Source organism: Methylomicrobium lacus LW14 (assembly GCF_000527095.1).
In the GTDB taxonomy this organism is placed as follows: Bacteria; Pseudomonadota; Gammaproteobacteria; order Methylococcales; family Methylomonadaceae; genus Methylomicrobium; species Methylomicrobium lacus.
In genome coordinates this window covers 1,035,101-1,957,846 of record NZ_AZUN01000001.1, presented here as the reverse complement: position 1 = coordinate 1,957,846, position 922,746 = coordinate 1,035,101, and the positions used below count along the sequence as shown (strand labels likewise).

Here is a 922,746-nt window from a genome sequence, read left to right as displayed (position 1 = left end):
GCCATTCAATCATCAGGCGCCATTCGGGCGCATCATCTTGGAAAAAATCATTAGGAACAAATATGTTCTTAAATTATCCATTGTGTTGATTTGTATTTACCGTTATCTTAAATATCATCTAATAAACATAATAAGGAGAAATCGGATGTCAAAAGGCCAAAATCTACAGGATAATTTTCTGAATACGTTACGAAAAGAACATACGCCGGTGTCGATCTTCCTGGTCAATGGGATCAAATTGCAGGGCAGGGTCGATTCGTTCGATCAATATGTGATCATGCTGAAAAATACGGTCAGCCAAATGGTCTACAAGCATGCCATCTCGACGATCGTGCCCGGGAAAGCCGTTAAAATGATTCCCGAAGTCGAAAGCGAAGACGAGTAATCCTTGTTCGCTTCGGTGTGTAGTCGTTTCGGATCACGCGAACTTTACGAAACGTTGTTGCGTGCCCCATTGTTTGCCGTCAGTTGGTCCTTCCGACGCTGGAGTTGTTGATTGTTTGATCGCCCCGATTCGGGTGAACGAGCCATTCTTGTTCATCTGACCCTGCATTCCGGACAGGAAGATCTTCTGGAATTGAAGGAACTGGCCAGATCGGCTGGCGCCGAGCCGGTGCATGTGGTGACGGGTAGCCGCAGAAATCCCGATCCGAAATATTTTGCCGGTACCGGCAAGGTCGAAGAGATCAAGCAGGCCATTGCCGACCATGAAGCCGGCATCGTATTGTTCAACCATCCCTTAACGCCGAGTCAGGAACGCAATCTCGAAGCGGCGCTCGGTGTGCGCGTCGTCGATCGAAACGGCCTGATTCTCGATATTTTCGCGCTGCGCGCCCAGACCTTCGAAGGTAAACTGCAGGTCGAATTGGCGCAACTCAAACATCTTTCGACGCGTCTGGTGCGCGGCTGGACACACTTGGAACGGCAAAAAGGCGGCATCGGCCTGCGCGGTCCGGGTGAAACCCAGTTGGAAACCGACCGCCGCTTGATCGGCGATCGCATCAAACAGATTCAGGCGCGTCTCGCAAAAGTCGAGAAGCAGCGCCATCAAAGCCGAGGCAAACGCAAGAAGGCCGAGGTTGCGACCGTATCGCTGGTCGGCTATACCAACGCCGGCAAATCGACCCTGTTCAACCGGCTGACCGGTGCGAACATCTATGCGGCGGATCAATTATTCGCAACGCTTGATCCGACCTTGCGCAACTGTCGTTTGCCGAACAATTCGGAAATCGTGCTGGCCGATACGGTCGGCTTCATTCGGCATTTGCCGCACGAACTGGTCGCGGCGTTCAAATCGACCTTGCAGGAAGCCAGCGAAGCCGATTTGCTGCTGCATGTGATCGATGCGCACGCGGAAGACCGCGAAGATACGATAAGCGAGGTCAATCAGGTCTTGAAGGAAATCGGCGCCGATAAGATCCCCCAGCTTGAAGTTTACAATAAGATCGATTTGCTCGACGGCGCCCGTCCCCGGATCGACCGCGATGTATTGGGCAGGCCGGTTCGGGTTTGGCTGTCCGCGATGGGTGGCGAAGGCGCGGATTTATTGTCCCAGGCATTGGCCGAGATTGTTTCCGCCAACAAAATTAGGCTGCGTTGTTACTTACGGCCGGAGCAAGGGGATGTCCGGGCGAAAATCCATGCTTATGCGATGATCATTGATCAACAGATAGAAGACGATGGACAGTCTGTCCTGATTATCGATATCGACCCCAAGTATTCGGGGTTTCTGGAGGCGGTACGCAAGGAAGTGCTATCGCCGCCCTGAGCCGCGCAAATTGAAAAGCGGGATGCCGGCACGGTTGTTGACGGGTTCATGTGCCTTGAAGTTTTCGTGTTTTTTCTGTAATTACGTTAAAATGCCCCTCATATCGGCGGCCGCAAGGAACCGGCCTGCCCAGTTACCTCGGAAAACCCTCGGCTGGGCTTTGTCCTCGGCGTTTATCTGTTATCTTGATAAGTCGTTAATTTTAAATAAACATCCTGCTATGGAGCAAAAATATGTCCTGGAATGAACCTGGAGGCGACAATAAAGACCCGTGGAGCGGTCGGGGTGAGCAAAAGGGACCGCCCGATCTTGATGAGGCCATACGCAAGGCTCTGGACAAGTTGAGCAATCTTTTCGGCGGCAGTGGCGGCGGCGACGGTCAGGAATCGACAGGCGGCCAGGGAAAAAATCTCGGCTTGATCGCGGTGGGCGCGGTCGCAGCGATATGGGTCGCCAGCGGCACTTATAAGGTCGATGCCGGCAATATCGGCGTGGTCACTCGCTTCGGCAAATACGTCGAAGAAACCAATCCGGGTTTGAACTGGCATTTGCCTATTCCGATCGAGCGCGTCGATATCGTGAATGTCGAGCAAAACCGCACATTGGCGGTCGGTTTTTCCAACGTCGGCGAGGCTGGCGACCGTTCCGAGCCGAAAGAAGCCTTGATGCTGACCCGCGACGAGAACTATGTCGATGTGCGTCTGGTCGTGCAGTATAAGGTCAGCAATCTGTCGAACAGCGCGAAAAAATTTCTGTTCAATGTCGTCGATCCGGCAACGACTCTGAAACAGGTCACCGAAAGCGCCGAACGCGGTGTGATCGGCAGTTCGGACATGGATTTCGTGTTGACCGAAGGCCGTAACGAGGTCGTCGCGCAGGTCAAAAAGGAAATTCAGGAAGTGATGGACCGTTATGAGTCCGGTATCGAGATTACCAGTGTAAACCTGCAGGATGTGCAAGCGCCTGAGCAGGTGCAGGCGGCGTTCCAGGACGTGATCAAGGCGCGCGAAGATAAACAGCGTCTGATTAACGAATCGGAAGCTTATTCGAACGACATTGTGCCGAAAGCGCGCGGCGCGGCGGCCAGAATGTTGCAGGAAGCCGAAGGCTACAAGGAAAGAGTCATTGCCCAGGCCGAAGGTGAAACCAACCGTTTCTCCCGGATGCTCGGCGAATATCTGAAACAGCCGGATGTGACCCGCAAACGCCTCTACATCGACACGATGGAGTCGGTTTTGGGAGAATCGAATTTGGTGTTAATCGATGCGAAAGGCGGCAATAACATACTCTATTTACCGTTGGATAAGATGGCGCAAAAGTTACCTGAAATCGAAACCCAGAGCGTAACACCGCCGGCGAAAGCCGAGTCTTCACCCGCGGAAGCGGAAGAACCGATCACGGTAAGGCCAACAAGCCGTGGACGCGACGTAAGGGGACGCTAATGACGACATTCAATAAAATTATCATCGGTATCGCCGCGCTGTGGCTGATCGGCGCGATGTTTGTATTTTCGGTCAACGAAACCGAAAAAGCGATCAAATTCAAGTTTGGTAAAATCGTTGAATACGATTTTACGCCGGGGCTGCATTTCAAATGGCCGTATCCGTTCAACGACATTAAAAAATTCGATGGGCGTATTCAGACGATGGTTTCGAAGCCGGAAGGCTTTTTGACCGCCGAAAAGAAAAACGTGTTTGTCGATTTTTTCGTCAAATGGCGTGTCGATGATGTCAGCAGCTTTTATCAACGCGTTGCCGGTGATGTCTATCAGGCCAATAATCGGCTGGATCCGATCATCAAGGATGCGTTCCGCGGCGAGTTCGCCCGGCGCGATATTAAGCAATTGGTTTCGACCGATCGCAAAGCGATCCGCGATATTATGATCAGCAACTCACAGGCATCGGCCAAAAACTTGGGGTTGAAAATTATCGACATCCAGGTAATGCGCATCGACTTGCCGCCGGAAGTCAGCACTTCGGTGTTCCGTCGGATGGAAGCGGAGCGTGAGCGGATAGCACGCGAGTTCCGCTCGCAAGGTTCGGAAGCGGCCGAAAAGATTCGCGCCGATGCGGACCGGCAGAGCGTGGTGACCAAGGCGAATGCGTTTAAAGACGCCGAAAAATTGCGCGGTGAAGGCGACGCGAAATCGTCCGAAATCTATGCGAAAGCATTCGGAGCCGACCCCGAGTTTTACAATTTTTACCGCAGCCTGAATGCGTATAAAAAGACCTTCAACAAATCCTCGACGCTGGTGCTCGATGCGGACTCCGAGTTCTTCCGCTATTTCAAGCATCAGAAATAAGCGCTTGAGTTGAACACGGCCGCGACTACGGCATCGATAACATTGACAAACGCCTCGCCCGTGCGGGGCGTTTTGTTTGAGTGGACTTAGAAAACATGCAACAAAAAGATTCCTGGCTCTTGCCTGACGGTATCGAAGAAATCCTGCCGGCTGACGCCAAACATTTGGAAAGTCTGAGACGTCGGCTGCTCGACATGTTTGCCAGCTGGGGTTACGAGATGGTGATTCCGCCGTTCATCGACTTTCTCGATTCGTTATTGATCGGCTCAGGGCACGATCTCGACCTGCAAACCTTCAAGCTGACCGATCAGATCAGCGGAGAAATGCTCGGCGTCAGAGCCGACATGACCCCGCAGGTCGCGCGCATCGACGCGCATCATCTGAAGCACGCATGGCCAACCCGTTTGTGCTATTACGGCACGGTGCTGCATACGCGCGGCGACCCTTTGGAAAAAACGCGCAGCCCGATGCAGATCGGCGCCGAACTGTACGGCCACGCCGGCATCGACAGCGATATCGAAGTGATCCGGATGATGCTCGAAATGCTAGCGCTGACCGGATTGCTGAACGTGCATCTCGACTTGGGACATGTCGGTATTTATCGATCCTTGACCCGCCAGGCCGGATTGAGTTCGGCGCAGGAAAGCGAGCTATTCGATGTGCTGCAGCGCAAGGCCAGACCGGAACTTGCGGAATTGATCGACAGCTATGCGCTTGATGAGGATCTGAAAGCGATGTTTCTGGCCTTGCCGCTGCTGAACGGCGGTACTGAAATCCTCGCTCGGGCGCGCCAGGTCTTTCTGAAGGCGGACGTTGAATTGAAACAGGCGCTGGCCGATCTCGAAACGATCGCCGCAAGACTCACGCAACTGTTCCCGTCTTTGCCGGTCAGTTTCGACCTGGCGGAATTGCGCGGCTATCATTATCATACCGGCGTCGTTTTCGCCGCCTTTACGCCAGAGGTCGGCCGCGAGATTGCGCGCGGCGGCCGTTACGACAACATCGGCGGCGTGTTCGGGCGGGCTCGCCCGGCGACCGGTTTTAGCGCCGACCTGAAATTATTGGCGGCGCTGAGCAGCGCAAGCGATAATGCGGCGCCGGAAAGCAAAATTTTCGCGCCCTGTCAGGACGATGCCGCCTTGGCCGAAAAAATCCGCGATTTGCGCACCGCAGGACATACGGTGATCCAACAATTGCCGGGGCAGGCCGGCGACGGCGCGGCGATGGGTTGTACCGCGATCCTTGAACAAGACAATCGAACCTGGTTCGTCAGAAACTTAGCTTAGTGGAATTAAAATGGGAAAAAATGTCGTAGTCATCGGCACGCAATGGGGCGATGAAGGTAAAGGCAAGCTGGTCGATCTGCTGACCGAACAAGCGGAAGCCGTGGTGCGTTTTCAAGGCGGCCATAATGCAGGGCATACGCTGGTCATTCGCGGCGAAAAAACCGTCCTGCATCTGATTCCTTCGGGCATCCTCAGAGACAACGTACAATGCATGATCGGCAACGGCGTGGTGCTGTCGCTGAACGCGCTGATCGAAGAAATCGAATTGCTCGAAAAAGCCGGCGTCCCGGTGCGTAACCGCTTATTGATCAGCGAATCCTGCACCCTGATATTGCCGGTGCATGTCGCGATCGATCAGGCGCGCGAAAAAGCGCGCGGCGCGAAAGCGATCGGCACGACCGGACGCGGCATCGGTCCTGCCTATGAAGACAAGGCCGGACGCCGGGGCCTGCGCGCCGGGGACCTGTTGAATCCGGCGGACTTCGCGGACAAGCTGAAGGAGTTGGTCGATTATCACAATTTCATGCTGGCCAATTACTATCATGCCGACACGGTCGATTTTGAAAAGACCCTGGAGGAGGCGCTGGCGCTCGGCGAACAGGTCAAGCCGATGCTGACCGATGTCAGCGAAGCCTTGTACCGTTATCAGGACCAGGGCAAGAATCTGTTGTTCGAAGGCGCGCAGGGCGCGTTGCTCGATCTCGATCACGGCACCTTCCCGTATGTGACTTCGTCCAGCACGACCGCCGGTGGCGCCGCGACCGGCTCCGGCGTCGGCCCGCTCGACCTGGATTATGTGCTCGGCATCACCAAGGCCTACGCGACACGGGTCGGCAATGGCCCGTTTCCGACCGAACTGCACGATGCCTATGGCGAACATTTGGGCACGGTCGGCCATGAGTTCGGCGCCACGACCGGACGCAAACGCCGCACCGGCTGGTTCGACGCGGTCGCGATGCGGAAATCGGTCCGGCTGAACAGCATCAGCGGCATCTGCCTGACCAAGCTGGACGTACTCGACGGCCTGGATAAGGTCGGCATTTGCACGGCGTATCGTCTGAACGGAAGCACGACCGAAACGGCTCCGCTGGGCGCGGATCGATACCAGCAATGCGAAGCGGTGATCGAGGAAATGCCGGGTTGGTCCGACACCACAGCCGGCGTGACCGACTACGCCAAATTGCCGGAAAACGCCAAAGCCTATATCAAACGCCTGGAAGAATTGGTCGGCGTAAAAGTGACGATCCTTTCCACCGGCCCGGATCGCGACGAAACGATCATTCTGGAGCATCCGTTCGCTTAAGGAGCTACGGGTCGTTCCGCTGTTCCGAAAGGAATGGCCCGCAAAGCTTGCTTATATTCCGTGCCATTCCGTTTCCGTTCACGACAAAATGGGCGATTGGATCGGTTTGTTGCAATAATCGGGTGCACCTTTTTTCCATGACTTCGATTAAGTTCCGATTCAGGAAACTCAGCTTATCATGATCCCTGTTTTGGGTGGCGGTCAGCCGGGTAACTTTGATCTTGCCGCGTTGCCAAGCAAAGAATGAATACGTGATGGGTATAATCGAAAGTGGGTTGACTCATCTTGATTCGCCGAAAGCCAGTATCCTGTACATACTTTCATTATTAATATCGGGAGTTATATGAATAAAAAAATTACCAAAGCCGTATTCCCCGTGGCCGGATTGGGTACGCGTTTCCTGCCTGCGACCAAGAGCACCGCGAAAGAAATGCTGCCGATCGTGGACAAGCCGCTGGTGCAGTATGCGGTCGAGGAAGCGATCGCGGCCGGTATCGACACGATGGTCTTCGTGACCGGACGCACCAAAAATGCGATCATGGACCACTTCGACAAGGCCTACGAGATGGAAAAAGAACTCGAGGCCAGAAACAAGAACGAAATCCTGAAAACGCTCAGAGGCATCCTGCCTCCGCATGTGTCCTGCGTGTTCATCCGCCAGTCGGAAGCGTTGGGGCTTGGTCATGCGGTGCATTGCGCGAAGCCGGTGATCGGCAACGAGCCGTTTGCGGTGATTCTGCCGGACGACCTGATCGAGGACGGTACGCGCGGCTGCATGGCGCAGATGGTCGAACTGTTTAACGAAAAACAGACTTCGATCCTCGGCGTCGAGCGCGTGCATCCTTCAGAAACCGGCAGCTACGGCATCGTCAAAACCGGCGAGGCGTCCGGCACCTCCAGCCCGATCGAATTGATCGTCGAGAAGCCGAAACCCGAAGATGCGCCGTCCAATTTGGCGGTCGTCGGCCGCTATATTCTGACGCCGAAGATTTTCGAAAAACTCGAAACGACCGGCCGCGGCGCCGGTGGCGAGATTCAGCTGACCGACGGCATCGCCGCACTGATGGCCGACGAGTCGGTGTTGGCTTACGAATTCGAAGGCAAACGTTATGACTGCGGCTCCAAGCTCGGTTTTTTGGTTGCGACGGTCGAATATGGACTCTTGCATCCCGAACTGAAAGAAGGTTTTTTGAAGTATTTAAAAGACCTTTCGCGAAATTTGTAGGAAATACCGGGTAGGCGGCATTTTTCCGCCCACCCTCAATAAAGGGATCACCGGAGCAGCGTAGAGTTTCCGTTTGCCTGCACCGAAGCCGATTCCTCTCGAAAAAAAATCGGCGTTATCTTGTAAACCGGTTGAGTTGACAGATAACGCCGATTTCTCAAGGACAATATCCTTATCTGCAATTGGTCTGCGATTCAGCTTATTGCAGCAAAATATCCTTTTTGTTTTTTTCGATCGTCTTTTCGCCAATACCGGCCACATTGGTCAAGTCCTCGACTGTTTTAAAAGCCCCTTTTTCAGTGCGATATTTGACGATAGCTTCCGCTTTTTTAATGCCAATGTTGGTCAGCGAATCCGAAATGGTCTTTGCATCTGCCTTATTGATGTTGACGGGAGTCGCCATCGCATTGAAGGAAAATACAGCCATCAGAAGCAAGATTTTTTTCATAAAAGCACCTTTAAGTTATTGAGGTTTGAATGAGAATGGCGGCGGGGTAGGAAATCGCCAACCGGTTTGCCACTCAAGGAAAAGTGTAGAAACTTACGCTGGATTTTCAACTGAGTTGCCTGAAAAATCAAAACTGCGTCACATTTTTCTTGTATTCGCATGGTGCAATGCAGGGGAAGGATACACCAGTGTAGTTGACTGATCAGCAAACTGATCCAGGCGATCAAGCCGGATCCCATTTGCCCGCTCGGCACGTCGTCCGGCAATGCGCGCAACAACTGCTATAACAGCGGTACTCGACGATTGGGTAGCGCACTTCCGGCAAGTCGAAGACCTTGATACCGCCGGTAGCCGTCCATCGCGACTTTGCCGCCACAGGCACAATGGTTTTGCGGGTAATATCGTTCGACCCGATCGACTTCGGAGGCATCCAGCAACGCCCGCTCATGCTTGTCATGACCGGCTTGCTAAGGCCAGTCGGGACAGCCAGGCCGGATGAAGGATGATGAAGGATACCCGCCCGGCATCGGCAGGGCACTGCCCTTAAGTTAAGCCGTTCGCCGAGCGCAGTCGAAGCGATTTGTTGGCTTCGGCTCCGCTCGGCGAACGATAAGTTTTGCGAGGAAGCGCTTAATTTAAGGGGCGGGTAGGTGAGTGAGGAGAGATTATTCGCGGATACGGATCAGGTCGTGGCAGCCTTTGCAGGTGGCGCCGAGTTTGCCGAACTGGGTTTTAATCGCAGCTACATCGCCGCTAGCCGCGACCTTTTGCAATTCGTTGGCTTCCTTGATGAAGTTGGCGTTGAATTCCTTCGCTTCGTCCTGTTTTTCAAAAAACTCCGGCTTCAGCCGGCTGGGTTTCCAACCGGTGCCTTTATCGGTGCCGGCGCCGTACAGTTTCTCGAAGACGCCCGAATTGGCGACCCCGGCGATCGCATTGGCGGCGGCGATCACTTCATCCTTGTTGTAGGTTTCCGGATGGCCGGAGGCCTGAGCCTTGATTTTAGCGGTATTCCAGCTCAGGAAAGAGTAGGAGGATTGGCGGAAGCGGATCTGGTCCTCGACATCTCCAGCCCATGCCGCAGCAGTGGCGGCGCCGAGCGCCAGGGCGATTGCCAGTTTGATTTTCATCTAGATAACTCCTTGTGATGGACTCAAAATTTGAGGGTTAAACTGTTTTGCAAAGCGTGTTAAGTAAGATGCGCCCCGAAGAGTGATTCCTGGGGCGCGGTGAGATTACAGCTGTGGGTTAATTTGCTGTTTTTGCATCGGCTGTAGCGGTTTGGACGCCGGCCAGCGGCGCCAGGTAGTCGATGACATTGCCGCCCCAAACGCCCCAGACGGTCGAGGCCGCGATCAGCAGGCTCAGGATCAGCGGCAGGGCGCTGACGGTTTGGGGCGCTGCCGGAACCAGGGTCTGCGGTAGTTGCTTTTTGCCGGTCAGCATCGGCAGGATCAGGTTCGTTTTTTTGACCCGCTGATAAAACAGGATCGCGGTGATGTGCAGGCCGACCAGGACCACCAGCCCATTCACGATCTTAATATGCCAGCCGCTCAGTTTGTCGCTGAAATCCTTGTCGATCAGGCTGAACAGCGGCCCTTCGAAAGCGATGTCATCGTTCGCGAACAAGCCGGTGCCGGCCAGGGCGGCCAGGGTGCCGAGCAACGCAATCACCGCCAGCGCGCCGAGCGGATTATGGCCGGCACCTTGCCAGCGACCTCTCAGATAGGCGATCAGCCGCGGCAGGGTAGGGAAGAAGTCGCTGAAGCGGGCATGCCGGCTGCCGACGAAACCCCAGAGCAGACGGAACACCAGGAGGCCGAGCACCATGCTGCCGCAGCGTCCGTGCCAGTCGGTCCATTCGCCGCCGGCCTTGCCGCTGGCGTAGGCGCCGACGACTGACGCGACCAGCAGCCAGTGAAACAGCCTTAACGGCCAATCCCAGATTTGCGCTTCGATTTTCATGACATCCTCCCGTGCCGGACTAGCCGCGTAAATGTTTGTTGAAGAAAGTGATAGTTCTGTTCCAGGCCAGCTTCGCGGCCGCCGCGTCGTAACGCGGGGTGGTATCGTTATTGAAGCCGTGCTGCACGCCCGGATAAATGAAGGCTTCGTAGTTCACGCCGGCCTTCTTCAGGGCCGCTTCATAAGCCGGCCAGCCGGCATTGATGCGGTCGTCGGTGCCGGCATAATGCAGCAACAGAGGCGCCTTGATTTTGGCGGTGTCTTCCGCAGAAGGCTGCGCGCCGTAGAAGGGCACGCCGGCCGCCAGGTCGGGTAATTGGGTGGCCAGGTAGTTGACGATGCCGCCGCCGTAGCAGAAACCGACCGCGCCGACCTTGCCGTTGCCTTCCGGCAGTTTTTTCAGCTCCTGCGCCGCCGCCAGGAAATCGGCCTGGGTCTTGGCCTTGTCCAGGTTTTTGAACAGTTCCCGCGCCTTGTCCTCGTCGCCGGGATAACCGCCCAGCGTAAACAACGCGTCCGGTGCAAAGGCGATGAAGTTGTCCAGCGCCAGCCGGCGGGTGATGTCTTCGATATGCGGATTCAGCCCCCGGTTTTCGTGGATCACCAGCACGACCGGCAGTTTACCTTCGGCCTTGGCCGGCTGGGCCAGATAGCCGCGGATCTTGCCGTTGCCGAGCGGGGAGGGGTATTCGACGAAGCGGGTTACGATGCGCGGATCGTTTCCGGGCACTTGCTCTGCGTGGGCGAAGCGCGGGTTCAACGCTTCCAGCAGCGCTTCCGCGCTCAGACCCAGGAGGGCGTACTTCGGAACCGAAGCTAAAAAATCACGGCGCGAGATGTCGCCGTGAACGTATTTGTCGAATAGTTTTAGCGCTTCCGGATGGAAGTCGTTGGCTGTTTTGCGCGCCATGAAAATCTCCTTGGGTATTAGATGAGTCGGATCACTGTCATTAAGTTAAGGGAAAAACTCCCTTTCCCGGTGGGAGAAGGAACCGGCCATCCATTAACTTAATGATATTGATGAGTCGGGTAGGGTACGCTGTGCATACCCTTTGCGGCGAAAAGGTACGCACAGCGGCCCCTACGTTTCAACTCGGCGCGGTCAGAACCGACAGCTTGGTCACGCCGGCGCGCTCGATCGCCGCCATCACCTTCGCGACGACGCCGTATTGCACGCCGTCGTCGGCATTCAGATTCAACGCCAGTTCCGGGTTGGCCGCCTGCCGGGTCTTCAATTCATTCTCGACCGCATCGACCGCGATCTCCCGTTTGTCGATGAACACCTTACCTTGCGCATCCACGCTCAGATAGACCGGGTCTTTTTCCTCCGGCGGCGCGGTTTCGGCGGTTTTCGGCAGATTCACATGCACGGCGTTGGTTAACAAGGGAGCGGTCACGATGAATACCACCAACAGCACCAGCATCACATCGACCAGCGGCGTGACGTTGATTTCGCCCATCACGTCGCCGTCGTCTTCTTGAGTTTTAAAGGCCATTAGGCGTGCGCCTCCTTCGCGGCGATCAGATCGTCATGGTTGTCTTTGGCGGACGCTTTTTTGCCGCCGCTGATTTCTGTCAGGCGCGCACTTGGGGCGGGTTTGCTGCCCGTGCGTTCGATGATGAACGATGCTTTCAACGCCAGATGCACGAAGTCGATCGCAAAGTCATCCAGGAAGGCCCAGACCACTTTGTTGCGGCGGATGTAGAAGTTGTAGCCGACCACGGCCGGCACCGCGACCGCGATGCCGACGGCGGTTGCGATCAAGGCCTCGCCGATAGGGCCTGCCACGACTTCCAGGCTGGCCGAGCCGCTCTTGCTGATGCTGGTCAAGGCGCCCATGATGCCCCAGACCGTGCCGAACAGGCCGACGAACGGCGAGATGCTGCCGATGGTGGCGAGGATCGCGAGACCGCTTTCGAGGGAACCGCGTTCCTTCTGCATTTGCTGGCGCAGACGCCGGTCCAGCAGTTCCTGCCGGTCCCAGGTGTGTTCGAGGTCATGGGTGGAGGCGCCGGACTCGGTTTCGATCAGCGTCGAAAAGCCGATGCCGGCGACCCGCGCGGCCGGGCCTTTCTGATGATCGAGCTGGGCGGCGGCCTGGATGCTCGGCGCGCTCCAGAACTCCTTGCTGTAACGGCGGTTGTGATAGGAAATCCGCGCATGCTGGATGCCCTTGACCAGGATCAGGGCCCAGGTCACCACGGATGCGCCGATCAAGGTGTTCAGTGTGGCGTCGACGATGAAGCCGGTTGCTATATCAGACATGGAAGTCTCCTCAAGATAAGTTGAAATTGATTGGAACGGTAACCCAGCCGGCGATCGGGGTGTCGCCGCGCTTGGCGGGTACGAAAGACCATTGCTTGACGGTTTTCACCGCCGCATCGTCCAGCACTTTCTGGCCGCTGGACTTGACCACATTAACCGTATCCGGTTTGCCGTTGGGTTGGACATGAACCTTCATCAGCACCTTGCCTTCCCAGCCTCTTTCCATCGCGATTTCAGGATATTCCGGGGCCGGGTTGTGCAGATAGTCCGCGCCGGCGGTCGGCGCGGTAATCTTCTCCTGTACGACCGGCGCCGGCGGCGCGGGTGGGGTAGTTATCGGTGCGGGCGGCGCGTTGGAGATCACCGGAGTCGGATCAGGGATGGGAGCCTGCTCGACCACTTTCGGCGTCGGTTTCAGTTTCTGCGGCTTCGGCTTTAACGGCACGACTTTAGGTTTAACGACCGGTGGTTTGGGTTTTGCGACTGGTGGTGGCGGGGCTACCGGCTTTGGCTTGGGCCTGGACAGGGTGATTTGGACTTTAGTAGGCAATGGCTTGACCGGCTCGACGATCTCCTGTCCAAGCGAGGCGCCGTCGAAACGCTGGACCACGCCGGTATGGATGGCGATCGACAGCAGCCCCAGCAACAGGTAGTCGAACGGCTTGCGGTCGCGGTTGTCGCCGGTGTATTTGAAATCGGCCAGCGCCGTAGCCAGCGGTGTCGTCGAAAAATTCGTGACCGACGGCGCGGCGGGTTTCAGCGCAGCTGCTCCGGCCGGCTCCCAATCCAGCGAGGGAGCGGTGGGTACGAATGGATTGTTAAATGCTAAAGGACTGCTCATTGCGATGTTCCTCGTTTAAGTAACCGTTGCACAGGGATTCGTCCGTTTCGATCGCCCCGATGTCCATCGGGCAGTAGCTCCCGGCTAAAGACGATTCGGGGTGGCCGAATCCGCTGTGCAAACACAAGATTAACAACGCCGTTTATCTTTATGCCTGTCGGTTTTGATTCGGGCGTTATGGTTAGAGTTAAAGCACGAGACGTGCCAGCTTGGGCACGCTTTGGCATTGCGTTGGGCAGTGCGCTTTGATAAAGCCTATAAGGTTTTGTTATTTAAGGTTTTTTTTATGGGTGGCGGCATCTGTTGTGCTGCGTGCGGCCCAACGGGATTGGAATTTTTCGCTTTCGCAGAGATTAAGCTGCTTGCTTAGCATCAGTTTTACCCCGGCCTTTGCTGGCGGGGTGTTGGCAAATCAACAGCATGGAATGGATGGCGAATACGGATTTCAGGCTGCTTCCGATACGTGTAGCGTATTCAATTGAATACGCCATTCCAATGAATTTAGGAAACCCGGTGGCCTTGGGTTACACTCTGATTCCATTGGAAAATGACGGACGGTCTGCCGGTTATGAAGCACAATCGCAAATTGAGCCGATTCAATAAGGTCGTGGTTTTATTCACTCTCCGCCTGCCGATCTTGCTGGCAGGCTTTGGCGTTGCGGCATCCGTATGGACGGGCACGCGGCTTCCCGGAGATTACCGATTTGAACTGGAAGCAGGCACCGGACCCGGAGCTACTGGGTTCATGTGCCGCCTCAGGCGGTATCGGGCCCTTTACCCGTCATCATCAGCCTGCACGGCGGGGGAGGCAATGCCCGGCAGCATCGGCTCTCCTAATACTTATCGGATTTTTCCCTTGTTGGTAAGGTGAAATAAAAAGTGCTGCCATGTCCTGGTTCGCTTTCGAAACGCAAAATGCCCCCATGCGTTTCAAGAATTGAGCGACTGATGGATAGGCCCATTCCCATGCCGTCTGCCTTGGTGGTGTAAAAAGGCATTAATATTTTTTGCTGTTGGTCTTTATCAATTCCCGGACCATTGTCCTTTATGCTGACCTCTACGGTATTGTCGGGCGCCAAACGACTCTGGATGTTTAAGTGACGTTGCTGTTTGGCGGGTAAGTTTTCCAGGGCATCGACGCTGTTTCGGATCAGGTTTATGATGACTTGTTCGATATGGATAGGGTCGACGTAGACAGGCGGCAGATTGTTCCCCGGTTCGAATGCCAGCTTGATGCCCTTATGTTTAAGTTCAGCATTACAGAGGCTGACAGCGTTATGAATCAACGTATTAATGTCGGTGGTTAAACTGCGTTTTGACTGCGATTTGACAAAATCCCGCATGCGATGAATTATCCCGCCAGCTCGTAAAGCCTGTTGCTGCGTTTTGTATAATACCTCGGCGAGCTTTATCAGATCTGGATTATCAGTGTTAAGCAGGTTTAAACTGACTTGGGTATAGCTGGTAATCGCTGAGAGGGGTTGGTTGACTTCATGCGCAATGCCTGAGGCCATTTCACCCATCAGCCCAAGGCGGGTGACATGAGCGAGTTGGTTCAGATGTTCCTTGTCTTGCTGTTCGCGGTATTTGCGCAAACTCACATCCCGAACGATATAAGTAAAATAGTGTGCATTATCGATTGAATATTCCGCGATTGACTGGTCCAAGGGCACCACAGAACCCTCTTTACGAAGGCCTTCAATCTCCTGAATTTTATATCCAGATTTCATTTCGTTGGACAAGTGCCCATCATTCTTTTCTTTTGACGATGACGGCATGAGTTTGTCAATTCTGCAACCTATCAGCTCTTCCGGTTTATAGCCAAAAATAGTTTCCACGGCGGCATTGGCGGATATGATGATGCCGGACATATCAACCGTGATAATGCCTTCCACCGAGGCATCAAAAATGGCGTTGAGTTTAGCCTCAATTTGTTTGCGCGGAGTGATGTCGTACAGAATGATCAAATGCTCGCCCGTAAAATTGGGATGAATCGCAGCGGCACTCGCCAATACAGTCTTAACGCTGTTGTTCTTACAGTGGATAATCAGCTCCAAAGGCGGAAAGTCGGTTTGTTCCTGTTTGGAGTTTTCCAGCGCCGTTTGCCAAATCGCTTTGACCTGAAGTCGATAATTCGGATCAGGATAAGCTTTCGGCCACCAGTCTGCCAGAGTGGGAATATCATCCAACGTGTAACCAAAGGCTTGCACAAAGGCCGGATTCAGAAAGGTGATATTCATCTGTTCATCGTTTAATACCATCGGCACAGGGGAAGCCTCGATGATCGAACGGAATTTTGCCTCACTGGCTTTTAGCTCATTTTCGAATAGCTTACGCTCGGTGATGTCCCTGCAAAACACACAAAACTGCTGAAAATCACGCAGGAAAGCGACCGATATTTCAATGTCAATGAGATGCCCGTCTTTATGACGGTGACGGGTTTCGAACTGGTCATAGCCTTTCGCAATAACTTTTTCAATATGTGATTGTACTTGCTCCGGTTTTTCTAATGCTTCCAATTGATTGATGTTCATGCTCACCAATTCATCAATCGAATAGCCGCTGATTTTTACATAAGCCTCGTTCACCTGCAGCAATTTGCCGCTCAGATCGAGTATCCAAAATCCGTCCAGGGAGATATCGATCATTGCTTTGAGCTGATTTAATGCCCACTCGGCCTGCTTGCGCAAGGTAATGTTTAAATGCTTGACCACCGCGCCTCGGCGCGAGCCTTGTAATGGCAACACCGTCATTTCAAACCAGCGTTGCTGGGTGGGCGAGTGGCACGGATACTCTAAATGAAAGGTTTCCAGCTCGCCTTTGAGTACCGCCGCAATACCGGCATAAGCGGAACTTGCCTCATTGCCGTAAGGTTGGTTAAGCGCATTCTTACAGGCCTCCAGATAATTAAAGCCCAGCATATCGTCGCCGCCATTTTCTTGAGCAAACTTCCGCCATGCATTGTTGATGGCAATAATAACCCCCTCGGCATCGAGCACGGCGAGATGCGAAATCAACGAGTTAAGGATGCTGACATTCAAGTCGTCACTGTCGCGCAGTTTTTTTTCCATCAGCTTGCGCTCGCTGATGTCGGTAGCAATCCCGCATATGCCGTAAATACTGCCGTCTTCATGGCGTAGCGGTTGCTTAATGGAAAGGCAGGTGCGGGCAATGGCGTTGTCTCTGAGGGTATACAGATTCTCGGACGCGATACGCTCCCCCTGTTCAATGACGCGGCGATCAATTTCGCGCAATTTTAACGTGGTCGCCTGATCAAAAAGGACATCGTCCGATTTTCCTATAAAGTCTTCCGGCGCTTTGCCAAACAATTGCCGTACCGGCTGATTGACGTACTGGTATTGATAGTTGTAATCCTTGATATAAATAAAGGCCTCGACATTGTCGAGAATGGTGACGAGCTTGTGTTCGTTTTCCCGCAATGCTGCTTCAGCGGTTTTTCTTTGCAGTATTTCAGCTTGCAGTTGCGCGGCGCTGGGTAAAGACAAGGCGCGGGGAATGATCCATAGCATCAGCCCGGCGGAGGCAAGCGAAATAATCGCTGTAAAGCCTTTAACCCAGCCCTCCAGCCAATATAAAGGTATCCAGATCGTGATCACCGACAGTAAATGGGTGGTGCCGCAGGCGACAATAAATCCGGCAAACAGGGCAACCAGCCACGGATAAGGAAAATCTTTACGCTGCCGGATAAAATAAACAAGAGTCAAGGGGATGGAATAATAAGCGAGAGTGATCACCAGATCTGAGATCACGTGTAGCCAAAGTAATACGGGGCTCCACGACAGACAATAGCCGTGAGGAATGAAGTCTTTAATACCCAAAAGGTCAATCAGTGGTTGCATTTATTAAGGTGATTTAACGGCTTATTAAGGTTCTGCCGCAAAGTTTGTCAGATTGATGGATAACTTTCAAATTCAAATAATTGAACGAACCAATGATCAGTCTTAAATGCGTCCCTTTCCGAAAAAATATTCTTATTCAACTTCCTTAGCTATGGCTGCTAAAAACCAGACCGCTTGCTTTTGATTCAGGATAAAACGGGGCCAAATTAAGCTGATCGTCCACATTTGGCCGTTCAGAGACTATCAGCTCACCGCAAGTATGGTAATTTTCGGAGCCCGCTTTCGATCATCGTTAACGAGTGCAGTGAGCATGAGATTGCGAATGCATCAAACACATTGATGATTCAAAACACTGAAGTCAAGATTCAGATGATAGCGAGTATGCTTCCTTTCCCCCGTGCGTAACAACGCGCCCTTGCCGACCAAGTCCTGCAAATCCCGTGTCGCTGTGGCCCGGGTTGCGCCGGTCAGGCCGATGTATTTTTCGGCGCTGAGCCCGCCCGTAAAACCTTCCGGTCCTTCACGGAACATCCTGGACAGCGCCTTCTCCTGACGCGGATTCAATTGGCCGCGTAAGCGATCATGCCGTTTGGCTTTTTTGATCAGAAACTCGATCCAGGTTTGCGTATAGGCTTGGGCGGTGACAACCCAGTCCGCGAAATAGATCAACCAGCCGGTGATTTCGTTGCGCCGGTTCGCGTGCTCAAGGGCCTCGTAATAGGCTTTTTTATTGCGTTCGATGGTGGCTGCAATCGCAATCAGCGTCGGTTGCCCCAGGCATTGGGCCTGCGCTTTTTCGGCAAGAGCCCGCCCAATCCGGCCATTGCCGTCTTCGAAGGGGTGGATGCTGACAAAATCGAGGTGGGCAATGCCGGCGCGCAATAAAGCCTGCAACGGCCGGTTTCCGCTCGGCGCCGTGTCATTAAACCAGGTGGTGAGCTGTGAGTTATAGAAAGCACTTTTATTACTCATGCTTGCATCGTTATCACGCTCCGGAGACTGCGAAAGTATTCATGGATTGGAGTGAAAAAACATCTTTTTTTTCACTCCGTACCTTTGCAAAAACAATGACTTGAAGATTAAAAAAGATTAGTCGTGCATTTTCCGAATTCTTTCACAGTCTTTCCGACGTGGGAATGCAGTCTGAACCGCTCCTGCGGTTCAGGACGCAGAGCGAGTTTCCACGCGGAGCATCACTGCCATTAAGTTAAGCCGTTCGCTGAGCGAAGTCGAAGCGCTTTGTTGGCTTCGGCTCCGCTCAGCCAACGATAAGTTATGCGAGGAAAACCTTAACTTAATGGCAGTGACGCGGAGCATGGGAACCATCAGTGGGAGTTATTTTTGACCGAATCCCAATAAATCCACCGGCAAGATCAAATAATCTGTCCATTTACGGTCGCCGTCTGCCTCGTCCTTGGTCGGCAGCAAACGCTCGTTCCAGCCGCCGCCCAGGGCCTTGACCAGCAACACCGAAGCGTTCAATTGTTCGCCCTTCAGCTGCGCGGCGGTTTGCTGGTTCGACAACGCGACGGTTTGCGCGGTCATCACGTTCAGATAACTGACGGTGCCGGCCTTGTACTGGTTGATCGTCAGTGCCACCGCCTGTTCGGCGGCCTTAACGGCCTTGTCCTGGACCTGGATCTCTTCCTGAAGAATCCGCAAGGCGGCCAGGTTGTCCTCGACCTCTTGGAAGCCGGTCAGCACGGTCTGCCGGTAGGCGGCGACGGTGGCGTCGTGGGCGGCGATGGCCTGCTGGTACTGGGCGTTCTTGACGCCGCCGTCGAACAGGGTCAGCGCCGCGCCGGCCGGCCCGAGCGCCCAGTAGCGGCGCGCCATCGTGAGCAGCGTGTCGACATCACTGGCTTGGTAACCGTTGCTGACGGCCAGATTCAAGGTCGGGAAATAGGCGGCCTTGGCGACGCCGATCTTGGCATTCGCGGCGGCGACCTGGCGTTCGGCGGCCGCGATGTCGGGGCGGCGTTCGAGCAGTTCGGACGGCAGGCTGACCGGAATCGAAGGCGGCGGGACCAGCAACGGCGACGCCGGCAAGGATAACTCCGCCGGCGTCTTGCCGATCAACACCGCGATTGCATGCTCGAGCTTGGCCCGCTGCACACCGAGGTTGACGGCCTGGGCGCGGGCCGATTCGAGCTGCGCCTCGGCCTGCACCACATCGGCCTTGCCGGCGACGCCGACCGCATAACGGTTTTTCGTGATTTCGAGCGTCTTCGCGAAGGCGGCCACGGTGTCGTCGAACAGGGCTTTCTGCGCATCCAGTGTCTGCAACTGAAAGTAGTTTTGCGCCAGTGTGGCCTGGCTGGACAGGATCAGCGCCTGCAAGGTCCCGGCGCTGGCCTGGGCGCTGTCGGTGTTGGCCTCAACCTGGCGGCGGATCCTGCCCCACAGGTCGGGCTCCCAGACCGCGCCGGCGCCGAGGCCGAACAGGTTTCTAATTCCGGGCACCGCGATACTTTGACCCGAGGCGGCCTGGAAGCGGCTGACCTGGCCGGTCAAGGTCGCGACCGGCAGCAGGGACGATTGCGACGATTGCACCAGATGCTGGGCCTGACGGTACTGCGCCTCGGCCTGCGCCACCGACTGATTGGCGCCGGCCACCTGTTCGACCAGTTCATTTAACTTCGGATCGTTGAAGATCTGCCACCATGTTTGCGGCAGTGCGGTGTCGCGCGGCTGCGCGGGCTTCCAGCCCTTCGCCTCCTTGAACGCGTCGGTAACGGCCGCCTCCGGGCGGACATGGTCGGGACCCACCATGCAGCCGGCAAGCGGGAGGCTGATCAGGGTTAAAACGAGCGTAGGGTTAATGCGCAAATTCATGCAAATCTCAGTCAAACTCAAGCGGGTTCTCCCGCTTTCTCGGCGGGACGGTTAAAAAATCGGGCGAGGAAACCGAAGCGGAGGCGGTCGAGGTACAGATAGACCACCGGCGTGGTATAGAGGGTCAGCAACTGACTGAAGATCAGGCCGCCGATGATGGTGATGCCGAGCGGCTGACGCAGCTCGGCGCCGTAGCCGCTGCCCAGCGCCAACGGCAGTGCACCGAAAAGCGCGGCCATCGAGGTCATCATGATCGGCCTGAAACGCAGCATGCAGGCCTCGAAAATCGCGGCGCCGGAATCCAGGTGGTGTTCGCGCTCGGCCAGCAAGGCAAAATCGATCATCATGATCGCGTTTTTCATCACGATGCCAATCAAGAGGATCACGCCAACCAGCGCGATGATGCTGAATTCGGTGCCGCTGGCCATCAAGGTCAACAGCGCGCCGACGCCGGCCGAGGGCAGGGTGGACAGGATCGTCAAGGGATGCATCAGGCTTTCGTAAAGCACGCCGAGCACCAGGTAGATGCTCAACAAGGCCGCCAGGATCAGCCAGGGCTGGTTGTCCAGCGATTGCTGAAAAAATTTGGCCGCGCCTTGAAAGCTGCCTTGAATCGCATCGGGCACTCCGATCACTTGCATGGCTTTCTTTACGGCCTGCGTCGCGGCGGACAACGAGACGCCGGGTTGCAGATTGAAAGACAAGGTGGTCGCGGCAAACTGGCCCTGATGGCTGACCGTCAACGGCGTATTGCTCGGCGCGAAGCTGGCGAGGCTCGCTACGGGCACCTGCCGGGGCCTTACTGCCTTGCCGTTCGCCGGCGTTTGCCCCGGCACGCTGACATACAGGTGTTTCAGCGCCTCCGGGCTCTGCCAGTATTCCGGCGCCAGTTCCATCACCACCCGGTATTGATTGAGCGGCTCGTAAATCACCGATACCTGGCGCTGGCCGAAGGCATCGTTCAGGCTGGCATCGATCAGCGCCGGATTGACCCCGTAACGGGCCGCCAGCTCGCGGTCGACCACCAGGCCGATCTGCTCGCCCTTTTCCTGCTGGTTGCTGCTGACATCGTTCAGCTCGGGCAATTCGGACAGGGCGCTCTGCACCTTCGGCGTCCATTCGCGCAATAAATCCAGATCGTCGGACTGCAGACTGAACTGAAACAGCGACGGGGACGAGCGCCCGCCGATACGCAATTCCTGCGCCGGAAAAACCTGCAAAGTGGCGCCCGGAATCCGGCCGAATTGGGATCGGAAGCGGCGCATGATGCTGTCGATCGAATCGCGCTGGCCGTGATCCTTCAGATCGATGAACACGATCGCGTTATTCAGGCTGCGCTGGCTGCTGAAAAAGCCGTTGACGTTGGTGACGGCCGGATCCTGGCGTATCAGCTTCGCGAACTCGAAAAACTTGTCCTGCATGGCCCAGAACGAAACGCCCTGATCGGCCTGCACGACGCCCATCAGCCGGCCGCCGTCCTGGGTAGGGAAAAAGCCCTTGTCGATGACCTTATACAAATATACGTTCAGCCCCAGGGTGGCGACGAATACCGCGAGCATTATTCTGGTATGGCGCAGTGCCCAACTTAAACTGAGGCTGTAAAAACGTTGGAGGCCGACGAAGCCGCGTTCGATGCCCCGATAGAGGCGGCCGTGGCGCGGGCTTTCCTTGCCGAGCCAGCGGGCGCACAGCATCGGCGTCACGGTCAAGGAAACCAGCAGGGAGACCAGCACCGCGGCCGACAAGGTCACCGCGAACTCCCTGAACAGGCGGCCGACCAGGCCGCCCATCAGCAATATCGGCAGGAACACAGCGATCAAAGCGACATTCATCGCGAGCACGGTAAAACCGACTTCCTTGGCGGCCAACAGCGCCGCCTTGAACGGCGCCGTGCCCTTCTCGATGTGGCGGCTGGCATTCTCCAGCACCACGATCGCATCGTCGACCACGAAGCCGGTCGCTATCGTCAGCGCCATCAGCGACAGGTTATTCAGGCTGTAATCGCATAAATACATCACCGAGCAGGCGCCAAGCAGCGACACGGGTACTGCGATGATCGGTATCAAGGTCGAGCGTAAATTGCGTAAAAACAATAACACGACCAAAATCACCAGAATGACTGCAAATAGCATCGTGTGTTCCACTTCGGCTAGCGAAGCCCGGATCGTCAGCGATCGGTCGGAGGCGACTTGCAGGTCGATCGCGCTCGGGATAGACGCCCGCAACTCCGGTACCATTGTTTTTATCCGGTCGACGGCTTCGATCACGTTGGCCTGGGGCTGTTTTTTGACCACCAGCAGCACGGCCGGCTTGCCGTCCTTGACGCCGGTGTTGCTGAGATTCTCGACCGAATCCTCGACCTTGCCGAGGTCGGCGAGGGTGACAGGCGCGCCGCCCCGGTAACTGACGATCAGCGCCGCGTAATCGGCCGCCTTGCGCGCCTGATCGTTGGCCTGAATCTGCCAGCGCCGGCCCGCATGTTCCATCTCCCCTTTTGGCCGGGTTATATTGCTTTGAACGATGGTGTTCCTGACATCCTCCAGGCCGATGCCGTATTGGCTCAGCGCATGGGGATTCAGTTCGACGCGCACCGCCGGCAACGATGACCCGCGTATGTCCACGCCGCCGATTCCCGGAGTTTGCGAGATTTTTTGCGCCAGCACCGTTGCCGCCACATCGTAGATCTGGCCAATATCCAGGCTGTCGGAGGTCAGCGTCAGCACGATGATCGGAGAGTCTGCCGGATTGTCGCGGCGATAGCTTGGCAGGCTCGGCAGGTTGCTCGGCAGCAGGTTGCCGGCCGCGTTGATCGCGGCCTGCACGTCGCGTGCCGCACCGTTGATATCGCGGCTCAGGTCGAATTGCAGGGTGATCTGGGTGCTGCCCATGCCGCTTTCGGAGGTCATCTCGGTGATGCCGGCGATCCTTCCGAGCGCCCGCTCCAGCGGCGTCGCGACCGTCGCGGCCATCGTTTCGGCGCTGGCGCCGGGTATTTCGGCGCTGACGCTGATCGTCGGGAAATCCACTTCCGGCAAGGACGCGACCGGCAGATTCAGAAACGCCAACACGCCGGCCAGGGCGACCGCGATAGTCAGCAGCGTGGTCGCGACCGGCCGGCGAATGAAGAGGGCCGAAAAATTCATCACCGGCCCCCGTCGTTTTCAATCGCTTCGACAGGATTCGGACGCAAGACGGCATTTACCCGCCGGGCGAGCGTGTCCATCCACAGATAGATCACCGGCGTGGTATACAGGGTCAACAACTGGCTGACCAGCAAGCCGCCGACCATCGTAATGCCGAGGGGGTGACGCAGCTCGGAACCGACGCCGCTGCCGAGCATCAACGGCAGGGCACCGAGCAGCGCCGCCAAGGTGGTCATCAGGATCGGCCGAAAGCGCAGCAGGCAGGCCTGGAAAATCGCCTCGCCGGGCGGCATCCTGTGCTTCCGCTCCGCCTCCAGAGCGAAGTCGATCATCATGATCGCGTTTTTCTTGACGATGCCGATCAGCAGAATGATGCCGATGATCCCGATGATGCCGAGGTCGCCGCCGGACAGGATCAACGCGAGCAGCGCGCCGACGCCGGCGGAAGGCAGAGTCGACAGGATCGTCAACGGATGGATGTAGCTCTCGTACAAGACTCCCAGCACGATGTAGACGGTCACGATGGCGGCCAGGATCAGCCACAGGGTATTGCCGAGCGAGGCGTTGAAGGCCTCTGCTGCGCCCTGGTAGCGGGTGCGGATGCTGAGCGGCAGGCCGATGTCCTCTTTGACCTGATCGATCGCGCGCACCGCATCGCCGAGCGCCGCGCCCGGCGCCAGATTGAACGATAAGGTCGCGACCGGAAACTGGTCGAGATGGTTGATAGCCAGCGGCGTCGGCCGTTCGGAAATTTCGGCGATCGCCGACAGCGGCACCTGGCCGCCGTTGCCGGAGGGGATGCGCAGATCGTTCAGCGAGACCGGGCCTTGCTGGGCGGCGGGATCGACTTCCAGCACCACCCGGTACTGGTTCGACTGGGTGAAAATGGTCGATACCTGGCGTTGCCCGTAAGCGCTGTAGAGCGTGTCGTCGATCGCGGCGGTGGTGATGCCGAGGCGGCTCGCGGTGCTGCGGTCGATGTTCACATAGACTTGCCGGCCCTGATCCTGCACGTCGCTGGCGACCTCGGCAAATTCGGGGCGGGCGGACAGTTTCGCGGCCAATGCCTGGGTCCAGCGGTTCAACTCGTCGCTATTCGGGCTTTCCAGGGTGAACTGGTATTGCGTGCGGCTGACCCGGTTTTCCATCGTCAAATCCTGCACCGTTTGCAGATACAGCTTCACGTCGCTTACTCCGGCCAGCTTCGGCTTCAGCCGGGCAATCACCTCGGCGGCGCTGGCCCCGCGTTCGGCCTGGGGCTTCAAGTTGATCAGGAAGCGTCCGGCATTCGGGGTCGTATTAATGCCGTCGACGCCGATGAACGACGACAGGCTCTCCACCGCAGGGTCCTCTAGGATCCGCTTGCCGAGCGCCTGCTGGTATTCGCTCATCGCCGCGAACGAGGCGTTTTGCGGAGCCTCCGAAAAACCCTGGATCAGGCCGGTATCCTGCGCCGGGAAAAAGCCTTTCGGGATGAAGACATACAAGGCCACGGTCAACGCCACGGTCGCGGCAAACACGGTCATCGTCAAGGCCTGATGCCGCATCACCCAGGCCAGGCTGCGCCCATAAGCGGCGATCAGGCGATCGAACCAGCCGTCGCCGTGGCCCTCGTCGCCGTGCTCGATACCATGGCGCAGCAAGCGGGCGCACATCATCGGCGTCAGGGTCAGCGAGACGACCGCCGAAAGCAGGATCGCGACCGCCAACGTGATCGCAAACTCCCGGAACAGCCGGCCGACCACGTCGCCCATGAACAGCAGCGGTATCAGTACCGCGACCAGCGAAAAGGTCAGCGAGATGATCGTGAAGCCGATCTGCTCCGAGCCTTTCAGCGCGGCCTTCATCGGCGATTCGCCGCGCTCGATATAGCGGGAGATGTTCTCGATCACGACGATCGCGTCGTCGACCACGAAGCCTGTGGCGATGGTCAGCGCCATCAGGGTCAGGTTGTTGATGCTGAAATCGGCCAGATACATGACCGCGAAGGTACCCACCAAAGACAACGGCACGGCGACTCCGGGGATGAAGGTGGCCGGAACGTTGCGCAGGAACAGGAAGATCACCATCACGACCAAGGCGATCGCGAGCAGCAGCTCGAACTGCACGTCATGTACCGAGGCGCGGATCGTGACCGTGCGGTCGGTGAGCGGCAGCACTTCGACGTTCAGCGGCAAGGATGCCTGCAATTGCGGCAGCAATGCCTTGATGCGTTCGACGACTTCGATCACGTTGGCGCCCGGCTGGCGCTGGATGTTCACGATCACCGCCGACGTGGTATTAGCCCAGGCTGCCAGCCGTGTATTCTCGGCATCGTCGATCACATGGGCGATCTCGGCGAGATGCACCGGCGCGCCGTTGCGGTAGGCCACCACCAGTTCGCGGTATTCGGCGGCCGAGCGCAATTGATCGTTGCTGTCGATGATCGCCGAGCGCAGCGGGCCGTTGAACATGCCTTTCGGCTGATTCACATTGGTCGCCGCGATCGCGCCGCGCAGGTCTTCCAGGCTGATGCCGTAAGCGGCCAGCGCCTGATGGTTGGCCTGGATGCGCACGGCCGGGCGCTGGCCGCCGCTGAGGCTGACCATGCCGACGCCGGGCAACTGCGAGAGCTTCTGCGCGATCCGGGTATCGACCAGGTCCTGAACCTTGAACAAGGGCAGGGTCTTCGAGCTGACAGCCAAGGTCACGATCGGCGTGTCGGCCGGATTGACCTTGCTGTAGATCGGCGGCTGCGGCAAGTCGTCCGGCAGAAAGGTCGCCGCGGCATTGATCGCCGCCTGCACGGTCTGCTCGGCGATGTCCAGGTCAAGTTCGAGCGCGAACTGCAAGGTAATCACCGAGGCGCCGCCGGAACTGGTCGAGGACATTTGCGTGAGGCCCGGCATCTGCCCGAACTGGCGCTCCAGGGGAGCGGTGACGATTGACGTCATCACGTCCGGGCTGGCGCCGGGATACAGGGTCACGACCTGCATGGTCGGATAATCGACTTGCGGCAAGGCCGAAACCGGCAACAGCCGGTAGGCGAGGATGCCGAGCAGCAGCATCGCGACCATCAGTAACGAAGTCGCCACCGGGCGTAAAATGAAGGGCCGCGAGGGATTGAAGTTGGGCGTACCCTGGCCTGAGTGATTCATATCAGCTACGACGCTCGCGTTTGCCGGGCTGGGCTTGTGGTTTTAGCAGCGTAGCGGCTACCGCCTGGCCGTCCTTTTCGGCGATATCGGCCAGGCCGCCGTCGCGTAAGCGATCGAAGCCTTGCACCACGATGGTTTCATGGGCGGCCAGATTACTCAACACCACGACCTTGTCGGCTTCGCTCGGCCCCAAACTGACGCGGCGTTGCTGCACGCCGGCATCCGGGCCGACCACATAGACGAAAGCGCCTTGGCTATCGTATTGAATCGCGGCGCTGGACACCTGAGTCGCGTCATGCAGGGTATCCAGCAGCATTTTGACGTTGACGAACTGATTGGCGAACAGGGTGCCTTCGCTATTGTCGAATTGCGCCTTCAGCTTCAGGGTGCCGGTGCCAGGGTCGATCTGATTGTCGAGCGCCAGCAATTTGCCGACGGCAAGCCGGGCCTTGCCGGCACGGTCATAGGCTTCGACAGGGATCGGTTGGTTGGAAGACCGACGCTGAATTAGCGATTGCACTTTGTCTTCCGGCAGCGTGAATACCACATTGATAGGCTGTAGCTGCGTAATCACCACCAGACCGTTCACATCGCCGGCCCTGACCAGATTACCCTGATCGATTTGCCGGAGGCCCACTCGCCCGGCGATCGGAGCGGTCAGTCTTGCGTAACTAAGCTGCAACTTGGCATTGTTGACCTGAGCTTTGTCCATTTCGACGCTGCCGCGGTATTGCTTGACCTGGGTTTCCTGGGCCATCACCTGTTGGGCGGCAATCGAGTCCTGAGCCAAGAGCGTCTGGTAGCGCGTGTGATCGAGTTCGGCGTTTTTCAGCAACGCTTCATCGCGCAGCAACTGGCCTTCCGCTTGCTGCAACTGCACCTGAAACGGACGCGGATCGATTTCGGCCAAGAGATCGCCTTGTTTGACCATCTGGCCTTCGCTAAAGACGACGCGCACCAGTTCGCCGTCGACCCGGGGCTTGACCGTGACCGTGCGCAAGGCCGTCACCGTACCCAAACCGTTCAGATACACCGGAAAATCGGCTTGCGTTACGGTCTCGACCGCCACCGCCGGCGCGCCGCCGTCGCCGCCGCGCTTGGGCTTACCTGCACCGCTTTCGGGTGTTGCCGCCTTGCTCTCCGCGCTGTGCCCGGCATAAAAGCCGGCGGCAGTCAGCGCGATCGTCAACAGGGTGGCGGGAAAAATAAAACGTAGCAAACGGCTGCTTGGCGGCGATAACGTTGGCTCAACGAGGGCATTCATAGGCATCGATCAGTTGTGAGTGTGGGTGCGAATGGCTTCGATGCCGGCCAGTGAAAATTGCACGACATGGTCGGCATAGGCCTTGATGTCGCTCAAATCGGCAGGGGGATCAGGTTGGGGGCGAACGTGCTGGATTTGTTTCAAACGCAATAATTGGAAGCACTGGCCCATGATGCTGTCATGGCAATACTGCAAATGACGGTCGTCGGCGGCATGGCCCAGACACTCCCGCAGGAGGCCGAACAGCTGCCTGCGCTGCGGATCGATTTCCTTTTCCAGAATGTCAGCGAGCAAACGCGTCGGGCGGGCCATTTCCTTATGCATGATCGCGAACGAATAGCCGTTGTGATCGGCGACGCGTTCAATCAGCGAATGTATCCGTCCGGCCAGGCGTTGTTCAGGCGCGGCATCGCCGGCGATGCCGCCGTCGGGCGGATGCTGCGTCAATTCGTGGGTGAAGGCGAAACGCCAGGATTCCAGATACAGGGTCTCCTTGTCGCGGAAGTGGTAGTTAACCGAAGCGATGTTGGTTTGAGCCTGTTCGCAGATTTCCGCGATCGTCGCTTCCTGGAAGCCTTTCTCGGCAAAGATGCGGCAGGCGGCGGTCAAGAGTCGGTTGCGCGTGCGCTCCGATTTTTTTTTCAGATCAGTCATGCGGGTTGAATAGAGTAATAGAACTTGAGCCAGTTAATTGAAATTTAAAATTCAAATATGCTTTTGACTAAGCAGGCTTCGTGCCATCTATTAAACTTTTGTTTTTGATTGGTTTTTATTCTAATTGCGTGCGGAAGGCTGCTGTCGGGGCAGCAGCGGCTGTCGGAGAGGTGTTGTCTGGGCAACAGCTTGCGAAAATAAGTGTTTGGAATGTAATGTGGGTTCCCTCGCCGGTCGGGTTTTGCAAACCCGACCGTTACGTTTGATATCCTTTGCCATCGCTCAAGGCACGAAACGTAAGCAACGGGGTTGCAAACCCCGTCGCGCTCTCCTATCTGGAACTGGTTTGCAGGCCGATCGCGGCGCGCAAATTGGCCAGTGTGGCGATGCGCGGACCATGCAGGGCGGCGATCCGTTCGACATCCAGGTTCAAGTTGCGGATGTTGTCGAAGAGATTGACCGAGTACGGATTCGGCGATGGCGGCAAGGGGGCATTTGCCGCGGTCGGGGTATAGGCGTCGGCCTCGATCAGGATTTTTTCCTTAGGCAGATAGACCGCCGCGAAAGCATCGTTATGGCTGTTGCCGGCTAATGCGTGAATCTCGATGGTGCGCTTCCCGTCCGAAAGCACATGCTTGCCGTTAACGCTTTCGAACTGGGCCGGCTTGTTCGATCTCGCCAGGCGATCGGGGTTCAGCGTATGAGGCGCGGCCCACACCGTTTGGTAATAAGCCTGATTCGGTTGTGGCGTCACGATCGTAGCGCCTGCATCCACGAAGGTGCGGAGGCCTCCGGAATGGTCGAAATGGGCATGGGTATTGATCAGGTATTTGATCGGCTTGTTCGGAATCACTTCCTGCAATTTGGCGATCAGCGCCAGCGAGCGTGCCTCGTTCTGCGGCGCTTCGACCAGCACGATGTGGTCTTTCTGGTCGATCGCGACGCTGTGGTGGGTGCCTCCGGTCAGGTAGTACACGCCGTCCGCGAGCTTGTTCACGGCGACCTTGACGGCAGGGGCCTTGGCGGCTTCCTGAGGGATTGCGATAGTGACGGCCGGATTAACCTTGACTTCCGCCACGTCGATGTCCAGCACGGGGTGTCCGCCCTGGCTACGTGTGATGTGGCCCGGAAACTGGATGCCGCCGAAATCCTTGTAATGGCTGTAACGGGTCTCGACCAGGGTATCGCCGAGTACCGGATTGTCTATCCAGGTTTGCACTTTCTCCAGTTGGTGCTGGCCATTGATAAAACCGACATAGCGGTATTTGCCGCCGGAAGTGAACGCGACCTCGGTGCCGCCGTTGACGGCCTGCTGCTGGGCGTGGTTTTGCAGCGCCGCCTTGAAAAAGCCTTGCGGACTGGCCCAGATTTCGGCCGCGCGCTCTTCAACGGCGGCCGGTTGCGCGGCGATGGTCGGCGCCGGATTGGGCGCATTCGCGGCGGGCGGCGTCACATTCCAAGCCGTAGCGCCGCTGATGTATTGATCGACCTTTTGCAGGGTCGGCGCCGGACGCTGGCGGCCGGGTTCGATGATTTGCTTGCGGCTGATCTCTACCTTCGCGCTGGCGGTCTGATAATCGATGTCGGCGCTGTAGTTCTGGACCTCGAACGGCGGCCATGGCAAGCCGGGATTCGGCGCCTGGCCGAATTGGTACCAGCGGCCGGTGCCGGAAAATTCGATCGATTTGATCGCATCTGAACCGGCAGCTGCGCTGGCCAGATCGAGGTGTTGGCTCTGCTGTGTGCCGCAGCCGGCCGCAGCCAGTGCCGCCGCCAGGGCGGCAACCGCGTGTAACGATTTGGACATGGAATCTCCTATGGGGATTTAAGGAAGAAGGAAAAATTGAAAATGAAAACACTTCTATAGCAAGACGCATACCAGAAGGCCATGGTTGCCTAGCAGCCTTATGTGCCGGTCGGGAAGCTGGATGCGCTAAGCCAGTAGCGGCGAACAATTGATGAATTGTCAGCAGAAGCTGTTGAGCGGTTGCTTCTGTAGAGGCAGCAATAGAGGTGATTTACGGAAATGAATTTATCTGTAAAAATATGAATTTGATCTGACAGCTTCCAAAATAAGTCTCGACGGAATCTTACATCGAATGTTCGAGTTCGACCCCTATGTGTAGTGGCAAACTATGTGTATATGCAATTTTACCGTTGAGGTCCACCCTTGAGTGCTGTCACTTGGGGCAAACCTCAACTACACATAATTACAGCGCCTGAAGAAACTGCATCAATGTATCGTCATCAGGATGGTAACGGCAACTTTTTGTTTCCGGTGATTGGAGCCTTGCCAGCGCTTTATTCTTCATCGCCAAGTCGGCCTCTACGTACCGATGGGTAGTGGTCGTGCTCTCATGTCCCAGCCATAGGGCAATCACGTTAAAAGCCACACCCGACTGGAGTAGATGCATGGCCGTGGTATGACGGATGGTGTGTGGCGATATCTTTCGTTTGGAAAGACTGCTCATCGTCTGGGCAGCATGCGCGACTGCAAGATTGAGTCGCTGCGTGACGTTAAATCGCGACATTGACTGGCCATCTCGATTCGGTAACAGTGGTGAATCAACGCTTAACGTTGGGTTGTGCTTTAACCAAGCTCGAATTTCCTGGATCGTGCTTTTCCATAAAGGTGTTGAACGCTGCTTACGGCCCTTGCCGCGCAGATGGACACAAGCCGATTCACCCATGACGATATCACCGACCTTGACGCCAATGATTTCAGAAACGCGAGCACCGGTGTTGTAAAGTAGGGTCAGCAACAGATGGTCACGCTGGGATGTCCAGGTTTCACCGGGTTGGCCCAAGATTGCTAACATCTCCTCGCGGCTCAGAAAACCCAACATGGGGCGTTCGAACCGCTTCATGGGGATACCCAACGCCTGTTCGATGACAAAAAATGACGATACATCGCGTCGGGCGGCGAATTTCAAAAATGCACGTAAGGCGGTCAGCCTCAAGTTCCGGCTACGCACTGCGTTGTGGCGATGCTGCTCTAAATGGTCCAAGAAGGCCAGGATCAAATCCGGCGTTATATCCGCTAAATTCAGCGCCGTCGGCATTTTACCCAGGTGATGGCGGGTGAAATCCAGGAATAGCAACATGGCATCCCGATACGAGGCAATCGTGCGCGGACTCATGGCACGTTGATTGACCAGATATTCGGTAAAAAACTGCTGGACCAAAGCCGAGAAGGAGACTGGATGGGGTGCTGTTGTTTTAGTCATGGCCTGTCTCCGGTAGCTGCGCAAAGGCTTCAAACCGATTGGCCGCCCCGGCCATGAGCTCAGGAATGCCAGTGAGATACCAGTACGTATTGGTGACCATGGCATGCCCGACATAGGTAGATAATGCCAGCATCTGTTGGTCGACATTCGTGCCTTGGGTTTGCCACAGCAGTATACGGCGGACTATAAACGTATGTCGCAAGTCGTGAATGCGCGGGCCATTGTGAGCACCCCGATTAATCCAGCCCAAGTGATTGCGTATAGCGATGAATACGCGATGAACTTGCCTTTGACTGAGCGGTTGTCCTAGCCGTCGGCCACGATCGCCCACAAAAAATCGTGTCTCATCGGACACCTCGATATGACGATTTCGTAGTGATTGGTATTGCCTTAATGCATCCACCGTGCTGGGATGGAGCGGTACATAGCGTGATTTGGCAAATTTGGTTTGCCGTATGGTGAGTATGCCAGCCTTTAGATCGACATTCGAATCCAGTAAATGCAAGGCTTCGGAAATTCGCAGACCCGTGGACGCGAGTAACCCGAACAACGTCTCGTAAGTGGCACCCCTAAGCCCTGGAATAAAGGAATCCAGGTTATGCGCGGCATTCAGCAAGTCGATAATCTCCTGCCCGCTATAAATGTGCGGCGCTAATCGCTGGCCGACTCGGCCAAAGAGACTGTCGTCGGGCACCTCGGTGCGCGGCTCAAATTGTCGCAGGTAACGGCAAAACGAGCGCAGATGCTTCAACCGCCTCGCCCAGGTGGTAGGATCAGCGCTATGTCCCTGGTCTTGTCGTGCCCAATCTGCCATCATCTCGACGGTTAGCGGTTCTTGGGTGTTCAAGGCATCAATATAATGAGCAAAACTGATAATCGAGTAGCCAGGCGAGCGCAAGCCAAAGCCTAGTCGCCGCCGTTCATGCAAGTAATTTTCGGCATGGGTGGCCATCGTGATAGGGGCATTCATGACGCACTCCCAGGCCAAGGCAAAGCGACTGCCGCCAGGTTCTGGCTGTCGAGTTTGGCGTAAACCAGCGTGGTATTAAGTGACCGATGCCGTAAGACATCCGCGACTTCTTTGAGGGAACTACCACTCTCCAGGAGTCTGCTAGCCATGGTATGCCGCAGAAGATGCGACCGCGTATAGGGTAAACCCGCACGCGCATAAGCCTGACGGATCGATTTTCGGATCAGATCAGGGCCGACAGGCTGATCGCGTGGCGCCACGTTACGCACGAACACCGCACGATTGCTGGTGGGTGGTCGTTCATACTTCAGGTAATCGGCAATCGCTTGACCGGTGGCTGCTGGTAAGGGCATGATAGCTTCACGTCGACCCTTGGTGCCACGTAGTGTAATTGTCGCCGCAGACCAATCGATGTCATCCAGTCCAAGGTAAGCGACCTCGCTACTGCGTAAGCCAAGGTCCAATGCGCAATGCACGATGGCCGCCGTTCGGAGCGCCGCCGGGCCATCCTGCGCAAGCGCACCTAATAAGCGTTCAACTTCGTGCTTGGTCAGGGTTTTCGGTAGCGAAGCTTGTTGCCAGTTGGCCGGAAAACTGGTGGCACCTATTAAATGATGGACTGCATCGCCCAGGGTAGCGCGATAGCGAAAATAACTGCGTAATGCCGAAACCGATGCGCCGATACTGGACGCCACACGACATTGCGAGCTTTGGCTGGCTATGAACTGGCGAATCTGGTTTGCTTTGATCGCAGCAATCACGACCTCTCGATCAGCAAACTGCGCTAATAGCAGGCAGCGAACGACAGCAAGATACTGTTTACGTGTTCTGGCAGCGAGTCCACGCACATGGCTCATGTGGTCATCGAATCGTCGAAGCTCCTCGTCTACGGGCGTTTGGCCTATCGATGAATCGGCGATGATGGCGTTGACCCGCAGAACTCTCAGTAAATGGCCCAGTGCCGCATGTAAATCCTTGGCATCAGAGAATGCCGGTTTCTCGCAGCAGCAGTTCGGCAGATGATCATCCAGAAAACGCTGGATTAGCCTTTCGTCGATGGTTTTGACATCAATATGGCTCTCGGTAAGCCAGTGAGCAAAATGGGTCAGTCCGGCAAGGTAATTATTAATGGTATTGAATGCATAGCGGCAGTCGAACAAGCGCAGCATAAAAGCATCAACGAAAGGAGCTAATTGGCTTTCAAGCAGCCAACTGCTGGTATGGTGATTAGAATACATGGCAATCTCCTGAGGTGAATGAGTTTTCACTTCAGGACTTCGGCAAAACTATGTCAAGCTACGGATAAAGCATCTCGGCTCAAACCCAGTCGCGCTCAATCTCTCAGGCAATAAAGATCAACAAGCTACACATAGTTTGCAACTACACATAGGGGTCGCTATGTTAAGCTCAACATAGCGACCCGTTGTTGCCGGTCACTATGCTAAATGGAACGACCGCAATCTAATCCTAACCAGCCGCTAATTTTCAGCGGATCGATTGACATAAGAAAGGGAGAATATTGTAGACGGATAATTTATTTATTGAGAATCAGTTGGTTTCGTGGTAGATATACATCTTACTATTTAATTCTTGTTAGACATCATATACAAATCATCGGAGTTATCTTGAGCAAGAAAATCTACAAATACATTGGGCCAGACGTACTAGAAAAGGCTTTCGCACAGGATGGGATTTGCCAGTTTAAGTGCTCATATCCGCAAGATTTCAACGATCCGTACGAACTTTTCCTAACAATAGACTTCAATCAGAAACCGGAAATACTGGCCTTCTACGCCGAAACGGTAGGTAAGGTGCCACAAAACGCAACAACTTGTTTCTCCAAATCCCCGAGCGTAATTCCGATGTGGGCTCATTATGCTCATAACCACTGCGGTCTAGTGATAGAAGTAGACGAAGAAAAAATTCAAGAGAGGTTCCCTGAAGTTAGATTCGGAGACGTCGATTATCAAGATGAACCACATGATTACATAATTGATCACCTTCACATGGCCTTTGGCACCATGAAGCCTCGCCATACATATTTTCTCTGGCAGGCAGTTATGAGCGGCGCCTACTATACAAAAAGCGCTTGCTGGAGCTACGAACAAGAACGCCGATTAGTTTCACCTTCCGAATACATTGACGATAGCTCTGGCTTGATGCTGTTCTCTATTCCCATTGATTGTATAACGGCAATCATCTTGGGAGCGAAAGCAACAACCGATACTCGTTCAGCAGCACGGCAAATAATTGGCGCCTGTGATTGCAGCGGTTATCAAATGGTAATCGGCAGAAGTAGTGCAAAACCTTATTTCATTGATGAATCTGGATCTACATATATTTTCGACCAAGGTTCAATCAGCGCAGCGCCTCATTCGTGCTCAGTTTGTAAAGAACCAATTGCCGGGATGAAAAAGTGTGGATGGTGTTCTATTGAAGATTTTCATCGAGAAATCGCAGCAGATAGTAACCCTATGCGAGTGATAGGTGGCGCCGGTTTTCTGGATGACTATCTTGCAGGTATGAGGAGAATTGATAGAGGGTTGTCAAGATGATGAATCCTAATAATTATTTCCAGTAGACCTTAGCTTCGCTATGGCGAGTGTAATAGGGGGTGAACGACAATTTTCTGTTTTGCAGCTGCCATTGCGCTTAAATCCTTGAATGCCTCCTATTGGCCGGTTTTTGCCAATCAATTTTGTTTAATTTACGTTATATGAATTAATGGCGTAAGCAGAGTTTTAAGCTTATTCCTGTATATGACAGATCAAATCCGCACTATTTCAACCAGAAAAATGGGGGCTGAGCCCATTTTGAAGATAAGGAAAACAGCATGGATTCCATAGGAATTGAAAATTTAACCACGAGGCTAACCTTTCCTGAGCATCTCGTTAAACAGGTCACTGAACAAATAGTAAATGAACAAATACTTTTTAATTTAAATCATTATTTAATTTTACTTTTACTTATTTTTCTGACATCAGCGTCTACATCCTATCTAACATCTTATTTCCGAAAACGAGGTGAAAACTTTGCCACCAAATCCGATTTTCAGGATCTACTCAACCAAGTCAAAGCTCAAACTAAAATAACGGAAGAAGTTAAAACGGCTGTTAACCATAAAGACTGGGCATCAAAAGAAAGGAAAACCCTTAGCAGAATAAAACTAGAAGAATTGATGAGCTCTATTTACGATATTTATCCATGGCATAATAAAAAAGTGAATGACATTTTCAAGATGGATCAAGATAGTTTAAGTCAGAATCCGCTTTATAAATCGAGAATGATCATAATATTGTATTTTCCAGAGCTTTTATCAGAACTTGATCTCTTTACAAAAAGTGTAGGTGATTTTGAAATGTGGACAACAAGAATACATGAAGAGATTGCCAAGGCAAAAAATAATAATGATCATGAAAAATTATTGCATATTTTAGAATCTGTGAATACCAGATTTTATATAACTGAAATTGTACAAGCTATAAATTCAATCGAATTAAAATCTCATCGAATTATGCAGGATATAATTCGGAGTGAATCCCCTCAAAATTAAATTCGCTTACTATTGGCCTATTAGTCGCGTAGGGTGAGCAGCAGGTCAATTGCATGAACAGTGATTGCTAATATAGATAGCTACAAAAGCCTCTTCTTATGCCATCCATAGTCTTAAGCGAAGATTATTCTACGCAGAATTTGTACAAAATACGGGTTAGTCTTGCAGAAATTTATGTTCTCTCATCCAGCGTATATTAGCAAATTCTGTTCGTGCAATTGCCCTGGGGTGAGCAGCGCTTTTCTACCAACACGATTTTGCTGTGATTGGTGGGCAGGAAAGATAGGATCATATATGGTCCGCCCCGTATTGCAAGAAAAAATTCACATGTGACATAAAGAAATAATGCGCCCATATATCCGGCCTTATGATGAAGTGCTCAATGACTTCCGGCCCTGATGGAATTCGCGCATTCCCACCTCATCAGGTCTACGGCTTCAAATGAGCCCGAGACCCCAGCAGGCTCTTGGAATGCAGGTGTTACCTTTTATGCCATCACTTGAATGTTATCTCCGCAATTCGTTGCTGATGTTTACCCGTTTCACTGTTTGGCTCGACAGGAAGAGCTTCCCCTTTTGAAGAGTGATATGGCCCTCATGCTGCCGCCCGATAATTTTCTTTCTTGGTCAGCAATGCCCAGGCAATGCGGGCATTCTTGTTGGCCACCGCGACATTGGAAATATTTTCGCCGCGTCGACGCTTGATGTCGCTGATCCAGAGATGATGCTTGTCCTCGTGCTTGTGTGCCACCCGCGAAACCGAGCGCCCGCCGTGAATCAGCAACGTCCGCAAATAGGCATCGCCACGCTTACTGATGCCTAATAGCGTCGGCTTGCCGCCGGTGGAATGCTGCCGGGGCACCAACCCTAACCAGGCTGCCAGTTCCCGACCGCTTTTAAAGACGCTAATGTCGCCGATGGCCGCGAGCAGCGCGGTCGCGGTTAGTAGCCCCACGCCCGGAATCGTCATCAACCGTTGGCAGTCTTCATGCTGAGCGCTGATGGCCGCTAATTTCCGTTCAAGCGTCGCAATGCGTTGATCCAAATACCCCATTTCATCATAAAGTTCATTGAGCAATTCCCGGAATAAGGCGGATAAGGCATTCTCCGAATCTTCCAGAAGCGCCGGCAAGGCTTTCCTGACATGATGAATGCCTTTCGGGATCACCAGGCCGTATTCCAATAATAGACCGCGCACCTGATTGGCTTGCGCGGTGCGCCGGGACACCAGCTGGCTACGCACCCGATGTAGGCTTTGAATGTCTTGTTGTTCGATCCCCTTGGTCGGCACAAAACGCATGTTGGGGCGTTGTACCGCCTCGCAAATGGCTTCTGCATCGACCGCGTCATTTTTGTTCGATTTGACGTAGGGCTTGACGAACTGCGGCGCCATCATGCGCACCGTATGGCCGAACGCGCTAAAACGGCGCGCCCAATGGTGGGCTCCGCCACACGCTTCCAGCCCAATCAGACAAGGGGGCAGATTGGCCACGAAAGCGGCCAGTTGCTTGCGACTGAGCGTTTTGTTGATGACGCGCTGCCCGGCAACATCGACACCGTATAAATGGAAGCTTTGTTTAGCCAAATCAATGCCCAATACTTTGACGACATTGTCGGTGTTTGTATGATCGTTTGCCATGGTCTGCCTCGCTTCTGTTGAGAGGGTATAGAAAATACCATCTTGGCCCCATTTCGGCCGCTTGGGAAGTGGGGCGGACCATTCCATTAGGTCTTGCAATCAAGCATTTATAGCTAAGCAGGAAGGCAGGTATCTATTCAATCGCTGTCATTCACGACCGCAACCTAGCGGTCCGCAATTGGCCGATAAGGAATGCTCGCTCCCACGTGGCACTTCACTGCCATTAAGTTAAGGATGATTCCGTTCGCCCTGAGCTTGTCGAAGGGTGAACGGAATCATCCGAAGCCCCGAAGTTAAACCGTTCATGGTTCGACAAGCTCACCACGAACGGCTTAACTTCTTACCATGATTGGCTTAACTTAATGGCAGTGACGTGGCACTTGGGAACCAGAATACTCTAAGTTCTCACGATCTGGACGCCAGCTTCTCGCTCGCCTTGCCCTCGGCCTCCACGACGCTGACCGTCTCGCCCTGGGTCAATAGATCCGAAGGGCTTGCGACCAGCACGTCGTTCGCGGCGATGCCTTCCAGAATCTCGACCTCGCGGCCGAAATCGCGGCCTATTTTTACCTGGCGCAGGTCGATCCGGCCTTGGCCATCGACGATGACCGCGTGCGTGCCGTCCTTGTCCATCACCAGCGCATTGGCCGGCACCAGCAGCGGGCTTGCCTTCTGCGCAATGTCGATCGCGATTTCGACATAGGCGCCCGGCAGCAACTGACTGTCGTGATTCGGCAGGCTGATCTCGGCTTGCCGGGAGCGCGTGACAGGATCCAAGGCGCCGGCGACATGATCGATGCGGGCGCTGATAGCCTGGCCTTGCGTTCCGAGCGGGCGCACCGACGCGGTCTGGCCGGCCTCGATGTCGTCGGCATAGGCCTGCGGCACCCAGACGCTCAGGCGCAGCGGGTCGGTCTGGGTCAGCGCGAACAATTCCTGGGTGCCGGCGCCGATCAGGCTGCCGACGTCGACCGCGCGGCGAGTAATCACGCCATCGAACGGCGCGATCACGCGGCGGTAGTTTTCGATGTTTTCCAGGCGTCTGACATTCGCCGTAGCGGCGGCCAGGTCGGCTTCCGCCTGCAGGAAGGCGGCGCGTTTTTCGTCGACCTCCTGCTTCGGCGCGCCGTCGGTTTCGCTCAGTTGCCGCCAGCGTTCCCATGTCGAGCGCGTCAGCTCCAGGCGGGCCTTGACCTGAGCCTGCGCGGCCCGGCCCTGCGCCAGTTCGTGTTCCAGTTCCGGCACGTCGATCTCGGCCAGCAGATCGCCCTTTTTGACCGTATCGCCGATGTTCTTGTGCCAGGCTTTCAGGTAGCCGTTGGTGCGCGCGAAAACCTGGGTTTCGGTATAGCCCTTCAGGCTAGCCGGCAATACCAGTTTGCGCAAGGCCTCGCCGGGACGCGGATGCACCGCGATCACGCTGCGTTGCAGGCTGTCGGCGGTGTGTAGAGCCAGGCTTTCCGCCGCGCTCTGATTCACCGCGTAGCGAAAGACGCCGGCGCCGAGTAGCAGCAACAGGAGTGCCGATCCGGCTTTGCCGGCGATGTTCAGGGTGCGCCGGGGATTGGCCGTGGGCGGCAGGGCGAATGCGGGCGAAAGTTGACTAGACATATGATATTTCCTGGTGGGTGATTTTGATGGGTTCGCCGGACGGGGCATATTGCCCTGTCCGCAAGGTTTTACCGATGTTTCAAGCTATCGGCATCGTCAAAACGATGGGGACGGAGTTAAAACTCCGTCCCGCTTTCTGTTTACTGCATGCTTCGTGGATGTTGGTGTCATAAGGTTAAATGGGTATGTGTTTCGGATGGACAGATTGCAGCCATTGATGCATCGCGACGAATACGATCGGCACGAACAGCAGCGTAGAGGCGGTCGCAAAGGTCAGGCCGCCGATCACCGCGCGGCCTAAAGGCGCGTTCTGCTCGGCGCCTTCGCCCCATCCGATAGCCATCGGCAGCATGCCGACGATCATCGCAAAGGCGGTCATCAGCACCGGGCGCAGCCGGGTCGCGGCGGCTTCCAGGGCGGCCGTCGTCGGCGGCACTCCGGCGCTCAGCCGGCTGCGGGCGAACGACACCAGCAGGATGCTGTTGGCGGTCACTACCCCCATCGCCATGATACTGCCGGTCAGTGCCGGTATGCTGAGCGTCGTGCCGGTCAGGTACAGGGTCCAGGCGATGCCGGCCAAGGCGGCCGGCAAGGCGCTGACGATGATCAACGGGTCGAGCCAGGACTGGAAGTTCACCACCAGCAACAGATACAGCAGCACGATCGCCACCGCAAGGCCTGAGGCCAGGCCGATGAAGGAGCCGTTCAGCGTTTCGATCTGGCCGCGCACCGTCAATTCGACGCCGCGGGGCAGGGCAGTCCGGCTTTCTTCGATCAGTTTATCGATGTCGTTGCTGATCGAGCCGAGGTCGCGTCCCTCGACGCTGGCGTAGATATTGAAGACATTGTTCGAGTTGTAATGGGTCACCATGGCCGGCAGTTGCGAGCGTTTCAGTTTGACCAGATTGCCGAGCAGTTGCGGCTGGCCGTCGCTGCCGCCGCCGACCGGGGTGCGCAGCAGAGCGTCCAGGCTGTCCAGCGTCAAGGGATTGCCCATCACGCCGATGTTGACGGTGTTGCCGTTGGCCGGATTCAGCCAGTAGGAGGGCGCGGTCTGCATGCTGCCGCTCAGGGTCAATAGCAGGTTTTGCGCCACGTCGCGCGCCGACAGGCCGAGCTGTTGCAGTTGCTGGCGATTCATTTCCAAATCGAGGGCTGGGCGGTTCATGCGCTGGTAAACATGCGCATCGACGATGCCGGGGATTTGGCGCAGCCGGTTCTGAAACATCCGCACCTGCGGTATCACGTCGTCAGGCTTGCCGCCGATGAACTGCACGTCGATCGGCGCCGGCACGCCGAAATTCAAGGTCTGGCTGACCTGGTCGGCCGGCTGGAAAAAGAACTCCAGGGCAGGGAAGCGGCGCGGCAACTCTGCGCGCAGGGCCTTGATGTAGTCGCCGCTCGGCGCATGCCGGCCCGGCGTCAGCGAAATCATGATCTCGGTGTCGGCGGTCTCGACCGTGCCGGAGTTGCCGAACAATGTGTTGCGGGTACTGTACGGGCCGCCGATGATGTCCAGCATGTCGCTGAGTTCCTGGCTCGGAATGCTTTTGCGGATAAAGGCCTCCACCGCGTCGATTTGCTGCGGCATCTCCTCGATCCGGGTGCCCGATGCCGCGCGCACGTGCAGCCTGATCTGGCCGGCATCCACCGCCGGAAACAGGTCCCGTCCCAGCAGCGGCGTGAGGCCCAGCGACAACAGACAGAAGCCCAGGATCGCCGTGCCGTAACGCCGCCGATGGTTCAGCAGGTGGCTGGCCAGCACCACGTAATGGCCGCGGAAGCTTTCGAAACCGTGCTCGAAGGCATGGTGCAGACTCTTGAAAGCGCGCGCCAGCGCATTGCCCGGCGGCGCGTCAAGACGGCCGTGATGGCCGGCCATCACATACATCACCAGGGTGGGCACCAGCGTGCGCGACAAAATATAGGAGGCCAGCATCGCGAACACCACCGCCTCGGCCATCGGCACGAACAGGCTGCGCGCGACGCCGGTCAGGAAGAACATCGGCACGAACACGATGCAGATGCACAGGGTCGAGACGAAGGCCGGCATCGCGATTTCGGCGGCGCCGTCCAGAATCGCTTGCTGCGGATTTTTGCCCAGCAGCATCTGCCGTTCGATGTTCTCGATCTCGACGGTCGCGTCGTCGACCAGGATGCCGACCGCCAGCGCGAGCCCGCCCATCGTCATCAGATTGATCGTTTCGCCGATCAGATACAGCATGATCAGCGAGACCATGATCGCCAGCGGAATCGAGACCGCGATGATGCAGGTGGTGCGCCAGTTGCCGAGAAACAGGAGCAACATCGCCGCGGTCAGGGCGGCCGCGATCAGCGCCTCGTGCAGCACGTTGCCGATCGCCGCCTTCACGAACAGCGATTGGTCGAACATCAGTCGCATGTTGATGCCTTCCGGCATCAGCTCCAGCATTTTCGGAATCGCTTGCCGGACGTGCTCGACCACTTCCAGCGTGGAAACATTGCCGATCTTGAAGACAGAATTGAGTATGCCGCGCTCGCCGTTCTGGCGGGCTATCGTCGTGGTCGGCGCGGGGCCGTCGCGGACGATCGCGACATCGCGGATCAGGGTCGTCGCGCCGTGATCGGTACGCACTGGAAGCTCGCCGAGGCGCGGAATCGCCGCGATCGCGCCGTTCAATGTCACGTCGTATTCGGTCGAGCCGATCTTGATCGTGCCGGTCGGCAGGATCAGGTTTTGTTCGGCCAGCGCATCCGACAGGTCGGTCGGCGTCAGGCCGCGGGCCAGCAGGGCCGGCACGTCTGTATCGACGGTGATCTGCCGGCTCTTCGAGCCGAACGGATTGGTCACCGCGACGCCGCGCTTGGATTGCAGCTCAGTGCGGACGATGTTGTTGGTCAGGTCGTTCACCTCCGTTTCCGGCACCGTGCTGCTGGAGATGCCGAGCTGCACCAGCGGCAGGTCGGAGGCCGAATACTGGATCACCTGCGGCGGCGCGACATTGGTCGGCAGCGAGCGATAGACCGAGTTGCTGCTGGACATCACCTGCGCGATCGCGGTACGGATGTCGGTGTCCGGATGGAAAAACACCTTGATCACCGCCGCGCCGGCGTAAGACAGCGATTCGCTGTGCTCGATGCCGTCGATCAGGCTCATCGAGCGTTCGACCGAGCCGGTCAGTCGGTCGGCGATTTCCTTGGCGGGCATGCCGTTGTATTGCCACAGCATCGCGACGACCGGAATGTCGATCGTCGGAAAAATGTCGGTCGGCATCTTGCGCAAGACATAAGGCGTGGACAAAAGAATCAGCAGGGCCGCCACCACGAAGGTATAGGGGCGGCGGAGGGCGATTTGAACGATCCACATGAAGAGGGCTTGAACGATCCGTTGTGATTGAGCCTGAGTTGGAAAAGCTTGTGCTTTATATACGCAAATTACATACCAAGCTGAGGGTTACGGCTTATTGCCTGCCGTTTGGCCGTTATTTGGCGCAGGGGAGGGCTAATCGAAAGAGCGGTCTTGTTGAAAAATCAGCAGGCGGGATACAGAAGGTGTCCGTAAACCAACAGTATCTACGTTGATTGCCGGGCAAGTGCCAGTAATTTCAAGGCGGTATTCAGGCGGGAGGCGACCGATTCCCAATGGATGTTGCGGAAGAAGGCATCCAGGTAAGCCGGCGCCGCGGCGCCGTAGTCCATTTGGTACGAATGTTCGTACATATCCAGCACCAGAATCGGCATGGTCGCTGCGGGTGCGTGCAGATGATCCCACTGCCAGTAATTTTCGAGCAGACCGGTGTGCAGATTCAGGCCTAGCGTGACCCAGCCGGAGCCGCCGCTGAGCCCGGCGCCGATGCGTCTGAATTCTTTTTCCCAGGTCTCGAAGGAGCCGAAGGCCGAGCCGATCAAATTGCGTAAGGCAGCTTCCGGCTTTGCGGTGCTTCCCAAATTGCTGAAATACAGCTCGTGTAACACTACCGAACCGGTGCGCAGTAAATGTTCTCGTTTCAAATCGTTGTAAACGAAAGCCGGAAGGTCCGCATCTTCACGGAAGGACGCCAGTTTTTTCTTGACCGCATTCAGAGCCTTGACCGAGCCGCCGTAATTGTTTTCCCAATGCGAGCGGATCAGCTTCTCGGATAGGCCGTCCAGTTTGGCAGGGTCGAAGCTCAAGGGTTTGGCTGCATGTTCCGTGCTGAACGCATCCGGCAAGGTCGTAACGAGGGCTGATTTCGTTTCGGAGGCTGCCAGAGCCTGTTCCGGTTCCAGCAGCGCCAATGCCGCTCCTGCTGTGGCGATGCTCAGAAAATCGCGACGGGAATTATTGGTACTCATGGTTTGACTCCTTCAATTGAGAATTCAAGCTAAAAACAGGATACAGGGTTGTCGCGTCTACAAATCTATGCTCGCATGCAATCTCTCAATACATGCAAAAATAACGCCGTTGAGTGATCCAGTCTCTGCACTATTGTGATGGGTTAGCAAGTAGCCTGGATGCGGCATAGCGGAATCCGGGGGCATTCTGGCTTCGATATACCGGATTCCACTGCGTTTCACCCGGGCTATGCTATTGGAAGTAGTGGGTGCGGCCTAGATAAATGGATTCTGTGCTGATGAGATTGTTCAAAAATCAACAGTCGGTGAACAGGCGATGTTTGTAAGTCAACAGCTTGCCGAGATGGACAGCGCTTTTTTGCTCCTCGATTAGCCGAATCAATCGGTTTTACCGGTACCAACGCTATCCGGTACAAATTCTGCATAACTTTCCGAAAGTTCATAAGTCATGTTCGGCAACTAATTCGACTCGGCAATTGCTCCTGCATTGCTCTAACTCCTGCATCCATGCAGTCGTAAAGCGCCGACCGTTGGTCGCGTTGTTCTACATTTCCATCCGAAAACATCATCAACAACCGAATCCAAAAACCATTGGCAGCTCAAACCATCAAAAAGTTGGGCATAAAAAGCATGTCAGACACAAAACGAGCCAGGAATTTTCGCCTCAGGAGAAATATCGCATCATGAGTCAATACACGCTCAACGTAAACAATGTACCGAAAACGGTAGACGTCGCCGACGACACGCCGCTGTTGTGGATCTTGCGGGATCATCTGCATCTGGTCGGCACCAAATTCGGCTGCGGCATCGGCCAGTGCGGGGCCTGCACCGTGCATCTGGACGGGGTGCCGACACGGGCCTGCCAGACGCCGGTTTCGAGCGTCGGGAAAAGCAAAATCACCACGATCGAAGGCTTGTCCAAGAATGGTGACCATCCCTTGCAACAAGCCTGGCAGGAACTCGATGTGCCGCAGTGCGGCTACTGTCAGGCCGGTCAGATCATGACCGCGGTGGCGCTGCTGAAAAAATCGCCGCAGCCGTCCGATCAGGAAATCGATGCGGCGCTGGAAGGCAATCTGTGCCGCTGCGGGACTTATCTCAGGATTCGCGCGGGTATTCACCGCGCCGCCGAAATCGCGGCCGGGAGGAACGCATGAGCTCGAATGCGCCGAAAAATCCATCCCGCCGCGACTTTCTGCGCACTTCCGCATTGGCCGGAGGCGGCCTGGTGCTGGGGTTTTATGTCAATACGGCGGATAGCGCCGCGAAACGGGTCGCCAAGCCTTCCAAGGCACAGGCCTTGGCCGAGTTCAAGCCCAATGCCTTCATCCGTATCGCGCCGAACGGCACGGTCACGCTGGTCAGCAAGCAGCCGGAGATCGGCCAGGGCATCAAGACCTCGCTGCCGATGGTGATCGCCGAGGAACTGGAAGTGGACTGGAAGGACGTGGTGATCGTGCAGGGCGATCTCGACCCGATCTACGGCAGCCAAAGCGCCGGCGGTTCGCGCTCGACGCCGACCAATTACGAAGAATTCCACCGTCTCGGTGCGACCGCGCGCACGATGCTGATCCAGGCCGCCGCGCTGGCCTGGAAGCTTCCTGTCGACCAGTTGCTGGCCAAGGACAGTGCCGTACATCATCCGGCCACAGGACGCAGCCTCGGTTACGGCAAGCTGGCCGCCAAGGCCGCGAGCTTGCCGGTGCCCGCAGCCAGCGAAGTGCGCCTGAAGGACCCGCGCGATTTTAAACTGCTGGGCACGCGTATCGGCGGGGTCGACAATCCCGGCATAGTGACCGGAAAGCCCTTGTTCGGCATCGACGTGAGCCTGCCCGGTTTGCTCTATGCGACCTACGTCAAGTCGCTGGTTTTCGCCGGCAAGGTGGTCAGCGCGAACCTCGACGAAGTCAAGGCCTTGCCCGGCGTGCGCGATGCGTTCGTGATCGAGGGAACCAGTAACCTGAAAGGCCTGCTGCCCGGCGTCGCGATCGTCGCCGATTCGACCTGGGCCGCCTTCAGTGCGCGGAAACACCTGAAGGTCGTCTGGGACGAAGGCAAGACTGCGGCGGAAAGCTGGAAGGGCTTCGCGGCCAAGGCCGATGCCTTGGCGAAACAGCCGGGCAGCGAGGTGCTGCGCAATGACGGCAACGTGGCAACCGCGCTGGAGAAAGCCGCGAAAACGGTCGAGGCGGCCTACAGTTACCCCTTCATCTCGCATGTGAGCATCGAGCCGCAGAACGCCACCGCCTGGTACCAGGACGGCGCCGTCGAAATCTGGGCGCCGACCCAGAACCCCGAGGCCGGGCAAAAGATCGTGACCGAAACGCTCGGCATCCCGAAGGAAAAGATCACCCTGAACATCACCCGCAGCGGCGGCGGTTTCGGCCGCCGGCTGATTCCGGACTATCTGATCGAAGCGGTGGCGATCGCCCAGAAGGTCGCGGCGCCGGTCAAGCTGACCTGGACTCGCGAAGACGACCTGCAACACGACCAGTACCGTGCCGGCGGTTTTCACTTTTTGCGCGGCGGCGTGGACACGAGCGGCAAGCTGATCGCCTGGCATGACCATTTCGTGACCTTTGAGCACATCGTGTTCAAGGACGGCCAGCCGAAGCTCGAAGTGGGCAGCGGCGCCAATCTGTCCGGCGACGAGTTTCCGGGGCGCTGGGTCGAAAACTGCCGGATCGAGCAAACGCCGCTCGAATGCGGCATCCCGATGGGGCCGTGGCGGGCGCCGCGCAGCAATGTGCTGGCCTGGGTGTTCCACAGTTTCATCGACGAGCTGGCGCATGCGGCCGGCCGCGACCCCTTGGCGTTTCGCCTCGAAATCCTCGGCGACAAGGGTTTTCTGGAAGGCACCGGCGAGCAGGGCATTCCCTACGATGTGAACCGGATGAAGCATGTGCTGCAGCATGTGGCCGAAAAAGCCGACTGGGGCAAGAAAACCTATGCGCGCGGCCAGGGGCAGGGCATCGCCTTCCATTTCAGCCATCGCGGCTATATCGCGCAGGTGGCCGAGGTGACCGTGTCGAAGGATGGCAAGCTGAAGGTCGATCGCGTGGTCGTAGCGACCGACATCGGCGCGCAAATCGTGAACCTCAGCGGCGCGGAAAATCAGGTGCAGGGTTCGGTGATTGACGGCCTTGGCGCACTGATGTATCAGGAACTGGATATCGACAAGGGGCGCATCGTGCAGAGCAATTTCGGCGATTACCCGATGATAAGGATCGGCGATGCGCCGACCCAGGTCGATGTGCATTTCCTGAAAACCGATTACCCGGTGACCGGTCTCGGCGAACCGGCGCTGCCGCCGTTGGCGCCGGCCGTCTGCAATGCGATCTTCGCGGCCACCGGAATCCGGGTGCGGCAACTGCCGTTGTCCAGAACCGATTTGAGCTGGAGCTAGCATGTCCAGAAATCATCATCTGCTGACCGCTTACCGGGCGGCGTCCCGGCAAACCGATAAACTGGTGCTGGCGACCATCATCGAAACCTTCGGCTCGACCTACCAAAAGGCAGGTGCGAAAATGCTGATCGCCCCGGACGGCGAATTGACCGGCCTGCTCGGCGGCGGCTGTTTCGAACAGGACCTGATCGAGCATGCGCGGTCGGTCTTCGAAACCGGAAAGGCGAAGACGGTGTTTTACGACATGCGCTCGCCTGCCGACGCGGTCTGGGGGCTGGGGATGGGCTGCAACGGCGCGGTCAGGATCTTTCTGCAATTATTGAGCGCGGAAGACGACTTCAGCCCGTTAAACCACATTGCCACCGTCGATGCCGCTCAGAACGCCGGCCTGTTGGTGACCGTGATCGAATCCGCGCATCCCGATTTTCCGGTCGGCCGGAGCCTGTTTCTGCCGGATTCGGCGGATCGGCAGGACGCGCCTTTGCCATTCACCGCAGCTCAACCCAAGCCGCGCCTCGAAGCGCATACGGTCGGCGGCCATGAGGTCAAGGCCTTTTACGATCCTTTGCAAGCGCCGACGCATCTCTTGGTGCTCGGCGCCGGAACCGATGCGATCCCGCTGGTGCAATGCGCGAAGGCGCTGGGCTGGCGCGTCACCGTGGCCGATTACCGGCCCGGCTATCTCGGCAAGGAGCGGTTTCTAGGGGCCGACGCGGTGCAGCATGTCTTGCCGCAAGCGCTGGATAGCCACCTGGACCTGGACCGCTTTAGCGCGGTGGTGTTGATGACGCATCATTTCGACTATGACCGGCGTTTCCTGGCGGCGATCGCCGGGTCGCGCATTCCGTTCATCGGCCTTTTGGGGCCGGCGCAGCGCCGGGAGCGCTTGCTGCATAGTCTGCAAGAGGCGGGCGAGTTGATCGAGGATCGGGTGTTCGGCCCGGTCGGGCTGGACATCGGCGCGGAAACGCCGGAAGAAATCGCCCTGGCGGTTGTCGCCGGTATCCAGGCCGCCTTAAAAGGCCGAAGCGGCGGACAATTGGGCCTGAAGGCTCGCGCCATGGTTGCATAAATGCGGGCATCGATCGCCGATTGGGGGGGCTTTGGCTGGACGGGTTGGGTGAACCCGTCCGCAAGATTTATGGCAGCGTGAGGCTGAATTGAAAGCTTCGGGATGGGAGAGAGCCCATCCCGTGGGGAGAAGGAGACTTTGAAGGTTTAACTCGACAAGCGCATCAACAGGTTAACCCGTCATGCTCAGCTGTTACCTGCTTGCAGATGCGTTACGGCTTCCTCGGCGTGTTTGGTCGCAACCTCGGCATGGTTTTGTTTGCCGTGGGCGATGGATTCTTCCAACGCTTTAATGCCGGCAACGACATGCGTCTTGGCTTCGCCGCTCGCGGCGCTTTCTGCTGACTGTGCATGCTTCAATGCTTTTTCGGCATGCTCGACCAATTGCGGCGCATGTCCGGCTTGGCCATGGGTAACCGCGTGGCCTGCGTGTTTCAAGGCTTCGGCGGCATGTTCCTCGGCAAACGCGCCGGTGCTGGCAAATAACAGGGCGCAAATCATCGCGATATTCTTTTTCATAAAATCACCTCTATGGATTATGGGGTTAATTCAAAAATCACTAGACGTCAGATACTGCCTATCAATGGAAACGGTCGGTTTTAAAAATTGACTCGCGGATTGCAATCAAAGGCTAAGGGCAGATCTTGCTGTCTATAGTTAGCTATTCAATTTATATGCCAATATTTAACGGCATGATTCTAAAGAGAAATACGGATGGAGGGACGAACGTATTGTTCTATCTCAAACAGGGGTTGCTGAATGACTGTTCGCCAAGCAGCAGCAGGGACGCCGGAATAAGCGTTCGAATACGGTATCTTGAGAGCAGGGCTCTGAGACGAGCGGGCGTCGCGATCGCTTTAACTTTCCGCGATAACGGCAGGCCAATGGATAGATGAAGTGTGAAGACCGTCACAAATATTCAACCATTTGATTTTATAGGGTTTCGGTCGAGGGCGGATGGCTTTGCCGGAACAGTGCGCCATGAAAAATTGCTGGCATATCAGCAGTGGATCAGCAGAGGCTGTCTGTACGGCAACAGTAAGTAGAGGTATTTCAAATAAATATTTAATACAAACAATATGTTATAGATTGGCATGATTATTTCATAGAACTTAATCGGGTAGCTGACTCTTGTTTTCGAGGTCTGCATCTATTTTTCCGTATTAATTTCATTTGAAAGGGTATGCCTTATGAAAAAATCACACAAACTGGCTTTGGCCGTTTCCATGCTGTGCGGCGCCCAGTCCGCCAGCGCCTTGACGCCGTGGACGGATGGCGCGCCGGATTTGGTCGTTTATACGTCCGGCGGCGCCGCACAGGATCAGGCCATTACTCGGGTTGTCTCTGAAACTCTGGCAGCGCCGGGGTCTCTGGATACCTTCAGTGATGTTAACGGGTCCAGCATCGGCGGGCGCTGGCAGGCGTTTTACTTTACCGGCAATGCCAATTTGCCCGGCGGCCTGGCCGGCAAGAAGATTATTTTCGAAAAACGTTCCTACGGGGCCGCAGGCTATGGTGTGGTGCCGCTGTTTGCCAATGACGGCGAAGGCTTGCCATTGGAGCACCTCAAAATCGTTGGGTTAAATGAGGCGGATTGGGAAGTTGATGGCGCGGCCGGCGGCAAGAAATGGAAAAAAGCCATCAGCGGTGCCAATGCCGCCGCTTATTTAACCAAAGCGGTTTCCGATGGCGGATTTTTGGGTGTGGACCCGGATATTCTATTGAAACCCAATACCGAAAATTACCCTGAACAAGTCAATGAATTGACGACCGGCGCGCCCGAACCGAATTGGCCGCTCAATCTGAACCAAGTTCCGGCAGGATTTACTCAGGTTTCTACCGGTGGATTGGTCTATGGCATCGCGGTGACCGAAGATCTGTATAAGGTGTTGCAGGCGGCGCAAATAAGAGCGGGATCATTGCCTATTACTGCGGACAAGATAGGGACTTACGATGCCAATTCGTTGCCCAATCTGAACCGGAACTTCGTGGCCTCCATTCTGGCCGGCAAAATCAGCAATTGGGAGCAGGTTAAGATTGTTGATAAGAATACGCATGAAGCGGTCAGTCTGACCCAAGTCGCTTCCGACGCCGGTATAGCGGCTCCGTTCAATAATGAAGATGGGAAATCGCCAGTCGGCGTCGGCAGACGCAACAAGGGGGCGGCGATCGGGGCGGTCGCCTATGCCAAGTTCCTTAATTATCCGGGCACCGCAAACGCCAACAAGCCGGCGGATAACACCCCGAATGGCGATGAAGCCCTTGCGGCGCCGGTCGTCAAGTCTCCAGGCGGCGTCAACGCGACCAATAATTTGCTGAAAGACTGGAATAATGGCACCAATGCTTCCGGCTTGAATCCTGGCTTGCAAAAAATCTGGGGTATTGCGGTCAACAGCGGCGACAAGGATGCCGGTACGAATCCGTGGCGCTATGTGCGGATTGACGGTTATGCGCCGACCATCGAGAACGTTGCGGCGGGGGTTTATCCGCATTGGGCAGAGGGCGTCGTGCTTTATCGTACCGATAAAGCCGGAGATGCGCAGTGGACCGATAAAAAAACGCTGCTGAAGGCGTTTGCCGACGATTTGGGTAGCCCGACCGTCGCCAAGGCCGTGAATACGCAGCTGCCGTTCGGCCTCAGCGGCATCTTTGCGACGACCAAAGATCCGAGAGGCTTTATCGCATCCATCCCATTCAACCCTGACAATCCTGTGGTTCCCTTGACCCATTACTGCACGGCTACCGGTTCGACTCAAACCGGAATCGTGCCGGTTGCCGATGATCAGGCCACAGGTGGTCTTCAGATTCAGTTGAAATAAGGAATTCAACATGTCGTTATTTTTTCATGCTCATGCTGGCGAGCGGGTTTTCCCGCCGCTCTACAATGCGCCGTCGGGTCGTCTCGATGGCGATTCTAGCCCCGGTTTTAGCTGGGGCGGCCGCTTGGCGATCGGACTTTGGCTGTTGGCATTCGCGTTGGCGGTTTCGCCCTTGGCGGAAGCCGCCGGCAATAAAAAGCCCAAAGCCAGTATCGTCAAGGTTGCGCCGGTTGATGAAGGCGCTCCGGTCACGCTGGACGGCAGTCTCAGCGCGGACCCCGAAGGCGGCGCCCTGACTTATGCCTGGACGCAAACCAAAGGTACGCCGGCCATCACGGTCAATGGCGCTAATACGTCCAAGCCGAGCTTGACGGCGCCTGCGACTCAAAAGACCGCCAAGAAGACCAAGCCCGCCAAGTTCACTTTCCAGCTGACGGTTACCGATGCTCAGGGGCTGAGTGCGGTCAAGACCACCGTGCTGACGGTCAAGCCGCTGAATGCGGCGCCGCTGGCGAATGCCGGGCTCGACATCGATGCGGAATATTCCAAAAACGTGACGCTGGCGAGCCTCAGCACCGATCCGGATGCCGCGCGCGGAGGTCAAATCGTCAAATATCAGTGGAAGCACTTGAAAAAACCTGGCGATCCCAAAATCAAATTGCTCAATACCAAAACCGCGCAAGCCTCGTTCGTCAGTCCGGCTCAGGCTGCGCAGTTGGAATTCGAGTTGACCGTGACCGACAACGATAACGCCAAGGCGAGCGACAGGGTCATCGTGAAGGTCGCCGACGTGCAACCGTTGAATGCGGCGTTTGCGCTGGATAAAAAAGCGTTGACGACGGGCGGCACGGCCACCGCCGGAGCTTCCAACATCACCGGCGGCAAGGGACCCTACAAGGTCAAGTTCGAATGGGGCGACGGCACGGCTGCCGAAGAGTTCCCATTGGGCGCCGGCGTGACCGCGAAATCGGTCGGCCATCAGTACCCGAATGCCGGCAATTTTAGCCAGAAAGTCACGGTCATCGACGCGAACGGTACGCAAAAATCCAGTGCGGTTGAAACCATTCAGGTGGCCGTGCCGGCTTTGGATGCCGCCTTGAGCGTCAGTGCGGACGCGGTCGTGAAGGGCGGCCAGGTCACCGCGAAAGCCGAGACTATCACCGGCGGCACGAGCCCTTACACGGTTGCGTTTAACTGGGGCGACGGCAGCCAGAACGAGCAGGAGACGTTGGCAAATGGCGTCTTCACCAAATCGGCCAATCACGTCTATGCCGTAGCGGGACAATACGATTTGACGGTTACCGTGACCGATAACGAAAACGGCAACAAGGCGCAAACGTTTCACATTACTGTTTCCGAGCCGCAAGCGCCGGCATTGGACGGCACGTTGACTTTGGCGCAAGCGGCCGTGGCCTTTAATACGCCGGTTCAACCGAAGGTCGATATTACAGGCGGTACGCAGCCCTATACCGTTAAATTCGAATGGGGTGATAGCCTAAGTGACAACCCGACCACGCTCAATCAAGGCATTGTCTCGGCGACCGGCGAGCATTTCTATGGACAGCCGGGAACGTATACGATCACCGCAACCCTTACCGACGCGAACTCTCATACGAAGACGCTGACCGCGAATGTGACGGTGAATCCGGTGGACGCGCCGCTGACGGAGTGTCAGCAGCCGAATGCCAATTGACACAGACCGGACGGGATGTCCGGCAACATTGCCGATTGCATCGGCATCAGAGACTCAATGAAAGGCAAAGGCTGCGATGCAAGGTCGCGGCAGGAAGGAGTGTAGCTAGGCTGCGGGGCTTCCCGCCTCGGTCCCCGCGGCGGCATGCAGGAAAGGGGTAATTCGTTCTATCGCTCCGACCGCAATGGCCGGAGCTTGTCACTCAAGCATGGCATTCCGGAACCGCGCCCCTGCGGCCCGGATGTCATCGCCGCTTCATATCTTCCCGGCCGATTCAGCCGTTGCGAGGAGACAAAAATCATGAGCGAGCTGTTGATTCATCAACAGCTCATCAGCAGTCGCTGTTGCTGTATCAGCACAAAAGTCGGGTGTTTTTTACAAAACCCATTAAATTTCAATTAAATAGGTGTTGGCACACAATGTGCTATATGACGCATATATTATGGTTATTTGAAATCTATGCATAAATTCATTGGACGCACATTGCTGACATGGAGCGTTTTTTCATTATTCTCGCCGGCAGGGACCGAAGTTCATGCCGAGCCCGCCCAAACCGTTGAGGCCGCGCCGGCATTCGATCTGTTGATGTTGCAGGTTGACGGCAATACGGTGCTGGATCAGCAGTTGATCGAAAAAACTGTGTACCCGTTTCTCGGGCCCGGAAAATCGATCGACGATGTCGAGAAAGCCCGGCAAACGCTGGAAGAGGTGTACAGGAAAAACGGCTATCCGACGGTCGTCGTCGAGATTCCTGAGCAGGACGTGGTCAACGACTCGGTGCGCCTGCAAGTGGTCGAAGGCACGGTCGAGCGGCTCAAAATTTCCGGTTCCCGCTATTACGCCTTGGGCAAGATTCGATCCGGCGTGCCCGCCCTGGCTGCAGGCCAGGTTCCCCACATGCCCGAGGTGCAGCAACAATTGGCCGCCTTGAATCAGGAAGCGCCGGATCGCCAGGTGACGCCGGTTTTTCGTGCCGGCGCCACGCCGGGCAAAACCGAGGTCGAATTGCGCGTGAAGGACGAGGTGCCGTTGCACGGCAGCCTAGAGGTGAACGGCCGCAATCCGGAAGATACCACGCGGACGCGTCTGATCGCCTCGCTGCGTTACGATAACTTGTGGCAGCGCTTCCATAGCGCCTCGCTGCAATATCAGGTTTCTCCCGAAAATTACGACGAAGTCGAAGTCTGGTCGGGCACCTATGTGCTGCCGACAGGCTGGGCCGATACGCGCCTGGCCTTATACGGGATAGGCATCAGCTCCAATGTGCAGACCGGTACCACGGTGGGCGGATTGACGGTCGTCGGCAGCGGCAGCATCTACGGCGCTCGTTTGGTCAAGCCATTTGGCCTACAGGAGAATATTACCCAAAGCCTGACCTTGGGTTTCGATTACAAAAATTTCAATCAGGGCGTGACTTTGCAGGGCCAGGACATGGAGCCGACCCCGGTCACTTATCCCGCCTTCCAGATCGGCTATGACGGCAGCTTGCGGCAGGATGGCGCGATCACCACCCTCGGCGTTGCCGGTAATTTTTCTATCCGGGGGCTCGGTAATAATCAGATGGAGTTCGAAAGCCGGCGTCAGGATGCGCCGACCAATTATGCCTACTTGACGGGTAATCTGAAACATCTGCGCGCCTTGTTCTGGGATTTCCGCCTCGCCGCCAGGGCCTCGGGGCAGTTGTCTTACAGCCCCCTGATCAGTAACGAGCAGTTCTCGGCCGGCGGCCAGCAAAGCGTGCGCGGTTATTTTCAGACCCAGCAGCTGGGCGATGACGGCGTGAATTTATCGCTGGAATTGCAATCGCCGATGCTTAAACGGCAAGGCTGGGATGCCGTCGACAATCTGCGCCTGCATGCCTTTATGGATTATGCCTACCTGTGGATTCAGAAGCCGCTGGAAGGCAACCCCGATTACTACCGCCTGGCCGGCGCGGGGCTGGGCCTTCGCGCGCAGCTATTCAGACATTTTACCGGCGAGCTGGATTGGGCTTATCCGCTGTATCGGCAGGGTACGGTCGATGTCGGCAATCAGCGTATCGATTTTCGCCTTGCTTATGAATTTTAACCTCGCACCACGGCTTACCTGAGGTATTGGATGATGACGCATTATTCTACTCACCGAATCAATGAACAGGCATTTCGGCTGAAGCCGCTGGTGCTGGCGATCCGGATGCTGATCGCCGGCTGTTTGGCGTTTGGAGCCAAAGTGCCGCCCGTGCGCGCCGAATTGCCCGTGCCTCTGAACACCGGGCCGTTGACCCAGACGCCTATCGATATTGCGACCCAGGGGCAGGCCACCGGCGCCATTGCCGGCAATGCCCTGAACATCAAGCAAATCACCGACAAGGCGACGCTGGACTGGAAAAGCTTCAACATCGACGCCGGCAGCAGCGTGCGTTTCGACCAGCCAGGGTCGACCTCGATCGCGCTGAACCGCATCCATGATCTCAGCCCGAGCCGCATCATGGGCTCGCTCGAAGCCAATGGCCAGGTCTATCTGGTCAATCAGAACGGTTTCGTCTTCGGCAAGGATTCGCAGGTCAACGTGAACTCCCTGGTCGCGACGACCTTGGGCATCAGCGACAAAACGTTTCAGCGCGGCATCACCAAGGTTTTCGATATCGACAATAGCGCCGCCTTGCAGGGCAACGGCGAAATTTACCTGAAAAACGATCAGGGTGAATACCTGCGCGATCAGAACGGCGACAAGATCAAAATTCAGGTATTCATCGACCAGGGCGCGCAAATCAAAACGAAAGGCGCCGGCGGCCGGGTGATCATCGCGGCGCCTACGGTGACCAACGCCGGCACGATCGAAACGCCAGACGGACAAACGATACTTGCCGGCGCGCAGGACAAGGTTTATCTGCAGGAAGCCGGCGGCGACTCGGACGTGCGCGGTTTGCTGGTCGAAGTCAATAAAGGCGGGGAAGTCAATAACGTCGGCAAGGTGCTGGCCGAACGCGGCAACGTCAGCCTGCTGGGCTTCGCGGTCAACCAGAAAGGCATCGCCTCCGCCACCACCTCGGTGCAGTTGAACGGCACCGTCAGACTGTTGGCGCGCGAAGGCATCCAGAGCCCCTCGGCGACTGGCGGCAAGCTGCTGCCCAAAGCCACGCTCAGGGCTTCCGATCAGGACGATGGTCTCGGCACCAGGGCAACCGTGACGCTGGACAAGGGCAGCCTGACCCGCGTCGACCTCGACGCCGATAAAACCGCGACCGCGATCGACGCGCAGGCCCAGCCACGCTCGAAAATCGAAATCTCAGGACACCAGGTAAGGCTGCGCGACCAGTCTTTGGTCCAGGCGAAATCCGGAAATGTCTCGATTCAGGCGGTGGACAACCCGGCGAATCCCACGGTCAAGGGTAATGCCCGGATCTATCTGGAAGCCGGCAGCAAGGTGGACGTTTCCGGCGTCAAAAACGTCAGTCTGGCGATGGAGCGGAATGTCGTCGAGGTGGAACTGCGCAAGAACGAGTTGCGCGACTCGCCGTTGCAGCGCGACGGCATTTTGGCCGGCGAGAAGGTCTCTGTCGATCTGCGCGATGCCGACATGGCTTACGACCCGGAGACGGGCGCCTTGACCAAGGCCAGTCTGCCGATTGCGGACATTAAAGGCGCGGTGGACCGCATCGCCCGTAATATCGACGAACGCAGCACCTCGGGCGGCACCATCGATCTGAAGTCGAGCGGGGATGTCGTTGCCAAGCAGGGCAGTGTGCTCGATTTTTCCGGCGGCTCGGTCAGTTACCGGGACGGGGTCATCAGCACCACCAAACTGGTGGCGGACGGCGAGGTTTTCGATATTTCAGCAGCCGATCCGAACCGGCAATACGAAGCCATGCTGAATGGCGATAAGGTCAAATATGCGCCCTGGGCGATCAGGCAGCGCTGGCCGGCGGAGTCTCTGACGCAGCGCTACGAAAAAGGCTACGTCGAAGGCAAGGCAGGCGGCAAATTGAACATCAGCGCCTATGAAGCGCTGCTGGACGGCGTGCTCGACGGCACCACGGTCGACGGCCCCTACCAGAGAACGCCCGAACAGCGCGCTCCGGGCAGTGCGCTGAGCATCGATTTGAACAACGATAATCTGTTCGGAAAGCAGGACATCGTTTTCGGCCACAATCCGCTCGCATCAACCCTGGGGCAGGACGATCCCTTACCGCGCCTAGCCGACGGTTCGGCGGAACCTATTGCGTTGAACCTCGACCCTGGTCTGTTCAAAAGCGCCGGAGTCCGCCGCGTCGATATCAAAACCAACGGGGCGATACGGATCAACGAAGACGCCCATATCGACATGGTCGATCAGGCGGATTTGAGCCTGGCATCGACCGGGTTTGAGCTGTTCGGATCGATTTCCAGCCGTTCGGGCAAGGTGACGGTCAAACCGATAGCCTTGAGTACTTCGGGATTGCTGCCGAGCGACATCACGCTGGGGCCCCATGCCTCGATCGACGTCAGCGGCTTATGGGTCAATGACTGGTTGAGCGTCCGCGACGGCAAGGCATTGGCGCCGGTATCGATAGACGGCGGCCATGTCGCGCTGATCACCGAACAGGGCGATCTGCGCCTCGACCAGGGCAGCAAGATCGACGTCAGCGGCGGCGCCTGGATGCAGACCGACGGCGCGCTGGCGGACGGCAAAGGCGGCTCGATCGATTTACTCGCACAGACGCACGAGGCGGGCGGCAAGGTTTCAAGCCTGACGCTGGACGGCAGTCTGGCGGGATGGGCCTTGCATCACGGCGGCCAACTGAATATCAGCACCCACGAGGTGGTCATCGGTTCCGCCGACGATGTGCCTGGACGTCTGGATTCCACGGCGACGCCCCTGGTGCTGAACCCCGAATTTTTTCAGCAGGGCGGCTTCGGCGATTACCACATCACCTCCAATGTTAACGGCCTGAAGGTGGCCGATAACGTGCAACTGCGGCCATTGCAAAGCAATTTGCAGCTGAAGGGCACCGCTTACCTGAAGCCTACCGGAACCCCGGTCAAAAACGTCAGTTCGGTGGTAACCCTGCCGGAATTCTTGCGCACCCCGACGAATCTGACGCTGTCTCTGGCTCAACTGGCGAGCCAAAACCGGAATGAAGCAGTGAGCATCGGCAAGGGTGCCTCGATCAAGACCGACATGCAGGGCACCGTAGCGTTGCATTCGGATACCTCGATATTCGTCGACGGCGCGATCGACGCGCCGGGGGGCAACATTTTTCTGACCCTGGACATTCCGTCCGCCGGCGATTCGGGGTTCTTCGCCTCTCAGGGCATCTGGCTGGGGCCCGAAAGCCGATTGGCGGCGCGCGGCGTCTATAAGGAAGAATTGAATCCCTATGGCCTGCGCATGGGCGACGTATTGGCGGGCGGCCAGGTGATGTTGACCGCGAATCGCGGTTATATCGTGACCTACGCCGGTTCGGAAATCGATGTGTCCGGCACCACCCGCACGCTGGATTTCAGGGAAATCCCGGATCGGGGGACCCAGATCAGGGTGGTTTCCAAGTCGATTTCCTCCGCAGGCGGCTCGATCCGCCTGAAGGCGGGCGAAGGCATCCTGGCGGACGGCGCGTTCAAGGCGCAAGGCGGCAACGGCGCCCCCGGCGGAACGCTGGCGGTCGAACTGAACGGCGGCCTCAGGCAAAAGCCGGATTTTCCGGTTCCGGGCGGCGGTTTTCCGGACGATAAGGCGGTGACCAAGCCACGCGCGCTTGAAATCAGCGAGTCGGCAACGGCGTCCATTCCTGCAGGTCTCAGGCGGGGCGATGCGATCGATAGCGCCTTCAACGGCCGCGCCTTGCTGAATAGCACCCAACTGAGCCGTTCGGGCGCGGCGAACCTGGCATTCAAGACCGATGCGGTCGCCGGCAATACCCATACCGGCAGTATCCTGTTCAAGGGTAATGTCCGGCTCGATGCGGCGAGAAGCATCGTCCTCGATTCCCCGAGTCTTAAAACCGAGGGGGGACAGGTGACTTTGAGCACCGCTTACGCGGCCTTGGGCTCCACGCAAAGCCGTCTGGATACGCAACTGGGCAACGGGCTGTTTTTGAGCAAACTGGCGCCGGATGCGGTGGGCGGCAGCGGGCAATTCACCGTGAATGCAAAGGGCATCGATCTGGTCGGCGGCTTGAGCTTCAACGGATTCGGCCAGGTCAACTTGGCCAGCGCGGGCGATGTTCGCGCTATCGGCATTCGGGGTCTCAAGGATACCAAGGATTTTCTTGGCGTGCTGAATCTGGCCGGCGATTTGACGATCGTGGCGAGCCAGGTTTATCCGTCCACCTTGACCGATTACACGATCAACGTCGGCGGCAGCGGCGGCGAAACCGTACGCATTGAAAACAGCGGCGGCGCCTCGGCGCCTGTGCTTTCGGCCGGCGGAAAATTGACCGTCAATGCGCCGAACATCATCCAGGCGGGCACACTGAAGGCGCCGTTCGGCACCTTGGCGCTGAATGCCGAAAAGACGCTCGAACTCGCGCCAGGCAGCCTGACCTCGGTCGCGGGCGGCGATTTGACCGTGCCGTTCGGCCAGGTGTCGGGCGGACTGAACTGGCTCTATCCCCTGGATGCGACCGGTTCGATCAATTTGTTGATCAACACGCCGCCGGAAAAACGGCTGACGCTTTCGGGGAAAGACATTGCGATGCAGGACGGCGCCAAGGTCGATTTGTCGGGCGGCGGCGATCTCTATGCTTACGAATTCATCCCGGGGCCGGGCGGCAGCACCGATGTGCTGAATCCGAACAGCGCCGGCTTTACGCCGCAATTCGCGATCATGCCGGGGCTCGGCAATGCCTTGACGCCCTTCGACCCCTTGGAGTTTCAGGGATCGGGCCTGAACGTCGGCGACAGCGTTTATCTGAGCGCAGGCTCCGGCGTCAGCGCCGGCTGGTACACCTTGCTGCCGGCCCATTACGCCCTGTTGCCGGGCGCCTATCTGGTCACCCCACGGCAGGGATTCAAGGATTTGCAGCCCGGACAGGTTCAGCAGGATTTTGCCGGGGCGACCATCGTCGCCGGACGCTACGGCGATCCGAGCGCCGGCATTCAGGATGCACGCTGGCAGGGTTTTGCGGTCGAACAAGGCGATATCGCCAGGACCCGGTCCGAATATAAGGATTATTCGGCCAATACGTTTTTTGCCGACAAGGCGGCCGGCGAAGGCACAGCGGCGCCGCAACTGCCGAAGGACGCCGGCAGCCTGTCGATCGACGTGCACAACAGTCTGGTGCTGGGCGCCGAATTGGCCGCGGCCCCTGGTCTGAACGGCCTGGGCGGACAGGTGGATATCAGCGCCGATAACCTCCGAGTGGTCGGCAGTCGCGAGGATGCCGCATCGAGCCCGGCCGGCACGGTCAGCCTGTTCGACGAGGACCTGAACAACCTGAATGCGCCGAGCCTGTTGTTGGGCGGCGTGCGCAGCAAGGAAAAGAACGGACAGCGGGTGAAGGTGTCGACGCAGACGCTGAACGTGGCCGGCGACGTGCAATTGAGCGGACAGGAGCTGATTCTGGCCGCGCGCGATCAAATCAAACTGGACAGCGGCGCGGTGATCGAGAGCACCGGCAGCACCGGTAAGCCGGGCTTCGATCTGCTGGTGGACAATAAGCTGGCGGCAAACGGCACGGCCAACAGCGACGGCGCCTTGCTGCGGGTGTCTTCCTCGGACCAAGTCAACGTCGTGCGCGACAAGGCCGTGACCGGAAGCACCGGCACGCTGGTGGTCGAAGAAGGCGTGCGGCTCGCGGCCGGCGGCTCGATGGGGCTCGATTCGACCCGGGATACCGTGTTCGACGGCAACATAGACATGCAGGGGGGGTCGCTGGCATTGAAATCGCGCCGTATCAGCCTCGGCGAGGCGCCGGTCAACACGCCTGGCCTGGTGTTGTCGAACACCGCTTTCAACCTGGACGAATTACAGTTGATCAGCGCGAGCGATCTGGATATTTACGGCGCTGTCGGCATCCAGGCGAAACAGCTCAAAATCGGCGCGGCGGCGATCAATGGCTTCAATAATGCCGGTGCTACGGCCGAATTCTCCGCCGACAGCATCCGCCTGTTCAATAGCGGTTCAAGCTCGGAGCGCGCAGGGACCGGCTCCGGCACTTTGGTTTTCAATACCGGCGAATTCGAACTCGGCAGCGGCAACTACTCGGTCGATGGCTTCCATCAGGTGACCGTCAATGCGAGCGAGGCGGTCAAGGGCCAGGGGCAAGTCCAGGACCCCGTGACCGGCAACAGCGCCTTGGCCGCGCCGGGCAACTGGCGTGTCGACGGCGACCTGACCCTAAACGCCGGACATTTTATCGGCGGCAACGGCGCCACGACCCGTATCGATGCGACAGGGCATGACGTCACGCTGGCTTCGCCCACAACCGCGATAGGCCTAGCGCCAGGCGGCCTCGGTGCCCGCTGGTCGATTAAGGCCGATACGATAGACAGCTCGGGACGCTTCGATCTGCCTTCCGGGATTCTGGAACTCGAAGCCTTGCGTGGAAACGTGAATTTGAATGCGGGCACGGTGATCGATGTTGCAGGGCAAACGATCCCGTTCGGCACGATCGATCAGTTCTCGTCGGCGGGAACCGTCCTGCTGGCGTCGAGTATAGGCAACATCATTCTGGCCGACGGTGCCGAGATCGATCTCGCCGGCGCGGTCAAAGGCGGCAAGCAGGCCGGCGATGCGGGTCTGCTCGATGTACGCGCGGCGAAGGGGCAATTTCTCTGGAACGGTCTGGTCAGCGCGGTGGGGGATGAGCTCGCGAATGCCGAACAGCGCCAGGGAAGCCTGCGTCTGGACGTAAACACCTTCGGTGACGGCGGCTTTTCCGAGCTGAACGGCAAGCTTGCGGCGGCTGGTTTTTCCGGCGAAGTGTCTTTGCGTCAGCGTAGCGGCGATGTGACTCTCGCGGCCGGCGATAACGTGGCCGCGCGCCAATTCAGCCTCGCGGCGGATCAGGGCAAGGTGACGCTGAACGGAACGGTCGACGTCAGCGGCAGCCAGGGCGGCGAGGTCGCGATTTACGGCAGAAACGGCATAGCCCTCGGCAGCGGTGCCGGAATCGATGCGAGTTCATCCTTGAAAGGCGCCGACGGCGGCCATGTCACCTTGGATACCGTACACCGGGACGACACCGGCAGCGGGCTGCTGGATCTCGCCGCGGGCGGCGCGATCGATGTGGCCGGCGGCGAAGTCGGCCAGGGCGGGTCGCTGCATTTGCGTACCGGCAGGGACGGCAATGCGGTTAACATCAGCGCGGTCAATACCTCGATCACCGGTGCCGGTGCCGATCACAGCGTGCTGGAGGCAACGCGGGTTTACGACAATCAGTCTGTGATCACGAGCGCGAATATCGCGTCCTGGAAGGCCGATACCGTCGATTTCATGAATCACGCGCCGGCTATCCAGAATCTTTCCGCCGCCGCGATCGATCTGTTGCCCGGCCTCGAAATTCGCGGCGGACAAAACCTGACCCTGGCGGACGCCTGGGATTTGATCGACTGGCGTTATCAGGATGCGGAAGGCAACGCCGCCCTGCCGGGATTTTTGACCCTGAGAGCCGGCAACGATCTGAACATCAATGCCTCGCTGAGCGACGCCTTCGCGGTCGCTTCGGTTCCGGGCCAAAACAACCGGGTCTATCAGGACATGCTGCAAGAGGGGCAATCGTGGAGCTATAACCTGGTTGCGGGCGGCAATGTCAATCTGGCCAGTTCCTACCTGGCGCGGAATCCCGCGGCGCCGAATTCGAGCACCTTGGTCAAGACCCAGGTCAAGGTCAGAACCGGCACCGGCTCGATCGGGATAGATTCCGGCAAGGATCTGCGCTTTGTCGCCGATTCGTCCGATGCGTCGGCGGCCGCGGCCGTTTATACGATCGGCACGACCGCGAAATACACGCGTAACCAGCTGCTGCGCGGCGAGATACCGGGGCTGCCTGCTCGTCTGGACGGAGAAAGCGATGCGGATTACCTGAACCGCCAGGATCCGGAACTGATGAACGAACTGCTCCGCTTCGGTTATCTGGACGAAACGCGGATAGGCACGCTGTTTCAAAAAGCCGAATTCCCGACCCAGGGCGGCGACATCACCCTGCGGGCCGGCGGCACTATCGAAGGCGTGAACACCGGGCAAAAGATGACCGACTGGCTGGTCCGGAGTGGCAACTTGGCGGAAAACGCTACGCCGACGCTCTGGGGCATCAATATCAGCGGCGACCGGAGCAGCCAGACCGGCAGCATCCCTGCCGCGAAGGGCATCCGAAACTTCAATCAGAACGTCGGCGCGCTCGGCGGCGGCAATGTCAAAGTCGAAGCCGGCGGCGATATCCGGAACCTTTCGGTGATGATTCCGACCACCGGCAAGCCGCTCGGCACGGTCAGCAGCACGCCGAATCAGTGGGTCAAGAACGGCATCGCAGTCAACGGCGGCGGTGATCTGGCGCTGACCGCCGGCAACGACATCATCGGCGGCGAATTCTTTACCGGCCAGGGCACGGCCGCCCTGAAGGCCGGCGGCAGCATCGCGAACAATGCCGCAGGACAAGGCGCCATCTTCGAACTCGGCGATGCCAGCTTCGACGTCCAGGCGCGCCAGGATATCAACATCGGCGGCGTCTACAACCCGACCCTGCTGAAACAGACCCAGATCGTCGGGGGAGAATCCCGCTTCTTCACCTACGGCCCGGATAGCGCGGCCCGGTTTTTGGCGTCCGCCGGCAACATCAACTTCCAGAACACGGCCGGCGCCGGCTTCGAATATTCGGTTTACCCCGGCAGCGTCAAGGCGGCCGCGCTGTCCGGCGATATCGGCATCAACAAATCGATGACTTTGTTCCCGTCGGCGAAAGGGCAACTGGAGCTTTTGGCCGGGCGCAACGTCAGGTCGCCTGCGGTCGCCGGCGAGACGGTCGCGATCAACATGTCGGATGCCGATGTCTCGTTATTGCCGGATAGGCTGACGCCGGTCCGGTCGCTGGAAGGCAGTCTGCATGACGGCCTGATCCGGGCGCGGGAGCGGCTCGATCCGTTCAGCCCTGTCGCGAGCATCATCCATGCCGCGGCGCCGGTGCACCAAGGCAGCGCCGGCAAACCGGTGATCAGGGCCAATCTCGGCGACATCGCCTTCGCTCCCGGCGCCCAGGTGATCTTCTTCCTGCCGAAGGCGTCCGAATTCAGCGCCGGCAGGGACATCAAGAACCTGAGCCTGTCCGGACAAAATCTGGCGAGTGATGACATTTCGCTGATACAGGCGGGCCGGGATATTGCTTTCAATACCCAAATCAGCCCGGACGGGGTCGTGCTCTCCAATCCGAACAAGATCGAGATCGGAGGGCCCGGCCAATTGCAGGTACTGGCGGGTCGCAACATCAATCTCGGCAGTTCCGCGGGCATTCGGACGATCGGCAACATCGTGAATCCGGCCCTGAGCCCGAATGGCGCGGCGATCAATGTCATGGCCGGGCTCTCCGATGCGGTCGATTACGCCGGCTTCATCGAACGCTATCAAACGCACCCCGAATACCGGGCGGAACTGCAGGCGCTGGCCGGTCTCGACGAACAGGGTCAACGTGAACATCTGAACACGTTTTTAAAGGTCCTGTTCGAGGAGATCAAGCAGTCGGCTGCTGCCGCGGCGGCAGCACCGGCAGGCGAGCGGGCCGAACTCTATCAACGCGGCTTCGACGCGATCAAGGCGCTGTTTCCAGGCGACAGCTACGACGGCGATCTCAGCCTGGTCTTCAGCCAAATCAAGACGCTGGATGGTGGCGGCATCAACATGGCCGTCCCCGGCGGCAAGATCGACGTGGGCCTGGCGGGGCAGTTGGCGGGTATCCGCAAGGCTGCCAACGAACTCGGCATCGTCGTGCAGCAGGAAGGCGATTTGAACGCGCTGATCGACCAGGATTTCAACGTCAACCAGTCGCGTGTGTTCACCCTGAAAGGCGGCGACATTACCGTCTGGTCGTCCAAGGGCAGCATCGACGCCGGCAAGGGCGCCAAATCGGCGATCGCCGCGCCGCCGCCGGTTACCCTGGTCGACGAGAAAGGCAATATCGTCACGATTTTCCCGCCGATCGTTTCCGGCAGCGGTATTCAGGCGATCGGCAACGGCCAGGTCACCTTGGCGGCGCCGCAAGGCATCGTCGACGCGGGCGAAGCCGGCATCAGCGGCGGCCAGATCGTGATTGCCGCGACCGCGGTGGTCGGCGCCTCGAACATTCAGGCCTCCGGCGGCACGGTCGGCGTACCGACCGCGGCGCCGGCGCCTGTCGTGCCTTCAGGCGCCGACAGCGCCGCGACCAGCGCGGCAAAATCGGCAAGCGACGGCGCCGGGGGCAACGGCGAGCAGGACGACGGCGAGCAAAAAGATAAGCAGACGTCGGTCGTCAGCATTCTGAGCACCGATGTGGTCGGCTATGGCGATTGCACCGTCGGCGAAATCCGCGACGGCAAGCCGGGTTGCGGGACTTAGGATTAAAAATGCTTTCCGATTCATGACTTGCCTGCGTAGGGTGGATAAGCGAAGCGCATCCACCAGCGGGCGCATATTGGTGGATGCGCTTCGCTTATCCACCCTACTGTGAAAGGCTTTCACAGTAGGCAATGAAGTAGCGTGGGAACGATATTTAACCAGGATTCAATTTTTATGAGTTTATTTTCAATGAACAAATCTCTTATCGGCCGTTTCCGCCTGGGACTGGCTCTTATCCTGATTCCGCTCTGCGCGCAGGCGTGGTGGAACGACGAATGGAAATCGCGTAAGCAATTCAGCGTCGATGCCGGAGCGACCGGCGCCGATATTCAGGAAACCCTGAATGACTTTCCATTGCTGGTGCGTCTGCATACCGGCAATTTCGGCTTTTTTCTCGATCTGGCGGAGAACGGCAAGGACGTGCGCTTCATGCTGGACGACAAGACCGCGCTGAAGCATCAGGTCGAAAAGATCGATGCCTTGACCGAACTCGGCCTGGTCTGGGTCAAGGTGCCGGTCGTTCGCGGCGGCGTCAGTACCGACAGTTTCTCGATGTATTACGGCAACGCGGCTGCGGCGGACGGCTCCGATGCGCAGGGCCTTTATGACGTGAATCAGGCGCTGGTCTTTCATTTTCGGGAAGGCGAGGCCTTGCCGCAGGATGCCACCGCCTATGCGCTGCATGCGGCCAGCTCGAAGGCGGCCGTCGATCCAGCCGGTTTCATCGGGGCGGCGGCCAAATTCGACGGTCAGGGCGGCATCACGGTCAATGCGAATCCGGCGCTCGCGATCACGCCCGACAGCGGCCTGACTTTCAGCGCCTGGATCAAGATCGACCAGGCCCAGACGAACGCCACGTTGTTTGAAGCGAAGGATGCGGCCGGGCGCATCGAGCTGGTCGTGCAGGGCACCTCCGCGATCGCCCGCTACCAGGGCGGAGGCGTCGCCCAGCAGACCGCCGCGGCGAACGTCGATCCGGCGAAGTGGCAGCATCTGGCGGTTATCGCCAGAAAGGATGCGCTGGAGCTTTACCTGAACGGGCAAGCTGTCGGCACGACGCCGATCCAGCTGGCCGCGATGACGCCGTCCGTTTCTTTAGGCGGCAACGAGCAGGGCCAGAACCTGAGCGGCCTCGTCGATGAGGCGCAGGTTGCGAAGCAGGCGCGCAGCGCGGACTGGATCAAGCTGCAATTCCGCAGCCAGAGCCCCGATTTCGCGGTGCTCAATTTCGGCCAGGACGAATCCTCAGGCTCCGGCGACGATCTGAATTACTTCGCGATCATCCTGCAAAGCCTGACCGTCGACGGCTGGGTGGTGATCGCGTTGTGCGGCGTGATGTTCGTGATCAGCCTCTTGGTGATGGTCGGCAAGACCCTGACCCTGAACCGGGCCCGCAAGGAAAACGAAGACTTCCTGGCGCAATACCGAACGATTTCTACCACCAATCTAGGCCAGCTGGACGCGGAAGAAACCGAGGATGAGCGCGATAACGAACAATCGGAGTTTCTGGCGGCGGTCGCCGGCAAACACGATCATTTCCAGGGTTCGCCGATTTATCACATCTATCATGCCGGCGTACAGGAACTGAACCACCATTTCGGCGGCGCCAACGCGGTGCTATCCGCGGAAGCGCTGAATGTGGTGCGCGCCCGTCTGGATGCGGCGGTCGTTAGGGAAGGTCAGAAACTGAACAAGAACATGGTGCTGTTGACGATAGCGATCTCCGGCGGCCCCTTCCTCGGACTGCTCGGCACCGTGCTCGGGGTCATGATCACCTTCGCGGTAATCGCGGCGTCCGGCGACGTCAATATCAATTCAATCGCGCCCGGCATTTCCGGCGCGCTGCTGGCGACGGTCGCGGGGCTTGCGGTCGCGATTCCGGCGCTATTCGCCTACAACTATTTGTTGACCCGAATCAAGGACGTGACCGCCGACATGCACGTCTTCACCGACGAGTTTCTGGCGATCGTCTCGTTACGCAGTGCCGACCGGCAAAGGGCCACGCAGTCATGAAAGTAGGAGAGGAAGGCAAAGTCTACGATGACATCAACATCACGCCGATGCTCGACGTGGCCTACGTGCTGCTGCTGATCTTCATCATCATGACGACGGCGACGGTGCAGGGCATCACGGTTAACCTGCCGAAAGCCAGCAGCACGCCGTCGTTATCCAAGCCTAAAACCAAGGCGATTTCGATTGCCCCGGACGGCACGATCTATCTCGATACCTACCCGGTCTCGATCCAGGAACTGGAAACCCGGCTCGCGCAGTACAAGGCGGCGACACCGGACCTGCCGGTCGTGCTGAAGGCCGATGCCTCGATCCAGTATGAAAAGGTGATCGAGGTGCTCGATGTGGTGACGCGGCTCGAAATCAGCCAGCTGGGCCTGGTGACGCAGAAACTGGTGAAGTAAGGGTTATGGATCAACGCAAGAAATGGCTGAAACGGCTCCCGCTGATCATCGGCGGCGTCCTGACCCTGCTGATTGCGGTCGGCGTCTACTACATCCAGGGGCTGTTCGAAAAACCGCTGCAGGCGAAGAAGCAGGTGCAACAGATCACCGTGCTTCAGCCGCCGCCTCCGCCGCCCCCGCCGCCGGAACAGAAACCGCCGGAGCCCGAACCCGAGCCGGAAAAAGTCCCTGAACCGGAGCCCGAGGAAGAACCGGCACCCGCACCCGATGAGGCGGAACAACCGCCGGGCGAGGAACTGGGCGTGGACGCCGAGGGTGGGGCCGGGTCGGACGGTTTCGGACTGGTCGGCAAGAAGGGGGGCCGGGGGCTTTTGGGCGGCAGCGGCGGCAGCGCGATTCTCTGGTATGGCGGTCAGGTCAAACGCCGCCTGGACGACGAGTTGCAGGGGCTGCTGGCCGACACCAGCGCCGGCAAGGCGGCTTACAGCGTATTGCTGAATGTCTGGATGGGGAAGGACGGCCGGATAGAGCGCACCGAACTCGCCTCGGGCAGCGGCAAGTCCGACGTGGACCAAAGCATTCGCGAGGCCTTGCCGAAACTGCACTTTTCCTTAGCGAAATCGCCGCCGGACAACATGCCGCAACCGCTGAAGATCAAGGTCACGTCAAGAATTTAACAACCCAATGCTAGTGCGGATAAGCAGAGCGCATCCGCCATCGGGCGCACATTGGGTTGATGCGCTGCGCTTATCCACCCTACATCAAGGGTATTTAACGGCCGCCTCGCCGGACGGGGCATGTTGCCCCGTCCGCAGGGTTTCGACGAAGCTTCAACATAGCAGCAACGCCGAAACGATGGGGACGGAGTTAAAAACCCTGTCCCGCGTTCGGCATTCCCAAGCTGGAGCTTGGGAACGAGCAAATCAATAATTTTAAATATCACCGAGAATAACGATGATTGTTGTAAGAAATACCCTGGCCGCCGTATTGGCGGGCGCTTTTCTGTCGCCCGCGATGGCCGATGACAAAGAGGATCTTCTGAAACTCAAAAAGCAGATGGACGGCGAGCGCGAAGAGTTGCTGGAGCTGAAAAACACCGCGGTCAATCTGGTCGAGCTGTTCGTCGAGCAAGGCCTGCTGGATAAAAACAAGGCGGAACGTCTGATCAATAAGGCGAAGGCAAAAGCGCAAACGGAAGCCAAACAGCAGCTGGTCAAGGAACAAGCGGAAGAGCAGTTGGCGGACAACGCCGCGGCGGCCGAGAAAGGCCCGGGGGCTGGGGCCGGCAAATCTAAATCGGTGTATGTCGGTTATGTGCCTGAATTCGTCAAGGAAGAAATCAGGCAACAGGTGCGCGCCGATTTGAAAGAGGAGGTCGTCAAGGATGTCAAGGCGGACGCCAAGGAAGAGCACTGGGGAATCCCGGGGGCGTTACCGGAATGGGTCGCCAATACCAAACTGACTTTCGACATGCGTGTGCGCGGGGCCGATGATTTCTTCCAGGAGGATAACGGGGCGCTGCTCGATTATCTGGCCATCAATGAGGAGGGCGGCCATGAGGCGGCGCGCAGCCATGGCAAGGAATTCCTGAATACCACGAAGGACCGGTTTCGCTTCTCGGAACGCTTCCGCCTCGGTTTGGACATGAAGATCGCCGATCATTTGAAAGCGGGCCTCCGGCTGGCGACCAGCAACATCAGAAACCCGGTATCCAATGACCAGGCCTTGGGCAATACCGGGCAATCCTTCGAATTTGCGATCGATCGGGGTTTTCTGCAATATGACTTCGTCGATAAAAAGGGCAATGACTGGTTTACGCTCTATGGCGGCCGCTTCGCGAATCCCTGGGTTTCCACCGACGTGGTGTACGATCCCGATTTAAGCTTCCAGGGTTTTGCCGGAACCTTCCGCTATCGCTTCAACCAGGACTCCTCCAGGGTCAAATCTTATAAAGCGGCATTGACCAACGATCTCGGCGGCCGCTCCGGCATCAACTTCGGCCCGCAAACGCCGGACACCGTTTTCGCCACCTTAGGCGTCTTTCCGATCCAGGAAATCAATCTTTCGACGTCCGACAAATGGCTGTTTGGCGGTCAAATCGGCGCCGACTGGCTGGTGCAGGATTCATCCCGTCTGAAAGTCGCCGCCGCCTATTACGGCTACAAAAACGTTCGCGCCCGGCCTAATGCGCGCGGCAGTTTCGAAAACGACTGGACGGCGCCCGAATTTATCCAGAAAGGCAATTCGATGGTGCCGATCAATGTCAACGACGGTTTCAACCCTCGCTGCACGAATGCGCAAAGCGCCATCGGCCAGGGCTGCTTGTACGGCCTCGCCTCGGATTTCAGGATATTCAACCTGACCGGCATCTACGACATCGATTTCTCGGGCACCCATGTCGTGCTGACGGCCGATTACGCGAAAAATGTCGGCTATGACGCGGCCCGTATCGAACGGGAGTTTCCGGGGCTGCTGGCGGACAATAGCGATCAAACCGATGCCTTTCAGATCCGGATGGATGTCGGCGATCCGGACATCAGGCGTTTCATGGATTGGAACGTTTTCCTCGCCTACCGTTACATAGAGCGCGACGCGGTGCTGGATGCGTTTACCGAATCGCTGTTCCATGGCGGCGGCACCGACGCCAAAGGCTGGTGGATCGGCGGCAGCTACGGGCTGGCCAGAAATACCTGGGTCAACCTGCGCTGGAGCAGCACCGATTCGATCGATGGGCCGAAGTTGAGTATCGACACCGCCGCAGTCGATTTGAATGTGCGTTTCTAAGGGGACATCCAATGAGTCTATTTTTGAATCCTGAAAGCAGGCGGCGACGCGGTGCCGCCAAGGGCGCTCTGCCGTGGCTGCTTTGTTTGGCGGCGATGGCCTGGAGCCTGGAAATCCAGGCGGCGCCCAAGCAGAGCGATGCGGCGGCGCAGGCCTTGCGCAAAGCCCAGGGCATGCTGCGGCAACTAAGCGAGGAAAAAGCCGCGCTCGAAGCGGAAAAAAAAGCGCTCGGAGACGAGGCGGAAAAGCTGCGCAGCGAGGTTGCGCAGCTTGAGCCCTTGAAGGGCCAGGTCGAACAGTACCGGGCCGGACTGGAAGACTCGCGGAGAGACAACGGCTCGCTGCAAGAACAACTGCAACGGGCCGGTACGAGGGAACGCAATCTTCAAGACAAACTCAAGGAAATCGTGGCGCAGGCCAAAGCGATTCAAAGCGACAATCAACTGTTGGTTGCGGCCGTCCAGGAGCGTGAAAAATGGATCGGTCAATGCAGCGCAAACAATAAATCATTGATCGCGGTCAATCGCGAAATCATCGATAAATACCAGAGCAAGGGCATTTTGGACAAGCTTGCCGAGGCGGAGCCGTTTACCGGGATAGGGCAGGTTGAAGCCGAGAATGTGGCCGAGGCTTATCAATTCCGCCTGCAAGATCTGAAGGTGACGTCGTTTGAAAGCGAATTGAAGCGGGCGGACGGCAGTGCTGAATAGCATCAATCGTCCCATAAGTTTTTCGCCGGACGGGGCATGTTGCCCCGTCCGCAGGGTTTCTGCGCGGTTTAAGGCATCAAGAAGCTTCAAAACGGTGGGGACGGGATTGCAAATCCCGTCCCGCTTGGTTTGAGTGCTCTTGTGGCGGGTTGGGGATATTCCTCAACCCGTTTTTTAGGAACTTGCAGCCATTAATTAAGCGGCAGGCTTGGCATGCAGTTTTAGCCCAAGCGCCCCGATAACTTTGAGGATGGTGTCAAAGTCGGGGCTGCGCTCGCCGGAAAGTGCCTTGTAGAGGCTTTCACGGGACAACCCCGCATCGCGGGCAACCTGTGACATACCCTTGGCGCGAGCAATATCCCCAAGTGCTTTGGCAATGAACGCCGCATCTCCGCCTGCCTCTTCAAAACATGCCTCAAGATAGGCCGCCATCTCCTCCGGGGTTCTGAGATGTTCGGCTACGTCATAGGGAGTGGTAATGGTTTTGTTCATGGCGGTTACTCCTAAAGATTACCTGCGAGTCGTGCAATCCTGGCTTGAATTCGAGCCCTTGCTTGAAGGTCGCGCAGGCCGTCGAGCCATTGAGCGAAGAGGTCGGTTTTACGAATTTCAATCATGGGATAACTGTAGCCTTATGGCTACACATTGTCAATGCCATGTGTGCCGCCTTAAACGTTCTGTATTGAAAATGCGGGTTTAGCTTTCCGGCTACCATGATTGCTACTTCGCCGGAGCGGGTTTAGATGTGGCCGGACCGATGCCGACGATCTGCAAAATCGTGTCTTCATCCTTGGCGCCGTCATAGTGGATTTCGCCTCCGTAGTGGGTGACGAAGCTGCCGGCCGGCACCGGTTTCAACGTGTCCGGATTGTAATCTCTGCCGGTGCCGACCCACCAGGTGCCGGAAATCACGGTGATGAAGCGGTCGTTCGGGTGCGAATGCGGCTTGCTGTTGTGGTGGGCTTTCCATTTGTTCAGCACCACATACAGGCCGGGCTTGGACGGATCGCCGACCAGCACTGCGCTTTCCGAGCCGCTGGGGTTGGCGACCCATTTTATTTGGTCCGGCAGTTTGATCGATATGGCCTTGGGGTCGAGGTCGGCTGCGATCGCAGAAGCGAAGTATAGGGACAGGCCGATAGTCATCGTCAGTTGTTGCCAGTTGAAAATACGAAACATGAGATTCTCCTGATCGGGTTTTTGTACAAAATAAGGGCTTCTGAAGATTACAATTGTCAGCCTCAGAAACCCATCGTCATTGGCATCGTGTGCGATGGCCAAAAGGCTTTAAAGCGTTGCCTGAATCTGGTATCGAGCCAATTCCGGCGGCGCCACCGCCTTTTCGCTGTGCGCCGTGCCGGCCGGCACCCAGGCGTACGGCACAGGCTGGCCCCGGTAGAGCTGGAAGTTGGCGGTGTCCTTGCCGGTCAAGGCGTCCTCGCCGACTTTGCCATACGGATTCACATATTCCCACACGATGTCGCCGTCGGGCGTCACCTGGAACAAGCGGCCGCTCTGGCCTTCGTCGATGAAGGTGTTGCCGTTCGGCAAGCGGCGGGCGGCGCTGATGTGTGTGCTGCGGAACGACCAGGCAGGTCCCCCGGAGCTTTCGCCGCTGTATTGCCAGACGATTTCGTTCTTGACCGGATCGATTTCGAGCACACGGGAGCCGCCGGTTCGCGGCACCGCGGCCGGCGGGTAGCCGGCGATGCCCTGGTTGTCGAAGACCAGCAAATTGCCGGCGCCGGGCAGTCCTTCCGGAATGATGTGCGCGTCATGCTGGGCGCTGATCTGATCGACGGGTCTGGGTGTTTTTCGGGGCAATTGCCCTTCGATCGTGGCCTCGGCATAGTGTGGGCCCAGCCGCCAGACGATCTTGCCGGACTGGCGGTCGATGATCGCGATGAAATTGGCGTTGCGCGAGTCAAATAGCAGATTGTCCGGCGCGAAACGTTTATCGCCGGCGGCAAACCAGCGATTCGGGCCGACCACCTTCAGATTGTTCACATGCAGGTAGTCGGCGATCGGCGCGTTCTTGACCAGCTTCAGTTCGGCCGGGGTGAAGCCGAACTCGTTCAGATGCTCGGAGGCGATCCATTTCCACACCACCTCGCCGGCCGGATTAACTTCGTAAATCACGTCGTCCAGCACCTCCTTCTGTTTGAAACCCTTCACCGCATGGACCCAATTGGCCAGCACCGCGGTATTGCCGTTCGGCAGCCGGGCCCAGTCGTGATGTTGCTGCGCGGCGCCGCCGGGCGCCTTGTCGCCGAAACTCCACACCGTGTTGCCGTCCCAGTCCAGCTCGCCGACGGTCTTGGCGATACGCCGGTTGATTTGGCCCGGCACCAGGCCGGTGCCTTTGCCTTCGGTGGTTTCCAGCGTCACGAACACATGTCCTAGCTTGCCGCCGTTCACGGCCGGATCGATCAGCGTGCTGTGGCTGGCGGCATCTTTCCATTCATGCACCGAATTGCCGTTCATGTCGATCAGGTGGGCGATATTGTCGCCGCCGGTAAACAGGATGAAGCTGTTGAAGGCTTTGACAGGATCGTAGCGGGTCGTGCCGGTCGGGTAAATGCTTGGCGCCGCCGTGGCAGTGGCGGCAAGCAAGCCGCCGGCCAGGACGCAAGCCGCGCTGAGCAATGGAGCAGGTCTGGAGTCATTGGATTTTGTCATAGAGGGTGAGTCATGATGGTTGGGTTGTCGGAATGGGATGAGCCTTGAGTTCAGCAAGTTTTATTCCAGATTGCAGTTCAGCTCGCGCCGATGCCGTCATGGCCGAAAGCGGGCACGGCTGGCGGCGTTGATCGGCAAGTATTTTTCGCCTAAGGCCGGTTCCCCGGGATAATGATTCGGTTGTGCGGAGGGCGGGGCGGGCGTTGTGGGGAACAGTGCGGCTGTTGTTGTTTGAAGTGCAGATTGGCAACAGGGTCTGTGGACAAATCAGCAGCATCGGGCCGCGGGATCTGTGTTTGTGAATGCGCCTTGAGTGTCCGGCAAGGAATTAAAATAATTTGAATATCATTTATTTACCATTTTTTACAGGCATGGCCTGAACATCAAATAACGATTGGCACAGCGTTTGCGTTAAAGCTTCATAACAGCCAAGGACGCGGGAGTCGCTTGTGACACAGTTTGCCTTGGCGATTAACGGCTTTATCAACCTTTAACGCATAGGTGAATTAGTGAATGAACATGGAACTGGCGTCCCTTCGATAGGCGCCGAGCAGCCGGGTGTGCCACCCTCTATCAGCCGCCGCCGCAAACTCGTGTCCTGCGTGGCATTGGCCGTCGCCGGCGCATCCCTGCTGGCGGCTCACGAGGTGTCCGCAGCCCCGGTGAATCAGGCGGAAAACAAGTCCGCCGGCGGCGATCCCTCCGTTGCCGACCTGAAAGCCCAGGTCGAGCGTTTGACCCGTGAACTGGAAGCTTCCAAGCAGCGCGAGCAGGAATTGATTAACCAAGGCGCCGCCGAAGCGCCATTGGATACGCCGGCGGCAGCCAGCGCCGTTCCCGGCGGGGCTGCATCGGGCAATGCGGTGGCGGCTGCCGCGCCGGAACCCAAAGCCGAGGAAGTGAAGGAGGAGCCGAAGAATCTGGCGGAAGTGACGGTCACCTCGCGGCGTAAGGAAGAAAAATTACAGGAAGTGCCAATCCCAGTTGCGGTCATCAGCGGCGAGCAGATGAAGCGGGACAACATCGTCAGCGTTGCGGATTTTGCGCGCCGGGTGCCGAACCTCGGCGTGACCAGCACCAATGCGCGGCAGACCAGTATCGCGTTGCGCGGCTTGGGCAAGAACAGCGGCAACGAATCGATGGAGTCCAGCGTCGGCGTGATGATCGACAACGTCTGGCAGTCCTGGGTCGGTTCGACCTGGGCCAACTATGCCGATATCGATCACGTCGAGGTGTTGCGGGGGCCTCAGGGAACCTTGCAAGGCAAGAACAGCAACCTGGGTTTGGTGAACGTCGTAAGTCAGGCGCCTTCCTTCAAATCGGGTTATTACGCCGACGGCTTTGCCGGCAATCGCAACTCGCTGCAAGGCAAGTTCGGTGCGACCGGTACGATTCTCCCTGGCTTGCTCGCCTACCGCGCTTCCGGCTATATCGACCGGCGCGACGGCTGGGTCGAAAACCTCGATGTGGCGATCACCAATGGCAAGCTACAGGAAACCAATGCGCTGGGCGGCCGCTTGCAGTTCTTGCTGACGCCGAGCGACGAATTGTCCGCGCGTCTGATCGTGGATCGCAGCTCGTCCACGCAAAGTATGAGCGTTAACCCGAATTTGGATGATCCTGCAACATTTGCCGATGGTACGGCACGGCCTATCACCTATAGCTCTCGTCTCGGACGCGATTGGTTCGATGTCTTCAAGCGTTCCGGGCAACCGGTTACCATCATCGGCGATCCGCGCAAAGTCGCGCAAGACAACAAGCAGGTATCCCGCGCCGATGGCGAGGGCGTGTCCGCCGAAATCAACTGGGATGTGCTGGGGCATCGCTTCACCTCGGTTTCGGCGTATCGGGATTCGTTGTTCGAACCGCATCATGACGGCGACCGTTCGGTGGCGGACATCATGCGCATCGGCGGGGTTACCGTCAAAAACGAACAATGGTCGCAGGAATTTCGTATTGCTTCCAAAGAGCCGGGGCCAATCGATTATCAGGCCGGTCTCTTTACGATGCGCAGCACCGCGGATACCTTCAGCCAAAACCATTACGGCGATGACGCGGGCGCTTTCTATGCCTCCAATGCGCAATACGGCCGCCTGAATTCGTCGGCCATTGGCCGGCAGATGATGCAGGCCTCGTTACGCGAAGTGTTCGATACGGCTGCTCTGAATCCGGCCACCGACAGTTATGCCGGCTACGGCCAGCTGAACTGGCATATTACCGACGCGGCGACGCTGACCCTGGGCTTGCGCAATACCTTTGAACAGCGATCGAACTCCGGAAACCATCGTTCGTATGGCGGCGCCGATTTGGCTGCGTTATCCTCCTCGATCGGCGCCAGCGCGCAAAACCTGACCGATGCGCAGGCCATTCGCAACGGCCGGATAACACAAAATTGGACGGCCGACCGTCAGGGTTTCGATCAGAACTCGCAAAACTGGCTGGTTAACCCGAGTTATAAGATTACCAAGGATGTCATGGCTTATTTCTCGGTGGCCGGCGGACAAAAATCCGGCGCCGCGCAGTTCAACTCCAATACCGGCGCGGTCGAAAACGTCGATCCCGAGGACGTGATGGATTACGAATTGGGCATCAAGAGCAGCTGGCTCGACCGCAAGCTGGTGGTCAACTTGAATCTATACCAGACCGACGTGAATGGCTTTCAATCCCAGTTGGTGTTGCCTGATGAGGCGCGTCCGGGTCAGTTCCGGACCACGCTGGGCAATATCGAGGGCATCCAGTTGCGCGGTATCGAATTGGAGACGAGCTGGGATGTCGCGCGCGGTTTGAATCTGTTCCTGAACGGCTCCTACAACCACGCGGTTTATACCGACTTCAAGAACGCGCCTTGCGCGCCTGAAGCCAATAAGCCGGTTTGCGACCAAACCGGCCTGACCCTGCCGAATGCGCCGGCATTTACCGCCAACTTCGGTTTCGATTACCGCGTGCCTTTAGGCTTTGGCGTAGGCGACGATTACGGCCTGCAATGGCACGCCTTTTTGGTGGACAGCTTCAAATCCCAGGCCAACTATAACGCCAGCCTCTCCGCATCGGGCAAACAGCCGGCTTATCACGTGACCGATGGCGGTATCGGCGTCGGCACCAAAGACGGCAAATACAACCTGGATCTGGTCGGCAGAAATATCTTCGATACCCTCTATCTGACCAACGTCGGCAACTGGTCCAGCACCGGTGCGTCGAGCGCGACTTACGGCGAAGCACGTTATTACGGCGTGCATTTCAGGGCCAGATTCTAAAACTTTCGGCGGCTTGATGCCGCTCAATTCCATTCAGACAATCAGCAATTGGAGATTTTTCATGTTACGCAAATTCATTCCGACAGTAGGCGTTTTACTGTTTGCGGCCTCCGTGCAGGCCGATGATCCGGTGACTCCGGCGATTCCCGGCGTCGCGGCCGGCGGCGTAGTGGTCGAACTGATCAAGGACGGCTTCAAGGGCACCGAAGGGCCGATCGCGCACAGCGACGGCAGCCTGTTGTTCACCGAAACCCAGGCTAACAACATCGTGCGTATCGGACCTGACGATAAAGTCTCGGTGTTTCTCAAAAATTCGAATGGCGCCAACGGCTTGGCCTGGGGTGCCGGCGGCGAATTGTATGCGGTGCAGACGGTGAAAACCCAGGTCGGCATCGTGTATCCGGCCGACAAGAAAAAGACCCTGGCCGAAAAATTCGAAGGGGTGGAATTCCAGCGGCCCAACGACCTGGTGCGCGCGAATAGCGGTGCGATTTATTTTACTGACAGCGGCACCCGCCCAACTAAGGAGCAACCCAATCCGCCGCCGTCACATCCCGGCGTGTTCACCATCAGCCCTAGCGGCGAATTGAAACGCCTGGCCAACGACATCGAACGTCCGAACGGCATTCAGCTGAGCAAGGACGAAAAGGTGCTGTATGTCGCCAATACCTCGGGCGAACACATCTTGGCTTACGATATCGCGGCCGACGGTTCGATTGCGAATCGGCGCAACTTCGCCAAACTGGAAGGCTGGAAACAGGGCGATGACAAGGCTTGGTCCAGCGGCGCCGACGGTCTGGCGTTGGATGACGAAGGCAGGCTGTATGTGGCCTCGAATGCCGGCGTCGAAGTGTTCGATGCGAAGGGCGCGGCGCTGGGCGTGATTCCGCTGCCGAAGAAGCCGCAAAATCTGGCGTTTGCGGGTAAGGACAAGAAAACCCTGTACGTGGTGGGACGCGGCGCCGCTTACAAGATACCGTTGTTGGTGCAAGGCATCAGCAGCCGAGCCAAGTAATCCCGTGGCATAGTTTTTTAGTCCCGTAGTGTGCTCTCTTGGCGGGTCAAGGATATATTCCTTGGCCCGTTTTTTTTGCTTGCTAGCCCAGCAACAGCGGGTGTTGTCGGGCTGTTGCTATTTCATCAGTGGGCTGGCGTACCCATCCTTCAAACCCTCATGCGGCGGTCTTCCTCTTCGTGTGTCTGTAAAAAATCCTTTGTAAATCAATAGGTAATTATTTTGTTTTTCAGGTCGGCGAGAGTCGGTGAGTCTGGCACGCATGTTGCAAAATGATCTGAGTACAACATGATCCATGCGCGCCATTTCAGCGCGCTTTTGCCAAGAACCCAAAAAGAAAAGAGAAGAAGCGATGATCAAAAATACCACCACACTATTTCTGCTAACGATGATGCTGGTCAGTCCGTTCGGTTTGGCGACCGCGGCGGAACACGCGCACGGCAATAAACCGGAACCCAAACCTTACAGCTACAAAACGCCGAAGCTTAACCGCGCGCAGATCGATGCCCTCTTGGCCAAGCCGGAGGAATTGTTGATTATCGACGTGCGCCGCCCGGACGAAGTCAGCAAGATCGGCAGCTTTCCGGTTTATCTGAGCGTTCAGGCCAAGGAGCTGGAAGCGGCGCTGCCTTTCATTCCGAAGGAAAGATCGATCGTGACCGTTTCGAATCACGCCGGTCGTGCGGGCGCCGCGGGGGATGCTTTGGCCGAGAAAGGCTTCAAGGTGGTCGGGGCGATAGGCTCGCAGAACTATGAAGAAGAAGGCGGCAAGATTACCAAAATCGTGCCGCCGGCGCCGAAAGCGCATTAGAACCTGACGCCTCGTCTTCGTTAGTTTTGGAGTAAATCTATGAAAAGAAAATTATCTTACCTCGCCGTTTGGGGGATAGCGGTGGCGGTCAGCATCGATACCCCGACAGCGGACGACAAGCCGGCGCCTGCGCAGGAAAGCGCGCCGGCGGCGAAGTCCAAGTCAAAACTCTGGTCTTATCAGCCGGTAAAAGCGCCGGCGGTTCCGGCCGTCAAACAGCAGGATTGGGTCAGGACGCCGGTCGATGCCTATATTTTGGCGAAGTTGGAGGCCAAGGGTTTGCAACCTTCGAAGGATGCCGACCGCGCCGCATTCATCCGCCGCGCGACTCTGGACGGCTGGGGCGTGATTCCGACGCCGGAAGAAGTCGACGCCTTCGTGAACGATAAGTCGACCAATGCTTACGAAAAATTGGTCGACCGCCTGTTGGCCTCGGCGAAATACGGCGAACGCCAGGGACGGAAATGGCTGGATTTGGCCCGTTATGCCGACAGCACCGGATTTCAGAACGATAACAACCGGCTGAACATGTGGCGTTACCGCGATTATGTGATCAATGCGTTCAACCAGGACAAACCCTATGATCGCTTCATTCAGGAGCAATTAGCGGGTGACGAGTTATGGCCTGGGGATGAGCAAGCCCTGATCGCGACCGGCTTCATGGCGCAATTCCCCGACAACGCCAACTCGCGCGACCTGGTACAGCGTAAATATCAGATCACCACCGACATCACCGATACGGTCGGCAAGGTGGTCCTGGGGCAGACGGTCGAGTGCGCGCGCTGCCACAATCACAAGTTCGACAAGATCAGCCAGAAGGATTATTTCTCGCTGCAATCGTTCTTCGCGAACATCGCGCCGGTCGACAATATTCCGGCCAAAAAAGGCGACGTCGAACGTCAATACGAGCAGCAATGGGCCAAATGGGAAGAGGCGACCAAGGACATTCGCGCCAAACAAAACGCGATTATCGACACCCACCGGGAAGAAGCGCTGAAGTATCACAAGGAACGCTATCTGACCGATTCGCGTGAAGCGATCTTCAAGCCGAAAGAAAAATGGAACGCGCAGGATCGCTGGGTCAACCATCGCCTGGCTAACGTGACCGACGAACGCAGCTTGCAGTCTTTCTTCCAGGAAAAAGGCGAGAGCACCGATCCTAAGACCTATGACAAGAAGATCGCCGCGCAATGGGCGGAACTGGACAAACTGGAAAAACAGCTCAGAAAGTTCAACGATCTGAAACCGGCCACCAGCTCCAACACCATTTCGGCGATGACCGAACTCGGTCATCCTGACGCGCCGCCGAGCTATGTTTTCGCGGTCGGCGATCACGAAAAACCGCAGGAAGAAGTGCAGCCGGCGTTCCCGGCGGCGATTACCGACGAAAAACCGGATATCAAGCCGTTGCCGTTCTCGTCCGGACGCCGCGCCGCACTGGTCAAATGGCTGACCAGTCCGACCAATCCCTTAACCGCTCGCGTCTATGTGAACCGGGTGTGGGATCAATATTTCGGCAAGGGTATCGTCGCCACGGTCAGCGATTTCGGCAAGGCCGGCGAAAAACCGACGAATCCGGAACTGCTGGATTATCTGGCCGACAAATTCGTGAAGGACGGCTGGAGCGTCAAAAAACTGCATCGCGAAATTCTGTTGTCCAGTGTTTACCGCCAGTCGTCCGATTATCGCGAGGATGTACAACAAGCGGACGCCGAAAACCAGTTGCTGGCGGTGTTCCCGCGCAAACGTCTGGAAGCCGAGCAGGTCCGGGATTCGTTGCTGGTCGCGGCCGGCAAGCTGGAAGACAAGGTCGGCGGTCCGAGCGTGTATCCGCCGCTGCCTAAGGTGATCAACACGGCCGATGCCAATTTCAACAACGATCCGGCCTGGAAAACCTCCAAGGACGTTCACGATCACAACCGCCGCAGCCTATACGTGTTTACGCGCCGCAGCATCCCGTATCCGATCCTGGATTCGTTCAACATGGCGTCGCCGCAGGAGGCACACAGCAAGCGCGAGGTGACCACCACGCCATTGCAGGCACTGACCCTGTTCAACAGCGAGCTGATTTTCGACTGGTCGAAATCGCTGGCCGGCCGGGTCATCAACGAGGGCGGCAAGGATGAATCCGCCAGGATCGATCGCCTGTATCAAATCCTGTTCTCCCGCAATGCGGACAAGTCCGAAAAAGAGTCGCTGTTGTCGTTCTTGCAAGAGCAGGAAGGCGTGATTCGTGAAAAATCGGTAGCGGACGGCAAGTTCGAGATCAACGTGCCGACCGGCATCAAGGACAAGAAATTGGACGATCCGATACGGGCGGCAGCATTCGTGGATTTGGTCCACGCGGTGGCCAATTCGAACGAGTTCATTTACCGGTTTTAAAAAAATTATTTGAAGAGGTTTACCACATGAAAAACAAGTCGCGTCGAGATTTCTTAGTAAACACCGGCTATGGATTGGGCGGATTGGCCGTTACCGGTATGATTCCGGGCGGCGGTGTGATCGCCAGCGCCTTGGCCGATGATGCCGGATTACAGGCGCTGGTAGGCGCCGCCAGTCCATTGGCGGAGAAGGCACCGCATTTCGCGGCCAAGGCCAAGACTGTGATCTGGCTGCACATGGCGGGCGCGCCGAGCACCCTGGATTTGTACGATTACAAACCGAAACTGGTCAAGCTGGCCGGAACCAAGGTGCCGGCGTCGTTTCTGGAAGGCATCAAAACCAGTACCCAGGGCGGCGTGAGCAAGCTGATTGCGACCAAGCGCACCTGGAAACAGCATGGCCAAAGCGGCGCCTGGTTCTCGGATTTTTTGCCGAATCTGGCGCAACACGCCGACGATCTGGCCTTCATCAAATCCAGCATTACGATCGGCGCGACGCATGACATTTCGATCATGAAACTGAACTCCGGCGGCCTGAACCCGGGCCGTCCGACGCTCGGCGCCTGGGTGCAGTATGCGCTGGGCTCGGCGAACCCGAACCTGCCGGCCTATGTGGTGCTCTACAACGACAAGCGCGAGCCTCGGGGCGGCGTCACCAACTGGGAGTCGGGCTTCCTGCCGGCGGTGTATCAGGGCACTCCGTTCCGTCCGGGCAATTCGCCGATCCTGCATCTGAACAACCCGGAATACCTGGCCGCAACGGAAAAACGCCATGCGCTGGATTTGCTGAAACACTTGAATCAAAAGCACGGTTCGCACTATCCGCAGGACAGCGAGCTGAAAGCCCGGACCGAATCCTACGAACTGGCCTACCGGATGCAGGAAACCGCGCCGGAAGCGGTCGATTACAGCAAGGAATCCGACGCGACCAAGGCGCTGTATGGCATCGACGACGAACTGACCAAGCCCTACGGCGAACTGCTGCTGCGCGCTCGCCGCCTGGCCGAGCGCGGCGTGCGCTTCATTCAGGTGGTCTCCGGCCCGACCGACATCAAGGGCGACAGCCGCGACTGGGATGCTCATCAAAATATCGAAGACAATCACGGCAAGCATTCACGCATCGTCGATAAACCGATCGCCGGCCTGTTGAAGGATTTGAAGGAGAAAGGACTCCTGGACTCGACCCTGGTGGTGTGGACTTCCGAGTTCGGCCGCACGCCGTGGAGCGAATCGGGCGACGGCCGCGACCACAACCCTTGGGGTTACACCCAGTGGATTGCCGGCGGCGGCATCAAGGCGGGCTATACCCACGGCGGCACCGACGAACTCGGCGTACAGGCCGTCAAGGGTACCGAAGTCGATACCTATGACCTGCATGCGACGATTCTGAACCAGCTGGGGCTCGATCACCTGAAACTGATCTACAAATATCAGGGCCGCTCCGAACGGCCGACCGTGGTTTACGGCAAGGTCATCAAGGAATTGATTGCCTGAGGACACAGCCATACAAGAGCTTGCGCTGCCGGTCGATCAAGGCCGGCCCAGCCCTTCGGGTTGGACCGGCGGCCGGCAGTGCGGCAGGGATTGAAGGATGAGGATTATTAAGATGCGTAACACCATGATTTTTTTCGCGGTCGCCTTCGCGCTGTTCAGCGGCACGGTGTCCGCCGAAAGCGATTTCGATTTCGAAGAATTGATGAACGATGTCGAAACCAAGACGCAAAACGTACAGAACAATATTGCGGCCAAGGACTTCGCTACCGCGGGTAAGGAAGCCAAGGAACTGCAAGAGGCATTCAAGCTGGTCGAGGGCTATTTTGCCGATCGCGGCGATGCCGCCGACGCGGTAGCCAATGCGCAGGATTACCAGAAAAAAGCCGAGGCGATTCAGAGTGCGCTGAGCGCCGGCGATGCCGATACCGCGGGCAATGTCGCGGCCGATTTTTCCAAACAATGCCGCGGCGCCTGCCACGACAAATACAAACCCCTGTAAACGGAATGACGATGAAACGCTTATTTTTGAAAGTTCTGCTCTCTCATTTGATCGCTTTGCCGGCGCTCGCGGTCCTGCCCGAGGGCCACCCGGCTCCGGCTGTCGAGGCGCAGGCGTCGCTGGCCGGCAAGGCCCTGAATTATTCGCTGCAGGAAACCCTGAAAAAGAGCCCGGTGGTGGTGTATTTCTATCCGTCGGCCTATACCGGCGGCTGCAACATTCAGGCGCATACGTTTGCGGTCGATCATGATAAATTCGCCGCCGCCGGCGCCAGCATCGTCGGCGTTTCGCTGGACAGTATCGACAGGCTGAACGATTTTTCCGCCGACCCTGAATATTGCGCCGGCAAGTTTCCGGTGGTCGCGGACGCCGACGGCAAGATCGCGAAGGCCTTCGACGTGGCCGTGCGCGCTGCGGCGCCCGGCAAGACCGATACGCGCGGCGCTGAAATCAATCACGGTTTCGCCGAGCGGGCCACTTTCATCATTACTCCGGACGGCAAGATCGCGGCCAATATCGGCGGCCTGAAGCCTAAGGAAAATGTCGCCAAGGCCCTGGAAATCGTGCAGCAACTGAAGGCCGGGCAGAAGGCGATCTAAGGATGCGGTTACTGCAATGGATTGCGTTGAGCTTGCTTGTGTTATTGGCAGCCATTGAGGCTACCTCGGCCGAGCCTGGCGGCGAGGGATTATCCGCGCGCATAGGCGGCGGCAATCCGGCCGCCGGCAAGGAAAAGTCGGACGCCGGTCGCTGCCAGGAATGCCACGGCGTCGACGGTAATAGCGGCGACCCGAGGATTCCGAATCATGCCGGACAATACGCGGGCTATCTGGCCAAGCAACTTCACGATTTTCAGACCGGCGCGCGGCGACATGCGGTGATGTCGGTGATGGCCGAGGATCTCGATGCGGCCGACATCGCCGATATTGCGGCCTATTTCGCTGCGCAAAAACCGATGCGGGGCCGCGACGGCAGCGGCAAGGCGGCGGCGCGCCCGCTATTCGAGCACGGCGATGCCGTCCGCAAGATTCCGGCTTGCGCCGAGTGCCACGGCAGTAACGGCGAGGGCAGGGCGGGGACGGACGGCATGGTTTATCCGATGCTGGGCGGCCAACGCAAAGTGTATTTGCGCGCCCAGTTGGTCAGCTGGAAATTAGGCGAACGCAATAACAGCCCCGACGGCGTGATGAACGAAGTCGCCAAGCGTCTGAGCGACGACGAAATCGACGCCTTGGCCGATTATCTGTCCGGGCTCCAGCCGCCGTAGTTTTCACTATACAAACGTTTAGGATCACAACAATGAAGCTATTGAACTGGCTACTCTATGAAGTTCATCGCTGGCTAGGCATTCTGCTGGCCGTGTTCATGTTCGCATGGTTTTCGACCGGCATCGCGATCATGTATTCGACGCCGACCAGGCAGAGCCGGATCCAGCAACTGGCCCATGCCGAAATCCTGGCACCGGAGGCCAACTGGCTGAGTCTCGGCGAAGTCTGGGAGCGCAGCGCCGAGCCGCGTAAAGCGGCGGCGGCCGAGCGCCGGGTCAAACCCGCCGGCAACACCGAGGCGGCAGGCAAGCAACCTCCCATCCCGCTGGCGATCGCCGAGGCCCGCTTGCTGAGGATAGCCGGCGAGCCGGTGTGGCTGGTCGAGGATACGCACGGCATGCGCTTTGCGTTGTCGGCGGTGGACGGAGCGCTGCGTGAAACCTCGGCCGAGCAGGCATTGATAATCGCCAAGAACTGGTTCGAGGCCGAGGGCGGCGAAGCGGCCGAGCCGAGTTATTTGGCAACGGTCGATAAAGCGATCATCCTGCGCAATCAGGACACCCTGCGTCCGTTCCACCATATCGGGACAGAGGACGGCAGGGAACTGCTGATCTCCGCACGCACCGGCGAGGTCTTGCATGCCTCGACCCGCCTGGATCGGGCGCTTTATTGGGGCGGCAACTGGCTGCATCTCTTAAAGCCGCTGGAGGCGATCGGCCTCGGCGAATACCGGCATACCATCCAGCTGGGCCTGGGCTTGTTCGCGACTATCGCGTCGCTGACCGGCCTGATCATCGGTTGGCTGCGTTGGCGGCCGGGCTTCGGCGGCAAGCCGACTTATTCGCAGGGCCGCACCCAGCCTTACCGCGAATTCTGGGCTAAGTGGCATTTCTGGAGCGGCCTGCTCGGCGGCAGCGTCGCGCTGTTTTGGGCCTTCAGCGGTTTTCTCGATACCAATCCGGGCAAATTATTTACCGAGGAAAATTACAGCAAGGCGGAATTGAGTCGTTTCCTGGGCGGCGAGGTACCGGCCGCGATGCGCGACTGGCGGCCGGAGGCTTTAATAACGCCCGCGCCGGACGGCCGCGAGGTGGTCGAACTGGTCTGGCGGCGTCTGGGCGATGAAGCGCTGCTGCTCGCCAATACCCGCGACGGCCGGCGTCTGCCGCAGACGCTGAATGGCGCGAGCCCGCGCTTCGGCGAGGCGGCGATGAGAGCGGCCGTGCAGCGGCTGGCGGGCGAGACCCCGATAGCCAGTCTGGAAGAATTGAACGACTACGACAGCTACTATTACCCGAGGCACCATCAAGGCCCGGCCGAAAAACCGCTGCCGGTGGTACTCGCGAATCTCGGTGACGACAGCGGCACCCTGGTCTACCTCGATCCGCAAGACGGCCGCCTGATCGGCAAAGTCGACCGCAGCCGCCGCGTCTTCCGCTGGCTGTATTCGGCCCTGCACCACTGGGATTTCGGCTGGCTGTATTACCGGCCGATCTGGGATGTCTGGATGCTGGTCTGGATTTCATTCGGCCTGGTGCTCGGCGCGAGTTCGGTCGTGATAGGCTGGCGGCGGCTGAAAAAGTCGCTGGCGCCGAAAAAACAGGCGGCGCCGCGGACCGTAGCGGCCGGCGGCAAGCTGAAGACCGAAAACGCGACCTGACGAATTTTCCGAAGACCTGCCAGGTTTTCAAAACCTGGCAGGTCTATGCAACTCAAAACAACATTTAAAATTTGGAGTAAAAAACATGGGCTTTAGTATTCCCCATCTGTTAATGGTATTGGCGATCATCATCCTGGTATTCGGCACCCGGCGTCTGAAAACGGTCGGATCCGATCTGGGCGAGGCGATCAAAGGCTTTCGCAACGCGGTCAAAGACGGGGAGGAGAACCAATCCCTCGTCCGTCGCGACGACGAAGCGCTGGAAGACGGCATCGTCGTGCCGCAAAAGTCCAAGGTCTGAGACGGCTCTATGTTCGAGGTCGGCTTATCCGAATTGCTGGTGGTCGGTCTGGTGGCGCTGGTCGTGATCGGCCCGGAAAAGCTGCCTGCGGTCGCGCGTCTTGCCGGTTTTTGGCTGGGCAAGTCGCGCCGAACGGTCGCGGCGGTCAAGGCGGAAATGCAGCTTGAATTGCAGGCCGAAGAGCTCCGGCAACGTTTTATCGCCGCCGAATTACAACGCACGCTGGACGACGGCGAGGCCGCGATCATCGACATCAACGACGCGATCGAGGCTTTGGTGGTCCCGGCAGCCGGCGGCGGCACCGGTACGCCTGTGTCATAACCGCGGCTGCGGCCTCGTGCCTTTATCGGCAATATTCGCCCCGCCGAATCTTTCTTGCAAGACCCAGCCGCGGCGCGGTGTGGCGTCCAGTTTATATGTCAAAAAAGCATATGCAATTCTAATAATATCGTTTTTAAGCAGAGGATAAAGCCCCGTATTATACGACTCAGGGCGGGTTCGCCCGTCGGAGAAGTCGTATGATGACAAGACTATTTTTTTCGGCGGCAACGGCGCCGATTCTAATGAAGGGGGACACTGATGACATTACTGGCTTTTGACGAACTGCAGTCGCGCTCGCTTTCGCTATCGCTGCGGGCGACGGCGATGGTTTTCGAGGACCCGGTTTCCCGCCATCTGCTGGAACAGATCGAGCGCATCGCGCCGAGCGATGCGACCGTATTGATCATCGGCGAAACCGGAACCGGCAAGGAACTGGTCGCTCGCCACATTCACGCGCTCAGCAAGCGCAACCGAAATACCTTCGGCGCATTGAACTGCGCGGCGCTAAGCGAAAACCTGATCGAAAGCGAGCTGTTCGGTCACGAAAAAGGCTCCTTTACCGGGGCGATAACCAGCAAGGACGGATGGTTCAAGGTCGCCGATAAAGGCACCCTGTTCCTCGACGAGGTCGGCGATTTGCCGCTCGGCTTGCAGGCCAAACTGCTCCGGGTATTGCAGGAACGCGAGGTGGTCAGAGTCGGCTCACGGCAGCCGGTGCCGGTGGATGTGAGGATCATCGCCGCCACCAACGTCAACCTGGAAGAAGCGGTGGCGGCCTCGCATTTTCGCGCCGATCTGTATTACCGTTTCAACGTCGCCACCGTCCATCTGTCGCCGCTGCGCGACCGTCCCGGCGACATTTTGCCTCTGGCCCGGCATTTTCTGAAAATCTATGCCGACCGCCTGGGCTATGGCGAGATCACTCTGCTGCCCGCCGCCGAACAGTTGCTGTTGAACTACGACTGGCCCGGCAATATCCGCGAACTCGAAAACGCCATTCACCGCTCGCTCCTGGTCTGCCCAGGCAATCGGCTCAGGCCGGAAGACTTCAAACTTTCAGGGGTCAGGGTCGTGGATAGCGCGCCGTCAATATCGACCACGTCGCTGGAAAATGCGTTATTGCGGCTTTGCGAACAAGCGCCGCCCCAGTTATACGATCTGATCGAGGAAACCGTGATCCGCACCGCTTTCGAGTTTTGCGAGGAAAACCAGGTGCAGACCGCAAAGCTGCTGAATATCAGCCGCAACGTCTTGCGGCATAAACTCGGCATGTACGGCATGCTGCCGAGCGGGCAGAAAAGGGTCGTCGGCGATACGATGGCGGTGGTGGCATAGGCTCCCGCACTTCGAAATGTAGCCGTCTTTTACTTCTAAAGAGCCAAGCGTGACGGCACGCTAAGCTGTCAATAAGCCGCCGAGTCCGCAGGACCGGCGGCTTTTTCATGCCTGCCAATTTAGAGTTTGGTCAAGATTAACTTCCCGAAATTCAGTCTTCTCGTTCCAGCGCGCGGTGTTGGAATGCAGTCTGAACCGCGCTTGCGATTCGGACAGCAGAACGTTGGGCTCAGCCAAGGTTGAATTTTCACCGCCGATCGGGTTAAGTTGGCAAACTTTTTTGCTTTCTCGGGATGCGCAATGAAAATCGATAGTCCTCGCGCCGCCACCGTCGACCTGTGGTTAGAGCCGCTCGACGCCGTCAACGGTAACGATGTCCGCGCTTATGAGGCCTTGCTGGATAGCGGCGAACAGGCCAAGGCGAAGCGTTTTCGGCGCGAGCTTGATCGCAGGCGCTATGTGGTCAGCCACGGCAAGCTTAGGCTGATTTTGGCGACCTATCTGCCACTGCCGCCGGAAGCGATCGATTTGGCCGCGCAGACATACGGCAAGCCTTATATCGTCGGCGATGAAACGCATGGCATTAAATTCAATCTGGCGCATTCCGGCGACCAGTTATTGGTTGGCGTCAGCCAGGTTCAGGAGGTCGGTGTCGATATCGAGGTCTGGAACGATGCGGTCGATTACGAAGCGGTGCTCTCGTTGTGCTTCGCCGATGCCGAGCGCGGCTTTTGGCGGACTTTGCCCGCGGCAGAAAAACGAGAATTTTTTTTCCGCTTGTGGGCGCGCAAGGAAAGCTTTGTTAAAGCGGTCGGTTTAGGGCTTGAGCTGGATGTTGCCCAAGTGGTGAGCGCAACCTGCGGGCCGAGCCGGTTTTTATCCTTGCCGGCCGGTCACGGCGGGCCGGACTGTTGGAGTTTGCTGGATCTGGAATTGGCGGGCGGGTTGAGCGGGGCTCTGACTGTTCCGGGGCCGTGCCGGCCGACGATTACGTACAAGCGGCTGTAATGATGCCTTTTCCCTGCAAATAATCCAGCACGCGCTGGACGCATTCGTCGATGCTCGATTGATCGGTGTCGATGATTAACTCGGGGTTTTCGGGGGCTTCGTAAGGGGAGGAGATGCCCGTAAAATTCGGTATTTCTCCGAGCCTTGCTTTTTGGTAGAGGCCTTTGACGTCGCGCTGCTCGCAGACGGTCAAAGCGCATTTGCAGTAAATTTCGATAAAATCCCCCTCGGCGACGATTTGCCGTGCCAGATTTCTCTCCATTCTGAAGGGCGAAATGAAGGCGGTCAGGGTAATGTGGCCGGCTTCGAGCATCAGCTTCGCCACTTGGGCAATTCGCCGAATGTTTTCCTTTCTGTCGGCCTCGTCAAAGCCGAGGTCGCTGGAAAGCCCGTGCCTGACGTTGTCGCCATCCAACACGAAGGTGTGACATTTTTGTTCGTACAGCCGCTTTTCGACCGCATGGGCGAGGGTTGATTTGCCGGCGCCGGATAAGCCCGTGAACCATAAGATCACCGATTTATGGCCGTTCAACGCTTCCCGGCAGGCGCGTGTGACTTGCGATTGATGCCAGACGACATGGTTATATTCGTTGCGCATGAGCCTGCTTAGCTAGATCGATAGTGTTGGGGACTGAATCGGTTATCGAGTCGGGCGAACCAGTCGGAAAGCGCATTCTATCGCATAGATTATTGTCGAAGCAAAAACGTTCAGATTCTGTCAGCCGATTAAACGCCGATTGGAGCTGTTATGGCGCTTGCCCGCACTGCCGGAAAGCGGGTTAACGCGCCGCGGAAGCACAACAGGATTTGAATTTTTTAAATTGGAGGTGCGGTATTGGGGCGGCTCGTTCGTCTATAGGGCAATCGTCGTGAAAAAATTGGGGAGCCGTTATGAAATTCCGCCCATTCTGGGTGATCGTTCACCGCTATACCGGTTTGGCGATGGCCCGGGCCGCGGCGGCGCAAGGTTTCAGCATCGAGTCGCCGGTGGGGATATGGCTGAACCGTGCCAAAGGCTTCTATGTCTACACCGTGCGCAGCAGCGCCGATGTTCAGGATCATGCCGGCCAGACCCGGGTCGTGCTCGATGCCAATAGCGGAGAGCAAAAGCAGCTGCTGTTGCCCAGCGGCCAGTATAACGGCAACACCGCAGCGTCCTGGTTACTGGCATTGCACATGGCCAATGTCTTCGGCATGCCTTATCGCGTCTTTGTGTGTCTGCTGGGTCTGGTCATCGTGATGTTGTCGGTGACCGGGGTCGTGATCTGGTTAAAAAAGCAGCGGCAGTTTTAGCGCTGCACAGCGTAGGCCAATTGGCATCACCGTATCACTTTTTTCGTCACAAGGCGCGCCGTTTGAATTATCGACAATCCTCCTTCAAAATCCTGCTGCCGGTCTTGGTCTTGCTGACTTCGATCGGTGCTGCCTGGGCGCTGATCGAGCAGCGCCCGCACGTGATGCCGCAGGCGGAAGCACCGGCGGCGCCTAAGGTCGAGATCCTGCGCGCCGAACCGCAAACGCTGCGGTTAAACGTGATGTCGCAAGGCGTGGTGGCGCCGCGCGAGGAAATCGACCTGATCGCGGAAGTCAGCGGCAAAGTCGTCCAAATGCATCCGGCGCTGGTTTCCGGCGGGGCTTTTGCGGCCAACGAATTGCTGCTGACGATCGATCCGCGCGATTACGACTATGCAGTCGTCGCCGCGCAGGCCAAAGTGTCCGAAGCGAAACGGGCCTTGATCAGCGAAGAGGCTCAGGCCGAGCAGGCCCTGAACGAATGGCAGGCGCTGGGCGAAGGCGAGGCCAGCGATCTGGCATTGCGCAAGCCGCAATTGGCCGAGGCGGAGGCCAAATTGAAAGCCGCCGAAGCCGAGCTGGCCAAGGCCCGGCTCGACCGCAGCCGCTGCGAATTGCGGGCCCCGTTCGCAGGGCGCGTGCTGAGCAAGCAGGCCGGCCGCGGCCAGTATCTGCAATCCGGCAGCGTGGCGGCGAGGATTTTTGCCAGCGACATCGCCGAAATCCGGCTGCCGATCGGCCTCGATCAACTGGCCTTCCTGGATTTGCCGCTAGGCCGTGGGGCGTCGGCTTCCGGACAGTGGCCGGCGGTGACGCTGCGCGCCGCCGTCGGCGGCAAACCGCAGCATTGGCAAGGTCGTATTGTCCGCAGCGAAGCTGCATTGGACAGCGCCAGCGGCCAGCTCTACCTGGTCGCGCAAGTCGAACATCCCGAGCAGGCGACGCCATCGCGCCCGCCCCTCTTGAGCGGCCTGTTCGTGCAGGCCGAAATCGAAGGCGTGCGGCGAGACGGATTGTTTGCTTTGCCGCGCAGCGCATTGAACAGCCTGCGGCAAGCGAAATTGGTCGATCAAGACCTGCGCCTTGAAATTCGCCCGTTGGACGTGCTGCGCACCGAAGCGGACCGGGTCATCGTCACATCCGGCCTGAAGGCAGGCGACAGGGTGGTGATTTCGGAGATGCCGGTGCCGGTCGCAGGCATGCAGGTCAGCCTCGCCGCATCCGAATCTGAAAATACCCGATGAATAAAATGATCGATCAGGCGCAAAAGCGCCCGCAGAACGCTGGCCTGTTGGCCTGGTTTGCCGCGAATCCGGTGGCGGCCAATCTGTTGATGCTGTTGATATTGGCCGGCGGCGTGCTCGGCGTGTTCGGGGTAGGCAAAGAAGTATTTCCCCGCTTCAGCCCGCATCAGATCGAGGTATCGGCGGTTTTTCCCGGCGCGGGGCCTTCGGAAGTCGAGGAATCGGTCTGCATTCCGCTTGAAGAAGCGATCCACGATCTGCCCGGCATCAAGCACCTGCATGGCGAAATCCGGGGCGATACCTGCAGGGTCGGCGTCGAAATCCTGCCGGGTCGCGACCGCGAACAAGTGATGGCGCTGGTGCGCGGACGGGTGCAGTCGATCCAGCGCCTGCCGAAGCAACTGGAAAAAATCGATGTGCTGCCGACCGACCGCAAGGACGATGACGGCGTGATCTGGGTGGCGCTGCACGGCGCGACCGATGCCTTTACCTTGCAACGCTACGGCGACCAAATCCAGGACCAACTGGCGACGATTCCCGGCGTTAGCCGGGTCCGCAACTACGGCGAGATCGCTTACGAAATCGGCATCGAAGTCGCTCCCGAGAAATTGCGCCAATACCAGATGACCTTGGACGAGGTCACGCAGGCGATCCGCAAGGCTTCGGTCGAAATGCCGGGCGGCTTGATCAAGAACACCGACGGTGAATTGCTGCTGCGCGTGAACGGCCGCGCCAAGGATGCCGATGCGGTCGGCGCGTTGGTGATCAAGTCGCTGCCGGACGGCAGCCGGGTGCGGCTGGGGCAGATCGCCACGATCAAGGACGGCCTGGAAGAGAGTTTATCCACCTGGCGCCACAATGGCCAGACCGCGCAAGGCTGGGAGGTTCATACCGAACAAGACAGCGTGGCGGTCGCGCGCCAGGTGAAGGCCTTTATTCAGGAGATGCGCGCCAGGCTGCCGGAAGGCTTGCGCCTAATTACCTGGTGGGACGACTCGCAAGCTTATGATGAACGCATCGGCACCTTGCTGGAAGACGGCTTGAGCGGTTTCGTGCTGGTGTGCCTGGTGTTGACCCTGTTTTTGCGGCTGCGGGTCGCCTTGTGGGCCGGTGTCGGCATTTTTACCTCGGTGCTGGGCGCGTTCTGCCTGATGCCGGCGCTGGATATTTCGCTGAACATGCTGTCGCTGTTCGGCTTTTTATTGGCGATGGGCATCCTGGTCGATGACGCGATCATCATCGGCGAGAGCGTGCACAGCCGGCAGATCGAGGGCGGCGAGACGCCGCTGGAGGCTGCTGTCCACGGCGTCGAATCGGTGGCTTTGCCGGTGGCGTTGTCGGTGCTGATCGTGCTGGTGGCGTTTCTGCCCGGCCTGTTTCTGCCCGGCTGGGCCGGCCAGATGATGCGGCCGATTTGCCTGATCATGATCCTGACCTTGGTGTTCTCGCTGGTCGAGGCGCTGCTGATCCTGCCTTCGCATCTGGTTTCCGCAGTCGAGAGCCAATCGCGGCCGACGCGGCTGCAACGATTGCGCGGCCGCCTGAACCTGGGACTCGACCGATTCGTCGAGCGGGTTTACCGGCCCTTCCTGCACACCGCCTTGAGCTGGCGCTATTTGACGGTGGCCCTGTTCGCGGCCTTGTTGATCCTGTGCGCCGCGCTGGTCTGGAGCGACCGGGTCAGGCGGTCGATCAATCCGGACGTGACCAAGGACAGCTTCTGGGTATCGATGCAGTTGCCGCAAAGCGCGCCTTACAGCGAGGCCGAGGCCTTGGCGACCCAGGTCGAAAATGCCTTGTTTGCGTTGCGCGACGAATTGGATGGCGTCGCCGGCAAAGGCCAGCCCGCCAAGGGCAGCGTGTACGCGGCGCACGCGAACGATCGGAGCGTGATCGTCGGAGTCGAAACGATTGTTTGGGAACATGGCGCCGGCATCTGGCTGGAATTGTCCGCCGAAGGCCGGCAACGGATCAAGGTCGAGGAATTTATCCGCGACTGGCGGCAAAGGATCGGCGACATCGGCCGCGGCAAGGTCGATTTCATCTTCAAGGAGGGCGACGAGCCCTACGATATCGAACTGCTGCTCGGGGCTTCCGATTCCGAGGTGTTGGCGCCGGCCGTCGCGGCGCTCAAGCAACGGATTCAGGCTTTCCCCGGCGTTTACGATGTGATCGATTCCTCCGAGCCCGGCAAGCCGGAAATCCGCTTGAGCCTGAAACCGGAGGCGGAGCGCCTCGGTTTGCGCCTGGAACACCTGGCCGATCAGGTGCGCCACGGTTATTACGGCGAGGAAGTGCACCGCTTCCTGCGCGGCCGCCGGGAGGTCAAGGTGATGCTGCGCTATCCGCTGGACGAACGCCGGTCGCTGGATCAATTGAAGGCCCAGCCGATCCGGTTGCCGAACGGCGCCAGCGCGGCTCTGGCGGATCTGGCCGAGGTCAAGCTGATACAGGGCTATTCCCGCATCAACCGGGAAGATCGGCAGCGCGTGTTGAAGGTAGAGGCCCGCGTCGATCCGACCCTGGCCGACGCGAACGGCATCTATGCGTCCTTGGAAAAGGAGGCGTTTCCGGCCTTGCAGCGGGCGTTTCCGGGCGTGACGATTACGATCGGCCAGCAGCGCCAGGAGCAGGAAGCGATGCTGCTCGCGTTCGGGAAGAACACGATGATCGCCTTGCTGGTCATCTATGCGCTGATCGCGGTGCCGTTCCGCTCCTACACGAAACCGCTGATCTTTCTGCTGGCGGCGCCGGTGGCCTGGTGCGGAGCGGTGCTCGCGCACTGGGCCGCCGGCCTGCCGTTGTCGATGGAGTCGCTGGTCGGCATGATCGCGGCCAGCGGGGTCGTGGTCAACGACAGCCTGGTGTTGCTCGATTATATCCGCCAGCACGGCGATGAGGAGCAACCGGTCGAAACCCTGATCGTCGCGGCCTGCACCTCGCGCTTCCGGCCGATCCTGCTCGCCTTTCTGACCAACTTCGCAGGCTTTTTGCCGACCTTGCTCGAAACCAGCCCGCAAGCGCAATTTTTGATTCCGATGACCTTGTCGCTGTCGGCCGGCCTGTTGATCGGCATGGCCGCCAGTCTGATTTTGACGCCGGTGGGTTATGCGATTCTGGGCGGACGGGAAAAACATTCCGCCGCGACCCTAAAGGCGAAAGATCCTCACAGGGTCGAGCTGGAATTGCCCGGCAGTGAGGTGCCGCGCTGATTTCTGGTTCCCTCGCGGGGCGCGTGGGAGCGAGAAAAAAACTGTGGAGGTGGCAGAGAGCCGAACGAATTAACCCTGCTCCTGTAGCCAAGCCTGGACTTCCTCTATGTTCTTGTCAGGCGGAAATACCGGATAAAAGCATTTCCGGATTTTTCCATCTTTCGCAATCAGCGTCACGCGCTTGTTCAGGCGCATGCCGTCTATTTCAAACATCGGCAAGCGCAGACCTTGGGCAAACTGAAAAGAGGCATCGCTCAATAGACCGAATGGAAGATGCAGGCGGTTCGCGGCTTCAAGCTGATCTTCCGGGGATTGCGTGCTGATCCCGAATACAGTCGCATTCAATGCCTGCAACTCGCGATAATAGTCACGGAAGGAGCAAGCTTGGGGAGTACAGCCTGCGGCTCCCGGTATCTGAACCCAGCCGTCAGGTATCGTACGTCCCGGTCGTCCTGTCATCGGATAACAGTAAATCACGAGCCAACCGCTAAACAGGGAAGGGTCGACAGTGCCGCCGGTCGTTGCAGGCAGATTGACCGAGGGAAGCATTAGTCCTTCCAGATGGTCGCAGGCGCCATCATCAAGCGGAATGGGAAGATCGTTCGGGATGCCGCGAAGAAAATCTTTGGGCAGTTCATTATGATTTGGCATTTTCACTCTCTTTAGGATTTTGGCGGCCATTCCGGATAGACAGGAATGCCATCGTATGCAAGCCATGGGACATTTTCATTTTCCTGGGTGTCCTAAGGGGACGGAAGGGCAAAGTGATCATAGTGCTACATGAAAATGATGATGCTTACTCACGTGTTAGCGCCGATACTTGGCCGTGAAACTGGCTTTTCCGAGCGAGTTGCCATGAATCATAAAGCCGATTAACGCAGCCGACGACTCTGCCGGGACATCGATTTTTTCAATCTTGAGCGCATGCACCGTGAAAATATAGCGATGCGGCTTATCGCCGACTGGCGGACAGGCGCCGCCGAATTCATGCGTGCCGAAATCCGTACGGCCTTGGATCGCATTCGCCGGCAGCAGCTTTCCGGTTGCATCGCCGGCGCCGGCCGCCAGCTCGGTCACCTGCGCGGGGATATTGTAAACAACCCAATGCCACCAGCCCGATCCCGTGGGTGCATCAGGGTCATACAGCGTAATAGCATAGCTTTGGGTGCCTTTCGGTCCTGCCGTCCATTTAAGTGCAGGCGACTGATTTTTTCCCCCACAGCCAAATCCGTTAAATTCCTGTTCTTTAGTCAGGGTCGCTCCAGGCTTGAGGGTTGGGCTTTTAAGTGTCAAACTCCCGGCGTGCGCTACCATGGGAGCCAAGCAAAAACCAATAATGAACGGGATGCGTGGGTGAAGCATAGTCATTTCCTTTGCGGGTTAAAATGAGATAGATAACGTGGAACGTGGGGTTTGGGCAAGTCCGGTTGTGTCCCGTGCTAGAGGTGCTTGATAACCAGCATTTCATTGCCGCCGCGCTGAAACTCGTAAGCTACGCGCTTGACCTCAATCTCGAAGCCATCGCTTGCAAGACGTTCGCTCACGAAAGCCAGGTGGGGCGATGGCGTGCCATCGAGCATCAGCAAGGGAAACACGCGCACCTCGCGGGATACGCGCAGCATTTCCCGGAGAGCCCGAAGATGAAACTCGGCTGACAAGTGGGCGCTGTATAAAAACAGGAAATGAGACGACAAGGCGATATCGAATTCTTCATTTGTAAAAGGCAGCGACGGCAACTCCCCCGGGATATATCTGCCTTCCTGCTTGCCCGCCTCGAAGTCGGCGAGGAAGATTTCCATCGCCGACATGCGAAGACTCCCGAGCCGCTCGATTGACGGAATGGCTTCCCAAACGTAATCACTCTGGTTTTTGATCATTTGCGACATCACGATATCATACGTGTCGGAGATACGGTTCTTGATCTGTTCTGCGTCAAAAACGTAGACCGGATCTATCGAGACGATAGTGCCGCCGCGTTGGGTGAGCTCGGCATTGAAGCTCGCCGGACCGTCGCCGCAGCCCAGAATGCGAAGCCCAAGATCGGCCTCGGTCAGGCTGAACATGCGGATGTATTCGTCATACGAACGTCCCCACGGTACGACTTTGGCAAGTGTAAAACCCATGTGGATGATCCTGCTGTGTAGTTCGGCGGTATAAGGATATTCTATCCTGAAGGTCTCATTAGACTGGATTTCGTGACCAGAAACAACTGTCAATAATGACAGGTTATGCGGTTGGGGGTGCATTTGAAATAGCATTTGACCAAGCTTTGCAACTACGCTTCGTCACCCTCTGTTTCGCTCCGTGTAACCAGTCTCATCATTGATCCACCCGTAAAATCCGATATTGGTAAGCGACGCCATCCATGAACACCTGGCAAGAGAATCAACTTCAGGCATTGCAGTCCATTCAGTCCGAGCAGCAGTTTTTTCAAACCCTGCTTTCCTTCAGCAAGGAGCTGGGCTTTGACTATTGCGCCTATGGTTTGCGTATGCCGATCCCGGTTAATCAGCCCAAAACCGTCATGCTCAATAATTATCCGACGGCCTGGCAAGCGCAATATCAAGCAAAAGATTATCTTGCGGTCGACCCGACCGTACATCACGCGATGCGTTCGCTCATGCCTGTCATCTGGACGGATGAGCTATTCAGTCCAGCGGGTGAACTATGGGAGGAGGCGCGCTCCCATGGCTTGCGTTACGGCTGGGCGCAAGCCATCCATGATTTCCATGGCACGGCAGGCATGTTAACGCTGGCGCGCTCGGATGAGCCGATCTCTGCAACAGAACTGTCGGCGAAGACATTCAAAATGGCTTGGCTGACCCAGGTTGCGCACGCCGGCCTATCGCGCTGCTTGGCGCCGAAACTGATGCCGGAAATCCATGTAAAATTGTCAAACCGCGAGATTTCGGTGCTGCGCTGGACGGCCGACGGCAAGACGGCTAGCGACATCGCGAGCATACTCCGTATTACCGAGCGCACGGTCAATTTTCATATCAATAATGTCGTCACTAAGCTGAATGCCGCCAACAAAACGGCAGCGGCGGTCAAGGCGGCGCTGTTGGGGTTATTGTAGGCGGCATGATGGGGCAGGGCACATAGCACGAAATCTATAGACGGGGTTTGTTGATCGATGCCTGAATCTTATCGGCAAGCGATTTGATGCCCCGCTGGGTGACTTTTTCGTGATTGCCTTTCAGCTCAATCGCATAGCTTGCGGCCAGCGCTTGGCTCTTCACATCAATCAAATTCGTCAGCAGATAGGAAAACAAGAAGCTGGGTTTGCTATGTTGGCCGACAAGCACCCAGTCGGCACCATGCCGCTCGCCCAGTTTGGCGGCGAGTTCATCGAAGCGGAACAAATAGCCAAAGCCCGAATTGGCGGCGGCTTGGTCTGCGGCGGGAATCCGAATGATTTCATAATCACCCGTCTTGCCGAGCGCCTGTTCCAGCAACGGCCGCATGGATGCGGTGCGCCGTTGCTCCTCGGGCGTATTGGGCAGGGAGGTAATATCGTTCAATTCAAAGCTCAGGATTGCGATGCGCGGTGCGGCTTGCCCTGTATGGCTGGCCAGCAACAGGATGGATAGGAGGATTCGCGTTAACGTCGGACGGTTCATGGTATTTTCCTCAAAGGTGTGGGGCAAAGATTACCGCGTCTGGGCTGCGTACAAGTCGATGAAGTCCTGCATGCCCAGCGTCGCAATCACGTTCAAGTTATCATCCAGAATCTCGTAGAACACGCCATCGTTGCCGCGTATGCTAAAAAAGACGATCGCGTCTTCATCGCCGCCGCCTTCCCGATGCGGCTCGTCGCTGGGCAGGCTGGAGGTGTAACGGCCGACCGGCCTGATTTCCTTGAGCCTGCCGTCGGCTTCATACAGGCGATGCTCGCCCTGGATCACGAAGGTTTTGTTCAGGACCTTGTGCCGGTGCAATACGATCTGCCGGTTTGCGGCAAACTTGAAAACCACGTCAACGATCTTGTTCTGCCGGTCGATGTCGAGAATCGAATAATGCAAATGCTCGATATTGCCCAAGGTTTGCCATGGGATATTCGCGTTGTCAAAAAGGTGGTGGGACATGGGTTTTCCTAGTCGTTGTTAGGGGCTGGGGATTGAGTCTTTTCAATTGCACCGAGTCAATAATCGACTCCAGGCAAGCCGCAGTTTATGGCATGAGGGCTCAGCGGTAAGCCGAGATTTGCCCGCAAAGCACGGGCAATTTGCCCGTGTTTGCATAAGTCGCTTTGCAGAGCGCCTGGCGTCACTTAGAATGCAGCTAACGCTGGATAATTAGCCAGGCTGACCATGAATCTACAAGTCCATTTACTGTCCCGTATCGTCGTTGTCGCCCTGACGTGCCTGTTGGCCACCTCCGCCTATGTGCTGTATCGCAGCGACCTGCAATCCCGACAGAAGACAGGGATCACTACAGAGTCGCTGGGCAAGCAACTGGAATTTCAGCTTTTGCGCATCGATGCCGGCTTCGGTCAAGCCCGACAGTTTCCGGATTTCACGCTATGGAAGCAGACATCCAGCGTGCCTGGAGTGTGTGTCCGCTTCGTTCCGGCAGACGGTGCGGCTCCCTACAGCCTATGTAACGGCGCAAAGCCGTCCGAGCACAGATGGCCGGCGGTTTTCGAGACGGTTTACAGTCGGCTTTTCAGTCCCGGTTTGGAAATAAGCCGGCCGATCGCATTGAATCAGCGGGTTTATGGTGCGCTGACGGTTACACCCAGCGCCGAGATGGACATCGCGCAGGCCTGGGACAATATCCGCAGCCTGTTGGGGCTGTCTGCGGTTACCGTGTTGGCGGTTTGCGCACTGGTTTACCTGAGCATCGAGCGGGCTTTGCGGCCGGCCGGCATCATTGTCGCCGGCCTTGAAACGATGGGAAAAGGCAATTTGGCTTACCGCCTGCCGCCGTTCGAGCTGCTCGAATGGCAGCAAACCGCCGCCGCGATCAATCGACTTACGGCCAGTCAGCAGCAACTCCTTGAAGAACGCCAAAAACTCGCGGTGAAGCTGATCAATTTGCAGGAAGAAGAGCGCCGCTATCTGGCGCGGGAACTGCACGACGAGTTCGGACAATGCCTCGCGGCCATCAGCGCGGTCGCCGCCTCCATTGCCCAGACCGCAGAACAACAGGGCTCGGCCTTGGTGGAGGAGGCCGATCAGATTGCCCGCATCAGCCAACGCATGATGAGCAATGTGCGCGGGCTGCTCGGCCGTCTGCGTCCCGCCGAGATCGATGAATTGGGGCTGGCCGCCAGTCTGAACAGCCTGGTGGCAGGGTGGAATACGCATAGCGGAAGCCAGACCCGTTACCAACTGCACATCGTCGGCAATTGTGCTGCGTTGCCGGAGCCGCAGGCGGTCACGCTGTTCCGTATCGCCCAGGAATGCCTGACCAATATCACCAAACATGCGGCGGCTGCCCATGCGGAGGTGACGCTGACAGTCAACGCAGGCAGGGTGATTCTGACTATCCAGGATGACGGCATCGCCGATGCGCTGCCCTTCGTCGAAGGTCCGGGCATCGGCCTGCTCGGCATCAGGGAGCGCGTCGAAGCGTTGCAGGGCCACTTGGCGCTGGCCATCGTCCGGCCGCACGGTTTACGGGTCGAGGTCGGGCTGCCTATAGACGCACTTGCCGTGGCTCAGACATGACGATGATCAGTATTTTGCTGGTTGACGATCACGCCATCGTCCGCGAAGGCTACCGGGCGCTGCTGGCAAAGCAACCCGGCTTACGGGTAGTTGCGGAAGCGGCTGACGCTGTCCAGGCCTATGAGCGCTTTAAGGAATGCAGCCCCGATGTCGTGATCACGGATCTTTCCCTGCCCGGAAGCAGCGGCCTGGATCTGATCAGCCGCATCAAACAACGCTGTGTGGAGGCGAAGATCCTGGTGTTCAGCATGCACCAGAACCCCAGTTTTGCGGTGCAGGCAAGCCGCGCCGGCGCCTTGGGCTACGTCACCAAAAGCAGCGCGCCGGAGGTATTGCTGCGCGCGATTGGCGAAGTCCATGCCGGCCGTCACACCCTGAGCGCCGACATCGCCCAGGCGCTGGCGCTGGAAAAACTGGGCGGCGACCGCATGGCCCTGGAGACGCTGACGGTGCGGGAATTCGAGATTCTGCGCCTGCTGGTCGAAGCGAGATCGATCGATGACATTGCGCAAACCCTGAACATCAGTCCGAAAACGGTTTGCAATAGCCATTATTTGATCAAGCGCAAGCTCGGTGTGACCAGCGACATAGAGCTCACGCGTCTGGCGATCCGGTTGAATGTGATCAATCTTTTGGAATTGTCGGGTTCGGGACCGACCGCAAGCGAATAGGCCCGTTTGCGTCAAGACCCTAAGCGCAGGAAAAAGCCGGATAACAGCACAGAAAAGCCGCCGATTTCTGCGGCTGCCAGGAGATTCAGGATAAAATAATCTTTGGCTTTGTCGGCAGAATCCCGCAAGCTGTTGCTGCTTTGAGTGCTCAGGCCAAGCCGGATATAGTGGCCGGTGGCGATGCCAAAAAAGAGCAGGGGAAAGATCACGGCGATGGTATTCACGCGATCGGAAAATGCGCTGGTTGCGGCAAAAACGGCAAGCAATTGGGCAGAGAATGCGTACATCAGCGCGGCGCGATGGGCGGTGTTGACATAGTGCGGTGCTTCGGCCTGCGGGTGCCCGCGCATGCATAAATATTTCCATAAACCCGTCAGCAGGCCCGCCATGAAAAAAATGCCGGCGGCGGTCAGTGCAATTCGCGGTGCGGTGTGGATCAGTAAGGCTTCCATCGTGTTGTCCTTGAGTTTGTTGATGTTATGCCGAGCGCTAAAGGCTTTACGGCGGATCAGTTTTTATTATCAAGATTTTTAGTGTTTGGCGCTGGTGTGAAACGGAAGCAAAACTTGACTGAAACGGCGGTTTTGGCGGTTACATCGCTGGTGTTACGCACAATTCGAAACATTCGTTTTGATCAACAACCCTTTTCTTAAGCGAGGTCTGGGCCGTGACTATAACCCCATTGTCCCCGAAACTGGCGGTTAACGCCGACCGAGTCAGTCTCAAGCTCTCGACGAACGCCATTCCGCCGCGTGACCGATACGACTGGTTGCGTGAGGTGATATGCAGGGAATACGCCCATGTCGACATCACCTCGCCCCCGAAGGCCGAGCTGTCTCAAGACCTGAGTATTTATCCCTGGGGGAGTCTGCAATTGTCGACCATTCAATCCAGTGCGATCGCGTTAGAGCGCTTGCCGAGGGAGCCGCATTTGAACAGCCAGGACGCCTACTTCGCGGTGATGCTGGTTTCCGGTGACTACCGCTTGGAGCAAAATGGACGCGAAGTGTTACTCCAGCCCGGCGATATGACCCTCTATGACGCGACCCGGCCCCATCGCATACAGTGTCCCGGCGCATTTACCAAGCTGATTCTTTCCATCCCGCGGACCGTGCTCAGGGATAGAATTGCCGGGATAGATGCTTGTACGGCATTACGTCTTCCGGGAGACAAGGGCGTCGGCTTTATTGCGGCAAATTTCCTGCGCGCTTCGGCCGCTCAAGCCGACGAATTGCAAGCCCACGAACTCTCCCACCTCTCCGAGCAAGCGCTGGACTTGCTGACTTTGGCGGTCACCTCGGTGCGTCCGGCTCGCTTTAACCTGTCCAGAAGCCGGGCGGTGTCGCTTAACGCGATCAAGACTTTTATTGAGCAAAATCTGCGGGACCTTGATCTCGATACCGGCCGGATTAGCGGCTACGCAGGCTTGTCGGCGCGCTATATCAACGACCTGTTTGAACAGGAAGGGACTTCGCTGATGCGCTATGTCTGGCAGCGCAGGCTGGAGCATTGCCGGAAGGAACTGCTGAATCCGGTTTATGCCGGCCACCGACTCTCCGATATTGCGTTTCGTTGGGGATTTAACGATGCGGCGCATTTTAGCCGTGCATTCAAACAGCAGTTCGGCTGTTCTCCGCGCGAATTTAGACGCGTCGAAGTTCAGCAGCAAGAATAGAGAGGCAAGTCTGAGCTATTTTATCGGCGGCCGAATCGGCCAGATCGATCGCATAGACCCGTTTTCGCCACTGCCGATAAGCCGCTTCGGTTCTGCGCTATCCATTTTGATAATGTGTATCACGAGGAACTCATTTTTAAAGCTAGTGCGGCATAAGCAGCCAAATTGGACTATTTTTAAAGTAATAAAACCAATTGCAACAACTAGGGTGTTAGAGTGGCTTTTATATGCTGCGCGATGCTTTGTTGCTGTTAGGTAAAACGCCACCGTCTTCACAACGTTTGATTCTATTGGAGAGCAGGATTGAGCTTTTGGAATTCCCAAGTTTTGGGTTATGACTTCCTGATTTATGGCGTGGTTTTTTTCATGCTGTTCATCATCGTCTTTATGCTGCCAAAGTATAATACGACGTGGAATTTCGCGGCGCATCTGTCGCTGCTGGCATCCTTTAGCATTGTGCACGGGATGGCGGAATTTTTCGAAATGCAGCGACTGAAGAACCCGGCCGAGTGGTTGACCTGGTCTAGCTGCATCTTGATGTTAACGTCCTATGTGCCACTGCTGGAGTTTACCCGGCGCACTTGGAACGAGATGTTTCGCTTGTTTCAATTATCTGAGCCCTGGATGTTTGCTGCCGCGAGCCTCGCGTTGGCTGGGGTAGCACTGAGTTCGTCGGCTTCCGTGGACGAGTTGCTGGACGTTTTGCGTTTATTTGTTGTCGCCTTTGCTACTTTATTATCGGGTATTGCGCTGTTCGCCACCGTACACACGATGACAAAGCGAGATAGGACAGGACCCAAAGCGGGCTGGCTGCTGATTGTCGGACTGGTATTCATCTGCTACGGCTCGTCTTCCTTTATGCTGTTTCAGCCGGGTCCGAGTCCGTCAACGCCATTTCTAACGTTTTCATTGTTTGACCCTTCCGTGCAGTCGTTGCGTACCGTGTACGCCGTGTTGGCGTCCTTGGGACTGGTTTCGCTCGTGCTTTTGGCGGGTGAAAACTGCCAAATAGACGCGATCGCCTTCGAATGGTCACAGAAAGCGCTAGTCATCACCGATGCCAATAATGTGATTTTGCGCATCAATAATGCCTTCACCGAATCCACCGGCTTCACGCCGAAGGATATTGTTGGTCACGACATCGCCTTACTCAAATCCGGGCGCCATGAGGACGCCTTTTATCAGGAGATTCAGGAGAGCGTCGACCGCAGCGGAAACTGGCAAGGGGAAATCTGGGAGCGGCGCAAGGATGGGGAAATTTATTTGTCGTGGTTATTCATTACGGCGGTGAAGAATTTCACCGGCGCGATCGTTTATTACGTCGGCATGCGTATTGACATCACCGAACGCAAGGCGATGGAGGAAGAGATAAAACGCCTGGCGTTCTATGATCCGCTCACCAAACTTCCGAACCGTCTGCTGCTCAGGGACAGGCTGAAGCACTGCATTGAAATAGAACGACGCGCCGGACAGAACCGTCTGGCCTTGCTGATGTTGGATCTGGACCGGTTCAAGGCAGTCAACGACAGACTGGGGCATAAGGCAGGGGATGAATTATTGCAGCAAGTCGCCGAAAGAATCACCAATCGCTTGCGCAATGTCGACATGGTTGCCCGTTTGGGGGGGGATGAATTCATCATCATGCTGGAAAACATCGTCAATCCGCAAGACGCTTCCCGGGTTGCCGAAGACATCATTAGAGAGTTAAGCAAACCCTTTACCTTGAGCGAAAACCACGATGTCTGGATTGGCGCCAGCATCGGCATCAGCCTTTATCAACAACACGGCGACAGCCTTGAAATCCTGATGGACCATGCCGATAAGGCTTTGTATCAAGCCAAAGACCGAGGACGTGGCTGTTTTGCCTATTTTTCCGAAGACCTGACGATTGCCGCGCGCGAGCGTATCGAGCTGGAAGCCCGTTTGCGCCGGGCGATTCAACAACAGGAACTGTGCGTCTACTATCAACCCCAAGTCGATATTGCCAGCGGCCTCATTGTCGGCGCCGAGGCATTGGTGCGCTGGCTAGATCCAAGCGAAGGCCTGATTCCTCCTGCCCGCTTCATCCCCATTGCCGAAGAAACCAGTCTGATCGAAGAGATTGGTGAATGGGTGCTGCGGGAAACGTGTAACCAGGGCCAGTATTGGCTGGCGACCGGATTACCGCCAATAACCCTGGCGGTCAATATTTCGCCATACCAATTAAAGCGTTGCGATATTAACGCCTTGGCGGCTACGGTACTGGCCGAAAGCGGCTTTCCGGCTCAGCTACTGGAATTGGAAATAACCGAAAGCGGCATCATGGAGAATCAGGATAACGTGATGGAGCTTCTCGACAGCCTTCGCAGTCAGGGCATTCGGCTGGCCATTGACGATTTCGGCACCGGCTATTCATCTCTGGCCTATCTGAAAAGTTTCCCTCTGAATGTGTTGAAAATCGACAAACGGTTTATCGATGATATTCCCTATAGCAAGGACGGCATGGAAATCGCCGCCACCATCATTGCGATGGGCCATACCTTGGGCTTAAAAGTCCTGGCGGAGGGCGTAGAAACGCCGGAACAACTGGCATTCTTGCGGGAACGTCATTGCGATACCTATCAGGGCTATATCAAAAGTCGCCCTTTACCCGCCAAAGAGTTTGCCAATCTCATGCATAGTCAATTGGATTACATGATCAATAAAGGCTATCCGCTTTCCAGCTATCAGCACTAGCTCATCGAGAAAGCATCCCCTGTGGGAGCGCTTTTAAAGCGCGACCTGAGGGCAGCCCTGAAAACACGGTCTTGAGTCGCGGTTGCAAACCGCTCCCACCTCGCTCCGGTTTGAGCAGAACTCCGCAATTTACGGTCATAGGAAAGGGGCGGGCATCGGCGGATGCGGCTTTCGTCGCGAAGGGCAAGCGAGCGTCGAATCCCGTCCCAGGATTTCTGATCAATTGCCAGTCATTTCAGGGGGAAGCATGCACAAACAAGAAAATATCGATAGCGACATTCAACGCCTGCAGCAAGAAATGCTGAGTTATTTTCAGACGCATTGGAAATTGTTTTTGCTGGAAGGCCTCTTTTTTATCCTGCTGGGACTTAGCGCCGTGCTGATTCCCCAGTTCTTTACCGTGGCCATCGTGATTTTTTTGGGTTGGATCATCCTGTTCGGCGGCGCCGTTCACATCGGCCGAGCCCTGGTATTTTCCGCGATGCCCGGATTTGCCGCCTGGCTTTTCATGGGGGTTTTGCAGGTCGTGGTGGGTTATCTGTTCATTGCGCAACCCGCCGCCGGTGTATTGACGTTGACTGTGTTGATGGCGCTGTTTTTTGCTTTTGAAGGCATTGCCAAAATTTCTTTGGCCTTCATGATGCGTCCCTTGGCCAACTGGGGCTTGATGCTGTTCAGCGGGATTACTGCTCTGGTTTTTGCGCTGATCATCTCGATCAGTTGGGCTGAAACCTCGCAGTGGCTGCTGGGTTTGCTTTTGGGCATCAATATGATTTTTCTGGGATGGTCGCTGGTTCAAATCAGCCTGCATCACAAAGAAATTCAATAATTTTATGAAACCGCAAACGCGCTTCATCCCCGCCATGCATTTTCGCTGGCTGACACCCTACTTCGATGTGCTAACCAACTGGACGCTCCCGGACAGGGAACTGAAGGAACGGTTGATCGAGCAGGCAGGGATACAGCCGCAGCATAGCGTCTTGGATCTGTGCTGCGGCACCGCCACGCTCGCCTTGATCATCAAACAAAGGCATGAAGAGGCCGAGGTGATCGGCCTGGATATCGATCCGGAAATTCTGCAATTCGCCCGGCGCAAAGTGCAGGATGCAGGCGTCACAATCGCTTTACATGAAGCCACGGCCACCCGGCTGCCTTATCCCGATTGCACTTTCGATCGGGTGTTGTGCAGTTTTGCGATGCATCATTTGACCCATGCCGATAAACGCCGCGCGGCGGCCGAGGTTTTTCGCGTGTTGCGCCCCGGCGGCGAATGGCATGTTCTCGATTTCGGCAAACCGCATACCGTTTATTGTTTATCGGTTTCGTACGTGCTGCGCTGGACCGAAGAACTGATGGAGAATATACAGGGCTTGCTGCCGCGGATATTCCAGGACGCGGGATTTATCGATGTGGAAGAGCCGTCCCGCCGCGCGACGCTGGCCGGCACCGTGTCCACGTACAGGGCACGTAAGCCGTCATAACCCGTTCACAGCCAAACCGCTTCCTGTTCCAGCGCCTTGCCGTGATGTTGGGACAACGAGGCCAGTTGTTTGAAATCGTCGGTTAACGCCTGCATCGCATCCAGTTTTGCGATCGCCGCTTCGAATTGTCTGCGGGTTTTTAACCAGACGTCCCGACTGCCGAAGCGGGCGATCTTGTCTTGCCAATCGGACAGCCAGTAAAAATGCAAGCGGGTCGCAGGATGCAAGGCGCCGAGCAGGCGGACGTAGTTCGACAGGCCGATGCCGTCGTAGTCCGGAAATAAAGTCACCTCGGTCGTGCGCACGTCCGCTGCCAGCCATTGCAGGAGCACCTCCGGCAATTGCCCGGCATAGTAAGCCAGACTGCCGTTGAAGCCTTCGGGCAGCCAGTCGCAGCAATCGAACAGGGCCTGATTTTCGACCAATAGCAACGGGCGATTGCTTTTCCAGCCGGCATCGCGGCCGATTTGCAAAGCGGCGCCGCCGAAGCATTCGGTCAGTTCCGCAGGATTCAGTGATTTGCCTGCCTGCTGCCAAACGACCTGCTTGTCCCAGGCTTTGATCAGCAAATAGCAGGACTCGTGCCCCGATTTGCCTTTTTTACTGTCGCGATGCGTGCCGATATTCTTGCCGCGCATAGGGATGATGTCCGGCAATTCGTCTTCAGCCAGCGGCTGCAGCTGTTGGAGATAAGCGGCAAGAGCTTCTCGATTCACGATTCGGTAAAGGGTGCCGTGGCCCTGCTTGCCGATGTCGATTTGCCGGGTGTCGCGTGCGAATTGTTCCAGCCGCTTGCGTTGATGCGGGGTGAAGGCCGATGCGGTCAAGGATTCGCCGCTGTCGAGCAGGCGCTTAAGCGCTTCGGCCAGGGCATTCATTCGAAGCTCTCGTCGAGAGGTTCCAGGATTTGCCAGTTCAGCCGGCTGATGTGGTTCCTGCCGTTGTGGGTGCCGATAGGCACGCAATAGCGTGCAGTGATTTGCGGCTCGGGCGAGGCGAAAATCAGCGCGAAGCCGAATTCGGCGGCCGTTTCGATCAGATTGCGCTGGTTATGCTGATCCAGCGAGGCCGCTTCGTCCAGATAGCAGGCGGTCTTGATCGCCTTGCGCGGGTCCTGCATCTGGTTCAGCATCGCAAGTCCCGTGATCAGCTTGGCCATCAGCACGGTGCCGTTCGAGGCGGCGCTGTCGATGTCCTCGTATTCGGCCGGAGTCTGGCTTTCCTTCGCGATGCTGAACACCAGGCGGAACAGGTGCTCGACGCGCAAGCCGCCGCGCGCTTCGCCTTCCCTGATCAAGGTGTCTTTCGCGTCATTCAGTTCCTTGTCATCAAGCACTGCATTGTGATCGAACAGGTCGAACGAGCTGCCCGACTCGACCTGCTCGGAGGTCGAAATCAGCGTTTGTATGGCTTTGACCAGGGCGTCTTCGTCGCGCGGTTCGATCTTGAAGACCTTCAGGTCGGACAACTGGCGGCGGTTGATTTTCTTGTTGAACTCGTGCATCCGCCGCTTGAAAGTGTCCAGGCTGTTGCGCAAATCGCGCAGAATCGCCGCGACCTGGACCACGGCCGAGCGGGCCTTGCGTTCTATCGCGGCCTGTTCCTGGCCGAGTTCTGCGGTGTAATTGAACAAGGCGTCCAGTTCCTTTTCGGCGGAATCCTGCGTCTGGAATTTGTCGATGCCTTCCCGGTGCAGGGCGGTCAGCCGGCGTTCCAGTTCGTCGTCGATCAGCAGCAGGCGCCTGCAGTCGGCGTTATAGGTTTCCAGACGGTCGGCCAGTTCGCGCATCGCCAGTTCCGCAGCGTCCATGCAGGGAAGGTGGGGCAGATTGGACAAAAATGTAAAGGGCGGCTGCTGGTCCAGGCGCTGTTCGCGCGCGGTGTGGATGCGTTTGTGCTGGCCGTGTAGCAGGATTTGCTCGGACTTGATCGTTTCCTGTTGTTCGGAAAGCTGCTTCTTGCGCTCCTTCAGCGAGGCTTCCTCGGTTTTCAGCGCGTCCAGTTTCTGCTGGTGTGCCGCGAGCGTCCGTTGACGGTCCGGCGCCGTGTCTTTTAACAGGAGCAAATCCTGATAGTCCTTGATCTCCTGGTCTTGGTCCTTGAGCTGCTTTTCCAGCGCCTTTTGCTGCTGCTTTTGTTCGGCCAGCGTTTGCACCGTTTTCAGCAGGCGTTCGAGTTCGGCCGCCTGGCGTACGCAGTCGGCGATTTCGGCGCCCAATTCCTGCGCGGTTTTGAGCGTCAGGTTGGGTTGCAGGGACGACAGGTCCAGCGTGAAGCCCGGCAAATACAGACGGTTTTCCGAAAGCTTGTCTTCCAGTTGCGCGGCAAAGTTTTGCAATGCGTTGGGGGCGGTCAGCGTTGCCGCCTGACCGTCGCCCACCTGCAGGCTCAATACCGGTTTGGCCAACAGACGGGTCAGCGCCTCGAAGCTGTCGGCCGGCAGCCATTGCTGCAATTGCAGGTAAAGGTTGTTGTCGATCGCAGCGAGCTGTTGCTCGAACTCGCGCTTTTCCCGGCCGAGTTTGTCGATCTGGCGTTGCAGGGCCTCAGGGGATGTCTGCTGTTCCGCGTTGCCGATCAGGCGCATCAACTCGTCGCGCTGTGCTTGCAGTAGCCGGCGCCTTTCGAGCAATTGCTCGACATCGCGGACGAACTGAAAACGCAGCGTCAGCGCCTGAAAATGCTGCTCGGCTTTGGCGAGCGCCTTATTTTCGCTTTCGGTTTCGGCCTGTTCCTTATAAATCGCGCGTTGGCGGTTTTCCAGCGCTTCGAGGTCTTTCTCCGCGTTTTCCGCGCGCTGTTTGATGGCGTTCAGCGTGTTCCTGAAATAGGCCTCCCAGTCTTGCAAGCCTTGTTCGATCAACGGCCGCCAAAGCAGCAGCCGTCCGCGCAAGGCCCTGCGCGCCTGTTGCTGCTCCGCCATCGCGGCGATCAGGGTCCGGTTGCGGAAGACCGCGTCGTACTGCGCCTTGTCGTAATTCACGTCGGCGAAGGACTTGTCCCATTCGCTCTTGAAATCGACCTGGCGGTCCTGCAGGTCGTTCTTGAAGATCTCCAGCAGATAGTTTTTGACGTCGCGGCTGTCCAGCCGGTCCAGGCGCAGGGTGCGGGTCAAAATGCGCTGATAGGTGGCGGCCTGCGAGCTGAACTCGAGCGGGAATATCGTCAGTTCGGGTTCGTCCGCGCGCTGCTTCTGCCGGTTGCCGTACAACAGCGCGCGCAGCTCCGCCTGCGGATAAATCCTGGCCGCCTTGCCGCGCTCGAACAGGCGCGCGATCAGTTGCGGCTGGGCGACCAGACGGCCGTCATCGAGCCGGTAATCGCCGAGATCCAGCGCGCCGGGGTAGGCGAAATATTCATAGTCGTGGCTCAGGCCCTTGCCGACGCAGCCGATCACGGCCATGCCGGAAGGCAGCAGCACTTCCAGCAGGATATAGGCGCTGTTGTCCGGAAAATAAAAGCTCCGGGATTTGTCGACCGTATGCGCGCCGAAATCCATGTGGCGCTGGTCGATGATCAACAGAAACTGCAGCGCATTGATCAGGCTGGTCTTGCCGGTATTGTTCGGCGCGATCAGCGACACCGAATCGTCCAGCGGCAATTCGGCGCGGCTGTAACCGGCGCTGTTCAGCAGCACCAGTTTTTGAAATCCATAGTTCAGCAGGCTCAAAGGTTATCCTCCAGTGCGTCGTCTTCCGTGTCGGTGGGCGCCTCTTCGTGCCGCTCCGCCTTCGCGAGTTCCTCGAATAAATCCAGATAGCGGTGCACGGCCGGCAGCAGCCGGTAAGCGCCGTCTTCGGCGAGCAGAAAACCGACGCGGGTGGCGCTGTCGCAAATCTCTTTCAAGGCCAGGGCCGTGCCGATCTCTTCGGCTTCCAGTAGGGCGCGGTAGGTCTGCCAAAGCTTTTCGAGCAATGCGCCGTCGAGCCGCCATTGCTGAAACTGAAACAGATGCGCGCCCTGATCGGCCTGATATTCGAACAGCAGCATCAGCAGCAGGGCCAGCCGCCGCGTCAATTTGCCGGTATAGGAAGACGCCTGGTCGGTGTTGAAATAGGCAAAACCGCGGCTGTCGACGGTCAGTTCATAACCGAGCGCGGCGAACAGCGCCTGGTAGGCATCGCGCTGATTTTCCAGGTCGGCCCACAGTTCGTTGTCTTGTTGATGATTGATATGGCTGCCGGCACTCAGTTTTTTGAACAGATCCTGCAGGCGGCCGAGTTCACTTAATTTGATGTTCATGCGTTTCCATGCGGTGGCTGTGCAGTCGTATCGCGACCCGCTTCAGCGTGATGCGCGTTTCCTCGGGATTCGGCGCCGCGTCGATGTCGGGTAAACGAATCAGTTTATGATAAAGCCGCAGCACAGTCACGTCCTGATAATGCACGTAATGCTCGCCAAGCCAGCTCAGCAAATCGGTCACCGGCAGGGCTTGCTGGAGATGAGCGCGAATGGCGTCCTCGTCGACCCGTTCCATCGGCATGTCCGAGGCTTCCCCGATCGCTTCCGGAAACTCGACCCCCTTGGCCCGATAGCCGCGCGCCTGTTCCATCAGCGTCAGCAGTTCCGGCCCGATCGAGACCAAAAAACCGCGTTCCTTTCGCCACAGCGGCAGCCGATCAGCCGGCAACGCGCGGCGCAGGCCTTTTTTGCGCACCTCGCCGAGCAGGAGGGCGATCGCCGCGCTTAAATGGTTATGACGGCGCATCTCCTCGCGCAGCGGCATCAGGGTGTTCGTGCAGTGCTTCAGGGTTTCGCGCCCTTTGTTGCGCAAATCCTTGACCCGGAATCCGACCTGACGCAGCATCAACTGATGGCTGTACAGCCCGCCCTGAACCGCCAGCTTTTGCGCCAATGCATCGAGGGTGCGGCCGGCCTCTTCCAGCAGCGGATAAAAACTGCCGCCGGCGCCGGTATCCATCAAGTCGGTCATCGGCAGGATATAGCGGTCGAAAGCCTCCAGCACTTCCCGGTAGCGCCGGGCCAGGGGCATGCGTTCGTCGGCCGACTTCGCGCGCTCGGCGATCGCCTGAATCGCATGGCTGTCCTGGTCCAGTTGCTGCAGGATTTGCCGAAGCTGATTATCGATGCGCACCGCGCCGCGTTGCAGCGCCGCCATGTCATGCTCGTCCAGCGCCCGATGCAATTGCTCCAGGCCGTCTTTGATATCGACGATGCGGGCTTTCAAAATATCGGACAAACCCAGCTCATGCTCATGCAGCAGGCTGCCGACGAACTGGCGCACGGTGTCGTTCAGTTGCAGCATGTTGCTGTGCGACATCGGGATTAGCAGTTCGGTGTTGACCATCTGCTGCAAACGCTCCAGGCGCTGCTCGCCGCTTTCGTGGACATAGACTTTTCCGAGCAGCGCAAGCAGCTCGTCGCGTTCATACGCGATCTGCTCTTGCCCCAGAGCAACGATGCGCTCGATGGCTTCCCAGTGTTTATCGAGCGCCCTAATCAGGCTGCGAGGGTTAATCATGGAATCTGGTCAAATAAAAAAATGGAGTTAGGGAGCCAACCGATATAGAGAATCGTGTCAACCTGGACAACGGCTCCTTGTTCAGGCGGCGAAAGCGGGCGTTTGATTCGTAAAAACTCATGCAGATCCGATCAAAACTTTAACCCGTGATTATAACGCATGTTCAATCGGCGTTAGGGCTCGGAGCGAAAACGGAGGAGACGCGCTGTTTTTTTGAAAAGAGGAAGCGATTTTATCGCTCAAGCCGGATGATCCTGCCTTCAACCTGATCAGTCACGGTTTTGTTAGGCAACTTGCCGATCGCTTCCTCGACGGCTTTGCGGAAACTGACGTAGAAAAAAAGAACTTATTCGCCGAAAGTGATTCAAAAAATAACATTGTTTTCAGTTAAGGCATGGTGTCTTCGGGGCCGAAAAAAGATAAGGAGCTCATTGATGTCGAATATTATTTTACCCCCACAAAAACAAATGACCACGATGCTGGGTCATCCTGTTGCGGAAAACCCGATAGATCAGATGTTCGATGAAGTCTATGCCCACTACGGTCTCCGCTGGCAGTTCTGGAAATGCGATGTGACTTCGGAAAACAATATTCCGGCTGCCATTGCAGGTGTAAGAGCCCTAGGTTTTGCAGGCGCCTGTATCACTGTGCCTTACAAGGTCGTTTCCATTCCGCATCTTGATGAAATTGATGCCGATGTAAAAGCCATTGGTGCAGTCAATTACATGTCCATTAAGGACGGTCGTCTTACCGGGCACAACAATGACGGTAAAGGTGTAGTCAAAGCCATACAGAAGGTAACGCCCATTGCGGGCAAGCGGGTCGTCATGCTCGGAGCCGGCGGCGCAGGCAGGGCCATGGCAGTCGAACTGGCATGGGCGGGAGCTTCACACCTGACCCTTATCACACGAAGAGAGTCCCAGGGGACCGAGGTTGCCCAAACCGTGACCCGAGTATCCGGGGTTCCTGCCCACTGGGTGCAATGGAGCGGCGAAGTTTGCGTTCCCGAAGGCACGGATATTCTGATGAATGCGACTCATCTGGGGGCGGCGCCTCAGCTGGAACCCGTGCCCGTTAACTGGGAAACTGTTTCTCAGAGCACAACCGTTGTCGACGTCATTACCAATCCGCGCATTACGCCCTTTCTGAAGGCGGCGCGAGACATGGGCTGCCCGATTGTTAATGGCGTGGAAATGCTGGTGCAGCTAGCGATGCAGATATTTGAAGCATGGACCGGCATCAAACCCGATGAGGCTGTATTTCAGCGAGCCGTGGCGAAGGCCCTTGGAGAATAGCCTGTAACAGGTGGTTTTGCCAAAGACGACAATTAAGAACGCTTAGGGTCTTGTTGTGCGATCGATCGCACTGACTACTGGGGGACAGATTCAGGACGAAAACTAACGGTGCTGTAACAAAAATCTGTCCAACTGGTTCGCAAACGCTTGTATGTCGCGTGCACTCAACGCGGACGGACCGCCGGTATTGATTCCGCTCGAGCGCAACGTATCCATGAAATCGCGCATATTCAAACGCTCCTTGATATTGTCATGGGTGTAACGCTCGCCGCGCGGATTGATGGCATGGCCGCCTTTGCCGATCACTTCATGCGCCAACGGAATATCGCCGGTTATCACCAAATCGCCGGCGTTCATTCTTTTGACGATTTCGTTATCGGCCACATCGAAACCGGAACCAACCTGCAACAGCCTGATATAGCGAGAAGGCGGCGTCTGTACAAATTGATTGGCAACCAGCGTAGTGGTCATGCCCATGCGCTCCGAAGCCCGAAACAAAATCTCCTTAACCGCTTTCGGACAGGCGTCCGCATCAACCCAGATTTGCATAGCCACTCTTAAGAAAAATCACAACATTCGCGCGCATTTTATCCATGCTCGCCCAAGGCCTTCAAACACTACGGAGGCAAGCGCTCAGCTTCCGCCTTTCACCCTGGATTTCAAGTGTTCCGCAAGGCGTTTCATCGCCGAAGAAGCGTCATCGGCCGAGAGATGGACGTTAATGATGCTCGGCATGGTTCGATTGTTCAGGGAATTGATCAGCGCGGCTTCAAAGGCTTCTTCCGTAGCGGCATCGTACCCCTTCAACGGACCGAAAACTTCACCCAGCCGGTCGAAACGCCAACTGCTGATGTCATTGAAAGGACCCTCCAGGATACCCCGTTCGGTGCCGTAGCCGGAATTGTTAAAAACCACCACGATCGGGTTCAGACCCAGGTATGCGTGCGTTGACAGTTCGGTGCCGGTCATTTGAAAAGCGCCGTCACCGACCAGCACCAGCAAACGATGGTCAGGCCGGGCGATTTGCGCGCCCAATGCAGCCGGCACGGCAAAACCCATCGTGGCATAGTAACAGGAGGCGAGGAATTCGCTTTGTTCATGCACCTGTAGATCGATCGCGGCAAAAAGGCAGTCGCCTACGTCACACACCACGATCATCTCCGGGCTCAGCGCCTGATTGAGCCGGCCTATCATGCGGGCCGTCGTTATCGGCCGCTTCGGTTCGGGAAAGGCGCTCGCTTCATACGCTGCCGGCGGCGATGAAAATCCTTCGCTGCGCGTTTTGACCAAACCCACCAAGGCCGTTAAAAAATCGGACAAGGTGACGCGAGGGTAGCGGTGGGAGCTGATCACAACCTCGTTCTGAGCCGCGCGGATCATATGATGGGGATCGAGTTTTGCGGTATAGATGCCGGTATCGATGTCGTTCAACGTCACGCCCAGCATCAGCAGTAAATCGGATTGCTCCACCATGTAGCGCGCATTTTCCGAACTCATCGCGCCTTCGTAAATGCCGAGATAGGCCGGGTGCCGCTCGGCCATCACCGACTTTCCGGATAATGTGGCGACGACCGGTAGGTGCGCGCGCTCGACGAGATTGACCAAAGCGCTCTGAAGTCCGCGCCGGTGCAATTCGACGCCCGCGATGATCATCGGCGAAACCGACTTGGCCATCAGCTCCATGGTTTCCGCGAGCGCTTCCGATAAAGCGGTTTCATCGCTCTCCAACGGCTCCAACGCCTCGTCCGGCATCGGATAGCCTTCCGCCATGACCAGATCGCGGGGGATTTCGATGTAAACCGGCTTGCATAAGCGGCGAGCCGTGGCGATGGCCCGGTCTATCTGGCGAAATGCGATCACCGGATCATTCAGCACTTCGGTTGCGCAGGTAATGCGTTCGAAAATTTCGCGCTGGAACGTGAAAGGGCCGAAGCGATGATGAATCAAGGGATCCTCTCTTTGCTCGCGGATGCCGGGCGCCCCGCTGATGACGATTACCGGCGAAGACTCCGCATAGGCGCCCGCCACCGCATTGACCGTATTCAGCGCCCCGACGCCATAGGTGACTGCCATGGCCCCCAGACCCAGGCAGCGCGCATAAGCGTCCGCCGCAAAGGCGGCAGTGTCTTCCCGCGTAGTGCCGATATGTTGAACGGGGCTGTTGACCATTAGATCGTAAAAGCCGAGGATATAATCTCCCGGAACGCCGAAGATATGCTTGACGCCCGCATCATAGAGACGCTTGAGGAGGTATTGCCCAATCGTATCGAATTTAGCCGTGTTCATAACGCGCTCTCCCATGGTTCAGGATCGAATCATCGTCAGCATCATCTTAAACCGCTGCAAGGCCTTCAGGCTATGCGGCTGCTGCGCGGGTATCAGAATCATTTCGCCGCCCTGCAAGCGATGCTGCCGGCCTGCAATGCGGATGTCCGCCTCGCCTTCGAGCACATGTACGAGCGCATCGAACGGCGCCGTGTGCTCGCTCAAGCCTTCGCCTTCGTCGAAAGCGAAGATCGTCACGTTGCCTGTCGGTTTCTTGATGATTTCCCGGCTGACGACGGCGCCGTCCTGGTAATTCACCAGCTCGGCGGCCTTGGCAATTTCTGCTCCGGGGAGTCCTTTGGGTTTGGCTGCGGTTTCTGATGGCATAACTTGTTTTTCCTATGAAGTTGCACACAATGCGACATTCGTTTATTGGAGAAGTTCGCGGCAAAGGGCGTGCCGCTTCTCTGCAAAACGTATCGTTGGCTGAGCGGAGCCGAAGCCAACAAATAGCTCAGGACGGCGCTTCGCTCAGCCAACGGCTTAACTTATCAGGCGAGGCGACCGCAAAAAGCACGTCCGTGGGAGCGACGCCCTCGTCGCGATTAAAAACAGGCTTCAGTCGCGACGTAGGCGTCGCTCCCACCCTTTTTCGACTATCGATTTTCGCGGTAATGGCTGTGCGGGAGTGCTGAAACGATATTTAGCCCAGCAACTGGTTAACGCCACCCGCAAACAACAGCACATCGTCGGGAAACATCTGCCGGCCCAAGGTTTTGCAATCGACCGTTGCCGGCAGCACATAACAGCGGATATCATCCTCGCGGGGATCGATGATATGCTCGATCGAGGTCAAGAGACGCTCCAGGCGGGTTTGGCTGAATACCGCGGTAAACACCGAATATTGCAGCGGCAGTCCGGCTTTTTTCAATACACGGTGAGTCCGGCTCAGGCGTTTCGGGTCGCTGATGTCGTAACTGATAAGATACAGTTTTTTGCGCTGCTTGGCCATCAACGCATCTCCAGCAGGCATTGATGCCATTTGCTCAACAGGCCGCGCAGCAAATGCCCGGTGCGGCCCCGGCGTTGTTCATAAAATTCGACCAGCGCCTGATGATCGGGCGGGGCAGGGGCGCGGGCATGCCAATCTCGCAGCGCCGGGTAAAAATCCCACCATAAAATCCTGCACCAGTCGTCGGCCAGCGTGATGCGTTCGTCATGCAGGTTTTCACTGCGCGCATCCAGGCCCGCTTCGCCCAAGGCCTGCAACACGGCGGCCAGCAAAAAGCCAGTCAACGGCTCGATGCTTTTGCGCCAGACGCGATCGACCGACGCCTCGAACCAGCGGCGCAAGCTTACGGCATCGGCGTCCTGCCAGTCGCCAAAGCCCAACCGCCGGGCCGCGCTGCGCACCGCCATGCGCTGCATGCCGTTCAGCCAGTCCTGATAGCGCTCCAGAGCGTCGGCATGTTGCCAAAAATCTTCGTATAACTGTTCCAGGGTCTGCCGGTCGCGCACGCAACCAAGCCAGCGCCCCCGCACCTCGCCGTTCTCGTCCATGAACACGACCGCGATGCCGGCCTCCGCGCAGGCATACAGCGCCGGCATTTTCCAGGCGACCAAGCCCTGCACCACGATGCGCGACACTCTGGACAACGGGAATAACAGCCGGCTTTTGCCGGGCGCCGATACCTCCAACGTCGGCTCCTCGTAATCGACTTCGGTGTCCTGCGAGCCGGTGATGTATAACGGCCTCACAGCGGTTTGTCCCAGACGGTTTGCAGATAGGTCTTAGCCAGCTTATGCCCCTGCAAACGCAGCCAGCGCCGGACCGGAACCGCGAAATGCTCGTAACGCGCGAAGAAGCGCCGGCGTCCGTTTTTGTTCAGCACACAGCGGCCTTTGTCCAGCGTGAAATGGCTTTGGTCCAGCTCGCGCTCGCGGAACAATTCCCACACGATTTTATCCAGCCGCGGTCTGACAGGTTCGATCAAGTCGCAAGCCAGCGATTCGCGGCCGAATGCGGGTTCGTGATAAAAACCCAGCAATGGTTCGAGCCCGGTCAGCAGGCAGCCGTTCACCGCCTCGAAATGCAGCAGCGTATAGCCCAGCGACAGGCAGGCATTGACCGGATCGGTCGGCGGCCTCCTGACGCGCTTGCCGAATTCGAGTGACGGCGGATACAGCGTCGAATAAGCCGAAAAGTAAGCCGCCGAAGCGCTGCCTTCATAGCCGCGCAAGGGTTCGATCGCGACCGGCGATGCCGCCAGTTTCCGTAAAATCGTATCCAGCGTTTCGATCGAAGCAAACAACGGCCTGCGCAAATCGGCGCGCGCGGCCATCGCTTCCTGTAGCAACTGCCGCTGATTGTGAATCTTCGCGATCACCAGGCCTTGCGCCATCTCCAGGCGGCTATCCGCATCGAAATAAGCGCGAAGCTGGCCCAGCCGCCGGTTGATGTCGTTATGCGAGGGATTGAACGACATCGCCTTGATTTGGCTGGTGCGGCCCGACAAAAACAGTAGCGCTATCTTGCGCTCGCTCAATACGCCGAAGACCTGGCTCTCTACCTCCACGCCGCCTTTGACGACGACTCTTTCCAGCAAATGCAGCGGCACCGTGCCGCGCCGTTCGCCGTTTTCGTACAAAGCCAGCGCGCCGCCGTCGAGTTTGACGGCCAGGTTTTTCCTATCCAAATACAATGTGTACATAGTGTCTCCTCGTTCAAAACCTATGGTGGTGGGAGCGACGCCCACGTCGCGATTAAAGCCTCGAGTCGCGACGTAGGCGTCGCTCCCACCGGTGCTTTCGTTTACCGTGGCGATGGACACGACATCGATGTCTTAGCCAACGTAATAAAAAGCGCCGTCCTGCGGCGGCAATGCCTTGCCCAGCGTATAAACTTTGCTGCGCGGATCGAGCCTGAGCAGAAAAAAACGGTCTTCGTCGGTGTCGATCACATCGCTGACTTCGGATAGCAAGGCGGCCTTTTCGCTTTTGCTCAAAAAACATTCATAGACCGATTTCTGGCCGCCGGACGCATAGGCGCGAATCACCCGCAGCGTTTTGCGTAGACGCTTGGGGTCCCGGATGTCGTAAGCGGCGATGTAAAGTTGGCGTTTGCTCATGCGTACAGCATACGCATGGAGCCGCCGAATTGCAGGGTTGACAAGCTTGTCAACCCGTTAGGGTGGTTCTTTATAAGGTCAGTGTTTTAAATACAAGGCGCGTCACGCGCCGCCGTTGTAAATCCCTGTCTTAATCCCTTCTTTATAAGGTCAGTGTTTTAAATCTGAACCCTGGCGAATCTGTCGAGTTTGCAGTGTCTTAATCCCTTCTTTATAAGGTCAGTGTTTTAAATTTTACATCATTCGGAGTTATCACCGCCGTCGGTCTTAATCCCTTCTTTATAAGGTCAGTGTTTTAAATGGCACTACCATTGTCGGTACGCCAGACCCGCTTGGTCTTAATCCCTTCTTTATAAGGTCAGTGTTTTAAATTGATATGTCTCATACCCCAAACAACGCCCGTGCGGTCTTAATCCCTTCTTTATAAGGTCAGTGTTTTAAATAAAGATAGCCAATAATTCATTAACCTTATATAAGGTCTTAATCCCTTCTTTATAAGGTCAGTGTTTTAAATACCGACTGATCACAAGTCTGACATGTCAGACTTGGTCTTAATCCCTTCTTTATAAGGTCAGTGTTTTAAATAAGTCGGGGTGTTGGTCCTCGACGCTGAACAGGACGTCTTAATCCCTTCTTTATAAGGTCAGTGTTTTAAATCTTGATGGCAAGGTGCTTGCCATGACTGGCAAGGTCTTAATCCCTTCTTTATAAGGTCAGTGTTTTAAATACGCCAGCAAAGAAGACCTGATCAAAGTAGGTGAGTCTTAATCCCTTCTTTATAAGGTCAGTGTTTTAAATTGGTGTCCCTGCTGGCATTGGCTTTCCAGGAGTGTCTTAATCCCTTCTTTATAAGGTCAGTGTTTTAAATCATTCAAGGTGCAGGGTTCTGGCGATGTAGCAGCGTCTTAATCCCTTCTTTATAAGGTCAGTGTTTTAAATCGGCCTTGTGGCTGAAGCCAATCTTGACGGCAAGTCTTAATCCCTTCTTTATAAGGTCAGTGTTTTAAATAGAACTGCCAGTCGTCATGAAGTCGTTCGGCTTCGTCTTAATCCCTTCTTTATAAGGTCAGTGTTTTAAATGGTGAAAAACATGGCAACTAAAAAAGAAACCCGTCTTAATCCCTTCTTTATAAGGTCAGTGTTTTAAATTGAAGTCAGTGCAATGTCTGCTGCCATGCAATCGTCTTAATCCCTTCTTTATAAGGTCAGTGTTTTAAATACATGCACAAGAGAGTCAACCGAGGGTCGTACCGTCTTAATCCCTTCTTTATAAGGTCAGTGTTTTAAATTGAGCAAGCAAAGCAAGCGGACCTTTTGCTGAACGTCTTAATCCCTTCTTTATAAGGTCAGTGTTTTAAATAGGCGAACGAAAAGAAAACCGAAACGCCAGACGAGTCTTAATCCCTTCTTTATAAGGTCAGTGTTTTAAATAGCTCGGTGTTTTCCTCCTTTTATAATCAATGGGTTGGCAGTGGGGTTGGGGCAATTTTGCACGTTCGAAAAGTTAATTGGTGTCATCTTATCCAGGCCCTCAGTTTTTCTTTCAGGTTTAGCAGGTCGCGATGGCTGCAAACCGCGATGCCGAGATCGCCGGCGCGTTGCAAGTCGTGTTTCTTGGGTTGGGTAAAGCTTATCAGCATCGCGCGGGCTTGCAAACCGCCCAGCAGGTCTTTCAAGGTATCCAGTTTGTAGAGCGTCTGCGCGCCTTCGCTGTGCACGGCATGATTGCCGTTGAAGACCTTGGTCTTGCACTCGATCAGGTAGAGCCGGTTGTCTTTCAGCAAGGCGACGTCGATTTCATTCCTGACCGGCTGGTTTTTATGCAGCCGTTCCACCTCTATACTGCGGCCGATGTCCTGGATGCCGGCCGATTTTTTCAAGTTCAGACACTGGCCGTAAACATGCTGCTCCAGCCAGCCGCCGTTGACGAAAAAGCGCGCGTCTTCGTCCCGAAATGTCAGTCTGTTTTTTTCCAGCGCGAGCAGGCCCGCGCTCTCGAACAGCTCGATCAATTGCAGCAAGTCGTCATTGCGCATTTCGTAATCGTTCAATTCGGTCGCAAGGCTGCGTTCGGCCCTGGCCGCCCTAAAGTTTAACGTGCCCAGGGCTTTTTCATACTGGTCGATGCGGCTGATGATGTCTTCGGTTAACGCGCGGTAGGCCGGGGGAACGCCGAGTTTGCCGCCTTGACCGGTCACGGTCGCGCCGTAGGCCTGGAAGAATTCCGGCAGTTTGATGCGGTCGGCGAGCGCCTGGCTCGGCTGTTGGGGCGGATACATCCAGATGATGCGGTCTTGTTCGGGGTGGACGTAAAAGATCGGGTAGCCGAATTCGCGAAAAATTTCATAGGCGGCGATGCTCATTGGCTTGGTGCCGCCGGTGGCGTTCAGCGCAATGGCCTGTTCCGCCTGGGCGCCGAGCAGGTCGATCACGCGGCTTTGGATGTGTTCGATGTCCCAGGGATCGTCGATCAACCAGCGTTGGGCGTCGATGCCGCGTTTTTCGATCACCGCTTCCAGCCAGTCCGCGCGCGTCTGCATGTCGCGGCTGACCAGCATGATCACCTTGCCGGGCTTGAAGGCGTCGTCCAGCAAGGGGGTGATGTTCGGGACTGCCTGGGCGGAGATCAGGATCAGGTGGACGGGAACTTTCATCCGCGCACTCCGGCTTGCGAGATCGCGATGATGCTGGCCGTGGCCATGTCGAGTTTGCTGTCTTTGTAGGCGGCGGTCACGTAGAGGGTGTCGATCGAGGCTTCTTCGGCGGCCATGAAGGCGCCGAGGCTCATCGGGGTTTTGCCGCCGGTCACATCGACCGCGATGGGATCGATGCCGTCCGCCTGCATCGCGCGCACGATTTCGGCGGTTTTTTGTTTGACTTCGGCCGGGTCGTCGGGGTTGTCGATGTGGCGGCTGATGACGTTTATGCCTATTTGCCGCGCCTGCGCCTTGATCTGTTCGCCTTCGCCCTGGCTGGAGTAGGTCAGCAGCAGGCCGACGGCTTCGGGATGCACCTGGCCGATGACCCAGGCCGGCACGTTGGCGCGGCTGACCGTAAAGATCAGACCTTGCCAGCGGCTCAGTTCGGGACGGCCGCCGATGCTGGGAAAGCGGTTGCGGGTCAGCCACTGGCGGATGTCGTTGCGTTTATAGAGGCCGTACACGAGGCCGCCGATCGAGGTGAGCAGCATCAGATCGCCGAACAGGATGCCGAATTGGTCGAGCGTTTGCCAGGCTTGGTCGCTCCAGCCGAAGAGGTTTGCAGTCATGCCGTTACCCTGGTGATCCGATATTCTTCGAGTTTGGCGCCGAAGCGCTGCATGTCTTCCGCGTCCAGTTCGACGCCGCGCGCATCGAAGGGCAGGTCCAGCGTCAGATGAATGTAGCGGGCGTTCCTGGCGCAGACCGCGCCGGCCAGATTGACCGGCAGGCTGCCGATCACGACATCGCCGGGGGTGATGCGGTCGATGTCCAGGTGATCGAGCTGCCGGTCGACCTGGATGCCCAGGCGCCGGGACCAGTCGATCGCGCCGGGGTGGCGGGAGACGAAGTAGGTGGTCATGTGAGTCAATAATCAAGTTGGGTGGGGTGGGAGCGACGCCTACGTCGCGACTGAAGCCTGTTTTTAATCGCGACGTGGGCGTCGCTCCCACGGCGTTGATTAATGTTGAAGCTCTCAAAGCCATATCGAATCCCAATGCGGATAATCGCCGATTCGGGTGACCAAGCCGGCGCGCAGCGGATTGGCCACGATATAGCGCGCGACTGCCCGTAAATCTTCTTCCTGGCGCAAGGCGTGATCATGATAACCTTCCTGCCAAAGCGGTTTGCCGATTTTTTTGGCGGAAAGCGTTTTGAGGCTTGCGACGACCTGACTGAGCGGGCGGATTTGCCCCAATTGCATCAGCCAGTGCAGGTGATCCGGCATCACGACAAAGGCAAGGGTCTTGGCTTCGGGGTCTGTGTGTAATAGGCAGATCAGTGCCCGTGCCGCATAAAAATCGCTGAACACCGTCACACGATCTTGCGTGGTCGTCGTGATCAGATAGATTTGATTGGGTATGGAACGCCTACCTTTGCGCAGCGATTGGCTATGCGGGTCGGGTTTTGGTTTTTTTAGTCGCGACGTGGGCGTCGCTTCCACAAGTGTGGAGCCGGTGGGAGCGACGCCCACGTCGCGACTAGAGAAAGGATGGTTGCAGGTCGTCACCAGATTTTCCAAAAGATGTCATTGTAAGGTCTTCAACAATTCCTTGGCCTTTTTATTGCCTTCCGCGCCGATGAATTTCAGGATGTCTTTGCCGACATGGTGTAATTCGGCTTTGTCTTCGGCCGGCCAAGCCGCAGCGCCGCCGATCAGTTCGCGCAATTCGCTGTAAAGCGGACCGCCGATCTGTTCGCGGGCGTTGACGGCCTGTTTTTCTTGCAGCTTTTGCTTTAGGCCATCGATTTGCAGTTGTTCGGGCGTCATCGATTGCAGCCGTTGACGGTTTGCCTCTTCCTTTGCCTGGCGCTCCTGTTCGGCTTGCGCCGCAAGTTCCGCTTGCCGGCGGCGTTCGGTTTCCTCGCGTTCGCGGCGTTGTTCGGTTTCGCGGCGTTTTTCTTGAAGTTCGGCCTTTTGTTTGGCCTGCTTTTCGGCCCAGCGCCGGGCGTCGTGCTGTTGACTGGCGCAGAGTTCGGTGAGTTCGGGCCATGCCTTTGCGGTCGATGCGCCGGGCTCGATTTCGACCAACACCCAGCCGAAAGGCAAGAGGTCGGTGCGCTGCTCCTTGGTTTGGGCGGCCAGCCAGAGGGTCTTGGGCGAATCGGCATATTCGGGCTGCTGGCCTTTGCCTTTGATGATTTTGATGTTGCCGTTGCGCGCGCCGCTGACGGTGACCGAATCCGCGCCGGAATGCCGGCCGACACGCAGCATGAAGGCTTTGCCCGTTTTAAGTTTGTCCTGATTCAAGGCCAATATATCGGTGATGGTTTGATTCCAGCCGCTATGCAGATAATTTCTTTCCTGCATCAGTTTGCGTTCCGCGGTCAGAATAGGGAGATAAAAAAGATTGCAGGTCTGGGCTATCTCTTCGGCCGTAAAACGCAGTTCGGCTGCCGGCAATGCGCGGTGATTATCGGAGCCGACGGACTGAAGGGTGAGCTGGCCGGTAAAGGTGCGGGCATAACAGGCCGGCACGCACTCCAGAATCTGGTAGAGGTTTTCGCCCATCGCCTGGCGTAACTTGCCTTCTTGATTGACGACCGGGGATTTTTTGCGATTGACCGCCAAAAACACCTGCGAAGTCGGGAGATTGGGCTCCTGCTGCCAAATCGCGTCCGAGAAACTGATCAGCCGGAGGGGGTCGAGTTCCAACTGCAATCTGCCGCGCTCGGGATCTCGGTATTTCAGCAAGCGCCCCTGAAATTCATGCAGGCCTTTGCGCTCGTTCGGACGGGCGCGGGCGCCGGCATTGATTTTATCCAGCAACGCGGTCCGTATCGCGCCTTTGACCGAGGAGCCGAAGAGCACCGGCTGGCGATTGATCGGATTGTAGGCGGTGCGGTCGATTTCGAGCCGGTTGATCACCTGTTTGCCGTCGGCCTCGCGATTGGCGGACTTACCGACCCGGTCTTCATAAAGCCTGGCAACCCCATCCAGCACCGGAATCGCGTTGACCGCCCACGGCTTTAACGCTTCGCGGCGGTCGTAGAAGAATTTCTGCACGGCCTTGAGCATTTGTGTGTCCGGTCTTGCCGACACGATTTTGGACAGTTGCGCCCGGTCATTTTCGGTCAGCGCGGTGACCGCGGCGCCGGTGTCGAATTCGTACAGAGTGTCGTCGTCGATCACATAATTGGTCGGTTCGTAGCTGTCGCCGGTGCCGATATGGATGGGCGACAGCGGCGTGTATTTCAGCGTGTAGTGTTTTAAAAAACTCATGACTTCCCTCAAAAATGCGCCGCGATCGGCAGCACCGGCGCGTAGCCTTGCTGCACCGTGGCGTCCAGGGTTTTGGACAATTGCTTTTCGCCGCCGATGCCTTGCCCGATAAAGCCGCGCGCCGGCGGGCTGACGGCAAAAACGCCGCCGGTTTGCGCCAGCAACACCGGATTTTTAAAGGGCTTGCCTTGCTGGTGCACGGCGATGTCGCCGTGCCGGCCGAAGCGGGTAAACACTTGATAGTAACTGCGCCGGCTGTCGTAACCCAGGCCTTGCGGCGCGCACGGCGCGAGCGTCAGGCAGGCGTCGGCGCCGTTTTGCGCCGGCAAGGGGGCTGTCTGGAAATCCGCAATCTCGAATTTGCCGAGGCCGATGCTGGCGTCCTTGCCGAAACCGAAGTCGCCGATGTCGGTGAGGCACCGCCGGCAGTCTTCCGCGCTCAATCGATCCGTATCCAGCAGCAGGCGCAGCGTCCAGCGTAAACCCGGAATGAACCATTCCTGCTCGACGCTGTAGGGCGCGAAGCCGTTGGCGCCGGTCGTATTCGTCTGGCGGTTGATGGTGTTGTGGGGCTGGGGGTGTTTTTCGCTGAGCGTTGTTAGTCGCGACGTGCACCCTGAAGGGCATAAAGGCGTCGCTCCCACGGCTTGCTGCGCGGCGATGGTGGAGGCGGCGACGGATTGTTGCAGCCAGTCGGCGAGCGGCTTGTCGAAGGCGGCTTCCGGCAGCCAGGCGCGCTTCTTGACGGCCTTGCGATCCTTGTCTTCCGGCAGAGCATAAAAGCTGCCCGGCAGTTTCGGCAACGGCCAGTAGCCTTCCGGAAAGGCGTCGGAAATCACCGCGAACGGCCTGTCTTCGGTGTAACCGTTCAGCAATTCGATCAGCCGGGTCTCGCCGAAGCGGTTGCGAATCGCCCAGCAGAGTTGGCCGAACAGCGTATCGCCCTTCAGCGGCGTGGCGAAGGCCGACAAAGGCGTCAGCGACGCACAAAAGCTCTGCATCACGCCGCCTCTTGCAGGTTGAGCCGATCGAGTTTCGCCTGGATGTCCTGGCCGTCGAGCCGCAAGTCTCTAAAGGCGATTTTGCCGTAGCCGCGCGAGCCGGAGCCGCCGAGGCCGGTCAGTTCGAGTAGCTTGAGGCCGACCAGGATCGTGTCGGTCAGGTCTTCGTGGTCATGCACGCGGATCGTCAGTTTGAAGTCGAACTTGGCCGAGGCCGGCACGCGCTCGGTGTTGCGGGGATGCTCGGCGGTGCCGCGGATGCGGTCGATCATGTTTTCCATTTTGGTTTCGGTCAGCAGCAGGTTTTTGGCATCCATTTCTTTCACCCATTGAGGGTCCAGCGAGCAATCCCAGAATGACAGGCGGGTGGGGCCGATTTCTTTCACCAAGGTCTCGTCGATCTCGCCATCGGGCGCGCCGCCGAACAGCTTGATCAAGGCCTTGGCTTTATCCAGCACGTTGCCGTCCAATTTTTTCAGGTGCCTGAAGCTCAAGGGTTGGCCGTCGGTATGGCCGACCACGCCCAGATGCCACTCCAGCAAACTGCGTATTTTGCCTTTGATGCTGGAGCCGGGGATATAGGGTTCCTGGGTGATCGGGTTCTTGATGACCGGATTGTCGGTGCCGCCGATGTGGATTTCGGTGTTGCCGCTGCCGATGTGCAGGCCGCTGAGCAGTTCGATCTGGCCGGTCAGTTTTTGGATATGAGTCAGTTGCATCGCGAATCTCCGTTAGTCTTTGGGTCTTTTTTCTTTGTAAAAGCCCATGAAGGCTTCCATGAACAGTTTGAAGTGGCGCAAGGTCTTCAGGCTGTCAACCTGTTGCAGGCCGTCACTGATCAGTTTGACATAGTTGTCGTCGACCAATTTTCTGCCCAGGGCATAGGCGGCTTTGGCGTTGATCATCCGAATGAACGGCAGGTATTCGTCAAACTTGTCCGGGTGCTGGCCGGCTTTGCTTTCCCACATCACGATTTCTTCATAAAAACGGCGCAATTGCGTCGGCTTGTTGCTGTTTTTGTTGTCCGCGATCGTTTCGGCCGTTTCCCTGGCGATCACATCGAATAGATCGGCCTTGATGTCTTTGAGCTGGATTCTCGAGGTATCGAGCGGCTTGTGGGCCGGCTTGTCGTCGTGCCCGCCGCGATAGCCGTGGCTTTGCCGTTGTGGGGGGTATGTCGCCATTGGATTCTCCTGGGTCGTATGCAAAAAAAATTGTTTCGTCTCTAGGCTCTGGGTCATACCATCGCCAAGTCGTTAAGGCTGTGGTGGGAGCGACGCCTACGTCGCGATTAGCGTCAAGTCGCGACGTAGGCGTCGCTCCCACGGATGGTTTGCATTTTTCCTGTCAGTCGCGTTGTTGGTACAAGTGACAAAACAGGGTTACTCGATAGTTACCGCCATGCCCCTTGATTCCCGCATTGGCGATTTCTTCCGCCAGTGCGGCGTGCCTTTGTTTACGCTGGTCTTTATCCAGCTTTTTGCGTTCCAGCATCCTGGCGGTGCGATAGGCAAAGTAGCTGTGCCAGAGGGCGTTTTCAGGGTTTTGTTCGACCTTTTCGGCCATCTCGATCAGGTTCAGCAGGCCGTAAACATAGCCGGTGCTTAAGCCGTTGTCCTCGCTGAGCCGGAGCAGGTTCTGTTGGCGCTGACCGGTCAATTCCGCAAACTCGTCCCATCCAATGTGTTGATTGAAACAGGTCACCGCATTTTTCGGAGCCGGCTTTTGGTTTTTGGGATTATGCCCCTTGGCCGCTTCCAGCGCATCTTCGGCCAGGTCGCCCAGTTGCGTGATCGGAAGGCCCGGCTTGGTCGTGCAGATGCCTGCGGAAAAGTGTACCTCCTGATTGTTTGCGACATAGCTTTGGAAAGCTTGCCGCATTTTGCCGGCCAGCTTGATTTGCGACAGCCAGGGCCCGATCAGGAAAAAATCGTCGCCGCCGGCGAAGACGGTGTAGCTGTCCTGAAATTCGTTTCGGCAGAGCCAGGGCAGGTAAACGGTGAAAAATGCATTCATTTGCCGGGACAGGGCGGCGGTTTTGCTGAAGCTGATGTCGTTGCCGAGTCCTTTTTCGAAGATCTGGCCGAGATTGTCGACGTCGCCTTTCAGGGTGGACAGCGCGCTGATGCCGAGCCATTTGTCCTGCCGTTCGGGGGCGAGTTTCCGATCGCTGCAGGCGAGATGGTTCAACGTTTTGACGGCATCCAGTTCGAGCGGTTCTTCGATGCCGATGTACTTGCCCAAAAGTTCTTCCTGTATGTCCCGTTCATCGGCCAGCGACACATAGGCGTTGATGTGGCGGCGCGCGTAGCCGTTCCAAAGCGCTCGGTCTGGATCGGTATCAGGCAAGGAAAAATCCCAGGCCCGGAGTAAGTTGCCGTTTCTGGCTTGTTCGCCGAATTTGCCTTGCCGGTCTTCATTTTCGACGAAGCCGACGTGATAGCCGAAGATCGGAATTTTGACTTCGCTGCCGAGGGTCAATGTTTCGCGGCTAATCAGGATGCGCTGCTTAGCCGGGTTGACCAGCCAGGCGCCGATGTCCATCTGGTCTTTGGCGAGTCGACAGATATAATCCTCTTCGAAGGCTTCGGTCGCCGGCGAACGGCCGTCGATCTTGCAGACGCCCTTGGTGTTGTCGAAACGGTCGAGGAAACCGTTGAAGACGATGGCCTCGGCGGATTTTGCGCAGAGATCGAAACGCCGGTTTTTGATGATCTCCATTTGTCTTATCAATTTGTCGATCAGTTGCCGGTAGGGACTGTCTTGACCGTTTTTGCCGCGGCGGAAATCATTGCAGCTGGCTTCGGTCCAGGCGAGGCCGACGCCGGCTTGCCCGAAGCTGTGTTCTAAAAACCAGGCGTCGAGTGTGTTTTGCACCTGTTGCAGTTTTTCCCGCGTCGCCGGGGTGTCGTGGGCGACGATCATGAATTTGCCGGCCGCGTTGATCACCTGGCTGGTGGACGGCAAATCCAGCGTATCGAGCACTTTCAGCGCCGCGCATTCGGCCAGCAGCGATACATAAAACGAACGTCCGCGCAGCAGTTTGGCCGCGCGTTTGCCGGTTTCGCCGTCGCTGGCGAAGATGAAGTCCTGAATGCCGAAAAAATCGCCCTGAATCAGCAGGAATTTGTTTTCGCTCCAGCTTTTTTGCGGATCTTTCAGCGCTTCGGCGGCGCTCTCTCCGGTTTCGCCGCGCTCTTGATGATAGCGCCACAAAGCCGTCGCCAGCGCCGCGGTGACGCGGGAATGGTCGTACAGCGACACGTCGGGGCGGACATTGAAAGCGGTCGCGGCAGGGATCGCCTGGGTATAGACGCCCCAGAGCGTTTCGAAATGATCGAGCCATAAAGACCCGTTGGCGCGGTGCGCTTTCGGCATCTGCCTGAGCGCCGCGGTGAAGCCCTGCCACAGGTCGTTGTATTCTTGCTGCGCGGCCGCGTTGTCGTTGCTTTCGTATCCCGCCGCCTTGACCGGAAAAATGCTGTTTGGCGATAACGGTTTGAGCGGGTAACGGTATGCGTAGGCTTGCGGCGCTTCGCCATGCAGTCGTATCTGCTCGAACAGAGGCAATTGGCGCGCGGTGTAGTGGTTTTTCCCGGTTGCGGTGCCTTCGTCCGCGGCGTTGTATTGCTCGAATTCTTCCCGATCGAAACCTGAAGCGACCCGGTCGGCGGTGGCGATCACCCATTGCAGAAAGGTTTTCGGCTTATGGTGCATCGCGGCCGCGTTGATGAACGAATCATCGGCGTCCTGGGTTTTCCATGAACCGAACGGCGCAAAATCCGTTCCCGTCAGATCGGGCAAAAAATCTTCGATCGCATCCATCGCCAAACCGGTATAGGCCGCGTGGACGTGGGTGAACCAGCCTCTGTCGTCGACGTGGTTTTTGCGATGCGGGCAATACAGTTGCTTGTTCGCATCCAGCACCTCCGGGTCGACCGGAAGTCTGGCCCGTTCGGCAAATTTGCCGAGATTATGCAAAAACGCCGCCAATGCGATACGGCTGGATTGTTCCAGCAAGGGGTTAATCGCCATGCTTTAGGTCTCCTGGGATCAAATGGATCCGCTCATTGCTCAGATTGATGCGATAACGCGTGTGCGGGCGCCTGCCTATGGCCGTTATTAAATAAGCCGAGGCCGCGACTGTCAAAGTTTGCTTCAGTTTTTGGTTGATTCTTGATATTCGTTGCAGGAAAAACGCTTTGCTCATGCCGTCCTGCAATGCCTGCTCGGTTCGGTCGGCGACGCGCATTTCTCCGTTAATGCGCTGATATTCATACAGATAGCCTCTGGCGTATGCGCTTTCCGGCGCGCCATCGTTGGGGCAGGTCGGCTCGGCTTGTGCGGAAAGTTGCCTTTTCAGCAGCCAGCAATAGAAGGCAAGATCTGCCGGCGGTAAGACGATCGCCTGATCCTGTGCGATCAGACGACGATGCTGCAAGTCGATGATCAGGCTGGAAGGATTCAGCGCTTGCTGGGCCTTGGCGACGGTTTGGCTGAAGCTGCTCTTGCCTTGCAAAAGCGCGTCGTCGAGGCCGTGGCGCAGGCGCACGAATGGGATGTCGGCGAGCATCACGTCGGCGTTTTGCGTGTCCAGCGGTTTACGGCTCGGATCGTTGCCGTAGATGATCTGCGAGTAGGGCGTCGGATAATAAAACTGCGGATGCGATTCGTAGTCGGGCGAGACCAATACATGGCTCAGGCAATCCTGAGGCCTTCCGTACAAGGACAGGGCGTAGCCGGCGTAAAAGCCCATCGTTTTGCGGCCGCCGGCTATCGAGACGTGCAGCGCGACATCCGGGTCTGCGGTCAGCGTTCGAATCATTTCGGTGATGCCGTCGGCCATGGACTGGTTATCCTTCTGACTGCGAATATCCTGCAACGGGGTGCCGGCCGGATCGCTCAGCATATGGATGTGGCTGGTGCCGAATGCGATTTCCGCAAGTCGGTAATCCCGGTAGAAGCGGTTCAGCCAATGGTCGTTGATCAGCGTCAACCGAGCGCGCTCCGCGCCCTCCCGCGTCGTCAGCACATGCACTTGTGCGGGCATCGCGCGTCCGTTCCTGTATAGGGCGTAAAGCGTTTCGGTCACGACTTGGGGCGTCAAGCCGGTCACGCAGAGCAGAATGTGTTGAGGATTGGCGTCTTTTTCCATGAGTCCGATTATGCCTGAGGCGGTTGTCATTACATGCACTTGGCAAGCTTGCGATGTTTTTAAGTCATTCGGCAAAGTGGCAAAAATACCGTGGGAGCGACGCCTACGTCGCGATTTGAGATGTTAGTCGCGACGTAGGCGTCGCTCCCACGGATTATGCTCATCCATCGCCGGCGTGTCCGTTGGCGCTTTCGATGCTATAACGCCCCATGCCCATGCTGGTCGCCTTGCCCGCGTGCGTCCATTGGCCGAGCCAGAGGTAGGGCCAAAAATCTTCCAGTCCTTCAAGGTCGAGTTCCAGCGTGCCGACCACGCCGCCCAGTTGCATTTCGGTTTGCTGACGCGAGGAATAGCGCGTCCAGTCGTACCAGTTCAGGTTTTTGCCGGCAAATTCAATTTGTCTGGCTTTATGCATCAACGCGGCAAAATCGGTTTCGAGCGGCGTGTCGGTATGAAAATAGGTCAGCATCGAAATCCGCCTGAGCAGATTGCCGAAAAAGGCGGCAAAACTGAAATGCGCGCCATTCAGGTTTTTGCTGTCCTGTTTGATCCGCATCGGCGTATGGAGAGTCAGGCGTATTCGCGGCGGCATGCCGGGAATGTCGGGCGGCGCGGGCGCGGCGAGCGGTTCGAGTTTGCCGTGCTGATAGATGACTTTTGGGGGCGCTGTGGCGCTCAATTGTTCGATATGGTCGAGCAGAAAGGCCTGGCGTTTGGCGCCCAGGCCTTGTTCGCCGGCGGTTTTCAAGGCATGCACGAGATAAGGGAAAAAACGCTGCCCATGGCCGAAGACTACCGTTTGCAGCTTATAGGCCGAGCCGTCGCGCGTATCCTCCGGCAATTGCAGCACGAAAGGATGCGGAGCCGCGGTGTATTTGCGCATTTTTAGCGCGTCGCCGGGCGGCGGCGTTTCAAACAGATAGGAATAGGCGCAGGAGTGTTTCAGCAAACAATCGCCGCATGGGGTGTTTCTGACGATGCAGACGGTTTTTTTGAGCGCGGTGCCGAACGCGCCGCGCCAGGCGGAGCCAGGGTAGGGCGGCAAGAGGATCGGCCGCTCGACCGAAAAATGAAAGCGGAATACCGAAAGCGGAAGTGTGGGGGCTGAAAATGGCTGGGTCATGTTTACACGTCCTTTTGTATAGGTTGAGTCAATGGCTAAAGATTAGTCTTTGTTGGCAAACTTGTGAGGCGGCAGCCGGGTTCTCGAAAGCCGCTTCTCTATAGAGACGGTTTCGCGAAGGTTTTTTCACTATCTACAGGATAGGGGTTTAAGGGGCGGTATAAAAAACCGAGGAAACCGCAAATATCGCCGTTTCAGCTTATCAGATTGTTTTTGTATCTTTTTGATAGTTAATAAGTAATTTAAATTTTTTCGGCTCTTGTTCTCTTTTTGTTCTCTTTTTGGCGAGTCTTTGATAATCTTTAGCCACTTTCGATTTTGAGGGACTGACGAGTGAATGCATTAACCCGACGGCAGCGGGAAATTTTCGATTTTTTGTGTGAAAATCACGCAAACTTTGCGTATCCGCCGACACTGGACGAATTGTGCGCCGCGCTGGGCATGGCCTCGCGCGGATCGCTTTATAAGCATGTCACGGCCTTGATCGATGCGGGTCTGGTGGAACCCTTCCAAAGCAACAAACAGGGCGGCGTCAGGCTGACCGAATTGCCGCAGCGCCTCTCGCGCTCCTGCAATGAACACAGCTTGCCGCTGGTCGGGCGGATCGCCGCCGGACGGCCGCTCGAAGCGGTCGAAAATATTCAGTACATGACGGTGCCCGAGGCGCTGCAAACCGATAAGCCGTGTTACGTGTTGCAGATCAAGGGCGATTCGATGATCGAGGCCGGCATCTTCGACGGCGACTGGGTGGTGATCGAGCAGCGCAGTTACGCCAGCAACGGCGAGATCGTGGTTGCTCTGATCGACCAGTCGGAAGCCACATTGAAATATATTCAGCAAACCCAGGACAGCGTGCTGCTGGTGCCGGCCAATGCCGGCATGCAGGCGATGGCCTACCGGCCGGAGCAAGTCGCCATTCAGGGCGTCGTGGTCGGCCAGATGCGGAGCTACCGTTCTTTCAAGTAATTTAACCCGAGGAGAACTATCATGCAAAGAAAATATCATATGCACGATCAAGTGAAAAATAAAGTGGAAGCCGTCATGAGCCACTATCACCGGCCGTTGATGGATTTTTGGTTATGCAAGTGGGGTCTAATGGGAGGATGTTTTATGCTAGGCGTGTATTGGCAGCATGTGTCGGTGTGGCTTAGATAGCTCCGCCGGCCAACGACACTGACGATGTCATATCATGACGGCCGATTTGAGTTGGATCGCCGTTGTTAAGGGGCTTGTCTTGCTGCTGGCAGCGAACGGCGCGCCGGTATTAGCCGGCTTAGTCGATGCTAGCACCGCGAAGCCCATCGACGGCGGTTTTCGGCTCGGCGATGGCCGTCCGCTCTTTGGCGCGGCCAAGACCTGGCGCGGTTTATTCGCCGCGCTCGCCGCGACGACTTTGATCGCATACTGTTTGGGATATGGTATGGCCACCGGCATGTGGTTCGCGGTCGGCGCGATGGCGGGCGATTTGCTTGCCAGCTTTTGCAAAAGACGGTTGGGACGGGAGGAAGGCAGTCATTTTCGCGGTCTCGATACGCCGCTCGAATCGCTGTTACCGCTCGTGTTGGTCAAATCGCAACTGGGCATAGGGTGGCTTGAAATCGCCTTCCTGGTCGGCGTCTTTTATCTGATCGAGTCATGGTCGTCGCCTCTGTTGTACAAATGGCATTTGCGTAAACAGCCTTAGTTCTTTATTTAGTGCGGAGCATTATGAAAAAACCGGGTCTGAAGGTCTTAACCTATAACATTCATAAGGGATTTAACCCCGGTAACCGGCGTTTCGTCTTGCATCAGATGAAAGAGGCGCTGGCCGAGGCGGGGGCCGATTTGCTGTTTCTGCAGGAAATGCAGGGCGAGCATCATCGGCATGCCAAGGAAGTCGAAAACTGGCCCGAGCTTTCGCAATTCGAGTTTATCGCCGAAGGGATCTGGCCGTTTTATATCTACGGCAAAAATGCGGTGTACCACACCGGGCATCACGGCAACGCGATCTTGAGCCGTTTTCCCTTTGTCAGTTGGGAGAACATCAATGTCTCGCCGTTTCCCTGGGCCAGCCGCAGCCTATTGCACGGTGTGATTCAAATGCCAGACACCGATACCGACGTGCATATCGTCTGCATCCATTTCGGCCTGACCGCCAAGGAGCGGCGCGCCCAGCTCGATCGCCTGAGCGAGCGCATCGATCAGCATGTGCCGCATCACGCGCCGTTGATCGTCGCCGGCGATTTCAATGACTGGCTAAGCCAGGCGGAGCGGCATTTTCAACAGCATTTGGGGCTGCGGGAGGTTTTTCATCTCACCCATGGCAACTATGCGCGTACCTTTCCCAGCTGGATGCCGATTTTGCAGATGGACCGGATTTATTTTCGCGGGCTGACGCCGGTCGGCTGCGAACGTCTGGCTGGCTCTCCCTGGCGCAAGTTATCCGACCATGCGCCGCTGGCAGCGACGTTTACATTATGAACAGTCAAACTCCTTTTTTTAAGTCCCTACTGACCCTGCCCAATCTGCTGACCAGTTTCCGCTTCGTCGCGGCACCCGGTTTGTTGGGCTTTGCCTGGCTGGGCGATGAACAGGCCTTCATGGTTTTATTGGCGCTGGTTTTTTTAAGCGACGTGCTGGATGGGCTGGCCGCCCGTCTAACCGGGCAGGTGACCGAATTCGGCGCCACGCTCGACAGCTTTGCCGATTTGCTGACTTATATGACGATCGCGATTTGCAGTTACTGGCTATGGCCCGAGCTGGTCATGCGCGAACTGTTATCTGTCGTTTTGATTGTCGGCAGCTGTCTTGCGCCGCCCGTGGCCGGCATGATCAAGTTCGGACTACTCACCAGTTACCATACCTGGCTGGTCAAGCTGGCCGCGGCATCGGTCGGCGTTTCCTTGTTCATTTTGATTTTAGGCGGTCCGGTCTGGCCGCTGCGCATGGCGGCCATCGTATCGTTGTGCGCGTCGCTGGAAGAACTCGCGATTACCGCATTATTGTCCGATCCCAAATCGAATGTGCGCTCACTTTGGGACGTGCTCAGACAACTCAGGCAGTAGATTAGGCGGCGAGGCTGACGCATCGCTCGCGCGCCAATATTTTTTGTCCAGCTCCCGGTAGGCTGCTATGGTCATCCGCTGTTCGCCCAGGTTGACCAGGATCGCGCCACTGTCGGCGCTGGTCAGCCATCGGGCTTTGAGGTCCCGGTAGCGCGCGAGCACGCTCGGATGCGGATGGCCGAACTGATTCCGGTAGCCTGAGGGAATCAGCACATAGCGGGGCTGTACCGCCTCCAGAAAAGCCCGCGTCGACGAGGTCTTGCTGCCGTGATGCGGCGCGACCAGAATATCGGCGCGCAGGCCTTGGCCATAGCGACCGACCAGCCGGGTTTCGGCGGGCGCTTCGATGTCTCCGGTCAGCAGGATCGCACCGTGAACAGACTGAATCTTCAATACGCAGGAATTATTGTTGTCCGTCGCCGGGTCGAGTTGATCGGGCGCCAATATCGTAAAATCAACCTGATCCCATTGCCACGTTTGTCCTGCCTTGCAGAGTGAAGGTGCATGCGCCTTCAGGCTGTCCGGCGCGCTGGTCAGGAGCCGGGCTACCGGCAAAGCGTTCAGAATAGAACGAGCGCCTCCGATATGATCGTTATCGCCATGGCTGACGATCAGCGTGTCGATCTTTTCCGCGCCTTCGGCATGGAGATAAGGTAACACCACGTTGCGGCCCATATCGCTTGCGGCCGAAAATTGCGCTCCGGTATCGTACACCAGCCAGTGATCGGCGGTTTGTATGCTGACCGCAAGGCCCTGGCCGACATCGAGCAAGGCCATTCTGATTTCGCCGGGTTCGGGCCGGTCGGCGACAACGAATATCAAGGGCAGCAGCATCACGCCGCCGAGCCAGCGCGATGGCGTGCCGAACGGCGCAAGCAGGAGCAAGGCGCCGGGTATCGCCGCGAGCAGCGTCCAGTAAGACGGCGCTGGATGATTGATCGTCGCGGCCGGAATCTCTGCCATCTTTATCAGCAGCCACATCAGGCCCTGCAAGGCGTAGTCGGCCGGCAGTAGCAATAGGCTTGCGGCGGCCGATGACAGCGGCAGGAGCAGCAGGGCGAGCAGCGACAAAGGCAGGACGATCACGCTGATGACCGGTACGGCGATCAGATTCGCCAGCGGCGCGATCAAAGAGACTTGTTGAAAGAAAAACAGCAGGAAGGGGGCGAGACCGAGTGAGGTGACCCCATGCAGTTTGAGCGCGCCAATCAAAAGGTTCGGTTTTTCGAGCCGCCCTGCAATCGCGAAGAGGATCAGGCCGACCGCAAAGAAAGACAGCCAGAAGCCTGCCGATAATACGGCCAGGGGATCGGCGACCAGCACCGCGAGTAACGCGGCGGCCAGGGTGTTAAAGGGCCGGGTATTTCTCTGCCAGATCACCGCGCTCATCGCGATCGCCAGCATGATCACCGCGCGGCGCGTCGGCACCGCAAAACCGGCCAGAAACGCATAAAATACCGCCGCGAGCAGCGCGATGATCGCGGCAACCCGAGGCGGCGACCAGCGGAGCAGGCCGATTCGGGCCCAGCCTTTGAGCGCCAGAAAATAGACGAAGCCTGCGATCAGGCCGATATGCGAACCGGAAATTACGATCAGGTGCGTCGTGCCGGTCTTTCTGAACACATCCCATTGGGCCTGGGTAATTTGGCTGCCGTCGCCTAGCGTCAACGCCCGGATCAGCGCGAGGCTGGTTGCATTCGCGGCCAATCCTGAAAGCCGGTCCGCAAGCGTTTGCCTGAGGCCCGCGATATCGGCGTCAGCGGCTTCTTTAATCAACTCCGGAGGCGGGGCACTGCGGATATAGCCGGTGGCGCCGATGCCTTCGCTAAACAGCCAGCGCTCGTAATCGAAGCCGCCCGGATTGGCCGTGCCGTGCGGCCGTTTCAATTTAACCGTGAAACGCCAGCTTTGCCCTGCCTTGACCACGGCTTCCGCTTGGTACCAGGTCAAACGTAGCCGTGACGGCAAGCGGGGATCGGCTTGGGTCGGCGCAAAGTCGAAGCGGACGCTTTTATCCTCTGCCAGCGGCAAACCGATGATACGGCCGGTGGCCTGGATGTCATGGCCTTCCAGATGCGCGGGCAGCCGGTCATCCAGCCTTATCAGCGCAAACACGATCGCCCAGGCCATGCCCAGCAGCAATAACGTCGCACCCCAGCGGCGCCGCCAGATCGAAAGACCCAGAGCGGCTCCAAGGAACAATAAATAGCCCGGCTGGGGCAGGTCGGGCAATTGCTGAACCAGCACGATGCCGGTCAAAAAGCAGAGCGCCGCAGTGATCATAAGGCCGTCCGCAATATTTTTTTAGCGCATCCGAAAAACTGTTACACTTAGGCCAAGCCTGCCGGGAACGCCTTTCCGCGCGGGAGTTTATAAGACATCAACAGAATTATAAGCATTATGGCAAAACAATTGGTAAAACGGCTTATGGACAAGCTGGTTCCCGATCCGGAGGTGATCAAGCACCACAAGCATTTGCAGTTTTTGGGCGACAGCCTGCACGAGCCGAATCTTTGGCATTTTAACCGGCATTCGGTCGCGAAGGCCTTTGCGGTCGGTTTGTTCTGCGCGTGGATACCGCTGCCGATGCAGATGGTGTTTGCCGCAATCGGAGCGATCTATTTTCGTTCCAATATTCCGTTGTCCGTGGCGCTGGTCTGGCTGACCAATCCGGTCACGATGCCGCCGCTGTTCTATTTCGCCTATCGCGTCGGGCTGTTGTTTACCAATGGCCCGGTCACCGAACAAAGCGCCGAATTTTCGGTCGGTAATATGTTGTCCGAATTGGGCGATGTCTGGCAGCCGTTTTTGCTGGGGTGCTTGATACTGGGAGTTTTGTGCTCGTCCGCCGGCTATTTCGGCATTCAGTATTTTTGGCGGGCGTACATCACCAAAAAATGGGCCGAGCGGAAACATAGGCTGGCAAAGGGCAATCCGTTCCAATGCACGTTCTGGCGCTCATGATACGGAAGCAGAATATCTTCCACTCATTGCTTCCCATGCAGAACTTCACTGCCGTGAGGTTTAAGGAACGAATGGTCGGGCGGATAAGCATAGCGCATCCACCGCATGGCTGCCGGATGCGCTACGCTTATCCGGCCTACGGAACTGCCCGAGGAGATTAGCGCAGGCGCGCGTGATCGTTTCAATAAACGATCACGCCGTCTTCCATATGCAGCACCTTGCCGATTCTCGACGCCAGTTCATGGTCGTGGGTGACGACCAGGAAACTGACGTTCATTTCCCGATTCAATTCCAGCATCAATTCGTAAACCTGATGGGCGGTCTTGCTGTCCAGATTGCCGGTCGGCTCGTCCGCCAGCACGAGTGCAGGCTTGTTGATCAAGGCCCGCGCGACCGCGGCGCGCTGTCTTTCGCCGCCGGAGAGTTCCCCCGGCTTGTGCTCTATCCGGTGGCCGAGGCCGACGCGCTTGATCAGTTCTTCCGCATTATGGCGCGCTTCCTTGACCGTTTTGCCTGCAATCAACTGCGGCATCGCGACATTTTCGAGCACGGTAAATTCGCCGAGCAAATGGTGCGACTGGTAGATGAAGCCGAGCGCGCGGTTTCTGAGTTTGGCGAGCTTTGACGAATTGATTTTACTGATATCGACGTTGTCCAGCACGACCTGGCCGCTGCTGGGTTTTTCAAGCCCGCCGAGCAGGTGCAGCAAGGTGCTTTTGCCGGAGCCCGAGGCGCCCATGATCGCGACGCGTTCGCCGACGCCGATCGTCAAATCGACGCCTTTCAGGACTTCGACGTCCAGTTCGCCCTGGGTATAGCGCTTGGTCAATTGCCGGCATTCTAAGATGTTCATGTTATTCATAGCGTAAGACTTCGGCAGGGTTGACTTTGGCGGCCTGCCAGGCAGGATACAGCGTGGCCAAGAGGGACAGCAAGAAGGCCATGCCGGCGATCGAATAAACGTCGGTTGCGACCAGTTTGGACGGCAGTTCGCTGATGTAATACACATCGGCCGGCAGGAAATTGACCTGGAAGAAGGTTTCGATCTTCCTGACGATCGAACTTGCATTCAAGGCCAGCGTGATGCCGCCGATCGTTCCGATCACCGTGCCGGTCACGCCGATGATGGTGCCGAGCACGATGAAGATGCCCATCACCGAGCGCGAGGTCAGGCCCTGGGTTTTCAGAATCGCGATGTCGCCGCGCTTGTCGGTGACCACCATGACCAGCGTCGACACGATGTTGAACGCCGCGACCGCGACGATCAGCAATAAGATGATGAACATCACCCGCTTTTCGGTCTGCACCGCGCGGAAGAAGTTGCTGTGCGCCTGCGTCCAGTCGCTGACCGTATATTCGCCGTAAAATTGCGAGGCCAGGTCTCGGGTGATGCGCGGCGCATTGAAGATTTCATCGAGTTTGATGCGCAGGCCGGAAACGGCCGCATCCATCCGGTACAGCTTGCCCGCGTCGTCGATATGGATCAGCGCCATGTTGCGGTCGTATTCGTACATGCCGACCTTGAAGATGCCGGACACGGTGAAGCGGCGCATGCGCGGCAAAATGCCGGCCGGCGTCGAATTGATCTGCGGGCTGATCACGGTGATCTTGTCGCCGACCATCACGCCGAGATAATTGGCCAGCTCCGCGCCGAGGATGATGTTGTAGCTGCCCGGCGTCAAATCGGCCAGTTTGCCTGACACCATGTTGGCGCCGACTTTCGAAACCTTGTCCTCATAATCGGGCAGGATGCCGTTCAGCATCGTGCCGCTGACGCGCCGCTCCGCATTGATCATCACCTGACCGCTGATGAAAGGCGCGGCGCCGTCGACATGCGGTTGATTCCGTAGTTTAGCGTCCGCTTCCTGCCAGTTGTCGAGCTGGCCGTTCAGGCCGGTGACCGTCGCATGCGAGGTCATGCCGAGAATCCGTTCGCGGAGTTCAGCCTCGAAGCCGTTCATCACCGACAATACGGTAATCAGCGCGGTCACGCCGAGGGCGATGCCGAAAACGGACGTCAGCGTGATGAACGAAATGAATTGCGTACGGCGCTTGGCCCGCGTGTAACGCAGGCCGATATACAAGATCAGGGGTTTGAACATGAAGTTGAGTCAGGATGGGGGAGAAGTCAGGATTTTTTGCAGTTAGGGCAGTAGCCGTATAAATAGAGGCCGTGATCGGTCAGCTGGTAACCCAGCTGTTCGGCGATTTCGCGCTGGCGTTTTTCGATCACTTCGTCGGTAAACTCGTCGACTTTGCCGCATTTGATGCACATGATATGGTCGTGATGGTCGCCGCTGGCCAGTTCGAAAACCGAGTTGCCGCCTTCGAAATGATGGCGGGTGACGAGCCCCGCCGCTTCGAACTGGGTCAATACGCGGTAGACGGTAGCCAGACCGATTTCTTCATCTTCGCTGAGCAAAATCTTATAGACTTGTTCCGCGGTCAAATGCCGGTTATTGACCTGATTTTCCAGAATCTGGAGGATTTTGACCCGAGGCAGCGTCACCTTCAGGCCGGCGTTTCTTAAATCGTGCGATTCCAATTATTCTCTCCGAAAGAGCCGAGATCAGCCGTTTTCAAATGCAATTGACCATTGTAGCCTTTTTTGGCCGCGAATGGCATGACAAGATGAAGGCTTCGTGCGTTGTTGGATTGCAGAAAAGGCGCGCGTCTCTGCAAAAGTCTCATAGGATTATTTTTTGTGATCGGGTATGATTTCGTATTTTTCTATGATACTCGAGATTCATGCGTAAGCCTCTATTTTATTCCGCGCTGTTGGCTAGCCTGTCCGTTGCTTCCTGTTCGATGATCTTGAACAACCTGCCCGGCGTTTATACGGTCGATGTGCAACAGGGCAACATGATCGATCAGGCGATGGTCGATCAGCTGCGGCCCGGTATGAGCAAGCGTCAGGTGCTTTACATCATGGGCTCGCCGATGCTGAAGGATCCGTTTCATGAGAACCGCTGGGAATATCTGTATTCGAGTCAACCCGGCGGCGAGGATCGTCAGCAAAAAAGAATCACATTATTGTTCGAGGGCGACAAGATCGTCGGTTTGCAAGGCGACTTCAAGCCGACCAAGGTGCCGGTGCTGAAGCCTTCGCCGGACGCCACCGTGGACGTGCCGAAACGGAATCTTGACGACAGTTTGTGGGGCACGATGAGAGGGTGGTTCAGTTCTGACAACGCGGCTGCGGCGCCGAAGGCGGAAGAGGTCAAGGACAAGGAGATCGAAACGGGATCCAAAGGCTTATGGGAAACCTTGACCGGCGGGGCGAGTTCGGATAAGCCTGCGAAACCTGAGCAAGGGCAGGGTGCGCCTGCCGGTGCGGAAGCGCCGGAGAAAAGCACAGGAGACAATCCGCAACAGGAAAGTCCGGAAAAAACCGAGGAGCCTAAGCCCTGAAAGTTCCTGGGATAACCGATGTTCCGCACGATTAATCTCTACTGCATCAGATCATAAGTCTCTTATCCTTTCATGGCAATGCCAAGTGGCTCTGACGCATCTGCTATACTCGGACGGATATTATCCGTTTTTTTTCGGCGGAAAAAATCATTCCAAATCCTTTAATTTAGCGGCAAGGACTCTCTTAATGAATAAAGCTAGGGTGTTGAACCTTTTTAAAACCAGTTCGTTAATCATGCTTGGCGCTGTCAGCGGCAACGCCCTCAGTGCGGTCGATGTGCAAATTCTGAGCGCCACGGTCAAGGATCAGAAGATTGCCGATGCTAGCGCCACCCTGCAAAAAAACGGCGAGCAGTCGGTCAGCGCGGTCAGTAATGCCCAGGGACAGGTCAGCCTGAATACGGCCTATGCCGACGACGCCTCCGCCTTGTTGATCATCAAAAAAACCGGCTATTCCGACTTGGTCGTCAAATGTCCGTGCAATGGCACCACCTATGCGTTGAGCCCGGTGATGAACAATCTCGACGGCATGCGCATCGTGCTGAACTGGGGCGCCGAGCCTCTCGACCTCGATTCGCACACGGTTTATCCGAACAATCATGTCTATTTTTCGAGCATGAGCGGTGCCGACGCCCTGCTCGACGTGGACGACACCACCAGCTTCGGGCCGGAAACGATCACGATCAGCCGCAAGCACGATGGCGAACGCTATGTCTATGCGGTGCATAATTATTCGGATGGAAAAAACCCGGAATCGGCGACCTTGTCGAAGAGCAACGCCAAAGTGTTCGTTTATGTCGGCCAGACCCTGATCCGGACCTATTATGTTCCGACCGACAAGGTCGGCAATCTCTGGACGGTGTTCGCGGTGACCGAGGGCGGCGAGTTCCAGGATTTCAATACGATCAAGGGCGTGACCAGCGAGGCGCGCCTGCAAACCTCCGAGTTTCAAGGCGTGATCGACCAGAGCACCGCGCAAGCCGTCAGCTACAGCGCCGCCAGCCAGGACAGCGCCAAGGAACTCAATACCCAGGGCGAAGCCGCCTATCATGCCGGCAAGCTGGATGAGGCGATACGGCTGTATCAAAGCGCGATCGAACAGAACGGTAATTATGGACAGGCTTATAGCAATCTCGGCCTGGCCTTCCAAAAAGCCGGCCGCGTGGCCGAGGCGATGTGGGCGAACCGCAAGGCGATCGCCTTGGCCGACGGCACCACCGCACCGGTCGTGCGCGCCAGTTCGCATTTCAACAACGCCAAGATTTACGAGGCGGCCGGCCAATGGCAGGACGCGCTGCGGGAATATCAATATGCCAAGGCCGAAAAAGCCAACCCGGCGTATGACAAGGGCATCAAGCGCATGCAAGAAAAGGGAGCCAAATGATGCGCCGCCCTAAACCCTTATTGCTGACACTGTCTTCGCTGCTATTGCTGGGCTTTTCAACGCATACGGGCGCGGCGGGACCGGCGCAGGTCGCCAAGGCCGACCCGCATCTTTGGCTGGAGGCCGTCAATTCGCCGGCCGGGTTTGACAAGGCCTCGCGTGCGTCGATTTTGGCGTATGCACTGGCCTTGCAGGACATGCAGAAGCTGTCGGACAGCGACATGCTGACAGCATTTAAGATCAAGAGCGTCAACCGGGCGTCGGTGGCAAAATGGCTGAGCCAGGAATTGAAAAATACGCTCGCTAATTATCAACATGCGGCGGAAACGTGCGCCGAAGCCGATTGGACTTGCGTGGGCGACACCGAAACCTCGCAGGCATTGCTCGACAAGGCGGCCGACGCAAACGGCAAGCTGCCGCCGCCGCTTCGGGCCTGGCGCGCCAAGTTGGATGGCTTTACCCATGCCTATCTTGCCGAACAATTGCGCCTTGCCGCGTTATTTCCGAAGGTCAGCAGCGAGATCGACCGTTTCAGCGACCGGGAATGGACGGGCGACAGCTTGCCCGATCGCCAGTTCTTTTTGAGCTTTGACGACGGTCCTTCCGCCCCGAACGGAAACAGCGACGACACCCTGGCGATGCTGAAAAAACAGGGCAAGAGCGCCGTCTTTTTCGTATTGGGCGAAAATCTGAAAAAACGCGTCGACCGAACCAAGGCGGCGACGGTGGCTTCGCTCTATCAAGGCCAGTGCGTCGCCTCCCACGGCTGGGAACATCAATCGCATGCCAAATGGGGGCAATGGCAGGATTCGATCAAAAGAACGCAAGCCCTGTTGCAGGATACGCTCGCTGAAAAACAGGTGATGCCGTTGTTTCGGCCGCCTTATGGACAACGCAAAGCGGACAGCGGCGCGTTTTTTGAAGCCCAGGGATTGCATGTCGCGCTATGGAATCTGGATTCGCAGGACTGGAACAGCCATGTCACGCCCGACGATATCCAGAGCCGCATGCTGACGCTGATGCTGATCAAGCGGCACGGGGTCATGCTGTTTCATGACGTTCATCCGAAGGCGAAAACGGCGTTGCCGGTCTTGTTCGAGGAAGTCGGCGGCGCCGTGGCATGGGGCGATTGCGCCCAGTTACGGCAGTTCTGATGAGGTCTTGATTGGCGCCTTTGATTCGGGATGAGCCAAGGGTGCGCACTTAGAGCCGGACGGGATATGCATCCCGTCCGTAATGTTTTAGCGTGTCTTGGACATGCAAGCTACGTTGTAAGGGAACAGTCTTCAAACGTTTGGGACGGGGTTGCAAACCCCGTCCCGCTCAGGGGCGGAATCGAGGGCTGTGCGGCTTCGATTTTCCTCGATTTCGCGAAGCTCCATCGAGGCTACCTTGCTTTTTGTTAGTCCCATCTTAGCCCAAAACTTTTGTCAAGAATATAGAATATAACATCAGTGTCCTTGCTTAAGGAGAATTGAGGAATTGTAGTTAGCGTTGCTTCACGCTTGATGCGCTGGAAAATCGTCCAATCTTTGGGTCTAAGTTCGATGAATCCAGCTCCCTTCATGAATGAACTGGATTGAACATAGAAATCTTTATTTTTGAAAACTATTTTTTTTTCGGTAGGATAGAAATTACAGCCACCATACTTAAAGTAACCGCCCTGCGTAACTTGACTCATGTAAAATTGTAGACGCTGAGCAAATGTCTTTTGGGCTAAAAATTGATAGAGCGCGCTCAAATGTTCAATTTTTTCTTTCATCATAGAAGCGTACTTTTCTGAAAACTCTAGTTTGATCGTAGTTCCATCGATTAAGTATATATAAAGGATAAATTCATTAAGTCTTGAATATTCAGCAAGAACAGTAACAGTTGTAAATTGTGTAATAACCCTAGAGAAATGAAGATGGGTTATTTCTGAGAATGTATGTCGCTTACCTTTGTATATTAGCGAGTCCTCATGAAGTTGAAAGTCCTCATACTGCTTTTCTTCACTGTTTTTCCAAAAAAACATTCACTTCTCCTGCTAAAACTTACAGTTCAAATTATGAACACGGTTTTCAAGCTATCAAACTAAAATCTTCCTAACGTTTGAGTTAAACTGCGTGTGGAGGCGGGCGTAGTCCATGTGGGGCAGATGCCGTTAGACGATCTGCCAATCAGCAGCCATCCTCCGGTGGGTACCGTAGCCGCGTTCCACCTTACGCGGGTTCTTAGATGAAATTGAGAACGACACATTCAACAGCGATACCTGTCCCGTATGTGGTTGTCGTAATATACGCCTTTAGAACTTGCGGACAAAAGGCCATCAAATACATTCTGAGGAACACGGCAAAACGTGTAGGTGTTGCCCTGCTTGAATCGGATATACATCTGCAACGTACTTGGGTCGTAGCCTACGGCGCTGATTGCTCTTGATCTTACTGGGATCATTTGCATGGATTCCTCCCATAATTTTTGCCAGGAAATTTTTATCGTGTCTGACCCTTTTATTTCTTTTATTTTTGTCTTGGACATGCAAGCTAAGTTGTAAGGGAACAGTCTTCAAACGTTTGGGACGGGGTTGCAAAACCCCGTCCTGCTCAGCCCTATTCTCCAGGATTCCATGCTATCCGGTATCGCTTCTCTTTGCGCGAGTGCAGACTATCTTCATCGACAAGATACTCCTTTGTCCCAAGCAGAGAATCTATTGTGAGAAGCCTTTTTTTATATCCGGCCATTTCCAGTTTTCTGGACTCACTTTTCACTTCTTGTTCGGTCAGGTTATCTTTTTTCTTTATCACAGCTATCCACCTTTCAATTACACCGCGCTACACACCTGCCGTGTGCGGCAGCGCAATTAGCAATACACTGGCCGTCGCCTTGGCAAGATGCTATACACATACCCTGCTCACTGGCGCAATCACCCATACATTGGCCGACATCGTTTCGTGCAATAAGTATTGCCTCCAAAGATTGATTAGAGCTTTTTGTGGTAATTATTGTGCTGCCTGAATCTGCTACCGCACTTAAGCTAACAACTAGGATTAACGCACTAATGATGTTTTTCATGGTGTTATTTCCTTTCGTATATGTGGTAAGAAGTGGCGCTACCACGTCACCTAACGCCAGTTTAACCTGACGCAATAAGCAGGGCGTAGCTTACGAAACCCTGCTTATTGCGGTCAGGTTGAAATATTAGTTAGCCTTTACCTTTTCAATGTTTGACTTCCAGAACTCAAGAACAAGTCTCGCCATTGATAGAGCAGAAAGCTCTAAACCTGAAAAGCGACCCTCATCCATATTGAAACTTATATAAATATGCTCTCCAGATACACCTGATTCATCTGGCCACGGGTCAGTATGGAGAAGCATGTTTGTGACTGACTTATGCCTTCTATCCGATACTTCAAAATGCTTTGCGCCATTTGCAATATGCGAAACCACCTTGAGTAACTCATTTTCTTTTTTAATGGATTTTTTATTAATCCAATCAGGTATATGCTCTGCTGTGATAAAAAAGTCAAAAGCAGCATATACGTCTGAAGGAGATTTCTCTATTCTTTCAAGATCGTGCCTTAGTTTCTCCAGCAAATCGTCAGCATTTTGAAGTTTTGGCGTAAAACCTTTCATTGATTTCTTTAGGCTAACTAAAATTAGACCCCAAAAAAAGACCTAAAAATTTATGGAGTCAGTCTGCTAAATATCTAGGCGCGACTATAATTCAAACAATATCATAAGGCAAATAAATTTTAGTGCACCCAACATAGCGCCGATCAAGCATGATAAACACACCCGACCCAACCAAACCGCCAAGGCTATTGGACCAAGTTGTCTCTAGAATGCGGGTTAAGCACTACAGCCTGCGTACCGAGACAAGCTATGTCGATTGGATAAAATGCTATATAAGGTATCACGGTAAGCGGCATCCCAAGGATATGGGGGCTGCGGAAGTCGAGGCATTTTTAACGCATCTGGCGGTCGAGCGTAATGTTTCTGCCAGTACGCAAAATCAGGCGAAATGTGCGCTCCTGTTCCTTTATAAAGAAGTATTGGGAGTCGATTTGCCGTGGCTGGATAACGTGACGCAAGCGAAGGCGCCAAAGCGTTTGCCGGTGGTGCTGACGCAGTCCGAGATACAGGCGGTCATCAGCCGTTTGGGGCACTGCCATTGAGTTAAGGGAAAACACCCTCTCCCTCCGTACCCACAGGACACAAAGGAGAAGGGACCGGCCATTCATCAACCCGAAAGATGAAGCTCGTCTGTGGGAGCGACGCCCACGTCGCGACTTGAGGCTTTAATCGCGCGTGGGCGTCGCTCCCACCAATCGCCTATCGATTTTCAACCGCTTGGATGGGCTGATTTACACGCATGTGCTGAACACGGGCGGCAAGGGTGTGACAAGTCCTCTCGATAATCTATAGCCGGATGCGACAGCTATTTTTTGACCGCCCGCTGTCTCCTGGCATCCTTTGGATCATGTAGTAACGGCCGGTAAATTTCGACCCGGTCGGCCGGCTTCAGCGCCTGATCGAGGCTGCAAACCTTGCCGAAAATGCCGACCGGATTGACCGCCAAATCGATGTCCGGAAAATGCGTTAAAAATCCCGAAGCCTCGATCGCCTGCTGCACCGTCGCGCCGTCTGGCAATTTCAAGGTGACCAAGGCCTGCACGCCGGGGGTCGCGTAGGCGACTTCGACGATCAAGTCGCCGGCGCCATGATTGTGGTTAGCCATAAACCACCTTGGCGCGCTCGGTAAACGAGGCGACCATCGTATTGCAGATTTGATTGAACACGGCGCCGAAGGCCAGGCTGGCCAACGCGCCGGGCATTTCGAACTCCAGATCGAGCGAAATCTTGCTCGCATCCTCGCGCAGCGGCATGAAATTCCAGACGCCTTCGAGGTGGGAGAAAGGGCCTTCGAGCAGCGAGACGGTGATCTTGCCGCCGGGATCGATTGTGTTCCGGGTCGAAAACGCTTTTTTGAAGCCGCCCTTCGCAATGATCAATTCGGCTTCGACGATATCGCCCTCGCGCTTCAAGATCCGGCTGCCGGAGCACCAGGGCAAAAATTTCGGGTAAGACTCGATGTCGTTGACCAGATCGAACATTTGTTGCGCCGAAAATTTGACCAGGGCGCTTTTTTGTATGACGGTCATACTCAGAGGACTCCGACCACGTGCAGAAACACCAGGAACACCGCCGCCGGCGCGACATAACGGACCAGCAGCAGCCAGAGCTTGAACCAGAGCGTGTGGCCGAGATTCAATTCCTGCTCGCTATGCCGATGGTGCATGATCCAGCCGGAAAATACCGCGATGCAGAAGCCGCCGACCGGCAGCATGATATTCGCGGTCAGATAATCGATCAGATCGAAAAAGGTCCGCTCGAACAATTTGACTTCGGACCAGATATTGAACGAAAACACCGTGCCGAGACCCAACGCCCAGGCGACCAATCCGGCCTGTACGCAGGCTTTCTCGCGGCTGTAACCTTTACTTTCGACCAGCCAGGCGACCGCCGGCTCGATCAGCGCGATCGACGAGGTTAAGGCCGCAATCGCCAGCACGATGAAAAACAGCACGCCGAAAAACCAGCCGCCGGTCATCGAGCCGAACGCGATCGGCAGCGTCTTGAAGATCAGGCCGGGGCCGGAATCGGGGTGCAGGCCGTGCGTGAATACCAGAGGGAAGATGATCAGGCCGGCGAGCAGCGCGACGAAGGTGTCCGCCGCCGCGATGATGATCGCTGTCTTCGTGATCGATATATTCGGCGATAAATAAGAACCGTACACCATCACCGCGCCCATGCCGAGGCTTAAGGTGAAAAACGCCTGGCCCATCGCGGTCAGCACCGACGCGCTGGTCAATTTGCTGAAATCGGGTTTGAACAGGAATTGGAGTCCTTCGAAATAGCCGCTGGTGCTCATCGCATAGCCGAGCAGTAAAACCATCAGAGCGAACAGGCTCGGCATCAGATAGTGCACGGCTTGCTCCAGGCCGTTGTTGACGCCGCGCACCACGATCAGCAACGTCGCCATCATGAACAGCGAATGCCAGAAGATCAGGCGCACAGGATTCGAGATGAAGTCGTCGAAGATCACTTTGACCGCCGCGGCGTCCGCGTCGAAGAAGCTGCCGGTGAAGGCTTTCAACACATAGGCGGTGGACCAGCCCGCGATCACGCTGTAATAGGACAGGATCAACAAGCCGGCCGCGACGCCCATCCAGCCGAGATAATGCCAGTTCTTGTCCGCGCCGGCTTCCTCGGTCAAAATTTCCATCGTGGTGATCGGGTCCTGGCGGGTGCGGCGGCCGAGCATCGTTTCGGCCATCATCAGCGGTATCCCGATCAACGCGACGCACAACAGGTAGACCAGCACGAAGGCGCCGCCGCCGTTCGCGCCGGTAATATACGGAAATTTCCAGATATTGCCGAGGCCCACCGCGGAGCCTGTCGCCGCGAGAATGAAGGCCAAGCGCGATGACCATTCGCCGTGAATCGATTTTTTCGCATTCGTCATGAAAGTGCCTGTCGGATTCTATATAAAAAACACTGGATCGAGTTTAATCGAGTAAAATAACAAATTTATTGTTTTACGTCAGTCGAAAAATTACAATCCGCCCACCATGGCCGATAAAAAATCCAAAAAGAACAAGAATCAGCAAAATAATACGATCGCGGTCAACCGGCAGGCGACGCACGAATATTTTATCGAAGAACGTTATGAAGCCGGAATCGTGCTGGAAGGCTGGGAAGTCAAGAGTCTCCGCGACGGCAGGGTGCAGCTGAAGGAAAGCTATGTGACCTTAAGGCGCGGCGAGGCCTGGCTGGCCGGTGCGCACGTCTCTCCGCTGTTGTCCGCGTCGACGCACGTGAAGCCCGAAGCGGTGCGCGCGAAAAAATTGCTGTTGAACCGTCATGAGCTGAACAAATTGATCGGTTCGGTCGAGCGCAAAGGCTACACCATCGTGCCGCTGTCGATGTATTGGAAGCATGGCCGCGCCAAGCTCGAAATCGGCCTCGCCAAGGGCAAGCAGTTGCACGATAAACGCGCCAGCTCGAAAGACCGCGATTGGGAGCGCGAAAAAGGGCGCATCCTGAAACACGGTGGTTGATCGCCTTGACTTAACTCTGTACCTTGCCCTGAGCCCAACACTTCAATGTCCCTCCCCGAATTCCTAGAAAAAATTAAGAACAACGACCCGGTTGACTTCCAGGAGACGATCGCGGTGCTCACCGAGCACTACGATTATCACCCGGCCGAATTCCGCAACGGACTCGGCGAGCACTGTCTGGTCAATTCGGCGGGCGTGAATGAAGGCTCCTGCAAGATTTTCGCCTTTGCGTTGCTGCACGATCTGGACAAGCAGCAAACCTTGAACTTATTCGGCGACTTTTATCGCGTCGATGTCCTTGGCGATCCCGAAGGCAATAGCCATCAAAATATCCGCAATTTCATCAAATACGGCTGGGAAGGCATTGAGTTCGAAGAAATGCCGCTGGAAGAAAAATAGTTCGGTCATTCCCGCTTCGCTCTACCTCTCCCTGCGGTTGGGTTAGCCCGCCATACCCGCGTCATTCCCCGGTGCCCTCAAGGGCTAAGGGGAGATCACTTCCCGAAATCCAGCCTCATCGTTGCATCCTGAACCGTGGCGCGGGTTCAGGATGCAGAGCGAGCGGAAGCCAAGCCTTAAAGCGCCTTGACCGGACCCGTCATGGCTCCGATTTTCCTGGGCATTTAAATAAATTGCGATAATACCGGTGTTGTACAGTTTTTGTATAAATATATTTTGACAGGGATTGTGAATATTGCTACATTGCGATCACCTGCCATTGATCGTCAAGCGATGAAGCCGGCCTTAAATAAACTAATTTATCAAGATGTTGTCTTACATGAGATGAGACGAAAATTCGACGAACTGCGCATCGCGTTGTCTAGTATGCTGAATAATTCTTGTAAAGGTTTTAGTCGGCAAGAGCCTGTTCGGGATGCTGCGGTAAAAATAAAAGGGATGACTTTTATTTGGCGTCAAACGCTGTGTTTTCGCCTATTGGAATGCATCAATCACGATTCCAAATGGCGTGTTGGGAGGATTGGCAAATGGCTGTCACGATAGTAAAAAAATATCCTTCGACGTCGCTAGAGGATATTGACCCGGAAAGCGGTAATACATTGCTCGAGCGGATGCCGGACTTTGCGGCATGCGCCGGCGTCGATGCGGCAGATTCTAATTTATCGCTTGCGAGGCGCTTGCGGATCTGTAAGACGGATTTGGTCAATGTCTTGGCCCAATCCCCCCTGGCGCCGCTGTGGCTGCTGCAAGAGCGTGAACAACACAGTGACAAGGAGGTCGCGGAACCGCCGGCAGAACCCGGGGTGTCCGCCGAGCCGGCGTCGCCTCTGGACCTCATCCGGCAATGCTATCAGCGAGCTGCGATAGAGAAGACGGAGGGCGATGTCGGGCGGAACGCTGAGAGCATGGTAGAAGCCTTGCAATGTTTTCCTTTCACGTTTAACGACCTTACGCAGCTCGTTGATCTGCATTGTTACGCCGGTAGGCACCCGCAAGAGCCCAATGCCCAAGTCCGCGAGCGAATCGCACGCATCGCCGCTCATCTGGGCGCCGGTTTTGATCGGGTTCTCGCATTGCATCAGCAGCATGACGGCAGGCAACTTCGGCATTTTTCCTCGGGCCAAGACAGCCGGCAGCACCTTGCCGATCTGGTTGCGGCGGAACGCGCCTGGCTGGAATCCCGCCAACAACTGGTGAGCGCCAACGGGGGGTTGGTGCTGTTCATCGCGAACCAATACAAGGGCAGTTTCCTGGATTTTGACGATCTGGTTCAGGAAGGGCAGACCGGGTTGTTGAAAGCGGCGGACCGCTACGATTACCGGCTCGGCTTCAAATTTTCGACCTATGCCGGTTATTGGATACGGCAGGCGATTTCCAGATCATTGTCCCGCAGTGAACGGGTGGTCAGGATTCCGTGCGGACAAGTCGGCCTGATCAACAAATTTTTTCGCGACCGGGAGCAATTGCTGGCGCGGACCGGAAAGGAACCCTCGTTGCAGGATTTGGCCGAGCATACCGGCCTTTCACCCGCTGAAATCAATGCGATTCTGGCGATGTCTCAATCCGCGGTGCCTATCGAGTCTTCGTCGGAAGACGATGACGAGACGTTTGCGCCGATCGATTTTCTCGAACAGGATGTTTTCGCTTCCGCTTTCGGCATCCTGGCGCAGTCCGATCTTGCGCGCCTGATCGAGCAAGCGCTTAAGATACTGAATCCCAGGGAGGCCAAAATCATCTGCGAACATTTCGGCGTCGATAGCGAACGGGAGTTGACTTTGAAGGAAATCGGCCTGGAATTGAATCTGACGCGCGAGCGCGTCAGACAGATAGAAGTCGCGGCGCTAAACAAAATCAAACGGCTTTATGGCGAGCATTTGAGTAGTTTTCTGTAAAATGTATTTGCTGGACTTGAAAAAACCAAGGATCATACCTAATTAATTGATTAAAACACTAGGTTTTTAAATCGCCAAAGAAGAACCTACACATGCTAAATGGTCAGGAGAGATAAAAATGAAGATGAATCTATACAACCTGCTGCTCTGGTCGATCCTGATCACCGGTTTGCTATTGGTTTTCAACCGCTTTAATGCGCCGCCGCCGGCGATGGACAGCATCGCTTATTCGGATTTTCTCGGCAAGGTCAAGATGAAGCAGATTACGCGCGTCGAGATCATGGGCGATCAAGTCAAGATACGCACGAATGACGGTCAGGATCTGGAAACGATCAATCCGGGCGATCCGCACATGATCGATGATTTGTTGTCCGCCGGCGTGCAGATCCGCACCGTCGCGCCGCCAAAGCAGTCGTTCCTGATGCAGATCTTCGTGTCCTGGTTCCCGATGCTGCTGTTGATTGCGGTCTGGGTGATCTATATGCGGCGGCAGCAGGCCGGCGGCGCGGGCAGTTTCGGCAAAAGCAAGGCCAAACTGCTTGAGGAAGACAAGCGCACGATCCATTTTGCCGATGTGGCCGGCTGCGAGGAAGCGAAGGAAGAAGTCGTCGAAGTGGTCGATTTTCTGTCCGACCCGCAAAAATTCCAGAAGCTCGGCGGCCAGATTCCGCGCGGCATTCTGATGGTCGGGCCTCCGGGCACCGGTAAGACCCTGCTGGCCAGAGCGATCGCCGGCGAAGCGGGCGTCAAGTTCTTCACGATTTCCGGTTCCGACTTCGTCGAAATGTTCGTCGGCGTCGGCGCCTCGCGGGTGCGCGACATGTTCGCGCAGGCGAAGGAACACGCGCCGTGCATCATCTTCATCGACGAAATCGACGCGGTCGGCCGCCAGCGCGGCGGCGCGGGTTTCAGCGGCGGCAACGAGGAACGCGAGCAAACGCTGAACCAGTTACTGGTCGAGATGGACGGCTTCAACGGCAACGAAGGCGTGATCGTGATCGCGGCGACCAACCGCGCCGACGTGCTCGACAAAGCCTTGCTGCGCCCCGGCCGCTTCGACCGTCAGGTCAATGTCGGTCTGCCGGATGTGAAAGGCCGCGAGCAAATTTTGAACGTGCATATCAAGAAAGTGCCGGCCGCGGCCGATGTTGAATTGAAATACATCGCGCGCGGCACGCCGGGCTTCTCGGGCGCGGATCTCGCCAATCTGGTCAATGAGGCGGCGCTGTTTGCGGCGCGTTCGAACAAGCAGGAAGTCACGATGGGCGATCTCGAAAAAGCCAAGGACAAGATCCTGATGGGCGCCGAGCGCCATACGATGGTGATGACCGAGGAAGACAAGCGCCTGACTGCTTACCACGAAGCGGGGCACTGCATCGTCGGCCAGCTGTCGCCGGATCATGACACGGTCTATAAGGTCAGCATCATGCCGAGAGGCAATGCTCTGGGCGTCACGATGTTCCTGCCCGAACGCGACCAGTACAGCGCCAGCAAGCGCAAGCTCGAAAGCCAGATCGCCAGCCTGTTCGGAGGCCGCATCGCGGAATTGATGATCTACGGCGGCGACCGCGTCACCACCGGCGCCTCGAACGACATCGAACGAGCGACCGAACTGGCGCGCAACATGGTCAAGCGCTGGGGTTTTTCGGACAAGCTCGGGCCGCAGGTTTATGGCGAGGAAAGCGGGCAGCCGTTCATGGGCTATTCGTCGCCGGGGTCCTCGTTTTCGAACGAGATCGCGCATCAGATCGACGATGAAATCCGCGCGTTGATCGACCGCAACTACCAGCGCGCCGAAAAGCTGTTGCAGGACAATATCGAAATTCTGCACAAGATGGCCGATGCGCTGATGAAATGGGAAACGATCGACAAGGCTCAGATCGACGATTTGATGGCCGGCCGCGATCCGCGTCCGCCGATGGACGATCACGATACGACCGGACGAACTGACTTGCAAAAGCCGGACAAAGGCGATGATAAGACCGTCAATATCAATAAGCCTAATAAGCCGGTCGGACAGGTTTGAGGTGCGCTCATTGAGGGGGTGGTGATCACCCCCTTTTTTTTGTCCCGAATTTTTAATCGGGTAAGGTTTTCTTGCGGCGCGGGAACGCTGCTAAACCGCTGTTTCCTGAGCAGGAATTTTGTCTTTCTGATTCTCCAGTCCGTCAAGATAGCGCCGAAAATGCGCTAGGCTTTCAATTTTGACCACGCCGACTTCATTCAGCACCGTTTCGTAATAGGGGGCGGCGCGTCCCCCGACAATCAATGCAATCTCGTAGCCGAGCAGTTTGCGCAGTCTTCTGAGTTCTTTTTGCACCACGTGATCATCTGAGCTGAAACTGATGCTGATCGTGACCGCCGCCGCATCGGTGAATTTCACCGCGGCCGCGATTTCTTCGGCCGGCAGATTCGGGCCCAAATAGGTGACTTGCCAGCCTTTCAGTTCGGCGATGATCGCGGCCAGCAGCGCGCCCAGTTCGTGTAATTGGCCGAGCGGCGTCGTGACGACCATCCGGGGCGCCGTAGGGGAGCAGGGCGTATTGTTGCGCAGGATATAGGTCAGGGACCGGATGATAGACGATGCCATGTGTTCATGCACCGGTCGCAGTTCGCCGGTTTTCCAGCGTTCGCCGATCAGGGTCAGCAAGGGATCGAGCAAATCTTCGATAAAGTTCTGGATGCCGAGTTCGACGATCGCGTTCTCGAACAGCGATTCGAGCGTTCTGGCGTCGAAGGCGGTGACTTCCGCATAGCATTTTTGGATGTACGCTTCCGCGAGCGATTTGATGTCGTTGCCGGCTAGAAGGAGAGGGCGCTTTGCCGGCGTCGCGGCTTCTTCGGTGTGCAGCAGTTTCCTCAGTTCGTCCAAAGAATAGCGCGCAATGCGGCTGATGCTGTGGCCGTCGCGGGTGGCTTGATTCAATAGCTTCAGCCGGGCAATATCCTGGTCGGTATAGACGCGATGGCCGCCCGCGGTTCGGGTCGGCGCCACCGCCTGATAACGGCGTTCCCAGGCCCGGACCAGTTCGGCTTTGACCCCGGATCGTTTCGAGACGGTGCTGATCAAATAATGCTCTGAATTGTCCTTAATATCCGTCATAGCCGCCTGTTTGTCTGCGAAGAAAGCCCGTCATTGGGGTAAAAACCTGGGCCGATCAGGCTGTGCGATGTCATTCTTGCTCACTCAATACGCCGCAAGTCATTGAAAGCCAATGAGACAACGGCCCGGCCAATGGTTTCATTATACCATGACTTGTACAAAACATAGACGGGGTTGTACCCGCGCCAGCAGCCGGAACGGCGGTATAATGTGAGCGATTCTAAAGTATCGGGTAAGGACTTGGCGGAAACAAAAACCATTGATTTCTTGATTGTCGGCTTCGGTCTGGCCGGCGCTTTACTGGCATCGGAATTGATTCGGCGCGGCTGCCGGGTCGTCGTGATAGACCCCGGCGAAAGCAATGCCTCGCAGGTCGCGGCCGGTTTGATCAATCCGGTCACCGGCCTGCGTTTCGTCAAGACCGCCGAGATCGAGCAGCTATTGCCGGCCGCCAAGGCGTGTTACGCGGCTTTGGCGGAAGTGTTCAAGCGCCCGTTTTATGTCGAAAAACCGATGTGGCGACTGTTGCGCTGCGAGCAGGAAGTCGCTCAATGCCGAAAACGTTTGGGCGATCCCGCTTATCGGGACTATCTGGGCGGCATTGCCCAGCCTTTGGAGCGGGACGATGTGTTGGGCTGCCTGGAACAAAAACAGACCGGCTATCTGCTGACGCGGCCGTTATTGTCCTGCCTGCTGGACTATTTTCGCGCCCATTCGGCCTACCGGCAGGCGTATTTTGATTACCGCGATCTGACTTTTGATCCGGTATTGCAATGGCAGGAATTTCGTCCCCGCCGGATCATTTTTTGCGAAGGTTTCCGCGCGCGCGAAAATCCCTGGTTTTCGTGGCTGCCCATGCGGCCGGCGAAAGGCGAGATTTTGACGCTGGAGCACGCCTTGCCGATACCCGACCGCTTATTCAATGACGGCCACTGGCTCCTGCCTGTCGGCAGCGGCCGGGTTCGTCTGGGCGCGACTTTCGACCGCGAAAACGTCGACAGACCAATCACCGAGCAGGCCAAAGCGGAACTGCTCGCGGCGGGCGAACGCATCTTTCCGGGCTTGAAGCACGCCAAGCTGATCGCGCACGAGGCGGGCGTCCGCCCCTGCACGGAGGACCGGCAGCCGTTCATCGGCAAGCATCCGAAGTTGTCGCAACTCCATATCTTCAACGGCTTCGGTGCGAAGGGCAGCGTGCTGATTCCCTGGTATGGCCGCCGCTTTGCCGACTCGCTATTAACAGGCGAAGTCTTGCCCAAATCCTGCGACATAGCGCGTTATGAGAGAACGCATTTCCCTGGTTGATAAGGCTCATGAACTGATCGGCGCCCGTCTGCGTCCCGGCGCGCTCGCCATCGATGCGACGGTCGGCAACGGCCATGACACGCTGTTTCTGTTGCGGCAGGTCGCACCGGGCGGCAGGGTTTACGGTTTTGACATTCAACGCTCCGCGCTGGAGTCCGCCGAAGCCAAAGTCAAGGAGCCTGCGTTGCGCGCTTGCCTGACCTTGTTTCATGACAGCCATGCCGGACTGCTTGAGCGGATACCCAAGACCGATCACGGCGCGATCGCTGCGGTGATGTTCAATCTCGGTTATCTGCCCGGTGGCGATAAAGCCGTGATGACCCAGGCCGATTCGACGCTGGCCGCGCTTACGGCGGCGAGCCGATTGCTGAGTCCAGGCGGCATCCTCACGATCGAGGCCTATCCCGGCCATCCCGGCGGCGCGCAGGAGACCGATCAGGTCGGGCGCTGGTGTGAAGCCCTGAACCCCGAACGCTTCAAGGTTGAAGGGATCGATGCGAAACCGAACGCTGCTGCGGCTCCCAGGCTGTTTGCGGTGACCCGGAGCAGCGCGTAATGAATTTTGTCCGTCGCCGATTTTTTGCAGTATGATCACCTATTTCGATGCGCAAGGAATGCGTTGATCCCATCAGACTCTCGATACCCTCATGGCCAATAAACCGAATTATCAAAAACCGTCGCCGCAAACCCAGGAAGATGCGCTGAAAATCGCGCGAGCCACGCAGCGCCCGGCGCAGACCAAAGAACAGACCAAGCTGATCGCCCAGGGCATCCAGAAAGGCATCGATCTGTATAAAAAACAGCAAAAAGAAAAAGCTAGGGAATTGAGCAAGAGGTTGAAGAAAGCCTCGCGGCAAACCGAGTCATCGGAGCAGACGGACGATTCGCCAATCGAAGCAATGATCGTTTATCGGCAGCATTGGCTGCCGTGGCTGTTGCTCGGGCTGACCTGGGCGGGGGGCGCTATTTACTGGCTGATCGGGCCGAAAATGCTTTGAGTCTCAATATTTGGGCTCAAAGCCGCCGTGTAAATGATGTAAATCGGTCAGTTTTTTTTCTGCCGAAAAAAGTAAATCAAATACCTAAGATGACATTCATTGAACAACAGCACCACGATATTTTTCTATTATCTGCGCTAAAAAAGCGGTTACAGGCGGGCTCGTATCTAGGACTAGTCGGCCTAATCTCCTGTACTTTAATATCGTGCGCCTCTTCCACCATTAGCAAGCCTGTATCCGTTCAAAATCGACCTGAGGCGCAAGCGTTATTTGATGGCCTCACGGAAACAATCTCGGTTATTCGGTCGAATTACATTGCGCCAATAGATTTGACAACGTTAATTCAAGCCGCTCGAAATGGAATCTATAAAGACCTCACACTGACGAGATCCTTAAACTTCAGCTTATCTGCTGATTCGTTAAACGGCTTGCAAGAGGAATATTTTTATTTACTCGACAATCACCCAAATTTTCAAGCCAAGGATATTATCAAGTCCGCGATGCTAGGCATTGCTGATTCGATGTATCCTAAGTTAAAACTTGTCGAACAAGCATCAAGCGACGCTCCAATGGCGAAAGTAGGCTTGGTGCTTCAGAAAATAAATGACGACTATGTTATTTCTTCGATAATCAAAGAGTCGCCAGCTCAACGGATCGATCTCAAAAGAGGAGATCGCTTGCTCAAAATCGATGAGCAAATTCTTAGTGATCTGCCGCTTGAGGGCGTGATCGCCAAACTTCAAGGCTTGCCGGATTCCACGGTTCGTTTGACGATTGAACGTGCGGGCAAAGTAGGTGAAATGATTGCGACGCGAGCATTCGTAAATGACGCGCCCATTGAAAGCAATCTTTATTCAAAAGGGATCGGCTATATCCGTATCTCGCGATTCGATTCTCCTGGCAGAGAATTGTTTAGTAAACAAATTTCGACGCTTGGCTCTGCTAATACCGAAACTCTCAAAGGAATTATTATCGATCTTCGCGATAATACTGGCGGTGATTTGAGAGCGATTGTTGAAGTTGCAGACTATTTTTTAGATGATGGTCTTATCTTATCCACCAGTGGGCGATCTGAAGAATCGGAAATGCGTTTTCTTGCATCAGTCAATGGAAATGCTATGAATTCCGGTGTGAAGCTGGCTGTTTTAATCAACGGCCAAACAGCGGCCGGTGCGGAAATGCTTGCGGCTTCCTTGCAGGATCATAGGCGCGCAACCGTGATCGGCACCACCTCCCAAGGCTACAACAAAATATCCACGCTCTTCCCTATGAAAGGAGGGGGCGCAATGATATTGGTAACTGGGGAAATGACACGCCCGAGCGGAAATTTACTTAGCCAGTTTGGCGTGGTACCGAATATCTGTGTCAGTGATGGGACATCAATTGCTCTCGATCCGCAACAATATCAAAGCCCCGAAGCTATTTGGAATGCTTGTCCCGGCGAGACACAAATCTATCCAAATGATGACGGCGATTTTGCTCTCCAGACTGCTGTCAACCTATTGCTTGAAAAGCAATAGGTTTAATTTCTTTTGACTCGGCTGGAATACGTTTGAACCTGAGGCAAAGAATGAAAATGCTTAGCGGTTTTTGGGGACATTGGCGGTTGCTTTTACTGTGTGTGTTAACGCTATACGGTTGCACTACTATAAAGAGCTACGATGGCCCACCATTGTCGGACGATCAGCTAGCTACGATTGCTCTGGATTGGCGCGAAACTTCATGGGGTCGTGACCATATCAAAGTCAATGATATAGAGCTGAATATCTTCAAGACGGTAATAGTACGTCCGGGGCAGTTACGTATTACCTTGAATAACCCATATATCGTTCGTGAGGAAAAAACAGGTGACGATAGTTGTAGTCAGAGTAAAATCGAGTTTAAAAATAAAAATGGGCAAAATGTATACAACGAAACGACTACCTGTAATTCCCCATATCGGGTTACCGAGAATATTCAATTATGCCAAATAGTCTTTAGGGCTGAGGCTGGTCAACATTATGAAGCCTTTACCAGAAATAACCGATTGATGCTGATCAATCTAAACAATCGGCATATCGAGCAGGGAACATGCAAAGATTATGACCGTTCATATGAAACGACTAAAACGTCGACCAGTACCGGCCGTAATCTCCAAAAATAGTTGAGCCTAATGTGTCTATCTGGTTAGAGGATAGAACTGGACGGATAATTAGTTAGATGGTGAACGTCTCTATTGGGTCGTCTATTGCCGGTCAACTTCAATAAAATCAACTACTGCCAATGGCTGCGTTGCAAAAATTACAGGTGGCTGGTTCGCAACAAGTAAGCATGGCTGTTTTGACGGGAATACTCATTGAGTCTGTTTGCAGCTTCAATGATGTGTAGCAAGTAGTCCAGATGAAATGCTTTTGAAGCTGTCAGATCAAGAGGGGATGAACGAGAAGCTTTAGGCTCAAGAGCGCGTCAATTCCTTGCTCTGATCGGCATCGCCGCGCACAATCAGGCGCGAGCACAACAAGCCGGCTTCAAACAGCAGCCACATCGGCACCGCCAACAAGGTCTGTGAAATTACGTCGGGCGGGGTCAGCACCATGCCGATGATGAACGCGCCGACGATCACATAGGGGCGCTGTTCGGCGAGCGCCTGCGGAGTCACAATACCGGTCCACACCAGCACGATTGTGAAAATCGGTACTTCGAAACAAATGCCGAATGCGAAGAACAGGGTCAGCACAAAATCGAGATAGTGGCTAATGTCGGTCATCACGGTCACGCCGGCGGGGGCGGCGGCGGTCAGGAACTTGAACATTAGCGGAAACACCACGAAATACGCGAAGGCGACGCCGAGAAAGAAGAGCAGGGTGCTGGCGAACAGCAGCGGCAGGATGAAGCGCCGCTCGTGCTGGTAAAGCCCCGGCGCGACGAAGGCCCAGAACTGGTACAGGAGATAAGGGATAGAAATGAAGATCGAAACGACCAGCGCCAGCTTGAACGGCGTAAAAAACGGCGAGGCGACCTCGATCGCGATCATGCTGCTGTTCGCGGGCATGTGCTTCATCAGGGGGCCGGCCAGCAGCGCATAAATATCGTTCGCGTAATAGGCAAGCGCCATGAAGACCAGCAGCACGCAGATGACCGCGCGCAACAGGCGGTCGCGCAGTTCGATCAGATGGCTCAGGAAGGGCAGTTCCGGGGCGTCGTTTGGATTATTTTTCTTCATGCGGGTCTTTGTCTAGGGTGATGCGGTCTTGCGTCAGGTGCTCCTCAAGCGAGGATTGAAGCGCATGCCCGGCGCTCCGGGTTTCATCGATCAGGTCTTGCAGCTGCTTCAGGTCGTCCTGGTGTTCGAAGGCCTGACGCAGTTCCTCGGCATGCAGCTCGGCGCTGATTTCGGCCTTTGCATCGGCGATCAGTCGCCTCGTCTTGCCGATCCAGTAGCCCGCGATGCGGGCGACCTTGGGAAGCCGCTCGGGACCTATCACCAACAGGCTGACCAGCGCGACCATCATGATTTCGGAGAAGCCTATTTCAAACATCGCTTAGGTTTTTTCCTGGTGTTTGGTAATCGTTTCGCCTTCGATCGGCTTTTTATCCTCGGCGACCTGTTCTGGACTGTCCTGGTCCTTGACCGCGTTGCGGAAACCTTTGATCGCGGCGCCAAGATCGGAGCCGACCGTGCGTAATCGTTTGGTGCCGAACAGCACCACCACGATCAGCAGTAACACTATTAATTCGGAGATGCCGATGCCCATGGATTTTACCTCTTGTTGAAGTTTGGGGGCTTATGCTGGGGTTGTGGTTGTCGCCCCGACGGGGCGGTGTGGATTGCGTTTCTACGTAAGGGCGTCACTGCCATTAAGTTAAGGATGGCCGGTCCCTTCTCCCTCTGGGAGAAGGCTAGGATGAGGGGATCAAAATAAAGTATTTTTCCTTATTTTATTCCCCTCACCCCGACCCTCTCCCGAAGGGAGAGGGAGATACCCCCCTTAACTTAATGGCAGTGACGCAAGAGCGTGTGAGTGATGAGCTATTTTTGCCGCTGCGCTTTTTCTTCGATGCCCGAAAGCCCGAAGCGGCGCTGCAATTCCTTCAATACATCGTCGGGGCCGAGTTCTTGCTGCGCCAACAGCACCATGCAATGAAACCATAAATCGGCCATTTCATAGATGATTTGCTGTTTATCGCCGCCTTTCGCCGCAATCACCGTTTCGGTGGCTTCCTCGCCGATCTTTTTCAGGATCGTGTCCAGGCCTTTCGCATAAAGGCTCGCGACATAGGATGTGTCCGCCGTTTGTTGCTTGCGCTGTTCCAGCACGTCCGCCAGTTGTTGTAATACGTCGCTCATGATTTTCGATATATCGCTTCAGGGTCTTTCAGCACCGGTTCGACGGTCTGCCATTGCTCACCCTGCAACTGTCGGTAAAAACAGCTCTCGCGTCCGGTATGACAGGCAATGCCGCCTTGCTGTTCAATTTTGATCAGGATCACGTCTTCGTCGCAGTCGAGATAGATGCCGAGCACTTTTTGCCGGTGGCCGGATTCCTCGCCCTTGCGCCAGAGTTTGTTCCTCGACCTGGACCAGTACACCGCATAGCCTTCGGCAGCCGTCAGTCGCAACGACTCGCGGTTCATCCAGGCGAACATCAGAATCTTGCCGCTGTCCGCCTGTTGGGCGATCGCCGGGATCAGGCCGTCTTCGGTCCAGCGCAGTTCGTCGAGCCAGGCTTCGCTCATGTCAGCCGAACCTCGATGCCGTGCTTGGCCATGTGCTCCTTGGCCTGTTGAATCGTATATTCGCCGAAGTGGAAGATGCTGGCCGCAAGCACTGCGTCGGCCTTGCCTTCGATAATGCCGTCGACCAGATGGTCCAGGTTGCCGACGCCGCCCGAGGCGATCACCGGTACCGCGACCGCTTCGCTGAGCGCGCGCGTCAGGCGCAGGTCGAAGCCTTCGCGGGTGCCGTCGCGGTCCATGCTGGTCAGCAGGATTTCGCCGGCGCCGTAGTCGACCATTTTTTTAGCCCAGCCGATCGCCTCGATGCCGGTCGATTTCCGGCCGCCGTGCGTGAAGATTTCCCAGCGCTCGGGATCGCCCGGCGCGGAAACTTTTTTCGCGTCGATCGCGACGACGATGCACTGCGAGCCGAAACGCTCGGCCGCTTCGCGCACGAATTCGGGATTGGATACCGCGGCGCTATTGATGCCGACCTTGTCCGCGCCGGCGTTCAGCATGGTGCGAATATCGTTTAAAGTGCGGATGCCGCCGCCGACCGTCAACGGAATAAATACTTCGCCGGCGACCTGTTCGACCACATGCACCATCGTCGCGCGGTTGTCGTGGGTTGCGGTAATGTCGAGAAAGGTGATTTCATCAGCGCCTTCGCGGTCGTAACGCCGGGCGATTTCGACCGGATCGCCGGCATCGCGGATGTCGACGAATTTGACGCCTTTGACCACGCGGCCGTTATCGACATCCAGGCAGGGAATGATGCGTTTGGCGAGACTCATGATCAGAACGACTCGGCCAGTTTTTCCGCTTCGGCGAAATCGAGCGTGCCTTCGTAGATCGCGCGGCCGGTGATCGCGCCGATCACGCCGTCGCCGGCAATCTGGCCGAGCGCTCGGATGTCGTCGATATTGGTGATGCCGCCCGAGGCGATCACCGGGATTTTAATTGCGCGCGCGAGCCGGGAGGTCGCCTCGATGTTCACGCCCTGCATCATGCCGTCGCGCGAAATATCGGTATAGATGATCGCCTCGACGCCGTCTTCCTCGAAATGCTTCGCGAGATCGATCACGTCATGGCGGGACAGTTTGGACCAGCCGTCGATCGCGACCTTGCCGTCCTTCGCGTCGAGGCCGACGATGATTCGGCGCGGGTATTCGATCGCCATGTCGCGAACGAAATGCGGCGCGTTGACCGCCTTGGTGCCGATGATCACATATTCGACGCCGGCATTCAGATAAGCCTGGATCGTCTCTTCGTCCCGGATGCCGCCGCCGATTTGGATAGGCACGTTAGGAAAGGCTTCGGCGATCGCATGGATCACCTCCGCATTGCGCGGCTTGCCGGCAAAGGCGCCGTCCAGATCGACCAGATGCAGACGTTTGGCGCCGAGATTGACCCAGCGGCCCGCGACCGCGACCGGGTCTTCGGAGAACACCGTGTCGTCTTCCATGCGTCCCTGCCGCAAACGGACACATTTGCCTTCTTTCAAATCAATTGCAGGTATTAACAACATACACGGTTTTCCTCAACAGCAATTTTTAGAGTCATGATGATCATCGATCGAAAAAAATGAATCAGCCGGACCAGTGCAAAAAGTTGCGCAGCAACTGCAAACCGGCGGCCTGGCTTTTTTCGGGGTGAAATTGCACCGCAAAGATATTGCCCCAGGTCAGCGCACAGGCGAAGTCGTCCGGATAGGCGCTGGTGGCGGCCGTCGTCCTATCGTCGTCGGGGCGCGCATAATAGCTGTGCACGAAATAAAAGCGGCTGTCCTGCGGAATGTCTTGCCACAAGGGATGCGGGGTCTGGTGCACCCGATTCCAGCCCATGTGCGGAATTTTGAGCTGATTGCCCTGAGCGTCGGTCAGTTTGTCGGCAAAGCGGACGACGTGTCCAGGAATCAGATTCAGGCCCTGGATGCCGCCGTTCTCTTCGCTGTCGGTCAGCAAGGCCTGCATGCCGAGACAAACGCCGAGCAGCGGTTTGGTGGCCGCGGCCTGGCGGATAACCTCCGCCAGACCGGTTTCGTGCAATGCCCGCATGCAGTCGCGAATCGCGCCGACGCCCGGAAACACCACCCGGTCAGCGCCGAGAATGGTATCGGCATCAGCGGTGCAGATCACTTCGGTTTCAGGATCGGCATGCTGCAATGCCTTGACGATGGAATGCAGATTACCCATTCCGTAATCGATAACAGCGACGGATGACATAAGATTTAGGCGGAAGGCTTAGGCTAAAAAGGGAAAAAATTCAGGGAACATTGCCGATAAACTTAACAATGATAATGGAATCTAAGGATTAAAGCGTGCCTTTGGTGGAGGGCATGATGCCGGCCATGCGCGGGTCGTGGGCAACCGCCATTCTTAAGGCGCGGCCCAAGGCTTTAAAAATCGTTTCGGCGATATGATGCGCATTGACGCCTTTCAGGTTGTCGATATGCAGGGTCACACCGGCGTGGTTCACGAAGCCTTGAAAAAATTCGCGGAACAGGTCGACATCGAAGCGGCCGATCGTCGCGCGCGGGTATTTGACTTCGTAAAAGAGCCCCGGACGGCCGGACAAATCGAGCGCGACGCGGGACAAGGCTTCGTCGAGCGGCACATAGGCATGGCCGTAACGGACGATGCCTTTCTTGTCGCCGACCGCCTTCGCAAAGGCCTGGCCGAGCGTGATGCCGATGTCCTCGACGGTGTGATGCGCATCGATTTCGAGATCGCCATGCGCCTCGACTTCAATGTCGATCAAGCCGTGGCGGGCGATCTGGTCGAGCATGTGATCGAGAAACGGCACGCCGGTTATGAAGCGGGATTTGCCGGTGCCGTCCAGATTCAGGCTGATCTTGATTTGCGTTTCGAGCGTGTTACGTTCGACTGCTGCGGTGCGTGGTTCCATGATTTGGTTATTAGATGGCATAGTCGGCCATTTTACACTGAACTCAAGTATTTTTGCAGTAGTTGCTGATGTTGGCCGGCAATTCTAATTTCCGCCAAGACTGCTGCATGATGGCATCAGTAGACAGACATTGCAAGCGATAGGCTATGATATGATTTTAAACGGGTTGGCGCTTAGCCTTCACTTCATCAACAACAGGTTATTTCGGGAAACTTGAAAATAGTTGTCCGCCCGCCGGGAGATATGACTCTTGCAGCTGCCTAACGAATTTCCGAAAGCCAGGATCGTGATCGTCGAGTGGGACCGTTCGGGCGATGCGGTCGCCTGGCCGCCGAGGATCAAGCATGTCAACGCGGCCGCGGCCGAATTGCTCGGTTTCGAGGAGCAGGAGCTGGCGGACCAATCCTTCCATCGCCTCTGCCCGGAAAGCGAGGCGCAGCCCTGGCGGCAAATTTTTACGCAACTGATCGAGGCGGGCGTCGATCAATCTGTGATCGCCGGCGTGGCGGCCCGTGGCAATCGGCTGATCAAGGCGCAGTTGTCGCTGTCGCGGTTGCTGACGCAAGATCCGGGGCGGATCCCTATATTGATACTGATTCAGGAATTCAATGACAAAAATCTCGCGGAAATCGACGGCGTGGACGCCTCCGGCATCGCCGGCATGGGCGTGAATGTGTGCCGGGATGTCGAATCGGCGCTGGTCGAAAGCGAGGAGCGTTTTCGGCAAATGGCCGAGATGACCGGCGAATGGCTGTGGGAGCAGGACCCCGGCGGCTTTTATATCTATTGCAGCACCGCGGTGCTGCAGATTTTGGGTTATAGCCCTGACCAGGTCGTCGGCAGGCATTACACCGAATTCCTGACCGCGCAGGACAAGGCCGAACAACAGTTTTACGCGGCCAGCCATCAACCGTTCTACAGTCTGATCAATCATTATCAGCACAAGGATGGTCATCAGGTGATCACCGAATCGACCGGTTTGCCGATCATCGACGCGGCAGGAAAGCTGCTCAAATGGCGCGGGGTCGATCGCGACATTACCGTCAGGAAGCGATTTCAGGATGCGCTGATCGACAGCGAAAAACGTATCCGCCTGATCATCGAGAGTTCGCTGAGCGCGATCGTGATCATGGATTCCTACGGCATCATCCGGGACTGGAACCGCCAGGCGGAACAGATTTTCGGCTGGCGCCGCGATGAGGCGATCGGCCAGCGCCTCGATGAACTGATCATTCCGGAACGCTTCCGCAAGGCGCACCGCCTAGGACTCGATAATTTCCTGCACGGCGGCAACGGCAGCATCCTGAACCGTTTGATCGAGCAGACGGCCTTGCGGCGCGACGGTGCGGAATTTCCGATCGAATTGAGCATTTCGCCTTTGAAAGAAGGCAATGTCTTCATCTTCAGCGGTTTCATCCATGACATCAGCGCGCGCAAGGCCGCCGAGCAGCAGATTCGCCAGGCACAGGTCAAACTCGCGATCGCGCGCAATGAGATCGATATTGCGCGCAAGATTCAGGCGACGCTGTCTCCCGCAAGCCCGATCAAAAATCGGCATTTCGAGGTGATCGGCCGCTGTTTGCCGGCCGATCAGGTCGGCGGCGATTATTATGATTATTTCTTCCGTGGCGACCGCCATCTGGACATGGTGATCGCGGATGTTTCGGGGCATTCTATAGGGCCTGCGCTGTTCATGGTCGAAACGCGCAGCGCGATTCGCGCGAATGCCGGCGGTGTCGGGGCGCCGGCCGCCAAACTGGATCAGTTGAACCGTTTTCTGTTTGAAGATCTCGACAAGTCGGATTTTTTCATCACCCTGTTTTATCTGCAATACGATATCGACAACCGGTTGATCCGCTTTGCGAACGCAGGTCACCCGCCGCCTTTATTGTATAAGCCGCAGCAAAACGCCTGTTTGCGGCTGGACGCGGACGGCTTGATCGTGGGCGTCAATCAACAGGTTTATTTTGAAGAAAAAGCGCTGCCGATAGAGTCCGGCGACATCATCCTTTTTTATACCGATGGCTTGATTGAGGCGGAAGGCGGGCAGGGCGATTTTTTCGGCATAGACCGGGTTGAAAGTCTGTTGATTGAACATTGCCAGGATGCCCCGGATACGCTGATCAATGTCTTCCTGGAACGTTTAAAACAGTTCTGCCGGACCGATTCGTTCAGTGACGACATTACGCTGATGGTTTTTAAATGTTTATGATGCGGACATGAAAACCGCCTCTGGAAACGCCGAGCCCCAGCCCGGCGCGAAGCCAAACACAGAATTCGCCGGGCTGAAGCGGCATTCCCTGGGGGGTAAGGCCGGCGAGCCTGGCTTTCGTCTCTATTGGTAACAGCTGGTAACGTTGAGGTTAAGCTGCTGGATAAGGCTTATTGAAGCGAGTCGGCTCGAACGATGCGAGATAAAAATATTTCACCAAGCAGCCGATAAACTCTCAGAAGATTCAAATGTTCAAATTTGGTGGTTCATGTTCATCGATGGCATTACGGAAGGGAAAATAGTTGCAGCCGCAGGAGGAGCACATAAGCGACATTTGAGGATCAGGCTCAATGAAATTAGTATGATTTTTCTTGAAGCATTGAGGACAGACGGAGGTATTGGCGAGTTCATCAGAAAGTTTATTCATGATAACCCCTCGGCTGAAAATCAGCGGCTTGATAAAAAATTTGATTGGGACGAGCGACGAACGGGGCAGCTTAAAAAATAATTATGCCGCTTCCATCTATCTTCCCTGTTTTAAGGTGGATTTGCAACAAATTATTGGCGTTAGCCGTATTGGGTGCTGAATATTATCCTTTATTAATTTTGTTTCGCCTTTAAACTATCCTCATCAATGTCGGGTGAGCGTCTAATTAAACCCGCTACGATACTCCAGCTTAATTTCAAAAACATTGAGATTGCAAATACACACAATACGCCTCCCTGGAATAGTCTTCCCAGCAGGGTTTCTTCTCTCATATGCGTGTAGTCAGGAGAAATATTAACTAGCATGCGAAATAAAAAGAGTGAGGCGATGAAAGCGGCGATGCTGACAAAAAGCTTTTTTCTGGTGAGAAACAATGGCAAAAACGCCAGGATAGGGCATATCACGATTAACAGGGCAGTCGTTTTATTAATGAATGCGGTTAATAATGGATTCTGTAATTTGGACAGTCTTTCTTCCGTCGCCTTGCGTACCTCAATGACTTCATCTTTCAAAAGAGGTGCAATATGAGGGATTGCCTCCTTTCCTTGTAACGCTATCAGTGCTTCCATGGCTGCAACGCGGATATTAGGCTCTTTGTCTTTTAAAAAATGGATAAAAGTGGGGATGGCTTCCTTTGCCTGTAATGCGGCCAGTGTCTCTATCGTCGTTAAACGGACAGAGGTTTCCGTATCTCGCAAGAGAGGAATAATACTAGGAATCGCTTCTGTCGCCTGTAATGCCTTTAATGTAGCGACTGCCGTATAGCGTATGTTTTTGTCGTCGTCCTGCAAGAGAGGGAGTACATTAGAAATCGCTTCTTTTTTAGGAATCGATGTATTTTCTTCTTGAAAGTGCTGCAATAATTCCATGGTTCGGATTTGCACCCGTTCATCATGATCATGTAAGAGAGAAATAATGCGAGGGATTATTTCATTTTCTTGCAAGCGTGATAAGGAATCGATCGCTTGAATGCGTACATTTCCAACGGGATCATTTAAAAGCGGAATAATGCTCGAAACCGCTTCTTTTCCCTGTAACTCTTCTAAGGCCGAGATGGCGTTACTGCGCACGTCAGTAGCGCTATCTTGCAAAAGAGGGGTAATGCTTGGAATGGCTTCTTTTGCCTTTGCTTTGCGTAACATGCTTATCGCCGTAGAACGCATCTTTGCATTGCTGTCTTGCAAAAGAAGGATAATGCTGGGCACGGCTTTTTTTGCGTCTAAATCCTGTAATGCTTTTATCGCGCTCAACCGTACATCGTCATCAGTATCTTTTAAAAGAGAAATCATTTCGGGAATGGCATCTTTCCCTTGTAATGCGCTCAATACTTCTATTGCGCGAATACGTATATTTTTATCGCTATCTTTCAATAACGCAATAATGCTGGAAACCGCCTCTTTTGCGCGCAATTCCCATAAGGTGTTTATTGCGGTCATGCGTACATTGCTATCGTTATCTTTTAAGAGAAAAATGATATTTGGAATCGCCTCTTGGGCTTCCAATTGCAATAACGCTTCCATCGTGCTGATGCGCACAGTGTTGTCTTTTGCCTGCAAAAGAGGAATGATGCTGGGAATCGCTTCCTTTGCGCGAAATTGCACTAATACAGTGATGGCTTTACTGCGCACATGGCTGTCAATATCCTGCAAAAGAGGAATCATCGTTGGAATCGCTTCTTTTGCCTGTAATTGACCTAATGCTTCTAATGCCGCATCGCGTACATAGGCCTCGCTATCCTGCAAAAGAGGAATAATGCTGGAAATCGCTTTTTGTTCAGCGAGCTGTTGCAACAGTTGCAATACGCCTGATCGGCTGTTACTTTGGCTGCCTTTGCCTTCCAAACATCTTTTTTCAGGCCCGGCAGCACGATTAAAACAGTCTTTGGCTGGTTCGGCTATAACACTATTATTTACTAAAAATAAACTGAGGGAAAAAACGAAATAGAGTATTTTTTTCATAAATAATAAACTTTTGATGGGTGGATTAGGCTTGAAATACAACACCTCGATGGAGTCCTAAGAATGGCTTTTAATAACTGATATTACGCATTGTCCACGAAAGGCATGAAAAACACGAAAAACACGAAAAATTTCATAGCGCAATCCGTTCAACCGTTGCTTTCGGATACACCTCAAACACGCCGCACTCTTCTTTGTACCCATTTTTTTGTGTCTTTCGGGTTTTTCGTGGATATTAATCGTACGTAACGTCAGTTATTATAAAAGAATAGCCTAATACATTAAAAATAGGCAGGTCCGCGCCACACTTCGAGATAACCGATCAGGATGCTGCCAAAATGGCGTATTAAGGCCAGCCCATGCCCTTTACACAAGTCCGTCATGCCGGCAGGGTTTGTGCCGGCATGCAGGCTAACTTGCCGACGACTGCGAGGTGTTCCGCATCATCGCTGACGGCCAGAGGAGCACCGGCTATTGGGCCGGATAGGCGCCCACGCGCATCTTAGCATTCAAACTTTGGAAGAGTAAGGGGGGCTTGAAGTCGATTTAAGACTGACGCTCAACATCAGAGAACATTCTCTCGAATGAATGTTGGTCATTAAGATCGAGCAAGGGTGCTATTGCTTCAGTCGCTTTTAGTTGGACAGATCAGGGGGAAGAACTGCATTGATCAAGGTCATCGCTTTTGTTGGGCTATTGTACATCGTGGATTTTATTTGGTGGGCGGTTTCGCTTCATGCATGGCTTTATATTTCTTCTGCTGTCGCGGCATTTTATATTCTGCGTGCCCTGAGCCGGATTAAATCAACCAGTTCAATGTCCTAGCCGCGCGTTTTGCGGCTGGCGGGTTAGCCGAAGCGTGTCGAAAAAACCACGATTGGCGGCAGGGTGGGGTTCTTGTTATTTTCAGGAGCGCCTGTGGCGGCCTTCATTTCACTATAACAGGAATGGATATGATCCCATGGAACCAAACGGGATTTCCGTTTTATAGCGACTCTTGGTTATCACGCAAGCAGCAAAAAAAGCCGGCGCTAAGCCGATTTTTATTGCCTGCATATCGTTATTCACTAGCAACGATGACCTTGAAGTTATCATCTCTCACCAGTACGTTTACGTCATCGAATTCCGGTGAGTAAGTTAGACTGGTAGCGTAAGAGTCAAAGCATTCATCGTATTTATCTTCAATCGTTTGTTCGTTATCTCCCAAGATTACAGCAATAACCTTGCGGCTTTCAAAATTGTAAACATAGGCTTTCATTTTGAATTCTCATTTTGTTTATAACAATGATTTTCGCCAAAATATCTTCGCGGCCCTGGCGCGTTTTCTTGATCAAAAACTCGGTGCGGGCTTTGTTGGATAAAGCACAAGCATTCTGAATTTCCCCCCTGACTCAGGCGGATTTAGGGTATTGCCATGCCCTTGTCACAGGTGTGCCAAGTCGGGCAAATCCATACCGAGCCTGAGACTTCCATAGTCACTCGCTCAGGCAAAAAAGGGTCCGCATCAAAATTCCAAGATCATTAGATGCCTGTTGTTAACTTCACTCGCCGTTTTGAAACCCCAGCGCTCAAAGCGCTTTTTATGGCTGGTGCTTACTAGGCAGCGCCCGCTAGGAAATTTGTCTCGCACCCACTGTATCCGGATGCTTTCCAAAGCAGCCCCAACTCCTTTACCGCGATGGTCTTTATTCACGGCCATCATGTAGAGTATATGCGTATCTGAAGCCCAATCGGCTGCCTTAATGCCCCCCACTCCGATCAACGTTCCGTCAAAATCATAGGCACCGAAAAATTTTCTATAGAAAGGCTGCGCATCTGCCGGGCGTATTTCAGTGACTAGCCTGCTTTTCTCGTAGCGTTCAGATTCACTGGGGCAATTGGAACATAGCAAATCGACCGCATCAGATAATGCGAGTGACGTGGTATCTAAAGGACGTATCGTGTAGGTTTTCATTTTTATAAACGATTTGTCGACGGATGTCAGTGATCTGGTGATCGATGACGCTCGCAAGGAGTATGATCTTTTCCAGGCTCGCGGTTGCAGTCATATAAGCGATGTTGATAACAAACAGCGCAGCGATTTAACCGGCGTACATAGCGGCGATGGGCTGACAGAATCAAGCTGTCAATACGGTCACTTGCTATGGGGTGTGCGTTGCGTCTGATGAGCAACATGGCATAAAGCTCACGCGCCTGGTTTATCAAGGTGTCATTATCCAGTGATTGACCTTTCATGGTTTTTTATTGAGTAACTAAGTTTACTGTCCGATCAGACGCGTAATGGCTAGTATGAGGGGGTATTGTTGCAGTTCTGTGAAATGATCATCACAGAAGACAGTTGACGGAGCTATTCAACCAGCCGGTATATCTACCTTTGCTATACTTACTGCTCCATACAAACTTGGCAACGGCGAACCATGCAAACAGAAACAGGCAAACTGGTTCGATGGATCGACGACAAAGGTTTCGGCTTCATCAAGCCCGCCACCGGCGATAATGACATCTTCATCCATATCTCCGCATTAAAGGGCATGAGCCGCCCTCCCGTTATCGGCGATACCGTCCTTTACCAGACTGAATTCGACGCCAGCGGCAAACTCCGCGCCATCTATGCCAGCATCGAAGGCGTGGCCAAACAACTGACATTGGAACCCGTTGCGAGAAAACGCGAGCTGCCGACCGGCTCAGCCAGCTACGAGAGGGCACAACAAAAACCGAAGCAGAGGATAAATCAACCGCAAAAGCGGCTGAGTAGCCTACCGTTGCTGTTCCTGTTGCTCATCATTGGCGGTGTTTTCGCTTACGACAAGTTGGCCCATCGGCCTACCGAGATCGTCGACCAGCCAACGACTCAGCCAGTAGTGGAATCTGTGATTCCCGAACAACACTTCCAGTGCCAAGGGAAGGTCTACTGCTCACAGATGACTTCTCGCGAAGAAGCCGAGTTCTACTTGGATAACTGCCCCGGCACAAAGATGGACGGCGACATGGATGGTGTCCCTTGCGAAAACCAGTTTTGAAGACGTAGCCACTGTTACAACGGATGCCACACTGCGCCTGTCTGTTATTCCGTAATGACCCGCAGCTTTCCAAACTGGTGAGTAAGTGGAATTGATAGGCTGCGTGGGCCTTAGGCTAGCCTGAACTGAGAATAGATCAAAGACTTGATTTGGACTCAACCCCAAAACAAAATTTGGGACTTGGACGCTCTAAATGTCCCAAGGACCGGAAGCAGGGCAAAAAAAAGGGCTTACATCTCTGCAAGCCCTTCATTTATTTGGCTCCCCCGGACGGGCTCGAACCGCCGACCCGGTGATTAACAGTCTGTTGCTAATATAAGTAAAATCAATGGCTTAGCTGGATGTAATTTTGGGCAAAGACATTTATAAGTTGTTGATTTCTCAATGTGGTGATATTTAGTTTTGTACACTTTTTCTGTCTAAATCCTTTGCTCTGATTTTTTCATCCTTATGGAACAATCCAGTCGCTTATAGGAATAATTGACCGATTAGAGCCTAATTGAACCAAATAAGCGCCCTTTGAGGCGAATCGTTGTTCCGGGCCAAGGCTGAGTCTTGGGAATGTACCCGGATTGAGTGCATTTTCGGCTTCATGCTCTATGTATTCGAGCAAATAATCCCGTGAAAAGTGATCAACGACATGTTCCAGGCTATATTGCAGCAAATTCAGCGCATAATAGGAATTGAATTGAATTCTGTCATTCGTAATGGGAAGCCTTCTGGTATTCATCCAGGCCCTGACTCTGAATGCATGCGGATGATAAGCCGTGGGTAATTCGTAAGGATAAGCGAAAATAAGCTTAGCGATAAAGTCTTTGGAAAAGGTGCTTAAATCTTTTTGCAGCATGCCGGAAGGCAGAAATATGCGTTCGATGGCCTCGGGTTGTAAAGCCAATTCCGTTAACACCTCGGTTCCGAGTTTATCGGGCCAAATTACGAGAGAGCGGATATGCGAATGATTCTGTTTATATTCGGACCATGCTTGCCGGAAGTCTTCGATTTTTTTATAGGAAATTTTTTCGCTTTTCAACGGGCTTTCGGCGCTCATCGCGGCGTTGAAAATATTCGCGGGGATCTGCCCTTGAGCTTCTTCATCCCTATAAATCTGCACAATGGAATCCGTCGTATCCCCTTTTATTTCCTTGCTGAGATATTTCGCAATTGCTTGGGCTTCCAATGCAAGGCCGGCATTGAAATAGATCGAATAATGGCCGGACTGCTCCTGCGCCGGCAACTCAGTGATCGGAAAAAGACAAGGCAGATGATTTTGTTCGCAAAATCGGTGAATCGGCGTCCAATCACCTGGCGCCATGCCGCCGATCAATGCGAAGACCGGTTTTTTGTCATAATAGGCTTGCAATTCTTTTGGCCAATCCGCCGGATTTTCCGAAAGCTCCCAAATGTCGTGTTGCCATAGTCGAAAGGCTTTCGCGAAATCGGAACGATAGTTCGGAGAAAAATTAGGATGGTCCTGATTTCCCTTGGTTTCCAAATTCAGCCATTCTACAAACTTGGTTATTGTCGATAGCATGGCATTTTTGCTGTCTGCATCGACGCCTTTACCTACAACGGTTGCAAAATAAATCGACTGGTTGTCGATGCCAGGATCGTTTTGGGAAGACAGATTTTTCAGATAGGCTATCAAACCCGACATATCGCGGTCGCTGATTTGATAACGTGGCATCAGCGGGTTCAAGGTTCTTCCTGATGGGTCGATGCCTTTGCGGATTGCTTTTGCCAAAGACTCCTCGGTATACGCCGGACGTTGATAAGCGGATCTCATGCGCGCCCAAAACAGTTTGGACTGACTCTCTTTAAACAATTTTTTGAAGAGATCGGCCCGATCGAAACTTCGGGGATTGAAAAGACTGGCGCCGGTGATCGGCAATACATAGTTTCCGCCTTCGCTGGAACCGTAACCACTCCGCCGGTGGCATTGGGCGCAATTGAAATTCGCGTCCTTGAAATCGATGTCGCCTTCGGTCCGTCCTTGTAATGGGGAGCCGGACGAGTCAAGGCCCTGATTATAAATCCGTTCGCCGAATGACAATTGTGATGAGTTCTTGTACATCCCATAAAATTGCATCGCCCAATACCCTGAAAAAGCCATGGAAATTATCAATAGCAGGCTTACGCCGAATTTTCCGGCACGAGAGGTTAAAAATCTGGATCCCATTGTTACAAACTGGTGTGGTCTATTGATCTGGCGAAATGGCTTGCCAGCTCTTATTGGTTTGATTTTGGCAAGGGCTGGGGCTCGATGAGTTTTTTATAGGCCGTGACAATGTCGTTTTTACTGAGCAGCCTCTCGATTCGGATCCATGGCGCATTAACCTGCGAACGCATAAAGGTCAGCGGTTTGTGGTACATCTTGTTACTGCCTGGATAAGCGGCATTGAATGCCTTTAAGAGCGAATCTATATCTTTTCGATTGCCGGTAAAAAAATACCAGTTATTTCCGGCTTTGAAGCGATTGGCGTAGGCATCCAATTTTTGAGGCGTGTCTTGCTCGGGATCTATCGAGATCGAAATCAGACGGTAGGAAGCCTTTAGAGTATCCAGTACCGGCTGGGCACTGGCGAATGAAGCACTCAATACCGGACATATCGAAGAGCAGGTGGCGAAAATAAATTGCAGCATGACCGGGCCGCCATAATCGATCACTTGAAGGAAGTCGACCTCTCTACCGGTTTTGTCGATAAGCGTCAGGTTCGGGAGATCGTAAAAATTTTCGCTAAATTCAGGAACGGCAGCAGAAATTTTTTCATTCTGATTGCCGCGCGGGTCTTCCTGCGGGGAATTTGCCATCAGCTTGGAATCGGAAAGCACCCAGCTTTGCGTCATTTCGCCGGAACATACCATCTGACAATTGACCAGTAATAAAATAGCACTGAAAAACGGTACGGCTTGCAATCCAGACATAAAGTACTAAAAGTAAAAAAGAGTAAGCGCCGCTTTGGGTTTATCAAAGCGGCGCTTTCCCTGAATGGGACGGAATCTAGGTGTTGATCCGGCTCAGGTTAGTGAATCGACCATATCGCGAAGTCGTGATGCAACGGGTCGAACTGGTACCAGCGCAAACGCCGTGAAGGTTCATAATTCATTTGCATCTCGATGTTATGCTGGCCGACCACGGTATTATCGCCCGATCCTGTCGCCGGCGGCGTAATGATCAACCCCGGTTTGCCTGCGGTGGGCATGCCGGCGTTAACCCACCAGTGCGCGCGCCCGAAGGTGAACCATTGTCCGGCGCCGCCGATCGCCTGGGTCGACTGGAAGGTGTTTTCCCAGCCGCGCCGGCCGCCGAAGTCCACGTTGAAATAGGCATGATCGAAATGATCGCCGTTCAACAGCTTGATTTTAACGGTCTTGCCTCTAAGTTTCCAATCGGGATATTCCACATGGCTGTCGTCCCTGATCCCTTTGATCTGGCCGTAAATGGTATTATTCACGAAGAACAAGGTCCAGTCGCTGTCAGGATCGGCCGTTACTCCGTCAGGCAATTTGTTTCGGTCTTGCGATTGTTCGAATGCACGGTTCAGGCTTTTAATATCGTTGGCCGAGGCTTTGCCGTTAGCCTTAATAGACCGCAAGAGATTCCACATGCGCTTTTCGGGCGCAAGATCGCCGATTTTTGCAATGGCTGCCAGTTTTTCAGCTTCGCTAGCGCTTGGGTGTGGGCCGAAGACGTCAATTTCCCATTGCGGCAAGCTTTTGCCCGCTATCATTTTACGGGCATTTTCAGAAACCTGAACCCGGGGAGGGTGCTTGCGCCAGCCCCAGTTGTAGGTCAGATTATAATATTTGCCCGGCGCCATTTTGATTTCGTATACCGTACGGGTACCGTCTTCCATCGGAAAAAAAGTCTGATCCATTAGCACATGCGGCATCGGCGGCATGCCGGGAGGGCTGAGCGCCGGATCGTCGAAATACATTACCATCGGCGCGAAATCCTCGTGGCCGCGATTGAGGGTATCGACGGTAAAGCGGACGGTCCAGGGCACATCGAGCACATCGCTGGGGTCGATCATCGCCGCGTCTGACTGGATAGTGCCGTCGAACCAGACTTGATGTACATCGACGATACCGCCAATCTTGACGTTATTTGCATCGTACACCGCTTGCACATGCTTTATCCTTTCCGGCCCCTTATAATGTAATAATGCCATGCCGCTATAGGTACGGCTTGGAATGGGATTGCCTTCCAGAATATCAATAGCCTTTTGTACGGCCAGCTTATCATGCCCTTTCGATTTTTTGATCAGTTGAAAAGCTTCCCGTAAATCATCGGTAGGCGAGGTTTTATCGATCACTGAAACGACGGGGTTGTCATGTAAGTTATAGGGATTTTCGGGTGTGGAAGGCAAGGTATTGACCATTTCGACGCCGTTACCGTCGCAAACATTCTTGTAAACGGTATCCAGATGGTTGCTGCCCGGCGGATTGGTGAAAGGATCCTGGCTTGGGAATGCGCCTTCAGGGGTGATGATATGCGTGGTGGTTACCCCGTTGTCGACTGTTTGCCACTCATTGGCTTGAGGGGGGCGCGGCCGCGGCATAACGTCTGTGCAATCGGCGGCGATGGCGGCATTTCCCCCTAGGGCCAACGTGATCGTAAACAGCAAACGGCTATAGGTGAATTTAGTTTTCAACATAACGAACTCTGTTCCTTAAATAGCTTTGAAAGTTCAGCATCAGAGACCGAAGATGCTAAACATCGCGGTTGCTGTTCTTGTCATGGTGCCGGCCTGCCAGATTCACGGGGCCGGCGCGCTTGATTTCAGCGCCCGCCGAATTGCCTTTTTGCAGCCATCCGAGGCGCGTTACCGCCATATCGGGATCGGCGTCCGACGCGAATGCGCCCCATAAGCCGACACCGCCGTTTCCGTAATGCACCATCCGCACGTTGATGCCGCCATGTTGATGGTGCTTGGACAAGTGCTTCGCGAAGCGTCCGCTGATGGATTTGGCGTCTTCATCCGATGGCCGCAGCAAATGCCAGCCCTTAGGAATATGATGTTTCTTCGCATAGGCGGCGAGCCTGTCCAAGGTATCTTTTTCAGGGTCGGTGGTGATTGAATAGATGCTGACCTCTTTTCCCAGTTTGTCGCCAAGACGGCGTGCGATCTCCGCAATGTGCTCGATCGTCGGATGATGTTTCTGTCCATCGATCGACATGAATTGCACCAAGACCACTTTGTCGCGAATTAAATCGCTGTAAAAACGGTAACTCTTGCCGTTATGGGAAGTCACCGGAACATCCGGCATCCGATTGCCGCCGCGGCCCTGAGTGGGCGGTGGCAAAAGGGCTTTCGCTAATTTGTTTCTCAGCTCCAGTTTTGATGACGTAGTGGATGAAGCATCCTGAACATTTTTGTCTTTCATAACTACCTTTATGTGTGTCGAATGGGGGGCGTGCTATATGCTCTTATCAATCGCCTTCACCGGGCGGCACGATATCCCATCGAATCATCATGGCATGGTCTTCATGCACGACGTTATGGCAGTGCATCACATGCTTGCCAAGAAAATCGCGCCAACGCGAGTAAAATTTCACCTCTTCGTTGGGGCCTAACATCACCACGTCCTTTCTGGCGTGGCGGACGTCGTGGCGGTCCACCGGCTTACCGTTGATTTCCAGGATCTGGAACTCCTCGAAATGGCTGTGAATGGGGTGCATCCAGGTGTTGCCGGCGTTTCGAAAGGTCCAGATTTCGGCGCTGCCTTGTTCGATCAAGGCATCAGGCCGGTTAGGATCCATCAGCTTGCCATTGATCGTCCATAAGCCGTTGTCGTAGTCAAAAACAAATAATCTTTCTTTTCTTACCAGCCGCTTTTTGATCGGCGGCAATGCGCGCATGTGGTCGGGGATGCGGCTGGGATCGGGCGCCTTGGCGGCCACCACATCGAAGCGCATGATCTGGTTGCCTTGATCCAGCAATCTTCCGGTCCAGCCCGCGCCGTCTTCGCGAATTTCCATCCGGTTGACCAAATACAACTTATCGCCGGGTTTATATTTGGAAAAATCGACGATGATGTCGTGGCGCTCGGCGACACCGAGCCTGATATTGTTGGTTTCGATCGGTCTCGGCAGCAGGTTGCCGTCCGTGGAAATGACGAAAAACTGTTCGCCCTGATCCGAGCCGCCTTCTTTTTGCACATACAGCTCGTACAGTCTGGACGGGCCGCCATTCAAAACCCGGAAGCGGTACTTCCGCGCTTCGACAATAAAGAAAGGCTGGATGATTCGATTGACCGTAAAACGGTCGCCGATCATGCCGTGTGTCGTATAAAGCGCGCTGGGCAGGTCGTTTCCGGTCGGTTCGGGGTTGAAAAAGTCCCAAACGGCTTGGCCGTTCTGATCGAACTGGACGTCATGCAGTATCAGCGGTACGTCGTATTTTCCGCTCGGCAGCCGATACGTTCCCTTTTTGGTTTCGTCGTTCGCGTCCTTCTTGTCGAAAAGCAGGTAAAAACCGTTCAGGCCTGCATAAACGTTCGGAGCGGTGAAATCCATGCGGTGGTCGTGATACCACAAGGTGCTCATGATTTCGCGTTTGTCGAACCCGGCAGGAAAATTGCCATAGTGATGATCCCAATACTCCCCCGGCCAGGTATAGTCCTGGGGTATACCGTCGCTTTCCGAGGCGGTATGCGCATTATGTAAATGGATCGTCGTACTGGGTAGCGCGAACCTTACTTTTCCCGCTCCTACCGGAGGCAATCGATTGAGGCGCCGGACAAAAACCGGTTCGCCATATTTCGCGTGAAAGGTCAGGCCCGGCGTGATGCCCTGAGGCATGCCCGGCTCGCGAAAGCCCCAGGACCAGGAACCCTGGTTATAGGGCGGATCGACATGATACCGCCAGAGGAATTCCTCCAAATAATGGACATAAAATTTCTGCGGTTTAAATTCATCATAGCGCTGATGCCTTTGCGGATCGGACGGAAGTCCTCCACCCGCCTCGGTTGACAGAAATGCTTCGTCAACGGGTTTGGCAATCGGCATGACGTTTAGCGGCACCACGAACGGTCTAACCGGAGGGCTTGGAGCCTCCTGAATACTGGGTTTGAACCCGTCCGGAAAGACCAGTTCAGCCTTGCCGACCTTGGGCGCCAGCAGCCCGTAGCCGGCGCCCGCCGCGCCAATCTTTAAAACATCACGCCTTGTTGCCATATCATCCCCTCATTGTCATTGAATTATTTCGCTGTTGACCTGGCCCCTGTAAGGATTTCTTCCAAATCGCGACTTACGGCATGGACTACTAAAACAGATCCCGCTGCTGCGCTAAAGATAGTGAATAGATTTGCGGATGTCTTGAGCCATTCGCATCAATTCTTCGGCGGGGATGCCTCAAATGCGATTGTGATAGATGGCTTAATCAATTGGGTCAATTGCCCTATTTGTTGGCGAGGTAGAGGCTATTTGGATGCCATCCTCGTAAAGCCAAATCATTTGGCGTAATTGAAATGGGACTAAAAAATTAAGTTTTACTGCGGATGATGGGGCAGAAGCTCAAATTGAGCTGGAGTCAATCGCGGACCTAAGGCGATTTATGAAAAAGAGTTATCTTGAAGCAAGTGAAATTTACAGGCTGCCGTTTCTTCAAGATGCAAGCTATTTAGACCTTTGGTTTTAGGGGCAATCCGTTACGGGTTGCAAACAGCATCAGTTCGAGCCGGTCTTTGACTTCCAGCTTTCTATAGATCGAGTAAATATGATTTCGAACCGTTTTTTCGCTGATATGCAAAGAATGTGCAATTGAAGAAGTATTGCGTCCCTTAACGATAAGATTAACCACTTGTTGCTCTCGTCTGGAGAGGCTGGACATTCTGAATTTCTCATGCGCATCCGAGTGATTTGAAGGCGCAACTTCAGGACCTCCGGCCTTGAAGATGGTTCTGTCAAACCACAGTTCATTGGCTAGCACTCTGTCCACGGCATTCAGTAAAACATTTAAATGTTGAGTTTTCAGGACAATCCCCGCGACGCCGGCTTTGAGAAAATCCAGGTAATAGTTGGCGGCGCAAGGCGAAGTGATCAACAGAACATGGCTGTCCCTGCATTGTTGAGCTAACCGGAAAACCCAAGGAATATTTTCTTCATGATTCAAGCAGGGGTCGGCAAGGATCAGATCAGGTTTTAAATTTAATGCGAGTCCCAAGGGGTCTTGGGCAAATCCAACCTCGGTGATGACGTCAAGATGATCCTGTTTCGCAAGTTTTTCAGCCAGCATCTCTCGATACAGTGATTGATCATCGACAAGCATGACTGTATTGACTGAAGATTTTGAGAGATTAGAAAACATGCATAACAGCCATTGAAGTCACAATTCGAACACCTGAAAAAGACAAATTCATTACAAAGGTGTTTCGTCGTATTTTAAGTCCATAACCTTACAAAAAATTCACTTAATTTTTGAGGCTGAGCGAAGGTGTTTGTCTCACGAACTATAGCGATGGAAGAAAATCGGAACTGAAAGGTAAAAGTGATACGATGCGGCTGGCTATGGATTGGCTACCGCATCAGGTGTTTTGTCGATTTAAATAGCGCATCCAGTCCTCGATAGTGTCGACGTCCCATTGTGGCTCTAACTCATAAAAATTGAGCCCTGTCTTGGTTAATCGTCGGCGGGTTTCTGCCATGACACTATCGGTACCCCAGGGCATGTCGCTGAACAAAATAGGTTGATGGGCTGTCACGCCAATTAACACATAGCCTCCATCTTCTGCGGGAGAGATCACGACATCGTTGCCGTTTTTCAGAACCGTCAGGGCTTGACGTAAATCGTCCGTCGTCATGCTGGGGCAGTCGCAGCCAATCAAAATCGCTTTCCGGTAATGTGATAGCGCTTCAACAAAAGCGTGTTGCATGCGGTCGCCCAGATCATTACCGCGTTGATTGGTTAGGTTGAGCGGATAATCCGCCGCGCATTGCCGAAAAAAAGCATGTTCAGCATCGGGTGCGCAGCACAGTATGACTGGACACAACGGCTGCTGAAAGGCTCGCTCCAATGTCATCCGCGTCAATTGACGATGGGCTGCCGCGGCCTGTTCGGAGGTTAGCGCCGGTTGCAAACGCGTTTTCACTTGGCCTGCTATCGGAGCTTTGCAGAAGATCAACAGAACGCTGTCGGGAAATAGATACGTCATGGTCTATAAGTTGCTGAAAGGCCGGAGTGCCGCCACAAGCGATGGGACGGCGACAGATAATAAAATACCCATTAAGGCGAAACGTTCATTAGCTTCCATCAGAGCTTCCCGTAATAGCATGCCGCCAGATTATCGGGATAGGCACCGAAGAAATAGGCCAACCGTAAACGCCACATCAGCAGGATAGTGTTGAGGATAACGTACTTTTGCCAGCGTCTCGACGCTGTGATGACTTTGGCGCGCAGGCGATTTGTCCTGCTTCATTTAAAACCGGGGCGATAATGCTGAGTTGTGGAGTCAATCTGCTCATTTTAATGCTTGCGCCGCCAGGCATGATAGCGTTCTACCCAATGCAGTAATGCCTGCGGCGCATGGGCGCGTTTCCAGACGCCGGCGGCGTATTTGTTGGCTTCGGCCAGCGTCGGATAGATATGAATGGTGCCCAGAATCTTGTTCAAACCAATACCGTATTTCATTGCCAGCACAAATTCGGCGATCAGGTCGCCGGCATGTTCGCCGACGATCGTCACGCCGAGAATTTTGTCCTTGCCGGGCCGGGTCAATACTTTGACGAAGCCATGCGCTTCGCTGTCGGCGATGGCTCTGTCCAGATCGTCGATACCGTAAGTCGAAACCTCATAGGCAATCCCCTGGGCCTTGGCGTCCAGCTCATTCAGGCCGACGCGGGCGACTTCCGGATCGGTAAAGGTCGACCAAGGAATCACCGTATAATCGGTGCGAAACTTCTTTAACTGGCCGAACAAGGCATTGACCGCCGCGTACCAGGCCTGATGCGCGGCGGTATGGGTGAACTGATAAGGCCCTGCCACGTCGCCGACAGCAAAGATGTTGGGATAATTGGTTTGTTGAAAGGCGTTGGTATCGAGTGTTTTGCGCGGCGACAAGGCAATGCCCAATTCCTCGACGCCATAGCCATGCACATTGGCGGCGCGGCCGATCGCGATCAGCACCTGATCGAAAGGAATCTTGGCTGTTTGGCCGCTGCATTCCGCCAACAGCGTGTTCTCGCCATTCTCAATCATGAATTGCTTGGCGGTATGGTTGACGCGCACATCGATCCCCTCTTGCTGGAAACAGGCCATCACCGCGGCCGACACCTCCGGGTCTTCGCGCAATATCAGGCGTGGAGCCATTTCCACCTGTGTCACTTGGCTGCCCAAGCGGGCGAAACTCTGGGCCAACTCGCAACCGATCGGACCGCCGCCCAAGACCAGCAGGCGCTTGGGCCGTTCGCGCAGAGCCCATACCGTATCCGAGGTCAGATAGTGAATCCGGTCGATGCCGGGAATCGGCGGCACGAACGGCCGGGCGCCGGCGGCAATGACGATCGAGCGCGTGGTGAGCGTTTTGACGCCGTCGGCGGTGGTCACCTCGACTTCCCAGGGCGAAACGATTTTGGCCGTGCCTTGGATGACTTCAACACCCAGGGCGGTATAGCGTTCGATCGAATCATGCAGTTCGACGGTTTTGATGACGTGCTGAACCCGCTCCATCACGGCGGCGAAATCGAAATCGGCCTGGGCCTTGTCGATGCCGAACTCCTTGGCGCGTTTGACATGCGACAAAAACTTGGCGGAGCGAATCAGCGCCTTGGACGGCACGCAGCCGGTATTCAAACAATCGCCGCCCATTTTGTGTTTTTCGATCAGGGTGACTTTGGCCTTGACCGCGGCGGCGATATAGGCGGTCACCAAGCCGCCGGATCCGGCGCCGATCACCACCAGGTTGTTGTCGAAACATTTGGGTTTGCGCCAGCGGGCATAGATTTTACGTCGTTGCATGAGGTCGAGCATTTTTTGGGTCAGTAATGTTGTTTTCCATTGACCGACCAATCGTAATCGATCGCGGCCTTGATTTTAAGATCGGGCAGTTCAGGTTGATAGCGTTTGATGAATGCCGCCACGCCGCCACCGGCGGCAAAGTCTTTTTCAAACCAGTCGAAGATTTTCGACACCTTGATCTGGTCTTGACCGACGCTCAAGCCCTTGCCGGTATTGCTCAGAAAGCGTTGCGCCTGATCGTCCAGTTGCGACGCCAGTTTGGCGGCGCTGTAAGGCTCGTCGCGCAAATCCGGGCAGCTTACCGAGGCGCAGACAATGGCCAGATGAATCCGGGGTTCGCCCAGGGGCCGCAAAATCGTATGCTCCACCTCGCCCAGGGTTACCTCCTTTCCGCCCAGTTGTCCCGCCGGTTTGTCCCATACCGGCTTGAACAGGCTGCCGACATCCTTGATGCTGTCGACCGGCCAATGGTCGGCCACGGTCTTCAAGGCTAGGATATTGTAGGCATTGATATAAAATGCCAAGCGTTCTTCGCGGCTCGACAACCGTCTGGGATCGAAGCCGGCGAGTGCCTGATAGGCCTTGTCCAGGCTGCCGTTCGCCTTGATCGCGGGATAGTCGACCAACATCAGCTTAACGCCGTTTTTGTTGCCAGGCTTGACGTGATTCAACACTACCCGGTAATCGCTCCAATTCGGTTCGGCGGCCTGGGCTTGACCGGCAAACCATAACAGGTTTATCAAGCAAGCGGCCAAAATTTTCATGAACATAATAGTCTCCAATCGGTTGGCTTTTCCTTTGGTCGCTTGCACCGGCATTTCCTTACAGGTTAATAGCAACCTGCCTGAGATGTGCTCGGCGGTGTTTCTGGCCGAGAAAGTGCTGGTGAATGGCACTCACAAACCCAAATCGCTCAAACCGGCGTGATCGTCGGGGCGGCGGCCCAGCGGCCAGTGGAACAGCCGTTGGGCTTCCTGGATCGGCAGATCGTTGATGCTGGCAAAGCGCCGTTGCATGAAGCCTTGTGGGGTGATTTCTGCGTTCATGATTTTCTCCATTATTGAATAGTGTGTGAGTTAAGGCTGCCACATTCCCGGCATCGACACGTAACCCGGCAAGGCGCACCTGGTTAAGTGAAACTTTCGAATTGCACCCGTTCGTCGGCGATGCCGAGTTGGCGGGCGGTTTGGCGCACGCTTTCAATCAAGCGTGTTGGGCCGCAGACGTAAATGACGGTATCGGTTGATGCGTTATTCAACAACGCCGACACATCCAGCCGGGTTGGCGTTGGCGCTTGGCTGAAATAAAACCGGCATCGATTTGGAAAATGCCGCCGCAAGTCCTCGACAAACGGCATGTGTTGCGGCGAGCGACCAGCGTAGTGCAATTGGAAATCCACGCCGCGCGCCGTCAATTCCTCCGCCATCGCTTTTAGCGGCGTGATGCCAATGCCGCCGGCAATCAACAACGCCGGGCGGTCGTCGTAGTGCAGGCTGAAATAGTTATCCGGCGCATCGACGTTGAGGCGGGTGCCAATTTGCCATCCATCGTGCAATGCTTGAGAGCCGCCTTCGCCATCTTCGACCCGCAACACGGCAATGCGATACTGGCGTGGGTTGTCCGCTGCGTCGGTCAGCGAATAAGCGCGGGTGGTGACACTGCCATCGGTTAACGCGATCGGTACCCGAAGATGCGCCCCGGCCCGATACGCGGGCAGCAAATCGCCGTCGGCATGGCGCAGTTCATAAGCGCGAATAGTGAGTGTCAACTGCCGAATCCCGGCAATCGTTAACGGCAACGCGCCGCTACCCAAAACGGGGGGTGCTTGCGGTTTCACCACCGCCGTTTGTTGGCGAGTTTGGTCAAGTAGCGCTTCGACTTCACGTTCACTGTAGCGCGGCGTAATGTACTTGGGGCAATTCCAGTCGAAGGCTTCGACTTGGATGATGATGCCGCGCTCGATGGGGGCTCGGAATGCGGGCGATTCCAGTTTCGCTAGTAGTTCCGGCTCGGTGCGTTCGTCCACTGCGCGCGCCCGACCCCAGATTTTCAAGCGCCGCCGCTGCGGATAATCCATCAGCAACAAACTAATCCGGTCATCGCCGCGTAAATTGCCCACCGAAATGTATTGGCGGTTACCGCTGAAATCGGCGTAGCCAAGGGTGCGTTCATCCAGCACCTTCAGGAAGCCCACCGGCCCGCCGCGATGTTGTACGTAGGGCCAGCCGGTTTGACTCACCGTGGCTTGGTAAAAGCTGTCGCGGTCGGTAATGAACGCTTGTTCGAAGGCACTCAGCGCAACCGTCTCGGCCTCGCCGAGCTCGGCTGCCCGATACGCCATACGGCTGCCCATTTCGGTTTGTACCGCTTGCACGTCGGGGGTGAAACTGATTTTGGCAAAAGCGCGGGCCATGACCTTGCTCCGGGTTGGGATTGAAACATTGGCGTTAACTGTGACACAGACGCCAGCCGCATTGAATAGCCATAATTTGCAATACTTTATTCCATTCAGCGCAAGAATCCGGGCGCAAGTCCGTCCTTGGACTTGGCCCGGTTCACTATTAGGCCGCCTGTTTTAGCGCCACTTTCGGGAAGTCGATGCTGACCCGGCTGGCTTTACCCAGGATATTGGTCAACACGTTCATGCCTACGTGGGTGATCACCTCGACGATGTCCGCCTCGCTGAAGCCGACATCGCGCATCGCCTGCAATTCGGCGGCGGTGATTTCCCCCTTGTGCTCTACCAGGGCGCGGGCGAATTTGACCGCCACCGCCGCTTTGGCGTCCTGGCTGGTGCCGGCCCGGTTGGCTTCGATTTCCGCGCCGTTCAAACCGGCTTTGCGGCCGATGGCGGTGTGTGCGGACAGGCAGTATTCGCATTCGTTCTGCTGTGCCAGCGCCAGCGCGATGCGCTCGCGGGTGACGGCGTCCAGCGAACCGTGGTTGGCGATGTGATGCAAGCCGAGGAAGGCTTTCAAGGCGTCCGGCGAGTGGGCGAATACCCGCAAAAAGTTGGGCACCATGCCCAGTTGATTTTGAATTGCCTCCAACAGATTGAGTTGTTCGGTGGTGGCGGTTTCGTTGCTAACGGTGGTAATACGGCTCATGAGGGTTCTCCGATCGATTAAAGGATTTGCAATAATGCCTGCCGGGGATTCGGTAGGCGGGTTATAGTGTGTCTTATTGCAAAAAATTAAAGAATAACCAAAAATACCAATTAACTATTCCGATAATTGGAACAAATAATGGATCGATTGCATTTGATGAGCGTCTATGTTGCGGTGGTCGATGCCGAAGGCTTTGCCGGCGGCGCGCGCAAATTACACATGTCGCCACCGGCGGTGACGCGAGCTGTGGCGGCGCTGGAAGAACATTTGAGCGTTAAACTGTTGAATCGCACGACCCGCCATGTGCGCATGACGGAGGCCGGCCAGAAATATTACGAGGACGCCAAGCGGATTATTACCCTGGCCGACGAAGCCGACGACGCGGTGTTGGGTATCAACGCCGAGCCGCGCGGCCTGCTCACGGTTACCGCCTCGGTACTGTTCGGGCGTTTGTTCGTGATGCCGGGTATTGTCGAGCATTTACGCCGCTATCCGGCGGTGGAAGTGAATGCGCTGTTCGTCGACCGCGTGGTCAACATGCTGGAAGAGGGCATTGACGTAGCGATACGCATCGGCGATTTGCCCGATTCGTCATACCGGGCGTTGCGGGTCGGTTCCGTGCGGCGGGTGTTATGCGCCGCGCCGGACTATCTCGCTACTCACGGCATCCCGCAAGTCCCGGAAGATTTGCCGAACCACAACATCATCTTGGCGCGCGGCTTAAACCCAGCCAATGAAATGCGCTTTGTGCGCGATGGCCAGTCGTTGACCGTGAAACTACAGCCGATGTTAAGCGTCAGCGATAACGATTCAGCCGCCAGCGCGGCCATGGCCGGATTGGGGATCACCCGCCTGCTGAACTATCAAATTGCCGAATCGCTCCGGGCCGGCAAACTGAAAATCGTACTGAGCGAGTTTGAAAGCGCAACGGTTCCGGTCCACATTCTGCACCGCGAAGGCCGCCATTCCTCGGCCAAAATTCGCGCGTTCGTCGACTTGATGGCGGAGCGGTTGCGGGCGGAGTTGACTTTGAATTGACTGCGGACGGCTATTCGCTGTCGACGATTTTCGCTCCCTCCACCTCCAACAACACCGTTGCAACATGGGCCTTGCCCTCGGCATCCAGCGGATTTTGTTGCAAATATTCGCCGGCCACCGCAGCGCCGGATAGGCCGTCCAAGGTGGCATCATGCCATACCCATTCCCGATGATAACTTGCATCGCAAACCTCCAGCTGACGCTATGGATGGACAGCCGCCAACGCTCCGCCGCAACTGCTGCCTTGACCCGCGGTGCAGCCGTAGCAATGGGCTGCGGTGGCGATGGGCGCGTCCCGAAGCCGGTCCAGGCTCAACTCGCTGATATGTACTCTCGGTTTAGCGGCGGCTCCCAACGGCATCGCCAGCATCTGGTTAAAGTCGCAGTCGTAAAGGAAACCTTGCCAGTCGATGCTGAGGGTATTGAGACACATCAGATGGTCGAGGTTGTCAGCGCGATAATGGTCTTTCAGCAAATTCAGGTAAGCCTCGAAGCGGCCCTGGCTAACCAGCATGCTGCCGAAACGTTGAATCGGCATGTTGGCGACCGCAAACAGGCGGTTGAAGACGATGCCGTAGTGTTGCCAAAGGTGCTGCTGGTAGGCCTGTTCGAGATGCTGTTGATCCGGGGGCAGCACCGCATTTTGCGGGTTGTAGACCAGATTGAGCCTTAACCGGCTGTCCTGCTGGCCGTAGCCCAGCCGATTAAGGCGTTGCAAGGCCGCCAGACTGTCCCTGAATACGCCTTTGCCGCGCTGTTTATCGACGTTTTCTTCCAGATAACAGGGCAAGGAAGCGGTGATTTCCACCTGCTGCGCGGCCAGGAATTCGGCCATATCGCTGTAGCCTGAGGCTTCGAGGATGGTCAAGTTGCAACGGTCAATGACCTTGATGCCCAGGCCGCGCGCCGCCCGCACCAAATAACGAAAATCGGGATGCATTTCCGGGGCGCCGCCGGTCAAATCCAGAGTGTGTATATCGGCGGCTTCGGCCAGCGCCAACACCTGACCGATGGTCTCACGGCTCATCAGTTCGGTGCGCCTTGGGCCGGCGTTGACGTGACAATGCACGCAGCTCAGATTACATAGATAACCGAGATTGAGTTGCAGGATTTCCAGCGGTTTGCGAAAAACAGCCGGAAAATCGCTATCCGCGAGCAGCGGTTTGGTGCCATGCATGCTTAATCCTTGGAGAAGTCACTGTCGCCGTATTCGGAATCGGTGGTGGCGCTACGACCTTGTTCATCGTTTGCATTTTATTAGGGCTTTTTGCTCGAGCGATTTTGCATGTGTTCGGTATAGCGCTGGGCTGCCTTGCGAATGAACTGGGTCTGACTCTGGAAGTTTCGACAGCGAGAACACAACATCACATGTATGCCAATCGCCATCCGTTCGCCAAGGCTAAGTTTTTTGTCCAGGCCCTGTGAAACCAGGGCAGTAATTTCGCGGCAACTACGCATGATGCTTTTCCTTTTTTGCTTTCGATTGATTGAACCAGCGGATTTCCAGGCATTCTCTGAGCCTTAATCTGGCTCGATGCATGAGGACCCAGTAATTGGCGTCACTGAGACCGGTTTCCCGGCAAACCTCATTGGCTTCCAGGCCGACCAGTTCCCGCAACATGAATACCTGAGCCATTCTGGGCGGCAGGTTGTTCTGGCAGGTTTCGTAGATGCCCCAAAACTCCTGCTGCTTGAGGGCCGCTTCCGGATCGTTCCAGGTGCTGGGACCGCCATTCCAGTGGCCGTTGTTCATGAAAAAGTCATCTACGTCGTTATCGGTAAAGTCAACTTCCAAGGAGACGGCTTCACGGGCGCTGTGCCGCCAGTGGTCGGCAATCTTGTGTTTCAAAATGCCGATCAGCCAGGTACGCAGTCCGGCCTTGCCTTCGAAATTCGAAGCCGATTGCCATGCTGCCAACAAAGTTTCCTGGACGGCATCGTCGGCCAGTTCGCTGTCGCGCAATTGCAGCAGCGCGTAGCGGAACAGCACCGGGCGATGCTCGGCCAGCAGGGCTTCAGTCAACTGGCTCGTGGCCTTGGCCCCGGCTTTCAACAGCATCCGCCGTCCGCCTGGGTTGCGTCGCTGCGCGACACGGGCGCGCAATCGAACAAGCCGAAGTGACGGGATTTATCGCCCAACACTTGAAAGTGCTCGCCATAGCGACTGCCAGCTAGCATATCGGCGGTATTGCCGCAGACCCGCAAGGGCCGGCCGGTTTCGAAATGGTGATGATCGTCCAGATCGAAACCGTGCGGATGCTGGTCGATGCTGCCCAGGTACATAGCCACCTGGCCGAAATCTTCGCAGCGATCTTCCAGCGGCATTTTGAAGGCGCGGACCGTGACGGATTGGAATTTGACCATGCCGATTTTGGCATACACGTCCGGATCATCGAGGCTAATCGGGTTTCGCTTGACGGCGCGCACGTCCGGACAGCCTACATCATGCAGAATACGCCGGAAGTCTTCCCAGTACAGCGCCCCGCCCAGACACTCGCCCAGCAGCACCGGGTCCTGGCGCAATGCGGCGGGGATGCGACGATCGGCAAACACGTCGGAAAAATACAGTTCGCCTCCTGGTTTCAATACGCGGAAGATTTCCGCCAGGACCCGGGGTTTTTCCGGCGACAGGTTGATCACGCAATTGGACACCACCACGTCGATACTATTGTCGGCAATTGCTCCCTGCATTGCTCTACCTCCTGCATCCATGCAGTCGTCGGCAATACCGACTGTCGCCAGATTTTCGATGTGTCCATGCAGAAAATCGACATTCGCATAGCCGAAACGCTCGGCGTGCCAGCCGCGGTAGCGGACTGCCACTTCCAGCTGCTCCGGGGTCATGTCCACCCCGATGACCCGGCCCTTGGGACCGACCAGTTTCGACAGCAAATAACAGTCGCGACCGGTGCCGCAGCCCAGGTCCAGGACGGTCTTTCCCTCTAAAGCCGGCGGCAGGGGCGAACCACAGCCGTAAAAGCGATCCAGCACTTCCGGATGCAGTCCGGACAGCAAGGCCTTTAAATAAGCGGGCATGGCATCGATGCTGCAACACGCACTGGTTTTCAGGTCGTTGCTGGATTGTAGAACCTGACCATAGTAATGGCGGACCGATTCGCTGATTTCGATACTGGCAGTCACAGAATACCTCTTGTTTTTATGATGGGTTTAGTTGCCTACGGCAATCAAGTAAATTACCGCGGCTAAAACAGCCGCGCAGGGCAGAGTCAGCAGCCAGGATAACGCAATGGATGCGATCACGCCGGTATTAGCCTTGCCGCTGACCAAGCCGATGCCGAACAAAGAGCCCACCGACACATGGGTGGTGGAGACCGGCATACCCAGCTTGCTGGCAAAAATCACCAGCAGGGCGGTGACTAGGTTCGCCGAAAGACCCTGATCGTGTGTGATGGGGGTGATTTTATGACTCATGGTTTCCGCCACCCGGCGGGCATTGAAAACTCCCCCCGCCAACATCGCCAAGGCCACCGCAATGATGACGCCTTGCTCGGTAACACCCGGAGCCAGCAACAATAAAGCGGCTATTTTGGGCGTGTCATTCAGCCCGCGGGCGAAACAGACCGCGCCCGCACTGCAAAAATGCAGTCCATCGCGAAGGCGGTCCAGGTTGAAACCCAAGATCATGCCGGCTTGCCGTTGAGCACAAGCTTCCGGTTGATCAAAACTGAGTGTCGGAACGAGGGTTGATTCGTTTGCCATGCTCGTATTATCGGTCACCGCAAGAGCCAGACTATCGGTAGTCTCCAAGCAAAGGCACATCGAGCTTTCGATCGGTTTTTGCAACGGCCCATGGTGCCAAAGCCGATATAGCCCACCGGCCAAGAATAGCGCCAAAAACGGGCTAAGTAACAACGGCAGGACAAAATTGTTCAGCAAAGGCGTCAAACTGATGGTGCCGGATGTCGCCAGTAAGGTACTACCGGCCATGGCGCCCAATAAAGCATGGGTTGTGGAGATCGGAAACCCGAAACGTGTTGCCAGAATCACGGTCATGCCGGCACCGCCGGCAACCGCGATCATGAACGGCAAGGTGTGAATCAATTCGTCGGGCGCCAATCCTTTGCCGGAAAATTTGACCAGCAGCGTTTGCGCAAGAAACAGCGCCGCAATCGAACCGGCCAACGTCGTCAGCGTCGCCCAAGTCAGAGCCAGTCGATAATTGAGGGTGCCGCTGCCGAACAAACTCGCGACCCCTTTGAAATTATCATTGGCACCGTTCGCATAGGCCAGAAAGCAAACGCTTAGGAATAACAAGCCTGTGAGCATGGAAGCTCTCCTTTACGATTATTAAATAGGCGATATGCGTAAGTCGTAAGTAAAAGTGAAACCTTACAAAATATTTTTTTTGCTCCCAAGTTTTCCTGGTCAAAGGTTTGGGGCCACCTCTCTAAAAGCTGGCGGCCATAAAACCTTCAGGATGGCTTTATTGTATGACAGAAAATTGGTCGAGGTTAAGCCGGCAGGGGAGGAATGATGACAGAGCAAATGTATTATGAACGCGGATATCTTATCTGCTGTAGATGCGGGAACGAGTCGTTTATCAACGACAGAGAGGCTAGGTCTTTCAAGGAAGGTGAGCAGCAAGATCGGTTTTTCTGCGATTTTTGCGAGAAATGGGCTTATCTAAATTTGCCAAAAGCAGAATAATTTTGGACAAGCAATAAAAAAGGCCTAGCTATTTCTAGCTAAGCCTTTGTTTTATTTGGCTCCCCCGGACGGGCTCGAACCGCCGACCCGGTGATTAACAGTCACCTGCTCTACCGACTGAGCTACAGGGGAATGGTGTGTCGATATTTTTGAAAATTGGCGCGCCTGGAGAGATTCGAACTCCCGACCGCTCGGTTCGTAGCCGAGTACTCTATCCAGCTGAGCTACAGGCGCCTAGTTGATCCGATTATTATCCCTTAAGTTTATATCTTTGTCAACAATCCCTTTGAACTTTTTTTTATGAGCTTTTAGAACTTGTAAAACGTGGCGGAGAGAGAGGGATTCGAACCCTCGATGGGCTTTATAGGCCCATACTCCCTTAGCAGGGGAGCGCCTTCAGCCTCTCGGCCATCCCTCCGAATTTGTTTTACTTTGAGTCGTCTGCGTCTGTAGACTCAGCTTGTTCTTTTTTGATGCGTTCGTAAATTTCCTCCCTGTGAACCGAGACCTCTTTAGGTGCGTTGACACCGATTCGGACTTGGTTTCCTTTGACTCCAAGGACTGTGACGGTTACTTCATCACCTATCATTAATGTCTCACCTACTCGACGAGTCAAGATAAGCATAGCCTCTCTCCCTAATCACATTGAAAACTCACTGTTCTTCACAGCATCCAACTCATAAGCGCAGAGTATATCATCAATTTTTAAGAATGGAAAACCCTAACTCACATTATTTTTCATTGTGGCGGGTTTTTTGCTTATCGCGGCAAGGCCGGCGCTTTTGCGGCTTTCGGTTAAGGTGTTGAATGTAAGATGATTCTTATCGATTATGGCGCCGCATGATCGCTGTTGGATATTTTTGAGGATTTTATGGATCTGTTGGGTTACCCCTCGGCGAGAAAACATGGGATAATTTGAAGCTATCGTTTCCCCACTTGCACTTGCATAACAAAATGGCGCAATACATCTATTCAATGAATCGGGTCGGAAAAATCGTTCCGCCTAAGAAATACATCTTGAAGGACATCTCGCTGTCCTTCTTTCCCGGCGCGAAGATCGGCGTTTTGGGTTTGAACGGTTCCGGTAAATCGACGCTGCTCAGGATCATGGCAGGCATCGACAAGGAGATCGAAGGCGAGGCGATACCGCTAAAGGGTATCAATATCGGTTATCTGCCGCAAGAGCCGCAGCTCGACCCGAATAAGAGCGTGCGCGGCAATCTCGAAGAAGCGGTCGCGCATATTAAAGATGTGCTGGCCGAATTGGATGCCGTTTACGCCGCCTACGCGCTGCCCGATGCCGATTTCGACAAACTGGCTGCCGATCAGGCGCGTCTGGAAGACATTATCAATGCCTGCGACGGCCATAATCTTGACCGCCGCCTCGAAGTGGCAGCCGACGCCTTGCGCTTGCCGGACTGGGATGCCGATGTGACCAAACTGTCCGGCGGCGAGAAGCGCCGGGTTGCGCTGTGCCGTCTGTTGCTGTCGAATCCGGACATGCTGTTGCTGGACGAACCGACCAACCATTTGGATGCCGAATCGGTCGCCTGGCTCGAACGCTTCCTGCACGATTATCCGGGCACCGTGGTCGCGGTCACGCATGATCGTTATTTCTTGGACAATGTCGCCGGCTGGATTCTGGAGCTCGACCGCGGCGCGGGCATTCCGTGGGAAGGCAATTATTCTAGCTGGCTGGAACAGAAGGAAAAACGTCTGGAGCAGGAAGAAAGACAGGAAACTTCTCGCCAGAAAGCGATGAAGGCCGAGTTGGAATGGGTGCGCTCGAACCCGAAAGGCCGCCATGCGAAGAGCAAGGCGCGTTTGGCTCGCTTTGAAGAGTTGTCATCGGTCGAAGTGCAAAAGCGTAATGAGACCCAGGAAATCTATATTCCGCCAGGACCGCGTCTCGGCGATGTGGTGATTCATGCCGACAATATCAGCAAGGGCTTCGGTGACAGGTTGTTGATCAACGACCTGAGCTTCAAACTGCCGCCGGGCGGCATCGTCGGCATCATCGGCCCGAACGGCGCCGGTAAGACGACTCTGTTCCGGATGATGGCCGGCCTCGAACAACCGGATGCGGGCGCGCTGACGATGGGGCAGACCGTGCAACTGTCTTACGTCGATCAGCTCCGTGACGACATGGACCCGAACAAAACCGTGTTCGAAGAAATCTCGGACGGGCTGGATATCATCACGGTCGGCAAATATGAAACGCCGTCGCGCTCGTATGTCGGACGCTTCAACTTCAAGGGCGCGGATCAGCAGAAGAGAATAGGGGATCTGTCAGGCGGCGAGCGCAACCGGGTGCATCTGGCCAAGCTGTTGAAAAGCGGCGGCAACGTGTTGCTGCTGGACGAACCGACCAACGACCTGGACGTCGAAACCCTGCGCGCACTCGAAGAAGCGCTGCTGGCTTTCCCCGGCTGCGCGGTAGTCATTTCGCATGACCGCTGGTTCTTAGACCGGATCGCGACGCACATGCTGGCGTTTGAAGGCGACAGTCAGGTGGTCTGGTTTGAAGGCAATTATGAGGATTACGAAGCCGACCGGCACCGCCGTTTGGGCAGCGATGCGGATAATCCGCACCGGATCAAGTATAAGAGATTGTCGCAGTAACATCCGAGTCTCTTTCTCTGTGCGGGACGTGATCTTTATCGCGTCCTGCGCTGTTAGAGGGTTGTCAAAGGCGGTACGGAAAAAACCGCCGGCGCACGGTTCGCGCATAGACGGCGTAAACCGCATTAGCCGTTAATGGTAAACGCCAGCAAAAAGATCATCCTCGTCATGTTCTTGGCGTATCGAGTGGCAATGCCAGGCCAGCGCTTTAGGTGCGAAAAAGCATTTTGGCAAAAGTGTTGAGTGCCGGATGAATTTTTATAACTCGCCGTGGATAATTAATTTGGCTGTCGCGGATCATTGAAATAGTAGGGACGGAATTTGTATACCGCCCCTACTCGAGTGCAAGTCGATAGCTATAGGGCCATCAAAAAGGCCAAGCGCATGTTGATAAAGCCAATATGTTTGAAGTGGTTTTCGTGCAAGTTGCAAAACCAGATGGCGATGAGGTCGGGTTCTCGTAGCTTCCGCCAAGTATGGAGACCCCTGCCGATAAAGGTGCATTGCTAGGAACTACACAAGCATACTGGGTCGCTGCTGTTGAAGGCGTCAAATTATTGTTAAGGTAGCAGGCGCCCGTTTCGGGTATATACAATTTTAGATTGGATGCATTTGATAAAACATTCCCGATCAGATGTTTCGCGGTGCCGAAAGAGCCGTTATAGGCCATTCCAGCTACTACCTGATTCGGTTGACCGCTTTCGGTTAGCGTACGAATAATCTGCCGGGGAGCCAATACCAAGCTGTAGGCGGTCGCATTGTTGTAGCATTGCGCATTGGCCGTGCCGCCTGAACCTCTGTCAACAATCAAAAAGTTATGATTGGTATAAGACCGGTTGATGCCTTCGGAAATCTGCTCATTTCCTGTATTGGCGCTGTTACGCTTAATTCGGCGTGTGACATACGAACGTTTGGTGACGGCATACAAATAGTGTTCATTCAGAACCTCGCTGCCGCTTGCCTGCAACAAGGGGCTGCCCCCTGAGCTAGGGTCTGTCGTGTCTTCGAGAAAACAGACCTGTTCGCGGTCGCCGCCTGAGTCATCGACACCAATCAGGCCCAGTTCGCCGTATTCGCCGCCGGGGCCGACATTGCGCGCATTAATTTGACTATCCGATACGGCCGTATCCGGATAGCAATTATTGACGCCATCGGCGGTTGCATTGCAGTTTCCCGCGAAAACGCACTCATAGGGCATATAGCGATATGGGGTCGATCCGGAGCTTTTGGGGCCGTTGTAACAATAATGCACTTCACTGGAAGACCAGGCAACGCGGATATTATCGAGATGATTGCTGCTAGTGGAGTAGACGGTACCGGCGATTCGCAATGGCACGCCGCCGAAATGATTCTGGACATACTTACAAGTCGCTGTGCTGGAGTCATTTTCGGTACATAAATAAACGGCAATGATGCCGCTGCCGTCACCAAAAGGGGCCGAATAATAATGTGTGGCCGGGAGTTCCGAGGTGATCGGCGTTAGCGAGAATGAGGCTCCGCCATCTCCAGTTGCAGTGATTGTAGTAGACGGTAATGCACCGCTGATAAGCCTGACAGTCACTGATCCTGGCAGCGGGGTCGGTCTTGTCGCATCGACATTTTCGGAGGCTACGTCTTCGGAAGCGTTTTGCCGAGGATTCGGCACCGCCATTGAGCCGCCGGACGCGATTTGGCCGGCATATAAAGCCGATTTGGCAGGATCTAGAAAGGCGATTTCAGATACCACATTGACTTTTTCATCTTGGTCGATGGCTTTGCCGTCACCGTCAGAGTCAGCGCCACCATCACTGTCCCAACTGACGATTGCGGAAATTTTTTTGCGGTTTGGCGCATTAGTGCAGGGGGGCTGGCCCGATCCACCGCAGTTGGGATCGGTTAAGAGCGCTGTTGCTGTGATGGCCCAGCTTCTTGCGAAATTCGCATTAGTGCCAGTGACTGTATCGGAGCTTGTGGCGGCTGTCTGAGCATTGTATCCGGCGACGGTGATGTTGTTTCTGAGTTGTTCAACCTTCTGTTCTGCAAGCGCCAGCGCTTCAGAGCGCGTTTTGCTGTCACCGCTGCTGGCCATGAAGCCCGTTTGCATCGCGGCGATTGCAAGTAAACCCACCGCGATAACAATCGCCGTGATTAAAACCTCAATCAGGCCGATTCCCTTTTGTACTTTAAGAGTGAATGGTTTCATAATCCATGCCCGTATTAAATTTTTAAAAAAATTACCAATCGCGCCAAGAGCCGGCGATAGCCGTTGTTAAACCGGCGACCGGATGATTTGAATTGGAGCCAAAGGCCGGCCAGAAGACGATTGTGGCAGTTCCACTGCCGGAGACGATAGGAGGCGACGCGGCCGTGCCCATTCCTGTACCAATAGGCGTCGCCGTGCCTTCAACGATGGCCGAACCGACAACTTGCGGGCTTCCCGCGACATCCCATTTACCCGCCACATATAACACACCGTAAACTGTGGCCGAGCCACCGGATGTTCTCAGATTTCCATTGACCACGACGATCGATGGCTTGGTTAGGCTGCCTATAACGCCACCGGTCCAACTTTGATCGCCATCGAACCAAATCAGGCCCGATTTTCCGTTCGCACTGTTTATGTCGGGGACTGCGGCAGTTGGATAAAGCTGGCCGATTGAAGCGGCAAGCTGCCGAACTTGTTCCCTTGAGGTGGCGCTAAAAAAATTCTTAAAAAAATTCAGGCCAATTAAATTTTTGAGCGACGGGTCATTATCAATAATATCGAGACCATTGCCCAGATTGCGGTTGGATATCAAAACGGCGTCAGTTGGACTAGAACCCGTTGAGGGAACGCTGGTTAGCTCCGCTTCTGTTAATGAGCTTTCGTCAGGGTCTTTCAGCCATGTTTCCATACTCGAGGAACTGCCGATGGTTACGGAGTCCCCCGACCAACTGGTCGTATTAGTATAGCGGTTGATAATACGCGCATTGCCGGTCAGATTGACAAATCCCCGGGATACGAGGGGCATATCAGGGCCTTCGCCGTTTAGCAAACCTATCGGCCCTACGCATTGGGTGATGGTGCGGGTTGCCAGTGTGTCGTCGCTGTATCCTTGGGCGGTCACCATTCCCTTGCCCATGGATGTCGCGGCTCCCGCCGGCACACACACAGTCCCGGCGGCATTATTAAAGTTCAATCGAGCCGTTGTCGTTTGACTTCCGTCTGTGGAGGTCAAATTGGACAAACTGGTCCCCGCAGGATAATCAACAGCATTATTGCTGTCCTGATCGAAGCCGCCCATATTGAAATAATTGACCCCGAAATCCATCGCATAGTTGGCCGCCGCAACCGATTGTGCGCCGCGGTAATTATCGGCGGCAATTTGGGTTTCGGTGATCACGCTTTTCGATGTCAGCAAGGTTACCAAAGTCATACAGATCAATAAAATCAACGCAGTAAAGAGGGTGGCTGCGCCGTGCTGATCGGAAAACCTGGAGCGAATTAATTTTTTCATGAGGACGCCTCTAGCAACTGGGTCGTTAAGGTTGGATGAAAACCCGATCGTTCCTGACTTTTACAATATCAGTGAGTGTTTTGGTAACCGTTGCATCGTTGGCCAAGCGACCGGTCAAGGTTATCGAAACTTGCCGGGCTTCGACGACTTGATTACCGCTATTGATGTTGCCGGCAGTCGCCGCGGCGACTGCGCAGGTGGAATTGAAAGAAGTGCTTGTTGTCACATTCTCGCATTTAGATCCGCTCAGATCGAAAGTCAGAGCCGTTATGGTTATTTGATTTCCGGCAATGTTTTCTTCCCAATTATCATCATTGCCATCACAAGTAGCCGTATTAGCGGGGGCTCCGGATAGCCTCATATTGATGGTATTGTTTTTGAAACGAAAGCCATAATGCTCGTTGTCATCAACAATGCGATCACCATCAGCATCATAGCTGTACAATACGCAGTTGCCGGCAGCCACATCGGTCGTCGGGGATGCAAAGTTGCGTACCTTGATATTGGTCATATCCCCGATTTCTCTGGTAAACGGATTGTTGTTGCTGTTCGCCGTTACGCTTGCGCCGCCCCAATAGCCGGCGCGCCGGATGTCGTTGATCATCAGCGTCATCACCGCTTCCAGGTCATGGTTTAGGCGGGCGGATTTCAGCGTATCAGAGCTGCCTCTGATCGTGCCAATATAAATGGCCAGCGTGGCGCCGAGCACGATCAAACCCAGCGCCATGGCAACCATGAGTTCAATCAGGTTATAACCTTCTTGTTTTTTCATCGTCATGCCTTATTTGAAAAGGTTAGCAGGGTGGATAACCAATAATGCCGTTCTGGCCCGACGGTGTGCAGTTTATGCTCCGGCCGGTATTACTAGATACAACGCTGGTTTGAAAGTTTGTTGTTGTAAGTCTAACTTCGTCATCTTCATCAGCCAGGACTAGCTTACAACTATCATCATGATCTATTTCAAGACGGACTCCACGTTTAAAATCGAAAATGGTATTAGCACTGGTAGTAGAAGTTATATTTACGGCACTATTAAAATTACTGCCTAAGACGCGTTTTATCTCGCAATAATCGCTGTCTGCCGTATTCGTTTCAGCACAATCGCAACTGGTTTTACTACAGCTCGATGTTGTTTCAGTTAAGCCGTAACACCATGAGCCATTATTTCCTGTAGTTGTCGATACTATGACATATTTACTGCGTTTAATCGCCTCCGTACGCGCCAATTGCATGTCGGATTTCAGGGATTCAGCGACCTGTTTCAATCGGTTTGTTTCAAGCATGCGCTGGAATGAAGGAAATGCCGTTGCAACGAGAATCCCCATGATCGCAACGACGATCATGGCCTCAATCAAAGTAAAGCCCGTAGCCTTGAATCTATTCATGATGGTTCCCCCGGTTGTGCTGATTCAAGTATACAGCGGTGTTTGTTGGGCTTTTGGTGTGTTAATCACATTTTTTAAGATAAAAAAATCGAGAGCCGGGGTCGAGTGGCGCTGCTTATGACGCATTACGGGCAAATCATTGGGGCTCTGCTATGCTAAACGGGATCGATACTGACAGAGGGCCTTACAATGAAAACGAACAAAACAACGGCGGGTTTTACCCTCATCGAAGTGATGGTAACGCTTGCGATTATTTCGATACTGGCGGCAATAGCGCTACCTTCTTATACAGAATATGTCAAAAAAGGCCGTCGCTCGGACGCGAAGGCTGGCTTGCTTAATGTTCAAATGGCGCAAGAAAAATATCGCGCGAACCATATCAGTTACGGCACATTGGCGCAGATCGGCGTTCCGGCTACGTCCCCGGACGGCAATTACACTCTCGCGGTTACAAGCGCTACAGCCACCAATTATACGGCGACGGCAACGCCGAAGGACTTGCAGGCAGGTGATAAATGCGGTACGTTTGCTGTTAATAGTTCAGGAAAAACGATTTCTTCCAGTGTTCAAACAACGGATGCAAAGGTTCAGGAGTGTTGGGGAAAATAGTTTCAAATATTTAAATTGTTGAGGAGAAAACTTTTGTTGAACCGTCAAGCGGCATGTTTGTGTGGATCTGGTATTAACTATGTCGATTGCTGTGGTCTATATCACGATAGCGCGACACTTCCTGCTACCGCCGAAGCGTTGATGCGTTCGCGCTTCACGGCTTATGCGCAACGTAATGCCGACTATCTGCGCGCTACCTGGGACAGCGGCAGATGCCCGGACGTGATCGACTTCTCCCGCGAGACGGCGGTTTGGCAGCGTCTGGAAGTGGTCGACACCAAAAAGGGCGGACAACATGACGACAAGGGCGTCGTCGAATTCAAGGCTTACTATTTGCAGGACGGCGAAGCCTGTGTACTGCATGAAGTCAGCCGCTTTATCAAAAAGGACGGGCGCTGGTTTTATCTGGACGGCGTGATCAAGTCGCTCGGCAAGGTCGGCGCTACTGTCAATCTGGGCAAAAACGCGCCGTGCCCTTGCGGCAGCGGTAAAAAATTCAAGCGTTGCTGCGGCGCGGCGGCATAAAGCCGGTTTAGCTCATTCTTTCCCCCGAGCGTTCTCGCATCCGTCATTACTGTGAAAATAACCTCCGCTGAAGCTTTCCTCAGCTAAGCATTGCCTGTGACTGTTTTTGCATGTCCCGCTTTGGGGCTGACCTCAATCCGGACGGCGGTTTTTTGTACTGAATTTCCACGAATCCCTTGTGATTGATTTTTCTGAGCCTTATATAGGGTAAAATATTTCAGGAACCATCAAAGCAGGGTAAAAATGAAAACACAAAAAATAGGATTTATCGGCGGCGGCAACATGGCGAGCAGCCTGATCAGCGGTTTGATCGCGTCGGGTCATGAGCCGGGGAATATCTGGGTTTCGGATATTAATGCCGAGCAGCTCAAGTCGTTGGCCGAGCGTCTGAAGGTAAACGCGACCGCATCGAACGACACGGTGGTCAATGAGACCGATGTCGTGGTGCTGGCGGTCAAGCCGCAGACTTTGCGCGATGTCGCATTGCAGGCGGCGCCGGCGATTCAACAGCGCAAATCCTTGGTCGTCTCGATCGCGGCCGGCATCAGCGAGCGCAGTCTGAGCACCTGGCTAGGCGCCGAGACTGCGATCGTGCGTTGCATGCCGAATACACCGGCATTGGTGCTGACCGGCGCGACGGCGCTGCACGCGAATGATAAAGTCAATGCCGAGCAACGCAACACGGCCGAAAATATTTTGCGTGCGGTCGGTATCGCACTGTGGGTCAAGGATGAGAAAGAACTCGATGCGGTGACCGCGGTGTCCGGCAGCGGACCGGCTTATTATTTTCTGTTGATGGAAGCGATGGAGCAGGCGGCGGTGGAGTTGGGTCTGACCGAGGACACCGCGCGGCTGTTGGTGCTGCAAACCGCGTTGGGCGCGGCGAAAATCGCGCTGGAGTCGTCCGAAAGCCCGGAACTGCTCCGTAAACGCGTGACCTCGCCGGGCGGTACCACGCAACGTGCGATCGAAACCTTTCAGCAAGGCGGTTTCAGCGATCTGGTCTCGAAAGCGTTACACGCGGCGCGCGACCGCTCGATCGAAATGTCCAAACAACCGGAGTTCAATTAATGGGTGCAAGCTATTTTACCGATCCTGTCGTCCTGGTCATCGAGGCGCTGTCCTCGCTGTATGTCCTGGCAGTATTGCTGCGCTTTCTGCTGCAGTGGTGCGGCGCCGATTTTTATAATCCGATCTCCCAGTTTCTGGTCAAGGCGACCCAGCCGCCGTTGCGGCTGTTGCGCCGTTATGTGCCGCCGATCGGCAAGATTGATACGTCTTCACTGATCCTGATGCTGGGCTTGCAGATGCTGGCCAATTTTTCGATCGGACTGCTGCAAGGCGCGACGCTCGGCATCGGCGCCTTGACCGTGATCGCGATCATGGAACTGATCAATTTGCTGTTCAATGTTTTCATCTTCGCGATCATCGTCAGGGCGGTGTTGAGTTGGGCGAATCCGGGCCGCTTTGATGCGGCTTCGTCGATTCTTTACAGCCTGACCGAGCCTTTGCTGAATATTTTCAGACGGATCATTCCGGATATGGGCGGCATCGATCTGTCGCCGCTGGCCGCGTTATTGTTCATGCAGGTCGCCCGCATGATCATCCTGCCGCCGCTGAATCAGCTGGCGGCACTGATCGCCTGGTAATTCGCCGGCCACTCCGGCAGGGTTACGCCTGCCGGAGCGGCGGCTGGCGTTTTAACATGCCGATCTTTCGCTATACTTCACAAGATCCCCGTTTATTCAACTTAAAGCCATGCAAGACCGCATTGTTTCAATTAGCCTGCTGTTGTTTACCGTGTTTGGCCTGACTGCCGGCCAGGCGGCCCATGCCAAGAAGATGTACCGTTGGGTCGATGAGAACGGCAAAACGTTTTTATCCGATCAGGTGCCGCCGGAACAGGTTCAGCATCGCCGCGAACAACTGAGCGAGAAAGGACGTGTGGTCCAGGTCACCGAAAAGGCAAAAAACCCTGAACAGATTGCGCTGGATCGGCGTCTTGATGCCTTGAGAAAGGCACAGGAAGACATCATCGCCAAACAAAAGGTCAACGACAAGGTCTTGCTGAGCGCTTTTCGCAATCTGAACGATATGCAGGAAGCGCTGAAGAAAAAAATGCACGCGATGGATTCGCAGACCATACTCCTGCACGGGAATAAAAACCGGGCAGAAACCGAGCTGGAAAATCATCTTAAACGCGCGGCGAGCCATGAACGCAGCGGCGAAAAAATCCCTGCACCGCTGACCGGTAACATCGATAAAGCGAAAGCGCAGATCAAGACGGTCGAGGCGGAGATCGAGAAACAGGAAGCCAAGAAACGCCAAGTCAGGTCCGCTTTCGAAGCGGATATCGAGCGCTATAAATTCCTGACTCACTCCGATACCGAAGCGCCGCAGGAATTGAGCGATAAAACCGCGGAAATGAAGGCCGCTGTCGAACTGGGCCTGTATCTTTGCGGCAGTTCAACGCAGTGCGAAAACGCCTGGGCAAGTGCGCACCAGTTTGTGCGCACCTTCTCGACGACGCCTCCCGACATCGACAACGAAAAACTGCTGATGACCGCAGAGCCTCAGGCCGACTCCGATTTGAGCCTATCGGTCTCGAAGATCGATATGGGCAATCAGCAACAGTTGTTTCTCGATATCCGCTGCCGGCAGTCGTCGCTGGGCACGGAGCTCTGCGCCAGCGACAAGGTACGCGATATTCGTTCGTCTTTCAGAGCATTTATCGAGAACGGCGTTGCGGGGACAGGGGCTAAACAACTAACGGCTCAGCAGTAAGGTGCCGACGCCCTGATCGGTAAATAATTCAAGCAATACCGCATGCTCGACGCGTCCGTCGATGATGTGCACCTTGCCGACGCCGCCGTGTAACGCATCGGTTGCGCAACGCGTTTTCGGGATCATGCCGCCCGAGATCGTGCCGTCGGCGATCAGATCGTCGATGTCTTTCAGCGTCAGGCCGGTCAACAAGTTGCCTTCCTTGTCCAGGATGCCGGCGGTATTGGTCAGCAGAATCAGTTTTTCCGCTTTCAACACTTCCGCGACCTTGCCGGCGACCAGATCCGCATTGATGTTATAGGAGTGGCCTTCCGCGCCGACTCCGATCGGTGCGATCACCGGGATGAAATCGCTATGGCCGAGCATCTCGACGACCGCAGGATCGATGCTGCTGACTTCGCCGACATGGCCGAGATCGATGATTTCGGCCGATTGTGCGCCGGGGTCCGTTTTGGTCAGGTGAATCTTTTTCGCGCGGATGAAATCGCCGTCCTTGCCGGTCAGTCCGACCGCTTTGCCGCCGTGGATGTTGATCAGATTCACGATTTCCTTGTTGACGAGTCCGCCGAGCACCATCTCGACCACGTCCATCGTTTCGCTGTCGGTAATCCGCATGCCGTCGACAAAGCCGGTCGTCTTGCCGAGCTTTTCGAGCAAGCGGCCGATTTGCGGGCCGCCGCCGTGCACCACGATCGGATTGATGCCGACCAGTTTCATCAGCACGATGTCGCGCGCGAAACTGTGTTTGAGGGCCTCATCGACCATCGCGTTGCCGCCGAATTTGACGACAACGGTCTTGCCTTTGAAGCGTTGAATATAGGGCAGGGCTTCGATCAGGACATCGGCGATTTGGTGAGCTTTTCGGTGTTGCATCGTTTTCTGGTTTTCCATGCTTAAAAAGGAAGTGATATATCGGATTTTACCGTTTTGATCAACTGACTAAATTGTTGCTGAATTTTTTTCAATGTCTCTTGGTTGTCGGCTTCGAAACGGAACACCAAGGATGGCGTCGTATTGGAGGCCCGCACCAGGCCAAAGCCGTCCGGGAAATCGACCCTGAGGCCGTCGATCGTGGTCACTTCGGCGCCCGGAAATTGGGCGGTCTGTAACAGTTTTTCGATGATCCTGAAATTCTCGCCTTCTTCCAGCGTGACATTCAATTCCGGGGTATTGATGCTGTCGGGCAGCGCCGCGAAGACTTCCGCGCTGGTGCGGGTATCCTCGGACAGGATTTCAATCAGGCGGGCGGCGGTGTACAAGGCGTCGTCGAAACCGAACCAGCGGTCATTGAAGAAGATATGCCCGCTCATTTCGCCGGCGAGGCCGGCGCCGGTTTCCTGGATTTTCGCTTTCATCAGCGAATGTCCGGTTCTCGATAGCGTCGGCCGGCCGCCGAATTTTTTGATCTGGGCGGCCAAATGCCGGCTGCATTTGACATCGAAAATGATCTCCGAGCCCGGCCGCGCGGCCAATACGTTTTGTGCATACAGCATCATTTGCCGGTCCGGCCAGATGATCTTGCCGTTCGAATCGATCACGCCAAGCCGGTCGCCGTCGCCGTCGAACGCCAGGCCGAGGTCGGCCTGGTAATGCTTGACCGCCATGATCAGCTCTTCCAAATTTTCGGGCTGGCTCGGATCGGGGTGATGATTCGGGAATGCGCCGTTGATCTCGCAGCACAACTCGATCACTTCGCAGCCGATGGTTCTGAGCAGTTTGGGCGCTATGTCGCCGGCCACGCCATTGCCGCAATCGACGACGACCTTCATCGGCCGGCCCAGGTGCACCTCGTCGGCGACCGTGCCGATATATTCATTGCCGTAGCGGCTGTCTTTTTCGATCGTGCCGGGGCCGGCGATGGTAAAGGCCTGGCTGTCGATGCATCTTTTCAGATTTTTAATGCGATCTTCCGCGAGCGTTTCCCCCTTGATCATCATCTTGATGCCGTTATACTCGGCCGGATTGTGGCTGCCGGTGATCATCACGCCGCAGCGGTCTTCGGTGTGATGCGCGACAAAATACAGCACCGGCGTCGGCACCATGCCGATGTCGAGCACGTCGCAACCGGTGGAGACGATGCCGCGGGCGACCGTTTCCGACAGTTCGGGACTCGAGTTGCGGCCGTCCCGGGCCAGCACGATCGTATCGCAATCTCGCGCTTTGGCTTCCGTACCGAGCGCGCGGCCGATATCGTAGACGATTTCTTTCGATAAGGTTTCACCGGCGATGCCGCGGATATCGTAGGCCCTGAAGATGGCATCCTTTGGGTCAACGGCTTTTGCCGCGGGGATGATGGTGGCTTCGATTCTCGGTTTGTCTACAGTGAGGGGCTCGTTCGATGAACTGGGCTCCGGCTTTTTGCCGAGTGCAGCCTGGGCTGGCTTTTTAAAGATTTCGGATTTTTCGTTGCGACGTTCGGGAGTTTTGGATTTTGCCTTCTTTGCCGGTTGATTGCCGAACCCGAAATCGGTCATATCCGATGAAAAGTCGCTAAATCCGAGGTCATCTTCGGCCACGTTAAGCGGAGCAACGGCGACATCGTTGCCGTCGTGCTCCAAAACGCGCTTGTATTGCGACAAGGTCGAAATAAAGCCGTGCATTTCGTTCAGTTTGGTCGAATAGCTGCCTTGAAATTTGTTTTTCATCAAATCTTTGAATGCCCGCATCGTGCTGCTCAAGTCTTCGCTCAGCATCTTCGACAACAGGCGATAGCTCAGCAGAAAAGCCGCCGCCATCAGTCCCAGAGGAATCAGGATAAAACTGAGCATCAGGCCGTAGTCGAGCGTGATCGGCGCGTCGGCCGTTCCGTAACTGATTTCCCAATTGGTGTTTGCAATCGGGATTTGCAGACGGCTGTCGTCCTCCCCGGCGGGGGCCTCGCCGGACGCGCCCAATAACAATTTTTCCTGATGCAGGCGGATATAGCCAGCGCTGACCTGCGCCTGCGCTATGCTTTTGCGGATGATATCATCGTCGAAACTGACCAGAAGCACGCCGATCGTTTGCTCGCCCTGCACGACCCTTCTGGCAATCGCCAAGTGTCTGTTGCTGGGATCGTCACCCTGATGAATTGCCGGCAAAGGGTTGCGGTTGTTGGAGATCGTTTCGCGCACCATGTTCAGATCGGCGTAAGTCATCGGAGGCGAACTCTTGTCATCCAGTTCGGTGATGCCGGGCAGCAGCAGTCGGACATTCAACGCATGAGGAATATGTTGCGTTAGCTCGGCCGCAGTCAGGCGCATCGATTCCGGATTTTGACCGGCGACCGCCTGCACCGTTTCGGCGTCTTGCGCCAATTTGTCGAGGCTGTTATTCAGCAGGTCGATTTGCGCGGCAATCGACAGGCCGATGCCCTTGGCGAGCCCTCCGACCGCTTCTTCTTTTGCTTGTTCCATGGCGCTGGATGAGATCCAGAAGACGCCGGAGCCCGACACCAGAAGCAACAGCGCGGATAAGGCGGCCAAATAAGAGAAAAGTCGAAACATTCTCTATCCTTTCAAATAGAAATTAAACTGACAGGTTATGAACGAGAGGTGCAGGCCAACTTTAATGAGTCAACGCATCTCAAATTCGCTTAAGGATAGCCGATAACCGCAATAAGATTAGGCTTTTCCGGTCGAGCCGAAGCCGCCGCTGCCGCGCTCGGTGAGGGTGGTGAATTCAGGAACGATTTTGAGCGCGACTTGCACTACCGGCATGAAAAGCAACTGCGCGATTCTTTCGCCCGGATTGACGACATAATTGTCTTCGCCGTCATTATGCAGAATCACGCCGATTTCGCCATGATAATCGGAGTCGATGATGCCGACCCCTTGACCGACCCGGATTTGATGATTCAGGCACAGCCCGCTACGACTTGCGACAACCGCGACCAGGCCGGGATCTTGAATGTTGATTGCAAGGCCGGTGCCGATCAGCCGGTGTTGCCGGCCGCCGATCACGATAGGCTCGGGAATGCACGCCACCAGATCCATGCCTGCGGAGCCTACGGTTTTATAGGAAGGAACGCCGTATTGTTCGAGCAGGGGATTCACTAATTTGGTTTCGATCAATCGTTTCATGGTGCAGATATGGGGAATTCGCTGGGATAAAAAAGCGCCTGACTGGGGCGCGGAAAAGCAGGATTTTAACATTCCTGTTCCTTGCGGACATCCTCTAAATCCATGCTGAAGCCAAAAACGGAAGACAACGGCAACGATCGAGGAGGATCATTGCCGGGATGAGGGATGGGTTACGGCCGATCCAGCAGACGATGACAGGCGAAAAAGCCAAGATAAATCGTGAGGATCATGATCACCGATTCCGATGAGAACAAACTCAAGCCGGTGACCGAAGGGCCGGGGCAATAACCGCTCATGCCCCAGCCGATGCCGAAAATGGCCGCCCCGGCGATCAGCTTCGGGTCAATCGACGTCTTTTGGGGGAGATGAAAAGACGTCGCCCAAAGCGGCGCGGGGCGTTTGAGAATGAATTTGAATGCGATCATCGCAACGGACAGGGCCCCGATCATCACAAACAGCAGGCTGGGATCCCAATGGCCCGTCACATCGAGAAAATTCTGTACTTTATTCGGATCGACCATATGCGCGAGCGCCAAGCCTGCACCAAATAAAATACCGCTCAGGAGCGCGATCAGATGGGTTTTCATGCGGCCAGCTCCAGCAGATGGCGGATCACATAGACCGTTATCATGCCGGTGGCGATAAAGGTCAGCGTCGCTGCGATCGAGCGGATCGACAAACGGGCGATGCCGCAGACGCCATGACCACTGACGCAGCCATTCGCCAGGCGAGCACCGAATCCGACCAGGAAGCCGCCGATGCCGAGCAAGGCGAGCGGATAACCTTGCCGCGGCGTATTGAAGCCGGGCAAAAGCCCTTGCAGAAATAATCCGCCGACGACCAAGCCGGCCAGGAACAACAGGCGCCAGGCCCTGTCGTTTTTCGGGGCGGAGAATGCGCCGTTCATGATGCCGCTGATACCGGCGATGCGACCGTTAAAAAACAAGAGCAAGGCGCAACTGATACCGATCAGGGCGCCGCCCGCGAGAGCGGAGTAAGGGGTAAAATTTTCCATTGCTTGGCCTCCTCGGGCTAAATTAGGAAGGAGCAAACAGGTGGTCTGCTTAAAAGTAGAACATTAGTATATTCTACTTTTAAATTAAAATAAAACGCTTTGATCTGCTGAGAATAGCAAAATTCCGTTAGTCTATCTATGGGTTATGCTGACTTTTCTCTTACTTCGACTTCATGAATTACCGTCATGCGGTCAGGAAAGGACGGCGGGGCGATAATTCGAGCCTTCCTTGGCTTCCGGCAATCCATGCCGGATTCAATCGAGAGAAGGGGATTTAGGTGAATCCTTATGGCTAAGGGTTCTGTGCTAGTGTTTGAGTTTAGCTTTGATTTTGAGGGTCAGAGTGACTTTTTGAGTTTGGCTTTGATTTTGATGGTCAAGGTGACTTGATGATTAGCAACAGGATCGCCAATAAAGGCGGTGCCGGTGACATTTCCCTTGAACTGGATGATTTTGCCTTCGCTAGCGGAATCCAGTTTACCCGTTACGGAAACAGAACCCTGGTGTCCACCGAGCGAGATTGTATCGGTTTGGAAGGGTAACAAAGCCGCATTGCCTTCTTCAAAATTAGTGGTTCCAGTCACTTTTTTGTTCTTCAGATCATTTGGCTTGATTTCACCGTGCAATCTTTTTTTGATAAATAATCTTCCGTTGCCTTTAAATATTTCACTTTCGACATCAGGTTTATCTGAGTCGCGGTCGAAAGGAGCCGTGCCTTTCCATTCTTCCAGAGTCCATGTGATGTTATCAGCGGTTTTCAATCGGTCATAATTAACGACAAGCACCAAATGGTTGTTTTTGGGGTCTTTCAAAAGGTCCTTGCCATCCAGTTTTTTCTTATCGGTACCGGTAAAATTATTGGGATTGCCATCTGGCAGATCATAATAAACAATGTCGATATCCTTATTTTCAATCGGGAGTTCCATTGTTATAAACTCAGCATGCGAAGAAGTCGCCCAGGTCAAAAAAATTAAAGGGCATAATGCGAATAAGCGTTTCATGGCACATCACCTATTATTAAAAAACGGTTAAGCCTAATCATACCTCCAAAAGCTATAATTTAAAATAGCTTTGTCTTTTAATCGATTGAATAAAAGAGAGATATGGATGATGAAACGCAGAGGAAAGAGGACGAGAAGAGAGGCGGGAAGCCCTGCGTGGCGCAGGGCAAAACGGGTGTTTACCAGTTCAGAAATAACGTTTTGGCAAGCAGTTCGACCGACCAGGTGACCAGCAGGCTAAACGCCGACAAGCCGAGCGCCGAATAGAGCAGGTTGATGCGGACAGCCTGCCAAGGGTTGCGTTGGGTGGTTTGCATCACAATGATTCCTGTCGAGTTGCAGAGGATTTCATTGTGCGGCGCTTGCGTTACAGTTTCACGACGGTTCGATGACAGTTGCATGAACCGCGCCTGAACCCATAGGGAAATGCCTTAATCCGCCGCGCCTTGGGGCCGCAGCGCATCGATCATCAAGCGGCCGATGTCGGTGTGATGCAGAATGTTCGCAAACGGCTCGATCACGCGCTCGTTACCCTTTGTAAATACGAAGACCGGCGTGCTGGTATGCGCGCCGCTGGCCCATACGACCTGCTGTTTTGCACTCAGAATTTCGGAGAGAAGCTTTTCGCGATTGTCCTTCGTGTAAACTAAAAATGCGCTGTTGCCCGGCGATTTGCTGGCATTCGCTTGGGTTACCAGGAGGCTTTCGGCTTCGCCGGCGTCGATCTTGAATCCACTATGGCGGTTGATTTGTTCGGCCAGAGTGTCCGCCGTCTTTTGCGCGTGCGGCAGCACGTCGAATTCGGCAAAGATCGCCTGATAGCTGAGATTTTGCTCATACAGTTTGTCGAGAATGTCGGGGCTGCCGAAATTGGAATTGGGCTTGAAGACATGGCCGCTGGCCAGGCGTTTCGGTTCGGGAATGTTTTTGCCCGAGTAGCTGAAACCGAAGCCGCCCGTTTCATGATCCGCGGTCACGATCAACAACGTATCATCCCGCTCGCCCATCCAGTCCAGCACCTTGTGCAGCATCGCATCGAAGCGGAGCATTTCATGCAGCATCAGCCCGGTATCGTTCCGGTGCCCGGCCCAGTCGATCTGGCCCGCTTCGATCATCAAAAAGAAACCTTGTTCGTCGCGCTCCAGAATCTTCAGCGCCTGCTCGCTCATCTCCGCGAGCGTCGGCTCGGCATGTTTCGGATTCTGGCGGTTTCGGCTTTCGATGGTGCCGTCGCTCATTCCGGAGCCTGCAAACAGCCCCAGGGTTTTGCCGGTTGCCAGGCGCAGCTGACGAGCGTTGAAGACCAGTTGGTAACCCTGTTTTTGGGCGGTTTCGAGCAAGTTTTTGTCGTCCTTGCGCGCTGAACTTATCTTAAAGGCACGCTCAGTCATCGTTTCGAGCTGTTGATGAAGGGCCGAACTTTTTTCGCCAGCGGCTTGCGGCAGCCAATAATCGAGGCCGCCGGAGAACATCACATCGGCGTCGGTGGCGAGCAAGCCTTCCGGAATGATGGTCTCGTGGCTGCGGTGCGTCTCATGCGCGGCGAATGCGGCGGGCGTCGCATGCGTGATTCGGGTGTCCGACACCAGGCCGGTCGCCTTGCCCCAGCGTTTGGCTTTTTCGATGATGTTTTCCGCAGGACGCCCCTCCGCATCCAGTCCGACCATTTCGGCCTTGGCGAATTTGCCGGTCGCGAGTTGCGTCGCGGACGCCGCCGAATCGGTGACCAGGGCGCCGTCGGGATAGGTCAGCGAGATGCCGATGCGGCCGTTTTCGAGCATCCGGTCCAGCGCGGTTCTGTGGTCCCTGAGCACCCCATGCGGCGCCTGTCTGGCATAGGACAGCAGCAAACCGACCTGCTGTGGCCCCATGCCGTCGCCGATGATCATGATCACGTTTTTGATCTTCGGGGCTGAGGCGGTTTTTTCGGCGAGTGTCGAACAGCCGAGCAGTAAAACGCCGGCGATTCCCAGAAGAATGATTTTCGGTAACGGAGACGAGCGGTCTTTCATGAGTTTGAGGAAAGGAGGGTAGGGATAGGGGCAAAAATAACTTTTGCGGATGGTATTTTGCGTCTGTGTCCTGGGCACGGCTTCGCGGGCAACAAAGCGGCCAGCTTTTCGAGCAAGCGATTGACTCGGTCTCACTCAACCAAAACACAGCGCAGCCTCTGCCTCTATGCTGTGTAAACGGAAGCGAGGCTATCGAAGCCATAAGTCTTCCCATTGAAGTGGGGGCTCTGGCCTAACCCTAATCAAATGCCTGAAGTTGTTGCCGTAGGCGTTTGGGCTTCGATAACGTCAAACCTGAGAGAGACTTTCGGGCCTCGAATTCCTCGATTCCGTTGCATTGCATCGAGGCTACTTTTGTTTTTAAAACAGCCCGCTGATCCGGCCGTTCTCGTCGATGTCGATTTTCTCGGCCGCCGGCACTTTCGGCAGACCCGGCATGGTCATGATGTCGCCCGCGATCGCGACGATGAAGCCGGCGCCGTTTGCCAATTTAACTTCCCTGATTTCGACCGTGTGCCCGGTTGGGGCCCCCTTGACCGTGGCGTCTGTCGAGAACGACATCTGCGTCTTGGCCATGCAGATTGGAAAATGGCCGTATTCGGCATTCCAGGCCGCAAGCTGGGCTTTGACTTTCGCGTTCGCGGTGACGCCCGCCGCGCCGTACAACTTGGTCGCGATCGTTTCGATTTTTTCCCAGAGGCTCAGGTCATCGTCGTAAACGAAACGGCAGCCGTCTTTATGGTGGTCGGCCGTTTCGGCGACCGCATGCGCGAGTTGTTCGGCGCCCTTGCCGCCTTCGGCCCAGTGCTTGGACACGATGCAGACGGCGCCCAGTGTCCGGCATTTATCCTGCAACAAGTCCAGTTCGGCCTCGGTGTCGAAGGTGAAATGATTGATGCAGATGATGCAGGGCAGGCCGTAATGTTCGTTGATGTTACGGTAATGCCGCTCCAGGTTTGCGAAGCCTTTGTCGAGTGCAGCCAGATTTTCCTGATTCAACTCTTCCTTCGCGACGCCGCCGTGGAATTTCAGTGCCCGCACCGTCGCGACCAATACCGCCGCCGACGGCTGCAATCCCGCCATCCGGCATTTGATGTCGACGAATTTTTCCGCACCGAGGTCCGCGCCGAAGCCGGCTTCGGTGATCACATAATCGGCCAGTTTCAAAGCGGTCTGGGTCGCGGTGACCGTGTTGCAGCCGTGTGCGATGTTCGCGAACGGGCCGCCGTGGATGAAGGCGATGTTGTTTTCGAGCGTCTGCACCAGGTTCGGCTTGATCGCGTCTTTCAATAATGCGGCCATCGCGCCGTGCGCATTCAGGTCGCGGGCATAAACCGGAGTCTTGTTGTCGTGCTTGTAGCCGATTACGATGCGGCCTAGGCGTTCCTTCAAGTCGGCGCGGCTGGTCGCGAGGCAGAGAATCGCCATCACTTCCGAGGCGACCACGATGTCGTAGCCGTCTTCGCGCAGGTAACCGTTCGCGGGGCCGCCCATGCCGACCACGATATGGCGCAGCGCGCGGTCGTTCATGTCGACCACGCGCTTCCATTGGATCCTACGCGGGTCGATGCCGAGCGCATTGCCGTGGTTGATGTGGTTGTCGATCAATGCCGACAGCAGGTTGTGCGCGACGCCGATTGCATGAAAGTCGCCGGTGAAATGCAGGTTGATGTCTTCCATCGGCACGACTTGCGCATGGCCGCCGCCGGCCGCTCCGCCTTTGACGCCGAAGCAAGGGCCGAGCGAAGGTTCGCGCAGGCACATGATCGTTTTCTTGCCGATCCGGTTCATCGCATCGCCGAGGCCGACCGAGGTGGTGGTCTTGCCTTCGCCGGCCGGCGTCGGGCTGATCGCGGTGACCAGAATCAGTTTGCCGTCCGGCTTGTCGCCGAGGCTGTTCACATAATCCAGCGACAGTTTGGCCTTGTAATGACCGTAAGGGTCGAGATGTTCGGCGTCGATGCCGAATTGTTCGCGCGCCAGGTCGATGATCGGTTTCATTTTGGCCTGTTGGGCGATTTCTATATCAGACATGCTTTCCTCGTAGGGTGGGCAGCGCTAAGCTGCCCACCATAGTGAATGTTTAAGGTGGCAAACGGTAAAGTGGTTTGTCCACTTTAAAAATGGATGTAGGGTTATAAGCTGTGTTACGCGCCGTAAACCGGAAAACGCGCGCACAAGGCCGCGACCTTCTCGCGCACCGCCGCGATCACGTTTTCATCGTCGATGTTTTCCATCACATCGCACATCCAATGCGCGACCTCGATCACCTGTTCTTCCTTGAAACCGCGCGTGGTTGGGGCCGGCGTGCCGACGCGGATGCCGCTGGTTACGAACGGCGATTCCGGGTCGTTAGGCACCGCGTTCTTGTTGACCGTGATGTGCGCCTTGCCGAGCGCGGCGTCGGCGGCCTTGCCGGTGATGCCTTTCGGAATCAGCGAGACCAGCATCAAATGGTTGTCGGTGCCGCCGGAGACCACGTCGAAACCGCGATCGATGAAGACTTTAGCCATCGCCTGCGCATTCTTGATTACCTGCTGCTGATAAACCTTGAATTCCGGCTCCAGCGCTTCCTTGAAGGCGACGGCCTTGGCCGCGATCACGTGCATCAAAGGGCCGCCCTGGATGCCGGGGAAAATCATCGAGTTGATTTTCTTTTCGATCTCGGCGTTGGCTTTGCCCAGGATGATGCCGCCGCGCGGGCCGCGCAGACTTTTGTGCGTCGTGGTGGTGACGATGTCGGCGAACGGCACCGGGTTAGGATAAACGCCAGCAGCGACCAGACCCGCGACATGCGCCATGTCGACCAGCAGGTAGGCGCCGACCGCGTCGGCGATCGCGCGAAAGCGCGCCCAGTCCATGATCCGCGAATAGGCGGAGAAACCGGCGACGATCACTTTCGGTTGATGTTCGCGCGCCAGGGCTTCGATCTTATCGTAGTCAAGCCGGCCGGTGGCGGAATCCAGATGGTATTGAACGGCGTTATAGATTTTGCCGGAGAAGTTCGGCTTCGCCCCGTGCGTCAAATGACCGCCGTCGGACAGCGCCAGACCCAAGATCGTGTCGCCCGGCTGGATCAGCGCCATGTAGGCTGCCGCATTCGCTTGCGAGCCGGAGTGCGCCTGTACGTTCGCCCAGTCGGCGCCGAACAGCTGCTTGGCGCGGTCGATGGCCAATTGCTCGACGACATCGACGTGCTCGCAGCCGCCATAGTAGCGTTTTCCGGGGTAGCCTTCCGCGTATTTGTTGGTCAGCACGCTGCCTTGCGCTTCCTGAACGCGCGGGCTGGAATAGTTTTCGGATGCGATCAGTTCGATGTGATCTTCCTGGCGCCGGCGTTCGTCTTCGAGCGCCTGGAAGAGTTCAGGGTCGAAACCTTCGATAGTCATCGATTTATTAAACATGCAAATCTCCATAAAGAATTTGGGATATTTTAGGGCTTGTCGGGGGTGGTGCAAAGCGTTATCGACCGGCCGTCGTTTTTGGGTAAAGCAGCAGAATCTGCAAGTCGGCGACATTGGTGCCGGTCGCGCCGGTGACCAGCAAGTCGCCGGATGCCTGAAGGGCGTGATACGAATCGTTGTTGTCGAGCAGGGCTGCCGGATCGACGCCTCCGGCACGCATCCTCGCCAAGGAGCCTGGGTCGACCCGTCCTCCGGCCGCATCGGTCGGACCGTCGCGGCCGTCGGTGCCGGCGCTCAGAAACACCCAGTTCGCATCGAGTTTGTTGCGTTCGGCGGCCAGCGCGAACGCGAGCGCCATTTCCTGATTGCGGCCGCCGAGACCATTGCCGGTCAGTCTGACCGTCGTTTCGCCGCCGGCCAGAAAGGCGATTGGTTTTTCGATTGGCGGCAGTTCGGCGATCGCTTTGACCCATTGTTCCGCGGCTTCCCGGGCGATGCCGCATAAATGCCCGCTGTAGATTCGGGTCTCGTAACCGAACTGCCGCGCGTGTTTGGCTGCGGCATTCAGACTGATCGCATTGCTGCCGATCAGGGTGTGGCCGGTATGCTGAAAGACAGGATCATTCGGCTTCGGAGTTTCAGGAACTTGCTCCTTTGCGCCGTTTTGTAAATAGTCACGGACCGCATCGGGCAGCCGTTCCCAAATCTGCCGGTTTTGCAAAATACCGATCGCCTCGGCGAAGGTGCTCGGGTCGGGTACGGTCGGGCCGCTCGCGATTGCGCTCAGGTCGTCGCCGAGCACATCGGACAGGATCAGCGCATGCAGGTCGGCCGGCGCCGCGAGCTTGGCGAGGCCGCCGCCTTTCAGTTGCGACAGGTGCTTGCGCACGCAGTTGATCTCGTTGATGTCCGCGCCGCTGGCCAGAAGTAAACTCGTGACCGTGCATTTTTCGGGCAAGGATACGGATTCGACAGGGCAGGGAATCAAGGCCGAACCGCCGCCGCTGACCAGCGCCAGTACCAGTTCGCCGGCCTCTGCCCGGCCGACTTTTTCGGCAATCCGTTGGGCGGCGTTGAGTCCTGCGGCGTCCGGTAGCGGATGGCCCGCGCCGAAGACATCGGTATGAGTTAGTTCCGCGACATTTTCATAGTTGGTCACCGCGATGCCTCTGCCGGCCCGCAACGCTTCGGGAATCGCCTCTTCGGCCGCTTTCGCCATCGCCGAGGCGGCCTTGCCGAAAGCGATCAGATGGATTTTCTGCCATTGGCCCAGGCGCTGTTTGCCGGGATCGTCAATATCCAGGCGAATCGCCAAATGCTCCGCATCGGCCGACAGGCAGTGCTTGACCGCTAGATACGGATCGGCCGCCGCCACGCCCGCCTGGTAAATGGCGAGGGCATTGTCGCGTATCGCGAAGGTCGGTTCGCTTTTCACGGATTGAATGGGGTGAAAGCGGCGATCAAGCCATTTGTTTGGCTAATTCGAAAATGTTTTCCGCGTCGAAAACCAGTTTATTGTCGGTAAACAGTTTGCCGATGCAGGCGCGGTGCAGTTCGAGTTTCAACGGGCCGAAGCCGAGCGCGCCCCAGATGATCTTGCCGTGGCGTTCCTGGCCTTTGTCGAACACGTCGATGCTGCCGATGCCGATCGGCGGGGTCGCGTTCGCATCCGCGATCAGTTCGATATGCGGATTGTTTTGCCAGTGTTCGGCGCCGATCAGTTCGATGCCGGCCGCGCCGGCCGCAAACACGATGTTTGCGGTTTCGATCGCCTGGCCGCGGGCATCATGGTCGACCGCTTCGATCGGGGTGATGTCGACGCCGAAGCGCGCTTTCATCGCCTCGCAGGCCTCGACGACCTTCGTCATTTTGCGCCCGGTCATCGACACGATCGCGCCTTCGCGGCTCAGCATCACCGCGGCCCGCTGTCCGACGGGGCCGGTGCCGGCCAGGACGACCGCTTTCTTGCCGGCGAGGCTGCCGCTGGCCGCGAGTTTAGAGACCGCGGCGGCGGCGGTCGTATTGCCGCCGTTGCTGTCCAGCATTACCGAGACCTGAAAACCGGGGAAAAATTTACTCTGCACCGCTTTCAGCAGGTTTTGCCCTGCGATCATGTCGCTGCCGCCGATGAAGATCGCGGTGTTCTTCTTGTCTTTCGGCGGGCGTGTGAAGATCGCGCCTTCGACCAGGCCGCCGATATTGTCCGGCGTCAGACCGCCGAAACCGGTCACGTGATCGGCGCCCCCGTCATAGGCCACGACGGTGTCGAAGACTGAGGGATGCAGGTCGGTATCGAATTGGAACAGCAACTTTTTCATGGATGTCCGAAATGGGCCCTGGACGGCCGAATGCAAAGGTTAAATGGGCGCTTATTATACCCGAGATGCGTTTTCGATGTTGGCCGAGCTGAGGCGCGCCGATCGGTCGTATTTAGCGATCAATTGGCTTGCGGGCGTGCAGGCTTGACGTTATCATTAACCAGGCAGACAGGGCTCGAATACAATCAAAATGGCGTGAATGCTTAGCTTCTCCGCAGTTGTTATTTACCGCGAGCGATGATGTTTTCCACATGCAGCGTTATCAAATAAGACCCTCACATTTTAATTATTAGGGATAACAAATGAAAACCCCCGTTCATATCGCGGTTTCTGGTGCTGCCGGACAAATCAGCTATTCTCTGCTTTTCCGCCTGGCTTCGGGCGCATTGTTCGGTCCTGAGCAGCCGATCATGCTGCATCTGCTCGAAATTCCGCAGGCGATGCATGTGCTGAACGGCGTGGTGATGGAGTTGCAGGATTGCGCGAGTCCTTTGCTTTACCGCATCGAAACGACCGATGACCCGCGTATCGCCTTCAGAAACGCCGATTATGTGTTTCTGGTCGGCGCGCGTCCGCGCGGGCCGGGCATGGAGCGCAAGGATCTCTTGGAGGTGAATGCGGAGATATTTTCGGTGCAGGGCAAGGCGCTGAACGATGTCGCCAGCCGCAAAGTGAAGGTTTTGGTGACTGGCAATCCGGCCAATACGAATGCATTGATCGCGCTTAAAAACGCGCGCGACCTCGGGCCTGAGAATTTTTCCTCGATGTCCCGTCTCGATCATAACCGGGCGATCAGTCAGCTCGCCAATAAATGCGGTGTGTTGGCTACCGACGTGAAGAGCATGACGATTTGGGGCAATCATTCGACGACCCAATATCCCGATCTGCATCATGCGAAAGTCAAGGGGCAGGATGCGCTGTCCCTGGTCGAACGCGACTGGTTTATCAATGATTTCATTCCGACCGTGCAGCAACGCGGCGCGACAGTGATCCAGGCGCGCGGCTTGTCGAGCGCCGCCTCCGCGGCTAATGCCGCGATCGATCAGATGCGGAGCTGGGCCCTGGATACGCCGGAGGGCGACTGGGTCAGCATGGGTGTCCTGTCCGACGGGAGTTACGCAATCGAACGGGATCTGATGTATTCGTTCCCGGTGACGGTGACCAACGGCGAGGTCACTATCGTGAAGGGGCTGGACATCAATGAATTCAGCATGCAAAGGATGCGGATCAGCGAGGCCGAGCTGAAGGAAGAGCGGGACGCGATTCGGCATTTGCTGTAGTTGATGCCAGTTATAGATAATTCTGGTTTTTACTAAGTGCTAACGAGACTTGATTTAATGTTCAAATGGTGCAGTCTACCCGCTCTCTGCGGTGAAGAAAATCGCGTCGAATAAGTTTTTTAGGAGGTAATGTGCCAACAATTTCGATGTTTTATGGCATCTTAATTTTGATGTACTTCTACGACAACAAGCAGCATAACCGTCCACACATTCATGCGGAATATGGGGAACATGAAGCATCGATCGCCATTGATGACGGTATCGTTTTGAGCGGTGGCTTGCCTGCTGCTAAATTGAAATTAGTTCAGGCTTGGATTGAAATACATAGGGAAGACTTGCTGGTAGATTGGAAACTGGCGGTCGCAGGCGAGCCTATCTTTAAAATTGATCCATTGCGCTAGGGGCGGGGGAGCGCATGGATAAAATTGTCAAAGCTGTTCCTCTTGATGATTATAAAATCGAGATACTCACCAGTAGCGGAATTTCAGGTGTTTTTGATGTTAAGCCCTATTTGCAAGGCAGTGCTTTCAGAGAACTAATGGACGCGTCTTATTTTCGTCTAGTGCGTCCAGCGCATCATGGAATTATGTGGCCTCATGAACAGGACTTTAGTTCAGATACGATTATTTGGGATATGCAAAAGTAATACCATGAGAATGAAGTGAGTCGCTTATCCATTGCAAGCGACTCACTTCATGTTTTTGTATATCCGCCTAAGCTTGGTTTTTTGACTACACCACCCTATCGCGCGGCTCCTGCTCTGCAAAAAACGCCGCAATATTGTCCAGCACTCGGTTGCCCATCGCGACGCGGGTTTCCTCGCTGGCGCTGCCAAGATGAGGCAGTAGCGAGATATTGTCGAGTTCCAGAAAGCCCGGATAAACATTTGGCTCGCCTTCGTAAACATCGAGTCCCGCGCCGCCGATCCAGCCTTCCTTCAGTGCCTTGTACAAGGCCTGATTGTCGACCACATCGCCGCGCGCGGTGTTGATCAAGTGCGCGGACGAGCGCATCTGCTTTAAGCGCTGCTCGTTGATCAGGTGCCGATTTTCGGCGCTGCCTGGGCAATGCATGGAGACAAAATCGGCCTGGCTCAACAGTTCCTCGATCGTCGCGCAACGGGTTGCCTGAACGTCGTCGATGCTGTCCTGCGCCGGGGCATTGCGCGGCGTATAGAACAGGATTTTCATGCCGAAGCCGTGATGCGCTTTCCTGGCCGTCGCCTGCGCGATCCGGCCGAAGCCGATCAGGCCGAGCGTCTTGCCGGTCACTTTTTGGCCGAGCAGTTGGGTCGGGCACCAGCCGGTCCATTGGCCGCTGCGCACCAGGCGTTCACCTTCGGAGGCGCGGCGGGCCGACATCAGCAGCAACAGCATTGCAATATCGGCCGTGCAGTCGGTCAACACGCCGGGCGTATTGGTCACGACCAGGCCTTCTTCCTTCGCGCTCGCAATGTCGATATTGTTATAGCCGACGCCGAAATTGCCGATGATCCTGGCGCGCTTGTCCGGCACGCGCAGAATGTCGGCCGTGATCGGATCGGTGACGGTCGGCAGCAGGGCATCGGCGGTTTGCAGGGCCAATTTCAAGGCGTTGGCCGTCATCGGTACGTCGGTCTCGTTCAGCGTGACGTCGTACAGTTCCTTGAGTTTGGCTTCGACTTCCGCCGGCCATCTGCGGGTCACGACGACTTTGGGTTTGCTCATGGCATCCTCTCGAAATGAAGGTCAAGCAGCGGAGGCCGGGTTGCATGCAACCCGGCCTTGCCGCTTTATTACTTCGCAGTCGAACGGTAATATTCGACCGCCGCGCCGACGCCGCTGCCCGGCTTGATGTCGAAGCCGCTGTCGAGCATCGCCATTTCGACGCCGGCGAACGCGCCGAGCATCGAGACGTCGTTCATGTCGCCGACATGGCCGATGCGGAATACCTTGCCGGACAATTCGGACAGGCCCGCGCCGAGCGAGATATTGTATTTTTTGAACGCGGTGCCGATCACGTCGCGGGCATCCTTGCCTTCGGGCACGACGACCGCCGAGACGGTATCGGATTCGAAACCGGGGTGAGCGCACAATTGCAGGCCCCAGGCCGCAATCGCTCTGCGGGTACCTTCGGCGAGGCGGTGATGGCGCGCATAGACATTGTCCATGCCTTCTTCGAGCAACAGGTCCAGCGCCTTGCGCAAGCCGTACAGAATCGGCAGCGCCGGGGTATAAGGCGTGTAGCCGTCCTTATTCTGGTTCATCTGGTCGCGCAGATCCAGGAAGCAGCGCGGGTATTTGCTGGTTTCGGTCGCTTTCAATGCTTTTTCGCTGAAGCACAGGAAGGCGCCGCCGGCCGGCAGCATGAAGCCTTTTTGCGAGCCGCTGATCGCGCCGTCGACGCCCCAGTCGTCCATCCGGAAATTCAGGCTGGCGATCGAGCTGACGCCGTCAACGAACAAAAACGCAGGATGGCTTGCCGCATCCAGGGCTTTGCGGACGCCGCCGATGTCGCTGGTCACGCCGGTCGCGGTTTCGTTGTGCGTCGCCAAGACCGCCTTGATTTCGTGATTCTTGTCTTCCTTCAGGCGCGCTTCCAGCTTGTCCAGAGGAATGCCCTTGCCCCAGGTTTCCTGATGGATCTCGACATCAAAGCCTAAGCGTTTCGCCATTTCAGCCCACAGGTGGCTGAATTGGCCGAAACGGTAAATCAGGACTTTGTCGCCCGGATTCAGCGTGTTGGTCAGTGCGATTTCCCAGCCGGCGGTGCCGGTGGCAGGGAAAATGAAGCATTGGCCATTTTCGGTGCGGAAGATTTTTTTCATGTCTTCGAGCAGCGGCTTGAACAGGGTCGGGAATTTGGGCGAGCGATGGTCTTCCATCGGCGCGTGCATCGCGCTCAAGACTTCGTGAGGAACGTTGGTAGGGCCTGGAATATAAAGGTGGTTGCGACCAGCCATGGATTTGCCTCGTCAGGGTGGTAAGGTGATAAAAACAGAGATCGACGCTGGGCGTCAAAACTCAAAAACCGCCAATGATGACATACTGGGCCGCAATCAGCAATAGCCGATGCGCAGCCTGAGTCCAGCTGTCCTGGGCTTCGAGTCCCTGAGCAATAGCGTTAATCATTGACATTGAATTCTCCGAAAGTAAAATGGCGGATTTATTTGTTGATGACCGAAGTCACCGGATGCGATGAGTCATTCGGCCGGATCATTTTGTTTAAAGCAAGCACAGGCAGGTAGCTAAAATGAGTCACACTTTATATACGGCGTCGGTACAGCGCGTTCAACGCTGCGAACTGGCAGTTCCCGGTTCCAATCCCGGCATGTTCGAAAAAGCTTTGAAAAGCGGTGTGGACTTCATTTTTCTCGATCTGGAAGATGCGGTCGCGCCCGACGACAAATTGCAGGCGCGCAAGAATGTGATCGAAGCGATCAACGATCTGGACTGGAAAGGCCACGGCATTACCTTGTCGGTGCGGATCAACGGTCTGGATACCCAGTACATGGTGCGCGACGTGGTCGACCTGGTCGAACAGGCCGGCGCCAAGATCGACACGATCCTGATCCCGAAGGTCGGCGTTTACGGCGATGTGTACATGGTCGAGGCGATGCTGAACCAGCTGGAAATGCAGCAAGGGCTCAAAAACAAGATCGGCATCGAAGCGTTGATCGAAACCGCGCTCGGCATGGCCAATGTCGAAGACATCGCCAGACAAGGCGCCTTGGGTCGCCTGGAAGCGCTGCATTTCGGCGTCGCCGATTATGCGGCCAGCAACCGCGCGCGCACGGTCAATATCGGCGGCCTGAATCCGGATTATCCGGGCGACCAGTGGCATGCGGCGATCAGCCGGATGACCGTGGCCTGCCGTGCTTACGGCCTGCGTCCGATCGACGGGCCGTTCGGCGATCTGAAAGACCCGGAAGGTTTCAGACAGGCCGCACGGCGCGCCGCCGCGCTCGGCTGCGAAGGCAAGTGGGCGATCCATCCGTCGCAAATCGAACTGGCCAATGAGGTCTTTACCCCGCCGGCCGCCGAAGTCGAAAAGGCCAAACGCATTCTGGTGGCCTTGCAGGAAGCGGCCGCTCAAGGCAAAGGCGCGGCCTCGCTGGACGGACGCCTGATCGATGCGGCCTCCGAAAGAATGGCGAACAATGTCGTAAGAGCGGCCGAAGCGATTGCCGCGAAAACCAAATAACAACAGCGAACAAGAACTGAAGAGGCAACAGTCGTGGATATTCATGAGTATCAGGCGAAAGAAATTTTACAGGGCTACGGCGTAAAGATCGCCGAGGGCGGCCTGGCGTACAGCCCGGAAGACGCGGTACAGCGCGCCCGCGAAATCGGCGGTCATCTGTGGGTGGTCAAGGCGCAGATTCATTCAGGCGCGCGCGGCAAGGCCGGCGGTATCAAGATCTGCAAGAGCCATGACGAAGTCGAGGCGGCCGCGGACAGCCTGCTCGGCAAACGTCTGCGTACGCATCAGACCGGCCCTGCCGGCAAGGTCTGCAACCGCCTGTATATCGAGGCGGGCACTGACATCGCGAAGGAACTGTATTTCTGCCTGCTGGTCGATCGCAGCGCCGAGCGAATCGTGATGATCGGTTCGGCCGAGGGCGGCATGGACATCGAGGAGCTGGCGAAGACCCGGCCCGAGGCGATCACCAAGATTTACATCGAACCGGCGGTCGGCCTGCTCGACTATCAGGCGCGCGAAATGGCCTTCGCGTTGGGCCTGGATGCCGAAATCATCAGTCACGCGGTCAAGACCATCAAGGGCTGCTACAAGGCGCTGCGCGAGAACGATTGCAGCATGCTCGAAATCAATCCGCTGGTGATTACCCGCAGCAACGAGCTGATTGCATTGGACGCGAAGATGGGCTTCGATGACAACGCCCTGTTCCGGCAGCTGAAAATTGCCGAACTGCGCGACAAAACCCAGGAAGATCCGCGCGAAATGGCGGCGGCCGATCGCGGCTTGAGCTATGTCGGCCTCGACGGCGATATCGGTTGCATGATCAACGGCGCGGGCCTCGCGATGGCGACGATGGACATGATCAAGCTGGCCGGCGGCGAACCTGCGAACTTTCTCGACGTCGGCGGCGGCGCCTCCGCGGAGCGTACCGAAAAAGCCTTCCGCCTGGTGTTGGCCGACAAGAACGTGAAAGCGATGCTGGTCAATATCTTTGCCGGCATCAACCGCTGCGACTGGATCGCCGAGGGCGTCGTGCATGCGGTCAAGAAAATCGACATGCAGGTGCCGTTGATCGTGCGCCTGTCCGGCACCCATGTCGAGGAAGGTCAACGCATCATCAGAGAAAGCGGCCTGCCGATCATTACCGCCGACACGTTGGCCGAGGCGGCAGAGAAAGCAGTGCAGGCGCGTAATCAGGCGGTCGCGAAAGCCGCGCAAGCATAAGGAATCAAGATGGCAATTTTTATCAACGAAAACACACGCATCATCGTTCAGGGCTTCACCGGCAAGATCGGCTCGTTTCATGCCGAAGACATGATTAAATACGGCTCCAATGTCGTCGGCGGCGTGACGCCGGGCAAGGGCGGCCAAACCCATCTGGGCCGGCCGGTGTTCAATACGGTCAAGGAAGCGGTGCAAAAAGCCGGCGCGGAAGCCAGCATCGTGTTCGTGCCGCCGGCTTTCGCGGCCGATTCGATCATGGAAGCGGCCGACGCGGGCATTAAATATTGCGTTTCGATCACCGACGGCATCCCGACCCAGGACATGATGCAGGTCAAAAATTTTCTGCGCCGTTTTCCGAAAGAAGAACGCATGATCCTGACCGGCCCGAACTGCGCCGGCACGATCAGCCCCGGCCGCTCGATGCTCGGCATCATGCCTGGCCATATCTACATGCAGGGCAACGTCGGCATCGTCGGCCGTTCCGGTACCTTGGGTTATGAAGCGGCCGACCAGATGAAACGCCTCGGCATCGGCGTCTCGACCTCGGTCGGCATCGGCGGCGACCCGATCAACGGCTCATCGCACCGCGATATTCTCGAACAATTCGAGCAAGATCCCGAGACCAAGGTCGTGCTGATGATCGGCGAAATCGGCGGCCCGCAAGAAGTCGAAGCCGGCCTGTTCGCGAAAGAACACATGACCAAGCCGGTCATCGCCTATATCGCGGGCCTGACCGCGCCGGAAGGTCGCCGCATGGGTCATGCCGGCGCGATCATTTCCTCGGCCGGCGAAGGCGCGGCCGAAAAAGTCGCGATGTTGAGGGAACTCGGCGTCACGATCTGCCCGACGCCGGCGGCGATGGGTGCGACCGTGGCCGAGGTGTTGGCGAAGCTGTAAGATACGGGGCATTGGCAAGCGCGGGCATGGATGTTTTTTCGCCCGTCTGAGCTGTAAATCAGCCGTTTTTTCTTTGTCATTGTTTGAGCTCGGTTTTGCTTCGCTTGTGGTTGCGACAGACGCACTTTATCTCGAAAGGTTCTAGTAATGCCTTTATGGATTTGGTATGTTATCGCCTGCTATGACCCTGGAAAGGGGTAGCGATTCATAAAAAAATAACTTCTAGGATATCAAGTATGAAAAATTTGAAAATCATTGCAGCAGGTATTGTGAGTCTGGCGTTGTTGGCGGGTTGCCAAAAGACTGAAGAAAAAGCAGCTGAAGGCGCATCTCAGCCTGCAGCGGCGGGTGCTCAGGGCGAAGCGGGCGCTCCGGGTGCGGCGGGTGCTCCGGGTGCGGCGGGCGCTCAGGGCGCTCAGGGCGAGGCGGGTGCTCCGGGTGCTCCGGGTGCTCCGGGTGCTCCGGGTGCGGCAGCTCCAGTCGCTGAGCCAGCGCCAGAAGCAGCACCTAAATAAGCACGCTAGCTTCTGATCTAGAAGAAAGGAATGCCGGGCCAATCGTTGTTGCCCCGGCATTTTTTTTGCTTTCTGGGCTCCTATCCAATCACCGCTTTAGGCAATATAGCTCGATTACAGCCAGTAAACCGGCAGGGTGATCAGGACCGCCAATGCCCATAGGCAACTGCTTAGCAGAGAAAGGGTCGTGATCGCGATGAAGAGCGGATTGGCCAACAGCATTGCATTCAACGCCGTATTTCTCAGCTCCACGGATTCATTCAACAGCGATTTCACGTCTTTGAGTTTGCCGCTTAACGCAAACCCGTCGCGTAAGCGTTTACCCAGCGCGAACAGATCGGTCACGCCCTTACGGGCCGTATTCAAGTCATTTAGCTGAAGATTTTTATCCTGAATTTGCCCCCGGAGTTTTTCCTGGAATTGCTGGTATTCAGAAAACTTGTTTTCGGAGGTTTGTAAAAAATCAATGATCTTTTTAGGTAGGGCGATGATTTCCCGCAAGCTCAGGAAGAGCTTGGTAAAGCACAGCGCGGGCAGGGCGGTGAGTAAAAAAATGAAACCAAGCAATGCATAAGATAGCGAAAAAGTCTGCGCGCTGAAGAAGGTCAGCCATAGCGCGGATGTGAAGTTGGTCAGAATCAGGGCAAGGACGCTAGTCAGCGATCGTTCGGCGATGATGACCGGAAGCCGCAATGCGTCGAGCAGGCGTTTGAGGGTTTGTCTGGATTCAGGCGGGTTTTCTACAAGCGGATTCATCAAGACATCTCCATTCCGAAAAACCGGAAGAATACTACCGTCATAACTCATGCGCAAGTGGCTCGGCGGTCGTTTACGCAACATGATCGGGCTTGCCAGCTTTGCTGAGGCCAAAATAGCGGCTGAATGGAGCCGAGTGCGGTTTTACACGGAAATGAATGCCGGCCGCGTCAACGAAGCGTTGCTTACAAGTGGCGATAGGGTTATATTTAGCGCGCTGGCTGACTTCGTTCAAGGAAAGGCGCCGATGCCTCGCGTCTCGGCTTTATCTCTCTGTTTTTTCAAGATCATCAGCAATGAAGTCTTGCTATACCAAATAACTAAAAACAACTAGGAGGATCATCATGTTTAAATTACGTGCGCTGGCGACGGCGCTGGCTTTAGCGAGTTCTGTTTCAGTGGCTTGGGCGCTCGAAGCATTGCCGACCGAGGCGCCTGCTCCGGCCGACAATCCGACCACCGAAACCAAGGTCGAACTGGGTAAACAGCTCTATCACGACCCGCGTTTGTCATCCACCGGCACCGTGGCTTGCGCTTCCTGCCACAATACGATGCTGGGCGGCGAAGACAACCGGCCGAATTCTATGGGCGTGAACGGTCAAACCGGAGGCCGCAGCGCGCCGACGGTCTGGAATGCGGCCTTCAACAAGGTGCAGTTCTGGGACGGACGTGCGGCCAGCCTCGAAGATCAAGCGGCAGGACCCGTGACCAATCCGATCGAGATGGGCATGAAGAGCTGGGATGATGTGGTGGCCCGCTTGAAGACGATCGAAGGTTACCAAGAGGCTTTTGCCACCGCATTCCCGGGCGGCGAGATTTCCAAGGATACCGCGACCAAGGCGATCGCCGCTTATGAAAGAACGTTGATTACCCCGAACAGCGCTTACGACAAATATGCCGGCGGCGATACCTCGGCGCTGACCGAACAGCAGATTCGCGGCATGAACAAGGCGGTGGAACTCGGTTGCACCAGTTGCCATAGCGGACCGGCATTCAACGGCGGCGGTGCGTTCCAGAAGTTCCCTGTGCATGAAAACGGTTATTTCGAAGCGCAATATCATTTCATGAAAGACAAGGGCGTCGCCGAAGTCTCGAAGAATCCGGCCGACGAACATTTGTTCAAAGTGCCGACATTGCGTAACGTCGCGTTGACCGCGCCTTATTTCCACAACGGTTCGGTCAAATCGCTGGACCAAGCGGTCAAGGTGATGGCTAAACTGCAATTGGACAAGGATTTGGCGAAGGGCGACGTGGATGATATCGTTGCTTTCCTGAATGCGCTGACCGGCGAGTTCCCGAAACAAACGATGCCGCATCTGCCAGGCACGCCAGGCAAAACGTTCAATTAATAAGCGTCCTTATTGGGGCAGGACGGGGGGTATACCCCCCGTCCTCTACGTTTCAACACGCGAAGTCATTTTAGCAGCACAACCTGAACGTTGTTTTTCCGTCGAGGTGAATTTTTTACTTTTCGCTTTGAATCTGATAAATCGACAGCGCCGCGATGCGGGCGTCAATTTCTTTCGATATCTTTTGATATTCCGGACTGTTGATCGTCCCGAAACGCGCCTTGAACTCGGCGGCATCCATTTTTTCCGGCAGGTCTCTCGGATCCGGCATGAATTCGCTGTAGCTGCGGATGCCGGACATCGCTTTTTGAATCCGCCGTGCATTTTCCGGCGTCGAAGTCGCGATTTCACCGAAGCGGGTGCCGGCCTTGTCGGCGGCCAGATCGATGAAGCTAAAACCGCTGCCCCCGTCCGCATCGCTCAATTCCTTTTGTTCGCCCATCACTTTGGCCAGCTTACTGTTCACCGAGGCGGTCAATGCGGCGGCGCCGATGAAATGTTGCGCCAAATCGATGCGCTTATACATAAAGGGGGAATATTGGGGTTTGCCGGTCGATGTGGCGCCGGAAACGGCGAGTAGTTTGGGGATTTCCTGCTTGTTCACATAATCGTTGACGGTAAAAATGACCAGGCGATTCTCTTCGATCGCGTTGTCCGGCGTCGAGCGATTTAACGCCAGTTGAAACATCGGCTGTAATAATTCGGCAAGCGACAGCCGCCATTCGGGGTCGTGATTCGCGACGATTTCCGCCAGTTTTTGTTGATAGACGGTCTGTGCCGGGTTGGCGCTGCTGTCGGAGAGGAAATTGCGCGCCTGCCTGAGCGTTTCGGCGCTCGAATAGTAGGTGATCGTGACTTTTTCCTGATCGATTGCGACCGCTTTGATCGGTTGGGTCGCCAAAATATAATATTCCCGCAGTTGGGTATTCTGGATCACGCGCTGGATGACCCAGGCCGCGAATCTGGCCGGCAATAGCAGTTTGCCGACCTTAAACTTGGTGATGCCGGGCAGTTCGTAGATCGAGTCGTTGCCGAGCCGGAAACTGATGTTCAGGAATTTGCCGAGGCTATTGTCCGGCAAGGTCACCGTTACATTGAAACGCAGCTTATTGTCTTTCAGCTGAATGTAGACCGCGCTTTTCCAGTAGCGGTTTAGCAGATAATTGCCGGCCAGATTCAGGTCGCTCTCGGTCAATTCGATCGTGCCGAGTTCATACGGCTTGATTTGCGCGCCTTCGTGCAGGATCTTCTTTGCGCGGGCGATGTCGTCGTGGGTCAGCTCCCAGCCGAGACCGATCACTTCGGGTTTGTTGCCGACGCCGAATAACACGATCGCGACGCACAGTGCCGCGACCGTTAACAGGCTGTAGGCAAACAGACGCAGTAGCAATTTCATCGGGGCATCAGGAGAAATCCAGCTTGAAACCGCCTTGTTTGAGATAGTCGGCTTCCTGCTGCAAATCGGCATGGGTCAGCGGCGATTCGTCCAACCAGTTTTGCGGGAAAGTCAGGCGAACCTTCGATTTTTCGATCGCAATCCTGAATTCCGGAAGGTCTGCGTCAAACCGGTTGCGGCGCAGCAGCACTGCGATCCGCAAAATGATGCTCAGATACGGCGCCAGCTCGGTCCAGGGCGCCGGCAAGTTGGCGAACAGCGAGCGCACAAACTTGCGCCGGTGCGTTCTGACGAGGGTCGCCAACAGGATTTGATCCTGCCGCGAAAAGCCGGCCAGATCGCCGTTTTCGATGATATAGGCGCTGTGTTTGTGATAGCCGCTGTGCGCGATGTCGCGGCCGATTTCGTGCAAATCGGCGGCCCAGTCGAGGTATTGGGTGATCGTGTCGTTGTCGATCGGCGTCGTATTGCTCAACTGCGGCAGCATGTAAGCGATCGTCTGTTTGACGCGGGCGGCATGCGGCTTGTCGGTATGGTAGCGTTCCGCCCAGTTGTGCACGGTGGCGGCACGAATGTCGTCATCGAATATACGGCCCATCAGATCCTGGATCAGGCCTTCGCGCAAGGCGCCGTCGGAGACGATCATCTGGTCGATGCCGAGGATTTTGAAGGTCGCATAAACGATCGCGACGCCGCCCGGAAACACCGGCAGGCGCTCGGGGTTAAGATCGGGCAGTTTCAGGTCGTCAACATGATTGCAACGACCGATATGCGCGGCCAGTTGCTCGAGGCCTTCCAGCGTGATGCCGTTCTTGCTCCAGTTTTTCAGCTTCAACACTTTATCGATTGCGCGCAAGGTGCCCGAGGCGCCGATCGCCTTATCCCATTTATTGCGCCGGAAGGTTTGCTGGAACGGCTCCAGTTGCTGCTCGGCGAATAGCACCGCCTGCGCGAACGCATTTTTGGACAGCTTGCCGTTTTTGAAAAACAGGTTGCTGAGCGTCACGCAGCCCATGTGCAGGCTTTCCTTTTCATGGGGCGCATTGCCCGAGCCGAGGATGTATTCGGTGCTGCCGCCGCCGATGTCCATTACCAGGCGGGTGCCGCCGTTGCCGCCCAGGCTGTAGGCGACGCCCAAATAAATCAGGCGCGCTTCCTCGATGCCCGAGATGATGTCGATCGGGTGATTGAGGGCCTGTTCGGCCTTGCTCAGAAATTCCTGCGCATTGGTGGCGATGCGCAAGGTGTTCGTGCCGACCGCGCGCACGCTGCCGGGCGGAAAATTGCGCACCCGCTGGCCGAATTTTTCCAGGCAGGCCAGCGCCCGGGCCTGGGTTTCACTATCGAGGGTATCGTTTTTGTCCAGGCCAGAGGCCAGTCTGACCATCTCGCGGATCCGGTCCTGGATTTGCAGTTTGCCGTCCTTCAGGCTGCATACGATCATGTGAAAGCTGTTCGAGCCGAGATCAACGGCAGCAACCACTTCGGGTAATGTTTTTGGCACGGGCTATCCGGTTAAGTCAACAGAATGGTTTCAAATCTGATAAAATTGCACGGTTTTTGCTTGTTGTTTTTATCGTGTTTAAATTCCACCAGCGCCTAATTTAACTGATTTGAAGGGTTTCGTTAAGTAATAGTTTGCTTATGAATGCATTATCGATACGTAATCTCCGCAAAATTTATAATAACGGGTTTGAGGCTTTGAAAGGCATCGAACTGGATGTCGAAGCGGGCGATTTTTTTGCGCTCTTGGGGCCGAACGGGGCGGGCAAATCGACCGCGATCGGCATCATCAGCTCGTTGGTCAACGCGAGCAGCGGTTCGGTCAGCATCTTCGGGCACGATTTGCAGAAGGAGCGCGACCAGGCCAAAAATTGTATCGGCCTGGTGCCGCAGGAAGTCAATTTCAATCAATTTGAAACGGTCAAAAATATTCTGCTGAACCAAGCCGGCTATTATGGCGTGCCGCGCAAGCTGGCGCTTGCCCGAACCGAAAAATGCCTGAAGCAGATGGAGCTTTGGGACAAGCGCGACACCGTGTCGCGGCGTTTGTCCGGCGGCATGAAGCGCCGGGTGATGATCGCGCGCGCGATGGTGCACGATCCGAAGCTGTTGATCCTCGATGAGCCGACCGCCGGGGTCGATATCGAGATTCGCCGCTCGATGTGGAATCTGATGCGCGAGGTCAACGAACAGGGCACCACGATCATCTTGACCACGCATTATCTCGAAGAAGCGGAAAGCCTGTGCCGGAACATCGCGATCATCGATCAGGGCCGCATCGTCGAGCATTCGGATATGGTCGGTCTCTTGGCGCGTCTGAACATCGATCATTTCCTGCTCGACCTGGAAGCGCCGCTCGATGCCGCGCCGGTGATCGACGGCGTGCAGATCGAGCGGGTGTCCGAGCGGCTGCTGAATGTCGGCGTGCCGAAAGCGTTCGGGCTGAATCAGTTGTTTAGCCGGCTCAGCGAGCTCGGGATCCAGGTGATTAGCCTGAAGAACAAATCGAATCGGCTCGAGCAGTTGTTTCTGGATTTGATCAATGCGAATACGCCAGGAGACAAACGATGAATTACGGTATTGCCTTTCGCACGCTCGCGGTCAAGGAAATCCACCGCTTTTTTCGTATCTGGCCGCAGACCTTGCTGCCGCCGGCGATTACGACCGCGTTGTATTTTCTGATTTTCGGCAAACTGATCGGCGGCAGGATCGGCACGGTCAATGGCGCCAGCTACATCGATTATATCGTGCCCGGCATCATCCTGATGTCGGTGATCAGTCATTCGTATTCCAATGTCGTGTCGTCGTTTTATTCGACCAAATTTCAGCACCACATCGAGGAGCTCTTGGTCGCGCCGGTGCCGAATTGGGTGATTCTGGGCGGCTATGTGTCCGGCGGCATCGTGCGCGGGCTTTCGGTCGGCGTCGTGGTCGCGCTGATTTCGCTGCTGTTCGCGCAAATCAGCGTACACAATGTCACGATCTGTCTGGCGATCGCGGTGCTGACTGCGACGTTGTTCTCGTTGGCCGGATTCATCAACGCGGTATTCGCGGAAAGCTTCGACGATATTTCGATCATTCCGAACTTCATTCTGACCCCGCTCAGCTATCTCGGCGGCGTGTTTTTCTCGGTCGATATGCTGGCCGGAATCTGGCAGACGATCGCGATGGGCAATCCGATTCTATATATGGTCAATGCCTTTCGTTACGGCATGATCGGCGTGACCGATATCGACATCATCCTGGCTTTTGAGATGACCTGCGGATTTATCGCGTTGCTGATTTTGTTCAGTCTTTATTTGCTGCACAAAGGAGTCGGCATTAAAAATTAACGCGAGGCCGCGGGTAACAAAATCGTTTTGACGAGTGGGCGTTCTTTCGCGCTTTGCCGCGATTAATTTAAGGGGGGGCTCATCTTTCGTTTGTTTACCGGCAGGGATTTAGGGATAATGCAGTCCAAATGACTAAAGTTTTTGAACAAGGTAACGCTTTATGGCAGAACTGATGAGCCGCGGTGTTGAATTGATGATTGTCGGTATGGGCATCGTCTTTTTGTTTTTGGCGTTGTTGGTCGTCGCGATCAATACGATGTCGTCGCTGATTCAACGTTTTTTTCCGGAGCAGCCTAAAGCCGCGAATGTTGCTAAAATTGACTCGGATAAGGCGACCGTGGCCGCCATTACCGCCGCCGTGCACCAATATCGAAGCAAAAACAGGTAAAATGGAACGTAATTTGCTTAATGACTTTTGATGGCCCGCTGAGGTCATCTATTCAAATTTTAAGGATTCTGGAGAAAATTTAAGAATGGCAAAAGAGAAGATCAAGCCTTTGTCGATCACCGAAGTCGCGCTGCGCGACGCGCATCAGTCGCTTTTTGCGACCCGGATGCGTATCGAGGACATGCTGCCGATTTGCGAAAAACTTGATCAGGTAGGCTATTGGTCGGTCGAGTCCTGGGGCGGCGCGACTTTTGATGCCTGCATTCGGTATCTTGGCGAAGATCCGTGGGAAAGGTTGCGCCTGTTAAAGGCCGCGATGCCGAACACGCGCCAGCAAATGTTGCTGCGCGGGCAGAATCTGCTCGGCTACCGGCATTTTGCGGACGATGTGGTCGATAAATTCATCGAACGCAGCGCGGTCAACGGCATCGATGTGTTCCGTATCTTCGATGCGATGAATGACATGCGCAACATCGAACATGCGGTCAAGGCGGTGCTCAGAACCGATGCGCACGCGCAGGGCACCATTTCTTATACGACGAGCCCGGCGCATACCCTCGATTCGTGGGTCGTTCTCGGCAAACAGATCGAAGACATGGGCGCGCACTCGATCTGCATCAAGGACATGGCGGGCCTGTTGAAGCCTTATGAAGCGTTTGAACTGGTTTCGCGCCTGAAAAAGAGCACGTCGCTGCCGGTACATCTGCATTGCCATGCGACCACCGGTTTGAGCGTGCCGAGCCTGCTGAAGGCGGCCGAGGCCGGCGTCGATAATGTCGATACGGCCATTTCACCGCTCAGCATGACTTATAGCCATAGCCCGACCGAAACGATCGTGGCGAGTCTCGAAGGCACCGAGCGTGCGACCGGACTGGATTTGGCCAAGCTGGAAGAAATTTCCGCGTATTTCCGCGACATCCGCAAGAAATACGTGCAATTTGAAGGCAGCCTGAAAGGCGTCGACAGCCGCATTTTGATCTCGCAAGTGCCGGGCGGCATGCTGACCAATATGGAAAGCCAGTTGAAAGAGCAGGGCGCCGCCGACAAGTTTGACGAGGTGATGCACGAAATTCCGCGCGTGCGCGAGGATTTGGGCTTCATCCCGCTGGTCACGCCGACTTCGCAGATCGTCGGTACGCAAGCGGTGCTGAATGTGATCAGCGGCGAGCGTTATAAAACGATTACCCGGGAAACCGCGGGCCTGTTGAAAGGCGAATACGGCGCGACGCCGGCGCCGGTCAACAAGCAGCTGCAGGAGCGCGTGCTCGAAGGCGGCACCCCGATCACCTGCCGTCCCGCCGATCTGATCGCGCCGGAAATGGACAAATTGGTTGCCGAACTGAAGGACAAGGCCAAGAAAGAAGGCGTCAAACTGGCGCCACACGTCGAAGAAGATGTCTTGATCAATGCGATGTTCAATCAGGTCGGCTGGAAATTTCTGGCCAACCGCGGCAATCCTGCCGCATTTGAAGCCGCGCCGACCGGTGAAGCGATTGAGCCGGCTGCGGCGAAGGGCGACAAGGCTGCGCAGGCGGTCGAATCGTATGTGGTCAATGTCGACGGCAGAAACTTCAATGTGGTCGTGGGGCCCGGCGGCGCCGGCCTGACGATCGAACCGGCCGCGCAACCGATCGTGGTGCCGCAGCCGGGCAGTAGCGGCGCGGTGGTCGAAGCGCCGATGGCTGGCAACATCCTGAAAATTCTGGTCAGTCAGGGCAGCGTGGTGGCGGCCGGCGAAGTGGTCGTGATCATGGAAGCGATGAAGATGGAGACCGAAGTGCGCTCCAAGTTCGCGGGCGTCGTCAGCGCGGTTCACGTGAAGGAAGGCGGCGGTGTCGCCGGGGGCGATGCGCTGGTTACCTTATGATGTCTGGAGGCTGCCAATAGGCATGCAGGCGCGGCTCAGGGGAGTTTTTTCCACGGGCAAACGGACACTTGCTTTAACGACAATTCATCAAACGATCATCCATGGAAAATATCATTTCACTTTGGCAGAGCACCGGCCTTTACAACATGAGTGCCGCTCAGGCCTTCATGATCTTGGTCGGCTTCGTGCTGCTGTACCTGGCGATCAAAAAAGGCTTCGAGCCGCTCTTGTTGTTGCCGATCGGCTTTGGCGCGGTGCTCAGCAATATTCCGGTCGCTGGCATCGCTGAAGAAGGCGGGTTGCTGCATTACCTGTATTTCGGCATCAAGGCCGGTATTTTTCCGTTGTTGATCTTCATGGGCGTCGGCGCGATGACCGATTTCGGGCCGATGATCGCGAACCCGAAGACCTTGCTGCTCGGCGCGGCCGCGCAGCTCGGCATCTTTGCTTCCTTGCTCGGCGCGCTGGCGTTGAATATGGTGCCGGGCCTCGAATTTTCGCTGAAGGATGCGGCCGCGATCGGCATCATCGGCGGTGCGGACGGCCCGACTGCGATTTATGTCGCTTCCCGGCTCGCGCCGGATCTGCTCGGCGCGATTGCGGTGGCCGCTTATTCCTATATGGCGCTGGTGCCATTGATTCAGCCGCCGATCATGCGCGCGTTGACCACCGAAGCCGAGCGTAAAATCGAGATGCAGCAATTGCGCGCGGTCAGCAAGACCGAAAAAATCGTGTTTCCCCTGATGCTGCTGTCGCTGTGCATTCTGATGCTGCCGTCCGCGGCGCCGTTGGTCGGCATGTTCGCCCTGGGCAATCTGATGAATGCGTGCGGCGTGGTCGAACGCTTGAGTCAGACCGCGCAAAACGAGCTGATCAACATCGTGACGATCTTTTTGGGTTTGTCGGTCGGCTCGAAACTGAGCGCGGATGCGTTTTTACAATACAAGACGCTCGGCATTCTGGCGCTCGGCGCGGTCGCTTTTGCGATCGGAACGGCCGGCGGCGTGATCATGGCGAAGCTGATGAACCGTTTCAGCACCACCCAGATTAATCCGTTGATCGGTGCGGCCGGCGTTTCGGCGGTGCCGATGGCCGCGCGCGTCGCGAACAAGGTTGGCCTGGAAAGCAACCCGCACAACTTCCTGCTGATGCACGCGATGGGGCCGAATGTGGCCGGCGTGATCGGTTCGGCGGTCGCGGCCGGCGTATTGTTGAGTCTCGTTAAATAGTTAATGTAGATGTAATAAAGCGGCCCGCTGTCATCCTGCACCGAAACGGGTGGACAGTTTGAAGAAAAAGTGTCAGCCTCCGGTTAGTTGAGGCATCCATTCGGGATGACCTCAATCAACTTCAGGAGGTTGACATTTTTTCTCTTCCTTGTCCAACGCAGTCGCTACAGCGCAAGGGCGGGCCGCTTTATTACATCTACTAGCTGCAACAGCACGAAAAATAGCGGTGCTGTTCTACAACACCATGCGCTTTGGTATGAACTATAGCGATCCAGGAGCCGATCAATATGAGCAAAAATACTGCGAGCGCGTCATCAAACAACTGCACTGTCGAGCCGCTGAATTTGGCTTTGAATTGCACGAAGTTGGGAGTGTTTCTTAGGAAAAACCTACGGCAAAAATACTTAGTAGAGATGAATTTCGAATACCACTGGCTGTTCAACTTTCCGGGGCCTCATCTACTGCTGCCAACCTCCGCCGAGCGATTTATAAAGGTCTACCACGGCAACCATTTGCTTCTGTTTCGTTTCGATGAGCTCCTTTTTGGCGTCCAAGGCATCTCGTTGCGTCAATAAAACCTCCAGATAGTCGGCGCGGGCCGATAGGAACAACTGGTTGGCCACGTCGATCGATTGCACGAGCGAGTCCACCTGATCATTCTTGAACCGATAGTTCTTGTCCAGGTTGTCGATGTTTGAAATTTGATTGGCTACTTCCATATAGGCTTTAATAATGCTTTGTTCGTACTCGTACGCTGCCTGAATCTGCTTGGCATTGGCGTTTTTGTATTCGGCGATGATCGCGTTTTTGTTCACCAGCGGAGCGACTATCTCGCCGGCGATGGTCGCCGCCAGCGACTCCGGCGTGTTGATCAGGTATTTGAGTGCGAAAGCCTGAAAGCCGATCCCCGCCTTGATGCCAAAGGTCGGATAGAAATTCGCTCTCGCCACTTTGATGTTCAAATCGGCCGCCGAAAGCTCCAGTTCCGCTTGTCGGATGTCGGGCCTGTTTTGCAGCAGTTGCGAGGGTATCCCCACATGAAGCATTTTCGGCTTGATGCCCATGAAGCCGGCCGAGTTGCGCTTGATCGGCCCGGCCGTTCGGCCCAGCAAAAAGTTGATGCGGTTTTCAATGACGCTGATCTGCTGTTTGATCTCGTATTTTTTGCTCTCGTTTTTGGTCACTTCCGCGGCGTAACGTTTGACCGCGAGGGCATTCGAACGGGCATAAATCTGCAATTGCTTGACCATCTCCAGGCCGTTTTGCAGAATGGCGATGTATTGTTCCAGGTTCTCAAGCTGATTGTCCAACGCAAGCAGCTCGTAATACGAATGCGCGACTTCTGCGACCAGATTGGTCACTAAAAAGTGCCGGCCATCGACCGATGCCATGTATTCGAGCACGGCCACCTGTTTCTCGTTTCTGAGCTTTTTCCAAACGTCGATCTCCCAGGTCGAAAACAGTCCGAATTGATAGTCGCCGAGCAAGGTCGGAAACGACTCGCCCGGCCGTATCTCCAGATTTTCCTCGACCGCGCCGCTGCGCGTAAACTGTCCGACCTTATCCGCGCCGGCGCCCGCGCCGATGCTCACAAAGGGCAGATAAGCGCCTTTACGCCTTTGAATTTCATTTTCCGCAACGCTGATGCGCTGCAGCATGATATTCACTTCCTTGTTGTTGGCGATCGCCGTTTTGATCAACGCGATCAAATGGGGATCTTCGAAAAAATCGCCCCAATTCGCGGTCGCCGTATTTTTTTGTTCTGAAATGCCCTGTTTATGATTAAAGCTGTCCGGCAGAGCGGTGTCGGCCTTTTTGGCGGTCATTGCCGGTATGCCGCAGCCTTGCAGCGTCAGCACCAGCCATCCCAATGCCATAAGATGAAAATGTTTACTCTTTTTCATCATCCGCACCGTAATGATATTTTTCTGTTAAAGGATCAAGGTCTTCGTTACTAATCAAGGATTTTCCTTCGATCATTTTGGCAAAAACATAATAAAGTCCTGGAATCAGGATGACGCCAAACACGGTGCCGAAAATCATCCCGCCAAGGGAAGAGGTGCCAATGGTTCTGTTACCGACTGCTCCCGCCCCCGTCGCTATGGCTAAGGGTATCAACCCGGCTATAAACGCAAAGGAGGTCATCAATATCGGCCGAAAACGCGCTTGTGCTCCCGCAATCGCCGCCTCTTTAACCGTCATGCCTTGGGCTTGCTTCTGAACCGCAAATTCGATGATCAATACCGCGTTTTTGCCGAGTAAACCGATTAACATGACCAGCCCCAGTTGGGAATAGACGTCGTTGGCAAGACCCAATGTTTTCAGCAAAAAGAAAGCACCGAAAATACCGGGGGGCAGCGAAAATAAAACGGCTAACGGCAACATAAAACTTTCGTACTGTGCGGCCAACACCAGGTAGACAAACACGAGCACGACGACGAAGATCACCAGCGCTTCATTGCCCCGGGCGGCTTCATCAAACGACAAACCTTCCCAGGCAATGTCAAAACCTCGTGGCAACGTGGCGGCTGCGACTTCCTGGACTGCCTTGATGGCATCGCCGCTGGTATAGCCGGTGGCTGGCTCGGCACGGATAGCAGCGGAGTTGTAGAGGTTATAACGGGTGATTTCGTTGGGTCCTTGCCGTTTCTTCATGGTCATGAAGGCGGAGTACGGCACCATCTCGCCTGCTTCATTTTTTACGTAGTACTTCAACACATCCGAAGGGAAGCGCCGGAATTCGGGACTGGCTTGCGCGTAGACCTTAAAAAAGTTATTGAAGCGGATGAAGCCCTGCTCGTAGGTGCTGCCGATCATGATGTCCAGATTGTCCATCGCTTTGTTGATCGACACGCCTTTCTGCATCGCGAGCTTATTGTCGATGACCAGTTCGTACTGCGGATAATTGGCCGCATAAAAGGTGAACAGACCGGTCAATTCCTTGCGCTTGCGCAGCGCCGCCATGAACGTCTGGTTAAGTTTGTCAAACTCGTGGTAGTCCGTGCCTAAGGTCTTGTCCAATAAGCGCAATGCCAAGCCGGATGCCGCGCCATAACCGGGGACTGCCGGGGGTTCAAAAAACTCGATCATGGCGCCGAAGTCATGGGTTTTTTCCTCCAGTTCACGGATAACATCCTGGACGGAATGTTTACGCTGCGACCAGTCTTTCAGGTTGATAATAACCGTGCCGGCGTTGGAACCGCGTCCTTCGGTAAGCACTTCATAGCCGGCCAAAGAAGAAATCGATTGCACACCGTCAATTTTACTGGCTATGCCTTCTATTTCCCGTGCCACTTTATTGGTTACTTCCAGCGTTGAGCCGGGCGGTGTTTGGATAATGGCATAAATCATGCCTTGGTCTTCACCGGGAATAAAACCTGAAGGTAAGGTTAGGCTGACCGAATAAATGCCAAAGCAAAACCCACCCAAAACCAAAAATGTTAGAAACCTCCTCATGACGACAGCATTGAGAACTTTGACGTATCGCCCCGTGACTTTTTCGAAAACAGCGTTGAAGGCATCGATGAACAGGCTGATCGGCGTTTTCCGTTTCGGTTGCCCATGGGTGTTTTTCAGGATCATCGCGCACAGAACAGGCGCAAGCGATAAAGCGACGATCGCCGAAATCACGATCGACGAGGCCATGGCTATAGCGAATTGCCGATAGAACACGCCAACCGGCCCGGTCATGAAGGCAAGTGGGACGAACACAGAGGTCATGACCAAGGTGATCGCTACAATGGCGCCGCCGATTTCCCCTAATACTTTTTTCGAAGCGACATAGGGACTTATATTTTCAGCCTCCATTTTCGCATGCACCGCTTCGACCACCACAATGGCGTCATCGACCACGATACCGATGGCCAGCACCAGGGCAAACAGGGTGATGAGATTGATGGAGAGTCCAAACGCCTGCATAACGGCGAATGCCCCGATCAGCGAAACCGGTACGGCGAGGATTGGAATCAAGGTAGAACGCCAGTCCCCCAGGAAAATAAAGACCACCAAGGATACCAGTAGGAATGCTTCCGCCAGGGTGTGCAGGACTTTTTCAATGGACGCATCAACGAATCTGGATACATCGTAGTTGATTTCGTAGTCCATGTCCTCCGGGAAGGACTTTTTCAACTCCTTCAATTTTTCCTTTACGTCCTCGATGACCTTGCTGGCATTGCTGCCGTAGTTTTGCTTAAGCACGATCGAAGCGGAAGGAAAGGAATCCTTATCCGAATAAATATCATAAAATTCGCTGCTTAGATCGACTTTAGCAATGTCTTTAAGGTGTAGTAACTCGCCTTCCGAGTTGGCCCGGATGATAATGTCTTCGTATTGTTCCGGCTTGCTGTACCGCCCTTGATAGACTAGCACATATTCTTTGGACTGGGCGGCAATGCCCGTGCTTTGCCCTATTCGACCTGGCCGGCCGATAATGCTTTGGTTTGCAATCGCATCCATCACTTCTTCTACCGAGACGCTATAGGCCCTCATCCGGTCCGGATTCAGCCAAATCCGCATCGCATATTGGCGACTGCCTAATATTTTTGCTTGGGCGATGCCATAGACCCGCTGGACTTCCGGGATAACATAGGCCAATGCATAGTTGAACAATAACTTTTGATCCGCGTTTTTGTCTTTGCTGTACAGGTTGATGTACATGAGCATGCTGGGCTGCACCCGTTCGACGATTACCCCCTCCAGTTGAACCAGCTTTGGCAACCGGCTCATGACCTGGTCCAGGCGCGTTTTCACGTTGACCATCGCGATGTTAGGATCAACGCTCAAGTCGAACAGCACTTGAATGACGGCTTCACCGGCGCTGGTCGCATCCGAGACGATGTATTTCATGCCGGGAACACCATTAATAGCGCGCTCGATCGTAATCAGGGACGATTGCACCAGGACATCGGCGCTGGCCCCGGGAAACGCCAATGAAATCATGACACGGGGCGGCGCAATATCCGGAAACTGGGAAATGGGCAAGGATCGGATCGCCAGCAAGCCCATAAACAGAAACACGAGCGATAACACGATCGCCATGACAGGTCTTTTGATAAAAATATTAAACATGGTTTAGCCACATCCTTCAAGGTTACTCTGTATATAATTCCAGCTCTGAGCGAACCTTTTCGGGCGGCCTCAAATCGATCCTCACCTCTTCTCCGGAATGTACTTTGCGCAAGCCTTCGAGCAAGATCACGTCACCCTCGCTCAATCCCTCTTTAACGATAAATAAGTGCGGTAAATCGGCTTCGATCTTGATCAGTTTTTGCTCCAATTTATTTTCTTTGTTGATGACGTAGACATAAGTTTTATCCATGATTTCGAATACCGCTTTTTGCGGGATAAGCAAAGCGTTTTTGTACGGCTTTGCCATCAGGATCGTACCCGTCTCACCATGCCTGAGCAGTTTGTCCGGATTAGAGAACGTGGCACGGAATTCGATATTTCCGGATGTATTATCAAAATCGGCCTCAATCGTTTCAATGACGCCGGTTTGGTTGTAGATTTGACCGTTTGCCATCCTTAGTTGTACTTGATTACTGCGGTCATCGTTGTTTTTATGCGTCTTATAATCCAGATATTCGGATTCCGGGACGTTGAAATATACCCACAATTCACTTATGTCAGAAAGCGTCGTCAATAAATCCCCTTCATCGAGAAGGCTGCCCTTTCTGACTTTCAAATGATCCATAATCCCATCGAAAGGCGCATTGATGTCGGTAAAGCCCAAGTGGGTTTCCGACAGCTTCACTTCCGCGTTGGCCTTGTCCAATTTTGCTTTTGCCAGGGCCAGCTCATTGGCTGATACGATATTTTTATCTGCCAAACCTTTAGTGTTGAGGTATTCGATATTCATGGTGTTCGCTTCGGCTTTTGCTTTTAAAAGCTCTGCCTGATAGATGTTGGGCATGATCTTGAACATGGGCTGTCCCTTATGCACCAATTGCCCTTCATCCACAAAGATATTTTGCAAATACCCCCTTTCCAATGCCCTGACTTCGATATGTCTAATAGCATGAATCTGACAAACATATTCTTTCGTGACAGAAGTGTCTTCACGAAATGGTGTGGTTGCCTCCAGTTTAGGGGCCTCTTCCTGCTTTTCGGTTTCCGCTGGATGGCACCCACTTAATAGAGTGGCGACTAAACATAGAAATAGAGATGATTTAGTAATCATTTTTATGGTCCTTAGGCCACAATGAAACAAAAAAATTATTGTGAATCTTTTGATGATAAGAGCTTGGCATGCAATTCGTTGGCAATCGCCCGTCGCTAGATGAGTGGCTTGCGCTATCCCAGTTGTACAAACGAATTATTCGCTGCTGTATTCATAAGTATCTATGCATAAATATCCAGCCAACAAAATTCTATCAAATCATTGTTTTCTATATGAAAAATAATTTTGAAAAATACCAGGTTAATTTTGCATAGGTACTTAACAGGCTGTTGAAATTTAACAATCTTTCCCACTCAGGGCGGTAAAAATCACATTTTTAATAGAACTACGGGCGTAAGTCATTGATTGTTCGTTGTCGTCAAACAGTTTTCATGACCTAAAGCGGCATTTTCGGGAAATTTTTCCCACCGATTTCTATTTTTCAACAGCCTGTTAAGGGGTATCCGCTTAGTTTTACTGGCCACAATTGACTCGGTCTTGATCTTTTGAACTAAAAGGCAAGTTATATGCCACATAAGAACTTTTGCTGTTTGCCAGCAAGAAAAACCAGAGATCGCGGCCGGAAGCTATGTGAAGGTAGAGCAGCAAGGGGAGTTGATTCCCCCTTAGGAGGTTGAAAACAACCATTGAATGAATGACAAGCGGGGCATACGCAACGGTAACCGATGCCGAAGGCATCATTGCCCAGGAATCGCCTCCAAAAATGGGAAGTAACCTTCACCACTATCGGTATCCAATCACTTCGTTGTTGATCGCTGGTGGAGAAAGGTTGACTGCGCTCGCGCCATCAAGGGGTTAGAAGGACCGGTCAAGGTCGAAATTGATTTCTCGAATGTTTGGTCATCACCATTAGCCGAACAATTTATTCCACCGGAGCAGAGCGAAAAGCCGCGCAGGCTTGAACTTAAATGTTGAGCGAACAATTTGTGATCGATAGCTGCCGCTGTGAAATGCGCAAGGACCGGCAGAAAGTGGCCGTTCGCGTTTGTACCAATCAATTTTGCTGAATTATTGCCTGAATTGCTGGTGCTTGCGCCCTTCAAGACCCCAACGCGGTGATTGGATTTTCGCTCGGGCCGACCATTCTTTTTTCCGCCAGCAAGCGCTGCAACTCAACTTTACGTGCGTTCATCTGGGTTTTGCGATATTCGTTGATATCACGGCGCCACCAGTCCTCCTTGAAGTTAACTCATGATTTTCTAATTTGTCTTGCCGTGACATAACCCGTCAACGCGCCCCACAGCAACATGTAAATACCGAGCAGCATCACTTCCGGGGTAAAGCTGTTCACGTGCCGGTAATAATCGAAAATGTCATCGCCCAATACCAACGCCAGGATGATCAATACCGAACTTTTGAAGCGGATCGCGTGTTCGTAGAACACGCTGATGCCGAGGATCAAGAATCCAATCAAAAAACGGAGCCCGATGTGGCCGAGCATTTCCATCGACAGCATTTCTAGGCGAAATGCGGCGTCCAGAAAATAAAGAATGATGAGACCCAGGAATAAAATAAGGCCGGTCAGTTTCATGGTGTGGTGTTTTCCCTAATTTTTGTTGATCAATTTCAGGCCCGGCGGCAGCGCTTCGCCGAATATCTGCTGTTCTTCTTTTTCATCGAGTTCCTTGTAGTTTTCGACCAGGTCGATCCACGCGGCCGGCGCCTTTGTGAGCCTGAGTTTTTCGACGACTTGTTGGCGCGCCTCTTCCTCGGCATCGCGGGCGCGGTCGCCGCTCATCCTTGCGATCAAGGTCGCCGCAAAGCCGGCTTGCGGAATTTTTTTCCAGTCGGCCTCCGCGATTTGCCGCAGCCATAGGGCCGCGGTTTCGGGCGGAATCACATTATGGCTGCTGCCGTGGAAAGGCATCCGGGCACCGATGCGGCCGACCGCCCACCAGGTCTGGTTCGATTCGCCGGGTTTTTGCAGGCGATTCAGCAGCCAGTCGCCGAGCTGGATTTTTTTCGCGACCGGCAGGCGCTCCAGCACGGCCGCGAGGCGCACGATGTCATCGAAGCTGCGCGCCTTCAGTTGCTTCGCGACGCCGGCCTGCCGCGCGGCGGCCGGATTGATATACTTGGCGATGTCCTCAAAAATCTGTTCCTGCGCGGCTTCGTTCAGGCCGCCGGCGATGCGCCGCCACAAGGTCCACCATTCGGCCCAGTTCTGGATTTCGTTGACGAACTGGATGCCTTGCGGATACAGCTTCCAGAGTTGTTCGACGCGCCAGTCGTCGAGCGCGAAGCCGAAGCCGGGGCGCAGGCAGAAGCCGGTCAGGCTGAGCCAGACCCGTTCATGATGCTCCGAACGCCGGCGAAACTTGGCGCCTTCAAGCAGTTCGGCAAACAGCGCGCGCAGCAGCGGCGTCCGCCATTCATCGCGGGCTTCGCCGAGGATTTTTTCCAGATCGTTGCGCAGGCTTTTGACCGCCTTCGGATCGACCGTTTTCGATTTCGAGCCGAATACGGCCTGGATCTGTTCGATCGCCTTGCCGAACTGCGGCGGCAGCGATACGTCTGCGGGCAAGGCCGATGGCCCTTTCGCGCGAATCTGAAATTCGACATTCCAGCGCTGGTTGCTGTCATCCACCGAGACGCATTCGATTTTTAAGGTGCCGATTTCGGTCTGGGTGACCGACAACTCTACGACCGCCTCGCCGCCGTGCCGGCTGTCTTCGTTCTCGAAGGCGGCCGCGAGCGGTGGCAGAGAGTGAAAGTGTTCGGTGATGTCGGCAATGTCGCCGGGCTTGTACGGCGTATCGCCGGACATCGAGCACAGATGGAAGCGCACCGGCATGCCGAGACGCAATGCGAAACGGCGGTCTTTCAGGATCACTTCCTCGCCTTCCTCGCTGCCTTTCGGCAGGATGCAGACGCCCTGCTGCTCCGCCTTCGATCCGGTATCGATCAACAGGAAATAGCTGCGCGCGGCGCCGCCGCCGATTTTGAGTTTTTTCTCGCGCCGGGCCAGCGCATAACTGACTGCGCCGAAGGCGACCGCGAGTTCGGGGTGGCGGTTTTCGAGCACGGTCAGCTTGCCGTCATTCCAGGATTTACATAAATCCTCGATGCGCCGGTTCAGGGTCTGGCTGCGGAACACGCCGCCGTTGACCAAGAGCGCGTCGGGCGCGCTGCCCTGGCCGCGCGTGGCTTCGCGCGCGGCACCTTCATGCAGTTTCAAGAAGGCGGCGATATGTTTGCTGACCGCGGGTTCCGCCGCGTAGGGCAGGCCGAATTCGACGACGCCGCTGCGTTTCCGGTCGGGCAGGTCGCCGCGTCCGGATAACGGGAAGAAGCCGTCCAGCGCGATAACCCGGACTTCCTCGCGGCCGAGGGTCGCGGCCCGTGTTCCGCCGATCAGTTTCGAGCCGCCGCCGAGCAGCGTCACATTGATCTGCTCGGGCGCGTCGTCGGCCAGCAGGCGTTCCTTCGCGGTCCGGCATTGTTCGAGCAAGTGCGACAATTCGGCAGCGGACAGGCGCTGCCCGCTGCCGATCAGGCGGCTTTCGGCCAGGTGCGCGAGCGCCAGGTCGATATTGTCGCCGCCGAGCATCAGATGGTCGCCGACTCCGATCCGGGTCAGTTTCGGCTCGGCGCCGCCGTGCTCGACCTTGATCAGCGTCAGGTCGGTGGTGCCGCCGCCGACATCGCAGACCAGCAGCAAATGCACGTCGGCAAGCAGTTCGCCGATATTGCCGGCATTGCGCCTGAGCCAGTCGTAGCAGACCGCTTGCGGTTCCTCGAGCAGGCGGACCTGCGGCAGGCCGGCGCGGCGCGCGGCTTCCAGCGTCAGCGAGCGCGCCGCTTCGTCGAACGAGGCCGGCACCGTGATCACGATGTCCTGCTCGGCGAGCGGCGCGTCCTTGAAGCGATGCCCCCAGACCTTGCGCACATGCGCGAGGTAGCTCGCGCTCGCATCGATCGGCGACACCTTGTTGACGTCTTCGTCGCCGCCCCAGGGCAGGATCTCGGCGCCGTGATCGACCGAAGGATGCGACAGCCAGCTTTTCGCGCTCGCGACCAGGCGGCCTTTGGTCTTGGCGCCGAGTACGCGCGCGGCTTCGCCGATCACCGCGCTGTCCGCTTCCGCACCAAACACGATATCCGCCAGGGCCAGTTCGCCTTTGGCCGGATGATAACGCACCGAGGGCAGCAAGGTTCTGGCCGCGACCTGGCCCGGTGCGGTCAATTGTTCGATCTCGAAAATCTGAATGTTGACCGGCGTTTCGCCGATTTTCGCGTAAGCGACCACGGTGTGAGTCGTGCCGAGATCGATGCCGACGAGGTATTGGGGAGAAGACTTTTGCACGTTGCTTTTGTTATTGTAATGGTATGCCAAAGTGGGGCAGGGCGCGCATCGCGTACCCTGCCGAAAACCGGTTATTTTAACCGATTATTTCGGCTCCGAGCAGGCAATATCCCGATCCCAACAATTGAAACTTTCAAAATCCCTTGAAAATATTAATCAAATTTGCCGCTCGATTCTTTGTTTAGCCGGGATTCAGGTTATAATATGCGCCCCATGGGGTTCTCGATAATCACCCTGAGCGTAGTCATTGATACATTGGAGGCTTTGAGCATCATTTCATCTCGCGGGTTTTTTCTTTGAGAACATAGTCTTAGCGATGTTAAATGATTTCAACAATATGACGCAAAAGCTTTATATTCAAACCAACGGTTGCCAGATGAACGAGTACGATTCCGACAAAATGCGGGACGTGCTGCATGCTTCACATGGTTTTGAATTGACCGACGATCCGAAACAGGCGGACGTCTTGTTGTTGAATACCTGCTCGATCCGCGAAAAGGCCCAGGAAAAAGTATTTTCCGCGCTGGGCCGTTGGCGCATCCTGAAAGAAAAGCGCCCCGATGTCGTGATCGGCGTCGGCGGCTGCGTGGCCAGCCAGGAAGGCGACGCGATCCAAAAGCGCGCGCCGTTCGTCGATATCGTGTTCGGCCCGCAAACCCTGCATCGCCTGCCGCAATTACTCGACCAGGTTCGCAATAAACACAAACCGGTCGTCGACATCTCCTTCCCCGAAATCGAAAAATTCGATGCGCTGCCCGAGCCGCGCGCCGAAGGCCCGACGGCGTTCGTCTCGGTGATGGAAGGCTGTAGCAAATATTGCTCGTTCTGCGTGGTGCCTTATACCCGCGGAGAGGAGATCAGTCGTCCGCTCGACGACGTGATCGCCGAAATCACGGCCCTGGCCAAACAGGGCGTGCGCGAGGTCAATCTGCTCGGCCAAAACGCGAATGCCTATCGCGGCGAGATGGAAGACGGCGATATCGCCGATTTCGCCTTGCTGTTGCATCACGTGGCCGCGATCGACGGCATCGACCGGATTCGTTTTACGACCTCGCATCCGGTCGAATTTACCGACAGCCTGATCGAAGCGTTTGCCGAGATTCCGGCTCTGGTCGATCATCTGCATTTGCCGGTGCAATCAGGCAGCGATCACATCCTGAAAATGATGAAACGCGGCCACACCCGCGCCGACTATATCGAAAAGATTCGCAAGCTCAAGGAAGTGCGGCCGAACATTTATCTGTCTTCCGATTTCATCATCGGTTTTCCGGGCGAGACCGAGCAGGATTTCGAAGATACGCTGGCCTTGGTCGATGAGATCGGCTACGATCTGTCGTTCAGCTTCATCTACAGCGCGCGCCCCGGTACGCCGGCGGCCGATCTGCCCGACGATGTGCCAATGGAAGTCAAAAAGCAGCGCCTGGAGCGCTTCCAGAAACGCATCAACGAAAATGCGGCCGCGATTTCGCTGAGCATGATCAATACCGTGCAGACCGTGCTGGTCGAAGGCAAGTCGAAAAAAAATCCCTTGCAGATGCAAGGCCGCACCGAAAACAACCGGGTCGTCAATTTCATCGGGCATCCGCGCCTGGCAGGGCAGTTTGTCGATGTGCTGATTACCGAGGCGCAGCCGAATTCGCTCAGAGGCCGGGTCGTTGACTCCCGTATCGATAAAATCGCCGCCAACAGCTGATCTACCATCCATGACATCCCAGGAACTGCTCCTGATGCCGGCCGACAATGACCGGCTCTCCAATTTATGCGGCCAGCTCGACGAGCATTTGCGTCAGATCGAGGCGCGCCTGCAAGTCGAAATTTCGAATCGCGGCAATCAATTCCAGGTGACCGGCGTCGATTCTTCGGTCAAGGCCGCCTGTGCGCTGGTGCAAAAACTGTTTGAAACCACCGCAAGTGAAGTGCTGACCTCCGAGGCGATCCATCTGGCGATGCAGGATGCCTCGATCGATGCGATCCTGGCGGCGCCTGAGGAGCCGAGTCAGCCGGTCGTCGCGATCAAGACCAAGCGCGGCCTGATCCGGGGACGGGGCGCGAATCAGCAGGATTACCTCAGAAAGATCGTCAGCCACGACATCAACTTCGGCGTCGGCCCTGCCGGCACCGGCAAGACTTATCTGGCGGTCGCCTGCGCGATCGATGCCTTGCTGAACGAAAAGGTCAGCAAGATCATCCTGGTGCGGCCGGCGGTCGAGGCGGGCGAAAAGCTCGGCTTTTTGCCGGGTGACATGGCGCAAAAGGTCGACCCTTATCTGCGTCCGTTGTATGATGCGTTGTACGAGATGCTCGGCTTCGAGCGCGTCGAGAAAATGCTGGAGCGCGGCATTATCGAGGTGGCGCCGCTCGCGTTCATGCGCGGACGCACCCTGAACGATGCGTTCATCATCCTGGACGAAGCGCAAAACACCACCACCGAGCAGATCAAGATGTTTTTGACCCGGGTCGGCTTCGGTTCGACCGCGGTGGTGACCGGCGATTTGACCCAGGTCGATTTGCCTTCCGAAAAAATGTCCGGACTCAGACAGGTCTTGGACGTGTTGAAGGATGTCGAAGGCATCAGTTTTACTTATTTCGGCGTTCGCGATGTGGTTCGGCATCCTTTGGTGCAGCGCATCGTTTCCGCCTATGAAGCCTATGATAAAATCGCCAAAGCGCCCAAGTCATAAAGTCGACATTCAGCGCGTCTTCAAATCGCCGGGACAGCCGGACCGCCGGCAGATCGTCAAATGGATCACTACGGCCCTGGAGGAAAGCGGGCAGCCCTATGCCTGCGTGATTCGTATCGTCGACGAAGCCGAAAGCGCCGAGCTAAACCTGCAATACCGGCACAAGCCGGGCCCGACCAATGTGCTGAGCTTTCCGTTCGAATGGCCGGAAGGCCTGGACGAGGACGAAAGCGGGGAAGCCACTCTGCTCGGTGATCTGGTGATTTGCGCGCCGGTGGTCGAGCGGGAAGCAACAGAACAGCGCAAACAGCTTTCGAATCATTGGGCGCACATGATCATTCACGGCCTTTTGCATTTATTGGGCTATGATCATATTGAAGAGAGCGACGCCGAAGAAATGGAAACCAAAGAAATCGCGATTCTAAAAAAATTGCACATCGAAAACCCTTATATAGAGGTCATACACGAATGAGTGAAGGGCAACCCCCGAGTAGGCACTCCTCGCAGAAAAGCTGGATCGAAAAAATCGGTCAGCTGCTGACCGGGGAGCCTCAGGACCTGGACGATCTGTTGGAGATTCTCCGCGACGCCAGGGAAAATCACTTACTCGATACCGACGCCTTGAGCATGATCGAAGGCGCCTTGCAGGTATCGCAAATGCGGGTCAGGGATATCATGATTCCGCGCGTACAGATGGTCGTGGTGCCGAAGGATGCGGAACTCGACACCTTGTTTCCGCTGGTCACCCAATTCGGCCATTCGCGTTACCCTGTCATCGAAGAAGACCGCAGCAAGGTGGTCGGCATCTTGCTGGTCAAGGACCTGTTCGCGCATTCGCTCGCCAACAAGCAGCTGAAAGTCGAGCAAATCATGCGTCCGGTCATTCTGGTGCCGGAAAGCAAGCGTTTGAATGTGCTGTTGAAAGAACTGCGCACCAAGGGCAATCACATGGCTATCGTGGTCGATGAATACGGCCAGGCGGCCGGCCTGGTCACGATCGAGGATGTGCTGGAGCAGATCGTCGGCGAGATCGAGGACGAACACGACGAGCAGGATGACGAAAGCTACATCCTGCAGCGTAATGAAAAAGAATACATGGTCAAGGCGCTGACGCCGATCGAGGAATTCGACGACTATTTCAATACGCATCTGGCGACAGACGAATACGACACCGTCGGCGGCTTCATCGTGAATGAACTCGAACACATGCCGAAGAAAGGCGAGAGCCTGACCGTCGATAATCTGCGCTTTGAAGTGATCAGGGCCGATACCCGGCGCGTACATTTGCTTAAGCTGAAGATTCTGGATTGAGTCGGGGCGACTCAGTCGCCCCTGCAACAACATTATTCCTGCTGTTCTCGCTTATAACAACTCCAATAGCAGGAACAGCACGACAGCCAATCCCAAACCGCAATGGATCACGCCAACGATGCTGGTGTAAGGCCCCATCTTGCCCGCTGCGGGCAATTTTTTGACGATGTCGAAGCGTTTCAGCGCCAGATAGGCGCCGTTATATTCGAGCAGCAGAATGATCGCGACCGCGATGATGAGCGGCAGAAACTTGAAAGTCAGGTGCGGATAATGCGAAGAGGCGGCCATGAAGTACAGCATCGGAATCGAGAACAGCGTATTGGTTCTTGATGCCAAGCCTGCCGCCGCCAGCGCTTCCCCCGCGTTCGGCAAGGCCGCGCCGCCTTGCGCGACCTGTTTGGCCGAGGCGATCACGATTTTTTGATTCGGCCAGATGATCAGCCAGACATTCGTGAACATCAGGATGCCGAGCAGGGCGCCGATAGAAATGTCCATCGACGAGATTCGGCCGGCGCTGACCGCGAACATGCCCAGACCGGTCAGCAGGGTCAAAACCGCGCCCCAGCGAAACCACCAGAGCGCGCGCGGCGCCAGTTTTTGCAAGGCGTCCGCTTTGGCGGAGGCGTCGGCTTCCTTGAAATATTCGGTCTGTACGAAGTTGAAATAATACAGCAATCCGATCCAGGTGATGCCGCCCAATAAATGCCCCCACCGCAAAAGCATTTCGATCCCGGCGCTTGTCGTAACGATGCCCATAGTCACTCCTCTTTTGATAATTATTCGTTATTGTTTATTCGTTGTATGTACGTTCTCATGATGCCGTACGGGTAGATATTGGACAGAATCGACGGAAAAAGTCAAGGAAATGATGGGGTGCGGCAGCGTGCGAAACGCCTGTAGAGGCGAGTGATGCGAATGGATGGCGGCGGCAACGCCTCGGGATGTGTTTTCGGCGGGCAATAAAAAGCCCGCATAAAGCGGGCATGTTGAGCATTTTATTATTATTTTTTTTGATTGCCGTTGTACTGAGTTGTGGTCTGTACAACTTTACTCAAGCAGGTTAACTTAATCTTATTATTGTTATCAGCATAGCTCGTTTAAGCTATTCTCCTCCGCCGGTTGATTAACCAGTCTTGCTCTCTGAGAGCGGGGCTATTCTAAATCGATTGAAAACGCCTTGTCCACCAAAAAAATGATTTTTTTTCAAAAAATCATTTTTTATATAAAATTTTTTTTAAAAACAGTCGGTTGTGATTTTTTGCGCGGAGTCTTTAAAAGGCCGCTAGCGGTGTAAGATGCGGCTGCGATTCGGATTGATTTGTATTTAGCGAGGCGGGCGAATGCTCAAACCGAAAATTGCAGCGCTACCTCAACGCGCTTCCCTGGCTTTTCTGTCTTCATCGATGAAAAAGCTCAAGCGCTCGCTCAAGATCGAAGACAAATAAAAATTCAAGCCTTTGGATTTTTGCGCCAGGCGGATTTGAGTGATAGCATCGCGGGTTTGGCCCATCGCGTAGTAATATTCGGCAAAATAGCGATGCGATTCCGCCGGCTGGTGCAGCTTGCCATAGGTTTCGGCCAGCATCTGATAATAAACCGGCAGTTTTTGTGTGTTTGCACTCAGCGAGAACAAGGTTTTTCTGGCTTTTTCGGCTTGATCGGTTTTGAGCAGCGAAGTGATATATTCGAGCTTGATCGCCTCATTTTCGGGAAATCGGCCGCTCAATTTTTCATAAAGCGCCAGCGCCTTGCCGAATTGGCGCTGTTCGAGCGCGGTGCGGGCGAGGGCGGCGCCGTATTGCGATTGGGCCGGAAAATCGCTCGCCAATTTCTGAAAAATCGGCTCCGCCTCGGTAAATTTTTGCTGCGCCAAGGCGGTCAGGCCGAGTCCGTAGGTCGCTACGGTGCGTTGCTCGTCGGTGCCCTGGTTCAAGCGGCTAGCAAAGTATTTCCGGGTTTCGCCGGGGTCGGTGCCGGCCATAACTCGGAGTTTGGCCCGAATCAGCTGGTAGCCCAGCGAGTCGGGGTATTGTTTGTAAGGGTATTGGTCGGCGCGCCCGCGCGAGTCGGAAATCCGCGAGGCGGTGACCGGGTGGGTGCGTAAAAATTCGGGTATGTTCTGGCCGTAATAGCGGGTCGATTGCTGCAGGCGTTCAAAGAAGGTCGGCATGCTGCGGGGATCGAATTGCGATTCGGAGAGAATATGCATGCCGACCCGGTCGGCTTCTTCTTCGTTTTCGCGGGTGAAATCGATCTGAAACTGGATGCTGCCGGCCTGAATCGCTATCAGCGCGGCCTGGCCGAGTTGCGGCGCCTGCGTACCGAGCAGAATCGCGGCCAGGGTCGCGGCGGCGGTTGGCAGCGATAGCCGTCCGGCCGCTTCGGCGGCGCGGTACAAATGGCGCTGGGTTACGTGCGCAATTTCGTGCGACATCACCGAGGCCAGTTCGCTTTCCGCTTCGGTGATCAGAATCAGGCCGGCATTGACGCCGACATAGCCGCCCGGTCCCGCGAACGCATTCACGTCATTCTCCAGCACCACAAAAAAATGAAACGGATAACCGGGCAGATCGCTGACCGTGACCAGCTTTTGGCCGATAGACTGAATGTATTGCTGGATTTCCGGGTCCTGGTTGATCGAGATTTGCGAATTCAGGCTGCGGAAGAATGCGGCGCCGAGCTGTTTTTCCTCTTCCGGGGTGATCAGCGTGCCGGACGAGTCGCCCATGTCGGGCAGCTCGATTTTGCTGATGTCATCAGCGGCGTGGGGCAAAGGGGGAAAGACAGTCAGGCTTAAGGCCAGGGCCAACAGGGCGGTTTTTTGCATTAACAAGCAGGTGGCTGGGTTTGAGGGATAGGGTTTACTGGCGATCTGAGTCGCCGCTATTGTAGCGCATTGATGCGAAGTTTGACCTCTGCCTGCGAAAATCGTTGCATCGATAAGAGGATGACTCATCCGGCGCGAAATTCGGTAAAATAGGCGTTTTTTCATTCATTCAGACGACAGATCATGCGCACGACTCAATTCCCGCTCAACACCGTTAAAGAAACTCCCGTGGACGCCGTCGTGGCGAGCCATCAATTGATGATCCGGGCCGGGCTGATCCGCAAACTGGCCGCCGGTTTATATACCTGGCTGCCTCTGGGGTTGAAAGTCCTGCGCAAGGTCGAGAAAATCACTCGCGAAGAAATGGAAAGGGCAGGCGCCCTGGAAGTGTTGATGCCGGCCTTGCAGCCGGCCGAATTGTGGCAGGAAACCGGACGCTGGGAAAAATACGGCCCGGAACTCGCGCGCCTGAAAGACCGGCATGAGCGCGACTTCTGCCTGGGGCCGACGCATGAAGAAATCATCACCGATCTGGCGCGCAATGAGATCAAAAGCTACAAACAGCTGCCGATCACCTATTATCAGATTCAGACCAAATTTCGCGATGAAATCCGCCCGCGCTTCGGCGTGATGCGTTCACGCGAATTCGTGATGAAGGATGCTTATTCATTCCATATGGATCAGGAGTCGCTGCAGCTTACCTATGAGGTGATGCACAAGGCTTACACCGAGATCTTCACCCGTTTCGGCCTGAAATTCCGCGCGGTGATGGCCGATTCCGGAGCGATCGGCGGCGCGGTGTCGCACGAGTTTCACGTATTGGCCGATTCGGGCGAAGATGCGATCGCGTTTTCGACCGGCAGCGATTATGCGGCCAACATCGAACAAGCGGAGGCTTTGCCGCCTACAACGCCCAGAGCCTTTCCCAAGGAAGCCTTAGAGAAAATCGCGACCCCCGGCCAAAAATCAATTGCCGAAGTCAGTACGTTTTTAAACGTCGCGCCGGAAAAAATCCTGAAAACGATTGCGGTGATGCGTCAAGTTCAGAATGATCGGAACGAGGAAATCGATGTATTCTGCCTGCTGTTTTTACGCGGCGATCATGAACTGAATGAAGTCAAGGCACGCAAGGTATTGGGCGATTTTCGTTTTGCCCACGATGAAGAAATCGAACAGCATCTGGGTTGCCGCGCCGGCTACATTGGTCCTGTATTAAAGGATTCAGGCAAGATCATTCAATGGTGGGCCGATAATTCGGCGATGCATCTGAGTGATTTTGTCTCCGGCGCCAATGAGGCCGGCTATCACTACAAAGGCGCCAACTGGGAAAGAAATTTTCTCTCAACGTCGATTGCGGATATTTCGGAACATGTCGCCGACATTCGTAATGTCGTCGAAGGCGACCCGAGCCCTGACGGCCAGGGCGAGTTGAAGATCGCGCGCGGTATCGAAGTCGGGCATATCTTCCAATTGGGCACCCGCTACAGCGAGTCGATGAAGGCGGCGGTGATCAACGAGGGCGGCAAGAATCACACGATGATCATGGGCTGTTACGGGATCGGCATCTCGCGCGTCGTCGCGGCCGCGATCGAGCAGAATCACGACGACAAAGGCATCATCTGGCCGGCCAGCCTGGCGCCGTTCCAGGTCGCGCTGTGCCCGATGAACATGCATAAATCCGAACGCCTGAGGGCCGTCGCGGAGCAACTGTATCAGGACCTGCTTGCCGCCGGCATCGACGTGTTGTTCGACGACCGCAAGGTGCGCGCCGGTTTCATGTTCTCGGACATGGAATTGATCGGCATCCCGCACTGCATCGTAGTCGGCGACCGCGGCCTCGACACCGGCACCATCGAATACAAGGCCAGAACGGCGACTGAGAATCAGGAAGTTCCGATGGCGGAATTGATCGATTTTCTGAAAGCGAAGCTCGCTTAAGCGCGCCTCGGCGATTACGAAACGGGCGGATATTCCGCCCGTTTGTTTTGCTGCGGGGCTTATTGTGCGGCTTTGAAATGGGTTACCGCGGCTTCGGCATGTTGGGTCGCTTCGGGTGCATGGCCCAGGTTGCCGTGAGTGATCGCTTCCTCGAGCTCGGCGGCGCCGGCTTCCAGATGCTCTTTTTGTAGCCCCTTATCGACGATAGCGCCGGCGAGCGCATGTTCCAGCGCGGCGCTGGCATGTTCGACCAGCACTTTCGGATGGCCGGCCTTGCCGTGTTCGACGGCCGCTTGGGCATGTTCGAGTGCGGCGGCGGCATGTTCTTCGGCAAACGCGGCCGAACAGGCGAATAACAAGACAGCGGCGCCGGCGGTTATTATTTTTTTCATGATCGTTTTCCTCTTCATTGTTCTAGGTGATCAATCCTGTCTCCAATGAACGCGGCTGATGATTGAGATCGAGAGCTGCGATCAGAAGGTTAGGATCGAGGCTTTTTTCAATAATATTGGAATTCAACTTCAGTGTGTTGCTGCACGCAACACACTTATTAGATCATGAAAACTGATCTCAGGTCATCTGAAATTGGCAACGATAACAAAACGTTAATATAAGAATGGATTGATATATACCGGCTTTTAATTTTTTCGAATCAATTTCAGCGTGCTTTCCGGCAGATTGCCGGTGTTTGCATCTTCGAGGTGCAGGCGCGCGTCTTCATGCACCGCGGTCATGAACTGAATCAGCTGCATTTCATAGCGAATCTTTTGTTCATAGTCCTCGGCCTCCCACATGTTATGCAGCAGATGCTTGGCATGATGGTGGATGGTCAAGGCGACCGATTCGGGCAAATGTGTATAGCTGCTCTGGATCGACTTTTTCAATTGATCGAGCGAGTCGAGATAGTGCTGGTAATCCTTGATGTCCTGTTTGCAGCGGGTTTTGTACATCGACAGTTCCGCATCGTGCCGGGTTTTTAACAGATTAATTTCATGCTCCAGCTGCACGCTGTGCTTTTTCAGTTCGGCTTCGAGCGCTTTTTCGGCCAGGATGCGTTCCTGCCGCAATTGTGCCAGCTCGGCCTGATTGTCGCGGTTCCAGTGCAGATTACGGCCCTTGACCGAATGCCAAAGATCGACGAAACCGAGCAGCCATTTCGATAAGTTATGCATGCTCGCGGTGAGTGATGATCGTTTGTTGCAGCGCAATCAGGCCTTCGATATTCGCCTGCCGGCGATAAGCGTGATTTTGCCGGCGCCAGGCCTTGAATTGATCCGCCGAAACCCGCGCTTTGATGTCGGCTAGGTCGCTGTCGATCGCCTTGGCCAGCGAATGGCTGTGCTTACGGTTGTTCGCCTGCGTGAGCCGTCGCATTTTGGCGTCGAGAAAATAACGGGTTTGCTGGCGGCGGTGAAAAAATAAGCGCTGTTCCCGGTCGAGTTTCCCTTGAACGAACCAGAGCCGGCGTTGCCTACGCTCGATTCCGGAAAAATAGCGGTAGATTCCTCTCAGGATGTGTTTGCCGGCGAGCAGCAGCAGGGCGGCGAACAGCAGGGCGAACGAGGCGAGCAGGGATAATGCCCCGAGTGGGTAAAAAGCTTTGGCGAGATAGTCAAGCAGCGGCAGCGCGGAAAACGCTTCCGCGGTCAAAAACAGCGCCAGCGCGGCGATGAAGAGAGACAAGGCGATTTTGATCATAGGATTTGGCGATAAATGAGTCGAAAAATGCTTATGCCAAAATTCCCTTTCTGATTTTGCAGCTCCCATGCAGGAGAGGCTAACGCCGCTCCTGCATGGGTTTGCACGCAAGGGGTGATCAATACACGTCGCGGACGTAGCGTTTGTCCTTTTTCAGCTGGTTCACGTAATCGATCGCCTGCTGTTCGCTGAACTTGCCGTGTTCGGCGATCACGTCATGCAGCGCCTTGTCGACGTCCTTCGCCATCCGGTAGGCGTCGCCGCAGACGAAGAAATAGCCGCCCTGTTCGAGCCAGGCGAACAATTCGGCGCCGTTTTCGCGCATCTTGTCCTGTACATAGATTTTTTCGGCCTGGTCGCGCGAGAAGGCCAGATCGAGGCGGGTCAGCAGGCCGCTGGCCTGCATCGCTTCGATTTCGTCGCGGTACATGAAATCGGTCGCGGCGTTGCGGTCGCCGAAGAACAGCCAGTTCTTGCCGGAAGCCTTCCGGTATTCGCGTTCCTGCAAAAAGGCGCGGAACGGCGCGAGGCCGGTGCCTGGGCCGACCATGATCATCGGCAGGCTGTTGTCGTCCGGCACCCGGAATACCTTGTTCGGGGTGAAGAAACAACGTACTTCGGTCGTGTCATCGACCAGATCGGCCAGGAAGGTCGAGCAAACGCCCTTATGCTGGCGATCGAAGCCGTCATAACGCACGCTTGCGACGGTCAGATGCACCGAGTCGGGATATTTCTTGCCGCTCGATGAAATCGAATAGGCGCGATGCTGCAACGGTTTCAACAATTCGATGAATTCGGCGGCGGAAAATTCGCAGCCGGGGTTTTGCCGGAGCAGGTCCAGCGTGTCGCGGCCCCATAAATAATCGGCCAGCTTGTCCTTGTCGCCGGATTCGAGCAGCGCATTCAATTCCTTGTTGCCGGAGCGGCTGGCGATTTCCTCGATCAGCTCCTTGCTCGGCGTCTTGATTTCGAACTGGGTGCGCAAGGCTTCAGCGAAAGGCATCAGGTCGCCGTGGACAAATTCATTTTCATCTCCGTTGCAGCCGATTGCATCAACGATATCCTTAACCAGCTCCGGACAGTTGGTCGGCACCACGCACAGGGCGTCGCCGGCCTCGTAAGTCATCCCGGAGCCCGCGATCGAAATCTCGTAATGCCGGGTTTCCTTCGAGGATGACGGCGCGGTCACCCAGCGGTTGACCTGCATCTTGGCGGGGAAGGGGTTCTTCCGGTTATATTGCGATTTTTCGGCTGGCGCTTCGGCTTCGACGACCGTCGCGGTCGTGCTGCCGCCGGACATGAACGGGATGACCGCCTTGATCCAGGCTTCGGCGGGTTCTTCGAAATCGACATCGCAGTCGGTGCGATCGTAGATGCGCTGCGCGCCGAGTGCTGCGAGTCTTTCGTCCCAGTCCTTGCCGGCCTTGCAGAACAGATCGTAGCTGGTATCGCCGAGCGCGAGCACCGAGTATTGCAGGGTTTCGAGACGCGGCATCGCATCGCTTTTGACCGCATCCCAGAGCATCTGCGCATTGTCCGGCATTTCGCCTTCGCCGTAAGTGCTGGTGATCACCAAGAGATACTCCATCCCGGCCAGCGCGTCCGCTTCGATTTCATCCATGCCTTTGACGACCGGTTTGAGGCCGTGCGCCTTGGCGATGCCGGCGGCGTCGTTCGCGACCGATTCGGCCGTGCCGGTCTGGCTGCCGTACAGGATATTGATTACGCGGCTGGCGGTTTGTTGGGCGGCGCCTGCGCTTTGGATCATGTGCGTGTGCATGCCGGCAAAAAAGCCGCTGAGCCAGGCGCGCTGGCTTTCGCTATAGGGACCGTCGAAAGGAATTTGCGGTGTTTTCATTTCCGTTTAAATGTTGAATCAATAAAAATCAGGGTCCCCCCGGTATCCGGGGGGACGCAACGCGATGCGACTGCGGGTGAGATCAGGCCGTTTGTTCGTTCAACATGCCTTGCACGATGCTGAGGCCCGCGAGGCTGGCCAGATATTCCTCGATCGAAGGAATGCCGGCGAGCGCCGCTTTGTTGACCTGGTCTTGCTCGATGATCCAGGCGGTGGAGCCGATCGAATAAATGCTTTGCACCGAGCGGTTGATCAGCGCGGTTTTATAGTCATTCAGACGCTTGTCCGCCAGCAGCCAGGCCAGTTGCTCGTCTGTATAATTGCTGTAGGCTTCGCGGGTGGTCTTGACCAGCGTATCCTGCAATTTACGCGGACGCTCGACGATCAACTTGTGTGCGGCCTGTTCGATCCGGCCTTGGCTACGTTGAGCTTCGGGCAGATGCTTCAGCAGGTCCTGCGCGACTTGCTGCGCCTTTTCCAGCACCATGAAGCTGTTGACCAATTTGAAGGTCAGCGCGGTGTCGGTCGCGCCGTAGGCCGGAATCGCGCCGCCGAACAGCGGGCTGGCGGTCCGATAGGCGTCGCTGACTTGCTCGATTTGCCGGCGGGCCAGTTCGATCGACAATTCCTCGATCATTTCCTTGCGGTCCAGTGCTTTTTGCAGGTCCGTCGCCGATTGCGTCTTGTTCAGCCACAAAGGCAGCGCGAACTTGAAATGCTCGCGTTCGCTCGCCCAGTTGTCCAGCAGTTTTTTCGCCTTGCTCGAATTCGCGTAGTCGGCATGCTGTTCGAGCATCGCCAGCACGAACTGTTCATGCGCGCGTGCGGTGTCGCTGTCTTCGGTCAGCCGGTGCAGTTCGACCGACGACTTGTCATACAGGTTTTCGAGCCGGTTTTCCGGATCATATTGATAGGCGTTGCCGCCGGACATACCGTTGCAGAAACCCTTGCCGAAACCGCCGATGTTCAGCACCGCGCCGTTGGTCATGTATTCGCAGGCGAAATCGCCGACGCCTTCGACGACCGCCATCGCGCCGGAGTTGCGCACCGCGAAACGGTCGCCGGCTTCGCCGTTGATGAAGGCCTTGCCGCCGGTCGCGCCGAACAGGGCAAAGTTGCCGATCAGCACGTTGTTGCCGGGCGTCTTGACGCCGCCGCCGGGAGACTCGACGATCAACAGACCGCCGCAGGCCGATTTGCCGACGCCGTCGTTGCAGGTGCCGAGATGCTCCATGCGCATGCCGTCGTTCATGAAGGCCGCATAGCTTTGACCGGCCGCACCGGTGGTGCGGATCACCACGCTGTCGGGCGCCAGATAGCGGCGGCCTTCGGCCCGGTGGCCCTTGCCGAGGTTCAGATAGACCGGTTTGGTCTTCGCCAGCTGCTCGTCGGACAACTGATAGGCGAGCATGCGCTCGATATCGATCGCGGCCTGGCCGCCGACGGTCTTGTGCCGGTTGTTCAGCTTGAACTCGCCGCCTTCGATCACGACCTGGGTCTGGCCCTTGTCGATCAGTTCCGCCTTGACCTTTGCGATGATCTTGTCGTCGATGCCGAAGTTCGCTTCGAGGTAAATCGGCTTCGCGATCTTGACCACATCGGCATAGGCCAGCATCTTGGTCAGATCGACCTGGCCGATCAATGATGGATGCTCGATCAGGTGCAAGAGGTCGGTCTGGCCGCGGATTTCCGCCAGGCTCTTGTAGCCCAAGACGGCGAGGATTTCGCGGACTTCGTGCGCCAGATTCATCAGGTATTGCGCCAACACGCGCGGATCGCCCTTGAATTCTTCGTGCGCGGTGGTGAGTCCTGCAGGGCACTTGATGTTGCAGTTTTTCGCCATCACGCAGCGCAGCATCATCAACGCGGTGGTGCCGAATTCGAACGAATCTGCGCCCAGAATCGCCGATTTGACGACGTCGAGGCCGCTTTGATGCGCGCCGCTGCAACGCAAAACCACCTTGTCGCGGAGGCCATTCACCGACAGTGCCTGATGCACTTCGGCGATGCCGATTTCGGGCGAACGGCCGCTGTTTTTCAAGCTGGTCACCGCCGCCGCGCCGGTGCCGCCGGTGTTGCCGGCGACGTTAATCACGTCCGCGCCGGCTTTCGCGACGCCGACCGCAATCGTGCCGATGCCTTCGGACGATACCAGCTTGACGCCGACCTTCACACGTGCGGCTTTCGCGTCATGAATCAACTGACCCAGATCCTCGATCGAGTAGGTGTCATGGTGCGGAGGCGGGCTGACCAGTTCGACTCTCGGGGTGCCGCCGCGCAATGCCGCGATTTCGACCGAGACTTTCGGAGCCGGCAATTGGCCGCCTTCGCCGGGTTTTGCGCCTTGCGCGATCTTGATTTCGATCTCACGCAGGTTCGGATCGGCCAGATAGCCGGCCCAGACGCCGAAACGGCCGGACGCGAACTGCTTGATGTTGCAGGAGCGCAGGGTGTTGAAACGGCTCGAATGTTCGCCGCCTTCGCCGCAGTTGCTCAAGGAGCCTACGATGTTGAAGCCTTGCGCGACCGCTTCGTGCGCCTCGGCCAAGAGCGCGCCGTGGCTCATCGCGCCGGACGCCAAGGTCGGGGTGATCTGATGCGCCGGCTGGACTTCCGACAAGGCGATCGGATCGCGGGTCGCTTGTATCGTATTCAGGTAATTGGCCAACAGGCTGCCGGTGTCGGCCAGCTTCAATTTCAGCGCGGTTCTTTCGACCGCGACCGTGAACGACGTGCCCTTAAAGCGGTTTTTGAAATGCTCGGCCAGTTGTTCCAGACGCGGTGCGGTGGAGTTTCCGTTCAGGCTGACCGTGAAACTGTCTTCGCCGGTTTTGCAGACGCTCAGGCCGCGAATCAAATAATTGATATTGCCGCGCAGGTTGTGCTTGCCCAAAATCCGGTCGAAATCGGCAGAGGTTTCAGCTCCGGTCACATCGGCCGGAAAGTCGATGATGTCACGCAATGCGGCCGGCCGCGAGTCGCGTTCCAGGTACAGATTCTTCGTGAAGCTGCGGTAGGCCGGCGTAATGCCGAAGCCGTCGATCTGTTCGGGCGTGCGCTTCGTATAACCGAAATCGGTATAGGCCGTGTCGGAGGCTTCCGGCGATTTGTCCTCCGGGATATACAGGATCGGCTCGTCGGTCATGTTGATGTATTCGCGGACCGCGGTATTGCCGTAGGAATGGCCGGCTCCGTCCTGACGCTCCTTGAACAGGCCAAGGAATGGAATGTCTTTTTCTTCCCGGACGTTCAGCGCTTTATGATGCCATTCGGCCGCGCTGGCGGCGATGTCGGCATAGCGCGCGCCGCCGACCGAGGCATGAATGTTCGGGAAGTAAGGCGCCAGTTTCGGCTCTTCGGTGTCGATATAGTTCGATTCGAAAAACTCGCCGCCGATGTAGCTTTCGGCGGTGCACAGGCCGAATTTCCCCATCGTCTTCATCAGCGATTTTTCGACGCCTTTCTGGAATTTATCCAGCGCTTTCTGATGGTCGGCCGGTGCGAAATCGGTGATCACGCGGTTATAGACGCTGATCGGGCAGATCGCGGACGCGCCGAAGCCGAGAATCGTCGCGACATCGTGCGGACTGGCCGCTTGGCCGGTTTCGGCGATCAACGACGAGTTGAAGCGTAACCCCATCTTGACCAGATGCTGGTTTGCCGCGGCGACCATCAGCAAGGCAGGGATCGCGGCCATCTCGCGGCTGATTCTCGCATCGCTCAGGATGATGATGCCGGTATTGCTGCGGGCGGCCTGTTCGACCTGTGCGCAGACGTTTAACAAAGCGGCTTCGAGTGCGTCTTCGTTAAGCTTCGCATCGTTGAAATCGGGCCGGTACACCATGTCCAGAGTCACCGTGCTGACCTGGGTCTGGCGGCGGATCTGTTCGAGCTGGGTGCGCTGCAAAATCGGCGAGTCGATCACCAATTGCTTGCTGTATTCGTCCGAGAAGGTCGGCTTCGCTCCCAGCGCGACGCGCAGCGTCATGCCGTCGCTCTCGCGGATCGAGTCGAGCGGTGGATTGGTGACCTGCGCAAAACGCTGGCTAAAATAGCGCGACATGCCGCCTTCGGCACTCGACAAGGCGTTAGGCGCCAGGCCGTAGCCCATCGCGGAAACTTTTTCGGCGCCCGCCTGCAGGATCGGGTCGAGCAGGAACTTGAAGCTTTCCTGATTCAGCGAATAGGCGGTATGGCGCTGGTCGATATTCAATGCGTGGTCGTTGTTCAGTTCGGACAACTCGACCTTCGGCAACTCGGACAGATGCAGGCTGCGCTGTTTCAGCAGGGCCTGGTAGTCTTTTTCCTTCGCGAGCCGCTCCATCACCTGATGGCTGTTGTATTTTTCGCCGGTGCTGTGGTCGAAATAGAGCATGCCGCCGGCTTCGATGCGGCCGCGGGTCAAGACGTCTTTCGGCGGGAAGTCGATCTGGCCGGCTTCGGACATCACGGCCAGATATTCATTCGTTTCGACCGAGCGCAAGGGGCGCAGGCCCAGGCGGTCCAGGCGCGCGCCGACGCGGACGCCGTCGTTGAAGATCAACGCGGCCGGGCCGTCGTTCTTTTCTTCGTAGAGGCTGAAATATTCAAGCATCGCGCGCACTTCGGGCGACAGGGTGGTGTCGTTTTCCCAGGCCGGCGGCATCATCGCGAGCACTGCGGTCACGATGTCCAGATCGTCTTCGTTGATCCTGCGGGTCAAGGTCTGGTCCAGACGGCCGGAATCGGATTGGCCGCACGGAAAACAAATGTGCTTGTTGTGCTGGCGCGCGATCGCGTTTTCGCTCAAGCGGTTTTTCTTGTCGGTGTTCAACTCGCCGTTGTGCGCCATGTAGCGGAACGGCTGCGCCATCATCGTCGCCGGCGCGGTATTGGTCGAAAAACGGGTGTGGAAAAACAGCGTGTTGACTTCGTGATCGGTGTCGTACAGATCCTTGAAATACGGAATCACTTCGAACGAATTCAGCCGGCCCTTGTACACCTGGGTGCGCGAGCTCATCGACAAAGGATAAAAGCCGTTTAATTCGGGGCGGGTAAAACCTTCCTTTTCGAGATCCAGCAGCGCGGCCTGAATGTATTTCTCGAATTCATCATGGCTGGCCGCATGCAGCTGTTCCGGGCGGCCGAACACGACCTGCTTGATCGGCTGCTGGGCCTTGACCGAGGCGGCATTCAGGACCGAATTGTCGACCGGGACATTGCGCCATAACAGGATCGGCAGCTTCGCGCTTTGAAAATGGCGCTCGATCAGCTCTGTGGTGATCGAATCGTAATGGTCGTGATCTTCCGGGAAAAAGAAGTTCGCGACGCCAAATTGGCCCAGTTCCAGATCATTCAATCCGGTAATCTTGCGGAAGAATTTCAGCGACAGATCGACGTTCACGCCGGCGCCGTCGCCAACGCCTTCCGCGCTCATGCCGCCCCGGTGCGGGATCGTGCACAAGGCTTCGTGAGTTTTGACTAAAATGTCATGCGTCTGTATGCTTTGCTTATGGGTAATGAAACCCACGCCGCAGCTGTCCTGCGATAAATCGGCATCATAGAGCAAGGGTTGCTGGTTGTTCATTCGGGAATGTTTTTTCATGGTTCGGCCCGTCCTAATCATGCCGCGACGGCGGCAGTCATTGATCGTTTGTTTTCAATGCACGATAGCGTAAGCCGGGCAAAAAAACCGGCGCATTGAGTCGTTATGACATTTTCTTTGCTGATGAATTCATCTAGCGAAACCTGCCAATACTAACAGATTTGTCTGTATTTGTCATTGATTCGATACGGATTCGTTTCGGGAATGATCCGCAAAATAGCCGCTGCGCATCGATGCCGGTTTTTTGCGCGTATTACCTTGTCGAGCGGTGCGACGGCGTATCGTTGAGGCATAGAATATTTATTGGACAATGTCTTAATGCCGCTGTAAAGTCGGATCGAAACAGGATGGGGGCGTTCCCGCCGCAGTTTGGGCGCGGTCAATTTAAGAGAGACAGATACACTCGTTATGAAAGAAGATTTTGATGTGGTAGTCGTCGGCGGCGGCATGGTCGGCGCGGCGGTCGGTTGCGGTTTGGGCGGCAGTTCGTTGAAAGTCGCGGTGATCGAAAGTGCGCCGCCCGAGCCCTTTTCAGTGGAGCAGCCGCATGATTTGCGCGTTTCCGCGCTCAGCATCGCCTCCAAAAACATCCTGGCCGCGGTCGGCGCCTGGAAGGGTATCGAAAACCGGCGGCTTTGCCCGTTTCGGCGCATGCGGGTCTGGGAAACGGCCGGCGATACCGAATTTTGCAGCGACGATATCGGCGCACGCGAATTGGGTTATATAGTCGAAAACAGGGTGACGCAGCTGGCGCTGTTGGAGCGCCTGCAGGAATTCGATAATGTCGAGGTCATCTACCGGGTCAATCTGGACAAAATCCACTATGAGCCGGGCAAGGCGAGCGAGCTTGAACTGGCGGACGGCCGGCGTTTGTCGGCGCGCGTCCTGGTCGCGGCCGACGGCGGCCAGTCGAGGGTCAGACAGGCGGCAGGTCTCGGCGTGACCGGCTGGGATTATAAACAGCATGCCTTGGTGATCTATGTCGAAACTGCCTACGGCCAGCAGGACATCGCCTGGCAGCGCTTCGTGCCGAGCGGACCGCAGGCCTTCTTGCCGCTGACCGGCCATTACGGCTCGATCGTCTGGTATAACTCGCCCGATCAGGTCGGTCGCTTGAAAGCATTGTCCGACGACGACTTATTGAATGAACTGCAAAATGCCTTCCCCGACTGTCTCGGCAAGATCAACAAGGTGCTGGGCCGGGCGAGTTTTCCGTTGAAGCGCCAGCATGCGCAGGATTATGTGAAGCCCGGCGTTGCATTGGTCGGCGACGCCGCGCATATGATCAACCCGCTGGCCGGGCAGGGCGTCAATATCGGCTTTCTCGATGCGGCGGCGCTCGCCGAAGTGCTGCTCGATGCGGATCAGAAAGGCGAGGATATCGCCGGAATGACCGTCCTGAAACGCTACGAAAAAATGCGCAGGAACGAAAACCTGAAAATGATGACGGTGATGGATGCGTTTTACCGCGTATTCAGCAACGATCTGCTGCCGGTCAAATTTTTGCGCAATCTCGGCTTGGGGTTGGCCGAGCGGATTTTACCCGCCAAAAACCTGGTCATGCGCAGCGCGATGGGCATCGCGGGCGAGTTGCCCAAGCTTGCGCGCGGTAAACCGCTGGTCTGATCGTCTGCCGGCGTACACCGGTTAAGAAGAGGACTGATTAATGTTCCAACAACTGCTCACAGTTAGGCTTGCGGGCGGCTGTTCAGCGTCCGTTTAGATTCTGCTGCTATGATAAAGCAAAACTTTTTTGAAGATTTCGGCCAGACCGGGCAGTTATTATTTTTCTAACTGCGGTTTTCGGCTTTATTTAGATGGTCGTTTCATTTCAACTCAAGACCGAGGAAAACATGAGAAATTCGCTTTTAATCACCGCAATCAGCGCTATGCTGCTGACTGCATGCGCCACTGACCCCTATACCGGTCAATCCTCGCTCAGCAATACCGCGAAAGGCGCCGGCTTGGGCGCGGCCGCCGGCGCGGCGATCGGTGCCGCCTTCGGTGGCAATGACTGGAAGAACGTTGGTTACGGGGCTTTGGCCGGTGGCGCTGTCGGTGCTGCGGCTGGCGCTTATAAGGATCATAAGGATAATCAACAGAAGAGTTATTATAATCCCTATCGATAATTCCTTCGTCACAGTTAGGTCGCGGGCTACTGTTCAGGGTCCGTTTAGATTCTGTTACTATACCCATGCAAAATTTTTTTGAAAATTTCGGCCAGACAATGCAGTTATTGATTTTCTAACTGCGGTTTTTGGCTTCATTAGATGGTCGTTTTATTTCAACTCAAGACCGAGGAAAACATGAGAAATACGCTTTTAATCACCGCAATCAGCTCTGTGCTGCTGACTGCATGCGTCACTGACCCCTATACCGGCCAGTCCTCACTCAGCAAGGCTGCGATGGGCGGCGGCATAGGTGCTGCGTCCGGCGCCGCGATCGGCACCGCATTTGGCGGCAACGATTTGAAAAACGCCGGTTTTGGGGCTTTGGCCGGCGGCGTGGTGGGCGCGGCGGTGGGCGCTTATATGGATCATCAGCAGAAGGAAATGGAGCAGTCCTTGCAGGGAACCGGCATCGAGGTGCAAAGAACGGCCGAGAATACCTTGAACCTGAATATGCCGGAAAGCGTTACCTTCGCTTACGATTCGGCCACCTTGACGCCGCATGCGCAGTCGGCTTTGAATACCGTCTCCGGTATTTTGAATCAATATCCTGACTCGACGATTACCGTGACCGGTCATACCGATAGCGATGGCTCGGATACTTATAACCAACGGCTGTCCGAAAAACGCGCCGCCAGTGTGTCTAATTACTTGAGCCAGCACAGCGTCAGCTTCTCGCGTTTGAAGCAGCAAGGCATGGGCGAGAGTATGCCGAAATATCCGAATACGACTGCGGAAAACAAGGCGCAAAACCGCCGCGTCGAGCTCGCGATCGTCGCGAACAATAATGCCGGCGCTCAGCAAGGTAGTCCGCAACAACAAGGCTACCCGCAGCAGCAACAAGGTTATCCGCAACAACAGGGCTACCCGCAGCAACAAGGCTATCCGCAACAGCAGGGCTACCCGCAGCAACAAGGTTATCCGCAACAGCAGGGCTACCCGCAGCAACAAGGTTATCCGCAACAGCAAGGCTACCCGCAGCAGCAACCCTACGGATATCCGCGTTAATCCCGTTAATCAGCCGGTGAGCCGCAGGGTTCTCCGGTTGTCAACCCCGGCCCTGCCGCGACTCGCTTGCGGCGGGGGCTTTTTTTGGGGGCGGATTTGTCAGCAGCAGGATTCATCGGGCTGTCGATGCGGGGGCGCGGGATTTATTGGCGGTTAGATTATCGCTTCGGGTATAATCTTTCGATGGCTGGCGGCCTTTTTCGTCTGCCGGCATTTTCATTTACCGACCTAGACCACCATTTTACAAGGCGCCATGGATTTAAAATTTCTCGATTTCGAACAACCCATTGCTGAACTGGAAGCCAAAATCAGAGAGCTCCGTAATGTGGAATTCGATAATGACATCAATATTTCCGATGCCATCCAGCAACTGGAAGAGAAAAGTCGCGCGCTGACCGAGTCGATCTTCTCGAATCTGTCAGATTGGCAGATTTCGCAGTTATCCCGGCATCCGGGGCGTCCTTATACGCTCGATTACATCAAACTGATGTTCACCGATTTTCATGAGCTGCACGGCGACCGCGCTTATGCGGATGATCCGGCGATCGTCTGCGGCCTGGCGCGTTTCGATGATCAGCCGGTGGTGGTGATCGGCCATCAAAAAGGCCGCGACACCAAGGAAAAGATTTACCGCAATTTCGGCATGCCGCGTCCGGAAGGCTACCGCAAAGCCTTGCGCGTGATGAAGATGGCCGAGCGTTTCAAATTGCCGGTGATCTGTCTGATCGACACTCCGGGCGCTTATCCCGGTATCGGCGCGGAAGAGCGCGGGCAAAGTGAGGCGATCGCGAAAAACCTGTTCGAAATGGCCCGGCTCAGAACGCCGATCATCTGCACGGTGACCGGTGAAGGCGGTTCCGGCGGCGCCTTGGCGATCGGCGTCGGCGACCGGCTGATCATGCTCGAATACAGCACCTATTCGGTCATTTCGCCGGAAGGTTGCGCCTCGATCTTGTGGAAAAGCGCCGATAAATCGCAGCTCGCGGCCGAAGCGATGGGGATCACCTCCGACCGCATCCGCGAGCAGGGCTTGCTCGACGAAGTGGTGCGGGAGCCGGTCGGCGGCTGTCATCGGGATTTTGAGGGCGTGGCGGCCAATTTGAAGGAGGTCTTGCAGCGCCATCTGGAAGAACTGAAACAGTTCTCTCTCGACGAACTGCTCGAAAAACGCTATCAGCGTCTGATGAATTTCGGCGCTTTCATCGAAGAGCCGGTTAAATAAGCGGCATCGTTTACGTCCGGATGCTGTCCGGGCGCTTGTTCCTCGGGATTTTTTTCATATGCTGACGCCTCGGCTGATCGAGTCTGCGCTCGAATCGTGCGAGGCGTCCTCCGGGCAAATCTTTCTTGCTTATAGCGGCGGCGTCGATTCGCATGTGCTGCTGCATCTGTGCGCCCAGGACCCGGCGTTGCGCGACCGACTGACCGCGCTGCATGTGCATCACGGCCTGCAAAGCCAGGCCGAAGCCTGGGCGAGTCATGCCGAAGCTACCGCGCGCGCGCTCGGCGTCAAATTTCTGCTGTTTCGCGTCGATGCGCATCCGAAGTCCGGCGAAAGCCCGGAAGAGGCGGCTAGGAACGCGCGTTACGCGGCATTGCAGTCGGTGATGGCGTCCGGCGATGTGTTGCTGGTCGCGCAGCATCAGGATGATCAACTGGAAACGGTCCTGCTGCAATTATTGCGCGGCGGCGGCCTGCTCGGGCTCGCAGGCATGCCGGCCAGCCTGCCGTTCGGTCGGGGCACGCTGCTCAGGCCGTTGCTGCATGTTCGGAAACAGTTGGTCGATGATTATGCGGCGGCGCAGCAGTTGCATTGGGTCGAAGACCCCAGCAATCACGAGAGCGTTTACGACCGTAATTTTTTGCGTCAAGAGGTCCTGCCGTTGTTGAAACAGCGCTGGCCGTCCTGCGATCAGACCGTGGCGCGCGCGGCCGGCCATTGTGCGGAAGCCTATGCGATGCTGGCTGATATTGCCGCCGAGTCATTCGCAGAGGTTTACCAGGAAAGCGATAATACCCTGAGTATCGAGCGGCTGAACGCGTTCGATTTGCCGCGGCGGCAGCTGATCATTCGGCATTGGTTTGGGCGGATGGGCTTGAAAATGCCCTCAAAGGCATTCCAGGCGCAGTTGTTCGACCAGGTGATCGGCGCCGGCGTGAATGGCGATCCGGTGCTTTGCGGGCAGGGCTGTCAAATCCGCCGCTACCGGGACAGGCTGTATTGCCTCAAGGGCGATCAGGGCGAGCTTTTACAGGATCTTGACTGGCCGAAGAATCGGGAGGCGGTCATAATCGGCCAACGCCTGACGCTGTCCCTTGTTCGGTCGATGTCGGGGATTCCCGAGGCGGTTTGGCGGCAGTCAAGCGTGGCCGTCAAGTTTCGTCGCGGCGGCGAGATCATCGCGTTGCCGGGACGTCAGGGGCGCCACAGCCTGAAAAAACTGTATCAGGAAATCGGCATCCCGCCGTGGCAAAGAGAGGCGATGCCGCTGATTTATCTTGACGACAAACTGGCCGCGGTCGCCGATCTCTGGATCAGCGCCGAATTTTATCGGCAGGATCAGAACGATTGCGTCCGTTTCGTCTTGCGCCGGGATTGATCTTTTCGCCCGCGAAATCGCTAAAGACGATAAGGCCCATTTGGTGCTAAAATAGCCAACCTTCTGATACCAGTCATCTGTTCCAATCCGAAGCAAACATCTACATGACCAAATATATCTTTATCACCGGCGGGGTCGTATCCTCTCTCGGCAAAGGCATTGCGGCGTCTTCGCTCGCAGCCATCCTGGAGGCGCGCGGCCTGAAAGTGACCATGACCAAGCTGGACCCGTATATTAACGTCGATCCGGGCACGATGAGCCCTTTCCAGCACGGGGAAGTGTTTGTGACCGAGGACGGCGCCGAAACCGATCTGGATTTGGGGCATTACGAGCGCTTCCTGAAGACCACGATGGCCAAGAAGAACAACTTCACCACCGGTCAGGTTTACGACAGCGTGCTGCGCCGCGAGCGCAAGGGCGAATATCTCGGTGCGACCGTGCAGGTGATTCCGCACATCACCGATGAGATCAAGAACCGCGTCTATCAAAGCGCGGAGGGTATGGATGTCGCGCTGATCGAAGTCGGCGGCACGGTCGGCGATATCGAGTCGTTGCCGTTTCTCGAAGCGATACGGCAGATGCGCGTCGATCTCGGCGCGGAACGCTCGCTGTTCATTCATTTGACGCTGGTGCCTTACATCAAATCGGCCGGCGAGATCAAGACCAAGCCGACCCAGCATTCCGTCAAGGAACTGCGTACGATCGGCATCCAGCCGGACATTTTGATCTGCCGTTCGGAGCAGGCCATTCCGGTCGCCGAGCGCCGCAAGATCGCGTTGTTCACGAATGTCGAGGAAAAGGCGGTGATTTCGGCGGTCGACGCGGACACGATCTACCGGATTCCGCTGCTCTTGCATGCGCAGGGGCTCGATGACATCGTCGTGAATAAATTGCGGCTGAATGTGCCGCCTGCGGATTTGAGCGAATGGAAAAACGTGGTCGATGCATTGACGACTTCCACGAATGAAGTCAATATCGCGATCGTCGGCAAATATGTCGATCATACCGATGCGTATAAATCGCTGAATGAAGCGTTGATTCATGCCGGCATACGGACACGCAACAAGGTCAAGATCCATTATATCGACTCGGAAATGATCGAGGACGAAGGCGTCGGCGCGCTCAAAAACGTCGATGCGATCCTGGTGCCGGGCGGCTTCGGCGAACGCGGCGTCGAGGGCAAGATTGCGACGGTCAAATATGCCCGCGAAAACAAGATACCTTATCTCGGCATCTGTCTCGGCATGCAGGTCGCGGTGATCGAATTCGCCCGCGATGTGGCGAAGCTCGAAGGCGCACACAGCACGGAGTTCCTGCCGAAGTCGCCGCACCCGGTGATCGGTCTGATTACCGAATGGATGGACGAAGCCGGCAGGATCGAAACGCGCGATCAAAATTCCGACCTGGGCGGCACGATGCGCCTCGGCGGCCAGCAATGCCGCCTACAGACCGATTCGCTGGCGTTCAGGCTGTATCAGAAAGACGTGATCACCGAACGTCATCGCCATCGTTACGAATTCAATAACCAGTATTTCGACAAGCTCGAAAAGGCCGGCCTGCGCTTTTCCGGCAAATCGATCGACGGCCGCCTGGTCGAAGTGATCGAAATCGCCGATCATCCGTGGTTCCTGGCTTGCCAGTTCCATCCCGAATTTACCTCGACGCCGCGCAAGGGGCATCCGTTGTTTTCGGGTTTCGTGATCGCGGCGGCCGAGCATAAGAAGGCGGTGGCGCAAGCGTAGGCCAATGTAGGAGTAGGGTGGGCAGCGCTTTTCTGCCCACCGTTTTTAAACTTTTAAAGGTGGGCAGTAAAGCGCTGCCACCCTACAGATTGAGAACATTCATGCAATTATGTGGTTTTGAAGTCGGCCTCGACAAGCCGTTGTTTTTGATCGCCGGTCCCTGCGTGATCGAAAGCGAGCAACTGGCGCTGGATACGGCCGGCTATCTGAAGGAAGTGACGCAGGAACTGAACATTCCTTTTATTTACAAGTCGTCGTTCGACAAGGCCAACCGGTCGTCGCATGAAAGCTTCCGCGGCCTCGGCGTCGAGCGCGGGCTCGAAATCCTGGCGAAAGTCAAAAAAGAGATCGGCGTGCCGGTGTTGACCGACGTGCACGAGGACACGCCGCTTGCAGAAGTCGCGAAAGTCGTCGACGTGATGCAGACCCCGGCTTTCCTGTGCCGGCAGACCAATTTCATCCAGAGCGTTGCGGCCTGCGGCATTCCGGTCAACATCAAGAAAGGCCAGTTTCTGGCGCCGTGGGACATGGCGAATGTCGCGAGCAAGGCGAAGGCGGCCGGCAATGAGCAGATCATGGTCTGCGAACGCGGCGTCTCGTTCGGTTATAACAACCTGGTCTCCGACATGCGCTCGCTGGCGGTGATGCGCGATACCGGCTGTCCGGTCGTGTTCGATGCGACCCATTCGGTGCAGTTGCCGGGCGGGCAGGGCAGTTGCTCGGGCGGCCAGCGCGAATTCGTGCCGGTATTGGCGCGGGCCGCGGTCGCGGTCGGCATCTCCGGCCTGTTCATGGAAACGCATCCGAATCCGGCCGAGGCCAAGAGCGACGGCCCGAATTCGTGGCCGATGCACCGAATCAAAGAATTACTCGAAGTTTTATTAACCATCGATCAGGCGGTGAAAAGCCAAAGCCTGATAGAAACAACAATCTAAGGAAACATTAATGGCTGCAATAGTAGATATTCGTGCAAGAGAAGTCCTGGATTCGCGCGGCAACCCGACCGTCGAAGCCGATGTAGTATTGGCGTCCGGCGTCGTCGGCAGCGCGATGGTGCCGTCCGGTGCTTCGACCGGCGAACGTGAAGCGATCGAATTGCGCGACGGCGACAAATCCCGCTACCTCGGCAAAGGCGTCTTGAACGCGGTGAACAACGTCAAGACCGAAATCCGTTCCGCGATCATCGGTTTCGACGTGGCCGACCAGGAAGGTATCGATAACAAGATGATCGAACTGGACGGCACCGAATCGAAATCGCGCCTGGGCGCCAACGCCTTGCTGGCGGTCTCGATGGCGGCGGCGCGTGCGGCGGCGCAGGAAAGCAAGCAGCCTTTGTACCGCTATCTGAACAAAACCGGCGAATTCGTAATGCCGGTGCCGATGATGAACATCATCAACGGCGGTTCGCATGCGGATAACAGCGTCGACCTGCAGGAATTCATGATTTTGCCGGTCGGCGCGCCGACCTTCCGTGAAGCGATCCGCTACGGTGCGGAAGTGTTCCACAACCTGGCCAAGGTGCTGAAGTCCAAAGGCCTCGCGACCACAGTCGGCGACGAAGGTGGTTTCGCTCCGAATCTGTCTTCGAACGAAGAAGCGATCAGCGTGATCCTGCAAGCGATCGAACAAGCCGGCTTCAAGCCAGGCGTCGACATCTATCTGGGTCTCGATGCGGCGGCGTCCGAATACTATTCAGACGGCGTCTACGATCTGGCGTCCGAAAACAAGCAATACAGCTCGGCGCAAATGGCCGATTTCTTCGTCGACTGGGTCAATAAATATCCGATCATCAGCATCGAAGACGGCTTCGACGAAAACGACTGGGACGGCTGGAAACTGATCACCGAAAAGCTCGGCGGCCGCATCCAGTTGGTCGGCGACGATTTGTTCGTGACCAACCCGAAAATCCTGAAACGCGGCATCGAGCAAAACATCGCAAACTCGATCCTGATCAAGGTGAACCAAATCGGCACCCTGACCGAAACTTTGGCCGCGATCGACATGGCGAAAAAAGCCGGCTACTCGGCGGTCGTTTCGCACCGTTCCGGCGAGACCGAAGACACCACGATCGCCGATCTGGTCGTCGCGACCGGCACCGGACAAATCAAGACCGGATCGCTGAGCCGTTCCGACCGTGTCGCCAAGTACAACCGCCTGATGAAGATCGAGGAAGAGTTGGGCGGCGTGGCGCGTTACGCAGGCCGCGGCGCATTCAAATCGCTGTAAAACTTTGAATCAAGGCGCGGGCGGGGCATTGATGCCTTGTGCCGTGCCTTGAGACGGAATGCCATGAAATTTCTCGTTGCGGTCATCATCCTGCTGATCATTCATTTCCAGTACCGCCTGTGGCTCGGCGACGGCAGTCTGAAGGAGACGCGCGCCTATCAACAGCGCCTGGCGGAATTGAAGAAATTGGGTGAGGAAAAACGGCAGCGCAACGAGAAGCTTTATGCGGAAGTCAAGGACCTGCATAAAGGGCAGGAAGCGATCGAAGAACGTGCGCGCGATGAGTTGGGCATGATTCGCGAAGACGAAACTTTTTTTCAGGTGATCGAAAAAAAACCCTAATGAATCCACCGGGTGAATGAGCTTTGGCGCATCGCCTGTCGATCCGATACGGCGGCCAGTCTGTGCCGCGATTTAATTCCTCTTGATGACTCAAGCACTCAAATTCTGGGCCGTGGTGCCCGCGGCCGGCGTCGGCAAGCGCATGCAGTCCGACCGCCCCAAACAATATCTCGAACTGGCCGGCAAAACGGTGATCGAGCAAACCCTGATCCGCCTCTTGGGCGCCGAGGTATTCTCCGTGGTCGCGGTGGCGATTTCGGTGGAAGACCCTTACTGGCCCGAACTCGAATTAGCGCGCGATCCCCGGATCGTGACCGCTCCCGGCGGCAAGGAAAGGGCCGATTCGGTGCTGTCCGCGTTGAAGACGCTGCAGGGCCGCGCCGATGACAACGACTGGGTGCTGGTGCATGATGCGGCGCGGCCCTGCATCACCTCCGAAGACATTCATCAATTAATCGATACCCTGGCCGATGACCCGGTCGGCGGCATCCTGGCGCTGTCCTCGCACGATACGTTGAAAGACGTGCAGGGCAATGCGATCGTCGGCACGCTCGACCGCCGCCATATCTGGCGCGCGTTGACGCCGCAGATGTTTCGCTACGGCATGTTGAGAGCCGCGCTGATCGAAGCCGAAGGCAATCCGATGATTACCGATGAAGCCAGCGCGCTGGAGTTGAAGGGCCTCAAGCCAAAAATCGTCGAAGGCCGGCCCGACAATCTCAAAATCACCCGGCCCGAAGACTTGGCGCTGGCAACATTTTATCTGGAGCAACAAGCGGCTCCGTAAAGAATCCTCCACGCTGAATCCACGAGTTTTCACTTATGCGACATAGCGGGCCAAAAATCCACAGCACAGCCGAAAAGCTCAAACTCGCTATCGACGCCCATCGGCAAGGACGCCTGGACGAGGCTGAAAAAATCTACCGTGCGGTGTTGAAAACCCAGCCGTCGAATCCCGATGCGCTGCATTTTTTCGGCGTGCTGCTGCATCAGCGCGGACGCAGCTCTGAGGCGATTGCCCGTATCGAGCGGGCCTTGCGGATGAATCCCCAGTATTTGGATGCCCGGATGAATCTGGGCAATATTTACAAAGAGACCGGCGATATGGCAAAAGCCGCCGCGATTTATCGTAAAGTGCTGGCGCTGGAGCCGGAGCATGCCGGTGCATACAATAATCTCGGTGTCGTGCTCAGGAAAACCGGCGACCTGGAAGAGTCAGTGCGGATGCTGCAAACAGCGCTCTCGCTGGCCCCGGATAATGCCGATTTTCTGCACAACCTAGGCAACAGCTATCAGGATCAGAATGAAATCCAGAAAGCTGCGGAGGTCTATCTCCAGTCGATAGCGTTGAAGCCGAAGCAAAAGGACGCCTATGAAAGCCTATGGCAGATGTGGCATCTCAAGGGCCAGTTCGATGCTGCCGCAGAAGTGTTGGGCAAATGGCTGGAGGTCGATCCTGGCAGTCCGATCGCGAAACATTATTTGTCCGCCAGTATCGGCGCCGATATTCCCGAGCGCGCATCGGATGCTTATATTCAGCAAACCTTCGACGGCTTTGCCGCCAGTTTCGACGAAGTCTTACAGAGGCTCGACTATCGCGCGCCCGAATTGACCGCGCAGGCGGTCGCCGAAATTTTTCCCGAAGCGCAAAACCGGCTTTTCGTGCTGGATGCCGGCTGCGGAACCGGATTATGCGGCGTTTATTTAAAACCGTATGCGCGCCAGTTGATCGGCGTCGATCTATCGCCTGCGATGTTACATAAAGCCCAGGGCCGCGACCTTTACGACGAATTGGCGGAAGCCGAACTGGTCGAGTATATCGGACGCTATGCCGCGGCATTCGACCTGATCGTTTCGGCCGATACCCTCTGCTATTTCGGCGAACTTCGGCCTTTTTTTGGGGCGGCCGGCAAGGCGCTGAAGGCGGGAGGTTGTCTGGTCTTTACGCTGGAAAAAATCGAGGACGGCGAGCGCCGGGACTTTAAGTTAAACCATCACGGCCGCTATTCGCATGATTCGGATTATGTGACTCAGGCGCTGGAGGCTTGTGGTCTTACCCTGTTGTCGCGGCGGACTGTGGTTCTGAGAATGGAGCGCGGTGAGCCGGTAGCCGGTTTGCTGGTGACAGCGACTGTAAAATAAATCCTTTGAATACGATAGGTAATAGATAGATGAGAATAGGGCAGGGTTATGATGTGCACCGCTTCAATGAGGGCGATCACATCATTTTGGGCGGCGTTACGATTCCTTACGAGAAAGGGCTCGAAGCGCATTCGGATGGCGACGTGGTGCTGCATGCGCTGGCCGATGCGCTGCTCGGCGCCGCCGCGCTGGGCGACATCGGCAAGCATTTTCCGGACACCGATCCTGAGTTCAAAGGCGCGGACAGCCGCGTATTGCTGCGCCATGTGTATGGCGTCGTGCGGGACAAGGGCTACCGGTTGGTCAATGCCGACATCACGATCATCGCGCAAGCGCCGAAAATGGCGCCGCATATTGCCGCGATGTGCCGAAACATTGCCGAAGATTTAGAGACCGAAGTCGACTGCATCAATGTGAAGGCCACCACGACCGAGAAGCTCGGCTTCGAAGGCCGTAAGGAAGGGATTGCGGTGCAGGCGGTGGTGTTGGTCGAATAATCAGGAACAGGGCGCAAGGCCCGAAGACTGCCGCCCCGGACCTTGTGCCCAGCACCCAAAGATTACTTCATCATTTCGCGTTTAAAAATGGCATCCAGTTTTTTGTTGACGCTGGGTGGCTCGGCTGGCGGCGGCACCGGGGCGGGCTGCGGTTCGACGCGTTGCGCCACCGGCATCGGCGCGGGGGCCTTACGTGTGCAGTCCTTGTCATATTCATAATCGCCTACCGGTCTTTCAAAGGTATATTTGAACGGCTTGCAGACGATGGTATTGCCCAGTTTTTCAAATGCATCGTGGGGCGCAGGGATGGCGGCCAGTGCGGTGATGGGGCTTAGGCCCACAAACAGGCCCGCGCCAACCAGCGTGCCGACGATGCCGGCCGGCCGCAGAAATATATCCATCATCACATCATAGCCATCGCTTTCGACCGCTTGCGGGGTTTGTGCGAAGCTTGGTGTCGCAAGCGAAACAGAAAAGAGCAAAACCAATGAGCTAACTTTCTTCATTTGACTCTCCAAGCGTTTAAAATCAATGGTATCAAAGGATAGGGCTATCCTATCCGGAAAAATCTATCCTATGCTTTCTTAAGTTTAGCATAATGTTTTGGATTGGGGCATCTATTCGTTAGTCGTAAAAATAGGCTTTCCTGGCAAGCGTTCCTAGAGGTTTTTAGATAAGGCTGTGTTTTTATATGAGCTTATAGTTGGTTATTTTAATCTAACTTCTATTATTAGCTATGCTAAAAATCCTGATCGATTGCGGCAGCCTATTTTCGCGAATTTTTCATCGGCCTCAAATGCCGTCTTATCCAGACAGGCAGGCGGTGTAAAGAATGTGTCTGCCGGCTTGCCGGTAATGCCTGAGGCATACTCATGTCCCTGATTTAATCAGCTAGATGGGACTATTTCCTTAGTCTAGCTCAAATGCTTTACAATCGACTTAAATTTTGGTGTCTGTTGCCGGTCTGGTTTGCCGCCAAATTACGTTGGCTCGGGCCTTATTGCATCAGACGCGTCTTCTCTGTATGCTGCACCGATGCAAATACATCTGATTTCGATAGGAAACCGCATGCCGGCTTGGGTGCAGCAGGGTTACGACGAATACGCGAAGCGGCTGCCGCGGGAATGCGAATTGATTTTGAAGGAAATTCAGCCGGGCAACCGCGGCAAGAACTGTGATGTCGCCCGTATCGTGAAGGACGAAGGCGACAGGATGCTGGCCGCGATGCCGGCCAATTGTCATTCGGTCACGCTCGATCTGGCCGGCAAGCCCTGGTCCACGCCGGAACTTTCAGTGTCTTTGAAACGCTGGCTCGAAAGCGGCCGAAATATCGCCTTATTGATAGGGGGGCCGGAAGGCCTGGCCGATGCGGTCAAAAACACGGCGCGCGAATCTTGGTGTTTGTCGAATCTGACCTTTCCACACCCTCTGGTGCGGATCGTCGTGGCCGAGCAACTTTACCGAGCCTGGAGCATCCTGAACAACCACCCCTACCATCGCGGATGAAAAAGGCGCAAATCATCCTGGCCTCGGCCTCGCCGCGCCGACGCGAGCTCCTGGATCAGATCGGCATTGCTTACGAGGTCTGGCCGGTCGACATCGACGAAACGCCGAACGCCAACGAGGCGCCGGCGGACTATGCCCGCAGAATCGCGGCCGAAAAGTCGGCGGCCTGCCATCGGCTGGCCCTGCATAAAGACTTGCCGGTGCTGGCGGCAGATACCGCCGTCGTCCTAAACGGCCGTATCATGGGCAAGCCGAAGGATAGGGCGGATGCGCTGGCGATGCTGCGCCAATTGTCCGGGCAAACCCATCGGGTTCTGAGCGCGGTCTCGCTGCGCGGGCGCACGCACGGCGAGGCGCTGAGCGTGACCGAGGTGACTTTCCGAACGCTCAGCGAACCGGAAATGTTGACCTACTGGGCAACCACCGAGCCGGCCGACAAAGCCGGCAGTTATGCCATCCAGGGACTCGGCAGTGTGTTCGTGCAGTCGATAGCGGGCAGTTTTTCCGGCGTGGTCGGTCTGCCTTTGTTCGAAACGGCCGAACTTCTCTTACAACAAGGCATCCAAGTTTTACATGAGTGAAGAAATCTTAATCAACGTGACGCCGCCCGAGACGCGCGTCGCGGTTATCGAAAACGGCATTCTGCAGGAACTGATCATCGAACGCACCCGCCAGCGCGGACTGGTCGGCAATATCTACAAGGGCGAGGTGTGCCGGGTGCTGCCGGGCATGCAGGCCGCATTCGTAGACATCGGACTGCCCAGGGCCGCGTTTTTGCATCTTTCCGATTTGTCCAGCAAGGAGCTCGAAAAAAAGGGTTCCGAAAATATCGAGCATTATCTATACGAAGGCCAGCACATCGTCGTGCAGGTGGTCAAAGACCCCATCGGCAGCAAGGGCGCAAGGCTGACCACCGAAATCTCGATTCCGTCGCGCTATCAGGTCTATATGCCTTATGCGAACAATTCCGGCGTCTCGCACCGGATCGAGTGCGAAGAGGAAAGAGTGCGTCTGAAGACCTGCCTGGATGCGTTCCGCCAGGAGTACAATTGCGGCGGCTTCATTGCCCGGACCGCGGCCGAATGCGTCGAAGAAACGGTGCTGATCGCGGACATGACTTTTTTGCTGAAGCTCTGGGGCGCGATTTCGGCGAAGATTGCCGGCGCGAAGGCCAAGCAGTTTATCCACAAGGATTTGCCGCTCAGCGTCAGAACGCTGCGCGATTTATACAAGGAAGGCATCGACCGGGTGCGCGTCGATTCGACCGAAACCTATCACCGTCTACTTGAATTCGCCGAGGTGTTCGTACCCGAGATCGTGCCGGTGATCGAGCACTATACCGGCGAATGTCCGGTGTTCGAAATCTACAATGTCGAAAACGAGATTCAAAAAGCGCTCGACCGGAAGGTCAAGCTGAAGTCCGGCGGTCATCTGGTGTTCGATCAGACCGAGGCGATGACGACCGTCGACGTGAATACCGGCGGCTATGTCAGCGGCCGCAATCTCGAAGAAACGATCTTCAAGACCAATCTCGAAGCGGCGCAGGCGATCTCGCGCCAGCTCAGGCTGCGCAATCTCGGCGGCATCATCATCATCGACTTCATCGACATGCAGAGCGATGAGCACAAGCGCCAGGTGCTGCAGGCGCTCGAACGTCATCTGGAGAGGGATCACGCGAAGACCAAGATTTCCGAGGTGTCGGCGCTCGGTCTGGTCGAAATGACCCGCAAGCGGACGCGGGAAAGCCTCGAACACATCCTCTGCGAGCCCTGCAAGGCCTGCGGCGGCCGCGGCGTGTTGAAAACGCCGGAAACGGTCTGCCTCGAAATCTTCCGTGAAATCATCCGCGAGGTCAGGCAATACAAAGTCAAGCAGCTGCTCGTGCTGGCTTCCAACGAAGTCGTCGAAATGCTGCTCGACGAGGAGGCCGACATGCTGGCCGAACTCGAAGCGTTTCTCGGCGTGCAGATCAAGTTCCGCGCCGAGGCCGAATATAATCAGGAACAGTATGATGTGGTGCTTTTATAAGGCGAAAGGTACAAGACGATAGACAAACAAACTGCGGCTCCTTCAACGCTTATACTTTGCCCTTGAGCTTTTTGCTTTTCACCTGTTTTTCATGATCCACCATATTACCCGAGCTACCCGGCACCTGATTTTCTGGAGTCTGATCATCATCGCGCTGGGCATGACCAGCGTGCGTCTGGTTTTGTCCAGCGTCGAGGGTTATAAGGCCAGATTGGCGGCTAGAGTCAGCGTGATGGTCGGCGCGCCGGTAAAAATCGGCAAGCTCGGCGCGCGCGTGCGCGGCTTCAGTCCCGAAATTGTGCTGAATGATATCGACATCGCTTCGGTCACCGCGAGAAAGCAGAATGCGATCGAACTGAAAGAAATCCGCCTCGGCATTCATTTGCTGCAGGCCGCGCTCAAACGCGAGCTGTTGGCGTCGTCCTGGGTCACGCTGGTCGGCGCGAAACTGACCATCAAACGCAATGCGGACGGCAAATTGAGCATTGCCGGATTGAAAGCGAGCGAAGGCAATCCGTTGTGGCTGCTCGAGACCGGCAAATATGAGGTGATCGACAGCGACATTACCTGGCAGGATGAGCAAAGACAGGGGCGGCCGTTGACTTTCGCGTCGGCCGATATGGCGCTGATCAACGAGAACGGACATCATCGCGTCAATGTGTGGATGGAGTTGCCGGAAAAATTCGGCAAGACGCTCCGGATGTCGATGGACGTGAGCGGCGATCTGTTCGATTTCAAGTCGCTCCAGGGCCGCGCTTATCTCGAAGGCAAAAGCCTGAACCTGCCCGAATGGGTCACGCTCGATTTGCCGCTGGCGATCACCTTGGCCTCAGGGCGCGGCGACCTGAAGGTCTGGAGCGATTGGCAGCCGGCGCAAGCGCTTGCGGTCGCGGGACAGGTCGAAATCAAGGGTTTGAAACTGAAGCGGCCCGGCGCGGAAACGTTCGCGGCCGAGCGACTGCACAGCCGGTTTCGCTTGGCGTTGAGCGAGCAGCGCTGGCGCCTGGACATCAAGGAACTTCAGTTGGCGACGCGTAGCGGCGGCGAGATCAAAGCCTGGCCGGATGCGGTATTCAGCGTCGGGGGCACTGGCGGTGCGGAGAAAGCGAACCGGCAGATCGGGCTGTACGCCGAACATCTGGATTTACAGGAAGCCGCGTTGTTGGGGCGATTTCTGCTGCCGGCTGACGACGCCGCGGCCCGGTTTTTACGGGATGCCGGGCTGAAAGGCGAACTGCGGGATTTTGCCTTGTTCGCGGATACCGAACAACAGTCGCTGTCGGTCAACGGCGATTTCAGCCATGCCGGCATCGAACCGGTTAACGCCTTCCCGGGATTCCATAACCTGTCGGGCCGCATTCACGGCAGTCGCCTACAGGGAGCGCTCGAGCTGGCCGGCGCCGATGCGCTTTTCAACGCGCCGAATCTGTTCCGCGAGCCGGTGCCGTTCGATCGTATCGAGGGCGGGGTGCAATGGCGGCAAACGGCCGAGGGCTGGTCTTTCGACAGCCCGCAACTGGCGCTGGAGTCGCGCGGGTTAAAGATGCAAAACCGGCTGCATCTTGCCGTTCCGAATGCAGGCGGCAGTCCGTTCATCGATTTGCAGAGCCAGTTTTCCTGCGCCGATGTGAAGATTGTGAGCCGCTATTTGCCTGCCAAAATCATGGGGCCCGATGTGGTGAGCTGGCTCGATCATGCGTTTGTGCAAGGCAAAGTGCCTAGGGGCGGGTTCCTGCTGTACGGCAATCCGGCCGATTTTCCGTTTACCGGTGCGGGTGGCGTCTTCGAAGTTATGTTCGATGTCGAAAACCTGGAGCTTGCCTATCAGCCGGGTTGGCCGAATCTGACCGGTATGGCAGCGGAAGTCGTTTTTTACCAGGATGGCTTGCGGGCGACGGTGCGGCAGGGTTCGTCGCATGGCGTGGCGGTCAAGCAGGCATCTGCCGAGATTCAGCATCTGCAAACCGCCGACAAGCTGTCGATCAACGGCGAGCTGGAAGGCGAAATCAACCAGGCGCTCGAATATATTCAGAATTCCCCGCTGGCCGCGCGCGCGGATGCCTTTTTGCGGGTGGCAGCGCCGCAAGGCAAGACCCAGATCGGTCTGGATCTGCAAATTCCGCTGCGCCAGGGCGGGCAATATAAAACCGATGTAAACGCCCGATTCGAAAATGCCGAGTTGCGCCTGAAATCTCCGGATTTGCCGGTGCGGCATGTGACCGGCCGCGTCAAATTCGACGATAAGGGCATCTATGGCGAGAATCTCGCCGCGGAGCTATTGAATTACCCGGTCAAGGCCAGGCTCGAAACGGCCGCTGAGCAGACCGAAGTGCATGTCGATGGGCGCGTCGACATCGACGCTCTGCGCGCCCAATTCGCTTGGCCGTGGCTCGATTTCGCAGAAGGCGAGACGGCGTATCGACTGGCCTTGCGCCTGCCGCATCTGGACGGCAAGCCGACCTTGTCGATCCAGTCCGATTTGGATGGCGTAGGGCTCGATTTGCCCGACATGTTGGCGAAGCCGGCAAAACAACAGAAACAGCTGTCCCTGACGTTTGATTTGGCCGACAAGACGGCGTTGCCGGTCGAGCTGAGCTACGGCAACGATTTCAGCGCGGCGCTCCTTATCGATTTGAACAAACAACAGATCGCGTCCGGGCATGTACTCCTGGGCGACGGTAGGGCGGAGCAACGCCGAGAGCCCGGCTTGAAGCTCGAAATCAAGCGTGAAAAGCTGCAATTGCAGGACTGGATCAAACTGGCCGGCGCACAGGCATCGGCTCAGGGCGCGAAGGCAGACATCCGCCAGCTCAAGGTGCATGGCGATCAGGGCTTTTGGGGGGAGATCAATCTGAAGCGCTTCGATCTGGATTTGCAGCGCGCGGGGACGTTTTGGGATGGCCGCATCGACAGTTCGATCCTGGCAGGCCGGGTCAAGCTGCCGGCAGATTTGAAAGGGCCCGACAGGATAGACCTGAAGCTGGACCGGCTCGATGTGTCGGCATTGACAAACCTCAAAATGGAACAAGGCGGCCAGGATGGCGCTTCCGACTATTTCCCGCTGCTCTCGGTCAGCAGCGAGAAGACCTTCTGGAAAGCGGCCAATTTGGGCCGTTTGGTGATGAATACCGAGCGTGTTCCGGGCGGTTTGGTTTTCGACCGCTTCGAATTGCAGGGCAAGGATCAGAAGCTGACGCTGACCGGCGACTGGAAAAACGCAGGCAAGCAAGCGCAAACCCAGGTCAAGGGGCGGCTGGAATTGATCAAGGGCGGCGAGTTGTTGGATCGCCTCTACATCAGCAAGGATTTGACCGAGACCAGCGGCGTGGTCGATTTCGACCTGAATTGGCAGGCGCCGCCTTATGGGTTTGCGCTGGCCGATTTGCAGGGCTTCGCGGCTGTCGACTTGAAGAGCGGACGCATCCTGAGCATCGAGCCCGGCTTCGGGCGGGTGCTCGGCATTCTGTCGATGGCGCAGTGGTTCAAGCGCCTGCAACTGGATTTCAGCGACGTGTACCAGGAAGGCCTGACCTTCAACAGCATCAAGGGGCGTTTCAAGCTTGGGGGCGGCAAGGCGGTGACCGATGATCTGGTCGTCGACGCGGTGCCGGCCAAAATTTCGATCAGCGGCGAAACCGATTATGTGAACAGGACTGTCGATCACATCATCAACGTGGCGCCAAAAAGTGCCGAGGCGGTGCCCATTGCTGGTACAATTATGGGCAAGTTTGCGGCCTTGATCGATAAAACGATCACCGGAACCGAGCATGAAGGCTTTTTTTTCGGCTCGCAATATCTGGTCAAAGGCGGCTGGGACAATGCGGAGATTATTACTTTGCATGAAAAGGAAGGGTTGTTTCAGAAAACCTGGAGCGGAATCACCGACTTTCCCGCGCTGCTGAAAAATAACTAATAATGATAATTTTAAGAGGAATGCATGAGTAAGTGTGCGGCCATACAGATGGCGTCCAGTCCCAATGTCGGCGCTAACCTGCTGGAAGCCGAGAAGCTGATCGCGGAAGCGGCAAAAGCCGGCGCGAAACTGGTCGCGTTGCCGGAAAATTTTGCGCTGATGGGCGAGCATGAGCTGGACAAAATCCGGGTCAAGGAAGTCGACGGTCAGGGCCCGATTCAAAATTTTTTAGCCGAGACCGCCCTGAAATACGGCGTCTGGATCGTCGGCGGCACGATGCCGATCGCCGGTGATGCGGAGAATAAAGTCAGAGCGGCCTGTCTGATCTATAACGACCGCGGCGAACGGGTCGCGCGCTATGACAAGATGCATCTTTTCGATGTCAGCGTGCCCGGTACCAACGAAGTCTATCGGGAATCCGATTCGATCGAGGCCGGCGCTCATCCCTTGGTTTTCGATACGCCGTTCGGCCGGATGGGCGTCGCGGTGTGTTACGATCTGCGTTTCCCGGAGTTCTTCCGGGAGATGGCGCGGATGGGCATGGAAATCCTGGTGATTCCTTCGGCATTTACCGCCGAGACCGGCGCCGCGCACTGGGAGCTCTTGCTGCGCGCCCGCGCGGTCGAAAACCTGTGCTATATCATCGCGCCGAATCAGGGCGGTTTTCATATCAACGGCCGCAAGACCTTCGGGCACAGCATGATTGTCGATCCGTGGGGCGTAGTGCTGGATTGTTATAAAACCGGCGGCGGTTTTGTCGCGGCCGAGATCGATCTGGAACACCTCGAGAAAGTCCGTACCGCATTTCCGGTGTTGCAACACCGTCGATTCATTTAGTAGGTCAAGGCATGCGCTTGCGTTGGGCTGTTCTTTTTGCGTGTTTGTTGCTGGCGGCCTGCGCGTCCGACGATGCGCGCTATCGGGATACTTCGGGGCTCGAGAGGCCCCCGACCTTGGTGATCGAGAAGCATGAAGCGGAGGAAGAGCCTGCCAAGGCCGAAGCGGACAAGCCGGCAGAAGAAGCGGCCGCAAGCGCCGATGAAGATCAGGAAGATGCGGAGCCGAAAACCCCAAAAGGCCTCGGCGATCTGGTCTCGATCAACGACGCGCCGCCCTTGGTGCTGACGATCAAACAGTCCTTCGATGTGGCCTGGAACTCGCTGAAACAGGCGCTGATCCAAAGCGGTATCGAAGTAACCGACCTCGAACACGACAAGGGCAAATTTTATGTCAGCTACGATGCGGATAGCTACGCGGCCGAGCACGGCTCGTTAATTGAAAAATCGGTCGCCTTGTTCAGTGGCGATTATGCCAAGCAAGGCTTCCTGTTGACGCTGACAGCCGAAGGCTCGGCAACGAAGGTGACCGCCGCGCCGGTCAAGGATGCCGAGTACCGGAAGCGAACCGATCATGATGACGAAGAGGCCGCTGCCGACAGCGATGTCGCGGATAAGGACCAACCGACTGACGGCGCCGATAAATTGCTCAAAGCGCTCTATTTGACGCTGAAGGAGGATTTGCGTGAGAACTAATGATCCGGCATTGACCGTGCGTCCCTTTAATCCAACTGAACTGTTTTGATGGAATTGATTACTCTGGCCAAACAGGCCATCCTTAGACCTTCCGGGATTACCGAAAGCGAGATCGATACGATCATGGGCCGCCTCTTGTCCTCGCGGGCGGATGCGGCCGATATTTATTTTCAATCCACCCGCGCCGAATCCTGGGTCATGGAAGGCGGCATTATCAAGGAAGGCAGCCATAATATCGCGCAGGGCGCCGGCGTGCGCGCGGTGTCCGGCGACAAGACCGGCTTTGCCTACAGCGACCGCATCGAATTGCCGGTCCTGCTGGAGGCGGCCAATAACGTAAAGGCGATCGTGCGCCAGGGGCAAAATGCCAGCGCAGGCTTGACCTTGCCGGCCAACTGGCCGTCTTACTACCCGCCGATCGACCCGATCAAATCGCTTGAAGACCAAGAGAAGATCGACCTGTTACGGAGGGTCGAAAGCGAGACGCGGAGGCTCGATCCCCGGATCGAGGAGGTGATCGTCAGCCTGATCGGCGTCCATGACCACATCCTGGTCGCCGGGTCGGACGGCCTGCTCGCCGCGGATGTGCGGCCTTTGGTGCGGATGAACGTGACGGTCATCGTCGTGCAGAACGGCCGCCGCGAACAGGGCAGCATGGGCGGCGGCGCGCGCAGCGATTACCGTTATTTTATCGAACAGGACAGGGCGCTCGATTACGGCCGCGAAGCGGTGCGTCAGGCCTTGGTGAACCTCGACGCGGTCGAGGCGCCGGCCGGCAATATGACTATCGTATTGGGGCCGGGTTGGCCGGGTATCCTGCTGCATGAAGCGATCGGTCACGGCCTGGAAGGCGATTTCAACCGCAAGGGTACGTCCGCTTTCAGCGGCCGCGTCGGCGAACGTGTTGCGTCTTCGTTGTGCACGGTCGTCGACGACGGCGCTCTGCCGGGCCGTCGCGGCTCGTTGAGCATCGATGATGAAGGCACGCCGACCGAGCAAACGATTTTGATCGAAAAAGGCATCCTGAAAGGCTACATGCAGGACAAGATGAATGCGCGGCTGATGGGGGTCAGGCCGACCGGCAACGGACGCCGCGAATCGTACGCGCATGCCCCGATGCCGCGGATGACCAATACCTACATGCTGCCCGGTCCGCACAATCCCGAGGAAATCATTCGCAGCGTCGAAAAAGGCATCTATGCGAAAAACTTCGGCGGCGGTCAGGTCGATATTACCTCCGGCAAGTTTGTGTTTTCGGCCAGCGAAGCCTATCTGATCGAAAACGGCAGGATCACCCGGCCGGTCAAAGGCGCCACCTTGATCGGCAACGGACCGGATGTATTGACCCGGGTGTCGATGGTCGGCAACGACCTGGAACTGGATTCGGGCGTCGGCACCTGCGGCAAGGAAGGCCAGAGCGTGCCGGTCGGCGTCGGCCAGCCGACCTTGAAAATCGACGGCTTGACCGTCGGCGGAACGAGTGTTTAATCCATGTAAGGGGCTTCCTTGCATCAATCCGCTTTACGGCAATAGAGTATTTTAGAAGAGTCTCATATTTTGCAAAATCAGGATCAAATCAACGAATTGAAAGCGATCGTGCAGTCCTTGCTGGACGAGGCGATCAGGCAGGGCGCCAGCGCCGCGGAAGCGGGCCTCAGTCAGGAAAACGGCTTGTCGGTGACGGCCCGGATGGGCGATGTCGAAACGATCGAGCATCACCGCGATCAGGGCTTGGGAGTCACGGTCTATTTCGGTCAGCGCAAGGGTTCGGCGAGCACCACGCATCTGTCGCCCGAGGCGATCAAGGACACCGTCGCGGCGGCATGCAGCATCGCCCGTTACACGAATGCGGACGACTATGCCGGCCTGCCCGAACGGGACCTGCTGGCGACCGAGTTTCCCGATCTCCAGCTGAATCATCCCTGGGCGATCGACGCGGAAGCCGCGATCGCGCTCGCGATCGAATGCGAGGACGCCGCGCGCGGCTACGATGCCGAAATCAGCAATTCGGAAGGCGCTAGCGTGAATACGCACCAAGGTATCCATGTGATGGGCAATACGCTCGGTTTTCTGCAAGGGTCGATGTCCACGCGGCATTCCTTGAGCTGCTCGGTCCTGGCCGAACGCGGCGGCAACATGCAGCGCGATTACTGGTACAGCGTCGCGCGCAATCCTCTGGATCTGGAATCCGGTATTCATGTCGGCCAAAAAGCCGCGCAGCGCACGCTGAGACGGCTCGGCGCGCGCTCATTGAGCACCCGGCAGTGCCCGGTGCTGTACTCGGCGGAGATCGCTTCCGGCCTGCTCGGCTCGTTCATCGGCGCGATCAGCGGCGGCGTGCTGTACCGGAAATCCTCCTTCCTCTTGGATGCGCTCGATACGCAAGTCTTTCCGGAATTCATTCATATCCATGAGCAGCCGCACCTGATCGGCGCGCTCGGCAGCGCGGCCTACGACAGCGAAGGCGTCGCGACCCGTCCGCATGACATCGTCAGTGAAGGCATTGTCCGCAGTTATGTGCTGAGCACCTATTCGGCCCGCAAGCTCGGCATGAGAAGCACCGGCAACGCCGGCGGCGTGCACAATCTGAGCATCAATCCGGGTGCGCTGGATTTTCAGGGTATGCTTAAGTTATTGGATACCGGCTTGCTGGTGACCGAATTGATGGGGCAGGGCGTGAACATGGTGACCGGCGATTATTCGCGCGGCGCGGCCGGCTTCTGGGTCGAAAACGGCCAGATTCAATATCCGGTCGAGGAAATCACGATCGCCGGCAATCTGGAGGACATGTTCAAGCATATCGTCGCGGTCGGCAACGATGTCGACCTGCGCGGCAATGTCCGCACCGGTTCTATCCTGATCGAACGGATGTCGATCGCCGGCGAATAATCCGGTCAAATGTAGGGTGGGCGGCGCTTTTCCGCCCACCATGACGGTGTCCTATTTCACCGTATTCAATCCCTGCACACACTCCGCAATTAACTGCGGCCCCTGATAAATCAAGCCGCTGTAAATCTGTATCAGACTCGCGCCGGCCGCGATTTTCTCAGCCGCATCAATCCCGCTTAAAATCCCTCCCGCCGCGATGATCGGACAGCGGCCGTTCAATTCCGCCGCCAGCGCGCGCACGACATGCGTCGATTTTTCCTTGACCGGCGCGCCGCTCAAACCGCCCGCCTCGGAAGCCAGGGGGTGCCCTGCGATTTTGTCACGGCCCAGCGTGGTGTTGGTCGCAATTACGCCGTCGATCGCAAATCCAACCAAAAGCCGAGCGATTTGCGCAATGTCTTCATCGCTCAAATCGGGCGCGATTTTGACGACGATTGGCACGTAGCGCAGATGGGTTTCGGCCAGTTTGAATTGTTCCTCCTTCAATGCCGACAGCAGGGTCTTAAGTTCGTCGCCCTGCTGCAATTGGCGCAGATTCTTCGTATTCGGCGAGGAAATATTGATCGTGACATAGCTGGCCGAGGCATAGACCTTGCGGAATCCTATCAGATAATCGTCGGTTGCCTGCTCGATCGGCGTGTCGAAATTCTTGCCGATGTTGATGCCGAGAATGCCTTGGTAATCGGCCTGGCGGACCTGCTCGATCAGATGATCCACGCCGAGGTTGTTGAAACCCATCCGGTTGATGATTGCCTGATGTTCGGGCATCCTGAACAAGCGCGGCTGCGGATTGCCGGGCTGCGGCCGCGGCGTGACCGTGCCGATTTCGATGAAGCCGAAGCCGAGCGCGGCCAGGGCGTCGATATGGTCGCCGTTTTTGTCGAGGCCGGCCGCGAGTCCGACCGGATTTTTAAAGGTCAGTCCCATTACCTCGACCGGTTCGGCCTTGATTTCGGGATAAATCCAGCGGCTGATGCCCGAGGCGGAGGCCAGGTCGAGCAGTTTCAGCGTGACGCCATGCGCGGCTTCAGGATTCAGTTTGAAAAGTAAGGGGCGCAATAAAGGATAAAGATTCATGCGGTTCAAATGGTGTTAATGCAAACTGGAAAATTGATAAGGTTCCGGGGCGACGCGCGGCGTGCGCTTCAGGATCAGGTCGGCCAACAGTTCGGCCGAAGCCGGCCCCATCGCCAGACCGTTTCTGAAATGACCGGCGTTGAGGTAAAGATTCTCAATTTCGGGGTGGCGGCCGATATAGGGGACGCCATGCTCGGTGCCCGGCCTGAGGCCGGCCCAGTGTTTGATGATCGGGAATTGACTCAGCTTGGGCATCAGCGCGAATGCGAAATCCTTCAGCTGGTCATGCACTTTGGCCGACAGCGTTTTATCGAACTGATCGTGCTCGACCGAACTGCCGGCCAGAATCTTGCCGTCGCGGCGCGGAATCAGGTAGCGGTCCTGATCGAGCACCATGTGCGTGAGCGTATCCGGTTGCGCTTCGATCAGCAGCATCTGGCCCTTGACCGGCGCGATGGCCGGCGCATTGGTTGCCGGTTGTTCCGGAAACAAACGTGAGAAGAGTTGACCGGTCCAGGCGCCGGCGCTGACGACCAGGTGGTCGACCGGAAACTTGCCTTGCGTGGTGTCGATCGCGCTAATCCGGCCTTGCCGTAGCGAAGCCGTCAGCAGTTCGCAATCCTCGATGATCCTGATGCCTGTGTTGATCAGATCCTGCCTGAGCGACTTGACCAGCCGGGGATTGCGCGCCTGGGCAATATCGGGCAGCCAGAGTGGATGGTCGGTCTCCGTGTGCAGATCGTTGAAAAACGCCTGGCCTGGCGTCTCGTAACGAATCGCATAATGCTCGCACCAGTCGATGGCGGCTTGCAGATCGGGATTTTTTACGATCAACAGTCCGCAAGGCGTCCATTCGGGGTCCAGATGGGTGTCTTGAAGTAGTTGTTCGGCCAACAACGGGTATAAGGCGTGGCTGCGAATCACCAGGCGGGAAATCGCATCCGGCTGCCGCCAAGGATACAAAGGCAGCAAAATGCCGCCGCCCGCCCAGGAAGATTCCTGGCCGATCCGGTTTTTTTCGATCAGCGTGACGCGGGCGCCGGCCTGATGCAGTTCTCTGGCGGTTAAAAGGCCGACGATGCCGCCGCCGATGAGGGTAATGTCAGAATGTTGGGTCATGATAAATTGAAAAAGCCGGAAATGATCCGTGTGCTTGTCGCTTTAGGGATGTCAGGTAAAAAATGTGGGGAGCTCATGCTTTGTGCTGAAGACAGGCAAAATCATGCTCCGCGCAACCAGAAAGCCGGTTAATTTATCATGATATTGATCTTTTGGGTTGTGTATTTGGTGATGTAACAGGGGGGAACTGTTGGTAAAACCTGCATGCCGCTGACATGGCGACGCTACAATTTGTCCGTTATTTGGGTCTCATTTTTCTGTTTCTTATTGTTGTTAAATGGCAACATTTTGATGTTTTTCAAGCGTTAAAGGTTTATTAACAATTGCTTTTATAGTTAATAAATCGTTTGGAGGAAACATTAAATAGGTTGTTGTCGGTATGAAAAACTTACCAAAAAGGTGTTGTTTTACGCTTACAATGATTATGTTTTTTTTTGTATTATCTTATAAGTGTATGTTTTACAATAAAAAATTATATTGAAAAAAATATCGCAAACACTTGTAATGGGTCGATATTATTGCTATTATTAGCCCCGTGAAATACGCTTTGTTGTTTCAAAGCAAAATTTTGTAAAATTACAACCTCATGAGGGGGATCAAATGAGCAAGAAAATTCATACACCCAGCGCAATCGCAGCTGCGGCTTTGGCCTTGGCGGGCATCGTCTCCGCTCCGGAGGCTCTGGCCGCTTCAAAGGCGGAGCGGGTAGCAGAAGCAGCAAGCAACAAAGCGGACGCTCTGGAAGCGCAATTGCAGGCAATGCAAAACGAAATAAACAGCCTGCGCGCCGCGGCCGCTCAGCCTACTTGCAACAACTGTGAAAAAGTTCAGGAACTGGATCAGTGGATGCAACAAACCAAATCCGCTCCGATTAAGGTTGAAACCAAGGACAACTTGGCATTCTTCCGCGGTGGTTACAATCATATGAATCGTGGAAGAGGCGGCACTTTGGATCCTACCGATGTTCCAGGTGTAGGATCTAATCGAAATGGCGTGGCTGTCGGATCTATCTCTGACCAAGACGGGTGGTATTTTGGCGCCGGATTCGATTTCAGCATCAACGACGACTTGTTCGGCTTGATGGACAATACCGAGCTTGCGGCTGAATTGTTGATTGACTACAGACAATTGGCCGAGAAAAAATCCAATGGCCTGTCCCCTCAAGAAACTGCTGTATTGGCTTCATTGGGTGTAGATCTTCCTGCTGCCAATACTCAGTCTGCAACCGTCAATCAATTGACTTTGTCTGCTTCGCCAAAGATCAAATTCATGAAGGGCAGCAAATTCAGACCTTGGGTCATTCCAGTCGGTCTTGAGCTGAACGTAATCAGCCCGCCGTCTGACGCGATTACCGTATTAAATCCTGGTCTGGGATTCGGCGCCGGTGCGGATTATAACTTGTGGAAAGATATCCACATTGGCGCGGATGCCCGTTACCATCTTTCATTGGATGATGTGGACGGCGTTGATACCGATGGCGTTACCGCCGGCGGCTATATCGGTTTTGGTTTCTAAAAAAACCTAGCTATACCGTTCAAAGAGGAGGGCTAACAAAGCCCTCCTTTTTTTTGCCTAAAATCTTTGAGAGTGGATTATGGTGAAGGCTCTGGCATTCCGAAAAAGATGGAAGGGATGAAACATCCCGTCCTGCCCCGATCAAACCAGTTTTTGCACGGCCTTCAGCGCCAAGGGCGTCAGTTCCTTGCCGTCTTGCTGGCAATAAGCAATGATTTGCTGCCGCATTCTGGGGTCCCATGATCTTTTAATGTGATTTTTGACGCCCTCGGCCGCGAGTTCCTTATCGCTTTCGGAGTTGAAAAATTCGCTAATGTCGTTAGCCATTGTGATCAGTTTTTCGATATGCATCGTTAAATTTTCAGGTAATCAGAGTCGGATAGGTAAGGTGGGTCAGGCGCTCCGGATGGCTGTAGACGACATGCTGGTCGTCGCGGGCGAAGCCGACCAGTGTAATGCCGGATTCTTCGGCCAGACGGATCGCCAATCCGGTCGGAGCGGACATCGCGGCCAACAGGGTAACGCCGACGCTGGCCGCTTTTTGCACCAGTTCGTAACTGGCGCGGCTGGTCATGATCAGGAAGCCTCCGGCCGGATTCTTGCCAAGCCGCAATAACAAGCCGATCAGTTTGTCGAGCGCATTGTGGCGGCCGACATCTTCGCGGACGCATTGAATGCCTTGTCCCGGTACGATCCACGCGGCTGCATGTACCGCGCCGGTCAATTGATTCAGTTTTTGTTGCTCTCGAATTTCGTTCAGCGCCGCGAATAGTTCTGCAGCCGGCAGTTGCAAATTGCCGCAGACGTGTTTGGCATCGCGCACGGCTTGTTGCAGGGTTGTCGCGCCGCACAGCCCACAGCCGGTGCGGCCGGTCATATTACGGCCTTTGCCTGCCATCTTTGCAAAACGCGCTTCGGGAATCTTGATGCGCGCTTCGATGCCGTTCGAGCGGTTATACACATGCACCGACAGCAGTTCGGAAGGTTCCTGAATGATGCCTTCGGTGATGCTGAAGCCGAGCGCGAAATCCTCGATGTTGGCCGGCGTCATCAGCATCACCACATGCGGTTCGCCGTTATAGACCAGCGAAACCGGCACCTCTTCGGCAATATAGTCCTGCTGGATGCTGTGCTGCTGCCCACGCCAGCGCTCGACCCGGCCAAGCTGGTAGCTTGGCCAGCCCAGTTCGGGTGAGAGCGGCTGCATTACGACATTGGCCATGGCTTATTCCTTGGCGAGGAATTCCAGTTGTTCTTCGGAAAATGCCTGATAGTTTTGCTGCCATTCCGAGGTGTGGCTGACTTTGGCGACCTGCACCGCGGTGACCTTGTATTCCGGGCAGTTGGTCGCCCAGTCCGAATTGTCGGTCGTGATCACGTTGGCGCCGGATTCCGGGAAGTGGAAGGTCGTGTAAACGACGCCCGGTTGCACCCGGTCGGTGATCAACGCCCGCAGCACGGTCTCGCCGGCGCGGCTCTTGATGCCGACCCAGTCGCCATTCTTGAGGCCTCTGTCTTCGGCATCATGCGGATGGATTTCGAGCCGGTCTTCGGCATGCCAGGCGACGTTGTCGGTACGGCGGGTTTGCGCGCCGACATTGTATTGCGACAAAATTCGGCCGGTGGTCAGAATCAGCGGGAACATCCGGGTCGTGCGTTCGTGCGTCGCGACATATTCGGTCAGCATGAACAGGCCCTTGCCGTTGTCGCGCATGAAGTGCTGTTCGTGCATCGTCGGCGTGCCTTCCGGTGCCTCTGTGTTGCATGGCCACTGGATGCTGCCGAGACGATCGATCTTTTCATAGCTGACGCCGGCAAAGGTCGGGGTCAGTCTTGCGATTTCGTCCATGATCTCGGAAGGATGGCTGTAATTCATCGGATAGCCGATCGCATTGGACAGCATCTGGGTGACTTCCCAGTCTTCGTAGCCGCCGAGTGGCGCCATTACCTTGCGCACCGGTGAAATCCGGCGTTCGGCATTCGTGAAGGTGCCGCTTTTTTCGAGGAAAGACGAGCCGGGCAGGAACACGTGCGCGAATTTCGCGGTTTCGTTCAGGAACAAATCCTGCACGATCACGCATTCCATCGAACGCAAGGCGTGATGGACATGCTGGATGTCCGGATCGGATTGCGCAATGTCTTCGCCTTCGACATACAAGCCCATGAAGCTGCCGTCGGACGCCGCATCGAACATGTTCGGAATGCGCAGACCGGGTTCGCCTTGCAGTGTGACGCCCCAGTTCTGTTCGAACAGATGGCGGGTCGCATCGTCCGACACATGGCGGTAGCCGGGGAATTCATGCGGGAACGAGCCCATGTCGCAGGAACCTTGCACGTTGTTCTGGCCGCGCAATGGGTTCACGCCGACGCCTTCGCGGCCCAGATTGCCTGTCGCCATCGCGAGGTTCGCGATGCCGATGACCGTGGTCGAACCCTGGCTGTGTTCGGTGACGCCGAGGCCGTAATAGATCGCGCCATTGCCGGCGCTCGCATAAAGGCGAGCCGCGGCGCGGATTTCGCCGGCCGGAACGCCGGTCACCGCCTCGACCGCTTCCGGCGCATGGCGTTCGTCGGAAATGAAGCGGCGCCATTTGTTGAACGATTCGAGATCGCAGCGGCCGTCGACAAACGCTTCGTCGATGAAGCCCTCGGTGACTATGACATGCGCGAGCGCATTGATCAGCGCGACGTTGGTGCCGGGACGCAATTTCAAATGGTGCGAAGCCTTCACATGCGGCGATTTGACCAGATCGATCTCGCGCGGATCGACTACGATCAGCTTGGCGCCTTGGCGCAGGCGTTTTTTCATCTGCGAGCCGAAGACCGGATGGCCGTCGGTCGGGTTAGCGCCGATCACCATGATCACGTCGGCCTTCATGACCGAGTCGAAATTCTGGGTGCCGGACGATTCGCCGAAGGTTTGTTTGAGGCCGTAGCCGGTCGGCGAGTGGCAGACGCGCGCGCAGGTGTCGACGTTATTGTTGCCGAAGCCGGCGCGGATCAGTTTCTGCACCAGATAGGTTTCTTCGTTCGTGCAGCGCGACGAGGTGATGCCGCCGATCGAGTCGCGGCCGTATTTGGCCTGAATCCGTTTCAGTTCGGAGGCCGCATAATTGATCGCTTCCTCCCAGCTGACTTCCTGCCAGTGGTCCTTGATGCTCTTGCGGATCATCGGTTGGGTGATGCGGTCCTTGTGCGTCGCATAACCGAACGCGAACCGGCCTTTCACGCAGGAATGACCGTGGTTGGCCTTGCCGTCCTTGTGCGGCACCATCCGGATGACCTGGTCGCCCTTCATCTCGGCGCGGAACGAACAGCCGACGCCGCAGTAGGCGCAGGTCGTCACGATCGCATGCTCGGGTGTACCTTGCTCGATCACCGATTTTTCGATTAGCGTCGCGGTAGGGCAGGCCTGGACGCAGGCGCCGCAGGACACGCATTCGGAATCCATGAACGCCTGGTTCTGGCTCGGCGAGACTTTCGAGTCGAAGCCGCGGCCGTCGATCGTCAACGCGAACGTGCCTTGCGTTTCTTCACAGGCGCGCACGCAGCGCGAGCAGACGATGCATTTGCTCGGATCGAAAGTGAAATAAGGGTTGCTTTGGTCCTTGACCGAATTCAGGTGGTTTTCGCCGAGCGGATTGTAGCGCACTTCGCGCAGGCCCACTGCGCCGGCCATGTCTTGCAGTTCGCAGTCGCCGTTGGCGGCGCAGGTCAAGCAGTCGAGAGGGTGGTCCGAGATATACAATTCCATCACGCCGCGGCGCACGTCGGCCAGTTTTTTATTCTGGGTCGTGACCACCATGCCTTCGCCGACCGGCGTGGTGCAGGATGCCGGCATGCCGCGCGCGCCCTTGATTTCGACCACGCACAAGCGGCACGAACCGAACGGTTCGAGGCTGTCGGTCGCGCACAGCTTCGGAATATCGATGCCGATGCTGGCCGCCGCGCGCAATACCGAAGTCCCGGCCGGCGCGGTTACCTGAAAGCCGTCAATTTCCAGATTGACGAGTTGTTCGGATGGTCTGGCGGGGGTGCCAAAATCTTTTTCTTTATCGAGCGACATAACGAATACCTCTTGATCTGGTTCAGGCCGCGTCGGCTTGGCCGGCGATGCCGAAATCTTCCGGGAAATGGTTCAGTGCGCTGAGTACCGGATAGGGCGTCATGCCGCCCAAAGCGCACAGGGAGCCGTTCAGCAGCGTATTGCAAAGATCGCGCAGCAGCGGCACGTTTTTCGCGAGATCGCGCCCTTCGATGATGTCGGTGATCACTTCGACGCCGCGGGTCGAACCGATACGGCATGGCGTACATTTGCCGCAGGATTCGATCTTGCAGAACTCCATGCTGTAGCGCGCCATGTCGGCCATATCGACCGTGTCGTCGAACGCGACCACGCCGCCGTGGCCGAGCACGGCCCAGATCGCCGCGAAGGCTTCGTAATCGAGCGGGGTATCGAACTGCGATTCGGGCATGTAAGCGCCCAAGGGGCCGCCGACCTGCACCGCCTTGATCGGCCGGCCGCTCGCCGAACCGCCGCCGTAGTCGTAGAGCAATTCGCGCAGTGTCATGCCGAACGCAATTTCGACCAGGCCCGGATATTTGATGTTGCCGGCCAGTTGCAAGGGCAGCGTACCGCGCGAACGGCCCATGCCGTAATCGCGGTAGAATTCGCCGCCCTTGTCCAGGATGATCGGCACCGAAGCGAGCGAGATCACGTTGTTCACGATCGTCGGCTTGCCGAATAGGCCGCTGATCGCGGGCAGCGGCGGCTTGAAGCGGACCAAGCCGCGTTTGCCTTCGAGGCTTTCCATCAAGGACGTTTCCTCGCCGCAGATATAGGCACCGGCGCCGAGGCGGACTTCCAGATCGAATTTCTTGCCGCTGCCGAGAATGTTGCCGCCGAGGTAACCTGCCGCGTAAGCCTTTTGGAGCGCCGCATTCAGCGCCTTATGCGCGTGCGGATATTCGACGCGCAGATAGATGTAACCTTGCGTCGCGCCGACCGCGATGCCGGCAATCGTCATGCCTTCGATCAGCACGAACGGATCGCCTTCCATCACCATCCGGTCGGAGAAGGTGCCGGAGTCGCCTTCGTCGGCGTTGCAGATGATATATTTTTGCTCCGACGGCGTGTTCAGCACCGTATTCCATTTGATGCCGGTCGGGAACGCCGCGCCGCCGCGGCCTCTGAGGCCCGAGTCGGTGACGTGCTTGACGATGTCTGCGCCGGTCATCCCCAACGCATTTTTCAGGCCGCGATAGCCGTCGTGGGCGATGTAATCGTCGAGGCTGACAGGATCGGTGATGCCGATGCGCTGAAAGGTCAGGCGCTGCTGTTTCTTCAGATAGGGCAGTTCTTCGATCAGGCCCAACGACAAGGCATGCTTGCCGCCGGTCACAAAATTCGCGTCGAACAGGCTGGCAACGTCCTTGACCTGAACGGGGCCGTAAGCGATGCGGCCGTTCGGCGTCCCGACTTCGAGCAGGGGCTCCAACCAGTGCAAGCCGCGCGAACCGTTGCGGACCAATTTGATTTTTATGCCGCGTTTTTCGGCTTCCTGCTTGACGGCGGCCGCGACGCGATCGGCGCCCAATGCCACGGCGGCCGCATCGCCCGGAATATAAACGGTATGGGTCATGCCGAAGCCTCCTCTGCATTGATGATGCTGTCGAATAATTCGGCGCTGGAGTGGCCGTAAAGTTCTTCGCCGATCTGCATCGACGGCGATACGGAGCACAAGCCGAGGCAATAAACCGGTTCGAGAGAAAAAGCGCCGTCTGCGGTCGTTTCGTGATAGTCGATGCCCAGCTTGTTTTTGACATGCGCTTCCAGGGCTTTAGCGCCCTTCGCCTGACACGATTCGGCACGACAGAGATGCACCGTGGTCTTGCCGGGCGGCGTTTCGCGAAAATAATGGTAAAAACTGATCACGCCGTGCACTTCGGCGCGGGAAAGATTCAGCGCCTTGGCGATGGCGGGAACGGTTTCGGCCGGAATGTAGCCGAGCTTGTCCTGGATCCCGTGCAGGATCGGCAACAGCGCGCCGGGCAGGTCTTTCAGACTGGCAATGATGTCTTGCACTATAGTGTCGATAGCGCCGGATTCTCTCATGTTTCTCTCTCTCGCTAAAGGGTTGGACCGCTGCATGGCGGTCCTCCGCAATGCTCGTCCAATGGTAGCTTTCCAGCTTAACATAAGACATTGGCATTGTAAAAAAAACATAAATATGACATTGATTGTATGTTTTTTGCTCAATTCATATTGATGATGCGTACTTTACGAACATCTTTATGATAAAAATGGCAAATAGTATCTGAAGGTCAGGGCGGGGCTCGAAACCCCCGGGATCAGGCAGGCGTTTTAGGGTTGAGGACTGGAAAGCGGACGAATCATTGAAAGCCCGCTTTTCCGAGGGTAGTTTTGAATTTAGCCGGCGAATCGGACGATCCCGTTCACCAGTCGTTCCAGGGCGGCATCGAGTTGCGCTTGATCGAGCATGCCATACGAGATGCGTAAATAACAGCCGTCGGTCAATCCAAAGGCGCTGCCCGGAATCGCGGCGACTTTGAAATCGTCGATCAATATTTTGGCCAGTTCCAGGTCGTTTTTACCGGTGTGGATTTTTAGCAGCAGGTAGAAAGCGCCTTCAGGTTCCGGAATTTCGCAGAGACCCTTTAGCGCCTGCAATCGGCTGATCACCTGCGCGCGTTTTTTTGCCAGTTCCGGCAACTGGAGTTTGCAATATTCGGCGCCGATTTCTAGGGCGCCGGCGGCGGCAATCTGGCTGATCAGCGGCGGGCAGATCAGGTTGGTGTCCTGGACTTTCAGCAGCGTGGGCGTCAGCGTCTCCGGGTAGACCATGTAGCCGATGCGCCAGCTGGCAAAGCCGTAGGCTTTCGACAGCGAATAGAGCGAAAGGGTGTGCCGTTCCGCGCCAGGAATCGAGCCGGGCGAGAAATGCCGGGCTTCGCCGTAGGTGAAATATTCGTAGGCCTCGTCGCTGATATGGTACAGGCCGAAGTCGCGGCAGAGCGCGTTGACCGCGCGCAGCGCGGCTTCGGGGTAGACCGCGCCGCTCGGGTTATTCGGCGAAATGGTCACGATCGCGCGGGTCTTTGCGCTGATCGCGGCGCGCAGGCGGGAAAGATCCAGTTGATAGGCGCTGTCGGTCGGTACGCCGACCGGCGTGCAGCCCAGCATGCGGACCGCCATTTCCTGGTTGAAATAATAGGGCAACGGCAGGATGATCTCGTCGCCGGGATCGGCGATCGCGAGCAGGGCATTCAAAAACGCCATGTTCGAGCCGGCGGTAACCATCACATCGACGCCGGCGGCCGTATCGATGCGGTTTTCATGGCGCAGTTTTTCCCGTATCAATGCCAACAGTGCGGGATGGCCGAAGGCCGAGCCATAAAGGTGCTGCTCCGTTTGCTGGCCGAAATCGCGGATTGCGGCCAGGGCGGAGGCGGGCGGCGGATAGGCCACCATGCCTTGGCCGAGCGAGAGCGTGCCGGGGTTATTGCGGGTCCAGGCGCCGACGACCGGTATGATCGGCGCCTGCACCGCGGCGAGGCGCCGGCTGATGCCTGGGTTTGCGAGTGGGGTCATGTTGGGCGGCGCGGCTTTAGCGTTCACTTTGCTCCTCGAGGGCGGTCAGTTCGGTCATCGTATTCAGGTTGATGAAGATGTTCGGCGTCGCGCTGAAATCGGCCTGCACGAGTCGATGTTGTTCGAGCCAGCGGTCGATCCGGCGTTCGCCGCCGGCCAGATAGGCTTGCAGGCTGTCTTTTAAACGGGTCTTCAGTGCGAGGCAAACCGGGTGCAGACGCTCGCCGTCGTGCGCTACGGCGATATCCGCATCGCATTCGGCGCGCGCCGCGAGCAGTTTCTGCACATGCTCGGGTTGGATCAAGGGCGAGTCGCAGGGCAACACGACCAAGACTTCGGCCTCGGTATGCCGCATCGCGGTCAGGATGCCGGCCAAGGGGCCGTCGAAGCTGGCGCTTTGATCCGGCACGACCGGCGGGCCGAACTCGCGGTAGCGTTCGAGATTGCGGTTCGCGTTGATGATGATTTCGGGCACCGCGCCGGCCAGCGCGTCGATCGCATAACAGACCAACGGGCGGCCGTGGTACAGAATCAGGCCTTTGTCCTGGTGGTTCATCCGCCGCGCCAGACCGCCGGCCAGGATTACGCCGGCCACTGTTGTTTGAGCTTTCATAGTGTTAAGCTTTATCGGTTCTTCTCTCTCGTTTGAGCTATGTTTCGACGTCTCGCGGTTTTAATCGGCCTTTTCTGTCTTGCCAGCTGCGCACTTGTCGGAGGTTCCGACAGACCGCCCGGCGAGTACGTGCTCTATTATCAGGTCGAAACCCGGAAGCCTTATGAGGAGGTGCTCGACGAGCTGAAAAGTGCGATCGCGGAAAACAATTTCAGGATAACAGCACACAGCCGTGTCGGTAAAGTGATCCGCGAGCGCGGCGACAAAGATTTTCCGGATTTCGACACGATCCAGTTCTGCAATCTGACCCATGCCCGGACGATGCTGTTGATCGCGCCGGAAGCGATCAAATATATGCCGTGCAACGTGGTGATGCATCAGCGTAACGGCAAGACGATCGTCAGAACCCATTTGTTGCCGACCGATTCGGACAATCCCGAATTGAACCGATTTTTCGGGACGATGAACGAAAAACTGAAAGCGATCGTCGATTTTGCGGTCGAGGAATAGCTATTGTCCACGAAAAGCACGAAAGACACGAAAAATTACATTAACAAATCCCGTTTTCGTGCCTTTCGTGTCTTTCGTGGACATTGAACGTGAGCTGATTAGATTCGGGATTCGGGCTTGCCGATCAGGTCGCCTTGAACCAGATCGATGTTCAGCGCTTTGAGCGTTTTCAGCACGCCGTCATTTTCGACGCATTTCGCTACCGTGAGTTTGCCGAAGGTGTGGGCGACGCCGGCCAAGGCTTTCACAAACATCAGATCGTCCTGGTTTTGATCGATTTGCCGGATCAGCGCGCCGCCGATCTTTACGTAATCGATCGGCAGATGCTTCAGGTAGTAAAAGGACGAAAAGCTGACGCCGAAATTATCCAGGGCGACGCCGCAGCCCAGTGTCTTGAATTGCTCGATCAATACTTCCGCCTGCGCATAATGCGCTTCGGTGGCGGCTTCGGGAATCTCGAAAATGATTTTGGCGGGGCTGATGCCGTAGAGGTCGAACAAATAGGTCGCATCATCGTAAAAACCGGCGTCTTGTAAAATCTTGCCGCTAAGGTTTAGCGACAAACGGCAATCTTTGTCCTGCCGTTCGGCATCGCGCAGGGTCAGCAGCGCTTTTTTGAGGGCGATGCGGTCAATCTTTCCGGCCAGCCCGAGTTCTTCGGCATGCTGGAGGAAAGTCTCCGGCAGCAGCAAGGGGCCGTCGTCTTGCGGCAGGCGCAACAGGCATTCGTGGTGATGCAGTTCGGCCGATTTGCCGTGCCGCACCGGCTGATATTGCAGCACGAATTGATCCTGAGCGATTGCCTGTTCGAGCCGTTGCCTAGAGCTCAGCATGCGCTTGATCTTGAGCCGGCCCTCCGTGCTCAGTTGGCAGCAATGAAAACTGCCGGGGCCTGCGAGCTTGGCCTGTAGCCGCGCCGCATCCGCATTCGCGTACAGGTCGTTCGGCGTCAGTCCATGCTCGGGATACACCGAGATGCCGATATGCGCGGCGAGCGGATAGCTCGCTCCGGCATAATGGAAGGGCGATGCCTTGACAGTTCGATCGAGCTTAAGCGCAATATCGGCAAGATTATCGGTTTTGACATGGGAAACCAGCAGCGCGAAGATGTTGTCGTGGATGCGGCTGAGCCTATCGTCAGCGCGCAAATCGTCTTTCAGCCGGCGGGCGACCCAGGCCAGCACCATTTCGCCGGCCCGCTGGCCGTGGGTGTCCATGATTTCCTGATAGTGATCCACGTCAAACAGGAACACCGCGAGCTGATGATCGTAGCGCCGGGCCGAGGCCAGCGCGACAGCCAGTTCGTCGCGGAATTGCTGATGGCCGGGGAGGCCGGTGACCGGGTCATTGATCGACATGGTCAGAATTTTCTGCTCATACAGCGTGCGTTCGCTGTTATCGACGCCGATGGTCAGGATCACCGCTTCATCCGGGTTATTTGACGGATTGAACAGCGTATGCAGCCAGGAAATGCTGTGGGTTTTGCCGGTTTCTGAAATCAGTTGCCCCTCGATCTGCAATTGGCCGGTGATTTCTCCCGCTCTGAGCTGGCTGAGCTTTTTATGATGCGACCATTCGGATTCCGGAATCAAGAGATCGAAGATTTTACCCTTGAGCGAGCGTTCTTCCCGGCCCAGTTCCTGCGTCCCCGTCTGATTGATCGTCAGGATGATGCCGTTCAATTTTTGCGTCAGGATGATGATCGGCGCGGTATCGATCAATTGCCGGACGAAATCGCGCTCGGTCGCCAGTTCCCGGCTTTTTTCGATCAATTTCAAGGTATTGATCCGCACTTCCTGTTCCAGCGCTTCCAGGTGCCGGGCCAGGGTCAGCGCGGTTTGATGCAATTGGTCCAGTTCGTCGAAATCGGACGTCGTTGAGTTTTTGCCGGCGATGCGTTCGCGGAACTGTTGATACTGATGTCCGGCCAGCAGCGGCAGCGCTTTGGAAAGCACGGACACGCGCGACAGGGTGTAATGCAGCAGAACCGGCAGCAGCAGTAGAGAACCCAGCAGGCTGATCACGCCGTATAACCAGATTTTTTGGATATCCTCGTGCAGGCGCTTGTCAAGGTGGCTGATGTCCTCGATAAACAAAAACAACGGTGTGTGTTTGGTATTGTCCCGGACAGGCGCGAGACCGACTTCAAAGGTGGCCCCTTGCAGATAGATCGTTTGATTGTGTTTGAGTAACTGGGTTAGAGAAACATGCTGGGCGATATGCGCGTACAGCTTTTTGTTGTTATCGAGTAACGTTAGTCCCGCTAGTCGATAGGGCCAGGGATGGCCCGGTGCGTCTCGCAACGCGTCATCCGGGAATAGAATGCCGATGTCGGAACCGGTCGCCCCACGGTATTTGATCATGATGTCGGCAAACGAACGGGTGACGCCGTAGGCGCCGACAGATTGGGTTTTGCCGATGACCGGCACGACGACTTGCTGAAAGCAAGTGTCCGGACAAACGATACGGTGCTCCGGCATTTCGGAACTTAATGCCTTGCTGGCGGATGCAGGGTCGGGAAGCGTTGAGCTTCCCCAGGACTTGACCTTGGCGGCGCTGGCATCAAACAAAACGATATTCTCGATGCCCCAGCTCAGTTGCCATTGTGACCACTTTTCATCGAGTGTCGTCAACGAGACAGGGGGGCGGTTTTTGTCGAGGGGAGGCGGCTCTCCTACCAGAGGCAGCATTTCCGCAAGTTGCTCGAGCATTAGAAACGAATCTTCGGTCAGGGCTCTCGCCATGTCGATATGGCTGGTGTGTTCGTTGCGGAGTTTGGCTTCGAAATCTTCGGTCGCATGCTGATAGGCGAAATAGGAGAATAGGCTGTGCATCAGCAGAAACACGCCGCCGAACAGCAGAGAAAGTTTCCAGCGTAGACTGACAAAAAAGGGCGCGTTCGACATGGTCGGTTAAAAACGAAAAGAGAGTTGCAATCCGTATATATCCCAATCCTGCGTAGTTTTCATACGATCCGGATTATCCGCCTGCGGCAGCCAAAGCGTGCCGTGCACGCGGTGGTATTCGCCGCGCAGCATCCAGCTGTCGTTGATGTCCCAGCGCAGTCCCGCCGTCCAGTCCTGGGCATAGGCGGCATGCGGGGGCAGGCCGATCCGTTCCAGCCCGGCGCCGCGGCGGTTGTCGGTGTTGCCGTCGACCATATCGTAGCGCAAGGTAAATTGCCATTTCGGCAAAAATCGGTAACTGCCTTCGAGATACCAGCTTTCGGTCGCAAAGCGCCGGTCGGGTCCGCCATAGCCGGAGGCCACATTGTGGCGGTAGTTGTATTCCGCGGTCAGCGTCAGTTTTTCGCCGTTGTATTGTGCGGAAAACATCAGCGGCCGTACGTACGACGTGCCGGCGCCGAATCTATCGCCTACTTCCGGATGATAGTCGAGTGCCAGGTCCGCGTAACTGACCGCGAAAATATATTCACCGTCGTTCAGTTCATAACTCAGCTGGGTCACGACGGTCGGTCTGGCCGAAAATTTGCCCATCGCATTAGGTCCGAGCAGAATCGAGCGGATTTCTTCATTATCGCCCAATGGCACGACATAATTGAACTTAAAGATAAAATCGCCGTAATCGGTATGTTGTTCCGCGTAGAAAGAACCACCGTCGCCGGATGTCAGCAGCGCGCGCGAACGTTCGAAATACATGCCTTGCGGCAGCAGGATGGTCGGATGCGTAAACGCGACATCGCGGGTTTCGTTATACAAGCCCAGCGGAATTTTGACGCGTCCGCCGCGAAGGCCGATACGGCCCGCCTCATGCTCCCAAAGCGTCAGATCGGCTAGCCCATAGTCGACCCTGAAGCTGCCGCGGTCGAGGTCGCCGGCACGCCGGTACAGTCCCTGAATCGCAAAGTTCAGCCGCTCAGAGGCCTGGTAGGCGGTATTCAGGCCGACTTCGGTAATGCCGAGGCTGACGCCGTCATCGCTTTGACCGAACAGATTGTTGTCCGAGGTGTGGAACAGGCTTTGCGCGAGAAAGCCATGCACCTGCATTGCATCAGGCAAATAACCGGCCACCCCAGCGCGCGGCAGGCTCGCAAGGGCTGACAGCAAGAGCCCGTTAGTGATAGCCGAACAGACGGATTTTCGCATGGCGCGGTAATTTATCGACATAGCCAATCGCATTCGGCGTATTCATGATCTTTTCGATCATCTCTTGTTCGGAATCGAGCTGAATCGGGGCGACGCCGGTGCCGGTGTAGGTCATCCGGTCCCAGACGCGCCTGAATTGATGCGGAAACATGCGCAGATTATTTTTGACAAAGTCCTTATGGATCGGGTGGTCGTCGGCGAGTGTAAACACCTTGATTTGCTCGCCATTAGGCCATAGTCTCTGGCGCATTGCAAAAATTGCACGCGTGTCGGCCCGCGAATAGCGTTCGGCGGGCACCGATTCATTCACGATGATGACCGCCGCGCCGGCGGCGAGCGGGCACAAGCTTAGGCAATAACAGACGATTGCCCAGGCAATAAGCGCCGCTTTGCCTCGATCCGAATGCCGCAACTTAGACCTTCTCTGCAGGATCAATGACTGATGCTTTGATGGTTAGCCGGCGCCCTTGGGGGCGTCTCTGTTCTAGCCGCATCGTTCCGTTTACCGGATGGGAGCGGGTGGCTCACAGTTTCTGCCAACGCAGGCGGTTCGCATTGCTGACCACGGTCAGCGACGACATCGCCATCGCTGCGCCCGCGATCATCGGGTTCAGCAGAATGCCGGCGAATGGGTACAGAAGACCGGCCGCGACCGGAATGCTGATCGTGTTGTAGAAAAATGCGCCGAACAGATTCTGCTTGATGTTTTTGACGGTCAGCTGCGACAGCCGAATCACTTCCGGCACTTTCAACAACGAGCCTTGCAGGATCACCACGTCCGCGCTTTCGATCGCGACATCGGTGCCGGTGCCGATCGCGATGCCGACGTCGGCCTGCGCGAGCGCCGGCGCATCGTTGATACCGTCGCCGACCATGCCGACCGTCTCGCCCTGCGCTTGCAATTCCTTGACCACGGCCGCCTTATCCTGCGGCAGCACTTGCGCCCTGACTTCGGTAATGCCGGCCTGTTGCGCGATCGCCTGGGCGGTGATCGGATTGTCGCCGGTCACCATCAGCACCCGGATACCGAGTTCGCGCAGCCTTTGCACCGCAGCCGCCGAATCGGCCTTGATCGGATCGGCGACCGAAATGATGCCGGCGAGTTTTTGATCCACCGCGAGCAGCATCGGGGTTTGCCCTTCCGCGCACAGTTTTTCGAGTTGGCCGGTATGGTGCGCGATGTCGATCTGTTCTTGCTCGATCAACGCCCGGTTGCCGAACACGATGCGGCGGCCGTCAAGCGTGGCTTCGACGCCGTGGCCCGCGATCGCTTTAAATTGGGTGGTCTTTTGCGGCTGGATAGATTTTTCCTCGGCCGCCGCCAAGACGGCCGCCGCCAACGGATGTTCGGAGCCGGCCTCGAGGCTGGCCGAAAGTTGCAGCACATCGGTTTCGGAAAAATCGCCGAAGCCTTCGATCGACACGACTTTCGGTTTGCCCTGGGTGACCGTACCGGTCTTGTCCAGAATCAGACAGCTCAGCTTGCCGGCCGATTGCAAGGCATCGCCCTTGCGGATCAGGATGCCGGTTTGCGCGGCCTTGCCGACCGCGACCATCACCGAGATCGGCGTCGCAAGTCCCAGGGCGCAAGGGCAGGCGATCACCAGCACGGTCATCGAGGTCACGAAGGCGTAGCCGAGCGACGGCTCGGGACCGAAAGCGTACCAAAGCAGAAAGGTCAGGATAGCCAATGAAATCACCGACGGCACGAACACCGCCGAAATCCTGTCGGCCAGGCGCGCGATCTCCGGCTTGCTGTTCTGCGCCTGGCGCACGCTGTGAATGATTTGCGCGAGCGCGGTGTCGCGGCCGATCCGGGTCGCCTTGAACAAGAAACTGCCGCTTTGATTCATCGTGCCGGCGGCGACTTCGGAGCCGGCCGTTTTTTCGACCGGCATCGGTTCGCCGGTCAGCATCGATTCGTCAACGTTCGAATGGCCTTCGATCAAGACGCCGTCGACCGCGATCTTTTCGCCGGGACGGACCCTGAGCGTCTCGCCGAGACCGACTTCCTCGATCGGCACGTCGAGTTCGGCGCCGTCCCGTACCACCCGCGCCGTGCGCGGCTGCAGGCCGATCAATTGGCGGATCGCGGAAGAGGTCTTGCCGCGCGCCATCGTTTCGAGGCCGGAGCCCAGGTTGATGAAGGCCAGGATCACGACCGCGGCTTCGAAATAGGCATGCTTGGCCAAGGAGGGCAGGCTGCCGAAATACTCGATCACGATGCAGGAATAGATCCAGGCCGCGCCGGTACCGACCGCGATCAGGGTATCCATGTTCGCCTGTCCGGACTGCAAGGCCTTCAGCGCGCCCTGATAAATATGCGCGCCGGAATAAACCAGCACCGCCAGGGTCAGCACCGCGACTTCAGGCCAAAACCAGCGTCCGGTCGCTGAGCCCATGTCCGGCAGCCAGCCGGCATATTCGAGCCCCATCAGCACCGCGCCGAAGCTGCCGGCCACCGCGGCTTTTTTCAACAGCCTCCGGTAGCGCGCCAGTTCCTGTTGTTCCTGCTCGGCAGGGTCCTCGAAGCCTTCCATCACGGCCGCTTCGTAACCGGCGTCCTTGACCGCCTTGATCAACAGCTCGGGATCGACCTGTCCTGTCACGGTCGCGGAATGATCCGCAAAATTGACGCTGACTTCGGTCACGCCGGGCACTTCGGTCAGCGCGCTTTCGACCACGCTGACGCAACCGGCGCAGCTCATGCCCAATATCGACAAGCGCAGTTCGTCTGACTTTTCTTCTTTGCTCATGGCTACTCTCCGGTGTTCAAAAGGGGTTATTCGACCGTAAAACCGGCTTCTGCGATGGCCGCCTTGATCGTTTCCAAATCGGTCTTCGCCGCGTCATAGTCGACGCCGACTTTCTTTTCCTTGCTTGAGGCGGTGACCGAGAGCACACCGTCGATCGCGCCGAGCTTGTTTTTCACATTCGACTCGCAGCCGCCGCATTTCATTCCGGTTACCGTCAACTCAATTGATTCTGCCATGTTAATTATCCTAGTTCACAAAATTCGGGTTTTATATCATACTCGACTGAAACCGGACAATCATGATATAAATGAAACAAGGAAGAGTGGGCGCGACTTACTTGGCTTGGTGAATCACCTTTGTGCAAATCATGGAACTCAAAACACTAACGAACCAAACGATCGCACTGGCGGGTGTCGCGCAGGCGGCGGCGCTGGTGCAGCAGCTGGCGACACGGGGAACGTGTGATCAGGAGGCGCTGGCCGCCAGCATCGGCAGCCTCTTGAAAATCGATTCGGACAGCGTGCTGGATGTTTACGGCGGCCTGGACGGATTGAAGCTCGGACTCAAGGAATTGCAGAAGCAAATGACCGGATACAAGATCGACAATCCGGAACAGGCCCGCTATGCGGCAACCCTGGTGTTTCTGGAACGGCAACTGTCGTCGCGCAAGAATTTGCTCGCGTCGATCCGCGTCGGCGTCGAGAAGGCCCAGGCGCAAAGCGAGCATTTCGGTTTGCTGCATGAAAACGTGCTGGCCAATCTCGGCGAGGTCTATCACAGCACGGTCAGCACCTTGCAGCCCCGCATCATGGTCAACGGCGAGCAAGCCTATCTGTCCAGGCCCGACACCGTGAACAAGATCAGGGCCCTGCTGCTGGCCGGCATCCGCTCGGCGATCCTGTGGAAACAATGCGGCGGCGCCCGTTGGAAATTCATTTTCTACCGCAAAAAAATGCAGAAAGAGCTGGAAAGCCTGCTGAAGCAGGTTTGATGCCGCGATGACCGTTCTTGTCGAAGCCGATCATCTGTCCCGTTATTACGGCGGCCACTGCGCGGTCGATGATGTCAGTTTTACGCTGAAGCAGGGCGAAGTGCTCGGGTTTCTCGGGCCGAACGGCGCCGGCAAGACCACCACGATGCAGATGCTGTGCGGCAACCTGGCCCCCAGCATCGGGCAAATCCGGATCAACGGCGTCGATCTGCTCGACCGCCCGAAAGAAGCCAAGCGCCATCTGGGCTATCTGCCCGATACCCCGCCTTTATACCGGGAATTGACGGTCAACGAGTTTTTGACTTACTGCGCCGAACTGCACGGCGTCGATAAAAAAAGCATTCCCGCCGCGGTCAAACGGGCCCGGGAGCGCTGCGGCCTGGATCAGATGCAGGAGCGCCTGATCGGCAATCTTTCGAAGGGTTATCAACAGCGCACCGGCATCGCGCAGGCGATCCTGCACAATCCGAAGGTGATCATCCTCGACGAGCCGACGGTCGGTCTCGATCCCTTGCAAATCCGCGAAATCAGGGCGTTGATCCGGGAGCTCGGCCGGGAACACGGCATCATCTTGTCGACCCATATCCTGACCGAAGTCGAGGAATCCTGCACGCATGTGCAGATCATTCAGCAGGGGCGTCTGATCCTGCATGAAACGATCGCCGGTTTGCAGCGGCAAATGCATAGCTGCACCCTGGAAGTGATTACCCGCATGCCGGCCGATCTGAAGGCGCTGTCGGCCTTGCCCGGCGTATTGTCCATCGAGCCCTTGGCCGGCAATCGCCTCTACGTGCATCACGGCGTCGATCACAATCCCGCCAAGCAACTCGCCGAGCTGATCGTCGCCTCCGGCTGGGGATTGGAGGAACTGGCGCCGGTCAAAAAATCGCTCGAAGACGTGTTCATTCAATTGACCAGAGAGACGGGGGAGCAGCCGGGATGAAAATGGCTTTCACGATCGCCGCCCGCGAATTCAAGTCCTTGTTTTTGTCACCGCTGGCCTGGACGCTGCTCGCGATTTTGCAGGTGATACTGGCCTTTCTGTTTCTGACCCAGGTCGAAACCTTCAACATGCTGCAACCGAAACTGGCCGGGCTCGACAACGCGCCGGGACTGACCGACATCGTCGTGACGCCGTTGTTCGGCAATGCGGGCATCATTCTGCTCTTGGTCACGCCGCTGTTGACGATGCGGCTGGTCACCGAGGAGCGCCGGAATAAAACGCTCGCGCTGTTGTTGTCCGCGCCGATTTCCAATTTTGACATCGTGGTCGGAAAATATCTCGGCGTCGTCGGCCTCTTGTTGATCATGGTCGTGCTGACCGCGTTGATGCCGTTGTCCTTGCTGGTCGGCGGCGATCTGGATCTGGGCAAATTCGCCGCCAGCCTGCTGGCGCTGACGCTGTTGGCCGCCGCCTTCGCGGCGACAGGGCTCTATACCTCCTGCATCGCGGGGCATCCGACGATCGCGGCGATCAGCGCCTTTGGCTTGCTGCTCCTGCTGTGGATTTTGGACTGGTCTGCCGGCATGGGCGATCAGCGCGCCTATTTCTTCGAGTATCTGTCGCTATTGCGCCATTTTCAGAACATTCAGAGCGGCCTGATCAGCACCACCGACATCGGCTATTTTCTGCTGTTCATCGTCCTATTCATCGTGCTGAGCATCCGCCGCCTCGATTACGACCGTCTGCAAAAATGAAATTGACGCGCCATGTGCATCAACAAATCCGCCTGAAAAACCGGCTGTCGACGGGGGTCTTGCTGTGTGCGCTCGGCGCTGCGGCCTGGCTGACCGAGCGTTATTCTTATCAGGCCGATTGGACTCAGACCCGCTCGAATACCTTGTCGCCGGCGACCCAAAAGCTGTTGCAGGCCATGCCGGGAAAGGTCGCTCTCACCGCCTACATCAAAAGCGGCCTGCCGATCCGCCTGCAAATCGCGCATTTGGTCGACCGATATTCCCACCTGAAGCCCGACCTGAAACTGGACTTCATCGATCCGAACCATGCGCCGGAAAAAGCCCGCGAGCTGAATATCGGCGAGGAAGGCCTGGTCGTGGTCGAGTATCAGGGGCGCAGCGAAAAACTGAGCTTTATCGATGAGGCGACGCTGACCAATGCGTTGCTGCAACTGTCGCATGCGGAAGATCGCTGGGTCACTTTTTTGACCGGGCATGGCGAACGTTCGCCGGAAGGCGAGGCCAATTTCGACCTGAACCGTTTCGGCAAGGAACTGGTGCGCCGTCGTATCAATGCGCAAACGGTCAATCTGGCCAAACTGCCCGCGATACCGAACAACTCCGCGCTGCTGGTGATCGCCTCGCCGACGGTTGCCTTGTTGCCCGGCGAAATCGAGATCGTGAAACAATATATTCAACGCGGCGGCAACCTGTTGCTGCTGACCGATCCCGGCAATCAGGCGCTGGACTTTATCTGGTCCGCACTCGGCATCCATCCCTTGCCCGGCCAGATCGTCGACAAGGCCGCCAAGCAGGCCGGCATCGACGACCCGAGCTTCGTGATCGTCAGCGAATACAACCACCATCCGATCACCCGCAACTTCCAGACGCTGTCGGTCTATCCCGGCGCGGCCGGCTTCGACATCGACGCGGATATCGCATACGAAAGCGTCCCGTTGCTGAACAGTGGCGCCGAGTCCTGGACCGAAACCGGGTCTTTGACCGGCACGATCCGCTTCGAGCCGGACGGCGCCGAAAAGCAGGGGCCGATCACGCTGGGCTATGCCTTGACGCGCAATCTGGACGCTAACACCCAGCAGCGTATCGTTGTAATCGGCGACGGCGATTTTCTCGCGAACACTTACATCGGCAATGCCGGCAATCTGGACATGGGCCTCAGGATCGTCAACTGGTTGATCCACGACGATCGCTTCATCGACATCCCGGCCAAAACCGCGCCCGACCGGAGCCTGAAGCTGACGACGGCCAGCATCTCGGTGATCGGCTTCGGTTTCCTGATCGTGCTGCCGCTTTGTCTGCTCGGTACCGGCTTTGTGGTCTGGCGCCGGCGCAGACGGCGGTGAAACGTTGTTGAATGCCGGCGGACTGCTTTGTATTCCTGAAAGCCGTTTGCCGCCTGGATCTGGAAGCGAGGTGGCCCTAAACCGGCGCGAAATCGACATTGGTCGCGCCGGCCTTTTGGATTTTTTCGGCCAGCGCTTCGGTCACGATGACATACAGCGTCGTTCTGAGTAAAAAGATCGGCTGTCCGCGCCACATCTCCTCGTGCATGACCAATTCGCGTTTTTCGTCATTGAACGCTTCGTGTTTGCAGACCGGGCATACCGAAATCGGCGCGCCGCCTTTCGGGTAATCCGATGCCGAGCGCACCAGAATCTGGTAATCGGGTCTTTGACCGGCACGATCCGCTTCGAGCCGGACGGCGCCGAAAAGCAGGGGCCGATCACGCTGGGCTATGCCTTGACGCGCAATCTGGACGCTAACACCCAGCAGCGTATCGTTGTAATCGGCGACGGCGATTTTCTCGCGAACACTTACATCGGCAATGCCGGCAATCTGGACATGGGCCTCAGGATCGTCAACTGGTTGATCCACGACGATCGCTTCATCGACATCCCGGCCAAAACCGCGCCCGACCGGAGCCTGAAGCTGACGACGGCCAGCATCTCGGTGATCGGCTTCGGTTTCCTGATCGTGCTGCCGCTTTGTCTGCTCGGTACCGGCTTTGTGGTCTGGCGCCGGCGCAGACGGCGGTGAAACGTTGTTGAATGCCGGCGGACTGCTTTGTATTCCTGAAAGCCGTTTGCCGCCTGGATCTGGAAGCGAGGTGGCCCTAAACCGGCGCGAAATCGACATTGGTCGCGCCGGCCTTTTGGATTTTTTCGGCCAGCGCTTCGGTCACGATGACATACAGCGTCGTTCTGAGTAAAAAGATCGGCTGTCCGCGCCACATCTCCTCGTGCATGACCAATTCGCGTTTTTCGTCATTGAACGCTTCGTGTTTGCAGACCGGGCATACCGAAATCGGCGCGCCGCCTTTCGGGTAATCCGATGCCGAGCGCACCAGAATCTGGTAATAGGGTTCGATCAGCGTTTCCGGCGCGTGAATTTCATTTTCCGGATGCCCGGAATCAAGGGCGGCGGGCAGCGCGGTGCCGTTGCGTTTGCCGATTTTACGGGGCCTGATCGGAACGATTTCGACGTCGCCGACCAGCTCATCGAACACGATCCGCTTCATCCGTTCCGACACGACGAAACTGCGGATGTTCGGCCATAAAAAGTCGGTATTGGGGACCGCCTGGCTGTCGTAGTAGGCGGGCTGGAAATTGTCGCCGGGCTTGAAGGTCTCGAAGGCCGCGCAGTCGGCATCGAGATAAGAGGCGACTTCCTGCTGCATCGCCGCATGTTCCTGTTCCGAAACCGGCCAGCGGCTTCTAAAGCGCGGGTCGTTCTGGATTTGCGGCGGCGCTTCGAGCGCAAGAATGCGGCTGCCGCCGTAGGTCGCATTACAGGCATTACAGCTGACGCCGGGAAAACGGTAAACATATTCCAGATTACCGTTGATCGCCAAGTTCTGGCTGTCGGAACCGTATTCTGGGGGCTGCATTCGGAAAAATCGCACAAGACACCTATTTGCAAAAAAACGACATGATTGTTCGAATAACCCTGCCGGGTATTCAGTATCGCCGGAGTCTAAACCAACCGCCTTGGACATGCAAGCCTGGACAGACCGTGAGTCGTATGGGAAATAGCATGGGATTACGCAGACTCAAGCAGGCAACGCCTGCATTGCCTGAATGATCTGTTGAGGCGTGATATTGACCAGGCAATGCAGGTGCCCTAACGGACATTCGCGTTTAAAACAGGGCGAGCAGTCCAGATTCAGGCTGATGATTCGCGCATTTGCGCTCAGCGGCGGCGTAAAGTACGGGTCGGATGAGCCATAAATCGCGATCAATTTTTTATTTAAAGCCGCGGCCACATGCATTAAGCCGGAATCATTACTGACCACCATATCCGCCAGCGATAATAAATCGACCGCTTCGCCGAGGCTGGTTTTGCCGGTCAAATCGATGCAGGCATCGTGGCTAAGCCGATTGATCTCGGCGGCGACCGGGGAGTCCTTGGGCGAACCGAACAGCCAGACTTGCCAGCCTTCCTGATGTTTCAGGCGCGCGAGTTCGGCATAATGGGCCGCGGGCCAGCGTTTGGCATCGCCGTATTCGGCGCCTGGGCATAACGCCAATAGCTTGCCTTGCGTCTGTAAGGTAAATTTTTCTACGGCTTGTTGCCAGCTTTCGGCGTTGACTCGAAGCTGCGGCGCCGGGCATTCGGGCGCGGTGGAGGGCTCCGAGGATTCCGCCAGGGCGACGAAACGTTGTACGGTTTGTGTCAACACCGTCTTATCCAGTCGGCGCACGTCGTTAAGCAGCCCCCAGCGGCACTCGCCGGTATAGCCGGTTCTTAACGGGATGTGGGCAAAAAGCGGGATCAGGGCGGATTTCCAGGTATTGGGCAACAAAATCGCTTGATCATAGCGATGAGCGCGCAAGCTTTTGCCGAGCTTGATGCGCGCCCTTAAACCGAACTGTCCGCGCGCGAGCGGCGGCATGGCCAGCGCCCGGGAGACTTCGGGCATTTTATCCAATAACGCAAAGGTCCAGACGGGAGCCAGAACATCGATTTGGGCGTGAGGGTGGCGCCGTTTCAGGGCGATCAACAGACTCTGCGCCATCACCATGTCGCCGACCCAGGATGGGCCAATGACCAGAATTCGGGCAGGCGATGGCATCGCGCTTAAACTCGGGGCAGGGTTAATCATCGAATCCTTTCATCAATCAAGGGGATATTGAAAAATAAACCATTCCTCTCGTCAAGGTTGATTAAAAAATCAATAAAGCTTGGGCAGCATGAATTGTACGGTGAAGTTCGCTGACCAGTCGGGCGCTGCATCGGGCCTTACGGCGTTGTAGTAACCTTCCAATTTGGTGTTAACCGCAAAATTGCCCAGGTTGAATAATTTGCCCACGCCGGCGCCGACCGGAACTGTCCAGCGATTATCGGAGTGAGAATTCCAGTTCGCAATCGTGTCCATGTCGGTGGTCAAGTACCAGCCTTGGCCGATATTGTAGTTCGCGAAGGGCTCTAAGATCAGCTGACTGACGCTTTCACGGGAGTCATTGCCGAATACGGACCATATCTGTCTTGATTTAAATCCCAAGGTCCAGGGGCCCGGCTGGGTCACAACCATCATGGCAGGACCCACGCTGAATTTGCCGCTGCCCAGTTGCCGCGCGCTATGATCTTCAGTGTCACCGAAACGCGTGTCGGTTGGAAACACGAAAGCAGGCCCGAAACCCCAATGAAAATCACCGGAACTTGCCGGCGAAAATAGCGATGTCAGACTCGTATCGCCAAGACCCGATACCCCTGAACCCGGATAGGGCTCCGGCAACTCGGCGATGCCGTGGACAGGACCCGGAGTACCCATGAAGTTCAACGATAACTGATTGATCATGTTCCAGTCGCCGAGCGACACGGGGATGATGGGCTTGATACTGCCGATCGATACATCGCCGTTCTCCGCGCCGCCATGATGCGTGTATTCCAAGGGAACGCTAAACACCGGAATCAATGGATTCTGCGCGGCTTTCAGCCAGTCTTCGGTTTGTTTAGTCTCGTCATCTGCGATAGCCATTTGCAGGCTGAGCAGCGAAGTCAGGCCCGCCGTAATGATGGTTTTACGAGTTAACATACATTCCCCCTCTTTGGAAGTATCTAAGCAAGAGTTATTAGGTTAAACAATTCAGCTTATTGCAAGATTATTTTAACGTAAATTTCAATAAGTGCTCAGCAATAAGTCGGCAGGCACGATGTCTGCTCTACGATCTTTTCAAGATAGCCCGCTGCTTTTAAACCCTTTAAACGAAAAAGCATCGGAAACGGGTTCAATTTGAAAGATTCGGTTCGGCATGTGGGTGTTGAATTTTTTCTCCTTGCCATTCAAGTCGCGTTCGCGCAAGTTGAAGGTATTGCAGTCGGCTATCAAATGCGAGCGCCCTCCGGGCATTTCAATGGCGTCCTGAACCCATTTGACCGGGAACCATGAGCTGGTCCCTTGAATGCGATCAATCAATTGAAAACCGTGATCGTAAATCAGCACTTCGCCTTTCCGTGAGTTTGACAGCATATAGCCTTTTGAATGCTTGCGGATATGATGCGCTCCGCTCAAGCCGCTGATCACAAGGTCAAGGGCCAGTGATTTTTTGTCTATACGCGCAACGGCGCCCTGATAAAACAGGATAGTCAAAATTTTATTGGGATCATACGGGTCGGTGATCGCGGAGTTCAAATGGGTCGTCTGTAATTTGCCCGAATAACATTTGAGTCGATGATCCATGGTTTTATCGATGCTTCTGACGCCGCCGCCATAGGCGTTGGCATAGCCGCTTTCGGTGGCCCACCAGGACCAAATGATCTCCCCCGCCAGATTGACTTCCAGGATCGCATCGACGCCGCTGGACGTCACCAATAGGCCGTTTGCCGTCCGGCGCAGCGAACGCAACTGCGAAAACCAGGGGCTGCGGATTTCCAGATCGATTTCACCCTGGGCGTTCAGCCTGGCAATATGTTCGTCGCCTGGCACGCCATCTTCGGCGCAGGGCAATCCGCGGATAAAATACAAGCCTTCACCCTCTACGAATTCCATTCCGAAGGGTTTGACCGGATAAATTTCCTCCAGCAGTTTAATTTTGCCCAACTCGCCCTGGTGCTCCAGAAGTTGAATTTTCCCCCCGGGTTCTCCTTTGAAAACCTCGTTTGATCTATCCTTGCCTTTTACAATCCGATCAAATCTAAATTTTGCGTATTCCCAATTGGTTTGGGGGTAGGAAACAACAAATTTCATTTAATACCTTTCTTTATATAAAGTTGCAGATGGCGCCTTATGTACAGTTTACTTATTTCAAAGTCATCTATATCCCGAGCAAACACTGCTGTTCAGTCTTTCACGAGTAGAAAGACTTATAAATTAGGTTATTCACCCGCGCGTATGTTAACCATAAATTTAGCTAAAGACCACAGCAAAAATAATGTAGCTGGTTTTTGACCGAAGCCGGTACGCCAAAGCGGCGGGGGAGGGATAGCGGGTCAATGCATCGTGAACGCGACGCCTTGACGATTTGCAAGTTGGGCGGAATTTTTTGCAAGCCGGCATGACTTTTTGGCCTATCCCGATAAAATTCACTTACAATAACCCGTGTTTTTCCTGATCTCCTCCACCTGCTTGCCCGTTTTTGAATAGTCGATCTGCACTGATGAATGCCTTACTCTGGATTGAACCCCATGTCTAAACCGGCCTACAGCGTCGAAATCGATTTATCGATCCCGTTTCACGACGCCGACATGATGGAAATCGTCTGGCACGGCCATTACGCCAAATATTTCGAAATCGCCCGCTGCGCCTTGCTAGACCGGATCGATTACAACTATTTTGTGATGCGCGATTCGGGTTATGCCTGGCCGATCATCGATCTGCGCATCCGTTATGTGAAATCCGCGGTGTTCGGGCAAAACGTAAAGGTCAGGGCCGCCATCGCCGAATGGGAAAATCGCCTGAAGATCGATTATTTGATTACCGACGCGCTGACCGGCGCCAAACTGGTCAAGGGGCATACGATTCAGGTCGCGGTGGATATGCAAAATAAAGAAATGTGCCTGGAGTCGCCGCCGGTACTGTTCGAAAAACTGGGAGTCAAGGCGCCGTGAGATTGTGGGTTGTTATTTTTTTATTATGGCTGCCCTGGCAGGGGGCTCTGGCGGCCGATCTGCTCGCCGATATCGGCGCGCGGCTGGTCAAGACCGAGATCACCGAAGGCCGCTTCCGCCAGGAAAAAACAATCAAGGTCCTGAAAAAACCGCTGATCTCGACGGGCACGTTTACCTATCACCGCAAGCGGGGTGTGATCTGGCAGACGCTGACGCCGGTGCCTTCGCTGCTGCTGGTCAACCAGACGCGTTTATTGACGACGCAGGGCGAACAGGCCTTGCCGCCCGCCTTCGGCCGGGTGTTTACCGCGATGTTCGGCGGCGATTTGCAAGCAATGAACGAAGGCTTCGCGATTGCCGGCACGAACGGCCAGGGTGCATGGCAGCTGCAATTGCAGCCGAAGGATGCCATGCTGCAAAAGATCATCACCGGCATGCAGTTGAGCGGCGACAAGGAACTGCAACGGCTCGACATCCGCGAGGCGAACGGCAATCTGACCCGCATCATCTTCGAGCACATCACCCATCCCGAGGCTTTGACGCCCACACAGGAAGCCGATTTTGAACGTTTATCATCCCCGCGTTAGCGCCGGAATCTGGCTGCTCGGGATGCTGCTGCTCGGCGTGCTAGGCCTCGAAACGCTGAGCCGGGACTGGCTCGAAACCGGCTTTCTGGCACTGTTGCCGAAAATCGAACAACGCCCCGAAGTTGCCGAGGCGATCGAGCGGCATAATCAATTGCTCAACCGCAAGGTGATCTGGCTCAGCGGCGCGGCCAGCGCGGAGGTTGCGATCGCGAATGCCAGGCAGCTTGAACGGCAGGTCAGGGACAGCGGACTGTTCGGCAACATCATGTTTGAAGTGGCACAGGATCAGGCCGTCAACCAGTACAAGCGGCTTTTCGCTTACCGCTATCAATGGCTCGATGCGCCTACGCGCAAATTGCTGGAGACGAATCCTCAGGCCTTGCTCGACCAGAACCTTGAGATGCTCTACAGCCCGGTCGGCCAGATGCAGGCGGCGATGCTCGAACGCGACCCCCTGCTGCTGTTCGGACGTATGATAAGTTCGCAAAAACCGGGCAATCTGAGTCTGGAGCAGGGCGTCGTGGTGCTTAGGGATGGGCAAAAGGTTTGGGCGCTACTGCTGACCGATCTCGACAACAGCCAATTGCCGCTCGAAAAGCTCGAAAACCTGCTGCAACTGAGCCGAAACGCGGCGGCTGCGATGCAAAAGGCCGGCGGCGAGTTGCTGGTTTCGGGCTTGCCTCTGTTCACCGCTTATGGGGCGGAGTCGGCCAAGCAGGAAATCTCGACGGTCGGCGTCGGCTCCAGCATCGGCATCATTTTATTGTTTGGGTTCACGTTTCGCAGCGTCAGGCCGCTGCTGCTGTCGGCGACCGCGATCGCGAGCGGCCTCGCCGCCGCGTTGATCGTCAGCGTTTGGGTATTCGGCAAGATTCACATCATCACGCTGGTGTTCGGCGCGAGTTTGATCGGTGTGGTCGATGATTATGCGCAGCATTATCTCTGCGACAGTTTCGGCGAGCGGGACTGGAATCCGCGCAAGGGACTCGCCGCGATTTTTCCGGCGCTGTTTTTGGGGCTGGTCAGCAATCTGTTGAGCTACGCGGGCCTTGGTTTTTCGCCGTTTCCGGGTCTCCAGGAAGTCGCGTTGTTTTCCGCGGTCGGCCTGTTCGCGGCCTGGTTGACCGTGGTGCTGTTGTTTCCGCTGCTGTTGACCGGCTTTAAGTTTGCGCATGAACCGGCGTTGTTAAAGCTGGCCGTGCTTTGGGAACGGGACTGGCCGGCCTGGGTGGTTAACAATCGCCGCTGGCTGGCGCCTTTGCTGCTGGTCGTGCTGGCCGGCGGCATCTGGAAATTGACGCCGCGCGACGACGTGCGCCTGCTCCAGTCCGCGCCGCCGGCATTGCTGCAAAGCGCCGAAAAAATCAGCCGGCTTTTGCAGGTTCGGGATAGCCAGTTTTTTCTGGTTTCGGGCAAGGATCAGCAGGAATGGCATCGCAACGAACAACAGTTGCTCGAAAAGCTCGATGCATTGGTACAGAGCAAGGCGCTGAAATCTTACGAAGCTCTCAGCCGTTACTGGCCCGATCCTGCGACTCAGCAAAACAATTACCGCTTGGTGAAGCATACGCTTTTTGACTCGGGTCTGGCCGGGCATTACATGAACGATCTCGGCTTCGACCGCGCCGCGATCGCCGCCGAAGCGAAAGCCTTTATTGAGGCCGAACCCAACACGCTGAAGCTGGAAGACTGGCTTGCCATGGCCGACGAAGGCGAGCGGTCATTATGGCTCGGCTGCGCAAAAGAGCGCTGTTCAGGCATCGTGGCCCTGAGCCAAATTCAGGACTTTGCCGCGTTGGCGTCTTTACCGCCACTGCCGGGCGTCGTCTGGGTCGATCATGTCGAAGAGTTGTCTTCATTGTTCGCGCGTTACCGGGTCAGGGCCAGCGTGCTGCTGTTTGCGGCCTTCGCGCTGGTGTTGGCCGGCTTGTGCTTCAAATTCGGCCGGCGCGGCGCGGTCACAGTGATGTCCATTCCGCTGATCTCGGCGCTGACCGCGCTCGCGCTGACCGGCTGGTTCAATCAATTGTTCAGCCTGTTCAACCTGTTCGCGTTGCTGTTGGTCTTGGGCATCGGCGTCGACTACGCTGCGTTCTTTTTCCTGGCCGGCGAAAGGCGTACCAGTACCTCGCTGGCGGTGACCCTGTCCGGCCTGACGACCCTGCTGTCCTTCGGCTTGCTCGCGGTCAGTTCGACCGAGATCGTGCATGCGTTTGGGTTTACCGTTGCGGTCGGCATCATCACCGCGATGTTGACTGCGCCGTTGATTGGTACCTGCACTAAAGTCGTTGCAGAGCAAAAATAACCCTGACCTGGTTCGTTCTCGGCGAGGGTAACTTTCGCACCCTAATTCCCTAGCATCGAACATCGTAAATCAGCTCTATTAAAGAGTTAGATTATTCGGCTTGTTATCAGCGCTCGCTGGACAAATCCATAATCCCGCTTGCCGGATTCCCCATCCAAAATCTGTACTGCGGCGCGATAAATCCGTACGTCGGAAGCCTAGCTTTCCTAGTGTGCTTTTGTTCTCATTTCTTGGTCTTCGTCGAGTGGCTTTGTTGGCAAGTGTTAAACTCTATTAAATAAATCTTAAAAATATTTTCGGTCTTTGCTGCATTCATCAAAAAGCACAATGGAAAATTCCTACCGGATTGAATATCCCGGCCGGAGCCAGCGTTTTTATTTTTTTTTGAGGAGAAAATTGTATGAAACATTTTTTGTTAAAATCCTGCTTGCTGGCTGCTATCTTCAACGCATCCGTTTATGCAGATACCCTCTCTATGACCGAGTCACTGAATGATAAGTTGAAATGCACAGGGTCTGGTGATGAGTGTACCGTGGAAACTGTGGGAAAATTCAATGTCACGGCAAAAATATCTAGCGCGACATTCGAAGATAACGGGGTATTTTGGGAAGACCTCACCGAGGACACGCCCATCGAAATTAGCGTGGGTGATTATTCATTTTCAGGCACGTTAGCCGACGCCGACAACCCCACCCTGACCAGCACAAAAATAGCCGCAAAATGGCTGGAAACCTATGACGAATGCCTGGATGATTCCTGTGAACGCTCCAAGACCGTTATACCTGAACAGGTCAACGTCAGTGGGGGATTAAAAGGCATTGTTCTGAAAATAGCAGGAAAAAGCAAGGTGGGGGATTTTGACGAATATGGCTCCAGAGCTTTTGCAGATTACTGTGACCAGGCGGGTGATGGGGAGATGTTAAATGAAGATGTCACGTTGAGCGTCGATGGAGTCGAATTTGTCGGCCAATTAGAAATCACCTGCAAGGTAAAAACAAAGACAGTGACCAAAAATAACGAATCATTCGATTTGGTTTCCACCACGGTAAAAACGCGGCTTTTAGGCTTTTGATTTTGTTGCGCCTGGACGGGCTTCCAACCCTGTCCAGGCTTGGATAAAGCCGTTTTTGAGTGGCGCGAATCACTGTAATGCAATCGTAAAATGAAAAAACAGCATTCTCCCTGTCGTTGGTATAGCCATATGCCTATTTTTGCACTGATTATAGTTCTGATATTGCTTCCAGGCTGCCGCTCATTGCCCGAAGCGCCCGGCATCTCCTCGGAAGAATTGCAGGCTATCGAAGCGCGTTTCGGGGTCGAGGCGCGCGAACGCGTCCAGTCCTGGCGGCATGCGATTGCAGACAATCAATCGCAACCGGTTACGGAAAAGCTCAATATCGCCAATCAATGGTTTAACCGGCTGAAGTTCGAAGATGACAGCGTGCATTGGCACCGGGAAGATTATTGGGCGACTCCGATAGAAACCTTGGTCACCAACGGCGGCGATTGCGAAGATTTTTCGATCGGCAAATATTTTACGCTGAAGGAGCTGGGTATCGCTGATCAGTGTTTGCGATTGACCTATGTCAAATCGCTGACGCTGAACAAGCCGCACATGGTGTTGGATTACCAATGCGATGGCGGCGCGGCCAGTCTGGTGCTCGACAATATCGTGCCGGTGATCCTGCCGTCGGTCGAACGCACCGACTTAGTGCCCGTTTACAGCTTCAACGCGGGCGGACTCTGGCTAGCCAAGCAGCAAGGCATGGGGCAGCAGGTCGGCGGTTCCGAGCGCTTAAGCCTGTGGACGGAGCTCTTGGGGCGTATTACCCGGCCGTTTAGCTCAAGCCGGAATTTTTGAAAGCAAGCCGACAAAAGGGTTGCTTCCTGATGTTATGAGGGAAGCATGCAGGTGAAAATTGCAACGCGGCATTAAGAAATCGGCGAATTCCGATTATACTGGCGGGCTTTAATTGTCTTCGGGTTTCATCCCCGTCCCATTCGCAGTCATTATTTTTTCATGGAATTCAAATTACTCAGCACCGACGGCGCCGCCCGTCGCGGCCGTCTGGTTTTTCAGCGCGGCGTGGTCGAAACGCCGATCTTCATGCCGGTCGGCACCTATGGCGCGGTCAAATCGCTGACGCCGGAGGATTTGACCGGCCTCGGCGCCCAGATCATCCTCGGCAACACCTTTCACTTGATGCTCAGACCCGGCATGGACGTGATCAAGACGCACGGCAGCCTGCATGAGTTCATGCGCTGGGACAAGCCGATCCTGACCGATTCCGGCGGTTTTCAGGTATTCAGTCTCGGTGCGCTGCGCAAGATTACCGAACAGGGCGTGACCTTCCGCTCGCCGATCGACGGCAGCAAGATTTTCATGGGGCCGGAAGAGTCGATGCAGGTACAGATGGATTTAGGTTCGGACATCGTGATGATTTTCGACGAATGCACGCCGTATCCCGCGACCGTGCAGCAGGCGGCCGATTCGATGCGATTGTCGCTGCGCTGGGCCGAACGCAGCAAGAAAGCGCACGGCGACAATCCGTCGGCGTTATTCGGCATCGTGCAGGGCGGTATGTACGAGCATTTGCGCACCGAATCGCTCGCCGGCCTGGTCGATATCGGCTTCGACGGCTATGCGATCGGCGGGCTGTCGGTCGGCGAACCGAAGGAAGAAATGATGGCGACTTTGGATTTTTTGGCACCGAAGATGCCGGCCGACAAGCCGCGTTACCTGATGGGCGTCGGCACGCCGGAGGATCTGGTCGAGGCGGTCCGGCGCGGCATCGACATGTTCGATTGCGTGATGCCGACCCGCAACGCGCGCAACGGCCATCTCTTTACCCGTTTCGGCGTGATCAAGATCCGGAACAGCCAGTATCAGGCCGACACGCGGCCGCTCGACGAAGACTGCGGCTGTTATACCTGCCGGAATTATTCCCGTTCCTATCTTCGCCATCTGGACAAATGCGGCGAAATGCTGGGCTCGCGGCTCAATACGATACACAATCTTTATTACTATCTGAGTCTGATGGGGGAAATTCGCGAAGCGATCGAAAGGCAGGATCTGGAGAATTTTGTCGGCGAATTTTACCTGCGACGAGGCAAAACAGCGCCGGTTATGGCATAATATGATGATTTACCATTAGTATAATAATTCTTCGAGGCAAATCATGAGTTTCTTTATTTCCGACGCGATGGCAGCCGCCGCGCCGGCCGCGCAACAAGCGCCCGGCATCGAGGGCATGCTGTTTCCCTTGGGCATCCTGCTGTTCTTCTATTTCATGTTCCTGCGTCCACAATCAAAACGCGCCAAGGAAAAGAAAGAAATGCTCTCCAAAATGCAGAAAGGCGCCGAAGTGGTGACCTCGGGCGGCATTTTGGGCAAGGTCGTCGAACTGGGCGACAATTTCGTCAAAATCGAAGTCTCCGACAATGTATTCATCCAGGTGCAACGGCAAAGTGTCGAAAACATCATGCCTAAGGGCACCTATAAGGCCGTGACCAAAAAGATTTCCACCAACAAAGTCTGATCTGGGCGCGCCCTAACGCGTTGGGTTCTCTCAGGTAGCGAGAGACGATTCAATAACTGGAATGATGTAGCATGCAAAACCATTTCCCGCTCTGGAAAAATATTTTAATCCTGGCCGTTTTCGTCTTTTCGGCGATCTATGCGCTGCCGAATCTGTATGGGGACGATCCTTCCGTGCAGGTGTCTCCGACGCATTCGGCCGCTATGGATCTGGGTCAAGCCAATAAAATCGAAGCAGCAATCAAGGCGGCCGGTGTTTCCATCAAGGCCTTTGAATACAAGAACGACCGGGTGTTGGCACGGTTCAACAATACCGATGATCAGATCAAGGTCGCGGACTTGCTGCGCGATCAATTCGGCGACGGTTTCTCTGTCGCGCTGAATCTGGCACCTGCGACGCCGGCCTGGCTTGATGCGTTGGGCGCTAAGGCGATGTATCTCGGCCTCGACCTGCGCGGGGGCGTGCACTTTCTGATGGAAGTCGATATGGATGCAGCGGTCAAGCAGGCCGAAGATCGTTATAACGACGATGTGCGCCAGGCGTTCAGAACGGCGAAGATCCGCTACCAGTCGGTCAGCAAGGAAGGCGCCCGAATCAAGGTCAAATTGAACTCGGTGGACGATCGTGCCGCGGCGGTCGGGTTGCTGGCGCGCGATTTTCCCGGGCTCAATATCCAGGATACCCCGGCGCAGGATGAAATTTTGCTCGAGATGACGGAGAAGGAAGTCCGTGAAATCAAAAAGAACGCGGTCGGCCAGAACATCACGACCTTGCGCAACCGGGTCAACGAATTGGGTGTGGCGGAGCCTGTGATCCAGCAGCAGGGTGACAACCGTATCGTCGTGCAATTGCCCGGTGTCCAGGATACCGCCCGCGCTAAAGAAATTCTCGGCACTACCGCGACCTTGGAATACCGTCTGGTCGATACCGAACATGACGTGCAAAACGCGGTCGAAGGCCATGTGCCGGCCGGCAGCCGCCTGTATTCCGAGAAGAACGGCAATCCGATCCTGCTCGACCGCCGCATCATCGTGACCGGCGACCAGATCGTCGATGCCTCTTCCGGCATGGATCAGGACGGCCGTCCTGCGGTGTTCATCACCTTGAACGGCGCCGGTGCTTCGAAGATGGGCAAGGTGACCCAGGATAACGTCGGCAAGCCTATGGCGGTCGTGTTCATCGAATATAAGGTCGACACTAAGGTCGTCGACGGCCAGAAAGTCCGTACCAAGCAAAAAGTCGAAAAAGTGATCAGCGTCGCGACGATCCAGGGTGTGTTCAGCAAGCGCTTCCAGACTACCGGTCTCGACGGTCCGGGTGAGGCGCGCAATCTGGCGTTGCTGCTCAGAGCAGGATCCTTGGTCGCGCCGGTCGACATCGTCGAAGAGCGTACAGTCGGTCCCAGCCTGGGTCAAGAAAATATCGGCAAGGGCATCAATTCCAATGTCTACGGCTTCATAGCGATCACGCTGTTCATGATTGCTTATTACCGTCTGTTCGGTGTTTTTTCCGTCGTCGCCTTGGGCGTGAACGTGTTGCTGCTGGTTGCGGTGCTGTCTTTGCTGCAAGCCACGTTAACGCTGCCGGGCATGGCGGGCATTGCACTGACCGTGGGCATGGCCATTGACGCCAATGTGCTGATCAACGAGCGAATTCGCGAGGAGCTTAGGATCGGTATGACCCCAAATGCCGCCATTTATGCCGGTTATGAACGAGCGTTTGCGACCATTTTAGATTCCAATATCACCACCTTGATTGCCGGCGTCGCGTTGTTCATGCTGGGCTCGGGCCCCATTCGCGGTTTTGCGCTGGTGCTGTGTATCGGAATTTTAACCTCCATGTTCAGCGCGGTTCTTGTGTCGAGAGCGTTGGTCAATGGCGTGTACGGTTGGCGGCATAAATTGGATAAATTGGCTATCTAAATTCGAGGACTCAATGGAATTATTTAAAATTAAACGCGATATCCCGTTTATGCGCTATGGTCGGGTGACTACGACCATTTCGCTGGTGACTTTTATTTTGGCGATATTCGCATTGGGCTTTAAAGGGCTTAATTTGGGCTTGGACTTTACCGGCGGCATCCAAATCGAAGTCCGTTACGATCAGCCGGCTAACCTCGAAACCGTGCGAAATATTCTGGAAGAGCAGAAGCTAACCGAATCTTCGGTGCAGAATATCGGAAGCGTGAAAGATGTACTGATCCGTTTGCCCATGAAGCCCGAAACCAACAACGCCAGGTTGAGCGAGATGGTGTTGGCAAAATTGAAAGAGCAAGACGCTGGCGTCGTGTTACGCAGTGTCGAGTTTGTCGGACCGCAAGTCGGCCAGGAATTGTTCGAAAGCGGCGGATTGGCGTTGATGTTGGTCGTGGCGGGAATTATGGGTTATTTAGCCATCCGCTTCGAGTGGCGCTTTGCGTTGGCGGCCATCATCGCCAACATGCACGACATCGTGATTATTCTCGGCATGTTCGCGTTTTTTCAATGGGAATTCACGCTGCCTGTGCTGGCGGGCGTATTGGCGATATTGGGCTATTCGGTCAACGAATCGGTTGTGGTTTTCGACCGGGTGCGGGAGAATTTCCATATGATGCGCAATGCGAGTGTGGCCGATATGATCGATAACGCCATTACGGCAACGATGTCGCGCACCGTGATTACGCATTTCATGACTCAGTTGATGGTGTTGGCGATGTTTTTCTTCGGCGGCGAAGCGCTGCATAATTTTGCGCTGGCGTTGACCATCGGCATCGTGTTCGGCATTTACTCGTCCGTTCTGGTCGCAAGCCCTATCCTGCTGTGGTTGGGCGTATCGAGACAAGATCTGATGGCAAAAAAAGAAAGTGTCGAAATCGATGATTTGCCTTAACGATAACGTCTAATCTGCTACAAGGCCGTAGTACGCATCGTTCTGTTTTTTGGGTTTCGTGCGCGGTAGAGGGAGTGGGGGGCGCGCAGCCGTACCCTGCATTTTCGATATAGGGTCCTATTCGGGTATAATAGGCGATCAATTTTTTATTATTACTGGAGTTGTAATTCACATGGCGATAGAACGCACTTTTTCGATCATCAAACCTGACGCAGTAGCCAAAAATGTCATCGGCGAAATCTACAGCCGTTTTGAAAAGAACGGTCTGAAAATCGTTGCGGCGAAGATGATTCACCTGAGCCAGGCGCAGGCGGAAGGTTTTTATGCAGTGCATAAAGAGCGTCCGTTTTTCAAGGATCTGGTATCGTTCATGATTTCCGGTCCCGTGATCATGCAGGTTCTGGAAGGCGAAAACGCGATCGCGAAACATCGCGACATCATGGGCGCGACCAACCCGAAAGATGCGGCGCCAGGCACGATTCGTGCCGATTTCGCCAGCAGTATCGATGAAAACGCGGTGCACGGTTCCGACGGTGCCGACACTGCCAAAGAAGAAATCGCTTTCTTTTTCTCGGACAATGAACTCTGCGCCCGCACCCGTTAAGTCGGCGTTGATTAATTTGCTCGATTTCGACAGAAAAGGCCTCGCGGCCTTTTTTGCCGAGCATGGCGAAAAACCGTTTCGCGCGACGCAGCTGTTGAAATGGATTTATCAGGAAGGCGTCGACGATTTTGAAGCGATGACCAACCTGAGCAAAGCGTTGCGCGCCTGGCTTTCGGAACATTGCCGGATCGAGGCACCCGAGATCGTGCTTGAACAAAAAGCAACCGATGGTACCCGCAAATGGGTGCTGGAGACGCATTGCGGCAACCGGGTCGAGACGGTATTCATTCCGGAAGAGAGTCGTGGCACCCTGTGCGTGTCTTCGCAGATCGGCTGCGCCTTGGCGTGCACGTTTTGTTCGACCGCGCAGCAAGGCTTCAACCGTAATCTGAGTACCGGCGAAATCATCGGTCAGGTGCTGGCCGCGCAAAAACGGCTGGGTTCCGAGGGCAAAATCACGAATGTCGTGATGATGGGCATGGGCGAACCGTTGTTGAATTTCGACAATGTGGTCGCGGCGATGAACCTGATGATGGACGATTTTGCCTTCGGCCTGTCCAAGCGGCGAGTCACCTTGAGCACGTCCGGCGTGGTGCCGGCGATGTACCGGTTGACCGAAGTTTGCGACGTCAGCCTCGCGGTGTCGTTGCATGCGGTCCGGGATGAACTGCGCGACCAGCTGGTGCCGATCAACAAGAAATATCCGTTGAAGGAACTGATGGAAGCCTGTCGGGACAACGCGAAAATTGCGCCGCGGCGCACGATCACGTTCGAATATGTGATGCTCGACGGCATCAACGACTCGATCGAAGATGCGAAAGGCCTGATCAAATTGTTGTCGACGGTACCGTCCAAACTGAATCTGATTCCGTTCAATCCGTTTCCGAATTCGTCTTACCGTTGCTCCAGCAATAACCGGATCAATCAGTTCAGAGTGATGCTGAACGAGGCCGGCATCGTGACTACGGTCAGAAAAACACGCGGCGAAGATATCGATGCGGCTTGCGGCCAATTGGTCGGCAAGGTGCAGGACAAGAGCCGCCGGCATTTGAAATTGAAAGCTGCGGAAAATGAACGCGCGGCCTAATAGGACTCAACCTGTGATCCGGATTTGGCTTTGCTGTGCGGTGCTGACGCTGAGCGCCTGTTCCTGGTTCGGCAACAAGTCGCCCGAGCGCGATCAGACGCAAGTATCCGACACTTATTACCAGCTTGGCGTCCGTTATCTGGACATGAACAAGCTGGAAGAAGCGAAGGAAAATCTATTGCGCGCGGTCGATGAAGATTCCGATAACGCCCAGGCGCATAATGCGCTGGCGTTTCTGTATGAGAAATTAAGGCAAGATGACGAGGCGGAAGATCAATACGAGATCGCGCTGAATAGCAAGCCTGACGATTTCGGCACGCAAAACAATCTCGGCCGGTTTTGGTGCGAACACGGACAGCCGGAGAAAGGCCTGGAACTGTTGATCAAAGCGGGCGACGCTCCTATGAACGAGCGCCAATGGCTGGCATTGACGAATGCGGGGCGGTGCGAACTGACGCTCGGTCATTCTGATCGGGCGGAGACGGCTTTTAGAAAGGCGCTGGATTTGAATAAGTCCTATGCGCCGGCCTTGGCCGCAATGCAAAAAATCAGTTATCAAAAGGGCGAGCTGTGGCCGGCGAAAGCCTTCCTGGCCCGTTATCTGAGCGTTGCCGGCCATACGCCGGAAACCGTGTTCATCGGCTATCATACCGAGCGTGCGCTGGGCAATCAGGCCGCCGCGGAAGAATACCGCACTCTGTTACGGGATAAATTCCCCAACTCCAGCGAAGCAAAAAAAATCGGGTCTGCTCGTAAATAACAGACTTTAAAATCATGGCAAATCATATACAAGCAATCCGCGGCATGCATGACGTGCTTCCCGAGCAGGCGCCGCTTTGGCAATATGCCGAAAATATCATCCGGGAAGTCTTGGGCGCGTATGGGTACAGTGAAATACGCACGCCGATCGTCGAAAAAACCGAACTGTTCAAACGCTCGATCGGCGAAGTGACCGACATCGTCGAAAAGGAGATGTACACCTTCGACGACCGTAACGGCGATTCGTTGACCTTGCGTCCCGAAGGCACGGCCGGCTGTTTAAGGGCTTGCCTCGAACATGGCTTGATCGCGAATCAAACGCATCGCCTCTGGTATTACGGCCCGATGTACCGGCATGAACGACCGCAGAAAGGGCGTTACCGGCAGTTTTTCCAATTGGGCGTCGAAACCTACGGCATGGCGGGGCCGGATATTGATGCCGAGTTGATTCTGATCATGCACCGGATGTGGCAGCGCCTGGGTATTCGCGATAAGGTGCGCCTGGAGATCAACTCACTCGGCACGATCGGCGAAAGAAGCGCTTACCGGGAAAGTCTGGTGGCCTATTTCAAGACGCATATCGATCAGCTGGACGCGGACAGTCTCAGACGCCTTGAAACCAATCCGCTCAGGATTCTCGATACCAAAAATCCGGAGATGAAAGCCGTGGTCGGCGGCGCGCCGGTGTTGATGGATTATTTAGGCGAGGCAAGCCAAGCGCATTTTGACGGCTTCAGACAAATTCTCGATGATTTGGGCGTTGCTTACGAGATCAATGTGCGCCTGGTGCGCGGCCTCGATTATTACTGCAATACCGTATTCGAATGGGTGACCGACGAGTTGGGATCGCAAGGCACCGTCTGCGCCGGCGGCCGTTATGACGGCCTGATTGAACAGCTGGGCGGCAAGGCCAGCCATGCGGTCGGCTTCGCGATGGGCATCGAACGCGTATTGGCGCTGGTCGAAACGCTGACCGACGTGCCGCTTGCCCGTCCGGTCGATGCCTATCTGATCAGGGTAGGGGAGCCGGCCGAACGCGCGGGCATCAGGATCGCGGAATTGCTGCGCAGCGAAGTGCCGCAATTGAAACTCCAGGTCCATTGCGGCGGCGGCAGTTTCAAGAGCCAGTTCAAGAAAGCCGACAAGTCGGGCGCCGAATTTGCGCTTATCTTGGGCGATGACGAGGTCAGCCGCGGCGAGATTGCCATCAAGTCCTTGCGCTCCGGCAATGAGGCCGAGTCTGCGCAATCGAGCCTAGGCGAGCAGCAGGCGGTCGAGTTTTTCCGGCAGCGCTATGGCAAGAATTAAGTCATTGATATTCAAATTTTAATACGGGAAACATTGTGGCAATCTACGATTCAGAAGAAGAACAGCTTGAGGCCCTAAAAGCCTGGTGGAATGAAAACGGTACCTCGGCGATCGTCGGCGTGGTTGTCGGCATCGCGCTGATCGGCGGCTGGAATTTTTGGCGAACGCACCAGCAGGAAAAAGCGGCGCAGGCTTCTGTTGCCTACAGCCAGCTGGTCAAGGCGGTCGAGGCAAATAATCAAAACGCGATCGAGCAATTGGGCAAACAGTTGCACGACAAGTTTGGCGACAGCAGTTATGCCGCTTATGACGGCTTGCAACAGGCGAAATTGAAGGTTCAAAAAGGCGATTTGGCCGGCGCGAAAGCGATTTTGAAGGAGGTTGCGGCGCAGCCGAATAAGGAACTGAGCCATGTCGCTCGTATTCGTCTGGTCCGGCTCATGCTGGCGAGCGGCGAATATGAACAGGGGCTGCAACTGATCAATGAAGTTGACCCGGCGACCAAATCCGGTTTTTCGGCCAGTTACGACGAATTGACCGGCGACTTGTATGTGGCGATGGACCGGCTCGATGAAGCGCGCACCGCTTATCAAAATGCATTGAACAGTGGGGCTCAGTCGCCGTTGCTGAAGATCAAGATCGACGATCTGACCGCCGCGGAACCCGTTTCTGTCGCACAGCCGGTCAAAGATTCGAAATAATGCGTTTTTTCCTGGTATTGTTGATCACGGCGGGACTCAGCGCGTGCGCGTCGATGGAGTCCGCGGGCGAGGCGTTGGAAGAAATCAAGGATTATGTGCTGGGCGGTGAAGATAACGCCGAACCGCCCACGCCGCTGGTCGAATTGGCCGAGGAAGTCAAAGTCGAGGTCCTCTGGAAGGAATCGGTCGGCGTCGGCACCGATGAAAAAACGCTGAAGCTGGTTCCGGCGGTAGGCACCGGTAAAGTCGTTGCTGCGGATGTAGACGGCTTGGTCGAAGCGCATAAGATCAGCGACGGCGAGCGGGTTTGGGAAACCGAAACCGACTACCATTTCTCGGGCGGGCCGGGCCTTGGCGATGGCATCGTTATTTTGGGCACGACCGATGCGGAAGTCGTGGCGCTGAGACTCGAAAACGGCGAAAAGTTGTGGGCCTCTTCGGTTCCGGGCGAAGTGTTGTCGATCCCGGCGGTCGCGCAAGGCATCGTGCTCGTGCGCTGCACGGACGGTTCGATCACCGCATTGAATGAAAAAACCGGCGCGAAAGTCTGGAGCTATGAGCGTAGCGTACCGGCTTTAAGTATTCGCGGCACCGGGGCGCCGATCATCGTCGAAGACAATGCGATTTTCGGCGAAGACAACGGCAAGCTGATCGCCTTGCGTTTGACGGACGGCAAGCTGACCTGGGAAGCCGGCATCGTGGCCCCCAAAGGACGCTCCGAAATCGAAAGACTGGTCGATCTCGATGTGGACCCTGTCTCCGAGGGCGGCGTGGTTTATATCGCCAGCTATCACGGCGGCGTCGGCGCGGTGTCGGAACTCGACGGCTATCTGCTCTGGCGCAACGAACAACTTTCCTCTAATTCGGGGCTGAGCATCGTTGACGGCCATTTATATGTCACCGACACCGATAGCAATGTGCTGCAACTGGATGACCGCTCCGGGTCGTCGTTATGGAAGCAGAAGGAATTGCAGTACAGAAAGCTGAGCGCGCCGGCCGCATACGACAACTACGTCGTCGTTGGCGATCTGGAAGGCTATGTGCATTGGTTGTCGAACAGCGACGGCAGACAGCTAGGACGAGTCCAAATTACCGACGGACCGATCGACGCCAAACCCGTGGTCGCCGATAATACGGTTTTTGTTTACGCCAAAGACGGCACGCTGGCCGCGTTAAAGGTTCGCTGATTCGGATGGCTGCCTGCTTTTCGGCAGCCTTCTTATGGAACCTCTTCAATAACTCACCTTTTTCAACACTATGCTACCCGTTATCGCCTTGGTCGGTAGACCCAATGTCGGCAAATCCACCCTATTCAATTATCTGACCCGCACCCGCGAGGCCCTGGTCGCCGATTATCCGGGACTGACCCGCGATCGCCAGTATGGACGTGTCAAACACGGCGATATGGCCTGTCTGGTCGTCGATACCGGCGGCATCCCGGACGATGCGGAAGGCATCGACAATTTTTCGAGAAAACAGGTACAAATCGCGCTCGAAGAAGCCGATGTGGTCTTTTTCCTGGTCGATGCGCGCGAAGGGCTGAGCGCTTCGGATGAAGTGATTGCCGGCGGTCTGCGAAAACTCGGCAAACCCATCGTGCTGGTCGTGAACAAAATCGACGGCATCGACGCCAACACGGTCGCTGCGGACTTTCATGCCCTCGCGTTGGGCGAGCCGGTCTATATTGCGGCGGCGCACGGACGCGGCGTCCCCGATCTTCTCGGCGGCATCCGCCATTTATTGCCGAAAGTTGAGCAAGCTGCCGAAGCCGCGCCGAAAGGTATCAACATCGCGGTGGTCGGCCGGCCGAATGTTGGTAAATCGACGCTGGTCAACCGTTTGCTCGGCGAGGAGCGGGTCGTCGTGTTCGATCAACCCGGCACCACCCGCGACAGCATTTATATTCCGTTCGAACGCGGCGGCAAGACCTTCACGCTGATCGATACCGCCGGCATGCGCCGCCGGGCGAAGATTGAGGAAACGGTCGAAAAATTCAGCGTGATCAAGTCGCTGCAGGCGATCGAAAAATCGAATGTGGTGATTTATCTGATCGACGCGAGCGAAGGCGTGACCGATCAGGATGCGCATTTATTGGGTCTAGTGCTGGAGACCGGGAGAGCCCTGATCATCGGCCTGAACAAGTGGGACGGGCTATCGATTGAGCAGAAAGAAACGGTCAGGCGGCAACTCGATCTTAAACTGCCGTTTGTCGATTTTGCCGAAAAACACCCGATTTCGGCGCTGCACGGCAGCGGCGTCGGCAAGCTGTTCGATGTGGTGCAAAGCCTGTATGATGCGGCGATGCTGGATATGTCAACGCCAATTTTGACGCGTATCCTGAAGGAAGCGACCGACGCGCATCAGCCGCCGATGGTCAACAATCGGCGCATCAAGCTCAAATACGCGCACCAAGGCGGACGCAATCCGCCGCTCGTGATCATTCACGGGGTGCAAACCGACGCCTTGCCGAATTCATATAAGCGTTTTTTGATGAACTATTTCCGCGACCGCTTGCAGTTAAGAGGCACGCCTATCAGGCTCGAATTCAAATCGCCCGCCAATCCTTTTGAAGGCCAAAAGAACAAGTTGAGCGACCGGCAATTGGAAAAGCGCAAGCGCGTGGTTCGGCACCGGAAAACTGAAAAGAAGTAAATCCCGTTTTAGCGCATCAGGACCCAGATCATGGCAACCATTAGCTTTCAAGGCAAACCGGTACATACCTCAGGCGAACTTCCCGCCGTCGGCAGCAAGGCGCCCGATTTTTCACTCGTGAGCGGCCAGTTGGAGGATGTCAGCCTGGCGACTTATGCGGGCAAGAGGAAAGTGCTGCATATCGTACCGAGCCTGGATACGCCGACCTGCGCGATCTCGACCCGCAAATTCAATCAAAAAGCGGCAAATCTTCCGAATACGGCCGTGTTGGCGATTTCCGCGGATTTGCCTTTCGCGCAGTGCCGCTTCTGCGAAACCGAGGGGCTTAAAAACGTGATACCGTTATCGACTTTTCGTTCCGGTTTTGCCGTCGATTACGGGGTTAAATTGGTTGATAGCATCTTGGCGGGTTTGACGGCCCGCGCAGTGATCATTCTCGATGAAAACGACTCCGTGATATACAGCCAACTGGTCAACGAATTGGCCAGTGAACCGGATTATGAAAGCGCTTTGGCTATTTTGAACAATAAAACCTGAAGAGGATACGGCTAGCTTCTTGTGAGAATCGTGCTGATCAGATAGTCATTTGCCTATATCGGAGATAAATGGGCTATCATTTTTAGTGAAAGCCGTTGGCGATAGGACGGGATAGATCCCTGATTGATTGTCGGATTTGAGTTTGTCATCCCCGATGCCATTATTTTTTGGCACGGCGGCTTCTTTGATCTGCATCATAGGCGCCGAAGAAGCTTCGGCGAGCAGTTTTTCCTGATGCGTTATTGCACTATCTTTGGTCGCTGCGATTGGCTGGGATTGTGCTTTAATGCTATTGGCGTTTTTGGGCACTGCTACCGATTTTTCTGGCTCTTTCGATAGGATGATGGCCCCTGATGCAGACTTCGATTCTGGAGAAGTAGGCGCGTCCTTAATCGGTAGGTCGGCGGCGTGCACATAACCCCGAGCGAGATTTTTGTTTTTGGCCGCATTGGTTTTAACCTGAGCGGCAGGCTGCTGTGCCGTTGGTGCTAATTTTGTACTATCAGAGAATTGGTCAGGCTTTTTTTTTAAGTCAGTAATTTTTTGCCCTGACGCTGTCACTTTGGCCGCCGCATTCGTGGATTGCACAGGATTCTCTATCGAGGACTGAATTTCAGGCCCTGTTTGTAGTGGGGTTTGTTGAGCAGGGGTTACATTGCTTGGCCGGCCTGACATGAGCGATGACAGCGTGTTCAAGTTTTCCTGCGCTTTGGGAAAATAAACCGGCGATTCATCGATCGCTCTTCTGAGATATTCTTCCGCAGCCTCGTATTGCCCGTTGATCATGCAGACATAGCCGATCGTATTAAAGCTTTCATGAGGGCTCATGATCCTGTTAAGCAAAGCGGCGGCACTGGGAAAAGCGCCGTGTTTTATTTCTATCAGGGCCAGGTTATTGATCGCGCGTTTGAAAGTATTATCGAGGCTTAAAGCCTGGTTGAAGAACTGTCTCGCCGTGGCTTCATCACCGGCAAGGTAATGGGAATAACCTAGATTATTCAACAGTAAAGGATTGCTCGGTTGTATTGCCAAGGCGGCTTCATAATGGGCAATCGCTTCCGCGCTGTTGTGTTCCAGGTCGGCGATAACACCCAGGCCATTATGCGATTTCCACTGGCGGTTGCTGTGTTTTACGGCCTGGGCCAAATAACCCTTGGCTTGGACCGCATTACCGTTTTCGAGAAGGGATAAACCCAGATTTTCATTGGCGAAAGCATTCGTATTATCGATGGATAAGATTTCCTTATAAACGTTCCGCGCCAATTCGGGATGTTGACCGCGGCTCTGAATCAGCGCGATCTTTTCCAGAGCTTGGGTATTCTTTTTATTGTATTGCAGGGTTTTGACATAATAGAAAAGCGCATTGTCCGTTTTGCCATCGGCCAATGCCGCTTCGCCCTTTGCGAAGGCTTCTGCTTCGGAAGTTACGGAGGGATCGAGCAGATTCAGTATATTGGCGGAATTATCGGCGGCGTCGTCCACGCTGGATTTTATCGGTTGACTGCTACAGGCGCTTAATACCAATACGGTTATGCAGGAGAGAACCGTTGTACGAATAGTTGCAGTTGGCATAATGAATGAGAGGCGAAAGTTATTTAAAGGCTTCATAAATTGATATCGAAGCCGGGCCAAGGATAACGATAAATATTCCCGGAAAAAAACAAAAAGCCAACGGAAACAGCATTTTGACCGCCAGTTTTGCGGCTTCTTCCTCGGCTCTTTGCATGCGTTTATCACGGAGATCTTCGGCAAAAACGCGCAAGGTATTACCGATGCTCGTCCCAAAGCGCATGCTCTGCGCCAGTGCGGAAGCCAATCCCCGAATTTCTTCAACGCCGGTGCGTGTCACCAGATTTTTCAATGCCTGCTCGCGGGAAACTCCCGCCCTCAATTCGGCGTTTACCAAGCCCAACTCATAGGCCATGAGTTCATTGCTCAAGGCCGCATCTTTGGACACCCTCTGCAGGCCCGCATCGAGTCCGAGCCCGGCTTCGGTACAAACGACCAATTGGTCGACAATATCCGGAAATGAGTTTCTGATGATGCGTTGTCTCGCAGTAAGCTTGCTGTCCAAATAAAAACTGGGACCAATCAGTCCTGCCATGATACCCGCGACGATCAGAATCAATAAATTATTTGAGCTGATTGTGGGCAAAAACATCGTGCAGCCGAAGAAAATCAGCAGCGGGAGGCACAGCATTAAGAGGATCTTGATGCCGTAGTAACGAGCAAGGCTGTTTTTATCGTGATAGCCGGCTTGTAACAGGCGTTCACGGTCATAATTCAGCTTTTCTCCGGCGCGCTCCCTGATGACGAAATACTGGCCCATGTGTTGCGTGGTATTGCGAAAAAAACTGTCTTTCTCATTTGAACCGGTTAGCTCGTACAGCCTCGTTCTGACCGGATTGTAGAGGCCGAAAATCAGAAAATACAGCGCCACGATCAGTGCAAAGGTCGCGCCGGCAAACAGGCCGATAGCGATCCATCGTCCGCTGGTTTCATTGCCGGAGAGGGAAATGATGAATTGTAAGATTTGGTCCATAAACGAGCCTAAATATCAAAGTTGATTTGTTTGCGCACCCATAAGGCCCCAATGATTTGCAGAATCAGTCCTACGCCGAGCAGATTATTCCCCATGGGGGTGTCAAATAACGGCTTGATATATTCGGGGGTGCGTAATGCGATGACAAGGAACACCACAAACGGCAATAATGAAAGAACCCAGGCGGACATACGGTTTTCGGCAGTGATGGTTTTGACCCGGCGCTGGAAACGGAAGCGTTTTCTTAATAGATCGCTGGTTTTATCGAGCAACTCCGCTAAGTTGCCGCCGGTTTCACGCTGAATCAGGATGGCGGTGGTGGCGGCAATCAAGTTGACGCTGGGCACCCGCATCAATAAATAGTTAAAAGCTTGCCTGACATCGCGGCCATAGTTGATTTCTTCAAATGTGATGCTGAATTCTTTCGCAATAGGATCTTGCATTTCCTGCGCAATATAATGCATCGCTTCATTAAACGGATAGCCGGCACGCAGGGCCCGGGTCATCATGTCCAGCGCTTCCGGCAGTTGTTCTTCGAAAAGCTCGAGGCGTTTTTTTCGATCATCCTTCAGCTTCAGATAGGGCAGAGAGCCGGCCATCAGTGTCGCCACCGCCGTGCCAATAAGATTGGCGGTGAAATACCAGGTAATGCCTGCAGCCAGTAAAGCGAGTAGAAGCATCGACAGAGTGATCACATAGGCCGGGTAATGCTTGCCGCTCTGCTGAATTAAGTCTTCAAGCGTTTCGGTGCCGGGCAAGGATTCGAGAAAACGTTCGAAGGGGGTTAATTCCTTTAAATATTTTTGCCTGACCAGAGAATACTCGCCTTTGGCTCCAACTTGGGTGACTTTTTTGAGTCGTTCCCTGATCTTGCGGCTTTCGACAGATCGGGTGCCAAAAGATGGCACGAGGATCAATTGTGACAATAAAAAAACGGCTCCGGCCACCAGGATCAAAAAGATGATCAGCGTATTTCTATCCATGATCCAATCCTCATAAACTGTTGAATGTTTGGTCGGTATAGACGTCCAGGCTTATGTTGACGCCCCGTTGTTTCATGCGCTCATGGAATCTGGGCACGATGCCGGTAGAAACAAAACGGCCGATGATAGTGCCGTTTTCTTCGACGCCCCGACGTTCGAAACGGAAAATTTCCGACATGGTAATCACATCGCCCTCCATGCTGTTGATCTCGGAAACGCTGATGACGCGCCGTTTGCCGTCTTCCATTCTTTCCAGCTGCACGACAACATTGATGGCGGAAGCGATTTGAGAGCGAATCGTTTTGACCGGCAAGTCGAACCCTGACATTGTCACCATGTTTTCGACACGGGAAAGCGCGTCGCGAGGGGTGTTGGCGTGAATCGTCGTGAGTGAACCGTCATGCCCAGTATTCATGGCTTGTAGCATGTCAAATGCTTCCTGCCCACGCACCTCGCCAATGACGATGCGGTCGGGGCGCATCCGCAGGCTGTTTTTGACCAGATCGCGCTGGGTGACTTCACCCTTGCCTTCAATATTGGGCGGGCGGGTTTCCAGGCGAACCAGATTTTCCATTTTCAACTGCAACTCGGCCGAATCTTCGATTGTCACGACGCGCTCAGTTTTAGGAATATGATTGGACATCGCATTCAGCATGGTGGTTTTGCCCGAGCCCGTGCCGCCTGAAATGAGGATGTTCATCCTGACTTTGACAATATTGGCGAATACTTCGGCCATGGCTTGACTCAAGCTGCCGATAGCTACCATATCCTGCAATTGGATTTTATCCTGGGTGAATCTTCTGATCGAGAGTGACGGGCCGTCGATCGCGAGCGGCGGAATAATGGCGTTGACGCGCGAGCCGTCTTTGAGCCGGGCATCGACGAGCGGAGACGATTCGTCGATACGCCTGCCAACCCCGGTCACGATCCTGTCGATGACCTTTAATAAATGGGCGTCATCCTTAAAAGTGATGGGCGTTTTTTCCAACTTGCCGAAACGCTCGATATAGATGGAATCGTGGCCGTTGACCATGATGTCCGCGATGGTGGGTTCGTAAAGCAAGTGTTCCAGTGGGCCCAAGCCCAGGATGTCGTTGACCACTTCATTAACGATCAATTGGCGGGAGCGGGCGATGATCGGCAATGAATCATCGTCTATGATGCGCCGGGCAATGTCGCTGATTTGCTTGCGGGCATCGGCATTTCCCATTTTGACGATCAGTGAAAGATCGAGAATTTCCATCAGTTTTTCATGGACTTTTTCCTTGTATTCCATTTCCTTGGCGGTCAGTAGTTCAAAAGCCAACGGCGGAATGGCATTCGATTCGCTCGGATTTGATGAGACAGCATCATCTTCATCGTTTTTCGGAACAATCGTCTTACTGCCATTATTAAGACTGGAGTAGCTTTGGATACGGCTTTTAAGGTTCACAGCAGTTCTCTTGGTCAGTAACAATTAAAGCGTTTGAACGGGAGAGATAAAATACCCAGGGTTCATTCGCTGCAAGGATTTTCTTTATGTCAGGTTTAACAATTTCTTTATGAAGCTTTTTTCTTTATACTCTTCTTTTATTTTGACATGCAGGTCTTCGGCCAAGTCGACGATTGCCTTTGCAATTGCCGAGTGGCGCGCATACTCTAAAACCGGCGTACCAAGATTGGTGGAGTGTGATACGGTTTCATAATCATTGGGAATCAAGTAAAACGAAGCACATGACAGCGTTGCCTGAATATCCTTTGGCTGCAGGTTGCTTTTCGGATCAAAACGGTTAATCAGAATGCTAATGTTTTTGTCGGAGATATTCAGTTCGGATTTCAAAATGCGGATCAAGCGTTGCGCATCACGCATATGTGCAAGGCTTTGCTGGATGACGATGATTATTTGATCCGATCTCTCAAGTATCGTGGCCGAAACCGGGTCGATCTGACGGGGGAGGTCAACGAATATCCGGTCATAATTGCTGATCATCAGTGTTAGCAGATGGTCAAGATTTTCGAGGTCGATTTCACCTGGCAGTACCAACTGTTCATGCATCGTCGATAACAAGCGCAACCCGCTTTTGTGCTGCACCATATAGCCATCTATGGCGTCGAAATCCAGCTTGTGAATATCATTGATGGCTTCGACGATCGTATGCCGGGGTCTTAGGTCCAGATTCAACGACTGGCTGCCAAATTGCAGATCAAAATCCATCAGCACGATGCTGGAATCGGAGACGACGGAGGCGGTATGGGCGAGGTTGCAAGCGACAAAGCTTCCGCCCGAGCCGCCTTTGGCATTGATCACCGTGGTCAATATGCCTTGCTGCGAGTGGCCGCGCCGAAGATCAAAAATGACCTGGTTTAATGCCTTGTGCAGTTCCTGTCTGTCAACCGGCTCGGCAAAGAAATCGCGGGCTCCGGCCTGCATCGCCAGGCGCATCAATTGGCTATTATTGTCGGCGGCGATCACCAGCAGTGCCGGCCGACTAGCGACAGGTAGCGTGGTTAACTGGTTCAGCGCATCGATCGTTAAATTATCCAGCAAAAAAATCAGAATACTCGGCAGTTTTTTATCCTTAAAAAGCAACCCGGGCGCTGCGGTTGGATCGATTTGAATCGTCGTAATTTCCTTGTTCAGCAGTGTTGATATCTGAGTCCGATGCTGAGCCAGCTTGGCGGTATTACTGCCCAAAATCTGTATTGAAATGGCGTCTTTTTGCATGATTCCCTCAGCTGTACTCAGTAAGGTCGTAGTGATATAGATTCATTATAGTCAGCTTGGTACAAAAAATTATATTCGTCTAACAAAAAGAGCTAGGCAACATATATGTCGACCTGGCTTGTAGGTTGAATATCAAGAGAATACAAGGAACAGTTTGTCGTCTCTAGTACCAAGTTTATGAATTCCCGTTCTCTATGCTTATTATCTGTCCCTATTTTAAGTACAGTGAAAATTACCCTGAATTCATTTGTCGAAAAAATTATTTTTGGAAAAATTTTTATATTCAGTTATAAGTGATCATGAGCATATGCCGTAGCAACATCGTTGGGTGACAGGATTATCATATGAGATTCGCCCTAAGCTTTGGCTTGGTAATGTTGTTTGGATAGGCGGCATAGTAAGTGATTTTTGAAATAACGGAATATTAAGGGTCAAGAAGTTGGGGAGATTTATCAGCTGCACTCTTACAAAAGTAATATTATTGTAAGTATTGTCGCTAGAAGCTAAGGGGCCACTTATCCAATTAGTTGTGGAGTCGGGACACGAGCCATTACAATAGTCCACTTGAACATTGGCGGTGGAAAGCCCAAGGAGACCAGTTATCGCGGAAGACCCATCCGGATTGTTGGGGTCAAAAACCGTCACTTGCTTTGCCTGCAGGGCTCCACTTGTGGATATTGGGCAAACAGCCGCGACCCGCGCACCTCGGCGCGTGGCTTCGACCAAGGTGTTGTAAGTAAAGAAGGCGCGCCCGAACTCAATGATGCCAAATAAGATAATGAAAAACCAAAGAGCAATCAACGCAAATTCCACCAGCGCCGCACCATGTTGTGTTTTCATTGTGCCCTCATCACCGAAGAAGCTTGTAAGTCGTAAGAGCTAGGGCAAGAAGCGGAAGAAGAACCAAATGTCATTTTGGTTAATTTACTTAAAGTGCTTCCTGTAATAAAACAATGCCGATAAGTGGCCGAGACCTGAATATGATTCGCATCAGTCTGTGTGATATTAACTGACGTGTAATTAATGCAAAGGGGCAGTAAAGGGGGGGTTGGTGGTGGCTCTGTTTTATCATCACAATCAGCTGTATTGCCTGTCATAACCAAATTTATGGCATTGGAAACATAGGGGTTCGAAGCAGTGTTAATGTTGACAGCAATATTCGGGCTGCAATTATCCACACTGGTGCAGCGAGCTCGTTCGGAAAAGTAAAGCGCCCCATCCTGTACAGATTTATTCAGAATATTGAGATGAAAAAAAGCATAGCTAAATTCCACAATGCCCAGCAATAAAAGCAACAGCAGCGGCAACACCAATGCAAACTCCACCAGTGTTGCTCCCGTTTGACGGTATTTAAAATTTCTTATAGGCCTGGACATTTAAGACTGTCCTCCGAACGGGTCTTTATAGAGTTGGACTTTATAAATGCCGGTATCGACGTTGCTGATAACTTTGCCGATGCCCATGCAGTCATCTTTGGAGTTATCAATGACTTCGGCATAAACGGGGGTCAAACTTCCTGTCACTGGTATCGGTCTTGTAATGAACACGCAGCCCCAGTCAACCGCTGAAGAAGGAACGTCCCATGTCCCTTTAGCGTTCTTTGTAATGGCAGAGCAATCGACAAATGGCATACTCAATACCCGTCTTTTGTCTCGAAAGGCGTGTGTGGCATCAGAAGCGGTTTTCGCAGCCACCATCGGCTTATAATAGTTTCTATATAGATCAGTTGTCGCGACGGGGCCATTAGTGAGGGCCGCGATGTTCACATCGCTTGGGAAGTTCACAGGATCGAGGTCGTGCTGATCGCTACGAGTTTGGTTATAAGCTTTTGTGTGATTTTTACCGCCGACAATACGATCGGGAGGATAGAGGGCGGGATCTTTGTAACTCCCGTTGTAATCATCAAACCGGGTATTAAAACCCTGGTCGACCGAAGCCACATCGCCTGTTTTGGAGGTTACGGTTCCATTTGCTGCAAAACTCTCACAAAACGCTTTTTGGCAAGTCGGGTCACCTGCGGCGCAGGCTTTGAGATCAGCTCCTCCAGCCCCTACATCCATCCAACCAAAATTTCCGCCTAATTGCCCTCCCGTATATGCTGGAGGAATATCAGGACAAACAAGGCCACCTGTCGGTGACGTAGGACTCGATTTGAAGCAAAAAGCGGTATCTGTAGCATAGCCAAAACAATTACCATCGCTACAGTCCTTATCTGTGCTGGCTTTACCGGTAATACTATCAGTTCCTTTGCATGCGATGACGGGAAGAACATCAGAGCAAGGAACTATGGGAGTAGTGCCCGCAACTGCAGTGGCTGAAGGAGCCATATTATTAAAACCCAAAATGCGACCGAACCATGTGTCTATACTTAGGGGATTCGTAGTAACGCGAACAAAGCGAGCACCATTGATGTCCTTTGCTGCGTACCAGTCAGCCTTTGTAGTACTCCAATCTCTGGCAAATTCAAACGTAAAATCTGTGCTTGCCAACGTCACTTCCTGATTACCAAAACTTCCTTTAAAGTTGGGAAGCGTAGTCGTTTGAGCATAATATTCTGCGTATTCCTCTATATCGGGATAGTCGGTGCTGGATTCTTGCTTATTTAATGAAATGGCCGCACTTAACGCCAATGCGTCTGCAAGGTTTTGCAATCGCGTTTTATTAGTCCATCCATGGCTTGTATCAATGGCCAAGGCCGCCATACCCATGATAACCAAAAGAGCTAAAGCCGTTACTACCAACACACTGCCTTTAGCTTTGCGTAACGAAGTCAATGTCGTGTACATAAAAAACCTTATTCAAACGATTTGGTAATAAAACTTCAATATTTAAATGCAAGCGCCGTGCTGAGCTGTTAAGCATCTATAAAAAAGTTCTTGGCTTTTCAATACATACTAACTGGCGGAATTTAAATCCCTTACAAGCTGCCGATCTTTCCAGGCCATCGATACTTTTCGATTCAGATGCTCATATCCCATTTGATTGAAGCCTGTTCCATCAAGAAGGCGAACATGTAACTGGGCATTTAGATGCTAGGTTAATGTTACTTTCCACCAGAGCTTGATCCGCTGTTGCCACTACCAATATTAATACTTACGCTCGGCGGTTGTTCCACTGTCTGAGAAAAGCCCTGACGGTACGAGCCCATCACGCCGACTCCGGCGTAACCGTCCATTTTTCTCGGCGAGTTAGCCGGCGGATGGGCGGCGGCTTCCTTGTCAGCTATTTGGGCATATTTAATATTGTTGACTGTTTGCCCGAAATGGGTATCCAGTTCACGCGGCTGATACCTGCCGTCGGCGCAGGCCGATAGCAAATTAGCGCTTGTTATCAAGATTAAGGCTGAAGAAAGCGTTTTGATTTTCATATTGAGCCTCATTGTTTAATTTGGTGGCCAAACTGGCCGGAGCTTCCACCGTTTGCCGGATCGAAAGCCGGGGCTTGCGCGGTTTGTTGCGTCGGTTTTCTGGCTTCCATTCTACCGAGCAAATAGAAGTCGATATCGTTGGGTGGAACATAGTTATCCGTCGGCAATCGAATTTCTTCCGGCGGAATCGGCGTTGCCAGGTGAGGGGTGACCAAAATCACCAATTCCTTCTTGTCATTCTGCGCATTTCGGTTTCTAAACATTGAGCCTAAAACGGGGATATCGGCCAGACCCGGCGTTTGCTCCTGTTTGTTGGTGTTGTTTTCGCTGATCAATCCTGCGATGGACATCGTTTGCCCGTCCGCCAGTTCAAGCGTGGAAACGGCTTCTCGACTATCGAGGCTTGGCGTAGGTTGCAGTTGAACGGAACAATTGACGTCTGAACCAACCACAGCACCTGAAGTACAAGTCTGAGCGGCCCCCGCCGCGATCACGTCGTTGGCTTTGTTACTTAACGAACTGACCGATACATGCGTAGTCAGATTAATGCGGTTGGAGTCTAGAACCACCGGAGTGAACTCCAGTCCTACGCCGAAGGGTTTAAAATTGACTGTGCAGATATTGCCAGAAGTGTTTCCAGTGGTGCCGCTACTGCCTGGTGAACAAGCGGTATAAGGAAATTCACCGCCGGATAAAAACGAGGCCTTTTTGCCGCTCAGCGTGGTGAGATTAGGCTCCGCCAAAATGGTAGCCAGGTCGGTATTTCTGCTGAAGTTTAAACTCCAGTTAAAGATCGTGCTGCCGGCAACATAATTGCCGGTAAATACACCTGCAGCTCCCGCTGCGACCGACCATAAAAAACTGCCGTCGTTTAGGCCTGTACTCCCCGCGCTGCTATCCAAGCGCAGTGTTCGAGCCAGGGTGCGGCTGACTTCGGCGATTTTGACTTCGAGCATGACCTGCTGCTCGCCGCCGACATGCATCATATTGACGATATATTGGCTGCTTCCGCCGCTTGATCCACCGCCGCCACCGCCACCGCCGCCACTACTTCCACCGCCGCCACAGCCGGTTTGGCCACTCGCACCGCCCCCGCCTCCGCCTCCGACCATCCCGGCAGATGCGTAACCCTGAGCTATTTTCATCGCAAAATCCATGTTGACCAGATTGGAGACTTCTCCGCTCAGGATGATACATCTTTCGGCGGCCCGAACTTGAATGCGCTCACGGGGCAAAAGTTCATGGAGTTTTTGCTTGAGTCCATCCATATTGTGAGTGACTTCTACTTCAAGAACCATCGCTATCCGGTTGTTGGAATCCCAAACCGTAGCGTTGGTTGCGCCAATGGATCGTCCCCGCAATAAAACCTGCCGGGGAGGAAACAAGGTGATATCGGCGATTTCGTCATTACCTTTGGTCAGTTTGCTGACATTTCTGTCCAGGTTAATCAGCAGCGATTTATTTACCGGTACGCGGTAAACGAGCTGCCTGCTATTTGCGCTAGTCGTTATTTCGGCGCCGGCCTGGAGCGTGTAGCCTAATAGCAGCAATGGAACTGTTTTTAACAAGTTGCTTAGATCAGTGTTTAACATGGTCATTTATCCTTGCTTTCAGTGTTCTTTAAAGTTTCGGGGTCTTCAATGGGGCATTAGGATACCGAAACCGAAATAAAATCTAGTATCGTTCAGAATTTAAACAGCTCAACAAGAATTGTCCTTACACTCCTTAAACGATTGGCTTGTCCAAGGCAGTATTTTTACAGTCAAAGGCGCTATCGGTTTTATTTTCTTAGTTTCAGGTGATGACGGGGTGCTGGCTACGACAGTCGAGGATTCACTGGAATCCATCGGATTTCTCAAGGTAAACTGCAGCGTTCCGGAGCGCATGGCGTTTACCAGAATTTCAGCCTGTTTGGGCGTGACTTCCAGCGTCAAGGCTCTAACCACGATGGCGTTTTTATCCCCCTCTGTGGAGGCCTGCTGATCAATTGCCAAAATCTTGATATTTTTCAGCAAGGTAAAAGTTTCTTCACCGCGGTTGACAATGATGTCGGCTTTATTGCCCGGCAGGATGAAACCGGCAACGCCGGCGACATCGTCGACCCGTACACTGATCGCGCGCATACCCTCCGGTATCAGTGCGGATAATGAACTGCCGCCAACATGGTTTTTGATCTGCGGCTTGAGCAGGATTTCTCCGGGATAAAATTCACGCTGTGCGATTTTTCCTACGATGGCCTGGGCATCACTGGCCGTATCCGCTTGCGTGAAAGCTTCCTTGGGCACCATGTCTTTGGGCCAATCCACCAGCTTGATTTGAGTTTGATCAATATGGCCGGCGTAAGGGATGTAATTGGCGGCTACATACACCGGAATCGTGTTTTGTTCTACGTTAGCCTGTCTGCTGGTTTGTGATTCGACCCAGCTATTGGCAATCCAGGCGGCGCCAGCCGCCAGTGTCAGCGCTATAATGAGCATTATCAGGAATCGGCTGTTCATTCTTCAATCCTTGCATTTTCAAGGTTAATAAAATAGGTTTCCCATGCTATTTGCAATCTTTCGTCCGTTGCATGGGCAACATCGCCTTCGTATTCACATTGATCCCTGACAATCCCTAGCAAGTCTCTAGGGTGGCAAGGCAGTAGGGGTCTGTGTTCTTTTTGATAGAGATCGAAAAGTCTTTCGAGTAAGCTGTCCGGGCAGTTTAACTGCAGTTGGTTAGCGTATTGATGCCATATCTCGATATATTGCTCTTTGCTAACCGGAGAGAACTTAATTTTGTAACCCAGACGTCTTAAAAAGGCTTCATCCGCAAGCTCCACAGGATTTATATTCGAAGAAAAAATGAGTATGACGTCAAAAGGAATCTGTACGCGTTTACCGGTATCAAGATTTAAATAATCATGTTTTTCTTCGAGCGGGACAATCCAGCGATTAAAAAGATCGATAGGCTTCACGCGCTGACGCCCCAAATCGTCGATGATATACATGCCGTTATTGGCTTTTAATTGCAAGGGCGCTTGCGATAAACGGGTGTTTTTATCATGGTCTATTTCCAGCATATCTAGCGTCAGCTCGCCGCCGCTAACGGCAGTGGGCCTGAGACATTTGATATAACGCGGGTCGACGCCCTGCAGGATGTGAGGGTTCAATTTAAAGCCGTCTTCTTCGATCGGTGTGTGTATGACCGGGTCAAATAACTGCACGACACTTTCACCGACCGATATGGCATAGGGGATGTAGATGGCTTCTCCAAGCAAGCGGGTCAAGCGTTTACAAATGTAAGTTTTGCCTGTTCCCGCCAGTCCGTAGATCATGATGGCGCGGCCAGAATGCATGGCGGTGCCCAGTTTATCCAGCAGGTTTGGGTCGACAATAGTGTCCGCAAATGATTTTTGCACATCAGTTCGGATGACTTTGCAATTTTGAACCGATTGGGCTTTGACGGAGTTGCGGTACTGTTCGATCGGTACCGGGGCGGGGCCTGTGTAGCCGCTTTTGTTCAAGGCAACCAAGGCGTCGGCAACGCCTTTATCGGTCAGTGCGTAACGTGATCCTTTACTGCTATGTGACGCGGCAAGAATTTCCACCCGACCGTGAGTGCGTAAGTCGTCAAGAACGATTTCGAGAATGTTGCCCGCTAAGGCTACGTTTTCACTCAGTTGATATAGATCGGCAACGCCGTTCACATGCAGGCGTTTGCAAACTAACGAGGCGATAAAATCGAACGTTAATCCGGTTTCCTCGATAGTGCGGGGGCGCTGTGCGAAGGGAGGTCGGGCGCTATTCGCGTGATGTAACTGCTGAGTAATGGCGTTCATATTCCTAACACACAAAGTAAGGAAAATAGGTTTGGTCTAAAAAATCACGCTCAGATTAAGAATCCAAGAGCAACAAATGTTTCAGATACATCGTCTTACAAAATCAACTATAACTTAAAGTTAGACCTAATGAATGAAGTTGGCAACTAAAATATGAGGCCTAACGATCTTTTAAGCATAGAAAATTTTGGAAAAAGCCCTTGCAACTAAAATTGTAGCGGCAAGGGCTTTACGCCTAGGACTGATAAAGCTTAACCGTTGTTAGGCATTGCACTTTGAATGGTGCTGAACGTGTTGTTCACTTTTTGACCCAGGATTTGGATCATTGCAATTGAAACAATCGCAATCAGAGCCAACATGATCGCATATTCAACCATGGTGGCGCCTTGTTCTTTTTTAAAGAAGGTTGGGACTTTGTTTTTCAGGTCAATTAATAAGTTTTTCATGTGCTTTCTCCAGTTAAAAAAATTAAAAAATTAAAAAATTAAGTTTAACCTGCAGGCATTGCGCTTTGAATGGTGCTGAACGTGTTGTTCACTTTTTGACCCAGGACACTGATCATTGCAATTGAAACCACCGCAATCAGCGCCAGCATAATTGCATATTCCACCATGGTCGCCCCGTGCTCTTTTTTAAAGAGGGCCGGAAGTTTGTTTTTAAGAGTAGTCAAGGTTGTTTTCACGTTTCTATCTCCGGTTAGTCTTGCTGACAAATTTTGGATGCATTGCAGAGTGCCTCCAATGGTTGGTGAGTAAAAATTGATGGCTTTTGGCCTTAGACAAAAAGTTAGTCGACATCTCTTTTCATGTGAATTCCAGCAAGAAATTTACGTGCTAGGCTAATCTCATGAAAGAAAACGAACGTTCACTTTAATTTTCCAATAGCCGCGCTCAACAAGCATATTTTCGGGCTATTAAAATCCCTTAGACTTTATTGAGGCTAGATATCCATCCTCAGGCAAAAGTGTAGCAGTATTTTTTGCAATAGCTAGGCAGAATTAATATTTTTTTAATGTGAAGTGCGTGCGATTTCATAAACATCTGCTAAAAATTCACCGAAAAAATGAATGACAATGGCCTCGGTGGTCAGAAGCAGGTGTCGTAAAAGGAAGGGGTTATTTATTCAAGCATTTGATATTTATATTAAAAATATGTGAGTCGAGTTGTTTTCTGATGCTTGCTACACTCCCAAAAGAGGTTGTCTTTTACGGCGCAGACCGCAGCTATTGAAGCCATAATCCTAATCGTCAACGGCAATGAGCGGCAGGTGATTTTCCGTAAGCAACTCTTTTTATGCGTATGATTAATTTTGACAAAAATAAGCGAAATAGCCAAAATTTAAAATTCTTCTTAGAAAAAAATATTAATGAACTTCAGGAGGAATTATGCAGTCAATTTTAGCAAAATTTTATTATTTTATAACTTAGTAAAACTACCTATTGATTTTTTATGAGCTATGTGGATCTGGATTATAGGGTAATCTTTATTTTGCTGCATCTATTCGCACGAGCTTAAGTCCTGCTTCCCTGTCGTTTTTTGAGGAGGGTGAGCGATGGCATTTTATCGTCATCGACGGTTCAACGGTTCAGGCACCGGGCGCTACGGCGACGACCTAGCGGCTGCTATCGCGATTGATCTGATCACGCTGACCTTGAGGCAAGTGGAGGTGACGACCAACAAGACCGGCGAGCATCTCGACCATTACGCGCCGAGCGCGGGCGACGTAGTGTTACGCGATAACGCACATGGCATGAGTCTGTACGAGCAAGACGCCAACGGCAAGCTGGTCATCAAACGACTGAAAAGCCTGTTGGACGTGGATCGACTCCGCGCCCGTAAAGTGAACAAATTCAAATTGCGAAAGACTAAAAAACAAGATTTATGTTTTTTGATAGGGTGGTGAGAAGCAAACCTATCATCATTTGAAGGGAGAGATATTATGCGTCCCCCTAAAGCCATATGCCTGGTTACTTTTCTGTTTTTGATGTTTTTCCGGCAGGAAGCTTTTGCGCAACGCATTGACGATGCGAATTACCACTACCCTTATAAGGATCCTTTTGTCGCCACCTCGACAGTCGCCTTGATGCAGGGAAACGAAGACATACCCGGCATGATCGAGGATCTTCAAATCAAGATCCTTAACGGCCGTGACCACGTCCATCTTTTGGAAGGGCAAGGGAAATTGCGCTACCGGTTTTATCAACAAGAAGGGCCCGCGCCGCTGATATTTATCATACCGGGAATGGGCAGTTCCGCCTATGCCGGGTCGGCGAGGTATTTGGCGGAATTTTTGGCCAGGAATAGATTTCATGTACTCGTCCTCCCGTCTCCATTCAACTGGAATTTCACCTTGGCGGCGAGCCGATCGGGCATTCCCGGTCTGGTCCATGAAGACGCCAAGGATTTATATGCGGTGATGCAACGTACCTTAAATGACATCAAGGAACAAGGGCACGCTGAGATCGGCAAAATTGGTCTCTTGGGTTTAAGCGAGGGGGCACGTGATGCGGGCCATATCGGTAAACTGGATATGGCGCAAGGGAAAATCGGCATCACTACCTATCTATTGGTCAACCCGCCGGTCGATATGCTGGAGGCGGTCAAACGCATCGACGCGATGGCCGGCTTGGGGAAAAGGTATGGAGAAAGGCAACGCAGCTATCTGGAAGCGTATGCTTTCGGCATGCTGGCTGAAGCGCTACATAATGACCCCAACAATCCGGATTATTTTGCGGGTTGGGACACGCGCGCCCGACTCACGGACAGGCAATTCGAATACCTCATCGGAAGCGAGTTTCAAAAATCGGTCGGTGATATGGTTTACACCAGCAATCTTGTGTTTGATCCGGGTATTTTGAAGACTCCTGTCAGTCGGTCATACCGAAGCGCAAGGTTTGACGAAGCTCGCTCCTATACACTGATGGGCTATATCAAGACCTTTCTTATTCCCAGGCTCAGGCAGTTAAGCGATAAACGGATGAGCCTCGAGAAGCTGAATGCGCAGAACTCCCTAAAAGCGATCGAGACCACATTGGAGAAGAATCAGAATATTTTTCTGATGCACAACCTCGATGATTTTCTGATTTCGGAGGAAGATATTGCTTTTTTGAAGAAAGTTTTCGGCGATCGGGCAAAATTTTACCCTCACGGAGGCCACCTCGGTAATCTTTGGTATCCGGAGAACAAAAAAGACATGTTGAAAATTTTCAAATCGCTGATGCCTGCTTCGCCGCAACTTGCAAGACAATGAAATTTGATACATCAGCGCGCCAATAGTCCAAAAAAATTGCACGATTATGGCGAAAATCTGGGTTCTGATAGCCTTTATCGCCATTTTGGAGCCCATTTGCTGCGCGCGAAGAAAGAATGGCAAGAATTCGATTAAGAAATATCTTCAAACCGTAACAGAGGGGGAATTATTATGTATGTCGATGCCCATTCACTGCTTTCTCTGATTGCAGGAATCCTTATACTGATTCGTCCTGCTTTGTTGAATTACATCATCGCCATTTATCTTATTGTCATTGGCGTATTGGGGATGATCAGATAGTGATCAAATCATCGGCTATTATCCCCGTGATTTTTTGAAAGCTTGCGGGAGATAACCCGCTTTTTTCGTTGCTTTCCATATAGATAGAAAGCCAGGGTGACGACATCTCAATAGCGAGTTGGTCGAACCGCTTCTTGATGCGGCGGTTGAATTCGCGCCCTACCACCCATTGTTTGCTCGGCAGGGTCTTGATACGCGCTTTTATCATGACTGAGTCGCTCGCGAAACTGTCTACGCCTAAAATTTCCAAAGGCTCCAGGATGAGTGAAGCATACTGAGGCTCCTGCATCATTTCTTGCCCAATTGTGGCGAGTTCATTCATCACACCGTCTATGTCCTCTCGATATGACACGGCCACGTCGAAAACATAATAGGAAATCTCTTGTCTTATTGGTGATGGGGCCAATAGAACTGTAAGGTATCGTGTGTACATTGCCCGCCACGTCCCGCAGGCGAACGGTGCGGATTGTCAGTGCTTCGACGAGGCCGTCTTTGTCAGCCACGCTGATGACATCGCCAACCGCGATAAGGTTTTCAAGCAGGATGAAAATCCCGGTAATAATATCTTGCACCAGTTTTTGGGCGCCGAAGCCAATCGCGATTCCGGCAACGCCGGCCCCCGTCAGTAGAGGAATGATATTAATTCCCAGTTCGGAAAGAATGATCAGCGTTGATGTCGTGGTCAGAACGAAAAATAATGCATTTTGAGCAACGGAGAACAATGTTCGCTGACGCGCGTTAGAGAGTTGGGTCTTTTCTGCTGCCGTATCCAGATAGCTTTCCATCAAAAGCGTGACAACCTCCCAAATCAGGAGGGTTGTCAGGATAATGCCGCCGACTTTCATGATCCCCGTGCTGAATGTTTTTCCTATGCCGGTTGTGATCCAAACGAAGGCAGGGATGCTCCAAATCTGAAGCACGGACAACGTGATCAACGCATAGACCAGACCCTTGACTCCCGTTTGCAAAATCGGCCCATAACGGTTAAAGCGAGATTCGAGACCGGGATATCGCCGGCGCCATGCTTCGCCGATCTGAAACTTGCGGCGAAACCCGTTTTCGATAAACCAAGCCATGGCATTTCCGGCCATTAAGATCAAAACGGTCAGCAGAGTGCCTTTTAGAATAAAAAAGAAGCCGCCGGTCAATGCGAGAGCCCAGACTCCGTAAAGCATCAGCACATAGATGATCGCCACGATATGCCAAACCGAGGCAAATTGTCTCAGGATTTGTCGTGGATGCAGTTTCCTGGCATTCAGCGTTTCCCTGCCGCGGATAAATTGAGCCACACTCCTGCGGTTTTGCAAGATCATCAGCACGATCAAACCGGTCACCAGAAGACCGAGAAGTCGCAGCAGCGTTTCATAGAGCGGAAGGGGCATTCCGATCAGCAAGGCGGCTTGCAAGCCGAAATAACCGTACGTCATTATCATGCTCAGCCAGCGCGTCCAACTATCAATCGTCAGGGATGTCTCATCACTGACAGGCAACAGGCGGAGCTGAGGATATTGAGGCGCGAACAAAAAACGCATGACCGACACCGCGATATGGACAATAACGGCCGCATTAATCCAGGTGATGGCGATCAAGCGGGTGTTTTCTGTCGGCTGGATAAGGCCCATTGCTATATAGCCGACAATAACGAATAGGATAATGGGCATTAAGGCAAGCAATAGCAAGGCGAAAAGATATAAAATTCGCATCGTGAGTCTTTGCGCCGGGTAATGTTGCAAGACATCGCATAAATGCTTTAACGATCTTCGGGCGATAAAGAAAGCTAAGTAAGCACTTCCCATCATGCCGGCAAGTTTTCCGATGATGTCCAGCCAGAGGTTGCGCCTTTCCAAGTTTAAGATTTGCCATTCCAGCCAGTCGGCAACACGGGGAAGCTGATGGAACATCGTGGCGGCTTTCACTATGGTTTCGATAGATTCGGTAATTTTATCCGAAGGGGTCTTCAGCAGCTCGACAGTGGTGCTGCCCAGCGTCGGAGTTTCAGGCGGCTCGGTCATTTTTTGTTGTGCCTGGGCCAAGAGCTTGATCTGGGCGATCAAACGGGCGCGATCAACCGGGTTTCCATAGTAGTGATGACGGATTGGATCTCAGCCGGCTCGGGTGCTGTCTTTGCATTTTTTTCCTGACTATGCGCTGCTGCGCAGAAAAATGTGCCTAGCATCCAGCAGCAAAGAATGGATTGATAACGGCTCATCGTTAGTACCACCTTGTTCAATAATACCGACGGACGGATTTGAAGGGCACAACTCTCGGCGACCGAGCAGTTTCGTGCCGCAGCATCCTTTCGGCGTTATTCATTACAATACGTCGGCAGGTATTTTCCTTCCCCCGCAAATGACGCTCATCGTTAATGGTCCGAATGGGTATGAGTACCGCTGTCGCCACCCGTTTTTGGTCAGTTGGGTACTAAAACACCCATTTTTTGTGGGATTACGATATAAATTTTAAGTTCCTTCGATTAGCCGTAAAGAAGCAGCGGTTTATTACCTTTTAGTCAAAATAAGACTCATGGTTTAATCCCGTTTGAGCGGCGAACTTGATGCGCCGACCATTTTTATTCGAACCCTGCAGTGCTACGGCGATTGGTAATTCAATATGCGGACCAGCGCGTTCGTTAAAAAAATTGAACTTCGAAAAAAGCCGGGGACTCCACATGATTATCTGCAAATGATCGCGAAAAAACTGCTAATACAATGATTTGCATGCGAAACTTGTTCGAATAGCAGGTTTCCAAGTTTTATTCAGTAATTCGTTACAGCAAGCGAATATAGATCGCGCCTTGTAGACGTTGATAAATCAACTTAAGCGTGATGTATATAGGGAGTTTGTCATATGAACGAGATGAATAATCAGGCCAAGGTGAAGTCTCCACGTTTTGTCTTGAAAGATTGTGCCTTGATCGCGATCGCCACGCATAAACGGGCCAATAATTTAAAGGAATTCCGCGATCAAATCGAAAATCTTAGCCCTGATAGTCTTTATCACCATTTTTGGGCCAATTTGTTGCTTCCGCATTTTGATGAACCGGAGTTCATCAATGACTTTGCCGGCTGGGTACGTCACAGTCTGCACGACCCCAAATTGGCGGAACAGTTGGCTGTCCTTGATCCTGGCTCCTATGACGACGTGGAGGAATTACGTTATCACCTGCTTGAACTGATAGACGACCGTCTCGATGAAAGCGAATATTTGCAATGGTCGCACGCCTTGCAGCGCTTTGAATTTGTGCGCTCTCAGATTGTGGTGTTCGATACGCATCTGCGGGTGGAAGAACCGCATAAGATGTCGGAACTGATCCCGCGCATGTCGGGAAGCAGCGTTTTTTACCATTTTATCGATGCGCGCCGCCGTACGGATGATAAAGTCGATGATTTTCGTCATTGGTTGGCTTATTTCGGTGAGGCTTATCGGCCCTTGATCGACCGCTTGGCCGGCATCGATCCTTATTTCAGCACCCTGATCGAAATGCGCCAGGAATTGGCGGCCGCTTTTCAAAACCATTTCGCGGAGCAAACTTCATGACCACGATGCTGGATAGTTATGCCGCCGTGGCGGGTGCCGATGTGATCCGCCACCTGAGGCAACTGGCTGAGCCGCTGCGAGGCAAAACCGTGGTGCATGTGAACTCCACCCGAGTTGGCGGCGGCGTTGCCGAGATCCTGGATAAACTCGTGCCGCTGACCCGGGAACTCGGAATCGATTCGCGCTGGGAAGTCATTAGCGGCGACAGCGAGTTTTATCAATGCACCAAAAGCCTGCATAATGCGATACAGGGAAACCGAATCACGATTCCCGATACGCTATTGCAGCATTTTCAGGAAGTGAACGAACAGAATGCCAGGCAGTTGCGTCCTTTGCTGGAAGGCGCGGACTTTGTCTTTATTCACGACCCGCAACCGGTGGCATTGTTGTCGCATTGCCTTCAACGCAAAGGGAAGTGGATCTGGCGTTGTCATATTGACGCCAGCCATCCGCACAGGAGCGTCTGGCGGTTTATCGACCGATTCGTCCGCGGTTATGATGCCAGTATCTTCTCTTTGCCGCAGTTTGTGCAGATGCTGCCGCATCCTGCTTACATCATCCCTCCCAGTATCGATCCCTTAAGCGACAAGAATGTCGACTTGTCTGAAGACGAACTGGACGCTGTCCGGACACGCTTCGGCATCGATCCCAATGCGCCGATGATCGCGCAGATCTCGCGTTTCGACCGCTTTAAAGATCCTGTAGGCGTGATTCATGCCTATAAGCTCGCGAAGGACTATATTCCCGGCTTGCAACTCGTGCTGGCCGGCGGAGGCGCCTCCGACGATCCGGAGGGCGAGGCCGTGTTGAACGAAGTGCGCTTTGCAGCGGGCGATGATCCGAATATTAAGATTCTGCTGCTGCCGCCTGACGCACACCGTACGATCAATGCCTTACAGCGGTTGTCCGATATCGTGCTGCAAAAGTCCACCAAGGAAGGATTCGGTTTGACGGTGACCGAAGCGCTTTGGAAAGGGAAGCCGGTCATCGGCGGCGATACCGGCGGCATTCGTTTACAGGTGATCGATTTTCATACCGGATTCTTAGTCAACACCCCGGAAGGCGCATCGCTGCGCATTCGCTATCTGCTGAATCAGAAACAAAAAATGCAGACGATGGGGCTTAAAGGCAAAGAATTCGTGCGCGAAAATTTTCTGTTAACTCGGCAATTGCGCGAGCATCTGACTTTGATGGTAGCGCTACAGCATGGTGCGATTGATCGTATCGAATTGAGCGGATAAGGGCTCATGACCCGGGATTTATTGTGACGCGTTGTGGGCAAATGTCCCGCCGGTGTCCCGCGAGCAATAAAAAAGGATTTGGTTTGCAACCTAAGCCCTTGTTTTATTTGGTGCCGATGATAGGAGTCGAACCTACGACCTTCGCATTACGAATGCGCTGCTCTACCAACTGAGCTACACCGGCTTGGAGTGGGGTTTTGAAGAGCTGCATATTAAACCATAGCTGACAATTTTTTTTAAGCCCCTCATGCAAAATTTGCATCGAGGAAGGCTTTCTTTGAAAAATTATGCAGCGCCAGTGCCGGACTGGGGTTGGCAAGATTTTATATGCAGTAACAAATACTCCGGGATTCTTTGTTCCAGCCAGTAGCGGGGGCGGAAAGGGTAGGTGCCGGTTACGAAGCCGACGTGGCCGCCGCTTTGGGCGATTTCCAGTTGCACGGCTGGCGACAGTTCATGCGCTTCGGGCAGCACTTCGACGGTCATGAAAGGATCGTCGGCCGCCTGGATGACCAGAGTCGGCACGGCGATCGATTTGAGAAACTGGCGGGAGCTGGAACTCTGGTAGTAGTCGTGTACATCGCGGTAGCCGTGCAGTTTCGCGACCACGATATCATCGTATTGCCAAAACGAGCTGATGTCGGACAAATTGCCGAGTTGCCTGATTTTTTCGGCTTCCGCCTCGATGCCGAGGGTTTCAAGGTGTTGCAGTTTCAGGCGGACGTAGTGCTTCAGCTCGTTGAGCAGGCGTTTGCGGTAAATTTTCGAAAATCCGCTATCGAGCTTGCTCGCGCAGAGGCTCAGCACGAGCGGCACCGACACAGCAATCGCGGCAAACAGGTCAAGACGCTCACCCTGTTCGCCAAGCCATTTCAGCAGCACATTGCCGCCCAGCGAAAAACCGATCGCGGCCATCGGCGTTTCCGGTTCGCGTTCGCGCAGGGTTCGATAGAGGAAATGAATGTCCTCGGTTTCCCCGGAGTGATAGCAGCGCGCCAGGCGGTTCGATTCGCCGCTGCAGCCGCGGAAATTCAACGCGACGGTGCGCAGACCGAGTTTCGCCAGCGTGTGCTGCAAGCCTTTGATGTAGCCGGATTCCGAGCTGCCGGTCAGGCCGTGCAACAAAATCACGATCGGCTGTCCGGCTTCGCCGCAGTGGTCGATGTCGAGAAAATCGTTATCCGGCGTGCTCAGCCGCTCCCTACGCAGCGTTTTGGGCGGCTGTGCTATGCGAAAGAAGGCCGGGAAGATCGTTTGCAGGTGGGTGTTTTTTAGCCACCAGGCCGGTTTGAAGGTGCTCTGAATGATCATGGGCGTCGAAAGGTGCAATCAGTGAGTGTGTTCATGGCGGACGGGGCTCGCCATACTGCGCAAGCATTGTGCTGATGCCGGAATGAAAGCGGATGTGCTTTTACGCTTTGATAAAAGGATCGCACGGCTTTTGCATTGCGGTTAAACTTTGCGCCTAGGCATGTCTTTAAAGTAATAAGGAGAGGACATATGATGATGTTTCCCGATATTTTCCAGGTTTTCATTCTGGGGCTCTTTATTTTTCTGCCGGTTTTTTTGATCTACCGCAAAGCCGGTTTTAATCCGGCCTGGGCCGCGCTGGTGTTTTTGCCGGTTTTCGGCCTGTTGCTGGTTTTTATGCAGTTGGCGCTGATGCCGTGGCCCAACCGCCGAAGCGAACTGGAGCGGAAGCCATGATGCTGCTATTTTATATCCTGCTGCCGATCTATGTCGGATTTTGCTTGTGGTTGGGTTATCGGATCATTCAAAAAGCCGGTTTCGAAGGCTGGTGGACAGTGGTTTTACTGATTCCGGTCGTCAATATCGCGATGATTTGGGTGTTTGCGTTCATGCGCTGGCCGGCGCTGAAAGAGGATATTAAACAGGACTTGTAAACTGAGCATGGCGCGCTGGCTATCACGCTCGGCAGATAAGTTTGACGCAGGTTTCGGTTGCGCATGAGGTCGGCCCGCGGCTGAACGGCTGCGTGTCTCAAAACCGGACAGAACAATGCCGACCGGATACGGCTGTAGCGTTAAGGTGCTCTTTACCCGCGCAAGGGTTTAGCATATGATTACACTGATTTGCTCTTTAATTATTACAATAAAAGAAAAGGTAACTTTGATATGGCAAAAAATTTATTAGAACAGTTTCTTGATTTTGCAACAAGTAAACTGGCTGGACCCATAGGTGATGATATTTACAGGAAGGAAGAAGTGAAAATAAATTCGGGATTGACCGGCGTCGCAAGATATTTGGCTAACCAAGAGCAAGCATCCGCAGTGGCTCTGACCGGCGTAGCAAAATATCTGGCAAAACAAGCGCAAGCCGCTGAAGCAGCGAGCGCTGCGCAAGCAAGCAAGGCGCCTCTGTCGCGGGTTGACAAATACCTTGCGAGCCAGGCGGCGGCTAAACCGGCAGCGGCGGCCGTTCAGACGCCTGCGGCACAAGAGCCTGCTACGCCATTGTCGCGTGTCGAAAAATATCTCGCGAGCCAAGCGGCCGCATCTAAGCCTGCGGTATCGGAACCTGCGGCAGCCGTTCAGCACACAGCTGCACCTCAGTCGCGGGTGGCAAAATACCTGGCCAGCCAGCAGGCGGCCTCTGCGCCGGCAACCGCCGAGAAAGTCGCTGAAGCACCGGTAGCCGCCGCTCAGGAACAGGAGTCGGGCGTGCCGTTGTCGCGCGTCGCTAAATATCTTGCGGCGATAGGCAAAGAGTTCAAACCGGAGGCAGCTGCGCCGGCCGAATCTGTAGCGCAGGCTGAAGCGGCCGCACCGCAGGGCGCAGGCACGCGCGTAAGCCAGTATCTGGAGAGCCAAACTCAGACCGTCGCCAAGCCGGCGACCGCTGCAAAAGCCAAAGCGGCTGCGGAAGAAACCGCAGTGGCCGTGAAAGAAGAGTCCGGCAACGTTATCCGCTTGGATGACGGCAACCAGTGCCAGGCGAGCACCGCGAAGGGCACCCAATGCAGAAACAAGTCTAATTTGGGACATATCCAGCTGAGCGTGAATGATAAGGACTATCAATTCAGCGTTTGCACCCAGCATAACAACGAAAGTTTCAAACCTTTCGCTGAGCTGTTGGAAGCTTAATTTCCTGCTGACCAGTCCATGGCGCTGCCTCTGTCAGGCAATGCCATGGACTCTTCTCCGTATTAAAACGCGTCCTTCAAACGCCGTACTTCGGTAAATATTTGAATGGGCGTCGCATCCCTCAGGCCTAGCGTTTTTTGCAGCGACGGGCTGTCTTCTCTGAAAAACGGATTGGTGGCGAGTTCCTCGCCGATCGTCGACGGCACGGTCGGCCGGTTGTTGGCACGCAGTTCGGCGACCCGCTGCATTTTCTCGGCTAATGCCCGATTGTCAGGCTCCAGGGTCAAGGCGAAGCGACCGTTGTTTTGCGTGTATTCGTGCGTGCAATAGATCCGTGTGTCGGCGGGCAAGGCTTTCAATCGTTGCAGCGATTGCCACAGTTGTTCGGCGGTGCCTTCGAACAGGCGGCCGCAGCCCATCACAAACAGGGTGTCGCCGCAGAACAGCACATAGTCGCCCGCGAAATGATAAACGACATGGCCGAGCGTATGGCCGGGCGTGAACAGTACATCGGCAGTATGCTCGCCGAGTCTTATGGTGTCGCCCTCGGCAACGCCCCGGTCGATGCCCGGTATCCGGTGGCGATCGGCTAACGGCGCTATCACCTGGCAGCCGGTTTGTTGTTGCAGTTCCAGATTGCCGCCGACGTGATCCCAGTGGTGATGGGTGTTCAAAACGTAGCTCAGCTTCCAGCCTTGGTTTGCCAACACATCCAGCACCGGCCGAGCCTCGGCCGGATCGACCGCCGCGGTGTCTTTCGACACCGGATCGTGGATCAGATAGATATAATTGTCGGTCAGGACCGGTATCTGGATGATTTCGAGCATGGAGCTAGGCGCTGAAGGCTTCGATGCTGGCCGCAATGCCTGGCGCGTCCAGTCCGCAGATCGAAAGCAATTCCTCGCGCGTGCCCTGTTCGATGAACGCATCGGGCAGGCCGATATTCAACACCGGCATCAGGATGCGCTTCGCTTGCAGGAATTGGTTCACCGCGCTGCCGGCGCCGCCGGATAAGACGTTCTCTTCGATCGTGACCAGCATTTCGTGCGTTTTGGCCAGATCCAGGATCAACGCCTCATCGATCGGTTTGACGAAGCGCATGTTCGCGACTGTCGCGCCGAACTGGTCGGCGGCTTTCAGGGCCGGGGCGACCATGCTGCCCCATGCCAGAATCGCGATCTTGCTGCCCTGGCGGCGGATTTCGCCCTTGCCGATCGGCAGCGCGGTCATCATCTTTTGCACTTCGGCGCCGGGGCCCTTGCCGCGCGGATAGCGTACCGAGGCCGGGCCTTCGTGGATGAATCCGGTATAGAGCATCTGCCGACATTCGTTTTCGTCGGCAGGCGCCATGATCAGCAGGTTCGGGATGCAGCGCATGAAGCTGTAATCGAAGCTGCCGGCATGGGTCGGTCCGTCAGGTCCAACCAGGCCCGCACGGTCGAGCGCGAACAGAACGTCCAAGTTTTGAATCGCGACATCGTGAATCAGCTGGTCGTAGGCGCGCTGCAGGAAGGTCGAATAGATCGCGACGACCGGCTTCGCGCCCTGACAGGCTTGGCCCGCGGCGAGCGTTACCGCATGTTGTTCGGCGATCGCGACGTCGAAATAGCGCTTCGGAAAGCGTTCGGAAAACTTGACCAGACCCGAGCCTTCGCGCATCGCCGGCGTGATGCCGAGGAGGCGCTCGTCCTGTTCGGCCATGTCGCAGAGCCAGTTGCCGAACACCTCGGTATAGGTCGGGTGCGGGGAGGGCGCCGATTTCGGCAGCGAATCCTTGGAAGGATCGAAGGCCGGCACGCCGTGATAAGCGAGCGGGTCTCTTTCGGCCGGCGCATAGCCCTTGCCTTTCCGGGTTACGATATGCAGGAGGCGGGGGCCGGGCATCGCCTTCAGGTTTTCGAGCGTAGCCACCAACACGTCGATGTCGTGGCCGTCGATCGGGCCGATGTAATTGAAGCCGAGCTCTTCGAACAGCGTTCCCGGCACCACCATGCCCTTGATATGCTCTTCGGTGCGGCGCGCGAGTTCCCAGACCGTCGGCATGCTGCTGAGTACTTTCTTGCTTTCTTCCCAGGCCGATACATACAGCCGGCTGGACAAGATCTTGGCCAGATAATTGTTCATCGCGCCGACATTCGGCGAGATCGACATATCGTTGTCGTTCAGAATCACCAACAGATTCGCATCGAGCGCGCCGGCATGGTTCATCGCTTCATAGGCCATGCCGCCGGTGATGCTGCCGTCGCCGATGATCGCAACCATCTGTTTGTTTTCGCCTTTCTGCGCCGAGGCGATCGCCATGCCCAGGGCCGCGCTGATCGAGGTGCTCGAATGGCCGACGCCGAAGGCGTCATATTCGCTTTCGGAGCGGGTAGGAAACGCCGCGATGCCGCCGTGCGTGCGGATCGTGGTCATGCGTCCCTTGCGGCCGGTCAGAATCTTATGCGGATAGGCCTGATGGCCGACATCCCAAACCAACTGATCCTCGGGGGTATTGAACACGTAGTGCAGCGCGACGGTCAATTCGACCGTGCCGAGCCCGGCCGAGAAATGGCCGCCGGAGACGCTGACCGTATGGGTCAGATAATCGCGCAGTTCCTTCGCGATCGGCTTCAGCTGGTCCTTGCTCAGTTTGCGCAGGTCCGCGGGCAGATTGATCTGATCGAGCAACGGGAATTCGGTGGTGAGTTTCATAATTTAGTACAGGGGTTCGCGATAGAACATCAGAATAAGCCCCATTTGAAACAGAGCCGCAACAGATAGAAAACCGGCAATGTCCTTGCCGGGCTTGTCGAGTTTCAACTCGAGCCAGCGGCCGGAGGCGAGAATCAGGGCGAAAATACCCATCGTGGTATGGCCGACCTGAATCAGAAAGGCGCTCTTGGCCTGAAAGCCGATATGCGAATGGGTCAGCAACATCAGTCCACCGAAGGCCGCAAGCACCGGGAATACCAGCGGCAGGCGGGTGTTTTGATTGCCCTGCATGCGGGCTCTGATTTCGATCACGCCGAGCACGAACACCAGCAGCGTCGCGATCCGGTGCTGCAAGACCTCGCCGTTGTTGAACGTGCTTTCCCAGAAACCAATCGGGCCCAAGGGCCAGGTTTCCGCATCGCTGCGGAAAAACAGAAAGATGCCCAGCAGCACGAAACCGATCGGCCAGAATTTGATCAGCGCAAAAAAGCGGTCGAGGGACGCGGCCGGCGACTTCAGATAGGACAGCATCGCGAAGAAGCTCATCGCGGTCAGGAAAATACCTGCGATGTTGTGGTTGTAATTCGACCATTCTGTCGCCGCGATCGAAGGCACCTGGCCGATGATCGCGACGCGGCCGGCTTCGCCCGCAATCAGCGCAGTATGGGTCGGTGAGGTGGTTTGCGGGATTTGCGGATGAAAGGTATTCAGCACTTCCTGCCAACCCGCGGTCAAGTTCGGAATGTCGATCGCCGGCGGCTGCGAGGCGAGACTGGCCGCGGTAAACAGCAGCGTGATCAAAATGAAGGTTTCGGCTTCGATGTAATAGGGCACACTGCGATTTAAGCGGGTCGTATCGCCGCTGATGCCGTAAGCGAGTACTGCGCTGCGGTTCAGCCAGGCAAAGCCCAACGCGAGCGACAGCAGCACGACCTTGACCAGCAACAGGTTGCCGTAGCCGGTGCCGACCAATCCGTTCCAGGTCGTGATGTATTGCAGCGCGATCGGCGTACCGGTAAGGAGCAACAAGCTGACCGAAGCGATGCCGAAGATCGAAAAGCGTTTCAGCAGAAACGGCCATAAATTGGCCTGAATCTGCTCGCGGTATTTCAGCAGCCAGACATTCACCAGCTGCAAGACGCCGCCGATCCAGGCCGCGGCGGCCAGTTGATGCGCGACGGTCAGCGCCATCAGCAGCGCTTTATTATCGAAACGTCCGGCCGCATGCACGAGCCAGGCGCCGGAAATGATCAACGGCAGCGCGACGACGCTCGCAATGATCCAGTGTGCTTTTGAATCGGCATGGTGATGCAATACCTGCCGGCAATAGAAAGCCAGCGCCAAGGCCAGCAGGGTGCGAATCACGCCGCCGATGAATTGCGTGGTTTCGGCAAACTCTGGAAACGGCCAGCGTTCGAGCACGGCGGTCATCAGCCAGATCTTCAGGATGATCTTGAAAAGCTGGGCGCCCGCCAGATAAAAGCCGCCTTTGTATAACAAGGTGGTCGTTCTGTGCAGCAGCGCCGCATTGTAGCCGCGTTGCTGTTCCCAGGGACGCAAAACAAAAAGTCCCCAGAACAGGCTTCCGACTGTGAGACAAAAACAAATGAGATCGAAACCGCCAATCAGGGAGTCGAGAAAGTCTGCTATACCCGCCATAAAATCAAAAACTTATTTATTGTGCTACAGAAAAATGGATCACGTCTTCGGTCAAATGGCCGTCGGCGGCAAAGACCTTGAACTTGATCGCGTAATCGCCGGGAGCCAACGCCGGCACTTCGACGATGAGCTGGCCTTGTTTCTCGCCGGCACCGATCTTCAGCATGTCGTGCTTATCGCCTTTGCTCACCAGAAAGACCTGCGACAAGCCGATCTCGACTTGCGAGTTGAAGGTCATCACGACCTTGTCGGGCTGATTCGCGCGGATCGGCTGCATTTTCAGCGAATAGTCAGTCACCACCGCGTGCGCGGCGGCCGGATGGGCTTGCATCAACGCCAGGGCTATTAAACACAATTTTAATAATGTTTTCATCATTCAATTCACCTAGTTTCCGGTTTTGCCTTTCAACGCATGGCTGGCAAGATTTTTGCCCAAGTCCCAGATGGCGCCGGAGATTTGATGCGTATCGGAGATCGTCTTGTCGAAGGAAGTAATGATATGGTCGCGGTCTTTCTGTGTCAGGTTCAACGGCGGCAGCAGTTTGACCACGTTCATGCCGTGGCCGGCCACCTGCGTCAGAATCCGGTGTTCCTTGAACAGCGGGATCGTGATCATTTGGCAGAACAGGCCTTTGTTCGCCGCTTCGAGCATCGCCCAGGCCGCTTTCAGGGTCAGGCTCTTCGGGGCGTTGAATTCGATCGCGATCATCATGCCCTTGCCGCGCGCTTCCTTCAGGAATTCGTATTTCGAGGCCATCGCATTCAGCGTGGCGATGATCTCGTCGCCGACTTTCGCGCTGTTCTCGACCAGGTTTTCTTCCCGCATCACATGCAGGGTCGCAAGGCCGGCGGACATCGCCATGTTGTTCTTCGAGAACGTCGAGCCGTGCACGACCGCGCGGTCCATCCGGTTATAGACGCTGTCCATGACCTTGGTGGTCATCGCGACCCCGCCGACCGGCACGAAACCGCCTGACAGGGCTTTCGCCATGCAGATCATGTCCGGCTTCACATCCCAGTGTTCGACCGCCCAGAACTTGCCGGTCCGGCCGATTCCGGTCTGCACTTCGTCGGCGACGAACAAGGTGCCGTATTTTTTGCAGAGTTTTTCGACTTCGGGCAGGTAATCGTCGTCCGGAATGTTCACGCCCTTGCCCTGGATCGGCTCGACGATGAAGGCCGCGACGTCTTTGTTGCTCAACGCCTGTTCCAGCGCCTTCAGGTCATTGAACGGCACTGCGCTGCAGCCCGGCAACAGCGGGCCGAAGCCTTCGCGGAAGATCGGCTCGCCGTTCAGCGACAAAGCCCCCATCGTCAGGCCGTGGTAGGCATGTTCGCAGAACACGATTTTTTCGCGCTTGGTCGTGTAGCGGGCGAATTTGATTGCCGCTTCGACCGCTTCGGTGCCGGAGTTGCAGAAGAACATCTTGGTCAGATTGTCCGGCGTGGTCTTCAGGATTTCCTGCGCCAACAGGCCGCTCAGCACCGATACGTCCAATTGCACCAGATTCGGCAATTCCAGGGTCAGGGTCTCATGCAGGGCGCTGATTACGGTCGGATGATTACGGCCGATCGCGAAGACGCCGAAGCCGCTCAACAGGTCCAGATATTCGTGACCCTGTTGATCATAAAGATACTGGCCGGCCGCGCGCTGATAGTGGCGGTCATAGCCGATCGTTTTTAATACCCGAACCATCTGGTTGTTCAGAAACTGTTCGTGCAGATCGAATTTATCGGTGCTGTGTTGAGCAAAAAGCTCGGCGATGCTGAATGACATAAATGAACGGTCTTTCGTTGGTAAGTGTTGGGAGGGCAAAAAGCTTTTAAAAAAAGCCGGTCAAGAGGTTTGCCGGTCGGCCGGCGGACAATTGAATTCGGCGATCGATTCGAGCCGGCCTGCGGCCCGTTTCAAAGTCTGTTTGGCCTTGTTGAAATAGTTGCCGAGTCTTATCAGATCCGGCAGTTGTGCAGGGTGTAGGGCCAGATACTGTAATAATTTTCCGATGGACACCTCGCCGTCGGCATTGGTCGCGTAAACGACCGCTTCCGGCAGCCCCATGCCGGCCGGGTCGGCAATTGCGCGGATCGCCAGAAAAGGCAGGCCGTGCTGTTGCGCAACCTTTGCGACCGCATTGCTTTCCATGTCGAGCGCCAGCGCTCCCGTAAACGAATACAGCTGTTTTTTGGCTTTGCCCGAGGTCACGACGGTGGTGCTTTCGGTCAACAGGCCGATATGTAAAACGGCTTGTCCCCGGTTGTCGGCCAAGGCGCCGGTCAACACAGGCAGGCAGTGGTCGAGCCAGTCGGCATTGACCGCAATTTCTTCGTTGTTGGCATCGAGCAGGCGGTCTGCCAGCGTCAGGTCGCCCGCCTGCAGAGACGGGTCGAGTGCCGCGGCGCAGCCCCAACTGAGCAGTTGGGACGCGCCTTTCGCGATCAACAGTTCGGCCGCGGCGGTCGCGTTGACCGGCCCCATGCCCGCACAGGCAACTAGAATCTTGTCGCGGATAAACACGCAATGACCTTTGTCAATGCGTTTGGAGGTCAGCGTGACAATCTCTTCGGGCAGTGCGACAACGATACCGGTGATCACGGCTTCGCTAACTCGTTACGGTAACGCGCCAGTGCCCACAGCGGGAAGAACTTGTCGTAACCGTGATATTTCAGATAAAACACGCGCGGAAAGCCGGGCGCGGTGAAGCATTTGTCGTTCCAGAAGCCGTCGGCCTGCTGCTTGTGCAGGATAAAGTCGATGCCGGCTTTGACTTCCGGGCTCTTCGCTTCGCCGGCCGCGATCAGCGCGAGCACGGCCCAGGCGGTCTGGAACGCGGTGCTGAAACGGTATTTGCCGCTGAAGTTGGTGTCGTGGAAGCTGAAATTGTCTTCGCCCCAGCCGCCGTCTTCGCGCTGCACGCTCTTCAGCCATTTTACGGCTTTCCGGTACATCGGATCGTCTTTCGGCAGGCCGGTCTGCTCGAGGCCCAAGAGCACCGACCAGGTGCCGTAAATGTAGTTGGTGCCCCAGCGGCCGAACCAGGAGCCGTCGGCTTCCTGCTCGCTGCGCAGATAGGCTATCGTGCGTTCGAGCGCCGGCAGATATTGCTGATGTTCTCTGGCCACCTTAGCCATCAACATCGCACAGCGCGCGCTGACATCGGCGGTCGGCGGATCGAGCAGGGCGCCGTGGTCGGCGAACGGAATCTCGTTCAGATAATAGTGGGTATTATCGACATCGAAGGCGCCGTAGCCGCCGTTTTTCGACTGCATGCCCTCGATCCAGCGGGTCGCGCGTTGCACCGGTTCTTCCATGCCGGGCAGATCGGAGTCGGCCATCGCGAAGGCGACCACCGCGGTATCGTCAACATCGGGATAATGCGGATTGTTGAACTGGAACGCCCAGCCGCCGCCTGGCAAGTCCGGCTTCGAGATCTGCCAGTCGCCCGGTTCATCCTTCAATTGTTTGCTTTTGAGCCAGTCATAGGCTCGGGCCAGGTTGTCCCGGTTGCCGTCCCGGTCCACTTCCTGTAAGGCCAGTGAGGCCAGCCCGGTATCCCAAACCGGAGATAGGCACGGTTGGCAATAGGCGTCGTCTTCATTGATCACCAGCAGCTTGTCGATCGATTGGCGCGCGATCACCACATTCGGATGATCTTCCGGCATGCCGAGCAGCAGCATCGATTCATAGGCATTGATCATCGCCGGGAAAATGCCGCCGAGTCCGTCTTCGCCGTTCAGGCGCTCGGTGAACCAGGCCAGCGCTTTTTCGATCGCGCGGTCATGCATTTTTTTCGGGATCAGGGGCGCGGTCAGGCGGCCCAATTTGTCCAGGCCCAGGAAGATCTTGTTCAGCAGGGTTCTTTCCGGGAAATAATGCTGCTCCTCGTCGGGATGCACGGTGAACAATTCGAGCACGCTGACCTTGTGCGGGTTCTTCGCCTGCGCCTGCATGCTGCACAGGATGAACAACGGCACCATCACGGTCCGGGACCAGTAGGAGACTTTGTCCAGATGGAACGGAAACCATTTCGGGAACAACATGATTTCGACCGGGATATAAGGCACGCCGCGCCATGGCAGCTGCCCGAAGGTGGCCAAGGCAATCCGGGTGAACACATTCGCTTTCGCGGCGCCGCCCTGACTCAAAATCCATTCGCGCAGCTGCTTCATGTGCGGCGCATCGATGTCGTCGCCGGCCATCTTCAGCGCGTAATAGACTTTCACGCTGCAGCTGAGGTCGCCGGGGCCGCCGGTAAACAGCGGATAACTGCCGTCTTCGGCCTGGCGCGAACGCAGATAGTTGGCGATCTTGCTTTGCAGCGTCTGATCGATGTCGTCGATGAAATGCATCATCATGATGTATTCGGACGGTATCGTGCAGTCGGCTTCGAGTTCGAAAACCCAGAATCCGCTAGGGTCTTGCAGCTTGATCAGGCTGTCCTGGGCTTTTTTGATCGCTCGGTCGAGATCGTAGGCATGAGATTGTATCGGTGTCGATGAGCTAGGAGCATCGCCGGTATTTATCTGTGTGGCAGCATCGGTAAACATGGGGTGTCCTTAATGACTTATTGAGCTAGTTGAGTTTGTTCACTGTATTGCCAGTCGGGGGTCTTGAGTTCCCGTCCGGCAATATGGAAAAGCATGCTGAGCAGCAGATTGCTGCGTACGGTCAATTTGGTGGCGACAATCGTCGCCTTCACGCTTTTCCTGGAAATCTTGACTTGCTCGGAGCGGTCGAAATCGAGGTGGTGCTTGATCTTTTTCAGGGTCAGCACCGCCATGCCGAGCGCCCACAGGCAAAAGTTTCTGAGACCGGTCTCATGCGCCGGCAGCAATTGGGTGTAGCGCAAGGCATTGTGCAAATGGCCGTGCGCGATGCCGATCAGATGCGTCAAGCCCTTCTTGTAATTCGGATCATTCGCATCCGGAGCCCGCTTCTTCAGGTCGAAGCCGGCTTCGCGGAAAATGTCCTGCGGCAGCCAGCAGACGCCGCGTTCCGCATCGTCCCAGATGTCTTTCAATATATTGGTCATTTGCAAGCCTTGGCCAAAAGAGACCGACAAACGCAGAAGCTCTTCTCTGTGCTCCGCGATTGCCGGCGAGTAATGGCAAAAGAGTTTGGCCAACATTTCGCCGACGCAGCCGGCGACGTAATAACAGTATTTGTCCAGGTCGGCGAGTCTGGCCAGGCCGTGTTGCAGGTTTTGCGACTGGAATGCGGACATGCCCTCGGCCATCGTCGCGACGCAGTCGGCCAGCGCGTCGATCTGTTCCTGATCGAACGAATGCGTGATTTCGATCACGCGCGGCATCACATGAATCAGGGTGTGCTCGGCGGGCAGCGTCTTTTCGGACAGCAAGGGCGCTAACTCGGCCGCAAACGACTCGGAATTGAGCCCGGTTTTGACCACGTCGATAAATTCGGAACAAAAATAGCTTTTTTGTTCCGGCGTCAGCGACACCTCGTCTTCGATCGTATCGACGATGCGGCACAACAAATAAGCATTGGCGACCGGGCCATACAGCGGGGCCGGCAGCTGCGGAATCGTCAGCGCAAAGGTTCTCGAAACGCCCTTAAGCAGCTCAGTCTGAAAGGCGTCGTCAGGCAATTTGCTTAGTGATTTAGGGTCGTTCAAAAAATTTCGATCTTTATTCATAAGCGGTAATCCATTGGCCCGTTGAATGGGTGCATCTGTTCATTGTTGGCAATGATAGCCTGTTTGTTGGCAATTTGCAAAGTAATGTTGTTTTGTTGCTAATATGTTGGCTTTGGCATTCGCTAAGGTTTAATAATTCAAGTATAAACAAGGTGTTGGGTTTATTATCCGGTATGGGGGAGGGTGGTTTTCGGCGACGAATCGGTTGCGGAATTCAGATGTTTTGTTGTTAAAACTGGAGTCGATTGAAAAAAAAGAGTATTCTAGTAACCAAAATGAAACAGATGGACGCTGAAAGCGTCTCTCTTTTGCGTTATTTTACTCGAAAACAGCGGCTTTGGCAGTGTAGTGACCGAAATGTTGTTAATGTGCAACAGTCGGCGCGGCGCCTGCGGCTATTTTCATAAAATGGCGGAGCGAACGCATCCGCAATTATTTTGAAATTTATTTGGAGGGTTTGCTCGTGGGAGTTCCATTACGTCAACAGTTGACCGTAGGCAGTTATCTGCTCAAGCAAAAAATCAAGGGTGTCAAGAAGTATCCTTTGGTCTTGATGCTGGAGCCGCTGTTCCGTTGTAACTTGGCCTGCGCGGGATGCGGCAAGATCGATTATCCGGACGACATTCTCGACAAGCGCCTCTCTTATGAAGAATGTATGCAGGCGGTCGATGAATGCAATGCGCCGATGGTGTCGATTCCGGGCGGCGAGCCGCTGATTCACAAGGAAATGCCGCAAATTGTCGAAGGCATCATCGCACGCAAGAAATATGTGTATCTGTGCACGAATGCCTTGTTGTTGAAAAAACGGATCGACGATTATAAGCCGTCCCCGTATCTGACTTTTTCGGTGCATCTGGATGGTCTGCGTGAGCGTCACGATGCGTCGGTGTGCCAGGAAGGCGTGTTCGACCGCGCGGTCGAAGCGATCCAGTTGGCGCTCGGCAAGGGTTTCCGGGTCACCGTCAATTGCACGCTGTTCCAGGGCGAACAAGATCACGAAGTGGCCGATTTTCTCGATTATGTGACCGAACTCGGTGTCGAAGGCGTCACGATTGCGCCGGGCTTCAGCTACGAGCGCGCGCCGAAACAGGACGTTTTCATCAAGGGCAGGGAAGTCAAGGAGCTGTTCCGCGGCATTTTCCGGATCGGCAAGGAGAAGAAGCGCAAATGGAAATTGAACCATTCGGCATTGTATCTGGATTATTTGGCCGGTAACCAACGCTATAACTGTACGCCGTGGGGCAATCCGACGCGTAACGTATTCGGCTGGCAAAAGCCTTGCTATCTGTTGGCCGATGAAGGCAATGCATCCAGCTTCAAGGAGTTGCTCGAAACCACGCCGTGGGAAAAATACGGTACGGTCAATAATCCGAAGTGCGCAAACTGCATGGCGCATTGCGGCTATGAAGCGACCGCTGTCGAAGACATGTTGAAAAATCCGTTGAAAGGAATTTTGACCGCAATCAAAGGTCCTAAAACCAGCGGCGACATGATTCCTGAGCCGGCGCCGGTTTATGCGGAAGCCAAAACCCAGGCGACTTTTTCCGGTATTCCTATCAGAGTCGAATAAGTCGGGATCGATCAGGCTCGATTCGGTCGTTGCGCAGGGTGGTGTCGTAAGGCGCCACCCTGCGGTCCGTTGTTAAGCATGCAATTTATGAAGATTCGAGATTTTAAGATGATGGTAGCAAAACAATCAAAATGGGCGGCTGTACTGGTATTATCCCTGCTGGTGCCGGTCACGGCGTTTGCCGGAGCAACTGGCGGTATGAGCGCGAGAGCGGTCGTCGAAAAGTTTCAGGCCGAACTGATCGAGGTGATGAAAAACGGCAAAACGCTCGGATATTCCGGCAGATATGATAAACTGGTTAAGCCTGTATCGGAGAGTCATGATCTGGTCAAGATCGCCCGCGTGGTGGTTGGCAAGGAATGGGAAAAATTGACTAGCGAGCAGCAGGACAAACTGGTCGATGTCTTCAGTAAATTGAGTGTCGCCTCTTACGCGCATAATTTTAAGGAATATGGCGGCGAGTCGTTCGCTTTCGAAAACGAAGAGCAAACGACGCGGGGCGGCGTTGTCGTGCATTATCTATTCAAGGTGCCGGATGAAAAGTCGCATAAATTCGACTATTGGTTGAAGGAAAAAGGCGACAGTTGGCGCATCATCAATATTATCGCCGACGGCGTCAGCGATCTGGCCTTGAGAAGATCGGAATACACCACCATATTGCAGCGCGAAGGGTTCGACGCTTTAATCTCGAAGATCAACGAAAAGATAGACAATTATTCAAAGTTATAATCTGATGGTCATCAACAAAGCGCTTAGCGGCGGCCGCCCCGGCATCCCTTTATCTTCTGTTACCGCCTCGTTTGTTCTGGGTGCCGCGCTGGCTTTGGGCGGCTGCGCTTCGACCGGCGAGAAACCCGCCGTGGCGCAGGCTAATCCTGCCGATCCTTACGAGGATATCAACCGCAAGATCTTTGCCTTTAACGACAAGGTCGATAATTATGTTGCCGAGCCGGTCGCGAATGCCTATAAATGGGCGACCCCGGAATTCATGCAGACCGGCGTTGCGAACTTTTTCACCAACCTGAAGAACATCAATGTCGTGCTGAATGACCTGATGCAGGCCAAGTTTCAGCAAAGCGCCGCAGATACGGGGCGCTTCTTGATCAATATGACCGCCGGCGTCGGCGGCTTGTTCGATGTCGCCAAGCATGCGGGCCTCGAACAAAACGATGAGGACTTCGAACAGACCCTGGCGGTCTGGGGTGTGCCGTCAGGCTCTTACCTGGTGCTGCCCTTCCTGGGTCCATCAACGGCGCGCGGTATCCCGGGATCGGTTTTCGATACCGCGGCGAACCCTGCGACTTATTTAGGCGGTATCGGCGTGCCGGTATCGGTGGTGTCTATGGTGAACGCGCGCGCGAATGCGGATGGCGCGTTGAAGTTTATCGACGAAGCGGCGCTCGATCCCTATGTGTTTACCCGCGAATCCTTCCTGCAATGGCGGCAGAATCTGGCCACCGACGGCAAGGCGGAGGAAAAGAACGATTTAGCCGATTTGGAAGGCGATTTGCTGGATGAGGCAACAGCCTCTGGCGATGCCGCGAAGCCAAGCGCGGTGGATGCTAAACCGGCAGAGGCGAAGGAAGTTCCGGAAGCTGCAGAAAACAAAGCCGCACCCGAAGCTCAGGATGCGGCGAGCGCTGAGCCGGTCAAGGCTGCGGCGGTTTCTCCGGCGCCGGTTGCCTCCGCTCAGGCTGGCAATGCGTTCCAGGATGCGAAGAGCCAATATGAAAAGGCCCGTTTCGAATATCAGCTATTGCAAGCCGAAGGGGCGAAGAAAAAAGCGCGGAAAACCCGCAGAGCGAAATAATTTCGCATCACGCGAGCGGGCCTCTCCGGCCCGCGAGTCAAAAATGCAGCAGGCTGTGGACCTGATAAGCGCCCAGTCTTTCTCTGCCGTTCAAAAAATCCAGCTCCACGACGAAAGCGCAGGCGACGACCTTAGCGCCAAGCTTTTCGATCAGTTCGCAGCTGGCCTTGGCGGTTCCGCCGGTCGCCAGCAAATCGTCGATCAATAATACCTTGTCATCCGGTTCGAATGCGTCGATATGCGCTTCGAGCACCGCCGAACCGTATTCGAGATCATACGAGACGCTTTGCACGTCATAAGGCAATTTGCCGGGCTTTCTGAGCGGGATGAACGGCAATCCCATTTCCCAGGCCACCAGCGATCCGAAGATGAAGCCGCGCGCTTCCATGCCGGCGACCGCGGTAATTTCGCACCCCAAAAAGGGCTGCATTAATTGATGCACCGACAACTTCAATGCGGCCGGGTCTTTGACCAGCGGCGTGATGTCTTTGAAGATGATGCCGGGTTTCGGAAAATCGGGGATGTCGCGGATTTTGCTGATTAAGCGGTCCATGGTTGGGTTTTTGGCTAAAGAGGGTTCAATAAGGTTGGGTTGCCGCCTAGCCGCAACCCAATCGGCATCGCCGCATCAATCGGCAACGGCAAGTTCTTCCGGGGATAATTCAGGATAAAAGGCCTCGAGGCTCTTGGTTATGCCTTTCGCATCCAGGCCCGCGATCGCGAGCAGTTCCTCGCGCGTACCCTGTTCGATGAACGCATCGGGCAGGCCAAGATTCAACACCGGCATCAGGATGCGTTGCGCTTGCAGGAATTGGCTCACCGCGCTGCCGGCACCGCCGGACAGCACATTCTCTTCGATCGTGACCAGCATTTCGTGCGTTTTGGCCAGTTCCAGGATCAACGCCTCATCGATCGGTTTGACGAAACGCATGTTCGCGACCGTCGCACCGAACTGGTCGGCGGCTTTCAGGGCCGGCGCGACCATGCTGCCCCAGGCCAGAATCGCGATCTTGCTGCCCTGGCGGCGGATTTCGCCCTTGCCGACCGGCAGCGCGGTCATCGTTTTTTGTACTTCAACGCCGGGGCCTTTGCCGCGCGGATAGCGCACCGAGGCCGGGCCTTCGTGGATGAAACCGGTATAGAGCATCTGCCGGCATTCGTTTTCGTCGGCAGGCGCCATGATCAGCAGGTTCGGGATGCAGCACATGAAGCTGTAATCGAAGCTGCCGGCATGGGTCGGGCCGTCCGGGCCGACAAGCCCCGCGCGGTCGAGCGCGAACAGGACATCCAGGTTTTGAATCGCGACATCGTGAACCATCTGGTCATAGGCGCGCTGCAGGAAGGTCGAATAGATCGCGACGACCGGCTTCGCGCCCTGACAGGCTTGGCCCGCGGCGAGCGTTACCGCATGTTGTTCGGCGATCGCGACATCGAAATAGCGCTTCGGAAAGCGTTCGGAAAACTTGACCAGGCCTGAGCCTTCGCGCATCGCCGGCGTGATGCCGAGGAGGCGCTCGTCCTGTTCGGCCATGTCGCAGAGCCAGTTGCCGAACACCTCGGTATAGGTAGGATGCGGGGAGGGCGCCGATTTCGGCAGCGAATCCTTGGATGGGTCGAAGGCCGGCACGCCGTGATAAGCGAGCGGGTCCTTCTCGGCCGGCGCATAGCCCTTGCCCTTCTTGGTCACGATATGCAGGAGACGCGGGCCGGGCATCGCCTTCAGGTTTTCGAGCGTCGGCACCAGCGCATCCAGGTCGTGGCCGTCGATCGGGCCGATGTAATTGAAACCGAGTTCCTCGAACAAGGTTCCAGGCACCACCATGCCCTTGATGTGTTCTTCGGTGCGGCGCGCGAGTTCCCAGGCGCTCGGTATGTTGCTCAGCACTTTCTTGCTTTCCTCGCGCACCGAGGAGTACAGGCGGCTCGACAGCACCTTGGTCAGATAATTGCTCATCGCGCCGACGTTCGGCGAGATCGACATCTCGTTGTCGTTCAGGATCACCAGCAGGTTTGCGTCGATGCTGCCTGCATGGTTCATCGCCTCATAGGCCATGCCGCCGGTGATGCTGCCGTCGCCGATGATCGCGACCATCTGTTTGTTCTCGCCTTTCCGGGCCGAGGCGATCGCCATGCCCAGGGCCGCGCTGATCGAGGTGCTCGAATGGCCGACGCCGAAGGTGTCATATTCGCTCTCGGTGCGCGACGGAAATGCGCAGACGCCGCCGTGCGTACGGATCGTGGTCATCCGCTCCTTGCGGCCGGTCAGAATCTTGTGCGGATAGGCTTGGTGGCCGACATCCCAGACCAACTGATCCTCCGGGGTGTTGAACACATAGTGCAGCGCGACGGTCAATTCGACCGTGCCGAGCCCGGCCGAGAAATGGCCGCCGGAAATACTGACCGTATGGGTCAGATAATCGCGCAGTTCCTTCGCCAGCGGCTTCAGCTGGCTTTTTCTGAGTTTGCGCAGGTCGGCGGGAAGATTGATGGTGTCTAAAATGGGGGTGTGGCCTGAATAATTCATCTCTAACTCGATTCCTTGCGGGGTCAAGGCGCGGGCGCTGGGGCTGCGCGCTGATCAGCGTGTTCCAGCACGGCAATGCCGGCTGGAACACACAGTTTGCCTTGCGATTATCCGATTTAATTCCTTAGTAATCAAGTTGGGAATCAATGATCCCGCTCGATGATGTAAAGCGACAAGTCGCGAAGCAGATCGGCTTCGTTGCCGAAGATACTCAGGCAATCGAGCGCTTTTTCGTGCAGCTCCTGGGCCTTTTGTTTCGCGCCGGCGAGTCCGAGCAAGGCCGGATAGGTCGGTTTGTCGTTGTCCTTGTCCTTGCCCTGGGTCTTGCCGAGCGTCGCGGTGTCGCTTTCTTCGTCGAGGATGTCGTCCTTGACCTGGAACGACAGGCCAATGCACTTGGCGTATTGATCGAGCTTGGTTGCGACCGAGGCATCGACATCGGCGCTGGCCAGGGTCGCAAGATTCACGCTCGCGCGGATCAAGGCGCCGGTCTTGTGGATGTGCATGTTTTCGAGTTCGGGCAGATTCAGTTTGGTGCCGACCGAAGCCAGGTCGATCGCCTGACCGCCGACCATGCCCATCGAGCCGCTGGCCTTGGCCAGTGTCGTAATCATCTTGACCCGGTTTTCAAGGCTGGCCTTGATGGTCGGGTCATGCGCGAGCACTTCAAAGGCGAGCGCCTGCAGCGCATCGCCGGTCAAGATCGCGGTGGCTTCATCGAACGCCACATGGCAGGTCGGTTTGCCGCGGCGCAAGTCATCGTCATCCATCGCGGGCAGGTCGTCATGGATTAATGAATACACATGGATCAATTCGACGGCGCAGGCCGGGCCGTCGAGTTCTTCCGGCGCGATGCCTAGCGTCTTGCCGGTGCAGTAGGTCAGCAAGGGACGCATCCGTTTGCCGCCGTCCAGCACGCAATAGCGCATCGCCTGATGCAGTTTTTGCGGCAGGATGGTGTCGCTCGGCAGACGCGTTTCGAGCGCCCGTTCGACGCGGTTTTGGCTTAGGCTCAGGTATTCTTTTAACGCATTACTCATCAGTAAAAGGCTCCAGGGATGACGCGCCGTTCTTTTCCAATAAAATCTGAACCTTCTGTTCGGCCTCCTGCAAGGCCTGTTGACAGGTGCGGGTCAGAAAAACGCCGCGTTCAAACGATTTCAGCGACTCTTCCAGCGAAATGTCGCCCTGTTCGAGCTGGTTGACCAGCGCTTCGAGCTCGGCGAGCGAGTCTTCAAACAACGTCGGACTTTTCTTTTTCGGCATCGGGAAAAAACGGTTGCAAAAAATAAATCGATAAATAAACCGCCCATTATATACGAAAGCGGCCGTCATTCGCTCTGAACTTACAGGACTTCCGGTTCTGCACGAAAACTGCACAATAAATCGCTGAAATTGCAAATCCCCGACGCGCGATCTGCAAGGCGTCCGGGTAAATTTTGACATGACGATCAATCACAGGAGTCATCTATCATGAAAAACAATTTTTATCTGAAACTGGGCGTTATTTTCGGCTTGATACTATTGCTGTTGATTCCGCGCGCCTATATCGGGGGCGTGGTCTATGAGCGGCAAGGCTGGCGGCAGCAGGCCTACGACAGCATCGGCCAAAGCTGGCCCGGCGCGCAAACGCTGGCGGGGCCGCTACTGGTGCTGCCTTATGTGTTGACCTATCATACCAAGGAAAAAATCATCGATGGCAACCGAAAAGAGAGGGAAATCGTGAAAGAAGCGACGCTGTCCGATGCGCTCTATCTAATTCCGGAACAGTTGCATGTTTCCAGCCAGTTGGACAGTTCCGAACGCTACCGCGGGATTTACCAGGTGCCGGTCTATCAGAGCCAGGTCGAGGTTGCGGGCAAGTTCAACACGCAGCCGGTTCTGGATTTATTGGCCCGGAACAAGGACAACGCGATTCGCTTTGACAAGCCGCAGCTGAGCGTGCTGGTGCGCGATCAGCGCGGCGTGGTGGCTCCTTCGGCATTGACCTGGGGGCAGTCCAGTCTACCGTTCAAACCGGGCGGGAATCTGCATGATGCGACGGCCGGCATGCATGCGGTGTTGCCCGCTCTGAAGCTGGAGCCGGCCGCAGAGAGTCTGCCGTTTGCGTTCAAGCTGGAACTTCGGGGCATGAGAGCGATGAATTTTGCCTTGCTCGCGGCAGAGTCCGACGTGAGCCTGAAGGCGAATTGGCCGCATCCGAGCTTTACCGGCCAGTTGCTGCCGGAACAGCGCGAAATCGGCAAAGACGGCTTCAGCGCGATCTGGCGCGCCTCGTCCTTTTCGTACAATGTCAGCGGCGCCCTGGATACCTGCCGAAAAGGCAATTGCCTGGCCTTGCTCGACACTGCGGTCGGTTTCGATTTGCTGAAACCGGTCGATGTCTATCAGGAATCCGAACGCAGCATCAAATACGCGGAGCTGTTCATCGTGCTGACCTTCGTCGTGTTGATCCTGTTCGAACTGTTGAAAAAATTGCGCGTGCATCCGGTGCAGTATGCGCTGGTCGGCACCGCGCTGCTGATGTTCTATTTGCTGCTGATCGCGCTGTCCGAGCATATCCGGTTTTTCTATGCTTATCTGATCGGCGCGTTCGCCTGTGCCGCCTTGTTGACCTGCTATTTCGGCGCGATACTGCGCAGCCGCAGATTCGGTCTCTTGCTGGGTTCGGGCCTTTCTCTGCTGTATGCGGTGCTCTATGTGATCCTGCAGGCGGAAGATTATGCGATGCTGATGGGCAGCCTGCTGTTGTTCGGCGTGCTGGCCGGTTTGATGCTGGCGACGCGGCATCTCGACTGGTATCTGTTGACCGGGCAGGGCGATGCGGACGCAACGGCGCAGTTGGCATCAGAAAAGGAGACGGCGCATGCGTAAAATCGGCAAGTTCGCGCTATTGCTGATCATTGTGGCTCTCGGTTTTGTTTTGCCGGAAACCCACCGGATTCCAGTGGAGGGCGCGAGGCCCGCCGATTGGAATCCGCATGCCTTCTGGCATTATCCTTGGGGACGCTCGATCGTGCACAAAGGCATCGATATTTTTGCTAAAGCAGGCGCGCCGGTGCTCGCGGCGACCGGCGGGGTGACGCTGTATGCGGGCGATTTGCCGCGCGGCGGCCATGTGGCCTTGCTGCTCGGCGCCAAATGGCGGCTGCATTATTACGCGCATTTGCAGAGAGTCGACGTGCGCGCCTTCGAGATCGTGCGCTCAGGCGAGGCGATCGGCGCGGTCGGCACCAGCGGCAACGCGCGTGGCAAGCCGCCGCATCTGCATTACTCAATCATGAGCCTGTTGCCCAAGCCTTCGAACTACGGTTTCGGAATGCCGAGCGGATGGCTTAGAATGTTCTATATTGATCCGCATGATTTTTTGACAGCTTAGGACGCCTGATGAGCAAACGCATACTCGTTGCCGACGACGATGCCCATATCCGGGACGTGATCGGTTTTGCGCTCGAAAAGGCCGGTATGCAGGTGTGGCAGGCCGAAGACGGACGGCGCGCGCTGGAGGCATTCCGCGCCGATCCTTGCGATCTGATCGTGCTCGACATCAACATGCCGGAGTTCGACGGCCTGGAAGTCTGCCGCGAAATCCGCAAACACTCCGAGGTGCCGATCCTGTTTCTGTCTTCGCGCGACGATGAAATAGACCGGATACTCGGCCTCGAAATCGGCGGCGACGATTATGTGACCAAGCCTTTCAGTCCGCGCGAGCTGGTCGCCAGGGTCAACGTGATTCTGCGGCGCGCGCAGGCTTTGCCGAAGGCGGACGCGACTGAATTGCTGCTGCGGCACGGCAGGCTCAGCGTTTTACCCTCTCAGCACAAGGTGCTGTGGGACGGCATCGCGGTCGGCCTGACCGCGACCGAATTTGCGATATTGCAGCTGTTGATCCGCCATCCCGCCCGCGTATTCAGCCGTGACCGGATCATGCAGAGCGCTTACGACAACAACGTCTATGTCAGCGACCGCACGATCGACAGCCACATTCGCCATATCCGGCAAAAACTCGGCGAGGCGGGATGCCAGGCCGCGATCGAGACGGTGCACGGCGTCGGCTATCAACTGGCCGGATGCGAGTGAGCTTCAAATTGCCGTTTTGGCGCCGCCGGCTGTTCCGACTGCGCAATATCCTGTTGTGCGTGATGCTGATGGTGCTGGCGCTGCCGCTGGGCGGGCTGTATTTCTTCCGGATCTATGAAAACGAACTGGTGCAGCAGACCGAGCGGGAATTGATCGCGCAGGCGGCGGCCTTGTCCGCGAGTTACCGGCAGCTGCTGCGCAATCTGCAAACGAACGGTAAACCCTACGGACGGGTTCTGCAAGATCGCTCCGAAATCCAGGCCTATGCGGGAACTTATCCGCTGCCGCAGAATGCCCCTTACGCGCCAATCTTTCCGGGATTGAGCTTGTTCGATACTATCCTTTCGCCGCGCCCCCCGGCGGCAGCCGCACAGGCTTTGCCCGACGAGCTGGCGCGCCGCGCCGGTCTGTTATTGCGCCCGGTCTTGCAGGATACGCAGCATATCACGTTGTCCGGCATCCGTTTGCTCGACCCGAACGGCATCGTAATCGCCGGGCGCGAAGAGGTCGGCGCATCGCTCGCGCCTATCCCGGAAGTCGAGGAAGCCTTGCAAGGGCGCTATGCGAGCGTGATCCGCCAGCGCATCTCGGACGAACCGCCGCCGCCTTTGTATTCGATCAGCCGCGGCGCGAACATCCGCGTATTCATCGCGTTCCCGGTGATCGAAAACGGCCGCCTGCAAGGCGTGTTCTATTTGTCGCGCACGCCGAACAACATCCTGAAACATCTCTATGCGGTCAAGGGCCGCGTGCTGCTGGCCGGCGTCAGCCTGTTGTTGATCGTGGTCACGATCGTGATGCTGGTCTCCTCGTCGATCGCGCGGCCGATCCGGGAGTTGATCCGGCAGACCGAAAAACTTAAAAGCGGCGAACAAAAGCTGATCGAGCCCTTGCAAAATCCGGTTACTCAGGAAATCGCCCAGCTTTCGGCGAGTTTTGCGGACATGTCACGGGCGCTTTCGGAGCGGACCGACTACATCCGCCGCTTCGCGACCCATGTTTCGCATGAATTCAAAACGCCGCTGACTTCGATCCAGGGCGCGCTGGAACTGTTGCAGGATCATCTCGACACGATGCCCGAGGAGCGCCGGCAGCGCTTCATCGCAAATCTCCTGGCCGATACGCACCGGCTCAGACAGCTGGTCAACCGCCTGCTCGAACTCGCGCATGCGGATGCGACGCTGCCGAGTAAGCACGAATGCCTATTGCACGAAGTCGTCGGGCAACTGAAGCACCGCTATGCCGAACGCGGCCTGCTTATCGAACTGGACACGGCATCGGCGGCGCCGTTGCTGATCGCGCCGGAAGTGCTCGAGTTGGTGCTGGTCAACCTGTTCGAAAACAGCCTGCAACACGGCGCGGACCGGGTCAATATTCATTTGGAGCGGCTGGATGAGAGGATGCTTATCGGCTTGCAGGACAACGGCGCGGGCATTTCGCGCGAGAACCGCAACAAAATCTTTACGCCTTTTTTCACGACGCGTCGGAATGCAGGCGGCACCGGCCTGGGGCTGGAAATTGCCGCCTCGCTGTTGAAAGCCTACGGCGCAGAAATCGAACTGGGCGAAAGCGGGCAGGGTGCTTTGTTTTGGCTGCGCCTGCCTGCCCCAAAGCGCGCGCCGGTGTGAGCCTGAGGCGTTCTAAGCCGTCAGGTCATTCCTGCAACAGTTCGAGCAGGCGGCTTTCCAGGTCAGGAAAAGCGCCAAACTCGCAGGCGCGCAGTACGCCTTGTTTATCGACCAGGATTTGCGAGGGTGTGCCTTTCAATTGAAAGCGTTCAAAAGTCTCCGCCCGATAGCGCAGCGATTGCAGATATTTCCCTACCTGTTGGATGACCTGCTGCCGGTAGGCCTCCGGCTGCTGGTCGAAATTCGGCAAGCGGCCGTGGATGAAACCGAGAATGTCGTCCCCGGAGATTTCGCCCTGGCGCTCGCTCAATCGATCCATCGCCAACGGGAAAGGAATGCGGTACGGCAGGCGTCCTTGCTCGAGTTGCCCATGTTGGCTCAGCGCTTTGAAGGTTTCGCCGATCACTTCGTTGCGCTCGACCAGCAGGCGTAAATTTTCGAGCGTATTCTTGTCGAAATCCTCGAATGCGGTCGCCACGCCGAGTACGGCCAAGCCGGCATCGGCATATTTGCGGTGCAATTCGATCGCCTCCGGCAGCGCATAGAAAAAGCAGCCGGGGCAGTTGACCTGAAACACCTCGACCAGCACCACGCGGCCCCGCAGCCGGTCGAAATTGACCGGCGCGCCCTGCACCCATTCGGAGACCGACAATAACGGCGCCTGTTGTCCGATTTGGGCGAGCTTGGCGCTCATCAGCAGACCTGATCGAGCTGGCTTGCGGCTTGTTGCTCACGGCGCAGCTGTTTCGCTTCGCGCTTCGCGATCAGGCTTCTGGCCGCATCCGAGCCGATATGCGCCTCGCCGCGCTGCCGCGCAAGCTGCATCTGCTTTTCACGCTCGCTGAAACGGCTTATTTGTTCCGCGGTCAGTTTGTCATGGCAATGCGGGCAACTGACGCCTTTTTGGTAACGCGGATCGGCCTTGTCCGCTGCGGTAATCGGTAGGCGGCAGGCGTGGCATTGGTCATATTCGCCCTTTTGCAGCGCATGGTCGACCGTCACGCGCTCGTCGAAAACGAAGCATTCGCCCTGCCAGAGCGTATTCTCGGCCGGCACCTCTTCCAGATATTTCAAAATGCCGCCTTGCAGGTGATAGACCTCTTCGAAGCCCTGTTCCTTCAGATAAGCCGTCGATTTTTCGCAGCGGATGCCGCCGGTGCAAAACATCGCGACTTTCTTGTGCTGCGCAGGATCGAGATGGTCTTTGACGAATTGCGGAAACTCGCGGAAGCTTTCGGTATTCGGATTGACCGCATTTTTGAAGGTGCCGACCTGATATTCATAGTCGTTGCGGGTGTCGATCAAAATCACTTCCGGATCCGAAATCAGGCGGTTCCAGTCGGCAGGCTTCACATAAGTGCCGACCACGCGCCGGGGATCGATGCCCTCGACGCCCATCGTGACGATCTCTTTCTTCAGCTTGACTTTGGTGCGGTTGAAAGGCGGCACATTGGTGTAGGATTCCTTGGTGTCGATATCCGCGAGCCTCGGGTCGGTACGCAGCCAGGCCAATACGGTGTCGATGCCTTCGCGCGATCCGGCGACCGTGCCGTTGATGCCTTCCACTGCCAAAAGCAGGGTTCCCCTGACGCCGTTATCTTCCATGACCCGGTGCAAAGGCTGCCGGAGATGCCAATAGTTTTCCAGGGTCACGAACTTGTACATGGCGCAAACCACGATTTGAGACATTTGATTTCCTTGTTGTAAGCCGGATCGTAAATCCAGGACAAAAAAGAGGCGTATTATAGCCCGAGAATGCTCTACCGGGCTAGATGAACGCTGTCAAACGTCGGCTAAGTCGCTGATTTTCAGGGAAGGGAGTGGGGGATGATCAGACTTGCGATTGCAGATAGTTCTGAATGCCGATCTTTTCAATCAATTCGAGCTGGGTTTCGAGCCAATCGACATGCTCTTCCTCGCTTTCGAGAATATGCGTGAAAATTTCGCGGGAGACATAGTCCTGCACCGACTCGCAATAGGCGATCGCCTCACGCAGCAGCGGAATCGCGGTCTGTTCGAGCTTCAGATCGCATTCGAGCATTTCCCGCGGATTTTCGCCGATCAGCAGTTTGTCGAGATTTTGCAGATTGGGCAGGCCTTCCAGAAACAGAATCCGCTCGATCAGCGTATCGGCATGCTTCATCTCATCAATCGACTCGTGATATTCCTTTTCATTCAGCTTCGAAAAGCCCCAGTTTTTGAACATGCGCGCATGTAAAAAATACTGATTGATCGCGGTCAGCTCATTGGTCAGCGCCTTGTTCAAGAATTCGATGATTTTTTTATCGCCCTTCATGGATGCTCCCGGCGCCTTTAACAGGCGTTATAGACAGGTTGAGTGGACACTGAGGGCATTATAAATTGATTTTGCTTGCTCGCGTCAAGCAATTCCTTGACCTGCCGGTTGCATTTCCCGCAGTCGCCGCCGACGCCGAAACACTCGAAAAGTTGCCGGCGGGTACACAGGCCGTTATCGATGGCTTTCTTGAGCTGAGTGTCGGTAACGGCCTTGCAGACGCATACATACATGAAAAGATCTCCTGACGGGGTTGTTATGAAAAATGATAACAATTCTCATTTAAAAAATCCAGTCAAAGTATAGCCCAACTTTGCCAACGCTGATCGGGCAATAGGCAAAATTACCGGTCCGTCGATAATTTTTCTTTCATGCACAGCCGATAGGCCGCTTCGCGAATGATCTCGGTCTTCAGTTTGGGGTTTAAGCGGTAGGCGGTCTTGATCAGGTATAACGCATCATCGCCGCTATCCTTCGAGGTTTGGGCTTTACCCGCAAAAGCGGTCTTAATTGTATCCTTGATCATCGCGAAGGAAAGCCCGGATTTCTTGAATTCGTAGCCGTTGACCACAACATCCGCATCGGTCTTGCACAGGGCGTGGAAGCGGCTCAATTCCTCCTCGGTGCTGCTGAGGGCCGGCCTGGAAGCCGCAAGGCCGGTCAAGAGTAATAAAACAACGACTGACTTATTCATCGTAAACCTCTCTAAACATTGGCATAATCCATGCTAGATAGAATAATCTTATTTTTAATGCAGTCTATGAACCGGTTGGCAAATCGCGAAATAATTGCCAGCTTTACTCCCTGACCGGACGCTTTTCGAGCTTGCGTTGCAGGGTGCGCCGATGCATGTTTAAGGCTCTGGCGGCGGCCGAGATATTGCCGTCGTGTTGCATCAGAATTTTTTGCAGATGCTCCCATTCCAGGCGCTTGACCGACAAGGGGCTTTCGCTGATCGACACGCTCGCATCGCCTTCGTTTTTATGCAGCGCGGCCAGAATTTCGTCGGCATTGGCGGGTTTGGTCAGATAGTGTATGGCGCCGAGTTTGATCGCTTCGACCGCGGTCGCAATGCTCGCGAAGCCGGTCAACATTACGCAGGCGGTATTCGCGTCCAGTGAAATCAGTTTCTTGACCAGTTCCAGGCCGGATTCATGGCCGATACGCAGGTCGATCACCGCGTATTCCGGCAGATTGTGTTCGGCCAGTTCGATGCCGCTTTGCACGTCGTTCGCGACCAGCACTTCATAATCGCGCTTTTCGAGCGCGGATTTCAACACCCGGCAAAAGGTTTCATCGTCGTCGACCAGCAATAATCTCGGTTTATCGCTTGCTCGGTTATCCATTGATCGCATTCTCCTCTTCAGTCGGTTCGGCATGCAGCAGCGGCAGCGCGATATCGACGCAGGCGCCGTGCGGCTCCGCGTTATAAAGCTGGATCGTGCCGCCCAGGCGGGTGATGGTTGAATAAGTCAGAAACAGACCGACTCCGAGGCCGCGTTTCTTGCTGATCAACGGCTGCCTGCCTGCGCTCTCGACCATTTCCGGCGGAAATCCGGGACCATAATCGCGAATCTTGATATGCAGCAGCCGCAAATCCCAGGCTACGTGAAATTCGATGCCCTTGCGATTGTCGCCGGACGCATCGGCCGCATTGTTCAGGATATTGATCAAGGCATGCGTCAGCGTGCGTTCGGCGATGATCTCGGCTTCATCGACAGTGTCAGGGTCGATGAAAAAATTCAGTTTGACCGTGGATTTCTGGGTGCGCCAGAGATTGATCACATCGTCGATATAGGCGGTCACGCGCATGACGCGCCCGGATTCGGCGCGAATTTCGCCGGCCGAGGCGGACATCACCGATAAAGCCTTTTTGCAGCGGTCGACTTGCTGCTGCATGATGTCGATTTTTTCGTGCAGATCGGGAAAGCGGTGTTGCGGAAAGTCATTCCGCAGTTCGTGCGCGACGATCGCGATCGTGCCGAGCGGCGTGCCCATGTCATGCGCCGCGCTGGCGGCCAGGGTGCCGAGCGCGATGACGCGTTCGTCGCGGAGCGCATTTTCGCGCGCAATCGCCAGGCTGCGTTCCTGAATCTTCAAGGTTTTCGCCAGTTCGACCACGAAAAACGCGACCAGTCCGGCGCTGAACACAAAACCGAACCACATGCCGAACATATGCAGGTCATAATAATGCCGGTCGCTGGTCGCATAGGCATTTAGCAGCATCGAGTAATGCGGCATGTCGGGATGCAAGCGTTCGGGATCCGGCATGTGCGGCTCGATCGAGGGCAGGGGGATGTTGTATGCGATCAAAATCGTATACATCGACGTGGTCAGCACGACCATATACCAGGCGTAGGATTGCGGCAGCATGATCGCGGTCACGATCAGCGGCAGCAGAAACACCCAGATGATCGGATTCGAGGCGCCTCCGGTCAGATACATGAACGCCGCAATCGCCAGCACATCGATCGTTAATTGCGAGAAAATTTCGAGCTCCGACACCGGATCCCCGGTCTGCAAACGCATCGACGTGTATACATTGACCGAGATGATCGACACGATCACCAGCCAGAGTTGCTCTTCGGGTAGCTGGATGTTCAGGCCATAGGCCGAGATGACCAACAGTAGCGAGGCGGCCAGAATCAGCATGTTTCTGAGGATGAACAACCAGCGCAGATTTTGCCTGGCGCTAAATTCGGACTTGGGCGTAACGTTTGTGAGCATGTTCCAAAATAACCAAAAAATTGACCGATTCTGTATCTCTAGGGCTATTGTCGCCGATTTGCCGGGCCTTGCGAACTGCGGCAATATGTCACACTCGCTTTTCTGGCGCTATAGCTATGATTAAATTGATTTTTGCGGCGCTTAGCGGGCAAGTTGATTGAAAATTGCGTTGAAGCCCTCCTAAATTCGAGGCGGTTTGCCCCCCGCCTTTTTTTATTCGGGTGGCCGGCAACGCAGCAACGCGTTGCGGAACTGCCTCTGTTGCTTTTTGGGTAATCGTTGCAACGGTGCGACAATTTGCCACATTTTAAATTGACTTTGCCGTTGCTATTATTAACCTAACTTTTGAGGTTCTCCGGAGCCTGTGAGCTGAAAGTTGCGTTGAAATCTTCCTAATAGTTCTGAGGCGGTTCAAAAGACCGCTTTTTTTTTTGCCTGGCGTTTTTACGCGGAAGAACTCAAATTTACACGCAACACTTTGTATCTTTTTTGACAACCGTTGTGGTCCTGCGACAATTTGCCACATTTTTAATTGCCTTTTGTCTTGCTATCATTAATCTAACTTTTGAGGTTCTCTGGAGCCTGCGAGCTGAAAGTTGCGTTGAAATCTTCCTAATAGTTCTGAGGCGGTTTAAAAGACCGCCTTTTTTTTGCCTGGCGTTTTTACGCGGAAGAACTCAAATTTACACGCAACACTTTGTGTCTTTTTTGACAGTCGTTGTTGCCCTGCGGCAATTTGCCACATTTTTAATTGCCTTTTGTCTTGCTATCATTAACCTAACTTTTGAGGTTCTCCGGAACCTGCGAGCTGAAAGTTGCGTTGAAATCTTCCTAATAGTTCTCGGGCGGTTGTTTAACCGCCCTTTTTTTTGCCCGCTTATTTTTCGGCGTAACACACGCCGAGGCCCCCGAGTCCGCAATAGCCGCCGGGATTCTTGGCAAGATATTGCTGGTGATAATCCTCGGCATAATAAAACTCGCCGGCCGGCAGAATCTCGGTCGTGATCGCGCCGAGCCCGGCCCTCGACAATTGCTCCTGAAAGGATTGTCTCGAAGCGATCGCCAGGTCAAATTGTTCCTGATCGTAGGTGTAGATCCCGGAGCGGTATTGCGTGCCGATATCGTTGCCCTGGCGCATGCCTTGCGTCGGATTGTGCGCCTCCCAGAACAGCTTCAGCAGTTCGTCGTAGGCCACTAACTCAGGATCGTAAATCACCCTGACCACTTCGCTGTGACCGGTCATGCCGGTGCAGACCTGGTCGTAAGTCGGATTGACCGTAACACCGCCGCTGTAGCCGACCGCGGTGCTGAAGATGCGGGGATCAGTCCAAAAGCGGCGCTCGGCGCCCCAAAAACAGCCGAGACCGAATAGCGCCAGCCGCAGAGGCTCCGGAAACGGCGGCACGATGGGATTGCCGTTCACAAAATGCCGAGGGTTTACGCGTAGCGGTTCGGCATTGCCGGGCAGAGCATCCGAGGGGGCTGGCAGTACCCGCTTTTTGGCAGCGAAAATCATGATCGGAACCTGTGATAATCAACAGAGCGCTAGGTTACACCGATTGCGGGGTATAATAAAGCGTTTACTTTTTCGGAAAGACAGGATGGAAGAAGATAGTTTACACCGCTTTATTTTCGAGGAATTCGGTGTGCGCGGCGAATGGGTCAAATTGTCAAGCAGTTGGCAAAACGCCCTGCACAATCAACACGGCAATACGACCGTGCAGGAGAATTTGGGCCAGGCGCTGGCGGCGGCCGTGCTGTTATCCGCCACGATCAAGTTCAGCGGTTCGGTCATCATGCAGGCGCAGGGCGACGGCGCCTTCAGAACCCTGGTCGCGCAATCGACGCACGACCGCAAAATCAGGGGTTTGGTCCGCTGCGCCGGTGAGGTGCAACACGGTCCGCTCGAAGCGATGTTCGGCCAGGGCCGGCTGGTGCTGACGATCAGGCCGGACAACGGCGAGCCTTATCAAGGCATCGTGCCGCTGAAAGGCGCCAATCTGGCCGCCGCCTTGCAGACTTATTTCATCCAGTCCGAACAACTCGATACCCGCTTGTGGCTGTTTGCGAACGATCAGGTCGCGGCCGGTTTATTGTTGCAGGAATTGCCCGCGCACAAGGACTTCAAGTCCGACTGGGAACGCATCACGATGCTGGCCGATACGCTGACCGCCACGGAGTTGCTGAATCTCGACTGCGAGACGCTGCTGCACCGGCTGTTTCATGAAGAAAAAGTCCGGCTCTTCGATGCCGAAGCGGTCCGCTTCGAGTGCTCCTGCTCCAAACAGAAAATCGAATACGCCCTGCGTTCGCTCGGTGAACAGGAACTGGAACATATTCTGCAGGAAAAAGGCGCGGTCGAAGTCGGCTGCGAATTTTGTAACAAGCAATACCGTTTCGACCGTATCGATGTGCAAAAGCTGCTGGCCGAAGATTTATCGGCTTATCAGGCGGATACGCGGCATTGAGGCGCCCGTCAATTCAGGCGGACCACGCGAAAGCCCTGCGCCTTCAACAGTTCGACCAGGCCGTCGGCGCCCAATAAATGCAGACTGCCGACTACCACCAGGGCGTCGCCCTGAGTGTTTTCGCGCAGAAACGCGGAAATTTGCGGCAGCCAGGCGCGGTTTCTATCGCGATTCAGACGCCGGTAAAATGCGGGGCTGTCATTGATGCTATCCTGACTCAGCAGCTGGAGCAAACCCTCGGCGTCGCCATTGCGCCAGCGCTGATGCAATTGCTCCAGTTGCGCCGGGTCCTGCATGTCTTTTAGCGTCTGGATCAAGAACAGTTCCTGATCTTTGGGGGACATTTGAGCAAAAACCCCGATCTGCTGATTCAGGGTTTCCAGCCCCGCCGTGTCCTTGCGCTCGATAGCGGCCATGTCCATATAATGCTTGTCCAATCCCAGATCCGGCAAGAATCCGGCCTGTGTGACGGCAAAATTCGCGATCGTCAGCGCCGCCAGCCACGGTTTCATCGCCTGGAACGACTCGATCGGCAATGCATGGGTTTGGCAATAGCGTTGCAAGCGTTGCCAGGTATCGGCTTTCAGGCTTTGCTGGAGCGTTCCGCCGCCTTCGATCAGGCCCGTCTTCATCATCGCTTGCACGCTTGCGGGATTGTTCAGTTCATCAGGAGCCACTTCGAAATACACTTTGCCGGCCGCGTCGAACGCCTGGTTGACGGCCGCGGCCAAGGGATAATCCTCGGCCTTCAGCATGTGAAACGAGCCGAGCATATAAACGCTATTGTCCTCGTCGCTGACTTGCCAGAGCAAGGGCTTCGGCGGCGCCGCCGAAGCCCTTGCCCAGCACAGCAACAAGAGCAGCAGGCTCAGCCAGCGCGCCATCTCAATGCACCGGACCCATTTCAAAAATGATCAATTCGGCAGGCTCCCCCCCGATGTTTTCGACGGTCATCGATTGCCCGGTTTCCCAAAACACCTCGCCCTCCGAGTAAATTCCGGTCTTGTCGCCCTCGACCACTTGCAGCGTACCCTTGACCACATAGCGCGGTCCCGGTCCCTCATGCGTATGACGCGGGGTTTTGACGCCTTGCGGAAAGCTGACCCGAACCACTTTGCCGTTCACATTCGGGCTGGGCAGGGTCACGTTTTGCTGTAACAAGACCGTTCTTTTGATTTCCGGCGCTTCTGTTGCCGAAGCGGAATGGCTGAGCGCCACGAACAATACTGACGGCAGCAATACCGATTTTTTGAAAACAGATGGGATCAACATGCGTTTGCCTCTTTATGGATGAAATAGAAAATTTTAAGATAATTTTTTTGACGCGGCTGGCCGCAAAAAATTCGCAGGACACGAAATGATTGTCCCATTTGCAAGCCTTGACTGGCAGCAGCGAAAAAACTCGTAAAACCACATAAGCTATGGTTATATTTTGGTCGTCAAAGTGATCCATTCGCCTTCATCGCTACAGACAAACCGCCATATCAGCGTTATAATCGAAAACGATAAAGTAATGGATTTCGTTGGCGGGGTTTTAACCGATCCGTGACAACATTGACTGATTATAAGATAATAAAAAACAAAGTTTATGATTAGTGTGCTCCTCGTTGACGATCATCAATTGGTCAGGACCGGCATTCAGGCGCTATTGAATTCAGATAAGGGAATTCAGGTCGTCGCAGTCGCCGATTCCGGCGAACAAGCGATCGAGATAGTCGAGGAGCTGTCGCCGGATGTGGTATTGATGGACGTCAGCATGCCAGGCATCGGCGGCGTCGAGGCCAGCCGGCGCATTTTGCGGCAGAACCCCAATGTTAAAATCATCGGCTTGTCGGCTTATAACGACGGCCCGATTCCGCAGCAATTATTGAAACTCGGCGTGCTGGGCTTCATCTCCAAATCCTCCTCCGCAGACGAAATGATTTGCGCGATCCGCAAGGCGGTCGATGGACAGCGTTATCTGTGCAACGATGTCGCGAGTCATCTGGCTTTTCAAAGCTTGCTCGGCGATCAACCGTCGCCGTTCGCCAAACTGTCGCAGCGGGAAACCGAAATCGTGACGCTGATCCTGCAAGGCAAATCGATATCGGAAATGGCCGAAATACTGTCGATCAACACCAAAACGGTCAACACCTACCGCTATCGGCTTTATGGTAAACTAAAGATCAAAAACGACGTGGAATTGACGCGTCTTGCGGTCAAATCCGGCCATTTCGATCCCGGTTTGATCTGATTTTTTCGAGCGGCTGCTGCGGCGCCGGCTATCACCCCTTTCTGCTGTGACTCAAACCAAAGATTCCATTTACGCCAGCCCCTTGGCTGACATCGACGCATTCAAATTCGACGCCAAAGTCGTCGACGTTTTTCCCGACATGATCCAGCGCTCGGTGCCGGGCTATCAGGCGATCATTGCCGCGATCGGCCTGCTGGCCGGCCGCTTCGCGCGTCCCGATAGCGTCTGCTACGACCTCGGCTGCTCGCTCGGCGCGGCGACTTTCAGCATGCTGCAGCACATCGACGCGCCGAACTGCCGTATCGTCGCGGTCGATAATTCGGCGGCGATGATCTCGCGCTTCCACGAGCGCTTACAAGCGGAAGTCTGGTTTCAATATTTCAACTTCGCCTCGATCCTCACCCTGAAATGACCGCTTACGACGATTTATATGCGGCGCTCACTGAAGCCAATGCGGGCGCCTGGGCGGACCTATTGCCCGCGCAAATCGCCGCTGCGCTGGATCCGGCCCGCCACGGCACTCTGCCGCGCTGGCAGGCCTTGCTCGAGCGTTTGCCGGCACTCCAGCCTTCGCTGCGCTGTTTGACCGGCGATGCGGTGCAAATCGGCCGCGCCGAGGATATTCGCGATGAAGACCGGGCCTTGCTCGTGGAAATCCTCCGCGAACTGATCCCCTGGCGCAAGGGGCCCTACGATTTATACGGCATCCCAATCGACACTGAATGGCGCTCCGACTGGAAATGGGACAGGCTTAAGGATCACATCTCGCCCTTGCAGCACCGGCTGGTACTGGATGTCGGCTGCGGCAGCGGCTATCACGGCTGGCGCATGCTCGGCGCGGGCGCGAAGACGGTCGTCGGCATCGATCCCTTGCTGCTGAATGTGGTCCAATTCCAGCTGGTCAAGGCCCTCTATGGTCCCGCGCCGGTGCATGTTCTGCCTTTCGGCATCGAGGCGTTGCCGGCCGACTTGAAAGCATTCGACACGGTGTTTTCGATGGGCGTGCTGTATCATCGGCGGTCGCCGATCGAACATCTCCTGGAACTTCGGGGCTGTCTGAAACCCGGCGGCGAACTGGTGCTCGAAACCTTGATCATCGACGGCAAACTGGGCGAGACCCTGCTGCCGGAGGACCGCTATGCGAACATGCGCAATGTCTGGTTCATCCCAAGCCTGGCGACGCTGGAGAGCTGGCTAAGACGCTGCCGCTTCGGCAATATCCGCGTGGTTGACATCACGCTAACCAGCCTCGAAGAACAGCGTCGCACCGAATGGATGCCGTTTCAATCGCTGCCGGATTTTCTTGATCCGAATGATCCCGCATTGACGATCGAAGGCCTGCCCGCGCCGAAACGGGCCATCGTGCTGGCCGATTGCCTGTAGGATTTTTCAGGTAAAATCACCCCATCTCTGTCTTGGAGGGCAAAGCGTTCCGCTTTGCCGCGACGCCACCCCATTACGGCAAAAAGCTTGAGGTTGTTTTTGATTGGGGTTATCATCCAGTTCTAATTAGAACTTATATTGCGGTGTTATGTCTTCTCCCTCTACTTTCCCAACGATGCTGCGCGAGTTATTGCGAACGCATCAAGCTTTTTTGTCTTATGCGGCCAGTCATGTTCACAAGCTGGATCTGACTTTGCCGCAATACGACGTCATCATCACCTTAGGCAACACCTCCGGTATGACCCCCAAAAAATTGGGCGAACAAACCTTGATTACCAAAGGGACGCTGACCGGAGTCGTCAGCCGATTGGAGGATAAAGGCCTTGTTCAGCGCCTTGCCTCCAAAAAGGATGGCCGCAGCCAGATCATCCGGTTGACCGATGCCGGCAAGGCCTTATACGAAAGCAGCTTCCCCGAGCACCTTCAGCACATCAACCGCTTGTTCGAGACTTATTCCGCGGAAGAGGTGGCGGCGCTCGAAGCCGGCTTAGTGCGCTTGTATGAAACCGTCATGACCGCGCGCAACGGGGACAATGAAAATACTGACGATACAATCGATGAATAGGGGATAAGACTTCGTGCTTTAACCTGTTACGCTCGCCGGCTCCCGCCAATTCCAAACTTTACCCGCAGAGGCGCTATGAAATGCGAATCAGATGATCAGCTCGGTCCTGTTCTGTTTATTCCCCATGGGGGCGGCCCTTTGCCTCTGCTGGGCGATCAAGGGCACCAGAATTTGGTCGATTTTCTGCAAGAAATAAGGCCAAGTCTGGGGCAGCCTTCAGCCATTGTCGTGATCAGTGCGCACTGGGAAGAAAGCCGAGTCACAATTACGAGTGGAGCCACGCCCGCGCTGATTTATGACTATTACGGTTTTCCTGATGAGGCCTACAGGATTCAATATCCTGTGCCCGGATCGCCTGGCCTTGCCGATAAAATCTTGCGCTTGTTGCAGCACAGCGGTATTAGCTCGCGGCTGGATAGTCGGAGGGGTTTTGATCATGGCCTATTCGTGCCGTTAAAAATCATGTTCCCGGCGGCTGAAATCCCTTGTGTTCAGTTATCTCTGGTCAATAGCTTAGATCCTGCAACACATATCAAAATAGGCAAAGCCCTTGCGGATTTACGCAAAGACAATGTAGCGATTATCGGATCGGGTTTTTCGTTTCATAACCTTAACGCCTTTTTTGCGCCCGGTAGGGAGGAGCATGACGCTAAAAATGAGGCGTTCGAAGCATGGCTGATTGATACCTGTACGAAGGACGATTTATCGTCCCAGGAACGGGAAGCCAGGCTCATTGACTGGCGTAATGCCCCTTATGCGGATTATTGTCACCCCAGAGAAGAGCATCTATTGCCCTTGCACGTTTGTGCCGGCTTTACGAGCGCTCCGGCAAAATTGGTATTCGAGGGCAGAATATTGGGAAAAAAGGCCAGCGCCTTTCTCTGGTAAATGTTCAGTCGTTAACGGTTTCTATAAGGAGTTCCGGTTGAACGGATGCTGATGCCGTTCCCGGACTTCAGATCAAGGGCGGCTAAACAAAAACCTTGACAAGGTCTATATATAAACTTATTTTATATTTTACTACATAAATGCACTAGTTGAGGAGATGCGGCATGTTATCCATTGCAAACAGTCGCCCCGGCCTTGATGACGCCATGATTGCAAAAGGCGCATTAAGGACTTTTTTTAATATTGCGGATGCCTGGAAACTCAGTACGGATGAGGCAATGGTCTTGCTGGGCATGGATTCCCGCAGCACCTTTTTCAAGTGGAAAAAGCAGCCCGAGCTCGCCAAGCTGAATCCCGATAAGTTGGAAAGGCTCTCCTATATTTTCGGCATTTACAAAGCGTTGCAGATATTGTTGCCTAAAGCCGAAGCGGCGGATCAATGGATCAAGCGCCCGAATACCGCGGTATTGTTTCAAGGCAAATCGGCGCTCGATCGGATGCTGAAAGGCCGCGTCATTGATTTGTATGTGGTTCGGCAATACCTCGATGGGCAACGCGGGTAGTGAGCGCGCCATTGCCGCCAATCAGCCGTGTAGTTTGGCATCCCTGCTGGCGGCTGGTTCCCAGCCGGTTTCCGCCGGTGGGATTATTTGATCGGGTAGCGGAGCCGGAAGACCTGGACATTGTTTTCGCGATCGAAGCGTTGACAAATGACCGGCTGTTGGACGAGTCGGGCGATATCAGGCTTGTTCCCCTCGAAGACCGGGTCTCGGGCCCTGGAACCACGCCGATTATGGCCGCCTTCACCCATCTTAACCCCGAAGGAAGCCGGTTTACGGGCGGCACTTACGGGGTTTACTATGCCAACAAGGATATGGATACGGCAATCGCCGAAACCCGATTTCATAAGGCCAGGTTCCTGGCGGCGACGAGCGAGCCGCCGATAGAAATCGACATGCGAAGCTATGCTGCCGATTTGGAATCGGAGTTGCATGATATTCGCAAGATGCAGGCGCAGATGCCGGCGATTTATACGGATGACCCTGGGAGTTATTTTCATCCTCAAACCCTGGCGAAAGCACTGCGCGACACCGGCTCCAACGGGATCGTTTATGACAGCGTGCGTTATTCCGGGGGCGAATGTGTAGCCGTTTTTAGGCCGCGCGTCCTCTCTCCCGTTCGGCAAGGCCCGCATTTTTGTTATGTGTGGAACGGAGAGGCCATCATGGAGATTTACCAAAAAAGCCATTACCAACCGGGCCAATCATTCTGATTCGGCTAGCCGCTGCCATCAACTTGTGCATGCCAGAAAAGACAGATCTTGTATGACGGCAAAGGCTAAAGTGGTATACTTAAAATATCGAATCGATACTATTTTATGTAATGGCGAAAGCTCTTCACCCCAAAAGCGAAGGTTGCTCGAACCAATAATTCAGTGGAGTTGTATGTAATGTTTACCCGATTGTACTCAGGCAAAAGCCGAGCATCTTTGGCACAAGTGTTTTTAGTTTCAAGCGCATTGATGATGACAGGATGCGCGACCACTGAGAAACGCGTGGAAGCCTCGGTAGATCCTGTTTCGGCCAAGGCAAGCCAGGTTGATCCCTATGAGGGCTTCAACCGATCCATGTACGGGTTTAACATGGGACTGGATAAGTATTTTTTCAAACCGGTCGCGGATGGTTACAAATTTATCACGCCTGATTTCGTGGAAACCGGGGTGAGTAATTTTTTTAGCAACTTGAAAGGCATCAATGTGGTGTTAAATGATGTCCTGCAGGGAAAATTTGAACAAAGTGCTGCGGATGCCGGCCGTTTCCTGACCAATACGACTATCGGTGTCGGTGGATTGATCGATGTGGCGAGTAAACTTGGCCTAGAGCATAACGCCGAGGACTTTGGGCAAACCTTGGCGGTCTGGGGAGTCGGAGAGGGGCCTTATTTGGTGTTGCCTGTCATGGGGCCGACAACGATTCGTGATGGTAGTGCCCTTATCGTAGACAAAGCCGCCAATCCAGGCACCTATGTTCCGTTCACCGGTATTATCGAGGGCATCAGCGATCGTGCAAAAGCCCAAGGTGCGTTGAACTTTATCGACGAGGCGGCCTTGGATCCGTATGTGTTTACCCGCGAGTCCTTCCTGCAATATCGCCGTCACCTAATCAATGATGGCAAAGTTGACAACAATAGCGAAGACTTGAGTCTTGATGCCGCGACCGAAGATTCTGCCGGTCTCAAGGCAGATACCGCCAAAGCGGGTCAGCCTGCTGTCGACTCGACAGGCAAGATGGGCGATGCGGCGCAGGCATCTGCTAAGCCGACTGAGAGCGCTACGGTGCATCGTTCGGCATTTGACAAAGTGGCTGAATCCTTTGAGCAAGCCTCGATTAAAATCGATCAATTGAGTAAAAAATCAAGGATAAACCTCGCCAGTTCCGACGCTTTAACCGAGTGATTTATCCAAAATAGTGGATAGCCGCGTAAGTCGGTCATGCTTTTCATGGCCGGCTTTTTGGTTCTCTGAAAACAGGCCATCAGCAGGCTATGTTTTCAGGGCAACATCGAGCGCTCGGCAATTGTCTTTAACATCATCAGCAAGAACTACACGAGCAGCGCCGAGGGTACGGTTCGGCTGGGCCACTCCGACCGCACCAACCGCGGAGCCACCGGCGGCAACGTGTCCTGGAACTCGACCCACGACAGTAAAGGCTGTAGCCAGGAAAACTTGGTCAGCACCGGCGGCGCCGGCTACTTCTATTGCTTTGCCGCAGACTCAGCCAGTTTAAGTTTGAATTGTCAGGGTTCGCTTCGCGCCCCCTGACTGGGCTTACTCGTTTTTAACTAACCTTTCGATCGAAGTATCCCCAACACCCTAAGACTGGCCCTGCCCAATTCGATACGCTTAGCCGCATCGCCGGCTTTCGATATATCGAGATTGATCGCGAAATTTCACCGTTGCCTTAATCCAGTTCAGTAGGGTTACGCATACGTTCCAGGCCGATGCGCCGCGCCAGTTCCTGGTAGACCGGCAGGTTGGACATCTTGATGGTTTCCCGTAAGCCCGTCCCGTTCCCAAGTCTTGATCGGCTGCGGTTTGCCGCGAATCAAGTCGCTTTATATCCGTCTTGCGCAGTTATGAACGAAATTTGCGCAGGCGCGCAACCGCTTCGCGCAGCGTCGCATCATCCTTGGCGAAACAGAAGCGGATCAGGCTTTCCCCCGCGCCGCTTTGGTAAAAGGCGCTTCCGGGGACGGAAGCCACGCCGGTTTGTTCCAATAAGCTGATAGCCGCAGATCTTGCATCGGCAAAACCCAGATGCGCAATGCTTGCCAGCACGTAATAGGCGCCCTGGGGAACCAGCGGCGTCAATCCTGCATCATTGAGGCCCTCGCAAATAATGTCGCGCTTGCGCTGATACTCAGAGCGTAGATGCTGAAAATATTCGGGCGGGACCTCTAATCCAGCCGCAACACCATACTGCAACGGAGAAGGAGCGCAGACATAAAGCAGGTCGTTCACCAGGTTGATCGCGCTCGCCAAAGACGCTTCCGCCACTGCATAGCCTAAGCGCCAGCCGGTGATGCTGAAAGTTTTTGAAAACCCCATGATGCTGACGGTCCGCTCGCCCAGCCGGCCGACCGATGCCGGCGACACATGCTGGCGGCCATCGTAAGTGATGTACTCGTAGATCTCGTCGGAAATAATCAAGAGATTATGCCGTTCGGCGACGCGCTCGACGATCGCGAGTTCGGTGGCGCTGAACATCTTGCCGCTCGGATTAGCCGGCGTGCAGAGCACCATCGCGCGGGTATTGGGGCGCACGGCCGCGTTTAGCGCGGCTTCATCCAAATCGAATTCCGGCGGATTCAGCGTCAGAAATTGCGGCTCCAGGCCCTGGAGCAGAATCGTATTCAGGTGATAACCGTAATAGGGTTCGAGCAGCAAAATGCCGTCCCCCGGATTGAGTAAGGCCGTCAAGGTGGCCGCGAACGCGCCCGTGGTGCCATTGCTGATCACGATCTCTTGCTCGGGATCGACCGTGAGGCCATTGTCCCGTCTTAATTTTTCCGCAATCGCCAGCCGTAACGGCGTCACTCCTTCCGATGGCGTATAGGTATTCCGCCCGTCCTGGATCGCCTTGATCGCGCCGTCTCTAACCTCAGGCGGCGCCGGCAGGTCGCCCAATCCTTGGCCTAAATTGATGCCGCCAAGCCGCTCGCATTCTCGGGTCATCAGGCGGATGTCCGAAGGGCGTAGATCGGCAATGCGCTTGGCAATGGGGAAGTTCATTCACTAGATCCCTGAGGAAAATGGTGTAGAGGGGTTATCGGTAGAGGGTGTTGTCTTGCTGGGCAAAGGCTCAAAAGCCTCCCTTGAACCGGGAATCATACGCAAATGCCAGGTGCACACCAAATGATAAGATCAGATATTCATATGACTTATCGACAAAAGACTTGCCAGGATAGGCATGTCATTCCGGTCGAAGGCTAACTCGTCTCCGGCAAGGTCAGGTTGCTATCCTAGTCTGGATGCTGCCGTTCAATCCCATCGCCATGGGGAGAATTTTTTCCTTGATCGTCTTCCTTGTAAGTAATTTTGTAGATACAGGCGGCGCATGCAGACCCTATTTTCTCTAGGCAGTAGGAGATTACGGTCAACAAACCCCTGTTTCGGATTCGCGGCTCGACACCCGCTTGGGTTAGCGAAATTTCATGCAGTATCCGTTTCGAGGATGGGGGAGAAAGGTGTTAAACAAGCAATATGATATAGGTAATTCCACTGGCGACGCCGCGTTGATCGAAGACGCCACCTCCTTGGTCACGGTGCTGCAAAGACGGGCAGAATGGCATCCTGATCGAACCGCATACACCTTTCTGGAGTTCGGTGAGGCGTCGTCCCGTTCGCTGACATACGGCGAGCTCGACCGGGCAGTCCGGCAATTGGCCGCGCAATTGCAGCAGATGGGCATGCAGGGCGAGCGGGCTGTATTGCTTTATCCGCCGAGCCTGGATTACATCGTGGCGTTTTTCGCCTGTCTTTATGCCGGGACCGTCGCGGTGCCGGCCTATCCTCCGAGCAACAATCGGCACATGCCGAGGCTGCAGGCCATCCTCGACGACAGCCGGGCAAAAATAATCCTGACTACAGCCCAGGTCGCCGGCAGCGTACGCCAGTTTGCAGGCGCCAGTGAAGCATTGTTAGCCAAAAACTGGCTCCCAACCGATGCCCGCGCGGTTGTCGACGCATCCTCCTGGCAAGCGCCGGCGCTGCGTTCATCGGATCTCGCGTTCCTGCAATACACCTCGGGTTCGACGGGTGACGCGAAGGGCGTGATGATCAGTCACGGCAACTTGATCGCCAACCAGCACCTGATCAAACGCCGTTTTGGCCACGACGAACGTTCCACCGTAGCCGGCTGGCTGCCGCTTTATCACGACATGGGCCTGATCGGCAACGTGATGCAGCCTTTATACTGCGGCGCCGGCGCGGTGTTGATGTCGCCGATGGCCTTCCTCGAAAAGCCGCTGCGCTGGCTGCAGGCGATCAGCGATTATCGCGCCCGCACCAGCGGCGGGCCGAATTTTGCCTACGACCTGTGCGTGCAGAAAATCGGCGAGGACGAAAAGGCCGGGCTCGATTTGAGCCACTGGCGCTTGGCGTTCAACGGCGCGGAGCCGATCAATCCGGAGACCTTGCGGCGCTTTAGCGAGGCCTTTGCCGGCGCTGGATTTCGCCGGCAAGCCTTCTATCCCTGCTATGGTCTGGCGGAAGCGACCCTGCTGGCGACCGGCGCCATAAAGCAAAGCGTGCCGATCGTTGCCGCGTTCGACAAGAGGGAGCTGGAACAGCGTATCGTCAATGCGGTAGCTGACGGCGATCCGAATGCCCGTCGTTTGGTCGGCTGCGGCAGTGTGGATAAGGCGCAAGGCCTCCGCATCGTGGACCCCGATAGCGGCGCGCTTTGCGAGGCAGGCCGGATCGGCGAGATATGGATCGGCGGGCCCAGTATTGCGCAAGGCTATTGGCAAAATGCCGAAATGAGCGCAAGAACGTTCAGCGTCGATGCCGAAGGAAAGCGCTGGCTCCGCACCGGCGATCTGGGATTCGTCGACGGCGGCGAGTTATTCGTTTCCGGGCGCCTGAAAGACCTCATCATCGTCCGCGGCCGCAATTATTACCCGCACGACCTGGAATATGCGGTCGAGGCGGCCACCGATGCGTTGAACCCGACATCGACGGTCGCTTTCGCGGTCGACGAAGCCGACGGCGAAAAGCTGGTCGTATTGGCCGAATTGAAGCGCAACCGGGTCAGGCAGGGCGATTATCGCGCCGAATTCGCCGCGATGCGCGCGCGCTTGACCGAGGAATGCGGCATCCAGGCCGACCGCATCGTATTTTTGAAGCCCGGCTCGATCTTGAAAACCAGCAGCGGCAAACTTAGGCGCAGCGCTTGCCGCGAGGCTTATCTGCGGCAAGGCTTTGAGGCTGTCGCGGTCGACGGCCTGCAACAGCCCTCTGAGATGCCGCCGTCGGAGAGATTGGCCGTCATAAGCTCGGGCGAGCACAATCTATTGCGCCTGGCCTTGTTGTCGCTGGACAAGGCGAATGCGGCCGCGCTGTTGGCGGGGCAACTGGCGCTGAAGGCGGCAGCCTTATCCGGCGTGGATGCAGGCACTATCGGCCCTCGGCATACTCTGACCGGCCTCGGTTTGGACTCGCTGAAAGCGGTCGAAATGAAATATTTCATCGACGAACTGCTGGGCATCGATTTGCCGATAGCCAAAATGCTGGGCAGCGCCACCTTGCAGGAGAGCGCGCTGACGGCGCTGAGTTTGGTCGAGAATGCCGGCGCAAGCATTAAAAAACCGGATCAAGTTGCCGAAGGCATTGCCGCGAAAACCGCGATGTCCTACAACCAGCAGGCCTTGTGGACGCAGGCCAAGCTGCAAAGCGGCGAAGCGCTGTATCACATGCCCGTCGCCTTAGCGATACGGGGGTATGTTGACCCTAACGCCTTGCAGAACGCCCTGACCGAATTGTGCCTGCGCCATCCGCAACTCCGGAGCGGATTTGATCTTGACGACGACAACCGTCCCGTGTGTTTGCCGTTAACCCTGGCAGAGCTCCCCTTGGAAAGCGCCGAATGCGCCGGTCAAGCAGAGCGGCTGGAGACGCTGCGTGCGTTTGTCGGCAAACCGTTTGATCTGCAACACGGCCCGCTGATGCGATGCGCGCTGTTCAGTTGCGGCGATACCGATCATGTCCTGGCGTTTTGCGCCCATCACCTGATTGTCGATTTCCGCTCGCTGCAAATTCTGTTGGCGGAGCTGCAGACACTGTATTCGGCCGGGACAGCCGGTCAACGTCCTTCGTTGTCCGCTCCTGCCGCCTCTTATGCCGATTTTGTTGGCTGGCAGCAATATTATCTCGAAAGCGCCGCCGCCGAAAACGACCGGCAATACTGGAGCGAACAGCTCGCCGGCGAGTTGCCGCGTCTGGAGCTACCCGGCGAGCGTCAAGGCGCCGGTTCGCCGTCATACCGAAGCGATGCGGAAGCGCTGATCGTGGCGCCCGTATTGGTGGACAAACTGAAGGGATTAGCCGCCTCTCACCATACCACGCTGTATACCGTACTGTTGACGCTGTTTAAAACGCTGCTGTACCGCTATAGCGGTCAACACGATCTGATTGTCGGCTCACCATCCTTGGGCCGGCCGCAACGGGAGTTTGCCGATTTGGTCGGTTATTTTGTGAATCCGATTGCTCTTCGCAGCCGGCCTTATGGCGAACAGCGGTTTTGTGATTATCTTGACGACGTCAATGCCATTGTTCTCGGTGCTCTGGAGCATCAATATTTTCCTTATCCGCTGCTGGTAGAGCCGTTGCGCTCGCGTATGACGGCCGATTCGTCCTCCTTCCGAACCTGGTTTGCGTTACAGACCGGCAGCGATCGGTTAGCCTCCGCACTGGCATTGGGGCAGTCAGGCGTGGCCCTGGAATGGGCCGGCATCGCGGCGGAAAGTTACGCCCTTCCGGAAAGATCGGAAGCGTTCGATTTGGCTTTATTATGCGCGGAGACCGGGCAGGGACTGACGGCAGTGTTCAGTTATCGAAGCGATGTGCTGGAAGGCGAGACGGTGAAGCGCATGCTCGGCCATTTTGAATCCTTATTGCACGGTATCCTGGCCGATCCGTCCTGCCGATTGAGCCAGCTGCCCTTGCTGACCGTGCCGGAATGGCGGCAACTGACGGCTTCGAATGCCACCGGTGTCGACTTTCCAAGACAGCAGACGCTGGTCGATGTGTTTGAGTCGGTTGTCGAACGTCAGCCGGAGGCGACAGCGTTGATTTTCGGCGAGCAGCGTCTCAGCTATGCCGAATTGAATGCGAAGGCCAATCGTCTGGCGCATTACCTGTTGGCTCAGGGCGCGGGGCCGGAGCGGCGCATCGCGCTGAGCATGCCCAGAGGTTCGGAATTGTTGATCGGTATGCTGGCGATCCTGAAGGCCGGTGCCGTGTATGTGCCAATCGATCCGAATTACCCTGAAGACCGGCAAAACTATTTGTTCCGGGATGCCGGTGCCGACTGGCTGTTGACCGTGTCGGCGTTGGCGCCGAAGCTGAATTGCGGCCGCAGGGTCAAGATTTGCGTGGACGAAGTGGGGGCGTATTCCGCTTACAGTGCCGCTAATCCAAGGGTTGCGCGTTCGCCCGCATACGCCGCCTATGCCATTTATACTTCCGGCTCGACCGGCTGGCCCAAAGGCGTCCTGGTCAGCCATGCGAATCTCTTGCATTCGACCCTGGCAAGGCATGCTTATTACCGCGAGCCGGTCGGCTGTTATCTGTTACTGCCTTCGTTTGCGTTCGACAGTTCGGTTGCCGGCATCTTCTGGACCTTGAGCCAAGGCGGCTGTTTGTGTTTGCCCGACGACGGGCTGCTGAAAGAGCCTTTGGGTCTGGGCGCGTTGATCGAACGCCACCGCGTGACTCATCTTTTGACCTTGCCGTCACTGTATCAACTCTTGCTCGAACACCTGCCGACGGCGGCACTGCAAAGTTTGCGGACGGCAATCGTCGCCGGCGAGGCTTGCCCCGGCGCGCTGGGCGAACTGCATTTTGCGCGCTTGCAGACGGCAGCGTTGTTTAACGAATACGGTCCGACCGAAGCCACGGTCTGGTGCAGCGTCTATCAAGTCACGCCGGAGGATGCCGAGGCGACGCTTTCGATCGGCCGGGCGATCGCCAACATGCGCATTTATGTGGTCGATACCCGCTTGCAGCCGGTGCCCGTCGGAGTGGCCGGCGAATTGCTGGTCGGCGGCGACGGCATCAGTCGCGGCTATCTTGGCCAACCCGCTTTGACCGCCGAACGCTTCGTGCCGGATCCGTTCTGCGGTGACGGCGGCCGTCTGTATCGTACTGGCGACCGTGTGCGTTATCGGCCAGACGGGAATATCGAGTTTCTGGGGCGCTTCGACCAGCAAGTCAAGGTCAGAGGTTACCGGATTGAGCTGGGGGAGATCGAAGCCTGTTTGTTGCGTCATCCTGCCGTGACCTTCGCGGCCGTGGTCGCGCGTGAAGACGTGCCCGGCTTCAAACGCCTGGTCGCCTATTTAGTGGGCGCTAGGGAGGATCAGGAGGCCGTGAAGGCTCATCTCAAAGACCGTTTGCCGGAGTATATGCAGCCGTCGGTGTGGCTCTGGCTGGAGGCGATGCCGTTGAACGCCAACGGCAAGCTGGACCGCAAGGCCCTGCCGCTGCCCGACTTGCAATCGGAGCGGCAAGACGGCTTTATCGCCCCGCGCGACGAGGCCGAAGAAGCCATGGCGGCCATCTGGCGGGAAGTGCTCGGCATCGAACGTTTGGGCGTCCATGATGATTTCTTCGAATTGGGCGGCCATTCCCTGGCCGGTGTGCAGGTCATGGCGAAAGTGCAGGAATTGTTTGCGATCGAGCTGCCGGTCAACGTGCTATTCGAAGCGACCACGATAGCCGAATTTGTCGACCGGATGGCCGAATACGACATCGAAAACTAAGGACCGGTCGGCGCACGCTCCGCACGGCATCAACACTGATCGAGGAACCCAAGACAATGAATCACAACACGCTTTACCGCTTGGCCGATTCCACCGCCGCCGAGGCGCTGGTCGATGACTGGGTGGCCTGGCCGCATACCTTTGCGCCGGTGCCGTCCAGTCTGCACAGGCTCAATTATCAGAAGAAAAACCTGACGTCTTATCTGCAAAACCCGCAGATTCACGTCAAATCCAGCGCCAATCCGAAACTGTTGGGCGGTTCTTTCGTGAATGTGCCGGCCGACCGCGTTGAAGAGGTGGCGCAAATGCTGACCAGGATTGAAACCGAACATGCCGACAGCCTGCAAATGGCCAAGGATTTGCTCGATTTCCAAAACCTGCTGGATCAGGAGGCGGCCGGTCAAAGCCTGGAGCCGTATTACCGGCAACTGCCCGAGTCGCTGCGGGGCTATGTCGAATTGCTGTATGACTACAACAACCGGCCGATCGTCCGCTGCATCGAGAGCCTGTTTTACAAAAGCCGGCATTACAAAAAGCACTTGCAGTCGCTGCGTCTGTTCACCCAGACCCATGACCGGGCGCGCGCCTATTACATGAGTACGCCGCGCCTGCCGGACGATGACAGCATCGCTTGGCATATCCCGTTTTCCGAAAGCACAATCGACGAATTATTCAAATTGGACAGCCAGCCGCAACCCTTGCCTTACATTCGGGACGTGTTAGGGGTGGACGCTGCCGATGACCACAAATTGATCCGTTTGTTGACCGACAAACCGCCGCGTCAGAACGAACCCTGGCACGGACCGGGTGCCCGTGTCCGTTATCTCGGCCATGCCAGCGTGCTGGTCGAATACAACGGCGTGTCGATTCTGGTCGATCCGTTCCTGGCCGTAAACCCCAGCGAGGGCGGCATCGAGCGCTACAGCTTCCAGGATTTGCCGCCGCATATCGACTATGTGCTGATCACGCATGTCCATCACGATCATTATGTGTTCGAGACCTTACTGCGCCTGCGGCACAAGATCGGCTGTCTGGTCGTGCCGAAAAGCTCCGGGATTTTCTACGCCGACATTTCGATGAAACTGCTGGCCAGGGAACTGGGGTTCCGCCAGGTGATCGAGATCGATCCATTGGACGCGCTTCCTTTTATCGACGGGGAAATCGTCGCGGTGCCGTTTCTTGGCGAACACAACGATTTGCCGTTCGCGAAAAGCGGCTATCTGGTGCGCGCCGGCAAGCAAAAACTGTTGTTTGCGGCAGACTCCAATTGCCTCGACGAACGCATGTATCACAATCTTTGCCGCGAGTATGGGGCAATCGATACCGTATTCCTGGGCATGGAATGCATCGGCGCGCCGTTGTCCTGGGTCTATGGCGCCTTGCTGCCCAAGCTGCCGGATCACAAGCATTGCCAGGCGCGGCGTTCGAACGGCAGCAACGCCGAGGCGGCCTTGCGCCTGTTGGATGCGGTCGATGCCAGCCGGGTCTTTGTCTATGCGATTGGGCGCGAGCCATGGCTGCAATATTTCATGGCGCTGGAGCCGGAAGATGACGATGTCTATATCCGGGAAATCAACAAGATGCTGGCCGTCTGCCGCGACAAAGGCTATGCCGATGCGAGGCGCTTGTACGGCCGCGACGAGATTTTTTTAGCCGAATGAAGAGATGGGTTCCACATCGGCTTAACCTAACAATCCTTTCCCGAATTCATGCCAAGGCCTACCGCATAGCGCTTGTTTTTTGCTTGCTGGAAGCCGTTGAAAAGAATCGCATCATGACAGGCCTTACCTAACAATACCTCATTTCGGATACCCGCATGCAACCTTTGAATACGGAAAACAGCTCATCGCCAGCATCCAAGCGCTCGCGCCTGATTGCCCGTCTCGGCCAAAATACGCCTGCCGACAGGATTCCTAAATGCGACATCGACGCACCGACGCCGTTGTCGTATGCGCAGGAGCGGCTATGGATTATGTCGCAACTAGAGCCGGACAATCCCATCTATAACGTCGCCGGCGCAGTCCGCTTCGATGGGCCTTTGCGGGCCGACGCTTTAGAACAGGCCTTGACCGAGGTCGTGCGCCGCCACGAAATTCTGCGTAGCCGCTTCGTCACGGCAGACTCGCAGCCCAGACAGCAAGTGTTACAGGATGCCGACTTGCCGTTGGAGCTGTTGGATTTGTCCGCTCATGCCGAGAGCGAAAAAACATCGGCGTTTGAACGCCATGCCCAGTCCTTCATAAGGCGGCCTTTTCGTCTGGCCGAACAAGCGCCTATACGGATTTTATTGGCGACGTTGAAGGTGCAGCAACACATCCTGTTGTTGACCTTGCATCACATGGTATCCGACCGCTGGTCGGTCGGCGTGCTGATGCAGGAGGTCGCTGCGTTGTACCAGGCTTTTGGCAACGGCCAGCCCTCGCCTTTGCCGGCTTTGTCGATTCAATACGCCGATTACTGTGTTTGGCAGCGCCGTCGGCAAGCGCATTGGGACCGCCAGCTCGAATACTGGCAACAGAAATTGGCCGGTGTCCCGCCGCTACTGGAATTGCCGACCGACCAGCCCAGATCGCCGCTAGCAAGCTATCGTGGCGTGGTGCGTGGCTTCGAGCTCAGCTCCGATCTCACCCGGAAATTGAAGCAACTGGCGCAGCAACATAACGCTACCTTGTTCATGGTGATGGCTGCCGCTTTTTCGACCTTATTGTACCGTTATTCCGGCAGCCGCGATTTTTGTATCGGCTATCCCGTGGCTGGACGCAACCGTACCCAGACCGCAAACCTAATTGGCTTCTTTGTGAATACATTGGTTTTGCGTTGCCGAATCGATGGCGACACACGCTTTACCGATTGGCTGGCGCAACTGCGCGAGCAGGCCTTGCAAGATCAAGCACATCAGGAACTGGCTTTCGGCCAATTGTTGGAGGCTCTGAATCCGCCGCGTAACCCCAGTCATGCGCCGGTGTTTCAAGTGATGCTTGCGGTGCAGAATGTGCCGACGGCCGATTTTCGGATGGCCGATCTGGTCGTGACGCCGTTGACGATGGTCAACGGCATTTCCCAGTTCGATCTGACGCTGTTTGTCGACGAGCAGGACGGCCGGTTGCTGTGCAGCTTCGAATACAGTGTCGATTTGTTCGATGCAGCCACTATCGAACGCATGGCGGGTCATCTGCAAACCTTGCTGGCTCAGGCGACGGTAAAGCCGAAGAGCCCGGTTCGGCACCTGGAGATGTTGCCGACCGGCCAACATCGGCAAATCATGGAGGAATTCAACGCCACCTGCCGCGATTATAGCCGGCAGCCTGGATTGGTTCATGCTTTGTTCGAAGCCCAGGTTGACAAAAGCCCCGGCGCCGTTGCGTTGCGGTTCGAGGAGAAAAGCTTCCGCTATGCCGAACTCAATGCCAAGGCCAATCAGTTGGCCCATTATCTGATCGCACGGAATGTCGGACCGGAAGTTAGGGTTGGCATCTGCCTGCAGCGATCACCGGAAATGGTGATTGCCTTGTTGGGTATTTTGAAGGCCGGCGGCGCTTATGTGCCGATTGACCCAGATTATCCGTCCGAACGATTGCAATTCATGCTGGCCGATTGCGCGCCTAAGCTGTTGATCAGTCAAAGTCGTTTTTTAGACGTGTTGTCCGGGTTAACGGTGGGTGAGAGTCGGCCGCTTCTGCTTGACGATGCTGAAACGATGGCCGCTATTGCCGCGCAACCTACCGTCAATCCCGACCCATCGGCATTGGGCTTGACGCCAGGGCATCTGGCCTACGCGATTTATACCTCCGGTTCCACCGGGCAACCGAAGGGTGCGATGAATCAGCACGATGCGGTGGTCAACCGCTTGTTGTGGGCGCAGGACGAATACCGGATGACGGCGGCCGACAGAGTCATGCAGAAAACGCCGTTCAGTTTCGACGTTTCGGTTTGGGAGTTTTTTCTGCCGTTGTTGGCCGGCGCCGAGTTGGTTTTGGCCAGGCCAAAAGGGCATCAGGAGCCGGAATATCTGCAGGATTTGATCGAAGCCGCCGAAATCACTGTACTGCATTTCGTGCCGTCGATGCTGCAGGCGTTTCTGGCCAGGCTGGAGGCGCCGAAATGCCGGTCGTTGCGGCAGGTCTTGTGTAGCGGCGAGGCGTTGCCGCCGTCTTTGCAGACGAGGTTTCACGACGCCTTGCCAGACGTGGCCTTGCACAACTTGTATGGGCCGACCGAAGCGGCAGTCGATGTCACCGCCTGGCGGTGCCGGGCCGACGTTACATCGGCGACGGTACCGATCGGACGGCCTGTTGCCAATACGCGCATTTCTATACTCGATGCCTGTTTGCAGCCGGTACCGATTGGCATAGCCGGCGAAATCTACATCGGCGGCCTTGCGGTCGGCCGCGGCTATTTGAACAGGCCGTCCTTGACTGCCGAACGTTTCGTCCCCGATCCGTTCACCGTTGGCGGCCGCATGTACAGGACCGGAGACTTGGGGCGTTGGTTGGTTGACGGTAGCATCGAGTATTTGGGGCGTAACGATTTCCAAGTCAAGATTCGTGGTTTCCGTATTGAACTCGGCGAAATCGAAAGCCGCTTATGTGCCTGCGCCGGCGTCAAAGAAGCCGTCGTTGTCGCTCGCAGCGATACTCACGGCGACAAACGCCTGGTCGCCTATCTTACCCACGAATTGGGAGCTGAATTGTCGCTCGCCGCATTACGTAGCCAATTAGCGGCTACTTTGCCTGATTATATGTTGCCAAGTGCTTTCGTGCCGTTGCAGGTTTTGCCGTTGAACGCCAACGGCAAGCTGGACCGTGCCGCATTGCCGGCACCGGAGGAGGGGACTTTACTCGCCCGCGAATATCAGGCGCCCCAAGGCGAGATTGAAACGGCGTTAGCAGAAATTTGGCGAGACTTACTGGAGCTGCATAGGGTGGGTCGTCAAGATCATTTCTTCGAGTTGGGCGGGCATTCCTTGTTGGCATTGACGCTGGCCGAGCGCCTGCATCAGCGAGGCTGGGGCTTACCGGCTCGCGAGGTGTTCGCTCATCCGGTGTTGGCGGATTTGGCCGCAGCAATCGCCGCAGATTGCAACGAAGCCGACCCGATACCGCCTAATTTGATCCCCGATCCGATTTCTTTGTTATCCGTTAAGACGCCGATGGTGGAGTTCCGGCTATGAGTTTAAGCGCTATTTTTACGACGTTAAAATCCAGAAATATTGCCTTGCTGGAAGAGGGCGGCGAGTTGGTAATCCGCGCACCGCAAGGCGCCATGGATTCGGCACTGATGGATAAATTGAAAGCCTATAAACAGGAGTTACTGGCGACGTTACAAGCCGGTGCGTCGGCAGTACGGACGAATCCGGCCGACATTACGCCGGATATGCTACCGCTGGTCGATCTGAGTCAGGATGAAATCGATGGCATCATCAATACCATCGAAGGCGGTGCGGCCAATGTTCAGGATATTTATCCTTTGGCGCCGTTGCAGGAAGGCATTTTGTTTCATCACCTGCTGGATACGCAAGGCGATCCTTATGTAACCCGTTCTCTGATCGTATTCGATAACCGGACTTATTTGGACGCCTTTCTGGCGGCGTTACAGACCGTGATAGACCGCCACGATATTCTGCGCAGCTCGGTGCACTGGCAAGGCTTGCGGCAGCCGGTACAGGTCGTCCATCGCCGAGCGGTTCTGCCGGTGCAGGAGTTGGCCGGAGGCGGCAATGTCGAGAGCCGACTATTGGATGCAACCGATCCCAGAAAATGGCGGATGACTATTCAGCAGGCGCCGTTGTTAGCGGTGTATATGGCCGCCGATCCGGACGGCGAGCGCTGGCGCTTGGTATTGTTAAATCACCATTTGGTCGATGACAATTACACTTTGCAGTTGATACTGTCGGAAATTCAACTGTTGCTGGCTGGCCGCGGCGCCGAGCTGCCGGTGCCGTTGCCGTACCGAAACTTCGTCGCCCGAATGCGGCGTAACGCTCAGGCCGAACACGAAACCTATTTCCGCGATCAGCTTGGCGATGTCGATGAGACCACCGCGCCGTTCGGTGTGCTGAACGTGCAAGATAACGGCGGCAAGGTCGAGGAAACGGTAATGATGCTGGACGGCACATTGTCGCAGCGAATACGCGATGCCTCCCGTGGCTGTAGTGTTACGCCAGCGAGTCTATTTCATGTCGCCTGGGCCTTGGTGATGGGGCGATGCAGCGGACGCGACGATGTGGTGTTCGGCACGGTGTTGTCGGGACGGCTGCATAGCGGAGTCGGTGCCGAGCGCGCCGTGGGATTGTTCATCAATACCCTGCCGGTCCGTATTCCGCTGGCTAAACTTAGCGCCGCCGAAACCGTCGCGCTAACCCACCAACGCCTGAATGAGCTGTTGCTACACGAACAGGCGTCGCTGGCCACCGCGCAGCGTTGCAGCGGATTGGCTGTCGGTATGCCTCTGTTTACCTCGTTGTTGAATTATCGCCACTCAAGCATCGTGGCTAGCGACGACAAGGTGCTAATGGCTTGGGAGGGCGCGGAAGTCGTATTCAGCGAGGAACGGACCAATTACCCTTTGACCCTATCGGTCGACGATCTGGGTCGGGATTTTGGGTTGACCGTGCAGGCGGCGCAGGGCATAGAGCCGCGACACGTTGTCGAGTATTTGCGTACGGCCATCAGCGGATTGGCGGACGCCTTATTGAGAGAGGCTACTCGGCCGGTTAACGAAATTAATATATTGCCGGCAGACGAACTCCATCAAGTGTTGGTTGACTGGAACGCCACCCGGACCCCCTATCCGAAGGAGCGCTGCATTCACCAGTTGTTTGAAGCTCAGGTTGAGCAAACACCTGATGCCATTGCGCTAACCTTTGAAAACCAAACTCTGACTTATGCCGATTTGAACATCAAAGCCAATCGCCTGGCGCATTACCTGATCGAACGCGGCGTCGGTCCGAACGTGTTGGTCGGACTCTGCATCGAACGCTCGCCGGAGATGGTGACCGGCCTCTTGGGCATCCTGAAGGCCGGCGGCGCTTATGTGCCGCTCGACCCTCACTATCCGGAGGAGCGCCTGCGCTATCTGCTCGGCGATGCCGGCATTGGCCTGCTGCTGACCCGACCGGCGCTGGCGGCGGTCATTGCGGCGGATGCGCGGCAGACGGTGTATCTGGATCAGGACTGGCCCATGATCGCGCGTTATCCGGCGCACAACCCCGCGCCGCGCAACCATCCGCTGGATTTGGCCTACATCATCTACACCTCCGGTTCGACCGGCGAGCCCAAGGGCGTCGCGGTCAGCCACCTGAACGCGGTGCATTCGACCGTGGCGCGTTTTGCGCACTATGCCGATCCGGTCAAGGCCTATCTGCTGTTGTCGTCGTTCGCCTTCGACAGCTCGGTGGCCGGGATCTTCTGGACCCTGGGGCAGGGCGGCTGTCTGTGCCTGCCCGGCGACGACGCCGGCAAGGACCCGGCGGTGCTGGCCGCACTGATCGAACGCGAGCAGGTCTCGCACCTGCTGGCCTTGCCGTCGCTGTATGCCGCGTTGTTGGAGCAGGCGCAGCCGCAGGCCAGCCTCGGCAGCCTCACCACCGCGATCGTCGCCGGCGAAGCCTGTGCGACCGAAGTGGTCAAACGGCATTTCGCGGTGCTGCCGGCCGTCAAGCTCTATAACGAATACGGCCCGACCGAAGGCACGGTGTGGAGCAGCGTGTACCAGGCGGGTCCTGAGGACCTGGAGCGGCCGCTGGCGATAGGGCGGCCGCTCAATAATGTGCGTCTGTATATCCTGGATGCCGCCGCCAACCCGGTGCCGGTCGGCGTGGCCGGCGAGCTCTATATCGGCGGCGCCGGCATCGTGCGCGGCTATCTGCGGCGTGCCGCGTTGACCGCGGAACGCTTCCTGCCCGACCCGTTCCGGCCGGATGGCGGTCGCCTATACCGCACCGGCGACCTGGCCCGCTACCGGGCCGACGGCGCGATCGAGTTTTTGGGCCGTATCGATCATCAGGTCAAGCTCCGCGGCTTCCGGATCGAACTCGGCGAGATCGAGGCGCAGTTGTTGGCACATCCGGCCGTAAAGGACGCGGCCGTGCTGGCGCGCGAAGATCAGCCGGGCGACAAGAAGCTGGTGGCCTATCTGGTGCTTGATTCGGCCAGTGCCAACCAGGATGCCGCCGTGTTGGACGACCTGAAAGCCCAACTGAAGCAGGCCCTGCCGGACTACATGATGCCGGCGGCTTTCATCATTTTGGACGCCATGCCGTTGAGCGCCAACGGCAAACTGGAGCGAAAACGCCTGCCGGCGCCCGACTGGAGCGGCCAGTCCGGCGCGGCCTATGCCGCGCCGCAAACCCCGGTCGAAGCCGCCCTGGCCCAGGTCTGGCAGCAACTGCTGGCGGTCGAGCGGGTCGGCCGCCACGACAACTTCTTCGCTCTCGGCGGCGACTCGATCCTGAGCATCCAGATGGTCAGCCGGGCGCGCCAGGCCGGCATCGTGGCGACGCCGAAACAACTGTTCCAGCACCCGACCCTCGCCGAACTGGCGGCGGTCGCCGGGGCCGCGAGCCGTGCCGTCGCCGAGCAAGGGCCCGTCAGCGGCGAGGCGCCGTTGACGCCGATCCAGCACTGGTTCTTCGAGCGCGCGCTCGCCACCCCGCAGCACTGGAACCAGGCCGTGCTGCTGAGCGTCAAGCCCGGGCTGACGCCGGCGGTCTTCGAGGCCGCGCTGCACAAACTATTGAGCCAGCATGACGCCCTGCGCCTGCGCTTCACGGCGGCAGACGGACGCTGGCGGCAACGCCATGCGGCCGATGATTCCTCCTGTGTCTTCGAACGCCTCGACCTGTCCGCGGTCCCGGCCGCCGAACGCAGCGCCCGCCTGCAGGCGGAAGCGACCGCGCGCCAGGCCGCACTGGACCTGAGCCAAGGGCCGCTGCTGCGCGCGGTCTGGTTCGACTTCGGCGATGAAGCCAGCCAGGTGCTGGTCGCGATCCACCACCTGGTGGTCGACGGCGTGTCCTGGCGCATCCTGCTGGAAGACCTGAGTCTGGCCTGCCGGCAAGGCCAGGCCGGCCAGAGCCTGAGTCTGCCGGCGAAGACCACATCCTTCAAACATTGGGCCGGGCGCCTGACAGAGCTGACGCAGAGCGGCAGTTTGAATCTGCACGCCGACTACTGGCTGGACCCGCGCCGCAGAGAGGCGCCGGCGCTGCCGGTCGACGAGCCGGCCGGCGCCAACCTGTCAGGTCTCGAAGACGAGATCGTCGCCACCTTGAGCCGCGACGACACCCGCGCCTTGCTGCAAGACGTGCCGGCCGCCTACCGCAGCCAGATCGACGACGTGCTGTTGACCGCGCTGGCGTTGACCCTGCGCGAGTGGACGCAATCCTCGACCCTGCTGATAGACCGGGAAGGCCACGGCCGCGAACACCTGGCCGACGACCTCGACGTGTCGCGCACGGTCGGCTGGTTCACCAGCGTCTACCCCTTGCTGTTGAGGCTGGACGCCGGCGATGACCTCGGCCGCGCCTTGAAAACGGTCAAGGAGCAACTCCGCGCGGTGCCGGCGCACGGCATCGGCTACGGCCTGCTGCGCTACCTGTCGGCCGACACTGAACTCAAACAGCGCCTGGCCGCCCAGCCGCAGGCCAGGATCATTTTCAACTACCTGGGCCAGCTCGATAGCGTGCTGGACGCGGACGGCCTGTTCGCCGCCAGCCACGAGTCCGCAGGATTAAGCCTAGACCCGGCCGGCGAACGGGCGCACGAACTGGACGTGGTCGGCAGTATTCTGGACGGCCGTTTGCAGCTGAGCTGGCGTTACAGCCGCGCCCGCTATCGGCGCAGCACGCTGGAAAGCCTGGCCGCGCGTTACCTGCACCGGCTGCAAGCCTTGATCGCCCACTGCCGCGAGCCGGATACCGGCGGCTACACGCCGTCCGACTTCCCGCTGGCGACCTTGTCGCAAACTCAACTGGATGCGCTGGCGTTGCCGCCGCGGCAAATCGAGGACATCTACCCCTTGGCGCCGTTGCAGCACGGCCTGATGTTCCACAGCCTGTACGCGCCGAACGCGACCGTCTACCGCATCCAACTGGCTTGCCGCCTGACCGGCAAACTTGACATCGCCGCCTTCCGGCAGGCCTGGCAATTGCTGCTGGAGCGGCATGCGCTCCTGCGCACGCGCTTCTACGGCCAGGACCTGGAACAACCGCTGCAAATCGTCGAACATCACGTGCTGCTGCCGATCAGCTTCTACGACTGGAGCGGCCTGCCGGAAGCCGCCCAGCAACAGCGCTGGCGGCAGTTGCAGGCGGACGATCACGCCCAAGGCTTCGACTTCGGCCGCGCGCCGTTGATGCGCCTGGCTCTGGCGCAAACCGCCGATACCGTGCATTACCTGTTGTGGAGCTATCACCACGTGCTGCTCGACGGCTGGAGCATGCCGCTCTTGATCAAGGAAGTCTTCACGCTCTACCACGCCCTGCAGCGCGGCGACCGGCCCAGCCTGCCGGCGGTCAAACCTTACCGCGACTACATCGCCTGGCTGCAGCGCCAGGACCGGGCCGCGGCCGAACGTTACTGGAAAGAGGCCATGGCCGGCTTCGACACGCCGACTGTTTTAGGTATCGACCGGGCGCCCGGCCGCCAAGGCGCGGGCGAAACCCGAAAACACAGGCTGCTCCTGACTGCGGCCGAAACCCGGCGTCTGCAACAGTTTGTCAGACAACAACAGCTGACCTTGAACACCCTGGCCCAGGCCGCCTGGGGCTTATTGCTCAGCCGCTACAGCGGCAGCGATGACGTGGTGTTCGGCGTCACCGTCTCCGGCCGCCCGGCGGACCTGATCGGCATCGAAGCACAAGTCGGCCTGTTTATCAACACGCTGCCGATGCGGGTCCAAGTCAAGCCGGAAGCCCGTCTCGACGACTGGCTGCAGGGCCTGTTTGCGCAGAACCAGGACATGCGCCGTTACGAATACGCGCCGCTGGCGCAGATCCAAACCGGGTCCGACATCGGCCGCGGCCAAAACCTGTTCGACAGCCTGTTGGTGTTCGAAAACTACCCGATCGATGAGGCGCTGATGCAGATCGGCGGGCCGCTGACAATCGACGCGGTGGTCGGCGTCGACCCGACCAACTACCCGCTGACGCTGACGGTCTTCCCCGGCGAGCGCTTGCAGTTGGAGATCAACCACGACAGCAGCCGCTTTACCGGCGACAGCATTGCCGCGATGCTGGCCCACCTGCAGCAACTGCTGGTCGCGTTTGCCGAACAGCCGCAAGCCAAACTGGCTAACCTGCCGACGCTGGTCGCAGCGGAGCGCCGGCAAATCCTCGATGACTGGAACGCCACCGAAGTCGACTATCCCAAGGGCCGCTGCATCCATCAACTCTTCGAGGCCCAGGCCGCAAGGACGCCGGATGCGGTCGCGCTCAAGTTCGAAGACCGGAGCCTGAGCTACGCCGAACTGAATGCGAAGGCCAACCAGCTCGCGCATTACCTGCGCGCGCGCGGCGTCGGTCCGGACGTATTGGTCGGCATCTGCATCGAACGCTCGCTGGAGATGGTGATCGGTCTGCTCGGCATCCTGAAGGCCGGCGGCGCCTATGTGCCGCTCGATCCCAACTATCCGGAGGAGCGCCTGGCCTTCATGCTGGCCGACATCGCGCCGCCGGTGGTGTTGACTCAAGCCAAATTCGTTGGAGAACGTTATTTTGGTGCAGCGCAGCTATTAAGCCTGGACGGCGACTGGGAGCGCGTCGAAAGCTATTCGGCCGTCAATCCGGACGGCGGTTTGCGCCCCGACAATCTGGCTTACTGCATCTACACCTCCGGCTCGACCGGTCAGCCCAAAGGCGCCGGCGTGCCGCACCAAGGCATCCTGAACCGGCTGCAATGGATGCAGGCGGAATACCGGCTGGACGGCAGCGACAGCGTGCTGCAAAAAACCCCGTACAGCTTCGATGTCTCGGTCTGGGAGTTCTTCTGGCCGCTGATGACCGGCGCCCGTCTGGTCGTCGCCGCCCCGGAACTGCACAAAGACAGTCTGGGCCTCGCCGAGCTGATCCGCCGCGAACGGATAACGACGCTGCATTTTGTGCCGTCGATGCTGCAAGCCTTCGTCGAGACGCCGGCGGTGGAAAACTGTACGTCCTTGACACGGGTGATCTGCAGCGGCGAAGCCCTGTCGGCCGATCTGGTCGCGCGTTTCCAACAAAAACTGCCGGCGGCACTGCACAACCTGTACGGGCCGACCGAAGCCTCGGTCGACGTCAGCTACTGGGCCTGCCCGCCGGCTTGCAGCGAAGCTGCGATTCCGATCGGCAAGCCGATCGCGAACATCCGCCTGTACATCCTGGACCGCCATTTGAATCCGGTGCCGGTCGGCACGCCTGGAGAACTGCATATCGCCGGCATCGGCCTGGGCCACGGCTATTTGCGGCGGCCAGGCCTGAGTGCGGAAAAGTTCATCCCCGACCCTTACGGTCCCGAGGGCAGCCGGATGTACAAGACCGGCGACCGGGTGCGTTACCGGGCGGACGGTACGATCGACTACCTGGGCCGCATCGACCATCAGGTCAAGCTCCGCGGCTTCCGGATCGAGCTCGGCGAAATCGAAGCGCAACTGTTGGCGCATGCAGCGGTAAAAGAAGCCGTGGTGCTGGCGCGGGAAGACCACCCCGGCGACAAGCGTCTGGTCGCCTATCTGGTCGAAGATCAGCTCGGCACGCTGCCGTTGGACGATCTGAAAGCCCAGTTGAAACAGGCGCTGCCGGATTACATGGTGCCCAGCGCCTTCGTGATGCTGGCAGAAATGCCGCTCAGCGCCAACGGCAAACTGGACCGCAAGCGCTTGCCGGCGCCTGACATCGGCGATCAATTGGCCACTCAATATGTCGCGCCGCGCAGCGGGTCCGAAACCATTCTGGCCGAGATCTGGCAGGACGTGCTCGGCATAGAAAAAGTCGGCGTCGAAGACGACTTCTTCGAACTGGGCGGGCATTCGCTGCTGGCGACCCAGCTATTCTTCCTCGCCCAAAAGCGCTTGGCTACCGCTGTCACGTTTAAGGCATTTTTAGTCGAGCCGACGATAGCCGCTCAAGCACGGTTGATTGACGAAGGGGAGGCGGCCGAGCCGGTGATAGATTTAGACGCCGACGCGGTACTGGATCCGACTATCGTACCGATAACGTCCGACAAGGTGGATGCCGCCGCCGCTCGCGTGATGTTACTGACCGGGGCGACCGGTTTTCTGGGGGCGTTTTTATTGGCCGATCTTCTGGAACTGACACAGGCAAGGATCTACTGCCTGATCAGGGCGGAAGATGAACGGCAGGCCATGCGGCGCTTGCAACGGCAGATCGAGCAATATGAATTGTCGGATCGCGTCGACTTTTCTCGAGTCGTTGCGGTGTGCGGCGATTTAGGCGAGCCGCGACTCGGATTGTCTGAGTGTCGTTATCGGGACATCGCCGAACAAGTCGAGGTGATTTATCACAACGGAGCTTTAGTCAATTTCGTTCAGCCGTATCAGGCCTTAAAAGCCGCGAATGTTTTTGGGACTCAGGAAGTCTTGCGTTTGGCCTGCTTAGGGAAGGCTAAAGCCATTCACTATGTATCGACAGTGTCGGTATTTAGCGAGGAACCTAAGCAGACAACCGGGCATAAGGAAACCGACGACCCCGTGCAACGAGGTCATTTGCCAACCGGTTATGCCCAGAGCAAATGGGTCGCAGAGAAATTAGCGGTTGCGGCTAGGGAAAGGGGATTCCAAGTCAGTATTTATCGGCCTGCGATTGTGGCTGGCGATAGACGTAACGGGGTGTGGAATACCAGCGATTTTTGGTGCCGATTGATCAAAGGCTGCATGCAAATGGGCTATGCGCCTTGTGAGCGTGTGCGAGTGGATATGGCGCCAGTTGATTACATGAGCCGCTCGGTCGTCGCATTGTCCTTAACATCCGCTGCCGATGGCAATATTTTTCATTTGAATCATCCCGAGCCGCCTTATTCCGATCAATGGCTGGATGGCTTTGCAGACCTGGGTTACGAGGTGCAACGCATCCCGTACCGCAACTGGCTGGAGAAAGTACTGGAGACCGGGCGGACCAGGCCGGAAGACTTTGCCTTGGCGTCGCTGTTGCCGTCGTTTGCCGAACAGCTCCAGGCAGGCGACACGCAACTACCGGAGGGTGATGTCATGCAATACGACAGCTCGGCGACGCATGCCGCATTGTCGGCCTTAGGTGTGGAATGCGCCCCGATGGATGGCAACGATCTGGCGCGTTATCAAGCGTATTGGGTTAGAAGCGGCTTTATCCGGAAGCCGGACTATGCGGATCGGTTCTAGGAAAACTTTGGTTTGAGGTGGGGAAAAAAGAGGGGGAAATCCTCTTCCTGATAATCACATCAAAAAATTCCCTTTCGCCATCTAAAAAAATTGAAGAAATCATGAGAAAAAAAACTAGCAAGCGAGGAACTGCGTTGAAAGACCGTTTTGAAGCGAACCATACCCTCAAGAATTGTTTGGTCGGCGGTGTATTGGCATTAACGCTTGGCCAAGTGGGAACGTCGCTGGCGGCCGATAAGGCCAAGAAAATTCATTTCAATATTCCAGCCAACAACTTGGCATCGGCATTGTTGAATTACTCCGAAACGACCGGCGTTCAACTGAGCTATGCGCAAGCGTTGGTCTCCGGTCATAAAGCCGCATCCGTATCCGGCGACTATACGCCGGAACAGGCTTTGCAAAAGCTTTTGGGGGGAACCAACATCACTTATCGATATGTAGATGCGGATGCGATCGCGTTGGCTGAGGCGCCTAAGGAAATCAGCACCGATAATACGATTACGTTGAAGCCGATGACGGTGGTGGGTTCTGTGTCGGCCGATAGCCCCAGCCTGACCACTCCCTCGATCGACGAGTCACGCGTCAAATTGAATCAGGTTCCCGGCGGGACGAGCGTGATCGATGCCGAGAGAATTTATGAAGGCGCGCCGCTGACGGTCAACGATGTCTTTGTCAACGCGCCCGGCGTCTATGTTGCGGATTCTCAAGCAGGAGTCACGGGCGGGTCGCGGATTTCAATCCGCGGTTCTGACGCCAATTCGATCATCTCGCCGATTCGTGGCATCAAATTGCTTCGCAACGGCATGCCATTCACCAGCGCAGACGGCTCCTCGGATACCGAATCGGTCAATTTGTTCGCGCTCGATCATGTCGATGTCTACCGAGGCGCCAGTGCGCTGGAATACGGCGGCAGCAATCTCGGCGGAGCGATCAACCTGATCACGCCGACCGGTTACACCGCCGAGGGCGTGCGCTTGGGGATGAAATGGGGGACCTACGATTTTGTCAATCCGACCCTGAGTTTTGGCAAGGTGTTCGACAATGGCTTTGATGTCTACGGCTCGTTTGCCTACCTGAGCACCGATACCACACGGGAAAACAACAAGCAGGAACAGTTCTACGGTCACGGCAACGTCGGCTATCGCTGGAACGACAGGCAAGAAACGCGTTTGTTTTTCGATATTCAGAACCATAATTTTTTGTCGACGGAGCCGCTGACCCAAAAGAAGGTTGAAGACAACCCGAAGCAGAACGACAACGGCTTCGCGCTCCCGAGCGGCTTTCCCATGTACCGCGTCGACCTGAAGCACTCGATCCTCCTGGATGGCGGCGACAAGTTCGATGTGGGGGCCTATTACCAGGACAAGCATTATGCCTATGACTATACCTTCGGCTATAACCAGGACAGGTGGCAGGACACCGGCTTCAACTGGCGGCATGAGATCAACAGCAAACTGCTCGGCCTGGATAACAGGGTGGTATGGGGCGGCCTGACCCAATGGCAGTTCATCAACGATTACAACTATGAGACTTTGCCGGATCGTCGGCGAGGCCCGTTAAAAAACGCCGAGCGCGACCGTTGGCTGAATGTCGAGGGGTATTTGGAAGATCAACTCCGTCTGACCGACCGGTTTACCTTGATCGCCGGTGTGCAGCTGAATTGGCGGAATGTTAATTATGAACGTTACGAGGGCGCCCTCCCCGAAGCTGCCGGAACGACCAATCAAGCCGATCAGGATTATTTTAGCGCCAACCCCAAGCTCGGCTTTACTTGGCAGGCAACCCGTGAGGCACAGATTTACGGCAATGTCAGCCGCAGTTCGGAACCCCCTCCATTGACGAACTTAGCCGATCTGTTTCCCGCCAAGGATTTGCAAACAGGCAGCACGGTCGAAGTCGGCACGCGCGGGCAAACGGATTATTTGAAGTGGGATCTGGCTTATTACCACGCCTGGGTGAACAACGAATATTTGATTATTGCAAATCCTATTGATCCCACGGTTTTTGCAGCGACAAACGCAAACAGCACGACCCTGCATTCCGGCGTCGAACTGGGTTTGGAGACCTCTCTGCCGATTGACGCGATCGCCAACGGCGACCAAATCCGTCTGCGCGGCAACTATACCTGGAACAACTTCGCCTTCGACAACGATCCGGTGTTAGGCAGCAACCGTATTCCCGGCATACCGGAGCACGTGGCTTTTGTCGAGGCATTGTATCAGCATCCGAGCGGATTCTACATCGGCCCCAATGCCCGGCTGGTCGGCTCCAACTGGGTCGATTACAAAAATACGCTGGCCGCAAAACCTTATGCCTTGCTCGGCGCCCGGATCGGTTGGGATGACGGCAAACATTGGAAACTGTTCATAGACGGGCGCAACTTGACCGATCAGCATTACGCGGCAACCCTCTGGACGATGGGGGACGCGGGGGGCATGGACCAGGCGCAATTTCATCCCGGCGCGACCCGTACTGTCTACGGCGGCATTGAGTATCGCTTCTAGCGGGTGCCGGATGAGTATCACTGTTCAGCAATTGGCAACGCTCGATAACATGCACTTAGCCCGGCGAAAGCGCCGCCGTAAACTCTGGCTGAAGGTCCATCTTTGGCTAGGATTGTTGTTCGGGGCCTATCTTGCCGTGATCGGCCTGACCGGCAGCATCCTGGTATTTCATGACGAGATCGACGAATGGCTGGCGCCGGAGCTCATGACCGTCGCGCCGCCGGCCGAGCCGTCGGCGTATCGGCCGCTTGCGGAAATCATCGCGGCCAGTACCGCTGCGATGCCGAGCGATGCCCAGCAAGCCTTTGCCGTCTATCCGCGCAACGCTAAAGCCGCCTTTAGGCTACGTTATGCGGTGCCGATAACGGGCGGCGCGACCGAGTTTTGGGAAACCGCTGTCGATCCATACAGGGCCAAGTTTATCGGCAAACGCTTGCGCTGGACGTCGGGAGAAACATTCCCGGAAACTTTCGTCGACTTTGTTTTTTCCCTGCACTATTCGCTGTTTCTGGGTGACTCCGGCGAATTGATCGTCAGTCTCATCGGTGTATTGTCCATCCTCTCGATGCTGACCGGGCTGATCGTCTGGTGGCCGTTAACCGGAAAATGGCGGCAGGCGTTGACGATCAAACTCAAGGCCAGCGCCGAGCGCTTGACGTTCGATTTGCACAAAACCTTCGGCGTTTATTCGGCTGTGGTGCTGTTGCCGGTGTTGTTTTCCGGTATTTACATCACCGAACCGAAATATGTGGTACCGGTAGTCGAGCTGTTTTCGCCGGCAACCTATCGCTACTGGTTTCAATCCACTCCCGTTGAATCTATGCCCTCGTTGGGGATGGCCGATGCGGTGGCGATCGCTGACCGGTTGTATCCCAGTGGAAGAACCCATTTCATCTATGGAGCCACGCAACCGACGTCGACCTTTACCGTGTGCAAGAACGATGTCGAACAAATCGGCAGCCTGATACATCGGCGTTGTGTCGTGATTGACCGCTACAGCGGCAAGATTCTGGATGTGGACGATCCGACCGCAGGCACGGCAGGCGAAGTGCTAACGCATTGGCAATGGCCGCTGCATTCCGGACAGGCGTTCGGGATGGCGGGGCGAGTGTTGGTGTGTCTTTCGGGGTTGGCGTGCGTTTTATTATTTGGAACAGGAATTGTGCGATGGCGGCATAAGAAGATCGCGAATTTATCGAGAAGAATTTATAGATAAGTAGAGCCTGTTTTAGTATTGGATGCACGCTGTAATGCCGATGTAATACCTAAGATCGTGATATTTAAAAGGTAAGATAAATGAATTCGAACAGAGAGTTGCCGTTGCCGGTGGAGCGTGTACATGCTCCATCGGCGGAAATATTCAAAAAGCTTTATGCCGATCCCGGAAAGCCGGTCTTGATCAGCGGCGTTGTTTCAGAATGGAATGCTTGCTCACAGTGGACAATACCTTATTTTAACTCGATTGCGGGCGACCGTTTGGTTACGGTCAGGCGCATGCGTAATGGTGCCTATATTGCAGCGCGTAGAGAAGAAATGAAATTGATGGATTATTTGGAGATAGTCAGTAATAAAGCTGTTGGAAACGAAAGGGTTTATTTGGGCGGACAGGATGTCAAAAAGCTATTTCCGGAAATTGTTGATGATTATATTGTCCCCCAATATATCGAGTCTGAGAAAATCGATACTGTTTGCTATATTGGCAGCCAGGTCCACTCTCAAATTCATTTTCACCCTTACGGAAAAGCGTTGTTGTGCGTGGTTTCAGGCCGTAAGCGCGTAAAGTTATTTGCTCCGGATCAAACGCCGTATCTTTATCAAAAATTCAACTTTAGCAAAATCGAGGGCGAACCGGTTGATTTGAACAGCTTTCCACTGTATCGAAATGCCCGATATTACGAATGTGAGGTTCATGCCGGTGAGATGCTGTTTTTTCCCATCTACTGGTGGCATGGTGTCGAGACTGACGACTTTACAAGTGCAATCGTTTTTTTCTGGGACGATTCTCGTAAAACAAGATGGAATCCTCCCGAAGGTATTCGCTGGTATTATCCTCCTCTTTTTGAAGCATCTTCATGGCTTATTGAAGGGAAAAAAAGGCTTCAATATTTTAAGAGTTAATGCAGAAGTCTGTAGCATTTATACATCTGCTACAGACGGTTTATTGATATCAACAATTTGTTTGTGTGTTTCATGTGATTTTTCTATGGGTTATAGGCTCTAAATTTTTAGAGGTTATCTTTTTTGAGTGTATGGGGGATTAATGGTTGTTTTGGGCGTGACGGGTGGAATTGATTCTATATTCTCAATGGCTATGCTTCCTAGCACAGGGCTAGGGCACGATTCATCGGCCGTTTTTTTGAAAAATAACGAAGCGGTTTGTGCGATTGAAGAAGAACGGCTGAGTCGTATTAAACATACCAACAAATTCTGTTCGTCCGCGACAAATTTTTGTTTGGAGACTACCCATAAAACGCTGGCGGATTTGGACGCTATCGCCATTTATGCCAGCGAAAGTTTTCTAAACGCAAAGCTGAAAGAGTTTGGTTTATCTGCCTCGGGTCTAAGCTTTTTCTCAGATATTAAGCATTTATACCAGTTTCTTTTTGAAAAAGAGTTAGGCATCTTAGTCGATCGGGATAAATTCCGTTTTGTTAATCATCATTTGGCTCATGCCGCAAGTTCTTATTATTTGTCAGGATTTAATCAGTCATTGATATTGACGATAGACGGCGAAGGCGATGATGTGTCTTCCATCGTTATCGATGCAAACGGCAAGGATTTCAACATACTCAAAACCAAGTCCGTCGCCGATTCGCTGGGACATTTTTACCTGAAGGTCATTGCGTTCTTAGGCTATAAGGATTTCGACGAATATAAAGTCATGGGTTTGGCGCCCTACGGCAATCCGGCCGTTTATCGAGAGACTCTGAGCCGGTTTTACGAGTTGTTACCTGAGGGTGATTATTGCATTCATGCCGGCCGTATTTTGGAGATGTACGAGATATTGCAGCCACGCGGACGCGGCGAAGCGTTCACGCAAGTGCATAGGGACATTGCGGCGGCATTACAAGAGGCCCTTGAGAGTATCGTCTTTCATGTGCTCCGCCATTATCAAAAGCTGACCGGGCATACCCGATTGGTGATCAGCGGCGGCGTCGGCCAAAATAGCAGCATGAACGGTAAAATACTTTATTCAGGGTTGTTCGAAGAAGTCTTCGTGCCGTCGTTTGCCGGCGACTCCGGTTGCGCTTACGGTGCGGCCGCCTATGTTGCCCACCAGTTACAACCCGATCTGCCGTTTAAAAAAGTCACCCATGCCTATTGGGGGACGCCGATCAACGACGATAAAGTGGCCGCTACATTAGCGGTTTGGCAAGGGTTTGTGAGTGTCGAAAAAATGGCCGATCGCTCCGAGCAGGTTTCCGATTTGATCATCGACGGTGCCGTTGTGGGTTGGGTGCAAGGCCGTTCCGAATTCGGTCCCAGAGCCTTGGGTAACCGCAGTATCATCGCCGATCCGCGCGTCGCGTCGCATAAGGAAACCATCAACGCGATGATCAAGATGCGGGAGGGCTATCGGCCGTTCGCGCCGTCGGTTCTGGCTGAACGGGTCCGCGATTTTTTCGAAGTGCCGGGGAAACAAGAAGACTTTCCGTTCATGTCATTCGTATTGAATGTAAAGCCGGAATGGCGGGAGCAGCTGCCGGCGATTACCCATGTCGACGGCAGCGCCCGGCTGCAGACGGTCAATGAGGCCGATAACCCACGTTATTGGGAACTGATCGAGGCTTTCGGCAGCAAGACCGGGATTCCGATTCTGCTGAATACTTCATTCAACAATAATGCAGAGCCGATTGTCGACAGTGTCGACGACGCTGTTGTTTGTTATTTGACCTCCGGTTTGGATTATCTGGTGGTCGGCGATTATTTGGTGACGAAGAAAGCGTGGGGGAGCGAGTCGTTGTCCAGGCTGATCGTAACGCTGCCGAAAGCGGCGGTTTTAAATCGGGAGGATCGTTACGTCAGTCATGCCGAGCGTGATTTCAGTCATTTTTTGCTTTGGAATTACGATACTTCGCGGCGTTATCCGCTGTCGGAGGCTTGCTATAAAATCTTACAAGCCGCAGACGGAAGGCAGTCTGTGGAGGAATTGATGTTTATATTAGGACTGACCGCTGGGGAAAGGAAACAGATTTTGGATGAATTGCCGGGTTTATGGTCCGATCGGGTGCTGGTTTTGCATCCTTATCCTCGGCAGGAGTCCGGCTTAGCGGCTCGCTGAGAATACATTGTCCTCGGACGGCTGTAGTCGACTTATGATTAGAGCCGTTCGAGGTTGTTAATGCTAAAAGAAGTCGGTGGGCACTTCCATGTATCCGCACCTGGTTGATTAAATTTCCTGATCTGGTTCGCAGCAGAGAGTTAACGCGCTAGCCCAAGCCCGCCTGCTGCATATGTTGCCGCAGACTCAATGGACGCATATCGGTCCACACTTCCTTGATGTAATCCAGACATTCCTGTTTCAGCCCCTTGGGTCCGACGGCGCGCCAGCCGCCGGGGATGTCCTTGTATTCCGGCCAGATCGAATATTGTTCTTCGTGATTGACGACGACTTGATAAATGGCGGTGTCCTCTTCTTGGTCCCAGGCCATGGTGTTCTCCATTGTTCAGATGATGAGGGAAGATAGGTCGGTGTATTGATACGGTGTTGCAGACTTCTTTGGGGAGACGAGTCACGCCTTAATCTTCCTCAGTCTCCGATTAAATCCGACCGCCGGCTTTTGAATTGTTGGCGGCAATGCAACAAAGCTCTGGCTAAGAGTTTTTCCACAGCGCTGTCGGAAATGTTCAGTTCTTTGGCGATTTCCGCGTAGGTCATGCCGTAAACCCGGTTCAAAACAAAAGCTTCTCTAGCGCGGGCGGGAAGTTCGTCGACAATAGACGAAAAGATCGTCAGCTTTTCGTCTATTACCGCCATGTGTTCTGCTGAAGGCGCTTCTTCGTTTGGAAGCAGGGTCGGATCGGTCGTGTTGAGGTGCTTTTCGGTGACTTTGCGGTGCTTGATGTGATCGTAAGCGAGATTTCTGGCGGTGCGAAATAAAAAACCGCGTGGATGCTCGATCACCTGTTTTTGGATTTCCTTCGAAAAGATGATGAAGCATTCTTGGACCAATTCGGAGGCGATATCGGGGCAGTCGACGATCCGCGCCAGATGGAGCCGCAGTTCGGATTGATGATTGAGATAAATCGCTTCAAGATTCACGCTGAGTTCCCTGTTGTTGTAATGGTAAGCTGATTAGCATGTATGTTTGGAAGATCGTGCCAAGCTCTACTGTAAATGCTGGCTATATCGGTATATTCCGCATGACTTTATCGCTTTAGTTACTGCGCTTCACGAGAAAAGACTGATCGGGCTACTCCTGTATTTAATAATTATTTAAGCATTAATAAACGCTTATATATTAAATAAATGTAGAGTAAATACCTAACATGCTTACTTGGTACAGCAATTTCTAAGCCAACTCGTTTGTATGAAATATTTCAGGGGCTTAGCCTTAAGGCAGAGGGGGATAGGGCGCAAAAAAATAGGCGTAATGACACAAAAGCGCCGCGTTAAATAACATAGATTAATTAAACAGACCCGATTCTACGGCTCGAAAACGAAAGGGTGAGTCACCATTTTAGCCGCTACCGTACCCTTGGCGGCGCTGATCCGTTTTTTGAGCTGAGGTGATTTACGGGGCAAGACGTCTTCAGAGTGATCCCCACCGTTGTTCATCTTTCAATCGGCTTAACTGCATAATGGAGTCAATATGCTGTTATTTTTATGGCGCTCATCTTGGATAACGATTACTGGTGTCTTGCTGACAGGCATTATCAGCGGCTTAAGCAATGCGGCATTGATTGCATTCATCAATGCCAGTTTGGCAGGACGACTGGATCAGTCTCTGGCTTTCTGGCGGTTTGCCGGCATGACACCTACCGCATGGTTTGCCGTTTTAGCCTCTATCGTATTGGTTTGCCGATTTGCTTCGCATTATTTGTTGAGCCGATTCAGCACAAAACTGGTTCGTGATTTGCGGCTGCACGTCAGTCGTTTGATCTTGAATGCTCCCTATCCGAATTTGCAGAAGATGGGCAAATCCGTATTGCTGAGCCATTTGACCGAGGACGTAAGCGCCATCGCAAATGCCAGTGAGCTTTTTCCGGTGCTCTGCATCAATTTCGCGATTGTGGCGGGCTGTATGGCTTATTTGAGCTGGCTGTCCTGGCAATTGGCCGGTGTTTTGGCCGGCGTGATCCTGTTCGGCGTCATGACTTTCCATTTATTCAATCACGTGCCGATGCGATCCCTCCGGAGAGCGCGGGACGAATACGATAGCCTCAGCCGGGGCTTTTCTGCATTGACCGAAGGCGTTCGCGAATTAAAACTTCATCGCCGGCGAAGTGAGGCCTTTGTTTCCCAGTCTCTGGCGGTGAACGAAGAGGCCTATCGCCGTTATTCTTTCCGGGCCGCCGTGGCTTATTTATGGATCAATCAGTGGATACAGTTCCTGTACTATCTGACCATTGCCGCGATATTGTATGTGTTTCCGGTTTGGCAAGCGCTTACCCCGGAAGTCGTTAGTGGTTACCTCTTGGTATTTTTATTCATGATGTCGCCCCTCACGCTTTTGACCAGCAGCTTGCCGGTGTTCAGCCGCGCTAAAGTCTCCTTGAATAAGGTGCTTCAATTAGACGACACATTGAGAGGGAAAAATTCAGCGCAACGCTTGGCCAAATTCTCGGCTCAGCGCCATTTCAAGGCGTTGACCCTGCATGGGGTGACTCATAGTTTCCATCGGGAAAAGGAGAACCGTAACTTTACCCTGGGCCCCATCGACCTGGAATTCCATCCGGGCGAGCTGGTATTTTTAATCGGCGGCAACGGCAGCGGCAAGACCACCTTGGCCATGCTGCTGATCGGGCTTTATCATCCCGAGCAAGGCACGATCCACTGGAACGGCTGCCCCGTCGATGCAGGCAGCCGCGATGCCTACCAGCAGCATTTTTCAGTGATCTTTTCGGACTTTTATTTGTTCGACGAGCTCTATGGCGTTGATTTCGAGAACAATCGGGCCGCGATAGAGGATTATTTGCAGCGCCTGCATCTGCATCATAAGGTGGATATCGTGAATGGCCGCTTCTCTTCGGTGAGTTTGTCCCAAGGTCAGCGTAAACGGCTGGCGCTGCTGGCGGCCTATCTGGAGGATAGGCCGTTTTATGTATTCGACGAATGGGCGGCCGATCAGGATCCTGAATTCAAGCATTTGTTCTACACCGAATTATTGCCGGCGCTGAAGGCGCGCGGCAAGACGGTGCTGGCGATTACGCATGACGATAAATATTTTCATTTGGCGGATCGTTGCATCAAGCTGGATGAAGGCCGGATTACCGCGGTCGAATCGCCGGTGGCCGATAGGCGGCTGCAGGCCGCGCATTCGGAACGGCCGGATTTGGCCGCTGCGGAAACGATAGCCTCTTGATGATCGGAATCAAACATGCCAAAGCTTAAAAAATCATGGCTCTATGCGGGGTTAGGCGCGATCGGGATGATCGCATCTGCGGCCGGCGTGGGATATGGGTGGTTATTGCAATCGCTGCCGCCTCTGGACGGCGACATCCCATTGGCAAGCCTTGCGGCTCCGGCCAGTATCGATACCGACGCGCACGGTATTCCAAAGATTACCGCCGGCAGCCGGGTCGATGCGGCCAGGATATTGGGTTACGTTGCCGCCCGCGACCGCCTGTTTCAAATGGATTTGATGCGGCGCAAGAACGCCGGACGGCTGGCGGAGATTTTCGGCGACATGGCGGTGAACAGCGACGTCCAGGCGCGGACTTACGGTTTCAATCAGAAGGCCAAGCAAATTTTGCCCCGGTTGCCGCCGCTCCACCGCCAGTATTTGCAAGCTTATGCCGAGGGCGTTAACGGCTATCTTGCACAAAATCCGACCTTGCCTTTTGAGTTTAAGGTTCTGGATTACGCGCCGGAGCCTTGGCAGGCGGAAGACAGTTTGCTGGTGGTGTTCGGAATGTTCGAAAATTTGACTGCCTGGGTTGAAGAGGGCGAGCGCATGCTGAGCGTGATGGAGCACACGCTGCCCGCCGATGCCGTGGCGTTTCTGACCCCGGATACCGATCGCTTTACCGATCAGCTGATGAATCGCACGAAATCGCTGAGGCCGGCGCAGCCTGTGCCGGTCAATGTGATGCAGACGCTGCTGGCAGGACGCATGGGGGGGTTCTCCCGGTTGGCGGATGCCTCCCGAGGAGAAACCTTGGCAGGTTCGAATGCCTGGGCCGTCAGCGGCAGCAAAACCGCGGATGGCCGGGCGATATTGGCCAACGATATGCATCTCGGGATTAGTGTGCCGAATATCTGGTATCGGGTCGAACTCAATTATCCCGATGTGCGGGCGGCAGGCCTGAACCTGCCCGGAACCCCTTTTCTGATAGCGGGCAGTAACCAGCATGTGGCTTGGGGAATGACCAATCTGGCGGGCGATTTTCTGGACTTGGTCAAACTGGAGATCAATCCGGATGACGCGGGGCAGTACCGCGTCGGCGATCGCTGGCAACCATTCGATCAGCGGCAGGAAGTGATCAAAATCAAGGGCGGCGCCTCCAAGGCGGTGGCGGTCAGGGAAACCGTATGGGGACCTGTCGCTCTCAAGCCTCTCCAGGGGCAGCCGGTGGCAATCCATTGGGTTGCCCTGGATCCGGATGCCGTCAATGTCGATATTCTGGAACTGGAACAGAGCCAAACGTTGTCGCAGTCGCTGGCTATCGCCAATCGGGCCGGCGGGCCGCAATTAAACGTGCTGCTGGCCGATGAAAAGGGCCACATTGCCTGGACGGTGACCGGAAAAATCCCCAAACGCTTCGGCGGCGACGGCTCGGTCAGCCTATCTTGGGCGGATGGCAAGACCGGTTGGCAGGGTTATGTCGACCCCGCCGCTTTGCCGCGCATCATCGACCCGCCGGAAGGCTTTTTGGTGACCGCCAACGAACGCCGATTTGCGGCCGATTTTCCCTACGTGATCGGACATCAGTTCGTGAACGGCTATCGCGCTTACCGGATTAACCAGAAACTCAAGCAGGCGGCACGGCATAACGAATGGTCGCTGTTTAACCTGCAGCAGGATACCGAAAGCGAATTTTATGGTTATTACCAGCAATTGGCCTTGCAAATACTGACGCCTGAGGTGTTGGCGCAAAAACCGGAATTGACCGGCTTGCGCGATTATTTATTGAGCTGGAACGGCAGGGCCGACACCGCAAGCCTGGGCTTCCCGGTCTTGATCGAGTTTCGCAAGCAATTGATCGATGCGGTGTTTACGCCGTTTCTATCGGCCTGTAAACAGGCGGACAAAGACTTCGTTTATGCGTGGAATTATGCCGATACGCCTTTGCAGTCCTTGCTGGACGCGAAGCCGGCAGCGTTGTTGCCGGATACAGGGCTCCATCAAAACTGGAACCGTTTCATCCTGATGCAATTGGAAAAGAGCGCTGCCAAGGTCATGGCGCGGAATCCCGGCGCGGCATGGCCGGAATTGACCTGGGGCAGGCAAAATATCGTCGGCCATGCGCATCCCTTTTCGAAGGCCTTACCCTTGTTGTCTGCGGCGCTGGATATGCCGCACCAGCCGGTGGCCGGTTGCGGAGGCTATTGCGTGCGGGTCACAGGACCCGATTTTGGCGCCAGCGAAAGGCTGGTGGTTTCGCCGGGCCATTTTGAGGACGGCATACTGCATATGCCGGGCGGGCAATCCGGCCATCCGTTATCGGATTATTACAGCGATCAGCAGGCGTTCTGGGTGACCGGTTTGCCGCTGGCCTTTGCGGGCGGAAAGCCGGAACACAAACTGGTGTTAAGCCCGCAGGCCGCGGACGAATCCGCACAAAATCGGGTAAATAACCATGCCATTCGGTAAAATGCAAGGTAAATCCTGCCAACCGAGGGGGGACAGGGCGTGGAACTCTGTTTGCAACGCTTGCCGAGGATTGGGGAGATGATTCAACTGACCGAAATTCGATGGGCGAAAGGCCTATAATTATCTTAATTAGCCAATTGGAAAAATGCTTTGGAATCCGATTTTGACAACAACGTAGATGAACAAGCCGCGGCATGGTTTGTTCGTTTGCGTGCCGCCAACGTGAGCCGGCAGGATGAGGCGTCTTTTGTCCAATGGCTCGAACAGAGCGATGCGCACCGCAAGGCATTTGATGAAATCAGCGCCCTATGGGGCGACGCCGATTTCTTGAAGGGATTGACCGCAAGCGCCCAAAAGCATGGCATCGCTCCTCGGTCCCACAAAAAACGCTTCATTTGCTCGAAAATGTTCCTGGCGCTGGCGGCCTGTTTGGTGCTGACGGTGTCGTTTACCGGGCAATTCCGGGTGCTGATTAAAGCCGACTATACCACGGCGTTGGGCGAGCGTAAGTCGGTGCGCCTGGAAGACGGTTCCACCATGATGCTGAATACCGACAGCGCGGTTGCGCTCAGCATGGACGGGACGCAGCGCTGGGTGGAGTTGTTGAAAGGCGAGGCGTATTTCGATGTCAAGCCTGATCCTGGCCGGCCGTTCATCGTCAAAGCCGATCATTCGACGACCCGAGTGTTGGGTACGCATTTTATGGTGGATCGGAAAAGCGACGGCGACGAAATCAAAGTGCTTTCCGGCCGTGTTGAAGTGTCCGAAAACGGGCACTGGAAGGAGCCTGTCGTGTTGCACGCCGGCCAGGCGGTCTCGGTGAATTCCACCGCGCTTGGGCAACCTAAAATGTTGGATTCGGCGCTCTCGACATCCTGGGTCAATGGTTTTCTGGTGTTCGAAAATGAAACCCTGGAGAGCGTCGTCAATCAGATTCGCCGCTACCGCTCCGGCATGATCCTGTTTAAAGACGACTCGCTGCGCGCGATGAAAATCAACGGACGCCTGAGCATCAGGGAACCCGGCGATATGTTGAAAGTCTTGCAAAAGACCCTGGCGGTCAAAATGACTTATTTGACCGACTGGCTGGTGATCGTCGGCTAATGCTCCCTGAATCCGGCCTGCAAGCTAAAATGCCGTAGGCCGATGTGTTAAAAGCATCGACGTGCAGGCTAAAGACAGTCATTAACAAGAGGACAAAATGAGCAATCTGTTTGAACCCATTACTGTTGGGGCGATTACGCTCCCTAACCGGATCATCATGGCGCCGCTGACGCGCTGCCGTGCCGGCGCCGGCAGAGTCCCTAACACGCTGATGTCCGAATACTACGCGCAAAGGGCGGGTGCAGGACTGATTTTAAGCGAAGCAACCTGTGTTTCCGCGCAGGGCGTCGGTTATCCGGACACGCCGGGGATATGGTCTGATGCTCAAGTCGAGGGCTGGTCCAAGGTCACCCGGGCCATACACGCCGCCGGCGGACGGATGTTTTTGCAGCTATGGCATGTCGGCCGGGTTTCCCATCCGGATTACCTGAACGGCGAACTTCCCGTCGCCCCGAGCGCGATTGCACCGCTGGGTCATGTCAGCCTGTTGCGGCCTCTTAGGGAATTCGTGACGCCGAGAGCCCTGGACGCGGCCGAAATTCCCGGCATTGTCGAAGCCTATCGCAAGGGCGCGGAAAACGCCAAACGGGCCGGTTTCGACGGCGTCGAGCTGCATGGGGCCAACGGTTACCTGCTCGACCAGTTTTTGCAAGACAGCACCAACAAGCGCACTGACCGCTATGGCGGCCCGATAGAAAACCGTGCCCGCTTGCTGCTGGAAGTCACCGATGCCGCGATTTCGGTCTGGGGAGCGGACCGCGTCGGGGTTCACCTCGCGCCCAGGGGCGATGCCCATTCGATGGGCGATTCGGACCCCTTGAGCACCTTTGGCTACGTGGCGGAGCAATTAGGCCGGCGGGGCATTGCCTTTATTTTTACGCGCGAGTCCCTGGGGGAAAACCGCATCAGTCCCGCCTTGAAAAAACGCTTTGGCGGCGTTTTGATCGCCAACGAGGGCTTCAACCGGGAAACGGCCGAACAGGTGATCGCCGCAGGGGAGGCGGACGCGGTCGCTTTTGGCAAGGACTTCATCTCCAATCCGGATTTGCCCCGCCGCCTGCAACTGAATGTGCCGCTCAATCCCTATCATACCGAAACGTTCTACGGCTACGGGCTAAAGGGGCCGGAGACGGGCTACACCGATTATCCCAGTTTGGTGGCTGAAGCGGGTTAATGTTCTCGAGGTTCAGGAGCCAGAAGCCTGAGTTCTCCTAACATCAATGCAAGGCCGAATAAACGCAGCGCATCCGGCGCTGCATCGGGTGGCCGGTTGACGTCGTTTTTTTTTGAGATCGAGAGTGGTGCGGCGAAACCGAACGGCGCCGGTCTAGCTATTATAGTGTGTCAACAGAGCCTAGGCGGGCAAGTTGTCATCTTTTCAGCAGTATGCCTTGCCGGCTATTTGCACAGATCGAAAAATTATTAATTTCAAGTGAGGTATTCACTCCGCTCAATCGTCATCGGATGAGATTGATGATTCAACTGGAGGTATGAATGCCGGTTGTGTCCATCGTTAATCATTGTTGGCTTAATAACATTAAGGTATTGGAATGTATTCATTGGGGCATGCGCCACTGATTCGATTAACTACTTTTATAATTTTTCTATATACCTCATTGGTTTTCGCTGATCCGGGTTTGCCTTACGAGCAATTGCCCGGCCAAATGCAAATCGAGCAAAGCGACAAATATCGGGTGCCGCAAGTGGAGTTTCAAACGGAGCCGTATTTTGGCGCAACACTGCTGAAAGAAATCGACTATCGCGGAGAAGGGCAATTTCCTTTGGAGTTTGCCCGCTATAATGCTTCACCTAAGCGTGTGATGGCGGAAGACTGCGATTATCGAGCCGCCATGGGTATTGAATGGACACACAGTTATTCGAGTTGCCTGATCAATCATTTGGGTTACGGTGGATCTTCCAGCAATCTAAGTACAATTTCGGTTTGTACGATGGGAGTTTGTACTCTGTTTGGAGAAACCTTGAAGCCTCGGTCAAAAGATGTACGTGACACCTTAATCAAAAATGGCAGCATCAACGGAACCACCTACCGTTGGGTATATATGCATTTCAAATCAGGCATAAGGGAAGCATATGATGCCAAAGAACGCTTAGTGGCACGCTTTGATCGCTCCGGGATAGAGCATCGCGTCAATTACCAAGCCGCGAATTCGAAAGTCGTCAGCGAGGTCATCCATATGCCCAGCGGCAGACGGTTGATTTTTCAGTACAACAAAGGCATTCTCGCTTCAGTGACCGACCCGGCGGGACAGGTCTATACCTATAGCTTGAAATGGATTACTCCAGACACTGTGACTTTCCCGGCAGCCGTTCCGGCTGCCGCCCAACTAGTAAGAACATATGAAGAGGCCGAGCTTGATTGTAGTTATAACGGTAGCATTGTTAGCTATTACAATACTTATCTAAAAACCGTTACAGAAGCTGGACAGACCCTCATTAGTACCGCATTCGCTTGGCCTTGCAACAGCAATAAGAATCCCTCCTATTATAAAATTACCCGAGCGGGGCATAACGCCAAGAATCTTATTCAAAACCGAAGCTATGTCATATACTCTTCTCCTGAAAAATACAAACTAACTGAACAATTTGCCGATACTGATACGGCAAATTACAAGTCTTTTGTAAATTATCGCTCATTCAAGAATGTTAATCCCAGCGGTAATCAGATATTCCGCTCCAGCGCCGTCAGCGCTCGTTGCGACGGCTGCGATAGCGACTATGAAGGCTATACCTACAATAAATCCGGAGACCTGCTCTCCCGAATCGACTTTCTGGGCCACGTCACTCAATTCACCAACGATTCGCGCGGCCTGCCGTTGACCGAAGTCGAAGCCTACGGTACTCAGGAAGCGCGTACTACTACCCGAACCTGGGACACTCGTTTTCCGCTGAAAACATCGGAAATCCGGGGCGAAGTCGCCAAGGAATGGCGATATAACGACCGCGGCCACCTCGTCAAGGAAATCGTCCGTCCCGCAACGGAAGCCTTGGTCAACGATAGCTGTTTTGCGGGCTCAAAGACCTGCCACCAGACCGATTACAGCTATAGCTATGATCCAAGCACTCAGGTAATCTTGCAGACGGTCAAAACCGGCCCGCGCCTGGAAAACGGCTCGACGGTGACCGACTATCGCAGTAGTGGCGATTTGTGGAAAATCACCGATGCGTTGAACCATACGACGACGGAGGTTATCAGCACCAACGAACACGGACAGATTACCGAGCAAGTTGACATTAACGGTGTTCACACGGTTACGGCCTATAATGCACTGCGCCAGCCTAAATCGGTTTCGGTCGGCAATGACGTGACAAGTTACGATTACTACACCGACGGCCGCTTGAAAACCCTGACTCGGCCCGACAACAGTCAATTAAGCTACACCTACACGCCGGCCGGCTCGGTCAAGACCGTCAGCCGGGTTCACGACGGCATCACCGAAACCGTTGAATACCAGCGCGACAGCCGCGGTAAAATCCTGCAAACCCTGGTTTCGCAAAGCGACGACGTCCAACAAACCTGGACGCAAACCTTCGACGAAAAAGGGCTGTCCGCTACGGAAGCGGATGGCAGCCGGAGTTGGAGCAAGGCATTATCTTACAACGCCAACAATTTGCTCGAACGTAGTTGCCTAAGCGAAGAAATTTGTGAACTTACCGCCTATGACGCGCTCGAGCAGGTCAGCGACCGCAGTCGGGCGGTGGTATCCGACGGCGCATTAGGCCCGCAAATTCCACTGTTCAGCCTGGATTATGATGCCGCCGGCCGCGTCGACAAGGTCACCGATCCCTTGGGTTTGGCTACTGCTCTGAATAATACCGAGATCAGCAAGCGCAGCCTAGAAAGTTCGCCCGATTTCGGCAACCGTCAGGCGGACTACGACTTGGCCGGCAACGCAACCGGCCGGCAAGATAGCGACGGCAATCGCGCCAACCGCAGTTACGATGCCCTCGACCGGCTGACGCGCAGCGATTATTCCGACGGCACGGTACTGACGCAAATCTGGGATACCCCAATTGCCGGTGATGAGTCCCATGCCGCCAACTACTCAGGCCGCCTCAGCCGCCGCAGCCGCCAAAACGCGACAGCGACGGTAACCGATGATTTTCAATACAACGCCCGCGGCGACATTGTCGCCACGGCTCAATGGATCGACAACGCCGGCCTGACGACCACCGCCGGCTACGGCCCCGACAGCCGCCTGGACGCTCTGACCTATCCCGGAGGCCTCGCACTGCAATACGGCTACGGCAATGACGGCCGCATTCGCGAAGTCAAGGCGCTGCTCGGCAATACTGTGCTAACGCTGGCTTACGACATACGTTATCAACCGCTGCTCGGCCGCCTGCGCAACCTGACGTTCGGCAACGGCCTTAGCTATTGGCGCGACCGTGATGCCGGCGGCCGCTTGTCGGCCATCCGCCTGCTCAAGCCCGACCAAACGCTGGTGTACAAAAACAATGTGCGCTACGATGTCCGCAGCCGGGTCTCCGGCTATGGCGAGTACGATTTCGGCTATGACGATCTCGATCATTTAGCACAGCAAACCAATGTAAAAAGCCGGCAATACAGCGTGCTTGCGCACGACAACAACGGCAACCTGACCCGGCTGGAAAACTACGACGGCAACGGTGCACTACTCCGCCGCAACACGCTGAGCTATTCCGACAACCGCTTGTCGCGTGAAACTGTCACGCCCACCGGCAGTACTTTCGATTACGGTTACGACCTGTCCGGCTTTGTGACCGGCAACGGCGGCTACGGTTACCGCTACGATGCCGCGCGCACGTTGACGGCATGCAGCACGGCCACCGATACGGAAACCTACCTGTACGACGGCGCCCGGCGGCGGGTTTACAAAAGCAACGCTGCCGGTCAAACCCGCTTCGTTTACGACTCCGCCGACCATTTGATTTACGAACGCAGCGGCAACGGCTCGGCGCGCAACTACGTCTGGCTCGGCGACATCCCGCTGGCGGTCATCGACCAACACAGCGACGGCAGTCTGGCCGCGATGTATTACATCGAGACCGACTTCGCGAATACCCCGCGTTATTTGCGAAGAGCTTCCGGCGATCTCGACAAAGCGGTATGGCACTGGCCTCTGGCACCTTACGGAGACACACCGGCCCTGGAAGACCCGGACGGCGACGGCGGCAAAGTCACCTTCAACTTGCGCTATCCCGGCCAGTATTACGACAGCTTCTCCGGTCTGCATTACAATCACACCCGCTACTACTCGCCACGCACTGGGCGCTATTTGCAGCCGGATTTGATCGGATTGGACGGCGGCACCAATGTGTATACTTATGCCAACGGCAATCCGGTGCATTATACCGATCCGACCGGGACGATTTGGGACTTTGTTGATGTCGGTTTTTTTGCACAAAGCCTGTTTAATTTTTTTCAGCAGCCGAGCATTGATAATGCGATAAATGCGGTACTTGACGGGGTTGGTTTGCTGCCAGGTGTTCCTGCGCTGGGGACGATTAGGCAGGTTGGTCAGGCGACGGATAAGGCATCAGATACAGTAAAAATAACACAGCTAGTTACAAAACCATCCTTGTCCGCACATAAAGAAGCTCTGGCTAAGGTACATAAAGAAGTTGGAAAACAACCTAAAGGGGAACCAGGAAAATTTGGAAGTCCGCAAGCGGGAACAGCTAAAAAAGGATATAGGTTAGATCCGCCACACGATGGCGTTGCTAAAGGGGATGCAGAATCAAAATTCCATATAAATTGGTGGGATTATTCAAATGGTAAAAAAGGTAATGGCGGTAGGAATGGTGCAGTATCTATTGAAGATTATGAGAACTAATATGGATAAAATAAAAATTGAAAACTTTGTTAGCTGTTGTCCTGATCAAATTTTTCCAGGCTTTTATCATTTGACTGAAAATGAATCTGCCGCATTAAAAGTCGAAATTGCAAATAGATTAGCACTTAAAAGTGATATTAATGGCTTGCAGCTCGTCAACACATTAAACTCATTATCAAATATACAAGAAGAGGTTAGCGCTGAAGATTCTGATTTTTCTTTAAAGAAAAACCTGATTTCTCTTAATATATCCATCCCAGAATATGTATATATAAACTGGAGTCAATATAATAATATTGATAAAATTAAGCTTCTTGATTTGGATAAGTACTTTTATGACATTTGGTATCCAAGTGTTGATGATATTGACATTTTTGATGACTCATTAACTTGGATTCTTTTTATCACCCACTATGGGAAAATAAAGTTTTTGTTTTTTAGCTCCCCTGCACACGATAAAAAACATTAGAATATTCGTTTACATAGTCGTTTCTGTCGGGCAACGTTTTCATCGCTGACCGACATTTTGGCAGACAAAAAAAATGGGGTCAGACACTGAGGTAAGCGCTTAGGATTTGCTCAAAAATAACTTCCCGAAACGCTCCTACGGAAAAGCCCGATAATTCCAACGAGGAAGATGTTTATCAAAAACGATCCTGATGTTTTCGAGGAAATCCGTAGCACATTTTTTCCCGGTCTCATAAACGCCCGCCAACACCTCCACCGTGACCTTCAGTCCGGTGGACGTTCTTGCCTGTTCCATGAACTGCTTGGCAATGGCGAGCGAATGAAAGACGATGCCTTGGCAGGCGCGGGTGATGTGCGGAAACAGGCGATGTTCAATCGGATTATGTTTTGAGCAATACGGCGGATAATGCGCAATGCGAATTTCCAGCCCCAATTGGGTCGCCAGCGCCTGCAACGCTTCCTTGAACACATGGCGATTGGCAGCATTACTGCCGCCGCCATCGCAGAGGATGAGCAACCTGCGCGCTTCGGGATAGTGCCGGTTGCCGTGCCGTTGCCACCATTGGGCAATGCTGGCACAGCACAATTCGCTGGTATCGTGGCTGGTGTTGAGGTGTATCGTGCCTTCGTTCCGCGCTAAATCATAGAGCCCATGCGGGATCAATTTTCCGTTGCCGACGCTAGGAAAATCATGGTCCAGGGTGTCGACCGGCACCTGCGTGTAGGTGTAACCGTCGCGGGCGAAATCGCCCAGCAGTTCTTTCTTTTTGGTATCGATGCTGAGCACCGGATCGCCTGCGCTCAGATACGCGTCTTTGAGCCGGGCGATGTTTTCGAACTGGGCATTGCGGTCAGGGTGAGCCCCCAACGCCTTTTTCTTGCGCGCTTTACGCCGACCTAATTTGTGTTTTTTCAACAGTTTGCGCACCGTGTTCGGGCTGACCGGCGTCGCTTTCGCGCCCAAGCGCCGACTGATTTCGCCACACGACAGATTCGTCCACAAGACGCCTTCGCGCATCGGGTCGCCGGCGGTGAAGTCCGCCAACAGGTCGAGAAAGTGAGTCTCCAACTGCGCCGATTGCTCAAGCGCCGTTTTCCGGCCCCCACCTTTTTTTTCGGACCCGATCCGCTGCCGGGTCATCGGTCGCGTCGAGTTCCAACTGGCCCCGGCGGATGGTCTTGGGGTCCAGGGCAAATAGTCGGGCGATATAATCAATGCCGCCATGCCCCAGCTTGGCGGCTTCTATGCCGGCATAGCGGCGCCTATCTTTCTCGGATAGGCTCGCAAAAAGGCGTTGCATTTTGACTTCTATTGCAGGCTCGTAACCAATCATGTCCTGTTGGGATTTGCGTTGTCGATGGCGTGTTATTATCCGCTAATTCACTTTCATTTAGGGAAGTTGTTTTTGACGAAATCCTTAGCAATAAATCAACAGGTATTTCTCGGTCAGCAGTCCTTTGCTTGTTGGGTTCGCCAGAAAACAATACATGTGAACTTTTTGTTAGGCGCTTATCCTACTGAGGTATCCTACGATGCCGCCGCACGTCGATGGCATGCAGCACGGCCACCGATACGGAAACCTACCTGTACGACGGCGCCCGCGGTGTTTTTCAAGATAGTTGTCGCAAAAATCATGCGGCTGTCTTCAAGTTTTCTCGCGTTGCCTTGTCGGGGTTGAGGGTAACGGCGCCGACTGGATCCCAGTTTCGGATGTCTCTTGACCAGCGCTCCGGGTGTTTGGCTTTGGCGGCCGCATAGACCTCGACCCGTTTGGCCAGGATGGCCTTGTCCTGGTCACGGTGGCGTTGTGCCGGCGTTACGAGGCGTATCTTGCTGTGCAGGTGTTCGGCAATAACCTAAAGTGGGGCCTGCTTGGGAAAAAATCTTAAATAAAGCTTATGTGTTTTTTATTTTACCGATACAATAGTCACAAAGGGAAAATATTTTTGCATTACCCTCGCCAATGGCCGCTTTTTGATCTAGCAACCTGAGTATCAGGTTGCCTGGACCGTGAATGACCCAAGCCGCCAATATCCGCCAGGGTCTATGAGTCGGGGGTAACGATTATGCGATTATTACTGCGGATCTTCACTCTTGTGATCGGCATCTCCTTAGCCACGCATGTTCCCGAAGCCGGCGCCGCCACAGCGTCCAAAATAATCAAACACAAGGCCCATTCCGGAAAGAAGCCGTCTGCCGGCGCGGTCGATGTGTGGGCGCGAATTCGTTCGGGAATGAAAATTCCAAGTCCTATCGCGGTAAATACACGGGGACCGACAAATGACGCGCGTTCCGGATTGACGGATGCCGTCATTCACTCCCGATCTTCGCCGGCTATGATGAAAATACGTAAAGACTCTGACGGCATACCGGGCTTTTCAAGACCTACCCCGAACAATCCTCCGCAAACAGCGACCGTACCTGTTCAACACTATACCGAATTAGGCCGCGCGAAATTCGGTCAGCCTCGCTATACCGAGCTTGGCAGGAAACTGTTGGGTGCGAAAACTGCCGCAACAACGGATAGCGGGTGTACGCCGCCTTCGGTTAAGACGCATCAAGGAAACGCGCTCGAAACGGATAACAAAATGGCCTTACTGAAACTGAAGGGACAAAGGGAAATCGGGGGGGCTCACCCCGATTTTCTCCGGAAGAAGGCTCTCGGGGAGTTAAGGGAATCAACAAGCGGGCTCGACAGCGATAAGGTGCTAACGTCCTTAGCGAAACTCCTTCGCAGGGGTAAGCCTGTAAAAACGGCAACGCCCTGCACCGAGTCGCAACTGGCCGCGGTCAAGGCGGATACTCAACAACAGCGCAAAGGCAACCTGCCCGAAAAAGGGGATAGTCCGGCAGGACCTCAAAGTCAACAAACTGCGATTAATCAACGCATCGATAAATTCATCGCGGCTTATACCCGGAATCCTGATTTTCTTTATCGCGTGGCCGAACGCGCGCATCCCTACCTTTACCATATCGTCGAAGAGCTCAGTCAATATCGGTTGCCGCTGGAGCTGGCATTGCTGCCTATTGTTGAAAGCGCTTATCAGCCCACGGCGGAGTCACCTAAAAGCGCGAAAGGGCTGTGGCAATTCATTCCCAGCACCGGCATGGATTACAATCTGGTGCAAAGACCGGATTATGACGAACGGCTGGATATTCCAAAATCCACCCAGGCGGCCATCCGTTTCCTAAGCGGTTTATATCACCATTTTAACGGGGATTGGTTGCTTGCCTTGGCGGCTTATAATTCGGGACAAGCCACGGTAGATAATGCGATCAGCCGTAATCAGGCCGAAGGTTTACCGGCCGATTTCTGGTCGTTACAGTTACCCGAAGAAACGCAGGATTATGTCCCGCGCTTGCTGGCGCTGTCCAAAATCTTCGCCTGCCCAGCCGGCTATGGAATCGAACTGCCTGCCATTAAAAACGAGCCGTATTTTGTCAAGGTCAGCATTGACCATGAATTCGACGTGAACTATCTGGCAGACAAAGAAATCGCCACGATCGCCAAGCTGGCCGATTTACGGCATGATCAATTCGCGAGGCTTAATCCCAGTTATCTAGGCTCCACCTTATTGCGTAAGCGTTCCTATGATTTTCTGATGCCGCAGGGTAATGCGAACCAACTTCGCCAGCGTTTAGCGAGCATAGCCCAATTCATGTCGGAACCCGCTTCGCCGCTGAAAACCGTTGTCCTGAAAGAAAAACCGGAAGCTTACAGGGATTTATATGATCCTGCACTGTCTTGGGTCAGCGAGTGGGTGTTCAGAAAACCCTCTGCTGTGCCGAAATTTGCAACGCCCTTTTTATCGCTTAGCGTGGAGGGTGAACAAAGCCCATTGTCGCCTATGGGGCAGTCTTTGGCTTAACCTTTAGATTGAATCTATCCTCAATTCTTTGGAGGCCCTGTCAGATAATCCGGTCCCTAGCGAATTTGTGTTTTGGCGTTTTAAAAACGCCAGCCTTATCAACTCAATGTTGTCATTTAGGCTTGACGGGTAGGGCGGCATCCGTGTGGCTATTTGTCTTTGCTAATTGTCCTTCCAGGGCATGCACCCGTTCCATGGCCTCGTCCCATAAATGCAGTACCGCATCAAGGACCAGTTTCGATACTTCCGGGGAGCATCCGCCCTGTTTGACCATTGCAAACGCTTCGGCGGGTGTTTTGCCGTGCCTTATCAATACAATTTGCTTAGGAATCATCAAATCGACCCGAAGCGTGTGGTAAACCAGCCAGGACGTGGCAAAACGCGCCACTCGGTCAAACTGTTCCGACAGGTCTTCGGCATCGGTGACACGACTGCGCATTTGCGTAATGTCGTAAATGAACGATTTATGCTCCATGTGTTGCAGCCGCATATATTGTTCGTCCAGCTTGTAATGCGTCATGAGCACTTCTTCATCGACGAAATGCTCTTGCGTATAATCAAATAAAGCATCAAGAATTTGATCGAGGCGTTGTTCGGTGCGTTCCGCGGGCGCGACATTGGTCAACGCGCTGACCATTTCGAATAAGGTTTTGTGCTGGGTATCAATGAGTTCAAGTTTGGTTTCGAAAACGGTGGACCATGTCAACATCTCGGCTCCTAGGTGATTTTTGCGTTATTGATTTGGAAATCCGGCATCGGATTGATTTACATCCTTGTTCGCTCTGCAAACCGATCATTGTATACCCCTTCACCTGCCAAAGGCGAGAAGCGGAAGGGCATTTGCCGGAGCCGGCGTCGGCCGAGTTCTTGCGCTGGCTGCACAGTGAGTTTTACCGTGAAGTGCCGGAATCTACGCTTTGGATTGACAATGGAGATCGTGGCTTTCGAATAGAGCTGGGAGAGTTTCGTTCCCAGCCTGAACACGATGTCTCGGTAGGAGGAAGGCATATTCCACCTCGCTGCGAGCGTGTTGATGAGTTTATGCGCTACTGCGAGCAACGCTATCGATTGGCATTGATGGGTAAGGGGCAGATTATCGAGATGGCCGCTTCGCACCATCGATTGGCCTATATTCGCCCATTTCCTGACGACAATGGGCGTGTCAGTCGATTTAGCTATTCGTCAGATTTGGAAGAATGTCTAGACCGCTTTCTTTCTTTCATTAATAGAACAACACCAGTTAACAGAGCAATCGCACTCGCCCCTCCTGTTATTGAAATTTCCGGTACTCTATGGGACACCCCACCGCAACTATTTCCTTGGCAGTTATTTCCTTTACCATTATTGGTTACATACAACCAAGTAGATGTCGCCATCAGCAGTGCCGATACCAAGAACAATGATAATATCAGTTTTGTATACATTAGATTATCTCAGGTTTTTTCGGGTTCTAAAAAATACTACACGCCTAATAAAAATATGATGCGTCTATTTTTAAATGGCGCCAACTAAATACACTCTTCTGATAGAAAAAAACATCCAGAATAGGGATTAACTCAGTTCCTTTCTGATCTTAGCATAATTTTATTACGTTAGATCTTGGTAAAGCTACTTATTGATTTTTAGTCGTTTTTATGCGGTCTTAATTACAGAGAAAATAGCCTTAGGCTCATGCCATCGGCTTGATTGTTCTGCATCTTGGGAATCCGGAGCATCCCATAAATGTCTTGCCTGGGGTATCGCCGTTTCGTGTGGTTCGCAGTACCATCGCTTTGCCGCATTTCGGGCAGGTTTGATTATTTTTCCATTTTTTACCGTCGACAATCGATTTAACATATCTGACATGACGGATATGCGTTTTGAGCGAAGGCTTTAACCGGGCAGATTGAATCCTTTCGCAGATCGATCGAATTTCGCTATCGCTCAAAACAACTTGTTTTTTGTTTTTGATAAAACGGATATAACCGCGGCCAGAAACCACATTGTCCGGCATGGATGTTTTGAAGGTGCTGTCGCCGACAAAAACCACCAGCGAAAAAATCTTGCTCGGATCAAGTCCCAGCGCCGATTGCAGTATTTGCATATGCGTGTGATTCTGACGCAGCGGGTTATGAAATTTGCTGGTATGTCGGTAAATCGTTTGCGTCCAGGTTTTCTGATTCGGATCGCCGAATATCCAGCCTTTCATGTTCTTGGTTTCGATCACGAAGATGCCGTACTTGGATACGATCACATGATCAATCTGAGTCGTGCCGTTCTTTGTCGGCAGGGTGACGTTTTTGAACAAGTGGTACACATTTTTATCAAGAAACCGTCGGGCAGCCCAATTGACCTGGAATTCACCGAATACACCTTTCACAAAACGTGTTTTCAAGAAGGCAATTAAAAGTAGAAGCGGTATTGCCCACCCAAAAATACTGGTGAATTGGACGAACACTGGGGTAATGATGGATGTTGCAAGCATAATGTGCGCTTTAAATTGATTTTGGAATGAAGTGTTATGTCAAGGTGGAATAGCTCAGCGTATTCCGGCGAATGTCTTGTATCGTCGGTTATGCGGCTTAATACGGCTTGCCCAAATAGAGAATATGGTTGCCGTTAGTCAACAATTAAACAAAGTTCACGGATGATGTCAGCGGAGGAGATAACTGTTGCGGGTTTGAGCGGGTTGGGCCGCAGTTCGGCCGTCTTTCGAGGCTGAGCCGACAAAGCTTGTTCCAAGAGCACCAAGGCCTGGCGGGTCAGGGCGAGATAGTGGCGCTTCGCTTCCTCTTTGCGCCTGCGGTGCAATTCGGGCGGGAAGTCTTTAATCGGTAAGCCGGGCATTAGAATTTCACAAACTATTAAAACGGTAGCAAATGTTAGTGCTTTAGCACAAAGACGGCAAATTTTAAAAAAGTCGTGTTATAAATACTGGCGAAGAGTTACAGGTTGCAATGAGCGAAGCGCTTTTACTTGCGCTTGAGCGTAAGCAGCAATCTGATCAATGGATGCGCCAACATTTACTTGATTCGGTTGCCAAAGTAAAAGCCGAGCTGGAAATCGCGAGCAGGAGACCGGAGCCCAAACACAGAAATCCCGCCTTGTTTTGTCCTGGAGTATTTATGAATCCTGACCACTTTTTACACTCTCCCTTCGGGGTCAGAATGCCACGGATTATTTACGGCACGGCGTGGAAGCAGGAAAAATCTGCCGCGTTGGTGGAAACGGCTATCCGAGCGGGTTTTCGCGGTATCGATACCGCCTGTCAGCCCAAACATTATCACGAAGTCGGTGTCGGCGACGGGATCGCCGCGTGCAGTCAAGCCGGAATCGTGGCGCGTGAAGACTTGTATCTTCAAACCAAGTTCACGCCGCTCGGCGGTCACGATCCGCAAAAAATTCCCTATGACCCGAATGCCAGCCTGAGTGATCAGGTAGCGCAATCGATTCGATGCTCGTTAAAAAATTTGCAAACATCTTATCTGGATTGCCTCGTATTGCATTCGCCCTTGGCAAACCGGCAACAATTGTTGGAAGTCTGGCAGGCGATGGAACGGGCTTGTGATGACGGAGTTGCCAAACAACTGGGTATCAGCAATTGCTACGATCTTGCAACGCTCACGTTTTTATTCGATGCCGCCGCCGTCAAACCTGCGGTGTTGCAAAACCGCTTCTATGCCGATACCCATTATGATCGAAGCTTGCGCGATTTTTGCCGGCAGCACGGCATCATCTATCAAAGCTTCTGGACGCTGACCGCCAATCCCGGTGTGTTGGCGGATAAGATTGTGAAATCTCTGACCGTCAAATACGGCCGCAGCAGCGCGCAAGTGTTTTTCCGTTTTTTGACCCAAATCGGCGTCATCCCTTTGACCGGCACCACTTCCGAGCAACATATACGGGAAGACCTGGCGATTTTCGAATTTGAACTGACGGACGAGGAGTGTCGGTCGATCGAGGGCTTACTACAATAACGACTGCGTCCGGTTAGGATGATTTATTGCTCAGGCTTTTCATCACAAAATCGGCGATGGAAGCAGGTGTGCATAAAAAACCGGGTAAAATGGGGGCGTGTGATCGTTGGATTTAGAGGGCTAGAAGTCTATTTCCACACGGTGGACGGCTCGGTCACCCATCAGGAGATCATGGCGTCGATGAACGGTTTCGTGCGCTCGCGCAGTCCTGAGAAATTGACCATCGTGGTTATGGACAATGCCTCGGTACATCGTAAGGCTGTGGAGGAAGCCGGTTGGGATTTGCATAGGTACTTATCGAAGTCTGTAAACGTCGAAGGCAAGATTGCAGAGTGATCTTACTGCCGGTTTTAATGGCGAAGAGATTGGGCATGTCCAGTCACGCCGAACGTGAAGAATACGATGACTCCCTGGGCAAAAATGCAGGCTTGGGCTATCTGTAGGCCATGAGGAATGGGGGTTATGCTTAGGAGCAATGCCAGTACAACCAACGACGGAACCAAGCCAAAAACAATAATCATCGCGATTACAAAGACAGGTTGCTCCGCTCCAGATGGTTTTGAATGTGCGAAACCAGAAACAACTTTAATAATGGTTTGCCCAAATAGTACGGCCGCACCAAATGATAATTCTGGAGTTTCAATCAGTGCGAATAGCGATCTGCCAACACTTACGTCAACAATTGAAATCACGACCAAGGGAAGTACGATAAACAGCAAATCGCCAAAAATTGCATACGTAGCGGCTTTTCGATTAATCCTATGGTCTTGAGCAGGGTTGAGAACTAAAGGTGGGTCTTTATTCATTTTCTACCTTCTTTTATGGCGATGAGCGAGCTGACGGTTTGTTTCGAGCTGAATGAGACCGGGTAAAGTGGCGGTTATGCCGAATGAGGGGCGGATATAGGCTTTGGCCTATATTTGAGGGGTTATGCGCCGGCTTTAGGGATGCCTAAGTATTGTTGGCGGAAAAAGCATGGGCAAGAGATTGTAAAAACGATAGTTTTCACAATCTCTACTATACGCTGTTGCCGGTGAGGCGTCAGATTTTTTGCAATAACTGGTAAGCTGATAAGGCTATAAAAATTTTCCGCCATCATTCCCAAACGCCAGGCGCGTCGGGATGGGCAAGTTTCAGCGTATGATTTAATGGCAAACTACAAGCAATGGAAAATTGGAACCATTGCTTTAAAGTCGAAGCTGTTCATGGTGAAGGTCTTATCTTGCACCCTATTTTTTGCTGGATTGGTCGGCGGATCCCTTCTTCTTGATAGATTTGGTCTCAATCTTGACCTGGCTGGTGCCGTCCTCTTTCATGCCAAGCTTTTTAGCGGCTGCGCGGGAGAGATCGATGACGCGTTCCTCGGCATAGGGCCCACGGTCATTGATTCTGACAACGACCTTCTTGTCATTCTCGAGGTTGGTCACTGTGGCCTTGGTCCCCATCGGCAAACTCGGATGGGCGGCCGTCATCTCTTTTTGGTCAAAGGTCTCGCCATTGGCGGTCTCCTGACCTTGAAATCCCGGTCCATACCAAGACGCCTCGCCCACTTCCTTATGAACAGATTTAGCCGTGGCATGCCCTTTCTCTTGCTGCGATAGTTTGTCTTTCCCTTCCGAGTGTTCAGAGGTACAGCCGGCAATAGCCAAGGTGCCGATCAGGGTTATTCGCGAGACACCTGAAAGCCATTTACGGAGGGTCATGAGACTTCTGTGCGCTATTCTGGCTTTACAGGACAAGCGCTGTGAACCGGAAGTCAAGCGGTGTTTATCGCCGTCGGTCGATACATCGATGGGTTGTACTCGTTGATATAGCATGTTATCACCTGCTGGTGTAAAGGTAAGGGGCTTATATTCTCAGACACAGTTAATCGGCATTTGGTGCCGCTTATCACCAACAACGGCTTTATGTACGTTACCCTACCGACGGCGCCCAATATTGCGGCTAAGATATTTTTCTAGCTTAATGTCCTGATTGCGGCATAAACCGCCGGAGGTTTTTATGAAACATATCACGTTATACGCCAAACTGAGTCTGCTAATCCTATCGACTATGTTGGTTCTGTCGGGTTGTAGCCAATCCCTGATCAAGGATGACACGCGCGATGCCACTGAAGGCACCACGCATTGCTCCGGTTCCGAGTGGGTGGATGACTCTTCCCTGGCTGTGCTGCCAATCCCCGTGGTGGCGTTGTTTATGCCGCACGCCGACCTGAATGAGATCAAAAGCGATGATTACCTCAAGCGGTGCGGGGAAAGCAATCAGTTGATCAACCGAGATGTGAGCATCGGGCGCGCGATGTGTTTCCCAACCGCGCTGACCCGGATCGTGACGCTGGGCGTCTGGCAATGGTGCCCGGCGCGCGTTTCCTGGGAAGCTGATGTGCAGCCCTAAGCATCAGTTCACAGTCGGCCTAGCCATCGGAGTTTACCGTCCAATAAGGATTTAGCCAAAAATGACTTCCCGAAACTAGTCGGCTATGTGGATAGTGGGAGCGGTTTGCAACCGCGACCACAGGTTACGTTCTCGCGGTAGTGCGGTCATGTCGCGCTTAAAATGCGCTCCCACCGTCCATACCCCGACATGCAGCGATGGCTAAGTCGAGCGGCTTTATGTGCGTTTCCTACTGTCTGGCCTAGGCTTGCTCGCCGCCGACAGCAAAGTTTTAACAATCGCCTCTGTGCGCCGACCGACAACCCTAACAAAAGTGAAAGCAGAGGAAAATCAACTATGCTAACAGATGCCTCTACACTCTCTGGCCTGGATATTGCCTTCACGGCCAAGGTCAACGCCTATGAAGTCATGGATTACTTAGGATTCCCTGCCGGCAATGAACAGCGGCGGATCGCCCGGGCATCAATCGACCGCTTACTGGTCGTCAAGGATGATATCGTTTACTGCCAGACCTGCGTGTCCCCCATCTGGGATACCGGCCTGGCTGCCGTGGCCTTACAGGAAGTCGACCGCCACGGACACCATCCTCACTTCCTGCAAGCTCTTCAATCCGCTTTGCGCTGGCTGGCCACCAAGCAGTTGCGGAACGAACCGGGCGATTGGCAGATCCAGCGCCCCAATATGCCGGGCGGAGGCTGGGCTTTTGTCAGCGGCCGCTGCCTCATGTTCCTTGGCAAGCTTGTTGACCGGCACCCGGAATACCGGACCGTCATCGACCGCTGCATCGATTACTTGCGCAACGAGCGCCTAGTCGCCGCATAAAGAGCCGTGGCATATGGAACCCTCTATGAAAGAACATGCACCCATTACCGGCCTGAGTAGTGCAGCGGCGGCAAAACGTCTGAAACTGGACGGATACAATGAGTTGCCTAGGTCAGACAAGCGGGGATTTTGGCGCATCTTGTTCGAAGTGCTGCGCCAACCCATGTTTGCGCTGCTAATAGGCGGAGGTATCGTCTATTTTTTAATGGGCGACAGAATAGAAGCCATACTCTTGCTTATTTTCGCATCCCTCTCGGTAATGATCACCCTTGTTCAGGAGACCCGCAGTGAAAAAGTATTGGAAGCACTGCGAAATCTAGCAAGTCCCCGGGCGCTGGTCATCCGGGACGGCAAGAGAATTCTCATTGCCGGCCGGGAGGTGGTGCGAGACGACCTGATCGTTATTTCCGAGGGCGACCGGATTGCGGCAGATTCCACTCTGGTCTGGTCGCAAGACCTGTTGCTCGATGAATCGCTGTTGACCGGCGAATCCATGCCGGTGCGCAAATTGGCTCAGGATGGCTCAGCAAAGACTCCAGATCAGCGCGCCGTGCCGAAGCCGGGCGGTGAAGACTTACCCTATATCTTTGCGGGAACGCTGGTGGTGCGCGGTACCGGACAGGCTCGGGTGCACGCGACCGGCATGCGCAGTGAAATGGGCAAAATCGGACGCGCCCTTGGTGCCATCGAAACGGAACAACCGCGTTTACAACGCCAGATACATTCGTTTGTGAGGACCTTCGCCCTTATCGGCGCTCTCGTAGGATCGCTAACGGTATTATTGTTTGGGCTGCTGCGCGGCTCTTGGCTTGAGGCCATACTGGGCGGCATCGCGATCGGCATGTCCATGCTGCCAGAAGAGTTCCCTCTCGTCATGACCGTATTCATGGCGATGGGAGCGTGGCGTATTTCCCAGGTCCGCGTACTCACCCGGCGCGCGTCAGCGATAGAGACGCTGGGAGCCACCACGGTATTATGCACCGACAAGACCGGCACGCTCACCGAAAATCGTATGACGGTCGTTTCCCTATGCAGCGAGGGGACGCGCTGGGATCAAGATGAAAAAAATAAGCTATCGGATAAGCCGCGAGAAATCCTGGAAGCGGCCCTTTTCGCTTGTCCGCGCGAACCCACCGATCCGATGGACATGGCCGTGCACGCGCTCTGGGAGGCGCAAGGGGGGGCGAGCAAGGCCAGCTTCGCCGATCGCACCCTGATTCGTGCTTATGGTCTCCGGCCGGATTTGTTCGCGGTTGCGAACATACTGTCCAGCGGTGGCGATGCAAACGGTACGGTCTATGCCAAGGGCGCTCTCGAAGCCATAGCGGAGCTGTGTCAACTGCCCCCTGAGCGCCTGGTTAAAATTCGCGCACAGGTTGATGCACTGGCGCATGATGGAGTTCGCGTGCTGGGGGTCGCCAAGGCGACCGTCGTGAATGCCGCGCAGCGACACGACCTGCCGGAAACGCCTCGCGGTTTTGAGTTTGAATATGTGGGACTGATTGGATTTGCCGACCCCATACGCGCCAATGTGCCAGTGGCCGTCGCCGAATGCCGTTCTGCAGGCATCCGGGTGGTGATGATTACCGGAGACTATCCGGCCACGGCCCGCGCCATTGGCCTAAAGGCCGGGCTCGACTCGACGGAGGTGCTGGCCGGTGAAGAAATTGACGCCATGTCGGAAGATAGTCTTGCCCTGCGCATAAAATCAACATCGATATTCGCACGTATCCAGCCCAATCAAAAACTTCGCATTGTCCAGAGTCTGAAAGCAAATGGTGAGATCGTTGCCATGACCGGCGATGGGGTAAACGATGCGCCGGCAATCAAGGCCGCCCACATCGGTATTGCCATGGGCGGGCGCGGCACTGACGTCGCGCGCGAAGCCTCCGCAATTGTTCTGCTCGACGATGATTTCGGCTCAATCGTGACAACGATCCGCTTGGGGCGGCGTATCTACGATAATCTCCGCAAGGCGATTGAGTACATCATCGCTGTGCATATCCCGATAGCCGGTCTTGCGCTCCTGCCGCTTTTGCTGGGGCTGCCGCTGATGCTCACGCCGATTCATATCGCCTTTCTCGAAATGGTGATTGACCCGGCGTGTTCGGTGGTGTTTGAAGCCGAAAAGGAGGAGGACGACGTGATGCAGCGTCCGCCGCGTGATCCCGCGAGTCCGTTGTTGCTGCCGAAGCGAATTTTATGGGCGATCCTGCAAGGTCTGATTGTTCTCGCCATCCTGGCTGGTGTTTTGATCAGCGCGTCGCGCATGGGAATGCCAGAGGCGGATTTGCGCGCGCTGGTCTTCACCTCTCTGGTGCTGATGAACATCGGGTTGATTTTGATCAATCGCTCGTTCAAAGCTTCTCTGTTTCGGGCGTTTCTGCGGCCCAACCGCTCGCTCTGGATTCTCCTAGGCAGTGTCATTGTGCTCCTGGCGACGGCTGTATTCTGGCGCCCGGCGCAATTGCTTTTCCATTTTGGCCGATTGCATTGGGACGATCTGGCGGTAAGCGCAGTCGCCGGCTTCTTAAGCTTGCTGCTATTGGTAGCGATCAAGTCACTATGGTTTCGCGTTGGCGGCAGGGATAACAAGGCAAAATTGCCGCGGCGGACTTGATTGCGGCGATGCGCCTGGACTTGATAAATTTCGTGTCCTTCAACCGATTCGGTAGGCTCGCGGTAGGCAAGAATAGAATCAATGACAATGAAAACATAATGTTAGCCAAATAGTATATAGATGCTTTCGCATCATTACATAAGATAAATGCTGGACTAAACATGTAATCATTCAGACCAGGAAGCATCAAGATGACTAAGACAATAACGTCGGTATGGCCGGGGCGACCCTATCCGCGTGGTGCCCATTGGGACGGCGAAGGAGTGAATTTTGCCATTTATTCCGAGCATGCCGAAAAGGTCGAATTGTGCTTGTTCGATGTCAAGGGCAAGAACGAAGTCCAGCGCGTCGAACTCAAAGAGCGTAGTGATTTAGTCTGGCACTGCTATCTGCCCGAGGCCCGCCCCGGCCTACTCTATGGTTTCCGGGTGCATGGGCCTTACCGTCCGGAAGAGGGGCATCGATTCAATCCGAACAAGCTGCTGATAGAACCCTATGCAAAAGATATCGTGGGGACGCCGCTGTGGAGCGATGCCCATTTCGGCTATCGCATAGGCGCCAAGGACGACGATCTTTCTTTTAGTCGTCGCGACAATGCCAATGTGATGCCGAAATGCCGGGTGATCGATCAGGCTTTCGCCTGGGGGAATGATCATCCACCCGACATTCAATGGTGCGATATGGTGATTTATGAGCTGCACGTCAAAGGCTTTACCATGCAACATCCTGATATTCTGCCCAAGTTGCGCGGCACCTATGCCGGATTGGCGATGGACCCCGTCATCGAGCATCTCCAACGGCTAGGCGTGACGACCGTCGAACTGATGCCGGTGCATGCTTTTCTTGATGATCGCCACCTGGTCGAACGCGGCATGCGCAATTACTGGGGATACAACTCCATAGGCTTTCTGGCGCCCGATTCCCGTTATTCGGCCAGCGGCCAGGTCAGTGAATTTAAAACCATGGTAAAGACACTGCATAAAGCCGGTATTGAAGTGATTCTGGATGTGGTGTACAACCATACCGCCGAAGGCAATCAATTGGGGCCGACGCTGTCCTTCCGGGGTATCGACAATGCGTCCTACTATCGCCTGGCGGGTGATAATCCACGCTTTTACATGGACTACACCGGCTGCGGCAATACCCTGGACATGCAACAATCCTGCGTGCTGCAATTGATGATGGACAGCCTGCGTTATTGGGTGCTGGAAATGCATGTAGACGGCTTCCGTTTTGATCTGGCGTCCTCGCTGGCACGGGAGTTACACGAAGTGAACCAGCTTGGCACCTTCTTCAATACCATCCGTCAGGATCCCGTGCTGAGCACCATCAAGCTGATTGCCGAACCCTGGGATCTGGGCGAAGGCGGCTATCAAGTCGGAAATTTCCCGCTGGGCTGGTCGGAATGGAACGATAAGTATCGCGATTGTATTCGTGCCTACTGGAAAGGCGATGAAGGTTTGATCGGGGAATTGGCTCAGCGCTTGACCGGATCCAGCGACCTGTACGAACGCAGTGGGCGGACTCATGCCAGCATCAATTTCCTCAGTGCGCACGACGGGTTTACCTTGCATGACCTGGTGACCTACGATAATAAACACAACGAGGCCAATCAAGAAGACAATTCCAGTGGTAACGACAATAACCATTCCTGGAATTGCGGCGTCGAGGGGGAAACCGACGATCCGGAGATTAATGCCTTGCGTGCCCGGCAAAAGCGCAATCTTCTTGCGACTCTGCTGTTTTCACAGGGGGTTCCGATGCTGCAGGCAGGCGACGAGATCGGGCGTACGCAGCAGGGTAATAACAATGCCTATTGTCAGGATAACGCGATCAGCTGGCTCTCCTGGGAACTGAAGAAACAGGATCAGGATTTGCTTGCATTCACTCGGCGTATTATCGGCTTGCGTAACCAACATCCCTTGTTTCGGCGACGTTATTTTTTCCAGGGAAGCCCCAATTACGGCGGCGAGATAAAAGATATCGTCTGGCTCAATTCCGATGGATCCGAAACGAGAGATGACGACTGGAATCAGGCATCTTCACATTGTCTGGGCCTTTATTTTGCCGGCGGTAAACTGGTCGAAACCGACGGGCGCGGACGGCGTCTAAAGGACAATAATCTCTTGTTGCTTCTGAATGCTTATCATGAGGAGATCGCATTTATGTTGCCGCAATTCGAGGATCATGAGCATTGGGAAGTGCTGCTCGACACGCAGGATTCTATCGGTACGCCGGATGTTACACGTTATCAGGCGGAGCAAGCTTATCCCTTGGGCGGACGCTCGCTGGTGCTGCTGAAACAGGCGTAGACAACATGAAACGTGTACATGAAATGCCATTTGGGTTGAGGAAGTGCGGGCATGAAAAATAAATCTCCACAAACCGGCACTCCGCAGAATCCTGCGCCACGCATTCCATTATCCACCTATCGTCTGCAATTTAATTGCGATTTTACTTTTAATCAGGCCCGCGAAATTGTTCCCTATCTGAGCGCGCTGGGCATCTCCCACCTGTATGCCTCGCCCTATCTCAAGGCGCGGCCAGGCAGCCGGCACGGTTATGACATCATCGATCATAATGCCTTGAATCCCGAGATAGGCACGGACGACGAATTTGAGCGGCTTTGCGAAACGCTCGCCCGGCACGGCATGGGGCAGGTGCTGGATGTGGTGCCTAATCATATGGGGGTGCAGGCCGGAGACAATGCTTGGTGGCTGGACGTGCTGGAAAACGGTCAGACCGCCGCGCATGCCGGGTTTTTCGATATTGATTGGGCGCCGATAAAGCCTAAGCTGCACGGCAAGGTGCTATTGCCGGTGTTGGGTAATCATTATGGCGCAGTGCTGGAAAACGCCGAGTTGCAACTGCGCTTTGATGCGGAGCACGGTGCTTTCGGTATTTATTACTATGAGCATCACTTTCCTGTGGACCCGGCGCAATACCCGAGTATCCTGGCGTTTCGAATGGAGGCCTTGAGCACTCGCTTAAGGGAGGGGAGCCAGTTATTGATGGACTATCAGAGTCTGGTCACCGCCTTCCACAATCTTCCGTCCCGTGATGAGGGATCGCCTGAGCGTCAGCTTGAACGCAGGCGCGACAAGGAAGTGCATAAGCGGCATCTTGCAGGTCTCGTTGCCCAATCCTCCGCCATTGCCCGGTTTCTGGAAGATAATATGCGTATCTTGAACGGCAAGGCCGGGGAGTCATCCAGTTTCGACCTGCTCCACGACTTGATTGAGAAGCAGGCTTACCGGCTGGCGTTCTGGCGGGTGGCCTCGGACGAGATTAATTACCGGCGGTTTTTCGATATCAACGATCTTGCCGGGCTGTGCATCGAAAACGACGAGGTCTTCGATGCGACCCATCAGTTATTGCTGCGGCTGGTTAAGGAAGGCAAACTGGATGGCCTGCGTATTGATCATCCTGATGGTTTGTACGATCCGGAAGCGTATTTTTGCAGGCTGGTCGAACACTGCAACCGCGCCGGGCGTGCGCCTTATCTGGTGGTCGAAAAAATTCTGGCGGCAGACGAGAATTTGCGCAGCAGCTGGCCGGTGCAGGGGACTACGGGTTACGAATTCACTAATCTGCTCAACGGGCTGTTTGTGGCTACCAGCGCCGCCAAAAGTATGGAGCGCGCGTATAAAAGCTTCATCGGAGAGCATGTCAATTTCGATGATCTACTCTACCATTCGAAGCAGCTGATCATGAAATCCGCGCTGTCGGGCGAATTGAATGTGTTGGCCAACCTGCTCTCGAAAATCGCCGAAGCCGACCGCCAGACCTGCGATTATACGCTGAACGGATTGCGTACGGTATTGGCTGAAATCGTTGCCTGCTTCCCGGTTTATCGTGGATACATCAGCGCCCGTGAAGTGGCGCCGGAAGATCGCCGCAACATCGAACAGGCAACCGCTGCGGCTAAACGCAGAAGCACGACAGCCGATCCCAGCATTTTCGATTTTTTGCGCGACGTGCTCACGCTGACCGCGGCAGATGGAAAATCGCTCGCGTACGCCGAGCAGGTATTGGTATTTTCGATGAAATTCCAGCAATTCACCAGCCCGGTGATGGCAAAAGGCCTGGAGGACACCAGCGCCTATATCTATCACCGCTTGCTGTCGCTGAATGAAGTGGGCGGCGATCCGCGTCGATTCGGCGTGACCCGTAGCGCCTTTCATCGGGCCAATCAGGTGCGTGCAGAGCGTCGTCCACATTCCATGCTAGCCACTTCCACGCACGACACCAAACGCAGCGAGGATATGCGCGCCCGCCTGAATGTGCTGTCAGAAATTCCGGCGGCCTGGCGATTGGCGCTTCGACACTGGAGCCGGGCCAACCGAAGTCTTAAACGCAGTGTGGACGGCATGCGGGTGCCGACACTCAACGATGAATATTTCATCTATCAGACCTTGCTGGGCATCTGGCCGCCTGGCGACCCGGACGGCAATGAAATAGCGCGTTTGGGCGTCCGGTTGCAGGACTATCTGGTCAAGGCGGTGCGCGAAGCCAAGGTGTATACCAGCTGGATAAACCCCAATGCAGCCTATGAAGACGCGGTCGTGGCATTCGCGATTGCCCTGATCAATGCACCGGCGGAGAGTGCCTTCATGGCCGATTTTCGGCCTTTTCAGCGGCGGATCGGCTGGCTCGGGATGTTCAACAGCCTGTCGCAGACATTGATCAAGTTCACGGCGCCGGGTGTGCCGGATATTTATCAAGGCTGCGAATGTTGGGATTTCAGCCTGGTGGATCCCGACAACCGGCGCCCGGTTGATTTCGGCAGCCGGAAGATAATGCTGGCTGCCTTGCAGAATCTTGCCGCACAGACATCGCGGCAACGCAGTACAGGGGTAAGAGCGATGTGCGACACGCTGGAAGACGGCCGGGCTAAACTGTGGGTCGTTAGCTCGGCGCTGACGTTGCGGAAGCGCTGGCCGGAAGTGTTTCAGCAAGGAAACTATTTGCCGCTGGCCGTCAGGGGAGAACAGGCGGCTCATCTGTGCGCCTATGCGCGCATTGCCGGTGAGCGTATCGTCATCACGCTGGCGCCGCGTTTCTTCGCGCAACTGCTGGGTAACGCCGATACGCTGCCTTTGGGAGAAAAGGTTTGGGGGGCGACAACAGTGGAACTGCCTTTTCATCGGCCTGATAAGCAATACACTTGCGTCTTTACCGGGAAGGTTCTGAAACCTCAGAAGCAGCAGTCTCGTTGGCATATGTCCGTCGCCCAAGTGCTGGCGGAATTTCCAGTGGGGTTAATTATCGGCGAGACCGTGCCATCCGGAGTCTGAGGAACCATAAAGATGAGCGAACAGATCACTACAGAATTAGTCAATGGTCGCCGATTTCCGATCGGGGCGGAACGAGTGCCCGACAAAGGCGTGCATTTTCGGGTCTGGGCACCTGAAAGAAAGACAGTGAAACTGGTCATTCATTCCCAGGCTGAAGCGGTTGATCCTCTCCATTCGCCGACCGAAATTGAACTGCAAAGTGAAGGCAACGGTTATTTTTCGATCATTGTGCAAGAGGCTTGCGTAGGAAGCTTGTACCGCTACCTGCTGGACGATGACCCGCAACCGTACCCTGATCCTGCCTCGCGTTATCAACCCCAGGGTCCGCACGGACCGTCGCAAGTGGTCGATGCCTTAACGTTCGACTGGACGGACGCCGCCTGGACGGGAATTGAGGCCCAAGGCCAGGTCATTTATGAGATGCATATCGGCACGTTTACTCATGAAGGCACTTGGGTCGCGGCGGCCAAAGAACTGCCTGAACTGGCCGCATTGGGCGTGACGGTGTTGGAGATCATGCCGGTAGCCGATTTTCCGGGCCGGTACGGCTGGGGTTATGACGGTGTCAATTGGTTCGCGCCGACACGGCTTTATGGAATCCCGGACGAATTTCGCTATTTCGTTAACCAGGCTCATGCCGTGGGTCTCGGCGTCATTCTGGATGTGGTATTCAATCATTTGGGCCCGGACGGCAATTATCTGGGGAAATTCTCCAGCGATTACTTTTCTACTCGCTATCAGTGCGATTGGGGCGATCCGCTAAATTTTGACGGGCCGAACTCAGGCGCCGTACGTGATTATGTGCTCGCCAATAGCGCGTATTGGATTAAAGAGTTTCACCTTGACGGCCTACGCCTTGATGCAACCCAGCAAATTTACGACAGCTCCGCTGAACATATTATTGCCGCCATCGTAAAGGCCGTGCGTAGCGCCGGGGCTCCGCGCCTTACCTATATTGTCGGCGAGAATGAGCCGCAGGATGCAACATTGTTTTTGCCTCTCGAACACGGAGGCTTCGGCCTGGACGCGTTATGGAACGACGATTTTCATCATACCGCCATGGTTGCGATGACAGGGCGCGCCGATGCCTACTATAGCGATTACCGGGGGCAGGCTCAGGAATTTGTCTCCACATTGAAGCGAGGTTTCTTGTATCAGGGGCAATGGTACTCATGGCAAAACCATACGCGCGGAACCCCGGCGCTGGATATGCCACCGGCCAAGTTTGTCAACTTCATCCAAAATCACGATCAATTGGCCAACTCCGGCAGCGGCAAACGCGTCCACTTATTGACCAGCCCTAACCGTTACCGGGCTTTGACAGCCCTGTTCTTATTGGCTCCGCAGACGCCTATGTTGTTTCAAGGCCAGGAGTTTGCCGCCACCAGTCCGTTCTTTTATTTTGCCGACCATAAAGCTGAAATTGCCCATTGGGTGGCGCGAGGACGCGCTGAGTCTCTGGCCCAATTTCGAGCCTTGGCAACGCCCGAAATGCAGGCCCGGCTGCCGGATCCGGGCGACCCGCAAACCTTTACCCATTCAAAACTGGACTTGAATGAGCGCAATTTGCATAAGGAAGCCTATGCCCTGCACCGCGATTTGTTAAGCTTGCGCCGTAACGATCCGGTGTTTCAGGTCAGCCAGCAAAGCCACCGTATCGATGGGGCCGTGTTAAGTCCGGATGCCTGGGTGATACGTTTTTTCGGAGAGAACCCGGGTGACGACCGTCTTTTATTGGTTAACCTGAGCCGGGATCTTCACCTGGTTCCGGCGCCGGAACCGCTATTGGCCCCGCCGAAGGGCTGTGTTTGGGATGCCATGTGGTTCAGCGACGATCCTCGTTACGGCGGCATGGGCATGCCGCCCTGGCCCCTGCAAGGCAATTGGTATCTTCAAGGCGAATCGGCTGTTGTGCTGCATCCTATTCACCAGGCAAAGGAGCGTGTTGACCATGAACAGTGATAGTGTCATTCGAACGCATTGGACGGGGGATATTGCCGAACAGGAAGAGTTGCTAACACGCGAATGGTTGGTCACGAACGGTCTTGGCGGCTATGCGTCCGGCACGATCTCGGGCGTACCCACCCGGCGTTTCCACAGCTTTTTAACCGCCGCGCTTTCCGATCCTCGAGGCCGCTACGTGATGCTCAATCAACTCAGTGAGTTGGTTCGGTTTCCCGATGGCAGCAGCCAGAAAATAGGCGGCATCGAGTTGGCGGGCGGAGCGCTCGATCTACACGGCATGTCGAGTCTCCGCGAATTTCGCCTGGAATCCGGGTTGCCGGTATGGCGCTATGAACTGGCAAACCATGTGATTGAAAAATGGATCATGATGCCTTATATGAGCAATACGGTTCTTGTGAGGTATCGCCTGGTTTCAGGAACAGGGCCAGTACGGCTCAAGATTCGCTTGGCCGTGCATTTTCGTCGTCATGAGGCTTCTTTGGCCGAAGGATTTCCTATGGATTCCTACGATCTTAAAGCCTCTGCCGGACGTCTTGAAATTCATGGGTTTTCAATTCCGCCCTTATGTCTTTACGCCGATGGCGAGAACCCGGCATTCACGATTGAAACCAAACGCTTTAGCGACATTCTTTACCGTATAGAAGGACAAAGAGGCTACGAAGCTAAGGGTAATCTGTGGAGCCCCGGTTATTTTCGCGTTGATCTTGCGGCCGGTAAAGATGTCACCCTGATCGCTTCTTCGGAAAGCCGGGAAAGCACCATGGCGCTGTCTCCCGCGGAAACATTTCAGGCCGAACTGGAACGGCGCCGACATTTACTGGCGGCGGCGCGTCCGGAATTGGCTAAAGGCTTGGCCAGGCAGTTGGTACTGGCAGCCGATCAGTTTATTATCGCGCCGATCGAGCGGGTTGCCGAAACGCCCCGTATCTGTGCAACCGGCGGCGATGTGCGCACCGTCATTGCCGGGTATCACTGGTTTACCGATTGGGGACGGGACACCATGATCAGCCTCGAAGGCCTGACCTTGACGACAGGACGGCATACCGAGGCGGGACATATTCTGCGGACTTTTGCCCATCATCTGCGTGACGGCCTCATTCCCAACCTGTTCCCGGAAGGTGAAAGCGAGGGTGTGTATTACACCGCCGATGCGACGCTCTGGTTTTTCCATGCGCTGGAGCGTTATCTCGAATATACCGGAGATCGGGGTTTGCTCAAGGAATTGCTGCCCAAACTGTTGGATATCATTGACTATCACATTCGGGGCACTCGCTTCGGTATTCATTGCGATCCCGGCGACGGTCTGCTGGCCCAGGGCGATCCGCGTTACGCGTTGACATGGATGGATGCCAAACTAGGCGATTGGGTCGTTACCCCGCGTCGCGGCAAAGCGGTTGAAATCAACGCCTTGTGGTACAACGCGCTGCGCCTGATGGAAAAATGGATGCAGGAGGAACACTTAAGCTCAAACGTGAGCGAGATTGCAAAGCGCGCCGATGTCACCCGGCTTAGCTTTAATCAACGGTTTTGGAATGCCGGGACAGGGCACCTCTATGATGTGGTCGACGGTGAAAGCGGTGAAAATGACCCGGCGTGCCGGCCCAATCAAGTGTTCGCTCTCTCGCTATCCCATCCGGTATTGGATCAAGCGCATTGGCAATCCGTCTTTCAGACTATCAAGGGCCGGCTGTTGACGCCGGTGGGGCTGAGGACTTTGTCCCCGGATCATCCCGACTATAAAGCCGTTTACCAGGGCGACCTTCGCGCCCGTGATGCCTCTTATCATCAAGGCACGGTCTGGCCCTGGCTGCTGGGACCCTACACCGATGCCTGGTTACGCGTTTATCCCGAACAGCGAAAAGACGCGCGCGACTTTCTTGACCAATTATTGGCGAGACATTTGCATGAAGCCTGCATCGGCTCCGTCAGCGAAGTTTTCGATGCCGAAGGCTTATTCACCCCGCGCGGCTGTATCGCTCAGGCCTGGAGCGTAGCGGAGATCCTTCGCGCCTGGGTGAAGGTAGCTGAAAACCACAAAATGGTTGAATCCAAGTCGGATTAGTATAACCAACGAGAACAGCAAGCAAAAAAGTGAGAACAGGGAAATACAAGCCATGTTAAAAGAGACTTCTTCACTTTCAGGTTCAAAGCAAGACTTCACCGGCACCCTTGTTTCACCCGCAAAACTTGACAGCGCGATTACCCGAGCCAGTGCGCAACTCCTCGCCCTGCAAAACGAAGAAGGTTATTGGGTATTCGAACTGGAAGCGGATTGCACGATTCCTTCCGAGTACATCCTGATGATGCATTACATGGACGAAATCAACGAAGCGCTTCAGGCCAAGATCGCCAATTATCTTCGCGCACAACAAGGCGCGGACGGCAGTTATTCTCTTTTTAAAGACGGTGCGGGTGACATCAGTTGTACGATCAAAGCCTATTACGCGATGAAAATGGCCGGTGACTCTGTGCAAGCCGTGCATATGGTCAAGGCACGCGAGTGGATACTCGCCCGGGGCGGCGCGGCCAAGGCCAATGTGTTCACTCGCATCATGCTGGCCATGTTTGAGCAAATCCCTTGGCGCGGGGTCCCCTTCATTCCGGTGGAAATCATGCTGCTGCCCAAGTGGTTTCCGTTTCATATCGACAAAGTATCGTACTGGTCGCGCACCGTGATCGTTCCGTTGTCCATCCTCTGTACCTATAAGGTCAAGGCCCGTAATCCCCACAAAATAGGAATCGGTGAATTGTTCGTTACCCCGCCGGATAAGGAAAAGTATTATTTTTTCCACGTCAAAACGCCGCTAGGCAAGGCTATTCTGGCCGGCGAGCGCATGGGGCGCTTACTGGAGCCTTTGATACCCGCTTTCGTCCGCCGCAAGGCTACCGTCAAGGCGCGTGACTGGTTCATGGCCAGATTGAATGGTTACTATGGTCTGGGGGGGATTTTCACGGCCATGGTCAATGCCTATGAAGCCATGGATTACTTAGGGCTCCCGCCCGACAATGAACGGCGGCGGATCGCCAGAGCCGCCATCGACCGGTTGCTGGTTATCAAGGAGGATAGTGCCTATTGCCAACCCTGTGTTTCTCCCGTCTGGGATACCGGCCTCGCTGCTTTGGCCTTGCAGGAAGTCGACCGCAACGAACGTAATCCACGCACTCAACAAGCGCTTAAATCGGCACTGCGCTGGCTGGCAGGCAAGCAGTTAAAGGATGAAGCGGGCGACTGGCAAATCCAGCGTCCCAATCTGCCGGGCGGTGGCTGGGCTTTCCAGTTCGGCAACAGCTATTACCCCGACGCCGATGATACGGCGGTGGTTGCCTTTGCGATGATTCAGGCCGGCGACCGGGAGTATGCCGGAAACATCGAGCGCGCCGGCGCCTGGATCGCCGGCATACAATCCAGCAATGGCGGCTATGGTGCTTATGATGCCGACAACATCCATGCCTATCTGAACCAGATACCGTTTGCCGACCACGAAGCCCTGATCGACCCACCCACCGCCGATGTCAGCGGTCGTTGCCTCATGCTGCTGGGCAAGCTTTTAAACCAGCATCCGGAATACCGGGCGACCATCGACAAATGCATCGATTACTTGCGCAGTCAGCAGGAAACGGATGGTTCCTGGTTCGGTCGCTGGGGCACTAATTATATTTACGGCACCTGGTCGGTTCTGACCGGTTTTGAAAGCGCAGGCGTGCCTAGGAACGACCCCGGCATTCGGAAAGCCGTCTCTTGGTTAAAATCCAAACAACGTCCTGACGGCGGCTGGGGCGAGGATAATTACAGTTACAGCTATCCAAAATTCCGCAGCCAATTCCATACCAGCACGGCATTCCATGCCGCTCTTGCCCTCCTGGCGTTACTTTCGGCAGGCGAGGCAGGCTGCCATGAAGTCGAGAGCGGAGTGAATTACCTGCTCACAAACCAGCAGGCCGATGGGTTCTGGAAAGACGATGGTTCCAATGCGCCCGGCTTTCCCAAGGTTTTTTATCTGAAATACCACGGTTACGATAAATTTTTTCCGCTCTGGGCGCTTGGCCGCTACCGTAACGAGCGCAAGCGCCTGTTTCTCTTCTGACACGGAAAGAAATACAGTTAATGTCCTGAAAGAATTCCAGAATTAATTGCCTAGAAAGTGGCAATCAGGGATGATAGATGGAAACCCTATACGACTTGTTAAACGGTCCAATGTGTAAAGAGGGTGGGACCGATAAAACGTACCCCTACCAACTTTAAGAAAACTCGAAATGCCCCCTCTAAAAAAATATTACTTTATCCGCTTTTTGTGCCTAGTTGGCTTGCTGCTTCTCGCTTTAATCGAAATTCAACCGGTACCCATTACGACTTTAACTGCGCTCTATATTTTGCTATTTCGTCCCTACTGGTTTAAAAATTTGATAGATCAAGTTTATTCAAGCAAACCCTTGTTGGATTTGCCCCAAATCTTCAAAAAACAAAAACCGTAATTAACAAAGAGGTGTAAGTCAGTTAAGGTGAGCAACGCGCTTTCTTGCTTACCGCCCGCCCGTCAACTGCTTCCGCCATGACGCGTTTGGCGTATCGTGTGGCTCGGCACCCGCATAAATTTCGCTCAATTCTTTTCGACCGTGATCTCGACGCGCCGATTCTGCTGTCGACCTTGCGGGTTGTCGCTACCGTCGGGGTTGGTGTTCGGCGCAACGGGCTTCGTCTCACCGAAGCCGCCGGTCGTGATGATCGATTCGGCAACGCCTTTCTTTTTAACCAGCCAGTCTTTCACCGCCTGGGCGCGCCGTTTTGAAAGATCGAGGTTTAGTCTTTGCGAGCCTTTGGAATCGGTGTATCCTTCGATGAGCACCTTGCCCTCGGGGAACTGTGCGATCACTGTCCCGACCTTGTCGAGAGTCTGCTCCGCCTTGGACTTGATCTCGGCTTTACCGAAATCAAAAACCACGTCGCCTTCGAGTTTCATGGTGACGGCTTTTTCTGTTTCCTGTAGCTGAAGCTCCTTGCGAGCGGATTCCTCGATCTGAAGTTGCTTGCGTTGCAACTCCAACTGCTTCTTCTCCAGCTCGAGCTGCTGTTTATCGAGCTCGATCTGCTTCTTTTGAGTCTCGAGCGGGATTTGAGCTTCCTGCGCATGCGCTGTAGCTAAGCATGCCCACGCCAGCAGCGATGTGCAGATGGATAATCCGGTAAACGGACGAAATTGTGATGGCTTCATAATTTCTAATTCCTCGAATTTCAGAGAATATACAGGTTCTGGTATGCCAAGCATACCAGAACGGCAGTGATGGTGACCTCGCTGCCGTCCGTGTTTACGGCGAGAATGTGGAGCTTAACAAATCATTGTCTAGGTCTGACAATCTTACCATCCGATAAATTCAGGTGACAAAGATTTGTTCCAAGCGTTCGAACGCACGATGTCAAATGGCTATACGGGGGGGATGGAGCAGGCGATCGGATTCCATTTTGACCACTTGGTAGCACTCACAGACCCGTGCCTCCAATCCCGGCCTGTCCAGAACCGTTATGTGCCCCCGTCTATAATGAATCAATCCTGCTCGCTGCAGATTCCCCGCCGCCTCCGTAACGCCTTCACGGCGAACGCCCAGCATATTGGCAATCAATTCATGGGTCATATTCAACTCATTCGAAGAAAGCCTATCGAGACTGAGTAATATCCAGCGACATAATTGCTGGTCCACCTCATGATGTCGGTTGCAGGCTGCTGTCTGTGTCATCTGGGTAATGAGCGCCTGGGTATAGCGTAGCAACAAATGATTCAGCGCCCCGTAGCGGCGTCCCCCCGAGCGGCTAAATTCCTTCATCAGCATAGGCGCATTCAACCGATAGGCATAGCCTGCGCTTTGCACAACCGCTCGATTAGGCATGCTCAGTCCTCCCATGAAGAGAGGCACACCAATGAGGCCATCGTTTCCGACAACAGCAATTTCGGTCGACGCGCCATTCTCCATTACATAAAGTAGGGAGACGATGCTGTTCGTTGGGAAATAAGCGTATTGCAACTTTTCACCCGACTCGTAAATGACTTCACCGAGCGGCATCGGGACCAGCTTAAGATTGGGCAGAAGTCGCTCGAATTCGACAGCGGGCAGGCAGTTGAGAAGATGATTTTGCCGAGGATTATCAAAGTCATTCATAAACAATTGTCTCAATAGGCTAAAACATTGGCGGATGTGTTATAACAGTTGAATCCGGCATGACTCCGCTGGCGCCTGGGTAAGCGCTAGGCAGCGTACCAAAGCACGGCGAAGTAGTGGCAGGTAGAACCTGCGATAACGCACAAGTGCCAGATTAAATGCCCATACCGCAGGTGAGAATCAATTGCCAGGAAAGCTACGCCTACGGTGTAAGCCACGCCTCCCGCAACCAGCAAGAGCACGCCGGCTTGCGGCACAGAGGCAAACAAGGGATCGAATGCGATCACGATCAGCCATCCCATGAGCAGATAAATACCGGTAGGGACCATCGGATGGGACATTTTATCGAATACCACCAGTGCAACTCCGATCGTGGCAAGCCCCCAAATAAGACCAAGAAGCGTCCAGCCCCAGGTGCCGTGAAGAACTCCAAGTGTGAACGGTGTATAGGTACTGGCGATGAAGATGAAGATCACCGCTTGCTCGAATGCGCGAAATACCCGCTTGGCCCTCCCTATCGGTAAAGCATGATAGAGGGTCGAAAGAAGATAAAGCAGCACCATGGTCGCTGCGAAGAGGCTCGCGCCGACCATGAATTCTGAATTGCCGTGGCGTGCGGCATGCATGATCAGAAACGGTGTTCCCAGCAGGGCCGCAACCAGTCCAATACCATGGCTGACGCTGTTCGCGATTTCTTCCAGTCGCGACTGCTCACGCACCGGCGCTGAAAATAGTCTACGCATACAAAACCCTCCTCCGGTCTAACATTAAATACTGCCAACCGCCCTGAACAGCGATGTTAAAGGTTTCGTTAACTGGAAAATATGATGTCATCGCTGCTGCTGAAGTTCAAAACTCATGGTCTGGGTTGGAACTGATGGAGCTGTTATTCAGCCGTTCGACGCGCATCCGGAGGCGGGGTCTGACGGAGAAAGCGGCGATGCGCCGCCAAAAAGACACTGATGAACCCTGGAAAAAGAAAAGCCACGAGCGTCTTACGGCGCAAGCATCATTTTTGTGGCTGGGTTTGCTTGTCTGCAAGGCCTGAATCGATTTGTGACGAGTTCGTCAGCAGAGCACCACAAGCAAGATCAAGCCAGGGATGATTCCCAGAATCAAACCGACCACGATGGCAATAATCTCGCCCGTTGAGTAATTGCAACTCCCACCACCGGCGGTTGCCCGGACTGCACTGTCATCATCAAGCCCCGCTATCATCATGCCGTCGAATGCATCGGCGACTTGTTCCTGGGAGGATGCCACAATGATACGTGAGCGGGCATCACTAAGACGGGTTTCGGCCAAGCGGAGATCCTCGCTGAAAGGCATGATTGAACGAGCATTTCTGAGTGCGTCGATTGCATCGTTCGTCGGTATCAGAGCCAGTGCGCGCGCCTCATTGAGATTGCCTGCTGCTGATATGTCATCACGCAAGCGAATAAGCTCCGGATTCTGTGCCGCCCCCGTGGCGCACGTAGCCGAGGCCAAACCCAAAGACTCTATCGTAGGCATAGGCCAAGCTTTCGCGGCAGCTGTTGTCGGCATCATAAAAATGCCGATAGGAGGGATCGCCAGCATTATTAACGCGAACAAAAATTTTTTACTTTCAGACATGGTCTCTCTCCTTCATCGCTCATGCCTATAGCGCGATCAATGAGTAATAAGTAGATGAATTGGGATTAGGTCATTGCTTGCATCGCCGTTAGTTTTTTGTCTTCTTGAGGATGGGATAAAAAACAATTTTTAATGGATAACTTATACGATATGAAAAAAATGGATAATTTACTATTAGTAAAAATACTTATAATCAGTGGGTATTTTGTCTCATCATCAAAGCAGTAATTCTATAGCGCCAGACCTTATGGAGTATTACCGGGAAACACACCCTTGCTGCAGACGATCAGGATCTCGCCGACCCCATCCGTATTGATCAGGCCTTCATGAAGCTGGAGGGGTTTCTGCAAACGTATCGTATACGGCATGACCCGGTTATACCACTTCATCGCTTTCTCTCGGCGATGTGTCAAAAACCACATACCGAGATCCAGCAGCCATGAGGAACTGGGCTGCATGCCGAAGACGGCACTTCGTTCTATGGTAAAGCCATGCTGTTGCAACAGACTCTGAATCTGCTTCGGTTCATAGCGCCGTCGATGGCCGACGAAATCGTCAAAAGGCGTCCACATCTCGGGATGCAGCGGCGTTGACAGCAACAGGGTCGCCCCCGTTGCGGCGACACGAGACAATTCCGCCATGGCCCTCCGATCATCATCCACGTGCTCGATAATATCGAGAGCACACAACAAATCAAAGCTGCCGTCGGCAAAGGGCAATCTGCCAATGGGGGCCATCACCGGTCTCCCTCCGCAGGCGGCCAGTTGTGTCAACGCATTCATACTGATGTCGACAAAAGCTGTGCCGTCAACGGGCAGCCGTGGCCGTAACCCGGGCGCCACTTCCAGGCGACGAATCGCCTTGGCCGCCAGCGGGCTGATCAATGGCCAGGTGTTGAAACGCTCCGGTTCAACCAGTTGGGCATCACGCCAGAGGGGCTCATAGAAATTCCGGTTCGCTACCAGAAGTTCGTGGTCATTTAGCGTGTTCAAAGTCGTTACGACTCCAGGGAGAAATTAGAGGATTGCACGGAATCTTTGAATCCATCTCATGGTTAACGATCCGGATGAGGGTAAGGATTTGTGCGAAGTCCGACGTGAAACCAGAAAAAACGATTCGTATGCAATTTATATTAATCTTTGGATTCAAGTCAAAAGGCAATTGCAGCCTATGCGGATTTGCCCGAGGCAGGGCTTCATGTGTCGCCGACAGAGTCATTGTGTACGATAGTGTACAGACTGCGTCCGATCTTAATGCCATTCTGTCTCTGAAGTTTTTTTTCACTTAAGCAATACTACCCTGACTATCGCGACCGAACCCTTATCTGCGGGCATCGAGGTTTTGCAGTTATTTCGTGGCCGTGTATTTGAACGTCGTGAGTATCTTGGGTCTTATACACCAAAGCCTCGCATGAGGCGATGTGTCGAAGGCGCCAAGGCCGCGCAGTTTCGGAACCGTTTTCAGATTAACTTTATTTGTCTAGCAGGAGAGCTACCATGTCAGTTGGCACAATTTTACTCATCATTCTCATCCTTCTTCTCGTTGGCGTCATTCCAATCTGGCCACACAGCCGGGGCTGGGGTTATGGTCCCAGCGGCGGGCTCGGGACGATTTTGATCATCTTACTGGTTCTTGTCTTATTGGGCATCATATAGCCTTAATATTTTACCGTTCCGTTTTCACTTTCTGAGTCAAAGCCGATACGAGTCGCCTCATTCCAGAGTGAGAAAGACTCGATCCGCTTTGCTGGGCAGGAAGCTAAATTTTATTTAGGCTCGGAGAATAAAACCATGGCGAAGCGGCGAGAACAAAGGCGATACGCTAGGATAGATCACCCGGGGAATGATGAGGCGCCCATCCGGTTCGAGTTATTCAGCACCGAACGGCTAGAACAGCATGCGGTCAGTTTAGCACAAGCGCAAAAAGTCAGCCGTCGCAAGCAAGGACGCAAACTGATCCCGCGGGTGCGCGAGAATTGCCGGGTGCTGGTCGATGCCTATGAAGCTGTCGCCAAGGCGGTAAGTCAGCAACGCGCCATCACACCGGCGGCGGAATGGCTACTGGATAATTTTCATGTGATCCAGGAGCAGGTCAGCGACATTCAAGTCGATTTGCCTGAAAGTTATTACCGGGCGCTGCCCAAGTTGGCCGAAGGCATACTCGAGGGCTATCCCCGCGTCTACGGCATCGCCTGGGCCTTGGTAGCCCATACCGACAGCCGCTTTGCCCCGGAGTTATTGACGCTTTTCGTGCGGGCGTATCAAAGCGTCGATCCTCTCACCCTCGGTGAACTCTGGGCGATCCCGAGTACTTTACGCGTGTTGCTTGTCGAAAATCTGCGCCGTCTGGCGGTTCGCACCATGCGTTCTCAAACAGGTCGCCAGCTGGCGGACGAGTTCGTCGATCAGATCGAACAAATCATCGCTCAAACCGATAAACTGGAATCGCCTCTCCCCGCGGCGACATTACCCGCCGTTCCGTTGCGTCAGGCATACGCCGTACAGATCTTGCAGCGATTACATGACCCGCATCCTGGCGCGGAGCTCTCCCTCGATTACCTGAATGAATGGCTTAGCGAGCAAGGTGTCAGTCTGGATGAAATCGTGCATCGCGAACACGCCGACCAGATCGCCGATAACCTGACGGTCCGCAACATCATCCTCAGCATGCGCGCTATTTCCGCATTCGAATGGCCCCAGTTCGTCGAGGATGCGAGCCTGGTGGACGAGCGCCTGCGCGCTCATGACGGCTATGGGGCAATGGATTTTCTGACACGCGACCGTTATCGCCACGCCATCGAAGATCTCGCCAAACGCTCTCCGCATGCGGAGGTGGGGATAGCTAGCCGGGTGATAGACAAAGTTCAACGCGCCAGTGAACAAGACTCAACCGACGCACGACAGCTGGATCCGGGCTATTACTTGATCGGCGCCGGCCGCTATGCGTTCGAAAAGGAAGTCGATTTTCGACCTTCTTTCAAGCAATGGCTGCTGCGCGCTTATGTCGCTTATGCCGGGCTCGCTTATGCGGCTAGTCTTGCCATGTTGACAGGGCTGTTGCTCGCGCTTCCCTTGAACTCATGTATAGCGGCAGGGGTCGGCGGATTTCAATTGTTCCTGCTTGCCTTATTCGGTGTGTTTCCCGCATCGGATATCGCGGTCGGCCTCGTTAACCGGCTCATTATTGCAGGCCTTCCACCGAGCCACCTGCCACGGCTCGAACTGAAGGGCGGCGTGCCCGAGGCGCTGAGTACGTTCGTCGTCGTGCCGACAATGTTCGTGACCGAGACCGGGGTAAAGGAGCAGCTCGAGCAAATGGAGATTCGCTATCTGTCCAATCCTAACGGCCAATTGCGCTTTGCCTTGTTGTCGGATTGGAGCGATGCGGAGCGAGAAACGATGCCGAACGATGCCCGGCTGCTGAGCATAGCCACTGCCGGGGTGGCGGCGCTCAACGCCAGGTATGGAGACCAACGCTTCTTTGTGTTTCACCGCAAACGTTTGTGGAATCCATCCGAAGGCAAGTGGATGGGCTGGGAACGCAAGCGCGGCAAGCTGCACGAGTTTAACCGCTTGTTGCGCGGCGCTGTCGATACGTCTTTTCTGCCGATCGATGGCAAGCCAGCGGCCGCGCCCCCCGGTGTTCGTTATGTGCTTACCCTCGATGCCGACACCAAGTTGCCCATGGGCGTTGTATCACAATTGGTGGGAGTGGCCGCCCATCCGCTGAACCGACCGGCGATCGATCCGAGAACCCAGTGTGCCGTGGATGGCTACAGCATTATCCAGCCTCGCGTGACGGCAACCCTGCCGCAGCGGCAGGAACGTTCGATGTTTCACCGGATTTTTGCCGGCAGCTCGGGCACCGACGCTTACGCCAGTACGGTATCCGAACTTTATCAGGATCTATTCGGACTGGGCACTTACAGCGGCAAGGGCTTATATGATGTGGATGCGTTTGAAGCCGTTCTGGCTGGGCGCGTGCCGGAAAACACCCAGCTCAGTCATGACTTGTTCGAGAGCGTATTTGCGCGTTGCGCGCTGGTGAGCGATATCGAGTTTTTTGAAGAATTTCCTTCCCATGCAGAGGTGGCGGCATCGCGGCAGCACCGCTGGGCGCGTGGCGATTGGCAGCTATTACCCTGGATTTTCGGGCCTCGCGGCAAGGATATGCCCATGATCGGGCGCTGGAAGATGCTAGACAATTTGCGCCGATCCCTATCGGCCCCAGCAACCTTCTCCGCACTGGTCGCAACCTGGGCTATACCGAATGCACCGCAAGGGATCCTAATGGGTTTCGTCCTGACGGCATTGGCTTTTCCCGCCATCCTGTCTATCACAAGTGGATTTATGTTGCCCCGTCGAGGCACTTCGCTCGTTACTCATCTACGCGCAACGGGTGAGAATATGTTATGGGGATTTGGCAGCAGTCTGGTGGAGCTGACCTTACTTGCCCAGCACGCCTGGCAGATGACGGACGCCATCGTCAGAACCTTAGTGCGGCTGTTCATTACCCGGCGTCGATTGCTGACATGGACCACGGCCCTGCAGGCAAAGGCAGCGGCAAGTCATACGATGAAGAATCTGATTCGGCCCCTGAGCATCTCGTCTACGGTCGCCATTGCCTCCAGTGTCGTAGTAGTGCTTTTCAATCCGGCGGGCATCAGGTTTGCTACACCCTTCCTGTTATTGTGGTGGCTGGCGCCAGTCATCGCCCGCGCATTGAGCCTTCCGCCCAGACTGGATCTGGCTGAAACGCTACAGCCCGAGGATAACGTTCAACTTCGCTTGATCGGAAGGCGTATATGGCGCTTTTTCACGACCTTCGTGACCCAGGAGGAACACTATTTACCGCCCGATAATTTTCAGGAAACCCCGCAACCTGTTATCGCCCATCGCAGTTCGCCTACCAATTTCGGTCTGTATCTGTTGTCAGTGGTAAGCGCCCGGGATTTCGGCTGGATAGGCTTGAGTGATACCGTAGACCGACTCGAAGATACACTGAAGACACTGATCGCGCTGCCGCGCCTGCACGGCCATTTTTACAATTGGTACGATACCCGCGATCTGCACATGCTGGAACCCCGCTATGTTTCGACCGTTGACAGCGGCAATCTGGCTGGGCATTTACTTGCGCTGGCCCAGGCATGCCGGGAAACGTTGAGGCGACCGCTTTCATTCTCCACGGCGTTGATAGGCCTTTCGGATACTCATCGACTACTCATGGATTCGCTCGCCATCATCACCGATGACCGGCGTACGCTGACCGTGAGTCTGAAAGAGCTGCGGCAAAAAGGCGTCGTTCTTGGAGAGCTTTTGGGGAGCCAGCCTATAGACTACGAAGAATGGAGTCGACTGTGGGGGCGGTTGACGGGCTGCGTTGACACGCTACAGGATCTGGCAAGCGCCTATGCCGATGAACGGGGCGATTCCGGCGACAGTGAAGTGCTCGCGTGGGTTACGCTGCTGCGCGATGACATCCGTTCTCATGTACGTGATGTGGAGTGCCTGGTTCCCTGGATCCATTTTGCGGGTCAGCTGGACGCTTGGGCTGAAACGGAGGAGCAAGGCCTTCAGCTTGAGGCGTTTCGGAAAGAGTTGAGTCTCGATACTCACCTGTGTGACTTAGGCGACAGCTATGCATTGGCTTTGGCTCACCTTGAGGCATTGCCACAAGAGCCCTTGGCTTTGTCTGGTGATCCGGAAACTCTGTCGATGATGCTGCGGCGCGCCGGAGAGCAGGCCGAAGTGCTCACGAAGCGTCTGGAAGCCATGGCTGCACAATTGGATGCCTTATTCCACGAAATGGACTTCCGCTTCCTCTATGATGAGGTGCGGCATATGTTTGCGCTGGGTTATCGGGTGACGGAAGGGGCTCTCGATGACAGCTATTACGATTTATTGGCCTCCGAGGCGCGCCTCTCCAGTTTTATCGCGATCGCCAAGCGTGATGTGCCGAGCCTGCACTGGTTCCATCTTGGGCGCAGGGTGACACGTGCGGCGCATGGTACCGTGCTGTTGTCGTGGTCGGGATCGATGTTCGAATATCTGATGCCTTCTCTGGTGACCTATACGCCGCGTTACAGTTTGCTCGATCAGACCTGCCGGCTGGTCGTGAAGCGACAGATCGAATATGGTAAAGAACGCGGCGTGCCGTGGGGGGTTTCCGAGTCAGCTTTCAATGTACGCGATCTTTTCTTCACCTATCAGTATTCCGCTTTTGGCGTACCCGGCTTGGGGATGAAGCGAGGGCTCGGTGAAGATCTGGTCATTGCCCCTTACGCGACGGCTTTGGCTTCAATGTACCTGCCGCATGCCGCCGTGGAAAACTTCCAGCGCCTGGAAAAGGAAGGCGCATTAGGTCCCTTCGGCTTCTATGAAGCGCTGGATTTCACCCCGATCCGGCTTGCAAGTGGGCAGCGGATGGCGATGGTGCGGTGTTATATGGCCCACCACCAGGGCATGTCCTTGGTGGCCTTCTCTAATGCAGTCCATGACGGTAGAATGCGCCATCGCTTCCATCAGGCACCGTTGATCCAGTCGGCCGAATTGTTACTGCAGGAACGCATCCCGCGCGGCGCGGATGCCCTCTGCCTGCCATTCCTCCAGGACCTTCCCGAAGTCAAGGAATCGGCACAGCCACCCGTTCGGCGCGTACCTTCGCCCACATCGTTGGTCCCTTCCTCGCACTTGCTCTCCAACGGCCGTTACGCGGTGATGATCACTGCCGCCGGATCGGGTTACAGCCTTTGCCAGAATTTGGCCGTAACACGCTGGCGCGAAGACGTGACGCGGGATGCCTGGGGGAATTATATCTATCTGCGCGATATTGAAACCGGCCAGGTATGGTCCGCCGGGTATCAACCGACGACGATGGCGCCCGCTGACTACGAGGTGGTTTTTGCCGAAGATCGCGCCCGTATCAGCCGCACGGACGGCAGCATGGTCAGCACGCTGGAGATCCTCGTTTCGCCCGAGGATGATGCGGAAATCCGCCGCCTGAGTCTGACCAATAACGGGATGCAGGCTCGGGAAATCGAGATCACGTCTTACGCGGAGATCGTACTCGCACCCTTGCCGGCCGACATCGCGCATCCGGCTTTTTCCAACCTGTTCGTCCGGACCGAATATTTTCCCCAGGCCTGTGCGCTGATAGCACGGCGGCGCCAGCGTGCGGACGGAGACCCGAACCTCTGGGCGGCGCATGTGTTGGCCTGTGTCGGAGCCGAAGACGGTCTCCAATACGAAACCGACCGGGCCCGTTTTATCGGGCGTGGGCATACGCTGCGGGAGCCGATCGCGGTGATGGATGGGCGCCCGTTGACCAACACGGTCGGCTCGGTTCTCGATCCGATTTTCAGTTTGCGCACGCGGATTCGCATCGCGGCAGGCGCAACCGAACACGTCACGTTCACTACCCTGGTCGCCGCGTCACGCCAGGCGCTGGAGGAGCTGGCCGACAAATATCACAACGCGGCGGCGTTCGACCGCGTGTCTTCCCTGGCGTGGACTCACGCCCATGTGCAACTGCATTATTTGCGTACCAAGCCCGACGAAGCCCAGCTATTTCAGGATCTGGCCAACCGCTTGGTCTACGCCGATCCCTCGCTTCGGCCAACCGGCAGGATGATGCAGCTGAATACGTTGAATGTCACCTCGCTATGGCGGCATGGCATCTCGGGCGATCGCCCGATCGTGTTGCTGCGCATATCAGAACCGGAAGATCGAATCCTCGTCGAACAATTACTGCGCGCCCACGAGTACTGGCGCATGAAAGGCCTCGCCGCTGACGTCGTTATTTTGAATGAAAAAGAGTTTTCTTACGCTGGAGACCTGCAGACTTTGCTGGAGGGCATGGTGCGGGAAAAACAGGCGCTTTGGTTTCATCAAGAACATAAAATTCAGGGTGCTATTTTTGTCTTGCGTGGCGACCAGCTCTCGGTCGAAGAACGGCGTATGCTGCAAACGGTCGCGCGCGCGGTGCTGGCCAGCAATCGCGGCACATTGGCCGAACAACTGTTGAGACACCAGCGGCCGGCGGCAGCTTTCGTTGCGCCGAAAGCGTTGACCACTCCCGGAATGGATTCGCTACCGTTGTCTCTCCCTCCGCTCGAATTTTTTAACGGGCTCGGTGGTTTTGTCGAAGACGGGCGCGAATACGTGATCGTGCTCGATAAAGGACAGTGGACGCCAGCCCCCTGGATCAATGTGATCGCCAATGCCGAATTTGGCTTTACGGTGTCGGAGTTGGGCAGCGGCTGCACCTGGTGCGGTAACAGCCGCGAAAACCAGTTGACGCCCTGGTCGAACGACCCGGTCAGCGATCCGCCCGGCGAAGTTTTCTATTTGCGTGACGATGAAACGAATGAATTGTGGAGCCCGACCGCTCTGCCGATCAGGGTCGATAATACGAGTTATGTGATTCGCCATGGGCAGGGCTATAGTCGTTTCGAGCATGCCTCCCATGGGATACATAGCGACTTGCTGCAATTCGTCAGCCCGGACGATCCGGTCAAGATTTCGTCTTTGACCTTGACGAATGTTTCGGGGCGAACCCGCCGTCTGACGGTTGCGGCTTACGTGGAGTGGGTGCTCGGCTCTTCGCGCACGGTGACCGCATCTCACGTTATCACCGAGATGGATCCGGAAACCGGGGCCATGTTTGCGGTCAATCCCTGGGACATGGAATTCGGCGAGCGTATCGCTTTCGCCGATCTCGCTGGACGGCAAACCGGGTGGACTGCAAATCGGACTGAGTTCATTGGCCCTAACGGCAGCCTGGATGCACCGGTAGGCTTGCTGAGCCCCAAGGCGCTGAAAAAACGCGTTGGTGCAGGGTTGGATCCTTGCGCGGCGCTGAAGACAGTCATCGAACTCGAGCCCAACGGGCGGGCCGAGATTGTTTTCCTGTTGGGACAAGGCAAAGATCGTGCCCATGCCCGCGAGTTGGTCCAGCGCTACCGGGAAACCAAGGTAGCCACAACGTTTGCCCAGGTGAAGCAGGCGTGGGAGCAAGTGCTTGCCAAGGTTCAGGTGAAAACGCCGGACCGGGAGCTCGATCTCTTGCTGAACCGCTGGCTGCTGTATCAATCCCTGAGTTGCCGGATGTGGGCTAGGGCCGCGTTCTATCAGGTGGGTGGGGCATTCGGTTTTCGCGATCAGCTGCAGGACTGCATGGCATTGGCGGTCGCCCGGCCCGATCTGGCCCGCTCCCACATCCTTCACGCCGCATCGCGCCAGTTTGTCGAGGGGGATGTGCAGCATTGGTGGCATCCACCCACTGGCCGCGGCGTGCGTACCCATTTTTCCGACGACCGGGTTTGGTTGCCCTATGTCGTCTCCCACTATGTGAGGGTAAGCGGCGATGCCGGCGTGCTCGAGGAGGACGTGCCGTTTCTGGAGGGGCCTCAGCTTGAGCCGGAACAGGATGACGCCTATTACGAACCGACCCAGTCGATGCAGCACGCGACCCTTTTCGAACATTGCGCGCGTGCGCTCGACCTAAGCCTGAAAACGGGGGGGCACGGTCTACCCCTGATGGGGAGCGGCGACTGGAATGACGGTATGAATCGGGTCGGCAACCAGGGCAAGGGCGAGAGTGTCTGGATGGCCTGGTTTCTGCTCGCCACGCTGTCCGAATTCGCCCATGTGGCGGAGGGCAGGGGCGAGCAGGAGCGGGCCAGCCGCTGGCGCGAGCACGCTAACCAACTGAAAGCCGCCGTGGAGGCGGAAGGCTGGGATGGGGCATGGTACCGGCGCGCCTTTTTCGATGACGGCAGCCCCTTGGGTTCTGCTGCCAACGCCGAGTGCCGCATCGATTCGATTGCGCAGAGCTGGGGTGTCATTTCCGGTGCCGCCGAGGCCGAACGCGCGCAGCGGGCGATGAATTCGGTACGGGAATATCTTGTTCGCTACGGCGACGATCTGGTGTTGCTGTTCACACCGCCTTTCGACAAGACCGAGCGTGATCCCGGTTATATCAAAAGCTATCCTCCAGGCGTGCGGGAGAACGGCGGGCAGTATACCCACGCGGCGATCTGGTCCGTCATCGCCTATGCCATGCTCGGTGACGGCGATCAAGCCGCGGAACTGCTGCATATGCTCAATCCGATCAAGCGCACGGCCACCCGCACCGGCGTTTACGCCTATAAGGTCGAGCCATATGTGCTGGCGGCGGACATCTATGCCGAGCCACCGCACGTTCGGCGTGGCGGCTGGACCTGGTACACGGGGGCTGCGGGTTGGTATTACCGTGCCGGCATCGAATGGGTCTTGGGCTTACAGGTCCGCGCCGACCAATTGGTCTTTGATCCCTGTATTCCCAGGGCTTGGCGCAGTTTCAGCATTTCTTATCAGCACGAAAATACGCGCTATGAAATCGCGGTTGAGAACCCTAACGAAGTGACACGCGGTGTGGTCACAATAGAACTCGACGGAGAACGCCAGCCAAACGGCAATAGCATTACCTTACAGGATGACGGACGACTGCATCGGGTGCGTGTGGTGCTTGGTTAACGCTTTTGGGACTGACCTAGTGTGTTTTACGTTGGGTCACTCTTTAGCATGGAGGGCGATGCCGATATTGAGTTGATAATATTCGGTTAGTAATGGTTTTTTACATCAATCATTTGATTTAATTTTAGGAGCAAGGCCATGGACTTAATTTCGCTTGTAGTCGTACTTATCGTTGTCGGCGTGCTGCTGTGGCTGGTCAACAACTATATCCCGATGGATGGCCGCATCAAGCAGATACTGAACATCGTGGTGATCATCGCGGTGGTGCTGTGGCTGCTGAGTGCGTTCGGCGTTTTGGGCGTACTGCCTATGGGGTTGGTTTCGGTAGTGGTGAGCCTGATCGTCGTCGGTTTGCTGTTGTGGCTGGTCAATACCTACATCCCGATGGAGTCACGAATCAAGCAGATCCTGAACCTCGTGGTGATTATCGCGGTGGTGCTATGGCTGCTGAACATATTTGGTGTCATGAGCGCAATTCCGCCGGTATTGCTTTCGGTGGTGGTGGCCCTCGTCGTCGTCGGCATTCTGCTGTGGGTGGTCAACAGCTACATTCCAATGGATGCGCGTGTCAAGCAGATCTTGAACATCGTAGTCATTATTGCGGTGGTGCTGTGGCTGCTGAGTGTATTCGGCGTTTTCAGTGGAATTCCACAGATTTACATTGGTAAAAGGTAGTTTTGATCTCAACGAGGTACTTCCCTAAAGTTTTATTAGGGGAGTAACTCTTGGCTGTGTTGTTTGGCAGCCGTAGTATCTACCGGGTTACCCTCTCATCTTGGTTTATGTATTCGCGGCGCTTTATCATGACTCAAATGGTCAAGGCAAGGCCGTTCTGTCAAAACTCGACCCAAGTGTCCATTTATCTCGTGATGGGATGGCTGATCGTAATTGCATTCAAGCCTTTGTTGCGAGTCTTGCCAATGTCGGGCTTTTATTGCCTTCTTACGGGAGGTTTATTTTACTCCGTCGGCGTGGTGTTTTACGCACTCGATACTAAACAACCACCCGCTTTAGCGGGTGGTTGTTTAGTGGACAGAAAACAAACGATCAATCGAGAGACTTCTCGAATTCCTTGATCCGCCTATCGGCTTCGTCTTGCGCGATTCCGTATTTCTCTTGTATCTTGCCGAGGAGTATATCGCGCTTACCGGCGATTTGGTCGAGTTCGTCATCGGTCAAATCACCCCATGTTTCCTTAACCTTACCCTTGATTTGTTTCCAATTGCCTTCTATACGATTCCAGCTCATTTCTGTTCTCCGTTAAGTTCATAATTATTGCAACGCCATTCCAAAGATCGCTAATGCTAGCCGACCTTTCCGTCAACCCTTGGGGTGATAGAAAGGAAATTGATTAATCTCTTCACGCAACCGTTGCCATTTATTTGATGTGTCTGGCCAGTGCTTCTTATCAAAACCGGGGGCCTTTTTTAAGGTCTCTTTATCCAGATCGAGGACGTAATACTGCTTATCACGATTCCAACTTAGCCCGTCCCATGGAATGGCAAACAGTTTATCCCCCATGCCCAATACACCGCCGAAGGAAACAACTCCGTAGACCACTTGGCCACTCTCCGGATCGATCACCAAGTCCTTGATGTCGCCGAGGTTCTCCCCGTTGGGATTTTTCACTTTGGTACCGATGATCTTGCTGGCGCGACTCACTTGCTGCATCGACTTGTTGGCCTCCTCGGTACGCTCTACCGATTCCTTTTGGCGCTCTTCCTTGAGTTCATGCTGCTTTTCTTTTACCTCCTGTTGTTTCTCCTGAAGCTGCTGTTGCTTCTCTTGGACGCCACCCGCAAAGGAGCTACCCATGAATGCCGCACTCAAAAAAGACACAACCGCAATGGAAATGAATGTTTTCATACTATCCTCCTAATTTTTTCAAATGTCCGGTATTCCGGTAAATTTCGAGATTTACTTGATACGGTGCGATGTTTCAAGAACACAAAAACAGTTTAACTAACTCACCATATAGAGTCGGTACGGCACTGCACATAACATCACTATCGGCGATATATCTCGAAGTTAGGTATATTCGCATCGCTGCGATGAATCCCGCCTATAGGAAAACCGCGTTCATGATGAAAAACCCTGGCCTATGTTTGCTGACGAACCGACCCTGAACGGATGAAGGAGTACCATATTATCTGATCGATGGAAAACATCATTCAACACTCAAGTTATGACCATGTGGTCATGGCTAACAATCATCAGGAGACAGACATGAGCAAAGAACAAGTGAAAGGCCGAGTCGAAGAAGCCAAAGGTAAAGTCAAGGAAGCCGCCGGGGTGTTACTGGACGACAAAGGTATGGAAATAGAAGGCAATGTCCAAAAGAACGTCGGTAAGGCCCGGGCGGGCCTTGCCGATCTCAAGGAGGATATTAAGGATGCCATTAATAAAGACGACTGAAACGGTGACTGTTGAGCAGTGCAGGCGAGTCAGGATAGGTTGGCCTGCACTGCTGCAACAAGATGCTCTCAAATAACTTTCTCACAGGAGCGGAACACGAGCTAACCTAACCGTTAAAGCGCGGTGTGGTTTATGTTCTTATCTGTGGTTCATAACGCCGTCAATTGACGGCCTCTTACGGAGAAGCACACATGCTTGAAACATTAGTGGTCCTACTAATTATCCTCTGGCTGCTGGGTTTGGTTTCCTCGTATACACTAGGCGGGTTCATTCACATACTATTGGTTATCGCGATCATCATAATCGTGCTGCGTGTGATTCAAGGCCGAAGGGTCTAGCGTCGCCAACATACGCGAAGGATTTCGTCAAAAATAACTTCCCGAAAACATCCGTCTTGAGAGGATGCACGGAATTTCAGCGCGGATTTCATCGAAAACGATCCCGATGTTTTCGGTGAAATCCGCGCAGTGCTTTTTTCCTGTCTTATAAACGACCGCCAAAATAGCCTCGGTGACTTTCAATCCGGCGGGCGCCTCTTCGTTTTTTCCGTCAATTTCTAGTGTAGCCACTGCATGTGTGACTGGTATCGAAACTGATGCGCATGATTCGCAAAGGTCAAATGATCATTGCAAAAAATCAAATGTCTTTCGGATAATGCGACAGAACGGCTGGGGTAGTCGAGGACATTAAGTGTCGCGAAATTTTTCACCGCTTGCTTTGGGCTGAGGTGCCCAAAGCAAGCTTTGGTGAAAATAGCATTCGGCTTGATTCGCTGGTACAAATTATGCTTTTTTTCGGTTAATGCGACAGAGCAGGCTAATCTTACAGAGCAGGTTAATCTTATGGGTGACCCCGGTTTTAGGTCGAACGATAGATCGCCTAGCGGCCTTTTACTATCGTGCACCATTCGCCGACGATATTTAAGAAATTCCTCGCCGAGTGATCCACTGTAGTGACCTCCGTGATATTTCCGTTTTGCTTTGCCGCGCGAACACTGGCATCGCCGCGCGCCAGCAAGCCCAGGATGGACTCCGCACAGGCTTTGCCTTCCTTCGTCACACCGGGGGTGCCAGAACCGGCTTCTCCGGTCGCTATATCGCCCCAGATAACCTCGGTACCCAGCATGCCCTTAATCGGCGAATCGACGATCATGCACCCGCTCAGGCTGGCCGCCAGGATCGCCACGCCTAGCGCCGACCCTGTCCTCATGGCTACATTTTTTCGTTTTACTATCGGAGTATCTGCGTATTCAAGACTGTGTTTATCTGCAAATCGTTCTTTGCGTACTTCTTCGCTTTGTTCATAGTTCATTGTCGCTCTCCTTATTTTGGATAGGAAATTCAATGGGCTCATACACCAATGTCGTGCTTTGCGGGTATTATAATCGTAATACTCCAATTAAATTGTACGACGCTTATTATAATCTTGTCAAGAAACCATTTTCGGGCAAGTGCAGCGCTTGCAGTATTCCCCAATAGATATATTATTTGTATTGGAAGTGGCGGTATCGTGATGACGAGAATCCTTTAAAATCGCTGTTCTCTTAGCGGATTCTTCTTGCTGAAGAGCGATCGTTGCGTTTGGGCAATCAGAGGTATAGCTGAACATGGCACAAAAAATAATCCAAAAGCTAACATACGGGTGGCGTCTTTTGGCTACAGGTTTCAGCTTTTTCAGTTTCGGTCTGATCGGTTTGTTATTGAGGTTTCTGGTTTTTCCGGTGCTATCCGTTTTGCCCGGCAATCGCTTGCAGCGAATAAGCCGGGGACAGCGCGTTGTGCATTACGGCGCTTATGTGTTCATCGGATTGATGCACAGACTCGGTCTCATGACTTACGAAATCAAAAACCTGGAGAAGCTTAACCGTCCGGGACAAATGATCATTGCCAATCATCCAACCTTGATAGATATTTTGTTTTTAATTAGCCGGATTAAACAGGCAAACTGCATTGTCAAAGAAAGTTTGTGGCGCAATCCTTTCATGCGCGGGCCTATTTTAAATGCCGGCTATATTAGTAACGGCGATCCTAAAAAAATGATCACCGAGTGTGTAGAGTGGTTGAAGTCTGGCGGAACCCTGATTATTTTTCCGGAAGGAACGCGCTCGGTGCCGGGCAAATCGTGTCGTTTTCAGCGGGGAGCCGCTACCATAGCCTTAGAGGCCAACAAGATAGTAACGCCTGTCACGCTGTCCTGTTATCCCAGCACCTTAACAAAAGCAGAGCCATGGTATCAAATTCCTTGCCGACGATTTCATTTCACCATGGATGTCGGCGAGGATATTGCGCTGGATGAATTTATAACAATTAAGCCTAAATCAATTGCTGCGCGGCGCTTTAATCAGTTTTTAGAAGATTATTTTACTCAGCAGAGAGGTCTATAAATCGTATGGAAAATGAATTAAAACAATTAATTATTGATGTACTGGAGCTGGAAGATATTAGCGTAGCCGATATTGATAGTCATGATGCCCTGTTTAATGAGGGCCTGGGTTTGGATTCCATCGATGCTCTTGAACTAGGTTTGGCTATCCGTAAAAAATACAATGTAAAAATTGATACTGAAAAAGAGGATGTGAAGAAGATTTTTGCTTCCGTTTCGACGTTGGCCGATTACATCAAATCAGTACAGGGTTAATGCATTTACGCAACCCACTTTCGAGAACACGCATGAGAACCTGCATCATCATCCCTGTTTATAATCATGAACATGCGATTCCTCGGGTTATATCCAGATTAAAAGGATACGGCATTTACTGCCTGCTGGTGAATGACGGCAGTTCAGCCGCATGCTCAGAGGTGCTGGAAGCCTGCGCCCGGCAGGAATCAGGCTGGCTTACCCTGTTAAACCGGGCGGAAAATGGCGGCAAAGGCGCGGCGGTTATTGATGGTTTCAATACCGCCATTCGGCTGGGATACACGCATGCGCTACAAATCGACGCCGATGGGCAGCATAATATCGATGATATTCCGCGCTTTCTTGAAGCCGGCAGGCTCAACCCGGAGGCAATGATTTTAGGCCAACCTGTTTTCGATGAATCCGTCCCTATAAGCCGGATGTACGGGCACTCTTTAACGAATCTGTGTATAGTGATAAACACCTTGTCCTTGGCAATCGCCGACGGCATGTGCGGTTTTCGACTCTATCCGCTGGCCGCCGTAGACAAATTAATCCGCACGACACCCATCGGCCAAGGCATGAATTATGATGTAGACATTGTCGTGCGTCTATACTGGCAGGGCGTCGAGGCCATCAATATACCGACAGCCGTACATTACCCTTACGATGGTGTGTCACATTTCAAGTTATGGCGTGATAATGTCATGATTGCAAAAACGCATGCCAAATTGTTTTTTGGCATGTTGATACGGATTCCGCAATTACTCTTAAGACACTGGCGATGAAAAAAACACTGCATTGGACGCAAATGGAGGAGGGTGGCGTGATTTGGGGCATGAGGCTTCTGTTGCGCATCTATCTGCTGTGTGGTCGCACGGTTCTGCAACTGTTTTTATACCCGGTCGTGATTTATTACTGGCTCATTAACCGGCAGGCCAGGCGGGCCAGTCAGACTTATCTGAACAGACTGGCGGTTTTTGCGCCGTCATTAAAACTGAGCGGCAGTTTCCTCTGGAGCTTCAGACACTTTATCAGTTTTGCCAATGCCATCATTGACAAACTCGCCGCCTGGTCCGGGGCTCTTACGCGGGCTGATGTGCAGTATCATGGTCGAAATGAAATAATATCTGAAATCCGCAAAGGGCAGGGCGTTGTATTGCTGGGCTCTCATCTCGGTAATCTTGAAGTTTGTCGCGTGATTGCGGATTTCGATAAAACGCTACACATTAATGTGTTAATCCACAACAAACATGCCCAAAAATTTAATCGGCTATTAAAGCAGACCAGTGATAACAGCCAGTTAAATCTGATTCAGGTCACTGAAATTACCGCGGCTACGTCCATGTTGTTGAAGGATAAAATTGAGGGGGGTGAACTCGTCATTATCGCCGCCGACAGATCGCTGCCGGGCAGCCGGCAGCATGTCACCAAGGTTAACTTTCTGGGGGGCGAAGCGTTGATGCCACAAGGACCGTTCATCCTGGCCGGCTTGCTGAAATGTCCGATTTATACCGTGTTTTGTCTCAAACAGCAGGGCAAGCATGTGATTTATTTCGACCATTTTAGTGACATGCTGAACTTCCACAGAAAAACGCGCGAGCAAGCCATACAGCAAATAACCCAGCGCTATGCGGAACGTTTGCAGACTTACTGTTTAAAAGAGCCGCTACAATGGTTCAACTTTTTCGATTTTTGGCGTGTTTCGCAGGATGATGAATAACAAAAATACCACCACCCACTTCATTGATTTCCTGTGACATTTAAATCGATCCGCAACAGTTTCTTCATCGCGATCAGCATTATGGGTTTGTTGACTGCGTTTTTTGGAATCAGTCCAGAGTGGCTGGGAGTGCCGGTCATCGTTTATCTGGCATCAGTCACTTATGGTTCGGTAATCATTGACTCCAACTTTCATGTTCAAGCCCATTGTCATGCCAATACGTCAGAAAAAGTCATTGCGCTGTCGTTTGACGATGGTCCTAACCGGGAGTACACCCCACAGGTGCTCTCGATATTGGCTCAGTACGCAGCAGCGGCAACTTTTTTTGTGATCGGAAAAAACATTCAGGGCAATGAAGCCCTTTTGCAACAGATAGATTCAGACGGGCACAGTATTGGAAACCACAGCTATACGCATTCTTTTTTTATGGATTTTAATAGCTTGCAAGGCTTTAAGGATGAACTAAACCAGACTGCAGAGAGTGTCTTCAATATCATAGGCAAACGTATGAGGTTATTTCGGCCGCCCTATGGCGTCACCACACCCAAACTTGCGCAAGCCTCAAAGGAGTTGAATTACAGCGTCATCGGCTGGAGCATCCGCTCGTTCGATACAACGGCCGCCTCCGAGCAATTCATCACCCGGCGCGTACAAACGCAAATAAAACCGGGCGCGATTATTCTGTTTCATGATCGTTCGGATAAAACCCTCCAGGTATTAAAACAAACGCTTAATTTTGCGAAACAAAATGGCTATAAAATTGTCACTGTAGAGCAGCTTTTGAAAATCAAAGCCTATGAATAACTGAACAGGGTTCTGTTGCAAATTTTTCAAAGTGAAAAATATTGGACGCTAATTGATAGAAGATAGTTTTTCAACCCTTGGCTAAAAATTCAGTAGTCACCATCATTCATCAGCTTATGTGCTGCACCGCACCGACCGAGGTCGATTTAACGGATATCCTGATTATTATGCAATAATCGCAGAGGGTGTTTTGACATGCATCATACTAAGACAATCGATATTTAGCGAAACTTCCAAAATTTCCAGGTGGCTTACATAACCACGGTTAAAGAAACCATCTAACAAAACGTACAACAAGAGGATACTACTATGAAAACTAAAGAAATTATAGCTATAGGTTTAGTGACTCTGGCATTACTGTCTGGCTGCAGCAAAGAAAAGGAGTCCACCTCTTCCACCACGAAAATCGTTACAACACCAGCTCCGGCGGGAGAGCCAGCTACAACTAAAACTCAGGAATCGACCTCCACCACGGAAAGCGTTACAAAACCTGCCCCGGCTGAAGAGCCAACTACAACTAAAACTCAGGAATCGACCTCCACCACATCCGAGACAAAATAATTAAGGTACGATTTGCCGGTTCCCAATTTCCTGATTGGGAACTCTATTTTGCAAGCTCCGGCCATTCAGCAATGGGGCCGCTAGTGCTTAAAAGGTGCGCCGCTTAAGCATGACCAAACAGCGGCTCCTTAGCGAAAATCAAAAGAGAAAGTGTTATCTCTTTTATAACTGTCAGGAAGATTTGTTAACATGGATATTTGATTGCCCTCATGGTGAATTTTGGGCGGCTTCACGCAGGGTAACAAATTCTTCGGCAGCAGTCGGGTGTATGCCGATTGTCGAGTCAAAGACCGCCTTGGTTGCGCCGGCTCGAATGGCAACCGCCATGCCCTGGATAATTTCAGGGGCGTCAGGCCCTACCATGTGTATGCCGACAACTCGGTCAGTGCTGCGTACCACGACCATCTTCATCAGGGTTTTTTCATCCATTCCGGCAAGCGTATTTTTCATCGGTGTGAAAGTGGTTTTGTAAATGTCGATGTCCGGGTATTTTTCGCGCGCCTGTGTTTCGGTTAGGCCTACCGTACCCATCGTGGGCTGGCTGAAAACTGCAGTGGGAATATTGTCATAATCTACCGGTCTTGGTTGATTGCCATACAATTGATTCACCAGGGCCATGCCCTCTGCTATCGCTACCGGAGTCAGGTTCATTCGGTTAGTCACATCACCCAGTGCATAGATCGACGGTACATTGGTTTGATAGTTATTGTTGATCTTAATCGCACCTTCCGTGTCCAGTTCGACGCCAAGCGTCTCTAGTCCAAATCCGGTTGAATTCGGTGCTCTGCCAGTGGCATACATCACCATGTCTGTGCTCACTTTGCCGCCATCAATTAACCGCGCTGAGAAGCAATCGCCTGATCTTTCTATCGCTTCAATATCGGTATTGAGAAGAATATGAATACCCTTCTTGGTCATTTCATCAGTCAGAAAATCACGTACATCCTCATCAAAACCACGAAGTAATTTGTCTCCCCGATGACAAATTGTCGTATTCACTCCAAGGCCATGAAGAATGCCGGCAAATTCCACCGCGATATAGCCGCCACCGACAATAACGATACGTTTGGGCAATTGTTTTAGGAAAAACATTGCGTTCGATGTGACGACGTGTTGCTTACCGGGTATGTCGGGAACAGACGGCCAGCCCCCTGTTGCAATCAGTATGCGTTCGGCACTGTATTCGGTACCACCGACAGCGACAGTATGCGCATCGAGCAAATTTGCTTTGCCATTGATAATACTGACGCCTGATTTTTGCAGCAGGTTGTAGTAGACAGTATGTAGGCGCTCAATCTCCTGATTTTTGTTGGTGAGCAAGCTTGTCCAGTTGAAAGTCAATTTACCCACTGTCCAGCCAAAACCCGCTGCTGCATTGAACTGATCTTTGAATTGGGAGGCATAAACAAACAGTTTTTTGGGGACACAACCCACATTAACACAGGTGCCGCCTAAATAACGCTCTTCAGCGATGGCTACCCTTACGCCATGACCGGATGCCATACGGGCTGCACGCACGCCTCCTGAGCCTGCGCCAATCACAAACAGGTCGTAGTCATATTGAGTCACTGGAGTATTCCGTTGATCAATAAAAGGTATGGAATGAAGGACAATTCCGGTTATTTTTTGTTATGTTTTACATAATCCAGCAGGGTATCGACATCGCTTACAGTAAAGGGGTCATCAGGGCAATTATCAACGCGGCCGGGTTCGCTGAATAATTTGATAATCTTTTTATCCTCGACAAGCATTGAATAGCGCCATGAACGATTGCCAAAACCAAAGTTTTCTTTTTTCACCAGCATGTCCATGGCTCGGGTAAAATCGCCATTGCCGTCGGGCAGCATTTTTACATGCTTGATGTCCAGATGCTTGCTCCATTGAAACATGGTAAAGGCATCATTAACACTCACGCAGTAAACTTCATCAATACCCTGATCAATGAGTTCTTGATATTTGGCCTCATAGCCGGGCAAATGTTTGCTTGAGCAGGTCGGTGTAAAGGCGCCGGGAAGCGCGAAAACAACAATTCTTTTCCCCTTAAAGATATCATCGGTGCTGACATCCTGCCAGCGAAACGGGTTGTCGCCTCCGATACTTTCGTCACGAACACGGGTTTTAAAAATCACATCGGGTACAGTTGAAAGCATGTTGAAACTCCTGGGTTTGGTAATATATGAGTCCAGATTTTTATTGCCTATTAATGGGAAATTTTCCTATTTTAATGGCTGCTAGACAATGTGTTGCAGGCTGGATTAGACTGGTATTTAAAATCCGGTAACGCAATAAATAATGTCAGCGCGAACCCACTAGGGTCCACGCTGACATCACTAAAAACTGCAGACTAGGCTGGCAAGCCTAAGCTGCCGCATCCAAAAGTCGATCCAACGTGCTTATATGCGCTTGTTGAGCAGGCAGCAGCTTCATTTGAATCAAAGAACGAACATCCGAAGACAGCTCAGTATCCTGCAGCGCTTCCTCATAATCCTCTGCGCCATTTTTTTCTCCTTTCTGCAAAGCCTTTAGCGCAGCTTTTTTACCCAGAATGTTAGCGCCGCCCTGGACTATTTCCGCCCACGTGCCCCAGGCTCCTGAGTCCTCAGCCGGAGTTCCTCCCAGTCGATTGATGAGTGCCTGTAAATTGGAAACCGCATCTTTATGAGCCTCATAAATGGGCTTTATTGATTCCGATCCGGCGAGTTCGCCATCTTCCTGTAGTTTATCCAATGCCTTTTGATAAGATTCCGTTGCTGTTAATTCATCTTTGAGCAATTTGTTAAGTGTTTCAATGTTATGCATCGTAAAACTCCTCTATGATTATTTCTTGGTTACGTTCAATAGCATCATCACGTTTAAGTATTTACTGACGATTCCTCAGTCGAGGAAATATCCTCTGCATGAGCGCGCTCGAAGATTTCTTTTGCCGTATCAATCGCTTCGCTGCTAGATGTATGGACTGAAATCAAGGCGCTTCCTCCCTTGATTTTTCCTTCATAGCGTCTGGCTTCATACTCCGGAATACCCAGCCCGATCAAGGCTCCCGCCAAGCCGCCCGTGGCGGCGCCGACTGCCGCACCGCTCAACGCACCCATAATGGGGCCTGCGGCGATAAATGCACCGACACCCGGAATAGCCAGACTGCCAATCCCGGCCAACAACCCGATCACAGCGCCAGCGCCCAATCCCACTGTCCCACCAATAGTCGCCCCTTCCGGCGCTTTGGTGTGCTTTTCATGAGCAAAATCCTTGGTGGAGGATTTATCGGGAAGTAGCACGGATATATCATTGTTCGAAAAACCCGCATTCTTCAGGTCATTAACAATGCTCTCTGTCTGATCGATACTTTGGGCGATACAAAAAACTGCTTTACTCATGACACTCTCCCAAGCCTTTATGGCGCTATATTTTCAAGTTGATTATCTACCTGCACTACACCAGGCGTTTGCTTGGCGATTTGTTGCAGTTTCATGCTTTCGGCTTCACTTTTAACAGGCCCGCGTAAAGTCACCACCCCATTCCGTGTGATGATTTTTATATTCTGCGCATTGACTGACAGCAACTCATCTTTAACCACGGCTTGACGTATGGTAGCGGTGATAGTGATATCACTTTCGTTTTCCATTTGATCTTCCGGGGTTAAAGTGGCGTCACTCTTGTCGCGTACATTGCGCCCGGTATTGTCCAATGCCGAGTCGCCGGCCGCCAAATAGATTGCGGCATCCTGCTCGGCTTGAACAGTACCGGTCATTATGTTTAAACCGACCGTTAAAGTGAACATAATTAACGATAATCGTGCAGACATAGTAAACTCCTCATTTTTTAAATGAATGTGGGTGGATTACCCAAAGTTATGAGCGGTTAATTGAACAAAAAATAAATAATGACCAGAACAATCACCGGCACACCCAACAACCAGCCAATTAAATATCTACCAATTTTCATGACGTAACTCCACTAAAAGTAAGTTGATGAAAAGTGTACTGGAAAGACTTTTTAGAGTCTGCTCGGTGTCGTACATTGGAGATAATCGGTTATCTCCAATATATTGGTTTTGATGCTGTGGGAGCATGATTTGGGGAATCCCGCTGATTCAGAACAGGGCGAAGCGCAATCGTAAATTCAATCCATAGGATGGCAAGTTGTGGAATCGATTACTTGATGCGGTTGGAGGCTGTCCTCAGATGGATTGCGAGAGGGGGATCGGGAAGAGCGATAAGCTGCCAAGTGGGTCGCCAGGGCGCGAATGAACCTGCTGCGATATGCCTCTGGCGAGGACAACAGCGGGTCATAGATTTCGTTAGAAATAACTTCCCGATTGAAGACCTGCCAGATTTTTAAAACCTGGCAGGTTAGGGTGACTGCAAGTAAGTTATTTTTGACCGCATCCTTATTTGCCTGGCGGGGACGTCAAGGCTTCTTTGCTTTTTTCACAAGCCGCTAAGGAGGCTTTTTCAGCTGCCATGGCATGTTCCTTTGCTTGCTCCGACTGCTGAGCGTTAGCGGCGGCCTTATGATGCATTGCTGCTTGTTCATGAGCCGCAGCCGCCGCCAAATGTTTCGCGGAGGTATTTTCAGAAGCGGACAGAGTGGATCCCGGATGAGATTGGTCAATGGGGGCTCCGGCTGTATGACCCGTGGCTTGCTCTGGAGCGGCCATACCGGCGAACGGTATGGTCATAAGCACAATGGATGCCATAGTGAATTTATTCATGTTTGAACTCCTCAATAGAAAGATTTAACACCGGATGCAGTCGTTACATGCGCGGCGGGTCCAGGTATGGCTTAGTTCCATAGTACGAATGAATTTTATCAACCCAAGACTGGTCTGCCATGTCGGGCCAGTCGTTCTTATCGAATCCCGGTGCATTTTTGAGTCGATCCTTTTCCACGTTTAGCACAAAGCGCTTGTTCGCCGTATCGAGCTTCAATGCACTCCACGGTACCGCAAAAAGCTTTTCCCCCATTCCGAGGAAACCGCCAAAGGACAACACCGCATAACACACTTTGCCGTTGGACGTATCCAACATAATTTCCTTGATTTCACCCAAGTTTTCATCTTTTGGGTTACAGACCTCATTTCCAATCAGGGTGTCGGCGCCCATTAGACGAGGACCGGGTCCCCTTTCGTGGCCGGGTTTGCGTTTGTATATACCGTAGGTATCGCGATCTTCGTAGTTCATGTTAATCTCCTATCATAAGTGATATTGATGAGGGTCCTTACTCCCATCCTTGCGATCGCCAGATCCCCATAATCAGAGCGTGAATGATGTTTACTCTAACTTAAGCCAACATACTCGCGAAGATAAACGCAGTCGGTGCGGCACAGAACATAGAGTTATGAGTTTTCTTTGGGACTGGGGGTGATGGTGCCTATGGTAGGATTTCCTGTTTGAGTTAAGGCGCTAAGAAAGCCTGTCAACACGTTGATCGGCATTGACTTGCCTACAACGCCGGCCGTTGTGATAAAACGCAGAGCGTCCTCAACAGACATATCTAATTCCACTACATTTTCACGTGACACAATAACCGTGATTCCACCCATCTGGTAAGTAGCCAATGGGAAAATCCGGTTTTTCATCCGTCATTTCAATAATCCACTGGGGCTGCTCCAGATAAGCCGGGCGCATAGGATTTCTCCACAAGTTATGCTTAATATCCATACACAGCAGTTACTTGTGTTGCTGTTCATGGTGCGGGCCAAAAGCAATCTGGAAAGCGATTTTTTGCCACTGGCTTTCATCAATCCCAGTGAGCAAATCTATCATTTGCTTATCTATGTCAGAACGATAATTGTAGATCTGTTCAACAGTCGAACGGGACAATAAATCACGTGCTCACGCGCATGCATATTGCCAACGGTTTGATAATAGGAATTAAACAAATAACTATAATCCGGGTTTAAGGACTGGTAATTCGGCAGGAAATCCAGTAGCAAAAAGGTTTCATAGAACCATGTCACATGGGCCAGATGCCATTTAGGCGGACTGGTATCGACAATGCTTTGAATTAGATAATCGTCCAGCTTCAATGGAGCGCAAATGGCTGCAATCATATTGCGAATACGTTGGTAGAACGAAATCAAATCTTGCCGGGAATTCAGCAGACGGGCAGGATATTATTGGAGTATGGCTGACATTGAATACTATTTAACCTTTGTCTCTACATTGGAGGTAATGACATAAAAACAGTTATCAACAATGTGCCTGATTATCCAGGTAGTCACTGTTTGTTTTGAAGAAATTTTTCCTGATACCCTTCGGGTTAATGCAAATCTGTTACAGACAGATTTGTGACGGTATAATCCAGGCAACATGAATGTGAGTTATGTATTTGTTACAAATTGGCTAAAAATTATTGCTCACCAGGTAGGTTTTTAGCAGTATTCGTTGTAACAAAAGTTTGTTCTAAATAGAATCAACTCAGCTTTTCTCCAGTCGGACTTTAAGCGCGTATTTTTCACGGTCGATTTCTCCCCGGGTACGGATACCAAGCCGGCGTAATAGGGGTAAGGGAGGGCACCATCCTTGCAAACCATGCTGCAAAAGAAACGGCAAAACAATGCCGGGCAGGAATAGCCATTTTCGATTTTTGGTTAAGCCAAGAATTAGACCGGTTAGGGCTAAAGTAGAGGCATTGACCTCAAGCACTCGCTCTATATCCCATTCCTTATCCAGCATTTGAATGCGCTCAAGAATTTCCGCCTTGCTTTTGCCGTTATAACGTTGAATATTTATATCCGTTTGAAGATCTATTTCTTCGTTCACATGGGAAGCGGTGGAGCTACGAACGCGATCCAGGCTTGATCTTGTTGAATCTTCAGCATTAAATATAGACATATGAGCCTCCAAATTAATAAACAATAACAAGATTTCGCCGCATAATCACAGCGATATCTGTTCATTACTTGTTTTTAGCCGTTTCTTTCTATTCAGCTACATTAATAGAATTAACAGCAGATTAGCGCTTCCCTGGACTATTTCCGCCCAAGTTCCCCACGCTCCTGAGTCCTCACAGGGAGTTCCTCCCAGTCGACTGATGAGTGCCTGTAAACTGGAAACTGCCTCTTTATGAGCCTCATAAATGGGCCTTAGATCCTTCGATTCGCCCAGTCCTAAAATATTCGTGTAATAATTTGTTAATTGCTGATTTGGCTTGCCTTCAAAAATGCTGTCAAAAAACATGATTATGCACGTTGATTAAAAGTCTAATGGAAAAGCGTCCTAAATTCTGGGCGTTGTCGAACATTGGAGATAAACTATTTTTATCTGACCAGACGCAGGTTTTTCGAAAATTATTTTTGAACTCCCAAATTTCTTTTTTAGTTCAATTTTCCTTCGGTAAACCTTCCAATACTTGTGTAGATGACAAGGTAGCTTAATGAAATGCCGCCCTTGTCATCTACGTCAACCATACGCACTTGCCGGAACCGGGGCTCTGATTGCAGACGAGCTGGATGGAAGATCCTCCTCTATGACTTTGTTTCAGAATTGATCAATGAAAGCGTCTTGTTCTATTGAACTTCGAGTCCGTATTGATGTGGGCTGTTTTCGGTATAGCGTTGCCGTGGGTTTGTCTTATGGCCAATTGCTAATCAGGATTGCTTTTGAAAACCGACGGTTTGAGTCCGCCATTTTCAAAAACCACGGTCCATTGTCCGGTTGGTTCTTCAGTATGCCTGCAATGCCACCGGGCCAATATCGATCGATGATCATTTCATAAAACCGGAGCCTGCTGCCTGCCGTCACCGATTCGCAGGGGGTTCCGAGCCCGCAAAAAAAAATCTTACGCTGTGTAAGGTAACGAACCGATTTATTGGACTGGCGAACCTATCATGGCTACATGCGAGACGAACCATCGTCCAGGGGCATAGCTTCTGAGTCAGTCCAGGTTGGCAGCCCGCGACATTCCGCAACCGTAAACAGCCGTGTGACGTGGAACCCCCAAGTTTGACCTTTAAAATTTTTGAGGACAAAGTTATGACGAAGACCGCACTTAAACCCGCAATGCAGCACGGAGAGGAAGCCATCACGTTACTCACTGAAGACCGCAAGAAGGTAAAAAAACTGTTAGCGGATTTTGCCAGACTCGCCAAGGGCGATGGCAACGATAAAGCAAAAGCAGAAGTAGTTCGGCAGATATGCATGGAGCTGACCATCCATGCCCAAGCCGAGGAAGAAATCTTTTACCCGGCGGTTCGCGCCGTCATCAAGGACAACGATTTGATGGACGAAGCTGACGTAGAGCATGCCGGAGCAAAGAACCTTATTGCGCAACTAGAGGCCATGACACCAGTCACGACCACTATGACGCAACGGTTACCGTGCTCGGCGAGAGCATCGATCATCATGTAAAGGAAGAAGAGGAAAAATGTTTCCCAAGGCAAAGAAAGCCAAGGTCGACACCGCTGCTCTAGTGCTCTAGGTGCTGCTTTGATCCAACGCAAGCACGAGTTGCAGGCGGAGAGAGGCAAAACCCAGCCGGTCAAGGTCAGGAAGGCCCAATCGCGATGAGTGTTGCCAACATTGCATCCTGCTTAGGCAGTCCTGCGGCTTCGTGAATTCCAGTGCCGATATTACCAAAGCGGTGGCAGTGGCACGGGAGGCGCGGAGTCAGTCAAGAATGAAATACAATTCAAATAAACTTAAATAGACGAGAAAACTACCATGGAAATTACAGACAAAGTATCCAATTCCGCACATGCGGCTTACGATAAGATCGCCGATGCAACCAGCCAGGCTGCGGAAACGCTTGGCGAAAAAGGCAAACAACTGAAAAAAACCGAGCAGCAATTGATGAAGAATTGCTCAGGTTTTATCAGCGACAACCCCATAACGTCGGTGAGTATCGCGGTAGCGATCGGCTTTCTGCTGAGCCGATTGGTGAGCGGCCGTTAGATCGGCAAATATCATAAACCCGAACGCTGCAATGACCTGTGGCTCAAACAGAGAGGAATTTATCATGGAAACCATAGACAAAGCACCTAATTCCGCACATGAGGCGGTCGATAAGGTCGCTAGTTAGTGCGACCAATCAGGCTGCAGAAGCGCTTGGCGAAAAAGGCGAACAACTGAAAAATGCCGAGCAGCAATTGATGGAGGATTGCCGCGCTGGAGACGCAGCGGGCGGGCAAGAGCCTGGTGGGCATGATCGTGGCCGGAGTGATGGTTGGCGTGTTGCTGATCGGTGCTTGGCTAGGACTCATGGCCGCCGCCGTGCTGGAACTGGTCGAGCATGACGTCGTGGCAACGAGTAGCGCCATACTGCTTGCCGTCTCGCATTCAATTTGATGCTCACGCGTTTACTCTTTGGCGTGATACGCCGTAAGAGTCGCTATCTACAATTTCCCGCGACCCTTCGCAGTTTTCAGACCACGCCCTCTGGGCGACGGGATACGGAGAAGACATGATCAAGGGCTTCCTTCTAAAGCGAAACAAACCCAAGTCACTGAGGGCTCAAATCAGGGCTGCGGAGCGAGAGCTATTGAACCGTCAACAAAGGGTCGGTGTTCGCACCGCTACGCTGGTCCGAAACATACACCAACAAGTGACCGCTCCGGCCACTTTGCTGCTGGCGGGCGGCATCGGTTTTATCCTTGGCGAACTTACCCAGCGTCAAACTACCAAATCACGCGGCGCCGCCGATAAGCTACGCACTACCGAGACTACACCCTTGAGGACTGCGCTGAACCTCATGACCTCGATCCATACCTTATACACGGCCTTGCCTCTAGCCTGGATGATGAAGTCCTTCTATCAACAGGACGCGTCGGATCATATGTTCGAACGGCAAATCCAACCGGTGGCAGCGGCTTCAGGTGCAGTCAGTAGCCGCGCCGAAGGTCAAAGCGATAACTGCTTGCATCCGACATAACAGGTCATTCTTGAGCGAGGTAGTTCCATCAAAGCTGCGCTATTCATTATGCAAGCTTTAACAATCGTCGCCGCTGGACTCCCAACGCGAGACCGCTTTTCTTATAAAGTGACATTTTTATCACCCACAGCGCCGCGGCAACACGTTGCCGTCGCGCAAAATCAACTGGAGATTCATGATGACCAAAGCCAAAACAGAGGTTCTAGCTGTCAAAAGCAAATCGACACAGTCTGGGCCAGAAGAAGTAACAGTTTCAGTCGCTAGTGGTGGAGAGTGGCACCAGACGGCCTCCGGCGATCAGCCTGTGTTGACGACGAATCAGGGTTTGCCGGTTTCCGACAATCAGAACTCCCTGAGAGCCAATCCGAGCGGTCCGACGCTGCTGGAAGATTTCATCCTGCGTGAAAAAATCACGCATTTCGACCACGAGCGGATTCCGGAGCGCGTCGTCCATGCGCGCGGTACGGGTGCGCACGGTTTTTTCGAACTGACCCAATCCCTGGAAAAATACACAACAGCCAAAGTGCTGACCGACGTGGGCGAGCAAACGCCTTTGTTCACACGTTTCTCAACCGTAGCCGGGGGGGCCGGCTCGGCCGATACCCCGCGCGATGTTCGTGGCTTCGCCGTCAAGTTTTACACGAAAGAGGGCAATTGGGATCTGGTCGGCAATAATATCCCGGTGTTTTTCATTCAGGATGCCATCAAATTTCCCGACCTCGTTCATGCCGTCAAGATGGAACCCGATCGCGGCTTTCCGCAGGCAGCGTCGGCGCATGACACCTTCTGGGACTATATTTCACTGACACCGGAATCGATGCATATGGTGATGTGGATCATGTCCGACCGCACCTTGCCGCGTTCGCTACGGATGATCGAAGGCTTCGGTATTCATAGCTTTCGTCTGGTCAATGCAGCGGGCGAATCGACCTTCGTGAAATTCCATTGGCGGCCGAAACTCGGTTTGCAATCCACCCTCTGGGACGAGGCGGTCAAGATTGCCGGCGCCGATTCCGACTTTCATCGCCGCGACCTGTTCGAAGCGATCAGCGCCGGCGATTTTCCGGAATGGGACTTGGCTGTGCAGTTGTTCTCGCAAGAGGAAGCCGATGGCTTCCCATTCGATCATCTCGATGCGACCAAACTGATACCGGAAGAACTCGTGCCGCTACAAGTTATCGGGCGCATGGTGCTCAACCGCTGGCCGGACAATTTTTTTGCGGAGACAGAGCAAGTGGCTTTTTGCCCGTCCCATGTCATGCCCGGCATCGATTTCTCCAACGATCCGTTATTGCAGGGGCGTCTGTTTTCGTATCTGGACACACAGTTATCCCGCCTGGGTTCGTCGAATTTCCACCAGATACCCGTGAATGCGCCGCAGTGCCCGTTCGCCAATCACCAGCGCGACGGTCATATGCAAATGGCGCAACCGGCCAGACGCGTGGCCTACGAACCGAATACCCTGGCAGAGGATTCCCCATGCGAACAACCGGAGAGGGGTTTTCGCAGCGCAGCGATGGACGAGACAGGCGCAAAGGGTCGGATTCGGGCGGAGAGCTTTGCCGACCATTACAGCCAGGCACGGCAATTTTATCTCAGCCAGTCTCCTTACGAACAGGCGCATCTTGCCTCCGCTTTGGTATTTGAGCTCTCGAAGGTCGAGCATCCGCATATCCGTGATGCCATGGTCGGTCACCTGCGCCATATCGAAAAGGACCTCGCACAACGGGTCGCCTCTGGCCTCGGTATGAGCGAACTGCCGCAGGCGCCAACTACTGCTGTTGCAGTTCAGGAGTTGGACCTATCCCCGGCGCTGCAGCTTATAGGCAAGATGAAGGATACGCTCGAAGGTCGTGCTATCGGGGTATTGATCGCGGACGGATCGGACGCGGCAAGCATCGAAGCTGTCAAGCAGGAAGTCGCCGCTGCAGGCGCAAAAGTGAAGCTTATCGCCGCGAAAATCGGCGAAGCGAAACTCGCCAACGGCTCGCTTTTGAAAATCGATGGCCAATTGGCCGGCACGCCGTCGGTTATGTTCGACGCGGTCGCCATCATTCTTTCCAGCGAAGCCGCCGCGTTATTGGGCAAGGAAGCCGCCGCCATCGAATTCGTACGCGCCGCCTTCGGTCATCTGAAAGCGATCGGCGTTGACAAAGGTGGCGAAGCCTTAGTGAAAACAGCGGCTATCGAACAAGACGCCGGTGTGATTGACATCGGTAACCTGGATCACTTCATTGCCGCAGCCAAGACACGTCAGTGGGGCAGGGAAGCGAGCATCAGAACACTCGCTTGATAAGGATATTATTGCTCTTGTGGGCGTCAAGGCCCTTTTGATTTCAGGCGTGATATCTTTATTACGCCTGAATTGACAGCGGTGGACTCATGGCATTCACTCTCGATTCCACCGGTTTTGGAAACACATCATCGCTATGATAGGATGCCAAACCGATTCATTTTTTAATCTTGTTTTTCATGCAAAAAAATACCCCTTATATTCTTTTTCTGGCCTTTGTATTGTTAGTAACGGTCTCTTTTTTCCTATTGATTAAAGATTTTTTATTAGCCTGTTTTTGGGCCATTATTTTGGCGGTAGTTTTTGATCCTGTTTATCAGCGGTTTAGGCTATATTTTAAAAATTCGGAAATACTGTCGTTGTTTTTAACCATGATGATGATTATCCTGGTTTTTGTGATCCCTTTGTTAACCATTACCTTGATGATAACGGAGGAAAGTACAATCTTTTATCAAAAAATTCAAAGCGGGGAAATAAACCCTCAAGTCTATTTTCAAGAAACTCTCGCGCTTCTTTTGCCAAAATTCAATAAGCTTTCACATATACAAGCATTGAGCGTTGAGCAGATAAGCGTCTCAGTAGGGGATTCCTTTACACAAGCAGTAAAATATATAGCACAACAACTCCCCGCATTGACCCAGAACCTATTAAATCTTATCGTTCAATTTGTCTTGGCTTTCTACATTCTGTTTTTTCTATTGCGGGATGGTAATCTCTTGATAAGAAAACTCATTTCTCTGGTTCCAATTGGAGACAACATCGAAACAGAATTATTTGAACGTTTCACCAGCGTAGCCAAAGCGACTGTTAAAGGCGGGTTAATAGTCGCCGTCATTCAGGGGAGTATAGGGGGATTATTATTTTGGTTTGTAGGCATTCCCGCTTCTTTTTTATGGGGTATGTTAATGATAGTTTTATCTTTATTGCCGATAGGCAGCACTCTAATTTGGGGGCCCGCGCGGTAATTCTATTATTACAAGGTCAAACTTTAAAAGCGGCTATCGTTTTTACAGTCGGTATTTTAGTCATTGGCATGACGGATAATTTTCTACGGCCGCGCCTGATAGGTAAAGACAGTAAAATGTCAGATTATCTAGTACTGGTATCAACCCTGGGTGGATTAACCTGGTTTTCATTAACAGGATTTGTATTAGGTCCCATCATTGCGGCTTTATTCGTTACTTGTTGGGAGATAATGGGAAAATATAACAAAACAAGTAACATGTAATGAAGCCGAACTCTGAAGTAGCCGGTTCAGCAGGTAATAAGCCAGTTTTTAACAATTGCGGTAATCAGTTTAATGAATCTTAACGAATATCCATTTAACCCGCGTGCATGCTTTTAACGATCTTCTAGCTATTGCCCTGCTAGAATCCGGTTGGCCCAAATGAGATGGCCGAAGCGCTTAAACAACTGTATGACGGATTGTTATGTCATAGACGGATTTGACCGCGGTATATTTTTTCTTTTTAGTGAAATTTAAAGCCTTTAACTTTTATTTTTCTCACCATTAACCCTGCCAACAACGCCGGCTGTTGCGATAAAACGCAGAGCATCCTCAACAGACATATCTATTTCTACTATATTTTCACGTGACATAATGACCGTGTTGCCACCCATCTGATAACTGAATGGCAAAAAGACGGCAACTTGGTCATCGGCAATAAAAGTATGTGAATGCTCTTCGATATCAGAAACTGTAATAAAACCTATCTGTTGACCATTGAAGAGAGGTATATTTACCAAAACTACTTTATTAAATTTCCCTTTCTGTTCACTGGAAAAAAGAGAAATAAAATCGCGTATCGCTGTATATATGCTTTTAACAACGGGGATTTGGAGCACAAACTCTTCAAAGCTAATGAACAGTCTGGGAAAAGTTCGAGTCTCCAGAAAGCTTCCGAAAAAATAGGCTACAGCAAGACCTAATACAAACCCCAAGCCTTTTATGTACCAGCTGTCAGGTAAGAAAAACTTGAAGATATTTCCCAGCACCAATTCTGCAGTGTCGGCAAGCCAGAGGAGTAAATAAAGGGTGAGTATAAGGGGGATAATAGCGATTAGCCCCTTGAAAAAGGTTTTACTGACCGGCTTCATTTTTTTATTTCCGATTAAAGTCATTGGCCTATATCATTTGGCGAAGTCGACGACCACTCCTGCATTGCTTGATCTCCCGGACGATCTATTTTAACCTTGCCGCCCTCCGTTGAGGTTACCCAGCTTACCGGAATGTAATGGTGCTGACCGGTCTTATCTTTCTTCAGCTTGATGGTACCCGCACCTTCCATATGATCGACAGTGGCAAACTGGCCGTCCTGGGAACAGACAACGGGCATATCAGGTTTAATCTGGTTGGTGTTAATCATAGGTTTTCTCCGGTTGGCTCAATTTGAAAGTCTGAGCGAATTGAATTGATAATTCTTAAATTAAAAACTGCATTACGTGCAATAGCAACATCAAGTTTAAGTATTTACTGACGATTCCTCAGTCGAGGAAATATCCTCTGCATGAGCGCGCTCGAAGATTTCTTTTGCCTTATCAATCGCTTCGCTGCTAGATGCATGGACAGAAATCAAGGCGCTTCCTCCCTTGATTTTTCCTTCATAGCGTCTGGCTTCATACTCCGGAATACCCAGCCCGATCAAGGCTCCCGCCAAGCCGCCCGTGGCGGCGCCGACTGCCGCACCGCTCAACGCACCCATAATGGGGCCTGCGGCGATAAATGCACCGACACCCGGAATAGCCAGACTGCCAATCCCGGCCAACAACCCGATCACAGCGCCAGTGCCCAAACCCACTGTCCCACCAATAGCCGCCCCTTCCGGCGCTTTGGTGTGCTTTTCATGAGCAAAATCCTTGGTGGAGGATTTATCGGGAAGTAGCACGGATATATCATTGTTCGAAAAACCCGCATTCTTCAGGTCATTAACAATGCTCTCTGTTTGATCGATACTTTGGGCGATACAAAAAACTGCTTTACTCATGACACTCTCCCAAGCCTTTATGGCGCTATATTTTCAAGTTGATTATCTACCTGCACTACACCAGGCGTTTGCTTGGCGATTTGTTGCAGTTTCATGCTTTCGGCTTCACTTTTAACAGGCCCGCGTAAAGTCACCACCCCATTCCGTGTGATGATTTTTATATTCTGCGCATTGACTGACAGCAACTCATCTTTAACCACGGCTTGACGTATGGTCGCGGTGATAGTGATATCACTTTCGTTTTCCATTTGATCTTCCGGGGTTAAAGTAGCGTCACTCTTGTCGCGTACATTGCGCCCGGTATTGTCCAATGCCGAGTCGCCGGCCGCCAAATAGATTGCGGCATCCTGCTCGGCTCGAACAGTGCCGGTCATTATGTTTAAACCGACCGTTAAAGTGAACATAATTAACGATAATCGTGCAGACATAGTAAACTCCTCATTTTTTAAATGAATGTGGGTGGATTACCCAAAGTTATGAGCGGTTAATTGAACAAAAAATAAATAATGACCAGAACAATCACCGGCACACCCAACAACCAGCCAATTAAATATCTACCAATTTTCATGACGTAACTCCACTAAAAGTAAGTTGATGAAAAGTGTACTGGAAAGACTTTTTAGAGTCTGCTCGGTGTCGTACATTGGAGATAATCGGTTATCTCCAATATATTGGTTTTGATGCTGTGGGAGCATGATTTGGGGAATCCCGTTGATTCAGAACAAGGCGAAGCGCAATCGTAAATTCAATCCATAGGATGGCAAGTTGTGGAATCGATTACTTGATGCGGTTGGAGGCTGTCCTCAGATGGATTGCGAGAGGGGGATCGGGAAGAGCGATAAGCTGCCAAGTGGGTCGCCAGGGCGCGAATGAACCTGCTGCGATATGCCTCTGGCGAGGACAACAGCGGGTCATAGATTTCGTTAGAAATAACTTCCCGATTGAAGACCTGCCAGATTTTTAAAGCCTGGCAGGTTAGGGTGACTGCAAGTAAATTATTTTTGACCGCATCCTTATTTGCCTGGCGGGGACGTCAAGGCTTCTTTGCTTTTTTCACAAGCCGCTAAGGAGGCTTTTTCAGCTGCCATGGCATGTTCCTTTGCTTGCTCCGACTGCTGAGCGTTAGCGGCGGCCTTATGATGCATTGCTGCTTGTTCATGAGCCGCAGCCGCCGCCAAGTGTTTCGCGGAGGCATTTTCAGAAGCGGACAGAGTGGATCCCGGATGAGATTGGTCAATGGGGGATCCGGCTGTATGACCCGTGGCTTGCTCTGGAGCGGCCATACCGGCGACCGGTATGGTCATAAGCACAATGGATGCCATAGTGAATTTATTCATGTTTGAACTCCTCAAGTGATTTATAGAGATATGTTTGGCCGCTATACCTTCATTCACTACTATCCGGGGCAGCCCTACTGTTGCACGATCATTTTACGGCTTTCCGCTAATCGACAGGTCGTAATCCCGATTGCCACGGTTTTTAGCCGCAAACGGTTTGCTTAGCTTGTGCGTCATTGCCGGCCGCAGCTTTTGCGAACCGGCTTTCTTCACTTCCATTCGGCTAGCATTCGGACCGACCCCAGACGATAGCCCGGATGATCTGGTTAAAAAGTGCTCCCTCTCTTTTTGCATCCAGTCGAGGGCCGCTTGCGCCTCCTTGCGTAATTTGAACGGCCCATGAAACGCGGCGTGACCGTTAAATCGCCTTACCCGAATATGTTCCGGCCAGTTGACGACATAATAGCCGGGCGCCAAGGTCTGGCCGTGGTTGGTGCAATACCTTCGCTGAAAAGACTCCGAATCGACGAGCCGGAAATCACTTATGACTGCGACAATCTCGAAAATATCATAATTTGCATCCATCGATTAGTCCTCCTTGTTGTTATAGAATGATTCAACACCGGATGCAGTCGTTACATGTTCATATTTCTTTTTGACCGCACTCCATGCCACCCGGCGCGCCCGCTCTTCGTCTTGCCCATATTCGTCCCAAGCGCTGTTATAAGCCGCACGGTAGATTTCCTGGGCGTGTTTCGGTAAATGTTCCCGCACCGGTTCGGGCAAATCGTTCAAGTCTTTATAGGGCATGTCCTACCTCCGCTAGGATGGTTGCTTGGCATTGAGGGCAGCAAAGTCGATATCTGCAACTAAGTCTCTCGCTTAATTTTCTGTTGGCTGCGCCCGACGTGAATCGGGGGTCGTGGTCGATGCCGTCACGCGCCAGACGATATTGCCGACATCATCGGCGACCAGTAACGCCGCATGCTTGTCGAGCACGACGCCGACGGGGCGCCCGAACGCATCGCCATCGGCGCTAACAAAGCCCGTCAGTACGTCGATCGGATCGCCGAAGGGCTTGCCTGCTCTAAAAGGTACAAAGATTACCCGGTAGCCACTGCGCGGTTTACGATTCCATGAACCGTGCTGACCAATGAAAACTCCGTTGTCGAATGGCGCCGGCCATGCTCCGCTCCTGGAATAAACCAGGCCGAGCGAACCGGTGTGCGGCCCGATTGCATAATCCGGCACCCTGGCCTTGGCGACCAGGTCGGGCCGCTGAGGCTGCACCCGTTCGTCCGGATGCTGACCATAGTAGCTGTAAGGCCAGCCGAAGAAGCTGCCGTCGGGTACCGAAGTCAGGTAATCCGGAACCAGGTCGCTGCCGATTTCATCGCGTTCGTTGACCACGGTCCAAAGTGCCCCGCCATCCGGTTCCCAGGCGAGTCCGTTGGGATTGCGCAGACCGGACGCATAGATGCGGTAGCTTCCGCGCTTCGGATCCACCTCCCAGATGGCGGCGCGGCCGACCTCTTGGTCGATGCCGTTCTCGGCGGCATTACTGTTCGATCCCACCGTCACATAGAGTCGTGCCTCGTCCCGGCTGGCGATGAGGTTCTTGGTCCAGTGATGATTGATTGGGCCCGCCGGCAGGTCCAGCACCTTGGTCCCGGGCTGAGCGATCCGGATTTCGCCCTCGGTATAGGGAAATCTCACCACCGCATCGGAGTTGGCCACGTAGAAGTCGTTGCCAATCAGCGCCATGCCGAAGGGCGAGTTTAGCCCCTCGATGAACACCGACCGTGTTTCCGCCACGCCGTCACCATCGGCATCGCGCAGCAAAGTGATGCGATTGGCGCTGGGTACGCCTGCGCCAGCCTTGTTCATAACCCGCTTCATAAACCAGCCTCTGATGCCCTCTGCGTCCTTGGGTCTAGACGGCGCATTGGTCTCGGCGACTAATACGTCGCCGTTGGGAAGCACAGTCAACCAGCGCGGGTGATCGAGTCCGCCAGCAAACGCGTTTACGGCCATCCCAGGCCCCGCCAGCGGTTTTCGATTCGCGGGCCAGCCCACGGCCTGGGCGATATTCACCGTGGGAATCAACGTGGGGTTGGGCGGCGGCAGTTGGGGGTGAGGGCCGACGCCCGCCGCAACCGGCAACTGCGCCACCTCTCCACAAGCTGTTAGCGCTATCGCTGCCACAGTGAACAACAAGGGTCTTGGGTACATAGCCAAAGAACCCGATTCACCCTTAGTACTTGTCGCTTCCCATTTGCCGGCAACTCTCGGCACATTCCTTACATGCCTCGACGCACTCCTCCATGCCGCCGATTTTTTCGCAATCCGTAGCGCATGCCTCGCAGACTTCGGCGCAGACCGCGCATAGATGATGCGAAAATTGAGAACTGCTGAGCTGAAAATTGGCCGACGTCTGGCAAATCTCGGCGCAGTTCATCAGGAGGCGGAAGTGTTTGGGTTTAACATGTTTGCCGCCGGCCTCCAGGCAGTGGTTCATCGCGGTTGCCAGACAGACCTGATGGCAGTGGCTACAAGCCTCGATACAGGCTTGCGTGGCGTGTTCAGAGGGGGTGTGAGCTAATTGGGTCATGGAATTCTCCTATGCTAAAAAAACAAGCGCGGACAAAAATGTCTACGTCATCTCGACCTGAAACCAAGCTTCGGGACGAAATGGGGTTTCGTCAAAACCTTAGAAAATCTTAGTGTTTAAATTAGCCGCAGTCAGTACGTTGGCGCGCATATCCGGCTGTTGAAAGAGTCAATCTCCCAAAAATGACTGATATCGAAAAATTTTCGAAACACTTTCTCTTTCCAGATTATTTTTTAGATGGTGTGCCCGGTTTAGTGTAGCTACTTCTGTTTTTCAGCCCTTGACCACAAATTCAATAGTCATCATCATTCATCAGCTTATGTGCGGAACCGCATCGACTGCGGTCGACTTTATAGTTAGCCTTATTTTTAACAACGCTGGAAAGAGTAAGCGAAAGATAGGAGGCACAAACTATGGTGAACTACCAGTATTTAATCATCGGCGGCGGGATGGCCGCAGCCGCTGCGGTGGATGGTATCCGCGAAGTCGATCCAACCGGCGGCATCGGGCTGATCAGCGCGGAGCTTGATGCTCCGTACGATCGACCACCTCTGTCAAAGGCGCTCTGGAAGGGCAAGCCCTTGGACAGCATCTGGCGCAAGCTGGAGAGCAAAGAGGCCAAGGCTCACCTTGGCCGTGTCGTCAAAGAAATTGTTCCCGCTCAAAAACGCGTCGTGGACGACAAGGGGGATATTTTCACCTATCAAAAACTCTTGCTGGCTACGGGCGGCAAGCCCCGACGCCTTCCGTTCGGCGATGACAAAATCATTTACTTCCGCACCCTGCCGGACTACCGGCGTCTTCGTGCTCTGACCGAAACGGGGCCGCGGTTTGCCGTGATTGGTGGCGGGTTTATCGGTTCGGAGATCGCTGCGGCGCTGGCTCTGAACGGAAAAGAAGTGGTGATGATTTTCCCCGGCAAAGATATTGGAGATCGCGTCTTCCCGAGTCCTCTCGCTCAGTTTGTGTCCAACTTCTACAAGCAAAAGGGCGTTGAGGTGTTGGCAGGCGAAGAGATTGTTGGTTTGGAAACACGCGGCAACCAACATGTTTTGCAAACGCGTACTAATCGCGAAATCGTGGTCGACGGCGTGGTGGCAGGAGTCGGCATCGAGCCAAGCGTTGAGCTTGCCCAATCAATCGGTCTCGAAGTGGAAAACGGAATCGTCGTGAACGAGTTTTTGCGCACCAGCCATCCCGACATCTATGCAGCGGGAGACGTTGCCGCATTCTACAACCCTGCGTTGGGAAAGCGCATCCGAGTCGAACATGAGGACAACGCTAATTCCATGGGACGATTGGCCGGGCTGAACATGGCAGGCAAGTCTGAGCCCTATCATCACCTGCCATTCTTTTACTCCGACATGTTCGATTTGGGATACGAAGCAGTAGGCGAAGTGGACGCACGCTTGGAGACTTTTGCCGACTGGAAGCGACTCAACGAAGAAGGCGTCATCTACTATTTACAGAACGATAGAGTGCGAGGCGTGCTGCTGTGGAATGTATGGGAACAGGTGGAAGCCGCTCGCCAATTGATTGCCGAGCCTGGTCCGTTCACGCTCAAGGATCTCAAAGATCGGTTGCCGGCTAAAACTTCAAATCCGAAACCGCATTCATGAGACCGGATTCGTTTTTGCTGGAGCCCATATCACTTTTTACGACTGGATCTCACGGTCTGGGTATTGCGCCGCCTGAGAGGCCGCAGCTTCTCGGGTTACTGGTAAGCACCTCTGGCTATGCACAAGGGACCGGCGCTCAAGAAACTCAAAAATAAACAATGAGTCCGCTGAGAATAAAAAAGTTGCCGAGTACGAGGAATAAAGCATGCCAAAGGAAAAACCTTTACCGCTGGTAATGACGATAGGCCATTCGACGCACACGCTCGAGGAATTCATCCGCCTGCTTAAGGCACACGGGGCAACGTGCGTAGTGGATGTGCGCACCATTCCGTGTTCCCGGCACAATCCGCAATTCAACAAGGCTACCTTGCTCTGTTCGCTAAAGAAAGTCGGCTTGGAATATGTTCACATGCCTGGACTCGGCGGCCTGCGTCATGCAAAGATCGATTCGCTGAACGTGGGCTGGCGTAATGCCTCCTTTCGAGGATTTGCAGATTACATGCAAACACCCGAGTTTGCGCAGAGTCTCGAAGAATTGATTCGTCTGACGAACCAATACCAAATCGTCTTGATGTGCGCTGAAGCGGTGCCGTGGCGCTGTCATCGCTCACTCATCGCAGATGCCTTGCTGGTCCGTGGTATTCGCATCGAGGACATCATGAGTGCAACTCACCGTCAAGTTCATACTCTCACGTCGTTTGCCAACGTCCGGGACCGCTCGATCATATATCCATCCGAGGAGTTTGGGAGTACACAAATGCAGCCTTCGGCCAAACACGCCCGGCCGCAGCCCATCACGAAAATCATGCCTAAAGAAGATAAATTGTGAAACACATACAATCATGAAGCAAATCTGGGAGCATAAGGTGCGCTTGGACGTCGATCTTCCCCCGCGCGCGGACGCGGCAGTCACACCGGATCGCGTACGCTATCCGTCAGCCCGTGGCTCCAGCGACTCTTTGATGAACGAACAGCGGCTCGACCAGCTTCAGCGTGCTGCATTCGGCTACTTCCTGCAAGCGGTAAATCCGGCCAATGGACTGATCGCCGACAACTCGCGCGCGAATTCGCCGGCCAGCATTGCCGTCGTCGGATTCGCCCTGTCGGTCTATCCGGTGGCGGTGGAACGCGGCTGGATGGCGCGCGCCGACGCGGTCAAACGCAGTCTTTCCGTGCTGCGTTTCTTTCGTGACAGCGATCAAAGCGGCAGCCCGGAGGCGACCGGCTTCAAGGGTTTCTACTATCACTTTCTCGACATGCACACCGGTGCTCGAATCTGGCGCTCGGAGCTGTCGACCATCGACTCCGCGCTGCTGATCGCCGGCGCGCTGACCGCAAGCATGTACTTCACCGCGAATACGCCTGAGGAAACCGAACTGCGCGAACTCGTCGAGACGCTATACCTTCGCGTCGACTGGCGATGGTCGCAGGGTGGAGCTGCGACCATCAGGCAAGGCTGGAAGCCGGAATGTGGATTCCTGCACTACGGGTGGGATGGTTACAACGAGTCTATCATACTCTACGTCCTCGCGATGGGCTCGCCGACGCATCCGCTCAAGGACGACAGCTACGAGACCTGGACGGCAACCTACCAATGGGAACATCTGTACGGCTACGATTATCTGTATGCGGGACCACTGTTCATGCACCAGTACTCGCATGCCTGGATCGACTTTCGCGGCATTCGGGATCGCTTCATGCGCGAGAAGCGCTGCGACTATTTCGAGAACAGCCGACGAGCCATTGAGGTTCAGCGTGAGTATGCGCGGCGCAACCCGCACAGGTTCGTCGGTTATGACGAAAACTGCTGGGGCCTGACGGCCTGTGACGGCCCGAGCAATCTGCTGCCCGAACTGGCCAACGAGCGGCGCCGCTTGTTCGGCTATGCCGCGCGTGGCGTGCCGTACGGGCCCGACGACGGAACTCTCAGCGGGTGGGCGGCGCTGGCATCGCTGCCGTTCGCGCCTGAGATCGTCTTATGCGCCGCAGGCAACATGCTGCAACGATATCCCGAGATGCTGACCGCTCAGCAGTATACCAGCAGTTTCAATCCGACTCTCGCCACTGCCGACTGCAGCGCCTGGGTTTCGGCCGGTCACTTCGGGCTAGACCAGGGCATCGTGGTGATGATGATCGAAAACTATCGCACCCAACTGATCTGGCGGCTGATGCGGGACTGTCCCTATGTCGGCGCCGGTTTACGGCGCGCCGGATTCCGCGGCGGCTGGCTTTAGCCGCTTCCTTATATTCAAGGATCACAACCATGCAGCAGCTCAATGCCATTTACTCGACTGCCCCGCCGGATGCGCACGATCGCGAGCGGCTGGGAAATGTGCATCCAGCCGGATGGCGCAATCCGCAGCCGGCAGGCCGGTACAGCTTGGTGGTCGTCGGTGCCGGCACCGCGGGACTGGTGGCGGCGCACGCCGCAGCCGCACTGGGCGCAAAGGTCGCGCTGATCGAGCGTGACCTGCTCGGAGGCGACTGCCTGAATGTTGGCTGCGTACCGTCGAAAGCGATCATCCGCACGGCGCGGCTGTATGCCGAGATGCGCAATGCCGAGCAGTATGGCGCGCAAATCCCGGGCGACATCCGCGTTGACTTTGCTGCCGTGATGGAGCGCATGCGCGGTATTCGCGCCCGCATCAGTCGCTCCGATTCGGTGCACCGGCTGATCGCGGCCGGCGTGGATGTCTTCTTCGGCCAGGCGTACTTCACCGGAACCGATACGCTGGCCGTGGATGGCACGAAACTGCGCTTCAAAAAGGCGCTTATCGCTACGGGCGCGCGACCGAACACAACCTGTATTCCCGGCCTCGTCGAGATCGACTACCTGACTAACGAGAACATCTTCGACCTGACCGAGCTGCCGCGCCGCCTGCTGGTCATCGGCGGCGGCCCGCTCGGCTGCGAACTGGCGCAGGCGTTCTGCCGCTTCGGAGCACAGACCATTATTGCGCAGGAAAAACCGCTGTTCCTGCCCAAGGAAGAGCGCGACGCCGCACAGCTCCTCTCGGATGCATTTGCGCGCGACGGCATCGAGGTGCGCCTGAACACCCGAGCCGTCAACGTGCACTTGGAAGGCGGGCAGAAACTCGTCGATCTGGTTAGCGACGACTACAGCATCACGGTAGCGGTCGATGCCATTCTGGTCGGCACAGGCCGGATACCGAATGTCGATGGCCTTAATCTGGAAGCCGCGGGCGTCGATTTCGACACTATCACAGGCATCCGGGTCGATGATTTCCTGTGCAGCAGCAACCGGCGCATTTATGCCGCCGGCGATGCCTGCCTGGAACACAAGTTCACTCATACCGCCGACGCGTCGGCGCGCATCGTGGTTCAGAATGCGCTGTTCCTAGGTCGTAAGCGTCTGAGTGCACTGACGATTCCGTGGTGCACCTACACCGATCCGGCAATTGCTCATGTCGGCCTTTATGTACGGCAGGCGCGCGAACGGAACATTCCGGTGAAGACTTTCACCATCCCGATGCATGACGTTGATCGCGCGATCGCCGACGATGAGGAGGTGGGCTTCGTGAAGATCCACGTCAAGGAGCGGGCGGACCGGATACTCGGCGCGACAATCGTCGCCCGTCATGCGGGCGATATGATCAACGAGATCACCCTGGCGATGGTCGCAGGGATCGGATTGCGTACCCTCGCACATGTCATCCACGCTTATCCGACCCAGGCCGAAGCGATCAAGAAGGCAGCGGACGCCTACAACCGCACGCGTCTGACGCCGAGACTCCAATGGCTGCTGCGGCGTTGGCTGACATGGTGACCTCTTTTCGGAATGACTCGCGCGGGCGAAATCTAGCAAGGCCGGCAAGTCACATTTGATCTAGTCGCTGATACGCTTGACCGTCAGATCGGCAGCCGGATATTTGTTGTCAATATCCAGCAGGAACACCACGTCGTTCGCCGCTGTCATTTTGCCACCTTCACTGATATTGGGTTATGCCAGTTTCCGCTTGCCGCAATGAGAGTATCAGCTTGTTTCGGCCCCCAGCTGCCGGGCTTGTAGCGGTGAGCCTTGTGGTGGGCATTAAGAATTGGATCGACTACAGCCCAGGCGGCCTCAACCGCATCCTCGCGGGTAAAGAGCGCTCCGTCGCCAGCCATGGCGTCTTCCAAAAGTCGCTCGTAGGGTGTTTCCTGTCCTGGCTGTTCATCCAGCAAGTAGAGTTCGCGCTGGTCGCCGACGAACTCCTTGCCTGCGCGCTTGACGCGCGCGGCGATGGCAACGGCGGAGTTAGGGGAGAGCCGGAAACGCAGATAATTGGCACGCCCGGCCACGGGAGCGGAATCGTCGAACAGCTTTTGCGGTGGCGGCTTTAACTCCACCAGAACCTCGGCCGCTGTTGCAGCCAGACATTTGCCGGACCGCAGATACCACGGCACTCCTTCCCAGCGCCACGAATCGATAAAAAGCCGAAGGGCGCAGAAGGTTTCGACGTCCGAGCCCTTTGCCACGCCAGGCTCTTTCCGGTAGCCTGAGTACTGTCCACGCACCACATCGTCAGGATGCAGGGGACGCATGGCCTGGAACACCTTGGCTTTCTCGCTATGGACGGCCCCAAAGCCCTGATATGCTGGAGGCTCCATGGCAAGCAACGCGACAATCTGGAACAAATGATTCTGGATAACGTCGCGCAGGCAACCGACACTTTCGTAAAATGCGCCGCGACTTTTCACACCGAAATCCTCGCACAGCGTGATCTGCACGCTGGCCACACAATTACGGTTCCAGATCGGCTCAAGGAACGAATTGGCGAAACGGAAATAAAGGATATTCATTATCGCCTCCTTCCCTAGATAGTGGTCGATGCGGAAGATCGAGTCTTCTGTAAACACTGACAGCGCGATGCGATTGAGTTCTCGGGCCGAAGCCAGGTCGCGTCCGAAGGGCTTTTCAACGATGACGCGCGCCTGATCGGCTAGGCCCGCAGCACCGAGCCCCTTGATAACCGTCGCGAACAGCGCGGGTGGGATGGCGAGGTAATGCGCCGGATGTAGGGCATCGCCCAGCGTCTGCTTGAGTGCTTTAAACGTGTTCAGGTCGTTGTAATCACCACCCACATACTGGAGCAGAGAAAGCAGGTGATCGCGGGCGCTTCGATCATCGATCTTGCCGGCTTGCTTGATACTGTCCGTCGCCTGTTTGCGCACTTGCGCGAGGCTCCACTTTGAGGAGGCGACGCCTACCACCGGCACGTTGAGGGCGCCGCGCTTAACCATCGCATAGAGCGCCGGAAAGATCATCTTGTGGGCGAGGTCGCCAGTCACGCCAAAGATCACCAGCGCATCAGTTGGCCTCGTGCGATTAAAGGCATTGCTCATCACTTATGTGTTAACACTTTTCTAGATACAAAATTAAGCAGATTTCAAATGCATTTCATAGCTCTGTGAATCGGCGTCCAATTTTTACTAGGATTGTAAAAAAATAGTAAAAACAATGTTGTATAAATTGTTTTCGGTCGGTTTTGATGCTACGAATTGGTAAATATTCGACGCCGTTCCCCATTGAGTACATGATCAAAAAACCCGATTCACGCTTAGTGAAGGGCGCTCCCCATTTGCCGGCAACTCTCGGCACATTCCTTACATGCCTCGATACAGGCTTGCATGGCGTGTTCAGAGGGTGTGTTGGCTAATTGGGTCATGGAATTCTCCTGTGCTAAACAAGCGCGGACAAAGATGTCCACGTCACCTCGACCTGGAACCAAGCTTCGTGGCGATCCTGGGTAGCGCCAAAATCTTGCAAGCACACTAGCCGTAAAACGAGCCGCAGTCGGTACGGTATCTAACTTATACCCATCCACTGGGGTCAGCGATGGGATATCGCTGCCGTCGGGTAATATCGCCGTCCTGGCGCTTGTGCCGACGCGTCTGGTTGACGGAAGGATTTCATCATCCAAACGAGAGGCAAGGCCCTGTAAAAAGTGTGGACCGAGGTCACAAGGTTCAGCACGGCTCTTAAGGGTGTAGTCCTGTCGGCGCTTGGTTTATCGGTAGCGTCGCCACGGAATCTGGGGGATTGGCGCTTGGTGATTTCGCCGATGATAAATCCGATGCCGGCCGCCAGCAGCAAGGTCGCAGGAGTGGTCATCTGTTGGTGTATCTTCCGTAACAGCCTATCGGCGCGAACACCGACTTCCCGTCGACGTTTCAACACCTGCCGCTCCGCATGCCTGATTTGAGACGTCAGAGACTTAGGTCTGCTTGGGTTTAGACAATAGGCCTTGATCATGATTTCTCGGCTTCCTGAGGTCCTGGGGGGATGGGCTGAAGACTGCGGAGGGTCGCAGGAAATTGTAGATAACGGCTGTTGCGGCGGATTACGCCACAGAGGATCAGAACGAGCAGCAAATTGGCCGCGACGGCAAGCAGTATGGCGCTACTCAAGACAACGCCATACTCGACCAATCCCGCCACGGCGGCAGCCATGAGTCCCAGCCACGCGGCGCTCAGCAAGACGGCGATCATCGCTGCGACCATGATCATGACGACCAGACGCTCACCCGCCCGCCGCGTCTCCAGCGCGGCGAGCCGGAAGCGATCATGGCTTAACTCAAGCAGTTCCTGCCATAATGATCGGGCATCTTCCAGCACGCCGGAATCGCTTGCCGGAGCGTCGCAGGTGGCAGTACGACCAGGCGTTTCATTTTTTTCGGCGTCCGGGGCCATGGTGTTTGAAAGCCTAACGGCCGCTCAACAGCCGGCTCAAGAGAAAGCCGGCCGCTACCGCGATACCCAGCGACGTTATGGGGTTATCGCGAACATAACCGCGGCAATTTTCCATCAATTGCTTCTCGGCAGTTTTCAGCTGATTTCCTTTTTCGCCAAGCGCATCTGCGGCCTGATTGGTCGCATTGGCAATCATATCGACCGCCTCATGTGCGGAATGAGATGCTTTGTCTACGGTTTCCATGGTGACATTCTCCTCTATTTGAGCCGCATATCATTCTTGACCGACTTCACGCCCGGGACGCGGCGCGCAACTTCGATCGCTGTATCCATATCGGACCTGGCGCTCACGAAACCGCTCAATTGAACCACGCCCTTGAAGGTTTCAACATTGATCTGGCCGGATCTGAGGTTGGGCTCATCGAATAACTGCGCCTTGACCTTCATGGTGATGACACTGTCGTCAACATATTCGCCGGATCCCTCATGTCTTGACGTCGATGCGCAACCTGCAACAGTCATTAACGTCAGGGCCAAAAAGAATGCGGAAATAAATTTAATAAGGTTTTGCATGACTAACTCTCCCAGTAAACCATAAACAATCAAAATAAGGTGTTGCATGACTCAATCCCTCGTCACGTGTCTAAATCCGATGGATTAAAGCAACCGGTTACACATCTGATGCCGAAGTACTCGCCAAAAACCTTGAAGTCACTTTAGCTGTAAAATAAGCCGTAGTCGGTACGGTAGTGAACATACAGACAGAATGGGGTTTCTAAAGTGGAAAGGGACCCAGTCTTTCAACTCCGAAATCAAGGGTCATTTGACACCGTTATTCCAAATCGATTACGGATATCTGCTAACCGGGTCTTGCATGTTCAAATTGGACAATTTTTCCTGCCGGTGGTATGGTTTCTAAACGCTGGGTCACAAGTATCGATACCCGCCGCTTCATGTGCGATACCATACAGACAGGGCCTGATCATAACGTTAGGATTCAATGAATATTTCAGCTTTCTGCGCTTAAAAACCCAACAATAAGGAATCGCTCATGAAAACGATAAATGAATGCATGCAAAATGTATTAGCCCATAGAATTCTTTTGATAACCTGTTTACCCATTGTGCTCGGACTGGCGGGTTGCGAACAACAAGGAACGGCAGAAAAGGCCGGGCAAAAAATCGATCGAGCGGCTGAAAATGCCGAGCAAAAGATTGAGCAAGCGGCTGACAGGGCTGAGCAAAAGATTGATCAAACGACGGAAAAGGCAGAAAAACAACTAGAAAATGCAAAGGAGTCAGTAACCGACAAAGCCCAGTCCGCGGGAGAATACATCGATGACTCCGTGATTACGATGAATGTTAAGGCGGCGCTATTAAATGACCCCTTCCTGAAGTCTTCTCAAATTGAAGTGACTACGGTGAATGGCGTAGTGAAGCTGAGCGGCACGGTGGATTCCGATCCAAGCATCGGCAAAGCCATGGCACTGGCCAGTAGCCAGCCCAATGTAAAATCAGTGCAAACGGAGCTGACTGTCAAAGCCAGTGCGCCAGGCACAAACTAATGGCTTATTGTCGCTTGATGGCGGTTCTGGGCGTGATGCTGGTGCCGGCATCTTTTGCGTATGCCACGGCTCAGGATGACGCCTACATTGCAGGCTATGCCGCCGGCGCGTTAAAACATGACTTAAACCTCGAGATTAAGTCATTAAGCGTACGCGATGGCGTCATTCATTTCCCGATAGGCAGCCTGGACGACGCCGACCGGGCCAAGGCGGTGCAGCTATTAGCGGAAATCCCCGGGGTTAATGCGGTAAAGACAACGGAAACCACGGGTCAACCGCCTATGGACTCTTCTACAGAGGGAGGGCAGGTTCCCGCCGATGAGGCTGTGTCGGCGGCTGAATCCATTATTTTACCCACAGGGCTTCTGCCTGCCGGTCATTTATTCAAGCCCTTATTGGCGGATCCGCGCTGGGCTCATTTCTCGGCGGCTTTCCGCAATTTCCAGAGCGACAACTTTGACGGAAAAGATATAGGCTCCGTGAGTTTCGGTGAAACCATACCGTTTTACCGCGGCAACTTCGGACAATCCACTGTGCAATGGGAAGCAGGAATTCAGGCCGGGGTCTTTAGCGACTTCAATCTGGATGCGCCATCGTCCGATCTGGTCAATACCGATTTTATTGCATCAATTTATTCAAGCGTGCGTGCCGGTCAATTTTCCGCTTTTGGCCGACTTTATCATCAGAGCTCACATCTTGGCGATGAATTTTTGCTGCGCAAGATCGACACTAAATTCGAGCGCGTGAACCTCAGTTACGAAGGCGTTGATCTGAGACTCTCTTATGAGCTTCCCTATGGCGTACGCTTGTATGGCGGCGGGGGTGGTCTGTTCCATACCGAACCTTCGGCGCTTAAGCCATGGTCGGCGCAATACGGCATTGAGTTTCGAAGCCCGTGGCGCATCGATGTCGCCTCAATGCGCCCCATCGTTGCGGTTGACCTCAAGAATTTCGAGGAAAATAACTGGAATACCGATGTCTCCGCCAGGGCAGGGGTAGAATTCGATAATTTACAAGTCCTGGGACGGAAGCTTCAGCTTCTTGTGGAATACTATAACGGATTCACGCCTAGCGGGCAGTTTTATAAAGATAAAGTGGAATATATCGGCTTAGGAGCGCATTACCACTTCTAATCGAAGATGGATAACACCGCGTCCAACCGTTGAGTCTGACCCAGGCTATAGAATTGCTGGGTATATTAGCCATCTACTGGATCGCAAGCCGGAGCGGCTTTCCGTTGGCCGTCAGTCCGTGTAGCCTGCTGATGGATGAACCTCTGGCTGCTTTGGACCTCAAGCGAAAACAAGAAATTCATCCTTACCTGGAATACTTGCATGACGCATTGAATATTCCCGTGCTGTAGATGTCAGCATAACTATACCCGTCAGAAATCTTTCAGATTGCGTTATCAACACAGCGATTTGAAAAAGGCCTATTTTCAGCTTTCGCCAAATGCTGCTGATGATAACAGGTGTTGGCGTTAGATGCGATAGGCAGATGCCGGCAGCAACACGCGATCAAGACCGCCCCGACAGGGCGAAATGCCGATAAAAACTCGCAGCAACGACGTCTTTGCTTTGCATGACGATCCCCATCACTATCAACGCTGTGCCGGCATTGGCGACTTTCCGGTACGCGTCTGTCCATAGAATTGAACCTAAAGCTTGTATTTGAAAATTTTCGTCCACTGCCTGCCGTCCTGTCAGCTCTATCGGCACAGGATACCTCGGTAGGATTTTAGCCTGTGTCACTGATCAATCGAAGAAGTTCACCCTGCCTGCGCTCAAGGTATAAAATCCCGTCAGTTGAGAAGTTGCATACTCTGGAGCAGCAAAAAACACCCTGACAACACTCCGTTTGACATAGTGTGCAAAAAGAACCGGGGGCTTTCCGAACTCTCGCTTATCGTGTTTATCCAAGAGTCATCACATGCAGGAGCGCGTGTTTGCGCTATTCTTAGATAACGGCTTGACTGCGCGCAACACCCATGGCTGGAGAGGAGATAGATATGACGGCATCGATTTCTCTTAAACATACGGCGTCTGAAATACATCAGGCGGCGCGCATCTACCAACCCAGAAACAGAAAAATACTGAACGGTTGCATATTTTACGAGCCGCGACTGATCATTCCCCTGGAATGGGATGAAGAAACGCTCTGTCAGATCAATGAATTGCTCGCGTGCTCATCGGTTGTGTCTTACTCGATTCTTCAGTTGCTTTCGGCAACGCGAACAAATCTTCCTATCTCTCAACGATTGAGGTGGGATTGGAAAAGGGTTCGGTATGCGGATGAAGATTTCGATGCTTGGGAGGACTCACTCGACGACCGTTATCATGCGGAACGGATACGCGTCCCGGTTGAACGGACCCGATACCAGCTCTCTGCTCACGGCATACGCAAGATCATTGATTGTTTGGGCAAGCAACATCAGGGGGAGTATATAGGCGTACCGGTATCCGAATATCTTTGCACGGCGCAAGAAGCGATTGAAGCGGCGTGTCTTAACCGAACTGTGACCTTAAAACAGGTACGATTCATATTGCATCTAAACATACATTACCTTGTGTCTTTAGTGCTCGTTTGATGCGTCGAGCCAGGATTCCTCTGCCTTGATTTGTGTATCAGCGTATCCTGACTGAGGGCGAAAGCCAAACGGCTTGAGTGCTTGACAAGGCTAGGGAACAGAGCCCAAATGTGGTGATGGGGAGAATCTCGAATGGCGCGCCCGAGAGGATTCGAACCTCTGACCTCAGCCTCCGGAGGACTAATCCGCCAACGCCCTTTATATTTCATTATATGCCATAAAATGACTAAGTCCGTAAACTTAGCGGCTTGCAAGAGTTTAACGATCAATCAAACGACGCCATTTTATGCTCTTTAAGAGTGAAATCCTGACACAGGATGTCCACATCATCATATCCTAAAAGAGAACATATTTGACATTAGCCCTGAAATGTCAATAATACATTTATTGTAAAAGTCGCAAAATTTATACCTTGTTAAGAGTGCGAATCGACATTGACTCACTAATTAGCTGTGAAAAATAAAAAATTATCAGGGTTAAAAAGTATTGAATATGATTATGTAGAGCTGCCTTTTAAACAGATATCCGCTCATCCATCTTTAAAGAAGATTTTAGCTATGCAGAGCAATTTTGAATATTTAATGACGGATAGAAAGCTTATCGATCGTGACTTCCTATCAGTGTATATTGCTCTATATCCATTTCTTCTTTTCCAAGAACAGGATAACTATTACTGTATTAACAACGTACGAGTGTTACAGCTAGCAAAGCTATTTGATTTAGACGAGCATATATTTAGTTGTTGCGTATTGAAGGGGCTCGGTCAGAAGGATGTCAGTACGATTGCAACCGCTGATTTTTATCTCAGCCATTTATTATTCTCATTGCGTACTCAAGACGCTGCGGATCAGCTTTGTCGAGCGTGGATAGAATTTGATGACGTCAAAAATGTCATTGCCCCGAAAATAAAACAATTGAGCACGTTGTCGACCGCGCTTGGCGTGGACCGAAGGACAGTCTATTTGAAAAGGAAAAAGCGCTCGAAGACCTCGACGAGCCCTACAGAAATTGACAGCACGATGAACGAATCCATTTCTGCTCCGGCACAATCTGGCAAACATGTTAACATCGAACCGATTGAAAAAGTCGATCAACCTCAAGTAATATCAAATTCTTACCATGAATTGCCAGGAGATCCCCGTGATAAATAAGGCTTGCGCGCGCGACCTGATGGCGCCGGAAACTGATCCCACCGACGAAGAACTGCAGTTAGTCATGCGAGAAGCCTTGCTGCTGGCGATGGAACGAAAGCATGAAGTAGAGCAATTGATTAAACAACAGCTTCAAGACGTTTCCGCCGCCATTAAGACACAACTCATGACTCCCGCCCCATGAACGAGAATCAAAATCCCAAGCCTCGCCTGCTGGTCATTGCCGGCCCCAATGGTGCCGGTAAAACGACAATCACCGAGCAAGGCTTGGCGCATGAATGGTTTCAGGGCTGCGAATACATCAATCCGGACTTTATCGCTCGTGACGAGTTTGGGGATTGGAATTCTCATAAAGCAGTGATTAACGCCGCCAATTTGGCGGCCGAACGGCGTGAGCAGTGCTTGCAGGATCGGCGAAGTCTTGCGTTCGAAACCGTTTTTTCGGGGCCGGATAAAGTCGAATTTTTGCAAAAAGCCCGGTCTCGGGGCTATTTTATCCGGGTGTTTTTTGTGGCTACCTCCGATCCCTCCATCAATGCGGCACGAGTCGCTCGACGCGTAATGCTAGGAGGACATGACGTGCCCATTCCCAAAATTATCAGTCGCTTCTTCCGCTCTATCGCCCAGTGCGCCGTCATTGCCCCTTGGGTAGATCGTTTGTATTTATATGACAATTCCGTGGATGGACAAGAACCACAATTGGTCCTGCGCGCCAATGAAGGGTGTATCGTAAAAAGCTATCAAACGGCTCCTTTTTGGATGAGCCCCATCATTGCAGCGTTACAGAAATAGCGGCGCTTAACGGTACTTCAAATCCGTTAAAGAAAATGTTTGACTTATGACAACCATCGACAGCGCTTCGCCTCAACAAGGGATAAAAGTTGACTGTAAGCGTCCAACCCTACCACATAGCGAGGTTGATGGGGGCGTGATTTAATGTGATTTGCCGAATGGCAGTAGTTCGTCGATACGGCTGTTAGGCCAGGTAGGCAGTTTTTCGAGGGTGTCTTTTAGCCAGGCCGAAGGATCGAGGCCGTTGAGCTTGGCCGTGCCGAGCAAGGTTTGAATCACAGCCGCGCGCTTTCCGGCGCGTTCCGAGCCGGCAAAGAGCCAGTTCTTTTTACCCAAAGCGATAGGTCGGATGCTGTTTTCAATCGGGTTGTTGTCGATTGGCAGATCGCCGGTTTCAGCATAGCGTGTGAGAGCGATCCAGCGTTTCAAGCTGTAGTCGATGGCTTTAGCGGTCGCGGTATTGGGCGCGGCGTGGGTTCGGGTGCGTTGCAGCCAGTCGTGCAGGCCGGCCAGTGCCGGCCGGCTTTTCTCGGCACGCAGGCGTTGGCGTTCCGCTGAACTCAGGCTTTGGCCTTCGGCTTCAATCGCATACAGCACCGCGATGCGCTGTAAGGCTTCTTGCGCAATCGGGCTCTGGCTGGCCTGGAACAGGTCGAAGAATTTCCGCCGCGCATGCGCCCAACACGCCAGTTCGATACATGGCTCAAGCCGAAGTCGAGTTTCGGGATGGGCGCGGGCGGCCGCAAACAAGGCTTTATAGCCGGCGTAGTCGTCGACCACGAGGTGGCCTTGCCAATCGCCTAGAAACTGCCCGGCATGCCGGCCGCTGCGACCGGCTTGATAGTCGAAGACGATGATCTTGGGCCCCGGTTGTAGGTCATTGCTGCGGTAGGCCCACAGGTAGGCTTTCTTGGTTTTGCCGTTGCCGGGATCCAGTTGCGGCACCGGCGTTTCATCGGCATGAAGACTCGGCCGTTGTTGAAGATGCCAGGCCAGGCGATCCGCCAAAGGTTCCAAGGCGACGCCGAGACGTCCGACCCAGTCGGCCAGGGTGGAACGGGACAAGATCACGCCGTCGCGGGCGGCGATCTGCTCCAAGCGGTAGAGCGGCAGATGGTCCTGGAATTTGCTGATCATCACCCAGCTCAACAAGCCGACCGCCGCCAGACCGCCATCGATCACCGCCGGCGGAATCGACGCCGCCGTCACGGTCTCGCAGCTCCGGCAGGCATATTGCGGGCGGATATGGCGATGGACGAAGAACTTCGCCGGCTCGACATCCAGTTGCTCGGTCACATCTTCGCCGATCTTGACCAACTCCCGGCCGCAGTGCCCGCAGGTGCAGGATTCGGGTTCGTGGCGGTGTTCGATGCGCGGCAAGTGAGACGGTAACGGTTGCCGGCCGGCGCGCAGGCGTTTGGGGCGGACCACCGTGGTACAAGGACTGGCATCTTGCAGTTGCTCGACTTCCGCGTCGATGGCCGAAATATCCGTGTTCCAGGTTTCCTCGAACACATCCCGCTGCAGCGGGGCCAAGGCTTCGCTCTTGGTGCTGAAACGGATGCGCTTGTAATACGCCAACTCGTGGGTCAGCGCGGCGATTTTGACGTCTTTGCTCTGAATGGCTTTGGCATCCCGCTCAGCCTGCTCGATCAGCGCTTGAATCAATGCGGCTACTTCGGTTTTTGCCGAAGGCTCCAGGTTCAACTGATCGAGTTTGGCGAGGGGATTCATGGCCGTTATTATACTGCATAAACCCACTGAACGCCTTGATTTTACTAGGTTTCAATACCGTACCTTACACCCGCCATTCTGTTGACGGTTGTGCCGATAGCCGTTGCCAATCGACACCAGCCACAAGCCACTGCCACTGGGCCTGACTGAGCGCAAAGACCGGGTCAGAGGCTTTGGGCCAAACAAAACTGCCTCGATGCAACCGCCGCTGGCACAGCCAAACCCCATTGCCGTCCCACAGCAACAGGCGCAAGCGGTTGCCGGCACGGTTGCGGAAGATGAAGGCCGATCCGCAGCCAGGCGGGTGCCCCAGGCTTTGCTGGACGATTGCGGTTAAGCCATCCAGGCCGCGCCGCATATCGACCGGCGCCACCGCCAGCCAGATCTGTGCCGGACTCGCAATCAAGCCAGGCATCGCAACAACTCAGCCACCCAGCGCGCTGATACGGTAGCGGACAACTCCAGGCGGTGACCTTGGGCATGCGTGAAGACAATCGCGGCAGGCGCAGACGGCTGAACATGCACCGGTATTAAGGCTGCCGACTCTGGCTGGGGCAATTTGCGATAGTCGCTCAAACGCGCCGTGAAGGTACGGACATTGAGTTGCCGCTCGGCGCAATACGCGGCTTGTGATAGCCCGCTACGTTGCCACGCTTCAATATGCTGACGCCATTTCGCTGTGATAGCCATGCCAAAACTCCTGACAAAAAAAGGACAGGATGCGACAGACGAAAATTATTTTATAGGCGGTACGGTTGAACGCTTACACCCAAGCGTATCGTGAGCCGTTTCAAACTAAAAGAATCGAACAAGGAATTAACCTAGTATGCCGGCTTGTCGTTACTAGGGTAATGCCTGGCATCAAAGTGGTGCGAAGAAGGAAGACAACCGCACCCGTGCTTATCCGGTTGATGCCTTTTTGGTGGATGAGCAGATCGGATGCGTCCATTCGCCGGAATAAAGTTGGGCGTAGGTTGGTACCGCTACATCTCCTGCAATGCCGAGCAGAGAGTGGAATTGAAGGGGGCCCTAAAGATAAACTGGACACAGCCTGTCCATTTTAGAAAGCGCGTCGATACAGGTTTCCTGTCTCAGTGTCGCAAACCGATCTGCATGATGCGTCGTAACTGGGAGACGCGGATGGCGATATAATGAAGCGCCATGAATTCGACTCAATATCAAAACCTGTTGGGCAAGAACTTCTAAGGATGTCTCTCCGTAGCGCTTTCGTAAACGCAACGGCCTGATGCTGACTTTATCACCCCAGGACTGGCCTAATTCAGCACCGCTATAAGTAGATAGAATCATTTCACGATCCGACAAATACAATGCATCGCCTACATTGGGATTGCAGAATTTCTTAGAGCCATCGGCTAACTGTTCCCGACGATAAAGTACCGGAGCGCCAGATTTCAAGATTTCGAGCACATCGAGCTTCACACTATGCTTTTGTTCAAACTGTTTAATTACATCGATTGATTCGTAAAACTTGCCGTCCCTATGCAATGTGATTCGTCTGGGCAATACACCATCTGATGAACGCAAATAGGTTTTCAAGCTTTTCTCAAGCAAATTCGTTAGAGCGTCATCCTGCATACGCTCGCCCTGCTGTTTATCGGCCAATTGCCAACCCAACTGAGCGCCAGAACTTAAAAACAGAAATGCAAAACCGGGAGCGCGAACATTAACGCCCCCATATCCAGCCCGATAAATAAATCGGTTTCTCCCGGCATGTCATCGATTGCGCACAACTGCCCACCGCCTTTGCTGAATACCCCGGCAGCGACATTATTGAAATAGGAAGGACTGTAAACATTGGCCCTGTGATCGAGCCGCATAAACTGGGTCGCCAAGCCATAACTAAACGCGGTATCGCGTATTGCCACCTTATCGGACTTGCCGGTTAAACCGATCAACAAAATAGCATTCGTTGGATTTTTTTTATGCAGTCTGGCATCTAATTCATTGGCGTTTTCAACGGGGGCAGGAAATTTTTTAAGCGGTGGCAATTCCGTTTTAGTTAGCTGCCCCAAGGCCTGATAAGCATCGCATAGCAATCGTTGATTCCGTTCAGTATTGTTCTGTTTGCCGATAATGAGCGGAATAACTTGGGTTCGGGTCATGTCGCCAAAAGCCTTATATCTTAAAACATCCTGTTCTCGGCTGGATTTGGCGCCATTGGCAAATCTGAGCTTTTGTTCATACTGTAAACTCGATTTTTTCAGATTTTGATAATCCACCGGTATTAATCGGCAGTTGAAATTCGGCAGATAAAGCCCCTTTACCATTCTGGCGCTGACCTTGATTCTATCGTCCAATGACCATTTCAAATCTTTGGCCAGATTATTCAAAAAGACTGAATCGATTTTGCTCAGCGTGTCAAAATCAAACATTGGCTCAACCAAGCTGGCGACGTGGTCTGCTTCGTTTTGCCCGTATTTGACTTTTATCAGGGAAGACGATGCCGCTTCTGTCAGCTGTTGAACGGACAGCAACCCTTTCTCATGATGATACTCGACCAGAGATTTACCCAAATGAGGTAATGGGCTATCGCCCTTGAGGGACTCTTCAACTCTCAGGAATTCAGCGACTAAAGGTGCTTTGCCGGACTCAAAGTAACGGTGGCGCACCTTGTTAATGGATGAAATCCAGTCAGGTCTTTTGTCGATGACCCATTGCAGTGAAATATCCGGCTTGGCCAACAAGCTGTGCTTCAGATGCAAACCAATCAAAACCGTGCCATCGGCTAAAACTTCTGGACTAAGTTGTACCGAACAAAAAGCTTCCAGATAAATGCTGCGTGCTTTAATACGGGCAGAGTGTGAGGGTTCGAAAATTTCTGTATTGCCACTCGCCGCTTTTTTAAAAGCCAACTTGCCTTGACTATCTTGTGTCAGCTTCCAGGCGGCTTTGTTGATGTCCTGATTGACCAATCTTTGCAAAGCCTGTTGTTGCTGTTCTTCACCACTATCAAGTTCCAGTTTACCGTCATCTTCTAGGCTAGCTTGCAACTGAGGCAAATCGATGACGAGTTGTGAAATCGGTTTTAAGGAAATAATGCCGCGATTACCCAGATTGGTAAGCACTGCAAAACCATTAACTCTTTGTAATTCATACGCCACCTTTCGGGCCAACTGTTCACCGGATGCGGTTTCATCAAACTTTTGATAAACGATCTGATATCGGTAAACAGAATAGTGAACGAGCTTGACATCCAACTGCAGGGCGCTCAACGCTAAATTTTCCATAAATATTCTTACCTACCCGATACCATCGGAACCAGACTGCCGTCGTCATATTCCATAACCACGGTGGTGACACATAACGGGTCTTGGGGTAAATTTAAACGGAACTGCTCATAGCCGCCGTCATGACTGCGTAGCTGATCGGGCAATGAATTGGCCAGATCTTGCAATAAGGTGCTGAAAAGATGGCTATGAGAAATGGGGTCCGATAGCATCGAAGCCGTTGCAACACCAGTGATCCTTTGGCCATTGGGCTCTAAAATCTCGAAGTTGGGCGGCACTTTGCACCATGCCGCCGACAAGAAATCAGTTCTTGATAATGCGCGCAATACAGCCAACTTTTCATCGTCATCTCCCTCCATAACGTAGGATTTTCCAGCTAAACGGAGAATGTAGCCGGCTTCATCGACATATGCCCATAAATTCAGGACTACCTCGGGGGCTGCGACGGGACTGGCCTTGGCGGTAGCGTATTTCATTTTTATTCTCCAAATTTGTCTAGGAAAAATGGGGGGAAAACGATATTTTTTAAATAATCGTGTCAGACCCCGTTTTTGAATGGTCTGATACAACTTTTGCAGAATGTCCAGCCGATCGATATTGTCCTGAAAGTAGTTCAGTGCTCCGATTAGCGAAGCGTAATCGGGGCTACACAGGTTTTCATGCGTGCGATTACGCTTCGCTAATCGCACGGCCCTGATTGATTGCCTTACCGTTCTCCCTGTTTGTTATGGGTGTCTGGCGCGTCGGGGCCTTTATAAACCACCCGGTCGTTTTCCCACATCACCGCATACTGGCCGAGTTTGCGTTTTTTTTCCAAAGCGTTGGCGATCGCCTTATTTAATGCCGTTTGGATGATTTGGCTTTCTTTTGAAGGGGGATTTTTGGCAAGTTTCATAAGCCGGCCTCATTTAAAAGGTGTCGATAGAAAGTATCGTGGAGGACATTGCGCTGCTCTTCTTGTTGTTCAAAGACCAATGCGGTTTCGTTCTGGGTGTTCATAAAACATGAGCAGCGATCAACCGCGTAACTGAATTCGGTAAGCAGGTTGCGCAAGCTGCGCGCAAAGCGGCGTTCAATAGCTTCCGACGGAATATTGTGACCGCCATGCGCCACTCGTTCCGCAACGCGGGCTTTGGACATTTCGATCGAAGGCAAGGCCAAATAAATCAGTTCAACGTGCCAGCCGCTCGTTCGCAGGCGTTCGATCAGCTTGAGATAGCTACGTCCTGACAATGTGGTTTCAAACGCGAAATCGTGTTTTTTCTGAATGCAGGCTGCGATTTCGCTCAGAAAAATCCGGCTGGCGGCGATTAACTCGCGCTCGGGCGCAAGCGGGGACAAGCCGGCGGCGATCAAGTCGGCATTGATAAAGTGGTAACAGTTGACGACTTGCGGCAGGTACTCCAGCGCGAAGGTGGTTTTTCCCGCGCCGTTATGTCCGGCTATGATCCAGCAGGTTGGCATTATAGTTCACCGGCGAAGGCTTTTTGGCTTATCGCCCCAAAAGCATCATTAGATAATTTTTCACTATATCCTGCCTTCTTTAGGGTATCTAATAATTTATTTCTCACCAGTAGGTAGTCGCTTTGTATACTAACTGGAGGATAAGGAAATTCCAAATTATCTAAGATACCAGTATTCATATGTGTAAATGATCCATCTGGTCCCGTTTTTAGCCTACCGAACCTGGTTTTGCAGTATGTCATTAGAGAAACGAAGTATTCTGGTAGTAATTCACAGCCAAAACGAACGCGTATTAAATTGGTACTTATAATTGATTTTGAGTGCTTTGAACGAACAACACCCATTTTACCTACAGTGCCAGCCCTGGAAATGATTACGTCCCCTGGCTTAATAGAATAAGGTTCCAGTTCTTCAAACTTGGCTTCAGTTATCCACAGATTCGGCTTATCGATGAATTTTCCACTTAAATTAATATTGTCCATGTTCCATACAGGAATTCCTGACTCGACGTATTCTTCCTTTTTTAGTGCGCTACCGAAAGGACCACACTTTGTTCCTGTATTTTCGTCAAAATAAAATTCTTTAAGAAGGCGTGGTTTAAATCCCTTGGGATTAGTCACCGGATCGCCGAACATGTCCAAAAACACCGCGCGGAGAAATTTGTCGGCGAGTTGGATGGCTTGCTGGTTTTTACGACGCAGGCTGTCGGCTTTGTCGAGTATCGCGGCGATGCGTTTCTGTTCAGGTAATGGCGGGAGTGGAATTTCATGTTCCCAAAACGTGTTCATTGATACCCTGGGCATTTTTGCCCCTGCCGTTTGGCTTGAAACCCAATTCACAAAGATGTTTGATTTCAAATAATAGGCAAGGTAATCTCTATCAAGCCTTTCCGGATCTGGCAACATAGGTACAAGTTCCGTTGTTCCTATACCAATACCATCTGGTAGTAAGACTTTATTTAGGTACGGCCTTAACTTTGAATAAAGCACATGCCGTTCATCGAATGCATGGGTTGAAGTGCCCGCTTCTGATAGTGGTTTTATATTCCGTTCTAAAAGCCTTCCCGTACCTGACTCAATATGGTCTAAAGTCACCTGCCAAAAGTTGTCACTTTGTTTGAAGGAATTCAGTTTAATTGGCTTAGCAGGTGCAACGTCACCTAATACACACATCGGCCAACTCACAACATCCCCTCCAACTCCTTCAATTCATCCTGAATATCAGCCACTAAACCCATCCACTGCTGCAATATCGCTTTCGGGTCTTCGTACTCTTCTTCCTGATGCACGGTTTCCTTATACCGATTCACCGACAAGTCGTATTTGTTGGCGGCAATCTCGGCCTTGCTGACCCAGAAACAGGCTTGGGTGCGGTCGTTCACTGCATCATTGGACATGCCTGATTCCCCCCTTTGTAAAAGGGGGGTTAGGGGGGATTCAGGGTCATCGGTTAAATCCCCCCCGGCCCCCCTTTGAGAAAGGGGGGAGATGGTTTGGTCGTTCGGTTTGCGGCGAATTTGCCAGGCTTGCAAAACTTTCGGTAAATCACCGGCAAAACCCAACGGATTGCCTTGTTCGTCCTGATATAGCGAGTCGCGTTTGTCGTCCAGCGAAAAGCCGTCGTCCTGCACGTCGTAAAACCACACGTGATCGGTCGCGCCGCCTTTGGCGAAGATCAGAATCGCGGTGGCGACGCCAGCATAGGGTTTGAACACGCCGCTGGGCAGGTTGATGACGGCTTCGAGCTGATTGTTTTCGATCAACAGTTGGCGAACGGCTTGATGGGCATTGGAGGAGCCGAACAACACGCCTTGCGGCACAACGGTGGCGCTGCGGCCGCCGGTTTTCAGCATGCGCAGGATTTGCGCGATGAACAGCAGCTCGGTCTTTTTAGTTTTGACCAGGCGCAGAATCGGCGGGTTGATGGTGTCTTCGTCCAGGCTGCCTTTGAACGGCGGATTGGCCAGGATGACGTTGAAGGCGTTTTGCTCCAGCTCTTTAAAATTGTCGGCAAAGCTTTGCGCCAGGGAATCCTGATAATGAATGTCCGGGTCTTCGACGCCGTGCATGTACAGATTCATCGCGGCGATGCGCAGCATGGTGCTATCGAAGTCAAAGCCATGAAACATCTTAGTCTTAATGTGTTGCCATTGGTTTTGGTCGAGCAAATCGCCGGTGTAGATGTTTTGGAGGATGGTTTTGCCTTTTTCATCGGTGATTTCTTCACGGACGATGCCGTGCTCGCTGCTGTATTTTTCCAGCAGATATTCCATCACCGATACCAAAAAGCCGGCGGTGCCGCAGGCCGGATCGGCAATCACTTCATCCGGTTGCGGATCGAGCAGGCGCACCATCAGTTTGATGATGTGGCGCGGGGTGCGGAACTGGCCGTTGATGCCGGCAGTGGTCAGTTTGCTGAGCAGGTATTCGTAAAGGTCGCCCTTGGTGTCGCCGGCTTCCAGCGGCAGCGCGTCGATCATTTCGATGGCTTTGACCAGCAAGCTGGGTTTGTCGATGACCATCCGTGCGTCTTTCATATAATCGCCAAAACGGCTGTCGCTGGTGTGTTCGCGAAAATGCTTGAACACTTCATCGCGCACCAGGTTGATCAAACGGTCGGCATCTTCGATATGGCTAAACTGGCTCCAGCGCAGATGCTGTTCGTTTTCTTTAAAACGCCGGGTAAAGTTTCTGCCGGTGCGGGCGGCGCGTTTTTCGTCGCGGCTTTCGTTGATGTCCAGCAGTTTGGCGAACATCAGGAAGGTGATTTGTTCGATGACGGTCAAGGGGTTGGCGATGCCGCCTTGCCAGAATTCCAGCCAGAGTTTGTCGATTTTGTTTTTAAGTTCGCCGGTGATCATGTTTACCTTTTTTGCAATTGCCGGCTTTGAACCGGGCATAACGTGTTTATCAATTCGCGTCCATGCAGTTTGGGCCCCGGCAATCCCTATGCCCTTATACACAAATGCCGTCACACCCGCCGGGATGCGGGTATCCAGCGCCATGGATGGCAAGCTTCGAGCTATCCATGCAGCCTGGATTCCGGCAATCCATGCCGGAATGACGGGCTTGTGTATAAGGATATGGGCAATCCCTGCCGGGGCGACGGATTTACTAAAGTGAAAGCGAGAACCAAAGATCATCCCAGGCCGGATTAGCGCTTTCAATGAGATTGAGTTTGGCTTTGCGATTCCATTTCTTGATTTGCTTTTCGCGTCTGATGGCTGATTCCATTGTTTCATGTAACTCGAACCAAACCAGTTGATGCACCTTGAATCGTTTGGTAAAGCCTTCTGCCAAGTCATTGCGGTGTTGATAAATTCTTCCGATTAAATCGGAGGTTACCCCGACGTATAAGGTTCCGTTACGGCTACTGGCAAGTAGGTAGACACAAGGCTGTTTAATGTTCATAAACCTTTTTCGGCGCCGTCATGCCGGCAGGGATTGCCGGTATCCAGTTCACAAGGATGTGAAAGGCCTTCGCCGTCCTTGGCTTCTGGGCTCATGCCGGGCTGTCCTGCCCGGCACCCTTCGGGCGAGTGCCAATCCGCTCCCGGCGGATTGGTCCGGCAATCCCTGCCGGAACGACGTGTTTTTCTTAACTTAATGGCAGTGAGTTTACAGGGAGGTACTTTGTGTTCCATGTAATCTAATTGTACAAAATTTCATCGGGGCTGCGTTCATCTAAGATAGGTAGCGCGGCGCAGTCATGGGCAATTTTGAGCAAGGCGGCTTGTCGATCTTGCTTGGATTTTTTTGCCAATACGCTGGATAAAAAACTGGCTTCGTCGCGCAAACTTTTTTCCAATTCTTTGATGCGCTGGGTGGCTCTGGTCATCGGTAAATTGTCGGGTACATTAATCATGATTTGCATGACTGTTTCCTCTTAATTCGGTGGTGTCGGTTGTTTACCGAAGCTTTGTACAATCGACAGTAAGTCGTCGATTTGTTGTTCGTTGGTAAATAAAGCATCCAGTTCGCCGATGGCGGCAAACGGCATTTGGTAAAGATGGTCGATTTCAATCGCGCCGCTTTGGGCGATTTGGCGTTTGAGCAAGCCTAAAAACTGCACTTGGCGGGCGTTGAGACTAGGGTATTGTTGAATGAAGGCGGCAAAACGCTGGTTGACCTTATCGGCATCCATACCCACGATGGAACGCAGAATTTGCTCCAGCGGGGCGGCGGTATCGTAAAAGCTTTTTAATACCTGTAAATCCACTTCCGGATGGTGTGTGTGAATCAAGGCATTGAGATTGGCCAATTCGGCTTCCGTAACCGCTTCGCCGGCGCGGATTTTCTTGAGGACGGCATCCTGTTCGAACAGTTCCTTTAAGGCTTGCTCGACTTTGAGTCGATAGCTGGCCATATCCACCGCATTGAGGTAGGTGCTTTGTTTTTCGCGGATTTCGTCGCCGTCAGGAATGTCGACGATGGGTTTATCGACGGTTGGGCCGGTTCCTTTGTCTCGGTGCTGCATAATGCTACGCAGTTCGATGCGCGCCTGTTCCAGTTCATCGAGTGACGCGTTTTGCCACCAAGTCAGCTCGCGGCATTGTTTGATCAGCGCGGCCTTGGCTTTGACCTGGTTCAAGTTCATTTGCAGTTGCCAGAGCTGGCTGATGGCTTCGCCGGCCAGATCGCCGAAGGACTGGGTGTTTTGCAATTTGTGTTGCTGGATTTGGCAGAGCAGCAAATCCCATTGGTAAGCATCGCTGTGGCCGCGCACATCCAGCCATTGCATCAGCGGGGCGATGTCGGTTTCCAGCAGCGTGACGGTATTGGGGCTGAACTGGCGCAATACGTCCAGTTGGCTCATCTGCTGTTTGAGTTTCCATTTGTCGCGCACGGCGATGGTTTTGTCGTCCAGGCTGTTGATGGCTTTGTGCAGGGATTGAGCGACCACGTCGAAAAAGTCCGGTTCGGCGTAGTGCAGGGCGGTTTTAGCCAAGCCTAGTTGTGATTCAAACAGGCGCTGCATCAGCGATTTGCTTTGGCTGATTTCGACCTCGCGTTGTTTCAGGCCGTGGTATTCCACCACACCCCAATGATCGAAAATCTGAAAGTGGGTTTTGTGGTTTCCGGGGCCGAACAGATTTAGGCACAACCGGGTGCCGCGTCCGACCATTTGCCAGAATTTGACCGGCGATTTGACCGGGCGAGCGAAGACCAGATTGACGATCTCCGGCACGTCGATACCCGTATCCAGCATATCGACCGAGATGGCGATGGTCAGTTGGTCGTTGCTGCCTTCGCCCTTGAAGTCGTCGATCAGTACTTCGGCGCGCGGATCGTAGTTGTCGATGACCTGGCAGAACTTGCCGGCGTATTGGGGATATAGCTCGTCGAAGAGCTTTTCCAACAATTTGGCGTGCTGGTGGTTACGGGCGAAGATGATGGTTTTGCCCAGCGTTTGTCCATCGGCCTGACGAATGCCATGTTCCATCAGGTTTTGCAGGATCTTGCGGTTGGTGTCCTTATTGAAAATAGCGCTGTCGATCTCCTGGGCATCAAAATCCAGGTTGTTGGGATCTATGCCTTGGTCTTCCAATGCGGCAATGGCTTCGGCGGACAAGGCATGGCCTTTGATGCCGTCGCGCAAAAATTGCGTGGTGTGTTTGACCACTTGATACGGCACCAGATAGCCTTCTTCGACGGCCGTTTCCAGCGTGTAATTGCTGGTGGGCTGTTTGAAGTCGCAACCGAACAATTGGCAGGTGGAACGGCTGACCATTTCCACCGGTGTGGCGGTCAGGCCGACCTGCAAGGCATCGAAGTAGCGGAACATGTCGCCGTAGATGTTGTAGATGCTGCGGTGCGATTCATCGGCGATGATCAAATCGAAAAAGCCGGGATCGAAGGTATCGAACACTTTCATCATGGCCGGATAGGTGGCGACGAAGATGCGGTTGTGGGTATCCTGTACGCTTTTGCTGGTCAGGATGGTAATCGGTGCGGGCAGAAAGGCACTGAAAGCATTTTTGGCCTGTTTGCGCAGCTCGCGCCGGTCGCAGACGAATAATACGCGCTTCACCCAGCCGGCTTTCATGCAGACATCGGCCAGGGCAATCGACAGTCGGGTTTTGCCGGTGCCGGTGGCTTGTACCGCCAAGGCTTTGCGTTGTTTGGTCTCGAAACGCTCGGTAATGCGTTTTAAGGCTTCGTGTTGATATAAGCGGTCGGTCAGGATGTCCGGCTTTGGCGAGACGGTATTGAACGGTTTGCGCTCGATGCGCTGGCGTATCTGATATTGCAAGCTGGATTTGGAATAAAAACCGTACAGCCGGCGCGGCGGGTAATTCTGTGCTGCATGGTCGTCCCACAGCCAGATATCGTGGCCGTTGGTGTAAAAAATGATCGGACGCTGGCCGTGCATTTTTTCCAGGCCGTCGGCGTAGTATTTGGCTTGATGGCGGCCGGTTTCTGCATCGACGGCGGTCTTTTTGGCTTCGATTACCGCCAACGGTTTGCCGTTGTCATCCCATAACACATAGTCGGCATAACCTTCGCCGCTGGTGGTGGGTTGATGCAGCACTTTTTCTTCCAGGGTGACTTGATCATTATCCTCAAGTTGCCAGCCAACTTGTGTTAGTTGCAGGTCGATCAGGTATTTGCGGGTGCTCGCTTCGTTGAAATGTAAATCCAGCGCCGCTTTTTGTCCTTTGTTGGTGGCTTGTTGTTTAAGCTGCTCCAATTCCTGGGCGGTTCGCTGGAGTTGCGCAGCTTTTTCGCGTTCCGCTTCCAATTCCGCCAGCATGGCCTGCATGCTGGCTTCCTGTTTGGCGTATTGCTCCAGCAAGGCTTTGCGTTCTTTTTTATAGTCGGCTTTTTCCGATTGCGCAGGTTTAGGCGCTTGGTAATCCGCTATGCTGTTTTGATCGCCATTGGCGTAGGTAATGAATAACCAACGCGCAATGTCGAAAGCTTCTTTCAATAACCACTGGGCGCTTTGTTCGCTGACCTTATCGCCATGAGCGGCTTTATTGCCGTGAATGCGCAATGCATGCAGTTTGTCGATGACGACTTTGGGGGTTACCGCTTCGAAGGCCGCGTTGGTCAACTGTTCCATGAAGTTGGCTTGCGGCGGTCTGGGTAAACCTAGTTGGGAATAGACAATCGCAACCGAACGCTCGGCAAAGTTGCGCAATTTGGTCTGCGCGCTTTGCGGGTCGAGGGACGCATAGTGTTCGGCAAATCCGGCCAAGCTGGCCAATTCCGGCCAGACGCTTCTCAGGAATTCAAAATTCTGTGATTGCATGATGTCGATTCTATCCATGTCCCTTCTATAGCGAAGAGCGTGCCAATTTTTATTGGATGCCTAATTTGTCCATCCAGTTACTTAGGGTTTGGTAGTTGGGCAGGCCCAATAACTCCGTGGCTTTTTTCTTATTGCCGGCCGCTTGAGTCAGCGCCTGAGCAATGTATTTACGTTTTATACCATCCAGAAGGCCTTGAATATCAAGGCCTTCGCCAATGTCTGGCAGCTCGCTTGAGTTACTATTGGTTGGCCGGGTAAGCATGGCTTCCTGAATATCAAGATCGGTAATGGTATCCGTGTCAGCCCAGATCGAAGCGCGCAGTAACGTGCCGTGTAATTCACGAATATTACCTGGCCAAGCATAGTTAAGGATAATATTTTTTGCTTTTACAGAAAGTTTTTTATCAACAAAGGCTGGCTGATTGGACGCTTCGCGGTTGATCGCAGTCATCAAATGATCGACGAGCAAGGCAATGTCCCCAGTTCTCTCACGCAAGGGTGGTAAAATCAAAATGCCGATAGCCACACGATAAAACAGGTCTTCTCGAAAGCGGCCGATGGCGATGTCTTGCGCGAGGTTTCGGTTGGTCGCAGCGATAATCCGCACATCGACGGTCTTTATGGCGCTATCTCCGACTTTGCTGATTTCGCCGGACTGGAGTACACGCAACAAGCGGACTTGCGCATCTTCCGGCAATTCGCCAAATTCATCCAAAAACAGTGTACCACCATCTGCTGCTTCAAAATATCCCGCTTTATTGCTCACAGCCCCCGTGAAAGCTCCTTTGATATGGCCGAACAGTTCTGAATCGATCAAGTCTTTGGGAATGGCGCCACAATTGACGGTGATAAACGGTTTGCCCTGGCGTTGGCTGGTATTATGAATGGCCTTGGCAAACAACTCCTTACCAGTACCCGATTCTCCCATGATGAGAACCGGCACATCTCGCACTGCAATTTTTTCGGCTTTTTGGATGACGCGTAAGAAATCTTGATTTTGCGTCACGATATCGGAAAAAGCTGCCGACGGCGGCGCTTGGGCTGACGACAGTTCGGAGAGTTTTTTGTCGGCATGCTTAGCGATTTGCGGCACAAACTCGGCCGAGATGTCGAAAGGGATGCTGACAAACTCACCGCCTTTGTCTTTGGTCGATTGCACGAAACGCGTGTTGTACTTGGTTTTACCCAGCAGTATCGATACAGCCGTCATCGACGGCGTGCCGGGTGAGAGATGGATGCTGATATCCAGGTTAGGGTTACTGGCAGTGAGTTTCTGTAAATAACCGTCTACGGCATGGTGTATATCACCGAAGTCGATAGGGGAACGTAACGAGCAAGGAATGGAGGCAACTTTTATGCTGTTAAACTGAGCCAACCAGTTGATGTACGCGGTCGCTTTTTGCTGGTTGTGATCATGTAATAAATGGAGCTCGTCGAAGCTGAGATTTTTGAGAGCACCTAATATCGGACCGTCGCCAATAGGCTCGCTGGTATTACCGGAAATCAGGCCTGCTGCTTTCAGGTCAGCGATTCCTAGCCATGACAATAGGATTTTTAGGTGCATCTTATCCAAAGTTTCTCTAATTACCACCAGAATAATCCTAAAGGTAGCTTAACTCAATCGATGAATAAAATAATTTATAGTCGCGTAAGTTTTTTTATTGATTTTTTTTTGGGGGGGGGCGGTCGACGACGACTTGTGATTGGCCGCTGAGCAACAATTCCCCAACGGCTGGTACAGCTCAATATGATATAAATCCAATGGTGGCAAGCCGTTTGCCATTTTTGCGAGGCACAAAATCGTCGGGACAGACAGAATGCTTGCCATCTTCAGCTATGTTTCTCAGTGCTGCTTTACCACAAGCGGCGATGAGCTCCCGCTGCAGCAATCGAGGTTCCAATTGGCTGTGGATGATTTTTTCAAGCAAAGCTGGCTGTAAATCATCGCTAAATTGTAGCCCCCACGGATGCTGTTGCCGAATTTTTTGATAAATGGACCGAATAACGGCAGCCATTTGGTCACTGTTTGGGGACTTGACCTCAATGACCGTAAAGCGGGAAATGATGGGCTCGGGAATTAGTTCGCACGCATTGGCAGTTGCCAACCACAGGATGTGGGAACAGTCGATTGCAAGCTCCAGGCCTTCATCGACAAATACGGCAGCAGTGTCTTTCTCTAATAATTGATATAACGAGCCCAGAGGATCATAGCGTTTGTCCCCGCCGCACTTATCGATTTCATCCAACATAATCAAGGGATTTGCTTTATGACCGCGGGCAAGAGCTTCGGCAATACGTCCAGGTTTCCCATCCGCCCAATTGGACGACATGCCGCCCAGCACGAAGCCTGCGATAATGCCGGATAAACTGACTAGGTCAAAGTAAGTATCAACGATTTCAGCTAATGCCCGACAAAATGCAGTTTTACCTACGCCGGGTGGACCTACAATCAGTAAGGGATTGGCAGCGATGGCGAGGTGTTGGTTCATCAGCGCCAGTGCAAATTGTTCACGATAATACTCAATCGCTTCAGCGAAGTTTGGGAACCTCAATGCCAAGGTATCGAGGTCACTTAGAATTGAGGCGGATAACTGACTGACAGGCAACAAACCGCATGTGTCGCCGAGGTAACTCAAATAACGGTCATGATTACGGTACAAATTGCTTTTACGGTCATGCTTGTTCAGCATGTAGTGCATTTTTTCGGTATCGAATACCATGATGAGTTCAGGCATCTGACTCGGGTCGTATGACGTGTGTTTGACGGATGACTCTTTAGCGAGCGCTTGCGCTCGCAGAAAATGAGGAAGAGATGCGCCTGACCCACTATTTTCGGATCAAAAAGGTGATGGCATTATTGGCCATTGTCTTTTGTTGGGCGCATAAAACGGGGGAATGGAACCATCAGGTCAGGCCCTTAAAAACGAAAAAGCATGGACGACCGGAGCAGAGTTTGTTTCGCTATGGGCTGGATTATCTGACAGACAGCCTTTTGCATGGCCTCCAAAAAATTGAGGACAGGTTCAGGCTATGGGTGTTGTTTTTATGTCCGCCCGACATGATCGTCGTTGACGGACAGAATCCCGAAATAATAGCTCTCCAAACATGAGTGAGAGCCTGTGGATAAATTTTTTGTCGTGTACAGAGTAAACTAGAGACGAAAAAATGGTCGCTATTGCTTCAAACTGATCATTAGATTTTTCAATCCTCCTAAAAAGAGTCAGTTATCCATCGGACTCACGGATTTTGCAACTGATCCTTTCATAGATAGGTTTTTATTACTTCAAAATGCCTGATATGTCAATCCGTCTGCTGTCGACGCACCCCCAGCCAGCCTTTGATGGATGCGATTACCAACGGTATGGCTCCGAATAGGATAAATACCAGGTCACCAGGTAGACGTAGCCATTCGATCAGTCGCGAGCGTTCGCTACCGATGTAATCAAGGCTGCGCGCGTGCCAGTACCCATGCTGGACTACATCCCAGACCTGTAACACTCCGCTGGGGAACAAGCTCATCATTAACATCAGCATCAGGCCGACGTTGGTACCCCAAAATCCGACTTTAACGTATTTCTCGATGTCGACCCAGTGTGCATGGGTGCTGGTCTGGCGCAACACGAATACCATCAGCGCAATCGCCAGCATACCGAATACGCCCATCATCGCGGCATGGCCATGGTTGGGCGTCAGTTGGGTGCCGACTTCATAGTAGCTGACGATCGGCAGGTTGATGAGGAAGCCGAAGATGCCGGCACCGACGAAGTTCCAGAAGCCTACGGACATCAAGAAGTAGAACGTCCACTTCTGGGGTATTGCTACCGATTGGCCGCAGGCATCGCAGTCACCACGTGTGGTGCGCACGAAATCCCATGCGTCCAGGGTCAGCAGCGTCAACGGCACCACTTCCAGCACCGAGAACATCGCCGACAGTGCCATATTGACGCTACTCTGGCCTGTAAAATACCAGTGATGGCCGGTGCCGATCAGACCACCTCCGAAATACAGGATGGCGTCGAGGTAAATCACACGAAGCGCGACATTTCGCCGGGTAAGTCCCAGTTGATAAAACATCAGCGCCACCATCGTGGTGGCAAAGAATTCAAAGAAACCTTCGACCCATAGATGGATGATCCAAAAGCGCCAAGTATCCACCACGGTGAAGTTGGTCTTGGCGCCGAAAAAGAGTGCCGGAATGTAAAACAGCGGAATTGCCAGGGACGCCAGCAAAAACAGCCTGACCAAAGGTTTCGATGCCGGCTCGCTCAAAGTATCTGGCTGCACCAGCTTCAATAATATCGCAAACCACACCAGCAGGCCGGCGATAAGCAGGTACTGCCACAGACGCCCGAGTTCCAGGTATTCCCAGCCCTGGTTACCAAGCCAGAACCACCATTGACCCAGCATTTGCGAGATGCCTGCCCACTCGCCTAACAGGCTGCCGCCTATGACCATGACGAAAGCGCCGAACAGTAGATGAACCCAGCCAGCGAACCAGTGTGGTTCATCGTTGCGCAGTGAACGGCCGAGAAACAAGGCCGCGGCAACATAGGCGGTAGCAATCCAAAAAACCGCCGTTTGCAGATGCCAGGTGCGCATCAGATTGCTGGGAAATAGCCGTTCCAGCTGGAAACCGTAAAAACTGCCAGGATCGGCACGATAGTGCGCCACCGCACCACCCACCAAAGCCTGCGCAAGAAACAGCATTGCCATCACCACGAAAAATTTCACCAGTGCCAGCTGGCCGGCGCTGGCTTGACCAGGCAACAGATGAGGGTGCACATGCTGGCCGGTGCTAATCCAGCCAAGATAATCGAACTTGCCGAACATCAACAGTACGATTGCAATACCGGCCAGCAGCACGACGAGACTCAGCGCACTCCATAGCAGTGCGTCAGGTATCGGCGTGTTACCAACGCTGGGATCGTACGGAAAGTTGTTGGTATAGGAGTAATTCTCACCGGGACGGCTGGTCACGGAGGCCCACGCAGTCCATGTGACGAATGCGGTAAACTGGTGCAATTCAGTCGGATCGCTGATCAGCCCACGCTGGAGCCCGCCATTACGTTCGGGGTCAAGGAAGTAATCAGTCCAGTAAGCAATCTGTCGATGGTAGGCGGCAGTCTCCGGCATGGTCAGATGCAGTGTTGCGCTGGCGGCATCATAATGATTGGTTTTTAGCTCGACCGCCGTTTGTGCATACACTGCCGCCAGTTGCCCAGGCGTCAGCGCAACCAGTGGTTGTTGGTATTGCTGCTGCGCAATGACCGTGGCGGTATCCTCGCCGATACGGTGCAATGTCTCGGCCGAATAATCGGGCCCCAGGTATGCGCCATGACCCCAGATACTGCCGTTGTTCATCAATCCGTATTTGAGAAAGATTGCCTGGCCTTCGCTGATGTCGTCGCCGGTAAACAGGCGAATACCTTGCGCATCAAGCACCTGTGCAGGAATCGGCGGAGCGTTGCGGTAGGCCAGTGAAGTGATGATGATCAGGCCTGCAAAGCCCAGCACCATCACGATCATCACCGTGCGCAGCCACCAGGGAGACAGCGCAGAGTCCTCTGTAGTTAAGGGATGTGCAGCAACATTCATAGTATTCTCCTTAAATAAGTACCTAATACAATCGTCATCAGTAGCCTGAAAACTCTTCCGTGCGGATGTTGTCATCGTCGACGCCCGCTTGGCTCAGTATTTGTCGCATCGCATTCACCATCGCGGGCGGGCCGTCGATGTAGTAGATGGGAAGCGTCAAATCATCAATGTATTTCAGGAGCATGGCTTTGCTGATAACCCCGGTTTCTCCATGCCACTCGCGGCCGGACTTTTCCATCTGCGTCATCGTACCGATAAAGGTATAGTTTCTGTTAAACAGTGTGGAAAAATTGCCAGTTATTGCTAATAAAGAGCGTCAAAATTTGTCAGAAGTAATTTTCATCTTGTTGTTTTTAAAGTTTCTAATGTATCACTTAACTGGAAAAACCGATGCCGAAAGTGGAAAAGTTGGAATCTTTTTTACAACTCCCACGTCTTGAGCACTCTTCGACGAAAACTAATGACACGAGTGAACCGAACAGCTACAGTTAAACTTAAACCAAACCTAGAGGTGGTACCGAAAAATTGAACAGCCGGTTAAGTGGAACGCCTGCTACTTTAGAATGTCCAGAAGGACGTTAAAACGGAGCAGAAAATGTCACTCAAAACGAGAAGAAAACATTCACCGGCGTTCAAAGCCAAAGTTGCCATGGCCGCGCTAGCGGGTGATAAAACCCTGGCGCAACTCGCGCAGGAATTTGAAGTTCACCCGAATCAGATTACCGATTGGAAACGGCAACTGACAGAGCATGCGGCTGAAGTATTTGGCAAACCCGCTGAATCGGCGTCACCCGCTGTCGATCTACAGACTTTACATGCCAAGATCGGCCAGTTGACGCTGGAAAACGATTTTTTAGAAGGCGCGCTCAACAAGGCGGGATTGCTGAGCGCAAAGCGATGATAGACCGTCATGCGAAACTATCGATTAGCCGTCAGGCAGACTTACTCAATATCTGCAGGGGCAGCATCTATTATTTGCCTAAGCCCGTCTCGGAGCGTGATTTGGACCTGATGCGGCGACTGGATGAATTGCATTTGAAACACCCGTTCATGGGTGCCAGAATGTTGCGCGATCGGAACGGCCTAAGTGAAACGTTAAATTGGCCAAATTATTGTCTGCACGTTTCTTAGTGTTATTATTTAAGTTCTTCTTTAAGAAGCTTTTTCATGGCAGATACAAGTATTTCTTCAGAGGAGGTTTTTACTTTTTAGAAAATTAATTTTGAACGTCTCTATGTGGGAGTACAAAGCCATGGGTAAAAACGTAACGCAGAAGCTTATCAAAAGCCACTTGATCGAAGGTCGTATGATACCGGGTGAAGAGATTGGTTTGAAAATTGATCAAACGCTCACTCAGGACGCAACGGGCACTCTGGTCATGCTGGAATTTGAAGCACTTGGAATTCCGCGCGTACGAACCGAGCTTTCCGCACAGTATGTGGACCACAATCTCCTCCAGGAAGACTTCAAAAACGCCGACGACCATCTGTTTTTGCGTAGTGCTTGCAAGAAATTTGGCCTTTGGTATAGCCGGCCCGGTAACGGCGTGAGTCATCCCGTACATATGGAACGCTTTGGCATGCCGGGAAAAACCTTGTTAGGCTCGGACAGCCACACCTGTGCGGCTGGTTCATTGGGGATGCTGGCAATCGGCGCGGGTGGCCTAGAGGTGGCGATGGCTATGGCGGGGGAACCTTTTCGCGTCAACATGCCGAAAATATTGGGTGTCAAATTGGTAGGGAAGCTTCCCGACTGGGTGAGCGCCAAGGACGTGATTTTGGAAATGCTGCGCAGGTACGATGTGGACGGCGGGCTTGGCAAGATCGTCGAGTATTACGGTCCCGGATTGAAAACCCTAACCGCTATGGACCGGCATGTGATCGCCAACATGGGAGCCGAACTAGGAGCCACCACGACGGTGTTTCCGGCGGACCATGCGGTTATGGCGTTTCTGAAAAGTCAGGGGCGTGAGGACGCCTTTCAGGAAATTCTCGCGGATGAGGATGCGGAATACGACGAATACGAGGAAATCAACCTCTCAGAACTGGAGCCTTTGATTGCGACGCCCAGCAGTCCGGGTAAGGTGGTACCGGTGCGCGAGGTGGCGGGCAGGGAAATATACCAGTCCTATATCGGATCGTCCGCTAATCCTGGGCTGCGGGACTTTGCCATCGCGGCCATGATCGTGGACGGCAAACAGGTACACGACCGCGTTTCATTCGACGTCAACCCCACGTCCCGACAGATATTGGAAAACATGATGTCAATGGGCATACTCGGAAAGCTCATCCATGCCGGCGCCCGCCTCCATCAGGCGGGATGCGGCGGCTGTATCGGCATGGGACAGGCTCCGGCTACGGGTCGCATTAGCCTGCGCACCGTTCCCAGAAATTTTCCGGGCCGCTCGGGCACCAAAGAAGATCAGGTTTATTTGTGCAGCCCTGAAACCGCCACCGCCTCGGCCTTGACCGGCGTGATTACCGACCCACGTACGCTAGGCATGGAGTACCCCCGTTTTATGGAACCCGAGACCATGCTCCTCAATACCGAGATGCTGATCCCTCCTACACAGGAAAGCGAACTGTATGACCTGGAGAAAGGTCCCAATATCAAACCCCTGCCACAGTTACAACCTCTGCCCGAAACACTCCAAGGGCTAGTGCTATTGAAAGTGGGGGATGATATTTCCACGGACGAAATTATGCCGGCCGGTGCCAAGGTGCTGCCTTTTCGCAGTAATATCCCAGCAATTAGCCGGTTTGTTTTCAGCCAGATCGACGAGACGTACTATGAAAGAGCAATGGGCCATCAGCAACAGGGATCATTCGTTGTGGGCGGCGCCAATTACGGACAGGGTTCGAGCCGCGAGCACGCAGCCTTAGGTCCCCGTTATTTGGGAGTTAAGATGGTAATCGCAAAAAGTTTTGCCAGAATACATTTACAAAATCTTAGCAACTTCGGCATTCTCCCTCTGATATTTACCAATCCTGAAGATTGGAAGAAGATATCCCAAAGCGACAGGCTTTCCATTCCTAATGCGCGCAATGCCATTCGCATGGGCAATAGAGTCCAGGTAAATAATATAACTAAAGACGAGACCTATGAGACCGAACACACGTTGACGCCCTACCAGGTGGAAATGGTGCTGGCGGGTAGTCTGATCAATCTGGTTAAACAAAAAGGGCTGAACCTGGCAAAAAATCAGGCATAAAATAATAATTCCAGTCTGCTGAATCAGAGCGAACAGGTGCTATCCACCGAAAAGTGATGAGGTTCATAGCGCATCCCAACCTCGTAAATCAAGAAGGAATACTTAAATGTCAGAAAAGTCGTATCCTAAAGGGGTAGCTCCTGCACCTTCCAGTATTTACCCAACTTGGGCACCTGCTGCCAAAGACGCGGTTGGCACGGCATTAGGTACCTCACGCGTATGGTTTACCATGGCGCAGGGTATTATTACCGAGGTGTATTACCCGCGCCTGGACATTCCTCAGTTAAAAGACCTGGGTTTCATCATCGCCAACGGTACAGATTTCTGGATTGAATTACGTCGGCTGGGCGATTATATGGTGACCTGGCAGGACGATGTCATTCCGGCAATCACCATCACCCATCACCATGCCCGTTTTATGCTAACACTTAAGATATGCATTGATCCGGAACGTGATGTGCTGCTGGTCGATTTTATGTTAAAAGGGGATGCAGATCTGCAACTCTATCTACTGGCTGCACCCCGTATTGGCGAAGATGCGACTAGCAATCAGGCATGGACGGATGTGTGGGAAGGTCACCGCATGTTGTGGGCTGAGCAGGGGCCGTTCGGGATGGCTCTGACGGCTGTCGATCGTGAAGGTCGGCCAGCGCTGCTACAATGTTCAGTAGGATTAGTGGGTAGGAGCGACGGCTGGCAAGATTTTAAACTCAATAACGGCATGACATGGCACTATGCCCAGGCCGGCCCTGGCGAAGTAGCGTTCACTGCGCAATTGTCCTGCACCGGTACGTTGGCCCTGGGGCTTGCCAGCAGCCGTGAAGCCGCCGCCACATTGGTCCTGCAATCGCTGTCGACAGGTTTTGAGACGCTCTGGACAAGGTATTGCCAAGGCTGGCAGCAGTGGCTGGAGACTCTGCACTGGCCACCTGAGTTGGAGGCTTTGCTGGATTCTAAGTCCCTCATACTATTACGGCGTTCGGCAACAGTCATAAAAGTTCACGAAGATCGTACTTTCCCGGGTGCTTTTGTCGCAAGCCTGTCGGTGCCTTGGGGCGAAGCCAGCAACAGTCGGGGTGGCTATCACTTGGTATGGGCGCGCGACTTAGTCGAGACGGCAGGTGCATTGGTGGCACTTGACGATATAGCGGATGCGCAGCGGTGTTTGATTTACCTCATCGCTACCCAGCAGGCCAATGGCCATTGGCTGCAAAACCAGTGGCTGGGCGGCAAGCCTTTCTGGCAAGGTATACAGCTTGATGAAACGGCTTTCCCGGTACTGCTTGCCAGCGCCTTGGCGGAGCGAAATGCACTGGGTGAAGTACGAGTGGGCGACATGGTGCATCGGGCCCTTAGCTTCATAGCGCATGAAGGGCCTATGACTGCCCAGGATCGCTGGGAGGAAAACCCGGGCATCAATACTTTTACCGTCGCGGTAGCCATTGCTGCGCTGGTCGAAGGCAGTCGATTTCTCGCAGGGCTCGAATTAGACTGTGCGCTGATGCTGGCCGATACCTGGAACACGCGCCTGGAAGAGTATACCTGGGCAGCCAATACTACTTTGGCTCAGCAACTTGGAGTACCAGGCTATTACATGCGCAGCGCGCCGAAAGACATATTGATTCATGAAGGAGCCAAGTTTGAACATCTACTGATCAAAAACCGCGAGAATTACCCAGGGGTTGCCGCCGATGAACAGCTCGCTATCGGTTGCTTGCAGCTTGCCCGCTTTGGGCTGCGTGCCGCTGATGACCCTGCCATGGTAAGTAGCGTTCAGGCTATTGACCTGCTGCTCAAGGCCAATACGCCTAACGGTCCGGTGTGGCATCGCTATAACGGCGACGGTTATGGTGAGCATCCGGACGGAGCGCCTTTTGATGGCTGGGGGCAGGGTCGAGGATGGCCGCTTTTAACTGGTGAACGTGGACATCTGGCCTTACTGGCGGGAGAGGATGCACGACCTTATTTGCAGGCTATGGCGCAAATGACTGGTAAAGGCGGGCTGTTGCCAGAACAGGTGTGGGATAGCGTGGCCATCCCTGAGCGTGGCCTGTATCCAGGCCAACCCAGTGGCTCGGCAATGCCGCTGGTATGGGCGCACGCCGAATTCATCAAACTGGCGCTAAGTATAGCAGCAGGCGCGCCAGTCGATAGGCCTGCACGCACCTGGGCCCGCTACGGCGGACGCCATCCACAACTTGATTACGCTTTGTGGCAACCACGCCAGCGTGTGAAGCAACTGGTTGCCGGTCAGGAACTGCGCGTGCTGTTGCCCGAAGCTGCACAGGTACACTGGGGTAAGAATGACTGGCAAAACCCGGCGGATGTCATCACTGAAGATTGGGGATTAGGTTACGTTGCACGGCTGCAGACCAAAGAGCTTGTTGCAGGCGAGCACATCGACTTTACCTTCTACTGGCTTGACCGCAAAGTGTGGCAAGGTGAAAATTTTCAGGTTGTCGTTATTACAGGAGATACGCCATGATGTCTTAGGAAACCTATGGAGGAGAAGGAAGTCATTATCCGGTATTACGCATCCCGGCTGCAATTCCAGCAATAGTGACCTGCAAAGCTTGCTGTACCGTATCCTGATGTTCTTTATTGAAGCGTAACCGTCTAAGCATTTCCGCCTGCAGATAATGTAAGGGATCGAGGTAGGGATTTCTTAAATTGATTGCATCCCTAAGCAATGGCTCATTGTCCAGCAAATGCGATTGCCTTTTAATCAGATTGACGCTGTCTTTTAAATTGGATAACTGTTGTCTTAATTGTTTTCCTAAAGGGTGAAGCCGGCTATCGACCAGCAACTTTTCATAATATTCAACCATGTCACTGTCGGTCTTGGCTAAGACCATTTCCACTAGATCGATATGAGTGCGGAAGAAAGGCCAGTGACGATGCATGTCCTGCAAATTTTTCAACATTTGGTCGTTTGCTCCCGCCAGCGCTTGTTCGGTACCTAGCCAGGCGGGAACCATTAATCGAATTTGCATCCAGGCAAAAGTCCAGGGAATGGCTCGTAGTGATTTGATACCTTTATCAGCACCCCGATTGTTAGGCCGACTTCCTAACGCTAGTTGACCGAGTTCCTTGATAGGCGACACTTGTTGAAAATAAATTTCAAATTCTTCGTTATCTTGGGTGAAGTGCCGATAGCTTGTTACCGCTTGGCAGGCAATTGAGGTCATCTGTTTGCGCCAAAGCGGTTTGACCTCTGGAGGCGGTAAGAGCGTTGCCTGAACAACGGCCGATACATACATACTCAGGGTTTGAGTGGTCAGTTTCGAAGTGCCAAATTTAAAACGAATCATTTCACCCTGTTCAGTAACGCGTAAGCGTCCGTTAACAGACCCCGGCGCTTGCGCAAGAATCGCTAAATGAGCCGGTCCCCCGCCGCGCCCAACTGATCCGCCTCGACCGTGAAACAACGTAAATGGCGTAGCATGTTGATGAAATAGTTTCACCAGTTGTTCCTGGGCTTGATACTGCGCCCAAGCTGCAGCTGCTTGACCGGCGTCTTTAGCTGAATCCGAGTAGCCGATCATGACTTGCTGATGATCGCCCATAATGGTCCTGTAATCGGACAACGACAACAACGAGTCGATGCATTGTGAGGCACCGGCAAGATCAACCAGGGTTTCAAACAGCGGTACAACGCTTAGATTAAGGTCGGCACCAAATTCTTTGAGCAAAAGTTTGACCGCTAACACATCGGAAGGATTTGCCGCCATCGAAATTACATAGGCGCCTAAGTATTCGATTTGCTGTCCGGCGATTACTCGAAAAGTATCGATAACCTCATTGGTGTCAGCCGAGCCTTTCCAGCCGACTGGTAATAGTGGCCGTTTATTTCGCAGTTCCTGAAGTAAAAAAATTTGGCGTTGTTGTTCATCCCAGCTTTTGTAATTGCCCAGCTCTAGATATTGGAGAATTTCCGCCAGAACATCCGTATGTCGCGAGGCTTCTTGTCTGATATCCAGCTTGGACAAGGTTAAGCCAAAACATTGCAGTCGGCGAATGGTATCGAGCAATTCACCATTGGCAATAACACTGAGTCCCTGCTGTTCCAGTGAACGATAACATAATTGCAATGGGGCTAATAGTTCGTGGGTGCAATGATAAATATCGAGGTCAAGGGCTTTGTCGTGATCTATCTTGTATTGGCACCAATCCCGTGTTGCGCGCAGTTTGTCCTTCACCAGTTCCAGTAAAGTTCGATAGGGTTCTTCCGAATCGCCTACCATTGACTTCAGCTCCTCCGAACAAAATTGCATCGATAATTGGGCGATCAAAGTATTAACATCTTTGAGATACATCTTTGCAGCACTACAGCGACCATGAAGAATCACGCGTTCCGTCACGGCAGCCGTAACGTTTGGATTGCCATCCCTGTCCCCGCCCATCCATGAAGAAAGCTGAACTGGAAAGCGGTCTAGGGACAAGTGAGCTCCCGTACATTGTCTTATTGCCTGATCTAAGGAACGGGCAAACCGGGGAATAGCCTGCCAAAAGGAATTTTCAATAACGGCAACTCCCCACTGTGCTTCTTCGATCGGTGTCGGTCTTAGCTTTCTAATCTCATTAGTGTGCCAGACTTCCGTAATCACTTGGCGTAGTGTTCGAGTGATGTCCTCCACCTCATGAACTGATAAATCATTATGATCCAATGCTTCAAGCAATTCGGCAACGACCTCATATTTCCGGATTAAGGTTCTGCGTACTACTTCAGTAGGATGAGCCGTTAACACCAGATCAATCGATAACGCATCAATTGCCGCATAAAGTTCTTGTTGAGTAACACCTCGGCTTAATATTTCTGCCAGACTAGCATCGATTGTGTCCCTAACATCTAAGTTAGAACGTTGGCGCTTAACCGAATCATACTGTTCGGCAATGTTGGCCAGGTTTAAAAACTGGTTAAATGCTTTGACGACCGGCAATAATTCATCATCAGGCAACTGGCGAAGGATTTCGATGAGGGTTTGTTTACTTTGCAATTGTCCATGCCTGGCTTGTAGTGCAAGCGTGCGGATAGTCTCAATTTTATCGAAAAACGTCTCTCCCAAATGCCGTTGAATGGTTTCTCCAAGCAATCGACCCAACAGCCGAATATTATTTCTTAAGGATGTCTGAGTATCACTCATAAGGTAACCTCTGTTATTTGCAATTTAAACCACCATGCTGCTAAGCCTCTGAATTATTGGTTTTTTAGATATTCGGGCATTTTCAAGTCAATTCTTGTTTCAAAGCTCACTTTTGTGAAGGACTCACGGCCTTTTTTACGCCTCGGTGGGCGCTCTTGACCTTGTCATTTTCCAGCAACAATAAGTTGAATACCCGCGTCGTACTTGGTTCGTTGTACTAGTAGACGAATGATAAAGCAATAAGATAGTAATCTTATTGATCGATTTTGACGTTGTTGATTGACAAATATTCGAGGCTGATTGACACTCCATAGTGTGAAATATCGTCAGGACACTGTGCATATTAACCTTGATTGCGAGCACATCCAGACGCAGATATATTCGCAGCTGTCCGTGGCGGGACATTTGACGATTTTCCTGTCGCGCAAGCGCGGCTCGTTCTGGTCGTACTACGCTCCGCGTCAATTTTCTGCTGACAGTGTGCGGAGCGCAACTGGTGGCGACTGTGATAGCGGTTTATGGGGTATTTATGCTCTGGGGTTGAGCAGTGTTCGTTTGGAGTTTTGCGCTGGTCTGATTCCTCGTGAATGATCGTGTGTAACTGCTTGAGTATCGGGTGTTTGATCCAACTGTCACGCTGCTATTGTCCAAGAAACCGATCTGTTTGACACCGCAGATCGCCAAGCAGGCTAGGACCGGGGCGAGGCTGAGCGGTAAATAAACAAACGCGAACAACGTGCTGGCATGGAGGAAAGGGTGAAGATAAAAATCAATTCCACCAATTTCCCACCAACTTCTCTGGAGACATAGCCATGTCCAATAAGCAATCACAACAACGGTATGCAATCGGCATGGTCGGTCTGGGCGTCATGGGGCGCAATCTCGTGCTGAACATGGGTGACCATGGCTTTTCGGTGGTGGGCTATGACAAGGAACCAAGCCAGGTCGAAGCCCTCAGGAAGGAATCGGCCGATCGGGACATCTGCGGGACGGAGAATATAAATGACTTCATTGCCATGCTCCGCCCACCCCGTGCGGTCATCATACTCGTGCCCGCTGGTGCGCCCGTCGATTCGGTCATCAAGGATTTATTGCCGTACTTGGACAAGGGCGATCTCATCATTGATGCTGGCAACTCCTACTTCAAAGACACCGACATGCGTACCCGCCACCTGACGGCAAAAGGCATCCAATTTCTCGGGGTGGGCGTCTCGGGTGGCGCAAAAGGTGCGCGTTACGGACCGAGTATCATGCCAGGTGGGCCGAAAGACGCCTACGAACGAGTCCGCCCCGTCTTTGAAGCTACTGCTGCGAAGGTCAATGGCGATCCGTGCGTGACATACCTCGGTTCAGGTTCGGCCGGCCACTTCGTGAAGATGGTCCACAACGGCATCGAATACGGTGTCATGCAATTGATCGCCGAGACCTACGACCTGATGAAACGTGGTTGGGGCTTGAACGATGATGAAATGCATGAGATCTATGCTTTATGGGATAAGGGAGAGCTCAATGGCTATCTGGTGGAGATCACCAGTCATATTTTCTCAAAACAGGACGAGAAAACCGGTAAGCGGCTGATCTCCGAAATCCTTGATGTGGCCAAACAGAAAGGCACCGGCATGTGGACCTCACAAAGTGCAATGGAACTGCAAGTGCCGATCCCAACCATTGACCTGGCGGTCGCGATGCGGGACTTATCCGTGTTTGCGACGGAACGGGAGCTGGCCAGCGTAATTTATCAGCGATCCCAGCGGCGCTTCGTTGGCAACCGTAACCTGTTTCAGGAACAACTTGGCCGCGCTCTTTTTGCCGCGATAATCATCACCTATGCGCAGGGTATGGCACTTTTGGCGGTTGCTTCGGAAAAATACCAGTATCGCCTCGATCTTGAAGCCGTGACGCGGATATGGCGTGGCGGCTGCATCATCCGTGCTGCGTTGCTGGAAGACATCTGCGCGGCGTTTCGAGCGAAGCACAATCTGCCGAACTTGCTACTGGATCCCAACTTGTCGCGCAAGCTCATGGAGCATCAGGAAGATTTGCGCCAAGTGGTGTGCCAAGCGGCCGAGTTAGGGGTGCCGACTCCGGGGTTGATGGTTTCGTTGGGTTATTTCGACGCTTATCGCAGCATCTGGCTGCCGGCCAATCTCATCCAGGCCCAACGCGATTATTTCGGTGCGCACACCTATGAGCGGAACGATGCCAAGGGTGCCTTCCATACGGACTGGGAAAAGGGAGAAGAAACATGAAAACGAATGTTCAATCGACCCAGCCGTGTCCATTATTTTTGGCGGAGCCGACAACTTGACTTAGCCGAAACTCTTTTCGACGTCTCCACGCGACGGCGTCAGAAAGTTAATGGTGAAAATCGGCGAAAGGGCGAATTTGGTGGGCATGATGAGAAGAAGAGGGTACTGAGATGCACAATAACTATAAGCGCACGACGTCGGCTGATGCATTGGTGATCTTCGGCGTGACTGGCGACCTCGCCCACAAGATGATCTTTCCGGCACTCTATGCGATGGCCAAGCGTGGCGCCCTCAATGTCCCGGTGGTAGGCGTCGCCTCCTCGAAATGGAACCTGGCGCAAGTGCGCCAGCAGGCGACGGACAGTATCAAGCAAGCCGGCAAGATTGATGACCGGAACGCCTTCGACCACCTGCTTTCCAAGCTCCAGTATGTGGGCGGTGATTACAACGACCCGGACACGTTCAAAGCGCTCAAACAGACGCTGGGCGATGCCCGACACCCGGCGCATTATCTTGCGATTCCACCCGCGCTGTTCGCGACGGTTATCAAAGGGCTAGGGGCTGTGGGGTTAGCCAATCAGGCGCGTGTCATCGTTGAAAAGCCGTTCGGGCGCGACCTGGCCTCGACTCGGGAGCTCAACCGCACGGCGCTGTCGGTGTTCGTGGAAGATTCGATCTTCCGCATCGACCACTATCTCGGGAAGGAGGCGATTATGAATATCCTCTATTTCCGTTTTGCCAATTCGTTTCTTGAACCGATCTGGAACCGTAACTGCGTGGCCAGCGTGCAGATTACGCTGTGCGAGGATTTCGGCGTAAAAGGCCGCGGCGCATTTTACGAAAGTGTCGGATGTTTGCGCGACGTCATCCAGAACCACCTGTTCCAGATCGTCGCGCTGCTTGCCATGGAACCGCCTGCCTATCAGGGATTTGGCGCCGTCCACAGCGAAAAAGCCAAAGTGTTCCAGGCCATACGGCCTCTGCACCCTGAAGACGTGGTGCGCGGCCAGTACTCAGGCTACCGGAAAGAGCAGGGCGTGGCTAAGGGGTCGGATGTCGAGACGTTCTGCGCCCTGCGGCTTTTTATCGATTCGTGGCGCTGGGAGGGTGTGCCATGGTACCTGCGTTCCGGCAAATGTCTGGCTGCAACAGCAGCCGAGGTTTTGGTGGAGTTAAAGCGGCCACCGCAAAGGCTGTTCGACGATTCGGCGCCGGTGGTCGGTCGGCCCAATTATCTGCGTTTTCGACTCTCTCCCAACTCCGCAGTTGCCATCGCCGCGCGTGTCAAGCGTGCAGGCAAGGAATTCGTCGGCGACCAGCGTGAGCTCTACTTGCTGGATGAACAGCCGGGACAGGAAACACCCTACGAGCGACTTTTGGAAGACGCCATGGCTGGCGACGGAGCGCTCTTTATTCGTGAGGATGCGGTAGAGGCCGCCTGGGCTGTAGTCGATCCAGTGCTTAGTGATCACCACAAGGCTCACCGCTACAAGCCCGGCAGTTGGGGGCCGAAACAAGCTGATGCGCTCATTGCGGCAGATGGAAGTTGGCACAATCCCATACCGGTTGAGAAGACAACATGACAGCAGCAAACGAAGTGGTGTTCCTGCTGGACATTGACAACACCCTGCTCGATAACGACCGCATCGTAGCCGATCTGGGCGACCATCTTGCATATGAATTTGGCGAAGAGAGCCGGGACAGATATTGGAAGATTTTCGAAGCGCTACGTATTGAACTGGGCTATGCGGACTATCTGGGCGCCTTGCAACGCTATCGTGTTGGTGCCATGAATGATCCGCGGTTGCTGCTGATGTCTGCATTTTTAGTGGACTATCCTTTTGCAGAGCGCTTGTACCCTGGCGCGCTCGACGTCATCGCATATCTCCGCCGTTGGGGAACAACGGTGATTCTGTCGGATGGTGACGTGGTGTTCCAGCCGCGCAAGGCACAACGATCGGGATTGTGGGATGCGGTCGAAGGCCGGGTGCTTATCTACCTGCACAAAGAGCAAATGCTAGATGACGTCGAGCAGCGTTACCCGGCTCGACATTACGTCATGGTGGACGACAAGCTGCGCATTCTGGCGGCAATGAAAAAGATCTGGGGAGATCGTCTGACGACCCTATTCCCTCGCCAGGGCCACTACGCGCTCGACCCAGGGAATATCGCCGCCTATCCGCCAGCTGATATAACGATTGAACATATCGGCGACCTGATCGATTACGATTTTTCCACCTTGCTCGGCATCCCCAAAGCCGACAGCACATAATAGGAGCTATCATGAAAGCCACACAACAACTGCACGATCTCGGTCAAAGCCTCTGGCTCGACAACATCACGCGCGGGCTGCTGACGAGCGGTACGCTGGGCCACTATATCAGCGAGCTTTCTTTGACGGGACTGACCTCTAACCCCACGATCTTCGATCAAGCCATCAGGAATGCCGACTTTTACGACGCAGACATTCGTAAGAAAGCACTTGCCGACAAGTCAGGCGAAGCACTCTTTTTCGAGCTGGCATTGGAAGACCTGACCCAGGCAGCCGATCTCTTTCGTCCGGTCCACGACGCCACCGGCGAAGTTGACGGCTGGGTATCGCTGGAGGTGTCGCCCTTATTGGCAGAAACTGGCCGATGCCGGCGCAAGGCCGCAACGCCTGCTGTGGGCCAGTACCGGCACCAAGGATCCAGCAGCCTCAGATACCCTTTACATTCAAGTGCTCGCGGCTCCGGATACCATCAACACCATGCCCGAGAAGACGCTTCTTGCCTTCGCTGAGCACGGTGAAGTGAAAAACGCCTTGCCGGATGATGGTGGTGATGCCGAAATGCTGCTCGCCGAGTTTGCGAGGGCAGGTGTGGACGATACGGCGCTTGCCGGCCAACTCCAGCGAGAGAGCGCGCAATCTTTCGCAAAATCATGGCGCGATCTGATGGACTGCATTGCGTCAAAAAGCGCCGTACTTACGCAGATCCATCCAAATGGAATAAAGCCATGACAATCACAACGCAACTTGACCAGCTGTGCATCAATACCTTGCGCACACTTTCCATCGACGCCGTGCAACAGGCTCAGTCCGGACATCCAGGTACGCCCATGGATGCCGCACCGACGGCCTACTGTTTTTATGGCAGCGTTTTCTGCGCTACGACCCGGAGGACCCCAACTGGCCGAACCGCGACCGCTTCGTGCTATCGGCCGATCACGCGTCGATGCTGCTGTATAGCCTGCTTTATCTGTGCGAGGTCAAGGCGATGAACCCAAGCTATAAACAGGTCGGCGGTCTGGCCGTAACGCTCGACGACATCAAGCGTTTTCGCCAGGCTGGCAGCCGGTGTACCGGCCACCCCGAGTACGGATGGACCTCCGGCGTGGAGACCACCACCGGGCCGCTTGGGCAAGGCGCGGCGACCAGCGTCGGCATGGCCATCGCGGAACGTTGGCTGGCGGCCACCTATAACCGTCCCGGTTATGAGCTGTTCGAGCATAAGGTGTATGCCTTGTGCAGCGACGGCGACATGATGGAAGGGATCAGCAGCGAGGCGGCATCCCTGGCAGGCCACCTCCAGCTCGCCAACCTGTGCTGGATTTACGACGATAACCATATCAGCATCGAGGGCTCAACCCGCATCACGTTCACCGAGGATGTGGCGGCGCGCTTTCTCGGCTACGGCTGGAATGTCACGCGCGTAGCCGATGCCAACGATCTGGAGCTATTGACGCGCAGCTATAACACTTTTCTCGATACCCATGATCGTCCCACCCTGCTCATCGTGCAGAGCCACATCGGCTATGGCGCCCCGCACAAACAGGATACGCGAGAAGCTCACGGCGAGCCGCTCGGCGCTGAAGAAGTCCGACTGGCGAAGGAGTTCTATGGCTGGGATCCCGACGCCCAGTTCTATGTGCCTGACGGCGTCCCGGCGCATTTCCGGGAACAACTTGGCCGTCGCGGCGTAACGGCTCATGCCGCCTGGGAGAAACTGTTCGCTGCCTATCGCATACACTACCCGGAGCTCGCCGAACAGATAGATTGTATGCAGCGCCGTGACTTGCCCGAAAGCTGGGATAGCGCTCTACCGACCTTTCCGGCAAATACGAAGGGCATGGCGACGCGTGATTCGTCGGGCAAAGTGCTGAACGCCATCGCCGAAAAAATGCCGTGGCTGCTGGGCGGTGCGGCAGACCTGGATCCGTCAACAAAAACCCACTTGAGCTTCGAGTCTGCCGGTGATTTTCAGGCGCCGGGTGAAGCCGGCGATTACCGTGGACGCAATTTCCACTACGGCGTGCGCGAGCACGCGATGTGTGCCATCAGCAACGGACTCAGCCTGTCGAATCTGCGGCCTTATACCGCCAGTTTCCTGATTTTCACCGACTACTGCCGTGGTGCGCTGAGGCTTGGCGCGATGATGGAGATTCCTGTCATCACCATCTGGACGCATGATTCGATCAGCATGGGTGAAGACGGGCCCACTCATCAGCCCGTCGAACAACTCGCATCTTTGCGCGCAATGCCCGGCATGATGGTAGTGCGCCCGGCCGACGCGAACGAGGTGGTCGAGGCCTGGCGGGTAATCATGCAACTTAAGGATCGTCCTGTTTGCCTGGTGTTGACGCGACAGGCGGTGGCGACGCTTGACCGCACCCGATACGCGCCAGCGAGTGGCGTGGCGCGTGGCGCCTACGTGCTCGCCGACGCCCTGAACCATAATCCTGACGTACTGTTGCTGGCGACCGGCAGCGAAGTTGCGCTGTGCATTGCGGCATATGAGCAACTGAAAGCAGAGGGAATCAATGCGCGCGTGATCAGCATGCCGTCGTGGGAACTGTTCGAGAGCCAAAGCCAGGAATATCGCGACAGCGTACTGCCGCCGGAGATAACCGCGCGCGTTGCCGTCGAAGCGGCGTCCAGCTTCGGCTGGGAGCGCTATACCGGCTTCGGTGGAACCATCCTTGGCCTGGATACCTTCGGACTGTCCGCACCGATGAAGGTTGTAGCACAGCACTTCGGGTTCGAGCCTGCTCACGTTGTTGCTGCAGCCAAGGAACAATTGATGCGTCACGTTTTAAGCAGTGAGATGAGGCTGTCCTGAATTTAGTCGGCGGAATTTTTTTAATCGCGCTGTGACTAAAGGTTGTGCTAGTGAAAATGCCTGGGTGCCACGAATGCAAAGGACACATCCGGTTGAATAAAAACCTATAAGCGTAGAGTTAATGGCTGTGCGCAAGCAGATACTACTTATTCCTTCGAGGAGAACACTATGCTTGTGACGTTTACGACCAATGCCTATGCCGACATCACCCTATTCGGGGATGTCGCGCTTTCTTTGCTGAAAATGATGGGACACAGTGCAACCGTGCCCGGTGCGATTCTGGCGGCAGATGTCCCTGCGGCCCTGAGTCGGTTAACAGCCGCTATCAAGGCAGAAAAAGCCTCCTCGCTAGTTGAGGACAAGGATGCGGATGAGCCGATCGTGAGCATGGCTAATCGAGCGCTGCCGCTCATTAATCTTCTTGCTGCCGCAGCAAAGGCAGACTCTGAGGTAATGTGGAAATGAACATAAGTCCTTTGGCGGGGAAGAAAGTGCGGGAGCCTCCTTTGCCCGCATGGATGGCAACGTTTGGACGACAGACAAAGATGGCATTGTTCCGGCTTTGCTGGCGGCTGAGATCATGGCCCGAATGGGCCGCGATCCCGGTGGAATCTACCGGGAACTTACGGACGAGTTCGGTGAGCCTGCCTATGACCGCGTTGAGGCATCGGCCACTGTGGAGCAAAAAGAACTGCTGGCTAAACTCTCACCCGAGCAGGTTAAACTCACCGATCTGGCGGGCGAAAAAATCCGGACTGTCATCACTCAGGCGCCGGGCAACAGTGCGCCCATCGGTGGGTTGAAGGTAATCACCGAAAGTGGATGGTTCGCGGCACGTCCGTCAGGCACCGAAGACATTTACAAAATATATGCCGAGAGCTTTCTTGGAGAGGTGCATCTACGCCACATTCTGGAGGAAGCTCAGGCCATCGTCAACGACGCTCTTGCGGGAGGGGCGTCGTCGGGAAATGGCTTGAGGACAGAACATGATTGAACCGGAAAACGCACTTGATATCATGCTACCGCCACACGCCATCGCCGACGTTTTAATTGAGTTTATTCCGAAGCCGGCAGACCAGGAGAACCCATGAGCAGCAAGAAATTAACCACTGACGCTGAGTTGGAAATGCTTCAGCTCAAATCATTCAGCTACTTTCTGCATGAGACGAATCCGGACAACGGACTGGTGATCGACAAGACTGAAGCGAATTGGCCTGCCAGTATTGCCGCTACCGGCTTTGCGTTGGCTGCTTATCCGGTGGCTGTCGAGCACGGTTTTATGTCGCGTGCTGCAGCAGTAGAACGAACGCTGACTACGCTGCGGTTTTTCTGGAACAGTCCGCAAGGTCCCGAACCCGACGCCACCGGCTATAAGGGCTTTTATTATCATTTTCTCGACATGCGGACTGGTCGGCGTGCGTGGCAATGCGAACTGTCAACGGTAGATAGCGCTTTTCTGCTGGCGGGCGCATTGACGGCGGGAGTGTATTTTGACGCGGATACGGCCAACGAGCATGAAATCCGCACCCTCGCCGACGCGCTCTACTGCCGTGCGGATTGGCAGTGGGCGCAAGACGGCGGTGCAACGGTTACGCACGGCTGGAAGCCCGAAAGCGGATTTCTAAAATACCGATGGGAAGGCTACGATGAGGCGATGTTGCTGTATATTCTGGGGCTGGGCTCGCCCGCTCATCCGCTACCCGGGAACTGCTACGTTGCATGGACTTCGACTTACAGGTGGGAACATTGTTACGGATATGACTATCTTTACGCCGGGCCGCTATTCACGCACCAGCTCTCACATATCTGGATTGATTTTCGCGGCATTCAGGACGCGTTCATGCGCGTTAAGGGCATCGACTATTTCGAGAACAGCCGCCGCGCCACTTATGTACAGCAAAGGTACGCGATGGACAATCCGCTCAAGTTTGAAGGCTATGGCGGGTGTTGCTGGGGGATCACTGCAAGCGACGGCCCCGGCCCTGACACGATTAAAGTGGGCGGCATCGAGCGCCAATTCTTCGGTTACCTGGGGCGCGGTGTGCCCTACGGACCCGATGACGGCACCCTCGCGCCGTGGGCAGTGGTGGCGTCTCTGCCGTTCGCGCCCGAGATTGTGCTGCCTACATTGGACTATTGCATCCATCAGGTTAAATTAACAACGTCCAACCCCTACGGCTTCAAAGCGACTTTTAACCCGACCCATCCGGTAAAATCCAGCAATCCCTATGGCTGGGTATCACCTTGGCATTACGGACTTAATCAAGGGCCGATTGTTTTGATGATCGAAAACTATCGTACCGGCTTATTGTGGCGATTGATGCGAGCCTGCCCTTACGTCGTCAGCGGCTTACAACGAGCGGGTTTCGGCGGAGGTTGGCTATGAATGACCCTGTACGACTTATGCACTGGTTGAAAATACTCGATAAATCTATAGCAACGAATTCTTAATGATAGGATTTGCAGCGAGCCCGTAGGCATTGAAAACATCTGCGTGTGCGCGATGGCGAACAGACTACCTTGCGAGAAACGGACATAATAACCATTGAGGATAAATCCGTCTGATAGTTGGTTCAGGCGCCGGGTATTTAACCCCCAAGAAGGCGAATCCAATAATCTGCGAAAAGTTTTTGAGTTAGCTGTTAAGACAGTCCAGTTGGGTCCTAAGAAGCTTCTCCGAAACGCCTTGATTAATTTTTGTATGACCCGCGACGGCGAAAATTTAAGCTGGCAACGCCGCGCTTTTTCATCCGAACCTTGGAGAAACATTATGCCAGAAAAACACAACTCAGCCGTTGGGCTCTTTAGCAACCACCAGGATGCCGAGAGTGCAGTCAAGGAATTGCAGCAGTCCGGCTACGATATGAAAAAACTTTCCGTCGTAGGGAAGGACTATCACACCGAAGAAAATGTTATCGGATACTACAACACCGGCGATCGCATGGCAACGTGGGGGAAGTTCGGCCTGTTTTGGGGTTGGATTTGGGGGCTCCTTTTCGGCTCCGCATTCTTACTCATCCCGGGGATAGGTCCAGTTATGGTTGGCGGCCCGTTGGTAAGCTGGATACTCGGTGCGCTTGAAACTGCTGTCGTCACCGGTGGCCTCACGGCACTCGGCGGTGCACTTGTAAGCATTGGAATCCCTAAAGACAGTGTCATTCGCTACGAAACTGCGCTGAAGGCTGACAAATTCATTCTCATTGTCCATGGAAGTACACAGGAAGTCGAAAAGGCAAAGGACATCCTGATCCAAAATAAAGCCGAAGAGGCAAACGTGCATTAAGAAATGACTATAACCGTTCATTCTTCAACGCAGCCGTTAACGAAGCGCCCTGCATGGAAAGCATTGCAGGCGCATTATCAACAGATACGCCCTTTACACCTGCGCCAACTGTTTGCGGAGGATCCTTTGCGCGGTGAACGATTCGTGGTCGATGCCTCGGGCATTTACCTGGATTATTCGAAGAACCGTATTACTGATGAAACTATGCGGTTGCTCATAAAGCTTGCTGATGAATGTGGCTTACGCAAGCGAATTAAGGCCATGTTCAATGGCGAAATCATCAACGTGACTGAACAAAGAGCCGCTCTGCACACGGCCTTGCGTGCGCCTGAAGGTGAACGGATCATGCTTGACGGCGTTGACGTGGTGGCTGAAGTCCATGCTGTTCTTGACAGGATGGCCGTCTTTTCAGAGCAGGTTCGCAGTGGTCAATGGCTGGGATACACTGGGAAACGTATTCGCAACATCGTCAATATCGGCATAGGCGGTTCCGATCTTGGCCCGGTGATGGCATACGAAGCACTGCGGCATTACAGTCAGCGCGATCTGACTTTCCGTTTCGTTTCGAATGTAGACGGCACTGATTTCCAGGAAGCTACGCGCGATCTTGATCCCGAAGCAACGCTGTTTATCATCTGTTCGAAGACCTTTACTACACTCGAAACCCTGACCAATGCCCGCGCCGCGCGTAACTGGTGTTTGGATAAACTCGGTGACGATCATGCCATACGTCAACACTTCGTTGCCGTATCGACTAATGCCGAAGAAGTGACAAAATTCGGCATCAACACCGTCAATATGTTTGGATTCTGGGATTGGGACGGTGGACGCTATTCGATGGATTCGGCGATTGGTCTATCAACCATGATCGCCGTGGGGCCAGACAATTTCCGGGCGATGCTTGCAGGCTTCCATGCGATGGATGAGCATTTTCGCACGGCGCCATTCGACCGGAACATTCCTGTCATCATAGGCTTGCTTAAGCTCTGGTACAACAACTTTTTCGATACCCAGTCTGTTGCCGTATTTCCTTACAACCAATATCTCAAGCGTTTCCCTGCTTACCTGCAGCAATTGACAATGGAGAGCAACGGCAAGCACGTAACGCTAGACGGTATCTGTGTCGATTATCAAACTTCACCGATCTATTGGGGCGAGCCAGGCACCAATGGCCAGCATTCCTTCTTCCAGTTACTTCACCAGGGGACCCGCCTGATTCCCTGCGATTTTATCGGTTTCTATCAGACTTTAAATCCGCTCGGAGATCAGCATGATCTGCTAATGGCAAATCTGTTCGCGCAGACCGAGGCGCTGGCTTTCGGTAAGACGGAGGCTGAAGTCAGGGCAGAGGGGACCTCTGACCGGTTGGCGCCGCATCGCACATTCGAGGGTAATCGTCCGACTAATACACTTCTTGTCGAACAGTTAACCCCTAAAACACTCGGCTTATTAGTCGCGCTTTACGAGCACAGCGTGTTTACACAGGGGGGAATCTGGAATATCGATTCATTTGATCAATGGGGTGTCGAGTTAGGCAAAGCATTGGCACAGAAAACCGCTGCCGAGCTTAAAAGTGCGGACGAGCCGCAACTCGATCATGACAGTTCAACCAACGCACTGATCAGGCGTTATCGACAGTTTAAAAGAGGGCAATCATGACTACCGGCTATAACTATCGGTTTCAACCGCTACCGTTCGACCACCTCCAATGCGGCGGCGACCCTCTTGATGGCGAAAGAACGCGCGCAACAATCCGGCTTAACCCTAAAACGCCTGCCGCTATGTCGCCATTGAATTGTCTATCTCAATGTTGGAGCAGGTGCAAGTGGGGTAATTTTGACTGAACCCCCAAAAGCATTTTGCAACGTAGATAAATATAAAAAAGAGTAGGCGGAAAGACGTTTCCACTACTTTACCTTTGAAGTTAACTGATCGATTAAACCATAAGAGGTGATTTTGATGATAGCAATTATGCACGAAACAGCGGGCAGAACACTGGTAGTCAAAGCAACGGAAAGTCTCACCAGCCAAGATTACGAGAAAGTTTTTATTCCGCAACTCAACCAGCTAATAGGTAAGTTTGGAAAAATCAGAGTGGGATTCTATTTAGCCGAAAATTTTACCGGATGGGAACTTGGCGCAGCGTGGGATGATGCCGTCTTTGGTATACAACATCGACATGACTTCGAGAAAGTAGCGGTAGTAAGTGACAAAAAATGGATGGAATGGGCTACAAAAATCGGCTCTTATTTTATAGATGGTCAAATCGCTACCTGTACACCGGCAGAATTTGAGGACGCTGTGACTTGGACAAAACAATAACTGAAATCGATTTATGAGAGAAAGAATGGGCAGAAAGCGTGTGTTAATTGAAAAAACGGCAACAACAAGACAGTGACTGCTGGAGCAATATCCGACGAAACTAAATCGTTTTTAAATTTTATGCAGCAAACTGACGCCGGCGTTGCTATCAGTCAACAGCTATAGAAGAGAAGCTGGATATTTCAACAAAGCAGGCATAATAGAGCCGGGGCCGGTATTTTTAGTCGGCTAAAAGCCAATTAGATATTAAATTAAAAACAAGTGAGGAATATTATGAAAACATCACTTTACGGATTCATCTTTAAGCCGGCTAAGTACCTGATAATGTTTTTTTCATTTCTGAGTTTTGCAATCATGGCCAACGCTGTTGAAACGAACCAACCGCCTGTGCCAGTTGAAGGTCGCTTGGCCGTTACCGGTTCTGTCGTATTAAGCAATCTTATGACCTACTGGACACAGGCATTTTCAGAGCGAAATCCATTAGTCACGGTAACTATCGCTGACCCGGGCGGAACTGCAGGTATTGAAGCATTGATTAACGGCATAGCTGATATAGCACTTACAAGAACCCCAATAAGCAGTAAACAGAAAGAGGCATTTGAAGCTCGTTTCGGTTATGCACCTCATGTGATTCCGTTAATTATGGATGCTGTCGCCGTTTATGTGAATGATGACAATCCCTTAACAAGCATTACTCTTCAAGACCTTGATTCCGTATATTCCAGCACTTACCGATGTGGCAAATCACAACCGATTCAAACATGGGGCGCATTAGGTGTAAAAGGCGCAATGGCACAGCAACCGATCGGCGTCTATGGCTTAACCGTCGCTACAGGAACCAACAGTCTGTTTAGAGAAACTGCTTTATGCGGCGGCGATTTTATTAAAGATTTTCAGGCATTGGCAGGGCCCGCCGCCGTCGTGAATGCACTGATCTCGGATGATACCGGTATAGGATTTTCCAGCAGTTCGATGACCTCGTCAGGTATCCATATGCTGGCGATTGCCCCGCATAAAGATGCTCTTGCAATAGCACCAACCCCAGATGCTATCCGTTCCGGACAATATCCTATAAGTCGCACTTTGGGCATTGCCATTAATCAGCCTAGGAATCAACCACTCTCGCCGGTATTACAAGCCTTTATAAAGTTCGTTCTATCGCCGGAAGGACAAAGCATTGCCACTAAGGCCGGTTATGTATCGTTGCCTTGATTATTGGCATCAAAATTCAGCAAGTTCCAATTAGAGACGCGAATAAACGATTAATTAAATGCTAATTTCCTGGCTGGGAATCATTTGGTTCATTAATAAAGCATTTTCAGTTTGTTAAAGAGCACCATAAAAAAGTGTCTCATGTGGCGCTCGTTACGGACTCCGTATTGGGAGATTTCGGTGAAAAAATAGCAGATCATTTTGTATCCGCAGGAATTAAGCACTTTGCATTTGGTGAATTAAATAATGCACAAAACTGGATTTTAAATACTGAATCAAAGTAAATCATCTAACCAATAGTACAGATGCTATTCCCAGGGGGGGGGGGGAGCGCTGTCTGAGTTGCATATCAAGGGACAGCAACTTAAAGCCGAGGAATTACAATGGGCTGGGCGGCACCTGCAGTCGGTGAAAAAAGGAGCGGTGATCGATGCCTTTCGCCGCGGACTTCTCAGTCGGGCCGTCCAGGAAAAGTTGCTGGCTGATATCGACGAGTATTAGAGCGAACGATTCACCCGGCTTGCTTATTGCGTCGTAACGCTTCATCGGGCCCTGTCAATCAGCGATGGGAGTTGAAGGCAAACTGTGTGTGCTTTCCCTATTTGGGAGACACCCGACCAGCATGAGCGTCATTTTAAATTTTGTCTTGAACACGCCTACTGATCAAGTTAGAGAGTTTCACCAAAGAGATGGAGTATGATTTTCAGGCAAAGTATCTAAAAAAGGGCGAATGTCGTTTTTTGCTATTGGACGTTAAACGACTTTAAGTGCATGGCACAGCTAGGGCACATCCAGGGCACAGGGCCAAAAATGCGGTTTTGGGGCGAATGTCATAATGGCGCGCCCGAGAGGATTCGAACCTCTGGCCTCGGCCTCCGGAGGGCCGCGCTCTATCCAGCTGAGCTACGGGCGCATGATGAAATGTGACTCAATTTTACAACGTTTTGGTCAATCGGTTTTTGACCGTTACCCTGAACCCTCAAAATCGGCTGACTGCTTCCTCCGGAGGACTGCGCTCTATCCAGCTGAGCTACGGGCGCTTAGAGCCGATTATTATAACCAAATCCTGAAATGATTGCGACAACAATGTTTTCAGGGAGAGAAATGATTACGATGTAATTGCTCTTGCTGCAGCAAAAAATGACTTAGCGTTTTCTTTTTTGACTTCAGGATCCAATTGCTTTTTGCTTGCCCATTCGAGATCGCCCTCGGGCAGTTCGCCCAGAAAACGGCTCGGTTCGCATTCCTCGACTTCGCCGTAGCGCTTCCGGTGCGTGCAGTAGCTGAAGGTTAAGGTGCGCTGGGCGCGGGTGATGCCGACGTAGGCGAGGCGGCGTTCTTCTTCGAGATTGCCGGTTTCGAGGCTGTTTTGGTGCGGCAGGATGTTTTCCTCCATGCCGATCAAAAATACATGTGGAAATTCGAGGCCCTTGGCCGCGTGCAGGGTCATCAGGCTGACCTGGTCGCCGGCCTGTTCCTCGCGGTTGCGGTCCAGCATGTCCATCAGCAGGATTTTCGAGACGATCTCTGACAGCTTAGCGTTGCCGCTTTCTTCCTTCTCGGCCATGCGTTTGAGCCAGTCGAGCAGTTCATACACGTTTTTCAGCTTGCGTTCGGCGGCGTCGCGGCTGTTGTTGTTTTCCTGTAGCCATTGCCGGTAGCCGATTTGGTCGATCATTTGTTCGAGCACCGCGAACTGGTCGCCGCGTTCGACCCGGTCGGCCGTATCGACGATCCAGTCGCGGAATTTTTCGAGACGGTGGGCGGCGTTGTCCTGTAGCTTTTGTTTTAGACCGAATTCGCCGCTGGCCGCGAATAGGCTGATATGGCGCTCGTTCGCGTAGGCGCCGAGTTTTTCGAGCGTGGCGGGGCCGATTTCGCGGCGCGGGGTGTTGATGATGCGCAGGTACGCGGCGTCGTCGTCCGGGTTCACCAGCAGGCGCAGGTAGCCCAGGATGTCCTTGATTTCGGTATAAGCGAAGAACGAGGTGCTGCCGCTGATGAAGTAGGGCACGTTCTGTTCGCGGAGGCACCGTTCGAACAAGCGGGACTGATGATTGCCGCGGTACAGGATCGCATAATCGCCGTAGGAGGCGCCGGTTTTGAATTTGTGATGCACGATCTCGGAGACGACCTGCTGCGCCTCGGTCGTCTCGTCCTTGTGGCTGAGCACGCGCAGCGGGTCGCCGTAGCCGAGCTGGCTCCACAGCCGTTTTTCGAACGCATGCGGATTGTTCGCGATCAACTGGTTCGCGACCTTCAATATCCGGCCGGTCGAGCGGTAGTTCTGTTCGAGCTTGATCACTTGCAGGCGCGGGTAGTCCTTTTGCAATTGCGCGAGATTCTCCGGCTGCGCGCCGCGCCAGGCATAGATCGACTGGTCGTCGTCGCCGACCACGGTAAAGCGGCCGAGATTGCCCGCGAGCAGGCGCACCAATTCGTATTGGGTGGAATTGGTGTCCTGGTACTCGTCGACCAACAGATAGCGGATCTTGTTTTGCCATTTCTCCCGGATCGCTTGATGTTGCTGGAACAACAAGACCGGAATCAGGATCAGGTCATCGAAATCGGCCGCGTTGTAGGCTTTCAGGCTTTGGACATAGTCCGCGTAGAGCAGGGCGGCGTGATGCTGCTCCTGGGTCGCGCGCGAGAGCGCCTGGTCGGGCGTCACGAAGGCATTTTTCCATTGGCCGATCTGCCAGGCGTAGCGGTCGCACTGGTCGGGATCGAAGCTTTTGGAACTATGTGCGATCAAATTGCGCAGCAGGGTTAGCTTGTCCTGTTCGTCGAACAGGGTCAGGCCGGATTTGTAGCCGAGCGTTTTCGACTCGGCGCGCAGGATGTCGAGTCCCAAGGAATGAAAGGTCGAGACGCGCAGGCCCCGCAATTGCGTATCGTCGAGCAATTTGGACACGCGCGTCTTCATTTCGCGCGCGGCTTTGTTCGTAAAGGTCACCGCGGCGATATGGCGCGCGGGCGTGCCCTGTTTGATCAGATAGGCGATCTTTTCGGTAATCACGCGGGTCTTGCCGCTGCCGGCGCCGGCCAGCACCAGTAACGGGTGGTCGATGGCCTTGACGGCGGCTTGTTGTTGCGGGTTCAGTTTGGTCATGGATCAGTGGGTTTGTTACTTTCCCGGCAGCTCGCCAACGCCTGGAACGTCTGGGCGGGTCGGGCCGACATTGTAGTGGTTCGGGTGGAGGGAAAAAAGCCTGGGGCCTAAAAAATCCGAAATTGCCTTCGGACCGGACGGTTCGAGGGGCCGGAGATTTAAAACTCGCTCCGCGGTTCTTCCCATTCTACGCCGAATTCTTTATTATCTGTTCGGTACTCTTATTAAGAGCCGTCTAAGCCTAACCCTTTCAAGTTTTCTCCCCTTAAACTCGTGTTGCCAGTTGCAAGCCATCAGAGCCATGCTGAATCTATTGATAGTCGAAAGCGGAATCGATAATACCGCGCTGGAAAATGCACTGGCTGACGATAACGTCGAAACGGTCAAAGTTCAATACGCTCCGTCATTCATCGCGCAGGTCAAGGATATGCGGCCTGATGCGATCATTTTCAATCTCGAGACGCCTTCTGACGAGCTCTTGGCGGACCTCTTCATGCTAAACCGGCAATGTCCGTTACCGGTGATCATGTTTGCTACCGACGGCAGCAGTGCAACGATCCATAAGGCGATGCAAGCCGAGGTCAGCGCGTTTGAGGTGAATGGTCTGGATGCCGATCGCCTCCACGGCATCATTCACGTAGCCCTGGCCCGCTTCAAGCATCAACAGGTGCTCAAAAACGCACTGCAGGAAGCGAGAACCCAACTCGAAGACAGAAAACAAATAGACCGCGCGAAAGCCATTTTGATCAATACGCAAAACTTTACCGAAAACGAAGCCTACCATACCCTGAGAAAGCTGGCGATGGATCGGAATATTACGTTAGGTCAGATGGCCAGAAACGTCATTGCGATGGCGGAATTGCTGAAATAGAACGCTGACTTTTAATGAGCCGCCATGAAAACGTTTATCAAAGTGATTGAAATCTGGATTCCCGATAAAGAACGCACCCAACTGGAGTTCGGTTCGGGCCTGTATGGCGGCTTAACCGAGTTTAAGCACGCTAGCGAAAAGCAGCATTTTGCCTATGATGAAGGCTTGCCGGGAAAAGCCTGGGCGGCGCGGCACCCCATCGTGCTGAGCCGATTCGAACAGTCCTACTTTAAACGGACTTCCGCGGCACAAAAAGCCGGGCTGACCTGCGGCATTGCGATACCGATCTTTTCGGGTGATTTTTTATTGGCGGTCGTGGTGTTTCTCTGCGGGGACGATCAGGAGCAGGCAGGAGCGATCGAGGTCTGGAACAATGAAGGGGCCACCGATCATGCGCTGCATGTGCTGGATGGTTATTACGGCTCTCTGACGCAATTTGAAACACAGTCCAGACAGATCGGCCTGCCGAAAGGCCAGGGCATTCCCGGTAGGTCATGGGAGACGGCGATGCCGGTCCTGGTCGAGGATATCGGCAAGGCTACCGAGTATGTCCGCTCCGGCGACGCGCTGAAAGCAGGGATTTCGACGGTTCTCGGGATTCCGTTTGTAAATGGCGATGAGCGGGCTTACGTCATCACTTTTCTTTCCGCGAAATCGACGCCGATTGCGAAGCGTATCCAGATTTGGATGCCCGACGCTGAAGGTAGGCAACTGGTCTGCCGGCAAAGCCATAGCAAAAACAGCAATAACCTCGCGGAAATCTTCGAAACGCTGACGGTCAACAAAGGCGACGGCGCCCTGGGCCGGGTCTGGCTGACCGGCATGCCCTTGATTACCGGAAATCAGGATGAGTCATATAATGAGGAACTGGATGACCTTAGCCGCATGCTGGCGATTCCAGTGATCGAACAAGGCCGATTGAAGGCGATCGTAACGTTTTTGTTTTAGGCACTATCCCGTCCAAAATCTCTGTGCTTAGGCCTAGATGCGCCTGAGCGTTCTCCGATAATCTCCGCAAAGCCAGCCTTTTGTGGCTTGAAAACAACCTTGTATTAGTTTGGTGCAAAACCGCATCATTAGTGCTCGCTGATAGGGCGGTGAATTTGTTCCTGTTTGCCCGATTTCTCCGGTAAGTCAGGAAAACTAGGCGGCTAATTTATCAAATATATGATTTGCAAATAAAAATATCACAGATAAGTCTTCGATCGGTGTTGGCATAAATTATGCTAAAACTAAACTGAAGACTCTAACGGTGGGGTCAAAATTTTGTGCTCAAAGGTGAGCGATCTGACAAAGGCGTCAGTTACAGCGGATGCGGCATTGCCGGCGTCCAGCTGGAAAGACGTTTTTTGGCCTTAAAATTTACCCCAAGACGAATTTTATGAAACACGGAAAATTTACCTTAACAAAATTAGCTGCCACTTTATCCAAGGCAGCGGTTGCTACGACAATCATCTTCAGTACTTCGGTCTTCGCGGTGACCGAGAATTTGGAAACCGAAACCGTCAAGCTCGGCTTCATCAAACTGACCGATATGGCGCCGCTCGCGGTCGCGTTCGAAAAAGGCTTTTTCGAGGACGAAGGCTTATCCGTGCAAGTGGAAGCGCAAGCGAACTGGAAAGTCGTGCTGGACCGCGTACTGAGCGGCGAACTCGACGGTGCGCATATGCTGGTGTCGCTGCCTTTCGGCGCGGCAATCGGTTATGGCACCAAGGGCGACATTATCAGCGCCTTGACGCTGTCTTCGAACGGCGTTGCGATCTCCGTATCGAATGATGTCTGGAAAGAGATGAAACCGCAGGTGCCGGTCAAGGACGGCAAACCGGTGCATCCGATCAAGGCGGACACGCTGAAGCCGGTACTGGAAAAATATAAAGCGGCCGGCAAACCCTTTAACATGGCGATGACCTTTCCGGTTGGCCCTCACAACTTTAAACTGCGTTACTGGCTGGCGGCCGGCGGCATCAATCCCGGCTACTATTCACCCCCTCAGGATACGTCTGGGCAGATCAATGCCGACGCGCTGCTGTCAGTAACACCGCCGCCGCAAATGCCGGCCACTCTGGATGCCGGTACGATCGTCGGCTTCTGCGTCGGCGAGCCCTGGAACCAACAAGTCGTATTCAAGGGCATCGGGGTGCCGGTGATCGGTGATGTTGAATTAATGAAGAACAGCACCGACAAAATTTTCGGCGTGAATAAAGCCTGGGCCGAGAAACACCCGAATACACACAAGGCGCTGATCAAGGCCTTGATTCGCGCAACGATGTGGCTGGATGCGGAAAACAACAAAAACCGGAAGGAAGCGATCGAAATGCTGTCGCAGAGCCAGTATGTCGGCGCCGATTTCGATGTCATTGCGAACAGCATGAACGGCACCTTCGAATATGAAAAGGGCGACAAGCGTTCACTGCCAGACTTCAACGTGTTCTTCCGTTATTACAGCTCCTACCCTTTTTACAGCGATGCGGTCTGGAACCTGACCCAGATGCGCCGTTGGGGTCAAATCAACGAAGAAAAGCCGGATTCCTGGTATATGGAAGTCGCCAAGAAGGTTTACCGTCCCGACATCTATAAGGCGGCGGCGAAAGAGTTGATCGCCGAAGGCAAGGCCAAGGCCAGCGACTTTCCGAGCGACAGCGAGACCGGCATCAAACCGCCGAGCGCGGACTTTATCGACGGCATCGCCTTCGATGCGACCAAGCCGAATGATTATCTGACCAAATTCCCGATTGGTCTGAAAGGCAAGCAAAAGGTGGCCGGCGGCAAAGTCGTCGAGAAGTGATCTGACCGCTTGATTTGAAAGATTTACCCATGTTGTTCTAGATGTGCCTCTGATGTGTACAACGGATGTCGACTGCGTGCAAGGACGCACATTTTTTTCGGCACAACTCTCCCTAGACCCTTTTTTAAGGCACCCCGGCAGCGGGCGTGATGCAGCGGATTATGAATAATAAACTGATCAAATTTTTGAATATCACCGGCTTGACCTGGTTTATCCCGATCGTCAAAATCGCGGCCGGCGAGAATCCGGTGCCGCAGTTACGGCAGTTATGGTTGATGATCGGCGTGCCGTTCATCGCTTTTCTGTTCTTTCTCGGGTTGTGGAGTTTTTCGGCGGCCCGCGTGAATACCAGTCTCGGCGCGATTCCGGGGCCGGTTTCGGTCTGGCATGAGGCCGGCGGGTTGGTCGACGAGCATTATGCGCAGCGCGAAAAAGAGCGCCAGTATTACGCACGTCAGCAGGAGCGGATCACGCAGGCGGCGGCTGAGCATCCCGACCAGCCGCCGCCGAAGGTGCGCCCGTTCAACGGCAAGGGCACCTATCTGGATCAGATCGGCACCAGCCTTTTCACCGTGTTCACCGGCTTCTTCCTGGCGACCCTGGTCGCGGTGCCGCTCGGCCTCTTATGCGGGATGAGCCCTACGATCAATACCGCGATCAATCCGTTGATCCAGATCTTCAAGCCGGTCTCGCCCCTGGCCTGGTTGCCTATCGTGACTTTGGTCGTTAGTGCTTTGTATGTGACCGATAACGATTCCTGGTTCGAAAAATCGTTCCTGACCTCCGCGATCACGGTCACGCTGTGTTCGCTCTGGCCGACGCTGATCAATACCGCGGTCGGCGTGTCGTCGATCGACAAGGACTTGGTCAATGTCGGCAAGGTGCTGCGGCTGAACTGGAGCACGCAGATCAACAAGATCATCCTGCCGTCCGCGATTCCGTTCATCTTTACCGGCATGCGGCTGTCCTTGGGGGTCGGCTGGATGGTGCTGATCGCGGCCGAGATGCTCGCGCAGAACCCGGGCCTCGGCAAATTCGTCTGGGATGAATTCCAAAACGGCAGTTCGAACTCGCTGGGCCGGATCATGGTCGCGGTATTCACGATCGGGATCATCGGCTTCATCCTCGATAGGATCATGCAATCGCTGCAAAATGTCTTCTCGTTCGGACGCTAAGGGGAGGGCGGCATGAATTCAGCAAACGCAAAACCGAGCCCTAGCGGCATCGCCTCTTACCCGAAGGATAACGTGGTGGAACTTCCGATGAAAACCCAGGCGTCGTCACCCAAAGAGATGAAAGAACCGGCGGCCAAGACGCTGCTCGCGTTGAAAGACGTCTGCAAATCCTACGGCGAAGGCGCGCAGAAGACCTCGATCTTGAAGGACATCAATCTGACGATCCGGGAAGGCGAGTTTATCGCGATCGTCGGCTTTTCGGGCAGCGGCAAAACCACGTTGGTGTCGATCATCGCCGGATTGTGCGGAGTCGACAGCGGCGAGGTGATGAAGCAGGGCAAGCCCATCGTAGCGCCGGGGCCTGACCGCGGCGTGGTGTTTCAAAATTACTCGTTGATGCCTTGGCTGACGGTCTATCAGAACGTCGCGTTGGCGGTCGATCAGATCTTCAAGGAGTGGACGCCCGCACAACGCAAGGCGCACACCGAGAAATACGTGCGCATGGTCAATCTCGGAGCCGCGATGGACAAGAAACCGGCCGAACTCTCGGGCGGCATGCGGCAAAGGGTCAATGTCGCGCGGGCCCTGGCCGCGAATCCTGACATCTTGTTGCTCGACGAGCCGCTCAGCGCGCTCGATGCGTTGACGCGCGGCAATCTTCAGGACGAGATCCTGCAAATCTGGGATCAGGATAAGAAAACGATGATCCTGATCACGAACGATGTCGATGAGGCGATCTACATGGCCGACCGGGTGATTCCATTGAATCCGGGGCCGGAGGCGACTTTCGGGCCGGGTTTCAAGGTCGACCTCGAACGTCCGCGTGACCGGACCGCGTTGAACCATAACGAGGAATTCAAGCGCCTGCGCGCCGACATCACTCGCTATCTGATGCAGGTCGGCATCGAAAAAAACCAGCAGGGCGGTCAAGACCGGTTGGTGCTGCCGAACGTTCGGCCGAACACCAGCAACGACTGGCAATCGGATGCGTCCGCGCTGAAGCCGGCGCAGGAGGATCTCGGGCGGCCGCGTTATCTGGAATTCTCGCAGGTGTCGAAAATCTATCCGACCCCGGACGGCAACGGCACGGTCAAGGTGGTCGACGGCTTCGACATGAAGCTGAAAAAGGGCGAGTTCATCTCGATCATCGGGCACTCCGGCTGCGGCAAATCGACCGTGTTGTCGATGACCGCCGGGCTGAACGAGATTTCGGACGGCGGCATCATCCTGGATAACCGGGAGATCTATGCCGCCGGTCCCGATCGGGGGGTCGTGTTTCAGGCGCCGAGTCTGTTTCCCTGGCTGACCGCGTTCGAAAACGTGACCCTCGGCGTCGACAAGGTGTATCCGCATGCGACGCAAGCGGAGCGCGACGATATCGTCGAATACTATCTGACCCGAGTCGGACTCGGCGATGCGCTGCATAAAAAGGCCGCCGACATGTCGAACGGCATGCGCCAGCGGGTCGGCATCGCTAGGGCGTTTGCATTGTCGCCCAAACTGCTGCTGCTCGATGAGCCTTTCGGCATGCTGGACTCTTTAACGCGCTGGGAACTGCAAGAAGTGTTGATGGAAGTTTGGGAGCGGACGCACGTGACCGCGATCGTCGTGACCCACGATGTCGATGAAGCGATTTTATTGGCCGACCGGGTGGTGATGATGACCAACGGCCCGCACGCCAAAATCGGCAAGATTCAGGACATCGACCTGCCGAGACCGCGCAGCCGCAAGGCCTTGCTGGCCCATCCGGATTATTACCGCTACCGGGAAAGCCTGCTGACCTTCCTTTCAGAATGCGATCACACGCACTAATGCAGACCCATCACAGAAAATCAGGGGGAATCATGTCACATCCAACAGGAAAAATTACCTTTTTGTCGCTATCGTTACTGAGCGGATCTGCTGGCGCGGACGTGACTCAGGAAATCGAGGATGCGCTGAATTTTTATCATTACGGCAATAAGGGAGCGATCAAGGCGGATATCAATTACCGCTGGGAAAACGTCGATCAGGATAAGGGCGGCACGCCGAACCCCAAAACGGCCAACGCGAATACGGCGAGATTCCGCTTGGGGGCTTTGTCACCGAAGCTTTATGACATCCAAGGTTATGCCGAGTTCGAAGGGCTTTGGGCGATGCAGGAGGATTACAACAGCACCCGGAACAAAAACACGCCCTATTCCATCATCGCCGACCCCGAGAAAACCGAACTGAACCAGTTGTGGATCGCTTACAGCGGAATTCCCGATACGATCATCAAGGGCGGCCGGCAACGGATCAAGCTCGACGACGACCGCTACATCGGCAACGTCGGCTGGCGGCAGCTGGAAACAACCTACGATTCGATTCTGGTGACGCATAACAACCAGCAGCTTTTCGGGCTCACGATCAATGCCGGTTATATCGGCAATGTGCAAACCTTTACCTCAACGACCGAGAATATCGAAGCGCCGATCCTGAATATCAATTACAAGGTCGGCGATTACGGCAATCTGGTCGCCTACGGCTATTGGCTGGACTACCAGGATGTGAATCCCGGGCCTGCGGCGGGGCGAAATTTATTCCTGGAAAAATCCAATCAGACCTATGGCATTCGCTTCAACGGCGCGTCGCCGAAGATCATGGACACGGTCAATCTGCTGTATACCGCCGAATGGGCCGACCAGAAGGATTACGGGCACGGACCGACCAAGTATGAAGCCGACCGCTTCAACTTCATGGGCGGCGTCAAGGCGTTCAATGTCAGCGTGATGGGGGCCTGGGAGCAGTTGAACGGCTATGGCGCGAACAAAACCTTCGATACGCCGCTCGGCACGAACCATGCATTCCAGGGCTGGGCGGATATCTTTCTGGTCACGCCGAACAACGGGATTCGCGATTTGTTCGGCACCATTATGGTCGAGTTTCCGCGTTACCAAACGACGATTACCGGCGTCTATCATGACTTCAGCGACGATACCGGAAAAATGGCCTATGGCAAGGAATGGGATTTCATGGTCGTGAAGAAATTCGGCAAGCATTATTCGTTGTTGGCAAAATACGCTAATTACAATGCCGATAGCGGGCTTTCGACCCCGATCAATACCGATACCCAGAAAATCTGGTTTCAAGCGAACGTCAGTTTTTAATCGCTAAACGGTTGCGTCCGGTCATTTTCACTGTTGAGATGACCGGATCGCCGCTGCGGCCGGACTCGAATTCTGTGTTACACTGTGCGTAATCCATAGGATGTAACCCCGAGATTTTCCCGCCGGCCCGATGCCCGAATTACCCGAAGTCGAAACCACCCGCCGCGGTATCGCGCCCGTGATCCAGGGCCTCCATATCCAGCAAGTCATCGTGCGCCAGCCGCGTCTGCGCTGGCCCGTGCCCGAATCCCTTTCCGAACTGCTGCAAGGGCAAAGCATCCGGTCGGTCGACCGGCGCGCCAAATATCTGCTGCTGAGCACGGAGCAGGGCACTTTAATCGTGCATCTGGGCATGTCGGGCAGTCTGAGAATCCTGACGGCAGGCCAGGCGCATGGCAAGCATGACCATGTCGATCTGCTTTTTACCGACCGAACGCTGTTGCGCTTCAACGATCCCCGCCGTTTCGGCGCGGTCTTGTGGACCGCCGAACCGGTTTTCGGACATCCCTTGCTGAAAGATTTGGGGCCGGAGCCCTTGAGCGCCGATTTCGATGGCGCGCAGCTGCATGCGCTGGCGCAAAACCGCAAGACGCCGATCAAATCCTTCATCATGGACAGCCATGTCGTGGTCGGCGTCGGCAATATCTATGCGAACGAAGCCCTGTTCAGGGCCGGCATTTTGCCGACCCGGCATGCCGGTAAAATTTCGCTGGCGCGTTATCAACGGTTGGCCGAATGTATACGCCTCGTGCTAGAGGAAGCGATCCGACAGGGCGGCACGACTTTGCGCGACTTTGTGAACGAGGCCGGAAGGCCCGGTTATTTCCAGCAGCAGCTGAAGGTTTATGGCCGCGGAGGGCTCCCTTGCCCTGTGTGCGGCGAGTCTCTGGCCGAAATCCGCTTGTCCGGACGTTCGACCGTATTCTGTAAACATTGCCAACGATAGTCTAAACTGAACCGATCGAATGGCCTGACAGTTCGACTCGGTGTGATACAATACTGCCGATTTATGATCGGTTTCACAGGTTTTGCCCGCTAAAACCCGCTATTCTGGGTTATTCTGAACTATCTGTTTTGACTAAAATCTGACTTTTAGTCATAGAATCCATAAATTTTTTATTTTTCGCGAATTAATGTAATGAGAATTCGAGCTCTTAATGCTTTATTGACTTTTGGTTTACTGGCGTCCGGTTCGGCGTTGGCGACAACATACGACCTGCCGGCTAATGGCGATGCAGTCGTGATGGAATACGTGCAGCCCGAAGCGGTTATCCATGCGGAAGAGGATGAAACCTTGCTGGACGTGGCTTTGCGTTACCGATTGGGGCAAGCGGAAATCGTCCGCCTGAATCAAAAGGTCGATCGCTGGCATGTCAAAAAAGGGGAACTCGTTCGCCTGGCCAACCGGCGCATTCTGCCGGATACGCCGCACGAAGGCATTACGCTGAATCTGTCAGAATACCGGATGTATTATTACCCGGCGGGTGGGCGGCAAGTGATGTCGTTTGCGCACGGCATCGGCCGGCAGGACTGGAAGACGCCGCTCGGGAAAACCAAAATTATCAAAAAAGTGAAGGATCCCAGTTGGCATCCGCCGGAGTCGATCCGGCGCGAACATGCCGCGATGGGCGATCCGCTGCCCGAAGTCGTGCCGCCCGGGCCGCACAATCCGCTCGGCGCCTATGCTTTGTACCTGAATCTGCCCGGAGACTACCGGATTCACGGCACCGACATCGACAAGATTTATGGCATCGGCATGCAGATCACGCACGGCTGTGTGCGGATGTATCCTGCAGATATTGAAACGCTATACAGTCAGGCGGGGGTCGGCACGTCGGTTTATATCGTCAAGCAGCCGATCAAGGTCGGCTGGCTCGATAATACCTTGTACATCGAGGCGCACCCCGATCTCGAAGGCGAGGAGATGGGGCAGGATCAGCGTTATGCGGTCGCGCTCGATTTGATCAGGAAGGCAACTGGGGAGGAAATGCCCGATTTCGATCAAAAAGCCCTGAATCAGGCCTTGCATGTGTTGGACGGCGAACCGACGCCGATTTATGAAAGACTGCCGTCTTTGGAACAGGAACAACCGCCGGCAGCAATGCCGAGAGAAGCCGGCCAGGCTTCGCCGGGCGGCTATTATCGCGGTTCCTGAATACAATAAAAAACGCCGGCTTTTTGGGGTCGGCGTGATTCTTGATCTCTCTATGGCCCGGTTGATTCGCTTTTCAATTCGCGCGATAACAGGTTCTGCACCGCGGCGACCGGGGATAAGCCTTCGTATAACACCTTAAAAGTCTGCTCGGTAATCGGCATGTCGATTCCGTGCTTTTTGGCGAGCTGGTAGGTCTCCCTGGCGGCGAGCACGCCTTCGACTTCCTGGCCTATCTCGCGCATCGCCGGTTCCAACGCTTGCCCGCGTCCGAGCGCGATGCCCAGGCGCCGGTTTCTGGACTGGTTATCGGTGCAGGTCAGGATCAGATCGCCGAGTCCTGCCAGGCCCATGAAGGTTTCCTGGTGTCCGCCGAGACGCAGGCCGAGCCGGATGATTTCGGTCAGTCCGCGGGTAATCAGAGCCGCCCGGGTGTTGGCGCCGAAGCCGAGTCCGTCCGCGATGCCCGCCGCGATCGCCATCACGTTTTTGACCGCGCCGCCGACTTCCACGCCGACGATGTCGGTACTGGTATAAGTCCGGAAGCGGTTGCTGTGAAAGAGATGCGTCAACTCATTCGAGAAACTATCCTGGGGAGAGGCGATCGTAATCGCGGTCGGCAATTCGGCGGCGACCTCATGCGCGAAGGTCGGGCCCGACAGCACGGCGACCTGCGTCTCTGCCGAGAACAGAGACGTCACCAGTTCGTGCAGCAAGGAGCCGTCGTCGGGGTTGAAGCCCTTGGTCGCCCAGGCAATCTTGATGTTGTGCGCCGCAAACGGCTTTAATTGCGCTAGCGTCGCCTTAAAGGCGTGGCTCGGCACCGCGATCAATAACAGATCGGAGAAACCGCCAACCTCGCGTAAGTCGGCCGTGACCGACAAATTGGCCGGGAATGCGGCGCCGGGCAGGTAGTGTTTGTTTTCCCTGTCGCCGGCAAGCACCTCCATATGCTGTTGATGATGCCCCCAGAGCAACACCTCGCAGCCGGTTCTCGCGGCCTGGATCGCCAGCGCGGTTCCCCAGGAACCTGCGCCCAGAATGCCGATTTTTCTTGCCGTCATCGCTTAGTTCAGGCTTTCCTTCGCGGGGGCCGGGGTTTGTACCTGTTGTAAGTGCGATGCATACAGGGCGTCAAAATTGACCGGGGCCAATAAAAGCTGTGGAAAGCCGCCTTTGGCGACCAGGTCGGATACGACTTCGCGAGCGTATGGAAACAGCACGTTCGGGCAGAAGCTGCCGACCATCGGCCCCAATTCCTGCTCGGTGAAACCGGCGATCGTAAAGATGCCGGCCTGGTTCACTTCGACCAGATAGGCGGTGGCGGTGGCGATTTTGACCGTGATCGTCGTGGTCAGCACGATCTCGTACAGGTTTTCATCGATCGTCTCGACGCGAGTGCTCAGGTTGAAATCGACAACCGGTTCCCATTTCTCCATGAAGATTTTCGGCGAGTTCGGAGTCTCAAAAGACAGGTCTTTTGTGTAAATTTTTTGAATCGCGAATTGTTTTTCGACGTTTTGTTGTTCTTCTGCCATGATAGCTTTTAATGAAAGGTGGATTGTATTGACGATTATGCGCCGTCTTGATGGCGGTGCGTTAAAAGACAACGTTCAAAAACGCGGCTTACGGTTGATCCGTAATGTGCATTTTATCGGGAGTCGACGCGGCGATTTTAAGGCCGGGCAACTTGCCTAGGATTGCGCTTTTTGCTTGCGGCGAGTGGCTATCGGCAGTTTGTAGTCTTCGGTCCAGGCGTTCATGCCGCCGGTGATCACGAAAATTTGCTCGTAGCCTGTCTTGGCCAGGGTTTTGGCGGCGCTCAGGGAGCGGGTGCCGTTTTGGCAGACGACCAGTATCGGCGCTTTTTTGTCGCGGGTGAGTTTGGGTAATTGCTCGCTCAGTTTACCGAGAGGCGCATTGATTGCGTTTTCAATGTGGCCTTCCACGTACTCTGTCGGTTCGCGGACATCGATGATGTTGATGTCGCTTTCGTTCATCTTCGCGACCGCGTGCATCGGTGTGATCGGGTTGAATTTTTTGAAAGCAGTATCGAACAATTCCTGAATCAACAAATAGGTGACGACCGCCAGGGCGAGCGAATAAACGTAGTGATTAAAAATAAATTCAAAAAGACGTTGCATGGATGGGTAGTTGGTTGAAACAAATGAAAGGTAAACGGGTGAATCAGTGCCGCGTGCAGAAGACTTCGCGCATCATGTTGATCAGTTGCAGTGTCCGGTTGTCGTCGATGTAGTAGTAGACCCGGTTGGCTTCTTTTTTGGAGCCCAGGATGTTTTTTTCACGAAGGATTGCCAGATGCTGCGAGATGTTGCTTTGCGAAGTGCCGACCTGGTCGACGATGTCCTGCACGCTGACCGAATTGGTGCCCAAGACGCACAATATTTTCAGCCGCAAAGGATGTGACATCGCCTTGATACAGCGTGCGGCCCGATTGATATCGTTATCGTCGTATGCCGTGGGTTTGTTAAGCGTATCCATAAATCCGACCTTCAGAAGGTTCTTGTTGCTATTAGAAAAAAGGCGGCTGCAATGAATTATTTTTACACAAGAACTGCCAACGTGTATTAATATAATGGACACTTTGTAGCCTTGTTTTGCGTAATACTTACGCATGAAAGCCTAGTAAGCGGCACTATGATACATTAGTTTCAGCTTTAGAGGGTAATGGATTTGAAACAATCCTACCCCAGTGCAGCCTACCGGGCCGATGGCGGCGCGAATCTCGATTTTTGTGTTTGTGACGGGAGAAATTTTAAAGATGTTGAATCGGCCAAAGCCCTTAGTTTTGTTAATTCTTGACGGCTTCGGGTACTCGCTCGAAAAGGAATATAACGCCATGGACATTCCGCAGTCGGTGGAAATGACAGGTAGATCCTTGCTGGCCGCCCACTAAGCGAGAGATGCGGACAAGGATTGTAACCTGCATCGTTTTGGGGGTGCTGGCGAAGGAATGCGCTGCCGAAGAGGTCACGCTCAAGGGGGACTTGGGCGTGGTCCGATCCGGCATCGCGGTGGTCAAGAAAAAAATACAAGCGATGCTGCTGCAAAAGGAAGCGGTGGCGGATCAACTCGCCGATATCGAAAACCGCTATGGCGAAAGCGCGGCGACGTTGAAAAGGCTGCAAGACGACATCGTGCAAAATCGCCGCCAGATGAAACTGATCCACCAAGACATTGTGCTGCAGAAGGATGAGATCGCCTTGCATCATAAGGCGCTGGCGGCGCAGTTGCGCGCCGACTTCGTAATGAGCCGGACCGGAAAATTGAAGTTGATTCTGAACCATCAGGATCTGGCGAAGGCGAGCCGGATGGTGGTCTATCATGATTATTTGCGCCGGCAGCGGCTGAAGAAGCTGGCGGTCATGCAAAAGTCGGTCGCCGGGCTCGCCGAGCTGGAAAGCCGGCAGCGGGAAGAAGCGATGCTGATGCAGCGCGATGTCGAGAAAAACCGCCTCGAGCAAAGCTCGCTCGAACTGTTGCGGAACGAAAGAAACAAGCTGCTCGCCGAAATCGAGCAGGACTATTCGTCCGGCGAACAGCAGCTCAATCGCCTGAAAGAGAGCGAGAATGAACTGAAGGAACTGATTGATACACAGGCGAAATGGGAGAATCAGCCGGCGGACGATCAGGGGGCGGAAACTCTTGCTACTGATGAGCAGTCTCAGTCGGAAAAGCAGGACGCGGCCAAGGTCGATTTCGAGCGGCTCAAGGGACAATTGCCGTGGCCGGTTTCAGAAAAGGCGGCTTCCAAAGGGATGCAGAGCCTCTGGGACGGCATCCTGATCGAGGCGCCGGAAGGCGCGGAAGTACGCGCGGTGACTCGCGGCAAGGTCGTTTATTCGCAATGGCTGTCCGGTTACGGCTTATTGATGATCCTTGATCACGGCAACGGCTTCATGACCTTGTACGGTTTTAATCAGAGCCTCTATAAAAAGGTCTATGACTGGGTCGAGGCGGGAGAGGTGATCGCGGGCGCGGGGCAAAGCGGCGGGCGGTCGCAGTCGGGTTTATATTTTGGCATTCGCAGGAATGGCAAGCCGGTTGACCCTTTGGCATGGTATCCGGGATAAGCCATGAAAAAAGTTAGCCAGGCAATGGAAACATATTTAGGAATCGAGCAGTTGGGGTAGCAATGCGCATGCAGAAAAAAAAGACATTTTTTATCTTGTCCTTAGGGATCATGTTGGGGGTATTCATCAGCATCGGCGGCAGTGTGCTGGCCGAGCTGAACAAGCCCAACACCGAGAGTGAAACGGAGGCTCTGCCTTTTGAGGAGCTTCGGACATTCACCGAAATTTTCGGGCGGATCAAACGCGATTATGTGGAGCCCGTATCGGACAAAAAGCTGTTGGAAGACGCGGTGCGCGGTATGCTGAGCGGACTCGATCCGCATTCGGCCTATCTGGTGCCCGAGGAATACCAGGAGTTGAAGGAAGGTACAACCGGCCAGTTTGGCGGCCTCGGCATCGAAGTCACGATGGAAAACGGCTTCATCAAGGTCGTATCGCCGATCGACGATACGCCGGCGCAACGGGCCGGGCTGAAAACCGGCGACCTGATCATCCGGCTCGACGACAAGCCGGTCAAGGGCATGAGCCTGGTCGAGGCGGTCAAGACGATGCGCGGCGAGCCGGGCAGCAAGATTGAACTGACCGTGGTTCGGGAAGGCGAGGAAGCGCCGCTCAAATTCACCCTGGCCCGCGACATCATCAAGGTCAAGAGCGTGAAAAACAAGCTGCTGGAAAAAGGCTACGGCTATGTTCGGATCAGCAGTTTCCAATCCGGCACCGGCGAAAGTCTGCTCGACAGTCTGGCGCAATTGAAAAAAGACAATGCGGGCAGTCTGAAAGGTCTGGTGCTCGATCTTCGGAATAACCCCGGCGGGGTCTTGAATGCGGCGGTCGAAGTCAGCGACGCGTTCCTGAAAAGCGGCCTGATCGTTTATACGAAAGGACGGATCGAAAACTCCGAAATGCGTTTCACGGCAGCGGGCGATGACTTGCTGAATGGCGCGCCGATGGTCGTGCTGATCAATGCGGGTTCCGCATCCGCCTCCGAGATTGTCGCGGGTGCGTTGCAGGATCAAAAACGCGCGGTGATCATGGGTGAGAAATCCTTCGGTAAGGGCTCGGTGCAGACGATATTGCCGACCAGTAATGGTGCGGCGGTCAAGCTGACGACCGCGCGCTACTATACGCCTTCCGGTCGATCGATCCAGGCGGAAGGGATCGAGCCCGATATTGCGCTGGCTTCGGTCAAGCTGGAGTCGGTCGAAAAATCGGACTTTACGCCGGTCAAGGAAGCCGACTTGTCGCACCATCTGGAAAACGGCAAGAAGAAGGTTGAAAAGCCAAAAGCAGGCGAGGAGAAGCCGAAGGATGAAAAGCCGAAGGATGATAAGCTGGAAGTCAGCGATTATCCGGTATTCGAAGCCTTGTCCCTGTTGAAAGGCCTGGCGATCATGAAGCACTGATCGGCTTGCACGGCTCGCGGTAAAGCTTAGGTTTTGCCGCGAGCTTTCAGCAGGGCGGCGGTGTCTGGCCTGCTGGACGATTAGATGATGATGCGCTAGACAAAAAAAAGCCTTGCCCGGCATTCATGCCGGGCAAGGCTTTTTTGTTGCGGATGCTGCGGATTTAAACGATCGAAGGTTGATATTTGACCGAAAAATCGTGCAAATTTGCGAGGATGCTCGCTAATTGCTCGGCTTTGGCGGGCTTAAACGCATTGACGCCGACTCGCGACAGATAAAAAATCTGGTCCAGCAGATAATGCCCGGTCGCCCGAATTTCGCCCTGATAATGATAGCGGCCGCGGAGCAGCCAGGCATGCGAAAACAAGCGTCCATCCGCGAAGTCGGCGAAATCGAGTTCGATCAGATCGATGCGCTTCAGGTCGTCGGCAAGGTCGGCAGTCGCGTCGCTCGCCTGGAGGCGCACGCCCACTTTGCCGGGATGCGCGAGCAGGAGTTCGCGGTCGCGCTTCCATCTCGAGAGCGAGACGCTGATGTCGCCGCGGGTCGGTTCGGCGTCATCGGCAAGCGTTGTAAAGGTGTCCTCTATAATGGCTTTGTCTTTAATGATCTGCATAGACTCGTTCTTTGAAAGGGGTAATGCCAACACGTTTTACCATGTCCAAAAATGATTCTTCTTCCTGCCGTTGTTTGACATAAACATCCAGAATCGTCGTGATCGCCTGCGTGACTTCGTCGCGGGCCACCGCGGGTCCCAGACGTTCGCCGATCGCCGCTTCGTTCTCGGAAGAGCCGCCCAGGGTAATTTGATACCATTCAGAGCCTTTCTTATCGACGCCAAGGATGCCGATATGGCCGACGCTTTGGTGCGCACAGCCGTTCATGCAGCCGGACATATTGATCTTCACGTCGCCGATGTCGTGCACATAATCGAGATCGTCGAGCGCTTCGTTGATTTCTTTCGCGACGCCGATCGATCCGGCATTCGCCAGCGAGCAGAAATCCAGGCCGGGGCAGCAGATGATGTCGGTGACCGTACCGATGTTCGGGGTCGCCAGCTTTAAATTCGTCAGCGCCTGCCAGAGGCTAAACAGGTCGGCCTGTTTAATGTCGGCCAGAATCAGGTTTTGCCGGTGCGTGCTGCGAAGCTGTCCGAAGCTGTAGCGATCGGCCAGGTCGGCGACCGCATCCAGTTGCGTATCGGTCATGTCGCCGGGCGGCGAATCGGGCGCTTTCAGTGAAATGAATGCGGCGCGGTAGCCCGGCACACGGTGTGCAGCGGTATTGTATTTGTACCAGGTGGCGAATGCGGGGTTAGCCGATAACTGCGTGGCCAGGCTTTGATCCTGGGCGGCGTCGGTGTCGTAAGCCGGCGGCGTGAAATGGGCCTTGATCGCGGCTATCCGCGCATCGCTCAGTTCCATGCCGTCCTTGATCTGCTGCCATTCCGCTTCGACCAACTCGCTAAACTTGTCGAGACCGGTTTCCTTGACCAGGATCTTGATCCGTGCCTTGTATTTGTTGTCGCGGCGTCCGAATAAATTGTAAATCCGCAGTATCGCTTCGAGATAGGACAACAGGTGCTGCTTGTCGAGGAATGGACGAATCACCTGGCCGATGACCGGGGTGCGGCCGAGGCCGCCGCCGACCAGGATTCTGAAGCCGGTTTCACCTTGGTCATTCTTGACCAGATGCACGCCGATGTCGTGCAATTGCGTCGCCGCGCGATCCAGTTGGGCGCCGCTGACCGCAATCTTGAACTTGCGCGGCAAATAGTCGAATTCGGGATGCAGCGTCGTCCATTGGCGGATGATTTCGCAGTACGGGCGCGGGTCTTCGAGTTCGTCGATCGCGACGCCGGCCAGAGGGTCCGATGTGGTGTTGCGCATGCAGTTGCCGCTGGTCTGGATCGAGTGCATTTGCACGCTGGCCAGTTCGTCCAGAATGTCCGGCACGCGTTCGAGTTCCGGCCAGTTGAACTGGACGTTTTGCCGGGTCGTGAAATGACAGTAGCCTTTATCAAATTCGCGGGCGATATGGGCCAGTTTGCGCAGTTGTTTCGAGTTCAGTAGGCCGTAGGGCACCGCAATCCGAAGCATTGGCGCATGAGTCTGAATATACAACCCATTGCGCAGGCGCAAGGCGCGGAATTGATCTTCTGTCAGTTCGCCTTTCAGAAAATCTTCGGTTTGCCGCCGGTATTGCGCAGCCCTTTCTTCGACAAGGGTCTGGTCTTGTTCGTTGTACTGGTACATAAGGTGGTTAGTGGTTGCTGGTTTAGCGCAGAATTTTTGACCACTAATCATATACGCTGCGTCATAAAATGACAAAGGTTATTCCGAAGTGATAGTATATCGGGTTGAAGACGGCTTTAATCATTTAATTTTTCGATAATAAAAATCATCAATGGGAGGGGTTTTGTGAGGTTTCTTTTTGTTTTGTTGATGACACTGCTGGTGCCAGAGTTTGCGATGGCCGGCGGTATTGAAAGCCTTGGGCTGACCGGGACCGAGCGCGGCATTTATTGCGTGCTGATCTTTTTGATTGCCTATGGCTTTGTGATGGCTGAGGAATTTACGCATTTGCGTAAATCCAAACCGGTCATTTTGGCTGCCGCGATCATCTGGTCGCATGCGGCCATCTTGGCGTCGCAAGCGGGTGTGTCGGTCGATGCGATGCACGAAGCGTTTGAATACAACTTGAAAGAATATGCCGAGTTGATGCTGTTCCTCTTGGTCGCGATGACTTACATCAACGCAATGGCCGAGCGCAACGTGTTCGAGGCGCTGCGTTCCTGGCTGGTCAGACGGCAGTTCGGTTACCGGAAACTGTTTTTGATCACCGGTATCATCACATTCTTCCTGTCCGCGGTCGCCGATAACTTGACCGCGGCGTTGCTGGTCGGCGCGGTGGTGATGGCGGTCGGATCGGACAACCCGAAATTCGTCAGCATCGGTTTCGTGAATCTGGTTGTCGCCGCGAATGCGGGCGGTGCGTTCTGTCCGTTCGGCGACATTACCACCTTGATGGTATGGCAGGCTGGCTATGCGGAGTTTTTCGACTTCTTCAAGCTGTTCATTCCTTCGGCGGTCAACTACGCAATTCCTGCGGCGGTGATGTATTTTGCGGTGCCTGACGAGCAGCCGAATGCGACTGACGAAGAAGCTGTCGTTCTGAAGCCCGGCGCGATTCAAATTTGCGTGATGTTCCTGTTGACCATTGCGACTGCGGTCAGCTTCAAGCAAGTTCTGCATTTGCCGCCGTTCATGGGCATGATGGCCGGTTTGTCGGTGTTGATGCTCTATGGTTACCGGATCAAAAAGAAATTTACCGTCGAAGGCGAAGAAGGCTTCGACATTTTCAACAAAGTGCGTCATGCCGAATGGGATACGCTGCTGTTTTTCTTTGGCGTCGTGTTTGCGGTCGGTGGTTTGGGCTATATCGGCTATCTGGAGCTGCTGTCTGGCGCGATGTATGACGGTCTGGGTCAAACGACCGCTAACGTTTTGGTCGGTTTAATTTCGGCTATCGTTGACAACATTCCGGTCATGTTTGCGGTATTGAACATGAATCTGGACATGAGTCTGTATCAATGGCTGCTGGTCACCTTGACGGCCGGCGTCGGCGGTTCATTACTGTCGGTCGGTTCCGCCGCGGGTGTGGCGTTGATGGGACAGTCCAACCATAAATACACCTTCTTCAGCCATTTGAAATGGTCGCCGGCGATTGCGGCCGGTTATGCCGGCAGTATCGTCGTGCATTATCTGATCAATGGCTAGGCATTGTCTCCGCTTGCGCCGCACTTCCCGTGCGGCGCGTCTCTCTAGGTAAGGTCTCGTGACGGCCGAAAAAAGCTGGCGTACCGCTTTTGCAATCTATTTGCAGCCGCGTGTGGTCAGCATGATTTTTCTCGGTTTCTCCGCGGGCCTGCCTTTTCTGCTGGTATTTTCGACTCTGTCGGCCTGGCTTCGGGATGAGGGAGTTGAACTCACCGTGATCGGTTTCTTCAGCTGGGTCGGCGTGATCTATTCGATCAAGGTCTTTTGGGCCCCGGTAATCGACCGGCTGCCGATACCGATCTTGACCCGGCTTTTGGGCAAGCGGCGGAGCTGGATGCTGCTGGCGCAGATCGGGATTGCGCTGGGATTGTTCGGTATGGCCGGTCTGGATTCACACACGCAACTGCAACTCTGCGCCGTTTTTGCGGTGGGCGTGGCGTTTTGTTCGGCGACCCAGGATGTGGTGATCGATGCTTTCCGTATCGAAACGGCCGATGCGCGTTATCAGGGCGCGATGGCGGCGGCGTATGTGTTGGGTTACCGGATCGCCTTGTTGGTGGCCGGCGCGGGCGCGTTTTATATCGCCGAATATTCAAGCTGGAGATGGGCCTATTTGGTGATGGCCGCGGCGATGACGGTCGGCATGGTAACCACGTTGTGCCTGCGCGAACCCGAACATCAGCGGGCCGAATCGGCGCGCCAGGCCGGTAGTCGCTTGGAATCCGCCCTGGGTGTGTCCGGGCGGGCATCGCTTTGGCAACGGGCGCTGGCCGGGTTCACCGATGCGGTATTGAGTCCTTTCGTCGAATTTTTTAGCCGCAATGGCAGAACCGGGCTCGTCATTCTGTTGTTGATCGCGCTTTATAAAATGAGCGACATCACGATGGGGGTGATGGCCAATCCGTTTTACCTCGATCTGGGCTTCAGCAAGAAAGACATTGCCGAAATCAGCAAGATTTTCGGTTTTTTCATGACGATTGCCGGCGCGGCCTTGGGGGGCGCCTTGGTGGTCAGGTATGGCCTGATGCGGCCGTTATTGTTGGGTTCGGTGATGGTCGTCTCGACCAATTTGTTGTTCGCGGTGCTGGCCTTGAGTGCGCCCAGCAAGGTCTTGCTGGCGGCGGTGATCAGTGCGGATAACTTGAGCGGCGGGCTCGCGACATCGGTTTTCATCGCCTATCTTTCCAGTTTGACCAGCAAGGCTTATACCGCCACCCAATATGCCTTGTTCAGTTCGCTGATGACCTTGCCTGCGCAGTTTTTGGGCGGTTTTGCAGGGCTCGTCGTCGACCATTACGGTTATTATGTCTTTTTTGTCTACGCTTCCGTGGTCGGGTTGCCGGCGATTTCGCTGGTTCTGTTGCTGCTCAGTCGCGAGCGGCGCATGATAGCGGCTACCCAGAGCCCATAAAGCATTAAAATCAGGTTGATAAATAGTCATAGAAGCCTTATCATAGTCTGCTTTTTAACCGGTATATGGCCCTCGCGGGTAATGTGAAGCGTTATGAAACCAGAAATTCATCCAAATTATAAACAAATTACAGTGACTTGCGGCTGCGGCAACGTTTTCGTCACAGGTTCCGTTCTTTCCAAAGACCTGTTGATCGAAGTATGCTCTTCATGCCATCCTTTTTACACCGGCAAGCAACGCGTTGTTGATACTGCCGGCCGTGTGGATAAGTTCCGTAAAAAGTACGGCAAATAAGCTGAGTGGCGGCTTTGGCAATTTTTGCAATAAAAATTGCATCGCGGGTTTAGATTTTAAACCCTTACTTTTAGGCGCGTAGTTGATTTTGCCGCCACTGCGCCGCCCCATCATAGATTTTCTCGCACGGTTATTTCGCCGTTCAAATCTGACAGGGAGAGACCGCCGTTAATTACGGGTAAGGTTTCTTCCTCGATTATTTCTTTCTACTTCTCCGTTTTTCAGCCGGCTTTAGGCTCTCCGTTAGGGCCGAGTTTGCCCTGGCTTTGTCTTTCTCCAACTCCGTCTTTTTGGGCTATCCGGAAGCGATGTGGGCTCATAATCACGTTCATTTTTCCGGGCTGAAAAAGCCTCTGGCAATCCCTTCCTTCGCCATACGAACCCCCCTGGCCGAAAAGGCGAAAAAATTCACTAGACGCGTATTAATTGTATTTAAGTTCAAATCAAACCTGAACGGATACAATGAGTCCGTGACCCCATGATCGCCAGCGCTTGCCTATTTTTCTTATCTTCTTGCGTTTCATCTTCGTTGTTTGTCCTATCGAGCGATGATTAAACGCTTACACGGCGGTCGGCTGTATCGAGTCTGTGATACATACCCCAGAAAATGAAGCCGATCTCCACAACAATAAAAGCCTTGCGGCACTATAAGTCCCGCGGTTGCCGTCAAGCCATAAAATCAGGCGTTTTCCCGGTCAATTTAAAAATCGCAACTATACTTTTCCAGAAAATAGGGACATGAGGGAGCCCAACAAAGTTCCCTGATGGCTGTTGAATTCAATGTATACGGGCATTTCGATATATGAGTGAAGTTAATGATCAATTTTTAAGGATATGTCATGAACTTGTTTAATCAGAAACAGAGTGCGGTTCTTGGCATCGATATCAGTACCGCGGCGATAAAATTGCTGGAACTGAGCAAGTCAGGCTCACGCTACAGGGTTGAGAGCTATGCGGTGACCCCTTTGCCGAAAGACGCGATCGTCGATAAAAATATCGCCAATGTGGATGTTATCTCCGCGGCGATTAAAGCGGCGATCAAGCAATCCGGCACCAAGCTTAAACAAGCGGCGGTAGCGGTTTCCGGTTCCTCGGTGATGACCAAAATCATCACGATGCCGGCTTCATTGTCCGATGAGGAAATGGAGGAACAGATCATGATGGAAGCCGATCAGTATGTGCCGTATTCGCTGGATGATGTTAATTTCGATTTCGAAGTGCAAAGGGTCAATGAAAATAATCCCGAATTGGTCGACGTGCTGTTGGCGGCATCAAGAAAAGAAAATGTCGATGACCGCATCGGCGCCTTAAATCAGGCCGGCGTGAAGGCAAAGATTGTCGATGTTGAAGCCTTCGCGATAGAAAATGCCTTTGCCTTGCTCGCCGATCAGTTTGAAGATTCGGTAAAAGGTAAGACGGTCGCGATCGCGGACATCGGGGCTTCGGTCGTGGCGCTCAATATCTTGCATGACGGACGCACGGTTTATACCCGAGAGCAAGGCTTCGGCGGCAAGCAGCTCACCGAGGAGATTCAACGCCGCTATGGGCTTTCCTATGAAGAAGCGGGATTGGCGAAAAAGCAGGGGGGATTGCCTGACAGTTATGCGGTTGATGTGCTGGAGCCTTTTAAAAAGGCGATGGTGCAACAAATCGCCAGGACTTTGCAGTTTTTCGTATCATCCAGCGCCAACCGCGGCATAGACAGCATCATTCTGGCAGGGGGCTGTGCCTCGATAACGGGTGTGGATAAATTGGTTGAACAAAGTCTCGGCGTGCCGGCTTATATCGCCAATCCGTTCGTGAATATGTCTTTGTCGAACCGGGTAAGGCCTCAGGGGTTGAGTAACGACGCGCCGGCGATGATGATCGCATGTGGCCTGGCTTTGAGGAGTTTTGACTAATGGCAAAAATTAATTTACTCCCCTGGCGCGAAGAGCTGCGCAAACAAAAACAGCAAGAATTCGTTGTTGCGATAGGGGTGTCGGCGTTGACGACCATCGGCCTCCTGGTTGCGGTGCATCTGTATATCGACGGGTTGAAAGATTATCAGAGCCAACGTAATCAGCTCTTGGAAGCGGAAATCCAGCAGCTGGATGTTCAAATCGCTAAAATTCGCGACATCGAGGACACCAAGAAAAAGTTGTTGGCTAAGATCGATGTGATTCAAAAACTACAGGAAAGCCGGCCCGAGATTGTACATCTTTTCGATGAAGTGCCAAAAACCACGCCGGATGGCGTCTATCTGGCCAAATTGACGCAAACGGGCGCCGCCTTAACGTTTGTCGGTAAAACGCAGTCCAATGCGCGCGTGTCGGCGTTCATGCGGGCCATTGAAGCCTCCAGTTGGCTAAAGTCTCCGAAGGTTGTTGTGATCCAGTCTCCGGATAAAAAGGAAGCGGATCGGCTCAGTGATTTTACTCTCAACGCCAGTCAGGGTAACAAGAACGCGGAGAAACCGTTATGAATCTTTCCGAAATTAATTGGGATTTCGAAGCGTCGGGAACCTGGCCGCAGCCCATTAAAGCCGCCGTGATCCTGGTCTTGTGCGTATTGGTGGCGGGCGGCGGCTATTATTACGATACGATGGATCAGTTGGACGAGCTTGAGCGCTTGGAAAATAAGGAAGTCGAATTGAAAACTTCCTTTGCAAGCAAACAACAGAAGGCAGTTAATCTTCCGGAATATGTGAAGCAGTTGGAGCAGATTCAGGGATCGCTCGGCGAAATGCTCAAGCAGATGCCTACCGAGGAAGAAGTCGCCAGCCTTCTGGTCGATATTTCGCAAACGGGATTGGCGAGCGGTCTGGAGTTCCGTTTATTCAAGCCTGCGGCCCAAGTCGCAAAAGATTTTTATTCGGAATTGCCGATCGACATTAAAGTGATTGGCCGCTACGAGGAGCTTGGCTTATTTGTGAGCGGTTTGGCCTCGTTGCCCAGAATCGTGACGGTACACAATGTCGATATTTCGCCTCTGGAGAAAGCTCAGGATGGAATGATGCTGATGAATGCGGTCGTTAAAACCTATAAGGAAGAAGCGGTCAAACCAACATCGGGCGCCGCTGACAAGAAGAAAAGAAAAGAGGCCAAGTGATGAAATCTTCTAGACGATCATTGTTGCTGAGTAAAACATTATGGATGTCGATATGTTGCGCAAGCAGTATCGCTTTACTGAGTGGCTGTGCAAATGACGATTTATCCGATTTAAAAGCGTTTATTTCGGCCGAAAAGGCCAAACCCAAAGGCACGATCGAGCCCTTGCCGGAAATCAAGGTCGTGGAGCCTTTTATCTTTAACCCGGATGGTCTCAGAGATCCGTTTGTTCCTCTTGAGCAAACGGCCGAGGCTTCAGGCGCCGCCATGGAAGGCGGCTCCGGCATCAAACCGGATTTGACGCGTCCTAAGGAAGAGCTGGAAGCCTTTTCATTGGATAGTTTGAGAATGGTAGGGACGGTCAATGCGAAGACAGGTCTATGGGGGTTAGTCAAGGCGGGCGACAGTACGGTTTATCGTGTGCAAGTCGGCAATTATATGGGCAAGAATTACGGGAAAGTGATTCGAATTGTCAGCGACAAAATAGAGTTAATGGAATTGATTTCCGATAAACCGGGATCATGGCGCGAACAACAAGCATCATTGGCTTTGGCTGAATGATTTTGAGGGGATAAAGATGATTAAGAAACAAAACGGCTTATTGATGAAGATGTCCAGAATTTTCAGTGCGTGCCTGATTTTATTCATAGCGCAAATTTTGCCCGTCAAAGCCGGCGATCTGGCCATTACTCAAATGGATGTCGCGACGCAGGCAGGAGACAAATTACAGATTCAGTTGGAAATGAGCGGCCCCGCTGTTGCGCCGAAGGTTTTTAAAACCGACAATCCGGCGCGGATTGCGCTGGATTTTTCGGGCGTAAAAAACGGCTTGCCGCAAAAAACTTATCCGATCAATCAAGGCGCGGTCAATAGTGTTTACGTTGCGGAAGCGGCCGATAGAGTGCGTGTGGTGATCAACCTGACCGAATCGGTAGCCTTCGATACGAAAACGGAGGGCCGGAAAGTCTTATTGACGCTGACCAATGCCAAAAGTGCTAATGCCCCGGCTTCTGCCGTTGTCGAGCCTGTTGCAGCAAGGCCTTCTGTCGCCGGCCAATTGATACCGCAGCAAGCCATTACCGGTTTTGATTTTAAACGCGGCGATAAGGGCGAGGGACGGATTCTGGTGTCTCTGGCGAATCCGAACACGGTGGTGAACACACGCGAGGAAGGCGGTAATGTGATCATCAGTTTCATGAATACCCAATTGCCTAGTCATTTGAGCAAACGCATGGATGTGTCCGAATTCGCGACTCCGGTCGAGTATATCGACGCGGCTTCCACGACCAAGGAAACCACGGTCATCGTGGCGATGCAAAATGCCCTCTATGATTATTCATTATTTCAGTCGGAAGGCTTGTTGACCGTCGAGTTTCGGCCGCTGACCAGTGCAGAGAAAGAGGCGATTGATAATCAACGCACCAAATACACCGGCGATAGATTGTCGCTGAATTTTCAGGATATCGATATCCGTAGCGTGATCGCTGTACTAGCCGAATTTACCGGACAAAATGTGGTGGCAGGCGATGATGTGACCGGTACAGTGACCGTCAAACTGGACGATGTGCCGTGGGACGAAGCATTGGACTTCATCATGATGACCAAAGGATTGGAAAAATACGAAACCGGCAACGTAACGCTGGTCGCGCCGGTCGGCAAGATCAAGGACTACAAAGAGAAACAAAGAGAGAAAGAAGCAGTAGTGGAGCAACTCGATCCACTGGTGACTGAATATTTAAAGATAAACTATGCTAAGGCTGAGGATTTTATCCAGATTCTAAATGGCTTCAATAACTTAACTAAGCTTGCTTGCGGATCACCAAAAACTTCGTCATCTTCCGCATCATCGCAGGCGAGTAGTCAAAAATCGCAACAACAATTCAGCAATTTGGGCGGCAATGTGATGGGGCCGGGTATGGGAGGAAATTTTGGCGGAGGGCCGAATGCAAATACTCAGCAATCGCAAACCAATAAACTCAATCTTCTTTCGTCTCGCGGCACCGCTGTGGTCGATTCTCGTACCAATACATTGATAGTCAGAGAAACGGCCAAGCGTTTGGAAGATATCAAGAAATTGATACGTCAGTTAGATGTTCCTGTCAAGCAGGTCATGATTGAATCACGCCTTGTAATAGCTTCCAATACTTTTGCTAGGGAGCTGGGGGTAAGGTTTGGTGTGGCCAAGATGGCGGATGTTGGTCATGGCAAGAATTTTGCTTTGGGAGGCGGGGGTACGCATTCCTTCAGTAATGGGCAGCCCGATGAAAACGGTAATATTGGCGAAATTAAGGATACGATTGTTGATCTTGCAACAGAGAGTCATCCATACGGAGCTTTAGGCATGACTCTTGCCCGAGGGGCCGATTATGTACTTAATCTTGAGTTGTCTGCTTTGCAGGACGAGGGCCGCGGTCAGTTGCTTTCTAATCCGCGCGTGATGACCACGAATCGGTGTACGGCCTCAATTGTTCAAGGCACGTCAATTCCTTACCAAACGCAAAGCGGCAACGCCGGCACCAATGTTCAATTTATTGACGCTACATTGAAAATGGAAGTTACCCCTCAAATTACGCCAAGTGGAAGCATCAACATGGATTTGGAAATTTCTCGAGATGACCCTGGAACTATAGTCGTGAATGGTCAGCCATCAATCGATACGAATTCGCTAAAAACCAATGTCCTAGTTAACGACGGTGAAACGGTTGTGTTGGGTGGTGTCTATAAAGACACGACCAATGATTTAATTGGTAAAGTGCCTTTCTTTGCGGATTTGCCGGGAATTGGCTTTTTATTCAAAAGAACCAATAAATCGAGCGACAAGAGAGAGTTATTGGTGTTTGTTACGCCAAAAATCGTCAATGATCAATTGGTCAGAAATTGACAACTGGTTAGAGGAGCAAAAAGGGGCGTAAAGCCCCTTTTTTTTGTTATGGAAATGTTTCCCAAGTAGCTTGAGAGATTTGTTCAAATTCAGTTTTTAGGCAAAAGCTCCGCCTTTGCCTTGCTTAATTCCGCGTCTATCCCTTCAGCTTATCGCCAGTATTTATCCGCTGTTTTTGCACAAATTTGAATTCGGCAATTGATCTTGCCAAAAAAAAACAGGCATAATGGTACGTTTTTTTAACCGGCAAGATGAATACCGCGGCGGCATGTCATGCGATCTGAAAACATCTATTTAATCGGCCTGATGGGTGCGGGCAAAACAACGATCGGACGGCAGTTGGCAAAAGCGCTGAAGTTGCCATTCTACGATAGCGACAAGGCGATCGAGGAGGCGACCGGGGTCAATATTCCGACCATTTTCGAGTTCGAAGGCGAGGAAGGATTCCGCGACCGCGAACAGAAGATGATCAAGCAACTGACCCAGATGCAGGGCATCGTGATGGCAACCGGCGGCGGCGCGATCCTGCGCGAAGAAAACCGCCGCTTATTGCAAGAAAACGGTTTTGTCGTGTATCTGAAGTGTTCGGTCGGACGGATTTTGGAACGAACGCGCAAGGATACCTCTCGCCCGTTGCTTAGAACCGACAATCCTCGCGCGCGTCTGGAAGCGCTCTATGCCGAGCGCGAGCCGCTCTATCTGGCTTGCGCGGACTTTAAAGTCGATACCGGTGTGATGCAGAGCAAAGCGGTGGTCACTCGCATATTGGAACACTACAGAACCTTAAATCCCGAGAAAGAATGAAACAATTACACGTCGAGTTGGGAGACCGCCGCTACCCGATTTATATCGGCTCACAGCTTTTGAGCCAGGCGGGTTTATACGCCGGCCATATCAAATCCAAACAAGTCCTGATTGTGACCAACGAGACGGTCGCGCCGCTGTATCTGGATAAGGTCAGGCAAAATTTGCAGTCTTATCAAGTCGAAACGGTGATTTTGCCGGACGGCGAGCAGTACAAGACATTGGAGCATCTCAGCCGGATCTTTGACACACTGCTGTCCGCCAAATTTAGCCGCAATGCGACCTTAATTGCGCTGGGCGGCGGCGTGATCGGCGATATGGGCGGTTTCGCGGCGGCCTGCTATCAGCGCGGCATCGCGTTTTTGCAAATCCCGACCACCTTGCTGGCGCAGGTCGATTCCTCGGTCGGCGGCAAAACCGGCGTCAATCATCCGCTCGGTAAAAACATGATCGGCGCCTTTTATCAGCCGCAATGCGTGCTGGCCGATACCGATGTGCTGGATACCCTCGATGACCGGCAATTGGCCGCGGGTCTTGCGGAGGTGATAAAATACGGCTTGATTCGGGATGCCGGTTTTTTTGTCTGGCTGGAGAGTCACATCGATGCGTTACGCGCGCGCGATAAACAGGCGCTGGCTTATGCGATCGAGCATTCCTGCCGGAACAAGGCCGAAATCGTGGCCGAAGACGAAACCGAGAGCGGCGTCAGGGCGACTTTGAACCTTGGGCATACCTTTGGCCATGCGATAGAAACCGGCGCCGGTTACGGCGTCTACCTGCATGGCGAGGCGGTGGCAATCGGCATTTGCCAGGCGGCCGATCTGTCGATGCGTAAAGGCTGGCTGAGGCAGCAGGATGTGGAGAGAATTATCGCGTTGATCCAGCGCGCCGGTTTGCCGGTAAATCCTCCCGCGGCGCTGGGCGCCGAACGCTTTCTTGAACTGATGGCCGTCGATAAAAAGAATCTGGACGGGAAAATCCGCTTGATTTTGCTGGAAAAGATCGGCAAGGCGACATTGCCGATTTATGTTGACCGCTCCCTCCTGGAATTGACTCTGAATACTTATGGTCGAAATTGATAGTGATACCTATCAAGTCAAAACGATGCGGGTCGAGAACAAGGCGGTTGCGTCCCGATTTCTGATCACACCGGAGAGAAGCCAGAACCTCGCGTTATTGCAGCATTTGCTGGCCAATACGCATCAGGCCATTGTGCTGTGCGGGCCGGAAGGGGTCGGTAAAACCGCCTTGCTGGAGTTTTTGCAGCAGCGCCTGCAGGATCAGTGGCGCTGGTGCGTGGCGAATGGCCATGGCGAGATGACGTTTGAGGATGTCCAGGATCGCCTGGCCCCCCTGTTAAAGCAGCAAAGACCTGAAGCGCCGGCCAAAAATACCAAGCAGGGCCATGCGCAGGATGCCGTTCTGGTCATCGATGATGCCGGCAATATGGCGCCGGGTCTGCTGACGCGGTTTATTCATCTCGCCGAAGAGCATCAGGAATTGCACCTGCTTCTGGTATTGACGCACGATCAGTGGCATATCAAAAACGCCTCGGACCCGGCCATCGAAAATTGCTACATCGTCGAAGCCAGGCCACTAGGCCCCAAGGAATGCCGCGAATTTGTCCAGCACATCGTCGCGCTGGCGACCTCGCCAAGGCTCGGCAAGGGGCTGTCGGACGATAGGATCGATGCGGTCTACCGGGAGTCGCACGGTATTCCGTCCAGAATCATGGCGCACTTTCCGGAATTGAATAAACCCAGGGAAAGTATGGACCCTTTAACGATTTTGATCCTTGCGGTGGCCGCACTGGTGTCGTTGGCGCTTTATATGCAGTGGCATACCGCTTCGAGGCCGGCCGAGGAAATCACCGAGGCAACGGTTCAGCCCCGTCGAAGCGAGACGCAATTTGATTTCCGGCAACCGGTTTTAAGTCTGCCGGTTGAGGATTTATTGAGAAATTCGCAAAGCCCCGATCTACCCGGCGTTCAGGATCCAATGCGGGAGACGCGTGATCTAAGCGGTCCAACCGTGGCTAGCCCGCAAGTGGAGTTGACGCCGGCTGCGCCTCCCGTGCTGGCACCGGCGGATAAGCCGTTGGAGGAAGCCGGTCCGGCACCGGATCAGGGGCAGGGGCAGGGGCAGAGTCTTCACGACGCAGCTCAGGATGCCAAGGCTGCGCCGGCGTTAGCCGAGGCGCCGGCTGCACCAGCGGGGGACGGCGATCAGGCCGAGTCGTGGCTCGCAACGCGGCCGGAAAACAGCTATGCGCTGCAATTGATGATATTATCAAAAGCCTCCACCGTTCAGGCGGTGATCACTCGCCATGCCCAATTGCAAGCCGATTTACGGGTTGTGCGGCGCCTTACGAAAGGCAAGGAGAAATTCGTGCTGTTATACGGGGATTTTGCGGATGCCGAATCGGCCAAAAACGCAAAAAAATCGTTGCCGGCCGAGTTCAGGTCAGCGGTGATACGAAAATTTGGCGCGATCAGAAAAGCATTTCCCCAAGCGCCGAAGCCCCAACCTTAATTATCAGAGCTGACCTACAGCTTACTAACCGACAATTCATTACGAATGACAGCATTAAAAAACGACACTTTTCTCAGAGCCTTGCTAAAACAGCCCGTCGAGCGCACCCCTGTATGGATGATGCGTCAGGCAGGCCGGTATTTGCCCGAATACCGGAAAGTCAGGGAAGAGGCCGGCAGCTTCATCAATTTATGCACCAATCCCGAACTGGCCTGCGAAGTGACATTGCAGCCGCTCAGGCGCTTTGCCTTCGATGCGGCGATTCTGTTCTCGGATATCCTGACCATTCCCGATGCGATGGGTCTGGGCCTCAGCTTTAGCGAAGGCGAAGGGCCGCAGTTTGCAAGGCCGCTCAGTACGGCCGCCGACATCCACAATCTCGGCATTCCCGATCCCGAAACCGATCTGCGCTATGTGATCGACGCGGTGCGTCTGATCCGGCGCGAATTGGATGGGCGGGTACCGTTGATCGGTTTTTCCGGCAGCCCCTGGACGCTGGCGACCTACATGGTCGAAGGCGGCGGCAGTAAAAGCTTTCGTAAGGTCAAGGCCTTGATGTACGAACAGCCGGCATTGATGCATGTCTTGCTCGATAAACTCGCCGAGTCGGTCGCGGTCTATCTGAATGCGCAGATTGCCGCCGGCGCGCAGGCGGTGATGGTGTTCGACACCTGGGGCGGCATGCTGACGACCGAGGATTACCGAGAGTTTTCCTTGGCTTATGCGAGCCGGGTGGCGGCATTATTGAAAACCGACGGGAACGGCCGCAAGGTTCCGACCATCTTATTCACCAAGGGCGGCGGGCTGTGGCTCGAAACGATGGCCGATGCCGGTTACGATGCGCTGGGATTGGACTGGCAAACCGATATTGGCCAGGCGCGCGCCAGAGTCGGGGATAAAGTGGCCCTGCAAGGCAATATGGATCCGGTCGCGCTCTATGCCAAGCCGGAAGTCATTGCCGAAAAAGTCAAAACCATACTGGAAAAATACGGTTCGGGATCAGGCCATGTGTTCAATCTCGGGCATGGCATTCTGCCGGATATCAATCCAGACCATGTCGGCGCGATGGTGGAGGCGGTGCATCGTTTCAGTCCGGCTCATCATCGGTCATAATAACACCATTCGAGGTGATCATCATGAAAGCAATGCAAATCGTTTTATGGGTTCTGATGACGGCGATTTTCGCATCCGCCGGCTACGCGGCGGATGCGCCGGTCGACATCATTGTTTACCGCAGCCCGACCTGCGGCTGTTGCGGCAAATGGATCGAGCATTTGAAGCAGAATAATTTCAATGTAAAAGATAACGTGTCCGACGACATGGAGTCGATCAAGTCCCAATACGGCGTACCGAAAGAAATGGCGTCGTGCCATACCGCGGTCGTTAACGGCTATGTGGTCGAAGGGCATGTGCCGGCCGCGGACATCCTCAAATTGTTGAAGGACAAACCGAAAGTGACGGGGCTTGCGGTGCCGGGCATGGTCACCGGCAGTCCGGGCATGGAAATGGGCGGACGCGTCGATCCTTATGACGTGATGAGTTTCGACAAGGAAAAGCATTTTCAAATCTTCAACCATTACGAAGGCAAGTAAGCATGATCCTGGCGGGCGATGTTGGCGGCACCAAGACGATACTCGCGCTGTATGAGGCGGACGGCGACGGCTGGCGGTGTATCAAAAAAACACGCTATTCGAGCCTCGACCGGCCAACGTTTACCGGTCTGTTGCAGGACTTTTTAGCGGATTGTCAGGAGCAGGAGCAGGCGATCGCTTCGGCTTGTCTTGGCGTTGCAGGCCCGATCGTCGATGGCGATTGCGTCGCGACCAACCTGCCTTGGGTGCTGCATCGGAGCGACATCGGCGACTGCATCGGCACCCGGAATGTCAGGCTGTTGAACGATCTCGAAGCGACCGCCTGGGGCATCCTGAATTTGCCGGAGGCGGATTTTGTGGCGCTGAATCCCGGAGCGGAACCTCGTCCGGGCAACAGCGCGGTGCTCGCGGCCGGCACAGGCCTGGGCGAGGCGATCATTGCCTGGGATGGAGAAAAACACCAAGTGCTGGCCAGCGAGGGCGGACACTGTGATTTTGCGCCCGGCAGCGCGCAGGAGATCGCCTTATTGCAGTTTCTTTGGGAAAAGTATCCGGACCATGTCAGTTACGAAAGGCTGCTATCCGGCGAGGGGCTGATCCAACTCTATCAATTTTTGAAGACAATCGGCCATGCGCCGGAGCGACCCGAGATTGAGCGGCAGATGAGCGAATACGATCCGGCGGCGGTGATCGGCGAAGCCGGTGTGGCGGATGCCGATGCGCTGAGCGCCGCGGCTTTGTCGCTGTTTTGCCGGATTTACGGTGCGGAAGCGGGCAATCTAGCGCTGAAATGCCTGCCTTATGCGGGCGTCTATCTGGCAGGCGGCATCGCCGCGAAGATCTTGCCGTTCATGACGCGCGGCGACTTCATCGAAGGTTATCTGGCCAAAGGGCGCTACCGCGCGGCCTTGCAGCAGATTCCGGTCAAGGTCTGCACCAATCAGGAAGTTGGGTTATTGGGCGCGTTGGCTTTCGGCGCCCGCTTGGCCGCCTGATTCCGATTTTACCAGTTGTTGCCTTCTTGACAGAACCGATATAATCGCAGGTTTATTCAGTCATTCAGTAGGTATCGGTTGTGGATATCAAAGAGTACATGCAGGGCCTTGGCATCAAGGCCAGACAAGCCGGAACAGAAATCAGCCGCGCCGACACCGGCAGGAAAAATCTGGCGTTGCTGAAAATCGCCGAAGCGCTCGACAGCTGCCGCGACATGCTGGCCGCGGAAAACGGCAAGGACCTCGACGCCGGCCGGGCAAATGGCCTGGATGCGGCGTCGCTGGACCGCCTGACCTTGTCGCCGAAGGCGATTCAAACGATGATCGACGGCTTGCAGCAGGTGGCGGCATTGCCCGACCCGGTCGGCGAAATCAGCGGCCTGAACTACCGTCCGAGCGGCATCCAGGTCGGCCAGATGCGCGTGCCGCTCGGCGTGATCGGCATCATTTATGAGTCGCGTCCGAACGTGACCGTCGATGCGGCGGCCTTGTGCCTGAAAGCGGGCAATGCCTGCATCCTGCGCGGCGGCTCCGAATCGATCCATTCGAACCGGGCGATCGCGGCCTGCATCGCCGAGGGCTTGGCGGCGGCCGGCTTGCCGAGCGAAGTGGTGCAGGTGGTCGAGACGACAGACCGCGAAGCGGTCGGCGAGTTGATCACGATGGGCCGCTATGTCGATGTGATCGTGCCGCGCGGCGGTAAAAGCCTGATCGAACGCATCTCGAAGCAGGCGACCATCCCGGTGATCAAACATCTGGACGGCATCTGCCATGTCTATGTCGACGATTCGGCCGACATCGACAAAGCGGTCAGGATCGCGGTCAACGCCAAGACGCACCGTTACGGTGTCTGCAATGCGATGGAAACGCTATTGGTCGCGGAAGCGATCGCCGGGCAGATCCTGCCGGTGCTGGCGGAACAATACCTCCAAAAAGGCGTCGAACTGCGTGGCTGTCCGAAAACCTGTTCGCTGCTTCCGTCCGCGAATCGCGCGGCCGAGGAAGACTGGAGCACCGAATATCTGGCGCCGATTCTGTCGATCAAAATCGTTGCCGGCATCGACGAGGCGATCGCCCACATCAACCGTTACAGCTCCCAGCATACCGACGCGATCGTGACCGAGAATTACACGCTGGCGCGGCGCTTCCTGCGCGAGGTCGATTCGAGCTCGGTGATGGTGAATGCCTCGACGCGTTTCGCGGACGGTTTCGAATACGGCCTGGGCGCCGAAATCGGCATCAGCACCGACAAGCTGCATGCGCGGGGACCTGTCGGACTGACGGGCCTGACGACGCTGAAATTCATCGTGCTCGGCGATGGCCATATCCGCCAATAAATGATCGGCATTTTCGGCGGCACCTTCGATCCGGTGCATCACGGCCATTTGCGCGCCGTGATCGAGGTCGGGGAAATCTTCAAGCTGGATGAAGTCCGTCTGATTCCGAATAAGACTCCGCCGCATCGAGGCGAGCCGTCCGTCACCTCAGCGATGCGGCTTGAAATGCTGCGTCTTGCGACCGAAAAATTGCCGAATCTGGTGATCGACACGCGCGAGCTGGACAGGGAAGGGCCGTCTTACATGGTCGATACGCTGCGCTCGCTGCGCAGCGATTTTGCAGAGCGGCCTCTGCTGCTCTTCATCGGCGTCGACGCCTTTAACGGGCTGACCCGCTGGCATCGCTGGGCCGAGTTGTTCGACCATGCGCATATCGTCGTCTTGACCCGGCCCGGCTATCTGATTCAACTGGAAAACGAATTTTTTCGCGGCCGCGAGGTCTTACAAACCGCCGAACTGACTCGGCACCAAGCCGGCAAGCTGATGTTTCAGCGCATCACCGAACTGGATATTTCGGCCAGTGCGATCCGAAAAATCATCGCCGAAAAACGCGATCCCCGTTTTTTATTGCCCGATGTCGTAATAGACTATATTCATAGTCACCGTCTTTATCAAAATTTCTGATCTTTTCGATCGGTTTACACAGGAAAACGAATGCAAGCAGAAGAAGTACTCAAAATTGTCCAGGATGTGCTGGATGATAAGAAAGGCAAGTTTATCACCACGATCGATGTGCGCGGCAAGACCAGTTTTACCGACTACATGGTGCTGGTCACCGGTACCTCGGATCGTCACCTGAAGGCTTTGTGCGATTATGTGGCCGAGAAACTGGCCGAATCCGACGTGAAGCCGTTGGGGATCGAAGGGGATTTAGGCTCGGACTGGGTCTTGCTGGACTTGGGCGATGTGATCGTGCATGCGATGACCGCGCAGTCGCGCGAGTTTTACCAGCTCGAGAAGCTCTGGTCGGTGGATCGGTCCATGGAAGCCGGAAGAGCGGTTTAGTGGGGGGTTCCCTAACTGCGTCGATGCAGTTAGGGAGGGATCCGGGGCTTTATTTCATCATCTCTTTCTTGAAGATCGCATCGATCTTGCGGTTGGTGTCGGTCGGATACTGCACCGGTGGCGGCACCGGGGCAGGTGCTGGTGCGGCGACAGGCGCAGCGGCTTGCGGGGCAGGCGGAGGCGCGACCTCAGGCTGTGTTGGCTCCTCATGTAGCCTCATCACCTCGCCGTAGACGGTATCGACATCAAAATCGTCCCAAATATACAGAGGATAAATGATCGGTTTGGTCGCGAGCGGCAGGGTGACCAAATCGGCGATGCCGACGCCCATGCGCCCCGCGGTGTGAACCATGCCTTTCGCCAAGCCGCCGATAAAGCCGTAGATGATATTGCTTTGATTGGTGGTGTTGATGACGTTTTTCGGCATTTCGAGCCATCCGGTCGCAATATTCGCGAAACTGTTCAGTGCTTTTTCGCTGACGCGGTCGCCATAACTCTGCGGTCTTGCCGGTATCCGCGGCGCCGGGGCATCAATATCCCACTCCTGCGACATCGGCTTGGCCTGTGTCAGTGGCGCATAGGCGACGGTCATGCCTATGAGCGACAAGGCGGCAAAAAAACGGGAAAAAGTCATCATATCTGATCCTGTTGCTAGGTATTGAAAATACCTAGCTAGTATAGCAGAGCTTTTTTTCTTTACTTTTTGAATGCGTTTGCCAGCGCATTCGCCATCGCGCCGCGCATCGGCGGTGCGGGCGGGGCGGATTTTCCTGGCGCTTTGCGCGGATTCGCCTCGCCTTTAGGCGCGTGCGTCACTTCCGCATCCGACTTCATCGACAACGCGATCCGTTGACGCTGGACATCCACTTCGACTACCTTGACTTCGACGATGTCGCCGGCTTTCACGACATCGCGCGGGTCTTTGATGAAACTGTCAGCCAGGTGCGAAATATGCACCAGGCCGTCCTGATGCACGCCAATATCGACGAAGGCGCCGAAGTTGGCGACATTGGTCACCACGCCGTTTAAGCGCATGCCGGGGACAAGATCGGTGATCTTTTCGACGCCGGCCTTGAATTGAACGCTCTTGAATTCAGGGCGCGGATCGCGTCCGGGTTTTTCGAGTTCGCGCAGAATGTCGGTCACGGTCGGCAGGCCGAATTTTTCATTGGTGTAGCGCGCAGGATCCAGTCGTCTCAGGATTTGCGACTGGCCGATCAGGTCGCGGATCGATTTGCCGGTGTCTTTTAAGATCGCTTCGACGACCGGATAGGCTTCCGGGTGCACCGCGGAGGCGTCCAAGGGATTGTCGCCGTTGGTGATGCGCAGGAAGCCGGCGGCCTGTTCATAGGCCTTGTCGCCGAGGCGCGGCACTTTTTTCAGCTGGGCGCGGTTCGGGAACGAGCCATGCTCGTTCCGGTAGGCGACGATGTTTTCACTGACGCTTTGCGACAATCCGGACACCTGTTTCAACAGCGCGGCGGAGGCGGTATTCGCATCGACGCCGACCGCGTTTACGCAGTCCTCGACGACCGCATCCAGGCCGCGCGCGAGTTGCACCTGATTCACGTCGTGCTGATACTGGCCGACGCCGATCGCTTTCGGTTCGATCTTGACCAGTTCGGCCAGGGGATCCTGCAGGCGCCGGGCGATCGAGACCGCGCCGCGCAGCGAGACGTCAAGGCCGGGGAATTCTTTCGCGGCCAGTTCGGACGCCGAGTACACCGATGCTCCGGCCTCGGAGACGACGATTTTGCTGAATTTCAGATCCGGGTGCCCTTTCTGCAAATCGGCGACCAGTTGATCGGTTTCGCGCGAACCGGTGCCGTTGCCGATGCTGACCAATTGCACCTGATGTTGGGCGACCAATTTGGCCAGCGTCGCGATCGATTCCTGCCAGGCCTGCCGGGGCGGGTGCGGATAGATCGTGTCGGTCGCCAGCAGTTTGCCGGTCGCGTCGACGACCGCGACCTTCACGCCGGTGCGGATGCCGGGGTCGAGTCCCATCGTGGACTTGTGGCCGGCCGGGGCGGCCAAGAGCAGGTCGCGCAAATTGCTCGAGAAGACCCGGATCGCTTCCTGCTCGGCGGCTTCCCTGACCCGCATCTTCAAGTCCAGGTCGATGCGGGTATACAGTTTGATTTTCCAGGCCAGGCGCGCGGTTTCGGCCAGCCAGGCATCGGCCGGCCTGGCGATATCGGCGACGCCGAGCCGTTTCGCGGTAAATTGCGCGCAAAGCTCATGTTCCTGCTGTTCCTCCGGGGCCGGTTTCAGGGTCAAGGTCAACACATCCTCGTTACGGCCGCGTAACAAGGCCAGCGCCCGGTGCGACGGAATTTTCTGGATCGCTTCCTGATAATCGAAATAGTCGCGGAATTTGCTCGCTTCCTGTTCCTTGCCCGGCGTCACGGTCGCGTGCAGAATGCCCTTGCCCCAGGTCCGCTCGCGCAGTTCCGAAAGCAGTTCGGCGTCTTCGGACAACCGCTCCATGATGATCTGGCGCGCGCCTTCGAGTGCCGCGGCGCTGTCCGCGACGCCTTTTCCCGCATCGATAAAGCCGGCGGCGCATTGCTCGGGAATCAGGCTGCGGTCGGCCAGGATCGCATCGGCCAACGGCTCCAGTCCCGCTTCGCGCGCGATTTGCGCCTTCGTGCGCCGACGCGGCTTGTAGGGCAGGTACAAGTCTTCGAGCAGCGTCTTGGTATCGGCGCCATTGATCGCCTGTTCCAGTTCCGGTGTCAGTTTTTCCTGCGCGCGGATGCTGTCGAGAATCGTCGCGCGCCGATCGTTCAGTTCGCGTAAATAGATCAGGCGCTCGTCAAGCGTTCGCAGCTGCGTATCATCAAGGCCTCCGGTCACTTCCTTGCGGTAGCGCGCGATGAAGGGCACGGTCGCGCCTTCATCGAGCAAGGCGACGGCGGCGCTGACTTGCCTGCTGTTGACGGATAATTCTTCGGCGATGCGTTTAATGACGTCCATTGGGGAGTGCTATTGTGTTCAAAGCGGTAAATTTTATCAGCAAGCCACCTCCGGTGGGTGAGGAAATTTTTTATCGGCGGCTTTCGGGCGTTTTTATAGCGTCAGAAAAAATGTTAATGGCAAGTGTCGTTGCGAGAATGCTGCCTTATAGCATCCTTAATTCGGCATTGCGGTGGTAATTTGTTATAATCAGCCGCAAGAGCAAAGCGAGTCAACAGCGGAGCAAGTCGATGCAAACGTGCCAAGAACCTATGGCGCCGAGGCTTGTCGAAATTCAGAGAAAAACGCAGGGAAGCCCTTGGATAGTGGCTGAAAAATCACTACGCTTAGAACTGATTTAATAACAGAGGTAACATCGCGCCTTGAGCGTGATCCGGCGATGCAAAACAAAAGACGAATTTTACCCCGGATAGTGCTGTTGGGACTGTCGGCAGGTTTGCTGATAGTTGGAATCGTGGTCGTCAAGTTTGTGCGCGAAGAAGTCGAAACTTCGCGGTATCAGGCGCGCTATCTTTCCGGCATCAGCAAACAACTCAGCTTTAAAGTCGAAAAAGGCCCGAGTTCGTCGATACGCTATCCCGAGTACGGTCCGTACGATCAGCGCATGGGCTATACCTTGCTGCCCGAGGCCGTTGATAAAATGACCAAGGGCGGCTTTTCGGTGACGGCCCAGGCGGTTTCGTCGCCGATGCTGACGCAATTGATCGATGACGGCTTGTTTGCGATTTACCATGAAAAAACGCAGGCCGGCCTTAAAATATTCGATCAGACCCATCAGCTGATATTCAGCAATACCTATCCCAATCACGGCTACCCTAATTTCGAGGCCATCCCGCCGTTAGTCCTCTATACCCTGCTGTTCATCGAAAACCGCGAATTGCTGAATGAGTCGAAGGTGACCGTGAACCCTGCCGTCGAGTGGGACCGCCTGGGTTATGCAAGCCTGCAGATGGTTGCCCACAAGCTGGGCGTGGACAAGAACGTTCCCGGCGGCAGCACGCTGGCGACCCAGATCGAAAAATACCGGCATTCTCCGAACGGTTATACCAATTCGGTCGTCGACAAATTCCGGCAGATGGGATCGGCTTCGATCCGCGCTTATCTGAGGGGGGCTGACACCCGTGAAATGCGCCGCGAGATCGCGCTGTCCTATCTGAATTCGATGCCGCTTTCGGCCGCGCCTAAAGTCGGCGAAGTGCACGGCCTGGGTGATGGGCTTGCGGCCTGGTTTGGCGCGAATTTCGATGACGTGAATAATTTGCTGCGCGCGGCCGCGCAAAATTCCGCCGAAAGCATTACCGATCAGCAGGCGATTGCCTACCGGCAGGTGCTCTGCATTCTGCTGTCGCAAAGGCGCCCGTCCTATTTCATGGGGTCGGGTTATAACGCCCTGCAAACATTGGCGAACAGTTATCTGCGGCTACTGGCCGATGCGGGGGTGATCTCCGCGGCGTTGCGCGATCGGGCCTTGCAGGCCGAAACCGTCAAACCGCTGCCGGTCGATTCGATGCCGACGCAATTCGTGTCCGAGAAAAAGACGCAAGCCGTATTGCGCACCCGCTTGGCGCAAGCGTTGAACGTCAAAACGATTTATGATCTTGACCGGCTGGATTTAACGGTCAAAACCACGATCGATTACAACACCCAGCAAGCCGTGGCGGCCGAGCTGCGCAAGCTCAGCGATCCCGAGGAGGCGCGTGCGGCCGGAGCCTTTGGCGAGCGGCGGCTGAATGAAAATGTCGATCTGTCGCGCGTCGTTTACAGCTTGATGCTGTTTGAAAAAACGCCGAAAGGCAACTTTCTGCGCGTACAAACCGACAATCTGGATCAGCCCCTGGACATCAACGAAGGGATTCGTCTGGACTTGGGCTCCACTTCAAAATTGCGCACGATGGTGCTGTATTTGCAACTGGTTGCCGAGATTTATCAGCAATATCAAGGCAAGCCGGCGGCAGAATTGAACAAGGTGGCGCTGCATCCCAGAGACTATCTGAGTGAATGGGTGATTACCCAACTGAAGGCGCAGCCCAACATCGATTTGCAAACCTTATTGGATCAGGCGCTTGAGCGCAAATACTCGGCCGGTCCGGGCGAGTACTTCTTTACCGGCGGCGGCCTGCACCATTTCAATAATTTCAAGCACAGCGATGACTATCAGATCATGTCGGTGCGTCATGCGTTGCGCGACTCGGTCAACCTGGTGTTCATTCGCCTGATGCGCGATATCGTTTACCACTATCAATATAAACCTGACGGCGTGGCGCGTTGGCTCGACGACCCGGAAAGCCCGAAACGCCAGGAATATCTGGAGCGGTTTGCCGACCGGGAAGGGCAGGTCTATCTCGGCCGCTTTTATGCGAAGGCGCAAGGCAAAAGCGCGAAAGAGCGCCTGGACATGCTGACTCAAAGGGTATGGCTCAAATCGTCCCGGCTGACGATGCTGTACCGCGCGATCTATCCGGATCATGACGTTGATCAACTGAACAAATTTTTGCGCGCGCATCTGCCGAAGCAGATTATCGACAAGGAAGACATCTACTCGCTTTACGACAAATATTCGCCGGAAAACTTCGATCTTCAGGATCAGGGCTACATCACCAAAATCCATCCGCTCGAATTGTGGCTGGCCGGTTATCTTGCGAAACACCCGCAAGCGACCCGCGAGGAAGCGGTTGCGGCCAGCGCCCAGCAACGCCTGGATGTGTACCGCTGGCTGTTGAAAAACAAAAAGAAAAAGGCCGGACAGCAGCACCGCATCATGAGCATGCTCGAAGCGGAGGCTTTTCAGCAAATTCATAAAGCCTGGAAGCAGGTCGGTTATCCATTCGGCAGGCTGACGCCGTCTTATGCGACCTCGATCGGCGCCTCCGGCGACCGGCCGGCCGCGCTGGCCGAGCTGGTCGGCATCATCTTGAATGACGGCGTCAGAATGCCGACCGTTCGCTTTGAAAACCTGCACTTCGCGGAAGGCACGCCTTACGAGACGGTTTTGGATAAAACCCCGAACGAAGGTCAACGCGTCTTTCCACCCGAAGTCGCGATAGCTGCCAGAAGCGCGATGCTCGGCGTGGTTGACGGCGGTACCGCTGGGCGTCTCAAAGATGTTTATACCGACAGTGAAGGCAAATTCATCCCGGTGGGCGGAAAGACCGGCACCGGCGATCACCGCAAGGAGATGTTCAACGCGCGCGGCCATATGATCGGCTCGCAATTCATCAGCCGCGCGGCCGTGTTTACTTTCTTCATGGGCGATCGCTATTTCGGCGTGTTTACCGCCTATGTCGCGGGCAAGGACGCCGGAAAATACAATTTCACCAGTTCGCTGCCGGTGCAGATTGTCAGATTTTTAAAACCCACCCTGACGCCATTGCTGAACCGGCCTGCGGGCGGCGGCAACACCTTGTCCGAGCCGAAAATGGCCTTGGCTTCCGGCCAATAAGCAGTCCCAACGGGCGGCGCTTCTCCACTCGACTTGACGGGCTGCGAATCCGGAATCGAATTCGCAGCCTCCGGCAATCGTCTGATGAAAATCCCAAGCGTCATGTCCTTGTTGCTGATTTATTTACTGATGCTGCTGGCGGCGTTTCTGTTGCAGCGCAAAATGATGTACTTTCCGGCCCGGTTTACTGTCGAGCAGCAGGATCAATGGCTGAACGATTTGAACCTGCAACCCTGGCCGTCCGGCGGCGAGCGGCGCGGCATGATCAGCCGGTCGCCGCTCGAAAATCCGAAAGGCACGGTGCTGGTTTTTCACGGTAATGCGGGCGCCGCGCTGCACCGGGCTTATTATATTGAGGCCTTGCAGCGTTTGGGTTACCGGGTGCTCATCGCCGAGTATCCGGGCTATGGCGCGCGGGACGGCTCGCCATCGGAAGCGGCGTTGATCGAGGACGGGATTGCGACCGCGAAAAGGATAGTCGAAACGTATAAGGAGCCGCTATTCCTATGCGGCGAGTCGCTGGGCAGCGGCGTCGTGGCGGGCATCGTCGCCTCGGGGCAAGTACAGGTGAAGGGGCTGCTGTTGATCGCGCCGTTCGACGCGATGGCGAAGGTTGCGCAGCATCATTACTGGTTTTTGCTCGCGCGCTGGCTGATTTTGGACAAGTTCGACAATGTGCCGCGGCTGCGCGATTTCAAAGGCCCGATCGCGGTGATCCTGGCCGGGCGGGATGAGGTGATTCCTAACCGTAATACGCTGGCATTGTTCGAGGCGTTGCCCGCGAAAAAAAAGCTCTGGCGTTTTGACGACGCGGGACACAATAGTCTGCCTTTGGAGCCCTGGCAGCCGTGGTGGCAGGAAGCGATGCAGTTTATCGCGCAGTGATCTCTTTACTGTAAACTCGCCATATCGATCACAAAGCGGTAGCGCACGTCGCTTTTCAAAGTGCGTTCGTAAGCTTCGTTGATGTTTTGTATCGGAATCACTTCCACATCGGCCGCGACGCCGTGTTCGGCGCAAAAGTCGAGCATCTCCTGGGTTTCGCGAATGCCGCCGATCAATGATCCGGCCAGACGCCGTCGCCCCATCACCAAAGGCCCTGCGGCCAGCGGCGTAGGCTCGGGCAAGCCGATCAGCACCATCGTGCCGTCGCGGCGCAGCAGGCTCAGGTAGGCATTGTAATCGTGCTGGGCCGACACCGTATCGAGGATGAAACTGAAGCGGCCTGCGTTCTGCGCGAAAGCCTCCGCATCGCGCAGCACGATAAAATTGTCCGCGCCGAGCCTGAAAGCATCTTCGCGCTTGCCCGGCGAATGGCTCAACATGGTCACATGCGCGCCGAGCGCCTTACCGAGCTTGACCGCCATATGGCCCAGGCCGCCGAGACCGACGATCGCGATCCTGTCGTTGCGCTGTACGCCGAAATGACGCAGCGGCGAATACGTCGTGATGCCCGCGCATAAGAGCGGCGCCGCGCGTTCCAGGGGGATGCCGTCCGGGATTTTTAAGACATAGGATTCATCGACGGTAATGCGCGTCGAATAACCTCCATAAGTTGGCGTGATGCGATCCTGTTCACGGCTGTTGTAGGTAAAACTCGCGCCCGCATGACAATACTGCTCTTCGCCGGCTTCACAGGCTTCGCATTGCCGGCATGAATCGACAAAGCAGCCGACGCCGACCGTATCGCCGACCTGCCAGCGGCCGACCTCGCTGCCGATTTGCGCGACGACACCGATGATCTCATGCCCCGGCACCATCGGATAAATCGACCCGCCCCATTCGTTACGCGCCTGATGAATATCCGAATGGCAGACGCCGCAATACAGAATATCGATCAACACGTCATGCGCGCCGGGCTCGCGGCGCTCGACCGTAAACGGAGCCAAGGGCGATGCGGCGTCGGTTGCGGCGTAAACAGATGTTTTGATCATCGTGGCTTCTGTGGGTGATTTATTTTCTTTCAATTTGAGGTTAAACGGCTAATCAAAGTCCGCCATCAATCCGCAAAATCATAAACCTTGTAGTGATCAACCAAAGGCTTCAACACTTCATGAATCACTTTGTGATGTTCCGGATTTTTCGAATAATTCTCCAGCGCTTCCTTGTTCTCAAACGTCGCGGAAATCGCAATATCGAAGCTGTCATCGACCGCCGGGCTCGTCGTTTCGCGTTTGAGTCCGGCGACAGGCCCGATGTCGTAACTTAAAACGCCCGGCAATTTGGACAGCCGTTTGCTGCCTTCGATATATTTCCGGCGCGCTTCCGGATCGCCGTGCTGTTTCAGCCAGATCACCACGAGATGATGCACCTTGCCGCCCGAAGCGCCGGCAGGTTGTTCGGCGTAAGCGGCATTGCCAAGACTTAATGCAGCCAACAGTAATAGCCCTTGTTTCAAGTGAGTTGTTTTCATGGGTCAGTCCTCCGGTGAATAAAAACGGTTTTATGACCGCCAAGTGTACCAGAAAATTCAGTTGCTTCTATTTGAAATGCCGGCGTGAGAATGTCGCTAAAACCGGCTATGATAGCAGCCTGGAAAGGTATTCTTGATGGACTGACGATATGCAAAAACTCCCCCAAATCCTCTACCGTGCCGCCCAGGTCAGAGAGCTGGACCGAATTGCGATCGAAGCATTCGGCATTCCCGGCTATCAATTGATGTGCAAGGCCGGCGGCGCGGTGTTCGAATGCATAACCGCAAAATGGCCGGAGGCGCAGTCGCTGGCGGTGTTTTGCGGCAGCGGCAATAATGCGGGAGACGGTTATGTGATTGCGCGGCTGGCGCTTGATGCCGGGCTAGAATCTCAGGCGGTCAGTGTCGGTGATCCCGAAAAACTGAAAGGCGATGCATTGACCGTTTACCGGGATTATGTCCAGGCCGGGGGCCGGGTGACTGCATTTGAGCCGGGGCAGGTGATCAAGGCCGATTTGTTGGTCGATGCATTGCTCGGCACCGGCCTGGATCGGCCGGTGACAGGGCTTTACGCGGACACGATCGAGGCGATCAATCGCTCCGGATTGCCCGTCGTTGCGGTCGATATTCCCTCAGGCCTACATGCCGATACCGGCAACGCGATGGGCTGTGCGGTCAAGGCCGATTGCACGGTGACCTTTATCGGGCTGAAACAGGGGCTGTTTACCGGTCAGGCGGCCGAGTATGTCGGCGAGATTGTTTATGATGCATTGGCGGTGCCGGATGAGGTGTTTGCTTCGGTTAAATCCAGCGTGTTTCGCGTTATACAAAAGCCTATGATGCCGCGCCCGCGCTGTGCGCATAAGGGCTGCATGGGGCATGTGCTGGTCGTCGGCGGCGATCTCGGCTATTCTGGCGCGGCGCGCATGGCGGGCGAGGCGGGGTTGCGGGTCGGCGCGGGCCTGGTCAGCATCGCGACGCGTAAGGAGCATGCCGGTTTGATGAATCTGAACCGGCCGGAGTTGATGTGCAGCGGCGTTGAAAGAGGTACGGGTCTAACTCCTTTGTTAGACAAGGCCGATGTTGTGGTGCTGGGACCTGGGTTGGGGCAGGGCGCCTGGGGCAAGGAAATGTTCAGTGCCGTGCTGGAATCAGACAAGCCGATCGTGCTCGATGCGGACGGGTTGAATTTATTGGCCGTATCTCCGCTCAGCAAACCGAACTGGGTTTTGACGCCGCATCCCGGCGAGGCAGGACGCTTGCTTAGCTGCCCCACGCCATCCGTGCAGCAGGATCGTTTCGCGGCGGCATCTGCGATCCGCGCGGCTTACGGCGGTATCGCGGTATTGAAAGGTGCGGGGACTTTGATTGCAAGCGCATCACAAATCGGGGTGTCGACGACCGGTAATCCCGGCATGGCCTCGGGCGGTATGGGCGATGTGTTGTCCGGCGTGATCGCGGGATTAATCGCGCAAGGCCTCGATTTACAGGAGGCGGCCGAACAGGGTGTGTTTTTGCACGGCCGCGCCGCCGATCTGGCGGCCGCGAAGAACGGCGAACGCGGCCTGCTCGCGACCGATTTATTGCCCTTTTTGAGACAGTTGGTGAATTGATGCAACGCTATTTAGAATCCACGGAAGCAACCGAGCAGTTCGGCGCGGAGTTGTGGCGCCTGTTGCCGGCGAAATGTTTGGTGTTTCTATATGGCGACCTGGGCGCGGGCAAGACCACGCTGGTCCGCGGTTTTTTACAGGCGGCGGGTCATCTCGGCGCGGTGAAGAGCCCGACTTATACGCTGGTCGAAGAATACCAGATCGGCGGCCGGAAAGTTTATCATTTCGATCTCTACCGCCTGGCCGATCCGGAAGAGCTGGAATGGATCGGCATTCGCGATTATCTGGACGACGAAGCCGTCTGTATCTTCGAGTGGCCCGAAATGGGCGAGGGGATGTTGCCGGCGGCGGATTTGGCTATCCGCTTATGCGTGCAGGACGCAGGACGGCTGATTAGCGTCGATATTTTTGCGGAGCGGTTAAAAAACTTGTGCGCAAACGCTTTTGACGAGGTTGCCATCGCGCGCAACAAATAATACAATTCCAATAAGTTTTTTGGGGCGTAAAATCAGGCTTTTGGCCGGGTAGGGTTTACCTTCAGTCGCCGAAGTGGCGCGAAAGCTCAATTCCTTATTTCGGAGCCATACTGAAATGGCGAAAACCAAGGCAGTTTAATAGCTTGCGATTTTAATGGTCGGGTAGAGAATTTTTCTATCGGTTGATAGAAGATGTCGCTAAGGAGAGGAAATGCAGATAGTCTTGATTTTTGATGTCCATAATTACGGAGTAATTATGGTGCCGAGGAGAGGACTTGAACCTCCACGAGCTTGCGCCCACTAGCACCTGAAGCTAGCGTGTCTACCAATTTCACCACCTCGGCAGGCGATGTGTTATCTCAGTTGATTTGCACATTATACGTGCCGATTTTGAGGTTGTCAAACAAATTTAAAATTTTTTTACTGGCTTCCGATAAAACGTGCGTCATTTCAGGCGCCGACGCAGAGATTTTTGCGCCAACGCCGCGAGTTTTTTTAATCTCCAGGCCTGGAAGCGTGTATCATATATCAACATGTTGAGCAATCAAGTTTTTATCCTGGATTTTTTCGATGCCGCCAAATCTTCGGGGCAAGCGTTCAATCCACTCATCCCATCCAAGTTATTTATTCATTTCTAAATGCCGTCAAAGTCAAAAAAAGTCGCTGACTTCACTTTAACCCACGACCCCTACGCCGAACGCGAAGCCGAAAAATATCAGCGTCCGATTCCGAGCCGCGAACTGATCCTGCAATACATCGAGCATGCCGGCAAGCCGCTCAAGCGTGCGGAAATTGCCGAAGCTTTCGCGCTGAGCGACGACGAGCAACTGGAAGCGCTGCGCCGGCGTCTCCGGGCGATGGAAAGAGACGGACAATTATTGTTCAACCGCGGACAGAAATACTGTCTGGTCAATAACAAGGATTTGATCGTCGGGCGTATTCTCGGACATCCGGACGGCTATGGCTTCCTGCGCCCCGACGACGGTTCGGATGATCTGTATCTGTCGCCGCGCGAGATGAACGCGCTGCTGCATAACGACCGCGCGATGGTGCGCATTGCCGGTCTCGATAAAAAAGGCCGCCGAGAAGGCGCGGTGGTCGAAATTCTGGAGCGCAATACGCAGCAGGTCGTCGGCCGTTTTGTGAAGGACGGCTTTTTCTATGTCGTGCCCGATAACAAAAATATCGCGCAGAGCGTGCTGATTTCGCAAGGCCACTTCGGTGCGGCGAAACCCGGCCAGATCGTGATCGCCGAAATCCTCGAGCAGCCGACCAAGGTCCGGCAGCCGATCGGCCGTGTGATTGAAGTGCTTGGCGATCATCTGGCGCCCGGCATGGAAATCGAAATGGCGATTCGCTCTTATGGCTTACCTTACCAATGGCCGGAAGCGCTACTCGAAGAAATCCAGTCATTCAGCGAGGAGGTGCCGGAAGCGGCCAAGCAAAACCGGGTCGATTTGCGCAATACGCCGCTGGTCACGATCGATGGCGAGGACGCGCGCGACTTTGACGATGCGGTGTTTTGCAAAAAAACCTCGAAAGGCTGGAAACTCCTGGTCGCGATCGCGGACGTTTCGCATTATGTTCAAGTCAGCACGGCGCTCGATCAGGAGGCGAAAAACCGCAGCACGTCGGTGTATTTTCCGGAAAAAGTGATCCCGATGCTGCCGGAGATTTTGTCGAACGGACTCTGCTCATTGAATCCGCATGTCGACCGGCTGTGCATGGTCTGCGAGCTATTGATCGATGGTCAGGGGCACGTGGTCCGATCGAGCTTCTTCGAAGGCGTGATGCGCTCGCATGCACGGCTGACCTATACCGAAGTTTCGAAGATGCTGGTCGAGAATGACAAAGCCCTTTCCAACAAACATAAGGTGCTTCTGCCGCATCTTAAGGAGCTGTATGCCTTGTATCAGGCGATGCGCCTCAGCCGCGAAGAGCGCGGCGCGATGGATTTCGATACCCAGGAAACGCGGATCATTTTCGGCAAGGAGCGTAAAATCGACCGCATCGTGCCGCTGGTGCGCAACGACGCGCATAAACTGATCGAAGAGTTCATGATCGCGGCGAACATGGCGGCGGCGCGTTTTTTGAACAAGAAAAAAATTCCCAAACTGCTGCGCATTCACGAAGGCCCCAGTGCGGACAAATTGCTGGCGCTGCAAACTTTTCTCGGCGAAGTCGGCTTGAAGCTGGGCGGCGGCCTAAAGCCGACGCCGCTCGATTACATGCACCTGATGCAGTCGATCAAGGAGCGGTCCGATGCGCATCTGATTCAAACCGTGCTGCTGCGCTCGATGTCGCAGGCCGTTTACAGTCCCGATATAAAAGGCCATTTCGGTTTGGCGCTAGAAGAATACGCGCATTTCACCTCGCCAATCCGCCGTTATCCCGACCTGCTCGTGCACCGCGGTATCCGCCACGCCTTGCAGGGCAAAAAACCGGAAAGTTTCGTTTATAGCCATCCCGATATGGTATTGCTCGGCGAGCATTGCTCCGCGAACGAGCGGCGCGCCGACGATGCGACCCGTGACGTGGTGCTCTGGCTCAAATGCGAGTACATGATGGATAAGATCGGCGAGGAGTTTTCCGGCTTGATCTCGGCGGTTACCTCGTTCGGTTTTTTCGTCGAACTCGAAGAGATTTATGTCGAAGGCCTCGTGCATATCAGCAATCTGGGCCAGGATTATTTCCATTTCGATCCGGTCAGCCGCCAGCTCCGCGGCGAGCGCACCAACACGGTGTTCCGCTTGGGCGACAGCGTCAAGATCCAGGTCGTGCGCGTTGACTTGGATGAAAAGAAGATTGATTTTGAATTGATCCAAAAACGCAGTGCGGCTGCCAAGACGAAGTCTCGCAGCAGGTCGCGGCAAAGGAAGAAAAAGACATAAGCCAAGCTTTCGGCGCTCCCCTGTGGCGTGTGGGAATGCCGGAGACCTGCCAGGTTTTTAAAACCTGGCAGGTCTGGACGTCATATGGGGCCTCGGAACGAAAGAGGATGCACAACCCGCCCCTGACGAAACCCTTTACAGTCCCGCCACCCGTGTGTCGTTCGGCGTATATTGCTTGAAGTAGCTGCGCACGCCTTTGAAAATCGCCGTCGCAATAGTCGACTGATGATCCGTGCTATTCAGTTTACGCTCTTCGCCCGGATTGGAAATAAACGCCGTCTCGACCAGGATAGATGGAATGTCCGGTGATTTCAGCACCAAAAAACCCGCTTGCTGCACGGTCGTAAAATGCAGGCCGCCAATGTTTTGAAAACTTTTCAGCACATGCTTGGCGACATTGCTGCTAGCCTCCAGCGTCGCGGTTTGCGATAAGTCCAGCAGCACCGACGCCAGCACCTCTTCCTTGTCGTCAAGGCGGACGCCGCCGACCAGATCGGCCGCGTTTTCGCTGTTGGCAAGCCAGCGCGCCGCTTCGCTCGAAGCGCCGCGGTTGGACAGCGTAAATACCGATGCGCCTTTCACATCGGCTTTCTGATAGGCGTCGGCATGCACCGAAACAAACAAATCGGCATTGGCGGCGCGGGCAATCTCCATGCGTTTTCTGAGATCGACATAATAATCGCCTTTACGCACCAACACCGCGCGCATACCCTTTTGGCTATTGATCAGCGCCGCCAGTTTTTTGGCGATCGCGAGCACCACGCGCTTCTCTTCGGTGCCTCCGGGGCCATGCGCGCCCGGATCTTCGCCGCCATGTCCTGCATCGATCGCAACCACGATGTTTCTGCCGCTACGTTCGGCCGGCAACGTTTCTTTGGCCGGATTACCGCCTTTCTTTGTGACTTTTTGCAGGGCGGATGCCTTCGTTTCGGTTTTAGCCGCGCGCGCGATCGGCTTTTCCGAAGCGGCATCGCCAGCGGAGAGTGGGCCTTTATCGGTCAGATCGACGACCAGGCGGTGGCCATACATCTTGTTCGGATTCAGCGTGAAACTTTCATAACCGACCTGTCTTTTCAGGTTGGCCACGATTCTTAGGACTTTCTGTTTCTGGCTCGCGCGGATGCTGGAAAAAAAAGGATGCGAAGCCGGCGGCTGCGACAGCTTTCCCTTCAGGCGCGCGTTGTCAATATCGATCACCAGCCGGTCGGGCTGGTTGACCCATGAAATGTTATGCGCGGGAATGGCAGACACGTCTATCATCATTCGGCTTTGTTTCGCCGAACTCCAGAAATGCAATGAGTTGACATTCACCGGTTCCGCCAGGACGAGGCTGGAAAAAAGTTGTAACGCCAGCAAAAAGAATAAGTTAGCGAAATGTCTCATGGCCGCCGCCCAAATCAATGATAATTTCGTTTAAATTATAGCAATATGTACTTGTTTTACATAGACGTAAACAAAAATTATTTAGAGAAAATTAAATGCCCGGTTGGGATGCGGCATCTTGGGGAATGGAGCGGACGGAGCGGTGAAAGAAGGCGCTGAAGATCAAGCCTATTCACATAGGCCTGCAAGTCCATGGATTTTATCGGAAATCGGTTCGCCGGGCAGGTGTAAAGACAAATATGGACATAAAAAAGGGCGTTTAAACGCCCTTTTTGGGGTTATGCCGCGGGTTTAAAATTCCCGCCATGTTGAGGGGGAACTTTCCATCACAACGACCGATTTCGGCTCGGCCGTGTAATGCTTGCGTTTATGTTTGGTCTGGTCCTTGGGATCGATCGCGTCGTGCGGGGACGTTTTGGAGGTGTCGATCGCCAGGTGCCAGCTCATGTGTTTAAGCGGCGGCAGTTCCATTTCGACCTTGCTGTCCGACATGTTCAACATCACATGCAGATGCCCGCTGCCTTCGCTGGCGGCGGCCAGTGTGAACGCCAGCACACGCGCTTCCGGGTCGTACCAGTTCGGTTGGTCGATCCGCGCGCCGTGCCAGGAAATATCGGGCAAGTTGTTTTCGTTGTGTTTCTGGCCACTCAGGAAGCGGCGGCGCATCAACGACGGATTGCGTTTGCGCAGGGCGATCATGCGCTGCACGAAGCGCATGATCTCGCGCTTGCCAGCGCTGATATTCCAGTCGAACCAAGTCAATTCGTTATTTTGGCACCAGCCGTTATTGTTGCCGTGCTGGGTTTTCAGCAGTTCGTCGCCGGCCAGAAACATCGGTACGCCCTGACTCAGCAGCAAAATCGCAAACGCGTTTTTGACCTGTTTGATCCGAAACTCGTTGACATCCGGGTTGTCGGTCGGTCCTTCGATGCCGCAATTCCAGCTCAAGTTATGGTTGCAGCCGTCGCGGTTGCTTTCGCCGTTCGCCAGGTTGTGCTTGTCGTTGTAGCTGAACAGGTCGAGCAGGGTAAAGCCGTCGTGGCAGGTGATGAAATTGATGCTGTTGATCGGCAGACGCCCTTCGGGATGGTAGAGGTCGCTGCTGCCGCACAGGCGCGTCGCCAGATCGCCGATCAGACCTTTTTCGCCGCGCAGGAAGCGCCGCACCGCGTCGCGGTAGATGCCGTTCCATTCGGCCCAGCGGTAGCCCGGAAAACTGCCGACCTGGTACAAACCGGCCGCGTCCCAGGCTTCGGCGATCAGTTTGGTTCTGGCCAGCTTCTCGGATAATTCGATCGCCCACAATACCGGCGGATCACGCAGCGGCATGCCGCCTTCGCCGCGCGCCATCGCGCTGGCCAGGTCGAAGCGGAAGCCGTCGACATGCATGTTCTCGACCCAGTATTCGAGACAGTCGACGATAAAATTGGATACGAAAGGGTGATTCGCGTTGACCGTGTTGCCGCAGCCGGTATAGTCGCGGAATATGGTCTTGTTCAAGGAATCGATGTGGTAATAAATTTCGCTGTCGATGCCCTTGAAATTGATGATCGGCCCGCCTGTGCCGCCTTCCGCGGTGTGATTGAACACCACGTCCAGAATCACGCCGATGCCTGCCTTGTGCAGGGCCTTGACCAGATCGCGAAACTCCTGGATATGTGTGCCTTGTTCCGGCGTCACGCAGTAGCTTGGATGCGGGCTATAAAAACTGTGCGTGCTGTAGCCCCAGTAATTCGACAGGCCCAGATCCGCGGTGCCGGACGGTACGTCCTGTTCGTCGAACGCCATCACCGGCAGCAATTCGACATGCGTGATGCCGAGTTCTTTCAGGTAAGGAATTTTCTCGATCAGGCCGGCAAAGGTGCCCGGATGTTTGACTCCGGCGCTGTGATGACGGGTAAAGCCGCCCACGTTCAATTCATAAATGATCGCGTTCTCGCTGCGTATCGCCAACGCCACGTCGCCTTCCCAGTCATAATGGTCATCGATCACCATGCTGCGCATCGAGGTGCGGATATTGTCGCCCGGCAAACAGGCGGCCTTCCGGTCCCAAAGTTTCTGGCTGACCGCGCGCGCGCACGGATCGAGCAAATGTTTGTCCTTGTCGAACATCTGTCCCGATTGCGGAGTATTGTTCGGGCCGTCCATCCTCCAGGTGTACCAGACACCGGCCGGCAACTTTTCGACAAAGACATGCCACGCGTAAAAGGTCCGGTTTACTTGCGTTTGCAACGTGATCGACTGAAACGGCTCCAGGCTTTCGGCGGTTTCAAACAGCAACAACTCAACGGCTGTCGCATGACGGCTGAAAATCGAAAAATTGACGCCGTTTGGATTCGCCGTCGCGCCGGCGGGATAAGGATAACCTGTCTTGATATTATAAATTTCGGCCAACGAACTTTTCCTTCTATCGAATTTGCATTAACGCCATGCTCTTTTAACCGGCGAGCGCGGATGCGGACGGCGTTATTTGTACTTTGTGAGATAAATTAGGATATTTCCTTTTGCTAATGCATAAGGCAACTCGGCCCTCGCCAAATTCAGTATAAGCAAAAAACAAACCTAATGAGATTAAATTAGTGTGAAAGCAGAGGCGAGGGCGGGAATGGGTGCCTGTAAGCATAAATCTACACGGATTGTGCTGGCTTGGCAACGGGAGGAGTAATTCAGCGTACAGGAAATGGGTGTAAGCGGGTGGGCGTACAAGATTTTGGTCAGATGATTCGCCGGACGTCAGTCTCAGCCATTTTGGGCGGGACTCTCTTCTTGATAATGTTTGCAGACAGCTTTAACTTTGGCGCACCAGCCATCCGTTTCGGTTGAAAGCTCTCCGCTTGCATTGCAACGCGCTGCCGTGACACCTCGACGCAACCGCAGTAAAGCCGCGTCAAGCGTTTTGATGTCTGATGGGTTCGTGTTAATTCACGCAGTACGTTGGGGAAGGTGGAGAGAGACTGCATAATATTTTAACCTTTTTGTTCTAATTAGAACAAAAATAATAATCTTAATCCTCAATAACCTCAAGTTTTTTACCGTCATGTGGCTTGGTCAGCAACGGTGATTAGTTGAACGCCGACGCTGGAAAATAACCCGAAAGCGTACAGATTTGGCCTCGTAAATGCGATCTTGCGGTGAGGTCATGCGGCAGAAGTTTGGCATTGTTTTCGTGATTTTCGGCAACCTTTGCCGGTGCTGCGGCTTAAAGCGTGCGCAGTTCAACGTCAAGCCAATGCACGCGCAGGATGTCATTAAAGCAACATAAATAATTGAAATATATTGGTTAAATTCATATGGTGCGGTAAAGGTGCGGAGTGCGTAGGGGAGACTTTTAAAAAATATTGTTTTTATTAGAACAAATATAGTTCTTATTAGTACATATTCTGCTAGAATTTCACCGTACTTAGCGATTAACCCGAATCCGGCTTACACAAAGCTCATTTCAATCGCTATGTAAACAGACTCTATTTATCTACTCCGAGGTTTACCTTATGAACACATTCAAAAAAATTCTGGCTTCTTTCGTTATCACTGCGGCGTCATCCAGCGCTTTTGCGGTCGCAAATCCAACGTATGAAGATGTTAAAGTGGCTATCGATACGACGCTAGCAAAAGTCGAAGAAGCGATTACGGCCCTGAACAATGGCACCGACAACGAGGCGGTGGGCAAGATAGTTTCCGACGCCCGCCAAACGCAAAAAGATATCGCTAATAATGTGCTCGATGTGAAACGCAACCGGGCCAGTGGCGTCTTGAATCAAGCGCGTAACGCACTGAAGAACAACGATGTGCAGGCGGCCAAGGAATCGTTAACCGATGCAGCCAACCGCTATAAGGAAATTCAACAAATCTATGCCTCTTCCCACTAAGCTGGCCATGGCTGTACCTAACAAGCCAGCCAATTTAAGCTCATCAACACCCCTTATTCGTGATTTACGGATAAGGGTTTTGATGTTGGTAGCAGGCAGATTCGGTCGGTTTTGAGAAATACAGAAGTTACTAATACAGCAATAGTCCGGTCTATAGAAATTATGTTAATCTTGTAAACCAGGATTTATTGCTGTATGAGGTATTCAATCGGTGCCGAATTTTGCAAAATGCGTTTTTCAACAGCAGGTTAAGCTTCCGAAAATACAGTCATTCCATAACAAAATTAACGTTTGAACAAAGTGTCATTAAGTTTGCGAGAGGTGCTGCGCCACAGATACGATAATTTGCTTCGATTGTTGGCATGCCTGCCTCGGATTGTCAGTGTTGCGGCGATACCAACAGTGCTGGTATTGACCGCTTGCGTGTCGCCGAGCGCCGCGCAATGGGATGAACCCTCTTTGTCGGCTCCGCCCGCCCCCGCCGTTGACTGGCATGATGACACGATCACAGCCGGCATTCAGCAACTCCCACTATCCAGCCGTTCGCTTGAAGAAAGCCAGATCGATACCCTGCAAATCTACGATCTGCCTGCGCTGGTCGATCTGGCCTTGCATGCGAATCCGGAAACCCGGGTGAGTTGGGAAGAGGCGAAAGCCGCCGCTGCCAGGCTCGAAAGGAATCGCAGCGCCTGGTATCCGACGCTGACGGCGATGGCGTTCGGGCAATATTTCAAAACCAGCTTCCCGATCCCCGGCGGCGCGTTGGTCAGCGATGGCCACTCCTCTTATGGCGGCCTGGATCTGGCGTGGACACTGTTCGATTTCGGACGCCGGGAAGCCCAGGTCGATGCGGGCGCAGAGCGTTTGAACGCCGCAAATTTTGCCTTCAACCGCAAACACCAGGAAATAGCCTATCGGGTTGCAAGCAGTTTTTTCGCTTATCAGGCGGCGGTGGCCAAGGTCACGGCGGCACAGCAAACCTTTGAGTCCGCCAGCGTCAGCTCGGCTTCGGTTCAGGCGAAACTCGGCAAGGGGCTGGCGACACGTCCCGATTTGCTGCTGGCGCTTCAGGAGCAGGCGAAATCCAGCTATGATCTCCAGGATGCCCGCGGTTCTGTGCTTCAGGCAAAGGCCGATCTGACGACGAACCTGGGCATCTCGCCTTCTTATACCCTGAAACTGATCGACCTGAGCAAGCTGCCGTTGCCGGCAGGCCTTGAGCCGTCGGTCGAAAAAATTGTCGATCAGGCCTTGGAGCAACGTCCCGATCTGATGGCGCGTCTTGCGGAATTGCGCGCGCGCGCAGCGGAAGTGAAGAAGGCCAGGGCCGAATTCTGGCCCAAGTTTTCCCTTGGCGGCACGATTGGCAATCAATACTGGGGAAATGTGCGCACAAATCCGCCCGGTAACGAGACCTATTCGGCCAGCAATCTGGTCGGCACCGCGATGCTGAACGTGGAATGGACCTTGTTCGACGGCTTTGAACGCAGCAATGCGGTGCACGAAGCGGAGGCCCGGAAAGAGGCTTCCAGGGCTGAGCTTGAAGCCTTGCGTCTGGAAATTATGCGCGATATCTGGAAAGCCTATGCCGATACCAAAACCGCGCTGGAAAAACGCGAGTTTGCGTTAGCCTTGTTGAAAGCCGCCGAAGAATCTTATGCCGCCACACAAGAGTCTTATACCCACGGATTTTCGACGGTGATAGAACTGCTGTCCGCGCAAAAGGATCTGGCGCGCGCCCGTTATACCGAAATCGATAGCCGCGCCACCTTGCTGCGATCCGCGGCAACCCTGGTTTATGCTTCCGGAGGGCAAAGCCGGGGAGATTTGAATACGGATGGCGAAGGGCTGGGTCGTAGCCTTCCCTAGCTGACTTTTGAAAACTCATTTATTGTAAAATCCGGCCCCGTTGAATACACCCTAAAATCAACCCTATGATATTACGAAAATTATTGAAGTTTTCCTCCATGCCCAGGCGCAAATGATGACGTTCCTGTCGAGTTTACGAAAAACGGCGGTTCCGGTTATTTCCGCGTTTTTTTTGACGGCTTGCGACCCGATGCTGAGTATTCAGGGTTCGTTCTGGCCTGCCTGGGTTATCTGTATTCTTGCCGGGCTGATGGCAAGCATGGTGCTGATGTGGCAATTGGTGCGGCACAGGCTGGCGCCGTATCTCGGGCCGCCGCTATTGATCGTGCCGAGCCTGTGGGCGTTGTGCACCTTTGTGATCTGGTTGTTATTTTACTCGACGTAAACACGGGCGCCGTTCATTATGGAAAACAGTCAAACCGATCATTACGATATAAACCTTAAACGCCGCATGACGCTCGGGCGTATCATCGGTGCATTAATCGTGCTGGGCGCGCTGATCACCGGAGCGCTGGCCTGGCGCATCAACTATCAGCACCCCCGCACCAACGATGCGATGGTAAGGGCCAACATCGTCGGCATCGCGCCCCAGGTGAGCGGCCGTATCGTGGAATTGCATGTCGAAGACAATCAATACGTCAAAAAGGGCGATTTGCTGTATGTGATCGATCCACGCCCCTATCAGGCCAAACTGGATCAGGCCAGGGCGGAATTGCTGCTGGCCGAAAAAGAAGTGGATTCACGGCGCGCCTCCAGCGGTTCCGCAGAGATTGCCATCGTGCGGCTCGAACACCAGCGCGCCGCTGCCGAGGCTGAAATCAACCGAATCGAGGCCGAGGATGAGTATCTGCATAACTATCTCGAACGCATTGAGCCATTGGCGGAGAAACAATACGTCACGGCGGATGAGCTCAAGCAGGCCCGTTCCAAGTACGCTGCCTCGCGTGCAGAGTTGGCGGATGCGCGGGCCAAGGAGCTTTCGGCCCGGAGCGCGATCGCCGAAGCCAAAAGCGAGAGCCGCCGCGCCGTGTCGTTAATTGCCCAGGTCGGTAACGTCAATGCCCACATCGAAGCGGCCAAGGCGGTCGTTGCCGCCGCCGAACTCGACGTGGAATACTGTTCGGTCAGGGCGCCTTTCGATGCCTATGTCACCAACCTGAACACCCGCGAAGGCGAATACGCCAAGATCGGAACACAGTTGTTCGCGCTGGTCGATGACCGCCACTGGTATGCGATCGCCAACTTCAAAGAAACGTATCTGCAATCCATCCGTCCCGGCCAGGACGCCGAAGTTTTTCTGGTTGGCTATCCGGGAAAACGCTTTAGCGGGGTGGTGACCGGTATCGGCTGGGCCAACTCTCCCGATAATACGAAGCAACAAGGCGTATTGCCGGAGGTTGAGCGCACCTTGCACTGGGTTGTCCTGGCATCGCGTTTTCCGGTGCGGATCGAGATAAAGGAACGCGACCCCGAGCATCCGCTGCGCATGGGTATGACCGCTTTTGTCACCGTTCTGGATCGTCCAGCCGAAATTCCTAAGGTTTCGCCGGCCAGTGAGGAGGGAGCCGGCAAAACCCGGATGCAGCAATGAACAACGGCGATACGCAGGACGCTTCGTTTTCGGACAAAAGTCGAAGCCGCCTTTGGTTCGGCACCGGCCTGACGCAATTCCTGACGGCTGAACTCAGCGATTTTCCAGGGCGGCGGGTCGCTGCATTTCGCCTGTTCATCGTGTCGCTGACCATTGCGCTAGTCAGCCAAGCCTTGCATGTGCCTCCGTTGGGGGCGATCGCGCTGCTGATCTGTCTGAGTTACGATGCCTATGCGAATGCCGGCCAATCGCTGGCATTCGGGATGCGTCAGCTGGGCTATATCATCGTCACCACTATCATATCGGTATTGACGCTGATGTTAGCCGGCAATGAGGCTTGGCTGCTCTTACCCTTGTCTTTCATCATCATGGCGGCCGCACTGTTTCATGCACGCCTGACCGCCTGGCCCACCGGCATTGCGCTATGGTATTCGGTGGCGGTGCTGTACAGCCCAAGCGCTCCCGATCAAGGCATCTACAACGCCTTGTGGAATATCCCGATCATTGGCGTGCTGGCTATCGGCTCCTGGACGGTGGTGCACCTGATCATTAAGCCGCAAGACCCGCAGAAGCTGCTGAAGGCGAGCATAGCTGAGCAACTGATGGCGGTGGAATCTATTTTGAGTACGCGCCTGGCCGACAGCGGCGTGACGATCCATGACCGGGTCATCGCGAAACTGTCGAGCCCCGGCAGCTTCGGCAAAGTGATGGGTTTGCTGGCCAATGCGGAACTGATACATCCTTCCACGCATAAACGGCATGATACCTACCTTGCCCTTCTGCTTGAAATCGACGGCCTGCGGCAACTGGCCCTCTGGCTGGACCAGGTGTTGACGGTGGAGTATCGCGCTCAACCGATGAATCAGGAAAAATTAAATGTCTACCTGGCTTTGCAAAGCGCCTGCGCAACGCTACGGCAAGGCGTGGAAAAATCGCGCGATGTTTCCGGGCAAATAGAGACGCTGCTATCCGATGACGTGCTGCACCGTTATTCGCTGCAAACTCACCCTTCGCTGTTAACCTCCATTTGGCGCGCGCTCCAACGGATCGCCGGGTTGCTGCATGACTTGCATGAGCCTGCGCCTGAAATTAAAACCCTAGCCGCTGAAACCGATGATAATGAAACCGAGGGCTGGTTTCCAGCCTGGTTTGGCTATGACTTCTGGGCTGCGCATGCCGACAGCCTGCAATTCGGAATCAAATTTTCGCTCGGTGCGATACTCTGCACGTTGATCATCGAAAGCCTGGACTGGCCGGGCATCAATACCGCCATACCCACCTGTCTGGTCGCCGCACAAACCAGCCTCGGCGCCGACTACAGGCTCTCGCTATTGCGTTTGTCGGGGGCGGCCCTGGGCGGGCTCTGCGCCTATTTTTATGTACTGGTATTCCAGTCCCAGCTCGACACCATCGCCGGCTTTGCGCTGGCGACGGCCCCGTTCTGGGCCATGGCGGCCTGGATTTCCTCCGGCAGCGAACGGATCGCTTATATGGGCAGGCAACTCGGGTTTTCGTTCGCGCTGTTCGTCTTGCATGATTTTGGTCCGGTCGCGGATCTCGATCTGCCGCGTGACCGGGTTATAGGCATTTTGCTCGGTGTGATCGTGATGGGAGTACTCGACTATGCGCTATGGCCGCGGCGTTCGATCGTGCTGGCCCGCCACCATGGCGCCGCGGCATTACACACACTCGCCAAGCTCACAACCCGGCTGCCGGAATTGAGCCTATTGCTCAAGCATACGCTGCCATTGCGCCTGGCCGCAGAAAAAGATCTGGCTGCAGCGCAGGATTTGGTGGTTCACGCCATACTGGAGCCGGATGCAAGAGTGATCGACAAAGCCAACGAAAGAAAAGCGCTGAGCGCGATGATTGAAGCCGCCGGAAACCTGTCCGGCTTGCTACAGATTCGGCGCCGCTATCGCTTGCTGAGCGGTCAACAATTCAGCAGTTTTCCTGATGAACTGCAACAACATAGCCGTGCTTTCGATGCAGCGCTGGCAAGCGCCCTGGAGAATGCGGCGCAGGTGCTGCAAGGTGAGCCGCAGGAGATCAGGACGGAGGCGGCCGACATCTATGCTCTATTGAAACAAAGCTACACGGAACACCATCGCATCGACAGCTTGCCTGCCGACCTGGCGATGGAATGGGAACTGCGCTTCATGCTGGACCAGCAAATCATCGAGCGGGTAGAGCTCATCCAGAAAAGTGCTCTGGATACTGTTTCCTATCGTCCGAAAGCCGGCTTGACCATTGACGAGTGGAACATTTCCGGTCATTCCAATGACGGGTAAATCGGAGAGTCTATCGATCGTCGCCATGTTTTTCTTCCATGTGTTATGGCTCGGTGGACATCGACTGATTGCAGGTTTCCCTGATGATCTCGGCCAGTCGCCGAACGCCTGGGCTGACAAGGTCCGGATTGGCCAGGATCATATAGAGCGGGACTTCAAGGATGCCGCCTTCCCGCAATGGCAGCGGCTTGAGCAGTCCTGTTTTTAACTCCTCCCGGATATGCTCTTCCGGAAGTCTGGCAAAGCCAAAGCCCATAGAGACGGCCTGGATCGACGTGGCAATCTGGCTCACCGTCCAGCGCTGATCGACTTCGACGGATACCGCGCGCCGGTCGCGCTTGCTGCCCGAATCCCGGACCACCACATGCCGATAGGCGCGCAAGTCGCGACGGGTCAACTCGCGGCCATACCGATGCAAGGGATGATCGGCATGGGCGACGGTGATCAGGCGAATTCGCATCAACAGTTCGCCGAGAAAACCCGGTGGCATCCGGGGTGAAATCACCAGGTCGGCTTCGCCCTTGAGCAGCGCATCATCAGTACCTCCGAGCACCGACTCAATCAATTCAATCCGTGTGCGAGGGCTTTCCTGGCCGAGGCGGTCCAGGCTGGTCAACAGCAGTCGTGAAGGAAACAGGATTTCCGCCGCGACGTGAATCTCGGCCTCCCAACCTGCCGAAAGCGTGTGCGCCGCTCGCTCCAGATCGCCGGCCTCCTCGACTAAGGCTAATGCACGGCGGTAGAGCATCTGGCCGGTCGGCGTGAGTATGGCTTTGCGTCCCTGAATCTCGAACGCCTTCACGCCCAGCAGAGACTCGATTTTTTGCACCGCATAAGTCACCGCAGATTGGCTTTTATTCAGGATTTCCGCCGCCTGGGCGTAACCGCCGGCATCCACCACCACGATCAGGGATCGCCATTGTTCGAGGGTAATGTGAGGTGTTTTCATAATTAATCTGATTATTAGATTGGTATAAGCAAAATATTATACTTTTTTATCGAATGAGTTGGGTGTTTAATGTAAGCACATTCAGCAACGGAGGATAACCTCATGAAAACCCTGCTACAAATCAACTCCAGCATATTTTCTTCCGGCGGACAGTCCAGCCAACTCGCCGATCAATTTGTCGCCGCCTGGCGCGCAAATCATTCGGATGCACAGGTGGTCGTTCGCGACCTGGCACAGAATCCCTTGCCGCACCTTGACGCGCCGCGGGTGACGGCATTTTTTGCGCCGCCGGAAGCGCGAACCCCGGAACAACAGGCCCTTGTGGCGGAGTCGGATGCACTGATCGACGAAGTCAAACAGGCCGAGGTCATCGTGATCGGTTTGCCGATGTATAACTTCGGCATTCCTTCGACGTTGAAGGCTTACTTCGACCATATTGCCAGGGCCGGCGTGACTTTTCGCTACACCCAAAACGGCCCCGAAGGCTTGCTGACCGGTAAGAAGGCCTATGTCTTCGCCACGCGCGGCGGACTGTACGCCGGCACGCCGCTCGACAGCCAAACTGGCTATGTGCGGAACTTCCTCGGTTTTTTAGGTATCACCGATGTCGAATTCGTTTATGCCGAAGGACTCAACATGGGCGAGGCAAACAAGGATGCGGCATTGGCCAAAGCCCAACAGCAACTCGCCAACTTGGCGGCATGAATATGGCATTCGATATATAAGGGTACGATATGCAAACTCGAACATTGAAACAAGTGATCAAAGCCATCTCTACCGTCGATGGCGGCGGCGTCAAGTTGTTGCGCAGTCTTGGACAATCCCAGGAACTGCGTCTCGATCCATTTTTGATGCTGGACGAATTTTCCTCGATGAATGCCGGCGATTACATCGCCGGCTTCCCCGATCACCCGCACCGTGGTTTCGAGACGGTGACTTACATGCTGGACGGGCACATGTTGCACCAGGACCACCTGGGAAACCGGGGCGACTTGAAGCCTGGATCGGTGCAATGGATGACCGCCGGACGCGGCATCATTCACTCCGAAATGCCGCAACAAGAGAGCGGACGCATGCGCGGTTTCCAGCTTTGGGTGAATTTGCCCGCTGCCGAGAAAATGAAACCGGCCGCCTACCAGGATATTCAGCCCGAGGCCATTCCCATCCTAAGCTTGCAGGGCGGGGGCCGGGTCAAAATCATCGCCGGAACAGCAGAAGTGGAGAACCAGGTCATATCCGGGCCAATCCAGGGTCTGAGCACCGAGCCGTTGTTCCTTGATGTTCGCCTCCCGGCAGGCGGACATTTTGTCCACCCGATTGCTCAAGGCCATAACGCATTTGTGTATGTTTACGAGGGCCAGGCCGAAATCGGTTCAATGGCGGAAAGACATCCTTTGGAAACACATGCTGCGGGAGTGCTGTCCGATGGCGATCGGATAGAAGTTCACGCAGGCAAGGAGGAGGCCGCTTTTCTGGTGCTTGCTGCCCGACCCTTGAATGAGCCGATTGTCCAGTATGGTCCCTTCGTTATGAATACACGGGATCAAATTGAGCAGGCGATTGCAGACTATAGGAATGGGCAGTTGGTATGAGCCGGTTAGGCTATGTGCAGTAGAAGGCATGGAGTTCGATCCTATTCCGATTGCCGTGCGTAGCTGGTTAGCTTTGTGCCCGGAAGAGCGCTGGTGGTTATTCGGCATGACGGCACTCACTACCAAAGATATTTCTCCCGACACTATCAGTTTGTTTGATTTTGAGTAAACGGGCTCCGAATGGAGCCGTTATACGGGGCACATTATCATCGTGTGATTGTTGGCAATTAGGCTTATAATGATCCCATCTTATCTTCCTATAAGACTTTCCTATGAAAACTGTCAATGTCAGCGGTTTAAAAAATAACCCCAGCGAAGCGTTGCGAATGGCTCACGAGGATATGGTGTTGGTCATGAACAGAAACGAACCCGACGCTGTTATGGTGGGGCTCAAATCCGCCAAAATAATCGGCATGCCGGGTGTACGCAAAGCCTTGGCAACCGCCTTGTTTAAAGACGGCAATTTATCTCTGGCGCGTTCCGCGAAATTGGCTGACATGACGTTGGCCGGTTTTATCGCCCATGTCTCGCGTTTAGGCATTCCCGTCGTCGATCAAACGGCCGAAGAAGTACAAGAGGATTTAGACACCCTTGAACAATGGCTTAAACAAGTCTAGCTTGCACATGGCGCATAAAGTTGTCATAGACTCCAGTCCGTTGATTGGGCTGGCGCTAGTTGGCGGCTTAGCCTGGCTGCCAACACTGTTTGGTCAGGTTTTATTGATCATGGATGAGCGGGCGGGCCGTGCCGTGGCCAAGGAGAAAGGGCTGCGTGTTATCGGCACTGCCGCCATCATCGGATTGGCCAAAAAACAAGGCTTGATCCCATCCGCGCGAGCAGTTTTTGAGGTGCTGCATCGTTCGGATTTTCGCATTTCGGCGGCTGTCATCAATCAGGTGCTGATTAGCGTCAATGAATAGATTTAATTCAACTTTGCTGGATTTACGCAGGCTCGTCATACCCGCCGGGAGCGGGTATCCAGTGCCATGGATGGCAAGCTTCGATTCGTCCCTGAACTCTGGATTCCGCGGAATGACGGCTTAACCTATTTTATTCAGCCAGCATAAAATAAACAAACCATTGATCCATGGTAATACTTTACCTACAAAATCAAATCGCCGGATCTCACCAAAAAGCGCGCCACTGGCTTCGGTTTACGCTACAAAGTGCACTTGTCTCCTTCTGATCAGGATTGGCGAGATTGCTCCAATGTGTTATCACAGCGGGATTTTGGCACTTTGATGCGGATGGCTTGTACGGGCATAAAAAAAGCAGCTGCGATACCGCAAGCTGCTTTTTTGTAGAATCAAGGTTGGTGGGTCGTCCGGGATTCGAACACGGGACAACCGCATTAAAAGTTCGATTCAGACCTATATCAAGCAACTGCATACTACTTGAAAATCCATATAATCAATAGCTTATATCTATTGACATAGCCGGGTGTCAACTAGAAGTAGCAAACCAATGTTGACCGTTTAAAATATTCAACGCTAACTCAATTTGTCTCGGTGTAAATTGGCGTTTGCGGTCGTTCCATGAATGGGTTGCCTGAACAACTTCCTCAAAAGTCTTAACCTGTTCGTATTTGCAAAGCCAATGCACTGTAGCCAAAAGCTCTAAACCGAAAGGCGATTCGAAACCTTCTACCAGTTTCGATACTCGATTAAAACGATCCCGCGTCTGCGGGTGACTTTCCAGAAAGGCATTGGCCTCTTCAACAGCTCCTGGCACCAACTGCAATGTTTTATCGGGGGCATCGCCGCCGTCGGCATAGCCGGAAATAAAGTGCCCTTCAATCGCATTCAGCACGTGCCGAAGATTTTCAGCATAGGGGCCGTAATGCGCTTTACGGTACTTTAAACGCAGCGGTTCGCCTGCTTCCTGCATAAAATACAGTAGCTTGTGCACCTCTAGCAATGAGACGGTCGGATCGAGTAAACCTGCCAGATAACGTTGCAATAATTCGATTAACACCGCCCGGCCTGCCGTCATGTTCGGCACCGCAGTATTGCGCGCCAATGTGTCGTTTTCCGGTGCCCCTTTTGGTTCATAGATCAACACCCGAACATCAGCCAACTGGCTCATGGCGTGTTCAATCCTGGGTTTAACGTCCGCCCAAGCCAAACCGCCTAAACCGCTACCCAACGGTGGGATGGCAATTGATTGAATATTTTTTTCCCGAATGGTCGCGACCAGCGCCTCAAGACCGGACTCAATATCTTCCATACGGCTGGCACCGCGCCAGTGGCGTTTGGTTGGAAAATTGATGATGTAGCGCGGGTTGGCTAGTTGCCCGGTTTCATATACGAACATACTACCTGGCTGAACTTGTTTGTTGTCGCAAGCTACGGCATAGGCTTTAAAGTTGTCCGGCCACGCTTTTTTAAACTGCAAGGCAATACCGCGCCCCATTACGCCGACGCAATTCACCGTATTTACAATGGCTTCCACGTCGGCACGCAAAATGTCGCCATGGGTCAATTCAATCATAATATCCTCTAATAATACCAGTCAGGCTTTACTGCAACCGGCGGTTTGTGGGTTGCCGCCTGAACAATATTAGCCACTTGGTTGTAAATGGGCGTCGAATACACGCCGATTTTTTCAATTAAATGCCACGGAAAACTGCGCTCCATCAGAAACTCCGCCTGCTTACCCTCTTTGCAATCCTTCCATTGATTAGTTTGGATAGCCGCCCAATCCAACTGGTTCAGTTGGTTCAAATCCCAACGGTCCTCAAAATAATACGAACCGGCATTAGACAAAGTAAATGCCCAGCGTCGCTGTTGTTCTTGTGCCCATGCAACGCTGGCGTACAAATCGGCCTGTAAATGTACAATCGGCGTTTGCCCGCCGCGATAGTCTAGCTCAGGGTGATTCGCTTGGCGAATGATAAACAACATGATGGAGCGCGGGCAAAAATAAAACGGCACGCAATCGCCCACGTGCAAATCCGGGTGGCTGGCGAGCGTCAGTTCCTGCAAACGGCGCTGCTTGATGTTGTTCATACCGATGGTCGTGCCACTGATTTGGTTCGCCATCACCGCCGCATCGCACCACAAACCGCCTGCCTCGATAATCGAGGCCAGCCGATCCACATGGACGATGTGGTATAGCTTGGGGTGGGCGGGAACGGTCATGGCCTTAGTCCGTGGTTGCCGATTGTACGGTGATTTGGCCGTTCATCAGCATGGGGAGGAGCCAATCGCGAATAGTGCTTAGAGTTCTATTTTCTTTTTCGAGCATCAAATGCTTATTAAATATTGGTTCAATAAATTGAGCTGCTTGTTCCAAAAGCTCTAGTGATGGCAAGGATATTTTCGCTTGCTTAAGATGATCAAGCGTAATATGACCCATTGTTGTTTTTCTCAATTCGGCCATCATTTTGAAATGATTCAAATAATTTAAAAGCTCGAAATAATAGAACGACTTTGGGTATTTATCGGAGGTTACTTTAAATATATGCTGATTTAATGCGCCAGGACCTTGTGACCAAATCTTTACATCCAAGGTAGCCGACCATGAAAATAAAACATCGCCATCGTTAACTACCGCTTCTTTTGGGATATTTATACTTGCCTTTTCAGTGCTATCAGAGAAACCATCATTCATTTCTCTGATTTTAATCACAGGCAAAAACTTATCGTTAGTTGGACGATGCTTTTGCATAGCAAGGCCATTGTAATATTTGGCAATATCCCAAAGCGATGTTGCATTCCACCCCACCGGTATCTCCCGTTTCAGGATTGGGTTGTAGACCATTTTGCCGCCGGAGGATTTGTAGGGTTTGCCGTTGGCGGCGGGCTTGCCTTGGGCGAAGTCGAAGGGAAAGTCGAACTGTACAAACCAGTAGTCATACAAGGTCTTCGCCATCGCTTCCAGCTCGGCGTTGATGCGGTTGTTGAGTTCTATTTTTTGGTCAATCGCTGAAAGTACATTGGTAATTGCTAGCTGACTTTCCTTTGAATAGTGAGGAACATTTACCTCACTTAAAATTCCTTGACTTAAGTTATTAATGTTTGTGCCAGCAGCATATGAAATTGAAGCCTTAAAATGATTTGTTTTGGTGTAATAAGCCAAAAAAAGTGGGTTTATGACATCATTTTTAAGCCTAGCTCTAATACAAAATCCAGAGTAAAGCGCTCGAATATCTCGATCAATAAATAAGCTTCGACCGACTAAAGATTTATTCCCATTTGAACGCACAAAAATCAGATCGTTTTTCTTTATATAGTCTTCTTCTCTGGACACACCATCTGGATTAATTTCCTCCAATGATTCATAGCTTGGGGTAAAGTGTTTCTGAAAATCTGCCACTCCGATCAGCAAACAGCCTTTACCGTGGCTTTCTTTGTCAAAGTTTAACCCATTTCTAAAATCGGCAATTTCACCGAATTTTATAAACGCGTGGCTATTACTCATACTTCAGCCCTGCCAACTGTTTTTTAATTTCCACTTCCAACTCACGCGACTGACTAAACAGGCTATCCAGATTGTCGCTAAATGCCTGCATTTTCGAGGCAAACTGCTCGGGAGTAATATCGACATATTCAATCTTCACGTCGAAATACTGACCGGCGCTGAGTGAGTAATTCTTGGCGGCGATGTCGCGGTAACTGACTACCACGGAAAAATCGTCTTGCTGCTGTTCGCCATTAAACACGTCGATGATGCGTTGCTCTTCGGCGGCGGTAAGCACGGTTTTCTGGTTTTTGCCGTCCTTGATTTTCTCGCCCAGATTGGAGGCGTCGATCAACACCACCTTGCCCAAATTCAGCGTGTCAATGAACAGGATGGAGACGTTGGTGCCGGTGGTGGCGAAGATATTGCTGGGCATGGATACGACGCCGGCCAGCATTTGCTTATTCACCAGATGTTCGCGAATGCCTTTGTCGATGCCGGATTGAGCGGTGATAAAACCGGTCGGCACGACCACCGCCGCCTTGCCGCCGGATTTCAGCGAGTAAATGATGTGTTGCAGAAACAACTGATAGATTTCCATTTTGTCGGTGGCCTTGGCCTTGATCTTGGGGATACCGGCAAAAAAACGTTCCTTGTTGGCTTTGGTGTCCAGGTCGTCGCGGAAGTCGCTGAAGTCCATTTTGAACGGTGGATTGGAGACGATGTAATCGAAGCGTTTTAACTCGCTGCCATCCTTATGCGACGGATGCAGCAGGGTGTTGCCCTGCACGACGTTGGGTATGGAATGCACCAGATTATTCAGAATCAGGTTAAGGCGCAGCAGATTGGAGGATTTTTGCGAAATGTCCTGGGTGTATATCGTGCAGCGGTTTTCGCCGATGGCGTGGGCGACGTTCATCAATAAAGTGCCGGAACCCGCCGACGGGTCGTAGACACTGACGTTTTTAACGATACCGCGCTGATCCTCCGGCACCAGAATCGCCGCCATGATGCGGGCTACGGCATGTGGGGTGTAATACTCGGCGTATTTGCCGCCGCTGTTGCTGTTGTAGTCTTTAATCAGGTATTCGAAGATCGTGGCGTAGAAATCGAATTTCTGGTTAAAGATGCGCTCGAAGCTGAACTCCACCAGTTTGTTGATGAGAGCACGGCAGAATTCGTCGCGTTTGGAATCATCGGCAATGTAGTTGCTGAGTCGGTCGAACAGCACCACTTTTGCGCCGCCATCGGTTTTGACTGCGAACACATCGTTGTTGCTGATGGCGATGTCCATCAGAGTGTCGTCGAACAGTTTGGCGAAATCCGGCGCGTTCTGCTGGCTGAACAGGTAATTGATGAAATGGCTGGGTTTCAGACGCGCGGTATCCGGCCCCAGTTGCAATTGCAGCATTTCCAGATCGTCTGCGCTGAGCTTGGCCAGCGCCTCTTCCCACTTGTCGGCTTGCGCTAGCGTTGGGTCGATTTTTTTGGCTTCAAAAGCGAATTTGTCGTTTAAGAACTTATAGAGAAAGGTCTGGGTGATGATTTTGAATTCATTACCATCGTTGCCCAGGCCATAATTGGCGCAAATGCTCTTCAGGCTGTCGATCAGGCTTTTGGTTTTTTGTTGAAACTCCAGTTCTACCACGCACGGGCTCCGTTGTTAAATTCGTTCAGATATTCGGCGACGACCAGATGGTTGATGTAGCGGCTGGCGTCGGGATTGAGTTTAATTTGTTGCTGTTTCATGAATCGGTCGATGACAATCGGCATGATGGTTCGCTCGAAAAAGCTTTCGTTGTTCAGCATTTGAGTGTTTTGCAAAACGTTTTCATCGGCATCCTGTTTGACGCCGGTCAGCGCTTCGAAGATTTTGCGTTCAGAATCGGACAAGCCGCCGCGCTCAATCAGGCGTTTGTGCAGACGGGTGTATTTGGCGTCACCTTGGTATTTTTGCCGCAGTTGGTTGTTTTGGCGGTTCAGTTCTTTGACGCGCTCGTGGATTTTGTTCAAGGTGTGGATATTGGCGTTCATTTCTTCCTGAGTGACTTCCGAGAGGTTCTTTTTCTTGAACAGCCGTTCCAGCTCTTCTTTGAGGCTGACGAACTTGGGGTCTTGCTGGTCGAAGTTGCTGGCCAGGGCTTCGCGGGTTCGGCGCAGGGTGTTTTTCAGCTTGTCGGCCAACACCAGCTCTTCTTCGCCGATTTTGGTAAACTGGAAAATCACGTCTTCCAGCGCGATATTGAGCAAATTGGCGGTATCGGTGCCTTGTTCCAGGTTTTCTTTTAAATTCAGCAAATCCAGGCGGTTGCTGGCTTCACGGTACAACCAGTTGAGCTTATCGAAATCCAGTTGCTGCAAAAAGTCGTATTCGCCTTGCAGGCGGATCAGGTTGTACAGGCTTTTGGCGTCGGCCAGGGCTTTTTTTAGCGTAAGCACCTGTTCGCGGTCGTTGATCTGGTTGAGTTGCTGGGAAAACTCCTCGGCATTATCCAGATTGAAGTGAAACAACACATCTTTCAGGTGGTCGATTTCGGCGGAGATTTCTTCGCGGGTTTTGAACAGCTTGGAATATTGCTCCATTTCGTCGCCCAGCTCGCCCTGTAGCTCCTCGAAATAGCGGCGGTTGGTTTCGTCGAATTCCTTGCTGATGTCTGCGAAGTCCACCACGTAGCCATAGCGAAAATCTTTGTAACTACGGTTAACGCGGGTCAACGCCTGCAACAGGTTGTGAGCTTTCAGCACTCGGCCCAGATACAGTTTTTTCAGGCGCTTGGCATCAAAGCCGGTCAACAGCATGTTGCAAACAAACAGAAAATCGATCTTACCGGCTTTGAAATCGTCCACCCAGGCTTTGCGCTCTTCTTTAGTGCCAACGTCGTGCAGAATCAAGGCCGCGCTGGTTACTTGGTTGGCGGCTTTTTTCTGGCTTTTGTAATCGGCTTGGGGTTCGGCGGCTTGTTTCAGTTCGATGAATTCACCGTCGTTGGCGGCCTGTAGTGTGGGTTTGGATGCCTTGGCGTATTTGGCAGTGAACAGTTCGAATAATTGTTTGGCTTGTTCGGAACTGTCACAAATCACCATGCCGCCTATGCTACCGTCATTCAGCGCTCCCCGGCTTTTTTCGAAATCGCTGACGATGTATTCCAACATCGGTTCTACAAAGTTTGGATGCGCGTAAACCTGCTTTTTGTCGAGGTCGCCTTGTTGGATTTGCAAGTCGGCCAAGGCTTTTTGCAGCGCCAGTTTGTAGTTGGTGGCGATTTCTTCGCGGATCAGGCGCAAGGTGTAGCCGTCGGCAATCGAGGCGTTGTAGTAGTACTTGTGAATGTAATCACCAAACAACATGCGCGAGTTGTAATCGGTGCCGAGCAGCGGCGTGCCAGTTAAACCGATTTTGATGGCGTTGCGGTCGGATTCGTCCAAATTGGCGAGAAAGCTGCCTTTCGGGTTATAGCTACGGTGCACTTCGTCGAGAAAATACACGCGCTGTATAGAAACATCGTAGTCCTGGGTTGAAAGCACATTCGGGTCATCCTCGAACTTCTGGATATTGACCACGGTGATTTCCGGCTTGCCGGAATGATTGTGGATGACCTGAGTGGCTTTGATGGCTCGGCTGAAGGCTTCACGCGAATCGATAGTGTGGACGATCAGGCCGCGACTGCTGAATTCGCCTTTGGCTTGGGTCAGCAAGTCCAGACGGTCTACGATGAAATAAAACTTGGGGATGATGTGCTGGCGTTGGAAATAATCGGTCAAAAAACGCACGTTGTAATAGGCCAGTGCGGTTTTGCCGCTGCCCTGGGTATGCCAGACGATGCCTTTTTTGACGCCGGCATCGAGTTTGTTGGCAATGGCTTTGGTGGCGAACAACTGCGGGTAGCGCATCACATGCTTTTGCAGGCCGTCGGTTTCGTGCACGTAGGCCAAAGCAAAACGAAGGATAAACGCCAAGCGCTCGCGGCTGAGTAGCGAGGTACAAATCCGGTTGGTGGGGCGGTTGGGGTCTTTGTTGGTGATGAATTCCGGATTGTTTCGGATCACTTCCAGGTTGTTGTCTTTCAGAACGCTCAGTTCGCTTTGTTCCGGTAATAGCCTGAGCAATGCGGTCAGATTCAGGACTTCTTCTTCGCGGAAATAATTGAAGATTGGCTTGCCGTAGGCCGGACTAGCGTAAAACGCACCCTGTATCGGCTGTACGTCGTCTTCATCGTACTCCATGTTATTGGAGAAAATCATCAACTGGGTAATGTTGATGAAGCGTTTGAACTTAGGGTTTTGAAAGCGTCTGTTGATGCGGTCGCGTTCGGCGAGTATGCCTTCGCGGTTGTTGGGCTTTTTGACTTCGATAAACACCAGTGGCATGCCGTTAATCAATAAAGTGATGTCGGGCCGGAATTCTTCTTCGCCGTTTTGGCAGGTCAGTTCGGTGACGACGTGGAAGCTATTGTTGCCGAAGTTCTCGAAGTCGATCAGCTTGTTGCCGGAACGGTCGGTCAGCTTTTGGTAGAACGCTTGGCCTAAGTCGTCGTTGTCGAGCGCCAGTTTGACTTCATCCAGCAAGCGGCCAATATCCGCATCGTCCATTTCTGGATTTATCGTGGCGATGGCTTGACTGAATAGTGCCGGAAAGATATTGGTGTCTGTATCCCATTGTTGGTCTTTCAGCGACAGGTAGTCGTAACCAAGTCTAACCAGATGCAGAATGGTGGGAATCTTGACGCGCGTATCTTCTGTGAATTTCATGAATTCCTTTGAAAAGAAATCAATCCAACATCAATTTTGATGCCGGAGTTCTAGTTTCCAGTTGCCCTAAAGTCAATTTAGCTATGAAGTGCAGGTTTCTTTTGGATTCTTGCAATAATCCATAAGTACATATTTTGCAGCTAAAGCTGCTTGTCTGCCTAATTTTGTTAATAGCTCGATTTAAACGATGTGCCTAAAGCTGCAAAAATGCGCACCAGCGCAGTTGATCCATCCCGCCTTTCCGCATGCCGGTCGTCAACGCCATCAGCACTTTCAGATAGAATTTGCCGCCTATTGTTTGCGCGGCGCGAAGCAGTCGCGGTTTTTCCTCATCGGACAAATAACGTACAATCTTGTTGTTCAGCATTTGCGAACGGACTTTTTTGCAGGGGTTTTCGTCAATGTATTGTTCGCTTATTGTGTCATCCTCTTGCTGACGCGTAGCAAAGTCGAGAATTGAGGATAAGATAGCTAGATAGCGATTGTAAGTCGCGGCGGCTTTTGAACGATGGGTTTTGAGTTTGGCGCGGATTTCGTCGGGTGTGATCTCTGGCAGCAAGGTTTTGCCGAATTGATCGCCCCACCATTTCACTAAGGGCGCGCGACCATGGCCCTTGCCTGTCCACCATGCCTTCATCGGCAAGACGATCAAAAGGGATAGTGCAGGGGCGAATGCCTTTGGCTTCGTATTCTTGATTTTTAAGCACAGAACGAGTGCCCCAAGTGCGGGCATCTGGTTTGCGTCTGAAGGTTTTGGTCTTGATTCCCTTACCGGATTTGGTAAGGATGGTGCGGTAACGGGTTTCGCCGTTTTTGAGGTTAACCTTGATGATGTGGAAATTGAGCATCTGTGCTTCCTCGCGATTGAGGTTAAAAACAAGACTACTTAATAAAATCACTGTAGTCGATGGTTTTTAGTACACAGTTACTGAGGCTTTTCTATCCTTGAAAACCCTTTACTATCAAAGTTTTAAGTTGGTGGGTCGTCCGGGATTCGAACCCGGGACAACCGCATTAAAAGTGCGATGCTCTACCGACTGAGCTAACGACCCAACAAAGAAATCGGTTTTATAAGGGGGATTTTACGAAATCAGCAAATTGTCAGCGATGAAAAATTTCTGACATAAAAAAAGGGCTGTCAGTTAAATCTAAGCCCTTGATTTTTTTGTAATTTAGTTGGTGGGTCGTCCGGGATTCGAACCCGGGACAACCGCATTAAAAGTGCGATGCTCTACCGACTGAGCTAACGACCCAACAAAGAAATAGAATTATAGGGTGAATTTTGGTCTTTGGCAAGACCTTTTTGTCTTTAGATCTAAGAAAATGCTGTTTTTTAGAGCTTGTCTCGTAAAAGTCATTGATAATAAAAAAACATTGTCCGCCGGGCCGTAAAGATTTATCAGGCGTTGGTCGACAAGGCTTGCAAGGGGGAGATGGAGTCAAGCGCCAATGATTCGGCTACGGCCGTGTTGGTTAACTGCCCTCGATGGGTATTCAGGCCAAGTTGCAGCGCATTGTTGCGGCGGAGCGCGTCCAGACCTTCGTTGGCCAGGTTCAGCACGTAGGGCAGGGTGGCGTTGTTCAGTGCCAGGGTGCTGGTGCGCGGAACCGCGCCGGGCATGTTGGCGACGCAATAATGCACGATGCCGTCGACGGTGTAGGTCGGCTCGCTGTGGGTGGTCGGGTGCGCGGTTTCGACGCAGCCGCCCTGGTCGATCGAGATATCGACGATTACCGCGCCTGGGCGCATGTTTTTCAGCATGTCGGCCCGCACCAGCCAGGGAGCCTTGGCGCCCGGAATCAACACCGCGCCGATCACCAGATCGGCCTCATAGACCGCCTCCTCGATCGTGTAGGCGTTGCTGATGCGGGTCTGCAGCTGTCCCCGGTAAATATCGTCCAGCGTTTTCAGGCGCTCATAGCTCACGTCGAGCACGGTGACCGCGGCGCCGAAGCCGACCGCGACCCGTGCCGCATTCGAGCCGGCGATGCCGGCGCCGAGAATCACGACGCTGGCGGGCGGGACCCCTGGAATGCCGGACATCAGGATGCCACGGCCGCCGTGGTTTTTTTGCAGATAGGTCGCGCCGGCCTGGACCGCCATGCGCCCGGCGACCTCGCTCATCGGCGTCAACAAGGGCAGCTTGCCGTCGGGCATTTGTACCGTTTCATAGGCGATGCCGGTGCTGCCGCTCTTTAACAGGACCTCGGTCAGGGTCCGGTTAGAGGCCAAATGCAGGTAGGTGAAGAGAATCGTATCTTTATTCAGATAGCGGTATTCCGTCTCGATCGGCTCCTTGACCTTGACGACCAAGTCCGCGGCCCAGGCTTCTTCCGCGTGCATCACGATTTCCGCGCCGGCGGACAGATATTCGAGGTCGGTGAACGAACTGCCGATGCCGGCGCCGCTCTGCACCTTGATGCGATGGCCCTGCCGGGTTAACGCGCTGACCGCGCCGGGAGTCAGGCCCGCTCTGTACTCGTTGTCTTTTATTTCTTTGGGCAGTCCGATCAGCATATTTGAAATCCGTGAGGAAGGTTGATTTTAAAAATAGCATGATTACCAGAGGCGAACAATAAAATCTGCCAGGCATTTTGCGATCGTGTAGCCGTCTTCCTTTAATGAACTTTTCGATTTGCCGTTAGGACGAAACATGCAGGATGTCATCAACACTTCCGTTATCTCGCCGTATAATGACAATGCATCATCTGGCTAGGGTTTTATGCTTGAGTATTACTAAACTCTAATATAAACTCGATGCCAATCCCTATACTGATCAGGGTTTTAATAATAACAAGGTTTGAGGAGGATTTATGCCGAAGAGCAACCATTACAGCCGCCGCCGTTTTTTAACGCAATCGAGCCTGGGCTTGCTGGCGTTTGCCGGCATGCCGGCGATGCTGCGCGCGATGGAGGGCATGCAGGCCATGCCGAAACTGGCGCCGAACAAGGCGTCGCCGAATTTTAAGCCGGATGTCGAATTCGAGTTAAATTGTCGTTCCGTCTCGGTGCCGATTCTGCCGGGCAAATCCACCCAAGTGCAGCAATATACCGGCAATCTGCTCAAGGGGCCGGAGGGGTCGCTGGTCGAGATTCCGAACTCCTATCTGGGGCCCTTGATTCATTTGCAGAAAGGCCAGAAGGTCCGCATTCATCTGCACAATAAACTGGCCGAGCCGACCATCACGCATTGGCACGGCCTGCATGTGCCGGCCGAAATGGACGGCCATCCGCGTTACACGATCGATCCCGGCCAAACCTTCGTCTACGAATTTGAAATGCTGAATCGGGCCAGCATGAATATCTACCATCCGCATCCGCATGAGATCACCGCCAAGCAGGTTTATCACGGCTTGGCCGGCGCGTTGTTCGTGCATGACGGCGAGGAGGCGGCGCTCGGATTGCCGTCCGGAGAATATGAAATTCCGATCGTGATTCAGGACCGCCGCTTTGACGACCAGAATCAATTGGTGTATGTGGCCGGCATGCACGGCATGCACGACCGGATGATGGGATATTACGGCGACCGGGTCCTGGTCAACGGACGCCCCGATTTTACGATCGACGTGGATAGCCGCGCTTACCGCCTGCGCTTTCTGAACGGTTCGACCGCGCGGATCTACAAACTCGGCTGGGACGACGGCACGCCGATCACCGTGCTCGGAGTCGACGGCGGCTTGCTGGAGGCGCCGGAAAACAAGCCTTATGTGATGCTGGCGCCGGGCGAGCGCCTGGATGTCTGGGTCGATTTCACGGGCCGCGCGGTCGGCTCGCAGCTGGTGATGCGCAGTCTGCCGTTTTCCGGGGTGCTGCCGAAAATGGCCGCACGGATGCAGGGCGGTATGGGCGGTATGGGCGGCGGTCACCAGATGGGGATGATGGGCGGCATGATGCACCAATTGGCTTTGCCGGTCGGCAGCGATTATCCGATCTTTACCGCGCGGGTCAAACGCAAGGTCAGCGACAGCCCGGCCCTGCCGAAGCAATTATCGAAGATCAACTGGTATAAAGTTGAAGATACCGCGAATGCGAATAAGCCGGTGCCGATCGGCATTTCGGAAGGCCACATGGCGATGCTGCTGAACGGCCGGCCGTATGCGTTCGACGACGTGCAGCCGAACGAACGCATCCGCCTGAACACGGTGCAATTGATGGAGATCTTTCATGCGCATGGCGAAGGCGGCGGGCATGGCGGCAAAGCCTCCGACGAGAACAAGGAACATCAGGGGTCAGAGCAAAGCGGCGGCATGCAGCACGGCGGCATGGGCATGGGGGGGCGCGGCATGGGGATGATGGGCGGTATGGGCATGCATGGCGGCGGCGAGGGAGGCGGAGGCATGGGCATGATGGGAGGCATGCACGGCGGCGGCGAGCCGGGTGGCGGCGAACACGGCGGTATGGGGGGCGGTATGGGAGGCATGGGCATGATGATGAGCATGGCGCATCCGATCCATCTGCACGGACAGTCGTTCCAGATCGTCAGCCGCAGCATGGCCGCCGGCAATGAGGAGGACTACGAAAGCGTGCGCCACGGCTTTATTGAGAATGGCCTAAAAGACACCGTCCTGGTGATGCCCGGTGAAACGGTCCGCATCATCAAGCCGTTCCAGGATTTCAAGGGCCTGTTCATGTATCACTGCCATAACCTCGAACACGAAGATATGGGCATGATGCGCGATTTTCTAGTCGAATAAATCCGCTTGATAGGTCAGGCCGCGCGCTTCGCGGCCTGACCCTTCCGAAGAGGCGCCGGCAAACGCCTCGATGGCGTTTTATGTCTGATTTCCCCGAAACATGAAATACACCGCGCCGAGCAAACACAGTCCGGCCCAGAGGTAATCCAGTTTCAACGGCTCCTTCATGTAGAGCAGCGAGAAGGGCACAAAGACCGAGAGCGTCACCACTTCCTGAATGATTTTCAACTGGCCTAGCGACAGTTGGGTGTAGCCGATACGGTTGGCCGGCACCTGCAGCAGGTATTCGAACAGCGCAATCCCCCAACTGAGCAGCGCGGCGATGATCCATGGCTTGTTGCCGAGATTCTTCAGGTGCGCATACCAGGCGAAAGTCATGAAAACATTGCTGCACAAGAGCAGGCTGACGGTCGTTACAATGGGAATCGACATATCCGGGGATTATGTGGTTTGAATATTACTATTTTACCAGAAGCCGAAAATGGCGAGATAATCGATATTACTGCGCGGGGGTGGGACAAATTGCCGCAGGAACAATGGGGTTGCAGGCGATCCACCGGGCTTTTTTTTTGTTACACTATAGGCTTCAATAATAATTTCAAAGGAGATACCGTGGGTAAACTTCAAACTCAAATCATTTCATTTGTGACTGTGGTTCTTGTCGGTTTAACGATTGTTTCCTTGGCCAATGCGACCACACCGGCAGAAAAAAAGGCCGAAAGCGCGGCTTTCCTGGCTCAAAACGGCAAAAAGCCGAATATAGTGACGACCAAAAGCGGTTTGCAGTATGAAGTATTGACCAAGGGTAGCGGTACGGCTTCTCCTTCGGCGACCGACAACGTGACCGTGCATTACAAGGGCACGACGATCGACGGCAAAGAGTTTGACAGTTCTTATAGCCGCGGCGAGCCGATCACTTTTCCTTTGAATGGCGTGATTCCGGGCTGGACCGAGGGCGTACAATTAATGACTGAAGGCGCTAAATATCGTCTTTATATTCCATCCGAACTGGCTTACGGCGAACGCGGCGCAGGTCCCATCGGTCCGAACGAAGCGCTGATTTTCGATGTCGAACTGATCAAAATTCAATAAAGGCCGGGTTGCAATAAATTTCCGGCATACAGGCCTAGCGTTCCCCTGCTAGGCGATGGGTCGCGCGTTCTAAACCGTTACGCGGTTCGGGACGCAGAGCGCCCTTAGCCGGGTTCCCACAGAGCGTGGGAACCATGATTCTTCTCCATGATGGGTTAGTGCTATGCTAACCCAGCCTATCCGGCGTAAAATACCCGCTTTAGCCTGACTCCCCATTCTTTTAAAACATGCCCCACTACCAGTTTTTCGCCACGACTCCGAAGGCGATGGAAGCCGTTCTTTGCGAAGAACTGACACAACTCGGCGCGGAAAATATCAAGCCCGCGCTCGCCGGCGTCGCCTTCGAGGGTGATCTGGCGACGGCTTACCGGGTCTGCCTGTGGTCCAGAACCGCGAACCGTATTCTGCTGTTGTTAAGCACATTCGAGGTCAAAACCCAGGATGATCTTTATGACGGCGTCAAAAAAATCAACTGGTTCGAGCACATGGGTCCGGAAGATAGCTTTGCGGTGACCTTTAGCGCGAAGAATTCAGAGGTGATCACGCATTCGCATTTCGGCGCCTTGAAGGTCAAGGATGCGATCGTCGATCAGATGCGCGCGAAGTTTCAGAAGCGTCCGAATATTGAGATTGAACGGCCCGACATCCGGGTCAATGTGCATTTGCTGGGCCAAAGCGCGCAATTGAGTCTCGATTTGTCCGGCGAAAGCCTGCACCGCCGCGGTTACCGCGACATCACGATTCAGGCGCCGATCAAGGAAAATCTGGCCGCCGCGATGCTGTTGAAAAGCGGCTGGCCGAACATCGCAAAAGCCGGCGGTACCCTGATCGATCCGATGTGCGGCTCCGGCACGCTGTTGATCGAGGCGGCGATGATCGCGGGCGATTTCGCGCCCGGCCTGCTGCGGGATTATTACGGGTTTCTCGGCTGGAAACGGCACGATGAGGAAGTTTGGCTGGCGATCCGCGAAGACGCCCGCCAGCGTAAACTGGCCGGCATGGACAAGATTCCGGTCATCGCCGGTTTCGACCTCGACCGCCAGTCGGTCAATGCGGCTTTGGCGCATATCGCGAATGCCGGTCTGCAACATAAAATCCATGTCGAACGCCGCGATATTGCCGATGCCGAAGCGGCCGCGAGTTGGCCGCCGGGACTGGTGATCTGCAATCCTCCGTATGGCGAACGGCTCGGTGACACCCAGGAAACCGCCGACCTGTACCAGCGCTTCGGCGAGATTTTGAAAGCCCGATTTACCGGCTGGAAGGCCGCGCTGATCATCAGCGATCCGGAACTGGGTTTCCGTCTCGGCATCCGTTCGCAAAAACCGGTCACCTTGTATAACGGCGCCCTCGAATGCAAACTGCTGCGTTTCAGCATCGAGCCCGCGGCGTTTTTCACCCCGAAGGCGAAGACGCCGGAGGAGCGCATCAGCCGCGCGGTCGAAGGCAGCCAGCAACCCGCGGAAGAGGCTGTCGGCGCCGACATGTTTGCGAACCGGCTGCAAAAGAACCTGAAAAAACTCGCGAAATGGGCGAAGCAAAACCAGGTGACCTGCTACCGCGTCTATGACGCGGACCTGCCCGAATTCGCGGTCGCGATCGATATCTATCAGGGCGAAGAAACCTGGGTCAATGTGCAGGAATACGAACCGCCGAAGAGCGTCGATCCTTTCAAGGCCGACCGCCGGCTGGCCGGCGTACTCGCGGAAATCCCGAAGGTGCTCGGCATCCCCAAGGCAAACGTGTTTCTGAAAATTCGCCGCAAGCAAAAAAATACCGACCAGTACGAGAAACACGGCGAGGCCGGTCAATTTCATGTCGTCGAGGAAGGCGGCTGCAAGTTTTGGGTCAATTTCGAGGATTATCTCGATACCGGCCTGTTTCTCGATCACCGGCCGCTCCGCCTCCGGATTCAAAAAGAGGCGAAAGACAAACGTTTTCTGAATCTGTTCGCCTATACCGGCAGCGCGACCGTGCATGCGGCGAAGGGAGGCGCTATTGCGACCACCACGGTCGATATGTCGAACACCTATGTGAACTGGGCGAAGCGGAATCTGGCGCTGAACCGGATCGAGGGCGCGCACGAATTGATACAAGCCGACTGCCTCGAATGGCTGGCGCAGGAAGCTGCGCAACCGTATTGCCGGCAATACGATCTGATCTTTCTCGACCCGCCGACCTTTTCGAATTCAAAACGGATGGAAGATGTTTTTGACATTCAGCAAGACCATGTACAATTGATCGCCCACGCCGCCAGCCTTTTGGCGCCAAGCGGCGTACTCTATTTTTCGACCAACTTCCGGCGCTTTAAAATGGATCATCAGGCCCTGTCCGATTTGCGGATTGAAGACATCAGCGCGGCGACCGTCCCGGAAGATTTTTCCCGCAATCCGAAAATCCATTACTGTTGGAGAATACAAAAAACATGCGCAGAGTAAAAATCGTGGTTTCCGGCCGCGTGCAGGGTGTTTATTTCAGGCTTTTTACTCAGAACAAGGCCAAGCATCTGGCGATCCTCGGTACCGTGCGGAATCTACCGGACGGCCGGGTCGAAATCTATGCCGAGGCCGAGCATCTGATGATCGATAAATTCGTCAAATGGTGCAGCAAGGGCCCGGTCACCGCGCGTGTGGACAGCATCGAGGTGACCGAGCTCGAACCGGAATTGTCTTACACGGCTTTCGATATCATCTAAGCCTGCCGGTTTTACCGGTCAGGATGTCTGTTCCTGGAAAACCAGCCCACGACCAACAAGACCGCTAGCGACGACCAGAGCAGGACAGGGACCAGCCAAAACCCCCGTTGATAAAAGGTCGGCTCGGGATTTTTCCGGTAACGGACTTCATACAAGCCGCTCCACGGACGATAGATCGGCGAACGCTCGAGAATCTCGCCCGAAGCCAGCGAGACGGTCGAAATGCCGGTATTGGTGACCCGCAGCACCGGAATCCGGAATTCGACGCCGCGCGCCATCGTCATGTACATATGCTGATAAGGCTCCTGCCAGGCGCCGTACCAGGAATCGTTCGTCGCATTCACGATAAACTCCGCGCCGTGGCCGGCCAGTTCGCGCGAAAATTCGGGGAACAGGCTTTCGTAGCAGATTTGCGCGCCGATCTTGAAGCCGTTCCAAGTCAATAATTCGCTGGGGCCCTTGCCGCGCGCAAACTGCCCGGTTTCGGGCAGCCATTGCCGGATTTGCGGAAACGTTTCCTCGCCCGGAATGTATTCGCCGAACGCGAGCAATATCGTCTTGCTGTAATGCGCCGGCAACAGTTCGCCGTCCTTGTCCAGCACGAACAGCGAATTGGTCGGCAGCCGCTTGAGTAGGTCATAGCCGTAAGCGCCGGTAATCAAGGGCAACTGCCGTTCATGTAGGTATGCTCGCAACGCGGACGGGTACTCCTGATCGATGAATTCGGGTCCGAGGATCGCCGGAAACGCGGTCTCCGGCCATAAAGCCATATCGATCTTTTTGTCCTTATGCGCTTCCAGCGCCTGATCGGTCAACGTGATGTAGCGTTTGAAAATTTCCTGGCGAAAGCCCTTGCCGAGTTCGGCGGCCAGCTTTTCCGAGTTTTCGATGCTGGCCTGCACCAGCAGCGCATTGAGCGACGCATCGGGCTCCGGGAGGCGATTTTTCAGCCACAAGCCGCCGAAATTCAGCAGCGCAAACACCACGCTGACCGATGCCAGCAGCATCTTGCCGCGAATCTCCCGGCGCCGCACCCAGGCCCAATACAGCGGCAGGTTCGCGAGCAGCGTCAGCGCGCTGATCCCCTTGAAGCCGATGATTTCGGCCCAATGAAAAATCGGCGCGCCCGCGCCGTACCATGAATAACCGAAATTCCAGTCGAACAGGGTCAGCGAGTAGGCCTCGCACAGCACCGTGATCATCGCCATCAGCGCGAGCGAAAGTCTGTCGTTCCAGGCAAACCGGCTTCTGCCCCAAAACCAGAGCATCCCCGCAAGCGGCACGAACAAATGTGCGAGCAAGGCATACAGGATCATGCCGACGACGGCCAGGGGCCAGGGCAGATGCGCGAATTCGTGCAGCGTATAGGTGACCCAGTTGAAGCCGATCAGCGTGAAGACGAACGAAGTCAGCAAGCCGCCGAGGAAAACATGTTTGAGCCGGGTTTGCCGGTTCCAGAACAGCCACAACGGCACGAAACAAAACAGCGCGGCCCAGGGCGGGAACGGGATGTAACTGGTGCCGATCAAAATGCCGGACAGTACGGGCAGCTGCCAGGGCGTGAGGCGTTCTGCGATGAGATTCTTCATAGAGGTGACTGAGTTTCCAGGCTGGGGTTTAGGCGCCGGTATTGTACAGAATATTTTTACTCTGTGCGGTCTGGATTAGCTGACGCTGAGGATGATCCGCGTCTGAAGGCGAAGACGAGCCTGCGGCTGGGGTGCTGGGGCGTTGAAAACGATCGCGGCCGGCTGAGACAATCCGCGCAGCGAAGGCCTACGGCTTGTATTGAGGGTGAAGCGGGCAGGCGGGATTTAAATCCCGGCCCGCGACGGATGGGGAATTAAGAATCCCCGTGAATCTCGGAATGCAGCGCCCGGAATTCCTCGGTCAGTTTGTGGCTCGGCACATAATGGATCAACGGCTGCGCCTGGCTGTGCGATTCGCGGACCTTGATCGAAGGCGAAATCATCGCGGCGAGCACCGGCAAGCCTTCGGCGATCAATTGATCGACCAGCTGGCGCGGCAGGTTCGCCTGTCTCTGGAACTGGTTGACCACGATGCCTTCGATTTCGAGATGCTGGTTGTGATCGGCCTTCACTTCGCGGATCGTGTTCATCAGGGTCAACAACGACTCGCGCGAGAAGGTGTCGCAGTCGAACGGAATCAGGCATTTGTCCGCCGCGATCAGCGCCGACTGGCTGTAAAAGTTCAACACCGGCGGCGTGTCCATATAGATCTGGTCGAATCCTTGCAGACTTTCCAGCGCTTCCTTCAGCTTGAAAATCTTGAAGCGCGATTCGAGTTTGCTTTGCAGGGACTCCAGTTCGGGATGCGAAGGCACCACGTAAAGATTCGGGAACGGCGTTTCATGAATGAAGCTTTCCAGGCCGGAACCCGAGCCGCCGCCGAACAGCGACAGGCTCAGGGTGTCCTTGAAAAACTGCGCCAGCGTTTTTCCGCTTTCGGCGACCTTTTGACCCATCAGGTATTGCGTCGAATTGCCCTGAACGTCGAGGTCGATCACCAAGGTGCGTTTGCCTTCGACGGCGCTGATGGCGGCAAGATTGCAAGTGATCGTTGATTTGCCGACGCCGCCTTTTTGATTGAAAATGACTCTGCGCATTTTTAGTTATGCTCCGTGAAATCCGCTGGCTAAAACCCTATTATAATACAAAAGCTAAGGGTTTCGCTTAACTTACATGCGCACAAATGTGGTTGCTTTGCATTGCGGGCATACCGGAATTTCGCTAGTCTCTTTAAAAGCGATTTCCTTGCCGCAGTTGTCGCAGATGAAGGTGCCGGGGATCGTGATTTCGCCGCTCTGGTATTTGTGGATCTTCGCGTGTTCTTCGATCTCGGCCAACTGGATGCGGGTCTTATCCGCGACGCTCAAGAACGCGTCGAGCGTAAAGTCTTCGATTAGCTCGATATCGAACTTGAACCATTCGGACAGCGATTCATCGTCGCTTTTCTCGGTCAGGCCGTGCGCGGCGCTTTCAACATCGCGTTTGACGTAGCCCGACACCTTGTCCAGGTCTTCCTTGCTCAAATCGCTGGTTTTTCCGGCTTTTTCGGTCGAAATCTCGAGTGCTTCGCCGAGCGTGTGCAGGGCCTCGTCCATCGTTTCGTACAGGTGCTTCACGATGTCGTTATAAGCGGCGACCCATTTGTTTTTATTCATACTTACCTCTCCTGAAAATGACGCTCTCGATTCGAGCAACTGTGGTATTCTAACGCTTTTGACCGACAAAAGACGAGAAGGATGCAAGAAAATTACAAGCCGTTGGTTATAGAGCAAGAAGTGCAACAAATCTGGGAAGAGACGGGCGTATTCAACGTGTCCGAAACCTCCCCGAAAGAAAAGTATTATTGCCTGTCGATGTTCCCCTATCCCAGCGGTAAATTACACATGGGGCATGTTCGTAACTATACCATCGGCGACGTGATCAGCCGCTATCAGCGCATGCTCGGCAAGAACGTGTTGCAGCCGATGGGCTGGGACGCATTCGGCCTGCCGGCAGAGAATGCGGCGATGCAGCACGGCGTGCATCCGGCCGACTGGACCTACGAAAATATCGCCTATATGAAGGGCCAGTTGCAGCGGCTCGGTTTCGGTTACGACTGGAAGCGCGAAATCGCGACCTGTGACCCGTCCTATTACCGCTGGGAGCAATGGTTTTTCCTGAAATTGCTCGAAAAAGGCCTGGTTTATAAGAAGACCGCGCCGGTCAACTGGTGTCCGAACGACATGACCGTGCTCGCGAACGAGCAGGTGATCGACGGCTGCTGCTGGCGCTGCGACACCCAGGTCGAACGCAAGGAAATCGCGCAGTGGTTTTTGAAGATCACCGACTATGCGGATGAACTCCTGGCCGCGCTCGACACGCTCGACGGCTGGCCGGAGCAGGTCAAGACGATGCAGGCGAACTGGATCGGCAAGAGCTACGGCGTGCGTTTCGCGTTTCCTTACGAGCTGGACGGCAAACAGGAGTTACTGTGGGTCTATACGACCCGCGCCGACACGATCATGGGCGTGACCTTCTGCGCGGTCGCGCCCGAACATCCCTTGGCGGCGCATGCGGCCAAGACTAATCCGGAACTCGCCGCGTTCATTCACGAATGCGAGCAGACCGGGACTGCCGAAGCCGATTTGGCGACGATCGAAAAGAAAGGCATGCCGACCGGCATCCGGGTCACGCATCCTTTGACCGGCGCGCAGGTGCCGGTCTGGGTCGGCAACTACGTATTGATGAGTTACGGCGAAGGCGCGGTGATGGCGGTGCCGGCGCATGACGAGCGCGATTTCCATTTCGCGCAAAAATACAATCTGACGACCATCCAGGTGCTGGAGAATAACGCGCCGGGCAAAGACGACAAGCCTTTCGATACGATAGGCTGGCAGGAATGGTATGGGTCGAAAGAAGACTCGATGGTGCTGATCAACAGCGGCAAATACGACGGCCTGAGCCACAAACAGGCGATCGATGCAATCGCCGCCGATCTGAACGCTAAAGACCTCGGCGACAAGCATGTGCGCTTCAGGCTCCGCGACTGGGGCGTTTCGCGTCAGCGTTACTGGGGCGCGCCGATTCCGGTGATCTATTGCGACGCTTGCGGCACGGTGCCGGTGCCCGAGAAAGACCTGCCGGTCGAACTGCCGCGCGATGTGGTGCTGGACGGCTCGCAGTCGCCGCTGGTGGCGCATCCGACCTTCTCGAAGACGACTTGCCCTTGCTGCGGCAAGGCGGCCCGGCGCGAGACCGATACCTTCGATACCTTCATGGAATCGTCCTGGTATTTCGCGAGGTTCACCTGCAACGACGGCGAGACGATGCTCGATGCGCGCGCGAATCACTGGCTGCCGGTCGATCATTACATCGGCGGCATCGAACATGCGATCCTGCATCTGCTCTATGCGCGCTTCTATACCAAGCTGCTGCGCGATGAAGGCTTGACCGTCGCCGACGAGCCGTTCAAGAATCTCCTGACCCAGGGCATGGTGCTGAAAGACGGCAGCAAGATGTCCAAGTCGAAAGGCAACACGGTCGATCCGCAGGCGCTGATCGATCAATACGGCGCCGATACGGTGCGTCTGTTCATCATGTTCGCGGCGCCGCCCGAGCAGTCGCTCGAATGGTCCGACAGCGGCGTCGAAGGCGCATTCCGCTTCCTGAAACGGCTGTGGAAGCTGGTCTATCAACATGTCGAGTCGGATCGCCCGGTCAAGGCGCTCGACAAGGCCAATCTGACCAAGGAACAGGCCGATTTGCGCCGCCAACTGCATCAGACGATAGTGAAAGTCAGCGATGATTTCGGCCGCCGCTTCACTTTCAATACCGCGATCGCGGCGAACATGGAGCTGGTCAATCATTTGTACAAGTTCAGCGACGACTCGGACAATGCGCGCGCGCTGCTTCAGGAAGCGCTCGAAGCGGTCGTGTTGATGTTGTCGCCGATCGTGCCGCATGTCTGCCACCAGCTCTGGCAGGATTTGGGGCGCACCGATGCGCTGATCAGAGCGGCCTGGCCGGCCGTCGATCAATCGGCTTTGGCGCAGGATACGCTGGAATTGGTCGTGCAGATCAACGGCAAATTGCGCGGCAAAATTTCGGTGGCCGCGGCCGCTTCGAATCAAGACATCGAAGCGTTGGCGCTCGGCGACGAGCATATCGCGCGTTTATTGGAAGGGCAGGCGATCAAGAAAATCATCGTGGTGCCGAAAAAACTGGTGAACATCGTCATTTAATGAAGAAGCTATTCATTATCTTCCTGGCTTGTTGGCTGAGCGCCTGCGGTTACCATTTGCGCGGCGCCGGTCATACGACTGCCAAATTCAAGAAAATCTATCTGGAAGGGGCCTCGGGCCCCCTGCGCGATGGCTTCGACGAAGTCTTGAAGCTGTCATCCGCGCGCTTGGTCAAAAAAGCGAAAGAGGCGGATTTGCAGGTCAAGGTGGTGGAGGAGAAATTCAAGCGCCGGACCGTATCGCTGAATTTTAGCGGCCGCTCCAATGAATTTGAATTGGGTTACCATCTGGACTTTCAACTGGTCGGCGCCGGCAATGCCCAGTTGTCGGCAGGCAAGCCGATTCAGATCATCCGTGAATATTTCAATGACCAGCAGGACATTCTCGCGAAAAATAACGAAGAAAGAGTGATCGTTCGGGAAATGTACCAGCAGGCCGTGCGCACGATCCTCGAACGCGCCAAGACGCAAGTTCAGGCGAGCGCCAAATAACGATGCGCCTGAAGCCGGAACAAACGGCGCAGCATTTACGCAATAAACCCCTCGCGCCGGTCTATCTGGTCAGCGGCGATGAGCCGCAGCAAATCGCCGAAATTACCGACGCGATTCGCAAGGCGGCCCAGGAAGCCGGTTATCTGGAGCGGGAGATTTTTTCGCCGGATAGCGGTTTTTCCTGGCATGACTTGCCGGCGGCCGCCTATGCGACCTCGCTGTTTGCGGACAAGAAAGTGATCGATCTGAGGCTGCCTTCCGCGGCGCCCGGCACTGAAGGCGCAAAAGTCCTGACCGCCTATTGCGAGCGCTTGCCGGAAGATACCCTGCTGTTGATCTCGACCGGTAAGCTCGCGTCAGCCTCCCTGAAAACGCGCTGGTTTCAGGCTCTGGAGCGCGTCGGCGTCTTCATTCAGGTCTGGCCGCTCGAAGGCGAAGATCTGCTGCGCTGGCTGCAACAGCGTTTGCAGCAGCGCGGCATCAGCGCCGACAAGGACGGCTTGAAGTTGCTGGCCGCCCGAATCGAAGGCAACTTGCTGGCCGCCGCCCAGGAAATCGAAAAGCTCTATATCCTCTACGGCGCAGGCTTCCTGGATACCGCCAAGATCGCCGATGCGGTCGCGGACAGTTCGCGCTATGACGTTTTCAAATTGGCCGACAGTTTGTTGGCCGGCAATCCGGGCAGAATTACCAAGATCCTGGCCGGACTGAAGGACGAAGATGTCGCCGCGCCGGTCGTGCTCTGGGCGATCACCCGCGAGGCGCGCACGCTGTGCAAACTCAAGCAGGATCTGGCTTCCGGCAAAAACCGGGACGCCGCGATGCAGGCCCAGCAAATCTGGGACAAGCGCAAGGCGCTGGTCGCACAGGCGCTGGATCGGTTGACCGAAGCGGCCTTGCATCGCATCCTGATCATCAGCGCCAAAGCCGATCGCGAGATCAAGGGGCAACAGCCGGGCGATCCTTGGCACACCTTGTTGCAGGTTTGTTTGCAGTTTACTTCGGTCGCCGCTCTAAAACAGTAGGAAATCCCTCCCTCCTCTTGGTGGGACAGAAAATCGCCGCATCCGATCACGCGTTATCGAAAGGGGACTTGAAAAACAAATCCCCGGTCCCCAGTTCAGTGCTCATCCATTCTTTCTAACCGGAACGAGCACACATGACAGTAGAAGCAAAAAAACAAACGCTGGGTTTTGAAACCGAAGTCAAACATTTGTTGCATTTGATGATCCATTCCTTGTACAGCAACAAGGAAATCTTCCTGCGCGAACTGATCTCGAATGCCTCCGATGCGTCCGACAAGCTGCGCTTTCTGGCCCTGTCCGACGAAAGCCTGTACGAAGGCGACAGCAACCTCAAAATCCGCCTCGAATTCGACCAGGACAACCGCACGATCAAGGTGATCGACAACGGCATCGGCATGACCCGCGCGGAAGTGCAGGAACATATCGGCACGATCGCGAAGTCCGGCACCAAGCAGTTTTTCGACGCCTTGACCGGCGACCAAGCCAAGGATAGCGAACTGATCGGCCAGTTCGGTGTCGGCTTCTATTCGGCCTTCATCGTCGCGGACAAAGTGACTCTGGTTACCCGCAAGGCCGGCGCGCCGGCGAGCGAAGGCGTGCGCTGGGAATCGGCAGGCGAGGGCGACTATACGCTCGAATCGGTCGAAAAAGCCACGCGCGGCACCGAAATCACGCTGCACCTGAAAGAATCCGAGAGCGAATTCCTGGACGGCTACCGCATTCGCTCGATCGTCCGGAAATTCTCCGACCATATCTCCCTGCCGATCGTGATGGACAAGGAAGCCCAGCCTTCCTACGATGAAGAAGGCAATGAAGAGGCCGAAAAGCCGGCCGCGCAAGTCGAGGAAGAAACCGTCAACAGCGCATCGGCCTTATGGACCAAGTCGCGCCAGGACATCAGCGAGGACGATTACAACCAGTTCTACAAACACGTCGGCCACGACTTCCAGGACCCTTTGACCTATGTGCACAGCAAGGTCGAGGGCACGAATGAATATACTTTGTTGTTGTACGTACCGTCGCGCGCGCCGTTCGACCTGTGGGACCGGGACAACAAGCATGGCGTCAAGCTGTACATCCGCAAGGTCTTCATCACCGATGACGCCGAACAATTGATGCCGCGCTATCTGCGCTTCATCAAGGGCGTAATCGACGCGAATTCGCTGCCGCTGAACGTCTCGCGTGAAATTCTGCAACAAAGCAAGCAGATCAGCACGATCAAATCCGGCGCGGTCAAGAAGGTGCTCGGCATGCTGGAAGGCGTGGCGAAGAACGAGCCGGAAAAATACGAAAAATTCTGGACCGAGTTCGGTGCGGTGATCAAGGAAGGCCCGATCGAGGATCAGGCGAACAAGGAACGCATCGCCAAGCTGCTGCGCTTCGCCTCGACGCAGGGCGACAGCGACAAACAAGCGGTCAGCCTGGAAGATTATGTCAGCCGGATGAAGGAAGGCCAGGAGCATATCTACTACGTGACCGCGGACAGCTACGCGGCCGCAAAGAACAGCCCGCATCTGGAAATCTTCCGCAAGAAAGACATCGAAGTGCTGCTGTTGTCCGACCGCGTCGACGAATGGCTGGTCTCAAGCCTCGACGAATTCGACGGCAAGCATCTGCAATCGGTCGCCAAAGGCCAGCTGGATTTAGGCAAACTGGATGACGGGGAAGAGAAGCAGCATCAGGAAGAAATTAGCAAGGATTTCGAATCGGTGTTGACCCAGATCAAGGACGTACTGGCCGACAAAGTCAGCGAAGTGCGGCTCAGCCACCGCCTGACCGAATCCCCGGCCTGCCTGGTCTCGGACGTTTACGGCATGAGCTTGAACATGGAGCGGATCATGAAGGAGGCCGGCCAAAATATGAGCTTCGGCAAGAAGCCGATCTTCGAAATCAACCCCGATCATGCTTTGGTACTACGGCTGAAAGCCGAGCAGGACGATACGCGCTTCGCCGATTTGACGCATATCCTGTTCGACCAGGCTATCCTGGCCGAAGGCGGCCAGCTCGACGATCCGTCCGCGTTCGTGCACAAGCTAAACGGCTTGTTGCAGGGGCTGCTGCACTAATAGAGAAGGATCAAAAAAGGCCGGAGTCTCTCCGGCCTTTTTTATGACAGCTGGAAATGTTTTCCGGGGTGCCGTTTTCCTCTCGCGATGTACCAGACTTACTATGGTGATTGACAATACTTATAAAAGACTTATATTAGGAGTGGATGAACTCGATAACCTGGAAGCCTAAGGCCTTGAAACAACTTGCTAGAATCAAGGAGGTTGCCGTGCGCCGGCGCATTATACCGAAGCGCAGGCGTTAACCGATTTCCCGGCTTGTCAAAACGTTAAAAAACTGATCAATCACGATTACAGCTATCGATTGAGGGTTGGCAATTATCGGGTGCTCTTCGAATTTGACGGCGATGTTCGGATTATTAGCATTGAAGAGGTGAAAAAACGCGATGAACGGTCATACTAATTATCAAACCATTCTCGGCAGCGACGGTAAACCGGCGTTTGTTGTCCTACCCTATGCCGATTTCGTTAAGTTGCAGGGAATCACTGTTCCCGGCCCCATTCCCAATGCGGTTGTCGGCAGACACATTATGGACGAGGTCAGCCTATTGCAGGCCTGGCGCGAATATATGAATTTAACTCAGGCCGGAATGGCCGAACGCATGGGTATAACCCAAGCCGGTTACGCGCAAATTGAAGCGGCCAAGCGACCGCGCAAGCCAACCCTGCAAAAAGCGGCCGATGCATTGGGGATTACGCTGGAACAATTGGCGTATTGATGGTTGCGGGGTAAATAGGGCAGATAAAAATAATTACAGCCTGCTCGCTGTGCCGCCTCAATACAACAACTCGTACAACTTCCCGGTTCTGACCATCGCTTCGGCAGTTTCGATCAGCTTGTCCCGCTCGAATTCATCGGCAATCGTTTTCAACACCGGCGCCGCCCGTTGGAGGCTCATGCCGGCCTTGATGCGCGGATCGTAGAGCATTTTCAGCAGCAGATAATCCAGGCCGGACAGCAGCGTGTTGACCGACTTGTCGTTGAAGATCGAGGGAAACACCTTCTCGGAATCATTCGGTACCCCAAGCACCTGGGTGATTTCTTCGACGATGCAATCGACCAGCTTGGCGTGTGCGTTGGCGCGGTCGACCGGAATGAGCACGACCGCCCGCGCGATGGAGGCGTCGCCTGCCAGGGCGAAATGCCCCAGACAAACGCTATGACGGAACAGATTCTCTCGCTGCGATTTCGAGTGGATGCCGAAGTCGTTCAATAATTCGTTCCGCAGCCGCATCTCGGTCGAAAAAATGATCAGCAGATTGGCCGATGCTTGCGTTGCCGCCGGCCTGATGCTCAAGCCGGTAATCTCGGACAGCTGCGCGATATGCATACGCGCCAACCTTTCATGCAGTTCCCGATCGCCGACCCGGTGCACAAAAAAATAGTCGATCGGCCGCGTCCACTTGCGGATGCCCGCCGGCTGTTTCGAATATTCGTTGAACATCGCGATCTCGATGAAGCTTTTCAGCAGATAGCCCGGCGACTGCCACGGCTCGCGCTGAGCCGCATGGGCCTGGGGCGTGCCTAGCTGATAAAGCAGCCCTAAACCGAACAGCGCTAACCTGGCTTTGCTGAAAATCTTATTCGGCATGGTCCATTCGTCAGGGAGGAAAGGGGTATTTTACGCTTTCATCTAGAGCGGCCGAAAAATTTGTAGATCGTCGGCTAGTACAGCTGCAATACCATCAGGCTTCCCACCACCATCACAAGGCTGCCGATAAGCCTGCGCGCCAGATGCGGCTCGTTGAATATCCGATGGCCGAGGAATACCTGTAGCAGCATGCCGAGTTGAAACAGGGCCAGCGTGTAGGCTATCAGCATTTGCGACAGCAGCACCAGCGTCAAATATTGCATCACGAAGACCGTCAACCCGACCGCCGCCATCAACAAGAGGTGCGGTTGCGATTTTTTGACATTGTCCGTCAGCCTCTCCGTTTTCAACAAGGCATTCGCCAGCAAAACCATAGGCAAGCCGAACCATGACCAGAAGATCAGGGTTTCGAGCGGCGTGGAATGTTCGAGCGAGCCTTTCAGGAACACCGTGCCGATCGAAAACAGCAAGATCGAAAGAAACCTTGCCTGCACGCCGCGATCCTGCAGGAGTGTGGCGAAGCGGTTTGGCGCCGCGCCGTTCGCCGGCGGCAACAAGAAAAAGCTGCCGGCGACGATCACCATGACGCCGGCAAAGCCTTGCAGCGTCGGTATCTCGCCGAGAAAAACGAGCGCGAACAGCATCGAAATGACGACCTTGTAGGCATTCAGCGGCCCGAATACCGACAAATCGGTTTTCGATAGCGACATCACCATAAACATCCAGCCGCCGACGTCGAGCAGGGAAGCCAGAAACACATTGATCCAGAATGACGGGCTCAGCTGCGAAAAAGTCCCATTGATAAAGAACGGCAAGGCGAGAACGGACAGCACGGCATAGGTCGTTGCGACGATGTAAAACGGATGCAGGCCCTGATGCGACAGCTGTTTCTGAAAGACGTTGGATACCGATGACAGAAACAAGCGGCCAAAAACGAAAACAATTTCCAAAAGCGATTTTCCTTGTGTATGAATCTTGAATGATCAAAGGGGGCGCATTCTAATGGGAATCGCCACAAAATGAAATACCGCTTAATCGATCAGAATGCGCGCGACTGCCGTTACCGTGAGAAGGACGGGTCAGGTGGGAGCGACGCCCACGTCGCGATTAAAGCCTCGCTAACCGTCCCTGTTCAACGAGGCCGATCAATTTCTGATGGCTTAGGCGTCTTTGCTTGAACGCTGGAATGCGATGAAACTCGACTATTTGACGAATCATATATTTAATCATATAGTTAATCGTACGATTAATCGGGTGACATAGCATGATTACAGCAAACGAATTAAAAACCAAAGGCATCGCCTGTCTGGAAGAAAACCTTGCCAATCAGCCGGAAGCCGTTATCACGGTGCGCGGGAAAGAATGTTATGTGGTGATGAAGATCGAGCATTACCATTATCTGCGTGAAATGGAACTGGAAGCCGCGCTGTATGAGGCGCAACAGGATATTGCCGCTGGCCGGTTCAGCAAGGAGTCTGTGGATCAACATGTGGCTGATCTGTTTACCGAATGAGCTACACCTTAGTTTTTACCGACAGCTATAAAAAACGCGCCAAACGCTTTGCCCGGCAGCATCCCGAACTCAGGAGCAATATCGCAAAACCCTGCTGTTGCTGTCTCAAAATCCCCATCATCCATCGCTGCGCTTGCATCCCTTGAAAGGCAAATTGGCTGCCTTGCACTCGGTATCGATCAATATCGGTTATCGAATCGCCCTGGAAATGCTGATCACCGAAAAGGAAATCATTTTGATCAATGTCGGCAGTCATGATGCGGTTTATCAAACATGAACTGATCAAGCCTTCTCCAGAGGGAGAGGGTTGGGTGAGGGGAATTTAAAACATGGCAAAATGCATGATTTATATCCCCTCATCCTAGCCTTCTCCTTTATGCCCTTTGGGTGCGGCGGGAGAAGGGACTGAACCTTTCGCTGAATAGGATGTATTGGCTATACGGAATTTATTCGCTAAGGCCTGATTTTTTCTATAACCTGGAAAACATGACCTGCGACCATCGAATGAGTTATGATCAGCTTTTTTTCCAGCGCAAAATCCAACATGGCCGAAACGATCAAAACAACGCACCCCGGCGGTTGCCCGCACGATTGTCCCGATACCTGCGCGATGGTCTTCGAGGTGACCGACGGCAAGCTAATTGGTGTCAAAGGCAACCCCGATCACCCGATGACGCGGGGCGGGCTCTGCGTCAAGTTGAAGGATTACGAAAAACGCCATTATCATCCGGACCGCCTCTTGTATCCGATGCGCCGCAACGGCCCGAAAGGCAGCGGGCAATTCACGCGGATCAGCTGGGATGAAGCGCTGGATGAAATCGTCAGCCGCTGGCAGGCGATCATCGCCGAACATGGCCCGCAGGCGATCGTGCCTTACAGTTATCTCGGCAATCAGGGGCTGGTGCATGGGCTGAACGGCGGCGATGCGTTCTTCAACCGCATGGGCGCTACGGTGACCGAGCGCACCTTTTGCGGCGAAGGATCGAGCACCGCCTGGCTGTTGACGGTGGGGCCGACCGCCGGGGTCGATCCGGAAAGCTTCATCCATGCCAAATACATCATCATCTGGGCCTGCAATTCGGTCAGCACCAATCTGCATCACTGGCATATCGTCAAGGAAGCGCAGAAGAAAGGCGCCAAGGTCGTCGTGATCGACTCCTATGCTTCCCGCACGGCCAAGGAAGCCGACTGGCATCTCGCGCCGAAGCCGGGTACGGACGGCGCGCTGGCGATGGCGATGATCCATACGATCATCGAAGAGGGGTTGATCGATCAGGATTATGTCGATCGCCACACGATCGGTTTTGCGGAGCTGGCGGAACGGGCGAAATCGCGGACACCGGAATGGGCGGCCGAAATCACCGGCATCCCGGCCGACGATATCCGCGAGCTGGCCCGCGAATATGCGGTCACGCAACCCGCCGCGATCCGTATCGGCGTTGCGCTGGAACGGCATCACGGCGGCGGCCAGACCATTCGCGCGGTTTCCTGTCTGCCAGCCTTGACCGGCGCCTGGCGTCATGTCGGCGGCGGCATCCTGCAATTTCCGGTGTGGGAGCACCCTTATAAATTCGATGTGCTTTGCCGGCCGGATTTGATCCCGGAAGGCACGCGCGTGATCAATGCCTTGCAGATCGGCCGCGCCCTGACCGACGAGCCGCCCGCAGGCCCGCCGATCAAATCGATTATGTGCTGGAACGCGAACCCGGTCACCCAGGCACCGGAAACCGACAAGATTGTCAAAGGCTTGAAGAACGAGGATCTGTTTCTGGTTTCGGCGGAACACTTCATCTCCGACACCGCGTTGTACGCCGATATCCTGTTGCCCGCGTCGATGGGTGCGGAGATGGAAGACATCATTCTGTCCTGGGGTCATCTGTATCTGACTTACAATGCCAAATGCGTCGAGTCGCCCGGCGAGGCGATCCCGAACAACGAGATTTTCCGGCGTCTGGCCGCGAGGTTCGGCTTCAATGAAGATAATTTCCGTTGGTCGGATGCCGAATGCCTGGAGCATTATATCGACTGGGATGCGCCCGCGTGCCGGGGCATCGATCTGGACTACTTGCGTCAACACGGTTTCGCGCGTTTAAACGTTGGCACCAAGGATGATCGGGCGCCGCATAAGGAAGGCAATTTCCCGACGCAGTCCGGCAAATGCCAGTTCATCGCCGAGGGTGCCACCAATTTTGTACCGGGACCTTTCCGCCAAATGTACGAGGGCTTTCAACCGGGCGAAGCGCTGGACCCGTTGCCGGATTATGTGCCTCCCCGGGAAACGGCGACCACGAATCCCGATCTGGCCAAACGCTATCCGTTGAATATCGTGTCGCCGAAGAGCCACGGTTTCCTGAATTCCTGTTATGCGAACATGGAAAACAAAAGTCAGGGGCAGGGCGAGCAATTCGTGCTGATCAATGCGGTTGACGCCGATCAGCGCGGGATTAGCCACGGCGATAAGGTCAGGGTCTTTAACGGGCGGGGCGCTTTTGCGGGCGTTGCCAAAATCACCGAGGATGTGAAACCGGGATTGATCGTTGCGACGTTGGGGTACTGGCGGCAATTGAATGATGGGACGGTGAACAGCATCAGTTCGGCGGAACTGGTCAATATGGGCAATGCGCCGTCGTTTTCGGATAATCTGGTGCAAGTGGAAGCCCTTTAGTTCGCAGAATGCGGTTGCGGCTTTGAGCACTTGACCATAAGGCACGGATGCTCGCAAAATCAATGGTCAAACAGCAAGGCTCGGGTTATTATGAAACGCATTTCGCAACCCGTAGCCGATCATGAAACCATCAATCGCTTTGGAAACCAATCGCGAAAAAGTCCGTCGAATCGCCTCAACTTTTCGTGTTGCCAACCTGCGCGTATTCGGTTCCGTTTTGCATGGTTACGATAAGGACGGCAGCGACCTCGATTTGCTGGTGGATCCTTTGCCGGGTACGACCTTGTTTGATTTAGGTGGGCTGCAAATCGAATTGGAGGAAACACTTGGCATTCCGGTCGATGTCTGCACCCCAAACGATTTGCCTCGCAAGTTTCGGGATCAGGTTTTAGCCGAGGCTAAGCCGGTATGAGCGAGCGTCGTTGGACGGATTATCTTGATCACATGATCGAGGCAGCCAAGCTGATCGGAGTGTACCTTGAGGGCCTGGATAAATCCGAATTCATGACCGATAAACGGACACAGCAGGCGGTGATTTTCAATTTGATCGTCATCGGCGAAGCAGCAACGAAATTGCTCAACGAGCAAGCGAAAGTCATCGAGCAGTATCCCGAAATTCCATGGAAAAACATGAAGGGCATGCGGAATCGAATCGCGCACGGCTATTTTGATATTGATCTCGAAATCGTTTGGGAGACAGCAGTGACGGCGATACCACAACTTCTTGAACAATTGGTTTTTGTTCGTCAGCAAGCAGGTCAGTAGTTTGTAGGATGCGGTGAGGAACGAACCGCATCATTCGCGTAATCAACATCCATAAATGGCCAATAATCATGACAAATTACCGGCGAATTTATGTACCAGGCGCAACATGGTTTTTTACTGTTAATCTTGTAGAACGTAAAGGTAATCAACTGCTGGTAGATCGAATTGATGTATTACGCGAATCATTCATTAGGGTTCGGACAAAACATCCCTACAATATTGATGCTATCGTGGTCTTACCGGATCATTTGCACTGTGTACTGACGCTGCCGTCAGGTGATAAGGATTTTTCCACGCGCTGGGGGCTGATCAAAAGCAATTTTTCTCGCGGCATCGAAACAGGCGAGCGAATTTCCAATAGTCGAGCCAAGCGTGGTGAGCGAGGAATATGGCAAAAGCGTTTTTGGGATCATCTGATTCGGGATGAGGCGGATTATCAGGCGCACATCGATTATATCCATTGGAATCCGGTAAAGCACGGATTGGTAAGATGTGTGGCAGATTGGAAACATTCCAGTTTTCACAAATTTGTTGAAAATGGGTTGTATCCGCTTAATTGGGGTAATCAAATTGTATGCATGGATAGAGTTGCTGGCGAGTGACGCGAACGATGTGGTTCGTTCCTCACCGCATCCTACTACCCAGTCATTTTTGTAAGTACCCACGCATATCTATCCAACAAGAAAAAGCAAACAAAATATTGTTTTTATTAGAAAATTTTACAATGCGCCCTGAAAAAATACCGGTTTTATTTTGCATGGGTACTTACTGTCGGGTAAAGTTTTTTCAATTTTATCCGCGCATCCTCATTAGTAAATCGCCATTGCATGGGTCTTGCGATAGCATTTCGTTGTTCTTGCCATGCGGCGACTTCCTTTTTTAAAGTCTCTTGGTCTGGAATGCGCCGCTCCAAACATTGCCGGGACAAAATGCTCAATTCTATTTCTGCCATATTCAACCAGCTACCGTGCTTGGGGGTGTAGTGTATGTCCAGTTTGTCCAAAATTCTCCGCACTTCCTCGGGTGCAAAAGCCTTATAGAGCGATGCACCGGTGTGGGTATTTAAGTTGTCCATCACCAGGGTAATGCGCTTGGCGTGAGGGTGGATAACATCAACCAAGTTGCGTATTTGATGCGCCCAGTCCACGGCGGTCCTTTGATCTGTCACCACGACTTGCCGCTTGCCTGCTAACGGCTCAAAGAACATAAACAGATTACTGACGCCATTGCGCTCATATTCCGTATCGTACTTTTCGACCGAGCCCGGTTTGGCCGGTAGCGGTTGGCGTGTCTCTTTAATATGCTGTTTGCTGCTTTCATCCATACAGACCAGTGGATGGTCTTCATCGTAGGAACGCTTGTAAACATCCAGCACATCTTCCATCGCACAGACAAATTCCGCACTCCCTTGGGCGGGTATGCACCACTCTTTGTTTTGCCAGGGTTTCAGTTCATTTTTTTTAACGTCTGCCGAATCGTTTCATGCGATACGCTTTCCACGTAGCCCAGTTCCACCATACGTTGCCCCAACAAGCGTAATGTCCAACGGCTATAGCCATCCGGCGCATCACTGCAAGCTAATGCCACTAAATGGGCTTCGTTTTCACCATCAATCACACGGTTTCTAACCCGGCTCGGTTTCGCTCGTTCTAAGGCCAACTCTAATCCTTCTTGAACCAAGCGCTGCCTGACCCGTTCCACGGTTCGCGTTGAGATGCCAAAGGCCTCACTGATTTGGCTATCCTGCCATTGATCACCCCATGCACTACTATCGGCCTTGAGCAATATTTCAGCATGAAGCCTTTTGTGGGCTGCCACTTTTCCTTTATGCACCAAGCTTTCCAAATAACTACGCTCTTCTTCGGTTAGCCGCACTCTGTATTTCTTCGCCAATTGTCCAGCTCCATTTACATTGAAACTGAATATATTGGGGCCTACCAGCCGACATAACAACAATGAATGAGTACTACGGCCCTGGTCAATATGGGCAATGCGCCGTCGTTTTCGGATAATTTGGTGCAAGTGGAAGCGCTGCAATGATAAGCAGGGCAGCTTGCCGATTCTGCTGCCAAAGGCATTAGCTTTGGCGGCTCCTTCTCTTTAAAGAGAAGCCTGACAAACGCTGGAGACGTCAAAACGGTTAAGCTGCTGACACCTGTTGACGGTAACACCATTTATTTTGAGCAACTTGGGAGCCCGAAGCAAATCATCGGCACCTCCGGTCCTGGTCTCACGATGAAGCGGGTGGATCTTGATCAAGTTCCACAGGGCGCTAAAGACTGTCTTGCCAGTGTGAGGCACGGACCCCCAGTTCTCTAAGTGCGAGCATCCCAACACTTAATCAAAGGGGATGCAACGCTAAACTTTTTGCAGGCATGTAGGCATGTAGGCATGTAGATACCGTCTTAAAAGTCAAGCCGGAGATCCATAATCAGGTTGATAAGGTTGGCGTGTTTTAAGAACACCGAAGCACAAATGGACCAATTTCCGCATAACAGCCCCGAGGGCAGACATTTTGGTTTTCCCCCGTTCTTGCAAACGCTGGTAAAGGGCTTTGAGGTGCGGATTATGTTGGGTAGCGACAATGGCGGCCATATACAAAACCGCACGAATACGTGCAGGTCCGGCTTTGGATAAGCGAGGGCGACCCAGTAGAGAGGTACCGGACTGCCGCTCAACGGGCACCAAGCCAAGATAGGCTGCCAATTGCTCGGCCGATTGAAATTCATGATTGTGCATGACGGACAGTAAATGATTACCTACTTACGGCCCAACCGCCGGAATGCTAATGAGCAAATCCCGATCGTCTTTGAGGTTGGGATGTTTGTTGATGTGATCGTCAATGTCCTGCTGGAGCTTGGCGAGTTGTTTTTCCAGAAAGTCAATCGAATCTTCGATGGATTGGCGGATTAGCAGCGGAGTGTCGGTGGCGTCGGCTTTTTCCAGACGATTGCGCTCGCGTTGCAAATCCTGAGCAATTGCTTCACGGCGTGACAACAGGGCTTGAAGGGTGCGAGCTTCCTGGGCGGGTGGCGTCCAGGGTTTGGGTTTGAGCAAGGCGCCGTAACGGGCTAATACAAAGCTGTCGACGCCGTCGGTTTTCGTGCGCACACCGAGACTACGGCCGAAATCCTTGACTTGCGCAGGGTTGACAATGGACACCGCCGCGCCCGCATCGGATAAAGCCAATGCGGCCTGTTCGTGATACACACCGGTACCCTCCATAATGGCATGGAGTTCGTGGACAGGCGCCTGCTGTTTAATACACCAGGCTAATAGATCGGCAATCCCGGTTTTAGAATTGGCGACCACCTTGGTGCGACGCTTGTTGCTGGCAACATCCAGCAACAGACAGCAATCGAGTTTGGCTTTAGAGACATCAATGCCAATGAAAAACATAGTAAAACCTAATTAATGGATACATATAAAAACCACCAACTGAGCCCACTTGCCTTGTACATACAGGGTCTACGCCCTTGGCTACCGTTCAGTGTCCAGGTTGGCATCAGAAGCGAGACAGAAGGCTTTATCTACGCGGCAAGGTTGATCCTTAAGGCTGGGCACAAGCTGCTTCTATCTCTTGTCAGGGTAGCTAACCATGACATGGAATAAGATACAAGGTCGGGCACGCTTTTTGTGCCCGACATGTCGAAATAAAACCACGGTTTGCTTCGTTTTTCTCCTTTCAGTTCTCCCATAGAGCGGCCAATTGTCTGTATCTCGAATGATGCGCTTCCTGACGTCGGCAGCATCCTATGCGATGCATCTTATGGCCTTGCCTGCTCCAGTTCATCCGATGCGGTGAGCAGCAAATCGTATTGCACGGCCTCGTTCTTTTCGCCTTGTCATAGCTGAGTTAAATAATATCGATTCGAAAACTTTCGTGATTTGAGCGATAATAGGTGCTTATTTATATAAGAGTATCTGTAAGAGGCCTAATGAATGAAATATAAAAGTTGCAATGAGTTTTTGACCCATGTTGATCAACTCAACCCGGGACAGCCCGAATTTTTGCAGGCCGTGACTGAGGTAATGGAGAGTCTGTGGCCTTTCATTGCACGCTACCCCAAATACGCCGAAAACGGTCTTCTGGACCGGCTTGTCGAACCCGAGCGCATCATCATGTTCCGCGTCTCGTGGGTGGATGATCACGGCAAGGTACAAGTCAACCGCGGCTACCGGGTTCAACACAGCATGGCGATCGGCCCGTATAAAGGCGGTTTGCGTTTTCATCCTTCGGTTAACCTGTCCTACTGAAATTCCTCGCGTTCGAGCAGACTTTCAAAAACGCGCTGACCACGTTGCCGATGGGCGGCGGCAAGGGCGGCTCCGACTTCGATCCCAAGGGCAAGAGTCCCGGCGAAGTGATGCGCTTCTGCCAGGCGTTCATGACCGAACTGTACCGCCACGTCGGCGCCGATACCGATGTGCCCGCCGGGGACATCGGTGTCGGCGGACGCGAAGTCGGGTTTCTGACCGGTATGATGAAAAAACTCAGCAATCGGGCCGACTGCGTATTTACCGGCAAGGGCCTGAGCTTCGGCGGCTCCCTGATCCGGCCTGAAGCGACCGGTTATGGCACCGTTTATTTCGCCGAGGAAATGCTCAAGCGGAAGGGGCTCTCATTCGAGGGTCTGCGCGTCAGCGTATCGGGCTCGGGCAATGTGGCCCAGTATGCGGTGGAAAAGGCGATGGAACTGGGCGCCAAGGTCGTCACCGTATCCGATTCCAGCGGTACTATCGTGGACAACGATGGTTTTACCGCTGAAAAACTGGCCGAGCTGATGGAAGTGAAAAACCATCTCTATGGCCGCGTCAGCGATTACGCCGAACGCACGGGCAGCGAGTTCCACGCCGGCGTCAAGCCCTGGAATGTGCCCGTGGACGTGGCGCTGCCTTGCGCGACGCAAAACGAACTGGACGCGGTGGACGCGGCCATGCTGATCAAGCAGGGCGTGAAATGCGTGGCGGAAGGCGCCAATATGCCGACCACCATCGAAGCGGTTAAATTGTTCGAGGCCCACAACGTGCTCTATGCGCCGGGCAAGGCAAGCAACGCCGGCGGCGTGGCCACTTCCGGTCTGGAAATGAGCCAAAACGCGATGCGTATTTCATGGACTCGCGAAGAAGTCGATCAACGCCTGCAAGAAATCATGCGCGGCATTCACCATGCCTGTGTGCAATACGGCGAGCGCGAAGACGGTAGCTTCAGCTATGTCGACGGCGCCAATGTGGCCGGCTTTGTGAAAGTAGCCGACGCCATGCAGGCGCAGGGCATTCTGTAAAGCGCAAGCAGTACTCATCCGGTGCATTCGAGAATCGTAATGCGCCGGATGATCGAGCGGCCTCATGCGGCGCAATACGACAATTGCTTATTGTGCGCCTTATGAATTACGCCTTGTTGCCATAAGCTGTATTCGCCACGGCTGTCGCGGGACAACGGAATTCCGGATGCGCGAAGCCTGTGTGTAAAGCAGGATTTGATCGCCCGCCAGCGTCCCGAATAATCTGTGTCGCCAACGGGCAATGTCCAGATGGCGTGCAGATGATCCGGCAGGATCACGATCGCGTCGATGGTAAAGGGGCCGTTCCGCCCGCACCGAGCGAAATGCGTCCCGTAACAGGCCAACATGGCGAACCAGTTTATCCGAAGACCGGTCGCGCAAAGTCACCGTAAAGAAATACGTCCCGCCCGCGACCCGATTGCGTCGATAATGCACCATGCCGTTTCAAGAAATAAAATCGTAGCCCGTGTGAAGCAACGCGGAATACGGGAGATCGAAGCCGCAAACAGCCATAACCGATTCCACACCCCGTTGAAGTCGCATCATTGGCAAGCGGATAGGTCATGATGCCGATTGATAGGAATCCGACATTCTAAACCTCGATGCAGTTTATTGAACATCCGAATTTGATGCCTTCGAATTCCGGATTCCGCAAGCTCCATCCAGGCTTCTCTAAAGCGGCCCTTGTTGTCAAGTCCCCGTGCCTATATTTTTATCAGTTTTTCGTTCCTCGGAAATTTCGATCAGTTCATGTTTAAAGACAAAAAGTTTTCAGGCTTCTCTCCGCGGTCAATGCCGCACGATGTAATCGGAGGGTTGGCCTCAATCTACTGTGACGGATTGTATCCAAGCCCGGAACGAGGTCCAACCTTCCGAAACCTTTTATCTTTAAAAATGCCGCTCCTTTCCTAACCTTTCGAATGCAGTTAAGGCGTTGAATCTAAGTCATTTTGAACAACACTTTCGGTTTTTCGCACTAAACCCGTTGCCAGTCGAATGTCTCTCCGGTGATCCATAAGCGGTGCAGGATGACCGCCAATTTCCGCGCCACCGCCACCCGCGCCTTGCCGATGCCTTTTTGTGCCTGTAACCGCTCACCCCAACGTTTCAAGGCGCAATCTCGCCGCGTATGGCTCAAGAGACTATGCGCCGCCTCCACCAGCAGCCAGCGAAGTAAACCGTCGCCTTCCTTGGTAATCCGCCCTCGGTAATCGATGTCGCCGGATTGATAGACGCTCGGGACTAAGCCGAGATACGCGCCGACTTGGTCGCTGCGTTGAAAACGTTCAGGATCGTCGATGGTGGCCAGGTAAGCCGCCGCCGTCAATGGCCCGACGCCTGGCACGCTCATCAATCGCCGGCAAACGCTGTCTTGCCGGATCCGCACCTTGATCTCTTTGCGTAACACTTCCGCCGCATCGATCGACTGTCGCCACAGATTCAATAATGGCGTTAAAGCGCCCGCCAAGGCAGGTTCGCGCGCCTCGACCACGGCCTGGACTTTCATCTCGAACTCCCGCTCCGCCACCTTCCCTAACTTGATCCCATGCGCCCGCAACAAGCCTCGGATGCGGGCATTGAGTGCATTCGCCGTCTCGACTAGCCCCGCCCGCGCCGCCAGCCAAGTACGCAACTCCCGTGCCGCTCCGGATTTACGGTGCACCGCCGTATACCAACCCGTGCGTGCCATATTCGCGAGGTCGCGAGCGTTCACGCGATCGGTCTTCTTCTTGGTACAGACTACCGCCTTGGCGCGCCTCGCATCAATGATCACCGCTTCGTGACCTAACCTTTCCAACACCTGCACCACCCATTCCGCCAAGGGCGACGCCTCCACGACGCACTTCATCGCCTCCTCACCGCCAAGGCAGATACGGAAACCATCCGCATCGGTCGGTATCTCTTCTTCCCGCACAATGGCGCCAGTTCCATCCATCAGGCAAATAGCGCTTGCTTTGCTTGCTAAATCAATGCCACAGTAGTTCATCTCAGCCTCCGGTTATTTTGGGGCTTCCTTTGCGGATGCCCCGTGTTTGTTTAATCAACTTTCGGAGGCTGACACTTTTTATTCAAACTGTCCACCCGTTCCGGTGCAGGATGGCTGCGGGCCGCTTTATTACATCTACTCGCTGAACAACGCGCGCTTGCAACGTTGGGGGCTATGGGTGCCATCAGATTTTGCGACAACTTGAGTCGTCAGGTTCAACCGCCGGATGCGGAAAACCGCATGTCCGGTGGTTTGGGAGGGGTAACGGGCGCAATCCCGTTACCTCCACCCGATCAATTGATCCGTCGTACGGACGTAAACATTATGCCCGATCTGCCCGGCTTATCCACGCTATTACATCATTCCATGAATATACGCATACAAAAGCTCGGCTTACAGATTCAGCAAGTCCGAAAACAAGTCCAGCGGGATGCCATTTCCCACCGACATTCTTGAGCAACATCGAACCCGAATGTCCTGGGTGTGGCCAATCGGGTGAGTTAGCTTCTATTTGCAAATAATAAAAACCATCAAAACCGTAACGATTACGGCTATTGTCTAACTGAAAATCAATAGGGTGTGGGGTCTGTTCTGGCATCGACAACATTACATGCTCGGAACCGCTGAAATACTCAAAAATACCACCGTCGCTTAAACTAACAACGGGGCCACTGATGGAGCCCACAGAAGAAATTATCCATGCATCATTAGGATTAAAACCAGATATATCGATGACAGCCGCATCCATCCAATTTCCAGTAGGTTGGAGCTTTGATATTTTATTAATTCTTCCTGGGTAAATGGTGTAATCATAGATAGCGTTCACTGATGGATTTATGGGGTCATTCACATGGTCCCTATTATGATCAGCAGCGACATGGGCATTAGTATAGATAAAGCCATTGTTGTCTAAAATTGCACACGTCCCATTTATGCCGACGGAATCAATATAGAAATTTTCGCCGCCTCTAACTCCGAGCAAGGTAAACTTTACTTTTCCTATAGAAACGACATCGATAGGTATAGTCCCTTGGAGCGGTTTGCCGCCCACTGCGATAGCTTTGACCTCATTAGGGAGCAGATTGTAATCGTCGAGATCGGAAGATAATAGTTTTTCGCCAACATAAACTTTAATGGATAATTGATCTGTCACTTGACCTTCTTTTTCTTTCCAACCTAGCGTCACAAATCGTGCATTTTCTTTGCTTAAAAATAGAGGGGCATGGGCTCGGGCAGTCCTCATTAGAGTAGCTAAAGATAGCTTAGATTGTTTTTTTGCCATAAGCGTTAAATAATGAGACGTTGCCGTTCCTTGGCAACAGTTTGTTGGTTTTTTAAATCAACGGAGATAATATAGAACATTATTTTGCTTTTCCACTTGGTGGAATAGGGTTTGGGTTTTTGTTGTTGTCCGTTGGGTTATCATCTATAGTTGCACCATCATTATTAATTGCAGTTTTAATTTTAGGTACTTCAAGCATTTGGTTATTAAATACCTCATTGGTAATCAACGGAACTAGTTTCAATTCCCCAGTTGTTCCGATAAAAACTATGTCAAATATTTGAAACTTTCCAGTCTGTCCGGCATTTTTCACTTGAGCTCCTAAAAGCCCTGCTTTCATTGCTTCTCCAAGAGCGGTACCGGCTGTATCAAAAAGTTTCATGGCAATTGCATCATCTTCGAGGTCAGTATCGATTTTAATTGTATTGTCACAGCCATCGCCACCAAACTCCAATTTAGTCTTATTTTTGGCTAGAACTGCGCCAATTTTAATGCCCCAAAGATTTGCAGGGTCTTTGACGCATATGATGTTTACTGTATCATTAGAAACAACTAACAATGGTTTTTTCATATAGTAAGGAAATCCCTCATATTCTGTGGAACCGACGGGAATTTTTTTGGCGGAGACATAAGCGCAGCCCTGGAGGTTTAAAAATAAAATGGTAGTGAAAACTAGAGCAGATAACACGCGAAATTTATTATTCATATTTTTACCTAAAAGTTCATTATAATTTTATTTGGTCTGTTTAGTATGCTTCTTATGCCAGACATTTTCTATATTTAAATATGGCAATGTGTTTGTGGTTAGCTCGCTCCTATAAAATTCCGCTATCGAGAAATATAAAAATCAATAATCCAAAGGCGTCAAAGGCGCTATCAAACCACCCGCCAAAATACGCTCAATCGCATCCCGAATATGCTCTTGGCTATTGTCAAAACTCCCATGACTGCTGTTAATGCGTTGCGTCCCTGTATAAACCTGTTTGTCTTTCAGGACAGCCAATGCCCCTTGCGGCGTTGTTGCATAAAATTTCCGCCATTCCCTGACATCCTGCTGGATAGAGGCATCCTTATTCCATAATTCCTCGATCGGCTCATTGGACGCGAAGGCTTTCTCCATGCCCAGAAGCGGGGTCTTGTGGACGCGTTCCAGGGCGCGGCTGACCAGGTAGAGGAGGGACTTGCGGTAAGGGCCTACGGTGTCGTCCAATTCCAGGCTGTCAGAAAGCGTGTGAATTTTGAATTGGGCGCTGGCCAGATTGCCATTATCCAAGGCGGTCCGGTAATGGCGGAGAGCAAAAGCCAAGTCGCAGGCCGGGGCGAACAGGGTGCAGCTTGCCGTATTGAGTTGCCGATTCGCGAGCTCGCTGAGAAGCCGTCCGGTCACGAAAGAGCCGGCCGAGTGGCCGATCATGTGCACTTCCAGCTTGCCGCCGGAGTCATCGGCCAGATCATTGATTTGTTTTCCTAGCGCGCTTAACCCGCCTCCCGTGTCTGCCGAACGCTCCACATTCTCCTTCATCTCCGACCACAAACCGCGCGCGGCGATATACCGGCAAGCCGATTCCAACGCGCGGTCGCTGGCTTCGATGAAGGCATCGCCAAGGCCTTGCTGCGGAAGACCTGCCGCTCCGAATATGCCTTTTAATGCGTCTTCGAGCATGTTCGCCAGAATCTCGCTCCAGCCGCTTTTCCAGGTAACGAATAGAGGATAAATTCCATTATTTTGGAAATTAGGGCCTAGCACTCTAATGCGCTGGATGGAGTCTGCTTCCGAGTTTAGCCTCCCATGGGCATAGATCGCCATCCGCCATTTGCCGTCACCCGCCTGCTTTTTGAACCATTTCAGCGGCTGCTCGTAGCCTAAATATTTGACCGCATCGACGGCATCTTCCAATTGCGGCAGCCGGTTGATAATCAGGACGTTATTGCCCGTGACCAAGGTGTGCTGGTAGGCTTTGTCCGTCTTCCAGACATCGGTGCGTTTGGCCAGTGAATTGGAGGCACGGCCAAGCCTTAGAATGGAAATAGCGGCGGGAAGATTGCCGCGACAAAGGAGGCCTGCGCGGGTGGGTTTTTGGGTTTCAGTATGCAGCACTGGCGCCCCTCATCGATACGGCCCTGGCATCACTGCCATATTTACCCCAACCCTCGTAGGTGAGGACGGCTAAACCAAAGCCGGTGCAAGCGCCTTCTGCATTTTGGTCAAGAATCATCTCGTTCTTCAGGTATGCGGGCAATAATTCGCCGATCGCTTGTTCGCTGGGATACACCGGCGGAAGATTGCCTAAGGGCGCTTGGTAAACGAGATCGCGCAAATCCAGACGATCCGGCCGCGCATCCAGTACCAGCTTATTTTTACCAAAAGTTGTGGTTTTTGTCGGCATCGCAGAGTTCCGTAAACCCAATCCCCAACATCCCGAACGGTGTTAGCTTGATTTAGCCTTAGTTTACTGACTCTGTTGTTTTAAATTGTGAGCAAAGTGTGATGGTTTTGTTAGCATTAGCCGAAAGTTTCTCAATTGCCTCGGCTCTCGGCGGTGTGAAGAAATGTACGATGCGTTTCCTTCGTCAGTTCCATCACCCTAAAAAGAACTGTTGACGAAAAATATGATCGGGGTATCGTGTAAATTTACCCTTCACCTATATGATTGGGTTGGCGGATCTATGACCTCGAAAAAAGTAAACATCACAGAAGCCGAATTATCCCAAGCCTGCGATTATATTGCCCAACAGCTCGCTGCCCATAGTTGGTGGCCTACTGAGCAACCGGGCGAAGCCAAACGGGAATTCGATTTAATGAAAGGCAGCGCGACCGCGTTGAATGTCTGGTGCGAGAGATGGCTGGATGCCGGGCAATGTAAAAAGCTGGAAAAAGCGCTGCGGGCCTGAGTTTTCAAAAATTTAAAATAGTGTTCACAAGGGGTTCGCACCAAGCAACACCGAAATTTTAAATTAGGGGAACTCTGAACAAGTTGATGCTGTTCATGGTTCGACAAGCTCAGGACGAACGGAATCAACAGCTTACCGTTCGTCCTGAGCCTGTCGAAGGACTTAATCACAGCACCCTTAGACGGACATACCCTAATGTCTCGGCATGTTTCTCTCTTATTATTAGGATGTAACTCTATGAAAAATAAAATTTTTATTGTCTTGTTGTTGCTGACTGGCGGTACTTCCGCCTTGGCCGATGTGATCGGCTCCGTCGATACCGAATTTAAACTCATTGGCCCCGATAATAAAATCGTCATTGAAGCATTTGACGATCCGGAGGTGAATGGGGTGACCTGTTATATCAGTCGCGCAAAAACCGGGGGAGTTTCCGGGGCCGTCGGCGTCGCGGAAGATACTTCCGATGCTTCCTTGTCCTGCCATCAAACCGGACCGGTGAATCTTGATCCGAAAATTAAAACAGGCGACCGCGATGGCGAGGATGTCTTTAAAAAACGCACCTCACTGGTTTTCAAGTCGATGCAGGTGGTCAGGTTCTATGATAAAAATCACAACACTTTGGTTTACATGGTCTATAGCGACCGAGTCTTAAAAGGCTCGCCGAAAAACAGTATTTCCGCCGTGCCGATCCAGTCTTGGCGTTAAGTGAATTGCGGCGGCAGCCGGAAGCTTAATGGGATGCGCGAGGCGTTGCGGTAGCGGGGGAGGGCGGGAATTGTCGTTACGTAAGCGGTACTCATCTGCGCCTGCTATCGAGTTTTTCGCCTGGAGTCAATTCGTTAGTTGACGGGAGGATGGCAAGGCATGATGTTATGTTGGATGCCGTCTGAGTATAGTTCCCTTGTGCATTTAGGACATGGTCACAAATAACTTCCCGATAAAATTTTCCGTTCGTGCTGAGCTTGTCGAAGGATGGACGGAAAATTCCCGGCTCATGCTGTCACCCGTTCGTGCTGAGTTCGTCGAAGCATGAACGGGTGACAGCATTTAGGAAAGTTATTTTTGACGGAATCCTTAGGGACAATGTCTTTGCTTAACGCTTGCAGCCGCAGCTGTTTTTAGAGGTTAGAAGAAAAGAGCTGGGTCTATGTGACTGGATCGATTCTTCAAGATGGGCTCAGGCTCTTCTGTCGCCGTTCTCCTGTCAATACCTCAGTCACGATACCTGCCGCCGCGGCTTTGCCGATTTTACTCCCGGCGTTTAATGACAAAGTCGCTCATCGGCATCAGACTTAATGCGGGGGTTTTATCAGCAGACTTGCTGCGCCCGCCATCATTGCCGGTTGCTATGCAGTGGTTACGAAAAACCGTAAGCTCTTTATTCGCGATTTCTTTGCTGCTGAATGGCCCAAAGTTGCCTTCCCGGGCAGAAAAGAACCATTCGGTTCTTCCTGTTTTCGGGTTAAGCTGATTATAAATTCTTTCAGATCTAAACACTTGAATTCCCCATTGTCTGGAAATAGATCAAACTATGAACAAACAAAGCCGCCCAACAAGGCAGTTTGTTGTAAAACGCAACCTATGCAACTAAGGCTGAAAAACAGATCTGTTTTTTGCCTAATTCCTTATGGAAAGTTGCATTGAATTAATTATAGGATGCTGACAAATATAGCAGAATATTCTCTTCAAAATTACTCTTTAAAAATCGTAGCCGATGGGAAGCATAGTTATGTATGGGGTGGCTTTCCTTGGATAACTCAATCCAGGAGTAAGCAATTAAAAAATTAGCCATATTTGTCCTACCATGCAATCACTTCATCTAACACCTTCGCCGTTTCTTTGTGGTTATGGTTTAACAGTGCATGCTTGATACAAGGGGCAAATGCTGATAGCTCAAAATTTGGGTAACGGTATGTGGTGTTCGCACCTGCTAAACTAAACGGCATCTCCCAACCCGGTGACGGATAATGAAAGACTCCCATTCAACTAAAGCAATCCTCTATGCCTTTGTCGCCAATCTTGGCATTGCCGCCGCGAAGTCTGGAGCGGCTGTCTGGACCGGCTCGGGTTCTTTGCTGGCCGAAGCGATACACTCTTTTGCCGATTGCGGCAATCAGGTGCTGTTGCTGGTCGGCATGAGGCGCTCGGAAAAAGAGGCGACGCGTAAACATCCGATGGGATTCGGACGCGAATCCTATATCTGGTCCATGATGGTGGCGATCATCCTGTTTTCGGTCGGCGGACTGTTTTCGATTTATGAAGGCTGGTCGCGCTATACCAATCCGCATGAGGTCGAAAACGGAGGGATCGCCTTGTTCATTCTGCTGATTGCGATTGGCCTGGAAACTTTTTCCCTGAAAGGCGCCTTGGCGGCGATGGCGGCGGAAAAAGGCGAGCGTTCATTGTGGCAATGGTTTCTGGAAACGCACTCGTCCGAACTGATGGTGGTGACAGGGGAAGATATAGCGGCGCTCGCAGGGCTGGTCATCGCCCTAGTGATGCTGGGCCTGACGATGATCACCGGCAACACCGCCTATGACGCGGCCGGTTCGATGCTGATCGGCTTGTTACTGGTTGTGGTCGCAGGCGTCGTCGGCAGGGAAGTACATTCCCTGCTGATCGGCGAAGCGGTCGAAGAGGTTCAGGATAACGTTGAACAGTATCTCAACAATCAATCCTGTGTGCGGCGAGTGCTCAATCTATGGGCGATCAATCACGGCAATGCGGTTATGCTGACCATTAAAGCCGAACTCAGTCCCAACATGATTGTCAGTGAGGCGGTTCAACAAATCAACCGCATGGAACAAGAGATCAAGCAAAATCATTCCCGTGTCCGTTGGATATTTTTTGAGATTGATGATGCGGATTAAGGTGGTGTATTTCCGCTGGTCGCAGGCATTCGTGAAGTCTGGAATACCGTTTATTATTTTCCAGCACCCTGTTTCTTATAAATTCAAAGTGAGCGGCCTCAATCAGGCAGAGAGGCAATGCGGGAAAGGGGATTAGGCTATGAGCCGATTTTTAATCGATCGGATCGAACCGACGGCGGCTCCGTCCGGTCTCATCAAACACGCAAATTGGCTTGAGATTGCAGCGGTAAAGTATCCTCGTTCAGGCCAGCCACGCGTCTAGCTTCGGGCTGTTTTTCTGGATGAGGCGGTAGGATTGGCCTCTTTCTATAAGGGCGACACGACTATTGATTGGAGGGGAAGTCAGATGAAATCAAGTGTTGGAAGATGGGCTGTATTTGTTCTGCTGTAAGCGTTCAACCGTACCGCCTATAAAATAATTTTCGTCTGTTGCATCCTGTCCTTTTTTTGTCAGGAGTTTTGGCATGGCTATCACAGCGAAATGGCGTCAGCATATTGAAGCGTGGCAACGTAGCGGGCTATCACAAGCCGCGTATTGCGCCGAGCGGCAACTCAATGTCCGTACCTTCACGGCGCGTTTGAGCGACTATCGCAAATTGCCCCAGCCAGAGTCGGCAGCCTTAATACCGGTGCATGTTCAGCCGTCTGCGCCTGCCGCGATTGTCTTCACGCATGCCCAAGGTCACCGCCTGGAGTTGTCCGCTACCGTATCAGCGCGCTGGGTGGCTGAGTTGTTGCGATGCCTGGCTTGATTGCGAGTCCGGCACAGATCTGGCTGGCGGTGGCGCCGGTCGATATGCGGCGCGGCCTGGATGGCTTAACCGCAATCGTCCAGCAAAGCCTGGGGCACCCGCCTGGCTGCGGATCGGCCTTTATCTTCCGCAACCGTGCCGGCAACCGCTTGCGCCTGTTGCTGTGGGACGGCAATGGGGTTTGGCTGTGCCAGCGGCGGTTGCATCGAGGCAGTTTTGTTTGGCCCAAAGCCTCTGATCCGGTCTTTGCGCTCAGTCAGGCCCAGTGGCAGTGGCTTGTGGCTGGTGTCGATTGGCAACGGCTATCGGCACAACCGTCAACAGAATGGCGGGTGTAAGGTACGGTATTGAAACCTAGTAAAATCAAGGCGTTCAGTGGGTTTATGCAGTATAATAACGGCCATGAATCCCCTCGCCAAACTCGATCAGTTGAACCTGGAGCCTTCGGCAAAAACCGAAGTAGCCGCATTGATTCAAGCGCTGATCGAGCAGGCTGAGCGGGATGCCAAAGCCATTCAGAGCAAAGACGTCAAAATCGCCGCGCTGACCCACGAGTTGGCGTATTACAAGCGCATCCGTTTCAGCACCAAGAGCGAAGCCTTGGCCCCGCTGCAGCGGGATGTGTTCGAGGAAACCTGGAACACGGATATTTCGGCCATCGACGCGGAAGTCGAGCAACTGCAAGATGCCAGTCCTTGTACCACGGTGGTCCGCCCCAAACGCCTGCGCGCCGGCCGGCAACCGTTACCGTCTCACTTGCCGCGCATCGAACACCGCCACGAACCCGAATCCTGCACCTGCGGGCACTGCGGCCGGGAGTTGGTCAAGATCGGCGAAGATGTGACCGAGCAACTGGATGTCGAGCCGGCGAAGTTCTTCGTCCATCGCCATATCCGCCCGCAATATGCCTGCCGGAGCTGCGAGACCGTGACGGCGGCGTCGATTCCGCCGGCGGTGATCGATGGCGGTCTGGCGGCGGTCGGCTTGTTGAGCTGGGTGATGATCAGCAAATTCCAGGACCATCTGCCGCTCTACCGCTTGGAGCAGATCGCCGCCCGCGACGGCGTGATCTTGTCCCGTTCCACCCTGGCCGACTGGGTCGGACGTCTCGGCGTCGCCTTGGAACCTTTGGCGGATCGCCTGGCCTGGCATCTTCAACAACGGTCGAGTCTTCATGCCGATGAAACGCCGGTGCCGCAACTGGATCCCGGCAACGGCAAAACCAAGAAAGCCTATTTGTGGGCGTATCGCAGCAATGACCTACAACCGGGGCCCAAGATCCTCGTCTTCGACTATCAAGCCGGTCGCAGCGGCCGGCATGCCGGGCAGTTTCTAGGCGATTGGCAAGGCCATCTCGTGGTCGACGACTACGCCGGCTATAAAGCCTTGTTTGCGGCCGCCCGCGCCCATCCCGAAACTCGACTTCGGCTTGAGCCATGTATCGAACTGGCGTGTTGGGCGCATGCGCGGCGGAAATTCTTCGACCTGTTCCAGGCCAGCCAGAGCCCGATTGCGCAAGAAGCCTTACAGCGCATCGCGGTGCTGTATGCGATTGAAGCCGAAGGCCAAAGCCTGAGTTCAGCGGAACGCCAACGCCTGCGTGCCGAGAAAAGCCGGCCGGCACTGGCCGGCCTGCACGACTGGCTGCAACGCACCCGAACCCACGCCGCGCCCAATACCGCGACCGCTAAAGCCATCGACTACAGCTTGAAACGCTGGATCGCTCTCACACGCTATGCTGAAACCGGCGATCTGCCAATCGACAACAACCCGATTGAAAACAGCATCCGACCTATCGCTTTGGGTAAAAAGAACTGGCTCTTTGCCGGCTCGGAACGCGCCGGAAAACGCGCGGCTGTGATTCAAACCTTGCTCGGCACGGCCAAGCTCAACGGCCTCGATCCTTTGGCCTGGCTAAAAGACACCCTCGAAAAACTGCCTACCTGGCCTAACAGCCGTATCGACGAACTACTGCCTTTCGGCAAATCACATTAAATCACGCCCCCATCAACCTCGCTATGTGGTAGGGTTGGACGCTTACGTTCTGCTGAGTATTCTTACGGTCGGTTGCTCGAGCATACGTGCGAGGACTGATATTCTTGACGATAAGGGATGGACGATCTATCCCGGCGTTCAGCAAGATGTACAAGAAATGGGGAAGCTGGCAAGAGGCGAGCCTCTGAAATCTTCCGGCGACGAACGTTCGAAACAAGGTTGGATCAAGGGAATGATAGCCACCCTCCTTGTGTTAGACCTGCCTTTCTCTACCGTTTTCGATACGGTCGTAGCGCCCTATGATCTGTATCGCATTTACAATCCGCAGGAATTCGAAGACGTCTGCGTATCGCCGTGCCCCAAGTCGGATCAGACGGAGGAAGAGTAGATGCCAGCGTGCAAGTCAGGCTTTGATTGCATAGATGGATTGATAAAAGTTTGGCGTGTTTTTGGAGCTCAGGATTTGCTCAAAAATAACTTCCCGAAACGCTCCTACGGAAAAGCCCGATAATTCCAACGAGGAAGATGTTTATCAAAAACGATCCTGATGTTTTCGAGGAAATCCGTAGCACATTTTTTCCCGGTCTCATAAACGCCCGCCAACACCTCCACCGTGACCTTCAGTCCGGTGGACGTTCTTGCCTGTTCCATGAACTGCTTGGCAATGGCGAGCGAATGAAAGACGATGCCTTGGCAGGCGCGGGTGATGTGCGGAAACAGGCGATGTTCAATCGGATTATGTTTTGAGCAATACGGCGGATAATGCGCAATGCGAATTTCCAGCCCCAATTGGGTCGCCAGCGCCTGCAACGCTTCCTTGAACACATGGCGATTGGCAGCATTACTGCCGCCGCCATCGCAGAGGATGAGCAACCTGCGCGCTTCGGGATAGTGCCGGTTGCCGTGCCGTTGCCACCATTGGGCAATGCTGGCACAGCACAATTCGCTGGTATCGTGGCTGGTGTTGAGGTGTATCGTGCCTTCGTTCCGCGCTAAATCATAGAGCCCATGCGGGATCAATTTTCCGTTGCCGACGCTAGGAAAATCATGGTCCAGGGTGTCGACCGGCACCTGCGTGTAGGTGTAACCGTCGCGGGCGAAATCGCCCAGCAGTTCTTTCTTTTTGGTATCGATGCTGAGCACCGGATCGCCTGCGCTCAGATACGCGTCTTTGAGCCGGGCGATGTTTTCGAACTGGGCATTGCGGTCAGGGTGAGCCCCCAACGCCTTTTTCTTGCGCGCTTTACGCCGACCTAATTTGTGTTTTTTCAACAGTTTGCGCACCGTGTTCGGGCTGACCGGCGTCGCTTTCGCGCCCAAACGCCGACTGATTTCGCCACACGACAGATTCGTCCACAAGACGCCTTCGCGCATCGGGTCGCCGGCGGTGAAGTCCGCCAACAGGTCGAGAAAGTGAGTCTCCAACTGCGCCGATTGCTCAAGCGCCGTTTTCCGGCCCCCACCTTTTTTTTCGGACCCGATCCGCTGCCGGGTCATCGGTCGCGTCGAGTTCCAACTGGCCCCGGCGGATGGTCTTGGGGTCCAGGGCAAATAGTCGGGCGATATAATCAATGCCGCCATGCCCCAGCTTGGCGGCTTCTATGCCGGCATAGCGGCGCCTATCTTTCTCGGATAGGCTCGCAAAAAGGCGTTGCATTTTGACTTCTATTGCAGGCTCGTAACCAATCATGTCCTGTTGGGATTTGCGTTGTCGATGGCGTGTTATTATCCGCTAATTCACTTTCATTTAGGGAAGTTGTTTTTGACGAAATCCTCACAGGCTCGGCCCGCTTCAGAGTCGGCGGCTTCAATGCATTATTCTATAACGCCTCGAAGCCGCCCATGGAGATTTAAATGAACTACTTACAGATACTCTTCATATCATGGACGATCAGCCTAAACGCCTGTTCCAGTGTGTATTACAACGGCCTGGAAAAAATAGGAATCCCCAAGCGGGAAGTGATGGTCTATCGGGTTGAAAAGGCGCGCGATACCCAGCAGGAAACGAAAGAACAATTCAAATCTGCATTGGAACAGTTTACCGCTGTCACCCATTTCAAGGGCGGTGATCTGGAGGCGATTTATAACAAGCTGAACCGCGAGTATGAGGCCAGTGTTGATAAAGCGGATGAGGTCAAGCAACGGATCAGGGATATCGAGGACGTATCGGAGGCTTTATTTAGTGAATGGGAAAATGAAATAACCCAATACAGCAATGCTTCTCTCAAGCGCAGCAGTCAAAATAAGCTCAACGAAACAAAAATCCAATATCAACAATTGATTAGGGTCATGAAGGGCGCCGAATCAAAAATCAATCCTATTCTGGTGGTTTTCAAAGATCAAGTGATGTTTATGAAGCATAATCTTAACGCCCAAGCCATTGCCTCTCTGAAAACTGAATTGGGCTCAATAAAAACTGATGTTTCAAACCTGATTGCTGCTATGGAAAAGTCCATTAATGAAGCCAATGCCTTTATCAAAACGATGGGAAAGTAATCCCCCCCATTTTTTGATACCGTGACTTGAAGCGCTCTCAACTCACTTTTTTAGATTCAATGGGGAGTAGTGCCGCCTAATAGTTGGTTCAAAAAGGTTACCCTATTTATATATGTGAACCTTCTCATGATATCTTGACCATTCGCTGAGGCGCTGATCCAGCCTTTGGCCTTGATGGTAGCTTTTCTAGGCACCAGCTTGTTCTTGGGTATTTTCGGTTGGGATAGGATAAAGCGTATTTCCGAGAAGTTGACACCGTCAATAGATATGCCTTTTTCAGTTGCTATTTCCTCAAGCCGATTCGTCCACATGCGCATAAATTCTGACTGGCCCCCAGCATCCAAATCTAAAAATAGCTTCTTTCCTTTGATGAGCTTCCAATGACCGGTATAAACATAGGTTTGTGGCGATTCCACTTCGGTAAGCGTAAAGGTTCCATCGTCATTGAATATCATCGTCGAATCGTTCGCGCCTGACCTGGAACCGAGCCGTCTGACCGTCATTTTTGCCTTGCTGTAGGTGCTCCACAAGGTGCCAAAAAGAGCGTTGGCACCAATTTTCACGGAAGTTCCGTTGTCGTGCCGTACGAGCATCACGCCAGTTGCTGGGTCGAAAGTCCAGCCTGGCTGCGCCAAGTCCGAGCGTTGGCTGAGCAGTTGGGCGCCAACCAACACGCTGGATGGCACAAAGGCAACCCGTAATACTTCGGTCGATGCGGCGTCCGCGGTGACATAGTCGACACCCGCGGGACTGTAGGAAACCGATTTCACTATCGACGACGAACCGGTGATATGCGTTTCGCCGGTTGGCGCCCATTCGGGAATAGCATGCAGACCTGTCATAAAGTGGCGAATGTAGTCGCCGTACCCATCCGTGAACCACTGGTTATTCACGGTTGGGCCGTCAATGACGATGCCGTTAGACCTTGCCATATAGGTAGCCCAGTTGAAGGCCCGGTAGGCTTTCTCCTTGGCAACCATATCGCCCGTTCGCGCATAAAGCATGGCGTTGATGGACGCGTATCGGGAGGTATGACTGCCCATCACATGCGGGAATGCATTCTGCTCCTTGATGGCGTTGGCCCCATATTGAGGGGCTGCGAAGTTTTTCTCGACCCATGCAATCAGCCCTCGGACATGCGTTTCCCAGTTCGGGTCGTTTTCTGGATGTTCCATGAGGTAACGGGCCAGCATCATCGGATTCAGTTGGTTGATGTTGCCGAGATCTGTTTGAATCGGGACGTCTTCGAAATAGTTGGCCCAGACGTTGTTTTGCATGGGAAAGGTCATCATCCAGGTCCACACGCTCTGGCGCGCATTCCGATAATCGGCCGTATTACCCAATTTCAGCCGAATCAGTTCGTCGAAAAGCTCAATCGAACTGACCACATGAGCGCAGTAATCCTCCCTGATTTGTCCGGTTTGGGCATGGACGCGAAACGGCCATGGCGACTGACTGGAATTACCGGTCCGTACCTTGCTTGCTAGTACATCGGCCGCATGAATGGCGGCATCCAGATACCGAGAATTCCCGCTGAATTTATACAGCAGTAACCAGCCATAACCCAGTTCACCAATTTTGTCCGGTTCGAGGTAATAGCGGCCGTCACCACTCCCTGAGTCATCACCGTAGGTGGCCCCTTGATAGACCAGAGAGCCGGCATCGCCGCTGGCGTAGGGTACACCGCCCCAAACCCATGCGGATGGAGTCATGCCATTATCCAAGTGATGAGTGGCCAATTCCTCAACCTTCTGCATGACTGCAATATCACCGGAATACGCATAGTATTTCAACGCCGATTCTATCAGCATGGCGTATAGTCCGGCCGGATTGTGCGGCCAGTTCGCCACCTGTTGGGTATCTGGTGACAGATAACTTTGGCTAAAGTAGGCGGAGACACCAGTAGCGGGATCATTGGGGACCCGGTTAAGGAAGTAGTCCCAGGCATTAGCGACAACCTCACCATAGCCGGCTGTAGGATTGGGCATCCACGGTATAATCTGATTGTTACTATCCAAGACGATAGCGTGATCGTTCAACGTATCGGCTTTTGCTACTCCCGCAGAATTTAACCCGGGGAGGAGAAATTGAAGTATCCCAAGTATTACGGCGGCACTCCATACCCGGCTCAGGCGTCGCAACCATATCTGACCTCCGGATAGCAGCTTCGTGCGGTGTGGATTCGCTAACGTGCAATCGGAATTGTTCATAACCGCTCCTTATTGTCTAATTTCGTTGCGATAACTTGTTAAGTGATATGTTATGTTTCGCACGGTCCTGTGGATGAATATTTGCCGGTTGGCGGCGAGGTGCGAAGCCCAAAATTGATGTGCTTAATTGTTGGACTTCCTTACATCCGTACCAACCTACAAAACCCAAGATATGGGATGTTGAACGTGCAGACATCATCTCGGCACGACTTCCACGGCAGTGAGATTCCATCGATTAGCGGTTGGCGCAAGAGCATTGATGGTAACTGTCGTATTCGCCTCTGCAATCCTAGTAAGCGATCGTTGTACCCAGAACGTGTCGTCCGCACCTGTATCTACCCACTGATGCATCATAGTCTGGGCAGTGCCTAAGGTGCGGTCGATGGCGTTGTCCCAATCGTTACCAACTCCGAACACCCAGGCATTGGTCTTAGTGGTGGTCAAATAGACACTGGGTGCTCCTGAAGGAGAGGATGCTCCAACGCTTGCGCCGACTCCGCCTGCGCCGGATATGGATACAACCGTTAGCGACTGGTCGTACTCCTCGTTTGATTGAACGGATTGTACTGATACATTGGAAAGTCCCGTGTTGGCATACGCACTCCAAATCTCCGATGTGCCGGCCTCGGTATTCGTCCGTCGAACCAGTGTCCAGTTAAGGCCAGCTCCACTGACCGTCGCCGTCTGTCCGCCAGTGACTGCGGGCCCGTCTGAAGCGACAAACGCCAGCAACAACGCATTGGGTTCCGAGGTGCTAAACAAAGGGGTGACGACGGTACCTTGACCGTCCCTCGAAACCACTTGGTCGATGCTGATGCCTGTCGACGTTGCCGGCGCATTAGAGCCCGAGGGTAAGGCTAGGCTTTTCGAAAAGGTCACGTCGACCCAGTAGTTGCTCGAACGCCAAGTCTTAGTCTGGAACGCGCTTGGACCATAACTATATACACCGTTACCTCCATTTTCACCATCCCGAAGCATATGAAGGGGCGCATTATCGGTTCCGTTCTCAGCAAAATACCCGGTATCCGCTGCATAATGTCCATTGGGAGCATAATAGGACGCCACGTAGACAGTGTTAGCGGAGATTGCTACAGGCGTTGAGAAGCGCGCCTGCTGCCAACCCGAGGCAGTTTCACTACTGAAAATCGCGGTCGCAATAAGGTTTCCGTCACTGGTCCATAAATTCCCAATGTGGGTGCCATTGTTAGCATTGCCACCCTTGTAAAACCGGATGCCGGTGACGAAACCATTCACGTCCGACTTGAACTTTACCCCCAGTTCAACAGAAGATGCATCCGCATGAATTGAATCTTGCGGCACCGACGTTAAGGTCCAGACACTGCTCTCGCTTGCCCCATCCTCGTAGGTAGCTCCTCCCCCGGAGAGACCATCACTATTAGCCGCATTAATTTTCACGGACGTTCCGTCGTCATGCCGTACACGCATCACGCCAGTTGCCTGGTCGAAAGTCCAGCCTGGCTGCGCCAAGTCCGTGCGTTGGCTGAGCAGTTGACCGTCAATCAACACGCTGGATGGCACAAAGGCAACCCGTAATACTTCGGTCGATGCGGCGTCTGCGGTGATGTAGTCAACCCCCGCAGGGCTGTAGGAAACCGATTTCACGACCGACGACGAACCGGTGATATGCGTTTCGCCGGTTGGCACCCATTCGGGAATAGCATGCAGACCTGTCATAAAGTGGCGAATGTAGTCGCCGTACCCATCCGTGAACCACTGGTTATTCACGGTTGGGCCGTCAATGACGATGCCGTTAGACCTTGCCATATAGGTAGCCCAGTTGAAGGCCCGGTAGGCTTTCTCCTTGGCAACCATATCGCCCGTTCGCGCATAAAGCATGGCGTTGATGGACGCGTATCGGGAGGTATGACTGCCCATCACATGCGGGAATGCATTCTGCTCCTTGATGGCGTTGGCCCCATATTGAGGGGCTGCGAAGTTTTTCTCGACCCATGCAATCAGCCCTCGGACATGCGTTTCCCAGTTCGGGTCGTTTTCTGGATGTTCCATGAGGTAACGGGCCAGCATCATCGGATTCAGTTGGTTGATGTTGCCGAGATCTATTTGAATCGGGACGTCTTCAAAATAGTTGGCCCATACGTTATTTTGCATCGGATAGGTCATCATCCATGTCCAGACGCTCTGGCGCGCATTCTGATAATCGGCCGTATTGCCTAACTTTAGCCGAATCAGTTCATCGAAAAGTTCAATCGGACTGACCACATGAGCGCAGTAATCCTCCCTGATCTGTCCGGTTTGGGCTTGGACGCGAAACGGCCATGGCGACTGACTGGAATTACCGGTCCGTACCTTGGTGGCTAGGACATCGGCCGCATGAATGGCGGCATCCAGATACCGAGAATTCCCGCTGAATTTATACAGCAGTAACCAGCCATAACCCAGTTCACCAATTTTGTCCGGTTCGAGGTAATAGCGGCCGTCACCACTCCCTGAGTCATCACCGTAGGTGGCCCCTTGATAGAGCAGAGAGCCGGCATCGCCGCTGGCGTAGGGTACACCGCCCCAAACCCATGCGGATGGAGTCATGCCATTATCCAAGTGATGAGTGGCCAATTCCTCAACCTTCTGCATGACTGCAATATCACCGGAATACGCATAGTATTTCAACGCCGATTCTATCAGCATGGCGTATAGTCCGGCCGGATTGTGCGGCCAGTTCGCCACCTGTTGGGTATCTGGTGACAGATAACTTTGGCTAAAGTAGGCGGAGACACCAGTAGCGGGATCATTGGGGACCCGGTTAAGGAAGTAGTCCCAGGCATTAGCGACAACCTCACCATAGCCGGCTGTAGGATTGGGCATCCACGGTATAATCTGATTGTTACTATCCAAGACGATAGCGTGATCGTTCAACGTATCGGCTTTTGCTACTCCCGCAGAATTTAACCCGGGGAGGAGAAATTGAAGTATCCCAAGTATTACGGCGGCACTCCATACCCGGCTCAGGCGTCGCAACCATATCTGACCTCCGGATAGCAGCTTCGTGCGGTGTGGATTCGCTAACGCGCAATCGGAATTGTTCATAACTGTACCTTATTGCCTAATTGTTTAACTTCGCCGCAATAAAGCGGGTAAATTTTTAGATTATTTCTTTGCCGCCACCGAAAAGGCATCACAAGAAGCAATATCGCCACTTTCCAAGCCTTTGCGCAGCCAATAGGTTTGTTGCTTCCGGAAAAACTGTCCCAGCCTTTTTCAGATTTCGCTGAAACCTCGTCTCAACCCGCCTCCAGGGATTCTTTTACGTCATCCCATTTGTCATTCGCGGTATCGGCAATTTCCATGGCTTTCGCTTCGGCTTGTTCGAGTTTGGGTTACAATTCATCAATTGCCGCACGAATATCGCTGATCGCTTCCTGAGATTCGTCCATTGCCTTGTTATTAAGTTCAGTAAGTTTGGCTTGTTGTTCATCAATGGAAGATATGTTTTTCGAGTCAGGGTAAGGAAATGCTCCTTCCTTGTGAAAAAGGAAGGAGCTAATCCCAAAGTCAGCAAGTTTTATTTTCTATCTAGTGCAGTGTACGTCTACGAAAGTTGTATTTTGTTTCTTTATAAATGGTTGGGTGACACGAACCGATACTGTCTGGGGTCCGTTTTGCTTGGTTTTTACACCGGCCACATAAACCTCTTGAACCGAGCATCCCGGTTGATCCACAATTTCGATTTGGTGAATACCAACCTCTGGAGCTTCAACGTGTGCCTCATGGTATACCTGTACTTCAGGCGCCCAATACGAATATTTATCATTTCTGGCGCCGAGTGTGTCAGTCCAGGTGATCCCTAGCCCATCCATGATGGCTCCATTTTCGTCATAGAACCTCGTGTCGATTTCATGAGGTGCTCTAGGCCCGACTTTAAAATTGTCGGTCTTGGAATCACTCGGGACAAACCCATGTGTGTTTTGGTCGCAATCGACAATAGATAGGTCGCAGCCGTAGTCTTCTACGGGGGTCAACCAGGCCTTGTATTCGCCGCCATTATTGGGGGTGTCCTCATAGGGGAGGAGCTGGACGGGGACGCTACCTCCGGGGAGGGGGACGGGAGGAACCTTGTGCTCGCACCCGCCAGTCGCCACAACACCTGTGAAAACACCGCCGTCTACTGTAACCCGACGGCATGAAGCAGGATCCGTTGACAACAGGGTCTTTCCTGAAGGATCCGTGACCATAAAGACGTAGGTCCCCTTGTCTAAGCCCTTAGCGTTAGTACCGGCGCCCTTGCCTGGCCCGCCGTTTAGGTAAACAAGTTCTTTGCTAGCGTAAATGTTGAAGTTTACCTCGCTGCCGTCCTCGAGCGATGTCCAAATTGCTTCGGAAAATGCCGGCTGCGCCATGGCAGTCGCCGCGATCACACTCAGCACAGATAAGATTGTCTTTTTTTTCATGGCTAAATCCTCATGTAAATTTGTATGTCACTTTGCCTATTTCTCATATAGTTTTAATTTGTTCACTTCATATTCCCTCCGCCTGTATTCATAGGTTTTTATTTATTATCCAAGCCGATTTTTGGGCTGTGAGTTGCCTCAATGACGGCTAACGGATTCGAGTGAATTCTGTCCTCGGCTTTTCCCCGCTTTCGCATGGCTATGACGTAGGCGCTTGCTAGGTCAGGGTTCGATCAGTTTTTTGCTCGTTAGAAAACCGTGCAGATTGCCTGCGCTGTCTTCGTAGTATCCCACGATGTCACCGCGCGGATTGAGTCCTGTCGCTACCGTTCCCACGGCCCCTTGCAGCACGGCACCGGGTACCTGGATGGCAGTAAAATTGCTTTTGTTCTGCAGAAAACCGGCCTGATTGCCATTGGTGTCCGTAGAATGGCCTACGATTTCACCGCGCGAATTGATTCCGCGAGCGGCGGTCAACGGGGCTTCGGGGACGCCGATGGTGCGGAAAACGTTTTTGCTCAGTAGAAATCCGTGCGTATTGGAAGCGGGGCTGTTGTCCTGGTACTGGCCTACGATTTCGCCTTTGGCATTGATTCCATTCGCCAACGTGGAGGCCGACCCGAGGAAATCGAGGGTAGTAAACTCGCCTTTGCGCAGCAGAAAACCGTGAGTCTTAAAAGGAGGGTAACCGTCCTGGTACTGGCCTACGATATCGCCCCTGGGATTGATCCCATTGGCAAACGTGAAGGTTGAGCCGGGAACGTCGACGGGGGTGAACTCGCCTTTGCTCAGTCGAAAACCGTGGAAGCGGCTGCCGATGTCCAGGTAATGACCGACGATATCCCCTGTTAGGTTGATGCCCGTTGCAAACGTGGAGACCGCACCGGGGAAGTCGATGGGGGCGAACTTGCCTTTGCTGAGCAGAAAACCATGAGAATTGGGCGGGCTGCTGTCCAAGTAATAGCCTACGATGTCGCCTTTGGGGCTGATCCCGATTGCTAGCGTGGCGGTCGCGCCGGGGGCGTCGATGGGGGAGAAACCGTGTTCCTGGGCCTGGCTACTGCGCATAAGGCAAAAGGCTAACAGCAGAGTAAATCCAAGGGGAATGAAGCGTGGCATCGTAATAAAGTGCATGGCGGACTCCCAATTCGGAAACAGGACAGTAGTTCGGCGAAGGCGCATAGGCAGCTGCAGGCGCCTGATCCCGTATCAATAACACGCAGGATGGCTCGCAAATATCTGGAGTCTGGGCGCTGTCGACTTACACCAGGACTAGATGATAGTCGCGAGATTAAAGAATGATCTGTGCGTTGGCGAACTCAGCTGCTGTTAATTTTTCGACTGTGGTTTGCCGAGGAGGGGAAAACGAAGACGAGAGAGGGGCTTTTAGGTGATTATTTAGAATAAGTCCGGGGGCTTTAGCGGGTGGGGAATTCGTGCTGGCGACCGGGCAATTAGCGAAAGTGAGCGGTATCAGTTCGGCTGAACCGGCCAATGGGGGGCAATTTGCAGCTTCGATTTTTCGCGGCATAAAACCTAAGCCTTGGCCCTCTCGAACAATGTTAGCTTAATCTTTTTCTTAGTATACTGGCACGGCCGGTTAAAGTTGTGAGCAAACTGTGATGGGTTTGTTAGCACTCCCTCCATAACACAAATAATAATTTTGAGGGTTTTTCATATGGAACAGAATGTTACTTACGCATTCGGGCCGTTTCGCCTGGAAACAAGAACCCAGTTCCTGTACCATGAAGGCGAGAACGTACGTTTACAGCCTAAGGTTTACCGTTTATTGCTGTATTTTTTGCAGCATCCGGGGCGCCTGATTTCCAGGGAGGAGCTTTTCGAGGGGGTGTGGCGCGGTATGGTTGTCGAGGATGCGTCCTTGCGGCAGGCCGTTAACGCCTTGCGCAAGGCCTTGCTCGACGATAGCAAAACGCCGAGTTATATCTTGACCGTTTGCAAACGCGGCTATCGTTTTCTCCCTGAAGTCGCGAACGTCAGCACAGTTCAAACGAAGAGTCTGCCCGACCAGTCAAAAACCGAATATTCCGATACCGGATGGCAATATGATGCCGCATTGGAGCAGTTGCTCGAAGCGTTTGAACAAGCCGCCGTCGGCAACAGGCGCCTAGTTTTTTTGAATGGCGACAGGGGGATAGGTAAAACGGCTTTACTTGAGCGGTTTCTGGCCAAAATCAGTCGTTCCGAGCTGACCATGCTTCGTGCCCGTTGCGTGCAATTAGGCGGAGCCGCAGAACCCTTTCTGCCCTTGTTGGAAGCCTTGGAGCGTCGGTGTCAGGAGCCTTCTGGCAAGCGGATGATCGAATCCCTGCATCGGGTTGCGCCAACCTGGCTTTATCAAATGTTGAATATGCTTGAGCCAGAGGAAATCGCCGCACTGCAGCCGAAAGTTTCGCAGCTCAGTACCGGTCGCATGTTGCGCGAAGGAGCCGATTTCTTTGAAAAACTGGGGAGCGATCAGCCTTTAATCCTGATCCTGGATAATTCGCACTGGAGCGACGAGTTCACCCTGGATTTGCTGAATTTTTTGGTGTCCAGATGCTCGCCTACGCGGTTGCTGATGATACTCAGCTTCCGGTCGAGCGAAAACTGCGCCGGTACCCGGCGGCTTGAAGAGATGCGCGAGGAATTGAGGCATCGGGGATTGTGTCAGGAATTGTCATTACATAGGTTGCAGTAAGGCGGGTCTGTGCTCGAATTTATCGCGGAGCTGACTCGAAAGCTGGATTCGCCGAAGGACAATCCACTAAGGGAGGGTTATGACCTAACGGCGGTATCGGCCGGGTAGGCAAGCTTGATGAGTAAAAGTCTTAGTTCTCGGGATGAGTTGACAAAAATCAACCATAATTTATGGCAGGATTTTATTAGGCTTGGAAAACAGTCTGCGACCGCATTTGCGGCCGCAGATCGTAAAGTCAATTAGTTGAGGACTTTTACGTTTTCCGCTTGCGGGCCTTTAGGGCCGCGGGTAACGGTAAATTCAACTTTTTGGCCTTCATCCAGGCTTTTGTAGCCGCCTGCATTGACGATGCTTCTGAAGTGAACGAAAACATCGGGGCCTGAACTTTGTTCGATGAAACCGAAGCCTTTTTCAGAGTTAAACCATTTGACGGTGCCAGTAGTAATTGTAGACATAGTAAGTCCTGTATAAATAGATATTGATTTTAAGCCTTAATAAGGCTGGGTCTAGCTGGTAAAATTGGAACTTACTAAATGAAAAACAGTACGAGAAACTACGAGAGAAACGTCGAAATGGTAAACAGAGGGTAAATCTTCTTTTCAAGCTGGGGCTAGTATCTGCTTATTATTTCACGATGTCAAACACTATTTTGCAATCGCATGGGAGCGAAGCGGGGAGGGGCGCCGACAAGAAGGCAAATAGATTGAAAAGGTCTCCCTGTTAGTCCATGTTGACTAACAGGGAGACGCCACTTTTTAGAGACAACATCAATGACCAGGCTTTCCCTCGTAATCGTCACGGCCAAAGAATCCTGAGTCAGCCGAGTCTTTCACCAAAAGCGAATATAAATTACGTGCCGAAGCGACGGTAGGTCCCCCCTTATAGATGGCTAAACCCTTCGTCGCCGGGTCTTTATGCTCGTGGATAATCGCATCGGCGACAGCCAGGCCCAGGCTTTGTCCCTGATAATTGTCGATGCCGAAATGGACGCCCAGGTAAATTCGGCTCTGGCCGTTTTCTAACTGAAGCTCGGAGAATGTCGAAACATCGCGCGTGGTTCCGTCCTGGCCGCCAATGGGAGTTTGCAGCTGACCGGTACCATTATTGGTGCCAATCAGCCAAGGCAGAGTGGTCAAGGCCACCGGCGTATTGTCCGGAACGATTTTATCGGAACGGAAAAATGCCCGGAGTATCTCCGTGCCAGCCGCGACGGTGGCGCTATGGCCGCTGGTACTGGATGGATGGGATGGCGTCGTCGCCAACGGTTTCCAAATATAGTCGGCTACCGCACCTGAGGCATCGGCGTTGATCGCGGTGATCGGACGCCAGAAAACCAGATCGTATTTCGACTGCCAGGCGGCAATGCGGGCATCGGCCAGTGCGTTATCCAACGCAGCAAACAATTTAGCGTTCTGATCCAGCGTTAAATTGCGTGCTGCCGAGGCGGTCCTTGCCGCCTCGTTGACGAACACTTCCGCATCCGATTTGTAATATAAAGCCTGGAGCAGTTGGTCACTGCTGCGGTTCCCCGGATGCGCGGAATCCTGGCCGTGGGTCTTTACGAAATCCACCTCCTGCGTGTATTCGGCACTGCCGACTTTCAGCGAAGGCGGGACGGCCGCAACCAGTTGCTGTTTTTTCAGGGTACTCAAGCTAAACGGCGTGACGTTTTTCCAATTGAAGTCAATGGCCGCCGCCGGCTGTATCGCGCCTTCCACAAATCCGGTAGGCGCGCCTATGATCGGATCAATGTCGCCGGCTGTGCCGTTACTCGGCCGCCATAATCCAACACCCGGATTGCCCGTGGCATTCGGCGCGACGGCGCCGCTTCCGTTGACAAAGAGATTGGTCGAGGGGGTATAGGTTGTCCTGATCGCCGCGTTGTCATCCTGTCTGGCGCTCAATGCGGCGGCGGCCGCCTGATGTCCTGCCGCGATACCGGGATCGCTAGCGTTAACCCCCGTTAGATCGCTTTCTAACTGATCATGCAACCACTGGCGGGTTGCGGCCCAGGCATCATTGTTTGGTAAGGCGCCGACCAGTACGTCATAGGCCGCTTGCGCTGCCGCAGCCGATGCTGAATGCGCAGTCAAACCGCTGGGAGCAGTGCTTTCCTGAGAGTAATAGCCCTTGCGGCTAAAATGATCGACCGCATTGACCGCGTCGAAGACCGCCCTGGCTTCTATCGCATGAAGGCGTGTGGCAACATTCGAGTTGAGGGCGATGCTCTTGTTTCCGTCCGAAAGGGAGGTTGCGCCTTTTGTCGCCAGAAGGGTGTATTCATTCCAGTCGGTCACCGCGTCGGCAAAAGTCTGCGTTGCCGATAGGGTGGCCGCGACAGCCAAAGCGATCCGGGAATAAGTTTTTGGGGAGGCTAAAGTGTTCATGATATGTCCTTATTGAGTGAATGGAGTCAGTTGCCTCTAGCGTCGCGCCAGGAGGACGGGCTGCTTGTCATGTCAAACGACCCGCACCGCAAGCACCCCTTGGATCGAACCGATTCGGGCAAGCAGGGGAGGCGGAATGTGATCGTTGATATCGATCAGCGAATAGGCGTAATCGCCGCGGGACTTGTTCAAGAAGTCAACGATATTGATCTTGTGCTCGGCCAGAATGCCGGTAATCTGGCTGACCATACCGGGTACGTTTTCGTTGGCGATCGCCAGCCGCAAGCCTTCGGTGCGGGGCAGGTGAACGTCAGGAAAATTCACCGAACGGCGAATGTTGCCGTTCTCCAGGAAATCGCGCACCTGTTCCGAAACCATCGCCGCGCAGTTGTCCTCGGCTTCGGCGGTGGAAGCGCCGAGATGCGGTAAAACGATCGTGCGCGGGTGATTCAACAAGGCCCGCGAAGGAAAATCCGAAACATAAGCATGAAGCGTGCCGGATTCCAGCGCGGCCAAAACGGCGCTTTCATCGACGATGGCGGCACGGGAGAAATTCAATAAAGTCGCTTTCGGCTTTATCTTGGCGAGGCGCGCCGCGTTGATCAAATGACGGGTATGATCGTTCAGCGGCACGTGCAGGGTTACGAAATCGGCGCGCGCCAACAGTTCGTCCAGGCTGCCGGCGGCAATCGCATCCGACGATAACTGCCAGGCGCTTTCGACCGTTAATTGCGGATCGAAGCCGATGACTTTCAAGCCGAGCGCTGCCGCGGCATTGCTGACTTTGACGCCGATGGCGCCCAGTCCCACGACTCCCAAGGTCTTGCCGGCCAGCTCAAAGCCGGAGAAGCGTTTCTTGCCTTGTTCGACCAGCGATTCAAGTTCGTCCCCGTCGCCTTCGAGATTTTTGGTGAAATGCCAGGCATCGGGAATATTGCGCGCCGCCAACAACAGGCCCGCGATGACCAATTCAGTCACCGCATTCGCATTGGCGCCCGGCGCATTGAATACGGGAATGCCGCGCTTGGAGTATTCGGAAACAGGAATATTGTTAACGCCGGTGCCGGCTCGGCCCACTGCTTTGACCGTTTCGGGAATGACGACATCATGCAAATCGTGAGAGCGTAGCAGGATCGCATCGGGGCGATCGACTCCCGGCCCGATTTCAAAGCGTCCGGATGGAAATTTTTCCAGGCCGGTGCGGGATAGCGTGTTATAAGTTTTGATCTTGAAGAGAGGGAAATTCTGTGTCATCTGGTTTTTTTTACTATGTATGTTTAATGAGGGTCCCGGCGCGATTCGGCTAAGCGCGTTACTGCTGCGGTGTCGGCAGTCCGTTTTGATCGAACAGTCCTTCAAACAAGACCGAACTCAAATAGCGTTCACCCGAATCCGGCAACACCACCACAATCGTTTTACCTTGATTTTGGGGCTGCTTGGCTTGACGAACCGCCACCGCCACTGCAGCACCACTTGATATTCCGGAGAGGATGCCTTCTTCTCTTGCCAATCGCCGCGCATAGTCAATCGCCTCTTCATTGGTCACTTGTCCGATTTCGTCAATCAGCGATAAATCCAGCACGTCGGGCACGAATCCCGCCCCAATGCCCTGTATTTTGTGTGGTCCCGGCTTCAGCTCCTCGCCGGCAAGCCGTTGCGTGAGTACCGGGCTGGCGGCGGGTTCGACCGCGACAGAAAGTATCGGCTTGCCCTGGGTCTGTTTGATATAGCGTGAAACGCCGGTGATGGTGCCGCCGGTTCCGACGCCGGCAACAAAGATGTCGATTTTACCGTCTGTGTCGTGCCAAATTTCAGGCCCCGTGGTTTGTTCATGAATCGCAGGATTCGCGGGGTTTTTAAACTGTTGCAGCAAGACGTAGCGATTAGGGTCGGAAGCGGCGATTTCTTCGGCCTTGGCGATCGCGCCGCTCATGCCGCGCGCCGCCTCGGTCAGCACCAGTTTCGCGCCGTAGGCGATCAATAGTTTTCTGCGCTCCAGGCTCATGCTTTCCGGCATCGTTAGCGTCAGCGGGATGCCTTTGGCGGCCGCAACAAAAGCCAAGGCAATGCCGGTGTTGCCGCTGGTCGGTTCAATCAGCTCCTTGCCGGGCCCCAAAAGCCCGCGTTTTTCGGCATCCTCAACCATCGCGGCGCCGATGCGGCATTTAACGGAATAGGCGGGATTGCGCCCTTCGATTTTGGCGAGAATGGTCGCGTTAGCGTAAACGCTAATTCGATTCAGCTTTACCAGAGGCGTGTGGCCAATAGACTTGGCGTTATCTTCAAACCAATGCGGCATCTTGTTTCCTAATGATTGAATGAATATTTTTAAGTTGTTTCTGGCGGGGGTCAGCTCATAACCTTGAGCTAAGGTTAATCGGGATGACCTATAAATTGAAACGATATTATTGGGTATGTATATCAAATAATAAGATGAGAACCGCAGGGCGGTTCTGTGCCTGCTGAGGCAAGGTTGAGGGCAGGCCCGATCAGGATGCCTTGTATGCGCGGAGGGTAAAGGCTGAAATGCTATTGGAGAAAGATAGGCTTTTTCGGGGGCGCTGATGATGGGTCAACCCGGACGTATCGCCAATAAATAGAGGCCCAGACCGACCATGACGATGCCGCTGACCAGCTTGAGCCAGCGGCCTTCGTTTTCCTGAAGCCGCCGTTGGCTGAGCGTGAATATGCCGATGCCGAGCACGACCGCATCGTCAAACATATAGGCCGCGTTGTACAGCAGCAGGTAGCCGTAGTAACTCAAACCGTCCAGGTGCTGCAAGGTCAGGATGCGGGTATAAAGCGCCGGAAAACCCGAGGTGCAGAGAAACTCGACGATCTGCACCAGGACGGCCAGAACCACGGCGCCGAGCATCGCGCCGAGCAGATTTTCGGCTTGCAGGATATGGCGGATTTGCGTATAGATGCCGGGTTTTGATCTTTGCGGTATCGACAGAGAAATCCCGCGTCCGTAGGCCAGGAAGTCCTTGATATGAATTGTGCCGGCGGCTATCGCCATGGCCGCGATGAGGGTTTCCGAGCTGCGTGATAGCCCGACGAGCAGAAACAGGTTCAGCCAGGCCGCCATGAAGGCCAGATAGGCGACTCCTTCCACCGCGATAAAGGTCCCTGCAACCGCGAGCATGCGCCAGCGGTTTTGCATCGGCGCCAACAGCGAGATCATCAGGATCAATACCCACATCGAACAGGGGTTCAATCCGTCGAGCAGGCCCATCGCCAGCGTAAACAGCGGCAGGCCGATCTGTTCGAGCGACAGGGTATGGCCGAACAGCGAGACTTCGAAACTTTCCGGCTCCGAAGGAGCGGTGGTCTCTCCTTCGCAACTTAGGCTTTGATCGGCGCTACAGCTATCCGGGGCGGATGGGGAGGCTTTTGGGGTCTGCTGAGCCTGAGCCAGCGCAGCCCTGATCCGCCGTCCTGTGTCAGCCTCTTCCGCAAAGCCGACGATCAACTGTCCATTGATATAAAAGGCCGGCACGCTTAATTGCTTGAGACCCTCAGCGTTTGATAGTTGCCGCAAGCGTTCAAGTGCGAGGGCGTCCTGGCCGACATCGCGTATCGATAACCGCACCTCCGGGCGCTCGGCAGACAAGACGGACAGGAAGGCTTCGGCCTTCTCGCAATGCGGGCAGCCTGTGCGCACGAAGGCTTCGATATCGATGGCCGCCTGAATCGTATCGGAAGAAGCCTGGGTTACAGATGCCTTCGATGGGGACTCGGCGGCAGCGAGGCCTGCATTACCTATCAGTAATATCAGCAGTAAGGCCAGGATGTTACTCTTCGGCACGTCATACAGAGATTGGAGGGCTTTCATTCGAGTTCTTGATTGATGCGGCAAGGCTTTTATTATAAGGCGCACTACCAGGAATCTCGTTGATGCAGCGAATTTCTTCCTGTCGAAGGAAGATAAGGATGGGGTTGCCGGGAGGGTCAAGAGATATGCGTGAAGTTCTTTAATCGCTAACCATCGGGATTTTGCCGCTAACACCTTGGGGAGTGGTTGAGGGTGTGCCTGGTAACAATCAAGATCAGTTGACTTAGGTTTTAGAAATACAAGCTGGGCCGCAAACGCGGCCGCAGCTTGCAAAGAAAACTTAGATGGCTCTTACGTTTTCAGCTTGGGGGCCTTTGGGGCCTTGCGAAACGGTAAATTGCACACTTTGGCCTTCGTCAAGCGATTTGTAGCCGCTTGATTCGATGTTTCTGAAGTGAACGAAAACATCAGGGCCTGATTTCTGTTCGATAAAGCCGAAGCCTTTTTCAGAGTTAAACCATTTAACGGTGCCGGTAGTTATTGTAGACATGATAAGTCCTAGTAGATAATGAGTATAAAGCCTTAGAAAGGCGAGTCAAGCTGGTAAAGTTGTAAATTACTTAATGAAAAACAGGACGAGCAGCTACAGGAGAGACATCGAAATGGTAAACAGAGGGTAAATCTTCTTTTCAAGCTGGCGGTAGTATGAGCTTCCTCTATTGTATTGTCAAGGTATATGTTGCAATACGATATTAAGGTAGACAAATTTCCTTTTAAAAAAATTCGGAGGGCAATCATGAAAACCTTGTTATTTTTGCTGGTATTACTGGCCTCGACTCCCGTAGCGGCCGTGGGCGCTCATCATCTTGACTCCGTCGGACAGGAAAAACTCGGCTCTACCGACTTTCCGGTATCCTGCGCTCTTGAGACGCGCGGCGAGTTCAACCAAGCGGTCGCGATGCTGCATTCGTTCTGGTATGACGAGGCCAACAAGACCTTTCGTCGGATTGCCGAGTCCGATCCCGAGTGCGCGATGGCTTACTGGGGTGTCGCGATGAGCCTGTACCGGCAGTTATGGGCCACGCCGCCGACCGAAGACGAACTGCGGGAAGGGCGGGCGGCCTTGCAAAAAGCGAAAGCGCTGGCCGTCAAGACCGAACGCGAACAGCTTTATCTGGCTGCGGTGGGTGTCTTATATCGGGGCGAAGAGGCCAACTATGGCAAAAGAAAGCTCGCTTACGAACAGGCGATGGCGAAGGTGCAGGCCCGGTTTCCGGACGACCTCGAAGCGAACGTGTTTTATGCGCTCGCCTTGATTTCGACCGCCTCGCCGCAGGATAAGACCTATGCGAAGCAGAAACAAGCGCTGGCGCTGTTGCAGAAAGTGCTGGATGCGGTGCGGAATCATCCCGGCGTCGCACATTATATCATCCACGCGAGCGACAATCCGGAACTCGCCTCCTTGGGGCTGGCTGCCGCGCGCTCCTATGCGCGCATTGCGCCGGCGGTTCCGCATGCGCTGCACATGCCTTCGCATATCTTCATCCGTCTGGGGCTTTGGCAGGATGCGGCCGATTCGAATCTGGCCGCGTACCGTGCCGCGACGGACTATGCGCGGGACAATTTTCCAGGCAAAGTCTGGGATCAGCAACTGCATTACATGGATTATCTGCTCTATGTCTATCTGCAATCGGGCCAGCGTGACAAGGCGGAGGCGATTTGGCGGGAAGCGGCGGCGATCCAAAAACCACATCCCGAGAATACGACTTCCGCTTATGCGCTGGCCGCGATTCCGGCGCGCTATGCGATCGAACGCCAGGCATGGTCCGAAGCGGCCCAATTGGGCATTCGTCCTCTGGCCTTTCCATGGGAAAAATTCGGCTGGTGCGAGGCGATCACGCATTTTGCGAAAGGCCTGGGCGCGGCCCGGAGCGGCGATCCGGCAACGGCGCGGACCAGCCTACAGCGGTTGGAGGCGCTGCGGAATGCGGCCAAAGCCGCACACAACGCCTATACGGCCGATCAGATCGAGATTCAGCGTCTGGCGGTCGCGGCCTGGATGGCGCACGCAGACAAGCAGGATCAAGAAGCGGAACGGCTGATGCGCGCCTCGGCGGATTTGGAGGATGCCACCGAAAAGGACAATGTCACGCCTGGAGCGATCATCCCGGCCCGCGAACTGTTGGGCGATTTGCTGCTGGATATGCGGAAGCCGAAGCAGGCTTTGAAAGAATATAAGGCTTCACTGCAACGAACGCCGAACCGGATGCATGGTTTGCAGGGCGCGGAAAAGGCGGCTCAGGCCGGATAATGATCGATGATCGCGAACGCCCGGTCGATCTGCTCCAGGCCGTTATAAAAATGCGGCGAAAAACGGATGCCGGCGCCGCGTAGCGCGCAGATCACCTTTTGCTGCATCAGATACGGATAAAGCGCCGGGTTCGGAATCTTTTTATGCCGGAACACTACGATGCCGGACTTCAACTGCGACGGGGTAGGAGAAAGCAGTTCCAGTTCGGCATGCTGTTCGATGCGCTGCCGGAGGTAATCGATCCTTTCGAACAGCGCGGCTTCGACCGTCTCCATGCCGGTGTCGAGCAGCAGCGACAGGCTGGCCGATAAGGCATGAATCCCGAGCATGTTCGGGCTGCCGCATTCGAAGCGGCGGGCGCCCGGATGCATTTCCCAGGGTTTGTTCTCGTAGTTGTGCGTGTCCTTCATCATATGCCAGCCGAACTGGGTCAGCTTGAGCCTGTCCCGGGCTTCCGGCGTCGTATAGAAAACGCCGAGCCCTTCCGGGCCGAACATCCATTTATGGCCGTCGGCCATCACGAAATCGGCCTGGCAGGCCTGCACGTCGAAACGCACCGCGCCGATGCTTTGAATCGCATCGACACAGAACAGGATGCGGCGCTGCTTGCAGAAGGCGCCGATCCGTTCGATGTCGAGCCTGAGGCCGGTCGCGAACTGTATCGAACTGATCGTCAGCAGACGCGTATTACGGTCGACCAGCGCAAACAACGCGTCTTCCGGCGTTGCGGCGGCATGGAGATCGGCCTGGCGCAGTTCGACGCCCTGTGCGGCGAGCGATTCCCAGGGCAGGCGGTTCGACGGAAATTCTTCGTTGCTGGTCACGATGTTGTCGCCGGTCCGCCAGTCCAGGCCATAGGCGACGAAAGACAGCGCCTCCGAGGTATTCTTGACCAGCGCGATGTCGTCCGGGCTTGGCGCATTGATCAATGCCTTGAGCTGTGCGCGCAGCAGCGATTCCTTTTTGAGCCAGTCCGGATAAAACGCCGCGCCGTAGGTGCAATTTTGCTCGGCAAACTCGGCCACCGCCCGGCGCGTTCTTTCAGGCCAGGGCGCGACCGCGGCATGATTCAAATAAATCAGGTCTTCGGCTAAGGGAAATTCGGGATGTTTATTGGGCATCGCTTTCTCGTTCGATGATTTGCACGCGCTGGGTAATTCCGCACACCAGCGTATAAGGGATCGTGTCCGCACAGTGCGCGATTTCCTCGACCGGCAACGCCTCGTTCCATAAGGTGACCGGGTCGCCCGGTTTCGCGTCCGGCTGCGAGGCCAGATCGACCGTGATCATGTCCATCGACACCCGGCCGATCAGCGGCACGCGGCGGCCGTTCACCAGCACCGGCGTGCCGGCTTTCGCATAGCGCGGATAACCGTCGCCGTAACCGACCGCGACCACGCCAAGGAGCGTCTCTTCGGGACAGCGCCAGGTGCCGCTGTAGCCGACCGTCTCGCCCTGGTGCACAGGCTTCACCGCGATCAACTGCGAATACAGGCCCATCACCGGCTTGAGGCCGAGCTCCCTGCCGGTCAGCTCAGGAAACGGCGAGATGCCGTAGAGCATCACGCCGGGCCGCACCCAGTCGGCCAAGGCTTCCTGCCAGCCCAGAACGCCGGCCGAGTTCGCGATGCTGCGCTCGCCTGGGAAGTTTTCGAGCGTGTCGTTGAACAAGGCGATCTGCTGCGGCGTTTTCGGGTCCGCCTTGTCGTCCGCATTGGCCAGATGCGTCATGAAGCGGATCGGGCCTGAAATGATCCGGCATTGCCGCAGGCGTTGATAGGCGCCGGCGACATCGGCCGGGCGAAAACCGAGCCGGTTCATGCCGGTGTCGATCTTGAGCCAGACGCCGAGTTTTTCGGTTTCCTCGCGAGCTTCGAGGATTTCGAGCTGCTGATAAGAATGTACGATCGTGTCGAGGCCCTGCTGCAAAAATGCGTCCAGATCCTCGCCGCTCCGGAAACCTTCGAGCACCGTGACCGGCTGAGTGAAGCCGGCTTTCCGCAGCCTGATTCCTTCATCGCCTCTTGCTACCGCGAACGCATCGACGCCGGCCAGCGCGTCGGCGATGCGCAGCAAGCCGTGGCCGTAGCCGTTGGCCTTGATCACCGCCATGATTTTCGCGGCGGGCGCGTGGCGCCTGACGACGGACAGGTTATGCGTGACCGCCTCGGTATTCAGTACAGCATAGGCGGCGGGCGTCATCGGGCGGCGCTCCCTGTCGGAAGATGCGTGAGGCTATTCATAAAAGTCCTGGTCATACTGGCTGCCTGCGTAATTCTCGAAACGGGTAAACTGGCCGAGGAAGGTCAGGCGCACGGTGCCCAAAGGGCCATTACGCTGCTTGCCGATGATCAGTTCGGCGATGCCTTTGTCCGGGCTGTCCTCGTTATAGACTTCGTCGCGATACACGAACATGATCAAGTCGGCGTCCTGCTCGATCGCGCCCGATTCGCGCAGGTCCGACATTACCGGCCGCTTGTTCGGCCGCTGTTCGAGATTACGGTTCAACTGCGACAAAGCGATCACCGGCACATTCAGCTCCTTGGCGAGCGCTTTCAAACCGCGCGAAATGTCCGAGATCTGCTGTACGCGGTTGTCGCCGCTGCTTGGCGACTGCATCAGTTGCAGGTAGTCGAGCACGACCAACCCGAGCGGGCCGTGCTCGCGCACCAGTCGTCGCGCCCGCGAACGCACTTCGGTCGGCGTCAGCGCGGGGGTGTCGTCGATGAATAGCTTGGTCTCGGCCAGCAGGCTCATCGCGGACGTCAGCCGCGGCCAGTCGTCGTCTTCGAGCTTGCCGGACCTGACCTTGTGCTGGTCGATGCGGCCCAAGGACGACATCATCCGCATTGCCAGGGCATCGCCCGGCATTTCCATACTGAATACCGCGACCGGCATCCGGCTCTTGATCGCGACATTCTCGGCCATGTTCATCGCTATAGTCGTTTTTCCCATGGAAGGCCTGCCCGCGACGATGATCAAATCGGCCGGTTGCAGGCCGGAGGTCAGGCGGTCGAGTTCGGTGAATCCGGTGCTCGCGCCGGTGATCGATCCTTCCTGCGCGAACATCACCTCGATCCGATCGACCGCCTTGGCGAGCAGCGATTTGATCGGCTGGAAGCCGCTTTGTCCCTTTTGCCGCTGTTCGGCGATCCTGAACACTTCGCGTTCGGCGTTTTCTAGCAGTTCGGCGGTATCGCGGCCTTCGGTATTAAAGGCGGAGTCCGAAATGTCGGTGCCGATGTGAATCAGTTGTCGTAACACCGAGCGGTCGCGGACGATATTCGCATAGCTGACGATGTTCGCGGCGCTCGGCGTGTCCTTCGCGAGCATGCCCAAATAAGCCAGGCCGCCGGCATTGTCGAGTTCGCCGATGGATTCCAAGGCTTCCGAAATCGTGACGACATCGAAAGGAATCTGTTTGTCGGCCAGATTCTCGATCGTTCTGAAAATCAGTCGGTGGTCCTTGCGGTAAAAATCGTCGGCGGTGACCTTGTCCGCGACCGAGTCCCAGGTCTGATTGTCCAGCATCAGACCGCCCAGCACCGATTGCTCGGCCTGGATGGAATTGGGCGGAACTTTTAAAGAATCATGCGCGTAATCGCGCGGAAAGCTAAGGCTGTCAGGCATCTAGTCGGAAGATAAAAGAGTCGGTGATGATTATGAAGGGCAAGCGCCCTTGATTTGATATACTGTTATTTTATCAAAATTCGAGGTAACCCGGTGCGCTGTCAGCCGCATTGGGAAAATTCATTGGGAGTAAAAGATGCTGAATAAAGTTATGTTGATAGGAAGGTTGGGGGTCGATCCTGAAGTTCGCTTCCTGCCGAGCGGCGGTCAGGTCACGACCATTCGCCTGGCCACCAGCCGAAGATGGCGGGATAAACAGACGAATGAACGCAAGGAAGAGACCGAATGGCACCGCGTGGTGTTTTTTAGCCGTCTCGCCGAAATTGCGAGCGAATATCTGAAAAAAGGCAGTCAGGTCTATGTTGAAGGCCGCATCCGGACCCAGAAGTGGCAAGGACAGGACGGACAAGACCGTTACACGACCGAAATCGTCGCGGAAGAAATGCATATGTTAGATAGCCGCAGTGGCGGCACCGCCAGCTTTGGCGGCGATCAACCGCAATCGGGTTATGCGTCTTCGAGCCGGCCGTCGGCTCCAGCAGCAAGATCGGATGCGCCGACGTCTTCGGGCTCGATGCCGCCGTCTCCGTCTCCATCTAATTACGATGATTTTGACGACGACATTCCGTTCTAGAGGATACCTGAGACTAATGCTATAAGATAAATAAGGGAAAAGGGAGTCTTCCCTTATTTTATATGAAGCATCGATTATTGAAATAATTCAACAGCAGTTTTATCGCTCGATCCGGACAAATAAAATATACGGAATTCATGAACAAAGACCAACTCAAAAAGCTTGAAGCCGATTTGTGGAGCGCGGCAGACAAGCTGCGCGCGAACTCCGACCTAAAATCCAGCGAATACTCGACCCCGGTGCTGGGGCTGATCTTCCTCAAGTTTGCCGACAATAACTATCGCCGCCATGAGGCGGAAATAATTGCCGAATACCAGGAACTTAAAGGCTCCCGCCGCGAGAAGCCGGTTTCGGAAATCGCCATCGAGAAATGCGGCTTCTATTTGCCCGACCATGCGCGTTACGACTACCTGCTGAATCTCCCGGAAGAAAAAGACATCGCCAAGGCGCTCAAGAATGCGATGAAGCTCATTGAGGAATACAAGCCCGAACTCGAAGGCGTGCTGCCCAAGGACGAATATGCCGCGCTGACCCGCACCGACAAGACCCTGCCGCAATCGCTGCTGCGCACCTTCGCCGACATACCCGCCGATGCCACCGGCGACTTGTTCGGGCAGATTTACGAATACTTCCTATCCGAATTCGCCCGCAGCGAAGGCCAGAAAGGCGGCGAATTTTTCACGCCGCGCTCCGTGGTGCGCCTGATGGTCGAGATCATCGAGCCGCACGGAGGCAAAGTGTTTGACCCCGCTTGCGGTTCCGGCGGAATGTTTGTGCAGTCCGCCCAGTTCATCTCCGAACACCGCAAGGAACTGAAAGGCTCGGAGAGCGGCGTGTATGTCTGCGGCCAGGAAAAAACGCGCGACACCGTCAACCTCGCCAAGATGAACCTCGCGGTCAACGGCCTGCGCGGCGAAATCAAGCAGGCCAACACCTACTATGAAGACCCGTACCAGAGTTTTGGCGCATTCGATTACGTGCTCGCCAATCCCCCGTTCAACGTCGACGACGTGAGCCTGTCCAGCGTGGAGAAGGACAAGCGCTTCAACACCTACGGCATCCCGCGCAACAAGTCGAAAGTGAAGAAAGCCGACGAGGGCAAGGAAACCGTGCCCAACGGTAACTACCTCTGGATCAACCTGTTCGCCACTTCGCTCAAAGCGCAAGGCCGCGCCGCGCTGGTCATGGCGAATTCCGCATCCGACGCGCGCCACTCCGAAGCCGACATCCGCCAGACGCTGATCGAGCAAAACCTGATCTACGGCATGCTGACGCTGCCCTCGAACATGTTCTACACCGTCACGCTCCCGGCCACACTGTGGTTCTTCGACAAAGCCAAGACCGACGACAAAATCCTGTTCATCGACGCGCGCAACATCTATACCCAGATAGACCGCGCCCACCGCGAATTCAGCGAAGAACATATCCAGAACATCGCCATCATCAGCCAGTTGCACAAGGGGCGGCGCGAGAAATTCGTCCAGCTCATAGACCGCTATTTTGCGGCTGGCATGCAGCGCCTGGTCGAGAACAAAACCAACGTCGAACCCGTCTCCGCGCAACTGCTCGAAGTGCTTGACGATGCTGCTGGCAAGCAGGCCGTTGGCGAACTGGTGCAGCAATGGGCGGGGCTGGTAAAACTTAAGACCCGCTACGCGCAATATCAAGAAAAGTACGCGGATGAAATGGCCGTGGACAAGAAGAACAAGGCGCAGCAGCAATTGCGCGAGGCGTTCGATCCTTTCTTTGCCGCGTTGCATGAAGGTTTGAAGCATTTGGACAAGGTCGTGCGCCAGCGCGAAAAGCAACAGGCCGAACAGGCGAAGGCCGAAGGTAAACGCGGCACGACCGACCGCAAGACCAATGCGCTTAAGGGCGCACTGGAAGAATTGCACAAGGAAGTGAAGAGCGCAGAAATTTTCTACCAGCACATCCATTGGTTACAGGAACGTTTCCCCAAGGCGGAATATGAAGATGTCACAGGTCTATGTAAACTTGCTACCCACGCAGATTTACAGGAGCAGGACTATTCGCTGAACCCAGGCCGTTACGTCGGTGTGGTGATCGAAGAGGATGGCAAGACGGAGGAAGAATTTATCGCGGAACTTGCCAACTTGAATGACCAATTTGCAGCGTTGAATTCGGAATCGTCAATTTTGGAAAAGGTCATCAATCAAAATCTCAACTTGATTGTGAATGCGTGATATGGGGAGTCGTATTTCACAATTCGATGTTGACAAACTCGGACGCTATACTGATATATTTCCAGGGTTTGCTTTTAAGAGCGAACGCTTCACAGATAATCCAGTGGATGTTGCGCTTGTTAAAGGTGAGAACGTACAGCAGGGTTTTATCGATTGGAGCGCATCTAAATACTGGTCAATCGTAGATGCAGATTCATTCAGCAAGTTTGAGCTTCGTGTCGGCGATATTGTACTGGCAATGGATCGACCTTGGGTTACTGCGGGTTTGAAATGGGCATACATTAAAAAACACGATCCAAGAGCTTTGTTGGTACAGCGTGTTTCAAGGCTGAGGGCTAAGAATGGACTCAATCAAACCTACCTTCGGTGCTTGATTTCGAGTGGTTATTTTTCGGACTACATTCAGCCCATAGTCACGGGCGTAAATGTTCCGCACATCAGCGGAAAACAAATAGGTGACTTCAAGATTCCACTGCCTCCTCCGCCTATTCAGCAGAAGATTGCTGCCATCCTTTCCGTCTACGATGACTTGATCGAGAACAACCATCGGCGCATCGCGCTGTTGGAAAAGATGGCCGAGGAAATCTACCGCGAATGGTTTGTCCGCCTGCGCTTCCCCGGTCATGACAAGGTGAAGGTTATCAAAGGTGTGCCGGATGGCTGGGAGATCAAGAAGTTGGGGGAAATTCTAGAACTTTGCTATGGCAAGGCATTGAAAGATGACGACCGAGTGCCCGGTGAGTTTCATGTGTATGGTTCCAGCGGCGTGGTTGGCACACACAACGAAGCACTGGTAAAAACGCCCGGACTTATCGTGGGACGAAAGGGAAATGTTGGCAGCGTATATTGGTCTGAACGCGGGTTCTTTCCCATTGATACGGTGTATTTCGTAAAGTCGGAACTGCCGAACAGCTTTCTTTATTTTCTTCTGCGTTCGATGAACTTTATCAACAATGATGCAGCCGTTCCAGGGCTTAATCGCAGCCAAGCTTACTCGAATCTGTTCTTTTTACCACCCGTTCAACTCATCAAGAAGTATGAGGAAGTTGCAGACACCCAGTTTGAGATGAAACGATTTCTCACACGGCAAAATGAATATCTCACCTTGATGAGAGACAGGCTTCTTCCCCGCCTCATCTCAGGCAAACTCTCCGTCGAAAATCTCGACATCCAGTTCCCGCCCGGCATGGAGGAGGCTGCCCATGAAGCCTGAGCTGTTACATCACCCAAGGATTAAACACCTGCGGATACGGCGCGAAATCCTGCATGTTGCGGGTGACCACGGTGAGGCCGTGGCATTGGGCGGAGGCCATCAGCAGGCCGTCCATGACCGGCATCGGTTGCCCGGCCAATTCCGCGCCGGCTGCGATTTGCGCCCAGACGTGAAGCGCTGCGGCATCCAGCGGCAGGATGCGTCCGGCGAAGCGTTGTTCCACCGTGCCCAGCCAGGCAGTAAGTTTCTGGCTGCGGTGCGGATCGGCTTTGCGCAGCTTGAGAATGCCTTTTTCAATCTCGCCCAGGGTGATGACGCTTATGAACAGGCTGGCTTCGTCCTGCTCGTCCAGCCAGGAGATCACTTTAGTCGCTGGGGCTTTCTTGGCGTATTCGGAAATTGCGCAGGTATCGAGCAGCCAGCTCATAGCTCGATGTCGCGTCCGGGATCCGTGCTGCGGGAAATGTCCAGGTCTTCGGCTGCGAGGTCGGGGCGCAGCAGCGCGCTGGAGAGCTTGGTCCGGTGGCGGGTGAGCCGGGCATACTCTTCTGCCGAAACGACTACCGCTGTTGGCTTGCCATGCACTGTAACCGTTTGCGCTTCACCGCTCGCCGCCCGCTTGATGAGCTGGCTGAAGTTGCCCTTTGCTTCTTGTAGTTGCCATTCGCTGTGCATGATTGCCTCCGTTAATAATTCTGGTCAGACTGGGCTGAATTTAGCACAAAGCTTGCGGGGTGGCTATGCCTAATTTCATTTCCGAAGATCAGATCGAGCAGGCGTTGGTGCAGAAGCTCCAGCATCTGCACGGTTTCGACGTGCTCGACTGCTTTACGGAAAAGGCGGAAGATTTGAACGACGGCTCAGGCCGCGCCAACAAGCGCGATGTGATTCTGGCGGAGCGGGTGCGGGAAGCCGCGATTCGCCTGAATCCGGCCATCCCGGAAGCGGCCATCGAGAGTGCGCTGGAAAAGTTGCTCGACCGGCGGCAGGCGATGACGCTGATCGCCGCAAACCGGGAAATCTACGGCCTGCTGCGCGACGGCATCCCGGTGGAATTCGACGACGCTCAGGGCGCGCGGCAGCAGGAACATATGCTGCTGCTGGATTTCAACGAACCAAAAAATAACCGCTATCTGGCTGTTACCCAGCTCTGGATCAAGGGCGAGCGCGGCTTCCGCCGCCCGGATGTGTTGCTCTACGTCAACGGCATTCCGCTGGTGTTTATCGAGCTGAAAAATTCCAATATAAAACTACGCAACGCTTACGACGACAACCTTACGACTTACAAGGCGGAAATTCCGCAGCTTTTCCTGACCAATGCCTTTTGCGTGCTGTCCAACGCCATCGAGACCAAGGTGGGCAGCATCACGGCGGAGTGGGGGCATTTCTTCAACTGGCTGCGTGCGGATGATGAGAAGCAGAAGATCGACCGCGCCGCGATCCGCGAGCAGGGCATCAGCCTGGAAGGCGTGATCGACGGTTTATTGCCAAGACAGAGGCTGCTGGACTACGTGGAGAATTTCATTCTCTACTACAAGGACAGTTCGAAGGTCATCGCGCAGAACCACCAGTTCATCGGCGTGAACCGGGCTTATGACGCATTCCTCAGGCGCGATGAGCTGGCGGGCAAGCTGGGCGTGTTCTGGCACACCCAGGGCTCGGGCAAGAGTTTTTCGATGATTTTTTATGCGCGCAAAATCTTCCGCAAACAGACCGGCAATTTCACTTTTGTGGTGGTGACCGACCGCGACGATCTGGACGGGCAGATTTACCGCAACTTTCTGAACACCCGCACGGTTAGCGAGGCCGAAGCCGCGCAGCCCAAGAACAGCGAGGAGATGCGCAAGTTCCTCGGGCAGCACAAGCGCGTGGTGTTCACGCTGATTCAGAAATTCCGCTGGGACAAGGGCAGGGAATATCCCGAGCTTTCGCCGAGCAAGGAAATCATCGTGATCGTGGACGAGGCGCACCGCACACAATACAAGTCGCTGGCGGAGAACATGCGCAAGGGCTTGCCCAATGCGAACTATCTGGCGTTCACCGGCACGCCGCTGTTGGGGCGCGAGCGCAAGACCAATGCCTGGTTCGGCGGTTATGTTTCCGAATACAACTTCCAGCAGTCGATGGACGACGGCGCGACGGTGCCGCTGTTTTACGAGAAGCGCGTGCCGGAGGTGCTGAACCAGAACGAGGGCTTGAGCGAGGAGTTTTACCGGATTCTGGAGGACGAGAATCTGGACGAGGCGCAGCAGGCCAAGCTGGAGAAGCGTTTTGCCAAAGAGATCGAAGTCATCAAGCGCGACGACCGGCTGGAGAAAATTGCGCGGGACATCGTCTATCACTTTCCCCGGCGCGGCTATCTGGGCAAAGGGCTGGTGGTGTCGGTGGACAAGTTCACCGCCGTGAAGATGTATGACAAGGTACAACGGTTGTGGAAGGAAGAGATTAAAGAGTTACGGGGACGCATCAGTAAATCGGCCAACGACATTGAGAAGAGGCGACTGAGCCAGATCGTTGAGTACATGCGCTCGGTGGAAATGACGGTGGTGGTCAGTGAAGACGCGGACGAGGAAAAGAAATTCAAGGCTCAGAAGCTGGACGTCAAGCCGCACCGCGAGCGCATGAACAAGCTGGATGGACACGGCCACGACATCGAATTCAACTTCAAGGATGAGAACGATCCGCTGCAACTGGTGTTCGTGTGCGCGATGTGGCTGACGGGCTTTGACGCGCCCACGCTTTCGACGCTCTATCTCGACAAGCCAATGCAGGGTCATACTCTGATGCAGACTATCGCCCGAGCCAACCGTGTCACGGCGTGGAAGATCAACGGTGTGGAGAAGCGCAACGGCGAGATCGTGGATTACTATAACGTGTTCCGCAACATGAAGCTGGCGCTGAAGGATTACGCGCAAGGCGGCGATGAGATTGATCCGCCAGTCAAGGAAAAGGCGGAACTGTTTCGGCTACTGGACGACGCGATTGAGCAGGGTTTGGTGTTCTGCCACGAGAAAGAGGTTGCGCTGCGCGAGGTTCTGGGCAGCGACGATGTATTCGAAAAACTGGGTCGCTTTAATATCTTTGCCAATGCCTTGCTGGCAAACGACGAATGGCGCAAGGGCTTCAACGTGTATGAGAACACCATTTCGTCGCTGTATGAGGCGTGCAAGCCTGAGATTATGGGGCGCGGCAAACAGAGCCGAGTGCGCGAGGTGGCGGCATTCCAGTATTTGCGTGGGGTGATAGACAGCCTTATCGAGCAGACAGATATCGACAAGATCAGTTTGAAAATCGCCGAATTGCTGGATGAAAGTGTGGTAGTAAACGACTCGGAGGCGTTTAAGGTGCGCCAGTACAGCGCGGAATACCAGATCATCCAGAAGGGTAAGACCTGGGACCTCAGTAAAATCAACTTCGATAAATTGCGCGAAGAGTTCAAGCAGGCGACTTACAAGAACATTGAAATCGCGGACCTGCGTGCTTTCCTGCAACGCAAGCTTGAGCTGATGCTGCAACAGAATGCGACGCGTACCGACTTTGCTCAACGGTTGCAACAGATTATCGATACCTACAATTCAGGCGGCTCATCCACCGAGAACTATTATGAAGACCTGATAAAATTCACCGAAGATTTGCGCGCGGAGGATAAACGACACATTCGCGAGGGTCTGTCGGAAGACGAGCTGGAACTGTTCGATCTGCTGAAGAAAGACAGGATGACGCCGGAAGAAACGCAGAACGTCAGGCTTGCGGCAAAGTCGTTATTGCATCGTTTGTTGGAAGAGCAACCCAAGGTGCTGGTACAGGATTGGTATAAGGATACGCAGACCCAAAAGCAGGTGCGCTCTGCCGTCGAGAAGGTGTTGGACACTAATCTGCCGGAAAGCTACGACCGCGTGTTATTCCGGGAGAAGTGCGACAACGTGTTCTACCTGATGCTCGACTATGCTAGCCAGGGTAGGAAGTGGGCGGCTTAGTTAAGGATATTTTTGTAAGGCTGATGAGCCCGTGAAGCCTTTCGAAATATCGCATCCGGCTATCGATGTGATTCCGGGTTTATGTTCGCTTATGTCCGGGAAGCCAAGATAAAGGCAAAGTTTGACAGTTTGAAAAATAAAATGGATGCTGAAAAGCCCTGCGTGTTGTACATTTTGGGTGCAATCCTTGTTGGCTTTGAGGGCATCCTCTTATACGTTGAACAAGTTGATTCCGTTCATGGTCCGACAGGCTCACCACGAACGGAATCAACTTGTTCAGAGCTTAAATTCGAGTGGGTAGAGACTTGGATGAGCCATTTTCTCCGTTCGTCCTGAGCTTGTCGAAGGATGAACGGAGAAAATGGCGGCCGCTAATGCAAAATAATTGGGGTGAAAAATGTTTTGGGTTTATATCCTTCGTTGTGCTGATGGCAGCTACTACACGGGACATACTGACGACCTCGAAAGACGAATGGCTCAATATAAAGCTGGCGAATGTTCTGGATATACAGCAACAAGACTTCCGGTAGAGTTTGTTTGGTCGCAGGAAACTGCTACCCGAGAGGAAGCGTTGTCGGCGGAGAGACAAATCAAAGGCTGGAGCCGCTTAAAAAAAGAGGCCATGATACGCGGCGATTGGGCGGAGGTTTCTCGCTTGGCTAAAAGTAAATCCGTTCATCCTTCGACAGGCTCAGGACGAACGGATTTACTTTTACCTGGCGTTCCTGAGTGAGATCGAAAGGATTCTTCTTAAAACATTCAACTGCTTGCTCAAGGTGGGACGAATACTTCACCGAGGCCGCAAAAGTTGTGCCTGTATAGCGGCCATCGACCAATAACACAGTCACTTTTAGTTCCGCAGAATGTTCCGAACGAAGGACGGCACATCATTTACCATTTAAGGGCTGATACTGTTGGGTTACGCCGGTTGGACTTACCGACAAAGCCCTTCTGCCCGCATTGCCTCTTTCACCGATGGTCTGGCCGCTACTTGTGTGATGTAATCCTGGAGTCTTGACCATTTCTTTAGATCGACTTTAAGCAAGGAGCTCCAATTAAGTACGGTAAAGAGATAGGCGTCGGCGACGGTGAACTGGTCGCCCGTAAGATAAAGCTTTCCGTTGAGCTGTTCTGCCAGATAGTCGAACCGCCGGCCGAGCAGTTCCAACTGATTTTCCCGCCATTCTGCCGGGATTTTGGAGTTGAATAGTGAACCGAACGGCTTGTGGATCTCCGAAGACACGAAGTTCAACCACTCCATTAAACGATAGCGCTCCTTCGTCCCCAGTTTAGGTGCTAACCCGGACTCAGGTTTTTGATCAGCGAGATACTGAAGTACGACGGCCACTTCCGTCAGGACTTCCCCATCATCGAGCCTGAGTGCAGGCACATAGCCCTTGGGATTGATGTTCATGTAGTTCTCTCCGCTCTCGGTCTGCTTTCTGGTGTAAGCGTCCAACCCTACCACATAGCGAGGTTGATGGGGGCGTGATTTAATGTGATTTGCCGAAAGGCAGTAATTCGTCGATACGGCTGTTAGGCCAGGTAGGCAGTTTTTCGAGGGTGTCTTTTAGCCAGGCCAAAGGATCGAGGCCGTTGAGCTTGGCCGTGCCGAGCAAGGTTTGAATCACAGCCGCGCGTTTTCCGGCGCGTTCCGAGCCGGCAAAGAGCCAGTTCTTTTTACCCAAAGCGATAGGTCGGATGCTGTTTTCAATCGGGTTGTTGTCGATTGGCAGATCGCCGGTTTCAGCATAGCGTGTGAGAGCGATCCAGCGTTTCAAGCTGTAGTCGATGGCTTTAGCGGTCGCGGTATTGGGCGCGGCGTGGGTTCGGGTGCGTTGCAGCCAGTCGTGCAGGCCGGCCAGTGCCGGCCGGCTTTTCTCGGCACGCAGGCGTTGGCGTTCCGCTGAACTCAGGCTTTGGCCTTCGGCTTCAATCGCATACAGCACCGCGATGCGCTGTAAGGCTTCTTGCGCAATCGGGCTCTGGCTGGCCTGGAACAGGTCGAAGAATTTCCGCCGCGCATGCGCCCAACACGCCAGTTCGATACATGGCTCAAGCCGAAGTCGAGTTTCGGGATGGGCGCGGGCGGCCGCAAACAAGGCTTTATAGCCGGCGTAGTCGTCGACCACGAGATGGCCTTGCCAATCGCCTAGAAACTGCCCGGCATGCCGGCCGCTGCGACCGGCTTGATAGTCGAAGACGATGATCTTGGGCCCCGGTTGTAGGTCATTGCTGCGGTAGGCCCACAGGTAGGCTTTCTTGGTTTTGCCGTTGCCGGGATCCAGTTGCGGCACCGGCGTTTCATCGGCATGAAGACTCGGCCGTTGTTGAAGATGCCAGGCCAGGCGATCCGCCAAAGGTTCCAAGGCGACGCCGAGACGTCCGACCCAGTCGGCCAGGGTGGAACGGGACAAGATCACGCCGTCGCGGGCGGCGATCTGCTCCAAGCGGTAGAGCGGCAGATGGTCCTGGAATTTGCTGATCATCACCCAGCTCAACAAGCCGACCGCCGCCAGACCGCCATCGATCACCGCCGGCGGAATCGACGCCGCCGTCACGGTCTCGCAGCTCCGGCAGGCATATTGCGGGCGGATATGGCGATGGACGAAGAACTTCGCCGGCTCGACATCCAGTTGCTCGGTCACATCTTCGCCGATCTTGACCAACTCCCGGCCGCAGTGCCCGCAGGTGCAGGATTCGGGTTCGTGGCGGTGTTCGATGCGCGGCAAGTGAGACGGTAACGGTTGCCGGCCGGCGCGCAGGCGTTTGGGGCGGACCACCGTGGTACAAGGACTGGCATCTTGCAGTTGCTCGACTTCCGCGTCGATGGCCGAAATATCCGTGTTCCAGGTTTCCTCGAACACATCCCGCTGCAGCGGGGCCAAGGCTTCGCTCTTGGTGCTGAAACGGATGCGCTTGTAATACGCCAACTCGTGGGTCAGCGCGGCGATTTTGACGTCTTTGCTCTGAATGGCTTTGGCATCCCGCTCAGCCTGCTCGATCAGCGCTTGAATCAATGCGGCTACTTCGGTTTTTGCCGAAGGCTCCAGGTTCAACTGATCGAGTTTGGCGAGGGGATTCATGGCCGTTATTATACTGCATAAACCCACTGAACGCCTTGATTTTACTAGGTTTCAATACCGTACCTTACACCCGCCATTCTGTTGACGGTTGTGCCGATAGCCGTTGCCAATCGACACCAGCCACAAGCCACTGCCACTGGGCCTGACTGAGCGCAAAGACCGGGTCAGAGGCTTTGGGCCAAACAAAACTGCCTCGATGCAACCGCCGCTGGCACAGCCAAACCCCATTGCCGTCCCACAGCAACAGGCGCAAGCGGTTGCCGGCACGGTTGCGGAAGATGAAGGCCGATCCGCAGCCAGGCGGGTGCCCCAGGCTTTGCTGGACGATTGCGGTTAAGCCATCCAGGCCGCGCCGCATATCGACCGGCGCCACCGCCAGCCAGATCTGTGCCGGACTCGCAATCAAGCCAGGCATCGCAACAACTCAGCCACCCAGCGCGCTGATACGGTAGCGGACAACTCCAGGCGGTGACCTTGGGCATGCGTGAAGACAATCGCGGCAGGCGCAGACGGCTGAACATGCACCGGTATTAAGGCTGCCGACTCTGGCTGGGGCAATTTGCGATAGTCGCTCAAACGCGCCGTGAAGGTACGGACATTGAGTTGCCGCTCGGCGCAATACGCGGCTTGTGATAGCCCGCTACGTTGCCACGCTTCAATATGCTGACGCCATTTCGCTGTGATAGCCATGCCAAAACTCCTGACAAAAAAAGGACAGGATGCAACAGACGAAAATTATTTTATAGGCGGTACGGTTGAACGCTTACTTTCTGGTCAGATCAACCTTTTCCAAATCGAAACGGTAGGCTGCTTCACGCAACACAATATGCGGAGCCATCGAGCAGGCACCCGGTGCAAAATAAAGTTTCATTACACATCTCCTCTTGTTAGAAATAATCTTATTACGCTATAAGGCTCATCGGCGATAAAATTTTGATTACCGATCACTCGCACAGGTTCAGTTATGTCTCTGACTCTTTACTACTTCCATGACCCCATGTGCAGTTGGTGTTGGGCATTCAGGCCTCGCTGGCAAGAAATCGTTGAGGGCCTTCCTGATCTTGTGCGCAGTCAACGCGTTCTGGGAGGCCTTGCTCCGGACACGGAGCAAGCGATGCCAACAGACATGCAGGCCAAGCTGAAGGGTATCTGGCAAAAAATCCAACAAACGGTTCCCGGTACGCCGTTCAATTTTGAATTTTGGGAAAGATGCGTTCCTCGACGGTCAACTTATGCGGCCTGTCGTGCCGTTATCGCCGCAAGGCGACAAAATCCCGGATACGAAGAGAACATGATCCTGGCGATCCAACAGGCATACTATCTGGAGGCAAGAAATCCTGCCGATAGGAACACGCTGATTGAATTGGCCAATGAAATCGGTTTGGATAGAGCACTCTTTTCAGCGGATATGGAAAGTCCAGCCGTCCATGAGGCGTTGTTAAAAGAGATTGAATTCACGCACAGACTGGAAGTAAAAGGTTTTCCAACACTATTATTGGAAAAAGAGGGGGTTTTTACCGGCATCCAACATGAATACAATGATGTCAAGGCTGTACTTCATCAAATCAAGCGCCTAAGTTAGTCAATTAGCATCAATAATTTTTTTAGTTCAGTGTTATCTCAAAGTGATATAGGGGTACCGACAAATGCTATTCCTTTTGCGGGTATTGAATACGTGATCCTACGTACGTGCTCGCACGTATTTCATCTCGCGCTGATATCCGCTTTAATGTGCCCCAAAAAGAAGCTGGCTGATCGTTAAGATCGAATGCACTTCTTAACATGGAGAGGAAAATAGACGATTTTTAACCAAACCACTATAAACGGACTCGCCTTCACCAAGAGCCATTCGCAAGTGCAGATCTTAGCGATCTGAATCCGATAAAATAAAAATAACCAATCTCCACCGCGGTAAGGTGGATCATTAAGTCTTGAGAGAACTCGATAAAATAAAAATAACCAACTTCCACCTCTGTAAGATGGATCATAAAGTCTCGAGAGAACTTGATGCCTTAACAAAGCCGGGACCCCCCGGCTTTTTTTTATCCCTGTGCAAACGCCACCGAGATCACGATAGAGTCAAATACGGAAAGATAAAAAGTTCTTAGGATTCTTCCAATCCAGTTTGACAGACTTAATGCGACAGAACCGCCAAATTACCCAGATAGTCGTTTTTCCTGGCCAGATAGTCATCGACAAATGCCTGCATCGGCTCAGATTCATAACCATTCTGTATACTGATCGCTAGTTTTTTAAAGCCAGTGCCAACCACATTTTCGCCTGTCTTGATCTGAAAGTGTAAATAAGCCGAAGCGCGTTTGCCACTGACTTCCATCTTCGGTTCCATCATTTCCACGGACGCTTGCCGAAAATCAAGATGATCAAATGACAGGGTCATGCTTTCGTAAATCACCAGCGGCCGAGTGAGGCTGAACATAACGTTTTCCTTAGCTAATAACGGAACCAGCACATAGGGGAAATTTTGTCCTGAGAAAGCCACATAATCGCGAGTAAAGCTTTCAATCAATGCTTAATCCCGACTAATGCTTCCCGAACGTTCGATCTGCAAATAGGTTTTACCCTAAGAACTTCTATCATCCGGCTCTACCGGTTCCTTCAGCCTAGACCGCTGCAAAGCACTGGTAGACGGTGTATTTGCCATCGTCGTCACGCTGTTGGTTTTGGGTATCGACGTCCCTACCGATCACCGCTTTTCCGAACAAGGGCTTATTGCGTTTCTGGGGCGTATTGGCTTTGATCTGCTTATCTACGCGGTCAGTTTCTGGCTTGCAGGCACGTATTGGGTCCAACACGCTGCAATCATGCATTTTTTTCGGAACGGAAGCCGAACACTGGTTTGGCTCAACCTTTTTTTTCTGTTCCCTGTCACACTGCTACCGTTCATCACGGAGCTCAAAGGCGCCTATCGCGACGAGCCATTGGTTACGCTGCTATTTGGCGGTGTACAAATTGTCATTGGGCTTGCTCTGATCGCTCTCTGGAGATATGCGGTTTTGCATCCCCACCTGCTCGCCCACAAGATCGAAGAAGACACCCGACGACTGGTAACACGACGAATGATTGTAAGCCCAATTATTATCAGCTTGATAGCCATCCCCGTTTCATTCCTGAGTTTGCATCTCAGTACGATAATCTTCCTGAGCATTCCGTTGTATTACCTGTCCCATCCTGTGCTCGACCGGCATTGGTCCGATTCCGAAATGAATGAAGAATGACCGGTGACTCAGTGCGGCGGGTTTTGTTACTGGAGACAAGCAAAGGCGGTATCGCTTACTGCCTTCTGATTGGCCAGCCCCCAAGTGCGAAAAGCAATGCCAGCATCAAACACAGAGCAAGACTCAATGTTTCAGACACGAACGATAACCCGAAGATTGCGAAATAGAGAAGGGGGCCAAACCGATACTGCTTAGTAATTTGCGCGGCCTCGTCTTTTTTTACGCGGGTTGAATTTGTTGACAGTAGTCTTTTCGAGGCATATCGCCATAGCATGTCGAAGGTGAGTGAAATGGCCAGGAATGTTCCTGTATACAAGTTTGCGGCCACCTTTGCGTCGGGATGGAGCGAATACTCTGCTATGAGCGCTGTTGGGAAGGGTACGAATGCGACAAAGAGCAGCAAGAGACCATTACAGTAAAGGAAAGGATGGTCAATTCTTCTGATCAACCCGAAGATCCAGTGGTGGTGTACCCAGATGACAAGGATTGTGAAGAAGCTGGTCAAGAACGCCAAATAGCTGGGCCAAAGCGCGGCTAAGGATTGCGCCAACCCCTTTGCTGCAACCAGCTCATGGCTCGGTATCTTGATTTCGATCACAAGCAGCGTCATGGCTATAGCGAAGACGTGATCACTAAACCCTTCTATGCGTCCTGTCTCTTTTTCTTCGTGCCTTTGCATGATGTTTTTTGCCTTGGTAACAAGCCGGAGATATAGTTATACAGTAATCTGGATGTTCTACCCTTTTAGACAGTTATAAAGTTTCCATTGATTGACCGACTGACTGTTCATGGCCGTCTTATTTGCGGAAAATGCGGCAGAACTTATGCTCTCTACGTTGATGCGAGGACATTTGAAAGCATAATATGAAGCTTTCTAGGCTGCGTCGTGTCTAATCTTACGAAAAATATGACATTGATCGTTGGTAAACGTCTATCTGCGATAACTTGAGAGTTTGACATCGAAAGGCTTGGAGCCATAAAAAACCAAGCTATCGCTAAATAGGTCGTTTTTCGTTGGAGAACTTAAAATGTCTACAAAAGTTAAAGCGGCCTTGAAATCGCCGATATACACCTGCCCGATGCATCCGGAAATCCGTCAGTTGCAGCCTGGCAGTTGCCCCAAATGCGGAATGTCCTTGGAACAAATGGTCGAGCCGATCGCTGTATCTCGAACCCAATACGTCTGCCCCATGCACCCTGAGGTTGTGCGCGATGAACCGGGGAACTGCCCGGTTTGTGGTATGGCCCTGGAACCGCGAACAGCCGAAGTTGAAACCGAAGACCGCGAGCTAAAGGCCATGTCGCTGCGTTTTTGGGTTAGCGCTGCATTATCTTTGCCATTGTTCATTCTGGCCATGGGCCATGATCTTTATCCGGCCGCCATGCCCGGTTTTCTGGATGCACGAAGGCTGCAATGGCTTCAATTAGCGCTTGCCACGCCCGTGGTGCTCTGGGGAGGCTGGCCGTTCTTTGTGCGTGGATGGGCTTCCTTAATTCATCGCAGCCTCAACATGTTTACGCTGATTGCCTTGGGGATCGGCGTTGCCTGGCTCTATAGTCTGGCGGCTACCGTCTGGCCCGGTCTATTTCCAGACAGCTTGCGTAGCATGGCAGGCATGGTGCCGGTTTATTTCGAGGCGGCTGCCGTCATCACGACCTTGGTGCTGTTAGGGCAGGTTTTGGAGCTGCGGGCGCGTAGCCGCACGGGTGCCGCGATCAAAATGCTGCTGGGACTCGCGCCGAAGACTGCGCGCCGTGTGCTGGAAGACGGTAGTGAACGCGATGTGCCTTTGGAGCAGGTACTACCAGGCCAAGTGCTACGGGTGCGTCCCGGCGAGAAAGTTCCGGTGGACGGCACTGTTCTTGAAGGCGTCAGCGCCGTCGATGAGTCCATGGTGACGGGTGAGTCGATTCCCGTAGAAAAAAGAGCTGGCGATCAGTTGATTGGTGCCACGGTGAACGGCACCGGCAGCCTGTTGTTGCGCGCCGAAAAGGTGGGGTCCGATACCCTGTTGGCGCAAATCATCCATAGGGTCGGCGAGGCGCAACGCAGCCGCGCGCCTATTCAGAAACTGGCCGACACCGTCTCGGGCTATTTCGTGCCAGCGGTGGTGGCTATCGCCATCCTCACGTTGATTGTCTGGTCCCTCTGGGGGCCGGAGCCGCGCCTGTCCCACGGCATTGTCAACGCCGTGGCCGTGCTCATTATCGCCTGTCCCTGTGCATTGGGTCTCGCGACGCCCATGTCCATCATGGTGGGCACCGGACAAGGCGCTCTGGCGGGCGTCCTGATCAAGAATGCCGAGGCACTGGAAGTCCTGGAAAAAATCGATACGCTGGTGGTGGACAAAACGGGCACCCTGACCGAAGGCAAGCCACAGCTGGTCTCCGTGGTTGCCGCGAAAGACGTGGATGAACAGGAGTTATTGCGCCTCGTCTCAAGCCTGGAACGGGGCAGCGAGCATCCCCTGGCATCGGCTATCGTCAAAGGAGCGGAACAGCGTGGCATTCGGACCGTATCCGTGGAAGAATTCCAATCCCTGACTGGACGGGGAGTGACAGGTAAAGTCGATGGCCATTCGGTCGCGCTGGGCACGGCGTTGCTGATGGACGATTTGGGTATTCAATTTGGCAGCTTGGCCGAAACAGCGGAAGCTCTACGCCAGGAAGGTCAGACCGTGATGTTGGTGGACATAGAGGGTCGGGAAGCGGGCTTACTCGGCGTGACCGATCCGATCAAGGCTTCTACCCCGGAAGCCATTGCTGATTTGCACCGGGAAGGCGTGGACATCGTCATGCTGACCGGAGATAACCGGCTCACGGCGGAAGCGGTAGCGCGCCGTCTGGGTATCGATCGGATCGAGGCGGAAGTGTTGCCCGACCAGAAAGCGGCGACGATTAAGCGGTTGCAGAATGAAGGCCGTAAAGTCGCCATGGCGGGCGACGGTATCAACGATGCGCCGGCTCTGGCCCAGGCGCAAGTGGGTATTGCGATGGGCACGGGCACCGATGTGGCCATGGAAAGCGCAGGAGTAACGCTGGTGAAGGGCGATCTGCGCGGTATTGTGCGGGCGATACGGCTAAGCCGGGCAACCATGCGCAACATTCGCCAGAATCTCTTCTTTGCCTTCATATACAATACCTTGGGGGTGCCCATCGCCGCCGGAGCGCTCTATCCACTATGGGGCCTGCTGTTGTCGCCCATCATTGCCGCGACGGCAATGAGCCTCAGCTCGGTATCGGTGATTGCCAACGCCCTGCGCCTCAAACGCGCACATTTATAAGCGCAATTTAGCTAGCTGTTAAAACGAATGAAAAAAGCAATTCGAAGCTTATCCAACAATTCAGTCGGTAAAGATTATGTCGTTGGGGATCTGCATGGTTGCTTTGCTTTATTACAGCGTGTTCTGAGCGAGGTTAATTTTAATAAGGTCCATGACCGGCTGTTTTCTGTCGGTGATTTGATTGATCGGGGACCTGACTCCTTACCATGTTTGGAGTTGTTGGCTGAGCCATGGTTTTATGCAGTCCAGGGTAATCATGAAATTATGATGCTGGATTTTTTCCAGTCCTATCGACGTCAGGGTCATCTTGAGCATTTGAAAGATAGTAATCACACTGGATTTTTGCTGTATGGGGGGGAGTGGGTTGAATACTATTTTCAGCCCGAAAAACACCGGATGTCCTCAGAGTTCGATCGATGCCTCTCATTGACAGAGAATTTGCCTTTAATCTGGGTGGTGGGTGAAGGAGAAAATCGCTTTCATGTGATCCATGCCGACTTAATCAAACCCGGTTACCGGGCAGCGGAGTCTCCCGTTTGGCTCAATAGTGACATCGATCGTTGGTTAGGCGAAGACGCCATTCCATCAGCCGTTGCAGAACGTTTACTGTGGAGCCGAACGCTCATGTCGAGTCAGTTAGTGAGGCAAAGTCATGCCAGGTTTCAGCATGATCTATCGCCCACGTTTTGCGGCCATACTTATACAGCGAGGCCTCGGCAAGCGTTATCTCATATTTGTTTGGATACCGGCGCCTTTGTATCGACAGGACTCTTTGATGATGATACCGATGCCGATTTTGGGCTGACTTTGATGGATGTTCAGGCATCTTCCTGGATTTCAGCTTCTTATAGAAGAGATCATCTTGTTCGGGGTGAGTTGAGCCTATTCAACATGCCGAAAAGATGTTGATGCAGATTGTGTGCGTCACAGGGTAATCACAGCCCTTTCAGGTGAGGCGGTGGATTATTCACCGGCTTTGGTGAGAATGGAACTCTAGCAGAAGCGGGGACGCCCCCGGGATCGATTATTGGGCATCATCCGCCGCAGTATCGCAGGGTCTTGTATTCGATCGGAGATAGCTCACTATGCTCCCGGCCGTCAGCTTGAAGGCGGGGGCGATGTCGAAGCCTGCGCTCCTCAGCGCTTTAGCGGTCCATTTATTGCTGGTGTTCAGCAGGTAGTACCGGCCCTCGCCGGCATAGAACTGGCTGTCGCTGTAGATGCCTTTTGATAGTGCGATAACCTGGCCGGCAGCGTCCCGCGCAAAGCTGTTGGCCAGGAATGCCTTAAGGGATCTGAGCCCCGTTTCCGAGATGCAAGTCTCCACCACCTCACTGCCGGAAAAGTATGCGCGCGGTTGGCTCGGTAGGGCAGCGACATGCAGGACGGCGCCCTCCGACCAGAATATGGCCTGCAAAGTCAGACGCGTGGTGACTTCGCGGGCCTGATAGAAATTTTTGTCTCCCCAGCCCACTTCATAATAAGGCGCAGACCCGAAGCGTCGCTTGAGTTCCGGAACGGCGTCATCCAGATGGCGGGCGGGAATGATGAGCCCGGTGTGCCAGCCGTGACTGGCTACAAACACCCGGTTTAAGCGCGCATCGTTTCCATTCTGTTCCGGGTTAACGACATAAGGCTTGCCCGAGCACGCGGTCAGCACCAGCAGCAATAGAACGATGCGCCCGTGGGTCATGTGCCTCGCCGCTGCGCACAACGCTCCCCGTCACTTGGAAGCGGAAGCCGTAACCGCCTTATAGGCAATCCAGGGCAGGGCATCGACAGAGAAGTCAGGTCTATTCATGATACGAGCCCGCAAGATCCATACGATTTGCACGACGATAGCGGTTCAGGTTCTCCATGGGTGGGAAGGCAAATCGGCAAGACCGATTACATCGACTCCGGCCTTTGCCACCTGATGATCGTTTTCCACCGAACTGCCGCTGACGCCGATGGCACCGATCAACACACCGTCCTGATCGACAATCGGCACGCCGCCGGGAAAAGTAATCAGTCCCTGGTTTGAATGTTCGATGCCATACAGCGGGCCGCCCGGCTGCGATAATTGGCCGATTTGCCCGGTATTCATGCCAAAGTAACAGGCGGTCTTGGCTTTTTTGATGGCAATATCGATGCTGCCGACCCAGGCGCCATTCATTCGGGTAAACGCTTTCAAATCGGCGCCGGAATCAACCACGGCGATGCACATTTGTGTACCTAATTTCTTCGCTTCTGCAATCGCTGCGGCGATCGCCTGTTCCGCTTGTTCGTAACTAACATGCATGGCCTTTCTCCAAATTTCCGCTGTAATGTAAGAAATAATGTCTCATTCTGGCTGGGTCTTTATACGGTTTGAATGATGGCTCCGAGCGCATCAGTGCCGATCAATTCATTGGGCAGAAGCTCTTCAAGCCGACCTATCGACTGCAACACACCCACTACAATGACCGACCTGAATGAATTGAGTTCCTGATAATCTCGTGCGCTGGCAAAGGTCACAGTGGCATGTTAATTGAATTTTGTTGAAATATTCCAAGTCAAAAACTGGAGTGATAGACAAACAGAATCATCGATTCATTAATAAAATTACGCAACCGATGATAGGTTTCAAATCCTTCCCTTCAGAAAAGGCCACCGTAGATGGGAGCGAAATGGTGCGTATGATTCGAAAGGCTCATCTTCTTGTTAAGAAAGTCGGCTTATCAGCAGTTTATGGCTTTAGCCGGATAAATTTGTCTGCAAATAGGCGAGGATTAAGTAAGTCCTTTGAATTTTTAAGACAGAACCGCATCAATTTTACTGAAAAAATGGGGGAATTATGAAGTCTTCTAAGCCATTTTTACCAGGTAAAGCCTTGGCGCTTGACCGACGTACATTTCTGAAACGTGCTGCGGCGGCATTTACCGCGCTGGGAGGTTATTTGCTGGGTCCTCGTTTCAGTCTTGCAAAAGCCTTGGTGATAACCCCCGAAACGCTTCCGGAAAGCGCCGCGCAGTCTGCCGTCCAAACCACAGAGGTTCTCCGCTATCACACTGTGATAGTGGACGAAAACAATAAAATCCTTCCATGGTATACGCCCATCGAGAACGCCTATGATAATTACCTCGATCAACTCTGGACATGGCTGCCTACCGTTCCAAACGGCCCCTCGTCTTCGCTGCCGATGTATTATCTTTACTGTGGATTCCAGCCTGGCAATCCCATAACACCTAACAGCTACGAGAACGATTGGGGCGAACGGATCCCGAACTTCGTCGAGTTCGCTCGATTGTATTATGCCTACACGGGCAACATGGTCCCGCTGGACATTGCCAAGAATCTTGCAGACTATGCTCTCGCCCACGGAATGACCCCGTCGAATTATGCTTGGCCGAATTTTCCTTACGGTGCCGCCAGCGGCGGCGCCACGGAAATCAACGGAGACAACGTGGCGTGGAGCCAGAATGACATTCTGATCGATCTCGGAAGCGATATCGGAATGAGCTTCTACAAGCTTTATCTCTTCTATGGCACTCCCGCCTACCGGACTGCCGCCATCAACGTTGCCGACACCTTGGCAATCAATATCCAACCGGGGAGCGCGACTAATTCGCCGTGGCCCTACGTGGTCAATGCGAGTACGGGAGAGTCCAGATCGCGATACACCTCACACTTCGCCGGAGCGCTCACTCTTTTCGATCTTCTTATCGAGCATGGAGAGCCCAATGCGGCGGCATACACAATAGCCCGACAAACGCTGAAGGACTGGATCCTGCAGTATCCTATGCAGAACGGCAATTGGGTCTGCGGGCACAGCGACGTCCACATTGATGGAAACACTAATTGGAGTAATACCACTAAGAGCAACATGAACCTGTACCTATTGGATAATCCTGACTTCGATCCGAATTTTCAGGCAGACGTGCTGAGACTCTTGCAGTGGACCGAAGATAACTTTGTGAATGTCAATACTAACGATGGACTGTCTGGGCAGTATTTCGGAGCTTCCGTGGTGGCCGAACAATTCGCCTACATGATGCGGATGGGCTATCAGACCTCCCGGCAGGCGGCCGAGTATGCTGGATACTATGCGTTGAGCGGCGATCAGACGTACAAGGACAAAGCTTATCGCGGATTCAACTATTCGATGTATATGATGAAGCCGAGCGGAGAATCATCGGATGGTCCGACCGACAATGTCGGATACTGGTGGGGGGATTGCTATGGGGAAGGCCCCCGCATGTTCTTCTACGGATTCAAGGCGGTTCCAGAATGGGCGCCACCCCGGGAGAATCATATTCTCTATTCGAAGACGGTGCTCAAGAATGTCATCTACACATCAACCAGCGTACAGTACACGGCCACGGATGAGGAGGGAATAGAATATCTACGCCTGGCATTCTTGCCAGCCGCAGTGACAGTGAATGGTGAAACGCTCTCGCTGCGCTCTGACCTGGACGCCGAAGGTTACACGGTAAGGGAGTTGGGAAATGGCGACTATGCGGTAGTTCTTAAAAGGGCGAGGATTGGCGATGTGGTGATTTCCTCAGGCGGCCTGCCCATAACATTTACGATTGCAGCAACAGCAAGCACAGGTGGAACCATAACTCCCTCGGGAAACATAGTAGTCAATGAGCAGGCAAATCTAAGCTTCTCCATTGCAGCGAACAGTGGATATGCAATTGCAGATGTCAAGGTCGATGAAGTTTCGGTGGGAGCAGTGACCCGCTATACATTCACCAGTGTAACTGCAAACCATACGATAGCAGCCTCATTCAGTGTCATCAACGTGGGCGGTATGATCGGGTATGACGGTCCTGGAACCACAACCGACAATATCAGCGATGCGAAGGGCTGTTACATTAACGCTACACGTTTTCTGGCAACCGCCAATCTCAACGTTACAACCATGAAGGCCAAGGTGCTCGGTATTACCGGCGGATACAAATGTGCCATTTATAGCGACAGTAATGGACGTCCGTGGAATCTACTTAAGGAAAGCACGGAAGTTATTAACCCGACAACTGGATGGCAGACCTTTAATCTACCCTCTGTGCAAAGCATCCAAAATGGTGCTTATTACTGGCTTGCGATTTGGTCGAATGTGAGGAGTAACAACGCAGGGATATATTGTGATAGATCAGGAGCCATAATCCGGTGGACCAACGCGCTAACCTACGGTACTTGGCCAAATCCTATTACAACTGTAAGAGGCAATGCGTATCGGTATTGCATTTATGCAGAAGATGTAGGTTCGGGCTCCAATCCTCCACCCACTCTAGTAACCCCGGCTTCTGCCAGCCCCAATCTGGTAACAGGAACAGCGACCAGTTTAAGCGTACTTGGAGCGGATGATGGTGGCGAAGCGAACCTGAGCTACACGTGGGCAACCACAGGGGCGCCTCCTGCGCCGGTGACCTTCAGTTTCAACGGAACGAATTCAGCGAAAAACACGATTGCAACCTTTACGAAGGCCGGCAGTTACAGCTTCCAGGTCACCATAAAAGATCAGGGGGGCATGGCAGTAACCAACAATGTCGCCGTAATGGTCAACCAGACGTTAACGGCTATTTCTGTTTCTCCGGCAAGTGTAAGCGTGGTAACCGGTGCAACTCAGCAGTTCTCAGCAACGGCCATGGACCAGTTTGCTGCCGCCCTGATAGTGCAGCCGACATTCACCTGGAGCGTAAACGGTGGTGGCACGATCAATAATAACGGTTTATTTTCTGCGGGGAACACAATAGGCGGTCCGTTCACGGTGACAGCAACTAGTAGCGACATCAGCGGGATAGCTAATATCAGAGTGACGGCAGGAATCAGCATTTTGGGAAATAATCTTGTCGGATCCTCTAATGATGTCAGCGGAAGGAATGATCTTAACTGCTGGAGGTTTCAAGCGTCTTCGAGCTTTACTGCCAATACTATGAGAATCAATTTGGCATCTGCAATTACCGGAAGAATGAAATTGGCAATTTATGCTGACAATAATGGCAGTCCTGGCGCCTTATTGATAACGACTAATGAAGTTACCAACCCCGCGTCCGGCTGGGTAGCGTTTACGCTCGCAAGCGGTTATGTCATAACGTCGGGAAGTTACTATTGGTTAGCTGCTTGGGCCAATGTAAATTATACGCCCAAGTGTCAGACGACTGGAGGGAATGCCAGGTACATTACTAGAACTTATGGCTCCTGGCCTGATCCATTGACTGGAACTCTTGGGCCGTATTCGAATTACGAGAGCATTTATGCCTCTAATGGGTAATGAATTTAACCGCTTTTTTGAGGTTTATTGGGTGTGTTTTGGCATCAGTGCCATGGGGCAAGAGCCACGGCCCTACGGCCGATAAATTGTAGGGTCATCCGCGCAAAAAAACCGCCATCAACGTAAAAGGATTTCTTCGGTGAACGGGTGTAAGAGGCGGTTCTGGTTCCAGCCTCAGGTCTTACAGGATGCTCATGGCGCGTTAAAAATATTGCATAATGGACCGTTTTTGATATGTTTTTTTTCGGGCAGTGATTAGGAGATCAACAATGAGAATAACATATGCAGGAAACCCAACTACGGCAGGTTACGTTTTTGCAAACTTACTGATCCAGTGTCTACTTTTGTAATGGAGATTGTCCATGTCTGATCTGAAAACTTATGCGGTATGGGATGCAGGTACCCGTTGGTGCCATTGGGTCAATGTGCTTTGCGTGATTGGCCTCGCGGCTATTGGTTTGGTAATTCTCAATGACGGCACGCTCGGAGTGACCAATCCCGGCAAAGTGATCCTCAAAACAGTTCACGTATGGATCGGATATGTTTTTGCCTTGAACCTGCTTTGGCGTATGGTGTGGGGTTTTCTGGGTAACCGCTACGCCAGATGGGGCAGGGTACTGCCTGGGGGAAAAGGATACGTTCGGGCTTTGCGTAGCTATGTCGCCTCTCTCCGCGCGGGACGCCCGCAACAGTATCTTGGACACAACCCGATGGGGCGTCTGAGCGTGGCCGTGTTGTTTCTCCTTATTTTCAGTCAGGCGATCACCGGCCTAGCCCTGGCTGGTACCGACCTTTTTTACCCGCCTATCGGGCAGTGGATCGCGCAATGGGTGGCTGCGCCTGATGTTGCTCCGGGTTCGTTGCAGCCCTATGCGCCCGAAATGTATGACCCGGCAGCCTATGAGAGCATGCGTAGTTTCCGCAAGCCGATTGTTTCAGTCCATCTATACAGTTTTTACGCACTGATTGTTATGGTGGTCGTGCATGTGACAGCAGTCATCGTCACCGAGCTACGAGAAGAGGGGAATATCATTTCTGCGATGTTCACCGGCCGAAAGAGTATGAAGGGACTGCCCGTAGATGCAGAACGCAGCGGCCATGACTGACGTGTAGTTGTTCAAACCTAATCTGACCGTTACTGATTTTTTAGAAGCATCTGTCAAATTAGGGTTAAAGCTTGCCAGGTGATCAAAATTTTAAAGCCTACTGGCCTGCCGCTTTGCTGCTAGCTTCCATATAGGCAATAAGGGCTTCCACATCGGCATCGCTGAGCCTTAGGTTAGGCATCAATATTTTTTTGTAGCGATTGTAGAGCTCAAGTGCAATAGGATCTTGCTCGGCGAGTAATTTATCCGGTGCCTTCAGCCAGCGGGTAAGCCATGCCCTATCGCGCTGTTTCGTTACATTCAACAGGCCGGGTCCCAAGCCCTCCTGATCATCAAGGCTATGGCAAGCGTCACAACGGGAGCGAAAGAGGTCTTCGCCCTTGCTGATCCTGGGAATTTGCTGTGCCTTTGCATAGCTGGCGAGTTCTGTTTTCCGGTCCGTCTTGGCATGGCTCAAGGAGCGGCCCAGAAGCCATGCCAGGACCTTCGGTTCGTCGAAAGGGGAGCGCTTTATCCATTGCCCCGTGCTCTCGTTGCCGACGAGAAAACTGGTGTTATGTTCGCCGAGCTTTCCGGCTTCGACGCCATCCCTGAACAATCCCAATTTTTTGCGCAGCAGCGTGGTATCGGCTTTGCTTCCCGTCAGAAAGCTCCAGCCGGAATCGGAACCGATCCTGAATCTTTCTGCATACGTTTTGAGCACTTTGGGAGTATCGTGCTCCGGATCAATGCTGATCGAGTAAAAGAATATATCCTTCCCCATGCGATCCGCCAGCAACTTGTATACCTGGCGCAAACTCGCTGTTTCCAGCGGGCAAGTATCGCCGCACTGGGTATAGATGAAATTGATCGCGACCACCTTGCCTTTGATCAGGTCATCATAAAAGCGAACGGTTTTGCCATCCTGATTGACCAATTCAATATTAGGGAAATAGGCTTCTCCCCAGGGCGAGCTCTGGGAGGCAGCCCAGGCCGGGCTGCCTCCCAGAGTCAACACAACACCCATGAATACAGTGCAGAAGAACAACTTTGTCAAATTGCCATCGGTGCAATGCGTTTTCATCATTGTTCTCCTGTGTCCTGGCTATTTAGGTAAAACAAACGATTTCTTTGCCGCCAAATCGCCTGTCTTGGCGGTTGGCAAATAAACGCTAGGATCGTATTTTACGCCATCCCAGTCCGGCATGGGGGTAGGGATGGCTACCGTTTGATTGGGATGTTCAGCATCCCAGCGGAGCAACATCGCCTTATCTTCATGCTGGGTATTGTGACAATGTTCGACATAAGTGCCGGCAAACTCCCTGAAACGAATAGCCATATCGACACTCTCCGTACTGTCCGGCAGCGATCCTACCCGATAAACGTCCTTGCGGGCATATTTTTCCCAGGGTGGTGGGGTTTTTCCGCCACGGTAAAGAATTTGCCCTTCTTCAAAGTGCACATGTACCGGATGACTCCAGCCTTTGCCCCCGAGCTTGATATGCCATATCTCCGTTTTTCCAATGGTTGGAGCCGCCGAAACCCGATGGGTATCCGCAGCCAGGCCGCTGCCGCCATCGGTTTTAATCGTCCATGGCACTAAATCGGTGCCGTTGGATTTGCCAAAGTCGAAAGTTCTTTGCACGGCATTTTGTAATTCCGCTGTCGAAGGTTTGTTCAATGGAATCATCTGTTTCTTGCCTTCCACATAATCGGCAGGGTTCATGCTCAAATCCGCACCGTTGTAGGCCTGCACACGAAACTCGAGGAACTTGCCCACGCCAGGATCACCGTTCCCTTTATCCACCAGCGCCTGATATTTTGCTGGATCCAGCGCATCGGACAAGGCGATGACTTTATTAGGGCCTAAACCGTCTTTATGTTCGAGCAAATTCACCAGATACACACTTTTGCCTTCCATGCCCTTAAAATCGACAATCATATCGTAGCGTTCGGCTATGCCTTGCTCGGGCCAGGCGCCCTGGGCAGAAGCTGAATTGGGAAACGGTACGGCATGTTGCATGATATTGCCGTCGTTGGCGATCATCCAGGACGGGACGATCTTGCCGGTTTGGTCCACGATGGCTATTTTGTAATAACGCGAAACGCTGCCGTTCAGAATGCGGAAACGGTAACGGCGGGCGCGGACGTCAACATAAGGCTTGTAAATCCAGTTGACGGTAATGCGGTCACCCAGGTAACCGTCGGTATTAAAGATATTGAATTTAAGCTGACCGTTTTGATCCCACGCCTTGTCGGCAACGACGAGGTTCATGTCATAATCGCGGTTGCCCCAATCGAGTCCTGAGCCGCTAGGGAAACACAGATTCGCATTATCGGGGTTGGCGTAATGGCAGGCCCAGCCGGGTTTATCATCTACGCCATTGGTTGCTTCCTCCATGTTGGCGGGTTCTCTGCCGCGATCGATTGCGCTGTAGTAATTCATCATCGCCGCATTGCCCTTGTAGACATTCTGCGCCGTGTAATCCAGCATGTGGTCATGAAACCAATGGGTGCTCATGGTTTCATGCCAATCGCCACGAACTGGCGTGATCCCCCCCTGACCATCGGGCGCGCCTGTTCTGGCATCCGTCGCTCCGATATTGATGCTGTCGTAGCCGGCCAGCGCCATCGGCCAATGGTAATCATAGAACTGGCCCGGGTAAAAGTAGGCGTGCATGAAGCCGTCGCTTTCGGCCGGATTATGGCCGTTATGCTCGTGGGTGCTGATCGTGTTCTTGCCAAAGCCGTTGTTGGCCGCAATATCGATGGGCAGGGCGTTGTAATGGCGGAACAAAATGGATTCCCCATAGCACGCCATCAGCAGTTTGGGCGGCAGGGTGCCGTCAAATGTCCATACTGAATTGGTACTTTGTGTGGGCAGATTAGGGTGTATCTTTATTTCTAGGCCTTTGCTACCCGGCTCACCATCACCATCTGCATCCAGATAGTAAAGGCCGCCCGGAGCAAATTCCCCCACCTGATAGTTGTGCAACTGCATGTTGTCACGAAGACCGCCATTGACACGCGCACCGGTCATCGCGCTTTGGAACCACGCCAGGTTATTGTCTTTTTTGGAGTCGGTGAAAAACTCGCCCCACCGTTGATGGGCAAAATCTTCACCGCCCGGGCGCCCATCGGCGTATGTTGGAAGACCAGCCAGCCAATCGACACACGTCCTTACTTGAGCCTCCCATGGATTAGGCGTCGAAATATCGACTCCCGCATCGGTCTTATCCGATCTTCGTGTGGGAACCGAATTGAGGCCTGCCTTAAGAAAGCTGTCCAGGGCCTGACCGGCCGGCGTATCCTGGCAGCCCGTGGGAGATGGCAAAGACGACGCTGAAGGTGCGGAGTCAGACATCTTATTAAGCCCGAATTCCTCAAACAGTACCAACTTGGCGGTAAATGGCGTCGCACACGAACCATTAATGCACAGCGGACTGGGCACGGGCACGGGTTCGAGGGCGGGAGGAATGATGTTTTCGGTCGGGATGTTGAATACCGCGTGGGCCAAGTTCGTCCCGCCGACATAGCACGATATAACTGCGGTTACGAAAAGCAGAGGGTCGAGTAAAAAGTTACGCCGATCGGTGTCGGCGGCCAGGCGGGTTTCGAATAAACCGCGCTGCCTTTGGCTGACATTATCCTGCCCCTTACAGCGGGCTACCGCCATGCTGGAGGCCGGTTTGTCGGCCGTCATCGCGGGCGCGCTTCGATTAATTGAATCAGGTGGATTGAGTCCGGGATTCTGAGGTTTTCCGGTCATATTCCTATCTTGTTTTTTAGCGTTGTCCCAATGGCTCAAGTAAGTCGTCCAGTTCATGATTTTTTCTCCTCTTCAGTTTTCCAATATCTGCACAAGCTATTGAGCGTGCAAAATTCTTTATTCGTTTGTTGTCACCAGTACTGTGGTATTTAACAGGGGAAAGCATTCATCATTTATATTGATGAAATTGGCTTTGTTGTTAGCAGAGCATCGGACTTGAACTTATGGGGTGTTCTAGGAAAATTAACCCAATAATGCCCACGACTTCTCCTGCATAAAAACTATCGCAATAGTTGTGCCATTTTTTTAAGTTAATGATTTGTAATAAATAATATTTGTTATTCGGGTTGGCAATGGTTTTCGGGAAAGGCATCTGTAAGGATTGGTATACAGCGAATGACAAAGAAGGCGGTGGCACGCCTTGTGGAAAGGGATTGCATCTGGGCGCAGGCGCCCTTCAAGCGTGAGATCGGAACGGATGAAGGCCCTTAAACTGGCGTATAAAGCAATTTCGCAGGCGGAAGCCAGGTTTATCGTTTGAATTTCGGCAAGATGGCGATCGTTTTGAACCCGGCAGGCGCGGCATCTCGGGATGAAAAAGCGCAAACCGAAGGTGTAACGCAGTTAAGAGGATTGATACGCAGGCTAGTAGCTAACTTGTCAAAATATCGGCTAAAAAAATAGATTGATTCTATTAAAAATCAACAGCTTTTAGACTTAAGTTGATTAATTGCATGACCATGTATCTTGATTATGAATCTGCGCCGCAGCAGCAGCGGTGCCGTGACTATCTACCGGGTGAGGCTGGAATAATGCGGACTTCCCTTGATCCGATATGCCGATTCGGACCGTAAGAGAGAGGGGACAGCAACCCGGTGTCGAAGCGATCAATCTGTTCCAGTGCAGTGATCAGCTTTTTTCGGCTTAATGCCCTGCCTGTCTTTTGCAGTCCTTCCATTAACAGTCTGGCCGCACTGTAGGCGACGGCTTGCGCCGTCAGATGGTGGGTGGCGAGCTTGTGTCGTTTAATCAGCCGGAAAAACTCATCCGCCTGCGTTGGCTCGCGGGGCTGGGCCGGGAAAGACAGAAAAATTCTGTCGCGAAATGCCTCATTAAACACGTTCGATCCCGTCAATGCGCCGGAGACGAAAAGATAAGGTTTCGGGGCCAATCTTTCCACATGCTGCAATAGCCTGCGCAGGTCCAGATCGGAGCCAAAAAAGAAAATCACTTCAGGGGACGGCTGTTTTTCAAATTCTGCGGTAATCGCCTGTGGCTGGAATTGACTGGAGGGGTAGGCATATCGGGTAACGCGGCCTAAGCTACGAATCCGGCTTCGCTGTTCGATGGCATCAACTGCCTTTTGGATCGGTGCGTTTTCAGGGCTAATGACCATCGCCGCGGTGTTGTTGAGCTGCAATACGTCGGACGCATAATCCACCATGGCGATAGATTCGCTGTTAAGGCCCGGCAGCAGATAGAAGGCGGCCCGGCTGCGGAGAGTATCGTCTTCGGGAAATAACGTGTAAGGGCCGATCTGAGGAACACCCCGGCTCTCAGTCAACAACAGAATGTCTCGTTCCAGATTGGCGGCAAACGGTGCTATCAGGGCGAAGACAGGGTCGGCTTTTAACAGGCGCTGGACATTGCGGGTGGTTGAGTCGGCATCGCCGGTAAATTCGGCGACTTTCAGCCGTATCTTGCGGTGGTAAATGCCGCCTTCAGCATTGACCTCGGCAAAATAAGCCGACAGCATGGCTTTCATGGCCAGGCCGATAGCGGCCAATGGCCCGCGTGTCGGCAGCACGGTTCCGAGATCAATCGTCGTGTCGGTCAACCCCGGGTCCACATCGCTCGATAAACGCTTCAGGTAGGCGGTCAGATCGGCGCTGTCGCTGGCGGACAAGGTGTACCTCGGCATGGCGGCATCCAGCCGGTTGCCGGCCGGATCGATGCCGACGGTAATGGCCGTGATGAGGGTGTCGGCGGTAAACGCCGGATGTTTTCTGCCGTTGTCATGGTTGCGGCCATACGGCAGGGTCAGGTGCTCGAAGGTGATGTCAGGTGGTACGATGCCGCCTTCAGGCCGGCTCTCTCCGTCCTCGCCATGACAACCGGCACACGGCACATCAGCGCCGGCCAGTTTTGCCGACTCGGGCCCTACCAACGCCTGGACAGGCTTGCCGGAAGGACTGCCGCCGGTCAAATAAAGCTGCTTGCCGCGCGTTTCCGAAGCCGTCAGTGGCGCCGCCGATAGGGGCTGGCAGTATAAAACGGCCGCTAACAGCAGTAAACTAAGCGGATTCAAAGCCTGTATTGTACCCTCAGGATTTTGCATCGCGAGCGAGAAGCAGTTCATCGATCCTGGCGGCGATCGCGTCCGGACTGGACAAGCCGTTAAAACGCGTCCACACGCCGCGGGCCGGATCGCCAACCAGGATGACGGCCGCATGGTTGGTATAATCCCGGTTGTAGACGCCGAGGCCTTTGAGCAAGGCGTCAACATGGGTTTTCTCGCCGGTCAGCCAGACCCATTCAGGCGTGGCGTGAAAACGCTCCGCGTAGGCTTTCAAGCGTGCGGGTGTATCGGTTGCCGGATTGATGCTCAGCGATACCATGCGCACGTCTCGGGTCAGTTTATCCCCCAGCCGGCTTTGCAGTTTGGCGAAGATGGCCGAAGCGACAGGGCACGCCGTACTGCAGTCGGTATAAATGAAATTGAGCGCGATGATCCTGTCGCCGGCGATATCGCTGGCAAAGCGGACCGCTGCACCGTCCTGATTGCGCAGTTCCGGGTTCTGCAATTTAACCTTGGGCGATGCGGAGGGCGGCTCCCTCGGTGACGGATATGGCAATACGGCGCTCAGGCCCCCAGCCGCCAACAGCGCGATGACTACGATGGTTCCGAACCTGATTTTCATGGCGCCGGCTCCTTAAACTGAGTCCTGGCAAGCTCCGGCCGGATGGCGCGGAAAGTCAACACGGGCTGTTGTTCAAAAGTGAAATTCAGCGATAGCGACTGCGCGAACACCTGATACACGCCCGTATCCGGCGGCGTAACATCCGCCTGATAAATATGGTTGCCGAGCGGTTTGGCCAGCAGGCGCTGCTGCCCCAAACCTGGGACACGGATGACCAGCACCTGCAAATCGCTGACGGCGTCTTTCGCCGCCTGGTTGAGTTTGATCCGGATAGGCACCGACGTGCCGACCGGAATTTCCTTGTCGTCCAGCAAATACTCCACCGTGACCGGTTGCGTGCTTTGCCGGGCCAGTTCAGTATCGGGCGCGATGTCGGCGGCAAAACAATGATAGACCGGCGGGTTGTCCAGCAGGATAGAAACACTGTAACGGCCGGCGGGCGGCAGCTTTGCGGTGCCCGAATATACGCCGGGCGCGCTTTCCTGTGGGCTGCGATTGACGACCATGGCCGCTATCGGCTGCATGCCGAAGTTCTCGAAATTGCCCATCGGCGCGGCCATGCCTTCCATGTAGTAATACACGGTTTTATCGGCCGGATTGGCGACCACCACGGCATTACGCTCCGGCGTCGGCACAATGGCATCGGTCAGCAGCAAGCCGGATGGGCCGGGGGCGGCCTGACCGCCGGGAAAGGTCGTCACCGGCAGCGTTGTGTTTTTGCCCAGAGCGTCCAGCTGCAGCATGGTTACGGTTGCATTGCCGGTCGAGCGGACATAGGCGAACTGGTCCGTAAACGCGATCTGATCCGGCGCGGCGCCGACCTCGACAGTCTGGGTCAGACGGTTCAGCGAGGCATCGATGATGAACACCTTGTTGTCGGTCTGGCTGAGCGCGAAGCCCCAGCGGCCATCGGCGCTGAAGCGCAACGTTTTCAGCGGCGAGCCGGTCTCGATAGGGGCGCCGGCTTGCCCTTCGGCATCGACGACCCAGAGGCGGCCGTTTTCGGTGGCCGCGTACAGACTTTTACTCAACGCCGAAAATGCCAGCGCCACGGGCTGGGCGCTGCTTTTAACGGTATGCCGGCTGGCCAACCGGGCGATGTCGATCACGGTTACCGATTGATCGCCGGCATTGCTGACATAAGCCGTGCGGCTGTCGGCGCTGAAGGCAAACTGATGGCGGCCTGTACCCGTAGCGATCGCGGCCGCCACCTGGGATTTCTCCGTGTCGACGACGCTGATGCCGGCCAGTGATTTGCCATCGGATGCTTCAAGGCCTACCCACAGATAGTGGCCGTCCGGCTGCAGCGCCAGCTGGGTGGGCGGCGTCTCAAACGGCAGAAAGGCGGTGGCTTGCCAGGTTTCGGTATCGATCACGGCCACTTCACGGCTCAACGGCGTAGCCACATAGAGTTTTTTATGATCCTTGCTCAAGACCCAGACCACGCCGGGGCTGTTCAGCCGGATGCGCGTGATCAGTTTACTGCCGCCAAAGCCGTTGATCGGATCGATCACCGAGATGCTGGCCTTGTTGTTCAGCGCCAGCACGAAATAGGAGTTGAGGTTGACCTCGGGCTGAAAAGCCAGCTGGCTTTGCAGATAGGAATTGATGCGGTCCTTGCAGGACAGATCCTTTTCCTGCGGGTTTTGCCGGTCGAGCCAGACGGCCGGGTGCAGGCCCTTGAGAGGTTCCTAGCTAGAGGCCTCCTTGACCGTGAATTGCAGGCGAGCCGGCCGGCCCTCGCGGAGTCCCTTCGCCTGCTTTTCTTCTGTTACCGGCGCTATGGCCAAGGCGATCGACAGGCCGTTCTTGATGATTTCGTCGGCCGGCGGTTTTTTGCTAAACAGCGCTGCCCCGTATTCGCCGATTATGTAGAAAAGTCCGGTCAGGAGCATGGCGAGTAAAGCCAGGTTTCGATGGAACGTTTTCATAACAATATCCCTCTTGCGTCGGTATTGCCGGCAAAGAACAGTGTGCAGTCGCCGTTCGGCTGCACTCTGATACATTGGGTGAGGTCTTATTTGACCCTGAAAATACCCCACAAACCGCCGTCAAACTGGAACGAGGCCTGGTCTCTAAAGAGGTAAGCGCCGGGCGTTTTATACATACCGCCTGCGCCGTTGGTTAACAACAGATTCAGATGGCTGCCTGGTCCTATGCCATCTTGGGAGCCCTTCCATTCCGACCAGCTATTGCTTGCGATAACCGTTGAGGCACTGGTGAATGGCTCTTCCTGCCAGCCATGCCCATGCATCTGGAAGGAATGGTTACGCGAATGGCCGCCGGGTTGCAGTACGCGCAGCCGAACCTTGTCACCGGCCGTGCTCGTAAATACGGGCGTTTCCGAATCCCCTGTTAACACGCCGGTAAGATCCTTTTTGCATGTCAGTTCCAGCGGTTCATCCGGCGCGAAGTTCATGCGTGTCCACATCGGTTCGGTTCTGTAATTAAAGGCTTTCTGGCCGGAATCTTCGGCATCCTCCGCCTGGGCGGTGTTTTCGACCGCAATGCCATTTTGCTGCAGGTTCAGGTCATCCTGGATGATCAGCACATGTTCTCTGAAATAATTCCCGTCAGCCGTCTTTATTGTGGCTGATGCGCGTGTGTTGATGTCTTCGACCCAGCTCGAGCCTTGAGGTTCGATGATCATCGCGGCGATGGCACCCTTGCTGGTGTGCTTGATGCGATCTGCCGGCAGCAGATTGATCGCGCCGTATTCCACCGGTTCCGCGAAACGCAGCTCTTGGCCTGTCGCATTATCTTTGATCGTCGTCGCCCTGCCGGCATACCATTTATACTTGACCGTTTGACCGGGGGCCGCGACAGGCGGAGTACCCCCTGTCCATAGCGACGGATTGAAGCCGATATTCAGACCGCCGTTGCTCAGCGCATCAAACTCCAGCATCTGCGGCGTCAGCCCCACATAACTGGACGGCAGGATGTTATTGTTGTTGAAACCCTCGATGATCATCGGCAACGTGCTCCAGCCGTCGTGTTGCGTATTGCTTATGTCCGCTGGCAGGTGGTTTACCAGGTCCAGCGTAATGCAGTCTCCGGCGTGGGCGCGCAGAATCAGCGGCTCGACCGGAATGCCGGCTTTAAGCCGGTTGGTATTTTTGTCGAAATCGCCATCGCGAACGTACAAAATGGCGCCCGGATCTTCCAGTCGGGCCCTTTGGTTGTAAACCAGAGGACCGCCCAGTACATCACGAGCCAGGAAGGCATGTACCTTGAAGCCAAGCTGACGTGCGTTGGTGGGACAAAGGCCGTTCATGCCGACGCAATTGGTATCGCCTTTTTTACAGGTCTTCGGCGGCAATGCTTTCCCCTCCGGGTTGCTCGACAATTTAGCCAGTGTCGGGGCCGGGTATTGGCTGCTAAAGCTTCCTTTGCCGTTATAGGCCCGCATGATGCCCCACAAGCCGTTCCAGATGTCGTCCGTCGACGCGCCCGGAAAATAGGTGTAATCGGCCCAGGGCGTGTCTCCTTTGACGGCATTTACGGTCGGCACTTCGAACTCAAAGTGCTCGGAAATGCCCAGCATTTGCGCATTTTTATAGCCGGAGTTTTTCAGCGACGACTCGAACAGCCATTTGATCCCGTGCGCGCTGAAGTTGTGGCCTTCTTCGTGGGCGCCCATCAGAATCCGGATCTGGACCCTGTCGCCGGTATAAGCCTTCAGCAATGGTGTGAACGGATCGCCGGGCATGACATCTTTGGTTAATGGCCAGGAAAAAACATTCGGTTGACTGTTCAAGGCCTTCACGGCCCGGTCCGTGCGCGATTGGAACGCGAACGACAAATCGCCGGCCTGGCCCCGTGTCTGGCCCTTGCCATCATGAACACGCAGCGCGACCGGTTCGTTGCGGTAGTTCACGGTCATCGTGCCCGGCTCTTCAGCGGAAATGGCTTCTGGGCAGGGTCTCGGCGCACCGCCCGGACAAGTCGGCGCAACCTCTACCAGATCATGAAGGCCGGCCTCCTGTTTGCCCGGCGGATTGACCGGGGATCCGTCGTTGCGGGGTAAGCCAGCGAGAAATCGCCCATTTCCAGCAGGAACTCGCGGTAGGGTTTTTCGCCGCTGTTAGGGTCGGGTTCGATGATCGCTTGCCAGCTGGTCGGGCCTCCGTCTGAGCTCCTCGTACCCAGGAGCGTGCCATTCTCATTGTGCTTCCAGACCGAATTGGCCGGTTCGACGATCAGGCCGGCATAGAGCCCCGGATGCTGATGGGTGGATGGGCCGAAATGGTCATGCGTGAACACCGTGCGCAGGGTGCGATCCTGGCGATCATTGTTCATCACATTATCGGCATACCAGCGCTGTACCGTGGTTTGCACGCAGGAGCCGCCACCTTTTTCAAAACCGGCCAGATTACAGACCGCTGGCTTATCGGCTGCATTACCGTTTAGCTCCCGCCAGGCGCCTTCTCCCTTGTTATTGCCGATGGCCACCAGCCGCTCATGTACTTCCTCGGGGCTGAAGGTACCGTCTTCATAATTCCAGCCGTTGCCGGAACCGTCGGAGGAGGTGACGTCGAATTTGACCAGGTGGATATGCTGGCCAATGGTGTCGGTCGGCGTCGTCACCTGAAAATCATCCTGCCTATACACACTCGGAATCAGGTTGGTATGCTCAACGGTAATGCAATCGCCGCTGTTGGCTCTAAAAAACAGGGGTTCAGGAGGCCTTATCCGGTCAACGGTATCTGCGACATCGTCAAACAGGGTCAAGATGCGCTGTTGCGGGAAATGCCAGCCCACTTTGTTCATCGTGGTGTCCATCTGAATCGCGGCGACATGATAGAAACGGTCCTTGCCGGTCACGGCATTCTGAGCGTCGTCGATGCAGGGATCGGCAAACGGCGCACCCGGTTGCGGAGGCAGGCCATTGACCTTGAAAGCACCGCTGCCGCCGTCCGGCTTCGGGGTACTGTAGGCTTTTTGTCCGTTGCCGCCATGGAAAGACATGGCCTGACGCTCCCATGGCGTACCTTCGTCAGGGAGTTTTACGGCCGACAACGTAGTGATGATCTTGCTGAAGTCGTTTCGGTTTTGCGCACTGTTGGCGGTGCCGCCGGTGACTATGTGACGGGGCAGACCGCCGTCCGCAACCAGATCCATGGGCGGCTGTGGCGGCCGGTGGCCGGCAATGCCGGCAATGAAAAACGGATAGCCGGGATTACCGGATGCGACCTCAGGTAACTTGACCTGTCCGTCTGCGATTTCGACCTTAGCTCCGGGTTGCGGTGCCATGGCCATCGTCGGCAGGGGGACGAGAGCCGGTATCGGTGTTCCTGCTTTGATCTCATGATCGGGCAGTGCCCTGGAACCCGGTGCCGGCCGGCCGCATCGAGCACGGTGCCGGTTTCAAGGACGTCATGTACACGCCAGAATTCCCACATTCCCTGTGCGAAATGCGGATAGAAATGGCAGTGGAAAATCGAATCCCCCGGTGTCCGGTTGCGGTTACCGCTGCCGTGATAGGTGATTTCATAGGTGTAGCCACCGCCGGGTCCAATACTCTGGCTGTCCAGGTAGGCCGAGTTGTCGTTATCGGGTGAATGCAGCCATTGATGCGCATGCAGATGGAAGATGTGGTGCTCCTTGGGGCCGGCATGCAGATTCCTGAATTTGACCCGATCGTTCAGATAACTGTGATGCACATTGGACGGGTCATCGGGAAAATAGGCCTTGGTCGCAAACTGCGGTGTTTCGACTTTGCCAAGACCCCTGGCATTGATGCCTGCGGGGACATCCACGACCATGGCGGGATCGCCGAGTACCCAGGAGGTCAGGAAGAATTCCTCATACTTGCATTCGACGCAGTCCTTCATCGGCCCCAGCCCCAGGCGGTTGGCGATGACCTCCGAGCCGACACCGCCGGCACCGTAGTTGATGCCGAAGCCGTCCCGGACCCCATGCAGGGTATGGATAAGGACCGGATCGTTATACCAGGCCGGAAAGGCCTGCACGGCCTTCAGTTCGTCGTTAAAAATGACCGTGAACTCGCGGAATGGATCAAGACGGCCCGGATACACGGCATTGGTGGGTTCTACATCCGTGGTGAATTTGCCTCGGTTAGGGCCGGTGATGATCGCATTGAGATCCGAGTGGACGATGTTTTTGTTGCTATCGAGCATGTTCAGGATAGGGCGTCCGGCCAGAGGATGCAGGGCCGTGCCTTCAATCTTCCAGGTGTACGGAGCGGCGGGACTATCAGGAGCCGACACCTCCGAAGTTGGTGTAACAGTGGCTGAGCCATTGTCGGCATTAACCGCCGTGATAGTGCCCTCAAAGCCGACGCCGATCAGCTTTTTACCCTGATCCTGTTGCGTAAACCCGATATTGCTGGTCTCAAGTTCCGTGAAACCGGCATTGGTGTTCAGTTTTCCCATTGTCGCTTTATAGGTGCCGTCAGGATTCAGGACCAGATTGAGTCGCTCAGACGGTTTTCGGGTTTCAAATTGGGGATAAACGGCTCCATAGTCGATGACTGGGTAATATTTGCCGTCTGACTCTGACAGCGTCGATGATGTCGCGGCCAGGGCCAGGTCCTGCTCGGTGACTTGGCTGCGATACCATTCCGAGCCTCGGTTTTCGACGTTGATCGCGCCGAAAAGGCCGTATGCCAGCGAACCGCCATTGCCTTCGCCGCCGGTCATCGCCGCGGCGCTATAGGCAAAATAAGTGCCTTCTTTTTGGGCGTAAAAAATATAGGTTTGGTTTCCGCCTGGGCCTACCTGGCCGCTGCTATTGCTGCCGACACTGGATGCGTCGGACATGATGTCTTTCGGCTGCATGCCGATGACGTGAAACGAGGCGGCGCGCGTGGCCGGGCCGTCATCATTGCTGACCGGTGTGCCATTTGGGTTCGGGTCGCCGGGCTTAACCGGTTCCAGTAGAGAGCCATTCAGTGCCGGGCTTAACCAGTTGATGAAATTGACTTGCAGACAATCGCCTTCATTGACGCGTAAAGTCAATGGCCTGGGCCGTTTGCCGGGCCGCAACATGGCGTTGCCTGAGCCTGGGTTCGGCGCACCCGATAGATCAGTTACATCGGACTTCAACGCGTAAATCATGCCGGAAGGGTTCATCGCGCCCAGGCGGTTATAATAAAAAGTCTGATCCAGTGCGACGACATCGGCTATCACCGTATTCGTGCAGCCGGCCGCCCATGCCTGACCGGTATAAGCCAGCGCCAAGGCGAGTAGCGAGAGATTAATGCACCTTGCAGCCTGCCAACGCCCTTGCATTTCGGCGCCTTTTCCCGCTGTGGGGCCGGTAAAATGTTCGCCCTGTGGGTAGGCTTTCGGGATCGTCAGCGGCCCGATCCAGCCTGCGCTAGCCGCTTCAGCCAGCTTGGGAAGAAAGTTGCGTCCGCCAATCGCTGTCAGGCCAAGACCGGCTTGTTGAATGCCGTTGACCTCCTGCCTAGACTGAGCTATGGCCTTTCCGCATCGGCTGGCGTTCCTTATCTTATGTGTTTTCTTAAACATGACAAACCTCGTCTTTATTCTTGAAAAACCGGCCCCTTGCGGAGCCGGTTTTTTCTCTATGCATATCTGATATTAATTAACACCGATATTTTCCCTCTTAGCGCCTGTCGCAGAGGACCGCAAGCTGATAGGCGTCTTGCACGCAGGTCCTGGTTTTAACCGGAAGTCCCAGGTGCCATTGGGCGCGCCGGCGAGCACAGGTACCGCGGCGCCCAATTTATTGGTATTCAGATCGGCCGGCACCGTTGCGGTCAGATACAACTGGATACTGTTGTTCGTCTGCACTGAGCTGGTACCTCTGGCCCGCCATTCGCCTGAAGTCGCATTGATGACTTTGCATGTTGCGGAGGTTATCTGGATGTTCTCAGCCGCAACGACCGCCACCGTGACATGCGCCACCGGTGAAACCTGCCCATTGTCATTCGCTACGGTGTAATCGAAGCCGAAGTTACCTGCCGTCGCACCGGCCGCGAAAGTCACCTTGCCGGTTGCATCAGGAGTCGCCGTGCCGCCGGTGACGTTGGATACCGTTACCGACGTCGGAGCCAGCGCACCGCCATTGGCCGAGTCGTTGGCCAGCACGTCGATCACTACCGACTGATTCACGGCCACATTGACCGGTCCATCGGGATTAGCAATTGGCGCAGGCCCAGCCGCGGATGCCGCGACGGAGACTAATACCGTTGCCACATTGGACTGCCCGACGCTGTTGGTAGCCGTATATTGGAAAGTCACGTCGCCATTGACAGAGCCCGGCGTGTACGTGATGCTTGTGCCATTAACCGCCGCCGTGCCGGAACCCGCCGGGATTGCAGGTCCGACCAGTTGCAAAGACGTGATCGGAGCCGCCGCGTTCGCGACATCGTTGGCGGTAACCGGAATATCAAATGCCGGACCGCCCACGGTAGCCGTTGCGCTGTCATCCAGGGCCAACGGCACGCCAGCCCCGAGCGTGGTATTGACGCTTGTTGTTACCTGATTGCGCGCCACGATGAATGTACCACTGCCGTTGGCGGAAGATTTAACGGTCACGGTATCCGGCGGCGTGCCAATACCTGCCGCTGTCAGTCGGACTTCGGCCGGATCGGTAGCGTTACCGGTCGATGCTGCCGTATGAGTTGGGTACTTGGTTTCGTCGAGGCTCAATACAGGCGGAGAATCACTAACCAGTGGCGGTTGTCTAATAAAGCCCTTATCACTGCTGGTCGCGATAACGGTCAGCGTATCAGTAGAGTAATCGTAATTCGCCGATGACGCCGTCACGACATCGACCGCATCTTTCGTCACCATGCTGGGCGGCGTATCGGCGCTGTTGATGACCGAGATGGCCCCCGGCAACGTGCCGCTGGGATCCACCATGCCCTGGGCATAGTACTCCCCGAGCGCAGTCAGGCCGAACGGGATCATCTTGACCGGCGCTATGTTCGCTGCGGCCGCCGTCAACGAAGGATCTGGCTGACTGGGCAGTGCTTTGATGTTGCGGGCATACACATCGACCTGCGTGCCGGCGGTATCACGCCGGTAGAAGCCGTTGAAGATCTCCAGCGGACTGGGAATTGGGTTTGCCACAAAATCATGCAGGCGTCCCATCAGGCTGAACTGATCGGAACGAACGCACGTCCCGCTGGCCCCTTGGTCTCCCAGTATAATGGGTGTGACGCCGTCGGGCTGGAGGCCACAGATCTCTAAATAATTGGTGCCGAAGGGACTGCCGGTTACGAATTCCGTGGCGAGCCCATCCGACAGGAATTGAGCGCCATTAATGGTGATCGGGGCGAGTGGCGCGCCGCCGGCGCTGGCGGACCGTTGCAGGAAAGGCCCGACCCGGCTCTTCATTGCACCGTCAAACACGCCGCGTGCCACGCCGACGTCTTCGCTGAAGACGATGTCGCGATTGCCGGCAGAAACGGCGTCGACCGGGAAGGTCTCAACGCCGTAAGGATGCGTCACCGTGTAAATACCGGGCTCGGGAACACCCGCAAATACACGGATACGCGTGAATGTTATCTGATCGCCCACAACCACAGGTCCTACGGAGAAGGCCGCTTCCAGAGCCAGAACCAGGGTAGCCTTCTTGCCTCCCGGCATATCCATGACCGACGTGGCATTAAAGTAAAAGGCCTCGTCGGGGAAGTTGGTCGGAAAACTGTAGGGCGGATCGGGCAGGCCGGGTCCGACCAGTAAACAGGCATTCTGCTGCCCCGCGCCAGGATCGCTGGCATTGGGCAGGCAAAGGTCGAGGACCATGCCGTTCAGATCTTGATACCAAAGCGGAAAACCATGTCCCGCCGGAGAGGGGAGGTTGGTTGGGCCGACTCGCGCCAGGTCGGCGTGTGCGGCTAGGCTTGCCGTGGCGAGTGCAGCGGCAAACAGTGTGCGTTTTAGTTTCATTTTGAATACCTCATACTATGGCGTTTACTTTATTAAGGTTTTTTAGTAGGGCATCGGGCTCGAACTTATGGGTTGTTCTATGAGAATAAATTAAGCAACGCCCATAATTTTGCCTACATAGCGCAGACGCAATAGTTATGCCATATTACACAAGATATTGATTTATAAAATAAAAATCATGTTATGCGCGCTGGAGGAGATTCTTCGGAAGGGATGGCTGTAGTGTTTGGGATACAGAGAAGGATGTAGAAAGCGGCGGTAGGGCTTGTGGAGAGGCGAGACTGTATTTGCGTGCAGGCACCGATTCAAGTGTGAGTACACACGGATCAATTCCATTAAATCAGTCGCTTAGAGAAATTTAAAGGAGGAAAACGGCATTGTCGTTTGCACTTCAGAAATGATTGCAATCGTTTCGATCCTGGCAATGAAGCGGCACTGTGGGGTGAAAAAGAGCAAATCGTAGGTGTAACACGACTAAGATGATTGCCCCTCAGACTTGTGACACTCTTCCCATAGCATCGATTAAAAACAAGATTTATATTTTTAAAATCAATGTCTTTTTGACTTATTTATATTTATTACATGAGAGTGTATCTTGTTTATGAAGCGGCTCCGTTGCGGATTCGTCGTAAGCGTTCAACCGTACCGCCTATAAAATAATTTTCGTCTGTTGCATCCTGTCCTTTTTTTGTCAGGAGTTTTGGCATGGCTATCACAGCGAAATGGCGTCAGCATATTGAAGCGTGGCAACGTAGCGGGCTATCACAAGCCGCGTATTGCGCCGAGCGGCAACTCAATGTCCGTACCTTCACGGCGCGTTTGAGCGACTATCGCAAATTGCCCCAGCCAGAGTCGGCAGCCTTAATACCGGTGCATGTTCAGCCGTCTGCGCCTGCCGCGATTGTCTTCACGCATGCCCAAGGTCACCGCCTGGAGTTGTCCGCTACCGTATCAGCGCGCTGGGTGGCTGAGTTGTTGCGATGCCTGGCTTGATTGCGAGTCCGGCACAGATCTGGCTGGCGGTGGCGCCGGTCGATATGCGGCGCGGCCTGGATGGCTTAACCGCAATCGTCCAGCAAAGCCTGGGGCACCCGCCTGGCTGCGGATCGGCCTTTATCTTCCGCAACCGTGCCGGCAACCGCTTGCGCCTGTTGCTGTGGGACGGCAATGGGGTTTGGCTGTGCCAGCGGCGGTTGCATCGAGGCAGTTTTGTTTGGCCCAAAGCCTCTGACCCGGTCTTTGCGCTCAGTCAGGCCCAGTGGCAGTGGCTTGTGGCTGGTGTCGATTGGCAACGGCTATCGGCACAACCGTCAACAGAATGGCGGGTGTAAGGCACGGTATTGAAACCTAGTAAAATCAAGGCGTTCAGTGGGTTTATGCAGTATAATAACGGCCATGAATCCCCTCGCCAAACTCGATCAGTTGAACCTGGAGCCTTCGGCAAAAACCGAAGTAGCCGCATTGATTCAAGCGCTGATCGAGCAGGCTGAGCGGGATGCCAAAGCCATTCAGAGCAAAGACGTCAAAATCGCCGCGCTGACCCACGAGTTGGCGTATTACAAGCGCATCCGTTTCAGCACCAAGAGCGAAGCCTTGGCCCCGCTGCAGCGGGATGTGTTCGAGGAAACCTGGAACACGGATATTTCGGCCATCGACGCGGAAGTCGAGCAACTGCAAGATGCCAGTCCTTGTACCACGGTGGTCCGCCCCAAACGCCTGCGCGCCGGCCGGCAACCGTTACCGTCTCACTTGCCGCGCATCGAACACCGCCACGAACCCGAATCCTGCACCTGCGGGCACTGCGGCCGGGAGTTGGTCAAGATCGGCGAAGATGTGACCGAGCAACTGGATGTCGAGCCGGCGAAGTTCTTCGTCCATCGCCATATCCGCCCGCAATATGCCTGCCGGAGCTGCGAGACCGTGACGGCGGCGTCGATTCCGCCGGCGGTGATCGATGGCGGTCTGGCGGCGGTCGGCTTGTTGAGCTGGGTGATGATCAGCAAATTCCAGGACCATCTGCCGCTCTACCGCTTGGAGCAGATCGCCGCCCGCGACGGCGTGATCTTGTCCCGTTCCACCCTGGCCGACTGGGTCGGACGTCTCGGCGTCGCCTTGGAACCTTTGGCGGATCGCCTGGCCTGGCATCTTCAACAACGGCCGAGTCTTCATGCCGATGAAACGCCGGTGCCGCAACTGGATCCCGGCAACGGCAAAACCAAGAAAGCCTACCTGTGGGCCTACCGCAGCAATGACCTACAACCGGGGCCCAAGATCATCGTCTTCGACTATCAAGCCGGTCGCAGCGGCCGGCATGCCGGGCAGTTTCTAGGCGATTGGCAAGGCCATCTCGTGGTCGACGACTACGCCGGCTATAAAGCCTTGTTTGCGGCCGCCCGCGCCCATCCCGAAACTCGACTTCGGCTTGAGCCATGTATCGAACTGGCGTGTTGGGCGCATGCGCGGCGGAAATTCTTCGACCTGTTCCAGGCCAGCCAGAGCCCGATTGCGCAAGAAGCCTTACAGCGCATCGCGGTGCTGTATGCGATTGAAGCCGAAGGCCAAAGCCTGAGTTCAGCGGAACGCCAACGCCTGCGTGCCGAGAAAAGCCGGCCGGCACTGGCCGGCCTGCACGACTGGCTGCAACGCACCCGAACCCACGCCGCGCCCAATACCGCGACCGCTAAAGCCATCGACTACAGCTTGAAACGCTGGATCGCTCTCACACGCTATGCTGAAACCGGCGATCTGCCAATCGACAACAACCCGATTGAAAACAGCATCCGACCTATCGCTTTGGGTAAAAAGAACTGGCTCTTTGCCGGCTCGGAACGCGCCGGAAAGCGCGCGGCTGTGATTCAAACCTTGCTCGGCACGGCCAAGCTCAACGGCCTCGATCCTTCGGCCTGTCTAAAAGACACCCTCGAAAAACTGCCTACCTGGCCTAACAGCCGTATCGACGAACTACTGCCTTTCGGCAAATCACATTAAATCACGCCCCCATCAACCTCGCTATGTGGTAGGGTTGGACGCTTACGATTCGTCAAACGAAAACAAAGTAGACTAAAGGGCTATAGACAAGCGGTTTATTTTGTGAAAATATCCGCACAAACTCTATGATTAATAATGACTTAATAAAAGGTTGCACGGCCTTTCGATAAGCACACAAAAAATCTTTGTGAACGAGTACCTATCGAATCGAAGCCGGTCTGGTGCTTTGGCTTTATGTACGTTGACGCACTGAATTTTTCACAACTTGAGAGGACAATTACCTTATATTTTGTGTTAGGGCATGCTTAAGCGCGGAAATGGCGATTCAGGGAAAAAGAAGGTTTGCAATAGCAAGAAGTCATTAAACTCAATGGTTCTGCGGCAAGCGATCACAAGTGAATTTTAAGCCGGTAGCGAGAACTTTTTGCCGTCCTGATTTGCCGTAACGCATTGAATTTATAAAGACGCAGTGCTAGCGAGCTTTGTGTTAAGCGCTTAGAGCGTATGTGATTTTATAGAATCACAAAATCCCCGAGGTTTTATTTTTGGAGATAAAGATATGCCTGGCAAAGAGCGTAAAGTGATTATTTTTCAACCTCCTGATTGTGAAAATGGCATAGCTAAAAATCTAACAGACCTTAACTGGAATGTGCATGTTGCTAACAATTCTGATCAGGCCTCCAATATATTAAGCAACCATGACATCCATGTCGGCTTATGCTTAATCAGTCAATGCAATGAAAATACGTTCCGTATGGAGATCAACCGCTTATTTTATTCATTCAGTCAGATTAATTGGATAATGGGGTTGCCGAAAGAATGTATGCCAGAGATTTTACCTTCTTCCTTAGAAAGTAAATTAATCAATGAATATTGTTACGATTATTTAACTATTCCAATCGAAATGGATCGCTTGGTTTTTGCTTTGGGCCATGCCCATGGCATGGCTGAAATTGCCGCCAGCGCGCAAAAAGGTTTTGCCGAATATGCCTCTAACTATGGAATTATTGGAAGCAGTCCAGTAATGTTAGAGTTCTTCAGGAGACTTGAAAAAACTTACCAAGAAGACTGCTCGGTGCTCATCAAAGGCGAAACCGGAACAGGGAAGGAGTTGGTCGCTAACGCCATTCATTATCATTCAAGCCGCTCCGGGAATACGTTAGTTGCAATAAACTGTGGCGCGTTCCCGAAAGATTTGATTCAAGCCGAACTGTTCGGTTATGAAAAAGGCGCATTTACCGGAGCACAACAGCAAAAAATAGGTCGGATTGAATCGGCTCAGGGCGGGACGCTGTTTTTGGATGAGATCGGCGACCTGCCATTAGAACAGCAAGTTAATCTGTTACGGTTTCTCGAAGAACGAGTGATCGTACGTATCGGCGGAGTGGTAAAGGTACCTGTCAATGCGCGGGTTATTGCCGCTACCCATGTAAATTTAAAGGAAGCCGTGCAAAAAGGAAACTTCCGGGAAGACCTTTATTATCGCCTTCGGGAGCTGGTATTGACAACCCCGCCGCTGCGAGAAAGAGACGGCGACATAGAACAATTGGCTTGGTATTATTTTAATAAATTTACCGCAAATCAAAATAAATATAAGGCGAAAGGATTTAATTCAGATGCTCTATTTGTTTTAAAGAATCACCATTGGCCGGGTAATGTCCGAGAATTAATCAATTGTATTCGCGATGCCGTTGTCATGTCGGAAAACCGTCTGCTGACCCCCGAGGATCTGAACCTTGAAAGACGCGTTAAGGAACGCATACTGCGACCTCTTGCAGAAGCGCGCGCCTTGTCAGATCGCGATATGATTGTCGCCAGTCTGTACCAGTCCAATAATAATGTCAGCCGCGCCGCGGAATTACTTGGTATTTCCCGGGTTAGCCTGCACCGATTGATCGACAAGTACCAGTTGAAATGCGGCACTACGACGTGTGCTTTATGTCCTGATAGAAATCGTTGCCGGTGGGCACAAGGCCTATTTTGATTTTTTCAGCGCTTACGATGCCCGTTTTAAGGTGTTTTATTGTTGGGCCATGATGAGGATTCTGTTCCCGTCATACCCCTTATTTTTTATTCCTCGATGCCCAACTCTTTGATTTTACGGGTCAGGGTGTTCCTGCCATAACCCAGCAAAATGGCCGCTTCGTGCCGTTTGCCGTGGGTGAAATTTAACGCGGCCTGGATCAGGATCGTTTCGACTGTCGGGATCGTTTGCTTGGCGACCTCGTGTTCCTTGGTCAGCAGCTGGCGGTCGATCCAGGATCTGAGCATCGACTCCCAATTGCCGCTTTCCGCTTCCTTTTCCTGGGGCTTGTTCAATAATTCGGGCGGCAGGTCGTGCTGGTGGACCTCGCGGCCGGACGCCATCACGGTCAGCCAGCGGCAGCAGTTTTCGAGCTGGCGGACGTTGCCGGGCCAGTCCAGGCTGCTGAGATAGTTTTCCGCATCCGGGCGCAGGGTCTTGACTTCGGTATTCAGTTCCTGCGCGGCCTGGCTCAGAAAATGTCTGAGCAAGAGCGGGATGTCCTGTTTGCGGTCGCGCAGCGGCGGAATGTGTATCCTGATCACGTTCAGGCGGTGGAACAGGTCTTCGCGGAAGCGGCACTGTTCGACCAGCACTTCGAGATTCTGGTGCGTCGCGGCAATGATGCGCACATCGACCTTGACCGAAAGATGTGCTCCGACCGGATAAAACTCGCCGTCGGCGAGCACGCGGAGCAGGCGCGTTTGCAGTTCCGCCGGCATGTCGCCGATCTCATCGAGAAACAGCGTGCCGCCGTTGGCCTGTTCGAAACGTCCGGCGCGCCGGGCCTGTGCGCCGGTAAAGGCGCCTTTTTCATGGCCGAACAGTTCCGATTCCATCAGGTCTTTCGGAATCGCGGCCATGTTCAGCGCGATGAACGGGTTTTTCGCGCGCGGGCTGTGCTTGTGCAGGGCTTTGGCGACCAGTTCCTTGCCGGTGCCCGATTCGCCGTTGATCAGCACGGTGATGTTCGAGCGCGCCAGCCGGCCGATCGCGCGGAAGACTTCCTGCATCGCCGGCGCGGCACCGATGATTTCGGGTGCCGACTCGAGCGCGGCGGCTTCTTTCTGGTTTTCCTGCTGCTGGCGGCTGTGCGTGCAGGCGCGCTGGGCCAGTTCGACGACCTCGTTGATGTCGAAGGGTTTGGGCAGGTATTCGAAGGCGCCGCCGTGAAAGGCCGATACCGCGCTCTCGAGGTCCGAATGCGCGGTCATGATGATCACCGGCAGGTCCGGATAATTTTTCTGCACGCGGTCCAGAAGTTCGAAGCCGTCCATGCCGGGCATCCGGATGTCGGTCAGCAGGGCGTCGGGTTTGTCGTGTTGCAGCGCGTTCAACACTTCCTTCGCGCTCGCAAAGCTCATTGTCTGCATGTTGGCTTTCTGCAGCGCCTTTTCGACGACCCAGCGGATCGATTTGTCGTCGTCTATGATCCATACAGTTTCGGGTTTAGTCATGGCCGGACTCTATCGGTAACAGGATGGAAAAGGTGGTGTTGCCGGGTTCGCTCTGGCATTCGATCAGGCCGCTGTGCTGGCTGATCAGCGAGTGCGCGATCGACAAGCCAAGGCCGGTGCCTTCCGGGCGTCCGGTGATCATCGGATAAAAAATCTGATTCATCATTTCGGCGTCGATGCCGGGGCCGTTGTCGGTAATGTCGATTTTGACCGTCAGTTTGTGGCATTTGCGCCCGATTGTGACATTGCGTTTGATGCGGGTTTTGATCCTGATCACGCCGGCGCCGTCGACGGCCTGCACCGCGTTGCGGACGATGTTCAACACGGCCTGAATCAACTGGTCCTTGTCCGCCTTCAGCTCGGGGATGCTCGGATCGTAGTCGCAAAGAATCAACAGGCTGCCGCTGGTTTCGGCTTCGACCAGTTGCCTGACGCGTTCCAGTACCTCATGGATGTTCAACGGCTTTTTGTTCGGCAGTTTGTTCGGACCGAGCATCTTGTCCATCAAGCCTTGCAGCCGGTCCGATTCGGCAATGATGATGCCGGTGTATTCCTTCAGATCGGGATCGATCAGCTCCAGATCCAGAAGCTGCGCCGCGCCGCGGAGGCCGCCCAGCGGGTTTTTGATTTCGTGCGCAAGGCCTCTGACCAGCAGACGGGCGGTGTTTTGTTGCGATAACAATTGTTCTTCTTTCGATATTCTGAGGTGATTGTCTACCTGCAACAATTCGACCAGAATTTCGGTGCGTCCTTCGCCGCTTAAGATCGGCGTTGCACTAAAAGTGATCGTCACGGTCTGGCCAATCCGGTTTAAGCTCAGCGCCCGATCGAGCAGAGGCTCGGCCATCGTCAGTGACAGTTTCAAATTGGCGAGCAGGGCCGGATCGGAGGTCTTAAATAAGTCTTGTGCATTTTGACCGAGCAATTGATTGGCGCTGTCGGCCAGCAACACTTCGCCCGAGGTGTTGATGTAGGCCAGGTTCAGATCCTGGTCGAACAATAAAATCGCGGAATTCAGGTGATCCAGTATCCTTTTATGCATGGCTTGCCCTTAAAATTTAACTCATAGCCTTTCGATCTTTAGTTAAGCAATTTACAGACCAAAGTTCAAAAAAGTGCGAAAAAAGGACGATTAGGGCGCGTTTACCTACTAACCTGGATATTAGCATAGGGCGGAGCAAAAAAAACGCCCCATTATGGGGCGTTTTTTGTCGAGCTACGATGCGGTGTAAACCGGTTTTACAAGCTGTAGTACATATCGTATTCGACCGGGTGGGTGCTCATGCGCAGACGAGTCACTTCGGCCATTTTCAGGTCGATGTAGCCGTCGATCACGTCGTCGGTGAAGACGCCGCCACGGGTCAGGAACTCACGGTCTTGATCGAGTGCTTCCAGCGCCTGGTCGAACGCATGGCAGACTTGCGGGATGTTTTTGGCTTCTTCGGCCGGCAAGTCATACAAGTCTTTGTCCATCGCTTCACCCGGATGAATCTTGTTTTGGATGCCGTCGAGACCCGCCATCAGCATCGCGGAGAATGCCAGGTAAGGGTTCGCGGTTGAATCCGGGAAGCGCACTTCGATGCGGCGGCCTTTCGGATTGTTTACGAAAGGAATACGGATCGATGCGGAACGGTTGCGGGCGGAATAAGCCAGCATGACCGGCGCTTCAAAGCCCGGAACCAGGCGCTTGTAGCTGTTGGTCGAGGCGTTGGTGAAGGCGTTCAGGGCTCTGGCGTGCTTGATGATGCCGCCGATGTAATACAGCGCGAGTTCTGACAGGCCGCCGTACAGGTTGCCGGTGAACAGGTTCACGCCGCCTTTGGAGAGCGATTGGTGAACGTGCATGCCGCTGCCGTTGTCGCCGACCATCGGCTTCGGCATGAAGGTCGCGGTTTTGCCGTAGGCGTGCGCGATATTCGCAATTACATATTTCAACTCCAGCACTTCATCGGCTTTTTTGACCAGAGTGTTGAAGCGGACGCCAATTTCGCATTGACCCGCGGTCGCGACTTCGTGGTGATGCACTTCGACGGTCTGACCCATTTCACCCAGCACTTGGCACATTGCGGAGCGCATGTCTTGCAGCGAGTCAACCGGCGGGACCGGGAAGTAGCCGCCCTTTACGCCGGGGCGATGGCCGATGTTGCCGTCGGGATAGACTTTTTCGGAGTTCCAGCCGGCTTCTTCGGAGTCGATCTTGAAGAAAGAGCCACTCATGTCCGAACCCCAACGCACGTCGTCGAAAATGAAGAATTCATTTTCCGGTCCGAAAAACGCGGTGTCGGCGATGCCGGTGGATTGCAAGTAGCCTTCCGCGCGTTTCGCGATCGAACGCGGATCGCGCTCATAGCCTTGCATGTTTTTCGGTTCGATGATGTCGCAGCGCAGGATCAGTGTCGCGTCGTCATAGAAAGGGTCCATCACCGCGGAGTTTGGATCGGGCATCAGGATCATGTCCGACTCGTTGATGTGTTTCCAGCCGGCGATCGAAGAACCGTCGAACATGTTGCCTTCTTCGAAGGTGTCTTCGCTGATCGAGTGTGCAGGGAAGGTGACGTGCTGTTCTTTGCCGCGGGTATCGCAAAAACGGAAATCGACGAATTTCACGTCGTTTTCCTTGATCATTTTCAGTACATTTTCTACAGACATTTATTGAGTCTCCTAGGATCGATTTGTGTCAAATGGATTAGCCAAACTCAATTACGATAACATTTTTTTGCCGGATGATCCACAAAAAAATCATTCGTCCGCGCGCTTACGAAGGCACAAAGAAAATTTACTAGGAATGCATCATGTTGGTGCAAATTATGCACTAAAGTAGTGCTTATAGGGGGTTATATCGCTCGTATCGCACGCCTGATACGTTTTGCTTGCGCCGTGTTGATGCTATCTTGCTGACAAAATTAAAAAAATCATGCCTGGCATCTTATTTGCTTAAATAATTAATGCAAATTATTAATTTCTTATAGACTCATCAAATAAGGTTATTGCTATGAAAAATCACAGATGCAATGTTCGTTTCAACCTTAAACCCTTGGCGGTGGGAGTCGCGCTTGCTTGCGCACTGAGCACCGCGGAGGCCAAGGGCCTGCTTGAGGCCGAGCGTTTGCTGGAGGCCGCGGGCGATCCGAATGAGAGTAAGTTCATGAAAGACTGGGGGCTGATGGTCGGCGGCTGGGCGAATGCCGGTATTACCTATAATTCGATCAGTCCGGAAAATAATTTCAACGGACCGGTCACATTCGGCGACCGGTCGGCCGAGTTTCAATTGAATCAATTGAATTTGTTCCTGCAACGCGCGGTAGCGACCGAAGGCGACAGTTTCGATGTCGGCTTCCGTTTCGACGTGATGTTCGGCACCGATGCGATCTTCACGCAAGCCTACGGAGTGCCGGCATTTGACGTAAATTCGGGCGTGCCATTGAACAGAAATCACTGGGATCTCAATCTGCTGGGCAGCAACGACAACCGTTTTTACGATCTGGCAATGCCGCAAGCCTATCTGGAAGCCTATCTGCCGATCGGCAATGGCCTGAATATCAAGGCCGGTCATTTCTATACGCCGATCGGTTACGAGACCGTTCCGGCGCCGGATAATTTCTTCTACACGCACGCCTATACGATGCAATACGGCGAGCCGTTCACCCATACCGGTATCCTCGGCAGTTACACGGTCGATGATCATTGGTCGGTGGTCGGCGGCGTCGTGACCGGCAGCGCGACCGGCGGTTGGGACGGCGGCTGGGATAAGCATCTGGGCAATTGGGCGGGCCTTGCCGGCGCGACCTGGACCAACGCGGATTCGGGAACGTCCTTGAACGTGACCGGGACTTACGGCGGCACTTCCGAGCAAAGCAGCAAAGCCTGGGGCATGTACAGCGTGGTGTTGAAACAGGATATTGGCGACAAGACTCATTGGGTATTGCAACACGATCACGGTTTTGCCGATGGCGTCTTAACCGCGAACGGTCTTGAAGACGCAGAATGGTATGGCATCAACACGCATCTGTATTACGACATCAGCGACACGCTGACCGCAGGCGTCCGTGGCGAGTGGTTCCGCGACCAAAACGGATTTCGGGTTTTCGCTCCCGGCCGGGTAGGGGCGGCAACCGACGGCAGCGGCAACAGTTTCGCGGCGGCGGGCAATTTTGTCGCAACCAGTGCACCATCCAGCTATTATGCGGTGACGGCAGGCATCAACTGGAAACCGGTCAAATGGCTGAATTTGCGTCCGAACGTGCGCTATGACTGGGCGGACGGCGCGCGGCCATTCGGCGACGGCGGAGCAACGACCGGCAAGCTTGACCAATTCCTGTTTTCGGCGGACTTTACGGTCAGTTTTTAATTCGGCAAGACAAATTTAGGCTTCACCAAAATGCGCCTCAGGGCGCATTTTGTTATTAGGGTGTCGGTTACGCTCATTGGATAATAACTACCCTAGACCTGCCAGATTTTTAGTGGGAAGTTCTATTTACGAAAGCCTAAGCAAAGCGTTGTATCGGGGTAGAGCGCTTGCATCCCTTATCGCACCAGAATGGAGCTACCATCGGTAAAATGAACTGCTTTAGTGCACTAAGGCATCGCGTAAGACGTCCGATTGTGGGCGCAGGCGTTTCCCGCTTGCCTCATTTTGCGCCGCCCGCTCGATGTTAAGGCGGATGCTTGCCGGCTGATGCAAATTTCCGCTAACGGCGTTGCGGTAAAAGCGGCTTGGCATAATCATTGCTTTGTTTGATTTGGAATCGTTATTTTTATTCAGCAAGAGGCAATTTATGAAACTGATCACTGCAATCGTTAAACCCTTCAAACTGGATGATGTCCGCGAGGCGCTTTCAGAAATCGGGGTGACCGGCGTTACCGTCACCGAAGTCAAGGGCTTCGGCCGCCAGAAAGGGCATACCGAGTTATATCGCGGCGCTGAATATGTGGTCGATTTTTTGCCGAAAACCAAAGTGGAAGTGGCCGTTTCCAGTGGCTTGCTCGATCAGGCGGTCGAGGCCATTACCCGCGCGGCGGGAACCGGAAAAATTGGCGACGGCAAAATCTTTGTGACCAGTCTGGAACAAGTGATCCGGATTCGTACCGGAGAAACCGGCGATGACGCCCTTTAAGCATTTTAAGTAAGGACCGAATAATGAAACACATGATATCGACTTTGGCTTTTTTTATCCTGCTGGGCTTTGCCGGGCTCTCGCTTGCCGAAAACATCACCCAGGCGGTTGAAACGCAGACGCTCGCGGACCCGGTTAAACCCGCGCTGGTTGAAATCCCGGCCGCGGCAGCGGCTCCGGCCGCCGAACCCGCGGCTTCGGCGCCGGTGACGACCGATAAGGGCGATACGGCCTGGATGATGGTTTCGACCTTGCTGGTGATCATGATGGTGATCCCGGGACTGGGCCTGTTTTACGGCGGCCTGGTGCGCAGCAAGAACATGCTGTCGGTGCTGATGCAGGTGATGGTGGTGTTTGCGCTGATTTGCGTGCTCTGGGGCATTTACGGTTACAGTCTCGCGTTCGGCGGCGAAGGCCTGATCATCGGCAACTTCGACAAGGTGTTCCTAAAAGGCATCACGACCGCTTCGCTGGCCGATACGTTTACCGACAACGTGAAGATTCCCGAATTTATCTTTGTCGCCTTCCAGTCGACCTTCGCCGCGATTACCTGTGCGCTGATCGTCGGCTCGTTTGCCGAGCGCATCAAATTCAGCGCGGTGCTGATTTTCTGCGCGATCTGGTTTACCTTCAGCTATCTGCCGATCGCGCACATGGTCTGGGGCGCCGGCGGTTACCTGCTGGGCAAGGGCGCGCTGGATTTCGCGGGCGGCACCGTGGTGCACATCAACGCGGCGGTGGCCGGTCTGGTCGGCGCCTTTCTGGTCGGCAAGCGCATCGGCTACGGTAAGGAGTACATGGCGCCGCACAGCCTGACCTTGACGATGGTTGGCGCATCCTTGCTGTGGGTGGGCTGGTTTGGCTTCAATGCCGGTTCGAATCTCGAATCCAACGGCGGCGCGACCCTTGCCTTCATCAACACCCTATTGGCCACATCCGGGGCGGTGTTGTCCTGGGCCGCCGGCGAAGCGGTGATCAAGGGCAAGGCTTCGATGTTGGGCGCGGCCTCCGGCGCCGTGGCCGGTCTGGTCGCGATCACGCCGGCCTGCGGCTCGGTCGGTCCGATGGGCGGCATTATCATCGGTTTGAGCGCGGGTCTGCTCTGCCTGTGGGGCGTCAACGGACTCAAGCGCCTGCTTGGCGCCGACGATTCGCTCGATGTGTTCGGCGTGCATGGCGTCGGCGGGATTTTAGGCGCTCTGCTGACCGGCGTGTTTACTTCACCTGCGCTCGGCGGCACCGGGGCCGAGGATTTCTCGATCGCCAGTCAATTGCTGGTCCAGGCTGAAGGCGTCGTGATCACGATCGTGTGGTCGGGCGTCGTCTCTTTCATCGCCTATAAATTCGTCAATATGTTGGTCGGGCTCCGAGTCAGCGAGGAATTCGAACGCGTGGGGCTGGACGTATCGAGCCACGGCGAAACGGCATACCATATATAAGGTATAAAAATGTCATGATCGCCAGTCGGCCGACTGGCGATTTTTTTTTCAGCGGAGGAATGACATGGCCGATGAGTCACTCGCGAAATGAAATAGGGCTTCAGGTTCAGGGTCGATGGCATCCTTTTTTGTTAGCGTTCGGCATAGGGCTGTTTTGTATTCGAGCAAAAATTGTAAATCGATAGGGATTGTGTATGATTGCAGAATCTAGGAGCCATTTTTTTTCGTTATTTGTGACAGAGAGACATTATGAAATTAATCACAGCAATCATTAAACCGTTCAAACTGGATGATGTCAGGGAAGCCCTGTCCGAGATCGGCGTCGCGGGAGTCACCGCGACCGAGGTCAAAGGTTTTGGCCGCCAGAAAGGGCATACCGAATTGTATCGGGGCGCCGAATATGTGGTCGATTTTTTACCGAAGGTCAAGCTCGAAATCGCGGTGTCTAACGACATTCTGGACAAGGCGGTTGAGACGATCGTGAGGGCAGCGAATACCGGCAAAATCGGTGACGGCAAAATTTTTGTGACCAATCTTGAACAAATCATCCGCATAAGAACCGGCGAGACCGGCGAGGATGCCATTTAATTAGTGAGTAGAATGCGATCCAAAAGACTCTTTTTCAGCCTGCTGCTGTTGCCGTTCGCGGCGGAGGCCGCTCCGATCAATCAGGCCAACACCGCCTGGATATTAACGTCGACCGGCCTGGTCCTGTTCATGACGCTGCCGGGTTTGTCGCTGTTTTATGCGGGCCTGGTGCGCAGCAAAAACGTGTTGTCGGTGTTGATGCAGTGCTTTGCGATCACCTGCCTTGTCTCGATCCTGTGGCTGGCCGGCGTCTACAGCCTGATCTTCGCCGATGGCGGCGACTGGCAGAAGCTGATCGGCGATTTCTCGAAGGCGTTTTTGCCCGGTATCGGCACCGCTTCGCAGGTCGGCGAACTGCCCGAGGCGGTTTATTTCATGTTTCAGATGACCTTCGCGATCATCACGCCGGCGCTGATCGTCGGCAGTTTCGCCGAACGCATGAAATTCTCCGCGATGCTCTGGTTCAGCGCGTTGTGGCTGTGTCTGGTCTATGTGCCGATTTGCCACTGGATTTGGGGCGGCGGCTGGCTGGCTGAGTTGGGCGCGCTGGATTTTGCGGGCGGCATCGTGATTCATGTGAACGCGGGCATCGCCTCCTTGGTTGCGGCGTTGGTGATCGGTCGCCGCAAGGGCTTTCCGAGCACGCCGATGCCGCCGCACAACATGACCATGGTGGTAACCGGCGCGGGCATGCTCTGGGTCGGCTGGTTCGGCTTCAACGGCGGCAGCGCGCTGACCGCGGACGGACGTGCCGGCATGGCGCTGTTGGCGACGCATATCGGCGCGGCAGCCGGCGCATTGACCTGGATGACCATCGAATGGGTGCGTTTCGGCAAGCCGAGCGTATTGGGCATCGTGACCGGCATGGTCGCGGGTCTCGGCACGATCACGCCGGCTTCGGGTTATGTCGGGCCGCTCGGCGCGCTGGTGATCGGGGTCGTGGCTGGCGGGGTCTGTTTCTTTGCGACCCAGTATGTCAAGCGCACGCTGAAGATCGACGACTCGCTGGACGTGTTTCCGGTGCACGGCGTCGGCGGCATCACCGGGTCGTTGTTGACCGGCGTGTTCGCTTCGAGCAGCTTCGGCGGCTTGGGGCTGGCCGAAGGCGTCACGATAGCCGGGCAGGTCGGAGTGCAGGCGCTGGCGATCGGGGTCACGATGGCATGGAGTGGGGTATTCAGTTTCGCCTTGTTGAAGCTGATCGATCAATTCATCGGTCTGCGCGTGACTGCCGATGAAGAAGTTCAGGGTTTGGATCAGGTATTGCACGAGGAAACCGGCTACGTCAACTTATAACCTGACGGCGTTTCGGAGAGATAAAAAGGCGGCTTTTCACAGTCGCCTTTTTTATTGGGAAACGCTATGCTAAGCGGGTGAGTGGCTCAAGGAATCGTATGAAGGCTCGAACCCTATTGATCAAGATTTTGCAAGGATTTGGCGTCGCAGGATGCGTGCTGCTTATTTATGCACTGGCCGGCTTTTATGGCTTGCCTTATCTTGTGAAGTCGAGGGCTCCGGTCCTGCTGAAGGAACTGACCGGCAGGCAGTCTTCGCTCGCAGCGGTCGAGTTGAACCCGTTTTTATTCCTTGTCTCGGCTCAGGGTTTTGAACTGCACGAAGCGAACGGCCAGTCCTTCGTCAGTTTCGAGCGTGTTGCGGCGGACATCGATCTGTGGCGGTCGCTGAGGGAGTCCACGCTGACCCTCGATGACGTGCAGTTGATCAAGCCATATGTGCATCTGGCCAAAGCTAAAAACGGCCAGTTCAATTTCAGCGATCTCTTGCCGGCCAAGCAAGAACCTCCTGCCAGTGAAAGCAAAGCCTTCCCGGTGCAGATCGGCCGTTTGTCGCTTTCCGGCGGCAAATTACTCTGGGAGGATGCACAGCTCAAAAAGCCGGTCCGGGAGGAAATCGATCCGATCGATTTGACCGTGGAACAGTTTTCGCTGACGCAAAATCAGCCTTTTCCGCTGCATCTGACGCTGGCCTTGAAGTCGGGCGGCGCCCTGGATTGGCAAGGCAAGGCCGGCATCGAGCCGTTGTTTTCAGCGGGCCGCATCAAACTGGAACGGCTCAAGTTGCAGAATCTGACCGCGATCGCTCTGCAAGATGCGCTCGGTTTCGATTTGCAGGGCAGTGAAGTGCTGGAGGCGGAATACCGCCTGAACTATTCCCCAGCCAAGGGCCTGGAACTTGAGATTCCTAAAAGCCGCTTCGAATTGAAGGATTTTGTTTACGCATCCGCCGAGCCGCAAAGTCTGGCGGTCAAATCCTCCGCGATCACGCTGGAGTCCGCTTATAAAATCACCCAGGCCGGTCAAAAATGGCAGGTAACGGCCGCAAAAGCCGAAGCCAAGGCGTATGATCTTGGGTTGACCGGCTTTGGCCTCGCGAAGGCGGCGCTGAGCATTCCTGAAATGGCGTTGACTGCGGTTTGTCACACCGGCAATGCCGATGGCCAGTTCAATGTCACGGTTCGGGATGGGCAAGCGACGATCAGCGGCAGCGAGCTTTCGGACGGCTTGCAGGACAAGCCGCTGGTCAAAATCGGCAGGATAGTTGGGGAGGGGATGGCCTTGAATCTGCTCAAGCGGTCTTTTTCCGCCGCGGCGATCAAATCTGAACATGCCGATGTTCAGGCCTGGCTGACCAAGGAAGGGACGCTGAACTATCAGGCGCTGTTGCCGGCTAACGAAAATACGTCAACAGCCGCCAAGGCGAGTCCGGCCGAAAAAACTTCGGAGCCTTGGACGCTTGCGCTCAAGTCGTTCGCCTTGACTGATTCCGGCTTGCATTTCGAAGACCGAAGCCAAAGCAAGCCGGTCGTAGTCGAGGTCAAGCCGATCGATTTCACGCTGCGCGATTTTACCGATAAAAACGGCGCAGCATTGCCGGTGCAGTTGAGTGCAATCTTCAATCAGGACGGGCGCATCAAGCTGGACGGCGATCTCGTGATCGCTCCGTTGTCTGCCCGGCTGAATGTCGATGTGCAGGACATCGGTCTCGATAAGTTTCAAACCTATGTCGACCAATTTGCCCGCCTGGATGTGATCGAGGGCGGTTTGTTCGTGAATGGCAAGCTGGATGCGGCGCTTAAGGACCCTGAAAAACCCGACGTCAAGTTTCACGGACTTGCCGGCGTCGATGAACTGATCACCCGTGATCAACTTCAGAACAAGGATTTCATCAAATGGCAAAAGCTGACCTTGAGCGATATTGACGCCGACCTCGCCGCTAACCGTTATACCGCCAAGCGCCTTCAGATAGAAAAGCCCTATGCACGGATCGTGATCAAAAAGGACAAAACGATCAACGTGAATGAAGTGCTATCGACCGGTAAAGCCGTCAGTAACAAGCCTGCCCCCAACGCAACGTCCAAGAAACAGGATGCCGAGCATGCGCCGCCGTTCTTCAGGCTCGATCAAGTGTTGGTGCATGATGGGGCATCCGATTTTGCCGATCTGTCGCTGATTCTGCCTTTCGCGGCCGAAGTCCAGGAGTTGAACGGCGGCGCCTCGGGCATTTCCTCGGAAAAAAAATCGAAGGTCAAGGTGTCGTTGAAAGGCAATGCCTACGATCTGGCGCCGGTCGATGTCAGCGGCGAAGTCAGTCCTTATCGAGGAGCATACGACGTGGCGGTGAGTTTTCATGGCTTGCCGATGCCGCTGATCAGTCCTTACATGGTGCAATTTGCAGGTTATAAAGTCGAAAAAGGCAAATTGAATCTGGATTTGAAATATAAGGTCGAGCAGGGCGTTCTGACCTCATCGAACACGATTCTGATCGATCAGTTCGAACTCGGCGAGAAGGTCGAAAACCCGAATGCGGTGTCGTTGCCGTTGGAATTGGCGGTCGCCTTGCTGAAGGATGGCGATGGCCGAATCAAATTGGACGTGCCGGTCACCGGCAGCCTGGAAGATCCGAAATTCAGCATTAGGGCGATCATCGCCGATGCGCTGTTGAATGCGTTGAATAAAGTGATTACATCACCTTTCACGGCGATCGCTTCGCTGTTTGACGGCGGTGAAAATCTGGATCATATCGATTTCAGCCCCGGCAAGTCCGAACTGGACAAGGCCCAGTTGGCCAAGCTCGACGGTTCGGCGAAGGCGTTGAAAGAGCGTCCGGCATTGAGCCTCGAAATCAAGGGCGCGGCCTTCGAGGAACAGGATTGGCCGGCTTTGAAGGATGCGGCGCTTTATGACCAGTTAAAACGCTTGAAGGCGGCCGCGATCTCCAAGAAAGGCGGCAAAAAAGTGCGCGCGGAATATGTCGAGCTTTCGGACGACGAATACAAGGACTATCTGGCGCAGATGTTCATCGAGAAATTTCCGCTGCTCGCGGAACGCTCGCTGTTCGGCAAGCCGCAGTTGAAAGACTCGAAGGCGGGTGATTTTTATGAGGTCGCCAGACAAAAGTTGTTCACGATCATCAAGCCGGAAGAGCAGCGTCTGAAAGACCTGGCCGCCAAACGGGCCCAGGTCATCGCGAAGTATGTCGTGCAGCAGGGCGGCATTGTGCCGGAGCGGGTGTTCATTCTCGATACCGCGATCAATCCGGCGCGGGAAGGGCAGGAGATCGTCTCGCGCTTGTCGCTGAAAGCAAATTGACAGGTATGGTTATGTGGCGTACAGTATTTCTGTACAACAATTTCTCCCAAAATGCCCATGACAATCCAAACCACCTATACGCAAGCCCGCGCTAATCTTGCCACCCTGCTGGACGCGGTGACGGATGACCAGGAAGTGGTCATCATTCAACGGCGTGGCGCTGCGGATGTCGCGCTGATTGCCGCCGATGAACTCCAAAGCTTGCTGGAAACCGCGCATCTGTTGCGTTCGCCGGTCAACGCGGAACGCTTATTGGCGGCATTAACGCGCGCGCAACAACAAACCACCCCGACCCAATCAGTCGCTGATTTGCGGGCAGAGGTTGGCCTTGGCTAAAGCCGGAGACCGGGGTAGCGTCTTTCAACCGGAGTTCCGAGAAGACCTTCGCTTTTGGGCGCAGACCAATCATCGGGTGGCCGTAAAGATTTTGGATTTGGCTGAAGCGGTCATGCGAGACCCTTTTGCGGGGATTGGCAAGCCCGAACCATTGAAGCATCTCGCTCCGGGTGCATGGTCGCGCCGTATCACGGAAGAGCATCGCTTGGTCTATTGGGTTACTGACGATCGGGTGGATTTTCTTCAAGCGCGCTATCACTATATTCGATAACGCGTTCCTACGATCAGACTTTCACCGTATTATCCAGGCAGGGCAATTTCCGCGTCGGTCAAATAACAGCCCGGGTCCTCGGCCCAAAAATTGCCGGTCGTCTGCGCGGCCCTGACGCGGGTATTGCCGTTGCAGATCGCCTGATAATCGCAGGTTGCGCAGCGGCCTTCGAGCGGACGCGGCGATTGCTTCAAGCCATCCATCAAGGGATCGTTTCTATCCATCCATATTTCCGAGAACGGACGCTGCCGGATATTGCCCAGGTCGTAATGCCACCAGAACGTATCCGGATGCACATTACCGAGATTGTCTATGTTCGCGACATTGACGCCGGAGGCATTGCCGCCCCATTGTTCGAGTTTGACCTGGATGTGGCCGGCCTGGTCAGGGAAACGCTTTCGGACCCAATGCAGGAAATACACGCCGTCGGCATCGTTGTTGCCGGTTACGAACTCCCGGTCCTTGCCTTCCTGCATCCACCGGTAACAGGTGTCGAACAGCAAATCCATCGCCTCGCGCGTCATCTGGTAGTGCGCGTCGTCCTTGCGGTTGCGGTTGCCGCGGCCGCCGTAGTTCAGGTGCGACAGGTAAAACTTGTCGATGTCGTAGTCGTCCATCAACTGCAGCAAGGCAGGAAAATCCTGCGCGTTATCCTGGGTCAGGGTAAAACGGATGCCGACCTTGATGCCTTTGTTCAGGCACAGTTCGACGCCGCGCAGGGCTTCATCGAACGAGCCTTGCATCCGGCGGAAATTGTCATGCGTTTGCTTGATGCCGTCCAGGCTGACGCCGATGTATTGATAATCGATCGCGGCGATTTCATCGATATTCTGTTCCGAAATGCGAGTGCCGTTGCTCGAAAGCGCGACATAAAAACCCATCGCCTTCGCGCGCCGGGAGATGTCGAAGATGTCCGGGCGCAGCAGCGGCTCGCCGCCGGACAGGATCAGCACCGGCACTTTGAATGCTTTCAGGTCGTCCATCACCGTGAAGACTTCCTGGGTGCTCAGTTCGCCCGGAAAATCGATGTCGGCCGAGGTCGTATAGCAATGCTTGCAGGCCAGGTTGCAGCGGCGGATCAGATTCCAGATCACGACCGGCGCGGCCGGTTTGCGCGCGGGTTTGATCGGTGTCGGGTCGAGCAGTTCCCGCATGAAGTGGCTGAGTCTGAACATGGTGGCTTAATGATAGAGTAATTGCTTTTATATGAAAAAATATCTAATATAAAATATCTATTTTAGATTAATGGTTAATAACATCATGCAGCTTACCGCATCACAACTGCAATCCCATCATAAAGCGCTGATCGATGCGTTGAAACGTGGTGAATCGGTCGAAATCACTTATCATGGCCAATTGTTGGGCGTTGTGCATCCGGCTAAGACGTCGTCAACGATTCAGGAACAGGAAAATGCAATGGCCGATTTTTTCGGTATGCACCGCGATCTGGATATTGCCGGGGTCGAAGACGAGCTGCGCTACATCCGTAAGGGCCGCAGGAATACATTGCGTGATATTTGACACCAATATCCTGATTTATGCGGATCGCGGCGTCGTTTCGGCAAAAGAACTGATCATGAATACGCCGGAGCGGTCCATATCGGCAGTCACTTATATGGAATACGTTCCATTTTGTCGCAATAAACGGGAGCTTGCCGTTTTCGAAAAAATGCTTGATGTTTTGCAATTCAGCATTCATGAAATCGATCAAGCGATTTCCTATCAAGCTCGGCAAATGACCAGGGAGTACGCGCTGAGTCATGGCGTCGAAATGGGCGATGCATTGATCGCGTCCACTGCTATGGCCAATCGAGAAATATTGTGCACCAGCAATATCAAACATTTCGCGCATATTGACGGGCTGATGTTAAAACAATATTCACTCGATTAGGAAAATCATTTGCTCCGAAACCCGGTCTTTTTCAAAATTTTGGTGCTATAGAGCACATCCGAGCCCAGATTATCCTGGCCCAATATGGCCGCAATCTGTCCGATCTGTTGATCGACCTCTTCCTGGCTCCTGCCGTGCACCATCGCAAACAGATTGTAAGGCCATAACGGCAAATGCCGGGGCCGGTGGTAGCAATGGCTGACAAAATCGAGCCGGCCGATCCTTTGCCCAAGCGCGTCGATTTTTTCGTCCGGGACATTCCAGACCGTCATGCCGTTGAAGCGGTAGCCCAGCTTGTAATGGTTCGGCACCGCGCCGATGCGCCTGATCACGCCGAGCTCCTGCATGCGGCGCATGCGTTCGATCACCTGATCGACTGATAATCCCAACTGTTCCGCGATCGCGTGATAGGGCTTGGCGGTCAACGGCAGGCCGGCCTGGGTCGCGCGCATGATGTTTAAATCGATTTCGTCCAGATTCGACATCAGGCTTCCAGTTTCAGGCCGACGAAATATTCGGTGATCTTCGGCATGTTGTAGACGGTCAGGCCGGTTTCGCGCTCGATGCCGGCCAGCGCCTGTTGCAGTTGTTCGGGCGTTTCGGTCGCGAGCACGAACCACATGTTCAGCGCGTGGCTGCGCGCATAATTGTGCGCGACCTCGGGAAACGCGTTCACGATGCCGGTGACTTTCTCGAAGCGATCCTCAGCCACCTGCATCGCGGCCAATGTCAACGCCCCGCCCATCGCTTCGGCGTCATAGAGCGGTCCGAAGCGCGATAGGGTCTGATCTTTTAACAGGTTCTCGAGGCGGTCGAGCAGTTCCTGCTCGCTGAGGCCTAAAGCCTGCGCGGCTTCCTGATAGGGCCTTTCCGAAATCGGAAAGCCCGTCTGTAGCGCATTGATGATACGGCGGTCGATGTTATCCATGGGCGAATTCTGCGGACGGGGCAGGGGCGACAGGCCGGTAAAGCGCGCCGCGCTGTTTGAAACAGCGCCGGCTGAACAGGATTTCCCGGTCGAAGGCTTGCAGGCCGCATTCAGCGCTGAGCTGGTCGAGCTGGGCGAGCACGGTGCCCCGGTCCTTGCCGTGGATCATGCAATACAGGTTATAAGGCCATTCGGATGTGCGCGGGCGCTGATAACACAGGGTCACGAAGGACGAACGGCTGATCCGGTCTCCGAGCGTTTTGACCTGCGCATCCGGAATGTTCCAGACGATCATCGCATTCGCGCGGTAGCCGAGCTGGCGGTGTTTGACGATCACGCCGAGCCGTTTGATCAGGCCGGTCTGTCTCAGCACCGCCAGGCGCTCGATCACTTCGGCTTCGGACATGCCGAGCGCAAGGCCGATGTCATGGTACGGCCGCGGGCTGATCGGCAGGCCGGACTGGATCTCGGTCAGTAATTGAAAATCGCGTGCGTCAAGCATGGGTCAAATCCAGGCGGAAGCCCAAATCGATATGAAAATCGTTAAGCAGCGGCAGGCGTTGCGTCTTGTAACCGGTTTCGCTCTCGATTGCGTCGAGCACCCGTGCCAACTGCTCGGCCGTGGAGGCAACCGCGACGAACCAGAGATTGAAGCGGTTCTCGCGTTCGTAATTATGATTGACTTCGGGATAATGGCTGATGATGTCCGCGGCTCTTTGCAATTCGCTCTCCGGAACCGCCATCGCGACCAGCATGCTGGCGCCGATCTGGTTCGGCGGAATGATCGGTCCGACCCGGCTGATCAACTGACTGTCGCGCAATTCGGTCAACGCGGACAGCACGGCGTCTTCGCTGACGCCGAGCTGATTCGCGATTTCGAGGTAAGGGCGCTCGACCAGCGGGAAATCGCGCTGAAAATCGTTCAACAGGTGCTTATGCAGATCGGTCAACATGCTTATAAGCCGATTTTATGGGCTCTGGCGCTGAAAAAAATGCCGTTTGGTTTCTGTACCGGCAGGCGGGCGACTTCCTGCAACGTCTCGGTATCGTAAACGACGACCTGATTGTCGTCGCGTAGCGCGACCCAGACCTGTTCGCCGCGCGGGGTGAATTCCATGTGCAATACACCCTTGCCCGGCGTCAACAGTTTCGTCAACGACAAGTCCTTCGCGTCGATTACCAGCAGTTGATTGTTGTCCGGAAATGCGAAATTGACCCAGATTTGCCGCGCATCGGGCCGGGCCATCACGAATACCGGTTGCCCCGGCACCGGAATTGCCTTGACCAATTGCCAGGTTTTTTTATCGATCACCAACACTTCATGGCGGCCGATCGCGGGCGCGAGCAGATAGTCGCCAGCCACGGCCCAGCCTTCCAGATGCGGCATCTTATAGACCGGCAATTTCTCGTCGTGCTTGCCGTAATCGGGCAGGATGCGCTTGACGCCGAGTTCCGGCTGCCACAAATCGAGCAAGGCCAGGCCGGGCTCGCCGAACAGTCCCGCGATGTAATAGTGTCCGTCCGGCGCCATCAAGGCGTCATAAGGCTCCTTGCCGATATTCGGATATTTTTGAATGACCGGTTTTCGCGGATTTTTGACATCCGCGGTCCAGATTTCGCCGGCGTCGAACAGGCTGAACACGAAGCGTTGGCCCGGCGCATCGGTCAATCCGACCACTTTCGACAGCTTGCCGTCGGCATAGCTTGCCGGAATGTCTGCGACCAACTCCAAGGTGTCTGCCGAGAAAATCTTCATGCCGCCCGGCGTATAGTTCGATACCGCGATCAGCTTGCCGTCCTGCGAAATCGCCCCGCCGATGCTGTTGCCGGCCTGCACGATGCGCTTGTCGATCTTGTCCTGGAGCAGGTCGATCTTGCTCAAACCGCCGTCGCGGCCGAAAACGTAGGCATAGCGCTGGTCGCGCGAGAACACCACCGAGGCATGCGACAAGTCGCCGAGGCCGCCGACTTTGGCGAGTGCTTTATGGGATGTCGTATTGATAATCACCGCACTGCCGCTTTCGCGTTCGATCACGACGCCGAGATCGCCAGTGGCGCGAAACTCGGCAAAAGCGGACGATGCAACGAAGAAGGAAAGTAAAAAAGCGAGTAGCCGCGTAGGTCGGGCAACGGCTTTATCGTTGCCCGACGTTTGGGTCGCCCGGTGATTAGATGGCATTAGGACAAGCCCAAGGCGGATCGTTCTATTTAAAAACTCAAAAGTCGGGCATAAAAAGCATGCTCGATCTACGCAATTAATAGGCATAAAAAGTAACTCAATCATCCAAGCCAAGCTCTTTGATGACATCAATGAGGTCATGTACGGGTTCTTTACCGTCTCGATAATTTTTAAAAGCAGCGTCCGCTTTCGTTATCGCCTTCTTTTCGGCCAATTTGCCCGATGTTTGGCGGATAATGGTTTTTAATTCGTCGATTTCGAGTGTCGGGTTGCGTTTGTGCAGCATGGAATGGCAGTTTGGACAAACCGGTCTTAAGTCGTTAATGGGATCAACTTGATAGGTTTTGCTAATTTGCGAAACCGGTAGGAGGTGATGAACGTGAATAAAGCCCTTGCCTAATTCACCGTAGGTTTTTTCAAAGTCGAATTCGCAAACCCAGCAAATTGCTTTCCAATGTTTAACGCACAATTCTCTTGCTTTTGAATTTCGTTCGTATGAGTTAACCGTAATTGTGCGCTTAACCCCTTCAAGAAAGCTTTCTGACGTGTCAGTAGGCAACTCTTCTGCGAAGTGTTCATCGCCTGTCAAATTGGATTTTTCCAGCGCCTCAACCAATTCAGGTCGTAGCTGCCAAATAAATTTAGTGCCTTCATCCCACCCATTAAAAAATAAATCCCAAAATTTATATTTCTTATTACTCCTTTCAGTAAAATCTATGTCATAAAGCTTTGAGATTCGGTTAGCGTATCTACCGAGTTCCAAGTTTAATGGGCCGTAATGTGTTCCTAAAATAAGCCCAACTTGACTTGCAGAAGCCTGATGGCTTTCAAATGAATAAAGCGCTTGAAACATAGCAAGATCAAGCTCATTGGTTAATTTACCATTCTGTAAAATTTCCACCCACAGGCTTGATGTTAATTCTGTCGCCATCGCTATTTTCTACAATCGCTTGATGAGGCTATTGTTCGGAATAAACCAAGCACGCGCTTATATCTGCTTCGGTCAACTCAGGGAAATCCTCGATGATTTCGCTATGCGACATGCCGTCGGCCAGCCAGGACAGCACGTCATACACGGTGGTTCTCAGTCCTCTGATGCAAGGTTTTCCGCCTCTTTTGCCGGGCTCCAAGGTAATAATGTCGTGATAATCGGTTTTCATCGAATACGCTCTACGGGATCAACGATATTATTTGTTAAGCAGGAGTCTCACCAGCCACAACGCTTCATCGCGATTCATGAAAGGCTGCCACGGCGGCATCGGCGTGCCCTGGCGGCCGTTCAGAATCGTATCGGCCAGAAAATCATCCGGTTTTCCGGCCAGGGTTTCCGGTAGCAGGGCAGGGCCCATGCCGCCTTTCAAAGTCAGACCATGACACGCTCCGCAATCCTGTTTCAACAGGTCGCGGAGCGCTTGCTGCCGCTCGGCCGAAATCTCGCCGCCCCATGACGGCAATGTCATCAGTAGCAGCGGCAGCAGTTTCCTGATCATGGATTGGCTTTTTGCCGGGCGTAATAGGCCGCGACATTCTCAATGTCATTATCAGACATCGATCCTGCAATCGCGTTCATGATGTCCGATTTGCGGGTCTTGTCCCGATACTGCTTCAACGCCATCTGCAAATACTCGACATCACGTCCGGCCAGCGATGGAAACGGCGCGTCGGCGGACGGCGTTCTGAGGCCGTGGCAATGCGAACAGACCTGGGCCGCGCGCGCCTGGCCTGCATAAATGCTCGCGGCATTCGCATTAGACGCGGCGAAAGTCCCCACCAACAGAGCGCCGGTAATGATCAACGCTCTCATTGCTTGGCTCCTTTCGATTCTTCCGGAGACAGACCGCGGGTGATGTATTTGACGCGGCCGTGCGAGAAGATGCCGGCCGGGCTTTCCATCGGAATCGCGGCGACTTTTTCGAGTGAAGTCGAGTCAAATACCGCCACTTCGTCACCGTTGTAGCCGGCGCTGACGTACAGATATTTGCCGTCGGCGCTGTATTCAGGGAAGTAGGCGTGGCCGCCGACATCCAGCGTCTTGACCACTTCCAGCGTTTTCTTGTCGATCAGCTGAATCGTGCGCGCGCGTTTATCCTTCGAAATGATGTCGACCGCGACATAAGGCGCATTTTGATGCGCGGCCGGCGATTCGGTGCCGCCGGATACCGGCACTTGTTTGACGACTTCCATTTTGTCCAGATCCCAGACGCTGACGACCATCTTGTCGCAGTCGCCGAAGTTGGTGCCGAAGCCCAGGGTGCGGCCGTCGACTTCGACTGCCGCGCCGCCACCGACGTGCGGCACGCAGCCCGCATCGAGCTTCTTGATGATCTTACGTTCTTTCAGGTCGATCGCAGTCACGATGCTGTCGTCATAGGAGGCAACCATCAGCTTGGTGCCATTGTGCGTCAGGAAAGCATCGTGCAGATGGCGGCCGACGTTTTCGATCTTGGTGACCGGGAAATCGTCTTTCAGATCGACGATCCAGACCTGACCGGCATTTTCCAGTGCAATCGCCATGACGTCGGCATACGGCGTACCGATTACCATGCCGGAGTCGGAAGAGACCAGATTGCCGTCAGGATCGACGCCTTCGAGTTCAAACGTTTTCAACGGCTCCAGTGTGTCGGCGTTCAGGATGACCGCATTGTGCGGCACATAGGAGCCGGCCATGATGTATTTGCCGTCGCGAGAGACGCCGAGACCCGGTCCGTTGAAACCGGTCTTGATGCTGCGCACGACCTGCATCGAATACAGATCGACCTTGAAAATTTCGGCGGTGTCGTTCTTCACATAAGCCCAACGCGGATTGACCGGGTTGTAGTCGATGATGTGCGCGGCCGCGTTGGTCGCGATCTCGCCGACTTTCTGATGGGTCTTGCTGTTGATGAAAACCGCTTTCGAGCCTTCGCCGCGGCCGTATTTACCGCGTGCCGCGACGCCGATGATGTCGTCCATGTTGTCGATCGCATAGGTCGGTTTTTCCGGCAGTTTGCTTTCATCGGATACCAGTACCTTCAGCGAGGCTTTGATGTCGTCGATCGTCCACGCCGGGTTATCCAGCTTCGGCGTCGATTGCAGATGCTTGACCAGGCCGCGAATGTCGTCATCGGACAACTTACCGTAGAACGGAGGCATCAGCGTGTCGAAGCTGCCGGCCATCACGATCGTGCGCAGCGCGGTCGGGCTGCGGCCTTTCAGGGTTTCGTTGTTCAAGGCCGGCGCCAGAAAGCCGCCGTGATCGGAGCCGTGGCAGCTTGCGCAACTGTCCTCATAGAGCTTATGGTATTTTTTCGCATCATCGGAGGTCGCCTGTGCGCCGAGCGGAAACAAAATCGCCGCAATGCTAGCGGCGAGTGTGGTCGATAAAAGCAGTTTGGCGGTTTTCATTCTTTATTATTCTCCCAGGGGTGGTATCGAATCGATATTAGCATCAATGAGTAATTAGTTCAAGCCGGATATCGATCATTTGCGCATGGCATCGCTGTTACGGGTTCAACCGCGATAAGGGTAGGGCGGCTTGATGACAGCAAACCGCCTTGCTGCCGGTTTGGTCAGACCATTATATGTAATTTAGCTTCTCGTTTCATGCGTTTGAGCGCATAGGGAAATTTTCCCGTACCACTCGATGTCATTTGAGGGATATGAGGGGGCGAACGAACAATGTCAAAAGTCTTTGCGAGAGGAAATATGGAGCAGGCGATCGGATTCCATTTTAACCACCTGGTAGCATTCACAGGCCCGTGCCTCCAATCCCGGCCTATCCAGAACCGTGATGTGTCCTCGTCTATAGTGAATCAACCCCGCACGTTGCAAATTCCCGGCCGCTTCCGTAACGCCTTCCCGGCGAACGCCCAACATATTGGCAATCAATTCATGGGTCATATTGAGCTGATTCGAAGAGAGCCGATCGAGACTGAGCAATATCCAGCGGCATAACTGCTGGTCCACCGAATGATGCCGGTTGCAGACCGCCGTCTGTGCCATCTGGGTAATGAGCGTCTGGGTGTAGCACAGCAACAAATGATTCAGCGCCCCGTAGCGACGCCCCCCGGAGCGTCCGAATTCCTTCATCAGCATAGACGCATTTAAGCGATAGGCATAGCCTGCGCTTTGCACAACGGCTCGATTAGGCATGCTCAGTCCTCCCATGAAAAGAGGGACGCCGATGAGGCCATCGTTTCCGACAACGGCAATCTCGCTAGATGCGCCATTCTCCATCACGTAAAGTATGGAAACGATGCTGTTGGTTGGAAAATAAGCGTATTGCAACTTTTCCCCCGACTCGTAAATGACTTCACCGAGCGGCATCGGGACCAGGTTCAAATTAGGCAAAAGCCGCTCGAATTCGACAGCGGGCAGGCAGTTGAGAAGATGATTTTGCCGAGGATTCTGTAAGTCATTCATAAACAAGGTTATCAATAGGCTAAAATCTAAAGCCCTCTTCCGAGGGGAGCAAATGAAATCTTTCTACGGCAGGCAAGGGCCAGACGCACGCCGGCGGAGTGTCACCAATGCGGCATCACTTGTGTGATGGCGAGAAGTAAGTCTCAATTCATCCGCATTCAAGGCGCACAAAAAATTGCGAATCGTGCCAGAGTCAGTCGTGCCATACCACTGCGAGTCCAATAACGTGTTGCAACTAACGCATGAAAAACCAAACAAAAAGGATTAAGGATTTGTCGCTTTAATATAATCTTAACAAAATATTAAGAGGTGCACATCTTTTACTATTCAAGCCGCAAAATTGGACGACTTTACTCGACATGAGATGTTGCCACTGGCTGGCTGAGCCGAAGCCGGCGTTAGGGGCGGCTCACAATAGCCGCTACTCCTTGCTAAGCAAAAATTTTTATGTGCGGAACCGTACCGATTTTATTAAGTCTTATCTTTATCTTAAGGCGTGGCGTAAAGCATTTAGCCGTCTTGAGAGATGAGAATTAATTTTGAACAAGGAGACGAGCATGAGCTATTTAGAAAACGAGAGTTATCGTATGGACGAATGTAATCTGAATGATGAAAGTCCGAGTCCGCAACAGGGGGATACAGCTCTACGACTTAGCAACGATTTGGCTATCGAAACGGTTGCGGTGATAGGTCTCGGTTACGTCGGTCTTCCGCTTGTCGTTGAATTGGGTAAACATTTTCGTACGGTTGGGTTTGATATTGCGGAGTCTAAAGTCGAGTCCTGTAAGTAAGGGTGTTGATCCATCGCATGAACTGCCCGATGAGGAAATGCGTGCCGCAATACATGCAGAATATTCCACTGATCCCAGTATCTTGGCTGAAGCGGATATTATCATCGTAGCCGTGCCTACACCGGTTGATGCAGCACATAACCCGGACTTTAGCCCTTTAATAGGCGCAAGCCGATGCGCGGGCCAAAACATGAAGAAAGGCGCGCTGGTGGTTTATGAGTCCACGGTTTATCCAGGTGCAACCGAAGAAGTTTGCATTCCGGTTTTAGCGCGCGAGTCGGGCATGAAATGGAAAGAAGATTTTTTTGTGGGATACTCCCCTGAGCGAATCAATCCCGGTGACCGCGAACATACCTTGACTAAAGTTCTTAAGGTGGTATCGGGCGATACGCCGGCAACACTTGAGAAAGTGGCTGCTTTATATGAAAAAATCGTGGAGCCTGGAGTCCATCGCTGCTCTAGCATCAAGGTGGCTGAAGCGTGCAAGGTGATCGAAAATACCCAGCGCGACCTGAATATTGCTTTAATGAATGAGCTGGCAATCATTTTTGATACGTGTGGCATCGATACGACCGAGGTGTTGCAAGCGGCTGGCACTAAATGGAATTTTTTGAAGTTTAAACCGGGTCTGGTTGGCGGGCATTGTATTGGCGTCGATCCTTATTACTTGACCTATAAAGCCGGGATGCAGGGTTATCATCCGCAAGTCATTCTTGCCGGCAGACGCATCAATGACGGCATGGGTAAGTTTATCGCGGAGCAAACCCTCAAAAGCATGATTGCGTGCGGCAGTTATGTGAAAGGCGCGAGAGTTAATATATTGGGACTGACTTTTAAAGAGAATTGTGCCGATTTACGCAACTCCAAAGTCATGGACATCATTAAGGAGTTAAGAAGCTATGGCGTAGAAGTTTTTGTACATGATCCGTATGCTGATCCTGATGAGGCGATGCAGGAATATGGGGTGCGTTTACTCCCGTGGGAAGACCTGCCAAGAGCGGATGCCATTGTGTCTGCCGTATCTCATAAGCAATTTACATCGTTTTCAGTTGAGGATTTTCAGAAAAAGCTGATTAAGGGGGGCTGTTTTATCGATGTGAAGTCCTTTTTTAATCCAATTGAATTTGAACAAGCAGGGATCAAAGTATGGAGGCTTTAATTGTGTCATTGACGCACGGATAACCTATTATCAATAGATGCTGGCGTTTGTTAGCTCGGGATACTCGCATAGATTTTACCCATGTGGTAGTTTTTCTTGCCCGAATGAATTTCTCACAATAGATTTGGAAAGGAGAAAAATATGAATGCGTTTAGGAGTTTGCCGCAAAAGCGCAGGGATTCCAAGTGTCGTATTGTCATTATCCCGAAAAAAATGAAGAAAGTAATCGATGCACGTGTGAGAAAGAATTTGGATGAGATGTTGTATCAACTGGCAAAGCAAAAAGGCATTACCATACTAGAAGGCCATTTGATGCGAGGCTATGTGCGTATGCATCTGAATGGTCGTCCAAAAATAGCTGTAGCGAGTGAAGTTGGCTATTTGAAAGAAAAGGGGGGGATGGTCATGACCGGGAAATTGAGAGGAAGGCATGAAAGCTTCAACGGAACAGAATTTGAAGAGCAAGGGAGGGGCGTTTCCACGGTAGGTTTGGATGAAGTTGTTGTTAGAGAATATATGCGTGACAAAGAAAACGAAGATGAATATTTTGTGCAATCCAGCTGGATATGAAGGTTCGCGTGCGTGCTTGGAAAAAGGCCGGATCATCACCTCCCTCACTAACCGCGATATGAGTCGGCGCGTGTCGAAACGTTGGATCAACACAACTTGCATCACAGTCTTTAGAGGTCCGCCAGCGCTGACGCTCTGCTCCTTGCTGAATGCCTCCGCGGTAAAAATCGACTCAGCAATCCGGCAGGTTTGCTAAATCGCCGGTCATTTTGCCGGTTCACCGCGATTGGCGATACCGAATGGAATATGCACCATCGGAATATCCAGGCCGCTGGTCGAAAGATGGCTTTTCTGGTCGTCGAAAAAGATGTGAGGCTTGAATACGGTCAGGGTGCAGTCTTTTTTCATTCCGCCCAAAAAACGAATCAGGTTGGTGTGGCGGTCAGCGGACAATTTGATTGGCAAGCGCTGAATGGCCTAAAGCGACGGGAATGCGCTTGGGTTTGCGATTGGGTTTGCGGGTCAATTTTGGCCGCTATTCGAAAGCAACGGTTGAACGGATTTTGCTATGAATTTTTTCGTGCCTTTCGTGGACAATACGTAACATCATCTTGTAAGACGAATTGCTCAAAAACAAAATTGCCGACAAGTTGAGCCGGGGTGTTTTTTTGCGTGTTGGCCTTGTCAAACTGCAACACGATGAGCTGGCGGTAATCGCGGTGGTTGAAGTTAAGTTTCCATAGGATGCCGGACGAGACTTGCCACTGCACACCGTTTTCGCCGCGCAGCAAGGCATTCAGGTCGGTTTTTTGAGGGCCTTCAATTTCTTCGCGCGCGATGAGGCGCGCTGAAGCTTCGGAAGCCGAAGCGGTGGAACGGTTAACAATTACGCGGTTTGGCCATGCCTCAGGGTGGGTATGCAAAGCTGGATTTGGGCTTCGCTCATGAACGGCTTGGGTCTACAAATCGCCAAACAGTCGGGCGACACACGCGCGACAACCGTGCAGGGCGACAATAATACCCAGCGGTGCGGCCAAAGCCAGCGGCAGCACCACAGCTTCAACCGCAAAGCTGATGGGGTAGACACTGTCTTTGAGTATCCACAAGAGCAGCCAAAATAAGCTGGTAAAAGCCAGAGAGAGGGCAAACAACCAAGGCCGTTTCCAGGGCGCGCTTCTGCGCGGCCCCCAGAAGCAGACAAGATTGATCAGCTTGCAATACGGACAGGACTTCGATTTTAAACGGAATGGTTTCATGCGGGCTAAGTTTGCGATCTATTTTAGAGCCATTGTTCGATGTTCGAGAGGGAGAATATGGGGATTAGGCTAGCTTTTATTCTATGCGGTATTTTTGGTGTTCAAAAGGGCGATAAACGTAAAGTCAGGATCATCTTTCAGCGTGCTAGATGATTGCGCAAAAAATAAGGCAGGTTCAAGCTTTCGGCATTGCTGAAACGGTGAGGATGGATTTGCAAAATTTAAAATAGTAAAAAATCAGGTCCTTATTATTTCATGATTTTATTAAATAAAAATTTAGGATTGCATTAATAATTATGCTGCTTGGCCATGCCTCCGAGTGGATGTACAAATCTAGCTTTGTCCTTCGATCATGAACGGCAGGACTTCGGATTTAAACGGAATGGTTTCATGCGGGATAACCTTGCTATTTCGCACGCGCAGATAAAGTTTTTGCGTTTTGGTATCCGGCAAGTCGAGAGAAAAGGCTTAGGATATGGTCATAAACAACTTCCCGATAAAATTTTCCGTTCGTCCTGAGCTTGTCGAAGGATGGACGGAAAATTCCCGGCTCATGCTGTCACCCGTTCATGCTTCGACGAACTCAGCACGAACCGGTGACAGCATTTACGGAAGTTATTTTTGACGGAATCCTTAGCTGCCGTAGATTTTATCTGAAGGCCTCTGGGCGGCGGGGACAAGATCGCCGCCGCGTTATTCCAAATAATCCTGGCCGGACGGTGTGTACAGCCGCACGTGGTAGCTAATAGCTAGTACTCATTCATTGTTGTTATGTCGGCTGGTAGGCCCCAATATATCCAGTTTCAATGTAAATGGAGCTGGGCAATTGGCGAAGAAATACAGAGTGCGGCTAACCGAAGAAGAGCGTAGTTATTTGGAAAGCTTGGTGCATAAAGGAAAAGTGGCAGCCCACAAAAGGCTTCATGCTGAAATATTGCTCAAGGCCGATAGTAGTGCATGGGGTGATCAATGGCAGGATAGCCAAATCAGTGAGGCCTTTGGCATCTCAACGCGAACCGTGGAACGGGTCAGGCAGCGCTTGGTTCAAGAAGGATTAGAGTTGGCCTTAGAACGAGCGAAACCGAGCCGGGTTAGAAACCGTGTGATTGATGGTGAAAACGAAGCCCATTTAGTGGCATTAGCTTGCAGTGATGCGCCGGATGGCTATAGCCGTTGGACATTACGCTTGTTGGGGCAACGTATGGTGGAACTGGGCTACGTGGAAAGCGTATCGCATGAAACGATTCGGCAGACGTTAAAAAAAATGAACTGAAACCCTGGCAAAACAAAGAGTGGTGCATACCCGCCCAAGGGAGTGCGGAATTTGTCTGTGCGATGGAAGATGTGCTGGATGTTTACAAGCGTTCCTACGATGAAGACCATCCACTGGTCTGTATGGATGAAAGCAGCAAACAGCATATTAAAGAGACACGCCAACCGCTACCGGCTAAACCGGGCTCGGTCGAAAAGTACGATACGGAATATGAGCGCAATGGCGTCAGTAATCTGTTTATGTTCTTTGAGCCGTTAGCAGGCAAGCGGCAAGTCGTGGTGACAGATCAAAGGACCGCCGCGCATCAAATACGCAACTTGGTTGATGTTATCCACCCTCACGCCAAGCGCATTACCCTGGTGATGGACAACTTAAATACCCACACCGGCGCATCGCTCTATAAGGCGTTTGCGCCCGAGGAAGCCCGGAGAATTTTGGATAAACTAGACATCTACTACACCCCCAAGCATGGTAGCTGGTTGAATATGGCAGAAATAGAATTGAGCATTTTGTCCCGGCAATGTTTGGAGCGGCGCATTCCAGACCAAGAGACTTTAAAAAAGGAAGTCGCCGCATGGCAAGAACAACGAAATGCTATCGCAAGACCCATGCAATGGCGATTTACTAATGAGGATGCGCGGATAAAATTGAAAAAACTTTACCCGACAGTACAAAAATGACTGGGTACTAGGGATTTGCTCAAAAATAACTTCCCGAAACGCTCCTACGGAAAAGCCCGATAATTCCAACGAGGAAGATGTTTATCAAAAACGATCCTGATGTTTTCGAGGAAATCCGTAGCACATTTTTTCCCGGTCTCATAAACGCCCGCCAACACCTCCACCGTGACCTTCAGTCCGGTGGACGTTCTTGCCTGTTCCATGAACTGCTTGGCAATGGCGAGCGAATGAAAGACGATGCCTTGGCAGGCGCGGGTGATGTGCGGAAACAGGCGATGTTCAATCGGATTATGTTTTGAGCAATACGGCGGATAATGCGCAATGCGAATTTCCAGCCCCAATTGGGTCGCCAGCGCCTGCAACGCTTCCTTGAACACATGGCGATTGGCAGCATTACTGCCGCCGCCATCGCAGAGGATGAGCAACCTGCGCGCTTCGGGATAGTGCCGGTTGCCGTGCCGTTGCCACCATTGGGCAATGCTGGCACAGCACAATTCGCTGGTATCGTGGCTGGTGTTGAGGTGTATCGTGCCTTCGTTCCGCGCTAAATCATAGAGCCCATGCGGGATCAATTTTCCGTTGCCGACGCTAGGAAAATCATGGTCCAGGGTGTCGACCGGCACCTGCGTGTAGGTGTAACCGTCGCGGGCGAAATCGCCCAGCAGTTCTTTCTTTTTGGTATCGATGCTGAGCACCGGATCGCCTGCGCTCAGATACGCGTCTTTGAGCCGGGCGATGTTTTCGAACTGGGCATTGCGGTCAGGGTGAGCCCCCAACGCCTTTTTCTTGCGCGCTTTACGCCGACCTAATTTGTGTTTTTTCAACAGTTTGCGCACCGTGTTCGGGCTGACCGGCGTCGCTTTCGCGCCCAAGCGCCGACTGATTTCGCCACACGACAGATTCGTCCACAAGACGCCTTCGCGCATCGGGTCGCCGGCGGTGAAGTCCGCCAACAGGTCGAGAAAGTGAGTCTCCAACTGCGCCGATTGCTCAAGCGCCGTTTTCCGGCCCCCACCTTTTTTTTCGGACCCGATCCGCTGCCGGGTCATCGGTCGCGTCGAGTTCCAACTGGCCCCGGCGGATGGTCTTGGGGTCCAGGGCAAATAGTCGGGCGATATAATCAATGCCGCCATGCCCCAGCTTGGCGGCTTCTATGCCGGCATAGCGGCGCCTATCTTTCTCGGATAGGCTCGCAAAAAGGCGTTGCATTTTGACTTCTATTGCAGGCTCGTAACCAATCATGTCCTGTTGGGATTTGCGTTGTCGATGGCGTGTTATTATCCGCTAATTCACTTTCATTTAGGGAAGTTGTTTTTGACGAAATCCTAAGTTCGGCAACTTTGAGTCCTGAGTTGCCTGAGGCAACGCCACGCCCTCCCACAAACGCCTCCCCAGTTGTCGATAAAAAATACGAGCGGATAAGCAAACAGCTGCAGGAAAAAATGGCGAAATATCCAGCGGACCAAATGCTCAATGTGATTGTCATGTTAAAGGGTCCTGAAAAGGCCACGACTTTCCAGAAACTGGTAGGCCCATTTCAGGTGAAGCACGAGTTTTCGCTATTTCACGGATTTGCCGCCAAAATGACCACAGCGCAAATTAGGGCGCTTTCAACGGCTCCGCGTGTTTTTGAAATACAAGAGGATGCTGCGGTTAAAGCCTACATAGCTGATGTAAGATCCGATTTTGGTATCAATGCGGCGAGCAGTTTGGCGAGCCCTGCGTTAAGCGGGGCCGGTATTGGTATTTGCGCCATAGATACAGGTGTCGACACAGCGCATCAGCAAACCAACGAGCATGTATTCGCATTTTGTGATGCCACCACGGGAGGATGCAATGTCGCAGCAGACGGAAGTGCGATAACTGCCGGGGAACCTGCGGCTTATGATGATCAAGGTCACGGAACCGCCGTGGTATCGGCTGCGGCCGGCGATGGTAATCCGAATGCAACTTATGCCGGCGTTGCCCGTAATGCCGGTGTTGCTGCGGCCAAAGTTTTAAACTCGAGTGGATCCGGTTCTGATAGCGATGTCATCAAAGGCGTTGAATGGTGTGCCGGTTTGCCTACCGTAAAAGTTTTAAATTTGAGTCTGGGTGAAGTAGATGCCAATACTGCCTCAACCAACGCGTTAACTTTTGCGGTTAATTGCGTCGCGGAGCCGGCTTGGTCTGTTGGAGGAGTAACCTGCGCTTATCCTTCCAGGGCTGCAAAAGTTGTCGTTGCGGCGGCAGGAAATTCGGGGCCGGCGCAATATCAAGTTTTCTCGCCGGGCGAAGCGTTAAAAGCCATTGCAGTTGGAGCCACTTACAATAAAACAGAGGCCGGCGATGCGCTGGCGGCATTTTCAAGCCGTGGGCCCACATGGAATGGGATAATTAAACCCGACTTGGTTGCCCCTGGCGCTAATGTGACTACAGCGAATAGTGGGACCGTAAACGGGTATAGCGGGCGGTTCGGTACCTCCTTTTCGGCCCCCATTGTGACCGGTGTGGTTGCCTTGATGCTGGAAGCCGATCCATCGCTGACGCCCTCTGAAATAAAATCGATCCTTGAAACAACAGCCCGGCACTGGGGCTCCCCGACTAAAAATAATGACTGGGGTGCTGGCCAGATGGATGCCTATAGTGCCATACGGCAAGTTCTAGGTCTTTCACCTGGATCATGGGGATTTTCCGCTCATACCTATTTGACGGGTCATTTAGATCCTGATATCGATAATACGCTGAATGGTGATGAGGAATGGCTGTTTCCTTTCGAACTCAGTAGTCCGAATCTACCGATTGCTGCCACGATGATTATCGGAGGGGATTGGACCTGTGATTGGCAGAATCTGCCTTTTTTTGGCGAAGATTGCGTATCAACAAGCGTGGGGCCTGAGCTTGATATGCAACTGATTAGTTCCGGCGGCACTATCATCGACACGAGCGCTTGCCCTGTTCCTTATTCAGCCGATCCAACTTGCGGCACTGGCAGTTACTCCGGGAATTTATACGGGACCGAGGGGCGGCAGGAAATGCATGTCATAAAGCCCCCGTCTGGAGGTTTTGGTGTCGGCACCTATACGCTGAGAGTTTTTCGAGCTACCGACGCCTACGGAAATTATGACGGTTCTCAACCAGCAGATTTCTTCGTGGAATTACAAAATGCCGCATCGGCTCCTCCTCAGCTTTCTGTGACGATCAACCAAGCCGCCGGTCAAAGCGACCCAAGCAATAGCGCTTCGGTCAACTTTACCGTGGTCTTCAGTCAACCCGTCAGCGACTTTGCTACTGGCGATGTGACGCTCGCCGGCACGGCCGGTGCGACGACGGCGACGGTGACAGGAAGTGGTACTACCTACAACGTAGCGGTGAGCGGAATGACTCAGAGCGGCGCGGTAACCGCCTCGATCAACGCTGGCGCGGCTCATGACAGTGGTGGAAATGCCAATACGGCATCGACAAGCACCGACAACGTAATCAGCTACGATACCACGAGTCCGACCGTGACGATCAATCAAGCGGCCGGTCAAAGCGACCCAACCAGCAGTTCGCCAATCAATTTCGCCGTCGTATTCAGCGAGCCGGTCAGCGGCTTTGCTACGGCCGACGTGGTGCTTGGCGGAACGGCAGGAGCGGCGACGGCGACGGTGACAGGAAGTGGTACGACTTATAACGTAGCGGCGAGTGGAATGACGCGAACCGGCACCGTGATCGCTTCGATCGCGTCCGGCGTGGCTCAGGATGGCGCAGGAAACGGTAATGCGGCTGCGACCAGTACTGACAACACGGTAAATTATCAGCCAGCGGTAGTGAGCTCGCCTGCAGCCCCAAGTAATCTCTCTGCTGCTGCGGTCTCCCAAACCCAAGTGAATCTTGCTTGGACGGATAACTCCAATAACGAAACACAGTTCAGGATCGAACGATGCACAGGGAGTAAATGCAATTTTTCGTCGCTTTCACTCCTGATTATTTTGCCCAGAATCGACGCCAGCTCTACCGGGAATATTAATTATCAGGACACCAATGCGGTTCGAAATACTCGTTACAAGTACCGGGTACGGGCAGAAAACGCCAGCGGTCCATCGGCATTTTCGAATATTGCATCGGCAACGACGCCCAGATAGAATGAATCGGGAGTGATTCGGTAAGATCCAAGGCATCACGCGCCTCCCGCTTGACCCAAGCTGGAGGTGCGTTGTCAACCTTCAGTCGATTTGCTGGGTTGCAGGAGTGAGAATGGGGGAGGAAAATTTGCCTCGCGTTTCGGACGCGCCTCAATTGCTTTCGGCGCGTTGTTGGGTTTTGACGACTCAATTCCTTCGCTGGCTGGGTGGATTCAAGGCATTCCATTCGAGCGAAATGATGCTGATCACATCAAGCGCAAACGATTAAAGAGCGCGAATGCGTAACGAACAATGAGTCCACAGGCGGTATGAATTTTGTTGGCTAATCGCACATAAAGCGATAAAAATCAATAATTTAGTTGTTGTTGGTGGGCGCATTGTAATCGCGTTACTGCCGCTAAAAGGCAATTTAAACTGCCTATGGAGAAAAAATTGTTAATGACCAATCCCTGATATTTTTAGTAAAATGGCACGATTTCAATTTTATAACGGGATGCGTTCGTACGGATTCATCCCGTTTTGTGCATTTAGAGGTGACGTGTTTGACTAGACCCGCTTTATTGGTTTTGGAGGATGGAACAGTATTTCATGGCGTGTCGATCGGCGTCGACGGCTGTTCGGTAGGCGAAGTCGTATTCAATACCGCGATGACCGGTTATCAGGAAATCCTGAGCGACCCGTCCTATGCCAAACAAATCGTGACGTTGACCTATCCGCATATCGGCAATACCGGCTGTAACAGCGAAGACAACGAGTCTGCGCGTGTGTTCGCGAGTGGTCTGGTGATTCGGGATTTGCCGGTGCTGGCCAGCAACTTCCGTTCCGAGCAGACCTTGCAGCAATATCTTAAGGCCAATCAGGTCGTCGCGATTGCGGATATCGACACTCGCAAACTGACCCGACTGCTTCGTGACAAGGGCGCGCAGCGCGGCGCGATCATCGCCGGCGAAACGGTCGATGTCGAAACCGCGAAAGCCGCGATCGACGGCTTTCCGGGCTTGAAAGGCATGGATTTGGCGAAGGTCGTGTCGGCAACCGAGACTTACGAATGGACCGAAAATACCTGGCAACTCGGCGAGGGGCACACCCAGGCCGAAAATCTGACCAAGCATGTGGTCGCCTATGACTTCGGCATCAAACGCAACATTTTGCGCCTGCTCGCCAATCGCGGCTGCCGGGTCACGGTCGTGCCGGCCGAGACGCCTGCCGAAACCGTGCTGGCGATGAACCCGGACGGCGTGTTCCTGTCGAACGGCCCCGGCGATCCGGAGCCTTGCACCTACGCAATCGAAGCGATCCAAAAAATTCTCGCGACCCAAACGCCGGTATTCGGCATTTGCCTCGGGCATCAGTTGTTGGCCCTGGCCAGTGGCGCGAAAACCGAGAAGATGAAATTCGGCCACCACGGCGCCAATCATCCGGTGCAGGAAACCGCGACCGGACGGGTGATGATCAGCAGCCAGAACCACGGTTTCGCGGTCAATAAGGACAGTCTGCCTGCGCATGTGGTTCCGACCTTCTATTCGCTGTTCGATGGCAGCCTCCAAGGCCTCGCGCGCACCGATTGCCCCGCGTTCAGCTTCCAGGGCCATCCCGAAGCGAGTCCGGGTCCGCACGATGTCGAGTCGTTGTTCGACGCTTTCATCGAATTAATGAATAAATAAATTGCAGGCGGAAGGCTAAAGGCAGGGGATAAACTCATCCTTTCGCTTTTTGCCTTTCGCCTTTAGCCTTAATTGAGAACATGCCAAAAAGAACCGACATAAAATCGATCTTATTACTCGGTGCCGGCCCGATCGTGATCGGCCAGGCCTGCGAATTCGATTATTCAGGCACGCAGGCCTGCAAGGCGCTGCGCGAGGAAGGCTACCGGGTCATCCTGGTCAATTCGAATCCGGCCACTATCATGACCGATCCGGACATGGCCGATGCGATCTATATCGAGCCGATCGACTGGCAAACGGTCGAGAAAATCATTGAAAAGGAGCGCCCGGACGCAATTTTGCCGACCATGGGCGGGCAGACCGCCTTGAACTGCGCGCTCGCCCTGGATGCGAACGGCGTGCTCGAAAAATACGGCGTCGAGATGATCGGCGCGAGCAAGGAGGCGATCAACAAGGCCGAGGACCGCGAGCTGTTCAATCAGGCGATGCGCAAGATCGGTTTCGAAGTCGCCAAGTCGAAGACCGCACATTCGCTCGAAGAAGCGCTGGCCGCGCAGCAGGAAGTCGGCTATCCGACGATCATCCGGCCGTCGTTCACAATGGGCGGCAGCGGCGGCGGCATTGCCTATAACCGCGAAGAATTCATCGAAATCTGCGAACGCGGGCTGGACCTGTCGCCGACCAACGAACTGTTGATCGAGGAGTCGGTGCTCGGCTGGAAAGAGTTCGAGATGGAGGTCGTGCGCGATTCGAAGGACAACTGCATCATCGTCTGCTCGATCGAAAACTTTGATCCGATGGGCGTGCACACCGGCGACTCGATCACGGTTGCGCCCGCGCAAACCCTGACCGACAAGGAATATCAGATTCTGCGGAATGTCTCGGTGGCGGTACTCCGCGAAATCGGCGTCGATACCGGCGGCTCGAACGTGCAGGTTGCGATCAATCCGAAAGACGGCCGCATGGTCGTGATCGAAATGAATCCGCGTGTGTCGCGTTCGTCCGCGCTGGCCTCGAAAGCGACCGGCTTCCCGATCGCGAAGGTTGCCGCGAAACTCGCGGTCGGCTATACGCTCGATGAGCTGAAGAACGAAATCACCGGCGGCAAGACCCCGGCCTCGTTCGAGCCGACGATCGATTATGTGGTCACCAAGGTGCCGCGCTTTACGTTCGAAAAATTTCCTCAGGCCGACGACCGTCTGACTACGCAGATGAAATCGGTCGGCGAGGTGATGGCGATCGGCCGCACCTTCCAGGAATCGCTGCAAAAAGCCTTGCGCGGACTCGAAATCGGCATCAGTGGACTCGATGAAATCATCGACATGCAGGAAGTCGATGCCGCCGAAAATATGCAGCGCGAACTGCGTCATCCGGGTCCGGACCGCCTGCGCTATGTCGCCGATGCGTTCCGCAACGGCATGTCGCTCGAAGACGTGCATGACGCCAGCAAGATCGATCCGTGGTTCCTGGCGCAGGTCGAGGATTTGGTCGTGACCGAAAAGTCGCTGTCGACCAAGACCCTGGCGACGCTGAAAGAAGGCGAACTGTTCCGGCTGAAGCGCAAAGGCTTTTCGGATCAACGCCTGGCCAAACTGCTCGGCGCGACCGAATCGGAAGTGCGCAACGTCCGCCACAAGCTCGGCGTGCGCCCGGTTTTCAAGCGCATCGACTCGTGCGCGGCCGAATTTTCGTCCGACACCGCCTATCTGTATTCGACCTATGAGGAAGAATGCGAGGCGCGCGTTACGGATCGCGAAAAGATCATCATTCTCGGCGGCGGTCCGAACCGGATCGGGCAGGGCATCGAATTCGACTATTGCTGTGTACATGCGGCGTTGGCGTTGCGCGAAGACGGCTACGAGACGATCATGATCAACTGCAATCCTGAGACCGTTTCGACCGACTTCGATACCTCCGACCGGCTGTATTTCGAGTCGTTGACGCTCGAAGACGTGCTCGAGATCGTGCACATCGAAAAGCCGAAGGGCGTGATCGTGCAATACGGCGGGCAAACGCCGCTGAAACTCGCGCGCGCTTTGGAAGCGGCCGGCGTGCCGATCATCGGCACCTCGCCTGACTCGATCGATCTGGCCGAAGACCGCGAACGCTTCCAGAAACTGCTCGAACGCCTCGATCTGAAGCAGCCGCCAAATGCGACCGCGCGTTCGGTCGAACAGGCGTTGAATGCGGCGAAAGAACTGGGTTATCCGCTGGTCGTGCGGCCTTCCTATGTGTTGGGCGGCCGGGCGATGGAGATCGTGTTCAACGAGGAAGGCCTACAACGCTACATGAAAGAGGCGGTCAGCGTGTCGAACGATTCGCCGGTGTTGCTCGACCGTTTCCTCGACGATGCGGTCGAGATGGACGTCGATGCGATCTATGACGGCGAGAACGTGCTGATCGGCGGCCTGATGGAGCATATCGAGCAGGCCGGCATCCATTCGGGCGACTCGGCCTGTTCCTTGCCGCCTTATGAATTGTCGATGGAGTTGCAGGATCGTTTGCGCGAGCAGGTGCGGGCGATGGCCGAGGCCCTGGGCGTTATCGGCCTGATGAATACGCAATTTGCGATTCAGGGCAACGATATCTATGTGCTGGAAGTGAATCCGCGCGCCTCGCGCACCGCGCCGTTCGTGTCGAAGGCGACCGGCTACCCGCTGGCGAAAATCGCCGCGCGCTGCATGGTCGGCAAATCACTGGCCGAGCAGGGCGTCACGAAGGAACGCATCCCGGATTATTATTCGGTTAAGGAAGCGGTATTCCCCTTCGTGAAGTTCCCCGGCGTCGACCCGCTGTTGGGGCCTGAAATGAAATCGACTGGCGAAGTCATGGGCATCGGCAAGACCTTCGGCGAGGCATTCGCGAAGTCGCAACGTGCGACCGGCGTCAAGCTGAATCACAGCGGCAAAGTATTGATCAGTATCCGCGATGCAGACAAGCCGAAATTGCCCGAGATCGCGCGCATGCTGACCGAAAAGAAATATGAAATCGTCGCGACCGGCGGCACCGCGAAGGTGTTGCAGGAGGCGGGCATTGCTTGCGAGGTGGTGTACAAAGTGAATCAGGGCCGCCCGAATACGGTCGACATGATCAAAAACGGCCAGATTCAGATGATCATCAATACCACCGAAGGCAAGAAGGCGATCGCCGATTCGTTTACGATGCGCCGCGAAGCCTTGCAGCACCGGGTCAACTATTACACCACGATGGCCGGCGCGAAAGCGGCCTGCTATGCGTTAGGCGAGTTGGATGCGGGCAGCGTGAACTGCTTGCAGGATTTGCATCGAAGCGTTGCGGATTTGTATTGAATTCCCGAAAAGGAATGTTAAAAATGATTGGAGTTGTAAATTAAATGACTACGAAAGTACCTCTTACCGTGAAAGGCGCGGAAAAACTGCGCGTCGAACTGGAAGAACTGAAAACGGTGACCCGTCCGCGCATCATTCAGGCGATCGCGACCGCGCGCGCGCACGGCGACCTGAAAGAAAACGCCGAATACCACGCCGCGCGCGAACAGCAAAGCTTCGCGGAAGGCCGGATCAAGGAAATCGAAGCCAAATTGTCGAATGCGCAGGTCATCGACGTGACCAAGCTCGATCCGAACGGCAAGGTCGTGTTCGGTGCGACCGTCGAGATCGAGGATATGGATTCAGGAAAAACGGTGACTTACCAGATCGTCGGCGAAGACGAAGCAAATATCAAGGAAGGCCGCATTTCGATCGGTTCGCCGATTGCCAGAGCGCTGATCGGCAAGGAAACCGGCGATGTCGCCACGGTCAAGGCGCCGAGCGGCAATGTCGAATATGAAATTATCTCGATCGAGTATATTTGAGTTTGAAAACAGGGTTCAAGGCGCCGGGATTATCACGCGTCTGCCTTGAACCTTGGGTTTTTTACCAGCGGTTAGTAAAATCCTTTTTGGGCTTGGGCTTGGGCTTTGGCTTTGGCTTTGGCTTGGATTTCTTAATCGGCGCCTCTTTTTTAATCCTTTTCTCGGGATTGGATCTGTATAACACCGCAATTTGTCCGATCATCTGAATCAGTTCGGCGCCGGTCGACGCGATGATTTCCTGACTGATCCTTTGGCGATCTTCCCTTTCGGCGCGTATTCTAACCTTAAGCAATTCGTGGCAGTCGAGCGCGATTTCGATCTCAGCCAGGACCGCGGGCGTCAGTCCCGCCTGGCCGATCATGATGACCGGTTTTTGGCTGTGCGCCTCGGCCCGGAGTTGTTTCTTATCCGTTGAGTTCACTCAATTTTCCTAAACAAAAACGCCTATTCTACACCAAAAATTTTTGCCATGGCCCGAACAAAAAGCAGCAGTCGCTGGATGCAGGAACATTTTGACGATGAATACGTCAAAATGGCACAGAAGCTTGGTTATCGCTCGCGCGCGGTCTTCAAGCTGAAGGAGATACAGGAAAAAGACCATATCCTGAAGCCGGGGATACGTGTCGTCGATTTGGGAGCCGCGCCGGGTGGCTGGTCGCAGTACGCCAAACAACTGCTCGGCAATCAGTGTCAGATCATCGCGCTGGATATTCTGGACATCGAGCCGATCGACGGCGTCGAATTCATTCAGGGCGATTTTCGCGAACAAACGGTATTCGATCAATTGATGGCGGCGCTCGAAGGCAAACGCGTCGATCTGGTGATGTCGGACATGGCGCCGAACATGAGCGGCAGCAAGGGCGTCGATCAGCCGCGCGCGCTGTATCTCGGCGAGTTGGCGCTGGAAATGGCACAAGCCGTGCTGGCCAAAGACGGCACGTTTTTGGTCAAGCTGTTTCAGGGCGAAGGCTTCGAGGCTTATTGCAAACAGGTGCAGCAGTCATTCGCGAAGGTGCTGATTAGAAAGCCGAAGGCCTCGCGTCCCCGCAGCAATGAGGTTTATTTGCTGGCGCGGGGCTTTAAATGACAGAAAACATCCTCATCTCTGTGGAAATGGCAGGAAATTGCGTGGTGAAATGGTTTTTTTGCGATGCGAACACAGGAAATATCGGCGGGTAATGCGCCGCTCTGCTGTTATAATGATACTTGCTTTATTACGAGAGCCCTTAGCGGCCCAGGTCGTGTAAATTGAACGAAATGTTGAAAAATATAATTTTATGGGTGGTCATCGCCGTCGTGCTGATGTCCATTTTTAACAATTTCGGTCCGCAGATGGAAGGCGCGGATTCGACGTTGTCTTATTCGCAGTTCATCGAGGCGGTCAAATCCGGCCAGGTCAGCCAGGTGATGATCGATGAGCAGGTTGTCAAAGGCAAGCTGCAGACCGGCCAGTTATTTAGAACCTATGCGCCGAACGACCCGCACATGGTCGATGACTTGCTGGCTAACGGCGTCGATGTCAAGGCCACGCCGCCTGAACAGCCTTCATTATTGATGCAGTTGCTGGTGTCGTTTGGGCCGATGCTGCTGTTGATTGCGGTCTGGGTCTTTTTCATGCGCCAAATGCAGGGCGGCGGCGCCGGCGCGCGCGGAGCGATGAGCTTCGGCAAGAGCAAGGCGCGCATGCTCGAAGAAGATCAGATCAAGGTGACGTTCGCCGATGTTGCAGGCTGCGACGAAGCGAAGGAAGAAGTCGTCGAGATGGTCGATTTCCTCAGGGATCCCACCAAGTATCAGCGATTAGGCGGCAAAATTCCGCGCGGCGCGTTGATGATTGGTCCTCCAGGCACCGGTAAAACCTTGTTGGCGCGGGCGATTGCCGGCGAAGCCAAGGTCCCGTTTTTCACGATTTCGGGCTCGGATTTCGTCGAAATGTTCGTCGGCGTTGGCGCCTCGCGGGTGCGCGACATGTTCGACCAGGCCAAAAAACATGCGCCCTGCATTATCTTCATCGACGAGATCGATGCGGTCGGCCGTCAGCGCGGCGCCGGTCTCGGCGGCGGCAATGACGAACGCGAGCAGACCCTGAACCAGTTGCTGGTCGAGATGGACGGTTTCGAAGGCAACGAAGGCATCATCGTGATCGCGGCGACCAACCGTCCCGACGTGCTCGACAAGGCCTTGCTGCGTCCTGGCCGCTTCGATCGGCAAATCACCGTTGGTCTTCCGGATGTCAGAGGCCGTGAGCAAATTTTGAAGGTGCATCTGAAAAAAGTACCGACCGACACCGATGTCGAGATCAAATACATCGCGCAAGGCACGCCGGGCTTTTCCGGCGCCGATTTGGCGAATCTGATCAATGAAGCAGCGCTTTTTGCGGCCAGATTTAACAAGCGGGTGGTCAATATGACCGATCTCGAAAAAGCCAAGGACAAGCTGATCATGGGCGCGGAACGGCGCTCGATGGTGATGAACGACAAGGAAAAGAAGATGACCGCGTATCACGAAGCGGGACATGCGATCGTCGGCAGAGTCGTGCCCGAACATGATCCGGTCTACAAGGTCAGCATCATGCCGCGCGGACGTGCCTTGGGCGTAACGATGTTCCTGCCCGAACGCGATCAGTACAGCGCCAGCAAGCAAAAGCTGGACAGCATGATTTCGAGCTTGTACGGCGGTCGTATCGCCGAGGAAATGATCTTCGGTTGGGAGCAGGTCAGCACCGGCGCCTCGAACGACATCGAGCGCGCGACTGAACTGGCCCGGAACATGGTGACCAAATGGGGCTTGTCGCAACGTTTGGGGCCGTTGGCGTACAGCGAGGAAGAAGGCGAAGTGTTTTTAGGACGTTCGGTCACGCAACACAAGACGGTTGCGGAGGAAACTTCGCACACGATCGATGAAGAGATTCGTTCGATCATCGACCGCAACTACGAGCGCGCCGAAAACATCTTGAAGGAAAATATCGATATTCTGCACGCGATGGCCGATGCGTTGATCAAATACGAAACGATCGACAAATATCAGATCGACGATCTGATGGCGCGGAAAACGGTCAGAGAGCCGCAGGGTTGGGACGATTCCACTCCGACTTCGTTTCCTTCGATCGGCGATGCCAATTCGAAAGACGATAAGCTCGGACCTTTGGGCGAAGCCGCCAAACAAAATTAGGCGTCGCTGATCCACTCGATTGAGTGAACAAGGAGAGGCTACTTGCCAGTAGTCTCTCCTTTCTTTTTTGTATAAGTTGACGCTGAATTATTTCCACGCAGGATAATAGAACATGGCTAAAAAATATTTTGGAACCGACGGGATTCGCGGCACGGTCGGCAACTATCCGATTACGCCGGATTTTTTTCTGAAACTGGGCTGGGCCGCCGGCAAGGTTTTCGCCAGCGAAGGTTCCGGTTTCGTGTTGGTGGGCAAGGATACGCGTATTTCCGGCTATATGTTCGAATCGGCGATCGAGTCGGGGCTGACCGCCGCCGGCGTCGGCACCCGCCTGCTGGGGCCGATGCCGACGCCCGGCATCGCCTATCTGACCCGCACGCTACGTGCCAAGGCCGGCATCGTGATCAGCGCCTCGCATAACCCTTACTACGACAATGGCGTGAAGTTCTTTTCGGTGTTGGGCACCAAGTTGCCTGACGAAGTCGAAGAGCAGATCGAGTACTACCTGGATTCACCAATGACCACGGTCGATTCGTCGAGTCTCGGCAAGGCCAAGCGTGTGGTCGATGCGGCCGGGCGCTATATCGAGTTTTGCAAGGCCAGCGTGCCGCCGAGGCTGGATTTCAAGGGACTTAAAATCGTGATCGATTGCGCGCACGGCGCGACCTATCACATTGCGCCGCACGTATTTCGCGAAGTCGGCGCCGACGTGGTCGTGCTCGGCGGTGAGCCGAACGGTCTGAATATCAACGAGCAATGCGGCGCGACACAGCCGAACAACCTTGTGCAGGCCGTGCTCGCGCAGCAGGCCGATCTCGGCATCGCGCTCGATGGCGACGGCGACCGCTTGATCATGGTCGATCATAAGGGGGAAATCGTCGATGGCGACGAGCTGGTTTACATCATCGCCAAATCCCGCTTGCAGGAAGGCCTGCTTTACGGACCGGTAGTCGGCACGCTGATGACCAATCTGGGTATGGAAATCGGCTTGAAGCATTTGGGCGTCAAATTATTGCGCGCGAATGTCGGCGACCGCTATGTGATGGAAATGCTGGTCGAACATGAGGGTCTGCTCGGCGGCGAAGGCTCCGGCCACATCATCTGTCTGGATAGGACCACGACCGGCGACGGCATCATCTCGGCTTTACAGGTGCTGGCCGAAATGCATAACAGCGGGCAAACGCTGTATGAGTTGAAGTCCGGCATGCAAAAATTTCCGCAGGTGCTGGTTAACGTCAAAACCGAGAAAAAGATCAATCCCGATCAGAGCGAGCCGATCCAAAAAGCGCTCAAGGCGGTCGAACAAAAACTCGGCAACGAGGGCAGGGTGCTGCTGCGCGCTTCGGGCACGGAGCCGTTGATACGGGTGATGGTCGAAGGTCGTTATGAAGACACGGTCAATGGCTATGCGAATGAACTCGCCGACGTGGTCAGAAATTCAATGCGGGCTTGAAACCCGGCGCATTTTGCTTTATCATACGCGATTTAGTTCATTGAGGGGAAAATGATGCGTCGGTCTCTGGTTGTTGGCAATTGGAAAATGAATGGCTCGCTCGCCAGCGCAAAATCGCTCGTGCAAGGTATCCTTGCAGGCCTCGGCAACACCGAGGGCGACATTGCGGTTTGTGCACCTTACGTTCAAATTCCGGCCGTCAGTGAACTCGTCAAAGGCACTCATTTGGGGCTTGGCTCGCAAAGCATTGCCGATAAGGCTTCCGGCGCCTACACCGGCGAAATCTCCGCCGCGATGCTGGCTGAGTTCGATGTCCAATATGCGATCGTCGGCCATTCCGAAAGACGCAGCTATTACGGCGACACCAACGAATCGGTCGCTGCGCGTTTCATTCAGGCGCAAACGCAAAACATTATCCCGATTTTGTGCGTCGGCGAAACCTTGGAACAGCGCGAGAAGAACGAAACCTTCGCGGTCATCGATGAGCAATTGGATGCGGTAATCAAAGCCGCCGGCATCGAAGCCTTCAAAGGCGCAGTAATCGCCTACGAACCGGTCTGGGCCATCGGTACCGGCATGACCGCGACCGACGACCAGGCGCAGGAAGTCCACGCTTATATCCGCAATTATTTTGCGAAGCAGAATCAGGACATCGCCGCTAAATTGCAAATTTTGTACGGCGGCAGCTGCAAACCGGATAATGCCAAAGGCCTGTTCGCGATGCCCGACATCGATGGCGGCCTGATCGGCGGCGCATCACTGGATGCCGATTCTTTCCTGAAGATTTATCACTCGATTTAAGAATTTTTTAGACTTTCTATGTATCAGGCTATTATAATAATTCACGTCTTGCTGGGCTTAGGCATCATCGGCCTGGTGCTGATGCAGCAAGGGAAAGGCGCCGACGCAGGGGCAGCTTTCGGAAGCGGTGCATCCGGTTCGGTTTTCGGCGCGCAAGGCGCTGCCTCGTTTCTGTCCAGAACCACTGCGATTCTGGCCACCCTGTTTTTTGCAACTAGCCTGGGTCTTGCCGTATTCAACGGCCACCGCGGCGGCGCAACCGACATCATGAGCGGCGCAGCCAGCGATACAGAAAGCGTGGCATTGCCGCCTGTTGAAGGCGCTAAAGTCGATGCTCCGGTTCCTGCTGCACCTCAGCCGGCAACTGAAGCGGCTCCAGCAGTACCAGCGCCTGTTGCGGCTCCAGCTCCAGCGGAGCAACCGGCAGCAACTGCACCAGCCGTTGAGCCGAAAAAAGAAGCCGCTAAAAAATAAGGCTTCCTGATCCAAAATATTTGCCGACGTGGTGAAATTGGTAGACACGCCAGCTTGAGGGGCTGGTGGAGGCAACTCCGTGAAGGTTCAAGTCCTTTCGTCGGCACCAAATTAAGGTTTTAATAAAACCAAAGAAGTGCAAAAACCCGCAAGCTGCAAGGCTTAGCGGGTTTTTTATTGTCCAACGAAGTACAACGAAATACAGTAACATTCGACAAAAATAACAGTAAGATTTACAGTAACCTTAGAGCAAGCCCAAAAAGTTACTGCATTCATCTCATCCAGATACCAAGGCGGCTTGAGTTTTATCGACAGCATAACCCGTGCCGCCTCGTTTTTTTGGGCTGTTGCGTCAGATTCACCGGTTTTAGCCGTACTAAGGCCAACAACATCCCGATAAAACAATCTAATCGGCACTTGCTCCAGCCCAGATGACCTTTTAGAATTACTCTTAGTCCATCGCTCAATTCCATTTCACCTCCTGCCTGGTCGCAAGAGAGTGAAACCGATTAGCGATGGACTTTCAAACTCCTTATTTGCCCTTCTTGTAAATCAATGGTTTAGGTTTTTTGTCGTGTACAGAGACCCGAGTCTTCAAAAGAGACGCCCCTACTGAAAGCGGAATCAGGTGTGCGTTTAAGATGGCATCCAAGCGTGATGATAACGAAAAGTCAAACCCGGAAGATTGCCGGGTTGGGTCCAGAGTGGCTTCTCCGAGAGCAAGTGTTCCAAAGAAATCCATACATAATTTTATTTTGTGAGGCTTAGGGAAATTATGTATTTCGGGCTCAGGCAAAGAGTGAGAATCGCTAAAGTAGAAATTAAGATAATAGGAATATACTCAATTTTGAGACTGACTTTATTTGCTGGAGCGAGGTGGCTATGATTTTCAGATTCAAGCAAAGGGCAAGAATGGCCAAAGGCGTGCGGCTGAATATCGGCAACAAAGTGATAGGCCTGTCGCTTGGCGGAAGGGGTTGGGCGGTGCATATCTGGTAATATGTGGAGAAGCGCGGCGGGATTCTAGCGATCAAGGCTTTGGCGGCTTTGGCCGGGTGGTTGGCTGAATGTTTATTGCCTTGGCGGTTTTTTGCGAATCGAAATTGTAAATTTATGTGGAATGGTGGGGGTGGAGATGTCGGCAGATATTAACCATGATTTGATAGTCTCTATGCAAGCTGCATACATCGAATGGAAGCGCGGGATACTAGGTAAGTGGGAAATGGATAATGACGTTCTGATAAATCAAGCACGGAGCCTTTGCGCTGCGTTGTTGGTAGAACAGCATATGTTATCCATCGATAACAAAGCGCGGTTTGATCGTCTTGACCTCCTGGCAACGCGCGCTTATCGCCGTTATCAGCGCCGGTTGAATCGCTGCGTTTTATGTTACCAACATCAGATATATGACTGTAAGCGGGACGGGCAGTCTCGATGCAAGAAAACAAATCAAGGGATTAGGGAATCAGCCTCCTCTATTCCTCAAGGCTTCATCGGGGCTACCTCGCTATAAAGATGGCGAAGCAGGAAACAAGCACAAATTTCTTATTCCGATCTTCCTAGCAGGGTATGGATGATCGGACATGCCGCCCCGGTGCTGCCGCATTTCTCCACCAGATTGGACAGGGCCGTTTCCATCGAGATCAAGCCTTCGATACGTTCTCGGATGAGAATAAGCTTTCTAAGAGCGATTTCTTTTGCTTCCCCGCAATGCCGTTCCTCCTCAAGACTTAGTAACTCTGAAATCTCAGCGAGTGAAAAACCCAGTTTTTGGCCTTGCTTAATGTATCGCACTCTCTGCACATCGTGTTCGGAGTAACGCCTAACGCCCTGTGACGGCCTTGCCGGTTCTGCAAGCAGGCCGCGCCGTTGATAAAAGCGAATCGTTTCGATCGTCGCCCCGGATTTTTCCGCCAGTATGCCAATCGTAAAGTTATTTTGTGCCATTGCGCTTGACTCCGTACCTATGTACGGAGTTTATGATAAACGTTCGGAGCTTAAAAAACTTAAATTTATAATAAAAAGTATCTTAGCGATCAATATGCTTTCGCCCACACTGACGAAATATTTTGTGCACATGACACCTTTCGTCATGAACTTTGCAGCCCTCTCGGTAACCGTCGCTTTTAGTGCTATATTGCTGGCACGTTTATTTGGCGGAAAGTCTTCAATTAAGCGCCAAACAATTTTTAGCATTGTCAGCTTTATCGGCATCTGTGTGGCAGCTTATTGGGTTGTATAAGCTATATGGCAAATAGATAATGCACAGGCCATCGTTCGCGATTGCTGGGTTCGAGCCTAAGTCCATCGCGCTGTGTTGGTAAACCAAGCGAACATAGGCAAATCTGGGCTAACCGGCTGATCGGTAGTGTGGCAATAGGGTTTATGAAATAAAAACCCGACGGAGAGGGGAGGTGAACTATTCGTTATTATAGGGGCCCAATAGAAAGCACCCAAAATATATTCCAGTATGAAAAAGCAGAACATAAGGCGGGTAATAAGTAATCTTCATCAAATGAGGTGATAGCCATGTTGAGGATGGTGTTCGAAGTCGTCATGGTTTTGGCGATCGTTTTAGCATTAGTCATGATAACGAGGGTTGCCGCACTGGAAAATAAAAAAATCGGCACCGATGGCGACGATAGCGGCGATAACAGCGCATAATTAACGAATATAAAACACCGATGTGTGGTCGATTCGCTCTTTACAGTGACCCATTTGCTTTAGCTCATCGCTTCAGTGCGGAAGTACCGACAGGCCTGCGCCCGCGATTTAATATCGCACCGACGCAAGCCATTCTAATGATGCGGGAGGAAAGCAATAGAAGGTGCTTCACATTAGCTCACTGGGGGCTGATTCCACGTTGGGCGAAGAACAGGGACATCGGTTATCCCGCTATCAACGCTCGTGCAGACACCATTGCTTATAAGCCAGTATTCCGAGACGCTTATCGGCGCCGGCGCTGCCTGATACCCGTGGACGGGTATTACGCATGGCAAGCTGTGCCGGGTTCAAAAGCTAAGCTGCCCTGGTTTATCGTACTGCGCAGTCGCTTACCGATGGCCTTGGCAGGACTCTGGGAAAGATGGCGGAGTCCGAAGGGGGAATATGTGGAAAGCTGCGCCATGATCGTGACGGAGGCGAACACATTGCTGCGTCCGATTCAAAATCATATGCCGGTGATCCTAGCGCCCGGCCATTGGAATGATTGGCTTGAATCGACAGTCCATGATGTCAAGTTACTTCAAAGCTTTCTGAAACCCTCTCCCGACGACGATATGTCGGCCTGGCAGGTGAGTGCGATGGTCAATAATCAGAGGAACGATTCCGAGGAATGCATTGAGGCGGTGGTGTGATTGTCTATAGAAGTTACGCATTGACGGCTGGCTGAAAATGTGGGTTGAGATACTCCCTCCTGGCATAATATCCACAATAAATGCAGCGATGACTTCGTTGAATGAATCTCGCCAAACGATGGCAATTCCGGATCAGATCCAGGACTTTTAGGCGCTGCAAATGTACATAACCGTAAATCGCCGCGAACAAATGATTTTTGATCGCGTGGCTTCCACGGACTTGAAAATACTCTCTGGTGCCATCATATTTTGCGACAACTTGAGTCGCTAGGTTCAACCGCCGGATACGGAAAACCGCATGTCCGGTGGTGAGGCTCGGCGTTCCCAGGGATCCCCAATTATGGCTATTGCAACGTTTTAATATATTCGATAACCGCCATACGCTCGTCATGGCTTAAATCCGTGCCAAATTCATGGCCTGAATTGCCATTACCCAGAGTAGATGTATCGAGCATAACGCTATGGGCCTCGCGCTTAGTCGAGAAACCTAGGTTAATCGGATCAAATTGTTTACTACCGACATAAAACTTATCAAGACGCTCGGCGGCCGGCAATAGAAGTTCATACATGGATGCGACCGAGCCATTGTGCAGATACGGAGCGGTAAAGGCAACGCCATTCAAAGGGCGTGCTTTGTAAGTTGTCAGTTGTGCAATCGTAGGGCTGAGCGATTCGCGGTAGCCGAGGTATTCAATCGGGCTTCTCAACAAGTCGCCAGTTGTGAAGAACTCCTTGAGAATAGCTGAACCGGAAATATTCAATAATGAAGCCACGGGGACTTTGTTATCAGCACCGACAATCCCCAACGCGTTCACAATGGGTAAAAAAGCTCCGGGTAAAGCGCGACGGGTTGCAAATGCATAGGCAGCCGTTGAGTCAGTTTGCAGCACGCTTAAAGGTGTCTCGAAATTCACTTTCGCAAAGGTAGTACCATATTTGTTGGGCTCGGTTCGCGGTTGTGGATCCTCGGTATGGCAACTCAAACATTTTTCAGCAAAAATGACGTCCCCTTGGTTGGCAAGGCCGGTGTCGATCTTGCCCAGTATTTTTTCCGGCCAGGCAGGTGCATGCAACTTTTTTAACAACTCTTCCAAATCATACAAGTTATTAATGTTTGCGCTGGAACCGACCGAGCCGTCTGAACGAATTTCCGTCTCGGCAAAGACTCCCGTCACTTCACCTACGTTACGGCCAAGAGGGCTATGTACCGACGAATTGTATTGTACCCATTCAAAATCCGGCGTATTCCACAAAAACGGATATTGATTGGGCGCTACCGCAGCGGCGCAGTTCTCCGGTATGTTCAGGGAATAACAGGTAATCTCGTTCGCTATGATGGTAAAGGCATCGGTTCTGCTGGGGCCATGGGGTGTAAGGCCTTTGCTGCGCTCAATACGGCCTTTCCACCAATCGCGATAATGGATAACTTTTGCCGTCAGGTCATTGCGTTGATCATCAGAAGCCAACTTGCCAATAATTTTTTTAGAGAAGCGGGCAAATTTTTGATCATTTTTGAGCGTCGCCTCCAATGAGGCAAGAATGCCATTTTGCAGTTGTTCAAGGTCTATCATGCTTTGTCCGCCATCAATACGAACAGTTGAGCCTTTGTACTTTAATTGACCTGTATGGCAGGCTGCACAGGTAAGGCCTATGGAATCGCCTTTGACAGGATCTACATCCTTAGCCAAACCAACAGGTAATTTATCGGGATTCGTGTCGCTACGTTCATCGACTAAAAACCCCATTTTCCTCAAGTTAGACGCTGCGCTTAATTTTTGGCATCCTTTTTCGACTTCTAAGTTCAGGAACCAATCATAAGGTAACATTCTGGAGCCTTGCGTGGTCTGGTAAAAGGCAGCCCTTTGTTCAACGTCCCAACCCTGCTCTAAATAAGTCACTTTAGACGTTAAGTCTTTTGCGATAACCGTGCTGCTAGCAACCGCTAATACACTGCCAAAAGCAAACAAAGCCAACTTTGCATGATCAGATTTCATGATTGATTTCCAGATAATAAAAAGTTAAAGCTTAAACCAAAAGTCAGTCGACTGGTTAGAAAAATATCAAGCCATTGGTCGTGATTTTTGATAATGCCTCTATTCACACATACCGGCACTTTGGTATGCGGCCCCAGACGATTCGCTCCTGCTACTTTGGATGCTGAATGCTTACTGGAAATGCTGGCGGCGAGAGTGGCGCCAATCCCCGGGTTACGATAGCGATTTCTAAATCCTCGAACTTCCAAGAACGCCGTCGAGACAAAGTATTCGAGATTGTAGCCGCCCCAAGACAGTCCGGTTTCGTCGAGGGTTAAATCTAAGGCTCCGAAAGGCAACTGATAGGCTCCCGGTTTTATTTGTACTTCCACTTCATCCTCATCGCTGTCTTCCGGATTCGCCAGACCCTGTGCAAGCGCTTGGTTATAGAGGTCGTAGGCCAGCCGGTAACGAGGATCAGAAGCCTTGATCTGGACACTTTGACCATCGCCCGGAAACAAGAGTGACCAAGCATAAACCGCCGCCGCCAGGAAGTAGGCATGGTTATCTGTTTCTTGGGCATGCAACAACGACAATTCCGCCAATGCGAACAATTTGTCCTCGTCGCCGGTTGGTTTAAGTTCGGCGTGGAGTTCCGCCAGTACCCTTTCCGGTTCGTTTTCGAACCGATCCATCAGCCCATTTCGCCTGAGCACCGTTTTTGCGGCTTCGGAAGGCTTTCCTGACGATAGCGCATTTTCCGTATTTAATTGATAACCGGTCTGAATGTCTACCGGATCGATGCCCACTGGAGTGGCGCAACCTTCAATGAGTAAGACGATTAGACCTAATAAAGGGAGTCTGAAAAAGGCCGTGAAGGAATGAGTGATTTTGGGGGGAGCGATAGTTTTTGACATAAATGTTGACGGGTAATAATCGAGCCGTTAATGTAAAGTTTTTATGTCTATTTTCTGGTTTTCAGCCACATAGACTCACTTCCAGGCTGCGCAGCGCATCCGACGGTGGCCGGTCAAGACATCGCTGCAACCGAGAGTGGCCTTATCCGGCACTCTCCTTGGCATCCTCCTCTTCATTTTCACGATATACCCAAGCCATAAACAATTGGTAACCCAAGGCCAACATCACCGCGCCCAGAAACAAACCGATAATGCCGCCGGTCGCCATGCCGCCTAGCGCGCCCAATAAAATCACCGGCATGGGGGCGTCCACGCCACGGCCCAACATCAAGGGTTTGAGAATATTGTCGACCATACCGGCAACCAGGGTATAAACAGTAAACATAATCGCCACCGGAGTCGATTCATGGGTGGATAACACATAGACGATGGTCGGCAGTGCAACCAGGGCGGCAGGGATTTGCATGATGCCTAACACCAAGACCAACAAAGCCAAAATTCCGGCGGCGGGAATACCTACCAGGATAAATCCAGCCCCCAGTAACAGGGCTTGAATGCAGGCGATGCCGATGACGCCTTGCGCCACGGCACGGATGGTCGAGGTCGAAAGCGCAACTAAGGCTTCTCCTTCCTCGTCTCCAGCCATTCGCTTGGTAATGGCTTTGGCCGCCGCATGGCCAGATGAGCCGTAAGCCATCCAGATCCCGGCAAGCACCAAGGCAACCAAAAACATCAAAACGCCGGTGCCGGCGCTGGCCGCATAGCCCAGAGCTTGTTTGGTGACTACGGCAATTTTGGGTTCGTATTTCGTTATCACAGCGCCCAGGTCCGAATGCGCTGACGCCCATAGCGCGTATAACTGTTTTCCCACCAGTGGCCATCCGGCGACAGATTCATTGGGCGCGGGGACTTGCAATGTTCCGCTTTGGATTTGTTTCACTAAACCGGTCGTTGAATCCGCGAAGGAAATGGCCAATAACGTGGTGGGGATTAATACGCTCAACAGTATCACCAGCACCAAGGCCGTTGCGGCACGACCGTCTTTACCCCCCATCTTGCGGGCGATTATGGTATGAAGGGGATACAGGGCCACGGCCAAAATCACCGACCATAACATCAAGCCGAAAAACGGTTTGAATATTTGATAGCAATAAACCACTAAAAAACTGATCAATCCGGCACGGATGAATAAGTCAAGCACTTTGTGCGAGATCAGCTTTTCCAACGATTTTTCGGGTAACACCTTGTGTTCGTTGTTCATCAGCCTTCTCCATTTCTCAATCAGTAAAACAGGTCATTAAAATGCAATGGGGTGAGAGTGGAACAAAGTTTTCGTGAGCTCAATAACGAGCAAAAAAAAAGGCAGGAAAGTGTTAACTATTCCTGCCTTGTAAACCCTACATCGAGCCCTTACGCGGGGTTAATGCTCAGCTTGCGGTTTGCCCTCAACTTCCAATTGCACGCGGCGGTTATTGGCGCGGCCTTCTTCGGTATCGTTGGTGTCGATGGGTTGCGTCCAGCCATAACCGCGCGAGGTTACATTGGGCAGGTGGTGGCTGTCGACCAGATAATCCTTAACTGCTTTTGCACGGCGTTCGGACAGGTCCATATTGTGTTCGTAAGATCCGGTTTTACTGGTATGGCCTTGTACTTCAACCCTGGTATCAGGATGCTTTTTGATCGCCTCGGCGACGCTGTCAAGATTCGGATAATATTGGGGTTTAATGATGTCTTTATCGTTGTCGAATTTCACGTCGACTATCCAGCAGCCGTACTTGCCAACATGAATGCCGCTCAAAGAGTTCGGGCATCTGTCATCACAATTATTGACACCGTCGTTGTCTCCATCGAGAGTCGAGCAATCTGCCTCGACGGGCGTAGGTTCCGGAGCAAGGGGCTCGGCCTTGGCAACAGCAGGAGCCGGAGCCGGAGCCGGTTTTTCGCCAAACGGAATGACGAAACCGACATTGACGGTCATGTCATGAAACTCATCCGTGCCGGGCTGGACTTGCGCATTAAAATTGTTGTTGTAACGATAGCGAACATCGCTACGCAGCATAAAATTATCCATCACGTCATAGGTAAAACCAACGCCCGCTTCACCGATGAAGCCTACGCCGCTATCACCCCCGTGGCTGGTATTCATTGCGCCTAAGCCTAAAACGGCATAAGGCGAGAAGGTATCCCGAAAAAGATAATATTGCAGATCTGCGGAACCGCCGGTCAGATCCCAGTTGCCCGAATCGCCGCCAAAACCTTGGTAAAAACCCCTCGCTTCGACATTCAAATGTTCGTCAAGCATTTTACCGAGTCCCATGCCTCCGCCCCAACCATCATCAGCCCTCCGATCGCCGCCGGAATTGATAAAGGTCCCGTAAGGAGCGATATACCATCGATCATCTTGATACTCGTCGGCTTGAACCATTGACAAAAAGCTCATTGCCGATAGCGAGGCAGCAGCCAGAACGTAATTTTTTCGCATAAAACTCTCTCCTGTTAAGCGCCTAGCCAAGAGATAAAATTTCCTCTGTTTAGGGGGAAATGGACAAATATTGGCTAATTATTTCGGTAAATATCAATGTTAACAAAAGACGCCTCATTTAAAAACTTAGTAAAACTACCTATTGATTATTTTGAGTCTTTTGGGAAACTCATGGGATTACAAAGAGAAGTAAGCCCTTTCCAATAAACTGACAAGGGATTTTTCATCACACCTCGTTTGTTGATGGCATAAATGATGCCGGGCTACGCGAATATTTTTTTAAGCGTTTGAAATTTATTATTTTATTTAATTTTAATGTTAACTTTTCGTCACTCAAACAATATAAAGTGTTTCTTTGCTAAGAAACTTAAATAGCTTGTTACTAAACTTATCAAAGATTACAGCCTCTACTCTTGATGTTCATTAATTTGGGGAGATTAGCGTGGAAACAGTGAATTATCCGAATTATTCCGACTTTTTGATATTTAAAATCCTATGAACTATTCAGCCGACAAAAAACAGGCTGAAGATTTTTCCCTGGTGTTGGGGGGGCCGCTCTTTCAGCTTTTTATTCACGCCGGGCTAACGACCGATGCATTGGGTTTGGTCAAGCGCCGATTGATTTTCTTTTCCCTGTTGACCTGGTTGCCGTTGCTGGTGCTTTCGCTGTTGAACGGTGAGGCGCTGGGCGGGGCGATTAAAGTCCCTTTCGTGTATGACGTGGATGTACACGTTCGCTTTCTCTTGGCCTTGCCATTGCTGTTGGTCGCGGAGCTTGCGGTCCATCAGCGAATCAGGCTGGTCGTCCGGCAATTTACCGAGCGCGGGATCGTTCCAGCGCGATCCCTCCTGGAGTTCGAAGCCATTATCGGCTCTGCGATGCGCTTGCGCAATTCGATAGTGATCGAGGTATTGCTGATTGTCCTGGTATTCACGGCAATGCATTACCTCTGGTCAAGTCAGATGGCGCTCGAATCGGCTACCTGGTATGCGGCCATCGTGGATGGGCATCGCCACTATTCCCTGGCAGGGTATTGGTACGCCTATGTCAGCATTCCGATTTTTCAATTCCTCTTAGCGCGCTGGTATTTTCGCATTTTCATCTGGGTGCGGTTCCTGTGGCAGGTTTCCCGACTGGAACTGCATCTCGTGCCGACGCATCCCGACCGGGCCGCAGGACTCGGTTTTCTCGGGGGAAGCGCGGCGGCATTTGTGCCGCTACTGCTGTCTCAAGGCGCTTTGCTGGCGGGTCTGATCTCCAACTACATTTTCTATGAGGGCAAAACACTCTTGGACTTTAAACCGGAGATCGTAGTCGCCGTGATTTTTGTGTTGCTGCTCGTGCTCGGCCCCTTGTGCGTGTTCGCTCCCCGTCTGGCGCAAGCCAAACGGCAGGGTCTGCTTGAATATGGCGCACTGGCGAACCGCTACGTTCGTGAATTTGACGACAAATGGCTGCGCGGCGGAGCATCGCTGGATGAGCCACTGGTCGGCAGCGGCGATATTCAATCCTTGAACGATATGGCGGGCAGCTTTGAGGTCGTACAGACGATGCGACCGTTTCCGTTCAGTAAAACCGCTGTGCTGCAAACCACTATCGCACTACTGGCGCCGTTGCTGCCACTGACATTGACGATGATTTCCCTGGAAGAACTGATTAAGCGTTTGGTGGGGATTTTGTTATGATGCGGGAAAAGAATGAAAAGCACCGAATCGGCGACTTGGCAGTTGGAGAGTAAAAGCATGACTTGGTCTCGCAGTCTTTTAAAACGTCCTCTGAAATACCGGTGCCTGCTGGCGGGTATCGTGCTCAGTCTGCAAGGGTGTGGCAGCTTTGGACCGCCAAGCGTGGATCGCGACCGCTTCGATTACATCAATGCGATATCGAGTTCATGGAAACAGCAAACCCTGCTCAATATCGTCAAGATGCGCTATGCCGATACCCCGGTGTTCCTAGACGTGGGACAGATCATCAGCGGTTACCAGTTACAGGGGGCCTTGACGGTGGGGGCCTCGCTCAATAGCGCAAGCGCAGTGGGCGATATCGTGAACCTGGGGTCCGGGGCAACCTACACCGATCGCCCGACCATCACCTACACTCCTCTGACCGGTGCTCACTTTATGCAAGTCATGATCACGCCGATTCCGCCTCCGAACTTATTAAGGCTTTCTCAGGAAGGCTGGCCCATAGATATGCTTTTACAGATTGGTGCGCAATCGATTAACGGCCTCTCGAATCGCAAAGGCGGAGCGCGAGGCCATGCGGCGGAGCCCGATTTTGTCAGGCTGTTGGCGGCCTTGCAGCGTCTCCAGGGCTCGGGCGTTCTCGGATTGCGGGTGGAAGTGTCCAAGGAATCGAAGCAGGAGGGTACGGTAATGGTCATCAGTCAGAAGGATCTTCCACCCGAAATCCAGGCCGATCGAGATCGGGTCAGGAAGCTGTTAGGGTTGCGGCCGGATCTTCAGGAGTTCAAGGTCGTCAGCGGCACGTTGTCCGGAAAAGATGACACGATCGCTATCCAGACCCGTTCCGGCTTCCATATCCTGAATCTATTGGGTTCAAATGTCGAAGTGCCGCCCGAGCACATTGCGGAAGGCCGTACTTATCCGCAGATTGTGGAGCCGGCAGAAACCCAGTCGCTGTCGCCCTTGATTAAGATTCATGCGGAAAACTCATGCTCGGCTGATGCTTTCGCCGCGGTCAAATATCGCGACTATTGTTATTGGATCGACGACCGCGATTACAGGTCAAAGGGCGTCTTTACCTTCCTGATGATCATCATGACACTGGCGGAAACAGGTGAGAAAGCCCAACCGCCGGTGGTCACGATTCAGGGGAATTGAGTCGTGCAATCGGGCGTGCCGAGGCGAATAATTGGGGGGGATGAAATCATGCGTGCAGTGCATCAGCCTTCCTGTCCGGATGCCCATAGTTGGGTGCCGAAAGCCGTTCTGCTACTCGCCTTGGCCTTGGGTGTGAGCGGCTGCAACTTACTCAAAACGACCCTGGAGTTGCCAGAGAAGGGTATCCGCGCCCTGTTTCGGGAAACCGAGGCGACCGATCCCGTCGAACTGCAATCCCAGTTGCTCCGCATTGCTGACAATTCTATTGAGTCACTCAATCTCGCTATCGGCAAGTTGCAGCGGGAAGATGATAAGGGCACCCGAAGGCGTACTCTTTTGAGGCGCCGTATCAGCGCTACCAATGATATATTGGCCATCGTTACGGGTGCCAATACTTATGCCAACCTCCTCGATATGACCATCCTGGCCAGCTTGAACCGGATGAATGTCGAGGATTATTGGATACCCAAGTTTTACGGCGAATCCGCCAAACCTTATCTGCGCGCCTCGCAAGAGATTGAGAAAGAGATGTGGCGGATCGCCGCGACGGCGCTAAAAAAAGAACAGCTTGTGGAACTGCGCGCCGCGATCAAAACGTGGCACGAGCAACATCCGAATGTGCGTTCACCGAGTGATCTCGGATCGCTTAGCTTTGCGTCCGAAGTCGCACAAACCAACCGCAGTTCCCGCCAAGGCATAACCAGCAGTGTATTCAATCTGCTCTCGATCGACCCCTTGATGGGACTCGACCCCGCCACGCGCGAACTGGCCAACACTCGGCTGTTCGCGGAACGCGGCTTGTTCTTGGCTAGACACATGCCGACCCTGATCCGTTGGGAAACCGAGTTGCTGATATTGCAGACGGCGGAGATGCCGCAGATGGAAAAACTGCTCGGCAGCGCCAGCCAACTGTCCGCATCGGCAGACCGCTTCAGCCAGACCGTGGAGAGTCTGCCGGGATTCATCAGCGCCGAGCGCGAACAGATCGTCCAGGCCCTGGACAAGCACGAACCGGGACTTACCCGTCTCGCCGGACAGACCGAGAAAGCACTGGACGCGGGCAAACAGATGTCCGATGCGTCAACAGCCACCTTGAAGTCTTTTCAAGATGTGGTTCGGCAACTCCAAGCCTGGCCATCGAACCCGAACGCCGAGCCGTTCCGGATCAACGACTACACGGCCGCCGCAGCGCAAATCAACGCCTCCGCGCAAGATTTGGTCAAATTGCTGCAAGCTTTCGATCAGACCCTGGCTTCCGGCCGGATTGACCAACTGTCAACCCGATTGGGCGGGGCGGTCGGGCAAGCACAGGCCAGCGGCAAGGCATTGGTGGACTATACGTTCAGGCAAACCTTGTTTCTGGGTTTGATATTGATAGGTTCCGCTTGTACGATGGGTCTGGCTACGGCGGTTGCTTTTTGGAAGTTAAAGAAGAAATTTACTTGAAGATTTCACCGGGAATCATTTTTCCCCTGAAGACCTGCCAGGATTGAAACCTGGCAGGTCGGGCGCTGAGTGCAAGGAAGCGAGTTTTAAAACAGAACCATCGGTGGAATAGAGGGGTTCGTTTTCACGTTTCGGCGTCGGAACGCGGCTAATCTCACAGCAACGGCGCAATCAGCAAGGCCACAATATTGATCATTTTGATATTGATATTGACGGCGGGGCCGGCCGTATCTTTATAGGGATCGCCGACGGTATCGCCGGTGATCGAGGCCTTATGCGCGGGAGAACCTTTGCCGCCATAGTGCCCCGCCTCGATATATTTTTTGGCGTTGTCGAAAGCGCCTCCCCCCACGGTCATCGAGATCGCAAGATACAGGCCGGAAACAATTGCACCGATCAGCACGCCGCCCAAAGCCTCTTTACCTAAGGTGAATCCCACGATGATCGGAACGCAAACCGGCAATAAAGACGGCACCCACATTTTTTTGAGCGCCGAAATGGTCAGTATATCGACTGCTCGGGAATAATCCGGCTTGGCGGTATAATCCATGATGCCGGGAATTTCCCTAAATTGACGGCGGACTTCATCGACAATATCGCCGGCGGCCTTGCCGACGGCTTCCATGGCCAGTGCGGCAAACACATAGGGAATCAGGGCTCCGAGCAACAAGCCGATAATGACTCTGATATCGCCGAGGTCGCAAACCAGCCCTCCCAGTTGAGTGGTATAGTCAGAAAACAGCACCAGCGCCGCAAACCCCGCAGACCCCATGTCAGCCCCCTTGGTCACCGCTTTCGTGGTGTTGCCGATGGCATCCAGGGCATCGGTAATCTTGCGAATTTCCGGGGGCAGTTTTGCCATTTCGGCGATGCCGCCCGCATTATCGGTAATCGGTCCATAGGCATCCATCGCGACGATCAGACCGGTCAACGACAACATGCCGACCGAAGCAATCGCAATGCCGAACAAACCGGCGAGCTGATAGGTTAGCCACATGCTCGCGCAAATCAGCATCACCGGCGCCGCCGTGGCTTTCATCGACACACTGAGCCCTGCAATCACATTCGTGCCATCACCGGTCGTCGATGCCTTGGCAATGTATCGGACTGGGGCATAGGCGCTGGAAGTATAATAAACGGTCACCGGCATTAAGGCGCCCATTAAACCCAGACCGATCACTGCCGAATAAAAAAGATTCAGAGACGGCACCGTCTTGCCACTGATGATCAGAGTCTCTCCGAGCAGCCATTGCGTGACCGGGTAATAGATCAATATCGTCAAAACGGCACATACGATCATCCCTCGGTACAGGGCGTAGATGATGTTGCCGTCGCGGCCTATCTTGATATAAAAGATGCCGATGATCGAGGTCAGGATCGAGATGCCGACTAACACGAGCGGGTAGAGGGTGATGTTGTGATTGCCTGTTACCAAAAGGCTCGACAGGATCATCGTTGCGATCAGCGAAGCAGTGTATGATTCGAATAAATCAGCTCCCATGCCGGCACAATCGCCTACGTTGTCGCCGACATTATCCGCGATGACGGCCGGATTGCGCGGGTCGTCCTCGGGAATGCCGGCCTCGATTTTACCGACCAGATCGGCGCCGACATCGGCACCTTTGGTAAAAATACCCCCTCCGAGGCGGGCAAATATGGCGATCAAAGAGGCCCCGAAAGCGACTCCAGTCATCGCGTGCAAGGGATCAGGTACATCGTTGAGCCGTAAGATTTCGTAGTAGCCGCTGACGGCCAAAAGCCCGAGGCCTGCAACCAGCATGCCGGTGATGGAGCCACCTCTGATCGCAACCCAAAAGGCCTGATCGGTGCCTTGATAGGCTGCCTGGGCGGTACGGACATTCGCGCGCAGCGAAATATTCATACCGATAAAGCCTGCCATTGCCGAAAGCGCCGCGCCTATAAAGAAACCGCCTGCGGTTTCCCAGTTCAAGAAGAATGCAATTAGCGCGAACAGAATCATGCCAACCGCCGCGATGATCTGGTATTGCCGCGATAAGTAAGCTTTGGCGCCCTCCTGTATGGCGGCGGCAATCGCCTGCATTTGTGCGTTACCGGCCGGTTGTTTATTGATCCACCGAATCGAAATAAAGCCGTATAAAATCGCGCAGAGAGCTGCAACCGTAGCAAAGAACATCATCCAGTGCACCGACAAAAAAACTATGTGATCGATGTACGACCGAAGCATAGTGTGTCTCCTAATAAATTATTACCTCTTTACAGATTTTCATAGCGGCTCAGGTCGAGCAGTCCCGCTTGTAAGCCTCGGTATTTTTTATGCTGTTGATTAAACCAATCCATCTGTTGCCAGATTTCGGGATTGCTGCGGCGTATACCGAATTGACTGTAGAGTGGTTCCAAATCAGCTTCGGACCTGGCGCTTTGAATTTTATTCACAAACTCGCCCAGTCGGTTTTTTTCTACGCTAAAGAAAAAGTTCGGATAGCTGCCGACAAAACCGGGGACGATCGTAATCCTGTCGTTTTCAGGCAGCCTGCGGGAGTCCATGGACACCATTTTCGAGATATTGCTGTAGGCCTTATCGATCAGCAGGGTATAGACCAGGTCTCCTTCTGGATCGCCGGTTTTTACCCGGAGCAGGGACATTTCCGGTAATGCACCCAAATCAAGCCCTTTCAATTTTGCAAGCTGGCGCATTTCGCGATCGACTTGCTGTTGAACGGGAGTGGTACCCGCTCTGATGCAATCCTCTTGCGGACATTGGTTAATGCCATCGACGGGACCAGCCGCCTTGCCCAGTCGCTGTCTGACCTGAGCAAAGAATTCCTTTTTATAATCCGTGGATTGGTATTTTATCCGGGTTGCATGGCCGATGCTGAATAAGGCGTCAGCCGTCCGCAAACCATCCTTACCCAAATACCAACTGTTATAGATCGACTGGCGCTGCATCGCGGGCATAAAACGTAAAAAATTGTCTTCACCATCCTGACGTAAAATATCCATATAGGTCCGGCTTGCGACCTGATGCCCTGCTGTACCATAAACATTAAAACCGGCAACCAATAAATAATGCAGCCGTTCAAAAATCGGATAATCAAGCACCCAGGCCGTTAACGGGGTATCTCCAATAAGGCCTTTCGTCACGGTGGCGCTGTCGAAATGTCTGAAAATGGTCAGCGCCGCATTTTGATTTTCGCCGTCCCCGTCCCAGATATAATTCAGATCAAACCCTTGATCTTTGGGCAGTATCAGATTAATAAACGCATCTTTAATTTTGAGGTATTGCTTGCCGAACTCATCATACTTGGTAAATCCGAACAAGCCGATTTTATCAGCCTCTTCTCCGGGCAAACCCAGAACCTGGTTGTTTTCGGCCAGAGCCTGGGTCACTTTATGGGGATCAATCCAGCCAGGTTGAATAAAGACTACCCAGAAGTGATCCCTGATGCTCTCGGTTGCAATTTCACCACGGCATACAGGGCCTTTGATGAATCCGGTCACAAAATATTCGGCGTCATCGAGCAGGAAGCGATACTTGGATACCAGCGGCAGTTCAATGAATGCCTTGAACGGATTCGCCGCGACTTCGGGGCGATAGGTGGGGAGTGCGGTGACTTGATAATCCGGCTGAAAGAACAGTTCATCATAGCGCTGCATCTTCTGATCGCTTAATTCGTAGACGAAATGAACCTTGTCCACAAGCGTTTCGGTCACCGGCCGTAAACGATAATAAAAAGCGTCCGTGCCTGGATCATCATAAGGCCGTACCGTATTAATTTCTTCGATAGGCTGACCGGGGGCCGTTTTCGAGCGCACCAAGCGAAAGAATTCCTGTTCGGGATGTCCCTGGAAATGAAGATGCCCGATAAACAGATGCTCATAAAGATAACGGGAAACGAGTTGGTGTTTCAGGGTAGGGCCGTTGAAATAATTTTCCCATTTCTCTACCTCCGCGACTGATGGTTTCGGTAAGGGCGGCTGCGGCTCGACTTTTGCTCCCTTCTTGAGCCATCGCAGCAGGGTATCTTCTTCTTTCTGAGACAGGCCGGGCAGCGCGTACGGCATGCCCCATTGGGGATGCTGGTGCTGGTATTTGGGGAATTCTTCTACCGTCGGGCATTGCAGGTCGCGGCTAATGTCAAAATCAAAATCCTTATCCAGTTTTCCTGTATTGGATAGCGGATTCTGGCGTTTTAATTGAATTAATTTGGCCAGGACCGAATTATCCAGATTGGCGGCTGTTGAATCGCGGCGTTCATTTAAAACCGGATAAAAATCTTTCTGTCTCCAGCCCGCCGTATCCGAGGCATCGATAAAAAGCCGGGTGGGAACGGCGGCTTTCAAGCGGGAGATGTCATAAACAATTTGTTTGGTGGCACCTCGGTCAATGCCCTCGCCAGAGCCGAGTTTTAATTGACAAGGCGCATCATAACAACCGTGGCAGACCACGCAGCGCGAGTCCAGTATCGGCTTGACGTCTTGGTAAAATGAGACTTTATTTTGCTGCTGACTCAGGGCCGCGTCCTCTTCAGTCAGCCGCCGTTGTTTAGGTGTAGACGGTCCGTATAAGGCTTCATAATTTTCAGCCTGATATACCAGGGACGCACAGCCGGTAAAAACCAGAAAAAATAGGAGTATGATTGGCTTTTTCATCATTTTTACCTGCTGAGGTTTTAATTTAGCAAACTATATTCCCCCGTTGTTAATTAGAACACTGATTTTTTTATTTTCGATGAAAATTTTTGTTGAAAAGCTTAGCGGGGAGCAGATCTCTTGGACTTGATCTAAGGTCCAATAGCGAGGCCTGTTTGTGCAGGAATATAATGACTGGTTATAGTTTTAAGATTATGGAAACCATTAAAATGAAAAAAGTATCAACTAACCTCTTTTACCTATATTTAGTACTACTAATCACCAGCTGTGCCTCAACCAGCATCACGACAAGCCCGGAATTGGCCCCCGTCACCACAGGCCCGGGTTTGGCGGCGGCCGAACAGTTGCCAAGACCTAACCAGATCTGGGTCTATGACTTTGCGCCGACATCTTCAGCCAATGCCTCCCTGCAAGCTGAAATTGGCAGAGAAATTGCCAGCGGTATAGTCAGCAGCATTCGTCAAATGGGACTGTCGGCTGAGCCGGGTTCGCCGACAACAACGATGCAAATCGACGATATTGTGCTTAAGGGCAATATCGTTTCGGTGGATGAGGGGAGTACAGCGGAGCGTGTCGCAATTGGTTTTGGTTCAGGTGCATCGGAGCTGAATGTGCAGGTTGAAGGCTATCAAGTGACACCTCAAGGGCTAAGAAGAGTGGGAGGCGGTACCGGCGATGCGGCGGGTAGCAAAACCCCAGGCGTTGCGCTGGGGGCCGTCAGTGCAATCGCCACCGGCAATCCTGCCGGGCTGATTATCAACACAGGCATGAAGATTTATGGCGAATCGAGCGGTAGCAGCACAGTCGAAGGCAGAACCCAACAAATTGTTGATGAAATAACTGAAAGATTAAGAACCCGATTTCAGCAGGAAGGTTGGATTCAGTAATGCTGTAAATTGCAAGAGGGGAGGTAACGAATTTGAGGTTTCCGAGTTTATTCGCCAGACTCTCCGTGCTGGCGACTCTGGTAATAACGTCATCTTCGGTATGCGCGACGGACATCGAACCTCGGTCCTATTCCAACATCCCTGTCGGAGTCAATTTTCTGCTCGCCGGATACGCTTATACCAAAGGCAATGTGACGTTTGCCCCATCGGTGCCGATTGAGAACGGTAAGATGGAAATTCACAGTAGCTTTCTTGCCTATGTGCGTTCACTGGATTTATGGGGAAAGTCAGGCAAGGTTGACATCATCCTCCCCCAGGCTTGGTTATCGGGCCAGGCGGATGTCCTGAGGCAGCAAAAAAGCCGGGAAATCTCCGGTTTTGCCGATCCACTCTTTCGTTTGTACTTGAATCTTTACGGCGCTCCGGCTCTGTCGATGAAAGAGTTCGCCAGGTACCGGCAGGACACCATTATCGGCGCCAGTCTTGCGGTATCGCCCCCGGGCGGGCAATACGATCCGCAGAAACTGGTCAATATCGGCACCAATCGCTGGACCATCAAACCCGAAATTGGCCTTTCCAAGGCATGGGGACCATTGATCGGCGAATTCGCTGCCGGGGTGTTCGTCTTTACCGATAACGACCAGCCGTTCCTGGCAAAGACCCAGGAACAGGCACCCCTCTATAACTTTCAAGGGCATCTGATTTACAGTTTCGGGTCGGGCATATGGGGCGCTTTGGACGCCAATTATTACACCGGCGGTCGTGTCACCAGGGACGACAAAACCGCCGATAACCTTCAACAGAATTGGCGTGTCGGGGCCACGCTTTCGTTTCCGCTCAACCAGCAGAATTCGATCAAGATTTCCGGCAATACCGTAGTTCACGCCCGAACCGATAGCTTCTTCGACACGATCGGAATTACCTGGCAGTACCGCTGGGGAGAAGGGCTTTAGCGGGATGGATGTTTACATCAAAGCAGCCTCCGTTTTTAAAAAATACTCCGTCTGAGTGATTTTTTTGAGCGGTCTCTTCAAAGCGACTAAGCCTAAAGTCCAATAGCCGCGGGCAACTGATGTTGGTAGATTACCGATTAGTGTTTTTAAGGTGTCTTAAGCAGTGTTCACAGTCACGGACGGACTGAACAAGGTTGTTATTGATCTCGCGACGGGAACGACCGCGGCCCCACAATCTAGGTCGTGCCCAAGTGATCGGAAGCCGGTGCAAAGGGTCGTTAATTTTATTTTGATACTCATCAAGAGGAGAGGAAACCATGAAAAAATATCGTTGGAGCTTAACACGCTCTGTTCTGTGTGCAATAGCACCGTTGATCATGGTGGGCTGCGCAGAGGAACAAGCGGCAATTCGGCCACAACCCACGGCTGCCGTTATCTCGGCGGAAACGCCAGTGGCCGCAACGGAGCGCGATCCCAAAAAAATACTCATGAGCATGGCCGAGTATCTGGCCAAGACTCCGCGCTTCACCGTGAACCTGGCGGGCAGTTTCGAAGTGCTCCAGGAATCGGGTCAGAAGATCGAATTCGGCGAGAGTCGGAGGATCACCGTGAGCCGGCCCAATGGGCTTAGGGTGGAGGTGGAACATAGCGACGGCGAGAAGCATCTCGTCCTGTACGACGGCAAGACGATCACGACTTTTAGTCCGACGCAGAACGTCTATGCACAAGTTTCCAAACCCGGAGGCATTGACGAGGCGGTCACCTATTTCCTGAAGGATCTGCACATGCGGTTGCCGCTTGCCGCGCTCCTGCTCAGCCGGTTTCCGGCCGAACTCGAAAATCGGACGCAGGCGCTCGACTATGTGGAGAAAGACGTGATTCACGGGACACCGGTCCATCACTTGGCGGGACGTACCGAAACGGTTGATTATCAGGTCTGGGTCCCGGCGGGCGCCCAGCCGTTGCCGCTCCGCGTGGTGCTGACCTACAAGAATGCGGACGGCCAGCCGTCGTTCAGAGCGGTATTTTCCGATTGGAACCTTGCCCCCGCCATTCAGGATAACCTGTTCGTGTTCACGCCACCCGAAGGGGCACGGAAGATTGCCTTCCTCGCACAGTTGCCCCAAGTCGCGCTTGAGGGCCCTAAAAAAACAGAACAAACCGGAGGGAAAAAATGAATACCAAACCCTACTTTATCGTTACGGCTATGACGGCCACGATCGTTTTACTCATAGGATCCGTCGATGATGCTGTCGCCCGTGGGCGTGGAGGCGGCGGGGGCGGAGGCGGTTTCTCCGGTGGCGGCGGGGGAGGCGCAAGGGGTGGCTTCTCCGGTGGAGGCGGTGCTGGCGGCGGCGGGTTTTCCCGTAGCGGCGCCGCCGCAAGCGGCAGCCTCTCGTCCGGCGCGGGACAATACGGATCGAGAGGAGCCGGAACTTCGGCGGCCTCCGCGTCCAGAGCGTCTGGCCGGTCGCAGACCGCTCAGACCGCTTCCACGAACCGTGCGACGACCCAGCAAGGCCGTCAGACGACTTCGACGGCGAATCAGGCCCAGCGGCAGCAATACTCGAATCAAAACGTCGAGGAGCGTCAAGAAGGATACACTGCCAGAACTGACACGCGCCAGGAGGGTTCCACCGATCGGACGCAAGCGAGGCAGCAAACCGCGCAGTCCTACCACGGCGGAGGGTATTACCCGCCACCGTCTGGGCATTACGATGATGACAACTGGGACGATGGCGAAGTCGCCGCCGTCGCGATCGGAGCCGCCGCGCTGGGCGCGATGGGAGGCTACGCGGCTGGCCAGTCGACAACCACAACGGCCCCTTCTACGACCGTCGTCTATGCGCCGCCGCCATCGAGTTCCGCAAGTCTTCCATGCACTCCCAACACGGCTGTGGTTAACGGCGTGACTTATTATCAGTGCGGTTCTTCCTGGTATACCCAGGCATACGGTAATGCGGGTGTCATTTATTCACCTGTAGCTCCGCCGCCCGGATATTAGCCAAGAAACAGGGCGGGCAGTTGCAATATTGATCCTTGGGCCACGATGAGAGTTTACGGCGCGGCCAGCGCTGTTCAATCGGATAGCGGTTAAACCATAACTTACAGAGTAGGAGAATAACCATGAAACACACATCTTTGTCATTCACAATGGGCGCAAGCATCCTGTTACTCACCTCCACATTTTCATCAGGCGTTTCGGCGCTTACGGTTACACCGATGCAGGGGCAAACTCCGGATCAGATCCAAAGGGATCAGGCTGATTGCACTTCAATCGCACAACAGTCTTCCGGTTCGCAAACCCAGCCAGCCGCTCCGACTGGCGGCCGAGCGAAGGGGGCGGCTGCAGGCGCGATGGCGGGTGCGGCAAAGGCCGAGGCGCAAGGGCGGCAACGCGGCGCCTACGGCAATGTGAACGACGACATCAAGCAAGAATACCGTCAAAACGAAGCCAAATCTGCCGCAGCCGCCGGCGTTGTTGTCGGTGGGACCAAACAAAGGCACGATCGCCGCGAGGCCTCTCAACAAAGCGCTACGTCGTCTCAAGCCTTTGATCAAGCTTTTGGTTCATGCATGATGGGGCGGGGTTACAGCGTCCAATGATAGGTCTGTAACTCTATCTTGAGCCGGACGGGGTTGAAAATCCCGTCCTTTAGCAAGGGTTGCCTCCGTCGAACCCTCAAAATCGGCGCTGCTATCGGGTGGGGAGTTAGAAATGCATTTCTGTAAGTTATCGGCGGCTGTGTTACCGATGGTTCTTGCCCAGCTCTCGGCATGTGGCATTACCCACGGCGGGAATGTCGCCGATAAACCCAATCATAGCCATGTAAGCCCGGCTTTGACCGAGAATGTCCTGAACAATGCAACTTACCGGATAGATGAATTGGGCATATTTCGGCTCGCCAACGGCGAGTATCTGCACACGTACGGAGAAGGCATGACGCAGAGACATAAGGTCACTTTGGAGAAAGCGGCTTTCGGCGATCTGGACGGTGACGGACTCAGCGATGCCGCGGTCATTCTGGCATGGCAAAGCGGCGGTTCGGGAACGTTGAAGTATCTCGTAGCGATGCGGAATACCGGCAATGAACCCCGGCAGCAGGATAGCGTTTTACTGGGCGACCGCGTTCGGATCCGCGCGTTGTCGATCGCCGCCGGGGTAGTCAATGTGGAAACAGTCACGTTCGGTCCACGCGATCCGATGTGCTGTCCAACGCGGCAAGCGAAACAAGCCTATAGCCTGCGTGGCGGCAAATGGGCACAAAGTGCTGATGGGGTTGCGGCAAGCGCTTCGAATACAAATATTACCAGCATCGTCTGGAAATGGACGCGTTTTGAGGATACATCGAAAGTGCGCAATTTCGCTATTGACGATCCGAATCAATACACGCTGACTTTACTGCCAAACGGATCCTATCGGATCAAAGCCGATTGTAACCGTATGCAGGGTCAATACAGCCTGCAAGGCCGTCTCATCAGGATAGCGCAGGGGGCGGCGACATTGGCCGAATGTGGAGCGGGATCGCGTTATGCCGAGTATCTGAGGCATTTGAGCGCAGCGGTCAGTTTCGATTTGCCGGGGAGCAAACGCGTGTTGAAGCTGATGACGGATGGGGGGCATCTGGTTTTCGAGCATGGCGGCGAGGTATCCGAGAGCCATGAATATATTAGACCAAAGTCCATTATCTCTGATGCGCCAAACCCGCTAAAGTGACGCCACGATGAATACCGATAAGGCTGTTATAGCCGTCATAGATGATGAGGAGTCCGTTTGCAAAGGCCTTGAGCGGTTGTTGCGTTCCGCCGGGCTTACGGCAAAAACATTCCTTAGCGGCGCCGATTTCCTGCGCTTCCTGGAAACCGGCCGGCCGGACTGCGTCGTGCTCGATCTGAATATGATGCCGATGAACGGCTTTGCGGTTTTGGAACAACTTGCGCTGAATCGTACGAAATTGCCGGTGATTGTAATCACCGGCAATGACAGTGAAGAAGCCTACGAACTCGCCATGAATAACGGCATTGTCGCTTATTTGCGCAAACCGGTTGACGGTCAGGTTTTGCTGGATGCTATCGATGATGCTGTGGGGCGTAGAACGTAAACCTTCGTAAGCAGCATTATCGCGACGGCTTGCGGGTTTTCTATGCAAATCGATAGGATAAGATCCAATGATCGGATTGGAAATTTTAACTGATTGATCTGTATGAATTTGCGTCTGTAAGCAAATACCAACAGAACTTAGCCGGACACAGTATAATGACTCATTAAACTTGGTTAGAATTGTGATGGCCGGAATACCCAATTGCAAAATGCCTATGATGTTTTTTCCGATAGCTCGTTAAAGCGGGTGACATGAATCCGAACTCTTCAACCTGCTCCATGTGCTCCATTCTGGGTGTCAATACAGCGGATTAAAATTATGACTAAAGGCATCACGCTGGTTACCGGAGCCACAGGACATCTGGGCGCCAATTTGGTTCGTCGCCTGCTCGCCGATGGCGAGCAAGTGCGGGTGATGATGCATTCCGTACGCGACAATGGGGCACTCGATGGCCTGGATGTGGAGCGTGTGTTCGCGGACCTTCGTAGCCCTGATGCGGTTTCCGTGGCTGTGCGCGGCTGTACCCGCGTTTACCATTGCGCCGCTCTGGTTTCGACGATCGATGGGAGCGCGGCGCATAAGCGCGAACTATTCGATACCAACGTCCTCGGCACCATCCATGTTCTCCAGGCAGCCAGGCACCATAACGTCGACAAGGTGGTGGTGTCGGGATCGCTGAGCGCCACCGGTTACGAGCCCGATCGTTCCAGCCATGAAGGCATGCCATTCTATCCTTTCGATCGACATCTGCCCTATGGCTTCACCAAGCATCTCACCGAACATGAATGTCTCAAGGCCCATGCCGACGGCCTGAACGTGGTGGTTGCTACTTCCTGCGCGATCATCGGCCCCCACGATTATGCGCCATCTCGGATGGGCCGCGTACTGATTGATTTCGCGCACGGCAATCTGCGCGCCTATATTCCCGGAGGCTTCGAATTCGTATCCGGGCGAGATATTGCCGAAGGGCATGTTTTAGCGATGCGGCATGGACGCTCAGGGCAGAAATATATTATTGGCACAGCCTACGCCAGCGTGGATGATCTGATGGCGCTGTTCCGGGAAGTCACCGGCCGCCCATTGCCTCGGCTGCGGATGCCGCCGTTGCTGATGGCCGCGCTGGCCGAAGTGACCGACAAGACCTGGTATCGGATATTTCCGAACCTGCCTAGGCGTTTCACGCCGGCGGCGGTGCGCTTGCTTCAGATGCGCCGGCAGGCGGACCACGACAAGGCTAAACAAGAATTGGGCTACCAGCCCACCCCATTGTCCCAAGCGGTGCGGGAAGCTTACGAAGATTTCGTGCGCAGGGGCTTAATCGTCCCCGGCAAGTAAAGTACAAACGCATCCCTGCTTAACCGCGAATCGGAGTTCCGAAGATGAACAACACTCAGACAATAACTCCGCCCCCCGCCTTTGCGGAAGCCAAGACTTCCCGGCAAAAGGCACGTGCCGCCGGCATGGACCCTGATCGCTGGTATGTGGTGGAACACGACGGCGTCGTAAAAAAAGGCCAGGTGAAGGAGGTCATTTTCTGGAACACCCCCATTGCCCTTTATCGCGGCGAAGACAACGAACTCGCGGCCGTAGAGAACCGCTGTGCGCACCGCCAGCTCAAGCTCAGCCAGGGCGCGGTGGACAAGTGCAGTTTGCGTTGCGCCTATCATGGCTGGGCCTACAATAGGGAAGGCTGGCTGGAGGATTACTCCCACGACAGCTTCGGCAAGCCGCTGATCAAGAAACAGCTGCGGACTTATCCCGTGCAAGTCCGCTACGGCCTGATCTGGCTTTTCCCTGGCGATCCGGATCGGGCCGCCGAGCACAAGATACCGGAAATACCCGAACTCACCGGGGATAACACGTGGGCCAGCTTTGCCGTGGATTACACTTGGCAGACACATCATTCGATGGTGATGGAGAATATCTGCGATTTCTCCCATGCCTTCCTGCACCGTAAATACAAGCCTTTCATCGACGCCAAACTGACTCATCACGAGGCCGATGACGATCGGGTTTACCTGACTTATGATACCTATATGGCCGGCGGCCGGATTTCCGGGCTTTTCGTTGATCGTAACCGGGTCAATACCCGTTCCATCGAATTGTGCTACGAGTATCCCTACCAATGGACCAACACCGGCGGCAGCATCAAGAACTGGTCGTTTATGCTTCCGATCAACGAGCGGACCACCCGGGTGTTTTTCCTGTTTTATTTCGATGCGCTGACGATTCCGCTGCTTTCGATCAAAACCCCGAAGTGGCTGACTCAGTGGGTGCTGAATATCGCCAAGGCTCTGGTGTTCAAACCGATACTCGATCAAGACGGTGTCGCCCTGGAAGCCGAGATGTTAAGCTATGAAGCCTACTGGAATGCGCCGCCTATAGAACTGAATCCGGTCGTGCCGATGTTCCAGCGTCTCAGCACACGCAAGTGGGAGGCGTATCTGGCCAGAAAGGAGGCGGCTCAAGCTGCTTCAACGAATTGATTTACAACATTTCTGATTAATGAATATCACCCATCGCGCCGCCAAACTCGCCGAATGCTTTGCCCGAAACCCTTGGAAGATCTTGGGATTAGCCTTATCGCTCTCGGTTTTGGCCCTCTGGGCGACAGTGCAGCTCCCGGTCTACACCTCGCGGCAGGCGCTGCTGCCGCAGAACACAGACGTTGCGAAGCGCTTCAACGCTTTCCTGAAAAATTTCGGCGCCGCCTCCGATCTAATGGTCGTATTGGAGGGAGCGCCCCGTAGCGAACTGGAATCCTTTGCCAACGATCTGGCTGCCAAGCTAAGAGCGGAACCCGAGATCGGCCAGGCGACATCCCGTCTTGACATGGCATTTTTCCTGGACCATTCCTACCTACTGATGCCGGCCGAGGGTCTGGACAAGTTGACTGCGATGGCGAAACGGCCCATTCCGGGCGGTGGATTGGAAGAAAATCTGAGCAAAGCGTTGAGTTGGGCCAAAGACCACCCGCCACTGGGCGGGACCGACACCGACCTGCAAACCGCCGAAGCCGGCTTGAACCTGGCGGCGTTTTTCCTGGAAGAGTGGCAGCGCTGGCTGTCCGCCGAATCAGCGCCCGCCGCTTTGGACTGGAGCCGGCTGCTGGCCAAAAACGGGGCAGGGGGCATGGCCGATGGCTATTTTGCCTCGCGCGACGGGAAGATGCTGTTTTTGTTCGTCCACCCGAAAAATGCTTCCGGGGATTTCGAGTATCTTGGCCCCTTCGTCGAGAAGGTCAAGCAGGTGTCGGCGGCATTGTCAGGACAAGCCAAAGCCGCAGGCCACATTCCTCCTACCGTGGGTCTGACCGGGTTACCCGCCATAGAGTATGAGGAATACGTCAATATCCGCAAGGATATTACCCTGGTGATATTCACCTCCGCAGGCCTGATAGCCGCATTGATCTTGTTGGTGGTCCGCAGCGTACGCTGGGCTGTGCTGATTTTCATCCCTATGGGACTCGGCGTGCTGTGGAGTTTGGGGCTGGCCCTGGTCACCGTCGGCCATCTGACCATCATCACCGCCGCCTTCATCGCGATCCTGTTCGGTTTGGGGGCGGACTACGGCATCTTCACCTCCTCGCGCATCGCCGAGGAGCGACGGGCTGGCAAGCCTTTGGTGGAAGCCATCGGAGCCGGCATTGGCTCATCCTTTATCGCGGTGCTGACGGCGGGCGGTGCTTCGTTGCTGATTTTCGGCGCCCTGGCCACGGTCGACTTCCCCGGTTTCGCCGAACTGGGCCTGGTGGCGGCCAAAGGCGTGCTAATGATCCTGATCAGCACCTGGATGGTCCAGCCTGCGCTTTACGCCTTGCTGCCGCCTAAATTGAAAGAGATTAACTCGGCAATCACGCAGACAGTTCCGGCAGGACTTGGGAAATACAGTGGCAGGTTCCCCAAGCCTGCCGCAGTGGCTCTGGTGATTCTGGCCATAGGCTGCGCTGTCTTCGGCGGAGTCAAGGGTCTCGGTATCCCCTTCGACTACGACCTGCTGGGCATGTTGCCTAAAGATTCCCAGGCGGCCTATTATCAACGCCGCATGGTGGCGGAGAGCGACTACCAGGCTGAAGTCATCATTTTCACAGCCAAGGACATGGCCGAGGCCCGGCGGATTACCCGTGAAGCGGGCAAGCTCAACACGATTGCCCAGGCGCAGTCGTTGACCAGTCTGTTTCCTGAGGACAGCGGCGAACGTCTCCACAAAGCCGTGAGCATCGGCGAGTCGTTCGCCCGGACAGACTACTCCAGGCAGGTCGCTGCACTCGACCGGGCGGGCTTGTCCGAAAAATCATTTGAGTTATTGCGGGCAGTGCTCGAAAACAGCACCCCCATTATCGACGAAGCCCAGGAGCAGGCATTTTCCGCCGGACATTCCAAACTGGTCGAGAGTTTGGAGAATGTGCGCGGACAGCTTTCAGACATTTCAGCCAAACTCGCCGCCGATGGCGAACAGGGCAGGGTGCGCACCGAGAGCTTCTTGCGCGCCTTACTGTCCGGTGCGGATACCGGGCTCAAAGTCATCGACACTTGGCGGCAGGCCCAGCCACTTTCCCCTGAACAGTTGCCACCCGCCCTGCGCGACCGCTTCTTTGGCGCAGACGGCAGCATTGCGGTCTATGCTTTCCCGGCAAAAACCGTGTACGATCCCGCCAACCTCGACGCATTAATAAAAGACGTATATAGCATCTCGCCCGACGCGACCGGTTTTCCGACCACGCACCAGGTGTTTTCCAAGGCTGTGGTGGACGGTTTCACTCGCGGTACGCAGTTGGCCCTGGTGCTGTGCCTGCTCTGGATTATGGCGGCGACGCGCAGCGTGCGCGGCTTCGCGCTGGCGGCGCTGCCCTTGCTGATCGGCGGCGGCTGGATGCTGGGGCTTATGGCCCTGGGCGGCATTCGCTACAATTTCGCGAATATCGTCGCCTTGCCTCTCGTGATTGCGTTGGCGGTGGATTACGGCGTGTGGTTCAGCTATCGCTGGAGCGAATTGAAGGGCCACTCACCCTTAGAAGTCAGCCTGGCCGCCGGCAAGGTGATCGGACTGGCCGCGGGCACCGAGTTGGCCGGCTTAGGCGCCATCACCCTGGCCAGCTACCAGGGGGTGTCCTCACTGGGCATCAGCATCACCCTCGGATTGGTGTGCTGTCTGACCGCAACCCTTATCGTGGCCCCGGCCATCGGCCAATTATTGGATTCCAGGAGAAAACCATAATGCGAAAAACCTGTCTTATTATTGCCAGCCTATTGGCTTCCATCACCGCAAACGCCGCGCCCAATCCCGAAATGATCGTGGTGTGCTATCCCGGCGGCCTCGTTAATGTCAAGGACGCCAACGAGGCGATGAGTTCGATGCTGCGGGTAGTGGAGCGCGTCGGCCAGTGGCAGCAGAATAGCTTCATCAGCTTGTTTACCGCAAAATCGGACGAATGCAGACAACGGATGGCCGAAAAGCATCCCAAGTTCGCGATCACCTCTTTGGGTCTTTATCTGGAACTGCGCAGCCAACACAACTTGGTGCCGGTGGTCCAGCCCAAGATCAAAGGCCTGACCAAAGAGCGTTACCGGGTGATGGTGCAGAAGGGAAAGTACAAGAGCCTGGACGAGCTGAAAGGCAAATCCCTCGGCGGCACGGTATTGGAAGAACAATCCTACATCGGCAAGATCGTTTTTGCCGGGAAATATGATCCTGCCAGTTTCTTTGTGCTAAAAAAATCCAATCAAGCCATCCGTGCGTTGCGCGCATTGGACAAAGGGGAACTGGATGCCGTCATTTTGAACGAGCAGCAATTCGGCGGACTCGGTTCGCTGCATTTGGAGAAGCCGCTTGAAGCGGTCTTCACGTCCGAGGAAATCCCGCTGATGGGCGTGGTGGCCAACAGTACTATCACGACCGCGGAAGAACGCGCCCGCTTCAGCAAGGCGCTGGAGGGGATGTGTGCCGATACCGAAGGCAAAAAATTGTGCGAGCTGTTCGGAGTCGAGGCCTTCGCCGCCGTGGACCCGGCTGTGTTCGAACCGATGATCAAGCTGTGGGATAAGGGGAGTTAAGATTTTGCGTCACACACGATTTTTTGCGGCCGTTTCGATGCTGGCATTTGTTACGGGCTGCGCCGGGCTCCAGAGCGATCATGTTCGATTCGATCGGCATTCCGATTGCCCCAAGCAGACGGCAGATAAGATCTCCGCCAAACAAAGCCTGCTCGGCCCATTGAGCGACACCCATACCCTGGAATGTGCGCTGACTGTTCTGCGCGACAGCCAGGATATTGCGCTGCTGCGGACCTCGCTAGGCAGCCGCCTTTGCCTGCATCTGGCCGAGCGCGAAACTAACCCGGAAAAACGCGAAAAGCTGGCCGCCGAAGGCGTGGAGCTTGCCGAAACCGCCCTGACGCATAAGGGCGACGAGGAGGGGGCAGTGCATTATTATCTGGCGGCCAACCTTGGCCTGGCGGTGCGCGAACACATCACCGTGGCCATGAAGAACCTGGGTCGGCTCGAAAGCGAGATGAAACAGGCGCTGGCCTTGACTCCGGATATCGACGACGGCGGTCCGATACGTCTTTTGGGCGCGCTCTATCTGAAAGCCCCGGCTTGGCCCAATGGCATTGGCGATCTCGACAAGGCGCTGGAACTGCTGGAAAAGGCGGTCAAGGAACATCCAGGGCATCCGCTGAATCATCTGTTTTATGCCCAGGCACTGTGGGGTGATGGCGACGAGACTTTTCTTACCCAGGTAAAAGCCGAATTTGCGCAGGGCGAGAAGCTGTTGGCCGAAGGCAATTGGGGACACAACAAAGCGGCTTGGCAAAAGGAATTCGACGCGTTTCGGCAGGAACTTGGAAATGCCGCTTCGGCACACCCGTAACGATTGCCGCAAATCCTGAATCATTTGATTTCGCTGATGGTTCGACAGGCTCACCACAAGCCTTGGGCGGGCGAGTGCTTGAAACGGCCATGCCAGAGTTAATCAATGGCATTGGCCCATGTCACCGCAAAGGCGCTTAAAAGACTTGAGCATTTTGTCTTTCAGTAACTTTCGACCGATGATGTGTTTGACATCGCTGGCTATGCCCGCCACCTGGTCGGTATAGCTGTGCACCTGCTGAAAGACGACCGTACCGTCGCGATAGGGCAGGCAGCCGGTTATCCACTGGCTGGAATTGTAGGAATGCGGCGCATAGAATTCACGGGTCAACACCAAGAGGCCGCCGTTCCAATCCATACTGATGCGGTGTCTCAGGATGACCGCCGGACGGCTTTCGACTTTTTTTTCGACCCAGGGGAAGGCTTCGATCGCTCCGGTCGGCAAAGGTTTTGGGTACTCGATCCATGCCTTGTGCAAGGCGGGAAAGTAACGCGCCAGGATGACGCTGGCGTTGGCGGCCTGACGGAGTTCCAAGGAAGGCTTGGAATCCGGGCCATCCTCCCGAACATAAGGCGCTATCGCAGATGTTCCCCCGCGCCGATAAGCTTTGAAGCGCCGGAACAGAATCTCCCGGTAGTGCTGTAAGACCGCGCCTTCAAAGAAATTATGGGTTTGCTTGAGCGTTTTTAGACTGTCGATCTCGGCGGCGGACAGATTGAATTCGTCGCCCGGTTCGGCATCCGATAAGGCTTCGGCTTCTTCTCTGGACAGGACGACGGGGGCCAAGGAAGCTGAACCGAGGTGCTCTTTCAACAATCCGTACGCCGTGATATCAACGTCTAGCGGATCAGGGTTTTGCTGCCGTAAATGTTCGGCTACCTTGACTAAAGGAAGAGGCAGAAGCCAAGCGATGCCCGCCGCAATCTCATCGTCACTGCCTTCGTTTAAGGCATAAGCGACGGGTTGGCCTTGCGCTAGTTCGGCAATCTGCCCTTGATCCATCCCCAACACGCCCAACACCTCCTCGGTTTTGGGCGGGTCGGCGAATGCGGGAGTTCCGGGTAGGATAGAACTGATGCCCAGAAGCCACGCGAGGACGACGGCATGATTCGGTTTTTGTTGCATCGGGCGTCCCCTGGCGGCAAGCAGTTGCGGGTAGATAGCCAATTCGGCTGATTCACGGAGTTTAAAATAAAATTTGCTAATTTGGCGTCGAAACCATATCAGATACTTAGAGTCTGCTCAGTAAATCAGCCGGCGTAACTCCTAGGGCGATTACACAGGTCGAACCTGAAGTGAAGAAGAAAATAACCATTTCCGGGCCTGTTTAAACAGTCCTATAAAACCGGCGTAGCCGATTTTACCAAGGACAAAAAAGATCCTTTGCAGGATCAGCAGATTCATCACCAAGAAGATGCTGTTGATCCAGGCGAATGAGGTATCTGCCCGTTTGGCCCGGATGCAATTGAGCCGATAGCCGTTCTTGCCCTGGCCAAATTTGCCTTCAATGGGGATGCGTTGCAAATAGTCGTTTCTGCGCTGGGCTTTCTGCTGTTTTAGCTGCTCTCGGTTGGCGTCCGTCATTTGTTTCGGACGCCCGAGCGGCTTGCCGGCAAAGTGTATGCCGCGTTGCTTGAGATCATCGCGATTTGCGCGCGTTCCGTACAGTGAATCAGCCAATACGCGCTCCGGATAGTGTCCGTGCCGGGTGCGGTAGGCTTCGACTTGAGAGACCAAATCCAGCCCTTCATGAAAGGCATCCCAGCGCAGAGGGTCAACATGGGCCAAGCCGTCACCGGTCAGGCTGACATTGAGTTTGGCGCCAAACTCAACCGGCTTATCTTGTTTGCCCCGCACGATCGGCCGCACATAAGGCTGGCTGATGCTGACGATACGATGATCGCAGCAGCGTGCCTGGGCTTGGTATATCTCCCATTGCTGTTGATACAGCTGCTGAATCACCCAATTTGCCTTGCGGGGCCGGTTCAACTGGCTGAGGCGCCGGTGCCTCTGGCTCAATCGAAGGCTGCTCATCCAGGCTTTCGGGTGGTGGGGTTGGAGAAGGCGGTTGCTGCGGCGGTCCGGGCTGGCGTTTTTTCTTTTCACTCTCATGCGCGTCAATGACGGCGCGATGGAATGCAGCAAAGACCGCGGCTCCCATGCGTTTGCGGATGTCTACGAATAACGAGGGTGCAAACGGTTCGGCCTGTTGATAATCCGGCAGGCCGACAAAGTATTGCAGATACGGATTTTCCTGGATTTGCTGCACGGTCTCCATGTCGGAAAGACACAGCTTGTGTTTGATGATCACGGTGCCGATCACTAAGCGCGCGTCTAATGACTCGTTTTTCGTGCACTATTATACCTAAAAAATGGCTTATTTAATATTATTATCTAATGAGTTATAATATCCGAGTAGACTCTAATTAATTTTTTATTCTAAGATTTAAACCACCAGCTTTAGCCAGTAAACTTTGGCTGAAATAATGAAGGATAGGGGCTATGGAATATAGATATGACAGCCATATAGTATTTCAGATCGAGTATCATTTTGTTTTGGTGGCCAAATACCACTATGAAGGTCTTGCGAGGCGAAGTAGCGGATCTGGTCAGGGGGCAGGCAGACCTGTGAATCATTGAAATTCGAATATTCCGGGGTGTGGTGAGCAAAAATCATGTGCATATTTTAGTCAATGCACCACCGACGATAGCGGCGAGTGAAATTATTCCGCTTGAAGAATTCCCGCATTTGAAAAATGCGTTAGGGGCAACACTTTTGGGCGCGAGGTTATTTTTGCGCCACAGTTTGGCAGATGATGGAAGAGATGATTAAACAGTATTTGGAGCATCATTTTGAACCCAAGCCAAATGATGATTTTAAAATGTAACCCGATTAAGACGCGTCGTTCAGCAGACGCGTATCCGGACTTTCATTCCGTTACTCGAACTCACCGGTTTTTAGCCGGTGGATGTTAATTATTTTAAGCCCGTAGAATTCAGAAATTATGCATAAAGATCAGGTATTTAAAGAAAAAATACAAAAAGTTTCGGATTTTGAATTCGGTGCAACTGTTGCCAGTGTATTTGATGACATGGTGAACAGGTCGGTGCCTTTTTACGGAGAAATCCAGCGTATGATGGCAGAACAAGCGGCTGATTATGTCAAGTCAGGCACAGATGTTTATGATTTGGGATGCGCTACTGGAACGACATTAATCGGCATGAATACTTCAATAGAGGAGGATATTCGTTTTATTGGTATTGATGACTCTTCCGAAATGTTAGCTAAATGTCAAACCAAGCTGGAAGAGGCTGGGTTAAAGCGGCCTTTCGAATTACGCGTTGCAGACTTAAATGAAAGCCTAGAAATTTCTAACGCTTCGGTAATAATTTCGTGCCTGACTTTACAATTTGTACGTCCCATCAATCGAAAAAAATTGTTGAAATGTATTTTTGATGGACTGTACAGTGGTGGTGCATTAATTCTGGTGGAAAAAATATTGGCGGAAGACAGCGCTTTTAACCGCGACTTTATTAAATATTATTATAATTATAAGCGGCGTAATGATTATAGTGAGATGGAAATATCACAAAAGCGCGAAGCTTTGGAAAATATTCTTATCCCATATAAACTCAGTGAAAATATTACTTTATTGACGGAAATCGGTTTCGCGCATTGCGAAGTGTTTTTCAAATGGTATAATTTTGTCGGGCTACTTGCGGTGAAGAAATAATGATGATTCAAATAGGGAATTTCTTTTTTAAATATAGAAACTGGGTGTTTATTCCTCTGTATTTAGCGCTCTTTATACCGTCTCCTGAGCTAGTAACTATTGAACACCATAATTGGGTGATGTGGACAGGATTATTTATCACTATTTTGGGACAAGGAGTTCGATGTGCAACCATTGGTTTGGCATATATTGAGCGCGGTGGTAAAGACAAAAAAGTCTATGCATCGAATTTAGTGACGGAAGGGGTTTTTGATCACTGTCGGAATCCATTATATGTAGGGAATATCCTCAAATTGATCGGCATTGGCATACTGGCTAATTCATTGCTTTACATTGCGGTTTTTATCCCCGCATTTTTGTTTATCTATCAGTCTATTGTTCTGGCCGAAGAAAATTTTCTACGTAGTAAATTCGGCAAGGAATTCGACGCTTATTGTCAGCGCGCAAATCGCTGGATTCCAAGGTTCTCGGGTCTGTTTTCGACATTTAACAGCATGAATTTCAGGTGGCAGCGTCCTGTGGTAAAGGAAAACTCCTCCGTTTACGTATGGTTAATCGGTATTGTGTTGGTCTTATTATACAAGTACCCAGAACTTACTAGCCATGAAGTGCAATTACGTAACCAATTATTAATGGGTATATTATCGATACTTACAGTTATTTATTTGGGTATCCGCTATCTGAAAAAATCTGGAAAACTCCAAGGTCTGTAATATTAAATAGTTAATATTTTTTATGTGGAGGATTCCGATATGGTCCTATAGTTATGTTAGCCTGACAAAGTTACCTATACCGATGCCAATGTCGATAAGCCAAATAAAATATCGTTGCCAAAAATAGCCAGGCTGCGATTAAAGGCCCAACCAAACCATCGTAACTACTAACTAAATACAAATACGGCGAGCTATAGTTGGTATTAAAAAAATCTTTACTGAGTTTAATCTGCAATACCCAACTGGCATGAAACCCAATACATAAACCTAAGCTCTGTTTTATTTGCGTACGGACTACACTTAAGAAAATTCCCACCATAAACAAGCCCAAAAACGCGGGAAGTACCGCCGGGTTCGTCCATGCCCTAATGGCTTCACCAAATAACATAAAACTGGTTTTCAATGTGATATATTGATAGGGGATTTTGGTCGAAGTTTCTAAAAAATGCAAAGAGCCATAGTAGGTTGAACCTATTACAATTGCAGCCCATGTCGCCATTTTTTGCCGTAATCCTGTCAGCAATACACCACGAAATATAGGCTCTTCCACACAAGATATTAATAAGGCTAAAAATAGAGAAATACTGGTTTTTCTCACAACCATTTCCAGGGTCCATGTCTTAGTTTGATCAAACACATGTACTTCTAAGAAATACAACAGCCACAAAACTGGCAGCAAGGTCATAACTCCAAAAGCTAATCCTTTAATTAGCTGCTTAAAAAAAGTGCTCGTAGGGGAAAATCCCAATTCTGTCCAGCTTAGTTTCAAATAGGTACGTAACGGGAAAATGCTTAAAACCAGCAGTACCTGGGTAAGTTTTTTAATCATTTTACTTAGCGGCCATACATCACCAATTGCCATTAATATGAAATAGCTGAGTACACAGGAAATCGTAGCCAGTGAAAATAAAATGGCGAGAGGAGTTAGGGCAGCAATAAAATAGCCAATAAGTAATGATTTACGCAAAATTCCCCCATAACATTTGCAAGTCAGTTAAAGATACTAGGGTTGTGATTTCCGTTATTATAATTTTTTTTGTCTAACTTAGCGATTTATGAAGGCAATAAAGCCAGGCTTGTGTCGATTATAGATATGATTGCGTCAGATCAAAATCTGGTCTGTAGTGAAAGTCGTGGCCTATTTCGAGATTGTAGGCGACAGCCTCTGGTTCTTGTGGTATTTGAAGATAAACAGGTTTTTTCCATCTGTTTATTTGCGATTGGAATGATTTTGGGATGCTAAAAGGCGCTGCATTCAAGCGATTGCCAAGCGCCTTGGGCGACTGACGGAAATGAGTTTGCCCGATTTGAGTTTTTGACGTAGGCTGAGCGGGGTTATTTGCGTTGGCTGGGCGGAGTCGAAGCCAACAGTTCGCTTCGACTCCGCCCAGCCAACGATATATTTGCAATAGACTATCGGCTCATTCTTTCTCAAAAATCGCCTGAGTCCCTCAATTTAATCCTGACTGGCCGACTTGCCTTTTTTCGAGGTCGATGACATGCGTTTTTTGCTCTTCGCGGCCTTCTTGACCTCCGTTGAGGATTTTCCGGAGTGGTCGCTGAGTTTCGAGATGTTCAACCGCTGTCCCGCGACCCGGATATTCTTCAATTCCTGGAACAGTTCCTTCGGCATGCCGGACGGCAGTTCGACCGTGCTGTAATCGTCCTCGATCTTGATCCGCGCGATATGTTCGCCGTCCAATCCGGTTTCGTTCGCGATCGCGCCGACGATGTTGCCGGGCTTCACCCCGTGACTGTGGCCGACTTCAATCCGGTACATTTCCATGTCGATGCCGGACACCGTGTCGGTGCGCTTGCCTTTACGCTCGCGTTTCGGGCTCTCATCGGAGCGCGGCGCGAAATCTTCCCGGTGTTCCTTCGGTTTTTTCGGCGGTTGCTGCATCAACAGCGGCACGTCGCCCTGAACCAGCTTGGCCAGCGCGGCGGCGATTTCGATGGCGCTGACATTGTGCTCCACCTGGTATTGCTCGAGCAGTTGGCTGTAGAAGCTCAATTCCTCGGCCGCCAGCGTGTCGGTGATGTTTTGCTTGAAACGCGCGATGCGTTTGTTGTTGATCACCTCGGTCGAAGGCAGGTCCATCTGCTCGACCTTTTGCTTGGTCGCTTTTTCGATGTTGCCGAGCAGTTTCCTCTCGCGCGGCGCGACAAACAGGATCGCATCGCCGGTACGGCCCGCGCGGCCGGTCCGGCCGATACGGTGAACGTAAGATTCGGTGTCATACGGAATGTCGTAGTTGACCACGTGCGTGATTCGGTCCACGTCCAGGCCGCGCGCGGCCACGTCGGTCGCGATCAGGATGTCCAGCTTGCCGGATTTCAGATTCGCGATCGCGCGCTCACGCAACGCCTGCGACATGTCGCCGTTGATTGCGGCGGCCGAAAAGCCGCGCGCTTCGAGTCTTTCGGCCAATTCGACGGTTGCGGTTTTGGTTCTGACGAAAATGATCATGCCGTCGAAGGTTTCGGCTTCGAGGATGCGGGTCAGGGCGTCCAGTTTGTGCAGGCCGCTGACCACCCAAAAGCGCTGGCGGATGTTTTCGGCCGAGGCGGTGGTGACTTTGATCGTGACTTGTTCAGGTTCGGTCAGGTATTTTTGCGCGATCTTGCGGATCGGCGACGGCATCGTTGCCGAAAACAGTGCGATCTGGCGGTTTTTCGGGGTTTGGTCGAGGATCCATTCGACATCGTCGATAAAGCCCATGCGCAGCATTTCGTCCGCTTCATCGAGCACCAGTACGCTCAACTTATCCAGTTTCAGCGTGCCTCTCCGCATGTGATCCATCACCCGGCCCGGCGTGCCGACGACCACATGTGCGCCGCGGCTGAGCTGACGCAATTGCGAGCTATAATCCTGGCCGCCGTAAATCGGCAGTACATGAAAGCCTTTCAGATGCGCCGCATAGCGCTGAAACGCCTCGGCGACCTGGATCGCCAGTTCACGGGTCGGCGCGAGCACCAGAACCTGCGGGTCTTTTTGTCTGAGATCAATGCGGGACAGAATAGGCAATGCGAACGCGGCGGTCTTGCCGGTACCGGTTTGCGCCTGTCCGAGTACATCCTTGCCTTGCAGCATAAAGGGGATCACTTGCGCCTGAATCGGCGAGGGATTTTCATAACCGACATCCTTCAGCGCTTTTAGCACCGGCTCGATAAGCGCTAAATCCTGGAATGAGGGTGATGAAGGAACAGCTTGGGTCATGAATTTACCTGTACAAGGAGAGGGGCGTTGCCGCCAAGAAATGTCTATATAACCGCTCATTCTATAACAATTTTAAATTGCTTGCAGCATTTCAATGATTTGCGTCTTTGGCGGCGCCGATAATTACCAGCTGAGTTTTGCCGAGTTGCTTGGTATAATGGGCAAATATTCATAATATCCATATTTACCGAGGGAGTTCATGATTCAAGGTAGTATCGTAGCGCTGGTCACACCGATGTTTGATAACGGCGCGGTTGACAAGGAAAGCCTGAAAAAATTAGTCGAGTTTCATATCGAGGAGGGCACCGATGCGCTTGTCGCGGTCGGCACCACCGGCGAATCGGCAACCCTAAATGAAGACGAGCATTGCGATGTCATGGCCTCGGTGGTCGCCTATGTCGATGGGCGAATCCCGGTGATTGCCGGCACCGGCGCCAATTCGACGAGCGAAGCGATTCACCTGACCCGCCGCGCGAAGGAGATCGGCGCCGATGCCTGCCTGCTGGTCACGCCTTACTATAACAAGCCGACTCAGGAAGGTTTGTTTCTGCATTATCAGGCGATCAACGACGCGGTCGATATTCCGCAAATCCTTTACAACGTGCCCGGCAGAACCGCCTGCGACATGTTGCCGGAAACGGTCGGCCGCCTGTCCAAATTCACAAACATCGTCGGCGTCAAAGAAGCGACCGGCGACTTGTCCCGCGTCCAAAAAATCCGCGCTCTGTGCGGCGATGATTTCGCGCTTTACACCGGCGACGATGCGACCAGCCGCGAATTTTGCCTGTTGGGCGGCAACGGCAGCATCACCGTAACCGGCAACGTCGCGCCGAAACTGGTCCATCAAATGCTTGCGGCCGCGATGGCCGGCGATGCCGAGACCGCGCTCGCGATCGACGAGAAATTGACCGGCCTGCACAAGGCCTTGTTCATCCAGTCCAATCCGATTCCGGTCAAATGGGCGGTCGCCGAAATGGGACTGATGCCGCGCGGCATTCGCCTGCCCCTGACCTGGCTGACCCCGGATTGCTTTGAGACCGTGCGCGCCGCGATGCGCCAAGCCGGAGTCATTTAACCCACGATGAATCATCGTAGAAAGCAACTTTTGCTGATCACGGCGGCAACGCTGAATCTATCGGCGTGCGGCTATATCCAGAGCCTGTTTCCGGACAAGGAAAAGGACTACCAATACACGACCGAAATTCCGCCGCTGGTCCTGCCCGATGACTTAAAAGCCGGCGCTGCCGCCGATGCCGTCGAAGAGCCTTCGTTGCAGAAGGCCGAACCGGTAAAAGAGGAAAATCAGCCTGCCTCAGCCGAGACCGAGCCGGCGGAGACGGCTCCGGAGGCGGCCGAGGACACCGAAACAGCCGGCGCGGAAGCCAAGAGCGATCACCCCGAAGCCGAGCCCGAAGCATCCGAACAAGCCGTGCCGGAAGCACACTCCGAAGCCAAGTCTGAAGCCACGGATGCAAAAAAGGACTCCCAACAGGAAGGCACGCCGGTCGAACTGGTGCGTTTCTCGGATGGCGAGCGCCGCCTGAGAATCGCGAGTTCGCCCAACAAGGCCTGGCACCTGGTCAGCAAGGCGCTGAGCCGAAATTCGATCGAGGTGACCCAGCGCGATCAGGATCAGAAGCTGTTTTATGTTCAGTACCATCCCGAGGCGAGAAAAGCCGAGGACGGGTCGCTTCTGGATGAGGCCATCTTTCTGTTCAAGGGATTCGAGGTGAACGAACAGGAATATTTGCTGAAGTTGATCGCTGTCGATGACAAGACCGACCTTGCGGTCACCGACAAGGATTTGAATCCGGTCAGCGATGAGGCCGCGGTCAAGCTGTTACGGCTGTTGGGCGGCACCATTCAAGGCAAATAGGATTCCGTAGATACGGGTCTTTTATTTTTTCGGGGAGAGGAAACGGCTTCATGCCCGTTACCGTGAAAAATTCCTTTCAAGGGTGGATGCGCTAGGCTTTCCACTCGCTTTTTAATTTCAGACTATCGATTCATGTTAATTATCCCAGGTCCTGTTGCACTTTCCGACTTCCGTATCACCAAACTATTGGCCGATTTAAAGGCCGTCGAAACGGCTATTCAAGCCGTGTCGGCGCGCTTCGTGCATTTCGTCGATCAGCAAGGCGATTTGGGGGCCAGCGAATACGCCATTCTGCAGCAGCTGTTGGATTACGGCTCAGGCCCTGCCGAAGCGGCCGGCGCTGGCATTCGCCTGCTGGTCGTGCCGCGTCCCGGCACGATCTCGCCGTGGTCCAGCAAGGCGACCGAAATCGCGCAGCGCTGCGGCCTTGCCGTCGTCAACCGGATCGAGCGCGGCATCGAATATACTCTCCAAGCCGGAGCGCCGTTGGCCGAGGCGACACAACGGCAATTGGCGGCCTTGCTGCATGACCGGATGACACAGAGCGTTGTTTTCGGCGACAGCGCCCCGGATTTATTCAGCCAGCACGCGCCGCAGCCGTTGCAGCGCGTCGCGATCATCGAGCAGGGCAAACCGGCATTGCTGCAGGCCAATCAGAGCCTGGGCCTGGCCTTGTCGGACGATGAAATCGACTATCTGGTCTCCGCCTTCGAAGGCCTGGGCCGGAATCCGACCGATGTCGAACTGATGATGTTTGCGCAGGCGAACTCCGAGCATTGCCGGCACAAGATCTTCAATGCGAACTGGACGATAGACGGCGTCCAGGAAGGCAAGACCCTGTTTGGCATGATCCGCAATACGGCGCAAAAGAATCCGGACGGCATCCTGTCCGCCTACAGCGATAATGCGTCGGTGATCGAGGGTTTCCACAACCGGGTTTTCCGCCGCGATCCAGTGAGCGGTCTTTACGATTATATCGAGGAAGACGCGCACATCCTGATGAAGGTCGAAACGCACAATCACCCGACCGCGATTTCGCCGCATCCAGGCGCCGCGACCGGCTCCGGCGGCGAGATTCGCGACGAAGGCGCGACCGGCCGCGGCTCGACCCCGAAAGCCGGCCTGAGCGGGTTTTCGGTGTCGCACCTGAAAATTCCGGGTTATCAACAGCCGTGGGAAGAAGATCACGGCAAGCCGTCGCGGATCGCCTCAGCGCTCGACATCATGCTCGAAGGCCCGATCGGCGGCGCCGCATTCAACAACGAATTCGGCCGGCCGAATCTGGCCGGTTATTTCCGCAGCTACGAACAAACGGCGCCGGGCGCGGATAAAAACAGCTATCGCGGCTATCACAAACCGATCATGATCGCCGGCGGCCTGGGTTCGATCCGGCCGATGCTGGTCAACAAGCAGCCGATACCGGCGGGCTCCTTGATCATCATCCTCGGGGGACCTGCGATGCTGATCGGCCTCGGCGGCGGCGCGGCTTCATCATTAGCCTCGGGCGAAAGCTCCGAAGATCTCGACTTCGCCTCGGTGCAGCGCGAAAACCCCGAAATGCAGCGCCGTTGCCAGGAAGTGATCAACCACTGCAATGCGCTCGGCAATGATTCACCGATCGTCTCGATTCATGACATCGGCGCGGGCGGGCTGTCGAATGCGGTGCCCGAAATCATCCACGACTGCGAGCGCGGCGGCCGTTTCGAACTGCGCAAGGTGAACAACGCGGACATCGGCATGTCGCCGATGCAGATCTGGTGCAACGAGGCGCAGGAGCGCTATGTCGTCGCGATCAGGCCCGAATCGCTCGAACAATTCCAGGCCTTCTGCGAACGCGAGCATTGCTTGTATGCGGTGATCGGTGTCGCGACCGACGAAGAGCAACTGCGGCTCGACGACAATCTGCTCGGCGACGCGCCGGTCGATCTGCCGATGTCGGTGCTGTTCGGCAAGCCGCCCAAGATGCACCGCGATGTGCAGCGGCAGCAGGCCGCTTTGCAGGCAGTCGATTTGAGCGGCATCGAGATCGGTGAAGCCGTCAAGCGCGTGCTGTCGTTTCCGGCGGTCGCGGACAAAAGCTTTTTGATCCATATCGGCGACCGTTCGGTAACCGGTTTAGTCGCCCGCGACCAAATGGTCGGGCCCTGGCAGGTGCCGGTCGCCGATGTCGCGGTGACCGCGGCAGGCTTTCATGCACACACCGGTGAGGCGATGGCGATGGGCGAGCGGACGCCGCTCGCGGTGATCGACGCGCCGGCTTCCGGCCGCATGGCGATCGGCGAGGCGATCACCAATATCGCGGCGGCGCCGATCGCTAAGCTCAGCGACATCAAACTGTCCGCGAACTGGATGGCGGCGGCCGGCTTTCCGGGCGAAGATGCGGCGTTGTTCGACACGGTCGAGGCGGTCGGCATGGAACTCTGCCCGGCCTTGGGCATCGCGATTCCGGTCGGCAAGGATTCGTTGTCGATGAAAACGGTCTGGAAGGACCGGGACGGCGAAAAAACGATGACCGCGCCGCTGTCGCTGATCATTACCGCGTTTGCGCCGGTTACCGACATCGAGAGGACCTTGACGCCGCAATTGTGGAGCAATCAGCATGGCACGGTGTTGATCTTGATCGATCTCGGCCAAGGCAAAAACCGCCTCGGCGGTTCGGTGCTGGCGCAGGTTTACCGGCAGCTCGGCGATACGAGTCCGGACCTTGACGACCCGGCCTTGCTGAAAGCGTTTTTCGCGGCGATCCAAAGCCTGAATGCTCAGGGTAAACTTCTGGCCTACCATGACCGCGCGGACGGCGGCCTCCTCGCCACGGTCGCGGAAATGATCTTCGCCAGCCGGATCGGCGCGGAGCTGATTCTGGATGATCTCGGCGACTTGTTGCCGGCCTTGTTCAACGAAGAATTGGGCGCGGTGATCCAGGTCCGGGCCAGCGAAGCGGACGATGTGCTGTCCATCTTGAAACAGGCCGGCCTAGGTGAGGTCAGCCACCTGATCGGCCGCGTCGTCGAACGCCAGCAATTGACCGTGATCCATGACGGCCGCGTCGCGTATAACGCCACGCGCGCCGACATGCAGGCGCATTGGTCCGAGCTCAGCTATAGAATGCAGGCGCTGCGCGATAACCCGGATTGCGCCAAACAACAGTTCGAACGCATTCGTGACGACAACGATCCGGGGCTGAACGTGAAGTTGACCTTCGACGTGAATGCCGATGTCGCGGCGCCTTTCATCGCTTCCTCCGCGAAGCCGAAAGTCGCTATCCTCAGGGAGCAGGGCGTCAACGGCCATGTCGAGATGGCGGCCGCGTTCGACCGCGCCGGCTTCGCGAGCATCGACGTGCACATGAGCGACATCATCTCGGGACGCGCCGATTTGTCCGCTTTCAAAGGCCTTGTCGCTTGCGGCGGCTTCTCCTACGGCGACGTGCTCGGCGCGGGCGGCGGCTGGGCCAAGTCGATCCTATTCAATCCCCGCGCGCGCGATCAATTCGAAGCGTTTTTCAACCGGCAGGATACTTTCGGCCTGGGCGTCTGCAACGGCTGTCAAATGATGTCCGGCTTGAAGGACATTATTCCCGGCGCGGAATTGTGGCCGCGCTTCCTGCGCAACCGTTCCGAGCAATTCGAGGCGCGGGTCGCCTTGGTCGAAGTGCAGCCGTCGCCGTCGATCTTCTTTAGCGGCATGGCAGGTTCGAGAATGCCGGTGGCGATCGCGCACGGCGAAGGCCGCGCCGAGTTTGCGAACGGCCATGCCAAGGCGCTTGCGGCGCAAATCGTCGCCTTGTCCTACGTCGACAACACCGGCGCCTTGACCGAAAGCTTTCCGGCCAATCCGAACGGCTCGCCGCTCGGCATTACCGGGCTGACGACCCTGGATGGCCGCTTCACGATCATGATGCCGCATCCCGAGCGCTGCTTCAGGGCGGTCCAGAACTCCTGGCATCCGGACGACTGGAACGAATACGGCGCCTGGATGCGGATATTCAGGAACGCCAGAGTCAATGTCGGTTAAAATGAGATCGGCTTGGTCATGATTTAATTAATGGTCGCGGCGGCCGTTCGGCCGCCTTGCTCCATTCGATTCGGGAGAGGGTTATGGATGCTTCAGCTAAGTGGAACTATCTAAAGATTCTGGGACTGACCGCTTTGGCGGCCATCGTGTTTTTCCCGGATGTCTTTTTCGATTTGACCACTACTAGTCTGCATTACTTGTTCGAATGGTTGCTTGAACTCTCCCATCTGTTGTTCGAGGGGCTCGAATCGGTGCTGGATCATCTGATCGAGGGCCTTTTCGAAACCGATTTACACTCGACGCAAACGATCGTGTTTTACATCATAGTGGCGATCTTTGCTTATCCCTTGTATTGGCTGGGGCGTTCTTTCTACCGCACCTTTCGCCGATGCCAAGAGGCATGGCAGCACTTATGGGCCGAGCATCAATTCAACCCGATTGAATATTGGCGGGGCCTAAGCCTTTTTGGAAAAATCAAACTGGTCTTGATTCCTTCGGCGGTCATCTATCTGTATGTGATGTTTTTCGTTTGACCGGCGTAAAGACCGGTTTCATAGAGCCGATGGATCGATAGAGTATCCGGATGCCGAACAAAACTGCCAGCAGCACCGCGAATATCAAGGGATTCGTCAGGTCTTTCTTGACCAGCCAGGCATAATGCACCACGCCGCCGATCGCGCTCAGATAAACCAGGCGATGCAGCCAGCGCCAGCGTTTGCCGCCCAGGCGTTTGATCATGCGGTCGGTCGAGGTCAGCGCCAACGGGATCATCAACACAAAGGCCGGAAAGCCGACCGTAATGTAGGGACGTTTGACGATGTCGGCGGCGATCGCGCTCCAGTCGAAAAACTGGTCCAAAACCAGATAAGTCAAAAAATGCAGGCTGCCGTAAAAGAACGCAAAGAGGCCGAGCATTCGCCGTATTCGGATCGGCCAGTTCCATTTGAACAGCAGCCGGAGCGGCGTCGCCGTCAGCGACACCAGCAACAGAGTTAAAGTCCAATAGCCGGTGGTCCGGGTGATTTTTTCGATCGGATTCGCGCCCAACGCGTCGAGACAAGCGCCGATCACCAACTTGATCAACGGCAGCAACGCCAGGAAAAATACGCCGGTTTTTATCCAGGCCAAGCGTTTAGTGTGCAAGTTTTTATCAGTCATGCCTGTTAGAAATATTTTTTCAGGTCCATGCCGGCATACAGGTGCGCGACTTGTTCGGCATAACCGTTGAACGGCAATGTCGGGCGCTTGAGGAAGTCGCCGATGCGCCTCTCCTTGGCCTGGCTCCAGCGCAGATGCTCCACGTCCGGATTGACGTTCGAATAAAAGCCATATTCATTCGGGCCGGCCTCGGTCCAGCTGGATACGGGTTGCGTTTCGACGAAGCGGATTTTGACGATAGATTTGGCGCTTTTGAAGCCGTATTTCCAGGGCACCACGATGCGTACCGGCGCGCCGTTCTGATTGGGCAAGACTTCGCCGTACAGGCCGACCGTCAGCAGGGTCAAAAGATGCATCGCCTCGTCCATGCGCAAGCCTTCCCGGTAAGGCCAGTTCAGCACGGGCGAACGTTGCCCCGGCATTTGCGCGGGATCATGCAGGCTGATGAATTCAACGAACTTGGCTTTGCCGGTCGGCTCGACCCGCTTGATCAGCTCGGCTAAGGGAAAGCCGATCCAGGGCACCACCATCGACCAGGCTTCGACGCAGCGCAGCCGGTAAATCCGCTCTTCCAAGGGCGCCATTTTCAGGATTTGGTCGATATCGAAAGTCACCGGTTTACGGACTTCGCCTTCGACCGTAATCGTCCAGGGCCGCGTTTTCAAACTGCCCGCATAGGCCGCAGGATCGTCCTTGCCGGTGCCGAATTCATAGAAATTATTGTATTGCGTGACCTTGTCATAAGGCGTCAGCTCTTCCTTTTCGGCGAAATTTAAAGACTTGGCGGCCGTGAGTTTTTCGCCGGCTAACAGCTGTCCCGGCCACAGCGCGGCGGCGGCCACTCCCGCAGTCAGTTGCATGAACTGACGCCGAGCCTGATAGATGTCGCGTGGAGTGATCTCGGAGGACTTTATTTTTGGCGTCGAGAAGTTCATTGCTTTAGTCTCCTGCGGTTTGGGATTGAATCATTGTAGCGAGATGCCGTTCGAGTTCAATCAATTTCCGATAGGGACGGAGATTTATTTCATCATTCGGCTGCGTGCGTTCGGATGTCTCTTCGTGCTGCTCTTGCGCGGATTTATAATCTATTACTATATAATAGATTCTTTATAGCGTGCAGCTATACTATCCTCGAAATCGATTCCAGGTTGTTGTCCGGCGCGGCTGAACTGCGGCCATCAGATTCTGCGACAACTTGAGTCGCTAGGTTCAACCGCCGGATGCGGAAAACCGCATGTCCGGTGGTGCGGGAGAGGTGATGGACGCAATCCCGTCACCCCGATTCGATCGGTCCTCGCAAATGATACGCGAAGCGTATCCCACTGGATTAAAGAAAAATGCCGGAGGGTAGGGCGGATTCGCCGAAGGCAATGAAGGCAATCCGCCATTTCGAAGGCTCTGTCCGGTCCCTGCGGATTGAAGTTGAACGATCAACGCTGCAGTAAGCGAAAACACCAAACTCTGCGACATGATCAAATCTCCAGACAAAAAAAATCCGGCGTGAAGCCGGATTTGAAAGGAGGATTTATTGCTAATTGGCTTAAGCAATGGTCAATATAATATATGAATATACTAATATATGGAATGTGACATATTGTCGCGCGTGTCAGGTAGTCGTAGAACATTTCGAATTCAGAAATAGGCTTCTCTAAAATGGCCCGGTCAATGGCAACCGAGAAATAGGAAGTTATTTTTGAGCAAATCCTAAGGTCCTGCTACGGCAGTATACAGGTGCCATCACCACCGTCGCGGACATAATAGTCGATGGATACATAGCCGTTGGCTGCAGAGATAACATTCGGGCCGGCGCTCAGAAACACAGGCGTATGGGGGCGGGTTGAACTGAGCTGTGTCAGCGCGACGCCATTGACGGAAACATTGAGTATGTAATTGCCATTATCAACCAGGTGAACATACGGTTGCGCCAGACCGGTGGCTGGGTTCAATGCACAACCGGGTGTCACTGTCGCGTATGACTTATCACTTGCGGCGTATTCGAGTGTGCCGTCGGCGCTGAACGTATTGCCAGAGGTGTCTGGAAGGTCACACATACCTGGCTGTACATTGAACGCATAGCTATCGGCTGTTTTTTTACTTAGCGCCACAACTACCGTGTTGTCACCATCGGCGAGCCATACTTTGGCGGCCGGATTATCGGCTGTGACAGTTGCCATTGGTTTTTGGTTGAGCGACACGCTGGCGCTTGCCTTAATGGTCGGGTTATACAGACCAGCTTCTACTACCGGCGATAACATGCTTTTGGTTGGGTCGGCGGGGTCGGCGGCGCATGTCACCATGCTTGATGCGTATGTTTTGCCGCTTGCTCCGACTTGCTCGGTAGTAGCCGCCCAAACCGACGCGTTTAGTGCCATAACAGCCACAGATGCGGTTATTCCCGAGGATAAGATTTTTTTGCTTTGCATACTGAAACACGCTCTTTTATGGAAAAGTATTCAATGGAACCGTGAAGCCGTGACTGTAAAGCCCAGCTTTATTTCCCTATAAAATTTAATTTATCTTATGAAGTTAAATTCAACCTTAAAAAACTTAAGGTAAATTAGGCTGGATTAGCAACATCATTCAGTCGGGCAATCAGCTCGTCATGCGCATCCTTAAACACCGTGAAAACGGTGCGTAATGAGGCTTTCAATCGGATTCTTTGAGACAACATGGCATTCCCTGTTTGGAAAAGTAGTATATTTCCTATTATCTGACAATAGAATCTTATTAAAGCAAGCTTTCTCCCAATCAATTATTCGTGATTTTATCCGCACCGGCTCGCAATCCATTTTCGCGGGCTCACTTTAAATGCAACTGTAGGACGAGCCAGATTTCGTCTCATTTAGGTCTAGGCTTTCATGCCGGAATGCCTCAATAATCTAAATTTAACCCTATTGATACACGAAAGATGTCTCAGTGGCCCGTCCCGTAAAGGTACACTCCAAAGAAACGCTATTTTTCGCGCCCGCGAAAGAGGCCGCTAGCGAAGTGTTTTCGATAGAATAATAGGAAATATTTGGTCTGAATATGGAGGAAATTGAGCATGATGAACTTGAGCACCAGTAGTCAGACGCATATTCCACATGGTTTCGAGAGTCGCCTCGGGTTGATGTAAAACCATAGTCAGTTGTATTTTCGGTCTCCAAAGTACGTTCTTTAAGTGAGCGCCGTGATAATCCGCAGAGCGTGTAAGCATTACCGTGAGAGCTAGTCCTTTTTCTGTGCACTTCAGATCGGTTTCTACCTGATGTGAATCCATAGAACCCAGCACGGGGCCTAGAGCAACGACGACTAATTTTTTTATTCCTTTTGGTGTTGAAGTCGGTAGTGATGCGGCTACTGTTTCTATTGAGGGCTTTTTGGGCGGCGCATCGACAAATATCTCCATCTCTGATTCCGCTGAGATATTGATTGATTGGTAAGCGTCCAACCCTACCACATAGCGAGGTTGATGGGGGCGTGATTTAATGTGATTTGCCGAAAGGCAGTAATTCGTCGATACGGCTGTTAGGCCAGGTAGGCAGTTTTTCGAGGGTGTCTTTTAGCCAGGCCAAAGGATCGAGGCCGTTGAGCTTGGCCGTGCCGAGCAAGGTTTGAATCACAGCCGCGCGTTTTCCGGCGCGTTCCGAGCCGGCAAAGAGCCAGTTCTTTTTACCCAAAGCGATAGGTCGGATGCTGTTTTCAATCGGGTTGTTGTCGATTGGCAGATCGCCGGTTTCAGCATAGCGTGTGAGAGCGATCCAGCGTTTCAAGCTGTAGTCGATGGCTTTAGCGGTCGCGGTATTGGGCGCGGCGTGGGTTCGGGTGCGTTGCAGCCAGTCGTGCAGGCCGGCCAGTGCCGGCCGGCTTTTCTCGGCACGCAGGCGTTGGCGTTCCGCTGAACTCAGGCTTTGGCCTTCGGCTTCAATCGCATACAGCACCGCGATGCGCTGTAAGGCTTCTTGCGCAATCGGGCTCTGGCTGGCCTGGAACAGGTCGAAGAATTTCCGCCGCGCATGCGCCCAACACGCCAGTTCGATACATGGCTCAAGCCGAAGTCGAGTTTCGGGATGGGCGCGGGCGGCCGCAAACAAGGCTTTATAGCCGGCGTAGTCGTCGACCACGAGATGGCCTTGCCAATCGCCTAGAAACTGCCCGGCATGCCGGCCGCTGCGACCGGCTTGATAGTCGAAGACGATGATCTTGGGCCCCGGTTGTAGGTCATTGCTGCGGTAGGCCCACAGGTAGGCTTTCTTGGTTTTGCCGTTGCCGGGATCCAGTTGCGGCACCGGCGTTTCATCGGCATGAAGACTCGGCCGTTGTTGAAGATGCCAGGCCAGGCGATCCGCCAAAGGTTCCAAGGCGACGCCGAGACGTCCGACCCAGTCGGCCAGGGTGGAACGGGACAAGATCACGCCGTCGCGGGCGGCGATCTGCTCCAAGCGGTAGAGCGGCAGATGGTCCTGGAATTTGCTGATCATCACCCAGCTCAACAAGCCGACCGCCGCCAGACCGCCATCGATCACCGCCGGCGGAATCGACGCCGCCGTCACGGTCTCGCAGCTCCGGCAGGCATATTGCGGGCGGATATGGCGATGGACGAAGAACTTCGCCGGCTCGACATCCAGTTGCTCGGTCACATCTTCGCCGATCTTGACCAACTCCCGGCCGCAGTGCCCGCAGGTGCAGGATTCGGGTTCGTGGCGGTGTTCGATGCGCGGCAAGTGAGACGGTAACGGTTGCCGGCCGGCGCGCAGGCGTTTGGGGCGGACCACCGTGGTACAAGGACTGGCATCTTGCAGTTGCTCGACTTCCGCGTCGATGGCCGAAATATCCGTGTTCCAGGTTTCCTCGAACACATCCCGCTGCAGCGGGGCCAAGGCTTCGCTCTTGGTGCTGAAACGGATGCGCTTGTAATACGCCAACTCGTGGGTCAGCGCGGCGATTTTGACGTCTTTGCTCTGAATGGCTTTGGCATCCCGCTCAGCCTGCTCGATCAGCGCTTGAATCAATGCGGCTACTTCGGTTTTTGCCGAAGGCTCCAGGTTCAACTGATCGAGTTTGGCGAGGGGATTCATGGCCGTTATTATACTGCATAAACCCACTGAACGCCTTGATTTTACTAGGTTTCAATACCGTACCTTACACCCGCCATTCTGTTGACGGTTGTGCCGATAGCCGTTGCCAATCGACACCAGCCACAAGCCACTGCCACTGGGCCTGACTGAGCGCAAAGACCGGGTCAGAGGCTTTGGGCCAAACAAAACTGCCTCGATGCAACCGCCGCTGGCACAGCCAAACCCCATTGCCGTCCCACAGCAACAGGCGCAAGCGGTTGCCGGCACGGTTGCGGAAGATGAAGGCCGATCCGCAGCCAGGCGGGTGCCCCAGGCTTTGCTGGACGATTGCGGTTAAGCCATCCAGGCCGCGCCGCATATCGACCGGCGCCACCGCCAGCCAGATCTGTGCCGGACTCGCAATCAAGCCAGGCATCGCAACAACTCAGCCACCCAGCGCGCTGATACGGTAGCGGACAACTCCAGGCGGTGACCTTGGGCATGCGTGAAGACAATCGCGGCAGGCGCAGACGGCTGAACATGCACCGGTATTAAGGCTGCCGACTCTGGCTGGGGCAATTTGCGATAGTCGCTCAAACGCGCCGTGAAGGTACGGACATTGAGTTGCCGCTCGGCGCAATACGCGGCTTGTGATAGCCCGCTACGTTGCCACGCTTCAATATGCTGACGCCATTTCGCTGTGATAGCCATGCCAAAACTCCTGACAAAAAAAGGACAGGATGCAACAGACGAAAATTATTTTATAGGCGGTACGGTTGAACGCTTACATTGATTGCACCTCCGCCTTGACACATGCTTTTATGGCTTCTTGGGCATTTGCGTTAGCTTCGAAGAGACTTAGGCAGCAAATGAAAGCTACCGTTGGGAACCTAAATCTACATTTCATAATATGCACCCAAATGTAAAGGAGATAACAACAATACGCTTGATCCGAGAGTTGCGTGAAAAAATGCTGCGTGCCGGGTTACCCGTTTAATGTCCACTGCTGAACCGGAATAGTTGCAGGCAATGTGAGCCCGAAGAAATCGATTGCAAGCCCATGCGGATAAATGCAAGCTCAGTTGCATTTAATGCGAGCCGGGACGGATTTTCAGCGGCAGTTATTTTGAGCTGAAAAACGTGATAATTGCAAGCCCGGCCTTTTTCAAACGCAAGCCGTTACACATAACGGCATTAGGGTAGGGCAAATAGGATGAATACCCTGCCCGATAAACAGCTACCGAGAAATCAACACTTCATTAAATTGAATCACCGGCTCGATATCGGTGTAGTTCGGCATATCGCCCTGAAGCACGTCGGCGTGAGGCGTGAAAGCCGCGATGAAATCTTCAAGCGAGTCGAACAGGAAATGGCACATCGCGACATAGGCGGCTTCGCTGCCAGGAATGAGGCCGCCGAGGCCCTGTTCCACGGAAACCCCTTTGAAGCCCGGATGCGCGCCCAAGAGGTCAATGGACATCGGCATGTGCGTTTCGACATAGTATCTCAGATCGAACCGGTTGCCCGGATTGTTTGGGTAGAGGATGCTGATTTTTATCATTGTTATGGGCTGTTTATTGGGATAAATGCTTGCTGATCACGGATGGCAGTTGCTTGGGCGATTTAATGCGTAATTGCTTATTGACATTGAAGCGTCCGAATACCACTTCAATATCATTGGCCGTCACTCCAAATTCTTTTGCCAGGAATCGAACCATATGGTCGGTTGCCCGGCCGCCAACCGGCGCGGCGGTGACGCTCACTTTGAGTTGATGGCCTTTGGGCTTGCCGATGGCATCCTTGTTTGCGCTCGGCGTGCCGAGAATATTCAGTACCAGGATGTCGCCATCCCAGGCGCAAAAAGAGTCCATTGCCAGGCCTTTGCGCCCCGAATTGCCTTCGGACTTTGCTTCAGACTTTGATTTTGTTTTTTTCGGTTTTGCCACGGAGTTCGGGGTGTGTAGAAATAAAATTTCGGAGGGACTTGAGTTGGTCCCGCAGGGCGCGAAGTAGGGCACGCTTCGCCTACTATTTTCAAAAGTTCCTCCGCTTTACGGACTTAGTCTTTTTTGTTTTTTCAAAAGTTTCGTTAAATCAGGCCACAAAAGGCACGCGATGCGTATGCTTCATTGCAATAAAATAGCAGGGCGGATTCGCCGAAGGCAATCCGCCATTTCGAAGCCTGTCTCCGTTCTCGGCGGATTGCTGGTGCGAATCGGTCTTACAGTCCTAGTCTTTAAGTTCTGCCTGACTTGGCAACAATACTTATTTTCCCGTCACCTTCCAAGTAGCACTCCTTTACCTCCGTAATTTCTTCGATTCCTTGCTCTCTTAATTGGCTCATGAGCTCTTCTTTCGTTATCATTTCCTTCTGCAAGTTTCGCCGCATTAACACACCATTCTCTATCAGTAAAAGTGGCTTCGGTCTGACTAATCCTTGAAACGCAGGGAATTTATACGCCAACCAATCCAGGGCATAGTTCCAGAAAAAAATTGTTCCGACAAGTACTATTCCTTCCGTGATCGACTCATATTTACTGCCCAAAGCATTTTGGGCGGCATCTGCTATCAGCACCACCACAAGCAGATCTGCTATTCCGATAGAACCTGTATCACGGCGAAGAAGACGCAAAAAGAAAAATAACACAAGATAGATGATAGTACCTCTTATCACTATCTCTATCAGACTTAAAGTTGGAATGAAGATTGAGGTCCAATCTATTTCATGCATATTTATATATCTCCTGATTTGGTCTTCTGATGCCTAACGTCGAGCTGACGGGACGAAGCAAGCAAAGCATCCATCCGACATAGTGCAGTGGCGATAATCTGACACGACAACCTCCGAAAAAATATATTGCGACGGTACGAAACGTTGTAGGGTACGCAAAGCGTACCCTACAACGTTTCTGTAGACAGCCCCAAAATACGCGATGAGGATGCTACATGGCAAAAAAATATTAGGATGGGCGGTTTCGCCGAAGGCAATCCGCCATTTCGAAGCCTGTCTCCGTTCCCGGCGGATTGCTGGCGCGAATCCGCCCTACGGTCCTGGCCCCTAAGCGGTCATCCCCTATTTTCCTCAGACTCATTACGAACATGATTATTAGCTATTAAGTCTTCATAACGAGCTTTTAAAAGTGTGTAATCTTTTACCAAGTTTGAATACTTTTCTTCGCTCTCTGTGAGTTGCATTTTTAATGCGTCGTAGTCCGCCAATTTCTCCATCTTTTCTCTATTTTGAAGAGCACGCTTTTCTTTTTGATTAAGCTGTCGGTCTCTGATAGCTTTTGCTTCCTCTTCAAGTTGAAAATCTGATTTGATAAGCGTCGGATCTCTACGTGATAGCCTATAGCTATTCATTTCATAAGACCAAGCTATGGAATGAGGAATCTTGCCATCAAAGAAAGAAATAACATTTTTTATCTGTTTTTCTCCATTCAAACCAGATTCTTTTAACTTATTGCAAAGGTTTGTAATAATCTGAACACAGGCATTTTTTTCAACATCACTATCTACGCCTTGATAGCGAATTAATATATCATTGCAAATTGCCAAGATTGAACTTGAATTGATCGAAATATAAATTAAAGAATCAATTTTTTTTGAAATTGAGTTAAAACCATTTATTTTGGCTTTCATAAAGTCGTCCTACGAGGCTAATGAAAACACATAGGAGGTGCAATTACGCTACGGTAATCGCACCTACGGCCCTACGGCCCTGTGGTCCCTCAAAAAAGTACACGGTACGCTTCCATAATAATTGGCTGTTGTTGCAGTTAGTTTCAGGGAATCAATCGCGATTGACGGGCTTTATACCTCATCCCATCGATGGTTCTTTCCAAAATCCACCTGCAAATCCTTCTCTTGAGTAAATTTTTAACGGCATTTCTGATTTATAAAAGCGACCATCTAAATCGCTGTATTCAACTCTTATTTCAATTTGAGCGCCATTCACCATCCAGTTTTCATCGGTATCATTTCTAGTTATCGCCCCGAAGCATGTTGAAAGTTCTTCCCCATTGCGCAAAATTGGGATTATGGCAGATTCTTGAAAACAATCGAGTATCATTTTCTTTCGTTTTGCTTGTGCAGTCGGTTTTATTAATCTCAAAATATCGTTTTCTGACGCTATTAGGCGCACGTTAGTTGCTGGCCGATTACCTGTGTTAGAAATCACTAAGTTTAATGCAGTTGAAATGTTTCCCTTAGCATGATCACTAACAAATGCCGTAATAATAGGTCTGTTAGACTGTAACCACGATTTTCTAGAAAAATAAAGTGATGCTAACGAAATAGCAATAGCAATAAACGGTACTGAGCTTAGAAAATCACCCACACTTACTCTCCCCACAATTCAAACAAGTCATACACCCGTCCATCATCACCATCGCCTTGGTGCTGCATTTATTGCAGAGCACGGCCTTTTCAGGGAAAGCTTGGCCTTCGGACGTTCCATGCAGCTCTTCAAACTCGCGGCGTTTCTCGTCGAGCAGCTTTTTCTGGTGGTCGGTCATCGCTTCCGGCTTGATCATGCCGATGTGCTTCATGTGCGCTTCGATCGCATGGCCGATTTCGGCGACCAGCGACGGCATGAATACGCCGCCTTTCTTGAAATAGCCGCCGCGCGGGTCGAACACCGCTTTCAGCTCTTCGACCAGGAAGCAGGCGTCGCCGCCTTTCCGGAACACCGCCGAGATAACCCGCGTCAACGCCAGAACCCACTGGAAATGCTCCATGTTCTTCGAGTTGATGAAGATTTCGTACGGGCGGCGCTCTTCGTATTCGGTGCCCTGGTTCAGGATCATATCGTTGATCGTGATGTACAGCGCATGCTCGGACTGCGGGGTCTTGATCTTATAGGTCGAGCCGACCAGAACTTCCGGGCGCTCGACGTTTTCGTGCATCTGTTCCAGGTCTTTATGTTTCGTCTCGACTACGGCCTGTGCGGCGGCGGCTTTGTCTTCTTGGGTCAGCACCTTGTAGCCGACGATTTTTTTGCTGATTTTATGTGTCATGTCGGGTTCCTCAATCAAAACTTGCCGTAGTAGCCTTCTTTCAACGCATCGAACAGGTTCGCGGCGGTGTGGATTTCACCGTCGTACTCGATTTCCTCGTTGCCTTTGAATTCGACGACATGGCCGTCTTCGAGCGTGAACTGGTAGGTGGTGTTTTCCAGGTCCTTTTCCTTGACCAACACGCCCTGGAACACTTCCGGATTGAAGCGGAAGGTCGTGCAGCCTTTCAGGCCTTTTTCATATGCATATTCGTAGATCGACTTGAAATCCTCGTAAGGGTAGTCGGTCGGCACGTTCGCGGTTTTCGAGATCGACGAATCGATCCACTTTTGCGCGGCGGCCTGGATATCGACATGCTGCTTCGGCGTGACGTCGTCGGCGGCGATGAAATATTCCGGCAGTTGCTGGCTCGGATCGTCGCTGTACGGCATCGCGTCCGGGTTGACCATCTCGCGGTAGGCCAGCAGCTCGAACGAATACACGTCGACCTTTTCCTTCGATTTTTTGCCGGCACGGATCACGTTGCGCGAATAGTGATGCGCGAAGCTCGGCTCGATGCCGTTGCTGGCGTTGTTCGCGAGCGACAGCGAAATGGTGCCGGTCGGCGCGATCGAGCTGTGATGGGTGAAGCGGCAGCCGGTTTGCGCGATTTCGGCGACCAGGCCGGGTTCTACGTCGGCCAGTTGCTGCATGTAGCGGCTGTATTTCGCGTGCAGCACCTTGCCGGGAATCGTGTCGCCGATCTTGTAACCGTCCGCGATCATTTCCGGGCGCTTGTGCAGCATTTCGCCGGTTACCTTGAACGTCTGCTCCATGATCGGCGCCGGTCCTTTTTCCTTCGCCAGCGCCAGGCCTTCCTTCCAGCCTTCGACGGCCAGCACCTTGGTGACTTCTTCGGTAAAGCGCAGCGATTCGGCGTCGCCGTATTTCATGCCGAGCAGGGTGACTGTGGAACCTAGGCCCAGGTAGCCCATGCCGTGGCGGCGCTTGCTGAAGATTTCATCGCGCTGCTTGGACAAGGGCAGGCCGTTGATTTCGACCACGTTGTCGAGCATGCGGGTAAAGATGCGCACGGTCTTGCGGTAAGTGTCCCAGTCGAAATGCGCCTCGCCGGTGAACGGCTTGACCACGAAGCGGGTCAGGTTGATCGAGCCGAGCAGGCAGCTGCCGTAAGGGGGCAGGGGCTGTTCGCCGCACGGGTTGGTCGCGCGGATGTTCTCGCAGAACCAGTTGTTGTTCATCTCGTTGACCTTGTCGATCAGGATGAAGCCGGGTTCGGCATAATCATAAGTCGAGCTCATGATGATGTCCCACAAACGGCGCGCAGGCATCGTCTTGGTGATCCGGCAGGCGACCAGGCCGTCGTTGTTCACGATATAGCCGTCCTTGCCGGGCAGGTCGCGCCAGAGGACCTGCTTGCTGTCGCTCAAATCCAGCTTGTCGGTCTTGACTTCCTTCTCGGTGATCGGAAACGACAACGGCCAAGGCTTGTCGTTTTTGACTGCTTCGACGAATTCTTTGGTGATCAAGAGCGACAGGTTGAATTGGCGCAACCGGCCGTCTTCGCGTTTGGCGCGGATGAATTCGACCACGTCGGGGTGGCCGACATCGAAGGTCGCCATTTGCGCGCCGCGGCGGCCGCCGGCGGAGGAGACGGTGAAGCACATCTTGTCATAGATGTCCATGAACGACAAAGGCCCCGAGGTATAGGCGCCGGCGCCGGAGACATAGGCGTTTTTCGGGCGCAGGGTAGAAAACTCGTAGCCGATGCCGCAGCCGGCCTTCAACGTCAGACCGGCTTCGTGCACCTTGGCCAGAATGTCGTCCATCGAATCGCCGATGGTGCCGGACACGGTGCAGTTGATCGTGGAAGTCGCCGGTTTGTGTTCCAAGGCACCTGCATTCGACACGATCCGGCCGGCCGGGATTGCGCCTTGACGCAACGCCCACAGGAATTCCTTGAAGTATTTTTCCTGTTTCGGCTTGCCGACTTCGACTTCGGACAAGGCTTTCGCGACCCGCTGATAGGTCTCGTCCATCGTCGCATCGATTGCCGCGCCTTCTTTGGTTTTCAGGCGGTATTTGGTGTCCCATATGTCGAGCGAGGCATCCTGAAAAGGAATTTCGGTCACGGTGTTGGGGATGACATGAAGAAGTGCGGTCATGGCGATCTCTCTGCTAAGGCGTGGGTGAATGGTGTAAAATGACGTTAAATCAGCAATTTAGGTGGCGGGTGGATTGCTGGTTAAATGTCTATATGTGGATAGTTGAGATTATATTAACACAACATATAGTGCTTAAAAGCAAAAAGAATCCAAAGTTAGAAAACACCGCGACAGAAAAAAACGAGCCCTAAAAAAAGGCTTTTAGAATCAAGGAGAGAGTGGAAACAGCTCGGATTCGGCTGAGATAAAAAACCATTTTTGCCTCCGCCGCCGGGGAAAAATTACCGCAGCGGCTGCGCTTCGAAAGAAGAAATCTTGATAAAGGGCTTGCAATAAAATTTCATTCGGTTATCATATTTAGATCACGGAGAGATGGCTGAGTGGTTTAAGGCAGCGGTCTTGAAAACCGTCGTGGGTTTGTAGCCCACCCAGAGTTCGAATCTCTGTCTCTCCGCCATTCATCTTATAAAAATCAATAACTTAGTTTGGTTTTTAGCATTCTACACCCCCAGTTTACCCACTAAGCGGCGCCGGATTTCGGCGGACAATGCCGGATAATCTATCCGCAATCATTGCAGTTCACTTTGAGCGCAAGCGTTGATTTCTGCCGCGAATTGTTATTCTTCTATTCCCGGTAACACCCCTTTTTTTATCCTTGGCAATTGCGACAGATCAGACTGATCGTCTGCTATTTTTGCTAGCCTTCCATGACGTTGCCTGCCTGTTTGGATGTGCCGTCAAGCGCTTGGGATTCCGGCAAAAATAACTTCCCTAAATGCTGTCACCCGTTCGTGCTGAGTTCGTCGAAGCATGAACGGGTGACAGCATGAGCCGGGAATTTTCCGTCCATCCTTCGACCGATTCGACGAGCTCACGGCAGGCAAGCTCAGGACGAACGGAAAATTTTATCGGGAAGTTATTTATAACCATATACTTGGCTTATCTAAGGTAGATGCAAACCGCACCATCTACTTGATGGATGGATATTCACGCTATCCATTCCCGATCTTTCCTTAAACCATTGTCCCAATATTTTGTCTTAAGGGATTGTCCTATTTGAGGGGAGCTTGTTCCCTTCCATCCTAAGAACCTCACGGATATAACAATAAAATCGGCAAGGAGAAAATTATAACTTAACGATACATACAGAAGTGAGCATTATGAAAACGAAATTAGTCGTCATTGTTCAACCGACCAACAAAGGTTTAGCAAAAGATTTTTCAGCTTATTGTCCGGATATTCCCGGCAGCATAGCCCATGGCCTGACTGAAGAAAAAGCCCTGGCCGCCCTGAAAGAAACCCTCGCTCATCAAATACAAAATATTGAAGATCTCGGATTAGAACCGCCGAAGCACATTCGCAAGGTAAAAATCTTAGAAGTTGAAACGATCGAAACAGAACGGAATGTTTCGCATTTTGCACAATTAAGTCGCGTACATTAGCACGATAGGATGTAAGCGTTCAACCGTACCGCCTATAAAATAATTTTCGTCTGTTGCATCCTGTCCTTTTTTTGTCAGGAGTTTTGGCATGGCTATCACAGCGAAATGGCGTCAGCATATTGAAGCGTGGCAACGTAGCGGGCTATCACAAGCCGCGTATTGCGCCGAGCGGCAACTCAATGTCCGTACCTTCACGGCGCGTTTGAGCGACTATCGCAAATTGCCCCAGCCAGAGTCGGCAGCCTTAATACCGGTGCATGTTCAGCCGTCTGCGCCTGCCGCGATTGTCTTCACGCATGCCCAAGGTCACCGCCTGGAGTTGTCCGCTACCGTATCAGCGCGCTGGGTGGCTGAGTTGTTGCGATGCCTGGCTTGATTGCGAGTCCGGCACAGATCTGGCTGGCGGTGGCGCCGGTCGATATGCGGCGCGGCCTGGATGGCTTAACCGCAATCGTCCAGCAAAGCCTGGGGCACCCGCCTGGCTGCGGATCGGCCTTCATCTTCCGCAACCGTGCCGGCAACCGCTTGCGCCTGTTGCTGTGGGACGGCAATGGGGTTTGGCTGTGCCAGCGGCGGTTGCATCGAGGCAGTTTTGTTTGGCCCAAAGCCTCTGACCCGGTCTTTGCGCTCAGTCAGGCCCAGTGGCAGTGGCTTGTGGCTGGTGTCGATTGGCAACGGCTATCGGCACAACCGTCAACAGAATGGCGGGTGTAAGGTACGGTATTGAAACCTAGTAAAATCAAGGCGTTCAGTGGGTTTATGCAGTATAATAACGGCCATGAATCCCCTCGCCAAACTCGATCAGTTGAACCTGGAGCCTTCGGCAAAAACCGAAGTAGCCGCATTGATTCAAGCGCTGATCGAGCAGGCTGAGCGGGATGCCAAAGCCATTCAGAGCAAAGACGTCAAAATCGCCGCGCTGACCCACGAGTTGGCGTATTACAAGCGCATCCGTTTCAGCACCAAGAGCGAAGCCTTGGCCCCGCTGCAGCGGGATGTGTTCGAGGAAACCTGGAACACGGATATTTCGGCCATCGACGCGGAAGTCGAGCAACTGCAAGATGCCAGTCCTTGTACCACGGTGGTCCGCCCCAAACGCCTGCGCGCCGGCCGGCAACCGTTACCGTCTCACTTGCCGCGCATCGAACACCGCCACGAACCCGAATCCTGCACCTGCGGGCACTGCGGCCGGGAGTTGGTCAAGATCGGCGAAGATGTGACCGAGCAACTGGATGTCGAGCCGGCGAAGTTCTTCGTCCATCGCCATATCCGCCCGCAATATGCCTGCCGGAGCTGCGAGACCGTGACGGCGGCGTCGATTCCGCCGGCGGTGATCGATGGCGGTCTGGCGGCGGTCGGCTTGTTGAGCTGGGTGATGATCAGCAAATTCCAGGACCATCTGCCGCTCTACCGCTTGGAGCAGATCGCCGCCCGCGACGGCGTGATCTTGTCCCGTTCCACCCTGGCCGACTGGGTCGGACGTCTCGGCGTCGCCTTGGAACCTTTGGCGGATCGCCTGGCCTGGCATCTTCAACAACGGTCGAGTCTTCATGCCGATGAAACGCCGGTGCCGCAACTGGATCCCGGCAACGGCAAAACCAAGAAAGCCTATTTGTGGGCGTATCGCAGCAATGACCTACAACCGGGGCCCAAGATCCTCGTCTTCGACTATCAAGCCGGTCGCAGCGGCCGGCATGCCGGGCAGTTTCTAGGCGATTGGCAAGGCCATCTCGTGGTCGACGACTACGCCGGCTATAAAGCCTTGTTTGCGGCCGCCCGCGCCCATCCCGAAACTCGACTTCGGCTTGAGCCATGTATCGAACTGGCGTGTTGGGCGCATGCGCGGCGGAAATTCTTCGACCTGTTCCAGGCCAGCCAGAGCCCGATTGCGCAAGAAGCCTTACAGCGCATCGCGGTGCTGTATGCGATTGAAGCCGAAGGCCAAAGCCTGAGTTCAGCGGAACGCCAACGCCTGCGTGCCGAGAAAAGCCGGCCGGCACTGGCCGGCCTGCACGACTGGCTGCAACGCACCCGAACCCACGCCGCGCCCAATACCGCGACCGCTAAAGCCATCGACTACAGCTTGAAACGCTGGATCGCTCTCACACGCTATGCTGAAACCGGCGATCTGCCAATCGACAACAACCCGATTGAAAACAGCATCCGACCTATCGCTTTGGGTAAAAAGAACTGGCTCTTTGCCGGCTCGGAACGCGCCGGAAAACGCGCGGCTGTGATTCAAACCTTGCTCGGCACGGCCAAGCTCAACGGCCTCGATCCTTTGGCCTGGCTAAAAGACACCCTCGAAAAACTGCCTACCTGGCCTAACAGCCGTATCGACGAACTACTGCCTTTCGGCAAATCACATTAAATCACGCCCCCATCAACCTCGCTATGTGGTAGGGTTGGACGCTTACGATAGGATGGACTGAGGTACGAGAGGCTCATCAATCACGAACGATGGGCTTTCTTCGTCAGAAATCCCTATATGGCCCTGGTCAGATTTCAACCGGCGCCAACAGGCCGAACAAAGCCGATGCAGAAAAGCCTTGACCGGTTTTCAGGGCTATGTAACACCAGTAATCAGGTGAAAACTTGTTTAGGGGCTTACGCCAAATCAGATCGTCATAGCGGCAAAGTCGCGTTTGGTTTTTTTCAAGAAATTAATTATCTGCGTCATCCCCCAATTCCAACCACATCGCGTTGATGATCGCCAACGCACAAGCCAGGCCTACGCCTAAAATCCACGCGAAATACCACATGCTACGCCTCCCTTAATACAGTGTATGTTCATTGCTGCGAATCTGCTCGACCGTCACCTTGCCGCGCAGCACCTTGTAAACCCATATCGTATAAGCCAAGACGACCGGCATCAGCACCACCGTGGCAGCGAACAATAATTGAAGCGTGTACTGGCTCGCGCTCGCGTTCCAGACGGTCAAGCTGCTGCTCGGATGCGTACTCGACGGCATCATGAACGGAAACATTGAGCCGCCCGCGGTCACGACCGCGGCGATCACGATCAGGCTGCTGACGAGGAAAGCCGTCCCGTGATGACGCCCGGCACTCAATTTGACGGCCAGCCACGCACCGATCAGCGCGATAAGCGGGGCAAGCATCAATGCCGGATAGTGCCGGTAATTATCCAGCCACAAACCCGGTGCCTTGTCGACCGTTTTCGCCAATGGATTGGTAACGGCGGCAGGGTCGACGCTGGATACGATTTTGTAGCCGTCCACGCCCAGACCGACCCAAATGCCGGCCAGTACAAAACCGATCGCGAATGCCGGGCTGCTCCAGCGAATGACCCTGAGGGCGCGCTTTGCCAATTCGCCTTCGGTACGCCAATGCAAAAGCACCGCGCCATGCAAGGTAAACAGCACGACGCCGGTCACTGCGCAAAGCAGCGCGAACGGCTGAAATAAATCCCAAAAACCGCCTGAATAAAGGGAGCGAAGATCGCCGTCCAGCTGAAACGGCAGGCCCATGATCAAATTGCCGGCCGCGAGACTCAAGACGGTCGCCGGCACCAAGCCGCCGACAAACAAAGCCCAGTCCCAGGCGCTGCGCCAGCGCGGATCGGCGATCTTGCTGCGGTAATCGAAGCCGGCCGGACGCAGGAACAACGCGAACAACAGTACCAAGAGGCCGGTATAAAGTCCGGAGAAAAACGACGCATAGACCAGTGACCAGGCGCCGAAGCTGATGCCGCCGAGCGTGACCAGCCAGGTCTGGCTGCCTTCCCAGGTTGGCCCGACCGTATTCAGCAGGACCCGGCGCTCGTCATCGCTCTTGCCCAAAAACGGCAGCAGGATGCCGATGCCGAAATCGGCGCCGTCCAGCACCGCAAAACCGCACACAAGAAAGACCAGGATCGCCCACCAGATGATTCGCAGAGTTTCAAAATCAAACATGGCTGATCTCCTCGCGTTCAAAATGATAGCGTCCGGTATGCAGGCTGCTCGGTCCCAGGCGCACATACTTGATCATCAAAATCAGCTCGATCACCAGCAGCACCGTATAAAAAAGACCGAAACCCGCCAGGCTCAGATACAGTTGATCGACGCTGAGGCTGGAACTGCTCAAATGGGTCGGCAAAATCTCGGCGATGGTCCAGGGCTGCCGGCCGTATTCGGCAACCACCCAGCCCAGTTCGGAAGCGAGCCACGGCAGCGGAATGCCGTAAAAGGCCAGACGCAAGAGCCAGCGCTTGCTGTGCGCGCTGCGCTTGGCGTTGAAATAAAACGCCGCCGCAAAGATGAACAGCATAGCCACGCCGCACAGCACCATGCCGCGGAAACTCCAGAAGATCGGCGCGACTCTCGGCACCGAATGGCGGGTCGCGGCCTCGATCTGTTCTACTGTCGCATCGGTTACGTTCGGTGCATAGCGCTTCAGCAGCAGGCCGTAACCCAGATTGGCCTTATGCGCCTCGAAAAGCGCTTTCGCAGGCGCATTGGTCTTGTCCTGGCGAATCAGTTGCAGATTTTCGTAAGCGATCATGCCGCTTTTGATCCTTTCCCGGTTGTTGTTCAGGATATCCTTCAGTCCGTGCACCGGCTCATCGATCGAGCGCGTCGCTATCATGCCCATCACCCACGGAAATTTGACCGCATAATCGGTGCGCATCGCTTCTTCGTCCGGAAAGCCGAATAGAGTGAACGACGCCGGTGGCGGCTCGGTTTCCCATTCGGCTTCGATCGCGGCCAGCTTGACCTTTTGCACCTCGCCGACGGTATAGCCGCTTTCATCGCCGAGCACGATCACCGACAGCACCGAAGCCAGGCCGAAACCGGCCGCAATCCGGAAAGAGCGCCTGGCAAAGGCCACATCGCGGCCTTGCAACAGATACCAGGCGCTGATCCCGAGCACGAACATAGAGCCGGTCACATAGCCGGCCGCGACCGTATGCACGAACTTGACCTGCGCAATCGGATTGAAAAACAGATCGGCGAAACTGGTTAGTTCCATCCGCATCGTCTCGTAGTTGAATTCGGCGCCGACCGGATGCTGCATCCAGCCGTTCGCGATCAAAATCCACAACGCCGACAGGCTGGTGCCGAGCGCCAGCAGCCAAGTCGTCAGCAGATGCTGCTCCTTGCTAAGGCGCTCCCAGCCGAAAAAGAACAGGCCAACGAAAGTCGATTCGAGAAAGAACGCCATCATGCCTTCAATTGCCAGCGGTACGCCGAAAATATCGCCGACATAATGCGAGTAATAGGCCCAGTTGGTGCCGAATTGAAACTCCAGCGTCAGGCCGGTCGTTACGCCCATCGCGAAATTGATACCGAACAGCTTGCCCCAGAAGCGCGTCATGTCCTTGTAAATCGGCTTGTCGGTCATCACATAGACCGATTCCATGATCGCGAGCAAAAACGATAGCCCCAGGGTTAGAGGCACAAATAAAAAATGATACAGCGCGGTTAGGGCGAATTGCAGCCGCGACAACTCGACGACTTCATCGGTAATCATTAAGGCTTCTCCTGATTGATTTGCGCTGGAATGACCGGTTGCTGTGCACCGAAAATTTTTCCGGCGACGACCTGCTCATTCATCGTTTGTTTATTTCCAGCAAATAGAAACCACCATAGCGCGCCGAGCAGGATAAACTTAACCAACAAAGCGATGGTTATTTCCCGGCTATACGCAGAACGGAAAGTCATTGGTGTTTTAATGAACCCTAAAAATGATTCATCGCGTTTCTTGCTCATGATCATGCTGTTCACTATTCGCGCCTTACAATAACATTCCGACTCTGGAATTGACTAAGGGTTCGACGTATTCAGGTAAATTAATGAATCGGCTTATGATTTTTGCGTTACTGCCAAAAATGGGTGAAGGCGCAGATCCGCAAGGTTCACGGATTCTCAAAGGAAAGCGATTGTCCGCTCAATTCAGGTTTATACGGTATGGCACTGGCGACCTATGGCCGGCCACATTCATGCGTTGCTCTGGATCGCCGGCCATGCCGAACCCTCGCTATGGCAATAAAACGTCGCGTAGTATGGAATGATCGACCGCAAATGGGCGATGCGGCTACAAAAACGAAATCCACTCTGAACTGGTTTTCTTGTCCTGCATTCTGTGGGGGTTCACGGGGAGTGGTCTGGATTTTTCACTCACCGGCACCAATGCCGGTATGTCAATGAATCCTGTTGTGCTTCGTTGGACATAAAAAAACCCGCTAAGCCTTGCGACTCGCGGGTTTTTGAACTTCAGCCCACCGGTCGGCACTTGGGCTGCAATAAGGAATCCCTGCGCAAATACTTTCCTCAAAAAACCGAGCACATCCTGTTCGCCGAAAGCAAAAAGAAGCTGCCGTTCGCCTTCGAGCCGATCCGCTGCTACCTGGACGAGGCCCGGATCGCGCCGCCGGCGTGACTCGCAAACAAATTGACCAAGCCTGCGGCTGCCAAATGTCCGGACATTGGTTCGATCGCTCGCAATGGAGCTTCACGAGCCAGGCACATTACCGGACGATGGACTGCTTGTTCGGTGGCACCTTAAAGCCCTACGAGCAGCTGAAAGCGGAATACAAAGCCATCAAACAGAAAACCCGGCATTTCGCGGTGACCAAACACGTGCCCCTATACCAACGTTTGGGACTTCAAGCCGGTGCCATGGTATCCGGACAAACATCCCTGCGATAAACCGCTGGATCTGATGCACCATATTATCGAGGCCAGTTCCAGGCCCGGCGATACGGTGCTGGACACCTTCGCCGGCAGCGGCTCGACGGCGATCGCTTGCCGGGAGTTGGGGCGGGAATTTGTGGGGTGTGAGATGGTGGAAGTGGAGTTTGAAGGAGCAGTTAAGCGATTAAATGATCAGTCTGAAAACTCGAATATCAATCTCTGCCTAGGTGCAATGATTTGATCTTTATCATGGATGGTATTAGGCGATTTTCTTCGAGCACCGTTTTGGGAGATAACTTCCACTTCTTTCAGCTCGATTAAGTGGCCTATTGCTCCTCTATAAATTTCTGCCGAAGCAGGAGAATAATTACAGGTCGTAGCAAAAAGCTCACCAAATGAAATCCCCTCATCTCGTGCATATACAAGATGAGGAATTTCATGTGATAAAGCATCAATACTGGCCTCTTGAGCTGGATCATCAAAACAAAAACCAAGCTCCATTTGGCCAGTATAAGTGCTATCCCTTTCCGGTAAGTAACCCAGCATTTGAAACATATCTAAGCCTGGATCTCCATAGTGGATAAAGTAATTATTCTTTTGCCAATGGATTTGCGTCATCACGTCCCGGGCTCGATGATGCTGCGATAAATGCACTAGCCAATAATCGCCATGTCCATTTGATGATCGAATAAAAAAAGGCGTGAAATAGCGTGCGCCACAATTTTTGACAAGCTCTGGATAGAGGCAACTTTGAATAAAAAGCCGCCAGTCTTTTTCTGATTGTTTGATATCATTTATTGAACGCCCGCGAAGCGCATTTGGAATTCCGATTTTATCGAGCAAATTTTGTGTTAAAGCCTTGTCACTTGCATAGGTTAAAAATGCATCAACGTTAAAATTAAAGATGACTTCCGCACCAGGAAGTGAACGGAGTATTTTTCTTATATGATTGGTTGGTACGTCAGAATAGCCATATTGATCAAGCAGAAAAATAGCCCTCTTAGCTCGAATACTTTTTTTACTTACAAATTCGATAATGCTACAAGTCTGAGAATCGAAGGTCGCTTGATTAATGAATATCGATTTATCAATTAAACTCCCATAGCCTTTATCTATTAAAACTTTCTTTAAACAACTGCAAGCGGACTTATCGCTATCGACAAAAAAATAATCGACTTTTAGGTTAATCTTTTTACGGCGTTCCTTATTGATTAAGAATTCAGCTTCTTTAATCGCCTCCAACATAACAATGGGCGAGCCATAAACAAGCTGGTTTGTCGCACTATGTTTATAAATACCGCCTCCTGAAAAGCCATCAACTAAAGTTAACTTTAGCTCTTCCTGATAAGGCGTGGAAATTAAGGTTTGTACATAATTGACTAAGTATGCTCTGAGAATTTCGTGCTTTGCTAGGCTATGTTGATCTATATCAGCGGGTGAATTTGGGTCCCATTCATAGTGTTTTTTCGCCATCTTAACCCTTAAAAATTAATAGGCATTTCATTAAAAACTTGGCCATTCAGCATGCGGCCATTTGCTTTTTTAGCACGTTTTTTACCGTCAACGCCCCATCCGCCCCACTGTTTAAAGAAAAAAGCAGCCCCTACATCATCGGCTTGCCTCTTTACATTTTCGACCCATTCAGGCTTCATGGGCCGTGCTCTTGATCCGGATTCTCCTCCGACGATAACCCAATGGATACCTGTCAAGTTAATTTCGCCTAAATCCTCAAGTAAAGGCTCAACTGATAGAAACCGAGTCTTCACATCGACTTGCCGCAGATAATCAATGCGTGGCACACCATATTGACGATCCTCAACCGAGACTCCTAACCAAACATTGCTAGGGCAAGCACGATTTCGAAAATACGCTGGTAAGCGGTCTGCTCGTTTAGTGAGAATCTGATATGTGTGTTGTGGCGTTTGCTCTATCACTGAAAATACCTGATCAAGGAATTGATCCGGAATGCCCTCGTGAAACAGGTCGCTCATGGAGTTTACGAAATAGAGAGTTGGCTTTTTGCGACGTAGTGGCTGTGCAAGCCTTTCATGCACAAGCGATAATTGGAAGCCATTCTCATAGCCTCGAACTCTCATGGCTTGCAGCCTGCTGGCCATAACTTCAGCGTAGCAGTGCTTGCAGCCCGGGGAAATCTTCGTGCAACCGGTCGTCGGATTCCACGTTTGTTCTGTCCATTCTATTTGTGATTTAGTAGCCATATATACACCTCCGTTGCAATTTTAGCCCGTGTAGGGCTCAATGCGAAACATATTGCGCCGAATGTTCAACAATGTCGGCGCATTACGGCTATCGACTATTGCGCCCTACGGTCCTTCGATCTCGAACGATGGGCTTCCTTCTTCAACCCATCCTACGGCTCTATACGTACTCCCGGAAAGGCAGATCAGCAATTAATGCCTGACCGGGGCTCGCTAACCAATGCCAAAGCTGATTCTGAGTAAGCTTGCCTTCGCAGATCCGTAGCAACGCTTCACCAAGATCATGACTTTCTACAACACTTAACCGGCCGCAGGCAGCAATTACCAGCGGTACGCTTGGATCAACACCCGGATGGCACAAGGTGACGCAGAAAGTGTCTCTGTGTCCGTGAATTTCCGAAGCGCCAAGAACCTCTGTTGCTCCGTTGTAGTCAACAAGGTTATCGCCTTGCTTAGATTTCAGTTCAATGATAAGCGCAGGTGAATCTGCGAGAAGAACCAGATAGTCGGGTGCGCCGGTTTTTTTTCTATCGTCAAGTCTTTCAAATTGGATATTTAAAACATTCAAAATATCTTCAAACACTCGCTCAAACTCGGTACCTTTCTTATTGTAATAAGCTCCTACTAATGCAATATTTGCACAACTTCTAGCTCTTTTTAGGTGCTTTTCAGCCGTGCGTTTTCGTTGATTTAGTTTCCAGTCTCGACAGGCTTCTTGAAGCCAATTTGCTTTATTATGTGGAGTCGGTTTCACCTTTTTGAAGGCTTTTAGTCGTGCGTCCCTGGCCTCTGGCGTATTTAACACAACATACTCGGGGGTCGAATATCCCAACTTGCGCAGCAAGATAATTTCATGGCGGAATAGTCTGAAGTTAGCATCGGGCGTATTTAGACTTGTTAGCCATAAAGCATCGTCCGGCAATCCTTCCGCTACCCTAATGCCAAGTCTTTGGATTACTCGTGGTAGCTTCTTGAGCAGTTCAATTTTATCATCAGCATTACGAAGCACTTTGGGCCTGCAGGAATTATGTACGGATAGATCCGCTGAGGCGGTGATAATTGCTGAAAATCCTTGTAAAGCCCAGACGAGATTTCGGAACATTTCCCTTAGCATTCCCGCACTCAAGTTAGGAAGATTTTTTTCCAAGTTTACAACTTCAGCTCCCTCGACCCAATCCATGCTCAATTTCGCAGCATTTATCGGAATAATGTCAGCGCGCCAAACGGGTTCGGGCAAGTCATCACGGAATATATCTGCATCAAATAAGCATTCTCTATCAAGTGGCCATGGTAAAAAGCGAGTTGCCGGTTTTAGATTGAATCGCCTGAATTCTGGCGAAGAAAAACAGGAACAGAAAAGCAAGTATGCGAAACGATACATATCTCCAGGATTGTCTGGCTTAGGTAAGTATTGAACAAGCCGCTCAACTTTAGCTACAACATAATTCAGCAGAAAAACTCCCGTTTCGGGCAATAATCCGCTAAACCCGATAGCTTTGCCCACCGGAGTGACAGATAATGCCCCTGTACTGGTCTCAAGGAGCAACCCCTCATCAAGCAATTCTTCAATGGCAGCAGATAACTGTATAGGCCATCTTGAGAAATTTGTACTATTTCTGTCTTGTTCCCGTAAAGCGCTTAATGTTGTGCATATCAATTTTTCCAGACTGTTCCTTGAGTTGCACAGCCCAGATGCCACAAGCTGAAGAGCAAGCTGATTAAATCGCTGTGGCGTAACTCGCGATTCAAGCGATGGCATTGCACCTAAATTAAGGTACTCCTTAGCGTTATACATTTCAGTCGGGCTATTAGCTAAGAATATGACACGCCCCTGTTCGTGTTCAAATCCCATTCGTCCTACGCGACCTGCCATGTTGTGAAATTCTGAGGTTTCAATCGGAAAATAAGCGCGTTTATCACTATCCCATCGCTTCCAATCTGAAAAAATAGCTGCACCCAATGGAAAATTTACTCCTGCAGCTAAGGTGGAGGTGGCGAATACAACATCCACTTTGCCATCTAATAAATGTTGTTCTACCACATGACGTTCTTCGTCCACTAAGTCTGCGCTATGTATTGCAACTCGGTGAGCTATAGTTCTAGCCAAAAAGGTATTCGCGGAAGTTTCAGGTAGCTCGTCAAAAACGATGGATAGTTGGATCGGTCCGCCATTCGAGAGCTGGGGAAGAAGCCGCTCCGCGAGAATGTACATATCCTGTTTTTTCATACAGAATACGATAATTGGCACAGGTTTATCCTTCTGGCTAAGAAGAGAATTCAATATCGATACCGGCTCAAGATTTACTCCTGCTGGACGCGGCAAATTTTCTTGAATGTTTTCCGGTTGCTCCGATGTAACGGCAGTAATTCCGTTGTGACTCCAGCATTCATAACGTAAATGCTTTTCTCTGGCATGTTGAGTCACTAAAGTTACCTCCAGCCAGCTTGCAAGATCGTTCGCGTCTCTTGGCTCTAAAACAGCCGAGAGTCCGACAAACTGTTTCCAGCCAGCATTACGAATCATCGTCAAAAGAATCTCGACGTTTTGCCCTCTGGATTTATCACCGATAAGCTGAATCTCGTCACATACCACAACAGTCTTTCCCATATCTGTAGGAACGCCTGATGCTGATAGCAATGCCAAGTATTTCTCATAAGTGGCAACCAGCAGAGGCACACTTAGAGGGTCGGTCGGAGCATCGCCTTCCGCATTTATGACATAGTCGCCAGTAGCGATAACAAGAGCGGAGCTATTACCATCTAAAAACTTATCGAGCAATAAGGATTTGAAGTCATCGAATTTTTGTTTGGCTAAAGCTCTGTGAGTTACTAAATAAACCGTATTGCAACCAGTCTCAATGCCATTGGCTATTGCCCAAACTGCGATTTGAGTTTTACCTGTAGATGTAGGAGAAACAACAAGAATACTTTCACCACGACCCACTCCTGCATCAAGTGCTGCGTATTGGGCATCTGTTAAGGCAGGCTTTTCTCCCGCTTTGAAAACAAGATGATTTACAACTGGTTCCGAAAGGCAGTGATGCTCTGGAAATTGGTATTTCATAAAGTTAGCTTTCCAAAAAATAATTGGGTAATTTCGATTAGTAAAATTTCATCCGGTTGTCTTTGATCGATTGTGTTGAAAAGTCCATCTGGACAAAAAGCGCCTTTAACAATCGACCTAAAAGTAATTAACCTACCCACGCTTCCGCAAAAAACGGAAGCCGGGAATGCAACCCCGCAACACAACCAACAGATGCCAGCGCATCATGCGCTATTTTTTTGCCTGTCGATTTCTGTTCCCGAAATCCGTTTCGGTAACATCATCATGGAGGGCTGGCATGGGCCGCCGCAAGGCGGGCCGCTTCTGTTGGGGCGGTAGTTGCATCCCGTGTCAGTCCTCCACCCAAAATGCAACGTCAAGTGGAGGTCTTCAACTACCAACAGGAGACACTCATGTCACACGACTTGAAAACCCTCGCCAACCCGTTCCAGTTTGCTGATTCAGATATCCGTAACGCAACCGATGAAAACGGTGAAGTCTGGTTCTGCGCCAAAGACGTCTGCGCCGTACTCGATATTTCTTGGCCAAGCATGACCCTCGAAAACATGCCGGAAAACTGGTTTATGGTGATAAATCTCATCAACATAAAAGGCGAAAGAGACGCCTATTTCATCAACGAAGCCGGCCTCTACCACCTGATTTTCCGTTCCAATAAACCCAAGGCCAAAGAGTTCGCCAATTGGGTGTGCGAAACCGTGCTGCCAGAAATCCGCAAGACCGGGTTCTTCGGTGCGATCGAGATCAAGGATAAGATCAACGTCGCCAAGCAGATCGACGTGCTGTCGCTGCAAATCATCAAGACCAAGAATGCCTTCCGCCGCAAGCTGCTGCAGGACCAGCTCCGCCGGCTATGCAACATCGTCAATCAGCCCATTCCTCCCACCGACTGGATCGCGCTCGAGCACGACCAGGTCGATCTGTTCGCAGCGAACGGAGGTGCGGCATGAGCACTCCAGCGGCATTTTACAGCCAGGTCATGGACACGATGGAGCGCATGACCGATCAAATCCTGGCTTTGCAAGCGTTAAGCGGCTTGCTGGCCGGCTGCCAACGCAACGAAGTGGCGCCGGCCGAACTGACTTATTTGCTGGATCCCATTATCGACAAGCAAAAAGCCTTGGTCGACGAACTGATGGACACGGAAAAGCCTGTCGCTCATTCCCCTTCCAGGCCAAGCCATAAATCCAAACCTGTTCTTGTTGCTGGCAACAAGTAATAGGGCACGCGCAACCACAAAAAACCGGCTTAACCGCCGGTTTTTTTTTGCGTCGCTACACAGCTAAACGCCTGCTTAACTTCTTAAGTTAATAAACGGATTTTCACTGAATTCAGGCGCCCAAGTCAACCGATTCTTATTGTTAAGCATGGTATAAGCCATGTCGACCGCCAAGCCTACGCCCATCATGCGCCGACACCGGGAAAAATTCACTCCTCCTCGCCCGCGCGACTTTTGCGAAAAATTTTATCCGAAAGGGAAGGGTGCTTGAAAAACGCCTGCTGAGATTGGCGTCAAGGAGAGAAAAAAGGGGAATGTCAACAGCCATTTCGCAGCCATTTTGTATATGTACATAGAAAAACTTCCTTGTTTTTCAATGATTTAAATGGTGGAGGCGGCGGGAATTGAACCCGCGTCCGCAAGTACTCCGCCGTAAGGTCTACATGCTTGTCCCGCGCTTTTGATTTAACTGCCAGCTACCCGTCGGGCCAAGAAAACTGTCAGCGATTCCGTAAGGTTTTAGCGCCGCCACACCGGACGGATTTTGGCGCGATCTTATGTGAATGACCTCTGAGCGTCCCGCTTGTCCCGAAGGACATTAAGAACTCTGCCCGCATAAGCACAGACAGTCAGAGGAATGGAGGCTGTTTTTAGGCAGCGAGAGCCATTGAGTAGTTTTCGTCGTTTGCGAATACTTTTTTTCTGTAGGATTTACGAGGTGTACAGTCCTCGGCATGCACTTAAGGTTTCGCTACCCACGTCGAAGCCAGGTCGCCCCCTTAACTATTACATATCGATAAGATATGGTTTCTTTCAAAAAATTCAATTCCTTGAAAAATTTTCTTAACGGGTTTTTTTCGATTCCGTTGCGCTTTTGCAAAATGTCACGGCAAAGTCGGAAGCACCGTAAAAGAGGCATTATACATCATAAGGCAAAATATCCCTATAGCCTTCTCGAATGAGTCGATGCGAGGTGGGAGCGGTTGGCAACCGCGACTTAAGACCGTATTCGCAGGACTCCCACGATTGCGCTTAAAAAGCGTTCCCACATGATGAGATGCATCCTTGCCCATGAAATGCACGCGGTGAGAGCCTCATCATTATAAATTTGTAATAATCTTCTTGACGAATCTCAGGGATGCTGTAAAATGCCGGCTTCTAACGCGGAGCGGTAGTTCAGTTGGTTAGAATACCGGCCTGTCACGTCGGTGGTCGCGGGTTCGAGCCCCGTCCGCTCCGCCATCTCTCTTCTTCTATTGGGTGGGCATTTTGCTCCCCCTCTCCTTTTTTTCTGTTAAGCAGTCATTTTTATTCCGGCAATGTCTTCGGATAAAGAATATCGATCAGCTTGGCGCAATTCGTTTCCAGTTCATTCCAGTCCTTGGGCATTTCGAGTCTTGCCAGGGCCGCTGTCGGCAGTAGTTTTTCGGCATCGGGCAGATTGTCTTCGCCGATCAGATCAGTCAAGAGTTCTTCGAAGTCCGGATTGTGTCCGACCAACAGGATGTGCTTTGTCGTGGCCGGACATTCGGCCAGCACTTGTTTGATGGCGTCAATGCCTTGGAAGTAGAGGCGGGGCTCCTGTGTCGGCTGATCATGCAAACCGAGCGCGTCGGAGACCAGTTGCGCGGTGTTCAGCGCGCGGCGGGCAGGCGAGGTGATGACCAAATCCAGACGCGAGTGATGCTCGTGCAACCACTCGCCAAGGTGTTGTGCAGCGCGTCTGCCGCGGGGTTTCAACGGGCGGTCAATATCGGCGCATGCCGCCTCGCGGTCCGATTTGCCATGACGCAGTAACCATAATTCTCTCATCGTTTTTACCCTTTAAAATATAGATTCTTGCAATTTTATCGGCCATTTAAGGTCTAATGGTAGGTTATGCCGGCCCGGTTTAGGCGTTTGCCTATGGCTGGCGGCGTCATTAAACTGTCATACAACGCTGGCAGTATAAGGGATTTATGCATTTTATCTCAAAACTGTTTCCGGGAACGATTAGGCAATGATGGACTTACGATACGAACTACCCGTGGGCCTGGCCGTCGATAAACTGATGGAGTCTCTCGGCAGGTTTGCCGACGTGCAGTTGGTTTTGCAGGAATATTGCCTGCGCACCTATTATGACAGCTTTGACTGGCGCCTGTACCAGAACGGCATTTTGTGCGAATTTAACCGTTCCAAAACAACTTCCGATCTGGTGTTGAAAAATTTGCAGAACGGCCGGATGTTTGCGACGCTGGAAACCTCCGAAGCGCCTTCGCGAAATAGCCGCTTCAAAGCGGGCAAGGTGCGCACCACGCTGGAATCGTATCTGGAACAGCGCGCGCTGTTGCCGGTTTGCACGCTCGAATACGAAGCCTATCATTTATTATTGCGCAATCAAGATCAGCAGATCATCCTGCGACTGTTGCTCGAAGACTATGACCTGTTGAACGGCCAGCTGTCGTTTCAGACGGTCAGAGGCTTTCTGAAAACCGCGGAACAGATCGCCACGGCCCTGACCGAGGAACTCGGCATCAGGGTGCTCGATCGTCCGGTGCTGGAACTGGCGCTGGGCCTGGAAGGGCGCAAGCCGAACGATTACTCGTCCAAACTCAAAATCGTTCTCGATCCGGTCATGCGCTCCGATCTGGCCGGCAAACTGATCTTCAGCACCTTGCTGAAAACGATCAAGGCGAACGAGCAGGGCGTGATTGCCGATCTGGATGCCGAGTTCCTGCACGATTTTAGGGTCGCGGTGCGCCGTACCCGTACCGGCCTCAGCCAGCTCAAGGGCGTGCTGCCGAGCGATGTAAACTCTTATTTTACGGACTTTTTCTCCTGGCTGGGGCAAGTCACCACGCCGACACGCGATCTCGATGTTTACCTGGCTAAATTCGAAACCTACAAACAGCAGCTGCCTGCGGATTTACATGCCGATCTCGAGCCGTTTTTGACTTTGTTGCAGGACAAGAAGCTGAAAAACCAGCAGGATCTGGCCGACAAGTTGCGATCCCCGAAATTCCGGAAAGCATTGGTCGAATGGGAGCAATGCCTGAAAAGCCAGGCCTATCCGAAATTGGCGAAAATGAGCCACATGGATATCAAAACGCTGGCCGACCGCCGGATTTGGAAGACCTACCGCCGCATCCTGGAGGAAGGCGGCGCGATTACGATCCATTCGGCGCCAGGGGATTTGCACGAACTGCGCAAGACCTGTAAAAAATTGCGCTATCTGATCGAGTTTTTCCAGAGCCTATACCCCAAGCTGCAAATCAAAAAGCTGATCACGCAGCTCAAAGGGCTGCAGGATGTGCTCGGCGACTTTCAGGATTTCGAAGTGCAGATGGACTTTATCGATCAATGCGCCAAGGATACAGAGAACGCGCTGCCTTCGCCGACCATCAATGCCCTGGACGAGTTGATCCGCCAACTGGCGGCGCAAAAAGCGCGCGCTCGCAAGCATTACCAGCCGGCCTTCGAAGAGTTCGCGATGGCGAAGAGTCATGCCTTGTTCAAGTCGTTGTTTGCGACGCATCGTTAGCATGCGCTAGCCATGTGGGAGCGCTTTTTAAGCGATTGCCCTGCGAACACGGCCTTTAGTCGCGGTTGCAAACCGCTCCCACCTCGCTTCGACCCATTTCGGAAAATTATTTTTGACCGAATGCTTTCTTACCCAAAGGTTGTTTTAAGCCCGTAGCAAAGCCACGACATGCGCGGCGACGCTCTTCGCCAGAGCCTCCAGGTTGTAGCCGCCTTCCAAAGCCGAAATCAGCCGCTTGCCGCAGAATTCGGCCGCGATTCCGGTCAACTCCTCGGTAATCCAGCGATAATCATCCTCGACCAATGCAATGTCCGCGAGCGGGTCGTCGCGGTGGGCGTCGAAGCCTGCCGAAACCAGCAGCAATTCGGGTTTGAATTTGCGCAAGGCGGGCAGGGCGATCGTGCTGATCTTGCGGCGAAATTCGGCGCCGTCGGTGCCCGCGTTCAGAGGGATATTCACGATATTGCCGACGCCGGTCTCGCTGGGGTAACCGGTGCCCGGATAATGGGGCATTTCATGCGTCGATACATAGAGTACCTCGGCCTGGTGGGCGAACGCGGCTTGAGTGCCGTTGCCGTGATGTACGTCGAAATCGACGATCGCGACGCGCTTAAGGTGATGCCGTGTCCTCGCATATTCGGCGGCGATCGCGATGTTGTTTAAGAGACAGAAGCCCATCGCGCGATTCGGCTCGGCATGATGGCCGGGCGGGCGCACCGCGCAAAAGGCGTTATTCGCCTTGCCGGCCATGACCTGATCGACCGCGTCGCAGACCGCGCCGACCGCGCGCAAGGCCGCGTTCGCGCTGCCGTGCGAGAGATAGGTGTCCGCATCGATGTATTGATGGCTGCCTTCGGCAATCGGGCGTAAAGTGCGGTCGATATGCGCCTGGCTATGAATCAGCCGCGCCTGATCCTTTTGCGCGGGGCCCAGCGGCGGCGATGTTCTGACTAGGTTGGCGAACTCGGGCGCCTGCAGCGCCTTTTCGATGCGGCGCAGGCGATCAGGCGATTCCGGATGACTGAAATGCGGTTGGTGCTTCAGAAAGTCTTCGTGGTAATAATAGAGTGTCGTCATAAGCCCTCGGTAGTCTGCAAGGCGGTGCAGTCGCGATGGTGCAGGACTTCATCGCAGTCATTCACTCATGTAGAATAACGGTTTTTATCAAAATAAAGCAAGAGGCGCCGAATGGCCTGGATATTGTTGTTTTCCGCGGGAATTGCGGAGATTATTTTTGCGTTGAGCCTGAAATTCAACGAAGGCTTTACCAAATTGTGGCCGAGCGTCGTGACTTGCGTCGCCGGCTTGTTCAGTTTTTATCTGCTGATGCTGGCGATCAAGACCTTGCCGCTGGGCACGGCTTATGCGGTCTGGACCGGCATGGGCGCGGTCGGCGTCGCGATCTTGGGTATTTTATTGTTCAAGGAATCGGCCGATGTCTGCCGGATCATGTCGATTTCACTGGTCATCATGGGCATCATCGGTCTTAAATTGACCGAAACACATTAATGCTGCATTTGATTTCGGCTTCGCCGATCACCGCGGCGGTATTGGAGCGGATCGATTCCGGCAGCAGCATCGTGTTTCTGGAAAACGCGGTGCTGGGGATTTTGCGCAATGGCCAGTTAGCCGGTCGTCTGACAGGGATGTTGGCCGACCACCATTTATATGCGCTGTCCGCCGATTTGATGATCCGCGGCATCGAGGCCGATCAAATCGTAGGTGGCATCGAAGTGATCGATTATACCGGTCTGGTCGAGCTGACCGTCGCGCATCCCTTGATTCAATCATGGAGTTGAAGGTGAACGATGTCGTGTTGGCGACGACCGATCAGGGTTTTCTGGTCAATGCGGCCGACTGGAACGAGGTGGTCGCGGAAAAGCTCGCCGAGGCGAACCGGATCGAGCTGAGTCCCGCGCATTGGGAGATCATCCTCTTTATCCGGGATTATTACCGGCAGTTCAAGCATCTGCCGAATGCTCGGGTGTTCACGAAGGCGATCGCGAAGGCGCTCGGCGAGGACAAGGGCAATAGCCGCTATCTGCATCAATTGTTTCCGGACGGGCCCTTGAAATATGCCTGCAAACTGGCGGGACTGCCGAAGCCGCCGACCTGTTTGTAGTCGAGGTGTCCGGGGGGGCGGGGACGGGATATTTATTCAGTCCGAAACGTTTGGCACGGGGTTTTAAAACCCCGTGCCGCTCAGTAAACCGGGCTTAAAAATCCTGCTTGAAGCGATGAATCATCCGCCGTTCCTTTTTGTTCGGCCGGTGCTCCGGGCCGTTGTGGGGCATCAGCGCGCGCATTTCGCGCTGCTCGATGATTTGTAGCTGGCGCTTGGCGTGACTTTCGGGATCTTCTTCGTACAGCTGCACCGCATCCTTGGCGGGGCGGCGCTGTGCGGAGAGCGCGGTGATCGTGATTTCCCAGTGCAGATTATCCTTGGTGATCGACAAGCGCGTGCCCGGCTTCACTTCCTTGCCGGGCTTTACGCGTTGTTCATTCACATGCACCTTGCCGCCGGCGATCGCTTCCTGGGCGAGGCCGCGCGTTTTGAAAAAACGCGCGGCCCACAGCCATTTATCGAGGCGGATGCTGTCGAGTTCGGCGGGCAATTATTGCACCATGTGTTTTTTCAATTCTTTCGGCAGCGAGAACACGACTTTTTCTTCGATGCCCGGCAGTTCGGCCGTCGATTTGCCGCCCCATTGCTTGAGCTGGTTGATCACTTCCTGCACCAGCACTTCCGGCGCGGAGGCGCCGGCGGTCACGCCGACGACGTCGATACCCTCGAACCATGCCTGCTTCATGTCGTGCGCGGTATCGATCAGGTAGGCCGGCTTGCCGAGCTGTTCGGCGATTTCGCGCAGACGGTTCGAGTTCGAGCTGTTCGGCGAGCCGACGACCAGGATCACATCGGCTTTTTTGGCCATGTCCTGGACCGCATCCTGACGGTTTTGCGTCGCATAGCAAATGTCGTCCTTTTTCTGTTCCTTGATGCCGGTGAAGCGCGCCTTCAACGCATCGACCATGATCTTGGTGTCGGTCATCGACAGCGTCGTTTGCGTGACATAGGCCAGATTGTCCGGATTGTTCACTTGCAGAGTCGCGACGTCTTCCGGCGTTTCGACCAGATAAATGCCGCCGTTTTCGGTGCATTTTTCATACTGGCCCATCGTGCCTTCGACTTCCGGATGGCCGGCGTGGCCGATCAGGATCACTTCGCGGTCCGATTTGGCGTGCTTGGCGACCTGGATATGCACCTTGGTGACCAGAGGGCAGGTTGCATCGAAAACGGTCAGTTTGCGTTCCTCGGCTTCTTTTTGCACCTGCTTGGAGACGCCGTGCGCGCTGAAAACGAGGGTAGAGCCGACCGGCACGTCGTTCAAATCTTCGATGAATACAGCGCCTTTCGCTTTCAGGCCGTCGACGACGGTGCGGTTGTGCACGACTTCGTGGCGCACATAGATCGGCGCGCCGAAGGTTTCGAGCGCCTGATCGACGATTTCGATGGCCCGGTCGACGCCGGCGCAGAATCCACGGGGGTTAGCGAGTACGATTTGCATATCTTGACTTCTGTAGTGGGTAAATATCGGTTTATTTTAACTCAACAATCGGTCCGAGACGACGATTCCATCATGATCGGCGTATAAAAAATGATCTTTTTTGAAATTGACGCCGGCAAAAGTGATCGGTAGATCATGGTCGCCTTGGTTTCTCTGATGGCTCTGCAAAGGGTGCGCGTGCAGCGCGCGGATGCCGATCGGGAGTTCCGCGAGCCGCGCGGTGTCGCGGACGCAGCCGTAAATTAGCAGGCCTTGCCAGCCGTTGTCGACTGCAAGGCTGGCCAGTTCGAAATCGATCAGCGCGCAGCGGTGCGAGCCTCCGCCGTCGACGACCAGCACGCGGCCTTCGGCTTTTTCCTGCAAAACGGTTTTGATCTGCACATTGTCCTCGAAGGCTTTCAATGTGCTGATGCGCCCCCAAAATACGGGATGCGCGCCGTAGGATTTGAACAACGGTTCGACGATCTGAAAATGCGCTTCCTGAGCATAGGCGTCGCAGAGACGGGCGGTGGCAAGGGTCATCAATTAAACTCCGGTCGGCTTCGTTTCGGTACGGGCTATGTTATAGTCTATCGGAAGCCTGGAGGCAATTAAATAGCTGATGTTAAACACGATAAATATCCACGAAAAATCCGAAAAGCACAAAAAAATGGATTTCGTGCCTTTCGTGTTTTTCGTGGACAATACGTAACATCATTTAATACAAGGGTTATCTTATGTGGATCATAGTATTCATTGTCGCGCTGCTGTTTGTGTTGGGCAGCGCGTTGCTGTTATTGCGTTCGGCGAAGATTCCGAAAATCCCCGATCATGTCAAAGCCAAGCCTTACCAAGACGAGGACGACGATGGGTGAGCAACGGTGTCTGTGGGAGCGACGCCCACGTCGCGACTAGAGTTGCTTAATTCGTGGTGTGGACATCGCCTCCACGAAAATTTTCGACTTTTTAGTGCGACCGCAGCGTAAAGGTGACCGGGCCGTCGTTGATCAGCGCCACCTGCATGTCGGCGCCGAAGCGGCCGAATTGTACGGATGGATAGACGGTTAACGCCAGCGCTTGCAGATAGCCGAACAGCTTCTGGCCGTGTTCGGGCGGCGCGGCCGAAGTGAAACTCGGTCGGTTGCCTTTTTGCGTATCTGCGGCTAAGGTAAACTGCGGCACCAGCAGCAGGCCGCCGTCGATGTCGCGCAGGCTCAGGTTCATCTTGCCCGCCGCGTCCGGAAAAATCCGGTAATTGATGATGCGTTCGAGCAGACGCTCGGCGTGTTTTTCGCCGTCTTCCTTTTCGACCGCGACCAGTGCCATGATGCCGGTATCGATCTTGCCGATGATTTGATGGTCTACCGCGACATGGGCGGTCGTGACGCGCTGGATGATGGTGATCATGGATGAGTCTTCAGGTGGATAGGCTAAAATAAGCGAGGGTTTGGGGCGATTTATGACGCCTGTTTTTTTCGCCTGTTAAGGACATTTATGCGGCGTATTGTAGCGCTTTTATTGTTCAGTTTGGCCTATGGGGCCAACGCGGATATTTACGGCTGGCGGGACAACGCCGGCAGCCCCCATTATTCCGACCGCCCGCAGACCGCTTCGGCGAAAGTGCTCGACATCAAGCCCGGCTATGGCTTTTATACGGTCAAAAAGGTGTTTGACGGCGATACGCTGGTGCTCGAAGACGGCCGCAAGGTCAGGCTGCTCGGCGTCAATACGCCGGAGATCGCGCATCGCAATCAGCCGGAACAGGCGGGCGGCGAGGAGGCGAAGCGCTGGCTGACCGGCAAACTGCAAAACCGCAAGGTTAGGATCGAGACGGATGCCGAAGCGGCCGATAAATACGGCCGGACGCTCGCGCATGTGTTTACCGACAGAAAGGAGCATATCAATCTGCAACTGGTCGAACAGGGCCTGGCGGCGGTCAATATCTATCCGCCGAATCTGCTCTATGTCCTGAAGCTGGTCAAGGCCGAGCAGGGAGCCCAGAAAAAGCGCTTGGGGATCTGGGGCCGGCCGGAATACGATCCGATCCCGGTCGAGCGTTTGCCCGCTTCCGGCCATTCGGGATGGACAAGGATCAAAGGCCGAATCACTGATTTGCGCAGCAGCCGGAAGTTTGTGTATCTGAAATTTTCCGAAAAATTTGAAGCCAGAATAGAAAAAAAGGAATTGCCTCTGTTTCCGGATTTAAGCCGTTTTCCGGGCCAATTCGTCGAGGTGCGCGGCTGGCTGAACAAAAACAAGGGCGGTTATTCGATGCTGATCCGCCATCCGAGCGCGATCATCTCTGAATAGCGGAATTGATTCAAGCAATCGCAAGCGCCGCCGGCATGAAAAACTCGTTGACCAGCAGCGGCTGGTGCATGATCGCATAAACGGTTCTTCGGCCCCAGACTGGCGCCTGGATCGCGCCCCATTCCAATGCCGCCTGGCTCCAGGCGGCCGGTTTCAGCAGCGCGACCTGGAACTCCCGCCGTTCGAGGTCGGGATATGAAAAAATCACTTCGCCGAGCGGGCGGGTGCCGAGATGCGAGAGATTCCGGTGCGCGCACCGGATCGTGGCTTCCGGCAGGATCGTGCGGGCCAGGATTAGCGGCACGCCGTCTGCATGCAGCATCACTTCGCGGGTCAGGCAATAACGGTGCTCCGCTTGATTCAGCAGTTTGCGTTCGCTCAGGAAGGGCGTCAGCCAGCGGTGGTATAGAATCTTGACCTTGACCGCACTGCCGTAATAGCCGCGCAGACGCCGGGTTAGCGAACCGGATTCGTAGGTCCAGGAGGCCACGCTTTCAGGCAGGGTGTGGCGGAGGCCGGGACGGTTTTCACGCCAGGTGGGTTCGCGGGTCAATAACAGGCTTTGGGTCGACAAACGGGATTAAACCTCGGCATAAGCGGTGGAAGCCCCGAGCCAGCGGTCGCACAGGGGCTGGATGGCGTCAGGTGCTTCCCTGAAGAACTGTTCGCCGATTTGCTGGATATTATCCAGTAAATCGGCATCCCTGGACAAATCGGCGATCTTGAAATGCACCGCGCCGGTCTGGCGCGTGCCGAGCACTTCGCCGGGGCCGCGCAGCTGTAAATCCTTCTCCGCAATCACGAAGCCGTCGTTGCTGTCGCGCAAGATGCCGAGCCTTTGGCGCGCCATCTCCGACAACGGCGCCTGGTACATCAACAGGCAATAGCTATCGCTGTCGCCGCGGCCGACGCGTCCGCGCAACTGATGCAGCTGCGACAGGCCGAGCCGCTCCGGGTTCTCGATGATCATCAACCCGGCGTTCGGCACATCGACGCCGACCTCGATCACCGTCGTCGCGACCAAGAGGTCGATTTGATGCTGCTTGAAGGCCTGCATGATCGCGTCTTTCTCGGCCGCTTTCATGCGTCCGTGGATCAGCGCGATCCTGACCGCGGGCAGCGCTTCGCCCAAGAGTTCGGCGGTTTTTTCGGCCGCTTCGCATTGCAGCGCTTCCGATTCCTCGATCAGGGTACAGACCCAATAGGCCTGCTTCTTTTGCGCGACCCAGCCCGAGATTTTGGCGATCACCTCGCCGCGGCGGTCGGCCGGAATCACGCTGGTCACGATCGGTTTGCGGCCTGGCGGCAGTTCGTCGATGACCGAAATATCGAGGTCGGAATATTGCAGCATCGCCAGGGTGCGCGGAATCGGCGTCGCGGTCATCACCAGCTGATGCGGGCGGATGCCCGACTGGCGGCCTTTTTCGCGCAGCGCGAGGCGCTGGTGCACGCCGAAGCGGTGCTGTTCGTCGATCACGCAGAGGCCGAGGTGAGCAAATTCGACGCCGTCCTGAAACAAGGCGTGCGTGCCGATCGCGATCGGCGCCGAGCCGTCTTTCAGCGCGGCCAGGATCTCGCCACGTTGTTTGCCTTTCAACTGCCCAGTCAACAGCACGACTTTGGTTTCGAAATGGCTGAACCAGTGGCTGAAATTACGGTAATGCTGTTCGGCCAGGAGTTCGGTCGGCGCCATCACCGCGGCCTGATAACCCGAGCTGATCGCGAGCAGCGCCGCATAGGCCGCGACGACCGTTTTGCCGGAGCCGACATCGCCTTGTACGAGCCGCATCATCGGCTGGGTCTTGCGGCAATTGTCGGCGATTTCGCCGATCACGCGCCGCTGGGCGCCGGTCAACGGGAAGGGCAGGCGGCGGATGAAATGGTCGGCGGCGGCCGGGTCGCCGGCCAGAATAGGCGCCTCGCAGGATTGGTTCAGGCTTTTGGCCTGTCTCAGGCTCAGATAGTGGGTCAGCAATTCTTCGAACGCGAGCCGTTTCAATGCCGGATGACTGCCATTTTGCAGCGCGGCAGAGGCGCCCGGCTCGCCGGGCGTATGCAGGGTTTGAATCGCCTGCTGCAAAGCAGGAAAGCGCAGCTGTTGCAATAGCCGTTCGGGCAGCCAGTCGATCAACAGGCGGCTGTCGTGCATGCACAGCGCGAGCGCCTGTTTGACCGCCTTCCTGATCGTGTTTTGAGTCAAACCTTCGGTCAGCGGGTAGACCGGCGTCAGGCGGCTGTCGAGCGCGAAATGGTCCGCATCGGCGATGATCTGGTAATCGGGATGCGTCATCTCCAGGCCGGCGTAACCGTAGCGCGCTTCGCCGAAGCAGCTGACCAGCGCGCCGGGCGCGAAGGCATGGAACTGGCTGGCCGAGTAATGGAAGAATTTTAACGAGATGAAACCGGTATCGTCGGCAATCCGGACGATCAGGCTCTTGCGTCCGCGCGGCAGGATGTCCGCAAATTCGACCTTGCCGGCGATCATCGCGGTCATGCCCGCTGCGAGCGAGCCGATCGGCGTCAGACGGGTGCGGTCTTCATAACGTACAGGAAGATGGAACAACAGGTCCTGAATCACGCGGATGCCGAGTTTTTCGAAACGCCGCGCGGTTTGCGCGCCGATTCCCGCAAGTGCGGAAACCGGTTGCTGCAGCCGGTTCATCGTTCAGGACTTCAGGAGGCCGGATATTCCTGCGGCGGCAGGCAGATGATGCCGTCGATCTCGACCAGCGCGCCTTTCGGCAAGGCGGCAACGCCGATCGCGGCGCGCGCGGGGTAGGGTTGCTGAAAATACTGCCCCATCACTTCATTGACGATCGGGAAGTGCGCCAGATCGGTCAGATACACATTCACTTTGACGAAATCGGCAAATGTGCCGCCAGCCGCGTCGGTGACCGCTTTCAGGTTTTCGAAGACCTGGACGATCTGGGCCCTGATATCGCCGTCAACGAGGGTCATCGTCTCCGGCAACAACGGAATTTGACCGGACAGATACAAGGTGCGGTCCACTCTGACGGCTTGCGAATAGGTGCCAATCGCCTGCGGGGCTTTGTCGGTGCTGATGATTTCTTTGATCATGACGGGACGTTCGAACAAATACGGTTGAAATGGGGCTATCTTACCATATTTGCGGGGGCGGCTTGCTAGTTGCCTAAGGCAGGGATCGGGAGGTTAAAGTTGCTTAATGACAGGCTGAACCGATCAGGCCCTGACGCGTTCAATCTTGACCACGCTCGGCAATTTTTTCAGCTTGCGCATGATGTCGGCCAGATGTACGCGGTTCTTCACGCTGAGCGTGATCAGATCGACGCATACTTTTTCGTCCTGATCGACGACGCTGACGTTTTCGATGTTCGAATGCATTTCCGAAATCGCGGCAAGAATCGTTGCCAGAACGCCGGTCCGGTTCAGCACCTCGAGGCGCAGTTCGGACGGAAATTCGGTGGACACATCCAGACTCCATTCGACATCGAGCCAGTTGGCCTGTTTTTTCCGGGTATCGTTGCTGTTGTGGCATTCGTGATGGTGCACGACGATGCCTTTGCCCGGATTGTAAAAGCCGATGATCGAATCCCCCGGAATCGGCCGGCAACATTTGGCCAGCGTAATGATCATCCCTTCGGTGCCCTTGATGATCAGCGGCGCGACGCGGGACTGATGGGTTTCTTCCAGTTTGATCGCGCCGTGCACATCTTCCTGGGCAATCCGTTTGGCGACCAGGAAGGGCATCTTGTTGCCGAGGCCGATGTCCTCGAGCAGGTCGTCTAGCGACGCTTTGGCGGTGACCTTGAGCAGTTCATGAACTCGCGCTTCGTCGATCTGGTCGAGATGCAGCTCCATCGCCTGCAATTCCTTTTCGAGCAGGCGGCGGCCCAGCATGATCGCTTCCTTGCTGTTGAAATTTTTCAGATAGCCGCGGATGCTGGAGCGGGCTTTCGCGGTAATCACAAAGTTCAGCCATAACGGGTTCGGCCGCGCCCAGGAGGCGGTAATGATGTCGACCGTGACGCCGTTTTCGAGCTTGGTTTGCAGCGGCGCCAGTTGCTTGTCGATGCGCGCGGAAATGCATTGATTGCCGATGTCGGTATGCACCGCATAGGCGAAATCGACCACGGTCGAGCCGCGCGGCACCTTGACGATGTTGCCTTTCGGGGTGAACACGAAGACTTCCTGCGGAAACAGATCGACCTTCAGGTTTTCGATGAATTCGAGCGAATCGCCGGCCGATTTTTGGATTTCGAGCAAATCCTTCAGCCATTCGTGCGCGCGTTTCTGAAATTTTTCGTTCTTCTCGTCGTCGGATTTGTACAGCCAGTGCGCGGCGATGCCCGACTCGGCCATCCGGTGCATATCGTGCGTGCGGATCTGAATTTCGACCGGTACGCCGCCGGGTCCGACCAGCGTCGTGTGCAGGGACTGATAGCCGTTCGCCTTCGGCAGCGCGATATAGTCCTTGAAGCGGCCCGGTTTCGGATTGTAAAGCGAATGCACGACGCCGATCGTGCGGTAGCAGTTGTCGATATCGTCGACGCAGATCCGGAACGCATACACATCGAAAATATCCGGCAGCGAGATTTTCTTCAGCCGCATTTTGGTATAAATGCTGTACAGATTTTTTTCGCGTCCGGATACTTCGCAAACGATGCCTGCCTGATGCATCCGGCTCTTGATCGCGTTCTCGACCGTATTGATCGTTTTGAGTCCGTTGCCGCGCGTTTTCTTGACCGCGGCTTTCAGAATCGCATAACGCCGCGGATACATCGCCTCGAAGCTCAGGCATTCGAGGTGCTGCTGGATATTGTTCATGCCCAGGCGATTGGCCAGCGGTGCGTAGATGTCCAGCGTTTCTTTCGCGATACGCCGTTTCTTTGGCGGCGGCATGACGCCGAGGGTTTGCATGTTATGCAGGCGGTCGGCGAGTTTGACCATGATGATCCGCAAATCACGGGTCATCGCCATGAACATCTTGCGGACGTTTTCGGCTTGCGCTTCGGCGCGCGAGATGCCGTCGATCTTGGTCAGTTTGGTCACGCCATCGACCAGTTCGGCGACTTCCGGGGTGAACTGGCTGGCCAGCTCGGCCTTGCTGATCGGGGTGTCTTCGATCACATCATGCAGGATCGCCGCCATGATGCAGTTGGCGTCCATGCGCATTTCGGCGAGGCTGATCGCGACCGCGACCGGGTGGCAAATATAAGCTTCGCCGCTTTTGCGGAATTGTCCCGAATGCGCCGAGGCGCCGAATTCATAGGCGCGGACGCATTCGTCGATCTGTGGGGGTTCGAGATAGCCGTTCAGGATCTCGCACAAACGCCGGACCAGTTTGTCCTGGGGGCGTTCGAGTTCGATCGGATCGGCTATGTCCAACATAAGTCAGTCTCAGAACAGCGGGTTAGGATCGTGATGTTCGGTGGAGCGGTGCAGGGCATTCACGTTGGTCGGCGTGACATAGCCGGCCGCGATTTCGCGCAAGGCGACGACGGTATCCTTGTCCTTGCCGCGCGGCACAAATTCGTCTGCGCCGTGTGACAGCTGACGCGCACGGGTTGCCGCCAGCAACACCAGCTTAAAGCGGTTTTCGACATTTTCTAAACAATCTTCAATCGTAACTCTGGCCATCGGTATCCTTAAGTGTTGATGTCAATCGATCTGATCATTCGACCAGACCGAACGACAATGGTTTTCTTTCTTTTTTGATCAGTGCGTTACAAAGCGCTTACAGCCATTATATTAGTAACAATGGAATATTAGCAATGTTGAACGTTTATTGATAGGGCGGCCTCGATGAGGCATCGAGGCTGTGAGCGCGTCTGATCAACGCATCCCTGTGGAGCAAATGGGGCTTGGCGGGCGCGGCAGCAGCCGCGCCCGCTGAAACCTGGCAGGGTTTATTCGCCGCGAGTTTTCAAAATCGCAACCGCCGGCAATTCCTTGCCTTCGAGGAATTCCAGGAAAGCGCCGCCGCCGGTCGAGGTGTAGGACACTTTGTCGCTGATGCCGTATTTATCGATCGCGGCCAGCGTGTCGCCGCCGCCGGCGATAGAGAATGCAGGGGACTCTGCGATCGCTTCGGCCAAGGCCTTGGTGCCGCCTCCGAACTGGTCGAATTCGAATACGCCGACCGGACCGTTCCAGACGATCGTTTTGGCGGAAGTCAAAATCTCTGCATAGAGTTTTGCGGTTTCCGGTCCGATGTCCATGATCAGGTCGTCTTCGGCCACTTCGCTGACTTTTTTGACGGTCGCGACCGCGGTTTCGGAGAATTCCTTGGCGCAGACCACGTCGACCGGAACCGGAATATCGGAACCGTTTTGCTTGGCCAGCGCGATCAGTTGCTTGGCGTCGTCGATCAGGTCCGGTTCATACAATGACTTGCCGACCGGGAATCCGGCCGCCGCGATGAAGGTGTTCGCGATGCCGCCGCCGACGATCAACTGATCGACTTTTTCGGACAGTGTTTTCAGCACGGTCAGTTTGGTCGAAACCTTCGAGCCGCCGACGATAGCGACCAGGGGTTTGGCCGGAGTTTCGAGCGCTTTGCCCAGCGCGTCGAGTTCGCTGGCCAGCAATGGACCGGCGCAGGCGACTTTGGCGAACTTCGCAACGCTGTGCGTCGAGGCTTGCGCGCGGTGCGCGGTGCCGAATGCATCCATCACGAACACGTCGCAGAGCGCGGCCATTTTTTGGCCCAGTTCGTCCTTGTTTTTGCCTTCGCCGGCATTGAATCGGACGTTTTCGCACAACACGACTTCGCCGGGTTGAATCTGAATGCCGTCGATCCAGTCTTTTTCGAGGCGCACCGGCTTGCCGAGCAGTTCGGCAAGGCGTTCTGCGACAGGCTTCAATGAGGATGCTTCGTCATAGACGCCTTCTTCAGGACGGCCGAGATGCGACATCAGCATTACCGCCGCGCCTTTCTCCAAGGCCTCTACGATGGTCGGCACGCTGGCTTGAATGCGGATATCGCTGGTGACTTTGCCGTTCTTGACCGGTACGTTCAAATCCTGACGAATCAATACGCGTTTGCCGGACAAGTCCAGATCAGCCATTCTTTTTACTGACATATTTCTCTCTCTTGGTTTAAGTAGGGGGGGGCGAATCGGATTATTATAAAATATTGGGGGCGTATTCGTCTTGTTTGCATTTCCGCAATAACGCGAGTGTCGTAACGATTTTTTTGTATAATCGCCAGCTTTACCGGCAATCTTCCTGCAATGCGGACTTCCTTCAACACCATCGGCATCATCGGCAAACCCAGCGACCCCAGCATTGCCGGGACCTTGGCGCTGATTTACGATTATTTGCTCCAGGCGGGGTATCGGGTGATCATCGCCGCGGACAGCGCCGAATTCATTCGCGGCAAAGACGCCGTCGCGGTCGCAGCGGATCAAATCGGCCGGCATTGCGACTTGGTCATTGCAGTCGGCGGCGACGGCACCTTTCTGGCCGCCGCGCGCGCGATCGTGGATTACGGCATTCCGCTGATCGGCGTCAATCTCGGCCGGGTGGGTTTTCTGGTCGATATTTCGCCGGACGAATTGCCGGCCCGCCTCGAAGCGACCTTGCAAGGCCATTACAAGGAAGAAGAACGCTATTTCCTGCGCGCGAAGATCATCCGCGAAGGCCAAGTCATCCACGAAGAGATCGCGCTGAACGAAGTCGCGGTGCACCGCTGGATCACGCCGAGCATGATCGAAATCGTGACCAAAATCGACGGCGTGTTCCTGAATTCGCAGCGTTCCGACGGCCTGATCGTTTCAACGCCGACCGGATCGACCGCTTATGCACTGTCTGCGGGCGGGCCGATTCTGTCGCCGTCGCTGAATGCCTTGGTGCTGGTGCCTCTGAATCCGCACACGATGTCGAATCGGCCGATCGTGATCGAAGGCAACGCCGAGATCGAACTGAGCTTCTGCCAGACCAAGCAGATCCAGGCCCTGGTCACCTGCGATCATTTGCAGATCCCGGACGTGTTGATCAGCGACAGGATTCTGATCAAGAAAGAACCGAAACCGATTAAAATTCTGCACCCGGAAGATCATGATTTTTTCCAGGTCCTCCGCACAAAATTAAACTGGAGCAACGGTTGAGAGCGCCATGCTGTTGAATTTGCATATTATCGATCTGGCCGTCGTCAAAACGCTCGATCTCGATCTCGAAAAAGGCATGTCGGTATTGACCGGCGAGACCGGGGCCGGCAAGTCTATCCTGTTGACCGCGCTCGGCCTCGCGCTCGGCGACCGCGCCGATTCGGGCTACGTGCGTCCGGAGGCGAAGCGCGCCGAAATCAACCTCGAATTCGATCTCACTGACGCGCCGCTCGCGCGCGACTGGCTGGTCGAAAACGAACTCGATGACGGCGAGCATTGCCTGATCCGCCGGGTCGTGAACGAAGACGGGCGCTCGAAGGCTTATATTAACAACCGCCCGGTCACCCTGCAATCGCTTCAGGAACTCAGCGAAAAACTGGTAGAAATTCACGGTCAGCACGCGCATCTGCGGTTGCTCGGCGCGGACGAACAACGCCGCCTGCTCGATGCGTTCGCGAAAAACCAGCCGCTGCTCGACCGGCTGAACGCGTCCTACCGGCAATGGCATCAGGCGCACCGGGAGCTTGCCGTGCTGAAGAAAGCCAGCCTCGATCACAGCGAACGCGAGGAATTGCTGCGTTACCAACTGGACGAGCTGAATCAGCTCGATCTGGCGCATTTCGATTATCAGGCCTTGTCCGACGAACACAGCAAGCTGGCCAATCTCGGCCAGATTCTCAGCGCGGGCCAGCAGCAGATCGATGTGCTGTATGAAAATGATCAGGTGTCGGTGATCCGGATGCTCGGCCACTGCGTGAACGAACTGAATCATCTGGCCCGCTTTGCGCCGGAACTGAACAACGTCTGCTCGTTGCTGGCGGAAGCGCAGATTCAGATCGAGGAAGCCTCCCTGGAACTGCGCCGCTTTCTGGAGTCGCAGGAAGCCGATCCGAAACGCCTGGAAGACCTCGATGACCAGATCGGCGTGATTCAGAGCCTGAGCCGGAAACACCATGTCGCGCCCGAGGAACTGCCGGAGCTGGCGCAAAAAATCGCGCACGAACTCGACAATTTGACGCACAGCGAAGAACGGATCAGCGAGCTCGAAGCGGACGTTGTGAAATACCTCGATCAATACCGCCAACTGGCCGCCGAACTGAGCGCAAAGCGCGGGCAGGCGGCGACCCGGCTCAGCCAGCAGATTTCGGGAATGATCAAGGAACTCGGTATGCCGCAGGGCGAATTCCGGGTCGAATTGACAGGACTCGACGGCAACGAACCGAAGCCGAACGGCCTCGACAAGATCGAGTTTCTGGTCAGCGCGAATCCGGGCATGCCGCCGAAACCGCTGGCGAAAGTCGCCTCCGGCGGTGAGCTGGCGCGGATCAGCCTCGCGATCCAGGTCACCACGTCGAGCGACAAGACCACGCCGACGATGATCTTCGACGAGGTCGACTCGGGCATCGGCGGCGGCATCGCCGAGATCGTCGGTCAGAAGCTCAGGAGCCTGAGCCAGAACCGCCAGGTCATGTGCGTGACGCATCTGCCGCAGGTCGCAGCACAAGCGCATCACCATTTGTTCGTCGCGAAAAACCAGCAGACCGACATCACCTCATCGACCGTGCACGTGCTCGAAGACGAGGAACGCGTGCTGGAGGTCGCCCGCATGTTGGGCGGCGTCAATCTTACCGAAAACACCCTGGCGCACGCCAGGGAAATGCTAACCTTAGGAAACTCACACTCATGATCCGCTTTCCAGCCGAATGGGAACCCCAATCCGCCGTTTTGATCGCTTGGCCGCACGAGACCGGCGATTTCATCCATCTCGACGAAGTCGAGACTTCTTACCGTTTCATCGCCGAAACGATCAGCCGCTATCAGCGCTTGTTCATCGTCTGCCGCGATGACGCGCACGAAAGCCGCATCCGCGGACTGATCGAAAGCAACGACAACATCGTCTTCATCCACGCGAGGGTCAACGACATCTGGGTTCGAGACACGGTTTTTTTGACCGTCGAGGAAGACAGCAAGCCGCTGCTGCTGAATCTGCGTTTCAACGGTTGGGGCGAGAAATATCCGCATGACGACGACAATGCGCTGAATCAAAAACTGTTGGCGTCGCCGGCTTTTGCGGGCGTGCAAAGTCTCGCCATCGACTTCATCCTCGAAGGCGGCAGCGTCGAAAGCGACGGCAGGGATACGATCATGACAACCCGCCAATGCCTGTTGAACCCGAACCGGAACAAAGATCTGAGCAAACACGAGATCGAGCGCCAACTCGGCCTGAGCTTCGGCGCATCGCGCGTATTCTGGATCGATCAGCCGAACCTGCCCGGCGACGACACCGACGCACATATCGACACCCTGGCGCGGTTTTGCAGCGCCGACACGATCGCCTATACCGCATCGGATGACGAAACCAATGCGCAATACGAAAGTCTGAAAAATATGGAAATTCAGCTGCAGGCGCTGCGCACACGCGGCAACAAACCGTATCGTCTGGTTCCGCTGCCTTTGCCGACAGCGATTTTCGACGAAGACGGCCGCCAGTTGCCGGCCAATTACTCGAACTTTCTGATCATCAATCAGGCGGTGATGGTGCCGGTCTACGAAGATCCGATGGATGCGGTGGCGCTGGAACGGCTGGCAGGCTGTTTCCCCGAGCACAAGATCATCCCGACCCCATGCCGGCCGTTGGTGCATCAGTACGGCAGCCTGCACTGCATGACGATGCAGTTTCCGGCCGGCGTATTTAAATAAGTCTTTATCTGTCAATGCTTTAGGGGCGGCAAACGCGAATCGGTTTGCCGCCTTGCCTTTTTGGGAGAGTATCATGAAATTGTTAGTCTCTGCTCTGATCCTGATCGCTTTCTTCGGATTTCTGGCCTATACCAATCCGAACATCGACAGCTATGACCAATTCATCAATCAGCGCATTCAGGCAAAAACCGGGCAATCCAATGATCCGCTCCAAGGCATGATCGGCTCTGTGCTGGGCGGGGTCGCGTCCAGGCTGATGGTCCAGCAAACCGAGCGCAAGGACTATATTTTTTTTAGCGCCTACGATACCGCGATCGGCAATAAGCATATTCGCGCGATCGGCATCGTGAATCATTTTTACCTGACCGAAGACCAGGTTTTCAAGGATCAGGCCCTTCAATCCCCTTAAATGAACCATCCTCTGCCGCCCGAAGTCGTAGACCTACAGGGGTAAGCCTCATTTCATCGGTTTGCGAAAGCATAAAGCTCTCATTTAGAGGTGAGCGGACATGAACAAACATTTGCAATCAGTCAGAGAATACCGCGCAAAATTCGGCTTTCCGGCGGCAGAGGGCCATATCTCCGACATGGCTATCGTGATGCGACAGGCCTGGCTGATGGAGGCGGGCAAACAGGCGCTGCTGGCGATCAAACAGGGCGATATGGCCGAAATTCTGTCCCGGCTGACTGCTTTGGTCTATGTGGCCTTGAACGCGATTGCGCAGCAAGGCTGCGAATTTGAGGTGGACGAGCAGCCGGTATTCTGGCGGCATGACGGGACGGTGTTGTCGTTGATGCGAGTGATCAGCGACCGCATCCATGCCTGCGCGTCAGGACACTGCAAAGATTATTCGGAACTTTATTGCGTCACGGCGCAATTAACCAGCAGTTTCTTGAATGCGGATTTCGACAAGGCATTCAGCGCGTTTCACCTGCATCAACTGGAAACGGGTATTGCTTACGGTAAGGAAGTCGAAAATCAGGGCGAAGTCGACTGGACCAAGCTGCCCGATTTGAGCGATTGTCTTTATGAATGACGCTCATTCAAAAGCAAGCCCCGCCTTTCTCCAGGCCTTGGCGCCGCCTTCCAGATTGAATAAGTTACGGTAACCCAATTCATAAAGCGATCTTGCCGCCGCATTGCCCATCGGGCCGCTTTCGCAATAGAGGTAGATCGGTGTGTTTTTATCTTGGGGCAATTTGTCCTGGTGTTTCGCGACGTCGTCGTAAGGAATGAAAATATCGGTGCCTTTGATATGCCGCTGCTGGGGCGTGTGTACGTCAACCAGAAAAATATCGGCATTTTGTAGGGTCCGGTTTAATTCGTCTGCGGATATGGTTTTGACATAGTCCGGCTTTTGAAAATTGCATCCCGCAACGAAGGCAAGCATTGCGATAACGGCACAGGATTTTTTCATTATTGTCGTTTTGGCGTTCATAAAATCAATCACTCTTTGGTTTGTCTAAGCGGCGTCACCGCGATATGTCTTAGAAAGCCTTCCGCTTCCCGTTTCAGTTTATCATCGAGTGCCGACGCGCTGCCTTGTGGCCTTCTTTCGGAATAGGAAGCATCGATCATAAATTCGGATGAGGCGTCGAGGCAAACGAAACCGTGCGCCGTGATATTAAAAACGAGGCCGGGCGTATAAGGATTATTCCGTTCTTCTTGTTCCAAATCATAGCGGGAGCAATAGCTGCCTGGAAGGCCGTAAGGGACCGACTGAAGGCTAAGCAGCCGAAATCCCTTCCTAGTCAATTGCGCCCTAAACAGTTCTTCCTGCGCTTTCGGAAACTCGGCCGCAAAATTAACTTTCTGGATTTCCGGTTTCATCACCATAATCGTGGCAACAAAGGTATGCATCAATTTCTTTCTTTGTGCGGGCAGCACTTTGCCAAAGACGGTGAGGTTAGGGCTTTGCTCAAGAAAGTGCCAGTCATTACCCTCCGGCGGCAACGCCGAATAGCCTGTTCCGAAATAACGCTCGGTTGCGTCGGTCACGGGCCGCGGCAAGGATTGCTGCGCGCATCCGGATAACATCATGATGATTAGGCACAATGGCATCCCTTTGATGTTCGTATTGGCTTGATTCATTACGAACCCTTTTACGGTTTTATCCTATCACTGGCAGCCGGCTCCCACACCAGGATCTTGGGGATCGACTAATTTGAAATTCCACTTGCATTGGCCTACTGTTTGCGGGGCGTTCTGAGACTCAGGAATGCTATAGATCGACGTACCACTCAGTGAACCCTTACTCTTGCTGCGATTTACGCTCGCACTTAATTTGGCAATCTCGGCATAAAAGGCGTTGAGTTCGGGGCTCGTCGAGCAATCTGCCATGGCTACCTGGCCCTTGGAATCGGGATTTTTCTGGTTGTCGATTACGACCCCCGTAAACTTGGCCACCCCGACCCATTCAACATATACATTCTGTCCAGGCTGGGGCTGGGTAATTTTCAGGGTCTGATTTTTATCTACCGTATTGTACTTAAGGCCGTCGAAGTTCGAGCAATTGAATTTACCACTCCATGTTCCCGTAAGATCAAGGGCGTCAGCTGGTGCCGAAACGAACGTGATGGCGAGTGTTAGCGGTGCGAAACGTATCAGTTTCATAAGAACTTTCCTTTGATTAGAGTTCACTAGAATTTTAGACAACAGGACCATCTATAAACATAATGGCAGAGCCTGTACGTTAACTCTAAGACTTGTCGCGCTTAATATTAGTTTCAGAAATACTTTTTGATTTATTTTGATTGGTGCATTAAACAGCTACCGAGAAATCAGCACTTCGTTACTGCCTTGAATGATGCCGCCGAGTCCCTGTTACACGCTAACCCTTGAAACCCGGATGGGCGCTCAAGCGTTCGATAGACATTGGCATGTGCGTTTCGACAGAGTAATCCAGATCGAACCGGCTGCCCGGATGGTTTGGGGAAAGGATGCTATGCATGTTAAGCGGATTGATTACGCGAGTTCGTCTTATGGACTTCGTGCAGCAAGTCTTGAGTACGTTACTTGATCGCTATTCAATAAGATGTTGCAAATTTCGGATGGATTGTTCAGGATATATGAAGGCAGCCTACGGTGGTTGCTAGCTTTTATTAAATTGATTCTTACATTTCATCAAATTATATTATGAAAATTGTTTTTCGTCTTCTCCTCGCAGCGACACTACTGACGCCGACGCTTGCTGCGGCGGATCTGATCATTTACAAAGGGAACCGTACCGATGCATTCAACGGCGAAGGTCATGGCGGCTTTCTGACAAAGAAGCAGATCCTCATCGTGGATTATCAAAACATTCAGGCATCCGTGATCGATTACTCGGCGGCCAAAGGGGTTAAATCCTACAAGGTTACGCCGTTGAATAATCCGCATTTTGTGCAGGTTAAGGGGGCGAACGGTAATTACACCGCCATCGCTCGCACGCCCTTGCAAAGCGAGATCGATGCCGGGGCAACTGTGGAAACCGCTTACTTCCATGGTAAGAATACTCCGTTAACGGTGAACGGCACAGCGAACAGCAAGGTGACTATTCCTTTTCCGAAAATCATGAGCGGGCATGTCGGTAGCGGCATTGTCTATTCCGACAGCACGGGGGAGGCGACTCTTACGTGGGGCGGCTGGAAAGTTGGTTTTGACTCTGCGAGTACCTTGAAGAGCAATAAAGCGGGGGAAACATTCGATGCGGCTCTGGCCAGATACTCTGCTGAGCTTGAATCTTTGGGATATGTGCAGCAGGGAGCCGTTGAAGATTGATTCGCTTATAGTTTCCACGCGCTGCAAAACGGGCATTAAGGCTTTCGAAAAAAATAACTCTCCGGCTGAAGACCTGCCCGGTTGTTACTGGGAACGTCGAGCCCCAGCTCGGCGTTCCCAGGGCTCCCAAATGATACGTGGAGCGCGTATCCCACTGGGTTAAAGAAAAGCCGGAGGGTAGGGCGGATTCGCCTTACGGACTTTCGCAACCCAACAATGCTATGGTCCTGACAATTCGTTTTGTTAAACAAAGGCATTCTTTTCATATCGATGCGGATGTTGTCATGCCCGCCTTTCGATGCAACTCATTCAAAGATCAGAACCGGAATTGCCGGCTAACATGGTCTTTCGCACTAATGGAATAGGAGGCGCGCCATAAGACAGAAAGGCATCGTGGAAAGCCTTTCATGATGCTCGCCCACCGTGCGGCACTGTCCATTCCTCCCTAAGTTTACGGATCATTAATTTGCCCAAGGTATAGTTAAGATAAGCCGGATCGAATGTGCCGCGAGCCGCTTGTTGACGCGCATTGCCTATGTCACAAAAGGCAAGTTCTCGAAACATTTTTTCAGAGGCCTCTACGGTCATTCCCTGGGTATGTAGGCCGATTGCAGAGAGAAATCGAACGTTACGGAGCAAAGCGTTTACCAACTGGCCGATATGCGATTCAGTATCTCCGGCATTCAAGCCGGCCTCCCACATCAACTCTTCCGTATAATGCGCCCAACCTTCGGAAAATGCGTTGCTTCTAAACAATTGGCCGAATTTCGAGCCTACATGACGGGCATGCAACCGTTGCAAAAAATGTCCAGGCCACACTTCGCGGGCCGAAACAAAAAGCAGATCCGCCTTGCTGGGTATGTAAGCCGCCTGCTCGGCCGGACTCCAGGCAGGGTCCGGGGGCGCGACATAATAGGTTGAAGGAAGTCCGTGTTCGAAAGGACCAGGAATGTCAATGTAGGCTAAATTCCATCGGTTGAAAGGCGGTGATTCCGCAACGTTTGCCCCCTCTGGGTCCGGGATGGATACGAGATTTTGTTCGGCAACGAACGCCTTCAAGGTACTAAGCTGCTGACGCGCCACGGCAACGGTCCCATTAGCTGGTTTCTGAGCTTCGACCTTTCCTACACAGGATTGGAGGGAAGCATTCGGCGCATAGTGTTTACAGGCCTCCTTGAGGGCATCGAGATTGCGTTGGAGGTCTGCACGTCCCACTTTTTCCAGGGCATTCAACGGCAAATTGACACCTTCCGTGGCCTTGAGCATTTCCTGAAAACGCGCTGCACCCATGGCAAAATCGCCGGTGGCGCGGGGGCGTTGGAGTTCCATCCAGCCTGTTAGCTCTCGCATCGACTTGGCCGCCATGGGGACTACCGCATCGAATGCTTTCTTCAATTGGGAATCGGTGACCGTAGCAAAGGCAACCTTGGCATCTTCGATAAAGGCGCGTAGCCGCTGTTCGATTGGAGCATAGGCACGGCTCACATAAACATTGGGATCCAAACTGGGAGAATAGAACATAGGGTTCTTGTATGGCGTTTCAGCGGTTTGCAACCAAAACAATTTCTCGTTGATCACCGCAAGCAGGTACTGCCGCTCGAATCGCTCGGATTCTTTTAGCGCCGAAGTGCGATACTGGCTAGCCTTTTTCCGTTCGGATTTAAGCCACTGTATTTCTTTGCTCAACCCCACTGGACTCCAGTCGGGCAGTTTACCATCGAAGCCATGGCGACCGGCATTGACTGCGAAAGACGGGTGCAGGATGAAGTAACTTTCAATAAATTGGTCGACAAAGACATGCCATGCGGGTTGTCTGGATTTTGCCTGGATCGGTTGCGCTGTAAACAGCAAGCCAGCAACAATCATTCCAATTGAAAATAGTCGCATTACTTGAGAATACCTGAAACGAGTCATGGCGGACCTCTGTTTCCAATGAAAGTCGTAACATAAATCGACTAGCCAGTACTGTCAAACGTAATAAGTGTTTTTTAAGTTCTACTCTAGATCGAAATCGACAGCATGGCGAATCTTGCCGCCGCCAATGCGCATAGAACCTCCCGCCGAAATATCCTTTGCATCGGCGGCTTTGGCATTGATGCTTCCGCCAGCGTTGACTTTAGCACCGGATGCGATAGTGCCCGTGGTTACAGACCCTCCAGCATCAAGAGTCGCGCCCGTAGAAACGTTCCGCACCTGAATGCTTCCACCGGCAGCAAGGTTGGCTTTTCTACCGATGTTGAACGCTTCTATATGACCTCCTGCATCGGCTTTCACGTAGTTGCCCATATTTTCCGCATTGATGCTTCCTCTTGTTACGAGGGAAGCACCACTTCCAATATTGCCTCCAATTTTTATGCGGCCATTGGCTTTTAGGGAAGAGGCGGCCCCCACATTTCCTGCAACAATAATCGAGGCATCGGTCTTCAGATTCGCATGATTACTGACACTGCCTTGGATTTCAATCCCACTAAATCCGCCAAAATTCTCTGTCGTTCCCGTATCGATTTGTTGTCCATTGATCGTGATGCTTCTACTGTTTTGGCTTTCTGTGATGACAATAGCGCTTCCTGAATTTAGGGCAATGCTGCTTGCACGGGTGACGATAACAGTGCTGCCTTTTTGGGTTTCCAGCGTAACATTGTCTTGCACTTCTCCGTGTATTTTTACACCCCCTTTGGTAACTTTGATGTGAGCACCACTCCCAATTGCGCCTGCGATTTCAATTGAATGATCGAAAGTGAGCTTGGATCCTACGGGGATATCGGAAATCGTCTCGATTTGTTCGCTCTGCTCATGCGCAGGTTGTTGCGCAACGACGCCCATAGCTATCGTAGCTAAAACCGCGAAAAAGACGATGGTTTTAGGTGAGAGGGCCATAAAATTTATCTTACTGTTTGGTTGAAATTGTCGAGCGCGGGATTGATGCCAAGCCAATGCGGCCATTCTACATATGGAACATGAAACTAAAAACTAAAAATTAAGACAAACCTATCGTGAACGCCATCGACGGGTTTTTTATATATCGTCACCCTTGATAAATCCACTATCTTGAACTGTATAGGGCTCAGTAGCTAGAAATTCTTACATCTTAAGTATTTCAATTAGCCTTTATCGGTATAAAATAAAACCATCGGATGCCTGTGTTATAGCTGAGGTGGGAGGTAAGATGAAAATACAGCGTATTTTTTTATCAGCTTTTTTAGCGGCTTCCTGTGTTTTTCTTAGTGATTACATCGAGGCTGAAGAGAGTCATAGTTCGGCGGTGACAAAGCAGAAACCTGTTGTTGAAGTCACAATACGCAATAACACAAAATCTGTTAAGACAAATCAGAAAAAATCGACAAGTGTTGCCGGTAAAAACGACCTTGCTAAACAGAGCGGGCCGCAAAAGCCGCTGAATCTTTCTATTACGCACGCGTATGTTGAGGAAAGCGGGCCATTAACCGGACAAAACACAGGGATCCAGGCTAAGGAAACCAATATTTTCGCTGGCGAAAAAAAAATGACGCGCCCCATGCAGCTCAATGGCAGATTGTTGACATCGCAAGAACCTGAAGTTGAAAAACAAAAGTTGACTGAAGGGGTGGGGATAGTCATCAACATTAAGCCCTGAGCGTCGCTGAATAAATAAATCCCGCGCTTTAAAAGCATAGGTATCTACACAAATCCGCTTCATCTGTCGCCCAGACAGGCGTACGAGAAGTTCTCGCGTTTTTTGTCCAGTCGCATGGGTCATCTGATAACGGTCTTGTTTACCTCCAGCCGGTGATAGTTTAGCCGCGACCAGTCATGGACGCACAGTGCCCACTCATCACAGTGACGGGCAAGTTCATGCGTGCAATTACTATGCGCCGCCACCAATTTCCCATAGCGTTTATGCTTACATATCTTGATCATTGTTCTTAGTTGTGTAGATATCTGTGCTTTTTGGGGGCGGGCTCAATGATCAAGTTAACGATGCGGTCAGCTCCCAAACGCGGTCAGAAGCTTGAAAAAGTATGTTACAACGCCACTTGTTTCTGTGTCTCGTCTAGATCCACCCAATCCATTTGCTTTTCAACGATCGTGCTTAACTCCAGCTGACCCAGCGACGTGATCATCGTGAGTTCGGAGTTGATTTGTTCCAACTGCTCCAAATGCGCCACCAGCTCGAATAAATCGGTTTGATTGGTATTTTTCTTAGATTTCCTCGTTTTTCTCATATCAAAACCCACTGCTATTGTGTCTGTGGCTCAATTTCCTACCAGGTTGTTCTTTTCGTGCGCAAACCTTTTATTTTAACAGATGCTCAGAAAAGTATGTCATCCATACTGACAAGAGTAGGGGGCTTCGAAAAAGAGGGGGCGCCTGGTCTGGCGATTCCATTAAAACGCAAGATCTAGGATCCGGCAGCGATCCGGTCTTTTATTAAATCGGCAAGCATGGGCAGAAAGGCTGCGCTGCCGCCTTGCAGGAAGAGGCCTCCTGGGCTTCGTTGCGCCGTCTCGGAAAATATATTGAAATCGGGATTGATGTCGATGATGGCTGCGCCGCGTCGCAGTACGGTGCTTACGACCTGATTCGGTAGGTTTGCCGAACCGGTTGTGCCCGCGACGATGAGCAAAGCGGTTTTGCCGGCGGCATCGAGCGAACTTTCGAACCGGTAATGCGGTTCGTCGTAATACTCGTCCCAGAGCAAGACATGCGGCCGGGTCATGGATTTGCATTTAGGGCAAATCAGCATGCCCCAAGCGCAGGCGGAAAGATCATCGCCTCTCGATATTCGGGTCAGGCCTTCCGGAAGCGGATATACTGCATCAGCACAGCGCTCTCTAGTGCAGCGCATGTAGTCCAAATTGCCGTGAACCTGATACGTTCTTTCGTTCGTGTTGCCGGCAGGCCATCGACATTCTGGGTGATCAGCCTGAATCGACTGCCAAGCCGTTCTTCCATTTGTGCGATCGCCAAATGTCCAGGGTTGGGAGTCGCAGCCTCACAGACGCCGCGCCGGAAGAGAAACCATTTCCAACCTTCCTTGGGGTTTTGCTGAAGCATGGACAGGGTGGCAATCCCGCTCGGCTGATAGTTTTTTGAGCCTACGGTCCAGTATCCCTCCCGGCCTCGAAAAGTCGGTATGCCGCTTTCCGCAGAAACGCCGGCACCGGTGAGGAGGGTGATGAGTTCTCCGGTTTTCAAGGCCTCTGCGATTATGCGGACCAAGGGGGCGATAGGTGTTTGCATTAAATAGAAATCTCCTGACTTTCTGTTAATGGCTGCTCATTGCAAGGCGAATTTGCCTGCGTTGGTTTTCTTGGGTTTGGCCTGGAAATCCTCAGGCTCGAGCGGATTGGAAGAGCCAAAATAGCCATTTTGATAATCATCCTCGCGGGTTCGCGGGTACGGTTGCTGCAAAATAATGTTTCATGGAAACTCTCCTTTGAGTAAAGTGAAAATAGCTTGCTTGAAGCGGAAGGGCCGTCTTCATGTCAGCAAACGCGTTAGCTGCTGGCATGTAAAAAAGCCGGGATTCTCAAGCCGTTGTTGGGCGGCAATGGTTTGTCGACAATTACGCTTATTATATCTATTATCATATAATAGAATCTTATTTGCCTATGTCGAACGTTGATGTCGAAGCCGGCGCCAGCAGAGAACCAGCCGGGGGTAGGTGGGGCTGGAGGACGCTCTCCATCAAAGAAGTGCATAGTTCTCCTGTATTTCGGGTGAAAGTGTCCTTCGAAGGAGAGGGCTCTTTAGATAGTGAGCGATCAGGCCAAACTATAAAAATGACATAAATATACTATTATCACATAATAGATTCTTATTTAGACGGTCACCAACTCCTTCATCCTAGGAGAGATACTGGATCTGAGAGAGTAAGCAATGAGGAAAGAGATTGGACAAAACACGAACAAATGATCTATTACCATATAATAGAAATAAACTAAACGCCAGAACTATACCCATCTGCACCCATCCGCCTCGAATGCCCAGTCAGGATTAGTCAAAGAAATCGAAAAAGCTCAAATCCAGTAAAAAAGAGTTAGACAATCTTCAGGTAAAATAAGGGAAGGGGACGGGTACTTCGTTGTTGCGGGGATGAGGCTTGTCGCGCCAGTCTTTCCGGTTTATAGCTTTCAAGGCGATAAACTTGCAATGTTAGCCGGATTTGCTGGCGCCCAGTATTTTTGTGGGCCGAATCAATGCTTGCGTGTTTTAGAAACCGGCATGCAAACCCGGTATGCCGATATGCTGGATGTGGAGGGCATTTTGGCCTTCTTCGTAGGCCAGTAGTTTGCCTTCCTCGCGCCAAATCCGGAAGGCCAGTGCATGGGATAGGACCCGTACCGGATAGCCGCGCGGCATCTCCTGCAAGTAGGGCTGGATGGTCGTGAAATCCGAGGTGTGGTATTGGTCCATGATGAAACGCAAACCGCCGTTGGCAGGACCTATGTTATAGGCCAGCAGCGCCAAAAACAGGTCTTCGTGCATTTCGTCCAAATAATGCTTGAGCGTTGCGGCGGCGACAAAGGCATTGTGTTTCGGATTCTGCAAGTCCAACTTGGCGACCTCCAATCGCTCGGCGGCTTCCTCTAGGGTCGCCTTCGGCACTTGCGTGATCTGGAACAGACCGCGCCCGCCGTCGGCGCTGTCTTTCGGCAGGAACGAGGACTCGGCCGCGGCAATGCCGTGCAGAATATTCACGTCGACATCGAAAGCCTCGGCCGCGGCCTCGATCGAGGGGGTAAATTTCTTGGCCCGGACCAGCATTTTTTGCAAGTCCTTGGTGCCGTAACGCCGGTAAGCGGCATAGATCTGATGCTCCAAGGTCACGCGTCCGGCTTCTTCCTTGCCGCCGACCAGGGTGCGGAAACGTCCGTAGGCCAACGCGAAATTATCCTGTACGGTAAACCAGCCGATGATGATGGCTAAACCCGCGGCGACCAAAGGCGAGAGGTATTCCGCCTTCAAATGCAGCCATTGCCGCAAGCGCCACCAGCCGAGCAGTGATGCTAACGTCAGCAATACCAGCAGCAATATTCCGAACGCGAACGGTAACAGACTGCCGAAAAAACTGGTGCCGGTAAAGCGGTCGGCGGAATAACCGATCAGCACGATAATCAGCGAAATCGCGACGATCGAGAGGCTGATCAATTCGACCGCAAGCATCGCCAACTTGTGTTGCAAGTAACCGGGCGGCGGCACTTTTTTCTTTTTGCGGGATTTGGAGGGGCCTTTCTTCGGCGCTGTCGATTTCCGCTTCGGCTTGGGCTTCGGCGGGTCTATATCGGCTTCGGGTAGGCTTTCCGGTTTATCCATGAATTAGGCTGTCGGGTCATTTGTGCAAATGATCGGCGGGACACACGCCGTTGCGTAGACTAATGATAGGCCATTTTGCCGATTCGGCGTGTTGCCGTAAGGTGTCGTCCGGATCGACCGCGATCGGATTTTCGACCTTGCTGAGCAAAGGCAGGTCGTTATGCGAATCGCTGTAAAACCAGCTGTTTTGCAGCGACTCGTTCGAGTTTTGCAGCCAGCTTTCCAGGTAAGCAACCTTGCCTTCCCGAAAGCAGGGCAGGCCAACGAAAGCGCCGGTATAGCGTCCGTCCTTGAATTCTGGCGTGGTCGCGAGCAGATTGTCGATGCCGAACAGTTTGACGATCGGTTCGGTCACGAAACGGTTGGTCGCGGTGATCACCAGCAGTGTGTCGCCGCGCTTTTTATGCTTCTCGACCAGTTCGAGGGCCGGCTGTAAGAGCAACGGACGGATGATGTCTTCGATAAATTCGGCGCGCCATTGATGCAGCCGTTCGGGCGCATGCAGGGACAAGGGACGCAACGAAAATTGCAGGAACTCGACGATGTTCAGGGTGCCGTGTTTATAGTCGTCATAAAACTTCGCATTCGCCTGCTCATAGGCATCCTTGTCGACGATGCCACGGTCAACTAAAAATTGCCCCCATAAATAGTCGCTGTCGTCGGCTATCAGGGTATTGTCCAAATCGAAAATTGCTAAACTCACGGCTATCCTGTCAATAAATAAAAGGCTCATCGCCTATGGAAACTCTGTTGATTTTATGGTTCAATGAGGTATTAATTTAACTGCCTCGCCATCCCCGCAATTTTATCACACACGCATCGGGGAGAAGGCAAGGCAAACAACAAGGTTTTGACATGATAGACTCGAAAGGATACCGACCCAATGTCGGGATCATCCTTTGCAATGACGAGGGTCGCGTGTTTTGGGCAAAACGGATGGGGATGAATGCTTGGCAGTTTCCTCAAGGCGGAATCAATCATGATGAAGATCCAGAAACGGCGATGTATCGTGAATTGTGGGAGGAGACCGGCTTACAGCAGCAGCATGTTCAGTTGCTGGGGCGCACCCGTTATTGGTTGAGATATAAACTGCCTGAACGTTACATTCGCAAAAATACGCTGCCGATCTGCATCGGACAAAAACAGATTTGGTTTATTTTACGGCTGGTCACGCATGAATCGAACGTGCGTTTCGACCATTGCCCCAAGCCGGAATTCGATAACTGGCGCTGGGTCGATTACTGGGAACCGCTGAAAGACGTGGTTTACTTCAAGCGCAAGGTGTATCAGCGCGCGATGATCGAATTGAGCGAGATTCTGGCGATCGAAGGGATGCCGGTTGAGCTGTCGTCGGAGAAACCGTTTAAGGAGCCGCAGAGCACCGGTAAGCCCAGAGGATATCGCAGGCCTAAATACAGAAAGGCCGGGGCGAGAGCGTAAGGCTTTCAATAGGGACCGGTTTTAGTCTGTAAACCGCTGAGCGCTTCCGGCAAGCGGTAAACGGCGGTTTCCAGACCTCCATCCTGCTGCAAGTGTATCATCCGGTAGCCGGGCGCGGTATCGACCACGCTGAACCCCATGCTTCCCGGCTCGAACTGAAAGCAGGTCGAGGGTGCGCTGAAGAGGCGTATCGCATCGACTTGCTTATCCATCACCTGGTGGATATGGCCGCAGGTAACTGCCTTGATCTTCGGGTAGCGGCGCAGCACCGCAAGAAATTCCGCACTGTTTTTTATCATCATCGCATCGAGCCAGGGGCTAGCGATCGTTTGGCAATGATGATGCACCGCAATCAACGCATGCCGATCGGGGTAAGCGTGCAAACACGCTTCCAGAAAGTCCAATTCCTGCTTTTCCAGGCGGCCGCCAGGTTTGCCGGGAATCTGGCTGTTCAATGCGATGATCTGCCAGTTGTCGAGTAATGTTTGTTTGTTGCAGCTGATCTGGCCGACATTCAAAGCGCTATGCATCTGCGCGAGGTCATCATGATTGCCCGGCAGGCAGATACAGGGCAGGTCGTATGTCTGCAGTTTTTGCGCGATGCGCTGGTAGCTCGCGATCGTCGGGTGCTGCGCTAGGTCGCCGGTGGCCAGGATCAGATCGATTTTTGAATTTACCGCGAAGGCATGGTCAAGAACCTTGTGAAAATAATATTCCGTGTCGACGCCGAGCATCGTTTCTCCTGGATGAGGGAGAAGATGCAGATCGGAAATTTGCAGGATCGAATACTCAGGCATCAGGATCTCAGTCGACCGTCTTGCAGAGAATTTTGGAGTTACGCTGTGGATTATAAAGACGCTTCAGCGAATCCGGCAGGCTCTGTAAATCCGTCGGGGCGAATCCGCGCTCGATGAACCAGTGCATCGTTTGCGTCGATAAGGCATAGATCTTTTGCAGTCCTAAACTCTTCGCCTTGGCATAGGCGTATTCCATCAGCCGGTTGCCGCGGGACGCGCCCTGGTAATCCGCATGCACGGCCAGGCAGGCGATCACGCCGCTTTGGCTCAGTTCATCCCGGTGCAGTGCGGTACAGCCGATGATCAAACCGTCGCGCTCGATGATGATATAGTCGGAGATCTCCATCTCGATCTTTTCGCGCGAGCGTTTGGCCAGGATGCCTTGCTGTTCGAGCGGCTTGATCAGCTCCAGGATGCCGCCGATGTCGTTCAACGTCGCTTGCCGCAACTCTTCGAACGGCGTCGCGCTGATCAGCGTGCCGACGCCATTGCGGGTGAATAATTCGAGCAACAGCGCGCCGTCGGTCGTGCGGTCGATCAGATGCACCCGGCTGACGCCTGCGTTCGAGGATTGAATCGCGGCTTTCAAGGGCAGGCTGGCGATAATCGGAAGGTCTGGGTGTTGCTGCAAAAACGCGCCGGCTTCTAGGGTCGTCATCTGCTGGATCTGCTTGCCGCTGCCCGGATCGTGGAAGCTTTGCTCGGTCAGTAAAATCAGTTTCTCTGCTTTCAACGCGATCGCGACCTGGGTGGCGACCTGTTCGGCGGACAGATTGAATACCTCGCCGCTCGGCGAATAGCCGATCGGCGAAATCAGCACGATCGCATCCTGATCGAGCTGCTGCGCGATCGCCGCGCCGTCGATGCGCCGCACTTCGCCGGTATGGCCATAATCGACGCCGTCGATCACGCCGATCGGCTTGGCGGTCACAAAATTGCCGGAGGCGACGCGCAATCCGTAACCTGCCATCGGCGTATTCGCCAGCCCCAGCGACAGCAGCGCTTCGATTTCGACCCGCGCGGTGCCGGCCGCTTCCTTCACGCATTGCAAGGCCAGTCCGCTGGTGATCCGAAGGTTGTTGTGAAATAGGGCAGGGGCATCCAGCTTTTTCAGCCGTTCGTCGATCTGCGGGCGAATGCCGTGCACCAACACCAGCCGAATGCCGAGGCTTTTCAGCAACGCAAAGTCGTGCACCAGATGGTCGAAATCTGGATCGAGCAACGCTTCGCCGCCGAAATTGATCACGAAGGTCTTATTGCGGTGCGCGTGGATGTAGGGAGACGAATCTCTAAACCAGTTGACGAAGGATTGGTTGGGTACCATCAAAGGAAAGGATTTATTGATTGTGAATTTTTGTTAGGCTGAGGTACGAAGCCTAACAGAACGGTCGAGACACCATAAGAATGTTGGGCAACGATAAAGCCGTTGCCCAACCTACAATAGGGAGCGTACCTTATACTCAGTCCAAATTATCGGTTACCGCACCTTTAGAGGCCGAGCTGACCAGTTTCGCATATTTCGCCAGTACGCCTCGTGTATAACGCGGCGCCGGTTGCTGCCATTTGTCGAAACGGCGGGCGATTTCATGTTCGTTCACATGCAGCGTCAACGCATTGGTTTCCGCGTCGATCGTGATTTGATCGCCGTTTTGCACGATCGCCAGCGCGCCGCCGGTGTAGGCTTCCGGGGTGATGTGGCCGACCACGAAGCCGTGCGTGCCGCCGGAGAAGCGGCCGTCGGTGATCAGGGCGACATCCTTGCCGAGGCCCTTGCCCATCACCGCCGAAGTCGGCGACAGCATTTCGCGCATGCCCGGGCCGCCTTTCGGGCCTTCGTAGCGGATCACGATCACGTTGCCCTTGACGATGTCGCCGTTTAAAATGGCCTGCAAGGCCTGTTCCTCGGCGTCGAAGACTTTCGCCTTGCCGGTGAAAACCAGGCCTTCCTTTCCGGTGATCTTCGCGACCGCGCCTTCGGGAGCGAGATTGCCGTACAAGACGACCAGGTGGCTGTCTTTTTTGATCGGTTGGTCCAGAGGGCGAATCATGTCCTGGCCTTCTGGATAAGGCTTCACGTCAGCCAGGTTTTCGGCCAGCGTCTTGCCGGTCACGGTCAGGCAGTCGCCATGCAGCAGGCCGCGATCCAGAAGTTCCTTCATCAACGGTTGAATGCCGCCGATTTCGATCAGTTCGGCCATTGAGTAGTGGCCGCTCGGTTTCAGGTCGGCGACCATCGGCACGTGCTTGCCGATGCGGGTGAAATCGTCCAGGGTCAGGTCGACGCCGGTCGCATTCGCCATTGCCAGAAGATGCAAGACCGCATTGGTCGAACCGCCGAGCGCGATCACAACCGTGATCGCGTTTTCGAACGCTGCCTTGGTCATGATGTCGCGCGGCTTGATGTCTTTTTTCAGCAGACCCAATACCGCCGCACCCGCGCGTTCGCAGTCGAGGCGCTTGTCTTCGGAAACCGCCGCCTGTGCGGAACTGTTCGGCAAGCTCATGCCCATGGCTTCGATCGCAGAAGCCATCGTGTTGGCGGTGTACATGCCGCCGCAGGAGCCGGCGCCCGGAATCGCTTTCGCTTCGATCTCGGCCAGTTCCGCGTCGTCGATCTTGTTGTTTGCGCGCGCGCCGACCGCTTCGAAGACCGACACGACGTCGAGCTTCTTGTCTTTGTGACAGCCCGGCAGAATCGTGCCGCCATAGACGAAGATGGCAGGACGATTTAAACGAGACAATGCGATCATGCAGCCCGGCATATTCTTGTCGCAGCCGCCGATCGCGACGATGCCGTCGAAGCCCTGGCATCCGACGACCGTTTCGATCGAATCGGCGATCACCTCGCGCGACACCAGCGAATATTTCATGCCCTCGGTGCCCATCGAGATACCGTCCGAGATCGTGATCGTGTTGAAGATCACCGCCTTGCCATTGGCTTGATTGACGCCGTGCGCCGCATCGTCGGCCAGTCGGTTGATGTGCATATTGCAGGGCGTCACCATGCTCCAGGTCGAGGCGATGCCGATTTGCGGTTTATGGAAGTCTTCGTTGCTGAAGCCGACCGCGTGCAGCATCGCGCGGCTCGGCGCGCGCTCCATCCCATCGACGACCAGGGATGAAAAATGACGGGTTTTATCGCTGCCGGAATTGGCCATGTATCTGTTCCAGGAATATGTTGAAAAAAGCTTGGAAGAAAGGGGCAAGCGCCGGCTTTAAAGATTAATAAAAGGTATCCCAATTGCTCGACTTGCGCCGCCAGCTCAGTTTCGGCAGGATGAAGCCCAACAGCATGCCGATGGCGGCCACCATGCCGCCGTAGAGGAACCAGTCCTGTTCGCTGCGATCCTTCAGCGCCGCGTTTTCACGCTCCAGTTGCTTGGCTTCCTTTTCGATCTGCACATAACGTTCCTGATAATCGTCCCGTTCTGTCTTGATGCGGATCGCTTCGCTCGAGGCTTTTTTGAGATCGCTGAGTTCGCGCGCCAGTTGGTCGCGTTCCTTGGTCAAGGATTGTTCTAGAGTGGAGCCAGGCGTCAAAAACTGTTTCAGTTTGAGCAGTTCGAGTTTCAGCGCCGCATTTTCGGATTTCAGCGCGCTGCTTTCCTTGGTGGCCGTTTCCAGTTGTGTCCGGCTGGGCGGTTCTTTCATCGTGTTGTGGGTCAGGATATACCCCTCGGTGCCGTCTTGCAGGCGTACTCGGGTATAGCCGCTTTTCTTGCTGATTTCGAGCACGGTTAGCGGAGTGCCCGTCTCCAGCGAGCGCACGACGGCGCCTTTGTTGCTTTCCTCGCTGCGCAGCGCGATGATGTGCGTGTCGGTCACATAGACTATCTTGTTGGGCTCTGCCGCGTAGGCGGCGCCGATGACCAGCAAGGAAGAAAGGAATAGACGTTTCACGATGGCATCTCTTGGCAAGGACGGAAGTGTCGCAATTTTAACGTTATTTCCCGCAGATGAGAAATTCCAGCAAGGCTTTTTGCGCATGCAGGCGGTTTTCGGCTTCTTCGAAAATGACGCTTTGCGGCCCGTCGATCACCTCGGCGGCAACTTCCTCGCCGCGGTGGGCGGGTAAACAGTGCATGAACAGCGCATCGGGCTTCGCGGCGCGCATCATTTCACCCGTGATTTGATAATCCTTGAACGCCACTTCGCGCAATTTTTGTTCTTCTTCCTGTCCCATGCTGGCCCAGACGTCGGTGACCAACAGGTCGGCATCACGGGCCGCGTCGATCGGCGCCGCGAAAAACCGCACATGATCGCCGCCCGCCTGTACGATGGCCTGATCTGGCAGGTAGCCGTCCGGGCAGGCGATATGCAGACGAAAATCGAGCAGCATCGCGGCATGGATGTAGGAGTGGCACATGTTGTTGCCGTCGCCGATCCAGGCGACCGTTTTGCCCTTGATGTCGCCGCGTTTTTCGAAATAAGTCTGCATGTCGGCCAGCAACTGGCAGGGATGCTGCTCATCGGTCAGGCCGTTGATCACCGGCACCCGCGAGTTCAGCGCAAAGGTCGTCACCATCTCGTGGCTGTGGGTGCGCAGCATCACGCAGTCGACCATGCTGGAGATGACTCGGGCGCTGTCCTCGATCGGCTCGCCACGGCCCAGTTGGGTATCCCGCGGAGAAAGGAACATCGAACTGCCGCCGAATTGCGCCATGCCGGCCTCGAACGATACGCGTGTGCGGGTCGACGATTTTTCGAAAATCATCGCGAGCACCTTGCCCTGCATCGGGCGATAATCGGAGGCGCGATTTTTTTTGAGTTCGATCGCCCGATTGATCAGTTTCCGGAACTCATAGCCGGTAATGTCGAGCAAGCTGATGAAATGTCTGACTTTCATAGTGTTACATCTTGTGCAGTGTAGTCTTTGATAAGACCGGATAAGGTGGCGGCGAGCAGTTCGATTTGCTCGTCGTCGAAGATCAATGGCGGCAGCAGGCGGATCGTTTTTTCGTTGGTCACATTGATCAACAAGCCTTGCGCCAGGGCTTTTACGACCAGTTCGCCGCAAGGCCGATCCAGCTCGATGCCGATCATCATGCCTTTGTGGCGAATGTCGACGATGCCGGGAACGTCGTCCAGGCTTTCGCTCAGCGCCGCATGGATCGCGCGGCCTTTCTGCTCCGCCTTTTCGATCAGGTTTTCCTGCTCCAGCGTTTCCAAAACGGCCAGGGCCGCGCTACAGGCCAGCAGGTTGCCGCCGAAGGTCGAGCCGTGGTTGCCCGCGGTCAACACCTCTGCGGCCTTGCCGCGCGCGAGACAGGCGCCGATCGGAACGCCGTTGCCCAGGGCTTTCGCGAGCGTGACCACATCGGGCAGGATGCCGTTGTGCTGGACCGCGAGAAATTTGCCGGTGCGGCCGACGCCGGTCTGGATTTCATCGAGCATCATCAAAAGATTATGCTGGTCGCAAATGGCGCGTATCCGGTTCAGATAATCGGCCGCCGGCACATTCACGCCGCCTTCGCCCTGCACCGGTTCGACCAGGATCGCGACCACGCCGTCGTTATCGGTCAGCGCCTGTTCGATCGCGACGACATCGTTGTAAGGCGCGCGGATGAAGCCTTCGACCAAGGGCTCGAAACCTTGCTGGACTTTCGGATTGCCGGTCGCGCTCAAGGTGGCCAAGGTGCGCCCGTGGAAACTTTTTTCCATCACGATGATCCGAGGAACATCGATGCCCAGGCTGTGGCCGTATTTGCGCGCGATCTTGATCGCGGCTTCGTTCGCTTCGGCGCCGGAATTGCAGAAAAACACGTTGTCCATGCCGCTCAATTCGGCGAGCTTGGAAGCCAAGGTTTCCTGCACCGCGATGCCGTAAACGTTCGAGGTGTGCAAGAGGGTCTCGCTCTGTTTACAGATCGCTCGGTGCACAGCCGGGTGCGCATGACCCAGGCTGCAAACCGCGATGCCCGACAAGGCGTCCAGATAGCGCTTGCCGTCGGTGTCCCATAACCACGCGCCGGACCCGCGCGCGAAGGTCACCGGTAAGCGCCCATAAGTTGGCATGATGTGACTGCTCATTTCATTCGCCTGTAAACGAGAAAAACCGGCGCTGAGCGCGGCCGGCAGAAAAAAAAGGCTCGATTATAAATTTCTATTGACTATCAGGCAAGTAGCGGCGTAAAGATTTGCTTTTTTAATACGCATAATCTTGCTAGAATCAGACAGTTTTCTTTATTGAGTGTTAAAAAATGAGTGTCATCGAAAGAATTAAATCCCAGCTGGAATCCAATTCCGTCGTCCTGTACATGAAAGGCTCCCCCGATTTTCCGCAATGCGGTTTTTCCGGCCAGGCCGTGCAAATTCTGGACGCCTGCGGCGCCCAATATGCCTATGTGAATATTTTTGAAGATCCCGAACTGCGCGATGCGTTGAAAAGCTATTCAAATTGGCCGACCTATCCGCAGCTTTATATCGCGGGCGAACTGGTTGGCGGCTGCGATATCATGACCGATTTATATCAAAAAGGCGAATTGGCTAAAATGCTCGGCGCCGTTGCTTCTGCCGCCGAATAAGTTTCAGGCTTTATTCATTTCCCAGCAAAGTCCCGGCGGTTCGGCAGAATCTGGCCGGGGCTCTGTTCCCGCCTTTTTACCGGCGTTATCTTCAATCCGTTTCCGTCTGAGTTGGTCAAACCGGCGTCGGGCAATGAATCCGCCGTGCTGAGTGTTTGTAAAGGAAAGTGCATGAAATTCGGGGCAAACAGAATACAGCGCTTATTTGTCTTCCTGCTGTTGGCGACTCAGTTCCTGGCGGCCGATCTCTATGCGGCTGACCAGCCGCCGCTTGCGCCGGGTTATGGCAAGCTGCAATTCGCTTTGCCGGAGCCCGGCACTTATCAATTGCCGCCCTTGGGCGATGCCGCCGACGGCAACGTGCTGGACAGCCACGGCAAGGCGATCAAATTGTATGATCTGCTGGGCGACAAGATCGTGCTGCTCAGCTTCGTTTATTCGACCTGCAACGATGTGAACGGCTGTCCGCTGGCGACCGCCGTGCTGCATAAGATCAAACAGCGGCTGCTCAAGGAAAAGGACATCGCGGCCAAACTGCGGCTGATCACGCTCAGTTTCAATCCCGAACACGACACGCCGGAAATGATGGCGAAATACGGCGAGGCATTGCAAGCGCCGGGCATCGAATGGCATTTCTTGACCACAGGCTCCGAAGCCGACCTGCAGCCTATCCTGGACGGCTACCGGCATACGGTGCAGAAGGTCTATGACGCCGAAGGCAAAAACACCGGCACGTTTACGCACGTGTTGCGGGTTTATTTGATCGATACGAATAAACGCATCCGTAATATTTACAGCGTCTCGTTTTTGCATGCGGATACGCTGATCAATGACATCCGAACCCTGCTGACCGCCGAACCTAAGCTGGCTGTACAGCAGGCTGCGGCCGGCAAGGCGTCGTTGTATCAGCCGGGCGATGACAAGTCGCATTACGAAAGCGGCGATTACGAGACCCATTCGACCGCGATGAAAGAGCGGCAGGGCAAGGCGATCGATTTGCTGGAGCGCGCCCGGAAGCCGATGTTAGGCTTGCCGCGCGTGCCGGTCCCGCAGGACAATCCCTTAACCGCCGCCAAAATCAGCCTGGGCCGTAAACTGTTCTATGACCGCCGCCTGTCGCTGAACAAGACGTTTTCCTGCGCGATGTGCCATATACCCGAGCAGGGCTTCACCAGCAACGAGATGGCGACCGCGGTCGGAATCGAAGGGCGCAGCGTCAGGCGCAATTCTCCGACCCTTTATAATGTCGCTTATATGCGGACCTTGTTCCATGATGGCCGCGAAACGACGCTCGAACAGCAGGTCTGGGGGCCATTATTGGCGCACAACGAGATGGCGAATCCGTCGATCGGTTATGTGCTCGATACCCTGGCGCAAAGCCCTGACTACAAAGGGCTGTTTCAAAAAGCCTTCGGCAAAGGGCCGAGCATGGAGACGGTCGGCAACGCGATCGCCAGCTATGAGCGCACCTTGAATTCAGCCGCATCGCCCTTCGACCGCTGGTATTACGGCCAGGACAAAAAAGCGCTGGATGAACAGGCGCAGAAGGGCTTTACCTTGTTTACCGGCAAGGCGCGCTGTTCCGAGTGCCATACGGTTACCTCCAAGTTTGCCTTATTCACCGACAACGATTTTCATAATACCGGCATCGGTTATAGCGGAGCCATGCAAGGCGCGAGCGATAAGCGCCGGGTGCAGATTGCGCCGGGCCAGTTTGTCGAGCTTGACCGCGAGGTAGTGGCGTCGGTATCGGAAACGAAAAGCAATGACCTCGGCCGCTATGAAGTCACCCAAAATCCTGAAGACCGCTGGAAATATAATACGCCGTCGCTGCGCAATATCAGCCTGACCGCGCCTTACATGCATGACGGCAGCCTGCAAACACTCGAAGAGGTCGTGCAATTTTATAATCGGGGCGGCCAGGCGAACGAAAATTTGGACCCGTTGATTAAGCCTTTGCAGTTGAACCGCGATGAGGTTTCGGCGTTGGTCGCGTTTTTGCACAGCCTGACCGGTTCCAATGTGCCCGATCTGGTCGGCGATGCCTACGCCGCGCCGATCGGCGATACGCATTAAGGCTTGGATCAAAATTAATTTCTCGAAATGAACTGAAGCTGCGTGCGAGCGGTTTGCAATCGCAACTCAAGGCTGTGTTTTCAGGGCAGCCCCAGCCCCTCGGTCGCGCTTAAAAAGCGCTCCCCAAGGTATTGGTAGTTCTACCAATAGCCAGTATTTCGTCCTGGCTATACGATAGATTAATCTTTAGAGAGTATTCGGAAAACCATGGGCACTCGCGTATCCAAAAAAATGATGACTTCGTTTGAAAGCATTGGCGCTACAGGGGCCATCCTGATGGTCAATGCTTTCGATCCGCAGATTTCGACCAGTAAAATCTTTCTTGAAGCGATACAAACAAACGATCTGCCGCACGTCGTGATCGGCAACAAAATGGATCTGGTCAATCCGGATGAATTCAGTCAGCTCGAAGCCGAACTGGGCTGCAAGGTCATGCCGATGTCACTGTTGACCCGGCAAAATACCGATCATCTGAGCGAGTCACTGAAAAAAACCTTTCCGGAGCAAGCGAGGATCTCGGTGCTGGGAATTTTCAACACCGGAAAAACCAGTCTGATCGCGCATTTGACCGGCAAGGCGTTGAACATTTCGAATTTGCCGGGCACCACCCTGGAATTTGAAGAGCATGACTGGGGTAGCAGGGTATTGATCGACTCTATCGGCCAATTGATCGATGTGAACCGTCCGTTCATGGTCGGCTACGATTTCACCGGGCTCGATCAACCCGATCTGATGTTCGAACATGCCTTGCGTCAGGAAGCCGAAGGCATTCTTTCCTCAATCCGTTCCGCCAAGGCCGGCTTCCTATCCGCGCTGGAACTGATCGCCGATTGTATCGACAAGGGCGGCAAGATTGTGATCACCGGCGCCGGCGCGTCTGCGCTGGTGGCCGAAGAGATTGCGGGTCAATTTTATGAAACCGGCATCACCTGTTTGCCGGTCACCAATGCGATGAGTCAGGCGAACCCGGTTTCATTCGCCAAGGGTGTGGCCGAGGAGGAGGGCGGATTGGCGCGTTATGTGGTCAGCATGGTCTCGCCGAATGACGTGGTGATCGGCGTTTCCGCCTCGGGCGGAACCGGTTTTGTCTATGAAGCCTTGCGCCTTGCAAGGATCAAGGGAGCTAAAACGATTGCGCTTACCGAAAACAGGGATACCCCGCTCGGCGCCAACGCGGACGTGATCATCAAGAGCAGCGCCAAACCGGAAGGCCCTTCGAGCACGAGGGTGCAGACCGCTCACCTGTGCATCGGCCATGCCTTGGTGTGTACGCTGGCTGCGATGCGCGGCTTGACCGGCGAGGAGTCGGTCAATTTCATGATGCCGGAACATATTGCCACCAAGAAAATGGGCATTAAATAACTAACAATCCCTGATATCGGTCAGGTTTTTTTCAGCCGAGTGCCTTTTTCAGCAGATCGGCGATTTCTTCGGCGAACTGACAGATTTGCGTCATGTCGTTGCCTTCCACCAGAACACGCACCAGAGGTTCTGTTCCGGAAAATCTGACCAAAGTCCGGCCTTTCCCATTCAATTCGGTTTCAATGCGCTGGATCAGTTCCGGATACCCCGGGATTTGGTCGAGACTGCTTTTCTTGCCGACCTTCACGTTGATGTGTTGTTGCGGAATGTCCGTGATGACTCGATTCAGTTCACTGATTCTCATGCCGGTTTCCTGCATAACCGCCAGCACGTTCAATGCGGCGATACAGCCGTCGCCGGTGGTTGAATGGTCCAGATGAATCACATGGCCGGACTGTTCGCCGCCTAATGCGGCGTTCAGGCGGCGCATTTCGTCGACGACGTTTTTATCCCCAACATCGACTCTGACCACCTCGATGCCGTTTTCACGCATGGTTTTTTCCAAGCCAAAGTTGCTCATGTGCGTGACGACCAGCGTGTTATTGCGCAACGTGCCTTTTTTCTTCATGTGCAGCGCGCATAGCCCCATGATATGGTCGCCATTCATCACATTGCCGGTTTCGTCGACCATCACGACCCGATCGGCGTCGCCGTCCAGACTGATCCCCACGTCGGCGCGATACTTTAACACCGCATCGGCAATCACGTCGGGGTGCAAAGCGCCGCATTCGCCGTTGATGTTGATGCCATTGGGCGTGTTGCCGATGTGGATCACTTCCGCGCCAAGCTCGGAAAATACCGCGGGCGCGATTTTATAGGCCGCGCCGTTGGCGGTATCGAGTACGATGCGCAGGCCGTCAAGCGTATATTGATGGGGCAGGGTGTTTTTGACATAGACGATATAGCGTCCCTGGGCATCGTCGATGCGCCAGCTTCTGCCGATATGTTCGAGTTGCGCAAGATGGGGTTCAAAATCGTCCGCGCCGACCAGTCGTTCGATGGCTTCCTCCATCGCGTCCGGAATTTTGTAACCGTCAGGTCCGAAGATTTTGATGCCGTTATCGTAGAAAGGATTGTGGCTCGCCGAAATGACGATGCCGACCGCGGCACGCATATTGCGGGTGATAAAACTGACGCCGGGCGTCGGCAAGGGGCCGACCAATTGCACCTGGATACCGGTAGCCAAGAGTCCCGAGGTCAGGGCCATTTCGAGCATATAGCCGGATAGGCGCGTATCCTTGCCGATCACCACTTTAGGCGTGGAATGGGGCGGCGCCTGACTTTTTAAAATGATGCCAATCGCCTGGCCGATCTTGACCACGAGGTCAGGCTGCATCGGAAATTGGTTGGCCTTGCCGCGAATGCCATCGGTGCCGAATAATTTGATTTTTTGCGCTGTCGCTGACATGGTTTGATACCGATGTTGTTATCCAATAATCATTATAGGATTTATTTTGGCTATCGAATTGGCATTTGATCGTCGCGCCCGCAAGTCGTTCGATTGCAGCATATAGTTAAGCAGACCCATTTAATGGTACTATTTGACGATTTCCACTACCGGTACAGACAGCTCGATTCGACCTTATGAACTCCAACCACCGAATCCTATTTGCCGGCGATCCGCATGGAAATTTTGAGCCGCTGATCAAGGCTGTGCGTAAATGCCGTCCGGAAGCGGTCGTACTGCTCGGTGATTATGATTTAGAGCAGCCTTTGGAATGTTATCTGGAGGCGATCATCGGCCTGACCGAGATTTGGTGGATTGCCGGTAATCATGACTTCCAGTCGCCCGGCAAATACCACAATCTGTTTCATTCCTCGCTGGCCGATAACAGCCTGCATCTGCGCGTCCAGGAAATAGCGGGGGTCCGTATCGCCGGACTCGGCGGCATTTTCTTAGGCCGAGTCTGGTACCCGCCCGGGAGGCCGAAGTGGATCAACAAGCGCCATTTCCTGAACAGCCAGAAACCCGGATCGCGCGACGATAACCTGTCCTTAAAATACCAGTCGGCTATTTGGCATGATGAGTTTGAGGCGTTGAAAGCGTTGAAAGCCGACATTCTGGTTACCCATGAAGCGCCTTCTTCGCACCGCTTCGGCTTTGCCGCGATCGGCGATTTGGCGGCGGCGATGGGAGCCAGAAACATTTTTCATGGCCATCTGCACGAAAATTATTCGAACACGATTCGGAGGCATATCCGCGTCGTCGGCGTCGCCGATCAGACCGTGTCCGATTTGGCGGGCAATTTGGTCGATGTCGACGAATGAGCAATCGCAGTCGGGGTTTTGCAAAAAATCTGCAAAACGGCATGCGGGTATTGATAGTCGATAGCCATTCAGTCTCGGCGCGAGGTCTTGAAGGGCAGCCGCAACAGGCGGAGAAAGCCCAGTGCTTCCGGCTCCCGGTAGGCGGCCAGTCCGATAGTCATGCTGGTCTGAGGTTCTTTCGGGTCGGCGACATAGGTGCCGCACAGCCGGTCCCAGAGTGAAATCGAAAAACCGTAATTGCTGTCCATTTCCGCGCGCCGGGTCGAGTGATGAATCCGGTGCATGTCCGGGGTGATGATCAGCCAGCGCAGTATTCGATCGAGCGCGGGCTGGATCGCGACATTGCTGTGATTGAAGGTCGCGGAACCGTTCAAAATGATCTCGAAGGCGATCACGGCGACGGGATCGGCGCCAATCAGCAAAATCCAAAACACCTTGTAAAGCATCGACAACACGATTTCGAAGGGATGAAAACGCACCGCGGTCGTCGCATCGAATTCGAGATCGGTGTGATGCACCTGATGCAGGCGCCACAGCAGCGGCCATTTGTGCATCAGAATATGCTGGGCGTAGATCGCAAAATCCAGCAGCAACAGGGTGGCGGCAATCGCCAGCCAGGCGGGCAGGGCGGCCAGATTCAACAAACCCCAGCCCTGCGCCTGCGCATGGGCCGCGGCAAGATAGGCCAAGCCCCCGAGGCTCGCGCGCATCAGGATCATGTTCAGCGCGGCCAGGCCCAGATTGATCGGCCAGCGCTGCGCGCGGCCCAGTTGCAACACGCGCCGCGGCCGCCAAAATTCCCAGCCTATCATCAGCAAAAAAATGCCGGCGGCGGCGGATAAACGGATTAGGGTTTCCAAAATTGACCTCTTTGATAAAGTTCCGCCAATTCGGCCGGGTCGGCGCCGAAAAAATAGCGCAGACGCAATGACCACATCAGCAAAATCGTTCTGAAGACGCCGAATGCCTCCCAGCGCCGGCCCGAACTGGTGACCTTCGCGCGCAGACAAAGCGGCGGGCCGATGGCTTTGAGCAATTGGGATAAGGCGATATCTTCCATCAACGCGATGTCGGGATAGCCGCCGACACCGAAAAAAGCCTGCCGCGCCACAAAAATGACCTGATCGCCGGTCGCGATGCCGGTCAGGCGCGAGCGCCAGTTCATCATGCAGGCGATGAGCTTCAGCAGCACCGGACGGCCGCGCAGGCGGATATCGAAACGGCCCCATTGCCCGCCGCGCGCGAGTCGTTGTTCGATCAGCCGCAATGCATTATCCGGTAAAACCGTATCGGCATGCAAAAACAGCAAGATGTCGCCCTTCGCGAGCCGGGCGCCCGCGTTCATCTGCAAGGCGCGGCCCTTAGGCGCCCGGACGACCCGGTCGGCCAGGGCTTCCGCGATCGCCACCGTCGCATCGCGGCTGCCGCCGTCGGCGACGATGATTTCGGCCTGATGCCGCAAGGGCTGCAACGCCCCCAGGCAAGAGGGCAGCGCCAGGGCTTCATTCAGTACCGGGATGATGATCGAAAAATGCATAAGGTCTCGGGCTCTAAAACGATGAGGGTTTACTATTCTCAAATCGATAGCGCGCCGAGTCAATTTTTATCATCCTCGACTTAACAACGAAAGTCCTGAAAGCAATTGACAGTTTCTTGAGCCCTGTCTATATTGCTTCGTCATTTTTGAAAAATAATGGCGAGGTAATTGATTTTATTTCATTAACCGTTCGCAGGGGGTTGCGGTTGTCTAGAGCTTGAAGCCCTGAAATTGTCTGTTATTCATTTGTTCTTATTTTGTTTGTGCTTGTCCGTTATGGGGCTTTGGGTTCGTTCGTGCCGTCCGACCTTTTTTTCTTAACATACGTTGCAGGAGAAGGAACATGAAACAAATTGGCGCTGAATTTTTTGGTACTTTTTGGCTGGTTCTCGGCGGATGTGGCAGCGCGGTATTAGCGGCCGCATTTCCGAATGTGGGCATCGGTTTGCTGGGGGTAGCATTCGCGTTCGGACTCACGGTGTTGACCATGGCTTACGCGATCGGCCATATTTCCGGTTGCCATCTGAATCCGGCCGTATCGATCGGCCTGTGGGCGGGCGGACGCTTTCCGGCGAACCAACTGTTGCCTTATATTCTGGCTCAGGTGGCCGGCGGACTGGTCGGCGGCGGCATCCTGTATCTGATCGCGAGCGGCAAAGCCGGCTTCGATCCCACTGCCGGATTTGCGGCGAATGGCTACGGCGAACATTCGCCGGGCGGTTATTCGTTATTGGCCGCGTTAATGACCGAAGTCGTCATGACGATGATGTTTTTACTGATTATCCTGGGCGCGACCGACCGCCGCGCGCCGCCAGGGTTTGCGCCTATTGCGATCGGTTTGGGGCTGACGCTGATCCATTTGATCAGCATACCGGTCACCAACACATCCGTTAACCCTGCCAGAAGCCTCGGCGTCGCGGTATATGCCGGAGACTGGGCGTTGGGACAGGTTTGGCTGTTCTGGGTCGCACCGATCGCGGGTGCGCTTCTGGGCGCCTTCATTTATCGATTGATCGCCGAGGGGGAGGATTGAAACCTTAAACTTGTCCCGCTTTAGCAATCCGTTTTACCTCAGGGATGCTTCTCTAAGTCGCCTTGGCGAGAGGACGATTTGAGAAGCTCCCATACTCAATAATAACTATAAGATCATCTTTTATGTACGGGGAAAGTATGACAAATGAGCAATCCGCAACCCATTTTGCGCAAGTTCAACAGGATGAGTTGAACGTCATCAACAGTCAACGACTGAACCGGGGCGATAATCGACAGGGCGATGAGGCCAGGAAAATCACCGGTATTGCGATCAGCGGCGGGGGCATCCGTTCCGCTTCGTTTGCTCTGGGGGTCTTGCAGGGCCTGAACAAATATAACGTCCTGCGCCAGGTGGATTATTTATCGACCGTCTCCGGCGGCGGCTATATCGGTTCGTCGCTGACCTGGTTCAATTATTTGAACAAACGTAACGGTTCGCCCTGGAGCTGTCCTTTCGCTTCCGAAAACGATCCGGGGCAGGGCGCCGCCCATTCACCGTTGAATTACCTGCGGCAACACGGCAATTATCTGTTGCCGGACGGGCTTTCGTCCTTGTCATTGTTGGGTGTCCTCTTGCGTAACATGACGCTTGCGGCTTCGGTGTATTTGGCGGTCATCGTCAGCCTCTTTTTTCTCTGTTTCAAACTTCAACTGTTTCAGCCTATGCCCTGGATGCTGCCGTATTTGAGTCATTGGCAGCCGGCATCGCTGTTCACGCAAGCCGCACTGTCCATGGCGCTGCTCTTTGGCGTCACCAGCTTTATGTACGCCTGGATGACCTGGCGCAAATTAGGCACCGAGGAACGCGGCTATCGAGGTCGCTTCTGGTTTCAGCGCGCCCAGGGCAAGTTCATTTTCCTGGCGCTTGCCTTCGGCCTATTGGCCTTGCTGCCAGCGATAGATTATTTTATCAATGCCAAACTGCATGGGATGGAATACATGTCAACTTCGGTGCCGGCGCTGCTCGGCGTGATCGGGTCGATCTTCGAGTTTTTCCAACAGAAAAAAGGCACGGAAGCCGGCAAAGGACCGATGACCGAAATCCGGATTCTAGTCACCGCACTGCTGTTGATTGTCGGCATTCTGTCGATCGGTTATCAGATTGCGCAGGATTGGCAGCAGTCGGAGACGCAATGGCTTTACGGGGTGGTCATCTGCGGTGTCGTGTTGAGCGGATGGTTCGTCAATCTGAACCTGTTCGGCATCGGCCGAATGGACCGTGACCGGCTGATGGAAGCCTTCATGCCGAATCCTGCGGCAGTCGGCAACAACCACTGGGAACTAGCGACCCAGGCCGATGTGGCTTTCTTCTCAGATGTCTCGGGACCGGATCAGTGGGGACCTTATCACATCATCAATGCGAATACGGTGTTGGTCGATTCGAACAACCCTAAATACCGGGGCCGCGCCGGCGACAATTTCATCATGTCGCATCTGTATTGCGGCGGCGACGCGATCGGCTTTCATCCGATGTCGACCCTGTCCGGCGGCGAGATGACGCTGGCGACGGCGGTCTCGATCTCGGGCGCGGCGCTGAATCCGAACGCGGCAAACTCCGGGCAGGGCGCCACCCGCAACCGGCTGGTGGCGTTTCTGCTGGCGTTTTGGAATATCCGCCTGGGTTTTTGGGTCCAGAATCCCGCGGTGACCGGCTGGCGAAAAATCTTGTCTGATATGAACACGCGCCCGAATTTCTTTTATCCCGGTTTTTTTCAAGGGCTTTTGGGACGGGACCTCAGAGAAAACGTCGGCTATCTGGAACTGTCCGACGGCGGCCATTTCGACAATACCGGACTGTATGAATTGATACGGCGTCGCGTCGATACGATCTATTTTTCTTCGGCCGGCGCCGATCCGAATTTTACCCTGGACGATATCGGCAGTGTTTTGGTGCGCATCAACGTCGATTTCGGCGTCACCGTCTCTTTCAATGATGAACTGGAGGGTCTGATGCCGGGATCGGATGGTGAAAGCATTTATGCCAAACGCTTCGGTTTTTCGAGAATGGGTTTCGACAAAGGCACGATCCATTATCCGGCCCACGGGAACGAACCCGCCAAACAAGGCACGCTGTATATCGTCAGGGCGACCCTGGTCAATGATTTGCCGGCACAGATTTACAGCTATCGCGCCCAGCACGAGGAGTTTCCGAACCAGTCTACCAACGACCAGTTTTTCGATGAGACTCAGGTCGAGGCGTACCGGGAATTGGGATTCAGGTTGACGGCGCGGATGTGCAACGCGCTGTCGCTTCCCTAGTCAGGCATTTGGAGGTTCCCGGCGCTTATGCTCACTGCCATTAAGTTAAGCCAATCATGGTAAGAAGTTAAGCCGTTCGTGGTGAGCTTGTCGAACCATGAACGGTTTAACTTCGGGGCTTCGGATGATTCCGTTCACCCTTCGACAAGCTCAGGGCGAACGGAATCATCCTTAACTTAATGGCAGTGGACGCTTATGCTGGGAACCTTGATCCCTGTTAAAGCCGCTCGACCAAAATTTCCTCGACCTCCGCATCGGTCAGCACGATCGGATTGGTCAGCATGCTGCTGCCGCGGCTGTTCGCGACGATCAGCGCGAAATCTTTCGCGCCGATGCCGTAGCGATTAAGGCGCGGCAGTTGCAGCCTTTCGCTCCATTCGGCCAGCAGCGTGATCAACGCCGCACGGCCTGCATTGCCTCGACGTTGACTTTTGTCGCCGCGGCGACCAGGGTGCCGCAGACCACGCCGTGCGGGATCGGAAAATAAGCGCCCAAGGGCGAGGCCAGCCCGTGCACCGATCCCAGCCCCACTTACGCCAGCGTGATGCCGGAGAGCAGGGCCGCATAAGCCATCGCGGCGCGGCCATCGCCGGCTTCCGGTTCGATGCCTTCCCAGGCCGTGAAAAAGCCTTCCTTGAAGGCCGTCATCCCGCTCCAGGCCAGGGCGTCGGTGAAAGGGTTCGCCTTGATCGAAACATAGGATTCCAGCAACTGCGTGAACGCATCCATGCCGTCGGCCGCGATCAGTTCGCGCGGGCAGCTCGCCAGCAGGTCGGGATCGATCACCGCGTATTCGGGGATCAGGCACTCGTCGCGGAACGACTTCTCATTGGTAGTCTGGAAATTGGATAGATTAGGACGTGATTTGAAACACTTGGTGACCACTGTCGATGATTTACGAGCCTGCAACGTCGGATTAAAGGTATTGGCGGGTGCCGGTGCACAAATCGATACGACGACAGCAAATGGGCGTCTGTTCTTTGGGATTTTTGCGGTACTAGCTGAATTTGAGCGGGAACTGATTGCTGAGCGTACCCATGCGGGGCTTGCAGCCGCGAGGGCACGAGGCCGGCAAGGCGGGCGCCCTCGAAAGATGGATAGAGCAACCGTGATGATGGCGATGGCCGCGATGGCAGACCCGAAAGCTAATGCGTCAGATGTGGCTCGTCATTTGAATATAACTACTACGACTCTGTATACCTATGTAAATGGTGATGGTACGTTGAAGCAGGCTGGACAGTCGCTTATTGATTGAACTGTTGCTCGATTAGGGTAACTGCGAAGAATTCACATAACTTAGGGTATCGTTAACACTCAACCCTTAGAGCCCGCCTTTCAGCAGACGATCTTCTATCAAAGCTACGTAAATCATTAATCATCATGGCCTAGTAAATTTCATTCATGAAATTGAAACAATTAGAGCTTAGACTTAGTTGCATGCTTAATCAATCCACACATCAGCAAATCTAGATATGTTTATTGAGAGTGCTTTATTCATAATCAGCTTGATTGGAGAATCATAATGAGACTATTATAATTAGGGTCCATTCTTATCCTTCTTTGGATAAACTCTGGGATCAAAATACGATAAAGACACTTCACAAATGGCTTGAGATCAGAGAAACGAATTGCAGTGGAACCCTAGTTGCCACAAGAGATATGCCGAGCGGCACAACGAACTTGCCGAATGCAGGCTATTCTCGTTTTGACTTAATTCCAGTACCAGTTACACCTGGCCACACCTATGGCTTGTGCCTGCATTACGATCCAATGCCTATCCCTCAGGGCTTTCAACGTTATAACGACAGTGTTTCTTTCTACATATCAAATGGCGGAATTGTTGACATACCACCGATATCGACTGCGGCTAAGGTTCCTGCTTTACCTTGGCAAGCTGAGATGCTTTTTGCAACGTGTTTATTGGCTGCTGGGCGCTGGATAGGTCATAAGCAAAAACCAAATAAACTGAAAAAAGGATAGTCAGACCAACAAAGTTAGCAGTGTCTGCTTTTATGAATTTTGACATGTCTGAAAAGTTCTCGCTGGCCATCCAACAGTACGAGACAGGTAATCAAAAAGAAGCTGTAGTGATTTGCGAAAAAATCATCATGGTTGATCCAAATCACTCTGCGGCACTTAATTTATTAGGTCTGATATTACTCGATAACAAGCATTACAACGAAGCGCGTGATTTATTCGAAAAGGCGGCCGCAATTGCCCCAAAAATCCCTGATTACTATAATAATTTAGGATCGCTACACCAAGAACAGAACCAGTTTAGCTTAGCTGAAATTTATTTCCGTCGGGCAGTCCAGTTAAATCATACTCATCCGGAAATTCTTGGTAATCTTGGAGATAGCCTTCAAGCCCAGAAAAAGCTGAGCGCAGCAATAGCATGCTACCATGACGCCTTGCGCTACAGTGAAAGCAACATTAGGATACTTGTTAATCTTGGCAGATGTTTAGAAGATCAAGGCGAATTGAACGAGGCGGCAGCATGCTATAACAAGGCCATAGCGATTGATCCAAACCATGCCATAGCTCTCAACAACCTAGGCACCGTACTCGAAAAACAAGGTCTGGTTGAGGAGGCCATATTCTATTACAAACGTTCTCTCGTGCACAGCCCGAGCATGCATTCACACACAACAATCTTGGGCTTGCATTCATGCAAATTGGGCAATTCGGGGTGGCTACCGCGTGTTTTCGAAATGCGCTTGCGATAGACCCAGGATATGTCGATGCGCTAGAAAATATCGGCGATATTTCTGCAATGCAGGGAAAGACTGACGCGGCGAAATCATTTTATCGTAGCGCCCTTAATATCAATGACTCGCCGGGTCTCAGATTCAGATTGGCCACGCTGTTGCCACCGATACTTGAATCTGAAGAGAGCATAGCCATGATCCGGAAGGAGCTTGAATCAGCATTGGATGATTTACGACAGGACAAAAATTTAAAGTTATTTGATCCTGTTTTGGAGGTGAAGGATGCATTTTTCTATCTTGCCTATCACGGATTCAATAATCGAAATTTAAAAACTCAGCTTGCCCAGCTATTCGAACGAAGTTGCCCTTCATTACTTTGGGAGGCACCACATTGTTCATTACTGCGTGATGTGTAAAATCCTATTAAAATCGGCATTATTTCAAAATACCTCTACAACCATAGTATTGGCAAAACGACTCAAGGTTTCTTCGCCAAGCTACCCCGTGACCGCTTCCGTGTTTATGCAATTTTCGTTGCACCGATTGTCGATGATCAAACTTCAAGGTTTATTAGAAGCAATGCCGATGAAGTGTTAGAAGTCTATCCTTCGCTTGCAACAGCTAGACGGAAAATTGCTGCACTCGAACTGGATGTTTTGTTTTATCAAGATATTGGAATGGACCCATTTACCTACTTCCTTGCTTTTGCAAGACTTGCGCCAATTCAATGCACATCCTTTGGTCATCCAGATACAACCGGCATACGGAACATGGATGGTTTTATTTCCAGCGGTCTATTCGAAATTGAAAATGCTCAAACGCATTACAGTGAAACGCTGCATGTGTTAAGTAATAATAGTTTTCTGACTTATTATTACCGTACAGACTTGCCAACTATTCTAAAATCTCGAACTGAATATGGTTTATCGAATGAAAAGCACCTATATATTTGTCCGCAAACCCTTTACAAACTCCATCCAAGCTTCGATCACATTCTAGCCAATATTCTTCGTAGCGACCCCCTGGGTAATATTGTTCTATTAGAGGATTCTGTAGCGAATTTTGCGGAATTACTACGCCAACGCTTTCAAGTGAGTATGCCGGATGTTGCTGATCGCGTGATATTTTTACCACCACAAAACACGGTGGATTATATAAACCTCATTGCAGTATCGGATGCGATGCTGGATATCCCCAGTTTTAATGGCATGAATTCCAGTCTTGAAGCCTTTGCGGTCGGAACGCCAATCGTCACTTTGCCAGGCGAATTGCAACGTACTCGGCATGGTGCAGGCATGTATCGCAGAATGGGGTTCTCCGATTGCATCGCTGAGAATACGCTGGATTATATAAAAATCGCCCTCCGTTTAGCCAATGATTTACTTTTTCGTCGAGAAGTCAGCGCTAAAATTTTGGCAAATAATCACCTGCTCTTTGAGGATGAGGGAACAATATTGGCATTCTCAGATTTTTTCGAACGGCGCGTGTCATCAGTCCAATCAAATTTGGAGGCGCCGTTTCCCGAATTTATTTCCAGTGGGCATCAAACAGCCTCATGAATTCTATCCTATGCCTTCTGCCAAATGATCATTCACAAAAGAATCTAGACACCTTTATAATTCGAGCAAGGGATTGCTGCCTATGATTCGATTTTCGAAAGATACTGTCACATGGGTATCAGCAATGTTTTTTCTCGGATTCTACGGAACGCTGCACTTTGTCTATTTTCAGATTCCAGATGAAATTTTTAAGGCGATCTATTACAATGGACTAGGTCTGTTTTGCGCTGACATTATCAATTTTGTAGCACCTTTAGAAGGAGTGGCGGCCTTCCAGAATTACCTCATATCATCGAGAGTTAACCTTGAAATCGTCCGTGGCTGTGATGGTGCAGGGGCTCTGTTTCTGATTACAGCTGCGATACTGTCTTTCCCGGTCGAATTCGAACGAAAATGCATAGGCCTAGTCCTTGGCGTCTCAATGCTTTACTCAATCAATCTAATCCGGATTAGTGGACTTTATTTTGTGATCGCATATCGTCCGGAGTGGTTTAATCTAGTACATATCTATTTGGCCCCCACCCTCATGATTATCCTGGGATGCCTGTTTTTCATCTGGTGGGCATTCGGTTCATCGAATAAGTTCTATGAACCGACGTGAACTGATTCTACTGACCATTAAAGCCTTACTAGCATGGCTGGCATTGTCCGGATTGGCGTTGTATTTTGGGGCGTCGCTTATAATAGGGTTATTTCCCTTTATTAAGTCGATAATGATAATACTGACGCCAGAATTGGCGCCTAGATTGAAATTGGTAACGTCAGCATCGGCATCAGCTCAACTTGACTATTCGATTGAATTATCCGCTTGGGTACTTCGTCCTATTTATCTAAACGCCGCTCAATACATTCCGCCTGGAATCGATTTGAAATCACCCGCCAACTTACTACACGTCCTAGTCCCGCTAGTCATTGAAGGATCTATTTTAAAACTCTCGCATCGATTCGTTGCGCTCTGGATGAGACGTCGCAACTCTTCGCTATTCACGTATTCCAGAAGAAAGCAGGTGCGGACAACCCGACCAAGTTCCCGAAAGGCGTAATATAATTTGTTTTTCCGACTGGCCGTGCCGAGCTTGCGCAGGATCATCGAAGGTGCAATGCGGCCAGCCTTGATCGACAGCGCAATTTGTAGCATATCCGGTAGATGCCGGGCAATCAACTCCCAATTGATATTGTCCTTGGTGAACAACTCGCCAATATGGTTGTAACTTGCTTCTGAGGTGGGCTTGTAGTACTTCAAATCCTTCCAGTTTCGGATACGCGGCATCAATTTGATGCCCAACAGATAAGCAAGACCGAATACTGGCGTACTTTGCGCTTGGGTATCGCCATGCAGCGTATCCGGTTGGATGTCGGATTTGTTTTTGGTCAGTCCGTCCAGAATATAGATGGCCTCCCAAACGCCGCAAGGGATAAAATGCGAGAACAGGGCAATATAAGTATCACTGACATGGTAGTACGCGACACCACCCCAACTACCGTAACGAATATGGTACTCCGACAGAAGATTGTTTTCGTAGAGGTCCCACTTGGTGCCGTCGGCACCGGCACGTGTTGCGTCTCCCCAAAGTTTGGGTAGCCAGAAGCGATTGTAACCATTGATCACTTCGCATATCGTTGCTTCGAGTTTTTCGGTCGTCACATGCCGTTGATTGACGAATGCTATCTGTCTGTCGCTGACACCGGACACGCTCTTTGCAACCTGCGTCGGCCCGAGTCCTGTGCCATAGGCGAATGTCGTGAGTATTTGCCGTCGCTCCTCATCTTCCAGTTTGCTTTCATGTCCGCTTAACGGCCCAAAGAACTTCCCCCAGTTCAGCCATCGCATCGTATCGCCAAGCACATCGAGCATCGATAGGTCGAGTGCTTGCAATTTTTGGGTCAATGCGTCTTCAACAACCCGAAACCCTTTGGGATCGGGCTTCTTGGTAAGCCTTGCCAGTACCGGACGGCCATTGACGATATTGAAATAGGTGTTGCTCAGGTAGTCTCGGTCAACCGCATGGGCGGCATCAAGGAGTTGGGTACGCACATGGTCGACGAACGCTGGGCTTTCAACCGGTATGCCGACCAGTTCCCCGTACTCCGCTAAAGCCGCGTTACACGCCTCCATGGACAGCAACTGCTCGCGCGAATCCGAGTAGGCATCGCTGCCTGGAACACAGATGTCAGCAGATTTCAGTTCCTGAACCAATTGCCGGCAGACGCACACCTCGAACTGACCTGACATGGGTTTTGCGCGAGCGTGAGATGTCGTACCGCTTCAGTGCCTCCCGGTCTACGGGTATCCCTTCGATTTTCGCCAGATGATCAATAATGGCGTCAGGGATTTGATCCGATGTCACAAAATGACCCAGACGCTGAAAGGTCTTCAAGGTGAGAAGAAAACCAAATCGGGTACTCTGGCCACGCACAACCGTTGTGCAAAAGCCACACTCTTCAGGTGTTGGGGAATACCATCGCTCCAATTCGCCGGCATTAAAACTGGATTTGAGACGGGGATAGGCGGTATCGCTCGCTTGCATGGCAGGAACTTATTTATTGGTGACCAGCAGGCCAGCCAATTCGCGCGAGAGTTTCGATCAGTGTGGTTCGTTTGACGCCAAAGTTGCGGCACACAGCCGCCTTGGACATACCGCCCTTTAAAGCGGTGGTGATGGCCTCCAATTTCTCACCGACAATGGCGGGTGGTCGCCCGCCGGTCCGTCCACGTCTCTTGGCGGCAGCCAATCCAGCAACGACCCTTTCTTTTGTCAATGCTCTTTCATACTGGGCCAGCGCTCCGAATACATGAAACAACAATTCGCCGGATGGTGTAGTGGTATCCATTCCCTCAGTGAGTGAACGGAATGCGACCTGATTTTCTTTCAGCGCATTGACGATGGATAGCAGGTGCGACAACGAACGCCCAAGTCTATCGAGCTTCCAGACCACCAGAACATCACCCGGCTGAACGAACGCCAATGCTTTCGATAATCCAGGCCGATCATCTTTAGCGCCGAAAGCATGATCTTCAAATAAATGCCGACTATCGACGCCTGCCGCTATCAGCGCATCGCGCTGAAGATCGGTCGTCTGGCGATCCGAGTCGGATGATACTCGCATATAACCGATAAGCATGTACGAAAAACCCTTAGAAAGTAATTTGCGTATAGTACATCATTACGACAGTGTTTTTCGTA

Annotated in this window: 811 protein-coding genes, 11 tRNA genes, 1 other RNA gene, 14 pseudogenes and 1 CRISPR repeat array (1 of these 838 running past the window's edge); of the genes and pseudogenes, 409 read left to right on the top strand and 428 right to left on the bottom strand. The window is 54.3% G+C overall.

Features of this window, described 5'->3' with window-relative positions; genetic code table 11:
- Positions 1-145: 145 nt before the first annotated feature.
- The 7 genes from hfq (at position 146) to galU (ending at position 7,884) form a co-directional block, all read left to right on the top strand.
- A complete protein-coding gene (hfq, locus tag METLA_RS0108760) occupies positions 146-385 on the top strand; it encodes an RNA chaperone Hfq (protein WP_024298193.1) in 240 nt (79 codons plus the stop codon).
- A gap of 111 nt (positions 386-496) precedes the next feature.
- Positions 497-1,768 carry a ribosome rescue GTPase HflX gene (gene hflX, locus METLA_RS0108755; protein WP_024298192.1) on the top strand — a complete coding sequence of 424 codons (1,272 nt, stop codon included), beginning with the start codon at positions 497-499 and terminating at the stop codon, positions 1,766-1,768.
- Positions 1,769-2,001: 233 nt separating this feature from the next.
- Complete coding sequence (gene hflK / locus METLA_RS0108750) at positions 2,002-3,210, top strand: FtsH protease activity modulator HflK (RefSeq protein WP_024298191.1); 1,209 nt, start codon at positions 2,002-2,004, stop codon at positions 3,208-3,210.
- On the top strand, positions 3,210-4,070 hold the full coding sequence (hflC, locus tag METLA_RS0108745) for a protease modulator HflC (protein WP_024298190.1): 861 nt from the start codon (positions 3,210-3,212) through the stop codon (positions 4,068-4,070). The genes hflK and hflC overlap by 1 nt, the downstream gene beginning before the upstream one ends.
- 95 nt (positions 4,071-4,165) lie before the next feature.
- Positions 4,166-5,356: an ATP phosphoribosyltransferase regulatory subunit gene (locus METLA_RS0108740; protein ID WP_024298189.1), complete on the top strand. Its 1,191-nt coding sequence runs from the start codon at positions 4,166-4,168 to the stop codon at positions 5,354-5,356.
- Positions 5,357-5,366: 10 nt separating this feature from the next.
- A complete protein-coding gene (locus METLA_RS0108735; RefSeq protein WP_024298188.1) occupies positions 5,367-6,659 on the top strand; it encodes an adenylosuccinate synthase in 1,293 nt (430 codons plus the stop codon).
- Positions 6,660-7,002: 343 nt separating this feature from the next.
- Entirely contained in the window at positions 7,003-7,884 is an 882-nt protein-coding gene (gene galU, locus METLA_RS0108730) for a UTP--glucose-1-phosphate uridylyltransferase GalU (RefSeq protein ID WP_024298187.1), read from the top strand.
- A gap of 199 nt (positions 7,885-8,083) precedes the next feature.
- On the opposite strand, the gene METLA_RS0108725 is transcribed toward galU, so the two are convergent.
- The 18 genes from METLA_RS0108725 to METLA_RS0108640 form a co-directional block, all read right to left on the bottom strand.
- Positions 8,084-8,332, bottom strand: a complete 249-nt coding sequence (locus METLA_RS0108725; protein ID WP_024298186.1) for a ComEA family DNA-binding protein — start codon at positions 8,330-8,332, stop codon at positions 8,084-8,086.
- Positions 8,333-8,997: 665 nt separating this feature from the next.
- Positions 8,998-9,462, bottom strand: coding sequence for a cytochrome c (locus METLA_RS0108720; RefSeq protein WP_024298185.1), 465 nt, complete (start codon positions 9,460-9,462; stop codon positions 8,998-9,000).
- A 118-nt stretch (positions 9,463-9,580) separates the two neighbouring features.
- Positions 9,581-10,297 carry a cytochrome b/b6 domain-containing protein gene (locus METLA_RS0108715; RefSeq protein ID WP_024298184.1) on the bottom strand — a complete coding sequence of 239 codons (717 nt, stop codon included), beginning with the start codon at positions 10,295-10,297 and terminating at the stop codon, positions 9,581-9,583.
- A 19-nt stretch (positions 10,298-10,316) separates the two neighbouring features.
- Positions 10,317-11,207, bottom strand: a complete 891-nt coding sequence (locus METLA_RS0108710; protein ID WP_024298183.1) for a dienelactone hydrolase family protein — start codon at positions 11,205-11,207, stop codon at positions 10,317-10,319.
- Between the two features lie 178 nt (positions 11,208-11,385).
- Complete coding sequence (locus METLA_RS0108705; RefSeq protein WP_024298182.1) at positions 11,386-11,793, bottom strand: ExbD/TolR family protein; 408 nt, start codon at positions 11,791-11,793, stop codon at positions 11,386-11,388.
- Entirely contained in the window at positions 11,793-12,563 is a 771-nt protein-coding gene (locus tag METLA_RS0108700) for a MotA/TolQ/ExbB proton channel family protein (RefSeq protein ID WP_024298181.1), read from the bottom strand. The genes METLA_RS0108705 and METLA_RS0108700 overlap by 1 nt, the downstream gene beginning before the upstream one ends.
- Positions 12,564-12,573: 10 nt before the next feature.
- On the bottom strand, positions 12,574-13,404 hold the full coding sequence (locus METLA_RS0108695) for an energy transducer TonB (RefSeq protein WP_024298180.1): 831 nt from the start codon (positions 13,402-13,404) through the stop codon (positions 12,574-12,576).
- 833 nt (positions 13,405-14,237) lie between these two features.
- On the bottom strand, positions 14,238-17,264 hold the full coding sequence (locus METLA_RS21405; RefSeq protein ID WP_084480107.1) for a PAS domain S-box protein: 3,027 nt from the start codon (positions 17,262-17,264) through the stop codon (positions 14,238-14,240).
- A 327-nt stretch (positions 17,265-17,591) separates the two neighbouring features.
- Positions 17,592-18,236, bottom strand: coding sequence for a Fic family protein (locus METLA_RS0108685; RefSeq protein ID WP_024298178.1), 645 nt, complete (start codon positions 18,234-18,236; stop codon positions 17,592-17,594).
- Between the two features lie 363 nt (positions 18,237-18,599).
- Positions 18,600-20,099 (bottom strand): efflux transporter outer membrane subunit, encoded by a 1,500-nt coding sequence (locus tag METLA_RS0108680; protein WP_024298177.1) that lies wholly within the window; start codon positions 20,097-20,099, stop codon positions 18,600-18,602.
- Between the two features lie 17 nt (positions 20,100-20,116).
- Complete coding sequence (locus METLA_RS0108675) at positions 20,117-23,242, bottom strand: efflux RND transporter permease subunit (RefSeq protein ID WP_024298176.1); 3,126 nt, start codon at positions 23,240-23,242, stop codon at positions 20,117-20,119.
- Positions 23,242-26,379 (bottom strand): MdtB/MuxB family multidrug efflux RND transporter permease subunit, encoded by a 3,138-nt coding sequence (locus METLA_RS0108670; protein ID WP_024298175.1) that lies wholly within the window; start codon positions 26,377-26,379, stop codon positions 23,242-23,244. The genes METLA_RS0108675 and METLA_RS0108670 overlap by 1 nt, the downstream gene beginning before the upstream one ends.
- Position 26,380: 1 nt before the next feature.
- Positions 26,381-27,643: an MdtA/MuxA family multidrug efflux RND transporter periplasmic adaptor subunit gene (locus METLA_RS0108665; protein ID WP_024298174.1), complete on the bottom strand. Its 1,263-nt coding sequence runs from the start codon at positions 27,641-27,643 to the stop codon at positions 26,381-26,383.
- 9 nt (positions 27,644-27,652) lie between these two features.
- Complete coding sequence (locus tag METLA_RS0108660) at positions 27,653-28,297, bottom strand: TetR/AcrR family transcriptional regulator (RefSeq protein WP_024298173.1); 645 nt, start codon at positions 28,295-28,297, stop codon at positions 27,653-27,655.
- Between the two features lie 331 nt (positions 28,298-28,628).
- Positions 28,629-30,104 carry an MBL fold metallo-hydrolase gene (locus tag METLA_RS0108655; protein WP_024298172.1) on the bottom strand — a complete coding sequence of 492 codons (1,476 nt, stop codon included), beginning with the start codon at positions 30,102-30,104 and terminating at the stop codon, positions 28,629-28,631.
- A gap of 403 nt (positions 30,105-30,507) precedes the next feature.
- A complete protein-coding gene (locus METLA_RS0108650; protein WP_024298171.1) occupies positions 30,508-31,524 on the bottom strand; it encodes a tyrosine-type recombinase/integrase in 1,017 nt (338 codons plus the stop codon).
- Positions 31,517-32,494 (bottom strand): tyrosine-type recombinase/integrase, encoded by a 978-nt coding sequence (locus METLA_RS0108645; protein ID WP_024298170.1) that lies wholly within the window; start codon positions 32,492-32,494, stop codon positions 31,517-31,519. The genes METLA_RS0108650 and METLA_RS0108645 overlap by 8 nt, the downstream gene beginning before the upstream one ends.
- Positions 32,491-33,732, bottom strand: a complete 1,242-nt coding sequence (locus tag METLA_RS0108640) for a site-specific integrase (protein WP_024298169.1) — start codon at positions 33,730-33,732, stop codon at positions 32,491-32,493. The genes METLA_RS0108645 and METLA_RS0108640 overlap by 4 nt, the downstream gene beginning before the upstream one ends.
- A 387-nt stretch (positions 33,733-34,119) precedes the next feature.
- Between METLA_RS0108640 and METLA_RS0108635 the strand changes: the two genes are divergently transcribed.
- Together METLA_RS0108635 and METLA_RS0108630 are read left to right on the top strand one after the other, a co-directional pair.
- Positions 34,120-35,049, top strand: coding sequence for a DUF2971 domain-containing protein (locus tag METLA_RS0108635; protein WP_024298168.1), 930 nt, complete (start codon positions 34,120-34,122; stop codon positions 35,047-35,049).
- A 278-nt stretch (positions 35,050-35,327) separates the two neighbouring features.
- On the top strand, positions 35,328-36,047 hold the full coding sequence (locus METLA_RS0108630; protein ID WP_024298167.1) for a hypothetical protein: 720 nt from the start codon (positions 35,328-35,330) through the stop codon (positions 36,045-36,047).
- Between the two features lie 594 nt (positions 36,048-36,641).
- Here METLA_RS0108630 and METLA_RS0108625 read toward each other — a convergent pair.
- From METLA_RS0108625 to METLA_RS0108610, 4 genes are all read right to left on the bottom strand, one after another.
- On the bottom strand, positions 36,642-37,685 hold the full coding sequence (locus METLA_RS0108625) for an IS110 family RNA-guided transposase (RefSeq protein ID WP_024298166.1): 1,044 nt from the start codon (positions 37,683-37,685) through the stop codon (positions 36,642-36,644).
- A gap of 405 nt (positions 37,686-38,090) precedes the next feature.
- On the bottom strand, positions 38,091-39,296 hold the full coding sequence (locus METLA_RS0108620) for an efflux RND transporter periplasmic adaptor subunit (protein WP_024298165.1): 1,206 nt from the start codon (positions 39,294-39,296) through the stop codon (positions 38,091-38,093).
- A 175-nt stretch (positions 39,297-39,471) separates the two neighbouring features.
- Positions 39,472-42,642, bottom strand: coding sequence for an efflux RND transporter permease subunit (locus METLA_RS0108615; RefSeq protein WP_024298164.1), 3,171 nt, complete (start codon positions 42,640-42,642; stop codon positions 39,472-39,474).
- Positions 42,643-42,848: 206 nt separating this feature from the next.
- Complete coding sequence (locus tag METLA_RS0108610; protein WP_024298163.1) at positions 42,849-43,610, bottom strand: superoxide dismutase; 762 nt, start codon at positions 43,608-43,610, stop codon at positions 42,849-42,851.
- Between the two features lie 683 nt (positions 43,611-44,293).
- Here METLA_RS0108610 and METLA_RS0108605 point away from each other — a divergent pair.
- From METLA_RS0108605 to METLA_RS20780, 3 genes are read left to right on the top strand one after another with little or no spacing between them, the layout of a single operon-like run.
- A complete protein-coding gene (locus tag METLA_RS0108605; protein ID WP_024298162.1) occupies positions 44,294-44,767 on the top strand; it encodes a (2Fe-2S)-binding protein in 474 nt (157 codons plus the stop codon).
- Positions 44,764-47,016 carry a xanthine dehydrogenase family protein molybdopterin-binding subunit gene (locus tag METLA_RS0108600; protein WP_024298161.1) on the top strand — a complete coding sequence of 751 codons (2,253 nt, stop codon included), beginning with the start codon at positions 44,764-44,766 and terminating at the stop codon, positions 47,014-47,016. The genes METLA_RS0108605 and METLA_RS0108600 overlap by 4 nt, the downstream gene beginning before the upstream one ends.
- 1 nt (position 47,017) lies before the next feature.
- Entirely contained in the window at positions 47,018-48,088 is a 1,071-nt protein-coding gene (locus tag METLA_RS20780) for an XdhC family protein (protein ID WP_036281593.1), read from the top strand.
- A gap of 185 nt (positions 48,089-48,273) precedes the next feature.
- Here the strand turns inward: METLA_RS20780 and smbP (METLA_RS0108590) are convergent, their stop codons facing one another.
- The gene (gene smbP / locus METLA_RS0108590) at positions 48,274-48,606 is read right to left on the bottom strand and encodes a small metal-binding protein SmbP (RefSeq protein WP_024298160.1); all 333 of its coding nucleotides are present in this window, start codon (positions 48,604-48,606) and stop codon (positions 48,274-48,276) included.
- A 671-nt stretch (positions 48,607-49,277) separates the two neighbouring features.
- Here smbP (METLA_RS0108590) and METLA_RS0108585 point away from each other — a divergent pair.
- From METLA_RS0108585 to METLA_RS0108540, 9 genes are all read left to right on the top strand, one after another.
- On the top strand, positions 49,278-50,906 hold the full coding sequence (locus tag METLA_RS0108585) for a hypothetical protein (protein WP_024298159.1): 1,629 nt from the start codon (positions 49,278-49,280) through the stop codon (positions 50,904-50,906).
- Between the two features lie 10 nt (positions 50,907-50,916).
- Positions 50,917-52,599, top strand: coding sequence for a PKD domain-containing protein (locus tag METLA_RS0108580; RefSeq protein WP_024298158.1), 1,683 nt, complete (start codon positions 50,917-50,919; stop codon positions 52,597-52,599).
- Positions 52,600-53,058: 459 nt separating this feature from the next.
- The gene (locus METLA_RS0108570) at positions 53,059-54,666 is read left to right on the top strand and encodes a ShlB/FhaC/HecB family hemolysin secretion/activation protein (protein ID WP_024298156.1); all 1,608 of its coding nucleotides are present in this window, start codon (positions 53,059-53,061) and stop codon (positions 54,664-54,666) included.
- Between the two features lie 30 nt (positions 54,667-54,696).
- On the top strand, positions 54,697-65,082 hold the full coding sequence (locus METLA_RS0108565) for a filamentous haemagglutinin family protein (RefSeq protein ID WP_024298155.1): 10,386 nt from the start codon (positions 54,697-54,699) through the stop codon (positions 65,080-65,082).
- 189 nt (positions 65,083-65,271) lie between these two features.
- Positions 65,272-67,095 carry a DUF2341 domain-containing protein gene (locus METLA_RS0108560; RefSeq protein WP_024298154.1) on the top strand — a complete coding sequence of 608 codons (1,824 nt, stop codon included), beginning with the start codon at positions 65,272-65,274 and terminating at the stop codon, positions 67,093-67,095.
- Positions 67,092-67,496 (top strand): ExbD/TolR family protein, encoded by a 405-nt coding sequence (locus METLA_RS0108555; protein ID WP_024298153.1) that lies wholly within the window; start codon positions 67,092-67,094, stop codon positions 67,494-67,496. The genes METLA_RS0108560 and METLA_RS0108555 overlap by 4 nt, the downstream gene beginning before the upstream one ends.
- Positions 67,497-67,501: 5 nt before the next feature.
- The gene (locus METLA_RS0108550; RefSeq protein ID WP_024298152.1) at positions 67,502-68,173 is read left to right on the top strand and encodes an energy transducer TonB family protein; all 672 of its coding nucleotides are present in this window, start codon (positions 67,502-67,504) and stop codon (positions 68,171-68,173) included.
- Positions 68,174-68,450: 277 nt separating this feature from the next.
- Entirely contained in the window at positions 68,451-70,280 is a 1,830-nt protein-coding gene (locus METLA_RS0108545) for a putative porin (protein ID WP_024298151.1), read from the top strand.
- A gap of 11 nt (positions 70,281-70,291) precedes the next feature.
- Positions 70,292-70,990, top strand: a complete 699-nt coding sequence (locus tag METLA_RS0108540) for a hypothetical protein (RefSeq protein WP_024298150.1) — start codon at positions 70,292-70,294, stop codon at positions 70,988-70,990.
- A gap of 195 nt (positions 70,991-71,185) precedes the next feature.
- Here METLA_RS0108540 and METLA_RS0108535 read toward each other — a convergent pair whose 3' ends face one another.
- The 3 genes from METLA_RS0108535 to METLA_RS0108525 form a co-directional block, all read right to left on the bottom strand.
- On the bottom strand, positions 71,186-71,482 hold the full coding sequence (locus tag METLA_RS0108535) for an addiction module antidote protein (RefSeq protein ID WP_024298149.1): 297 nt from the start codon (positions 71,480-71,482) through the stop codon (positions 71,186-71,188).
- A gap of 228 nt (positions 71,483-71,710) precedes the next feature.
- On the bottom strand, positions 71,711-72,169 hold the full coding sequence (locus tag METLA_RS0108530; protein WP_024298148.1) for a cupin domain-containing protein: 459 nt from the start codon (positions 72,167-72,169) through the stop codon (positions 71,711-71,713).
- 108 nt (positions 72,170-72,277) lie between these two features.
- Positions 72,278-73,669: an aryl-sulfate sulfotransferase gene (locus tag METLA_RS0108525; protein WP_051459763.1), complete on the bottom strand. Its 1,392-nt coding sequence runs from the start codon at positions 73,667-73,669 to the stop codon at positions 72,278-72,280.
- A gap of 509 nt (positions 73,670-74,178) precedes the next feature.
- Here METLA_RS0108525 and METLA_RS0108520 point away from each other — a divergent pair.
- The 13 genes from METLA_RS0108520 (at position 74,179) to METLA_RS0108460 (ending at position 89,016) form a co-directional block, all read left to right on the top strand.
- Positions 74,179-76,923 (top strand): TonB-dependent receptor, encoded by a 2,745-nt coding sequence (locus METLA_RS0108520; RefSeq protein WP_029646540.1) that lies wholly within the window; start codon positions 74,179-74,181, stop codon positions 76,921-76,923.
- A 61-nt stretch (positions 76,924-76,984) separates the two neighbouring features.
- On the top strand, positions 76,985-77,938 hold the full coding sequence (locus tag METLA_RS0108515) for an SMP-30/gluconolactonase/LRE family protein (protein WP_024298145.1): 954 nt from the start codon (positions 76,985-76,987) through the stop codon (positions 77,936-77,938).
- Between the two features lie 352 nt (positions 77,939-78,290).
- On the top strand, positions 78,291-78,749 hold the full coding sequence (locus METLA_RS0108510) for a rhodanese-like domain-containing protein (RefSeq protein WP_084480218.1): 459 nt from the start codon (positions 78,291-78,293) through the stop codon (positions 78,747-78,749).
- A gap of 39 nt (positions 78,750-78,788) precedes the next feature.
- Positions 78,789-81,131: a DUF1549 and DUF1553 domain-containing protein gene (locus tag METLA_RS0108505; protein ID WP_024298143.1), complete on the top strand. Its 2,343-nt coding sequence runs from the start codon at positions 78,789-78,791 to the stop codon at positions 81,129-81,131.
- Positions 81,132-81,157: 26 nt separating this feature from the next.
- On the top strand, positions 81,158-82,624 hold the full coding sequence (locus METLA_RS0108500; protein ID WP_024298142.1) for a DUF1501 domain-containing protein: 1,467 nt from the start codon (positions 81,158-81,160) through the stop codon (positions 82,622-82,624).
- A gap of 112 nt (positions 82,625-82,736) precedes the next feature.
- The gene (locus METLA_RS0108495; protein WP_024298141.1) at positions 82,737-83,123 is read left to right on the top strand and encodes a cytochrome c; all 387 of its coding nucleotides are present in this window, start codon (positions 82,737-82,739) and stop codon (positions 83,121-83,123) included.
- A gap of 11 nt (positions 83,124-83,134) precedes the next feature.
- A complete protein-coding gene (locus METLA_RS0108490) occupies positions 83,135-83,722 on the top strand; it encodes a peroxiredoxin (RefSeq protein ID WP_024298140.1) in 588 nt (195 codons plus the stop codon).
- 2 nt (positions 83,723-83,724) lie between these two features.
- Entirely contained in the window at positions 83,725-84,390 is a 666-nt protein-coding gene (locus tag METLA_RS0108485; protein WP_024298139.1) for a c-type cytochrome, read from the top strand.
- Positions 84,391-84,422: 32 nt separating this feature from the next.
- Positions 84,423-86,051 (top strand): PepSY domain-containing protein, encoded by a 1,629-nt coding sequence (locus METLA_RS0108480; protein WP_024298138.1) that lies wholly within the window; start codon positions 84,423-84,425, stop codon positions 86,049-86,051.
- 85 nt (positions 86,052-86,136) lie between these two features.
- Positions 86,137-86,352, top strand: coding sequence for a Sec-independent protein translocase subunit TatA (locus tag METLA_RS0108475; RefSeq protein WP_024298137.1), 216 nt, complete (start codon positions 86,137-86,139; stop codon positions 86,350-86,352).
- A gap of 9 nt (positions 86,353-86,361) precedes the next feature.
- On the top strand, positions 86,362-86,673 hold the full coding sequence (gene tatB / locus METLA_RS0108470) for a Sec-independent protein translocase protein TatB (RefSeq protein ID WP_024298136.1): 312 nt from the start codon (positions 86,362-86,364) through the stop codon (positions 86,671-86,673).
- 258 nt (positions 86,674-86,931) lie between these two features.
- Positions 86,932-88,008 carry a sigma-54 interaction domain-containing protein gene (locus METLA_RS0108465; protein WP_024298135.1) on the top strand — a complete coding sequence of 359 codons (1,077 nt, stop codon included), beginning with the start codon at positions 86,932-86,934 and terminating at the stop codon, positions 88,006-88,008.
- A gap of 300 nt (positions 88,009-88,308) precedes the next feature.
- Complete coding sequence (locus METLA_RS0108460; protein WP_024298134.1) at positions 88,309-89,016, top strand: 4'-phosphopantetheinyl transferase family protein; 708 nt, start codon at positions 88,309-88,311, stop codon at positions 89,014-89,016.
- Here METLA_RS0108460 and cysC read toward each other — a convergent pair.
- On the bottom strand, positions 88,997-89,614 hold the full coding sequence (gene cysC, locus METLA_RS0108455; RefSeq protein ID WP_024298133.1) for an adenylyl-sulfate kinase: 618 nt from the start codon (positions 89,612-89,614) through the stop codon (positions 88,997-88,999). The two genes, METLA_RS0108460 and cysC, sit on opposite strands and share 20 nt — an antisense overlap.
- A 293-nt stretch (positions 89,615-89,907) precedes the next feature.
- Here cysC and METLA_RS0108450 point away from each other — a divergent pair, with 293 nt between their 5' ends.
- The 3 genes from METLA_RS0108450 (at position 89,908) to METLA_RS0108440 (ending at position 94,765) form a co-directional block, all read left to right on the top strand.
- Positions 89,908-90,309 carry a PepSY-associated TM helix domain-containing protein gene (locus tag METLA_RS0108450; protein WP_024298132.1) on the top strand — a complete coding sequence of 134 codons (402 nt, stop codon included), beginning with the start codon at positions 89,908-89,910 and terminating at the stop codon, positions 90,307-90,309.
- Between the two features lie 62 nt (positions 90,310-90,371).
- Positions 90,372-91,553: an efflux RND transporter periplasmic adaptor subunit gene (locus tag METLA_RS0108445; protein ID WP_024298131.1), complete on the top strand. Its 1,182-nt coding sequence runs from the start codon at positions 90,372-90,374 to the stop codon at positions 91,551-91,553.
- A complete protein-coding gene (locus METLA_RS0108440) occupies positions 91,550-94,765 on the top strand; it encodes an efflux RND transporter permease subunit (protein WP_024298130.1) in 3,216 nt (1,071 codons plus the stop codon). Before METLA_RS0108445 ends, METLA_RS0108440 begins: the two co-directional genes overlap by 4 nt.
- 69 nt (positions 94,766-94,834) lie before the next feature.
- Here METLA_RS0108440 and METLA_RS0108435 read toward each other — a convergent pair whose 3' ends face one another.
- The 3 genes from METLA_RS0108435 to METLA_RS0108425 all read right to left on the bottom strand — a co-directional run bounded on the left by METLA_RS0108435 (position 94,835) and on the right by METLA_RS0108425 (position 96,888).
- Complete coding sequence (locus METLA_RS0108435) at positions 94,835-95,416, bottom strand: peroxiredoxin (protein WP_029646538.1); 582 nt, start codon at positions 95,414-95,416, stop codon at positions 94,835-94,837.
- 156 nt (positions 95,417-95,572) lie between these two features.
- Positions 95,573-96,127 carry a YbhB/YbcL family Raf kinase inhibitor-like protein gene (locus tag METLA_RS0108430; protein WP_024298128.1) on the bottom strand — a complete coding sequence of 185 codons (555 nt, stop codon included), beginning with the start codon at positions 96,125-96,127 and terminating at the stop codon, positions 95,573-95,575.
- Between the two features lie 77 nt (positions 96,128-96,204).
- Positions 96,205-96,888, bottom strand: coding sequence for a class I SAM-dependent methyltransferase (locus tag METLA_RS0108425; RefSeq protein WP_024298127.1), 684 nt, complete (start codon positions 96,886-96,888; stop codon positions 96,205-96,207).
- 242 nt (positions 96,889-97,130) lie between these two features.
- Here METLA_RS0108425 and METLA_RS0108420 point away from each other — a divergent pair, with 242 nt between their 5' ends.
- On the top strand, positions 97,131-97,841 hold the full coding sequence (locus tag METLA_RS0108420) for an autoinducer binding domain-containing protein (protein ID WP_024298126.1): 711 nt from the start codon (positions 97,131-97,133) through the stop codon (positions 97,839-97,841).
- Between the two features lie 34 nt (positions 97,842-97,875).
- Here METLA_RS0108420 and METLA_RS0108415 read toward each other — a convergent pair whose 3' ends face one another.
- Both METLA_RS0108415 and METLA_RS0108410 read right to left on the bottom strand, forming a co-directional pair.
- Entirely contained in the window at positions 97,876-98,385 is a 510-nt protein-coding gene (locus METLA_RS0108415; RefSeq protein ID WP_024298125.1) for a DUF3280 domain-containing protein, read from the bottom strand.
- A gap of 30 nt (positions 98,386-98,415) precedes the next feature.
- Positions 98,416-98,850 (bottom strand): hypothetical protein, encoded by a 435-nt coding sequence (locus tag METLA_RS0108410; protein ID WP_024298124.1) that lies wholly within the window; start codon positions 98,848-98,850, stop codon positions 98,416-98,418.
- A 225-nt stretch (positions 98,851-99,075) separates the two neighbouring features.
- Here METLA_RS0108410 and METLA_RS0108405 point away from each other — a divergent pair, with 225 nt between their 5' ends.
- Together METLA_RS0108405 and METLA_RS0108400 are read left to right on the top strand one after the other, a co-directional pair.
- Positions 99,076-100,437: a sensor histidine kinase gene (locus tag METLA_RS0108405; protein ID WP_024298123.1), complete on the top strand. Its 1,362-nt coding sequence runs from the start codon at positions 99,076-99,078 to the stop codon at positions 100,435-100,437.
- A 2-nt stretch (positions 100,438-100,439) separates the two neighbouring features.
- On the top strand, positions 100,440-101,108 hold the full coding sequence (locus METLA_RS0108400; protein ID WP_029646537.1) for a response regulator: 669 nt from the start codon (positions 100,440-100,442) through the stop codon (positions 101,106-101,108).
- Positions 101,109-101,119: 11 nt separating this feature from the next.
- Here METLA_RS0108400 and METLA_RS0108395 read toward each other — a convergent pair whose 3' ends face one another.
- A complete protein-coding gene (locus METLA_RS0108395; protein WP_029646536.1) occupies positions 101,120-101,560 on the bottom strand; it encodes a hypothetical protein in 441 nt (146 codons plus the stop codon).
- Between the two features lie 215 nt (positions 101,561-101,775).
- Between METLA_RS0108395 and METLA_RS0108390 the strand changes: the two genes are divergently transcribed.
- From METLA_RS0108390 to METLA_RS0108375, 4 genes are all read left to right on the top strand, one after another.
- Positions 101,776-102,783, top strand: coding sequence for an AraC-like ligand-binding domain-containing protein (locus METLA_RS0108390; RefSeq protein ID WP_024298120.1), 1,008 nt, complete (start codon positions 101,776-101,778; stop codon positions 102,781-102,783).
- 303 nt (positions 102,784-103,086) lie between these two features.
- Positions 103,087-105,498 (top strand): EAL domain-containing protein, encoded by a 2,412-nt coding sequence (locus tag METLA_RS0108385; protein WP_245598764.1) that lies wholly within the window; start codon positions 103,087-103,089, stop codon positions 105,496-105,498.
- 247 nt (positions 105,499-105,745) lie between these two features.
- Positions 105,746-106,327, top strand: a complete 582-nt coding sequence (locus METLA_RS0108380) for an HdeD family acid-resistance protein (RefSeq protein ID WP_024298118.1) — start codon at positions 105,746-105,748, stop codon at positions 106,325-106,327.
- Positions 106,328-106,331: 4 nt separating this feature from the next.
- Positions 106,332-106,979 (top strand): class I SAM-dependent methyltransferase, encoded by a 648-nt coding sequence (locus tag METLA_RS0108375; protein ID WP_024298117.1) that lies wholly within the window; start codon positions 106,332-106,334, stop codon positions 106,977-106,979.
- A 5-nt stretch (positions 106,980-106,984) separates the two neighbouring features.
- Here METLA_RS0108375 and METLA_RS0108370 read toward each other — a convergent pair whose 3' ends face one another.
- From METLA_RS0108370 to METLA_RS0108355, 4 genes are read right to left on the bottom strand one after another with little or no spacing between them, the layout of a single operon-like run.
- Positions 106,985-107,857 carry a hypothetical protein gene (locus METLA_RS0108370; protein WP_024298116.1) on the bottom strand — a complete coding sequence of 291 codons (873 nt, stop codon included), beginning with the start codon at positions 107,855-107,857 and terminating at the stop codon, positions 106,985-106,987.
- Positions 107,854-110,649 carry a coiled-coil domain-containing protein gene (locus METLA_RS0108365; protein WP_084480104.1) on the bottom strand — a complete coding sequence of 932 codons (2,796 nt, stop codon included), beginning with the start codon at positions 110,647-110,649 and terminating at the stop codon, positions 107,854-107,856. Before METLA_RS0108365 ends, METLA_RS0108370 begins: the two co-directional genes overlap by 4 nt.
- Complete coding sequence (locus METLA_RS0108360) at positions 110,646-111,221, bottom strand: condensin complex protein MksE (protein WP_024298114.1); 576 nt, start codon at positions 111,219-111,221, stop codon at positions 110,646-110,648. Before METLA_RS0108360 ends, METLA_RS0108365 begins: the two co-directional genes overlap by 4 nt.
- Complete coding sequence (locus METLA_RS0108355) at positions 111,202-112,461, bottom strand: hypothetical protein (RefSeq protein ID WP_024298113.1); 1,260 nt, start codon at positions 112,459-112,461, stop codon at positions 111,202-111,204. Before METLA_RS0108355 ends, METLA_RS0108360 begins: the two co-directional genes overlap by 20 nt.
- A gap of 434 nt (positions 112,462-112,895) precedes the next feature.
- On the opposite strand from METLA_RS0108355, the gene METLA_RS0108350 reads away from it, so the two are divergent.
- Positions 112,896-113,756: a shikimate dehydrogenase family protein gene (locus METLA_RS0108350; protein ID WP_024298112.1), complete on the top strand. Its 861-nt coding sequence runs from the start codon at positions 112,896-112,898 to the stop codon at positions 113,754-113,756.
- 102 nt (positions 113,757-113,858) lie between these two features.
- Here METLA_RS0108350 and METLA_RS0108345 read toward each other — a convergent pair whose 3' ends face one another.
- From METLA_RS0108345 to cas6, 18 genes are all read right to left on the bottom strand, one after another.
- A complete protein-coding gene (locus METLA_RS0108345; protein ID WP_024298111.1) occupies positions 113,859-114,305 on the bottom strand; it encodes a YaiI/YqxD family protein in 447 nt (148 codons plus the stop codon).
- An 84-nt stretch (positions 114,306-114,389) separates the two neighbouring features.
- Complete coding sequence (locus tag METLA_RS0108340; RefSeq protein WP_024298110.1) at positions 114,390-116,042, bottom strand: alpha-keto acid decarboxylase family protein; 1,653 nt, start codon at positions 116,040-116,042, stop codon at positions 114,390-114,392.
- Positions 116,043-116,060: 18 nt separating this feature from the next.
- The gene (locus METLA_RS0108335; RefSeq protein WP_024298109.1) at positions 116,061-116,408 is read right to left on the bottom strand and encodes a cupin domain-containing protein; all 348 of its coding nucleotides are present in this window, start codon (positions 116,406-116,408) and stop codon (positions 116,061-116,063) included.
- A 316-nt stretch (positions 116,409-116,724) separates the two neighbouring features.
- On the bottom strand, positions 116,725-117,033 hold the full coding sequence (gene cas2, locus METLA_RS0108330; protein WP_024298108.1) for a CRISPR-associated endonuclease Cas2: 309 nt from the start codon (positions 117,031-117,033) through the stop codon (positions 116,725-116,727).
- Positions 117,033-117,779, bottom strand: coding sequence for a CRISPR-associated endonuclease Cas1 (locus METLA_RS0108325; protein ID WP_024298107.1), 747 nt, complete (start codon positions 117,777-117,779; stop codon positions 117,033-117,035). Before METLA_RS0108325 ends, cas2 (METLA_RS0108330) begins: the two co-directional genes overlap by 1 nt.
- Positions 117,776-118,732: a CRISPR-associated endonuclease Cas1 gene (gene cas1 / locus METLA_RS0108320; protein WP_024298106.1), complete on the bottom strand. Its 957-nt coding sequence runs from the start codon at positions 118,730-118,732 to the stop codon at positions 117,776-117,778. The genes METLA_RS0108325 and cas1 overlap by 4 nt, the downstream gene beginning before the upstream one ends.
- A 132-nt stretch (positions 118,733-118,864) precedes the next feature.
- A complete protein-coding gene (gene cas2 / locus METLA_RS0108315; protein WP_024298105.1) occupies positions 118,865-119,149 on the bottom strand; it encodes a CRISPR-associated endonuclease Cas2 in 285 nt (94 codons plus the stop codon).
- Positions 119,150-119,276: 127 nt separating this feature from the next.
- A CRISPR array of direct repeats spans positions 119,277-120,580; the repeat unit is 37 nt; unit sequence GTCTTAATCCCTTCTTTATAAGGTCAGTGTTTTAAAT.
- An 83-nt stretch (positions 120,581-120,663) separates the two neighbouring features.
- Positions 120,664-121,803, bottom strand: a complete 1,140-nt coding sequence (locus METLA_RS0108310) for a Card1-like endonuclease domain-containing protein (RefSeq protein WP_024298104.1) — start codon at positions 121,801-121,803, stop codon at positions 120,664-120,666.
- The gene (locus METLA_RS21400; protein WP_024298103.1) at positions 121,800-122,417 is read right to left on the bottom strand and encodes a hypothetical protein; all 618 of its coding nucleotides are present in this window, start codon (positions 122,415-122,417) and stop codon (positions 121,800-121,802) included. Before METLA_RS21400 ends, METLA_RS0108310 begins: the two co-directional genes overlap by 4 nt.
- Positions 122,414-122,710 carry a CRISPR-associated protein Csx16 gene (gene csx16, locus METLA_RS0108300; protein WP_024298102.1) on the bottom strand — a complete coding sequence of 99 codons (297 nt, stop codon included), beginning with the start codon at positions 122,708-122,710 and terminating at the stop codon, positions 122,414-122,416. Before csx16 ends, METLA_RS21400 begins: the two co-directional genes overlap by 4 nt.
- Positions 122,711-122,824: 114 nt before the next feature.
- A complete protein-coding gene (locus METLA_RS0108295; RefSeq protein ID WP_245598763.1) occupies positions 122,825-123,358 on the bottom strand; it encodes an REP-associated tyrosine transposase in 534 nt (177 codons plus the stop codon).
- Between the two features lie 18 nt (positions 123,359-123,376).
- Complete coding sequence (locus METLA_RS0108290; protein ID WP_024298100.1) at positions 123,377-125,071, bottom strand: RAMP superfamily CRISPR-associated protein; 1,695 nt, start codon at positions 125,069-125,071, stop codon at positions 123,377-123,379.
- A gap of 8 nt (positions 125,072-125,079) precedes the next feature.
- Positions 125,080-126,072, bottom strand: coding sequence for a type III-A CRISPR-associated RAMP protein Csm4 (gene csm4 / locus METLA_RS0108285; RefSeq protein ID WP_024298099.1), 993 nt, complete (start codon positions 126,070-126,072; stop codon positions 125,080-125,082).
- On the bottom strand, positions 126,072-126,791 hold the full coding sequence (gene csm3 / locus METLA_RS0108280) for a type III-A CRISPR-associated RAMP protein Csm3 (protein ID WP_024298098.1): 720 nt from the start codon (positions 126,789-126,791) through the stop codon (positions 126,072-126,074). The genes csm4 and csm3 overlap by 1 nt, the downstream gene beginning before the upstream one ends.
- 12 nt (positions 126,792-126,803) lie before the next feature.
- The gene (gene csm2 / locus METLA_RS0108275; protein WP_084480216.1) at positions 126,804-127,256 is read right to left on the bottom strand and encodes a type III-A CRISPR-associated protein Csm2; all 453 of its coding nucleotides are present in this window, start codon (positions 127,254-127,256) and stop codon (positions 126,804-126,806) included.
- Positions 127,257-127,419: 163 nt separating this feature from the next.
- A complete protein-coding gene (gene cas10 / locus METLA_RS0108270) occupies positions 127,420-130,107 on the bottom strand; it encodes a type III-A CRISPR-associated protein Cas10/Csm1 (RefSeq protein ID WP_024298096.1) in 2,688 nt (895 codons plus the stop codon).
- Positions 130,097-131,227 carry a CRISPR-associated ring nuclease Csm6 gene (gene csm6 / locus METLA_RS0108265; protein ID WP_024298095.1) on the bottom strand — a complete coding sequence of 377 codons (1,131 nt, stop codon included), beginning with the start codon at positions 131,225-131,227 and terminating at the stop codon, positions 130,097-130,099. The genes cas10 and csm6 overlap by 11 nt, the downstream gene beginning before the upstream one ends.
- A 160-nt stretch (positions 131,228-131,387) precedes the next feature.
- Entirely contained in the window at positions 131,388-132,350 is a 963-nt protein-coding gene (gene cas6 / locus METLA_RS0108260) for a CRISPR system precrRNA processing endoribonuclease RAMP protein Cas6 (protein ID WP_024298094.1), read from the bottom strand.
- A gap of 333 nt (positions 132,351-132,683) precedes the next feature.
- On the opposite strand from cas6, the gene lexA reads away from it, so the two are divergent.
- Genes lexA through METLA_RS0108240 form a run of 5 tightly spaced genes read left to right on the top strand, consistent with a single transcriptional unit; the run spans position 132,684 to position 135,394 of the window.
- Positions 132,684-133,316 carry a transcriptional repressor LexA gene (lexA, locus tag METLA_RS0108255; protein WP_024298093.1) on the top strand — a complete coding sequence of 211 codons (633 nt, stop codon included), beginning with the start codon at positions 132,684-132,686 and terminating at the stop codon, positions 133,314-133,316.
- 21 nt (positions 133,317-133,337) lie between these two features.
- The gene (locus tag METLA_RS23200; protein ID WP_198408461.1) at positions 133,338-133,505 is read left to right on the top strand and encodes a hypothetical protein; all 168 of its coding nucleotides are present in this window, start codon (positions 133,338-133,340) and stop codon (positions 133,503-133,505) included.
- Between the two features lie 34 nt (positions 133,506-133,539).
- Positions 133,540-134,034, top strand: coding sequence for a CDP-archaeol synthase (locus METLA_RS0108250; RefSeq protein WP_051459762.1), 495 nt, complete (start codon positions 133,540-133,542; stop codon positions 134,032-134,034).
- Positions 134,035-134,057: 23 nt separating this feature from the next.
- On the top strand, positions 134,058-134,810 hold the full coding sequence (locus tag METLA_RS0108245) for an endonuclease/exonuclease/phosphatase family protein (protein WP_024298091.1): 753 nt from the start codon (positions 134,058-134,060) through the stop codon (positions 134,808-134,810).
- Positions 134,807-135,394: a CDP-alcohol phosphatidyltransferase family protein gene (locus tag METLA_RS0108240; RefSeq protein ID WP_024298090.1), complete on the top strand. Its 588-nt coding sequence runs from the start codon at positions 134,807-134,809 to the stop codon at positions 135,392-135,394. The genes METLA_RS0108245 and METLA_RS0108240 overlap by 4 nt, the downstream gene beginning before the upstream one ends.
- Here METLA_RS0108240 and METLA_RS0108235 read toward each other — a convergent pair.
- On the bottom strand, positions 135,359-137,677 hold the full coding sequence (locus METLA_RS0108235; protein ID WP_024298089.1) for a DNA internalization-related competence protein ComEC/Rec2: 2,319 nt from the start codon (positions 137,675-137,677) through the stop codon (positions 135,359-135,361). The two genes, METLA_RS0108240 and METLA_RS0108235, sit on opposite strands and share 36 nt — an antisense overlap.
- Before the next feature lie 144 nt (positions 137,678-137,821).
- On the opposite strand from METLA_RS0108235, the gene METLA_RS0108230 reads away from it, so the two are divergent.
- Positions 137,822-138,358, top strand: coding sequence for a DUF2062 domain-containing protein (locus METLA_RS0108230; RefSeq protein WP_245598762.1), 537 nt, complete (start codon positions 137,822-137,824; stop codon positions 138,356-138,358).
- A gap of 181 nt (positions 138,359-138,539) precedes the next feature.
- Here the strand turns inward: METLA_RS0108230 and lolD are convergent, their stop codons facing one another.
- Genes lolD through fur form a run of 3 tightly spaced genes read right to left on the bottom strand, consistent with a single transcriptional unit; the run spans position 138,540 to position 140,903 of the window.
- On the bottom strand, positions 138,540-139,220 hold the full coding sequence (gene lolD, locus METLA_RS0108225; RefSeq protein ID WP_024298087.1) for a lipoprotein-releasing ABC transporter ATP-binding protein LolD: 681 nt from the start codon (positions 139,218-139,220) through the stop codon (positions 138,540-138,542).
- The gene (locus METLA_RS0108220) at positions 139,213-140,460 is read right to left on the bottom strand and encodes a lipoprotein-releasing ABC transporter permease subunit (protein ID WP_024298086.1); all 1,248 of its coding nucleotides are present in this window, start codon (positions 140,458-140,460) and stop codon (positions 139,213-139,215) included. Before METLA_RS0108220 ends, lolD begins: the two co-directional genes overlap by 8 nt.
- Before the next feature lie 26 nt (positions 140,461-140,486).
- Entirely contained in the window at positions 140,487-140,903 is a 417-nt protein-coding gene (gene fur / locus METLA_RS0108215) for a ferric iron uptake transcriptional regulator (RefSeq protein WP_024298085.1), read from the bottom strand.
- Between the two features lie 203 nt (positions 140,904-141,106).
- Between fur and METLA_RS20775 the strand changes: the two genes are divergently transcribed.
- The 3 genes from METLA_RS20775 (at position 141,107) to METLA_RS0108200 (ending at position 144,307) form a co-directional block, all read left to right on the top strand.
- Complete coding sequence (locus tag METLA_RS20775; RefSeq protein WP_024298084.1) at positions 141,107-141,769, top strand: outer membrane protein assembly factor BamE; 663 nt, start codon at positions 141,107-141,109, stop codon at positions 141,767-141,769.
- 187 nt (positions 141,770-141,956) lie between these two features.
- Positions 141,957-143,153, top strand: a complete 1,197-nt coding sequence (locus METLA_RS0108205) for a YfaP family protein (protein WP_198408460.1) — start codon at positions 141,957-141,959, stop codon at positions 143,151-143,153.
- The gene (locus tag METLA_RS0108200) at positions 143,153-144,307 is read left to right on the top strand and encodes a polysaccharide deacetylase family protein (RefSeq protein WP_051459761.1); all 1,155 of its coding nucleotides are present in this window, start codon (positions 143,153-143,155) and stop codon (positions 144,305-144,307) included. The genes METLA_RS0108205 and METLA_RS0108200 overlap by 1 nt, the downstream gene beginning before the upstream one ends.
- A 248-nt stretch (positions 144,308-144,555) precedes the next feature.
- Here METLA_RS0108200 and METLA_RS0108195 read toward each other — a convergent pair whose 3' ends face one another.
- The 4 genes from METLA_RS0108195 to METLA_RS0108185 form a co-directional block, all read right to left on the bottom strand.
- Complete coding sequence (locus METLA_RS0108195) at positions 144,556-145,167, bottom strand: hypothetical protein (protein ID WP_024298081.1); 612 nt, start codon at positions 145,165-145,167, stop codon at positions 144,556-144,558.
- 224 nt (positions 145,168-145,391) lie between these two features.
- Entirely contained in the window at positions 145,392-145,586 is a 195-nt protein-coding gene (locus tag METLA_RS23955; protein ID WP_425411757.1) for a KTSC domain-containing protein, read from the bottom strand.
- A gap of 155 nt (positions 145,587-145,741) precedes the next feature.
- Positions 145,742-145,936 (bottom strand): hypothetical protein, encoded by a 195-nt coding sequence (locus METLA_RS0108190; RefSeq protein ID WP_024298080.1) that lies wholly within the window; start codon positions 145,934-145,936, stop codon positions 145,742-145,744.
- A gap of 394 nt (positions 145,937-146,330) precedes the next feature.
- Positions 146,331-146,765 carry a hypothetical protein gene (locus tag METLA_RS0108185; RefSeq protein ID WP_024298079.1) on the bottom strand — a complete coding sequence of 145 codons (435 nt, stop codon included), beginning with the start codon at positions 146,763-146,765 and terminating at the stop codon, positions 146,331-146,333.
- Between the two features lie 149 nt (positions 146,766-146,914).
- Here METLA_RS0108185 and METLA_RS23510 point away from each other — a divergent pair, with 149 nt between their 5' ends.
- Positions 146,915-147,307 (top strand): phage integrase N-terminal SAM-like domain-containing protein, encoded by a 393-nt coding sequence (locus tag METLA_RS23510; protein ID WP_024298078.1) that lies wholly within the window; start codon positions 146,915-146,917, stop codon positions 147,305-147,307.
- 263 nt (positions 147,308-147,570) lie between these two features.
- On the opposite strand, the gene METLA_RS0108175 is transcribed toward METLA_RS23510, so the two are convergent.
- From METLA_RS0108175 to METLA_RS0108165, 3 genes are read right to left on the bottom strand one after another with little or no spacing between them, the layout of a single operon-like run.
- Entirely contained in the window at positions 147,571-147,870 is a 300-nt protein-coding gene (locus METLA_RS0108175) for an RnfH family protein (RefSeq protein WP_029646520.1), read from the bottom strand.
- Positions 147,863-148,294 (bottom strand): type II toxin-antitoxin system RatA family toxin, encoded by a 432-nt coding sequence (locus METLA_RS0108170; RefSeq protein ID WP_024298077.1) that lies wholly within the window; start codon positions 148,292-148,294, stop codon positions 147,863-147,865. The genes METLA_RS0108175 and METLA_RS0108170 overlap by 8 nt, the downstream gene beginning before the upstream one ends.
- A 2-nt stretch (positions 148,295-148,296) precedes the next feature.
- A complete protein-coding gene (locus tag METLA_RS0108165; RefSeq protein WP_024298076.1) occupies positions 148,297-149,658 on the bottom strand; it encodes a sodium-dependent transporter in 1,362 nt (453 codons plus the stop codon).
- Positions 149,659-149,764: 106 nt separating this feature from the next.
- Between METLA_RS0108165 and smpB the strand changes: the two genes are divergently transcribed.
- The 4 genes from smpB (at position 149,765) to ftsH (METLA_RS0108145) (ending at position 154,630) form a co-directional block, all read left to right on the top strand.
- Positions 149,765-150,253, top strand: coding sequence for an SsrA-binding protein SmpB (gene smpB / locus METLA_RS0108160; protein WP_024298075.1), 489 nt, complete (start codon positions 149,765-149,767; stop codon positions 150,251-150,253).
- 45 nt (positions 150,254-150,298) lie between these two features.
- A complete protein-coding gene (locus tag METLA_RS0108155) occupies positions 150,299-150,652 on the top strand; it encodes a HopJ type III effector protein (RefSeq protein ID WP_024298074.1) in 354 nt (117 codons plus the stop codon).
- Between the two features lie 587 nt (positions 150,653-151,239).
- Entirely contained in the window at positions 151,240-152,604 is a 1,365-nt protein-coding gene (locus METLA_RS0108150) for a sigma-70 family RNA polymerase sigma factor (RefSeq protein WP_024298073.1), read from the top strand.
- A 118-nt stretch (positions 152,605-152,722) separates the two neighbouring features.
- The gene (gene ftsH, locus METLA_RS0108145; protein WP_024298072.1) at positions 152,723-154,630 is read left to right on the top strand and encodes an ATP-dependent zinc metalloprotease FtsH; all 1,908 of its coding nucleotides are present in this window, start codon (positions 152,723-152,725) and stop codon (positions 154,628-154,630) included.
- A 90-nt stretch (positions 154,631-154,720) separates the two neighbouring features.
- Here ftsH (METLA_RS0108145) and METLA_RS0108140 read toward each other — a convergent pair whose 3' ends face one another.
- Positions 154,721-155,707 carry a MerR family transcriptional regulator gene (locus METLA_RS0108140; RefSeq protein WP_024298071.1) on the bottom strand — a complete coding sequence of 329 codons (987 nt, stop codon included), beginning with the start codon at positions 155,705-155,707 and terminating at the stop codon, positions 154,721-154,723.
- Between the two features lie 210 nt (positions 155,708-155,917).
- On the opposite strand from METLA_RS0108140, the gene METLA_RS0108135 reads away from it, so the two are divergent.
- The 5 genes from METLA_RS0108135 to METLA_RS0108115 all read left to right on the top strand — a co-directional run bounded on the left by METLA_RS0108135 (position 155,918) and on the right by METLA_RS0108115 (position 160,153).
- Positions 155,918-157,012, top strand: a complete 1,095-nt coding sequence (locus METLA_RS0108135) for an NAD(P)/FAD-dependent oxidoreductase (protein ID WP_245598760.1) — start codon at positions 155,918-155,920, stop codon at positions 157,010-157,012.
- Positions 156,987-157,568, top strand: a complete 582-nt coding sequence (gene mnmM, locus METLA_RS0108130; RefSeq protein ID WP_024298069.1) for a tRNA 5-(aminomethyl)-2-thiouridylate-methyltransferase MnmM — start codon at positions 156,987-156,989, stop codon at positions 157,566-157,568. The genes METLA_RS0108135 and mnmM overlap by 26 nt, the downstream gene beginning before the upstream one ends.
- A 91-nt stretch (positions 157,569-157,659) precedes the next feature.
- A complete protein-coding gene (locus METLA_RS0108125) occupies positions 157,660-158,010 on the top strand; it encodes a DUF2956 domain-containing protein (protein WP_024298068.1) in 351 nt (116 codons plus the stop codon).
- Positions 157,941-159,530 (top strand): S41 family peptidase, encoded by a 1,590-nt coding sequence (locus tag METLA_RS0108120; RefSeq protein ID WP_161635398.1) that lies wholly within the window; start codon positions 157,941-157,943, stop codon positions 159,528-159,530. The genes METLA_RS0108125 and METLA_RS0108120 overlap by 70 nt, the downstream gene beginning before the upstream one ends.
- A gap of 50 nt (positions 159,531-159,580) precedes the next feature.
- Entirely contained in the window at positions 159,581-160,153 is a 573-nt protein-coding gene (locus tag METLA_RS0108115) for a hypothetical protein (protein ID WP_024298066.1), read from the top strand.
- Between the two features lie 291 nt (positions 160,154-160,444).
- Here METLA_RS0108115 and tatC read toward each other — a convergent pair whose 3' ends face one another.
- The 9 genes from tatC to hisB form a co-directional block, all read right to left on the bottom strand.
- Complete coding sequence (gene tatC / locus METLA_RS0108110; RefSeq protein WP_024298065.1) at positions 160,445-161,212, bottom strand: twin-arginine translocase subunit TatC; 768 nt, start codon at positions 161,210-161,212, stop codon at positions 160,445-160,447.
- Positions 161,199-161,528, bottom strand: coding sequence for a Sec-independent protein translocase protein TatB (gene tatB, locus METLA_RS0108105; RefSeq protein ID WP_024298064.1), 330 nt, complete (start codon positions 161,526-161,528; stop codon positions 161,199-161,201). Before tatB (METLA_RS0108105) ends, tatC begins: the two co-directional genes overlap by 14 nt.
- A 3-nt stretch (positions 161,529-161,531) precedes the next feature.
- Positions 161,532-161,744 (bottom strand): twin-arginine translocase TatA/TatE family subunit, encoded by a 213-nt coding sequence (gene tatA, locus METLA_RS0108100; protein WP_024298063.1) that lies wholly within the window; start codon positions 161,742-161,744, stop codon positions 161,532-161,534.
- A 275-nt stretch (positions 161,745-162,019) separates the two neighbouring features.
- Positions 162,020-162,337, bottom strand: a complete 318-nt coding sequence (locus METLA_RS0108095; RefSeq protein WP_024298062.1) for a phosphoribosyl-ATP diphosphatase — start codon at positions 162,335-162,337, stop codon at positions 162,020-162,022.
- A complete protein-coding gene (gene hisI, locus METLA_RS0108090; protein ID WP_024298061.1) occupies positions 162,334-162,726 on the bottom strand; it encodes a phosphoribosyl-AMP cyclohydrolase in 393 nt (130 codons plus the stop codon). The genes METLA_RS0108095 and hisI overlap by 4 nt, the downstream gene beginning before the upstream one ends.
- Positions 162,723-163,499: an imidazole glycerol phosphate synthase subunit HisF gene (gene hisF / locus METLA_RS0108085; RefSeq protein WP_024298060.1), complete on the bottom strand. Its 777-nt coding sequence runs from the start codon at positions 163,497-163,499 to the stop codon at positions 162,723-162,725. The genes hisI and hisF overlap by 4 nt, the downstream gene beginning before the upstream one ends.
- A gap of 2 nt (positions 163,500-163,501) precedes the next feature.
- A complete protein-coding gene (gene hisA / locus METLA_RS0108080; RefSeq protein WP_024298059.1) occupies positions 163,502-164,233 on the bottom strand; it encodes a 1-(5-phosphoribosyl)-5-[(5-phosphoribosylamino)methylideneamino]imidazole-4-carboxamide isomerase in 732 nt (243 codons plus the stop codon).
- A gap of 61 nt (positions 164,234-164,294) precedes the next feature.
- On the bottom strand, positions 164,295-164,930 hold the full coding sequence (hisH, locus tag METLA_RS0108075) for an imidazole glycerol phosphate synthase subunit HisH (protein ID WP_024298058.1): 636 nt from the start codon (positions 164,928-164,930) through the stop codon (positions 164,295-164,297).
- An 88-nt stretch (positions 164,931-165,018) separates the two neighbouring features.
- Positions 165,019-165,612 carry an imidazoleglycerol-phosphate dehydratase HisB gene (hisB, locus tag METLA_RS0108070; RefSeq protein WP_024298057.1) on the bottom strand — a complete coding sequence of 198 codons (594 nt, stop codon included), beginning with the start codon at positions 165,610-165,612 and terminating at the stop codon, positions 165,019-165,021.
- 250 nt (positions 165,613-165,862) lie between these two features.
- Here hisB and METLA_RS0108065 point away from each other — a divergent pair, with 250 nt between their 5' ends.
- The gene (locus METLA_RS0108065) at positions 165,863-167,824 is read left to right on the top strand and encodes a SpoIIE family protein phosphatase (RefSeq protein ID WP_024298056.1); all 1,962 of its coding nucleotides are present in this window, start codon (positions 165,863-165,865) and stop codon (positions 167,822-167,824) included.
- Positions 167,825-168,092: 268 nt separating this feature from the next.
- The gene (locus METLA_RS0108060; protein ID WP_024298055.1) at positions 168,093-168,332 is read left to right on the top strand and encodes a hypothetical protein; all 240 of its coding nucleotides are present in this window, start codon (positions 168,093-168,095) and stop codon (positions 168,330-168,332) included.
- Between the two features lie 92 nt (positions 168,333-168,424).
- Here METLA_RS0108060 and METLA_RS0108055 read toward each other — a convergent pair whose 3' ends face one another.
- The 3 genes from METLA_RS0108055 to METLA_RS0108045 all read right to left on the bottom strand — a co-directional run bounded on the left by METLA_RS0108055 (position 168,425) and on the right by METLA_RS0108045 (position 172,223).
- Positions 168,425-170,269 (bottom strand): HEAT repeat domain-containing protein, encoded by a 1,845-nt coding sequence (locus METLA_RS0108055; RefSeq protein WP_024298054.1) that lies wholly within the window; start codon positions 170,267-170,269, stop codon positions 168,425-168,427.
- A 1,060-nt stretch (positions 170,270-171,329) separates the two neighbouring features.
- On the bottom strand, positions 171,330-171,527 hold the full coding sequence (locus METLA_RS0108050; RefSeq protein ID WP_024298053.1) for a hypothetical protein: 198 nt from the start codon (positions 171,525-171,527) through the stop codon (positions 171,330-171,332).
- A gap of 246 nt (positions 171,528-171,773) precedes the next feature.
- Complete coding sequence (locus METLA_RS0108045; RefSeq protein WP_024298052.1) at positions 171,774-172,223, bottom strand: GNAT family N-acetyltransferase; 450 nt, start codon at positions 172,221-172,223, stop codon at positions 171,774-171,776.
- A gap of 463 nt (positions 172,224-172,686) precedes the next feature.
- Between METLA_RS0108045 and METLA_RS0108040 the strand changes: the two genes are divergently transcribed.
- Positions 172,687-173,289: a cold shock domain-containing protein gene (locus METLA_RS0108040; protein WP_024298051.1), complete on the top strand. Its 603-nt coding sequence runs from the start codon at positions 172,687-172,689 to the stop codon at positions 173,287-173,289.
- A gap of 448 nt (positions 173,290-173,737) precedes the next feature.
- On the opposite strand, the gene METLA_RS0108035 is transcribed toward METLA_RS0108040, so the two are convergent.
- From METLA_RS0108035 to METLA_RS0107980, 12 genes and pseudogenes are all read right to left on the bottom strand, one after another.
- Positions 173,738-175,465 (bottom strand): c-type cytochrome, encoded by a 1,728-nt coding sequence (locus METLA_RS0108035; RefSeq protein ID WP_024298050.1) that lies wholly within the window; start codon positions 175,463-175,465, stop codon positions 173,738-173,740.
- 50 nt (positions 175,466-175,515) lie between these two features.
- Positions 175,516-176,211, bottom strand: a complete 696-nt coding sequence (locus METLA_RS0108030) for an SCO family protein (RefSeq protein WP_245598759.1) — start codon at positions 176,209-176,211, stop codon at positions 175,516-175,518.
- 98 nt (positions 176,212-176,309) lie between these two features.
- Entirely contained in the window at positions 176,310-177,944 is a 1,635-nt protein-coding gene (locus METLA_RS0108025; RefSeq protein ID WP_024298048.1) for a hypothetical protein, read from the bottom strand.
- A gap of 55 nt (positions 177,945-177,999) precedes the next feature.
- On the bottom strand, positions 178,000-178,674 hold the full coding sequence (locus METLA_RS21395; protein WP_024298047.1) for an SCO family protein: 675 nt from the start codon (positions 178,672-178,674) through the stop codon (positions 178,000-178,002).
- Between the two features lie 46 nt (positions 178,675-178,720).
- The gene (locus METLA_RS0108015) at positions 178,721-180,466 is read right to left on the bottom strand and encodes a multicopper oxidase family protein (protein ID WP_024298046.1); all 1,746 of its coding nucleotides are present in this window, start codon (positions 180,464-180,466) and stop codon (positions 178,721-178,723) included.
- 445 nt (positions 180,467-180,911) lie between these two features.
- Positions 180,912-181,598, bottom strand: a complete 687-nt coding sequence (locus METLA_RS0108010) for a response regulator transcription factor (RefSeq protein ID WP_084480100.1) — start codon at positions 181,596-181,598, stop codon at positions 180,912-180,914.
- A gap of 217 nt (positions 181,599-181,815) precedes the next feature.
- Positions 181,816-182,442, bottom strand: a complete 627-nt coding sequence (locus METLA_RS0108005; RefSeq protein ID WP_024298044.1) for a TIGR04282 family arsenosugar biosynthesis glycosyltransferase — start codon at positions 182,440-182,442, stop codon at positions 181,816-181,818.
- A 311-nt stretch (positions 182,443-182,753) separates the two neighbouring features.
- A pseudogene (locus METLA_RS0108000) lies at positions 182,754-184,271 on the bottom strand (dihydrolipoyl dehydrogenase family protein); the annotation flags it as partial.
- Positions 184,265-185,014 (bottom strand): DUF547 domain-containing protein, encoded by a 750-nt coding sequence (locus tag METLA_RS0107995; RefSeq protein ID WP_024298042.1) that lies wholly within the window; start codon positions 185,012-185,014, stop codon positions 184,265-184,267. The pseudogene METLA_RS0108000 and the gene METLA_RS0107995, both read right to left, overlap by 7 nt.
- A 126-nt stretch (positions 185,015-185,140) precedes the next feature.
- Positions 185,141-185,287: pseudogene (locus METLA_RS22555) on the bottom strand (DUF1348 family protein); the annotation flags it as partial.
- An 86-nt stretch (positions 185,288-185,373) separates the two neighbouring features.
- The gene (locus tag METLA_RS0107985) at positions 185,374-186,657 is read right to left on the bottom strand and encodes a pyridoxamine 5'-phosphate oxidase family protein (protein ID WP_024298041.1); all 1,284 of its coding nucleotides are present in this window, start codon (positions 186,655-186,657) and stop codon (positions 185,374-185,376) included.
- A 148-nt stretch (positions 186,658-186,805) separates the two neighbouring features.
- Positions 186,806-187,351, bottom strand: coding sequence for a carboxymuconolactone decarboxylase family protein (locus tag METLA_RS0107980; protein ID WP_024298040.1), 546 nt, complete (start codon positions 187,349-187,351; stop codon positions 186,806-186,808).
- A gap of 138 nt (positions 187,352-187,489) precedes the next feature.
- Between METLA_RS0107980 and METLA_RS0107975 the strand changes: the two genes are divergently transcribed.
- Positions 187,490-188,389, top strand: coding sequence for a LysR substrate-binding domain-containing protein (locus METLA_RS0107975; RefSeq protein WP_024298039.1), 900 nt, complete (start codon positions 187,490-187,492; stop codon positions 188,387-188,389).
- A 10-nt stretch (positions 188,390-188,399) separates the two neighbouring features.
- Here METLA_RS0107975 and METLA_RS23730 read toward each other — a convergent pair whose 3' ends face one another.
- The 10 genes from METLA_RS23730 to csrA all read right to left on the bottom strand — a co-directional run bounded on the left by METLA_RS23730 (position 188,400) and on the right by csrA (position 193,682).
- On the bottom strand, positions 188,400-188,531 hold the full coding sequence (locus METLA_RS23730) for a hypothetical protein (protein WP_281171939.1): 132 nt from the start codon (positions 188,529-188,531) through the stop codon (positions 188,400-188,402).
- Positions 188,532-188,591: 60 nt separating this feature from the next.
- Positions 188,592-189,566, bottom strand: coding sequence for an arsenosugar biosynthesis radical SAM (seleno)protein ArsS (gene arsS / locus METLA_RS0107965; RefSeq protein ID WP_024298038.1), 975 nt, complete (start codon positions 189,564-189,566; stop codon positions 188,592-188,594).
- Positions 189,567-189,646: 80 nt separating this feature from the next.
- A complete protein-coding gene (locus METLA_RS0107960) occupies positions 189,647-189,847 on the bottom strand; it encodes a zf-HC2 domain-containing protein (RefSeq protein ID WP_024298037.1) in 201 nt (66 codons plus the stop codon).
- The gene (locus METLA_RS0107955; protein WP_029646512.1) at positions 189,840-190,448 is read right to left on the bottom strand and encodes a sigma-70 family RNA polymerase sigma factor; all 609 of its coding nucleotides are present in this window, start codon (positions 190,446-190,448) and stop codon (positions 189,840-189,842) included. The genes METLA_RS0107960 and METLA_RS0107955 overlap by 8 nt, the downstream gene beginning before the upstream one ends.
- Positions 190,439-191,530: a methyltransferase domain-containing protein gene (locus METLA_RS0107950; protein WP_024298035.1), complete on the bottom strand. Its 1,092-nt coding sequence runs from the start codon at positions 191,528-191,530 to the stop codon at positions 190,439-190,441. The genes METLA_RS0107955 and METLA_RS0107950 overlap by 10 nt, the downstream gene beginning before the upstream one ends.
- Before the next feature lie 27 nt (positions 191,531-191,557).
- Entirely contained in the window at positions 191,558-192,676 is a 1,119-nt protein-coding gene (locus tag METLA_RS0107945) for an inorganic phosphate transporter (protein ID WP_024298034.1), read from the bottom strand.
- A 437-nt stretch (positions 192,677-193,113) separates the two neighbouring features.
- Positions 193,114-193,189: transfer RNA gene (locus tag METLA_RS0107940), tRNA-Asn, on the bottom strand.
- 25 nt (positions 193,190-193,214) lie between these two features.
- A tRNA-Arg gene (locus METLA_RS0107935) sits at positions 193,215-193,291 on the bottom strand.
- 91 nt (positions 193,292-193,382) lie between these two features.
- Positions 193,383-193,475 (bottom strand) — tRNA-Ser (locus tag METLA_RS0107930).
- Between the two features lie 9 nt (positions 193,476-193,484).
- Positions 193,485-193,682: a carbon storage regulator CsrA gene (gene csrA, locus METLA_RS0107925; protein WP_024298033.1), complete on the bottom strand. Its 198-nt coding sequence runs from the start codon at positions 193,680-193,682 to the stop codon at positions 193,485-193,487.
- A 329-nt stretch (positions 193,683-194,011) separates the two neighbouring features.
- Here csrA and ettA point away from each other — a divergent pair, with 329 nt between their 5' ends.
- The gene (gene ettA / locus METLA_RS0107920) at positions 194,012-195,679 is read left to right on the top strand and encodes an energy-dependent translational throttle protein EttA (RefSeq protein WP_024298032.1); all 1,668 of its coding nucleotides are present in this window, start codon (positions 194,012-194,014) and stop codon (positions 195,677-195,679) included.
- A 367-nt stretch (positions 195,680-196,046) separates the two neighbouring features.
- Here ettA and pilV read toward each other — a convergent pair whose 3' ends face one another.
- Genes pilV through METLA_RS23195 form a run of 4 tightly spaced genes read right to left on the bottom strand, consistent with a single transcriptional unit; the run spans position 196,047 to position 200,540 of the window.
- Positions 196,047-197,861, bottom strand: a complete 1,815-nt coding sequence (gene pilV, locus METLA_RS21390; protein WP_024298031.1) for a type IV pilus modification protein PilV — start codon at positions 197,859-197,861, stop codon at positions 196,047-196,049.
- Between the two features lie 31 nt (positions 197,862-197,892).
- Positions 197,893-199,155 carry a hypothetical protein gene (locus tag METLA_RS0107910; protein ID WP_024298030.1) on the bottom strand — a complete coding sequence of 421 codons (1,263 nt, stop codon included), beginning with the start codon at positions 199,153-199,155 and terminating at the stop codon, positions 197,893-197,895.
- Positions 199,156-199,180: 25 nt separating this feature from the next.
- Positions 199,181-199,927, bottom strand: a complete 747-nt coding sequence (locus METLA_RS21385) for a PilW family protein (protein ID WP_161635397.1) — start codon at positions 199,925-199,927, stop codon at positions 199,181-199,183.
- 22 nt (positions 199,928-199,949) lie between these two features.
- Positions 199,950-200,540 carry a GspH/FimT family pseudopilin gene (locus METLA_RS23195; protein ID WP_084480213.1) on the bottom strand — a complete coding sequence of 197 codons (591 nt, stop codon included), beginning with the start codon at positions 200,538-200,540 and terminating at the stop codon, positions 199,950-199,952.
- 189 nt (positions 200,541-200,729) lie between these two features.
- Between METLA_RS23195 and METLA_RS0107895 the strand changes: the two genes are divergently transcribed.
- The 5 genes from METLA_RS0107895 (at position 200,730) to METLA_RS0107875 (ending at position 204,458) form a co-directional block, all read left to right on the top strand.
- On the top strand, positions 200,730-201,149 hold the full coding sequence (locus tag METLA_RS0107895) for a type IV pilin protein (RefSeq protein ID WP_024298027.1): 420 nt from the start codon (positions 200,730-200,732) through the stop codon (positions 201,147-201,149).
- A gap of 15 nt (positions 201,150-201,164) precedes the next feature.
- A complete protein-coding gene (locus tag METLA_RS0107890; RefSeq protein ID WP_342665862.1) occupies positions 201,165-201,674 on the top strand; it encodes a YchJ family protein in 510 nt (169 codons plus the stop codon).
- 243 nt (positions 201,675-201,917) lie between these two features.
- On the top strand, positions 201,918-202,745 hold the full coding sequence (proC, locus tag METLA_RS0107885) for a pyrroline-5-carboxylate reductase (protein ID WP_024298025.1): 828 nt from the start codon (positions 201,918-201,920) through the stop codon (positions 202,743-202,745).
- Positions 202,745-203,323, top strand: a complete 579-nt coding sequence (locus METLA_RS0107880; RefSeq protein WP_024298024.1) for a YggT family protein — start codon at positions 202,745-202,747, stop codon at positions 203,321-203,323. The genes proC and METLA_RS0107880 overlap by 1 nt, the downstream gene beginning before the upstream one ends.
- 109 nt (positions 203,324-203,432) lie before the next feature.
- Positions 203,433-204,458, top strand: coding sequence for a DUF4124 domain-containing protein (locus tag METLA_RS0107875; protein ID WP_024298023.1), 1,026 nt, complete (start codon positions 203,433-203,435; stop codon positions 204,456-204,458).
- Here METLA_RS0107875 and argB read toward each other — a convergent pair.
- The 12 genes from argB to METLA_RS0107815 form a co-directional block, all read right to left on the bottom strand.
- A complete protein-coding gene (gene argB, locus METLA_RS0107870; RefSeq protein WP_024298022.1) occupies positions 204,441-205,331 on the bottom strand; it encodes an acetylglutamate kinase in 891 nt (296 codons plus the stop codon). The two genes, METLA_RS0107875 and argB, sit on opposite strands and share 18 nt — an antisense overlap.
- Positions 205,332-205,351: 20 nt before the next feature.
- Positions 205,352-207,943, bottom strand: a complete 2,592-nt coding sequence (locus tag METLA_RS0107865) for a phosphomannomutase/phosphoglucomutase (RefSeq protein WP_024298021.1) — start codon at positions 207,941-207,943, stop codon at positions 205,352-205,354.
- Positions 207,944-208,060: 117 nt separating this feature from the next.
- Positions 208,061-208,519 carry a dUTP diphosphatase gene (gene dut / locus METLA_RS0107860; protein WP_024298020.1) on the bottom strand — a complete coding sequence of 153 codons (459 nt, stop codon included), beginning with the start codon at positions 208,517-208,519 and terminating at the stop codon, positions 208,061-208,063.
- A 170-nt stretch (positions 208,520-208,689) separates the two neighbouring features.
- Positions 208,690-209,106, bottom strand: a complete 417-nt coding sequence (locus tag METLA_RS0107855; protein ID WP_024298019.1) for a YeeE/YedE family protein — start codon at positions 209,104-209,106, stop codon at positions 208,690-208,692.
- On the bottom strand, positions 209,103-209,534 hold the full coding sequence (locus METLA_RS0107850) for a YeeE/YedE family protein (protein WP_024298018.1): 432 nt from the start codon (positions 209,532-209,534) through the stop codon (positions 209,103-209,105). The genes METLA_RS0107855 and METLA_RS0107850 overlap by 4 nt, the downstream gene beginning before the upstream one ends.
- A gap of 338 nt (positions 209,535-209,872) precedes the next feature.
- A complete protein-coding gene (locus METLA_RS0107845; protein WP_152539405.1) occupies positions 209,873-210,535 on the bottom strand; it encodes a hypothetical protein in 663 nt (220 codons plus the stop codon).
- A 179-nt stretch (positions 210,536-210,714) separates the two neighbouring features.
- A complete protein-coding gene (locus METLA_RS0107840) occupies positions 210,715-210,936 on the bottom strand; it encodes a hypothetical protein (protein WP_024298016.1) in 222 nt (73 codons plus the stop codon).
- Between the two features lie 30 nt (positions 210,937-210,966).
- On the bottom strand, positions 210,967-212,547 hold the full coding sequence (locus METLA_RS0107835) for an alkaline phosphatase (RefSeq protein ID WP_051459758.1): 1,581 nt from the start codon (positions 212,545-212,547) through the stop codon (positions 210,967-210,969).
- A 360-nt stretch (positions 212,548-212,907) separates the two neighbouring features.
- Complete coding sequence (locus METLA_RS0107830; RefSeq protein ID WP_024298014.1) at positions 212,908-214,581, bottom strand: formate--tetrahydrofolate ligase; 1,674 nt, start codon at positions 214,579-214,581, stop codon at positions 212,908-212,910.
- Positions 214,582-214,694: 113 nt separating this feature from the next.
- Positions 214,695-215,951, bottom strand: coding sequence for a serine hydroxymethyltransferase (gene glyA / locus METLA_RS0107825; RefSeq protein ID WP_024298013.1), 1,257 nt, complete (start codon positions 215,949-215,951; stop codon positions 214,695-214,697).
- A 58-nt stretch (positions 215,952-216,009) separates the two neighbouring features.
- Positions 216,010-217,386, bottom strand: a complete 1,377-nt coding sequence (locus METLA_RS0107820) for a glycerate kinase type-2 family protein (RefSeq protein WP_036281580.1) — start codon at positions 217,384-217,386, stop codon at positions 216,010-216,012.
- Between the two features lie 25 nt (positions 217,387-217,411).
- Entirely contained in the window at positions 217,412-218,269 is an 858-nt protein-coding gene (locus tag METLA_RS0107815; RefSeq protein WP_024298011.1) for an NADP-dependent methylenetetrahydromethanopterin/methylenetetrahydrofolate dehydrogenase, read from the bottom strand.
- A 302-nt stretch (positions 218,270-218,571) separates the two neighbouring features.
- On the opposite strand from METLA_RS0107815, the gene METLA_RS0107805 reads away from it, so the two are divergent.
- The 3 genes from METLA_RS0107805 to METLA_RS0107795 all read left to right on the top strand — a co-directional run bounded on the left by METLA_RS0107805 (position 218,572) and on the right by METLA_RS0107795 (position 220,195).
- A complete protein-coding gene (locus METLA_RS0107805) occupies positions 218,572-219,549 on the top strand; it encodes a malate dehydrogenase (protein ID WP_024298010.1) in 978 nt (325 codons plus the stop codon).
- Positions 219,550-219,680: 131 nt separating this feature from the next.
- Entirely contained in the window at positions 219,681-219,950 is a 270-nt protein-coding gene (dhiT, locus tag METLA_RS0107800; protein ID WP_024298009.1) for a type II toxin-antitoxin system toxin DhiT, read from the top strand.
- Between the two features lie 14 nt (positions 219,951-219,964).
- Positions 219,965-220,195, top strand: a complete 231-nt coding sequence (locus tag METLA_RS0107795; RefSeq protein WP_024298008.1) for a DUF2442 domain-containing protein — start codon at positions 219,965-219,967, stop codon at positions 220,193-220,195.
- Between the two features lie 85 nt (positions 220,196-220,280).
- Here METLA_RS0107795 and METLA_RS0107790 read toward each other — a convergent pair whose 3' ends face one another.
- Positions 220,281-221,255, bottom strand: a complete 975-nt coding sequence (locus tag METLA_RS0107790) for a 2-hydroxyacid dehydrogenase (protein ID WP_024298007.1) — start codon at positions 221,253-221,255, stop codon at positions 220,281-220,283.
- Between the two features lie 68 nt (positions 221,256-221,323).
- Positions 221,324-222,490: an aminotransferase class V-fold PLP-dependent enzyme gene (locus tag METLA_RS0107785; RefSeq protein ID WP_024298006.1), complete on the bottom strand. Its 1,167-nt coding sequence runs from the start codon at positions 222,488-222,490 to the stop codon at positions 221,324-221,326.
- 290 nt (positions 222,491-222,780) lie between these two features.
- On the opposite strand from METLA_RS0107785, the gene METLA_RS0107770 reads away from it, so the two are divergent.
- The 3 genes from METLA_RS0107770 to sucD are packed head-to-tail and all read left to right on the top strand — an operon-like array spanning position 222,781 to position 225,849.
- Entirely contained in the window at positions 222,781-223,731 is a 951-nt protein-coding gene (locus METLA_RS0107770; RefSeq protein ID WP_024298005.1) for an HpcH/HpaI aldolase/citrate lyase family protein, read from the top strand.
- A gap of 33 nt (positions 223,732-223,764) precedes the next feature.
- Complete coding sequence (locus METLA_RS0107765) at positions 223,765-224,952, top strand: malate--CoA ligase subunit beta (RefSeq protein WP_024298004.1); 1,188 nt, start codon at positions 223,765-223,767, stop codon at positions 224,950-224,952.
- A 9-nt stretch (positions 224,953-224,961) separates the two neighbouring features.
- Complete coding sequence (gene sucD / locus METLA_RS0107760; protein ID WP_024298003.1) at positions 224,962-225,849, top strand: succinate--CoA ligase subunit alpha; 888 nt, start codon at positions 224,962-224,964, stop codon at positions 225,847-225,849.
- 629 nt (positions 225,850-226,478) lie between these two features.
- Here sucD and METLA_RS0107750 read toward each other — a convergent pair.
- Positions 226,479-227,120 carry a hypothetical protein gene (locus METLA_RS0107750; protein ID WP_024298001.1) on the bottom strand — a complete coding sequence of 214 codons (642 nt, stop codon included), beginning with the start codon at positions 227,118-227,120 and terminating at the stop codon, positions 226,479-226,481.
- A gap of 49 nt (positions 227,121-227,169) precedes the next feature.
- On the opposite strand from METLA_RS0107750, the gene METLA_RS0107745 reads away from it, so the two are divergent.
- Both METLA_RS0107745 and METLA_RS0107740 read left to right on the top strand, forming a co-directional pair.
- A complete protein-coding gene (locus METLA_RS0107745) occupies positions 227,170-227,454 on the top strand; it encodes a hypothetical protein (RefSeq protein WP_024298000.1) in 285 nt (94 codons plus the stop codon).
- A 10-nt stretch (positions 227,455-227,464) separates the two neighbouring features.
- A complete protein-coding gene (locus METLA_RS0107740; RefSeq protein ID WP_024297999.1) occupies positions 227,465-228,469 on the top strand; it encodes a cytochrome-c peroxidase in 1,005 nt (334 codons plus the stop codon).
- Between the two features lie 115 nt (positions 228,470-228,584).
- Here the strand turns inward: METLA_RS0107740 and METLA_RS0107735 are convergent, their stop codons facing one another.
- Positions 228,585-229,865 (bottom strand): YfiM family lipoprotein, encoded by a 1,281-nt coding sequence (locus METLA_RS0107735; protein WP_024297998.1) that lies wholly within the window; start codon positions 229,863-229,865, stop codon positions 228,585-228,587.
- A 7-nt stretch (positions 229,866-229,872) separates the two neighbouring features.
- Positions 229,873-231,369, bottom strand: coding sequence for an exopolyphosphatase (ppx, locus tag METLA_RS0107730; protein ID WP_024297997.1), 1,497 nt, complete (start codon positions 231,367-231,369; stop codon positions 229,873-229,875).
- Between the two features lie 140 nt (positions 231,370-231,509).
- On the opposite strand from ppx, the gene METLA_RS0107725 reads away from it, so the two are divergent.
- From METLA_RS0107725 to METLA_RS21910, 6 genes are all read left to right on the top strand, one after another.
- Positions 231,510-232,439: an ABC transporter ATP-binding protein gene (locus tag METLA_RS0107725; RefSeq protein ID WP_024297996.1), complete on the top strand. Its 930-nt coding sequence runs from the start codon at positions 231,510-231,512 to the stop codon at positions 232,437-232,439.
- Positions 232,436-233,200 (top strand): ABC transporter permease, encoded by a 765-nt coding sequence (locus METLA_RS0107720; RefSeq protein WP_024297995.1) that lies wholly within the window; start codon positions 232,436-232,438, stop codon positions 233,198-233,200. Before METLA_RS0107725 ends, METLA_RS0107720 begins: the two co-directional genes overlap by 4 nt.
- A 160-nt stretch (positions 233,201-233,360) precedes the next feature.
- Positions 233,361-233,588, top strand: a complete 228-nt coding sequence (locus METLA_RS0107715; protein ID WP_024297994.1) for an OadG family protein — start codon at positions 233,361-233,363, stop codon at positions 233,586-233,588.
- An 85-nt stretch (positions 233,589-233,673) separates the two neighbouring features.
- Positions 233,674-235,455 (top strand): sodium-extruding oxaloacetate decarboxylase subunit alpha, encoded by a 1,782-nt coding sequence (gene oadA / locus METLA_RS0107710; protein WP_024297993.1) that lies wholly within the window; start codon positions 233,674-233,676, stop codon positions 235,453-235,455.
- Positions 235,456-235,556: 101 nt separating this feature from the next.
- On the top strand, positions 235,557-236,684 hold the full coding sequence (locus METLA_RS0107705) for a sodium ion-translocating decarboxylase subunit beta (protein ID WP_024297992.1): 1,128 nt from the start codon (positions 235,557-235,559) through the stop codon (positions 236,682-236,684).
- Positions 236,685-236,832: 148 nt separating this feature from the next.
- Positions 236,833-237,066: a hypothetical protein gene (locus METLA_RS21910; RefSeq protein ID WP_198408459.1), complete on the top strand. Its 234-nt coding sequence runs from the start codon at positions 236,833-236,835 to the stop codon at positions 237,064-237,066.
- A 76-nt stretch (positions 237,067-237,142) separates the two neighbouring features.
- Here METLA_RS21910 and METLA_RS0107700 read toward each other — a convergent pair whose 3' ends face one another.
- The 5 genes from METLA_RS0107700 to METLA_RS0107675 form a co-directional block, all read right to left on the bottom strand.
- A complete protein-coding gene (locus tag METLA_RS0107700; protein ID WP_245598758.1) occupies positions 237,143-238,588 on the bottom strand; it encodes a TolC family protein in 1,446 nt (481 codons plus the stop codon).
- The gene (locus METLA_RS0107695; protein WP_024297990.1) at positions 238,575-241,751 is read right to left on the bottom strand and encodes an efflux RND transporter permease subunit; all 3,177 of its coding nucleotides are present in this window, start codon (positions 241,749-241,751) and stop codon (positions 238,575-238,577) included. Before METLA_RS0107695 ends, METLA_RS0107700 begins: the two co-directional genes overlap by 14 nt.
- A gap of 22 nt (positions 241,752-241,773) precedes the next feature.
- Entirely contained in the window at positions 241,774-242,862 is a 1,089-nt protein-coding gene (locus METLA_RS0107690; RefSeq protein ID WP_024297989.1) for an efflux RND transporter periplasmic adaptor subunit, read from the bottom strand.
- A 1,189-nt stretch (positions 242,863-244,051) separates the two neighbouring features.
- Entirely contained in the window at positions 244,052-244,393 is a 342-nt protein-coding gene (locus METLA_RS0107680) for a hypothetical protein (protein WP_029646507.1), read from the bottom strand.
- A 15-nt stretch (positions 244,394-244,408) separates the two neighbouring features.
- Positions 244,409-247,168, bottom strand: coding sequence for an Hsp70 family protein (locus METLA_RS0107675; protein ID WP_024297988.1), 2,760 nt, complete (start codon positions 247,166-247,168; stop codon positions 244,409-244,411).
- Positions 247,169-247,505: 337 nt separating this feature from the next.
- Here METLA_RS0107675 and miaB point away from each other — a divergent pair, with 337 nt between their 5' ends.
- The 4 genes from miaB to METLA_RS0107655 are packed head-to-tail and all read left to right on the top strand — an operon-like array spanning position 247,506 to position 251,160.
- Positions 247,506-248,861 carry a tRNA (N6-isopentenyl adenosine(37)-C2)-methylthiotransferase MiaB gene (miaB, locus tag METLA_RS0107670; RefSeq protein WP_024297987.1) on the top strand — a complete coding sequence of 452 codons (1,356 nt, stop codon included), beginning with the start codon at positions 247,506-247,508 and terminating at the stop codon, positions 248,859-248,861.
- Positions 248,862-248,871: 10 nt separating this feature from the next.
- The gene (locus tag METLA_RS0107665) at positions 248,872-249,849 is read left to right on the top strand and encodes a PhoH family protein (RefSeq protein WP_024297986.1); all 978 of its coding nucleotides are present in this window, start codon (positions 248,872-248,874) and stop codon (positions 249,847-249,849) included.
- Complete coding sequence (gene ybeY / locus METLA_RS0107660) at positions 249,818-250,321, top strand: rRNA maturation RNase YbeY (protein WP_024297985.1); 504 nt, start codon at positions 249,818-249,820, stop codon at positions 250,319-250,321. The genes METLA_RS0107665 and ybeY overlap by 32 nt, the downstream gene beginning before the upstream one ends.
- Positions 250,318-251,160, top strand: a complete 843-nt coding sequence (locus METLA_RS0107655) for a CorC family transporter (protein ID WP_024297984.1) — start codon at positions 250,318-250,320, stop codon at positions 251,158-251,160. The genes ybeY and METLA_RS0107655 overlap by 4 nt, the downstream gene beginning before the upstream one ends.
- 51 nt (positions 251,161-251,211) lie before the next feature.
- On the opposite strand, the gene METLA_RS0107650 is transcribed toward METLA_RS0107655, so the two are convergent.
- Positions 251,212-251,916: a urate hydroxylase PuuD gene (locus tag METLA_RS0107650; protein WP_024297983.1), complete on the bottom strand. Its 705-nt coding sequence runs from the start codon at positions 251,914-251,916 to the stop codon at positions 251,212-251,214.
- A gap of 613 nt (positions 251,917-252,529) precedes the next feature.
- Complete coding sequence (locus METLA_RS0107640; protein WP_024297982.1) at positions 252,530-253,987, bottom strand: M48 family metalloprotease; 1,458 nt, start codon at positions 253,985-253,987, stop codon at positions 252,530-252,532.
- 183 nt (positions 253,988-254,170) lie between these two features.
- Between METLA_RS0107640 and METLA_RS0107635 the strand changes: the two genes are divergently transcribed.
- On the top strand, positions 254,171-255,925 hold the full coding sequence (locus METLA_RS0107635) for a proline--tRNA ligase (protein WP_024297981.1): 1,755 nt from the start codon (positions 254,171-254,173) through the stop codon (positions 255,923-255,925).
- A gap of 59 nt (positions 255,926-255,984) precedes the next feature.
- Here METLA_RS0107635 and smbP (METLA_RS0107630) read toward each other — a convergent pair whose 3' ends face one another.
- From smbP (METLA_RS0107630) to METLA_RS0107610, 5 genes are all read right to left on the bottom strand, one after another.
- Positions 255,985-256,317, bottom strand: coding sequence for a small metal-binding protein SmbP (gene smbP, locus METLA_RS0107630; RefSeq protein ID WP_024297980.1), 333 nt, complete (start codon positions 256,315-256,317; stop codon positions 255,985-255,987).
- A gap of 246 nt (positions 256,318-256,563) precedes the next feature.
- The gene (locus METLA_RS0107625; RefSeq protein WP_024297979.1) at positions 256,564-257,097 is read right to left on the bottom strand and encodes a hypothetical protein; all 534 of its coding nucleotides are present in this window, start codon (positions 257,095-257,097) and stop codon (positions 256,564-256,566) included.
- Complete coding sequence (locus METLA_RS0107620) at positions 257,090-257,623, bottom strand: hypothetical protein (protein WP_024297978.1); 534 nt, start codon at positions 257,621-257,623, stop codon at positions 257,090-257,092. Before METLA_RS0107620 ends, METLA_RS0107625 begins: the two co-directional genes overlap by 8 nt.
- A gap of 118 nt (positions 257,624-257,741) precedes the next feature.
- On the bottom strand, positions 257,742-259,481 hold the full coding sequence (locus METLA_RS0107615; protein ID WP_024297977.1) for a sulfite reductase subunit alpha: 1,740 nt from the start codon (positions 259,479-259,481) through the stop codon (positions 257,742-257,744).
- Between the two features lie 82 nt (positions 259,482-259,563).
- Positions 259,564-265,065, bottom strand: coding sequence for a glutamate synthase-related protein (locus METLA_RS0107610; RefSeq protein ID WP_024297976.1), 5,502 nt, complete (start codon positions 265,063-265,065; stop codon positions 259,564-259,566).
- Between the two features lie 408 nt (positions 265,066-265,473).
- Here METLA_RS0107610 and METLA_RS0107605 point away from each other — a divergent pair, with 408 nt between their 5' ends.
- The 12 genes and pseudogenes from METLA_RS0107605 (at position 265,474) to ispF (ending at position 277,790) form a co-directional block, all read left to right on the top strand.
- Positions 265,474-266,691 carry a UbiH/UbiF/VisC/COQ6 family ubiquinone biosynthesis hydroxylase gene (locus METLA_RS0107605; RefSeq protein ID WP_024297975.1) on the top strand — a complete coding sequence of 406 codons (1,218 nt, stop codon included), beginning with the start codon at positions 265,474-265,476 and terminating at the stop codon, positions 266,689-266,691.
- Positions 266,692-266,918: 227 nt separating this feature from the next.
- A pseudogene (locus METLA_RS20755) lies at positions 266,919-267,170 on the top strand (YMGG-like glycine zipper-containing protein); the annotation flags it as partial.
- Between the two features lie 201 nt (positions 267,171-267,371).
- Positions 267,372-268,241, top strand: a complete 870-nt coding sequence (locus tag METLA_RS0107595; RefSeq protein WP_024297973.1) for a YiaD family glycine zipper/OmpA-like lipoprotein — start codon at positions 267,372-267,374, stop codon at positions 268,239-268,241.
- Between the two features lie 253 nt (positions 268,242-268,494).
- Complete coding sequence (gene accA / locus METLA_RS0107590; RefSeq protein WP_024297972.1) at positions 268,495-269,463, top strand: acetyl-CoA carboxylase carboxyl transferase subunit alpha; 969 nt, start codon at positions 268,495-268,497, stop codon at positions 269,461-269,463.
- A gap of 58 nt (positions 269,464-269,521) precedes the next feature.
- Complete coding sequence (tilS, locus tag METLA_RS0107585; protein ID WP_024297971.1) at positions 269,522-270,841, top strand: tRNA lysidine(34) synthetase TilS; 1,320 nt, start codon at positions 269,522-269,524, stop codon at positions 270,839-270,841.
- 104 nt (positions 270,842-270,945) lie between these two features.
- Complete coding sequence (locus tag METLA_RS0107580; protein WP_024297970.1) at positions 270,946-272,583, top strand: CTP synthase; 1,638 nt, start codon at positions 270,946-270,948, stop codon at positions 272,581-272,583.
- Positions 272,584-272,684: 101 nt separating this feature from the next.
- Complete coding sequence (kdsA, locus tag METLA_RS0107575; protein WP_024297969.1) at positions 272,685-273,518, top strand: 3-deoxy-8-phosphooctulonate synthase; 834 nt, start codon at positions 272,685-272,687, stop codon at positions 273,516-273,518.
- A 10-nt stretch (positions 273,519-273,528) separates the two neighbouring features.
- A complete protein-coding gene (eno, locus tag METLA_RS0107570) occupies positions 273,529-274,809 on the top strand; it encodes a phosphopyruvate hydratase (protein WP_024297968.1) in 1,281 nt (426 codons plus the stop codon).
- Positions 274,810-274,872: 63 nt separating this feature from the next.
- Positions 274,873-275,151, top strand: a complete 279-nt coding sequence (gene ftsB / locus METLA_RS0107565) for a cell division protein FtsB (RefSeq protein WP_024297967.1) — start codon at positions 274,873-274,875, stop codon at positions 275,149-275,151.
- 85 nt (positions 275,152-275,236) lie between these two features.
- Positions 275,237-275,938: a 2-C-methyl-D-erythritol 4-phosphate cytidylyltransferase gene (gene ispD, locus METLA_RS0107560; RefSeq protein ID WP_024297966.1), complete on the top strand. Its 702-nt coding sequence runs from the start codon at positions 275,237-275,239 to the stop codon at positions 275,936-275,938.
- 35 nt (positions 275,939-275,973) lie between these two features.
- On the top strand, positions 275,974-277,293 hold the full coding sequence (locus tag METLA_RS0107555) for a tetratricopeptide repeat protein (protein WP_024297965.1): 1,320 nt from the start codon (positions 275,974-275,976) through the stop codon (positions 277,291-277,293).
- A 29-nt stretch (positions 277,294-277,322) separates the two neighbouring features.
- A complete protein-coding gene (gene ispF / locus METLA_RS0107550; protein ID WP_024297964.1) occupies positions 277,323-277,790 on the top strand; it encodes a 2-C-methyl-D-erythritol 2,4-cyclodiphosphate synthase in 468 nt (155 codons plus the stop codon).
- Between the two features lie 62 nt (positions 277,791-277,852).
- Here ispF and METLA_RS0107545 read toward each other — a convergent pair whose 3' ends face one another.
- Positions 277,853-278,296: a hypothetical protein gene (locus METLA_RS0107545; RefSeq protein WP_024297963.1), complete on the bottom strand. Its 444-nt coding sequence runs from the start codon at positions 278,294-278,296 to the stop codon at positions 277,853-277,855.
- A 529-nt stretch (positions 278,297-278,825) separates the two neighbouring features.
- Here METLA_RS0107545 and rlmH point away from each other — a divergent pair.
- The 8 genes from rlmH to pmbA all read left to right on the top strand — a co-directional run bounded on the left by rlmH (position 278,826) and on the right by pmbA (position 289,658).
- A complete protein-coding gene (rlmH, locus tag METLA_RS0107540; protein ID WP_024297962.1) occupies positions 278,826-279,296 on the top strand; it encodes a 23S rRNA (pseudouridine(1915)-N(3))-methyltransferase RlmH in 471 nt (156 codons plus the stop codon).
- Positions 279,293-279,877, top strand: a complete 585-nt coding sequence (locus METLA_RS0107535) for a Maf family protein (protein ID WP_024297961.1) — start codon at positions 279,293-279,295, stop codon at positions 279,875-279,877. Before rlmH ends, METLA_RS0107535 begins: the two co-directional genes overlap by 4 nt.
- Positions 279,870-281,324 carry a ribonuclease G gene (rng, locus tag METLA_RS0107530; RefSeq protein WP_024297960.1) on the top strand — a complete coding sequence of 485 codons (1,455 nt, stop codon included), beginning with the start codon at positions 279,870-279,872 and terminating at the stop codon, positions 281,322-281,324. The genes METLA_RS0107535 and rng overlap by 8 nt, the downstream gene beginning before the upstream one ends.
- Positions 281,325-281,415: 91 nt before the next feature.
- Positions 281,416-285,237 carry a YhdP family protein gene (locus tag METLA_RS0107525; RefSeq protein WP_024297959.1) on the top strand — a complete coding sequence of 1,274 codons (3,822 nt, stop codon included), beginning with the start codon at positions 281,416-281,418 and terminating at the stop codon, positions 285,235-285,237.
- A gap of 24 nt (positions 285,238-285,261) precedes the next feature.
- Positions 285,262-286,074: a carbon-nitrogen hydrolase family protein gene (locus METLA_RS0107520; protein ID WP_024297958.1), complete on the top strand. Its 813-nt coding sequence runs from the start codon at positions 285,262-285,264 to the stop codon at positions 286,072-286,074.
- Positions 286,075-286,085: 11 nt separating this feature from the next.
- Positions 286,086-286,769, top strand: coding sequence for an outer membrane protein assembly factor BamC (gene bamC, locus METLA_RS0107515; RefSeq protein WP_024297957.1), 684 nt, complete (start codon positions 286,086-286,088; stop codon positions 286,767-286,769).
- 48 nt (positions 286,770-286,817) lie between these two features.
- Positions 286,818-288,257, top strand: coding sequence for a metalloprotease TldD (gene tldD, locus METLA_RS0107510; protein ID WP_024297956.1), 1,440 nt, complete (start codon positions 286,818-286,820; stop codon positions 288,255-288,257).
- Positions 288,258-288,326: 69 nt separating this feature from the next.
- A complete protein-coding gene (gene pmbA, locus METLA_RS0107505; RefSeq protein WP_024297955.1) occupies positions 288,327-289,658 on the top strand; it encodes a metalloprotease PmbA in 1,332 nt (443 codons plus the stop codon).
- Positions 289,659-289,709: 51 nt separating this feature from the next.
- Here pmbA and METLA_RS0107500 read toward each other — a convergent pair whose 3' ends face one another.
- Both METLA_RS0107500 and thiO read right to left on the bottom strand, forming a co-directional pair.
- Positions 289,710-290,735 carry a quinone-dependent dihydroorotate dehydrogenase gene (locus METLA_RS0107500; protein WP_024297954.1) on the bottom strand — a complete coding sequence of 342 codons (1,026 nt, stop codon included), beginning with the start codon at positions 290,733-290,735 and terminating at the stop codon, positions 289,710-289,712.
- Positions 290,736-290,750: 15 nt separating this feature from the next.
- Positions 290,751-291,854: a glycine oxidase ThiO gene (gene thiO / locus METLA_RS0107495; RefSeq protein ID WP_024297953.1), complete on the bottom strand. Its 1,104-nt coding sequence runs from the start codon at positions 291,852-291,854 to the stop codon at positions 290,751-290,753.
- A 600-nt stretch (positions 291,855-292,454) separates the two neighbouring features.
- Here thiO and METLA_RS0107490 point away from each other — a divergent pair.
- Positions 292,455-293,369, top strand: a complete 915-nt coding sequence (locus tag METLA_RS0107490; protein WP_024297952.1) for a hypothetical protein — start codon at positions 292,455-292,457, stop codon at positions 293,367-293,369.
- 141 nt (positions 293,370-293,510) lie between these two features.
- On the opposite strand, the gene METLA_RS0107485 is transcribed toward METLA_RS0107490, so the two are convergent.
- From METLA_RS0107485 to mobA, 7 genes are all read right to left on the bottom strand, one after another.
- On the bottom strand, positions 293,511-293,696 hold the full coding sequence (locus METLA_RS0107485) for a formate dehydrogenase subunit delta (protein WP_425411744.1): 186 nt from the start codon (positions 293,694-293,696) through the stop codon (positions 293,511-293,513).
- A gap of 34 nt (positions 293,697-293,730) precedes the next feature.
- Positions 293,731-294,591 carry a formate dehydrogenase accessory sulfurtransferase FdhD gene (fdhD, locus tag METLA_RS0107480; RefSeq protein WP_024297950.1) on the bottom strand — a complete coding sequence of 287 codons (861 nt, stop codon included), beginning with the start codon at positions 294,589-294,591 and terminating at the stop codon, positions 293,731-293,733.
- Between the two features lie 3 nt (positions 294,592-294,594).
- Positions 294,595-297,435, bottom strand: a complete 2,841-nt coding sequence (gene fdhF / locus METLA_RS0107475; protein ID WP_024297949.1) for a formate dehydrogenase subunit alpha — start codon at positions 297,433-297,435, stop codon at positions 294,595-294,597.
- Between the two features lie 22 nt (positions 297,436-297,457).
- Positions 297,458-299,011, bottom strand: a complete 1,554-nt coding sequence (locus tag METLA_RS0107470) for a formate dehydrogenase beta subunit (RefSeq protein ID WP_024297948.1) — start codon at positions 299,009-299,011, stop codon at positions 297,458-297,460.
- On the bottom strand, positions 299,008-299,484 hold the full coding sequence (locus tag METLA_RS0107465; protein ID WP_024297947.1) for a formate dehydrogenase subunit gamma: 477 nt from the start codon (positions 299,482-299,484) through the stop codon (positions 299,008-299,010). The genes METLA_RS0107470 and METLA_RS0107465 overlap by 4 nt, the downstream gene beginning before the upstream one ends.
- A gap of 315 nt (positions 299,485-299,799) precedes the next feature.
- Positions 299,800-301,008: a pyridoxal phosphate-dependent aminotransferase gene (locus METLA_RS0107460; RefSeq protein WP_245598757.1), complete on the bottom strand. Its 1,209-nt coding sequence runs from the start codon at positions 301,006-301,008 to the stop codon at positions 299,800-299,802.
- Positions 300,998-301,594, bottom strand: a complete 597-nt coding sequence (mobA, locus tag METLA_RS0107455) for a molybdenum cofactor guanylyltransferase MobA (RefSeq protein ID WP_024297945.1) — start codon at positions 301,592-301,594, stop codon at positions 300,998-301,000. Before mobA ends, METLA_RS0107460 begins: the two co-directional genes overlap by 11 nt.
- 129 nt (positions 301,595-301,723) lie before the next feature.
- Between mobA and METLA_RS0107450 the strand changes: the two genes are divergently transcribed.
- A complete protein-coding gene (locus METLA_RS0107450) occupies positions 301,724-302,104 on the top strand; it encodes a DUF302 domain-containing protein (RefSeq protein ID WP_245598756.1) in 381 nt (126 codons plus the stop codon).
- Positions 302,105-302,202: 98 nt separating this feature from the next.
- Here the strand turns inward: METLA_RS0107450 and METLA_RS0107445 are convergent, their stop codons facing one another.
- The 5 genes from METLA_RS0107445 to METLA_RS0107425 form a co-directional block, all read right to left on the bottom strand.
- Positions 302,203-305,010 carry a bifunctional diguanylate cyclase/phosphodiesterase gene (locus METLA_RS0107445; RefSeq protein WP_024297943.1) on the bottom strand — a complete coding sequence of 936 codons (2,808 nt, stop codon included), beginning with the start codon at positions 305,008-305,010 and terminating at the stop codon, positions 302,203-302,205.
- Between the two features lie 6 nt (positions 305,011-305,016).
- Positions 305,017-306,210: a TonB-dependent receptor gene (locus tag METLA_RS0107440; protein WP_024297942.1), complete on the bottom strand. Its 1,194-nt coding sequence runs from the start codon at positions 306,208-306,210 to the stop codon at positions 305,017-305,019.
- Positions 306,179-306,622 (bottom strand): type 2 periplasmic-binding domain-containing protein, encoded by a 444-nt coding sequence (locus METLA_RS0107435; RefSeq protein ID WP_024297941.1) that lies wholly within the window; start codon positions 306,620-306,622, stop codon positions 306,179-306,181. Before METLA_RS0107435 ends, METLA_RS0107440 begins: the two co-directional genes overlap by 32 nt.
- A 112-nt stretch (positions 306,623-306,734) precedes the next feature.
- A complete protein-coding gene (locus METLA_RS0107430; protein ID WP_024297940.1) occupies positions 306,735-308,966 on the bottom strand; it encodes a heavy metal translocating P-type ATPase in 2,232 nt (743 codons plus the stop codon).
- Between the two features lie 26 nt (positions 308,967-308,992).
- Entirely contained in the window at positions 308,993-309,202 is a 210-nt protein-coding gene (locus METLA_RS0107425) for a heavy-metal-associated domain-containing protein (protein WP_024297939.1), read from the bottom strand.
- Positions 309,203-309,333: 131 nt separating this feature from the next.
- Here METLA_RS0107425 and hflD point away from each other — a divergent pair, with 131 nt between their 5' ends.
- Genes hflD through METLA_RS0107405 form a run of 4 tightly spaced genes read left to right on the top strand, consistent with a single transcriptional unit; the run spans position 309,334 to position 312,998 of the window.
- On the top strand, positions 309,334-309,957 hold the full coding sequence (hflD, locus tag METLA_RS0107420) for a high frequency lysogenization protein HflD (RefSeq protein WP_024297938.1): 624 nt from the start codon (positions 309,334-309,336) through the stop codon (positions 309,955-309,957).
- Between the two features lie 7 nt (positions 309,958-309,964).
- Entirely contained in the window at positions 309,965-310,900 is a 936-nt protein-coding gene (locus tag METLA_RS0107415; RefSeq protein WP_024297937.1) for an ABC transporter ATP-binding protein, read from the top strand.
- Positions 310,901-310,902: 2 nt separating this feature from the next.
- Positions 310,903-311,655: an ABC transporter permease subunit gene (locus tag METLA_RS0107410; protein ID WP_024297936.1), complete on the top strand. Its 753-nt coding sequence runs from the start codon at positions 310,903-310,905 to the stop codon at positions 311,653-311,655.
- Positions 311,652-312,998, top strand: coding sequence for a GldG family protein (locus METLA_RS0107405; RefSeq protein ID WP_024297935.1), 1,347 nt, complete (start codon positions 311,652-311,654; stop codon positions 312,996-312,998). The genes METLA_RS0107410 and METLA_RS0107405 overlap by 4 nt, the downstream gene beginning before the upstream one ends.
- 76 nt (positions 312,999-313,074) lie before the next feature.
- On the opposite strand, the gene METLA_RS0107400 is transcribed toward METLA_RS0107405, so the two are convergent.
- Positions 313,075-313,305 carry a hypothetical protein gene (locus tag METLA_RS0107400; RefSeq protein ID WP_024297934.1) on the bottom strand — a complete coding sequence of 77 codons (231 nt, stop codon included), beginning with the start codon at positions 313,303-313,305 and terminating at the stop codon, positions 313,075-313,077.
- Positions 313,306-313,326: 21 nt separating this feature from the next.
- On the opposite strand from METLA_RS0107400, the gene METLA_RS0107395 reads away from it, so the two are divergent.
- On the top strand, positions 313,327-313,692 hold the full coding sequence (locus METLA_RS0107395; protein WP_024297933.1) for a hypothetical protein: 366 nt from the start codon (positions 313,327-313,329) through the stop codon (positions 313,690-313,692).
- A gap of 76 nt (positions 313,693-313,768) precedes the next feature.
- On the opposite strand, the gene METLA_RS0107390 is transcribed toward METLA_RS0107395, so the two are convergent.
- The 4 genes from METLA_RS0107390 to METLA_RS0107375 form a co-directional block, all read right to left on the bottom strand.
- Positions 313,769-314,542: a hypothetical protein gene (locus tag METLA_RS0107390; protein ID WP_245598755.1), complete on the bottom strand. Its 774-nt coding sequence runs from the start codon at positions 314,540-314,542 to the stop codon at positions 313,769-313,771.
- A gap of 162 nt (positions 314,543-314,704) precedes the next feature.
- Entirely contained in the window at positions 314,705-315,727 is a 1,023-nt protein-coding gene (gene waaF, locus METLA_RS0107385) for a lipopolysaccharide heptosyltransferase II (protein ID WP_024297931.1), read from the bottom strand.
- Between the two features lie 99 nt (positions 315,728-315,826).
- A complete protein-coding gene (locus METLA_RS0107380) occupies positions 315,827-316,690 on the bottom strand; it encodes a transporter family protein (protein WP_024297930.1) in 864 nt (287 codons plus the stop codon).
- A 138-nt stretch (positions 316,691-316,828) separates the two neighbouring features.
- Positions 316,829-317,695 carry an RHS repeat protein gene (locus METLA_RS0107375; protein WP_245598754.1) on the bottom strand — a complete coding sequence of 289 codons (867 nt, stop codon included), beginning with the start codon at positions 317,693-317,695 and terminating at the stop codon, positions 316,829-316,831.
- A 584-nt stretch (positions 317,696-318,279) separates the two neighbouring features.
- On the opposite strand from METLA_RS0107375, the gene METLA_RS0107370 reads away from it, so the two are divergent.
- From METLA_RS0107370 to tpx, 17 genes are all read left to right on the top strand, one after another.
- On the top strand, positions 318,280-318,702 hold the full coding sequence (locus METLA_RS0107370; RefSeq protein ID WP_024297928.1) for an acyl-CoA thioesterase: 423 nt from the start codon (positions 318,280-318,282) through the stop codon (positions 318,700-318,702).
- Positions 318,699-319,289 (top strand): LolA family protein, encoded by a 591-nt coding sequence (locus METLA_RS0107365; RefSeq protein ID WP_245598753.1) that lies wholly within the window; start codon positions 318,699-318,701, stop codon positions 319,287-319,289. The genes METLA_RS0107370 and METLA_RS0107365 overlap by 4 nt, the downstream gene beginning before the upstream one ends.
- Complete coding sequence (locus tag METLA_RS0107360; protein WP_029646503.1) at positions 319,264-321,594, top strand: MMPL family transporter; 2,331 nt, start codon at positions 319,264-319,266, stop codon at positions 321,592-321,594. Before METLA_RS0107365 ends, METLA_RS0107360 begins: the two co-directional genes overlap by 26 nt.
- Before the next feature lie 400 nt (positions 321,595-321,994).
- Positions 321,995-322,666: a hypothetical protein gene (locus METLA_RS0107355; RefSeq protein ID WP_024297925.1), complete on the top strand. Its 672-nt coding sequence runs from the start codon at positions 321,995-321,997 to the stop codon at positions 322,664-322,666.
- Between the two features lie 183 nt (positions 322,667-322,849).
- Positions 322,850-323,455 carry a transglutaminase-like cysteine peptidase gene (locus tag METLA_RS0107350; protein WP_245598752.1) on the top strand — a complete coding sequence of 202 codons (606 nt, stop codon included), beginning with the start codon at positions 322,850-322,852 and terminating at the stop codon, positions 323,453-323,455.
- 159 nt (positions 323,456-323,614) lie between these two features.
- Entirely contained in the window at positions 323,615-324,730 is a 1,116-nt protein-coding gene (gene tgt, locus METLA_RS0107345; protein WP_024297923.1) for a tRNA guanosine(34) transglycosylase Tgt, read from the top strand.
- 43 nt (positions 324,731-324,773) lie between these two features.
- Positions 324,774-325,133, top strand: a complete 360-nt coding sequence (yajC, locus tag METLA_RS0107340; protein ID WP_024297922.1) for a preprotein translocase subunit YajC — start codon at positions 324,774-324,776, stop codon at positions 325,131-325,133.
- Positions 325,134-325,204: 71 nt separating this feature from the next.
- A complete protein-coding gene (gene secD, locus METLA_RS0107335; protein ID WP_024297921.1) occupies positions 325,205-327,055 on the top strand; it encodes a protein translocase subunit SecD in 1,851 nt (616 codons plus the stop codon).
- Between the two features lie 13 nt (positions 327,056-327,068).
- Positions 327,069-328,001, top strand: a complete 933-nt coding sequence (secF, locus tag METLA_RS0107330; RefSeq protein WP_024297920.1) for a protein translocase subunit SecF — start codon at positions 327,069-327,071, stop codon at positions 327,999-328,001.
- A 172-nt stretch (positions 328,002-328,173) separates the two neighbouring features.
- Positions 328,174-328,605 (top strand): nucleoside-diphosphate kinase, encoded by a 432-nt coding sequence (gene ndk / locus METLA_RS0107325; protein ID WP_024297919.1) that lies wholly within the window; start codon positions 328,174-328,176, stop codon positions 328,603-328,605.
- Positions 328,580-329,692 (top strand): dual-specificity RNA methyltransferase RlmN, encoded by a 1,113-nt coding sequence (rlmN, locus tag METLA_RS0107320; RefSeq protein ID WP_024297918.1) that lies wholly within the window; start codon positions 328,580-328,582, stop codon positions 329,690-329,692. Before ndk ends, rlmN begins: the two co-directional genes overlap by 26 nt.
- Positions 329,693-329,705: 13 nt before the next feature.
- On the top strand, positions 329,706-330,452 hold the full coding sequence (gene pilW / locus METLA_RS0107315) for a type IV pilus biogenesis/stability protein PilW (RefSeq protein WP_245598751.1): 747 nt from the start codon (positions 329,706-329,708) through the stop codon (positions 330,450-330,452).
- A 14-nt stretch (positions 330,453-330,466) separates the two neighbouring features.
- The gene (hisS, locus tag METLA_RS0107310; protein ID WP_024297916.1) at positions 330,467-331,759 is read left to right on the top strand and encodes a histidine--tRNA ligase; all 1,293 of its coding nucleotides are present in this window, start codon (positions 330,467-330,469) and stop codon (positions 331,757-331,759) included.
- 35 nt (positions 331,760-331,794) lie between these two features.
- Positions 331,795-332,460 carry a YfgM family protein gene (locus tag METLA_RS0107305; RefSeq protein WP_024297915.1) on the top strand — a complete coding sequence of 222 codons (666 nt, stop codon included), beginning with the start codon at positions 331,795-331,797 and terminating at the stop codon, positions 332,458-332,460.
- A complete protein-coding gene (bamB, locus tag METLA_RS0107300; protein WP_024297914.1) occupies positions 332,460-333,647 on the top strand; it encodes an outer membrane protein assembly factor BamB in 1,188 nt (395 codons plus the stop codon). The genes METLA_RS0107305 and bamB overlap by 1 nt, the downstream gene beginning before the upstream one ends.
- Before the next feature lie 70 nt (positions 333,648-333,717).
- Positions 333,718-335,112 (top strand): ribosome biogenesis GTPase Der, encoded by a 1,395-nt coding sequence (gene der, locus METLA_RS0107295; RefSeq protein WP_024297913.1) that lies wholly within the window; start codon positions 333,718-333,720, stop codon positions 335,110-335,112.
- 30 nt (positions 335,113-335,142) lie between these two features.
- On the top strand, positions 335,143-335,649 hold the full coding sequence (gene tpx, locus METLA_RS0107290; RefSeq protein WP_024297912.1) for a thiol peroxidase: 507 nt from the start codon (positions 335,143-335,145) through the stop codon (positions 335,647-335,649).
- 45 nt (positions 335,650-335,694) lie between these two features.
- Here tpx and METLA_RS0107285 read toward each other — a convergent pair whose 3' ends face one another.
- The 14 genes from METLA_RS0107285 to METLA_RS0107230 all read right to left on the bottom strand — a co-directional run bounded on the left by METLA_RS0107285 (position 335,695) and on the right by METLA_RS0107230 (position 349,747).
- Positions 335,695-337,257: a tetratricopeptide repeat protein gene (locus tag METLA_RS0107285; protein WP_084480097.1), complete on the bottom strand. Its 1,563-nt coding sequence runs from the start codon at positions 337,255-337,257 to the stop codon at positions 335,695-335,697.
- Positions 337,241-338,191: a type II secretion system F family protein gene (locus METLA_RS0107280; RefSeq protein WP_024297910.1), complete on the bottom strand. Its 951-nt coding sequence runs from the start codon at positions 338,189-338,191 to the stop codon at positions 337,241-337,243. Before METLA_RS0107280 ends, METLA_RS0107285 begins: the two co-directional genes overlap by 17 nt.
- Before the next feature lie 8 nt (positions 338,192-338,199).
- Positions 338,200-338,949, bottom strand: a complete 750-nt coding sequence (locus tag METLA_RS0107275) for a type II secretion system F family protein (protein WP_161635396.1) — start codon at positions 338,947-338,949, stop codon at positions 338,200-338,202.
- A 235-nt stretch (positions 338,950-339,184) separates the two neighbouring features.
- On the bottom strand, positions 339,185-340,606 hold the full coding sequence (locus METLA_RS0107270; protein ID WP_024297908.1) for a TadA family conjugal transfer-associated ATPase: 1,422 nt from the start codon (positions 340,604-340,606) through the stop codon (positions 339,185-339,187).
- An 84-nt stretch (positions 340,607-340,690) separates the two neighbouring features.
- Entirely contained in the window at positions 340,691-341,626 is a 936-nt protein-coding gene (locus METLA_RS0107265; protein WP_161635395.1) for a CpaE/TadZ family protein, read from the bottom strand.
- Between the two features lie 549 nt (positions 341,627-342,175).
- On the bottom strand, positions 342,176-342,718 hold the full coding sequence (locus tag METLA_RS21905) for a TadE/TadG family type IV pilus assembly protein (protein WP_084480096.1): 543 nt from the start codon (positions 342,716-342,718) through the stop codon (positions 342,176-342,178).
- Positions 342,715-343,254: a TadE/TadG family type IV pilus assembly protein gene (locus METLA_RS21900; RefSeq protein WP_084480095.1), complete on the bottom strand. Its 540-nt coding sequence runs from the start codon at positions 343,252-343,254 to the stop codon at positions 342,715-342,717. Before METLA_RS21900 ends, METLA_RS21905 begins: the two co-directional genes overlap by 4 nt.
- Positions 343,255-344,664: a Tad domain-containing protein gene (locus METLA_RS0107260; protein WP_024297906.1), complete on the bottom strand. Its 1,410-nt coding sequence runs from the start codon at positions 344,662-344,664 to the stop codon at positions 343,255-343,257.
- 257 nt (positions 344,665-344,921) lie between these two features.
- Complete coding sequence (locus METLA_RS0107255) at positions 344,922-345,245, bottom strand: hypothetical protein (protein ID WP_152539403.1); 324 nt, start codon at positions 345,243-345,245, stop codon at positions 344,922-344,924.
- Positions 345,246-345,253: 8 nt separating this feature from the next.
- The gene (locus tag METLA_RS0107250; RefSeq protein WP_161635394.1) at positions 345,254-346,837 is read right to left on the bottom strand and encodes a type II and III secretion system protein family protein; all 1,584 of its coding nucleotides are present in this window, start codon (positions 346,835-346,837) and stop codon (positions 345,254-345,256) included.
- A 108-nt stretch (positions 346,838-346,945) separates the two neighbouring features.
- Positions 346,946-347,743 (bottom strand): Flp pilus assembly protein CpaB, encoded by a 798-nt coding sequence (gene cpaB / locus METLA_RS0107245; protein WP_024297903.1) that lies wholly within the window; start codon positions 347,741-347,743, stop codon positions 346,946-346,948.
- Positions 347,740-349,065 carry a hypothetical protein gene (locus METLA_RS0107240; RefSeq protein ID WP_024297902.1) on the bottom strand — a complete coding sequence of 442 codons (1,326 nt, stop codon included), beginning with the start codon at positions 349,063-349,065 and terminating at the stop codon, positions 347,740-347,742. Before METLA_RS0107240 ends, cpaB begins: the two co-directional genes overlap by 4 nt.
- Positions 349,066-349,316: 251 nt before the next feature.
- Positions 349,317-349,511, bottom strand: a complete 195-nt coding sequence (locus METLA_RS20750; protein WP_036281556.1) for a Flp family type IVb pilin — start codon at positions 349,509-349,511, stop codon at positions 349,317-349,319.
- A gap of 44 nt (positions 349,512-349,555) precedes the next feature.
- The gene (locus METLA_RS0107230) at positions 349,556-349,747 is read right to left on the bottom strand and encodes a Flp family type IVb pilin (RefSeq protein WP_051459757.1); all 192 of its coding nucleotides are present in this window, start codon (positions 349,745-349,747) and stop codon (positions 349,556-349,558) included.
- A gap of 869 nt (positions 349,748-350,616) precedes the next feature.
- Here METLA_RS0107230 and METLA_RS0107225 point away from each other — a divergent pair.
- The 3 genes from METLA_RS0107225 (at position 350,617) to METLA_RS21895 (ending at position 352,614) form a co-directional block, all read left to right on the top strand.
- Complete coding sequence (locus METLA_RS0107225; RefSeq protein WP_024297900.1) at positions 350,617-350,967, top strand: hypothetical protein; 351 nt, start codon at positions 350,617-350,619, stop codon at positions 350,965-350,967.
- A 36-nt stretch (positions 350,968-351,003) separates the two neighbouring features.
- A complete protein-coding gene (locus tag METLA_RS0107220) occupies positions 351,004-352,314 on the top strand; it encodes an alpha/beta fold hydrolase (protein ID WP_024297899.1) in 1,311 nt (436 codons plus the stop codon).
- Positions 352,315-352,485: 171 nt separating this feature from the next.
- A complete protein-coding gene (locus METLA_RS21895; RefSeq protein ID WP_084480094.1) occupies positions 352,486-352,614 on the top strand; it encodes a DUF3096 domain-containing protein in 129 nt (42 codons plus the stop codon).
- Here METLA_RS21895 and METLA_RS23725 read toward each other — a convergent pair.
- Together METLA_RS23725 and METLA_RS23720 are read right to left on the bottom strand one after the other, a co-directional pair.
- On the bottom strand, positions 352,607-352,936 hold the full coding sequence (locus METLA_RS23725; protein ID WP_024297898.1) for a mechanosensitive ion channel family protein: 330 nt from the start codon (positions 352,934-352,936) through the stop codon (positions 352,607-352,609). The genes METLA_RS21895 and METLA_RS23725 overlap by 8 nt on opposite strands.
- Positions 352,929-354,668, bottom strand: coding sequence for a mechanosensitive ion channel domain-containing protein (locus METLA_RS23720; protein WP_024297897.1), 1,740 nt, complete (start codon positions 354,666-354,668; stop codon positions 352,929-352,931). The genes METLA_RS23725 and METLA_RS23720 overlap by 8 nt, the downstream gene beginning before the upstream one ends.
- Before the next feature lie 793 nt (positions 354,669-355,461).
- Between METLA_RS23720 and METLA_RS0107205 the strand changes: the two genes are divergently transcribed.
- Together METLA_RS0107205 and METLA_RS0107200 are read left to right on the top strand one after the other, a co-directional pair.
- Positions 355,462-356,151 (top strand): DUF5752 family protein, encoded by a 690-nt coding sequence (locus METLA_RS0107205; RefSeq protein WP_024297896.1) that lies wholly within the window; start codon positions 355,462-355,464, stop codon positions 356,149-356,151.
- Positions 356,148-357,392, top strand: coding sequence for a glycosyltransferase (locus METLA_RS0107200; protein ID WP_024297895.1), 1,245 nt, complete (start codon positions 356,148-356,150; stop codon positions 357,390-357,392). Before METLA_RS0107205 ends, METLA_RS0107200 begins: the two co-directional genes overlap by 4 nt.
- Positions 357,393-357,500: 108 nt before the next feature.
- Here the strand turns inward: METLA_RS0107200 and METLA_RS0107195 are convergent.
- Positions 357,501-357,576 (bottom strand) — tRNA-Thr (locus tag METLA_RS0107195).
- A gap of 101 nt (positions 357,577-357,677) precedes the next feature.
- Positions 357,678-358,703 (bottom strand): hydrolase, encoded by a 1,026-nt coding sequence (locus METLA_RS0107190; protein ID WP_024297894.1) that lies wholly within the window; start codon positions 358,701-358,703, stop codon positions 357,678-357,680.
- Positions 358,704-358,898: 195 nt separating this feature from the next.
- Here METLA_RS0107190 and METLA_RS0107185 point away from each other — a divergent pair, with 195 nt between their 5' ends.
- From METLA_RS0107185 to METLA_RS21365, 3 genes are all read left to right on the top strand, one after another.
- The gene (locus tag METLA_RS0107185; RefSeq protein ID WP_084480211.1) at positions 358,899-359,099 is read left to right on the top strand and encodes a hypothetical protein; all 201 of its coding nucleotides are present in this window, start codon (positions 358,899-358,901) and stop codon (positions 359,097-359,099) included.
- Entirely contained in the window at positions 359,096-359,296 is a 201-nt protein-coding gene (locus METLA_RS0107180) for a hypothetical protein (protein WP_029646494.1), read from the top strand. The genes METLA_RS0107185 and METLA_RS0107180 overlap by 4 nt, the downstream gene beginning before the upstream one ends.
- A gap of 189 nt (positions 359,297-359,485) precedes the next feature.
- Positions 359,486-360,496: a hypothetical protein gene (locus METLA_RS21365; protein ID WP_152539401.1), complete on the top strand. Its 1,011-nt coding sequence runs from the start codon at positions 359,486-359,488 to the stop codon at positions 360,494-360,496.
- Between the two features lie 62 nt (positions 360,497-360,558).
- On the opposite strand, the gene gloB is transcribed toward METLA_RS21365, so the two are convergent.
- From gloB to METLA_RS0107135, 8 genes are read right to left on the bottom strand one after another with little or no spacing between them, the layout of a single operon-like run.
- Entirely contained in the window at positions 360,559-361,323 is a 765-nt protein-coding gene (gloB, locus tag METLA_RS0107170) for a hydroxyacylglutathione hydrolase (RefSeq protein WP_024297890.1), read from the bottom strand.
- A 4-nt stretch (positions 361,324-361,327) separates the two neighbouring features.
- Entirely contained in the window at positions 361,328-363,190 is a 1,863-nt protein-coding gene (gene dxs, locus METLA_RS0107165) for a 1-deoxy-D-xylulose-5-phosphate synthase (RefSeq protein WP_024297889.1), read from the bottom strand.
- A 3-nt stretch (positions 363,191-363,193) separates the two neighbouring features.
- The gene (locus METLA_RS0107160) at positions 363,194-364,849 is read right to left on the bottom strand and encodes a copper resistance D family protein (protein ID WP_024297888.1); all 1,656 of its coding nucleotides are present in this window, start codon (positions 364,847-364,849) and stop codon (positions 363,194-363,196) included.
- A 16-nt stretch (positions 364,850-364,865) separates the two neighbouring features.
- On the bottom strand, positions 364,866-365,222 hold the full coding sequence (locus METLA_RS0107155) for a copper resistance CopC family protein (RefSeq protein ID WP_024297887.1): 357 nt from the start codon (positions 365,220-365,222) through the stop codon (positions 364,866-364,868).
- A 12-nt stretch (positions 365,223-365,234) separates the two neighbouring features.
- Entirely contained in the window at positions 365,235-366,626 is a 1,392-nt protein-coding gene (locus METLA_RS0107150; RefSeq protein ID WP_024297886.1) for an aspartate aminotransferase family protein, read from the bottom strand.
- 60 nt (positions 366,627-366,686) lie between these two features.
- Positions 366,687-367,442, bottom strand: coding sequence for a phosphorylase family protein (locus METLA_RS0107145; RefSeq protein ID WP_024297885.1), 756 nt, complete (start codon positions 367,440-367,442; stop codon positions 366,687-366,689).
- Positions 367,439-369,394, bottom strand: coding sequence for a squalene--hopene cyclase (gene shc, locus METLA_RS0107140; protein WP_024297884.1), 1,956 nt, complete (start codon positions 369,392-369,394; stop codon positions 367,439-367,441). Before shc (METLA_RS0107140) ends, METLA_RS0107145 begins: the two co-directional genes overlap by 4 nt.
- Positions 369,395-369,411: 17 nt before the next feature.
- Positions 369,412-370,503: a phytoene/squalene synthase family protein gene (locus METLA_RS0107135; protein WP_024297883.1), complete on the bottom strand. Its 1,092-nt coding sequence runs from the start codon at positions 370,501-370,503 to the stop codon at positions 369,412-369,414.
- Between the two features lie 463 nt (positions 370,504-370,966).
- Between METLA_RS0107135 and hpnH the strand changes: the two genes are divergently transcribed.
- From hpnH to METLA_RS0107120, 3 genes are all read left to right on the top strand, one after another.
- A complete protein-coding gene (gene hpnH, locus METLA_RS0107130; RefSeq protein ID WP_024297882.1) occupies positions 370,967-372,073 on the top strand; it encodes an adenosyl-hopene transferase HpnH in 1,107 nt (368 codons plus the stop codon).
- Between the two features lie 111 nt (positions 372,074-372,184).
- Positions 372,185-372,802 carry an ABC transporter substrate-binding protein gene (locus METLA_RS0107125; RefSeq protein WP_024297881.1) on the top strand — a complete coding sequence of 206 codons (618 nt, stop codon included), beginning with the start codon at positions 372,185-372,187 and terminating at the stop codon, positions 372,800-372,802.
- A gap of 4 nt (positions 372,803-372,806) precedes the next feature.
- The gene (locus METLA_RS0107120; RefSeq protein ID WP_029646493.1) at positions 372,807-373,883 is read left to right on the top strand and encodes an MlaA family lipoprotein; all 1,077 of its coding nucleotides are present in this window, start codon (positions 372,807-372,809) and stop codon (positions 373,881-373,883) included.
- A gap of 37 nt (positions 373,884-373,920) precedes the next feature.
- Here the strand turns inward: METLA_RS0107120 and METLA_RS0107115 are convergent, their stop codons facing one another.
- The 4 genes from METLA_RS0107115 to METLA_RS0107100 all read right to left on the bottom strand — a co-directional run bounded on the left by METLA_RS0107115 (position 373,921) and on the right by METLA_RS0107100 (position 377,673).
- The gene (locus tag METLA_RS0107115; protein WP_024297879.1) at positions 373,921-374,436 is read right to left on the bottom strand and encodes an adenine phosphoribosyltransferase; all 516 of its coding nucleotides are present in this window, start codon (positions 374,434-374,436) and stop codon (positions 373,921-373,923) included.
- Positions 374,437-374,511: 75 nt separating this feature from the next.
- Positions 374,512-376,407 (bottom strand): 1-deoxy-D-xylulose-5-phosphate synthase, encoded by a 1,896-nt coding sequence (gene dxs, locus METLA_RS0107110; RefSeq protein WP_024297878.1) that lies wholly within the window; start codon positions 376,405-376,407, stop codon positions 374,512-374,514.
- Between the two features lie 143 nt (positions 376,408-376,550).
- Positions 376,551-377,447, bottom strand: coding sequence for a (2E,6E)-farnesyl diphosphate synthase (gene ispA / locus METLA_RS0107105; protein WP_024297877.1), 897 nt, complete (start codon positions 377,445-377,447; stop codon positions 376,551-376,553).
- Positions 377,440-377,673: an exodeoxyribonuclease VII small subunit gene (locus METLA_RS0107100; RefSeq protein WP_024297876.1), complete on the bottom strand. Its 234-nt coding sequence runs from the start codon at positions 377,671-377,673 to the stop codon at positions 377,440-377,442. Before METLA_RS0107100 ends, ispA begins: the two co-directional genes overlap by 8 nt.
- Positions 377,674-377,880: 207 nt before the next feature.
- Here METLA_RS0107100 and creD point away from each other — a divergent pair, with 207 nt between their 5' ends.
- Genes creD through METLA_RS0107080 form a run of 4 tightly spaced genes read left to right on the top strand, consistent with a single transcriptional unit; the run spans position 377,881 to position 382,115 of the window.
- The gene (gene creD / locus METLA_RS0107095; RefSeq protein WP_024297875.1) at positions 377,881-379,281 is read left to right on the top strand and encodes a cell envelope integrity protein CreD; all 1,401 of its coding nucleotides are present in this window, start codon (positions 377,881-377,883) and stop codon (positions 379,279-379,281) included.
- Positions 379,274-379,786, top strand: coding sequence for a M23 family metallopeptidase (locus METLA_RS0107090; protein ID WP_024297874.1), 513 nt, complete (start codon positions 379,274-379,276; stop codon positions 379,784-379,786). The genes creD and METLA_RS0107090 overlap by 8 nt, the downstream gene beginning before the upstream one ends.
- 8 nt (positions 379,787-379,794) lie before the next feature.
- The gene (locus METLA_RS0107085) at positions 379,795-380,487 is read left to right on the top strand and encodes a response regulator transcription factor (protein WP_024297873.1); all 693 of its coding nucleotides are present in this window, start codon (positions 379,795-379,797) and stop codon (positions 380,485-380,487) included.
- Positions 380,484-382,115, top strand: a complete 1,632-nt coding sequence (locus tag METLA_RS0107080) for a sensor histidine kinase (protein ID WP_245598750.1) — start codon at positions 380,484-380,486, stop codon at positions 382,113-382,115. Before METLA_RS0107085 ends, METLA_RS0107080 begins: the two co-directional genes overlap by 4 nt.
- 25 nt (positions 382,116-382,140) lie before the next feature.
- Here the strand turns inward: METLA_RS0107080 and METLA_RS0107075 are convergent, their stop codons facing one another.
- The 8 genes from METLA_RS0107075 to msrA all read right to left on the bottom strand — a co-directional run bounded on the left by METLA_RS0107075 (position 382,141) and on the right by msrA (position 388,654).
- Positions 382,141-382,809, bottom strand: coding sequence for a redoxin domain-containing protein (locus METLA_RS0107075; protein WP_024297871.1), 669 nt, complete (start codon positions 382,807-382,809; stop codon positions 382,141-382,143).
- Complete coding sequence (gene trhO, locus METLA_RS0107070) at positions 382,809-383,804, bottom strand: oxygen-dependent tRNA uridine(34) hydroxylase TrhO (RefSeq protein ID WP_024297870.1); 996 nt, start codon at positions 383,802-383,804, stop codon at positions 382,809-382,811. The genes METLA_RS0107075 and trhO overlap by 1 nt, the downstream gene beginning before the upstream one ends.
- Before the next feature lie 142 nt (positions 383,805-383,946).
- Positions 383,947-384,411, bottom strand: a complete 465-nt coding sequence (bfr, locus tag METLA_RS0107065; protein WP_024297869.1) for a bacterioferritin — start codon at positions 384,409-384,411, stop codon at positions 383,947-383,949.
- Positions 384,412-384,428: 17 nt separating this feature from the next.
- Positions 384,429-384,644 (bottom strand): (2Fe-2S)-binding protein, encoded by a 216-nt coding sequence (locus METLA_RS20735; protein WP_036281551.1) that lies wholly within the window; start codon positions 384,642-384,644, stop codon positions 384,429-384,431.
- 110 nt (positions 384,645-384,754) lie between these two features.
- Positions 384,755-385,105 (bottom strand): hypothetical protein, encoded by a 351-nt coding sequence (locus METLA_RS0107055; protein ID WP_024297867.1) that lies wholly within the window; start codon positions 385,103-385,105, stop codon positions 384,755-384,757.
- 103 nt (positions 385,106-385,208) lie between these two features.
- Positions 385,209-385,757, bottom strand: coding sequence for a response regulator transcription factor (locus METLA_RS0107050; protein WP_024297866.1), 549 nt, complete (start codon positions 385,755-385,757; stop codon positions 385,209-385,211).
- Positions 385,750-387,138: an ATP-binding protein gene (locus METLA_RS0107045; RefSeq protein WP_024297865.1), complete on the bottom strand. Its 1,389-nt coding sequence runs from the start codon at positions 387,136-387,138 to the stop codon at positions 385,750-385,752. Before METLA_RS0107045 ends, METLA_RS0107050 begins: the two co-directional genes overlap by 8 nt.
- Before the next feature lie 877 nt (positions 387,139-388,015).
- A complete protein-coding gene (gene msrA, locus METLA_RS0107040; protein WP_198408456.1) occupies positions 388,016-388,654 on the bottom strand; it encodes a peptide-methionine (S)-S-oxide reductase MsrA in 639 nt (212 codons plus the stop codon).
- 85 nt (positions 388,655-388,739) lie between these two features.
- Here msrA and hslO point away from each other — a divergent pair, with 85 nt between their 5' ends.
- Positions 388,740-389,606: an Hsp33 family molecular chaperone HslO gene (gene hslO, locus METLA_RS0107035; protein ID WP_024297863.1), complete on the top strand. Its 867-nt coding sequence runs from the start codon at positions 388,740-388,742 to the stop codon at positions 389,604-389,606.
- Between the two features lie 8 nt (positions 389,607-389,614).
- Here the strand turns inward: hslO and METLA_RS0107030 are convergent, their stop codons facing one another.
- Both METLA_RS0107030 and METLA_RS0107025 read right to left on the bottom strand, forming a co-directional pair.
- On the bottom strand, positions 389,615-390,490 hold the full coding sequence (locus tag METLA_RS0107030; RefSeq protein ID WP_024297862.1) for a TraB/GumN family protein: 876 nt from the start codon (positions 390,488-390,490) through the stop codon (positions 389,615-389,617).
- Between the two features lies 1 nt (position 390,491).
- Positions 390,492-390,878: a cupin domain-containing protein gene (locus METLA_RS0107025; protein WP_024297861.1), complete on the bottom strand. Its 387-nt coding sequence runs from the start codon at positions 390,876-390,878 to the stop codon at positions 390,492-390,494.
- 316 nt (positions 390,879-391,194) lie between these two features.
- Here METLA_RS0107025 and METLA_RS0107020 point away from each other — a divergent pair, with 316 nt between their 5' ends.
- The 8 genes from METLA_RS0107020 (at position 391,195) to METLA_RS0106985 (ending at position 397,190) form a co-directional block, all read left to right on the top strand.
- Complete coding sequence (locus METLA_RS0107020; protein WP_024297860.1) at positions 391,195-391,839, top strand: response regulator; 645 nt, start codon at positions 391,195-391,197, stop codon at positions 391,837-391,839.
- Positions 391,840-391,885: 46 nt separating this feature from the next.
- Positions 391,886-392,251, top strand: a complete 366-nt coding sequence (locus METLA_RS0107015) for a class I SAM-dependent methyltransferase (protein ID WP_024297859.1) — start codon at positions 391,886-391,888, stop codon at positions 392,249-392,251.
- Complete coding sequence (cmoB, locus tag METLA_RS0107010; RefSeq protein WP_024297858.1) at positions 392,248-393,222, top strand: tRNA 5-methoxyuridine(34)/uridine 5-oxyacetic acid(34) synthase CmoB; 975 nt, start codon at positions 392,248-392,250, stop codon at positions 393,220-393,222. Before METLA_RS0107015 ends, cmoB begins: the two co-directional genes overlap by 4 nt.
- A gap of 148 nt (positions 393,223-393,370) precedes the next feature.
- Complete coding sequence (locus METLA_RS0107005) at positions 393,371-393,847, top strand: MarR family winged helix-turn-helix transcriptional regulator (protein ID WP_024297857.1); 477 nt, start codon at positions 393,371-393,373, stop codon at positions 393,845-393,847.
- Positions 393,848-393,922: 75 nt separating this feature from the next.
- Positions 393,923-394,735: a DODA-type extradiol aromatic ring-opening family dioxygenase gene (locus METLA_RS0107000; protein WP_024297856.1), complete on the top strand. Its 813-nt coding sequence runs from the start codon at positions 393,923-393,925 to the stop codon at positions 394,733-394,735.
- Positions 394,736-394,899: 164 nt separating this feature from the next.
- On the top strand, positions 394,900-395,298 hold the full coding sequence (locus METLA_RS0106995; RefSeq protein ID WP_024297855.1) for an MbcA/ParS/Xre antitoxin family protein: 399 nt from the start codon (positions 394,900-394,902) through the stop codon (positions 395,296-395,298).
- A 77-nt stretch (positions 395,299-395,375) separates the two neighbouring features.
- Entirely contained in the window at positions 395,376-396,008 is a 633-nt protein-coding gene (locus tag METLA_RS0106990) for an RES family NAD+ phosphorylase (RefSeq protein WP_245598749.1), read from the top strand.
- A gap of 177 nt (positions 396,009-396,185) precedes the next feature.
- Positions 396,186-397,190: an MlaA family lipoprotein gene (locus METLA_RS0106985; RefSeq protein ID WP_024297853.1), complete on the top strand. Its 1,005-nt coding sequence runs from the start codon at positions 396,186-396,188 to the stop codon at positions 397,188-397,190.
- Between the two features lie 526 nt (positions 397,191-397,716).
- On the opposite strand, the pseudogene METLA_RS23950 reads toward METLA_RS0106985, so the two are convergent.
- Positions 397,717-397,834 (bottom strand): annotated as a pseudogene (locus METLA_RS23950) (class D beta-lactamase); the annotation flags it as partial.
- Positions 397,835-397,868: 34 nt separating this feature from the next.
- Entirely contained in the window at positions 397,869-399,026 is a 1,158-nt protein-coding gene (locus tag METLA_RS0106975; RefSeq protein WP_024297852.1) for a pyridoxal phosphate-dependent aminotransferase, read from the bottom strand.
- A 455-nt stretch (positions 399,027-399,481) separates the two neighbouring features.
- Here METLA_RS0106975 and METLA_RS0106970 point away from each other — a divergent pair, with 455 nt between their 5' ends.
- The 8 genes from METLA_RS0106970 to METLA_RS0106935 all read left to right on the top strand — a co-directional run bounded on the left by METLA_RS0106970 (position 399,482) and on the right by METLA_RS0106935 (position 425,911).
- A complete protein-coding gene (locus METLA_RS0106970; protein ID WP_024297851.1) occupies positions 399,482-404,776 on the top strand; it encodes a non-ribosomal peptide synthetase in 5,295 nt (1,764 codons plus the stop codon).
- 56 nt (positions 404,777-404,832) lie between these two features.
- Complete coding sequence (locus METLA_RS0106965; RefSeq protein ID WP_024297850.1) at positions 404,833-406,437, top strand: MBL fold metallo-hydrolase; 1,605 nt, start codon at positions 404,833-404,835, stop codon at positions 406,435-406,437.
- A 155-nt stretch (positions 406,438-406,592) separates the two neighbouring features.
- On the top strand, positions 406,593-409,946 hold the full coding sequence (locus METLA_RS0106960) for a non-ribosomal peptide synthetase (RefSeq protein ID WP_024297849.1): 3,354 nt from the start codon (positions 406,593-406,595) through the stop codon (positions 409,944-409,946).
- A complete protein-coding gene (locus METLA_RS0106955; RefSeq protein WP_024297848.1) occupies positions 409,943-419,125 on the top strand; it encodes a non-ribosomal peptide synthetase in 9,183 nt (3,060 codons plus the stop codon). Before METLA_RS0106960 ends, METLA_RS0106955 begins: the two co-directional genes overlap by 4 nt.
- Positions 419,126-419,259: 134 nt before the next feature.
- A complete protein-coding gene (locus METLA_RS0106950) occupies positions 419,260-421,629 on the top strand; it encodes a TonB-dependent receptor domain-containing protein (protein ID WP_024297847.1) in 2,370 nt (789 codons plus the stop codon).
- Positions 421,630-421,639: 10 nt separating this feature from the next.
- Complete coding sequence (locus METLA_RS0106945; protein WP_024297846.1) at positions 421,640-422,845, top strand: PepSY-associated TM helix domain-containing protein; 1,206 nt, start codon at positions 421,640-421,642, stop codon at positions 422,843-422,845.
- Between the two features lie 80 nt (positions 422,846-422,925).
- Positions 422,926-423,747: a cupin-like domain-containing protein gene (locus tag METLA_RS0106940; protein ID WP_084480091.1), complete on the top strand. Its 822-nt coding sequence runs from the start codon at positions 422,926-422,928 to the stop codon at positions 423,745-423,747.
- A gap of 142 nt (positions 423,748-423,889) precedes the next feature.
- Positions 423,890-425,911: a carbamoyltransferase C-terminal domain-containing protein gene (locus METLA_RS0106935; RefSeq protein ID WP_024297844.1), complete on the top strand. Its 2,022-nt coding sequence runs from the start codon at positions 423,890-423,892 to the stop codon at positions 425,909-425,911.
- Positions 425,912-426,059: 148 nt separating this feature from the next.
- Here the strand turns inward: METLA_RS0106935 and METLA_RS0106930 are convergent, their stop codons facing one another.
- Together METLA_RS0106930 and METLA_RS0106925 are read right to left on the bottom strand one after the other, a co-directional pair.
- Positions 426,060-426,281, bottom strand: a complete 222-nt coding sequence (locus METLA_RS0106930; protein ID WP_024297843.1) for an MbtH family protein — start codon at positions 426,279-426,281, stop codon at positions 426,060-426,062.
- Between the two features lie 98 nt (positions 426,282-426,379).
- The gene (locus METLA_RS0106925; RefSeq protein WP_024297842.1) at positions 426,380-426,892 is read right to left on the bottom strand and encodes an RNA polymerase sigma factor; all 513 of its coding nucleotides are present in this window, start codon (positions 426,890-426,892) and stop codon (positions 426,380-426,382) included.
- A gap of 550 nt (positions 426,893-427,442) precedes the next feature.
- Here METLA_RS0106925 and METLA_RS0106920 point away from each other — a divergent pair.
- From METLA_RS0106920 to METLA_RS21360, 6 genes are all read left to right on the top strand, one after another.
- Entirely contained in the window at positions 427,443-429,155 is a 1,713-nt protein-coding gene (locus METLA_RS0106920; protein WP_024297841.1) for a cyclic peptide export ABC transporter, read from the top strand.
- A 15-nt stretch (positions 429,156-429,170) separates the two neighbouring features.
- Positions 429,171-431,606, top strand: coding sequence for a penicillin acylase family protein (locus tag METLA_RS0106915; protein ID WP_024297840.1), 2,436 nt, complete (start codon positions 429,171-429,173; stop codon positions 431,604-431,606).
- A gap of 150 nt (positions 431,607-431,756) precedes the next feature.
- Complete coding sequence (locus tag METLA_RS0106910) at positions 431,757-432,710, top strand: FecR family protein (RefSeq protein WP_024297839.1); 954 nt, start codon at positions 431,757-431,759, stop codon at positions 432,708-432,710.
- A gap of 97 nt (positions 432,711-432,807) precedes the next feature.
- Positions 432,808-433,884, top strand: coding sequence for an alkene reductase (locus METLA_RS0106905; protein WP_024297838.1), 1,077 nt, complete (start codon positions 432,808-432,810; stop codon positions 433,882-433,884).
- Positions 433,885-434,260: 376 nt separating this feature from the next.
- Positions 434,261-438,544, top strand: coding sequence for an RHS repeat domain-containing protein (locus METLA_RS0106900; protein ID WP_084480090.1), 4,284 nt, complete (start codon positions 434,261-434,263; stop codon positions 438,542-438,544).
- Between the two features lies 1 nt (position 438,545).
- Entirely contained in the window at positions 438,546-439,013 is a 468-nt protein-coding gene (locus tag METLA_RS21360; protein WP_024297836.1) for a hypothetical protein, read from the top strand.
- 135 nt (positions 439,014-439,148) lie between these two features.
- On the opposite strand, the gene METLA_RS0106890 is transcribed toward METLA_RS21360, so the two are convergent.
- The 4 genes and pseudogenes from METLA_RS0106890 to METLA_RS22925 form a co-directional block, all read right to left on the bottom strand.
- Positions 439,149-440,153, bottom strand: a complete 1,005-nt coding sequence (locus METLA_RS0106890; protein WP_198408442.1) for an ISAzo13 family transposase — start codon at positions 440,151-440,153, stop codon at positions 439,149-439,151.
- Positions 440,095-440,346, bottom strand: a complete 252-nt coding sequence (locus METLA_RS23190; protein WP_029646383.1) for a hypothetical protein — start codon at positions 440,344-440,346, stop codon at positions 440,095-440,097. The genes METLA_RS0106890 and METLA_RS23190 overlap by 59 nt, the downstream gene beginning before the upstream one ends.
- A 298-nt stretch (positions 440,347-440,644) precedes the next feature.
- A pseudogene (locus METLA_RS23495) lies at positions 440,645-440,860 on the bottom strand (IS3 family transposase); the annotation flags it as partial.
- Positions 440,861-441,057: 197 nt separating this feature from the next.
- Positions 441,058-441,327 (bottom strand): hypothetical protein, encoded by a 270-nt coding sequence (locus METLA_RS22925; protein WP_161635392.1) that lies wholly within the window; start codon positions 441,325-441,327, stop codon positions 441,058-441,060.
- A 22-nt stretch (positions 441,328-441,349) separates the two neighbouring features.
- Here METLA_RS22925 and METLA_RS21355 point away from each other — a divergent pair, with 22 nt between their 5' ends.
- Entirely contained in the window at positions 441,350-442,882 is a 1,533-nt protein-coding gene (locus METLA_RS21355; RefSeq protein WP_206740946.1) for a transglycosylase SLT domain-containing protein, read from the top strand.
- A gap of 112 nt (positions 442,883-442,994) precedes the next feature.
- Here METLA_RS21355 and METLA_RS0106870 read toward each other — a convergent pair whose 3' ends face one another.
- Positions 442,995-443,591, bottom strand: a complete 597-nt coding sequence (locus tag METLA_RS0106870; RefSeq protein WP_024297834.1) for a bacteriohemerythrin — start codon at positions 443,589-443,591, stop codon at positions 442,995-442,997.
- Here METLA_RS0106870 and METLA_RS21885 point away from each other — a divergent pair.
- Positions 443,582-444,394, top strand: coding sequence for a Fic family protein (locus METLA_RS21885; RefSeq protein WP_084480210.1), 813 nt, complete (start codon positions 443,582-443,584; stop codon positions 444,392-444,394). The genes METLA_RS0106870 and METLA_RS21885 overlap by 10 nt on opposite strands.
- Before the next feature lie 157 nt (positions 444,395-444,551).
- On the opposite strand, the gene METLA_RS0106860 is transcribed toward METLA_RS21885, so the two are convergent.
- Both METLA_RS0106860 and METLA_RS0106855 read right to left on the bottom strand, forming a co-directional pair.
- Positions 444,552-445,346, bottom strand: a complete 795-nt coding sequence (locus METLA_RS0106860; protein ID WP_024297832.1) for a nuclease-related domain-containing protein — start codon at positions 445,344-445,346, stop codon at positions 444,552-444,554.
- A 134-nt stretch (positions 445,347-445,480) separates the two neighbouring features.
- Positions 445,481-445,708 (bottom strand): hypothetical protein, encoded by a 228-nt coding sequence (locus METLA_RS0106855; RefSeq protein WP_024297831.1) that lies wholly within the window; start codon positions 445,706-445,708, stop codon positions 445,481-445,483.
- A gap of 320 nt (positions 445,709-446,028) precedes the next feature.
- Here METLA_RS0106855 and METLA_RS0106850 point away from each other — a divergent pair, with 320 nt between their 5' ends.
- Positions 446,029-446,838 carry an aldo/keto reductase family protein gene (locus METLA_RS0106850; protein ID WP_342665858.1) on the top strand — a complete coding sequence of 270 codons (810 nt, stop codon included), beginning with the start codon at positions 446,029-446,031 and terminating at the stop codon, positions 446,836-446,838.
- A 141-nt stretch (positions 446,839-446,979) separates the two neighbouring features.
- A complete protein-coding gene (locus METLA_RS22920) occupies positions 446,980-447,174 on the top strand; it encodes a hypothetical protein (protein WP_206740945.1) in 195 nt (64 codons plus the stop codon).
- A 14-nt stretch (positions 447,175-447,188) separates the two neighbouring features.
- Here METLA_RS22920 and METLA_RS0106840 read toward each other — a convergent pair whose 3' ends face one another.
- Positions 447,189-447,644 (bottom strand): hypothetical protein, encoded by a 456-nt coding sequence (locus tag METLA_RS0106840; RefSeq protein WP_024297828.1) that lies wholly within the window; start codon positions 447,642-447,644, stop codon positions 447,189-447,191.
- Between the two features lie 423 nt (positions 447,645-448,067).
- Positions 448,068-448,541, bottom strand: coding sequence for a septal ring lytic transglycosylase RlpA family protein (locus tag METLA_RS23715; protein ID WP_024297827.1), 474 nt, complete (start codon positions 448,539-448,541; stop codon positions 448,068-448,070).
- A gap of 298 nt (positions 448,542-448,839) precedes the next feature.
- Between METLA_RS23715 and METLA_RS0106830 the strand changes: the two genes are divergently transcribed.
- The 8 genes from METLA_RS0106830 to shc (METLA_RS0106790) all read left to right on the top strand — a co-directional run bounded on the left by METLA_RS0106830 (position 448,840) and on the right by shc (METLA_RS0106790) (position 464,021).
- Positions 448,840-449,232 (top strand): hypothetical protein, encoded by a 393-nt coding sequence (locus METLA_RS0106830; protein ID WP_024297826.1) that lies wholly within the window; start codon positions 448,840-448,842, stop codon positions 449,230-449,232.
- Between the two features lie 336 nt (positions 449,233-449,568).
- Positions 449,569-450,054: a hypothetical protein gene (locus METLA_RS0106825; protein ID WP_024297825.1), complete on the top strand. Its 486-nt coding sequence runs from the start codon at positions 449,569-449,571 to the stop codon at positions 450,052-450,054.
- A 25-nt stretch (positions 450,055-450,079) separates the two neighbouring features.
- Complete coding sequence (locus METLA_RS0106820) at positions 450,080-452,674, top strand: cation-translocating P-type ATPase (protein ID WP_198408455.1); 2,595 nt, start codon at positions 450,080-450,082, stop codon at positions 452,672-452,674.
- A gap of 191 nt (positions 452,675-452,865) precedes the next feature.
- A complete protein-coding gene (gene glgX / locus METLA_RS0106810) occupies positions 452,866-454,986 on the top strand; it encodes a glycogen debranching protein GlgX (protein ID WP_024297823.1) in 2,121 nt (706 codons plus the stop codon).
- Between the two features lie 51 nt (positions 454,987-455,037).
- A complete protein-coding gene (gene treY, locus METLA_RS0106805) occupies positions 455,038-457,971 on the top strand; it encodes a malto-oligosyltrehalose synthase (RefSeq protein WP_024297822.1) in 2,934 nt (977 codons plus the stop codon).
- A 12-nt stretch (positions 457,972-457,983) separates the two neighbouring features.
- Positions 457,984-459,933 carry a malto-oligosyltrehalose trehalohydrolase gene (treZ, locus tag METLA_RS0106800; protein WP_029646478.1) on the top strand — a complete coding sequence of 650 codons (1,950 nt, stop codon included), beginning with the start codon at positions 457,984-457,986 and terminating at the stop codon, positions 459,931-459,933.
- Positions 459,923-461,998 carry an amylo-alpha-1,6-glucosidase gene (locus METLA_RS0106795; RefSeq protein WP_024297820.1) on the top strand — a complete coding sequence of 692 codons (2,076 nt, stop codon included), beginning with the start codon at positions 459,923-459,925 and terminating at the stop codon, positions 461,996-461,998. Before treZ ends, METLA_RS0106795 begins: the two co-directional genes overlap by 11 nt.
- 52 nt (positions 461,999-462,050) lie before the next feature.
- Positions 462,051-464,021 (top strand): squalene--hopene cyclase, encoded by a 1,971-nt coding sequence (gene shc / locus METLA_RS0106790; protein ID WP_024297819.1) that lies wholly within the window; start codon positions 462,051-462,053, stop codon positions 464,019-464,021.
- A gap of 513 nt (positions 464,022-464,534) precedes the next feature.
- Here the strand turns inward: shc (METLA_RS0106790) and METLA_RS0106785 are convergent.
- From METLA_RS0106785 to trhA, 3 genes are all read right to left on the bottom strand, one after another.
- On the bottom strand, positions 464,535-465,146 hold the full coding sequence (locus tag METLA_RS0106785; RefSeq protein WP_024297818.1) for an OmpA family protein: 612 nt from the start codon (positions 465,144-465,146) through the stop codon (positions 464,535-464,537).
- Between the two features lie 202 nt (positions 465,147-465,348).
- Positions 465,349-466,086: a Crp/Fnr family transcriptional regulator gene (locus METLA_RS0106780; protein WP_024297817.1), complete on the bottom strand. Its 738-nt coding sequence runs from the start codon at positions 466,084-466,086 to the stop codon at positions 465,349-465,351.
- Between the two features lie 86 nt (positions 466,087-466,172).
- Positions 466,173-466,829 carry a PAQR family membrane homeostasis protein TrhA gene (gene trhA, locus METLA_RS0106775; protein ID WP_024297816.1) on the bottom strand — a complete coding sequence of 219 codons (657 nt, stop codon included), beginning with the start codon at positions 466,827-466,829 and terminating at the stop codon, positions 466,173-466,175.
- A 53-nt stretch (positions 466,830-466,882) separates the two neighbouring features.
- On the opposite strand from trhA, the gene METLA_RS20725 reads away from it, so the two are divergent.
- Positions 466,883-467,134, top strand: coding sequence for a hypothetical protein (locus METLA_RS20725; protein ID WP_152539399.1), 252 nt, complete (start codon positions 466,883-466,885; stop codon positions 467,132-467,134).
- A 20-nt stretch (positions 467,135-467,154) separates the two neighbouring features.
- Here METLA_RS20725 and METLA_RS0106765 read toward each other — a convergent pair whose 3' ends face one another.
- Entirely contained in the window at positions 467,155-467,700 is a 546-nt protein-coding gene (locus tag METLA_RS0106765; protein WP_024297815.1) for a hypothetical protein, read from the bottom strand.
- A 245-nt stretch (positions 467,701-467,945) separates the two neighbouring features.
- Positions 467,946-468,692: a class I SAM-dependent methyltransferase gene (locus tag METLA_RS0106760; protein ID WP_024297814.1), complete on the bottom strand. Its 747-nt coding sequence runs from the start codon at positions 468,690-468,692 to the stop codon at positions 467,946-467,948.
- 504 nt (positions 468,693-469,196) lie between these two features.
- Here METLA_RS0106760 and METLA_RS21880 point away from each other — a divergent pair.
- The 4 genes from METLA_RS21880 (at position 469,197) to METLA_RS21875 (ending at position 479,290) form a co-directional block, all read left to right on the top strand.
- Entirely contained in the window at positions 469,197-469,355 is a 159-nt protein-coding gene (locus tag METLA_RS21880) for a DUF3309 family protein (RefSeq protein WP_036281533.1), read from the top strand.
- Positions 469,356-469,490: 135 nt separating this feature from the next.
- On the top strand, positions 469,491-478,214 hold the full coding sequence (locus METLA_RS0106750; protein WP_024297813.1) for a glycoside hydrolase family 94 protein: 8,724 nt from the start codon (positions 469,491-469,493) through the stop codon (positions 478,212-478,214).
- 138 nt (positions 478,215-478,352) lie between these two features.
- Positions 478,353-478,889, top strand: coding sequence for a Thivi_2564 family membrane protein (locus METLA_RS23485; RefSeq protein WP_024297812.1), 537 nt, complete (start codon positions 478,353-478,355; stop codon positions 478,887-478,889).
- Between the two features lie 107 nt (positions 478,890-478,996).
- Positions 478,997-479,290: a hemolysin III family protein gene (locus METLA_RS21875; protein WP_084480085.1), complete on the top strand. Its 294-nt coding sequence runs from the start codon at positions 478,997-478,999 to the stop codon at positions 479,288-479,290.
- Here METLA_RS21875 and METLA_RS0106735 read toward each other — a convergent pair.
- Positions 479,262-479,462, bottom strand: coding sequence for a CsbD family protein (locus METLA_RS0106735; RefSeq protein WP_024297811.1), 201 nt, complete (start codon positions 479,460-479,462; stop codon positions 479,262-479,264). The two genes, METLA_RS21875 and METLA_RS0106735, sit on opposite strands and share 29 nt — an antisense overlap.
- A 72-nt stretch (positions 479,463-479,534) precedes the next feature.
- The gene (locus METLA_RS0106730; protein WP_024297810.1) at positions 479,535-480,080 is read right to left on the bottom strand and encodes a PRC-barrel domain-containing protein; all 546 of its coding nucleotides are present in this window, start codon (positions 480,078-480,080) and stop codon (positions 479,535-479,537) included.
- 360 nt (positions 480,081-480,440) lie between these two features.
- Here METLA_RS0106730 and METLA_RS0106725 point away from each other — a divergent pair, with 360 nt between their 5' ends.
- Together METLA_RS0106725 and METLA_RS22540 are read left to right on the top strand one after the other, a co-directional pair.
- Entirely contained in the window at positions 480,441-480,629 is a 189-nt protein-coding gene (locus METLA_RS0106725) for a CsbD family protein (protein WP_024297809.1), read from the top strand.
- Positions 480,630-480,820: 191 nt separating this feature from the next.
- The gene (locus METLA_RS22540) at positions 480,821-480,967 is read left to right on the top strand and encodes a lmo0937 family membrane protein (protein ID WP_152539398.1); all 147 of its coding nucleotides are present in this window, start codon (positions 480,821-480,823) and stop codon (positions 480,965-480,967) included.
- A gap of 27 nt (positions 480,968-480,994) precedes the next feature.
- On the opposite strand, the gene METLA_RS0106715 is transcribed toward METLA_RS22540, so the two are convergent.
- Together METLA_RS0106715 and METLA_RS21870 are read right to left on the bottom strand one after the other, a co-directional pair.
- Positions 480,995-481,198: a hypothetical protein gene (locus tag METLA_RS0106715; RefSeq protein ID WP_024297808.1), complete on the bottom strand. Its 204-nt coding sequence runs from the start codon at positions 481,196-481,198 to the stop codon at positions 480,995-480,997.
- Between the two features lie 310 nt (positions 481,199-481,508).
- Positions 481,509-481,940 carry a TRL-like family protein gene (locus tag METLA_RS21870; RefSeq protein WP_024297807.1) on the bottom strand — a complete coding sequence of 144 codons (432 nt, stop codon included), beginning with the start codon at positions 481,938-481,940 and terminating at the stop codon, positions 481,509-481,511.
- A gap of 295 nt (positions 481,941-482,235) precedes the next feature.
- On the opposite strand from METLA_RS21870, the gene METLA_RS0106705 reads away from it, so the two are divergent.
- The 6 genes from METLA_RS0106705 to METLA_RS22535 all read left to right on the top strand — a co-directional run bounded on the left by METLA_RS0106705 (position 482,236) and on the right by METLA_RS22535 (position 486,333).
- Complete coding sequence (locus tag METLA_RS0106705) at positions 482,236-483,012, top strand: lysophospholipid acyltransferase family protein (RefSeq protein WP_084480084.1); 777 nt, start codon at positions 482,236-482,238, stop codon at positions 483,010-483,012.
- A gap of 5 nt (positions 483,013-483,017) precedes the next feature.
- Positions 483,018-483,266, top strand: coding sequence for a phosphopantetheine-binding protein (locus tag METLA_RS0106700; RefSeq protein WP_029646475.1), 249 nt, complete (start codon positions 483,018-483,020; stop codon positions 483,264-483,266).
- Positions 483,267-483,298: 32 nt separating this feature from the next.
- A complete protein-coding gene (locus METLA_RS0106695) occupies positions 483,299-484,033 on the top strand; it encodes a glycosyltransferase family 2 protein (RefSeq protein WP_024297804.1) in 735 nt (244 codons plus the stop codon).
- Positions 484,030-484,968, top strand: a complete 939-nt coding sequence (locus METLA_RS0106690) for a lysophospholipid acyltransferase family protein (RefSeq protein ID WP_024297803.1) — start codon at positions 484,030-484,032, stop codon at positions 484,966-484,968. The genes METLA_RS0106695 and METLA_RS0106690 overlap by 4 nt, the downstream gene beginning before the upstream one ends.
- A gap of 33 nt (positions 484,969-485,001) precedes the next feature.
- Positions 485,002-485,772 (top strand): polysaccharide deacetylase family protein, encoded by a 771-nt coding sequence (locus METLA_RS0106685; RefSeq protein ID WP_024297802.1) that lies wholly within the window; start codon positions 485,002-485,004, stop codon positions 485,770-485,772.
- A 309-nt stretch (positions 485,773-486,081) separates the two neighbouring features.
- Complete coding sequence (locus METLA_RS22535; protein WP_152539397.1) at positions 486,082-486,333, top strand: hypothetical protein; 252 nt, start codon at positions 486,082-486,084, stop codon at positions 486,331-486,333.
- A gap of 207 nt (positions 486,334-486,540) precedes the next feature.
- Here the strand turns inward: METLA_RS22535 and gorA are convergent, their stop codons facing one another.
- The 9 genes from gorA to METLA_RS0106640 form a co-directional block, all read right to left on the bottom strand.
- The gene (gorA, locus tag METLA_RS0106680; RefSeq protein WP_024297801.1) at positions 486,541-487,902 is read right to left on the bottom strand and encodes a glutathione-disulfide reductase; all 1,362 of its coding nucleotides are present in this window, start codon (positions 487,900-487,902) and stop codon (positions 486,541-486,543) included.
- Positions 487,903-487,952: 50 nt separating this feature from the next.
- Positions 487,953-488,483, bottom strand: coding sequence for a peroxiredoxin (locus METLA_RS0106675; protein ID WP_024297800.1), 531 nt, complete (start codon positions 488,481-488,483; stop codon positions 487,953-487,955).
- Between the two features lie 208 nt (positions 488,484-488,691).
- Positions 488,692-489,132, bottom strand: a complete 441-nt coding sequence (locus METLA_RS0106670) for a DUF2383 domain-containing protein (protein ID WP_024297799.1) — start codon at positions 489,130-489,132, stop codon at positions 488,692-488,694.
- Between the two features lie 53 nt (positions 489,133-489,185).
- Positions 489,186-489,707: a hypothetical protein gene (locus METLA_RS0106665; RefSeq protein ID WP_024297798.1), complete on the bottom strand. Its 522-nt coding sequence runs from the start codon at positions 489,705-489,707 to the stop codon at positions 489,186-489,188.
- Between the two features lie 17 nt (positions 489,708-489,724).
- Positions 489,725-490,135 carry a BON domain-containing protein gene (locus METLA_RS0106660; protein WP_024297797.1) on the bottom strand — a complete coding sequence of 137 codons (411 nt, stop codon included), beginning with the start codon at positions 490,133-490,135 and terminating at the stop codon, positions 489,725-489,727.
- A 585-nt stretch (positions 490,136-490,720) separates the two neighbouring features.
- Positions 490,721-491,044, bottom strand: a complete 324-nt coding sequence (locus METLA_RS0106655) for a hypothetical protein (RefSeq protein WP_024297796.1) — start codon at positions 491,042-491,044, stop codon at positions 490,721-490,723.
- A gap of 43 nt (positions 491,045-491,087) precedes the next feature.
- Entirely contained in the window at positions 491,088-491,513 is a 426-nt protein-coding gene (locus METLA_RS0106650) for a PRC-barrel domain-containing protein (RefSeq protein ID WP_024297795.1), read from the bottom strand.
- A gap of 155 nt (positions 491,514-491,668) precedes the next feature.
- On the bottom strand, positions 491,669-491,911 hold the full coding sequence (locus METLA_RS23180) for a hypothetical protein (RefSeq protein WP_024297794.1): 243 nt from the start codon (positions 491,909-491,911) through the stop codon (positions 491,669-491,671).
- Between the two features lie 841 nt (positions 491,912-492,752).
- Positions 492,753-493,169, bottom strand: a complete 417-nt coding sequence (locus METLA_RS0106640; protein WP_024297792.1) for a DUF2892 domain-containing protein — start codon at positions 493,167-493,169, stop codon at positions 492,753-492,755.
- A gap of 1,140 nt (positions 493,170-494,309) precedes the next feature.
- On the opposite strand from METLA_RS0106640, the gene METLA_RS20705 reads away from it, so the two are divergent.
- Both METLA_RS20705 and METLA_RS0106625 read left to right on the top strand, forming a co-directional pair.
- Positions 494,310-494,684: a hemerythrin domain-containing protein gene (locus METLA_RS20705; RefSeq protein WP_245598747.1), complete on the top strand. Its 375-nt coding sequence runs from the start codon at positions 494,310-494,312 to the stop codon at positions 494,682-494,684.
- A 312-nt stretch (positions 494,685-494,996) separates the two neighbouring features.
- Complete coding sequence (locus METLA_RS0106625) at positions 494,997-495,227, top strand: hypothetical protein (protein WP_024297790.1); 231 nt, start codon at positions 494,997-494,999, stop codon at positions 495,225-495,227.
- Positions 495,228-495,346: 119 nt separating this feature from the next.
- Here the strand turns inward: METLA_RS0106625 and METLA_RS23945 are convergent, their stop codons facing one another.
- The gene (locus tag METLA_RS23945; protein ID WP_161635389.1) at positions 495,347-495,535 is read right to left on the bottom strand and encodes a hypothetical protein; all 189 of its coding nucleotides are present in this window, start codon (positions 495,533-495,535) and stop codon (positions 495,347-495,349) included.
- Positions 495,536-495,735: 200 nt separating this feature from the next.
- Between METLA_RS23945 and METLA_RS0106610 the strand changes: the two genes are divergently transcribed.
- From METLA_RS0106610 to METLA_RS23710, 4 genes are all read left to right on the top strand, one after another.
- Positions 495,736-496,203 carry a hypothetical protein gene (locus METLA_RS0106610; protein WP_024297789.1) on the top strand — a complete coding sequence of 156 codons (468 nt, stop codon included), beginning with the start codon at positions 495,736-495,738 and terminating at the stop codon, positions 496,201-496,203.
- Positions 496,204-496,507: 304 nt separating this feature from the next.
- Positions 496,508-498,496, top strand: a complete 1,989-nt coding sequence (locus METLA_RS0106605) for a catalase (protein ID WP_281171937.1) — start codon at positions 496,508-496,510, stop codon at positions 498,494-498,496.
- Between the two features lie 179 nt (positions 498,497-498,675).
- The gene (locus METLA_RS20695) at positions 498,676-499,461 is read left to right on the top strand and encodes an AI-2E family transporter (protein WP_281171936.1); all 786 of its coding nucleotides are present in this window, start codon (positions 498,676-498,678) and stop codon (positions 499,459-499,461) included.
- Positions 499,389-499,724, top strand: a complete 336-nt coding sequence (locus METLA_RS23710; protein WP_281171935.1) for an AI-2E family transporter — start codon at positions 499,389-499,391, stop codon at positions 499,722-499,724. The genes METLA_RS20695 and METLA_RS23710 overlap by 73 nt, the downstream gene beginning before the upstream one ends.
- A gap of 260 nt (positions 499,725-499,984) precedes the next feature.
- On the opposite strand, the gene METLA_RS0106595 is transcribed toward METLA_RS23710, so the two are convergent.
- The 9 genes from METLA_RS0106595 to METLA_RS0106555 all read right to left on the bottom strand — a co-directional run bounded on the left by METLA_RS0106595 (position 499,985) and on the right by METLA_RS0106555 (position 505,368).
- Positions 499,985-500,617 carry a DUF502 domain-containing protein gene (locus METLA_RS0106595; protein WP_245598746.1) on the bottom strand — a complete coding sequence of 211 codons (633 nt, stop codon included), beginning with the start codon at positions 500,615-500,617 and terminating at the stop codon, positions 499,985-499,987.
- Entirely contained in the window at positions 500,614-500,862 is a 249-nt protein-coding gene (locus METLA_RS0106590) for a DUF2171 domain-containing protein (RefSeq protein ID WP_024297786.1), read from the bottom strand. Before METLA_RS0106590 ends, METLA_RS0106595 begins: the two co-directional genes overlap by 4 nt.
- Positions 500,863-500,958: 96 nt before the next feature.
- Positions 500,959-501,480, bottom strand: a complete 522-nt coding sequence (locus METLA_RS0106585; protein ID WP_024297785.1) for a hypothetical protein — start codon at positions 501,478-501,480, stop codon at positions 500,959-500,961.
- A gap of 17 nt (positions 501,481-501,497) precedes the next feature.
- Complete coding sequence (locus METLA_RS0106580) at positions 501,498-501,908, bottom strand: BON domain-containing protein (protein ID WP_024297784.1); 411 nt, start codon at positions 501,906-501,908, stop codon at positions 501,498-501,500.
- A gap of 585 nt (positions 501,909-502,493) precedes the next feature.
- Positions 502,494-502,817 carry a hypothetical protein gene (locus METLA_RS0106575; protein ID WP_024297783.1) on the bottom strand — a complete coding sequence of 108 codons (324 nt, stop codon included), beginning with the start codon at positions 502,815-502,817 and terminating at the stop codon, positions 502,494-502,496.
- Positions 502,818-502,910: 93 nt separating this feature from the next.
- Positions 502,911-503,342 carry a hypothetical protein gene (locus tag METLA_RS0106570; protein ID WP_024297782.1) on the bottom strand — a complete coding sequence of 144 codons (432 nt, stop codon included), beginning with the start codon at positions 503,340-503,342 and terminating at the stop codon, positions 502,911-502,913.
- A 3-nt stretch (positions 503,343-503,345) separates the two neighbouring features.
- On the bottom strand, positions 503,346-503,567 hold the full coding sequence (locus METLA_RS0106565; RefSeq protein ID WP_024297781.1) for a ChaB family protein: 222 nt from the start codon (positions 503,565-503,567) through the stop codon (positions 503,346-503,348).
- A gap of 72 nt (positions 503,568-503,639) precedes the next feature.
- Entirely contained in the window at positions 503,640-504,962 is a 1,323-nt protein-coding gene (locus tag METLA_RS0106560; RefSeq protein WP_245598745.1) for a PQQ-dependent sugar dehydrogenase, read from the bottom strand.
- Between the two features lie 49 nt (positions 504,963-505,011).
- The gene (locus tag METLA_RS0106555; RefSeq protein ID WP_024297779.1) at positions 505,012-505,368 is read right to left on the bottom strand and encodes a four-helix bundle copper-binding protein; all 357 of its coding nucleotides are present in this window, start codon (positions 505,366-505,368) and stop codon (positions 505,012-505,014) included.
- 413 nt (positions 505,369-505,781) lie between these two features.
- On the opposite strand from METLA_RS0106555, the gene METLA_RS0106550 reads away from it, so the two are divergent.
- The 4 genes from METLA_RS0106550 to METLA_RS0106535 all read left to right on the top strand — a co-directional run bounded on the left by METLA_RS0106550 (position 505,782) and on the right by METLA_RS0106535 (position 510,774).
- Positions 505,782-506,987, top strand: a complete 1,206-nt coding sequence (locus tag METLA_RS0106550) for an NAD(P)/FAD-dependent oxidoreductase (RefSeq protein ID WP_024297778.1) — start codon at positions 505,782-505,784, stop codon at positions 506,985-506,987.
- A gap of 205 nt (positions 506,988-507,192) precedes the next feature.
- Positions 507,193-507,816, top strand: coding sequence for a DUF488 domain-containing protein (locus METLA_RS0106545; protein WP_024297777.1), 624 nt, complete (start codon positions 507,193-507,195; stop codon positions 507,814-507,816).
- 13 nt (positions 507,817-507,829) lie between these two features.
- Complete coding sequence (locus tag METLA_RS0106540) at positions 507,830-509,221, top strand: glucoamylase family protein (protein WP_024297776.1); 1,392 nt, start codon at positions 507,830-507,832, stop codon at positions 509,219-509,221.
- A gap of 29 nt (positions 509,222-509,250) precedes the next feature.
- Complete coding sequence (locus METLA_RS0106535; protein ID WP_024297775.1) at positions 509,251-510,774, top strand: mercuric reductase; 1,524 nt, start codon at positions 509,251-509,253, stop codon at positions 510,772-510,774.
- Between the two features lie 146 nt (positions 510,775-510,920).
- On the opposite strand, the gene zwf (METLA_RS0106525) is transcribed toward METLA_RS0106535, so the two are convergent.
- From zwf (METLA_RS0106525) to METLA_RS0106505, 4 genes are all read right to left on the bottom strand, one after another.
- Positions 510,921-512,333, bottom strand: a complete 1,413-nt coding sequence (zwf, locus tag METLA_RS0106525; protein ID WP_024297774.1) for a glucose-6-phosphate dehydrogenase — start codon at positions 512,331-512,333, stop codon at positions 510,921-510,923.
- A 906-nt stretch (positions 512,334-513,239) separates the two neighbouring features.
- Positions 513,240-513,680 carry a phage holin family protein gene (locus METLA_RS0106515; protein WP_024297772.1) on the bottom strand — a complete coding sequence of 147 codons (441 nt, stop codon included), beginning with the start codon at positions 513,678-513,680 and terminating at the stop codon, positions 513,240-513,242.
- A gap of 13 nt (positions 513,681-513,693) precedes the next feature.
- Positions 513,694-513,924, bottom strand: coding sequence for an ElaB/YgaM/YqjD family protein (locus METLA_RS0106510; RefSeq protein WP_024297771.1), 231 nt, complete (start codon positions 513,922-513,924; stop codon positions 513,694-513,696).
- 14 nt (positions 513,925-513,938) lie between these two features.
- On the bottom strand, positions 513,939-514,301 hold the full coding sequence (locus tag METLA_RS0106505) for a BON domain-containing protein (protein ID WP_425411743.1): 363 nt from the start codon (positions 514,299-514,301) through the stop codon (positions 513,939-513,941).
- A gap of 430 nt (positions 514,302-514,731) precedes the next feature.
- Between METLA_RS0106505 and METLA_RS0106500 the strand changes: the two genes are divergently transcribed.
- The 3 genes and pseudogenes from METLA_RS0106500 to METLA_RS21860 form a co-directional block, all read left to right on the top strand.
- Complete coding sequence (locus tag METLA_RS0106500) at positions 514,732-515,244, top strand: BON domain-containing protein (RefSeq protein WP_024297769.1); 513 nt, start codon at positions 514,732-514,734, stop codon at positions 515,242-515,244.
- Complete coding sequence (locus METLA_RS0106495) at positions 515,244-516,377, top strand: DUF1207 domain-containing protein (RefSeq protein WP_024297768.1); 1,134 nt, start codon at positions 515,244-515,246, stop codon at positions 516,375-516,377. The genes METLA_RS0106500 and METLA_RS0106495 overlap by 1 nt, the downstream gene beginning before the upstream one ends.
- A 29-nt stretch (positions 516,378-516,406) precedes the next feature.
- Positions 516,407-516,604 (top strand): annotated as a pseudogene (locus METLA_RS21860) (molybdenum ABC transporter ATP-binding protein); the annotation flags it as partial.
- A gap of 157 nt (positions 516,605-516,761) precedes the next feature.
- On the opposite strand, the gene METLA_RS23325 reads toward METLA_RS21860, so the two are convergent.
- On the bottom strand, positions 516,762-516,962 hold the full coding sequence (locus METLA_RS23325) for a hypothetical protein (protein ID WP_206740944.1): 201 nt from the start codon (positions 516,960-516,962) through the stop codon (positions 516,762-516,764).
- Between the two features lie 290 nt (positions 516,963-517,252).
- Between METLA_RS23325 and METLA_RS0106480 the strand changes: the two genes are divergently transcribed.
- The 4 genes from METLA_RS0106480 to METLA_RS0106465 all read left to right on the top strand — a co-directional run bounded on the left by METLA_RS0106480 (position 517,253) and on the right by METLA_RS0106465 (position 519,774).
- Positions 517,253-517,831, top strand: coding sequence for a hypothetical protein (locus tag METLA_RS0106480; RefSeq protein WP_024297767.1), 579 nt, complete (start codon positions 517,253-517,255; stop codon positions 517,829-517,831).
- Positions 517,832-518,283: 452 nt separating this feature from the next.
- Positions 518,284-518,982 (top strand): hypothetical protein, encoded by a 699-nt coding sequence (locus METLA_RS0106475; protein WP_024297766.1) that lies wholly within the window; start codon positions 518,284-518,286, stop codon positions 518,980-518,982.
- Positions 518,972-519,166, top strand: a complete 195-nt coding sequence (locus tag METLA_RS20685; RefSeq protein ID WP_036281523.1) for a hypothetical protein — start codon at positions 518,972-518,974, stop codon at positions 519,164-519,166. Before METLA_RS0106475 ends, METLA_RS20685 begins: the two co-directional genes overlap by 11 nt.
- Positions 519,163-519,774: an ATPase gene (locus tag METLA_RS0106465; protein WP_024297765.1), complete on the top strand. Its 612-nt coding sequence runs from the start codon at positions 519,163-519,165 to the stop codon at positions 519,772-519,774. Before METLA_RS20685 ends, METLA_RS0106465 begins: the two co-directional genes overlap by 4 nt.
- 141 nt (positions 519,775-519,915) lie before the next feature.
- Here METLA_RS0106465 and tnpC (METLA_RS0106460) read toward each other — a convergent pair whose 3' ends face one another.
- The 15 genes from tnpC (METLA_RS0106460) to METLA_RS20680 all read right to left on the bottom strand — a co-directional run bounded on the left by tnpC (METLA_RS0106460) (position 519,916) and on the right by METLA_RS20680 (position 536,209).
- Positions 519,916-521,508, bottom strand: coding sequence for an IS66 family transposase (gene tnpC / locus METLA_RS0106460; RefSeq protein ID WP_024297764.1), 1,593 nt, complete (start codon positions 521,506-521,508; stop codon positions 519,916-519,918).
- A gap of 64 nt (positions 521,509-521,572) precedes the next feature.
- On the bottom strand, positions 521,573-521,923 hold the full coding sequence (tnpB, locus tag METLA_RS0106455) for an IS66 family insertion sequence element accessory protein TnpB (protein WP_024296659.1): 351 nt from the start codon (positions 521,921-521,923) through the stop codon (positions 521,573-521,575).
- Positions 521,911-522,198 (bottom strand): IS66 family insertion sequence element accessory protein TnpA, encoded by a 288-nt coding sequence (gene tnpA, locus METLA_RS21855; RefSeq protein WP_024297133.1) that lies wholly within the window; start codon positions 522,196-522,198, stop codon positions 521,911-521,913. Before tnpA (METLA_RS21855) ends, tnpB (METLA_RS0106455) begins: the two co-directional genes overlap by 13 nt.
- A 339-nt stretch (positions 522,199-522,537) precedes the next feature.
- Positions 522,538-523,143, bottom strand: coding sequence for a Piwi domain-containing protein (locus METLA_RS0106450; RefSeq protein WP_024297763.1), 606 nt, complete (start codon positions 523,141-523,143; stop codon positions 522,538-522,540).
- A gap of 14 nt (positions 523,144-523,157) precedes the next feature.
- A complete protein-coding gene (locus METLA_RS0106445) occupies positions 523,158-524,756 on the bottom strand; it encodes an argonaute PAZ domain-containing protein (RefSeq protein ID WP_024297762.1) in 1,599 nt (532 codons plus the stop codon).
- An 8-nt stretch (positions 524,757-524,764) separates the two neighbouring features.
- Positions 524,765-525,232, bottom strand: coding sequence for a hypothetical protein (locus tag METLA_RS0106440; RefSeq protein WP_152539396.1), 468 nt, complete (start codon positions 525,230-525,232; stop codon positions 524,765-524,767).
- 230 nt (positions 525,233-525,462) lie between these two features.
- Complete coding sequence (locus tag METLA_RS0106435; RefSeq protein ID WP_024297760.1) at positions 525,463-525,651, bottom strand: hypothetical protein; 189 nt, start codon at positions 525,649-525,651, stop codon at positions 525,463-525,465.
- Entirely contained in the window at positions 525,648-526,220 is a 573-nt protein-coding gene (locus METLA_RS0106430; RefSeq protein WP_024297759.1) for a zeta toxin family protein, read from the bottom strand. The genes METLA_RS0106435 and METLA_RS0106430 overlap by 4 nt, the downstream gene beginning before the upstream one ends.
- Positions 526,220-527,404, bottom strand: coding sequence for a restriction endonuclease subunit S (locus METLA_RS0106425; RefSeq protein WP_024297758.1), 1,185 nt, complete (start codon positions 527,402-527,404; stop codon positions 526,220-526,222). The genes METLA_RS0106430 and METLA_RS0106425 overlap by 1 nt, the downstream gene beginning before the upstream one ends.
- A complete protein-coding gene (locus METLA_RS0106420; protein WP_024297757.1) occupies positions 527,401-529,080 on the bottom strand; it encodes a type I restriction-modification system subunit M in 1,680 nt (559 codons plus the stop codon). Before METLA_RS0106420 ends, METLA_RS0106425 begins: the two co-directional genes overlap by 4 nt.
- Positions 529,081-529,333: 253 nt before the next feature.
- Positions 529,334-529,630, bottom strand: a complete 297-nt coding sequence (locus tag METLA_RS0106410; protein ID WP_029646469.1) for a GIY-YIG nuclease family protein — start codon at positions 529,628-529,630, stop codon at positions 529,334-529,336.
- A 238-nt stretch (positions 529,631-529,868) separates the two neighbouring features.
- Positions 529,869-530,093, bottom strand: coding sequence for a hypothetical protein (locus METLA_RS0106400; protein ID WP_024297754.1), 225 nt, complete (start codon positions 530,091-530,093; stop codon positions 529,869-529,871).
- Between the two features lie 12 nt (positions 530,094-530,105).
- Positions 530,106-533,474 (bottom strand): DEAD/DEAH box helicase family protein, encoded by a 3,369-nt coding sequence (locus tag METLA_RS0106395; RefSeq protein ID WP_024297753.1) that lies wholly within the window; start codon positions 533,472-533,474, stop codon positions 530,106-530,108.
- A 49-nt stretch (positions 533,475-533,523) separates the two neighbouring features.
- Positions 533,524-535,038: a sigma-54 interaction domain-containing protein gene (locus tag METLA_RS0106390; protein ID WP_024297752.1), complete on the bottom strand. Its 1,515-nt coding sequence runs from the start codon at positions 535,036-535,038 to the stop codon at positions 533,524-533,526.
- A 178-nt stretch (positions 535,039-535,216) separates the two neighbouring features.
- On the bottom strand, positions 535,217-536,209 hold the full coding sequence (locus METLA_RS20680; protein ID WP_024297751.1) for an AAA family ATPase: 993 nt from the start codon (positions 536,207-536,209) through the stop codon (positions 535,217-535,219).
- Positions 536,210-536,286: 77 nt separating this feature from the next.
- On the opposite strand from METLA_RS20680, the gene METLA_RS23940 reads away from it, so the two are divergent.
- A complete protein-coding gene (locus METLA_RS23940) occupies positions 536,287-536,583 on the top strand; it encodes a hypothetical protein (protein WP_084480082.1) in 297 nt (98 codons plus the stop codon).
- 191 nt (positions 536,584-536,774) lie between these two features.
- Here the strand turns inward: METLA_RS23940 and METLA_RS0106375 are convergent, their stop codons facing one another.
- Positions 536,775-539,069: a nitric-oxide reductase large subunit gene (locus tag METLA_RS0106375; RefSeq protein WP_024297749.1), complete on the bottom strand. Its 2,295-nt coding sequence runs from the start codon at positions 539,067-539,069 to the stop codon at positions 536,775-536,777.
- Positions 539,070-539,106: 37 nt separating this feature from the next.
- On the bottom strand, positions 539,107-539,316 hold the full coding sequence (locus tag METLA_RS0106370; RefSeq protein WP_024297748.1) for a ferredoxin reductase domain-containing protein: 210 nt from the start codon (positions 539,314-539,316) through the stop codon (positions 539,107-539,109).
- 348 nt (positions 539,317-539,664) lie between these two features.
- Here METLA_RS0106370 and METLA_RS23465 point away from each other — a divergent pair.
- The 3 genes and pseudogenes from METLA_RS23465 to METLA_RS0106355 form a co-directional block, all read left to right on the top strand.
- Positions 539,665-540,140: pseudogene (locus METLA_RS23465) on the top strand (transposase); the annotation flags it as partial.
- Positions 540,141-540,321: 181 nt separating this feature from the next.
- The gene (locus tag METLA_RS0106360; RefSeq protein ID WP_024297746.1) at positions 540,322-542,280 is read left to right on the top strand and encodes an aconitate hydratase; all 1,959 of its coding nucleotides are present in this window, start codon (positions 540,322-540,324) and stop codon (positions 542,278-542,280) included.
- Between the two features lie 106 nt (positions 542,281-542,386).
- A complete protein-coding gene (locus METLA_RS0106355) occupies positions 542,387-544,765 on the top strand; it encodes a glycoside hydrolase family 15 protein (RefSeq protein WP_024297745.1) in 2,379 nt (792 codons plus the stop codon).
- A gap of 34 nt (positions 544,766-544,799) precedes the next feature.
- Here the strand turns inward: METLA_RS0106355 and ppc are convergent, their stop codons facing one another.
- Positions 544,800-547,424 (bottom strand): phosphoenolpyruvate carboxylase, encoded by a 2,625-nt coding sequence (gene ppc, locus METLA_RS0106350; protein ID WP_024297744.1) that lies wholly within the window; start codon positions 547,422-547,424, stop codon positions 544,800-544,802.
- Between the two features lie 812 nt (positions 547,425-548,236).
- On the opposite strand from ppc, the gene gndA reads away from it, so the two are divergent.
- The 16 genes and pseudogenes from gndA to METLA_RS23935 form a co-directional block, all read left to right on the top strand.
- On the top strand, positions 548,237-549,673 hold the full coding sequence (gndA, locus tag METLA_RS0106345; protein WP_024297743.1) for an NADP-dependent phosphogluconate dehydrogenase: 1,437 nt from the start codon (positions 548,237-548,239) through the stop codon (positions 549,671-549,673).
- Positions 549,674-549,843: 170 nt separating this feature from the next.
- Positions 549,844-551,256 (top strand): glucose-6-phosphate dehydrogenase, encoded by a 1,413-nt coding sequence (gene zwf, locus METLA_RS0106340; RefSeq protein WP_024297742.1) that lies wholly within the window; start codon positions 549,844-549,846, stop codon positions 551,254-551,256.
- Entirely contained in the window at positions 551,253-551,945 is a 693-nt protein-coding gene (locus tag METLA_RS0106335; RefSeq protein WP_024297741.1) for an HAD family hydrolase, read from the top strand. Before zwf (METLA_RS0106340) ends, METLA_RS0106335 begins: the two co-directional genes overlap by 4 nt.
- An 11-nt stretch (positions 551,946-551,956) precedes the next feature.
- Positions 551,957-552,454 (top strand): transaldolase family protein, encoded by a 498-nt coding sequence (locus tag METLA_RS20675; RefSeq protein WP_024297740.1) that lies wholly within the window; start codon positions 551,957-551,959, stop codon positions 552,452-552,454.
- Entirely contained in the window at positions 552,336-552,674 is a 339-nt protein-coding gene (locus METLA_RS23170; RefSeq protein WP_245598850.1) for a transaldolase family protein, read from the top strand. The genes METLA_RS20675 and METLA_RS23170 overlap by 119 nt, the downstream gene beginning before the upstream one ends.
- The gene (locus METLA_RS23460) at positions 552,596-552,934 is read left to right on the top strand and encodes a hypothetical protein (protein WP_342665855.1); all 339 of its coding nucleotides are present in this window, start codon (positions 552,596-552,598) and stop codon (positions 552,932-552,934) included. The genes METLA_RS23170 and METLA_RS23460 overlap by 79 nt, the downstream gene beginning before the upstream one ends.
- Positions 552,817-554,772, top strand: coding sequence for a transketolase (gene tkt / locus METLA_RS20670; RefSeq protein ID WP_245598849.1), 1,956 nt, complete (start codon positions 552,817-552,819; stop codon positions 554,770-554,772). The genes METLA_RS23460 and tkt overlap by 118 nt, the downstream gene beginning before the upstream one ends.
- Positions 554,773-554,940: 168 nt before the next feature.
- Positions 554,941-555,237 (top strand): DUF1840 domain-containing protein, encoded by a 297-nt coding sequence (locus METLA_RS0106320; RefSeq protein WP_024297738.1) that lies wholly within the window; start codon positions 554,941-554,943, stop codon positions 555,235-555,237.
- A 19-nt stretch (positions 555,238-555,256) separates the two neighbouring features.
- Positions 555,257-555,394, top strand: a pseudogene (locus METLA_RS23705) (hypothetical protein); the annotation flags it as partial.
- 54 nt (positions 555,395-555,448) lie between these two features.
- Positions 555,449-555,766: a hypothetical protein gene (locus METLA_RS0106315; protein ID WP_281171970.1), complete on the top strand. Its 318-nt coding sequence runs from the start codon at positions 555,449-555,451 to the stop codon at positions 555,764-555,766.
- Positions 555,767-555,859: 93 nt separating this feature from the next.
- On the top strand, positions 555,860-557,158 hold the full coding sequence (locus METLA_RS0106305; RefSeq protein WP_024297736.1) for a glucoamylase family protein: 1,299 nt from the start codon (positions 555,860-555,862) through the stop codon (positions 557,156-557,158).
- Positions 557,159-557,542: 384 nt separating this feature from the next.
- Complete coding sequence (locus tag METLA_RS0106300; protein ID WP_024297735.1) at positions 557,543-558,055, top strand: general stress protein; 513 nt, start codon at positions 557,543-557,545, stop codon at positions 558,053-558,055.
- Between the two features lie 3 nt (positions 558,056-558,058).
- Positions 558,059-559,714, top strand: a complete 1,656-nt coding sequence (pgi, locus tag METLA_RS0106295; RefSeq protein ID WP_029646464.1) for a glucose-6-phosphate isomerase — start codon at positions 558,059-558,061, stop codon at positions 559,712-559,714.
- A gap of 300 nt (positions 559,715-560,014) precedes the next feature.
- On the top strand, positions 560,015-560,377 hold the full coding sequence (locus METLA_RS0106290) for a SpoIIAA family protein (RefSeq protein WP_024297733.1): 363 nt from the start codon (positions 560,015-560,017) through the stop codon (positions 560,375-560,377).
- Between the two features lie 273 nt (positions 560,378-560,650).
- Entirely contained in the window at positions 560,651-561,589 is a 939-nt protein-coding gene (locus METLA_RS0106285; RefSeq protein ID WP_024297732.1) for a PstS family phosphate ABC transporter substrate-binding protein, read from the top strand.
- Between the two features lie 80 nt (positions 561,590-561,669).
- A pseudogene (locus tag METLA_RS23935) lies at positions 561,670-561,873 on the top strand (SpoIIAA family protein); the annotation flags it as partial.
- A gap of 94 nt (positions 561,874-561,967) precedes the next feature.
- Here METLA_RS23935 and METLA_RS22910 read toward each other — a convergent pair.
- From METLA_RS22910 to rep, 3 genes are all read right to left on the bottom strand, one after another.
- A complete protein-coding gene (locus tag METLA_RS22910; RefSeq protein WP_161635388.1) occupies positions 561,968-562,135 on the bottom strand; it encodes a hypothetical protein in 168 nt (55 codons plus the stop codon).
- Positions 562,136-562,425: 290 nt separating this feature from the next.
- Positions 562,426-562,502, bottom strand: a tRNA-Arg gene (locus tag METLA_RS0106270).
- 195 nt (positions 562,503-562,697) lie between these two features.
- Positions 562,698-564,701, bottom strand: a complete 2,004-nt coding sequence (gene rep / locus METLA_RS0106265) for a DNA helicase Rep (protein WP_024297731.1) — start codon at positions 564,699-564,701, stop codon at positions 562,698-562,700.
- 301 nt (positions 564,702-565,002) lie between these two features.
- Between rep and METLA_RS0106260 the strand changes: the two genes are divergently transcribed.
- The 8 genes from METLA_RS0106260 to METLA_RS0106225 all read left to right on the top strand — a co-directional run bounded on the left by METLA_RS0106260 (position 565,003) and on the right by METLA_RS0106225 (position 574,815).
- Positions 565,003-565,572 carry an ANTAR domain-containing response regulator gene (locus tag METLA_RS0106260; protein ID WP_024297730.1) on the top strand — a complete coding sequence of 190 codons (570 nt, stop codon included), beginning with the start codon at positions 565,003-565,005 and terminating at the stop codon, positions 565,570-565,572.
- 24 nt (positions 565,573-565,596) lie between these two features.
- Positions 565,597-566,520, top strand: coding sequence for a GAF domain-containing protein (locus METLA_RS0106255; RefSeq protein WP_024297729.1), 924 nt, complete (start codon positions 565,597-565,599; stop codon positions 566,518-566,520).
- 433 nt (positions 566,521-566,953) lie between these two features.
- Entirely contained in the window at positions 566,954-568,357 is a 1,404-nt protein-coding gene (locus METLA_RS0106250) for a CmpA/NrtA family ABC transporter substrate-binding protein (RefSeq protein ID WP_024297728.1), read from the top strand.
- A 161-nt stretch (positions 568,358-568,518) separates the two neighbouring features.
- Positions 568,519-569,532 (top strand): ABC transporter permease, encoded by a 1,014-nt coding sequence (locus tag METLA_RS0106245; protein WP_024297727.1) that lies wholly within the window; start codon positions 568,519-568,521, stop codon positions 569,530-569,532.
- Between the two features lie 117 nt (positions 569,533-569,649).
- Positions 569,650-571,344 (top strand): ABC transporter ATP-binding protein, encoded by a 1,695-nt coding sequence (locus METLA_RS0106240; RefSeq protein WP_036281517.1) that lies wholly within the window; start codon positions 569,650-569,652, stop codon positions 571,342-571,344.
- 32 nt (positions 571,345-571,376) lie between these two features.
- Positions 571,377-572,660, top strand: coding sequence for an alginate export family protein (locus METLA_RS0106235; RefSeq protein ID WP_029646462.1), 1,284 nt, complete (start codon positions 571,377-571,379; stop codon positions 572,658-572,660).
- Between the two features lie 130 nt (positions 572,661-572,790).
- Positions 572,791-573,606, top strand: a complete 816-nt coding sequence (gene mutM, locus METLA_RS0106230) for a bifunctional DNA-formamidopyrimidine glycosylase/DNA-(apurinic or apyrimidinic site) lyase (RefSeq protein ID WP_024297724.1) — start codon at positions 572,791-572,793, stop codon at positions 573,604-573,606.
- Positions 573,607-573,798: 192 nt separating this feature from the next.
- The gene (locus METLA_RS0106225) at positions 573,799-574,815 is read left to right on the top strand and encodes a L,D-transpeptidase family protein (protein ID WP_024297723.1); all 1,017 of its coding nucleotides are present in this window, start codon (positions 573,799-573,801) and stop codon (positions 574,813-574,815) included.
- Between the two features lie 50 nt (positions 574,816-574,865).
- On the opposite strand, the gene METLA_RS0106220 is transcribed toward METLA_RS0106225, so the two are convergent.
- The 4 genes from METLA_RS0106220 to METLA_RS0106200 all read right to left on the bottom strand — a co-directional run bounded on the left by METLA_RS0106220 (position 574,866) and on the right by METLA_RS0106200 (position 577,314).
- Positions 574,866-575,876 carry an NAD(P)H-dependent glycerol-3-phosphate dehydrogenase gene (locus METLA_RS0106220; RefSeq protein ID WP_024297722.1) on the bottom strand — a complete coding sequence of 337 codons (1,011 nt, stop codon included), beginning with the start codon at positions 575,874-575,876 and terminating at the stop codon, positions 574,866-574,868.
- A gap of 3 nt (positions 575,877-575,879) precedes the next feature.
- Positions 575,880-576,350 carry a protein-export chaperone SecB gene (secB, locus tag METLA_RS0106215; RefSeq protein ID WP_024297721.1) on the bottom strand — a complete coding sequence of 157 codons (471 nt, stop codon included), beginning with the start codon at positions 576,348-576,350 and terminating at the stop codon, positions 575,880-575,882.
- Between the two features lie 156 nt (positions 576,351-576,506).
- The gene (locus tag METLA_RS0106205) at positions 576,507-576,956 is read right to left on the bottom strand and encodes a rhodanese-like domain-containing protein (protein WP_024297720.1); all 450 of its coding nucleotides are present in this window, start codon (positions 576,954-576,956) and stop codon (positions 576,507-576,509) included.
- Between the two features lie 43 nt (positions 576,957-576,999).
- A complete protein-coding gene (locus tag METLA_RS0106200; protein ID WP_024297719.1) occupies positions 577,000-577,314 on the bottom strand; it encodes an ArsR/SmtB family transcription factor in 315 nt (104 codons plus the stop codon).
- A gap of 422 nt (positions 577,315-577,736) precedes the next feature.
- On the opposite strand from METLA_RS0106200, the gene METLA_RS0106190 reads away from it, so the two are divergent.
- Together METLA_RS0106190 and METLA_RS0106185 are read left to right on the top strand one after the other, a co-directional pair.
- Positions 577,737-578,906: a murein hydrolase activator EnvC family protein gene (locus METLA_RS0106190; RefSeq protein WP_024297717.1), complete on the top strand. Its 1,170-nt coding sequence runs from the start codon at positions 577,737-577,739 to the stop codon at positions 578,904-578,906.
- A 68-nt stretch (positions 578,907-578,974) separates the two neighbouring features.
- Positions 578,975-580,309 carry a S41 family peptidase gene (locus tag METLA_RS0106185; RefSeq protein ID WP_024297716.1) on the top strand — a complete coding sequence of 445 codons (1,335 nt, stop codon included), beginning with the start codon at positions 578,975-578,977 and terminating at the stop codon, positions 580,307-580,309.
- Positions 580,310-580,472: 163 nt separating this feature from the next.
- On the opposite strand, the gene METLA_RS0106180 is transcribed toward METLA_RS0106185, so the two are convergent.
- Both METLA_RS0106180 and METLA_RS0106175 read right to left on the bottom strand, forming a co-directional pair.
- Entirely contained in the window at positions 580,473-580,925 is a 453-nt protein-coding gene (locus METLA_RS0106180) for a DUF934 domain-containing protein (RefSeq protein WP_024297715.1), read from the bottom strand.
- Positions 580,912-582,564 (bottom strand): nitrite/sulfite reductase, encoded by a 1,653-nt coding sequence (locus METLA_RS0106175; protein ID WP_024297714.1) that lies wholly within the window; start codon positions 582,562-582,564, stop codon positions 580,912-580,914. The genes METLA_RS0106180 and METLA_RS0106175 overlap by 14 nt, the downstream gene beginning before the upstream one ends.
- A 189-nt stretch (positions 582,565-582,753) precedes the next feature.
- On the opposite strand from METLA_RS0106175, the gene nhaD reads away from it, so the two are divergent.
- From nhaD to rsfS, 17 genes are all read left to right on the top strand, one after another.
- Entirely contained in the window at positions 582,754-584,088 is a 1,335-nt protein-coding gene (gene nhaD, locus METLA_RS0106170) for a sodium:proton antiporter NhaD (RefSeq protein ID WP_029646461.1), read from the top strand.
- Positions 584,089-584,146: 58 nt separating this feature from the next.
- Positions 584,147-585,499 carry an AmpG family muropeptide MFS transporter gene (locus tag METLA_RS0106165; RefSeq protein WP_024297712.1) on the top strand — a complete coding sequence of 451 codons (1,353 nt, stop codon included), beginning with the start codon at positions 584,147-584,149 and terminating at the stop codon, positions 585,497-585,499.
- Positions 585,500-585,592: 93 nt separating this feature from the next.
- Complete coding sequence (gene rpmE / locus METLA_RS21845; protein WP_084480080.1) at positions 585,593-585,793, top strand: 50S ribosomal protein L31; 201 nt, start codon at positions 585,593-585,595, stop codon at positions 585,791-585,793.
- An 839-nt stretch (positions 585,794-586,632) separates the two neighbouring features.
- On the top strand, positions 586,633-587,694 hold the full coding sequence (locus METLA_RS0106155; RefSeq protein WP_024297710.1) for a pilus assembly protein PilM: 1,062 nt from the start codon (positions 586,633-586,635) through the stop codon (positions 587,692-587,694).
- Positions 587,694-588,257, top strand: coding sequence for a PilN domain-containing protein (locus METLA_RS0106150; protein ID WP_024297709.1), 564 nt, complete (start codon positions 587,694-587,696; stop codon positions 588,255-588,257). The genes METLA_RS0106155 and METLA_RS0106150 overlap by 1 nt, the downstream gene beginning before the upstream one ends.
- Positions 588,254-588,883 (top strand): type IV pilus inner membrane component PilO, encoded by a 630-nt coding sequence (locus METLA_RS0106145; RefSeq protein ID WP_024297708.1) that lies wholly within the window; start codon positions 588,254-588,256, stop codon positions 588,881-588,883. The genes METLA_RS0106150 and METLA_RS0106145 overlap by 4 nt, the downstream gene beginning before the upstream one ends.
- Before the next feature lie 44 nt (positions 588,884-588,927).
- Positions 588,928-589,443, top strand: a complete 516-nt coding sequence (locus tag METLA_RS0106140) for a pilus assembly protein PilP (RefSeq protein WP_036281506.1) — start codon at positions 588,928-588,930, stop codon at positions 589,441-589,443.
- 16 nt (positions 589,444-589,459) lie between these two features.
- Complete coding sequence (locus METLA_RS0106135) at positions 589,460-591,763, top strand: type IV pilus secretin PilQ (RefSeq protein ID WP_024297706.1); 2,304 nt, start codon at positions 589,460-589,462, stop codon at positions 591,761-591,763.
- A gap of 273 nt (positions 591,764-592,036) precedes the next feature.
- Positions 592,037-592,567, top strand: a complete 531-nt coding sequence (gene aroK, locus METLA_RS0106130) for a shikimate kinase AroK (RefSeq protein ID WP_024297705.1) — start codon at positions 592,037-592,039, stop codon at positions 592,565-592,567.
- Positions 592,564-593,646 (top strand): 3-dehydroquinate synthase, encoded by a 1,083-nt coding sequence (aroB, locus tag METLA_RS0106125; protein ID WP_024297704.1) that lies wholly within the window; start codon positions 592,564-592,566, stop codon positions 593,644-593,646. The genes aroK and aroB overlap by 4 nt, the downstream gene beginning before the upstream one ends.
- A complete protein-coding gene (locus METLA_RS0106120; protein ID WP_024297703.1) occupies positions 593,633-595,099 on the top strand; it encodes an SPOR domain-containing protein in 1,467 nt (488 codons plus the stop codon). Before aroB ends, METLA_RS0106120 begins: the two co-directional genes overlap by 14 nt.
- Positions 595,100-595,144: 45 nt before the next feature.
- Positions 595,145-596,212 carry a uroporphyrinogen decarboxylase gene (gene hemE, locus METLA_RS0106115; RefSeq protein WP_024297702.1) on the top strand — a complete coding sequence of 356 codons (1,068 nt, stop codon included), beginning with the start codon at positions 595,145-595,147 and terminating at the stop codon, positions 596,210-596,212.
- A gap of 23 nt (positions 596,213-596,235) precedes the next feature.
- On the top strand, positions 596,236-596,691 hold the full coding sequence (locus METLA_RS0106110) for a DUF411 domain-containing protein (protein ID WP_024297701.1): 456 nt from the start codon (positions 596,236-596,238) through the stop codon (positions 596,689-596,691).
- A gap of 2 nt (positions 596,692-596,693) precedes the next feature.
- Complete coding sequence (gene glk / locus METLA_RS0106105) at positions 596,694-597,686, top strand: glucokinase (protein WP_024297700.1); 993 nt, start codon at positions 596,694-596,696, stop codon at positions 597,684-597,686.
- A gap of 98 nt (positions 597,687-597,784) precedes the next feature.
- Positions 597,785-599,023, top strand: coding sequence for a glutamate-5-semialdehyde dehydrogenase (locus METLA_RS0106100; RefSeq protein ID WP_198408499.1), 1,239 nt, complete (start codon positions 597,785-597,787; stop codon positions 599,021-599,023).
- Positions 599,024-599,647 (top strand): nicotinate-nucleotide adenylyltransferase, encoded by a 624-nt coding sequence (gene nadD, locus METLA_RS0106095; RefSeq protein ID WP_024297698.1) that lies wholly within the window; start codon positions 599,024-599,026, stop codon positions 599,645-599,647. It begins immediately after the preceding gene.
- A 30-nt stretch (positions 599,648-599,677) separates the two neighbouring features.
- Positions 599,678-600,028: a ribosome silencing factor gene (gene rsfS / locus METLA_RS0106090; protein ID WP_024297697.1), complete on the top strand. Its 351-nt coding sequence runs from the start codon at positions 599,678-599,680 to the stop codon at positions 600,026-600,028.
- Between the two features lie 49 nt (positions 600,029-600,077).
- On the opposite strand, the gene METLA_RS0106085 is transcribed toward rsfS, so the two are convergent.
- Together METLA_RS0106085 and METLA_RS0106080 are read right to left on the bottom strand one after the other, a co-directional pair.
- Entirely contained in the window at positions 600,078-600,665 is a 588-nt protein-coding gene (locus METLA_RS0106085) for an exosortase system-associated protein, TIGR04073 family (RefSeq protein ID WP_024297696.1), read from the bottom strand.
- Between the two features lie 59 nt (positions 600,666-600,724).
- On the bottom strand, positions 600,725-603,007 hold the full coding sequence (locus METLA_RS0106080; protein ID WP_024297695.1) for a Tex family protein: 2,283 nt from the start codon (positions 603,005-603,007) through the stop codon (positions 600,725-600,727).
- A gap of 379 nt (positions 603,008-603,386) precedes the next feature.
- Here METLA_RS0106080 and METLA_RS0106075 point away from each other — a divergent pair, with 379 nt between their 5' ends.
- Together METLA_RS0106075 and METLA_RS0106070 are read left to right on the top strand one after the other, a co-directional pair.
- Complete coding sequence (locus METLA_RS0106075) at positions 603,387-606,446, top strand: transglycosylase domain-containing protein (RefSeq protein ID WP_024297694.1); 3,060 nt, start codon at positions 603,387-603,389, stop codon at positions 606,444-606,446.
- A gap of 84 nt (positions 606,447-606,530) precedes the next feature.
- Positions 606,531-607,331: an alpha/beta hydrolase gene (locus METLA_RS0106070; protein ID WP_024297693.1), complete on the top strand. Its 801-nt coding sequence runs from the start codon at positions 606,531-606,533 to the stop codon at positions 607,329-607,331.
- Between the two features lie 5 nt (positions 607,332-607,336).
- On the opposite strand, the gene METLA_RS0106065 is transcribed toward METLA_RS0106070, so the two are convergent.
- Together METLA_RS0106065 and METLA_RS0106060 are read right to left on the bottom strand one after the other, a co-directional pair.
- Entirely contained in the window at positions 607,337-608,380 is a 1,044-nt protein-coding gene (locus METLA_RS0106065) for an NAD(P)-dependent alcohol dehydrogenase (protein ID WP_024297692.1), read from the bottom strand.
- A gap of 65 nt (positions 608,381-608,445) precedes the next feature.
- Positions 608,446-608,859 carry a Dabb family protein gene (locus METLA_RS0106060; RefSeq protein ID WP_024297691.1) on the bottom strand — a complete coding sequence of 138 codons (414 nt, stop codon included), beginning with the start codon at positions 608,857-608,859 and terminating at the stop codon, positions 608,446-608,448.
- A gap of 149 nt (positions 608,860-609,008) precedes the next feature.
- On the opposite strand from METLA_RS0106060, the gene METLA_RS0106055 reads away from it, so the two are divergent.
- Positions 609,009-610,472, top strand: coding sequence for a bifunctional ADP-dependent NAD(P)H-hydrate dehydratase/NAD(P)H-hydrate epimerase (locus tag METLA_RS0106055; protein ID WP_024297690.1), 1,464 nt, complete (start codon positions 609,009-609,011; stop codon positions 610,470-610,472).
- On the top strand, positions 610,472-610,948 hold the full coding sequence (tsaE, locus tag METLA_RS0106050) for a tRNA (adenosine(37)-N6)-threonylcarbamoyltransferase complex ATPase subunit type 1 TsaE (protein WP_024297689.1): 477 nt from the start codon (positions 610,472-610,474) through the stop codon (positions 610,946-610,948). The genes METLA_RS0106055 and tsaE overlap by 1 nt, the downstream gene beginning before the upstream one ends.
- 257 nt (positions 610,949-611,205) lie before the next feature.
- On the opposite strand, the gene METLA_RS0106045 is transcribed toward tsaE, so the two are convergent.
- Positions 611,206-611,292 (bottom strand) — tRNA-Leu (locus METLA_RS0106045).
- A gap of 294 nt (positions 611,293-611,586) precedes the next feature.
- Between METLA_RS0106045 and rnr the strand changes: the two genes are divergently transcribed.
- Complete coding sequence (gene rnr, locus METLA_RS0106030; protein ID WP_024297687.1) at positions 611,587-613,839, top strand: ribonuclease R; 2,253 nt, start codon at positions 611,587-611,589, stop codon at positions 613,837-613,839.
- A gap of 135 nt (positions 613,840-613,974) precedes the next feature.
- On the opposite strand, the gene METLA_RS0106025 is transcribed toward rnr, so the two are convergent.
- Positions 613,975-615,222, bottom strand: coding sequence for an N-acetylmuramoyl-L-alanine amidase (locus tag METLA_RS0106025; protein ID WP_024297686.1), 1,248 nt, complete (start codon positions 615,220-615,222; stop codon positions 613,975-613,977).
- 291 nt (positions 615,223-615,513) lie between these two features.
- A complete protein-coding gene (glgX, locus tag METLA_RS0106020; protein WP_024297685.1) occupies positions 615,514-617,616 on the bottom strand; it encodes a glycogen debranching protein GlgX in 2,103 nt (700 codons plus the stop codon).
- 1,094 nt (positions 617,617-618,710) lie between these two features.
- Between glgX (METLA_RS0106020) and METLA_RS0106010 the strand changes: the two genes are divergently transcribed.
- The 5 genes from METLA_RS0106010 to METLA_RS0105990 all read left to right on the top strand — a co-directional run bounded on the left by METLA_RS0106010 (position 618,711) and on the right by METLA_RS0105990 (position 624,839).
- Positions 618,711-619,088 (top strand): hypothetical protein, encoded by a 378-nt coding sequence (locus METLA_RS0106010; protein ID WP_024297684.1) that lies wholly within the window; start codon positions 618,711-618,713, stop codon positions 619,086-619,088.
- A gap of 402 nt (positions 619,089-619,490) precedes the next feature.
- A complete protein-coding gene (locus METLA_RS0106005; protein ID WP_024297683.1) occupies positions 619,491-620,957 on the top strand; it encodes a TolC family protein in 1,467 nt (488 codons plus the stop codon).
- Positions 620,958-621,072: 115 nt separating this feature from the next.
- On the top strand, positions 621,073-621,342 hold the full coding sequence (locus tag METLA_RS0106000) for a YtcA family lipoprotein (RefSeq protein ID WP_024297682.1): 270 nt from the start codon (positions 621,073-621,075) through the stop codon (positions 621,340-621,342).
- Between the two features lie 18 nt (positions 621,343-621,360).
- Positions 621,361-622,548, top strand: a complete 1,188-nt coding sequence (locus METLA_RS0105995) for an HlyD family secretion protein (protein WP_024297681.1) — start codon at positions 621,361-621,363, stop codon at positions 622,546-622,548.
- Positions 622,545-624,839, top strand: a complete 2,295-nt coding sequence (locus METLA_RS0105990) for an FUSC family protein (protein ID WP_024297680.1) — start codon at positions 622,545-622,547, stop codon at positions 624,837-624,839. Before METLA_RS0105995 ends, METLA_RS0105990 begins: the two co-directional genes overlap by 4 nt.
- 43 nt (positions 624,840-624,882) lie before the next feature.
- On the opposite strand, the gene METLA_RS0105985 is transcribed toward METLA_RS0105990, so the two are convergent.
- On the bottom strand, positions 624,883-625,788 hold the full coding sequence (locus tag METLA_RS0105985; protein ID WP_024297679.1) for a LysR family transcriptional regulator: 906 nt from the start codon (positions 625,786-625,788) through the stop codon (positions 624,883-624,885).
- Positions 625,789-625,890: 102 nt separating this feature from the next.
- Here METLA_RS0105985 and METLA_RS0105980 point away from each other — a divergent pair, with 102 nt between their 5' ends.
- The 5 genes from METLA_RS0105980 (at position 625,891) to METLA_RS0105965 (ending at position 628,301) form a co-directional block, all read left to right on the top strand.
- Positions 625,891-626,493: an FMN-dependent NADH-azoreductase gene (locus METLA_RS0105980; RefSeq protein WP_024297678.1), complete on the top strand. Its 603-nt coding sequence runs from the start codon at positions 625,891-625,893 to the stop codon at positions 626,491-626,493.
- 29 nt (positions 626,494-626,522) lie between these two features.
- Complete coding sequence (locus METLA_RS0105975; protein WP_024297677.1) at positions 626,523-627,380, top strand: pirin family protein; 858 nt, start codon at positions 626,523-626,525, stop codon at positions 627,378-627,380.
- On the top strand, positions 627,364-627,549 hold the full coding sequence (locus METLA_RS21840; protein ID WP_084480079.1) for a DUF3780 domain-containing protein: 186 nt from the start codon (positions 627,364-627,366) through the stop codon (positions 627,547-627,549). The genes METLA_RS0105975 and METLA_RS21840 overlap by 17 nt, the downstream gene beginning before the upstream one ends.
- Before the next feature lie 103 nt (positions 627,550-627,652).
- Entirely contained in the window at positions 627,653-627,997 is a 345-nt protein-coding gene (locus METLA_RS0105970) for a UPF0175 family protein (RefSeq protein ID WP_024297676.1), read from the top strand.
- Positions 627,972-628,301 (top strand): PIN domain-containing protein, encoded by a 330-nt coding sequence (locus METLA_RS0105965; RefSeq protein ID WP_245598741.1) that lies wholly within the window; start codon positions 627,972-627,974, stop codon positions 628,299-628,301. The genes METLA_RS0105970 and METLA_RS0105965 overlap by 26 nt, the downstream gene beginning before the upstream one ends.
- Positions 628,302-628,824: 523 nt before the next feature.
- On the opposite strand, the gene darG is transcribed toward METLA_RS0105965, so the two are convergent.
- The 9 genes from darG to ald all read right to left on the bottom strand — a co-directional run bounded on the left by darG (position 628,825) and on the right by ald (position 639,049).
- Positions 628,825-629,871, bottom strand: coding sequence for a type II toxin-antitoxin system antitoxin DNA ADP-ribosyl glycohydrolase DarG (gene darG / locus METLA_RS0105960; RefSeq protein WP_024297674.1), 1,047 nt, complete (start codon positions 629,869-629,871; stop codon positions 628,825-628,827).
- 8 nt (positions 629,872-629,879) lie between these two features.
- Positions 629,880-630,521: a type II toxin-antitoxin system toxin DNA ADP-ribosyl transferase DarT gene (darT, locus tag METLA_RS0105955; RefSeq protein WP_024297673.1), complete on the bottom strand. Its 642-nt coding sequence runs from the start codon at positions 630,519-630,521 to the stop codon at positions 629,880-629,882.
- A 4-nt stretch (positions 630,522-630,525) separates the two neighbouring features.
- Positions 630,526-631,803, bottom strand: coding sequence for a restriction endonuclease subunit S (locus METLA_RS0105950; protein ID WP_024297672.1), 1,278 nt, complete (start codon positions 631,801-631,803; stop codon positions 630,526-630,528).
- Positions 631,796-633,430, bottom strand: coding sequence for an HsdM family class I SAM-dependent methyltransferase (locus tag METLA_RS0105945; protein ID WP_024297671.1), 1,635 nt, complete (start codon positions 633,428-633,430; stop codon positions 631,796-631,798). Before METLA_RS0105945 ends, METLA_RS0105950 begins: the two co-directional genes overlap by 8 nt.
- A complete protein-coding gene (locus METLA_RS0105940) occupies positions 633,424-636,531 on the bottom strand; it encodes a type I restriction endonuclease subunit R (RefSeq protein WP_024297670.1) in 3,108 nt (1,035 codons plus the stop codon). Before METLA_RS0105940 ends, METLA_RS0105945 begins: the two co-directional genes overlap by 7 nt.
- A gap of 193 nt (positions 636,532-636,724) precedes the next feature.
- On the bottom strand, positions 636,725-637,411 hold the full coding sequence (locus tag METLA_RS22530; protein WP_161635387.1) for a site-specific integrase: 687 nt from the start codon (positions 637,409-637,411) through the stop codon (positions 636,725-636,727).
- Positions 637,412-637,507: 96 nt separating this feature from the next.
- Positions 637,508-637,583, bottom strand: a tRNA-Lys gene (locus METLA_RS0105925).
- 125 nt (positions 637,584-637,708) lie between these two features.
- Positions 637,709-637,784 (bottom strand) — tRNA-Lys (locus tag METLA_RS0105920).
- A gap of 146 nt (positions 637,785-637,930) precedes the next feature.
- On the bottom strand, positions 637,931-639,049 hold the full coding sequence (gene ald, locus METLA_RS0105915; RefSeq protein ID WP_024297667.1) for an alanine dehydrogenase: 1,119 nt from the start codon (positions 639,047-639,049) through the stop codon (positions 637,931-637,933).
- Between the two features lie 296 nt (positions 639,050-639,345).
- On the opposite strand from ald, the gene METLA_RS0105910 reads away from it, so the two are divergent.
- On the top strand, positions 639,346-641,226 hold the full coding sequence (locus tag METLA_RS0105910; protein WP_024297666.1) for a multicopper oxidase family protein: 1,881 nt from the start codon (positions 639,346-639,348) through the stop codon (positions 641,224-641,226).
- 78 nt (positions 641,227-641,304) lie between these two features.
- On the opposite strand, the gene METLA_RS0105905 is transcribed toward METLA_RS0105910, so the two are convergent.
- A complete protein-coding gene (locus tag METLA_RS0105905) occupies positions 641,305-641,658 on the bottom strand; it encodes a DMT family protein (RefSeq protein WP_024297665.1) in 354 nt (117 codons plus the stop codon).
- A gap of 180 nt (positions 641,659-641,838) precedes the next feature.
- Here METLA_RS0105905 and bamJ point away from each other — a divergent pair, with 180 nt between their 5' ends.
- The 3 genes from bamJ (at position 641,839) to METLA_RS0105890 (ending at position 645,013) form a co-directional block, all read left to right on the top strand.
- Positions 641,839-642,318: a BamJ family beta-barrel-assembly machinery protein gene (bamJ, locus tag METLA_RS0105900; RefSeq protein WP_024297664.1), complete on the top strand. Its 480-nt coding sequence runs from the start codon at positions 641,839-641,841 to the stop codon at positions 642,316-642,318.
- Between the two features lie 227 nt (positions 642,319-642,545).
- The gene (gene rlmKL / locus METLA_RS0105895) at positions 642,546-644,756 is read left to right on the top strand and encodes a bifunctional 23S rRNA (guanine(2069)-N(7))-methyltransferase RlmK/23S rRNA (guanine(2445)-N(2))-methyltransferase RlmL (RefSeq protein ID WP_024297663.1); all 2,211 of its coding nucleotides are present in this window, start codon (positions 642,546-642,548) and stop codon (positions 644,754-644,756) included.
- Positions 644,744-645,013 carry an acylphosphatase gene (locus METLA_RS0105890; protein ID WP_024297662.1) on the top strand — a complete coding sequence of 90 codons (270 nt, stop codon included), beginning with the start codon at positions 644,744-644,746 and terminating at the stop codon, positions 645,011-645,013. The genes rlmKL and METLA_RS0105890 overlap by 13 nt, the downstream gene beginning before the upstream one ends.
- An 11-nt stretch (positions 645,014-645,024) precedes the next feature.
- Here METLA_RS0105890 and lnt read toward each other — a convergent pair whose 3' ends face one another.
- The 3 genes from lnt to METLA_RS0105875 all read right to left on the bottom strand — a co-directional run bounded on the left by lnt (position 645,025) and on the right by METLA_RS0105875 (position 648,197).
- Positions 645,025-646,602, bottom strand: a complete 1,578-nt coding sequence (gene lnt, locus METLA_RS0105885; protein ID WP_024297661.1) for an apolipoprotein N-acyltransferase — start codon at positions 646,600-646,602, stop codon at positions 645,025-645,027.
- Positions 646,603-646,856: 254 nt separating this feature from the next.
- The gene (locus METLA_RS0105880; RefSeq protein WP_024297660.1) at positions 646,857-647,639 is read right to left on the bottom strand and encodes a ParA family protein; all 783 of its coding nucleotides are present in this window, start codon (positions 647,637-647,639) and stop codon (positions 646,857-646,859) included.
- Positions 647,640-647,711: 72 nt separating this feature from the next.
- A complete protein-coding gene (locus METLA_RS0105875) occupies positions 647,712-648,197 on the bottom strand; it encodes a zinc ribbon-containing protein (RefSeq protein ID WP_024297659.1) in 486 nt (161 codons plus the stop codon).
- 81 nt (positions 648,198-648,278) lie between these two features.
- Between METLA_RS0105875 and leuS the strand changes: the two genes are divergently transcribed.
- The 5 genes from leuS (at position 648,279) to METLA_RS0105850 (ending at position 655,063) form a co-directional block, all read left to right on the top strand.
- Positions 648,279-650,762, top strand: a complete 2,484-nt coding sequence (gene leuS, locus METLA_RS0105870; RefSeq protein ID WP_024297658.1) for a leucine--tRNA ligase — start codon at positions 648,279-648,281, stop codon at positions 650,760-650,762.
- Positions 650,762-651,253 (top strand): LPS-assembly lipoprotein LptE, encoded by a 492-nt coding sequence (locus METLA_RS0105865; RefSeq protein WP_024297657.1) that lies wholly within the window; start codon positions 650,762-650,764, stop codon positions 651,251-651,253. The genes leuS and METLA_RS0105865 overlap by 1 nt, the downstream gene beginning before the upstream one ends.
- A 2-nt stretch (positions 651,254-651,255) precedes the next feature.
- Entirely contained in the window at positions 651,256-652,278 is a 1,023-nt protein-coding gene (holA, locus tag METLA_RS0105860) for a DNA polymerase III subunit delta (protein WP_024297656.1), read from the top strand.
- Positions 652,279-652,412: 134 nt separating this feature from the next.
- Positions 652,413-654,344, top strand: a complete 1,932-nt coding sequence (gene htpG / locus METLA_RS0105855; protein WP_024297655.1) for a molecular chaperone HtpG — start codon at positions 652,413-652,415, stop codon at positions 654,342-654,344.
- Positions 654,345-654,730: 386 nt separating this feature from the next.
- Positions 654,731-655,063, top strand: coding sequence for a helix-turn-helix domain-containing protein (locus tag METLA_RS0105850; RefSeq protein WP_024297654.1), 333 nt, complete (start codon positions 654,731-654,733; stop codon positions 655,061-655,063).
- Between the two features lie 57 nt (positions 655,064-655,120).
- Here METLA_RS0105850 and METLA_RS0105845 read toward each other — a convergent pair whose 3' ends face one another.
- Together METLA_RS0105845 and METLA_RS0105840 are read right to left on the bottom strand one after the other, a co-directional pair.
- A complete protein-coding gene (locus tag METLA_RS0105845) occupies positions 655,121-655,936 on the bottom strand; it encodes a DUF2927 domain-containing protein (protein WP_024297653.1) in 816 nt (271 codons plus the stop codon).
- Positions 655,937-656,010: 74 nt separating this feature from the next.
- Positions 656,011-656,886 carry a DMT family transporter gene (locus tag METLA_RS0105840; protein ID WP_024297652.1) on the bottom strand — a complete coding sequence of 292 codons (876 nt, stop codon included), beginning with the start codon at positions 656,884-656,886 and terminating at the stop codon, positions 656,011-656,013.
- A gap of 314 nt (positions 656,887-657,200) precedes the next feature.
- Here METLA_RS0105840 and METLA_RS0105835 point away from each other — a divergent pair, with 314 nt between their 5' ends.
- The 6 genes from METLA_RS0105835 (at position 657,201) to METLA_RS21830 (ending at position 661,481) form a co-directional block, all read left to right on the top strand.
- Entirely contained in the window at positions 657,201-657,449 is a 249-nt protein-coding gene (locus METLA_RS0105835) for a prevent-host-death protein (protein WP_024297651.1), read from the top strand.
- Positions 657,450-657,546: 97 nt separating this feature from the next.
- Positions 657,547-657,726 carry a type II toxin-antitoxin system RelE/ParE family toxin gene (locus METLA_RS23455; protein WP_245598740.1) on the top strand — a complete coding sequence of 60 codons (180 nt, stop codon included), beginning with the start codon at positions 657,547-657,549 and terminating at the stop codon, positions 657,724-657,726.
- Positions 657,727-657,960: 234 nt separating this feature from the next.
- A complete protein-coding gene (locus tag METLA_RS0105825) occupies positions 657,961-660,114 on the top strand; it encodes a molybdopterin-containing oxidoreductase family protein (protein ID WP_084480078.1) in 2,154 nt (717 codons plus the stop codon).
- A 121-nt stretch (positions 660,115-660,235) separates the two neighbouring features.
- A complete protein-coding gene (locus METLA_RS0105820) occupies positions 660,236-660,526 on the top strand; it encodes a nucleotidyltransferase family protein (RefSeq protein WP_024297649.1) in 291 nt (96 codons plus the stop codon).
- Entirely contained in the window at positions 660,523-660,879 is a 357-nt protein-coding gene (locus METLA_RS0105815) for a HepT-like ribonuclease domain-containing protein (protein WP_024297648.1), read from the top strand. Before METLA_RS0105820 ends, METLA_RS0105815 begins: the two co-directional genes overlap by 4 nt.
- 68 nt (positions 660,880-660,947) lie before the next feature.
- Complete coding sequence (locus tag METLA_RS21830) at positions 660,948-661,481, top strand: REP-associated tyrosine transposase (RefSeq protein WP_084480077.1); 534 nt, start codon at positions 660,948-660,950, stop codon at positions 661,479-661,481.
- A gap of 146 nt (positions 661,482-661,627) precedes the next feature.
- Here the strand turns inward: METLA_RS21830 and METLA_RS22525 are convergent.
- Together METLA_RS22525 and METLA_RS20655 are read right to left on the bottom strand one after the other, a co-directional pair.
- A protein-coding gene (locus tag METLA_RS22525) for an IS630 family transposase (protein WP_152539394.1) occupies positions 661,628-662,772 on the bottom strand; the annotation gives its coding sequence in 2 pieces (ribosomal slippage) (positions 661,628-662,343 and positions 662,343-662,772; 1,146 coding nt in all).
- Between the two features lie 519 nt (positions 662,773-663,291).
- Positions 663,292-664,278 (bottom strand): annotated as a pseudogene (locus tag METLA_RS20655) (IS110 family RNA-guided transposase).
- A gap of 543 nt (positions 664,279-664,821) precedes the next feature.
- Between METLA_RS20655 and METLA_RS23930 the strand changes: the two are divergent.
- Positions 664,822-665,136, top strand: a complete 315-nt coding sequence (locus METLA_RS23930) for a Glu/Leu/Phe/Val dehydrogenase dimerization domain-containing protein (protein ID WP_425411742.1) — start codon at positions 664,822-664,824, stop codon at positions 665,134-665,136.
- A gap of 50 nt (positions 665,137-665,186) precedes the next feature.
- Positions 665,187-666,164: an NADP-specific glutamate dehydrogenase gene (gene gdhA / locus METLA_RS20650; protein WP_425411756.1), complete on the top strand. Its 978-nt coding sequence runs from the start codon at positions 665,187-665,189 to the stop codon at positions 666,162-666,164.
- A 62-nt stretch (positions 666,165-666,226) separates the two neighbouring features.
- Here gdhA and METLA_RS20645 read toward each other — a convergent pair whose 3' ends face one another.
- The 6 genes from METLA_RS20645 to METLA_RS0105750 form a co-directional block, all read right to left on the bottom strand.
- A complete protein-coding gene (locus tag METLA_RS20645) occupies positions 666,227-666,511 on the bottom strand; it encodes a hypothetical protein (RefSeq protein ID WP_051459752.1) in 285 nt (94 codons plus the stop codon).
- 629 nt (positions 666,512-667,140) lie between these two features.
- On the bottom strand, positions 667,141-668,151 hold the full coding sequence (locus tag METLA_RS0105770) for an IS110 family RNA-guided transposase (RefSeq protein WP_024297644.1): 1,011 nt from the start codon (positions 668,149-668,151) through the stop codon (positions 667,141-667,143).
- A gap of 322 nt (positions 668,152-668,473) precedes the next feature.
- The gene (locus tag METLA_RS0105765) at positions 668,474-669,433 is read right to left on the bottom strand and encodes a hypothetical protein (RefSeq protein WP_152539393.1); all 960 of its coding nucleotides are present in this window, start codon (positions 669,431-669,433) and stop codon (positions 668,474-668,476) included.
- Between the two features lie 79 nt (positions 669,434-669,512).
- Positions 669,513-670,139: a hypothetical protein gene (locus METLA_RS0105760; RefSeq protein ID WP_024297642.1), complete on the bottom strand. Its 627-nt coding sequence runs from the start codon at positions 670,137-670,139 to the stop codon at positions 669,513-669,515.
- 141 nt (positions 670,140-670,280) lie between these two features.
- On the bottom strand, positions 670,281-671,531 hold the full coding sequence (locus METLA_RS0105755; RefSeq protein ID WP_024297641.1) for an alpha/beta hydrolase family protein: 1,251 nt from the start codon (positions 671,529-671,531) through the stop codon (positions 670,281-670,283).
- The gene (locus tag METLA_RS0105750) at positions 671,518-671,820 is read right to left on the bottom strand and encodes a hypothetical protein (RefSeq protein WP_024297640.1); all 303 of its coding nucleotides are present in this window, start codon (positions 671,818-671,820) and stop codon (positions 671,518-671,520) included. Before METLA_RS0105750 ends, METLA_RS0105755 begins: the two co-directional genes overlap by 14 nt.
- A 280-nt stretch (positions 671,821-672,100) precedes the next feature.
- On the opposite strand from METLA_RS0105750, the gene METLA_RS0105745 reads away from it, so the two are divergent.
- Together METLA_RS0105745 and METLA_RS0105740 are read left to right on the top strand one after the other, a co-directional pair.
- A complete protein-coding gene (locus tag METLA_RS0105745) occupies positions 672,101-672,325 on the top strand; it encodes a hypothetical protein (protein ID WP_024297639.1) in 225 nt (74 codons plus the stop codon).
- A 195-nt stretch (positions 672,326-672,520) separates the two neighbouring features.
- Positions 672,521-673,030, top strand: a complete 510-nt coding sequence (locus METLA_RS0105740; protein WP_245598739.1) for a CreA family protein — start codon at positions 672,521-672,523, stop codon at positions 673,028-673,030.
- Between the two features lie 543 nt (positions 673,031-673,573).
- On the opposite strand, the gene METLA_RS22520 is transcribed toward METLA_RS0105740, so the two are convergent.
- The gene (locus METLA_RS22520) at positions 673,574-673,822 is read right to left on the bottom strand and encodes a hypothetical protein (protein ID WP_152539392.1); all 249 of its coding nucleotides are present in this window, start codon (positions 673,820-673,822) and stop codon (positions 673,574-673,576) included.
- A 470-nt stretch (positions 673,823-674,292) separates the two neighbouring features.
- Between METLA_RS22520 and METLA_RS0105735 the strand changes: the two genes are divergently transcribed.
- From METLA_RS0105735 to METLA_RS23700, 5 genes are all read left to right on the top strand, one after another.
- Positions 674,293-675,195, top strand: a complete 903-nt coding sequence (locus tag METLA_RS0105735) for a cation diffusion facilitator family transporter (protein ID WP_024297637.1) — start codon at positions 674,293-674,295, stop codon at positions 675,193-675,195.
- Positions 675,196-675,659: 464 nt separating this feature from the next.
- The gene (tnpA, locus tag METLA_RS21825) at positions 675,660-675,947 is read left to right on the top strand and encodes an IS66 family insertion sequence element accessory protein TnpA (protein ID WP_024297133.1); all 288 of its coding nucleotides are present in this window, start codon (positions 675,660-675,662) and stop codon (positions 675,945-675,947) included.
- On the top strand, positions 675,935-676,285 hold the full coding sequence (gene tnpB, locus METLA_RS0105725; protein ID WP_024296659.1) for an IS66 family insertion sequence element accessory protein TnpB: 351 nt from the start codon (positions 675,935-675,937) through the stop codon (positions 676,283-676,285). Before tnpA (METLA_RS21825) ends, tnpB (METLA_RS0105725) begins: the two co-directional genes overlap by 13 nt.
- A 64-nt stretch (positions 676,286-676,349) precedes the next feature.
- Positions 676,350-677,942 (top strand): IS66 family transposase, encoded by a 1,593-nt coding sequence (gene tnpC / locus METLA_RS0105720; RefSeq protein ID WP_024297502.1) that lies wholly within the window; start codon positions 676,350-676,352, stop codon positions 677,940-677,942.
- A gap of 25 nt (positions 677,943-677,967) precedes the next feature.
- Positions 677,968-678,330, top strand: a complete 363-nt coding sequence (locus tag METLA_RS23700) for a YceK/YidQ family lipoprotein (RefSeq protein WP_024297636.1) — start codon at positions 677,968-677,970, stop codon at positions 678,328-678,330.
- Between the two features lie 104 nt (positions 678,331-678,434).
- Here the strand turns inward: METLA_RS23700 and METLA_RS0105710 are convergent, their stop codons facing one another.
- Both METLA_RS0105710 and METLA_RS23165 read right to left on the bottom strand, forming a co-directional pair.
- Positions 678,435-679,439, bottom strand: coding sequence for an ISAzo13 family transposase (locus METLA_RS0105710; RefSeq protein ID WP_198408442.1), 1,005 nt, complete (start codon positions 679,437-679,439; stop codon positions 678,435-678,437).
- A complete protein-coding gene (locus METLA_RS23165; protein WP_029646383.1) occupies positions 679,381-679,632 on the bottom strand; it encodes a hypothetical protein in 252 nt (83 codons plus the stop codon). Before METLA_RS23165 ends, METLA_RS0105710 begins: the two co-directional genes overlap by 59 nt.
- Positions 679,633-679,796: 164 nt before the next feature.
- Between METLA_RS23165 and METLA_RS0105700 the strand changes: the two genes are divergently transcribed.
- Complete coding sequence (locus METLA_RS0105700) at positions 679,797-680,438, top strand: DUF2959 domain-containing protein (RefSeq protein ID WP_024297635.1); 642 nt, start codon at positions 679,797-679,799, stop codon at positions 680,436-680,438.
- Between the two features lie 56 nt (positions 680,439-680,494).
- Here METLA_RS0105700 and METLA_RS21340 read toward each other — a convergent pair whose 3' ends face one another.
- The 4 genes from METLA_RS21340 to METLA_RS0105680 all read right to left on the bottom strand — a co-directional run bounded on the left by METLA_RS21340 (position 680,495) and on the right by METLA_RS0105680 (position 688,206).
- The gene (locus tag METLA_RS21340) at positions 680,495-682,648 is read right to left on the bottom strand and encodes a hypothetical protein (RefSeq protein WP_024297634.1); all 2,154 of its coding nucleotides are present in this window, start codon (positions 682,646-682,648) and stop codon (positions 680,495-680,497) included.
- Positions 682,649-682,843: 195 nt separating this feature from the next.
- Positions 682,844-685,711: a DUF4082 domain-containing protein gene (locus METLA_RS0105690; protein ID WP_024297633.1), complete on the bottom strand. Its 2,868-nt coding sequence runs from the start codon at positions 685,709-685,711 to the stop codon at positions 682,844-682,846.
- A gap of 482 nt (positions 685,712-686,193) precedes the next feature.
- The gene (locus tag METLA_RS0105685) at positions 686,194-687,072 is read right to left on the bottom strand and encodes a hypothetical protein (RefSeq protein WP_024297632.1); all 879 of its coding nucleotides are present in this window, start codon (positions 687,070-687,072) and stop codon (positions 686,194-686,196) included.
- Between the two features lie 222 nt (positions 687,073-687,294).
- The gene (locus METLA_RS0105680; protein WP_152539391.1) at positions 687,295-688,206 is read right to left on the bottom strand and encodes a hypothetical protein; all 912 of its coding nucleotides are present in this window, start codon (positions 688,204-688,206) and stop codon (positions 687,295-687,297) included.
- Between the two features lie 544 nt (positions 688,207-688,750).
- Between METLA_RS0105680 and METLA_RS0105675 the strand changes: the two genes are divergently transcribed.
- Positions 688,751-689,773, top strand: a complete 1,023-nt coding sequence (locus METLA_RS0105675; RefSeq protein ID WP_024297630.1) for a winged helix-turn-helix domain-containing protein — start codon at positions 688,751-688,753, stop codon at positions 689,771-689,773.
- Between the two features lie 239 nt (positions 689,774-690,012).
- Here METLA_RS0105675 and METLA_RS0105670 read toward each other — a convergent pair whose 3' ends face one another.
- The 6 genes from METLA_RS0105670 to METLA_RS21815 all read right to left on the bottom strand — a co-directional run bounded on the left by METLA_RS0105670 (position 690,013) and on the right by METLA_RS21815 (position 696,485).
- Positions 690,013-690,228: a cold-shock protein gene (locus METLA_RS0105670; RefSeq protein WP_024297629.1), complete on the bottom strand. Its 216-nt coding sequence runs from the start codon at positions 690,226-690,228 to the stop codon at positions 690,013-690,015.
- A 312-nt stretch (positions 690,229-690,540) separates the two neighbouring features.
- Positions 690,541-692,160 carry a vanadium-dependent haloperoxidase gene (locus METLA_RS0105665; RefSeq protein ID WP_024297628.1) on the bottom strand — a complete coding sequence of 540 codons (1,620 nt, stop codon included), beginning with the start codon at positions 692,158-692,160 and terminating at the stop codon, positions 690,541-690,543.
- Between the two features lie 72 nt (positions 692,161-692,232).
- Positions 692,233-693,414 carry a phosphoglycerate dehydrogenase gene (locus METLA_RS0105660; protein ID WP_024297627.1) on the bottom strand — a complete coding sequence of 394 codons (1,182 nt, stop codon included), beginning with the start codon at positions 693,412-693,414 and terminating at the stop codon, positions 692,233-692,235.
- Positions 693,415-693,472: 58 nt separating this feature from the next.
- Positions 693,473-694,459: a cysteine synthase A gene (gene cysK / locus METLA_RS0105655; protein ID WP_024297626.1), complete on the bottom strand. Its 987-nt coding sequence runs from the start codon at positions 694,457-694,459 to the stop codon at positions 693,473-693,475.
- Between the two features lie 273 nt (positions 694,460-694,732).
- Complete coding sequence (locus METLA_RS0105650; RefSeq protein ID WP_024297625.1) at positions 694,733-695,995, bottom strand: glutaredoxin family protein; 1,263 nt, start codon at positions 695,993-695,995, stop codon at positions 694,733-694,735.
- Between the two features lie 280 nt (positions 695,996-696,275).
- Complete coding sequence (locus tag METLA_RS21815) at positions 696,276-696,485, bottom strand: cold-shock protein (protein WP_084480076.1); 210 nt, start codon at positions 696,483-696,485, stop codon at positions 696,276-696,278.
- Between the two features lie 246 nt (positions 696,486-696,731).
- Between METLA_RS21815 and METLA_RS0105645 the strand changes: the two genes are divergently transcribed.
- Entirely contained in the window at positions 696,732-698,246 is a 1,515-nt protein-coding gene (locus METLA_RS0105645; protein ID WP_024297624.1) for a hypothetical protein, read from the top strand.
- On the opposite strand, the gene METLA_RS0105640 is transcribed toward METLA_RS0105645, so the two are convergent.
- Genes METLA_RS0105640 through dnaB form a run of 3 tightly spaced genes read right to left on the bottom strand, consistent with a single transcriptional unit; the run spans position 698,234 to position 701,876 of the window.
- The gene (locus METLA_RS0105640; RefSeq protein WP_024297623.1) at positions 698,234-699,367 is read right to left on the bottom strand and encodes an aminotransferase class V-fold PLP-dependent enzyme; all 1,134 of its coding nucleotides are present in this window, start codon (positions 699,365-699,367) and stop codon (positions 698,234-698,236) included. The two genes, METLA_RS0105645 and METLA_RS0105640, sit on opposite strands and share 13 nt — an antisense overlap.
- Complete coding sequence (gene alr / locus METLA_RS0105635; RefSeq protein WP_024297622.1) at positions 699,357-700,448, bottom strand: alanine racemase; 1,092 nt, start codon at positions 700,446-700,448, stop codon at positions 699,357-699,359. Before alr ends, METLA_RS0105640 begins: the two co-directional genes overlap by 11 nt.
- Positions 700,449-700,481: 33 nt before the next feature.
- On the bottom strand, positions 700,482-701,876 hold the full coding sequence (gene dnaB / locus METLA_RS0105630; protein ID WP_024297621.1) for a replicative DNA helicase: 1,395 nt from the start codon (positions 701,874-701,876) through the stop codon (positions 700,482-700,484).
- A 136-nt stretch (positions 701,877-702,012) separates the two neighbouring features.
- Between dnaB and ssb the strand changes: the two genes are divergently transcribed.
- The 3 genes from ssb to METLA_RS21810 all read left to right on the top strand — a co-directional run bounded on the left by ssb (position 702,013) and on the right by METLA_RS21810 (position 705,927).
- Positions 702,013-702,510, top strand: coding sequence for a single-stranded DNA-binding protein (gene ssb, locus METLA_RS0105625; RefSeq protein WP_024297620.1), 498 nt, complete (start codon positions 702,013-702,015; stop codon positions 702,508-702,510).
- A gap of 137 nt (positions 702,511-702,647) precedes the next feature.
- Complete coding sequence (locus tag METLA_RS0105620; RefSeq protein WP_024297619.1) at positions 702,648-704,714, top strand: type I restriction-modification system subunit M; 2,067 nt, start codon at positions 702,648-702,650, stop codon at positions 704,712-704,714.
- Between the two features lies 1 nt (position 704,715).
- Positions 704,716-705,927 (top strand): restriction endonuclease subunit S, encoded by a 1,212-nt coding sequence (locus METLA_RS21810; RefSeq protein WP_084480209.1) that lies wholly within the window; start codon positions 704,716-704,718, stop codon positions 705,925-705,927.
- A 4-nt stretch (positions 705,928-705,931) separates the two neighbouring features.
- Here the strand turns inward: METLA_RS21810 and METLA_RS0105610 are convergent, their stop codons facing one another.
- Entirely contained in the window at positions 705,932-706,354 is a 423-nt protein-coding gene (locus METLA_RS0105610; RefSeq protein WP_024297617.1) for a type II toxin-antitoxin system VapC family toxin, read from the bottom strand.
- A complete protein-coding gene (locus METLA_RS0105605) occupies positions 706,351-706,602 on the bottom strand; it encodes a type II toxin-antitoxin system Phd/YefM family antitoxin (protein WP_024297616.1) in 252 nt (83 codons plus the stop codon). The genes METLA_RS0105610 and METLA_RS0105605 overlap by 4 nt, the downstream gene beginning before the upstream one ends.
- Before the next feature lie 65 nt (positions 706,603-706,667).
- Here METLA_RS0105605 and METLA_RS0105600 point away from each other — a divergent pair, with 65 nt between their 5' ends.
- Complete coding sequence (locus METLA_RS0105600) at positions 706,668-709,904, top strand: type I restriction endonuclease subunit R (RefSeq protein WP_024297615.1); 3,237 nt, start codon at positions 706,668-706,670, stop codon at positions 709,902-709,904.
- Positions 709,905-710,301: 397 nt separating this feature from the next.
- On the top strand, positions 710,302-710,637 hold the full coding sequence (locus METLA_RS21805; protein WP_084480075.1) for a GIY-YIG nuclease family protein: 336 nt from the start codon (positions 710,302-710,304) through the stop codon (positions 710,635-710,637).
- A 201-nt stretch (positions 710,638-710,838) separates the two neighbouring features.
- Here METLA_RS21805 and gstA read toward each other — a convergent pair whose 3' ends face one another.
- From gstA to tnpA (METLA_RS21800), 4 genes are all read right to left on the bottom strand, one after another.
- On the bottom strand, positions 710,839-711,372 hold the full coding sequence (gstA, locus tag METLA_RS0105585; protein ID WP_024297613.1) for a glutathione transferase GstA: 534 nt from the start codon (positions 711,370-711,372) through the stop codon (positions 710,839-710,841).
- Between the two features lie 25 nt (positions 711,373-711,397).
- Positions 711,398-712,990, bottom strand: a complete 1,593-nt coding sequence (gene tnpC / locus METLA_RS0105580; RefSeq protein ID WP_024297510.1) for an IS66 family transposase — start codon at positions 712,988-712,990, stop codon at positions 711,398-711,400.
- A gap of 64 nt (positions 712,991-713,054) precedes the next feature.
- On the bottom strand, positions 713,055-713,405 hold the full coding sequence (tnpB, locus tag METLA_RS0105575) for an IS66 family insertion sequence element accessory protein TnpB (RefSeq protein ID WP_024296659.1): 351 nt from the start codon (positions 713,403-713,405) through the stop codon (positions 713,055-713,057).
- Positions 713,393-713,680, bottom strand: a complete 288-nt coding sequence (gene tnpA / locus METLA_RS21800; RefSeq protein ID WP_024297133.1) for an IS66 family insertion sequence element accessory protein TnpA — start codon at positions 713,678-713,680, stop codon at positions 713,393-713,395. The genes tnpB (METLA_RS0105575) and tnpA (METLA_RS21800) overlap by 13 nt, the downstream gene beginning before the upstream one ends.
- 274 nt (positions 713,681-713,954) lie before the next feature.
- Between tnpA (METLA_RS21800) and METLA_RS0105565 the strand changes: the two genes are divergently transcribed.
- Positions 713,955-714,572 (top strand): DsbA family protein, encoded by a 618-nt coding sequence (locus tag METLA_RS0105565; RefSeq protein ID WP_024297612.1) that lies wholly within the window; start codon positions 713,955-713,957, stop codon positions 714,570-714,572.
- Between the two features lie 552 nt (positions 714,573-715,124).
- Here METLA_RS0105565 and METLA_RS20635 read toward each other — a convergent pair.
- Positions 715,125-715,517, bottom strand: coding sequence for a DUF3581 family protein (locus METLA_RS20635; RefSeq protein ID WP_245598737.1), 393 nt, complete (start codon positions 715,515-715,517; stop codon positions 715,125-715,127).
- A gap of 112 nt (positions 715,518-715,629) precedes the next feature.
- On the opposite strand from METLA_RS20635, the gene METLA_RS21330 reads away from it, so the two are divergent.
- Positions 715,630-716,226 carry a TMEM175 family protein gene (locus tag METLA_RS21330; protein ID WP_084480074.1) on the top strand — a complete coding sequence of 199 codons (597 nt, stop codon included), beginning with the start codon at positions 715,630-715,632 and terminating at the stop codon, positions 716,224-716,226.
- A 55-nt stretch (positions 716,227-716,281) separates the two neighbouring features.
- Here METLA_RS21330 and METLA_RS0105550 read toward each other — a convergent pair whose 3' ends face one another.
- On the bottom strand, positions 716,282-716,905 hold the full coding sequence (locus METLA_RS0105550) for a TMEM175 family protein (RefSeq protein WP_024297610.1): 624 nt from the start codon (positions 716,903-716,905) through the stop codon (positions 716,282-716,284).
- Positions 716,906-717,254: 349 nt separating this feature from the next.
- Between METLA_RS0105550 and METLA_RS0105545 the strand changes: the two genes are divergently transcribed.
- On the top strand, positions 717,255-719,510 hold the full coding sequence (locus tag METLA_RS0105545) for a copper-transporting P-type ATPase (protein ID WP_024297609.1): 2,256 nt from the start codon (positions 717,255-717,257) through the stop codon (positions 719,508-719,510).
- 27 nt (positions 719,511-719,537) lie between these two features.
- Positions 719,538-720,419, top strand: coding sequence for a metallophosphoesterase (locus METLA_RS0105540; RefSeq protein ID WP_024297608.1), 882 nt, complete (start codon positions 719,538-719,540; stop codon positions 720,417-720,419).
- Between the two features lie 115 nt (positions 720,420-720,534).
- Here the strand turns inward: METLA_RS0105540 and METLA_RS0105535 are convergent, their stop codons facing one another.
- Together METLA_RS0105535 and METLA_RS0105530 are read right to left on the bottom strand one after the other, a co-directional pair.
- Positions 720,535-721,203, bottom strand: coding sequence for a TIGR02117 family protein (locus tag METLA_RS0105535; RefSeq protein ID WP_024297607.1), 669 nt, complete (start codon positions 721,201-721,203; stop codon positions 720,535-720,537).
- 153 nt (positions 721,204-721,356) lie between these two features.
- Positions 721,357-721,791: a GlcG/HbpS family heme-binding protein gene (locus METLA_RS0105530; protein WP_024297606.1), complete on the bottom strand. Its 435-nt coding sequence runs from the start codon at positions 721,789-721,791 to the stop codon at positions 721,357-721,359.
- 238 nt (positions 721,792-722,029) lie between these two features.
- Here METLA_RS0105530 and METLA_RS0105525 point away from each other — a divergent pair, with 238 nt between their 5' ends.
- From METLA_RS0105525 to METLA_RS0105515, 3 genes are all read left to right on the top strand, one after another.
- Positions 722,030-722,329 carry a hypothetical protein gene (locus METLA_RS0105525; protein ID WP_152539389.1) on the top strand — a complete coding sequence of 100 codons (300 nt, stop codon included), beginning with the start codon at positions 722,030-722,032 and terminating at the stop codon, positions 722,327-722,329.
- The gene (locus METLA_RS0105520) at positions 722,326-725,748 is read left to right on the top strand and encodes a PKD domain-containing protein (RefSeq protein WP_024297604.1); all 3,423 of its coding nucleotides are present in this window, start codon (positions 722,326-722,328) and stop codon (positions 725,746-725,748) included. The genes METLA_RS0105525 and METLA_RS0105520 overlap by 4 nt, the downstream gene beginning before the upstream one ends.
- Positions 725,749-726,110: 362 nt before the next feature.
- Positions 726,111-726,854: a cytochrome b/b6 domain-containing protein gene (locus METLA_RS0105515; protein WP_029646445.1), complete on the top strand. Its 744-nt coding sequence runs from the start codon at positions 726,111-726,113 to the stop codon at positions 726,852-726,854.
- 97 nt (positions 726,855-726,951) lie between these two features.
- On the opposite strand, the gene METLA_RS0105510 is transcribed toward METLA_RS0105515, so the two are convergent.
- The 10 genes from METLA_RS0105510 to METLA_RS0105475 all read right to left on the bottom strand — a co-directional run bounded on the left by METLA_RS0105510 (position 726,952) and on the right by METLA_RS0105475 (position 743,410).
- Positions 726,952-727,917 carry an SCO family protein gene (locus METLA_RS0105510; protein ID WP_024297602.1) on the bottom strand — a complete coding sequence of 322 codons (966 nt, stop codon included), beginning with the start codon at positions 727,915-727,917 and terminating at the stop codon, positions 726,952-726,954.
- A 21-nt stretch (positions 727,918-727,938) separates the two neighbouring features.
- Positions 727,939-730,659, bottom strand: a complete 2,721-nt coding sequence (locus METLA_RS0105505) for a multicopper oxidase domain-containing protein (RefSeq protein WP_198408451.1) — start codon at positions 730,657-730,659, stop codon at positions 727,939-727,941.
- Positions 730,660-731,389: 730 nt separating this feature from the next.
- Entirely contained in the window at positions 731,390-732,808 is a 1,419-nt protein-coding gene (locus tag METLA_RS0105500; protein WP_161635386.1) for a cytochrome c/ABC transporter substrate-binding protein, read from the bottom strand.
- Between the two features lie 118 nt (positions 732,809-732,926).
- On the bottom strand, positions 732,927-733,523 hold the full coding sequence (locus tag METLA_RS0105495; protein ID WP_024297599.1) for an SCO family protein: 597 nt from the start codon (positions 733,521-733,523) through the stop codon (positions 732,927-732,929).
- A complete protein-coding gene (locus METLA_RS0105490; RefSeq protein ID WP_024297598.1) occupies positions 733,520-735,070 on the bottom strand; it encodes a YncE family protein in 1,551 nt (516 codons plus the stop codon). The genes METLA_RS0105495 and METLA_RS0105490 overlap by 4 nt, the downstream gene beginning before the upstream one ends.
- 144 nt (positions 735,071-735,214) lie before the next feature.
- Entirely contained in the window at positions 735,215-735,454 is a 240-nt protein-coding gene (locus tag METLA_RS0105485; RefSeq protein ID WP_024297597.1) for a hypothetical protein, read from the bottom strand.
- An 86-nt stretch (positions 735,455-735,540) separates the two neighbouring features.
- Entirely contained in the window at positions 735,541-737,406 is a 1,866-nt protein-coding gene (locus METLA_RS21325) for a hypothetical protein (protein WP_024297596.1), read from the bottom strand.
- A 74-nt stretch (positions 737,407-737,480) separates the two neighbouring features.
- A complete protein-coding gene (locus METLA_RS21320) occupies positions 737,481-738,644 on the bottom strand; it encodes a hypothetical protein (RefSeq protein ID WP_024297595.1) in 1,164 nt (387 codons plus the stop codon).
- A complete protein-coding gene (locus tag METLA_RS21315) occupies positions 738,605-741,019 on the bottom strand; it encodes a cupredoxin domain-containing protein (protein ID WP_024297594.1) in 2,415 nt (804 codons plus the stop codon). Before METLA_RS21315 ends, METLA_RS21320 begins: the two co-directional genes overlap by 40 nt.
- A gap of 72 nt (positions 741,020-741,091) precedes the next feature.
- Positions 741,092-743,410, bottom strand: a complete 2,319-nt coding sequence (locus tag METLA_RS0105475; protein WP_152539387.1) for an Ig-like domain-containing protein — start codon at positions 743,408-743,410, stop codon at positions 741,092-741,094.
- Positions 743,411-744,115: 705 nt separating this feature from the next.
- Here METLA_RS0105475 and tnpA (METLA_RS21795) point away from each other — a divergent pair.
- The 4 genes from tnpA (METLA_RS21795) to METLA_RS0105460 all read left to right on the top strand — a co-directional run bounded on the left by tnpA (METLA_RS21795) (position 744,116) and on the right by METLA_RS0105460 (position 748,382).
- Entirely contained in the window at positions 744,116-744,403 is a 288-nt protein-coding gene (gene tnpA, locus METLA_RS21795) for an IS66 family insertion sequence element accessory protein TnpA (protein ID WP_024297133.1), read from the top strand.
- Positions 744,391-744,741 carry an IS66 family insertion sequence element accessory protein TnpB gene (gene tnpB, locus METLA_RS0105470; protein WP_024296659.1) on the top strand — a complete coding sequence of 117 codons (351 nt, stop codon included), beginning with the start codon at positions 744,391-744,393 and terminating at the stop codon, positions 744,739-744,741. The genes tnpA (METLA_RS21795) and tnpB (METLA_RS0105470) overlap by 13 nt, the downstream gene beginning before the upstream one ends.
- A 64-nt stretch (positions 744,742-744,805) precedes the next feature.
- Positions 744,806-746,398 carry an IS66 family transposase gene (tnpC, locus tag METLA_RS0105465; RefSeq protein WP_024297592.1) on the top strand — a complete coding sequence of 531 codons (1,593 nt, stop codon included), beginning with the start codon at positions 744,806-744,808 and terminating at the stop codon, positions 746,396-746,398.
- Between the two features lie 559 nt (positions 746,399-746,957).
- Positions 746,958-748,382 carry a sigma-54 dependent transcriptional regulator gene (locus METLA_RS0105460; protein WP_024297591.1) on the top strand — a complete coding sequence of 475 codons (1,425 nt, stop codon included), beginning with the start codon at positions 746,958-746,960 and terminating at the stop codon, positions 748,380-748,382.
- An 86-nt stretch (positions 748,383-748,468) separates the two neighbouring features.
- Here the strand turns inward: METLA_RS0105460 and ntrC are convergent, their stop codons facing one another.
- The 3 genes from ntrC to glnA form a co-directional block, all read right to left on the bottom strand.
- On the bottom strand, positions 748,469-749,878 hold the full coding sequence (ntrC, locus tag METLA_RS0105455) for a nitrogen regulation protein NR(I) (RefSeq protein WP_024297590.1): 1,410 nt from the start codon (positions 749,876-749,878) through the stop codon (positions 748,469-748,471).
- Positions 749,871-750,920, bottom strand: coding sequence for a nitrogen regulation protein NR(II) (gene glnL / locus METLA_RS0105450; protein ID WP_024297589.1), 1,050 nt, complete (start codon positions 750,918-750,920; stop codon positions 749,871-749,873). The genes ntrC and glnL overlap by 8 nt, the downstream gene beginning before the upstream one ends.
- A gap of 197 nt (positions 750,921-751,117) precedes the next feature.
- Complete coding sequence (gene glnA, locus METLA_RS0105445) at positions 751,118-752,527, bottom strand: glutamate--ammonia ligase (RefSeq protein WP_024297588.1); 1,410 nt, start codon at positions 752,525-752,527, stop codon at positions 751,118-751,120.
- 343 nt (positions 752,528-752,870) lie between these two features.
- Here glnA and METLA_RS0105440 point away from each other — a divergent pair, with 343 nt between their 5' ends.
- Positions 752,871-754,226 carry a porin gene (locus METLA_RS0105440; protein WP_024297587.1) on the top strand — a complete coding sequence of 452 codons (1,356 nt, stop codon included), beginning with the start codon at positions 752,871-752,873 and terminating at the stop codon, positions 754,224-754,226.
- 219 nt (positions 754,227-754,445) lie between these two features.
- On the opposite strand, the gene METLA_RS22510 is transcribed toward METLA_RS0105440, so the two are convergent.
- A complete protein-coding gene (locus tag METLA_RS22510) occupies positions 754,446-754,643 on the bottom strand; it encodes a hypothetical protein (protein WP_152539386.1) in 198 nt (65 codons plus the stop codon).
- Positions 754,644-754,653: 10 nt separating this feature from the next.
- On the opposite strand from METLA_RS22510, the gene METLA_RS0105430 reads away from it, so the two are divergent.
- From METLA_RS0105430 to METLA_RS0105400, 7 genes are all read left to right on the top strand, one after another.
- A complete protein-coding gene (locus tag METLA_RS0105430; protein WP_024297586.1) occupies positions 754,654-754,992 on the top strand; it encodes a P-II family nitrogen regulator in 339 nt (112 codons plus the stop codon).
- 23 nt (positions 754,993-755,015) lie between these two features.
- Positions 755,016-756,431 (top strand): ammonium transporter, encoded by a 1,416-nt coding sequence (locus METLA_RS0105425; RefSeq protein ID WP_024297585.1) that lies wholly within the window; start codon positions 755,016-755,018, stop codon positions 756,429-756,431.
- A 249-nt stretch (positions 756,432-756,680) separates the two neighbouring features.
- Complete coding sequence (locus METLA_RS0105420) at positions 756,681-757,019, top strand: P-II family nitrogen regulator (protein WP_024297584.1); 339 nt, start codon at positions 756,681-756,683, stop codon at positions 757,017-757,019.
- A 12-nt stretch (positions 757,020-757,031) separates the two neighbouring features.
- A complete protein-coding gene (locus METLA_RS0105415) occupies positions 757,032-758,315 on the top strand; it encodes an ammonium transporter (protein WP_029646441.1) in 1,284 nt (427 codons plus the stop codon).
- Between the two features lie 98 nt (positions 758,316-758,413).
- The gene (locus METLA_RS0105410) at positions 758,414-761,629 is read left to right on the top strand and encodes a DUF748 domain-containing protein (RefSeq protein WP_024297582.1); all 3,216 of its coding nucleotides are present in this window, start codon (positions 758,414-758,416) and stop codon (positions 761,627-761,629) included.
- A gap of 57 nt (positions 761,630-761,686) precedes the next feature.
- On the top strand, positions 761,687-761,965 hold the full coding sequence (locus METLA_RS0105405; RefSeq protein WP_024297581.1) for a type II toxin-antitoxin system Phd/YefM family antitoxin: 279 nt from the start codon (positions 761,687-761,689) through the stop codon (positions 761,963-761,965).
- Positions 761,958-762,236: a Txe/YoeB family addiction module toxin gene (locus tag METLA_RS0105400; RefSeq protein WP_024297580.1), complete on the top strand. Its 279-nt coding sequence runs from the start codon at positions 761,958-761,960 to the stop codon at positions 762,234-762,236. The genes METLA_RS0105405 and METLA_RS0105400 overlap by 8 nt, the downstream gene beginning before the upstream one ends.
- Before the next feature lie 29 nt (positions 762,237-762,265).
- Here METLA_RS0105400 and nirJ read toward each other — a convergent pair whose 3' ends face one another.
- Positions 762,266-763,411: a heme d1 biosynthesis radical SAM protein NirJ gene (nirJ, locus tag METLA_RS0105395; protein WP_024297579.1), complete on the bottom strand. Its 1,146-nt coding sequence runs from the start codon at positions 763,409-763,411 to the stop codon at positions 762,266-762,268.
- 85 nt (positions 763,412-763,496) lie between these two features.
- On the opposite strand from nirJ, the gene METLA_RS0105390 reads away from it, so the two are divergent.
- Positions 763,497-763,757, top strand: coding sequence for a hypothetical protein (locus METLA_RS0105390; RefSeq protein ID WP_024297578.1), 261 nt, complete (start codon positions 763,497-763,499; stop codon positions 763,755-763,757).
- Positions 763,747-764,127 carry a type II toxin-antitoxin system VapC family toxin gene (locus tag METLA_RS0105385; RefSeq protein ID WP_024297577.1) on the top strand — a complete coding sequence of 127 codons (381 nt, stop codon included), beginning with the start codon at positions 763,747-763,749 and terminating at the stop codon, positions 764,125-764,127. The genes METLA_RS0105390 and METLA_RS0105385 overlap by 11 nt, the downstream gene beginning before the upstream one ends.
- Positions 764,128-764,132: 5 nt before the next feature.
- On the opposite strand, the gene ahbB (METLA_RS0105380) is transcribed toward METLA_RS0105385, so the two are convergent.
- The 11 genes from ahbB (METLA_RS0105380) to METLA_RS0105330 all read right to left on the bottom strand — a co-directional run bounded on the left by ahbB (METLA_RS0105380) (position 764,133) and on the right by METLA_RS0105330 (position 771,635).
- Positions 764,133-764,612: a siroheme decarboxylase subunit beta gene (gene ahbB / locus METLA_RS0105380; protein ID WP_024297576.1), complete on the bottom strand. Its 480-nt coding sequence runs from the start codon at positions 764,610-764,612 to the stop codon at positions 764,133-764,135.
- Positions 764,612-765,055 carry an Lrp/AsnC family transcriptional regulator gene (locus METLA_RS0105375; protein ID WP_024297575.1) on the bottom strand — a complete coding sequence of 148 codons (444 nt, stop codon included), beginning with the start codon at positions 765,053-765,055 and terminating at the stop codon, positions 764,612-764,614. The genes ahbB (METLA_RS0105380) and METLA_RS0105375 overlap by 1 nt, the downstream gene beginning before the upstream one ends.
- Positions 765,048-765,557 carry a siroheme decarboxylase subunit beta gene (ahbB, locus tag METLA_RS0105370; protein ID WP_024297574.1) on the bottom strand — a complete coding sequence of 170 codons (510 nt, stop codon included), beginning with the start codon at positions 765,555-765,557 and terminating at the stop codon, positions 765,048-765,050. Before ahbB (METLA_RS0105370) ends, METLA_RS0105375 begins: the two co-directional genes overlap by 8 nt.
- Positions 765,550-766,008, bottom strand: coding sequence for an Lrp/AsnC family transcriptional regulator (locus METLA_RS0105365; protein ID WP_024297573.1), 459 nt, complete (start codon positions 766,006-766,008; stop codon positions 765,550-765,552). The genes ahbB (METLA_RS0105370) and METLA_RS0105365 overlap by 8 nt, the downstream gene beginning before the upstream one ends.
- A 2-nt stretch (positions 766,009-766,010) precedes the next feature.
- Positions 766,011-767,234, bottom strand: coding sequence for a cytochrome D1 domain-containing protein (locus tag METLA_RS0105360; RefSeq protein ID WP_024297572.1), 1,224 nt, complete (start codon positions 767,232-767,234; stop codon positions 766,011-766,013).
- 97 nt (positions 767,235-767,331) lie between these two features.
- A complete protein-coding gene (locus tag METLA_RS21790) occupies positions 767,332-768,165 on the bottom strand; it encodes an HNH endonuclease (protein ID WP_024297571.1) in 834 nt (277 codons plus the stop codon).
- Positions 768,166-768,193: 28 nt separating this feature from the next.
- Positions 768,194-768,394 carry a DUF433 domain-containing protein gene (locus METLA_RS0105350; RefSeq protein ID WP_024297570.1) on the bottom strand — a complete coding sequence of 67 codons (201 nt, stop codon included), beginning with the start codon at positions 768,392-768,394 and terminating at the stop codon, positions 768,194-768,196.
- A gap of 27 nt (positions 768,395-768,421) precedes the next feature.
- Entirely contained in the window at positions 768,422-768,724 is a 303-nt protein-coding gene (locus tag METLA_RS0105345; protein WP_024297569.1) for a c-type cytochrome, read from the bottom strand.
- A complete protein-coding gene (locus tag METLA_RS0105340; RefSeq protein WP_024297568.1) occupies positions 768,721-769,038 on the bottom strand; it encodes a c-type cytochrome in 318 nt (105 codons plus the stop codon). The genes METLA_RS0105345 and METLA_RS0105340 overlap by 4 nt, the downstream gene beginning before the upstream one ends.
- Positions 769,035-770,618 (bottom strand): nitrite reductase, encoded by a 1,584-nt coding sequence (locus tag METLA_RS0105335; RefSeq protein WP_024297567.1) that lies wholly within the window; start codon positions 770,616-770,618, stop codon positions 769,035-769,037. The genes METLA_RS0105340 and METLA_RS0105335 overlap by 4 nt, the downstream gene beginning before the upstream one ends.
- Positions 770,619-770,894: 276 nt before the next feature.
- A complete protein-coding gene (locus tag METLA_RS0105330; RefSeq protein WP_024297566.1) occupies positions 770,895-771,635 on the bottom strand; it encodes a Crp/Fnr family transcriptional regulator in 741 nt (246 codons plus the stop codon).
- Positions 771,636-772,192: 557 nt separating this feature from the next.
- Between METLA_RS0105330 and METLA_RS23695 the strand changes: the two genes are divergently transcribed.
- The 3 genes from METLA_RS23695 to tnpA (METLA_RS0105320) all read left to right on the top strand — a co-directional run bounded on the left by METLA_RS23695 (position 772,193) and on the right by tnpA (METLA_RS0105320) (position 774,155).
- A complete protein-coding gene (locus tag METLA_RS23695) occupies positions 772,193-772,426 on the top strand; it encodes a hypothetical protein (RefSeq protein ID WP_281171931.1) in 234 nt (77 codons plus the stop codon).
- A gap of 82 nt (positions 772,427-772,508) precedes the next feature.
- Positions 772,509-773,585 carry a nucleotide sugar dehydrogenase gene (locus tag METLA_RS20615; RefSeq protein ID WP_281171930.1) on the top strand — a complete coding sequence of 359 codons (1,077 nt, stop codon included), beginning with the start codon at positions 772,509-772,511 and terminating at the stop codon, positions 773,583-773,585.
- A gap of 141 nt (positions 773,586-773,726) precedes the next feature.
- Positions 773,727-774,155, top strand: a complete 429-nt coding sequence (gene tnpA, locus METLA_RS0105320; RefSeq protein ID WP_024297565.1) for an IS200/IS605 family transposase — start codon at positions 773,727-773,729, stop codon at positions 774,153-774,155.
- Positions 774,156-774,359: 204 nt separating this feature from the next.
- On the opposite strand, the gene METLA_RS0105315 is transcribed toward tnpA (METLA_RS0105320), so the two are convergent.
- The 3 genes from METLA_RS0105315 to METLA_RS22505 all read right to left on the bottom strand — a co-directional run bounded on the left by METLA_RS0105315 (position 774,360) and on the right by METLA_RS22505 (position 775,351).
- Positions 774,360-774,560 (bottom strand): 5'-nucleotidase, encoded by a 201-nt coding sequence (locus METLA_RS0105315; RefSeq protein WP_024297564.1) that lies wholly within the window; start codon positions 774,558-774,560, stop codon positions 774,360-774,362.
- 101 nt (positions 774,561-774,661) lie between these two features.
- Positions 774,662-775,018 carry a hypothetical protein gene (locus tag METLA_RS0105310; protein WP_024297563.1) on the bottom strand — a complete coding sequence of 119 codons (357 nt, stop codon included), beginning with the start codon at positions 775,016-775,018 and terminating at the stop codon, positions 774,662-774,664.
- A 36-nt stretch (positions 775,019-775,054) separates the two neighbouring features.
- On the bottom strand, positions 775,055-775,351 hold the full coding sequence (locus tag METLA_RS22505; RefSeq protein ID WP_152539385.1) for a hypothetical protein: 297 nt from the start codon (positions 775,349-775,351) through the stop codon (positions 775,055-775,057).
- An 826-nt stretch (positions 775,352-776,177) separates the two neighbouring features.
- On the opposite strand from METLA_RS22505, the gene METLA_RS21785 reads away from it, so the two are divergent.
- Positions 776,178-777,304 (top strand): IS630 family transposase gene (locus METLA_RS21785; RefSeq protein WP_152539384.1). Its coding sequence is split into 2 segments (ribosomal slippage): positions 776,178-776,607 and positions 776,607-777,304, totalling 1,128 coding nucleotides; the frame shifts between segments, so codons are not numbered across the junction.
- 44 nt (positions 777,305-777,348) lie between these two features.
- On the opposite strand, the gene METLA_RS0105285 is transcribed toward METLA_RS21785, so the two are convergent.
- Positions 777,349-778,353 (bottom strand): ISAzo13 family transposase, encoded by a 1,005-nt coding sequence (locus METLA_RS0105285; protein WP_198408442.1) that lies wholly within the window; start codon positions 778,351-778,353, stop codon positions 777,349-777,351.
- Positions 778,295-778,546 carry a hypothetical protein gene (locus tag METLA_RS23160; RefSeq protein WP_029646383.1) on the bottom strand — a complete coding sequence of 84 codons (252 nt, stop codon included), beginning with the start codon at positions 778,544-778,546 and terminating at the stop codon, positions 778,295-778,297. Before METLA_RS23160 ends, METLA_RS0105285 begins: the two co-directional genes overlap by 59 nt.
- Before the next feature lie 98 nt (positions 778,547-778,644).
- On the opposite strand from METLA_RS23160, the gene METLA_RS21310 reads away from it, so the two are divergent.
- From METLA_RS21310 to greA, 4 genes are all read left to right on the top strand, one after another.
- Positions 778,645-781,410: a S8 family serine peptidase gene (locus METLA_RS21310; protein ID WP_152539383.1), complete on the top strand. Its 2,766-nt coding sequence runs from the start codon at positions 778,645-778,647 to the stop codon at positions 781,408-781,410.
- A gap of 542 nt (positions 781,411-781,952) precedes the next feature.
- Positions 781,953-783,074 (top strand): glutamine-hydrolyzing carbamoyl-phosphate synthase small subunit, encoded by a 1,122-nt coding sequence (carA, locus tag METLA_RS0105270; RefSeq protein WP_024297558.1) that lies wholly within the window; start codon positions 781,953-781,955, stop codon positions 783,072-783,074.
- An 80-nt stretch (positions 783,075-783,154) separates the two neighbouring features.
- A complete protein-coding gene (gene carB / locus METLA_RS0105265) occupies positions 783,155-786,382 on the top strand; it encodes a carbamoyl-phosphate synthase large subunit (RefSeq protein ID WP_024297557.1) in 3,228 nt (1,075 codons plus the stop codon).
- 44 nt (positions 786,383-786,426) lie between these two features.
- Positions 786,427-786,906: a transcription elongation factor GreA gene (gene greA, locus METLA_RS0105260; RefSeq protein WP_024297556.1), complete on the top strand. Its 480-nt coding sequence runs from the start codon at positions 786,427-786,429 to the stop codon at positions 786,904-786,906.
- A 61-nt stretch (positions 786,907-786,967) separates the two neighbouring features.
- Here the strand turns inward: greA and METLA_RS0105255 are convergent, their stop codons facing one another.
- Positions 786,968-787,327 (bottom strand): YhbY family RNA-binding protein, encoded by a 360-nt coding sequence (locus METLA_RS0105255; RefSeq protein ID WP_024297555.1) that lies wholly within the window; start codon positions 787,325-787,327, stop codon positions 786,968-786,970.
- A 48-nt stretch (positions 787,328-787,375) separates the two neighbouring features.
- Between METLA_RS0105255 and rlmE the strand changes: the two genes are divergently transcribed.
- The 7 genes from rlmE to METLA_RS21780 all read left to right on the top strand — a co-directional run bounded on the left by rlmE (position 787,376) and on the right by METLA_RS21780 (position 793,804).
- A complete protein-coding gene (gene rlmE, locus METLA_RS0105250; RefSeq protein WP_024297554.1) occupies positions 787,376-787,993 on the top strand; it encodes a 23S rRNA (uridine(2552)-2'-O)-methyltransferase RlmE in 618 nt (205 codons plus the stop codon).
- A gap of 170 nt (positions 787,994-788,163) precedes the next feature.
- Positions 788,164-790,077, top strand: a complete 1,914-nt coding sequence (gene ftsH / locus METLA_RS0105245; protein WP_024297553.1) for an ATP-dependent zinc metalloprotease FtsH — start codon at positions 788,164-788,166, stop codon at positions 790,075-790,077.
- 112 nt (positions 790,078-790,189) lie between these two features.
- Positions 790,190-791,530 carry a phosphoglucosamine mutase gene (glmM, locus tag METLA_RS0105240; RefSeq protein ID WP_024297552.1) on the top strand — a complete coding sequence of 447 codons (1,341 nt, stop codon included), beginning with the start codon at positions 790,190-790,192 and terminating at the stop codon, positions 791,528-791,530.
- A gap of 54 nt (positions 791,531-791,584) precedes the next feature.
- Positions 791,585-792,331, top strand: coding sequence for a triose-phosphate isomerase (gene tpiA / locus METLA_RS0105235; protein ID WP_024297551.1), 747 nt, complete (start codon positions 791,585-791,587; stop codon positions 792,329-792,331).
- 48 nt (positions 792,332-792,379) lie between these two features.
- Positions 792,380-792,805 carry a preprotein translocase subunit SecG gene (gene secG / locus METLA_RS0105230; protein WP_425411741.1) on the top strand — a complete coding sequence of 142 codons (426 nt, stop codon included), beginning with the start codon at positions 792,380-792,382 and terminating at the stop codon, positions 792,803-792,805.
- A 22-nt stretch (positions 792,806-792,827) separates the two neighbouring features.
- Positions 792,828-792,914, top strand: a tRNA-Leu gene (locus tag METLA_RS0105225).
- Positions 792,915-793,687: 773 nt separating this feature from the next.
- On the top strand, positions 793,688-793,804 hold the full coding sequence (locus METLA_RS21780) for a DUF4236 domain-containing protein (protein ID WP_084480072.1): 117 nt from the start codon (positions 793,688-793,690) through the stop codon (positions 793,802-793,804).
- Positions 793,805-794,350: 546 nt separating this feature from the next.
- Here METLA_RS21780 and METLA_RS0105210 read toward each other — a convergent pair.
- Positions 794,351-794,752, bottom strand: coding sequence for a MerR family transcriptional regulator (locus METLA_RS0105210; RefSeq protein ID WP_024297548.1), 402 nt, complete (start codon positions 794,750-794,752; stop codon positions 794,351-794,353).
- Positions 794,753-794,771: 19 nt separating this feature from the next.
- Here METLA_RS0105210 and METLA_RS22905 point away from each other — a divergent pair, with 19 nt between their 5' ends.
- The 3 genes from METLA_RS22905 (at position 794,772) to METLA_RS0105195 (ending at position 796,161) form a co-directional block, all read left to right on the top strand.
- Positions 794,772-795,047 (top strand): hypothetical protein, encoded by a 276-nt coding sequence (locus tag METLA_RS22905; RefSeq protein WP_024297547.1) that lies wholly within the window; start codon positions 794,772-794,774, stop codon positions 795,045-795,047.
- Positions 795,048-795,334: 287 nt separating this feature from the next.
- Positions 795,335-795,469: a hypothetical protein gene (locus tag METLA_RS23690; RefSeq protein ID WP_281171929.1), complete on the top strand. Its 135-nt coding sequence runs from the start codon at positions 795,335-795,337 to the stop codon at positions 795,467-795,469.
- A 20-nt stretch (positions 795,470-795,489) separates the two neighbouring features.
- On the top strand, positions 795,490-796,161 hold the full coding sequence (locus METLA_RS0105195; RefSeq protein ID WP_029646433.1) for an SOS response-associated peptidase: 672 nt from the start codon (positions 795,490-795,492) through the stop codon (positions 796,159-796,161).
- A 344-nt stretch (positions 796,162-796,505) separates the two neighbouring features.
- Here METLA_RS0105195 and METLA_RS0105190 read toward each other — a convergent pair whose 3' ends face one another.
- The 4 genes from METLA_RS0105190 to METLA_RS0105175 form a co-directional block, all read right to left on the bottom strand.
- Positions 796,506-798,155 (bottom strand): di-heme-cytochrome C peroxidase, encoded by a 1,650-nt coding sequence (locus METLA_RS0105190; protein ID WP_024297545.1) that lies wholly within the window; start codon positions 798,153-798,155, stop codon positions 796,506-796,508.
- Positions 798,152-799,051, bottom strand: a complete 900-nt coding sequence (locus tag METLA_RS0105185) for a hypothetical protein (RefSeq protein ID WP_152539382.1) — start codon at positions 799,049-799,051, stop codon at positions 798,152-798,154. The genes METLA_RS0105190 and METLA_RS0105185 overlap by 4 nt, the downstream gene beginning before the upstream one ends.
- A 142-nt stretch (positions 799,052-799,193) precedes the next feature.
- Positions 799,194-800,312 carry an AI-2E family transporter gene (locus METLA_RS0105180; protein ID WP_084480071.1) on the bottom strand — a complete coding sequence of 373 codons (1,119 nt, stop codon included), beginning with the start codon at positions 800,310-800,312 and terminating at the stop codon, positions 799,194-799,196.
- Positions 800,313-800,471: 159 nt separating this feature from the next.
- Positions 800,472-801,533: an OmpA family protein gene (locus METLA_RS0105175; RefSeq protein WP_024297542.1), complete on the bottom strand. Its 1,062-nt coding sequence runs from the start codon at positions 801,531-801,533 to the stop codon at positions 800,472-800,474.
- A 495-nt stretch (positions 801,534-802,028) separates the two neighbouring features.
- Between METLA_RS0105175 and METLA_RS0105170 the strand changes: the two genes are divergently transcribed.
- The 3 genes from METLA_RS0105170 to METLA_RS0105160 are packed head-to-tail and all read left to right on the top strand — an operon-like array spanning position 802,029 to position 805,823.
- Positions 802,029-803,219 (top strand): hypothetical protein, encoded by a 1,191-nt coding sequence (locus tag METLA_RS0105170; protein ID WP_024297541.1) that lies wholly within the window; start codon positions 802,029-802,031, stop codon positions 803,217-803,219.
- Between the two features lie 12 nt (positions 803,220-803,231).
- Positions 803,232-804,377: a hypothetical protein gene (locus METLA_RS0105165; RefSeq protein WP_152539381.1), complete on the top strand. Its 1,146-nt coding sequence runs from the start codon at positions 803,232-803,234 to the stop codon at positions 804,375-804,377.
- Between the two features lie 48 nt (positions 804,378-804,425).
- Positions 804,426-805,823, top strand: a complete 1,398-nt coding sequence (locus tag METLA_RS0105160) for a hypothetical protein (protein WP_024297539.1) — start codon at positions 804,426-804,428, stop codon at positions 805,821-805,823.
- Between the two features lie 154 nt (positions 805,824-805,977).
- Here the strand turns inward: METLA_RS0105160 and METLA_RS0105155 are convergent, their stop codons facing one another.
- Complete coding sequence (locus METLA_RS0105155; protein WP_084480070.1) at positions 805,978-808,029, bottom strand: sodium-translocating pyrophosphatase; 2,052 nt, start codon at positions 808,027-808,029, stop codon at positions 805,978-805,980.
- 29 nt (positions 808,030-808,058) lie between these two features.
- Positions 808,059-810,455: a fatty acid cis/trans isomerase gene (locus METLA_RS0105150; protein ID WP_024297537.1), complete on the bottom strand. Its 2,397-nt coding sequence runs from the start codon at positions 810,453-810,455 to the stop codon at positions 808,059-808,061.
- 170 nt (positions 810,456-810,625) lie between these two features.
- On the opposite strand from METLA_RS0105150, the gene METLA_RS20605 reads away from it, so the two are divergent.
- The 11 genes from METLA_RS20605 (at position 810,626) to bstC (ending at position 823,268) form a co-directional block, all read left to right on the top strand.
- Entirely contained in the window at positions 810,626-811,342 is a 717-nt protein-coding gene (locus METLA_RS20605) for a DUF4410 domain-containing protein (protein WP_024297536.1), read from the top strand.
- A 65-nt stretch (positions 811,343-811,407) separates the two neighbouring features.
- Complete coding sequence (locus METLA_RS0105140; protein WP_024297535.1) at positions 811,408-812,295, top strand: transporter; 888 nt, start codon at positions 811,408-811,410, stop codon at positions 812,293-812,295.
- 317 nt (positions 812,296-812,612) lie between these two features.
- Positions 812,613-813,473 carry a DUF2092 domain-containing protein gene (locus METLA_RS20600; protein WP_029646429.1) on the top strand — a complete coding sequence of 287 codons (861 nt, stop codon included), beginning with the start codon at positions 812,613-812,615 and terminating at the stop codon, positions 813,471-813,473.
- A gap of 949 nt (positions 813,474-814,422) precedes the next feature.
- Positions 814,423-814,902 carry a hypothetical protein gene (locus METLA_RS0105125; RefSeq protein WP_024297532.1) on the top strand — a complete coding sequence of 160 codons (480 nt, stop codon included), beginning with the start codon at positions 814,423-814,425 and terminating at the stop codon, positions 814,900-814,902.
- 334 nt (positions 814,903-815,236) lie between these two features.
- On the top strand, positions 815,237-816,013 hold the full coding sequence (locus METLA_RS0105120) for an META domain-containing protein (RefSeq protein WP_161635385.1): 777 nt from the start codon (positions 815,237-815,239) through the stop codon (positions 816,011-816,013).
- 7 nt (positions 816,014-816,020) lie between these two features.
- On the top strand, positions 816,021-816,398 hold the full coding sequence (locus METLA_RS0105115; protein WP_024297530.1) for a response regulator transcription factor: 378 nt from the start codon (positions 816,021-816,023) through the stop codon (positions 816,396-816,398).
- A gap of 318 nt (positions 816,399-816,716) precedes the next feature.
- Positions 816,717-817,733: an NAD-dependent epimerase/dehydratase family protein gene (locus METLA_RS0105110; protein WP_024297529.1), complete on the top strand. Its 1,017-nt coding sequence runs from the start codon at positions 816,717-816,719 to the stop codon at positions 817,731-817,733.
- Positions 817,734-817,777: 44 nt separating this feature from the next.
- Complete coding sequence (locus METLA_RS0105105; RefSeq protein ID WP_024297528.1) at positions 817,778-818,884, top strand: Rieske 2Fe-2S domain-containing protein; 1,107 nt, start codon at positions 817,778-817,780, stop codon at positions 818,882-818,884.
- A 19-nt stretch (positions 818,885-818,903) separates the two neighbouring features.
- The gene (gene bstA, locus METLA_RS0105100) at positions 818,904-821,615 is read left to right on the top strand and encodes a sterol transporter cytoplasmic membrane protein BstA (RefSeq protein ID WP_024297527.1); all 2,712 of its coding nucleotides are present in this window, start codon (positions 818,904-818,906) and stop codon (positions 821,613-821,615) included.
- Positions 821,615-822,451, top strand: coding sequence for a sterol transporter periplasmic substrate-binding protein BstB (gene bstB / locus METLA_RS0105095; protein ID WP_024297526.1), 837 nt, complete (start codon positions 821,615-821,617; stop codon positions 822,449-822,451). The genes bstA and bstB overlap by 1 nt, the downstream gene beginning before the upstream one ends.
- Positions 822,452-822,455: 4 nt before the next feature.
- Positions 822,456-823,268 (top strand): sterol transporter outer membrane protein BstC, encoded by an 813-nt coding sequence (bstC, locus tag METLA_RS0105090; protein ID WP_245598735.1) that lies wholly within the window; start codon positions 822,456-822,458, stop codon positions 823,266-823,268.
- 102 nt (positions 823,269-823,370) lie between these two features.
- Here bstC and METLA_RS0105085 read toward each other — a convergent pair whose 3' ends face one another.
- The 3 genes and pseudogenes from METLA_RS0105085 to METLA_RS23920 form a co-directional block, all read right to left on the bottom strand.
- Positions 823,371-824,393 (bottom strand): hypothetical protein, encoded by a 1,023-nt coding sequence (locus tag METLA_RS0105085; RefSeq protein WP_024297524.1) that lies wholly within the window; start codon positions 824,391-824,393, stop codon positions 823,371-823,373.
- 255 nt (positions 824,394-824,648) lie between these two features.
- A pseudogene (locus tag METLA_RS23925) lies at positions 824,649-825,233 on the bottom strand (transposase); the annotation flags it as partial.
- Positions 825,234-825,441: 208 nt separating this feature from the next.
- A pseudogene (locus tag METLA_RS23920) lies at positions 825,442-825,597 on the bottom strand (transposase); the annotation flags it as partial.
- Positions 825,598-825,770: 173 nt separating this feature from the next.
- Here METLA_RS23920 and tnpA (METLA_RS23835) point away from each other — a divergent pair.
- The 3 genes and pseudogenes from tnpA (METLA_RS23835) (at position 825,771) to METLA_RS0105065 (ending at position 827,715) form a co-directional block, all read left to right on the top strand.
- A pseudogene (tnpA, locus tag METLA_RS23835) lies at positions 825,771-826,156 on the top strand (IS200/IS605 family transposase).
- A gap of 117 nt (positions 826,157-826,273) precedes the next feature.
- Entirely contained in the window at positions 826,274-827,002 is a 729-nt protein-coding gene (cmoA, locus tag METLA_RS0105070) for a carboxy-S-adenosyl-L-methionine synthase CmoA (RefSeq protein WP_024297522.1), read from the top strand.
- Positions 827,002-827,715, top strand: a complete 714-nt coding sequence (locus tag METLA_RS0105065) for a methyltransferase family protein (protein WP_198408450.1) — start codon at positions 827,002-827,004, stop codon at positions 827,713-827,715. The genes cmoA and METLA_RS0105065 overlap by 1 nt, the downstream gene beginning before the upstream one ends.
- A gap of 70 nt (positions 827,716-827,785) precedes the next feature.
- Here the strand turns inward: METLA_RS0105065 and METLA_RS0105060 are convergent, their stop codons facing one another.
- Complete coding sequence (locus METLA_RS0105060; RefSeq protein ID WP_245598733.1) at positions 827,786-828,682, bottom strand: CPBP family glutamic-type intramembrane protease; 897 nt, start codon at positions 828,680-828,682, stop codon at positions 827,786-827,788.
- 489 nt (positions 828,683-829,171) lie between these two features.
- On the bottom strand, positions 829,172-830,935 hold the full coding sequence (locus METLA_RS0105055; RefSeq protein ID WP_024297519.1) for a DEAD/DEAH box helicase: 1,764 nt from the start codon (positions 830,933-830,935) through the stop codon (positions 829,172-829,174).
- A gap of 199 nt (positions 830,936-831,134) precedes the next feature.
- On the opposite strand from METLA_RS0105055, the gene dapA reads away from it, so the two are divergent.
- The 4 genes from dapA (at position 831,135) to METLA_RS0105035 (ending at position 837,358) form a co-directional block, all read left to right on the top strand.
- Positions 831,135-832,010: a 4-hydroxy-tetrahydrodipicolinate synthase gene (gene dapA, locus METLA_RS0105050; protein WP_024297518.1), complete on the top strand. Its 876-nt coding sequence runs from the start codon at positions 831,135-831,137 to the stop codon at positions 832,008-832,010.
- A 6-nt stretch (positions 832,011-832,016) separates the two neighbouring features.
- Positions 832,017-832,811: an outer membrane protein assembly factor BamC gene (gene bamC, locus METLA_RS20590; protein ID WP_024297517.1), complete on the top strand. Its 795-nt coding sequence runs from the start codon at positions 832,017-832,019 to the stop codon at positions 832,809-832,811.
- Positions 832,812-832,943: 132 nt separating this feature from the next.
- Positions 832,944-836,825: a phosphoribosylformylglycinamidine synthase gene (purL, locus tag METLA_RS0105040; RefSeq protein WP_024297516.1), complete on the top strand. Its 3,882-nt coding sequence runs from the start codon at positions 832,944-832,946 to the stop codon at positions 836,823-836,825.
- A gap of 83 nt (positions 836,826-836,908) precedes the next feature.
- Positions 836,909-837,358 (top strand): hypothetical protein, encoded by a 450-nt coding sequence (locus METLA_RS0105035; RefSeq protein ID WP_024297515.1) that lies wholly within the window; start codon positions 836,909-836,911, stop codon positions 837,356-837,358.
- Here METLA_RS0105035 and METLA_RS0105030 read toward each other — a convergent pair.
- The 3 genes from METLA_RS0105030 to METLA_RS0105020 all read right to left on the bottom strand — a co-directional run bounded on the left by METLA_RS0105030 (position 837,327) and on the right by METLA_RS0105020 (position 840,157).
- Positions 837,327-837,983 (bottom strand): protein-methionine-sulfoxide reductase heme-binding subunit MsrQ, encoded by a 657-nt coding sequence (locus METLA_RS0105030; protein WP_024297514.1) that lies wholly within the window; start codon positions 837,981-837,983, stop codon positions 837,327-837,329. The two genes, METLA_RS0105035 and METLA_RS0105030, sit on opposite strands and share 32 nt — an antisense overlap.
- Before the next feature lie 5 nt (positions 837,984-837,988).
- The gene (gene msrP, locus METLA_RS0105025) at positions 837,989-838,918 is read right to left on the bottom strand and encodes a protein-methionine-sulfoxide reductase catalytic subunit MsrP (RefSeq protein WP_024297513.1); all 930 of its coding nucleotides are present in this window, start codon (positions 838,916-838,918) and stop codon (positions 837,989-837,991) included.
- A 780-nt stretch (positions 838,919-839,698) separates the two neighbouring features.
- Entirely contained in the window at positions 839,699-840,157 is a 459-nt protein-coding gene (locus METLA_RS0105020) for a hypothetical protein (RefSeq protein WP_245598732.1), read from the bottom strand.
- Between METLA_RS0105020 and METLA_RS23435 the strand changes: the two genes are divergently transcribed.
- Entirely contained in the window at positions 840,144-840,488 is a 345-nt protein-coding gene (locus METLA_RS23435; protein WP_245598731.1) for a hypothetical protein, read from the top strand. The two genes, METLA_RS0105020 and METLA_RS23435, sit on opposite strands and share 14 nt — an antisense overlap.
- A 475-nt stretch (positions 840,489-840,963) precedes the next feature.
- Here METLA_RS23435 and METLA_RS22490 read toward each other — a convergent pair whose 3' ends face one another.
- The 11 genes from METLA_RS22490 to METLA_RS0104975 all read right to left on the bottom strand — a co-directional run bounded on the left by METLA_RS22490 (position 840,964) and on the right by METLA_RS0104975 (position 850,202).
- Positions 840,964-841,371: a hypothetical protein gene (locus tag METLA_RS22490; RefSeq protein WP_152539378.1), complete on the bottom strand. Its 408-nt coding sequence runs from the start codon at positions 841,369-841,371 to the stop codon at positions 840,964-840,966.
- 76 nt (positions 841,372-841,447) lie between these two features.
- Positions 841,448-843,040 (bottom strand): IS66 family transposase, encoded by a 1,593-nt coding sequence (tnpC, locus tag METLA_RS0105010; RefSeq protein WP_024297510.1) that lies wholly within the window; start codon positions 843,038-843,040, stop codon positions 841,448-841,450.
- A 64-nt stretch (positions 843,041-843,104) separates the two neighbouring features.
- A complete protein-coding gene (gene tnpB / locus METLA_RS0105005; RefSeq protein WP_024296659.1) occupies positions 843,105-843,455 on the bottom strand; it encodes an IS66 family insertion sequence element accessory protein TnpB in 351 nt (116 codons plus the stop codon).
- Positions 843,443-843,730, bottom strand: a complete 288-nt coding sequence (tnpA, locus tag METLA_RS21760; RefSeq protein ID WP_024297133.1) for an IS66 family insertion sequence element accessory protein TnpA — start codon at positions 843,728-843,730, stop codon at positions 843,443-843,445. Before tnpA (METLA_RS21760) ends, tnpB (METLA_RS0105005) begins: the two co-directional genes overlap by 13 nt.
- Before the next feature lie 526 nt (positions 843,731-844,256).
- Positions 844,257-844,580 (bottom strand): EthD family reductase, encoded by a 324-nt coding sequence (locus METLA_RS0105000; protein ID WP_024297509.1) that lies wholly within the window; start codon positions 844,578-844,580, stop codon positions 844,257-844,259.
- A gap of 13 nt (positions 844,581-844,593) precedes the next feature.
- On the bottom strand, positions 844,594-844,890 hold the full coding sequence (locus METLA_RS0104995) for a DUF167 domain-containing protein (RefSeq protein ID WP_024297508.1): 297 nt from the start codon (positions 844,888-844,890) through the stop codon (positions 844,594-844,596).
- A gap of 365 nt (positions 844,891-845,255) precedes the next feature.
- Positions 845,256-845,750, bottom strand: coding sequence for a DUF421 domain-containing protein (locus tag METLA_RS0104990; RefSeq protein WP_024297507.1), 495 nt, complete (start codon positions 845,748-845,750; stop codon positions 845,256-845,258).
- A gap of 335 nt (positions 845,751-846,085) precedes the next feature.
- Positions 846,086-846,661 (bottom strand): hypothetical protein, encoded by a 576-nt coding sequence (locus METLA_RS0104985; RefSeq protein WP_024297506.1) that lies wholly within the window; start codon positions 846,659-846,661, stop codon positions 846,086-846,088.
- A gap of 178 nt (positions 846,662-846,839) precedes the next feature.
- The gene (locus tag METLA_RS22485) at positions 846,840-847,358 is read right to left on the bottom strand and encodes a COG1361 family protein (RefSeq protein WP_152539377.1); all 519 of its coding nucleotides are present in this window, start codon (positions 847,356-847,358) and stop codon (positions 846,840-846,842) included.
- Positions 847,351-848,037 (bottom strand): TSCPD domain-containing protein, encoded by a 687-nt coding sequence (locus tag METLA_RS0104980; protein WP_024297505.1) that lies wholly within the window; start codon positions 848,035-848,037, stop codon positions 847,351-847,353. The genes METLA_RS22485 and METLA_RS0104980 overlap by 8 nt, the downstream gene beginning before the upstream one ends.
- 14 nt (positions 848,038-848,051) lie before the next feature.
- Complete coding sequence (locus METLA_RS0104975; protein ID WP_024297504.1) at positions 848,052-850,202, bottom strand: adenosylcobalamin-dependent ribonucleoside-diphosphate reductase; 2,151 nt, start codon at positions 850,200-850,202, stop codon at positions 848,052-848,054.
- 366 nt (positions 850,203-850,568) lie between these two features.
- Here METLA_RS0104975 and METLA_RS0104970 point away from each other — a divergent pair.
- From METLA_RS0104970 to tnpC (METLA_RS0104955), 5 genes are all read left to right on the top strand, one after another.
- Positions 850,569-850,659 (top strand) — tRNA-Ser (locus tag METLA_RS0104970).
- Between the two features lie 703 nt (positions 850,660-851,362).
- On the top strand, positions 851,363-851,644 hold the full coding sequence (locus tag METLA_RS0104965; RefSeq protein WP_024297503.1) for a type II toxin-antitoxin system HicB family antitoxin: 282 nt from the start codon (positions 851,363-851,365) through the stop codon (positions 851,642-851,644).
- Positions 851,645-851,732: 88 nt separating this feature from the next.
- Entirely contained in the window at positions 851,733-852,020 is a 288-nt protein-coding gene (gene tnpA, locus METLA_RS21755; protein ID WP_024297133.1) for an IS66 family insertion sequence element accessory protein TnpA, read from the top strand.
- Entirely contained in the window at positions 852,008-852,358 is a 351-nt protein-coding gene (tnpB, locus tag METLA_RS0104960; RefSeq protein ID WP_024296659.1) for an IS66 family insertion sequence element accessory protein TnpB, read from the top strand. Before tnpA (METLA_RS21755) ends, tnpB (METLA_RS0104960) begins: the two co-directional genes overlap by 13 nt.
- Positions 852,359-852,422: 64 nt before the next feature.
- On the top strand, positions 852,423-854,015 hold the full coding sequence (tnpC, locus tag METLA_RS0104955) for an IS66 family transposase (RefSeq protein WP_024297502.1): 1,593 nt from the start codon (positions 852,423-852,425) through the stop codon (positions 854,013-854,015).
- 292 nt (positions 854,016-854,307) lie between these two features.
- Here the strand turns inward: tnpC (METLA_RS0104955) and cydX are convergent, their stop codons facing one another.
- The 4 genes from cydX to cydP are packed head-to-tail and all read right to left on the bottom strand — an operon-like array spanning position 854,308 to position 857,355.
- Complete coding sequence (gene cydX, locus METLA_RS21750; RefSeq protein ID WP_024297501.1) at positions 854,308-854,406, bottom strand: cytochrome bd-I oxidase subunit CydX; 99 nt, start codon at positions 854,404-854,406, stop codon at positions 854,308-854,310.
- A 12-nt stretch (positions 854,407-854,418) separates the two neighbouring features.
- Positions 854,419-855,558 carry a cytochrome d ubiquinol oxidase subunit II gene (cydB, locus tag METLA_RS0104945; RefSeq protein ID WP_024297500.1) on the bottom strand — a complete coding sequence of 380 codons (1,140 nt, stop codon included), beginning with the start codon at positions 855,556-855,558 and terminating at the stop codon, positions 854,419-854,421.
- Entirely contained in the window at positions 855,551-857,116 is a 1,566-nt protein-coding gene (locus tag METLA_RS0104940; RefSeq protein WP_024297499.1) for a cytochrome ubiquinol oxidase subunit I, read from the bottom strand. Before METLA_RS0104940 ends, cydB begins: the two co-directional genes overlap by 8 nt.
- Positions 857,116-857,355 (bottom strand): cytochrome oxidase putative small subunit CydP, encoded by a 240-nt coding sequence (gene cydP / locus METLA_RS0104935; RefSeq protein WP_152539376.1) that lies wholly within the window; start codon positions 857,353-857,355, stop codon positions 857,116-857,118. The genes METLA_RS0104940 and cydP overlap by 1 nt, the downstream gene beginning before the upstream one ends.
- Positions 857,356-857,878: 523 nt before the next feature.
- Between cydP and METLA_RS22900 the strand changes: the two genes are divergently transcribed.
- Genes METLA_RS22900 through METLA_RS23915 form a run of 3 tightly spaced genes read left to right on the top strand, consistent with a single transcriptional unit; the run spans position 857,879 to position 858,520 of the window.
- Positions 857,879-858,025, top strand: coding sequence for a hypothetical protein (locus tag METLA_RS22900; protein WP_161635383.1), 147 nt, complete (start codon positions 857,879-857,881; stop codon positions 858,023-858,025).
- Positions 858,022-858,294: a hypothetical protein gene (locus METLA_RS22480; RefSeq protein WP_152539375.1), complete on the top strand. Its 273-nt coding sequence runs from the start codon at positions 858,022-858,024 to the stop codon at positions 858,292-858,294. The genes METLA_RS22900 and METLA_RS22480 overlap by 4 nt, the downstream gene beginning before the upstream one ends.
- Positions 858,260-858,520 carry a DNA methyltransferase gene (locus tag METLA_RS23915; RefSeq protein ID WP_084480066.1) on the top strand — a complete coding sequence of 87 codons (261 nt, stop codon included), beginning with the start codon at positions 858,260-858,262 and terminating at the stop codon, positions 858,518-858,520. Before METLA_RS22480 ends, METLA_RS23915 begins: the two co-directional genes overlap by 35 nt.
- Here METLA_RS23915 and METLA_RS0104920 read toward each other — a convergent pair.
- The 3 genes from METLA_RS0104920 to METLA_RS23155 all read right to left on the bottom strand — a co-directional run bounded on the left by METLA_RS0104920 (position 858,472) and on the right by METLA_RS23155 (position 863,562).
- A complete protein-coding gene (locus tag METLA_RS0104920; RefSeq protein WP_024297496.1) occupies positions 858,472-859,752 on the bottom strand; it encodes a three-Cys-motif partner protein TcmP in 1,281 nt (426 codons plus the stop codon). The two genes, METLA_RS23915 and METLA_RS0104920, sit on opposite strands and share 49 nt — an antisense overlap.
- Positions 859,753-859,760: 8 nt before the next feature.
- Positions 859,761-860,498 carry a DUF5131 family protein gene (locus METLA_RS0104915; RefSeq protein ID WP_024297495.1) on the bottom strand — a complete coding sequence of 246 codons (738 nt, stop codon included), beginning with the start codon at positions 860,496-860,498 and terminating at the stop codon, positions 859,761-859,763.
- Positions 860,499-860,658: 160 nt separating this feature from the next.
- Complete coding sequence (locus METLA_RS23155) at positions 860,659-863,562, bottom strand: DEAD/DEAH box helicase (RefSeq protein WP_024297494.1); 2,904 nt, start codon at positions 863,560-863,562, stop codon at positions 860,659-860,661.
- Positions 863,563-863,909: 347 nt separating this feature from the next.
- Between METLA_RS23155 and METLA_RS21295 the strand changes: the two genes are divergently transcribed.
- Entirely contained in the window at positions 863,910-864,509 is a 600-nt protein-coding gene (locus METLA_RS21295; protein ID WP_084480065.1) for a BRO-N domain-containing protein, read from the top strand.
- A complete protein-coding gene (locus tag METLA_RS0104895; protein WP_024297492.1) occupies positions 864,506-864,778 on the top strand; it encodes a hypothetical protein in 273 nt (90 codons plus the stop codon). The genes METLA_RS21295 and METLA_RS0104895 overlap by 4 nt, the downstream gene beginning before the upstream one ends.
- Positions 864,779-865,164: 386 nt before the next feature.
- Here the strand turns inward: METLA_RS0104895 and ssrA are convergent.
- Positions 865,165-865,557: a transfer-messenger RNA gene (gene ssrA, locus METLA_RS21740) on the bottom strand.
- Between the two features lie 386 nt (positions 865,558-865,943).
- Here ssrA and METLA_RS0104890 point away from each other — a divergent pair.
- A tRNA-Asp gene (locus METLA_RS0104890) sits at positions 865,944-866,020 on the top strand.
- A gap of 66 nt (positions 866,021-866,086) precedes the next feature.
- On the opposite strand, the gene METLA_RS0104885 is transcribed toward METLA_RS0104890, so the two are convergent.
- Positions 866,087-866,590 carry a SixA phosphatase family protein gene (locus METLA_RS0104885; protein WP_024297491.1) on the bottom strand — a complete coding sequence of 168 codons (504 nt, stop codon included), beginning with the start codon at positions 866,588-866,590 and terminating at the stop codon, positions 866,087-866,089.
- 187 nt (positions 866,591-866,777) lie between these two features.
- Between METLA_RS0104885 and METLA_RS0104880 the strand changes: the two genes are divergently transcribed.
- Entirely contained in the window at positions 866,778-868,298 is a 1,521-nt protein-coding gene (locus METLA_RS0104880) for a CYTH and CHAD domain-containing protein (protein WP_024297490.1), read from the top strand.
- A 144-nt stretch (positions 868,299-868,442) separates the two neighbouring features.
- Here METLA_RS0104880 and METLA_RS0104875 read toward each other — a convergent pair whose 3' ends face one another.
- Positions 868,443-869,375, bottom strand: a complete 933-nt coding sequence (locus METLA_RS0104875; protein WP_024297489.1) for a histone deacetylase family protein — start codon at positions 869,373-869,375, stop codon at positions 868,443-868,445.
- 111 nt (positions 869,376-869,486) lie between these two features.
- Between METLA_RS0104875 and METLA_RS0104870 the strand changes: the two genes are divergently transcribed.
- From METLA_RS0104870 to METLA_RS0104860, 3 genes are read left to right on the top strand one after another with little or no spacing between them, the layout of a single operon-like run.
- Positions 869,487-869,807 carry a DMT family transporter gene (locus METLA_RS0104870; protein WP_024297488.1) on the top strand — a complete coding sequence of 107 codons (321 nt, stop codon included), beginning with the start codon at positions 869,487-869,489 and terminating at the stop codon, positions 869,805-869,807.
- Positions 869,807-870,097, top strand: a complete 291-nt coding sequence (gene tusB, locus METLA_RS0104865) for a sulfurtransferase complex subunit TusB (RefSeq protein WP_024297487.1) — start codon at positions 869,807-869,809, stop codon at positions 870,095-870,097. Before METLA_RS0104870 ends, tusB begins: the two co-directional genes overlap by 1 nt.
- On the top strand, positions 870,088-870,420 hold the full coding sequence (locus METLA_RS0104860; RefSeq protein WP_024297486.1) for a TusE/DsrC/DsvC family sulfur relay protein: 333 nt from the start codon (positions 870,088-870,090) through the stop codon (positions 870,418-870,420). Before tusB ends, METLA_RS0104860 begins: the two co-directional genes overlap by 10 nt.
- A gap of 94 nt (positions 870,421-870,514) precedes the next feature.
- On the opposite strand, the gene METLA_RS0104855 is transcribed toward METLA_RS0104860, so the two are convergent.
- The 3 genes from METLA_RS0104855 to rraA are packed head-to-tail and all read right to left on the bottom strand — an operon-like array spanning position 870,515 to position 872,386.
- Entirely contained in the window at positions 870,515-870,913 is a 399-nt protein-coding gene (locus tag METLA_RS0104855) for an RNA-binding S4 domain-containing protein (protein ID WP_024297485.1), read from the bottom strand.
- Positions 870,914-871,864, bottom strand: coding sequence for a 4-hydroxy-3-methylbut-2-enyl diphosphate reductase (gene ispH, locus METLA_RS0104850; RefSeq protein ID WP_024297484.1), 951 nt, complete (start codon positions 871,862-871,864; stop codon positions 870,914-870,916). It abuts the gene before it with no gap.
- 36 nt (positions 871,865-871,900) lie between these two features.
- On the bottom strand, positions 871,901-872,386 hold the full coding sequence (gene rraA, locus METLA_RS0104845; RefSeq protein WP_024297483.1) for a ribonuclease E activity regulator RraA: 486 nt from the start codon (positions 872,384-872,386) through the stop codon (positions 871,901-871,903).
- Between the two features lie 194 nt (positions 872,387-872,580).
- Between rraA and METLA_RS23150 the strand changes: the two genes are divergently transcribed.
- Complete coding sequence (locus METLA_RS23150) at positions 872,581-872,718, top strand: hypothetical protein (protein ID WP_198408449.1); 138 nt, start codon at positions 872,581-872,583, stop codon at positions 872,716-872,718.
- A gap of 91 nt (positions 872,719-872,809) precedes the next feature.
- Here the strand turns inward: METLA_RS23150 and dtd are convergent, their stop codons facing one another.
- Entirely contained in the window at positions 872,810-873,250 is a 441-nt protein-coding gene (gene dtd / locus METLA_RS0104830; RefSeq protein WP_024297482.1) for a D-aminoacyl-tRNA deacylase, read from the bottom strand.
- Between the two features lie 87 nt (positions 873,251-873,337).
- Here dtd and METLA_RS0104825 point away from each other — a divergent pair, with 87 nt between their 5' ends.
- Complete coding sequence (locus METLA_RS0104825; RefSeq protein ID WP_024297481.1) at positions 873,338-874,153, top strand: thermonuclease family protein; 816 nt, start codon at positions 873,338-873,340, stop codon at positions 874,151-874,153.
- A gap of 10 nt (positions 874,154-874,163) precedes the next feature.
- On the opposite strand, the gene METLA_RS0104820 is transcribed toward METLA_RS0104825, so the two are convergent.
- The 6 genes from METLA_RS0104820 to METLA_RS0104795 form a co-directional block, all read right to left on the bottom strand.
- Positions 874,164-874,727, bottom strand: a complete 564-nt coding sequence (locus METLA_RS0104820) for a chorismate--pyruvate lyase family protein (RefSeq protein WP_024297480.1) — start codon at positions 874,725-874,727, stop codon at positions 874,164-874,166.
- Between the two features lie 6 nt (positions 874,728-874,733).
- Positions 874,734-876,815 carry an ATP-dependent DNA helicase RecG gene (recG, locus tag METLA_RS0104815; protein ID WP_024297479.1) on the bottom strand — a complete coding sequence of 694 codons (2,082 nt, stop codon included), beginning with the start codon at positions 876,813-876,815 and terminating at the stop codon, positions 874,734-874,736.
- Between the two features lie 11 nt (positions 876,816-876,826).
- Positions 876,827-877,231: a RidA family protein gene (locus tag METLA_RS0104810; RefSeq protein ID WP_024297478.1), complete on the bottom strand. Its 405-nt coding sequence runs from the start codon at positions 877,229-877,231 to the stop codon at positions 876,827-876,829.
- A gap of 123 nt (positions 877,232-877,354) precedes the next feature.
- Positions 877,355-879,523, bottom strand: a complete 2,169-nt coding sequence (locus tag METLA_RS0104805) for a RelA/SpoT family protein (RefSeq protein ID WP_024297477.1) — start codon at positions 879,521-879,523, stop codon at positions 877,355-877,357.
- Between the two features lie 9 nt (positions 879,524-879,532).
- The gene (gene rpoZ, locus METLA_RS0104800; RefSeq protein ID WP_024297476.1) at positions 879,533-879,772 is read right to left on the bottom strand and encodes a DNA-directed RNA polymerase subunit omega; all 240 of its coding nucleotides are present in this window, start codon (positions 879,770-879,772) and stop codon (positions 879,533-879,535) included.
- Positions 879,773-880,041: 269 nt separating this feature from the next.
- Positions 880,042-881,217, bottom strand: a complete 1,176-nt coding sequence (locus METLA_RS0104795) for a phosphoglycerate kinase (protein ID WP_024297475.1) — start codon at positions 881,215-881,217, stop codon at positions 880,042-880,044.
- A 150-nt stretch (positions 881,218-881,367) separates the two neighbouring features.
- On the opposite strand from METLA_RS0104795, the gene METLA_RS0104790 reads away from it, so the two are divergent.
- From METLA_RS0104790 to METLA_RS0104770, 5 genes are all read left to right on the top strand, one after another.
- A complete protein-coding gene (locus METLA_RS0104790) occupies positions 881,368-882,243 on the top strand; it encodes an NAD(+) kinase (protein WP_024297474.1) in 876 nt (291 codons plus the stop codon).
- Positions 882,244-882,250: 7 nt separating this feature from the next.
- Positions 882,251-883,930, top strand: coding sequence for a DNA repair protein RecN (gene recN, locus METLA_RS0104785; RefSeq protein WP_024297473.1), 1,680 nt, complete (start codon positions 882,251-882,253; stop codon positions 883,928-883,930).
- Positions 883,927-884,943 (top strand): agmatine deiminase family protein, encoded by a 1,017-nt coding sequence (locus tag METLA_RS0104780; RefSeq protein ID WP_024297472.1) that lies wholly within the window; start codon positions 883,927-883,929, stop codon positions 884,941-884,943. Before recN ends, METLA_RS0104780 begins: the two co-directional genes overlap by 4 nt.
- Before the next feature lie 73 nt (positions 884,944-885,016).
- Positions 885,017-885,352 (top strand): DUF4359 domain-containing protein, encoded by a 336-nt coding sequence (locus tag METLA_RS0104775; RefSeq protein WP_024297471.1) that lies wholly within the window; start codon positions 885,017-885,019, stop codon positions 885,350-885,352.
- Between the two features lie 100 nt (positions 885,353-885,452).
- Positions 885,453-885,980, top strand: coding sequence for a nucleoside triphosphate pyrophosphohydrolase family protein (locus METLA_RS0104770; protein ID WP_024297470.1), 528 nt, complete (start codon positions 885,453-885,455; stop codon positions 885,978-885,980).
- 3 nt (positions 885,981-885,983) lie between these two features.
- On the opposite strand, the gene METLA_RS0104765 is transcribed toward METLA_RS0104770, so the two are convergent.
- Genes METLA_RS0104765 through METLA_RS0104755 form a run of 3 tightly spaced genes read right to left on the bottom strand, consistent with a single transcriptional unit; the run spans position 885,984 to position 887,557 of the window.
- Positions 885,984-886,361 carry a rhodanese-like domain-containing protein gene (locus tag METLA_RS0104765; protein WP_024297469.1) on the bottom strand — a complete coding sequence of 126 codons (378 nt, stop codon included), beginning with the start codon at positions 886,359-886,361 and terminating at the stop codon, positions 885,984-885,986.
- A 29-nt stretch (positions 886,362-886,390) separates the two neighbouring features.
- Positions 886,391-887,035, bottom strand: coding sequence for a hypothetical protein (locus tag METLA_RS0104760; RefSeq protein ID WP_024297468.1), 645 nt, complete (start codon positions 887,033-887,035; stop codon positions 886,391-886,393).
- A 27-nt stretch (positions 887,036-887,062) separates the two neighbouring features.
- The gene (locus METLA_RS0104755) at positions 887,063-887,557 is read right to left on the bottom strand and encodes a hypothetical protein (protein WP_036281458.1); all 495 of its coding nucleotides are present in this window, start codon (positions 887,555-887,557) and stop codon (positions 887,063-887,065) included.
- 522 nt (positions 887,558-888,079) lie between these two features.
- On the opposite strand from METLA_RS0104755, the gene METLA_RS0104750 reads away from it, so the two are divergent.
- On the top strand, positions 888,080-888,703 hold the full coding sequence (locus METLA_RS0104750) for a hypothetical protein (protein WP_024297466.1): 624 nt from the start codon (positions 888,080-888,082) through the stop codon (positions 888,701-888,703).
- 405 nt (positions 888,704-889,108) lie between these two features.
- Here the strand turns inward: METLA_RS0104750 and METLA_RS20580 are convergent, their stop codons facing one another.
- Positions 889,109-890,617 (bottom strand): DUF885 family protein, encoded by a 1,509-nt coding sequence (locus METLA_RS20580; RefSeq protein ID WP_206740943.1) that lies wholly within the window; start codon positions 890,615-890,617, stop codon positions 889,109-889,111.
- An 81-nt stretch (positions 890,618-890,698) separates the two neighbouring features.
- On the bottom strand, positions 890,699-891,580 hold the full coding sequence (locus tag METLA_RS0104740; RefSeq protein ID WP_152539373.1) for a hypothetical protein: 882 nt from the start codon (positions 891,578-891,580) through the stop codon (positions 890,699-890,701).
- 289 nt (positions 891,581-891,869) lie between these two features.
- On the opposite strand from METLA_RS0104740, the gene METLA_RS0104735 reads away from it, so the two are divergent.
- Positions 891,870-892,316: a hypothetical protein gene (locus tag METLA_RS0104735; RefSeq protein WP_024297464.1), complete on the top strand. Its 447-nt coding sequence runs from the start codon at positions 891,870-891,872 to the stop codon at positions 892,314-892,316.
- Positions 892,317-892,704: 388 nt separating this feature from the next.
- Here the strand turns inward: METLA_RS0104735 and METLA_RS0104730 are convergent, their stop codons facing one another.
- The 5 genes from METLA_RS0104730 to METLA_RS0104710 all read right to left on the bottom strand — a co-directional run bounded on the left by METLA_RS0104730 (position 892,705) and on the right by METLA_RS0104710 (position 896,702).
- Positions 892,705-892,917: a hypothetical protein gene (locus METLA_RS0104730; protein WP_245598729.1), complete on the bottom strand. Its 213-nt coding sequence runs from the start codon at positions 892,915-892,917 to the stop codon at positions 892,705-892,707.
- Between the two features lie 164 nt (positions 892,918-893,081).
- Positions 893,082-893,399 (bottom strand): SIR2 family NAD-dependent protein deacylase, encoded by a 318-nt coding sequence (locus METLA_RS22465; protein ID WP_152539372.1) that lies wholly within the window; start codon positions 893,397-893,399, stop codon positions 893,082-893,084.
- Positions 893,400-893,470: 71 nt separating this feature from the next.
- Complete coding sequence (locus tag METLA_RS22460) at positions 893,471-893,923, bottom strand: SIR2 family NAD-dependent protein deacylase (protein ID WP_152539371.1); 453 nt, start codon at positions 893,921-893,923, stop codon at positions 893,471-893,473.
- Positions 893,924-894,895: 972 nt separating this feature from the next.
- A complete protein-coding gene (locus METLA_RS0104715; protein ID WP_024297462.1) occupies positions 894,896-895,999 on the bottom strand; it encodes a transglycosylase SLT domain-containing protein in 1,104 nt (367 codons plus the stop codon).
- Positions 896,000-896,015: 16 nt separating this feature from the next.
- Complete coding sequence (locus tag METLA_RS0104710; protein ID WP_024297461.1) at positions 896,016-896,702, bottom strand: histidinol-phosphatase; 687 nt, start codon at positions 896,700-896,702, stop codon at positions 896,016-896,018.
- Between the two features lie 152 nt (positions 896,703-896,854).
- Here METLA_RS0104710 and METLA_RS0104705 point away from each other — a divergent pair, with 152 nt between their 5' ends.
- Positions 896,855-897,439, top strand: coding sequence for an RNA pyrophosphohydrolase (locus tag METLA_RS0104705; protein WP_024297460.1), 585 nt, complete (start codon positions 896,855-896,857; stop codon positions 897,437-897,439).
- A gap of 5 nt (positions 897,440-897,444) precedes the next feature.
- Here the strand turns inward: METLA_RS0104705 and cpdA are convergent, their stop codons facing one another.
- The 6 genes from cpdA to METLA_RS0104675 form a co-directional block, all read right to left on the bottom strand.
- On the bottom strand, positions 897,445-898,236 hold the full coding sequence (gene cpdA / locus METLA_RS0104700; protein ID WP_024297459.1) for a 3',5'-cyclic-AMP phosphodiesterase: 792 nt from the start codon (positions 898,234-898,236) through the stop codon (positions 897,445-897,447).
- A gap of 7 nt (positions 898,237-898,243) precedes the next feature.
- Positions 898,244-899,560 (bottom strand): amino-acid N-acetyltransferase, encoded by a 1,317-nt coding sequence (gene argA, locus METLA_RS0104695; RefSeq protein ID WP_024297458.1) that lies wholly within the window; start codon positions 899,558-899,560, stop codon positions 898,244-898,246.
- A 136-nt stretch (positions 899,561-899,696) separates the two neighbouring features.
- Positions 899,697-901,394, bottom strand: a complete 1,698-nt coding sequence (gene ilvD, locus METLA_RS0104690) for a dihydroxy-acid dehydratase (protein ID WP_024297457.1) — start codon at positions 901,392-901,394, stop codon at positions 899,697-899,699.
- Positions 901,395-901,458: 64 nt separating this feature from the next.
- Entirely contained in the window at positions 901,459-902,136 is a 678-nt protein-coding gene (locus METLA_RS0104685; protein WP_024297456.1) for a TIGR04211 family SH3 domain-containing protein, read from the bottom strand.
- A gap of 43 nt (positions 902,137-902,179) precedes the next feature.
- A complete protein-coding gene (gene argF, locus METLA_RS0104680) occupies positions 902,180-903,082 on the bottom strand; it encodes an ornithine carbamoyltransferase (RefSeq protein ID WP_024297455.1) in 903 nt (300 codons plus the stop codon).
- A complete protein-coding gene (locus tag METLA_RS0104675; RefSeq protein ID WP_024297454.1) occupies positions 903,079-904,266 on the bottom strand; it encodes an acetylornithine transaminase in 1,188 nt (395 codons plus the stop codon). Before METLA_RS0104675 ends, argF begins: the two co-directional genes overlap by 4 nt.
- Before the next feature lie 170 nt (positions 904,267-904,436).
- Between METLA_RS0104675 and grxD the strand changes: the two genes are divergently transcribed.
- From grxD to METLA_RS0104660, 3 genes are all read left to right on the top strand, one after another.
- Positions 904,437-904,760 carry a Grx4 family monothiol glutaredoxin gene (gene grxD, locus METLA_RS0104670; RefSeq protein WP_024297453.1) on the top strand — a complete coding sequence of 108 codons (324 nt, stop codon included), beginning with the start codon at positions 904,437-904,439 and terminating at the stop codon, positions 904,758-904,760.
- Positions 904,761-904,931: 171 nt separating this feature from the next.
- Positions 904,932-906,836 (top strand): cytochrome c peroxidase, encoded by a 1,905-nt coding sequence (locus METLA_RS0104665; RefSeq protein ID WP_024297452.1) that lies wholly within the window; start codon positions 904,932-904,934, stop codon positions 906,834-906,836.
- Positions 906,837-907,043: 207 nt separating this feature from the next.
- Positions 907,044-908,198, top strand: a complete 1,155-nt coding sequence (locus tag METLA_RS0104660; RefSeq protein WP_024297451.1) for an SIS domain-containing protein — start codon at positions 907,044-907,046, stop codon at positions 908,196-908,198.
- Positions 908,199-908,229: 31 nt separating this feature from the next.
- Here the strand turns inward: METLA_RS0104660 and glmM (METLA_RS0104655) are convergent, their stop codons facing one another.
- Positions 908,230-909,606: a phosphoglucosamine mutase gene (gene glmM, locus METLA_RS0104655; RefSeq protein ID WP_024297450.1), complete on the bottom strand. Its 1,377-nt coding sequence runs from the start codon at positions 909,604-909,606 to the stop codon at positions 908,230-908,232.
- 176 nt (positions 909,607-909,782) lie between these two features.
- Between glmM (METLA_RS0104655) and METLA_RS0104650 the strand changes: the two genes are divergently transcribed.
- Complete coding sequence (locus tag METLA_RS0104650; RefSeq protein ID WP_024297449.1) at positions 909,783-910,466, top strand: metallophosphoesterase family protein; 684 nt, start codon at positions 909,783-909,785, stop codon at positions 910,464-910,466.
- 68 nt (positions 910,467-910,534) lie between these two features.
- Here METLA_RS0104650 and METLA_RS0104645 read toward each other — a convergent pair whose 3' ends face one another.
- Positions 910,535-911,326, bottom strand: a complete 792-nt coding sequence (locus METLA_RS0104645) for a sterol desaturase family protein (RefSeq protein ID WP_024297448.1) — start codon at positions 911,324-911,326, stop codon at positions 910,535-910,537.
- Positions 911,314-912,003 carry a TIGR04283 family arsenosugar biosynthesis glycosyltransferase gene (locus METLA_RS0104640; protein WP_024297447.1) on the bottom strand — a complete coding sequence of 230 codons (690 nt, stop codon included), beginning with the start codon at positions 912,001-912,003 and terminating at the stop codon, positions 911,314-911,316. Before METLA_RS0104640 ends, METLA_RS0104645 begins: the two co-directional genes overlap by 13 nt.
- Before the next feature lie 343 nt (positions 912,004-912,346).
- On the opposite strand from METLA_RS0104640, the gene aqpZ reads away from it, so the two are divergent.
- Together aqpZ and METLA_RS0104630 are read left to right on the top strand one after the other, a co-directional pair.
- Complete coding sequence (aqpZ, locus tag METLA_RS0104635) at positions 912,347-913,036, top strand: aquaporin Z (protein ID WP_024297446.1); 690 nt, start codon at positions 912,347-912,349, stop codon at positions 913,034-913,036.
- Positions 913,037-913,173: 137 nt separating this feature from the next.
- Positions 913,174-915,294, top strand: coding sequence for a patatin-like phospholipase domain-containing protein (locus METLA_RS0104630; protein WP_024297445.1), 2,121 nt, complete (start codon positions 913,174-913,176; stop codon positions 915,292-915,294).
- 217 nt (positions 915,295-915,511) lie between these two features.
- Here METLA_RS0104630 and METLA_RS23430 read toward each other — a convergent pair whose 3' ends face one another.
- The 3 genes from METLA_RS23430 to METLA_RS23905 are packed head-to-tail and all read right to left on the bottom strand — an operon-like array spanning position 915,512 to position 916,179.
- Positions 915,512-915,691: a hypothetical protein gene (locus METLA_RS23430; protein WP_024297444.1), complete on the bottom strand. Its 180-nt coding sequence runs from the start codon at positions 915,689-915,691 to the stop codon at positions 915,512-915,514.
- Positions 915,688-915,825 carry a hypothetical protein gene (locus METLA_RS23910; protein ID WP_425411739.1) on the bottom strand — a complete coding sequence of 46 codons (138 nt, stop codon included), beginning with the start codon at positions 915,823-915,825 and terminating at the stop codon, positions 915,688-915,690. The genes METLA_RS23430 and METLA_RS23910 overlap by 4 nt, the downstream gene beginning before the upstream one ends.
- On the bottom strand, positions 915,826-916,179 hold the full coding sequence (locus METLA_RS23905; RefSeq protein WP_425411738.1) for a dehydroquinate synthase/iron-containing alcohol dehydrogenase family protein: 354 nt from the start codon (positions 916,177-916,179) through the stop codon (positions 915,826-915,828).
- Here METLA_RS23905 and METLA_RS0104620 point away from each other — a divergent pair.
- The 6 genes from METLA_RS0104620 (at position 916,160) to xrtM (ending at position 920,162) form a co-directional block, all read left to right on the top strand.
- Positions 916,160-916,549 carry a recombinase family protein gene (locus METLA_RS0104620; RefSeq protein ID WP_425411737.1) on the top strand — a complete coding sequence of 130 codons (390 nt, stop codon included), beginning with the start codon at positions 916,160-916,162 and terminating at the stop codon, positions 916,547-916,549. The two genes, METLA_RS23905 and METLA_RS0104620, sit on opposite strands and share 20 nt — an antisense overlap.
- A 305-nt stretch (positions 916,550-916,854) precedes the next feature.
- Positions 916,855-917,274 carry a hypothetical protein gene (locus METLA_RS22455; protein ID WP_152539369.1) on the top strand — a complete coding sequence of 140 codons (420 nt, stop codon included), beginning with the start codon at positions 916,855-916,857 and terminating at the stop codon, positions 917,272-917,274.
- Between the two features lie 44 nt (positions 917,275-917,318).
- Entirely contained in the window at positions 917,319-918,020 is a 702-nt protein-coding gene (locus tag METLA_RS0104615; protein ID WP_036281451.1) for a tetratricopeptide repeat protein, read from the top strand.
- A complete protein-coding gene (locus tag METLA_RS0104610) occupies positions 917,963-918,418 on the top strand; it encodes a tetratricopeptide repeat protein (protein ID WP_152539368.1) in 456 nt (151 codons plus the stop codon). The genes METLA_RS0104615 and METLA_RS0104610 overlap by 58 nt, the downstream gene beginning before the upstream one ends.
- A gap of 174 nt (positions 918,419-918,592) precedes the next feature.
- Entirely contained in the window at positions 918,593-919,561 is a 969-nt protein-coding gene (locus METLA_RS0104605) for an O-linked N-acetylglucosamine transferase family protein (protein WP_036281447.1), read from the top strand.
- Positions 919,562-919,643: 82 nt separating this feature from the next.
- Positions 919,644-920,162 (top strand): exosortase family protein XrtM, encoded by a 519-nt coding sequence (gene xrtM / locus METLA_RS0104600; RefSeq protein ID WP_024297438.1) that lies wholly within the window; start codon positions 919,644-919,646, stop codon positions 920,160-920,162.
- Positions 920,163-920,402: 240 nt separating this feature from the next.
- On the opposite strand, the gene METLA_RS0104595 is transcribed toward xrtM, so the two are convergent.
- From METLA_RS0104595 to METLA_RS20565, 4 genes and pseudogenes are all read right to left on the bottom strand, one after another.
- Complete coding sequence (locus METLA_RS0104595) at positions 920,403-921,794, bottom strand: Tn3 family transposase (RefSeq protein ID WP_024297437.1); 1,392 nt, start codon at positions 921,792-921,794, stop codon at positions 920,403-920,405.
- On the bottom strand, positions 921,733-922,089 hold the full coding sequence (locus tag METLA_RS21735) for a DUF4158 domain-containing protein (protein WP_084480063.1): 357 nt from the start codon (positions 922,087-922,089) through the stop codon (positions 921,733-921,735). The genes METLA_RS0104595 and METLA_RS21735 overlap by 62 nt, the downstream gene beginning before the upstream one ends.
- 13 nt (positions 922,090-922,102) lie before the next feature.
- Positions 922,103-922,684: a recombinase family protein gene (locus METLA_RS0104590; RefSeq protein WP_024297436.1), complete on the bottom strand. Its 582-nt coding sequence runs from the start codon at positions 922,682-922,684 to the stop codon at positions 922,103-922,105.
- A pseudogene (locus METLA_RS20565) lies at positions 922,612-922,746 on the bottom strand (DUF2490 domain-containing protein); it runs 647 nt beyond the window's last position. Before METLA_RS20565 ends, METLA_RS0104590 begins: the two are co-directional and overlap by 73 nt.

Excerpts from the sequence above, each read along its gene's own strand:
- hfq (WP_024298193.1), top strand. The coding sequence starts at position 146 with ATGTCAAAAGGCCAAAATCTACAGGATAATTTTCTGAATACGTTACGA.
- hflK (WP_024298191.1), top strand. The coding sequence starts at position 2,002 with ATGTCCTGGAATGAACCTGGAGGCGACAATAAAGACCCGTGGAGCGGT.
- hflC (WP_024298190.1), top strand. The coding sequence starts at position 3,210 with ATGACGACATTCAATAAAATTATCATCGGTATCGCCGCGCTGTGGCTG.
- METLA_RS0108740 (WP_024298189.1), top strand. The coding sequence starts at position 4,166 with ATGCAACAAAAAGATTCCTGGCTCTTGCCTGACGGTATCGAAGAAATC.
- METLA_RS0108735 (WP_024298188.1), top strand. The coding sequence starts at position 5,367 with ATGGGAAAAAATGTCGTAGTCATCGGCACGCAATGGGGCGATGAAGGT.
- galU (WP_024298187.1), top strand. The coding sequence starts at position 7,003 with ATGAATAAAAAAATTACCAAAGCCGTATTCCCCGTGGCCGGATTGGGT.
- METLA_RS0108725 (WP_024298186.1), bottom strand. The coding sequence starts at position 8,332 with ATGAAAAAAATCTTGCTTCTGATGGCTGTATTTTCCTTCAATGCGATG.
- METLA_RS0108720 (WP_024298185.1), bottom strand. The coding sequence starts at position 9,462 with ATGAAAATCAAACTGGCAATCGCCCTGGCGCTCGGCGCCGCCACTGCT.
- METLA_RS0108715 (WP_024298184.1), bottom strand. The coding sequence starts at position 10,297 with ATGAAAATCGAAGCGCAAATCTGGGATTGGCCGTTAAGGCTGTTTCAC.
- METLA_RS0108710 (WP_024298183.1), bottom strand. The coding sequence starts at position 11,207 with ATGGCGCGCAAAACAGCCAACGACTTCCATCCGGAAGCGCTAAAACTA.
- METLA_RS0108705 (WP_024298182.1), bottom strand. The coding sequence starts at position 11,793 with ATGGCCTTTAAAACTCAAGAAGACGACGGCGACGTGATGGGCGAAATC.
- METLA_RS0108700 (WP_024298181.1), bottom strand. The coding sequence starts at position 12,563 with ATGTCTGATATAGCAACCGGCTTCATCGTCGACGCCACACTGAACACC.
- METLA_RS0108695 (WP_024298180.1), bottom strand. The coding sequence starts at position 13,404 with ATGAGCAGTCCTTTAGCATTTAACAATCCATTCGTACCCACCGCTCCC.
- METLA_RS21405 (WP_084480107.1), bottom strand. The coding sequence starts at position 17,264 with ATGCAACCACTGATTGACCTTTTGGGTATTAAAGACTTCATTCCTCAC.
- METLA_RS0108685 (WP_024298178.1), bottom strand. The coding sequence starts at position 18,236 with ATGAGTAATAAAAGTGCTTTCTATAACTCACAGCTCACCACCTGGTTT.
- METLA_RS0108680 (WP_024298177.1), bottom strand. The coding sequence starts at position 20,099 with ATGAATTTGCGCATTAACCCTACGCTCGTTTTAACCCTGATCAGCCTC.
- METLA_RS0108675 (WP_024298176.1), bottom strand. The coding sequence starts at position 23,242 with ATGAATTTTTCGGCCCTCTTCATTCGCCGGCCGGTCGCGACCACGCTG.
- METLA_RS0108670 (WP_024298175.1), bottom strand. The coding sequence starts at position 26,379 with ATGAATCACTCAGGCCAGGGTACGCCCAACTTCAATCCCTCGCGGCCC.
- METLA_RS0108665 (WP_024298174.1), bottom strand. The coding sequence starts at position 27,643 with ATGAATGCCCTCGTTGAGCCAACGTTATCGCCGCCAAGCAGCCGTTTG.
- METLA_RS0108660 (WP_024298173.1), bottom strand. The coding sequence starts at position 28,297 with ATGACTGATCTGAAAAAAAAATCGGAGCGCACGCGCAACCGACTCTTG.
- METLA_RS0108655 (WP_024298172.1), bottom strand. The coding sequence starts at position 30,104 with ATGTCCAAATCGTTACACGCGGTTGCCGCCCTGGCGGCGGCACTGGCT.
- METLA_RS0108650 (WP_024298171.1), bottom strand. The coding sequence starts at position 31,524 with ATGACTAAAACAACAGCACCCCATCCAGTCTCCTTCTCGGCTTTGGTC.
- METLA_RS0108645 (WP_024298170.1), bottom strand. The coding sequence starts at position 32,494 with ATGAATGCCCCTATCACGATGGCCACCCATGCCGAAAATTACTTGCAT.
- METLA_RS0108640 (WP_024298169.1), bottom strand. The coding sequence starts at position 33,732 with ATGTATTCTAATCACCATACCAGCAGTTGGCTGCTTGAAAGCCAATTA.
- METLA_RS0108630 (WP_024298167.1), top strand. The coding sequence starts at position 35,328 with ATGGATTCCATAGGAATTGAAAATTTAACCACGAGGCTAACCTTTCCT.
- METLA_RS0108625 (WP_024298166.1), bottom strand. The coding sequence starts at position 37,685 with ATGGCAAACGATCATACAAACACCGACAATGTCGTCAAAGTATTGGGC.
- METLA_RS0108620 (WP_024298165.1), bottom strand. The coding sequence starts at position 39,296 with ATGTCTAGTCAACTTTCGCCCGCATTCGCCCTGCCGCCCACGGCCAAT.
- METLA_RS0108615 (WP_024298164.1), bottom strand. The coding sequence starts at position 42,642 with ATGTGGATCGTTCAAATCGCCCTCCGCCGCCCCTATACCTTCGTGGTG.
- METLA_RS0108610 (WP_024298163.1), bottom strand. The coding sequence starts at position 43,610 with ATGAGTACCAATAATTCCCGTCGCGATTTTCTGAGCATCGCCACAGCA.
- METLA_RS0108605 (WP_024298162.1), top strand. The coding sequence starts at position 44,294 with ATGAGTCAATACACGCTCAACGTAAACAATGTACCGAAAACGGTAGAC.
- METLA_RS0108600 (WP_024298161.1), top strand. The coding sequence starts at position 44,764 with ATGAGCTCGAATGCGCCGAAAAATCCATCCCGCCGCGACTTTCTGCGC.
- METLA_RS20780 (WP_036281593.1), top strand. The coding sequence starts at position 47,018 with ATGTCCAGAAATCATCATCTGCTGACCGCTTACCGGGCGGCGTCCCGG.
- smbP (WP_024298160.1), bottom strand. The coding sequence starts at position 48,606 with ATGAAAAAGAATATCGCGATGATTTGCGCCCTGTTATTTGCCAGCACC.
- METLA_RS0108585 (WP_024298159.1), top strand. The coding sequence starts at position 49,278 with ATGAAAAAATCACACAAACTGGCTTTGGCCGTTTCCATGCTGTGCGGC.
- METLA_RS0108580 (WP_024298158.1), top strand. The coding sequence starts at position 50,917 with ATGTCGTTATTTTTTCATGCTCATGCTGGCGAGCGGGTTTTCCCGCCG.
- METLA_RS0108570 (WP_024298156.1), top strand. The coding sequence starts at position 53,059 with ATGCATAAATTCATTGGACGCACATTGCTGACATGGAGCGTTTTTTCA.
- METLA_RS0108565 (WP_024298155.1), top strand. The coding sequence starts at position 54,697 with ATGATGACGCATTATTCTACTCACCGAATCAATGAACAGGCATTTCGG.
- METLA_RS0108560 (WP_024298154.1), top strand. The coding sequence starts at position 65,272 with ATGAACAAATCTCTTATCGGCCGTTTCCGCCTGGGACTGGCTCTTATC.
- METLA_RS0108555 (WP_024298153.1), top strand. The coding sequence starts at position 67,092 with ATGAAAGTAGGAGAGGAAGGCAAAGTCTACGATGACATCAACATCACG.
- METLA_RS0108550 (WP_024298152.1), top strand. The coding sequence starts at position 67,502 with ATGGATCAACGCAAGAAATGGCTGAAACGGCTCCCGCTGATCATCGGC.
- METLA_RS0108545 (WP_024298151.1), top strand. The coding sequence starts at position 68,451 with ATGATTGTTGTAAGAAATACCCTGGCCGCCGTATTGGCGGGCGCTTTT.
- METLA_RS0108540 (WP_024298150.1), top strand. The coding sequence starts at position 70,292 with ATGAGTCTATTTTTGAATCCTGAAAGCAGGCGGCGACGCGGTGCCGCC.
- METLA_RS0108535 (WP_024298149.1), bottom strand. The coding sequence starts at position 71,482 with ATGAACAAAACCATTACCACTCCCTATGACGTAGCCGAACATCTCAGA.
- METLA_RS0108530 (WP_024298148.1), bottom strand. The coding sequence starts at position 72,169 with ATGTTTCGTATTTTCAACTGGCAACAACTGACGATGACTATCGGCCTG.
- METLA_RS0108525 (WP_051459763.1), bottom strand. The coding sequence starts at position 73,669 with ATGACAAAATCCAATGACTCCAGACCTGCTCCATTGCTCAGCGCGGCT.
- METLA_RS0108515 (WP_024298145.1), top strand. The coding sequence starts at position 76,985 with ATGTTACGCAAATTCATTCCGACAGTAGGCGTTTTACTGTTTGCGGCC.
- METLA_RS0108510 (WP_084480218.1), top strand. The coding sequence starts at position 78,291 with ATGATCAAAAATACCACCACACTATTTCTGCTAACGATGATGCTGGTC.
- METLA_RS0108505 (WP_024298143.1), top strand. The coding sequence starts at position 78,789 with ATGAAAAGAAAATTATCTTACCTCGCCGTTTGGGGGATAGCGGTGGCG.
- METLA_RS0108500 (WP_024298142.1), top strand. The coding sequence starts at position 81,158 with ATGAAAAACAAGTCGCGTCGAGATTTCTTAGTAAACACCGGCTATGGA.
- METLA_RS0108495 (WP_024298141.1), top strand. The coding sequence starts at position 82,737 with ATGCGTAACACCATGATTTTTTTCGCGGTCGCCTTCGCGCTGTTCAGC.
- METLA_RS0108490 (WP_024298140.1), top strand. The coding sequence starts at position 83,135 with ATGAAACGCTTATTTTTGAAAGTTCTGCTCTCTCATTTGATCGCTTTG.
- METLA_RS0108485 (WP_024298139.1), top strand. The coding sequence starts at position 83,725 with ATGCGGTTACTGCAATGGATTGCGTTGAGCTTGCTTGTGTTATTGGCA.
- METLA_RS0108480 (WP_024298138.1), top strand. The coding sequence starts at position 84,423 with ATGAAGCTATTGAACTGGCTACTCTATGAAGTTCATCGCTGGCTAGGC.
- METLA_RS0108475 (WP_024298137.1), top strand. The coding sequence starts at position 86,137 with ATGGGCTTTAGTATTCCCCATCTGTTAATGGTATTGGCGATCATCATC.
- tatB (WP_024298136.1), top strand. The coding sequence starts at position 86,362 with ATGTTCGAGGTCGGCTTATCCGAATTGCTGGTGGTCGGTCTGGTGGCG.
- METLA_RS0108465 (WP_024298135.1), top strand. The coding sequence starts at position 86,932 with ATGACATTACTGGCTTTTGACGAACTGCAGTCGCGCTCGCTTTCGCTA.
- METLA_RS0108460 (WP_024298134.1), top strand. The coding sequence starts at position 88,309 with ATGAAAATCGATAGTCCTCGCGCCGCCACCGTCGACCTGTGGTTAGAG.
- cysC (WP_024298133.1), bottom strand. The coding sequence starts at position 89,614 with ATGCGCAACGAATATAACCATGTCGTCTGGCATCAATCGCAAGTCACA.
- METLA_RS0108450 (WP_024298132.1), top strand. The coding sequence starts at position 89,908 with ATGAAATTCCGCCCATTCTGGGTGATCGTTCACCGCTATACCGGTTTG.
- METLA_RS0108440 (WP_024298130.1), top strand. The coding sequence starts at position 91,550 with ATGAATAAAATGATCGATCAGGCGCAAAAGCGCCCGCAGAACGCTGGC.
- METLA_RS0108435 (WP_029646538.1), bottom strand. The coding sequence starts at position 95,416 with ATGCCAAATCATAATGAACTGCCCAAAGATTTTCTTCGCGGCATCCCG.
- METLA_RS0108430 (WP_024298128.1), bottom strand. The coding sequence starts at position 96,127 with ATGCTTCACCCACGCATCCCGTTCATTATTGGTTTTTGCTTGGCTCCC.
- METLA_RS0108425 (WP_024298127.1), bottom strand. The coding sequence starts at position 96,888 with ATGGGTTTTACACTTGCCAAAGTCGTACCGTGGGGACGTTCGTATGAC.
- METLA_RS0108420 (WP_024298126.1), top strand. The coding sequence starts at position 97,131 with ATGAACACCTGGCAAGAGAATCAACTTCAGGCATTGCAGTCCATTCAG.
- METLA_RS0108415 (WP_024298125.1), bottom strand. The coding sequence starts at position 98,385 with ATGAACCGTCCGACGTTAACGCGAATCCTCCTATCCATCCTGTTGCTG.
- METLA_RS0108410 (WP_024298124.1), bottom strand. The coding sequence starts at position 98,850 with ATGTCCCACCACCTTTTTGACAACGCGAATATCCCATGGCAAACCTTG.
- METLA_RS0108405 (WP_024298123.1), top strand. The coding sequence starts at position 99,076 with ATGAATCTACAAGTCCATTTACTGTCCCGTATCGTCGTTGTCGCCCTG.
- METLA_RS0108400 (WP_029646537.1), top strand. The coding sequence starts at position 100,440 with ATGATCAGTATTTTGCTGGTTGACGATCACGCCATCGTCCGCGAAGGC.
- METLA_RS0108395 (WP_029646536.1), bottom strand. The coding sequence starts at position 101,560 with ATGGAAGCCTTACTGATCCACACCGCACCGCGAATTGCACTGACCGCC.
- METLA_RS0108380 (WP_024298118.1), top strand. The coding sequence starts at position 105,746 with ATGCACAAACAAGAAAATATCGATAGCGACATTCAACGCCTGCAGCAA.
- METLA_RS0108375 (WP_024298117.1), top strand. The coding sequence starts at position 106,332 with ATGAAACCGCAAACGCGCTTCATCCCCGCCATGCATTTTCGCTGGCTG.
- METLA_RS0108370 (WP_024298116.1), bottom strand. The coding sequence starts at position 107,857 with ATGAATGCCCTGGCCGAAGCGCTTAAGCGCCTGCTCGACAGCGGCGAA.
- METLA_RS0108360 (WP_024298114.1), bottom strand. The coding sequence starts at position 111,221 with ATGAACATCAAATTAAGTGAACTCGGCCGCCTGCAGGATCTGTTCAAA.
- METLA_RS0108355 (WP_024298113.1), bottom strand. The coding sequence starts at position 112,461 with ATGATTAACCCTCGCAGCCTGATTAGGGCGCTCGATAAACACTGGGAA.
- METLA_RS0108350 (WP_024298112.1), top strand. The coding sequence starts at position 112,896 with ATGTCGAATATTATTTTACCCCCACAAAAACAAATGACCACGATGCTG.
- METLA_RS0108345 (WP_024298111.1), bottom strand. The coding sequence starts at position 114,305 with ATGCAAATCTGGGTTGATGCGGACGCCTGTCCGAAAGCGGTTAAGGAG.
- METLA_RS0108340 (WP_024298110.1), bottom strand. The coding sequence starts at position 116,042 with ATGAACACGGCTAAATTCGATACGATTGGGCAATACCTCCTCAAGCGT.
- METLA_RS0108335 (WP_024298109.1), bottom strand. The coding sequence starts at position 116,408 with ATGCCATCAGAAACCGCAGCCAAACCCAAAGGACTCCCCGGAGCAGAA.
- cas2 (WP_024298108.1), bottom strand. The coding sequence starts at position 117,033 with ATGGCCAAGCAGCGCAAAAAACTGTATCTTATCAGTTACGACATCAGC.
- cas1 (WP_024298106.1), bottom strand. The coding sequence starts at position 118,732 with ATGTACACATTGTATTTGGATAGGAAAAACCTGGCCGTCAAACTCGAC.
- cas2 (WP_024298105.1), bottom strand. The coding sequence starts at position 119,149 with ATGAGCAAACGCCAACTTTACATCGCCGCTTACGACATCCGGGACCCC.
- METLA_RS0108310 (WP_024298104.1), bottom strand. The coding sequence starts at position 121,803 with ATGAAAGTTCCCGTCCACCTGATCCTGATCTCCGCCCAGGCAGTCCCG.
- METLA_RS21400 (WP_024298103.1), bottom strand. The coding sequence starts at position 122,417 with ATGACTGCAAACCTCTTCGGCTGGAGCGACCAAGCCTGGCAAACGCTC.
- csx16 (WP_024298102.1), bottom strand. The coding sequence starts at position 122,710 with ATGACCACCTACTTCGTCTCCCGCCACCCCGGCGCGATCGACTGGTCC.
- METLA_RS0108290 (WP_024298100.1), bottom strand. The coding sequence starts at position 125,071 with ATGAGTTTTTTAAAACACTACACGCTGAAATACACGCCGCTGTCGCCC.
- csm4 (WP_024298099.1), bottom strand. The coding sequence starts at position 126,072 with ATGCAGAGCTTTTGTGCGTCGCTGACGCCTTTGTCGGCCTTCGCCACG.
- csm3 (WP_024298098.1), bottom strand. The coding sequence starts at position 126,791 with ATGCAACTGACTCATATCCAAAAACTGACCGGCCAGATCGAACTGCTC.
- csm2 (WP_084480216.1), bottom strand. The coding sequence starts at position 127,256 with ATGGCGACATACCCCCCACAACGGCAAAGCCACGGCTATCGCGGCGGG.
- cas10 (WP_024298096.1), bottom strand. The coding sequence starts at position 130,107 with ATGGCGATTAACCCCTTGCTGGAACAATCCAGCCGTATCGCATTGGCG.
- csm6 (WP_024298095.1), bottom strand. The coding sequence starts at position 131,227 with ATGGAAAAAGACGCCAATCCTCAACACATTCTGCTCTGCGTGACCGGC.
- cas6 (WP_024298094.1), bottom strand. The coding sequence starts at position 132,350 with ATGACCCAGCCATTTTCAGCCCCCACACTTCCGCTTTCGGTATTCCGC.
- METLA_RS23200 (WP_198408461.1), top strand. The coding sequence starts at position 133,338 with ATGCAAAGAAAATATCATATGCACGATCAAGTGAAAAATAAAGTGGAA.
- METLA_RS0108250 (WP_051459762.1), top strand. The coding sequence starts at position 133,540 with ATGACGGCCGATTTGAGTTGGATCGCCGTTGTTAAGGGGCTTGTCTTG.
- METLA_RS0108245 (WP_024298091.1), top strand. The coding sequence starts at position 134,058 with ATGAAAAAACCGGGTCTGAAGGTCTTAACCTATAACATTCATAAGGGA.
- METLA_RS0108240 (WP_024298090.1), top strand. The coding sequence starts at position 134,807 with ATGAACAGTCAAACTCCTTTTTTTAAGTCCCTACTGACCCTGCCCAAT.
- METLA_RS0108235 (WP_024298089.1), bottom strand. The coding sequence starts at position 137,677 with ATGATCACTGCGGCGCTCTGCTTTTTGACCGGCATCGTGCTGGTTCAG.
- METLA_RS0108230 (WP_245598762.1), top strand. The coding sequence starts at position 137,822 with ATGGACAAGCTGGTTCCCGATCCGGAGGTGATCAAGCACCACAAGCAT.
- lolD (WP_024298087.1), bottom strand. The coding sequence starts at position 139,220 with ATGAATAACATGAACATCTTAGAATGCCGGCAATTGACCAAGCGCTAT.
- METLA_RS0108220 (WP_024298086.1), bottom strand. The coding sequence starts at position 140,460 with ATGTTCAAACCCCTGATCTTGTATATCGGCCTGCGTTACACGCGGGCC.
- METLA_RS20775 (WP_024298084.1), top strand. The coding sequence starts at position 141,107 with ATGCGTAAGCCTCTATTTTATTCCGCGCTGTTGGCTAGCCTGTCCGTT.
- METLA_RS0108205 (WP_198408460.1), top strand. The coding sequence starts at position 141,957 with ATGAATAAAGCTAGGGTGTTGAACCTTTTTAAAACCAGTTCGTTAATC.
- METLA_RS0108200 (WP_051459761.1), top strand. The coding sequence starts at position 143,153 with ATGCGCCGCCCTAAACCCTTATTGCTGACACTGTCTTCGCTGCTATTG.
- METLA_RS0108195 (WP_024298081.1), bottom strand. The coding sequence starts at position 145,167 with ATGTTTTTTTGGAAAAACAGTGAAGAAAAGCAGTATGAGGACTTTCAA.
- METLA_RS23955 (WP_425411757.1), bottom strand. The coding sequence starts at position 145,586 with ATGATCCCAGTAAGATCAAGAGCAATCAGCGCCGTAGGCTACGACCCA.
- METLA_RS0108185 (WP_024298079.1), bottom strand. The coding sequence starts at position 146,765 with ATGAAAGGTTTTACGCCAAAACTTCAAAATGCTGACGATTTGCTGGAG.
- METLA_RS23510 (WP_024298078.1), top strand. The coding sequence starts at position 146,915 with ATGATAAACACACCCGACCCAACCAAACCGCCAAGGCTATTGGACCAA.
- METLA_RS0108175 (WP_029646520.1), bottom strand. The coding sequence starts at position 147,870 with ATGGCTAACCACAATCATGGCGCCGGCGACTTGATCGTCGAAGTCGCC.
- METLA_RS0108170 (WP_024298077.1), bottom strand. The coding sequence starts at position 148,294 with ATGACCGTCATACAAAAAAGCGCCCTGGTCAAATTTTCGGCGCAACAA.
- METLA_RS0108165 (WP_024298076.1), bottom strand. The coding sequence starts at position 149,658 with ATGACGAATGCGAAAAAATCGATTCACGGCGAATGGTCATCGCGCTTG.
- smpB (WP_024298075.1), top strand. The coding sequence starts at position 149,765 with ATGGCCGATAAAAAATCCAAAAAGAACAAGAATCAGCAAAATAATACG.
- METLA_RS0108155 (WP_024298074.1), top strand. The coding sequence starts at position 150,299 with ATGTCCCTCCCCGAATTCCTAGAAAAAATTAAGAACAACGACCCGGTT.
- METLA_RS0108150 (WP_024298073.1), top strand. The coding sequence starts at position 151,240 with ATGGCTGTCACGATAGTAAAAAAATATCCTTCGACGTCGCTAGAGGAT.
- ftsH (WP_024298072.1), top strand. The coding sequence starts at position 152,723 with ATGAAGATGAATCTATACAACCTGCTGCTCTGGTCGATCCTGATCACC.
- METLA_RS0108140 (WP_024298071.1), bottom strand. The coding sequence starts at position 155,707 with ATGACGGATATTAAGGACAATTCAGAGCATTATTTGATCAGCACCGTC.
- mnmM (WP_024298069.1), top strand. The coding sequence starts at position 156,987 with ATGAGAGAACGCATTTCCCTGGTTGATAAGGCTCATGAACTGATCGGC.
- METLA_RS0108125 (WP_024298068.1), top strand. The coding sequence starts at position 157,660 with ATGGCCAATAAACCGAATTATCAAAAACCGTCGCCGCAAACCCAGGAA.
- METLA_RS0108115 (WP_024298066.1), top strand. The coding sequence starts at position 159,581 with ATGAAAATGCTTAGCGGTTTTTGGGGACATTGGCGGTTGCTTTTACTG.
- tatC (WP_024298065.1), bottom strand. The coding sequence starts at position 161,212 with ATGAAGAAAAATAATCCAAACGACGCCCCGGAACTGCCCTTCCTGAGC.
- tatB (WP_024298064.1), bottom strand. The coding sequence starts at position 161,528 with ATGTTTGAAATAGGCTTCTCCGAAATCATGATGGTCGCGCTGGTCAGC.
- tatA (WP_024298063.1), bottom strand. The coding sequence starts at position 161,744 with ATGGGCATCGGCATCTCCGAATTAATAGTGTTACTGCTGATCGTGGTG.
- METLA_RS0108095 (WP_024298062.1), bottom strand. The coding sequence starts at position 162,337 with ATGAGCGACGTATTACAACAACTGGCGGACGTGCTGGAACAGCGCAAG.
- hisI (WP_024298061.1), bottom strand. The coding sequence starts at position 162,726 with ATGAGCGAAGCCTGGCTCGACGAACTGCGCTGGACCGAAGACGGCCTG.
- hisF (WP_024298060.1), bottom strand. The coding sequence starts at position 163,499 with ATGAGTCTCGCCAAACGCATCATTCCCTGCCTGGATGTCGATAACGGC.
- hisA (WP_024298059.1), bottom strand. The coding sequence starts at position 164,233 with ATGTTGTTAATACCTGCAATTGATTTGAAAGAAGGCAAATGTGTCCGT.
- hisH (WP_024298058.1), bottom strand. The coding sequence starts at position 164,930 with ATGTCATCCGTCGCTGTTATCGATTACGGAATGGGTAATCTGCATTCC.
- hisB (WP_024298057.1), bottom strand. The coding sequence starts at position 165,612 with ATGGAACCACGCACCGCAGCAGTCGAACGTAACACGCTCGAAACGCAA.
- METLA_RS0108060 (WP_024298055.1), top strand. The coding sequence starts at position 168,093 with ATGTTCATCGATGGCATTACGGAAGGGAAAATAGTTGCAGCCGCAGGA.
- METLA_RS0108055 (WP_024298054.1), bottom strand. The coding sequence starts at position 170,269 with ATGAAAAAAATACTCTATTTCGTTTTTTCCCTCAGTTTATTTTTAGTA.
- METLA_RS0108050 (WP_024298053.1), bottom strand. The coding sequence starts at position 171,527 with ATGAAAGCCTATGTTTACAATTTTGAAAGCCGCAAGGTTATTGCTGTA.
- METLA_RS0108045 (WP_024298052.1), bottom strand. The coding sequence starts at position 172,223 with ATGAAAACCTACACGATACGTCCTTTAGATACCACGTCACTCGCATTA.
- METLA_RS0108040 (WP_024298051.1), top strand. The coding sequence starts at position 172,687 with ATGCAAACAGAAACAGGCAAACTGGTTCGATGGATCGACGACAAAGGT.
- METLA_RS0108035 (WP_024298050.1), bottom strand. The coding sequence starts at position 175,465 with ATGGGATCCAGATTTTTAACCTCTCGTGCCGGAAAATTCGGCGTAAGC.
- METLA_RS0108030 (WP_245598759.1), bottom strand. The coding sequence starts at position 176,211 with ATGTCTGGATTGCAAGCCGTACCGTTTTTCAGTGCTATTTTATTACTG.
- METLA_RS0108025 (WP_024298048.1), bottom strand. The coding sequence starts at position 177,944 with ATGTTGAAAACTAAATTCACCTATAGCCGTTTGCTGTTTACGATCACG.
- METLA_RS21395 (WP_024298047.1), bottom strand. The coding sequence starts at position 178,674 with ATGAAAGACAAAAATGTTCAGGATGCTTCATCCACTACGTCATCAAAA.
- METLA_RS0108015 (WP_024298046.1), bottom strand. The coding sequence starts at position 180,466 with ATGGCAACAAGGCGTGATGTTTTAAAGATTGGCGCGGCGGGCGCCGGC.
- METLA_RS0108010 (WP_084480100.1), bottom strand. The coding sequence starts at position 181,598 with ATGTTTTCTAATCTCTCAAAATCTTCAGTCAATACAGTCATGCTTGTC.
- METLA_RS0108005 (WP_024298044.1), bottom strand. The coding sequence starts at position 182,442 with ATGACGTATCTATTTCCCGACAGCGTTCTGTTGATCTTCTGCAAAGCT.
- METLA_RS0107995 (WP_024298042.1), bottom strand. The coding sequence starts at position 185,014 with ATGTTCATGAAAATTTTGGCCGCTTGCTTGATAAACCTGTTATGGTTT.
- METLA_RS0107985 (WP_024298041.1), bottom strand. The coding sequence starts at position 186,657 with ATGGCCCGCGCTTTTGCCAAAATCAGTTTCACCCCCGACGTGCAAGCG.
- METLA_RS0107980 (WP_024298040.1), bottom strand. The coding sequence starts at position 187,351 with ATGAGCCGTATTACCACCGTTAGCAACGAAACCGCCACCACCGAACAA.
- METLA_RS0107975 (WP_024298039.1), top strand. The coding sequence starts at position 187,490 with ATGGATCGATTGCATTTGATGAGCGTCTATGTTGCGGTGGTCGATGCC.
- arsS (WP_024298038.1), bottom strand. The coding sequence starts at position 189,566 with ATGCATGGCACCAAACCGCTGCTCGCGGATAGCGATTTTCCGGCTGTT.
- METLA_RS0107960 (WP_024298037.1), bottom strand. The coding sequence starts at position 189,847 with ATGCGTAGTTGCCGCGAAATTACTGCCCTGGTTTCACAGGGCCTGGAC.
- METLA_RS0107955 (WP_029646512.1), bottom strand. The coding sequence starts at position 190,448 with ATGCTGTTGAAAGCCGGGGCCAAGGCCACGAGCCAGTTGACTGAAGCC.
- METLA_RS0107945 (WP_024298034.1), bottom strand. The coding sequence starts at position 192,676 with ATGCTCACAGGCTTGTTATTCCTAAGCGTTTGCTTTCTGGCCTATGCG.
- csrA (WP_024298033.1), bottom strand. The coding sequence starts at position 193,682 with ATGCTTATCTTGACTCGTCGAGTAGGTGAGACATTAATGATAGGTGAT.
- ettA (WP_024298032.1), top strand. The coding sequence starts at position 194,012 with ATGGCGCAATACATCTATTCAATGAATCGGGTCGGAAAAATCGTTCCG.
- pilV (WP_024298031.1), bottom strand. The coding sequence starts at position 197,861 with ATGAAACCATTCACTCTTAAAGTACAAAAGGGAATCGGCCTGATTGAG.
- METLA_RS0107910 (WP_024298030.1), bottom strand. The coding sequence starts at position 199,155 with ATGAAAAAATTAATTCGCTCCAGGTTTTCCGATCAGCACGGCGCAGCC.
- METLA_RS21385 (WP_161635397.1), bottom strand. The coding sequence starts at position 199,927 with ATGAAAAAACAAGAAGGTTATAACCTGATTGAACTCATGGTTGCCATG.
- METLA_RS23195 (WP_084480213.1), bottom strand. The coding sequence starts at position 200,540 with ATGAATAGATTCAAGGCTACGGGCTTTACTTTGATTGAGGCCATGATC.
- METLA_RS0107895 (WP_024298027.1), top strand. The coding sequence starts at position 200,730 with ATGAAAACGAACAAAACAACGGCGGGTTTTACCCTCATCGAAGTGATG.
- proC (WP_024298025.1), top strand. The coding sequence starts at position 201,918 with ATGAAAACACAAAAAATAGGATTTATCGGCGGCGGCAACATGGCGAGC.
- METLA_RS0107880 (WP_024298024.1), top strand. The coding sequence starts at position 202,745 with ATGGGTGCAAGCTATTTTACCGATCCTGTCGTCCTGGTCATCGAGGCG.
- METLA_RS0107875 (WP_024298023.1), top strand. The coding sequence starts at position 203,433 with ATGCAAGACCGCATTGTTTCAATTAGCCTGCTGTTGTTTACCGTGTTT.
- argB (WP_024298022.1), bottom strand. The coding sequence starts at position 205,331 with ATGCAACACCGAAAAGCTCACCAAATCGCCGATGTCCTGATCGAAGCC.
- METLA_RS0107865 (WP_024298021.1), bottom strand. The coding sequence starts at position 207,943 with ATGTTTCGACTTTTCTCTTATTTGGCCGCCTTATCCGCGCTGTTGCTT.
- dut (WP_024298020.1), bottom strand. The coding sequence starts at position 208,519 with ATGAAACGATTGATCGAAACCAAATTAGTGAATCCCCTGCTCGAACAA.
- METLA_RS0107855 (WP_024298019.1), bottom strand. The coding sequence starts at position 209,106 with ATGAAAACCCATCTGATCGCGCTCCTGAGCGGTATTTTATTTGGTGCA.
- METLA_RS0107850 (WP_024298018.1), bottom strand. The coding sequence starts at position 209,534 with ATGGAAAATTTTACCCCTTACTCCGCTCTCGCGGGCGGCGCCCTGATC.
- METLA_RS0107845 (WP_152539405.1), bottom strand. The coding sequence starts at position 210,535 with ATGAAACGCTTATTCGCATTATGCCCTTTAATTTTTTTGACCTGGGCG.
- METLA_RS0107840 (WP_024298016.1), bottom strand. The coding sequence starts at position 210,936 with ATGCAACTGTCATCGAACCGTCGTGAAACTGTAACGCAAGCGCCGCAC.
- METLA_RS0107835 (WP_051459758.1), bottom strand. The coding sequence starts at position 212,547 with ATGAAAGACCGCTCGTCTCCGTTACCGAAAATCATTCTTCTGGGAATC.
- METLA_RS0107830 (WP_024298014.1), bottom strand. The coding sequence starts at position 214,581 with ATGTCTGATATAGAAATCGCCCAACAGGCCAAAATGAAACCGATCATC.
- glyA (WP_024298013.1), bottom strand. The coding sequence starts at position 215,951 with ATGTTTAATAAATCGATGACTATCGAAGGTTTCGACCCTGAACTCTTC.
- METLA_RS0107815 (WP_024298011.1), bottom strand. The coding sequence starts at position 218,269 with ATGAAAAAGTTGCTGTTCCAATTCGATACCGACCTGCATCCCTCAGTC.
- METLA_RS0107805 (WP_024298010.1), top strand. The coding sequence starts at position 218,572 with ATGAAAACCCCCGTTCATATCGCGGTTTCTGGTGCTGCCGGACAAATC.
- METLA_RS0107795 (WP_024298008.1), top strand. The coding sequence starts at position 219,965 with ATGGATAAAATTGTCAAAGCTGTTCCTCTTGATGATTATAAAATCGAG.
- METLA_RS0107790 (WP_024298007.1), bottom strand. The coding sequence starts at position 221,255 with ATGAGCAAACCCAAAGTCGTCGTGACCCGCAGATGGCCGGCGGAAGTC.
- METLA_RS0107785 (WP_024298006.1), bottom strand. The coding sequence starts at position 222,490 with ATGGCTGGTCGCAACCACCTTTATATTCCAGGCCCTACCAACGTTCCT.
- METLA_RS0107770 (WP_024298005.1), top strand. The coding sequence starts at position 222,781 with ATGAGTCACACTTTATATACGGCGTCGGTACAGCGCGTTCAACGCTGC.
- sucD (WP_024298003.1), top strand. The coding sequence starts at position 224,962 with ATGGCAATTTTTATCAACGAAAACACACGCATCATCGTTCAGGGCTTC.
- METLA_RS0107750 (WP_024298001.1), bottom strand. The coding sequence starts at position 227,120 with ATGAATCCGCTTGTAGAAAACCCGCCTGAATCCAGACAAACCCTCAAA.
- METLA_RS0107745 (WP_024298000.1), top strand. The coding sequence starts at position 227,170 with ATGCGCAAGTGGCTCGGCGGTCGTTTACGCAACATGATCGGGCTTGCC.
- METLA_RS0107740 (WP_024297999.1), top strand. The coding sequence starts at position 227,465 with ATGTTTAAATTACGTGCGCTGGCGACGGCGCTGGCTTTAGCGAGTTCT.
- METLA_RS0107735 (WP_024297998.1), bottom strand. The coding sequence starts at position 229,865 with ATGAAATTGCTACTGCGTCTGTTTGCCTACAGCCTGTTAACGGTCGCG.
- METLA_RS0107725 (WP_024297996.1), top strand. The coding sequence starts at position 231,510 with ATGAATGCATTATCGATACGTAATCTCCGCAAAATTTATAATAACGGG.
- METLA_RS0107720 (WP_024297995.1), top strand. The coding sequence starts at position 232,436 with ATGAATTACGGTATTGCCTTTCGCACGCTCGCGGTCAAGGAAATCCAC.
- METLA_RS0107715 (WP_024297994.1), top strand. The coding sequence starts at position 233,361 with ATGGCAGAACTGATGAGCCGCGGTGTTGAATTGATGATTGTCGGTATG.
- oadA (WP_024297993.1), top strand. The coding sequence starts at position 233,674 with ATGGCAAAAGAGAAGATCAAGCCTTTGTCGATCACCGAAGTCGCGCTG.
- METLA_RS0107705 (WP_024297992.1), top strand. The coding sequence starts at position 235,557 with ATGGAAAATATCATTTCACTTTGGCAGAGCACCGGCCTTTACAACATG.
- METLA_RS0107700 (WP_245598758.1), bottom strand. The coding sequence starts at position 238,588 with ATGAAAAAGAGTAAACATTTTCATCTTATGGCATTGGGATGGCTGGTG.
- METLA_RS0107695 (WP_024297990.1), bottom strand. The coding sequence starts at position 241,751 with ATGTTTAATATTTTTATCAAAAGACCTGTCATGGCGATCGTGTTATCG.
- METLA_RS0107690 (WP_024297989.1), bottom strand. The coding sequence starts at position 242,862 with ATGATTACTAAATCATCTCTATTTCTATGTTTAGTCGCCACTCTATTA.
- METLA_RS0107680 (WP_029646507.1), bottom strand. The coding sequence starts at position 244,393 with ATGAAACTGACCGGCCTTATTTTATTCCTGGGTCTCATCATTCTTTAT.
- miaB (WP_024297987.1), top strand. The coding sequence starts at position 247,506 with ATGACGCAAAAGCTTTATATTCAAACCAACGGTTGCCAGATGAACGAG.
- METLA_RS0107665 (WP_024297986.1), top strand. The coding sequence starts at position 248,872 with ATGACATCCCAGGAACTGCTCCTGATGCCGGCCGACAATGACCGGCTC.
- ybeY (WP_024297985.1), top strand. The coding sequence starts at position 249,818 with ATGATAAAATCGCCAAAGCGCCCAAGTCATAAAGTCGACATTCAGCGC.
- METLA_RS0107655 (WP_024297984.1), top strand. The coding sequence starts at position 250,318 with ATGAGTGAAGGGCAACCCCCGAGTAGGCACTCCTCGCAGAAAAGCTGG.
- METLA_RS0107650 (WP_024297983.1), bottom strand. The coding sequence starts at position 251,916 with ATGGGCATCGTTACGACAAGCGCCGGGATCGAAATGCTTTTGCGGTGG.
- METLA_RS0107640 (WP_024297982.1), bottom strand. The coding sequence starts at position 253,987 with ATGCAAAAAACCGCCCTGTTGGCCCTGGCCTTAAGCCTGACTGTCTTT.
- METLA_RS0107635 (WP_024297981.1), top strand. The coding sequence starts at position 254,171 with ATGCGCACGACTCAATTCCCGCTCAACACCGTTAAAGAAACTCCCGTG.
- smbP (WP_024297980.1), bottom strand. The coding sequence starts at position 256,317 with ATGAAAAAAATAATAACCGCCGGCGCCGCTGTCTTGTTATTCGCCTGT.
- METLA_RS0107625 (WP_024297979.1), bottom strand. The coding sequence starts at position 257,097 with ATGCATAACTTATCGAAATGGCTGCTCGGTTTCGTCGATCTTTGGCAT.
- METLA_RS0107620 (WP_024297978.1), bottom strand. The coding sequence starts at position 257,623 with ATGATCAAAATCGCCTTGTCTCTCTTCATCGCCGCGCTGGCGCTGTTT.
- METLA_RS0107615 (WP_024297977.1), bottom strand. The coding sequence starts at position 259,481 with ATGAAAACACCGCAAATTCCTTTCGACGGTCCCTATAGCGAAAGCCAG.
- METLA_RS0107610 (WP_024297976.1), bottom strand. The coding sequence starts at position 265,065 with ATGAAAAAACATTCCCGAATGAACAACCAGCAACCCTTGCTCTATGAT.
- METLA_RS0107605 (WP_024297975.1), top strand. The coding sequence starts at position 265,474 with ATGAAAGAAGATTTTGATGTGGTAGTCGTCGGCGGCGGCATGGTCGGC.
- METLA_RS0107595 (WP_024297973.1), top strand. The coding sequence starts at position 267,372 with ATGAGAAATACGCTTTTAATCACCGCAATCAGCTCTGTGCTGCTGACT.
- accA (WP_024297972.1), top strand. The coding sequence starts at position 268,495 with ATGGATTTAAAATTTCTCGATTTCGAACAACCCATTGCTGAACTGGAA.
- tilS (WP_024297971.1), top strand. The coding sequence starts at position 269,522 with ATGCTGACGCCTCGGCTGATCGAGTCTGCGCTCGAATCGTGCGAGGCG.
- METLA_RS0107580 (WP_024297970.1), top strand. The coding sequence starts at position 270,946 with ATGACCAAATATATCTTTATCACCGGCGGGGTCGTATCCTCTCTCGGC.
- kdsA (WP_024297969.1), top strand. The coding sequence starts at position 272,685 with ATGCAATTATGTGGTTTTGAAGTCGGCCTCGACAAGCCGTTGTTTTTG.
- eno (WP_024297968.1), top strand. The coding sequence starts at position 273,529 with ATGGCTGCAATAGTAGATATTCGTGCAAGAGAAGTCCTGGATTCGCGC.
- ftsB (WP_024297967.1), top strand. The coding sequence starts at position 274,873 with ATGAAATTTCTCGTTGCGGTCATCATCCTGCTGATCATTCATTTCCAG.
- ispD (WP_024297966.1), top strand. The coding sequence starts at position 275,237 with ATGACTCAAGCACTCAAATTCTGGGCCGTGGTGCCCGCGGCCGGCGTC.
- METLA_RS0107555 (WP_024297965.1), top strand. The coding sequence starts at position 275,974 with ATGCGACATAGCGGGCCAAAAATCCACAGCACAGCCGAAAAGCTCAAA.
- ispF (WP_024297964.1), top strand. The coding sequence starts at position 277,323 with ATGAGAATAGGGCAGGGTTATGATGTGCACCGCTTCAATGAGGGCGAT.
- METLA_RS0107545 (WP_024297963.1), bottom strand. The coding sequence starts at position 278,296 with ATGAAGAAAGTTAGCTCATTGGTTTTGCTCTTTTCTGTTTCGCTTGCG.
- rlmH (WP_024297962.1), top strand. The coding sequence starts at position 278,826 with ATGCAAATACATCTGATTTCGATAGGAAACCGCATGCCGGCTTGGGTG.
- METLA_RS0107535 (WP_024297961.1), top strand. The coding sequence starts at position 279,293 with ATGAAAAAGGCGCAAATCATCCTGGCCTCGGCCTCGCCGCGCCGACGC.
- rng (WP_024297960.1), top strand. The coding sequence starts at position 279,870 with ATGAGTGAAGAAATCTTAATCAACGTGACGCCGCCCGAGACGCGCGTC.
- METLA_RS0107525 (WP_024297959.1), top strand. The coding sequence starts at position 281,416 with ATGATCCACCATATTACCCGAGCTACCCGGCACCTGATTTTCTGGAGT.
- METLA_RS0107520 (WP_024297958.1), top strand. The coding sequence starts at position 285,262 with ATGAGTAAGTGTGCGGCCATACAGATGGCGTCCAGTCCCAATGTCGGC.
- bamC (WP_024297957.1), top strand. The coding sequence starts at position 286,086 with ATGCGCTTGCGTTGGGCTGTTCTTTTTGCGTGTTTGTTGCTGGCGGCC.
- tldD (WP_024297956.1), top strand. The coding sequence starts at position 286,818 with ATGGAATTGATTACTCTGGCCAAACAGGCCATCCTTAGACCTTCCGGG.
- METLA_RS0107500 (WP_024297954.1), bottom strand. The coding sequence starts at position 290,735 with ATGAATCTTTATCCTTTATTGCGCCCCTTACTTTTCAAACTGAATCCT.
- thiO (WP_024297953.1), bottom strand. The coding sequence starts at position 291,854 with ATGACCCAACATTCTGACATTACCCTCATCGGCGGCGGCATCGTCGGC.
- METLA_RS0107490 (WP_024297952.1), top strand. The coding sequence starts at position 292,455 with ATGAGCAAGAAAATTCATACACCCAGCGCAATCGCAGCTGCGGCTTTG.
- METLA_RS0107485 (WP_425411744.1), bottom strand. The coding sequence starts at position 293,696 with ATGGCTAACGACATTAGCGAATTTTTCAACTCCGAAAGCGATAAGGAA.
- fdhD (WP_024297950.1), bottom strand. The coding sequence starts at position 294,591 with ATGGCCAATGTCGTAATGCAGCCGCTCTCACCCGAACTGGGCTGGCCA.
- fdhF (WP_024297949.1), bottom strand. The coding sequence starts at position 297,435 with ATGTCGCTCGATAAAGAAAAAGATTTTGGCACCCCCGCCAGACCATCC.
- METLA_RS0107470 (WP_024297948.1), bottom strand. The coding sequence starts at position 299,011 with ATGACCCATACCGTTTATATTCCGGGCGATGCGGCCGCCGTGGCATTG.
- METLA_RS0107465 (WP_024297947.1), bottom strand. The coding sequence starts at position 299,484 with ATGAGAGAATCCGGCGCTATCGACACTATAGTGCAAGACATCATTGCC.
- mobA (WP_024297945.1), bottom strand. The coding sequence starts at position 301,594 with ATGAAAGCTCAAACAACAGTGGCCGGCGTAATCCTGGCCGGCGGTCTG.
- METLA_RS0107445 (WP_024297943.1), bottom strand. The coding sequence starts at position 305,010 with ATGTCGAACGCGCCCTTTTTTGTCAGTCTACGCTGGAAACTTTCTCTG.
- METLA_RS0107440 (WP_024297942.1), bottom strand. The coding sequence starts at position 306,210 with ATGCGAAAATCCGTCTGTTCGGCTATCACTAACGGGCTCTTGCTGTCA.
- METLA_RS0107430 (WP_024297940.1), bottom strand. The coding sequence starts at position 308,966 with ATGAGCAAAGAAGAAAAGTCAGACGAACTGCGCTTGTCGATATTGGGC.
- METLA_RS0107425 (WP_024297939.1), bottom strand. The coding sequence starts at position 309,202 with ATGGCAGAATCAATTGAGTTGACGGTAACCGGAATGAAATGCGGCGGC.
- hflD (WP_024297938.1), top strand. The coding sequence starts at position 309,334 with ATGGAACTCAAAACACTAACGAACCAAACGATCGCACTGGCGGGTGTC.
- METLA_RS0107415 (WP_024297937.1), top strand. The coding sequence starts at position 309,965 with ATGACCGTTCTTGTCGAAGCCGATCATCTGTCCCGTTATTACGGCGGC.
- METLA_RS0107410 (WP_024297936.1), top strand. The coding sequence starts at position 310,903 with ATGGCTTTCACGATCGCCGCCCGCGAATTCAAGTCCTTGTTTTTGTCA.
- METLA_RS0107405 (WP_024297935.1), top strand. The coding sequence starts at position 311,652 with ATGAAATTGACGCGCCATGTGCATCAACAAATCCGCCTGAAAAACCGG.
- METLA_RS0107390 (WP_245598755.1), bottom strand. The coding sequence starts at position 314,542 with ATGCAGCCCCCAGAATACGGTTCCGACAGCCAGAACTTGGCGATCAAC.
- waaF (WP_024297931.1), bottom strand. The coding sequence starts at position 315,727 with ATGCCATCGCCTGCCCGAATTCTGGTCATTGGCCCATCCTGGGTCGGC.
- METLA_RS0107380 (WP_024297930.1), bottom strand. The coding sequence starts at position 316,690 with ATGTTAACTCGTAAAACCATCATTACGGCGGGCCTGACTTCGCTGCTC.
- METLA_RS0107370 (WP_024297928.1), top strand. The coding sequence starts at position 318,280 with ATGTCTAAACCGGCCTACAGCGTCGAAATCGATTTATCGATCCCGTTT.
- METLA_RS0107355 (WP_024297925.1), top strand. The coding sequence starts at position 321,995 with ATGAAACATTTTTTGTTAAAATCCTGCTTGCTGGCTGCTATCTTCAAC.
- tgt (WP_024297923.1), top strand. The coding sequence starts at position 323,615 with ATGGAATTCAAATTACTCAGCACCGACGGCGCCGCCCGTCGCGGCCGT.
- yajC (WP_024297922.1), top strand. The coding sequence starts at position 324,774 with ATGAGTTTCTTTATTTCCGACGCGATGGCAGCCGCCGCGCCGGCCGCG.
- secD (WP_024297921.1), top strand. The coding sequence starts at position 325,205 with ATGCAAAACCATTTCCCGCTCTGGAAAAATATTTTAATCCTGGCCGTT.
- secF (WP_024297920.1), top strand. The coding sequence starts at position 327,069 with ATGGAATTATTTAAAATTAAACGCGATATCCCGTTTATGCGCTATGGT.
- ndk (WP_024297919.1), top strand. The coding sequence starts at position 328,174 with ATGGCGATAGAACGCACTTTTTCGATCATCAAACCTGACGCAGTAGCC.
- rlmN (WP_024297918.1), top strand. The coding sequence starts at position 328,580 with ATGAACTCTGCGCCCGCACCCGTTAAGTCGGCGTTGATTAATTTGCTC.
- hisS (WP_024297916.1), top strand. The coding sequence starts at position 330,467 with ATGGCAAATCATATACAAGCAATCCGCGGCATGCATGACGTGCTTCCC.
- bamB (WP_024297914.1), top strand. The coding sequence starts at position 332,460 with ATGCGTTTTTTCCTGGTATTGTTGATCACGGCGGGACTCAGCGCGTGC.
- der (WP_024297913.1), top strand. The coding sequence starts at position 333,718 with ATGCTACCCGTTATCGCCTTGGTCGGTAGACCCAATGTCGGCAAATCC.
- tpx (WP_024297912.1), top strand. The coding sequence starts at position 335,143 with ATGGCAACCATTAGCTTTCAAGGCAAACCGGTACATACCTCAGGCGAA.
- METLA_RS0107285 (WP_084480097.1), bottom strand. The coding sequence starts at position 337,257 with ATGAAGCCTTTAAATAACTTTCGCCTCTCATTCATTATGCCAACTGCA.
- METLA_RS0107280 (WP_024297910.1), bottom strand. The coding sequence starts at position 338,191 with ATGGACCAAATCTTACAATTCATCATTTCCCTCTCCGGCAATGAAACC.
- METLA_RS21905 (WP_084480096.1), bottom strand. The coding sequence starts at position 342,718 with ATGAAAACACAACATGGTGCGGCGCTGGTGGAATTTGCGTTGATTGCT.
- METLA_RS21900 (WP_084480095.1), bottom strand. The coding sequence starts at position 343,254 with ATGTCCAGGCCTATAAGAAATTTTAAATACCGTCAAACGGGAGCAACA.
- METLA_RS0107260 (WP_024297906.1), bottom strand. The coding sequence starts at position 344,664 with ATGTACACGACATTGACTTCGTTACGCAAAGCTAAAGGCAGTGTGTTG.
- METLA_RS0107255 (WP_152539403.1), bottom strand. The coding sequence starts at position 345,245 with ATGAAAATCAAAACGCTTTCTTCAGCCTTAATCTTGATAACAAGCGCT.
- METLA_RS0107250 (WP_161635394.1), bottom strand. The coding sequence starts at position 346,837 with ATGTTAAACACTGATCTAAGCAACTTGTTAAAAACAGTTCCATTGCTG.
- cpaB (WP_024297903.1), bottom strand. The coding sequence starts at position 347,743 with ATGAACAGCCGATTCCTGATAATGCTCATTATAGCGCTGACACTGGCG.
- METLA_RS0107240 (WP_024297902.1), bottom strand. The coding sequence starts at position 349,065 with ATGAACGCCATTACTCAGCAGTTACATCACGCGAATAGCGCCCGACCT.
- METLA_RS20750 (WP_036281556.1), bottom strand. The coding sequence starts at position 349,511 with ATGAAAAACTTATTAATTGACCTGAAAAACAAAGTCCCAACCTTCTTT.
- METLA_RS0107225 (WP_024297900.1), top strand. The coding sequence starts at position 350,617 with ATGGCATTTTATCGTCATCGACGGTTCAACGGTTCAGGCACCGGGCGC.
- METLA_RS0107220 (WP_024297899.1), top strand. The coding sequence starts at position 351,004 with ATGCGTCCCCCTAAAGCCATATGCCTGGTTACTTTTCTGTTTTTGATG.
- METLA_RS21895 (WP_084480094.1), top strand. The coding sequence starts at position 352,486 with ATGTATGTCGATGCCCATTCACTGCTTTCTCTGATTGCAGGAATCCTT.
- METLA_RS23725 (WP_024297898.1), bottom strand. The coding sequence starts at position 352,936 with ATGAATGAACTCGCCACAATTGGGCAAGAAATGATGCAGGAGCCTCAG.
- METLA_RS0107205 (WP_024297896.1), top strand. The coding sequence starts at position 355,462 with ATGAACGAGATGAATAATCAGGCCAAGGTGAAGTCTCCACGTTTTGTC.
- METLA_RS0107200 (WP_024297895.1), top strand. The coding sequence starts at position 356,148 with ATGACCACGATGCTGGATAGTTATGCCGCCGTGGCGGGTGCCGATGTG.
- METLA_RS0107190 (WP_024297894.1), bottom strand. The coding sequence starts at position 358,703 with ATGATCATTCAGAGCACCTTCAAACCGGCCTGGTGGCTAAAAAACACC.
- METLA_RS0107185 (WP_084480211.1), top strand. The coding sequence starts at position 358,899 with ATGTTTCCCGATATTTTCCAGGTTTTCATTCTGGGGCTCTTTATTTTT.
- METLA_RS0107180 (WP_029646494.1), top strand. The coding sequence starts at position 359,096 with ATGATGCTGCTATTTTATATCCTGCTGCCGATCTATGTCGGATTTTGC.
- gloB (WP_024297890.1), bottom strand. The coding sequence starts at position 361,323 with ATGCTCGAAATCATCCAGATACCGGTCCTGACCGACAATTATATCTAT.
- dxs (WP_024297889.1), bottom strand. The coding sequence starts at position 363,190 with ATGAAACTCACCACCGAATTCCCGTTGCTCGATCAGATCAATCTGCCC.
- METLA_RS0107160 (WP_024297888.1), bottom strand. The coding sequence starts at position 364,849 with ATGGCGGGTATAGCAGACTTTCTCGACTCCCTGATTGGCGGTTTCGAT.
- METLA_RS0107155 (WP_024297887.1), bottom strand. The coding sequence starts at position 365,222 with ATGAAAACATTATTAAAATTGTGTTTAATAGCCCTGGCGTTGATGCAA.
- METLA_RS0107150 (WP_024297886.1), bottom strand. The coding sequence starts at position 366,626 with ATGTCATTCAGCATCGCCGAGCTTTTTGCTCAACACAGCACCGATAAA.
- shc (WP_024297884.1), bottom strand. The coding sequence starts at position 369,394 with ATGTTTACCGATGCTGCCACACAGATAAATACCGGCGATGCTCCTAGC.
- METLA_RS0107135 (WP_024297883.1), bottom strand. The coding sequence starts at position 370,503 with ATGAATAAAGATCGAAATTTTTTGAACGACCCTAAATCACTAAGCAAA.
- METLA_RS0107125 (WP_024297881.1), top strand. The coding sequence starts at position 372,185 with ATGGTAGCAAAACAATCAAAATGGGCGGCTGTACTGGTATTATCCCTG.
- METLA_RS0107120 (WP_029646493.1), top strand. The coding sequence starts at position 372,807 with ATGGTCATCAACAAAGCGCTTAGCGGCGGCCGCCCCGGCATCCCTTTA.
- METLA_RS0107115 (WP_024297879.1), bottom strand. The coding sequence starts at position 374,436 with ATGGACCGCTTAATCAGCAAAATCCGCGACATCCCCGATTTTCCGAAA.
- dxs (WP_024297878.1), bottom strand. The coding sequence starts at position 376,407 with ATGAATTATTCAGGCCACACCCCCATTTTAGACACCATCAATCTTCCC.
- ispA (WP_024297877.1), bottom strand. The coding sequence starts at position 377,447 with ATGAGTAATGCGTTAAAAGAATACCTGAGCCTAAGCCAAAACCGCGTC.
- METLA_RS0107100 (WP_024297876.1), bottom strand. The coding sequence starts at position 377,673 with ATGCCGAAAAAGAAAAGTCCGACGTTGTTTGAAGACTCGCTCGCCGAG.
- creD (WP_024297875.1), top strand. The coding sequence starts at position 377,881 with ATGAAAAACAATTTTTATCTGAAACTGGGCGTTATTTTCGGCTTGATA.
- METLA_RS0107090 (WP_024297874.1), top strand. The coding sequence starts at position 379,274 with ATGCGTAAAATCGGCAAGTTCGCGCTATTGCTGATCATTGTGGCTCTC.
- METLA_RS0107085 (WP_024297873.1), top strand. The coding sequence starts at position 379,795 with ATGAGCAAACGCATACTCGTTGCCGACGACGATGCCCATATCCGGGAC.
- METLA_RS0107075 (WP_024297871.1), bottom strand. The coding sequence starts at position 382,809 with ATGAGCGCCAAGCTCGCCCAAATCGGACAACAGGCGCCGTTATTGTCG.
- trhO (WP_024297870.1), bottom strand. The coding sequence starts at position 383,804 with ATGTCTCAAATCGTGGTTTGCGCCATGTACAAGTTCGTGACCCTGGAA.
- bfr (WP_024297869.1), bottom strand. The coding sequence starts at position 384,411 with ATGAAGGGCGATAAAAAAATCATCGAATTCTTGAACAAGGCGCTGACC.
- METLA_RS20735 (WP_036281551.1), bottom strand. The coding sequence starts at position 384,644 with ATGTATGTATGCGTCTGCAAGGCCGTTACCGACACTCAGCTCAAGAAA.
- METLA_RS0107055 (WP_024297867.1), bottom strand. The coding sequence starts at position 385,105 with ATGAATAAGTCAGTCGTTGTTTTATTACTCTTGACCGGCCTTGCGGCT.
- METLA_RS0107050 (WP_024297866.1), bottom strand. The coding sequence starts at position 385,757 with ATGGATAACCGAGCAAGCGATAAACCGAGATTATTGCTGGTCGACGAC.
- METLA_RS0107045 (WP_024297865.1), bottom strand. The coding sequence starts at position 387,138 with ATGCTCACAAACGTTACGCCCAAGTCCGAATTTAGCGCCAGGCAAAAT.
- msrA (WP_198408456.1), bottom strand. The coding sequence starts at position 388,654 with ATGATTTTCGCTGCCAAAAAGCGGGTACTGCCAGCCCCCTCGGATGCT.
- hslO (WP_024297863.1), top strand. The coding sequence starts at position 388,740 with ATGGAAGAAGATAGTTTACACCGCTTTATTTTCGAGGAATTCGGTGTG.
- METLA_RS0107030 (WP_024297862.1), bottom strand. The coding sequence starts at position 390,490 with ATGGCGCGCTGGCTGAGCCTGCTGCTCTTGTTGCTGTGCTGGGCAAGG.
- METLA_RS0107025 (WP_024297861.1), bottom strand. The coding sequence starts at position 390,878 with ATGTTGATCCCATCTGTTTTCAAAAAATCGGTATTGCTGCCGTCAGTA.
- METLA_RS0107020 (WP_024297860.1), top strand. The coding sequence starts at position 391,195 with ATGATTAGTGTGCTCCTCGTTGACGATCATCAATTGGTCAGGACCGGC.
- cmoB (WP_024297858.1), top strand. The coding sequence starts at position 392,248 with ATGACCGCTTACGACGATTTATATGCGGCGCTCACTGAAGCCAATGCG.
- METLA_RS0107005 (WP_024297857.1), top strand. The coding sequence starts at position 393,371 with ATGTCTTCTCCCTCTACTTTCCCAACGATGCTGCGCGAGTTATTGCGA.
- METLA_RS0107000 (WP_024297856.1), top strand. The coding sequence starts at position 393,923 with ATGAAATGCGAATCAGATGATCAGCTCGGTCCTGTTCTGTTTATTCCC.
- METLA_RS0106995 (WP_024297855.1), top strand. The coding sequence starts at position 394,900 with ATGTTATCCATTGCAAACAGTCGCCCCGGCCTTGATGACGCCATGATT.
- METLA_RS0106985 (WP_024297853.1), top strand. The coding sequence starts at position 396,186 with ATGTTTACCCGATTGTACTCAGGCAAAAGCCGAGCATCTTTGGCACAA.
- METLA_RS0106975 (WP_024297852.1), bottom strand. The coding sequence starts at position 399,026 with ATGAACTTCCCCATTGCCAAGCGCATTGCCGATCTACGCCCTTCGGAC.
- METLA_RS0106965 (WP_024297850.1), top strand. The coding sequence starts at position 404,833 with ATGAATCACAACACGCTTTACCGCTTGGCCGATTCCACCGCCGCCGAG.
- METLA_RS0106960 (WP_024297849.1), top strand. The coding sequence starts at position 406,593 with ATGCAACCTTTGAATACGGAAAACAGCTCATCGCCAGCATCCAAGCGC.
- METLA_RS0106955 (WP_024297848.1), top strand. The coding sequence starts at position 409,943 with ATGAGTTTAAGCGCTATTTTTACGACGTTAAAATCCAGAAATATTGCC.
- METLA_RS0106945 (WP_024297846.1), top strand. The coding sequence starts at position 421,640 with ATGAGTATCACTGTTCAGCAATTGGCAACGCTCGATAACATGCACTTA.
- METLA_RS0106940 (WP_084480091.1), top strand. The coding sequence starts at position 422,926 with ATGAATTCGAACAGAGAGTTGCCGTTGCCGGTGGAGCGTGTACATGCT.
- METLA_RS0106935 (WP_024297844.1), top strand. The coding sequence starts at position 423,890 with ATGGTTGTTTTGGGCGTGACGGGTGGAATTGATTCTATATTCTCAATG.
- METLA_RS0106930 (WP_024297843.1), bottom strand. The coding sequence starts at position 426,281 with ATGGCCTGGGACCAAGAAGAGGACACCGCCATTTATCAAGTCGTCGTC.
- METLA_RS0106920 (WP_024297841.1), top strand. The coding sequence starts at position 427,443 with ATGCTGTTATTTTTATGGCGCTCATCTTGGATAACGATTACTGGTGTC.
- METLA_RS0106915 (WP_024297840.1), top strand. The coding sequence starts at position 429,171 with ATGCCAAAGCTTAAAAAATCATGGCTCTATGCGGGGTTAGGCGCGATC.
- METLA_RS0106905 (WP_024297838.1), top strand. The coding sequence starts at position 432,808 with ATGAGCAATCTGTTTGAACCCATTACTGTTGGGGCGATTACGCTCCCT.
- METLA_RS0106900 (WP_084480090.1), top strand. The coding sequence starts at position 434,261 with ATGTATTCATTGGGGCATGCGCCACTGATTCGATTAACTACTTTTATA.
- METLA_RS21360 (WP_024297836.1), top strand. The coding sequence starts at position 438,546 with ATGGATAAAATAAAAATTGAAAACTTTGTTAGCTGTTGTCCTGATCAA.
- METLA_RS0106890 (WP_198408442.1), bottom strand. The coding sequence starts at position 440,153 with ATGACCCGGCAGCGGATCGGGTCCGAAAAAAAAGGTGGGGGCCGGAAA.
- METLA_RS23190 (WP_029646383.1), bottom strand. The coding sequence starts at position 440,346 with ATGATTGGTTACGAGCCTGCAATAGAAGTCAAAATGCAACGCCTTTTT.
- METLA_RS22925 (WP_161635392.1), bottom strand. The coding sequence starts at position 441,327 with ATGACGGCATCCGTCAATCCGGAACGCGCGTCATTTGTCGGTCCCCGT.
- METLA_RS21355 (WP_206740946.1), top strand. The coding sequence starts at position 441,350 with ATGATGAAAATACGTAAAGACTCTGACGGCATACCGGGCTTTTCAAGA.
- METLA_RS21885 (WP_084480210.1), top strand. The coding sequence starts at position 443,582 with ATGTCAACATCTCGGCTCCTAGGTGATTTTTGCGTTATTGATTTGGAA.
- METLA_RS0106870 (WP_024297834.1), bottom strand. The coding sequence starts at position 443,591 with ATGTTGACATGGTCCACCGTTTTCGAAACCAAACTTGAACTCATTGAT.
- METLA_RS0106860 (WP_024297832.1), bottom strand. The coding sequence starts at position 445,346 with ATGCTTGCAACATCCATCATTACCCCAGTGTTCGTCCAATTCACCAGT.
- METLA_RS0106855 (WP_024297831.1), bottom strand. The coding sequence starts at position 445,708 with ATGCCCGGCTTACCGATTAAAGACTTCCCGCCCGAATTGCACCGCAGG.
- METLA_RS0106850 (WP_342665858.1), top strand. The coding sequence starts at position 446,029 with ATGCCACGGATTATTTACGGCACGGCGTGGAAGCAGGAAAAATCTGCC.
- METLA_RS0106840 (WP_024297828.1), bottom strand. The coding sequence starts at position 447,644 with ATGAATAAAGACCCACCTTTAGTTCTCAACCCTGCTCAAGACCATAGG.
- METLA_RS23715 (WP_024297827.1), bottom strand. The coding sequence starts at position 448,541 with ATGACCCTCCGTAAATGGCTTTCAGGTGTCTCGCGAATAACCCTGATC.
- METLA_RS0106830 (WP_024297826.1), top strand. The coding sequence starts at position 448,840 with ATGAAACATATCACGTTATACGCCAAACTGAGTCTGCTAATCCTATCG.
- METLA_RS0106825 (WP_024297825.1), top strand. The coding sequence starts at position 449,569 with ATGCTAACAGATGCCTCTACACTCTCTGGCCTGGATATTGCCTTCACG.
- METLA_RS0106820 (WP_198408455.1), top strand. The coding sequence starts at position 450,080 with ATGAAAGAACATGCACCCATTACCGGCCTGAGTAGTGCAGCGGCGGCA.
- glgX (WP_024297823.1), top strand. The coding sequence starts at position 452,866 with ATGACTAAGACAATAACGTCGGTATGGCCGGGGCGACCCTATCCGCGT.
- treY (WP_024297822.1), top strand. The coding sequence starts at position 455,038 with ATGAAAAATAAATCTCCACAAACCGGCACTCCGCAGAATCCTGCGCCA.
- treZ (WP_029646478.1), top strand. The coding sequence starts at position 457,984 with ATGAGCGAACAGATCACTACAGAATTAGTCAATGGTCGCCGATTTCCG.
- METLA_RS0106795 (WP_024297820.1), top strand. The coding sequence starts at position 459,923 with ATGAACAGTGATAGTGTCATTCGAACGCATTGGACGGGGGATATTGCC.
- shc (WP_024297819.1), top strand. The coding sequence starts at position 462,051 with ATGTTAAAAGAGACTTCTTCACTTTCAGGTTCAAAGCAAGACTTCACC.
- METLA_RS0106785 (WP_024297818.1), bottom strand. The coding sequence starts at position 465,146 with ATGAAGCCATCACAATTTCGTCCGTTTACCGGATTATCCATCTGCACA.
- METLA_RS0106780 (WP_024297817.1), bottom strand. The coding sequence starts at position 466,086 with ATGAATGACTTTGATAATCCTCGGCAAAATCATCTTCTCAACTGCCTG.
- trhA (WP_024297816.1), bottom strand. The coding sequence starts at position 466,829 with ATGCGTAGACTATTTTCAGCGCCGGTGCGTGAGCAGTCGCGACTGGAA.
- METLA_RS20725 (WP_152539399.1), top strand. The coding sequence starts at position 466,883 with ATGTTAAAGGTTTCGTTAACTGGAAAATATGATGTCATCGCTGCTGCT.
- METLA_RS0106765 (WP_024297815.1), bottom strand. The coding sequence starts at position 467,700 with ATGTCTGAAAGTAAAAAATTTTTGTTCGCGTTAATAATGCTGGCGATC.
- METLA_RS21880 (WP_036281533.1), top strand. The coding sequence starts at position 469,197 with ATGTCAGTTGGCACAATTTTACTCATCATTCTCATCCTTCTTCTCGTT.
- METLA_RS0106750 (WP_024297813.1), top strand. The coding sequence starts at position 469,491 with ATGGCGAAGCGGCGAGAACAAAGGCGATACGCTAGGATAGATCACCCG.
- METLA_RS23485 (WP_024297812.1), top strand. The coding sequence starts at position 478,353 with ATGGACTTAATTTCGCTTGTAGTCGTACTTATCGTTGTCGGCGTGCTG.
- METLA_RS21875 (WP_084480085.1), top strand. The coding sequence starts at position 478,997 with ATGTATTCGCGGCGCTTTATCATGACTCAAATGGTCAAGGCAAGGCCG.
- METLA_RS0106735 (WP_024297811.1), bottom strand. The coding sequence starts at position 479,462 with ATGAGCTGGAATCGTATAGAAGGCAATTGGAAACAAATCAAGGGTAAG.
- METLA_RS0106730 (WP_024297810.1), bottom strand. The coding sequence starts at position 480,080 with ATGAAAACATTCATTTCCATTGCGGTTGTGTCTTTTTTGAGTGCGGCA.
- METLA_RS0106725 (WP_024297809.1), top strand. The coding sequence starts at position 480,441 with ATGAGCAAAGAACAAGTGAAAGGCCGAGTCGAAGAAGCCAAAGGTAAA.
- METLA_RS22540 (WP_152539398.1), top strand. The coding sequence starts at position 480,821 with ATGCTTGAAACATTAGTGGTCCTACTAATTATCCTCTGGCTGCTGGGT.
- METLA_RS21870 (WP_024297807.1), bottom strand. The coding sequence starts at position 481,940 with ATGAACTATGAACAAAGCGAAGAAGTACGCAAAGAACGATTTGCAGAT.
- METLA_RS0106705 (WP_084480084.1), top strand. The coding sequence starts at position 482,236 with ATGGCACAAAAAATAATCCAAAAGCTAACATACGGGTGGCGTCTTTTG.
- METLA_RS0106700 (WP_029646475.1), top strand. The coding sequence starts at position 483,018 with ATGGAAAATGAATTAAAACAATTAATTATTGATGTACTGGAGCTGGAA.
- METLA_RS0106695 (WP_024297804.1), top strand. The coding sequence starts at position 483,299 with ATGAGAACCTGCATCATCATCCCTGTTTATAATCATGAACATGCGATT.
- METLA_RS0106690 (WP_024297803.1), top strand. The coding sequence starts at position 484,030 with ATGAAAAAAACACTGCATTGGACGCAAATGGAGGAGGGTGGCGTGATT.
- METLA_RS22535 (WP_152539397.1), top strand. The coding sequence starts at position 486,082 with ATGAAAACTAAAGAAATTATAGCTATAGGTTTAGTGACTCTGGCATTA.
- METLA_RS0106675 (WP_024297800.1), bottom strand. The coding sequence starts at position 488,483 with ATGCTTTCAACTGTACCCGATGTGATTTTTAAAACCCGTGTTCGTGAC.
- METLA_RS0106670 (WP_024297799.1), bottom strand. The coding sequence starts at position 489,132 with ATGCATAACATTGAAACACTTAACAAATTGCTCAAAGATGAATTAACA.
- METLA_RS0106665 (WP_024297798.1), bottom strand. The coding sequence starts at position 489,707 with ATGAGTAAAGCAGTTTTTTGTATCGCCCAAAGTATCGATCAGACAGAG.
- METLA_RS0106660 (WP_024297797.1), bottom strand. The coding sequence starts at position 490,135 with ATGTCTGCACGATTATCGTTAATTATGTTCACTTTAACGGTCGGTTTA.
- METLA_RS0106655 (WP_024297796.1), bottom strand. The coding sequence starts at position 491,044 with ATGAATAAATTCACTATGGCATCCATTGTGCTTATGACCATACCGTTC.
- METLA_RS0106650 (WP_024297795.1), bottom strand. The coding sequence starts at position 491,513 with ATGAACTACGAAGATCGCGATACCTACGGTATATACAAACGCAAACCC.
- METLA_RS23180 (WP_024297794.1), bottom strand. The coding sequence starts at position 491,911 with ATGAAAAACCGGATTTTCCCATTGGCTACTTACCAGATGGGTGGAATC.
- METLA_RS0106640 (WP_024297792.1), bottom strand. The coding sequence starts at position 493,169 with ATGTCTATATTTAATGCTGAAGATTCAACAAGATCAAGCCTGGATCGC.
- METLA_RS20705 (WP_245598747.1), top strand. The coding sequence starts at position 494,310 with ATGACGAAGACCGCACTTAAACCCGCAATGCAGCACGGAGAGGAAGCC.
- METLA_RS0106625 (WP_024297790.1), top strand. The coding sequence starts at position 494,997 with ATGGAAATTACAGACAAAGTATCCAATTCCGCACATGCGGCTTACGAT.
- METLA_RS23945 (WP_161635389.1), bottom strand. The coding sequence starts at position 495,535 with ATGAGTCCTAGCCAAGCACCGATCAGCAACACGCCAACCATCACTCCG.
- METLA_RS0106610 (WP_024297789.1), top strand. The coding sequence starts at position 495,736 with ATGATCAAGGGCTTCCTTCTAAAGCGAAACAAACCCAAGTCACTGAGG.
- METLA_RS20695 (WP_281171936.1), top strand. The coding sequence starts at position 498,676 with ATGCAAAAAAATACCCCTTATATTCTTTTTCTGGCCTTTGTATTGTTA.
- METLA_RS23710 (WP_281171935.1), top strand. The coding sequence starts at position 499,389 with ATGGGGTATGTTAATGATAGTTTTATCTTTATTGCCGATAGGCAGCAC.
- METLA_RS0106595 (WP_245598746.1), bottom strand. The coding sequence starts at position 500,617 with ATGACTTTAATCGGAAATAAAAAAATGAAGCCGGTCAGTAAAACCTTT.
- METLA_RS0106590 (WP_024297786.1), bottom strand. The coding sequence starts at position 500,862 with ATGATTAACACCAACCAGATTAAACCTGATATGCCCGTTGTCTGTTCC.
- METLA_RS0106585 (WP_024297785.1), bottom strand. The coding sequence starts at position 501,480 with ATGAGTAAAGCAGTTTTTTGTATCGCCCAAAGTATCGATCAAACAGAG.
- METLA_RS0106580 (WP_024297784.1), bottom strand. The coding sequence starts at position 501,908 with ATGTCTGCACGATTATCGTTAATTATGTTCACTTTAACGGTCGGTTTA.
- METLA_RS0106575 (WP_024297783.1), bottom strand. The coding sequence starts at position 502,817 with ATGAATAAATTCACTATGGCATCCATTGTGCTTATGACCATACCGGTC.
- METLA_RS0106570 (WP_024297782.1), bottom strand. The coding sequence starts at position 503,342 with ATGGATGCAAATTATGATATTTTCGAGATTGTCGCAGTCATAAGTGAT.
- METLA_RS0106565 (WP_024297781.1), bottom strand. The coding sequence starts at position 503,567 with ATGCCCTATAAAGACTTGAACGATTTGCCCGAACCGGTGCGGGAACAT.
- METLA_RS0106555 (WP_024297779.1), bottom strand. The coding sequence starts at position 505,368 with ATGACCCAATTAGCTCACACCCCCTCTGAACACGCCACGCAAGCCTGT.
- METLA_RS0106550 (WP_024297778.1), top strand. The coding sequence starts at position 505,782 with ATGGTGAACTACCAGTATTTAATCATCGGCGGCGGGATGGCCGCAGCC.
- METLA_RS0106545 (WP_024297777.1), top strand. The coding sequence starts at position 507,193 with ATGCCAAAGGAAAAACCTTTACCGCTGGTAATGACGATAGGCCATTCG.
- METLA_RS0106540 (WP_024297776.1), top strand. The coding sequence starts at position 507,830 with ATGAAGCAAATCTGGGAGCATAAGGTGCGCTTGGACGTCGATCTTCCC.
- METLA_RS0106535 (WP_024297775.1), top strand. The coding sequence starts at position 509,251 with ATGCAGCAGCTCAATGCCATTTACTCGACTGCCCCGCCGGATGCGCAC.
- zwf (WP_024297774.1), bottom strand. The coding sequence starts at position 512,333 with ATGAGCAATGCCTTTAATCGCACGAGGCCAACTGATGCGCTGGTGATC.
- METLA_RS0106515 (WP_024297772.1), bottom strand. The coding sequence starts at position 513,680 with ATGGCCCCGGACGCCGAAAAAAATGAAACGCCTGGTCGTACTGCCACC.
- METLA_RS0106510 (WP_024297771.1), bottom strand. The coding sequence starts at position 513,924 with ATGGAAACCGTAGACAAAGCATCTCATTCCGCACATGAGGCGGTCGAT.
- METLA_RS0106505 (WP_425411743.1), bottom strand. The coding sequence starts at position 514,301 with ATGCAACACCTTATTTTGATTGTTTATGGTTTACTGGGAGAGTTAGTC.
- METLA_RS0106500 (WP_024297769.1), top strand. The coding sequence starts at position 514,732 with ATGAAAACGATAAATGAATGCATGCAAAATGTATTAGCCCATAGAATT.
- METLA_RS0106495 (WP_024297768.1), top strand. The coding sequence starts at position 515,244 with ATGGCTTATTGTCGCTTGATGGCGGTTCTGGGCGTGATGCTGGTGCCG.
- METLA_RS0106480 (WP_024297767.1), top strand. The coding sequence starts at position 517,253 with ATGACGGCATCGATTTCTCTTAAACATACGGCGTCTGAAATACATCAG.
- METLA_RS0106465 (WP_024297765.1), top strand. The coding sequence starts at position 519,163 with ATGAACGAGAATCAAAATCCCAAGCCTCGCCTGCTGGTCATTGCCGGC.
- tnpC (WP_024297764.1), bottom strand. The coding sequence starts at position 521,508 with ATGAATCCCCTCGCCAAACTCGATCAGTTGAACCTGGAGCCTTCGGCA.
- tnpB (WP_024296659.1), bottom strand. The coding sequence starts at position 521,923 with ATGCCTGGCTTGATTGCGAGTCCGGCACAGATCTGGCTGGCGGTGGCG.
- tnpA (WP_024297133.1), bottom strand. The coding sequence starts at position 522,198 with ATGGCTATCACAGCGAAATGGCGTCAGCATATTGAAGCGTGGCAACGT.
- METLA_RS0106445 (WP_024297762.1), bottom strand. The coding sequence starts at position 524,756 with ATGGAAAATTTAGCGTTGAGCGCCCTGCAGTTGGATGTCAAGCTCGTT.
- METLA_RS0106440 (WP_152539396.1), bottom strand. The coding sequence starts at position 525,232 with ATGAAATACGCTACCGCCAAGGCCAGTCCCGTCGCAGCCCCCGAGGTA.
- METLA_RS0106435 (WP_024297760.1), bottom strand. The coding sequence starts at position 525,651 with ATGAAACTTGCCAAAAATCCCCCTTCAAAAGAAAGCCAAATCATCCAA.
- METLA_RS0106430 (WP_024297759.1), bottom strand. The coding sequence starts at position 526,220 with ATGCCAACCTGCTGGATCATAGCCGGACATAACGGCGCGGGAAAAACC.
- METLA_RS0106420 (WP_024297757.1), bottom strand. The coding sequence starts at position 529,080 with ATGATCACCGGCGAACTTAAAAACAAAATCGACAAACTCTGGCTGGAA.
- METLA_RS0106410 (WP_029646469.1), bottom strand. The coding sequence starts at position 529,630 with ATGAACATTAAACAGCCTTGTGTCTACCTACTTGCCAGTAGCCGTAAC.
- METLA_RS0106400 (WP_024297754.1), bottom strand. The coding sequence starts at position 530,093 with ATGCAAATCATGATTAATGTACCCGACAATTTACCGATGACCAGAGCC.
- METLA_RS0106395 (WP_024297753.1), bottom strand. The coding sequence starts at position 533,474 with ATGCAATCACAGAATTTTGAATTCCTGAGAAGCGTCTGGCCGGAATTG.
- METLA_RS0106390 (WP_024297752.1), bottom strand. The coding sequence starts at position 535,038 with ATGCACCTAAAAATCCTATTGTCATGGCTAGGAATCGCTGACCTGAAA.
- METLA_RS20680 (WP_024297751.1), bottom strand. The coding sequence starts at position 536,209 with ATGCCTGAACTCATCATGGTATTCGATACCGAAAAAATGCACTACATG.
- METLA_RS23940 (WP_084480082.1), top strand. The coding sequence starts at position 536,287 with ATGCGCCTGACCCACTATTTTCGGATCAAAAAGGTGATGGCATTATTG.
- METLA_RS0106375 (WP_024297749.1), bottom strand. The coding sequence starts at position 539,069 with ATGAATGTTGCTGCACATCCCTTAACTACAGAGGACTCTGCGCTGTCT.
- METLA_RS0106370 (WP_024297748.1), bottom strand. The coding sequence starts at position 539,316 with ATGACGCAGATGGAAAAGTCCGGCCGCGAGTGGCATGGAGAAACCGGG.
- METLA_RS0106360 (WP_024297746.1), top strand. The coding sequence starts at position 540,322 with ATGGGTAAAAACGTAACGCAGAAGCTTATCAAAAGCCACTTGATCGAA.
- METLA_RS0106355 (WP_024297745.1), top strand. The coding sequence starts at position 542,387 with ATGTCAGAAAAGTCGTATCCTAAAGGGGTAGCTCCTGCACCTTCCAGT.
- ppc (WP_024297744.1), bottom strand. The coding sequence starts at position 547,424 with ATGAGTGATACTCAGACATCCTTAAGAAATAATATTCGGCTGTTGGGT.
- gndA (WP_024297743.1), top strand. The coding sequence starts at position 548,237 with ATGTCCAATAAGCAATCACAACAACGGTATGCAATCGGCATGGTCGGT.
- zwf (WP_024297742.1), top strand. The coding sequence starts at position 549,844 with ATGCACAATAACTATAAGCGCACGACGTCGGCTGATGCATTGGTGATC.
- METLA_RS0106335 (WP_024297741.1), top strand. The coding sequence starts at position 551,253 with ATGACAGCAGCAAACGAAGTGGTGTTCCTGCTGGACATTGACAACACC.
- METLA_RS20675 (WP_024297740.1), top strand. The coding sequence starts at position 551,957 with ATGAAAGCCACACAACAACTGCACGATCTCGGTCAAAGCCTCTGGCTC.
- METLA_RS23460 (WP_342665855.1), top strand. The coding sequence starts at position 552,596 with ATGGCGCGATCTGATGGACTGCATTGCGTCAAAAAGCGCCGTACTTAC.
- METLA_RS0106320 (WP_024297738.1), top strand. The coding sequence starts at position 554,941 with ATGCTTGTGACGTTTACGACCAATGCCTATGCCGACATCACCCTATTC.
- METLA_RS0106305 (WP_024297736.1), top strand. The coding sequence starts at position 555,860 with ATGAGCAGCAAGAAATTAACCACTGACGCTGAGTTGGAAATGCTTCAG.
- METLA_RS0106300 (WP_024297735.1), top strand. The coding sequence starts at position 557,543 with ATGCCAGAAAAACACAACTCAGCCGTTGGGCTCTTTAGCAACCACCAG.
- pgi (WP_029646464.1), top strand. The coding sequence starts at position 558,059 with ATGACTATAACCGTTCATTCTTCAACGCAGCCGTTAACGAAGCGCCCT.
- METLA_RS0106290 (WP_024297733.1), top strand. The coding sequence starts at position 560,015 with ATGATAGCAATTATGCACGAAACAGCGGGCAGAACACTGGTAGTCAAA.
- METLA_RS0106285 (WP_024297732.1), top strand. The coding sequence starts at position 560,651 with ATGAAAACATCACTTTACGGATTCATCTTTAAGCCGGCTAAGTACCTG.
- METLA_RS22910 (WP_161635388.1), bottom strand. The coding sequence starts at position 562,135 with ATGAAGCGTTACGACGCAATAAGCAAGCCGGGTGAATCGTTCGCTCTA.
- rep (WP_024297731.1), bottom strand. The coding sequence starts at position 564,701 with ATGACCAAACTGAACCCGCAACAACAAGCCGCCGTCAAGGCCATCGAC.
- METLA_RS0106260 (WP_024297730.1), top strand. The coding sequence starts at position 565,003 with ATGCTGAATCTATTGATAGTCGAAAGCGGAATCGATAATACCGCGCTG.
- METLA_RS0106255 (WP_024297729.1), top strand. The coding sequence starts at position 565,597 with ATGAAAACGTTTATCAAAGTGATTGAAATCTGGATTCCCGATAAAGAA.
- METLA_RS0106250 (WP_024297728.1), top strand. The coding sequence starts at position 566,954 with ATGAAACACGGAAAATTTACCTTAACAAAATTAGCTGCCACTTTATCC.
- METLA_RS0106245 (WP_024297727.1), top strand. The coding sequence starts at position 568,519 with ATGAATAATAAACTGATCAAATTTTTGAATATCACCGGCTTGACCTGG.
- METLA_RS0106240 (WP_036281517.1), top strand. The coding sequence starts at position 569,650 with ATGAAAGAACCGGCGGCCAAGACGCTGCTCGCGTTGAAAGACGTCTGC.
- METLA_RS0106235 (WP_029646462.1), top strand. The coding sequence starts at position 571,377 with ATGTCACATCCAACAGGAAAAATTACCTTTTTGTCGCTATCGTTACTG.
- mutM (WP_024297724.1), top strand. The coding sequence starts at position 572,791 with ATGCCCGAATTACCCGAAGTCGAAACCACCCGCCGCGGTATCGCGCCC.
- METLA_RS0106225 (WP_024297723.1), top strand. The coding sequence starts at position 573,799 with ATGAGAATTCGAGCTCTTAATGCTTTATTGACTTTTGGTTTACTGGCG.
- METLA_RS0106220 (WP_024297722.1), bottom strand. The coding sequence starts at position 575,876 with ATGACGGCAAGAAAAATCGGCATTCTGGGCGCAGGTTCCTGGGGAACC.
- secB (WP_024297721.1), bottom strand. The coding sequence starts at position 576,350 with ATGGCAGAAGAACAACAAAACGTCGAAAAACAATTCGCGATTCAAAAA.
- METLA_RS0106205 (WP_024297720.1), bottom strand. The coding sequence starts at position 576,956 with ATGCAACGTCTTTTTGAATTTATTTTTAATCACTACGTTTATTCGCTC.
- METLA_RS0106200 (WP_024297719.1), bottom strand. The coding sequence starts at position 577,314 with ATGGATACGCTTAACAAACCCACGGCATACGACGATAACGATATCAAT.
- METLA_RS0106190 (WP_024297717.1), top strand. The coding sequence starts at position 577,737 with ATGCGGACAAGGATTGTAACCTGCATCGTTTTGGGGGTGCTGGCGAAG.
- METLA_RS0106185 (WP_024297716.1), top strand. The coding sequence starts at position 578,975 with ATGCAGAAAAAAAAGACATTTTTTATCTTGTCCTTAGGGATCATGTTG.
- METLA_RS0106180 (WP_024297715.1), bottom strand. The coding sequence starts at position 580,925 with ATGCAGATCATTAAAGACAAAGCCATTATAGAGGACACCTTTACAACG.
- METLA_RS0106175 (WP_024297714.1), bottom strand. The coding sequence starts at position 582,564 with ATGTACCAGTACAACGAACAAGACCAGACCCTTGTCGAAGAAAGGGCT.
- nhaD (WP_029646461.1), top strand. The coding sequence starts at position 582,754 with ATGACACTGCTGGTGCCAGAGTTTGCGATGGCCGGCGGTATTGAAAGC.
- rpmE (WP_084480080.1), top strand. The coding sequence starts at position 585,593 with ATGAAACCAGAAATTCATCCAAATTATAAACAAATTACAGTGACTTGC.
- METLA_RS0106155 (WP_024297710.1), top strand. The coding sequence starts at position 586,633 with ATGAACTTGTTTAATCAGAAACAGAGTGCGGTTCTTGGCATCGATATC.
- METLA_RS0106150 (WP_024297709.1), top strand. The coding sequence starts at position 587,694 with ATGGCAAAAATTAATTTACTCCCCTGGCGCGAAGAGCTGCGCAAACAA.
- METLA_RS0106145 (WP_024297708.1), top strand. The coding sequence starts at position 588,254 with ATGAATCTTTCCGAAATTAATTGGGATTTCGAAGCGTCGGGAACCTGG.
- METLA_RS0106140 (WP_036281506.1), top strand. The coding sequence starts at position 588,928 with ATGTCGATATGTTGCGCAAGCAGTATCGCTTTACTGAGTGGCTGTGCA.
- METLA_RS0106135 (WP_024297706.1), top strand. The coding sequence starts at position 589,460 with ATGATTAAGAAACAAAACGGCTTATTGATGAAGATGTCCAGAATTTTC.
- aroK (WP_024297705.1), top strand. The coding sequence starts at position 592,037 with ATGCGATCTGAAAACATCTATTTAATCGGCCTGATGGGTGCGGGCAAA.
- aroB (WP_024297704.1), top strand. The coding sequence starts at position 592,564 with ATGAAACAATTACACGTCGAGTTGGGAGACCGCCGCTACCCGATTTAT.
- METLA_RS0106120 (WP_024297703.1), top strand. The coding sequence starts at position 593,633 with ATGGTCGAAATTGATAGTGATACCTATCAAGTCAAAACGATGCGGGTC.
- hemE (WP_024297702.1), top strand. The coding sequence starts at position 595,145 with ATGACAGCATTAAAAAACGACACTTTTCTCAGAGCCTTGCTAAAACAG.
- METLA_RS0106110 (WP_024297701.1), top strand. The coding sequence starts at position 596,236 with ATGAAAGCAATGCAAATCGTTTTATGGGTTCTGATGACGGCGATTTTC.
- glk (WP_024297700.1), top strand. The coding sequence starts at position 596,694 with ATGATCCTGGCGGGCGATGTTGGCGGCACCAAGACGATACTCGCGCTG.
- METLA_RS0106100 (WP_198408499.1), top strand. The coding sequence starts at position 597,785 with ATGCAGGGCCTTGGCATCAAGGCCAGACAAGCCGGAACAGAAATCAGC.
- nadD (WP_024297698.1), top strand. The coding sequence starts at position 599,024 with ATGATCGGCATTTTCGGCGGCACCTTCGATCCGGTGCATCACGGCCAT.
- rsfS (WP_024297697.1), top strand. The coding sequence starts at position 599,678 with ATGCAAGCAGAAGAAGTACTCAAAATTGTCCAGGATGTGCTGGATGAT.
- METLA_RS0106085 (WP_024297696.1), bottom strand. The coding sequence starts at position 600,665 with ATGATGACTTTTTCCCGTTTTTTTGCCGCCTTGTCGCTCATAGGCATG.
- METLA_RS0106080 (WP_024297695.1), bottom strand. The coding sequence starts at position 603,007 with ATGGACGTCATTAAACGCATCGCCGAAGAATTATCCGTCAACAGCAGG.
- METLA_RS0106075 (WP_024297694.1), top strand. The coding sequence starts at position 603,387 with ATGCAAAACAAAAGACGAATTTTACCCCGGATAGTGCTGTTGGGACTG.
- METLA_RS0106070 (WP_024297693.1), top strand. The coding sequence starts at position 606,531 with ATGAAAATCCCAAGCGTCATGTCCTTGTTGCTGATTTATTTACTGATG.
- METLA_RS0106065 (WP_024297692.1), bottom strand. The coding sequence starts at position 608,380 with ATGATCAAAACATCTGTTTACGCCGCAACCGACGCCGCATCGCCCTTG.
- METLA_RS0106060 (WP_024297691.1), bottom strand. The coding sequence starts at position 608,859 with ATGAAAACAACTCACTTGAAACAAGGGCTATTACTGTTGGCTGCATTA.
- METLA_RS0106055 (WP_024297690.1), top strand. The coding sequence starts at position 609,009 with ATGCAAAAACTCCCCCAAATCCTCTACCGTGCCGCCCAGGTCAGAGAG.
- tsaE (WP_024297689.1), top strand. The coding sequence starts at position 610,472 with ATGCAACGCTATTTAGAATCCACGGAAGCAACCGAGCAGTTCGGCGCG.
- rnr (WP_024297687.1), top strand. The coding sequence starts at position 611,587 with ATGCCGTCAAAGTCAAAAAAAGTCGCTGACTTCACTTTAACCCACGAC.
- METLA_RS0106025 (WP_024297686.1), bottom strand. The coding sequence starts at position 615,222 with ATGAGACATTTCGCTAACTTATTCTTTTTGCTGGCGTTACAACTTTTT.
- METLA_RS0106010 (WP_024297684.1), top strand. The coding sequence starts at position 618,711 with ATGAACACATTCAAAAAAATTCTGGCTTCTTTCGTTATCACTGCGGCG.
- METLA_RS0106000 (WP_024297682.1), top strand. The coding sequence starts at position 621,073 with ATGACGTTCCTGTCGAGTTTACGAAAAACGGCGGTTCCGGTTATTTCC.
- METLA_RS0105995 (WP_024297681.1), top strand. The coding sequence starts at position 621,361 with ATGGAAAACAGTCAAACCGATCATTACGATATAAACCTTAAACGCCGC.
- METLA_RS0105990 (WP_024297680.1), top strand. The coding sequence starts at position 622,545 with ATGAACAACGGCGATACGCAGGACGCTTCGTTTTCGGACAAAAGTCGA.
- METLA_RS0105985 (WP_024297679.1), bottom strand. The coding sequence starts at position 625,788 with ATGAAAACACCTCACATTACCCTCGAACAATGGCGATCCCTGATCGTG.
- METLA_RS0105980 (WP_024297678.1), top strand. The coding sequence starts at position 625,891 with ATGAAAACCCTGCTACAAATCAACTCCAGCATATTTTCTTCCGGCGGA.
- METLA_RS0105975 (WP_024297677.1), top strand. The coding sequence starts at position 626,523 with ATGCAAACTCGAACATTGAAACAAGTGATCAAAGCCATCTCTACCGTC.
- METLA_RS21840 (WP_084480079.1), top strand. The coding sequence starts at position 627,364 with ATGGGCAGTTGGTATGAGCCGGTTAGGCTATGTGCAGTAGAAGGCATG.
- METLA_RS0105970 (WP_024297676.1), top strand. The coding sequence starts at position 627,653 with ATGAAAACTGTCAATGTCAGCGGTTTAAAAAATAACCCCAGCGAAGCG.
- darG (WP_024297674.1), bottom strand. The coding sequence starts at position 629,871 with ATGATTGAATTGACCCATGGCGACATTTTGCGTGCCGACGTGGAAGCC.
- darT (WP_024297673.1), bottom strand. The coding sequence starts at position 630,521 with ATGACCGTTCCCGCCCACCCCAAGCTATACCACATCGTCCATGTGGAT.
- METLA_RS0105950 (WP_024297672.1), bottom strand. The coding sequence starts at position 631,803 with ATGAGTAATAGCCACGCGTTTATAAAATTCGGTGAAATTGCCGATTTT.
- METLA_RS0105940 (WP_024297670.1), bottom strand. The coding sequence starts at position 636,531 with ATGAAATTCACAGAAGATACGCGCGTCAAGATTCCCACCATTCTGCAT.
- ald (WP_024297667.1), bottom strand. The coding sequence starts at position 639,049 with ATGCTGATCGGACTGCCCAAAGAAATAAAAGACAACGAGTACAGAGCG.
- METLA_RS0105910 (WP_024297666.1), top strand. The coding sequence starts at position 639,346 with ATGCCGAAGAGCAACCATTACAGCCGCCGCCGTTTTTTAACGCAATCG.
- METLA_RS0105905 (WP_024297665.1), bottom strand. The coding sequence starts at position 641,658 with ATGTCGATTCCCATTGTAACGACCGTCAGCCTGCTCTTGTGCAGCAAT.
- rlmKL (WP_024297663.1), top strand. The coding sequence starts at position 642,546 with ATGCCCCACTACCAGTTTTTCGCCACGACTCCGAAGGCGATGGAAGCC.
- METLA_RS0105890 (WP_024297662.1), top strand. The coding sequence starts at position 644,744 with ATGCGCAGAGTAAAAATCGTGGTTTCCGGCCGCGTGCAGGGTGTTTAT.
- lnt (WP_024297661.1), bottom strand. The coding sequence starts at position 646,602 with ATGAAGAATCTCATCGCAGAACGCCTCACGCCCTGGCAGCTGCCCGTA.
- METLA_RS0105880 (WP_024297660.1), bottom strand. The coding sequence starts at position 647,639 with ATGCGCAGAGTCATTTTCAATCAAAAAGGCGGCGTCGGCAAATCAACG.
- METLA_RS0105875 (WP_024297659.1), bottom strand. The coding sequence starts at position 648,197 with ATGAATAAAAACAAATGGGTCGCCGCTTATAACGACATCGTGAAGCAC.
- leuS (WP_024297658.1), top strand. The coding sequence starts at position 648,279 with ATGCAAGAAAATTACAAGCCGTTGGTTATAGAGCAAGAAGTGCAACAA.
- METLA_RS0105865 (WP_024297657.1), top strand. The coding sequence starts at position 650,762 with ATGAAGAAGCTATTCATTATCTTCCTGGCTTGTTGGCTGAGCGCCTGC.
- holA (WP_024297656.1), top strand. The coding sequence starts at position 651,256 with ATGCGCCTGAAGCCGGAACAAACGGCGCAGCATTTACGCAATAAACCC.
- htpG (WP_024297655.1), top strand. The coding sequence starts at position 652,413 with ATGACAGTAGAAGCAAAAAAACAAACGCTGGGTTTTGAAACCGAAGTC.
- METLA_RS0105850 (WP_024297654.1), top strand. The coding sequence starts at position 654,731 with ATGAACGGTCATACTAATTATCAAACCATTCTCGGCAGCGACGGTAAA.
- METLA_RS0105845 (WP_024297653.1), bottom strand. The coding sequence starts at position 655,936 with ATGCCGAATAAGATTTTCAGCAAAGCCAGGTTAGCGCTGTTCGGTTTA.
- METLA_RS0105835 (WP_024297651.1), top strand. The coding sequence starts at position 657,201 with ATGATTACAGCAAACGAATTAAAAACCAAAGGCATCGCCTGTCTGGAA.
- METLA_RS0105825 (WP_084480078.1), top strand. The coding sequence starts at position 657,961 with ATGATCAGCTTTTTTTCCAGCGCAAAATCCAACATGGCCGAAACGATC.
- METLA_RS0105820 (WP_024297649.1), top strand. The coding sequence starts at position 660,236 with ATGAAACCATCAATCGCTTTGGAAACCAATCGCGAAAAAGTCCGTCGA.
- METLA_RS0105815 (WP_024297648.1), top strand. The coding sequence starts at position 660,523 with ATGAGCGAGCGTCGTTGGACGGATTATCTTGATCACATGATCGAGGCA.
- METLA_RS21830 (WP_084480077.1), top strand. The coding sequence starts at position 660,948 with ATGACAAATTACCGGCGAATTTATGTACCAGGCGCAACATGGTTTTTT.
- METLA_RS23930 (WP_425411742.1), top strand. The coding sequence starts at position 664,822 with ATGAAATATAAAAGTTGCAATGAGTTTTTGACCCATGTTGATCAACTC.
- gdhA (WP_425411756.1), top strand. The coding sequence starts at position 665,187 with ATGGGCGGCGGCAAGGGCGGCTCCGACTTCGATCCCAAGGGCAAGAGT.
- METLA_RS20645 (WP_051459752.1), bottom strand. The coding sequence starts at position 666,511 with ATGTTGGCCTGTTACGGGACGCATTTCGCTCGGTGCGGGCGGAACGGC.
- METLA_RS0105770 (WP_024297644.1), bottom strand. The coding sequence starts at position 668,151 with ATGAACTACTGTGGCATTGATTTAGCAAGCAAAGCAAGCGCTATTTGC.
- METLA_RS0105765 (WP_152539393.1), bottom strand. The coding sequence starts at position 669,433 with ATGGCAAAAAAACAATCTAAGCTATCTTTAGCTACTCTAATGAGGACT.
- METLA_RS0105760 (WP_024297642.1), bottom strand. The coding sequence starts at position 670,139 with ATGAATAATAAATTTCGCGTGTTATCTGCTCTAGTTTTCACTACCATT.
- METLA_RS0105750 (WP_024297640.1), bottom strand. The coding sequence starts at position 671,820 with ATGCCGACAAAAACCACAACTTTTGGTAAAAATAAGCTGGTACTGGAT.
- METLA_RS0105745 (WP_024297639.1), top strand. The coding sequence starts at position 672,101 with ATGACCTCGAAAAAAGTAAACATCACAGAAGCCGAATTATCCCAAGCC.
- METLA_RS0105740 (WP_245598739.1), top strand. The coding sequence starts at position 672,521 with ATGTCTCGGCATGTTTCTCTCTTATTATTAGGATGTAACTCTATGAAA.
- METLA_RS0105735 (WP_024297637.1), top strand. The coding sequence starts at position 674,293 with ATGAAAGACTCCCATTCAACTAAAGCAATCCTCTATGCCTTTGTCGCC.
- tnpA (WP_024297133.1), top strand. The coding sequence starts at position 675,660 with ATGGCTATCACAGCGAAATGGCGTCAGCATATTGAAGCGTGGCAACGT.
- tnpB (WP_024296659.1), top strand. The coding sequence starts at position 675,935 with ATGCCTGGCTTGATTGCGAGTCCGGCACAGATCTGGCTGGCGGTGGCG.
- tnpC (WP_024297502.1), top strand. The coding sequence starts at position 676,350 with ATGAATCCCCTCGCCAAACTCGATCAGTTGAACCTGGAGCCTTCGGCA.
- METLA_RS0105710 (WP_198408442.1), bottom strand. The coding sequence starts at position 679,439 with ATGACCCGGCAGCGGATCGGGTCCGAAAAAAAAGGTGGGGGCCGGAAA.
- METLA_RS23165 (WP_029646383.1), bottom strand. The coding sequence starts at position 679,632 with ATGATTGGTTACGAGCCTGCAATAGAAGTCAAAATGCAACGCCTTTTT.
- METLA_RS0105700 (WP_024297635.1), top strand. The coding sequence starts at position 679,797 with ATGAACTACTTACAGATACTCTTCATATCATGGACGATCAGCCTAAAC.
- METLA_RS21340 (WP_024297634.1), bottom strand. The coding sequence starts at position 682,648 with ATGAACAATTCCGATTGCACGTTAGCGAATCCACACCGCACGAAGCTG.
- METLA_RS0105690 (WP_024297633.1), bottom strand. The coding sequence starts at position 685,711 with ATGAACAATTCCGATTGCGCGTTAGCGAATCCACACCGCACGAAGCTG.
- METLA_RS0105685 (WP_024297632.1), bottom strand. The coding sequence starts at position 687,072 with ATGAAAAAAAAGACAATCTTATCTGTGCTGAGTGTGATCGCGGCGACT.
- METLA_RS0105680 (WP_152539391.1), bottom strand. The coding sequence starts at position 688,206 with ATGCACTTTATTACGATGCCACGCTTCATTCCCCTTGGATTTACTCTG.
- METLA_RS0105675 (WP_024297630.1), top strand. The coding sequence starts at position 688,751 with ATGGAACAGAATGTTACTTACGCATTCGGGCCGTTTCGCCTGGAAACA.
- METLA_RS0105670 (WP_024297629.1), bottom strand. The coding sequence starts at position 690,228 with ATGTCTACAATTACTACTGGCACCGTCAAATGGTTTAACTCTGAAAAA.
- METLA_RS0105665 (WP_024297628.1), bottom strand. The coding sequence starts at position 692,160 with ATGAACACTTTAGCCTCCCCAAAAACTTATTCCCGGATCGCTTTGGCT.
- METLA_RS0105660 (WP_024297627.1), bottom strand. The coding sequence starts at position 693,414 with ATGACACAGAATTTCCCTCTCTTCAAGATCAAAACTTATAACACGCTA.
- cysK (WP_024297626.1), bottom strand. The coding sequence starts at position 694,459 with ATGCCGCATTGGTTTGAAGATAACGCCAAGTCTATTGGCCACACGCCT.
- METLA_RS0105650 (WP_024297625.1), bottom strand. The coding sequence starts at position 695,995 with ATGAAAGCCCTCCAATCTCTGTATGACGTGCCGAAGAGTAACATCCTG.
- METLA_RS21815 (WP_084480076.1), bottom strand. The coding sequence starts at position 696,485 with ATGTCTACAATAACTACCGGCACCGTTAAATGGTTTAACTCTGAAAAA.
- METLA_RS0105645 (WP_024297624.1), top strand. The coding sequence starts at position 696,732 with ATGAAAACCTTGTTATTTTTGCTGGTATTACTGGCCTCGACTCCCGTA.
- METLA_RS0105640 (WP_024297623.1), bottom strand. The coding sequence starts at position 699,367 with ATGCCCAATAAACATCCCGAATTTCCCTTAGCCGAAGACCTGATTTAT.
- alr (WP_024297622.1), bottom strand. The coding sequence starts at position 700,448 with ATGACGCCCGCCGCCTATGCTGTACTGAATACCGAGGCGGTCACGCAT.
- dnaB (WP_024297621.1), bottom strand. The coding sequence starts at position 701,876 with ATGCCTGACAGCCTTAGCTTTCCGCGCGATTACGCGCATGATTCTTTA.
- ssb (WP_024297620.1), top strand. The coding sequence starts at position 702,013 with ATGCTGAATAAAGTTATGTTGATAGGAAGGTTGGGGGTCGATCCTGAA.
- METLA_RS0105620 (WP_024297619.1), top strand. The coding sequence starts at position 702,648 with ATGAACAAAGACCAACTCAAAAAGCTTGAAGCCGATTTGTGGAGCGCG.
- METLA_RS21810 (WP_084480209.1), top strand. The coding sequence starts at position 704,716 with ATGGGGAGTCGTATTTCACAATTCGATGTTGACAAACTCGGACGCTAT.
- METLA_RS0105610 (WP_024297617.1), bottom strand. The coding sequence starts at position 706,354 with ATGAGCTGGCTGCTCGATACCTGCGCAATTTCCGAATACGCCAAGAAA.
- METLA_RS0105605 (WP_024297616.1), bottom strand. The coding sequence starts at position 706,602 with ATGCACAGCGAATGGCAACTACAAGAAGCAAAGGGCAACTTCAGCCAG.
- METLA_RS0105600 (WP_024297615.1), top strand. The coding sequence starts at position 706,668 with ATGCCTAATTTCATTTCCGAAGATCAGATCGAGCAGGCGTTGGTGCAG.
- METLA_RS21805 (WP_084480075.1), top strand. The coding sequence starts at position 710,302 with ATGTTTTGGGTTTATATCCTTCGTTGTGCTGATGGCAGCTACTACACG.
- tnpC (WP_024297510.1), bottom strand. The coding sequence starts at position 712,990 with ATGAATCCCCTCGCCAAACTCGATCAGTTGAACCTGGAGCCTTCGGCA.
- tnpB (WP_024296659.1), bottom strand. The coding sequence starts at position 713,405 with ATGCCTGGCTTGATTGCGAGTCCGGCACAGATCTGGCTGGCGGTGGCG.
- tnpA (WP_024297133.1), bottom strand. The coding sequence starts at position 713,680 with ATGGCTATCACAGCGAAATGGCGTCAGCATATTGAAGCGTGGCAACGT.
- METLA_RS0105565 (WP_024297612.1), top strand. The coding sequence starts at position 713,955 with ATGTCTCTGACTCTTTACTACTTCCATGACCCCATGTGCAGTTGGTGT.
- METLA_RS0105550 (WP_024297610.1), bottom strand. The coding sequence starts at position 716,905 with ATGCAAAGGCACGAAGAAAAAGAGACAGGACGCATAGAAGGGTTTAGT.
- METLA_RS0105545 (WP_024297609.1), top strand. The coding sequence starts at position 717,255 with ATGTCTACAAAAGTTAAAGCGGCCTTGAAATCGCCGATATACACCTGC.
- METLA_RS0105540 (WP_024297608.1), top strand. The coding sequence starts at position 719,538 with ATGAAAAAAGCAATTCGAAGCTTATCCAACAATTCAGTCGGTAAAGAT.
- METLA_RS0105535 (WP_024297607.1), bottom strand. The coding sequence starts at position 721,203 with ATGACCCACGGGCGCATCGTTCTATTGCTGCTGGTGCTGACCGCGTGC.
- METLA_RS0105530 (WP_024297606.1), bottom strand. The coding sequence starts at position 721,791 with ATGCATGTTAGTTACGAACAAGCGGAACAGGCGATCGCCGCAGCGATT.
- METLA_RS0105520 (WP_024297604.1), top strand. The coding sequence starts at position 722,326 with ATGAAGTCTTCTAAGCCATTTTTACCAGGTAAAGCCTTGGCGCTTGAC.
- METLA_RS0105515 (WP_029646445.1), top strand. The coding sequence starts at position 726,111 with ATGTCTGATCTGAAAACTTATGCGGTATGGGATGCAGGTACCCGTTGG.
- METLA_RS0105510 (WP_024297602.1), bottom strand. The coding sequence starts at position 727,917 with ATGAAAACGCATTGCACCGATGGCAATTTGACAAAGTTGTTCTTCTGC.
- METLA_RS0105505 (WP_198408451.1), bottom strand. The coding sequence starts at position 730,659 with ATGAACTGGACGACTTACTTGAGCCATTGGGACAACGCTAAAAAACAA.
- METLA_RS0105495 (WP_024297599.1), bottom strand. The coding sequence starts at position 733,523 with ATGAAAATCAGGTTCGGAACCATCGTAGTCATCGCGCTGTTGGCGGCT.
- METLA_RS0105485 (WP_024297597.1), bottom strand. The coding sequence starts at position 735,454 with ATGAAAACGTTCCATCGAAACCTGGCTTTACTCGCCATGCTCCTGACC.
- METLA_RS21325 (WP_024297596.1), bottom strand. The coding sequence starts at position 737,406 with ATGACCGTGAACTACCGCAACGAACCGGTCGCGCTGCGTGTTCATGAT.
- METLA_RS21320 (WP_024297595.1), bottom strand. The coding sequence starts at position 738,644 with ATGGATCTGGTTGCGGACGGCGGTCTGCCCCGTCACATAGTCACCGGC.
- METLA_RS21315 (WP_024297594.1), bottom strand. The coding sequence starts at position 741,019 with ATGTTTAAGAAAACACATAAGATAAGGAACGCCAGCCGATGCGGAAAG.
- METLA_RS0105475 (WP_152539387.1), bottom strand. The coding sequence starts at position 743,410 with ATGAAACTAAAACGCACACTGTTTGCCGCTGCACTCGCCACGGCAAGC.
- tnpA (WP_024297133.1), top strand. The coding sequence starts at position 744,116 with ATGGCTATCACAGCGAAATGGCGTCAGCATATTGAAGCGTGGCAACGT.
- tnpB (WP_024296659.1), top strand. The coding sequence starts at position 744,391 with ATGCCTGGCTTGATTGCGAGTCCGGCACAGATCTGGCTGGCGGTGGCG.
- tnpC (WP_024297592.1), top strand. The coding sequence starts at position 744,806 with ATGAATCCCCTCGCCAAACTCGATCAGTTGAACCTGGAGCCTTCGGCA.
- METLA_RS0105460 (WP_024297591.1), top strand. The coding sequence starts at position 746,958 with ATGCCTGGCAAAGAGCGTAAAGTGATTATTTTTCAACCTCCTGATTGT.
- ntrC (WP_024297590.1), bottom strand. The coding sequence starts at position 749,878 with ATGACTAAACCCGAAACTGTATGGATCATAGACGACGACAAATCGATC.
- glnL (WP_024297589.1), bottom strand. The coding sequence starts at position 750,920 with ATGCATAAAAGGATACTGGATCACCTGAATTCCGCGATTTTATTGTTC.
- glnA (WP_024297588.1), bottom strand. The coding sequence starts at position 752,527 with ATGTCTGTAGAAAATGTACTGAAAATGATCAAGGAAAACGACGTGAAA.
- METLA_RS0105440 (WP_024297587.1), top strand. The coding sequence starts at position 752,871 with ATGAAAAATCACAGATGCAATGTTCGTTTCAACCTTAAACCCTTGGCG.
- METLA_RS0105430 (WP_024297586.1), top strand. The coding sequence starts at position 754,654 with ATGAAACTGATCACTGCAATCGTTAAACCCTTCAAACTGGATGATGTC.
- METLA_RS0105425 (WP_024297585.1), top strand. The coding sequence starts at position 755,016 with ATGAAACACATGATATCGACTTTGGCTTTTTTTATCCTGCTGGGCTTT.
- METLA_RS0105420 (WP_024297584.1), top strand. The coding sequence starts at position 756,681 with ATGAAATTAATCACAGCAATCATTAAACCGTTCAAACTGGATGATGTC.
- METLA_RS0105415 (WP_029646441.1), top strand. The coding sequence starts at position 757,032 with ATGCGATCCAAAAGACTCTTTTTCAGCCTGCTGCTGTTGCCGTTCGCG.
- METLA_RS0105410 (WP_024297582.1), top strand. The coding sequence starts at position 758,414 with ATGAAGGCTCGAACCCTATTGATCAAGATTTTGCAAGGATTTGGCGTC.
- METLA_RS0105405 (WP_024297581.1), top strand. The coding sequence starts at position 761,687 with ATGACAATCCAAACCACCTATACGCAAGCCCGCGCTAATCTTGCCACC.
- nirJ (WP_024297579.1), bottom strand. The coding sequence starts at position 763,411 with ATGTTCAGACTCAGCCACTTCATGCGGGAACTGCTCGACCCGACACCG.
- METLA_RS0105390 (WP_024297578.1), top strand. The coding sequence starts at position 763,497 with ATGCAGCTTACCGCATCACAACTGCAATCCCATCATAAAGCGCTGATC.
- ahbB (WP_024297576.1), bottom strand. The coding sequence starts at position 764,612 with ATGTCGAATCTGGACGAAATCGATTTAAACATCATGCGCGCGACCCAG.
- METLA_RS0105375 (WP_024297575.1), bottom strand. The coding sequence starts at position 765,055 with ATGGATAACATCGACCGCCGTATCATCAATGCGCTACAGACGGGCTTT.
- ahbB (WP_024297574.1), bottom strand. The coding sequence starts at position 765,557 with ATGCTTGACGCACGCGATTTTCAATTACTGACCGAGATCCAGTCCGGC.
- METLA_RS0105365 (WP_024297573.1), bottom strand. The coding sequence starts at position 766,008 with ATGTTGACCGATCTGCATAAGCACCTGTTGAACGATTTTCAGCGCGAT.
- METLA_RS0105360 (WP_024297572.1), bottom strand. The coding sequence starts at position 767,234 with ATGCCATCTAATCACCGGGCGACCCAAACGTCGGGCAACGATAAAGCC.
- METLA_RS21790 (WP_024297571.1), bottom strand. The coding sequence starts at position 768,165 with ATGGCGACAGAATTAACATCAAGCCTGTGGGTGGAAATTTTACAGAAT.
- METLA_RS0105350 (WP_024297570.1), bottom strand. The coding sequence starts at position 768,394 with ATGAAAACCGATTATCACGACATTATTACCTTGGAGCCCGGCAAAAGA.
- METLA_RS0105345 (WP_024297569.1), bottom strand. The coding sequence starts at position 768,724 with ATGATCAGGAAACTGCTGCCGCTGCTACTGATGACATTGCCGTCATGG.
- METLA_RS0105340 (WP_024297568.1), bottom strand. The coding sequence starts at position 769,038 with ATGAGAGCGTTGATCATTACCGGCGCTCTGTTGGTGGGGACTTTCGCC.
- METLA_RS0105335 (WP_024297567.1), bottom strand. The coding sequence starts at position 770,618 with ATGAAAACCGCCAAACTGCTTTTATCGACCACACTCGCCGCTAGCATT.
- METLA_RS0105330 (WP_024297566.1), bottom strand. The coding sequence starts at position 771,635 with ATGAATGACTTACAGAATCCTCGGCAAAATCATCTTCTCAACTGCCTG.
- METLA_RS23695 (WP_281171931.1), top strand. The coding sequence starts at position 772,193 with ATGAGCTATTTAGAAAACGAGAGTTATCGTATGGACGAATGTAATCTG.
- tnpA (WP_024297565.1), top strand. The coding sequence starts at position 773,727 with ATGAATGCGTTTAGGAGTTTGCCGCAAAAGCGCAGGGATTCCAAGTGT.
- METLA_RS22505 (WP_152539385.1), bottom strand. The coding sequence starts at position 775,351 with ATGAAACCATTCCGTTTAAAATCGAAGTCCTGTCCGTATTGCAAGCTG.
- METLA_RS0105285 (WP_198408442.1), bottom strand. The coding sequence starts at position 778,353 with ATGACCCGGCAGCGGATCGGGTCCGAAAAAAAAGGTGGGGGCCGGAAA.
- METLA_RS23160 (WP_029646383.1), bottom strand. The coding sequence starts at position 778,546 with ATGATTGGTTACGAGCCTGCAATAGAAGTCAAAATGCAACGCCTTTTT.
- carB (WP_024297557.1), top strand. The coding sequence starts at position 783,155 with ATGCCAAAAAGAACCGACATAAAATCGATCTTATTACTCGGTGCCGGC.
- greA (WP_024297556.1), top strand. The coding sequence starts at position 786,427 with ATGACTACGAAAGTACCTCTTACCGTGAAAGGCGCGGAAAAACTGCGC.
- rlmE (WP_024297554.1), top strand. The coding sequence starts at position 787,376 with ATGGCCCGAACAAAAAGCAGCAGTCGCTGGATGCAGGAACATTTTGAC.
- ftsH (WP_024297553.1), top strand. The coding sequence starts at position 788,164 with ATGTTGAAAAATATAATTTTATGGGTGGTCATCGCCGTCGTGCTGATG.
- glmM (WP_024297552.1), top strand. The coding sequence starts at position 790,190 with ATGGCTAAAAAATATTTTGGAACCGACGGGATTCGCGGCACGGTCGGC.
- tpiA (WP_024297551.1), top strand. The coding sequence starts at position 791,585 with ATGCGTCGGTCTCTGGTTGTTGGCAATTGGAAAATGAATGGCTCGCTC.
- METLA_RS21780 (WP_084480072.1), top strand. The coding sequence starts at position 793,688 with ATGATTTTCAGATTCAAGCAAAGGGCAAGAATGGCCAAAGGCGTGCGG.
- METLA_RS0105210 (WP_024297548.1), bottom strand. The coding sequence starts at position 794,752 with ATGGCACAAAATAACTTTACGATTGGCATACTGGCGGAAAAATCCGGG.
- METLA_RS22905 (WP_024297547.1), top strand. The coding sequence starts at position 794,772 with ATGTACGGAGTTTATGATAAACGTTCGGAGCTTAAAAAACTTAAATTT.
- METLA_RS23690 (WP_281171929.1), top strand. The coding sequence starts at position 795,335 with ATGTTGAGGATGGTGTTCGAAGTCGTCATGGTTTTGGCGATCGTTTTA.
- METLA_RS0105195 (WP_029646433.1), top strand. The coding sequence starts at position 795,490 with ATGTGTGGTCGATTCGCTCTTTACAGTGACCCATTTGCTTTAGCTCAT.
- METLA_RS0105190 (WP_024297545.1), bottom strand. The coding sequence starts at position 798,155 with ATGAAATCTGATCATGCAAAGTTGGCTTTGTTTGCTTTTGGCAGTGTA.
- METLA_RS0105185 (WP_152539382.1), bottom strand. The coding sequence starts at position 799,051 with ATGTCAAAAACTATCGCTCCCCCCAAAATCACTCATTCCTTCACGGCC.
- METLA_RS0105180 (WP_084480071.1), bottom strand. The coding sequence starts at position 800,312 with ATGAACAACGAACACAAGGTGTTACCCGAAAAATCGTTGGAAAAGCTG.
- METLA_RS0105175 (WP_024297542.1), bottom strand. The coding sequence starts at position 801,533 with ATGCGAAAAAATTACGTTCTGGCTGCTGCCTCGCTATCGGCAATGAGC.
- METLA_RS0105170 (WP_024297541.1), top strand. The coding sequence starts at position 802,029 with ATGAACTATTCAGCCGACAAAAAACAGGCTGAAGATTTTTCCCTGGTG.
- METLA_RS0105165 (WP_152539381.1), top strand. The coding sequence starts at position 803,232 with ATGAAAAGCACCGAATCGGCGACTTGGCAGTTGGAGAGTAAAAGCATG.
- METLA_RS0105160 (WP_024297539.1), top strand. The coding sequence starts at position 804,426 with ATGCGTGCAGTGCATCAGCCTTCCTGTCCGGATGCCCATAGTTGGGTG.
- METLA_RS0105155 (WP_084480070.1), bottom strand. The coding sequence starts at position 808,029 with ATGCTTCGGTCGTACATCGATCACATAGTTTTTTTGTCGGTGCACTGG.
- METLA_RS0105150 (WP_024297537.1), bottom strand. The coding sequence starts at position 810,455 with ATGAAAAAGCCAATCATACTCCTATTTTTTCTGGTTTTTACCGGCTGT.
- METLA_RS20605 (WP_024297536.1), top strand. The coding sequence starts at position 810,626 with ATGACTGGTTATAGTTTTAAGATTATGGAAACCATTAAAATGAAAAAA.
- METLA_RS20600 (WP_029646429.1), top strand. The coding sequence starts at position 812,613 with ATGAAAAAATATCGTTGGAGCTTAACACGCTCTGTTCTGTGTGCAATA.
- METLA_RS0105125 (WP_024297532.1), top strand. The coding sequence starts at position 814,423 with ATGAAACACACATCTTTGTCATTCACAATGGGCGCAAGCATCCTGTTA.
- METLA_RS0105120 (WP_161635385.1), top strand. The coding sequence starts at position 815,237 with ATGACGCAGAGACATAAGGTCACTTTGGAGAAAGCGGCTTTCGGCGAT.
- METLA_RS0105115 (WP_024297530.1), top strand. The coding sequence starts at position 816,021 with ATGAATACCGATAAGGCTGTTATAGCCGTCATAGATGATGAGGAGTCC.
- METLA_RS0105110 (WP_024297529.1), top strand. The coding sequence starts at position 816,717 with ATGACTAAAGGCATCACGCTGGTTACCGGAGCCACAGGACATCTGGGC.
- METLA_RS0105105 (WP_024297528.1), top strand. The coding sequence starts at position 817,778 with ATGAACAACACTCAGACAATAACTCCGCCCCCCGCCTTTGCGGAAGCC.
- bstA (WP_024297527.1), top strand. The coding sequence starts at position 818,904 with ATGAATATCACCCATCGCGCCGCCAAACTCGCCGAATGCTTTGCCCGA.
- bstB (WP_024297526.1), top strand. The coding sequence starts at position 821,615 with ATGCGAAAAACCTGTCTTATTATTGCCAGCCTATTGGCTTCCATCACC.
- METLA_RS0105085 (WP_024297524.1), bottom strand. The coding sequence starts at position 824,393 with ATGCAACAAAAACCGAATCATGCCGTCGTCCTCGCGTGGCTTCTGGGC.
- cmoA (WP_024297522.1), top strand. The coding sequence starts at position 826,274 with ATGCATAAAGATCAGGTATTTAAAGAAAAAATACAAAAAGTTTCGGAT.
- METLA_RS0105065 (WP_198408450.1), top strand. The coding sequence starts at position 827,002 with ATGATGATTCAAATAGGGAATTTCTTTTTTAAATATAGAAACTGGGTG.
- METLA_RS0105055 (WP_024297519.1), bottom strand. The coding sequence starts at position 830,935 with ATGACCCAAGCTGTTCCTTCATCACCCTCATTCCAGGATTTAGCGCTT.
- dapA (WP_024297518.1), top strand. The coding sequence starts at position 831,135 with ATGATTCAAGGTAGTATCGTAGCGCTGGTCACACCGATGTTTGATAAC.
- bamC (WP_024297517.1), top strand. The coding sequence starts at position 832,017 with ATGAATCATCGTAGAAAGCAACTTTTGCTGATCACGGCGGCAACGCTG.
- purL (WP_024297516.1), top strand. The coding sequence starts at position 832,944 with ATGTTAATTATCCCAGGTCCTGTTGCACTTTCCGACTTCCGTATCACC.
- METLA_RS0105035 (WP_024297515.1), top strand. The coding sequence starts at position 836,909 with ATGGATGCTTCAGCTAAGTGGAACTATCTAAAGATTCTGGGACTGACC.
- METLA_RS0105030 (WP_024297514.1), bottom strand. The coding sequence starts at position 837,983 with ATGACTGATAAAAACTTGCACACTAAACGCTTGGCCTGGATAAAAACC.
- msrP (WP_024297513.1), bottom strand. The coding sequence starts at position 838,918 with ATGAACTTCTCGACGCCAAAAATAAAGTCCTCCGAGATCACTCCACGC.
- METLA_RS0105020 (WP_245598732.1), bottom strand. The coding sequence starts at position 840,157 with ATGGCAACTGTCACAGCCGATAATCCGGCCGCCAAAGTATGGCTCGCC.
- METLA_RS22490 (WP_152539378.1), bottom strand. The coding sequence starts at position 841,371 with ATGGAGATATTTGTCGATGCGCCGCCCAAAAAGCCCTCAATAGAAACA.
- tnpC (WP_024297510.1), bottom strand. The coding sequence starts at position 843,040 with ATGAATCCCCTCGCCAAACTCGATCAGTTGAACCTGGAGCCTTCGGCA.
- tnpB (WP_024296659.1), bottom strand. The coding sequence starts at position 843,455 with ATGCCTGGCTTGATTGCGAGTCCGGCACAGATCTGGCTGGCGGTGGCG.
- tnpA (WP_024297133.1), bottom strand. The coding sequence starts at position 843,730 with ATGGCTATCACAGCGAAATGGCGTCAGCATATTGAAGCGTGGCAACGT.
- METLA_RS0105000 (WP_024297509.1), bottom strand. The coding sequence starts at position 844,580 with ATGATAAAAATCAGCATCCTCTACCCAAACAATCCGGGCAACCGGTTC.
- METLA_RS0104995 (WP_024297508.1), bottom strand. The coding sequence starts at position 844,890 with ATGGACTCTTTTTGCGCCTGGGATGGCGACATCCTGGTACTGAATATT.
- METLA_RS0104990 (WP_024297507.1), bottom strand. The coding sequence starts at position 845,750 with ATGCATGAAATAGATTGGACCTCAATCTTCATTCCAACTTTAAGTCTG.
- METLA_RS0104985 (WP_024297506.1), bottom strand. The coding sequence starts at position 846,661 with ATGAAAGCCAAAATAAATGGTTTTAACTCAATTTCAAAAAAAATTGAT.
- METLA_RS0104980 (WP_024297505.1), bottom strand. The coding sequence starts at position 848,037 with ATGACACATAAAATCAGCAAAAAAATCGTCGGCTACAAGGTGCTGACC.
- METLA_RS0104975 (WP_024297504.1), bottom strand. The coding sequence starts at position 850,202 with ATGACCGCACTTCTTCATGTCATCCCCAACACCGTGACCGAAATTCCT.
- METLA_RS0104965 (WP_024297503.1), top strand. The coding sequence starts at position 851,363 with ATGAAAACGAAATTAGTCGTCATTGTTCAACCGACCAACAAAGGTTTA.
- tnpA (WP_024297133.1), top strand. The coding sequence starts at position 851,733 with ATGGCTATCACAGCGAAATGGCGTCAGCATATTGAAGCGTGGCAACGT.
- tnpB (WP_024296659.1), top strand. The coding sequence starts at position 852,008 with ATGCCTGGCTTGATTGCGAGTCCGGCACAGATCTGGCTGGCGGTGGCG.
- tnpC (WP_024297502.1), top strand. The coding sequence starts at position 852,423 with ATGAATCCCCTCGCCAAACTCGATCAGTTGAACCTGGAGCCTTCGGCA.
- cydX (WP_024297501.1), bottom strand. The coding sequence starts at position 854,406 with ATGTGGTATTTCGCGTGGATTTTAGGCGTAGGCCTGGCTTGTGCGTTG.
- cydB (WP_024297500.1), bottom strand. The coding sequence starts at position 855,558 with ATGTTTGATTTTGAAACTCTGCGAATCATCTGGTGGGCGATCCTGGTC.
- METLA_RS0104940 (WP_024297499.1), bottom strand. The coding sequence starts at position 857,116 with ATGATTACCGATGAAGTCGTCGAGTTGTCGCGGCTGCAATTCGCCCTA.
- cydP (WP_152539376.1), bottom strand. The coding sequence starts at position 857,355 with ATGAGCAAGAAACGCGATGAATCATTTTTAGGGTTCATTAAAACACCA.
- METLA_RS0104920 (WP_024297496.1), bottom strand. The coding sequence starts at position 859,752 with ATGGCGAAAAAACACTATGAATGGGACCCAAATTCACCCGCTGATATA.
- METLA_RS0104915 (WP_024297495.1), bottom strand. The coding sequence starts at position 860,498 with ATGGCTACTAAATCACAAATAGAATGGACAGAACAAACGTGGAATCCG.
- METLA_RS23155 (WP_024297494.1), bottom strand. The coding sequence starts at position 863,562 with ATGAAATACCAATTTCCAGAGCATCACTGCCTTTCGGAACCAGTTGTA.
- METLA_RS21295 (WP_084480065.1), top strand. The coding sequence starts at position 863,910 with ATGCAACGTCAAGTGGAGGTCTTCAACTACCAACAGGAGACACTCATG.
- METLA_RS0104895 (WP_024297492.1), top strand. The coding sequence starts at position 864,506 with ATGAGCACTCCAGCGGCATTTTACAGCCAGGTCATGGACACGATGGAG.
- METLA_RS0104885 (WP_024297491.1), bottom strand. The coding sequence starts at position 866,590 with ATGAGAGAATTATGGTTACTGCGTCATGGCAAATCGGACCGCGAGGCG.
- METLA_RS0104880 (WP_024297490.1), top strand. The coding sequence starts at position 866,778 with ATGATGGACTTACGATACGAACTACCCGTGGGCCTGGCCGTCGATAAA.
- METLA_RS0104875 (WP_024297489.1), bottom strand. The coding sequence starts at position 869,375 with ATGACGACACTCTATTATTACCACGAAGACTTTCTGAAGCACCAACCG.
- METLA_RS0104870 (WP_024297488.1), top strand. The coding sequence starts at position 869,487 with ATGGCCTGGATATTGTTGTTTTCCGCGGGAATTGCGGAGATTATTTTT.
- tusB (WP_024297487.1), top strand. The coding sequence starts at position 869,807 with ATGCTGCATTTGATTTCGGCTTCGCCGATCACCGCGGCGGTATTGGAG.
- METLA_RS0104860 (WP_024297486.1), top strand. The coding sequence starts at position 870,088 with ATGGAGTTGAAGGTGAACGATGTCGTGTTGGCGACGACCGATCAGGGT.
- ispH (WP_024297484.1), bottom strand. The coding sequence starts at position 871,864 with ATGCAAATCGTACTCGCTAACCCCCGTGGATTCTGCGCCGGCGTCGAC.
- rraA (WP_024297483.1), bottom strand. The coding sequence starts at position 872,386 with ATGACCCTTGCCACCGCCCGTCTCTGCGACGCCTATGCTCAGGAAGCG.
- METLA_RS23150 (WP_198408449.1), top strand. The coding sequence starts at position 872,581 with ATGTGGATCATAGTATTCATTGTCGCGCTGCTGTTTGTGTTGGGCAGC.
- dtd (WP_024297482.1), bottom strand. The coding sequence starts at position 873,250 with ATGATCACCATCATCCAGCGCGTCACGACCGCCCATGTCGCGGTAGAC.
- METLA_RS0104825 (WP_024297481.1), top strand. The coding sequence starts at position 873,338 with ATGCGGCGTATTGTAGCGCTTTTATTGTTCAGTTTGGCCTATGGGGCC.
- recG (WP_024297479.1), bottom strand. The coding sequence starts at position 876,815 with ATGAACCGGCTGCAGCAACCGGTTTCCGCACTTGCGGGAATCGGCGCG.
- METLA_RS0104810 (WP_024297478.1), bottom strand. The coding sequence starts at position 877,231 with ATGATCAAAGAAATCATCAGCACCGACAAAGCCCCGCAGGCGATTGGC.
- METLA_RS0104805 (WP_024297477.1), bottom strand. The coding sequence starts at position 879,523 with ATGTTGGACATAGCCGATCCGATCGAACTCGAACGCCCCCAGGACAAA.
- rpoZ (WP_024297476.1), bottom strand. The coding sequence starts at position 879,772 with ATGGCCAGAGTTACGATTGAAGATTGTTTAGAAAATGTCGAAAACCGC.
- METLA_RS0104795 (WP_024297475.1), bottom strand. The coding sequence starts at position 881,217 with ATGTCAGTAAAAAGAATGGCTGATCTGGACTTGTCCGGCAAACGCGTA.
- METLA_RS0104790 (WP_024297474.1), top strand. The coding sequence starts at position 881,368 with ATGCGGACTTCCTTCAACACCATCGGCATCATCGGCAAACCCAGCGAC.
- recN (WP_024297473.1), top strand. The coding sequence starts at position 882,251 with ATGCTGTTGAATTTGCATATTATCGATCTGGCCGTCGTCAAAACGCTC.
- METLA_RS0104780 (WP_024297472.1), top strand. The coding sequence starts at position 883,927 with ATGATCCGCTTTCCAGCCGAATGGGAACCCCAATCCGCCGTTTTGATC.
- METLA_RS0104775 (WP_024297471.1), top strand. The coding sequence starts at position 885,017 with ATGAAATTGTTAGTCTCTGCTCTGATCCTGATCGCTTTCTTCGGATTT.
- METLA_RS0104770 (WP_024297470.1), top strand. The coding sequence starts at position 885,453 with ATGAACAAACATTTGCAATCAGTCAGAGAATACCGCGCAAAATTCGGC.
- METLA_RS0104765 (WP_024297469.1), bottom strand. The coding sequence starts at position 886,361 with ATGAAAAAATCCTGTGCCGTTATCGCAATGCTTGCCTTCGTTGCGGGA.
- METLA_RS0104760 (WP_024297468.1), bottom strand. The coding sequence starts at position 887,035 with ATGAATCAAGCCAATACGAACATCAAAGGGATGCCATTGTGCCTAATC.
- METLA_RS0104755 (WP_036281458.1), bottom strand. The coding sequence starts at position 887,557 with ATGAAACTGATACGTTTCGCACCGCTAACACTCGCCATCACGTTCGTT.
- METLA_RS0104750 (WP_024297466.1), top strand. The coding sequence starts at position 888,080 with ATGAAAATTGTTTTTCGTCTTCTCCTCGCAGCGACACTACTGACGCCG.
- METLA_RS20580 (WP_206740943.1), bottom strand. The coding sequence starts at position 890,617 with ATGACTCGTTTCAGGTATTCTCAAGTAATGCGACTATTTTCAATTGGA.
- METLA_RS0104740 (WP_152539373.1), bottom strand. The coding sequence starts at position 891,580 with ATGGCCCTCTCACCTAAAACCATCGTCTTTTTCGCGGTTTTAGCTACG.
- METLA_RS0104735 (WP_024297464.1), top strand. The coding sequence starts at position 891,870 with ATGAAAATACAGCGTATTTTTTTATCAGCTTTTTTAGCGGCTTCCTGT.
- METLA_RS22465 (WP_152539372.1), bottom strand. The coding sequence starts at position 893,399 with ATGACCCGGCCGCATGTCTTGCTCTGGGACGAGTATTACGACGAACCG.
- METLA_RS22460 (WP_152539371.1), bottom strand. The coding sequence starts at position 893,923 with ATGCAAACACCTATCGCCCCCTTGGTCCGCATAATCGCAGAGGCCTTG.
- METLA_RS0104715 (WP_024297462.1), bottom strand. The coding sequence starts at position 895,999 with ATGGATAAACCGGAAAGCCTACCCGAAGCCGATATAGACCCGCCGAAG.
- METLA_RS0104705 (WP_024297460.1), top strand. The coding sequence starts at position 896,855 with ATGATAGACTCGAAAGGATACCGACCCAATGTCGGGATCATCCTTTGC.
- cpdA (WP_024297459.1), bottom strand. The coding sequence starts at position 898,236 with ATGCCTGAGTATTCGATCCTGCAAATTTCCGATCTGCATCTTCTCCCT.
- argA (WP_024297458.1), bottom strand. The coding sequence starts at position 899,560 with ATGGTACCCAACCAATCCTTCGTCAACTGGTTTAGAGATTCGTCTCCC.
- ilvD (WP_024297457.1), bottom strand. The coding sequence starts at position 901,394 with ATGGCCAATTCCGGCAGCGATAAAACCCGTCATTTTTCATCCCTGGTC.
- argF (WP_024297455.1), bottom strand. The coding sequence starts at position 903,082 with ATGAAAGTCAGACATTTCATCAGCTTGCTCGACATTACCGGCTATGAG.
- METLA_RS0104675 (WP_024297454.1), bottom strand. The coding sequence starts at position 904,266 with ATGAGCAGTCACATCATGCCAACTTATGGGCGCTTACCGGTGACCTTC.
- grxD (WP_024297453.1), top strand. The coding sequence starts at position 904,437 with ATGAGTGTCATCGAAAGAATTAAATCCCAGCTGGAATCCAATTCCGTC.
- METLA_RS0104665 (WP_024297452.1), top strand. The coding sequence starts at position 904,932 with ATGAAATTCGGGGCAAACAGAATACAGCGCTTATTTGTCTTCCTGCTG.
- METLA_RS0104660 (WP_024297451.1), top strand. The coding sequence starts at position 907,044 with ATGGGCACTCGCGTATCCAAAAAAATGATGACTTCGTTTGAAAGCATT.
- glmM (WP_024297450.1), bottom strand. The coding sequence starts at position 909,606 with ATGTCAGCGACAGCGCAAAAAATCAAATTATTCGGCACCGATGGCATT.
- METLA_RS0104650 (WP_024297449.1), top strand. The coding sequence starts at position 909,783 with ATGAACTCCAACCACCGAATCCTATTTGCCGGCGATCCGCATGGAAAT.
- METLA_RS0104640 (WP_024297447.1), bottom strand. The coding sequence starts at position 912,003 with ATGCATTTTTCGATCATCATCCCGGTACTGAATGAAGCCCTGGCGCTG.
- aqpZ (WP_024297446.1), top strand. The coding sequence starts at position 912,347 with ATGAAACAAATTGGCGCTGAATTTTTTGGTACTTTTTGGCTGGTTCTC.
- METLA_RS0104630 (WP_024297445.1), top strand. The coding sequence starts at position 913,174 with ATGACAAATGAGCAATCCGCAACCCATTTTGCGCAAGTTCAACAGGAT.
- METLA_RS0104615 (WP_036281451.1), top strand. The coding sequence starts at position 917,319 with ATGTCTGAAAAGTTCTCGCTGGCCATCCAACAGTACGAGACAGGTAAT.
- METLA_RS0104610 (WP_152539368.1), top strand. The coding sequence starts at position 917,963 with ATGCAAATTGGGCAATTCGGGGTGGCTACCGCGTGTTTTCGAAATGCG.
- xrtM (WP_024297438.1), top strand. The coding sequence starts at position 919,644 with ATGATTCGATTTTCGAAAGATACTGTCACATGGGTATCAGCAATGTTT.
- METLA_RS0104595 (WP_024297437.1), bottom strand. The coding sequence starts at position 921,794 with ATGTCAGGTCAGTTCGAGGTGTGCGTCTGCCGGCAATTGGTTCAGGAA.
- METLA_RS21735 (WP_084480063.1), bottom strand. The coding sequence starts at position 922,089 with ATGCAAGCGAGCGATACCGCCTATCCCCGTCTCAAATCCAGTTTTAAT.
- METLA_RS0104590 (WP_024297436.1), bottom strand. The coding sequence starts at position 922,684 with ATGCTTATCGGTTATATGCGAGTATCATCCGACTCGGATCGCCAGACG.